The 883852-nt window shown below is 68.5% G+C and carries 896 protein-coding genes, 12 tRNA genes, 6 rRNA genes, 4 pseudogenes and 1 riboswitch (2 of these 919 cut by a window edge); of the genes and pseudogenes, 452 read left to right on the forward strand and 466 right to left on the reverse strand.

The window, feature by feature from the left end; all coding sequences use genetic code 11:
- Positions 1–295, reverse strand: partial view of a 2-hydroxyacid dehydrogenase gene (locus LZ009_RS01390; protein ID WP_275696088.1) — the 5' end (the start) only. Its footprint begins 626 nt before the window's first position; 295 of the gene's 921 nt are visible here — the first part of the coding sequence; it begins with the start codon at positions 293–295; its stop codon lies off the left edge, out of view.
- A gap of 73 nt (positions 296–368) precedes the next feature.
- Between LZ009_RS01390 and LZ009_RS01395 the strand changes: the two genes are divergently transcribed.
- Complete coding sequence (locus LZ009_RS01395; protein WP_275696089.1) at positions 369–1433, forward strand: alpha/beta fold hydrolase; 1065 nt, start codon at positions 369–371, stop codon at positions 1431–1433.
- Positions 1434–1503: 70 nt separating this feature from the next.
- Here the strand turns inward: LZ009_RS01395 and LZ009_RS01400 are convergent, their stop codons facing one another.
- Genes LZ009_RS01400 through LZ009_RS01425 form a run of 6 tightly spaced genes read right to left on the reverse strand, consistent with a single transcriptional unit; the run spans position 1504 to position 8594 of the window.
- A complete protein-coding gene (locus LZ009_RS01400) occupies positions 1504–3495 on the reverse strand; it encodes an acetyl/propionyl/methylcrotonyl-CoA carboxylase subunit alpha (RefSeq protein WP_275696090.1) in 1992 nt (663 codons plus the stop codon).
- Positions 3496–4134, reverse strand: a complete 639-nt coding sequence (locus tag LZ009_RS01405; RefSeq protein WP_275696091.1) for a DUF4126 domain-containing protein — start codon at positions 4132–4134, stop codon at positions 3496–3498.
- 10 nt (positions 4135–4144) lie between these two features.
- A complete protein-coding gene (locus LZ009_RS01410; protein WP_275696092.1) occupies positions 4145–4924 on the reverse strand; it encodes an enoyl-CoA hydratase/isomerase family protein in 780 nt (259 codons plus the stop codon).
- Between the two features lie 16 nt (positions 4925–4940).
- The gene (locus LZ009_RS01415; protein ID WP_275696093.1) at positions 4941–5777 is read right to left on the reverse strand and encodes a hypothetical protein; all 837 of its coding nucleotides are present in this window, start codon (positions 5775–5777) and stop codon (positions 4941–4943) included.
- Between the two features lie 52 nt (positions 5778–5829).
- The gene (locus tag LZ009_RS01420; protein WP_275696094.1) at positions 5830–6966 is read right to left on the reverse strand and encodes an acyl-CoA dehydrogenase family protein; all 1137 of its coding nucleotides are present in this window, start codon (positions 6964–6966) and stop codon (positions 5830–5832) included.
- A gap of 5 nt (positions 6967–6971) precedes the next feature.
- The gene (locus tag LZ009_RS01425; protein WP_275696095.1) at positions 6972–8594 is read right to left on the reverse strand and encodes a carboxyl transferase domain-containing protein; all 1623 of its coding nucleotides are present in this window, start codon (positions 8592–8594) and stop codon (positions 6972–6974) included.
- A 114-nt stretch (positions 8595–8708) separates the two neighbouring features.
- Between LZ009_RS01425 and LZ009_RS01430 the strand changes: the two genes are divergently transcribed.
- Together LZ009_RS01430 and LZ009_RS01435 are read left to right on the forward strand one after the other, a co-directional pair.
- Positions 8709–9719 (forward strand): AraC family transcriptional regulator, encoded by a 1011-nt coding sequence (locus tag LZ009_RS01430; RefSeq protein ID WP_275696096.1) that lies wholly within the window; start codon positions 8709–8711, stop codon positions 9717–9719.
- 107 nt (positions 9720–9826) lie between these two features.
- Positions 9827–10519 carry a beta/gamma-crystallin gene (locus LZ009_RS01435; RefSeq protein ID WP_275696097.1) on the forward strand — a complete coding sequence of 231 codons (693 nt, stop codon included), beginning with the start codon at positions 9827–9829 and terminating at the stop codon, positions 10517–10519.
- Between the two features lie 143 nt (positions 10520–10662).
- On the opposite strand, the gene LZ009_RS01440 is transcribed toward LZ009_RS01435, so the two are convergent.
- Both LZ009_RS01440 and LZ009_RS01445 read right to left on the reverse strand, forming a co-directional pair.
- On the reverse strand, positions 10663–11634 hold the full coding sequence (locus LZ009_RS01440) for a Bug family tripartite tricarboxylate transporter substrate binding protein (protein WP_275696098.1): 972 nt from the start codon (positions 11632–11634) through the stop codon (positions 10663–10665).
- Positions 11635–11670: 36 nt separating this feature from the next.
- Entirely contained in the window at positions 11671–12813 is a 1143-nt protein-coding gene (locus LZ009_RS01445; RefSeq protein ID WP_275696099.1) for an alpha/beta hydrolase family protein, read from the reverse strand.
- Positions 12814–12904: 91 nt separating this feature from the next.
- Between LZ009_RS01445 and LZ009_RS01450 the strand changes: the two genes are divergently transcribed.
- The 5 genes from LZ009_RS01450 to LZ009_RS01470 all read left to right on the forward strand — a co-directional run bounded on the left by LZ009_RS01450 (position 12905) and on the right by LZ009_RS01470 (position 16920).
- Positions 12905–13639, forward strand: a complete 735-nt coding sequence (locus LZ009_RS01450; RefSeq protein ID WP_275696100.1) for a TetR/AcrR family transcriptional regulator — start codon at positions 12905–12907, stop codon at positions 13637–13639.
- A gap of 126 nt (positions 13640–13765) precedes the next feature.
- Complete coding sequence (locus tag LZ009_RS01455) at positions 13766–14176, forward strand: Sbal_3080 family lipoprotein (RefSeq protein ID WP_275696101.1); 411 nt, start codon at positions 13766–13768, stop codon at positions 14174–14176.
- A gap of 157 nt (positions 14177–14333) precedes the next feature.
- Positions 14334–15971: an ABC1 kinase family protein gene (locus tag LZ009_RS01460; RefSeq protein ID WP_275696102.1), complete on the forward strand. Its 1638-nt coding sequence runs from the start codon at positions 14334–14336 to the stop codon at positions 15969–15971.
- Between the two features lie 221 nt (positions 15972–16192).
- A complete protein-coding gene (gene rbp / locus LZ009_RS01465; RefSeq protein ID WP_275696103.1) occupies positions 16193–16546 on the forward strand; it encodes an RNA-binding regulator in 354 nt (117 codons plus the stop codon).
- Between the two features lie 125 nt (positions 16547–16671).
- Entirely contained in the window at positions 16672–16920 is a 249-nt protein-coding gene (locus tag LZ009_RS01470; RefSeq protein ID WP_275696104.1) for a PepSY domain-containing protein, read from the forward strand.
- Positions 16921–16924: 4 nt separating this feature from the next.
- On the opposite strand, the gene LZ009_RS01475 is transcribed toward LZ009_RS01470, so the two are convergent.
- The 3 genes and pseudogenes from LZ009_RS01475 to LZ009_RS01485 form a co-directional block, all read right to left on the reverse strand.
- The gene (locus tag LZ009_RS01475; RefSeq protein ID WP_275696105.1) at positions 16925–18799 is read right to left on the reverse strand and encodes a hybrid sensor histidine kinase/response regulator; all 1875 of its coding nucleotides are present in this window, start codon (positions 18797–18799) and stop codon (positions 16925–16927) included.
- A gap of 105 nt (positions 18800–18904) precedes the next feature.
- Positions 18905–21926: pseudogene (ydiJ, locus tag LZ009_RS01480) on the reverse strand (D-2-hydroxyglutarate dehydrogenase YdiJ).
- On the reverse strand, positions 21923–22597 hold the full coding sequence (locus LZ009_RS01485) for a GntR family transcriptional regulator (protein ID WP_275696106.1): 675 nt from the start codon (positions 22595–22597) through the stop codon (positions 21923–21925). Before LZ009_RS01485 ends, ydiJ begins: the two are co-directional and overlap by 4 nt.
- Positions 22598–22733: 136 nt before the next feature.
- Here LZ009_RS01485 and LZ009_RS01490 point away from each other — a divergent pair, with 136 nt between their 5' ends.
- The 5 genes from LZ009_RS01490 to LZ009_RS01510 are packed head-to-tail and all read left to right on the forward strand — an operon-like array spanning position 22734 to position 26921.
- Positions 22734–23411: an RraA family protein gene (locus LZ009_RS01490; protein ID WP_275696107.1), complete on the forward strand. Its 678-nt coding sequence runs from the start codon at positions 22734–22736 to the stop codon at positions 23409–23411.
- A complete protein-coding gene (locus LZ009_RS01495; RefSeq protein ID WP_275696108.1) occupies positions 23411–24445 on the forward strand; it encodes a hydroxyacid dehydrogenase in 1035 nt (344 codons plus the stop codon). The genes LZ009_RS01490 and LZ009_RS01495 overlap by 1 nt, the downstream gene beginning before the upstream one ends.
- A gap of 47 nt (positions 24446–24492) precedes the next feature.
- Entirely contained in the window at positions 24493–25479 is a 987-nt protein-coding gene (locus tag LZ009_RS01500) for a tripartite tricarboxylate transporter substrate binding protein (RefSeq protein ID WP_275696109.1), read from the forward strand.
- 16 nt (positions 25480–25495) lie between these two features.
- Entirely contained in the window at positions 25496–26638 is a 1143-nt protein-coding gene (locus LZ009_RS01505) for an alpha-hydroxy acid oxidase (RefSeq protein WP_275696110.1), read from the forward strand.
- Between the two features lie 31 nt (positions 26639–26669).
- Positions 26670–26921 carry a helix-turn-helix domain-containing protein gene (locus tag LZ009_RS01510; RefSeq protein WP_275696111.1) on the forward strand — a complete coding sequence of 84 codons (252 nt, stop codon included), beginning with the start codon at positions 26670–26672 and terminating at the stop codon, positions 26919–26921.
- A 3-nt stretch (positions 26922–26924) separates the two neighbouring features.
- Here the strand turns inward: LZ009_RS01510 and LZ009_RS01515 are convergent, their stop codons facing one another.
- The gene (locus LZ009_RS01515; protein ID WP_275696112.1) at positions 26925–27092 is read right to left on the reverse strand and encodes a hypothetical protein; all 168 of its coding nucleotides are present in this window, start codon (positions 27090–27092) and stop codon (positions 26925–26927) included.
- A gap of 267 nt (positions 27093–27359) precedes the next feature.
- On the opposite strand from LZ009_RS01515, the gene LZ009_RS01520 reads away from it, so the two are divergent.
- The 3 genes from LZ009_RS01520 to LZ009_RS01530 all read left to right on the forward strand — a co-directional run bounded on the left by LZ009_RS01520 (position 27360) and on the right by LZ009_RS01530 (position 28326).
- Positions 27360–27485 carry a hypothetical protein gene (locus LZ009_RS01520; protein ID WP_275696113.1) on the forward strand — a complete coding sequence of 42 codons (126 nt, stop codon included), beginning with the start codon at positions 27360–27362 and terminating at the stop codon, positions 27483–27485.
- Positions 27482–27781: a hypothetical protein gene (locus LZ009_RS01525; RefSeq protein ID WP_275696114.1), complete on the forward strand. Its 300-nt coding sequence runs from the start codon at positions 27482–27484 to the stop codon at positions 27779–27781. The genes LZ009_RS01520 and LZ009_RS01525 overlap by 4 nt, the downstream gene beginning before the upstream one ends.
- 188 nt (positions 27782–27969) lie before the next feature.
- Positions 27970–28326: a RidA family protein gene (locus tag LZ009_RS01530; RefSeq protein ID WP_275696115.1), complete on the forward strand. Its 357-nt coding sequence runs from the start codon at positions 27970–27972 to the stop codon at positions 28324–28326.
- Here LZ009_RS01530 and LZ009_RS01535 read toward each other — a convergent pair.
- The 3 genes from LZ009_RS01535 to LZ009_RS01545 are packed head-to-tail and all read right to left on the reverse strand — an operon-like array spanning position 28323 to position 30701.
- Positions 28323–28643, reverse strand: coding sequence for a hypothetical protein (locus LZ009_RS01535; protein WP_275696116.1), 321 nt, complete (start codon positions 28641–28643; stop codon positions 28323–28325). The genes LZ009_RS01530 and LZ009_RS01535 overlap by 4 nt on opposite strands.
- Positions 28644–28656: 13 nt before the next feature.
- The gene (locus LZ009_RS01540; protein WP_275696117.1) at positions 28657–29589 is read right to left on the reverse strand and encodes a GntR family transcriptional regulator; all 933 of its coding nucleotides are present in this window, start codon (positions 29587–29589) and stop codon (positions 28657–28659) included.
- A gap of 38 nt (positions 29590–29627) precedes the next feature.
- Positions 29628–30701, reverse strand: coding sequence for an isocitrate/isopropylmalate dehydrogenase family protein (locus LZ009_RS01545; protein WP_275696118.1), 1074 nt, complete (start codon positions 30699–30701; stop codon positions 29628–29630).
- A gap of 138 nt (positions 30702–30839) precedes the next feature.
- Between LZ009_RS01545 and LZ009_RS01550 the strand changes: the two genes are divergently transcribed.
- Entirely contained in the window at positions 30840–31826 is a 987-nt protein-coding gene (locus tag LZ009_RS01550) for a Bug family tripartite tricarboxylate transporter substrate binding protein (RefSeq protein ID WP_275696119.1), read from the forward strand.
- Between the two features lie 21 nt (positions 31827–31847).
- Here the strand turns inward: LZ009_RS01550 and LZ009_RS01555 are convergent, their stop codons facing one another.
- Positions 31848–32336 (reverse strand): cupin domain-containing protein, encoded by a 489-nt coding sequence (locus LZ009_RS01555; protein ID WP_275696120.1) that lies wholly within the window; start codon positions 32334–32336, stop codon positions 31848–31850.
- A gap of 79 nt (positions 32337–32415) precedes the next feature.
- Here LZ009_RS01555 and LZ009_RS01560 point away from each other — a divergent pair, with 79 nt between their 5' ends.
- Positions 32416–32835 carry a helix-turn-helix domain-containing protein gene (locus tag LZ009_RS01560; protein WP_275696121.1) on the forward strand — a complete coding sequence of 140 codons (420 nt, stop codon included), beginning with the start codon at positions 32416–32418 and terminating at the stop codon, positions 32833–32835.
- On the opposite strand, the gene LZ009_RS01565 is transcribed toward LZ009_RS01560, so the two are convergent.
- From LZ009_RS01565 to LZ009_RS01605, 9 genes are read right to left on the reverse strand one after another with little or no spacing between them, the layout of a single operon-like run.
- On the reverse strand, positions 32783–33199 hold the full coding sequence (locus tag LZ009_RS01565) for a hypothetical protein (protein ID WP_275696122.1): 417 nt from the start codon (positions 33197–33199) through the stop codon (positions 32783–32785). The genes LZ009_RS01560 and LZ009_RS01565 overlap by 53 nt on opposite strands.
- 11 nt (positions 33200–33210) lie before the next feature.
- Positions 33211–34458: an MFS transporter gene (locus LZ009_RS01570; RefSeq protein ID WP_275696123.1), complete on the reverse strand. Its 1248-nt coding sequence runs from the start codon at positions 34456–34458 to the stop codon at positions 33211–33213.
- 13 nt (positions 34459–34471) lie between these two features.
- The gene (locus LZ009_RS01575) at positions 34472–35614 is read right to left on the reverse strand and encodes a CaiB/BaiF CoA transferase family protein (protein ID WP_275696124.1); all 1143 of its coding nucleotides are present in this window, start codon (positions 35612–35614) and stop codon (positions 34472–34474) included.
- 14 nt (positions 35615–35628) lie between these two features.
- The gene (locus LZ009_RS01580) at positions 35629–36498 is read right to left on the reverse strand and encodes an HpcH/HpaI aldolase/citrate lyase family protein (protein ID WP_275696125.1); all 870 of its coding nucleotides are present in this window, start codon (positions 36496–36498) and stop codon (positions 35629–35631) included.
- Complete coding sequence (locus LZ009_RS01585; RefSeq protein ID WP_275696126.1) at positions 36495–37721, reverse strand: alpha-hydroxy acid oxidase; 1227 nt, start codon at positions 37719–37721, stop codon at positions 36495–36497. The genes LZ009_RS01580 and LZ009_RS01585 overlap by 4 nt, the downstream gene beginning before the upstream one ends.
- Positions 37718–38689 (reverse strand): Bug family tripartite tricarboxylate transporter substrate binding protein, encoded by a 972-nt coding sequence (locus LZ009_RS01590; RefSeq protein ID WP_275696127.1) that lies wholly within the window; start codon positions 38687–38689, stop codon positions 37718–37720. The genes LZ009_RS01585 and LZ009_RS01590 overlap by 4 nt, the downstream gene beginning before the upstream one ends.
- Positions 38690–38721: 32 nt before the next feature.
- On the reverse strand, positions 38722–39681 hold the full coding sequence (locus LZ009_RS01595; RefSeq protein WP_275696128.1) for a Bug family tripartite tricarboxylate transporter substrate binding protein: 960 nt from the start codon (positions 39679–39681) through the stop codon (positions 38722–38724).
- Between the two features lie 23 nt (positions 39682–39704).
- Entirely contained in the window at positions 39705–40397 is a 693-nt protein-coding gene (locus LZ009_RS01600) for an RraA family protein (protein ID WP_275696129.1), read from the reverse strand.
- Between the two features lies 1 nt (position 40398).
- Positions 40399–41385, reverse strand: a complete 987-nt coding sequence (locus LZ009_RS01605; RefSeq protein WP_275696130.1) for an NAD(P)-dependent oxidoreductase — start codon at positions 41383–41385, stop codon at positions 40399–40401.
- Positions 41386–41460: 75 nt separating this feature from the next.
- Here LZ009_RS01605 and LZ009_RS01610 point away from each other — a divergent pair, with 75 nt between their 5' ends.
- Together LZ009_RS01610 and LZ009_RS01615 are read left to right on the forward strand one after the other, a co-directional pair.
- A complete protein-coding gene (locus LZ009_RS01610) occupies positions 41461–42366 on the forward strand; it encodes a LysR family transcriptional regulator (protein WP_275696131.1) in 906 nt (301 codons plus the stop codon).
- 34 nt (positions 42367–42400) lie between these two features.
- Positions 42401–43489, forward strand: a complete 1089-nt coding sequence (locus tag LZ009_RS01615; RefSeq protein ID WP_275696132.1) for an MBL fold metallo-hydrolase — start codon at positions 42401–42403, stop codon at positions 43487–43489.
- 12 nt (positions 43490–43501) lie between these two features.
- Here LZ009_RS01615 and LZ009_RS01620 read toward each other — a convergent pair whose 3' ends face one another.
- Positions 43502–44647: a glycerophosphodiester phosphodiesterase gene (locus LZ009_RS01620; protein ID WP_275696133.1), complete on the reverse strand. Its 1146-nt coding sequence runs from the start codon at positions 44645–44647 to the stop codon at positions 43502–43504.
- 109 nt (positions 44648–44756) lie between these two features.
- Here LZ009_RS01620 and LZ009_RS01625 point away from each other — a divergent pair, with 109 nt between their 5' ends.
- Complete coding sequence (locus LZ009_RS01625; protein WP_275696134.1) at positions 44757–45506, forward strand: CPBP family intramembrane glutamic endopeptidase; 750 nt, start codon at positions 44757–44759, stop codon at positions 45504–45506.
- On the opposite strand, the gene LZ009_RS01630 is transcribed toward LZ009_RS01625, so the two are convergent.
- The 6 genes from LZ009_RS01630 to LZ009_RS01655 form a co-directional block, all read right to left on the reverse strand.
- A complete protein-coding gene (locus tag LZ009_RS01630; RefSeq protein WP_275696135.1) occupies positions 45489–46283 on the reverse strand; it encodes an IclR family transcriptional regulator in 795 nt (264 codons plus the stop codon). The genes LZ009_RS01625 and LZ009_RS01630 overlap by 18 nt on opposite strands.
- A 23-nt stretch (positions 46284–46306) precedes the next feature.
- Positions 46307–47026: an SDR family NAD(P)-dependent oxidoreductase gene (locus LZ009_RS01635; RefSeq protein WP_275696136.1), complete on the reverse strand. Its 720-nt coding sequence runs from the start codon at positions 47024–47026 to the stop codon at positions 46307–46309.
- Between the two features lie 7 nt (positions 47027–47033).
- Positions 47034–48002 (reverse strand): tripartite tricarboxylate transporter substrate binding protein, encoded by a 969-nt coding sequence (locus LZ009_RS01640; protein WP_275696137.1) that lies wholly within the window; start codon positions 48000–48002, stop codon positions 47034–47036.
- Between the two features lie 19 nt (positions 48003–48021).
- Entirely contained in the window at positions 48022–48735 is a 714-nt protein-coding gene (locus LZ009_RS01645) for an SDR family NAD(P)-dependent oxidoreductase (RefSeq protein ID WP_275696138.1), read from the reverse strand.
- Between the two features lie 5 nt (positions 48736–48740).
- Positions 48741–49268, reverse strand: a complete 528-nt coding sequence (locus tag LZ009_RS01650; protein WP_275696139.1) for a 2,4'-dihydroxyacetophenone dioxygenase family protein — start codon at positions 49266–49268, stop codon at positions 48741–48743.
- An 85-nt stretch (positions 49269–49353) separates the two neighbouring features.
- Positions 49354–50742: a DUF3943 domain-containing protein gene (locus tag LZ009_RS01655; protein WP_275696140.1), complete on the reverse strand. Its 1389-nt coding sequence runs from the start codon at positions 50740–50742 to the stop codon at positions 49354–49356.
- A 71-nt stretch (positions 50743–50813) separates the two neighbouring features.
- Here LZ009_RS01655 and LZ009_RS01660 point away from each other — a divergent pair, with 71 nt between their 5' ends.
- The 9 genes from LZ009_RS01660 to LZ009_RS01700 all read left to right on the forward strand — a co-directional run bounded on the left by LZ009_RS01660 (position 50814) and on the right by LZ009_RS01700 (position 62081).
- Positions 50814–53471, forward strand: coding sequence for a LuxR C-terminal-related transcriptional regulator (locus LZ009_RS01660; protein WP_275696141.1), 2658 nt, complete (start codon positions 50814–50816; stop codon positions 53469–53471).
- 90 nt (positions 53472–53561) lie between these two features.
- A complete protein-coding gene (locus LZ009_RS01665; RefSeq protein ID WP_275697094.1) occupies positions 53562–54410 on the forward strand; it encodes a TauD/TfdA dioxygenase family protein in 849 nt (282 codons plus the stop codon).
- 20 nt (positions 54411–54430) lie between these two features.
- A complete protein-coding gene (locus LZ009_RS01670; protein ID WP_275696142.1) occupies positions 54431–55489 on the forward strand; it encodes a beta-keto acid cleavage family enzyme in 1059 nt (352 codons plus the stop codon).
- The gene (locus tag LZ009_RS01675) at positions 55489–56079 is read left to right on the forward strand and encodes an RBBP9/YdeN family alpha/beta hydrolase (protein ID WP_275696143.1); all 591 of its coding nucleotides are present in this window, start codon (positions 55489–55491) and stop codon (positions 56077–56079) included. Before LZ009_RS01670 ends, LZ009_RS01675 begins: the two co-directional genes overlap by 1 nt.
- 13 nt (positions 56080–56092) lie before the next feature.
- A complete protein-coding gene (locus LZ009_RS01680) occupies positions 56093–57064 on the forward strand; it encodes a quinone oxidoreductase family protein (RefSeq protein ID WP_275696144.1) in 972 nt (323 codons plus the stop codon).
- Positions 57061–58419 carry an MFS transporter gene (locus LZ009_RS01685; RefSeq protein WP_275696145.1) on the forward strand — a complete coding sequence of 453 codons (1359 nt, stop codon included), beginning with the start codon at positions 57061–57063 and terminating at the stop codon, positions 58417–58419. The genes LZ009_RS01680 and LZ009_RS01685 overlap by 4 nt, the downstream gene beginning before the upstream one ends.
- Positions 58420–58438: 19 nt before the next feature.
- Positions 58439–60067, forward strand: a complete 1629-nt coding sequence (locus LZ009_RS01690) for a 3-(methylthio)propionyl-CoA ligase (RefSeq protein WP_275696146.1) — start codon at positions 58439–58441, stop codon at positions 60065–60067.
- A gap of 4 nt (positions 60068–60071) precedes the next feature.
- A complete protein-coding gene (locus LZ009_RS01695; protein WP_275696147.1) occupies positions 60072–61082 on the forward strand; it encodes a YeiH family protein in 1011 nt (336 codons plus the stop codon).
- A gap of 24 nt (positions 61083–61106) precedes the next feature.
- Entirely contained in the window at positions 61107–62081 is a 975-nt protein-coding gene (locus LZ009_RS01700; RefSeq protein ID WP_275696148.1) for a Bug family tripartite tricarboxylate transporter substrate binding protein, read from the forward strand.
- Between the two features lie 443 nt (positions 62082–62524).
- Here LZ009_RS01700 and LZ009_RS01705 read toward each other — a convergent pair whose 3' ends face one another.
- Genes LZ009_RS01705 through LZ009_RS01720 form a run of 4 tightly spaced genes read right to left on the reverse strand, consistent with a single transcriptional unit; the run spans position 62525 to position 68923 of the window.
- Positions 62525–64912: an efflux RND transporter permease subunit gene (locus tag LZ009_RS01705; protein ID WP_275696149.1), complete on the reverse strand. Its 2388-nt coding sequence runs from the start codon at positions 64910–64912 to the stop codon at positions 62525–62527.
- Positions 64913–64926: 14 nt separating this feature from the next.
- Positions 64927–65901 (reverse strand): WD40/YVTN/BNR-like repeat-containing protein, encoded by a 975-nt coding sequence (locus tag LZ009_RS01710; protein WP_275696150.1) that lies wholly within the window; start codon positions 65899–65901, stop codon positions 64927–64929.
- Between the two features lie 11 nt (positions 65902–65912).
- On the reverse strand, positions 65913–67250 hold the full coding sequence (locus LZ009_RS01715; RefSeq protein WP_275696151.1) for a DUF1329 domain-containing protein: 1338 nt from the start codon (positions 67248–67250) through the stop codon (positions 65913–65915).
- 11 nt (positions 67251–67261) lie between these two features.
- Positions 67262–68923: a DUF1302 domain-containing protein gene (locus LZ009_RS01720; RefSeq protein WP_275696152.1), complete on the reverse strand. Its 1662-nt coding sequence runs from the start codon at positions 68921–68923 to the stop codon at positions 67262–67264.
- 151 nt (positions 68924–69074) lie between these two features.
- On the opposite strand from LZ009_RS01720, the gene LZ009_RS01725 reads away from it, so the two are divergent.
- Entirely contained in the window at positions 69075–70307 is a 1233-nt protein-coding gene (locus LZ009_RS01725; protein WP_275696153.1) for an MFS transporter, read from the forward strand.
- 195 nt (positions 70308–70502) lie between these two features.
- Here LZ009_RS01725 and LZ009_RS01730 read toward each other — a convergent pair whose 3' ends face one another.
- Positions 70503–71813: a hypothetical protein gene (locus tag LZ009_RS01730; protein ID WP_275696154.1), complete on the reverse strand. Its 1311-nt coding sequence runs from the start codon at positions 71811–71813 to the stop codon at positions 70503–70505.
- 89 nt (positions 71814–71902) lie between these two features.
- Positions 71903–72358, reverse strand: a complete 456-nt coding sequence (locus LZ009_RS01735) for a hypothetical protein (RefSeq protein WP_275696155.1) — start codon at positions 72356–72358, stop codon at positions 71903–71905.
- A gap of 59 nt (positions 72359–72417) precedes the next feature.
- Between LZ009_RS01735 and LZ009_RS01740 the strand changes: the two genes are divergently transcribed.
- From LZ009_RS01740 to LZ009_RS01750, 3 genes are read left to right on the forward strand one after another with little or no spacing between them, the layout of a single operon-like run.
- On the forward strand, positions 72418–72789 hold the full coding sequence (locus LZ009_RS01740; protein WP_275696156.1) for a DoxX family protein: 372 nt from the start codon (positions 72418–72420) through the stop codon (positions 72787–72789).
- Positions 72789–74330 carry an ABC transporter permease/substrate-binding protein gene (locus LZ009_RS01745; protein WP_275696157.1) on the forward strand — a complete coding sequence of 514 codons (1542 nt, stop codon included), beginning with the start codon at positions 72789–72791 and terminating at the stop codon, positions 74328–74330. Before LZ009_RS01740 ends, LZ009_RS01745 begins: the two co-directional genes overlap by 1 nt.
- A gap of 39 nt (positions 74331–74369) precedes the next feature.
- Entirely contained in the window at positions 74370–74582 is a 213-nt protein-coding gene (locus tag LZ009_RS01750) for a hypothetical protein (protein ID WP_275696158.1), read from the forward strand.
- On the opposite strand, the gene LZ009_RS01755 is transcribed toward LZ009_RS01750, so the two are convergent.
- Positions 74563–74949, reverse strand: coding sequence for a hypothetical protein (locus LZ009_RS01755; RefSeq protein WP_275696159.1), 387 nt, complete (start codon positions 74947–74949; stop codon positions 74563–74565). The two genes, LZ009_RS01750 and LZ009_RS01755, sit on opposite strands and share 20 nt — an antisense overlap.
- Positions 74950–75724: 775 nt before the next feature.
- On the opposite strand from LZ009_RS01755, the gene LZ009_RS01760 reads away from it, so the two are divergent.
- Positions 75725–76906, forward strand: a complete 1182-nt coding sequence (locus LZ009_RS01760; RefSeq protein WP_275696160.1) for an MFS transporter — start codon at positions 75725–75727, stop codon at positions 76904–76906.
- A 39-nt stretch (positions 76907–76945) separates the two neighbouring features.
- On the opposite strand, the gene LZ009_RS01765 is transcribed toward LZ009_RS01760, so the two are convergent.
- From LZ009_RS01765 to LZ009_RS01780, 4 genes are read right to left on the reverse strand one after another with little or no spacing between them, the layout of a single operon-like run.
- A complete protein-coding gene (locus LZ009_RS01765; RefSeq protein WP_275696161.1) occupies positions 76946–77866 on the reverse strand; it encodes a dihydrodipicolinate synthase family protein in 921 nt (306 codons plus the stop codon).
- A 5-nt stretch (positions 77867–77871) separates the two neighbouring features.
- Positions 77872–79044 carry an L-rhamnonate dehydratase gene (locus tag LZ009_RS01770; RefSeq protein ID WP_275696162.1) on the reverse strand — a complete coding sequence of 391 codons (1173 nt, stop codon included), beginning with the start codon at positions 79042–79044 and terminating at the stop codon, positions 77872–77874.
- Positions 79045–79066: 22 nt separating this feature from the next.
- Positions 79067–80113 (reverse strand): 4-hydroxythreonine-4-phosphate dehydrogenase PdxA, encoded by a 1047-nt coding sequence (locus LZ009_RS01775; protein ID WP_275696163.1) that lies wholly within the window; start codon positions 80111–80113, stop codon positions 79067–79069.
- Position 80114: 1 nt separating this feature from the next.
- A complete protein-coding gene (locus LZ009_RS01780) occupies positions 80115–81077 on the reverse strand; it encodes a Bug family tripartite tricarboxylate transporter substrate binding protein (RefSeq protein ID WP_430300179.1) in 963 nt (320 codons plus the stop codon).
- A 101-nt stretch (positions 81078–81178) separates the two neighbouring features.
- Here LZ009_RS01780 and LZ009_RS01785 point away from each other — a divergent pair, with 101 nt between their 5' ends.
- The 6 genes from LZ009_RS01785 to LZ009_RS01810 all read left to right on the forward strand — a co-directional run bounded on the left by LZ009_RS01785 (position 81179) and on the right by LZ009_RS01810 (position 85626).
- A complete protein-coding gene (locus tag LZ009_RS01785; RefSeq protein WP_275696164.1) occupies positions 81179–82126 on the forward strand; it encodes a LysR family transcriptional regulator in 948 nt (315 codons plus the stop codon).
- A gap of 186 nt (positions 82127–82312) precedes the next feature.
- Entirely contained in the window at positions 82313–83608 is a 1296-nt protein-coding gene (locus LZ009_RS01790) for a M16 family metallopeptidase (protein ID WP_275696165.1), read from the forward strand.
- A gap of 9 nt (positions 83609–83617) precedes the next feature.
- Positions 83618–83872: a hypothetical protein gene (locus LZ009_RS01795; protein WP_275696166.1), complete on the forward strand. Its 255-nt coding sequence runs from the start codon at positions 83618–83620 to the stop codon at positions 83870–83872.
- Positions 83873–83883: 11 nt separating this feature from the next.
- The gene (locus LZ009_RS01800; RefSeq protein WP_275697096.1) at positions 83884–84384 is read left to right on the forward strand and encodes a nucleoside 2-deoxyribosyltransferase; all 501 of its coding nucleotides are present in this window, start codon (positions 83884–83886) and stop codon (positions 84382–84384) included.
- A 43-nt stretch (positions 84385–84427) separates the two neighbouring features.
- On the forward strand, positions 84428–84862 hold the full coding sequence (locus LZ009_RS01805) for an NUDIX hydrolase (protein WP_430300180.1): 435 nt from the start codon (positions 84428–84430) through the stop codon (positions 84860–84862).
- A complete protein-coding gene (locus LZ009_RS01810; RefSeq protein ID WP_275696167.1) occupies positions 84856–85626 on the forward strand; it encodes a cupin domain-containing protein in 771 nt (256 codons plus the stop codon). Before LZ009_RS01805 ends, LZ009_RS01810 begins: the two co-directional genes overlap by 7 nt.
- Before the next feature lie 4 nt (positions 85627–85630).
- Here LZ009_RS01810 and LZ009_RS01815 read toward each other — a convergent pair whose 3' ends face one another.
- Positions 85631–86224, reverse strand: coding sequence for a M23 family metallopeptidase (locus tag LZ009_RS01815; protein WP_275696168.1), 594 nt, complete (start codon positions 86222–86224; stop codon positions 85631–85633).
- A gap of 129 nt (positions 86225–86353) precedes the next feature.
- Between LZ009_RS01815 and LZ009_RS01820 the strand changes: the two genes are divergently transcribed.
- Complete coding sequence (locus tag LZ009_RS01820; RefSeq protein ID WP_275696169.1) at positions 86354–86518, forward strand: hypothetical protein; 165 nt, start codon at positions 86354–86356, stop codon at positions 86516–86518.
- 18 nt (positions 86519–86536) lie between these two features.
- Here the strand turns inward: LZ009_RS01820 and LZ009_RS01825 are convergent, their stop codons facing one another.
- Both LZ009_RS01825 and LZ009_RS01830 read right to left on the reverse strand, forming a co-directional pair.
- Positions 86537–87499 (reverse strand): Gfo/Idh/MocA family protein, encoded by a 963-nt coding sequence (locus LZ009_RS01825; protein WP_275696170.1) that lies wholly within the window; start codon positions 87497–87499, stop codon positions 86537–86539.
- A 38-nt stretch (positions 87500–87537) separates the two neighbouring features.
- A complete protein-coding gene (locus tag LZ009_RS01830; protein ID WP_275696171.1) occupies positions 87538–90342 on the reverse strand; it encodes an MASE4 domain-containing protein in 2805 nt (934 codons plus the stop codon).
- A gap of 89 nt (positions 90343–90431) precedes the next feature.
- On the opposite strand from LZ009_RS01830, the gene LZ009_RS01835 reads away from it, so the two are divergent.
- Positions 90432–91565, forward strand: a complete 1134-nt coding sequence (locus LZ009_RS01835) for a DSD1 family PLP-dependent enzyme (RefSeq protein WP_275696172.1) — start codon at positions 90432–90434, stop codon at positions 91563–91565.
- Between the two features lie 4 nt (positions 91566–91569).
- The gene (locus LZ009_RS01840; protein ID WP_275696173.1) at positions 91570–91947 is read left to right on the forward strand and encodes a RidA family protein; all 378 of its coding nucleotides are present in this window, start codon (positions 91570–91572) and stop codon (positions 91945–91947) included.
- A gap of 24 nt (positions 91948–91971) precedes the next feature.
- Here LZ009_RS01840 and LZ009_RS01845 read toward each other — a convergent pair whose 3' ends face one another.
- Both LZ009_RS01845 and LZ009_RS01850 read right to left on the reverse strand, forming a co-directional pair.
- On the reverse strand, positions 91972–92139 hold the full coding sequence (locus LZ009_RS01845) for a hypothetical protein (protein WP_275696174.1): 168 nt from the start codon (positions 92137–92139) through the stop codon (positions 91972–91974).
- A gap of 72 nt (positions 92140–92211) precedes the next feature.
- Entirely contained in the window at positions 92212–93423 is a 1212-nt protein-coding gene (locus LZ009_RS01850; protein ID WP_275696175.1) for an MFS transporter, read from the reverse strand.
- 125 nt (positions 93424–93548) lie between these two features.
- Between LZ009_RS01850 and LZ009_RS01855 the strand changes: the two genes are divergently transcribed.
- The gene (locus LZ009_RS01855; RefSeq protein WP_275696176.1) at positions 93549–93755 is read left to right on the forward strand and encodes a dodecin; all 207 of its coding nucleotides are present in this window, start codon (positions 93549–93551) and stop codon (positions 93753–93755) included.
- A gap of 368 nt (positions 93756–94123) precedes the next feature.
- Here the strand turns inward: LZ009_RS01855 and LZ009_RS01860 are convergent, their stop codons facing one another.
- The gene (locus LZ009_RS01860; RefSeq protein WP_275696177.1) at positions 94124–94636 is read right to left on the reverse strand and encodes a DUF1697 domain-containing protein; all 513 of its coding nucleotides are present in this window, start codon (positions 94634–94636) and stop codon (positions 94124–94126) included.
- A 107-nt stretch (positions 94637–94743) separates the two neighbouring features.
- Here LZ009_RS01860 and LZ009_RS01865 point away from each other — a divergent pair, with 107 nt between their 5' ends.
- The gene (locus LZ009_RS01865) at positions 94744–95121 is read left to right on the forward strand and encodes a carboxypeptidase regulatory-like domain-containing protein (protein ID WP_275696178.1); all 378 of its coding nucleotides are present in this window, start codon (positions 94744–94746) and stop codon (positions 95119–95121) included.
- Here LZ009_RS01865 and LZ009_RS01870 read toward each other — a convergent pair.
- Together LZ009_RS01870 and LZ009_RS01875 are read right to left on the reverse strand one after the other, a co-directional pair.
- Complete coding sequence (locus LZ009_RS01870) at positions 95118–95477, reverse strand: hypothetical protein (RefSeq protein WP_275696179.1); 360 nt, start codon at positions 95475–95477, stop codon at positions 95118–95120. The genes LZ009_RS01865 and LZ009_RS01870 overlap by 4 nt on opposite strands.
- A gap of 4 nt (positions 95478–95481) precedes the next feature.
- A complete protein-coding gene (locus LZ009_RS01875; protein ID WP_275696180.1) occupies positions 95482–96459 on the reverse strand; it encodes a cation diffusion facilitator family transporter in 978 nt (325 codons plus the stop codon).
- 62 nt (positions 96460–96521) lie between these two features.
- Between LZ009_RS01875 and LZ009_RS01880 the strand changes: the two genes are divergently transcribed.
- Positions 96522–96992, forward strand: coding sequence for a MarR family winged helix-turn-helix transcriptional regulator (locus LZ009_RS01880; protein WP_275696181.1), 471 nt, complete (start codon positions 96522–96524; stop codon positions 96990–96992).
- Complete coding sequence (locus tag LZ009_RS01885; RefSeq protein ID WP_275696182.1) at positions 96989–98518, forward strand: DHA2 family efflux MFS transporter permease subunit; 1530 nt, start codon at positions 96989–96991, stop codon at positions 98516–98518. The genes LZ009_RS01880 and LZ009_RS01885 overlap by 4 nt, the downstream gene beginning before the upstream one ends.
- Positions 98519–98533: 15 nt before the next feature.
- On the opposite strand, the gene LZ009_RS01890 is transcribed toward LZ009_RS01885, so the two are convergent.
- Positions 98534–99001: a DUF3237 domain-containing protein gene (locus tag LZ009_RS01890; protein WP_275696183.1), complete on the reverse strand. Its 468-nt coding sequence runs from the start codon at positions 98999–99001 to the stop codon at positions 98534–98536.
- 129 nt (positions 99002–99130) lie between these two features.
- On the opposite strand from LZ009_RS01890, the gene LZ009_RS01895 reads away from it, so the two are divergent.
- Both LZ009_RS01895 and LZ009_RS01900 read left to right on the forward strand, forming a co-directional pair.
- Positions 99131–99367 carry a hypothetical protein gene (locus tag LZ009_RS01895; protein ID WP_275696184.1) on the forward strand — a complete coding sequence of 79 codons (237 nt, stop codon included), beginning with the start codon at positions 99131–99133 and terminating at the stop codon, positions 99365–99367.
- 11 nt (positions 99368–99378) lie between these two features.
- Positions 99379–100278, forward strand: coding sequence for a cation diffusion facilitator family transporter (locus LZ009_RS01900; protein WP_275696185.1), 900 nt, complete (start codon positions 99379–99381; stop codon positions 100276–100278).
- A gap of 3 nt (positions 100279–100281) precedes the next feature.
- Here the strand turns inward: LZ009_RS01900 and LZ009_RS01905 are convergent, their stop codons facing one another.
- From LZ009_RS01905 to LZ009_RS01915, 3 genes are read right to left on the reverse strand one after another with little or no spacing between them, the layout of a single operon-like run.
- Positions 100282–100785 (reverse strand): hypothetical protein, encoded by a 504-nt coding sequence (locus tag LZ009_RS01905; RefSeq protein WP_275696186.1) that lies wholly within the window; start codon positions 100783–100785, stop codon positions 100282–100284.
- 56 nt (positions 100786–100841) lie between these two features.
- Positions 100842–102074 carry an RNA polymerase sigma factor gene (locus LZ009_RS01910; protein WP_275696187.1) on the reverse strand — a complete coding sequence of 411 codons (1233 nt, stop codon included), beginning with the start codon at positions 102072–102074 and terminating at the stop codon, positions 100842–100844.
- 5 nt (positions 102075–102079) lie between these two features.
- Positions 102080–102436 carry a YciI family protein gene (locus LZ009_RS01915; protein ID WP_275696188.1) on the reverse strand — a complete coding sequence of 119 codons (357 nt, stop codon included), beginning with the start codon at positions 102434–102436 and terminating at the stop codon, positions 102080–102082.
- Between the two features lie 107 nt (positions 102437–102543).
- On the opposite strand from LZ009_RS01915, the gene LZ009_RS01920 reads away from it, so the two are divergent.
- Positions 102544–103431 (forward strand): LysR family transcriptional regulator, encoded by an 888-nt coding sequence (locus LZ009_RS01920; protein ID WP_275696189.1) that lies wholly within the window; start codon positions 102544–102546, stop codon positions 103429–103431.
- On the opposite strand, the gene LZ009_RS01925 is transcribed toward LZ009_RS01920, so the two are convergent.
- Positions 103428–104252: a TauD/TfdA dioxygenase family protein gene (locus LZ009_RS01925; protein WP_275696190.1), complete on the reverse strand. Its 825-nt coding sequence runs from the start codon at positions 104250–104252 to the stop codon at positions 103428–103430. The genes LZ009_RS01920 and LZ009_RS01925 overlap by 4 nt on opposite strands.
- A gap of 126 nt (positions 104253–104378) precedes the next feature.
- On the opposite strand from LZ009_RS01925, the gene LZ009_RS01930 reads away from it, so the two are divergent.
- The 5 genes from LZ009_RS01930 to LZ009_RS01950 all read left to right on the forward strand — a co-directional run bounded on the left by LZ009_RS01930 (position 104379) and on the right by LZ009_RS01950 (position 108326).
- Positions 104379–105440 (forward strand): hypothetical protein, encoded by a 1062-nt coding sequence (locus LZ009_RS01930; RefSeq protein WP_275696191.1) that lies wholly within the window; start codon positions 104379–104381, stop codon positions 105438–105440.
- Between the two features lie 73 nt (positions 105441–105513).
- The gene (locus LZ009_RS01935) at positions 105514–106053 is read left to right on the forward strand and encodes a glycine zipper 2TM domain-containing protein (RefSeq protein WP_275696192.1); all 540 of its coding nucleotides are present in this window, start codon (positions 105514–105516) and stop codon (positions 106051–106053) included.
- A gap of 28 nt (positions 106054–106081) precedes the next feature.
- Positions 106082–106318, forward strand: coding sequence for a PepSY domain-containing protein (locus LZ009_RS01940; RefSeq protein ID WP_275696193.1), 237 nt, complete (start codon positions 106082–106084; stop codon positions 106316–106318).
- A 5-nt stretch (positions 106319–106323) separates the two neighbouring features.
- Entirely contained in the window at positions 106324–106995 is a 672-nt protein-coding gene (locus LZ009_RS01945) for a response regulator transcription factor (protein WP_275696194.1), read from the forward strand.
- Complete coding sequence (locus tag LZ009_RS01950) at positions 106992–108326, forward strand: ATP-binding protein (RefSeq protein ID WP_275696195.1); 1335 nt, start codon at positions 106992–106994, stop codon at positions 108324–108326. Before LZ009_RS01945 ends, LZ009_RS01950 begins: the two co-directional genes overlap by 4 nt.
- A gap of 1 nt (position 108327) precedes the next feature.
- On the opposite strand, the gene LZ009_RS01955 is transcribed toward LZ009_RS01950, so the two are convergent.
- Positions 108328–108621, reverse strand: coding sequence for an ATPase with chaperone activity (locus LZ009_RS01955; RefSeq protein WP_275696196.1), 294 nt, complete (start codon positions 108619–108621; stop codon positions 108328–108330).
- A gap of 96 nt (positions 108622–108717) precedes the next feature.
- Between LZ009_RS01955 and LZ009_RS01960 the strand changes: the two genes are divergently transcribed.
- Positions 108718–108861: a hypothetical protein gene (locus LZ009_RS01960; RefSeq protein ID WP_275696197.1), complete on the forward strand. Its 144-nt coding sequence runs from the start codon at positions 108718–108720 to the stop codon at positions 108859–108861.
- Positions 108858–109631 (forward strand): trypsin-like serine peptidase, encoded by a 774-nt coding sequence (locus LZ009_RS01965; RefSeq protein WP_430300197.1) that lies wholly within the window; start codon positions 108858–108860, stop codon positions 109629–109631. The genes LZ009_RS01960 and LZ009_RS01965 overlap by 4 nt, the downstream gene beginning before the upstream one ends.
- 42 nt (positions 109632–109673) lie before the next feature.
- On the opposite strand, the gene LZ009_RS01970 is transcribed toward LZ009_RS01965, so the two are convergent.
- The gene (locus LZ009_RS01970; RefSeq protein WP_275696198.1) at positions 109674–109835 is read right to left on the reverse strand and encodes a hypothetical protein; all 162 of its coding nucleotides are present in this window, start codon (positions 109833–109835) and stop codon (positions 109674–109676) included.
- Between the two features lie 121 nt (positions 109836–109956).
- On the opposite strand from LZ009_RS01970, the gene rraA reads away from it, so the two are divergent.
- Positions 109957–110502 (forward strand): ribonuclease E activity regulator RraA, encoded by a 546-nt coding sequence (rraA, locus tag LZ009_RS01975; protein ID WP_275696199.1) that lies wholly within the window; start codon positions 109957–109959, stop codon positions 110500–110502.
- Between the two features lie 3 nt (positions 110503–110505).
- On the opposite strand, the gene LZ009_RS01980 is transcribed toward rraA, so the two are convergent.
- The 3 genes from LZ009_RS01980 to LZ009_RS01990 are packed head-to-tail and all read right to left on the reverse strand — an operon-like array spanning position 110506 to position 111325.
- Positions 110506–110634, reverse strand: coding sequence for a hypothetical protein (locus tag LZ009_RS01980; RefSeq protein WP_275696200.1), 129 nt, complete (start codon positions 110632–110634; stop codon positions 110506–110508).
- A 2-nt stretch (positions 110635–110636) separates the two neighbouring features.
- Positions 110637–111047 carry a DUF192 domain-containing protein gene (locus tag LZ009_RS01985; protein ID WP_275696201.1) on the reverse strand — a complete coding sequence of 137 codons (411 nt, stop codon included), beginning with the start codon at positions 111045–111047 and terminating at the stop codon, positions 110637–110639.
- On the reverse strand, positions 111047–111325 hold the full coding sequence (locus LZ009_RS01990) for a hypothetical protein (protein ID WP_275696202.1): 279 nt from the start codon (positions 111323–111325) through the stop codon (positions 111047–111049). Before LZ009_RS01990 ends, LZ009_RS01985 begins: the two co-directional genes overlap by 1 nt.
- A gap of 137 nt (positions 111326–111462) precedes the next feature.
- Between LZ009_RS01990 and LZ009_RS01995 the strand changes: the two genes are divergently transcribed.
- Together LZ009_RS01995 and LZ009_RS02000 are read left to right on the forward strand one after the other, a co-directional pair.
- Positions 111463–111615, forward strand: a complete 153-nt coding sequence (locus LZ009_RS01995; RefSeq protein WP_275696203.1) for a hypothetical protein — start codon at positions 111463–111465, stop codon at positions 111613–111615.
- Positions 111612–112268: a DODA-type extradiol aromatic ring-opening family dioxygenase gene (locus tag LZ009_RS02000; protein WP_275696204.1), complete on the forward strand. Its 657-nt coding sequence runs from the start codon at positions 111612–111614 to the stop codon at positions 112266–112268. The genes LZ009_RS01995 and LZ009_RS02000 overlap by 4 nt, the downstream gene beginning before the upstream one ends.
- A gap of 3 nt (positions 112269–112271) precedes the next feature.
- On the opposite strand, the gene LZ009_RS02005 is transcribed toward LZ009_RS02000, so the two are convergent.
- The 3 genes from LZ009_RS02005 to LZ009_RS02015 form a co-directional block, all read right to left on the reverse strand.
- On the reverse strand, positions 112272–112982 hold the full coding sequence (locus LZ009_RS02005; protein WP_275696205.1) for an aspartate/glutamate racemase family protein: 711 nt from the start codon (positions 112980–112982) through the stop codon (positions 112272–112274).
- A gap of 52 nt (positions 112983–113034) precedes the next feature.
- Positions 113035–114741, reverse strand: a complete 1707-nt coding sequence (locus LZ009_RS02010) for a tannase/feruloyl esterase family alpha/beta hydrolase (RefSeq protein WP_275696206.1) — start codon at positions 114739–114741, stop codon at positions 113035–113037.
- A gap of 126 nt (positions 114742–114867) precedes the next feature.
- Positions 114868–115347: a MarR family winged helix-turn-helix transcriptional regulator gene (locus tag LZ009_RS02015; RefSeq protein WP_275696207.1), complete on the reverse strand. Its 480-nt coding sequence runs from the start codon at positions 115345–115347 to the stop codon at positions 114868–114870.
- Positions 115348–115399: 52 nt separating this feature from the next.
- A riboswitch (TPP riboswitch) is annotated at positions 115400–115511 on the forward strand.
- Positions 115512–115549: 38 nt separating this feature from the next.
- Here LZ009_RS02015 and LZ009_RS02020 point away from each other — a divergent pair.
- Genes LZ009_RS02020 through LZ009_RS02030 form a run of 3 tightly spaced genes read left to right on the forward strand, consistent with a single transcriptional unit; the run spans position 115550 to position 117551 of the window.
- Positions 115550–116563, forward strand: coding sequence for an FAD-dependent oxidoreductase (locus LZ009_RS02020; protein ID WP_275696208.1), 1014 nt, complete (start codon positions 115550–115552; stop codon positions 116561–116563).
- Complete coding sequence (thiS, locus tag LZ009_RS02025; RefSeq protein ID WP_275696209.1) at positions 116560–116769, forward strand: sulfur carrier protein ThiS; 210 nt, start codon at positions 116560–116562, stop codon at positions 116767–116769. The genes LZ009_RS02020 and thiS overlap by 4 nt, the downstream gene beginning before the upstream one ends.
- Before the next feature lie 5 nt (positions 116770–116774).
- The gene (locus LZ009_RS02030; RefSeq protein WP_275696210.1) at positions 116775–117551 is read left to right on the forward strand and encodes a thiazole synthase; all 777 of its coding nucleotides are present in this window, start codon (positions 116775–116777) and stop codon (positions 117549–117551) included.
- Between the two features lie 3 nt (positions 117552–117554).
- Here the strand turns inward: LZ009_RS02030 and LZ009_RS02035 are convergent, their stop codons facing one another.
- The 10 genes from LZ009_RS02035 to LZ009_RS02080 all read right to left on the reverse strand — a co-directional run bounded on the left by LZ009_RS02035 (position 117555) and on the right by LZ009_RS02080 (position 125957).
- Positions 117555–117728: a hypothetical protein gene (locus tag LZ009_RS02035; RefSeq protein ID WP_275696211.1), complete on the reverse strand. Its 174-nt coding sequence runs from the start codon at positions 117726–117728 to the stop codon at positions 117555–117557.
- A gap of 131 nt (positions 117729–117859) precedes the next feature.
- Entirely contained in the window at positions 117860–118864 is a 1005-nt protein-coding gene (locus tag LZ009_RS02040) for a thiamine phosphate synthase (RefSeq protein WP_275696212.1), read from the reverse strand.
- Positions 118861–119628, reverse strand: a complete 768-nt coding sequence (locus LZ009_RS02045; protein ID WP_275696213.1) for an SDR family oxidoreductase — start codon at positions 119626–119628, stop codon at positions 118861–118863. The genes LZ009_RS02040 and LZ009_RS02045 overlap by 4 nt, the downstream gene beginning before the upstream one ends.
- 1 nt (position 119629) lies before the next feature.
- Positions 119630–120637, reverse strand: a complete 1008-nt coding sequence (locus LZ009_RS02050) for an ABC transporter substrate-binding protein (protein ID WP_275696214.1) — start codon at positions 120635–120637, stop codon at positions 119630–119632.
- 4 nt (positions 120638–120641) lie between these two features.
- On the reverse strand, positions 120642–121403 hold the full coding sequence (locus LZ009_RS02055; protein ID WP_275696215.1) for an ABC transporter permease: 762 nt from the start codon (positions 121401–121403) through the stop codon (positions 120642–120644).
- Positions 121400–122116, reverse strand: a complete 717-nt coding sequence (locus LZ009_RS02060; RefSeq protein ID WP_275697099.1) for an ABC transporter ATP-binding protein — start codon at positions 122114–122116, stop codon at positions 121400–121402. The genes LZ009_RS02055 and LZ009_RS02060 overlap by 4 nt, the downstream gene beginning before the upstream one ends.
- A 14-nt stretch (positions 122117–122130) precedes the next feature.
- Positions 122131–123579: an acyl-CoA reductase gene (locus tag LZ009_RS02065; RefSeq protein ID WP_275696216.1), complete on the reverse strand. Its 1449-nt coding sequence runs from the start codon at positions 123577–123579 to the stop codon at positions 122131–122133.
- Entirely contained in the window at positions 123576–124661 is a 1086-nt protein-coding gene (locus LZ009_RS02070) for a LuxE/PaaK family acyltransferase (RefSeq protein ID WP_275696217.1), read from the reverse strand. The genes LZ009_RS02065 and LZ009_RS02070 overlap by 4 nt, the downstream gene beginning before the upstream one ends.
- Positions 124658–125500, reverse strand: a complete 843-nt coding sequence (gene thiD, locus LZ009_RS02075) for a bifunctional hydroxymethylpyrimidine kinase/phosphomethylpyrimidine kinase (RefSeq protein ID WP_275696218.1) — start codon at positions 125498–125500, stop codon at positions 124658–124660. Before thiD ends, LZ009_RS02070 begins: the two co-directional genes overlap by 4 nt.
- A gap of 187 nt (positions 125501–125687) precedes the next feature.
- A complete protein-coding gene (locus LZ009_RS02080; protein WP_275696219.1) occupies positions 125688–125957 on the reverse strand; it encodes a DUF2164 domain-containing protein in 270 nt (89 codons plus the stop codon).
- Positions 125958–126003: 46 nt separating this feature from the next.
- On the opposite strand from LZ009_RS02080, the gene LZ009_RS02085 reads away from it, so the two are divergent.
- On the forward strand, positions 126004–126549 hold the full coding sequence (locus LZ009_RS02085) for a GAF domain-containing protein (protein ID WP_275696220.1): 546 nt from the start codon (positions 126004–126006) through the stop codon (positions 126547–126549).
- Here LZ009_RS02085 and lhpI read toward each other — a convergent pair.
- The 6 genes from lhpI to LZ009_RS02115 all read right to left on the reverse strand — a co-directional run bounded on the left by lhpI (position 126528) and on the right by LZ009_RS02115 (position 130607).
- The gene (gene lhpI / locus LZ009_RS02090; RefSeq protein WP_275696221.1) at positions 126528–127439 is read right to left on the reverse strand and encodes a bifunctional Delta(1)-pyrroline-2-carboxylate/Delta(1)-piperideine-2-carboxylate reductase; all 912 of its coding nucleotides are present in this window, start codon (positions 127437–127439) and stop codon (positions 126528–126530) included. The two genes, LZ009_RS02085 and lhpI, sit on opposite strands and share 22 nt — an antisense overlap.
- Before the next feature lie 2 nt (positions 127440–127441).
- Positions 127442–128044 (reverse strand): MarC family protein, encoded by a 603-nt coding sequence (locus LZ009_RS02095; protein ID WP_275696222.1) that lies wholly within the window; start codon positions 128042–128044, stop codon positions 127442–127444.
- 13 nt (positions 128045–128057) lie between these two features.
- Complete coding sequence (locus tag LZ009_RS02100) at positions 128058–128690, reverse strand: phosphatase PAP2 family protein (RefSeq protein ID WP_275696223.1); 633 nt, start codon at positions 128688–128690, stop codon at positions 128058–128060.
- Positions 128687–129460 (reverse strand): SDR family NAD(P)-dependent oxidoreductase, encoded by a 774-nt coding sequence (locus LZ009_RS02105; protein WP_275696224.1) that lies wholly within the window; start codon positions 129458–129460, stop codon positions 128687–128689. The genes LZ009_RS02100 and LZ009_RS02105 overlap by 4 nt, the downstream gene beginning before the upstream one ends.
- 2 nt (positions 129461–129462) lie before the next feature.
- Positions 129463–130092, reverse strand: coding sequence for a glutathione S-transferase family protein (locus LZ009_RS02110; protein WP_275696225.1), 630 nt, complete (start codon positions 130090–130092; stop codon positions 129463–129465).
- Positions 130093–130163: 71 nt separating this feature from the next.
- Positions 130164–130607, reverse strand: coding sequence for an FKBP-type peptidyl-prolyl cis-trans isomerase (locus LZ009_RS02115; RefSeq protein ID WP_275696226.1), 444 nt, complete (start codon positions 130605–130607; stop codon positions 130164–130166).
- 97 nt (positions 130608–130704) lie between these two features.
- Between LZ009_RS02115 and LZ009_RS02120 the strand changes: the two genes are divergently transcribed.
- Entirely contained in the window at positions 130705–130893 is a 189-nt protein-coding gene (locus tag LZ009_RS02120) for a DUF3606 domain-containing protein (protein WP_275696227.1), read from the forward strand.
- Positions 130894–130902: 9 nt separating this feature from the next.
- Here the strand turns inward: LZ009_RS02120 and LZ009_RS02125 are convergent, their stop codons facing one another.
- The gene (locus tag LZ009_RS02125) at positions 130903–132174 is read right to left on the reverse strand and encodes a glucarate dehydratase family protein (protein WP_275696228.1); all 1272 of its coding nucleotides are present in this window, start codon (positions 132172–132174) and stop codon (positions 130903–130905) included.
- A 13-nt stretch (positions 132175–132187) separates the two neighbouring features.
- A complete protein-coding gene (locus LZ009_RS02130) occupies positions 132188–133159 on the reverse strand; it encodes a Bug family tripartite tricarboxylate transporter substrate binding protein (protein ID WP_275696229.1) in 972 nt (323 codons plus the stop codon).
- A gap of 107 nt (positions 133160–133266) precedes the next feature.
- On the opposite strand from LZ009_RS02130, the gene LZ009_RS02135 reads away from it, so the two are divergent.
- Entirely contained in the window at positions 133267–133977 is a 711-nt protein-coding gene (locus tag LZ009_RS02135; protein WP_275696230.1) for a GntR family transcriptional regulator, read from the forward strand.
- Positions 133978–134182: 205 nt separating this feature from the next.
- Here LZ009_RS02135 and LZ009_RS02140 read toward each other — a convergent pair whose 3' ends face one another.
- From LZ009_RS02140 to LZ009_RS02275, 28 genes are all read right to left on the reverse strand, one after another.
- Complete coding sequence (locus tag LZ009_RS02140; protein WP_275696231.1) at positions 134183–136180, reverse strand: hybrid sensor histidine kinase/response regulator; 1998 nt, start codon at positions 136178–136180, stop codon at positions 134183–134185.
- Positions 136177–137031, reverse strand: coding sequence for a sensor histidine kinase (locus LZ009_RS02145; protein WP_275696232.1), 855 nt, complete (start codon positions 137029–137031; stop codon positions 136177–136179). Before LZ009_RS02145 ends, LZ009_RS02140 begins: the two co-directional genes overlap by 4 nt.
- A 1-nt stretch (position 137032) precedes the next feature.
- On the reverse strand, positions 137033–138049 hold the full coding sequence (locus LZ009_RS02150) for an ATP-binding SpoIIE family protein phosphatase (protein WP_275696233.1): 1017 nt from the start codon (positions 138047–138049) through the stop codon (positions 137033–137035).
- Positions 138040–138420, reverse strand: a complete 381-nt coding sequence (locus LZ009_RS02155) for an anti-sigma regulatory factor (RefSeq protein WP_275697100.1) — start codon at positions 138418–138420, stop codon at positions 138040–138042. The genes LZ009_RS02150 and LZ009_RS02155 overlap by 10 nt, the downstream gene beginning before the upstream one ends.
- Before the next feature lie 16 nt (positions 138421–138436).
- Positions 138437–138811, reverse strand: coding sequence for an STAS domain-containing protein (locus LZ009_RS02160; protein WP_275696234.1), 375 nt, complete (start codon positions 138809–138811; stop codon positions 138437–138439).
- A 7-nt stretch (positions 138812–138818) separates the two neighbouring features.
- On the reverse strand, positions 138819–139682 hold the full coding sequence (locus LZ009_RS02165; protein ID WP_275696235.1) for an STAS domain-containing protein: 864 nt from the start codon (positions 139680–139682) through the stop codon (positions 138819–138821).
- A 96-nt stretch (positions 139683–139778) separates the two neighbouring features.
- Entirely contained in the window at positions 139779–140447 is a 669-nt protein-coding gene (locus tag LZ009_RS02170) for an HAD family hydrolase (protein ID WP_275696236.1), read from the reverse strand.
- A complete protein-coding gene (locus LZ009_RS02175) occupies positions 140444–140833 on the reverse strand; it encodes a YchJ family protein (protein WP_275696237.1) in 390 nt (129 codons plus the stop codon). The genes LZ009_RS02170 and LZ009_RS02175 overlap by 4 nt, the downstream gene beginning before the upstream one ends.
- Positions 140830–141246, reverse strand: coding sequence for a rhodanese-like domain-containing protein (locus LZ009_RS02180; RefSeq protein ID WP_275696238.1), 417 nt, complete (start codon positions 141244–141246; stop codon positions 140830–140832). The genes LZ009_RS02175 and LZ009_RS02180 overlap by 4 nt, the downstream gene beginning before the upstream one ends.
- A 1-nt stretch (position 141247) precedes the next feature.
- Positions 141248–142375 (reverse strand): acyl-CoA dehydrogenase family protein, encoded by a 1128-nt coding sequence (locus LZ009_RS02185; RefSeq protein ID WP_275696239.1) that lies wholly within the window; start codon positions 142373–142375, stop codon positions 141248–141250.
- Between the two features lie 14 nt (positions 142376–142389).
- A complete protein-coding gene (locus tag LZ009_RS02190; protein WP_275696240.1) occupies positions 142390–143631 on the reverse strand; it encodes a glutamate carboxypeptidase in 1242 nt (413 codons plus the stop codon).
- A 46-nt stretch (positions 143632–143677) separates the two neighbouring features.
- Positions 143678–144343: an SDR family oxidoreductase gene (locus LZ009_RS02195; RefSeq protein WP_275696241.1), complete on the reverse strand. Its 666-nt coding sequence runs from the start codon at positions 144341–144343 to the stop codon at positions 143678–143680.
- Positions 144340–145521 carry an acetyl-CoA C-acyltransferase gene (locus LZ009_RS02200; RefSeq protein WP_275696242.1) on the reverse strand — a complete coding sequence of 394 codons (1182 nt, stop codon included), beginning with the start codon at positions 145519–145521 and terminating at the stop codon, positions 144340–144342. Before LZ009_RS02200 ends, LZ009_RS02195 begins: the two co-directional genes overlap by 4 nt.
- Before the next feature lie 12 nt (positions 145522–145533).
- Positions 145534–146031, reverse strand: coding sequence for a hypothetical protein (locus tag LZ009_RS02205; protein ID WP_275696243.1), 498 nt, complete (start codon positions 146029–146031; stop codon positions 145534–145536).
- The gene (gene aceK / locus LZ009_RS02210; protein WP_275696244.1) at positions 146028–147836 is read right to left on the reverse strand and encodes a bifunctional isocitrate dehydrogenase kinase/phosphatase; all 1809 of its coding nucleotides are present in this window, start codon (positions 147834–147836) and stop codon (positions 146028–146030) included. The genes LZ009_RS02205 and aceK overlap by 4 nt, the downstream gene beginning before the upstream one ends.
- A 25-nt stretch (positions 147837–147861) precedes the next feature.
- On the reverse strand, positions 147862–148515 hold the full coding sequence (gene can, locus LZ009_RS02215) for a carbonate dehydratase (RefSeq protein ID WP_275696245.1): 654 nt from the start codon (positions 148513–148515) through the stop codon (positions 147862–147864).
- Between the two features lie 21 nt (positions 148516–148536).
- Positions 148537–149238, reverse strand: a complete 702-nt coding sequence (locus LZ009_RS02220; protein WP_275696246.1) for a Type 1 glutamine amidotransferase-like domain-containing protein — start codon at positions 149236–149238, stop codon at positions 148537–148539.
- Complete coding sequence (locus LZ009_RS02225) at positions 149235–150413, reverse strand: isovaleryl-CoA dehydrogenase (RefSeq protein WP_275696247.1); 1179 nt, start codon at positions 150411–150413, stop codon at positions 149235–149237. The genes LZ009_RS02220 and LZ009_RS02225 overlap by 4 nt, the downstream gene beginning before the upstream one ends.
- A gap of 23 nt (positions 150414–150436) precedes the next feature.
- A complete protein-coding gene (locus LZ009_RS02230) occupies positions 150437–150895 on the reverse strand; it encodes a PaaI family thioesterase (RefSeq protein WP_275696248.1) in 459 nt (152 codons plus the stop codon).
- Between the two features lie 45 nt (positions 150896–150940).
- The gene (locus tag LZ009_RS02235; protein ID WP_275696249.1) at positions 150941–151351 is read right to left on the reverse strand and encodes a MerR family transcriptional regulator; all 411 of its coding nucleotides are present in this window, start codon (positions 151349–151351) and stop codon (positions 150941–150943) included.
- 37 nt (positions 151352–151388) lie between these two features.
- On the reverse strand, positions 151389–152291 hold the full coding sequence (locus LZ009_RS02240) for a M48 family metallopeptidase (RefSeq protein WP_275696250.1): 903 nt from the start codon (positions 152289–152291) through the stop codon (positions 151389–151391).
- Positions 152292–152302: 11 nt separating this feature from the next.
- Positions 152303–153043 (reverse strand): lysophospholipid acyltransferase family protein, encoded by a 741-nt coding sequence (locus LZ009_RS02245; protein WP_275696251.1) that lies wholly within the window; start codon positions 153041–153043, stop codon positions 152303–152305.
- A gap of 15 nt (positions 153044–153058) precedes the next feature.
- Positions 153059–153628, reverse strand: coding sequence for a D-glycero-beta-D-manno-heptose 1,7-bisphosphate 7-phosphatase (gene gmhB, locus LZ009_RS02250; RefSeq protein ID WP_275696252.1), 570 nt, complete (start codon positions 153626–153628; stop codon positions 153059–153061).
- An 11-nt stretch (positions 153629–153639) separates the two neighbouring features.
- Positions 153640–155745, reverse strand: a complete 2106-nt coding sequence (glyS, locus tag LZ009_RS02255) for a glycine--tRNA ligase subunit beta (RefSeq protein ID WP_275696253.1) — start codon at positions 155743–155745, stop codon at positions 153640–153642.
- A gap of 3 nt (positions 155746–155748) precedes the next feature.
- A complete protein-coding gene (glyQ, locus tag LZ009_RS02260) occupies positions 155749–156654 on the reverse strand; it encodes a glycine--tRNA ligase subunit alpha (protein ID WP_275696254.1) in 906 nt (301 codons plus the stop codon).
- Positions 156655–156718: 64 nt separating this feature from the next.
- A complete protein-coding gene (lnt, locus tag LZ009_RS02265; protein WP_275696255.1) occupies positions 156719–158272 on the reverse strand; it encodes an apolipoprotein N-acyltransferase in 1554 nt (517 codons plus the stop codon).
- Entirely contained in the window at positions 158269–159150 is an 882-nt protein-coding gene (locus LZ009_RS02270) for a CorC family transporter (protein ID WP_275696256.1), read from the reverse strand. The genes lnt and LZ009_RS02270 overlap by 4 nt, the downstream gene beginning before the upstream one ends.
- A 76-nt stretch (positions 159151–159226) precedes the next feature.
- Positions 159227–159883: a GNAT family N-acetyltransferase gene (locus tag LZ009_RS02275; protein WP_275696257.1), complete on the reverse strand. Its 657-nt coding sequence runs from the start codon at positions 159881–159883 to the stop codon at positions 159227–159229.
- A gap of 143 nt (positions 159884–160026) precedes the next feature.
- Here LZ009_RS02275 and LZ009_RS02280 point away from each other — a divergent pair, with 143 nt between their 5' ends.
- The gene (locus tag LZ009_RS02280; protein WP_275696258.1) at positions 160027–161793 is read left to right on the forward strand and encodes a tetratricopeptide repeat protein; all 1767 of its coding nucleotides are present in this window, start codon (positions 160027–160029) and stop codon (positions 161791–161793) included.
- Here LZ009_RS02280 and LZ009_RS02285 read toward each other — a convergent pair.
- The 3 genes from LZ009_RS02285 to LZ009_RS02295 all read right to left on the reverse strand — a co-directional run bounded on the left by LZ009_RS02285 (position 161759) and on the right by LZ009_RS02295 (position 164127).
- The gene (locus tag LZ009_RS02285) at positions 161759–162418 is read right to left on the reverse strand and encodes a Crp/Fnr family transcriptional regulator (RefSeq protein ID WP_275696259.1); all 660 of its coding nucleotides are present in this window, start codon (positions 162416–162418) and stop codon (positions 161759–161761) included. The two genes, LZ009_RS02280 and LZ009_RS02285, sit on opposite strands and share 35 nt — an antisense overlap.
- Before the next feature lie 61 nt (positions 162419–162479).
- A complete protein-coding gene (locus LZ009_RS02290) occupies positions 162480–163133 on the reverse strand; it encodes a helix-turn-helix transcriptional regulator (RefSeq protein WP_275696260.1) in 654 nt (217 codons plus the stop codon).
- 82 nt (positions 163134–163215) lie between these two features.
- A complete protein-coding gene (locus LZ009_RS02295) occupies positions 163216–164127 on the reverse strand; it encodes an esterase/lipase family protein (RefSeq protein ID WP_275696261.1) in 912 nt (303 codons plus the stop codon).
- A 42-nt stretch (positions 164128–164169) separates the two neighbouring features.
- On the opposite strand from LZ009_RS02295, the gene LZ009_RS02300 reads away from it, so the two are divergent.
- Genes LZ009_RS02300 through LZ009_RS02315 form a run of 4 tightly spaced genes read left to right on the forward strand, consistent with a single transcriptional unit; the run spans position 164170 to position 169146 of the window.
- On the forward strand, positions 164170–164904 hold the full coding sequence (locus LZ009_RS02300; protein WP_275696262.1) for an FFLEELY motif protein: 735 nt from the start codon (positions 164170–164172) through the stop codon (positions 164902–164904).
- A gap of 33 nt (positions 164905–164937) precedes the next feature.
- Positions 164938–166644 carry an AMP-binding protein gene (locus LZ009_RS02305; protein ID WP_275696263.1) on the forward strand — a complete coding sequence of 569 codons (1707 nt, stop codon included), beginning with the start codon at positions 164938–164940 and terminating at the stop codon, positions 166642–166644.
- Positions 166631–167554: an MBL fold metallo-hydrolase gene (locus LZ009_RS02310; protein ID WP_275696264.1), complete on the forward strand. Its 924-nt coding sequence runs from the start codon at positions 166631–166633 to the stop codon at positions 167552–167554. Before LZ009_RS02305 ends, LZ009_RS02310 begins: the two co-directional genes overlap by 14 nt.
- A 20-nt stretch (positions 167555–167574) precedes the next feature.
- Entirely contained in the window at positions 167575–169146 is a 1572-nt protein-coding gene (locus LZ009_RS02315) for a thioredoxin family protein (RefSeq protein ID WP_275696265.1), read from the forward strand.
- 113 nt (positions 169147–169259) lie between these two features.
- Here the strand turns inward: LZ009_RS02315 and rrf (LZ009_RS02320) are convergent.
- From rrf (LZ009_RS02320) to LZ009_RS02340, 5 genes are all read right to left on the reverse strand, one after another.
- A 5S ribosomal RNA gene (rrf, locus tag LZ009_RS02320) occupies positions 169260–169372 on the reverse strand.
- Positions 169373–169507: 135 nt separating this feature from the next.
- A 23S ribosomal RNA gene (locus LZ009_RS02325) occupies positions 169508–172385 on the reverse strand.
- Positions 172386–172691: 306 nt separating this feature from the next.
- Positions 172692–172767, reverse strand: a tRNA-Ala gene (locus LZ009_RS02330).
- A gap of 22 nt (positions 172768–172789) precedes the next feature.
- A tRNA-Ile gene (locus tag LZ009_RS02335) sits at positions 172790–172866 on the reverse strand.
- A gap of 94 nt (positions 172867–172960) precedes the next feature.
- Positions 172961–174491, reverse strand: a 16S ribosomal RNA gene (locus tag LZ009_RS02340).
- Positions 174492–174521: 30 nt separating this feature from the next.
- Here LZ009_RS02340 and LZ009_RS02345 point away from each other — a divergent pair.
- Positions 174522–174707, forward strand: coding sequence for a hypothetical protein (locus LZ009_RS02345; protein ID WP_275696266.1), 186 nt, complete (start codon positions 174522–174524; stop codon positions 174705–174707).
- Positions 174708–174880: 173 nt separating this feature from the next.
- On the opposite strand, the gene rrf (LZ009_RS02350) is transcribed toward LZ009_RS02345, so the two are convergent.
- The 5 genes from rrf (LZ009_RS02350) to LZ009_RS02370 form a co-directional block, all read right to left on the reverse strand.
- A 5S ribosomal RNA gene (gene rrf, locus LZ009_RS02350) occupies positions 174881–174993 on the reverse strand.
- A gap of 135 nt (positions 174994–175128) precedes the next feature.
- Positions 175129–178006, reverse strand: a 23S ribosomal RNA gene (locus LZ009_RS02355).
- 306 nt (positions 178007–178312) lie between these two features.
- Positions 178313–178388, reverse strand: a tRNA-Ala gene (locus LZ009_RS02360).
- 22 nt (positions 178389–178410) lie between these two features.
- Positions 178411–178487, reverse strand: a tRNA-Ile gene (locus LZ009_RS02365).
- A gap of 94 nt (positions 178488–178581) precedes the next feature.
- A 16S ribosomal RNA gene (locus tag LZ009_RS02370) occupies positions 178582–180112 on the reverse strand.
- The 16S, 23S and 5S rRNA genes sit together here with 4 tRNA genes alongside, the layout of an rRNA operon.
- Before the next feature lie 30 nt (positions 180113–180142).
- On the opposite strand from LZ009_RS02370, the gene LZ009_RS02375 reads away from it, so the two are divergent.
- On the forward strand, positions 180143–180349 hold the full coding sequence (locus tag LZ009_RS02375) for a hypothetical protein (protein WP_275696267.1): 207 nt from the start codon (positions 180143–180145) through the stop codon (positions 180347–180349).
- A 191-nt stretch (positions 180350–180540) separates the two neighbouring features.
- On the opposite strand, the gene LZ009_RS02380 is transcribed toward LZ009_RS02375, so the two are convergent.
- Together LZ009_RS02380 and LZ009_RS02385 are read right to left on the reverse strand one after the other, a co-directional pair.
- Complete coding sequence (locus LZ009_RS02380; RefSeq protein WP_275696268.1) at positions 180541–182808, reverse strand: xanthine dehydrogenase family protein molybdopterin-binding subunit; 2268 nt, start codon at positions 182806–182808, stop codon at positions 180541–180543.
- Complete coding sequence (locus LZ009_RS02385) at positions 182805–183257, reverse strand: (2Fe-2S)-binding protein (RefSeq protein ID WP_275696269.1); 453 nt, start codon at positions 183255–183257, stop codon at positions 182805–182807. The genes LZ009_RS02380 and LZ009_RS02385 overlap by 4 nt, the downstream gene beginning before the upstream one ends.
- A gap of 115 nt (positions 183258–183372) precedes the next feature.
- Between LZ009_RS02385 and abc-f the strand changes: the two genes are divergently transcribed.
- Positions 183373–185268, forward strand: coding sequence for a ribosomal protection-like ABC-F family protein (abc-f, locus tag LZ009_RS02390; protein ID WP_275696270.1), 1896 nt, complete (start codon positions 183373–183375; stop codon positions 185266–185268).
- Positions 185269–185353: 85 nt separating this feature from the next.
- The gene (locus LZ009_RS02395) at positions 185354–187093 is read left to right on the forward strand and encodes a phospholipase D family protein (protein ID WP_275696271.1); all 1740 of its coding nucleotides are present in this window, start codon (positions 185354–185356) and stop codon (positions 187091–187093) included.
- 12 nt (positions 187094–187105) lie between these two features.
- Here LZ009_RS02395 and LZ009_RS02400 read toward each other — a convergent pair whose 3' ends face one another.
- Positions 187106–188548, reverse strand: coding sequence for an aminotransferase-like domain-containing protein (locus LZ009_RS02400; protein WP_275696272.1), 1443 nt, complete (start codon positions 188546–188548; stop codon positions 187106–187108).
- 128 nt (positions 188549–188676) lie between these two features.
- Here LZ009_RS02400 and LZ009_RS02405 point away from each other — a divergent pair, with 128 nt between their 5' ends.
- From LZ009_RS02405 to LZ009_RS02440, 8 genes are read left to right on the forward strand one after another with little or no spacing between them, the layout of a single operon-like run.
- On the forward strand, positions 188677–189291 hold the full coding sequence (locus tag LZ009_RS02405; protein ID WP_275696273.1) for a LysE family translocator: 615 nt from the start codon (positions 188677–188679) through the stop codon (positions 189289–189291).
- Complete coding sequence (locus tag LZ009_RS02410; protein WP_275696274.1) at positions 189288–190211, forward strand: DMT family transporter; 924 nt, start codon at positions 189288–189290, stop codon at positions 190209–190211. Before LZ009_RS02405 ends, LZ009_RS02410 begins: the two co-directional genes overlap by 4 nt.
- The gene (locus tag LZ009_RS02415) at positions 190208–191407 is read left to right on the forward strand and encodes an aminotransferase-like domain-containing protein (protein WP_275696275.1); all 1200 of its coding nucleotides are present in this window, start codon (positions 190208–190210) and stop codon (positions 191405–191407) included. Before LZ009_RS02410 ends, LZ009_RS02415 begins: the two co-directional genes overlap by 4 nt.
- A complete protein-coding gene (locus tag LZ009_RS02420) occupies positions 191407–192027 on the forward strand; it encodes a glutathione S-transferase family protein (RefSeq protein ID WP_275696276.1) in 621 nt (206 codons plus the stop codon). The genes LZ009_RS02415 and LZ009_RS02420 overlap by 1 nt, the downstream gene beginning before the upstream one ends.
- A gap of 2 nt (positions 192028–192029) precedes the next feature.
- The gene (locus LZ009_RS02425) at positions 192030–192911 is read left to right on the forward strand and encodes a PhzF family phenazine biosynthesis protein (RefSeq protein WP_275696277.1); all 882 of its coding nucleotides are present in this window, start codon (positions 192030–192032) and stop codon (positions 192909–192911) included.
- A 1-nt stretch (position 192912) separates the two neighbouring features.
- A complete protein-coding gene (locus LZ009_RS02430; protein WP_275696278.1) occupies positions 192913–193590 on the forward strand; it encodes a VOC family protein in 678 nt (225 codons plus the stop codon).
- 11 nt (positions 193591–193601) lie between these two features.
- Entirely contained in the window at positions 193602–194576 is a 975-nt protein-coding gene (locus LZ009_RS02435) for a threonine dehydratase (protein WP_275697101.1), read from the forward strand.
- 49 nt (positions 194577–194625) lie between these two features.
- The gene (locus LZ009_RS02440) at positions 194626–195297 is read left to right on the forward strand and encodes a histidine phosphatase family protein (RefSeq protein ID WP_275696279.1); all 672 of its coding nucleotides are present in this window, start codon (positions 194626–194628) and stop codon (positions 195295–195297) included.
- Here LZ009_RS02440 and LZ009_RS02445 read toward each other — a convergent pair.
- Together LZ009_RS02445 and LZ009_RS02450 are read right to left on the reverse strand one after the other, a co-directional pair.
- On the reverse strand, positions 195288–196649 hold the full coding sequence (locus LZ009_RS02445) for a histidine kinase dimerization/phospho-acceptor domain-containing protein (RefSeq protein WP_275696280.1): 1362 nt from the start codon (positions 196647–196649) through the stop codon (positions 195288–195290). The genes LZ009_RS02440 and LZ009_RS02445 overlap by 10 nt on opposite strands.
- Positions 196646–197332 (reverse strand): response regulator transcription factor, encoded by a 687-nt coding sequence (locus LZ009_RS02450; RefSeq protein WP_275696281.1) that lies wholly within the window; start codon positions 197330–197332, stop codon positions 196646–196648. The genes LZ009_RS02445 and LZ009_RS02450 overlap by 4 nt, the downstream gene beginning before the upstream one ends.
- A 65-nt stretch (positions 197333–197397) precedes the next feature.
- On the opposite strand from LZ009_RS02450, the gene LZ009_RS02455 reads away from it, so the two are divergent.
- The 4 genes from LZ009_RS02455 to LZ009_RS02470 all read left to right on the forward strand — a co-directional run bounded on the left by LZ009_RS02455 (position 197398) and on the right by LZ009_RS02470 (position 200566).
- Positions 197398–198087 (forward strand): phosphatase PAP2 family protein, encoded by a 690-nt coding sequence (locus LZ009_RS02455; protein WP_275696282.1) that lies wholly within the window; start codon positions 197398–197400, stop codon positions 198085–198087.
- Between the two features lie 2 nt (positions 198088–198089).
- A complete protein-coding gene (locus LZ009_RS02460) occupies positions 198090–199712 on the forward strand; it encodes a phosphoethanolamine transferase (protein WP_275696283.1) in 1623 nt (540 codons plus the stop codon).
- A 20-nt stretch (positions 199713–199732) separates the two neighbouring features.
- Positions 199733–200107, forward strand: a complete 375-nt coding sequence (locus LZ009_RS02465) for a thioredoxin family protein (RefSeq protein ID WP_275696284.1) — start codon at positions 199733–199735, stop codon at positions 200105–200107.
- Between the two features lie 138 nt (positions 200108–200245).
- The gene (locus LZ009_RS02470; protein ID WP_275696285.1) at positions 200246–200566 is read left to right on the forward strand and encodes a KGG domain-containing protein; all 321 of its coding nucleotides are present in this window, start codon (positions 200246–200248) and stop codon (positions 200564–200566) included.
- 61 nt (positions 200567–200627) lie between these two features.
- Here the strand turns inward: LZ009_RS02470 and LZ009_RS02475 are convergent, their stop codons facing one another.
- Both LZ009_RS02475 and LZ009_RS02480 read right to left on the reverse strand, forming a co-directional pair.
- A complete protein-coding gene (locus tag LZ009_RS02475; RefSeq protein ID WP_275696286.1) occupies positions 200628–200789 on the reverse strand; it encodes a hypothetical protein in 162 nt (53 codons plus the stop codon).
- A gap of 159 nt (positions 200790–200948) precedes the next feature.
- Entirely contained in the window at positions 200949–201767 is an 819-nt protein-coding gene (locus tag LZ009_RS02480; protein ID WP_275696287.1) for a creatininase family protein, read from the reverse strand.
- Between the two features lie 39 nt (positions 201768–201806).
- Here LZ009_RS02480 and LZ009_RS02485 point away from each other — a divergent pair, with 39 nt between their 5' ends.
- The gene (locus LZ009_RS02485) at positions 201807–202520 is read left to right on the forward strand and encodes a methyltransferase domain-containing protein (RefSeq protein ID WP_275696288.1); all 714 of its coding nucleotides are present in this window, start codon (positions 201807–201809) and stop codon (positions 202518–202520) included.
- The gene (locus LZ009_RS02490; protein WP_275696289.1) at positions 202520–203296 is read left to right on the forward strand and encodes a methyltransferase family protein; all 777 of its coding nucleotides are present in this window, start codon (positions 202520–202522) and stop codon (positions 203294–203296) included. The genes LZ009_RS02485 and LZ009_RS02490 overlap by 1 nt, the downstream gene beginning before the upstream one ends.
- On the opposite strand, the gene mdeB is transcribed toward LZ009_RS02490, so the two are convergent.
- The gene (gene mdeB, locus LZ009_RS02495; RefSeq protein WP_275696290.1) at positions 203297–205906 is read right to left on the reverse strand and encodes an alpha-ketoglutarate dehydrogenase; all 2610 of its coding nucleotides are present in this window, start codon (positions 205904–205906) and stop codon (positions 203297–203299) included.
- 167 nt (positions 205907–206073) lie between these two features.
- Here mdeB and LZ009_RS02500 point away from each other — a divergent pair, with 167 nt between their 5' ends.
- Positions 206074–206232: a hypothetical protein gene (locus LZ009_RS02500; RefSeq protein WP_275696291.1), complete on the forward strand. Its 159-nt coding sequence runs from the start codon at positions 206074–206076 to the stop codon at positions 206230–206232.
- 1 nt (position 206233) lies between these two features.
- Here LZ009_RS02500 and LZ009_RS02505 read toward each other — a convergent pair whose 3' ends face one another.
- Positions 206234–207538: a PQQ-dependent sugar dehydrogenase gene (locus tag LZ009_RS02505; protein ID WP_275696292.1), complete on the reverse strand. Its 1305-nt coding sequence runs from the start codon at positions 207536–207538 to the stop codon at positions 206234–206236.
- A gap of 66 nt (positions 207539–207604) precedes the next feature.
- Between LZ009_RS02505 and LZ009_RS02510 the strand changes: the two genes are divergently transcribed.
- The 5 genes from LZ009_RS02510 to LZ009_RS02530 are packed head-to-tail and all read left to right on the forward strand — an operon-like array spanning position 207605 to position 212979.
- Complete coding sequence (locus tag LZ009_RS02510; protein WP_275696293.1) at positions 207605–208339, forward strand: alanyl-tRNA editing protein; 735 nt, start codon at positions 207605–207607, stop codon at positions 208337–208339.
- 42 nt (positions 208340–208381) lie between these two features.
- Entirely contained in the window at positions 208382–210526 is a 2145-nt protein-coding gene (locus LZ009_RS02515; RefSeq protein ID WP_275696294.1) for a protein-disulfide reductase DsbD family protein, read from the forward strand.
- A gap of 11 nt (positions 210527–210537) precedes the next feature.
- A complete protein-coding gene (locus tag LZ009_RS02520; RefSeq protein WP_275696295.1) occupies positions 210538–211143 on the forward strand; it encodes a redoxin domain-containing protein in 606 nt (201 codons plus the stop codon).
- A 29-nt stretch (positions 211144–211172) separates the two neighbouring features.
- A complete protein-coding gene (locus LZ009_RS02525) occupies positions 211173–211652 on the forward strand; it encodes a CoA-binding protein (protein WP_275696296.1) in 480 nt (159 codons plus the stop codon).
- Position 211653: 1 nt separating this feature from the next.
- Positions 211654–212979, forward strand: a complete 1326-nt coding sequence (locus tag LZ009_RS02530; RefSeq protein ID WP_275696297.1) for an O-acetylhomoserine aminocarboxypropyltransferase/cysteine synthase family protein — start codon at positions 211654–211656, stop codon at positions 212977–212979.
- Between the two features lie 7 nt (positions 212980–212986).
- Here LZ009_RS02530 and LZ009_RS02535 read toward each other — a convergent pair whose 3' ends face one another.
- Positions 212987–214072 carry a tetratricopeptide repeat protein gene (locus LZ009_RS02535; protein ID WP_275696298.1) on the reverse strand — a complete coding sequence of 362 codons (1086 nt, stop codon included), beginning with the start codon at positions 214070–214072 and terminating at the stop codon, positions 212987–212989.
- 50 nt (positions 214073–214122) lie between these two features.
- Here LZ009_RS02535 and hemE point away from each other — a divergent pair, with 50 nt between their 5' ends.
- Both hemE and LZ009_RS02545 read left to right on the forward strand, forming a co-directional pair.
- A complete protein-coding gene (gene hemE / locus LZ009_RS02540; RefSeq protein WP_275696299.1) occupies positions 214123–215226 on the forward strand; it encodes a uroporphyrinogen decarboxylase in 1104 nt (367 codons plus the stop codon).
- A gap of 359 nt (positions 215227–215585) precedes the next feature.
- Positions 215586–217631, forward strand: coding sequence for a primosomal protein N' (locus LZ009_RS02545; protein ID WP_275696300.1), 2046 nt, complete (start codon positions 215586–215588; stop codon positions 217629–217631).
- Between the two features lie 4 nt (positions 217632–217635).
- Here LZ009_RS02545 and rsmI read toward each other — a convergent pair whose 3' ends face one another.
- Positions 217636–218538 (reverse strand): 16S rRNA (cytidine(1402)-2'-O)-methyltransferase, encoded by a 903-nt coding sequence (rsmI, locus tag LZ009_RS02550; protein WP_275696301.1) that lies wholly within the window; start codon positions 218536–218538, stop codon positions 217636–217638.
- Between rsmI and LZ009_RS02555 the strand changes: the two genes are divergently transcribed.
- Positions 218528–218929: a YraN family protein gene (locus LZ009_RS02555; RefSeq protein ID WP_275696302.1), complete on the forward strand. Its 402-nt coding sequence runs from the start codon at positions 218528–218530 to the stop codon at positions 218927–218929. The two genes, rsmI and LZ009_RS02555, sit on opposite strands and share 11 nt — an antisense overlap.
- A 38-nt stretch (positions 218930–218967) precedes the next feature.
- Here the strand turns inward: LZ009_RS02555 and LZ009_RS02560 are convergent, their stop codons facing one another.
- A complete protein-coding gene (locus LZ009_RS02560; protein ID WP_275696303.1) occupies positions 218968–219300 on the reverse strand; it encodes a hypothetical protein in 333 nt (110 codons plus the stop codon).
- A gap of 273 nt (positions 219301–219573) precedes the next feature.
- Positions 219574–219906 (reverse strand): hypothetical protein, encoded by a 333-nt coding sequence (locus tag LZ009_RS02565; RefSeq protein WP_275696304.1) that lies wholly within the window; start codon positions 219904–219906, stop codon positions 219574–219576.
- Positions 219907–220194: 288 nt separating this feature from the next.
- Here LZ009_RS02565 and LZ009_RS02570 point away from each other — a divergent pair, with 288 nt between their 5' ends.
- Positions 220195–220794, forward strand: a complete 600-nt coding sequence (locus LZ009_RS02570) for a phosphoheptose isomerase (RefSeq protein ID WP_275696305.1) — start codon at positions 220195–220197, stop codon at positions 220792–220794.
- Positions 220791–221531, forward strand: a complete 741-nt coding sequence (locus LZ009_RS02575) for a BON domain-containing protein (RefSeq protein WP_275696306.1) — start codon at positions 220791–220793, stop codon at positions 221529–221531. The genes LZ009_RS02570 and LZ009_RS02575 overlap by 4 nt, the downstream gene beginning before the upstream one ends.
- A 1-nt stretch (position 221532) precedes the next feature.
- Here the strand turns inward: LZ009_RS02575 and LZ009_RS02580 are convergent, their stop codons facing one another.
- The 3 genes from LZ009_RS02580 to LZ009_RS02590 are packed head-to-tail and all read right to left on the reverse strand — an operon-like array spanning position 221533 to position 224677.
- Entirely contained in the window at positions 221533–222438 is a 906-nt protein-coding gene (locus LZ009_RS02580) for an NAD(P)-dependent oxidoreductase (RefSeq protein WP_275696307.1), read from the reverse strand.
- A gap of 34 nt (positions 222439–222472) precedes the next feature.
- A complete protein-coding gene (locus tag LZ009_RS02585; protein ID WP_275696308.1) occupies positions 222473–223609 on the reverse strand; it encodes a PilT/PilU family type 4a pilus ATPase in 1137 nt (378 codons plus the stop codon).
- Between the two features lie 24 nt (positions 223610–223633).
- Positions 223634–224677: a type IV pilus twitching motility protein PilT gene (locus LZ009_RS02590; RefSeq protein ID WP_275696309.1), complete on the reverse strand. Its 1044-nt coding sequence runs from the start codon at positions 224675–224677 to the stop codon at positions 223634–223636.
- Between the two features lie 60 nt (positions 224678–224737).
- Between LZ009_RS02590 and LZ009_RS02595 the strand changes: the two genes are divergently transcribed.
- The gene (locus LZ009_RS02595; protein ID WP_275696310.1) at positions 224738–225451 is read left to right on the forward strand and encodes a YggS family pyridoxal phosphate-dependent enzyme; all 714 of its coding nucleotides are present in this window, start codon (positions 224738–224740) and stop codon (positions 225449–225451) included.
- Between the two features lie 5 nt (positions 225452–225456).
- Here LZ009_RS02595 and LZ009_RS02600 read toward each other — a convergent pair whose 3' ends face one another.
- The 9 genes from LZ009_RS02600 to LZ009_RS02640 all read right to left on the reverse strand — a co-directional run bounded on the left by LZ009_RS02600 (position 225457) and on the right by LZ009_RS02640 (position 235186).
- On the reverse strand, positions 225457–226008 hold the full coding sequence (locus LZ009_RS02600) for a DUF3617 domain-containing protein (protein ID WP_275696311.1): 552 nt from the start codon (positions 226006–226008) through the stop codon (positions 225457–225459).
- Positions 226009–226050: 42 nt separating this feature from the next.
- Positions 226051–227724, reverse strand: coding sequence for a methyl-accepting chemotaxis protein (locus tag LZ009_RS02605; protein ID WP_275696312.1), 1674 nt, complete (start codon positions 227722–227724; stop codon positions 226051–226053).
- A 108-nt stretch (positions 227725–227832) separates the two neighbouring features.
- Positions 227833–228087, reverse strand: coding sequence for a hypothetical protein (locus LZ009_RS02610; protein WP_275696313.1), 255 nt, complete (start codon positions 228085–228087; stop codon positions 227833–227835).
- 158 nt (positions 228088–228245) lie between these two features.
- Positions 228246–229811, reverse strand: a complete 1566-nt coding sequence (locus tag LZ009_RS02615; protein WP_275696314.1) for a DHA2 family efflux MFS transporter permease subunit — start codon at positions 229809–229811, stop codon at positions 228246–228248.
- Between the two features lie 3 nt (positions 229812–229814).
- A complete protein-coding gene (locus LZ009_RS02620) occupies positions 229815–231125 on the reverse strand; it encodes an HlyD/EmrA/EmrK family protein (protein ID WP_275696315.1) in 1311 nt (436 codons plus the stop codon).
- Positions 231126–231147: 22 nt separating this feature from the next.
- Positions 231148–232575, reverse strand: a complete 1428-nt coding sequence (locus LZ009_RS02625; protein WP_275696316.1) for an efflux transporter outer membrane subunit — start codon at positions 232573–232575, stop codon at positions 231148–231150.
- The gene (locus tag LZ009_RS02630) at positions 232572–233069 is read right to left on the reverse strand and encodes a MarR family winged helix-turn-helix transcriptional regulator (protein WP_275696317.1); all 498 of its coding nucleotides are present in this window, start codon (positions 233067–233069) and stop codon (positions 232572–232574) included. The genes LZ009_RS02625 and LZ009_RS02630 overlap by 4 nt, the downstream gene beginning before the upstream one ends.
- A 72-nt stretch (positions 233070–233141) precedes the next feature.
- Positions 233142–234647: a class I adenylate-forming enzyme family protein gene (locus LZ009_RS02635; protein ID WP_275696318.1), complete on the reverse strand. Its 1506-nt coding sequence runs from the start codon at positions 234645–234647 to the stop codon at positions 233142–233144.
- Positions 234648–234958: 311 nt separating this feature from the next.
- Complete coding sequence (locus LZ009_RS02640) at positions 234959–235186, reverse strand: hypothetical protein (RefSeq protein WP_275696319.1); 228 nt, start codon at positions 235184–235186, stop codon at positions 234959–234961.
- A 259-nt stretch (positions 235187–235445) separates the two neighbouring features.
- Here LZ009_RS02640 and LZ009_RS02645 point away from each other — a divergent pair, with 259 nt between their 5' ends.
- Positions 235446–236363: a hypothetical protein gene (locus LZ009_RS02645; RefSeq protein WP_275696320.1), complete on the forward strand. Its 918-nt coding sequence runs from the start codon at positions 235446–235448 to the stop codon at positions 236361–236363.
- Position 236364: 1 nt separating this feature from the next.
- On the opposite strand, the gene LZ009_RS02650 is transcribed toward LZ009_RS02645, so the two are convergent.
- From LZ009_RS02650 to LZ009_RS02665, 4 genes are all read right to left on the reverse strand, one after another.
- A tRNA-Arg gene (locus LZ009_RS02650) sits at positions 236365–236439 on the reverse strand.
- Positions 236440–236461: 22 nt separating this feature from the next.
- On the reverse strand, positions 236462–237652 hold the full coding sequence (locus LZ009_RS02655; protein ID WP_275696321.1) for a vWA domain-containing protein: 1191 nt from the start codon (positions 237650–237652) through the stop codon (positions 236462–236464).
- A gap of 84 nt (positions 237653–237736) precedes the next feature.
- On the reverse strand, positions 237737–238345 hold the full coding sequence (locus LZ009_RS02660) for a GNAT family N-acetyltransferase (protein WP_275696322.1): 609 nt from the start codon (positions 238343–238345) through the stop codon (positions 237737–237739).
- Between the two features lie 10 nt (positions 238346–238355).
- Positions 238356–239198 carry an AAA family ATPase gene (locus LZ009_RS02665; RefSeq protein WP_275696323.1) on the reverse strand — a complete coding sequence of 281 codons (843 nt, stop codon included), beginning with the start codon at positions 239196–239198 and terminating at the stop codon, positions 238356–238358.
- A 153-nt stretch (positions 239199–239351) separates the two neighbouring features.
- Between LZ009_RS02665 and LZ009_RS02670 the strand changes: the two genes are divergently transcribed.
- Entirely contained in the window at positions 239352–240050 is a 699-nt protein-coding gene (locus LZ009_RS02670; RefSeq protein ID WP_275696324.1) for a c-type cytochrome, read from the forward strand.
- Positions 240051–240104: 54 nt separating this feature from the next.
- On the opposite strand, the gene LZ009_RS02675 is transcribed toward LZ009_RS02670, so the two are convergent.
- A complete protein-coding gene (locus tag LZ009_RS02675) occupies positions 240105–240539 on the reverse strand; it encodes a DUF1841 family protein (protein ID WP_275696325.1) in 435 nt (144 codons plus the stop codon).
- A gap of 122 nt (positions 240540–240661) precedes the next feature.
- Between LZ009_RS02675 and LZ009_RS02680 the strand changes: the two genes are divergently transcribed.
- From LZ009_RS02680 to LZ009_RS02740, 13 genes are all read left to right on the forward strand, one after another.
- Positions 240662–241621 (forward strand): TAXI family TRAP transporter solute-binding subunit, encoded by a 960-nt coding sequence (locus LZ009_RS02680; RefSeq protein ID WP_275696326.1) that lies wholly within the window; start codon positions 240662–240664, stop codon positions 241619–241621.
- Positions 241622–241640: 19 nt separating this feature from the next.
- Positions 241641–243680 (forward strand): TRAP transporter permease, encoded by a 2040-nt coding sequence (locus tag LZ009_RS02685; RefSeq protein WP_275696327.1) that lies wholly within the window; start codon positions 241641–241643, stop codon positions 243678–243680.
- 9 nt (positions 243681–243689) lie between these two features.
- Positions 243690–244622, forward strand: coding sequence for a dihydrodipicolinate synthase family protein (locus LZ009_RS02690; protein WP_275696328.1), 933 nt, complete (start codon positions 243690–243692; stop codon positions 244620–244622).
- A gap of 18 nt (positions 244623–244640) precedes the next feature.
- Complete coding sequence (locus LZ009_RS02695) at positions 244641–245369, forward strand: ribonuclease activity regulator RraA (protein ID WP_275696329.1); 729 nt, start codon at positions 244641–244643, stop codon at positions 245367–245369.
- A gap of 79 nt (positions 245370–245448) precedes the next feature.
- Positions 245449–246150 carry a 3-oxoacid CoA-transferase subunit A gene (locus tag LZ009_RS02700; protein WP_275696330.1) on the forward strand — a complete coding sequence of 234 codons (702 nt, stop codon included), beginning with the start codon at positions 245449–245451 and terminating at the stop codon, positions 246148–246150.
- Between the two features lie 2 nt (positions 246151–246152).
- Entirely contained in the window at positions 246153–246794 is a 642-nt protein-coding gene (locus LZ009_RS02705) for a 3-oxoacid CoA-transferase subunit B (protein ID WP_275696331.1), read from the forward strand.
- 20 nt (positions 246795–246814) lie between these two features.
- Complete coding sequence (gene pcaF, locus LZ009_RS02710; protein WP_275696332.1) at positions 246815–248020, forward strand: 3-oxoadipyl-CoA thiolase; 1206 nt, start codon at positions 246815–246817, stop codon at positions 248018–248020.
- A gap of 141 nt (positions 248021–248161) precedes the next feature.
- Positions 248162–249184 (forward strand): ABC transporter substrate-binding protein, encoded by a 1023-nt coding sequence (locus LZ009_RS02715; RefSeq protein ID WP_275696333.1) that lies wholly within the window; start codon positions 248162–248164, stop codon positions 249182–249184.
- A gap of 17 nt (positions 249185–249201) precedes the next feature.
- Positions 249202–250134 carry an NAD(P)-dependent oxidoreductase gene (locus LZ009_RS02720; protein ID WP_275696334.1) on the forward strand — a complete coding sequence of 311 codons (933 nt, stop codon included), beginning with the start codon at positions 249202–249204 and terminating at the stop codon, positions 250132–250134.
- Positions 250131–251090, forward strand: a complete 960-nt coding sequence (locus LZ009_RS02725) for a tripartite tricarboxylate transporter substrate binding protein (RefSeq protein WP_275696335.1) — start codon at positions 250131–250133, stop codon at positions 251088–251090. Before LZ009_RS02720 ends, LZ009_RS02725 begins: the two co-directional genes overlap by 4 nt.
- Complete coding sequence (locus LZ009_RS02730) at positions 251090–251950, forward strand: NAD(P)-dependent oxidoreductase (protein ID WP_275696336.1); 861 nt, start codon at positions 251090–251092, stop codon at positions 251948–251950. The genes LZ009_RS02725 and LZ009_RS02730 overlap by 1 nt, the downstream gene beginning before the upstream one ends.
- Positions 251951–252040: 90 nt before the next feature.
- The gene (locus LZ009_RS02735; protein WP_275696337.1) at positions 252041–252544 is read left to right on the forward strand and encodes a DUF4142 domain-containing protein; all 504 of its coding nucleotides are present in this window, start codon (positions 252041–252043) and stop codon (positions 252542–252544) included.
- A gap of 36 nt (positions 252545–252580) precedes the next feature.
- Complete coding sequence (locus LZ009_RS02740) at positions 252581–253021, forward strand: DsrE family protein (protein WP_275696338.1); 441 nt, start codon at positions 252581–252583, stop codon at positions 253019–253021.
- A 6-nt stretch (positions 253022–253027) separates the two neighbouring features.
- On the opposite strand, the gene LZ009_RS02745 is transcribed toward LZ009_RS02740, so the two are convergent.
- Positions 253028–253954 (reverse strand): LysR family transcriptional regulator, encoded by a 927-nt coding sequence (locus tag LZ009_RS02745; RefSeq protein WP_275696339.1) that lies wholly within the window; start codon positions 253952–253954, stop codon positions 253028–253030.
- Positions 253955–254038: 84 nt separating this feature from the next.
- Here LZ009_RS02745 and LZ009_RS02750 point away from each other — a divergent pair, with 84 nt between their 5' ends.
- The 4 genes from LZ009_RS02750 to LZ009_RS02765 are packed head-to-tail and all read left to right on the forward strand — an operon-like array spanning position 254039 to position 257580.
- Positions 254039–254878, forward strand: coding sequence for an intradiol ring-cleavage dioxygenase (locus LZ009_RS02750; RefSeq protein WP_275696340.1), 840 nt, complete (start codon positions 254039–254041; stop codon positions 254876–254878).
- Positions 254875–255177 (forward strand): Dabb family protein, encoded by a 303-nt coding sequence (locus tag LZ009_RS02755; protein WP_275696341.1) that lies wholly within the window; start codon positions 254875–254877, stop codon positions 255175–255177. The genes LZ009_RS02750 and LZ009_RS02755 overlap by 4 nt, the downstream gene beginning before the upstream one ends.
- A 1-nt stretch (position 255178) precedes the next feature.
- On the forward strand, positions 255179–256525 hold the full coding sequence (locus LZ009_RS02760; RefSeq protein WP_275696342.1) for an amidohydrolase family protein: 1347 nt from the start codon (positions 255179–255181) through the stop codon (positions 256523–256525).
- Positions 256522–257580 carry a maleylacetate reductase gene (locus LZ009_RS02765; RefSeq protein WP_275696343.1) on the forward strand — a complete coding sequence of 353 codons (1059 nt, stop codon included), beginning with the start codon at positions 256522–256524 and terminating at the stop codon, positions 257578–257580. The genes LZ009_RS02760 and LZ009_RS02765 overlap by 4 nt, the downstream gene beginning before the upstream one ends.
- Before the next feature lie 10 nt (positions 257581–257590).
- Here LZ009_RS02765 and LZ009_RS02770 read toward each other — a convergent pair whose 3' ends face one another.
- Both LZ009_RS02770 and LZ009_RS02775 read right to left on the reverse strand, forming a co-directional pair.
- Positions 257591–258076, reverse strand: a complete 486-nt coding sequence (locus tag LZ009_RS02770; protein ID WP_275696344.1) for a DUF937 domain-containing protein — start codon at positions 258074–258076, stop codon at positions 257591–257593.
- Positions 258077–258085: 9 nt separating this feature from the next.
- Positions 258086–258511: a DUF3597 domain-containing protein gene (locus LZ009_RS02775; protein WP_275696345.1), complete on the reverse strand. Its 426-nt coding sequence runs from the start codon at positions 258509–258511 to the stop codon at positions 258086–258088.
- 165 nt (positions 258512–258676) lie between these two features.
- Here LZ009_RS02775 and LZ009_RS02780 point away from each other — a divergent pair, with 165 nt between their 5' ends.
- Positions 258677–260659, forward strand: a complete 1983-nt coding sequence (locus LZ009_RS02780; protein ID WP_275696346.1) for an MDR family MFS transporter — start codon at positions 258677–258679, stop codon at positions 260657–260659.
- 70 nt (positions 260660–260729) lie between these two features.
- Positions 260730–264197 carry a DUF748 domain-containing protein gene (locus tag LZ009_RS02785; RefSeq protein ID WP_275696347.1) on the forward strand — a complete coding sequence of 1156 codons (3468 nt, stop codon included), beginning with the start codon at positions 260730–260732 and terminating at the stop codon, positions 264195–264197.
- On the opposite strand, the gene LZ009_RS02790 is transcribed toward LZ009_RS02785, so the two are convergent.
- The 4 genes from LZ009_RS02790 to LZ009_RS02805 form a co-directional block, all read right to left on the reverse strand.
- A complete protein-coding gene (locus LZ009_RS02790) occupies positions 264172–266109 on the reverse strand; it encodes a S9 family peptidase (RefSeq protein WP_275696348.1) in 1938 nt (645 codons plus the stop codon). The genes LZ009_RS02785 and LZ009_RS02790 overlap by 26 nt on opposite strands.
- Before the next feature lie 76 nt (positions 266110–266185).
- The gene (locus LZ009_RS02795) at positions 266186–266749 is read right to left on the reverse strand and encodes a hypothetical protein (RefSeq protein WP_275696349.1); all 564 of its coding nucleotides are present in this window, start codon (positions 266747–266749) and stop codon (positions 266186–266188) included.
- An 84-nt stretch (positions 266750–266833) separates the two neighbouring features.
- Positions 266834–267751, reverse strand: a complete 918-nt coding sequence (locus LZ009_RS02800; RefSeq protein ID WP_275696350.1) for an EamA family transporter — start codon at positions 267749–267751, stop codon at positions 266834–266836.
- Between the two features lie 17 nt (positions 267752–267768).
- Entirely contained in the window at positions 267769–268302 is a 534-nt protein-coding gene (locus LZ009_RS02805; protein ID WP_275696351.1) for a hypothetical protein, read from the reverse strand.
- 85 nt (positions 268303–268387) lie between these two features.
- On the opposite strand from LZ009_RS02805, the gene LZ009_RS02810 reads away from it, so the two are divergent.
- From LZ009_RS02810 to LZ009_RS02825, 4 genes are read left to right on the forward strand one after another with little or no spacing between them, the layout of a single operon-like run.
- Positions 268388–268714: an ArsR/SmtB family transcription factor gene (locus LZ009_RS02810; protein WP_275696352.1), complete on the forward strand. Its 327-nt coding sequence runs from the start codon at positions 268388–268390 to the stop codon at positions 268712–268714.
- A gap of 12 nt (positions 268715–268726) precedes the next feature.
- A complete protein-coding gene (locus LZ009_RS02815) occupies positions 268727–269134 on the forward strand; it encodes an ArsI/CadI family heavy metal resistance metalloenzyme (protein ID WP_275696353.1) in 408 nt (135 codons plus the stop codon).
- Positions 269127–269621 carry an arsenate reductase ArsC gene (locus LZ009_RS02820; RefSeq protein WP_275696354.1) on the forward strand — a complete coding sequence of 165 codons (495 nt, stop codon included), beginning with the start codon at positions 269127–269129 and terminating at the stop codon, positions 269619–269621. Before LZ009_RS02815 ends, LZ009_RS02820 begins: the two co-directional genes overlap by 8 nt.
- Complete coding sequence (locus LZ009_RS02825; RefSeq protein ID WP_275696355.1) at positions 269618–270289, forward strand: aquaporin; 672 nt, start codon at positions 269618–269620, stop codon at positions 270287–270289. The genes LZ009_RS02820 and LZ009_RS02825 overlap by 4 nt, the downstream gene beginning before the upstream one ends.
- Here LZ009_RS02825 and LZ009_RS02830 read toward each other — a convergent pair.
- The gene (locus tag LZ009_RS02830) at positions 270276–271193 is read right to left on the reverse strand and encodes a LysR substrate-binding domain-containing protein (protein WP_346730719.1); all 918 of its coding nucleotides are present in this window, start codon (positions 271191–271193) and stop codon (positions 270276–270278) included. The two genes, LZ009_RS02825 and LZ009_RS02830, sit on opposite strands and share 14 nt — an antisense overlap.
- A 79-nt stretch (positions 271194–271272) precedes the next feature.
- Here LZ009_RS02830 and LZ009_RS02835 point away from each other — a divergent pair, with 79 nt between their 5' ends.
- Genes LZ009_RS02835 through LZ009_RS02870 form a run of 8 tightly spaced genes read left to right on the forward strand, consistent with a single transcriptional unit; the run spans position 271273 to position 279624 of the window.
- Positions 271273–272163 (forward strand): dioxygenase family protein, encoded by an 891-nt coding sequence (locus tag LZ009_RS02835; RefSeq protein ID WP_275696356.1) that lies wholly within the window; start codon positions 271273–271275, stop codon positions 272161–272163.
- Positions 272160–272960 carry a citryl-CoA lyase gene (locus LZ009_RS02840; protein ID WP_275696357.1) on the forward strand — a complete coding sequence of 267 codons (801 nt, stop codon included), beginning with the start codon at positions 272160–272162 and terminating at the stop codon, positions 272958–272960. Before LZ009_RS02835 ends, LZ009_RS02840 begins: the two co-directional genes overlap by 4 nt.
- Positions 272957–274120, forward strand: a complete 1164-nt coding sequence (locus LZ009_RS02845; protein WP_275696358.1) for a CaiB/BaiF CoA transferase family protein — start codon at positions 272957–272959, stop codon at positions 274118–274120. The genes LZ009_RS02840 and LZ009_RS02845 overlap by 4 nt, the downstream gene beginning before the upstream one ends.
- Positions 274117–275085, forward strand: a complete 969-nt coding sequence (locus LZ009_RS02850; protein WP_275696359.1) for a Bug family tripartite tricarboxylate transporter substrate binding protein — start codon at positions 274117–274119, stop codon at positions 275083–275085. Before LZ009_RS02845 ends, LZ009_RS02850 begins: the two co-directional genes overlap by 4 nt.
- A 35-nt stretch (positions 275086–275120) precedes the next feature.
- Positions 275121–276323, forward strand: a complete 1203-nt coding sequence (locus LZ009_RS02855) for an amino acid ABC transporter substrate-binding protein (protein ID WP_275696360.1) — start codon at positions 275121–275123, stop codon at positions 276321–276323.
- Positions 276324–276327: 4 nt separating this feature from the next.
- A complete protein-coding gene (locus LZ009_RS02860) occupies positions 276328–277191 on the forward strand; it encodes a branched-chain amino acid ABC transporter permease (RefSeq protein WP_275696361.1) in 864 nt (287 codons plus the stop codon).
- Complete coding sequence (locus LZ009_RS02865) at positions 277188–278927, forward strand: branched-chain amino acid ABC transporter ATP-binding protein/permease (protein WP_275696362.1); 1740 nt, start codon at positions 277188–277190, stop codon at positions 278925–278927. The genes LZ009_RS02860 and LZ009_RS02865 overlap by 4 nt, the downstream gene beginning before the upstream one ends.
- Positions 278920–279624, forward strand: coding sequence for an ABC transporter ATP-binding protein (locus LZ009_RS02870; RefSeq protein ID WP_275696363.1), 705 nt, complete (start codon positions 278920–278922; stop codon positions 279622–279624). Before LZ009_RS02865 ends, LZ009_RS02870 begins: the two co-directional genes overlap by 8 nt.
- On the opposite strand, the gene LZ009_RS02875 is transcribed toward LZ009_RS02870, so the two are convergent.
- The 7 genes from LZ009_RS02875 to LZ009_RS02905 form a co-directional block, all read right to left on the reverse strand.
- Positions 279609–281228, reverse strand: a complete 1620-nt coding sequence (locus LZ009_RS02875; protein WP_275696364.1) for an FAD-dependent oxidoreductase — start codon at positions 281226–281228, stop codon at positions 279609–279611. The genes LZ009_RS02870 and LZ009_RS02875 overlap by 16 nt on opposite strands.
- Before the next feature lie 24 nt (positions 281229–281252).
- Positions 281253–282272, reverse strand: a complete 1020-nt coding sequence (locus LZ009_RS02880) for a serine/threonine-protein kinase (RefSeq protein ID WP_275696365.1) — start codon at positions 282270–282272, stop codon at positions 281253–281255.
- A gap of 132 nt (positions 282273–282404) precedes the next feature.
- On the reverse strand, positions 282405–283592 hold the full coding sequence (gene lplT, locus LZ009_RS02885; RefSeq protein WP_275696366.1) for a lysophospholipid transporter LplT: 1188 nt from the start codon (positions 283590–283592) through the stop codon (positions 282405–282407).
- Positions 283589–284434 (reverse strand): GNAT family N-acetyltransferase, encoded by an 846-nt coding sequence (locus LZ009_RS02890; protein WP_430300183.1) that lies wholly within the window; start codon positions 284432–284434, stop codon positions 283589–283591. Before LZ009_RS02890 ends, lplT begins: the two co-directional genes overlap by 4 nt.
- Before the next feature lie 10 nt (positions 284435–284444).
- Positions 284445–285551 carry an ATP-grasp domain-containing protein gene (locus LZ009_RS02895; RefSeq protein WP_275696367.1) on the reverse strand — a complete coding sequence of 369 codons (1107 nt, stop codon included), beginning with the start codon at positions 285549–285551 and terminating at the stop codon, positions 284445–284447.
- On the reverse strand, positions 285548–286516 hold the full coding sequence (locus LZ009_RS02900; protein ID WP_275696368.1) for a methyltransferase: 969 nt from the start codon (positions 286514–286516) through the stop codon (positions 285548–285550). Before LZ009_RS02900 ends, LZ009_RS02895 begins: the two co-directional genes overlap by 4 nt.
- Positions 286510–287394 carry an iron-containing redox enzyme family protein gene (locus LZ009_RS02905; RefSeq protein WP_275696369.1) on the reverse strand — a complete coding sequence of 295 codons (885 nt, stop codon included), beginning with the start codon at positions 287392–287394 and terminating at the stop codon, positions 286510–286512. The genes LZ009_RS02900 and LZ009_RS02905 overlap by 7 nt, the downstream gene beginning before the upstream one ends.
- 211 nt (positions 287395–287605) lie before the next feature.
- Here LZ009_RS02905 and LZ009_RS02910 point away from each other — a divergent pair, with 211 nt between their 5' ends.
- Genes LZ009_RS02910 through LZ009_RS02920 form a run of 3 tightly spaced genes read left to right on the forward strand, consistent with a single transcriptional unit; the run spans position 287606 to position 289762 of the window.
- Positions 287606–288223 carry a nuclear transport factor 2 family protein gene (locus LZ009_RS02910; protein WP_275696370.1) on the forward strand — a complete coding sequence of 206 codons (618 nt, stop codon included), beginning with the start codon at positions 287606–287608 and terminating at the stop codon, positions 288221–288223.
- Between the two features lie 2 nt (positions 288224–288225).
- Positions 288226–289191: a Bug family tripartite tricarboxylate transporter substrate binding protein gene (locus LZ009_RS02915; protein WP_275696371.1), complete on the forward strand. Its 966-nt coding sequence runs from the start codon at positions 288226–288228 to the stop codon at positions 289189–289191.
- A 28-nt stretch (positions 289192–289219) separates the two neighbouring features.
- Positions 289220–289762, forward strand: a complete 543-nt coding sequence (locus LZ009_RS02920; RefSeq protein WP_275696372.1) for an NADPH-dependent FMN reductase — start codon at positions 289220–289222, stop codon at positions 289760–289762.
- A gap of 6 nt (positions 289763–289768) precedes the next feature.
- Here the strand turns inward: LZ009_RS02920 and LZ009_RS02925 are convergent, their stop codons facing one another.
- Positions 289769–290047 carry a hypothetical protein gene (locus LZ009_RS02925; protein ID WP_275696373.1) on the reverse strand — a complete coding sequence of 93 codons (279 nt, stop codon included), beginning with the start codon at positions 290045–290047 and terminating at the stop codon, positions 289769–289771.
- Positions 290044–290589: a hypothetical protein gene (locus tag LZ009_RS02930; RefSeq protein WP_275696374.1), complete on the reverse strand. Its 546-nt coding sequence runs from the start codon at positions 290587–290589 to the stop codon at positions 290044–290046. The genes LZ009_RS02925 and LZ009_RS02930 overlap by 4 nt, the downstream gene beginning before the upstream one ends.
- 45 nt (positions 290590–290634) lie before the next feature.
- Here LZ009_RS02930 and LZ009_RS02935 point away from each other — a divergent pair, with 45 nt between their 5' ends.
- Positions 290635–291399: a sulfite exporter TauE/SafE family protein gene (locus LZ009_RS02935; RefSeq protein ID WP_275696375.1), complete on the forward strand. Its 765-nt coding sequence runs from the start codon at positions 290635–290637 to the stop codon at positions 291397–291399.
- A 15-nt stretch (positions 291400–291414) separates the two neighbouring features.
- Here the strand turns inward: LZ009_RS02935 and LZ009_RS02940 are convergent, their stop codons facing one another.
- Both LZ009_RS02940 and LZ009_RS02945 read right to left on the reverse strand, forming a co-directional pair.
- Positions 291415–292002: a hypothetical protein gene (locus tag LZ009_RS02940; protein ID WP_275696376.1), complete on the reverse strand. Its 588-nt coding sequence runs from the start codon at positions 292000–292002 to the stop codon at positions 291415–291417.
- Positions 292003–292020: 18 nt separating this feature from the next.
- Positions 292021–292464: a VOC family protein gene (locus LZ009_RS02945; protein ID WP_275696377.1), complete on the reverse strand. Its 444-nt coding sequence runs from the start codon at positions 292462–292464 to the stop codon at positions 292021–292023.
- Between the two features lie 75 nt (positions 292465–292539).
- Here LZ009_RS02945 and LZ009_RS02950 point away from each other — a divergent pair, with 75 nt between their 5' ends.
- Positions 292540–293433 (forward strand): LysR family transcriptional regulator, encoded by an 894-nt coding sequence (locus LZ009_RS02950; protein ID WP_275696378.1) that lies wholly within the window; start codon positions 292540–292542, stop codon positions 293431–293433.
- On the opposite strand, the gene LZ009_RS02955 is transcribed toward LZ009_RS02950, so the two are convergent.
- Genes LZ009_RS02955 through LZ009_RS02965 form a run of 3 tightly spaced genes read right to left on the reverse strand, consistent with a single transcriptional unit; the run spans position 293427 to position 295165 of the window.
- On the reverse strand, positions 293427–293918 hold the full coding sequence (locus tag LZ009_RS02955; protein ID WP_275696379.1) for a hypothetical protein: 492 nt from the start codon (positions 293916–293918) through the stop codon (positions 293427–293429). The two genes, LZ009_RS02950 and LZ009_RS02955, sit on opposite strands and share 7 nt — an antisense overlap.
- On the reverse strand, positions 293915–294304 hold the full coding sequence (locus LZ009_RS02960; RefSeq protein ID WP_275696380.1) for a YfeK family protein: 390 nt from the start codon (positions 294302–294304) through the stop codon (positions 293915–293917). The genes LZ009_RS02955 and LZ009_RS02960 overlap by 4 nt, the downstream gene beginning before the upstream one ends.
- 21 nt (positions 294305–294325) lie before the next feature.
- Positions 294326–295165, reverse strand: coding sequence for a molybdate ABC transporter substrate-binding protein (locus LZ009_RS02965; RefSeq protein ID WP_275696381.1), 840 nt, complete (start codon positions 295163–295165; stop codon positions 294326–294328).
- A gap of 11 nt (positions 295166–295176) precedes the next feature.
- On the opposite strand from LZ009_RS02965, the gene LZ009_RS02970 reads away from it, so the two are divergent.
- Complete coding sequence (locus LZ009_RS02970; RefSeq protein ID WP_275696382.1) at positions 295177–295575, forward strand: nuclear transport factor 2 family protein; 399 nt, start codon at positions 295177–295179, stop codon at positions 295573–295575.
- A 9-nt stretch (positions 295576–295584) separates the two neighbouring features.
- Here the strand turns inward: LZ009_RS02970 and kefC are convergent, their stop codons facing one another.
- Together kefC and kefF are read right to left on the reverse strand one after the other, a co-directional pair.
- A complete protein-coding gene (gene kefC / locus LZ009_RS02975) occupies positions 295585–297435 on the reverse strand; it encodes a glutathione-regulated potassium-efflux system protein KefC (protein WP_275696383.1) in 1851 nt (616 codons plus the stop codon).
- 1 nt (position 297436) lies between these two features.
- Complete coding sequence (gene kefF, locus LZ009_RS02980; RefSeq protein ID WP_275696384.1) at positions 297437–298084, reverse strand: glutathione-regulated potassium-efflux system oxidoreductase KefF; 648 nt, start codon at positions 298082–298084, stop codon at positions 297437–297439.
- A 63-nt stretch (positions 298085–298147) separates the two neighbouring features.
- Between kefF and LZ009_RS02985 the strand changes: the two genes are divergently transcribed.
- Positions 298148–298765 carry a ParA family protein gene (locus LZ009_RS02985; protein WP_275696385.1) on the forward strand — a complete coding sequence of 206 codons (618 nt, stop codon included), beginning with the start codon at positions 298148–298150 and terminating at the stop codon, positions 298763–298765.
- Between the two features lie 39 nt (positions 298766–298804).
- On the forward strand, positions 298805–299260 hold the full coding sequence (locus LZ009_RS02990) for a MaoC family dehydratase (protein WP_275696386.1): 456 nt from the start codon (positions 298805–298807) through the stop codon (positions 299258–299260).
- 144 nt (positions 299261–299404) lie between these two features.
- Here the strand turns inward: LZ009_RS02990 and LZ009_RS02995 are convergent, their stop codons facing one another.
- The gene (locus LZ009_RS02995) at positions 299405–299866 is read right to left on the reverse strand and encodes a tRNA (cytidine(34)-2'-O)-methyltransferase (RefSeq protein ID WP_275696387.1); all 462 of its coding nucleotides are present in this window, start codon (positions 299864–299866) and stop codon (positions 299405–299407) included.
- Between the two features lie 19 nt (positions 299867–299885).
- Positions 299886–300590 (reverse strand): ComF family protein, encoded by a 705-nt coding sequence (locus tag LZ009_RS03000; protein ID WP_275696388.1) that lies wholly within the window; start codon positions 300588–300590, stop codon positions 299886–299888.
- Positions 300591–300904: 314 nt separating this feature from the next.
- Between LZ009_RS03000 and LZ009_RS03005 the strand changes: the two genes are divergently transcribed.
- The 8 genes from LZ009_RS03005 (at position 300905) to LZ009_RS03040 (ending at position 307045) form a co-directional block, all read left to right on the forward strand.
- Complete coding sequence (locus LZ009_RS03005) at positions 300905–301792, forward strand: malonyl-ACP O-methyltransferase BioC (RefSeq protein WP_275696389.1); 888 nt, start codon at positions 300905–300907, stop codon at positions 301790–301792.
- An 81-nt stretch (positions 301793–301873) separates the two neighbouring features.
- The gene (locus LZ009_RS03010; RefSeq protein ID WP_275696390.1) at positions 301874–302350 is read left to right on the forward strand and encodes a DUF2244 domain-containing protein; all 477 of its coding nucleotides are present in this window, start codon (positions 301874–301876) and stop codon (positions 302348–302350) included.
- A gap of 43 nt (positions 302351–302393) precedes the next feature.
- Positions 302394–303554: a cytochrome c oxidase subunit II gene (gene coxB / locus LZ009_RS03015; protein WP_275696391.1), complete on the forward strand. Its 1161-nt coding sequence runs from the start codon at positions 302394–302396 to the stop codon at positions 303552–303554.
- Positions 303555–303583: 29 nt separating this feature from the next.
- Positions 303584–305263 (forward strand): cytochrome c oxidase subunit I, encoded by a 1680-nt coding sequence (gene ctaD / locus LZ009_RS03020; RefSeq protein WP_275696392.1) that lies wholly within the window; start codon positions 303584–303586, stop codon positions 305261–305263.
- 11 nt (positions 305264–305274) lie between these two features.
- Positions 305275–305388 carry a cytochrome oxidase small assembly protein gene (locus tag LZ009_RS03025; RefSeq protein ID WP_275696393.1) on the forward strand — a complete coding sequence of 38 codons (114 nt, stop codon included), beginning with the start codon at positions 305275–305277 and terminating at the stop codon, positions 305386–305388.
- 3 nt (positions 305389–305391) lie between these two features.
- A complete protein-coding gene (locus LZ009_RS03030) occupies positions 305392–305949 on the forward strand; it encodes a cytochrome c oxidase assembly protein (RefSeq protein WP_275696394.1) in 558 nt (185 codons plus the stop codon).
- Positions 305946–306128 carry a DUF2970 domain-containing protein gene (locus tag LZ009_RS03035; RefSeq protein WP_275696395.1) on the forward strand — a complete coding sequence of 61 codons (183 nt, stop codon included), beginning with the start codon at positions 305946–305948 and terminating at the stop codon, positions 306126–306128. The genes LZ009_RS03030 and LZ009_RS03035 overlap by 4 nt, the downstream gene beginning before the upstream one ends.
- A gap of 35 nt (positions 306129–306163) precedes the next feature.
- The gene (locus LZ009_RS03040) at positions 306164–307045 is read left to right on the forward strand and encodes a cytochrome c oxidase subunit 3 (protein ID WP_275696396.1); all 882 of its coding nucleotides are present in this window, start codon (positions 306164–306166) and stop codon (positions 307043–307045) included.
- Between the two features lie 51 nt (positions 307046–307096).
- Here LZ009_RS03040 and LZ009_RS03045 read toward each other — a convergent pair whose 3' ends face one another.
- The gene (locus LZ009_RS03045) at positions 307097–307315 is read right to left on the reverse strand and encodes a twin transmembrane helix small protein (RefSeq protein WP_275696397.1); all 219 of its coding nucleotides are present in this window, start codon (positions 307313–307315) and stop codon (positions 307097–307099) included.
- 30 nt (positions 307316–307345) lie between these two features.
- Here LZ009_RS03045 and LZ009_RS03050 point away from each other — a divergent pair, with 30 nt between their 5' ends.
- From LZ009_RS03050 to LZ009_RS03070, 5 genes are read left to right on the forward strand one after another with little or no spacing between them, the layout of a single operon-like run.
- Positions 307346–308050 (forward strand): SURF1 family protein, encoded by a 705-nt coding sequence (locus tag LZ009_RS03050; RefSeq protein WP_275696398.1) that lies wholly within the window; start codon positions 307346–307348, stop codon positions 308048–308050.
- Positions 307998–308714 (forward strand): SCO family protein, encoded by a 717-nt coding sequence (locus LZ009_RS03055; RefSeq protein ID WP_275696399.1) that lies wholly within the window; start codon positions 307998–308000, stop codon positions 308712–308714. Before LZ009_RS03050 ends, LZ009_RS03055 begins: the two co-directional genes overlap by 53 nt.
- Positions 308715–308716: 2 nt before the next feature.
- A complete protein-coding gene (locus LZ009_RS03060) occupies positions 308717–309862 on the forward strand; it encodes a COX15/CtaA family protein (RefSeq protein WP_275696400.1) in 1146 nt (381 codons plus the stop codon).
- On the forward strand, positions 309859–310734 hold the full coding sequence (gene cyoE, locus LZ009_RS03065) for a heme o synthase (protein ID WP_275696401.1): 876 nt from the start codon (positions 309859–309861) through the stop codon (positions 310732–310734). The genes LZ009_RS03060 and cyoE overlap by 4 nt, the downstream gene beginning before the upstream one ends.
- 7 nt (positions 310735–310741) lie before the next feature.
- The gene (locus LZ009_RS03070) at positions 310742–311320 is read left to right on the forward strand and encodes an SCO family protein (protein WP_275696402.1); all 579 of its coding nucleotides are present in this window, start codon (positions 310742–310744) and stop codon (positions 311318–311320) included.
- Between the two features lie 17 nt (positions 311321–311337).
- Here LZ009_RS03070 and LZ009_RS03075 read toward each other — a convergent pair whose 3' ends face one another.
- The 3 genes from LZ009_RS03075 to LZ009_RS03085 all read right to left on the reverse strand — a co-directional run bounded on the left by LZ009_RS03075 (position 311338) and on the right by LZ009_RS03085 (position 314735).
- Positions 311338–313068 carry a sensor domain-containing diguanylate cyclase gene (locus tag LZ009_RS03075; protein ID WP_275696403.1) on the reverse strand — a complete coding sequence of 577 codons (1731 nt, stop codon included), beginning with the start codon at positions 313066–313068 and terminating at the stop codon, positions 311338–311340.
- A 120-nt stretch (positions 313069–313188) separates the two neighbouring features.
- Positions 313189–314124, reverse strand: a complete 936-nt coding sequence (gene rpoH / locus LZ009_RS03080) for an RNA polymerase sigma factor RpoH (protein WP_275696404.1) — start codon at positions 314122–314124, stop codon at positions 313189–313191.
- A 146-nt stretch (positions 314125–314270) separates the two neighbouring features.
- Positions 314271–314735, reverse strand: a complete 465-nt coding sequence (locus LZ009_RS03085; RefSeq protein WP_275696405.1) for an Mpo1 family 2-hydroxy fatty acid dioxygenase — start codon at positions 314733–314735, stop codon at positions 314271–314273.
- A 53-nt stretch (positions 314736–314788) separates the two neighbouring features.
- Between LZ009_RS03085 and cutA the strand changes: the two genes are divergently transcribed.
- From cutA to LZ009_RS03105, 4 genes are all read left to right on the forward strand, one after another.
- Positions 314789–315115, forward strand: a complete 327-nt coding sequence (gene cutA, locus LZ009_RS03090; protein WP_275696406.1) for a divalent-cation tolerance protein CutA — start codon at positions 314789–314791, stop codon at positions 315113–315115.
- Positions 315116–315241: 126 nt separating this feature from the next.
- Complete coding sequence (locus LZ009_RS03095) at positions 315242–316216, forward strand: helix-turn-helix transcriptional regulator (RefSeq protein WP_275696407.1); 975 nt, start codon at positions 315242–315244, stop codon at positions 316214–316216.
- Positions 316217–316280: 64 nt separating this feature from the next.
- A complete protein-coding gene (locus tag LZ009_RS03100; protein WP_275696408.1) occupies positions 316281–317255 on the forward strand; it encodes a tripartite tricarboxylate transporter substrate binding protein in 975 nt (324 codons plus the stop codon).
- A gap of 105 nt (positions 317256–317360) precedes the next feature.
- Positions 317361–317912: a hypothetical protein gene (locus tag LZ009_RS03105; protein WP_275696409.1), complete on the forward strand. Its 552-nt coding sequence runs from the start codon at positions 317361–317363 to the stop codon at positions 317910–317912.
- A 23-nt stretch (positions 317913–317935) separates the two neighbouring features.
- Here the strand turns inward: LZ009_RS03105 and ftsY are convergent, their stop codons facing one another.
- The gene (gene ftsY, locus LZ009_RS03110; protein WP_275696410.1) at positions 317936–319012 is read right to left on the reverse strand and encodes a signal recognition particle-docking protein FtsY; all 1077 of its coding nucleotides are present in this window, start codon (positions 319010–319012) and stop codon (positions 317936–317938) included.
- Between the two features lie 30 nt (positions 319013–319042).
- On the opposite strand from ftsY, the gene LZ009_RS03115 reads away from it, so the two are divergent.
- The 4 genes from LZ009_RS03115 to coaD all read left to right on the forward strand — a co-directional run bounded on the left by LZ009_RS03115 (position 319043) and on the right by coaD (position 323103).
- Entirely contained in the window at positions 319043–320464 is a 1422-nt protein-coding gene (locus LZ009_RS03115) for a M16 family metallopeptidase (protein ID WP_275696411.1), read from the forward strand.
- A gap of 16 nt (positions 320465–320480) precedes the next feature.
- Complete coding sequence (locus LZ009_RS03120; protein ID WP_275696412.1) at positions 320481–321824, forward strand: M16 family metallopeptidase; 1344 nt, start codon at positions 320481–320483, stop codon at positions 321822–321824.
- A 182-nt stretch (positions 321825–322006) separates the two neighbouring features.
- The gene (gene rsmD, locus LZ009_RS03125; RefSeq protein ID WP_275696413.1) at positions 322007–322558 is read left to right on the forward strand and encodes a 16S rRNA (guanine(966)-N(2))-methyltransferase RsmD; all 552 of its coding nucleotides are present in this window, start codon (positions 322007–322009) and stop codon (positions 322556–322558) included.
- A 44-nt stretch (positions 322559–322602) separates the two neighbouring features.
- Entirely contained in the window at positions 322603–323103 is a 501-nt protein-coding gene (gene coaD / locus LZ009_RS03130) for a pantetheine-phosphate adenylyltransferase (RefSeq protein ID WP_275696414.1), read from the forward strand.
- 6 nt (positions 323104–323109) lie between these two features.
- On the opposite strand, the gene LZ009_RS03135 is transcribed toward coaD, so the two are convergent.
- Positions 323110–323811, reverse strand: a complete 702-nt coding sequence (locus tag LZ009_RS03135) for an alpha/beta fold hydrolase (RefSeq protein ID WP_275696415.1) — start codon at positions 323809–323811, stop codon at positions 323110–323112.
- 88 nt (positions 323812–323899) lie between these two features.
- Here LZ009_RS03135 and LZ009_RS03140 point away from each other — a divergent pair, with 88 nt between their 5' ends.
- Entirely contained in the window at positions 323900–324562 is a 663-nt protein-coding gene (locus LZ009_RS03140) for a histidine phosphatase family protein (protein WP_275696416.1), read from the forward strand.
- Here the strand turns inward: LZ009_RS03140 and LZ009_RS03145 are convergent.
- Genes LZ009_RS03145 through LZ009_RS03175 form a run of 7 tightly spaced genes read right to left on the reverse strand, consistent with a single transcriptional unit; the run spans position 324523 to position 332472 of the window.
- A complete protein-coding gene (locus tag LZ009_RS03145) occupies positions 324523–325854 on the reverse strand; it encodes a tetratricopeptide repeat protein (RefSeq protein ID WP_275696417.1) in 1332 nt (443 codons plus the stop codon). The genes LZ009_RS03140 and LZ009_RS03145 overlap by 40 nt on opposite strands.
- Positions 325844–327280, reverse strand: a complete 1437-nt coding sequence (locus LZ009_RS03150; RefSeq protein ID WP_275696418.1) for an amidase — start codon at positions 327278–327280, stop codon at positions 325844–325846. Before LZ009_RS03150 ends, LZ009_RS03145 begins: the two co-directional genes overlap by 11 nt.
- Before the next feature lie 10 nt (positions 327281–327290).
- Positions 327291–328787 carry an ABC transporter substrate-binding protein gene (locus LZ009_RS03155; protein ID WP_275696419.1) on the reverse strand — a complete coding sequence of 499 codons (1497 nt, stop codon included), beginning with the start codon at positions 328785–328787 and terminating at the stop codon, positions 327291–327293.
- 43 nt (positions 328788–328830) lie between these two features.
- Positions 328831–329676 (reverse strand): ATP-binding cassette domain-containing protein, encoded by an 846-nt coding sequence (locus LZ009_RS03160; RefSeq protein WP_275696420.1) that lies wholly within the window; start codon positions 329674–329676, stop codon positions 328831–328833.
- Positions 329673–330644, reverse strand: coding sequence for an ABC transporter ATP-binding protein (locus LZ009_RS03165; RefSeq protein WP_275696421.1), 972 nt, complete (start codon positions 330642–330644; stop codon positions 329673–329675). Before LZ009_RS03165 ends, LZ009_RS03160 begins: the two co-directional genes overlap by 4 nt.
- Positions 330644–331522: an ABC transporter permease gene (locus tag LZ009_RS03170; RefSeq protein WP_275696422.1), complete on the reverse strand. Its 879-nt coding sequence runs from the start codon at positions 331520–331522 to the stop codon at positions 330644–330646. Before LZ009_RS03170 ends, LZ009_RS03165 begins: the two co-directional genes overlap by 1 nt.
- Positions 331519–332472 carry an ABC transporter permease gene (locus tag LZ009_RS03175; protein WP_275696423.1) on the reverse strand — a complete coding sequence of 318 codons (954 nt, stop codon included), beginning with the start codon at positions 332470–332472 and terminating at the stop codon, positions 331519–331521. The genes LZ009_RS03170 and LZ009_RS03175 overlap by 4 nt, the downstream gene beginning before the upstream one ends.
- 20 nt (positions 332473–332492) lie before the next feature.
- On the opposite strand from LZ009_RS03175, the gene LZ009_RS03180 reads away from it, so the two are divergent.
- Positions 332493–332744 (forward strand): YfhL family 4Fe-4S dicluster ferredoxin, encoded by a 252-nt coding sequence (locus tag LZ009_RS03180; protein ID WP_275696424.1) that lies wholly within the window; start codon positions 332493–332495, stop codon positions 332742–332744.
- A 36-nt stretch (positions 332745–332780) separates the two neighbouring features.
- Here LZ009_RS03180 and LZ009_RS03185 read toward each other — a convergent pair whose 3' ends face one another.
- From LZ009_RS03185 to LZ009_RS03220, 8 genes are all read right to left on the reverse strand, one after another.
- The gene (locus LZ009_RS03185; protein WP_275696425.1) at positions 332781–333155 is read right to left on the reverse strand and encodes a hypothetical protein; all 375 of its coding nucleotides are present in this window, start codon (positions 333153–333155) and stop codon (positions 332781–332783) included.
- A 28-nt stretch (positions 333156–333183) separates the two neighbouring features.
- Complete coding sequence (gene pth / locus LZ009_RS03190) at positions 333184–333795, reverse strand: aminoacyl-tRNA hydrolase (protein WP_275696426.1); 612 nt, start codon at positions 333793–333795, stop codon at positions 333184–333186.
- 161 nt (positions 333796–333956) lie between these two features.
- Complete coding sequence (locus LZ009_RS03195) at positions 333957–334652, reverse strand: 50S ribosomal protein L25/general stress protein Ctc (protein ID WP_275696427.1); 696 nt, start codon at positions 334650–334652, stop codon at positions 333957–333959.
- 78 nt (positions 334653–334730) lie between these two features.
- The gene (locus LZ009_RS03200; protein WP_275696428.1) at positions 334731–335708 is read right to left on the reverse strand and encodes a ribose-phosphate pyrophosphokinase; all 978 of its coding nucleotides are present in this window, start codon (positions 335706–335708) and stop codon (positions 334731–334733) included.
- Between the two features lie 42 nt (positions 335709–335750).
- A tRNA-Gln gene (locus LZ009_RS03205) sits at positions 335751–335827 on the reverse strand.
- Positions 335828–335853: 26 nt separating this feature from the next.
- Positions 335854–336717 (reverse strand): 4-(cytidine 5'-diphospho)-2-C-methyl-D-erythritol kinase, encoded by an 864-nt coding sequence (gene ispE / locus LZ009_RS03210; RefSeq protein WP_275696429.1) that lies wholly within the window; start codon positions 336715–336717, stop codon positions 335854–335856.
- On the reverse strand, positions 336717–337199 hold the full coding sequence (locus LZ009_RS03215) for an outer membrane lipoprotein LolB (RefSeq protein ID WP_275696430.1): 483 nt from the start codon (positions 337197–337199) through the stop codon (positions 336717–336719). The genes ispE and LZ009_RS03215 overlap by 1 nt, the downstream gene beginning before the upstream one ends.
- Positions 337196–338917: a tetratricopeptide repeat protein gene (locus LZ009_RS03220; RefSeq protein WP_275696431.1), complete on the reverse strand. Its 1722-nt coding sequence runs from the start codon at positions 338915–338917 to the stop codon at positions 337196–337198. Before LZ009_RS03220 ends, LZ009_RS03215 begins: the two co-directional genes overlap by 4 nt.
- A 23-nt stretch (positions 338918–338940) precedes the next feature.
- On the opposite strand from LZ009_RS03220, the gene mutM reads away from it, so the two are divergent.
- From mutM to mutY, 3 genes are read left to right on the forward strand one after another with little or no spacing between them, the layout of a single operon-like run.
- The gene (mutM, locus tag LZ009_RS03225) at positions 338941–339756 is read left to right on the forward strand and encodes a bifunctional DNA-formamidopyrimidine glycosylase/DNA-(apurinic or apyrimidinic site) lyase (RefSeq protein ID WP_275696432.1); all 816 of its coding nucleotides are present in this window, start codon (positions 338941–338943) and stop codon (positions 339754–339756) included.
- 49 nt (positions 339757–339805) lie between these two features.
- Entirely contained in the window at positions 339806–341770 is a 1965-nt protein-coding gene (locus LZ009_RS03230; RefSeq protein ID WP_275697104.1) for a dynamin family protein, read from the forward strand.
- 4 nt (positions 341771–341774) lie between these two features.
- On the forward strand, positions 341775–342806 hold the full coding sequence (gene mutY / locus LZ009_RS03235) for an A/G-specific adenine glycosylase (protein WP_275696433.1): 1032 nt from the start codon (positions 341775–341777) through the stop codon (positions 342804–342806).
- Positions 342807–342838: 32 nt separating this feature from the next.
- On the opposite strand, the gene rapZ is transcribed toward mutY, so the two are convergent.
- The 3 genes from rapZ to LZ009_RS03250 are packed head-to-tail and all read right to left on the reverse strand — an operon-like array spanning position 342839 to position 346247.
- Positions 342839–343711, reverse strand: a complete 873-nt coding sequence (gene rapZ, locus LZ009_RS03240) for an RNase adapter RapZ (protein ID WP_275696434.1) — start codon at positions 343709–343711, stop codon at positions 342839–342841.
- Positions 343711–345357 (reverse strand): DNA repair protein RecN, encoded by a 1647-nt coding sequence (gene recN / locus LZ009_RS03245; protein ID WP_275696435.1) that lies wholly within the window; start codon positions 345355–345357, stop codon positions 343711–343713. Before recN ends, rapZ begins: the two co-directional genes overlap by 1 nt.
- On the reverse strand, positions 345354–346247 hold the full coding sequence (locus tag LZ009_RS03250) for an NAD kinase (RefSeq protein ID WP_275696436.1): 894 nt from the start codon (positions 346245–346247) through the stop codon (positions 345354–345356). The genes recN and LZ009_RS03250 overlap by 4 nt, the downstream gene beginning before the upstream one ends.
- A 38-nt stretch (positions 346248–346285) precedes the next feature.
- On the opposite strand from LZ009_RS03250, the gene hrcA reads away from it, so the two are divergent.
- Positions 346286–347290, forward strand: coding sequence for a heat-inducible transcriptional repressor HrcA (gene hrcA / locus LZ009_RS03255; RefSeq protein WP_275697105.1), 1005 nt, complete (start codon positions 346286–346288; stop codon positions 347288–347290).
- 27 nt (positions 347291–347317) lie between these two features.
- Here the strand turns inward: hrcA and LZ009_RS03260 are convergent, their stop codons facing one another.
- Both LZ009_RS03260 and LZ009_RS03265 read right to left on the reverse strand, forming a co-directional pair.
- Positions 347318–347551 (reverse strand): aldose epimerase family protein, encoded by a 234-nt coding sequence (locus LZ009_RS03260; RefSeq protein ID WP_275696437.1) that lies wholly within the window; start codon positions 347549–347551, stop codon positions 347318–347320.
- A 17-nt stretch (positions 347552–347568) separates the two neighbouring features.
- Positions 347569–348522, reverse strand: a complete 954-nt coding sequence (locus LZ009_RS03265; RefSeq protein WP_275696438.1) for an esterase/lipase family protein — start codon at positions 348520–348522, stop codon at positions 347569–347571.
- Positions 348523–348606: 84 nt separating this feature from the next.
- On the opposite strand from LZ009_RS03265, the gene LZ009_RS03270 reads away from it, so the two are divergent.
- Positions 348607–348683 (forward strand) — tRNA-Ile (locus LZ009_RS03270).
- Between the two features lie 20 nt (positions 348684–348703).
- Here the strand turns inward: LZ009_RS03270 and paoC (LZ009_RS03275) are convergent.
- From paoC (LZ009_RS03275) to LZ009_RS24265, 5 genes are all read right to left on the reverse strand, one after another.
- The gene (paoC, locus tag LZ009_RS03275; protein ID WP_275696439.1) at positions 348704–350914 is read right to left on the reverse strand and encodes an aldehyde oxidoreductase molybdenum-binding subunit PaoC; all 2211 of its coding nucleotides are present in this window, start codon (positions 350912–350914) and stop codon (positions 348704–348706) included.
- 1 nt (position 350915) lies between these two features.
- Entirely contained in the window at positions 350916–351866 is a 951-nt protein-coding gene (locus LZ009_RS03280) for an FAD binding domain-containing protein (RefSeq protein ID WP_275696440.1), read from the reverse strand.
- Positions 351863–352516, reverse strand: coding sequence for an aldehyde dehydrogenase iron-sulfur subunit PaoA (gene paoA / locus LZ009_RS03285; protein WP_275696441.1), 654 nt, complete (start codon positions 352514–352516; stop codon positions 351863–351865). Before paoA ends, LZ009_RS03280 begins: the two co-directional genes overlap by 4 nt.
- An 87-nt stretch (positions 352517–352603) precedes the next feature.
- A complete protein-coding gene (locus LZ009_RS03290) occupies positions 352604–352948 on the reverse strand; it encodes a hypothetical protein (protein WP_275696442.1) in 345 nt (114 codons plus the stop codon).
- A gap of 64 nt (positions 352949–353012) precedes the next feature.
- Entirely contained in the window at positions 353013–353828 is an 816-nt protein-coding gene (locus LZ009_RS24265; protein WP_275696443.1) for a Crp/Fnr family transcriptional regulator, read from the reverse strand.
- A 61-nt stretch (positions 353829–353889) separates the two neighbouring features.
- On the opposite strand from LZ009_RS24265, the gene LZ009_RS03300 reads away from it, so the two are divergent.
- The 5 genes from LZ009_RS03300 (at position 353890) to LZ009_RS03320 (ending at position 358891) form a co-directional block, all read left to right on the forward strand.
- The gene (locus LZ009_RS03300) at positions 353890–355902 is read left to right on the forward strand and encodes a S9 family peptidase (RefSeq protein ID WP_275696444.1); all 2013 of its coding nucleotides are present in this window, start codon (positions 353890–353892) and stop codon (positions 355900–355902) included.
- A complete protein-coding gene (locus LZ009_RS03305) occupies positions 355883–356338 on the forward strand; it encodes a response regulator (protein ID WP_275696445.1) in 456 nt (151 codons plus the stop codon). The genes LZ009_RS03300 and LZ009_RS03305 overlap by 20 nt, the downstream gene beginning before the upstream one ends.
- A gap of 64 nt (positions 356339–356402) precedes the next feature.
- A tRNA-Arg gene (locus LZ009_RS03310) sits at positions 356403–356479 on the forward strand.
- 78 nt (positions 356480–356557) lie between these two features.
- The gene (locus tag LZ009_RS03315) at positions 356558–357559 is read left to right on the forward strand and encodes a MerR family transcriptional regulator (RefSeq protein ID WP_275696446.1); all 1002 of its coding nucleotides are present in this window, start codon (positions 356558–356560) and stop codon (positions 357557–357559) included.
- Positions 357560–357610: 51 nt separating this feature from the next.
- On the forward strand, positions 357611–358891 hold the full coding sequence (locus LZ009_RS03320; protein WP_275696447.1) for an MFS transporter: 1281 nt from the start codon (positions 357611–357613) through the stop codon (positions 358889–358891).
- A 2-nt stretch (positions 358892–358893) separates the two neighbouring features.
- Here LZ009_RS03320 and LZ009_RS03325 read toward each other — a convergent pair whose 3' ends face one another.
- The gene (locus LZ009_RS03325) at positions 358894–359271 is read right to left on the reverse strand and encodes a hypothetical protein (protein WP_275696448.1); all 378 of its coding nucleotides are present in this window, start codon (positions 359269–359271) and stop codon (positions 358894–358896) included.
- A 204-nt stretch (positions 359272–359475) separates the two neighbouring features.
- Here LZ009_RS03325 and LZ009_RS03330 point away from each other — a divergent pair, with 204 nt between their 5' ends.
- A complete protein-coding gene (locus tag LZ009_RS03330) occupies positions 359476–360537 on the forward strand; it encodes a hypothetical protein (RefSeq protein ID WP_275696449.1) in 1062 nt (353 codons plus the stop codon).
- Here LZ009_RS03330 and LZ009_RS03335 read toward each other — a convergent pair.
- The 3 genes from LZ009_RS03335 to LZ009_RS03345 are packed head-to-tail and all read right to left on the reverse strand — an operon-like array spanning position 360534 to position 363407.
- Complete coding sequence (locus LZ009_RS03335; protein WP_275696450.1) at positions 360534–361253, reverse strand: arylmalonate decarboxylase; 720 nt, start codon at positions 361251–361253, stop codon at positions 360534–360536. The genes LZ009_RS03330 and LZ009_RS03335 overlap by 4 nt on opposite strands.
- Positions 361253–362224 carry a tripartite tricarboxylate transporter substrate-binding protein gene (locus tag LZ009_RS03340; RefSeq protein ID WP_275696451.1) on the reverse strand — a complete coding sequence of 324 codons (972 nt, stop codon included), beginning with the start codon at positions 362222–362224 and terminating at the stop codon, positions 361253–361255. The genes LZ009_RS03335 and LZ009_RS03340 overlap by 1 nt, the downstream gene beginning before the upstream one ends.
- A gap of 28 nt (positions 362225–362252) precedes the next feature.
- The gene (locus LZ009_RS03345) at positions 362253–363407 is read right to left on the reverse strand and encodes a mandelate racemase/muconate lactonizing enzyme family protein (RefSeq protein WP_275696452.1); all 1155 of its coding nucleotides are present in this window, start codon (positions 363405–363407) and stop codon (positions 362253–362255) included.
- 120 nt (positions 363408–363527) lie between these two features.
- Here LZ009_RS03345 and LZ009_RS03350 point away from each other — a divergent pair, with 120 nt between their 5' ends.
- The 3 genes from LZ009_RS03350 (at position 363528) to LZ009_RS03360 (ending at position 365060) form a co-directional block, all read left to right on the forward strand.
- Positions 363528–363926, forward strand: a complete 399-nt coding sequence (locus LZ009_RS03350) for a DUF1801 domain-containing protein (protein ID WP_275696453.1) — start codon at positions 363528–363530, stop codon at positions 363924–363926.
- A gap of 7 nt (positions 363927–363933) precedes the next feature.
- Positions 363934–364560 (forward strand): class I SAM-dependent DNA methyltransferase, encoded by a 627-nt coding sequence (locus LZ009_RS03355; protein ID WP_275696454.1) that lies wholly within the window; start codon positions 363934–363936, stop codon positions 364558–364560.
- A gap of 104 nt (positions 364561–364664) precedes the next feature.
- Positions 364665–365060, forward strand: a complete 396-nt coding sequence (locus tag LZ009_RS03360) for a hypothetical protein (protein WP_275696455.1) — start codon at positions 364665–364667, stop codon at positions 365058–365060.
- A gap of 3 nt (positions 365061–365063) precedes the next feature.
- On the opposite strand, the gene LZ009_RS03365 is transcribed toward LZ009_RS03360, so the two are convergent.
- Complete coding sequence (locus LZ009_RS03365; protein ID WP_275696456.1) at positions 365064–365954, reverse strand: LysR substrate-binding domain-containing protein; 891 nt, start codon at positions 365952–365954, stop codon at positions 365064–365066.
- A complete protein-coding gene (locus LZ009_RS03370) occupies positions 365951–366886 on the reverse strand; it encodes a LysR substrate-binding domain-containing protein (protein ID WP_275696457.1) in 936 nt (311 codons plus the stop codon). The genes LZ009_RS03365 and LZ009_RS03370 overlap by 4 nt, the downstream gene beginning before the upstream one ends.
- A 103-nt stretch (positions 366887–366989) precedes the next feature.
- Here LZ009_RS03370 and LZ009_RS03375 point away from each other — a divergent pair, with 103 nt between their 5' ends.
- The 6 genes from LZ009_RS03375 to LZ009_RS03400 all read left to right on the forward strand — a co-directional run bounded on the left by LZ009_RS03375 (position 366990) and on the right by LZ009_RS03400 (position 372755).
- On the forward strand, positions 366990–367994 hold the full coding sequence (locus LZ009_RS03375; RefSeq protein ID WP_275696458.1) for a Bug family tripartite tricarboxylate transporter substrate binding protein: 1005 nt from the start codon (positions 366990–366992) through the stop codon (positions 367992–367994).
- 8 nt (positions 367995–368002) lie between these two features.
- Complete coding sequence (locus LZ009_RS03380; protein WP_275696459.1) at positions 368003–369526, forward strand: UxaA family hydrolase; 1524 nt, start codon at positions 368003–368005, stop codon at positions 369524–369526.
- Position 369527: 1 nt separating this feature from the next.
- A complete protein-coding gene (locus LZ009_RS03385) occupies positions 369528–370967 on the forward strand; it encodes an NAD-dependent succinate-semialdehyde dehydrogenase (protein ID WP_275696460.1) in 1440 nt (479 codons plus the stop codon).
- Positions 370964–371758, forward strand: coding sequence for a 4-hydroxy-2-oxoheptanedioate aldolase (gene hpaI / locus LZ009_RS03390; RefSeq protein WP_275696461.1), 795 nt, complete (start codon positions 370964–370966; stop codon positions 371756–371758). Before LZ009_RS03385 ends, hpaI begins: the two co-directional genes overlap by 4 nt.
- Positions 371759–371811: 53 nt before the next feature.
- Entirely contained in the window at positions 371812–372222 is a 411-nt protein-coding gene (locus LZ009_RS03395; protein ID WP_275696462.1) for a hypothetical protein, read from the forward strand.
- Positions 372223–372344: 122 nt separating this feature from the next.
- Positions 372345–372755: a hypothetical protein gene (locus LZ009_RS03400; protein ID WP_275696463.1), complete on the forward strand. Its 411-nt coding sequence runs from the start codon at positions 372345–372347 to the stop codon at positions 372753–372755.
- Here the strand turns inward: LZ009_RS03400 and LZ009_RS03405 are convergent.
- The 4 genes from LZ009_RS03405 to LZ009_RS03420 all read right to left on the reverse strand — a co-directional run bounded on the left by LZ009_RS03405 (position 372752) and on the right by LZ009_RS03420 (position 375793).
- Positions 372752–373888, reverse strand: a complete 1137-nt coding sequence (locus tag LZ009_RS03405; protein ID WP_275696464.1) for a DNA topoisomerase IB — start codon at positions 373886–373888, stop codon at positions 372752–372754. The two genes, LZ009_RS03400 and LZ009_RS03405, sit on opposite strands and share 4 nt — an antisense overlap.
- A 1-nt stretch (position 373889) precedes the next feature.
- A complete protein-coding gene (locus tag LZ009_RS03410) occupies positions 373890–374849 on the reverse strand; it encodes a CAP domain-containing protein (protein ID WP_275696465.1) in 960 nt (319 codons plus the stop codon).
- A 76-nt stretch (positions 374850–374925) separates the two neighbouring features.
- A complete protein-coding gene (locus LZ009_RS03415; protein WP_275696466.1) occupies positions 374926–375399 on the reverse strand; it encodes a hypothetical protein in 474 nt (157 codons plus the stop codon).
- A 91-nt stretch (positions 375400–375490) separates the two neighbouring features.
- Positions 375491–375793 carry a hypothetical protein gene (locus LZ009_RS03420; protein ID WP_275696467.1) on the reverse strand — a complete coding sequence of 101 codons (303 nt, stop codon included), beginning with the start codon at positions 375791–375793 and terminating at the stop codon, positions 375491–375493.
- Between the two features lie 112 nt (positions 375794–375905).
- On the opposite strand from LZ009_RS03420, the gene greB reads away from it, so the two are divergent.
- The gene (gene greB / locus LZ009_RS03425; protein WP_275696468.1) at positions 375906–376487 is read left to right on the forward strand and encodes a transcription elongation factor GreB; all 582 of its coding nucleotides are present in this window, start codon (positions 375906–375908) and stop codon (positions 376485–376487) included.
- Here the strand turns inward: greB and LZ009_RS03430 are convergent.
- The 4 genes from LZ009_RS03430 to LZ009_RS03445 all read right to left on the reverse strand — a co-directional run bounded on the left by LZ009_RS03430 (position 376471) and on the right by LZ009_RS03445 (position 380598).
- A complete protein-coding gene (locus tag LZ009_RS03430) occupies positions 376471–378726 on the reverse strand; it encodes a RelA/SpoT family protein (protein WP_275696469.1) in 2256 nt (751 codons plus the stop codon). The genes greB and LZ009_RS03430 overlap by 17 nt on opposite strands.
- 93 nt (positions 378727–378819) lie before the next feature.
- On the reverse strand, positions 378820–379023 hold the full coding sequence (gene rpoZ, locus LZ009_RS03435) for a DNA-directed RNA polymerase subunit omega (RefSeq protein WP_077592946.1): 204 nt from the start codon (positions 379021–379023) through the stop codon (positions 378820–378822).
- 25 nt (positions 379024–379048) lie between these two features.
- Positions 379049–379666, reverse strand: coding sequence for a guanylate kinase (gmk, locus tag LZ009_RS03440; protein ID WP_275696470.1), 618 nt, complete (start codon positions 379664–379666; stop codon positions 379049–379051).
- 8 nt (positions 379667–379674) lie between these two features.
- On the reverse strand, positions 379675–380598 hold the full coding sequence (locus LZ009_RS03445) for a YicC/YloC family endoribonuclease (RefSeq protein ID WP_275696471.1): 924 nt from the start codon (positions 380596–380598) through the stop codon (positions 379675–379677).
- A gap of 72 nt (positions 380599–380670) precedes the next feature.
- Between LZ009_RS03445 and LZ009_RS03450 the strand changes: the two genes are divergently transcribed.
- From LZ009_RS03450 to LZ009_RS03480, 7 genes are all read left to right on the forward strand, one after another.
- A complete protein-coding gene (locus LZ009_RS03450) occupies positions 380671–381681 on the forward strand; it encodes a serine/threonine protein kinase (protein ID WP_275696472.1) in 1011 nt (336 codons plus the stop codon).
- Positions 381678–382580: a PP2C family protein-serine/threonine phosphatase gene (locus LZ009_RS03455; RefSeq protein ID WP_275696473.1), complete on the forward strand. Its 903-nt coding sequence runs from the start codon at positions 381678–381680 to the stop codon at positions 382578–382580. Before LZ009_RS03450 ends, LZ009_RS03455 begins: the two co-directional genes overlap by 4 nt.
- Before the next feature lie 56 nt (positions 382581–382636).
- A complete protein-coding gene (gene rph, locus LZ009_RS03460) occupies positions 382637–383365 on the forward strand; it encodes a ribonuclease PH (RefSeq protein WP_275696474.1) in 729 nt (242 codons plus the stop codon).
- Positions 383362–383961, forward strand: a complete 600-nt coding sequence (rdgB, locus tag LZ009_RS03465; protein WP_275696475.1) for an RdgB/HAM1 family non-canonical purine NTP pyrophosphatase — start codon at positions 383362–383364, stop codon at positions 383959–383961. The genes rph and rdgB overlap by 4 nt, the downstream gene beginning before the upstream one ends.
- On the forward strand, positions 383958–385148 hold the full coding sequence (hemW, locus tag LZ009_RS03470) for a radical SAM family heme chaperone HemW (protein WP_346730720.1): 1191 nt from the start codon (positions 383958–383960) through the stop codon (positions 385146–385148). Before rdgB ends, hemW begins: the two co-directional genes overlap by 4 nt.
- Positions 385149–385160: 12 nt before the next feature.
- Positions 385161–385250, forward strand: a tRNA-Ser gene (locus LZ009_RS03475).
- A 220-nt stretch (positions 385251–385470) separates the two neighbouring features.
- Positions 385471–385839 (forward strand): hypothetical protein, encoded by a 369-nt coding sequence (locus LZ009_RS03480; RefSeq protein ID WP_275696477.1) that lies wholly within the window; start codon positions 385471–385473, stop codon positions 385837–385839.
- Here the strand turns inward: LZ009_RS03480 and LZ009_RS03485 are convergent.
- The 9 genes and pseudogenes from LZ009_RS03485 to LZ009_RS03525 all read right to left on the reverse strand — a co-directional run bounded on the left by LZ009_RS03485 (position 385836) and on the right by LZ009_RS03525 (position 390766).
- On the reverse strand, positions 385836–386054 hold the full coding sequence (locus LZ009_RS03485; RefSeq protein ID WP_275696478.1) for a hypothetical protein: 219 nt from the start codon (positions 386052–386054) through the stop codon (positions 385836–385838). The genes LZ009_RS03480 and LZ009_RS03485 overlap by 4 nt on opposite strands.
- Before the next feature lie 4 nt (positions 386055–386058).
- The gene (locus LZ009_RS03490; protein ID WP_275696479.1) at positions 386059–386403 is read right to left on the reverse strand and encodes a hypothetical protein; all 345 of its coding nucleotides are present in this window, start codon (positions 386401–386403) and stop codon (positions 386059–386061) included.
- A 57-nt stretch (positions 386404–386460) separates the two neighbouring features.
- Positions 386461–387129, reverse strand: coding sequence for an urease accessory protein UreG (gene ureG / locus LZ009_RS03495; protein ID WP_275696480.1), 669 nt, complete (start codon positions 387127–387129; stop codon positions 386461–386463).
- Complete coding sequence (locus LZ009_RS03500; RefSeq protein WP_275696481.1) at positions 387126–387770, reverse strand: urease accessory protein UreF; 645 nt, start codon at positions 387768–387770, stop codon at positions 387126–387128. The genes ureG and LZ009_RS03500 overlap by 4 nt, the downstream gene beginning before the upstream one ends.
- A pseudogene (ureE, locus tag LZ009_RS03505) lies at positions 387757–388239 on the reverse strand (urease accessory protein UreE); the annotation flags it as partial. The pseudogene ureE and the gene LZ009_RS03500, both read right to left, overlap by 14 nt.
- A 7-nt stretch (positions 388240–388246) precedes the next feature.
- Positions 388247–389965, reverse strand: a complete 1719-nt coding sequence (gene ureC, locus LZ009_RS03510; RefSeq protein WP_275696482.1) for an urease subunit alpha — start codon at positions 389963–389965, stop codon at positions 388247–388249.
- A complete protein-coding gene (locus LZ009_RS03515) occupies positions 389966–390271 on the reverse strand; it encodes an urease subunit beta (RefSeq protein WP_275696483.1) in 306 nt (101 codons plus the stop codon). It abuts the gene before it with no gap.
- 4 nt (positions 390272–390275) lie between these two features.
- Positions 390276–390446 (reverse strand): hypothetical protein, encoded by a 171-nt coding sequence (locus LZ009_RS03520; RefSeq protein WP_275696484.1) that lies wholly within the window; start codon positions 390444–390446, stop codon positions 390276–390278.
- Positions 390447–390463: 17 nt separating this feature from the next.
- On the reverse strand, positions 390464–390766 hold the full coding sequence (locus LZ009_RS03525) for an urease subunit gamma (RefSeq protein ID WP_275696485.1): 303 nt from the start codon (positions 390764–390766) through the stop codon (positions 390464–390466).
- Positions 390767–390916: 150 nt separating this feature from the next.
- Here LZ009_RS03525 and LZ009_RS03530 point away from each other — a divergent pair, with 150 nt between their 5' ends.
- Both LZ009_RS03530 and LZ009_RS03535 read left to right on the forward strand, forming a co-directional pair.
- Positions 390917–394231, forward strand: coding sequence for a hybrid sensor histidine kinase/response regulator (locus LZ009_RS03530; RefSeq protein WP_275697106.1), 3315 nt, complete (start codon positions 390917–390919; stop codon positions 394229–394231).
- Positions 394228–395175: a response regulator transcription factor gene (locus tag LZ009_RS03535; protein ID WP_275696486.1), complete on the forward strand. Its 948-nt coding sequence runs from the start codon at positions 394228–394230 to the stop codon at positions 395173–395175. Before LZ009_RS03530 ends, LZ009_RS03535 begins: the two co-directional genes overlap by 4 nt.
- A gap of 107 nt (positions 395176–395282) precedes the next feature.
- Here LZ009_RS03535 and LZ009_RS03540 read toward each other — a convergent pair whose 3' ends face one another.
- The 5 genes and pseudogenes from LZ009_RS03540 to LZ009_RS03560 all read right to left on the reverse strand — a co-directional run.
- A complete protein-coding gene (locus tag LZ009_RS03540; RefSeq protein ID WP_275696487.1) occupies positions 395283–396272 on the reverse strand; it encodes a 4-hydroxythreonine-4-phosphate dehydrogenase PdxA in 990 nt (329 codons plus the stop codon).
- Complete coding sequence (locus LZ009_RS03545; RefSeq protein ID WP_275696488.1) at positions 396269–397255, reverse strand: Bug family tripartite tricarboxylate transporter substrate binding protein; 987 nt, start codon at positions 397253–397255, stop codon at positions 396269–396271. Before LZ009_RS03545 ends, LZ009_RS03540 begins: the two co-directional genes overlap by 4 nt.
- Before the next feature lie 168 nt (positions 397256–397423).
- A complete protein-coding gene (locus LZ009_RS03550) occupies positions 397424–398065 on the reverse strand; it encodes a hypothetical protein (protein WP_275696489.1) in 642 nt (213 codons plus the stop codon).
- Between the two features lie 517 nt (positions 398066–398582).
- On the reverse strand, positions 398583–398825 hold the full coding sequence (locus LZ009_RS03555) for a hypothetical protein (RefSeq protein WP_275696490.1): 243 nt from the start codon (positions 398823–398825) through the stop codon (positions 398583–398585).
- A 192-nt stretch (positions 398826–399017) separates the two neighbouring features.
- Positions 399018–399896: pseudogene (locus LZ009_RS03560) on the reverse strand (IS1595 family transposase); the annotation flags it as partial.
- 57 nt (positions 399897–399953) lie between these two features.
- Here LZ009_RS03560 and LZ009_RS03565 point away from each other — a divergent pair.
- Positions 399954–400919, forward strand: coding sequence for a LysR family transcriptional regulator (locus LZ009_RS03565; protein ID WP_275696492.1), 966 nt, complete (start codon positions 399954–399956; stop codon positions 400917–400919).
- Here LZ009_RS03565 and LZ009_RS03570 read toward each other — a convergent pair.
- A complete protein-coding gene (locus LZ009_RS03570) occupies positions 400912–402267 on the reverse strand; it encodes a dicarboxylate/amino acid:cation symporter (RefSeq protein ID WP_275696493.1) in 1356 nt (451 codons plus the stop codon). The two genes, LZ009_RS03565 and LZ009_RS03570, sit on opposite strands and share 8 nt — an antisense overlap.
- 32 nt (positions 402268–402299) lie before the next feature.
- The gene (locus LZ009_RS03575; protein ID WP_275696494.1) at positions 402300–402911 is read right to left on the reverse strand and encodes a hemerythrin domain-containing protein; all 612 of its coding nucleotides are present in this window, start codon (positions 402909–402911) and stop codon (positions 402300–402302) included.
- A gap of 164 nt (positions 402912–403075) precedes the next feature.
- On the opposite strand from LZ009_RS03575, the gene urtA reads away from it, so the two are divergent.
- The 6 genes from urtA to LZ009_RS03605 all read left to right on the forward strand — a co-directional run bounded on the left by urtA (position 403076) and on the right by LZ009_RS03605 (position 409057).
- The gene (urtA, locus tag LZ009_RS03580; RefSeq protein WP_275696495.1) at positions 403076–404350 is read left to right on the forward strand and encodes an urea ABC transporter substrate-binding protein; all 1275 of its coding nucleotides are present in this window, start codon (positions 403076–403078) and stop codon (positions 404348–404350) included.
- A gap of 103 nt (positions 404351–404453) precedes the next feature.
- A complete protein-coding gene (gene urtB, locus LZ009_RS03585) occupies positions 404454–406019 on the forward strand; it encodes an urea ABC transporter permease subunit UrtB (protein ID WP_275696496.1) in 1566 nt (521 codons plus the stop codon).
- A gap of 92 nt (positions 406020–406111) precedes the next feature.
- Positions 406112–407209: an urea ABC transporter permease subunit UrtC gene (gene urtC, locus LZ009_RS03590; protein ID WP_275696497.1), complete on the forward strand. Its 1098-nt coding sequence runs from the start codon at positions 406112–406114 to the stop codon at positions 407207–407209.
- Complete coding sequence (urtD, locus tag LZ009_RS03595) at positions 407206–408081, forward strand: urea ABC transporter ATP-binding protein UrtD (RefSeq protein WP_275696498.1); 876 nt, start codon at positions 407206–407208, stop codon at positions 408079–408081. The genes urtC and urtD overlap by 4 nt, the downstream gene beginning before the upstream one ends.
- A 105-nt stretch (positions 408082–408186) precedes the next feature.
- Positions 408187–408879: an urea ABC transporter ATP-binding subunit UrtE gene (urtE, locus tag LZ009_RS03600; protein ID WP_275696499.1), complete on the forward strand. Its 693-nt coding sequence runs from the start codon at positions 408187–408189 to the stop codon at positions 408877–408879.
- 28 nt (positions 408880–408907) lie between these two features.
- Positions 408908–409057, forward strand: coding sequence for a hypothetical protein (locus LZ009_RS03605; protein ID WP_275696500.1), 150 nt, complete (start codon positions 408908–408910; stop codon positions 409055–409057).
- A gap of 2 nt (positions 409058–409059) precedes the next feature.
- On the opposite strand, the gene LZ009_RS03610 is transcribed toward LZ009_RS03605, so the two are convergent.
- From LZ009_RS03610 to LZ009_RS03635, 6 genes are all read right to left on the reverse strand, one after another.
- On the reverse strand, positions 409060–409278 hold the full coding sequence (locus LZ009_RS03610; protein ID WP_275696501.1) for a hypothetical protein: 219 nt from the start codon (positions 409276–409278) through the stop codon (positions 409060–409062).
- Between the two features lie 77 nt (positions 409279–409355).
- Complete coding sequence (locus LZ009_RS03615; RefSeq protein WP_275696502.1) at positions 409356–409826, reverse strand: hypothetical protein; 471 nt, start codon at positions 409824–409826, stop codon at positions 409356–409358.
- Positions 409827–409971: 145 nt separating this feature from the next.
- Positions 409972–410802, reverse strand: coding sequence for an urease accessory protein UreD (locus tag LZ009_RS03620; RefSeq protein ID WP_275696503.1), 831 nt, complete (start codon positions 410800–410802; stop codon positions 409972–409974).
- A gap of 1 nt (position 410803) precedes the next feature.
- Positions 410804–411571, reverse strand: coding sequence for an ABC transporter permease (locus LZ009_RS03625; RefSeq protein WP_275696504.1), 768 nt, complete (start codon positions 411569–411571; stop codon positions 410804–410806).
- Entirely contained in the window at positions 411568–412398 is an 831-nt protein-coding gene (locus tag LZ009_RS03630) for an ABC transporter ATP-binding protein (RefSeq protein ID WP_275696505.1), read from the reverse strand. The genes LZ009_RS03625 and LZ009_RS03630 overlap by 4 nt, the downstream gene beginning before the upstream one ends.
- Positions 412395–413432: an ABC transporter substrate-binding protein gene (locus LZ009_RS03635; RefSeq protein ID WP_275696506.1), complete on the reverse strand. Its 1038-nt coding sequence runs from the start codon at positions 413430–413432 to the stop codon at positions 412395–412397. Before LZ009_RS03635 ends, LZ009_RS03630 begins: the two co-directional genes overlap by 4 nt.
- Before the next feature lie 307 nt (positions 413433–413739).
- Between LZ009_RS03635 and LZ009_RS03640 the strand changes: the two genes are divergently transcribed.
- A complete protein-coding gene (locus LZ009_RS03640) occupies positions 413740–414006 on the forward strand; it encodes a GlsB/YeaQ/YmgE family stress response membrane protein (RefSeq protein WP_275696507.1) in 267 nt (88 codons plus the stop codon).
- Between the two features lie 87 nt (positions 414007–414093).
- On the opposite strand, the gene LZ009_RS03645 is transcribed toward LZ009_RS03640, so the two are convergent.
- The 4 genes from LZ009_RS03645 to gcl form a co-directional block, all read right to left on the reverse strand.
- The gene (locus LZ009_RS03645) at positions 414094–416388 is read right to left on the reverse strand and encodes an NADP-dependent malic enzyme (RefSeq protein WP_275697107.1); all 2295 of its coding nucleotides are present in this window, start codon (positions 416386–416388) and stop codon (positions 414094–414096) included.
- A gap of 72 nt (positions 416389–416460) precedes the next feature.
- Entirely contained in the window at positions 416461–417375 is a 915-nt protein-coding gene (locus LZ009_RS03650) for a 2-hydroxy-3-oxopropionate reductase (RefSeq protein ID WP_275696508.1), read from the reverse strand.
- Positions 417372–418139 carry a hydroxypyruvate isomerase gene (gene hyi / locus LZ009_RS03655; RefSeq protein ID WP_275696509.1) on the reverse strand — a complete coding sequence of 256 codons (768 nt, stop codon included), beginning with the start codon at positions 418137–418139 and terminating at the stop codon, positions 417372–417374. Before hyi ends, LZ009_RS03650 begins: the two co-directional genes overlap by 4 nt.
- A gap of 1 nt (position 418140) precedes the next feature.
- Positions 418141–419931 carry a glyoxylate carboligase gene (gene gcl / locus LZ009_RS03660; RefSeq protein WP_275696510.1) on the reverse strand — a complete coding sequence of 597 codons (1791 nt, stop codon included), beginning with the start codon at positions 419929–419931 and terminating at the stop codon, positions 418141–418143.
- Positions 419932–420023: 92 nt separating this feature from the next.
- On the opposite strand from gcl, the gene LZ009_RS03665 reads away from it, so the two are divergent.
- Entirely contained in the window at positions 420024–420935 is a 912-nt protein-coding gene (locus LZ009_RS03665) for a LysR family transcriptional regulator (protein ID WP_275696511.1), read from the forward strand.
- Here the strand turns inward: LZ009_RS03665 and LZ009_RS03670 are convergent, their stop codons facing one another.
- Entirely contained in the window at positions 420936–421391 is a 456-nt protein-coding gene (locus LZ009_RS03670) for a hypothetical protein (RefSeq protein ID WP_275696512.1), read from the reverse strand. It lies immediately after the preceding gene.
- Between the two features lie 10 nt (positions 421392–421401).
- Positions 421402–422037 (reverse strand): hypothetical protein, encoded by a 636-nt coding sequence (locus LZ009_RS03675; RefSeq protein ID WP_275696513.1) that lies wholly within the window; start codon positions 422035–422037, stop codon positions 421402–421404.
- A 208-nt stretch (positions 422038–422245) separates the two neighbouring features.
- Between LZ009_RS03675 and LZ009_RS03680 the strand changes: the two genes are divergently transcribed.
- Entirely contained in the window at positions 422246–422590 is a 345-nt protein-coding gene (locus LZ009_RS03680) for a DUF2917 domain-containing protein (protein WP_275696514.1), read from the forward strand.
- Positions 422591–422601: 11 nt separating this feature from the next.
- On the opposite strand, the gene LZ009_RS03685 is transcribed toward LZ009_RS03680, so the two are convergent.
- The 4 genes from LZ009_RS03685 to LZ009_RS03700 all read right to left on the reverse strand — a co-directional run bounded on the left by LZ009_RS03685 (position 422602) and on the right by LZ009_RS03700 (position 427572).
- Positions 422602–422994: a response regulator gene (locus tag LZ009_RS03685; protein ID WP_275696515.1), complete on the reverse strand. Its 393-nt coding sequence runs from the start codon at positions 422992–422994 to the stop codon at positions 422602–422604.
- Positions 422995–422996: 2 nt separating this feature from the next.
- Entirely contained in the window at positions 422997–425501 is a 2505-nt protein-coding gene (locus LZ009_RS03690; RefSeq protein ID WP_275696516.1) for a PAS domain S-box protein, read from the reverse strand.
- Between the two features lie 135 nt (positions 425502–425636).
- Positions 425637–426602, reverse strand: coding sequence for a 2-hydroxyacid dehydrogenase (locus LZ009_RS03695; protein ID WP_275696517.1), 966 nt, complete (start codon positions 426600–426602; stop codon positions 425637–425639).
- A gap of 7 nt (positions 426603–426609) precedes the next feature.
- A complete protein-coding gene (locus LZ009_RS03700) occupies positions 426610–427572 on the reverse strand; it encodes a Bug family tripartite tricarboxylate transporter substrate binding protein (RefSeq protein WP_275696518.1) in 963 nt (320 codons plus the stop codon).
- Positions 427573–427664: 92 nt separating this feature from the next.
- Here LZ009_RS03700 and LZ009_RS03705 point away from each other — a divergent pair, with 92 nt between their 5' ends.
- The gene (locus tag LZ009_RS03705) at positions 427665–428558 is read left to right on the forward strand and encodes a LysR family transcriptional regulator (protein ID WP_275696519.1); all 894 of its coding nucleotides are present in this window, start codon (positions 427665–427667) and stop codon (positions 428556–428558) included.
- On the opposite strand, the gene LZ009_RS03710 is transcribed toward LZ009_RS03705, so the two are convergent.
- Together LZ009_RS03710 and LZ009_RS03715 are read right to left on the reverse strand one after the other, a co-directional pair.
- Entirely contained in the window at positions 428533–429339 is an 807-nt protein-coding gene (locus LZ009_RS03710) for a phytanoyl-CoA dioxygenase family protein (RefSeq protein ID WP_275696520.1), read from the reverse strand. The two genes, LZ009_RS03705 and LZ009_RS03710, sit on opposite strands and share 26 nt — an antisense overlap.
- 2 nt (positions 429340–429341) lie before the next feature.
- Complete coding sequence (locus LZ009_RS03715; protein ID WP_275696521.1) at positions 429342–429590, reverse strand: DUF3297 family protein; 249 nt, start codon at positions 429588–429590, stop codon at positions 429342–429344.
- A gap of 63 nt (positions 429591–429653) precedes the next feature.
- Between LZ009_RS03715 and LZ009_RS03720 the strand changes: the two genes are divergently transcribed.
- Positions 429654–430928 carry a lytic murein transglycosylase gene (locus LZ009_RS03720; RefSeq protein WP_275696522.1) on the forward strand — a complete coding sequence of 425 codons (1275 nt, stop codon included), beginning with the start codon at positions 429654–429656 and terminating at the stop codon, positions 430926–430928.
- A gap of 91 nt (positions 430929–431019) precedes the next feature.
- Here LZ009_RS03720 and garD read toward each other — a convergent pair whose 3' ends face one another.
- Entirely contained in the window at positions 431020–432606 is a 1587-nt protein-coding gene (gene garD / locus LZ009_RS03725) for a galactarate dehydratase (protein WP_275697108.1), read from the reverse strand.
- Between the two features lie 5 nt (positions 432607–432611).
- A complete protein-coding gene (locus LZ009_RS03730; RefSeq protein WP_275696523.1) occupies positions 432612–433619 on the reverse strand; it encodes a LacI family DNA-binding transcriptional regulator in 1008 nt (335 codons plus the stop codon).
- Positions 433620–433723: 104 nt separating this feature from the next.
- On the opposite strand from LZ009_RS03730, the gene LZ009_RS03735 reads away from it, so the two are divergent.
- Both LZ009_RS03735 and LZ009_RS03740 read left to right on the forward strand, forming a co-directional pair.
- Positions 433724–434848, forward strand: a complete 1125-nt coding sequence (locus LZ009_RS03735; RefSeq protein WP_275696524.1) for an L-talarate/galactarate dehydratase — start codon at positions 433724–433726, stop codon at positions 434846–434848.
- A gap of 23 nt (positions 434849–434871) precedes the next feature.
- On the forward strand, positions 434872–435834 hold the full coding sequence (locus LZ009_RS03740; protein WP_275696525.1) for a Bug family tripartite tricarboxylate transporter substrate binding protein: 963 nt from the start codon (positions 434872–434874) through the stop codon (positions 435832–435834).
- A gap of 18 nt (positions 435835–435852) precedes the next feature.
- Here LZ009_RS03740 and LZ009_RS03745 read toward each other — a convergent pair whose 3' ends face one another.
- On the reverse strand, positions 435853–436524 hold the full coding sequence (locus LZ009_RS03745; protein WP_275696526.1) for a tetratricopeptide repeat protein: 672 nt from the start codon (positions 436522–436524) through the stop codon (positions 435853–435855).
- A 61-nt stretch (positions 436525–436585) separates the two neighbouring features.
- Positions 436586–438898: an MBL fold metallo-hydrolase gene (locus LZ009_RS03750; RefSeq protein ID WP_275696527.1), complete on the reverse strand. Its 2313-nt coding sequence runs from the start codon at positions 438896–438898 to the stop codon at positions 436586–436588.
- Between the two features lie 150 nt (positions 438899–439048).
- Here LZ009_RS03750 and LZ009_RS03755 point away from each other — a divergent pair, with 150 nt between their 5' ends.
- A complete protein-coding gene (locus tag LZ009_RS03755) occupies positions 439049–440077 on the forward strand; it encodes a LacI family DNA-binding transcriptional regulator (protein ID WP_275696528.1) in 1029 nt (342 codons plus the stop codon).
- Here the strand turns inward: LZ009_RS03755 and LZ009_RS03760 are convergent.
- From LZ009_RS03760 to LZ009_RS03785, 6 genes are all read right to left on the reverse strand, one after another.
- Positions 440064–441044 carry a Bug family tripartite tricarboxylate transporter substrate binding protein gene (locus LZ009_RS03760; protein ID WP_275696529.1) on the reverse strand — a complete coding sequence of 327 codons (981 nt, stop codon included), beginning with the start codon at positions 441042–441044 and terminating at the stop codon, positions 440064–440066. The two genes, LZ009_RS03755 and LZ009_RS03760, sit on opposite strands and share 14 nt — an antisense overlap.
- Before the next feature lie 4 nt (positions 441045–441048).
- On the reverse strand, positions 441049–442488 hold the full coding sequence (locus LZ009_RS03765; RefSeq protein ID WP_275696530.1) for an aldehyde dehydrogenase family protein: 1440 nt from the start codon (positions 442486–442488) through the stop codon (positions 441049–441051).
- A 161-nt stretch (positions 442489–442649) separates the two neighbouring features.
- On the reverse strand, positions 442650–443975 hold the full coding sequence (gene gudD / locus LZ009_RS03770; protein WP_275696531.1) for a glucarate dehydratase: 1326 nt from the start codon (positions 443973–443975) through the stop codon (positions 442650–442652).
- A gap of 4 nt (positions 443976–443979) precedes the next feature.
- Complete coding sequence (locus LZ009_RS03775) at positions 443980–444942, reverse strand: Bug family tripartite tricarboxylate transporter substrate binding protein (protein WP_275696532.1); 963 nt, start codon at positions 444940–444942, stop codon at positions 443980–443982.
- Positions 444943–444967: 25 nt separating this feature from the next.
- Positions 444968–445879, reverse strand: a complete 912-nt coding sequence (kdgD, locus tag LZ009_RS03780) for a 5-dehydro-4-deoxyglucarate dehydratase (protein WP_275696533.1) — start codon at positions 445877–445879, stop codon at positions 444968–444970.
- Positions 445880–446003: 124 nt separating this feature from the next.
- Entirely contained in the window at positions 446004–446723 is a 720-nt protein-coding gene (locus LZ009_RS03785; RefSeq protein WP_275696534.1) for a FadR/GntR family transcriptional regulator, read from the reverse strand.
- 118 nt (positions 446724–446841) lie between these two features.
- On the opposite strand from LZ009_RS03785, the gene LZ009_RS03790 reads away from it, so the two are divergent.
- The 6 genes from LZ009_RS03790 to LZ009_RS03815 all read left to right on the forward strand — a co-directional run bounded on the left by LZ009_RS03790 (position 446842) and on the right by LZ009_RS03815 (position 452944).
- Positions 446842–447663: an NAD-dependent epimerase/dehydratase family protein gene (locus LZ009_RS03790; protein WP_275696535.1), complete on the forward strand. Its 822-nt coding sequence runs from the start codon at positions 446842–446844 to the stop codon at positions 447661–447663.
- A gap of 61 nt (positions 447664–447724) precedes the next feature.
- The gene (locus tag LZ009_RS03795) at positions 447725–448660 is read left to right on the forward strand and encodes a TRAP transporter substrate-binding protein (protein ID WP_275697109.1); all 936 of its coding nucleotides are present in this window, start codon (positions 447725–447727) and stop codon (positions 448658–448660) included.
- A 66-nt stretch (positions 448661–448726) separates the two neighbouring features.
- A complete protein-coding gene (locus tag LZ009_RS03800; protein ID WP_275697110.1) occupies positions 448727–449215 on the forward strand; it encodes a TRAP transporter small permease in 489 nt (162 codons plus the stop codon).
- Positions 449206–450489, forward strand: coding sequence for a TRAP transporter large permease (locus tag LZ009_RS03805; protein ID WP_275696536.1), 1284 nt, complete (start codon positions 449206–449208; stop codon positions 450487–450489). Before LZ009_RS03800 ends, LZ009_RS03805 begins: the two co-directional genes overlap by 10 nt.
- Complete coding sequence (locus LZ009_RS03810; protein ID WP_275696537.1) at positions 450486–451442, forward strand: SMP-30/gluconolactonase/LRE family protein; 957 nt, start codon at positions 450486–450488, stop codon at positions 451440–451442. Before LZ009_RS03805 ends, LZ009_RS03810 begins: the two co-directional genes overlap by 4 nt.
- A gap of 26 nt (positions 451443–451468) precedes the next feature.
- Positions 451469–452944 carry a lyase family protein gene (locus tag LZ009_RS03815; protein ID WP_275696538.1) on the forward strand — a complete coding sequence of 492 codons (1476 nt, stop codon included), beginning with the start codon at positions 451469–451471 and terminating at the stop codon, positions 452942–452944.
- Here the strand turns inward: LZ009_RS03815 and LZ009_RS03820 are convergent.
- Positions 452941–453873: a LysR family transcriptional regulator gene (locus tag LZ009_RS03820; RefSeq protein WP_275696539.1), complete on the reverse strand. Its 933-nt coding sequence runs from the start codon at positions 453871–453873 to the stop codon at positions 452941–452943. The two genes, LZ009_RS03815 and LZ009_RS03820, sit on opposite strands and share 4 nt — an antisense overlap.
- An 89-nt stretch (positions 453874–453962) precedes the next feature.
- Between LZ009_RS03820 and LZ009_RS03825 the strand changes: the two genes are divergently transcribed.
- Genes LZ009_RS03825 through LZ009_RS03835 form a run of 3 tightly spaced genes read left to right on the forward strand, consistent with a single transcriptional unit; the run spans position 453963 to position 457004 of the window.
- A complete protein-coding gene (locus LZ009_RS03825; protein ID WP_275696540.1) occupies positions 453963–454931 on the forward strand; it encodes a Bug family tripartite tricarboxylate transporter substrate binding protein in 969 nt (322 codons plus the stop codon).
- A 1-nt stretch (position 454932) separates the two neighbouring features.
- Complete coding sequence (locus LZ009_RS03830) at positions 454933–455739, forward strand: alpha/beta fold hydrolase (protein WP_275696541.1); 807 nt, start codon at positions 454933–454935, stop codon at positions 455737–455739.
- Entirely contained in the window at positions 455736–457004 is a 1269-nt protein-coding gene (locus LZ009_RS03835; RefSeq protein WP_275696542.1) for a lipase family protein, read from the forward strand. Before LZ009_RS03830 ends, LZ009_RS03835 begins: the two co-directional genes overlap by 4 nt.
- Here LZ009_RS03835 and LZ009_RS03840 read toward each other — a convergent pair.
- From LZ009_RS03840 to LZ009_RS03865, 6 genes are all read right to left on the reverse strand, one after another.
- Positions 456994–457248, reverse strand: a complete 255-nt coding sequence (locus tag LZ009_RS03840; RefSeq protein WP_275696543.1) for a hypothetical protein — start codon at positions 457246–457248, stop codon at positions 456994–456996. The genes LZ009_RS03835 and LZ009_RS03840 overlap by 11 nt on opposite strands.
- Positions 457249–457371: 123 nt before the next feature.
- Positions 457372–458850: an NCS1 family nucleobase:cation symporter-1 gene (locus LZ009_RS03845; RefSeq protein WP_275696544.1), complete on the reverse strand. Its 1479-nt coding sequence runs from the start codon at positions 458848–458850 to the stop codon at positions 457372–457374.
- Between the two features lie 133 nt (positions 458851–458983).
- The gene (locus tag LZ009_RS03850) at positions 458984–460210 is read right to left on the reverse strand and encodes a M20 family metallopeptidase (RefSeq protein ID WP_275696545.1); all 1227 of its coding nucleotides are present in this window, start codon (positions 460208–460210) and stop codon (positions 458984–458986) included.
- A complete protein-coding gene (gene uraD, locus LZ009_RS03855) occupies positions 460207–461982 on the reverse strand; it encodes a 2-oxo-4-hydroxy-4-carboxy-5-ureidoimidazoline decarboxylase (RefSeq protein ID WP_275696546.1) in 1776 nt (591 codons plus the stop codon). Before uraD ends, LZ009_RS03850 begins: the two co-directional genes overlap by 4 nt.
- Before the next feature lies 1 nt (position 461983).
- Positions 461984–462928, reverse strand: a complete 945-nt coding sequence (gene puuE, locus LZ009_RS03860; RefSeq protein ID WP_275696547.1) for an allantoinase PuuE — start codon at positions 462926–462928, stop codon at positions 461984–461986.
- The gene (locus tag LZ009_RS03865) at positions 462925–463596 is read right to left on the reverse strand and encodes a GntR family transcriptional regulator (RefSeq protein ID WP_275696548.1); all 672 of its coding nucleotides are present in this window, start codon (positions 463594–463596) and stop codon (positions 462925–462927) included. The genes puuE and LZ009_RS03865 overlap by 4 nt, the downstream gene beginning before the upstream one ends.
- A gap of 59 nt (positions 463597–463655) precedes the next feature.
- Between LZ009_RS03865 and uraH the strand changes: the two genes are divergently transcribed.
- Positions 463656–464009: a hydroxyisourate hydrolase gene (gene uraH / locus LZ009_RS03870; protein ID WP_275696549.1), complete on the forward strand. Its 354-nt coding sequence runs from the start codon at positions 463656–463658 to the stop codon at positions 464007–464009.
- A 92-nt stretch (positions 464010–464101) separates the two neighbouring features.
- Here uraH and LZ009_RS03875 read toward each other — a convergent pair whose 3' ends face one another.
- A complete protein-coding gene (locus LZ009_RS03875) occupies positions 464102–464635 on the reverse strand; it encodes a hypothetical protein (RefSeq protein WP_275696550.1) in 534 nt (177 codons plus the stop codon).
- A gap of 95 nt (positions 464636–464730) precedes the next feature.
- Between LZ009_RS03875 and xdhC the strand changes: the two genes are divergently transcribed.
- The 3 genes from xdhC (at position 464731) to LZ009_RS03890 (ending at position 468226) form a co-directional block, all read left to right on the forward strand.
- On the forward strand, positions 464731–465534 hold the full coding sequence (xdhC, locus tag LZ009_RS03880; RefSeq protein WP_275696551.1) for a xanthine dehydrogenase accessory protein XdhC: 804 nt from the start codon (positions 464731–464733) through the stop codon (positions 465532–465534).
- Between the two features lie 141 nt (positions 465535–465675).
- Complete coding sequence (locus LZ009_RS03885; protein WP_275696552.1) at positions 465676–466875, forward strand: urate hydroxylase PuuD; 1200 nt, start codon at positions 465676–465678, stop codon at positions 466873–466875.
- Positions 466876–466909: 34 nt separating this feature from the next.
- On the forward strand, positions 466910–468226 hold the full coding sequence (locus tag LZ009_RS03890) for a glycerate kinase type-2 family protein (RefSeq protein WP_275696553.1): 1317 nt from the start codon (positions 466910–466912) through the stop codon (positions 468224–468226).
- 5 nt (positions 468227–468231) lie between these two features.
- Here the strand turns inward: LZ009_RS03890 and LZ009_RS03895 are convergent, their stop codons facing one another.
- A complete protein-coding gene (locus LZ009_RS03895) occupies positions 468232–468810 on the reverse strand; it encodes a DUF4337 domain-containing protein (RefSeq protein ID WP_275696554.1) in 579 nt (192 codons plus the stop codon).
- A gap of 52 nt (positions 468811–468862) precedes the next feature.
- Here LZ009_RS03895 and LZ009_RS03900 point away from each other — a divergent pair, with 52 nt between their 5' ends.
- The 3 genes from LZ009_RS03900 (at position 468863) to LZ009_RS03910 (ending at position 471684) form a co-directional block, all read left to right on the forward strand.
- Positions 468863–469993, forward strand: coding sequence for a hypothetical protein (locus LZ009_RS03900; RefSeq protein WP_275696555.1), 1131 nt, complete (start codon positions 468863–468865; stop codon positions 469991–469993).
- Positions 469994–470110: 117 nt separating this feature from the next.
- Complete coding sequence (locus LZ009_RS03905; protein ID WP_275696556.1) at positions 470111–471061, forward strand: tripartite tricarboxylate transporter substrate binding protein; 951 nt, start codon at positions 470111–470113, stop codon at positions 471059–471061.
- A gap of 56 nt (positions 471062–471117) precedes the next feature.
- Complete coding sequence (locus LZ009_RS03910) at positions 471118–471684, forward strand: cysteine hydrolase family protein (protein ID WP_275696557.1); 567 nt, start codon at positions 471118–471120, stop codon at positions 471682–471684.
- Positions 471685–471693: 9 nt separating this feature from the next.
- Here the strand turns inward: LZ009_RS03910 and LZ009_RS03915 are convergent, their stop codons facing one another.
- From LZ009_RS03915 to LZ009_RS03940, 6 genes are all read right to left on the reverse strand, one after another.
- A complete protein-coding gene (locus tag LZ009_RS03915) occupies positions 471694–472113 on the reverse strand; it encodes an acyl-CoA thioesterase (RefSeq protein WP_275696558.1) in 420 nt (139 codons plus the stop codon).
- 2 nt (positions 472114–472115) lie between these two features.
- On the reverse strand, positions 472116–473417 hold the full coding sequence (locus LZ009_RS03920; RefSeq protein WP_275696559.1) for a TRAP transporter large permease: 1302 nt from the start codon (positions 473415–473417) through the stop codon (positions 472116–472118).
- Positions 473414–473935, reverse strand: coding sequence for a TRAP transporter small permease (locus LZ009_RS03925; protein ID WP_275696560.1), 522 nt, complete (start codon positions 473933–473935; stop codon positions 473414–473416). The genes LZ009_RS03920 and LZ009_RS03925 overlap by 4 nt, the downstream gene beginning before the upstream one ends.
- 64 nt (positions 473936–473999) lie before the next feature.
- Positions 474000–475037 carry a TRAP transporter substrate-binding protein gene (locus LZ009_RS03930; RefSeq protein WP_275696561.1) on the reverse strand — a complete coding sequence of 346 codons (1038 nt, stop codon included), beginning with the start codon at positions 475035–475037 and terminating at the stop codon, positions 474000–474002.
- A gap of 57 nt (positions 475038–475094) precedes the next feature.
- Positions 475095–476684, reverse strand: coding sequence for an indolepyruvate oxidoreductase subunit beta family protein (locus tag LZ009_RS03935; protein WP_275696562.1), 1590 nt, complete (start codon positions 476682–476684; stop codon positions 475095–475097).
- Positions 476681–478834, reverse strand: a complete 2154-nt coding sequence (locus LZ009_RS03940) for an indolepyruvate ferredoxin oxidoreductase subunit alpha (protein ID WP_275696563.1) — start codon at positions 478832–478834, stop codon at positions 476681–476683. The genes LZ009_RS03935 and LZ009_RS03940 overlap by 4 nt, the downstream gene beginning before the upstream one ends.
- Before the next feature lie 175 nt (positions 478835–479009).
- On the opposite strand from LZ009_RS03940, the gene LZ009_RS03945 reads away from it, so the two are divergent.
- The 3 genes from LZ009_RS03945 to LZ009_RS03955 are packed head-to-tail and all read left to right on the forward strand — an operon-like array spanning position 479010 to position 481763.
- On the forward strand, positions 479010–480206 hold the full coding sequence (locus tag LZ009_RS03945) for a PQQ-dependent sugar dehydrogenase (RefSeq protein ID WP_275696564.1): 1197 nt from the start codon (positions 479010–479012) through the stop codon (positions 480204–480206).
- A complete protein-coding gene (locus LZ009_RS03950; RefSeq protein WP_275696565.1) occupies positions 480206–480847 on the forward strand; it encodes a c-type cytochrome in 642 nt (213 codons plus the stop codon). Before LZ009_RS03945 ends, LZ009_RS03950 begins: the two co-directional genes overlap by 1 nt.
- A 22-nt stretch (positions 480848–480869) precedes the next feature.
- Positions 480870–481763 (forward strand): LysR family transcriptional regulator, encoded by an 894-nt coding sequence (locus LZ009_RS03955; protein WP_275696566.1) that lies wholly within the window; start codon positions 480870–480872, stop codon positions 481761–481763.
- Here LZ009_RS03955 and LZ009_RS03960 read toward each other — a convergent pair.
- Both LZ009_RS03960 and LZ009_RS03965 read right to left on the reverse strand, forming a co-directional pair.
- Positions 481753–481974 (reverse strand): hypothetical protein, encoded by a 222-nt coding sequence (locus tag LZ009_RS03960; RefSeq protein ID WP_275696567.1) that lies wholly within the window; start codon positions 481972–481974, stop codon positions 481753–481755. The genes LZ009_RS03955 and LZ009_RS03960 overlap by 11 nt on opposite strands.
- Before the next feature lie 95 nt (positions 481975–482069).
- Positions 482070–482519, reverse strand: a complete 450-nt coding sequence (locus tag LZ009_RS03965) for a helix-turn-helix domain-containing protein (RefSeq protein ID WP_275696568.1) — start codon at positions 482517–482519, stop codon at positions 482070–482072.
- A gap of 199 nt (positions 482520–482718) precedes the next feature.
- Between LZ009_RS03965 and LZ009_RS03970 the strand changes: the two genes are divergently transcribed.
- Positions 482719–483171, forward strand: a complete 453-nt coding sequence (locus tag LZ009_RS03970; protein WP_275696569.1) for a hypothetical protein — start codon at positions 482719–482721, stop codon at positions 483169–483171.
- On the opposite strand, the gene LZ009_RS03975 is transcribed toward LZ009_RS03970, so the two are convergent.
- From LZ009_RS03975 to LZ009_RS03985, 3 genes are read right to left on the reverse strand one after another with little or no spacing between them, the layout of a single operon-like run.
- On the reverse strand, positions 483172–483594 hold the full coding sequence (locus tag LZ009_RS03975) for a hypothetical protein (RefSeq protein WP_275696570.1): 423 nt from the start codon (positions 483592–483594) through the stop codon (positions 483172–483174).
- Entirely contained in the window at positions 483591–484208 is a 618-nt protein-coding gene (ypfH, locus tag LZ009_RS03980) for an esterase (protein WP_275696571.1), read from the reverse strand. The genes LZ009_RS03975 and ypfH overlap by 4 nt, the downstream gene beginning before the upstream one ends.
- On the reverse strand, positions 484205–484996 hold the full coding sequence (locus LZ009_RS03985; RefSeq protein WP_275696572.1) for a dioxygenase family protein: 792 nt from the start codon (positions 484994–484996) through the stop codon (positions 484205–484207). The genes ypfH and LZ009_RS03985 overlap by 4 nt, the downstream gene beginning before the upstream one ends.
- 77 nt (positions 484997–485073) lie before the next feature.
- Here LZ009_RS03985 and LZ009_RS03990 point away from each other — a divergent pair, with 77 nt between their 5' ends.
- Positions 485074–485973 carry a LysR family transcriptional regulator gene (locus tag LZ009_RS03990; RefSeq protein WP_275696573.1) on the forward strand — a complete coding sequence of 300 codons (900 nt, stop codon included), beginning with the start codon at positions 485074–485076 and terminating at the stop codon, positions 485971–485973.
- Here the strand turns inward: LZ009_RS03990 and LZ009_RS03995 are convergent, their stop codons facing one another.
- From LZ009_RS03995 to xdhA, 5 genes are all read right to left on the reverse strand, one after another.
- Positions 485974–487365 carry a DUF3999 family protein gene (locus tag LZ009_RS03995; RefSeq protein ID WP_275696574.1) on the reverse strand — a complete coding sequence of 464 codons (1392 nt, stop codon included), beginning with the start codon at positions 487363–487365 and terminating at the stop codon, positions 485974–485976.
- Positions 487362–490172: a DUF2339 domain-containing protein gene (locus tag LZ009_RS04000; protein WP_275696575.1), complete on the reverse strand. Its 2811-nt coding sequence runs from the start codon at positions 490170–490172 to the stop codon at positions 487362–487364. Before LZ009_RS04000 ends, LZ009_RS03995 begins: the two co-directional genes overlap by 4 nt.
- Positions 490173–490299: 127 nt before the next feature.
- Positions 490300–490518, reverse strand: a complete 219-nt coding sequence (locus tag LZ009_RS04005; protein ID WP_430300185.1) for an oxidoreductase-like domain-containing protein — start codon at positions 490516–490518, stop codon at positions 490300–490302.
- A gap of 17 nt (positions 490519–490535) precedes the next feature.
- Positions 490536–492839, reverse strand: a complete 2304-nt coding sequence (xdhB, locus tag LZ009_RS04010) for a xanthine dehydrogenase molybdopterin binding subunit (protein ID WP_275696576.1) — start codon at positions 492837–492839, stop codon at positions 490536–490538.
- Positions 492836–494296 (reverse strand): xanthine dehydrogenase small subunit, encoded by a 1461-nt coding sequence (xdhA, locus tag LZ009_RS04015; RefSeq protein ID WP_430300186.1) that lies wholly within the window; start codon positions 494294–494296, stop codon positions 492836–492838. Before xdhA ends, xdhB begins: the two co-directional genes overlap by 4 nt.
- A 102-nt stretch (positions 494297–494398) precedes the next feature.
- Here xdhA and LZ009_RS04020 point away from each other — a divergent pair, with 102 nt between their 5' ends.
- The 6 genes from LZ009_RS04020 to LZ009_RS04045 are packed head-to-tail and all read left to right on the forward strand — an operon-like array spanning position 494399 to position 500577.
- Positions 494399–495325: a LysR family transcriptional regulator gene (locus tag LZ009_RS04020; RefSeq protein WP_275696577.1), complete on the forward strand. Its 927-nt coding sequence runs from the start codon at positions 494399–494401 to the stop codon at positions 495323–495325.
- 55 nt (positions 495326–495380) lie between these two features.
- Positions 495381–496949, forward strand: coding sequence for an ABC transporter ATP-binding protein (locus LZ009_RS04025; RefSeq protein WP_275696578.1), 1569 nt, complete (start codon positions 495381–495383; stop codon positions 496947–496949).
- Positions 496942–498024: an ABC transporter permease gene (locus LZ009_RS04030; RefSeq protein ID WP_275696579.1), complete on the forward strand. Its 1083-nt coding sequence runs from the start codon at positions 496942–496944 to the stop codon at positions 498022–498024. The genes LZ009_RS04025 and LZ009_RS04030 overlap by 8 nt, the downstream gene beginning before the upstream one ends.
- A 1-nt stretch (position 498025) precedes the next feature.
- Complete coding sequence (locus LZ009_RS04035) at positions 498026–498946, forward strand: ABC transporter permease (RefSeq protein WP_275696580.1); 921 nt, start codon at positions 498026–498028, stop codon at positions 498944–498946.
- A 42-nt stretch (positions 498947–498988) separates the two neighbouring features.
- A complete protein-coding gene (locus tag LZ009_RS04040) occupies positions 498989–500152 on the forward strand; it encodes a BMP family ABC transporter substrate-binding protein (RefSeq protein WP_275696581.1) in 1164 nt (387 codons plus the stop codon).
- A gap of 53 nt (positions 500153–500205) precedes the next feature.
- Entirely contained in the window at positions 500206–500577 is a 372-nt protein-coding gene (locus tag LZ009_RS04045) for a hypothetical protein (RefSeq protein ID WP_275696582.1), read from the forward strand.
- Between the two features lie 463 nt (positions 500578–501040).
- On the opposite strand, the gene LZ009_RS04050 is transcribed toward LZ009_RS04045, so the two are convergent.
- Positions 501041–504097, reverse strand: coding sequence for a S8 family peptidase (locus tag LZ009_RS04050; protein ID WP_275696583.1), 3057 nt, complete (start codon positions 504095–504097; stop codon positions 501041–501043).
- 253 nt (positions 504098–504350) lie between these two features.
- Here LZ009_RS04050 and LZ009_RS04055 point away from each other — a divergent pair, with 253 nt between their 5' ends.
- From LZ009_RS04055 to dcd, 5 genes are all read left to right on the forward strand, one after another.
- Positions 504351–505328, forward strand: a complete 978-nt coding sequence (locus LZ009_RS04055) for an aromatic ring-hydroxylating dioxygenase subunit alpha (RefSeq protein WP_275696584.1) — start codon at positions 504351–504353, stop codon at positions 505326–505328.
- Between the two features lie 11 nt (positions 505329–505339).
- Positions 505340–506374, forward strand: a complete 1035-nt coding sequence (locus LZ009_RS04060; RefSeq protein WP_275696585.1) for an adenosine deaminase — start codon at positions 505340–505342, stop codon at positions 506372–506374.
- Positions 506375–506439: 65 nt separating this feature from the next.
- Positions 506440–507519: a BMP family ABC transporter substrate-binding protein gene (locus tag LZ009_RS04065; RefSeq protein WP_275696586.1), complete on the forward strand. Its 1080-nt coding sequence runs from the start codon at positions 506440–506442 to the stop codon at positions 507517–507519.
- A gap of 102 nt (positions 507520–507621) precedes the next feature.
- Entirely contained in the window at positions 507622–508917 is a 1296-nt protein-coding gene (gene guaD / locus LZ009_RS04070) for a guanine deaminase (protein ID WP_275696587.1), read from the forward strand.
- A gap of 23 nt (positions 508918–508940) precedes the next feature.
- Positions 508941–509507: a dCTP deaminase gene (gene dcd / locus LZ009_RS04075; RefSeq protein WP_275696588.1), complete on the forward strand. Its 567-nt coding sequence runs from the start codon at positions 508941–508943 to the stop codon at positions 509505–509507.
- Positions 509508–509513: 6 nt separating this feature from the next.
- Here dcd and LZ009_RS04080 read toward each other — a convergent pair whose 3' ends face one another.
- On the reverse strand, positions 509514–510287 hold the full coding sequence (locus tag LZ009_RS04080) for a molybdate ABC transporter substrate-binding protein (protein WP_275696589.1): 774 nt from the start codon (positions 510285–510287) through the stop codon (positions 509514–509516).
- 375 nt (positions 510288–510662) lie between these two features.
- On the opposite strand from LZ009_RS04080, the gene LZ009_RS04085 reads away from it, so the two are divergent.
- Both LZ009_RS04085 and LZ009_RS04090 read left to right on the forward strand, forming a co-directional pair.
- Positions 510663–510977, forward strand: coding sequence for a hypothetical protein (locus tag LZ009_RS04085; RefSeq protein ID WP_275696590.1), 315 nt, complete (start codon positions 510663–510665; stop codon positions 510975–510977).
- 14 nt (positions 510978–510991) lie between these two features.
- On the forward strand, positions 510992–511309 hold the full coding sequence (locus LZ009_RS04090) for a hypothetical protein (protein WP_275696591.1): 318 nt from the start codon (positions 510992–510994) through the stop codon (positions 511307–511309).
- Between the two features lie 101 nt (positions 511310–511410).
- On the opposite strand, the gene recJ is transcribed toward LZ009_RS04090, so the two are convergent.
- Entirely contained in the window at positions 511411–513120 is a 1710-nt protein-coding gene (recJ, locus tag LZ009_RS04095; protein WP_275696592.1) for a single-stranded-DNA-specific exonuclease RecJ, read from the reverse strand.
- Positions 513117–514067: a phosphoglycerate mutase gene (locus tag LZ009_RS04100; RefSeq protein WP_275696593.1), complete on the reverse strand. Its 951-nt coding sequence runs from the start codon at positions 514065–514067 to the stop codon at positions 513117–513119. The genes recJ and LZ009_RS04100 overlap by 4 nt, the downstream gene beginning before the upstream one ends.
- Before the next feature lie 79 nt (positions 514068–514146).
- Here LZ009_RS04100 and LZ009_RS04105 point away from each other — a divergent pair, with 79 nt between their 5' ends.
- Together LZ009_RS04105 and lolD are read left to right on the forward strand one after the other, a co-directional pair.
- Positions 514147–515400, forward strand: a complete 1254-nt coding sequence (locus LZ009_RS04105) for a lipoprotein-releasing ABC transporter permease subunit (protein WP_275696594.1) — start codon at positions 514147–514149, stop codon at positions 515398–515400.
- On the forward strand, positions 515393–516091 hold the full coding sequence (gene lolD, locus LZ009_RS04110) for a lipoprotein-releasing ABC transporter ATP-binding protein LolD (RefSeq protein WP_275696595.1): 699 nt from the start codon (positions 515393–515395) through the stop codon (positions 516089–516091). The genes LZ009_RS04105 and lolD overlap by 8 nt, the downstream gene beginning before the upstream one ends.
- A gap of 111 nt (positions 516092–516202) precedes the next feature.
- On the opposite strand, the gene LZ009_RS04115 is transcribed toward lolD, so the two are convergent.
- From LZ009_RS04115 to LZ009_RS04130, 4 genes are read right to left on the reverse strand one after another with little or no spacing between them, the layout of a single operon-like run.
- On the reverse strand, positions 516203–517243 hold the full coding sequence (locus tag LZ009_RS04115) for a VWA domain-containing protein (RefSeq protein WP_275696596.1): 1041 nt from the start codon (positions 517241–517243) through the stop codon (positions 516203–516205).
- Between the two features lie 29 nt (positions 517244–517272).
- The gene (locus LZ009_RS04120; protein ID WP_275696597.1) at positions 517273–518262 is read right to left on the reverse strand and encodes a DUF58 domain-containing protein; all 990 of its coding nucleotides are present in this window, start codon (positions 518260–518262) and stop codon (positions 517273–517275) included.
- On the reverse strand, positions 518243–519250 hold the full coding sequence (locus LZ009_RS04125) for an AAA family ATPase (protein WP_275696598.1): 1008 nt from the start codon (positions 519248–519250) through the stop codon (positions 518243–518245). Before LZ009_RS04125 ends, LZ009_RS04120 begins: the two co-directional genes overlap by 20 nt.
- 41 nt (positions 519251–519291) lie before the next feature.
- Positions 519292–520287, reverse strand: a complete 996-nt coding sequence (locus tag LZ009_RS04130; protein WP_275696599.1) for a S1C family serine protease — start codon at positions 520285–520287, stop codon at positions 519292–519294.
- 109 nt (positions 520288–520396) lie between these two features.
- Here LZ009_RS04130 and LZ009_RS04135 point away from each other — a divergent pair, with 109 nt between their 5' ends.
- The 7 genes from LZ009_RS04135 (at position 520397) to LZ009_RS04165 (ending at position 528221) form a co-directional block, all read left to right on the forward strand.
- Positions 520397–521224, forward strand: coding sequence for a TatD family hydrolase (locus LZ009_RS04135; protein ID WP_275696600.1), 828 nt, complete (start codon positions 520397–520399; stop codon positions 521222–521224).
- Entirely contained in the window at positions 521221–521973 is a 753-nt protein-coding gene (locus LZ009_RS04140; protein WP_275696601.1) for a class I SAM-dependent methyltransferase, read from the forward strand. Before LZ009_RS04135 ends, LZ009_RS04140 begins: the two co-directional genes overlap by 4 nt.
- 39 nt (positions 521974–522012) lie before the next feature.
- A complete protein-coding gene (gene tfpB / locus LZ009_RS04145; RefSeq protein WP_275696602.1) occupies positions 522013–523797 on the forward strand; it encodes a type IV pilus assembly ATPase TfpB in 1785 nt (594 codons plus the stop codon).
- A 133-nt stretch (positions 523798–523930) separates the two neighbouring features.
- On the forward strand, positions 523931–524419 hold the full coding sequence (locus LZ009_RS04150; protein WP_275696603.1) for a tripartite tricarboxylate transporter TctB family protein: 489 nt from the start codon (positions 523931–523933) through the stop codon (positions 524417–524419).
- Positions 524420–524434: 15 nt separating this feature from the next.
- Positions 524435–525946: a tripartite tricarboxylate transporter permease gene (locus LZ009_RS04155; RefSeq protein ID WP_275696604.1), complete on the forward strand. Its 1512-nt coding sequence runs from the start codon at positions 524435–524437 to the stop codon at positions 525944–525946.
- Between the two features lie 68 nt (positions 525947–526014).
- Positions 526015–527310: a DUF3422 family protein gene (locus LZ009_RS04160; protein WP_275696605.1), complete on the forward strand. Its 1296-nt coding sequence runs from the start codon at positions 526015–526017 to the stop codon at positions 527308–527310.
- The gene (locus tag LZ009_RS04165) at positions 527307–528221 is read left to right on the forward strand and encodes a DMT family transporter (protein ID WP_275696606.1); all 915 of its coding nucleotides are present in this window, start codon (positions 527307–527309) and stop codon (positions 528219–528221) included. Before LZ009_RS04160 ends, LZ009_RS04165 begins: the two co-directional genes overlap by 4 nt.
- Here LZ009_RS04165 and LZ009_RS04170 read toward each other — a convergent pair.
- A complete protein-coding gene (locus LZ009_RS04170; protein ID WP_275696607.1) occupies positions 528218–529108 on the reverse strand; it encodes a M48 family metalloprotease in 891 nt (296 codons plus the stop codon). The two genes, LZ009_RS04165 and LZ009_RS04170, sit on opposite strands and share 4 nt — an antisense overlap.
- An 8-nt stretch (positions 529109–529116) precedes the next feature.
- Positions 529117–529695, reverse strand: coding sequence for an SH3 domain-containing protein (locus LZ009_RS04175; RefSeq protein WP_275696608.1), 579 nt, complete (start codon positions 529693–529695; stop codon positions 529117–529119).
- Positions 529696–529728: 33 nt separating this feature from the next.
- On the opposite strand from LZ009_RS04175, the gene LZ009_RS04180 reads away from it, so the two are divergent.
- Both LZ009_RS04180 and LZ009_RS04185 read left to right on the forward strand, forming a co-directional pair.
- Positions 529729–530520, forward strand: a complete 792-nt coding sequence (locus LZ009_RS04180; protein ID WP_275696609.1) for an SDR family oxidoreductase — start codon at positions 529729–529731, stop codon at positions 530518–530520.
- 8 nt (positions 530521–530528) lie between these two features.
- Positions 530529–531452, forward strand: a complete 924-nt coding sequence (locus tag LZ009_RS04185; RefSeq protein ID WP_275696610.1) for a sugar kinase — start codon at positions 530529–530531, stop codon at positions 531450–531452.
- A gap of 28 nt (positions 531453–531480) precedes the next feature.
- Here the strand turns inward: LZ009_RS04185 and LZ009_RS04190 are convergent, their stop codons facing one another.
- Complete coding sequence (locus tag LZ009_RS04190; RefSeq protein WP_275696611.1) at positions 531481–532380, reverse strand: DMT family transporter; 900 nt, start codon at positions 532378–532380, stop codon at positions 531481–531483.
- Between the two features lie 78 nt (positions 532381–532458).
- Between LZ009_RS04190 and LZ009_RS04195 the strand changes: the two genes are divergently transcribed.
- The 3 genes from LZ009_RS04195 (at position 532459) to LZ009_RS04205 (ending at position 535167) form a co-directional block, all read left to right on the forward strand.
- The gene (locus LZ009_RS04195; RefSeq protein ID WP_275696612.1) at positions 532459–533442 is read left to right on the forward strand and encodes a quinone oxidoreductase family protein; all 984 of its coding nucleotides are present in this window, start codon (positions 532459–532461) and stop codon (positions 533440–533442) included.
- Between the two features lie 99 nt (positions 533443–533541).
- Positions 533542–533928, forward strand: a complete 387-nt coding sequence (locus tag LZ009_RS04200; protein ID WP_275696613.1) for a response regulator — start codon at positions 533542–533544, stop codon at positions 533926–533928.
- 105 nt (positions 533929–534033) lie between these two features.
- A complete protein-coding gene (locus LZ009_RS04205; RefSeq protein WP_275696614.1) occupies positions 534034–535167 on the forward strand; it encodes an ABC transporter substrate-binding protein in 1134 nt (377 codons plus the stop codon).
- On the opposite strand, the gene LZ009_RS04210 is transcribed toward LZ009_RS04205, so the two are convergent.
- Positions 535160–536065 (reverse strand): LysR family transcriptional regulator, encoded by a 906-nt coding sequence (locus LZ009_RS04210; protein WP_275696615.1) that lies wholly within the window; start codon positions 536063–536065, stop codon positions 535160–535162. The two genes, LZ009_RS04205 and LZ009_RS04210, sit on opposite strands and share 8 nt — an antisense overlap.
- A gap of 114 nt (positions 536066–536179) precedes the next feature.
- Between LZ009_RS04210 and LZ009_RS04215 the strand changes: the two genes are divergently transcribed.
- The 4 genes from LZ009_RS04215 to LZ009_RS04230 all read left to right on the forward strand — a co-directional run bounded on the left by LZ009_RS04215 (position 536180) and on the right by LZ009_RS04230 (position 542939).
- Positions 536180–536992 carry an alpha/beta hydrolase gene (locus LZ009_RS04215; RefSeq protein WP_275696616.1) on the forward strand — a complete coding sequence of 271 codons (813 nt, stop codon included), beginning with the start codon at positions 536180–536182 and terminating at the stop codon, positions 536990–536992.
- A 90-nt stretch (positions 536993–537082) separates the two neighbouring features.
- Complete coding sequence (locus LZ009_RS04220; RefSeq protein ID WP_430300187.1) at positions 537083–538276, forward strand: efflux RND transporter periplasmic adaptor subunit; 1194 nt, start codon at positions 537083–537085, stop codon at positions 538274–538276.
- The gene (locus tag LZ009_RS04225; RefSeq protein WP_275696617.1) at positions 538273–541518 is read left to right on the forward strand and encodes an efflux RND transporter permease subunit; all 3246 of its coding nucleotides are present in this window, start codon (positions 538273–538275) and stop codon (positions 541516–541518) included. Before LZ009_RS04220 ends, LZ009_RS04225 begins: the two co-directional genes overlap by 4 nt.
- A 2-nt stretch (positions 541519–541520) precedes the next feature.
- Entirely contained in the window at positions 541521–542939 is a 1419-nt protein-coding gene (locus LZ009_RS04230; protein WP_275696618.1) for an efflux transporter outer membrane subunit, read from the forward strand.
- 3 nt (positions 542940–542942) lie between these two features.
- On the opposite strand, the gene LZ009_RS04235 is transcribed toward LZ009_RS04230, so the two are convergent.
- The 4 genes from LZ009_RS04235 to LZ009_RS04250 form a co-directional block, all read right to left on the reverse strand.
- Positions 542943–544616, reverse strand: a complete 1674-nt coding sequence (locus LZ009_RS04235) for a Na/Pi cotransporter family protein (protein ID WP_275696619.1) — start codon at positions 544614–544616, stop codon at positions 542943–542945.
- Positions 544617–544670: 54 nt separating this feature from the next.
- A complete protein-coding gene (gene lspA, locus LZ009_RS04240; RefSeq protein WP_275696620.1) occupies positions 544671–545183 on the reverse strand; it encodes a signal peptidase II in 513 nt (170 codons plus the stop codon).
- Complete coding sequence (gene ileS / locus LZ009_RS04245; RefSeq protein ID WP_275696621.1) at positions 545183–548023, reverse strand: isoleucine--tRNA ligase; 2841 nt, start codon at positions 548021–548023, stop codon at positions 545183–545185. The genes lspA and ileS overlap by 1 nt, the downstream gene beginning before the upstream one ends.
- A gap of 112 nt (positions 548024–548135) precedes the next feature.
- Positions 548136–549146 (reverse strand): bifunctional riboflavin kinase/FAD synthetase, encoded by a 1011-nt coding sequence (locus LZ009_RS04250; RefSeq protein ID WP_275696622.1) that lies wholly within the window; start codon positions 549144–549146, stop codon positions 548136–548138.
- Between the two features lie 142 nt (positions 549147–549288).
- On the opposite strand from LZ009_RS04250, the gene LZ009_RS04255 reads away from it, so the two are divergent.
- The gene (locus tag LZ009_RS04255) at positions 549289–549849 is read left to right on the forward strand and encodes an HNH endonuclease (RefSeq protein WP_275696623.1); all 561 of its coding nucleotides are present in this window, start codon (positions 549289–549291) and stop codon (positions 549847–549849) included.
- A gap of 12 nt (positions 549850–549861) precedes the next feature.
- Here the strand turns inward: LZ009_RS04255 and LZ009_RS04260 are convergent, their stop codons facing one another.
- The 4 genes from LZ009_RS04260 to LZ009_RS04275 form a co-directional block, all read right to left on the reverse strand.
- Positions 549862–551241, reverse strand: coding sequence for an alpha/beta fold hydrolase (locus LZ009_RS04260; protein ID WP_275696624.1), 1380 nt, complete (start codon positions 551239–551241; stop codon positions 549862–549864).
- Between the two features lie 62 nt (positions 551242–551303).
- A complete protein-coding gene (locus LZ009_RS04265) occupies positions 551304–552419 on the reverse strand; it encodes an acyl-CoA dehydrogenase family protein (protein ID WP_275696625.1) in 1116 nt (371 codons plus the stop codon).
- A 13-nt stretch (positions 552420–552432) separates the two neighbouring features.
- Positions 552433–553611, reverse strand: coding sequence for an acyl-CoA dehydrogenase family protein (locus LZ009_RS04270; protein ID WP_275696626.1), 1179 nt, complete (start codon positions 553609–553611; stop codon positions 552433–552435).
- Between the two features lie 26 nt (positions 553612–553637).
- Positions 553638–554315, reverse strand: a complete 678-nt coding sequence (locus LZ009_RS04275) for a YceH family protein (RefSeq protein ID WP_275696627.1) — start codon at positions 554313–554315, stop codon at positions 553638–553640.
- Positions 554316–554342: 27 nt separating this feature from the next.
- Between LZ009_RS04275 and purN the strand changes: the two genes are divergently transcribed.
- From purN to LZ009_RS04290, 3 genes are all read left to right on the forward strand, one after another.
- Entirely contained in the window at positions 554343–554924 is a 582-nt protein-coding gene (gene purN / locus LZ009_RS04280; RefSeq protein WP_275696628.1) for a phosphoribosylglycinamide formyltransferase, read from the forward strand.
- On the forward strand, positions 554924–556192 hold the full coding sequence (locus LZ009_RS04285) for an RsmB/NOP family class I SAM-dependent RNA methyltransferase (protein ID WP_275696629.1): 1269 nt from the start codon (positions 554924–554926) through the stop codon (positions 556190–556192). Before purN ends, LZ009_RS04285 begins: the two co-directional genes overlap by 1 nt.
- Positions 556193–556303: 111 nt before the next feature.
- On the forward strand, positions 556304–557518 hold the full coding sequence (locus LZ009_RS04290) for a DesA family fatty acid desaturase (RefSeq protein WP_275696630.1): 1215 nt from the start codon (positions 556304–556306) through the stop codon (positions 557516–557518).
- 57 nt (positions 557519–557575) lie between these two features.
- Here LZ009_RS04290 and LZ009_RS04295 read toward each other — a convergent pair whose 3' ends face one another.
- Positions 557576–557992: a DUF3597 domain-containing protein gene (locus tag LZ009_RS04295; protein WP_275696631.1), complete on the reverse strand. Its 417-nt coding sequence runs from the start codon at positions 557990–557992 to the stop codon at positions 557576–557578.
- Positions 557993–558188: 196 nt separating this feature from the next.
- Between LZ009_RS04295 and LZ009_RS04300 the strand changes: the two genes are divergently transcribed.
- Positions 558189–558545 carry a hypothetical protein gene (locus LZ009_RS04300; RefSeq protein WP_275696632.1) on the forward strand — a complete coding sequence of 119 codons (357 nt, stop codon included), beginning with the start codon at positions 558189–558191 and terminating at the stop codon, positions 558543–558545.
- A gap of 45 nt (positions 558546–558590) precedes the next feature.
- Here the strand turns inward: LZ009_RS04300 and rpmG are convergent, their stop codons facing one another.
- From rpmG to trxB, 3 genes are all read right to left on the reverse strand, one after another.
- Positions 558591–558761 carry a 50S ribosomal protein L33 gene (gene rpmG / locus LZ009_RS04305; protein WP_055899695.1) on the reverse strand — a complete coding sequence of 57 codons (171 nt, stop codon included), beginning with the start codon at positions 558759–558761 and terminating at the stop codon, positions 558591–558593.
- A gap of 11 nt (positions 558762–558772) precedes the next feature.
- Positions 558773–559006: a 50S ribosomal protein L28 gene (rpmB, locus tag LZ009_RS04310; protein WP_275696633.1), complete on the reverse strand. Its 234-nt coding sequence runs from the start codon at positions 559004–559006 to the stop codon at positions 558773–558775.
- A gap of 132 nt (positions 559007–559138) precedes the next feature.
- Positions 559139–560089, reverse strand: coding sequence for a thioredoxin-disulfide reductase (gene trxB / locus LZ009_RS04315; RefSeq protein WP_283254114.1), 951 nt, complete (start codon positions 560087–560089; stop codon positions 559139–559141).
- A 157-nt stretch (positions 560090–560246) separates the two neighbouring features.
- Here trxB and LZ009_RS04320 point away from each other — a divergent pair, with 157 nt between their 5' ends.
- The 3 genes from LZ009_RS04320 (at position 560247) to lolA (ending at position 564023) form a co-directional block, all read left to right on the forward strand.
- The gene (locus LZ009_RS04320; RefSeq protein WP_275696634.1) at positions 560247–560921 is read left to right on the forward strand and encodes a Crp/Fnr family transcriptional regulator; all 675 of its coding nucleotides are present in this window, start codon (positions 560247–560249) and stop codon (positions 560919–560921) included.
- Between the two features lie 57 nt (positions 560922–560978).
- A complete protein-coding gene (locus LZ009_RS04325) occupies positions 560979–563309 on the forward strand; it encodes a DNA translocase FtsK (RefSeq protein WP_275696635.1) in 2331 nt (776 codons plus the stop codon).
- A 78-nt stretch (positions 563310–563387) separates the two neighbouring features.
- A complete protein-coding gene (gene lolA, locus LZ009_RS04330) occupies positions 563388–564023 on the forward strand; it encodes an outer membrane lipoprotein periplasmic chaperone LolA (protein ID WP_275696636.1) in 636 nt (211 codons plus the stop codon).
- A gap of 30 nt (positions 564024–564053) precedes the next feature.
- Here the strand turns inward: lolA and LZ009_RS04335 are convergent, their stop codons facing one another.
- Positions 564054–564425 (reverse strand): hypothetical protein, encoded by a 372-nt coding sequence (locus LZ009_RS04335; protein WP_275696637.1) that lies wholly within the window; start codon positions 564423–564425, stop codon positions 564054–564056.
- 24 nt (positions 564426–564449) lie between these two features.
- On the opposite strand from LZ009_RS04335, the gene LZ009_RS04340 reads away from it, so the two are divergent.
- The 5 genes and pseudogenes from LZ009_RS04340 to LZ009_RS04360 all read left to right on the forward strand — a co-directional run bounded on the left by LZ009_RS04340 (position 564450) and on the right by LZ009_RS04360 (position 569515).
- Positions 564450–565751, forward strand: a complete 1302-nt coding sequence (locus tag LZ009_RS04340; RefSeq protein ID WP_275696638.1) for a replication-associated recombination protein A — start codon at positions 564450–564452, stop codon at positions 565749–565751.
- Between the two features lie 157 nt (positions 565752–565908).
- The gene (locus tag LZ009_RS04345) at positions 565909–566838 is read left to right on the forward strand and encodes a branched-chain amino acid ABC transporter permease (protein ID WP_275696639.1); all 930 of its coding nucleotides are present in this window, start codon (positions 565909–565911) and stop codon (positions 566836–566838) included.
- A gap of 12 nt (positions 566839–566850) precedes the next feature.
- Positions 566851–567990, forward strand: coding sequence for a branched-chain amino acid ABC transporter permease (locus LZ009_RS04350; RefSeq protein ID WP_275697115.1), 1140 nt, complete (start codon positions 566851–566853; stop codon positions 567988–567990).
- A pseudogene (locus tag LZ009_RS04355) lies at positions 567987–568742 on the forward strand (ABC transporter ATP-binding protein); the annotation flags it as partial. The gene LZ009_RS04350 and the pseudogene LZ009_RS04355, both read left to right, overlap by 4 nt.
- A gap of 56 nt (positions 568743–568798) precedes the next feature.
- Positions 568799–569515, forward strand: a complete 717-nt coding sequence (locus tag LZ009_RS04360; protein WP_275696641.1) for an ABC transporter ATP-binding protein — start codon at positions 568799–568801, stop codon at positions 569513–569515.
- A 6-nt stretch (positions 569516–569521) separates the two neighbouring features.
- Here LZ009_RS04360 and LZ009_RS04365 read toward each other — a convergent pair whose 3' ends face one another.
- Positions 569522–569980 (reverse strand): hypothetical protein, encoded by a 459-nt coding sequence (locus LZ009_RS04365; protein WP_275696642.1) that lies wholly within the window; start codon positions 569978–569980, stop codon positions 569522–569524.
- Positions 569981–570081: 101 nt separating this feature from the next.
- Positions 570082–571044, reverse strand: coding sequence for a Bug family tripartite tricarboxylate transporter substrate binding protein (locus tag LZ009_RS04370; RefSeq protein ID WP_275696643.1), 963 nt, complete (start codon positions 571042–571044; stop codon positions 570082–570084).
- Between the two features lie 74 nt (positions 571045–571118).
- Here LZ009_RS04370 and LZ009_RS04375 point away from each other — a divergent pair, with 74 nt between their 5' ends.
- Positions 571119–571430 carry a hypothetical protein gene (locus tag LZ009_RS04375; protein ID WP_275696644.1) on the forward strand — a complete coding sequence of 104 codons (312 nt, stop codon included), beginning with the start codon at positions 571119–571121 and terminating at the stop codon, positions 571428–571430.
- A 305-nt stretch (positions 571431–571735) separates the two neighbouring features.
- Here the strand turns inward: LZ009_RS04375 and LZ009_RS04380 are convergent, their stop codons facing one another.
- On the reverse strand, positions 571736–572785 hold the full coding sequence (locus LZ009_RS04380) for a CDP-6-deoxy-delta-3,4-glucoseen reductase (protein ID WP_275696645.1): 1050 nt from the start codon (positions 572783–572785) through the stop codon (positions 571736–571738).
- A 47-nt stretch (positions 572786–572832) separates the two neighbouring features.
- Here LZ009_RS04380 and LZ009_RS04385 point away from each other — a divergent pair, with 47 nt between their 5' ends.
- Positions 572833–573759, forward strand: a complete 927-nt coding sequence (locus LZ009_RS04385; RefSeq protein WP_275696646.1) for an NAD-dependent epimerase/dehydratase family protein — start codon at positions 572833–572835, stop codon at positions 573757–573759.
- 1 nt (position 573760) lies between these two features.
- On the opposite strand, the gene LZ009_RS04390 is transcribed toward LZ009_RS04385, so the two are convergent.
- The 3 genes from LZ009_RS04390 to LZ009_RS04400 form a co-directional block, all read right to left on the reverse strand.
- Positions 573761–575908, reverse strand: coding sequence for a hypothetical protein (locus LZ009_RS04390; protein ID WP_275696647.1), 2148 nt, complete (start codon positions 575906–575908; stop codon positions 573761–573763).
- Positions 575905–576090 carry a hypothetical protein gene (locus LZ009_RS04395; protein ID WP_275696648.1) on the reverse strand — a complete coding sequence of 62 codons (186 nt, stop codon included), beginning with the start codon at positions 576088–576090 and terminating at the stop codon, positions 575905–575907. Before LZ009_RS04395 ends, LZ009_RS04390 begins: the two co-directional genes overlap by 4 nt.
- Before the next feature lie 105 nt (positions 576091–576195).
- Positions 576196–577116 carry a S1C family serine protease gene (locus LZ009_RS04400; RefSeq protein WP_275696649.1) on the reverse strand — a complete coding sequence of 307 codons (921 nt, stop codon included), beginning with the start codon at positions 577114–577116 and terminating at the stop codon, positions 576196–576198.
- Between the two features lie 407 nt (positions 577117–577523).
- Between LZ009_RS04400 and LZ009_RS04405 the strand changes: the two genes are divergently transcribed.
- The 9 genes from LZ009_RS04405 to LZ009_RS04445 all read left to right on the forward strand — a co-directional run bounded on the left by LZ009_RS04405 (position 577524) and on the right by LZ009_RS04445 (position 586652).
- Entirely contained in the window at positions 577524–578942 is a 1419-nt protein-coding gene (locus LZ009_RS04405) for a mannose-1-phosphate guanylyltransferase/mannose-6-phosphate isomerase (RefSeq protein ID WP_275696650.1), read from the forward strand.
- 14 nt (positions 578943–578956) lie between these two features.
- On the forward strand, positions 578957–579919 hold the full coding sequence (gene fcl / locus LZ009_RS04410) for a GDP-L-fucose synthase (RefSeq protein ID WP_275696651.1): 963 nt from the start codon (positions 578957–578959) through the stop codon (positions 579917–579919).
- Positions 579916–581037: a GDP-mannose 4,6-dehydratase gene (gene gmd / locus LZ009_RS04415; protein ID WP_275696652.1), complete on the forward strand. Its 1122-nt coding sequence runs from the start codon at positions 579916–579918 to the stop codon at positions 581035–581037. The genes fcl and gmd overlap by 4 nt, the downstream gene beginning before the upstream one ends.
- A gap of 128 nt (positions 581038–581165) precedes the next feature.
- Positions 581166–582155, forward strand: coding sequence for a glycosyltransferase family 2 protein (locus tag LZ009_RS04420; RefSeq protein ID WP_275696653.1), 990 nt, complete (start codon positions 581166–581168; stop codon positions 582153–582155).
- Positions 582156–582159: 4 nt separating this feature from the next.
- Positions 582160–582798 carry an acylneuraminate cytidylyltransferase family protein gene (locus LZ009_RS04425; protein ID WP_275696654.1) on the forward strand — a complete coding sequence of 213 codons (639 nt, stop codon included), beginning with the start codon at positions 582160–582162 and terminating at the stop codon, positions 582796–582798.
- A complete protein-coding gene (locus LZ009_RS04430) occupies positions 582791–583738 on the forward strand; it encodes a phosphoglycerate dehydrogenase (protein WP_275696655.1) in 948 nt (315 codons plus the stop codon). The genes LZ009_RS04425 and LZ009_RS04430 overlap by 8 nt, the downstream gene beginning before the upstream one ends.
- Positions 583735–584475 (forward strand): SDR family NAD(P)-dependent oxidoreductase, encoded by a 741-nt coding sequence (locus LZ009_RS04435; protein ID WP_275696656.1) that lies wholly within the window; start codon positions 583735–583737, stop codon positions 584473–584475. Before LZ009_RS04430 ends, LZ009_RS04435 begins: the two co-directional genes overlap by 4 nt.
- Positions 584476–584520: 45 nt before the next feature.
- Positions 584521–585873 (forward strand): polysaccharide biosynthesis protein, encoded by a 1353-nt coding sequence (locus tag LZ009_RS04440; protein WP_275696657.1) that lies wholly within the window; start codon positions 584521–584523, stop codon positions 585871–585873.
- Positions 585870–586652, forward strand: a complete 783-nt coding sequence (locus LZ009_RS04445) for a GH12 family glycosyl hydrolase domain-containing protein (protein ID WP_275696658.1) — start codon at positions 585870–585872, stop codon at positions 586650–586652. Before LZ009_RS04440 ends, LZ009_RS04445 begins: the two co-directional genes overlap by 4 nt.
- 8 nt (positions 586653–586660) lie before the next feature.
- On the opposite strand, the gene LZ009_RS04450 is transcribed toward LZ009_RS04445, so the two are convergent.
- Both LZ009_RS04450 and LZ009_RS04455 read right to left on the reverse strand, forming a co-directional pair.
- On the reverse strand, positions 586661–587944 hold the full coding sequence (locus tag LZ009_RS04450; RefSeq protein WP_275696659.1) for an O-antigen ligase family protein: 1284 nt from the start codon (positions 587942–587944) through the stop codon (positions 586661–586663).
- Positions 587945–587983: 39 nt separating this feature from the next.
- A complete protein-coding gene (locus LZ009_RS04455) occupies positions 587984–588835 on the reverse strand; it encodes a WecB/TagA/CpsF family glycosyltransferase (RefSeq protein ID WP_275696660.1) in 852 nt (283 codons plus the stop codon).
- 201 nt (positions 588836–589036) lie between these two features.
- Between LZ009_RS04455 and LZ009_RS04460 the strand changes: the two genes are divergently transcribed.
- Positions 589037–589879 (forward strand): motility associated factor glycosyltransferase family protein, encoded by an 843-nt coding sequence (locus tag LZ009_RS04460; protein ID WP_275696661.1) that lies wholly within the window; start codon positions 589037–589039, stop codon positions 589877–589879.
- Positions 589876–590748: a glycosyltransferase gene (locus LZ009_RS04465; RefSeq protein ID WP_275696662.1), complete on the forward strand. Its 873-nt coding sequence runs from the start codon at positions 589876–589878 to the stop codon at positions 590746–590748. Before LZ009_RS04460 ends, LZ009_RS04465 begins: the two co-directional genes overlap by 4 nt.
- A gap of 37 nt (positions 590749–590785) precedes the next feature.
- On the opposite strand, the gene LZ009_RS04470 is transcribed toward LZ009_RS04465, so the two are convergent.
- The 4 genes from LZ009_RS04470 to LZ009_RS04485 all read right to left on the reverse strand — a co-directional run bounded on the left by LZ009_RS04470 (position 590786) and on the right by LZ009_RS04485 (position 597029).
- Positions 590786–593071 carry a polysaccharide biosynthesis tyrosine autokinase gene (locus LZ009_RS04470; protein WP_275696663.1) on the reverse strand — a complete coding sequence of 762 codons (2286 nt, stop codon included), beginning with the start codon at positions 593069–593071 and terminating at the stop codon, positions 590786–590788.
- The gene (locus LZ009_RS04475) at positions 593068–593517 is read right to left on the reverse strand and encodes a low molecular weight protein-tyrosine-phosphatase (RefSeq protein WP_275696664.1); all 450 of its coding nucleotides are present in this window, start codon (positions 593515–593517) and stop codon (positions 593068–593070) included. Before LZ009_RS04475 ends, LZ009_RS04470 begins: the two co-directional genes overlap by 4 nt.
- Complete coding sequence (locus LZ009_RS04480) at positions 593514–594599, reverse strand: polysaccharide biosynthesis/export family protein (RefSeq protein WP_275696665.1); 1086 nt, start codon at positions 594597–594599, stop codon at positions 593514–593516. Before LZ009_RS04480 ends, LZ009_RS04475 begins: the two co-directional genes overlap by 4 nt.
- A gap of 162 nt (positions 594600–594761) precedes the next feature.
- A complete protein-coding gene (locus LZ009_RS04485) occupies positions 594762–597029 on the reverse strand; it encodes a YjbH domain-containing protein (protein ID WP_275696666.1) in 2268 nt (755 codons plus the stop codon).
- 46 nt (positions 597030–597075) lie between these two features.
- Here LZ009_RS04485 and LZ009_RS04490 point away from each other — a divergent pair, with 46 nt between their 5' ends.
- Positions 597076–597405 carry an H-NS histone family protein gene (locus tag LZ009_RS04490; protein ID WP_275696667.1) on the forward strand — a complete coding sequence of 110 codons (330 nt, stop codon included), beginning with the start codon at positions 597076–597078 and terminating at the stop codon, positions 597403–597405.
- 28 nt (positions 597406–597433) lie between these two features.
- Here LZ009_RS04490 and LZ009_RS04495 read toward each other — a convergent pair whose 3' ends face one another.
- Entirely contained in the window at positions 597434–598126 is a 693-nt protein-coding gene (locus LZ009_RS04495) for a sugar transferase (protein WP_275696668.1), read from the reverse strand.
- 364 nt (positions 598127–598490) lie between these two features.
- Here LZ009_RS04495 and LZ009_RS04500 point away from each other — a divergent pair, with 364 nt between their 5' ends.
- The gene (locus tag LZ009_RS04500; protein ID WP_275696669.1) at positions 598491–599069 is read left to right on the forward strand and encodes a hypothetical protein; all 579 of its coding nucleotides are present in this window, start codon (positions 598491–598493) and stop codon (positions 599067–599069) included.
- A gap of 87 nt (positions 599070–599156) precedes the next feature.
- On the opposite strand, the gene LZ009_RS24340 is transcribed toward LZ009_RS04500, so the two are convergent.
- Both LZ009_RS24340 and LZ009_RS04505 read right to left on the reverse strand, forming a co-directional pair.
- A complete protein-coding gene (locus LZ009_RS24340) occupies positions 599157–599489 on the reverse strand; it encodes a VanZ family protein (RefSeq protein WP_430300188.1) in 333 nt (110 codons plus the stop codon).
- Positions 599490–599665: 176 nt separating this feature from the next.
- Positions 599666–599752, reverse strand: a tRNA-Leu gene (locus LZ009_RS04505).
- Between the two features lie 41 nt (positions 599753–599793).
- Between LZ009_RS04505 and cysM the strand changes: the two genes are divergently transcribed.
- Genes cysM through LZ009_RS04525 form a run of 4 tightly spaced genes read left to right on the forward strand, consistent with a single transcriptional unit; the run spans position 599794 to position 602253 of the window.
- A complete protein-coding gene (cysM, locus tag LZ009_RS04510; RefSeq protein WP_275696670.1) occupies positions 599794–600696 on the forward strand; it encodes a cysteine synthase CysM in 903 nt (300 codons plus the stop codon).
- Positions 600648–601220, forward strand: coding sequence for an NUDIX hydrolase (locus LZ009_RS04515; RefSeq protein ID WP_283254169.1), 573 nt, complete (start codon positions 600648–600650; stop codon positions 601218–601220). Before cysM ends, LZ009_RS04515 begins: the two co-directional genes overlap by 49 nt.
- Before the next feature lie 13 nt (positions 601221–601233).
- A complete protein-coding gene (locus LZ009_RS04520) occupies positions 601234–601461 on the forward strand; it encodes a sulfurtransferase TusA family protein (RefSeq protein WP_275696672.1) in 228 nt (75 codons plus the stop codon).
- Positions 601462–602253, forward strand: coding sequence for a D-hexose-6-phosphate mutarotase (locus LZ009_RS04525; protein WP_275696673.1), 792 nt, complete (start codon positions 601462–601464; stop codon positions 602251–602253). It abuts the gene before it with no gap.
- Here the strand turns inward: LZ009_RS04525 and galU are convergent.
- Positions 602240–603130 (reverse strand): UTP--glucose-1-phosphate uridylyltransferase GalU, encoded by an 891-nt coding sequence (gene galU, locus LZ009_RS04530; protein WP_275696674.1) that lies wholly within the window; start codon positions 603128–603130, stop codon positions 602240–602242. The two genes, LZ009_RS04525 and galU, sit on opposite strands and share 14 nt — an antisense overlap.
- Before the next feature lie 106 nt (positions 603131–603236).
- Between galU and LZ009_RS04535 the strand changes: the two genes are divergently transcribed.
- Positions 603237–604205, forward strand: a complete 969-nt coding sequence (locus LZ009_RS04535) for an NAD(P)-dependent oxidoreductase (protein WP_275696675.1) — start codon at positions 603237–603239, stop codon at positions 604203–604205.
- Here LZ009_RS04535 and LZ009_RS04540 read toward each other — a convergent pair.
- Genes LZ009_RS04540 through LZ009_RS04555 form a run of 4 tightly spaced genes read right to left on the reverse strand, consistent with a single transcriptional unit; the run spans position 604202 to position 609567 of the window.
- Positions 604202–607018: a valine--tRNA ligase gene (locus LZ009_RS04540; RefSeq protein WP_275696676.1), complete on the reverse strand. Its 2817-nt coding sequence runs from the start codon at positions 607016–607018 to the stop codon at positions 604202–604204. The genes LZ009_RS04535 and LZ009_RS04540 overlap by 4 nt on opposite strands.
- Positions 607019–607043: 25 nt before the next feature.
- A complete protein-coding gene (locus LZ009_RS04545) occupies positions 607044–607229 on the reverse strand; it encodes a DUF2783 domain-containing protein (RefSeq protein ID WP_275696677.1) in 186 nt (61 codons plus the stop codon).
- Complete coding sequence (locus LZ009_RS04550) at positions 607226–608944, reverse strand: FAD-dependent oxidoreductase (RefSeq protein ID WP_430300198.1); 1719 nt, start codon at positions 608942–608944, stop codon at positions 607226–607228. The genes LZ009_RS04545 and LZ009_RS04550 overlap by 4 nt, the downstream gene beginning before the upstream one ends.
- 5 nt (positions 608945–608949) lie before the next feature.
- The gene (locus LZ009_RS04555; protein ID WP_275696679.1) at positions 608950–609567 is read right to left on the reverse strand and encodes a VOC family protein; all 618 of its coding nucleotides are present in this window, start codon (positions 609565–609567) and stop codon (positions 608950–608952) included.
- 202 nt (positions 609568–609769) lie between these two features.
- Between LZ009_RS04555 and LZ009_RS04560 the strand changes: the two genes are divergently transcribed.
- Genes LZ009_RS04560 through LZ009_RS04570 form a run of 3 tightly spaced genes read left to right on the forward strand, consistent with a single transcriptional unit; the run spans position 609770 to position 612156 of the window.
- Positions 609770–610192 (forward strand): rubrerythrin family protein, encoded by a 423-nt coding sequence (locus LZ009_RS04560; protein WP_275696680.1) that lies wholly within the window; start codon positions 609770–609772, stop codon positions 610190–610192.
- A gap of 18 nt (positions 610193–610210) precedes the next feature.
- A complete protein-coding gene (locus LZ009_RS04565) occupies positions 610211–611563 on the forward strand; it encodes a (Fe-S)-binding protein (protein ID WP_275696681.1) in 1353 nt (450 codons plus the stop codon).
- A gap of 2 nt (positions 611564–611565) precedes the next feature.
- Entirely contained in the window at positions 611566–612156 is a 591-nt protein-coding gene (locus LZ009_RS04570; RefSeq protein WP_275696682.1) for a DUF3501 family protein, read from the forward strand.
- Positions 612157–612188: 32 nt separating this feature from the next.
- Here the strand turns inward: LZ009_RS04570 and ugpQ are convergent, their stop codons facing one another.
- From ugpQ to ugpB, 5 genes are all read right to left on the reverse strand, one after another.
- Positions 612189–612929: a glycerophosphodiester phosphodiesterase gene (gene ugpQ, locus LZ009_RS04575; RefSeq protein ID WP_275696683.1), complete on the reverse strand. Its 741-nt coding sequence runs from the start codon at positions 612927–612929 to the stop codon at positions 612189–612191.
- Positions 612929–613939, reverse strand: coding sequence for a sn-glycerol-3-phosphate import ATP-binding protein UgpC (locus LZ009_RS04580; protein WP_275696684.1), 1011 nt, complete (start codon positions 613937–613939; stop codon positions 612929–612931). Before LZ009_RS04580 ends, ugpQ begins: the two co-directional genes overlap by 1 nt.
- Before the next feature lies 1 nt (position 613940).
- The gene (gene ugpE / locus LZ009_RS04585; protein ID WP_275696685.1) at positions 613941–614795 is read right to left on the reverse strand and encodes a sn-glycerol-3-phosphate ABC transporter permease UgpE; all 855 of its coding nucleotides are present in this window, start codon (positions 614793–614795) and stop codon (positions 613941–613943) included.
- 1 nt (position 614796) lies between these two features.
- The gene (gene ugpA / locus LZ009_RS04590; protein ID WP_275696686.1) at positions 614797–615678 is read right to left on the reverse strand and encodes a sn-glycerol-3-phosphate ABC transporter permease UgpA; all 882 of its coding nucleotides are present in this window, start codon (positions 615676–615678) and stop codon (positions 614797–614799) included.
- A 119-nt stretch (positions 615679–615797) separates the two neighbouring features.
- On the reverse strand, positions 615798–617108 hold the full coding sequence (gene ugpB / locus LZ009_RS04595; RefSeq protein WP_275696687.1) for a sn-glycerol-3-phosphate ABC transporter substrate-binding protein UgpB: 1311 nt from the start codon (positions 617106–617108) through the stop codon (positions 615798–615800).
- 181 nt (positions 617109–617289) lie between these two features.
- On the opposite strand from ugpB, the gene LZ009_RS04600 reads away from it, so the two are divergent.
- The 22 genes from LZ009_RS04600 (at position 617290) to LZ009_RS04705 (ending at position 642389) form a co-directional block, all read left to right on the forward strand.
- Positions 617290–621177 carry an FAD/FMN-binding oxidoreductase gene (locus LZ009_RS04600; protein WP_275696688.1) on the forward strand — a complete coding sequence of 1296 codons (3888 nt, stop codon included), beginning with the start codon at positions 617290–617292 and terminating at the stop codon, positions 621175–621177.
- 165 nt (positions 621178–621342) lie between these two features.
- Entirely contained in the window at positions 621343–622695 is a 1353-nt protein-coding gene (locus LZ009_RS04605) for a FecR family protein (protein ID WP_275696689.1), read from the forward strand.
- A gap of 76 nt (positions 622696–622771) precedes the next feature.
- Complete coding sequence (locus LZ009_RS04610) at positions 622772–624379, forward strand: ShlB/FhaC/HecB family hemolysin secretion/activation protein (protein ID WP_275696690.1); 1608 nt, start codon at positions 622772–622774, stop codon at positions 624377–624379.
- Between the two features lie 47 nt (positions 624380–624426).
- Complete coding sequence (locus LZ009_RS04615; protein ID WP_275696691.1) at positions 624427–624855, forward strand: gamma-butyrobetaine hydroxylase family protein; 429 nt, start codon at positions 624427–624429, stop codon at positions 624853–624855.
- A 10-nt stretch (positions 624856–624865) separates the two neighbouring features.
- A complete protein-coding gene (gene ubiE, locus LZ009_RS04620; protein WP_275696692.1) occupies positions 624866–625597 on the forward strand; it encodes a bifunctional demethylmenaquinone methyltransferase/2-methoxy-6-polyprenyl-1,4-benzoquinol methylase UbiE in 732 nt (243 codons plus the stop codon).
- Between the two features lie 36 nt (positions 625598–625633).
- Positions 625634–626626 (forward strand): Tim44 domain-containing protein, encoded by a 993-nt coding sequence (locus LZ009_RS04625; RefSeq protein WP_275696693.1) that lies wholly within the window; start codon positions 625634–625636, stop codon positions 626624–626626.
- Positions 626627–626656: 30 nt separating this feature from the next.
- A complete protein-coding gene (locus LZ009_RS04630; protein WP_275696694.1) occupies positions 626657–627241 on the forward strand; it encodes a hypothetical protein in 585 nt (194 codons plus the stop codon).
- A complete protein-coding gene (gene ubiB / locus LZ009_RS04635) occupies positions 627238–628794 on the forward strand; it encodes a ubiquinone biosynthesis regulatory protein kinase UbiB (RefSeq protein ID WP_275696695.1) in 1557 nt (518 codons plus the stop codon). The genes LZ009_RS04630 and ubiB overlap by 4 nt, the downstream gene beginning before the upstream one ends.
- 46 nt (positions 628795–628840) lie before the next feature.
- On the forward strand, positions 628841–630316 hold the full coding sequence (locus tag LZ009_RS04640; RefSeq protein ID WP_275696696.1) for a high affinity choline transporter 1: 1476 nt from the start codon (positions 628841–628843) through the stop codon (positions 630314–630316).
- A gap of 85 nt (positions 630317–630401) precedes the next feature.
- Positions 630402–630752, forward strand: coding sequence for an FmdB family zinc ribbon protein (locus LZ009_RS04645; RefSeq protein ID WP_275696697.1), 351 nt, complete (start codon positions 630402–630404; stop codon positions 630750–630752).
- Between the two features lie 8 nt (positions 630753–630760).
- Positions 630761–631372 carry a DUF502 domain-containing protein gene (locus tag LZ009_RS04650; RefSeq protein WP_275696698.1) on the forward strand — a complete coding sequence of 204 codons (612 nt, stop codon included), beginning with the start codon at positions 630761–630763 and terminating at the stop codon, positions 631370–631372.
- A gap of 52 nt (positions 631373–631424) precedes the next feature.
- Positions 631425–633212, forward strand: a complete 1788-nt coding sequence (aspS, locus tag LZ009_RS04655; protein ID WP_275696699.1) for an aspartate--tRNA ligase — start codon at positions 631425–631427, stop codon at positions 633210–633212.
- Between the two features lie 45 nt (positions 633213–633257).
- Positions 633258–633707, forward strand: coding sequence for a dihydroneopterin triphosphate diphosphatase (gene nudB, locus LZ009_RS04660; RefSeq protein ID WP_275696700.1), 450 nt, complete (start codon positions 633258–633260; stop codon positions 633705–633707).
- Positions 633704–634432 carry an endonuclease/exonuclease/phosphatase family protein gene (locus tag LZ009_RS04665; protein WP_275696701.1) on the forward strand — a complete coding sequence of 243 codons (729 nt, stop codon included), beginning with the start codon at positions 633704–633706 and terminating at the stop codon, positions 634430–634432. Before nudB ends, LZ009_RS04665 begins: the two co-directional genes overlap by 4 nt.
- Before the next feature lie 6 nt (positions 634433–634438).
- The gene (clsB, locus tag LZ009_RS04670) at positions 634439–635656 is read left to right on the forward strand and encodes a cardiolipin synthase ClsB (protein ID WP_275696702.1); all 1218 of its coding nucleotides are present in this window, start codon (positions 634439–634441) and stop codon (positions 635654–635656) included.
- On the forward strand, positions 635653–636675 hold the full coding sequence (locus LZ009_RS04675) for a ligase-associated DNA damage response exonuclease (RefSeq protein ID WP_275696703.1): 1023 nt from the start codon (positions 635653–635655) through the stop codon (positions 636673–636675). The genes clsB and LZ009_RS04675 overlap by 4 nt, the downstream gene beginning before the upstream one ends.
- Positions 636672–638372 carry an ATP-dependent DNA ligase gene (locus LZ009_RS04680; protein WP_275696704.1) on the forward strand — a complete coding sequence of 567 codons (1701 nt, stop codon included), beginning with the start codon at positions 636672–636674 and terminating at the stop codon, positions 638370–638372. Before LZ009_RS04675 ends, LZ009_RS04680 begins: the two co-directional genes overlap by 4 nt.
- Before the next feature lie 40 nt (positions 638373–638412).
- Positions 638413–639144: a GTP cyclohydrolase I gene (gene folE, locus LZ009_RS04685; RefSeq protein WP_430300190.1), complete on the forward strand. Its 732-nt coding sequence runs from the start codon at positions 638413–638415 to the stop codon at positions 639142–639144.
- Between the two features lie 2 nt (positions 639145–639146).
- On the forward strand, positions 639147–639569 hold the full coding sequence (locus LZ009_RS04690) for a BLUF domain-containing protein (RefSeq protein ID WP_275696706.1): 423 nt from the start codon (positions 639147–639149) through the stop codon (positions 639567–639569).
- Between the two features lies 1 nt (position 639570).
- Positions 639571–640452 (forward strand): DMT family transporter, encoded by an 882-nt coding sequence (locus tag LZ009_RS04695; protein WP_275696707.1) that lies wholly within the window; start codon positions 639571–639573, stop codon positions 640450–640452.
- A gap of 4 nt (positions 640453–640456) precedes the next feature.
- Positions 640457–641269, forward strand: a complete 813-nt coding sequence (locus LZ009_RS04700; protein ID WP_275696708.1) for a DUF429 domain-containing protein — start codon at positions 640457–640459, stop codon at positions 641267–641269.
- 46 nt (positions 641270–641315) lie between these two features.
- A complete protein-coding gene (locus tag LZ009_RS04705; protein WP_275696709.1) occupies positions 641316–642389 on the forward strand; it encodes a flavodoxin family protein in 1074 nt (357 codons plus the stop codon).
- On the opposite strand, the gene LZ009_RS04710 is transcribed toward LZ009_RS04705, so the two are convergent.
- The 4 genes from LZ009_RS04710 to LZ009_RS04725 are packed head-to-tail and all read right to left on the reverse strand — an operon-like array spanning position 642390 to position 647314.
- A complete protein-coding gene (locus LZ009_RS04710) occupies positions 642390–644042 on the reverse strand; it encodes a SulP family inorganic anion transporter (protein WP_275696710.1) in 1653 nt (550 codons plus the stop codon).
- A gap of 34 nt (positions 644043–644076) precedes the next feature.
- The gene (locus LZ009_RS04715) at positions 644077–645405 is read right to left on the reverse strand and encodes a sulfatase family protein (protein ID WP_430300192.1); all 1329 of its coding nucleotides are present in this window, start codon (positions 645403–645405) and stop codon (positions 644077–644079) included.
- Entirely contained in the window at positions 645402–646355 is a 954-nt protein-coding gene (locus LZ009_RS04720; protein ID WP_275696712.1) for a Bug family tripartite tricarboxylate transporter substrate binding protein, read from the reverse strand. The genes LZ009_RS04715 and LZ009_RS04720 overlap by 4 nt, the downstream gene beginning before the upstream one ends.
- 8 nt (positions 646356–646363) lie before the next feature.
- Positions 646364–647314 carry a Bug family tripartite tricarboxylate transporter substrate binding protein gene (locus LZ009_RS04725; RefSeq protein ID WP_275696713.1) on the reverse strand — a complete coding sequence of 317 codons (951 nt, stop codon included), beginning with the start codon at positions 647312–647314 and terminating at the stop codon, positions 646364–646366.
- 94 nt (positions 647315–647408) lie between these two features.
- Here LZ009_RS04725 and LZ009_RS04730 point away from each other — a divergent pair, with 94 nt between their 5' ends.
- Positions 647409–647933 (forward strand): MarR family winged helix-turn-helix transcriptional regulator, encoded by a 525-nt coding sequence (locus LZ009_RS04730; protein ID WP_275696714.1) that lies wholly within the window; start codon positions 647409–647411, stop codon positions 647931–647933.
- Here the strand turns inward: LZ009_RS04730 and LZ009_RS04735 are convergent, their stop codons facing one another.
- Positions 647934–648392 (reverse strand): thioredoxin family protein, encoded by a 459-nt coding sequence (locus LZ009_RS04735; RefSeq protein WP_275696715.1) that lies wholly within the window; start codon positions 648390–648392, stop codon positions 647934–647936.
- Positions 648393–648443: 51 nt separating this feature from the next.
- On the opposite strand from LZ009_RS04735, the gene LZ009_RS04740 reads away from it, so the two are divergent.
- Positions 648444–650921: a ligase-associated DNA damage response DEXH box helicase gene (locus tag LZ009_RS04740; protein WP_275696716.1), complete on the forward strand. Its 2478-nt coding sequence runs from the start codon at positions 648444–648446 to the stop codon at positions 650919–650921.
- Positions 650922–651022: 101 nt separating this feature from the next.
- The gene (locus LZ009_RS04745; protein ID WP_275696717.1) at positions 651023–651460 is read left to right on the forward strand and encodes a BON domain-containing protein; all 438 of its coding nucleotides are present in this window, start codon (positions 651023–651025) and stop codon (positions 651458–651460) included.
- On the opposite strand, the gene LZ009_RS04750 is transcribed toward LZ009_RS04745, so the two are convergent.
- The 6 genes from LZ009_RS04750 to LZ009_RS04775 all read right to left on the reverse strand — a co-directional run bounded on the left by LZ009_RS04750 (position 651457) and on the right by LZ009_RS04775 (position 655823).
- Positions 651457–652653, reverse strand: a complete 1197-nt coding sequence (locus LZ009_RS04750; RefSeq protein ID WP_275696718.1) for a zinc-binding metallopeptidase family protein — start codon at positions 652651–652653, stop codon at positions 651457–651459. The genes LZ009_RS04745 and LZ009_RS04750 overlap by 4 nt on opposite strands.
- Positions 652654–652747: 94 nt before the next feature.
- Positions 652748–653062, reverse strand: coding sequence for a BON domain-containing protein (locus LZ009_RS04755; RefSeq protein WP_275696719.1), 315 nt, complete (start codon positions 653060–653062; stop codon positions 652748–652750).
- Positions 653063–653164: 102 nt separating this feature from the next.
- Positions 653165–653626, reverse strand: a complete 462-nt coding sequence (locus LZ009_RS04760) for a hypothetical protein (protein ID WP_275696720.1) — start codon at positions 653624–653626, stop codon at positions 653165–653167.
- Complete coding sequence (locus LZ009_RS04765; RefSeq protein ID WP_275696721.1) at positions 653623–653994, reverse strand: hypothetical protein; 372 nt, start codon at positions 653992–653994, stop codon at positions 653623–653625. Before LZ009_RS04765 ends, LZ009_RS04760 begins: the two co-directional genes overlap by 4 nt.
- 11 nt (positions 653995–654005) lie before the next feature.
- Positions 654006–654320 (reverse strand): glycine zipper domain-containing protein, encoded by a 315-nt coding sequence (locus LZ009_RS04770; RefSeq protein ID WP_275696722.1) that lies wholly within the window; start codon positions 654318–654320, stop codon positions 654006–654008.
- 138 nt (positions 654321–654458) lie between these two features.
- Entirely contained in the window at positions 654459–655823 is a 1365-nt protein-coding gene (locus tag LZ009_RS04775; RefSeq protein ID WP_275696723.1) for a CHASE3 domain-containing protein, read from the reverse strand.
- Positions 655824–655935: 112 nt separating this feature from the next.
- On the opposite strand from LZ009_RS04775, the gene LZ009_RS04780 reads away from it, so the two are divergent.
- Positions 655936–656568: a response regulator gene (locus tag LZ009_RS04780; protein WP_275696724.1), complete on the forward strand. Its 633-nt coding sequence runs from the start codon at positions 655936–655938 to the stop codon at positions 656566–656568.
- Position 656569: 1 nt separating this feature from the next.
- On the opposite strand, the gene LZ009_RS04785 is transcribed toward LZ009_RS04780, so the two are convergent.
- Entirely contained in the window at positions 656570–656950 is a 381-nt protein-coding gene (locus LZ009_RS04785) for a response regulator (RefSeq protein WP_275696725.1), read from the reverse strand.
- A gap of 162 nt (positions 656951–657112) precedes the next feature.
- On the opposite strand from LZ009_RS04785, the gene LZ009_RS04790 reads away from it, so the two are divergent.
- Positions 657113–657259 (forward strand): hypothetical protein, encoded by a 147-nt coding sequence (locus LZ009_RS04790; RefSeq protein ID WP_275696726.1) that lies wholly within the window; start codon positions 657113–657115, stop codon positions 657257–657259.
- Here the strand turns inward: LZ009_RS04790 and LZ009_RS04795 are convergent.
- The 3 genes from LZ009_RS04795 to gpmA all read right to left on the reverse strand — a co-directional run bounded on the left by LZ009_RS04795 (position 657234) and on the right by gpmA (position 660830).
- Positions 657234–658016 carry a HesA/MoeB/ThiF family protein gene (locus LZ009_RS04795; RefSeq protein ID WP_275696727.1) on the reverse strand — a complete coding sequence of 261 codons (783 nt, stop codon included), beginning with the start codon at positions 658014–658016 and terminating at the stop codon, positions 657234–657236. The genes LZ009_RS04790 and LZ009_RS04795 overlap by 26 nt on opposite strands.
- Before the next feature lie 481 nt (positions 658017–658497).
- Positions 658498–659940 (reverse strand): S41 family peptidase, encoded by a 1443-nt coding sequence (locus tag LZ009_RS04800; RefSeq protein ID WP_275696728.1) that lies wholly within the window; start codon positions 659938–659940, stop codon positions 658498–658500.
- A gap of 146 nt (positions 659941–660086) precedes the next feature.
- The gene (gene gpmA, locus LZ009_RS04805; RefSeq protein ID WP_275696729.1) at positions 660087–660830 is read right to left on the reverse strand and encodes a 2,3-diphosphoglycerate-dependent phosphoglycerate mutase; all 744 of its coding nucleotides are present in this window, start codon (positions 660828–660830) and stop codon (positions 660087–660089) included.
- Positions 660831–660923: 93 nt separating this feature from the next.
- Here gpmA and LZ009_RS04810 point away from each other — a divergent pair, with 93 nt between their 5' ends.
- The 5 genes from LZ009_RS04810 (at position 660924) to LZ009_RS04830 (ending at position 663926) form a co-directional block, all read left to right on the forward strand.
- Complete coding sequence (locus LZ009_RS04810) at positions 660924–661331, forward strand: rhodanese-like domain-containing protein (RefSeq protein WP_275697116.1); 408 nt, start codon at positions 660924–660926, stop codon at positions 661329–661331.
- Positions 661332–661351: 20 nt separating this feature from the next.
- Positions 661352–661618, forward strand: a complete 267-nt coding sequence (gene grxC, locus LZ009_RS04815) for a glutaredoxin 3 (RefSeq protein ID WP_275696730.1) — start codon at positions 661352–661354, stop codon at positions 661616–661618.
- A gap of 122 nt (positions 661619–661740) precedes the next feature.
- The gene (gene secB / locus LZ009_RS04820) at positions 661741–662205 is read left to right on the forward strand and encodes a protein-export chaperone SecB (protein WP_275696731.1); all 465 of its coding nucleotides are present in this window, start codon (positions 661741–661743) and stop codon (positions 662203–662205) included.
- 10 nt (positions 662206–662215) lie between these two features.
- The gene (locus tag LZ009_RS04825; protein ID WP_275696732.1) at positions 662216–663208 is read left to right on the forward strand and encodes an NAD(P)H-dependent glycerol-3-phosphate dehydrogenase; all 993 of its coding nucleotides are present in this window, start codon (positions 662216–662218) and stop codon (positions 663206–663208) included.
- A 67-nt stretch (positions 663209–663275) separates the two neighbouring features.
- A complete protein-coding gene (locus LZ009_RS04830) occupies positions 663276–663926 on the forward strand; it encodes a hypothetical protein (RefSeq protein WP_275696733.1) in 651 nt (216 codons plus the stop codon).
- Positions 663927–663961: 35 nt separating this feature from the next.
- Here LZ009_RS04830 and LZ009_RS04835 read toward each other — a convergent pair whose 3' ends face one another.
- Both LZ009_RS04835 and LZ009_RS04840 read right to left on the reverse strand, forming a co-directional pair.
- Positions 663962–664282, reverse strand: a complete 321-nt coding sequence (locus tag LZ009_RS04835) for a thioredoxin family protein (protein WP_275696734.1) — start codon at positions 664280–664282, stop codon at positions 663962–663964.
- A 70-nt stretch (positions 664283–664352) separates the two neighbouring features.
- Positions 664353–664751: a PaaI family thioesterase gene (locus tag LZ009_RS04840; protein ID WP_275696735.1), complete on the reverse strand. Its 399-nt coding sequence runs from the start codon at positions 664749–664751 to the stop codon at positions 664353–664355.
- Between the two features lie 70 nt (positions 664752–664821).
- On the opposite strand from LZ009_RS04840, the gene nadC reads away from it, so the two are divergent.
- Entirely contained in the window at positions 664822–665685 is an 864-nt protein-coding gene (nadC, locus tag LZ009_RS04845) for a carboxylating nicotinate-nucleotide diphosphorylase (protein WP_275696736.1), read from the forward strand.
- Entirely contained in the window at positions 665682–666800 is a 1119-nt protein-coding gene (gene nadA, locus LZ009_RS04850; RefSeq protein WP_275696737.1) for a quinolinate synthase NadA, read from the forward strand. The genes nadC and nadA overlap by 4 nt, the downstream gene beginning before the upstream one ends.
- Positions 666801–666813: 13 nt before the next feature.
- Here the strand turns inward: nadA and LZ009_RS04855 are convergent, their stop codons facing one another.
- Positions 666814–667515, reverse strand: a complete 702-nt coding sequence (locus LZ009_RS04855; protein ID WP_275696738.1) for a hypothetical protein — start codon at positions 667513–667515, stop codon at positions 666814–666816.
- 92 nt (positions 667516–667607) lie between these two features.
- Between LZ009_RS04855 and LZ009_RS04860 the strand changes: the two genes are divergently transcribed.
- On the forward strand, positions 667608–667973 hold the full coding sequence (locus LZ009_RS04860) for a hypothetical protein (protein WP_275696739.1): 366 nt from the start codon (positions 667608–667610) through the stop codon (positions 667971–667973).
- Here LZ009_RS04860 and nadB read toward each other — a convergent pair.
- The 8 genes from nadB to metG all read right to left on the reverse strand — a co-directional run bounded on the left by nadB (position 667970) and on the right by metG (position 676556).
- Positions 667970–669544 carry an L-aspartate oxidase gene (nadB, locus tag LZ009_RS04865; RefSeq protein ID WP_275696740.1) on the reverse strand — a complete coding sequence of 525 codons (1575 nt, stop codon included), beginning with the start codon at positions 669542–669544 and terminating at the stop codon, positions 667970–667972. The two genes, LZ009_RS04860 and nadB, sit on opposite strands and share 4 nt — an antisense overlap.
- Positions 669545–669572: 28 nt before the next feature.
- The gene (locus LZ009_RS04870) at positions 669573–670430 is read right to left on the reverse strand and encodes a segregation and condensation protein A (RefSeq protein ID WP_275696741.1); all 858 of its coding nucleotides are present in this window, start codon (positions 670428–670430) and stop codon (positions 669573–669575) included.
- A gap of 15 nt (positions 670431–670445) precedes the next feature.
- Entirely contained in the window at positions 670446–670673 is a 228-nt protein-coding gene (locus tag LZ009_RS04875; protein WP_275696742.1) for a DUF3460 family protein, read from the reverse strand.
- 9 nt (positions 670674–670682) lie between these two features.
- On the reverse strand, positions 670683–672239 hold the full coding sequence (locus tag LZ009_RS04880) for a SulP family inorganic anion transporter (RefSeq protein WP_430300199.1): 1557 nt from the start codon (positions 672237–672239) through the stop codon (positions 670683–670685).
- A gap of 146 nt (positions 672240–672385) precedes the next feature.
- The gene (locus LZ009_RS04885) at positions 672386–672580 is read right to left on the reverse strand and encodes a hypothetical protein (protein ID WP_275696744.1); all 195 of its coding nucleotides are present in this window, start codon (positions 672578–672580) and stop codon (positions 672386–672388) included.
- Positions 672581–672623: 43 nt separating this feature from the next.
- Positions 672624–674123, reverse strand: a complete 1500-nt coding sequence (locus tag LZ009_RS04890) for a tetratricopeptide repeat protein (RefSeq protein ID WP_275696745.1) — start codon at positions 674121–674123, stop codon at positions 672624–672626.
- The gene (locus LZ009_RS04895; RefSeq protein ID WP_275696746.1) at positions 674120–674461 is read right to left on the reverse strand and encodes a hypothetical protein; all 342 of its coding nucleotides are present in this window, start codon (positions 674459–674461) and stop codon (positions 674120–674122) included. The genes LZ009_RS04890 and LZ009_RS04895 overlap by 4 nt, the downstream gene beginning before the upstream one ends.
- A 46-nt stretch (positions 674462–674507) precedes the next feature.
- Entirely contained in the window at positions 674508–676556 is a 2049-nt protein-coding gene (gene metG / locus LZ009_RS04900) for a methionine--tRNA ligase (RefSeq protein WP_275696747.1), read from the reverse strand.
- Between the two features lie 76 nt (positions 676557–676632).
- Here metG and apbC point away from each other — a divergent pair, with 76 nt between their 5' ends.
- From apbC to LZ009_RS04970, 14 genes are all read left to right on the forward strand, one after another.
- Complete coding sequence (apbC, locus tag LZ009_RS04905) at positions 676633–677721, forward strand: iron-sulfur cluster carrier protein ApbC (RefSeq protein WP_275696748.1); 1089 nt, start codon at positions 676633–676635, stop codon at positions 677719–677721.
- Positions 677718–679301 (forward strand): NAD(P)H-dependent oxidoreductase subunit E, encoded by a 1584-nt coding sequence (locus LZ009_RS04910; protein ID WP_275696749.1) that lies wholly within the window; start codon positions 677718–677720, stop codon positions 679299–679301. The genes apbC and LZ009_RS04910 overlap by 4 nt, the downstream gene beginning before the upstream one ends.
- 9 nt (positions 679302–679310) lie before the next feature.
- Positions 679311–679829, forward strand: coding sequence for a DUF3305 domain-containing protein (locus LZ009_RS04915; RefSeq protein ID WP_275696750.1), 519 nt, complete (start codon positions 679311–679313; stop codon positions 679827–679829).
- Entirely contained in the window at positions 679822–680376 is a 555-nt protein-coding gene (locus tag LZ009_RS04920; protein WP_275696751.1) for a DUF3306 domain-containing protein, read from the forward strand. Before LZ009_RS04915 ends, LZ009_RS04920 begins: the two co-directional genes overlap by 8 nt.
- Positions 680336–682390, forward strand: coding sequence for a 4Fe-4S binding protein (locus LZ009_RS04925; protein ID WP_430300193.1), 2055 nt, complete (start codon positions 680336–680338; stop codon positions 682388–682390). The genes LZ009_RS04920 and LZ009_RS04925 overlap by 41 nt, the downstream gene beginning before the upstream one ends.
- The gene (locus LZ009_RS04930; protein ID WP_275696753.1) at positions 682387–683007 is read left to right on the forward strand and encodes a TorD/DmsD family molecular chaperone; all 621 of its coding nucleotides are present in this window, start codon (positions 682387–682389) and stop codon (positions 683005–683007) included. The genes LZ009_RS04925 and LZ009_RS04930 overlap by 4 nt, the downstream gene beginning before the upstream one ends.
- Before the next feature lie 147 nt (positions 683008–683154).
- Positions 683155–683361, forward strand: a complete 207-nt coding sequence (locus LZ009_RS04935) for a formate dehydrogenase (protein ID WP_275696754.1) — start codon at positions 683155–683157, stop codon at positions 683359–683361.
- 16 nt (positions 683362–683377) lie between these two features.
- Complete coding sequence (locus LZ009_RS04940; RefSeq protein ID WP_275696755.1) at positions 683378–686347, forward strand: formate dehydrogenase subunit alpha; 2970 nt, start codon at positions 683378–683380, stop codon at positions 686345–686347.
- Between the two features lie 10 nt (positions 686348–686357).
- Entirely contained in the window at positions 686358–686975 is a 618-nt protein-coding gene (fdh3B, locus tag LZ009_RS04945) for a formate dehydrogenase FDH3 subunit beta (RefSeq protein WP_275696756.1), read from the forward strand.
- Positions 686972–687193, forward strand: a complete 222-nt coding sequence (locus LZ009_RS04950) for a hypothetical protein (RefSeq protein WP_275696757.1) — start codon at positions 686972–686974, stop codon at positions 687191–687193. Before fdh3B ends, LZ009_RS04950 begins: the two co-directional genes overlap by 4 nt.
- Positions 687177–688415: a formate dehydrogenase subunit gamma gene (locus tag LZ009_RS04955; protein WP_275696758.1), complete on the forward strand. Its 1239-nt coding sequence runs from the start codon at positions 687177–687179 to the stop codon at positions 688413–688415. The genes LZ009_RS04950 and LZ009_RS04955 overlap by 17 nt, the downstream gene beginning before the upstream one ends.
- A 13-nt stretch (positions 688416–688428) precedes the next feature.
- Positions 688429–689064, forward strand: coding sequence for a hypothetical protein (locus LZ009_RS24270; RefSeq protein ID WP_346730722.1), 636 nt, complete (start codon positions 688429–688431; stop codon positions 689062–689064).
- A 64-nt stretch (positions 689065–689128) separates the two neighbouring features.
- Positions 689129–689989, forward strand: a complete 861-nt coding sequence (locus tag LZ009_RS04965; protein ID WP_275696759.1) for a formate dehydrogenase accessory sulfurtransferase FdhD — start codon at positions 689129–689131, stop codon at positions 689987–689989.
- A 1-nt stretch (position 689990) separates the two neighbouring features.
- A complete protein-coding gene (locus tag LZ009_RS04970) occupies positions 689991–691397 on the forward strand; it encodes a C13 family peptidase (RefSeq protein WP_275696760.1) in 1407 nt (468 codons plus the stop codon).
- On the opposite strand, the gene LZ009_RS04975 is transcribed toward LZ009_RS04970, so the two are convergent.
- On the reverse strand, positions 691394–693529 hold the full coding sequence (locus tag LZ009_RS04975; RefSeq protein WP_275696761.1) for an ATP-binding protein: 2136 nt from the start codon (positions 693527–693529) through the stop codon (positions 691394–691396). The genes LZ009_RS04970 and LZ009_RS04975 overlap by 4 nt on opposite strands.
- A 151-nt stretch (positions 693530–693680) precedes the next feature.
- On the opposite strand from LZ009_RS04975, the gene LZ009_RS04980 reads away from it, so the two are divergent.
- Together LZ009_RS04980 and LZ009_RS04985 are read left to right on the forward strand one after the other, a co-directional pair.
- The gene (locus LZ009_RS04980) at positions 693681–696203 is read left to right on the forward strand and encodes an ABC transporter permease (protein WP_275696762.1); all 2523 of its coding nucleotides are present in this window, start codon (positions 693681–693683) and stop codon (positions 696201–696203) included.
- A gap of 21 nt (positions 696204–696224) precedes the next feature.
- Positions 696225–696629: a group II truncated hemoglobin gene (locus LZ009_RS04985; protein ID WP_275696763.1), complete on the forward strand. Its 405-nt coding sequence runs from the start codon at positions 696225–696227 to the stop codon at positions 696627–696629.
- Here LZ009_RS04985 and LZ009_RS04990 read toward each other — a convergent pair.
- Both LZ009_RS04990 and radC read right to left on the reverse strand, forming a co-directional pair.
- Positions 696626–697234 (reverse strand): Smr/MutS family protein, encoded by a 609-nt coding sequence (locus LZ009_RS04990; protein ID WP_283254118.1) that lies wholly within the window; start codon positions 697232–697234, stop codon positions 696626–696628. The two genes, LZ009_RS04985 and LZ009_RS04990, sit on opposite strands and share 4 nt — an antisense overlap.
- Before the next feature lie 29 nt (positions 697235–697263).
- The gene (radC, locus tag LZ009_RS04995) at positions 697264–697941 is read right to left on the reverse strand and encodes a RadC family protein (RefSeq protein WP_275696764.1); all 678 of its coding nucleotides are present in this window, start codon (positions 697939–697941) and stop codon (positions 697264–697266) included.
- Between the two features lie 54 nt (positions 697942–697995).
- On the opposite strand from radC, the gene LZ009_RS05000 reads away from it, so the two are divergent.
- The 3 genes from LZ009_RS05000 to LZ009_RS05010 are packed head-to-tail and all read left to right on the forward strand — an operon-like array spanning position 697996 to position 700345.
- A complete protein-coding gene (locus LZ009_RS05000; protein WP_275696765.1) occupies positions 697996–698472 on the forward strand; it encodes an FKBP-type peptidyl-prolyl cis-trans isomerase in 477 nt (158 codons plus the stop codon).
- Complete coding sequence (gene ispH, locus LZ009_RS05005; RefSeq protein ID WP_275697118.1) at positions 698469–699404, forward strand: 4-hydroxy-3-methylbut-2-enyl diphosphate reductase; 936 nt, start codon at positions 698469–698471, stop codon at positions 699402–699404. The genes LZ009_RS05000 and ispH overlap by 4 nt, the downstream gene beginning before the upstream one ends.
- Positions 699401–700345 (forward strand): threonine/serine dehydratase, encoded by a 945-nt coding sequence (locus LZ009_RS05010; RefSeq protein WP_275696766.1) that lies wholly within the window; start codon positions 699401–699403, stop codon positions 700343–700345. Before ispH ends, LZ009_RS05010 begins: the two co-directional genes overlap by 4 nt.
- A 4-nt stretch (positions 700346–700349) precedes the next feature.
- Here the strand turns inward: LZ009_RS05010 and LZ009_RS05015 are convergent, their stop codons facing one another.
- Complete coding sequence (locus LZ009_RS05015) at positions 700350–700766, reverse strand: VOC family protein (RefSeq protein WP_275696767.1); 417 nt, start codon at positions 700764–700766, stop codon at positions 700350–700352.
- 59 nt (positions 700767–700825) lie between these two features.
- Here LZ009_RS05015 and serS point away from each other — a divergent pair, with 59 nt between their 5' ends.
- A complete protein-coding gene (serS, locus tag LZ009_RS05020; RefSeq protein WP_275696768.1) occupies positions 700826–702136 on the forward strand; it encodes a serine--tRNA ligase in 1311 nt (436 codons plus the stop codon).
- Here serS and LZ009_RS05025 read toward each other — a convergent pair.
- Positions 702133–702675 carry a hypothetical protein gene (locus tag LZ009_RS05025; RefSeq protein WP_275696769.1) on the reverse strand — a complete coding sequence of 181 codons (543 nt, stop codon included), beginning with the start codon at positions 702673–702675 and terminating at the stop codon, positions 702133–702135. The genes serS and LZ009_RS05025 overlap by 4 nt on opposite strands.
- A gap of 165 nt (positions 702676–702840) precedes the next feature.
- Between LZ009_RS05025 and LZ009_RS05030 the strand changes: the two genes are divergently transcribed.
- From LZ009_RS05030 to LZ009_RS05040, 3 genes are all read left to right on the forward strand, one after another.
- Positions 702841–702931, forward strand: a tRNA-Ser gene (locus LZ009_RS05030).
- Positions 702932–703076: 145 nt separating this feature from the next.
- Positions 703077–704234 carry an ImmA/IrrE family metallo-endopeptidase gene (locus LZ009_RS05035; protein ID WP_275696770.1) on the forward strand — a complete coding sequence of 386 codons (1158 nt, stop codon included), beginning with the start codon at positions 703077–703079 and terminating at the stop codon, positions 704232–704234.
- Complete coding sequence (locus tag LZ009_RS05040) at positions 704227–704745, forward strand: DUF4411 family protein (protein ID WP_275696771.1); 519 nt, start codon at positions 704227–704229, stop codon at positions 704743–704745. Before LZ009_RS05035 ends, LZ009_RS05040 begins: the two co-directional genes overlap by 8 nt.
- A gap of 54 nt (positions 704746–704799) precedes the next feature.
- Here the strand turns inward: LZ009_RS05040 and LZ009_RS05045 are convergent, their stop codons facing one another.
- The 6 genes from LZ009_RS05045 to LZ009_RS05070 form a co-directional block, all read right to left on the reverse strand.
- A complete protein-coding gene (locus LZ009_RS05045) occupies positions 704800–705195 on the reverse strand; it encodes a BrnA antitoxin family protein (RefSeq protein ID WP_275696772.1) in 396 nt (131 codons plus the stop codon).
- 234 nt (positions 705196–705429) lie between these two features.
- Positions 705430–706251 (reverse strand): hypothetical protein, encoded by an 822-nt coding sequence (locus LZ009_RS05050; RefSeq protein WP_275696773.1) that lies wholly within the window; start codon positions 706249–706251, stop codon positions 705430–705432.
- The gene (locus LZ009_RS05055; RefSeq protein ID WP_275696774.1) at positions 706238–706453 is read right to left on the reverse strand and encodes a hypothetical protein; all 216 of its coding nucleotides are present in this window, start codon (positions 706451–706453) and stop codon (positions 706238–706240) included. Before LZ009_RS05055 ends, LZ009_RS05050 begins: the two co-directional genes overlap by 14 nt.
- Positions 706454–706463: 10 nt before the next feature.
- Positions 706464–706685 carry a helix-turn-helix transcriptional regulator gene (locus tag LZ009_RS05060; protein ID WP_275696775.1) on the reverse strand — a complete coding sequence of 74 codons (222 nt, stop codon included), beginning with the start codon at positions 706683–706685 and terminating at the stop codon, positions 706464–706466.
- A 90-nt stretch (positions 706686–706775) separates the two neighbouring features.
- The gene (locus LZ009_RS05065) at positions 706776–708017 is read right to left on the reverse strand and encodes a tyrosine-type recombinase/integrase (protein ID WP_275696776.1); all 1242 of its coding nucleotides are present in this window, start codon (positions 708015–708017) and stop codon (positions 706776–706778) included.
- Positions 708018–708224: 207 nt separating this feature from the next.
- Positions 708225–709433, reverse strand: a complete 1209-nt coding sequence (locus LZ009_RS05070; RefSeq protein WP_275696777.1) for an MFS transporter — start codon at positions 709431–709433, stop codon at positions 708225–708227.
- A 99-nt stretch (positions 709434–709532) separates the two neighbouring features.
- On the opposite strand from LZ009_RS05070, the gene LZ009_RS05075 reads away from it, so the two are divergent.
- On the forward strand, positions 709533–710465 hold the full coding sequence (locus LZ009_RS05075) for a LysR family transcriptional regulator (RefSeq protein WP_275696778.1): 933 nt from the start codon (positions 709533–709535) through the stop codon (positions 710463–710465).
- A 27-nt stretch (positions 710466–710492) separates the two neighbouring features.
- On the opposite strand, the gene LZ009_RS05080 is transcribed toward LZ009_RS05075, so the two are convergent.
- Positions 710493–710894 (reverse strand): hypothetical protein, encoded by a 402-nt coding sequence (locus LZ009_RS05080; protein WP_275696779.1) that lies wholly within the window; start codon positions 710892–710894, stop codon positions 710493–710495.
- A gap of 176 nt (positions 710895–711070) precedes the next feature.
- On the opposite strand from LZ009_RS05080, the gene LZ009_RS05085 reads away from it, so the two are divergent.
- From LZ009_RS05085 to LZ009_RS05095, 3 genes are all read left to right on the forward strand, one after another.
- Positions 711071–711556 (forward strand): peroxiredoxin family protein, encoded by a 486-nt coding sequence (locus LZ009_RS05085; protein WP_275696780.1) that lies wholly within the window; start codon positions 711071–711073, stop codon positions 711554–711556.
- 65 nt (positions 711557–711621) lie between these two features.
- The gene (locus LZ009_RS05090) at positions 711622–711972 is read left to right on the forward strand and encodes a type II toxin-antitoxin system prevent-host-death family antitoxin (protein WP_275696781.1); all 351 of its coding nucleotides are present in this window, start codon (positions 711622–711624) and stop codon (positions 711970–711972) included.
- A gap of 1 nt (position 711973) precedes the next feature.
- Entirely contained in the window at positions 711974–712609 is a 636-nt protein-coding gene (locus LZ009_RS05095; protein WP_275696782.1) for an ATPase, read from the forward strand.
- Between the two features lie 10 nt (positions 712610–712619).
- Here the strand turns inward: LZ009_RS05095 and LZ009_RS05100 are convergent, their stop codons facing one another.
- The 11 genes from LZ009_RS05100 to LZ009_RS05150 all read right to left on the reverse strand — a co-directional run bounded on the left by LZ009_RS05100 (position 712620) and on the right by LZ009_RS05150 (position 719655).
- A complete protein-coding gene (locus LZ009_RS05100) occupies positions 712620–713513 on the reverse strand; it encodes an amino acid ABC transporter substrate-binding protein (RefSeq protein WP_275696783.1) in 894 nt (297 codons plus the stop codon).
- Between the two features lie 99 nt (positions 713514–713612).
- Entirely contained in the window at positions 713613–713852 is a 240-nt protein-coding gene (locus LZ009_RS05105) for a hypothetical protein (protein WP_275696784.1), read from the reverse strand.
- Positions 713853–713949: 97 nt separating this feature from the next.
- Positions 713950–714384, reverse strand: a complete 435-nt coding sequence (locus LZ009_RS05110) for an outer membrane lipoprotein (protein ID WP_275696785.1) — start codon at positions 714382–714384, stop codon at positions 713950–713952.
- 124 nt (positions 714385–714508) lie between these two features.
- On the reverse strand, positions 714509–714958 hold the full coding sequence (locus tag LZ009_RS05115) for a hypothetical protein (protein WP_275696786.1): 450 nt from the start codon (positions 714956–714958) through the stop codon (positions 714509–714511).
- 178 nt (positions 714959–715136) lie between these two features.
- Entirely contained in the window at positions 715137–716504 is a 1368-nt protein-coding gene (locus tag LZ009_RS05120) for a hypothetical protein (RefSeq protein ID WP_275696787.1), read from the reverse strand.
- Between the two features lie 127 nt (positions 716505–716631).
- Positions 716632–716913, reverse strand: a complete 282-nt coding sequence (locus LZ009_RS05125) for a hypothetical protein (protein ID WP_275696788.1) — start codon at positions 716911–716913, stop codon at positions 716632–716634.
- 70 nt (positions 716914–716983) lie between these two features.
- Positions 716984–717463: a BON domain-containing protein gene (locus tag LZ009_RS05130; protein ID WP_275696789.1), complete on the reverse strand. Its 480-nt coding sequence runs from the start codon at positions 717461–717463 to the stop codon at positions 716984–716986.
- A 23-nt stretch (positions 717464–717486) separates the two neighbouring features.
- The gene (locus tag LZ009_RS05135; RefSeq protein WP_275696790.1) at positions 717487–717987 is read right to left on the reverse strand and encodes a hypothetical protein; all 501 of its coding nucleotides are present in this window, start codon (positions 717985–717987) and stop codon (positions 717487–717489) included.
- An 8-nt stretch (positions 717988–717995) separates the two neighbouring features.
- Positions 717996–718904, reverse strand: coding sequence for a non-homologous end joining protein Ku (gene ku, locus LZ009_RS05140; RefSeq protein ID WP_275696791.1), 909 nt, complete (start codon positions 718902–718904; stop codon positions 717996–717998).
- Between the two features lie 123 nt (positions 718905–719027).
- Positions 719028–719345: a hypothetical protein gene (locus LZ009_RS05145; protein WP_275696792.1), complete on the reverse strand. Its 318-nt coding sequence runs from the start codon at positions 719343–719345 to the stop codon at positions 719028–719030.
- Between the two features lie 79 nt (positions 719346–719424).
- On the reverse strand, positions 719425–719655 hold the full coding sequence (locus LZ009_RS05150) for a KGG domain-containing protein (protein WP_275696793.1): 231 nt from the start codon (positions 719653–719655) through the stop codon (positions 719425–719427).
- 204 nt (positions 719656–719859) lie between these two features.
- Here LZ009_RS05150 and LZ009_RS05155 point away from each other — a divergent pair, with 204 nt between their 5' ends.
- Positions 719860–721287, forward strand: a complete 1428-nt coding sequence (locus LZ009_RS05155) for a sensor histidine kinase (protein WP_275696794.1) — start codon at positions 719860–719862, stop codon at positions 721285–721287.
- 1 nt (position 721288) lies between these two features.
- On the opposite strand, the gene LZ009_RS05160 is transcribed toward LZ009_RS05155, so the two are convergent.
- From LZ009_RS05160 to LZ009_RS05170, 3 genes are all read right to left on the reverse strand, one after another.
- The gene (locus LZ009_RS05160; protein ID WP_275696795.1) at positions 721289–721882 is read right to left on the reverse strand and encodes a response regulator transcription factor; all 594 of its coding nucleotides are present in this window, start codon (positions 721880–721882) and stop codon (positions 721289–721291) included.
- An 81-nt stretch (positions 721883–721963) separates the two neighbouring features.
- A complete protein-coding gene (locus tag LZ009_RS05165; RefSeq protein WP_275696796.1) occupies positions 721964–723247 on the reverse strand; it encodes a tryptophan--tRNA ligase in 1284 nt (427 codons plus the stop codon).
- Between the two features lie 9 nt (positions 723248–723256).
- Entirely contained in the window at positions 723257–723934 is a 678-nt protein-coding gene (locus tag LZ009_RS05170; RefSeq protein WP_275696797.1) for a site-2 protease family protein, read from the reverse strand.
- 53 nt (positions 723935–723987) lie between these two features.
- Between LZ009_RS05170 and LZ009_RS05175 the strand changes: the two genes are divergently transcribed.
- Genes LZ009_RS05175 through LZ009_RS05185 form a run of 3 tightly spaced genes read left to right on the forward strand, consistent with a single transcriptional unit; the run spans position 723988 to position 726718 of the window.
- The gene (locus LZ009_RS05175) at positions 723988–725331 is read left to right on the forward strand and encodes an AAA family ATPase (protein WP_275696798.1); all 1344 of its coding nucleotides are present in this window, start codon (positions 723988–723990) and stop codon (positions 725329–725331) included.
- The gene (locus LZ009_RS05180; protein WP_275696799.1) at positions 725328–725801 is read left to right on the forward strand and encodes a hypothetical protein; all 474 of its coding nucleotides are present in this window, start codon (positions 725328–725330) and stop codon (positions 725799–725801) included. Before LZ009_RS05175 ends, LZ009_RS05180 begins: the two co-directional genes overlap by 4 nt.
- On the forward strand, positions 725798–726718 hold the full coding sequence (locus LZ009_RS05185; protein ID WP_275696800.1) for a tetratricopeptide repeat protein: 921 nt from the start codon (positions 725798–725800) through the stop codon (positions 726716–726718). The genes LZ009_RS05180 and LZ009_RS05185 overlap by 4 nt, the downstream gene beginning before the upstream one ends.
- Positions 726719–726722: 4 nt before the next feature.
- Here the strand turns inward: LZ009_RS05185 and LZ009_RS05190 are convergent, their stop codons facing one another.
- From LZ009_RS05190 to LZ009_RS05200, 3 genes are read right to left on the reverse strand one after another with little or no spacing between them, the layout of a single operon-like run.
- Complete coding sequence (locus LZ009_RS05190; protein WP_275696801.1) at positions 726723–727358, reverse strand: L-threonylcarbamoyladenylate synthase; 636 nt, start codon at positions 727356–727358, stop codon at positions 726723–726725.
- A gap of 1 nt (position 727359) precedes the next feature.
- On the reverse strand, positions 727360–728259 hold the full coding sequence (locus tag LZ009_RS05195) for a DMT family transporter (protein WP_275696802.1): 900 nt from the start codon (positions 728257–728259) through the stop codon (positions 727360–727362).
- The gene (locus LZ009_RS05200; RefSeq protein WP_275696803.1) at positions 728256–729116 is read right to left on the reverse strand and encodes a 3',5'-nucleoside bisphosphate phosphatase; all 861 of its coding nucleotides are present in this window, start codon (positions 729114–729116) and stop codon (positions 728256–728258) included. The genes LZ009_RS05195 and LZ009_RS05200 overlap by 4 nt, the downstream gene beginning before the upstream one ends.
- A gap of 43 nt (positions 729117–729159) precedes the next feature.
- Here LZ009_RS05200 and LZ009_RS05205 point away from each other — a divergent pair, with 43 nt between their 5' ends.
- The gene (locus tag LZ009_RS05205) at positions 729160–729831 is read left to right on the forward strand and encodes a glutathione S-transferase family protein (protein ID WP_275697119.1); all 672 of its coding nucleotides are present in this window, start codon (positions 729160–729162) and stop codon (positions 729829–729831) included.
- A gap of 1 nt (position 729832) precedes the next feature.
- Here LZ009_RS05205 and pcp read toward each other — a convergent pair whose 3' ends face one another.
- Entirely contained in the window at positions 729833–730501 is a 669-nt protein-coding gene (pcp, locus tag LZ009_RS05210) for a pyroglutamyl-peptidase I (RefSeq protein ID WP_275696804.1), read from the reverse strand.
- 28 nt (positions 730502–730529) lie between these two features.
- Between pcp and ypfJ the strand changes: the two genes are divergently transcribed.
- Together ypfJ and LZ009_RS05220 are read left to right on the forward strand one after the other, a co-directional pair.
- Positions 730530–731411, forward strand: coding sequence for a KPN_02809 family neutral zinc metallopeptidase (ypfJ, locus tag LZ009_RS05215; protein ID WP_275696805.1), 882 nt, complete (start codon positions 730530–730532; stop codon positions 731409–731411).
- An 83-nt stretch (positions 731412–731494) separates the two neighbouring features.
- Positions 731495–732928: a DEAD/DEAH box helicase gene (locus tag LZ009_RS05220; protein WP_275696806.1), complete on the forward strand. Its 1434-nt coding sequence runs from the start codon at positions 731495–731497 to the stop codon at positions 732926–732928.
- Positions 732929–733040: 112 nt separating this feature from the next.
- Here the strand turns inward: LZ009_RS05220 and LZ009_RS05225 are convergent, their stop codons facing one another.
- Complete coding sequence (locus LZ009_RS05225; protein WP_275696807.1) at positions 733041–733871, reverse strand: symmetrical bis(5'-nucleosyl)-tetraphosphatase; 831 nt, start codon at positions 733869–733871, stop codon at positions 733041–733043.
- A 42-nt stretch (positions 733872–733913) separates the two neighbouring features.
- On the opposite strand from LZ009_RS05225, the gene LZ009_RS05230 reads away from it, so the two are divergent.
- The gene (locus tag LZ009_RS05230) at positions 733914–735221 is read left to right on the forward strand and encodes a hemolysin family protein (RefSeq protein WP_275696808.1); all 1308 of its coding nucleotides are present in this window, start codon (positions 733914–733916) and stop codon (positions 735219–735221) included.
- A gap of 17 nt (positions 735222–735238) precedes the next feature.
- Positions 735239–735997 (forward strand): SapC family protein, encoded by a 759-nt coding sequence (locus LZ009_RS05235; protein ID WP_275696809.1) that lies wholly within the window; start codon positions 735239–735241, stop codon positions 735995–735997.
- Here the strand turns inward: LZ009_RS05235 and LZ009_RS05240 are convergent.
- Both LZ009_RS05240 and crcB read right to left on the reverse strand, forming a co-directional pair.
- A complete protein-coding gene (locus tag LZ009_RS05240; protein WP_275696810.1) occupies positions 735976–736302 on the reverse strand; it encodes a hypothetical protein in 327 nt (108 codons plus the stop codon). The genes LZ009_RS05235 and LZ009_RS05240 overlap by 22 nt on opposite strands.
- 83 nt (positions 736303–736385) lie before the next feature.
- Entirely contained in the window at positions 736386–736766 is a 381-nt protein-coding gene (crcB, locus tag LZ009_RS05245) for a fluoride efflux transporter CrcB (protein WP_275696811.1), read from the reverse strand.
- A gap of 71 nt (positions 736767–736837) precedes the next feature.
- Here crcB and LZ009_RS05250 point away from each other — a divergent pair, with 71 nt between their 5' ends.
- On the forward strand, positions 736838–739258 hold the full coding sequence (locus tag LZ009_RS05250) for an ATP-binding protein (RefSeq protein ID WP_275696812.1): 2421 nt from the start codon (positions 736838–736840) through the stop codon (positions 739256–739258).
- Here LZ009_RS05250 and LZ009_RS05255 read toward each other — a convergent pair.
- From LZ009_RS05255 to hppD, 5 genes are all read right to left on the reverse strand, one after another.
- Positions 739255–742554 (reverse strand): response regulator, encoded by a 3300-nt coding sequence (locus LZ009_RS05255; protein WP_275696813.1) that lies wholly within the window; start codon positions 742552–742554, stop codon positions 739255–739257. The two genes, LZ009_RS05250 and LZ009_RS05255, sit on opposite strands and share 4 nt — an antisense overlap.
- The gene (locus tag LZ009_RS05260) at positions 742554–743702 is read right to left on the reverse strand and encodes a response regulator (RefSeq protein ID WP_275696814.1); all 1149 of its coding nucleotides are present in this window, start codon (positions 743700–743702) and stop codon (positions 742554–742556) included. The genes LZ009_RS05255 and LZ009_RS05260 overlap by 1 nt, the downstream gene beginning before the upstream one ends.
- A gap of 92 nt (positions 743703–743794) precedes the next feature.
- Positions 743795–744109, reverse strand: a complete 315-nt coding sequence (locus tag LZ009_RS05265; RefSeq protein WP_275696815.1) for a hypothetical protein — start codon at positions 744107–744109, stop codon at positions 743795–743797.
- 215 nt (positions 744110–744324) lie between these two features.
- The gene (locus LZ009_RS05270; protein WP_275696816.1) at positions 744325–745008 is read right to left on the reverse strand and encodes an SDR family NAD(P)-dependent oxidoreductase; all 684 of its coding nucleotides are present in this window, start codon (positions 745006–745008) and stop codon (positions 744325–744327) included.
- A 5-nt stretch (positions 745009–745013) separates the two neighbouring features.
- A complete protein-coding gene (gene hppD / locus LZ009_RS05275; protein WP_275696817.1) occupies positions 745014–746093 on the reverse strand; it encodes a 4-hydroxyphenylpyruvate dioxygenase in 1080 nt (359 codons plus the stop codon).
- 196 nt (positions 746094–746289) lie between these two features.
- On the opposite strand from hppD, the gene LZ009_RS05280 reads away from it, so the two are divergent.
- From LZ009_RS05280 to LZ009_RS05295, 4 genes are all read left to right on the forward strand, one after another.
- Positions 746290–746964, forward strand: a complete 675-nt coding sequence (locus LZ009_RS05280; RefSeq protein WP_275696818.1) for a response regulator transcription factor — start codon at positions 746290–746292, stop codon at positions 746962–746964.
- Complete coding sequence (locus LZ009_RS05285; protein ID WP_275696819.1) at positions 746951–748345, forward strand: sensor histidine kinase; 1395 nt, start codon at positions 746951–746953, stop codon at positions 748343–748345. Before LZ009_RS05280 ends, LZ009_RS05285 begins: the two co-directional genes overlap by 14 nt.
- Before the next feature lie 134 nt (positions 748346–748479).
- On the forward strand, positions 748480–749199 hold the full coding sequence (locus LZ009_RS05290) for a TerC family protein (protein WP_275696820.1): 720 nt from the start codon (positions 748480–748482) through the stop codon (positions 749197–749199).
- Between the two features lie 13 nt (positions 749200–749212).
- Positions 749213–749644: a universal stress protein gene (locus LZ009_RS05295; RefSeq protein WP_275696821.1), complete on the forward strand. Its 432-nt coding sequence runs from the start codon at positions 749213–749215 to the stop codon at positions 749642–749644.
- A 38-nt stretch (positions 749645–749682) separates the two neighbouring features.
- Here LZ009_RS05295 and LZ009_RS05300 read toward each other — a convergent pair whose 3' ends face one another.
- Positions 749683–750207, reverse strand: a complete 525-nt coding sequence (locus LZ009_RS05300) for a MarR family winged helix-turn-helix transcriptional regulator (protein ID WP_275696822.1) — start codon at positions 750205–750207, stop codon at positions 749683–749685.
- A 52-nt stretch (positions 750208–750259) separates the two neighbouring features.
- Here LZ009_RS05300 and LZ009_RS05305 point away from each other — a divergent pair.
- Positions 750260–750344 (forward strand) — tRNA-Leu (locus tag LZ009_RS05305).
- A 39-nt stretch (positions 750345–750383) separates the two neighbouring features.
- Here the strand turns inward: LZ009_RS05305 and LZ009_RS05310 are convergent.
- Positions 750384–751127 (reverse strand): IclR family transcriptional regulator, encoded by a 744-nt coding sequence (locus LZ009_RS05310; protein ID WP_275696823.1) that lies wholly within the window; start codon positions 751125–751127, stop codon positions 750384–750386.
- A 70-nt stretch (positions 751128–751197) separates the two neighbouring features.
- On the opposite strand from LZ009_RS05310, the gene LZ009_RS05315 reads away from it, so the two are divergent.
- The 6 genes from LZ009_RS05315 to LZ009_RS05340 all read left to right on the forward strand — a co-directional run bounded on the left by LZ009_RS05315 (position 751198) and on the right by LZ009_RS05340 (position 758885).
- Positions 751198–752130 carry a hydroxymethylglutaryl-CoA lyase gene (locus tag LZ009_RS05315; protein WP_275696824.1) on the forward strand — a complete coding sequence of 311 codons (933 nt, stop codon included), beginning with the start codon at positions 751198–751200 and terminating at the stop codon, positions 752128–752130.
- Positions 752127–753320 (forward strand): CaiB/BaiF CoA transferase family protein, encoded by a 1194-nt coding sequence (locus LZ009_RS05320; RefSeq protein ID WP_275696825.1) that lies wholly within the window; start codon positions 752127–752129, stop codon positions 753318–753320. The genes LZ009_RS05315 and LZ009_RS05320 overlap by 4 nt, the downstream gene beginning before the upstream one ends.
- Positions 753317–754297, forward strand: coding sequence for a Bug family tripartite tricarboxylate transporter substrate binding protein (locus LZ009_RS05325; protein ID WP_275696826.1), 981 nt, complete (start codon positions 753317–753319; stop codon positions 754295–754297). The genes LZ009_RS05320 and LZ009_RS05325 overlap by 4 nt, the downstream gene beginning before the upstream one ends.
- A 51-nt stretch (positions 754298–754348) precedes the next feature.
- The gene (locus tag LZ009_RS05330) at positions 754349–754648 is read left to right on the forward strand and encodes a hypothetical protein (RefSeq protein ID WP_275696827.1); all 300 of its coding nucleotides are present in this window, start codon (positions 754349–754351) and stop codon (positions 754646–754648) included.
- Positions 754645–755289: a DNA oxidative demethylase AlkB gene (alkB, locus tag LZ009_RS05335; RefSeq protein WP_275697120.1), complete on the forward strand. Its 645-nt coding sequence runs from the start codon at positions 754645–754647 to the stop codon at positions 755287–755289. The genes LZ009_RS05330 and alkB overlap by 4 nt, the downstream gene beginning before the upstream one ends.
- Before the next feature lie 140 nt (positions 755290–755429).
- On the forward strand, positions 755430–758885 hold the full coding sequence (locus LZ009_RS05340) for a Dyp-type peroxidase (RefSeq protein ID WP_275696828.1): 3456 nt from the start codon (positions 755430–755432) through the stop codon (positions 758883–758885).
- Here LZ009_RS05340 and LZ009_RS05345 read toward each other — a convergent pair.
- The 4 genes from LZ009_RS05345 to LZ009_RS05360 form a co-directional block, all read right to left on the reverse strand.
- On the reverse strand, positions 758863–761814 hold the full coding sequence (locus LZ009_RS05345) for an ATP-binding protein (RefSeq protein WP_275696829.1): 2952 nt from the start codon (positions 761812–761814) through the stop codon (positions 758863–758865). The genes LZ009_RS05340 and LZ009_RS05345 overlap by 23 nt on opposite strands.
- Before the next feature lie 93 nt (positions 761815–761907).
- A complete protein-coding gene (locus LZ009_RS05350) occupies positions 761908–762591 on the reverse strand; it encodes an OmpW/AlkL family protein (protein ID WP_275696830.1) in 684 nt (227 codons plus the stop codon).
- A gap of 20 nt (positions 762592–762611) precedes the next feature.
- On the reverse strand, positions 762612–763799 hold the full coding sequence (locus tag LZ009_RS05355) for an SGNH/GDSL hydrolase family protein (RefSeq protein ID WP_275696831.1): 1188 nt from the start codon (positions 763797–763799) through the stop codon (positions 762612–762614).
- A 121-nt stretch (positions 763800–763920) separates the two neighbouring features.
- Entirely contained in the window at positions 763921–764373 is a 453-nt protein-coding gene (locus tag LZ009_RS05360) for a YciI family protein (protein ID WP_275696832.1), read from the reverse strand.
- 73 nt (positions 764374–764446) lie between these two features.
- Between LZ009_RS05360 and LZ009_RS05365 the strand changes: the two genes are divergently transcribed.
- From LZ009_RS05365 to LZ009_RS05375, 3 genes are read left to right on the forward strand one after another with little or no spacing between them, the layout of a single operon-like run.
- The gene (locus LZ009_RS05365; RefSeq protein ID WP_275696833.1) at positions 764447–765019 is read left to right on the forward strand and encodes a YbhB/YbcL family Raf kinase inhibitor-like protein; all 573 of its coding nucleotides are present in this window, start codon (positions 764447–764449) and stop codon (positions 765017–765019) included.
- Positions 765020–765062: 43 nt separating this feature from the next.
- A complete protein-coding gene (locus LZ009_RS05370) occupies positions 765063–767159 on the forward strand; it encodes an alpha/beta hydrolase domain-containing protein (protein ID WP_275696834.1) in 2097 nt (698 codons plus the stop codon).
- Complete coding sequence (locus LZ009_RS05375; RefSeq protein WP_275696835.1) at positions 767156–767923, forward strand: TerC family protein; 768 nt, start codon at positions 767156–767158, stop codon at positions 767921–767923. The genes LZ009_RS05370 and LZ009_RS05375 overlap by 4 nt, the downstream gene beginning before the upstream one ends.
- Here the strand turns inward: LZ009_RS05375 and LZ009_RS05380 are convergent, their stop codons facing one another.
- Entirely contained in the window at positions 767924–768295 is a 372-nt protein-coding gene (locus LZ009_RS05380; RefSeq protein ID WP_275696836.1) for a glutaredoxin domain-containing protein, read from the reverse strand.
- Between the two features lie 65 nt (positions 768296–768360).
- On the reverse strand, positions 768361–769119 hold the full coding sequence (locus tag LZ009_RS05385; protein ID WP_275696837.1) for an SDR family oxidoreductase: 759 nt from the start codon (positions 769117–769119) through the stop codon (positions 768361–768363).
- Between the two features lie 710 nt (positions 769120–769829).
- On the opposite strand from LZ009_RS05385, the gene LZ009_RS05390 reads away from it, so the two are divergent.
- Positions 769830–770873, forward strand: a complete 1044-nt coding sequence (locus tag LZ009_RS05390; protein ID WP_275696838.1) for a hypothetical protein — start codon at positions 769830–769832, stop codon at positions 770871–770873.
- Between the two features lie 307 nt (positions 770874–771180).
- On the opposite strand, the gene LZ009_RS05395 is transcribed toward LZ009_RS05390, so the two are convergent.
- Positions 771181–771726, reverse strand: a complete 546-nt coding sequence (locus LZ009_RS05395; protein ID WP_275696839.1) for a hypothetical protein — start codon at positions 771724–771726, stop codon at positions 771181–771183.
- A 234-nt stretch (positions 771727–771960) separates the two neighbouring features.
- On the opposite strand from LZ009_RS05395, the gene LZ009_RS05400 reads away from it, so the two are divergent.
- On the forward strand, positions 771961–773169 hold the full coding sequence (locus LZ009_RS05400) for a hypothetical protein (protein WP_275696840.1): 1209 nt from the start codon (positions 771961–771963) through the stop codon (positions 773167–773169).
- 76 nt (positions 773170–773245) lie between these two features.
- Here the strand turns inward: LZ009_RS05400 and LZ009_RS05405 are convergent, their stop codons facing one another.
- The 3 genes from LZ009_RS05405 to LZ009_RS05415 form a co-directional block, all read right to left on the reverse strand.
- Complete coding sequence (locus LZ009_RS05405) at positions 773246–773515, reverse strand: hypothetical protein (protein WP_275696841.1); 270 nt, start codon at positions 773513–773515, stop codon at positions 773246–773248.
- A 296-nt stretch (positions 773516–773811) separates the two neighbouring features.
- The gene (locus tag LZ009_RS05410; protein WP_275696842.1) at positions 773812–774528 is read right to left on the reverse strand and encodes a hypothetical protein; all 717 of its coding nucleotides are present in this window, start codon (positions 774526–774528) and stop codon (positions 773812–773814) included.
- 146 nt (positions 774529–774674) lie between these two features.
- Positions 774675–775643 carry an HNH endonuclease gene (locus LZ009_RS05415; protein ID WP_275696843.1) on the reverse strand — a complete coding sequence of 323 codons (969 nt, stop codon included), beginning with the start codon at positions 775641–775643 and terminating at the stop codon, positions 774675–774677.
- A gap of 1005 nt (positions 775644–776648) precedes the next feature.
- Between LZ009_RS05415 and LZ009_RS05420 the strand changes: the two genes are divergently transcribed.
- On the forward strand, positions 776649–778973 hold the full coding sequence (locus LZ009_RS05420; RefSeq protein WP_275696844.1) for a hypothetical protein: 2325 nt from the start codon (positions 776649–776651) through the stop codon (positions 778971–778973).
- Here LZ009_RS05420 and LZ009_RS05425 read toward each other — a convergent pair.
- Genes LZ009_RS05425 through LZ009_RS05435 form a run of 3 tightly spaced genes read right to left on the reverse strand, consistent with a single transcriptional unit; the run spans position 778937 to position 780839 of the window.
- The gene (locus LZ009_RS05425) at positions 778937–779560 is read right to left on the reverse strand and encodes a DUF3253 domain-containing protein (protein WP_275696845.1); all 624 of its coding nucleotides are present in this window, start codon (positions 779558–779560) and stop codon (positions 778937–778939) included. The two genes, LZ009_RS05420 and LZ009_RS05425, sit on opposite strands and share 37 nt — an antisense overlap.
- Before the next feature lie 22 nt (positions 779561–779582).
- Positions 779583–780170 (reverse strand): YdeI/OmpD-associated family protein, encoded by a 588-nt coding sequence (locus LZ009_RS05430; RefSeq protein WP_275696846.1) that lies wholly within the window; start codon positions 780168–780170, stop codon positions 779583–779585.
- Positions 780171–780179: 9 nt separating this feature from the next.
- Positions 780180–780839: a glutathione S-transferase family protein gene (locus LZ009_RS05435; protein WP_275696847.1), complete on the reverse strand. Its 660-nt coding sequence runs from the start codon at positions 780837–780839 to the stop codon at positions 780180–780182.
- Between the two features lie 180 nt (positions 780840–781019).
- Between LZ009_RS05435 and ggt the strand changes: the two genes are divergently transcribed.
- On the forward strand, positions 781020–782972 hold the full coding sequence (gene ggt, locus LZ009_RS05440; RefSeq protein WP_275696848.1) for a gamma-glutamyltransferase: 1953 nt from the start codon (positions 781020–781022) through the stop codon (positions 782970–782972).
- A 78-nt stretch (positions 782973–783050) separates the two neighbouring features.
- A complete protein-coding gene (locus LZ009_RS05445) occupies positions 783051–783530 on the forward strand; it encodes a hypothetical protein (RefSeq protein WP_275696849.1) in 480 nt (159 codons plus the stop codon).
- Positions 783531–783543: 13 nt separating this feature from the next.
- Here the strand turns inward: LZ009_RS05445 and LZ009_RS05450 are convergent, their stop codons facing one another.
- Positions 783544–783984: a hypothetical protein gene (locus LZ009_RS05450; protein ID WP_275696850.1), complete on the reverse strand. Its 441-nt coding sequence runs from the start codon at positions 783982–783984 to the stop codon at positions 783544–783546.
- A 132-nt stretch (positions 783985–784116) separates the two neighbouring features.
- On the opposite strand from LZ009_RS05450, the gene LZ009_RS05455 reads away from it, so the two are divergent.
- From LZ009_RS05455 to LZ009_RS05475, 5 genes are all read left to right on the forward strand, one after another.
- Complete coding sequence (locus LZ009_RS05455; RefSeq protein ID WP_275696851.1) at positions 784117–784953, forward strand: serine hydrolase; 837 nt, start codon at positions 784117–784119, stop codon at positions 784951–784953.
- Positions 784950–785534, forward strand: coding sequence for a hypothetical protein (locus LZ009_RS05460; protein ID WP_275696852.1), 585 nt, complete (start codon positions 784950–784952; stop codon positions 785532–785534). Before LZ009_RS05455 ends, LZ009_RS05460 begins: the two co-directional genes overlap by 4 nt.
- Entirely contained in the window at positions 785534–786754 is a 1221-nt protein-coding gene (locus LZ009_RS05465) for a hypothetical protein (protein ID WP_275696853.1), read from the forward strand. The genes LZ009_RS05460 and LZ009_RS05465 overlap by 1 nt, the downstream gene beginning before the upstream one ends.
- A gap of 48 nt (positions 786755–786802) precedes the next feature.
- Positions 786803–787147: a hypothetical protein gene (locus LZ009_RS05470; protein ID WP_275696854.1), complete on the forward strand. Its 345-nt coding sequence runs from the start codon at positions 786803–786805 to the stop codon at positions 787145–787147.
- A gap of 133 nt (positions 787148–787280) precedes the next feature.
- Positions 787281–787961: a hypothetical protein gene (locus tag LZ009_RS05475; protein WP_275696855.1), complete on the forward strand. Its 681-nt coding sequence runs from the start codon at positions 787281–787283 to the stop codon at positions 787959–787961.
- Between the two features lie 19 nt (positions 787962–787980).
- Here the strand turns inward: LZ009_RS05475 and nudC are convergent, their stop codons facing one another.
- Positions 787981–788805, reverse strand: a complete 825-nt coding sequence (gene nudC / locus LZ009_RS05480) for an NAD(+) diphosphatase (RefSeq protein WP_275696856.1) — start codon at positions 788803–788805, stop codon at positions 787981–787983.
- Between the two features lie 105 nt (positions 788806–788910).
- Between nudC and LZ009_RS05485 the strand changes: the two genes are divergently transcribed.
- The gene (locus LZ009_RS05485) at positions 788911–789819 is read left to right on the forward strand and encodes an amino acid ABC transporter substrate-binding protein (RefSeq protein ID WP_275696857.1); all 909 of its coding nucleotides are present in this window, start codon (positions 788911–788913) and stop codon (positions 789817–789819) included.
- A 12-nt stretch (positions 789820–789831) separates the two neighbouring features.
- Here LZ009_RS05485 and LZ009_RS05490 read toward each other — a convergent pair whose 3' ends face one another.
- Together LZ009_RS05490 and LZ009_RS05495 are read right to left on the reverse strand one after the other, a co-directional pair.
- Positions 789832–790707, reverse strand: a complete 876-nt coding sequence (locus tag LZ009_RS05490; protein ID WP_275696858.1) for a pirin family protein — start codon at positions 790705–790707, stop codon at positions 789832–789834.
- Between the two features lie 86 nt (positions 790708–790793).
- Positions 790794–791771, reverse strand: a complete 978-nt coding sequence (locus tag LZ009_RS05495; protein ID WP_275696859.1) for an NAD(P)H-dependent flavin oxidoreductase — start codon at positions 791769–791771, stop codon at positions 790794–790796.
- 30 nt (positions 791772–791801) lie between these two features.
- Between LZ009_RS05495 and LZ009_RS05500 the strand changes: the two genes are divergently transcribed.
- A complete protein-coding gene (locus LZ009_RS05500) occupies positions 791802–792233 on the forward strand; it encodes a PACE efflux transporter (protein ID WP_275696860.1) in 432 nt (143 codons plus the stop codon).
- Positions 792234–792254: 21 nt separating this feature from the next.
- Here LZ009_RS05500 and LZ009_RS05505 read toward each other — a convergent pair whose 3' ends face one another.
- Complete coding sequence (locus tag LZ009_RS05505) at positions 792255–792479, reverse strand: hypothetical protein (RefSeq protein WP_275696861.1); 225 nt, start codon at positions 792477–792479, stop codon at positions 792255–792257.
- A gap of 353 nt (positions 792480–792832) precedes the next feature.
- On the opposite strand from LZ009_RS05505, the gene LZ009_RS05510 reads away from it, so the two are divergent.
- Positions 792833–793246, forward strand: coding sequence for a hypothetical protein (locus tag LZ009_RS05510; RefSeq protein ID WP_275696862.1), 414 nt, complete (start codon positions 792833–792835; stop codon positions 793244–793246).
- Positions 793247–793270: 24 nt separating this feature from the next.
- Here the strand turns inward: LZ009_RS05510 and LZ009_RS05515 are convergent, their stop codons facing one another.
- On the reverse strand, positions 793271–793870 hold the full coding sequence (locus tag LZ009_RS05515) for a ProQ/FINO family protein (protein ID WP_275696863.1): 600 nt from the start codon (positions 793868–793870) through the stop codon (positions 793271–793273).
- 106 nt (positions 793871–793976) lie between these two features.
- Between LZ009_RS05515 and LZ009_RS05520 the strand changes: the two genes are divergently transcribed.
- Genes LZ009_RS05520 through LZ009_RS05530 form a run of 3 tightly spaced genes read left to right on the forward strand, consistent with a single transcriptional unit; the run spans position 793977 to position 796085 of the window.
- Positions 793977–794405: a YciI family protein gene (locus LZ009_RS05520; RefSeq protein ID WP_275696864.1), complete on the forward strand. Its 429-nt coding sequence runs from the start codon at positions 793977–793979 to the stop codon at positions 794403–794405.
- Between the two features lie 11 nt (positions 794406–794416).
- Positions 794417–795469 carry a GNAT family N-acetyltransferase gene (locus LZ009_RS05525; RefSeq protein ID WP_275696865.1) on the forward strand — a complete coding sequence of 351 codons (1053 nt, stop codon included), beginning with the start codon at positions 794417–794419 and terminating at the stop codon, positions 795467–795469.
- A 43-nt stretch (positions 795470–795512) separates the two neighbouring features.
- Positions 795513–796085, forward strand: a complete 573-nt coding sequence (locus tag LZ009_RS05530) for a hypothetical protein (RefSeq protein ID WP_275696866.1) — start codon at positions 795513–795515, stop codon at positions 796083–796085.
- Positions 796086–796148: 63 nt separating this feature from the next.
- Here the strand turns inward: LZ009_RS05530 and LZ009_RS05535 are convergent, their stop codons facing one another.
- Entirely contained in the window at positions 796149–796337 is a 189-nt protein-coding gene (locus LZ009_RS05535; RefSeq protein ID WP_275696867.1) for a hypothetical protein, read from the reverse strand.
- Positions 796338–796349: 12 nt separating this feature from the next.
- Between LZ009_RS05535 and LZ009_RS05540 the strand changes: the two genes are divergently transcribed.
- The 8 genes from LZ009_RS05540 to LZ009_RS05575 all read left to right on the forward strand — a co-directional run bounded on the left by LZ009_RS05540 (position 796350) and on the right by LZ009_RS05575 (position 804571).
- Complete coding sequence (locus LZ009_RS05540) at positions 796350–796625, forward strand: hypothetical protein (RefSeq protein WP_275696868.1); 276 nt, start codon at positions 796350–796352, stop codon at positions 796623–796625.
- Between the two features lie 77 nt (positions 796626–796702).
- The gene (locus LZ009_RS05545; protein WP_275696869.1) at positions 796703–798265 is read left to right on the forward strand and encodes an acyl-CoA synthetase; all 1563 of its coding nucleotides are present in this window, start codon (positions 796703–796705) and stop codon (positions 798263–798265) included.
- Positions 798266–798334: 69 nt separating this feature from the next.
- Complete coding sequence (locus LZ009_RS05550; protein WP_275696870.1) at positions 798335–799294, forward strand: tripartite tricarboxylate transporter substrate binding protein; 960 nt, start codon at positions 798335–798337, stop codon at positions 799292–799294.
- Between the two features lie 89 nt (positions 799295–799383).
- Positions 799384–800724 (forward strand): acyclic terpene utilization AtuA family protein, encoded by a 1341-nt coding sequence (locus LZ009_RS05555; RefSeq protein WP_430300194.1) that lies wholly within the window; start codon positions 799384–799386, stop codon positions 800722–800724.
- A gap of 7 nt (positions 800725–800731) precedes the next feature.
- Complete coding sequence (locus tag LZ009_RS05560; protein ID WP_275696872.1) at positions 800732–801049, forward strand: AtuA-related protein; 318 nt, start codon at positions 800732–800734, stop codon at positions 801047–801049.
- Positions 801046–802014: a Bug family tripartite tricarboxylate transporter substrate binding protein gene (locus LZ009_RS05565; protein WP_275696873.1), complete on the forward strand. Its 969-nt coding sequence runs from the start codon at positions 801046–801048 to the stop codon at positions 802012–802014. Before LZ009_RS05560 ends, LZ009_RS05565 begins: the two co-directional genes overlap by 4 nt.
- A 115-nt stretch (positions 802015–802129) precedes the next feature.
- A complete protein-coding gene (locus LZ009_RS05570) occupies positions 802130–803572 on the forward strand; it encodes a cytochrome P450 (RefSeq protein WP_275696874.1) in 1443 nt (480 codons plus the stop codon).
- A 30-nt stretch (positions 803573–803602) separates the two neighbouring features.
- Positions 803603–804571, forward strand: coding sequence for a Bug family tripartite tricarboxylate transporter substrate binding protein (locus tag LZ009_RS05575; protein WP_275696875.1), 969 nt, complete (start codon positions 803603–803605; stop codon positions 804569–804571).
- A gap of 29 nt (positions 804572–804600) precedes the next feature.
- On the opposite strand, the gene LZ009_RS05580 is transcribed toward LZ009_RS05575, so the two are convergent.
- Positions 804601–804957 carry a SpoIIAA family protein gene (locus LZ009_RS05580; protein WP_275696876.1) on the reverse strand — a complete coding sequence of 119 codons (357 nt, stop codon included), beginning with the start codon at positions 804955–804957 and terminating at the stop codon, positions 804601–804603.
- Positions 804958–805008: 51 nt separating this feature from the next.
- Positions 805009–805515, reverse strand: coding sequence for a cupin domain-containing protein (locus tag LZ009_RS05585; protein ID WP_275696877.1), 507 nt, complete (start codon positions 805513–805515; stop codon positions 805009–805011).
- Between the two features lie 177 nt (positions 805516–805692).
- Here LZ009_RS05585 and LZ009_RS05590 point away from each other — a divergent pair, with 177 nt between their 5' ends.
- A complete protein-coding gene (locus LZ009_RS05590; protein WP_275696878.1) occupies positions 805693–806274 on the forward strand; it encodes a hypothetical protein in 582 nt (193 codons plus the stop codon).
- Between the two features lie 58 nt (positions 806275–806332).
- Here LZ009_RS05590 and LZ009_RS05595 read toward each other — a convergent pair whose 3' ends face one another.
- A complete protein-coding gene (locus tag LZ009_RS05595; RefSeq protein WP_275696879.1) occupies positions 806333–806722 on the reverse strand; it encodes a hypothetical protein in 390 nt (129 codons plus the stop codon).
- A 139-nt stretch (positions 806723–806861) separates the two neighbouring features.
- Positions 806862–807479, reverse strand: coding sequence for a TetR family transcriptional regulator (locus LZ009_RS05600; protein ID WP_275696880.1), 618 nt, complete (start codon positions 807477–807479; stop codon positions 806862–806864).
- Positions 807480–807584: 105 nt separating this feature from the next.
- Between LZ009_RS05600 and LZ009_RS05605 the strand changes: the two genes are divergently transcribed.
- From LZ009_RS05605 to LZ009_RS05615, 3 genes are read left to right on the forward strand one after another with little or no spacing between them, the layout of a single operon-like run.
- Entirely contained in the window at positions 807585–808796 is a 1212-nt protein-coding gene (locus LZ009_RS05605) for an efflux RND transporter periplasmic adaptor subunit (RefSeq protein ID WP_275696881.1), read from the forward strand.
- Positions 808797–808799: 3 nt separating this feature from the next.
- The gene (locus LZ009_RS05610; protein WP_275696882.1) at positions 808800–811970 is read left to right on the forward strand and encodes an efflux RND transporter permease subunit; all 3171 of its coding nucleotides are present in this window, start codon (positions 808800–808802) and stop codon (positions 811968–811970) included.
- Entirely contained in the window at positions 811967–813343 is a 1377-nt protein-coding gene (locus LZ009_RS05615; protein WP_275696883.1) for an efflux transporter outer membrane subunit, read from the forward strand. The genes LZ009_RS05610 and LZ009_RS05615 overlap by 4 nt, the downstream gene beginning before the upstream one ends.
- A gap of 4 nt (positions 813344–813347) precedes the next feature.
- Here LZ009_RS05615 and LZ009_RS05620 read toward each other — a convergent pair whose 3' ends face one another.
- Positions 813348–813734, reverse strand: a complete 387-nt coding sequence (locus LZ009_RS05620) for an MmcQ/YjbR family DNA-binding protein (RefSeq protein ID WP_275696884.1) — start codon at positions 813732–813734, stop codon at positions 813348–813350.
- A 47-nt stretch (positions 813735–813781) separates the two neighbouring features.
- Here LZ009_RS05620 and LZ009_RS05625 point away from each other — a divergent pair, with 47 nt between their 5' ends.
- Positions 813782–814435, forward strand: coding sequence for a dihydrofolate reductase family protein (locus LZ009_RS05625; RefSeq protein ID WP_275696885.1), 654 nt, complete (start codon positions 813782–813784; stop codon positions 814433–814435).
- A gap of 6 nt (positions 814436–814441) precedes the next feature.
- Here LZ009_RS05625 and LZ009_RS05630 read toward each other — a convergent pair whose 3' ends face one another.
- Positions 814442–814645, reverse strand: coding sequence for a hypothetical protein (locus LZ009_RS05630; protein ID WP_275696886.1), 204 nt, complete (start codon positions 814643–814645; stop codon positions 814442–814444).
- A gap of 175 nt (positions 814646–814820) precedes the next feature.
- Here LZ009_RS05630 and LZ009_RS05635 point away from each other — a divergent pair, with 175 nt between their 5' ends.
- Both LZ009_RS05635 and LZ009_RS05640 read left to right on the forward strand, forming a co-directional pair.
- On the forward strand, positions 814821–816095 hold the full coding sequence (locus LZ009_RS05635) for an MFS transporter (RefSeq protein ID WP_275696887.1): 1275 nt from the start codon (positions 814821–814823) through the stop codon (positions 816093–816095).
- Positions 816096–816158: 63 nt separating this feature from the next.
- Positions 816159–817004 carry an alpha/beta hydrolase gene (locus LZ009_RS05640; RefSeq protein ID WP_275696888.1) on the forward strand — a complete coding sequence of 282 codons (846 nt, stop codon included), beginning with the start codon at positions 816159–816161 and terminating at the stop codon, positions 817002–817004.
- 3 nt (positions 817005–817007) lie between these two features.
- On the opposite strand, the gene LZ009_RS05645 is transcribed toward LZ009_RS05640, so the two are convergent.
- Entirely contained in the window at positions 817008–819182 is a 2175-nt protein-coding gene (locus tag LZ009_RS05645) for an ATP-binding protein (RefSeq protein WP_275696889.1), read from the reverse strand.
- A 148-nt stretch (positions 819183–819330) separates the two neighbouring features.
- On the opposite strand from LZ009_RS05645, the gene LZ009_RS05650 reads away from it, so the two are divergent.
- The 6 genes from LZ009_RS05650 to LZ009_RS05675 all read left to right on the forward strand — a co-directional run bounded on the left by LZ009_RS05650 (position 819331) and on the right by LZ009_RS05675 (position 824275).
- The gene (locus LZ009_RS05650; RefSeq protein WP_275696890.1) at positions 819331–820245 is read left to right on the forward strand and encodes an NHL repeat-containing protein; all 915 of its coding nucleotides are present in this window, start codon (positions 819331–819333) and stop codon (positions 820243–820245) included.
- A 9-nt stretch (positions 820246–820254) separates the two neighbouring features.
- The gene (gene otnK / locus LZ009_RS05655; RefSeq protein ID WP_275696891.1) at positions 820255–821532 is read left to right on the forward strand and encodes a 3-oxo-tetronate kinase; all 1278 of its coding nucleotides are present in this window, start codon (positions 820255–820257) and stop codon (positions 821530–821532) included.
- Positions 821529–822191, forward strand: a complete 663-nt coding sequence (locus LZ009_RS05660; RefSeq protein WP_275696892.1) for a class II aldolase/adducin family protein — start codon at positions 821529–821531, stop codon at positions 822189–822191. Before otnK ends, LZ009_RS05660 begins: the two co-directional genes overlap by 4 nt.
- A 101-nt stretch (positions 822192–822292) precedes the next feature.
- On the forward strand, positions 822293–822670 hold the full coding sequence (locus LZ009_RS05665; protein WP_275697121.1) for a c-type cytochrome: 378 nt from the start codon (positions 822293–822295) through the stop codon (positions 822668–822670).
- A gap of 19 nt (positions 822671–822689) precedes the next feature.
- Entirely contained in the window at positions 822690–823721 is a 1032-nt protein-coding gene (locus LZ009_RS05670; protein ID WP_275696893.1) for a GNAT family N-acetyltransferase, read from the forward strand.
- A complete protein-coding gene (locus LZ009_RS05675; protein WP_275696894.1) occupies positions 823721–824275 on the forward strand; it encodes a cytochrome b in 555 nt (184 codons plus the stop codon). The genes LZ009_RS05670 and LZ009_RS05675 overlap by 1 nt, the downstream gene beginning before the upstream one ends.
- Here LZ009_RS05675 and LZ009_RS05680 read toward each other — a convergent pair whose 3' ends face one another.
- Entirely contained in the window at positions 824276–825214 is a 939-nt protein-coding gene (locus tag LZ009_RS05680) for an MlaD family protein (protein ID WP_275696895.1), read from the reverse strand.
- A 153-nt stretch (positions 825215–825367) separates the two neighbouring features.
- Between LZ009_RS05680 and LZ009_RS05685 the strand changes: the two genes are divergently transcribed.
- From LZ009_RS05685 to LZ009_RS05725, 9 genes are all read left to right on the forward strand, one after another.
- Positions 825368–826333, forward strand: coding sequence for an MBL fold metallo-hydrolase (locus LZ009_RS05685; RefSeq protein WP_275696896.1), 966 nt, complete (start codon positions 825368–825370; stop codon positions 826331–826333).
- Positions 826334–826397: 64 nt separating this feature from the next.
- On the forward strand, positions 826398–826715 hold the full coding sequence (locus LZ009_RS05690) for a hypothetical protein (protein WP_275696897.1): 318 nt from the start codon (positions 826398–826400) through the stop codon (positions 826713–826715).
- Entirely contained in the window at positions 826712–827077 is a 366-nt protein-coding gene (locus LZ009_RS05695) for a hypothetical protein (RefSeq protein ID WP_275696898.1), read from the forward strand. Before LZ009_RS05690 ends, LZ009_RS05695 begins: the two co-directional genes overlap by 4 nt.
- 6 nt (positions 827078–827083) lie before the next feature.
- A complete protein-coding gene (locus LZ009_RS05700) occupies positions 827084–827593 on the forward strand; it encodes a GNAT family N-acetyltransferase (protein WP_275696899.1) in 510 nt (169 codons plus the stop codon).
- An 18-nt stretch (positions 827594–827611) separates the two neighbouring features.
- Positions 827612–828025: a DUF1801 domain-containing protein gene (locus LZ009_RS05705; RefSeq protein WP_275696900.1), complete on the forward strand. Its 414-nt coding sequence runs from the start codon at positions 827612–827614 to the stop codon at positions 828023–828025.
- 10 nt (positions 828026–828035) lie between these two features.
- Entirely contained in the window at positions 828036–828566 is a 531-nt protein-coding gene (gene aac(6') / locus LZ009_RS05710) for an aminoglycoside 6'-N-acetyltransferase (RefSeq protein WP_275696901.1), read from the forward strand.
- A complete protein-coding gene (locus LZ009_RS05715; RefSeq protein WP_275696902.1) occupies positions 828563–828982 on the forward strand; it encodes an HIT family protein in 420 nt (139 codons plus the stop codon). The genes aac(6') and LZ009_RS05715 overlap by 4 nt, the downstream gene beginning before the upstream one ends.
- A 114-nt stretch (positions 828983–829096) precedes the next feature.
- Positions 829097–829648 (forward strand): DUF4124 domain-containing protein, encoded by a 552-nt coding sequence (locus tag LZ009_RS05720; RefSeq protein WP_275696903.1) that lies wholly within the window; start codon positions 829097–829099, stop codon positions 829646–829648.
- A 98-nt stretch (positions 829649–829746) separates the two neighbouring features.
- A complete protein-coding gene (locus LZ009_RS05725) occupies positions 829747–829896 on the forward strand; it encodes an SPOR domain-containing protein (RefSeq protein WP_275696904.1) in 150 nt (49 codons plus the stop codon).
- Here LZ009_RS05725 and LZ009_RS05730 read toward each other — a convergent pair.
- Together LZ009_RS05730 and paoC (LZ009_RS05735) are read right to left on the reverse strand one after the other, a co-directional pair.
- A complete protein-coding gene (locus LZ009_RS05730) occupies positions 829883–830140 on the reverse strand; it encodes a GIY-YIG nuclease family protein (protein ID WP_275696905.1) in 258 nt (85 codons plus the stop codon). The two genes, LZ009_RS05725 and LZ009_RS05730, sit on opposite strands and share 14 nt — an antisense overlap.
- Positions 830141–830168: 28 nt before the next feature.
- Complete coding sequence (gene paoC, locus LZ009_RS05735) at positions 830169–832373, reverse strand: aldehyde oxidoreductase molybdenum-binding subunit PaoC (RefSeq protein WP_275697122.1); 2205 nt, start codon at positions 832371–832373, stop codon at positions 830169–830171.
- A 138-nt stretch (positions 832374–832511) separates the two neighbouring features.
- On the opposite strand from paoC (LZ009_RS05735), the gene LZ009_RS05740 reads away from it, so the two are divergent.
- Positions 832512–833432 carry a GAF domain-containing protein gene (locus tag LZ009_RS05740; RefSeq protein ID WP_275696906.1) on the forward strand — a complete coding sequence of 307 codons (921 nt, stop codon included), beginning with the start codon at positions 832512–832514 and terminating at the stop codon, positions 833430–833432.
- A 66-nt stretch (positions 833433–833498) separates the two neighbouring features.
- Positions 833499–834443: a LysR family transcriptional regulator gene (locus LZ009_RS05745; RefSeq protein ID WP_275696907.1), complete on the forward strand. Its 945-nt coding sequence runs from the start codon at positions 833499–833501 to the stop codon at positions 834441–834443.
- Here LZ009_RS05745 and LZ009_RS05750 read toward each other — a convergent pair.
- Genes LZ009_RS05750 through LZ009_RS05775 form a run of 6 tightly spaced genes read right to left on the reverse strand, consistent with a single transcriptional unit; the run spans position 834415 to position 840456 of the window.
- Complete coding sequence (locus LZ009_RS05750; RefSeq protein ID WP_275696908.1) at positions 834415–835386, reverse strand: Bug family tripartite tricarboxylate transporter substrate binding protein; 972 nt, start codon at positions 835384–835386, stop codon at positions 834415–834417. The genes LZ009_RS05745 and LZ009_RS05750 overlap by 29 nt on opposite strands.
- A gap of 22 nt (positions 835387–835408) precedes the next feature.
- The gene (locus LZ009_RS05755) at positions 835409–836386 is read right to left on the reverse strand and encodes a zinc-binding dehydrogenase (protein ID WP_275696909.1); all 978 of its coding nucleotides are present in this window, start codon (positions 836384–836386) and stop codon (positions 835409–835411) included.
- A gap of 11 nt (positions 836387–836397) precedes the next feature.
- The gene (locus tag LZ009_RS05760; protein ID WP_275696910.1) at positions 836398–837201 is read right to left on the reverse strand and encodes an enoyl-CoA hydratase; all 804 of its coding nucleotides are present in this window, start codon (positions 837199–837201) and stop codon (positions 836398–836400) included.
- On the reverse strand, positions 837201–838391 hold the full coding sequence (locus LZ009_RS05765; RefSeq protein WP_275696911.1) for a CaiB/BaiF CoA transferase family protein: 1191 nt from the start codon (positions 838389–838391) through the stop codon (positions 837201–837203). The genes LZ009_RS05760 and LZ009_RS05765 overlap by 1 nt, the downstream gene beginning before the upstream one ends.
- 4 nt (positions 838392–838395) lie before the next feature.
- Positions 838396–839466: an isocitrate/isopropylmalate dehydrogenase family protein gene (locus LZ009_RS05770; RefSeq protein ID WP_275696912.1), complete on the reverse strand. Its 1071-nt coding sequence runs from the start codon at positions 839464–839466 to the stop codon at positions 838396–838398.
- Positions 839467–839487: 21 nt separating this feature from the next.
- A complete protein-coding gene (locus tag LZ009_RS05775; RefSeq protein WP_275696913.1) occupies positions 839488–840456 on the reverse strand; it encodes a Bug family tripartite tricarboxylate transporter substrate binding protein in 969 nt (322 codons plus the stop codon).
- Positions 840457–840783: 327 nt separating this feature from the next.
- Here LZ009_RS05775 and LZ009_RS05780 point away from each other — a divergent pair, with 327 nt between their 5' ends.
- Complete coding sequence (locus LZ009_RS05780; protein WP_275696914.1) at positions 840784–841134, forward strand: DOPA 4,5-dioxygenase family protein; 351 nt, start codon at positions 840784–840786, stop codon at positions 841132–841134.
- Here LZ009_RS05780 and ligD read toward each other — a convergent pair.
- Genes ligD through ku (LZ009_RS05800) form a run of 3 tightly spaced genes read right to left on the reverse strand, consistent with a single transcriptional unit; the run spans position 841131 to position 845327 of the window.
- Positions 841131–843560, reverse strand: coding sequence for a DNA ligase D (gene ligD / locus LZ009_RS05785; protein ID WP_275697123.1), 2430 nt, complete (start codon positions 843558–843560; stop codon positions 841131–841133). The two genes, LZ009_RS05780 and ligD, sit on opposite strands and share 4 nt — an antisense overlap.
- A gap of 2 nt (positions 843561–843562) precedes the next feature.
- Positions 843563–844396, reverse strand: coding sequence for a tetratricopeptide repeat protein (locus LZ009_RS24275; protein WP_430300195.1), 834 nt, complete (start codon positions 844394–844396; stop codon positions 843563–843565).
- A 4-nt stretch (positions 844397–844400) separates the two neighbouring features.
- Entirely contained in the window at positions 844401–845327 is a 927-nt protein-coding gene (ku, locus tag LZ009_RS05800; protein WP_275696915.1) for a non-homologous end joining protein Ku, read from the reverse strand.
- 108 nt (positions 845328–845435) lie between these two features.
- On the opposite strand from ku (LZ009_RS05800), the gene LZ009_RS05805 reads away from it, so the two are divergent.
- The 3 genes from LZ009_RS05805 to LZ009_RS05815 all read left to right on the forward strand — a co-directional run bounded on the left by LZ009_RS05805 (position 845436) and on the right by LZ009_RS05815 (position 851296).
- Positions 845436–847829 (forward strand): hybrid sensor histidine kinase/response regulator, encoded by a 2394-nt coding sequence (locus tag LZ009_RS05805; RefSeq protein ID WP_275696916.1) that lies wholly within the window; start codon positions 845436–845438, stop codon positions 847827–847829.
- A gap of 99 nt (positions 847830–847928) precedes the next feature.
- A complete protein-coding gene (gene acnA, locus LZ009_RS05810) occupies positions 847929–850568 on the forward strand; it encodes an aconitate hydratase AcnA (protein WP_275696917.1) in 2640 nt (879 codons plus the stop codon).
- 8 nt (positions 850569–850576) lie between these two features.
- Positions 850577–851296 carry a transporter substrate-binding domain-containing protein gene (locus tag LZ009_RS05815; protein ID WP_275696918.1) on the forward strand — a complete coding sequence of 240 codons (720 nt, stop codon included), beginning with the start codon at positions 850577–850579 and terminating at the stop codon, positions 851294–851296.
- A gap of 9 nt (positions 851297–851305) precedes the next feature.
- Here LZ009_RS05815 and LZ009_RS05820 read toward each other — a convergent pair whose 3' ends face one another.
- Positions 851306–852202 (reverse strand): GntR family transcriptional regulator, encoded by an 897-nt coding sequence (locus LZ009_RS05820; RefSeq protein ID WP_275696919.1) that lies wholly within the window; start codon positions 852200–852202, stop codon positions 851306–851308.
- A gap of 101 nt (positions 852203–852303) precedes the next feature.
- On the opposite strand from LZ009_RS05820, the gene LZ009_RS05825 reads away from it, so the two are divergent.
- Entirely contained in the window at positions 852304–853284 is a 981-nt protein-coding gene (locus LZ009_RS05825) for a Bug family tripartite tricarboxylate transporter substrate binding protein (protein WP_275696920.1), read from the forward strand.
- Positions 853285–853402: 118 nt separating this feature from the next.
- On the opposite strand, the gene LZ009_RS05830 is transcribed toward LZ009_RS05825, so the two are convergent.
- Genes LZ009_RS05830 through LZ009_RS05840 form a run of 3 tightly spaced genes read right to left on the reverse strand, consistent with a single transcriptional unit; the run spans position 853403 to position 856091 of the window.
- Positions 853403–854338: a D-2-hydroxyacid dehydrogenase gene (locus LZ009_RS05830; RefSeq protein ID WP_275696921.1), complete on the reverse strand. Its 936-nt coding sequence runs from the start codon at positions 854336–854338 to the stop codon at positions 853403–853405.
- The gene (locus LZ009_RS05835; protein WP_275696922.1) at positions 854335–855297 is read right to left on the reverse strand and encodes a Bug family tripartite tricarboxylate transporter substrate binding protein; all 963 of its coding nucleotides are present in this window, start codon (positions 855295–855297) and stop codon (positions 854335–854337) included. The genes LZ009_RS05830 and LZ009_RS05835 overlap by 4 nt, the downstream gene beginning before the upstream one ends.
- A gap of 11 nt (positions 855298–855308) precedes the next feature.
- Entirely contained in the window at positions 855309–856091 is a 783-nt protein-coding gene (locus tag LZ009_RS05840; RefSeq protein ID WP_275696923.1) for a class II aldolase/adducin family protein, read from the reverse strand.
- 207 nt (positions 856092–856298) lie between these two features.
- Between LZ009_RS05840 and LZ009_RS05845 the strand changes: the two genes are divergently transcribed.
- Positions 856299–858245 carry an alpha/beta hydrolase domain-containing protein gene (locus LZ009_RS05845; RefSeq protein ID WP_275696924.1) on the forward strand — a complete coding sequence of 649 codons (1947 nt, stop codon included), beginning with the start codon at positions 856299–856301 and terminating at the stop codon, positions 858243–858245.
- 97 nt (positions 858246–858342) lie between these two features.
- On the opposite strand, the gene LZ009_RS05850 is transcribed toward LZ009_RS05845, so the two are convergent.
- Genes LZ009_RS05850 through LZ009_RS05860 form a run of 3 tightly spaced genes read right to left on the reverse strand, consistent with a single transcriptional unit; the run spans position 858343 to position 860767 of the window.
- Positions 858343–859245, reverse strand: coding sequence for an alpha/beta fold hydrolase (locus tag LZ009_RS05850; protein WP_275696925.1), 903 nt, complete (start codon positions 859243–859245; stop codon positions 858343–858345).
- Positions 859242–859934 (reverse strand): DUF4286 family protein, encoded by a 693-nt coding sequence (locus tag LZ009_RS05855; RefSeq protein ID WP_275696926.1) that lies wholly within the window; start codon positions 859932–859934, stop codon positions 859242–859244. Before LZ009_RS05855 ends, LZ009_RS05850 begins: the two co-directional genes overlap by 4 nt.
- A 17-nt stretch (positions 859935–859951) precedes the next feature.
- Complete coding sequence (locus LZ009_RS05860) at positions 859952–860767, reverse strand: IclR family transcriptional regulator (protein WP_275696927.1); 816 nt, start codon at positions 860765–860767, stop codon at positions 859952–859954.
- 87 nt (positions 860768–860854) lie between these two features.
- On the opposite strand from LZ009_RS05860, the gene LZ009_RS05865 reads away from it, so the two are divergent.
- From LZ009_RS05865 to LZ009_RS05890, 6 genes are all read left to right on the forward strand, one after another.
- On the forward strand, positions 860855–861865 hold the full coding sequence (locus LZ009_RS05865; protein ID WP_275696928.1) for a TRAP transporter substrate-binding protein: 1011 nt from the start codon (positions 860855–860857) through the stop codon (positions 861863–861865).
- A gap of 17 nt (positions 861866–861882) precedes the next feature.
- Positions 861883–862323: a type II 3-dehydroquinate dehydratase gene (locus tag LZ009_RS05870; RefSeq protein WP_275696929.1), complete on the forward strand. Its 441-nt coding sequence runs from the start codon at positions 861883–861885 to the stop codon at positions 862321–862323.
- 183 nt (positions 862324–862506) lie between these two features.
- Positions 862507–864150 carry a hypothetical protein gene (locus tag LZ009_RS05875; RefSeq protein WP_275696930.1) on the forward strand — a complete coding sequence of 548 codons (1644 nt, stop codon included), beginning with the start codon at positions 862507–862509 and terminating at the stop codon, positions 864148–864150.
- A gap of 93 nt (positions 864151–864243) precedes the next feature.
- Entirely contained in the window at positions 864244–865899 is a 1656-nt protein-coding gene (locus tag LZ009_RS05880) for a hypothetical protein (RefSeq protein WP_275696931.1), read from the forward strand.
- Between the two features lie 142 nt (positions 865900–866041).
- Positions 866042–867352, forward strand: coding sequence for a M20/M25/M40 family metallo-hydrolase (locus tag LZ009_RS05885; RefSeq protein ID WP_275696932.1), 1311 nt, complete (start codon positions 866042–866044; stop codon positions 867350–867352).
- Between the two features lie 45 nt (positions 867353–867397).
- Positions 867398–867862 (forward strand): hypothetical protein, encoded by a 465-nt coding sequence (locus LZ009_RS05890; RefSeq protein ID WP_275696933.1) that lies wholly within the window; start codon positions 867398–867400, stop codon positions 867860–867862.
- A 3-nt stretch (positions 867863–867865) separates the two neighbouring features.
- Here LZ009_RS05890 and LZ009_RS05895 read toward each other — a convergent pair whose 3' ends face one another.
- Complete coding sequence (locus LZ009_RS05895; RefSeq protein WP_275696934.1) at positions 867866–868930, reverse strand: redoxin family protein; 1065 nt, start codon at positions 868928–868930, stop codon at positions 867866–867868.
- 106 nt (positions 868931–869036) lie between these two features.
- Between LZ009_RS05895 and LZ009_RS05900 the strand changes: the two genes are divergently transcribed.
- Positions 869037–870041 carry an alpha/beta hydrolase gene (locus tag LZ009_RS05900; RefSeq protein ID WP_275696935.1) on the forward strand — a complete coding sequence of 335 codons (1005 nt, stop codon included), beginning with the start codon at positions 869037–869039 and terminating at the stop codon, positions 870039–870041.
- Positions 870042–870048: 7 nt separating this feature from the next.
- Here the strand turns inward: LZ009_RS05900 and LZ009_RS05905 are convergent, their stop codons facing one another.
- The 6 genes from LZ009_RS05905 to kaiC all read right to left on the reverse strand — a co-directional run bounded on the left by LZ009_RS05905 (position 870049) and on the right by kaiC (position 875778).
- A complete protein-coding gene (locus LZ009_RS05905) occupies positions 870049–870315 on the reverse strand; it encodes an SWIB/MDM2 domain-containing protein (RefSeq protein WP_275696936.1) in 267 nt (88 codons plus the stop codon).
- 55 nt (positions 870316–870370) lie between these two features.
- Positions 870371–871594: a D-alanyl-D-alanine carboxypeptidase family protein gene (locus LZ009_RS05910; RefSeq protein ID WP_275696937.1), complete on the reverse strand. Its 1224-nt coding sequence runs from the start codon at positions 871592–871594 to the stop codon at positions 870371–870373.
- A gap of 80 nt (positions 871595–871674) precedes the next feature.
- Positions 871675–873375 carry a hybrid sensor histidine kinase/response regulator gene (locus LZ009_RS05915; protein ID WP_275696938.1) on the reverse strand — a complete coding sequence of 567 codons (1701 nt, stop codon included), beginning with the start codon at positions 873373–873375 and terminating at the stop codon, positions 871675–871677.
- Positions 873372–873695, reverse strand: a complete 324-nt coding sequence (locus tag LZ009_RS05920) for a circadian clock KaiB family protein (RefSeq protein WP_275696939.1) — start codon at positions 873693–873695, stop codon at positions 873372–873374. Before LZ009_RS05920 ends, LZ009_RS05915 begins: the two co-directional genes overlap by 4 nt.
- Entirely contained in the window at positions 873692–874024 is a 333-nt protein-coding gene (locus LZ009_RS05925) for a circadian clock KaiB family protein (RefSeq protein ID WP_275696940.1), read from the reverse strand. The genes LZ009_RS05920 and LZ009_RS05925 overlap by 4 nt, the downstream gene beginning before the upstream one ends.
- Entirely contained in the window at positions 874021–875778 is a 1758-nt protein-coding gene (kaiC, locus tag LZ009_RS05930; protein ID WP_275696941.1) for a circadian clock protein KaiC, read from the reverse strand. The genes LZ009_RS05925 and kaiC overlap by 4 nt, the downstream gene beginning before the upstream one ends.
- Before the next feature lie 257 nt (positions 875779–876035).
- Between kaiC and LZ009_RS05935 the strand changes: the two genes are divergently transcribed.
- Positions 876036–876623 (forward strand): DUF4136 domain-containing protein, encoded by a 588-nt coding sequence (locus LZ009_RS05935; protein WP_275696942.1) that lies wholly within the window; start codon positions 876036–876038, stop codon positions 876621–876623.
- 1 nt (position 876624) lies between these two features.
- On the opposite strand, the gene LZ009_RS05940 is transcribed toward LZ009_RS05935, so the two are convergent.
- A complete protein-coding gene (locus LZ009_RS05940; protein ID WP_275696943.1) occupies positions 876625–877938 on the reverse strand; it encodes a PQQ-dependent sugar dehydrogenase in 1314 nt (437 codons plus the stop codon).
- Positions 877939–878016: 78 nt separating this feature from the next.
- On the opposite strand from LZ009_RS05940, the gene LZ009_RS05945 reads away from it, so the two are divergent.
- The 3 genes from LZ009_RS05945 (at position 878017) to LZ009_RS05955 (ending at position 881140) form a co-directional block, all read left to right on the forward strand.
- Positions 878017–878982 carry a Bug family tripartite tricarboxylate transporter substrate binding protein gene (locus tag LZ009_RS05945; protein WP_275696944.1) on the forward strand — a complete coding sequence of 322 codons (966 nt, stop codon included), beginning with the start codon at positions 878017–878019 and terminating at the stop codon, positions 878980–878982.
- 104 nt (positions 878983–879086) lie between these two features.
- Complete coding sequence (locus LZ009_RS05950) at positions 879087–880490, forward strand: selenium-binding protein SBP56-related protein (protein ID WP_275696945.1); 1404 nt, start codon at positions 879087–879089, stop codon at positions 880488–880490.
- Positions 880487–881140: a hypothetical protein gene (locus LZ009_RS05955; RefSeq protein ID WP_275696946.1), complete on the forward strand. Its 654-nt coding sequence runs from the start codon at positions 880487–880489 to the stop codon at positions 881138–881140. The genes LZ009_RS05950 and LZ009_RS05955 overlap by 4 nt, the downstream gene beginning before the upstream one ends.
- Before the next feature lie 5 nt (positions 881141–881145).
- Here the strand turns inward: LZ009_RS05955 and LZ009_RS05960 are convergent, their stop codons facing one another.
- On the reverse strand, positions 881146–882039 hold the full coding sequence (locus LZ009_RS05960; RefSeq protein WP_275696947.1) for a dienelactone hydrolase family protein: 894 nt from the start codon (positions 882037–882039) through the stop codon (positions 881146–881148).
- A gap of 80 nt (positions 882040–882119) precedes the next feature.
- Here LZ009_RS05960 and LZ009_RS05965 point away from each other — a divergent pair, with 80 nt between their 5' ends.
- A complete protein-coding gene (locus LZ009_RS05965; RefSeq protein ID WP_275696948.1) occupies positions 882120–883139 on the forward strand; it encodes a serine hydrolase domain-containing protein in 1020 nt (339 codons plus the stop codon).
- Here LZ009_RS05965 and LZ009_RS05970 read toward each other — a convergent pair.
- Entirely contained in the window at positions 883136–883342 is a 207-nt protein-coding gene (locus LZ009_RS05970) for a hypothetical protein (RefSeq protein WP_275696949.1), read from the reverse strand. The genes LZ009_RS05965 and LZ009_RS05970 overlap by 4 nt on opposite strands.
- A gap of 110 nt (positions 883343–883452) precedes the next feature.
- Here LZ009_RS05970 and LZ009_RS05975 point away from each other — a divergent pair, with 110 nt between their 5' ends.
- On the forward strand, positions 883453–883852 hold the 5' portion of the coding sequence (locus LZ009_RS05975; protein ID WP_275696950.1) for a PaaI family thioesterase. The gene runs 17 nt beyond the window's last position; the window shows 400 of its 417 coding nt (coding positions 1–400); the start codon lies at positions 883453–883455; its stop codon lies beyond the right edge, outside the window.

The following is an 883852-nucleotide window of genomic DNA, read 5'->3' on the forward strand; positions in this document are numbered from 1 at the left end:
GGCAGACGAACTCCGCCATCTGCACCGACATGCCGGCATCGTCGAGGCGCACGACGACGGCATCCGGCGGCAGCTTCAGCTTGAGCAGCGCGTCGACGCCGGCGCCGGTGTTGAAGATGCCTTTGAGTTGCTGTTGGTCATCGCAGAAGGCCTGCGGAGGCGACCACACCATGGCGTAGTCGGCCGGTGGCGCGCCCGGCTTCCATTCGGAGACTTCGGCCTCGGGCAAGGCGGCTTGCAGGCCCTCCACCCACGGGGCGACCTTGGTGTCGGAGCAGCAGACGGTGATGCGCATGGCCTTATTGTGCGGGAGGCTTGACGCCCGGGTGGCGCGCTGCCAAGCTGCCGCCCAAACCAAGGAGACAAGCATGCAGTGGACGACTTTCCTGCGCGGCTGCGCGGCCGCGCTGGCGCTGGCCGGCGCAACGCTGGCCCAGGCCGCCGACTATCCGGCGGCGAAGGAAGCGAACTGGGTAGCGCGCGCCTTCAAGCTGCAGTCCGGCCAGGTGATGCCCGAGCTGCGCATCCACTACCGCACCGTCGGCAACCCGGCGGGCGAACCGGTGCTGGTGCTGCACGGAACCACCGGCTCCGGCGCCAGCATGCTGACGCCGGGCTACGCGGGCGAGCTGTTCGGCGCCGGCCAGCCGCTGGACGCGGCGAAGTATTTCCTGATCCTGCCCGACGCCATCGGCACCGGCGGCTCGAGCAAGCCCTCCGACGGCCAGCGCATGGCTTTCCCGAAGTACAGCTACGACGACATGGTCGACGCGCAGTACCGGCTGGTGAGCGAAGGCCTGGGCATCAAGCACCTGCGCATGGTCACCGGCAACTCCATGGGCGGCATGCACACGTGGATCTGGGCGCAGCGCTATCCCGGCTTCATGGACATCGCGGTGCCGATGGCGGCGACGCCCACGCAGATGTCCGGCCGCAACTGGATGCTGCGCCGCCTGCTGGTGGAAAGCATCAAGAACGACCCGGCCTGGAACAACGGCAACTACACGCAGCAGCCCGGTAGCCTGCGCCTGGCCTCGGTGTTCTTCGGCACCGCCACCAGCGGCGGCAACCACTCCTACTTCAAGGCCGGGCCCACGCGCGAGCAGGCCGACAAGGCGCTCGATGCACGGCTGAAGGCCGACTTCGCCGGCGACGCCAACGACCACATCTACCAGTGGGAGTCCTCGCGCGACTACAACCCGTCGGTGGGGCTGGAGAAGATCACAGCGACGCTGGTGGCGATCAACGCCGCCGACGACGAGCGCAACCCGCCCGAGCTGGGCGTCATGGACCGCGAGATCAAGCGCGTGAAGAACGGGCGGGTCTACCTGATTCCGGCAAGCGAGCAGACGCTGGGGCATGGGACGACGGGGCAGGCGCGGTTCTACAAGCCGCAGCTGGAAGAGGTGTTGCGGACGGCGCCGCGGTTGTAAGTACGTCATTCCCGCGCAGGCGGGAACCCAGGGCGCCCTGGGTCCCCGCCTGCGCGGGGATGACGGCAGATCAAGCCGCCAGCTTCAACAACTCCGCCCCCTCCGCCACCTGGTCCCCCGGCGCGAACAACAGTTCCGCCACCGTTCCGTCCGCCGGCGCGGCGATGGTGTGCTCCATCTTCATCGCCTCCATCACCGCCAGCGCCTGGCCCTTGCTGACCTTGTCGCCGGCCTTGACGGAGAAGGAGACCACCTTGCCCGGCATGGGCGCGGTGAGGCGGCCGCCTTCCGCGGCCTGGTCGCCGGCGTGGGCCAGCAGGTCGATCGACACGATCTGGGCCGCGCCCGCCTGGGTGAACACGTGGTCGGTTTCACCCTGCGTGTAGACGATGGCCCGCGTGCGCTGGCCGCCCGCCTGCAGCTCGATCGCATCGCCGCTCGCCCGGAACGACAAGGGCAGGGACGCGGCGCCGTTCACCGCCAGCACCAGCGCGCCGTCGTGCAGGTAACGCAGTTCCGCCTTGGTGTGCTGGCCGCCGAAGTCGAACTCGAAGCGGCGCACGCCGGTGCCGTGCGAGCGCCAGCCGTCGCGCCGGCTGAACGGGTCGTCACCGGCCAGCGCGCGCTCGTCCAGCAAGGTCCGCGCGACCGCCGCCGCCGCCGCCAGCTCGAAGCCGATCGGCTGCTGGTTGAAGAGCGCGGCCGCCTCGCGCGGGATCAGCGCGGTGTCCAGGTCGGCCTGCGCGAACGAGCGGCTCTTCACCACGTGGCGCAGGAACTGCACGTTGGTGGCCAGGCCGACGATGTGCGTCGCGGCCAGCGCCTCGTCCAGCCGCGCCAGCGCTTCCTCGCGCGTCGCGCCATGCACGATCAGCTTGGCGATCATCGAGTCATAGTACGGCGAGATCGCATCGCCCTCGCGCACGCCGTCGTCGATGCGCACCGTGCCGCGCTCGAAGGCCGTGGCCGCCGGCTTGCGATAGACGTACAAGGTGCCGGTCGCCGGCAGGAAGTTGTTGTCCGGGTTCTCGGCGCAGATGCGGGCTTCGATCGCGTGGCCGTGGATGCGCAGGTCCTCCTGCCGCAGCGGCAGCGGCTGGCCCGACGCCACGCGCAATTGCCATTCGACGAGATCCAGCCCCGTGATCGCCTCCGTCACCGGATGCTCCACCTGCAGGCGGGTGTTCATCTCCATGAAGAAGAAGTTCATCTCCGCGCCGCGCTGCTCCACGATGAACTCCACCGTGCCGGCGCCCACATAGTTCACCGCGCGCGCCGCCGCCACCGCCGCCTCGCCCATGCGCTTGCGCAGCGCATCGGTCATGCCGGGCGCCGGCGCTTCTTCCAGCACCTTCTGGTGGCGCCGCTGCACCGAGCAGTCGCGCTCGAACAGCCAGACGTAGTTGCCGTGCGCATCGCCGAAGACCTGGATCTCGATGTGGCGCGGCCGGGTGACGTACTTCTCCACCAGCACGGCCTCGTCGCCGAAGCTGTTGCGCGCCTCGCGCTGGCACGACGCGAGCGCCGCGGCGAAGTCCTCCGCCTTGTCCACCGCGCGCATGCCCTTGCCGCCGCCGCCCGCGCTGGCCTTGATCAATACGGGATAGCCGATGCGGTCCGCTTCGCGCTGCAGCAGCGCCGGATCCTGCGCGGCGCCGTGGTAGCCCGGCACCAGCGGCACGCCGGCCTTTTCCATCAACTGCTTCGACTCCGCCTTCAGGCCCATCGCCTGGATGGCCGAAGCGGGCGGGCCGATGAAGACCAGGCCCGCCTGCGCGCAGGCATCGGCGAAAGCCTCGTTCTCGCTCAGGAAACCGTAGCCGGGATGGATGGCCTCGGCACCGGTCGCCTTGGCCGCCGCGATGATCCGCTCCCACTGCAGGTAGCTGTCCTTGGGCGCGCTGCCGCCGATGTGCACGGCTTCGTCGCAGGCGGCGACGTGCTTGGCATCTGCGTCTGCATCCGAGTACACGGCGACGGTGCGGACGGCCATGCGGCGCGCGGTCGCCGCGACGCGGCAGGCGATCTCGCCGCGGTTGGCAATGAGAATCTTCTTGAACATTTATGGGGTTCCTTGGGGAAGTCCGTCACCGGAGAGGAAGCGCTTGAGGCCGCGCAGCACCGTGCGCAGGAACTGCACCAGCACCAGCATCAGCAGGACCGCGGCGACGATGGAGATCACCAGCACGACCGCGAACCACACGGGATGCGTCGCGGCCAGCCACAGCATGAAGACGGTGAAGCCGTCCTCCAGCAAAGACAGGCCGATGTTGGAGAAGGGTTCCGGCGAGGTGTTCGCCGCGGCGCGCGCGGTGAGCTTGGTCGCATGGCTGGTCGCGGCCAGCGTGCCGCCGAGGATCGCCGCGATCCAGCCGGCGGCCGGACCGTCGGCGCCCAGTGCGCCGGCGGCCAGAGCGGCGCCCGCGGGAATGCGGATGAAGGTGTGGATCGTGTCCCAGACCGTGTCGACGAAGGGAATCTTGTCGGCGAAGAACTCGATGAAGCACATGAAGCCGCTGGCGGCCAGCACGCCCGGGTGCTCCAGCACGTGCAGGCCTTCGGGCAGGCCCACCCAGCCCATGTAGCCGGCCGCGCCGACCAGGAAGACGGCCGCGTACAGGCGGATGCCGCTGACCCAGCCGAGCGCCGCTGCCAGCGCGAGCAGCTGCGGGGTTCCCACGAGGTTGCCGATGGTGTCCATGGGCGTTGGATCAGGCTTGCGGCAGCCAGTTCGGCTTGCGCTTCTGCAGGAAGGACTGCACGCCCTCGCGGCCTTCCGGCGTGGCGCGGATGTCGGCGATGCCGGCCACCGTCATCGCGATGAGCTCCGGCGTGATCTCGCGGTCGGCCACGTCCTGCACCAGCTTCTTGCTGGCGCGCACGGCCGCCGGCCCGCAGGCTGCCAGCGCATTGGCGATCTCGCTCACCTTGGCGTCGAGGTGGCCGCTGGTCACCACTTCATGCACGAAGCCCATCCGGTGCGCTTCGGCCGCCGTGAAGCGCTCGGCCGACAGGAAGTAGCGATGCGCCGCCCGCGCGCCCATCGCGCGGATCACGTACGGGCTGATGGTCGCCGGGATCAGGCCCAGGCGCGTCTCGCTCAGGCAGAAGTGCGCGGTGTCCATGGCCACCGCGATGTCGCACGCTGCCACCAGCCCCGTGCCGCCCGCGTACACGTCGCCCTGGATCTTGGCGATGGTGGGCTTGGGGCACGCGTAAACCGTGCGCAGCATCTCGGCCAGCGCGCCGGCGTCCGCGAGGTTTTCCTCGCGGGTGTAGTCGGCCATGCGCTTCATCCAGTTCAGGTCGGCGCCGGCGCAGAAGGCCGGGCCCTTGGCCGCCAGCACGATGCAGCGCACGTCCTCGCGCCCGCCCAGGTCGCGGAAGGCCTGGGTGATCATGGGGATCAGTTCGTCGTTGAAGGCGTTGCGCACTTCGGCACGATCGAGCGTGAGGGTGGCGATGGGGCCGGCGGCATCGGTTTGCAGCATGGGGTTCTCCTAGGGACTACTTGCCCCAGACGACCGCGCCGTTGACGGCGTAGAGCTTGCACGCCATCTTGGCCGCGCGCTCGCAGCCTTGCAGGGCCCGTTCGGTGGGATCGGTGGGCAGCGCCGGATCCTTGGGCTTGAGGCCCGAGGCCGACCAGAAGTAGCCGTTGCTGGCCAGCGCGAAGGCCTTGGGCGTGGGCCAGGTGAGGTAACGGCGGTACTCTTCCCGGCCGCGGTCGCTCAGGTAGGGAACGGCGTCGATGTCGTCGATGGCCGCATAGCCGCTGGCGAAACGTGGCGGCGGCGGCGCGAGCGGCGCCGCGGGCGCCTCGGCCGCCAACGGCGCGCGCGGTGCGGCCGGCGCCAGGGGCGGTGCCATCACCGGCATGGCATTGCGCGCCACCACCCCCTTCAGGTCGACGACGCCGCGCGAATGGCCGATGTGGCATTCGTAGACCTCGCGGCTGTCCAGCACCACGTTGTTGTAGTTGCTGACGATGCCGACCACGGCGGTGCCGCTTTGCTGGCGGGCCTTCTGCTGCAGGTCGACCAGCGCTTTGCGGAAGGCATCGAGGCACACCACTTCGTCGGCGCGGCGCTGGCGGCTGCCGCCGGTGGCGGGATTGCCGCCACCGAAGGGATCGGCCACCGCGTGCGCCAGCACGAAGCCGGCGTCGCCGGCCTGGTTGGACGCCGCGCCGAAGCGCAGCGCGATGTCGGGGGCGAGCATGGCGCGCGTGCCGTTGCTTCGCATGGCCGCGTCGATCGGCAGCAGCAGGCGGTCGTTGCGTGCCGTGGCCGCCGCGCAGGCCGCGGCCAGCAAGGCGCCCAGGAACAGACGGTTGAAGTGCATGGATCCTCCTCGTTGTGGTCAGGCGGTTTTCATTCTCCCGGGAATCCCGGTTTCAGTACCGCTTGGCCACCTCCTCCAGCATCACTTCCGTTGCGCCGCCGCCAATGGCCAGCACGCGGGCGTCGCGCCACAGCCGCTCCACCGCCGTCTCGCGAATGAACCCCATCCCGCCATGGAACTGCTGGCAAGTCGCGACAACTTCGTTCACCAGTTCGCCGGTCAGCGCCTTGAGCATGGAGACTTCCTGCACGATGTCGTGGCCCTGCGTCACGCTCCAGGCGCAGTGGTACATGAACTGGCGCGCCGCGCGCGTCTTGGCATCCAGCATCGAGAAGCGCTGGCGGATCGCCTGCTGGTCCCACAGCACGCCGCCGAAGGCCTGGCGCTGCCGCACGTAGTCCAGCGTGTGGCGCAGCGCCTGTTGGCAGTGGCCGACGGCCATGGCGGCCAGCGCGATGCGCTCGGTCTGGAAGTTCTTCATCACCGAGTAGAAGCCCTTGCCTTCCTCGCCCAGCAGGTTGGCGGCCGGCACGCGCACGTTGTCGAACACCAGTTCGGCGGTGTCGGAGCTGAGCCAGCCGGTCTTCTTCAGGGCGCGGCCCACGCTGAAGCCGGGCGTGCCCTTCTCCACGATGAACATAGAGACCTCGCGCTTGCCCGGCCCGGTCTTGGCCGCGACGAAGTACAGGTCGGCATGCACGCCGTTGGTGATGAACATCTTGGTGCCGTTCAGCACCCAATGATCCCCATCCTTCTTCGCCGTCGTGCGGATGCCCGCCACGTCGGAGCCGGCGCCCGGCTCGGTGATGGCGACGGCGGTGATCTTCTCGCCGGCCGTCACCTGGCGCAGGTACTTGTCCTTCTGCGCCGCATTGCCCGCGTGGTGCAGGTGCGGGCCCGCCATGTCGGTGTGGACCAGCACGGTGATGATGAAGCCGCCGAAGGTCGATTGCGACAGGGCCTCGGCGAACACCAGGTTGGTCAGCGCATCGGCGCCGCCGCCGCCGTGGTCCGGCTCGAACATCAGGCCCAGCATGCCGGCGGCACCCATGCGCCGCAGCACCTCGCGCGGCACCATGCCCTGCTCTTCCCAGGCCTGCGCATGCGGCTCGACCTCTTTCGCGATGAAGCGCGCGACCTGGTCGCGCAGCAGTTCGTGTTCCGGCAGGTCGTAGATGGTCGGCTGCATGGCCGTCACATCCGGAACACGCCGAACTTCGGCTCGCCGATCGGCGCGTTCATGGAGGCGGACAGGCCCAGCGCCAGCACGCGGCGCGTGTCGGCCGGATCGATCACGCCGTCGTCCCAGAGCCGCGCGCTGGAGTAATAAGGATGCGACTGGAAGGCGAACTGGTCCAGCAGCGGCTGCTTGAACGCGGCTTCCTCTTCCGCGCTCCACTTGCCGCCGCGAGACTCGATGCCGTCGCGCTTGACCGTGGCCAGCACGCTGGCGGCCTGCTCGCCGCCCATCACTGAGATGCGCGCGTTGGGCCACATCCACAGGAAGCGCGGCGAATAGGCGCGGCCGCACATGCCGTAGTTGCCGGCGCCGAAGCTGCCGCCGATGATGATGGTGAACTTGGGCACGCTGGCTGTGGCCACCGCCGTCACCAGCTTGGCGCCGTGGCGCGCGATGCCCTCGGCCTCGTACTTGCGCCCCACCATGAAGCCGGTGATGTTCTGCAGGAACACCAGCGGCACCTTGCGCTGGCAGCACAGCTCGATGAAGTGCGCGCCCTTCTGCGCCGACTCGGAAAACAGGATGCCGTTGTTGGCGATGATGCCCACCGGCATGCCTTCGATGTGGGCGAAGCCGCACACCAGCGTGGCGCCGTAGCGCGCCTTGAACTCATGGAACTCGGAGCCGTCGACGATGCGGGCGATGATCTCCCGCACGTCGAAGGGCTTGCGCGCGTCGGTCGGGATCACGCCGTACAGCTCCTTGCGGTCGAACTTCGGCGCGACCGGCTTGCGCAGTTCCACCGGCGCCTCCTTGGCGCGGTTCAGCGTGGCCACGGCCTGGCGGGCCAGCGCCAGCGCGTGCTCGTCGTTCATCGCCAGGTGGTCGGCCACGCCGGACAGGCGCGTGTGCACGTCGCCGCCGCCCAGGTCCTCGGCGCTCACCACTTCGCCCGTCGCGGCCTTCACCAGCGGCGGGCCGCCCAGGAAGATGGTGCCTTGCTCCTTGACGATGATGGTCTCGTCGCTCATCGCCGGCACGTAGGCGCCGCCGGCGGTGCAGGAGCCCATCACCACCGCGATCTGCGCGATGCCTTGCGCGGAGAGGTTGGCCTGGTTGTAGAAGATGCGGCCGAAGTGCTCGCGGTCCGGGAACACCTCGTCCTGGTTCGGCAGGTTGGCGCCGCCGGAGTCGACCAGGTAGACGCAGGGCAGGCGGTTCTGTGCAGCGATCTCCTGCGCCCGCAGGTGCTTCTTCACCGTCATCGGGTAGTAGGTGCCGCCCTTCACGGTGGCGTCGTTGCAGACGATCATGCAGTCGACGCCGCTCACCCGGCCGATGCCCGCGATCATGCCGGCGCAAGGTGCGGCCATCACGCCGTCCTTCTCGAGGTACATGCCGTGGCCGGCCAGCGGCGCGATCTCGAGGAAAGGCGTGCCCGGGTCCAGCAGCATCTGCACGCGCTCGCGCGGCGGCAGCTTGCCGCGCGCTTCGTGCTTCTTGCGCGCCGCTTCGCCACCGCCGGCGGCATGCAGCGCCACTTGCGCTTCCAGGTCACGCACGAGTTCCTGCATGACGGCCGCATTGGCCTGGAAGTCGGCGGAGCGGGGATTCAGTTGCGATTCGAGTACCGACACGGAGTCTCCTGGGTCTTCGCGCCCACGATAGCGCTTTGCGCCCGAGCATAGTGATCCCGGCCCTGCAAGACCCGCCGCCCCGGTTGCAAATCCTGCCAGGCCTATACTTGGCCCATGTCCTCCTCCGCGGTCACCCCGATGGCCTTTGCCCGCGCCATTGCCGCTGCCTACAAGCGGCACGGCGTGGCGCCGGAGGGTGCGCTGAAGGCGGCACAGATCACGCCAGCACAGCTGAACCGCCCGGACGTGCGCATGACCGCCCGCCAGATGGAGCAGCTCTCCGCCACGGCCATGCGCGAACTCGACGACGAGGGCCTGGGCGCTTTCCGCCGCAAGTTGCCCTGGGGCAGCTACGGCATGCTGGCGCGCGCATCGCTGTCGGCGCCCGACCTCGGCACGGCCCTCAAGCGCTGGTGCCGCCACCACGCGCTGCTCACGGACGACGTGCGCCTGTCCCTGGACGTGGCCGGCAGCGTGGCGACGCTCACGCTGGAGGAAGCGCAGCCCCTGCCGGCCGCGGCCCGCGAACTCAGCATCGCCTTCCTGCTGCGCAACGTGCATGGCCTCGCCTGCTGGTACGTCGACTCACGCATCCCGCTGCAGGAGGCGCGCTTCCCCTTCCCGGCCCCGCCGCATGCCGACGCCTACGCGCACATGTTCCCCGGCCCGCTGCGCTTCGACGCCCCGCAGGCGGCGCTGCGTTTCGACGCCCGCTACCTGAAGCTGCCGCTGCGGCGCGACGAGAAAGCGCTCGCGCAGATGCTGCAGCGCGCGCTGTCGATCACCGTGCTGCCCTATCGCCGGGACCGCCTGCTGGTGCCGCAGGTGCGCCAGGCGCTGGCCGCGCACCCCGAGCGCAGCCACAGCGCCGAGGCGCTGGCCGGACTGCTGAACGTGTCGTCGCGCACCTTGCACCGCCAGTTGAAGGAAGAGGGCGCGAGCCTGCAGCAGCTGAAAGACGAAGTGCGCATGGAACGCGCGAAGGACTTGCTCTATCGCACGAAGAAGCCGGTGAAGCAGGTGGCGGCGGAGGTGGGGTTCCGCAACGAGAAGAGTTTCGCGCGCGCGTTCAAGGGCTGGGCGGGGGTGGCGCCGGGGGAATTCAGGGAGCAGGCGGCGGCTTAGGCCAGCTTGTTGACTGACATAGCTCAACGGTAGGGGACTACAGGGTCCGAGGTGTTCACTGACGATGCTGTCCTGCACGTCATCGAAGGCGTCAACCCGGAGACACAATGAAATTCGCCACCAAGACGGCTCTTGCCGTCTGCACACTGATCCTGGGCTCGCAAGCCATGGCCCAGGTCGTCATGTACGAACGCGAGGGCTTTCGCGGCCGCTCCGTGGTCATCGACAAGGAAATGCGCAACCTGGATCGCCGCGGGCTCGGCGACCAGGCGAACTCGATCGTGGTGGAGCGCGGCCGCTGGGAGGTTTGCGAGGAACCGCGCTTCGAGGGCCGTTGCGCCATGCTGCGCCAAGGCAATTACCCCAGCCTGAAAGCCGCCGGGCTCGATGGGAAGATCTCCTCCGTTCGCAAGGCGAGCGACAAGCGCAGGTACGACAACGAGCCGCAAGCGGCGGCGGGCGACGACTACCAATACCGGCGCCGCGGCAACGATCGCACGAGCGAGGTGCCGGTGACCGGGGTGCGCGCCATCATGGGCCCGCCGAACCAGCGCTGCTGGGTGGAGCGCCAGGCCGCGCCCGCGCCGGTGGATCCCGCCGCCGCGCTGATCGCAGGCATCCTGGGTTACCAGGTCGGCGCCGCGCCGCAGGACGTGCAGCGTTGCAGCACCGTGCAAGGCCCTCCTGCCTACTACGAAGTGACCTACAACTACCGCGGCTCGCCCCGCACGGTGCAGATGGCCGCGCCGCCGCCTAACAACAAGGTGGTTGTGAACCAGCGCGGCGAGCCGCGGATGTAAGCTGGCGCGCTGCGACTGGAAATCAGAGAAGGCGGGCGAAAGCCCGCTTTCTCATTTGGTCAGTCTCCAATTTCTGCTCAGGCTTGGGCCCTCGGCGCAGCGCGACTTGGGTGGGCGCCTTGTGTGCCCACTGGCTGCATCCGTCACTCAGCCTTGATGTTCTTCGCCTTGATCAACGCGCTCCAGCGCGCCTGGTCCCGCTTCACCTGCGCGGCAAGTTCTTCAGGCGTCGAAGACGTCGTCTCGGCGAAGGCGGCGCGGACGCGTTCCTGCACCTCCGGGTCCTGGCTGGCCTTGACGATCTCCTGGTTCAGGCGCGCCACGATGTCGCGCGGGGTCGCGGCGGGCGCCCAGATGCCGTGGAAACCGATGATGCCCTTCGTTCCGGGAACGGACTCCGAGAGCAGGGGGATGTCCGGCGTGGCCGGGTGGCGCTTCGTGCCGAGATAGGCAAGGCCCTTCACGCGGCCGTCCCGGATGAAGGGAATAGCGGTGTTGGGCGGTTCGATCACCATCGGGATGGAGCCGCCCGCGACTTCGACGAGCGCGCCACCGCGATACGGAACATGGACCATGTTGAGTTTCTCCTCGTCGAGGATCAGCTCCATCATCAGGTGCGGAAATCCGCCGATACCGTACGAGGCATAGGAATATTTGCCCGGGTTCGCGCGCACGAGCTGGATCAGCTCGCGCATGTTGTTCGCCGGGAAATCCTTGCCCACCACCACGTACAGGCCCGCGAGCGCCGTCATGGAGACCGGCGCGAAATCCTTGTCCACGTCGAAGGGCAGCCTGGCGTAGACGTAGGGGTTCGTGACGAAGGAATTCGAGATCGCGTAGAGCAGCGTGTAGCCGTCGGCCGGAGCCTTGGCCACGAAGTCCTGCGCGATGTTTCCCGCTGCACCGGCGCGGTTCTCGACGACCACGGGCTGGCCGAGTGTCTTCGAGAGCTTGTCGGCATAGACGCGCGCGATGACGTCGACCGCGAGCCCCGCGGGCAGGCCGACGATGATCTTGATGGGCCGGCTGGGCCACGCCTGCGCGAACGCACCTGCCGTGGCCACAGCGAGGATGGCGCCTGCCAGGATGGGGCGCAGCGAACTGGTGATCGTCATGGTTGTCTCCTCTGTCGGGGTGGATGCTCGATGACCCTAGGCCGCCATCGCGTCGACGATCCAGGGCATGATGATCTGCTGCTTGATCCGCTCGTCGTTCCACTCGGCGGAGCGCGCGAGGTGGATGCCTTCCGGGTTGATCCAGGCGGACTTGGGGGTTCCGTGCTGGAGCAGCAGCATGGTGTCGGAGGCGGGGACCAGGCTGTCCTTCAGCCCATTGACGATCAGCATTCGCTGGGGCGTGGGCTTGTCGACCAGGCCCATGGTAACGATCGACAGTTCCTGCTGGCGCTCCACCAGTTCGGCGAGCGAAGACCAGCCTGATTGCGCGAGCAAAGCCGCAGGCAGGCCGAACAGGTATTCCTTCGATGACAGCGCGCCCCGGATCTGCCGCGGCGCCCATGCGGCGTCGAGCGGTCCCGCCCAGTTCACGGCGAGCTTCAGCCGCTTCGGCTCGGCGAAGGCGAACCGCGTGGCCCAGTAGCCGCCCATGCTCACCCCCTGCAATCCGATGCGCGACGCGTCAACGTCCTTGCGAGTGAGCAGGTAGTCGATGACCGCGGAGTAGGCCTTCTCGACGCCCGGCCGCGGGAGCAGCTTCGTCTCGCCGGTGTTCGGCGCATCCAGCCCGACCCAGCCGATCTTGTGCTTCATGTACACCGGCCCGTACCGCTCGGCCACGTACTCCTTGAAGCTGTCCAGGCCTCCCAGCGACAGCATGACAGGCGCCGGACCGTCGATGCTCGGCAACTGCAGCAGGATCGGGATCACGCCGCCTTCGAAGCGCACCTCGATGCGCTCGATGGGCTGCGCCTGCAGCCGCCCATAGCGGGCGAACGCGTCGAGGCCCACCTGGAGCGACTTGCGCTTTTCGGGGGACGTTGCCGACGGCCACGCACCGAAGCTGCCGTAGCGCCAGGCCATGATGAAGGCGTCGGCTGCGGCCTTGCGATCCGTGGCTTCCAGCGCCTGGCCGCGCTCGAACCACTCTCGCGCCATCGCGGACCACGACCGGCCCCACGCGTCGTCGTCCAGGCTGTCGATGCGCCCGAGGATGATGCGCACGTCCTCGCCGCGCGCGCCGGTCATCGGATAGACCTGGGCGTCGGTGCGGCGCTGCACTTCGGTTCTCAGTTCTTCCCAGGTGCGGGGCGGGGCGATCGTGATGTCTTCGGTCATCGTCTGGTCTCCAGGTCGGAAAGGATGTCGCACGAGTTAAAACGGTTTTAAGAATACACTCCGCTTCGATCGAAGTCAAAACGTTTTTAAGATGGCCACTTCGCGGCGCCGGGCAACCCCCGCAGCCCCCACTTCTTCGTACGGCGACAGCGGCCGGCGCCTGGTGCAGGCTGCCCGCGAGCTGGTGGCCGAACGCGGCCTCTCCGGACTCAAGGTCGTCGACGTAGCCTCCCGCGCGGGCGCAAACGTCGCCCTGATCAACTACCACTTCGGGGGACGGGACGGACTTCTCGACGAGGTGATTCGCGGCATGGCGGCGCAGATTGCCGGCGAGCGTCTGGACCGGCTCTCGCTGCTGCTGGCGACCGAGTCCTCGCCCGACCCGCGCGAGGTGTTGCGCTGCTGGATCCAGCCCTGGATCGAGAACGTCCAGCGACCGCACAACCGCGAAGTCATGCAGATGATGCTGCACCTGATGTTCGCCGCGGACGTCGACCGCAAGCGCAAGGAGCATGTGCTGGAGGAGTCCGTCAAGGTCACCGCCTTGTACCTGGATGCGCTGTCGAACTGCTACCCCACTCTCCCCCGTGACAAGATGATGTGGCGCATGCTCTGCGCCATCGGTGCCAGCTACCTGGTGCTGGGACAGGGCGCTCCGGTCGGATGGAACACCCTGGCGGGCGTCGAGGCCCGACCGTCTCCACCCAGGAGTGAGGACGGAGCCGAGGAACTGGTGACCTTCATCCTCGCGGGCTTCGCAGCGCCGGCGCAGGGTGCGAGCACGAAGCAACCACGTCGCAGGAAGATTTCCCCAGAGCAGCATTGAGTAGCGCGACGAGTGCAATCCCTCCGCGCAACGCCAACGCTATAGTTGCCACGGGCGCAATGCCCGCTGAACAACAACGAACGAGGGATTCCAAAAATGCGAGCAACGAAAGTTCTCGGCGCAGCCGTGTGCGCCACACTGGTCCTGGGCGGCTGCGCCATCCACCAGACCGTGAAGCCGGTGGCGAAGCTGGAGGGCCGGCAGGTGTGCGTGATCGAAAGTCCGGCCGTGCGCGCTGGTTTCATCGAGGCGTACAAGCGATCGCTGGCGACCAAGGGCTACACCGTGCGCCAGTTGCCCGCTTCCGCATCAATCACCGAATGCCCCACCACCTCGACCTACAGCGCGAACTGGCGTTGGGACCTGGCCATGTACATGGCCTTTGCGGAGATCAAGGTGTACAGCAACGGCCAGCTCGCCGGGCAGGCCCAGTACGACTCGCTGCGTGGCGGCGCCAACATGAACAAGTTCATCGACGCCGACCGCAAGATCGACGAACTGGTGAACCAGCTGTTCCCCGGCGGGGCGGGTAGCTGACCCGGCCATCCTGCGCGCGGGACGGATCGGGTCCCGCGCTCAGGATGAGCTGACCCAGCCGACGTGCCACATTCCGACACACGGACGGGCAACGGGACGATAAGTTTGCGGCTCTGGCATAGGGACACTCAGGCTCTCGACTGAACTTCCCGGCCGCATGACAACCAGTATCGATCACCTGCAGCGCTGGCGGCAAATCGCCCGCCTGATGTGGAAGCACGGACGTGCGGTTCGCGCCGGCGATGGCCCGGCCGGCGAGACTGCAGAGCAAAGCGCCGAGCAGCTGGCCGACGACCTCGAAGCCATGGGGCCGGCCTACGTCAAGCTGGGCCAGGTTCTCTCGAGCCGGCCCGACCTGCTGCCCGCCGGCTACGTCAAGGCGCTTTCGCGCCTGCAGGACGACGTGAAGCCCTTCGCGTTCGACGAGGTCCGTGCGATCGTCGAGGAGGAGCTCGGCGCCCGCATCTCCAAGGCCTTCCAGTCCTTCGAGCCGGAGCCCATCGCGGCTGCCTCGCTGGGCCAGGTGCACGCCGCGACGCTGCGCGACGGCACGCCCGTGGTCGTGAAAGTGCAGCGGCCCGGCGTAGCGAAGCAGGTGGCGGACGAGTTCGACGTGCTGACGCAGATCGCGCACTTCCTCGACGCCCACACCGACGTCGGCCGCCGCCACCGCCTGCGGCTGATGCTGGAAGAGTTCCGCGTGTCGATCCAGGAGGAGCTGGACTACGAGCGGGAGGCCCAGAACCTGGTCGCGGTCGGCCGCAGCCTGCGCGAGTTCGAGCGCCTGGCCGTGCCGCAGCCGGTCCCCGACTACTGCACGAAGCGCGTGCTGACGATGGAGCGCGTGCACGGCACCAAGATCACCAAGCTCTCGGGTTTCTCGCGGCTGGAGGTCGATGGCACCGCCCTGCTGGACGAGCTGTTCCACGCGTACCTGAAGCAGGTGCTGGTGGACGGCCTGTTCCATGCCGACCCGCACCCCGGCAACGTATTCATCACCGACAACGGGCGCCTGGCGCTGCTCGACCTGGGCATGGTGGGCCGAACGACGCCGGACATGCAGGAGCAGTTGCTCAAGATTTTGTTGGCCGTGAGCGATGGGCGCAGCGAGAAGGCAGCCGAATCGCTGATCCAGGTGAGCGAGAAGACCGAGGAGGCCGACGCCGCGGACTTCCGCCGCCGCCTGGGAATCCTGGTCGCGCGCGAGCAGGGCCGCGGCCTGAAGGATGTGAACATCGGCCAGACGCTGCTGGACATCAGCACCGTCGCCGCGGATTGCGGCTTCTTCGTGCCCAGCGAGCTGGCGCTGCTGGCCAAGACGCTGCTGCAGCTGGACGAGATCGGCCGCGTGCTCGACCCGCAGTTCGACCCCAATGCGGCGGTCCGCCGGCATGCGGGGAAGCTCCTGTCCACGCGCATGAAGCGCGAGGCCACCGAAGGGAGCTTCCTCACGGCGGCGATGGAGTTCAAGAGCTTTGCCGCGGGACTGCCCGGCCGCGTGAACCGCATCATGGACGCCGTGGCGGACAAGGAGCTGGAGATCAAGGTCCGCGCACCGGACGCGACCGGCATGATCGAAGGCATGCAGAAGATCGCCAACCGCGTCACCACCGGCCTCGTCCTCGCGGCGCTGATCATCGGCGCGGCGCTGCTGATGCGCGTCGACACCGACTTCCGCCTGCTCGGCTACCCCGGCCTGGCGATCGTCTGCTTCATCGGCGCCACGCTCGGCGGCGTGTTCCTGCTCGTGAACATCTACCTGCAGGACCGCTCGTACGGCAGGAGCCGAAGTTAGCCGCACCCTGCACGAAAACGCGTAACGTGCTACCCTCGGCGCTGCTGAACGTCGAGCGGATCGTCGCTCTTCCAGGTATTACTGTCTCCCTCCGGCGAACTTGCGATCCGCCGCGTCGTTGTCCGAATCCCTCCAGATGTCTTTTTGACGTTGCGCATCGCGCGGCAGGTTGCTGCGCGGCACCCGTGCGCGCTATTGCGCACCATTGAGAAAGGCTCGCCATGAGCAGCAGAATCTACGTGGGCAACCTGCCCTACTCCGTCACCGATTCCACCCTGGAATCCAACTTTGCCGAATTCGGCAGCGTTTCCTCCGCCAAGGTCATGATGGACCGTGAAACGGGCCGCTCCAAGGGCTTCGGCTTCGTCGAAATGGCATCCGCCGAATTTGCCGAGGCTGCCATCAAGGCGCTCGATGGCCGGTCCGTGGATGGACGCTCGATCACCGTGAACCTGGCCCGCCCGCGCGAAGAAGGCCGCGGCTCGGGCCGCTCCGGCGCGGACGTCGGCTTCAAGGCCAGCAACCGTTCGGACGTCGGCTATGGCAACGGCGGCTTCGGCGGCGGTCGTTACTGAACACTGGACACTGTCCTCGGAAAGCCGGCTTTGCCGGCTTTTTTTTCGCTCGGAAAAGCGCGAACCGTTCCTCATTCGTTCAGGTTGGTGGCGCTATCCTGCATGCAACACCACCAGAAGGTCCCATGAAACGCCTCACCGTCTCCATCATCGCCTTGCTCCTCGGATTGGGAGCTCTGCTGCCGTCCGCCTGGGCGGCGGTGGGGCGCGACCAGGCTGCAGCCCTTGCCCAGAAGAAGACGCCCGGCCGCGTGCTGAAGGTGGAGCAAGGGCTGTACATGGACAACAGCGTGGTGTGGCGCATCCACGTGCTCACCGCTGCAGGCGAGGTCAGCCTGGTCGTGATCGACGCGGAAACCGGCCGCCTGCGCTGACCGTTCAGCCCAGCGACCGCAGTTTCTTCAGGATGTCCGCCATCCGGTAAGGCTTGGCCACGAACTCGAAGCCCTTGAGGCTGCCCGCGGGCGTGGTGTAGCCCGAGGACAGCAGGATGCGGGTCTGCGGCGAAATCTCCTGCGCCTTCTTGCCCAGTTCCACCCCATTGAGCCCCGGCATGACGACGTCGGAGAACAGCAGGTGGATGTCGTGCGTCCGCGAAAGGATCTCGAGCGCCTGCCGGCCCGAGGCGGCGGTGATCACGTCGAAGCCGAGCGTGCGGAACATCTCGGTGGCCATGTCGAGCACGTCCGGCTGGTCGTCGACGATCAGCACCTTGTCGCTCGGTGGCGGCCCGGCGTCCTGCACCGGCGCTTCCGAAGAAGCCGGGAAATACAGCGAGATGGTGGTGCCTTGCGAAGGCTGCGAGACGATCTTCAGCTCGCCGCCGAACTGCTGCACCATGCCGTAGACCTGGCTCAAGCCGAGCCCGGTGCCCTTGCCGACCGGCTTGGTGGTGAAGAAGGGTTCGATCGCGCGGCTGATCACGTCCTCGCTCATTCCCGAACCGGTGTCCTGCACGGACACGACCACGTAGCGCCCCTTGGGCAGGGAGCCGACCTGGGCATCGGCAAGATCGCTCACGTGCGTGGTGACGCGGATGCTGCCGCCGTCGAGCGTCGCATCGTTGGCATTGACCACCAGGTTCAGCAGCGCGGTTTCGAACAGCGCCATGTCGATCATCACCGAGGGCAGCTCGCCGGCGACCTCGATCTCGAACTTGACCGAGCTGCGCGTCGCCCGCCGCAGCACCGATTCGAATCCCGCGACCACGCGGTTCAGGTCGCGCGGCTCGGGCGTGACGGGCTGCTGGCGCGCAAACGTGAGCAGCTGGTTCGTCAGCGAGGCGCCGCGCATCGCCGCCTTCTCCATGCTCTCGATCAGGCCCAGCCCCTCCGGATCCTTCACGGTCGGACGCAGCAGGTCCAGTCCGTTGGTGATCACGCTCAGCAGGTTGTTGAAGTCGTGCGCCACGCCGCCGGTGAGCTTGCCGATGGCTTCCAGCTTCTGCGACTGGAACAGGATCTCGCGGGCCTTTTCCAATGCCTGCGCTGCCTGCTGGCGTTCGGTGATGTCGCGCGTGATCTTGGCGAAACCCACCAGCTCGCCGGCCTCGTTGCGGATCGAATCGATCACGACGTGGGCCCAGAAGCGCGTTCCATCCTTGCGCACGCGCCAGCCTTCGGCCTCGAACCGGCCCTTGGCCGTCGCCTCTTCCAGCGCACGGTACGGCTTGCCGGCTTCCCGGTCTTCCTCCGTGTAGAAGCGCGAGAAGTGCGAGCCCAGCACCTCGTCCTGCTCGTACTGCTTGATCCGGCGGGCGCCGGCGTTCCAGTTGGTGATCTCCCCCGTGGGCGACAGCATGTAGATGGCGTAATCGGTCACGCCTTGCACCAGCATGCGGAAACGCTGCTCGCTCTCGCGCAGGGCTTGCTGCGCGGCGCGCTTCTCGGAGATGTCGCGCGTGATCTTGGCAAAGCCGACCAGTTCGCCCGACTCGTCCCGGATCGGGTCGATGACGACGCTGGCCCAGAACTCGGTGCCGTCCTTGCGCACCCGCCAGCCTTCGGCCTCGAACTTGCCGGTGTCGCGGGCCAGTGCCAGCGCCTTCTGCGGAATTCCCGCTTCGCGTTCCCGCTCCGTGTAGAAGCGGGAGAAGTGCTGGCCGATGATCTCGTCCGCGGTATAGCCCTTGAACCTCTGGGCGCCGGCGTTCCAGCTCGCAACCGTGCCATCGGGTGCCAGCATGTAGATGGCGTAGTCGCTGATGCGGCTGACGAAAAGGCGGAGACGCTCTGCTTCCTGGGATGGGTTCAACCTGGGCCTTGTGAGTTCGTTGGCCATGGTGGCCGGCCGTCGATTGTCAGCCCCAGCGTGCTGCGCGCCTGGAAGGTCGCCGCGTCAAACCTTGTAGGCGCCGGACTACGCTTGGCGAAGACGCTGCAGCAGCAACTGCAAGGGATGCACCAATGCCGCGCCGTCCACCAGCGCCGCCTGGCAGCGGCAGGAGTAGCCCGTCGCCACAGTGCGGCCCGCATTCGCCGCATCGGCGAGGATGGGCTTCCAGCTCAGTCCGTAGATGGCCTCGGAGCTCGCGCGATGGGCACGCTGGTGGCCGTACAGCCCCGCCATGCCGCAGCAGCCGCTGGCCACCACCTGCAGCTCGATGCCGAAGCGCGCCGCGAGCGGCACCCATTGCGCGCTGGCCGCGGGAGCGTTGGCGCTCCGTGCAATGGGGCAGCAGCGCCCAGCGTGCAGTGCCCTCGCCTTCCAGCTGCGGCAACGCGTCGAGGTGTCGCAGCAGCCATTCCTGCGGCAGCGCCACCTCCGGGACCGCTTGCGCCCCCAGCGCCTTGACGTATTCCGCGCGATAAGTCAGCGTCATCGACGGATCGACGCCTACCAGGCCGACGCCGGTGGCGGCGAGTTCGCGCAGCAGGCGCGCATTGCGCGCGGCGGTGCGCTCGAAGCGCTGGAGGAAGCCGAGCACGTGCTCCGGCTTGCCGTTGGGGCGCAAGGGCGCCAGCCACGGCCGGAAACCCAGGCGCTGCAGCAGCTCGCAGAAGTCGAGGACGACCTGGGTGTCGTAGTGCGAGGTGAAGCTGTCCTGCACCACCACCACGCTGCGCCTGCGCTCCTCCTCCGTCAGTGCCCGCAAGGCCTGCACGCTGGCGACCCGCACGCCTGCCCCCGCGAGCTTCGAGGCCAAGGAAGTCGTGTCCAGCTCCGGCAGCGCCACCAGGCCGAGCGCACGCGCGCCGGCACGGCCGAAGCGGTTGTGCGTCACGGCATTCACGAGCCGCGGAAACCGCGCAGCCCAGGGCAGCCAGGTCTCGAGCCCCGCCACGAGGTAGTCCCGCGCGGGCCGGAGATAGCGGCCGTGGTAAGCCTCGAGGAAGCGGGAGCGGAACGCCGGCACGTCCACCTTGATCGGGCACTGGCCGACGCAGGACTTGCACGCCAGGCAGCCGTCCATGGCCTCCTTCACCTGCAGCGAGAAATCGCCGCCGCCGCGGCGCGCCCGCCAGCTGTGCAAGGCGCGGGCAGAAAGGTCCAGCCAGCGTCGCGGCGTCGCCTGCGTAGGGTCGACGCCCTGTTCCGCCAGCAGGCGCAGCCACTCGCGCATGAGCGATGCGCGGCCCTTGGGCGAATGCTTGCGGTCGCGCGTCGCCTTCCAGGACGGGCACATCGCATCGTCCGGGTCGTAGTTGAAGCAGGCGGCGTTGCCGTTGCAGTGCAAGGAATCCTGGTTGGCCTGGCGCACTGCGATCGGGATGCGGCGGTCGGCCTGGCCGCGCGTTCCGACGGCATCCAGCTTCGTGAGCTCGTGGCCCGGCGGCGCGGCGATCTTGCCCGGATTGAGCTGGTTGTACGGATCGAAGGCCGCCTTCACCTCCTGCATGCGCGGGTACAGCGGGCCGAAGAACTCGGGGACGTATTCGGAGCGCAGGCCCTTGCCGTGCTCGCCCCAGAGCACGCCCTTGTATTTGCGCGTCAGGGCGAAGACTTCGTCGGAGATCTCGCGCACCAGCGCCTCCTGCGCGGGGTCCTTCATGTCCAGCGCCGGCCGCACGTGCAGGCAGCCGGCATCCACGTGGCCGAACATGCCGTAGACCAGGCCGCGGGCATCGAGCGCCGCCCGGAACTCGCGGATGTAGTCGGCCAGGTGCTCGGGCGGCACGACGGTGTCCTCGACGAACGGCATGGGCCGGCGTTCGCCCTGCATGTTGCCCAGCAGGCCGACGGACTTCTTGCGCATCGACCAGATGGCGGCTGCAGTCGCCGGATCGCGGGCGACCGTGTAGCCGCGGCGACCGGCGCCGCCGGCGGCAAGCACCGCCTCGACGCGGGCGAGTTGCGCAGCGAGGTCCTCTTCGTCCGGCGCGACGAATTCGACGATGTTGACGCCCTCGGCCGGCCCCTGCGGGTCGTCCGGGAAATATGCGCTGACGGCGAGCCAGACCGGGTCCTTGCGCGCGAGCGCCAGCACCGTGGCGTCGACGGTTTCGCTCGACGCCGCCTGCAGCCGCATGAGCGTGCCCGCATCACGCAGCGCGGCGTCGAAGCTGGCGTAGCGGATGTTCAGCAGCGCCGTGCAGCGCGGCACCGGCGTGAGCCGGACCTTCGCCTCGGTGACGAACGCCAGGGTGCCCTCGGCGCCGCAGATCACCGCGCTCAGGTCGAAGCGGCCTTCGCAGTCGCACAGGTGCGCCAGGTCGTAGCCGGTCACGCAGCGATTGAGCTTGGGGAAGCGCTCCGCGATGAGCGCGGCGTCGTCTTCGCGGATGCGATCCAGCACCCGCAACACATGCCCCACCCGGTCGGTGCGGCCTTTGGCGACGACCAGCTCCGCGGGCGTCAGCGGCCGCGAGCGCCACGCGGTGCCATCCAGGAACACCGCGCTGAGTTCCATCACGTGGTCGCGGGTCTTGCCGTACAGCACCGAGCCCTGCCCCGAGGCGTCGGTGGCGATCATGCCGCCGATGGTGGCGCGGTTGGACGGCGACAGCTCCGGCGCGAAGAACAGGCCGTGCTGCGCGACGGCTGCATTCAACTGGTCCTTCACCACGCCGGCCTGCACGCGGGCCCAGCCTTCTTCGGCGTTGACCTCCAGCACCGCGTTCATGTGCCGTGACAAGTCCACCGCGATACCGTCGGTGAGCGACTGCCCGTTGGTGCCGGTGCCGCCGCCGCGCGGCGCGAACTTGAGCGCGCGGAATCGTTCTTCGCCGGCGAGCCTGGCGACGCGGACCACGTCGGTCTCGTGGCGCGGGAAGACGATGGCCTGGGGCGCGAGCTGGTAGATCGAATTGTCGGTGGCGAACACCGTGCGGTCGGCGTGCGCCTGCGCGATGTCCCCCTCGAAGCCGCGCAGGCGCAGCTCGGCGAGGAATGCCGCGGCGAGCGAGTCGGCCCGGCCCGACGGCACCAGCGCCGGGATCACCCTCGGGTGCCGGTGGCGCCGGGCTTGAATTCCTTGCGCTGGCGCTTGAAGCGGTGCGACGCCACGCGCAGGTGCAGCTGCATCACCTGCTTGGCCAGCTCCCCGTCGCCCGCGCGCACGGCCGCGGCCAGGTCGCGATGGTGGTTGAGGCTCTGCACCTTGTCCTGCAGCGTGCTGATGAAGTGCGAGCGCAGCACGATCGGCATGTCGATCAGGGAGGTGAGGATCGTTCGCAGCCGCGGCGATCCGCTCGCCTCGAGGATCGCGCGGTGGAAGCGCGCATTGATTTCCTGCAGGCGCTCGGGCAGTTCGTCGCCCCCCTCGCGGATCGCGTTGTCCATGCGGTCGTTGAGTGCGTCCAGACGATCGGCGAGTGCGACACCGCCGCGGCGCGCAGCCAGGTCGGCGGCATGCGACTCGAGCAGGCCGCGCAACTCGAAGGTCTCCTCGATGTCGGCTTCGGTCCACTCGGCCACGCGGACGCCGCGGTTCGGATCGGCCGTGGCGAGGCCGTCGTCCACCAGCCGCTTCAGGGCCACCCGCACCGGCGTGCGGCTCACGTCCAGCTCGCGCGCGAGGTGCTCCTCCTTCAACTGCTCGCCCGGCGCATAGGTGCCGCCGACCACCCGCTGCTTCAGGGCTTCGTAGGTCTTGTCGGCTGCGTTTGCCATGTTTGTTCCTGATTTGTACTGAAAGGCGATGAATTGCGGCTGGGCTTCACTCTGTAAGCGTTAACCCTCGACCCGAATAGCTTGCCATTTTGTTTTTTTATTGTACATTGCATCCTTCCTCCACGCACCCACTCCCATGCTCGGACTCCAGATTCTCAAGCGCCGCCGCCAGGTCCCGGCGCAGCTCGTCGAGGCCTTTCGCGGCCTGCCCGTGGCCAACATCAGTGACTGCATGACGCGCATGACGGCCGGCGGCCCGCGCCTGCGCCCCATGCACAAGGGCGGCCCCTTGGCCGGCCCCGCGCTGACCGTGAAGTGCCGCCCGGGCGACAACCTGATGATCCACAAGGCCTTGACCATGGCGCAGCCGGGCGACGTGATCGTGGTCGACGCCGGCGGCGACCTCACCAACTCGCTGTTCGGCGAGATCATGGTGGCCACCGCGGTGAAGATCGGCGTGGCCGGCGTGGTGCTCAATGGCGCCGTGCGCGACTCGGAAGAGATCGGCCGCGGCGATTTCCCGCTCTATGCCGCGGGGGTCACGCACCGCGGCCCGTACAAGGACGGCCCCGGCGAAATCAACGTACCGGTCGCCATCGACGGCATGGTGATCCACCCCGGCGACCTGGTCGTCGGCGATGCCGACGGCTTGCTGTGCGTCCCCTTCGACGAAGCCGAACAGGTGCTCGCCGCCACGCACAAGAAGATGGAGGCCGAGAAGCAGATGCTGGCCGACATCGCGGCGGGCCGGCTCGACACGCGCTGGATCGACGCGACGCTGCAGCGCATCGGCTGCAACCCGGAGCCCGTGTGATGGCCGGCCCGCAGAAGCGCGTCGTCCGCTCCGACCTGTGGATCGCGCCGGCCTTCGACGCGCGCCTGGCCGGCGAGCGCGACATCGCGCTGCGCGTCTTCCCGGTTCGCGGAAACAGCGCGGCGGCTTGGGACATCCTGTCGGCCGCGCACGTGTTCCACATCTCCGCGGCCAAGGACGAACTGCCGCGCGAATTCTTCGCCGACGCCGCGCTGCTGGCCCGCTGCCCCGACCTGCTCTGCGTTTCCTCCAGCGGCGCCGGCTACGACACGGTCGACGTCGCCGCCTGCACGGCGGCCGGCGTGCTGGTGGTCAACCAGGCCGGCGGCAACGCCGTCTCGGTCGCCGAGCACACGCTGGCGATGATCCTGGGCGTCTCGCGCCGGATGATCGAAGGCGACCGCCGCATGCGGCGCGAGATCGGCTACACGCGCGAGGACGTGATGGGCCACGAGATCCGCGGCAAGACGGTGGGGCTGGTGGGCATCGGCCACATCGGCACGCGCGTCGCCGCCCTGGCCCGCGCCTTCGGCCTCGAAGTCATCGCGACCGATCCCTTGCTGTCGCCGGAAGAGATCACTCGCCGTGGCGCGCAGCCGGTGACGTTCGACCAACTGCTGGCGCGCTCGGATTTCGTTTCGCTGCACTGCCCGCGCGATGCGAGCACCCTGAAGCTGATGGATGCCAAGGCGTTCGCCCGCATGAAGAAGGGCGCGATCTTCATCACCACGGCGCGCGGCGGCATCCACGACGAAGCGGCGCTGGTGCAGGGCCTGCAATCGGGCCACCTGGCCGGCGCCGGCGTGGACGTCTGGGACCAGGAACCGCCCCCACTGGACCATCCACTGCTGGCCATGGACAACGTCTTCGCCACCTACCACGTGGCCGGCGTGACGCACGAGTCGCGCGGCAACGTCGCCGCGATCAGTGCCGAGCAGATCGTCGGCGTGCTGGCCGGCGAACGTCCGCCGCGCCTGATCAACCCCGAAGCCTGGCCTGCCTACGAGAAGCGCCGCGCGCAGATCCTGCGCTGAAGGCGCCCTTTTCCCCCATTCCATCGTCCCCGAAGGAGACAGACAACATGCATCGCCTCACCGCCCTCCTGCGCCGCCTCGTGCCGGCCCTGGTGCTCTCCGCCGCAGCCGCCGCCCCCGGCGTGGCCTTGGCTGCCTTCCCCGATCAACCGATCAAGATGATCGTGTCGTACGCCCCCGGCGGCGGCAGCGACGTGATCGCGCGGCTGGCCGCGCAGTACATGGCCAAGTACCTCGGCAACAACGCCAGCATCGTGGTGGTGAACCGCCCGGGCGCCGGCGGCGGCATCGGCTTCGGCGAGCTCTCGCGCGCGCCAGCCGACGGCTACACCATCGGCATGATCAACACGCCCAACGTCCTCACGATCCCGATCGAGCGCAAGTCCGCCTTCCACTGGCAGGACTACGACCTGCTGGGCAACGTGGTGGACGATCCCGACAACATTTCGGTGCGCGCCGACAGCGAGTTCAAGACGCTGAAGGACCTGGTGGCTTATGCCAAGGCGCATCCCGGCGAGGTGTCGTACGGCACCACGGGCGTCGGCTCGGACGACCACCTTGCGGCGCTGCAGCTCGAAAAGGCCACCGGCATCAAGATGAACCACGTGCCTTTCAAGGGCGCCGCCGAAGTGCTCAACGCCGTCGTCGGCAAGCAGATCACCGTCGCCGTCATGAACATCGGCGAAGCGCTCGCCGCGGTCAAGGGCGGCAACCAGCTGCGCCAGCTCGGGCAGATGAGCGCGGCCCGCTCCACGGTGGCGCCCAACGTGCCCACCTTCCGCGAGCAGGGCTACGACATCATCATGGCTTCCCTGCGCGGCTTCGCGGCGCCCAAGGGCCTGCCCGCGCCGGTGCGCGAGCAGCTGGTCGCGGCGCTGAAGAAGACCGCCGCCGATCCGGAGTTCCAGGCCAAGGCGGCCAGCTACTTCGCCCCGCTGCGCTATCTCGAGCCGCAGGCTTACGCCACGGAACTGAAGGACACCGAGGCCAATTTCAAGCAGCTGTGGCAGGTGATGCCCTGGGGTGAGAAGTAAGGAGCGGACGGCGCGCATGGGGCATGTGCTTTCCCTCGACGACTTCGAAGTCGCCGCGCGCCGCCACCTGCCGCGGCCGGTGTTCGCCTACGTTTCCGGCGGGGTGGAACGCAACCAGTCGCTGCGGGCGAACGCGCGGGCGTTCGAGGCCTACGAGTTCGTGACGCGCGTCCTGGTCGATACCTCGAAGCGCTCGACGCAGACGAACCTCCTCGGCCGGACCTGGTCCGCGCCGATCGGGATCGCGCCCATGGGCATCTGCGCCCTCTCCGCCTACCGCGGGGACCTGGTGCTCACGCAGGCGGCCGCGCACGAAAAAATTCCGATGGTGATGAGCGGCTCGTCGCTGATCCGGATGGAGGACATCGTGCAGGCGAATCCGCAGGCGTGGTTCCAGGCCTACCTGCCGGGCGCGGAGGCCGAGATCGTCGCGCTGGTCGAGCGCGTCAAGGCTGCCGGCTACGGCACGCTGGTGGTGACGCTGGACGCCTCCATCGCGTCCAACCGCGAGAACAACATCCGCGCCGGCTTCTCGACGCCGCTGCGGCCCAGCCTGCCGCTGGCCTGGCAGGGGCTGACCCATCCGCGCTGGCTGTTTGGGACCTTCCTGAAGACCATCGTGCGCCATGGCATGCCGCACTTCGAGAACAACTACGCGCGGCGTGGCGCGCCCATCCTCTCCGCCAGCGTGCTGCGCGATTTCTCGGATCGCGGCCACCTGAGCTGGCAGCACATCCGCATGATCCGCGCGATGTGGCCGGGCACCCTGGTCATCAAGGGCATCCTCGACGTCCGCGATGCGCGCATGGCCGTGGAGGCCGGAGCCGACGGCCTCATCGTGTCGAACCACGGGGGCCGGCAGTTGGACGGTGCGGTCTCGCCGCTGCGGGTGCTGCCCGCCATCGTGCAGGCCTGCCCCGAGCTGCCGGTCATGATCGACAGTGGCTTCCGCCGCGGCACCGACGTGCTCAAGGCATTGGCACTGGGCGCGAAGTTCGTCTTCGTCGGCCGGCCCTTCAACTATGCAGCGGCGGTCGGCGGCGAAGCCGGCGTGCGCAAGGCCATCACGCTGCTGCGCGACGAGATTTCGCGCGACATGGCGATGCTGGGCGTGTCGTCGGTGCAGGACGTCGCCAGGGATTGCCTGCTGGAGACGTGATCGGCGCGCGCAGGCCGGTCACAATCGCGCCATGGCTCAAGGCAAACGCATCTCCGCCGACATCGACGGCCAGGCGCTGCAGGCGATCAAGGATATGGGCGCCGCCGCGCGCGAAGCCCGCACCGCCGCCGGCGAAGGCCAGGCCACCGCGGCGGCGCGCCTGGGCGTGCACGTGCAGACCATAGGCCGCATCGAAGCCGGCGAGCCCGGCGTGGCCATCGGGCACGTACTCGGGCTGCTGGCCCTGTACGGCGTCAGGACCCGGCTGGAACAGCCGGGGTAGGCCTCACTTCGGCGTGGTCCGCTTCTCGCCGTGCTTGACGGGACCGGTGGGCGACTTGTCGCTGCGTGCGCTCTTCTTGGCGGCGGCCTTGTCCGAAACCGCGCCGCTCGAATGCGTCTTCTTGGACGCGTGCGTCTTTCCGCCTTGGTTATCTTTGGTGGATTGGGGCATGGTCTTTCCTTGGTGTGCTGTGTTCAGCCGCCAATCTAGGACAGCACGCGCTGCCGCGCTGTGGGCCACGGTGAAGCCTTCGCGTAGGACAGGCCTCAGGCCGGCCCGCGCTGACCTTGAGCTTATGCCGATAAGCAAGTGAAAACTCGGTCGTTCCCTTGCGCGGGCGGCGCTTCCATGATGGGCGCCTTCCTGAGAACAACGGAGTGACCATGACGACGCCTCGCACCCTGCGCCTCGACCCGATCCGTTCGCGCGATTGACGTGATGGCTCCAGGCACTTTCCTGCGCGATCGTCCTTCGCAGCCGCTGCGGATCGAGCGGCTGCTGGCCGTGACGGCACGCTCCTGGGGCTTGCGCTGGCCGCTCGCACGCGTGGAGCTCCCGGCATGACGGCGCTCGTGCACTTCGATGCGCAGGGGCGCTGGGGCGAGACGCTGGTGTGCGAGGCACGGGTGCGCGAGCAGTTGGCCCTGCATGACTTGTGGGTGCAACCGAATCCTGCCGTGCAGGACAGCGGGCTGTTCTATGTCGCGCTGCCTGGGGGCTGGCTCGGCGTGCTTTGCGACGCGGGGGAATGCCTGGTGGCGCCGGCGTCGGTGCATGTGAGCGACCGGCCGGAGGGCCTGCCCGCGCATGGGGAGTTCGTCGATCGGCTGCTGGAGTTGCTGGGGGAAGAGCAGGAGTGAGGCGCGGGGAAGCCGGGGTTGCCACCCCGGCGTAAGGCGCATTGCCGCGGTTGTCATCGCAGCGTCGCCCCGTAGGCTGGGGTGGCAACCCCGGCTCCCCACGACGATCACCCGTAGGCCGTGGTGAGCCCGCAGGCGAACCGCGGCTCTCCCCACGCCGCTGCACGCGCCGTGCTAGCCTGCGCGCCATGCCCAACCCCCTGCAGCGCTTCGACGTCGGCCCCCGCCTTTCCGAAATGGCCATCCACAACGGCGTGGCCTACCTCGCCGGCCAGGTGCCGGAGGACGGCTCGCAGGACATCCGCGGCCAGACGCGCCAGGTGCTGGCAATGGTCGACGCCCTGCTGGCGCGCGCCGGCAGCGACAAGACGCGGATCCTGATGGCGCAGATCTTCCTGGCCGACCTGGCGGACTTCCCCGGCATGAACGAAGCCTGGGACGCCTGGGTGCCTGCCGCCCACACGCCGCCGCGCGCCACCGTGCAGGCCGCGCTGGCCAAGCCCGAATGGCGGATCGAAATCGTGGTGACCGCGGCAGCGGGCTAGCGTTTGCGCGCGGGTTCCAGCTCCCGCGCCAAACGGTACGCCGCCGCATCGTCACTGACCCACTGCCCGTCGCGCCGGTAGGTGCAGGCGGCGCTGCGCTTGCCGTTCTCCAGCGGGCCGGCGAAGCGGTAGTGGACGACGTAGTACTGCGCGTAGTTGCCGAGCGCCGAGAAGTCCACGCCCTGCACCCTCACTTCGCGCGGCACCAGCATGCGCAGGCGCTGCAGGCAGTCGTCCTGCAGCCGCGACTGCGACAGCGGAAGCTGCGCGAAGCCCAGCGTGGGCGCGAGGGCGAGGAGCACGAACACGCGTTTCATGCCGGCGCGGCCTTCAAGCCTTGCGGGTCTTCGCAGGCGGTTGCGCTGCGCCCTCAGGTGCCTTGCGCTGCTTGGCGCCGTTCAGGTGCTCGCGCAGGTAATGCGCGGCCTCCATGCGTTCGCCCCGGCGCAGCAGGGCGATCAGTTCCAGGTGCTCGGTGCACTGCTGCACCATGTGGCTGGGATCGAGCTTCTTCCGGTACTCCACCAGCCGGCGCAGCTGGTTGACCTTCTTCAGCGCATCCAGCAGCAGGCGGTTGTGCGCGCCCGCGACGATCGTCTCGTGCAGGTGGACGCCTGGACGGAACAGTTCCGAGCGCGCCCACTTCTCGATGCCGCCGGAGAGCAGCTCCACCTGTTCCCGGTAGCACTTGTCCAGCTCCGCCAGGTCGATTGCATAGCCCGGCTCCAGCAATGCCGCCGGTTCGATGATCATGCGGAAGCGGTAGCTCTCGCGATAAGCCTCGGGCGTGTTCAGCAGCGGCTGGAACATCCAGCCGCGCCCGGGCTTGCGCTCGATCATCCCCTCGCGCGCCATCCGGTGCAGCACGCGCTGGATCTGCAGGCGGCTCGCGTCGTAGCGCTGCATCAGCTCGGTTTCGGCGATCTCCTCGCCCAGCTTGGCGGCCAGGCGGTCGTCGGCGACCGCGAGGTACAGGGCTTCATCCGAATCCGCGCGCTGCGGCACGGCCAGCGATCCCAGTTCGCCCGGCGGCCTGGCCACCTGGAAGCCCTTGTTCGGCTCGGAGCGAACGACACCCGCGGTCTCCAGGAACTGCAGGGCCCGGCGCACCGGCGAACGGGACACACCCAGCTCGTCGCACAGCACCTGCTCGGTCAGGCGGTGGCCGACTTCGAATCCCTCGCGCCGGATCATGGCCACGATCTGGTTGGCCAGCGCGGGCACCAGCGCGCTAACGTTTTCGGGAAGCCGGACTGCCTTCATGCGCCTAGCGTACCGCAAGCAGGCTCGCGATACGTCGCTCAGGCCGCCTGGATCGCGCGGGCCACGGCGGTGCCGAACGCCTTGCAGCCCGTGTCGCCGCCGAGGTCGCGCGTGCGCAGCTTCGGGTCTTCCAGCACCCGGTCGACGGCGCGCTGCATGGCGTCGCCGGCACGCTGCAGCGCCTGGACCTGCTTGTGGTCGCCCATCCAGCGAATCAGCATGGCCACCGACAGGATCATCGACGTCGGGTTGGCGATGTCCTTGCCGGCAATCGTGGGCGCCGAGCCGTGCTGGGCCTGGGCGCAGCAGAGGGTGTCGCTCGCCATCACCGAGCCGGCCAGGCCCAGGCTGCCGGAGAGTTCGCTGGCCAGGTCGGACAGGATGTCGCCGTAGAAGTTGGTCGCGACGATGACGTCGAAGCGCTCCGGTTCGCGCACCAGGTGCGCGGTGGACGCGTCGACCAGCAGGTCGTCCAGCTGCACCTGCGGAAAGTCCTTCGCCACGTGGCGCACCGCTTCCAGGAAGAGGCCGTCGGTCATGTGGAAGCTGTTGGCCTTGTGGATCGCGGTGACCTTCCGGCGGCGGGTCATCGCCAGCTCGAAGGCGCGGCGGGCGATGCGTTCGCTGCAGTGGCGCGTGATCTTGCGGGTGGACAGCGCCATGTCGGGGCTGGGCATCACCTCGCCCCAGCCGCGCGTCATGTTGCGGTCAGGATAGAAGCCCTCGGTGGCCTCGCGCATGATGACCAGGTCCATGCTCTTGCCGGCTTTCATGTTGGACTCGAGGAAGGGCCGCGTGCGCGCCGGGCGCACGTTGGCATAGAGGTCCAGCCCGATGCGGAAGCCGGCCGACACGTTGCGGCCGCCCTGCTCCGGCGCGGGGTAATCGGCATGCGACTGCGTGCCCAGGATGACGCCGTCGTAGGTCTTGGCGCGCTCCAGCACTTCCTGCCGCAGCGTCGTGCCGAACTTGGCCAGGCTTTCGAAGCCGACCACGTCGTGGTCGAAGGCGAGCCCGAGCTCGAAGCGGCGGTCCGCGGCCTGCAGCACCTCCATGGAAGCGGCGACGATTTCGGGGCCGATCCCGTCGCCGGGGAGGACCAGGATGTTCATGGGGGTGTTCCTTTCAGATGTACCAAGAGTGTTCCGCTGGACGATACATGGATCCGAGGGTAATCCTCTAGACCGCGTTTTTATTGTACTGAAGAACTCGTTAGTACAATCAAATCCTGACTGGAGGCAACGACGACCATGAAGAGACGAACGCTGAAGACCCTCGCCGGACTGCTGCTGGCCGCCGCCAGCGCGGGCGCCATCGCGCAGACGGCGCCTTTCCCGTCCAGGACGATCACCATGGTCGTCCCTTATGCGCCGGGCGGCAGCTCCGACACGCGCGCGCGCCAGGTGGCCGGCAAGATGGCCACCCTCCTGGGCGTGCCGGTGGTCGTGGACAACAAGCCGGGCGCGGCCGGCAACATCGGCACCGACTTCATCGCCAAGGCCAACCCGGACGGGCATGTCATCGGCATCGGCAACCTTGCGCCGCTGGCGGTGAACAAGTACCTGTTCAACAAGATGAACTTCGACGCGGCGACCGACGTCACGCCGATCGCGCTGATCGAAAAGGGCCCGCTGGTGCTGCTGGTGAGCGCCGACAAGTCGCCCTTCAAGTCCTTCGCCGACGTCGTCGCCTACGGCAAGGCCAATCCCGGAAAACTGAGCTACGCCTCGGCCGGCACCGGCGGCTCGTTCCACCTGGCGGGCGAACTGCTGGAAGACGCGACCGGCGTGCCGATGCTGCACGTGCCTTACAAGGGCGGCGGGCCCGCGACCACCGACCTGCTGGCCGGCAACGTCAGCTTCATGTTCGACATGGTTCCCGCCTCGCTGCCGTATGCGAAGGCCAACCCGCCCAAGGCGCGGGCGCTGGCCGTGGCCAACGACAAGCGCCTGCCGCAGTTCCCCGACGTACCGACCTTCGCCGAGCTGGGCATCAAGGGCCTGGAAGTGTCCAACTGGTTCGGCGTCATTGCGCCCAAGGGGACGCCGGCGGCCGTCGTCGCGAAGCTGAACGACGCGGTGAACCGCGCGCTGAAGGACCCCGAGCTGGCCGAGCGCATCACCTCGCAAGGCAACGTGATCGGCGGCGGCAGCGCGGAGGAGTTCGGCCGGTTCATTGCCGCGGAATCCGCGCGCTGGGGCAAGGTGATCAAGGAGAAGAAGATCCAGGCCGACTGAAGCGGCCAGGTCGGCGCGCCGTCAGCCCTGCACCCCCTGGTACTTGCCGCGCGCGACCTTCTCCAGGTTCACCCCTTCGATGCGCACCAGGCGGTTCGGCCCCGAGCGGCCCGGCGCATGGATGGCGCCCTCGTTGTACAGGTGCGCATCCCCGGGCTTGAGCGTGTATTCGGCCACCTTCTTCACCTGGCCGGGCGCGACGATTTCCCAGTCGCTCATCACGGTCTCGCCGTCGGCCTGGCCGTAGATGGCCCAGGAGTTGCCATGGTCGTGCGGGCCCCCCTTGCGGGCGTCGGTGTAACGGTGCGCCAGGATGCAGAAGCCGAGCTGCGGATCCTCGTAGACGATCTTGCGCTCGGGCGAATCGGCGTCGAACAGGGATTCGACGAAGGGGCGGTCCTGGAGCGCGTCGCGCAGCAGCGCGGCGACCTGCTCGCGGCCGGCGGGATCGTTGCGCTCCTGCAGCACGGCACGGACGGCGGCGGCAAGGGTGTTGAGGGTGTGGGACATGAAGGACTCCTGGTTGACGGTGATTGAACGTCCTTGCACGATACGAACTCAAGTCGACTTGAAGTCAAGGGGATTCTGCATGGACATCGGCGAAGTGGCGAGGCGCTCGGGCCTGACCGCGGCGACGCTGCGCTTCTACGAGGAGAAGGGGCTGATCCGCTCGGTCGGCCGCGAAGGCTTGCGGCGACGTTTCGACCCGCGCGTGCTCGACCAGCTGGCGCTCATCGGCCTGGGCCAGGCGGCCGGCTTCACGCTCGAGCAGATCGGCGGCATGTTCGGTCCGGGCGGCGGCACCAGCATCGACCGCAAGCTGCTGGCCGCCAAGGCCGACGAGATCGATGCGCTCGTGGTCCGCCTGCAGTCGGTGAGCAAGGGCCTGCGCCACGCGGCCGTCTGCCCGGCGCCCAGCCACGGCGAGTGCCCGACTTTCCAGCGCCTGCTGCGCGCTACAGCACGAAAGGCAGGCTGGCGCAGATTGCCAGCAATTGCGCGACGTTGAGCGCCATGCCCAGCACGTGCCAGCGGCGGAAGCTGCGGATCGCCGGTGCGTCATGCGCGCTCATCGTGGCCCGCAACCTGTCCATGTGGCCCAGGATGATCCGGCGGCTGAAGTAGGCAACGGCCACCACGCCGGCCAGCACCAGCGTGACCACGGGCCTGTGCACCAGCGCATGCGCCAGCACGCCCAGGCCGGCCACCACCATCACGGCCTTGTAGTAGACGTCGAACAAGCCGCGGATGAAGCGCGCGTCCAGCGGCGTGTCGTGCTTCAGGATCATGAGCGGCAGCGAGCCGAGCATGAAGAAGCCCATCCACACCAGCAGCAGCACGATGGTGGCGAAGGGCGCGGCGTTGACGAGCATCGATCGTCCTTTCAAGCGGCCGGCGCGGCGGCGCGGGATCCCATCCAGTAGGCCAGCAGGCCCAGCACCGCCAGCAGGAGCAAGGCCGACCCGACCAGCGAGGCGTGGATGCCGAACGCGCTGCCGCCCAGCCCCACGGTGATGCCGGCAAAGGCGCGCAGGCCCAGCGCCGACATGTTGTACAGGCCGATCACGCGGCCGCGCGAGGCAGCCGGCGCGTGCACCTGCACCAGGGTCATGGCGATGCTGCTGAAGGCCAGCTCGCAGACGCCGGCGACGAACAGCAGCAGCAGCGCGATGCCGTAGGTGGAAGTGGCCGCGAAGCCGGCCAGCGCCAGGCACCAGGCCATGGCCATGAGCAGCGCCGCGCGCGGCGTGGTCGGCAGCAGGCCGGCGCGGCTTTCCAGCAGCAGGCCCGCGAACAGGGCGCCTGCCGCATCGGCGGCCAGCAGCATGCTGTAGGTGACGCCCGCATCGCCGTGGCCGAGGTCGTGCGCGAAGCCCGGCATCTGCGCCTGGTAGCTGTTGCCGACGAAGAAGGAGGCGCAGCCGGCCAGCAGGATCATCGCGGCCAGCAGGCGCTGCGAGCGCACTTCGGCGATGGTGCGCGTGATGTCGGCCAGCCCGCGCACCGCGCGCGGCGGCGCGGCCGGCCGCGACTGGAAGCGCGGGCCATAGGGCGCCTTCCACAGCCACAGGATGGCCGGCAGGAAGAACAGCGCGTTCAGCAGCAGGCCGTAGCGCGGGCCGATGGTGAGCATGATGGCGCCGCCCACCGCCGGCCCCACCAGCACGCCCAGCGTGCGCGCCGTCGCGTTCAGCCGCACCGCGCTGGCCAGGGCCGGCGCCGGCACGATGTCGTGCAGCAGCATCTGGCTCGCGCCCTGCCACAGCACGCCGGCGCAGCCGTGGATGACCAGCAGCGCCATCGCATGCCACAGCTGCAGGGTGTCGGTGATGAAGAACCAGGCCCAGCCCAGCGAGGCGGTGATGAACAGCGCCATGCCGCACTGGATGATGCGGCGCGGGTCGAAGCGGTCGGCCAGCGCGCCGGCGGGCACCGAGAACAGCAGGAAGGGCAGCCAGTGCGAGACCACCGCGAAGCCGCCGAGGGCCGGCGAGTGGAACTTCTGGAACGCCATCCAGTAGCTGATGACGTGCTCGATGTTGTCGGCCATCATGGCCAGCAGGTAGGTGCCGAAGTGCGCCTGGTAGCCGCGGATGCGCAGCGCGGCGAAGGAGCGGGCGGTGTCTGCCATGTGCCGGGCGAGTCTATCCGGCCTGGTCCGCTTCCTTGCGCAGCTGCTCCCCATGTTCGTCCAGCGCCGGCGCCGCGAAGGGCGCGGGGCCCGGCGTGCGGCCGAATTTCCAGGCGCCGGCAAAGCCGCGGTAGCCGCCCACGGTGGGATGCTCGAAGCGCTGGATCATGTCTTCGCTGGCGACCTGCGGGAAGTCGAACATGTCCTCGACGTCGCGCGACGCGGCGCAAGGCACTTCTTCGCCGAACAGCGTCTCCCACTCCAGCGCGCTGCGCTGCGCCAGCGCCGCATGCAGCTTCGGCACGATCTCCTGCGCATGCTGCGCGCGCTTGCGCACGCTGTCGTAGCGCTCGACCAGCAGTGCCTCCAGGCCCGTCTTGCGGCACAGCGCCTGCCAGAAGTGCGGCGTGTTGGCGGAGATGTAGAGCCAGCCCTCGCGGGTGGGGTGGATGCCGGTGATGCCGCCCGAGCGCATGTCGCGCCCGCCGACGTCGCGCGGCTCGCTGTCGGCCCAGACCAGGCGCGCGGACTGCATGGCCAGCGCCGAGCGCAACAGCGACACGCCCACGTACTGGCCTTCGCCGCTTTTCTCGCGTTCGTACAAAGCCGCCGACACGCCGCCGCTCACCAGCGAGGCCGCGTAGTAGTCGACCACCGATCCGTAAAGGATGCCGGGCGGGCCGCCCGCCGGACCCTGCAGCGCCGCCATGCCGGTCATGGTCTGCAGCACCTGGTCGTAGCCGGCCTTCTCGCGCAGCGGCCCGTCCTCGCCATAGCCGGTGACGGCGCAGTAGACGAGGCGCGGATTGACGGCGCGCAGCTGTTCGTAGGCGATGCCCAGGCGCGGCGGCACCTCGGGGCGGAAGTTGTGCACCAGCACGTCGGCGGTGCGCACCAGCGCCAGCAGCCGCCGCATATCGTCGGGCTGCTTCAGGTCCAGCACCATGCCGCGCTTGCTGCGGTTCACGCCGAGGAAGGCGCGGCTTTCCGCTTCCAGCGTCGAGGGGTATTTGCGCAGGTTGTCGCCGGCGGGCGGCTCGATCTTGAGCACCTCGGCGCCCAGGTCGGCCAGCAGCGCGCAGCCGTAGGGGCCGGCGATGTAGGCGCTCAGGTCGAGGACGCGGATGCCGGCCAGCGGCCCTTGGGATGCGTTCATGGACGGCTTTCGGTTCAGGCGCCGGGCAACAGTCCCAGCCGGCGCGCGGTGTCGACGATGGCGCGTGCGCGCAGCAGGAAGGGCCGGTCGATCATGCGGCCGTCGACGAGGAAGGCGCCGACGCCGGCGGCCTCGGCCTGCTGCGCCGCCTGCGTCACGCGGTGCGCGTGCGCGATCTCCTCGTCGCTCGGACGGAAAGCGGCGTTGGCCAGCGCGACCTGGCTGGGATGGATGCAGGTCTTGCCGGCGTAGCCGAGGCGGCGCGCGAGCTGCGCCTCGGCCAGGTAGCCCTCGGTGTCGCGCACGTCGGCAAAGGCGCCGTCGTACGCGGCCACGCCCGCTTCGCCGGCGGCCATGCGCACTGCAAACAGGACTTGCTGCACGGCGACGGTTTCGCGGCGCGCGATGCCCAGCGGCTCGAACAGGTCGCCCAGCCCCACCTGCAGGCCCATCACCCGCGGGTCGGCGCCGGCCATCGCGGCGGCGGCGCGCAAGGCGCGCGGCGTCTCGATGTTCAACAGCAGTTGCACCGGCTCGGCGACACCGTTGGCGCGCTCGGCGCGCGCGATGGCCTCGGCGGCGGCGCGCACGTCGGCGGCGGATTCCGGCTTGGGCAGATTCAGCACCTGCAGGCCGGGCTGCACGACGGCGGCCAGGTCGGCTTCGAAGTGCGGCGTGTCCATCGCGTTGACGCGCACGATGACCAGCTTGCCGTGCGTGTCCGGGCCGGCGCGCAGCCAGTCGCCGACGGTGACTCGCGCTTCGGCCTTGCGCTCCTCGGCCACCGCGTCTTCCAGGTCGATCGAAATCCCATCGGCTTCGCCGGCCAGCGCCTTGGCGAACAGTTCCGGCCGCGAGCCGGGCACGAACAGCTTGCTTCTCATGCCCCGCAGGATAGCGCCGGCACGACGCGGCCGTCGCGCACCTGCTCCAGCCGCGTGATGCCCAGCAGCGCCATGTTGCGGTGGATCTCCTGCTGCAGCAGCGCGATGCCGTGGGCCGCGCCGGCTTCGCCGCCGACCGCGGCCGCATAGAGGAAGGGCCGGCCGACGAAGACGAAGCGGGCGCCCAGCGCGATCGCTTTCAGCACGTCGCTGCCGCGGCGCACGCCGCTGTCCATCATCACCGGCAGCCCGGGCACCGCGGCCACCACCGCCGGCAAGGCCTGCAGCGGCGAGATCGCGCCATCGAGCTGGCGGCCGCCGTGGTTGGAAACGATCAGGCCGTCGGCGCCGCAATCACGCGCGTCGCGGGCGTCCTCCGCGCTCAGGATGCCCTTGACGACCAGGTTGCCTTTCCAGCGGGCGCGGATCAGCCGCAGGTGCTCCCAGCCCAGGTGGTCGCGCGCGCCGAAGTCGCGCACGGCGTTGCGGGACAGGATGGGTGCGCCGCGCACGGCCTGCGAATTCTCGAAGTGCGGCATGCCGTGCGTGACCAGCGTGCGCAAGGCCGTGCCGACAAGCCAGCGCGGATGCGTGAGGCCCTGCCAGGCCAGCGACACGCTGGGCCGCAAGGGGCTGGAGAAACCGACGCGCACATGGTTCTCGCGATTGCCGGACACGGCGGTGTCGGCCGTCACGACCAGCGTGCCGTAGCCGGCGCGGGCCACGCGGTCGACCAGCGCCTCGATGCGCGCCGGCTCGCCCGGCACGTAGGCCTGGAACCAGGCATCGGCGTTCGCCGCGCGCACGTCTTCCAGCGCGATCAGGCCGGTGCCGCTGCACAGCATGGGAATGTTGGCCGCGGCGGCGGCACGCGCCAGCGCGATGTCGCCGCGGTAGGCGCTCAGCGCGCACATGCCCATGGGCGCGATGCCGAAGGGCGCGGACCAGGTGTGGCCGAACAGCGGGGTGGCCTGCGAGCGCTGCGCCACGCCCTGCAGGACGCGCGGCACGAAGCGCCAGGCGTCGAAGGCGCTGCGGTTTTCGTGCAAGGAGGTGTCGGTCTCGCAGCCGCCCGCCACGTAGCCGAACACCGGCCGCGGCAGCAGGCGGCGCGCGGCCGGCTCGAAGTCCTCCAGCGAGAGGATGCCGCGCAGGCGCCGCGGCGTGCCGGGCGCCACGGTGCGCGAACCGCCGCTCGCGGCGAGGACGCCCGACGCGCTCATTCCGGCTTGATGTCGGCGGCCTTGGCCACCTGCTTCCAGCGCTCGATCTCCTGCGCGATGAAGGCCTCGAACTCCGCCGGCTTCATCGACGCGGGCTCCGCGCCTTCCTTCAGGAAGAACTCCTTCATGTCGGCCGACAGGATGATCTTGTTGATCTCGGTGTTGAGGCGGTCCACCACCGGCTGCGGCGTGCCCGCCGGTGCCAGCACGCCCCACCACAGCTCGCTCGCGCTGCCCTTGTAGCCGGACTGCTCCAGCGAAGGCAGGTCGGGCGCGACCGGCGAACGCGTGGCCGAGGTCACGGCCAGCGCTCGCACGCGGCCGCCCTTCACCTGGCCGAGGATCGAGGGCGCACTGGCCACCAGCACCTGGATCTGGCCGCCCAGCAGGTCGTTGGTGGCCGGCCCCATGCCCTTGTACGGCACGTGCGTCATCCGGATGTTGGCCGCATCGGTGAACAGCTCGGTGGCGAAGTGGTTGATGCTGCCCGCGCCCGAGGTGCCGTAATTCAGCTTGCCCGGATTGGCCTTGGCCGCCGCGACGAGTTCGCCGATGGTCTTGTACGGCGAGTCGTTCGACACGGTGATCAGCATCGGGCCCTTGCCCAGCATGGCCACCGGCTTGAAGCTCTTGATCGCGTCGTACTGCAGGTTGGTGCGGATCGCCGCACCGGTGGTGAAGGTGGACGAGAGCACCACCAGGTTGTAGCCATCGGGCGGCGCCTTGGCGACGAAGGCGTTGGCCAGCACGCCGCCGCCCGCGGGCTTGTTGTCCACCACCACCGGCTGCCCGAGCGCTTCGGACAGCTTCTTGCCGATGGCACGGGCGAAGGTGTCGTTGGAACCGCCGGGCGCGCTGCCCACCACCAGCGTGATGGGCTTGGCGGGCCAGGCCTGCGCCTGCGCCGCACCGGCAACGGCCAGGGCGCAGGCGAATGCGAGCGCGCCGCGCACAACCAAAGTCTTCATGCTTGTCTCCTTGTGTTCTGGACTGCGAGGCTTCACTCGATGCGGATGTTGGCCTCGCGGATCAGCGTACCCCATTTCGCATGCTCGGCGCGGATGTAGGCGGCGAACTGCTGCGCCGTGCCGGGCGTGGGCTCGCTGCCTTCCTGCGCCAGCTTCTCCTTGACCTCCGGCCGCGCCAGCACCTTCACCGTTTCCGCATTGATGCGCGCGACGATGTCGGCCGGCATGCCCGCCGGGCCTACCAGGCCCAGCCAGGTGGTGGCGTCGAAACCGGGATAGCCATGTTCGGCAATGGCGGGCACGTTGGGCAGCGCACCGATGCGCTTGGCCGAGCTCACCGCCAGCGCGCGGATCTTGCCCGCGGTGAGCTGCGGCATCACCGACACCGTGCTGCCGAAGTAGGTTTCCACCGTGCCACCCAGCAGGTCGGTCATGGCCGGCCCGGCGCCCTTGTACGGCACCTGCAGCACCTGGAGGTTGGCGCGCCGCTCCAGCATCTCGCCGGCCAGGTGGCCCACGGTGCCGTTGCCGGCCTGGGCCACGCCGATCTTGCGCGTCTTGGCGGCCGCCACGAAATCGGCAAAGGTCTTGAAGGGCGAGTCGGGGCGCACCACCAGCACCACCGGCTGTTCCGACACCGACACGATGGGCGTCAGGTCCTTGAGCGGATCGAAAGGCATCTTCGCGTACAGCGCCGGATTGATGGCGAGGTTGGCTGCCTGCCCCATGCCGATGGTGTAGCCGTCGGGCGCGGCCTTGGCCACCGCGTCCAGGCCGATGTTGCCGCCGGCGCCGGGCTTGTTGTCGATGACGATGGTCCAGCCCAGCGCCGTGGTGAGCTTCTCCGCGATCAGCCGGGAGGTGGCGTCGGTGCCGCCGCCGGGCGGGAAAGGCACCACCAGGCGGATGGGCCGCGCCGGATAGCCGCCCTGCGCGAAGGCCGGGGCCAGGGTGGCGGCGGCTGCGCCGGCGAGGAATTGGCGTCTCTGCATGCTTGTCTCCTTTGTCGTTCGTCTCAGACCGGGCAACCCTTCTGGCGCAGCAGGGCGTTGAAGCGTTCGGGGTCGGGCGCACCGGCCTTGTTGCCGGCGCGGATCTTGTCTTCGCGCGCCGCATGCGCGCGCACCAAGGGCAACAGGGTAGCAACTTGCGAGGCCGGCACGGCCAGTACGCCGTCGGCGTCGCCCAGGACCAGGTCGCCGGGCGCCACGCTCATGCCGGCGCAGGCGACGGGCACGTTCACCTCGCCGGGGCCGTCCTTGCTGGGGCCGCGGTGGGTGTGGCCGCGCGCGTAGACCGCGATGCCGCCTTCGGCCCACTCGGCCAGGTCGCGCACGGCGCCGTCGACCACGAAGCCGGCGATGCCGCGGGCGATGGCGGTGGTGCGCATCAGGCCGCCGATGAGGGCCTGCGTGAGGTCGCCGGCGCCGTCGATCACGATCACGTCGCCGGGCTGCGCCATCTGCAGCGCCACGTGGATCATCAGGTTGTCGCCGGGGCGCACGCGCACCGTGAGGGCCGGGCCGCACAGGTGCAGCTTGAGGTCGGCGTGGTAGGCCGTGAGGCCCAGCGCGCCGACGCTGCGGCCCAGGCTGTCGCTGGCGTGCGCGACGGGGACGCCGCGGAAGGCGGCGAGGAGTTCGAGGTCCACGGACTCGACGCGGGGGTGGACTGCGTAGCCGGGAGGCCAGGCGGCTGTGTTGCTCATGTCAGGCGATGGTGGTGGTCTGGAGGGTGGCGGGATTGACGCAGCTGCGCGCGTCCGGCGGGTTACCTTGCAGGAAGGAGAGCACGTTGCGCGCGGCGCCTTCCGCCATGGCGGCAAGCGCCGCGGCGGTGGAGCCGCCCACGTGCGGCGTGAGCACCACGTTGTTCAGGTGGGTCAGCGGATGGTCGGCGGGCAACGGTTCGGTGGCCATGGTGTCGAGGCCGACGCCGGTGACGCGGCCATCGCCCAGCCGCTCGATGAGGGCCGCTTCGTCGACGACTTCGCCGCGCGCGGTGTTCACCAGCAGCGCGCCACGCGGCAGGCGGTCGAGCGCGGCGGCGTCGAGCAAGTTGCGGGTCGCGCGGGTCAGCGGCACGTGCAGGCTCAGCACGTCGCTCACCGGCAGCAGCGATTCGAGGCTCGCATGGAGCTGCACGCCGGCCACCGGCGACGGGCCGGCGAGCATCGGGTCGTGCGCATGCACCTCCATGCCCAGCGCCTGCGCCACGCGCGCGACGCGCTGGCCGACCTGGCCGAAGCCCAGCAGGCCCAGGCGGCGGCCGCCCAGCTGCAGGCCGTCCTGCGCGCGGGTCCAGCGGCCTTCGCGCAGTTCGTGGTCCAGGTGCGCGATGCGGCGGGCCACGGCGAGCATCAGGCCGATGGTGAGTTCGGCCACCGACTGCGCGTTGGCGCCCGGCGTCACGTACACCGGGATGCCGCGCTGCGTGGCGGCGTCGACGGCGATGTTGCTCACGCCGACGCCGTGCTTGGAGATCACCTTCAGGCTGGGGCAGGCCGCGATGGCGGCGGCGGAGAGATCGACCGTGCGCGAGATCACGGCGTCGAAGGGCTGGGCGGCGAGTTGCGCCTCGACTTCGGCGGCGCCGTCGCCATCGCGCAGGAAGGCGACGTCGCAGCCGTGCTGCTGCAGCAGGGCCAGCCCCGCCGGCGCCAGCCTGGCCGCGGTCACGAAAACCTTGAACGTCATGGCGGCGGATTCTGGAAGGCGGGATTCATTCCGTCCATTCGATAATGCTCATGGATTCATGACCCGAAGCAATCGATGGACCTGCACCTGCGCGACCTGCGCTTCTTCGAGACCGTGGCCGACCTGGGCCACCTGGGCCAGGCGGCGGAACAGGTGGGCCGCTCGCAGCCGGCGCTGACCAAGTGCATCCAGCGGCTGGAGCTGCAGATCGGCAGCCCGCTGTTCGAGCGCGCCGGCCGCGGCATCCGCCTCACGCCGGTCGGCGAGGTGCTGCTGGCGCGCTGCCGCCTGCTGCGCGCGGCCAGCGACGAAGTGCTGCGCGAGGTGCGCGACTTCGCGCAGGGCTCGGCCGGCCAGGTCGCGCTGGGCAGCGGCCCGATCGCGGCCGAACACCTGGTGCCCGAGCTGTGCCGCGCGGTGCTGGCCGACATGCCGCGGGTGAAGATGGACGTGATGGTGGGCCCGAGCTTCGAGCTGCGTTCGCTGCTGCGCCAGGGCAAGCTCGACCTGCTGGTGGGCCTGGCGGTCGACAGCGACCCGGAGCTGGTGTCGCATCCGCTGGTGGAAGACGTGGTGGTGGTCGCGGCCGACCGCAAGCACCCGGTGTTCGAGCGCGCGCGGGTGACCATGCCCGCCTTGCTCGACTACGGCTGGGCGCTGCCCAGCGCGCACATCCCCAGCCGCCAGTGGCTGGACCTGGCCTTCAGCGGCCGCGGCTTGCCGGCACCCGACGTCAAGGTCGAAAGCGGCTCGATCGCCCTGCTGCCGCGCATGGTGGAGCGCACGCAGTTGCTCACCTTCGTCTCGCGCCACACCCTGTCTCTGGAGCGCGGCGCCGCGCTGCGCGAGGTGAAGCTGCAGGCGACGACGCTGCGCCGCAGCCTGGGCGTGACGCACCGGCGCGCGGGTTACCTGTCGCCGGCGACGCAGCGGGTGCTGAAGCTGTTGAAGCAGAAGGGCAAGAGCTTTTTCTCGCCTTGACGCTATGCTGTCGGCTCCAACGCGGAGGCCTCCCATGAAACGCTTCGCCTGCGGCTGCCTGCTGCCGCTCTTCAGCGCGCTGCTGCCCACCGACGCGAGCGCCGAGGGCTGCGACCCGCGCTACCTGAAGTCGCCGCAGTTCGGCGCCGAGGACTGCCGCTTCCAGAACCCGCCCAATCCCGATGCCAAGCCACAGCGATCGAGCTGGGACATCTGGAAGCGCTTCGTGCTGGAGTCCAAGCAGGGCACGGTGCCGGTCGACCCGATTCCCGTGCGCATGCTCGATCGCGCCGCGCTGGCCGCGCTCGACGTCACTGCCAACCACATCATCCGCCTCGGCCACTCGTCGCACCTGCTCAAGCTGCGCGGCAAGTACTGGCTGATCGACCCCGTGTTCGGGCCGCGCGCATCCCCGGTCACCTGGGCCGGGCCGCTGCGCTTCCACGCGCCGCCGCTGGCGCTCGCCGACGTGCCACCCATCGAGGCGCTGGTGCTCTCGCACGACCACTACGACCATCTCGACGTGCCGACCATCGAGGCGCTGAAGGACCGTGTGCAGCGCTACCTGGTGCCGCTGGGCGTGGGTGCGCGGCTGCGCGACTGGGGCATCGCCGCCGACAAGATCGAGGAATACGACTGGTGGCAGGAAGGCAAGTGGGGCGAAGTCACCGTGACGGCCGCGCCGGCGCAGCACTTCTCGGGCCGCACGCTGTGGGACCGCAACAAGACGCTGTGGGCCTCATGGTCGCTGCGCAGCGGCAACGACCACATCTTCTACAGCGGCGACTCGGGCTACTTCGCCGGTTTCGCGGAGATCGGCAAGCGGCTGCCGAAGATCGACGTCGCCCTGATGGAAAACGGCGCCTACGACAGCTACTGGCCGCAGGTGCACATGGCGCCCGAGGAAACCGTGCGCGCCTTCCAGGACCTGGGCGCGCGCACGCTCTACCTGGTGCACAACAGCACCTTCGACCTCGCCTTCCACGGCTGGCGCGAGCCGCTGGAGCGCGTGTCGGCGCTGGCGCAGCAGCGCGGCATCGACCTCGCCACGCCGGAGATCGGGGAGGTGTTGACGATGGGGAAGGCGCGCGTCAACAAGCGCTGGTGGGAAGGCTTGCGCTAGTCGCCCCGCCCTTCACCGCAGGATGGCGTTCCGCGCCGCCACGCCCGTGCCCGGGAAATCGGTGAACAGCCCGTCCACCCCCAGCCGCATGTAGTACTCCATCTCCGCCTGCGGGTCCTGGAAGCCATAGCCGCTGGCGTCGTTGCGGAAGGTCCAGGTGTGCACCAGCAAACCGCGCGCATGCGCCGCTTCGATCACGCCGGTGCTGCCGTCCACGCGCCGGTCGTTGATGGTCAGCTTGCCGTCGCCGGTGCGGTCGATGCCGTCGTTCACCGTCTTCACCAGGTAGGGCTTCCAGGGACCGACCGCGTCGGCATAGGTCTTGACGAAGTCCAGGCCCGTGCCGGTCAGCAGGTCGGCGAAAGTGCGCGCATCGCCGCTCACGACGAAGTCGTACGGCTGCCGGTAGGGCGCCACCAGCGACATGCTGCCGTCGTCGTTCACGTCGTCCGCGTCGACCAGCTGCACGAGGCGGATGTTGGTCTTCGTGTTCAGGTACTGCAGGTTGGCGACCTCGAAGGACTGGATGAACACCGGCGCGTCCATCGCGTTGCCGTAGGCCGCGTGCAGGGTCGCGACCAGCTTGTCCTCGAACACGTTGGCGCCGAAGATGCCCGCGTGGAAGGTGGAGTGCTTGATCTCCGGATAGATGCCCACCGTGCGGCCGCGGCTCGCCCCCTCGCTCTTCACGAAGGCGATGACCTCGTCGAGCGTCGGGATCGGATAGAGGCCGTCGAACTCCTTGGACCGGCCCGCCGTGGCCTGCACGGCGCGCAGCGTCTTCAGTTCGGCCAGCGTGAAGTCGCTGGCGAAGTACGCCGTCGTGGCCACGCCATCCAGGTTCTTCGTGCTGCGGCGCGAGGCGGGGAACTTGGTCGCCACGTCGGTCGTCGCATCGAGCACCGGCTCGTGCCGCGCCACCATCACGCCGTCCTTCGTCAACACCAGGTCCGGCTCGACGAAATCGGCGCCCAGTTCGATGGCCCGCCGGTACGACTCCAGCGTGTGCTCCGGCCGCTCGCCGGCCGCGCCGCGGTGGCCGATCACCAGCGGCGGGCTGCCCTGCAAGGTCTTGAAGATGGGATCGCCGGCGCCGCCGCCGCACGCTGCGGCCAGCAGGGGAAGCGCCAGCGCGATGAACAAAGACCGGATCTGCATGCCTTGTCTCCTCGTCTCACGAAAAACCCGCACTGTCGGGGCGGCGCATGACCGTCGTGTGACAGGGCCCGTCGGGTAGAGTGCGCTCTTTCGATCCCCGGTGCAATAGATGTTCCTTGCCCGCCGCACGCATCCTGCCCTCATGGGCATGGCCTGCGCCCTCGCGCAGTTCCTCCTCACCCTTTCGATCCTGCTGGCCGGCAAGGCGCTGGCGCCGCCCGAGGCCTTCGGCAAGGTCAAGCTGCTGGCCTTCGCTTCCACCATCGTGCTGCCGCTGCTGCTGGTGCAGGCCTTCGGGTTGTGGAAGGAAGTGGGCCTGCGGCTGCGCCCAGGCTGGCCGCCCGCGGTCTTCCTGGCTTCGCTGCTGCTGGTGGTGCTGAACCTGTCCAATGGCTTGCACGCGCGCGAAGGCAGCAGCCTCGTGGGCGACCTGCTGATCCAGCTGCCCAACGCCTTCGGCGAGGAGCTGCTGTTCCGCGGCGTGATCTTCGTGCTGCTGCTGCGGCTTCCGGTGTGGCAGGCCATCGTGCTGAACGGCGTGCTGTTCGGGTCCATGCACCTGCTGCAAGGCTTCATGGGCGCCGACTGGGCGGCAGCCGGGCGCCAGGCGGCGATCACCGCTGTCAGCGGGATGCTGTTCGCGGCCGTGCGCTATCGCAGCGCCAGCCTGTGGCCGGTGGTGGCGCTGCACATGCTGAAGAACCTGAGCGTGCTGTACTCGAACTGGCAGGACACGACGGTGGTGCAGACGGTCGCGATCGTGTTCGAGCTGGCGGTGATCGCGTGGGTGATCGTGAAGACGCCACAGGAGAAAGCCGGGATCGCCCCCGGCGAACCCAGCCTACAGGTCCGTGCCTAGCGCAGGGGTTTCCGCGAGGCGCTCGGAGATCGCGGCACAGGCCTGCAGCAGCGGCTGCACGTAGGACTGTTCCGGGTTCTCCTTCTGCCGGTAAAGCAGCGTGCTCACGCTGATGGCGGCCACGGGCAGGCCGCGCTGGCCGAGGATCACGCCGCCGAAGCAATAGATGCCGGCCTCGTTTTCCTCGTTGTCCACCGACCAGCCGCGCTCGCGCGTGAGATCGAGCTCCCGCCGCAGCGCCGTGCGGTCCATCAAGGTGTGTTCCGTGTAGCGCTTGAACTGCAGGCCCTTCAGCAGCGGGTCGACCTGCTCGCGCGGCAAGGCCGCCATGTAGGCCTTGCCCACCGCCGTCGAATGCAGGCTCACGCTGGTGCCTATGCGCGACGCCATGCGCACCGCGCTCGGGCTTTCGAGCTTCTCGATGTAGACCATGCTGCTGCCGTTGGGCACGGCCAGGTGCACGGTCTCGCCGGTCAGATCGCGCAGGCGCTTCAGTTCGTCCACCGCCAGCAGGCGCATGTCCGAGCGGCCCCAGCTGCGGCTGGCCAGCTGCATCAGGCGCGGGCCCAGGGCGAGGCCGCCGCCCTGCGCTTCCACCAGCAGCCGCTCGGCGACCAGGGCCGCGACGATGCGGTGCACCGTCGGCCGCGGGTAGCCGCTGGCGTGCATCAGTGCGGTGACGTTGGGCACCTCGCTGCCCTCGGGCCAGTCCGCCACGAGCTGCAGCACGTGCATGAATTTGGAGAAGGAGGCGGTGCCGGCGACCTGGGGGAGCATTGCGCGATTATCGGGGGCCGCCGTCAGGCGACCATGTACCCGCCGTCCACCGGCAGGATCACCCCCGTCATGAACGCCGCCGCCGGCGTGCACAGGAACACCGCCGCCCGTGCGACATCGTCCGGCGTGCCCCAGCGACCCAGCGGCGTGCGCGCCAGGATGGGTCCGCTGCGCGCCGGGTCGTCCTGCAAGGCCTGCGTGAGCGGCGTTGCGATCCATCCCGGCGCCACCGCGTTCACGCGGATGCCGTCCGGCGCATAGGCGATCGCGAGCGACTTGGTGAGTTGCCCCACGCCGCCCTTGCTGGCCGAATAGCCCGGCACCAGGCCGCCGCCGAAGAAGGTCAGCATCGATGCGGTGTTGACGATGCAGCCGCGGCGCGCCTTGAGCTTCTCGCGCGTCGCCGTGCAGACGCGCATGGTGCCGGTGAGGTTGACCGCCAGCACCTGCTCGAAGACGGCCAGGTCGTGCTCGGCGCCGCGCTTGATGATGCCGGCGCAGTTGAAGACGATGTCGAGGTCGCCGATGCCGGCCAGCGCTTCGTCCACGCTGGACTGCACGCTGACGTCGGCCTGCTTCACGCGCACGGCCGCATCCAGCGTGCCGTCGCCCGCGCCCAGGCCGAGCGCCGTCACTTCCGCGCCGAGCGCGGCGAGGTGGTTGGCGATGACGGCGCCTATGCCTTGCGTGGCGCCCGCCACCAGCGCGCGCTTGCCCGCGAACAGTCCGGCCTGGTAGGTCATGGCGTCCTCAGTTCTTGATGCCGAGCTTGCCGATCAGCGACTTGAAGTAGGCGTTGTCGCGCGCGATGACCTGCTTGAAGGCCACGTCGTCGGCATACACGAAGCCCAGGTTCTGCTTGTCCAGCGTCTCGCGGAAGGCCGGCTCGCTCGACGCGGCCAGCGCCAGCTTCTTCAGGTAGGCCACGGTCTCGGGCGGCGTGTTCTTCGGCGCCGCGATGCCGCGCCAGGTGCCGATGCTCAGGTCGATCTTGCGCTCCTTCAGGGTCGGCACTTTCTCGAAGCCCTTGACGCGCTGGTCGGCCATCACGGCCAGCGTCTTCAGCTTGCCGGCCTGCACGTAGGTCGTGACTTCGGCCGGGCTCACGGCGACGGCATCGATGTGTCCGCCCAGCAGCGCCAGCACGGCGGGGCCGGCGCCCTGGAAAGGCACGTGGTTGAACTTGACGCCGGCCTTGTCTTCCAGCGCGCTCGCGGCCAGGTGCCAGATCGAGCCGTTGCCGGCGTTGCCCATGCCCAGCTTGGCCGGGTCCTTCTTCGCCGCGGCGAGGAAGTCCTCGATGGTGTTCCAGGGCGCATCGGCGCGCACGGTGATGGCGGCCGGGTCGGCGTTCAGCTGCGCGATCGGCTGCAGGTCGTCGGCTGAGATCTTGCCGATGCCCATGTGCGACAGCGTCGCGAGTTCGACGGTGATCACGGCCAGGCGGTAGCCGTCCGGCTTGGCGGCGGCAACGTCCTGCCAGCCGATGGAGCCGCTCGCGCCCGGCTTGTTCACGATGACGATGCTTTGCGGCATGTGCTTGCGGCTGGCATCGGCGAACGAGCGCGCCAGCGCGTCGGTGCCGCCGCCCGGCTGGAAGGGCACCACCAGCTCGATCGGGCGGTTCGGGAAGTCGGACTGGGCATGCACGCCGTTGGCGCCCAGCGCCAGCAGGCCGGCGAAGGCCGCGAGGACGCGGCGGGTGGTAGCGATCTTCATGGTGTCTCCTTGGGTAGGTTCAGTAGGTGGCGCGCCCGCCCGACAGGTCGAACACGGCGCCGGTGTTGAAGGTGCAGGAACCGGAGCAGAGCCAGGCCACCATCTCGGCGACTTCTTCCGGCTCGCCCAGGCGCTGCATGGGACTCTTGGCAATCATGGTCTGCACGTGCTGCGGCGACATCTGGTCGAGGATCGCGGTGCGCACCGCGGCCGGCGCGATCGCGTTGACGAGGATGCCGGTGGTGGCGAGCTCCTTGCCGAGCGACTTGGTTAGCGCCAGCACGCCGGCCTTCGCTGCGCTGTACGCCGACGCATTGGGCGTGCCTTCCTTGCCGGCCAGCGATGCGATGTTGACGATGCGGCCCTGGCCCGCGCGGCGCATCAGCGGCACCACGGCGCGGCAGGTGTTGTAGACGCCGACGAGGTTCACTTCGACGATGCGCTGCCACTGCGCGGGATCGTATTCGTCCAGCGGCACGGTGGGGCCCGCGAAGCCGGCGCTGTTGACCAGGAAGTCGATGCGGCCGAAGCGCTGCGCGGCGCGGTCGGCCGCGCGTTCGACCGCGCTGCGGTCCGTCACGTCGACCGCGTCGTCCCCCTGCAGGTCCCACGCGACCACGGTCGCATCCGCCGCGCGCAGTTGCCGCGCCACTTCGGCGCCTATGCCGCTGGCGCCGCCGGTGACGACCGCGACCTGCCCCGCGAAGCCGTACTTCGCCTTGCCGTAAGCCATGGCGCTCAGCGGATGAACTGCTGCGTGTAGTCGGCGCCCAGGCCCACCGCTTCGTAGTGCTTGCGGCACATGTCGATCTTGGTGAAGACGTCTTCGTAGCCCATGCCCTTGCCCCAGGGGTCGGTGTAGTACATGACACCGTTCACCTGGAAGTAGGTGATCATTTCCTCGACGTCTTCCGGCACGTACAGCGTGTGCGTCTCGCCCGGCGGCTCGAACACGTAGCTGCCTTCGGTGGCTTCCCAGTCGTGTTCCAGGTACTTCCAGCGGCCCTTGAGCACGAAGCCGTGCACGGCCTGCGGATGGCGATGCCGGCTCAGCACGCCCGACTTGCGCACGCGCAGCAGGTTCATCCAGTAGCCCTGGCTGGCGTTCAGGCACAGGGGCCGGAACCAGACGTTCTCCGCCTGCGGCACCCAGACCCGCTCGTCCTCGGGAATGGCGTACGGCACCACGATCTCCGGCAGCGCGTCCTTCGGGTTCGGGTACTGGTAGGGAGTCAGCGGCTCGGGGTCCTTGCGGTCAACTGGCATGCTTGGAACGTCCATATTGTGGAGGGTTGTCCATATTGTAGATATGGCACTGCACAACGACGTGGGGGTTAACCCTGAGATCGGCTCAATGCCAATCAACCGTCCCGAAGCGGTCCTGCCCCAGCAGCGTGTAGAAGATGCCGAAGGTGCTGCGGGTCTGGCCGCGGTTGCCGATGTCCGGGTAGTGCGCATCGCGCCGGTTCCACAGGTACTTGAGCGTCACGGCGTGCTGCTTCTCGATGCGCCAGGTGTAGGCGATGTCGGCGCGTGCGATGTTGTCGTGGCCGCCGCGGTTGCCGACGTCGGACACGAAGTACTCGCGCAGCGTCAGGTCGAGCGAGGAGCGGTCGCCGAAGATCGCGCGCGCGGCCACCAGCGCCTGCGGCGCGACGCCATAGTGGTAGTCGCGGTCGACCGCGGGGTCCGCGCTGTTGATGGTGCCGACCGCCGCATAGCCCAGGCCCGCCATCGCGGTGCCTTGCACCACCCAGGGATCGTGCCGCCACTGGCCGGTGGTGCCCAGCGACAAGGCGGTGCTCGAGATGCGGAAGGTCTGCGGCGAGATGTAGTCGTAGCTGCCGTACAGGCCCCAGATGCCGCGGTAGTCCTTGCCCTCCTTGTAGTCGCGTCCCGCGAGCAGGCCGCGCGTCATCACGTTTTCGAAGAAGTTGGCGGTGGTGGCGGTGGCCTGGAAGGCGAAGTAGTCGAAAGGCCGGCGGTAGGCATAGCCGTCCTTGCCCGGCATGCCGTAGTCGAGCGCGAAGTCGGCCTGCACCTCGTTGCGTACCGAGGCCGTGGAATTGCCGGAGGTGTTGTGCACATTGCCCATCACGCCCAGCTGCAGGCGGCTGTAGTACTCGGCGCCGCGGCTGCTGAACACCGTGTCCGGCCCGCGGCCCTGCAGGTGGCGGTTGAAGGCGGTGGCGGGCGACACCAGGGCGGCCGTCGTCTCGCGCCAGAAGGGGTTCATGCCGCCGCCCTTCTCCAGCACGAGGCTGGCCATGCGGTACAGCGATTCACCGAGGAAGGTTCCGCCGATGCCGGTGGACACCATGTCGTTGCGCGAAGGCTTGGTGGTCTCGCCCGCGATCTCCCACAGCGCGCTGCCGCCGATCGCATAGCCCATCGACTCCCAGAAGTTGAAGCCGGCCGAGCGGGCGAAGCCGTAGTACATCGAGCCCTGGTAAGGATGTCCGAGCTGGTTGGTCTTGAAGGGATCGGAGTCGACCGTCCAGCTGCTGTGCAGGTTGCGGCGGATCGAGTCCATCGTCACCGCGTAGTCCGCCTTGTCGCTCTCCGCGCCGCAGCAGTAGTTGATGCGGTTCACGAGGATGTCGAAGCCGATGATTTCCAGCGCCGGCAGCCACAAGTTGCGCTCGGGGGCCGGCGATGAAGCTTCGGACGATTGCGCGAACGTCGCTGTGGCCGCGGACAGCAGGAGCGAGGCGGCAAGGAGGCGGGCGGCTTGGCTCATGCGGAATGCTAGGAAGGGCGCGGGCCCAACCCTGTAGGACGGGGGGCCGTCGCGCCGGGTAACATGAAAGTGTGCACGCCGATGCCAGCCCCGTTCCCGCCAGCGACCTGCTGCTGAAGGTCACGCCGCCGCGCGTGCCGCGCAACCTCGTTGCGCGGCCGGCGCTGGCCGCACGCCACCCGAGCCTGCGCGACCGGCCGGTGGTGCTGGTGCAGGCGCCGGCCGGCTTCGGCAAGACTTCGCTGCTGGCGCAATGGCGGCTGGAGCACCTGGCCGAGGGCGCCGCGGTGGCCTGGCTGCAGGCACAACGCCAGGACGAGATTCCGCGCTTCGTGCAGGCGCTGGCACTTGCCGTCCGCAGCGGCGCGGGCCGCCCGACCTTCGGCCACGTGCTACTGGAAAGCCTGCCCGGCCCCAACCTCGAAGGCGTGACCGCGTGGCTGGCCGAGCTCGCGCAAAGCGCGCTGCAGGTGGTGCTGGTGGTCGACGAGGCCGATCGCCTGCCCGACGCCAGCCGCGAAGCGCTCGCCTACGTGCTGCGCAACGCGCCGCCCAACCTGCGCTGCATCGTCGCGGCGCGCTCCGACTGCAACCTTGGGCTCGAGGACATGGTGGCCTATGGCCATGCCGTGCTGGTCGACGCGCCGCAGCTGCGCTTCTCGCTGGCGGAAACCATCGAGCTGATGCGGCAGCGTTTCGGCGACGCCGCCCAGCCCGACGCCGCCGCGCGCCTGCACGAAGTGACCGAAGGCTGGCCGCTCGGATTGCAGCTGGCGCTGTCGCTGCGCACCACGCCCGCCGACTTCAGCGGCATGGACCGCGGCGAGCCGCACGACGGCGCGATGCGCGAGCGCTTCGTCGCCCACCTGCTGGGAAACCTCGATCCGGCCGACGCGGCTTTCCTGGCACTGGTCTCGGTGGCCGACCCGCTGCATCCCGACCTGTGCGCCGCGCTCACGCAGGACGCGCAGGCGCCGCAGCGCCTCGCGCGCCTGCAGCGCGACACGCCGATCTTCACTGCCAGCCACGAAGGCGAGTGGGTGCGCATGCACGCGCTCGCGCGCACGGCCATGCGCGAACGCTTCGACGCGCTGCCGGCGGATGAACAGCATGCGGTGCGGCAACGTGCCGCGGCCTGGCTGGCCGATCACGCCATGCTGGAGGAGGCCGCGTCGCAGTTGCTGAGCGCCGGCGACACGCAGCAGGCCTACGCGCTCGCCGAGCGCAGCCTCTACGACTCGCTGATGCAGCAAGGCCGCCAGGGTGCGGTGCTCGAGTGGCTGGCACTGCTGCCGCCGCAGGAGCTGGAGCACCGGCCGCGCCTGCTTCTGGCCGCGGCCTGGTCGCTCGCCTTGAGCGAGCGCAACGAAGAGGCCCAGCAGCTCGTGCAGCGCCTGCTGGCGCAGCGCAACGTGGACGAGAGCCTGCGCCGCGAGTGCGACCTGATCCTGGGCGGCGCCGCGTTGTTTGCCGACGAGCCGGACCGCTTCGCCGAACTGCACCGTCCTTGGCTCTCTTCACCGCCGCTCGGCAGCCCGCTGCTGCAGCAGGTGCACGCGAACCGCTGCGCCTTCCTCGCGCTGCTGGAGGGCGAGCCGGCGCTGGCGCGCCTGCAGCAGCAGAAGGGGCCGAGCCCCGCGCTCAGCGCGGAACAGGGCTACCTGCAGCGCTGGAGCGTCTTCATCATCGCCCTCAGCTACCTGTGGGAAGGCCAGGTGCTGCTGGCCGACCAGTTGCTGCGGCCGGTGCTCGCCCTCGCCGAAGCCGACCTCGGCCGCCGCAGCCCGTTTGCCTGCGCGCTGGCGGCGCTGCATGCCTCGGCCTTGTGGGAACGCGACCTGCCCGAAGAGGCCGTCGCGGTGCTGGCCAATCGTCTCGACGTGGTGGAGCGCAGCGGGCCGCCCGAATGTGTGCTGCTCGCCTACCGCACGCTGGCCCGCGTTGCCGCGGCAAGTGGCGCCGAACACCGCACGCTGGAGCTGCTGGGCGCGCTCGACGCGGTCGGCATCGCCCGCAAGCTGCCGCGCCTGCGCGTGGCGAGCCTGGCCGAACAGGTGCGCGTGCATGCGCGCAGCGGCCGCGGCGAGACCTGCAAGGCGCTGACGAAACAGTTGGCCGAGTTCCTGGAAACGCCGGGCCTGCCGCAAGGACCGCTGTGGCAGCGCGGCGTGCACATGCTGCAGGCCGCCACGCAAGGCTACGCGGCGATCGCCGCCGGCGAATGGCGCGCGGCGCTGGAGCCGCTGGCGCGCGCCGACGCCGCTGCGCTGGCGATGAAGCAGGGCCGCATGCGCATCGAGCTGCTGGGCCTGCGCGCCTATGCCTTGAACCGCTGCGGCGAGCGGGCCGAGCCGCTGTTGCGCGAGGCACTGGAACTGGCGAATTCGTATGGCCTGCAGCGGGTGTTTGCCGACGCCCACCCGGCGCTGGGCGCCTGGGTGCGCGAACTGGCGGGCAGCGGTGAACGCACCGCCGCACCGGCCCCGCGCGCGGCGCCGGCAGCCGCGCCCGCCGCGCTCCCATTGCCCAGCATGGCGCTCACGCCCAAGGAGCGCGAGGTGCTGGCGCTGCTGGCCAAGGGCCTGTCGAACAAGGAAATCGGCCGCGCCCTGCAAGTGGGCGAAGAGACCGTGAAGTGGCACCTGAAGAACCTGTTCGCCAAGCTGGACGCCGGCACGCGCAAGCAGGTGGTCGCCCGGGCCCGGATCTTCGGCCTGCTGGCCGAGTAGCGGCCGCGCCGCCCACCCCCCTGCCAAGGGGGGGTCTTCTCCCCCCTCCCCTGACTACTCTTCGGGCCATACCGAGGAGACATCTTGGACATCCGTGTAGAGCCCATGACCTGCGCCATCGGCGCCCGCCTGGAAGGCGTCAGCCTGGCGGAGGCTTCCCGCAACCCGGCGCTGGCCGACGCGATCCGCGCCCAGCTGGTGAAGCACAAAGTGCTGTTCTTTCGCGGCCAGGAACTGACCCGCGCCGAGCACGTCGCCTTTGCCCGCCACTTCGGCGAGCTCGAGACCCATCCGGTGGCCGGCAGCGACCCCGACCATCCCGGCCTGGTGCGCATCTACAAGTCGCCCGACACGCCCAACGACCGCTACGAAAACGCCTGGCACACCGACGCCACCTGGCGCGAGAAGCCGCCCTTCGGCTGCGTGCTGCGCTGCGTGGAATGCCCGCCGGTGGGTGGCGACACCATGTGGGCAAACATGGCGCTGGCCTACGAGCGGCTGCCCGAGCAGGTCAAGCAGCAGATCGCCGGCCTGCGCGCGCGCCACAGCATCGAAGCGAGCTTCGGCGCGGCGATGCCGATCGAGAAGCGCCTGGCGCTGCGGGCGCAGTTCCCGGACGCCGAGCACCCGGTGGTGCGCACGCACCCCGACACCGGCGAAAAGATCCTGTTCGTGAACGCGTTCACCACGCACTTCACCAACTTCCACACGCCCGCCAACGTGCGCGTGGGCCAGGACTACAGCCTGGGCGCCCCGGCGCTCCTGAACTACCTGGTCACGCAGGCCTACATCCCCGAATACCAGGTGCGCTGGCGCTGGCAGCCGGGCGACGTGGTCATGTGGGACAACCGGTCCACGCAGCACTACGCGGTGATGGACTACCCGCCCTGCCACCGCAAGATGGAACGCGCCGGAATCGTCGGCGAAGCCACCTACTGATTTCCACCCTAGGACAAGCCATGAATTTCCTCGACGGTTCGCTGTTTCCCGAAAACCAGGACAAGCTGGTCATCACCGCCGCGCCCTACGGCCCCGAGTGGCAGCCTTCCGACTTCCCGGAAGACATCCCGGTGACGATGGAAGCGCAGGTGCAGAAGGCGGTGGATTGCTACAACGCCGGCGCCACGGTGCTGCACCTGCACGTGCGCGAACTCGATGGCAAGGGCTCCAAGAAGCTGTCGAAGTTCAACGAGCTGATCGCCGGCGTGCGCAAGGCCGTGCCCGACATGATCATCCAGGTGGGCGGTTCGATCTCCTTCGCGCCGGAGAGCGACGGCGCCGCCGCCAAGTGGCTGTCCGACGACACGCGCCACATGCTGGCCGACCTGGACCCGAAGCCGGACCAGGTGACGGTGACGGTCAACACCTCGCAGATGAACGTGCTGGAGCAGATGGACCTCGAGGACATCGCCGGCACCTCGCTCGCGCAGCCGGACTACAACCGTGCCTACACCGAGATGATCGTGCCCTCGACGCCGAGCTTCTTCGAGGAGCACGTGCGCCGCCTGTCCAGGGCCGGCATCCAGAGCGCCTTCCAGTTCTACAACATCAACAGCTACGAGACCGTCGAGCGCCTGATCCGCCGCGGCATCTACAAGGGCCCGCTGGTCTGCAACTGGGTGGCGATCGGCGGCGGCATGGACCAGCCCACCATCTACAGCCTGGCCAACTTCCTGCGCGCGATTCCCGACGGCACCATGCTGACGGTGGAAAGCAGCATGCGCAACGTGCTGCCGGTCAACATGATGGGCATCGCCATGGGCCTGCACGTGCGCTGTGGCATCGAGGACAACCTGTGGAACCAGTCGCGCACCGCGAAGATGACCACGGTGCAGCAGGTCGAGCAACTGGTGCGCATGTCGCGCGAGTTCGGCCGCGAGGTCGCCACCGGCAAGGAAGCGCGCAAGATCTGCAAGATCGGCGTGTTCTACGAGACCGTGGAAGAGACGCTGGCTGCCAACGGCTTCGCGCCGAACGCCAAGGGCCGGCAGCAAGGCTTCCTGCGCAAGGCGGCGTGATGGCTGCCGCCGAAGCCGCGACCGTCCTGATCGTCCCCGGCCTGCGCGACCACGTCGAGCAGCACTGGCAGACGATGCTGGCCGCGCGCCTGCCGCGCGTGCGTTCGGTGCCGCCGATGGGCCGCACGGACCTGGATTGCCTCACGCGCGTCGACGCGCTCGAGCGCGAAGCCCAGGCCATCGACGGGCCGATCGTGCTGGTGGCGCACAGCGGCGGCGTGAAGACCGTCGTGCAGTGGGCACGCCGCACCACCCGCGCCGTGTCGGGTGCGCTGCTGGCCACGCCGCCCGACTTCGAGGAGCCCATGCCCGACGGCTATCCGACGGTGGCCGAACTGCGCGCCAACGGCTGGCTGCCCGCGCCGCGCGGGCCGCTTCCTTTCCCCGCCATCGTCGCGGCCAGCCGCAACGACCCGCTGGCTCGCTTCGAGCGGGTGGAAGAGATGGCCTTCGACTGGGGCGCCAAGCTGGTGGATCTGGGCGACGTCGGCCACCTGAACCCCGCTTCCGGCTACGGCCCCTGGCCGCAGGCCGAGGACTTCATCACCGCATTGATCCTGGCCGCCCGCGTTCCCGCGCGCGCCGCCTGAAGGAGGACACCCCATGGCCAACGCCATTCGCCTGTACGAAACCGGCGGCCCGGAAGTGCTGCGCCACGAGCAAGTGGAAGTCGGGGCGCCCGGCCCCGGGCAGGTGCGCGTGCGCCACGCCTACGTGGCCGTCAACTTCATCGACATCTACTTCCGCACCGGCCGCTATCCGCTGCCGCTGCCCAACGGCATCGGCTCCGACGCCGTCGGCGTGGTGGAAGCGGTGGGCGAAGGCGTCACCGAATTCGCGCCGGGCGACCGCGTCGGCTACCTGCTGGGGCCGCAAGGCGCCTATGCGGACGTGCGCCTGGTGCCGGCCGAGGTGCTGATCCCGCTGCCGGAAGGCGTGAGCGACAGCACCGCGGCCACGCTGATGATGAAGGGCATGACGGCGCAGTACCTGTTCCGCCAGGTCTATCCGCTGCAAGGCGGCGAGACCATCCTGTACCACGCGGCCGCAGGCGGCGTCGGCCTGGTGGCGTGCCAGTGGGCCAAGGCGCTGGGCGTGCGCATGATCGGCACCGTCAGCACCGACGAGAAGGCCGAAGTCGCCAAGGCGCACGGCTGCGCCGAAGTGATCGTGACTTCGCGCGAGGACATCGCCAAGCGCGTGCGCGAACTCACCGACGGCAAGGGCGTGCCGGTGGTCTACGACTCCGTCGGCAAGGACACGCTGATGGCGTCGCTCGACAGCCTGCAGCCGCGCGGCCACCTCGTGAGCAACGGCACCAGCTCCGGCCCGGTGGTGATCGACACGACGCTGCTCGCGGTGAAGGGCTCGATCTGGGTGACGCGCCCGGCGATGATCCATTACGCGACCCCGCGTGCGCACATGCTGAAGATGGCCGAGGAACTCTTCGGCCTGGTGCAGGCCGGCAAGATCCGCAGCGAGCCGAGCCGCAGCTTCGCGCTGCGCGATGCCGCCGAGGCGCACCGCGCATTGGAATCGCGCCAGACCACGGGCGCCACGGTGCTTGTGCCATGAGCGTGCAGATCAGCTCGCTGGAGTCGCGGCCCGCGACGCTGGGCGGCGCCGACGGCTACCTGTTCGGCCGCCGCGCCGCCTGGTTCGCCTTCGCGATGACCATCGCCCTGATGATCGTCGACTACGTCGACCGCCAGGTCATCGTGTCCCTGTTCCCGCACATGAAGGCGGACTGGGGCTGGTCCGACGCGCAGCTGGGCAGCCTGGTCTCCATCGTCTCGGTGACCGTGGCCCTGGGCGCGCTGCCGGTGGCGCTGTTCGCCGACCGCGCGAGCCGCGTGCGCAGCATCGCCGCGATGGCCGGCCTGTGGAGCCTGGCCACGATCTCCTGCATGTTCACCCGCAACTACGGCCAGCTGCTGGCTGCACGCGCGATGGTCGGGCTCGGCGAAGCGGGCTACGGCTCGGTCGGCGCCGCGCTGATCGCCAGCCACTTTCCCGCGCGGCTGCGCGGCGCGCTGCTGGCGGGCTTCTTCGCCTGCGCGTCGGTGGGCTCGGTGCTGGGCGTGATGCTCGGCGGATTCATCGCGGCCCGCTGGGGCTGGCAGGCTGCTTTCGGCGTGGTCGGCGTCCCCGGCCTGGTGCTGGCAGTGCTGTACCTGAAGGTGCGCGACTACCGCACGGTGGAACTCACGCCGCAGCTCGATCGCACCACCCGCAGCCTGCGCGACACCGTGCGGCACGTCGTGCGCGTCCTGACGCGTTCGCGCACCATGCTGTGGGTGTGCGTGGGCGGCGCGGCCCAACTGGTGGTGGTCTCGGCCGTGTGGTCGTGGCTGCCCAGCTTCTTCAACCGCCTGCACGGCATGGCCCCCGAGCGCGCTTCGGTGTTTGCCGGTGCCGTGGTGCTGGCGGGCGCCGCGGGCAGCGTGGTGTGGGGCGCCGTGGTCGACCGCGCCGGCCTGCGCCAGCCGCGCCGCAAGCTGCTCGCGATGGCCGTGCTGTGCCTGCTGTCGCTGCTGCTGCTGGTCGCCGCCTTCGGCCTGGCCACGGATGCGACGCTGCAACTGGCGCTGATCGTCGCCGGCGGCTTCGTCATGACCTGCACGGTCGGCCCGGTGTCGGCGATCGTGATCGACGTCGTGCACCCTGGCGTGCGCGCCACCGGCTCCTCGGTGCTCGCGCTGTTCCAGAACCTGTTCGGCCTGGCCGCCGGCCCCGTCGTCGCCGGCCTGCTGTCCGACAGCTGGGGCCTGCAGGCGGCGCTGTCCGCCACGCCGCTGTTCGCCCTGCCCGCGGCGGCCGCCTTCCTGCTGGCCGCTCGCACCTATGAATCGGACGCCGCGAGCGCGGCCGACCACCCTCCAGCCACCGCGCCGGCGCCGCTCGCCGCGAGCCCCGCCGCCAGCGCCTGAACCAGAAAGACAGAGAGCCATGAACGGATCCATGATGCAGCAGCCGCTGCTGATCTCCTCGCTGCTGCGGCACGCCGAGCGCCACCATCCCGAGCAGCAGATCGTGTCGCGCCGCGTGGAAGGCGACATCCACCGCTACACCTTCCGCGACATGGCCGGCCGCGTGCGCCAGCTGGCCAACGCGCTCAACGTGCTGGGCATCCACCACGGCGACCGCGTCGCCACGCTGGCCTGGAACGGCTACCGTCACATGGAGCTGTACTACGCGGTGTCGGGTTCCGGCGCCGTGCTGCACACGCTGAACCCGCGCCTGCATCCCGACCAGGTGGTCTGGATCGCCGACCACGCCGAAGACGAAGTGCTGTTCTTCGACCTGACTTTCCTGCCGCTGATCGAGGCGATCGCGCCGCGCGTGAAGACCATCAAGGCCTTCGTCGCCCTGACCGACCGCTCGCGCATGCCCGCTTCCAGCGCCGTGCCCAACCTGCTTTGCTACGAGGACTTGCTGGACCGCCAGCCCGACCACTTCGACTGGCCGACCTTCGACGAGAACACCGCCAGCTCGCTTTGCTACACCTCGGGCACCACCGGCCATCCCAAGGGCGCGCTGTACAGCCACCGCTCGACGATGCTGCACACCTATGCGGTGGCGCTGCCCGACGCCATGAACGTCTCGGCCCGCGACGTGATCCTGCCCGTGGTGCCCATGTTCCACGTCAACGCCTGGGGCCTGCCGTACGCGGCCTGCATGACGGGCGCGCGGCTGGTGTTCCCCGGCCCCTTCCTGGACGGCAAGAACCTGCACGAGCTGTTCGAGGCCGAAGGCGTGACCATGTCGGCCGGCGTGCCCACCGTGTGGCAGGGCCTGCTGGCGCACGTGGAGGCCAACAACCTGAAGTTCTCGACGATGCGGCGCACGGTGATCGGCGGCTCCGCCTGCCCGCCCGCGATGATGGCCACCTTCCAGGACCGCTACGACGTGGCCGTGCTGCACGCCTGGGGCATGACCGAGATCAGCCCCCTGGGCACGGTGTGCACGCTCAAGCCGCAGCAGCAAGGACTGCCGGCGGCGCAGCGGCTCGCCATCCAGGCCAAGCAGGGCCGCGCCGTGTACGGCGTGGACCTGAAGATCGTCGACGACGAGGGCCGCGAGCTGCCGCACGACGGCAAGGCCGCCGGCGAACTGATGGTGCGCGGGCCCTGGATCATCAGCCAGTACTTCAAGGGTGACGGCGGCCAGGTGCTTGTGGACGGCTGGTTTCCCACCGGCGACGTCGCCACCATCGACCCCGAGGGCTTCATGCAGATCACCGACCGCAGCAAGGACGTGATCAAGTCCGGCGGCGAGTGGATCGGCTCGATCGACCTGGAGAACATCGCGATGGCGCATCCCGCCGTGGCGATGGCGGCCTGCATCGCGGCGCCGCACCCCAAGTGGGACGAGCGGCCGCTGCTGGTGGTGGTGAAGAAGCCGGGGGCGCAAGTCTCGCGCACCGACCTGATCTCCTTCTACGAGGGCCGCATCGCCAAGTGGTGGACGCCCGACGACGTGGTGTTCGTCGACGCGATCCCGCTGGGCGCCACCGGCAAGATGCAGAAGAACAAGCTGCGCGAGCAGTTCCGCGAGCACCGCCTGCCCGGGATCTGAAGCGATGTTGCTGGCCCTGCGTGCCCACCCCTGGGCCGACCGCTTTCGCCTGCTCGCTCCCGGCGTGCTGGCTTGCGGCGTGGTCGGCGCCGCCGCCGGCTTCCTGTCGGAGCACTACGGCGCGCCGGTGATGCTGTTCGCCCTGCTGCTGGGCATGGCGATGAACTTCCTGTCGGCGGAAGGCGCCTGCAAGCCCGGCATCGAGTTCACCGCGCGGCAGCTGCTGCGGGTGGGCATCGCGCTGCTCGGGTTGCGCATCACGCTGGGACAGGTGGCGGCGTTGGGTTGGGGGCCGCTGGGGCTGGTGGTGCTGTCGGTGGCATTGACGATCGGCGTCTCGATCGTGGCTGCGCGCTTGCTCGGCTTCAAGGGGCAGTTCGGCCTGCTGACCGGCGGCGCCACTGCGATCTGCGGCGCGTCCGCGGCGCTGGCGCTTTCGGCAGCCCTGCCCGCGCATCCGCTCAAGGACCGCGCGACCTTGTTCACCGTGATCGGCGTGTCGGCGCTGTCGACCCTGGCCATGGTGCTGTATCCGATGCTGGTGCAGTGGCTCGGCCTCGCGCAGGTGCCGGCGGGGATCTTCCTGGGTGCGACCATCCACGACGTGGCGCAGGTGGTCGGCGCGGGCTACAGCCTGTCCCCGCAGACCGGCGATGTCGCCACGCTGGTGAAGCTGCTGCGGGTGGCGATGCTGCTGCCCGTGATCCTGCTGGCTTCGCTGGCCACGCGCGCGCAGCATGCGCCGGGTACGCAGCGGCCGCCGCTGCTGCCGTGGTTCGCAGTGGCGTTCGCTGTGCTGGTCGCGGTCAATAGCACCGGATTCGTTCCGGCCGCGCTGCAGAAGTCGGGCAGCGACGTCTCGCGCTGGCTGCTGGTGGCCGCGATTGCGGGCATCGGCATGAAGACGCATTTGAAAGAACTCGTCGCCGTGGGCTTTAAGCCCGTGGCGCTCATGGTCGGAGAGACCCTGTTCCTCGCGGCCCTCGCGCTGGCGCTGTTGCGTTGGCTTGCCTAAACTGAACCCGGAAGGGGATTCCCCATGAAGTCATTCATCTCCCGGCGCGCGGTCATCGCCGCCGCCGTCCTGTCCACCTTCGGCCTCGCCGTGCACGCCCAGGCCTGGCCGGCCAAGCCGATCCGCCTGGTCGTCGCCGGTCCCGCCGGCGGCAGCGCCGACATCCTTGCGCGCCTGGTGTCCGAGCCCATGGCCAAGGAACTGGGCCAGCCGGTGGTGGTCGACAACAAGGTCGGCGCCGGCGGCGCGATCGCGGTGCAGGACATCATCCAGTCGCCGCACGACGGCTACACCCTGCTGGTGGGCGTGAGCTCGCTGGTCAGCGAAGTGCCGCACATCGTCAAGCTCAAGTTCGACATGGCCAAGGAACTGCGTCCGCTCGCCGAGCTCGGTCGCGGCGGGCTGGTGCTGGTGGCCAATCCCACCGTTCCGGCGGCGAACCTGAAGGACCTGGTGGCTTACGCGAAGAAGAATCCGCGCCTGGTGTACGCCTCGTACAGCCCGGGTTCGCTGTCGCACGTGATGGGCCAGCAGCTGGCGCAGGCCGCCGGCATCGAGCTGGTGCATGCGGGCTACAAGGGCTCCACGACGGCGCTGACCGACGTGATGGGCAACCACGTGCCGCTGATGTTCGACGGCGTGCCGACTTCGCTGCCGCTGATCAAGGGCGGCAAGATCAAGGCGCTGGCCGTCAGCACGCCGGCGCGCCTGCCGCAGTTGCCCGACGTGCCGACCTTCCGCGAAGCCGGTTACCCGCAGCTCGAAGCGCTCGCCTGGATGGGCCTGTGGAGCGCGCCCGACGTGCCGGCCGCCGTGCAGCAACGCGTCCGCGCCGCGGCGCTGAAGGCGCTGGCCGATCCGGCGCTGCGCGCCAAGGTGCAGGAGACCGGCTTCGACGTCGGCCAGCCGCGCACCAGCGACGAGATGCAGAAGGGCCTGGCCGTCGACTACGAACGCATCGGCGGCGTCCTGAACGCGATCGGCTTCAAGCCGGAGTAAGCGCGACAACCCTCTTTTTCATGGCTCCAAGCCCTTGGGCCGGATTGCTGGAAGGCGATCCGGCTTCTTTTTTTTGCTTCCGGGGCGCGTCGCGGCGGGCGGTGCGCGGTGCAGGCCCGCTGGGGCGTCGGTCGGCGGCTTCGCGCGCCGACTCCCCTGAAAGGCCGGTCCCGCCGGCGTCGCAAGGCACAACTCGTTGAGTTTTTGTCCGCTGCGCGGCCAAAAACTCCACTCAAACAGGTGCCTTGTCAGCATGAAACATACGCGCGGCTCGATTCGCTGGCGCTCTCGTAGCCGCGCTCCGCCGGCGGGACCGGCCTTTCAGGCGACTGCCCCTTCATGCGGGCCTGCACCGCACACCGCCCGCCGCGACGTTAGGCAGTCGGTCGAATCCCGGCAAAAAAAAGCCCCGCCGAAGCGGGGTTCAAGAGGGAATCAATACTTCAACTTCTGGCATCCCTCAGCAGGTAATGCGACAAGGCCGGAATCAGCACCACGGCACCCACCATGTTCCACAGGAACATGAAGGCCAGCAGGATCCCCATGTCCCCCTGGAACTTGATCGGCGAGAACGCCCAGGTCGCGACGCCGGCCGCGAGCGTGATGCCCACCAGCACCACCACCTTGCCCGTGAAGCGCAAGGCGCTCGCGTAAGCCTGCGCCAGCGAGGCGCCGGCGCGCTGCTGCGCCAGCTGCACCGACAGCAGGTACAGCGCATAGTCGACGCCGATCCCCACCCCCAGCGCCACCACCGGCAGGGTCGCGACCTTCACGCCGATGCCCAGCGCCACCATCAGCGCTTCGCACAGCAGGGAAGTCACGATCAGCGGCACGATCGCGACCACCACGGCGCGCCAGCTGCGGAAGGTGATGAAGCACAGCACCGCCACCGCGGCATACACCAGCAGCAGCATCTGCAGCCAGGCCTTGCGCACCACGATGTTGGTGGCCGCCTCGATGCCGGCGCTGCCGGCGGCCAGCAGGAACTGCCGGTCCTTGCCGCTGCGCTCCGTCGCGAAGGACTGCGCCACCGCGACCACGCGGTCCAGCGTCTCGGCGCGATGGTCCGACAGGTAGGCGATGACCGGCATCACCGAGCAATCGTTGTTGAACAGCTCCGGGTTGTTCACGCTGGCCTGCTGCGCCGCGTAGTTCAGCACGTCCTGGTTGCGCGCGATGGTCAGCCACTTGGGGCTGCCCTCGTTGCTGCCGGCCGTGATGCGCTGCACCGCGTTGGTCAGCGCCGTGGTGGCCTGCACGCCCGGCACCTGCTGCAGCGCCCAGGCCAGGCGGTCGGCTTCGACCAGCGTGCCGTACTTCAGGCAGCCTTCCTTGTCGGTCTTCACGATGACGGCGAAGGTGTCGCTGGAAAGCGTGTAGTGGCCCGTGATGTAGGCGTTGTCCAGGTTGTAGCGCGAGCCGGGCCGCAGCTCCGGCGCGCCGGCGTCGAGGTCACCGATCTTCAGGTGCCGGCTGGCCGCATAGCCACCCGCCGCGAGGACGACCGCCAGCAGCACGGCCACGCGCGCGCCACGCGGCGTGACGAACCACTGCAGGCCGGCAAACAGCCGCGCGAGCGGCCCGGACGCATGTTCCGAATCCGCGGCCAGCGCACGCCGCGCCGCCGCCGGGCTCACGCCCAAATACGACAGCAGCACCGGCAGCAGGATCAGGTTGGTGACGATCAGCACCGCCACGCCGATGCTGGCCGACAGCGCCAGCTCCTGGATCACCGGGATGTCGATCACCATCAGCACGCCGAAGCCCACGGCGTCGGCCAGCAGCGCCGTGAGGCCCGCGAGGAACAGGCGGCGGAAGGTGAGCCGCGCGGCCACCAGCTGGTGCGCGCCGCGGCCGATGTCCTGCATGATGCCGTTCATCTTCTGCGCGCCGTGGCTCACGCCGATGGCGAACACGAGGAAAGGCACCAGGATCGAATACGGATCGAGCTGCAGCCCGAGCGCCGCCACGATCCCCAGCTGCCAGGCTACGGCCACCAGCGAGCAGCCCAGCACCAGCGCGGTGCTGCGCACGCAGCGCGTGTAGAGCCAGATGATCGCGGCGGCCGTGAGCGCAGCCAGCGCGAAGTACAGCGCGACCTGCATCAGGCCGTCCATCAGGTCGCCGGCCAGCTTGGCGAAGCCGATCGCGCGGATGCGCACCGGCGCCTGCTCGCCCATGGCGTCGTAGCGGTCACGCAGCTTGTCGATGGCGTGCGAGAGCGCACGGTAGTCCACCGGCTTGCCGGACGCGTCCTGCTCCAGCAGCGGCACCACCACCATGCTCGACTTGAAGTCGTTGCCGACCAGGCTGCCGACCAGGCCCGAGCGCGCGATGTTGGCCTTGAGCTGCTCGGTGGCGCGTCGCGAGCCGTCGAAGTTGTCCGGCATCACCGGGCCGCCGCGGAAGCCCTCCTCCGTCACCTCGGTCCAGCGCACGCCGGGCGCCCACAGCGACTTCTGCCAGGCACGGTCGACGCCCGGGGTGAGGAACAGCTCGTCGTGCACCTTGCGCAGCGCGTCGAGGTAGGCCTTGTCGTAGATGTCGCCGCGCGGGTTCTCGACCACGATGCGCAGCGAGTCGCCCAGGCCGCGCAGCTCGAGGCGGTTGGCCAGGTAGTTCTGGATGAACGGATGGCCGCGCGGGATCATCTTGTCGAAGCTGGCGTTCAGCGACAGTCGCCAGCCGGCCAGGGCGACGAAGGCCAGCGTGAGCAGCGCGCACAGCACCAGCACGGCGCGGCGGTTGTTGAAGATCAGGCGCTCGATCAGCGCGCCCGATTCCGGAGCGGCATCGCCCGCCAGGTTGGCGGGCACGGTGGCAGCATGCATGGGAGGGTTCCGAATCAGGGCAGCGGCTGCAGTTGCACGCCGCGGGGGCCGGCCACGAGAACGGCGGCGGGTCCGGCAGGGAGAAGGGCCGCGGCGGGCAAGGCGCGTTGCAGCGCGATCGCCTGGAAGGTGGCACCGTCGTCGCTGCTGGCGAGCAGCTGCCCGGCCTGGCCTGCGAGCAGGAAGCGGCCTTGCGCGTCGACCGTTCCGGCGGTGAGGCCAGACGGGATTCCGGTCGCAATCGCCTGCCAGCTCGCGCCGGAGTCGGCGCTGCGCACCGCGTTGCCGCGCAGGCCGAAGGCCACCACGGCCTTGTCGTTGCCGGTCACGCCGAACAGCGTGCCCGCGTAGGGCGTCACCTGTCGCACGAAACGTCCGCTGGCCGCATCGAGCTTCAGCAGCAGGCCTTGCTCGCCCGCCATGTAGACGGTGCCGGCGATGCCGCGCACCGCATACACGTGCAGGCCCTTCGGGTTGTCGACGCTGTCCTTCAGCGTTTCCCAGTGCACGCCGCCGTCGGCGGTGCGCAGCACGAGCCCGAAGGCGCCGACGGCGTAGCCGCTGAGCGGATCGGCGAACCACACGTCGAGCAGCGGGACGTCGGCCGCATCGGGACGGCCGTCGCGCTGCTTGGCCCACTTCTTCCCGCCGTCGAGCGTGTGCAGGATCACGCCGTCGTGCCCCACGGCCCAACCGAGCTGCGCGGTGGGGAAGTGCAGCGCCACGAGATCGGAGCTCACCGGCACTTCGGCCTGCTGCCAGCTGCGGCCGCCGTCGTCCGACAGCAGGATGTGGCCGCGCTGGCCGGCGGCGACGATGCGCGTGCCGGCGCGGGCCAATGCATTGAGCAAGCCGCGGTCGGCCAGGCGCGTCGCCACCGCAGGCGTGTCCAGCACGTCGCGCGAAGGCGCGGGAACGGCGGTCTGGGCCAGGGCGGCGGCGGCGAGGCCGGCCGCCAGCAGCAGCCCCAACGGACGGCGGCGCAGCATGGTCGCGTCCCTCAGCGGATGCCGGAGCCGGCCAGCGCGTCGGGCGTCCATTCGCGGTCGCCCAGCGGCTTGGTCTGCTTGAGGCCGCCGGTCTCGGCGATGAAGCCGGTGACGGAGTAGATGCGCGAGACCAGGTCGTAGTGGCCGAACATGTCGGTGTAGGGCGCGGGCACGTCGTAGCTGGGCGCCATGTAGGCGAAGCCGGCGCGATAGAGCTGGCCGCGCGCGTCGTAGCCGTCGGAGGCCAGCGCCGCCCAGGAGTCTTCGTCCAGGTAGAAGGTGCGCTTGCCGTACACGTGGCGCTTGTCGGCCTTCAGCGTGGCGTCGACCACCCACACGCGGTGCAGCTCCCAGCGCACCAGGTCCGGGTTCAGGTGGTTGGGCTTGAGCAGGTCGTCCTGCTTGGCCTGGTACACCGCCTGGTAGGCGTTGTAAGGCACGTACATCTCCTTCTTGCCCACCAGCTTGAAGTCGAAGCGGTCCATGGCGCCGTTGAAGATGAAGGTGTCGTCGAAGGTCGTCGAGCCGGCGGTGCCGGGGTTCGGCGTGTCGTGCGCCAGGTCCGGCGCCACCTTCACGCGGCGCTGGCCGGGCAGGTAGGTCCAGGCACGGCGTTCCTTGCTGCCGATGTCCAGCGGATCGACCAGCATCAGGGCTTCACCGGCGCGGCGGGCCGGGCCGCTGTACTGCAGCTTCAGCTTCCAGAAGATGTCGGCATCGGGCTTGTTTACGTCCCAGAACGGATACTCCTGCGTGCTCTGGCCTTCCACGGCCAGCGTCACGCGGCCGTTCGCATCCATGGTGAGGTTGCGGTACTTGGACTCGTAGGCCACGCCGTTGAAGCGCACGAGGTGGTTCCACATCGCCTCGTAGCCGGTCTTCGGGATGGGGAAGGGGAAGCCCGCGTGCGCGCCTTCCATCGAGCGGCCGTCGTTGAGCGTCTTCGCCTTGAGCGCGCTCTTCGCGGTGTTGTCGGTGACGTACTTCGGGAAGGCCACTGTGCGGTGCGTCTTGTAGACGTCCATGCGGAACGTGGGGTAACGCTGGATCAGCGCCTTGGCGCCTTCCGTCAGCTTGTCGGCATGCTGCGCCGCGTTCTTGGCATCGATCACCAGCAGTGGCTTCTCGCCGGCAAAAGGATTCGGGCGGATGCCGTCGCCGGCCTTGTAGCCCGCGGGCGGCGTCGTCATGCCGCCGGTGTAGGCGGGAATGCTGCCGTCCTTGTTGCCGGCCTTTTCGGCGCCGATCGGCGTGAGCGTGGTGCCGAGGGCCTTGGCTTCGTCGGCAGTGATGGTGGCGCCGGCGCACAGGGGCAGCGCGGCGGCGATGAGCGTGAGCATGAATCGCATGGCGACTCTCCTTAGAACGTGGTCTTGAAGGTCAGGCTGACCATGCCGCGATCGCGCAGGAAGGTGGTCAGGCCGTTGGTGGAGGTGACCGCGGTGCCGTTGTGCTTGTAGCGGCCGACGTAGTCGATGTACTTCAGGTCGAAGCGGTACTTCTGGTAGAGGTCGGCGCCGAGGCCGACGGCGTAGTTGCCCAACGATTCGTTGCCGCCGAACACCGTGGCGGCGTTGCCGCGCAGGCCGACGGAATAGGACATCGGCGCCGACAGGTCCAGGCCCGGCAACACCTGGTACCAGGTGGGCGTGAAGGCGAAGGCCGCGCCGACGTAGCTGTGCGTGGCGCAGCCGTCCATCTTGTCCTTGCCGGCGCAGGGCGCATAGCCGATCGCGTTGAACAGGTTCGCGCCGCTGCGCACCTTGGAGTAGTTGGACCAGGCCAGTTCCGCGGCCCAGGTGGCGGCGTCGAACATGCCGGTCTTTGACACGGTGCCGACCGCGTTGACCAGCGCGTGCCAGGTGTCGCCGCGCGGGCCCTTGGTCTCGCCCTGCTCCGGCAGGCCGGGGGCGATGCCCAGCACCTGCGCGTTCAGCGGCGTGTTGCGGCGCTGCGAGAGTTCGGCGCCGATGCTCACGCCGCCCACGTTCTTGGCCAGGCTCACGCCGTACAGGTCGATGTTGTCGGCGTAGACCAGGTTGTAGCGGCTGGCGCTGGCCGGGCCCACGGTGGTGAGCAGCGTCTGCGGCAGCTTGTCGGCGAAGCGGCGGTAGTAGAAGCCCAGGGAGCCATCGAGCCAGGCCGGGCTCCAGCGCGCGGACAGGCCGAACTCGCCGTGCTGGCTGGGTTCGGCGGCGGGGCCGCGGTAGGCAAAGCCGAGGCCGGCGCTGATGAACTGGCGGTCGGGACCGTTGAACACGAAGTCCACGGGGCCGAGGTAGGTGCCGCCTTCGGGATAGCGCGCCGCTTCCCACTCCAGCAGGTACTGCGCGGAGAGCGACAGCGTGTCGGTCACTTGCGCCTGGGCGGAAAGCTGGTTCAGCGGACGGAACAGTTCCTTGGCTTCGGTGCCCGGCGTGGCAAAGCCCTTTTGCAAGTCCAGCGGGTTCTGCGCGTAGGCCACGCTGTGCATGTGGCCGGTGAGGAACAGCGACTCGCCCCAGTACAGGGTGTGGCGGCCGGCCTTGGCGCGCACCGGCACGCCGGCTACGTCGCCGCCGCCGAAGACGAAGGCGTCGAGCACCTCACCGGACGGGCCCGCGTAGAAGCGCTTGACGGTGTTGCTGTACTGGTTGTTGACGTAGCTGGGGATGCCCACCAGCGGCGCGTTCGGGTTGCTGCGGCTGGTGTCGCCATAGGCGGCGTCGTACCAGCCGGCGGCGCTGACGCGCGCGCCGAAGTTCTTGCGGTAGACCAGGTCCAGCTCGGACAGCACGTCCAGGCGCTTGGCGACGGCATCGCCGCGGTCGAAGCTGTAGTCGCCTTCGTCGGCCAGGGCGGAGTTGCCGATCTTCTGGTCGCGGCTTTCGGCACGCACCCCGTAGTTCAGGCGCAGCGTGTTGTCCCAGCGCACCGTCAGGTCGGGATTGCCGGTGTCGATCTCGAACGCCTGGGCGGCGGTGGCGCACAGCAGGGCGGCCGCCAGGGCAATGGCGCGTCGGGGCGACGGGAATGCGTTCAAGGGAGCTCCTCTTTGTTGTCCGTGGATGCGTGCGCGCGGCGTGGCGCGACGTGGGCGAATTCTGGGCAGGGGGGTGGTCCCGCTGCCCCCTCCTGCCGGGGGGGCTGGGGGGAACCCTAGGCCGTGCGGCGGCCCCCGCTAAACTGCTCGCTTGAAAATCTTCTACGGCTGGCGCATCGTGGCAGCGAGCGTCGGCATCCAGACACTGCATGCCTGCCTGCTGCTGCAGGCTTTCGGCGCCTACGTCGCCGTGCTATCGGAGGAACAGGGCTGGAGCAAGACCGCCTTGTCCGGCGCCGCCGCGCTGCTGTCGGTCGAAGGCGCCTTGCTCGGTCCGCTGCTCGGCTACCTGTCCGATCGCGTGGGACCGCGGGCGATGGTGCGCACCGGCGTCGTGCTCGTGTCCCTCGGTTTCGTCGCCCTGAGCCAGACGCGGACCATCACCCATTTCTACGGCGCGGTGCTGCTGCTGGCGGTCGCGGGCAGTTTCTGCGGCTACTTCCCCTTGTCGGTGGCCGTGGTGCACTGGTTCCGCAAACGCCGCGCCCGGGCCCTGTCGCTCACGAGCCTGGGACTCGCTTTCGGCGGGCTGCTGGTGCCGGCGGTGAGCTGGGTGATGCAGACCTACGGCTGGCGGACGATGGCGCTGATCTCCGCGGGAATGTGGCTGGTGCTGGGGTCCTTGCTGGCGTCGGTGGTGCGCGGCAAACCGGCGGACATCGGCGAGACGGTGGATGGGGAGCCGATCGCGCCGCCGGAAGTCGTGGGTGCCACTGCAGGAGCCACCGTTTCCGCCGCGGCGCCCGAACGCGCCTTCACTGCGGCGCAGGCGCTGCGCACGCGCGCGTTCTGGTTCCTGGGCCTGGGCCACGCGATCGCACTGCTCGCGGTGACCGCGGTCAACGTGCATGCGATCTCGCACATCAAGGAAGGCCTGGGCTACTCACTGGCGCAGGCGGCCTTCGTCATCACGCTGATGACGGTGTCGCAAGGCTGCGGCGTGTTGCTGGGCGCGGCGGTCGGCGACCGCTGGGACAAGCGCCGGGTGGCGGCCGGCTGCATGCTGTCGCACGCGTTGGGACTGTTGATGCTGACCTATGCGTCGCACCCGGCGATGCTGGGCGCGTTCGCCGTGCTGCACGGCGTGGCCTGGGGCGTGCGCGGGCCCTTCATGCAGGCGCTGCGGGCCGATTACTTCGGGCTGCAGGCGATCGGGATGATCCTGGGGCTGTCGGCGATCCTGATTTCGCTGGGGCAGGTCGGGGGGCCGTTGATTGCTGGGTCCTTGGCCGACCTGACGGGGGACTATCGGGTTGGATTCACCCTGCTCGCATTGATCGTGGGGTCCGGGTCTCTGTTATTCCTGATGGCGCGCAAGCCCTGATTCTTTGCTCCCCACCCGCGCCAGGACGGGGCAGCCCTCCTTGGCGAATGTCCCCCGCGCGGGCCTCGCCTCCGGCTGCGACCCGCTCCTCCTCCTTAACTTCGCCAAGGAGGACTGCCCCGCCCTGACGCTGCTCCCCTGCGGGATCGCAGCGCCGTTCCCTCCCGTGCCCACCCTGGGCCCGACCGGAGGGCGTTACCTGGGAGGCACCCGCGCAGACAAAGGCTGCGGCACGTAATCCGTACGGAACCGACACCCCTTCCCGTACGTCACCTCCAACTCGGCACACCGCGCCGCCACCAACGAAGGCGTGGGCTTCGAACCCCCGCGCGCCCACTCGGACAACACCGCCAGCAGCGCCGGATACACCGGCTCGCTCAAGTAGCTGTGCGTGTTGTCGGACGTGAAGGTCTGCACGAGATGCCCCGCCGTCCCCGCCCGCTCCATCGTGCGGCGGAAGCTGTCGTCCATCTCGACGAAGGCCGTCGGGTCGTCGATGCCGTGCACGGTCAGCACGGGGACGGGAATCCGCCCGTTCGGATCCGTGTCGGCGGCAAAGGCCGCAACAGCCTGCGGGTCGGCCGCATAGCGTTGCACGGCCCGGTCGAGCGCGACGTCGGCGTACTGCACGCCGACATTGCCGAATACATTGCGGCCGCCGGTGCGCAGTTGCGCGATGTCCTGGAAGTGAAAAGTCGCCCAGTTCAAATGGCCGGCGATCGAACTCGCCGGGATCTTCACCAGGTCCACGATCGTCTGCACCTTGCGCTGCTGTTCCGCCGTCCGTTGCTTGTCCGTCCCCAGGCAAGATTCGAAGCGCTGGCGCAAATCCGCCGCCGTCATCCTGGCGCCGGCCGGCAATCCCATCCACAGCGGGTACTGCGTTTCGTCGGGACGCGGATGGTTGCCGCACAGCGCCTGGTAGATCACGCGCAGGTCCAGCCGGAAGTCGTAGGCCTTGCTGCCGCCCGCGAGCACGCCGCTCGTGAGCAGCACGGCGTCGTAAGGCTTGCCCTCGGTGTACGTCGACGCGCCCACCGCCGCGACGCTCGCGCCCCACGATTGGCCGTGCAGGATCGTCATCTTCGGCTTGGCGACCTGCGCCACGAAGATGCGGCGCAGGCGCTCGGTGTCCTCCGCGGCCGCATGCACGGCCACCCCACCCTGGCGGAAGCTGGAGCCGGCCCAGGCATAGCCGGCCTTCACCACCACCGCCCAGCGCTGCAGGTCTTCGACCGTGCGCTCCAGCTTCGGTGCGCCGAGCGTGGGCCCGCCGTGCGCGTGCAGCACCAGCGTGCCGTTCCACTGCGGCGGGATCGCCACCAGGTAGAACGCGCCGGCGGAGTCCTGGCCGTGCAGGCAGCGGGCGGCGGCGGGCAGTTCCGCCGGACAAGCCATCGCCCGGGGGGCGGCTTCAGTGACGACGGGAGTGGATGCGGAAATGGGGGCGCGACCGGCGCAGGCGGACAAGGCCAACGCGGCAAGGAGGGCAAACGGGCGGATCATCGTTGGTTCATGCACGGAAAAAACAGCAAGGGGCGAACGATAAGGACGCGGCGCCCCCAGGTCAATCCCAGGCGGTCGCCGCTAGGGCCCTACTGCTGAAGTTCCGTCTCCGGCGCAACGCGCCGGTAGGCGATGCGGTTGCCGTGGATGTGGTCGACGCCATCGAACTCGTTGCGCGACGCGAAGGCGATCTCGAAGGTGGCGAAGGGCGGGCCGTTCAGGCGCGAAGGCGGCGCGCCGTTCACCAGGGTGTATCTGCGCTTGAGGTTGGTGCCGTCGTAGAGCCAGGTGCCCGCATGGGTGAAGAGCGTGGCGACGCCGCGGCCATCGACCACCCGTACCGTCTCGTGGAAAAGCCCGCCCGGCTCCAGCACCAGCAGGTGGCGCGCAGTGACACCCTGCTCCCGCGTTTCGCGCAGCCAGGTCCCCTGCAGCTTTCCCTGCGCGTCCGTGGGCGGGCCGTCGCCGGCGGACAGCAGCACGGCCAGCGCAAGCAAGGCCAGTGCGAGCGGCATCCAGGGCTTGAGCCAGGCGGGGCGGGACATGAGGCCACTATCCCAGAAACGAATGGCAGGGTCGCGGCCAGGGCTGCCTAGAATGCGCGATGCGCAAACCCGCACCCGGCCTGGCTTTCGTCTTCCTGTGGTTCCTGGTCGGCGGCATCGCGCACTTCGCCTTCACGGAAACCGAGATGCGCATCGTCCCGCCCTGGCTGCCATGGCCGCCGCTCGCCATCGTGCTGGTGACGGGCGTTTTCGAACTGGCAGGTGCGGCCGGACTGCTGCTTCCGCGCACGCGCCGCTGGGCGGCCTGGGGGCTGTTCGCGCTGACGGTCGCGGTCACGCCGGCCAATGTCTACATGCTGCAGCATGCCGAACGGTTCCCCGGCGTCCCGTACTGGGCGCTGGTGGCGCGCCTGCCTTTGCAGGTGCTGCTGCTGGTGCTGATCGCGCGCGTCGCGCTGCGGGCCCGCTGATGCCCAGGATCCTTCGCCCCGGCCTGATTCGCGCGCTCCTTGCCGCCGCCCTTGCAGTTGCGGCCCTCGCCTCGCACGCCGCGAACGACGTCGTCGTCGGCTCCAAGCGCTTCACCGAGAGCTACATCCTCGGCGAGATTGCGCGCCAGACCCTGCTGGAGGCGGGCGTGGCGGCGACGCACCGCCAGGGGCTGGGCAACACCGCGGTGATGGAACAGGCGCTCGCCACCGGCGGCATCGCGCTCTACCCGGAATACACCGGCACCATCGCGCGCGAACTGCTGAAGAAGGATGCGCCCCATCCCAGCCTGGAGCAGTTGAACGAGTGGCTGAAGCCGCGCGGCTTGAAGGCCGCGGTGCCGCTCGGCTTCAACAACACCTATGCGCTGGCGATGCGCGAGGACGACGCCGCGCGCCTGGGCATCGCCACGCTGTCCGACCTGGCGCGCAGCAAGGAGCCGCTGCGCTTCGGCCTGTCGCACGAATTCCTGGTGCGCGCCGACGGCTGGAACGCGCTGAAGCAGGCCTACGCCCTGCCCTTCACGCCGGGCAGCGGGCTCGATCACGGCCTGGCCTACCAGGCGCTGGCCGGCAAGCAGGTGGACGTGGTCGACGCCTACAGCACCGATGCACAGATCGCGCGCCTCCAGCTGCGCGTGCTGAAGGACGACCGCAACTTCTTCCCGCGCTACGACGCGGTGCTGCTGATGCGCGCCGAGGTCGACCCGCAGCCGCTGCAGCGCCTGGCCGGCCGCATCGACGACGACACCATGCGCGCCTTGAACGCCGAGGTGGAGATCGACGGCAAGACCTTCGAGCAGGCCGCGCGCGGATTCCTGGCGCGAGCGAAATCCGCGCCGGCGGCCAAGGCGTCGCAGCCGCAGTCCTTCCTCGATCGCCTGTTCGCGCCGGACCTGCCGCGGCTGCTGCGCGAGCACCTCACCCTCGTCTTCGCCTCGCTCGCCATCGCCGTTGCCATCGGCATCCCGCTGGGCGTGCTGGCGCACCGCATGCCGCGGCTGGAAGGCACGCTGATGGGCGTGGTCGGCATCGTGCAGACCGTGCCCTCGCTGGCACTGCTCGCCTTCCTGATCGTGCTGGTTGGGCGCATCGGCTTCTTCCCCGCGCTGCTGGCGCTGGCGGTCTATGCGCTGCTGCCCATCGTGCGCAACACGCATGCCGGCCTCGCTTCCTTGTCCGGCGGCATGCGGCAGGCGGGGCTGGCGCTGGGCATGCGCGACGGCCAGGTGCTGCGCAGCGTCGAGCTGCCGCTGGCCGCGCCCACCATCTTTGCCGGCATCAAGACCGCCGCCGTGCTCAACGTTGGCGTGGCGACGGTTGCCACTTTCATCGGCGCGGGCGGCCTCGGCGAGCGCATCGTCGCCGGGCTGGCCGTCAACGACACCACGCTGATGCTGGCCGGCGCCGTGCCGGCGGCGGTGCTGGCGCTCCTGACGCAGTGGGTGTTCGATGGCCTGGAGCACTGGCTGCTGAAGCGCCGCCCGGGCACCGAAACCCCGCGCGGCCGGGTTCAGGCATAAGATGCCCGCGGGCGTCCTGCCCGGCCATCGGAGCGAGCCATGACCCTGGAAGAGTACCAAGACGCCGTCAAGAAGATCCTGGCGGAGCAGCAGAAGATCGCCACTTCTACAGCGCAGCTGGCGATGTCGGGCCAGGCCAATCCCACCAGCCCCGAGTTCACCAAGATCATGACCAGCCAGTGGGCGCTGATGCAGCAGATGGCCAAGCTGAACACCGACCTGATGATGGGCATCATGGTGCCGAAGAAGTAGGCGGCAGCGCCTGCCTGAGGGTGTGCGCGAGTTCGCGCTTGCCCTTGGCATTGGCGGCGCGCCAGGCGCGCCGCGCCAGTTCCACGAATCGCTCCTCGGCGGCGTCGGGCGCCTGCGTCGCTTCGCGGCTTTCGTCGAGCCAGCCGGCCGGCTTGCCCGCATGCTGCTCGATCTGCCGCGCGAGGCGGTCGCCGATGGGCCGCGAACCCTTGATCTGCGACCAGGTGCTGGGCGAGATCTCGAGGGTGGCGGCGAAGGTCTGCTCCAGGCCCTTGGCGCTTTCGCCGCGCGCCAGGTGCTCGCGCGCGTAGTCCTGGTAGAGCGCCAGCATGTTGCGCCGGCGCGTGAGGGTCACGTTGTCTGTCACGGTGTTCACTATCTACAACGCCCGTATTGTGCGGGCGCTTGACAACGTTTGTGAAGATTCTTTATAGTCCGCTCCCTGCCTCGCAAGAGGCCAACGAACATCGAAAGGAAGCAACGTGCGAATGACCTGCCCCGTCCAGACGAACCTGACCCGCTTTGCGGGCCGTGGTGCGCTTGCGCTTGGCGGTGTCGAAGGTCCGTCGTTGAATCCGGGAGTGCGCGTCGTGTAGCCACGGCACGCTCCACCTCTTCGCAGGGGCCCGGATTCCGCAAGGATCCGGGCCTTTTTGGTTTTTGGTTCCGCTTCGGGTGTGTCCTTGCGACACCGCCGGCGCGTGCCGTACGACCGGCACGGCGGGATGTGCCTGGGGGTCGCTCCCCCACTGTGCAGCGAGAGTCCCTGGCCGCTTGCGGCCACTCGCGCAAGGACATAGCCGAAGTGGAATCGCTTTCAAAACCGGCCGCGAAGATTGGGCGGCTCCGGAACTCGTAACCGGAAACCATCTGGCCGGGGAAGCTGGGGTGCGCTGCGCTTACCGGCGCCGGCGCGCGCGCCGGCCCAGCCTACGGGCGTGGCGCACATGCCGCGGTTCGCTGCGCTCACCACGGCCTACGGGGAGAGCCGCCGTGACAGGTCGCGCCTGCTCGTAGGCTGGCGGTGAGCGCCGCAGGCCGAACCCCAGCGATGCGCGCAGCGCGGATCGCGATGCCCGCCATCGTAGGCCGTGGTGAGCGGCGCAGCCCGAACCGCGGCTGCCTGCGCTTACAGTGCTTCCATGCAAGAAGAACCCCAAGGCGGCTGGGTCCCGCTGGCCATCACGCTGGCGATCCAGGCCATGGTGGCGATGGCGATGCTGACCCTGCCGGCGATGGCGCCCAAGGTGGCGGCCGAGGTCGGCATCTCCGCCACCTACATCGGCCTCTACATCGCCGTCGCCTACGCCGGCGCGATGTCGGCCAGCCTCGCTTCGGGCGCCGCGGTCGCGCGCTACGGCCCGATCCGCGTCAGCCAGATCAGCCTGGTGCTCTGCGCGGCAGGACTCGCGTTGTGCGCCGTCCCCTTCGTTCCCGTGATCGCGCTCGGCGCGCTGCTGGTCGGCATCGGCTACGGGCCGGTGACGCCGGCCAGCTCGCACCTGCTCGCGCGCACCACGCCCGCGCACCGCATGTCGCTCGTGTTCTCGGTCAAGCAGACCGGCGTGCCGCTGGGCGGCGCCCTCGCCGGCGCCATCGTTCCCGGCCTGCAGCTCTTGACCGGATGGCAGCTCGCCCTGCTGGCCGTCGCCGCCGCCAACATCGCGTGCGCCGTGGTGGCCCAGAGCCTGCGCGCCGAATTCGACGCCGACCGCGACCCGGCGCGCCGCCTCACCCTGGGCAACATCTTCGAGCCGGTCAAGCTGGTGCTGTCCGATGCGAAGCTGCGCATGCTGGCCGGCTGCTCCTTCGTCTTCTCGATCGCGCAGCTGTCGCTCACCACCTACCTCGTCACCTATCTCACCGACAGCCTGGCCTACGGCCTGGTCGCGGCCGGCTTCGTGCTGGCGCTGTCGCAGGTGGGCGCCGTCATCGGGCGGGTGCTGTGGGGTTACGTGGCCGACCGCTGGTTCGGCGCGCGGCGCATGCTGGCGTCGCTGGCCGGCGTGATGGCGCTGTCGGCCATCGCCACCGCGCTGCTGCAGCCCGCGATGCCGGCAGTCATCGTGATCGCCGTGCTGCTGGTGTTCGGCGCGTCGGCGATCGGGTGGAACGGCGTCTACCTCGCCGAGGTCGCGCGGCAGGCGCCGGCCGGGATGGCGGGGCTCGCGACCGGCGGGACGCTGGCAATCACCTTCCTCGGCGTGGTGCTGGGGCCGCCTTTGTTCGGCGCGGTGTCGGCGATTTCGGGCAGCTACCGCATCGGGTATGCGGTGCTGGCGGTGCCGTTGCTGGCGTGTGCGTGGGTGTTGGCGCGGAGGTGAAGGAAGCCCGTCATTCCCGCCTGCGCGGGAATGACGGGTTTACCTGCCCCAGCGCAGCACCATCGCATCCAGCCGCTTCGCCGTCTCGATCAGGAGCTTGCGGCTGTCCGGATGGATCTCCGGGAAGGGATGCCTCGGGGCTTCGCAGGCGATCACGCCGCCTTCCTTCATCAGCGCCTTGGCGGCCATCGGCCCGCACTGGCGGTTCTCGATGTTGATCAGCGGCAGCCAGCGTTCGTAGGCGGCGATCGCCTCGTCGCGCCGGCCTGCGGCATAAGCCTGCAGGATGGGCTGGATGCCGTCCGGGAAGCCGCCGCCCGTCATCGCGCCCGTGCAGCCGGCATCGAGGTCCGGCAGCAGCGTGATCGCTTCCTCGCCGTCCCACGGTCCTTCGATCGCGTCGCCGCCCAGGCGGATCAGCTCGCGCAGCTTCGCCGCCGCCTGAGCCGTCTCGATCTTGAAATAGGCGACGTGCTCGATCTCCTTCGCCATGCGCGCGAGGAAGGCCGCCGACAGCGGCGTGCCGGCCGCCGGCGCGTCCTGGATCATGATCGGGATGTCGACCGCGTCCGAGAGCCGCGCATAGAACTCGTGGATCTTGGGCTCGCCCACGCGGAAGGTGGCGCCGTGATAAGGCGGCATCACCATCAGCATCGCGGCGCCCATGGCCTGCGCGCGCCGGCTGCGCTCGGCGCAGACCTTGGTGCTGAAGTGCGTGGTGGTGACGATCACCGGCACGCGGCCCTGCACGTGCTCCAGGATGGTCCGCGTGAGCACCTCGCGCTCGTCGTCGGCCAGCAGGAACTGCTCGGAGAAGTTGGCCAGGATGCACAGGCCATCGGAGCCGGCCTCGATCATGAAGTCGACCGCCCGCTTCTGGCTCGCCAGGTCGAGTTCGCCCGCCTCCGTGAACGTGGTGGGAACGACGGGGAACAAGCCCCGGTAGCGCGCGTTGGCCATGGCCGTCACCCGATGATGTCGAAGTCTTTCAGGAACTCGGTCTTGAGCGTGAGGCCCAGGCCGGGCTTGTTGTCGTCCAGCTGCAGGAAGCCATTGTCCGCCACCGGCTCGCCGTCGAAGATGTAATAGAACAGCTCGTTGCCCACTTCCACGTCGAACATCGGGAAGTACTCCGCCATCGGCGAGGCGATGCTGCTCATGGTGAGATGGTAGTTGTGCATCTGCCCGGCGTGGGGGACGACCGGCACGCTGTAGGCCTCGCACAGCGCGTTGACCTTCTTCGCCGCGGTGATGCCGCCCACGCGGTTGGTGTCGTACTGCACCACCGACACCGCGTTGCGCTCCAGCAGCTGCTTGAAGCCGTAGTGCGAGAACTCGTGTTCGCCGCCCGAGATCGGAATGATGTTCATGTTGTTCAGCTCGGCGTAGCCGTCGATGTCGTCGGCGATCACCGGCTCCTCCAGCCAGCGCGGCTGGAACTTCGCCAGCTTGGGGAGCATGCGCTTGGCGTACTCCACGTTCCAGCCCATGTAGCACTCGAGCATCAGGTCGTTGTCGTAGCCGATCACTTCGCGCAGCGCTTCCACCGCCTTCAGGTTCTCGCTCACGCCCTTGGTGCCGTGCGCCGGGCCGTAGCCGAAGCGCGTCTTGAACATCGTGAAGCCCTGGTCCAGGTACTTCTGCGCCTCGTCCTGCATCTCCTTGATGTCGGTGCGATAGAGCTTCGAGTAGTAGCAGGGGATCTTTTCCTTGGTGCGGCCGCCCAGCAGCTTGAACACCGGCTTGTTGACCGACTTGCCCAGGATGTCCCAGATGGCGAGGTCGACCGCCGAGATCGCCGCCATGGTGATGCCCTTGCGGCCCCAGGCGTGGGTGGCGCGGTACATGCGCTGCCACAGGTACTCGTAGTCCCACGGGTCCTGGCCCACCACCAGCGGCGTGAGGTACTCGTCGATGATCGCCTTGGCGATCGCCGGCGCCAGCGCCACGTTGCCCAGGCCGACGATGCCGTCGTCGGTCTCGATCTCCACCACCGTCCACGAATGGAAGCGGAAGGTGCTCATGGTCTCGGCCGGCGAGTACAGCAGGTCCATGGCGTTGGAGCAGAAATTGCCCTGCGGCGGGACGGTCTTGCCCTTCCACTGGAAGACGCGGGCGCGGACGGATTTGATCTTCATGCGATGTCTCTCGAGGAAAAATTCAGGAAGCGACCAGGGCGTTCTTGCGATGCGCGGCGCCCATGCGGGCGGCGATGCGGAAGGCCTGCCAGGTCGCGTCGACGTTGGCCTTGCCCTGGCCCGCGATGTCGTAGGCGGTGCCGTGGGCCGGGGTGGTGATGGGGATCGGCAGGCCGCCCTGCACGGTGACGCCGCGGCTGAAGCCCATCAGCTTGATCGCGATCTGGCCCTGGTCGTGGTACATGGTGACCACGGCCTGGTAGTCGCCGGCCTGCGCCTTCAGGAAGATGGTGTCGGCGGGGAAGGGGCCGTGGAAGGGCGACTCGGTGGGCCACTCGCGCGCCTGCAGGCGCTTGACCGCCGGCTCGATGATGTCGATCTCTTCGCGCCCGCACTGGCCGCCGTCGCCGCCGTGCGGGTTGAAGGCGGCGATCGCCACCTTGGGCGCCGCCATGCCGCCGGCCAGCAGCGAGCGGTAGATCAGCTCCGCGGCCTGCTCGATGCGCTCCACGCTCAGGTACTTCGCCACGTCCTTGGTCGGCACGTGCGAGGAGATGCGCGAGGTCCACAGTTCGCCCAGCGTGTTGAACTCGCAGAAGTAGCCGGTGACGCCCAGGTATTCGGCGAAGTGGTGCAGCTCGTCCTCGTGCCGCATGCCGCCGATCTTCATGGCCTGCTTGTTCAGCGGCGCGAAGCAGATCGCGTCGATGGCGCCGCCGATGGCCGCGTCCATGCACAGGTCCAGCACCTTCAGCACCGCGCGGCCGCAGGCGGGCTGCGCCACGCTGCGCTGGACTTCGCCCTGCGCGATGGTCTGCGTTTCCAGGAAGGCGGGGCGCGCGGTCGAGGCGCGCCCGCGAATCTCGGCCAGCGAACGCACCGCTTCGGTGGCGACCTCGACGCCGGCGATGCGCTGGCCTTCCTCCCACAGCCAGCGGTCGCCCACCAGCACGATGTTGGCCAGCGTCGCCGCTGCGGGCTTGGCCAGCAGCCGGGCGATCAGCTCGGCGCCGATGCCGGCCGGGTCGCCCAGCGTGAGCGCGACGACGGGGAGCGTGGAGGCGGTCATGTCAGTCCAGGTGGATGTTGTTCTTCTTGATGATGTCACCGAAACGCTTGTACTCGCTGGCCTGGAAGGCCGCGAATTGCGCCTGGGTCATCGGCGTGATGTCGGCGCCGATGGCCTCCAGCCGCGTCTTCGTTTCGGGCATCGCCAGCACCTTGCTCACCGACTCGTACACCTTGTCCTGCACCGCCTTGGGCGTGGACGCCGGCATGTAGATGCCGTACCAGGCGCTCATCTCCAGGCCGGGGATGCCGGCTTCGGCCAGCGTCGGCACGTTGGGCAGCTGCGGATTGCGTTTGGCGGTGGTGACGGCCAGCGCGCGGATCTTGCCGTTCCTGACCTGCCCGATCACCGAAGGCATGGTGTCGAAGCTCATTTGCACCTGGCCGCCGATCAGGTCGACCAGCGCCGGGCCACTGCCCTTGTAAGGCACGTGGGCGATGTCGACGCCGGCCGCGTCCTTGAACATCTCGGCGGCGATGTGCTGGGTACTGCCGGCGCCGCTGGTGGCGTAGTTCAGCTTGCCCGGCTCCTTCTTCGCCAGCTTGACCAGCGACTGCACCGAGTCCGCCGCCACGCCGTTGCCGACGACCAGCACGTTGGGCACGGCGCCGACGAAGACCACCGGCACCAGGTCCTTGTTGTTGTCGTAAGGCAGCTTGAGCAGGTGCGGCGCGATCGCATGCGCGGTCACCACGCCCATCACCATGGTGTGGCCGTCGGTGGCCTTGGCGGTGGCGTCGGCGGCCAGCGTGTTCGACGCGCCGGGGCGGTTGTCGACCACCACCGGCTGGTTCAGCAGCGGGCCGAGGCGGTCGGCCACGGCGCGGGCCATGGCGTCGGTGCCGCCGCCGGGCGCGGAGCCGACCAGCATGCGCACGGTCTTGGTGGGCCACGCGGCGGTCTGGGCCGAAGCGGCGGCGCAGGCAGCGAGCAGCGCGCAGGTGATGGCAATGCGTCTTTTCACGGGGTTTGTCTCCTTCGAAGGCTGGAGGCGATTCTGGAGGGCCTGCTTATTCCCGTAAACTAAAAACTCTTGATCGATTGATAACGACAGGTGATTGGTTCATGGGCTCGATCGACCGCCAGGATTCCACCCCGCAGCTGCTGAATCGGCTGCGGATGCGGCAGATCGCGTTGATCCTGGCCGTGGACGCGCACAAGACCTTGCGCGCCGCCGCCGGCGAGCTGGGCCTCACGCAGCCGGCGGCCACCAAGATGCTGCAGGAGCTGGAAGGAGCGCTCGGACAGCCGCTGTTCGAACGCGTGGGCCGCGGGCTGCGCTTGAACGCGGCGGGCGAACGGGTCACCGGCTACTTCCGCAGCATCCGCGGCAGCATGGAAGCGCTGAACCGCGAGCTCGGCGAGCTGAAGCAAGGCGGCGCCGGCAAGTTCTCGGTGGGCAGCATCATGGCCGCCTCGCCCGGCCGGCTCACCGACGCGCTGCTCGGGCTCAAGCAGGACTACCCGATGCTGGCCATCGAGATCGCGGTGGACACCAGCGACCGCCTGCTGGCGCAGCTGCGCGAAGGCGTGCTGGAGCTGGTGGTGGGGCGCAACACCGCGCTGGACGGCATCGCCTGCACCTTCACGCCCATCGAGGACGAGGCTCTCGCGGTGATCGCCGCCGTCGACCATCCGCTGGCGCGCAAGCGCAAGCTGGAGTTCGAGGACCTGCTGGCCTATCCGTGGATCCTGCAGCCGCAAGGCAGCCCGATGCGGGAAGTGATCGAGCGTGAATTCCGCAGCCACCATGCGGCGCTGCCGCGCGGGCTGATCGAGACCGGCTCCATCCTCACGACCATCAACCTGGCACGCGGTTCGCAGTTGCTGGGGGTGATCCCGGAGGCGGTGGCGCGCAGCGACCCCGGACAGGGCGCGGTGCGCATCCTGCCCTGGCAGTTCACCCACAAGCTGGAGTCGTACGGCAGCCTGGTACCGCGCGACCGGCCGCTGAGCGGCCCCGGCGCCCGCTTCCTCGAATTGCTGCACGCCCGCCGGCCCCGGCGCCGCTGAGGCTCAGCAGCAGGCCGCCGCGGCGAGGATCAGCAGCGCGCAGGTGAGCAGCACCGAGCCGACCAGCTGCGCCAGGAACAAGAGGGTGGAATTGCCAGCCTTCATGTCGCCAGTGTGAAGTGCTGTTCATGAACGCATCCTGAACGGCGGCAGGCGTGCCGCACGAGCCGGTAGGATTGGGCATCCATGCACGTTTCGCGAACACTTTCCAACGGGGTGCGGCTGCTTGCCCTCCCCCTGCCCCATGTCCAGAGCGCCAGCGTCGGCGTGTTCCTCCGCGTGGGCTCGCGCGACGAGACGCCGGCCAGCAATGGCGTCAGCCACGTGCTGGAACACATGGCCTTCAAGGGCACGGCCACGCGCACCGTGCAGCAGATCAACCTGGACGCGGAACGCCTGGGCGCCGACGTCAACGCCTTCACCAGCAAGGACACGACTGCTTACTTCATGACCGGCCTGGGCCGGCATGCAAGCCGCTTCCTTGCGATGACCGCCGACATCGTCCTGAACAGCACCTTCCCGCAGGCCGAACTGCAGCGCGAGCTGGAGGTGATCCGGCAGGAGGCGATCGAGTATGACGAGGACCCGCAGGAGAGTTCCAGCGAATTGCTGGACCGCGCGCTGTGGGGCGAGCATCCCATGGGCATGCCGGTGATCGGCACCGTGAAGAACATCGAGCGCTTCACCCGGCAGGACCTGGTCGACCACGTGCAGAAGCACTACGTCGCCGAGAAAACGGTCGTCGTCGCGGCGGGCAACTTCGAGGTCGATGCCTTCCTGGCGGAGGCGGAAGGCCTGTTCGCGCAGATGCCGCGCGCCGGCGCCGTTGCGCGCTCGCTCGACTTCCAGCCGGCGCCGCCCTACGTGGGCAGCGCGGTCGGCCGGCGCTTCAGCCAGGTGTCGCAGGTCTTCGTCAACCTGGCCTGGCCGGTCGCACCGGCGCAGGCCGATGAAGTCGGGCAGCAGCGCTGGCGCATCGCCGCCTCCATGGCCGCCATGCTGTTCGGCGGCGGCATGTCCGCGCCTTTCACCGACACCATCCGCGAGCGCCTGGGCCTGGCCTACACCGCCGACGCCAGCACCGAGCATGGCGACAGCTGGTTCACCTTCATCGTCCATGCGATCACCACGCCGGACAAGCTCGACCTGCTGGTGGACGCGACGCGCGGGCTGCTGCGCGAGCATGCGGAGCGCATCGACGACGTGCACCTCGAGCGCGCCCGCAACCAGATGGCCGTGGCGCGCGTGCGCACCGCGGAGCGCACCTACGCCACCATGGAGCGCGCGGTCGAAGAACTGTTCGTGCACGGGGCCGTGATCCCGGCCGAGGCGACGGTCGAGATGATCGAATCGATCACCGCGGAGGAAGTGCGCGCCGTGTTCCAGCGGATGCTGGCGCACCAGCCGGCCCTGTCCATCACCGGCAAGGGCGCCAGCGCGGCCGCGGCGCGGCAGCTCGCGGCGAAGATCGGCCTCGCCTAAAGTGCAGCCATGTCCGAAGCCGCCATCACCACCGCCGTCTACAAGCTGTTTCCCTCCCCCCGCAACCGCAGCCGCACGATCTATGCCTACGAGGTCTTCGTGCCGCATCCCTATGCGCTGGTCGACCCGCCCAGCTACGGACCGCAGGGCCAGTGGACCTTGTTTGCCGCGCATCGCCTGGCCGACGGCAAGAACGGCCAGCTGGTGACCTTCGAGCTGGAGGCCGACGCCAACCGCTTCAACGCGCGCTTCGTGCCGGACTGAACGCCTTGCCGATCCGCCGCATCTACCTGGCCGGGCCCGACGTCTTCCGGCCCGACGCCGTCGCCTACGGCCGCGAGCTGGTCGCGCAGTGCGCGCAGGCCGGCTTCACCGGGGTGTTTCCGCTCGACGCGTCGCTGACCGGCGAGCCCGCCGACCTGGCGCGCCGCATCTACCAGGCGAACATCGCGCACATCGAAACCTGCGACGTGGTGCTGGCCAATTTGCAGTTCTTCCGCGGCCCCGAGCCCGACAGCGGCACCTGCTTCGAAGTGGGCTACGCGGTCGCGCGCGGCAAGCCGGTGATCGGCTACCTGCCGGAGACCGGCAGCTTTGCCGAGCGCATCCGCGCCCGCTATCCGCAGGCCGTGGGGCAGGGCCTGGTCGACGCCAGCGGCTGGCACCTGGAGGAATTCGGGCTGCCGCTCAACCTGATGCTGGCCGTGCCTTGCCGCATCGTGGTCGGCGACTTCGCTGCCGCTTTGTCGGCGCTGCGCGAACTGGGGACGGCTTGAGCGAGCAGCGCATCCGCCCGCTGGAGTTGCTGCGCGAGGCCGCGTGACGGCAGCGAAGACCGGCAAGGTGTGCCCGGTCGTCCTGCGCGGGGCCGGCGCGGCGCTGGAGATGCTCGCCTTCGCGCATCCGCTGGCCGGCCTGCAACTGGTGAAGGGAACGATAGAACCGGGCGAAACGGTCGAAGCGGCGGCGCTGCGCGAACTGCGCGAGGAATCGGGCATCACGCAGGCGCGGATCGTACAAGACCTGGGCAGCTGGGACCCGGACCCAGGTTCCCCGCGCTGGCACTTCGTCGTCTGCGCGGTGGATGAGGCGCTTGCCGACCATTGGACCCACCAGGCGGCGGACGATGGCGGCCACGCATTCCGCTTCTTCTGGCATCCGCTGGCGGCGGACCCGGCGCCAGAGCAGTGGCATGCCGTTTACCTTGATGCATTGAAGTTCCTCCGCGACCGGATTAAATTCCCCGCGTGCTGAACGAACCGTTCCCCATCTCGCGCCGCAGCTTCACCGCCGGTACGCTGCACGCGCTCTTCCTCTCCAGCCTGTTCCAGCAAGCGACGCGCGCCGATGCGCTCGAAGGCTCGCTGAAGTGGAGTGCGCGGCTTTGGCTGCGCGAGCTGGACGAAGCGTCCTCGGCACTCGCTGCCGGTGGCCTGGCGCCGCGCGAATGGCAACGCGCCATCGAAGACACGCTGGGTCGCGTCGTGCTGCGCGATTTCCTGCGCTCGCTCGACTTCGAAACCCTGGCGCGCAGCGCCCGCTTTCCGGCGCAGGCCGAAGGCATGCAGCGCCTGTACTTCCCGCAGGAGGACGGACGCCTGCAGCCTCTGGCCTTCCGGCCCTACCTGTTCACGCTGGAGAAGGGCGTCGCCGTGGTCCCGCACGGCCACCACAACATGGCGACCATGCACATGGTGCTTCAAGGCGAAGCGCGGGTGCGGCACTTCGACAAGCTCGAAGCCGACGCCAGCCACATGCTCATTCGTCCCGCCGGCGATGTAACCGCCCACGCGGGCGACGTGTCGTCGATCTCGGACGACCACCACAACATCCACTGGTTCCAGGCGCTCTCCGGCCGCGTGCTGATGTTCAACATCGGCGTGTACCAGGTGAGGCCGGGCCCGTTCGGCGAGCGGGATTACATCGATCCGCTCGCAGCCGCTCAGGACACCGGCGGCCTGCTGCGGGCCGCGCGCCTAGCGCGTGACGAGGCTTACGCGAAGTACGGCCACGGCTGATTTCTCACCGCCCCGCCGTGGTCACCGCCTCCCCGCGCACCAGCGCGTCATACGGATTGAGTGCTTCGCCGCCCCACCAGCGGCCCTTCTGCTCCAGCACCAGCACGGCGAAGTGCAGGTGCGGCGCCGTCTCGGGCGCGTTGCCGGTGGTGCCCACGTAGCCGATCACGTCGCCCCGGCGCAGCGGCTGGCCGTCGCGCAAGTTGTCGGCGTAGCGATCGAGGTGGGCGTAGTAATAGACGATGGCGCCGGACGGGTCGACCTGGTAGACCGACAGGCCGCCGCCCTTGTTGCTGGAGATCTTGGCCACCTTGCCGTCGTCGGCGGCCAGCACCGGCGTGCCGCGCGGCGCCATGATGTCCAGTGCCTTGTGCTTGCGCCCGCGGCTGCGCGTGTCGCTGAAGTTGTCGTGCAGCTGCGCGGCGCGGATCCCTTGCACGGGCACCCCTAGCGTTCGCGCGGAAAGAGGATCGGCGGCCGGCGTGGAGCGCTTGGCGACGGGAGCGACCGGCAGGACGAGGGGCACCGGCGGGCGCACGCCGCTGCTCGCATGCAGCAACACTGCAAGCGCACCAGGGAGCAGCCAGCGACGGTCCATGCTCCAAGGTAGCCCGAAGCGCCAGCCCGGCCGGTCGGAGGGCGGGACGCGCTGGCGTCAGCTTCCGCCTGAGCCACGGTCAGGAATCTCCTGCTGGGTCGGCGCGGCGGATCCCGGTAACTTCGTGCCATGACGCAAGATGACTTCGCGCTGATGGCGGCGGTGCTCGCCGCCACCCTGTTCTTCGCGGCCTACCTGGGCGTGCGCAGCGGCAACGCCAAGGCCGACACCCGCCTGATGGGCGGCTCCGGCGTGGTCTTCGCCACGGTGGCCGGCGTGCTGTTTGCTACCTGAGCAGGGCGGCGCCCGAGGTCAGCGGGCCGAGGCGAAAGCCGCGTCCATCATCGCCTGGGTCCCGCGCGAGAACTCCAGCGGGCACGGGTAGCCGGCCCCGCCCTCGTTCACCGCGCGGTTGAACGCCGCCGCCTGCAGCTCATAGTGGTTCAGGGACGGCCAGCGCTCGGTGACGGTTTCGGTGCCGCGGTGCAGCTCCAGCCGGGCCTCGCCGAACACGCGCGCGTTGAACGGCACCGGCAGCCGCAGCACCCCGGCCTCGCCATGGAAGGTCATCTCCTGGCGCGGATGCATGCGGGTGGAGGTGAACGCCGCATAGTCCGCGTCGCCGAACTTGGCCGAGAGCGTGGCATAGACGTCGACGCCGTTCTCCCACTGGATGCTGGCGCGCACCGCGGTGGCCTCCAGGCCGGCGGCGAAGCGGGCGCTGCCCATCACGTAGACGCCGATGTCGCGCAGCCCGCCGCCCCCCGTGCTCGCCTGGTTGCGGATGTTGGCGGCGTCGCGGTTGTTGTACGCGAAGGTGCCGTCGATGCGCCACAGCTTGCCGATCGCGCCCTCCGCGATCAGCTGGCGCGCGCGCTGCCACTGCGGGTGGTGCACGATCATGAAGGCCTCTGCGGCGAACACGCCGGCCGCATCGCGCGCCGCGATCAGGGCGTCGAAGTCGCCGGCCTGCATCGCCATCGGCTTCTCGCACAGCACGTGCTTGCCGGCCTGCATGGCCTTGACGCTCCACTCCACATGCAGCGTGTTCGGCAGCGGGATGTAGACCGCGTCGATGTCCGGATCGGCGAGCAGCGCTTCATAGCTGCCGTGGAGGCGCAGGCCGGGCGCGAAGTGGCGAAAGGGCGCGGCCTTGGCCGGATCCGAGGTGGCCAGCGCAGCGACGTGGCCGCCGGGCGCCAGCGTCAGCGCCGGGCCCATGTGCTGGCGCGCGAAATTCGCCGCTCCGAGAATGCCCCAACGCACATCCGCCATGACTCGCCTCCGCCAATGCAACGGCGACGAGCATACCTTCAATGACGTTGCGCGGCGCCCGTATCGCGCACGGCCGCGCCGGTTCGCAGGCTCACGGCCAGCAGGGCCTCGACCTCGGTGCGGGCGACCGGCTTGGTGAGGTGGAAATCGAAGCCGGCTTCGCTGGTCTGCTCGCGGTCCTGCGCCTGGCCCCAGCCGGTGACCGCGATCAGGCGCACCGCGGACCCCATGCGCCGGCGCAGCTCGCGCGCCACCTCCAGGCCGCTCATGCCGGGCATGCCGATGTCCAGCAGCACCGCCTCGGGCTCGAATTCGAAGGCCAGCGCCAGCGCCTCCTCGCCGCTGTGCGCCACGCGCACCTCGTGGCCCTCGTGCGTCATCAGCGCCGCCAGGGTGTTGGCGGCATCCTCGTTGTCGTCGACGACCAGCACGCGGTGCAGCATCGCCGGCCGCGCGGCGTCGCGCCGCGGCTCGGCCACCGGCGCATCGGATTGCAGCAGCGGCAGCCGCACGATGAACCGGCTGCCTTGCCCGACGCCCGCGCTCGAGGCCTCCACGGTGCCGCCATGCAACTCGACGAAGCCGCGCACGAGCGCCAGGCCGATGCCCAGGCCGCCGTGGCTGCGCTCGCGCGCGCTCGTCACCTGCGAGAACATGCCGAAGATGCTGCGCAGGTGCTCCGGCGCGATGCCGATGCCGTTGTCGGCCACGCAGATGCAGGCCAGGCCGTCTTCGCGCCAGGACGAGACCACGATGCGGCCGCCGCGCGGCGTGAACTTGGAGGCGTTGTTCAACAGGTTCACCAGCGCCTGCGTGATGCGCGTCGCATCCGCGTTGGCCCGCAGCGGCTCGGAACTGGGCTGCTCGACCAGCTCGTGGCCCGCGGCCTCCAGCGCCGGCCGCGCGGCATGCACCGCGTCGTGCACGCATTCCGACAGCGACACCGGCGTCCGCTGCAGCAGGAGCTTGCCTTGCGTGATGCGCGACACCTCCAGCAGGTCGTCGACCAGGCGCGTGAGATGCTTCGACTGGCGATCCAGGATGCCCGTCATGCGCTGCACCACCGGCGGCAGGGGGCCGGCGCGCGAAAGCAGGTCCACCGCCGTGCGGATCGGCGCCAGCGGGTTGCGCAGTTCGTGCGCCAGCGTCGCGATGAATTCGTCCTTGCGGCGGTCGGCGATGCGCAGCGCGTCTTCCTCGGCGCGCTGCTGCGTGATGTCGGTGTTGGTGCCGAACCAGGCCAGCACGCGGCCCTCGCCGTCCGTCAGCGGCATCATGCGCGTGAGGAAGGGCCGGAAGCGCCCGTCCGCGCCGCGCAGCGGAAACACCATCTCGAAGGCCTCGCCGGTCTCGAAGCTGCGGCGGATGCGGACCAGCACCGAGGGCAGCACGTCCGGGTCGTGCACGCTCTGCCAGCTCCAGCCTTCCACGTCGTGCAAGGTGGTGCCCGTGTATTCGTACCAGCGGCGGTTGTACCAGTAGACCCAGCCGTCCGGACGCGCCATCCAGGCCAGCTGCGGCATGCCGTCGGCCAGCGCGCGGAAGCGTGCTTCGAGTTCGGCGGTGGCCTGCTCGCCCTGCTTCTGCGGCGTGATGTCCGCGGCCACGCCGAACAGGCGGATCGGCCCGTCCTCCTCGTCGTGCACCGCGCGCCCGCGCACGTCGAGCCAGCGCCAGCCGCCGTCCGCGTGGCGGAAGCGGAATTCCACCGCCAGCTCCTCGTCGGGCTGGATCTCCGCGTCCATGAGGCCGCGCACGGCCACGCGGTCGTCCGGATGGACGCGGTCGAAGAAGAAGCGGTCGGAGGCGGCCAGCGCCGCGGCCGGCCAGCCGGTCAGCTCCTCGACCTCCGGGCTCCACCAGGTGGTCTTGTTCGCCAGGTCGCGCGTCCAGGCGGCCATGCGGCCGCCGTGCATCGCCAGGCGCAAGACCTCGCGGCTTTCGCGCAGGTCGGCTTCGGAGCGCGCCGTTTCGCGCGCCTCGGCCAGTTCGCGGTAGATCTTGGCGTGCTCGGCGAGCAGCATCACCAGCACCACGCACGACGCGAACATCGCGTAGACCCGGCCGGCGTAGAACCCGACGTCGTAGCGGCCGGCGTTGAAGATCGACACGAGCGCGATCTCGAAGAAGCTGTCGCACAGCATGACCAGCAGCCACAGGTCCAGCACCGAGCGGATGCGGCGCGCCCACAGCACGACGATCGCCAGCCCGGTCATCGACCATTGCCCGTAACGGCCGACGTTGAAGGCGGACGAGTAATGGCTGTCGATCAGCATCGGCGGCAGCAGGTCGTTGCCCAGCGTGGCGAGGACGGCCAGGGCCGCGGCCAGCAGTGCCACCACGAGGAGCGCGCGCACCATGGCCCTCGGCACCGTGGTGCCGAGCTTGTCCTTGCTCTGCCGCAGCGCGGTGTAGGCGAGCACGGCGGACGGGATGCCCAGGTGCCAGAACACGTGGAGGTAGCCGGTGGTCTGCGCGCCTCCTCCCAGCACGCCTCCCGGCGCGAACACGCCGGGGAAGCTCAGCAGGTGCAGCGTCGCCATGATGGCGGCGAAGACGTATCCGGCGGCCAGCACGAGCCCGGCGCGTTGCCGGCTGAAGCGCAACTGGCCGAACAGCAGCGCGGCCGTGATCAGGTCGTTGACGATCAGGGTCGACTGGAACAGCGGGATGAACCACGGTCCTTGCGGCAGCTGCACCTTGGCCAGCGGCGCCAGCACGAGGAACAGCCCGGCCGAGAGCGCAACCACCCACAGCGCCGCGCGCCGCGAACTCGCGTCGGCCGGGCGGTCGGAGAGGGTCACCGGCAGGAAGTCGGGACCGGGCGCTCGAATGGGACTCACCGCAGGAAATTAACGCAGCCGCACCGCCGAGCTTTGTGGGCGCGGACGAACTGCTTCTATAGTCCTCGGCAGACAGACAAGGAGAGCACATGAGCAGCTTGGGCGGGCTGGACACACCGGCAGCCGTGGTCGATGCGCGCCGGATGCAGGCCAACATCGAGAGGATGCAGGAGCGCATGGACGCGCTGGGCGTGAAATTCCGGCCGCACGTGAAGACGTCCAAGTGCCTGCCGGTGGTGCAGGCGCAGCTGGCCGCGGGCGCCCGGGGCATCACGGTTTCCACGCTGAAGGAGGCCGCGCAGTTCTTCGCCGCCGGCATCACGGACATCCTCTATGCGGTGAGCATGGCGCCGGGGAAGCTGGCCCAGGTGGCGACCCTGCGGCGCCAGGGCTGCGACCTGAAGATCATCACCGACAGCGTCGCCGGCGCGCAGGCCATCGTGGACTACGGCAAGGAACACGGCGAGACCTTCGAAGCCTGGATCGAGATCGACGTCGACGGCCACCGCTCCGGCATTCCGCCCGAGGGCGAGTCCCTGCTGGCGGTGGGACGCGTGCTGCACGAAGGCGGCATGCGCCTGGGCGGCGTGATGGCGCATGCGGGCTCGAGCTACGACGTCGACACGCCCGAAGCCCTGCGCCGCGTCGCCGAGCAGGAGCGCGCCGGCACCGTGCGCGCCGCCGAGCGCCTGCGGCAAGCCGGCCTGCCTTGCCCGGCGGTCAGCGTGGGCTCGACGCCGACCGCGCTGTCCGCCGAGCACCTGCGCGGCGTGACCGAGGTGCGCGCGGGCGTCTACGTCTTCTTCGACCTGGTGATGCACAACGTGGGGGTCTGCGCAGTGGACGACATCGCCCTGTCGGTGCTCACCACCGTGATCGGGCACCAGGAGGACAAGGGCTGGGCGATCGTCGACGCCGGCTGGATGGCGATGAGCCGCGACCGCGGCACGCAGAAGCAGAAACACGACTTCGGCTACGGCCTGGTCTGCACGGAAGACGGCCGGCCCCTGGAAGGCTATGTGCTGAGCGGCGCCAACCAGGAACACGGCATCCTGAGCCGCGCCGAAGGCGTGGACCCCGGGATCGCGGCGCGCTTCCCGGTGGGCACGCGGCTGCGCATCCTGCCGAACCACGCCTGCGCCACCGGTGCGCAGTTTCCCGATTACCACGCGCTGCAGGCGGACGGCACGGTCGCCGACTGGCCGCGTTTCTATGGATGGTGAACCCATGATCACGCCCATCAACCCGCCCGGCAACGCAGCGCCCGGCGGCCACTATTCGCACGGCACGGTCGCCAACGGCTTCGTGTTCGTCTCGGGCCAGTTGCCCATCACCGCCGCCGGCGAGAAGCTCACGCAGGCCAGCTTCGCTGACCAGACGCGGCAGGTGCTGGCGAACGTCGCGAACATCTTGCAGGCCAGCGGCAGCGGCATCGACCGGCTGGTGCAGGTGCGCGTCTACGTCGACAGCAGCGACAACTGGCCGGAGTTCAACGCCATCTACTCGCAGTGGGCCGGCGCCAGCCGCCCGAGCCGCGCCGTGGTGCCCGTCGGGGCGCTGCACTACGGGCTGAAGGTGGAAGTGGAAGCCGTCGCCGTCGTGTAGGCCGGGGTGGCAACCCCGGCGCGCTTACTCCTGCTGCTTGCGGTTGTCCTCGGTCTGGTCGCCCTGGTCGCGCGCCTCGCCGCCGGAGTCTTCCTTCTCCGGAGTCGGCGGCTCGACGCGCTGGTCGGTCGGGCGCTGGGGGCTGCCGGGGATCGTGGCGTCGTTGCGATCGTCGTTGGCGGGGCGGGGCATCGTGGTTCTCCGGTGGGGGGACCAGTTTGCGGCCCGGCCGGCGCGCGCGGGCCTCGCTGTGTCAAGACGTGATCAGGCCGCCGGACTGAGCCCCGCGCGCCTCGGTGCGGGCGTGGCGGGCAGCTGGCTCACGACCAGCAGCGACACGATGGCCGTCGCCGTCATCACGCCGAGCAGCGTCGCGAATCCGGCCTGCTTGACCACCGGCCCGATCAGCCACACCGCCAGCGAGCTCGCGCCGAGCGACACCGCCAGCCGCATCCCCGACACCCGCGAGCGCATGCTGTCGTCGACGAAGCGCACGATCATCGCGTCGGTGAAGGGAATGGCGCCGAAGATGGTGACCATGAACAGGAACTGCAGCAGGTAGAAGGTCCAGCCCTGGGCCACCGCCGCCAGCCCCAGCATCACCACCTGCGTGCCGACGATGCCCAGGTACAGCCCCTTCAGCGGCATCTTGTCGATCAGGTTGCCGACGATCAGCTGCGCGAAGGAAGCGCCCGCGTAGACCAGCGCCAGCAGCGTGCCGATCTGCGCCGGGTCCTGCAGGATGCCGCGCAGGCGGTCGGTGAGCAGCTCGTAGTTGCTGTTGGTGGAAAAGTTGAACAGCAGGCTGCCGCTGGTGGCGGCGACCGTCATCACGAGCAGCAGCCGCGGGATCGAGACGCCCGCCGGCAGCACCGCGCCACCGGCCTTCTTCTTCGCGGGCGCCCCTTGCTCGCGGGTGGCGAACACCGCGAACGCCAGGCCGAACAGCAGGCACAGCACGCCGGGCACGGCGAACGCCATGCGCCAGCCCAGGAACTTGACGAGGAAGCCGGTGGTCACGGCCGCCACCGCGACGCCGAGGTTGCCGACCAGGCCATTGATGCCGATGGTCCATCCGGGCCGCACGGCGTTCTGCACCAGCATCGGGATGCCCACCGGGTGGTAGATGGAAGCGAAGCATCCGAGCAGCGCCAGGGCCAGCGCCAGCTGCAGGGGCGACTGCGTCACGCTCACCAGCAAGGCGGCGGCGCCCATGCCGAAGAAAAACACGGTCATCATCTTGCGCCGGCCCCAGTGGTCACCCAGCCGGCCGGAGGGCAGCGAGCCGATGCCGAAGAAGAAGAACGCGGCCACGCCATAGGGCATGAGGTCTTCCCAGCGCGCGAAGCCGAAGTCCGCCGCGATGCTGGTCACCGCCGTCGCGAAGATCAGCAGGAACATGTGGTCGATGGCATGGCCGATGTTCAGCAGCCACTGGGTGGCCATCGAGTTGCCGGGGCGGTGGGTGGATTCCATGGCGCGATTCTCCCCAAGGCCGCGCTGGACGGCCATGCGCAGGCCTGCCGGAAATCCCCGAATTCCAGCCAATCTGCGGGCGCCGGCGCGATACTGCGACGACACCCCACACCCCAGGAGCAGCCATGTCGAACCACGTCTACAAGACCCTCGAACTCACCGGCTCGTCGAGCACGGGCATCGAAGACGCCGTCAACACCGCCGTCGCCAAGGCCGCCGAGACCGTGCGCAACATGCAGTGGTTCAAGGTGTCGGAAACGCGCGGCCACATCCGCGACGGCAAGGTCGCGTACTGGCAGGTGACGATCCAGGTGGGGTTCACGTTGGAATGAAGGTAATCAACATTTGAGCCGCTGAAACGGTGGCCCCCAACCCGGCCCAGGATGGGGCAGCCCGTTTCAGCGAATGTCCCCCGCGCGGACGACGCCTCCGGCTTAGTCCGCTCCTCCTCCTTAACTTCGCTGAAACGGGCTACCCCACCCTGGGCCTGCAGCGCGCGGGACCGGGCTTCGCGTCCTTCGGTAGCCAACGGGGAACGGCTCCGCGACTCCGCAGGGGAGCAGCGCCAGGGCGAGGCAGTCCTCCCTGGCGAAGTTAAGGGGGAGGAGCGGGTCGCAGCCGGAGGCGAGGCCCGCGCGGGGGACATTCGCCAGGGAGGGCTGCCTCGTCCTGGCGCGGGTGGAGAGCAGCGATCAACGAGTCAGACATTCGCCGCCTTCCGCACCGTGTCCCACGTCCGCGTCGTCACGTCCTTGCCGAACGTTTTCTCGATCAACGCCATGAACACCGGCCCCTTGGGACCAGGTACATAAGCGCTGAACAACTCGCGCCCCTGCAGGGCAAGAATGCGCGCGCCATCGAGTTCCACCGGCAGCTTCGGCGGATCGTCGGGCTCCGCCTGCAGGAAGGTCACCACGCGTTTCGCGTCCGCCGCAAGCTTGAAGCGCGCAAACGGATCGGCGGCGAGCAGTGCCAGCAGTTCCTCCTGCGGCCGGACGAACGCGACGAAGCCCTGGTCCAGGTGCTGCTCCATCGCCGCTTCGGCCTTCTTGCGCACCGTGCGCTCCGCGCCGCTGGCATCGAAGGCGACGTTGCCGCTGGAGAGCAGCGTCTTCACCTCCGTGAAGCACGCGGCTTCGAAAGCCCGCTTCAACTCGGGCATCTTGCAGTTCATGGGGCTCACGCCCCGCAGGAAGGCGACAAAGCGTTTCATGGCGCGGCACTCTAGCAGGCGCGGCCTGTCCTACCGCGCAGTAGCCGCTTCTCCGACGGCGCGCCGCAGTCGCGTGGCTCAAGAATGAGCCAACTCAAGGAGACACGATGAAGAAGCGGTTCCTCGCCCTGCCCGCCCTGGCCCTGGCGCTCGCCTGCGGGATGGCCCAGGCGCAAACCTTTCGCTGCGGCGGCATCGGCACGGCGGAGCAGGACCAGTTCAAGGCCGAAGCATCGCAGCACGATGCGCTGCTGACTTTCGCGCTGTCCACGGGGGCCTACGTGAGCGATGTCGACGTGACCGTCACCGACGGCCGCGGCAAGACGGTGGTGCAAGGCCGCTGCGGCGGGCCGCTGATGCTGCTCGACCTGCCGGGCAAGGGCACGTACCGCGTGAACGCGTCTTACGAAGGCAAGGCGCAGAGCAAGAGCCTGTCCCTGGGCGCCAAACCGGCGCGCGCGGTCTTCACCTGGCCCGCGGGCTAAGCCAGGCCGAACTCCTGGCGCAAGGCCGCGCAGAAGCCGGGCGTGCCGCCGACGGTCAGGCTCAAGGTGACGCGCGGCGTGCCGGCGGCACCGGCTTCGACCTGCAGCCGTCCGCGCGAATGCGCCACCCGCAAGGGTGTGGCAACCTCCTGCACGCCTTGCAACTCGTAATGCCACTCGCCGCCCTCGTCGGGTGGCATCGGTTCGCCGAAGTGCGCGTGCGCCCAATCGAGCACCTGGGCAATCTCGCCCTGCAAGTCCTGCAGCTGCGCGGGTGAAGCCGCGGCCATCGCGTCGAAGCTTCCGTTGCCCTCGGCGTCTTCGCTGTAGTCGAACTCCAGCCAGGCCAGCGTCATCGCGTCACACCACGTGCTCGGGCGCCAGCGCGCAGGCCGCGCCGGTTTCGGAGACCTCGATCTGCACCGTGCAGTGGTGGATCTCGAACTCCTCGTGCAACTCGTGCCCCAGGTGCTGCAGGAACGCATCACCCGGATGGCCGGCCGGCATCACCAGGTGCGCGGTGAGCGCGTTCTCCGTCGTGCTCATGGCCCAGATGTGCAGGTCGTGCACCTCGCGCACGCCCGGCAATGCGGCGAGCTTGGCGCGCACGGCCGCCGCATCGATGCCGGCCGGTACGCCTTGCAGCGCCAGGCGCATCGATTGCGCCAGCAGGTCCCAGCTGCTCCAGACGATCACGGCCGACACCACCAGGGTCGCCAGCGGATCGAGCCAGTTCCAGCCGGTCACCAGCACGATGCTGCCGGCGATGGCCACCGCCAGCGAGACGGCCGCATCCGCCGCCATGTGCAGGTAGGCGCCGCGCACGTTCAGGTCGCTCTTGGCGCCATGCATGAAGAGCCAGGCCGTGAAGCCGTTGATGGCCACGCCGACCAGCGACACCACGATGACGATGCCGCCCGCCACCGGTTCCGGATCGGAAAGGCGCCGCACCGCCTCCCAGGCCAGGCCGCCGGTCACCAGCATCAGCGCCAGTCCGTTGAGCAACGCCGCCAGGATCGAGCTGCCACGCAGGCCGTAGGTGAAGCGGCCGCTCGGCTGGCGCCGCGCCAGCCAGGTCGCGCCCCAGGCCAGCAGCAGGCTCAGCACGTCGCCGAGGTTGTGCGCCGCGTCGGCCAGCAAGGCCAGCGAATGGGCGGCGATGCCGAAGATCCACTCGACCAGCACGAAGCCGGCATTCAGCGTGATGCCGATGGCGAAGGCGCGGCCGAAGCTCGCCGGCGCATGGACGTGGCCGTGCGCATGGGCGTGCCCGTGGCCATGGTCATGCCCATGGTCGTGGTGATCGTGACCGGGGTGGTCGTGCTGGTGTTCCGCCATGCCGCCATGGTACGGCGGCGGCGGGCAGGGATTTCATAAACCCATTTATAATCTGCCAGCTTATGAAAACCAGCTTCGACCGCCGCTTCGGCTTCCTGGTGACCGACGTGGCGCGGCAGTACGGCCAGCAGTTCGACCGGGCGGCCCGCGAAAAGCTGGGGTTGTCGCAGGCGCAGGTCCGCCTGCTCGCCGTGCTGGCGGCGCACGAGGACGACCAGGCCTTGTCGCAGGCCGAGCTGGCGCTGCGCCTGGGCCTCACGCCCATGGGCGTGGCGAGCCTGTGCGACCGCATGGCCACCGCCGGCTGGATCGAGCGCCGTCCGCGCGCCGACGACAGGCGCATCAACGAACTGCACATGCTGCCCAGCGCGCGCAAGGCCATGGACAAGGCGCTGGCCATCGGTGACGAGCTGACCACCGCCTCGCTCGCGGGCCTGAGCGCCGCGGAACGTACGCAACTGCTGGCCCTGCTGGGCAAAGCGCGCGAGGGACTGCTCAAGCTCGCGGGCGGCGAGGCACCGGAAGAAGAATGAGCGTTTCGCAGCAGCACGACTTCCCGCACCGCGGGATGATCACGCTTTCCATCATGCTGGCCACGATCATGCAGGCGCTGGACACCACCATCGCCAACGTGGCCCTGCCGCACATGCAAGGCAGCCTGCAGGCCTCGCAGGACCAGATCACCTGGGTGCTCACCTCGTACATCGTCGCCTCGGCCATCGCGCTGCCGCTCACCGGCTGGCTGTGCGCGCAATGGGGCCGGCGCAAGGTCTTCATCGTGTCGGTGGTGGGCTTCACCATCGCCTCCGCGCTGTGCGGCATGGCCACGTCGCTCAACACCATTGTCATCGCGCGGCTGCTGCAAGGCGTGTTCGGCGCCGCGCTGGTGCCGCTGTCGCAGGCCGTGCTGCTGGACATCAACCCGCCGCAGAAGGTGGGCCAGGCCATGGCGATCTGGGGCGCCGGCATCATGGTCGGCCCCATCCTCGGGCCGCTGCTGGGCGGCTGGCTCACCGAGAACTTCGACTGGCGCTGGGTGTTCTTCATCAACCTGCCGGTCGGCCTGTTCGCGCTGTGGGGCATAGCCCGCTACCTGCCCGAGAACCGGCCTGCGCCGCAGAAGCTGGACCTGTTCGGGCTGGTGTCGCTCTCCGTCGCCATCGGCCTGCTGCAGATGCTGCTGGACCGCGGCGAACTGCTCGACTGGTTCGACGCGCTGGAGATCCAGGTCGAAGCGGCGGGCGCGCTGGTCGCCTTTGCCTTCTTCGCGGTGCACACCTGGACGGTGCAAGGCACGTCCTTCTTCGACCGCGACCTGCTCAAGGACCGCAACTACGTCACCGGCCTGCTGTTCGGTTTCATCGTCGGCGTGGTCCTGTACGGGACGATGGCGCTGCTGCCTACCTTCCTGCAGACGCTGATGGCCTACCCGGTGGTCTATACCGGCATGGTGACGGCGCCGCGCGGCATCGGCACCATGCTCGCGATGATCGTGGTCGGCCGGCTGGTGACCAAGGTGGACCTGCGCATGATCATGGCCACCGGCTTCCTGCTGACGGCCTTCTCGCTGTGGCAGATGACGCACATCACGCTGCAGATGGACTCCAGCCTGATCGTGTGGTCCGGCTTCATCCAGGGCCTGGGCATCGGCTTCACCTTCGTGCCGCTGTCGGCCGCCGCCTTCGCGACCCTCGCACCGCGGCTGCGCAACGAGGGCACGCCGATCTTCAGCCTGCTGCGCAACATCGGCGGCGCGGTGGGGATCTCGATCGTGCAGGCGCTGCTGACGCGCGGCGTGGCGCAGAACCATGCGCAGCTGGCCTCGCTGGTGGGCCCGGGCAACGCGGGCCTGGCGGCGCTGCCACCGCTGATGGACCCGTCCACCGCGGGCGGCCTGGCGGCGTTGAACATGGAAGTGACACGCCAGGCTTCGCTGCTGGCGTACATCAACGACTTCTGGGTGATGATGGCGGTGACGGTGCTGGCGATTCCGCTGCTGGTGCTGATGCGCACGCCCAGGCGGCAGGCGGCCGGCGCGCCGGCGGAAGTGCCGCATTGAGGCGGCGCGCCGCGCTCACTCCACCGCGAAGACGCTGATCTCCACCTTGTCCGGCCGCCGCACCCCGGTGCCGACGAAGATCCGCTCCATGATCCACGCCAGCGCCGGCGAGCCCGTCTCGAAGGTGGGCACGCAGCGGAAGTACACCAGCGCCGGATCGACCGGCTCGCCGCGGATCAGCTTGGCCGTCACCTCCGCGGGCGCCGAGCGCAAGGCCCGGTTCATCACGAAGATGCGGTCGCCCGCATCGGTCTCGACCACGTAGCGCGCATCGAGCTGCGCCACCGTGGCGCTGGCGATCAGCTGGAAGTCCGCGCCGCCGGGCAGGATGCGGCCGCGCCAGCCGTCGCCGACGACCTCGCCGCCGAGGATGGGAATGACGCGCCGCTGCGCGCCGAAGACCTTGCCGACTTCCTGCGGCTGGTCGACCTGGACCGAGAGATCGGCGAAGAACTGGAGACGGGGCGTGGCAAGCGTGCTCATGCCCGCGAGTATCCCCCGGGCCGGGGAAATCCTGTGCCCTGTCCTACCCGCAACGCGCCGCGCTTCCGACGCAGCGCTGGCGCGCTCCTGCCCAGAATCGACCGCAAAACCACTTCAACCGGAGCCGCCATGAAGATCGTTCCCCTTGCCGCCGTGCTGGCGGCCTGCCTCGCCGTCGCCGCCCCTGCGGCCAATGCCAAGGGCTGCCTCAAGGGCGCTGCCGTCGGCGGCGCTGCCGGCCACGTCGCCGGCCACCACGGGGTGCTGGGCGCCATCGGCGGCTGCCTGGTCGGCCGCCACCATGCCAACAAGAAGGAACGCGAGCTGGCCGCGCAACGGCAGGCGCAGCAGCATGCCTCCCGCTGAGCGGGCAGCGCGTGGCTGAGTCGCGGATTGCGATCTACGGCGCCATGGGCGCCAACCTCGCCATCGCGGTCACCAAGTTCATCGCGGCGGGCGTGACCGGCAGCTCGTCGATGATGTCCGAGGGCATCCACTCGCTGGTCGACACGGGCAACGGCGCGCTGCTGCTGGTGGGACTCAAGCAAAGCCAGAAACCGGCATCGCCGGCGCATCCCTTCGGCCGCGGCAAGGAGCTGTACTTCTGGAGCCTGATCGTCGGCGTGCTGATCTTCGGCCTCGGCGGCGGCGTTTCCTTCTACGAAGGCGTCCTGCACGTGCGCGAACCCGCACCGCTGGAGGACCCGACCTGGAACTACGTCGTGCTCGCCTGCGCCTTCGTGTTTGAGAGCATCAGCCTGGCGCTGGCGTGGCGCCAGTTCAAGACCGAACGCGGACCGGGCACCTTGTGGCATGCCCTGCGCGCCAGCAAGGACCCGACCACCTTCACCGTGCTGGCGGAAGACAGCGCCGCGCTGGCCGGCCTGGTGATCGCGGCGATCGGCGTGTTCGCCAGCCACGCCTTCGACGAACCGGCCCTGGACGGCGTCGCTTCCATGGCCATCGGCGTGCTGCTGGCCGGCGTGGCGGTGCTGTTGATCCGCGAGTCGCGCGGGCTGCTGGTGGGAGAAGGGGTCTCGCCGGCGCTGGCGCGCGAGATCCGGGAGCTGGCGACCGCCGAGGACAGCGTGCACCGCGCCGGGCCGGTGCTGTCGATGTACGTCGGCCCCGACGACGTGCTGGTCACCTTCGACGTGCACGTGCGGCCGGAACTCCCCAGCGGCGACGTTGCCGAAACCGTGCAGCGCATCCAGCAACGCGTGAAGGAGCGCTGCCCGGCGGTGACCCGGCTCTACATCGAGGTCAAGTCGGCCTGAGGCTTACCCGAGCTTGTTGTCCTCGCGCTTGGCTTCTGCCATCGCCTCCGGCTCGAGTTCCTCGGCCGCCGTGTTCAGGCGGATGAAAAGCCCCCAGGCCGCCAGCAGCACGCCGGTGGCGATCGTGATGGCCGCGGCGTAGACCAGCTGCGCGGGCTGCTCGTGGATGGCCTTGAAGGTCGCCACCAGCGCCTCGATGGCCATGGCGACGATCAGCACGACGAAGAAGCGCGAGAGGAAGCGCCGCACGCGCGTGGGCGCGCTGACCTGCGCTTCGCGCACGACCTCCTCTTCCGCGACGGTCTGCGCGATCTGCAGCGCCACCACGCCCGCCGCCAGCAGGCCGATGGCTTCGATGACCTGCTGCGCGGCCTCGCCGGTGAAGCCTTCACTGAGCGCCAGCCAGCCGGTGCGGGCCGCGATGGCGACCAGCGCCAGCGCGGCCGCGGCGAAGAGCAGCGCCATGATGGCGTGAATGAAGGCGAAGGCGCGCAGGAGGAGCTTCATGGCCGGGGATGCTACGCGCAGCGCACGCTTGCTGGGGTCGCGTTCGCGAACCCACCCTAGCGCTCGCCGAGCCGGGCCAGCCGCGCCTGGAGGAAGTCCCGTACCGCCGGATCCCGCTCCAGCCCGATCGCCCGCTCGTACGCCGGCGCGGCCTCCCGCGCCCGGCCCGCGCGCGCCAGCAGGTCAGCCCGTGCGGCCCAGTACGGCTGGTAGTCGTCCAGCCCGGCCAGGGATTCGAGTGCCGCCAGCCCCGCCGCCGCATCGCCCGCATGCGCCAGCGCCACCGCGCGATTGAGCGCGGCCAGCGGCGAGCCGGTGAGCGCCTGCAAGGCCTCGTACAGCGTGACGATCGCCGCCCAATCCGGGGCGCCGCCATGGCGCCGCACCGCATGCGCCGACTGCACCGCCGCCTCCAGCTGGTAGCGGCCGGCGGCGCCGAAGCGGCTGGCCCGCAGCAACAGGGACTCGGCTTCGTCCACCATGGCCGCATCCCAGCGCGACGGGTCCTGCTGCGCGAGCGGCACGTAGCCGCCTCTCGCATCGCGCCGCGCCGGGCGCCGCGCCTGCGCATGCAGCATCAGTGCCAGCAGCCCGAGCGGCTCCGGCTCCTGCGGCAGCAACTGCGCCAGCAGGCGGCCCAGCCAGATCGCTTCGTCGGCCAGGTTGCGCCGCTGCGGATCCGTGCCCTCGGCGTCGCTCCAGCCTTCCGCATAGGCGGCATAGACCGCCGCCAGCACCGCGTCCAGCCGCTCGGGCCAGGCCGCGCGCGGCGGCACCTCGAAGGCGATGCCGGCCTCGCGGATCTTGGCCTTGGCGCGCACCAGGCGCTGGCCCATGGCGGCCGGCGCCACCAGGAAGGCAGAGCCGATCGCGGCCGCGTCGAATCCCAGCACGGCCTGCAGCATCAGCGGCGCGCGCACGTTGGCGGCCAGCGCCGGATGCGCGCAGACGAACATCAGGCGCAGGCGCTCGTCGGGGATGCCGGCGTCGTCCACCGGCTCAGCGACTTCTTCCAGCAACAACAGGTATGCGGCCGCGTCCTCCGCATGGATGCGCGACCGCACCGCGTCGACCATGCGCCGGCGCGCGACCGTCAGCAGCCAGGCCTCGGGGCTGGCCGGCACGCCGCGCACCGGCCAATCCGCCAGCGCGCTGGCGAAGGCTTCCGACAAGGCGTCCTCGGCGCCGGCGACGTCACGCGTGCGGGCGGCCAGGAAGGCCACCAGCTTGCCGTAGCTGCGCCGCGCCGCGGCTTCCGCCGCTTGCGCGGCGCCTGCCCCGTCTTCCATCGCGCTCAGTAGTCGCCCATGGCCCACACCGGCCGCACTTCCATGGCTCCATCGGCCGCACCCGGGCAGCGTGCCGCCCACGACAGGGCCGCGTCCAGGTCCTTCACGTCGATTAGGTAGTAGCCGCCGAGCTCTTCACGGGTCTCGATGAAGGGGCCGTTCTGCACGTCGGTCTTCCCGTCGCGCACGCGCACCGTGGTGGCGGTACTGGCCGGACGCAGCCGGTTCGACCCGCGCAGCACGCCGGCGTCCTTCAGGGCCTTGGTGTAGGCGCCGTAGGCCGCGATGCGCGCGGCGATGGTGTCCTGGGGCATGGACTTCATGGGCGTGTCGTCCGAGTGGATCAGCAAGAGGTATTCCATCGTTCACTCCTTGGGGAGAACGGCGCCGCACCATGCGGCGCCTGGACAATGTCGCGCGAGGCGCCCGGATTTCGACATGATCCCGGTGCGTTTATTCTGCGCGCACGATGAAGATCAACCTCAAGCTGCTGGGCACCTTCCTGGCCGTGGCGGACAACGGCAGCTTCCGCAAGGCCGCCGAGCAGCAGCACCTGTCGCTGCCGGCGGTGAGCATGCAGGTCAAGCAGCTGGAAGAGCGCCTGGGCGTCGCCCTGTTCCAGCGCACCACGCGGCGGGTCGAACTCACCCGGGAGGGCGAGCAGCTGGTGATCGCCGCCCGCAAGGCGATGGCCGAGATCGACGGCGCGCTGGTGCAGTTGCAGCAGACCGCGCAGGTGCAGCAAGGGCAGCTGGCCTTTGCCTGCGTGCCATCGGTGGCCAGCAGCCGCCTGCCGGCCCTGTTGGTCGACTTCGCGCGCCAGTATCCGGGCATCGCGGTGCGGGTGCGCGAGCTGGCGCTGCCGGACCTGCTCGAAGCGGTGCGCCGGCGCGAGGTCGATTTCGGCATCGGCCCGCAGCAGGAGCGCAAGGGCGAGCTCGAATTCGCGCCCATCTTCGTCGACGAATACGTGGCGCTGGTGCCGCCGCGAAGCCCCGCCGCGGCCAAGCCGACCATCACCTTGCGCGAGCTGGCGAAACTGCCGCTGCTGGCGCTGTCAGGGGGTTCCCAGTTCCATCACCAGCTGGCGGACGTGCTCAAGGCGCAGGGCCTGAGCCCGGACCTGAACTACGAGTTCACCCACGTCAGCACCCTCGTCGCGATGGCGGAGGCAGGGCTGGGGGTGGGCGTGCTGCCAGGCGTGGCGGTGCCGCCGGGCACGCCGTTGAAGACGCTGCGCATCACGCGCCCGGTGATGAACCGCACCATCGCGGTCATCACCATCCGTGGCCACAAGCTGTCGCCGGCGGCCGCGCGCTTCGTCGCGCTCTGCGACGCGCTGATCCCGCCGCGCTAGACGGGCCTGGTGCCCTGCAAGGTGATGCGGTGCATCAGCCGCTTGTAGCCGTGGTAGTCGTTCACCGGGTTGTGCATCGCGCAGCGGTTGTCCCAGAAGGCGATGCAGTCGGCGTCCCAGCGGAAGCGGCAGGTGAATTCCGGCCGGACCTGGTGCGCGAACAGGAACTGCAGCAGCGGCGCGCTCTCGGCGTCGGTCATGCCGACGATGCCGCTCGTGTGCGCCTCGTTCACGTACAGCGACTTGCGCCCGGTTTCGGGATGCGTGCGCACGATGGGATGCTCGGCCCGGTATTCGCTGGGCTTGCCCTCCTTGCCGTCGCTCTTGATGCGGTCCTCGCGCGTCTTCGAGACGTCGGCCTTGGCGGAGCTGGAGATGCCCACCAGCGGCGCCAGCACCTGCTTCATCGTGTCCGACAGGCGCTCGTAGGCCAGCTCCTGGTTGGCGAACAGCGTGTCGCCGCCATAGGGCGGCACCTCGCGCGACAGCAGCATGGAGCCCAGCGGCGGCTCCTGCAGGTAGGTGGTGTCGGAATGCCAGACGCCGCCGAAGTTGACCTTCTCGTGCTCCAGCTTCTTCACCTCGATGATCATCGGGAAGCCTTCGATGCCCTTCACGAACGGATATTCGATGGGCGTGCCGAAGGCTTCGGCAAAGCGCAGGAACTGCTGGGGCGTGAGCGGCTGCCGGCGCAGGAAGATCACCTTGTGCTGCAGGAAGGCCGCGCGCAGCTGCGCCGCCAGCGCCGGGCTGATGGGGTCGCGCAGGTCGACCCCGGAAATTTCGGCGCCCAGCGCGCCGGCAATCGGTTGGATGTCCATGCACAGGAGGTTACGCAATGGCGCGCCTGGGCACAAATCAAATAATCTGAAGCATTGTTCCGTTCAGGCTGCGTTCACTCATCGGTATCTAAAGTGGACCCACAGCAAATCACTGGAGGTCCCCGCATGAAAACCACCGCCATCCGCAACCGTGCCGCAGCAGCGCTGCTGTTCCTTCCGCTGGCCGCCGCCGTGGTCGCCACGCCGCCGGCGCACGCGCAACCCGCCCGGGCGGAGTTCGCGCGCCCCGCCATCGAGCGCTTCGTGCTGAACACGCACGGCCGGATCGAGCCGGGCAAGGAGCTCCGGTTCCGCCTGCGGGGCGTGCCCGGCGCGCAAGCCACGGTCGACATCCCCGGCGTGATGCGCGGCATCGCCATGACGGAAACCCGCCCGGGCGTCTACGAAGCCGACTACACGGTCCGCCGCCGCGACGACCCCCGCGCCTTCGAACGCGCCACCGCCGTCCTGCGCGTCGGCAACCAGCGTGTGATGGCCCGCGTCGACGTGCGCGGCGACGAGGAACGCCGCGACGAGCAGCCGCCGCGCATCACCGACGTGACGCCCGGCGACGGCGTCCGCGTGAGCGAGCGCGGCCGCGTGCACCTGTTCGCTCGCCTGGGCGACGAGGGCAGCGGTGTCGATCCCGCCAGCGTGCGGCTGCGCCTGGACGGCCGCGACGTGACCGGCGCCGCGCAGGTCACCGCCGACGAGGTGCGCTGGCGCGACGACCTGCGCGAAGGCCGCCACACGGCCGAGATCGAGGTGCGGGACCGCTCGGGCAACGCGACCCGCAAGGCGTGGAGCTTCGAGGTCGTGCGCGCGGAACCGCCGGTGGTGGTGCCGGTTCCTCCGGTCGTGCGTCCGGTGCCGCCGGTGCCCCCGGTCGCTCGCGACGCCAGCCCGCCGCGGATCTTCGCGGAGACGCCGGCCGAAGGCATCCGTGTCTTCGAGAACGCCCGCGTTCACCTGGCGGTGCGCTTTGACGACGAGGGCAGCGGCGTCGATCCGGCCACGGTGCGCCTGCGCCTGGACGGCCGCGACGTGACCTCGATCGCCCAGGTCTCCGCCGAGGAAGTGCGCTTCCGCGAGGACCTGCGCATGGGCCGCCACACCGCCGAAATCGAGGTGCGCGACCGCGCCGGCAACGCATCCCGCAAGTCCTGGACGTTCGAAGTCGTTCGCTGATCCGTTCAGCTTGCGTTCATGGGGCGCCGCTTAAGCTGGCGGCGCCCCTTCCAAAACGAGGAGTCTTGAAGAAATGAAACGTATCGCCCTTCTTACCGCCCTGGCCGCCGCTGCCGCCGGCGCCATCGCCCAGCCGCAAGGCTTCGTCGACAACGCGCGCGTGCGCAGCGTCGAGCCCCAATATGAAAGCGTGCAGGTGCCGCGCGAGGAGTGCAGCAGCCAGTGGGTGAACGAAGCCCGCCCGGTGCAGGCCCAGGGCAACAGCCTTCCCGGCATCGCCATCGGCGCGGTCGTGGGCGGCGTGCTGGGCAACCAGGTCGGCAAGGGCCACGGCAAGGAAGCCGCGACCGCCGCCGGCGCCGTTGCGGGCGCGATGGTCGGCAACAGCGTGGCCACCAGCGGCCAGCAGCCGCAATACGTGCAGGACCAGCGCGAAGTGCGCAGCTGCCGCCAGGTGGTCGACGTGCAGAACCGCCTGACCGGCTACCGCGTCAACTACGAGTACCACGGCCAGCAGTACAGCACCGTCATGCGCGAGAACCCGGGCCCCAACCTGCAGGTGCGCGTGTCGGTGGAACCGCTCGAGCGGGAGTACCATCGCCAGCGTCGCTGACCCACCAACGAGGACCTGAAGACCCGTCATGAAAACGCTTGCCCGCCTGACCTGCGCCCTGCTGCTGGCCGTGGCCACGACCGCCTGGGCGGACGTGAGCCGCGACGACGCGGCGGCCATCGCGCAGCGCGCGAGCAACGGGCGGGTGCTGGCCGTGGAGCGCTCCGAATCCGGCGGCAAGCCGGTATGGCGCGTGAAGGTGCTGACGGCGCGCGGCGACGTGCGCGTGATCCTGGTGGACGTCGCCACCGGCCGCACCTCCTAGCGCCCATGCGCCTGCTGCTGATCGAGGACGACGCCGCCCTGCGCCAGGGCCTCAAGCGCCAGCTGGAAGCCGAGGGCTATCGCGTCGACGAAGCGGGCGACGGCGCCGAGGGCCTGTTCCTCGCCCAGGAATATCCCTTCGACCTGGCCATCGTCGACCTGGGGCTGCCGAAGATCAACGGGCTCACCATCGTGCAGCGGCTGCGCTCCGAAGGCCGCACCATGCCCATGCTGATCCTCACCGCCCGCTCCAGCTGGCAGGACAAGGTGACCGGTCTGGAAGCCGGCGCCGACGACTACATGACCAAGCCCTTCGAGTACCCGGAGCTGGCGGCGCGGGTGAAGGCGCTGCTGCGGCGCTCGATGCAGGCCGTGGCCGACGTGGCGAACTTCGGCCCCCTCAGCATCGACCTGGGCGCGCAGGCCGTGAAGCTCGATGGCGCGCCGCTGGAGCTGACCGCCTTCGAATACCGGCTGCTGGAATTCCTGGTGCGCGAACGCGCGCGCGTCGTCACCAAGCAGGAGCTGTCGGACTACCTCTATCCGCACGGCGAGGACCGCGACAGCAACGTGCTGGAAGTGCTGATCGGGCGGCTGCGCCGCAAGCTGGACCCGCAAGGCACGCTGGCGCCGATCGAAACCGTGCGCGGCCGCGGCTATCGCTTTACCCTGGGATGACGCCGGGCGGCTACTCGCTGCGCGCGCGACTCCTCCTCGGGGCGGCGCTGGTGCTGGTGGCCTTCATGGCCGGCGCCGGCATCGCGGTGCAGCGCGCCCATGCCGACAGCGTGCGCGCCGTCCACTTCAGCCGCCTGCAAGGCACCATCTACCTGCTGCTGGCGCGCGCTGAGCTCGACGAGCGCGGCGCGCTGGTGATGCCGCCCGAGTTTGCCGAGCCGCGGCTGTCGCTGCCGGCCTCCGGCCTCTATGCCGGCATCTTCAACACCAACCGCAAGGAAGCCTGGCAGTCGGCGTCGACGCTGGGCACCACGCCGCCCTTCCGCAGCGAGGCGAAGCCCGGCGAGTGGCACATGGAGACGATCGCTGCGGGGGCCAAGTCCTACCTGGGCGTGACCTACGGCGTGCGCTGGGCCGGCCGCAACGGCGACGCGCCGCTGGTGCTGTCGGTGCTGGAAGACAAGGCGGAATTCGACCACGAGATCAACGTCTTCGCCCGCACGCTCTGGGCCTGGCTCGGCGGCGCCGGCGCGCTGCTGCTGCTGGCGCAGCTGCTGCTGCTGCAATGGGGCCTGGCGCCGCTGCAGCGCGTGGCGCAGGAAGTGGGCCGGATCGAGGGCGGCCAGCAGGCGGCGATCGAGGGCCGCTATCCCACCGAACTCACCGGCCTCACGGAAAACCTCAACACGCTGATCCAGCAGGAGCGCGTGCGGCAGACCCGCTACAAGGAAGCGCTCAGCTACCTCGCGCACAGCCTGAAGACCCCGCTGGCGGTGCTGCGCAACGCGCTCGGCGAGCCGGCGCAGCTGCCGGCCACGGTGCGCGAGCAGGTCGGGCGCATGGACGACATCGTGCAGCACCAGCTCGGTCGCGCGGCAGCCGGCGGGGCCACGCGCTTCACGCCGGCGATTCCCATCGCGCCGGTGCTGCATCGCATCCGCGAAGCGCTGGCCAAGGTCTATGCGGAGAAGGAGCTCCAGTTCGAGATCGCCTGTCCCGACGCGATGAACTGGCGCATCGACGAGGGCGACCTGTTCGAGATGATGGGCAACCTGATGGACAACGCCGCCAAGTGGGCGCGCAAGCGCGTACGCGTCGAGGTCCAGCGCGCGGCCGGCGGCATGGCGATCACGGTCGATGACGACGGGCCGGGCTTCAGCGACACCCGCTCGGTGCTGCAGCTGCATGTGCGCGCCGACGAGCGGGTGCCCGGCCATGGCGTGGGCCTGCACGTGGTGAACGACCTGGTGGCCAGCCACAACGGGACGCTGGCGCTCGAGCGCGGGGCGCTGGGCGGGGCGCGCGTGCGCATCGCGCTGCCGCCGGCCTGAGCTACCAGGACAGCAGTTCAGCCAGCCGCTTGACGACCCAGCCGGCTTCCGCCGGCTGCAGCGGCGAGCCTTCCGCGGCCAGGCCTTCCAGCATCCGGTCCAGCACTTCCTGGCCCGGCACGCCCAGCTGGAACTGCCGTGCCGCTGCCTGCTCCGTGAGCATCTGGGCCATGTCCTCGCACAGCTCGTAGCGCTCGCGCACGTATGCCATGGGCTCGGTCAGCTTGTAGCCGCCCGGCGCGGCAAAGAGCGCCAGGAAGGATTCGGGCACCTGGATCTGGTTGGCATCTTCCATGGGAGCGCCGAGAATACCCGCCCGCCAGGGGCGTTTTGGCGCGGCCGCGAAAAAGGGGCGCATACTGGAGCCAACCGCATCAAGCAGGAGCTCCGCGTGCCGAAACCGAATTACAGCTACGAGAAGCGCCAGCGCGAGCTGGAGAAGAAGCGCAAGAAGGAAGAGAAGGCCGCCCAGAAGAAGGCGGCCGGCCAGCAAAGTGCGCCCGCGGTTCCCGAACCCGAGCCCACGCAGTCCTGAGCTTGCCCGCTTCTCCCGCCCCGCCGGCGGCCCGGCCCGTTGCGCGCGCGCTGGCCGAGCCCCTGCTGCTGAGCGCAACGCGCATCAGCACCTTCCTCGGCACCCGCCCCCTCACCGCCGCCACCGGCTTCTTCTTCGAACGCGGGCCGCGCCTCTTCCTGGTCACCAGCCGCCACGTCCTGTACGACGCCGCGAACAAGCACCTCCCCGATCGCATCGAAATCACGGTGCACACCGACCCGGTGAACCTCACGCGCACGGTGGTGTTGTCGCTGCTCCTGTACCGCGATGGCCAGGCCGATTGGCGGCAGGGGAAAGACAGCGGCGGCGAGATCGACGTGGCTGCGCTGGAGATCGACCGCTCCGTGCTTCCTCCCGACGCCGTGCTGTCCTGCTTCGGCACCGCCAACCTGCAGCCGGAACTGGACGCCATCGCCGTCGGCGCGACGGTGCTGGTGCCGGGGTTTCCGCTCGGTTTCTACGACACGGTGCATCACCTGCCGGTGGTACGGCACGCGATCATCGCTTCGTCCTTCGGCGTGCGCTTCCAGGGCCAGGGCTACTTCCTGACCGACGCGCGCATGCACCGCGGCTCCAGCGGCTCGCCGGTGGTGATGCGCGACACGAGCGCAGGCGCGGCCATGCCCTGGCGGCTGCTGGGCGTGCACTCCGCGCGCATGGACATGGGCACGCGCGACCTGGAGAAGGACGAGTCGCTCGGGCTGAATTGCGCCTGGTATGCGGATGTGCTGCTCACGCTGACCGCGTGAGTGGTGGGGTCGCTGGCGCGAACCCACCCTACGAATTCCAGATCAGGGCGTGCGGACGCAGTTCTCGCGCTTGGGGATGCGGCTGCCGACGCCGGGCTCGACCACGTCGCACTTGACCGCCGGGCGCTCGGCGAGGGTTTCGGTGGGCGCCGCGCAGGCGGAGAGCAGGATGGCCGCAGCAGCGGCCAGCAGGACGTGGTGCATCGGGATCTTCTTCGCTTCAATTTTTGAAGCGGGCAATGATAGCGGCAGACTGGCGCCGCGCCAGCCAGTGCAAAGTTCTAGGTAGTGTCCCGGAGACGGCCGCGCGGGGTGTAATGGCGGCATGACCCTGAAGACCTCCGACCTCTGCGACGCCTGCGAAGACGCCGAGGCCTGCGCCCTGCCGTTTCGCGGCTGGGGCCGGCGCCGCGCCTTTGCCGGCGTGATCCGCACGATCCGCTGCCGCGACGAACTGGACATCGCCCTGATGCGCGACCTGGTCACCCAGCCCGGCCCGGGCCAGGTGCTGGTGATCGACGGCGGCGGCTCGTTCGCGCGGGCGCTGTTCGGCGACGTGATGGCAGGCATGGCCAGCCGCAATGGCTGGGCGGGCGTGGTGGTGCATGGCGTGATCCGCGACGGCCTGGAGATCGACGCCATCGACATCGGCGTGAAGGCGCTGGGGACGGTGCCCAAGCGGGCCGGCCGCAGCGGCTCGGGCGAAGTCGACGTGCCCGTCACTTTCGGCGGCATCACCTTCACGCCGGGCCGGCGGCTCGTGGCCGACGAGGACGGCGTGATCGTGCTGCCCGAGGGAGTCAGCGAAATCGACGTGAAGGTCGAAGACGCGCTGGCCGCGACCGCAGCCTATGCCGCCGGCAAGCGCTAGCGCTTAACGCCAGGGCCGTTCGCTGCGCTGCGGCTGGTGGCCGTGGCGCGCGATGCGCTTGCCGATCTTGGCGACGATCGCCGCCAGGAACAGTGCGATCAGCACGTAGAACGCGATCCAAAGCAGCGACATGGTCAGCTCCCTGTGGTGGTTGCAAAGCACGGGCCGTCCAGCCGCATGCCGGGCGCTATGCCCTTGTCCTCGAACCAGCCCTGGTTGACTTCCAGGACGAAGCGTACCGGCCGGCCGGACGCGTGGCCCTCCAGCGAGTGCGGCTCCATGTCGGCCAGGCGGACGATGGTGCCGTCTTCTTCCAGGAAGGCGACCGACAAGGGCAACGGCGTGTCCTTCATCCAGAAGCTCTTGCGCTCCGGCACGTCCCACACGAACAGCATGCCTTCGCCATCCCCGAGCTGCTGCCGGTGCATGAGGCCCAGCGCGTGCTCCTCCGCGCTGCGCGCCACCCAGGCGTGCAGGTGATGCCCGCCGGCGCTCAGGTGCATGCGCGGCAGGTTGCGGGGACGGTGCGGATCGTGGTGGCGCATCAGGTCTTGTTGCTGCGGGTGGCGTCACGGAAGGCCACGTCGGCCTTGTGCACCGCCTTCTTGGTGACGGTCGCCACGCGCTGCATCGCGGCCTTCACTTCGGCGGCAAACTTTTCCTGCTTGCTGCCGGGCGGGGCCTGGGTGTCGTGCTTGGGCGGATGCAGGGTGATCCCGGTTTCCGGGTCCTTCACGCCGTCCTTGGCGGGGGGCGCGGCAATGGCAGAGGCTGCGCAGGCCGCAGCCAGCAGGGCGAAGCCCAGTGCTTTGCGGGTTTTCATGCGGAGGTCCTTTCTCTCTTGACCTCCATTCAACGGCCCCCGGCCCGCCGGCGGTGTCGGACAAGGCCGGACCAGCGCGGCGCCAATCCCGCAATCGGATCGGAGTAACCTTTCGCCTGGCCGGAAAGGATCCCACCATGGCGACTGCGCGTTTCCCCGTTTACTTCGTCTCGCATGGCGGCGGCCCCTGGCCCTGGATGGAGGACCGGCGCGCCGCCTTCGCCAAGACCGTGGGCGAGATCGGCGCGCTGCCGGAGCGCCTGCCGGAAAACCGAAGGCAGTGCTGGTGATCACCGGCCATTGGGAAGCTCCGCAGTTCATGGTGTCGACCGCGACCTGGCCCAGCATGGACTACGACTACTACGGCTTTCCGGAACACACCTACGAGCTGCAATATCCGGCGCCCGGGTCGCCCGCGCTGGCGGCGCGCGTGAAGGGCCTGCTGCAGGACGCGGGCCTGCCCTGCGGCGAGGACCCGGAGCGCGGCTACGACCACGGCACCTTCGTGCCGCTGTACCTCATGTATCCCGACGCGGATGTGCCCGTGGTCCTGCTGTCGATGAAGTCGGGCTACGACCCGCGCGAACACCTGCGCGCCGGCCAGGCGCTGCAGCCGCTGCGCGACGAAGGCGTGCTGATCCTCGGCAGCGGGCTCACGTACCACAACATGCGCGGCTTCAACCAGGATGCGTCGACGGCCCCCGCGACCGCCTTCGAGGACTGGCTGAACGAGGCCATCACGCAGCCCGATGCGCAGCAGCGCAACGAGATGCTGGCGCACTGGGCCCAGGCGCCGGCGGCGCGGCTCGCGCATCCTCGGGAAGACCACCTGGTTCCGTTGATGGTCGTTGCCGGCGCGGCGGGCGACGACACCGGCCACCGCCTCTTCGTCGACCACGTGATGAAGGTGCCGATGGCCTCGTACGAGTTCGGCCGCTCCTAGCCTTTACGCTGCGCCCACCGCCCTGCGCAGCGCCGCATGCGCCAGCAGCCGCGTCGAGTCCAGCGTCGGCAGCGGCGAATTCGAATCGTGGATCACGAGCGGAATCTCCGTGCAGGCGAGCGCCACCGCGTCGCAGCCTTGCCGGTGCAAGGCCGCGATCAATTGCTGGAACCACGCGATGCTGGGCGCCTTGAACTCGCCGTTGACGAGTTCGTCCAGGATGATGCGTTCCATCTTCGCGCGCTCCGCCGCGCCCGGCTTCACGCAGGCCAGGCCGCGCCTGGCGAGCATGTCGGGATAGACCTCGCTGTCGACCAGCCAGCGCGTGCCGGTCAGGCCGATGCGCTTGAAGCCGCGCCTTTGTGCTTCGGCCGCCACCACGTCGGCGATGTGCAGCCAGGGCAAGGGGGAACGCGGCTGCATCAGGTCGAAGGCCGCATGCAGGGTGTTGTCGGGGCAGATCAGGAAATCGCAGCCGGCTTGCGCAAGCTTGTTGGCGGACGCCAGCATGAGGTTCGCCACTTCGTCGAGTTCGCCGCGCTCGAGGAAGCCGATATACGCCGCCAGCGAAGGCGTGTGCATCGAGACCTCGGGATGGGCGTGCGGGCCTAGCAGTTCGGCGCCCCCCTGGCAGATGGTGCGGTAGCAGAGCGCCGCACCTTCGGCCGAGCAGCCGACGATGCCGATGTGCAATGGGCGGTCCGGAAGCGCCATGGGCCGCAGTATCCACCGCGGCCCATGGGTTTGGCTTAGGAAAAGCGCTGCTTCAGAAGCTGGGCAGTGCGCAGTTGAAGCTTTCGGCCGACTCCACGCTGCCGCTGCCCTTGTAGCGCGCGACCGCCGGGTAGCTGCACAGCGGACGGGTGCGGTTGGCAGCCCAGCCCTGAGGCAGGTCGCCGTTGACGAGGCCGAGGTTGCCGGCGCCGCGCGCAGTGGCCGTCACGCTGTCGGGCACCACACCCTTCTCGACCCAGTCCACCAGCGGCGTGAGCATGTCGAACTGGTCGGTGGACGGGCCGCCGGAGCAGTGGTTCATGCCGGGCACGCGGTAGAAGCGCGAGAAGCCGCGGGCATCGGCGTAGCGCGCCTGCAGCGAGTCGTACCACGCGGTGGTGTCGTCGCTGGAGAAGATCGGGTCGGCCGTGCCGTGGTAGACCATCATCTTGGCGCCGCGGTTGCGCAGCGTGTCCAGGTTGGGACGGTCCGGCGGCGTCATGAAGGACATCGCGCTTTCGGTGAAGGTCGCGTCGGTGGCGTTGACCTTGGCCAGCATGGTGTCGACGTTGCCGGTCAGCGCGAAGTTCGCGCCGTTGAAGCCGGTGCGGCTTTCCGGCGGCACCTGCCAGATGAAGCCGACCGCGCCCGAGTCCAGCGACAGCGGGTTGCTGAACTTCCACACCGCCCAGCCGACCGTGCCCAGGCCGTTGTCGAAGGGGAAGCTGGAGTAGATCTTCGCGCCGGTGCTGGTGGTGGCACCCGAGAACAGCTTGGCGATCGTGGTCTTCTGCGCGGCGCTCAGGCAGCTGCCGTCGCGCGCGCCGCTGCAGGTGGGTACGTCGCGATCGAGGTTGAAGGCGCCCTGGCAGGCCTTGATGTCCTGCACCGTGCCGTCCGACAGGCCGTCGAGCGCGTCGCACTTGGCGAGCACGGCGTTCGAGACCAGCGTGCGTTCGGCGAGGGTGAAGCCGCTGTTCAGGTCGCCCGGCGTGGTGGCCACCGCGTTGTACGCCTGCGCGCCGGCGATGTTGGCGATGGCCGCCAGCGGCAGCCGGAAGCCCGGATCGCCGACGAGGTAGCCGTCGTACTGGTCGGCATAGCGCGACGCCGCCACCATGGTGTGCCGGCCGCCGTTGGAACAGCCGCCGATGTACGAGCGGTCCGGGCCCTTGCCGTAGGCGGTCTGGATCAGGCTCTTGGCCATGGGCGTGAGCTTGCCGACGGCCTGGTAGCCGTAGTCGAGGCGGGCTTGCGGGTCGAGGCCGAAGAACGGGCCGAGCGAACCGGCGTGGCCGGCATCGGAGCTGATGACGGCAAAGCCCATCTTCAGCGCGTTATTGAGAGGGCCGCCGCCGCCGACCGGGCCGGTGGCCGTGCCGATGCTGCCGTCGATGCCGCCGTTGGCCTGGTAGAAGAAGCGGCCGTTCCACGCGTTGGGCAGGCGCATCTCGAAACCGATGGCGTAGCTGTTGCCGTCGATGCCGGTGCGCGGGAACATGCGGCCCGTGACCTGGCAGTGCGCCGGCACCGGCGTGCCGGCGATGGTGAGCGTGCCGGCCGCGATGGCGTTGGCCGCAGTGATGTTGGTGTTCGGGATGGCGATGCGCGCGACGAGGTCCGTGCAGGACGAGAGCGCCGCACCGACGGCGGGGCTCAGCTGCGGGGGCGTCGAGTCGCCGCCGCCGCCACCACAGGCGGAGAGCGCGACGAGCACGGCAGCCGCGGTCGCGGCATGGCTCAAGGGCCGTTGGATCATGGGACTGTCTCCTCTTGGGCGGGCAAAACAACTTCATCGTATGAAGTATTCGGCCGCCCGAGGACTAGCGTTTTCCCCTAAGGATCAGGCAAGCCGCTGTTCAGCTAATGAAGGATGTCGCCGGCGTCAGTCGCGGCAGGTCGCGACCTTGTGCAGCAGCTCCACCAGCAGGGCGCGCTCGGCCGGCGACAGGGCGGTGATGCGCTTGCGTTCGCCCTCCAGCAGCTGCCGCGTCGCGGCGGTCACGAGCGCCTCGCCCTTGGGAGTGACGTGCAGGTGCTGCACGCGGCGGTCGGACACGCTGGCCTCGCGCCGCACCAGTTCGCGCTGCACCAGCCGGTCGACCCACATGGTGATGTTGCCGGCGGTCACGGCCAGTTCCTTGGCCAGGCGGGCGGGCGTGCAGGCCGGGTTCTCCTTGATCAGCGCCAGCACCGTGTACTCCACGTGCCGCAGGTCCAGCGGCCGTCCGACCGAACCGTAGAAAACCGCGAGCGTGGCGATCTGCGCCTGGGCCAGCTGGTAGCCGACCAGGTCGTGCAGCATCGCCTCGTCCATGCGTCCCTGGTCGAGGTCGCCTGCGCCTTCATCCTTCTTGCGTGCCATGGAGGGCGATTCTGCCCCCAAAAGCCCGCGCTGCCCGCCGCCGGTATACTGGCAGCACGCTCCGGGGTGCGAGTGGCGCAGGCCGCCTTCGCTGAGATGGAATCCACCAAACCCGTGAACTTGAACCGGTTCGTACCGGCGTAAGAAGAGCCATGCAGCACACCTCTTTCTCCAGCGCCGCCCTTCGCGGCAACTCCCCGAAATGAAGATCGGCATCGCCGGCGCCGGCCTGCTGGGCCGCCTGCTCGCGTTCGAGCTGCGCGCGCGCGGCCACGCCGTGCATGTGTTCGACCCGGCCGCGCACGCGGAAGCCCGCGGCGCCGCGGGCTGGACCGCGGCCGGCATGCTGAGCCCGGTGGCGGAACTGGAGTGCGCGGACGCGGGCGTGTTCGCGCTGGGACTGCGCACGCTGGAGCTGTGGCCGCAGGTGCTCGCGCGCCTGCCGGCGCCGGTGGAGTTCCGCTTCGAAGGCAGCCTGCTGGTGGCGCATCGCGGTGATGAAGGCTCGGCGCGGCGCGTACTGGACCTGCTGGCCAGCAAGGCGCCCGCAGGCCACGAACCGCGTGCCCTCGCTGCGGCGGAATTGCGCGAACTCGAGCCGTCTGTGCAAGGGCCTTCGCATGCCTGGCTGCTGCCGCACGAAGGACAGATCCACACCGTGCAGGCGATGCAGGCCCTGGCCGCCGGCGCCGTCGGCGCCGAATGGCATTGGGGCACAAGCGTGTCGCGCACCGCGCCCGGCCTGCTGGTGACCGGCGAGGGTGAACATCGCTTCGACCACGTGTTCGACCTGCGCGGCACCGGCGCCCGGCCCGAGCTGCCGGTGCGCGGCGTGCGCGGCGAGATCTTCTGGCTGCAGGCGCCCGGTCTCGCGCTGCACCGGCCGATCCGGCTGCTGCATCCGCGTCACCGCGTCTACATCGTGCCGCGCGCGCCCGACCTCGTGGTCGTGGGCGCCAGCGAGATCGAGTCGGAAGACCGCTCGCCGGTGTCGCTGCGCAGCACCGTCGAACTGCTGGCGGCCGCGCACAGCGTGCTGCCGGAGCTGGCGGAGGCGCGCATCGTCCATAGCGAATCCAACCTGCGGCCCGCGCTGCCGGACAACCTGCCGCTGTTGCAGCAGCAGGACGGCCTGACCCGCATCAACGGCCTGTTCCGCCACGGCTGGCTCATCGCGCCGGCGCTGGTCGAACGGGCCTTGCAGGACCTGACATGAAGCAACAAGAGATCACCGTCAACGGCGAGCCGCGCAGCGTGCCCGAGGGCAGCACGCTGGCCGACCTGGTCGCGGCCCTGGGCCAGGCGCCGCAGGCGCTGGCCACCGCCGTCAACGGCGAGTTCGTGGCGCGCGACGCGCGCGGCGGCGTGCAGCTGCGCGCCGGCGACGCCGTCTTCACCTTCCAGCCCATCACCGGGGGTTGAACAGCATGACCTTCTCCATCGGGGGCGTCGCCCTGCAGAGCCGCTTCTTCCTCGGCACCGCCGGCTATCCCTCGCCGCAGGTGCTGCAGGAAGCGATCGTTTCCTCCGGCGCGCAGGTCGTCACCGTCGGCCTCAAGCGCCAGCTGGCCGCGGGCGGCGGGCCGGGCGATTTCTACAAGCTGATCCGCGAAAGCGGCGCGCACCTGCTGCCCAACACCGCCGGATGCCGCAGCGCGCGCGAGGCCGTGACGCTGTCGCAAATGGCGCGCGAGCTGTTCGGCACGAACTGGATCAAGCTGGAAGTGGTGGGCGACGACTACACGCTCCAGCCCGACCCTTTCGAGCTGGTCGAGGCAGCGCGCACGCTCGCGCGCGAGGGCTTCGAAGTCTTCCCGTATTGCACCGACGACCTCGTCACCTGCCAGCGCCTGCTCGACGCGGGCTGCCGCATCCTGATGCCCTGGGGCGCGCCGATCGGCTCGGGCCAGGGCCTGCTGAATCCCACGGCGCTGCGCACCTTGCGCGCACGGCTGCCGGGCGTGCCCCTGGTGGTGGACGCCGGCATCGGCTCGCCCAAGGACGCCGTACAGGCGATGGAGTTGGGCTACGACGCCGTGCTGCTCAATTCCGCGGTGGCGCAGGCGCACGATCCCGTGACCATGGCGCGCGCCTTCAAGCTCGCGATCGAAGCGGGCCGGCTGGCCTACGAATCGGGCGTGATGGCCAAGCAGGAGATGGCGGTGCCGACGACTCCGGTCACCGGCCGCCCCTTCGTCCTGTAGCGCTTACTTGCCGGCGCTGCCGGGGCTCACCGCCGCCGGGTTGCCGGACTTGTTGGAGTCCGAGCTGTTCTTGGTCGCGCCGGCATTGGGCTGCGTGCCGTTGGCATTGCCGCCCCACATGGAGGAGCAGGCCGCCAGCGAAACGGCGACGACGGAGATGGCGAGAAGTTTGAGCATGTTGTGAACGGATCGACCGCCTCGGCTCCGGCGGTTTGGAGGTGGCGTTGGGCCACCTGTCGTATTACGAGGGCCGCGCCGTCGCGGACACGCAAGCCGCAAGCGCCGCACTGCGTGCGCCGTGTCCTACCTCAAGGCAGGCTCGGATGCGGCCACTGCGGAGCACGAAGCTCGTTGCGCCGCGCCCAGCCCGCCTCCAGCGCAGCCTGCAAGCCGGGCACCACAGCGCGTGGATCGTCACCCAGTCCGCGCACGATGCACACGCCATCCGCACCGCTGCGCGCTGCTTCCTGCACCTGGCCCGCTGCGAGGATGCCGCCGATGGCCGTCACCGGCGCACCGGCATGCGCGCACCACCACGCCAGGTTGTCCGGGCCTTGCGGCAGCCAGGGCATGTCCTTGGTGGTGGTCGGCCACACCGGCCCGCAGGCGATGTAGCGCGGGGCGAGCGCGCGGGCGCGGCACAGTTCCCACAGCGCGTGCGAGCTCACGCCCAGCGCCATGCCGGTGGCCAGTACCTGCGCCCGGCCCTCGTCGCCCAGCGCCAGCAGGTCCGATTGCCCCAGGTGGACGCCGCGCGCGCCGAGTTCGTGCGCGAGTTGCCAGTGGTCGTTGACGAACAGTTCCGCGCCGGCGGCCGCGCAATCGGCGATGCATTGCTGCATCTCCTCGCGCAGTTGCGCCTGCGATTCGGGCGCCTTCATGCGCAGCTGCACGGTGCGCACGCCGGCGGCCAGCACCTGCCGCATCCGCGCCGCGCTGTCGACGATGGCATAGAGCCCCAATGGCTCTTGCCTGGCGGCCGTGCGCGCGCTTGCCGGCGGCAACTCGCCCCACGACAGCAGCGGCAGCGGCCCGGCGCCGTTCCAGCGCGCCAGGATGGCCGCATCGGCCGCGACATAGCCTTGCACCATGGCCGACTCGGTCGCGGCGGCAAAGGTCTCCTCGCTGCCGACCAGGCCCAGCGTCCACAGCCAGCCGCTCGCGTGTTCCGTCTCCAGCCAGTCCATGATGCGGCCGTCGGCCTGCACCACGCCGGCGACGCAGACGTCGCCATCGCGCTCCGCGCGCAGCTTGCGCGCCTGCGCCGGCACCGATGCCGCGTCACCCGCGGCCTGAACGACATGGAAATTCATCGCATCACCAATCCGCCGTCGACGAACAGCACCTGGCCCGTCATGAAACCGCTCCAGTCGGAAGCGAGGAACAACACCGGCCCGGCCACGTCCTCCGGCCGCGCGATGCGGCGCAAGGGAGTGGCGGCCGCGATGTCGTCGCGAAAGCGCGCCCGCGTCGTGCCGCTGGCGCTCGTGGGATAGACCAGCCCGGGGGCGACGCAGTTCACCCGCACGCCCAGCGGCCCGAGTTCGGCGGCGAGGTTGCGGCTGAAGCCCACCAGCGCTGCCTTGGCCGTCGTGTAGTCGTGGTACGGCACCAGCGGATGTTCCACCAGGTTGCTCACGATGTTGACGATGCTGCCTTGCGCGCGCGCCGCGAAGTGCGGCAGCACCGCCTTGCTCACGTGATGGGCCGCGCCCACGGCGCCCTCGAACTGCGCGCGGTAGTCGTCGAAAGACAGCGCCTCGAAGGTCTTGCGCTGTTCCGGATCGAAGGCATAGGGGCGCAAGGCGTTGTTCACCAGCACGTCGATGCGGCCGGCCTCGGCCACCACCTGCTCCACCATGCGCGCGACCTGCTCCGGCACGGTGACGTCGGCCTGCACGGCGAACGCATCGCCACCCGCGGCGCGGCAATCGGCAGCCACCTGTTCGGCCGCCGCGGCATCGCGCAGGTAGTTGACGGCCACCAGCGCTTTCTCGGCAGCGAAGGCGCGCGCGATGGCCGCACCGATGCCGCGGCCGCCGCCGGTGACCAGCACCACCTTGCCGGCGAAGTCCATCTCAGAGCCCCGGGAGCAGGTCGTGCGCCACCACCTGCGTCACGTCGATGGGTTTTTGCACCAGGCCCAGCTTGCGGTAGGTGTCCGCCGCCGCCTGCAGCGTCTTGACGTCGATGGCGCCGAGCCCCTGCTTGCGCGTGAGGTCCGACACGCTGGACGCATTGCGCACCTTGATGATCTCCAGGCTCAGCGCCGGATCGCTGCCGTCGATGGCGCGCTTGCCCGCCAGCTGCGCCGCCTCCTCGGGCTTCGCGATCATCCAGGCCGCGGCGTTGCGATAGGCCGCGAGGAAGCGCGCCAGCAGCGCCTTCTTCTGCTGGTACACGTCCTCGCGCACCACGAACAGGTCGCTCGACACGTTGAGGTACTTGCCGACCTCGATCACGTTGACGTCGCCCAGGCCGCGCCTGCGGCCCACCAGCAGGCCGGTGTCGGTGGCGGCCGTGGCATCCACCTGGCCCTGCAGCAGCGGTGCGAAGTTCAGCACGCCGGTGACGACCACGGTGACGTCCGCTTCGCTCAGGCCGGCCTGCTGCAGCAGCACCTGCAGGTTCTGCCGCGTGCCGCTCGACAGGCTGTAGACGCCGATCTTCTTGCCCTTCAGGTCCGCGGGCTTGGCGATGCCGCTGGACTTGAGCGCCACCACGTTGAAGACGTTCTGCGGATAGATGTCGTAGATGGCGCGCAGCTTCTCGCCCTTGTCGAGCGCGGCGAAGAAGGACCCGGGGTCGGTGAAGGCCACGTCGGCCTGGCCGCCCAGGATGTTGCGGATGGCGTCGCCGCCGCCCGCGCCCGGCACGTACTCCAGCGCCAGCCCCTGCTGCCGGTAGAAGCCCTTGTCTTCGTCCACCAGCAGCGGCGTCACCTCGGTGATGGGCTTGCTCCAGCCGGCGACGGTGAGCTTGTCCAGGCGCGCGGCCTGCGCCAGGGCCAGGGTGGGCGTCGCGGCGAATGCGGCCAACAGGGCCAGGGCGCGACGGCGTTCGCTGGAAGGGTGTTGCACGGTCATCTCCTCAGGAAGTTCGGGTAAAGGGCAGCAGCAGCCAGCGCTCGAGCAGCAGCGTGGCCTGGTAGGCCAGCATGCCGAGGGCGGCGATGAGCAGGAGCACCGCGAACATCAGCGGCGTGTCCATGGTTCCTTGCGACGCGATCACCAGCGCGCCCAGTCCGCGGCTGGCGCCGATGAACTCGCCGACGACGGCGCCCACCAGCGCCAGCACGACGGCCACGCGCACGCCGGCCAGGATGCCGGGCGCGCCGGCGGGCAGCTTCAGGCGCCACAGCGTCTGCATGCGGCTCGCGCCGAGCATGCGGAACAGCTCCAGCCGCTCGGGCGGCACCTGCGCCAGCGCGGTCATGGTGTTTTCCAGCAGCGGGAAGAAGCAGATCAGGGCCGTGATCACCACGGTCGACGTGATGCCGAAGCCGAACCACAGCACGAAGAGCGGCGCCAGCGCCAGCTTGGGAATCACTTGCGACGCCACGACGTAAGGCATCAGCAGCGCGCGCAGCAGCCGGGTCTCCGCCATGACCACGCCGGCGGCAAAGCCGATGCTGCAGCCGGCCAGCACGCCGAGCAGCAGTTCCAGCGCGGTCGCGCGGATGTGCGGCCAGAAGTAGCCGCTGGCGAGGCCGCGCACCAGCGATTGCGCGATGGCCGACGGCGTCGGCAGCACCAGCGGCGAAATGGCGAGCGTGCGGCACGCCATTTCCCAGGCGAGCAGCAGCAGCGCCAGCAAGGCGAGCGAAGCGATGCGCAGCGTGGCGGGCTTCATGCGTCCACCGTGTCCAGGTGCATCGCCGCACGCACCTGCGCGCAGGCCTGCGTGAAGGCGGGGCTGGAGCGCACGCCCGTTGCGCGCGGCTTGGGCAGCGGCACCGCGATCTCGTCGACCACGCGGCCGGCATCGACCACGCCGATCCGGTCGCCGAGATACACCGCTTCGGCGATGTCGTGCGTGACAAAGACCACCGTGGTGCCTTGCGCCCGGCACAGCTCCAGGAGGTCGTGCTGCAGTTCCTCCCGGGTGATCGCATCGAGCGCCGCGAAGGGTTCGTCCAGCAGCAGCAGCGAAGGCCGCAGGATCAAGGCGCGGGCTACGGCGACGCGGCTTTGCTGGCCGCCGGACAGCTGGCGCGGGTAGCGCCGCGCATGCGCACCCAGGCCCAGTTGCTCCAGCAGCGCGTGCGCCTGGGCCGCATCCGCCGGCGTGACGCGCCGCTTCAGCGACACCGGCAGCAGCACGTTGTCCTCCACGCGCAGCCATTCGAGCAGCGTCGGCGACTGGAACACGAAGCCGATCTCGCGGCTGTCACGGACGATGCTGCCCGCGTCGGGCTGCAGCAGGCCGGCCGCCAGCTTCAGCAGCGTGGTCTTGCCGCAGCCGCTGCGGCCCACCAGGCAACGGAACTCGCCCGCCTGCACGTCGAGGTCGGCGCCCTGCACCACCGGCGGCCAGCCGGGAAAGGTGAAGCTCACCTGGCGCATCGCCAGCGCCGTCGTCACCGGCCGTCCTCCTGCGCATAAGGGGCAAGCCGGTCGGCCGCGCGTTCGGCCGAGGATTCGATCTCCACCATGCGCACCAGGTCCAGCAGGTTGAAGCGGCCGTCGTGGTGCCAGCCGGCTTCGGGGGAAGTCATGGCGCCCAGGGCGGCGATGCGCGTCACGCCCGCCGCGCCCAGCGACGCGGCCAGGCGGAACAGCTCGCGCGGCTCGGCCGCGATGCCGGCGGTCTGCAGGAAGCGTGCTTGCGACGCCACTTGCGCGACCGCGTCGTCGAGCTGGTCCACCGCTGCGACGACGATGCTGCGTCCGCCGGCCGTCGGCGCCAGCGGCGTCGCGCGATCCGCATAGGTGACGCTCCAGGCGCTGCCGGCATCGCCGAACAGTTCCGCACCCTCGCCCGCCAGTTCCGCCGCGTGCTGCCAAGCCGCCAGTGCAGCGGATTCCTCCAGCGCCAGCGCCCGGCGCGGGAAGCGCCGCTGCAGGTTCGCGAGTTCGGCGGCCAGGTAGCGCGCGAACTCGCGCGGCGCCACGGCGCCGCCACGCTCCACGTAGAACAGGTGCGGCGAGTAGCAGCCCTGCTGCTCGTAGCGGACGATGTCGTGCGCGGCGAGGCGCGCCGTCGCCGGGCCACGCAAGGTGTCGAGCGCGGTGCGCGCGACCAAGCCGAAGCCCAGCTTGTGGCCGTAGCCGAGGAATCGCGTCGTCACCGGCAGTTGCGCGCGCACCTGCGCGATCGCTTCGTTGCCGCCATAGGCCAGGACGGTATCGGCTTCGCTCCACAGCGCCGCAGCCGCGCCGGTGTCGCCACCCTTCCACCACACCACCGCCAGGCAATCGGCCAGCGGCGGATGCACTTCGGCCAGCAGGCGCGCGAACAGGCTCGCGAACACCGGCTCGGCGCTCGGCAGCTTGCCGATGTTGCCGCCCTTCACCAAGAGGCCGCACACCAGGCTCCACAAGGGCAGCGCGGGCACGTTGCCTGCCCAGCTGTGCACCAGCAGTTGCGGGCCGAAGGCGCGCACCCAGCCGCCCTTGGCCGCCGGCTGGAACTCGTCCAGCACCTTCGGATTGGCGAAGTCTTCGACGACGAAGCGATGCAGCTGCGGCGCGCGGAAGGACTGCAGGTAGGCGCTGAGGCCCAGCCGCACCATCTCGGCGTCGTAGCCGGTCATGGCGGGCAGCAGGCGCTCGGCCTCCTGGCGCACCGGGTCGCGCGGATCCAGCAGGCGCGCGACGGCGTCATCGACGATCTCGATGATGCGCGACACGGTCATCGCCTGCAGTTCACGCGCGGCGGCCCGCTTCACGCGTTGCGCCAGGGCGCGCATCTGCTCGGCACGCAGCACCGGCACTTCCACGACGAGGTCGCCGAAGTGCAAGGACTGCCACTGCACGTCCTCCGCACGGAGGCCGGGCAGGTAGCCGGCGCGCCAGGCGGTCGTCATGCCGCGTTCGCCTGCAGGAATTCCTCGACCGCGAGCGAGCAGCCCTTGGCCTGCGCGCCCTCGGCCCGCCCCAGCAGCAGGAAGCCCGCGCCGGCGGCCACGCCCACGTCCTCGGTCAGGATGCTGGTGGCGGAATTGAAGTTGCCCAGGTCGGTGTGCGCCAGCACGCCGCGCTCGCCGGCCGGCACCTCGCGGCCCGTGAGCGGATCGACCAGGCGCGAGCGGATCCAGTGCGGCCCCGACTTGACCGAAGGCACGAGCACGTTGCCGTCGTCATAGAGCTGCGTGCTCAGTTCCGTCATGCCGTACATGTTGATGCAGCGCTCGCGCGGCACTCCGAAGTTCGATGCCAGCGCTTCGTAGAAGGCTTCCAGCGGGAGCTCGCGCGAGTTGCCCTTGTAGCCACCGGTGTCGAGGAGGCGGCTGCCTGGCGGCAGCGCGAAGCGCTCGCCGTCGCGCGCCAGTTCGTCCATCAGGTGCACGAAGCTGTAGCTGGCGCCCAGCACCGCGCACGGCGCACCGGCCGCGACGCGTGCGCGCAGCCAGGCGCGCAGGCCGCTGCCGTCCATGCCTTGCGGCGAGACGAAGGTCGCGCTTTCGGCGGCGCCGAAGTGCTGCACCGCCAGCGCCAGGTAATGCGCCAGCGAGGAATTCGGCAAGGCCTCCTCGGTAGGAAACAGGATCGCCATCGGCAGCCGGTCGGCGCCTTGCATGAAGCGGCGCGCGAAGTTGCGCGTCATCGAGGCGTCGTACACGGCCAGCGTAGGGTGGTAGTGCCGGCCCTTGACGTCGCCGCGCGTGGTGCCGCTGGTCATGAAGACGCGCTGCGCGTCCTGCGCCGGCAGGCAGCTGAGCGTGGCCTCCTTGAAGGCGCTGATCGGCACCGCGGGGATCTCGCGCCAGCTCTTCACCGTGCGCGGCGTCGCGCCGCGGCGCTGGCAGAAGCGGCGGTAGGCCTCGTTGTTGGCGTGCTGCCAGGCGAACAGGCGCAGCGCGAGCGCGTCGAACTCGGCGTCGGTGCAGCCGTCCTGCGCCAGGAAGGCCAGCAGGGAATCGACCAGGGCCTGGGCTTCGCCGTTCATGGCAGCGGCAGGCGCCGCATCGTCTGCGGCGCGTATCCGTGGTTCAAGGGGCCGCTGCCCGCGCCGGTGCGCACGCCGGCGCCGGCCTCGAGCGCACCGCGGATGAAGGTGCGCGCGGCCTCCACCGCTTCCCGCAGCGGCAGGCCCAGAGCCAGCTGCGCTGCGATGGCGCTCGACAAGGTGCAGCCGGTGCCATGCGTGTTCGGGGTGGCGATGCGTGGCGAGCGCATCCAGTGCGGCGCCTCGCCGCGCGCCAGCAGCAGGTCGCTCACCGTGTCGCCGGCCAAGTGGCCGCCCTTAACCAGCACCGCGGTCGCGCCCATCTCCAGCAACTGGCGCGCGGCACCCTCCATGTCGGCTTCGGTGGCGAGCGGCCGGCCCACCAGCAGCGCCGCTTCGTCGAGGTTCGGCGTCACCAGGCTGGCCAGGGGGAACAGTTCGTAGACCAGCACCGCAATGGCTTCCTGGTCGATCAGCACGGCGCCGCTGGTCGCGATCATCACGGGGTCGAGCACCACGGTGCGCAGCGCGTGGCGGCGCAGCGCTGCCGCGACCGTGCGCACGGTCTCGGCGGAATGCAGCATGCCGATCTTCACGGCATCGATGCCGATGTCCTCGGCCACCGCGTCGACCTGGTCGGCCAGGATCTGCGCCGGCACCGCATGGATGGAGCGCACGCCCAGCGTGTTCTGCGCCGTGAGCGCGGTGATGGCGCTCATGCCGAAGCAGCCGAGCGCGGCAAACGTCTTCAGGTCGGCCTGGATGCCGGCGCCGCCGCCGCTGTCCGATCCGGCGATGGTCAGGACGCGGGGATAGCGCGAATTGGCAGTGGTGTTCAAGGAGGCTCCTTCGCGAGCGAAACTCTGCTCCGAAGGCGAACGCCCCCGCGACCGCGATGGGTCAGGGTGACAGCTCTTCTTCCGCCGGTATGAACCGGTTCAAGTTCACGGGTCTGGTCTCAGCACGCCAGCCAAAGCTGGGCGTACACCCCGGAGCAGCGCCCATTCTGACACAGGACCCCAGTCCCTACTTGCGGCGCCCCTTCTCCTGGCGCCGCCAGTACTGGAATTCGTCCTCGTGCACCTCGATGTCGATCTCCGACAGGCGCATCTGCAGGCGCTCCTGCACCTCCGCGACGGCCTTGTTGAAGACCACCGGGCCGATCTCTTCCAGGAAGAAATTCAGCAGCGCGCCGGCGGCGATGTTGCCGATGCGCTCCTCCATGTTCTCCTGGAAGTAGCGTTCGATGGAGGCGACGGCTTCCTTGCGCGCCTCCTTGCCGAGTTCTATGGCCATGGCATCTCCGTCTTGTGCTATGCGGCAGCCTCTTTATACTGTTGGCATGCCATCCACGGACGAGGGACGCCGCCAATACCTGGAGGCCGCGCGCGAGCGCGGCCTGCGCATGGTTGCCGACGGCGCGCCGCTGCGCAACGTGCTCGCGCACCTGGCGTCCACCGTGGAAGCGCTGGCCCAGGGACGCGTGGTGGCTTCCATCCTGCTGCTGGACCGCGAAGGGCTGCTGCGCAACGGCGCTTCTCCCAACCTGCCGGCCGACTACCTGGACGCCATCGACCGCCTGAAGCCGCATCCCAACCTCGGCACCTGCGCTGCCGCGGCCGCCACTGGCGAAGTGGTGCTGACGCCCGACTTCACCGCCGACGCGCGCTGGGCCGAGCTGCGCCACCTCCCCCTGGCGCTGGGCTTCGCCGGCGCCTGGAGCCAGCCGATCAAGGCGGGGAACGGCAAGGTGCTGGGCACCTTCGGCACCTACTTCCGAGAGCGGCGCGAGCCCACGGCGCAGGAGCGCGAGACCGTCGAAATGCTCGCCGGCCTGGCCGCCGACGCCATCACGGCCGCCGCACCCTACGGGCCGTCCGCCTCGTAGACCTCGATCGCCGCGGCGAGATCCTCCAGCGCGGTTCCCACGGACTTGAACACGGAGCGCTGCCGCGCCGACGTACGTCCCGTCGCCAGACCGCGGGCCAGCGCCTCCAGCGTGCCCCGCACGTCCTGCGCGGCAAAGACGCCGCGTGCCATCGGCCCCAGCAGCTCGCCGCTCTTCTTCAGCGCTTCTTCGGTATCGAGATAGATGGCCGCGCCGGCGAAGCAGGCATCGTCGGCTTCGCGCATGGCCGGCGTGAAGCTGCCGATCAAGTCCAGGTGGCTGCCGGGCGCGAGCCAGGCACCGTGCACGACCGGCGCGGTAGCGAGCGTGGCGCAGCTCACGATGTCCGCGGCGACGCAAGCAGTCCGGAGGTCGGTCGCGGCATCGGCTTGCAAATCTGCCGCGAGGGACCGCGACTTGGCGGCATCGCGCGCCCACACGGTGACTTGGCCGATGGGCCGTACGGCGCGATAAGCCTCCGGCAGAAGGCGTGCGATGCGGCCGGCGCCCACCACCAGCAAATGCCGCGCATCCGCGCGCGCCAGCCAGCTCGCGGCCAGCGCGGAGGCGGCCGCGGTGCGTCGCGCCGTGAGCTCGTTGCCGTCGATCAGCGCCAACGGTACGCCGGTGACGCCGTCGTACAAGGTGTAGCTCGCATGCAGCCCGGGCAGCCCGCGCGCCGCATTGCCCGGCGCGATGTTGATGGTCTTGATGCCGTAGTAGCGGCCTTCCACCCAGGCCGGCATGAGCAGCGAGGTGAAGCCGCCCGGCACTTCATGCACGTGCCGCGGCGGCACCGTGCAACCCTGCGCGAACATGCGCTTCAAGGCCGGCACCAGCCGCGCGAAAGGCAACGCGGCGGCGGTGGCTTCGGCGTCGAAGATGCGCACGGTCAGGGCTTGTCGAAGAAGTAGCGCTTCAGGCCGGCCAGCATCATTTCCATGGCGACGGCCGTGAGCAGCAGGCCCATCAGCTTCTCGATCGCCACGACGACGGAGACGCCCAGCCATTGCCGCAGGCGGTCGGCCGAGAGCAGCACGCCGCCGCAGATCGCCATGGCCAGCGCCAGCGCGCCGACCCAGGTGATGGTGCGATCGGGCTGGCGCGAGGCCAGCAGCAGCACCGTGGCCATCGCGGACGGGCCGGCCAGCAGCGGAACGGCCAGCGGGAAGATCAGCGGCTCGCGCAGGCCCGCGTTGGACACGCCGGTGGCATCGCCGTCGCTGAAGATCATGCGCATCGCGATCACCAGCAGGATCACGCCGCCGGCCACTTCGAGCGAGCGTTCCGACAGGTGCATCAGCGCCAGGAAGGCGTGGCCCGCCAGCATGAAGGCCAGCAGGATGCAGAAGGCGATCGCGCTTTCCCGCAGCGCGACGTGCACGCGCCGCTGCGGCGGCACCTCGCCCATCACCGAGATGAACACCGGCAGCGCGCCGAAAGGATCCAGCACCAGCAGGAGCAGGACAAAGGCGGAGAGGAAGCTGTGGTCCATGAGGACCCGGAGCCTAGCAGACGGCCGGGGCCTGGCGCCGTTGCCAGCGTGCCAGCAATTCGAGCGCCAGCGCCAGCCAGGCCACGCCGAAGGCGATGCCGGCCAGCACGTCGGACAGGTAGTGCACGGCCAGGTAGACCCGGCTGGCCGCGACCAGCGCGATCATCGCCAGCGCCGCGGCGACGGCAGCCATGCGCCACGTCCTGTCTTCCACGTGCGCCAGCACGACGAGGCAAAGCGCGCCGTAGAAGAGCGTGCCGGCGATGGCATGCCCGCTGGGAAAGCTCAGGGTATTCAGGCGCACCAGGGGATCGTCGAGCACGGGCCGCGCGCGGCCCACCAGGTGCTTGATGCCGTTGTTGGCCAGCATGCCGGTCGGCACCGCGAACAGCACCAGCGCCCACCAGGCATGGCGGCGCCAGGCCAGCAACGCGGCCACCAGCGCGGTGGCGCACAACACCACGACGGTCTGGTGTACCGCACTGACGGCCTTCGCCACGGTGGTCAGCCAGGCGGCGCGGTGCGCCACCATGAACAGCACGATGTCCTGGTCGATCCGCGTGAGCGGCCCTTGCGAGACGACGCCGTAGGCGAGCAGCGCGAACAGCGCCAGCGCGACGGCGAGCGTCGAAAGCCGCTGCTTCAAAACTTGGTGTAGCCGCCGTCGATCAGGAAGTCGGCGCCGGTGGTGTAGGCGGAGGCATCGCTGGCCAGGAAGACGGCGATGCCGCCGAAGTCGGCCAGGTCGCCCCAGCGGCGCGCCGGAATGCGCGGCAGCACCGAGGACGCGAACTTGTCGTTGTGGATCGCCTTGTCCGTCATGTCGGTCTCGATCCAGCCGGGCAGGATGGAGTTGACGCGGATCTTGTGGCGCGCGAGCTCCACGGCCAGCGCCCGCACCATCGAGGTCACCGCGCCCTTGGAGGCGCCGTACTCGCAGTTGCGCGCCGCGCCTTCCACCGCCGCCGTGCTGGCCGTCACGACCAGGGAGCCGCCGTTGCCGCGGGCCATGTGGCGCGCCGCGGTGCGCAAGGTGAGGAACACGCCTTCGACGTTGACGCGCTGCACGCGGCGGAACTGCTCGAGGTCCATTTCCAGCAGCGGCGTGTTGCTGCCGCTGATGCCCGCGTTGGCAAAGCAGGCGGAGACCGTGCCGAGCGCGGCCACCGAGGCGTGGAAGGCCTTCTCCACCTGCGCCTCGTCGCTGACGTCGCAGGTGAAGCCATGCACGCGCAGCGAATCGCCGCAGCCTTCGGCCAACTCGGCGCGGGCCCGGGCGGTCTTCTCGGCGTTGCTGCCCCAGATGGCCACTTCCGCACCGGCCGCCAGCAGGGCGCGCGCCATGCCCAGGCCGATGCCGCCATTGCCGCCGGTCACCACCACGCCGCGGCCGCTGAGATCGAAGGGGGCGTACATGGTCAGGCCGCCTTCTGCGCCGCGAGGACCTTGCGCACCTGCGGCTGCGCGTCCATGCGCTGCATGTGGTCCGCCACCTTGGGGAAGCGCTTGACGTCGACGCCGTCGCCTTCCAGCCAGCCGGCCAGGGTGTAGAGGTAGAGGTCGGCGGTGCTGAAGCGCTCGCCCAGCACCCAGGGGCCCTTGAGGTATTTCTCCTCGATGAGCGTGAAGCAGTCGGCCATGTTCTGCGTCACCTTCTTCTTCATCGCGTCCTGCGATGCGGTGTCGGCCGCATCGACCCAGCGGTAGCCGCGCCCCTTGTGGGCATGCGCCACGTGGACGGTGGAGGCCAGGTAGCCGTTGAACTCGTTGACCTTGGCCATGAGGAAGGGATCGTCCAGCGGCGCGAGCTGCGCGGCCGGGAAGCTCTGCGCGATGTACTGCAGCAAGGCCGTGTTCTCGGTCAGCACGCCGCGGTCGGTGACCAGCGCCGGCACCCGGCCCTTGGGATTGATCTTGAGGAATTCAGGCTGGCGCTGCTGCTCGGCCTTGAAGTCGATGCGCTTCGCCTCGTAGTCGGCGCCGGAATATTCGAGCGCCAGGTGCGTGGCAAGGGCACAGGTGCCGGGCGCGTAATAGAGCGTGAGCATGCGGACCTCCAGGACAAGACCGCAGCATTATTGCTCCGGCGCCGCGGGCCCGCCAGCGTGCGATTCCCCCGTCAGGGGACGATGGCCAGCAGCTCGATCTCGAAGTTCAGCGGCGTGTTCGGCGGAATCACGCCGCCGCCCGCGCCACGCTCGCCGTAGGCGACGGCGGCCGGGCACATGATGCGCGCCTTGCCGCCCGGGCGCATCAGCTGCACGGCTTCGGTCCAGCACTTGATCACGCGATTGAGCTGGAACTCGGTCGGCTCGCCGCGCTTGTACGAGCTGTCAAACTCGCGGCCGTCGAGGAAGGTTCCGCGGTAGTGCACCCGCACCTTGTCGGTGGCCTTGGGCGCGGGCCCGCTGCCGGTCACCATCGATTCGAAAACGATGCCGCTCGCGGTCGTGGTCTTGGCGCTGCCCGTGGCCGTGGCCAGCGCGGGGTTGGTGGCGTTGTTGCCGCAGCCGGCCGCCAGGGCGAACAGCGGAGCCAGCAAGGTGAGGCGAAGGATCTGCATGCCGCCATTATTGCCGCGGCTGACAGGCGGATGGTGCAGCTTCCTACGTGTCGGGGCTCGTGCGCGCGCCCAAGATGGGGCGAAAGGAGCCACGACCATGTCAGACGACAAGAGCAACTCGGGCGGCCAGGACCGCCAGCGCATCAACGTGAACCAGGACTACGAGCTGCGCGACTGGTGCAAGTCGCTCAACACCACGCCCGAGCGGCTGAAGGAAGCCGTGCAGGCGGTGGGCGACCGGGCCGAAAAGGTGCGCGAGTACCTGAAGGACAAGCCCAGCCGCTGACGCGGGCCGTCAGAAGCGCGGGCACGCGCCCGTGAACGACGGATCGTACTTGCGCATCTGGGCGCGGTCGTCGCGCTGGCGGATGCCGCACGCCAGGTACTGGTCGTGCAGCTTAGCCAGGGCGTCGCGGTCGATCTGCACGCCCAGGCCGGGCGCGGACGGCACGCGCACGCTGCCTTCCACGAAGGGAATGCGGCCTCCCACCACGATGTCCTCGTCCTGCCACGGATAGTGCGTGTCGCAGGCATAGCTGAGGTTGGGCACGGCCGCCGCCACGTGCGTCATGGCCATCAGGCTGATGCCCAGGTGCGAGTTCGAGTGCATCGAGAGCCCCAGGTCCCACAACCGGCACATGTGCGCAAGCTGCTGGGTGGCGCGCAGTCCGCCCCAGTAATGGTGGTCGGACAGCACCACCTTGACCGACTGCGTCTGCACGTTGCGCTTGAACTCCTCCATGCTGGTCACGACCATGTTGGTCGCGAGCGGCAGGCGCGTGTGCTTCGCCAGTTCGGCCATGCCGTCCAGCCCGGGGCACGGGTCTTCGTAGTACTCCAGGATCGCGTCGAGCTCGGGCGCCGCGGCGATGCTGGTGGCGAGCGACCAGTTGGCATTGGGGTCCAGCCGCAGCGGCATGCCCGGGAAAGCCTCGTGCAGCGCGCGCATGCAGGCGATCTCGTGTTTCGGCTCGAACACGCCGCCCTTGAGCTTGATGCTCTGGAAGCCGTACTGCGAAATCATCCGCCTGGCCTGCGCCACGATCTGCTGCGGGCTGATGCCTTCGCCCCAGGCGTCGGGCTCGTAGGGCTGGCCGTGGTGTTCCGCGTACTTGAAGAACAGGTAGGCGCTGTAGGCGACGCTGGAGCGTACCGGGCCGCCCAGCAGGTCGACGACGGGTGCGCCGACGATCTGGCCTTGCAGGTCGAGCATCGCGACTTCGTAGGCGCTGATCGCCTTGGCGGTGTTGCGCGACGGATCGGAGCCCGGCGCGAGCGTATAGGCCGGCGCCTGCTCGCGCCGGATCGAGGCACGCAGGCGGTCCTCCATCCGGTTCAACGCGAACGGCGACAGGCCCAGGATGTGCGGCTTGCAATCCTCCAGCAGCGACAGCATGGAGGCGTCGCCATAGGTCTCGTTGATGCCGACGCGGCCATCCGAGGTCTCGACTTCCAGGATCGCCCGCAGCGCCCACGGCTCGTGGATGCCCGCGGCATTGAGCAGCGGCCCGTCGCGGAAGGCAACGGGCGTGATGCGGACCTGGGTGATGCGGACGTCGCGGTTCATCGTGGCTGCTTCCTCAGTTGGCGCTGGCGCCCGACTTCTTCACCAGGGCCGCCCAGCGCGGGATCTCCTTCTGCATCAGCGCGGCCAGTTCCTCCGGCCCGCCGGCAACGATCTCCATGCCCATCTGCTTGCCCAGCTTGTCCTGCACGTCGGGCAGCTTCAGCGCCTTCTGGATCTCCAGCGCCAGGCGCTGCACCACCGGCCTGGGCGTGCCCTTGGGCGCATAGATCGCCTGCCAGGACGACATCTCGAAGCCCGGAATGCCGGCTTCGATCATGGTCGGCGTGTTGGGCGCCAGCGCGATGCGCTTGCCGGTGGTCACGGCCAGCAGCTTCAGCTTGCCGGCCGACAGCAGCGGCAGCGCCGCCGTCATCTGGTCGAACATGAAGGTGACCTGGCCGGCCGACACGTCGATCATGGCGGGCGGCGTGCCCTTGTACGGCACGTGCGTGAGCGGCACGCCGATCATGTCGGCGAACATTTCGCCGGCCAGGTGCGTGGAGGTGCCGTTGCCGGAGGAGGCGAAGGTGCGCCGGTTGGGGTCCTTCTTCAGCAGCGCAACGAGGTCCTGCACGCTGTTGACGCCGGCATTCGGGTCGACCAGCAGCACGTTGGGCAGGAAGGCCACCAGGGCCACCGGCTCGAAGTCCTTGACCGGGTCGTACGAGAGATTCTTGTACAGGCTCGCGTTGATCGCGTGCGTGCTGATCGTGCCGCCCAGCAGCGTATAGCCATCGGCAGGCGCCTTGGCCACGTAGGTGGCGCCGATGCCGCCCCCGGTGCCCGGCTTGTTGTCGATGATCACCGACTGCTTGAGCGCGGCCTGCAGCTTCTCGGCGACGGTGCGGCCGATGACGTCGGTGGAGCCGCCCGGCGTGAAGGGAACCACATAGGTGATCGCCTTGGCCGCCGGCCATTCGCTCTGGGCAAAGGACGGCGCGGCCAGGGAGGCGGCAATGCAGGACAGGACGTGGCGGCGCTTCATGGGGGATGTCTCCTCGGGATCTGGCGTTGGAATCGGTCGCGGACCGCAAGTGAAACACAAATATATTAGTGCGTCAATGCAAGCCGGCCCGGCTTAGAATCCGGTCCATGCCCGCTTCCGCCCTCGCCGCCGCCCACGCCCGCAAGCCGAAACGGCTGGACCGCACGCGGCAGGCCGCGCCGCAGGTGTTCGACCGGCTGCGCGAGATGATCATTGCGCTCGAACTCGCGCCGGGCGCCGTGCTGGCGCGCGCGGACCTCGCGGCCATGTTCGGCGTGAGCCAGACGCCGGTGCGCGACGCGCTGATCAAGCTGAGCGAGGAAGGCCTCGTCGACATCTTTCCGCAGCACGCCACGGTGGTGAGCCGCATCGACGTCGCCTCCGCCCTGCAGGCGCACTTCCTGCGCCAGGCCATCGAGCTGGAGGTGGCCGGCACGCTGGCGGCGCAACCGACGGAGCTGCTGGTGGCGCAACTGCGCGCGCAGGTCGACGTGCAGGCGGCTCTTGCCGGCGGCGACGACTACGACCGGTTCATCGCCGCCGACCGCGAGTTCCATCGGCTGATGTACGTGGCGGCCGGCGTGCCGGACCTGTACGACCTGGTGCGGCGGCGCAGCGGCCACGTCGATCGCCTGCGGCGCCTGCACCTGCCCGCGGCCGGCAAGGCCAAGGCCGTCGTCCGCGACCACAAGCGCATCGTCGAAGCGATTGCCGCGGGCGAGCCGGACACGGCGCGCGAGCGCGTGCGCGAACACCTTTCCGGCACGCTGGGACAGGTGGAACGCATCCGCGCCGAGCATCCCGATTACGTGGTCTGAGCCGCGGACGTCCAGTGACGCCCGGCGCCCCGCGGCGCCAAGATATCCACTGCCACTGTGGACAATGCTTAGGGGAAAAGCAGCGTGCCTGCAGCGAAATCAAGGGCCGGCGGGCCCCCTGCCGGGCTGCTCAAGAAATAGGCAATGTCACCAAGGTGTCACGGCTTTGTAGCAAGACAAGGCGCCGTGACGCGTCGGTAGGCGCTCACGTCTTCGTGTTACCGCCGGCCGGTCGCCGGCAGCGCGCGATCGCTTCGAGCAGCGCATGCGGCTTGAGCGGCTTGCCCAGGTGCAGGTCGAAGCCGGCCTCCAGGGTCTTGGTGCGGTCCTCGGCGCGGGCGAACGCCGTGAGCGCAATGACCGGCAGGCGTGTGCCGCGTCCCGCTTCCAGCTCGCGCACGCGCCGCACGAGTTCGTAGCCATCGCGGCCCGGCAGGCCGATGTCGCTGACCAGCACGTCGGGCCAGGCCTGCTGCAAGGCGGCCAGCGCGCTGTCGAAGTCGTACGCGGTGCGCACGCGCGCGCCGCGGTCGCCCAGCACCACGCGCATCATCTCGGTGGCTTCGGGATCGTCCTCCACCACCAGCACGTCGAGCCGCTCCAGCGCCTCGGGCTCGTGCTCCTCGCTGTCGGGGCCGCTGTCGCCTTCCAGCTCGCCGCCCACGCTGTCGCCGCCGCTGCCGTCCACCGGCAATTCGACGCGCATCAGCGTGCCCTTGCCGCGGCCTTCGCTGCTCGCCACCACCGTGCCGCCGTGCAAGTCGACGAGGTGCTTGACGATGGACAGGCCGAGGCCCAGGCCGCCATGCGAGCGGTTGCCGGGCGCGTCGCTCTGGGTGAAGCGGTCGAACAGGTGCGGGATGAAGTCGGGCTCGATGCCCTGGCCGAAGTCGCGCACGTCCAGCACCAGCCGGTCGCCCGTGCGCTTCAATGCCACCTGCACCTTGCCGCCCTGCGGCGAGAACTTGATGGCGTTCGTCATCAGGTTCCAGAAGATCTGCTGATAGCGGCCGGTGTCGATGTAAGCGGGCTCGTGCGCGCCGGCGACGTCGGTCTCCACCTGCAGCTTGCGCTCGTCGATGCTGATGCTCAGCGAATCGATCGAGCTGGCCACGAGTTCCGCCGGATCGGCCCACTCGCGCTCGAGCCGCAGCTTGCCCGAGTTGATGCGCGAGACGTCGAGGATGTCCGAGATGATGCGCGCCTGGGTCTTCGCATTGCGCTCGATCGCCTCGATCCCGCGCATGCCCTCGGGCAGCACGCCGCGCCGCTTGAGGATGTGGACCCAGCCGACGATGGCATTCAGCGGCGTGCGCAGTTCGTGCGACAGCACCGCGATGAAATCGTCCTTGGTGCGGCTGTGGCGTTCGGCCACCACGCGCGCCGCCTGTTCGCGCTCCAGCACGTCGACGCGCCGCTGCTCCAGTTCGTGGCGGTCGGACACGTCGATGGCGATCGCGATCCGCACGCCCGGCTCGACGTGCGCGGAGATGCTCCATTCGAGATGCACCTCGTGGCCGTCCGCCGCCAGCAGCGGGAATTCGCCGCGCCACGGCGCGCCGCCTTCGGCCGGCGCCACCGTGTGGCGCTCCACGCTGGCGAGCCAGGCGGGCGGCGCCAGCTCGCCGAGCGAGCGGCCCAGGATCTCGTCGGCGCTGCGCCCCAGCATCTGCAGCAGCGCGGGATTGGCGTCGGCAAAGCGGCCCTGGCTATCCAGCAAGGCCATGCCGCTTTGCGCTTGGTCGTAGATGGCACGGAAGCGCTTCTCGCTGCGCCGCATCTGGTCTTCGGCGGTGCGCGCGCGGATCAATGCCTGCAGCGTGCCGACCAGCACCGCCGGCTCGACCGGGTGCACCATGTAGCCGTCGGCGCCGGCGTTCAGGCCGGTCACGCGGTCCTCGTTGCGCACGAAGGCGGCGGACAGGTGCACCACCGGCAGCGTGGCCGTGGCCGGACGGGACCGGATCACGCGGCAAACCTCGAAGCCGTCCGTGTCGGGCAAATGCACGTCGAGCACCACGGCCGACACGCCCTCGCCGACGAGTTCGAGCGCCTCGCCGCCGGAGCCGGCTTCCACGGTCTTGAAGCCGGCGGCACGCACCACGCGCGCGGTCGAATAGCGCGTGGCCGGGTTGTCGTCGACCACCAGCACGGTGTGCCGCGAGCGGTCGATGGTGGTGTTGATGACGTCCGCTTCGATCATGGCGCCCCGGCGCCCTCCAGCTGGAGCGGGATCGTGACGGAAAACACCGAGCCCTTGCCCGGCTCGCTGGACAGGCCCACCGTGCCGCCCAGCAACTCCGCGAGCTTCTTGCTCAGCGACAGGCCCAGGCCGGTGCCGCGCAGGCGCTTCTGCAGCGGCGATTTCACCTGCGCGAAGTCCTGGAAGATGGCGCCGTGGTACTCGGGCGCGATGCCGATGCCCGTGTCCGCGACGGAGAAAGTGATGTGGCCCGGGCCTTCCAAGCGCGCCGCGACCCGCACCTCGCCCTTGGCGGTGAACTTCAGCGCGTTCGAGATGAAGTTGCGCAGGATCTGGGACAGCTTGCGGTCGTCGGTGAAGAGCTTGGGGATGTCCTGCGGCTCCTCGAACACCAGGTTCACCGCGGGATTGGTCAGCACCGGCTTGAACATGCCGCGCAACGCCGAGAACAGGTCGACCATCTCGAACCAGGCCGGGGAGATCTCCACGCGGCCCGCCTCCACCTTGGCCAGGTCCAGCAGGTCATCGACCATCTCGGCGAATTCGGTCGCGTTCTGCTGGATGAACTCGACCTGCTTGGCCTGTTCCTCGGTCAAGGGGCCGTCGACGCGGTCGATCAGCAGGCGCGCGATGCTGCGGATCGAGTTGATCGGCGTGCGGAATTCGTGGCTCATGTAGGCCAGGAACCGGCTCTTGAGCTCGGTGGCCAGCCGCAGCTGGTCGGCCTGCGAGTCGAGTTCGGCGTAGAGCGCCAGCACGCCGCGGTTGGTCTCTTCCAGCTCGGCGCGCAGCTCCTGCGCTTCCTGCTGCGCGTGGGCCAGCTTCGCCGCCAGGGAATCGGTGTCGCTCATGTCAGTGCCTCCGCCGCAACACGGCGACGGTTGCGTCGTCACGGCCCCGGCAATGGTCGCGCACCAGCAGGGCGGCGGCAAGTGCGGGATCGCGTCCCAGCACGGGCCCGAGCAGATCCGCTTGCCAACGGGTGGCGATGCCGTCGCTGCACACGACCAGCAGCGCATGCGCGGGCCAGGCCGTGCTGGTCTCTTCCGGCGTGCGGATCGTGACCCCGGCAGTGCCGTGCTGCGTGAGCAGCGTGCGGTCGCTGATGCCGGAAACGAGCCGGCCCACCACGTTGCCCGCGCCCGACGTCCGCACCGTATCCGCGCTGGCATCGACCTGCATCATTGCGATGGCAGCGCCCCGCGTCGCGCGCAGGCGCCGGTGCACGTCCTGCAGCAGCTCGGTGGGTGCCGCCAGCGGCTCTTCGCGAAACATCTTCAGCGCGGCCTCGGCGGCCTCGGCCGCTTCGGGGCCATGGCCCAGTCCGTCGACGACCATCACCGTCGCCTTGTTGCCGTGCAATGCGAAGCCCCAGCCGTCGCCGCAGACGGTCTCGCCCGGAGCCGCGAGCGAAATGGCACCGACCACGATGGCGCTTTCCGCCGCCGGCGGCGTGGGCCGCTCCGCGCGCACGCGCGCGACCACGACCGTCCCCTGGGGCACCGACGAATACAGGTCGAAGTCCCCGGCCAGCCGCCGCACCGCGCCGAGGCCGGTGCCCGGCGTGCTGCCGGTGGAAAAGCCGTCGCCGAGCGAGCGCTCCACGTCGCGGATGCCCGGGCCTTCGTCGATGGAAATCACCTCCACCTCGCCGCGCTCGGTGCGCGCCGACAGCAGCAGGCGGCCCTTGTCGGCGTGGCGGACCAGGTTGGTTGCGAGTTCGGTGACCACCAGCGCCAGCCGGCCGGCCTGCACCTCGTCGAGACCGCAGTCGCGCGCGAGTTCGGCCGCGTGCCGGCGCGCTTCGCCCACGCGGCTGGTGTCTCCCATCGGGAAGACGGTGTGCAGGGTCCCGGTGATCACTTCCACCGCACGATGCTCACGCGGGTGCCGGCGCCGGGCGTCGACTGGACGTCGAATTCATGCACCAGGCGCTTGCTGCCCGGCAGGCCCAGGCCCATGCCGCCGCCGGATGTCCAGCCGTCGGTGAGGGCGAGCTTCATGTCGGCGATGCCGGGCCCCTGGTCCTCGAACAGCAGCCGCAGGCCGCGGCGCAGGCCGTCGTCCAGCAGTGCCCAGTGCATGTCGCCGCCCTTGCCGTGGATCACGGTGTTGCGCGACAGCTCGCTGGCCGCCGTGATCATCTTGGTCTGGTCGACCAGCGAGAACTTGAGCTGCTGGGTGAGGACGCGCACCTTCTGGCGGCTGGCGACGATGTCTTCCTCGCTGCGCAGCGGCATCGATCCCTGGGCTTCTTCAGCGGGCAAGCGGCCCCCCCTTGCGGCTGTGCGCCAGCAGCTCCATGCCGCGTTCGACGTTCAGCGCCGTGCGCACGCCTTCGAGCGACAGGCCCAGCTCCACAAGGGTGATGGCCACAGCGGGTTGCATGCCCACCACCACGGTGGTGGCGTCGAGGATGCGCGAGATGCCGGAGATGCTGGCCAGCATGCGGCCGACGAAGGAGTCGACGATTTCCAGCGCGGAGATGTCGATCATCACGCCCTTGGCGCCGGTGGTGGAGATCTTGTTGGCCAGGTCGTCCTGCAAGGCCAGCGCCATCTGGTCCTGCATGTCGAGCTGGATGGTGACCAGGAGCACCTGGCCCATCTGCAGGATGGGAATGCGGTACATCGCGGACTCAGGCGTCGCCGCGGCGCGTGACCACGTAGCCTTGCTGGTCCATCGCCAGCGCCAGCGCGTCGGCCAGGCTGGCCTTGGAGGCGATGCCCTGCAGGTCGATGCCCAGGTGCACGATGGTCTGGGCGATCTGCGGGCGGATGCCGCTGATGATGCATTCGGCGCCCATGAGGCGGATGGCGCTCACCGTCTTCAGCAGGTGCTGCGCCACCAGCGTGTCGACCGTCGGCACGCCCGTGATGTCGATGATGGCCAGGCGCGAGCCGGTGCTGACGATGCGCTCCAGCAGCGTCTCCATCACCACCTGCGTGCGCGCCGAGTCGAGCGTGCCGATCATCGGCACGGCCAGCACGCCTTCGAACAGCTTGATGACCGGGGTGGACAGCTCCAGCAGGTCCTGCTGCTGGCGCTTGATGATGTCCTCGCGGGTCTGCTGGTAGGTGGTGACCGTCCATTGCGCCATGCGGTCGACGAGCGCCGTCGTGGCCCACACGAGCGTCATGAGCTGCTGCGCGTTGCTGCCCGCCTCCTGCTGGATCAACTTGAACAGCGGCCGCTTGAGGGCCAGCACGAACACGCTGGTATCGCCGGCCGACTGGCCCTGCGCCGCGCGCGATCGTGACAGGGATTCCAGCGCGGCGCGCAGCGGCGTCCACGATGCATCCTGGAACGCGTCGAGGCCCGCGCCCGCCGCCAGCGCCTGGCGCAAGGCCCCCACGATCTCCTGCGTTTCGGACTGCATGCCGCGCCGCCCCGAGTCGGAAACGCGGCTCGATCCCGCCCCCGCCTCCTGCTGCCATTCGGCAATGATCTGGGCTTCGTGCTGCTCCAGCAGGCGGAGCAGGACGGTGGTTTCTTGGCTCATGGGGGTGTAGGAATGGTTGAGGAAGGCTCAACCATTATGCGCAGTGCAGTCGAGCATTGGGTGTAGGAGAAGGCCCACACGCATTTGCGGCCTTGTCTAACCCAGCAGGCCTGGCAGTTGAGCCATGTCCACGAAGATGACCGACGCGCCTGCCGCGCGCAGGGCGGCCGGGGCATCATGGCCTGCTTCCGGGGGGCTGTAGCCATAGACCTTCGCGCCCGCTGCCACGCCGGCGCGGACCCCCGTCACGGTGTCTTCCACCACCGCGCAGCGCTCCGGATGCACGCCCAGGCGCTCCATGGCGGCCAGGTACACGTCGGGAAAAGGCTTGGAGCGCGGCATTTCATGGCCGCTGAAGACCCGGCCCTCGAAGAAATCCAGCAGCCCGCATTTGCGCAGCTGCAGTTCCACCTTGAAGCGGTCGGCGCCGGAGCAGCAGGCGATGCGGCCCTGGAAGCGTTCGCTCACCTGCGCCACGGCCTCGACGGCGCGCGGGATCGCCTGCACGTGGGCCACCAGGCCCGCATTGCGGCGCTCGCGAAAGCGCACGAACCATTCCTCGGCCAGCGGCTTGCCGGTCTGCGCCTCGATCAGCGCCTGTTCGTCCTTGACCGCCTTGCCGACGAAGATGCGCATGCACTCGGCCGGCGTGAGCTTCCAGCCCAATTCCTCCAGCATGGCGCGCAGCACGCCGTTGGTGATGCCCTCGCTGTCGACGAGCACGCCGTCGCAGTCGAACAGCACGGCCTCGAATCGTTCGCTCACTTCAAATTCCCGTCCAGGTAATACCAACGGCCGCCTTCGCGCACGAAGCGGCTGCGTTCGTGCAGCCGCTGGCCGCGGCCGGCCAGCCGCGAGCGTGCCACGAATTCGACTTCCGCATGGTCCGCGTCCTGCTGGCGCGCGTCGCGGACTTCCAGGCCCAGCCACTTGAGGCCAGCTTCGAAGGTGAGCTCGCGCGGGCGCGTCGATGCGTGCCAGGTAGCCAGGAGGTAGCCGGCGTCTTCCAGGACGAAGGCGCTGTAGCGGGAGCGCATCAGCGCTTCGGCGTCGGGCGCCGGACAGCCGTCGAAGTCGGCCAGGTAGGGCCCGCAGCAGCGTGCGAGCTCCGGGCGGCCGCACGGACAGGCCGCGGCCGCCTGCGCCCTCATCCCTTCTTCGCCTTGCGCGCTTCCAGCGTTTCGGTGGCGCCGCCCTGCTTCACCCACTCGGTGAAGCCGCCGTCGATGTGGGCCACGTTGGCCATGCCCATGTCCTGCAGCGTCTTGGCCGCCAGAGCGCTGCGCCAGCCGGCCCCGCAGAACAGCACGAACTCCTTGCCCGGGTCGGCAAACAGCTTCTTGTGGTACGGGGAATCGGGGTCGACCCAGAACTCCAGCATGCCGCGCGGCGCGTGGTAGCTGCCCGGGACGCTGCCCTCCGCCTGCAGTTCGCGGATGTCGCGGATGTCGACCAGTTGCAGGTCCGGCTGGCCCAGGCGCGCCTGCACCTCGCCGACCGAGTAGGTCCTGACCTGCGCCATCGCTTCGTCGACGAGCGCGCGGTAGCCCTTGGTGATCGCCATGTCAGAGCCCTCGCTGGATGATGATCTTCTGCACGTCGGACGTGCCTTCGTAGATCTGGCAGACCCGCACGTCGCGCCAGATGCGTTCGACCGGGAAGTCGCTGACGTAGCCGTAGCCGCCCAGCGTCTGGATCGCCGCGCTGCACACGCGTTCGGCCATCTCGCTGGCAAACAGCTTGGCCATGGCCGCTTCCTTCAGGCAGGGCCGGCCCGCATCGCGCAGCGCCGCCGCATGCCAGATCAACTGGCGCGCCGCTTCGATCTGCGTCGCGCAGTCGGCGAGCCGGAAGCCGACCGCCTGGTGGTTGATGATGGCGGTGCCGAAGCTCTCGCGTTCGCGGGCGTACTGCAGCGCGACCTCGAAAGCGCTGCGCGCCATGCCCACGCTCTGCGCCGCGATGCCGATGCGGCCGCCCTCCAGCGCCGACAGGGCAATCTTGTAGCCCTCGCCTTCCTCGCCGATGCGGTTGGCCGCCGGGATGCGGCAGTTCTCGAAATTGATCTGGGCGGTGTCGCTCGAGTGCTGGCCGACCTTTTCTTCCAGCCGCGCGACCACGTAGCCCGGCGTGTCGGTCGGTACCAGGAATGCGCTCATGCCCCGCTTGCCGGCGCCCTTGTCGGTGACGGCGATCACCACCGCCAGCTGGCCGTTCTTGCCGCTGGTGATGAACTGCTTGACGCCGTTCAGCACGTAGCCCTCCCCATCCTTGGTCGCCGTGGTGCGCAGCGCGGACGCATCGCTGCCCACATGCGGCTCGGTCAGGCAGAACACGCCCAGCAGCTCGCCTTGCGCCAGCCGCGTGAGCCACTGCTTTTTCTGCGCATCGCTGCCGTAGCGCATCAGGATCGCGTTGACCGGGCAGTTGGTCACGCTGATCGCGGTGCTGGTGCCGCCGTCGCCGGCCGCGATTTCCTCCAGCACCAAGGCCAGCGTCACGTAGTCCAGCCCGGCGCCGCCGAATTCCTCGGGCACGCAGATGCCGTACGCGCCCAGCGCCGCCAGGCCCTGGTGCGCCTCGCGCGGAAAGACGTGCTCGCGGTCCCATCGCGCCGCGTGCGGCCACAGTTCGCGCTGCGCGAAATCGCGCACCGCATCGCGAATCATTTCCTGGTCGGGCGTGAGCAGCATCTTCTAGGGCTTGGTTAGCGACCGCTGGCGAGGTCCATGATGAGGCGCGAGGCGAGGTACAGGCGGCGCGGGATCGCGTCGACGAGCACGTACTCCGCCTGGTTGCTGTGGTAGCCGAAGCCGGGCAGGCCCAGGCTTTCGATCACCGGCTTGCCGGAGAGCGCCGCGTACGCCGCATCGGTGCCGCCGCCGCCACGCTCGCTCACCTTCAGCTCGGCGCCGGTCTCGCGGTAGATCGCGACGGCCTTTTCGATCATGCGTTTGCCTTCAGCATCGGCATTGAATGCGGGACGGCCATAGTCCACGGTGATCTTCGTTTCGGCTTTCGGCAGGCGCTTCTTGTTGTTGATGCGGTCTTCCAGCGTCTTCAGCAGGCCGTCGAGGTCCGACTTCTTGCCGTAGCGGATGTTCGCTTCGAGGTAGGCGTCGTCCGGGATGATGTTGGACACCTGGCCCGACTTCACGATCGTCCAGTTGAAGCGCAGCTCGCGGGACTTGTCGTCCAGGTCCATCGTGCGCAGGATGATGTCCGAGGCTTCCACCGCCGCATTGACACCGGCTTCGGGGTTCGCGCCGGCGTGGGCGGCCAGGCCCTTCACGCCCACCTTGTAGTAGACGATGCCGGAGGTGCCGAGCGTCAGGTTCTCCTGGTCGACGCTGGTCGGCTCGAAGGACAGCACGTAGTCGTGCTCGCCGGCCACCTTCTGGATCAGGTCGCGCGAACCGAAGGAGCCCTTTTCCTCGTCGGTGTTGAAGAGCACGGTGATCTGGCCGAAGTCCTGGAAGTTGCGCGCCTTCAGCAGCGCCAGCGTGTGCAGGATGATGGCGACGCCGCTCTTGTCGTCGGCGATGCCCGGGCCGTAGGCACGGTTGCCTTCCACGCGGAAGGGCGCCTTGGCGAGCGTGCCTTTCACGTACACGGTGTCCATGTGGGCGATCAGCAGCAGGCGCTTGCCGCCGCGGCCCGGGAAAGTGGCCTGCAGGTTGTCGCCCGCGATGCCGGCTTCGGCCTTGTGGCGCACGACCTTGCCGCCCAGCGCCTGCAGGCGCTGCTCCAGCAGGTTGTCCATGGCGGCCATGCCTTCGGCGTTGCCGGTGCCGGTCTCGATGTTGACCAGGCTTTCCAGCGTGCGCACCACGGCGGCCTGCTCGCCGGTGGCGGCCTGGAACAGGGCGTCGTCGCGCTGCTGCGCGAAACCAGGCTGGGAGAAGGCGAGAACGGCGGCGGCAACGGCGGCGAATGCAAACGGCTTCAAGGACAACTCCGAAAAGGGAAAAACGCGATCTTGCACCAGCCGGGCTTCACCAGCTGTCGAAACGCTTGCCATCGTGGCTCTGGAAGCTGCCCTTGTCGGCCGGCGTCAGGCCCGCGATGACGCGGCGCATGCCGGCCACGCTGTCCTGCACCTGCAAGGGCGCGCCCTGCCCGCCCATGTCCGTCTGCACCCAGCCCGGGTTCATCGCCACGAGGATGGCCTTGGGGTAGTCGGCCTGCGCCGAAGCGACGGCCATGTTGAGCGCTGCCTTGCTGGCGCGGTACACCCAGCTGTAGCTGGAAGCAACGTCCGCGATACGGCCCATGCCGCTGCTGATGAAGACGAACTTGCCCTGCGTCGCCTCGAGCAAGGGCGCCACCTGGGGGATCGCCTGCATCGCGCCCCAGACGTTGGTGCGCATCACGCCGTCGAATTCGTCGCGCGCAGGCGGCTGGGTCGCGCCGCCGCGGGAGATGGTCCCGGCGACGTAGAGCGCGACGTCGATCTTCTCGTCATCGAGCTGCCAGCCGAGGCCGCTGATGCTGGCCGTGTCCGTGACATCGAGCTTGAGCGACTTGGCGCCCAGCGCTTCGATGCGACGCAGGCCGTCGGCATCGCGCGCCGTGGCGATCACGCGATCGCCCGCCGCGCGGTACTGGCGGACGAACTCGAGGCCGATGCCGCGTGACGCGCCGAGGACGAGGACGTTCACGCCAGCTCGAGCGCGACCGCGGTGGCTTCACCGCCGCCGATGCACAGCGTGGCGACGCCGCGCTTGCCGCCGCGCGCCTTCAGCGCGTGCAGCAGCGTCACCATGATGCGGGCGCCGGACGCGCCGATCGGGTGGCCCAGCGCGCAGGCGCCGCCGTTGACGTTGACGATGTCGTGGGAGATCTTCAGCTCTTCCATCAGCGCCATCGGCACGACGGCGAAGGCCTCGTTCACCTCCCACAGGTCGACGTCGCTGGTCTTCCAGCCGGTCTTGGCCAGCAGCTTCTGCGTGGCGCCGACCGGCGCCGTGGCGAACCACTCGGGCTCCTGCGCGTGCGTGGTGTGGGCGACGATGCGCGCCAGCGGCTTCAGGCCCAGGCGCTTGGCGGTGCTCTCGGTCATCATCACCAGCGCTGCCGCGCCGTCGTTGATCGAGGAAGAGGAAGCGGCGGTGATGGTGCCGTCCTTCTTGAAGGCGGGCTTGAGCTGCGGAATCTTGTCCAGCTTCACCTTGCCCGGGCCTTCGTCGATGCTGATCACGCGCTCGCCGGCACGGTCCTTCACCGCCACCGGCACGATCTCGGCGGCGAAGGCGCCGCTCTCCGTGGCCTTCTTGGCGCGCTGCACCGATGCGGTGGCGAAGGCGTCCTGCTGCTCGCGCGTGAACTTGTACTTGGCGGCGCAGTCCTCGCCAAAGGTGCCCATGGAGCGGCCGGCCTGGTAGGCGTCTTCCAGCCCGTCCAGCATCATGTGGTCGTAGACCTTGTCGTGGCCCATGCGGTAGCCGCCGCGTCCTTTCAGCAGCAGGTAAGGCGCGTTGGTCATGCTCTCCATGCCGCCCGCGACCATGATCTCGTGCGTGCCGGCCAGCAGCATGTCGTGCGCCAGCATCGCGGCCTTCATGCCGGAGCCGCACATCTTCGACAGCGTGACCGCGCCGCTCGACTTGGGCAGGCCGCCCTTGAAGGCCGCCTGCCGCGCCGGCGCCTGGCCCTGGCCGGCCATCAGGCAGTTGCCGAACAGCACTTCGCCGACGGCGTCGGCGGGAATGCCGGCGCGCTCGACGGCCGCCTTGATGGCGGCGCCGCCGAGGTCGTGCGCGGCGAGCGACGCGAAGTCGCCCTGGAAGCCGCCCATGGGGGTGCGGGCGGCGCCGACGATGACGATGGATTCAGCCATGGTGATTCTCCTTCAGAGGGTAGAGGCGATGATGGGACCGCGCGCCTCTTCGGCGATGCGGCGGATGTAGTCCTGGAACTGCGGGTCCTCGCCGCGCAGCAGCAGCGGCAGGGCGTTGTGGAAATCCTCGCGCTGGCACCACTCGCGCATGTAGTCGTCCCAGCTGTTCCAGCGGCGCCGCTCGGTCTCGCCCATGTCGGGCTTGAAGGCGACGAGGTAGGCACGCTCGAACAGCGAGATCAGCATGTCGAAGATCACCAGCATGCGCTCGCGCTGTTCCGCGGTTGGATTCTCCAGCGGCTCGTTGGTTCGCAGGTGCAGGTCGGGGTGGCGCAGCACCACCTCGAGGAAGTCGATGTAGGCGTCGGACAGGAGCTGGTACTGCTCCTCCTCCTCGTTGTCGCGCTCCTTGCGCTGCTCCCAGGCGAAGAACAGGATGGCGAAAGGCAGGCCCAGCGTGGTGACGATGAAGCTGGCGACTTCCCAGAAGTCCTTCCATTCTTCGCTCATGCAGCCGCCTCCGCCTGCGCCGGCTGCTGTCGCCGCGCGAAGCGCTTCTCCCGCTCGTAGGGGAACACGTCGTGGACGTGGCCGGCGAGGATGCGTTCCTTGTGCGACTGCCAGAAGGCCGGATCCAGCAGGTCGGCGTGGTGGGCCATGAACACCTCCCGCACCGCGGCGTTCCCGAGCAGGAAAGGGCCGAAGGTCTCCGGGAAGATGTCGCGCGGGCCGACCTTGTACCAGACCTCCCCCGACATTTCCTCCTCCTCGGTGCGCGCCTCGGGCACCTTGCGGAAGTTGCACTCGGTGAGGTACTCGACCTCGTCGTAGTCGTAGAACACGACCTTGCCGTTGCGCGTGACGCCGAAGTTCTTCCACAGCATGTCGCCCGGGAAGATGTTCGCCGCCACCATGTCCTTGATGGCATTGCCGTACTCGATGACGGCGTGCTCCACCTGCTCCTGCGCGCCGGCGTCGAAGGCTTCCTGCAGGTAGATGTTGAGCGGGATCATCCGCCGCTCGATGTACAGGTGCTTGATGATCACCTCGTCGTGGCCGTCGCCGTCGCGGTCGCTGATCTCCAGCTGGCTCGGGGCGAACTTGCGGATCTCCTCCACCAGTTCGTCCTCGAAGCGGTCGCGCGCGAACGCGACTTCGCTGTACTCCAGCGTGTCGGCCATGCGGCCCACCCGGTCGTGCTGCTTGACCAGCAGGTACTTGCGCTGCACCTGCTCGCGGCTGGTGTCCTTCTGCTCGGGGAACCAGTCCTTGATCAGCTTGAACACGTAGGGAAAGGACGGCAGGTCGAACACCAGCATCACCATGCCCTTGATGCCGGGCGCGATGCGGAACTTGTCGCTCGAATGGCGCAGGTGGTGCAGGAAGTCGCGGTAGAACAGCGTCTTGCCCTGCTTGGCCAGGCCGATGGCGTTGTAGATCTCGTTGCGCGGCTTTCGCGGCATCAGGGTGCGCAGGAACTGCACGTAGGCCGCCGGCACCTCCATGTCCGCCATGAAGTAGGCGCGGGCGAAGGAGAACAGCATCTGCAGTTCGTCCTCGCCGAACAGGCAGGTGTCGATCACCAGCTTCGCCGCCTTGTTGTGCAGGATCGGCAGCGCGAAGGGCAGCTCGTTGAAGCCGTTGATGATCTTGCCGACGACGTAGGCGCCCTTGTTGCGGAAGAACAGGGACGACAGCACCTGCACCTGGAAGTTGGCGCGCAGCGTGACGTGCGAAAGCCGCCCGGCCATGGCTTCCAGCACCAGCTGCGCGTCGCGCTCCAGGTCGTCGAAGGGCCGCTGCAGCCGGTAGTTGTCGACGATGCGCACCAGGGTCTCGTGCAGGGTCTCGCGCGTCGGGTAGTAGGAGCGGTAGGTCGGCGTGGCCGCCGGCTCATGGTCCTCGATGTACTCGGTGCTGACCGCGGGCCGGACGAAGATGAAGTCGTTGTGGAAGTAGGTGCGGTGCAGGATCTTGGTCGTGACCGAATTGAAGAAGGTCTCGGCGCACTCGGGCTGGTGGTGGTCGACCAGCAGGCCGATGAAGTGCAGCTTGACCTGCTGCCACACCTCCATCGGCTGCTCGCCGGCCTTGAACTCCAGCTCCAGGCGCTGCACCGCCTCATTCACCCGCAGGTCGTAGAACTCGATGCGTTCGCGCTGCGCGCGCTGCTGTGCGAGCCAGTCCGCAGTCTCGAAGCGGTGCTTGGCGCGCGCGGACTCCAGCCGGAACAGGCGGTAGTGCCGGTTGAAGCCGTCGAGCATCGCCTTGGCGATGTCGTAGGCGAGCGGCGAGTCCAGGCGCTGCGGGAACATGGTCTGGGCTGGCCGGCGCGCGCGGCTAGCGGCGCGCGGCGACCACTCCTTCGACGGCCGCACGGTAGGCCGGCTCGATCTGGTCGGTGTCGGCCACCGTCATGTGCAGGTCCTGCAGCAGGCCGTCGTGGACACCGAAGGCCCAGCCGTGCACGCAGACCTTCTGGCCCTTGGCCCAGGCGTCGGTCATCACGGTGCTGACGCACAGGTTCACCACCTGCTCGATCACGTTCAGGTCCACCAGCGCGTCGCCGCGCCGCTCGGGCCCGAGGTTGTCGAGGATGCCGCGGTGGCGGTCGCGCACGTCCTGGATGTGGCGGATCCAGTTGTCGGCCAGGCCCACGCGCGTGTTGTTCAGCGCGGCCAGCACGCCGCCGCAGCCGTAGTGGCCCACGACCATGATGTGCTCCACCTTCAGCATGTCGACCGCGAACTGCACGGTCGACAGCGCATTGAGGTCCGAGTGCACGATGACGTTCGCGACGTTGCGGTGCACGAACACCTCGCCCGGCTCCAGGCCGGTGATCTGGTTCGCGGGCACGCGGCTGTCGGAGCAGCCGATCCACATGAACTTGGGCTTCTGCTGCTTGGTCAGGCTGGTGAAGAAGCCGGGACGCGTGCGTTCCATTTCCGCGGCCCAGGCGCGGTTGTGGGAGAAGAGGTCGTTGATGTTGGCCATGGTGTGATTGTCGCGTGGCGGCTATGGTCGGGTTGCACCGTCCAGCACGCGCGTCGGCAGCGGACTGAGCGGGGCGCCGGCCGCGGGCCTCTGCAAGGCAGCCAGGTCGGGACGACTGGTGACTGCCTCGACCGCGCGGCCTCCCTCGAAGCGCACCATCACGCCGTCCGGCGCCGCATGCACCGGGCCATGCGTTTCGGCTTCCACCAACGCCTGGCGCCAGGGCTCGCTGTCCAGGTGCGGGCAGAAAGTGCCGGGCAGCCAGCCCAGGCCTTCGCGCACCCCGCCGCCCGGCACGCTGTCGGTCACGTAGCGCTCGAACCAGCAGTTGGCGCCGGCGCTGATGCCGGCCAGCACGGTGCCGGCCTGCCAGGCCGCGTGCAACGCGCGCTCGAAGCCGAACTCGCGCCAGACGGCCAGCATGGCCACGGTGTTGCCGCCGCCGACGTAGACCAGGTCGGCATCGCGCACCGCCTGGGCGTAGTCGCGCTTCATCTCATAGGGGAAGAAAGGCAGGGTCGAGGCGTCGCAGCCGAGCGCGAGGAACAGCTTCAGGAAGCGCAACTGCGCACGCTCGCCATCGCCGGACGCAGTGCCGAGGTACAGCACCCGCGGCGCACGCCCGCGCTGCGGCAGCAGGGACAGCAGGTAGCGCTCCTGCAGTCCGCGCGTGTCTTCCATCAGGAAGCCACCGCCGCCGATGGCGACGACCGCGCCGCTCACATCGTCTCCGCGAACAGCTCCCGACCGATCAGCATGCGGCGGATCTCGCTGGTGCCGGCGCCGATCTCGTACAGCTTGGCGTCGCGCCACAGGCGGCCCAGCGGGTATTCGTTGATGTAGCCGTTGCCACCGAAGACCTGGATGCCTTCGCCCGCCATCCAGGTCGCCTTCTCGGCGCAGTACAGGATGACGGAAGCGCAGTCCTTGCGCACCTGGCGCACGTGCTCGGAGCCGAGCTGGTCGAGGTTCTTGCCCACCGTGTAGCAGTAGGCGCGCGAGGCCTGCAGGATGGTGTACATGTCGGCCAGCTTGCCCTGGATCAGCTGGAACTCGCCGATGCTCTGGCCGAACTGCTTGCGGTCGTGCACGTAGGGGACCACGTTGTCCATCACGGCCTGCATGATGCCGATGGGACCGGCGGCGAGCACCGCCCGCTCGTAGTCGAGGCCGCTCATGAGCACCTTGGCGCCGCCGTTGAGGGTGCCCAGCACGTTGGCCGCCGGCACTTCGACGTTCTCGAACACCAGCTCGCCGGTGTGGCTGCCGCGCATGCCCAGCTTGTCCAGCTTCTGCGCGATGGAGAAGCCCTTCATGCCCTTCTCGATCAGGAAGGCGGTGACGCCGCGCGCGCCGAGCTCGGGCTCGGTCTTGGCGTAGACCACCAGCGTGTCGGCATCGGGGCCGTTGGTGATCCACATCTTGTTGCCATTGAGCAGGTAGAAGCCGCCCTTGTCCTCGGCCTTCAGCTTCATCGAGATGACGTCGCTGCCGGCGCCCGGCTCGCTCATGGCCAGCGCGCCCACGTGCTCGCCCGAGATCAGCTTGGGCAGGTACTTCTTCTTCTGCGCCTCGTTGCCGTTGCGCTTGATCTGGTTGACGCACAGGTTGCTGTGCGCGCCGTAGGAGAGGCCCACCGAGGCGGATGCGCGCGAGATCTCCTCCATCGCCAGCATGTGGGCCAGGTAGCCCATGCCGGCGCCGCCGTATTCCTCGGGCACGGTGATGCCCAGCACGCCGAGGTCGCCCATCTTGCGCCACAGGTCCATGGGGAACTGGTCGCTGCGGTCGATTTCCGCCGCACGCGGGGCGATCTCGCTCTGGGCGAAGTCGTGGACTGCGTTGCGCAGCGCTTCGAGGTCTTCGCCGAGGCCGAAGTCCAGGCCGGGGAGTTGCATGTCACGTCTCCTTTGAATGGTGTTCAGTGCTGGATGCCGCGACCGGCGACGGCCATCAGCGTGGCGCCCATGGTGGCGACCAGTTTCTCGCGTCCGCCGTCCAGTGCATAGGCCCGGCCCTCGGTCACGGTGATCGTGCGGCCGGGCTTGATGACCAGCCCTTCCATGCGGAAGCGCTGGCCTTGCGCCGGCGCCAGCAGGTTGATCTTGAATTCGATGGTGAGCACCGCGGCATCCGGCTGCATGAGCGAGAAGCCCGCATAACCACAGGCGGAGTCGAGCGCGGTGGCCACCATGCCGGCATGCAGGAAGCCGTGCTGCTGGGTCAGGGCCTGCTGCCAGGGCAGCTCGATGACGACCCGGCCGGGCTCCACTTCCGCCAGCGTGGCGCCGATGGTGGCCATGGCGGCCTGCCGGCCGAAGCTGGCGCGCACGCGCTGCTCATAGGCGGCGTCGGCGGGCTCGAAGCGCGGTGCGTCCATGGCAAACCCCTTGCGGCAAACAATTGACGTTTACGTAAACGTCAATTATGCCTTGGACTTGTCCAGGCGCGCCAGCAGGGCGCGCGCTTCCTTTTCGTGGGTACGGACTTCCTCCAGGTTGGCCTGCAGTTCGGCCATCTGCTCTTCCAGCTGCTGCCGGTGCGCGGCCAGCACGGTGAGGAACTTGCGCAGCTGCGGCCCGGTGTCGCGCGGGCTGTCGTACATCTCGATGATGTCCTTGGCCTCCGTGAGCGACAGCCCCAGGCGCTTGGCCCGCAGGGTGAGCTTCAGCCGGGTGCGGTCGCGGGGACTGTAGACGCGGTTGCGGCCGCCGGGGCCGGAGCGCTCCGGGGTCAGCAGCCCCATGTCCTCGTAGAAGCGGATCGCCCGCGTCGTCAGGTCGAATTCGCGCGCGAGGTCGCTGATCGTGTAGCTGTGGGCGGGGGAGGTAACCATCGCCGCCGATTACAACTGACGTTTACGTCAACGTCAATCACCAGGCCGGGATCGCTTCTTCCTTGAGCGCGCCGCGCAGCTCGGGGTAGTTGGGCACCACGGTCTTCACCGTTTCCCAGAAGCGCGGGCTGTGGTCCATCACGCGCAGGTGGCTCAGCTCGTGGGCCACCACGTAGTCGATCACGGGCAGGCGGAAGTGCACCAGCCGCCAGTTCAGGCGGATGGAGCCGTCGCTGTGCGCCGTGCCCCAGAGCGTCCCGGCGCTGCTCAGGGTGAGCTTGCGCCATTGCACGCCCAGCTGCGGCGCGTAGTGGTGCAGGCGCTCGGTGAAGAGCTTCTTGGCCTGGCGCATCAGCCAGGCCTGCACGGCGTCGCGGATCTGGGCGGGCTGCGCGTTCTGCGCGAGGCCGATGTGCAGCGTCATGCGCGCCACGCCGGGCAGCGTCTCGGTGTCGGTGTGCAGCACGCCGCCGGTTTCGCGGAAGTCGTGGCGCGGGTCCAGCACCACGATCACGGTCTCGCCCAGGTAGGGAAAAGTGGCGCCGTCCTTCCACTCGATGCGGGCGGCCTCGAGGCGCTCGTTGCGTTCGCGCGCCGCCTCGAGCTTGTTGACGATCCACTTGGACTTGGAGCGAACGGCCTGGTCGACCTCGCCCAGCGGCACCCAGCGCGGCGCGCTGACCACCAGGCCCTCGGGGCCGACGGAGAAGCCGATGTTCTTGCGCTTGCCGCGGCGGAATTCGTAAGCCACCAGCACGTCGCCCAGCAGGGCTTCGCGGTTGGCATCGGGATGGCGGAAGGCCTGCGGGGAGCAGACCTTGTCCAGCGGCTCCGCCGGAGCGGCGGGCACCAGGGACAGCACGGGCGCCGGAGCAGGCGCGGGAGGCAGTGGTTTCGGCTCGTCGAACAGGTCGAGGAGGAACTGAAACGGAGACTGCATGGGCCGCGATTTTAGTCCCGGCCGTACGCCTCCGGATCGAGGCGGCGCATTTCCCCTTCGATCCATGCCTCCACTTCGCGCATCAATTCATCGGCGCTGCGGCCTTCGCTGGGAATCGGCTTGCCGATGGAGACGTCGACGATGCCGGGCCGCTTGATGAAGGCCTTGCGCGGCCAGACCTTGGCGGAGGTCACGGCGATCGGGATCACCGGCGCGCCGGTGGCGATCGCCAGGCGCGTGCCGCCGGACTTGTAGGTGCCGGCTTGCCCGCGCGGGATGCGCGTGCCCTCGGGGAACATGATGACCCAGATGCCTTGCGCCAGCAGCCGCTTGCCCTGCTCCACCACCTTGTTGAAAGCCTGGGCGCGCTGGCTGCGATCGATGTGGATCATGTCCATGCGACCCATCGCCCAGCCGAAGAAGGGGATGTAGATCAGTTCGCGCTTGAAGACGTAGGCCAGCGGATGCGGCATCAGCGAGGGCATCAGGAAGGTTTCCAGCGTCGACTGGTGCTTCACCAGCAGGATGCCGGGGCTGGTCTTGCCTTGCGGCAGGTTTTCCATGCCGCTCACGCGGTACTGGACGCCGCACAGGATGCGCAGGCCCTCGGTCTGCCAGCGCAGCCAGCGCGCCGCCTTCCACCACATCTGCTCGCCGTTCGACCAGATCGACGACACCACCATCCAGATCCCCCACGGGATGACGGTCACGAGCATCCAGAGCGCGTGCAGCAGGGAGCGGAGTAAAGCCATAGGGCGCGAAGTATCTCAGGTGGGCCGCGGCGCCGGGGCGCGCGCGATCAGCCAGTCGGCGAAGGCGGCCAGGTCCTGGTGCACCACCGTGTCGGCGGGATAGGTGCCGGGCGGCAGCGGCTTGCCGCGCAAGGCCTCGGCCTTGCCGGTCAGCACCAGGTGCGGCTGGCAGCCCACGGCCGCACCGGCCTGGAGGTCGCGCGGCGTGTCGCCGACGGCCGGCACCGTCTTCAGGTCGACGCCGAAGCGCTCGCCGATCTGCTCGAACAGGCCGGGCAGCGGCTTGCGGCAGGCGCAGCCTTCGTCCGGGCTGTGCGGGCAATAGAACACGGCATCGATGCGGCCGCCGAGCGTGCCCAGCGACTTGTGCATCTTGGCGTGGATGGCGTTGAGCGAGGCGACGTCGAAGAGGCCGCGGCCGAGGCCCGACTGGTTGGAGGCCACCGCCACGTGCCAGCCGGCGTGGTTCAGGCGCGCGATGGCTTCCAGCGCGCCGGGCAGCGGCATCCACTCGTCCGGCGTCTTGATGAATTCGTCGCTGTCGACGTTGATGGTGCCGTCGCGGTCGAGGATGACGAGCTTCATCGTGTGCACCTTTACTGCGCCAGGCGAGACAAATCGGCCACGCGGTTCATCGCCTGGTGCAGCGTGGCGAGCAGGCCCAGCCGGTTCAGGCGCAAGTCGGCTTCCTCGGCGTTGACCATCACGTCGTCGAAGAAGGCATCGACCGGCCCCCGCAGCGCGGCCAGCGCCTGGAGCGAGCCGGTGTAGTCGCCGGCGTCGAAGCGGGTACCTGCTTGCGGCGCGATCTTCTGCGTCGCCTCGTACAGCGCCTTCTCCGCTTCTTCCTTCAGCAACTGCGGATTGACGTGCGCATCGGCCTGTTCGGCCTTCTTCAGGATGTTGGAGATGCGCTTGTTGGCCGCAGCCAGGGCCGGCGCTTCCGGCAGCGCCGCGAAGGCGCGCACCGCGGCCAGGCGCTTGGCGACGTCGCCCAGGCGCTGCGGCTTGAGCGCCAGCACGGCGTCGACTTCCTGCGCGCTGTAGCCCTGCTCGCGCAAGGAGCCGGCCAGGCGGTCGTAGATGAAGTCGGTGAGCTGCTCCGCGGTGCCGGGCTGGGCTTGCGGGAACAGGCCCAGCGCTTCCACGACCAGGTCGCCCAGGTTCAGCGGCAGGTCCCTCTCCATCAGCATGCGCACGATGCCCAGGGCATGGCGGCGCAGCGCGAACGGGTCCTTGTCGCCGGTGGGCAACTGACCGATGGCGAACAGGCCCGCCAGCGTCTCCAGCTTGTCGGCGAGGGCCACCACGACACCGACGTCATTGCGCGGCAGCGCGTCGCCGGCGAAGCGCGGGCGGTAGTGGTCCTCGATGGCGGAGGCGACGTCGTCGCCCAGCTGGTCGTGGCGCGCGTAGTAGCCGCCCATGATGCCTTGCAGCTCGGGGAACTCGCCCACCATGTCGGTGAGCAGGTCTGCCTTGGCCAGGCGGGCGGCCGTGTCGGCCTGATGCGCCAGGTGGTCGCTGCCCAGTTGCGCACCGATCACCTTGGCGATCGCGCGCACGCGCTCGATGCGCTCGCCCTGCGTGCCCAGCTTGTTGTGGTAGACCACCTTGGCCAGGCCGGCGACGCGCGACTCCAGCGTCTTCTTGCGGTCCTGGTCGAAGAAGAACTTGGCGTCGGCGAGACGCGGGCGCACCACGCGTTCGTTGCCGCCGGTGACCGCGCTCGCGTCCTGCGGCCGGATGTTGCTGACTAACAGGAACTTGTTGGTGAGCTTGCCCTGGGCGTCCAGCAACGGAAAGTACTTCTGGTTCGCCTTCATCGTGAGGATCAGGCATTCCTGCGGCACCGCGAGGAATTCCTTTTCGAACTCGCAGACGAGGACATTCGGGCGTTCGACCAGCGCGGTTACTTCGTCGAGCAGCGCTTCGTCTTCGATGGGCCTGGCGCCGCCGCCGACCTTTGCCGCCGCTGCCTCGAGCTGGCGCACGATTTCGGCGCGCCGGGCCTCGAAGCCGGCGATCACAGCGCCGTCCTTTTCCAGCGTCGCGGCATAGCTGTCCGCATCGTCCAGGCTGACCGTGGCCTTGGCGGCTTCGAAGCGATGGCCCTGCGTGCTGCGGCCGGACTGCAGTCCCAGCGCATGGACGGGAACGACCTCGCTGCCGTGCAGTGCCACCAGGCCATGCGCGGGGCGCACGAACTTCACGTCGCTCCAGCCGTCCTGCAGCTGGTAGGTCATGATCTTCGGGATCGGCAGCTTGGCGAGGCTTTCATGCAGCGCCTTCTGCAGGCCCTCCGCCAGCTTCGCGCCCTTGACCGTGCTGTCGTAGAAGAGCGCTTCGGCCTTGCCGTCCATCGCGCGCTTCAGGCCGGGAACCGCCGACGCGTCGGCGCCCAGCGCCTGCAGCTTCTTCAGCAGCGCGGGCGACGCATTGCCGCTCGCATCGAGGCCCACGCTCACCGGCATCAGCTTCTGCGACACCGCCTTGTCCGCGCCCTGCGCGGCGACGTTGGTGATGTGCGCGGCCAGCCGGCGCGGCGAAGCAAAGGCGGTGAGCTTCGAATCGGCAGTTGCGAGCCCTTGCGCCTTCAGTTGCTCGAGCAGCACGCCGGAGAAGGACTCGCCCAGCTTCTTCAGCGCCTTGGGCGGCAGTTCCTCGACAAAGAGTTCGACCAGGAGGTTCTTGTTCGCCATCGCTCAGGCCGCCTTCTTCTGCATGTCGGCCACCCATTCGCGCGGCGCCATGGGGAAGCCCAGCCGCTCGCGGCTTTCGTAGTAACTCTGGGCGACGCTGCGCGCCAGGTTGCGGATGCGGCCGATGTAGGCCGCGCGTTCGGTCACGCTGATCGCGCCGCGCGCGTCCAGCAGGTTGAAGCTGTGCGCCGCCTTCAGCACCTGTTCGTAGGCCGGCAGCGCCAGTTGCTGCTCCATCAGGTGCTTCGCCATCTTCTCGTGCGCGCCGAAGGCGGTGAACAGGAAGTCGGCGTCGCTGTGCTCGAAGTTGTAAGTCGACTGCTCCACCTCGTTCTGGTGGTAGACGTCGCCGTAGCTCAGGCCCTCGGTCCACTTCAGGTCGTAGACGTTGTCCACGCCCTGCAGGTACATCGCCAGGCGCTCGAGGCCGTAGGTGATCTCGCCGGTGATCGGCTTGCAGTCGATGCCGCCCACCTGCTGGAAGTAGGTGAACTGCGTGACTTCCATGCCATTGAGCCAGACTTCCCAGCCCAGGCCCCAGGCGCCCAGCGTCGGGTTCTCCCAGTCGTCCTCGACGAAGCGGATGTCGTTCTTCTTCAGGTCGAAGCCCAGGGCCGCCAGCGAACCGAGGTACAGCTCGAGGATGTTGGCCGGCGCGGGCTTGAGCACCACCTGGTACTGGTAGTAGTGCTGCAGGCGGTTCGGGTTCTGGCCGTAGCGGCCGTCCTTGGGCCGGCGGCTGGGCTGCACGTAGGCGGCCTTCCAGGGTTCGGGACCGATGGCGCGCAGGAAGGTGGCCGTGTGCGAAGTGCCGGCGCCGACTTCCATGTCGTAGGGCTGCAGCAGGGCGCAGCCCTGTGCGTCCCAGTACGACTGCAGCTTCAGGATGATTTGCTGGAATGTGAGCATGGGGCTGCGGGACCGGCCGCGGCCGCTCCCGGAATCAGGCGCGGGCCGGCGGCCCGCGGAACCGTCAATTGTAGGGGGCGGCCCCGCGGCGGCGCAGGGCCCAGGCGGCAACCGCCGCGGCCGCCGCCAGTGCCCACCAGGGCCAGAGTCCCAGGCGCGCGATCCACCAGGCATACGGGGTGATGATCCGGCCGCCTTGCACGTCGCCCAGCAGGACGCCACGGGTGTAGCGCGGCAAGGCTCGTGTCACTACGCCGCGCCGGTCGATGATCACCGTCGCGCCCGTGTTGGTCGCACGCAGCATGGGCCGCGCGAACTCCAGCGCGCGCATGCGGCTGATCTGCAGGTGCTGGTCGATGGCGATGGAATTGCCGAACCAGCCGATGTTGCTGACGTTGACGAAGACCGTGGGCGCGCGCGCAGGGTCGATGAAGCGGGCGCCCAGTTCCTCGCCGAACAGATCCTCGTAGCAGATGTTGGGGGCCCAGCGCTCGCCCTGCCACTCCAGGGAAGGCTGCCCCACGTCGCCGCGGTTGAAGTCGCCCAGCGGGATGTTCATCAGCCGCGTGAACCACTTGAAGAAGGGCGGGATGAATTCGCCGAAAGGCACCAGGTGGTGCTTGTCGTAGCGGTAGCTGGCGCCGTCCGGCTGGATGGCGATGACCGAGTTGGTGTAGCCCTGCTCGTAGCTGCCCAGCGGAATGCCGACGAGCGCCGCGCGGCCGCCCGGCTTGAAGCTGTTGCGCAGCGCGTCCAGGTAGCCTTCGGGCAGTTGCTGCGGCAGCAGCGGCAAGGCGGTTTCGGGCGCGACCACCAGCGCGGCGTTCGTCTTCGCCAGTTCCTCGCCGTACCAGCCGAGCGCCAGCGGGATGCCGCTGCCGCCCTCGAACTTCTCGTCCTGCGGGATGTTCCCCTGCAGCAGCGCCACCCGCACCGGGCGCGTGATCGGCTGCTCCATGGGCGCGAGGCGCTGTGCGGCGGTGCAGGCCGCCAGCAGCCCCGCGCCGGCCGCCACGACCAGCCAGTAGCGGCGCCTGCCGCGCATGACCGGATCGAGCAACAAGGCCAGCAGCCAGGCCAGCCCTGCGGCCACTGCGGTGATGCCATGCACGCCGATCCAGGGCGCCAGCAGCGCCAGCGGTCCATCGGTGTGGGCATAGCCGCCCTCGCCCCAGGGAAAGCCGGTGAACCAGGTGACCCGGGCGAGCTCCGCCGCCAGCCACAGCAGCGCGAACAGCAGGCCGGTGGGCAGCGTGTTGCGCGGCGCCAGCCAGCCCAGCCCGGCGCAGGCAGCGGCGTAATAGCAAGCGAGGAAGGCCGCCAGCGCCAGGACCGCCACCACGGCCAGGGGCGCCGGCAGGCCGCCGTAGACGTGCATGGAAATGAACAGCCACCAGAAGGTCGCGGCCAGCCAGGCCAGGGCATAGATCCAGCCCATGAGCGCGGCGCGCAGCGGCGTGACCTGCCTTTGCAGGAGTGCGCACAGCGCGGCGAGCGAGAGCAGTTGCAGCCACCACTGCGGCTGCCCGTCCCAGGGCGAGGCCATCGCGCAAGCCTGCAGCACGCCGGCCAGCGCGGCCAGCAGCACGGAAGCGAACAGCGCGATCCGCGGGCTCAAGCGTTGCGGCCGGCGGCGTCGACCGGCGTCACCTTGAACCAGCGCACCGCGCCGCCCTTGGTGTGCAGCACCACGAAGTTGAGCCCGCCCAGCACCGTCGACTCGCCGCGCTTGGGCACGTGGCCCATCTCGTGCGCGATCAGCCCGCCGATGGTGTCGAAGTCCTGGTCGGCCTCCTTGCCTTCGAGCCGGACGCTGAAGGCTTCGTTGACGCGCTCGATGGAGGTGTCGCCGCTGACGCGATAGGTCTGGTCGGCCAGGCCGAAGATGTCGCCCTCGTCCTCGGCGATGTCGAACTCGTCCTCGATCTCGCCGACGATCTGCTCCAGCACGTCCTCGATGGTGATCAGGCCCGCCACGCGGCCGAATTCGTCGATGACGATCGCCAGGTGGTTGCGATTGCCCCGGAAATCGCGCAGCAGGTCGTTCAGCCCCTTGCTTTCCGGCACGAAGGTGGCCGGCCGCAGCAACTGGCGCGGATTGAACGTCGGCGCGCGCTGCAGCTTCAGCAGGTCCTTGGCCAGCAGGATGCCGATGATGTTGTCCCGGTCGCCTTCATAGACGGGGAAGCGCGAGTGCGCGGTGTCGATCACGACGTTGAGGATTTCCTCGTACGGGGCGTCGACGTTCACGCAGTCCATGCGCGGGGCCGCGACCATCACGTCGCCGGCGGTGAGCCCGGCCATGCGGATCACGCCTTCCAGCATGACGCGCGACTCCGGGCCGATGATGTCGTTGTCCTCGGCGTCGGCCAGCGTTTCGATCAGCTCCTCGGTGGAGTCCGGACCTGGGTGGATGAATTCGGCAACCTTCTGCAGGAAGGTGCGTTTGTCCGTTTTGTCGGATGCGGTGGCGCGCGCAGGGTGTGGTTCTGACACAGCCGTGAGGCGGAGTGGAGGGACCAATAGGATAGCGGATTGGCCGCGCGCGGGGGCTGCCCGGCGGTGCGGCCGTTCAGCGGCCGGACTTGCCGCGCGTGCTGCTGGCGCCGGAACGGATCTCCTGGACGGTGGCCAGCAGGTCCAGGAAATTGCGCGCCTGCTTCTTCAGGCGATAGTCGGTCTGGGCGATCTGCTCTTCCAGGAACTCGCTCACGCGGCCTTCGAGCGTGGCGGGCGGCAGGCGCAGGTACGCTTCCGTTTCACTGCCCGCGCGCTCGAGCGTCGCCCCCGCATTGCGGGCGATCTTGATCATGGCGACGTTCTCGGAGAGCGCGTGGATGAACATCAGCTCCACGCCCTCGTTGCGCGCGTGCATGACGGCCCGATCGAACAGCCGGGCGCCGTAGCCGCGACCACGCGCCTTCTTCAGCACGGACACGCCGAATTCCGCGCCCGGCGTGGCACCCGGCTCCGGAATGAAGGCGAGGTGCGCCATGGCAATCAGTTCGAGCCGGCGGTTGAAGATGCCGAAAACCTCGTCGCGTTCGAAGTCGAGTTGTTCCACGTAGCGCTGGACGTGCTCGTCGGTGGCGGCGTAGCCGAAGCGCAGGTAGCGATCCTGGGCGTCCAGGGCCAGCAGGTGCTTGAGGATGCGTTCGCGCTGGCCGGCGCCCAGCGAGCGGATCGGCACGATCCCCGCGGGCTTGAAGAGGGCAGGCGTCTCGGACATGGCTCTAATCTAAGGGTTTCCCCGAGCCCTCCAAGGGTTTGGAGGCCGAGAACGGTAGTACTACCTAATCGGCAGGACGGGCAATTGTCGCAAGCTGTTTCAAAATAGCCGCCTTCGGCACCGCTGCCAGCCAACTGCAAGAAATGCCAAGAGCCGTCGCCAACCGACTCGCTCGCCATACCAAGGTGATCGCCGTGGCCGACGTGGTCGAGTCGGTGCGGCTGATGGAGCAGGACGAGCAGGAATTCATCCGCCGCTGGCACGGGTTCATCACCTTCTTCAAGAGCCACCTGCCGCAGGAAACCGGGCGCATGCACAAGAGCCTGGGCGACGGCCTGATGGTGGAATTCTCCGATCCGGAAGGCTGCCTGCGGGCCGCGCTGGCCATGCAGGCCTGGTTCGACGAAAGCAACCACGGCCTGCCGCTGGAGGAGCACGTGCACCTGCGCATAGGCGCGCACGTGGCGGACTTCGTCGCCGATGAACACGACATCTACGGCACCGACGTCAACCTCACCTCGCGCATCGCCACGCTGGCGGGTCCGGGCGAGATCGTCATCTCCGCCGCCCTGCGCGACCGCATCCGCGGCGAGCTCGAAGGCTTCCTGGAGGACCTGGGGCACTGCCACCTGAAGCACGTGCGGCAACCTGTGCGGGCGTTTCGGGTGGGACGTGCAGGTCGCGCGCCCGTGCTGCCGGCCGCCGACAGTGGACGCGTTCCGACACGCGTGGCGCTCGCGGTGCTGCCGTTCACCGAAGACGTCGGCACCCAGGGCCTCGGCGAGGCGGTGGCCGACGAGGTGGTGGCAGCGCTGGCGCAACTCGGCGAAGTGCAGGTCCTGTCGCGGCTGGGCGGGACGCAGCCCGTCGCGGAACGCGCGCATTACCTGCTGCGCGGGCACGCGCGGCACGCCGAGGGGCGGATCGGGCTGTTCGTGGAGCTGAGCGAAGCCACGAGCGGCCACGTCGCCTGGGCCCACAGCTACAAGGGCACCTCGTCCGAGCTCTTTTCCGAGAATGCGACGCTGATCCAGGCCGTGGTGACGGCGGTGGTCTCGGGCTTGGTGGCCAGCGAGTCGGAACGGGGGCGCGGCCGGCCGCTGCCCACGCTCGCCAACCACACCCTGCTGCTGGGCGCCATCGACCTGATGCACCGGCTCGCGCCCGGCGACCTGGAACGCGCCCGCGCGATGCTGGAGCACCTGCTGGAACGCAACCGCCACCACCCGGCCGTACTTGCCTGGCTGGCGCATTGGCATGTGCTGAACCTCTGGCAGGGAGGGCCGAGCGACCGGCGCACGCAGGTGGGCATGGCGCGCCAGTACGCCAATGCGGCGCTCAAGTCGGATCCGCGCTCATCTCTGGCGCTGTGCCTGGGCGGCCAGATGCATCTGCACCTGCAGCGCGATGCGCAGCTGGCGGCGGCGCGCTACATCCAGCTGCTGCGGCACAAGCCCGACGACCCCCTCGGCTTGCTGCTGCAAGGCGAGTTGCTGGCGCTGCGTGGCGAGGGCGCCGAAGCGCTGCTTCTGGCTGAACGTGCGCTCGTTCTCTGCAGGCTGGAACAGGTGCGGCCCTGGTACGAGCGCATCGCGGCGCAGGCGGCGCTGGTGGCAGGTGAGCCCGCACGCGCCCTGGAACTGGCCCACAGCGCCGCCGCCGCGCAGCCCGAGAGCGTGCCCACGCTGTGCGTGCTGGCGCTGGCCCAGCACGCAGTCGGTCGCCTCGATGACGCGCGGGCCACCGTGCAGCAGCTGTTGGCACTGCGGCCGGACTTCACGCTGCGCGTGTATGCCGAGGGCGGCGCCGGTGCAGCGATCCTGGGGCAGCAGGCGGTCGACGCCCTTGCGCTGGCGGGCGTCCCGGGGGCTGAAGCTACCAGCGTGCCGGCAGCTTCTTCTTCAACGTGATGCGCTTGACGCCGAGTTCCACGTAGCCGCCTTTTTCCAGGTCCTTCAGCAGCCGGCTCACCATTTCGCGCGACGCGCCGACGCGGCTGGCGATCTGCTGGTGCGTGATCTGCGTGAGCTGCACGGGCGTCTGTGCCGCGGCCGGACCATGCTCGCTTTCCAGCGTATGGATCACGCGGCCGTAGACATCGAGCAGCGCCATCTGCCGCGCCGTTTCGGTGGCCGAGCGCGCCCGGCGGATCACCTGCGTCACCAGCTTGATCGCGAAGGTCGGCTCCTCGTCGAGGTGCTGCAACACGGCTTGACGCGTGACCAGGCAACACAGCACCGGCCCGAGCGACATCACCGAAGCCGACCGCGGGCCGCCATCGAGCGACATCTCGCCGAAGTAGTCGCCCGCCACGATGGTGCCGTAGGTGATCTCGCGGCCGTTTTCGTCGGTGGCGTAGACCTTGACCTGGCCCTGGAGCAGCACGAAGAGCGAATCACCGGGTTCGCCTTCGTTCAGCAGGATGGTGTTCTTGCGATAACTTCGCAGGATGCCGCGCGCGGCCAGCCGGCCGATGGACGGTTCGAGCATCGCAATGAGCCGCTCCTGCTCCGCGGCAGTCCTGGACACGTTCATGGCGTCCCCCCTTGAAAAATCACTCTAGCACGGCAGTAAGCGCAGCCCAAGAGGGCCGGCGCTAGTGGACCGGATGGTGCAGCGGCGAGCCGAGCGGGGGCAGGACGGCGACCCGCCCCACCAGCATCCGCACGCCGCTCGACTGCGTCTTGGCGCAGAGACTGCGGATATGGCTGCGCACAGTGGACACCGCTACCTTCAGCTGCACCGCCACCTCGGGCGCCGAACAGCCCTGGCACAGGATAGCGAGCACCTGCTCCTCGCTGTGGGTCAGCCCGTGGCTGCGGGCGAAGAAGCACAGCATGAGGCTGTCGCATACCGAGGTGCGGGAAAGGAACAGGCCCAGGGTCGGCGCCCGGGCCGGCCCCTCCCCGCGCAACGGCACCACGGCGACGCTCAAGCCCCAGCCCGCGGGGCAGCGCAGGCTCACCAGGCTTCGTTTGCCGGCGCCGCCCTTGGCCAGGGCTTGCCGCAGGACGCGGGTCTGCTTCGGATCGTGGGCCTGGAGATAGCCTTCCTGCACGGCGAGCGGCTGGCCCCGCGACAGCACCTGGCGCGCGGCCTGGTTGGCCAGCAGCAGCCGGCCCTCGGAGCTGGCCAGGACGACGCCGTGTGCCAGTTCGTCCAAAAGCATTGCCAAGGCGCCACCCACGCGCTCGTGGGCTGCCCGCAAATGCCCCACGCCCAAGGGGCTGGTCGTAGCCAGATGGTTCATCTTTTCACTCCCTCGGCGCACAGCTTAGGAAGGCGGGAGCCCCCGGCGTGAGGCATTTTCCGGGGGAGCCCTTGTGAAAGATTCACCTGGACAGCACGGAAAGCGTGTGGTCCATCACCTCCGGGGCAAAGGCCAGGTCTACGTGGGCGCGACCGGGGACGAAGCGGTTGTCGGCGCCTTCGAGGCGTGCGGTCGACGGCGGGAACACGATGTTGTCGCAGTTGGTGTACCAGCAGGTCCACGGCGGCCGCGGGTGCGCGGATTCGTGTTGCTGCAAGCCGCGCAACCAGCCGCTGTCCAGGCGCATCTGGCGGCCGTTGGGGCGGCGGCTGAAGCGTCCGAGCCAGGTGCCATGGTGGGGACTGGCGATGGTCACCACGTGCTGCAGACGGTTGGCCGCGCCATGCGTGCGCAGCCAGCTGCGCGCCGCGAGTCCGCCCATGCTGTGGCAGACGAGCACGGGGGGTTTGCCGGTCAACGCCGTCAGGCGTCGGACGGCTTCTTCGACGCAGTCGCCGTTGGCGTCGATCTCGCCGAACACCGGTTCGAGGTTGACTGCGATGTGCGGGACTCCGCGCTCGCGCAGCCTGCGCATCCAGGGCGCCCAGAAGCCGCGATTGCACATGAAGCCATGCAGCAGGACCACGCCGGTGCGCCCCTCGCTTTCTGGCGGAAGGTAATCGTCAACCTCCCGCCAGCGCAGTGGTTGCCGCCAGTAGAAGACCTGGAACAGCTGGCGCGTTTCGCCCAGCCACGCGCGCAGCAGCTGCGCGGGGGAAGCATCGGGGACATCCCGGTCGCCGCGCGCGACCAGGGCGAGCAAGGCGAATTCGATGGCCAGCACGATGGGCGCGAGCAATAGCAGCAGCACAAAGCCGGTCCAGGCGAGCGCCGGCGCACGGCTGGCCCAGAATGCCAGCCAGGCCAGGGCGGCGACCGCCTGGACATAGCCCATGCGGCGCAGGAGTCGGGCAAGCTGGGAGCGGACCGGCATGGCTTCGAGTATCCGCCACGGGATGGCTAGACTGTGGCCTCGATGAACACCGCTGAACGCATCCGGCGCGCCGTTGCCGAAGTCGAACAGTTGCGGCAGGAGAACCAGGCCGTGCCACGCATCCGGGCCGCGGTCTCGGCGGTGAAGACCTTGCAGTCGCGCCGCTTCGGTGGCACCTATGCCGACCTGCTGGCCGGCGGCCCGTACGCGACGGCGACGCGCTTCTTCCTCGAGGAGCTGTACACGGATCGCGACTACGCCGAACGCGATGCGCAGTTCGCGCGCATCGCCGGCGCGATGGAGAAGCTGTTCCCGCGTGACGTGGCGGAGACGGCGGCGGCCCTGGCCGAACTGCATGCCCTGACCGAGTCGCTGGACCACGCGATGGCCATCGCGATGGAGGCCTCGTCCGGCGACGAGGTAGCCCGCTACGTTGCAGCCTGGCGGCGCGTCGGGCGCCGCGCCGAGCGCGAGCGGCAGCTGGAACGCGTGCTGGCGATCGGCCGCGAGATGGGCCGCATCACGCGCCTCCCGGGCCTGCGCCTGATGCTGAAGATGATGCGGGGACCGGCCACCGCGGCAGGGATGGCTTCGCTGCAGCGCTTCCTGGAGGCGGGCTTCGACACCTTTGCGGCCGTCGCGCGATCGCGCGACGGCGTGGCGGTCTTCCTGGCCATGATCGAAGCGCGCGAGCGGGAAGTGCTGCGCCTTCTGTTCGACGCCGAGCCTGTCGCTTGCGAGACCGAACTGGCGCGCATCCTAGGACAAGCCCGCTAGCCCGGCGCGGCAGCTCTTCCCACAATGGACGCCATGGAGCAAGCAATGGACACGCAGCCCAGGCCCTGGCTGGAGAGCTATCCCGAAGGCGTGCCGCACGCGGTGCGGCCGGAACAATACGCGTCGCTCACCCAGCTGCTGGAGGAATCGTTCCGCAAGCACGCGGCGCGTCCCGTCTCCGTGTGCATGGAACACTGGATGACCTATCGCGAGCTGGACGAGCACTCGCGCGCGCTGGGCGCCTGGCTGCAGTCGCGCGGGCTCGAGCCGGGCGCGCGGGTGGCGATCATGCTGCCCAACATCCCGCAGTTCGCGGTGACGATGGCCGCGGTGCTGCGGGCCGGCTATACCTGCGTCAACGTCAACCCGCTCTACACGGCGCGTGAACTGGAACACCAGCTGAAGGACTCGGGCGCGACGGCTATCGTGATCCTGGAGAACTTCGCCAGGACTTTCTCCGAGGTCGCCGACCGAACGCCGGTGAAACACGTGGTGCTGGCCGCGATGGGCGACCTGCTGGGGCCCTGGAACGGGCGCTGGATCACGTTTGCCGTGCGCCACCTCGCGAAGATGGTGCCGCCCTACCGCCTGCCCCTGGACGAAGGCCGCACCGTGACCTCGTTCCCGGCGGCATTGCGCGAAGGGGAAGGACTGCAGTTCCGCAACGTGGAGCAGTCGCTGGATTCGGTGGCTTTCCTGCAGTACACCGGGGGCACGACCGGCCTGTCGAAAGGCGCCGTCCTCACCCACCGCAACATCGTGGCGGCGATCCTGCAGGCGGAGGCCTGGTTCACGCCGGCACTGGGACGCGTGGGCGACGTCAGCCGGGTCAATGCGATCGCGGCCCTGCCGCTGTATCACATCTTCGCGCTGACGCTGTGCCTGCTGGCGATCCGCTGGGGCGCGCACATGACGCTGATTCCCAACCCGCGCGACATCGGCAAGTTCGTCGAGGTGCTGAAGAAGCGCCCTTTCCACATGCTGCCGGCGGTCAACACGCTGTTCAATGCATTGCTGCAGCATCCGCAGTTCCGCTCCGTCGATTTCTCGCAGCTGTCCGTGTCGCAGGCAGGGGGCATGGCCGCTTCCGAGGGGACGGCGCGAGCCTGGCGCCAGGCGACCGGCTGCGTGATGGTCGAGGGTTGGGGCATGAGCGAGACCTGCGCCATCGGCACCAACAATCCGCTGAATACGCGCGAGTTCTCCGGCACGATCGGCCTGCCGCTGCCGGGCATCGACATCGCGATCAAGGACGACGCGGGCGGGTCCCTCCCGCTGGGTGAACGCGGCGAGATCTGCGTCCGCGGCCCCAACGTGATGACGGGCTATTTCCGGCAGCCCGAGGAGAATGCAAAGGCGTTCACGCCCGACGGGTTCCTGCGCACCGGCGACATCGGCGTGATGGACGAGAGGGGCTACACGCGCATCGTCGACCGCAAGAAGGACATGATCCTGGTGAGCGGCTTCAACGTGTTCCCGAACGAGCTGGAGAACGTGATCTCCACCTGTCCGGGCGTCGTCGAATGCGCGGCGATCGGCGTACCGGACGAAAAGCAGGGCGAAGCGATCAAGGTGTTCGTCGTGAAGAACGATCCGACGCTGACCGAGGAAGGCGTCGCCGGGCATTGCCGGCAGCACCTGACCGGCTACAAGCTGCCGAAATACATCGAGTTCCGCGACGAACTGCCCAAGAGCAACGTCGGCAAGATCCTGAGGCGCGAACTGCGTGCGGCCGCCTGAGTTGCTGCCGCAAGGCGTGGCCGTGCACGAGCGCGGTTGGCTGTCTGCCAACCTGATCGTGCTGCAGGGTGCGCAGGGGACAGCCGTCGTTGATACCGGCTACGTGACGCATTCGGACCAGACCTTGGCCTTGGTGCGCGGCGCGCTCGGGGACCGGCCGCTCGACGTCATCGTCAACACGCACCTGCACAGCGATCACTGCGGCGGCAACGCGGCGCTGCAGGCGGCCTATCCGAAGGCGCGTACTTTCATTCCGCCCGGGCTTGCCGCGCATGTGCGCGATTGGGATCCCGTGGCCTTGAGCTACGAGCCGACCGGCCAGAAGTGCCCGCCGTTCCGCATCGATGGAACGCTGCTGCCTGGCAGCGAAGTCCGGCTCGGTGACCTCGCCTGGCAGGTGCATGCGGCGCCGGGCCACGATCCCCACTCGGTGGTGCTGTTCGAGCCGCACAGCCGCGCGCTGCTCTCGGCCGATGCGCTGTGGGAGAACGGGTTTGGCGTCGTTTTCCCCGAACTTGAAGGCGAGCAGGCTTTCAACGAAGTGGCCGCCACGCTGGACCTGATCGCTTCGCTGCAGCCGGCCCTCGTCGTGCCGGGCCACGGAAGCATGTTCACCGACGTGGCCGGCGCCCTGTCGCGCGCGCGCAGCCGGCTCGAAGCGTATCGCTCGCAGCCGACCCGCCACGCGATCCACGCGGCCAAGGTGCTGCTGAAGTTCAAGTTGCTGGAAGTCCAGCGCCTGCCGTGGGACGAGTTCGTCGCTTGGGCCGTGGCCACCCCTTACTTTCGACTGGTGCGTGAACGCTGGTTTCCGGGGCAATCGCTGCCGGGCTGGGTGCAGCAGCTGTACGCCGAATTGGCGGAATCGGGCGCTGCCGGGCGGGAGCCTGGCTTCGCGACGAATCGTTGAAGCCTCACTATCATCCTGGAATGATGCCGTCCTATCCTCTCCATCGATCGGCCGCCGCCCTGGTGCTGGCGCTCGGCGCGCTTGCGTGCCTTCCTGCCGCGGCGGCTGTGCCGGCGCATTCCAAGATCGGCTGGGTCACAGCGTCCACGGATGCCGAAGTCGACAAGGCCTTTGCCCAGGCGCGGCAGACCGGGCGGCCGGTCTACCTGTACTGGGGCGCGGTCTGGTGCCCTCCTTGCAACCAGGTGAAGGCGACGCTGTTCAACCGGCCCGACTTCGCCGAGCGCTCGCGTGCGTTCATCCCGGTGTACGTGGATGGCGACCGGCCGGGGGCGCAGAAGATCGCGTCGCGCTTCAAGGTGTCGGGCTATCCGACGATGGTGGTGTTCCGTCCGGACGGAACCGAGATCACACGCTTGCCGGGCGAAGTCGATCCCCAGCGTTACCTGCTGACCTTGAGCGCCGCCCTCAACGCCCAGGCGCCGGTGAAGGATCTGGTGGCGCGCGCGCAGGCCGGCCAGAAGCTGACCGACGAGCAGTGGAACCTGCTGGCCTTCTATTCGTGGGACACCGACGAGCAGCAAGTGATGCCGAATGCGGAACTCGGCAAGCGGCTCGGGGAGCTGGCCGCGCACGTGCCTGCGAACCTGCCCCAACTGCGCGATCGACTCGCACTGAAGGCCATCGCGGCTCGCATCGACGGTCCGGCCGATGCGGCGGTGGCGCAGGCCGATCGCGCCGCGGTTGAGCGCATGCTGGCGGATCCGGAGAGCGTCCGGCAGCAGTGGGATCAGCTGTCCGCCGTTTCGGACAAGTTCGTGAAGTACCTGGCGCCCGATCCGACCGCTCGGGTGACGCTGGCTGCTTCCTGGGAGAAGGCGCTCGCGCGCCGGATTTCCGAAGGCGGCCTTTCCAACTCGGAACAGGTCGATGGGCTGTATGCGCGCGTGGTCCTGCTGAAACTTGCCGAGCGCAGCGAAACCCTGTCTCCTGCTCGCGTCGCTGAGATGCAGAAGGAAGTGGCGCGGGTGGTTGCCGCCACGACCGACCGGTACGAACGGCAAGCCGTCGTCCCCAGCGCCGCTCACGTACTTTCGCGCTCCGGGCTGCTGGATGCCTCGGATGCGATGCTCAAGGCCGAACTGCCGCGCGCGGTGGCGCCCTACTATCACATGCTTGCGCTGGCGGACAACGCCAAGACGCGGAAGGATGCCAAGACAGCGTTGTCCTGGTATGAGCAAGCGTGGAAGGCTTCGGAAGGTCCGGCCACGCGCGTCCAGTGGGGCACCAATTACGTTCGCAACATCATCGAATTGACGCCTAACGACATCCAACGGATCTCTACTGCTTCACGCGCCGTGGTCGGCGGTCTCGAGCCGAAAGGCGAAACCTTCTTCGAGCGCAACCAGCGATCGCTGCAGCGCATGGCCAAGCGCATGGCCGAGTGGCAGGGCGCCGATGCGAGCCGATCTCAAGTCGTGACGCAGGTGCGCGTCGACCTGGAGAAGGTTTGCAAGAAGGTGCCGGCGAAAGACGCCGGGCGGGGCAACTGCGAACAGGTCTTCAACGCCAAGGAAGCGACCAGTTCCTGACTCTCCGCGACTTCACGGAAAGCGGCCCTTGCGGCCGCTTTTTTTTCGCGGGCTTTTCCGTCTCGGAAAAAGAAAAGGCCCGTCATTTCTGACGGGCCTCTCTCGCTATAACAGCCTGACGATGTCCTACTTTCACACGGGAACCCGCACTATCATCGGCGCAGAGGCGTTTCACTGTCCTGTTCGGGATGGGAAGGAGTGGGACCACCTCGCTATGGTCATCAGGCATAACTTTTTGCCATCTTGCTTTTGGGGCAAGACAGCCAATTCATAGAGTCTTATCAGCTTGGTGCTTGGGAGCACCGGTATTTGATTGCGTTCAACCCTGGCATAACACCTTGATCGGTCTGATCAAAGTTATAGGGTCAAGCCGCACGAGCAATTAGTATCAGTTAGCTTAACGCATTACTGCGCTTCCACACCTGACCTATCAACGTCCTGGTCTAGAACGACTCTTCAGGGGGCTCAAGGCCCCGGCAGATCTCATCTTGAAACGAGTTTCCCGCTTAGATGCTTTCAGCGGTTATCTCTTCCGCACTTAGCTACCCTGCAATGCCACTGGCGTGACAACAGGTACACCAGAGGTGCGTCCACTCCGGTCCTCTCGTACTAGGAGCAGGCTTCCTCAAATCTGCAGCGCCCACGGAAGATAGGGACCAAACTGTCTCACGACGTTTTAAACCCAGCTCACGTACCTCTTTAAATGGCGAACAGCCATACCCTTGGGACCGGCTACAGCCCCAGGATGAGATGAGCCGACATCGAGGTGCCAAACACCGCCGTCGATATGAACTCTTGGGCGGTATCAGCCTGTTATCCCCAGAGTACCTTTTATCCGTTGAGCGATGGCCCTTCCATACAGAACCACCGGATCACTATGTCCTGCTTTCGCATCTGCTCGACTTGTCAGTCTCGCAGTTAAGCACGCTTATGCCATTGCACTATCGTCACGATGTCCGACCGTAACTAGCGTACCTTCGAACTCCTCCGTTACGCTTTGGGAGGAGACCGCCCCAGTCAAACTGCCTACCATGCACTGTCCCCGGCCCGGATAACGGGCCTAGGTTAGAACCTCAAACGCACCAGGGTGGTATTTCAACGTTGGCTCCACCAGATCTAGCGACCCGGCTTCAAAGCCTCCCACCTATCCTACACAGATCCGTTCAAAGTCCAATACAAAGCTACAGTAAAGGTTCATGGGGTCTTTCCGTCTTTCCGCGGGGAGATTGCATCATCACAAACATTTCAACTTCGCTGAGTCTCGGGAGGAGACAGTGTGGCCATCGTTACGCCATTCGTGCAGGTCGGAACTTACCCGACAAGGAATTTCGCTACCTTAGGACCGTTATAGTTACGGCCGCCGTTTACTGGGACTTCGATCAAGAGCTTGCACCCCATCACTTAATCTTCCAGCACCGGGCAGGCGTCACACCCTATACGTCCACTTTCGTGTTTGCAGAGTGCTGTGTTTTTATTAAACAGTCGCAGCCACCGATTTTTTGCAACCTCATTGGGCTCCATCCGCGAGGGACTTCACCTACTAAAGGCACACCTTCTTCCGAAGTTACGGTGTCAATTTGCCGAGTTCCTTCTCCCGAGTTCTCTCAAGCGCCTGAGAATACTCATCTCGCGCACCAGTGTCGGTTTGCGGTACGGTCGTGTGTAGCTGAAGCTTAGTGGCTTTTCCTGGAAGCAGGGTATCACTCACTTCGGCGGCAAGCCGCCTCGTTATCACCCCTCATCTAAGCCCGGCGGATTTACCTACCAGGCACGACTACAGGCTTGAACCGGGACATCCAACACCCGGCCGAGTTAACCTTCTCCGTCCCCACATCGCACTACACATCGGTACAGGAATATTGACCTGTTTCCCATCAGCTACGCATCTCTGCCTCGCCTTAGGGGCCGACTCACTCTACGCCGATGAACGTTGCGTAGAAAACCTTGCGCTTACGGCGAGCGGGCTTTTCACCCGCTTTAACGCTACTCATGTCAGCATTCGCACTTCTGATACCTCCAGCATCCCTCTCGAGACACCTTCACAGGCTTACAGAACGCTCTCCTACCACTTGCACTTGCGTGCAAATCCGCAGCTTCGGTAACTGGCTTAGCCCCGTTACATCTTCCGCGCAGGACGACTCGATCAGTGAGCTATTACGCTTTCTTTAAATGATGGCTGCTTCTAAGCCAACATCCTGACTGTTTTAGCCTTCCCACTTCGTTTCCCACTTAGCCAATTTTAGGGACCTTAGCTGGCGGTCTGGGTTGTTTCCCTCTTGAGTCCGGACGTTAGCACCCGGTGCTCTGTCTCCCGCGCTGTACTCTTCGGTATTCGGAGTTTGCCTTGGTTTGGTAAGTCGCCATGACCCCCTAGCCAAAACAGTGCTCTACCCCCGAAGGTAATACGCGAGGCACTACCTAAATAGTTTTCGGAGAGAACCAGCTATTTCCAAGTTTGTTTAGCCTTTCACCCCTATCCACAGCTCATCCGCTAGTTTTGCAACACTAGTCGGTTCGGACCTCCAGTACCTGTTACGGCACCTTCATCCTGGCCATGGATAGATCACTTGGTTTCGGGTCTACACCCAGCGACTAGACGCCCTGTTCGGACTCGGTTTCCCTACGCCTTCCCTATTCGGTTAAGCTTGCCACTGAATGTAAGTCGCTGACCCATTATACAAAAGGTACGCAGTCACCCTTGCGGGCTCCTACTTTTTGTAAGCATGCGGTTTCAGGATCTATTTCACTCCCCGCCTGGGGTTCTTTTCGCCTTTCCCTCACGGTACTAGTTCACTATCGGTCGATTACGAGTATTTAGCCTTGGAGGATGGTCCCCCCATCTTCAGACAGGATTTCTCGTGTCCCGCCCTACTTTTCGCTAGCTCAGTACCACACAGATCTTTTCGCGTACGGGGCTATCACCCTCTGTAGCCGGCCTTTCCAAGCCGTTCCGCTAAGTTCTGCGCTATCACTAGCAGGCTGTTCCGATTTCGCTCGCCACTACTTTCGGAATCTCGGTTGATGTCTATTCCTCGAGCTACTGAGATGTTTCAGTTCACCCGGTTCGCCTCGCATGACTATGTATTCATCATGCGATACCCCTAAGGGTGGGTTTCCCCATTCGGAAATCTCCGGATCAAAGCTTATTTGCCAGCTCCCCGAAGCTTATCGCAGGCTATCACGTCCTTCGTCGCCTGTAATCGCCAAGGCATCCACCACATGCTCTTATTCACTTGACCCTATAACTTTGACCCCTCTCACGAGGATTCACAGTCAATCAAGGAATCGCGAGGTCTTTCACCTCGCGCGTTATGCCGTCTTCATACTTTCGGTTTGATCCGAAATTGAAGTCTGGTTGACGCAATCAAAAAATTGTCATTGGCGGCACGGTCTGCCATGAAGCAGTTTCCGCCAATAACGCTGATTCGACTCTATGAATTGTTAAAGAACAGCCGATTGACACCAGGAGATCCTGGAGTCAACAACAAAGCAGCCTGGCGAAGCGCCAAGCCGCTTTGGTGTTGATCTATTTCGATAATGTTGTTTGGTGGAGGATGACGGGATCGAACCGACGACCCCCTGCTTGCAAAGCAGGTGCTCTCCCAGCTGAGCTAATCCCCCAGGAATTTGGATCCAGTGGAGATGGTGGGTCTGGTTGGTCTCGAACCAACGACCCCCGCCTTATCAAGACGGTGCTCTAACCAACTGAGCTACAGACCCAGGCCGGTCGCTTAAACGAGCAGTACGCCGCTGGCGACATCTTCCAACAACCGATAAGTGTGAGCGTTTGAGCTTGAACTGCTAGTGTTTCCAGAAAGGAGGTGATCCAGCCGCACCTTCCGATACGGCTACCTTGTTACGACTTCACCCCAGTCACGAACCCTGCCGTGGTAATCGCCCTCCTTGCGGTTAGGCTAACTACTTCTGGCAGAACCCGCTCCCATGGTGTGACGGGCGGTGTGTACAAGACCCGGGAACGTATTCACCGCGACATGCTGATCCGCGATTACTAGCGATTCCGACTTCACGCAGTCGAGTTGCAGACTGCGATCCGGACTACGACTGGTTTTATGGGATTAGCTCCCCCTCGCGGGTTGGCAACCCTCTGTACCAGCCATTGTATGACGTGTGTAGCCCTACCCATAAGGGCCATGAGGACTTGACGTCATCCCCACCTTCCTCCGGTTTGTCACCGGCAGTCTCATTAGAGTGCCCTTTCGTAGCAACTAATGACAAGGGTTGCGCTCGTTGCGGGACTTAACCCAACATCTCACGACACGAGCTGACGACAGCCATGCAGCACCTGTGTTCTGGCTCTCTTTCGAGCACTCCCACATCTCTGCGGGATTCCAGACATGTCAAGGGTAGGTAAGGTTTTTCGCGTTGCATCGAATTAAACCACATCATCCACCGCTTGTGCGGGTCCCCGTCAATTCCTTTGAGTTTCAACCTTGCGGCCGTACTCCCCAGGCGGTCAACTTCACGCGTTAGCTTCGTTACTGAGTCAGTGAAGACCCAACAACCAGTTGACATCGTTTAGGGCGTGGACTACCAGGGTATCTAATCCTGTTTGCTCCCCACGCTTTCGTGCATGAGCGTCAGTACAGGTCCAGGGGATTGCCTTCGCCATCGGTGTTCCTCCGCATATCTACGCATTTCACTGCTACACGCGGAATTCCATCCCCCTCTACCGTACTCTAGCTATGCAGTCACAAATGCAGTTCCCAGGTTAAGCCCGGGGATTTCACACCTGTCTTACATAACCGCCTGCGCACGCTTTACGCCCAGTAATTCCGATTAACGCTTGCACCCTACGTATTACCGCGGCTGCTGGCACGTAGTTAGCCGGTGCTTATTCTTACGGTACCGTCATGAGCCCTCTGTATTAGAAAAGGCCTTTTCGTTCCGTACAAAAGCAGTTTACAACCCGAGGGCCTTCATCCTGCACGCGGAATGGCTGGATCAGGCTTGCGCCCATTGTCCAAAATTCCCCACTGCTGCCTCCCGTAGGAGTCTGGGCCGTGTCTCAGTCCCAGTGTGGCTGGTCGTCCTCTCAGACCAGCTACAGATCGTCGGCTTGGTGAGCCTTTACCCCACCAACTACCTAATCTGCCATCGGCCGCTCCAATTGCGCGAGGTCTTGCGATCCCCCGCTTTCAACCTCAGTTCGTATGCGGTATTAGCGTAGCTTTCGCTACGTTATCCCCCACAACTGGGCACGTTCCGATGTATTACTCACCCGTTCGCCACTCGCCACCAGGGTTGCCCCCGTGCTGCCGTTCGACTTGCATGTGTAAAGCATTCCGCCAGCGTTCAATCTGAGCCAGGATCAAACTCTACAGTTCGATCTTGATGTTTGCTCAATAGGAATCGAAGTGAACTTCACTTCTTCTCTCTATGAGCGTTTGATTTGTTCCGAAGAACTTGGCAGCTCGCCATCAAACGCCCACGCTTATCGGCTGTATGTTTTTAATGAACCCGCAAGAATTACCAGCTTTGCGCTTCGTCTTCTTGCCAACCCCGCTGCGATCAGCGAAGCCCTCGATTATGACAGATTTTAGGAAGGCCCGTCAACTTCTCAGGGTTTTCGCTGATTGACTGGACTGCCTCCGCAGCCGCTTGCTTCTTCAGCGAAGCCTTGAATTCTAGCACGCTTTTCGCGTTCTCATCAATGCTCGTTTGCGGAGCACTGATGAGAACGCCCCGTCCGTAGACGGGGCGCCTCGCTATAACAGCCTGACGATGTCCTACTTTCACACGGGAACCCGCACTATCATCGGCGCAGAGGCGTTTCACTGTCCTGTTCGGGATGGGAAGGAGTGGGACCACCTCGCTATGGTCATCAGGCATAACTTTTTGCCATCTTGCTTTTGGGGCAAGACAGCCAATTCATAGAGTCTTATCAGCTTGGTGCTTGGGAGCACCGGTATTTGATTGCGTTCAACCCTGGCATAACACCTTGATCGGTCTGATCAAAGTTATAGGGTCAAGCCGCACGAGCAATTAGTATCAGTTAGCTTAACGCATTACTGCGCTTCCACACCTGACCTATCAACGTCCTGGTCTAGAACGACTCTTCAGGGGGCTCAAGGCCCCGGCAGATCTCATCTTGAAACGAGTTTCCCGCTTAGATGCTTTCAGCGGTTATCTCTTCCGCACTTAGCTACCCTGCAATGCCACTGGCGTGACAACAGGTACACCAGAGGTGCGTCCACTCCGGTCCTCTCGTACTAGGAGCAGGCTTCCTCAAATCTGCAGCGCCCACGGAAGATAGGGACCAAACTGTCTCACGACGTTTTAAACCCAGCTCACGTACCTCTTTAAATGGCGAACAGCCATACCCTTGGGACCGGCTACAGCCCCAGGATGAGATGAGCCGACATCGAGGTGCCAAACACCGCCGTCGATATGAACTCTTGGGCGGTATCAGCCTGTTATCCCCAGAGTACCTTTTATCCGTTGAGCGATGGCCCTTCCATACAGAACCACCGGATCACTATGTCCTGCTTTCGCATCTGCTCGACTTGTCAGTCTCGCAGTTAAGCACGCTTATGCCATTGCACTATCGTCACGATGTCCGACCGTAACTAGCGTACCTTCGAACTCCTCCGTTACGCTTTGGGAGGAGACCGCCCCAGTCAAACTGCCTACCATGCACTGTCCCCGGCCCGGATAACGGGCCTAGGTTAGAACCTCAAACGCACCAGGGTGGTATTTCAACGTTGGCTCCACCAGATCTAGCGACCCGGCTTCAAAGCCTCCCACCTATCCTACACAGATCCGTTCAAAGTCCAATACAAAGCTACAGTAAAGGTTCATGGGGTCTTTCCGTCTTTCCGCGGGGAGATTGCATCATCACAAACATTTCAACTTCGCTGAGTCTCGGGAGGAGACAGTGTGGCCATCGTTACGCCATTCGTGCAGGTCGGAACTTACCCGACAAGGAATTTCGCTACCTTAGGACCGTTATAGTTACGGCCGCCGTTTACTGGGACTTCGATCAAGAGCTTGCACCCCATCACTTAATCTTCCAGCACCGGGCAGGCGTCACACCCTATACGTCCACTTTCGTGTTTGCAGAGTGCTGTGTTTTTATTAAACAGTCGCAGCCACCGATTTTTTGCAACCTCATTGGGCTCCATCCGCGAGGGACTTCACCTACTAAAGGCACACCTTCTTCCGAAGTTACGGTGTCAATTTGCCGAGTTCCTTCTCCCGAGTTCTCTCAAGCGCCTGAGAATACTCATCTCGCGCACCAGTGTCGGTTTGCGGTACGGTCGTGTGTAGCTGAAGCTTAGTGGCTTTTCCTGGAAGCAGGGTATCACTCACTTCGGCGGCAAGCCGCCTCGTTATCACCCCTCATCTAAGCCCGGCGGATTTACCTACCAGGCACGACTACAGGCTTGAACCGGGACATCCAACACCCGGCCGAGTTAACCTTCTCCGTCCCCACATCGCACTACACATCGGTACAGGAATATTGACCTGTTTCCCATCAGCTACGCATCTCTGCCTCGCCTTAGGGGCCGACTCACTCTACGCCGATGAACGTTGCGTAGAAAACCTTGCGCTTACGGCGAGCGGGCTTTTCACCCGCTTTAACGCTACTCATGTCAGCATTCGCACTTCTGATACCTCCAGCATCCCTCTCGAGACACCTTCACAGGCTTACAGAACGCTCTCCTACCACTTGCACTTGCGTGCAAATCCGCAGCTTCGGTAACTGGCTTAGCCCCGTTACATCTTCCGCGCAGGACGACTCGATCAGTGAGCTATTACGCTTTCTTTAAATGATGGCTGCTTCTAAGCCAACATCCTGACTGTTTTAGCCTTCCCACTTCGTTTCCCACTTAGCCAATTTTAGGGACCTTAGCTGGCGGTCTGGGTTGTTTCCCTCTTGAGTCCGGACGTTAGCACCCGGTGCTCTGTCTCCCGCGCTGTACTCTTCGGTATTCGGAGTTTGCCTTGGTTTGGTAAGTCGCCATGACCCCCTAGCCAAAACAGTGCTCTACCCCCGAAGGTAATACGCGAGGCACTACCTAAATAGTTTTCGGAGAGAACCAGCTATTTCCAAGTTTGTTTAGCCTTTCACCCCTATCCACAGCTCATCCGCTAGTTTTGCAACACTAGTCGGTTCGGACCTCCAGTACCTGTTACGGCACCTTCATCCTGGCCATGGATAGATCACTTGGTTTCGGGTCTACACCCAGCGACTAGACGCCCTGTTCGGACTCGGTTTCCCTACGCCTTCCCTATTCGGTTAAGCTTGCCACTGAATGTAAGTCGCTGACCCATTATACAAAAGGTACGCAGTCACCCTTGCGGGCTCCTACTTTTTGTAAGCATGCGGTTTCAGGATCTATTTCACTCCCCGCCTGGGGTTCTTTTCGCCTTTCCCTCACGGTACTAGTTCACTATCGGTCGATTACGAGTATTTAGCCTTGGAGGATGGTCCCCCCATCTTCAGACAGGATTTCTCGTGTCCCGCCCTACTTTTCGCTAGCTCAGTACCACACAGATCTTTTCGCGTACGGGGCTATCACCCTCTGTAGCCGGCCTTTCCAAGCCGTTCCGCTAAGTTCTGCGCTATCACTAGCAGGCTGTTCCGATTTCGCTCGCCACTACTTTCGGAATCTCGGTTGATGTCTATTCCTCGAGCTACTGAGATGTTTCAGTTCACCCGGTTCGCCTCGCATGACTATGTATTCATCATGCGATACCCCTAAGGGTGGGTTTCCCCATTCGGAAATCTCCGGATCAAAGCTTATTTGCCAGCTCCCCGAAGCTTATCGCAGGCTATCACGTCCTTCGTCGCCTGTAATCGCCAAGGCATCCACCACATGCTCTTATTCACTTGACCCTATAACTTTGACCCCTCTCACGAGGATTCACAGTCAATCAAGGAATCGCGAGGTCTTTCACCTCGCGCGTTATGCCGTCTTCATACTTTCGGTTTGATCCGAAATTGAAGTCTGGTTGACGCAATCAAAAAATTGTCATTGGCGGCACGGTCTGCCATGAAGCAGTTTCCGCCAATAACGCTGATTCGACTCTATGAATTGTTAAAGAACAGCCGATTGACACCAGGAGATCCTGGAGTCAACAACAAAGCAGCCTGGCGAAGCGCCAAGCCGCTTTGGTGTTGATCTATTTCGATAATGTTGTTTGGTGGAGGATGACGGGATCGAACCGACGACCCCCTGCTTGCAAAGCAGGTGCTCTCCCAGCTGAGCTAATCCCCCAGGAATTTGGATCCAGTGGAGATGGTGGGTCTGGTTGGTCTCGAACCAACGACCCCCGCCTTATCAAGACGGTGCTCTAACCAACTGAGCTACAGACCCAGGCCGGTCGCTTAAACGAGCAGTACGCCGCTGGCGACATCTTCCAACAACCGATAAGTGTGAGCGTTTGAGCTTGAACTGCTAGTGTTTCCAGAAAGGAGGTGATCCAGCCGCACCTTCCGATACGGCTACCTTGTTACGACTTCACCCCAGTCACGAACCCTGCCGTGGTAATCGCCCTCCTTGCGGTTAGGCTAACTACTTCTGGCAGAACCCGCTCCCATGGTGTGACGGGCGGTGTGTACAAGACCCGGGAACGTATTCACCGCGACATGCTGATCCGCGATTACTAGCGATTCCGACTTCACGCAGTCGAGTTGCAGACTGCGATCCGGACTACGACTGGTTTTATGGGATTAGCTCCCCCTCGCGGGTTGGCAACCCTCTGTACCAGCCATTGTATGACGTGTGTAGCCCTACCCATAAGGGCCATGAGGACTTGACGTCATCCCCACCTTCCTCCGGTTTGTCACCGGCAGTCTCATTAGAGTGCCCTTTCGTAGCAACTAATGACAAGGGTTGCGCTCGTTGCGGGACTTAACCCAACATCTCACGACACGAGCTGACGACAGCCATGCAGCACCTGTGTTCTGGCTCTCTTTCGAGCACTCCCACATCTCTGCGGGATTCCAGACATGTCAAGGGTAGGTAAGGTTTTTCGCGTTGCATCGAATTAAACCACATCATCCACCGCTTGTGCGGGTCCCCGTCAATTCCTTTGAGTTTCAACCTTGCGGCCGTACTCCCCAGGCGGTCAACTTCACGCGTTAGCTTCGTTACTGAGTCAGTGAAGACCCAACAACCAGTTGACATCGTTTAGGGCGTGGACTACCAGGGTATCTAATCCTGTTTGCTCCCCACGCTTTCGTGCATGAGCGTCAGTACAGGTCCAGGGGATTGCCTTCGCCATCGGTGTTCCTCCGCATATCTACGCATTTCACTGCTACACGCGGAATTCCATCCCCCTCTACCGTACTCTAGCTATGCAGTCACAAATGCAGTTCCCAGGTTAAGCCCGGGGATTTCACACCTGTCTTACATAACCGCCTGCGCACGCTTTACGCCCAGTAATTCCGATTAACGCTTGCACCCTACGTATTACCGCGGCTGCTGGCACGTAGTTAGCCGGTGCTTATTCTTACGGTACCGTCATGAGCCCTCTGTATTAGAAAAGGCCTTTTCGTTCCGTACAAAAGCAGTTTACAACCCGAGGGCCTTCATCCTGCACGCGGAATGGCTGGATCAGGCTTGCGCCCATTGTCCAAAATTCCCCACTGCTGCCTCCCGTAGGAGTCTGGGCCGTGTCTCAGTCCCAGTGTGGCTGGTCGTCCTCTCAGACCAGCTACAGATCGTCGGCTTGGTGAGCCTTTACCCCACCAACTACCTAATCTGCCATCGGCCGCTCCAATTGCGCGAGGTCTTGCGATCCCCCGCTTTCAACCTCAGTTCGTATGCGGTATTAGCGTAGCTTTCGCTACGTTATCCCCCACAACTGGGCACGTTCCGATGTATTACTCACCCGTTCGCCACTCGCCACCAGGGTTGCCCCCGTGCTGCCGTTCGACTTGCATGTGTAAAGCATTCCGCCAGCGTTCAATCTGAGCCAGGATCAAACTCTACAGTTCGATCTTGATGTTTGCTCAATAGGAATCGAAGTGAACTTCACTTCTTCTCTCTATGAGCGTTTGATTTGTTCCGAAGAACTTGGCAGCTCGCCATCAAACGCCCACGCTTATCGGCTGTATGTTTTTAATGAACCCGCAAGAATCACCAGCTTTGCGCTTCGTCTTCTTGCTAACCCCGCTGCGATCAGCGAAGCCCTCGATTATGACAGATTTTTTAGCAGTCCGTCAAGCTCTTAGAAATTTTTTCGCTTCGTTCGATTGGCGTCTTGCGTTGCCTTTCGCGTTCAGCGGAGCCTTGGATTCTATACCGACTTTTGCGTGTCAGTCAAAACCTTCAGTCTCTTCCGGTCTCTGCCGATTGCGTTGAACGTTTTCGTTCGCAGCGATCAGCGGAGCCCGCGACTATAGCACGATCGGGGAAACCCTGACTAGGCCGTGAGCGGTAACGAGCGGTTGCGGCGCCCGGTCAGGGCAAACAGCGCATTCGCCACCGCCGGCGCCAGGGGAGGCACGCCTGGTTCCCCGACACCGGCCGGAGGCCGCTCGCTCGCCACGATCCAGGTTTCCACCTGCGGCGTCGCAGCGAGTCCGAGCATGGGATAGCTGGGGAAGTTCCCCTGCTGGACCACCCCGTCGTGAACATCCACACGCCCATACAGGGCGGCTGTCAGGGCGAGGACCACCGCGCCCTCCATCTGCTGGGCAATGATGTTGGGGTTGATCGCGGTGCCGCAGTCGATGGCGCACACCACCCGGTGCACGCGCGGCTGGCCGCCCTCGATCGACACTTCCGCCACCTGCGCCACGATGGAGCCGAAGGATTCGTGCAAGGCGACACCGCGGGCCCGCCCGGCCGGTAGCTTGCCACCCCAGCCGGCCCGCGCCGCCGCCAGGTTCAACACTGCCAGATGGCGCGGCGCCTTCTTCAGCAGCCCGCGCCGCAGTTCGACCGGATCGCGCTGCAGCTCGGCGGCGAGTTCGTCGACGAAGCACTCGGCAAAGAAGGCGTTGTGCGAATGGCCGACCGAACGCCAGAAGCCCACGGGAACCCCGGAGCGCGTGAAGACATGCTCCATCTTCTGGTGCGCGAATCCATAGGGCTGGTCGAACAGGCCTTCCGACGCGGTCTTGTCGGGCAATTCCACCGGCCCCGCCAGCGCCGGCATGCCGCGCTCCGTCCAGCGCGGCGTGATCGCATCGCCGGCGGACTTGATCTGCAGGGCGACCGGCTCACCCGCCTTGTCCAGCGTTGCGCGCATCCGGGCCACATGCATGGGCCGGTAGAAATCATGCGCCGTGTCTTCCTCGCGTGACCACAGCAGCTGGACGGGAACGCCCGGCATGTCCATGGCGATGCGCACGGCCTGGGCCACGTAATCCACCTCCAGCCGGCGACCGAAACCGCCGCCCAGCAGCGTGACGTGCATATCGACGTTCGCCAGCGGCACGCCCGCCACGCGCGCCGCAACGCCCCGGCACATCTGCGGCACCTGCGTCGGCGCCCAGATCTCGACACGATCCCCCACCACGCGCACCGTCGCGTTCATGGGCTCCAGCGTCGCATGCGCAAGATAAGGCGCGCTGTACCAGGCCTCGAGCGTCCGGGTTCCGGTGCGCCGCGCCTCCTCGGCGTCGCCCCGCGCGTGGAAGACGTGCCCATCGCCCGTCTTGACTGCCTGTTCCAGCTCCTTGGCGATCGTGCGCGTGTCCACGCGGCCTTGCGTCGGCGCCGACCACTCGACTTCCACCGCCTTCACCGCCTGCTGCGCCTGCCAATGGCTGTCGGCCACGATGGCGATGCCGGCCGCGGACCCAGCAAAGGCCGGCAATTGCACGAACCGCCGCGCCCCCGGCATCGCCAGCGCGGCGCTCGCATCGATGCGCCCGGGCGCTCCACCCAGCACGGGGCTCAGTCGCAACGCCGCATGCAACATCCCCGGCAGGCGCACGTCGATGCCGAATCGCGCCGTGCCGTTCACCTTGGCAGCCAGGTCCAGCCGCGGCGCGGGCCGCCCGATCAGCTTCCAGTCCTTGCGCTCCTTCAGCCGCACCTCGCCCGGCGGCGTTGCCGCGGCATGGCGCGCCAGTTCCCCATACGGGGCCGACAAGCCGGAAGGATGGGTGACCACGCCGTTGGCAACGCTCAAGTCTTCCACCGGCAGCTTCCATTGCAGCGACGCCGCGCCGATGAGCGACGCACGCGCCGTCGCCGCGGCCATGCGCACGACCTCCCAGGCATCGGCCACGCTGGAGGAGCCACCGGTCGCATTGATGCCCAGCTCGCGCGCCACCTTGCCCACCAGCCAACGGCTCGCCTTCACCCGGCCGAAGCCGTCCTCGCGTTCTTCTTCGTCGGGATGGAAGGGCAGGCTCGCCACCAGCATCGCGACGTTGCCGTAGATCGCGTCGGCGCCCGCCTGCTCGATGCGCATCGCCGACAGCGGCACATCCAGTTCCTCCGCCGCCAACATGGGAAGCGCGGTGTGCACGCCCTGGCCCATCTCGCTGCGTGGCATCGCCAGGACGACGCTGCCATCGGGCAGCACCTTGATCCAGCCGTTGAGCGCCATGTCACCCTCGCCGGGCAACATCAACTGTCCGAGCCCGATGCGCGAGCGTTGCGGCGTCAACGCCCAGCCGACCAGCAGCGCGCCGGCGCCGGCGGTGGTTCCCAGCAGCCAGGTGCGGCGTTTCACGCTTTCACCCCGGCCGCGCGTTTGATCGCCGCACGCACGCGCTGGTACGTGCCGCAGCGGCAGATGTTGGTGATCGCCTCGTCGATGTCGGCATCGCTGGGCTTGGGTTTTTTCTCCAGCAGCGCCGCGGCAGCCATCAGCATGCCGCTCTGGCAATAGCCGCACTGCGGAACTTGCTCGGCGATCCACGCGGCCTCCAGCGGATGCGCCTTGCCGGCGGGGGCCAGGCCCTCGATGGTCTGGATCTTCCTGCCGGCCACACTGCCGACGGTGGTGACGCAGGAGCGCACGGCCTGGCCGTCGATGCGCACCGTGCAGGCGCCGCAGGCGGCGACGCCGCAGCCGTACTTGGTGCCGGTCATCGCTAGCAGGTCGCGCAGCACCCACAGCAGCGGCATGGCCGGGTCGGCCTGCACGTCCCTGCGGGCGCCATTGATGTTTAGTTCCAAGGAACGCTCCCAGCGCCGGTGTGGATTCCACTATAGCCAACCCGACCGTATCCGGCGAATGCCCCTGTTGCGCCGCCGCCGCGGTGATAACCTCCAACGCTTTCCCCGGATTTCCATGGCCCTGATCACCCTTGCCGACGCCCAGCTGGCTTTCGGCCACTTCGCGTTGCTGGACCACGCCGATTTCTCGCTGCAGTCCGGCGAGCGCGTCGGCCTGATCGGCCGCAACGGCGCCGGCAAGTCCTCGCTGCTGCGCATCGTGGGCGGCATGGAGCGGCCCGACGACGGCACCGTGCAGGTGCAGCAGGGCCTGCGCATCGCCTTCGTCGCCCAGGAGCCGCAACTCAAGGAAGACCAGACGGTGTTCGACGCCGTGCAGGAAGGCCTTGCCGACGTGATCGCGCTGGTCGACCGCTACACGCACAGCCAGGGCGACCTCGATGCGCTGCAAGGCCTGATCGAAGCGCAGGACGGCTGGAACTGGCGGCAGCGCGTCGACGAGACCCTGCAGCGCTTGCACCTCGCGCCCGAAGCCGTGATCGGCACGCTCTCCGGCGGCAACCGCAAGCGGGTGGCCCTGGCGCAGGCGCTCGTGCGCCGCCCCGACGTGCTGCTGCTGGACGAGCCGACCAACCACCTCGACCTCGATTCGATCGAATGGCTGGAAAACCTGCTGATCGACTTCCGCGGCAGCGTGCTGCTGATCACGCACGACCGCGCCTTCCTCGATCGCGTGGCGACCCGCATCGTCGAACTCGATCGCGGCCGGCTGCTGTCCTATCCCGGCAATTTCAGCCAGTACCAGGCGCTGAAGGCGGAGCAGCTCGCACAGGAAGCGGTGATCAACGCCAAGGCCGACAAGCTGCTCGCGCAGGAGGAAGTCTGGGTGCGCAAGGGCGTCGAGGCGCGGCGCACGCGCGCGCAAGGCCGCATCACCCGCCTGCAGCAGCTGCGCGCGCGGCGCAGCGAGCGGCGCGAGGCGCTGGGCCGCGTCAGCATGGACGTCGCCACGGGCCAATCCAGCGGCAAGATCGTCGCGGAGCTCACCGACGTCTCCAAGTCCTTCCCGATTGAAGGCGGCGGCCGGCGCACCGTGGTGCGCGATTTCACCGCCACCATCCTGCGCGGCGACAAGGTCGGCCTGGTCGGCCCCAACGGCGCCGGCAAGACGACGCTGCTGAAGATGATCCTCGGCGAGCTCGCGCCCGACAGCGGCAAGATGCGCCAGGGCAGCAACCTGCAGGTGGCCTATTTCGACCAGATGCGCACCGCGCTCGACCCCAACGCCACGCTGGAGGACTTCATCAGCCCCGGCAGCGAGTGGATCGAGATCGGCAAGCAGCGCAAGCACGTCAAAAGCTACCTCGGCGACTTCCTGTTTTCTCCGGCGCGCTCCGGCTCGCCGGTGCGCTCCCTCTCCGGCGGCGAACGCAACCGCCTGCTGCTCGCGCGGCTGTTCGCGCGCCCGGCCAACGTGCTGGTGCTGGACGAACCCACCAACGACCTCGACATCGACACGCTGGAGCTGCTCGAGGAACTGCTGCAGGACTACGAAGGCACGGTGTTCCTGGTCAGCCACGATCGCGCTTTCCTCGACAACGTCGTCACCAGCACGATCGCCTTCGAGGGCGACGGCCGCTGGCGCGAATACGAAGGCGGCGTGCAGGACTGGCTGACGCAATCGCGGCGGTCACGCGAAATCGCGGCAACGCAGGCCGCAGCGGCGCCGACCGCCGCGCGCGAAAAGGCGCAGCCCGCGGCCCCAGCGCCCCCAGCCGCACCCAAGCGCAAGCTGGGCTACAAGGAGCAGCGCGAACTGGAGTCCCTGCCCGCTCGCATCGAGTCGCTGGAGCAGGAACAGAAGGCCATCCAGACCGAGCTCGAAAAGAACAACGGCGCGGTCTATCGCGACGATCCGGGCCGCGGCGCGCAACTGGCGCAACGCAACGCGCAGATCGAAGACGAGTTGATGCAGGCACTGGAACGCTGGGACGCCCTGGGCCAGCTGTAGGCGGCAACTGGCAGCGAGTCGTGGCCATTGCTGACCTTGCGGTAACCCCTTAAAGCCGGGGCGCGGGCTACATTCCCGTCACCCTATGCGTACCCCAGCCGCCAGCCCCGCCGCCCCTGCCTCCCATCCCTCCAGCCGCGGGTGGTGGCGCTGGCTCGCAGCCGCCGTTCTCCTCAGCTGGGCCAGCGGCTGCGCGAGCCTGCCGGCCAACATCAATCGCACGAACACGACGGCCTTCGCGCAACCGGACCAGACACCGCTCGGCCAGCTCGTGCTGGCCCGCCGCGCCCAGGCCGCCGTGAAGAGCGACTCGGCCTTCCACGTGATGGAGAACGTCGACATCGCGCTGGCCAGCCGCATCGCGCTGATCGAACGCGCCACCCGCTCGCTCGACCTGCAGTACTACGCCATCCATGCCGACGCCAGCACCGAAGTGCTGCTGCAGGGCATCCGCGACGCGGCCCGCCGCGGCGTGCGCGTGCGCATCCTGCTGGACGACTTCAATTCGGTGGGCGAGGACGCGCAGGTGCTGCGCCTGGCCTTCCTGCCCAACGTGGAGATGCGCCTGTTCAACCCGGTGCCGGGTTCGCGGGACAACATGGTGGGCCGCATCGTCACCTCGCTGCACGACTTCGGCCGCATGCAGAAGCGCATGCACAACAAGATGTTCATCGCCGACAACGCCTGGGGCATCACCGGCGGCCGCAACCTCGGCGACGCCTACTTCGGCACCAGCGACAAGCAGAACTTCGTCGACCTCGACGTGCTGGCGGCCGGGCGCATCGTGCGCGACATGTCCGCGAGCTTCGACCGCTTCTGGAACGACGAACTCGCGTATCCGGTGCAGACGCTGCTGGACGAGAAGGAGCTTGCCGCCCTGCGCAAGCCGGACGCGGCGGCATCGGCCGCGCAGGTGCCCGGCGGCCCGGGGCCTGCGCCCACGCTGCCCGTGACCGCCAGCCCCACCGTGCTGCCGGCCGTGAGCGTCGCCGCGGCGGCCAATGCCGACCGCCCCGCGCTGGACCTGCGCAGCGTTCCCCTGTACTGGGCGCCGGCTACGCTGCTGGTCGACCAGCCGGGGAAGGTCGGGCCCGGCGACGATGAAGTGGACGCCGGCGAGACCGTCATCGACGGCCTGCTGTCGCTGATGCAGGCCGCGCAGCGCGACGTCCTGATCGTCTCGCCTTACTTCGTGCCGGGCGAGCAGATGATGGGCGTGTACCGCCAGCTGCGGCAGCGCAACGTGCGCATCCGCGTGCTGACCAATTCCCTGGCCTCCAACGACGCGCCCGCGGCGCATGCCGGCTATGCGCGCTACCGCGACGCGCTGCTGAAGATGGGCGTCGAGGTGTACGAGATGCGCTCGGATCCGGCCGCCGTCGCCAACCTGATCGGCTCGCATGGCGGCGGCAGCAGCAGCGGCCGCAGCGAAAAGGAGGTCGGCACTGGCATAGGCATCGGCAGCGCCGCCGGCGGCTCCAAGAGCGGCACGCAATCGCGCGCCAGCCTGCATTCCAAGGCCGTCTTCATCGACGGTCGCCTGGCGGTCATCGGCTCCATGAACCTCGACCTGCGTTCCAAGCTGAAGAACAGCGAAGTGGGCCTGGTGATCCGCAGCGCGCCGCTCACGCAGCAGGCCACCGCCGTCATCGAACGCCAGTTGGCCACGGGTGCCTACCGGCTGGAACAGCGCAACGGGCATTACCACTGGGTGGCGCCCAAGGGCGCGGGCTTTCCGGATTCCGACGAGGAGCCCGGCGCCAGCACGCGCCTCAAGGTCTTCGTCAAGCTGCTGGGACCGTTCGCGCCCGACGCGATGCTCTAGCGCCCGGCGCCCTCACATCCGCCGAACGATCTCGGCGTACTTCTTCCAGAACGCGGCATCCTGCGTGGTCGCGAAGTTGATGCGCATCAGCGTGCTCGGCTTGCGCTCGGCGTGGAACAGCGCGCCCGGCGCCAGCAGGTAGCCTTCATCGAGCATGCGCTGCGCCAGCTGGTCGGTGTCCACCCCGGTCTCCACCCAGCCGAACAGGCCCGCCGGCTCCGCGGCGAAAGTGCAGCCCGCACCCAGCGCCAGCTTCACGCTGCGGCTGCGCGCGGCGTCCAGGCGGGTCTTGATGCGCTCGCTGTGGCGGCGCAGCTGCCCCTGCTCGATGCAATGGGCCAGCGCCCGCTCCAGCAGCGCCGGGGTGGTCAGGGTCGCCAGCAGCTTCGTGTCCAGCAGGCGTTCGACGAGCTGCGTGGGCGCCGCCATGAAGCCGATGCGCCAGTTGGGCGCGAGGATCTTGGCAAAGCCGCCGACGTAGATCGTGCGCTGCAGGCCGTCCAGTGCGCACAGGCGCGTGGCGTGCGCCGGCGCGATGTGGCTGTAGGTGTCGTCCTCGACGATGTGGAAGTCATGCTGGTTCGCCAGCTGCAGGATGCGGTGCGCACTGCCGGGCGACAGGCAGTAGCTGGTCGGGTTGTGGAAGACGCTCACGCTCACATAGAGCTTGGGCTGGTGCAGCCGGCAGTACTGCGCCATCACGTCCAGGTCGGGGCCGTCGGCGCGGCGCGGCACCGGCAGCAGCCGCATGCCCAGTGCATTCAGGCGCGCGAATTCCACCGCCCAGCCCGGCTCCTCCACCATCACCGGGTCGCCCGGACGCAGCAGCGTGCGGCTGACGATGTCCAGCGCGTGGGTCGCGCCCACCGAGGTGATGATCTGCTCCGGCGAGGCCGGCACGTTGAGGCCCGCCAGCTTGTTGGCCAGCGCGCGGCGCAGGCTGCCGTCGCCCAGCGGCTCGCCGTATTGCAGCGAGAACTCGTGCAGCGCCCGGGTGCTGGTCGCCTTGCGCACGGCGGCCGGCATGAAGGTCGACTCCAGCCAGTCGGCGGGAAACACGCCCATGCCGGGCTGGGGCTTGTCGCTGATCTTGTGGAACATGCCGCGGATCAGGGCGGTGGCGTTGACTGGTCCCGGATTGCGGCGCGCCACCAGCCAGTGCGCCGCGCTCCACTTGGAAGCGTCGTCGCCGCTTGCGCCGCTGACGGGCTCCTGCGCGTCCGCGCCTGCTTCGCGCACGAAGAAGCCGCGGTTCTTGCGTGCCTCCACCAGGCCTTGCGCCAGCAGCTGGTCGTAAGCGGACACCACCGTCGACGGACTCACGCCGTGCTGCTCGGCGCATTGGCGCACCGAGGGCAACCGGGCGCCCGGCGCCAGCAGGCGGTTGCGGATGCGCTCGGCAAAACGGGTTGCCAGCTGCTCCGTGAGCGACTGGGACGAGGCCTTCATCAGCATGGCGGCAAGCTCGCGTGTATTGGCATGGCGGGCAGTACAGAAACGCGGTGTGATCTGGCTAACTGTACTGGTCGTGTACTGGTGCCAAAGATTACAGTGGCTTCGATGCCCTTGCAAGCCTTCGCCCCATGAACGCCACGGAACTCACCGCGCTGCTGGCGTTCTGCACCGCCATGAGCTTCTCGCCGGGGCCGAACACCACGCTGTCCACGGCGATGGCTGCCAACCTGGGACTGCGCCGCACGCTGCGCTTCTGCCTGGCCGTGCCGGCCGGCTGGACGCTGCTCATGGCCGGCAGCGGCCTGGGCCTGGGTGCGCTGGTGCTGGGCCTGCCGGCGCTGCGCTGGGCGGTGAAGCTGCTGGGCGTCGCCTACCTGCTGTGGCTGGCCTGGAAGCTTGCCCGTGCGGGCCAGCTCGCGCAGGTGGACGAGAGCAAGCTGGCCGTCGGCTTCTGGCAAGGCGTGTCGCTGCAGTTCGTCAACATCAAGGCCTGGATGCTGGCCCTGACGCTGACGGCGGGCTGGGTCGTGAACGCCTCGGGACAGCCCGCCGCCAATCCGCTGGAGCGCCTCGCGATCATCTGCGCGATCATGGCCGTGTTCGCCTTCAGCAGCAATTTCAGCTACGCGCTGGCCGGCTCGCTGCTGCGCCAATGGCTGGCGCAAGGCCGCCGCCTGCTCTGGTTCAACCGCGCCCTGGCGCTCGTGCTGGTGACCACCGCCGGCTGGATGCTGTTCGTATGAGCCCGGCGGAACGCAAGGGTCTCTGGCTCGGCCTCGCCGGCGTCGTCATCTTCGCGCTGACGCTGCCGATGACGCGGCTGGCTGTCGGCACGCCACAGGTGCCCTTGATGTCGGGCGTGTTCGTGGCAATGGGACGCGCCGCGGTGGCCGCATTGCTCTCCATCGCCTTCCTGATCCTGACCCGCGCGCCGTGGCCCCGCCGAACCGAGTGGGGGCCGCTGCTGCTCACGTCCGCCGGCGTCGTCTTCGGCTTCCCGCTTTTCACTTCGGTGGCCATGCGCTACGTCGAAGCGGTGCACTCCAGCGTGATCGTCGGCGTGCTGCCGCTGGCCACGGCGCTGGTCGGCGCCATGCTGCACCGGCAGCGTCCCTCCTTCGGTTTCTGGCTGTGCGGCGGCATCGGCAGCGCGCTGGTCGTGGCCTTCGGCGTCCTCAAGTCCGGCAGCGGCATGGAGCTGCAGTTCGCCGACCTCCTGCTGCTGGCCGCCATGGCCTGCGCGGCGGTCGGCTATGGCTACGGCGCACGGTTGTCGCAACGCATGCGCGCCGAACACGTGATCTGCTGGGCACTGGTGGTGGCGCTGCCCCTGACGCTGCCGCTCGCGCTGTGGACGCAGCCGCAGGCGCCCTTGCCCACCGCGGCGTGGTGGGGCTTCGGCTACGTCGCGCTGTTCTCCATGTGGCTGGGCTTCTTTGCCTGGTACCGCGGCCTCGCCCTCGGCGGCACGGTGCGCGTGAGCCAGGTACAACTGGTGCAGCCCTTCCTCAGCATGCTGTTCGCCGTGCCCCTGCTCGGCGAACGCCTCGACGCGTTGAGCGTGGGCTTCGCGCTCGCGGTCATCGCCACCGTCTTTGTCGGCAAGAAGATGCCGGTGCACGCCGCGCCGGTCCGTCCCCTGGTTCCCCTGGAGCAAGCATGAAACTGAACGACCTGCAGGCCACCCCCGCCTGGACCCTGGCGCGCCGCGCCGAGCGCATGAATCCCTCCGTCATCCGCGAGATCCTCAAGGTCACCGAGCGCCCGGGCATCATCAGCTTCGCCGGTGGCCTTCCCTCGCCGCAGACCTTCCCGGTGGCGGAATTCACCGAAGCCTGCGCCAAGGTGCTGGGCAACGACGGCCGCGGCGCGTTGCAGTACGCCGCCAGCGAAGGCTACGGGCCGCTGCGCGAGCAGGTGGCCGCCATGCTGCCGTGGAAGGTCGAGCCCTCGCAGGTGCTGATTACCACCGGCTCGCAGCAGGCGCTGGACCTGGTGGCCAAGGTGCTGATCGACGCGGGCAGCCGCATCCTGGTGGAGGCGCCGACCTACCTGGGCGCGCTGCAGGCCTTCACGCCGATGGAGCCCGAAGTCGAGAGCGTGCAAGGCGACGACGATGGGGTCGCCATCGCCGACCTGGCCGCCAAGGCGCCGGGCGCGCGCTTCTTCTACGTGCTGCCCAACTTCCAGAACCCGACCGGCCGCACCATGAACGAAGACCGGCGCGCGGCCCTGTCCGCCGCCGCCGCGCAAGTCGGCTTGCCGCTGGTGGAAGACAACCCTTACGGCGACCTCTGGTTCGACGCCCCGCCGCCCGCGCCCCTGACCGCGCGCAATCCCGAAGGCGCGATCTACCTCGGCTCCTTCTCCAAGGTGCTGGCGCCCGGCCTGCGCCTGGGCTACGTCGTCGCGCCCGCGGCGATCGCCCCCAAGCTGCTGCAGGCCAAGCAGGCCGCCGACCTGCACAGCCCCGGCTTCAACCAGCGCCTGGTGAGCGAAGTGATGCAGGGCGGCTTCCTCGACCGCCACGTGCCCACCATCCGCGCCCTCTACAAGTCCCAGCGCGACGCGATGCTGCGGGCCCTGGAGCGCGAGATGACCGGCCTCGGCATGACCTGGAACAAGCCGGCCGGCGGCATGTTCCTGTGGGCCCGCCTGCCCGAAGGACTGAACGCGACCGCGCTGCTGCCGAAGGCGGTCGACAAGGGCGTGGCCTTCGTGCCGGGCGCTCCCTTCTATGCCGGCGAAGCCGATGCGCGCACGCTGCGCCTGTCCTTCGTCACCGCCACCACCGCGCAGATCGACACCGGCATCGCCGCCCTCGCCGCGACGATCCGCGAAGCGCTGGAAGCCCGCTGATGCTCAAGCTCTGGGGCCGCCTGTCCTCCATCAACGTGCGCAAGGTGGTCTTCACCGCGCAGTTGCTCGAGCTGCCGTTCGAACGCGTCGATGCGGGCGCTGCCTTCGGCGTGGTACGCACGCCGGGCTATCTCGCGCAGAACCCGAACGCGCTGGTCCCCTTGCTGGAGGACGGCGACTTCACGCTGTGGGAGTCGAACGTGATCGTGCGCTACCTGTGCGCCCGGCACGCGGACCGCGGCCTGTATCCGCAGGACCTGCGCGCGCGCTTCGACGCCGAGCGCTGGATGGACTGGCAGCAGACCACGCTCAATCCGGCGGGCCGCGAGGCCTTCATCCAGCTGGTGCGGACGCCCGCCGAACAGCGCAGCCAGGCGGCCATCGACGCTTCGGTCGCCGCCACCGAGCCCCTGCTGGCGATGCTCGATGCGCAACTCGCGCGCCAGGCTTTCCTGGCCGGCGACACGCTCACGATGGCCGACATCCCGGTCGCCTGCGAGATGCACCGCTGGTGGGGCCTGCCGCTGGAGTTTCCGGCGCGGCCGCACCTGCGCCGCTGGTACGAAGGCCTGCTGGCCCGGCCCGCCGCGCGCGGCGCCCTCGACGTTCCCCTGAGCTGACCATGCAACAACGCCCCTTCAAGCAAGTCGACGTCTTCACCGCGGTGCCCTATCGCGGCAATCCGCTGGCCGTGGTCCTCGATGGCGACGGCCTGACGACGGAGCAGATGCAGCACTTCACCAACTGGACCAACCTGTCGGAGGCGACCTTCCTGCTGCCGCCGACGCAGGCCGGGGCCGATTACCGCGTGCGCATCTTCTGCCCGGGCCGCGAGTTGCCCTTTGCCGGCCACCCCACGCTGGGAAGCTGCCACGCCTGGCTGGAAGCCGGCGGCAAGCCGCGGGGCGAGTACGTGGTGCAGGAATGCGGCATCGGCCTGGTGAAACTCAAGCGGGAGTCCGGGCCGGGGCAGGAGCGCCTCGCCTTCGCCGCACCGCCGCTGCGCAAGAGCGGGCCGCTGGCGGAAGCCGACGTCGCCCTGATCGCCCGCGGCCTCGGCATCGCGCGCGCCGACATCGTCGACCACGCCTGGTGCGACAACGGCCCCAACTGGCGCGGCGTGCTGCTGAAATCCGCCGAGCAGGTGCTGGCGCTGCGGCCCGATGCCGCGACCTTGGCCGGCCTCGACGTCGGCGTGGTGGGCCCGCGCGGCAAGGTGGGCGTCGTCGGCGCACGTGACGACCACGACGACGGCATCGCCTTCGAAGTCCGCGCCTTCTTCCCCGGCAACAACGGCATGGCGGAAGACCCGGTCACCGGCAGCCTGAACGCGGCGCTGGCCCAGTGGCTGATAGGCGCGGGCATCGCGCCGCCGCAGTACGTGGCCAGCCAAGGCACGGCGCTGGGCCGCGCAGGACGCGTCCATGTGCAGCGCGACGCGGCGGGAGAGATCTGGATAGGCGGCGCTTCCGTGACCTGCGTCGATGGCAGCGTGAGGCTCTGACATGGCAGCCCGGGTCGACCACCTCGTCATCGGCGCCGCCAGCCTCGAGCAAGGCGTCGCCTGGGCCGAGGCGACGCTGGGCGTCACGCCCGGGCCCGGTGGCGAGCACCCGCTGATGGGCACGCACAACCGCCTGCTGCGCATTGCCACCGTCGACTACCCGCGTGCCTACCTCGAGATCATTGCGGTGCAGCCCGGCCAGTCGCCGCAACAGGGCAAGCGCTGGTTCGACCTGGACGCCGAAGCCGTGCGCGACACGCTGCGGCAAGGCGGCCCACGCCTGCTCCACTACGTCGCCAGCGTGCCCGATGTGCGCGCAGCGGTGGCGGCGCTGCAAGGCGTGGGCCTGGACCGCGGCAATGTGGTGCAGGCCTCCCGCATGACCGCGCGCGGGCTGCTCGAATGGCAGATCACCATCCGTCCCGACGGCCAGCGCTTGCTGGACGGCACCCTGCCGACGCTGATCGAATGGGGCGCCACCCATCCGGCCGCCGGCATGGGCGAATCGGGCGTGACGCTGCATGCGCTGCTCGCGCAGCATCCGCAGGCCGCGCAACTGCGCTCGGCCCACGAAGCGATCGGCCTCGAGCGGCTGCAGGTGCGCCAGGGCCCCGCCAACCTCTGCGCCACGCTGGACACGCCCCGCGGCCGCGTGCAACTCGAATCCGGAGGACTGTGATGCCTGCATCCATGACTTTCAGCCGCGACGAAGTCGAGGCGGCGCGCGCCACGGTCGCCGCGGTGGTCCCGGCGACGCCGCAATTCGCCTGGCCGCTGCTGCAGGCGCGCCTCGGCCGGCCGGTCTGGGTGAAGCACGAGAACCACACACCGGTCGGCGCCTTCAAGCTGCGCGGGGGCCTCACCTACTTCGAGACGCTGGCGCGCGAACAGCCCGGCGTGCGCGGCGTGGTGTCGGCGACGCGCGGCAACCACGGGCAGTCCGTCGGCTTCGCCGCCCGCCGCCACGGGCTCGCGGCCACCGTGGTGGTGCCGCGCGGCAACTCGGTGGAGAAAAACGCGGCGATGCGCGCGCTCGGCGTCGAATTGCTGGAGCACGGCGACGACTTCCAGGAAGCGCGCGAGCACGCCATCGCGCTGGCGCAGCGGCAGTCCCTGCACATGGTTCCTTCCTTCCATCGCGAGCTGGTGCGCGGCGTCATGACGTACTGGGTCGAGTTCTTCGAGAGCTTCGCGCGCGGCGAGGCGCCCGCGGTGGTGTACGTGCCCGTGGGCCAGGGCTCCGGCTTCTGCGCCGCCGCCGCCGCGCGGGCCTACACGGGTGCCGGCAGCAAGCTGGTCGGCGTGGTGTCATCGCATGCGACGACCTACCTCGACTCCTTCCGCGCGGGCCGCGTGGTCGAAGCGCCGGTGACGACACGGCTGGCCGACGGCATGGCGTGCCGGATCGCCGACCAGGACGCGCTCGAGGTCGTGCTGCGCGAGGCCGAGGACATCGTCGCCGTCAGCGACGCGGAAGTCGCGGAGGCGATGCGGCTGCTGTTCGCGGCCACCCACAACGTCGCCGAAGGTGCAGGCGCGGCGGGCCTCGCCGCCGCGATCCAGCAGCGCGACCGCGCGCCCAGGCAGCCGATGGGCTTCGCATTGACCGGCGGCAACGTCGACAGCGACGTGTTCGCCCGCGTGCTCGCCGGCGCCGCTGCCTGAAGTCACGCAAGGGACCGCCACGCGCGCGGCGCCTGCGCACAATGGCGCCATGGGCACGCTCTACCTCGTCCGCCACGGCCAGGCTTCCTTCGGCGCCGACGATTACGACAACCTCAGCGAACTCGGGCACCGGCAAAGCGTGCGCCTGGGCGAGTACTTCGCCGAGCGCGACATCCACTTCGACGGCCTGATCGCCGGAACGCTGCGGCGCCACAAGCAGACGCTGGAAGGCATCCTGCGCGGCATGGACCGCGCGGGCGAGCACCTGGCGTGGGAAGGCCTGAACGAATACGACAGCGAGGCGGTGATCGCCACCGTGCACCCGCACAAGCTGCAGAAGCCGGACTCGCCGGAAATGGTGCGCCACCACTTCCGCCTGTTGCGCGACGGCCTGGCGCAATGGATGACGGGGGCTGCGCAGCCCTCCGGCATGCCCAGCTACCCGGACTTCGTCGCCGGCGTGGCCGGTGCGCTGGACCACGTGCGCGCCAACCACTATGGGCAGAACGTGCTGGTCGTCACCAGCGGCGGGCCGATCTCCACCGCGGTCGGCCACGTGCTCGACATGAAGCCCGAGGCGACCATCGAGCTGAACCTGCGCATCCGCAACACCTCGGTAACCGAGTTCGCCTTCACGCCCAAGCGCCACATGCTCGTGAGCTACAACGGCATCCCGCACCTGGACGCGCCGGCCTTCAAGGACTGGGTCACCTACGCCTGAACCGGCGCCGGCTCCGGCGGGAACACCAGCCGCCAGCCGCGCCGTCCGCCGGGCAGCGCGATCGCGGGTTCGAAGCCGGCACCGTGCAGCGAAGCGACCTTCTCCACCACGCGGTGTCCGAGCCCCAGCTTGAGCGGCTGCAGCCCGGACTGCGTTGACGCCGTCGCGGCGCCTTCGCGCGCGGGTCCGTCGTCGCTCACCTGCAGCCAGCGCGCGGCCGGGTCCAGTTCCACCTCCACCTGCGTGCCCGGCGGCGTGTGGGCCAGCGCGTTCTCGATCAGGTTGCGCAGGGCCAGTTCCAGCAGCAGCGCATGGCCCGCCAACGGGAAGTGGCCGGGGCTGGAAAGCCCGAGGTCGCTGCCGGCCGCATGCGCGGCGGGCGCGTACTCGCCGACCAGCCGCCGCGCCACCTCGTCCAGGTCCAGCGGCTGGGCGGCTTCGTCCAGTTCCGCGCGGCTGGCCCGGGCCAGCGCCAGCAGGTGCGACAGCACCGCGCCGGCCCGCAAGGCATCGGCACGGACGCTGGCCAGCGCGGACTGCTGCGCGGCGCCAGGAGCGGCGTCCGCCGCGGCGCGCGTCTGCAGCGCCAGCGACGCCAGCGGCGTGCGCAATTCGTGTGCGAACTCGTCGGCCAGGTCGCGCTCGCGCGTGAGCGCCGCGTGGTAGCGCTCGACCAGCCGGTTGATCGCCTCCTCGGTCGCGGCCAGCTCCTCGTAGTTCGCGGGCGCACGCAGCGGCTTGGGCTGCTGCACGTCGAGCGCGTGGACTTCCTCCGCCAGCGTGCGCAAGGGCCGCAGCCCGCGATGGATGGCCAGGCCCAGCACCAGCGCCACCACGGGCAGCAGCCACAGCCCCGGCTCGATCACCTGCTGCGCGATGTCCTGCGCGAGGTCGTCGCGCTCGCCCTGCGACAGCAGCACCATCAGCTTGCGCGTGCGGCCCTCGTCCCAGCGCGTGAAGGCCCGCCAGGGCCGCGGTGGCTGTCCGAGATGAAGGGTCGAGAAGCCCTCCGCGCTGTCGAACCGGGGCAGCGGCGCGTCGCCGGTGTGCGACATCAGCTGCCCGCGGGCGTCCCACACCACCACGCTCATGGACTGCTGGTAGTCGTGCGCCTTCAGCTCCGACAAGCTGGCGGCGGGCACGCGCCGCTGGCCCAGGCCCTCCGCCGCGAGCGGCAGCAACAGCGAGCTCACCGAGGCCAGGTGCCCATCGGTCAGTTCATCGGCCTCCAGTTCGCCGGTGGTGTAGCCCATCACGATGAACACACCCCACACCAGCACCAGGGCTCCGAGCGCCCACGCCAGCAGGTGGCGCGTCAGCGTCGGCAGCGCCGCCCGCGCGACGGTCTTCATGCGCCGGTCTCCGCGGGAACGTAATAGCCCACGCCCCGCACGGTGCGCACGACGTTCTCGCCCAGCTTGCGGCGCAGCCGGTGCACGTGCACTTCGATCGCATTGCTCTCCAGCGCGGCGTCCCAGTTGTACAGCTTGGCCTCGATCTGGGCGCGCGACAGCACGTGCGGCCGCGCCTCCATCAGCGCCAGCAGGACCGAGAACTCGCGCGCCGACAGGTCCACGGCCACGCCGGCGCGCAGCACGGTGCGCGCGGCCGGGTCGATTTCCAGCTCGCCATAGCGCAGCTTCGGCTGGGCGCGGCCGGCGGCGCGGCGCCGCAGCGCGCGCATGCGCGCCGCCAGTTCGTCGGGGTCGAAGGGCTTGAGCAGGTAGTCGTCGGCACCGAGGTCCAGGCCTTCGATGCGCGCGGCGACCTGGTCGCGCGCCGTCATGATCAGCACCGGCGTCGCGGGGTCCGGCAGGCGACCGGGCGCCGCCTGGCGCAGCCTGCGCAGCAGCGTGGTGCCGTCGCCGTCGGCCAGGCCCAGGTCCAGCAGCACGATGTCGAAAGGTTCGGCGGCCAGCGCCGCCCAGCCGCCGGCCACCGTGGGCGTCGTGTCCACCGCGCAGCCGCTGGCCGCGAGGTGGCCCGCCAGCCCCGCCGCAATGCCCGCATCGTCTTCCACCACCAGCACCCGCATGCCGGCCATTGTGGCGGAGCTGCTTAAGGGTGGCTTAAGTTGTCCGGCCGAGCATCCGCCCCAAGATGAGGGACTCCTTGACGCTGCCGCGGCGCGACCTTGCGCCACTTTGGATCACGCTGGCTTTTTTCACGCTGGCGCTCGCCTGGGATGCCAGCGGGCTCGACCTGCCCCTGGCCCGCCTGGCCGGCACGCACGCCGGCTTTCCCTGGCGCCAGCACTGGCTGCTGGTCGACGTGTTCCATGAGGGGGCCCGCCGCTTCTCCTGGCTGCTGGCGCTGGGCCTGGTCCTGGGCGTCTGGTGGCCGATCGGACCGCTGACGCGGCTGGCACCGGCCCAGCGGCTGCAACTCGCCCTGACGACGCTGGTCGCGGCGCTGGCCGTGACCTTGCTGAAGGCGGGCAACGCCACCAGCTGCCCCTGGGACCTGCGTGAATTCGGTGGTGCCGCGCGCTATGTGTCACACTGGAGCGGGCTGGGCGACGGCGGTTCGGGCCACTGCTTCCCGGCCGGGCACGCAGCCACGGGCTTCAGCCTGTTCGGCGGCTATTTCGCCTTCCGGCGCACCGACCGCCGCCTGGCCTGGGCATGGCTGATCCTGGCCGGCGCCGGCGGCTTGCTGCTCGGGCTGGCCCAGCAGTGGCGCGGCGCCCACTTCATGAGCCATACCCTGTGGAGCGGCGTCGTCTGCTGGTGCACCGCACTGGCGATCGACGCTGCCTGGCCCACGCGAACGGAGATTGGAGCGAGATGAACATGCAATCGCCACGGAGCTGGCGGCCGGTGCTGCCGGTCCTGTGCGCCAGCCTGTGGATGGCCACCGTAGGCAACGCGCCGCTGTGGCGCGAACTGGGGGCGCTGGGCCTGCTGTCCGCGCAGTCCGGCTGGCTGCTGGCGCTGTGCCTGGGCGGCACGCTCGCGGCAGCCCTGTTCGCCCTCCTCAGCCTGCTGGCCTGGCGTCCGCTGCTCAAGCCGGCCATTGCCTTCCTGCTGGCCGCGACCGCGTTCGGCGCGTATTTCATGTGGACCTTCCGGGTCGTGATCGACGCGACGATGGCCACCAATACCCTGCAGACCGACTGGCATGAAACCCGGGCGCTGCTCACGCCGCAACTGGGGCTGGTGGTGCTGGTCGGCTGGCTGCTGCCCATGTGGCTGGTGTGGCGCGCGCCCCTGGTCTACGGCAACTGGAAATCGCGCGCCCTGCGCAACACCGGCGCCGCCGCCGCCGGCCTGCTGATCGCCGTGGGGCTGGTGCTCGCCAGCTTCCAGCCGCTCGCCTCGACGATGCGCAACCACAAGCAGGTGCGCTACCTGCTCAATCCGCTCAACTCGCTCTACGCCTTCGGCCAGACCGCGGTCGGCGGCAAGCGGCGTCCCCCGGGAGTGGTGGCGCTCGGCACCGATGCGAAAGTGGCGGCCGGGAACGGCAAGCCGCCGCTGCTGGTGCTGGTGCTGGGTGAAACCGGCCGCAGCGGCAATTTCGGCATCAACGGCTATGCGCGCGACACCACGCCGGAACTCGCGCGCGCCGGCGTCACCAGCTTCCGCAACGCCTGGTCCTGCGGCACCAGCACCGCGGCATCGGTGCCTTGCATGTTCTCGCACTTCGGCCGCGAGGGTTTCGCGGCGCGCGAGCGCGATTCCGAAAACCTGATGGACGTCCTGCAGCACGCGGGCCTGGCCGTGCTCTGGCTGGACAACCAGCCGGGCGGCTGCAAGGGCGTGTGCGACCGCGTGCCCACCGTCGACGTCTCGGCCAGCAAGGATCCGCAGCTGTGCGCCAGCGGCGAATGCCTCGACGCCATCCTGCTCAAGGGGCTGGACGAGCGCATCGCGGCGCTGCCCGCGGAACGCCGCGCGCGCGGCGTCGTGCTCGTGATGCACCAGATGGGCAGCCACGGCCCGGCGTACTCCCTGCGCTCGCCCCCGGCCTTCAAGCGCTTCCTGCCGGAGTGCACCAGCAGCCACCTGCCCGATTGCGACGTGCAGGCGGTGCGCAACGCCTACGACAACACAATCGCCTATACCGACCACGTGCTCGGCTCGGCCATCACCTGGCTGCGCGGCCGCGCGGACTTCGACACCGCGCTGCTGTACGTGTCGGACCATGGCGAGTCGCTGGGCGAGAACAACCTGTACCTGCACGGCCTGCCGTATGCCATCGCCCCGGACGTGCAGAAGCACGTTCCGTGGGTGACCTGGATGTCGCCCGGCTTCGAGCAGGCCACCGGCATCACCGGCGCCTGCCTGCGCGCCGACGTCGACAAGCCGGTCTCGCACGACAACCTCTTTCATTCCGTGCTGGGATTGATGCGCGTGAGCACCAGCGCCTACCAGCGCGGGCTCGACGCGTACGCGCACTGCGCTGCGCCCTGAGCGCCGCTAGACTGCGGCCGATGTCCGAGGAAAGAAGCGACGCGACCTTCTGGGTCGCCTGCCTGTGTGCGCAATGGTGCGGCGTCTGCCGCGACTGGCGGGCGGCCTTCGAGGAACAGGCCCGCGCGCACCCGCATCTCGCCTTTGCCTGGGTCGACGTCGAGGACGAGGCCGACGCGATGGGCGAGGTCGACATCGAGACCTTCCCCACGCTGCTGGTCGCGCGCGGCGACCAGGCCCTGTTCCTCGGCCCCATCCCGCCCTCGGCCGCCGGCCTGGCGCGCCTGCTGGCCACCTTGCAGGCCCAGCCCGGCGCGGCGCCGGGCCTCGGGGTGGAGGCAACGCCCCTTTTGCGTCGGCTCCAGGAGCGCGTCCTACGCCGAAGCCGCGTCTGAAGAGGTAGGGCCGCTCCTACACCCTCCCGCTTTCACGCCTGACGATCAACGGAAGTGATTGCAAGCTCAATCGGACCATGGCCGGCGCAGACCAGCCATGCAGTTCCAACACTTTCGTTTTTGCAAGGAGATCAACACATGGCTTCCAACAATCAGGGCAACTCGAGCGGCAAATCGAATCGCGGATTCGCCTCGATGGACCCGCAACGCCAGCGCGAGATTGCCAGCGAGGGCGGCCGCGCCGCGCACGAAAAGGGCACCGCCCACGAGTTCACTTCCGAGGAAGCCCGCGAGGCCGGCCGCAAGGGCGGCCAGGCGCGCAGCGCCAACCGCCGCAATGCGCTGAACCAGTCCAGCGCCAGCAGCAGCCACGCCAGCGGCAGCAACAGCGGCATGAGCAGCCACGGCAGCAGCAACAGCAACTCCGGCAGCAACAGCGGCTCGCGCGGCGACCACTGAGCGCAAGGCGCACCCATGAAAAAAGCCGCCCTCGGGCGGCTTTTTTTCCTGCGGCCGGCGATCAGTCTTCGCCCAGCTGCCACTCGCCGACCAGGCGCACGCGCTGGTCGAGGTCATCGGGCAGTTCGACGGACGTCTTCTGCGGCGCTGCGGGTTGCGCCTCGGCGCCCGGCTTCCCTTCCCGCACGGGCGCGGGCCCCTCCGCCGCGAGTCGCGAAGCCACTGGCAATTGGAAAGCGGTTGAAAAACGCATGAGGTTCACCCTTGCCCAAAGTTTAGGCAGGCTCATGTGTCAGCGGTGTGAACGACTGCGCGGAGTTCGTGAATATTCACGCGCCGGTGGCCGGCCACCAACTCGGCCGTACCCCCGATGAATTTATTTTCAGGCGGCGGGACGCGCGACCAGCGTCGACAGCGGCAGCGCGGAGATCTCCGCCAGCAAGCGCGCCAGCTCGCGCGCGGCGGCCTCGAGCACCGCGCGGCCCTTCTGCGCCGAAGCGGCCGCGGCGTTCCCTGCCGCCCCCTGCGCGTTGTAGTCCTGCATGGCCCAGCCGAGCTTGGCGCTGCGGCCGTTGCCCAGCACGGGATAGCGGGCCGCCCGGTCGCGCGACGTCGAAGGAAAGTCCTGCGCCTGCTCCATGCGCACCAGCTCCGGCCGCAGCGCCAGCATCAGGGAGGTTTCGATCTCGCCGGCGTGCACGCCGAAGCGGTGCTCGTCCGGCGGGAACAGCCCGTTCACCTCGTCGCCCAAGGGCAGGTTCCACCAGCTGCAGCCGTAGGCGATGAGGTTGCAGCGGGTGCGCAATTCGCGGGCGGCGATGTCCAGCAGGCTCGCCTGCCCGCCGTGGCTGTTGAAGATCAGCAGCTTGCGCACGCCGGCGCGGGCCACCCCTTCACCGATGCCCACCCAGTTGGCGAGGACCGTCGGAGCCGGCAAGGTCAGCGTGCCCGGGAATTGCTCGTGCTCGGGGCTATACCCGACCTGCTGCGTCGGCAATACCAGTACCGGCAATTCCGTGGCCAGAAGAGGTAGCGCGTGCGCTACGATGGCGTCCGCGAGATCGCGGTCGACCGACAGGGGCAAATGCGGCCCATGCTGTTCGGTGGCCCCCACGGGCAGGATGGCCACGGTTGCGGCCGGATCCAGCCCGGCGAAGTCCGTGGTGCGCAAGTCGGCCCAGAAGCGCGAAGTTGGCGGCATTCGGCCGATCTTAAGCGCAACGGGACAGCGGAGGAATTCATGTCGAACGCAGTAGATAGAAACATCAATCAACACAACGCCGGCTGGTCGTTCGAGAACATCAGCGAAGACTTCGATTCGCACATCCAGAAGTCGATCCCGCTGTACGACCTGGGCCACAAGCTGGTCTGCCACTACAGCGATTTCTTCCTCAAGGCCGACAGCGTCGTCTACGACATCGGCTGCTCCACCGGCCAGATGCTCGCCCGCCTGGCGGCGCGCCACCCGCAGAAGCAGGAGCTGCGACTGATCGGCGTCGACACGGTCGCCGACATGGTGGGCATGGCGAGGCGGCTGGAGAAGAAGGATGCGCGCCTGTCCTTCATCCACGGCAACGCGCTCGACGTCGAGTTCGAGCCGGCCGACGTCATCATCGCCAACTACACGATCCAGTTCCTGCCGCCGCGGGTGCGCCAGGACATGATCAACCGCATCTACGCGGCGCTCAACTGGGGCGGCGCCTTCTTCATGTTCGAGAAGGTGCGCGCGCCGGATGGCCGCTTCCAGGACTACGCCAACCAGGTGTACATGGAATTCAAGCTCGAGAACGGCTTCAGCGAAGCCGAGATCGTCAACAAGTCGCGCAGCATCAAGGGCGTGATGGAACCCTTCTCCACGCAAGGCGACCTCGACCTGCTCAAGCGCGCCGGCTTCACCGACGTCATGAGCATCCAGAAATACGTCTGCTTCGAAGGTTTCCTGGCAGTCAAGTAATGCAGGCAGACACGCAATCCTCGGGCGGCGCAGCCGTCGAATCGCCCCTGCCGCAACCTTTGAAGGTACGCCTGGGCAATTTCCTGTTTCGTTTTCGGAATGGCATCGGGCCGATCGCCTTCTTGCTCGCTCTTGCGACTGCGCAGCCGATGAACCCCTTGGGTCGCCCCGACCTTGGCGCGCTGCTAGCCGCCATGGGAGTGCTTGTCGCCTTGGCGGGCGCCGGGGTGAGGATCTTTACCATCGGCTTCGAGTACATCGAGCGCGGCGGCCGCAACCGCCAGGTCTATGCGAGCAAACTAGTCGTGGGCGGCGTTTTCGACCACTGCCGCAATCCGCTGTATGTCGGCAACATCCTGATCTGCGTCGGTCTGGCTCTTGTTGCGAACTCGCCGATCTTCTATGGGCTGATTCCCTGCGTGCTGCTGGCATACATGTTGATAGTTTCCGCAGAAGAGGCCTATCTGCGCAACAAGTTCGGACTGGATTACACTGCCTACTGTGCGCGCGTCGGGCGCTGGTGGCCCCGAATGAATGGCTGGGCTGCGTCGCTGCAAGGACTGCACTTCAACTGGGGGCGCGTGCTGGTCAAGGAATACAACACGGGCCTCCTGCTATTGCTTTCGCTAGGCGTGCTCCTGCTGTGGCGTCAGTACCGTATTGGCGGCACCTCCGCTTTGCCCCCCCACCCCGCCATTGCTGGCGCGCTTGGCACTTGGATGGCGATTTACCTGCTGGCGCGCTGGCTGAAGAAGTCTGGCGTCGTCAAGGACTGATCACCCGCGCGGATCGCGCAGGGCATGCCCCGCGGCGCGCACGATTCTCGCCGCATCCACCCCGAAGAATTCCCGCAGCGCCGCGCGCGTGTCGCTGCGGCCGAAACCGTCGGTGCCGAGCGTGAGGTAGCGGCGGCCGGCGGGCAGGAAGGCGCGGATGCTTTCCGGCACCGCCCGCACGTAGTCGCTCGCCGCGATGATCGGCCCGCGTCCGGCCAACTGGCTGGTGACGTAGGCCGTGCCGGGCTCCGCATCGCCGTTCAGGGCGCGCTGTTCGCAAGCCAGCCCGTCGCGCGCCAGTTCGCTCCAGCTCGTCACGCTGAACACCTCGGTCGGCACGCCGTCGGCAGCCAGCTGCTCCGCCGCCTTGATCACCTCGGTGAGGATCGCGCCCGAACCGAGCAGGGTCACGCGGCGGCTGGCGGTTTCGTCGCCATAGCGCGCCAGCCGGTAGCAGCCGCGGATCACGCCCTCGCGCGCGGCCTCCGGCAGGTCAGGCTGCGCGTAGTTCTCGTTCATCAGCGTGACGTAGTAGAAGACGTCGCGCTGCTCCACCAGCATCTCGCGCATGCCGCGGTCGACGATGAGCGCCATCTCGCCGGCGAAGGCCGGGTCGTAGGCCTTGCAATTGGGGATGGTCGCGGCCACGAGGTGGCTGCTGCCGTCCTGGTGCTGCAGGCCCTCGCCGCCCAGCGTCGTGCGGCCCGAGGTCGCGCCCAGCAGGAAGCCGCGGGCGCGCTGGTCGGCGGCGGCCCAGATCGCGTCGCCCACGCGCTGGAAGCCGAACATCGAGTAGTAGATGTAGAAGGGCAGCATCGGGTGGCCGTGCACGCTGTAGCTGGTGGCCGCGGCCGTCCAGCTCGCGATGGCGCCGGCTTCGCTGATGCCCTCTTCCAGGATCTGGCCGTCGAGCGCCTCGCGGTACGACAGCACGGAGCCGATGTCCTCGGGCTCGTAGCTCTGGCCGGCGCTGGAATAGATGCCCACCTGCTTGAACAGGTTGGCCATGCCGAAGGTGCGCGCCTCGTCGGCCACGATGGGGACGATGCGCGGGCCCAGCTCGGGGTCCTTCAGCAAGGTGCCGAGCAGGCGCACGAAGGCCATGGTGGTCGACATCTCCTTGCCGCCCGCGGCCAGCGCGAACTGCGCATAGGAGGAGACATCGGGGACCGGCACCACCGCGCACTCGGTCTTGCGTTGCGGCAGGTAGCCGCCCAGCGCCTCGCGGTGCGCGTGCAGGTAACGCATCTCGGGGCTGTCTTCGGCCGGCTTGAAGAAATCCAGGTTCTTCGCCTGGTCGTCCGACAGCGGCAGGTTGAAGCGGTTGCGGAATTCCAGCAGCGCCGCCTCGTCCAGCTTCTTCTGGCTGTGGGTCGTCATGCGCCCCTGGCCGGCCGCCCCCATGCCGTAGCCCTTCTTGGTGTGGGCCAGGATGACGGTGGGCTGGCCGCGATGGGCCGCGGCCGCGGCGTAGGCGGCGTGGATCTTCACCAGGTCGTGGCCGCCGCGCTTCAGGCGGTCGATCTGTTCGTCGGTCATGCCTTGCGCGAGGCGCGCGAGCTCGGCGTCCTGGCCGAAGAAGTTGTCGCGGTTGAAGCGGCCGTCCTTGGCCGCGAAGGTCTGCATCTGGCCGTCCACCGTGTGCGCGAAGGCACGCACCAGTGCATGCGTCGTGTCGCGGGCGAACAGGCCGTCCCAGTCGCTGCCCCACAGCAGCTTGATCACGTTCCAGCCGGCGCCGCGGAACAGCTTCTCCAGTTCGTCGACGATGCGGCCGTTGCCGCGCACCGGGCCATCCAGGCGCTGCAGGTTGCAGTTGACGACCCACACCAGGTTGTCGAGCTTCTCGCGCGAGGCGAGCGTGAGCGCGCTCATGCTCTCCGGCTCGTCCATCTCGCCGTCGCCGAACACGCCCCACACGGTGCGCCCGGCGCAATCGAGCTGGTTGCGATGCGAGAGGTAGCGCATGAAGCGCGCGTGGTAGATCGAGCTGATCGGGCCGATGCCCATCGAGCCGGTGGGGAACTGCCAGAAGTCCGGCATCAGCCACGGATGCGGATAGCTCGAGAGCCCGCGCGCGCCGGCGGCCGGCGCGGTCAGCTCCTGCCGGTAGTGCGCGAGGTCGTTTTCGGTGAGCCGGCCCTCGAGATAGGCGCGGGCGTAGACGCCGGGCGCGCTGTGCGGCTGGAAGAACACCAGGTCGCGCGCGCCGAAGAAATGGTTGAAGCCGGCCTCGAACAGGTCGGCCGCGCTCGCATAGCTGGCGATGTGCCCGCCCAGCTCGCCGTAGGCGGCATTGGCGCGCGCCACCATGGCCAGCGCGTTCCAGCGCATCAGCGAAGCAAGCTTCTCCTCGATGGCCAGGTCGCCCGGGAAGGCCGGCTGCCGCTCCACCGCGATCGTGTTGACGTAGGGCGTGACCAGCTCGGGGGACCAGGCGACGTTGGGGCTGCGCGCCAGCACTGCCAGCTGGTCGAGGATGAAGCGCGCGCGCGCCGGCCCTTCGGTGGCGACCAGGGCCAGGAAGGCTTCGCGCCATTCGGCGGTCTCGCCGGGATCGTGGTCGCCGCCCTGGTCGGCAAGGTAACGGGTAATGCTGTCGTCGGCCATGCCGCTACTTTAGGGCTTGTGGGCGGCGGCCGCCGAACGGACTACAGCTCGTCCGTAGCGGCTGACAAGCCGTGCTCGCCGCTCCGACTGCCGCGCACTCCGTTCGGAGGCCTTCGTGGCGCCATCGTCCGAGTCACAAGGCGAAGGGAAAAAGCGACATTGGCTGCATGGACACGCTACGCACCCTCATCAACCGCCAGCTGGCACCCCACGAGTGGGTCCAGGTCGTCTGGGCGACTGTCGCGCTTGCCGTGCTCTGTGCCATGGACCAGGCCACGCGCGGCCCTTCGCTGACCGCGCTGATCATCCAGAACTACTTCAACTGAGTCAGCGCGCCGGCGCGACCCGCCAGACTGTGTTGCCGACGTCGTCGGCCACCAGCAGCCCGCCCTTGCCATCCAGCGCCACACCCACGGGCCGGCCCCAGGCCTTGCCTTCGGGGCTCAGGAATCCCGTCAGGAAATCCACGGGCGCGCCCGCGGGGCGGCCGCCGGCGAAGGGAATGAACACCACCTTGTAGCCGCTGCGCGGCTTGCGGTTCCAGGACCCGTGCTCGCCGACGAAGGCGCCGCTGGTATACGGCGCCGGCAGCTTGCCGTCCGAAAACGCCAGCCCCAGGGGCGCCACGTGGTTGCCCAGCGCGTAGTCGGGCGCGACGGCCTTCGCCACCATCTCCGGCCGGGCCGGCTGCGGCCGCTCGTCGACGTGCTGGCCCCAGTAGCTCCAGGGCCAGCCGTAGAAGGCGCCCTGCCGCACGGAAGTGAGGTAGTCGGGGACCAGGTCGCTTCCGAGTTCGTCGCGCTCGTTGACAACCGTCCACAGCGCCTGCGTGCCCGGCTCGAAGGCCTGGCCCACCGGGTTGCGCAGGCCGCTCGCATGGATCCGCTTGGTGCCGGCGGGCAGGTCGATTTCCCAGATCGCGGCCCGGCCTTCTTCGATCGCCATTCCGGCCTCGGCCACATTGCTGTTGGAGCCGACGGAGGCATAGAGCTTCGTCCCGTCCGGGCTGGTGACCAGGCCCTTGGTCCAGTGGTGGTTCCGGCCGCCGGGAAGGTCGGTCACCTGCACGCCGGCTGCGGCGATCTTCGTCTGGCCCGCCGCATACGGGAAGCGCACGACGGCATCGGCATTGGCGACGTACAGGCTGTCGCCCACCAGCGCCATGCCGAAAGGCGAATGCAGTTTTTCCAGCAGCACGCTGCGGGTTTCCGCCTGGCCGTCGCCGTCGGCGTCGCGCAGCAAGGTGATGCGGTCGGCGCTGGGCGTGCCAGCCCCGGCGCGCGCCATCACCTTCTTCATCACCCAGGCCTTGATGCCCTTCTCCTCCTGCCCTGGAGGTGGAGCGGGATGGTTGCTCTCGGCCACCAGCACATCGCCATTGGGCAGCACCAGCAGCCAGCGCGGGTGGTCCAGGCCACGCGCCAGGGCGGTGACGCGAAAGCCGGCGGGCGCGACCGGCTGTCCGCCCGCGGGCCAGCTCTCGGCCGGGGCGATGTGGACGGTCGGGATCAGCGAGCGCACCGGCTGCGGCAGCTGCGGCGTGGGACCGGTCTGCTCCGGCAGTTTTGCGGTGTCGCCGCAAGCCGCCAGCAGCAGCGCCAGGGCGCAAGGAACGAGGATTCGCGAAGGCATGGCGCCAGTTTGCCGCACGACTCCCCGGCCGTGGGAGGGTCGAAGGAAAAACGGGACAATCGCGGGATGACCCAAGAGCTGTTCCGCCAGGACGCCTACCTCAGGGAGACGCCGGCCACCGTGGTCGCCGTCGACCCGCAAGGCATCGTCCTCGATCGCACCGTGTTCTATCCGCTGGGTGGCGGCCAGGCCGGCGACAGCGGCGTGCTGCTGCTCGCCGACGGCAGCGCGCTGGCCATCGCCGACACCCGCAAGGGCAAGGATGCCGAAGGCCGGCCGACCAGCGCGATCGTGCACGTGCCGCAGGCGGGCCAGGACGAGTTGCTTGCGCGGCTGCAAGCCGGTGCGGCTGTCACTGCCCGCATCGATTGGGAGCGCCGGCACAAGCTGATGCGCTTCCATACGACGACCCACCTGCTCTGCCACCTGGTGCCGCAGCTGGTGAACGGCTGCTCCATCACCGCCGAGTCGGCCCGGCTCGACTTCAACATGACCGATCCGCTGGACAAGGACGCGCTCAGCGCCGGGATCGCCCGGCTGGTGGCCGCCGGTCATGCGGTGGAAGTGGGCGCCATCACCGACGAGGAGCTCGACGCGAATCCCGCGCTCGTCAAGAGCATGTCGGTGCAGCCGCCGCGCGGCACCGGCCGCATCCGCACCATCCGCATCGGCGGCGAAGTCGACTTCCAGCCCTGCGGCGGCACCCACGTGGCCAACACCGGCGAGATCGGCGCCGTGGTCGTGACCAAGATCGAGAAGAAAAGCGCCACCACGCGACGAGTGGTGCTTGGCTTCGCCTGACCGGCCGGAACTTCCCGGCTTCCGCCCCGCTCCATCGCAACAATGAAATTTTCACGCTTCCTGGCCGCCACCGCCCTCGTCTCCCTGCTGCTGCCGGCGGCGGTGCTTGCGCAAGGCAAGGCCGTCGTCACCACGGACAGGGTGCGGGCCGAACTCATGGCCCACGCGCCGCAGGGCGTCGAGCCGGGCAAGCCGGTCTGGGTCGGCCTGCAGCTGAAGCACCAGCCGCACTGGCACACCTACTGGAAGAACCCGGGCGACTCCGGACTGCCGACGCAGCTGGCCTGGACGCTGCCGGCCGGCGTCACCGCGGGCGAGATCGACTGGCCGGTGCCGAAGAAGATCCCGATCGGCAACCTCGCCAACTACGGCTACGAGGACACCGTGCTGCTGCCGGTGCCGCTCACGATCACGCCGCAGTTCAAGCCCTCGGCGCTGGGCGGCGACCTCGAGATCAAGCTGCACGCCAACTGGCTGGTCTGCCAGAAGGAATGCATTCCCGAAGAGGGCGACTTCACGCTGAAGCTGCCGGCAAAGAGCACCACGGCCGGCAACGGCGCGGCCTTCGATGCCGCACTGGCCGCGCGGCCGCAGAACGTTGCCGCGGGCGGCGAGATCACGCCCCCGAGCTCGGCGCGCGTCGACGGCACCATGCTCGCCCTCACGGTGCAAGGCCTGCCCGTGCAGGCGCGCGGCAAGACGCTGGAGTTCTTCCCCGAAGTCGCGGAAGTGATCGAACCCGGCGCCAAGTGGACGCAGGAATGGCAGGGCGCGGTCTGGCGTGCCCAGGTGCCGCTGTTCCCGCAGCGCAGCGCCAGCCCCACCGTGCTGCCTGCCGTGGTCGTCGCCGACGGCAAGGGCTACCGCGCCGAGCTGACGGTCGCGGGTGGCTGGCCGGCAGGCGCGCCCACCGCGGGCGTGTCGCCGGCGCTGGAAGCCGCGCTGAAGGCCAATGCGCAGCCGCCGGCGTCCACGCCCTCCATCGGCTTGATCGCGGCGCTGCTGGGCGCCGTGCTCGGCGGCCTGATCCTCAACCTGATGCCTTGCGTGTTCCCGGTGCTGGCCATCAAGGTGGTCGGCTTCACGCAGCATGCCGACGACAAGCGCGGCCATCGCGTCGCCGGCTTCGCGTACACCGCAGGTGTCGTCGTTTCCTTCCTCGCCCTGGGCGGCGTGATGCTGGCCCTGCGCGCGGCCGGCGAGCAACTCGGCTGGGGCTTCCAGCTGCAGTCGCCCGCGGTGGTCGCGGTGCTGGCCGCCCTGTTCACGCTGATCGCGCTCAACCTCGCGGGCGTGTTCGAGTTCGGGTCCTTCCTTCCCAGCAGCGTGGCCTCGCTGGAAGCGAAGCACCCGGTGCTGAATTCCTTCCTGACCGGCGTGCTGGCCACGGCCATCGCATCGCCCTGCACGGCGCCGTTCATGGGCGCGTCGCTGGGCCTGGCGATCAGCCTGCCGGCGATCGAAGCGCTGGCGATCTTTGCCGCGCTCGGCCTCGGCATGGCGCTGCCCTACCTCGCCGCCAGCCTGGTGCCGGCGGTCGCGCGGATGTTGCCGCGGCCCGGTGCCTGGATGGAAACCTTCCGCCGCCTGATGGCCTTCCCGATGTTCGCCACGGTGGCCTGGCTGGTCTGGGTGCTGGGCCAGCAAAGCGGCATCGACGGCGCCGGCGCGCTGCTGGCGCTGCTGGTGGCCATGAGCATGGTGGTGTGGGCCTTCACGCTGCGTGGCCGCACGCGCGTGGCGCTGGCTTCGCTGGCCGTCATCGGCCTCGGCCTGGTGGCCTGGAGCACCGGCGGCGCCATCACCCGTCCGCACGAGGCCGCACCGTCGCAGTCGCTCGCCAGCGGCTGGCAGCCGTGGGAGCCGGGGCGCGTCGACCAGCTGCTCGCGGCCGGCCAGCCGGTGTTCGTCGATTTCACCGCGGCCTGGTGCGTCACCTGCCAGTACAACAAGAGGACCACGCTCGCCAACCGCGAAGTGCTGGCCGATTTCGACGCCAACAAGTTCGCGCTGCTGCGCGCCGACTGGACCCGCCGCGACCCCGCCATCACGGCGGCATTGGCGCAGCTGGGTCGCAACGGCGTGCCGGTGTACGTCGTCTATCGCCAGGGCCGCGCGCCCGTGGTGCTGTCCGAAGTGCTGGGCGTGCAGGAAGTCCGCGCCGCCCTGGCGCCCCCGTCCCTGTAAGGAGCTTTGCCATGCTGCGTCGCGCCCTGCTTGCCTGTGCCTCCCTGGTCCTCGCTGCCGGCGCGCAGGCAGCGCCCGCGGTCGGCCAGCCCGCGCCCGAGATCGTGCTGAAGGACGCGGCCGGCCAGGTCGTGAAACTGAGCGACTACCGCGGCAAGTTCGTGGTGCTGGAGTGGACCAACCCCGGCTGTCCCTTCGTGCGCAAGCACTACAACAGCGGCAACATGGCATCGACCCAGCACGACGCCGCCGGCAAGGGCGTGGTCTGGCTCTCGGTCAATTCGACCGAGCGCGCCAGCAGCGACTACCTCGAGCCGGCCAAGCTGGTCGCCTGGCAGAAGGAGCGCAAGCTGCAGGCCACCGCGACGCTGATGGACGAAGACGGCGTCGCCGGCAAGGCCTACGGCGCGCGCACCACGCCGCACATGTACATCGTCGATCCGCAAGGGCGGCTGGTGTATGCAGGCGGCATCGACTCGATCGCATCGAGCAGCGCGGACGACATCCCGAAGGCGACGAACTACGTGAAGGCGGCCCTGGCCGAAGCGGCGGCCGGCAAGCCGATCACGCAGGCCAGCACGCGGCCCTACGGCTGCTCCATCAAGTACAAGTCGTAGGCGGCGCCGCCGGCCGTACACTGGCCGGCATGGACTCCATCCGCGACCTGCGCCGCATCCTCGGCAGCTGCCGCACGATCGCGGTGGTGGGGCTGTCGCCGCAATGGCACCGCCCCAGCTTCTTCGCCGCCAAGTACATGCAGGAGCACGGCTACCGCATCGTGCCGGTGAATCCTTCCGCGCCCGAGATCCTCGGCCAGCGCAGCTACCCGAGCGTGACGGCCGCGGCACAGGACGGCGTGCAGATCGACATGGTGGACTGCTTCCGCAAGAGCGCCGACATCCCGCCGATCGCCGACGAAGCCATCGCCATCGGCGCGAAGTGCCTGTGGCTGCAGATCGGCGTGGTCGACGAAGCCTCGGCCGCCAAGGCGCGCGCCGCCGGCCTCGACGTGGTGATGGACCGCTGCGTGAAGATCGAGCATGCGCGCCTGTTCGGCGGCCTCAACTGGGCCGGCGTCGACACCAAAGTCATCTCGGCCCGCCGGCCGCAGCAATTGTTCTACTGAGATGAGCGACAAGGACCACCAGTACGGCTTCGGGACGCGGGCGATCCACGCCGGCGCGATTCCCGACCCGGTGACCGGCGCGCGCGCCATCCCGATCCACCAGACCACCAGCTTCGTGTTCGACTCCGCGGAACACGCTGCGAGCCTGTTCAACCTGCAGACCTTCGGCAACGTCTACAGCCGCATCAGCAACCCCACGGTGGCGGCTCTGGAAGAGCGCGTGGCCTCGCTCGAAGGCGGGCGCGCGGCGCTGGCCTGCGCCACCGGCATGGCGGCGCAAATGACGGCGCTGCTGGCGATCCTGAAGGCCGGCGACCACATCGTCGCGGCCTCCACGCTTTACGGCGGCACGGTGGGCCAGCTGGGCATCGGCTTCTCGCGCCTGGGCATCACGACGACCTTCGTCGACCCGGCAGACCCCGACAATTTCCGGCGCGCGATCCGTCCCGAGACGCGCGCCGTCTACGGCGAAACGCTGGGCAACCCGCTGGTGAACGTGTTCGACATCGCAGCCGTCGCGGCGATCGCGCACGAGCACGGACTGCCGCTGGTGATCGACAACACGGTGGCCAGCCCCTACCTGTGCAACCCCTTTGCCTTCGGCGCCGACATCGTGGTGCACAGCGCCACCAAGTACCTCGGAGGCCACGGCACGACGATGGCCGGCGTGATCGTCGAGTCGGGCAAGTTCGACTGGGGCAGCGGCCTGGCCGCGCAGAACTTCCCGGAGATGCTGGAGCCGAGCAAGGCCTACCACGGGGTGAAGTTCTACGAGACCTTCGGCGACTTCGGCTACACGATGAAGGCGCGCATGGAGGTCAACCGCACCTTCGGCGCCACCCTTTCGCCGCTCAATGCCTGGCTGATCCTGCAAGGCATCGAGACGCTGCACCTGCGCATGCAGGCGCATTGCCGCAACGCGCAACGGGTCGCCGAATTCCTGGCCGACCATCCCCTGGTGGGCTGGGTCAACTACCCGGGCCTCGCGGACTCGCCGCACCACGCGCTGGCGAAGAAGCAGTTCCGCGCCATCGACGGCAAACCGGGATCGTCCGGCATCCTCACCTTCGGCATCCGGGCCGCCGATCCCGTGAAGGCAGGCGAACGCTTCATCGACGCCTGCGAGTTCCTCAGCCACCTCGCGAACATCGGCGACGCCAAGACGCTGGTGATCCATCCGGCCTCGACGACGCATAGGCAACTGGACGAGGCGGAACTCGCGCGCGCCGGCGTGCGCCCCGACATGATCCGGCTCTCGGTGGGCATCGAGGATGTCGAGGACATCCTGTGGGACGTGGACCAGGCCTTGCGCCAGGCTGCTGCCTGAAACGCGCCTAGGGCCGTCGCTCCATCCAGACGAACAGCCCCGGAATGGGCACGCGCTGCTCCTCGCGCACCGGCCTGCGCTCCAGGCGCGTCACCACGAAGCCGTTCTCCGCGGCCAGGCGCCGCACATACTCTTCGGAATGCGCGTAGCGCAGGCTGGGCCGCAGCACCAGGTCCTGCGCGGCTTCTTCCACGGTGAAGCAGAAGCTGGCGCCAGCAGGCATCACGCGCGCCAGCTCGCGGAAGACGCCCTCCAGCGCGCCGACGTAGATGAAGACATCGGCCGCGAGCACCAGGTCGAACGGCGTCTCGCAGCCAGCGAGGAATTCGAGCACGTCCTGCTGCACCAGCGTGTCGTAGACATCGCGCGCACGCGCCTGCGCCAGCATGTTGGCGGACACGTCGACGCCCGTCACTTCGCCGGCCAGCGCCCGCAGCGCCGGCCCGGCCAGGCCCGTGCCGCAGCCCAGGTCGAGCGCGCGCGCGTGGCGGCGGCCCGCCAGCGGCGCCGTCAGGAGTTCCGGGGCGCGGTAATTGAGGGCCTGGACCAGGTGGCTGTCGAACTGCGCCGCGTAGGCATCGAACAGGTTCTCCACGTAGTGCCGCGGCGCGCTGGCGGGCGCCTCGCCCGCGGCCAGCGCACCGAGGTAGTAGCGATTGAGTTCGGCGTCGCCGCCGCGGGCCAGCGCTTCGCGGAAAGACTCGGCAGCCTCCTGCGTGCGGCCCATCTCCCGCAGCAACGTTCCGCGCAAGGTCCACAGTGCCGGCCGTTTCGCATCGATCGCCAGGGCCCGGTCGAACAAGGCCAGCGCCTCGGCGGCATGCCCCAGTTCGGCATGGGCTGCCGCGCAATGCCCGAGGGCCTCCGCGTTGCCGGGCTCGCGTTCGACCGCTTCCTGCAGCACCGCCAATGCATCCGCGGGCCGACCCAGCTTCAGCCGCACCGCGCCCAGGTTGGTGAGCACCGAGGGCCGCCCGGGCGCCAGCGCCAGCGCGGCGACGAACTGCCGTTCCGCCTGCTCGAGCCGGCCGGCCTGGTAATGCGCCACGCCGTCCTGGAAGAAGCGGCGCGCCTGGTCGAGAGCGGTGTCCATGTGGCTGCCGATGATAGGGGCGCGCCGGGCCGGCCTGCGACAATCGGGGGATGGCCTTTCCCCCGCTCGCGAACGACACCTTCCTGCGCGCCTGCCTGCGCCAGGCCACGCCTTACACGCCGGTCTGGCTGATGCGCCAGGCCGGCCGCTACCTGCCCGAATACAAGGCCACGCGCGCCCGCGCCGGCAGTTTCATGGGCCTGGCCACCAACGTGGACTACGCCACCGAAGTGACCTTGCAGCCGCTGGACCGCTTCGCGCTCGACGCAGCGATCCTGTTTTCCGACATCCTCACCGTGCCCGATGCGATGGGACTGGGGCTGAGCTTCGCCGAAGGCGAAGGCCCGAAGCTGGCGCGCCCGCTGCGCGACGAAGCCGCGGTGGCGGCATTGGCCGTGCCCGACCTCGACAAGCTGCGCTACGTCTTCGATGCGGTCACCTCGATCCGCCGCGCGCTGAACGGCCGCGTGCCGCTGATCGGCTTTTCCGGCAGCCCCTGGACCCTGGCCTGCTACATGGTCGAAGGCGGCGGTTCCTCGGACGACTGGCGCCGCGTGAAGAGCATGCTGTACGCGCGGCCCGACCTGATGCACCGCATCCTGGCAATCAATGCGGAGGCAGTCGCGGCTTACCTCAATGCGCAGATCGACGCCGGCGCGCAGGCGGTGATGGTGTTCGACAGCTGGGGCGGCGCGCTGTCGCACCGCGCCTTCCTCGAATTCAGCCTGCCTTACACGGCGCAGGTGCTGGCGAAGCTGAAGCGTTCGCAGGACGGCACGACCATTCCGCGCATCGTCTTCACCAAGGGCGGTGGCCTGTGGCTGCCGCAGATGGAGAAGCTGGATTGCGAGGTCCTGGGTGTCGACTGGACGGTGAGCCTGGCGCAGGCCCGCGCGCAGGTCGGCGGCAGCAAGGCCCTGCAAGGCAACCTCGACCCCGCCGTGCTGTTCGCGCCGCCGGCGCAGGTGGCCGCCGAAGCGCGCCGCGTGCTCGATGAATTCGGCGCGCCGCACACCGGCAGCGGCACCGGGCCGACGCACATCTTCAACCTGGGACACGGCATCAACCAGCACACACCGCCGGAGCACGTGCAGGCACTGGTGGAAGCAGTGCATGCACATTCGGCGCAAATGCGGGGCGCAAGCGCGGCGTGAAACAGGCGTCATCGGGGTGTTCCCTAGCTGACAGGCGCGGCAAATCCTCCGTCGTGGCGCTTGACTTGTGCACAGAAGACGTGTTGCGGCGCAACGAACCCGGCCGTACGGCCGCCGGCCTGCTCCAAAAACGCTAGCGCCGCTAAGTCATTGATTTTGTTGAGATTCCAGATATGCACTTTTTCGGCGCCGTCCCGGCAAGCCCTTGATTTTTCGGGCTTCCCGGGCTTGACCGGTGCCGTCTATCAACAAAGTTATCCACAGCAATCAACTCTTCTTTACAAAGCTTCGTGGAATCAAGGACTTACGGGGGTTTGTGCGGGGAGGGCCTCAGCAAGACCATCTAACTCGACCACAAGATGACGCGGACGCTCCGGGTGGTCGTCCCCACCCCGGCCCACAGCCAGCTCAGCGAACCCCTGACCTACGCAAGTGAGTTGCCACTCGCGGCGGGATGCTTGGTGCGTGTGCCGCTGGGCCGGCGCGAGGTTTGCGGCGTGGTGTGGGATGCGGAAGACGGCGCTGCCGAAGTGCTGGCGGCAGACAAGATCAAGGCGATCGGCGGGCCGCTCGGCGACATCGCGCCGCTGTCGTCGAATTGGCGACAGCTCGTTACCTTCGCCGCGAACTATTACCAGCGCAGCCTCGGCGAAGTCGCGCTCGCCGCGCTGCCGCCGCAATTGCGCGAACTCGATGCGGGGCAGCTGGCACGCCGCTTGAAGCGTGCCCGTGCCGACGCTTCCGAAGCAGCCCCCGCGCAAGGGCCGCCGCTGACGCCCGAACAGGCGGACGCACTGGCCGCGATCCGTGCGGAGGCCGGGCCTTTCCTGCTGTTCGGCGCCACCGGCAGCGGCAAGACCGAGGTCTACCTGAACGCGGTGCAGGAACTCCTCGCGCGCGAGCCGGACGCGCAGGCCCTGGTGCTGGTGCCCGAGATCAACCTCACGCCGCAGTTGCAGGCGCGCTTCGTCGAACGCTTCGGGGCGAACGCCGTGGTCCCCCTGCACAGCGGCATGACCAACCCGCAGCGGCTGCGCAGCTGGCTGGCGGCGCATGCGGGCCAGGCGCGCATCGTGCTGGGCACGCGGATGGCGATCTTCGCCTCGCTGCCGAAGCTGCGCCTGATCGTCGTCGACGAGGAGCACGACCCGAGCTACAAGCAGCAGGAAGGCGCCCGCTACTCGGCCCGCGACCTCGCGGTCTACCGCGCACGGCTCGAAGGCGCGAAAGTCGTGCTGGGTTCGGCGACACCGTCGCTGGAAAGCTGGCAGGCCTGCGACCGCGGGCGCTACCGGCTGCTGGAGATGCCCAGCCGCGTCGGCGCCGGAGCCTTGCCCCGCGTGCGGCTGGTCGACATGAACCAGCAGCCCAAGCACACGCTGTTCTCGGCGCCGCTGATGGCTGCGATCCGCGAACGCGTCGCGCGCGGCGAGCAGTCGCTGGTGTTCCTGAACCGGCGCGGCTATGCACCGGTGCTGGCCTGCGGCGCCTGCGACTGGCGCAGCGACTGCCCGCATTGCAGCGCCTACCGCGTCTTCCACAAGATCGATCGCACGCTGCGCTGCCACCACTGCGGCTACACCGAGCGCGTGCCGCGCGCCTGCCCGGCCTGCGGCAACGTCGACATCGCGCCGCTCGGCCGCGGCACCGAACGGCTGGAGGAGCAGCTGGCCGAACTGCTGGCCGATGCCACCCGGCCCGACGGCACGCCCGCGCGGGTCGCCCGCATGGACGCCGACAGCACGCGGCAGAAGGGCGCACTCGAGCAGCAGCTCGCGCAAGTCCACGCCGGCGAAGTCGACGTGCTGGTCGGCACGCAGATGGTCACCAAGGGCCACGACTTCCGCCGCATCACGCTGGTGGCGGCGGTTAATCCGGACTCGGCGCTCTTCTCCAGCGATTTCCGCGCACCGGAGCGCCTGTTCAGCTTGCTGATGCAGGCGGCCGGCCGGGCCGGGCGCGACGCGGCACAGGCGTCGGCCAGCGAGATGTGGGTGCAGACCTGGCACCCGCAGCATCCCTTGTTTGCCGCACTGAAGAAGCACGACTTCCCGGCGTTCGCCGCGCAGCAGCTGAAGGAGCGCCAGCAGGCCGCGATGCCGCCCTTCGCGTACCAGGCGGTGCTGCGCGCCGAGGCGCGCACGCAGGAGGTGGCCCAGCAGTTCCTGCAAGCCGCCGCGGATTCCGCGCCCGGCCTGGAAGGCAGCGAGCACGTCTTCGTCTATGCGCCGGTGCCGATGACCGTGCAGCGGGTGGCCAACGTCGAGCGCGCGCAGCTGCTGCTCGAAAGCGGTTCGCGGCCGGCCCTGCAGGCATTCCTGGCCGATTGGCAGGCGCGGCTGCAGTCCGTGCGGCCACGCGGCCTGATCCGCTGGGCGGTGGACGTGGATCCGCTCGTGATCTGAAGCCTCAGGAAGATTTCTCCTTCAGCGCCAGCTCGTACAAGGCATTGCGCGGCGCGCCGGTGATTTCCGCCGCCAGCTTGACCGCGCTTTTCACCGGCAGCTCCGCCAGCAGCAGGCGCAGCACCCGCAGCGCCTCGCGATCGTCCTCCGCCACGGCGACAGGGTGCAGCACCAACGCGAATTCGCCACGGCTGCGCTGCGGCGACGCCGCCAGCCATGCGGGCAGCCCGGCGCAAGGCAGCGTGGCAATTTCCTCGAATTGCTTGGTGAGCTCGCGCCCGACCGTCACCGGCCGTTCGCCCAGCACCGCGAGCGCATCCGCCAGCGCGGCGATGCGATGCGGCGCCTCCAGCAGCACGACGGCGCGCGCTTCGCCGGCCAGCTTCTCCACCGCCTGCTGCCGCTCCTGCGGCTTGGCGGGCAGGAAGCCCTGGAAGACGAAACCCGCATCCTCGCCCGCCGCGCCGGCCGCGCTCAGCACGGCGGTGACGCTGCTGGCGCCCGGAATCGGCACCACGGCCAGGCCGGCCGTGCGCACGGCCGCGGCAATGCGCGCGCCGGGGTCGCTGACGCCAGGCGTGCCGGCATCGCTGGCATAGGCGATGCGCTCGCCCTGCTGCAGCCGCCGCACGACTTCCTGCGCACCTTGCGCCTCATTGTGTTGATGCACGCTGAGCCAGCCGCCCGCCGGCTTGGCGATGCCGTAGGCGCGCAGCAGCGCCTGCGTGTGCCGCGTGTCCTCGCAGGCGATGCAATCGGCCAGCTCCAGGACGTGCAGGGCCCGCAGGCTGACATCCGCCAGATTGCCGATGGGCGTGGCGACGACATAGAGCGCTTGTTGCGGATAATTCTGCGAGGACGCCGCCTCGCGCGCGGCGGCGAGGGCGGAGGCAAATGTGGCGCTCAAGGACTCTCCTGAAGGTGGCCGCGCCGTGGTCACCACCAAGGCTGAAGGCGATGCGGCGGAAGACCGCGCCCTGCACTACCTGCTGGGACGCGGCCTGCGGCTGGCTGCCCGCAATTATCGGACGCCCGGCCGCGGCGGCGGGGAGATCGACCTGGTGCTGTGGGATCGCGACGGCACGCTGGTGTTCGTCGAGGTCCGCAAGCGCGCCTCGCGCGCGTTCGGCGGTGCGCTGGGCAGCATCACCGCGGCCAAGCAGCGCCGCATCGTCTTCGCGGCGCGCCACTACCTGCTGAAGCTGCGCTCGCAGCCGCCCTGCCGCTTCGACGTGGTGTGCCTGGAAGACGAAAGCGGCGGCATCCAGTGGATGCGCGCCGCCTTCGATGCGAGCTAGGGACGCGAAGTCCCCGCTGCGTTTCTCGACTGGAGTTCTTAGTTCCGGTCGGCCTTCGCGACGACCATCGGCTCGGCCGGGGCGGCGCCCATCGACTGCTGCTCCACCACCGGGGCCGGGGCCTGGGCCACGACCGGGGCGGGGGTCTCGACGATGGCGGTGCGCTGCTCGATGACCGTCTGGGCCGTGTAGGCCTGGTCGATCATGCCGGGCACGCCGGTCTCACCCATGGAGGTGAGGTGGGTGCTCTGTTGGCCGGCGCCCAGCGCGGGGTTGGTGATGAACGGGTTGGGCGGAACGCCCTGCGCCATGGCGACACCGAGGACGGCGACAGCGGACGCACCAGCGATGACACCAGCGATTTTTTTCATGACAGCCATTGCAACTTCTCCTGAGACTTGATTTGTGAAAATGGATTGAAAACCTGCAGGCACTCAAGCCAGCGATACGTAGATTAGTGAGCCGCAACTTTCGCGGCGTCAGCCCCGCGCGGTACCTCGTGTAGTGATATGCCCGGCGTGGCGTCGGCCACTGCCCCGCCACGGGTCGCTCGCGCAACGAAAAAGCGGCGCGCATCCGAAGATGCGCGCCGCCTTTCAAGCTGGCCAGGGCCGCAGAGCCCCAGCTAGACGCGAAGCGCCGGCTTAGTTGCGGTCGGCCTTGGCGACCACGGTCGGCTCGGGAGCCGGGGCGGCGCCCATCGACTGCTGTTCCACCACGACGGGGGCCTGGGCGACCACGGGGGCCGGGGTCTCGACGATGGCGGTGCGCTCTTCCACCACGGACTGCGCGGTGTAGACCTGGTCGATCATGCCGGGCACGCCGGTCTCACCCATGGAGGTGAGGTGGGTGCTCTGCTGGCCGGCGCCGAGGGCGGGGTTGGTGATGAACGGGTTGGGCGGAACGCCCTGCGCCATGGCGACACCGAGGACGGCGACAGCGGACGCACCAGCGATGACACCAGCGATTTTTTTCATGACAGCCATTGCAACTTCTCCTAACGTGATTTGTGAACTGTGATCCTGCAGGCACTGAAGCCAGCGATACGTAGAGTAGTGAACCGGCAATGGCCGGCGAGTCAGCGTGTCGCGGCACCTCGTGTCGGGTCGCGTCCGGGCCGGCGTCGGCGATTCCGCGCCGCACTCGTCCGATGAGGCCTACAAGTTCCGTGCGAAACGCACGTGCAGGAAAACCGCGTAACGAGGTGTTGGGCGCCTTGACAAAACTTCATCCGCTCGCCGTGAGGCCGCAGGTATCATTCCCACATGCTCGAGCAACGGATACAGCAGAACTTCATCGACAGCGCCGACCTCAAGTACCAGGCGGCGCAGACGCTCAGCAAGCCCATCGCGCAGGCGGTGCAGGCTGTGCTCGCTTGCGTCACCAGCGGGGGCAAGGTGCTGGCCTGTGGCAACGGTGGCTCTGCCGCCGACGCGCAGCACTTCTCTGCGGAATTCGTCGGCCGCTACGAGCGTGAGCGGCCCGAGCTCGCGGCGATCGCACTGACGACCGACAGCTCCATCCTCACCGCGATCGCCAACGACTACGACTACAACCGCATCTTCTCCAAGCAGGTGCGCGCGCTCGGCCAGGCCGGCGACGTGCTGCTGGCGCTGTCCACCAGCGGCAACTCCGCCAACGTGCTGGCCGCGATCGAGGCCGCGCACGAGCGCGAGATGACCGTGGTGGCGCTCACCGGGCGCGGCGGCGGCAAGATGAACGGCGTGCTGCGCGAAACCGACGTGCACATCTGCGTGCCGCACGAACGCACCGCGCGTATCCAGGAAGTCCACATCCTCGCGATCCACTGCATCTGCGACGGCGTCGACGCGCAGCTGCTCGGCGACCAGGAACCCACCCCATGAAGTTGCGTCCCTCTTCCCTGGCCACCCGCGTGCTGGCCGCCGCCCTGCTGGGCGCCACCCTGGCCGGCTGCGCGCCGCTGATCATCGGCGGCGCCGCCGTCGGCACCGCCATGATGGCCACCGACCGCCGCAGCTCCGGCGCGCAGATCGAGGACGAGTCCATCGAGATCCGCGCGGCTTCGCGCCTGCGCGATGCGCTCGGCGACCGCGTCCACATCAACGTGACGAGCTACAACCGCCAGGTCCTGCTGACCGGCGAAGTGCCCAGCGATGCGGCGCGCCAGCAGGCCGAGCAGCTGGTGAGCCGCGTCGACAACGTGCGCGGCGTGAGCAACGAATTGGCGGTCCTGCCGGCCAGCTCGATGACGCAGCGTTCGGCGGACACCTTCATCACCGGCCAGATCCGCGCTTCCTACGTGGACGCAGCGGACCTGCAGTCGAACGCCTTCAAGGTCGTGACCGAACGCGGCACCGTCTACCTGATGGGCCGGGTTTCGCAACGCGAGGCCGACCGCGGCACGCAGATCGCCCGCCAGATCGGTGGCGTGAACAAGGTGGTGCGGATGTTCGAGGTGCTGACGCCGGAAGAGATGCGGCAACTCGGGCTGACGCCGCCGGGCGCCGCGCCGGCAGCGGCCGTGGCACCGGCGCCGGCCCCTGCGCCCGCGCCGGCCGCGCCGGCTGCCACCGCGCCGGCTCCGGACGCCGGCGGCGTGGTCGTGTCCCCGGTGCGCTGAACTACCGCAAGCGCTTGATCAGGCTGGACGTGTCCCAGCGGTTGCCGCCCAGCGCCTGCACGTCCGCATAGAACTGGTCCACCAGCGCCGTCACCGGCAGCCGCGCGCCGTTACGCTTGGCTTCGTCCAGCACCAGGCCCAGGTCCTTGCGCATCCAGTCGACGGCGAAGCCGAACGCGAACTGGTCGGCGATCATCGTCTTGCCGCGGTTGTCCATCTGCCAGCTCTGGGCGGCACCCTTGCCGATGACTTCCAGCACCTGGTTCATGTCGAGGCCGGCTTTCTGGCCGAAGGCAATGGCTTCCGACAAGCCTTGCACCAGGCCGGCGATGGCGATCTGGTTGACCATCTTGGCCAGCTGGCCCGCCCCGCTCGCGCCCAGCAGCGTGCAGGCGCGCGCGAAGCTCATCACCACCGGCTTGATGCCGTCGAAGGCGGCGGGCTCGCCGCCGCACATCACCGTCAGCAGGCCGTTCTGGGCGCCGGCCTGGCCGCCGGAGACGGGGCCGTCGATGAATTGCACGCCGCGCTTCGCGGCTTCGGCCGCGAGTTCGCGCGCGACGTCGGCCGATGCGGTGGTGTGGTCGACGAACACCGCGCCGGACTTCATGCCGGCCAGCGCACCCTGCTCGCCCAGCACCACCGAGCGCAGGTCGTCGTCGTTGCCGACGCAGCAGAACACGATGTCGCAGCCGGCGGCCGCTTCGCGCGGCGTGGGCGCCGCCTTGCCGCCGAACTCGGCGACCCAGGCATCGCGCTTGGGCGCGCTGCGGTTGTAGACGGTGACGGCATGGCCGGCCCGGGCCAGGTGGCCGGCCATGGGAAAGCCCATCACGCCGAGGCCGAGGAAGGCGACCTTGCGGGCCGGCGTGGGTTCGTAGGTGCGGGGGTTGGTGCTGCTGCTCATGGGGGCGAACTTTAACGGGTTCGCCCCGCTGGCGTCAGACGATGGCCAGGTGCTCGGTGCCCGCGGACAGGTCCTGCGTCTTCGCGCGCTGGCTGTTCAGCTTGATCTGCAGGCGCAGGTCGTTCACCGAGTCGGCGTTGCGCAGCGCATCTTCGTAGCTGATGACGTTGTTCTCGTACATGTCGAACAGCGCCTGGTCGAAGGTCTGCATGCCCAGGTTGCGGCTCTTCTTCATGATCTCCTTGATCTCGGAGACCTCGCCCTTGAAGATCAGGTCGGAGATCAGCGGGGAGTTCAGCATGATCTCCACCGCCGCGCCGCGGCCCTTGCCGTCCTGCTTGGGCACCAGGCGCTGCGAGATGAAGGCCTTCAGGTTCAGCGACAGGTCCATCAGCAGCTGCGGCCGGCGCTCTTCCGGGAAGAAGTTGATCACGCGGTCCAGCGCCTGGTTGGCGCTGTTGGCGTGCAGCGTGGCCATGCAGAGGTGGCCGGTTTCGGCGAAGGCGATCGCGTGTTCCATGGTCTCGCGGTCGCGGATCTCGCCCATCAGGATCACGTCGGGCGCCTGGCGCAGCGTGTTCTTCAGCGCGGCTTCCCAGCTGTCGGTGTCGAGCCCCACTTCGCGCTGCGTCACCACGCAGTTCTTGTGCGGGTGCACGAATTCCACCGGGTCCTCGATGGTGATGATGTGGCCGTAGCTCTGCTCGTTGCGCCAGTCGATCATGGCCGCCAGCGTGGTCGACTTGCCCGAGCCGGTGGCGCCCACCAGCACGACCAGGCCGCGCTTGGACATCACCACGTCCTTCAGCACGGTGGGCACGCCCAGCTTGTCGATGGTCGGCAGCACCTGCGGGATCACCCGCAGCACCATGCCCACCTTGGCCTGCTGCACGAAGGCGTTGACGCGGAAGCGCCCCACGCCCGGCGGCGAGATCGCGAAGTTGCACTCCTTGGTGCGCTCGAACTCGGCGGCCTGCTTGTCGTTCATGATCGAACGGGCCAGCGCCAGCGTGTGCGAGGCGTTCAGGGGCTGCGGCGACACCTTGGTCACCTTGCCGTCCACCTTGATGGCCGGCGGGAAATCGGCCGTGATGAAGAGGTCCGAGCCGTTGCGGCCCACCATCAGCTTCAGCAGGTCGTTGATGAATTTTGTTGCCTGGTCGCGTTCCATGATGGAACTCCTTCCTGAAACGGCTTAGCCTGGGAAATTCTCGGGGATCTTGGCCTTGCTGCGCGCTTCGGCCGGACTGATCATGTTGCGCTTGACCAGCTCCGTCAGGTTCTGGTCCAGCGTGATCATGCCCACGCTGTTGCCGGTCTGGATGGCGGAATACATCTGCGCCACCTTCGCTTCGCGAATCAGGTTGCGGATGGCCGACGTGCCGATCATGATCTCGTGCGCCGCCACGCGGCCGGCGCCGTCCTTGGTCTTGCACAGCGTCTGCGAGATCACCGCCTGCAGCGACTCCGACAGCATCGCGCGGACCATTTCCTTTTCCTCGGCCGGGAACACGTCGATGATCCGGTCGATGGTCTTGGCGGCGCTCGAGGTGTGCAGCGTGCCGAACACCAGGTGGCCCGTTTCCGCGGCGGTCATCGCCAGGCGGATGGTTTCCAGGTCGCGCATTTCGCCCACCAGGATACAGTCCGGGTCCTCCCGCAGCGCGGACTTCAGCGCCGCCGCGAACGACAGCGTCATCGGGCCCACTTCGCGCTGGTTGATCAGGCACTTCTTGGACTCGTGCACGAATTCGATCGGGTCTTCCACCGTCAGGATGTGGCCGTACTCGGTTTCGTTCAGGTGGTTGATCATCGCCGCCAGGGTGGTCGACTTGCCCGAGCCCGTCGGGCCCGTGACGAGCACCATGCCGCGCGGCTTGAGCGCGAGGTCCTGGAAGATCTTGGGCGCGTTCAGCTGTTCCAGCGTGAGGATCTTGGACGGAATCGTCCGGAACACGGCGCCGGCGCCGCGGTTCTGGTTGAAGGCGTTGACGCGGAAACGGGCCAGGCCTTCGATCTCGAACGAGAAGTCGACCTCCAGGAACTCTTCGTAGTTCTTGCGCTGGGTGTCGTTCATGATGTCGTACACCATGGCGTGGACCTGCTTGTGGTCCATCGGATCGACGTTGATGCGGCGCACGTCGCCGTGCACCCGGATCATCGGCGGCAGCCCCGCGGAGAGGTGGAGGTCGGAAGCCTTGTTCTTGACGCTGAATGCCAGCAGCTGGGTAATATCCACGAATCCCTCTTATGTATGACCCCTCCCGCGGCGGCACCTGCCGGGGATGGCCGGTCCATTATGACCACGATTGCCAGCAACCTCCAGCGGGTGCGCGAGCGCGTCGCCCAGGCATGCGCGCAGGCCGGACGCCACGTGAACGAAGTCACGCTGCTTGCCGTGTCGAAGACGTTCGGGCCCGACACCGTGCGCGAAGCCCATGCCGCGGGCCAGTTCGCCTTCGGCGAAAACTACATCCAGGAAGCCGTGGAGAAGATCGCCCTGCTGGCGGACCTGCCGCTGCAATGGCATTGCATCGGCCCGATCCAGAGCAACAAGACGCGGCTGGTGGCGGAGCACTTCGACTGGGCGCACACCGTGGACCGGCTGAAGATCGCCGAGCGGCTTTCGCAGCAGCGTCCCGCCGGCCTGCCGCCGCTGCAGGTCTGCCTGCAGGTGAACGTCGACGGCGGCGCCACCAAGTCCGGCGTCGCGCCGGAGGAAGCCGCGGCCCTCGCGCATGCGGTGGCTGCCTTGCCGCGGCTGCAGCTGCGCGGCCTCATGACGATTCCGGAACCGGCCGAGGATTTCGAGGCGCAACTGGCAGTGCATCGCAAGGCGCGCGCGCTGTTCGAGGCGCTGCAGGCCGAGGGCCTGGCGCTGGACACGCTCTCGATGGGAATGACGGCGGACCTGGAAGCCGCGATCCACGCCGGCAGCACGATGGTGCGGGTGGGGACCGCGATCTTCGGCGGCCGGAAGCAGGAACTGGATCCCGGGTCAAGCCCGGGATGACTTCGTCACTTCTTCGGCGGCGCGACCGGCTTGATGCTGCCGCAGTCGGCGGACAGCCACTTGCCGGCGGCATCCATCTCCATCGTCTCGGGCTTGCCCTTGGCGCTGGTGTTGATGACCATGTGGCTCTTGTAGGCCTCACTGCCCATGAAGGTGAACTCGCCTTCGCCGCTGGAGGGCGGCTTCGTGCAGGTGAAGGCCATCTTCATCGTGTTGCCGCTGCGCTGCTGCTTCGTCATGGTGCAGCCTTCCTGCATCGGCACGTCGTTGCGTTCGACCATCTCCTTGGTCATGCACATCTGCATCGTCATGCCGCCGCCGGCCGCCGGCCCCGCCATGCGCATGCCGCGCTGAGCCATCATGGCTTCCATCTGCTTGCGCTGGTCCGGGGGCATCGAGGCGAGCTGCTGCTGCATGTCCGCCATCGCCTTGTCCATCTCCCCGCTGCCCTTCATCTTGTTGCTGATTTCCCACAGCCCGGGCTTGAGCTGCTGGGCGCCGGCCGGCAGGCAGGCCACCGCGAGGGCCGCGGCAACGAGGAGGAGAGGCATGCGCATGGAGTGCTCCTGGAGAAAGCGCCGATTCTGCCGCCGCGTAGGCTAGGCCATCAAGGGCGCGGGTCCACTCAAAAGGGGGAAATCGGTGTGGCGGGGCTCTTCCATCGCTTCCACCGCCTCCGCCTCCCCGCCTTCCACCTTGAACCTGGCCACCGTCTGCACCAGCACCTGCGCCTGCTGCGCCAGGTGTTCGGCGGCGCCGGCGGCCTGTTCGACGACCGTGGTGTTCTGCTGGGTGTTGCCTTCCATCTGGGCGATGGCGCGGTTCACCTGTTCGATGCCCGCGAGCTGTTCGGCGCTGGCGTGCGCGATCTCGGCCACCAGGTCGTTCACCTTCTGCACCGAGGCGACGATTTCGTCCATGGTGCGCCCGGCCGTTTCCACCTCGCGCACGCCGCCGGCGACGCGTGAAGTCGATTCCTCGATCAGCGCCTTGATCTCCTTGGCGGCGGTGGCGGAGCGCTGCGCCAGCGAGCGCACTTCGGAGGCCACCACCGCGAAACCGCGGCCCTGCTCGCCCGCACGCGCGGCTTCGACCGCGGCGTTCAGCGCCAGGATGTTCGTCTGGAAAGCAATGCTGTCGATCACGCCGGAGATGTCGGCGATGCGGCTAGACGACTGGTGGATGCCCTGCATCGTGGCCACCACGCCGCGCACCGCTTCGCCGCCGCGGGTGGCGATGGTCGACGTGCCTTGCGCCAGCTTGTTGGCCTGGCCCGCGCCGTGCGCGTTCTGCTGCACGGTGGCCGTGAGTTCCTCCATGCTGGAGGCGGTCTCTTCCAGGCTGGCCGCCTGGTCCTCGGTCCGCGCCGCCAGGCTGACGTTGCCGCGTTCGATCTGCTGCGCGCCTTCGCGCACGCCCAGGGCGGCGGTGCGGATGTCCTTCACCGCGTCGGCCAGCGACATGCGCATCCACTCGAGCGCCCCGACCAGCTGCGCGATCTCGTCGTTGCCTTCGTATTCGACTTCCTGGCTCAGGTCGCCCTGCGCCACCTTCAGCGCCGCCTCGCGCGCGGCGTGCAAGGGCTGCACCACGCCGCGCGTGGTGAAGAAGGCGATGCTGCCGCCGACGACCACGGCCAGCAGCGTCAGGCCGGCGACGAAAAGCAGCACCATGCGCGAGCCGGCGCGGTTGCGTTCGACGGAGCCGCGCGCCTCGGCGATGGTGGCGCGGGTGAAGTCGCGCAACTGGTTCTGCAGGTCCTGCTGGCGCGGCGCCACCGTCTGCGCGACGAAGGCCTTGGCCTCCTCGAACTGGGCGTCGCCCACCTTGACGTGGACGGCCCTTTCCATGTCGGCCAGCTCGCGCTCGAGCGCGACGACCTTCTGCGCGGTTTCGCGCGAGGCGTTCACCTGCGAAGCGGCGGAGAGCGTCTCGAGCCGCCTGGAGGCGTCGACGCGGGCCTGCGTGTTGGCGTCCAGCCGCGTCTGCAGCTCGCGCCGCACGGCCGGGTTGTAGGTCATGACCAGGTCGCGGAGCATCACCGCGCGCTGACCCGCAATGTCCTGCACCTGCCCGATCGCATCGAGCAGGCCGATGCTTTCGCTGACGAGCCCGTCAGCCTGGCGTTGGTAGGTTTGCAGACGGTCGAGGCTGACACCCGCGACCAGGAGCAGCAGGGCCAGGATCAGGCCAAAGCCACACCACAAGCGGGTGGCGATGCCCCGCGTCTGGAAAAAGCGCATGCGCATGAAGATCAGGCCGACCTGGATCACAGGCGGCCTGTAACTGTGTGTTTCGGTCGCCTGGAATTTGCATCAAACCAGGAGGCCGCGCAAGCGCTGTCGCGCAACTACAACGCGCAAGCGTGGAGGAATGCGCGCTCAGCCCTTCAGGAGGTTGCGCGACACCTGGTCGCGCTTCGGGTCGCCCAGCAGGTCGACCGCGGAAGGCAGGTTGCCGTCATAGCGGCCGAGGACGTCCTGCAGGGCCTGCAGGGTGCGAGCGAGCTGGTCGTCGGCGCCCTGGCCCAGCTGCGAGCGGGCGTCTTCCAGGGCGCGGAACAACAGGGCGCGGGTGTTGCCGCGGATGACCAGGTTGCCGTCCGCCTGCCAGATCGCCTTGTGCATGTATTTCATGAAGCATCTCCGTGGGATGCATCAAGGATGGACGCGGAGCCGGCTTCGCGCTGTGGGTCCGGCGAGCCTGATGGGGCCGGTGGGCGTCGGGCTCAGGCGTCGGAACAGGCGTCACCGCCGTGTTGCTTTCTGGAAGGCCGTGTCGGCGGCCTCCTGCATCAGTGGGCGCCGGCGGCGGCCTCGCTCGCGCCCGGCCCGGTGGCCTTCTGCGGCTGGGTCAGCCAGACCAGGGGGATCAGGCAGAGGAACAGCACCGCCGAACCCAGGAAGATGTCGTTGGCGGCCATCATGAAAGCCTGCTGGTCGACCAGCCGGTTCACCTGCGCCAGCGCCTGCTCTGCCGACAGCCCCGCGGCCTGGAGCCCGGCCAGCGCCTGCTGCGCCGCCACGCTGCCGGCATTGACCGATTCGGCCAGCTGCGCGTGGTGCAGCGCCGCGCGGCTTTCCCACAGCGTCGTCGACACCGAAGTACCGATGGCGCCGGCGGTGATCCGCACGAAGTTGCTCAGGCCCGAGGCCGAGGGCATGCGGTCCGGCGTCATGCCCGACATCGTGATCGTCATCAGCGGGATGAAGAAGAAGGCCATCGCCACGCCCTGAACGATGGTCGGTATCAGGATCGTCCGCATGTCCGCCTGGGTGCTGAAGTTGGATCGCATCCACAGCACCAGCGCGAACACCAGGAACGCGAAGGTCGCGTAGCGGCGCGGGTCCACCTTGGCGATGGTCTTGCCGACGATGGGCGAGAACACCAGCGCCAGCAGGCCCACCGGAGCGGTGACCAGGCCCGCGTCGGTCGCCGTGTAGCCCATGAACTGCTGCAACCACAGCGGCAGCAGCACCACGTTGCCGAAGAAGAGGCCGTAGCCCACCGACACGCTCAGCGTGCCGGCCCAGAAGTTGCGGCGCTTGAACAGGCGCAGGTCCACCACGGGGTGCTTGTCGGTCAGTTCCCAGATCAGGAAGAAGGCGAAGCCCACCACCGCGGTGACCGCCAGCCCCACGATCAGCTGCGAGTGGAACCAGTCGTTCTCCTTGCCCAGGTCCAGCATCATCTGCATGCAGCCGATCCACAGCACCAGCAGCGCGAGGCCGACGCGGTCGATCGGCAGCGCGTGCCGCACGCTCTCGCGCTTGTGGTAGATCGCCCAGGCGCCGAAGGCCGCGACGATGCCCACCGGGATGTTGATGTAGAAGATCCACGACCAGGTGATGTTGTCCGTGATCCAGCCGCCCAGCAGCGGGCCCATCACGGGCGCGACCAGCGTGGTCATCGACCACAAGGCCATGGCCAGCCCCGCCGCGGCGCGTGGATAGCTGGAAAGCAGCAGCGTCTGCGAAAGCGGGATCATCGGCCCGGCCACGAAGCCCTGCAGCGCGCGGAAGCCGATCAGCATCGGCATGCTCGGCGCCAGGCCGCACAGCCAGGAGGCGATGACGAACAGGATGACGCTGCCGACAAACAGGCGCACCTGGCCGAAGCGCTGCGACAGCCAGCCGGTGAGCGGCACCGCGATCGCGTTGGCGATGGCGAAGCTGGTGATGACCCAGGTGCCCTGGTTCGGGCTGACGCCGAGGTCGCCGGCGATGGCCGGCAGCGAGACGTTGGCGATCGAGGTGTCCAGCACGTTCATGAACGTGGCCGCGGACAGCGCGATCGTGCCCCACAGCCGCGCCGAGCCTTCCAGCGGCGGGTGCGGCAGGGCCGGCGCGTTGGTCGCCATGGCTTAGCGCGTGGTGGACGAGGCGGCGACGGCGGCACCCATCACGGCGTGCGCGACGGGCGTGGCCTTGGCGGTGCTCGCGCGCTGGGCGGTGGCGGTGGCAGCCGGCGCGCGGCCGGAGTTCTGCGCAATGACACGGCGCACTTCGGCGGCGGCGCCGTCGTCCTGCTTCGCATACACCTGCGTCTGCGAGGTCGAGCCGCCGCGCGGCGCGTCGGCCAGCGTCTTGCCGTCCTGCTTGCTCACGTCCACCTTGGCGTCCATCGACAGGCCCACGCGCAGCGGATGCGCGGCGAGTTCCGACGGGTTCAGCGCGATGCGCACCGGCACGCGCTGCACCACCTTGATCCAGTTGCCGGTGGCGTTCTGCGCCGGCAGCAGCGAAAAGGCCGCACCCGTGCCGACACCCAGGCCGGCGACCTTGCCCTGGTATTCCACCTTCTTGCCGTACACGTCGGCGGTCAGGGTCACCGGCTGGCCGATGCGGATCTTGCGCAGCTGCACTTCCTTGAAGTTGGCGTCGACCCAGACCTGGTTCAGCGGAATGATCGACATCACCGGCGTGCCGGCCGCGATGCGCTGGCCCAGTTGCACCGTGCGCTTGGCGACGTAGCCGTCGACCGGCGCCGGCAGCGCGGCGCGCTGCTGCGCCAGCCAGGCCTCGCGCACCTTGGCGGCGGCGGCCTGCACCTGCGGGTGCTGCTCGACGTCGGTGCCCGAGGTCATGGCCTGGTTGCTGGCCAGTTGTTCGCGCGCGCCGACCACGGCCGCCTGCGCGGCGACCAAGCTGCTGCGCGCGGCGCTCAGCTGCGACTGCGTGTGGTTCAGTTCTTCCTTCGACACGGCGCCGGTGGACACCAGCGCGGCGCGACGGTTGTAGTCGTCGGTGGCGCGCGCGACTTCGGACTGCGCCTTGGCCACGTCGGCCTCGCGCAGCGCGATCTGCGCCGACAGCGAGCCGTTGTTCGCGTAGAGCGTGCGCACCTGGCGGACCGTCTGGCCCAGGGCCGCCTCGGCCTGGTCGAGCGCCACCTGCGCATCGGCCGGATCGAGGTTCACCAGCGGCTGGCCGGCCTTCACGAAGTCGGTGTCGTCGGCGTGGATCGCCAGCACCGTGCCGCCCACCTGCGGCGTGATCTGGATGACGTTGCCCTGCACGTAGGCGTTGTCGGTGTCTTCGTAGTGGCTGGCCACCAGCCATTCGTAGGCGACCCAGCCGAGGCCGCCGACGACGACGATCGCGGCCAGGGCGGTGAGGGCTTTCCTGCGCTTGGGATTGCCGTTCTGGGCCGGCAGGGTTTGGACTTCGCTCATGGTGTTTCTCTCGGGAAGGTGTTCAGTGGGCGGCGACGGTGGCATCGGCGGAGTAGCCGCCACCCAGGGCGCGGTAGAGGGCGACGCGCGAATCGAGCACGCGGGCGGCCAGGTCGACGCCGAGGCGGCGCTGGTTCAGCACGGTGGTCTCGGCGGCCAGCACGTTCAGGTAGGTGCCCAGGCCGGCCTGGTAGCGCTGCACCGCGATCTGGTACGCGCCTTCGGCGGCCTGCTCGGCATCGCGCTGTTCCTTGCGCTGCTTCTCCAGCGACTGCAGGCTGCCGACCGCGTCGGCCGCTTCATGCACCGCTTCCAGCACGGCGCCGTTGTAGCTTTCGATGGCGGCGTCGAGGTCGGCCGTCTTGCCCTTGAGGTTGGCGCGCAGGCGGCCGGAGTCGAAGATCGGCAGCCGGATCGCCGGGCCGAAACCGTATTGCAGGCTGCCCATGTCGATCAGGCGGCCGAGGCCGATCGTCGACAGGCCGAGGAAGCCCACCAGGTTGATGTTGGGATAGAACTGCGCCTTCGCGTTCTTGATGTCCTCACCGGCGGCTTCCACGCGCCAGCGCGCGGCGGCCACGTCGGCGCGGCGCGCCAGCAGGTCCACGGGCAGCGCCGGCAGGCTGGTGCTGGCCGGGATCGCCTTGATGGCGGGGACGGCGGCGAGTTCGGGCACGTCGGGCTTGCCGACCAGCGCCGCCAGCGCGTTGCGCGCGGCCTGGCCCTGCTCCTGCAGCGCCTCGACCTGCTGCCGCGTCTCGGGCAGCGCGCCTTCGCTCTGGCGCAGTTCCAGGTTGGTGTCGAGACCGGCGCCCACGCGCTGGCGCACCAGCTGCAGCTGCTGGCCGCGCTGCTCCAGCGTGCGCTGCGCGACGGCGAGCTGCTCCTTCACGCGCACCAGCTGGAAGTAGCTGCGCGTTACGTTGGCGGCCAGCACCACGCGGGCGGCATCGACGTCGGCCTGCGCGGCACGCGCCGCACCCAGCGCCGCTTCGAGCGCCGCCTTGTTCTTGTCGAAGAAGTCCAGCTCCCAGCTCGCGTTCAGCTGCAGGGTGCCGCTGTCGTTGACCGAGCCGGCCAGCGGCGGCGGATAGAGGCCGTTCTCGGTATAGAGCTGGCGCGTGACGTCCAGGCTGCCGTTCACCTGCGGCATGCGCGCGGCGTTGGCGGTCTCGGTCACGGCTTGCGCGCGGCGCAGGCGGGCCTGGGCGACGCCCAGCGATGGGTTGCCGCGCAGCGCTTCCTCGATCAGCGCATCGAGCTGCGGATCCCCAAACTCGCGCCACCACTGCGGCGAAACGGCCGGCACATTGGACGATGCGGGTTCGGCAGCGGCCGCGGACGTGCGCATCTGGGCCTGCGGCTCGATGCCGGAGAAGCTGGCACAGCCGGCCAGCAGCAAAGCGGCGGCCAGACCGGCAAGGCGCCGGCCGGAACGGAAGTCGGTCATTCGGTTTCTTCTTTCGTGGCTTCGCCCTGGCGGGCGAGGGCGTTGTCCAGGACGCGGCGCAGCAGGTCCTTGAGCTGCTCCCACTCCGCCACGCTGAGAGGCTGCAGGAACTTGTTCTGCACCTGGCACAGCACCTTCGGAATCTGGTTCGCGGTGGCCCGGCCTTCCTCGGTCAGTTCGAGGTTGACCACGCGCCGGTCCTGCGAGGAGCGGACGCGGGCGATCAGCCCCTTGGCCTCCATCCGGTCCAGCAGGCGCGTCATGGCGCCGGCGTCGAGGTTGCATTCGCGCGCCAGCTCGGCCACCGTCGACGCGATGCCCTGCTGCAGCTTGAACAGGGGAATCCACTGCGCGTGGGTGAGCCCCTGGGGCTCCAGGGCGAGGTCGACGTCCGCCGCCATGCAGGCGAGGATGCGCTTCATCAGGTAGGCAGCGCTCTCGTCCGGGTTGTAGCTGTCCGGGCGGTAGAACTCCTTGGGCTTGGCTGGCGTCATGGAGCCCGGATAATACTTGCCTAGGCAAATATTGTCAAGGCTTCCATTGCCCGGGCAATCAACTCAGCCGTGCTACCAGCGCTCGCGCAAGTCCCGCTTCAACACCTTGCCGATGTCGCTGCGCGGCAGTTCCGGCAGGTAGCGCAGCCCCGCGAGGCGCTGCGTCTTGCCCAGTCGCTCGTTGGCCCAGGCGCGCAAGGCCTCGGGGTCCGGCGCCTCGTCGCGCGGCACCACGAAGGCAACCGGCGTCTCGCCCCACTCCGTCGAGGGCACACCCACGACGGCCGCGTCGGCCACGCCCGGATGCTGGCGCAGCACACCCTCGAGGTCGCTCGGGTAGATGTTGAAGCCGCCGCTGATCACCATGTCCTTGCGCCGGTCCATCAGCGTGAGGAAGCCGTCCGCGTCGAAGCGGCCGACGTCGCCGGTGCGGATGAAGCGCTGCCCGTCCGCGTCGTACCACTCGGCCTCGCGCGTCTTCGCCGGCTGGTTGTTGTAGCCGGTCATCATCGAACCCGAGCGCCCGACGACTTCTCCGATCTCGCCGGGCGCGACCTGCCTGCCCTCTTCGTCGATCAGGCGGATGTCGTGGCCCTCCGCCGGCTTGCCCACCGTGGCCAGCTTGTCGGGGAAGTTGTGCGCCTCCAGGATGCAGGTGCCGCCGCCTTCGGTCATGCCGTAGTACTCCACCAACCCGCCCGGCCAGCGGGCCAGCACGTCGGCCTTCAACGCCGCCGCGAAGGGCGCGCTGGTGCAGAACTTCATGCGAAAGCGCGACAGGTCGTACCGGTCGAACTCGGGATGCGCCATCAGCCGCGCGTATTGCACCGGCACCAGCATCGCGTGCGTGGCGCCGGTTTCCTCGGCCAGCTTCAGGTAGGCGCCCGGGTCGAAGCGGCCCTGCGTCAACACGACGCAGCCGCCCTTGGCCAGGCAGGGGAACACCGCGACCAGCGTCGTGTTGGAGCACAGCGAGGTCGCGACCAGCGCCACCGCGTCGGGCCCATAGCCGTAGTTCTCCGCGCGCGCCACGTGCGCCCAGCGCATCTGGTACGGCTGAACGATGCCCTTGGGCGTGCCGGTCGTGCCGGAGGAATAGATGATGTTGAACGGCCAGTCCGGCTGGATCGCCACCGGCTTGGGCTGCGCGCCGGCCGGCAGCAGCCAGGCGCGCAAGGCCTCCGGATCGTCCAAGCGAATGCACGGCACCTGCGTCTCCAAGGCCGGCACGCTGGCATCGGTGAAGAAGAGCTTCGCGCCGCTGTCCGCCAGCATGCCGGCCAGCTGCTGCGGCAAGGCGGTGTTGGGCAGCGGCGCCACGGCCGCGCCCGCGCGCAGGCCGCCGAGGAACAGCACCAGGTAGTCGATCGAATTGGCGCCGCAGATCGCGACGCGATCGCGCGGCTGCACGCCATCGCGCTGCAGGCTCGCCGCGACGCGCGCGACCGCTGCCTCGAGCTCGTCCCAACGCAGGCTGCGCTCGCCCTGGCGCACCGCGAGGTGGCGCGGATGCTTGCGCGCGAGTTCGCGCAGGACGTCGGGGATGGCGCGGAAAGGGGGCAGGCCTGGGGCGGTCAAAGGGCGGGTCTCCAGTTTTTTCGACTTTATGGCACAGCCGGCGGGAGCCTGGGCGGCAGAGAAACGGGCTCGCGCCGGTGTCTGGAATCGCGTCAGGCTAGGCGCAGCCGACGCCGTGTGGTCAACCACTCAAGGAGGCTGTAACGACGCATGGCGCGATTCCAGGCACCGGCCCGAAGGGTTGGGCCTGCAAGGGGGCGTATGCGGCGTTGCGAAATCGGGTCAAGCCGCCCAGGCTTGACCCGATTCCGCGCCTTGCCTCCACCCCCTTGCAGACCCAACGCGGGCCCGTTTCTCTGCCGCCCAGGCTCCTAGAGCTCCTCGCTCCATTCGGCGCGCTGGGGCGCCGGCTTGCGGAACACCACTTCCCCGGTCGGCACGTGGACCACGCGGATTTCGCCACGGCCGGTCATGCCCTTGGCGGCCAGGCTGACGGCGAGGTCGCGGTTGCTGACCGCGAACTGGGTGGCACCGTCCGCGGCAAGGAATCGGGCGGCAAACGGCTGGCTGCTTTCGATCCGGTACTCGGCGGCTGTCATCGAAGCTCTCCTGTGACTGCTTGCTTGGGATTCATCCTAGGGGCCAAAAATGGCGGCGCCGTGACGTCCTTGCAAGACCGGGGTGTCACCTGTAACGCGCTGCAATGGTGCATTGCAGCGTCCGCGCCACAACCGTGGCTACCGTCTGTAGGCGCAAGCCGCTCCGTCCGTAGGACTTTTTGCCGGGCAGCCCTTGACCCGTCCGGAACGGTTGTTACAGAATGTTTGTCAGTTTGTAACAAAGTCGTCCGGAGGTCCCTTGTCCCATCCCCAGCGCCAGCGCTCTCCCGCGATCCTGGCGTCCTGGCTGCAACGCGTGATGGCACGGGCGACCCGGCACCTGCCGGCCCTGTCGGCGCTGGGCGCCCAGCTGCACCAGCACGCCGCCTGGCATGCCGGCGGCCTCCAGTCCAGCCTGCACGCCCTGCACGACAGCGTGACCGCCGTCGAGTGGACGCCGATGACCTCGCCGGCCGACGCGCAGGCGGCCCGCGCCAAGCTCGCCATCGACGCCTCCATCGTCAAGGACTGCGCGGACCGCGCGCTGCAGGACGGCGAGACCTTCCTGCAGCGCAGCTCCACCGGCGCCACCCGGCTGGCCCCCCTGCTGGCGGATTTCCTGCAGGAATTCCGCGCGCTGGAAAAGGTGGTCGATCGCTGCGGCGACTGGCTGGAACAGATGGAAGAGGGCATCGCCCAGCGACGCGAGGATGCGGACGGCGAAGACCTGGAGACCCTGGACGCGCTCGCCGAACGCGCCGGCCAGTTGCGCAGCCGGCTCGCCTTGCTGCAGGCGGTGGACCGCAGCGCGCGCAACGTCCATGCCCTGGCCGACAACCTGGCCAACACCCGGCCCAAGCTGGCCGAGGCGCTGGAAGGCAAGATCAAGCCCTCGTGCGTGCTCCTCGGCGCGCGCGCCGACCACATCCTGAACGCCGGCGCGCCTTCGAGCCGCGCCGCCACCACCCTCGCCGGCGCGCGCAGCGACGCGCAGATCTGGGCGACGCAGGCGATGTCGCTGGCGCTGCGGGTGCAGACGGCCCAGGAGAGGCTGGTGCGGGAAGCGGCGGCCTTGCGGCACCGCTGCGGCCTGATGCCGCAGGCGGGGCACGACCTGGACCGGCTGGACGGGGCGCGCCTGAAGCTGCGCCGGGCGGCGGAGCTGGCCACGAATTGACTGGTGCCTCCGGCGGGAATCGAACCCACATCTAGCGCTTAGGAGGCGCTCGTTCTATCCATTGAACTACGGCGGCGGGGCCCGATTGTAGGGCGTCGCTATTTGGACAGCAGCCGCATCGCCTCTTCCAGCCCCTTGATCGTCAACGGATACATCCGCTGGTTCATCAACTGCTGGATGACGGAGATGCTCTGGCGGTACTGCCAGACGCCTTGCGGCTCGGGGTTGATCCAGGCGAACTTGGGGAAGGCGTTGGTCAGGCGCTGCAGCCATTCGGCGCCGGCTTCCTCGTTGTTGTATTCGACGCTGCCGCCCGGCTGCAGGATCTCGTAGGGGCTCATCGTCGCGTCGCCGACGAACACCAGCTTGTAGTCCTTGTTGTACTTGCGGATGATGTCCCAGGTCGGGAATTTCTCGCTGAAGCGGCGCCGGTTGTTCTTCCACATGAAGTCGTAGACGCAGTTGTGGAAGTAATAGAACTCCAGGTGCTTGAACTCCGCCTTCGCCGCCGAGAACATCTCCTCCACGCGGTGGATGTGTTCGTCCATGGTGCCGCCCACGTCCATCAGCAGCAGCACCTTCACGTTGTTGTGCTTCTCCGGCACCATCTTGATGTCCAGCCAGCCCGCGTTGGCGGCGGTCGAACGGATGGTGTCGTCGAGGTCCAGTTCGTCGGCCGCACCCTCGCGCGCGAACTTGCGCAGGCGGCGCAGCGCGATCTTGATGTTGCGCGTGCCGAGTTCCTGCGTGTCGTCGTAGTCCTTGTAGGCGCGCTGGTCCCACACCTTCACCGCGCTCTTGTTGCGGCTCTTGTCCTGCCCGATGCGGATGCCCTGCGGATTGACGCCGTAGGCGCCGAAGGGCGAAGTGCCGCCCGTGCCTATCATCTTGCTGCCGCCCTCGTGGCGCTTCTTCTGCTCCTCGAAGCGCTTCTTCAGCGTCTCCATGAGCTCGTCCCAGCCCATCTTCTCGATCTTCGCCTTCTCCTCCGGCGACAGTTCGAGCTCGAGGTTCTTGCGCAGCCACTCCAGCGGCACGTCCTTGGTGAAGTCGGCGATCAGCTCCACGCCCTTGAAGTAGGCCGCGAAGGCGCGGTCGAACTTGTCGTAGTGCTTCTCGTCCTTCACCAGCGCCGTGCGGGCGAGGTAGTAGAAGTCGTCGATGGAATACGCGCCGTCGCTTTCCGGCCCGACCACGCCTTCCTTGAGCGCCTCCACCAGCGTGAGGTACTCCTTGACCGAGACCGGCAGCTTCGCGCTGCGCAGGGTGTAGAAGAAGTCGATCAGCATGGCCTCAGCCTCCGCCGAGCCGCCTCAAGGAGGCTGAAGCCCCCTCGGGGGGCAGGGAGTACACGAAGTGACGAGCGTGGGGGCTCACGTTCCCTCCCGCGGCCTGGACAGCTGGTACAGCAGGTGCGCCTGGATCTCCGGCCACTCGCCGCGCGTCACGCTATAGAGCACGGTGTCGCGGATGGTGCCGTCGCGCCGCATGGCATGGCCGCGCAGCACGCCTTCCTTCTTGGCGCCCAGGCGTTCGATCGCGCGCTGCGAGGCGAAGTTGAAGTTGTCGGTGCGCCAGCCCACCACGCCCGCGCCCAGCGTGTCGAAGGCGTGCCGCATCAGCAGCAGCTTGGCCGTGGTGTTGAGCGCGGTGCGCTGGCGGCTCTTCGCGTACCAGGTGTAGCCGATCTCCAGGCGCTTCACTTCCGGCAGGATGTCGTGGTAGCTGCTGGTGCCCAGCACCTGGCCGCTGGCGGCGTCGAGCACGGCGAAGGCCACGCGCTTGCCTTCCTCGTCCATCCGCAGCGCATCTTCGATGTACTTGCGGGTGTCTTCCGGGCGCGGCACCGAGGTGACGCGGATGTTCCAGAGTTCGCCGTCGGCCGCCGCGGCGCGCAGGCCGGCTTCGTGTTCCAGCGCCAGCGGCACCAGGCGGACGCCACGGTCCGCCAGTTCCACGGGCTTGACCCAGGACTGGCCCATCGCGGTCCCCTCAGCGGTTGTGGCGCTGCATGAAGACGAGCTTCTCGAACAGCGTCACGTCCTGCTCGTTCTTCAAGAGCGCGCCCACCAGCGGCGGCACCGCCACCTTGTCGTCCTTGCTTTGCAGCGCCTCGGTGGGGATGTCCTCGGCGACCAGCAGCTTCAGCCAGTCCAGCAGCTCGGAGGTGCTGGGCTTCTTCTTCAGGCCGGGCAGGTTGCGCACGTCGTAGAAGGTCTTCATCGCCGCGGCCAGCAGTTCCTGCTTGAGGCCGGGGAAGTGGACGTCGACGATGCGCTTCATCGTCTCGGCGTCCGGGAACTTGATGTAGTGGAAGAAGCAGCGGCGCAGGAAGGCGTCGGGCAGCTCCTTCTCGTTGTTGGAGGTGATGAACACCAGCGGCCGGTGCTTGGCCCGGACCAGCTCGCGCGTCTCGTAGACGTAGAACTCCATGCGATCGAGTTCGCGCAGCAGGTCGTTGGGGAATTCGATGTCGGCCTTGTCGATCTCGTCGATCAGCAGCGCGACTGGCTGGTCCGCCGTGAAGGCCTGCCAGAGCACGCCCTTGACGATGTAGTTGTGGATGTCCTTGACCTTGGCGTCGCCCAGCTGCGAGTCGCGCAGGCGGCTGACCGCGTCGTACTCGTACAGGCCCTGCTGCGCCTTGGTGGTCGACTTGATGTGCCACTGCAGCAGCGGCATGTCCAGGGCCTGGGCCACTTCCTCGGCCAGCATCGTCTTGCCGGTGCCCGGCTCCCCTTTCACCAGCAGCGGACGCTTGAGGGTGATGGCCGCGTTGACTGCCAGCATCAGGTCCTGCGTGGCAACGTAGTTCTGGGAGCCTTGGAACTTCATCGTGGTCGGGGGAGGAAAAAGGCGGCGGGGAGGCCCCGATATAATCGCCGGTTGATCGAAAGAAACTGACCTCCGTCGGATTGTGCGCGCAAAATGAACAAGTTGTTGAACACGCTTTTCGCCCTGTCTGTCGCTTGCGCGACCAGTGTCGCAATGGCCCAGGCACCGGCCGCTTCGGCCCCCGCCGCCGCTTCCGCGCCCGCCGCTGCGGCGGCTCCGGCGGCCCCCGCCGCCCCGGCGGCCAAGCCGGTGGCCCAGGCCGCGAGCCCCAAGTCGCTGGAGGCCAAGACGGCCATGTGCTACGGCTGCCACAACATCGTGGGCTACCAGGCGAGCTTCCCCGAGGTCTACAAGGTTCCCAAGCTGGGCGGCCAGAGCGCGGGCTACATCGCCGCGGCGCTGAAGGCCTACCAGGGCGGCGAGCGCAAGCACCCGACCATGCGCGGCATCGCCACCTCGCTGAGCGACCAGGACATCAACGACATCGCCGCCTTCTACGAGAAGCAGGGTGCCCCGGCCAAGGCCGCCGACAAGGCCAGCCGCGAGCCCGACGCCCAGGTCGCCGCGCTCCTGAACAAGGCCGCCTGCGCGTCCTGCCACGGCGCCAACTTCTCCAAGCCGATCGCGCCCAACTATCCCAAGATCGCGGGCCAGCACGCCGACTACCTGTTCGTCGCGCTCAAGTCGTACAAGACCGAGAACAACCCCGGCGTCGGCCGCAGCAACGGCGTGATGGGCGCCATCGCCAAGCAGTTCTCCAACGCCGAACTGAAGGTGCTGGCCAAGTACGTGGCGTCGCTGGACGGCGAGCTGCAGACGGTGCCGGAACCCAAGCTGCACCAGTCGCACTGACGCCGACGCGTCAATGAAGAAGGGCCCCGCGGGGCCCTTTTGCTTTTGGGTGGCTCAGTCCTTCGTCGCCCGCCGCTGCACGCAGGCCACGTACGCATCCCCATCCGGCGGCCGCCCGGCGCGCTGGCTCTCCCACAGCATCTGTCCCAGGCATTCCATCGCCTCGTGGTGCGCGTCGTGCAGGGAGTTGCGGCGGGCGGCCAGCAGCTCCACGGCCTGGCGGATGCCGCGCGGCTGGTCGATCGAACACTGCTCGCTGATCGACAGGTGCATCGACAGGTGCAGGAAGGGATTGCTCGCGCCGCCGGATCCGTCGTAGACGCGCGCCACCGCCGCGTCGGCGTCGGCCAGGTCGGGGTCGTATTCGGGGTGCTGCTTCAGCCATTCGCTGGCCAGCGTTTCCAGCGCGTCGAGGATCTGGCCCGCGCGCGCCTTCGCGTGCACGCCGCAGAAGAAGCGGCGCACCTCTTCCTGGGAGGGATTGAACATAGCCGGACAGCGTAGCACGGGGAAAGTCTGTAGACACCCGGGCGCCATCCGCAGACAGAATGGCCCGGCAACGGCCGCACCAAGCATGCGGCGTGAGTGCTTTCTACTTCGGAGACAAACCCATGAAGTCCTGGAAATCCGCATTCCTCGCCCTGGCCGCCACCGTGGGCCTGGCCCTCGGCGTGCAAGCGCAGAACATCTCCATCGCCACCGGCGGCACCGGCGGCGTGTACTACCCGATGGGGGGCGGCCTCGCCGCGGCTCTCTCCAAGTACGTGCCCGGCATGCAGGCCACCGCCGAAGTCACCGGCGGCTCGGTCGACAACCTCAAGCTGATCGGCAGCGGCAAGCCCTACGTCGGCTTCAGCATGACCGACGCGGCCCAGGACGCCTACAAGGGCGAGGACAAGTTCAAGGGCAACAAGGTGCCGCTGCGCACGCTGATGGTCCTGTACCCCAACCGCATGCACGTCGTGTCGGTCGAGGGCAAGGGCATCAACAAGTTCAGCGACCTGAAGGGCAAGCGCGTTTCCACCGGCTCGCCGGGCAGCGCCACCGAGGTGATGGCCTTCCGCCTGATCGAGGCGGCCGGCATGGACAAGGACAAGGACCTCAAGCGCGAGCGCCTGGGCGCCGCCGAATCGGTGAACGCCATCAAGGACGGCAAGATCGACGCCTTCTTCTGGGTCGGCGGCCTGCCCACCGCCGCCGTGTCCGACCTCGCCAACACGCCCGGCACGAAGATCAAGATGGTCGACCACAGCGAGCTGGTTTCCGCCATGAACAAGAAGTGGGGCAACCTCTACGTCGAGGACACCATCCCCAAGGACGTGTACCGCGGCATGGACCACGACAACAAGCAGGCCACGGTGATGAACATCCTGGTGGCGCACGAGAACATGGACGAGAAGACCGCGTACAACATCGTCAAGACCATCTTCGACAAGAAGGCGGACCTGGTCGCGGTGCACAAGGAAGCGGAGAACTTCAAGCTGGAGAACCAGAAGAACGCCGCCTCGCCGATTCCCTTCCATCCGGGCGCGATCAAGTACTTCGCGGAAAAGGGCATCAAGCTGAACTGACGCGAACCGCCCAGAAAAAATGACACAACGCCAGGCGGGGAACCAGGCCGAGAGGGTGGCGGTCAGCGAGGCCGTGAGCGAAGCCGCGCTGCAGAAGGCCGAGGAATACATCGAGCAGGAGGAAGGCGCCGCCAACAAGTTCAAGGGCTTGATGGCGGTCTTCATCACGCTCACGGCGGTGGTGATGTCCGCCTTCCACCTCTACACGGCCTATGCCATCGTGCCCACGCAGACGCTGCGGCCGGTGCACGTGGCCTTCGTGCTGTTCCTGTCCTTCCTGGTGTTCCCGGTGGCCGCGCGCTACCGGCACCGCACCATGTGGTGGGACTGGATCGCGGCGCTGCTGTCGGTGGCGGTCGCGGTCTACCTGATCCAGGGCGGCGACGACATCACCGACCGCAACACCTCGCCGCTGCCCTGGGACATCTTCTTCGGCATCTGCCTGGTCGGGCTGGTGCTCGAAGCGATGCGCCGCACGGCCGGCTGGATCATGCCGGCGATCTGCTGCGCCTTCATCGCCTATGCGCTCGCCGGCCCGTTGCTGCCCGCGCCGTGGACGCACAAGGGCTACGAGGTCGGCCGCCTGGTCGGCGTGATGTACATGACGCTGGAAGGCATCTACGGCACGGCCGTCGACGTCTCGTCCTCGCTGATCATCCTGTTCACCATCTTCGGCGCCTTCCTGCAGTATTCGGGCGCGGGCAAGTTCTACATCGACTTCTCGTTCTCCGCGATGGGCGGCAAGCCGACCGGCGCCGGCCGCACGGTGGTGCTCGCGTCCTTCCTGCTGGGCGGCCCTTCGGGCTCGGGCGTGGCGACCACCGTGACGCTGGGCTCGGTCGCCTACCCCATGCTCGCGAAAGTGGGCTACGAGAAGAACGCCGCCGGCGGGCTGCTCGCGGCCGGCGGGCTGGGCGCGATCATCTCGCCGCCGGTGCTGGGCGCCGCGGCCTTCCTGATCGCCGAGTTCCTGAAGATCTCCTACCTCGACGTGCTGCTGATGGCGTGCATCCCCACGCTGCTGTTCTACTTCGCGCTCTTCCTCATGGTGGAGATCGACGCGCGCAAGTACGGCATGGGCAACACGGTCTTCGAGAAGGCCGACACGGTCTGGAACCTCACGCGCAAGTACTGGTTCCACTTCCTGTCGCTGGTGTCCATCATCTTCTTCATGATGTGGGGCTTCTCGCCGGTGCTGTCCGTGTTCTGGGCCACGGTGGTGTCCTTCTTCACCAGCTTCCTGCGGCGCGACACGGCGCTCATCCCCTACGACAGCTTCCGCGGGCCGGGCATCGCGAAGAAGCTGTGGAACTCGCCCTTCATCAAGGCCATGGAAGGCGGATCGATCGGCGTGCTGAACGTGGCCGCGACCTGCGCAGGCGCCGGCATCATCGTCGGCGTCGTGACGCTCACGGGCCTGGGCCTCAAGTTCAGCACCATCGTCATCGACTACGCCAACGGCTCGCTGCTGCTGACGGCGATCTTCACCTCGCTGGTGGTGTGGATCGTCGGCCTGGCGGTGCCGGTCACAGCCTCGTACATCATCTGCGCGGTGATCGCGGCGCCGGCGCTCACGAAGCTGGGCGTGCCGGACTTCGCGGCGCACATGTTCATCTTCTACTACGCGGTGCTGTCCGAGGTGTCGCCGCCGACCGCGCTGTCGCCTTTCGCGGCGGCGGCCATCACCGGCGGCGATCCCTACAAGACCACGCTGCAGTGCTGGAAGTACACCGTGCCGGCCTTCCTCGTCCCGTTCGTGTTCGTGCTGGACCCGAGCGGACAGGGCCTGCTGCTGATGGGATCGAGCAAGGCGCTGGCCCATGCCGACTGGTGGTCGATCGCGGAAGTCACCATCACCTGCGCGCTGGGCATCGCCGCGCTGGCCGCCGGCTTCCAGGGCTGGGCCTTCCGCAAGACCAGCCGGCTGGAACGCGTGCTGCTGATCGTGGCCGGCTTCGCACTGGCCTATCCCGGCTGGATCGCCGACCTGGTGGGCATCGCGCTGGTGCTGGCGGTGCTGGCGATGCAGCTGATGCGGCCGGTGCCGCAACCGGCGTAGCATCGCGGCATGCAACTCGATCGCGCCGCCAAAGGCGTCTACCTCATCACCGTCACGCCCTTCACCGACAGCGGTGCGCTGGACCTCGCCAGCACCGACCGCATGGTGGACTTCTGCCTGGAAAAAGGCGTCACCGGCCTCACCGTGCTGGGCATCATGGGCGAGGCCAACAAGCTCACCGCCGAAGAGTCCAGGGTGTTCGTCCGGCAGGTGCTGGCGCGCGTGGGCGGCAAGGTGCCCGTGGTGGTGGGCGCGTCCGCGCCCGGCTTTGCCGCCATGAAGGAGCTCACCGATTCGGTGATGGCGCTCGGCGCCTCCGGCGTGATGGTCGCTCCGCCGCCCAGCGTGCGCACCGACGACCAGATCGCCGCCTACTTCGCCATGGTGGCGGAGACCGTCGGCCCGCAAGTGCCCTGGGTGCTGCAGGACCATCCCGTGTCGACCACCGTGCAGATGTCGACCGCTGTCATGCTGCGCATCCTGAAGAACGCGGCGAACTGCGTGATGGTCAAGCACGAGGACTGGCCGGGCCTCGCCAAGCTCTCGGCGCTGCGCGCCGCCAGCGACAAGGGCGAGGTGCAGCGCGTCTCCATCCTCACCGGCAACGGCGGCGGCCTCTTCCTGCCGGAAGAACTGACGCGCGGCGCCGACGGCGCCATGACCGGCTTCGCCTATCCGGAGATGATGGTCGACGTGGTGGCGGCGCATGCGCGCGGCGACCGCGAACGCGCGCACGACCTGTTCGACGCCTACCTGCCGCTCGCGCGCTACGAGCAGCAGGCCGGCATCGGCCTGGCGGTGCGCAAGCGCCTGTTCAAGGACCGAGGCGTGATCGCCTCGGACTTCGTGCGCAAGCCCGGCCCCAAGCTCTCGGCCGCCGACGTGGCGGACATCGCGCTGCTGGTGCGCCGCCAGGACAAGCGCCTGCGTGAACTGAACTGACGGAGATTTCCCGTGCCCATGCCTGCCAGCGAACCGGTCCCGTCCATGGACCTGGACCCCGCCATCGTCGCCACCCTGTCGCAGGTGACGACGGCCACCTTGACCACCGTGTTGTTGAAGAAAGGCCTGCGCAACGTCTGGATGCGCGGCGCCCGGCCGATCCGCACCGGCCAGCCGCGCCTGGTGGGCCGCGCCTTCACGCTGCGCTTCGTGCCGGCGCGCGAGGACCTGGCCACGCCCGCGTCCTGGGGCTCGCCGATCTCGACGCGCGCCGCCATCGAGGACATGCCGGCCGGCTGCATCGCCGTGGTCGACTCCATGGGCGTGCAGGACGCCGGCATCTTCGGCGACATCCTCTGCGCGCGCATGGCCAAGCGCGGCATCACGGCGCTGGTCACCGACGGCGTGGTGCGTGACGTGCACGGCGTGCTGGGCACGAACCTGCCGGTCTGGTGCAGCGGCGCCGCGGCCCCGCCTTCCGTGGCCGGCCTGACCTTCGTGGCCTGGCAGCAGCCGATCGGCTGCGGCGGCGTCGCGGTGTTTCCCGGCGACGTGGTGGTGGCGGACGACGACGGCTGCGTGCTCATCCCCGCCGCCTCCCTAGCCCACGTGCTGGCGGAAGCGCCGGAGCAGGAGCGCTTCGAGGGCTGGCTGATGGAGGAAGTGAACAAGGGCGCGGCGCTGCCGGGGCTGTATCCGCCGAATGCGGAGAACAAGGCCCGCTACGAGGCGACGAAGAAGAAGTAGCGCTCCGCCTGAAAAGCAGTTTTGCGCGACGCCGCCGCCGCGCCGGCGGGATAATTCCCCGTCACCCCAGGAGTGAGAATTGATCGACAAGATCGCCCCATCCATCGCCGAGGCGCTGCAAGGCGTGCGCGACGGCGCCACGGTGCTGATCGGCGGCTTCGGCACCTCCGGCATTCCCGGCGAGCTGATCGAGGGGCTGCTGGAACAAGGCGCCAGGGACCTCACCGTCGTCAACAACAATGCCGGCAACGGCGACACCGGCCTCGCCGCACTGCTGGTCGCGGGCCGGGTGCGCAAGATCATCTGCAGCTTCCCGCGCCAGGTCGACAGCCACGTCTTCGACGGCCTCTATCGCAGCGGCAAGATCGAGCTGGAGCTGGTGCCGCAAGGCAACCTGGCCGAGCGCATGCGCGCCGCCGGCGCCGGCATCGGCGCCTTCTTCGGCCCCAGCAGCTATGGCACGCCGCTGGCCGAGGGCAAGGAAACGCGCGAGATCGACGGCAAGCACTACGTGCTGGAGTACCCGATCCGCGGCGACGTCGCGCTGATCAAGGCCGAGCGCGGTGACCGCTGGGGCAACCTGGTCTACCGCAAGGCCGCGCGCAACTTCGGCCCGGTGATGGCGATGGCGGCCAAGAAGACCATCGCCAGCGTCTACGACATCGCCGAACTCGGCGAACTCGATCCGGAGAGCGTGGTGACGCCCGGCATCTTCGTCAGCAAGATCGTCAAGATCCCGCGCGTGGCGACGCAGGCCGGCGGCTTCAGGAAGGCGGCCTGACCATGGCTTACGAAAAACGCAGCAAGGACCAGCTGGCCCAGCGCGTGGCGCGCGACATCCACGACGGCGCCTACGTCAACCTCGGCATCGGCATGCCCACAGCCGTGGCCAACCACCTGCCGGCCGGCATCGAGATCGTGCTGCATTCGGAGAACGGCATCCTCGGCATGGGCCCTGCGCCTGCGGCGGGCGCGGAAGATTACGACCTGATCAACGCCGGCAAGCAGCCCGTGACCTTGCTGCCCGGCGGCGCCTACTTCCACCACGCCGACTCCTTCGCGATGATGCGCGGCGGCCATCTCGACATCTGCGTGCTGGGCGCCTTCCAGGTCTCGGCCACCGGCGACCTCGCCAACTGGAGCACCGGCGAGCCCGGCGCCATTCCCGCTGTCGGCGGGGCGATGGACCTGGCGATCGGCGCCAAGCAGACCTGGGTGATGATGGACCTGCTCACCAAGAAGGGCGAAAGCAAGATCGTCGAGCGCTGCACCTATCCGCTCACCGGTGTCGCCTGCGTGAAGCGCATCTACACCGAACTCTGTACGCTGGAGTGCACGCCGCAGGGCCTGAAGCTGGTCGACACGGTCCCCGGCCTCTCGCACGCCGAACTGGAACAACTCGTGGGCCTGCCGATCGCAGCCTGAACCCCGTTGGAGAACCTCCCATGACCCGCCAAGCCTTCATCTGCGACGCCATCCGCACGCCCTTCGGCCGCTACGGTGGCGCGCTGTCCTCCGTGCGCACCGACGACCTCGGCGCCATCCCGCTCAAGGCGCTGATGGCGCGCAATCCCAAGGTCGACTGGGCGGCCGTCACCGACGTGCTCTATGGCTGCGCCAACCAGGCCGGCGAGGACAACCGCAACGTGGCCCGCATGGCTTCCCTGCTGGCCGGCCTCCCGATCGATGTGCCGGGCGCCACCATCAACCGCCTGTGCGGCTCCGGCCTCGACGCCGTGGGCAGCGCCGCGCGCGCCATCAAGGCGGGCGAAGCCGGGCTGATGATCGCCGGCGGCGTGGAGAGCATGAGCCGCGCGCCCTTCGTCATGCCCAAGGCCGAAAGCGCCTTCTCGCGCGCCAACGCGGTCTACGACACCACCATCGGCTGGCGCTTCGTCAACAAGCGGATGAAGGAGCTGTACGGCGTCGACTCCATGCCGGAGACGGCGGAGAACGTCGCGGTCGACTACAAGATCGAGCGTGAAGCGCAGGACCGCATGGCCCTGGCCTCGCAGCTGAAGGCGGTGGCGGCGCAGAAGAACGGCTTCTTCGATGCCGAGATCACGCCGGTGACCATTCCGCAGAAGAAGGGCGAGGCGTTCGTCGTCGGCAAGGACGAACACCCGCGCGAGACTTCGCTGGAGGCGCTGGCCAAGCTGAAGGGCGTCGTGAAGCCCGACGGCAGCGTGACCGCCGGCAACGCCAGCGGCGTCAACGACGGCGCCTGCGCGCTGCTGCTGGCCGACGAGGCCACGGCCGCCAAGAACGGCCTCACGCCGCGCGCCCGCGTGGTCGGCATGGCCACCGCCGGCGTCGCGCCGCGGGTGATGGGCATCGGCCCCGCGCCCGCCACGCAGAAGGTGCTGGCGCTGACCGGCATCACGTTGGACCAGATCGACGTGATCGAACTGAACGAGGCCTTTGCCGCGCAGGGCCTGGCCGTGCTGCGCATGCTGGGGCTGAAGGACGATGACGCGCGCGTCAACATCAACGGCGGCGCCATTGCGCTCGGCCACCCGCTGGGCGCCTCCGGTGCGCGGCTGGCGACCACCGCGGTGAACCAGCTGCACAAGGGCGGCGGACGCTATGCGCTGTGCACCATGTGCATCGGGGTGGGGCAGGGGATTGCGGTGATCCTGGAACGGGTCTGACGTCATCCCCGCGGAGGCGGGGATCCAGGGCGCCCTGGATTCCCGCCTTCGCGGGAATGACAAATCTCTTCCGAGCGCCGGAAAACTGAATTCCGCCGCACCTCCTTGCACCCGCGCGGGGCGCGCAAGACACTGCGCCCCATGGAGACAAACAAGATTCGCCGCCGCGGCCTGCTCGCGGCCGCCTCGGGCGCCGCGCTGGCCGGCCTGGCCGGCTGCGCGGCCACCGTGCCGCTCACCCCCCAACCCATCTCGGTCATCAGCTTCGGCGGCGGCTTCAACCTGCCGCTGTGGGCCGCGCGCGACCAGGGCTTCTTCGCGAAGCACGGGCTCGTGGCCGACCTGCAGGTCACGCCCGACTCGAAGAACGTCTTCAACGGCCTGATGGAAGGCCGCTACCAGGTCGCCATCACCGCCTTCGACAACATCGTCGCCTACCAGGAAGGCCAGGGCGAGCTGAAGTTCGATCCGCCCAGCGACTTCTTCGCCTTCATGGGCTCGGACGACGGCTTCCTGAGCCTGGTCGCCGTGCCCGAGGTGAAGAGCGTCGCGCAGCTCAAAGGCAAGACCGTGTCGGTCGACGCCATGAGCAACGGCTTCTCCTTCGCGCTGCGCGAGATGCTGGCGCGCAACGGCGTCGCCGAGTCCGACGTCAAATGGGCGCGTGCCGGCGGCACCGACCGCCGCTTCGCCGCGCTGATGGAGCGCCAGCACGACGCGACGATGCTGCGCGCGCCCTTCGACCTGCAGGCCACCAACCGCGGATTCAACCAGCTCGCGACCGCGCGCGAGGTGATCGGTCCTTACCTGGGCATCGTGGGCGCCGCGCGCCGCAGCTGGGCGCGCGAGCATCCGGCCCAGGTCGTCGCATTCATCCGCGCGTACCGCGATGCGGTGCGCTGGCTGGAGGACCCCGCCAACCGCTCCGCCGCCGAGGCGCTGCTGGTGCGCAACGTGCCGAACATGAGCCCGCAGATCGCGCAGCAGTCCGCGGCGCTGATGCTGGACCCGAAGAGCGGCTTCTTCGCCGACGCCGGCATGGAGCCGCGCGCGGTGCAGGCCGTGCTGGCGCTGCGCGGCAAGCTGGGCGAGCCGGCGCGCACGCTGGACAACCCCGACAAGTACCTCGACCGCCGCTACTGGCGCGAGGCCATGGCGCGTTGATGCAAGGAAGACAAGGGATGGCGAACGCAATCGGATGGATAGGCCTGGGCCGCATGGGCGAGGCGATGGTCAAGCGGCTGCTGAAGGCCGGCCACGGCGTCAGCGTGTGGAACCGCACGCGCAGCAAGGCCGAACCGCTGGCCGATTACGGCGCGGAGATCGTGCGCGACAAGACGGATCTCGCCGCCTGCGAATTGGTCTTCACCATGGTGTCGACGACCGACGACCTCAAGGAGGTGTTGTTCGGCGAGGGTGGCCTGGTGAGCGGGGCGAAGAAGCCCAAGGTCGTGGTCGATTCCTCCTCGATCTCGCAGGAGGGCTCGGCCGAGATCCGCGAGCGGCTCGAAGCGATGAACGTCGCCTACCTCTGCACGCCGGTCTCCGGCAACGCCAAGGTGGCCAAGGCGGGCAAGCTGCTGATCGTCGCTTCCGGACCCAAGGCGCTGTACGAGCGCGCCCAGCCCTACCTGCAGGCCATGGGCCGCAAGGCGATGTGGGTGGGCGAGGGCGAGCTGGCGCGCATCTGGAAGATCGCGCACAACACCATGTTCGGCGTGATCATCCAGAACCTGTGCGAGATCACGGTGCTGGCCGAGAAGGCGGGCATTCCGCGCCACGTGTTCCTGGAGAGCATCAACGACTCGGTGCTCGGCTCCATGTACACGAAGTACAAGACGCCCATGCTCACCAACCTCACCTTCGACCAGGTCACCTTCACGCCCAAGCTGCTGCTGAAGGACATGGACCTGGGCATGGGCGCGGCCAAGGCGCATGGCGTCGCCATGCCGGCCGCCGCGGCGACGCGTGAATCGGTGGCGCGGCTGGTCGGTCGCGGCTACGAAGACATCGACTTCGCGGTGCTGCTGCTGGAGATGGCCAAGGACGCCGGCGTGGAGCTCAAGCCCGACAACGTGAAGATGACCGACGGCCTCGAAGGAGACAACAAATGAAGCGACTCATTGCCCTCGTCGCCGCCACGCTCGTGGCCGGCGGCGCTTTCGCCCAAGGCGCGTGGCCCAGCAAGCCGATCAGGCTGGTGGTGCCGTTCACCGCCGGCAGCGGCACGGACATCATTGCCCGCACCGTCGGTGACGTCATGGCCAAGGGCCTGGGCCAGCCGGTGATCGTCGACAACAAGCCGGGCGCGGGCGGCACGATAGGCGCCGCGCAGGTGGCCAAGAGCGAGCCTGATGGCTACACGGTGCTGATCCACTCCTCGGGCCACGCGCTCAATCCGGCGATCTATCCGAGCCTGTCCTACGACACCATCAAGGACCTGACGGGCGTCACGCCGCTGGCGGCCTTGCCCAACGTGATGGTCGTGTCGCCCACGCGCGGCTGGAAGACGGTGGCGGACGTCGTCGCCGCCGCCAAGGCCAAGCCGGGCCAGCTGAACTACGCGTCCGCCGGCGTCGGCAGCGCGACGCACCTCAACGCAGAGAAGTTCAAGTTGCAGGCCGGGATCGATGCCGTGCACGTGCCCTTCAAGGGAACGCCGGAGGCATTGAGCGACGTGATCGGCGGCCGCAACGACTGGTTCTTCGCGCCGCTGTCTTCCGCACTGCCGCTGATCAAGGACGGCAAGCTGCAGGCGCTGGCGGTCAGCACGGCCAAGCGCTCCCCTTCGCTGCCCGACGTGCCGACCACGGTGGAAGCCGGCGTGCCCGGCTCGGACTACACCTTCTGGGTCGGCATGATCGTGCCGGCCGCGACGCCGGCGCCGGTGGTCAAGCGCCTGCACGACGAAGCGCTCAAGGCGCTGGCCAGTCCCGAAGTGAAGGAGCGCATGGCCAGGCTGGGCGCCGACGCCTTCACGATGGAGCCGGCTGCCTTCAACGCCTACATCAAGACCGAGATGGACGCGGCGGCCACCATCGCCAAGGCCGCGAACCTCAAGGCGCAGTGATGCGCCTGCACATCGTCGGCGCCGGCAAGATGGGGCTGCCGATGGCGCGGCACTTCGCCGCGGCCGGCCATGCGGTGAGCGTGCACGACGCGGATGCGCAGCGCCTGGCGCTGGCGCGTGCGGCGGGGCTGGAGGTCGCGGCCGCCGGGCTCGCATCCGCCGACGTCGTGCTGTCGTCCTTGCCGCACGACGCGGCCCTGCTGGCGGTCGGCGAAGAAGTTGCGCGCGGCGCACCACGCGGCGCGCTCTACGTCGACACCAGCACGGTCTCGCAGGAGGCTTCGGCGCGGGTCGCCGCGCAATGCGATGCGGCCGGCGTGCGCTACCTGCGTGCCACCGTTTCCGGCAATAACCACATGGCCGAAGCCGCGCAGCTGAGGGTGATGGCTTCCGGCCCGCGCGAGGCCTACGAAGCCGCGCTGCCGCTGTTCCGTTTGCTGGGCCCCGCGCAGTTCTACCTGGGCGACGCCGAGCAGGCGCGGCTGATGAAGCTGGTGGTCAACCTGATGATCGCGCAGACCAGCGCCATGCTCGCCGAGGCGCTGGCGCTGGGCCGCAAGGGCGGCCTGCAGTGGTCGGACATGTGGGAGGTGCTGGGCGCCAGCGCGGTGGCCTCGCCCATCGTCAAGGCCAAGGCCGTGCAGCTGTCGCGGCGCGACTTCACGCCGACCTTCACCGTCGAACAGATGACCAAGGACCTGGGCCTGATCCTCGACGCGGGCGCCGTCGCACACGTGCCTTTGCCGCAGACGGCCGCCACGCTGCAGCTGATGCAGGCGGCCATCGCGCAAGGCGACGGCGGCGCCGATTACGCGGCGATCATCAAGACCGTGGAGCGCGCTGCCGGCCTGGTTCCCTGAGCTGCCCGGCAGTTCTATGGGCGGCGTCCTACGTCGCAGGGCTTCGGCGTCTTCGACGATGGGAGACCCATTCCCCCGATCAAGGTGCCCATGAAACGCTTTCTCATTTCCGCCATGGCCGCGGCCGTCGCCATTGCCAGCCCCGCGGTCTTCGCCGCCGTCAGCAAGAAGGACCAGGAGTTCTTCACCAAGGCCGCCGGTGGCGGCATGTTCGAAGTGGAGGCCGGCAAGCTGGCCCAGAGCAAGGGCCAGAGCGACGGCGTCAAGTCCTTCGGCAGCATGCTGGAGAAGGACCACGGCGCCGCCAACGAGGAACTGAAGGCGCTGGCGGCCAAGAAGGGCGCCAAGCTGCCGGACGCCGTCCCCGCGAAGATGCAGAAGACGCTGGACAAGCTGGCCAAGTCGAAGCACTTCGACCAGGACTTCGTCAAGGAAGTGGGCCTGCACGACCACAAGACCGACATCGCCCTGTTCGAGAAGACCGCCAAGGGCGCCTCCGACGCCGACGTCAAGGCCTTCGCTTCCAAGACCTTGCCCACGCTGAAGGAACACCTGAAGCACGCCGAAGGCCTGAAGAAGGGCGGCAAGCACTGATCCGTTAGGATCGCGGGCATCGAAGGAGATGCCCGCATGAAGACCCCTGCCGTTTCCCGCCGCGCCTTTGCCACCGGCGCCGTCGCCCTGGCCCTCGTGGCGGCGCTGCCCGCGCTGGCGCAGAAGCCCGCGCACAAGAACCAGGTCGTGATGCAGGTCAGCGACAACGACCCGGCCAAGTGGAACCTCGCGCTGAACAACGCGGCCAACCTGCAGAAGGACCTGGGGATGGACGACGTCGAGCTCGAGATCGTCGCCTATGGCCCGGGCATCGGCATGCTGAAGGCCGACTCGCCGGTGGCCGCGCGCATCTCCAGCGCGCTGGGCAACGGCGTCAAGGTCGTGGCGTGCGAGAACACCATGGCCGGCCAGAAGCTGCAGAAGTCGGACATGCTGCCGAACATCGGCTACGTGCAGGCCGGCGTCGTCGAGTTGATGAAGAAGCAGCAGCAGGGCTGGGCGTACATCCGCCCGTAGCCCCCCTCAATACCCGAACCGCGCCGTCCACTTCCGCTCGTACTCCATCCGCTCGAAGTGCTCGGCGATGAAGTCGATGAAGGTCCGCACCTTCGCCGACAGGTGCTTGCGGCTCGGGTAGGCGAGGTTGATCGTCAGCCGCGGCAGGTCCCAGGCGTCCAGCACCGGCACCAGCCGGCCGGCGACGATGTCGTCGTAGAGGATGTAGGTCGGCTGCACCAGGATGCCCAGCCCCTCCAGCGCCGCGGCGCGCAGCACCTGGCCGTCGTTCGATTCCAGCACGCCTTTCACCGCCACCGTGGTGGTCTCGCCGTCGCGCGTGAAGCGCAGCTCGTGCGGATGGTTGGCATAGGTGTAGACCAGCAGCGCGTGCTTGGCCAGGTCGTCCAGCCCCTGGGGCGTGCCGGCTTTCGCCAGGTAGCCAGGCGAGGCGGCGAGGATGCGGCGCGTTTCCGCCAGCCGCCGGATGCTGATGTTCGAGTCCGGCTCCATCTCGCGCGTGCGGATGGCGACGTCGATGTTGTTGTCGATCAGGTCCAGGTAGCGGTTGGCCGTCTCCACGTGCACGCTCACGTTCGGGTAGCGCCGCGTGTACTCGGGCAGCAGCGGCGCGATGTGGTGCATCGAGAACGACAGCGAAGCCGTCACCCGCAGCGTGCCCGTGGGGTTGAGCGTGGACGCGTTGACCGCCGATTCGGCATCCTGCAGGTCGGCCAGGATGGACTTGCTGCGGCGCAGGAACTCCTGCCCCGGCTCGGTGAGGAACAGCCGCCGCGTGTTGCGCTCCACCAGGCGCGCGCCCAGCCGCTCCTCCAGCGCCGACAGGTGGCGGCTGGCGGCGGCATTGGACAGCCCCAGGGCGTCCGCGGCGCGGCTCAGGCTGCCGGTTTCGGCCACCTGCACGAACAGTTCCATCTCGGTCCAGCGATCCAAGACTGCGTCTCCTTTGCGCGCGGCGGAAAACTCATTTGCCCAGCCGCGCTTTCCCAAATTATGGCCTCGCCCTAGAGTGCTCCCATGCGCAACCTCACCCAGGACAACATCACCCAGGCCGTCATCGCGCGCCTGGCGCAGACGCCCGACCCGCGATTGAAGGCGATCCTGACCAGCCTGGTGCAGCACCTGCACGCCTTCGCGCGCGAGGTGAAGCTGACCGAGGGCGAGTGGATGCAGGGCATCGAATTCCTCACGCGGGTGGGCCACATCACCGACGCCCAGCGGCAGGAGTTCATCCTGCTGTCGGACACGCTGGGCCTGTCGATGCTGACCGTGGCGATGAACAACGACAAGCCGGCCGGCTGCACCGAAGCCACCGTGTTCGGCCCCTTCTACGTGGAAGACGCGCCGAGCTTCGACCTGGGCGAAGACGTCGCGCGCGGCGCCCCCGGCGAGCCCTGCGACGTGAGCGGCGTGGTGCGCGGGCTGGGCGGCGAGCCGGTGGCCGGGGCCGAGATCCACGTCTGGCAAGCCGACGCCGAAGGCAAGTACGACGTGCAGCGCGGCGAGGCGCACGGCCACCGGGCGCGCGGCGTGCTGCATGCCAACGGCAAGGGCGAGTACCACTTCCGCTCCATCCTGGCCGAGGCCTACCCGATTCCCGACGACGGCCCGGTGGGCGACATGCTCAAGGCCACCGGGCGCCATCCGTGGCGACCGGCGCACCTGCACTTCATGATCAAGGCGCCAGGCTACGAGACGCTGATCACGCACGTGTTCCGCAACGGCGACCCTTATCTCGATTCGGATGCGGTGTTCGGCGTGCGCCAGTCGCTGGTGGCCGACTGGGTGAAGCAGCCGGACGGCCGGTACAAGGTCGAATACGACTTCGTGCTGAATCCCGCAGGAGAAGCGCGTTGATCCGCCACGTGGTGATGTGGAACGTGCGCGGCGCCAACCAGGCGGAGAAGGACGCGGCCGTCGCCCAGCTGCGCCGCAGCTTCCTCAGCCTGCGCGGCCGCGTGCCGGGCCTGCTGGAGCTGGAGGTCGGCGCCGATTCGAGCCGGGTCGACTACGCCTGCGACGTCGTGCTGCTGACGCTCTTCGATTCGCAGGTGGCGCTGGACGCCTATGCGAACCATCCCGAGCACCTGCGGGTGAAGCAGGAGATCGGCGACCTGCGCATCGCCCGGCACCAGGTCGATTACGAGGTGGATTGAGATGGCACGACAGACCCTGATCCGCGGCGCGACGGTCATCACCATGGACCGCCAGGGCGACTTGCCGGTGGCCGACGTGCTGGTGCGCGGCGACACCCTCCTGGAGATCGCGCCCTCGCTGCAGGTGGAGGACGCCGAGGTGGTCGACGCCGCCGGCTGCATCGTCATTCCCGGCCTGGTCAACGCGCACATGCACACCTGGCAGACGGCGCTGCGCGGCGTGGCCGCCAACTGGACGCTGCTGGAGTACTTCCAGAAGATGCATGCCGGCCTGGCCACCGTCTTCACGCCGGCCGACCTGCGCATTGCCACCCGCATGGGCGCACTGAATCAGTTGAATTGCGGCACCACCACGCTGGCCGACTGGTGCCACAACAACCCGACGCCGGCGCACAACGACGCCGCCATCGAGGGCCTGCGCGCCAGCGGCATCCGCGCCGCCTTCTTCCACGGCACGCCCAAGCCCGATCCCAAGCCGGGGCAGGTGCCGTTCTGGGAAGTGCCGCATCCGCGCGCGGAAGTCGAGCGCCTCCTGAAGGCGCACCAGGGCGACCCGCTGCTCACCATCCATGCCGCGGTGCTCGGCCCGCACTATTCGACCCTGCCGGTGGCGCTGCACGACTTCCGCATGGCGCGCGAGCTGGGCATCATCGCTTCGCTGCACCAGGGCGGCGGTCCGGCGCGCACCCCCGATGGCTGGGAGCGGCTGGAGCAGGAAGGCCTGCTCGGGCCGCAGATCAACATCGTGCACGGCCACGCCTTGAGCGACGCGCAGCTGGAACGCTTCTGCGCGCTCGGCATGAGCTTCTCCGCGGCGGCGGAAAGCGAGATGTCGCAAGGCCACGGCCATCCGCTCACCGGACGCTTGCGGCAATTCGGCCGCGCGCCATCGCTGGGCGTCGACCTGGAGAGCGTGCTTTCCGGCGACATGCTCACGCAGGCCCGCGTGGCGCTGGGCATCCAGCGCAGCCTGGACAACGTGGCCTACCGCGCCGAGCACGGCAGCATTCCGCCGACCTCCACCATCACCACGCGCGAGGCGCTGGCCTGGGTCACCATCGAAGGCGCGCGCATGCTGCAGCAGCAGGACCGCATCGGTTCGCTCGCCGCCGGCAAGCAGGCGGACCTGGTCGTGATCCGCGCCAGCGACCTCAACATGCAGCCGGTGCACGACGCGGTGAGTTCGGTGGTCTTCCAGGCGTCGCTCGCGAACATCGACAGCGTGATGGTGGCCGGCCAGTGGAAGAAGCGTGGCGGCAAGCTGGTGGGCGTGGATCTCGCGCCCGGGCTGGAGGAGCTGCGTGCGTCGGGCCGCAAGATCACCGCGGCGCTCGGACTGGCGCCATGAATCCCTTCACCTACATCGCCCGCCCGGCCCGCGTGCTGTTCGGTGCCGGCACCCTTCAGCAACTGCCTGCCGAGGTCGACCGGCTGGGCGCGCGCAAGGCGATCGTGCTGTCCACGCCGGAGCAGCGCGCTTCGGCGCAGCAGGTGGCCGATCTCCTGGGCACGCGCGCCGCGGGGATCTTCGACCGTGCCGTGATGCACGTGCCGATCGAGACCGCGCGCGAAGCGCGTGCCTTCGCAGCCAGCCACGGCGCCGACTGCGCGGTGGCCATCGGCGGCGGTTCCACGGTGGGCCTCGGCAAGGCCATCGCGCTCGAATCGGCGCTGCCCGTCATCGCCATCCCGACCACCTACGCCGGCTCGGAGATGACCACCATCTACGGCATCACGGAAGGCGGCATGAAGAAGACGGGGCGCGCCGACCAGGTGCTGCCGCGCACGGTGCTGTACGACCCCGAGCTCTCCGCCGGACTGCCGGTGGGCCTGAGCATCACCAGCGGCATCAACGCCATCGCGCATGCCGCAGAAGGCCTGTACTCGGTGACCACCAATCCCATCATCGAGATCATGGCGCAGCAGGGCATGGAGGCGCTGGGGCGCGCGCTGCCGCGCATCAAGGCGAACGCGCGCGACATGGAGGCGCGCAGCGATGCGCTCTATGGCGCGTGGCTGTGCGGCACGGTGCTGGCGTCGGTCGACATGGCCTTGCACCACAAGCTGTGCCACACGCTGGGCGGCAGCTTCAACCTGCCGCATGCCGAGACCCACACCATCGTGCTGCCGCATGCGCTGGCCTACAACGCCGCGGCGGCGCCGGAGGCCATGCGCAAGATCGCGCAGGCACTCCAAGGCAGCAGCGCCGCGCAGGCGGTCTACGACCTGGCGCACGACAACGGCGCGCCCGTGGCGCTGAAGGACATCGGGATGCGCGAGACCGACCTGGACCAGGCCTGCGACATCGCCTTGTCCAACCAGTACCCGAACCCGCGGCCGCTGGAACGCGCCGCGATCCGGCAGCTGCTGCAGGACGCCTGGGAAGGCCGGCGTCCCGGCTAGCGGCTAGCGGCTAGCGCTTCCCGCCCAGGAGTCCGCCGAGCACGTTGCCCAGGCCGCCGAGGCCGCCCAGCCCGCCGCCGCTGCGCATCGCTTCGCCACCCTGCTTGGCGAGGTAGCCCGTCGCCAGCATCGCCAGCAGCGGCAGCATCTTCTTCAGCAGCGAAGGGTCGAGCCCGGTATGCCCCGCGGCCTCCTGCGCCACTTCGCGGCTCACGTCCTTGGAACCGAAGATCTGTCCCAGCACCTGGTTGCCCTGGCTCACGTCCGTGGGTTCCGGCGCCAGCACCTGGTCCATCAGGCCGCCGCCGCCCAGGCGTCCCAGCAAGTCGCCGAGGCCGCCGAGGCCGCTGCCGCCCTGTCCCTGCTTCTGCAAGCCGCCCAGGATCGCAGGCAGCAGCGCGGCCGCGCCGGTCTGGGCCTGCTGCGTGTCCACGCCGAGCTCGCGCGCGATCGATTCCAGCCCGCCCGTCTGGGCCAGCAAGTCGGTGATCTGCATGGCGTGTCCTCAGTCGAGCAGTTCGGCCGGCACCTTGCCGCCGTTGGCCGCCAGCTTCTGCATCACCGCCTTGTGCAGCCAGGTGTTCATCTGCGCCGAGTCGGCCATCAGGTTGGCGGGGCAGCCCAGTTCCTTGGCCAGCTCCTTGCGCGCGTCGAGGCTGCTGTCGATGTCGAGCAGCTTCAGCAGGTCGACGATGGAGGTGCGCCAGTTGAGTTTCTGCGCATTGGCCGCCGCTTTCTGTTCGAGTTGCGCGGTGACGTCGACCTGCGTTGCCGGCTTGGCCGCGGCCGCCGATGCCGCGGGCGCCGCGCCTGCTCCAGCGACGCTGGTGTTGGGGGCCGCCGGCGCCGCGGGCGTGCGCAGCATCTCGTCGACCTTGCCCGCCCCCGCGTCCATGCCCAGCTTGCCCAGGATCTTGCTGAAGAACCCCATGTGAAACCTCCATGCTGCCGCGCTGCGCGGCCGGGCTGGCAGCGCTTGCGAGTGCAGGCCCATCATCGCCAAATCCGGGGTCGGCAGGTGTTTCCGCGCGTTGCCGCGGAAGATTTCGGCCCCGTCCTACCGGGACGCCAAAGCCGGGCCACTAGGGTGGGCAGCGTGGACCACAACGCACGACAACAAGGCCACCCGCCCCGCGGCGTCCTGGCCGCCATCAGCGGACTGCTGATCTCCATGCTGCTGGCCTCGCTGGACCAGACGATCGTCGGCACGGCGCTGCCGGTGATCGTCGGCGAGCTCGGCGGGCTGGAGCGCCTGTCGTGGGTCGTCACCTCCTACCTGCTCGCGCAGACCGTCGCCACGCCGGTGTACGGCAAGCTGGGCGACCTGTACGGCCGCAAACGCATGATGCAGGTGGCCGTGCTCATCTTCCTGGTCGGCTCCGTGCTGTGCGGCATGGCGCGCAACATGCCCGAGCTGATCGCATTCCGTGCGCTGCAAGGGCTGGGCGGCGGCGGGCTGATGGTGACGGCGATGGCGGTGATCGCCGACGTGCTGCCGCCGCGCGAGCGCGGCCGCTACCAGGGCCTGTTCGGCGCGGTGTTCGGCCTGTCGAGCGCGGCCGGGCCGGTCATTGGCGGCTACTTCTCCACCCACCTGTCGTGGCGCTGGATCTTCTACATCAACCTGCCGCTGGGCCTGCTCGCGCTGGCGCTGATCGCCACCACCCTGCCGGCGTCGCCCAAGCGTGCCAGGCCGCGCATCGACTACCTGGGTGCTGCGCTGCTGGCCCTCGGCCTGGCCGCCATCGTGCTGGTGACGGACCTGGGCGGCAACAAGGCGGCCCTGCACGAGCCCTGGCTGCTGGCGCTGGCCGCCGCCGGGCTCGCTGCCCTGGTCGCGTTCCCCTTCGTCGAGATGCGTGCGGCGGAACCGATCCTGCCGCTGCGGCTTTTCAAGCAGAGGGCTTTCCTCGTCGCATCGGGTGTCGGGCTGGTGGTCGGCTTCGCGATGTTCGGCTCGGTCACCTACATCCCCATCTTCCTGCAGGTCGCCAAGGGCGACACGCCGACCGCCGCCGGGCTGCAGATGCTGCCGCTGATCGCCGGCATGCTGGTGTCGTCGATCGCATCGGGCCAGATCATCAGCCGCACGGGCCGCTACCGCATCTTCCCGATCGTCGGCACCGGGCTGATGACCGTGGCGCTGTTCGCGCTGTCGACCATCCGCGCCGATAGCGGCATGCCCTTCATCCTGGCGCTGGCGCTGCTGCTCGGGCTGGGCATCGGCATGGTGATGCAGGTGCTGGTGATCGCGGTGCAGAACGCGGTCGACTACCGCGACCTCGGCGTCGCGACGGCGGGCTCGACCTTGTTCCGCTCGATCGGCGGCGCGGTGGGCACGGCGGCGCTGGGCGCGGTGTTCCTGGCGGCGGTGGCGCGCGGTTTGCCCGGCATCGACATCCCGAACATCCAGGAAGTGGCGCAGATGACGCCGGAAGCGCGCGCGGTCTACGCGAGCGCCTTCGCGCGCGGCATGGCCACCGTCTTCGAAGTCGCGGCCGTGGTTGCGCTGGCCGGCTTCGCCCTCAGCTGGCTGCTGCCGCAGAAGAAGCTGCGCGACACGCTCGCTGCCGCCAGCGCCGACGTGGGCGAGGAAACCAGCCAGGCCATGGCCCTGCCCAGCGCGCCTGCACCCGACGACGAACTGGTGCGCGGCCTGGCCGCGGTGATGGACCAGGACCTGCGCCGGCACCACATCGGGCTGGTGGTGCAACGCGCGGGGCTCACGCTGGCGCCGGCTTCGGCCTGGCTGCTGGTGCGGCTGAACGAAGCGCCGCAGGCGCAGCTGGTCGACCTGGTTCCGGCATCGCCCTTCACCGCCGCCGAAGTGGACGGCGCCGCCGCCGATCTCGCTGCGCAGGGCCTGGTGCTGCAGGAAGCCTCCGGCGCCTGGGAGTTGACGCAAGCCGGTTGCGCCGACCTGGCGCGGCTGGTGGAAGCGCGCAAGCAGCACCTGCAGGAAGTCTTCGGCCAGTGGACCACGCAGCAGCAGTCGGAACTGGCGCAGCTGCTGCAGCGCCTGGCGCCGCAGCTGGTGCCGGCCGCGCGCCGCCTGTCTTCCGCCAACCCCTCGAGTTGATCGCACGCCAGCGGCGAGGTGGGACCAAGGTCCCATGGTGGGCCGCGCCCGCCGGCCCATGATGAACTCCATGTGGCCGCGCATCCTGAAGGTCGCGCGCAGCCTGCCGGTGCTGGCAGTCGCCGGACTGTTCGTGGCCTGGCTGCTCGCCGGCTTCTTCCTCGTCGATCCGCTCGCGCGCAAGCTGCTGCCCTGGGCCGGCGAACGCTACCTGGCCAGCCGGCTGCAGGCGCAGCGCGTCGACTTCAATCCGCTCACGCTGGAGTTGCGCGTGCAGGGCCTCGCGCTGGCGGAGCCCGGCGGCGAGCCGCTGGCGGGCGTCGAGAACCTCTACCTCGACCTCGGCGTCGACGGCCTCGCGCGCTGGGCCTGGCGCATCCATGCCATCGAACTGCAGCGGCCCCATGCGCGCTTCGTGGTCCGGCAGGGCGGCGCCTCGAACTGGAATGCCTTGATCGCCAGGCTGCGCGAAGACGCCGGGCCGCCGTCCGACCGGATGGCGCGCCTGCTCATCGACCGCATCCGCATCGCCGACGGCGACATCCTCTACAGCGACGCCGACCGGCCCGGGGAGCCGTTCGAGGCTGCGTTCAAGCCGCTGGGCATCGAGCTCGCCGCGATTTCCACCTTGCCCGAGGACCGCGGCGAGTACCTCATCGCCGCGCGCCTGCCGCAGCAGGGTGCCACCTTGCGCTGGAAGGGCGACATCGCGCTGAACCCGCTGGTTTCGCAGGGCGAGGTGGCACTGGAAGGCGCGCATCTCGAACGCCTGCGCCGGCTGGTGGAGGACCGCATCGGGCTGGCGCCCAGCGGCACGCTGGCGGCGGCGCTGCACTACCGCTTCGCGCTGCTGCGCGCGCGCTCGCACGCGGACGTTCCCTCGCTGGTCGTCACGGGCGCCAACCTGCAGGTGCGCGACTTCGCGCTGGCGCCGCGCGACGGCGGCGAGCCGCTGCTGCAACTCGCCGAGGCGCGCGTGAGCGATGCCGCCTTCGATCTCCTCAAGCGCGAGATCGCGGTCGGCGCGCTGCACCTGCAAGGCGGCAAGGTGAGGGCCAGCCGCGACGCGCAGGGCGTGCTGGATTGGCAGGCGCTACTGGCGTCCGCGCCGGCAAGCGGCAGCAATGCGGCGGCGGCTGGAGACGATGCCCCGCCCTGGAAATTCGCGCTGCGCGACTTGCGCCTCACCGATTGGTCCGCCCGCTTCACCGACCATGGCTATGCCACGCCGCTGGAAGCCAGCGCCGAGGCCTTCGAACTGAGCGCCGCGGTTGCCGGAGAGCTTGGCGCCACGCCGCTGCTGGGCGTGGGACCGGTGAATGCTTCGGCCGGCCCGGTGCGGCTGGTGTCGGGGGCGCAGCAGGTGGCGCAGCTGCAGCGCGTCGCCTTGAGCAACGGGCTGCTGGCCCTGCCGGAGAACCGGCTGCGCATCGACGCCATCGCACTGACCGGCGCGCGCGCGGAAGTTCTGCGCGACAAGGACCAGCGCGTCAACTGGATGGAAATCCTGCGCAGGAGCGTGGAGCCGCCCGCCGCGGCGACGCCGGCCTCTGCGCCGCCCGACCTGCGCGTCGCGCGCCTGAGTGCGGACGACATCCAGCTGCGCGTGAGCGACTCCGCCGGCGGCACGCCGGTCACGCTGGACCTGGCCGGCGGCCGCGTCGCGCTCAGCGACGTCGGCCTGGATCTGGAGCGCGCGATCCCGCTGGAGGCCGCCTTCTCGCTGCAGCAGGGCGGGCGCTTCGAAGCGAAAGGCACGATCACGCCGGCACGGCCTGCGGGGCGGCTCGACCTGAAGCTGGCCGGCCTGGCGCTCGCGCCCTTCGCACCTTACGTCAACCAGTTCGCGCGCCTGAAGCTGCAGTCGGGATCGGCCGGCGTGCAGGGCAAGCTGGCCTTCGCGCCGGCCAAGGCCGGCGTGGGCCTGGCTTTCAACGGCGGCTTCCAGGTGGACGACCTGGCCATCGTGGAGGAAGAGGGCGGGGCGCCTTTCCTCGGCTGGAAGAAGCTGTCGTCGGGCAGCACCAGCATCTCGCTGGGCCCCGACCGCGTGCACATCGGCGAAGTGGTGGCCGTCAAGCCGCTGGTGAAGGTGATCATCTTCGAGGACCAGTCGCTCAACCTCACGCGCATGCTGCGGACGAGCGCGGCGCTGCCCGCAGCCGCGCCCGCGCCCGCGCAGCAGCAGGCGCAGGCTGTGTTCCCGGTTGCGATCGAGCGCCTGCGCATCGTCGACGCCGATGCGGAATTCGCCGACCTGTCGCTGCGGCCGCAGTTCGGCACCGGCATGCACGCGCTGAACGGCGTGGTCACCGGGCTTTCGAGCGATCCCGCCGCGAACGCGCAGGTCGAACTCGATGGCAAGGTCGAGGAGTTCGGCTCGGCGCGCATCCGCGGCGCGATCCAGCCTTTCCGCGCCACCGAGTTCACCGACCTCGGCCTCGCCTTCCGCAACCTGGAGATGACGCGGCTGACGCCGTACTCCGGCAAGTTCGCGGGCCGCCGCATCGAGTCGGGCCGGCTTTCCGTGGACCTGCAGTACAAGGTGCAGGCGCGCCAGCTGGCCGGCGCCAACAAGTTCGTGATCCAGAAGCTGCGGCTGGGCGAGAACGTGGACAGCCCAGGCGCGATGAAGCTGCCGCTGGACCTGGCCATTGCGCTGCTGGAGGACAGCGACGGCGTGATCGACCTCGACCTGCCGGTCTCCGGCAGCCTCGACGATCCGCAATTCAGCTATGGCGCCATCGTCTGGAAGGCCGTCGTCAACGTGCTCAAGAAACTGGTGACGGCGCCGTTCCGCGCGCTCGGCGCCGCGCTGGGGATGAACACCGACACGCTGGAAGCGGTGGGCTTCGATCCGGGCAGCAGCGTGCTGCTGCCGCCGGAACAGGAAAAGCTGAAGCTGCTGGCCGAAGCGCTCGCGAAGCGGCCGGCCCTGACCGTGACAATCGCGCCGGGCTACGACCCGGGAGCCGACCGGCGGGCGCTGCAGGAGACGGCGATGCGGCGCGAGGCGGCGACGGCGGCCAGCCTCAAGCTCACACCGGGCCAGGATCCGGGGCCGGTGGACGTCAACAACTACAAGGTGCAGACCTGGCTGGAGGAGCGCTATGCGGCAAGCGCCGGCAAGCAGGACTACCAGCAGCTGCGCGCGGGCTACCAGGACAAGGACGCGGGTGCGGTCACGCGCCTGCTGCAGTCACAGACGCTGGAGCGCCTGGGCCGCAGCTTCAAGGAACGCGATGCCGGGCCGGCTTCGGCCTTCCACGCCGAGCTGCTGGAGCGCCTGACGGTCCAGGTGGCCGTGGCCGACGACGCGCTGCTGGCGCTGGCGCAGCAGCGCGCGCAGGCGATGCGCGAAGCGGTCGTGAAACTGGGCTTGCAGGAAAGCCGGGTGGCGGTCGGCGCACCTGCGCCGCACGCGCTCAAGGACAAGATGGTGGCCAGCGGACTGGCGCTGGGCGCGGGCAGCGCGGCCCCGGCGCGTCCGCCGACCGCGCAAAGCCCTGCGCCTACTTCAGCAGGTACTCCCGGATGAACATCACCGTGGCGTAGAACTGGAAGTCCTGGTTCGGCTTCTTGCCGAAGCCATGACCCTCGTTGTTGGCGGTGAGGAACCACACCGGCGCGCCGTTGGCGCGGATGGTGCGCACCATCTGGTCCGATTCGCTCCACGGCACGCGCGGGTCGTTCTTGCCCTGCACCACGAACACGGGATGCCGGATCTTCGCGGCATGCGTCATGGGCGCGATGCGCTGCAGGAACTCGCGCATCTTCGGGTCGCGCTCGTCGCCGTATTCCACCCGCCGCAGGTCGCGGCGGTAGGACTCGGTGTTCTCCAGGAAGGTGACCAGGTTGGACATGCCCACCACCGGCAGCGCCGCGCGCAGGCGATCGCTGTACAGGTAGGAGAGCGCCCAGGTCATGTGGCCGCCGTAGCTGCCGCCGGTGACCATCACGCGCGAGGCATCCAGGTCGGGCTGCTGCGCGATCCAGTCCAGCAGCGCGCCTATGTCCTTGTACGTGTTCTCGCGCAGCATGCCGTTGTCCAGCGCGACGAAGGTCTTGCCGAAGCCGGTGGAGCCGCGCACGTTCGGGTCGATCACCGCCACGCCCAGCTCGTTGACGAAGTAGTTGCGCCGGCCCTTGTACGAAGGCAGCGACTGGCCTTCGGGCCCGCCATGGATGTCGATGATCACCGGCCGCTTGCCGGTGAACTTCGCCGGCGGCTGCGTCAGCCAGCCCGAGATTTCCAGGCCGTCGAAGCTTTTCCACTTCACCAGCTTCGGGACCTGGATCGCATCGCGATTGAGGCCGCCCAACTCGCTTTCGGTCCAGGGCCGCGCGCGGTTGGTCGCGAGGTCGACCGACCAGGCGTCGCCCGGCGTGCGCGGGTTGTACGACTGCACGGCCAGTTCGCAGCCGTCCTTGTGGAACTTGGGGCGGCCGAGGATGCCGGGCGGCAATCCTTCCACCGTGCGCTCGCGCCCGCTGGCCACGTCGCGCAGGCGCACGACGAAGTTGCCGGCTTCGTTGCTGGTGTAGGCAATGCTGCGGCCGTCCTCGCTGACGTCGAAGTCGGCGATGTCCCAAGGCACGTGGGTGCTGAGGTAGTCGTAGCGGCCGGTGGCGAGGTCGAGGCGCGCGAGGCGCTGGAACTCGAAGTCGCGATCGGTGGTGACCCACAGGCCGCGGCCATCGACGGTGAACCGGGCGCCGCCGTACGCCACCTTGGCGCCGCCCTTGGGCGTGACGAGTTTCTTCGTCCCGGTCTTCAGGTCGGCCAGCCAGAGGTAGCTCTCGTTGATCGAAATGAACTCCTGCAGCACCAGCTGCATGCCGTCGCGCGACCAGTCCTGCACTTCCCAGCCGCCGCCTTCCAGCTGCAGCACGAGCTTGTCGCTGCGCGGGTCGCGCGGGTCCATCACGTACAGGTCGGCGTCCTTGCGGTTGCGGCGGGTCGAGTGGTAGGCGATGCGCTCGCCGTCCTGCGACCACGTCGCGCCGGTGTTGCGCGATGCGCCGTCGGTCAGCAGCGTCACGCGGCCATCGGCCATGTCCTGGCGGTAGTACTGGTACCACTCGCCGCCGCCAACGTCCTTGCTGAAGATGAAGAAGTCGCCGCGGGTCGGTTGCCACAGCGCGGCGCCGACGCGCTCGTTGAAGAAGGTCAGCTGCGTGCGCGCCCCGAGCGGCGCGCGCACCAGGTGCACCTGCGGCGTTTCGGCAAAGCGGGTGGAGACCAGCATCTCGTGGCGCACCGGGTGCCAGTCGAGGAAGCGGGCGGAGCGGGCTTCGGTGTAGCGGCGCACTTCCTCGGCCAGGGCGGCGGGAATCGGCGGAATGCCTTCGGCAACCAGGTTTTCGTTGGGCGACAGCACCGCCGGGGCCGGCTGCGCGTGGACTGCGCCGGCTGCCAGCAGCAGCGCCGCGAGCGTGAATCGAAGCATGGGAACCGGCTCCTGCCGACAAAACGGCGGATTGTAGGGTGGGTTCGCGCCAGCGACCCCACCGCCGCCCCGGCACTTACCCGCGATTGAAGCGCTTCTTCAGGTCCGCCATGCAGCTGTCACGCTCTTCGCCCAGCAAGCCGCAGCGCGCCTTTTCCGAGGCGAACTTCTCTTCCTGCGTGGCCTGGACCGGTGCCGCCGCGTGGGCGGACTTCTGCAGCCGCCGCGAGGCTTCCACCCGCTCGATCTTGGCGCGCCGCACGGCGGCTTCATGCACGTGGTCGGCCTTCGCCTTGCAGGCGTCCTTGGCCGGGCCCTTGGCATCGTCGCACTTCTGCTTGGCGACGTCGTACTCTGCGTCCGCCAGCGCCATCATCTTGCCGCGGTCGGCTTCGGGGCTGGGCTGGTATTCGGCCTTCAGGTCGGCCAGCGCCACCCGCGCCCGTCCCTTGGCGGCGGCGCGGCAGATGTCCTTGGCGTTGCCCTGCGATTTGTCGCAGGCCTGGAGCTCGGTGTCCTGCTTCGCTTCGATGCGGTCTTTCATCGCCTTGTAGGCGTCCTTGCTCATGCCGCCGCCGCCCGCAAAGGCGCTGCCGGCGGCCGCGATGCAGATTGCGGTGAGGAGGGTGCGTGCATTCATGGTGTCGCACTGTGGCACTGCGCGGCCGTGGCGCCCGCAGGCGGGCGCAGTCCCATCTTGTGGGAGTACACCGACAAGATTCCCTCAGGCGGGGCGGCGCCTCGCCAATTGCGGGCCGACGAGAACGCAGGCCAGCGCGCAGAACACCAGCAGCGCGCCCAGCCATTGCAGCCCCGTCACGCGCTCCCCCAGCAGCAGGATGCCGGCCAGCAGGCCGATCAGCGGCACGCCCAGGCTGAAGGGCGCGACGCGGCTGGCGGGAAAGCGCTTGAGCAGGCCGGTCCACAGGCCATAGGCGAGGTTGGTGGCCAGCCAGCCGAGGATGGCCAGGGCGCCCCAGGCCTGCCAGGGCGCGTGCAGCCAGTTTGCCTGGGCCGCCGGCGGATCCAGCAGCCAGCTCAGGCCCAGGAAGGGCAGGATGGGCACCGCGCTGGCCCAGGCGACGAAGGAGAGCGGCTCGAAGGCGCTGCCTTCCTGCTGCGCCTTGCGCACGACGATGTTGGAGGCGGCCCAGCTCGCGGCGGACGCCAGGTTCAGCACGAGGCCCCAGCCGGTCACCGCGCTGCTGCCGGGCGCCAGCGCGAAGTTCGCGGCAAAGCAGGCCAGGCCGAGGGCCGCGCAGGCCATGCCGCCTTTCAGCGCGCCGCCGATGCGCTCGTGCAGCAGCAGCACGCCGAGCAGCGCGGTGAAGAAGACCTGCGTCTGCATCAGCACCGAGGCCAGGGCCGCCGTCATGCCGACATGCAGCGCGACGAACAGGAAGCCGAACTGGCCCAGGCCCTGCGTCAGCCCGAAAGCGAGTACCCAGCGCGCCCGCACGCTGGGCCGCGGCACCAGCAAGGCAAGCGGCAGGAAGGCAAAGACGAAGCGACCGGCGCCCATCTGGAAGGGCGTGAACGACGCCAGGCCGACCTTCATCACGACGAAGTTCATGCCCCAGACCAGGACCACGACGAGGATGGCAAGGATGTCGCGTGGCTTGAGCTGGGGTGCGGCTTGCATGCCGCGATTGTCGGCGCTCAGCGCACGAGCGGCCGGCCGCGCATGCCATGCGGTCCCGCGCCGGCGTCCAGCAGCAGGCGCGGCAGGGCCTCGTTGGCGGCGGCGAGCTGCTTCTCGTCCAGTTTCGCGAGCAGGGTCTTCAGGGCTTCGGACAGTTCCTCGGTGCGCGCATAGCCGTTCTGCGCCGCGCCCAGCCGCATCTGCATGGCTTGCTGCGCCGTGACCGCACCGTCGTCGGGGCCGCGTTGCGGCGGAACGGCCCGCAGCGCGAGGTAGGCGGCGTGGAAGCGTTCCCACGCCGGGGATTGCTCCGGCGTCACCAGCAGCCGCATGCGCACCTGGTACAGCTGGTCGGCCGGCGAGGGCGCTGCGATCTCCGCCGGCATGTCGCGCATGGGCTCGCCGCCGCGCGGTCCGCCGCGCATGGGGCCGCCCATCGAGCCCCCCGTGCCGCCGGGAAAGCCCATCTGCGCCGCGGCGGGCAGCGCCAGGCAGGTTGCGAAAGCGAGGGCCGCAAGCCCGCGCGCAGGAGAAGAGGGGAGGTAGGCCATGGTGGAATCCTGCGCCGCAATCTTGCAGACATCTGGGAGCCGGGCGCAACGCGCAAACTCTTTATATTTCGACTATTATCGAAATATGGAAGAAACAGAAGTCGTCCGCGCGCTGGCCGCCCTGGCCCATCCGGCCCGCCTGCAGGCTTTCCGCGCCCTGGTCGTCGTCGGCCAGGCCGGCCTCACGCCCGCCACCATGGCCGAGGGCCTGGGCATGCCCGGCGCGACGCTGTCCTTCCACCTGAAGGAATTGATGAACGCCGGCCTGGTCACGCAGGAGCGGGTGGGCCGCAACCTGGTCTACCGGGCCGGCTACGAACTCATGAACGGCGTGCTGGCGTACCTGACGGCGCATTGCTGCCAGGGCGCCGCGTACGCCGTCGAAACCCCCGCCGCAGGCTGCGGCTGCTGAAAGGAGAGTCCCATGAAGCGTTTCCACGTCCACGTCCACGTCGACGACCTGCAGAAGAACATCGCCTTCTATTCCGCCATGTTCGGCGCGCAGCCCACGCGCGTCGAGTCCGATTACGCCAAGTGGATGCTCGAGGACCCGCGCATCAACTTCGCGATCAGCAGCCGTGGGCGCAAGGCGGGCGTGGGCCACCTGGGGATGCAGGTGGACAGCGAGGAGGAACTGGCCGCGCTGAAGGCGCAAGCCCGTGAAGCGGACATGGCGCTGCTGGACCAGGGCGAAACCTCCTGCTGCTACGCCCGCAGCGACAAGTACTGGGTGACCGATCCCCAGGGCGTGGCTTGGGAGCAGTTCCACACCTTGTCGAACATCCCTTTGTTCGGAGGCGAGCCGGCCGGCGCGAAGGCCTGCTGTGGCTGAATGGAACGTCCTGTTCCTCTGCACGCACAACTCGGCGCGCAGCATCCTGGCCGAAGCGTCGCTCAACGCCCTGGGCCAGGGCCGCTTCCGCGCGTTCTCCGCCGGCAGCAGCCCGCGCGAGAACCAGCAGCCGAATCCGCTGGCGCTCGCGGTGCTGGACGAGGCGGGCTATGCCACGGCCGGCCTTTCGAGCAAGAGCTGGGACGTGTTTGCCGCGGCCGGTGCACCGGCCATGGACCTCGTGATCACCGTGTGCGACAGCGCGGCCGGCGAAACCTGTCCGGTCTGGCCGGGCCATCCGGCGACCGCGCACTGGAGCTACGCCGACCCGTCGGAGGTGCAGGGCTCGGAGCGGGAGCGCAAGGATGCTTTCCGGCGGACCTTGCAGGCCATCCGTCAGCGGATCGAACTGTTCGTGCAGTTGCCGCCAGAGCAGTTGCAGAAGCCGCGCCTGCAACAGGCGGCCCGCGCGCTGGCGGGCCGGTGAGCGGCGCGCGCCTGCGCCGCGGCCTGCTGGCGGAATTCCTCGGCACGCTGCTGCTGCTCACAGCCGTCATCGGCTCGGGAATCATGGCGGAGCGGCTGGCCGGCGGCAATGCCGCGGTGGCCTTGCTGGCCAATACCTTGGCGACCGTGTTCGCGCTGTTCGTGCTGATCGAAGTGCTGGGGCCCGTGAGCGGCGCGCATTTCAATCCCGTGGTGACTTTGGCCTTCGGCCGCAAGGCGGGACTGGCGTCGTCGTCGCAAGCGGCCTATGTCGCCGTTCAGCTGCTGGGCGCGCTGGCGGGGGCGGCCCTGGCCAATGCCATGTTCGAGTTGCCGCTGCTCGGCTTCGCGGCCAAGGCGCGCGGTGGCTACGGCCAGTGGATCGCCGAAGCGGTGGCGACGGCGGGCCTGGTGCTGGTGATCGCGCGGGCCGGCGCAACGCGGGCGCCGGCGCTGGTGGCGGCCTACATCGGCGCGGCCTACTGGTTCACTTCGTCCACCTCGTTCGCCAATCCGGCTGCGGCCTTCGGTCGGATGTTCAGCGATTCGTTCGCGGGCATCGCGCCGGCTTCGGTGCTGGGGTTCCTGGCGGCGCAGGCGGTCGGCGGGGTGATCGGATTGCTGCTGGCCCGGGCCCTGGGACAAGGGGAGCAGCCTACGCCGGATTGACCGCGGCGCGGCGGATGATCTCCGCGAAGTGCTTCAACACCGGCGAGCGCGCCGCGCCCTTGGGCCACAGCAGGCCAGGCGTGCGGATCGGCGTCGGGTCTTCCAGCGGAATCACGCGCAGGTCCGCCGTCTGCGAAACGGCGGTCTCCGTGATGATCCCCGCCAGGTCGGTCTGCCGGATCAGCTCGATCATCGGCGCCACCGAATTGATCTGCGCGGCGACGACGGGTTTCGCGCCCGCCTGCTCGAAGCAGTCGTCCAGCAGCTTGCGGGTGAGGAACTGGCCGGGCAGCAGCACCATGCGCACGCCATGCAGTTCCACCATGCGCACGCGGCGGCGGCGCGCCAGCGGATGCGACTTGCCGACCACCAGGCGCAGCTCCTCGTTGTAGAGAGGCTCGAACCAGAGGTCGCTGCCTTCGCCGGGCGGATAGGCCACTGCGATGTCCAGGTGGCCGGAGCGCAGGCGCTTGAGGATCTGGCCGGCGGCGAGTTCCTCCACGCTGACCTGGATGCCCGGGTAGGCATTCAGCAGCGTGGCCACGCATTGCGGAACCATGCGCGTGTTGAAGCTCGAGGTGGTGCCCAGGCGGATGCTGCCGGTGATGGCCTCGGCCGGCGCGCGCAGCGCCTGCAGTCCGAGGTCGATCTTCTCCAGTGCCGGCGTCATGTGGCTGCGCAGGATCTCGCCGGCCTCCGTCATGCGCACGTGCTTGGCGCTGCGGTCGAACAAGGGCGTGCCCAGTTCGTCTTCCAGCTGCTTGATCTGGTGCGACAGCGTCGACTGCGTGACGTGCAGGCGCTCCGCCGCACGGGTGAAGTTGAGCGTCTCGGCGACGGCGTCGAAGTAGCGCAGGTGGCGCAGTTCCATGTGCGGGTTCGCCCGGATTGCGATCGATGGCATCGATCATAACCGTCGAAATTCATCACTTTCATGCTGGGCCGCTCCGACCTAGACTCCGCCGCAACCGCAGGAGGTAAGCATGGCGCAACTGGAAGCCGCAGATTTCGCGCAGGCCGTGATCGACCGCATGGGCGAGTGCAAGGACGCCCGTTTCAAGCAGGTGATGAGCGCACTGGTTCGCCACGCGCATGCCTTCGCCCGCGAAGTGGACCTGACCCCCGACGAGTGGATGGACGCCATCCAGTTCCTCACCGCCACCGGGAAGAAGTGCGACGAGAAGCGGCAGGAGTTCATCCTGCTGTCGGACACGCTGGGCATGTCGATGCTGGTCGTGGCGCTGGAGCAGGCGCGCGGCGCCAAGGCCCTGGCCGACCAGCCCGGCGAGCGTCCGACCGAAGCCACCGTGCAAGGCCCGTTCTTCTGGCCGGGCGCGCCGAAGAAGGAGCTGGGCGCCGACATCGGCGAAGGCCTGGGCGAGCCCACCCTGTACCACGGCCGCGTGACCGACACCTTCGGCAAGCCTTTGGCAAACTGCGAGCTCGATGTCTGGTCGGGCGACGAGGGCGGCCTCTACGACATGCAGAAGGGCGACAGCATGAGCCTGCGCGCCCAGTTCCGTACCGACGCCGAAGGCAACTACCGCTTCTGGTCGATCAAGCCGACCTTCTACCCCGTGCCCGGCGACGGGCCGGTGGGCGGCATGCTGGCGCGCATGGGCCGCCACCTCAACCGCCCCGGCCACATGCACATGATGCTGAACGCGCCGGGCCACGAGCGGCTGGTGACACACATCTTCGTCAAGGACAGCCCTTACCTCGACTCCGACGCCGTCTTCGGCGTGCGCAACAGCCTGATCGTCGACTTTCCCAAGCATCCGCCGGGCAAGGCGCCCGACGGGCGCACGATGGACAAGCCGTTCTACACGGCGAAGTACGACTTCCGGCTGGTGCCGTCCGGGAGGACCGCGTGAAGATCGGCAAGGCCACGGTGCCGCGCTCGGCGATCTGCACCTCCAACGAAGACACCATCGTCGTGCGCGGGCACGACCTGGCGCGCGAGCTGATCGGCAAGGTCAACTTCGGCGACTACTTCTTCCTGCTGCTCACCGGCCGCAAGCCCGATGCGGCGGCCAGCACGGTCCTCAACGCCACGCTGGTGGCGATCGCGGAACACGGCCTCGTGCCCAGCGTGCAGGCCGCGCGCATGACCCTCGCGGCCGCGCCCGATGCGATGCAAGGCGCGGTGGCGGCCGGCCTGCTCGGCTCCGGCTCGGTGATCCTCGGCGCATCGGAAACCGCGGGCCGCCTGTTCGTCGAGATCGACGAGCGCGCGCAAGCCAGCGGCGGCGACCTGCGCGCGGCCGCGCACGCGGTCGTGGCGGAAAAGCGCGAGAAGCGCATTCCCATCGCCGGCTACGGCCATCCCGAACACAAGCGCCGCGATCCTCGCGTCGATGCGCTGTTCGAAGTTTCGGCGCGCGCCGGTGGCGGCCAGCATTTCGTCGAGATCGCCAAGGTGGTCGAGGACGTGATTCCCGCCATCCTGGGGCGCGACCTCAAGCTCAACGTGTCGGCGGCGATCCCCGCGGTGCTGCTGGGCGTCGGCTTCCCGGTCAACGCGCTGCGCGGCGTGCCGATGCTGGCGCGCACCGCCAGCCTGATCGCGCACCTCAACGAGGAGCTGGCCGATCCGATCGGCTTCGCGCTCTCCTACCAGGCCACGCGCGAATTCCAGTACACGGGCGAGATGCCGGGAGCGGCAGAGTGATCAAGGTCCTGGACGGCGTGCGCGTGCTGGAGCACGGCACCTTCATCACCGGCCCCGCCGCCTCCATGCTGCTGGCGGACCTGGGCGCCGACGTGGTCAAGGTGGAACTGCCCGGCACCGGCGACCCTTTCCGCGCCTTCAAGGGCGGGCTCTACTCACCGCACTACCAGACGGTGAACCGCAACAAGCGCAGCATCACGCTCAACACCAAGCAGCCGGCGGACCTGGCGCAGTTCGACGCGCTGGTGAAGGATGCCGACGTCTACATCCAGAATTTCCGCCCCGGCTTCGCCGAGCAGATCAACACCGGCTTCGAGCGGCTGCGCGGGATCAACGAAAAGCTGATCTACTGCGCCATCAGCGGCTTCGGCGCGACCGGCCCGGCGGCGCACCGCCCGACCTACGACAGCGTCGCGCAGGCGGCCAGCGGCTACCTGCGGCTGCTGGTGAACCCGGCCAATCCGCGCGTGGTTGGTCCGGCCATCGCCGATTTCGTCACCGGCTTCTACGCGGCCTACGGCATCCTCGGCGCCCTCTACGAGCGCGAGCGCACCGGCACGGCGCGCAAGGTCGAACTGTCGATGTTCGAGGCCATGACGCACTTCAACCTCGACGCCTTCCAGCACCTGTTCTCGGCCGACGAAGTCATGGGCCCGTTCAGCCGGCCGAGCGTGTCGCAGTCGTACGTGCTCGAGTGCGGCGACGGCAAGTGGATCGCGCTGCACATGTCCTCGCCCGAGAAGTTCTGGCAGGGCCTGGCCACGGCCATGGAGCGCCCGGACATCTTCCAGGACCCGCGCTTCGCCAGCCGCCAGGCCCGCATCGAGAACCAGGAAGACCTGATCTCGGTGATGCGGCCGGTGTTCGCGCGCCACGATCGCGCCGAATGGTGCCGCCGCCTCGACGCCAACGACGTGCCGCATTCCCCCATGTACACGACCGCCGAAGTACCGGAAGATGAACAGGCCAGGCACCTGCAGCTGTTCGTCGAGACCGAGCATCCCACGGTGGGCACTTTCCGCACGGTGCGCTCGCCGGTCTCCTTCGACGGCCAGCGGCCGCTGGAAGTGACGGCGCCGCCGGTGCTGGGCGAACACAACGAGGAGCTGCGCGCCGGCTGGCGGCCGCGCGGCCAGGTACAGAAGGAGACGAGGAAGTGACATTACGCCGTTCCGTCCTGGCCACCCTGGCCGCTTTCGCGCTGGCGGCACCCGCCTTCGCGCAGGACTTCCCGACCCGCCCGGTCAAGCTGGTCGTGCCTTTCGGCCCCGGCACCACCACCGACATCATTTCGCGCGTGTTTGCCGAGGCGCTGGCCAAGCCGCTCGGACAGCCGGTGGTGGTGGAGAACAAGTCCGGCGCCGGCGGCAACATCGGCGCCGACCTGGTCGCCAAGGCGCAGCCGGACGGCTACACGATCGTGATGGGCACGGTGGGCACGCATGCGATCAACCCGGGTCTGTATCGCAAGATGCCGTACGACGCGCTGAAGGACTTCGCGCCCATCGGCTTCGCGGGCTACACGCCGACACTGCTGGTGGTGGCTGCCAATTCGCCGCTCAAGTCGCTGAAGGACCTGCAGGCGCAGGCGCAGGCGGCCAAGGGCGGCGTGAGCTTCGCCTCCGCGGGCAACGGCACCTCGGGCCACCTGGCCGGCGAACTGCTCAAGGCGCGCCTGGGTGGCGAGATGGTGCACGTGCCTTACAAGGAAGGCGGCCTGGCGATGTCCGACGTGATGGCGGGCCAGGTGCAGTTCATGTTCTACCACCCGGCCGCCGTGGTGCCGCAGATCAAGGCCGGCAAGCTGCGCGCGCTGGGCGTGTCGAGCGCGAAGCGCAGCGCCGCCGCGCCGGACGTGCCCACCGTCAGCGAACAAGGCTTCGGCGAGTTCGACCTGGTCGCGTGGTTCATGCTGTACGCGCCGGCCGCGACGCCGGCGCCGGTGCTGGCGAAGCTGCGCGATGCGGTGAACCAGGCCGTCGCCAACCCCGAGGTCAAGGCCAAGCTGGCCGCGCAGGGCCTGGAAGTGCCGGCGCTCAAACCGGACGAACTGGCCGCCTTCGGCCGGGTCGAGATCGCGAAGTGGTCCGAGCTGGTCAAGCGCTCGGGCGCGCAGGTGGATTGATTCCTTCCGCTGAAAAAACATCAGGAGACCAGGCCATGACGATTTCCCGCCGCCGCATCCTTTCCGCCACCGGCGCTGCCGCCGGTGCGCTGCTTGCCGGCCCCGTGCTGGCCCAGCCGGGCGCGCCCGTGCGCATCGGCAGCACGCTTGCCCTCACCGGCCCGCTGTCGGCCACCGCGCTCACCCACAAGCTGGTGGGCGAGATCTACGTGGAGCAGTTGAACAAGCGCGGGGGCCTGCTGGGACGCAAGGTGGAGTGGATCGTCAAGGACGACCAGTCCAAGCCCGAACTTGCGCGCACGCTGTACGAGCAGCTGATCACCTCCGACAAGGTCGACCTGCTGATGGGACCGTACGCCACCGGCGCCATCCTGTCGGCGATGGGCGTGGCCCAGCGCTACAACAAGGTGCTGGTGCACCACACCTTCGGCATTCCCTCGCTGGCCAAGTACGACATGCAGTTTCCGGCCTGGTCGCTCGGCCCCGATCCGCAGAACACGGTGTCGAACTCGCTGTTCGACCTGATGGCCACGGCCAAGCAGCCGCCCAAGACCATCGCCATCGTCACCAGCAAGTTCCCGTCGATCCACTTCATGTCGCTGGGCGGGCGCGAAGTGGCCAAGAAGCGCGGCTACAAGGAAGTGCTGTTCCTCGAATGGGACTTCGGCAACCGCGACTTCGGCCCGATCGCCGCGCGCGTGAAGGATGCCAAGCCCGACCTGCTGTGGATCGGCGACATCGGCCTGGAAGGCAACATGCTGCTGGAGGCGATGAAGAAGATCGACTACGTGCCGCCGCTGCACTTCCACCTGTATCCCGCGCCGGGCCCGATGACCAAGTCGCCCGAAGGCGCCAACGCGCTGGCCGTGACGATCTTCGAGGAGCACACGCCGTTCACCAATTCGGGCGTGGCCGCCGACTTCGTCAGCACCTTCAACCAGCGCGCGGCGGCGGCCGGCCTGCCCGATACGCACGTCGAGGTGCAGGCCGCGGCTTCGTACTCCGCCTGGCAGATCCTCGAGGCCGGCGTGGTCGGCGCGAAAAGCCTCGACGACAAGCAGATCGCCGCCTTCCTGCGCAAGAACAAGGTCGACACCATCCAGGGGCGGCTGCGCTTCGACGGGCCGGGCAACTACGGCGACGACCTGATGAAGATCAAGCAGGTGCAGGGCGGCGCCTGGAAGGTGATCTGGCCCGAGTCGTGGGCGGCGCCGGGCGCGCGACTGCAGGTCCGCTGAGCCGATGTCGCTTCCCAGCTTCAACCTGCTGGCGCAGTCCATCCTGTCCGGCGTCTTCATCGGCGCCCTCTACGGACTCATCGGCCTGGGGCTGGGACTCACCTGGGGCCTGCTGCGGCAGATCAACCTGTCGCACTTCGGCCTCGTGTTCCTCGGCGGCTACCTGAGCTACCAGATGGCGCACAGCTGGCACATGGACCCGCTGCTGGCGCTGCTGCTGGTGCCGCCGCTGTTCTTCTTCATCGGGGTGGCAATGCAGTGGGTGCTGTCGCGCTTTGCCATCTCGCCCTTCAACTCTCTGCTGGTCACATTCGGCATCACGGTGGTCATCGAAAGCGGCATCCAGGGCGTGTGGACGGCCGACTATCGCAAGCTCGAGTCGCCCTACAACGCGATGAAGTTCATGGTGGGCAGCCTGTACGTGCCGGTGCCGGAACTGCTGACGCTGGTGCTGGCGCTCGCCGTGTCCTTCGGCATCTGGGCCGCGATGCGCTACACCGACCTGGGCAAGGCGATGCGAGCGATGGCGGAGGACGGGCCGATCGCCGCGGCGTTCGGCGTGAATTCGCGTTCGCTCGCGCTGCTGCTGGCCGGCGCGTGCGCCGCGCTGGCGGGCGTGGCGGGCGTGTGCCTCGCGCTGACCTTCACGCTGGCGCCGTCGCAGATCTTCGCGTGGGTGGGCGTCGTGTTCGCGGCGGTGATGCTCGGCGGCCTCGGCAGCGCCCTCGGACCCCTGGTCGCGGGCGTGATCATCGGCGTGAGCGAGGCGGTGACCATGGCAGTGGCTTCGCCCTCCTGGGCGCCGATCGTGTCCTTCTCGCTGCTGATCGTGATGCTGTTGCTGCGGCCGGCGAAGGTCGGCGCATGAACCGCAACGTCATCGGCATCCTCCTCGGCGGGGCGGCGCTGGCCTGCGTGCCCTGGCTGGGGCTGCCGTCCTTCTACGAGTCCTTCCTTTACCTGGTGTGCCACTGGGCGGTGCTCGCGCTGTCGTGGAACATCCTCTCGGGCTACTCGGGCTACTTCTCCTTCGGCCACGGCGCATGGTTCGGCATCGGCATGTATGCGACCGCCGTGCTGGCGGGACGTTTCAACTGGCCTTTCCTGGCGACCCTGCCGGCGGCGGCCGCGGTGCCCGCGCTGCTGGGGCTGGGCTTGGGCTTCGTGGTGTTCCGCGTGAAGGCGGTGCGCGGCGAACTGTTCGCGCTGCTCACGCTGGCCGTCACCTTCGTGGTGGCGACCATCATCCTCAACACGCCCATCGACGGTGGGCCCGGGATCTACCTGAACACGGTGGCCGTGCCGGCGCTCGGTCCGACTCCTTCCGCGTCGCTGTACCTGCTGATCCTGCTGGCCGCCATCGCCACCTTGCTGGTGGCGTGGTGGGTGCGCGTGAGCAAGCTGGGCACGGGCCTGTTCGCGATCCACGACGACGAGGACGTGGCCGAGGTGATGGGCGTGCCGACCTTCCGCTACAAGCTGCTCGCCTTTGCCCTCTCCTGCGGCCTGGCCGGCGTGGCGGGCGGCATCCACGCGCTGTTCGTCTCGTACGTGACGGCCGGCGAGACCTTCAACATCACCGTGCCGCTCACGGTCGTGCTCATGAGCGTGCTGGGCGGCACGCGCTTCTGGGGCGGGCCCGCCGTGGGCGCCGCGGCGATCACCGGCCTGCTGTATCTCTTCACCGCCGGCGACCACGCCGTGGCGGGCAAGGCCGCGGTCGGCGTGATCCTGGTGCTGGTGATCCTGTTCATGCCGAACGGCATCCTGGGCTTCGTGCATCGCAAGAAGCAGCCGGCGAACGTCATCCCGGCCCCGAGCCGGGATCCATCTCCGGCATCCGCCGCCCCCGCCGCACCCGCCGTCGTCACCGGCAAGCCCTTGCTCGAAGTGCGCGGCCTGTCCAAATCCTTCAAGGGCGTCCAGGCGCTCGACAAGGTCAGCCTCCAGGTGCGCCAGGGCGAGATCCTCGGCCTGCTCGGTCCCAACGGCTCCGGCAAGTCCACCTTCATCAACGTCGTCAGCGGCCACTATCCGTTGTCCGGCGGCGAGATCGTCTTCGACGGCCGCGTGCTCACCGGCCAACCCGCGCACCGCATGGCGCAGGCCGGCATCGCCCGCACCTACCAGATCCCGCGGCCCTTCAAGCACATGACGGTGCTGGAGAACGTGGCCATGGTGGCGATGTTCGGCTGCGCCGCGCTCGACCGGCAGCAGGCGCAGCGCGAAGCCTGGAAGTGGCTGGAGTTCACCGGCCTGCAGGCCCGCGCGCATGCGCTGCCCGACGACCTGAACCTGCACCAGCGCAAGTTCCTCGAGCTGGCGCGCGCGCTGGCCGCGCGGCCGCGCCTGGTGCTGCTGGACGAAGTGCTCTCGGGCCTGACGCCGGGCGAGATCAACGAAGCCATAGCCCTGATCCGCCGCATCCGCGACCAGGGTTCCACCATCGTGTTCGTCGAGCACGTGATGCGCGCCGTGATGGCGCTCACCGACCGCATCGTGGTGCTGAACCACGGCAAGCTGATCGCCCAGGGCGAGGCCACCGCGGTGATGCAGGACAGCGAAGTGATGAGCGCCTACCTGGGACGACCCGCCCATGCTTGAAGTCGACGACCTGAAGGTGAACTACGGCGCCGCGCCGGCCTTGTGGGGCGTGTCGCTGCGCGTGGAACCGGGTGAACTGGTCTGCGTGGTGGGGCCCAACGGCGCCGGCAAGAGCACGCTGATCAACGTGATCGCCGGCCTGCACAGGGCGCGCGCGGGGCAGCTGCGCTTCAACGGGCAGGACATCACGCAGCTGGCCAGCCACCGTTTCTGCACGCACGGCATCGCCATCGTGCCCGAGGGCCGGCGCCTCTTCACCGGCATGAGCGTGCGCGACAACCTGGAGCTGGGAAGCTACTTGCCTGGTCCCCGGGCGCAGCGCGCGGAGTCGCTCGCGCGCGTGCTCGCGCTGTTCCCGGCCCTGGAGCAGAAGCTGGCGCAGCCGGCGGGATCGCTTTCCGGCGGCCAGCAGCAGATGGTGGCGATCGGCCGCGCGATGATGAGCCGGCCGCAGTTGCTGCTGCTGGACGAGCCTTCGCTGGGCCTGGCGCCGCTGATCGTGCAGTCGATGTTCCAGGCCATCCGCCAGATCAATGCGGAAGGCACCTCGGTGCTGCTGGTGGAACAGAACGTGGCGATGGCGATGGAGCTTGCGCAACGCGCCTATGTCATGGAGGAAGGCCGCATCGTCGCCGAAGGTCCCGCCGGCGAACTCATGGAACGGCCGGAGATCCAGAAGGCCTACCTGGGCGTGTAAGTCGCTGCATCGGCGCCGCGCCAGGCCACGACCTGGTCGGGGCGGATCAGCACCAGCGGCGCTTCGTACAACGCGCGCAGGGCGGGGTCCTCGTGGCGCACGACGGCGAGGTCCAGGCCGAGTCGCGTGAACGGTGCCACGTCGGGCGCATCGCCGCCCAGTACCAGCAGCGTCCACTCCGGCCCGAAGGTGTCGTACAGCGAGCGGCCGTCGGCCAGCCATGCGTGGGGAGGGCGGCCGCCGGGACAGGCCGTGGGCACGTAGACGTTCGCTTCGTCCGGCGGCGGCGTGGTGCCGTCCGGCACGATGGCCGGCGAGCCGTCGTAGCGCCCGCCGAAGGTGACGCCGGGAATGTTGAACTCCATGCGGACATGCGCGGACAGATGGCGCGCCGCCTCCGCGCGCGCGGCCTCGCCCGCGGGACCCTCGGCTTCGAGTTCCGGCCTGGCGCTGAACAGGCCCACCGAGTCCGCGAAGCGGCGCGCATACGCCGTGTTGCGCAGCGCCAGCGGACGCCGCTCGATCTCGTAGCTTTCCAGCAGGCTGGGCGCGCTCACGCCGCGCAGCACCTGCGCCAGCTTCCAGCCCAGGTTCACCGCATCCTCGACCGCCGTGTTGTAGCCCAGGCCGCCCGTGGGCGTGAACAGGTGGGCGGCATCGCCGCCGATGAACACCCGGCCCTTCCCGAAAGCCTGGGCGACCAGCGAGTGCCCGGCGGTCCAGGTGCCCAGCGACAGGATCTCGATGGGAAGATCGCGCCCCACCGCCTCGGCAAACACGCGCCGTGCATCGTCGGGCGTCCAGCGGTCCGCGTCCTCGCCGGGATGCACCGCGGCGTGGAAGGCAAACTCGCTGCGTCCATCCACTGACGCCATGAAGGCGCGCCGCTCGGCATTGACGCTCACGTACATCCACGCGCGTGCATGGGGAAACACGTCGTAGAACCCGGGGGCCCGGATGTACGCGGCGAACATCTGGCCGCCCATGAAATCGCGCTTGATGCCGGAGTGGCCGGCCCACGCGATGCCCAGCGCGTTGCGCACCATGCTGCGCGCGCCGTCCGCGCCCACCAGGTACTTGGCGCGCACCGGCACCGGCGCGCCGGCCCCCACCGGCTGCACGAGGGCTTCGACGTGCGTCGCGCGGTCCTCGAACGACAGCAGTTGCCAGCCATAGCGGATGTCGTTGGCGGGCAGGGCCTGCGCGTGCCGGCGCAGCACCGCCTCGACGAACTTCTGCGAGACGCGGTGCGGCAGCTCCGCCGCGCTCCACGAGCCCGCCAGGGTCTTCACGTTGCGCACGGCTTCGGCCGCAGTGGGAAGGGTCAGGCGGGCCAGCTCCCACGCGGTGAAGCGCGTGAAGTAGGCGATGTCGGTCGGGTGATCGGGGGGCAGCCCGAGCGCGCGCACCTCGTCCGCGAATCCGAGCCGGCGGAAGTGCTCCATGGTCCGCGCCTGCGTGGCGTTGGCCTGCGGATTGAAGGCGGTCGAAGGCTTCGCGTCGACGACCAGCGTGCGCACGCCGCGCCGCCCCAGCTCGTTGGCGAGCATGAGGCCGAAAGGCCCGCCGCCTGCGACCAGCACCTCGGTGTCCAGCACTTGCATGCCGCCGAGGTTACCAAGCCCGGGTCAGGTCGCGCCTTGTCCCATCAGGCGCAGGCGCCGCTGCGCCAGCGGCGCGAAGCGCCCCGCGGGAAAGGTCTTCAGGAATTCGAGGAAGTCCGCGGCGTCCTCCGACTCCTTGATGTCCTTCCAGTACTCGAGCTCGAGCTCCAGCGCGATCGTGCTTTCGACGCGCGCTTGCGGCTCCGCTGCCGGCACCTTCACCGGCGACAGCGCGGCCAGCGCGTGGCCGAATTCGGCGGCCGAAGCGAAGCGGGCCGCCTTGTCCTTGGCGAGCGCGCGGGCGAGGATCGCGTCCAGCGCCCCCGGCAAGGCCGGATCCAGCTGCGAAGGCGCGGGCGGCTGCAGCGTCACGATGCGCTGGATGGTCGCGAAGGGGTTGTCGCCCTCGAACGGGCAGGCGCCGGTGAGCAGCTCGTACAGGACGACGCCGGCGCTGAACAGGTCGGAGCGGAACTCCAGCGGCTGTCCTTGCACCTGCTCGGGCGACATGTAGCGCGTGCCCACGGCCAGCACCCCCAGCTTGGCGCCGGTGGTTGCTTCGGATTGCTGGATGCAGGCCATGCCCAGGCCGGCCAACTTGATGCGGCCGTCGGCCAGCAGCAGGTGCGCTGGCCGCACGCTGCGATGCACGATGCCGCAGGCGTGGGCATGCCCCAGCGCATCGAGCAGGTCCTTGACCAGGGCGACGGCCGCCGGCCAGGCCATGCGTTCGCCGCGCTCCAGGCGCGCCTTGAGCGTTTCGCCGTCGACGTGCTGCACGACCAGGTAGGCCAGGTCGTCGGTGCGGCCGAAATCGGCGATGCCGACGATGCCCGGGTGCGACACGCGCGAGGTGGCGGCGGCTTCGTCCTGGAAGCGCTCCGTGAATTCGTGGGCCGCTTGCGGCGACAGGTCGTGCAGGTCCACGCAGTGCAGGACCACCTTGCGCTGCAGCACGGCGTCGCGGCCCTCGTAGACGGGGCCCCATGGTGCGTTCTCCAGCGCGCGGACGATCTCGTAGCGTCCCAGGCTCTTGCGGTCCATAGCCCCCTCCGACTCGTTTGCGGCCATTCTGGGGCGGGGTGCCGCCCGGCGGCGCCGGGCTCCTCCAGGCGGCAGCTGGGTTCCGACAGGCGTAGCGGCGCGCGTCGCGTCGCGGATGCGGAAGCAGCGGTTTCAGGCGCTGCGCAAGCGCGCCGTCCCCGCCATCGCCACGATCACCAGCGCGCCGAGCATCACCACCATGGGCAATACGGCCGCGTGCAGCCAGACCGCGGCTCCGTACACTGCCAGGCCCACGAGCGACGCCAGGTTCTCGCTGCCGTTCTGCACCGCGACCGCCAGCCCGCCGTGCGCCAGCGCCAGCCCGCGCCGCTGCAGCTGCGTGTTGGCGGGCACGACCAGCAAGCCCGAGAGCGTGCCGATCGCGAACAGCAGCGCCGCGGCCATGGGGACGCTGCGCACGAGGGCCATCGCGGCCAGCAAGCCGCCCAGCGCGAGTCCCAGCGGCAGCAGCGCCGCCATGCGCTCGTCGCGCACCCAGCGACCCGCTGCCGCGGCGCCCGCGATCATTCCGCAAGCCACCGCCGCCTGCAGCAAGCCCGCGCCCGACAGGGCGAGACCCAGCCGCTCGATCGCCCAGCGCAGGACGAGGAACTGCAGGACTGCGGCGGCGGCCCAGAACGTGCAGGTCACGGCGAGCGCATCGCGCGCCTGCGGGTCACGCCACAGCAGCCGCGCGCAGCGCAGGAACTCGCGCAGCAACAGGGCCGGCTGGCGTAATGCCCGCGGTTGGCTGGCACCCTGGCCATGCACGGGCAGCGTGCACAGCGCCGCCAGCAGGTAGGCGCAGGCGAGTGTCCACGCCGCCGCGGACGCAGTGCTGCCGGCCATCGGCAGCACGGCCACCCCCTCCAGCATCAGGCTGCCCCACAGCGTTCCGAGCAGCAGGGCCAGCACGGTCGCCACTTCCATCCACGCGTTCGCGGCCAACAGGGCGCCGGGTTGGGCCACCTCGGCCAGGATGCCGTAGCGCGCGGGCGCATGGGCTGCCGCGCCGAGGCCGACCAGGCCGTAGGCGAACAAGGGATTCACCTGCGTGAGCAGCAGCGCGCCGCCGCCCACCTTGAGCAGGTTGATACCAAGCAACAGGCGCTTCTTCGGCCAGGCATCGGCGGCCGCGCCGCCGAAGGCGGAGAGCAGCACGTAGGCGCCGTAGAAGACGAGGCGCAGCGCGGGCGCGTTCCAGGCCGGCGCATGCCGTTCCACCAGCAAGGCGATCGCCACCAGCAGCAAGGCGTTGTCGGCCAGCGCGCCCAGGAACTGGCCGGCCAGCACCCAGCCCAGGTCGCGCCGGTCGTTCACGCGGTCGCGAGGAAGTGGCGGCGGTAGCGCGGCGCCATGTCCGCCAGCCGCAGCATCATCGGCAGGTCGGCGGTGTTGAAGGCCGCGTCCAGCGCCGGCGGCCCGAGCACGCGCGCGCCGCAACGCAGGTAGCCCTTGACCAGGGGCGGGGCTTCGGGCAATCCGCGAGGCGCCGGCGTCGCCGACGGTGTGTCCAGCGCCGCTGCGCCAGGGAGCCCATGCCGCGGCTGCACCCGCCAGTGCGGCGGCGCCAGGTGGGTGTGCCGCAGGTGCTCCCACAGCGCCAGCGCGGGCAGGGTGCCGGGCGCGACGCTGATGCTGGCGCAGCCGACCATCGTTTCGAGGCGATGCCGCACCATGTAGCCGGCCAGCGCGGTCCACATGCCCATGATCACGCCGCCGCTGCGCCAGCGCGCATCCACGCAGGAGCGTCCGAGCTCCAGCGCGCGCGGCCGCAGCGCCGCCAGCGGCGCGAGGTCGAATTCGGCGTCGCTGTAGAAACCGCCGGCGGCGCGTGCCTGCGCCGGTGGCAGCACGCGGTAGGTGCCGACGACAGGGCCGCGTTCGCCGTCGACACGCGCCGCTGCTCGCACCAGGAGGTGATCGCAGTAAGGGTCGAAGCGGTCGGCGTCCAGGCCGGGCGGCGTGCCGGGTGGCGGCGCGAGGTGCGCGCCCATCTCCTGCGCGAAGACCCGGAAGCGCAGGCGCTGCGCTTCGCGCAAATCGGCTTCGCTGTTCGCCCATTCGATGGCGAAGCCGGGCGCATGCGCCCGGCGCGCCGTTGCGGAGGGCGCACGCATGACGGCGGGCGTGGCGGTGGTGGCGGTGTCGCAGTCCGGCAAGTCGGCTCCCTCAATTGGACGGCGGGTACAGGGCGATCAGCCGGTACTGCCGGCGGTTGAGGCGCGCCAATTCCAGCAGCCCGATCGGCCGCACGCCTTCGCGCCGGCGTGCGGCGCCGATGGCGAACAGCAGCGCCTGCTTGCGGAAGATCGTGCGCAGGCCGGCGACGAGGCCGGTGGATGGGTCCCAGGCCTCGATGGCTTCCGAGCCTGCTCCGTTGACCTCCATGATGCGCAGGCCCGTGCCGGCGCGCAGGCCGGCCAGGCTGTCGTAGCGCACGTCGAAGCGGCCGAAGTGGAACTGCGGCATGTCGCGCGCGATGGCGTCGACGGCCGCCACCAGCTGCGGCGTGATGCAGGCGGCGCCGTCGCGGTAGAGGCCGCCCACGCGGGTCGAACCGATGGTCGCGAGCCGAACGGTTTCGCCTACGGCGGGCACGGCGCGCCCATCGAAAACGCAATCGTGCCGCGCCGACCCTGCGATGCGGCGCGCCCGAGGGTCGGCGGCAACCAGTTCGGCCACCGTGCGCACGCCGTCGCCGGTGACCTGCGGGAAGTCGCGCAAGGCCAGGCCGATGATCTTGCCTTCGCCGCTGGCCGGGTCGCGCGCATAGAAGATGCCGGCCTCGCCCGCCTGCGCCAGGTATTCCTGCAGCACCACTGTTTCCCCGCGCGGGAAACGCGCCAGGTAGTCCAGCAGCTGCGGCATGCCCTCGATGCGGCGCACGCCATGGCCGCACAGGCCGAGGTCGGGCTTGGCAACGAGCGGGAAGGCGAGGTTTGCGGCGCGAAGCAATCCCTGCAATGTGCTGGCATCCACGGCGGGTTCGTTGACCACGCCGCAGTGCCTGGCCGTGGCCGCGCGTGCGAGCGGCCCCATGCCGCGGAAGTATTCCAGCTTGCCTTCGCCGACGAGTCCGCCCGAAGTGATCGCCGGATTGGCGGCCGAAGGCAGCGTCATGCTGCGATGGCGCAGGCCCAGCCAGAGCCACTGCAGCGTCAACGGCACGCAGATCAGCCACTTGGGCATGCGCTCCAGCGTGCTGAGCCTTCTTGCGAAGTCGCCGTCCGCCGCTTCGCGCGCATCCGGCGCCGCTCCGTTCGCTGCCGACGTCACGAGGCCAGCCTCCGGGTGGCGACCAGGCCCACCGCCGCGATGCGCTCGGCGGCGTCGTAGGGCGCGGCTTCCAGTTCTTCCCCGAACACGTCGGGGTCGATCTCGGAGTACGACCATTCGACGCGAGCGTCGCGCAGCAGCGGTTTCATCTCCGCCAGGAAAGGGTCGGCGCCGTCGATCATCGCAACGCCCGTGTAGAGCAGCAGCTGGCCGCCGGGCGCCAGCCGCGACAAGGCCTGCGCCGCGATGCGCACGCTAAGCGCACGACCGAGCCCCGCACCACCGTCCCGGTAGGCCCGATGGCGCGGATCGGCCATGTAAGGCGGATTCGAGATGACGAGGTCGAACGTCCCATCTACGGCCTCCAGCGCGTCGCCGCGTGCAAGCTGTGCGCCCAGGCCCGCGGCCGCGAAGTTGGCGGCGGCCAGTTGCAGCGCGCGCGGGTTGATGTCGTTGAGCGTTGCCTCGGCGCGCAGGCCGCGCGCAGCCAGGCAGCGCAGCGCGGCAAGCGCGCCCGCGCCCGAGCCGCAACCCACGTCCAGCAGCCGCAGCGGCGGCGCATCCGCGCTGCGCTCGCCGCCGCGCAGGGCAAGCTCCTGCGCGATGAAGCGGGCGAAGCGATAGGTGTCCGGGCCGAAGAACACCGCGTCGTCTTCGAGCGTGGGATAGGCCGAATGCAGGAAGGCATCGTCGGCGAGGGTGGACACGCGCACGGTGCTGCGGAGCGCGCCGCCGCTGTCGCGGACGACGCCGGCGCGCGTCATCGCATCGAACAAGTCCGGGTCGAGCAGGCCCTGGTCGAAAGGCAGGCTCCAGCCGAAGACGTCGCGCAGGTTGCCGGCGCGCTCGCCGTGGCGCCGTGCCAGCACGCGCTGGTGCGACAGCGGCGTCGTGGTGATGAAGCGGTAGCCGCGCGCAAGCAGTTCACGCGGCAGCGCCTGCAGCGCGGCCTCCGCGCTCAGCACGCCTGCTCCGCGGGCATTTCGGCGGCGTAGCGGTCGAAGCAGCGCTGGCCGCACAGCAGGCGGATCAGCGCGCCTTCGGCAATGAAGGGTGCGCAGGCGGGATCGTCCTCGACCAGCGGGCGGATCACCTCGCCCAGCCAGGCGTGCGCATGCGACACGTCCAGCACCGCATGCAGGTCGAAGTAGGCGCGCGTGCGCGGCGCCAGCCCGATGCGCCGCATGGCGGCCGACACCTTGCCGACGCGGGTGGGCGCGGTCAGCTCGATGGCGCCCAGCGCGCCCACCGAGTGGAAGGCGTAGCGCCGGTTGGTCGCCATCGCCACCATCGCGTTGCCCAGGGCAAGCGACTCCGCCACGGTCTCGTCGATCGCGGGGTGCAGCGCCAACTCTTCCACCATGCGGCCGAGCAGGCGGGCATGCGTGGCGCCGGCCTTGCCGTGGCCCATCTCGTCCCAGTAGTTGCGCGCGCATTCCAGCTTGGGCTGCTCGGGCAGGCGCACCTGCGTGTAGGCGACCAGGTCCTCGAAGCCCGCCTCGCCCGCGGCCTCCTGCCGCAGGAACCAGAGGACGTGTTCCGGCGCCGCTTCTTCCGCCAGCCAGTCGAAGTACGGGTGGCCCTGGCCGGGTCCATCGTCCAGCAGGGACGCGAACCAGTCCATGAAGGCATCGGCGCTGCTGCCGGCAGCAGGGAGGAGCCCGCGCACGGCATGGCGCAGGCTTTCGATGAATTCACCTTCGGCCTGCCGCATGGCGGTTTCCTCGACGAGGTCCTGCCGCCATGCAGGCGAGGGCTTGCCGGGGCGCAGGCGCCGGGCGTTGAAATGCGAGAGGGCGCGCTGGAAGGCGAGGGGGGAGTGGGTGGTGGGCTGGGAGATCATGCGGGCGGGGTGCGGGGCGGGGGACGCGGATGCGCCCGGGCGGGATGCCCACAGGATGCCAGTTCCGCCCGCGCCCGAGCGCCGGCGCGGCGGCCCGCCACTGTAGGACGAAAGCGCAAGTCGCCGCCTGGACGGGTTGTTCCGCCCGGCGGAAAAGTCATTTGCGGGCGCGGCCTTTCCCCGCCGCGGCGCGCGCCTTAGAGTCCGCGCCATGCCCCATACCCTCGTCGACAAGCAACTGATCCGCGAACTGGTGGAGCGCTGGGCCGTCTGGCGCGACGCCGGCGACTGGGAGCGCTTCGCCACCTGCTGGCATCCCGACGGCGTGATGATGGCCACCTGGTTCCAGGGCCCCTTTGCCGAATTCATCCGCGTCACGCAGGAAGGCTGGGAGAAGGGCGTGAGCATCCTGCACTTCCTGGGCGGCTCGGCCATCGAGGTGACGGGCGACCGCGCCATCGCGCAGACCAAGATGACGATCTCCCAGCGCGGCATGGTCGAAGGCGTGGACGGCCCGGTGCTGTGCGACGTCGTCTGCACCGGCCGCTTCTACGACTTCATCGCCAAGCACGAAGCGCGCTGGAAGCTGCTGCACCGCCAGCCGATCTACGAGAAGGACCGCATCGACCCGGTCGACCCCGGCGCGCAGCTGCGGCTCGACGCCAAGCTGCTGGCTTCCATGCCCGAGGGCTATCGCCACCTCGCGTACATCCAGACTCGCATCGGCTACCAGGTGAAGATGGACATGCCGATGCTCAAGGGCGCGCAGGTGCAGCAGCTGTACCGCCGCGGCGCGCGCTGGCTGGCCGGCGGCGAGCTGGAGCGCTGAACGTGCGTCGCCGCGAGCTCGCTTTCGCCGCCGCACTGTCCGCGCTTGCATCGCTGGCGCAGGCGCAGCCCTATCCGAACAAGGCCGTGCGCATCATCGTCCCGCAGCCGCCCGGCGGCGGCTTCGACAACGTGGGCCGCCTGCTGGCCGACCGCATGGGCAAGCAGGCGGGCCAGGCTTTCGTGGTGGAAAACCGCCCCGGCTCCGGCACCCTGGTGGGGACCGACCTCGCGGCCAAGGCGCCGGCGGACGGCTACACGCTGCTGGTGGGCTCGATCAGCAACCTCGCCCTGAATCCCGGTCTCTACGCGAACCTGCCTTACGACAGCCTGCGCGACTTCGAACCCGTCGGCCTGCTGGTGAGCTACAGCTACACGCTGATGGCGCGCAAGGACCTGCCGTTCCAGTCGCTGCCCGACGTCATCGCCTACGCGAAGGCCAATCCCGGCAAGCTGAATTACGCCTCGGCCGGCAACGGCTCCGGCCAGCACGTGCTGGCGGCGGCGCTGTGGCACCTGGCGAAGGTGGACGTGGCCCACGTGCCGTACCGAGGGGCGCAGCCGGCCTACCAGGACCTGCTGGGCGGCCGCGTCGACCTCTTCTTCGACCTGTCGCCCACCGCGCGCGTGCAGGTCGATGCCGGCAACGCGCGGGCGCTGGCGGTGTCCGGCGCCGCGCGCAACAGCATGCATCCGCAAGTGCCGACGGTGCTGGAAAGCGGCGTCGCCGCGCTGGAGCTCGAGTCCTGGTTCGGCCTGTTCGTGCCCGCGAAGACGCCGCCCGATGTGCTGCAGAAGCTGCGTGCCGACTTCGCCAGGGTCGCGGCCCTGACCGACGTGCAGGAAGCGCTCGTCAAGGGCGGCGGCAAGCCGATGGCGCTGGTGGGCGATGATGCGCGTGCCGTGGTGCGGCGCGACGTCGAGCATTGGACGCAGCTCGTGAAGTCGCTCAACATCCGGCCCGAATAAGAATCCCCCAACTCACGATAACGACCTGATGAAAGTTCTCGGCATTTCCGGCAGCCTGCGCAAGGGCTCCTACAACTCCATGGCGCTGCGCGCGGCGCAGAAGCTGGCCCCCGAAGGCGTGACGGTGGAGATCGCGGACATCAGCCGCATCCCGATGTACAACGACGACGTGCGCGCGGCCGGCGAGCCCGCCGAAGTCGCCGCGCTGAAGGCGCAGATCCGCGCGGCCGACGCCGTGCTGCTGGTCACGCCCGAATACAACTTCTCCATCCCCGGCGTGCTGAAGAACACGCTGGACTGGATGTCGCGCCCGCCCGAGCCGCCCTTCGACGGCAAGCCCGTCGCCATCATGGGCGCCAGCCCGGGCCCGGTCGGCACCGCCCGCGTGCAGTACGACCTGCGCAAGGTGCTGGTGTTCATGAACACCTTCACCGTGAACAAGCCGGAGGTGTTCATCTCCAACTGCGCGGCCAAGTTCAACGCCGAAGGCGAACTCACCGACGAAGCCAGCGCGAAGTTCGTGAAGGACCTGCTGGTCTCGCTGCAGGCCCTGAAGTCGCGCCTCCGCTAATTAACGTTAATCGGGGTCAGAACCCGATTTCCTGCCGCGGCGCGCGAAGCGCCGCAGCACGCGCCACGACTCCGAGGTGACCAGCCCGGCCCACCCGGCCGCCATCGCGAAGAACATCCACGCGATCGCGGCCGCGGCGGGGTCGTCGGCGTTCATGGCCACCCAGCCGATCACCGCGACGACTCCCAGCGCCGGCGCGTTCATCAGCAGGGCCGCGGCGAAGGGGCCCGGCCCGAGCGCGACGCTGGCCGCCGCCCGGAAGCGGTGCTCGGTCTGCTTGCTCACTCTTCGGAAATCCGCACGCTCTCGAGCACGCGTTCGCACACCGGCTCGATCTCGCGCAGCGCCGCCTTCTTCGGGCTGCTGGCGCCGCAGCTGACCAGCACCCGCGTGTCCTTCAGGCAGACGATCACGCTGCGCACCCGCAGGTAGCCGGGCGCATTGGCGCGTTCGTAGCGCAGCGCGTAGCCGGGCCGGCCGTCGACGCTGCGCGCAAAGAGGTCGGTGACGCGCGCGTCGGCTTCGTCGGACGCCATGTGCTGCAGCATGCTGCGCGCGCGATCGGGCTCGCACTGCGCGTCGGCGCCGAGCCGGCGCCGTCCGCGTGCAACTTGCAGGATGCCGCTCACGTCGCCCTCCGGCCCGCGCAATTCGATCAGCGCCGCCGGGTCCTCGCTCTCGATGCGCTTCCAGTCGGCCGGATGCTGCAGGCGCAGCTCCATGCCTTTCGAACCCGGCATGCCGCGCGTGCTCGATTCCACGAAGTCGTCAGCACGCGCCACGACAGCGAGCAACAGCAAGGGCAGGACGAGGAGGCGGCGAACCATGGACCGTCGATTATCACGTGCACGCGCGAAGGCACAATCGCTGCCTTGAGCTCGCTTCCCTTCATCACCGACTGGCATTTCTATGCCGTCTCCATTCCCGCGGTCATCCTGCTCGGGGTCAGCAAGAGCGGCTTCGGCGCGGGCTTCGGCTCGCTCGCGGTTCCCTTGATGGCCCTGGCGGTCACCGTGCCGGATGCGGCCGCCATCCTCATGCCGATCCTGTTCGTGATGGATGTCATGGGCCTGGCGGCTTTTCGCCGCAACTTCGACTGGCCGCTGCTGAAGTTCCTGGTGCCCATGGGCCTGGTCGGCACCGTCATCGGCACGCTGTCCTTCCGGCTCCTCGATTCGCACCTGGTGGCCGGCATCGTCGGCATCTTCACGCTGCTGTTCCTCGCGCAGCGCCTGCTGTTCCCGCCCAAGCCGGACAGCCCGCCGCCGCCGCGCTGGCTGGGCGCGATTCTCACCGCGATCTCCGGCTTCACCAGCTTCGTCGCCCACGCCGGCGGCCCGCCGATCAACGCCTACGTGATCCCGCTGCGGCTGGCACCGGTGACCTTCGCGGCCACCATGTCGGTGTTCTTCTTCGTCATCAACCTGAGCAAGTGGATCCCGTACGCCTGGCTCGGCCTGCTGGACCTGCGCAACATGGCGACCTCGCTGGCGCTGCTGCCCTTCGCGCCGATCGGCGTGGTGATCGGCGTGAAGATGGCGCGGCGGATCGACCCGAAGCTGTTCTACCGGCTGATCTACCTCGGGATGTTCCTCACCGGCTGCAAGCTGGCGTGGGACGGATTCTTCGCGGGCTGACCGGCGGCGGAAGGCTCAGCGGGGTTTGGCGCCGCGAAGGATCCGCTTGTTCTCGGCCTGCCTGCGCAGCGATTCCTGCAACGCGCTGCCTTGCGCCGCGTCGTCGCCAGGTCCGGGCCGCAGCGGCGGGCGCACGAACCGACTCACGTACGCCAGCAGGAAGACGGCTGCGTAGACGGCGAGCCACATCTGCGCGCGCCACAGCAGCAGGTCTTGCAGGCCCTTCGCGCGAACCTTGGGGACCGAAAGCCACGGCAGCGGGACGGAGAAGTCGCTCGATCCACCCATCGCCACGGGCGACACGAACGTGTACACGAGCACCAGGGGAATGCCGAGGAGCAGCGAGCACAGCGGAAAGTAGCGCGCCGACGACCCGGCCAGGGCGGCGACCAGCGGAGGCGCCACCCACTCCATCGCCAACCAAAGGAAGACCGGCAATCCGAAGCCGATGACCAGCGTCACCACCAGCATCCGCTCGCCGAGGCCCAGGCACAGCAAGGCGTAGAGGCCGGCAAAGGCGAACAGCGCGCCGAAGAGCACGAGAACGCCGCCCATGCTGGCGGGCCGGCGTGCGGGGCGCTGGGCCTGGGAAGGGAGGAACACGCGCGCCGCCCGACGATGCTATTTCGCGAACAGCCGCTTGATGTCGCTGAACGCCTTGACCTCGATCGCGTTGCCGGACGGGTCGAGGAAGAACATCGTGGCCTGCTCGCCCGGCTCGCCCTTGAAACGGATGTAGGGCTCGATGACGAACTGCGTGCCGCGCGCGCGCAGCCGCTCGGCCAGTGCTTCCCAGTCGGCCAGGGGCAGCACGATGCCGAAGTGCCGCACCGGCACGCCGTGGCCGTCAACGGCGTTCTGCGCCGCGGGGCGGATCTCTTGCGGCGCGAGGTGCGCGACGATCTGGTGGCCGTAGAAGTTGAAGTCGATCCACTCGTCCGAGCTGCGCCCCTCGGGGCAGCCCATCACGTTGCCGTAGAACTCGCGGGCCTGCGCCAGGTCGTGCACGGGGAAGGCGAGGTGGAAAGGGGAGAGCGGGGCGGGGTTGGTCTGGGGGGCTTGCATGCGCCAATGCTAGGGGCGCTCGTGCAAAATGAAAATCAATCTTTTTTTGGTCCGAGCATCGATTTTCCTTGAGCCATGATCCGCGAACTGAAGACCCTCCTCGCCGTCGCCCGCGAAGGCACCTTTGCCGCGGCGGGGGAGCGCGTCGGCCTCACGCAAGCGGCCGTCAGCGCGCAGATGCAGCGGCTGGAGGCGGAGCTGGGCTTTCCCCTGTTCGACCGCACCGGCCGCTCGGCCCGCCTCAATGCCCGCGGCGCCGAAGTGCTGGAACAAGCCGAGGAGCTGGTGCGCCTGGCCGGTGCCATCGGCACCACCGCAGGCGCCGCATTGCCGGGGCCTGCCTTGAGCCTGGGGGCCATCGCTTCGGTGCAGCGTTCCGTGCTCCCGGCGGCGCTGGCGCGCTTTCACGGCGCGCATCCGGATGCCCGCACCCGCATCGTTCCCGGCGTGTCGTCGGCGCTGATCGACCAGGTCGACGCGCGCGAGCTCGAGATGGCCGTCATCATCCGTCCGCCCTTCGCCCTGCAGCGCGAACTGCAATGGACCACGCTGGCGGCGGAACCGTTTCGGCTGCTCGTGCCGCGCGCGGTGCGCGGCGCGGACTGGCGCGCGCTGCTGGTCCTGCATCCCTTCCTGCGCTACGACCGCTCGTCTTACGGCGGCCGCCAGGTGGACCGCTTCCTGCGCGCGCAGCGCCTGGATGTGCGCGATGCCTGCGAGATCGATGAACTGGATGCGCTGGTCGCGCTCGTGGCGCAGGGCGTCGGCGTAGCACTCGTGCCCCAGATGCTCGGCTCACCGCACTGGCCGGCGGGTGTGCGGGCGATCGACCTGGGAGACTGCACCTTCCACCGCGAAATCGGCTTGGTGCACGGGCCGCAGCGCGCTCTGGGCAAGCCGGCGCGCGAGCTGGCCGCGGCGATCGCCGCGGCTTACGGCGCGGCGACCTCCCGCCGCGCCCGTCACTGACGGGCCTTCGCCGCCGGAGACACCACGTCCTTCTCCAGCCAGTTGCGGAACTTGATCGAATCGGTCTCGGTGGCCTTGCGCAGGTAGGCGAGGAGCGCCTCGGCGCGGATGCGGTCGCCCTTCAGGCCTTCGTCGTGCAGCAGGTCGGCCGGGAACTGCGCGCGCAGCACCGCATCGCGCGGCATGGCGCGCAGCACCTTGCGCACGTCGCGCACGCTGATCCAGCGGTAGCCGTCGACGTGGTCGGCGATGTCGAACCGCATGCCGCGAAATTCGTAGTTGCGGCCTTCCAGGTCGGCCAGCGCGGCACGCTTGACCTCTCCCGCGAGTTCCCCCACCAGGTCGATGAGGGGCCGCGCGAGCGCCGCGCCGAAGATGGGCGCGGCGACCGCAAAGGCTATGGTGCCCAGGCGCAGCCAGAGCAAGTAAGTGGCCGCGCAGCACAGCGCGAACCGGAAGGCGATCCGCAGCAGGAGGCGGATCATGGCCGGCGGGCCGGGGCACTCCTCACTTGCGCCAGCTGCTCGGTCAGCCACTGCCGGCTCTCCACCGCCGCTGCGCCGGTGCAGCGCACCAGGTAGGGCTTGCCCGACATGCTGCTGCCCGAGGCCGCCAGCTGGATGAACTGCTCGGTGTTCTGCACGGTGCCGCGCCCTTCTAGCGCATCGAGCTTGCGCAGCAGGTGCGATCGCGCCTCGGCCCCGTCGTACCAGGAACCATTGCGGTTGAACTGGCAACCCGAGGCTTGCAGGCGCGCCAGCAGGACATCGATTTCGGCTCGGACCGGCGCGGGCGTGGGGCCGGCGAGGGCGGCGCAGCTGGCGAGCGCGAGCGCCAGGGCGGAAATGAAACGACGTGCGAGGTTGGTCATTCTGCTGGCTCCTTGGCGGCCTCAATGCGCCGGCATCATGCCCTTGGCACGCAGGGTTGCAGCCGCCGCGGGTCCGGCCAGCACATCCGCGAATCGTTTTGCGGCCGGCGTCGCCGCCGCCGGCAAACCGACGGCATACGTGGTGTAGTTCTGCACGCTTTCCGGTAGCAGCCCGACCAGTTCCACGCCCGCCACCGGGAGGATCTCGCTGACCTGGTGGATGGCCAGGTCCGCTTCGCCGTTCGCGACGCGTTCGGCGACCAGGCCGCCGGGCACCAGCACCGCCTTCGCGCGCATCGCATCCGCGATGCCCAGGCGTTGGAACAGGCCGTCCAGGTAGATGCCGCTGGAGCCGCCCGAGGCGGGGTCGATGTAGGCGACCTTGCGCGCGCGCAGCACGGCCTCCTTGAACTGGTCGACGTTCTCGAGCGGCGGCCGCGCGCTGCCGGCCTTCACCGCGACGCCGATCGCGACCCGGGCCACGGGCCGCACGCTTGCGGCGTCGATCTTGCCGGCCTTCGCCAGCGTGTCCAGGGAAGCCGGCGGCAGGATCACCAGGTCGAAGGCTTCGCCACCCTGGATGCGGCGGACCAGTGCACCGGCCGTGTCGTTGTCGATGCCGACCTTGGCGCCGCTCGCGGCTTCGAACCCTGGCACGAACGCCAGCGCCACCTGCTTGAAGGCGCCGGCGGACAGGACCTTCAAGCCCTCAGGCTGGGCCTGCGCCGCGCCGGCCAGCCCGGCCGCAATGACGAGGAGGGCGAGCGAACGCCGACGTAGGACCATTCCTGCGAACATGCCGAGTGCCTTCTGCTTGGAGCCCCGCGCGGGAGCGTGGACGATGGGGAGCATCGCGATCATAGGACCTCCCCATGCCTCCAGTTGCAGAGACCGTTACCAACCTCGAGCGCAAGTTCTGGCAATCCCTGGTGGACCAGGACACGGCCACCGCGCTCGACCTGCTGGCCGAGCCCGCCGTCATGGTCAGCTCCCACGGCGCCATGAAGTTCGACCACGCCGGCTACCGCAAGATGGCGGAGCAGGGCAGCATGGTGCTGACTTCCTACGAGCTGAGCGACGTCGAAGTCCTGTGCCCCAACGACACCACGGCCGTCGTCACCTACCACGCCAGGCAGGCCATGGCCCCGCGCGGCCAGAAGGGCGGCAAGATGGAGGAGAAGAACTACTCCTCCACCTGGGTGCAGGTCGACGGCGCCTGGAAGTGCGTGATGCACACGGAGACGCCGGCCGACCAGCCCGCGCCGCACTGAGGCGGCGCCTCAGGTGCGCTCGCGCTCCTCGGCGTCCCAGCCGGGGCGGCGGTCTGCGGCCTCCAGCATCCGCTCGGCGTTTTCGGCCCGCTCGCGCGCCATCTGTTCTTCCAGCTGCTGCCGGCCTTCCTTGACCACCGCGATCAGCTTGGCGCGGTCGCGGAAGTGCGGGTACATCTTCTCGAACAGGGCGAGGTTGTGGCGGCGGAAGCGCATCGCCTGGCGGCGTGCTTCATGCGGCTGCAGGCCCAGCAGCTCCAGCACCGTGCGGCCGCTGCGCAGGCTGGACTCGAACAGCTCGCGTTCCACCCGCGTCACCTCGCGGGCACGCAGCTCGTTCCAGTGCGTGACGTCGCGTGCGCGGGCCACCAGCTCGAGATGCGGGAAGTGCTCGCGCGCGAGGTCGACGATGCGCAGCGACTGCTCCTTGTCGTCCACCGCGACGACGAGCACCTTCGCCTTCTCGGCGCCGGCGGTGCGCAGCAGGTCCAGCCGCGTGGCGTCGCCGTAGTGGACCTGGTAGCCGAAGTTGCGCGCGGCCTCCACCATGTCGGCGTCGTGATCGAGCACCGTGGCCTTGAAGCCCTGCGCGTTCAGCAGGCGGCCCACGATCTGGCCGTAGCGGCCGAAGCCCGCGATGATGACCGGCGCGCTCTGCAATTCGCTGAGCTCGGGCAGGCTGGCGCGCGCATGGCCCGCCAGCCGCGGCAGCAGCACGCGGTCGACCGCCACCAGCAGCACCGGGCTGACCATCATCGAGACGGCCACCGACCCGACCAGCAGCGACGCCATTTCCGCGGTGAAGACCTGCGCGCCCGCCGCCGCCTGGAACACGACGAAGGCGAATTCGCCGCCCTGCGCGAGCAGCACGGTGAACACCGGACGCTCCATCAGCGGGACGTCCATGGTCTTCGCGATCCACCAGATCACCACGCCTTTCAGCGCGAGCAGCACGATCACGATGAAGGCCATGGTGAGCGGCGAGCGCAGCAGCACGGCGAAGTCGATGCTCATGCCGACCGCCATGAAGAACAGGCCCAGCAGCAGGCCCTTGAACGGCTCGATGTCGGTTTCCAGCTCGCGCTTGTATTCGCTCTCCGCCAGCAGCACGCCGGCAAGGAAGGCGCCGAGCGCCATCGACATGCCCACCAGCTGCATCAGCGCCGCGATCGCCACCACCAGCAGCAGGGCGCCGGCCGTGAAGATCTCGGGCGTGCGGCTCTTGGCGATGGTGCGCAGCACCGGCCGCAGCAGCAGGCGCCCGCCCAGGATGATCAGCACGATCACGCCGATGGACTTGCCGGCCCGCAGCCACAGTGGGTCGGCCGTGCCGGCGTCGACCGTGCCGAGCAGCGGCAGCAAGGCGAGGATGGGAATGGCGGCCACGTCCTGGAACAGCAGGATCGAGAAGCCGGCCTGGCCGCTGCTGGTGGGCAGGAGGTTGCGCTCGCCCATCACTTGCAGGGCGATGGCGGTGGACGACAGCGCGAGGCCCAGGGCGGCCACCAGCGCCGTGCGCCAGGGCGCGCCCGCCAGCACGCCTGCGGCGAACAGCAGCGCCGCGCAGCCCAGCACCTGGGCACTGCCCCAGCCGAAGATCGGCCGGCGCAGGCTCCACAGGCGGCGCGGCTCCAGCTCCATGCCGATCAGGAACAGCATCAGCACCACGCCGAACTCGGCGAAGTGCAGGATGTCTTCGACGTTGGTCACGAAGCCGAAGCCCCAGGGCCCGATCACGATGCCCGCGGCCAGGTAGCCGAGGATGGAGCCCAGGCCGATGGCCTTGGACAAGGGCACGGCGATGACCGCCGCCCCCAGGTAGATCAGGCTGTTGGTCAGCCAGGCCGGCGCGTGTTCCATCTCAGGCCGCCTCTTCCTGCGGCTCGGCCGCGGGGCGGTCGGTCGTAGGCACGTCACAGGCGGGGCAGGCCGGCAAGTCGTCCATCTCGGGCCAGTTGGGGTAGCTCGCAAGGCGTTCGGTGAAGACCTGCACGTGGGCCTCCACCGCGTCGCGATTCACCCGGTGGGCGCCGTGCAGCACCAGCGGCGGCAGGAAGCGCATGCCGCACAGGGCCGCCGTCTGCTCGTAGGGCGGCAGGAAGGCGTCGAAGAAATAGCGGTTGTAGCCCTGCGGGTGGTACGACTCCTCGGGCCCGCCGGTGCTGGCGACCAGCCACAGGTCCTTGCCCTGCAACGCGGTGCCGCCCGGCCCGTAGGCCCAGCCATAGGCCAGCACTTCGTCGAGCCACAGCTTCATCAGCGCCGGCATCGAGTACCACTGCACCGGGTGCAGCAGCACGATCAGGTCGGCCGCCTTGGCCCGCGCCTGTTCGGCGGGGACGTCGATGTCGTAATCCGGATAGCGGCCGAAGAGGTCCTGCACCGTCACCCCGGGCACGCCGCGCGCGCGTTCGAACAGCTTGCGGTTCACCCGTGACTCGCGCCAGTTCGGGTGTGCCGCCAGTACGTAGATGCCCTCGGCGGGCCGCCCGGTTGCGAACTCATCCATGCCCGGTAACATAGCGCATGCGGCTCCTGCTGTGGGGCCTCTTGAACTCGAGGAGGTCCGTGCATGCCGGTCGTCGTCGTAGCCAACCCCAAGGGCGGAGTCGGGAAGTCGACAGTCGCCACCAACATCGCAGGCTATTTCGCCAGCCGCGGCCACCCCGTGATGCTGGGTGACGCGGACCGGCAGCAGTCTTCCCGCCTGTGGCTGCACCTGCGCCCGCCCGAGGCCCGGCCCATCGCCAGCTGGGAAGTCGACAAGGACGAGATCGCCCGGCCGCCCAAGGGCGTGACCCACGTCGTGCTGGATACCGCCGCAGGCCTGCACGGCAAGCTCTTCAAGGAAACGCTGAAGATCGCCGACAAGGTGGTGGTGCCGCTGTCGCCCAGCATCTTCGACATCTATGCCACCCGCGTCTTCCTGGACGAACTAGCGCAGCACGGCAAGGCGAGCAAGTTGCAGGTGGGGATCGTGGGCACGCGGGTCGACAGCCGCACCATCGCCGCCGACCACCTGCAGGAATTCGTGGGCGGCCTCGGCCTGCCGGTGCTGGGCTACCTGCGGCCGACGCAGAACTACGTGCACCTCGCCGCCCGCGGGCTCACGCTGTGGGACGTGGCGCCCGGCAAGGTCGAGCGCGACCTGGAGCAGTGGCAGGGCATCTGCCGCTGGCTGGACGCCTGAGGGACAACACCCGGCGGCGGGCCGCGCTAGATTGCGGCCATGCGTACATTCGAATCCCTCGCCGAACTCGTTCCCCTGGTGGGCCAGCAGGTCGCCACCAGCGACTGGATCGCCGTGACCCAGAAGCAGATCGACCTGTTTGCCGAGGCGACCGGCGACCACCAGTGGATCCACATCGACCAGGAACGGGCGGCGGCCGGGCCCTTCGGCGCGACCATTGCGCACGGCTTCCTCACGCTGTCGCTGCTGCCGAAATTCTTTGAAACGGCCATCGAGGTTCGCAACACACGGATGGGCGTGAACTATGGCCTGAACCGCGTGCGCTTCACCGCGCCGGTCCCCGCCGGCAGCCGCCTGCGTGCCCAGATGAAGTTGCTGGCCTGCGAGCCGGTGGCCAACGACGGCATGCAGCTGACCTGGCAAGTGACGGTGGAACGCGAAGGCAGCGACAAACCCGTGTGCGTCGCCGAGTCCTTGACGCGCCGCTACCCCTGACCGCCAAAAAAATGCCCGCGCAAGCGCGGGCGAGGAAAGGAGTCTGGGTTGCCTTGGCCTGCCTTGTCAGGGCTGGTTGATAACTACATGGTGGGGCCGCGTTGGCTTTCAAACACAGCCGGGCGTAATGAAATATTGCTTCGGCTACACAAAGCCTATTTGCCGCCAGGCTTCGAAGACCGTCACCGCCACGGCATTCGACAGGTTCAGGCTGCGCTGGCCGGACCGCATCGGCAGCCTCAGCCGCTGGGGGGGCGCGAAATGGGCCAGGCGTTCCTCGCCCAGGCCGCTGGTCTCGGAACCGAACACGAGCCAGTCGCCGGCCTGGAATGCGACGTCGTGCACCGCGCGCGTGCCGCGCGTGGTCAGGGCGAACATCCGCAGCGGATCGGGCGATGCATCGCGCAGGAAAGCTTCCCAATCCGGGTGCCGCCGCACGTCCGCGTACTCGTGGTAATCGAGGCCGGCGCGGCGCATGTGCTTGTCGTCCATCGAAAACCCCAGCGGCTCCACCAGGTGGAGCTTGCAGCCCGTATTGGCCGCCAGGCGGATCACGTTGCCGGTGTTGGGCGGGATTTCGGGGGTGACCAGGACGATGTGGAACATGGGACGAGATTGTGCGGGCTCACCCGGGCGGATCGGTGCGCGCCAGTACCACCGCACTGACCCGCGCGGCGCCCGCCTGCCGCACCGCCGCCGCCGCGGCGTGCAGTGACGCGCCACTGGTCATCACGTCGTCGACCAGCATGACCGCCTTGCCGCGCAATTCGCCCTGCCGCAGCGGCTCGATGCCGAAGGCGCCCTTCACGTTCGCCTGCCGCGCCGCCTTGTCGAGGGCGGACTGGCTGCCGGTGTTCCGCACCCGCAGCAGCAGCTTCGGCGTCGTCTTCGCCGGCGCAAGTTCGCGCGCCAGTTGCAGCGCCTGGTTGAATCCGCGTTCGGCCAGCCGAGGCGCGGCCAGCGGCATCGGCAGCACGACATCGGCCGCTGCGAGTTCCTGGTCGACCTGCGGAACGGCGCGCATCAGCGCCGCCAGGCTGGCCGCCCAGCCCGGTTCGCCCTGGAACTTGAAACGCGCCACCAGCCCGGACCAGGGATAGCCATAGCTCACGGCTGCATAGCAGGCATCGAGCGGAGGCGTCTCGCGCAGGCAGCCCCCGCAGACCGGGACGCCAGCCGGCACGGGCAGGGCGCAGCGGCGGCAGCGCGGCTGGGGCGCCGCGAAGCGCGCGATGCACGCCGGGCAGAGCGCGCTGGCCGGCCACGCACCGCAGATCGCACAGCGGCTCGGAGCCGCCGACGCGATTTTCTGCAGCAAGCCGGTGCGCATCGGGTCATTTAACGTTTGAAAATCGCTGGAGCGATTTTCAAACGTTGTTCAGCTAGTGTGAAGAGGCCCGGCAAAGCCGGATCCTCTTCACAAGGGAGACCGCGCTGCATGATATTCCGCGCGGTCCTTGAAACTGCACGATCGGTGTCGGTTTTCGGACCGCGCAGTGGCACGTGGACCGGACGGAGCATCGCGCAGGCCGGTCCCCTTTGTGAAGGGGATCCGGCTTTGCCGGGCCCCTTCACTCTGATCAGGTCACTTGAAAAATTCGCTTCAGCGAATTTTTCAAGTGAATCTCTATACTCGTCGGCCCCATGGCAAGTGAACGTCCGCCCACCATCGATCCCGCCGCCGCCGAGCGGTGGGAACGAGCCGCGCCCGCCGCCAGTCCCTGGCTGCACGAGGAGGTCGCGCGCCGGATGGAAGACCGCCTGCAGTGGATCAAGCGCGCGCCCACCGCCTGGGCCGACTGGGAGCCGGTGCGGGGCGGCCTGCAGGCGCATGCCGCCATTGCTGCGCGCTATCCGCAAGCCCGGGCCTACGTGGTCGAGCCGCGGCGGCAGGATGCGGCGCGCAGCGCGCTCGCGCGCCCCTGGTGGAAACGCTTGTCCGGCGGCGGCGCCGAGTTCGGCCCGGTGCCGGACGCCGGCGTGCAGATGCTCTGGTCCAACATGCAGCTGCACATGGCCGCCGACCCGCAGGCGCTGATCGCCCAATGGCACAAGGCGCTGGCAGTCGACGGTTTCCTGATGTTTTCCTGCCTGGGCCCGGACACGGTGCGCGAGCTGCGCGCGTTGTATTCCGCCCTCGGCTGGCCTCCGCCCGCCCACGAATTCACCGACATGCACGACTGGGGCGACATGCTGGTGGCCAGCGGGTTTGCCGAGCCGGTGATGGACATGGAACGCATCACCCTCAGCTTCTCCACGCCGCAGCGCCTGCTGGCCGAACTGCGCGAGCTGGGCGCCAACCTGCACCCGGGGCGCTTCCAGGCCTTGCGCGGCAAGCGCTGGCGCCAAGGCCTGGAGCAGGCCCTGGCCGAGCGCCTGCGCGGCCCGGACGGTCAGCTCGCGCTCACCTTCGAGATCATCTACGGGCACGCCTTCAAGCCGATGCCGCGCGCCCGCGTGAGCGAGCAGAGCGCCGTTTCGCTCCAGGACATGCGCGCCATGCTCGGATCCGGCAAGCGCCAGCCGGACTAGCCGGGCCCCCAAGGACGGGCCGGTAGGAGGGGGCCTACCCGCACCCGCTACAATGCGCGGTTGATTTTTCGTGTGTCACACGTGGCCAATCTCGTTTTTCGTTTTGCCACTGTCCAGGGCCAGGCCATCCACTGGTTCCTGAGGCGCAATTGCTCGGTGACGCCGGCCCAGCTGGGCTGGCTGTACGCCTCGCTTTGCGTCGTGTCGCTCGGAATAGGAACCTTTTTCTGGTTCCAGGGGGCGGTCCTGATTCTCCCCTTCGCCTGGCTCGAGCTGGCCGCGGTCGGCGTCGCCTTCGTGGCGTACGCACGGCACGCCGCCGACCGCGAGCACATCCTGCTGCAAGGCCGCAGGCTGGTGGTGGAGCTGGAACAGGGCGGCCGGCTGGAGCGGGCGGAGTTCAATCGCGACTGGGTCCGCGTGGAGCCGGGAGCGGACGACAGGTCGCTGATCGAAGTGTCCGGCCAGGGCCGGCGGGTGATCGTGGGGCGCTACCTGCGGCCGGAGCTGCGGCCGGCGCTGGCACGGGAGATCCGGCTGGCGCTGCGCGAGGCTTAGGCGGCTCGTGGGACGGTTTATTGAAGGCTTGAGGCTGAAAACGATGAAGAGTATTTCGAAGATCGCGGCTGCGCTGATGGCCGCCGGCGCATTCGCCGGCGCGGCCCAGGCGGTGCAGGACCTGCCGGGCGGCCCGGGCGTGCGCCAGCTGAACCTCCACGCACCCGTCACGCGCATCGCCGCGGAGCAGGCATGGCTGCACTGGTTCATGCTGATCACCTGCGTCGTGATCTTCATCGCCGTGTTCTCGGTGATGTTCTATTCGATCTGGAAGCACCGCAAGTCGGTGGGCCACAAGCCGGCCAACTTCCACGAGTCCGTCACTGTCGAAGTGATCTGGACCATCATCCCCTTCATCATCGTGATCCTGATGGCGCTGCCCGCCACCAAGGTGCTGGTCGCCGCCAAGGACACCAGCAACGCCGACATCACCATCAAGGCGACCGGCTACCAGTGGAAGTGGGGCTACGACTACCTGGCCGGCGAAGGCCAGGGCGTGAGCTTCCTGGCCACCCTGGACAGCACGCACCGCGAGATGTCGAACGACGGCGCCAAGGCCGCCGACATCCCCAACGACTACCTGCTGAAGGTCGACAACCCGCTGGTGGTGCCGGTCAACAAGAAGATCCGCATCATCACCACCGCCAACGACGTGATCCACGCCTGGGGCGTGCCCGCCTTCGGCGTGAAGCAGGACGCGATTCCCGGCTTCGTGCGCGACACCTGGTTCCGCAGCGAGAAGACCGGCGATTTCTACGGCCAGTGCTACGAGCTGTGCGGCAAGGAACACGCCTACATGCCGATCCACGTGAAGGTGGTGTCGGCCGCCGAATACACCGCCTGGGTGGGCGGCGAGCAGAAGAAGATGGCCGCCAAGCAGGACGACCCGGCCAAGGTCTGGACCCTGACCGACATCGTCGCCCGCGGCGAGAAGGTCTACGCCGCCAACTGCGCCGCCTGCCACCAGCCGAACGGCAAGGGCGCCGGCCCGATCAAGCCGCTGGACGGCTCGCCGATCGTGCAGGACGCCGACAAGACCAAGCAGATCCACATCGTGCTGCAAGGCAAGGGCGCCATGCCTGCCTGGAAGCAGCTGAGCGACACCGACCTGGCCGCCGTCATCAGCTACACCAAGAACAACTGGTCCAACAAGACGGGCCAGCTGGTGCAGCCGTCCGAAGTGCTGGCCGAGCGCGGCAAGTGATCCGGTCGAAGGAATAGAGGAAGAAATCAATGAGTGCAGTTCTCGACCCCCACGGCCACGCCGCTGGACACGACGATCACCATGACCACCATGCGCCCACCGGCTGGCGCCGCTGGGTCTATGCCACGAACCACAAGGACATCGGCACGCTGTACCTGCTGTTCGCCTTCACCATGTTCATGGTGGGCGGCGTGCTGGCCCTGCTGATCCGCGCCGAGCTGTTCCAGCCCGGCCTGCAGCTGGTGAACCCCGAGCTGTTCAACCAGTTCACCACGATGCACGGCCTGATCATGGTGTTTGGCGCCATCATGCCGGCCTTCGTGGGCTTCGCGAACTGGATGATCCCGCTGCAGATCGGCGCGCCCGACATGGCCTTCGCGCGGATGAACAACTTCAGCTTCTGGCTGATGATCCCCGCGGCGCTGATGCTGGTGATGTCCTTCTTCATGCCCGGCGGCGCCCCCGCCGCCGGCTGGACGCTGTACGCGCCGCTGACGCTGCAGATGGGCCCGTCGATGGACGCCGGCATCTTCGCGATGCACATCCTGGGCGCCTCCTCGATCATGGGCTCGATCAACATCATCGTGACCATCCTCAACATGCGCGCCCCCGGCATGTCGCTGATGAAGATGCCGATGTTCTGCTGGACCTGGCTGATCACCGCCTACCTGCTGATCGCCGTGATGCCCGTGCTGGCCGGCGCGATCACCATGACGCTGACCGACCGCCACTTCGGCACGGTGTTCTTCAACCCCGCCGGCGGCGGCGACCCGGTGATGTACCAGCACATCTTCTGGTTCTTCGGCCACCCCGAGGTCTACATCATGATCCTGCCGGCCTTCGGCATCGTGAGCCAGGTCGTGCCCGCCTTCGCCCGCAAGCGCCTGTTCGGCTACGCGTCGATGGTCTACGCCACCTCGTCGATCGCGATCCTGTCGTTCATCGTCTGGGCGCACCACATGTTCACCACCGGCATGCCGGTGACCGGCCAGCTGTTCTTCATGTACGCGACCATGCTGATCGCGGTGCCCACGGCCGTGAAGATCTTCAACTGGATCGCGACGATGTGGCAGGGCTCGATGACCTTCGAGGCGCCCATGCTGTTCTCGGTGGGCTTCATCTTCGTGTTCACCATGGGCGGCTTCACCGGCCTGATCCTGGCGATGGCCCCGATCGACCTGCAGCTGCAGGACACCTACTACGTGGTGGCGCACTTCCACTACGTGCTGGTGGCCGGCTCGCTGTTCGCCATGTTCGCCGGCACCTACTACTGGCTGCCCAAGTGGACGGGCGTGATGTACAACGAGACGCGCGGCAAGATCCACTTCTGGTGGTCGCTGATCTCCTTCAACGTCACCTTCTTCCCGATGCACTTCCTGGGCCTGGCGGGCATGCCGCGCCGCTACGCCGACTACCCGATGCAGTTCGCGGACTTCAACGCGGTCGCCTCGGTCGGCGGCTTCTTCTTCGGCTTCGCCCAGGTGTACTTCTTCCTCTTCGTCGTGCTGCCCTGCATGCGCGGCAAGGGGGCGGTCGCTCCCCAGCGTCCGTGGAACGACCCCGACGGCAAGGGCGCCGAAGGCCTGGAATGGGAAGTGCCGTCGCCGGCGCCCTTCCACACCTTCGAAGTGCCCCCGCGCCTGGACCCGACGGCCACCCGCGTGCTCGACGCGCGCGTGCAGCCCGAGAACCCGCAGGCCGTGCATTGAGCGACGCCGGCATGAACGACGAGGAACGCCGCAAAGCCAACGTGCGCCTGGGCCTGATCCTGGCGTCGGTGGCGCTGGTGTTCTTCCTCGGCTTCGTCGCCAAGATGGTGTTCCTGGGCCGCTGACACATGGCATTGCGCGGTGAAAACCTGAAGATGGTGCGCAAGCTGGCGGTGGTTGCCGCCGGCATGTTCGCCTTCGGGTACGCGCTGATCCCGCTGTACAAGCACATCTGCGAGCTCACCGGGATCAACATCCTGGCCGTGGGCGAAAAGCAGGTGCCGGGCGGTTCCACCGTCGCGGCCAACACCCAGGTCGACGAGAGCCGCACGATCACCGTGGAGTTCGATGCGAATTCCCAGGGTCCGTGGAAGTTCAAGCCGGCGCAGGCCTCGGTGCAGGTGCACCCGGGCCAGCTCGCCACCGTGATGTACGAGTTCCAGAACGTGCAGGACCGCACGATGGCCGCGCAGGCCATCCCCAGCTACGCGCCGCGCAATGCCGCGGCGCACTTCAACAAGCTGGAGTGCTTCTGCTTCAACCAGTACACGCTGGCGCCGGGTGAGAAGAAACAATGGCCGGTGGCTTTCGTCATCGACCCCAAGCTGCCCAAGGACGTGAAGACCATCACGCTGTCGTACACCTTCTTCGAGGTGGGCGGGAAGATGCCGGGGGCGCCGGGATGAGTTTGCTGAGGACCGTGAAGACCGTGCTCTGGTCGTTCATCGGGATCCGCAAGCGCAGTGGATACGAAGAGGACCTGGGCCGCGCCAATCCCTTCGCGATCATCGCCGTGGCCCTCGGGCTCGTCGCGCTGTTCGTGGTCGGCTTGATCGTGCTGGTGAACTGGGTCGTGAAGAATTGAATTGAAGAAATCGGATTGAGGATTCAGGAGTCAAGATGAGCACTAGCGCACCGGGGACCACGCCCCATTACTACGTGCCCGCGCCCTCGCGCCACCCGGCGTTCGCGGCATTCGGGCTGTTCTTCGTCATCTTCGGCGCCGCCAACTGGATCAACGGCCAGGACTGGGCCAAGTGGCTGCTGGCCTTCGGCATGCTGTGGCTGTTCGGCGTGCTGTTCCAGTGGTTCCGCGACTCCATCCACGAGAGCGAGACCGGCCAGTACGGCCGCAAGATCGACCTCTCGTTCCGCTGGAGCATGAGCTGGTTCATCTTCTCGGAAGTGATGTTCTTCGGCGCCTTCTTCACCGCGCTGTGGTGGATGCGCTCGCACTCGGTGCCGGCTCTCGGCAGCGTCGACAACGCGCTGCTGTGGCCCGACTTCAAGGCCGTGTGGCCGAGCGTCGCACCGGGCACCACCGCCTCGCCCGGCGGCATCATCGAGCCCTTCACGACGATGACGCCGTTCTGGCTGCCGACGATCAACACCGCGCTGCTGCTGACGTCCGGCGTCACGCTGACCATCGCCCACCACCTGCTGCGCGAGAACAAGCGCGGCGCCACCATCCTGTGGATGTGGATCACCGTGCTGCTGGGCGCGACCTTCGTCGGTGTGCAGGGCTACGAGTACTTCCATGCGTACCACGAACTGAACCTGAAGCTCACCTCGGGCGCCTACGGTTCCACCTTCTTCATGCTGACCGGCTTCCACGGCTTCCACGTGCTCGTCGGCATGCTGATGCTGTTCTTCATCACGCTGCGCCTGATGAAGGGCCACTTCACCGCGGACAAGCACTTCGGCTTCGAAGGCGCGGCCTGGTACTGGCACTTCGTGGACGTGGTGTGGCTGGGGCTGTACACGCTCGTGTACTGGATGTAAGCCACGGGCCACCCCCAAGCAGAAGGGCCGCTCACGCGGCCCTTTTTTGCTTCACTTCAAAGGAATTCCCGTCGGCTGGATGTATCCCAGCTTCCAGGCGATCAGGATGCAGACGAACAACAGGATGGAAAAGCCGACCCGGAAGGCCAGCGCGCGTGCCATGTTGCTCGTCTTGGGCTTGCCGTCCTGGCCGTCCTTCATCATGAAGTACAGCGCTGAGGCCAGGCTGCCCAGGATGGCGGCGAACGCCAGGGCGACGAGGTATTTCATGCCCTCGATTATCGGTGGCGGGCCCGAGCGATGCTGAAGCGCGCGCTGATCGCCTTGGCCGCCGCCGTGGGCATCGCCGCGGCCATCGCGCTGGGCTTCTGGCAGTGGGGGCGCGGGGCGCAGAAGACGGCCTTGCACGAGGCGATGGAACGCCAGGAAAGCCTGCCGGCGCTGGGCGCCGAGGCGCTGGCCGACGCGCAGGCCGTGCACCGCACCGTCGTCCTGCGCGGCACCTGGATCCCCGAGCGCACCATCTGGCTCGACAACCGGCAGATGAACGCCTTGCCGGGGTTCTACGTGGTCACGCCGCTCAAGCTCGAAGGCGGCAACACCGTCGTCCTGGTGCAGCGCGGCTGGGCGCCGCGCAATTTCACGCGACGCGAGGCACTGCCGCCCGTCGCGACGCCGGCCGGCCCGGTGGAAGTGAAAGGCCGCTTGGCCCCGCCTCCCGCCAAGCTTTATGCCCTGGGCGGGGAAGAGACCGGCCCTATCCGGCAAAATCTCGACCTGGGCCGCTTCCGCGCGGAAACCGGCCTGCCGCTGGCGCCGCTCTCGGTGCAGCAGACCGGCGCCGCCTCCGAAGGCCTCTTGCGGCAGTGGCCGCAGGCCGGCAGCGGCGCCGAAAAGAATTACGGCTATGCCTTCCAGTGGTGGGCCATCGCCGCGTTGATCGCGATCCTCTATGCCTGGTTCCAATACATCCTCCCCCGCCGCCGCCAAGCCCGGGGCCTTTGACCAGCCGCTCGGGCTGACGGTGCACTCCATGCCGCTGCCGCATGAAGCGGGGGTGGCCGACGCCGAACGCACGAAGCGCGGGCGCTGGAAGATGCTGGCCGTCATGCTGGTGTGCGCGGCGCCGGTCATCGCCTCCTACTTCACCTACTACGTGATCCGCCCCGAGGGCCGGCGCGCCTACGGCGAGCTGATCGAGCCGCAGCGTCCGCTGCCTTCCATCAACGCCACCACGCTCGACGGCAGGAAGGTGCCGCTGCCCTCCCTGCAAGGGCAGTGGCTGCTGGTGAGCGTGGCGGGCGGCGGCTGCGACAAGGTTTGCGAACAGCACCTGTACCTGCAGCGGCAGCTGCGCGAGAGCCTGGGCCGCGACAAGGATCGCGTCGACTGGGTCTGGATCGTCCCCGACAACGCGCCCGTGCGCGAGGACCTGAAGATAGCGGTGGCGGCCGCGACGGTGCTGCGCGTGGACGCGGCGCAGCTCGATCAATGGCTGCAGCCCGCGCAAGGCCATGCGCTGGCGGACCATCTCTACGTCGTCGACCCGATGGGGCACTGGATGATGCGCTTCCCCGCGGCGGTCGACGGCTCGCATGCGGCCAGCGTGCGGCGCGACCTGGAGCGCCTGATGCGCGGCTCGGCCGGCTGGGACAAGGCGGGCCGCTGAGCATGGACTCCGCTTCGCTCTACAACATGGCGCCGGTCTTCGAGATCGTGGTGCTGGGCGCCGCCATCGCCGCCGTGCCGCTCGGGTGGACCTGGCTGCGCAAGCGGCACGCCGGGCCGGCGCAATGGCTCGCCGCGGTCACCTTGCTCACGCTGTACCTCACTTTCGACCTGGTGCTGGTCGGCGCCTTCACGCGCCTGACGGATTCGGGACTCGGCTGCCCCGACTGGCCCGGCTGCTACGGCAACAGCAGCCCGGTGGGCGCCGTGGCGCAGATCAGCGCGGAACAGGCGCGCATGCCGACCGGGCCGGTCACGCACAGCAAGGCCTGGATCGAGATGGTCCATCGCTACCTCGCAACCGGCACCGGCGCGCTGGTGGCCGCCCTCGCCGGCGCGACCTGGCTGCTGCGCAAGCGCGGGCTGCCGGTGAGCCCGCTCTGGCCGACCCTCACCCTGCTCGGCTTCTGCCTGCAGGGCGCGTTCGGCGCGCTCACGGTGACGATGAAGCTCTTTCCCGCGATCGTGACGATGCACCTGCTGGGCGCGCTCGTGCTGCTCGCGCTGCTGGCGATCCAGGCCGTGACCTACCGGCAGGCCGAGCGCGGCACCGGCCCGGCCACGATCGCGGCGCCCCTGCGCAACTGGCTCATCGCCGCCTATGCGCTGCTCTGGCTGCAGGTCGCGCTGGGTGGCTGGGTCAGCACCAACTATGCGGTGCTGGCCTGCAGCAGCTTTCCCACCTGCCAGGGTTCGTGGTGGCCGGCGATGGACTTCGCGCAGGGCTTCGAGTTCTGGCGCGCGCTGGGCAAGACCGGCGGCGGCGAGCACGTCACCTTCGCTGCGCTGACGGCCATCCACTACGTGCATCGCCTGATGGCCTATGCGGTGTTCCTCGTGCTCGGCTTCCTCGCCTGGGAACTGCGGCATACGGCCCTGCGCAAGGTGGCCGGGTGGATCGCTTTCCTGCTGGCGTGGCAGTTCCTTTCGGGGCTGTCGAACGTCGTGCTCGGCTGGCCGCTCGTTGGCGCGGTGGCGCACACCGGCGGCGGGGCGGCACTCGTCGTCGCCTTGACCTGGGCCCTGCGCGAAAGCCGCGCCAACGGCGTCGCACTGCACGCTGCGCGCGCGCGGGAGGTCTCGGCATGACGACCCACTGGCAACAGTTCTACGCGCTGACCAAGCCGCGCGTGGTGCAGCTGATCGTCTTCTGCGCCCTGATCGGCATGGTGCTTGCCGTGCCGGGCCTTCCCGGCTGGCAGGACGTGCGCCTGGCGCTGATCGCGTGCGCCGGCATCTGGCTGGTGGCCGGCGCCGCCGCCGCCTTCAACTGCCTGGTGGAAAAGGGCATCGACGCCAAGATGCGCCGCACCGCCTGGCGCCCCACGGCCAAGGGCGAATTGAACGACTGGCAGACGCTGACCTTTGCCGGCGTGCTGTGCGCGATCGGCTGCTGGGTGCTCTACGCGTGGGTGAACCCGCTGACCATGTGGCTCACGCTGGCCACCTTCGTCGGCTATGCGGTGATCTACACCGTGATCCTCAAGCCGCTGACGCCGCAGAACATCGTGATCGGCGGCGCGTCGGGCGCGATGCCGCCGGTGCTGGGCTGGGCTGCGATGACGGGCGACGTCGGGCCCGAGGCGCTGATCCTGTTCCTGATCATCTTCCTGTGGACGCCGCCGCACTTCTGGGCGCTCGCGCTGTATCGCGTGGAGGACTACCGCAAGTCCGGCCTGCCCATGCTGCCCGTGACGCACGGCAACGAGTTCACGCGCCTGCAGATCCTGCTCTACACGCTGGTGCTGTTCGCGGCCTGCCTGATGCCGTTCGCCTACGGCATGAGCTCCTGGCTCTATCTCGCGGTGGCCTGCGTGCTGAGCGCCGGCTTCACCTGGTATGGCTTTCGCCTGTGGCGCGAGTACTCCGACGCGCTCGCGCGCAAGACCTTCCGGTTTTCCCTGATCCACCTGAGCGCGCTGTTCGCGGCGCTGCTGGTCGACCACTACCTCTTCTTCTGAGAGCGCCATGCAAAGACGCACCGCCCTGTTGTCCCTCGCCGCACTCACTGTCGCGGGCTGCATGGAAAGCAAGCCGCAGTTCAAGGCGGTGGACATCACCGGCGCCGACTATGCGAAGGACTTCCCGCTGCCGGACATCGACGGCAAGCTGCGCAGCATCAAGGACTTCGCCGGCAAGGTAGTCGTGCTGTTCTTCGGCTACACGCAGTGCCCCGACGTCTGCCCCACGACGCTGGCGGAGATCGCCCAGGCGAAGAAGCTGCTCGGCGCCGATGCCGGCAAGGTCCAAGGCGTGTTCATCACGGTCGACCCCGAGCGCGACACGCCGGAAGTGCTCAAGGCCTACATGGGCAACTTCGATCCCGGCTTCGTCGCGCTGCGCGGCACGCCCGACCAGACTGCGCTGGTGGCCAAGGACTTCAAGATCTACTACAAGAAGGTCGAAGGCAAGACCCCGGGCAGCTACACGATGGACCACTCCGCCGCGAGCTACGTCTACGACCCGCAAGGCCGCCTGCGCCTCTACGCCCGCTATGGCAGCGGCCCGCAGGCGCTGGCCGACGACATCCGCCTGCTGCTCAAGTAGTTGCGTGCGCGAGCAGCCTAGAAGTTCAGCGGCTTGATCAGCTTGCGCGCATCGGCCGCGAACTGGTCGAGCGCGTCCAGCACCCACTGCAGCGTCGCGACGCCATCGAGCTCGCCGTGCGGCAGCAGGGCGGCCGTGACGTGGAACTTGAGCGTCAGCGCCGCCGGCAGGGCCTCGGTCTGGCGCAGGCCGCTCGCCACCACCTGCTGGGCCCGCGAAGTGACGGTGGGTCCGTCGAGCGGCCCCTCCATCAGCAGCGCGAATTCGTTCTCGCCCACCCGCGCCACCATCTCGATGTCGGTGATGCAGCGGCGCAATTGCGAAGCCGCGACCACCAGCGCCTTCTCCACCGCGTCGCGCCCGAACTCCTCGGCGATCGCCTGCAGGTTGGCGATGCGCACGCCCATCAGCGCCAGCGGCTGCTTGCTGTTGCGGGCGCGGGCCAGCGCCGTCTCCAGCCGCTCGAGGAAGGTCCCGCGGTGGGGCAGGCCCGTCAGCGCGTCGGTGTGCGACAGCGCCGCCGCGCGCAGCTGGCTCTCGCGCCGGCGGGCGCTGCGCCGCTGCAGCGCGTAGTACAGGATGGGCATCTGCAGCGCGGTGCCGAAGAACACGGCGAAGCGCGTCATCACGCTCACCGGAATCAGGTTGAAGCCGCGGGCCAGCGGGAACAGCGCGAGCACCACGACCGGCAGGAAGCCGTAGGCGATCCAGCGCAGGTCGGGGTCGCGCCCGTCCACCCAGCCCCAGACCACCATCGCCACCACCGCCGCCAGCGAGAGGCCGCTCAAGGCCAGCACCAGCACCATGGTGTTGCGCGCCTGCAGGATCGCGTCGGCCGCGACGCCGAGCAGCACCGCTGCCACCAGCCCGATGACCGCCGCGTCCAGCGCGTGCGACAGCCGCGCCGGCTCGGTCACCATGCGAATGAACCACAAGGCCGCCGCCACCGGCAGGCCAGGCCAGGCCAGCACCGCGAGGTCGTTCCAGTACGGCCAGTCGGGCCAGACATGCTCGGCCCCCAGCCCGGCGCGCGCCAGCTGGCTGCAGCCGACCAGCGTGATGTACGCGGCGAAAGCCAGGAAGGCGCGATCGCGGTAGACCAGGCCGCTCACCACGGAGGCGATCGCCAGCAGCGCCGCGAGCCCGAAGTACGCACCGAGCAGGAACTGCTCGCGATCGCGCTTGGCCAGCAGCGTGCGCTCGCGGTACACGGTCAGGGGCGCGGCGAAGTCCAGGCGCGAATGCTCCACGCGCATCCAGTAGCGCACCGGGCGGCCCATGCCTTGCGCCAGCGCGAAGGTGGGATAGCGGCCCGGCACCGGCCAGGAGGAGATCGGCTGGTCGTCGCCCGACTTCTGCGTCACCCAGGCGCCGGCGGCATTACGGTAATACAGCTCGACACGGTCGATGCCCGCGCCGCCCACTTCCACGAACCACTGGTCCGGCTCGCCGACCATCACTTCGAACTCGATCCAGAGCGCGCGCCCCTCGATGCGGTCGGCCTGCTCCATCTTGCGCCGCTTCCACGGCAGCGATGCGGCGCTGGCTTCGACTTCGTCGATGCGGCGCACGCCGGTCTCGTCGATCCAGGAACGGGAATAAGGGTGCAAGGGCACGGGATCGGCACCGCGCGCCAGCAGGGTCGGAAACTGGGCCGACTCCGTTTCGGGCGCGTCGGCACCGCCGGCAGCCAAGGCCATGCACCACAAGAAGGCGGCGACGAGCGCGCGCAGGATTCCCCTCCGCATGGCCCGGGATTGTTGCAGCACCAGCCTGGCTCCCGAGGCCAAATGCGTGAAAAAAGCACAGCGCAGGGCGAGCGGGCAAAAAAAAAGCCCGGACAAGCCGGGCTTCGTCGCGAATCAGCGTCAGGCGTAGGCCGCCAGCGCCTTCTTCATCTTCTTCATCGCCGCCGCCTCGATCTGGCGGATGCGCTCGGCCGACACGCCGTATTCGGCCGCCAGCTCGTGCAGCGTCATGCCGCCGGAGCCGTCGTCGTTGACCTTCAGCCAGCGCTCTTCGACGATGCGGCGGCTGCGCGGGTCCAGCGTTTCCATCGCCGCGGCGATGCCGGCGCTGGCTAGCGAGTCGCGCTCGCGGCTTTCCAGCTCCTGGGTCGGCTCGTGCGAGGAGTCGGCCAGGTAGGCGATGGGGCCGAAGGCTTCCTCGCCGTCGTCGGCCGGGCCCGGGTCCAGCATGACGTCGCCGCCGGACATGCGGGTTTCCATCTCGACGACTTCTTCGCGCTTCACGTTCAGCTCGCGCGCCATCACTTCGATCTGGGCGTCGGTCAGCGTCTCCCGGTGGGTCTGCGCGTCCTCGTCGTCCTTGAAGCCCTGCTTCATCGAGCGCAGGTTGAAGAACAGCTTGCGCTGCGCCTTGGTCGTCGCGACCTTGACCATGCGCCAGTTCTTCAGGATGTACTCGTGGATCTCCGCCTTGATCCAGTGCAGCGCGTAGCTGACCAGGCGCACGCCCTGGTTGGGGTCGAAGCGCTTCACCGCCTTCATCAGGCCGATGTTGCCCTCCTGGATCAGGTCACCGTGCGGCAGGCCGTAGCCCAGGTACTTGCGCGACACGGACACGACCAGGCGCAGGTGCGACAGCACCAGCTTCCCGGCCGCTTCGAGGTCGTTTCCGTCCTTGAACTTGCGGGCGAATTCCTGTTCTTCCTCGGGCGTCAGCATCGGCAGGCGATTGACCGCCGAAATGTAGGCGTCCAGGTTGCCCAGCGAAGGAACGACCGCCCACGGATTGGCTACAGCCAACGCGGTGGTGCCAGCGGTTCCATGAGGTGAGGACATGCCGAAACTCCTTCTGCTCGTTAAATATTAGCACTCTGTTAGACAGAGTGCTAAGCCTTGGGTTCCGTAGTCAGAATAGCCGAATGAGGGTAATCCCGGGTTACCCCAGAATTAGCCGAGCAGAAAACGAATGCTTTTTAATTCGTTTACCAGCGAATGCCGAGCTTCAGGAAGAGCTTGCTGAAAACGAAGATGGGGCCGACCCAGAGGTACTGCAAGTCCTCGAAGAACGAGGGCTTCTTGCCCTCGATCCGGTGGCCGATGAACTGGGCGATCCAGGCGGCCACGAAGATGCCGATGCAGATCGGCAGCACCTTGTCGCCCATCGCCAGGACCAGGGCCAGCACCAGCGCCGAGGCCAGCGCCATGGTGACCAGGAACACCATGGACAGCCGCGCGTAATAGACCATGCTCGCGGCCAGGAAGGCATAGGCCACCCAGGGATGCAGGGCGTAAAGCAGGCCCACCAGGCTCAGCATGATCAGGGGGATCGCCACGAAGTGGATGCGCTCGTTGCGGGGATTGCGGTGGCTTTCCCCGTAGTGCGCGAGCAGCTGGTCGACCTTGCGCGGGCTGGCGGCAGCGTCGGTGGATTCGAGCGTCGTGGACATGCGGCCCTCCGGGAAGACGGACGACAATGATGCCATTGCAGGAAAGGCGCCCCATGACCGGCAGTCAAGACCGCGACATCCTCGTCGTCACCACCACGGTGGCGACCCTGGCGCAGGGCCAGGCGCTTGCCCGGTCGCTCGTCGAGGCCCGCCTCGCCGCCTGCGTGCAGGTCGATGCGGTGCAGTCGGTCTACCGCTGGGGCGAGAAGCTGTGCGACGAGGCGGAGGTGCGGCTCACGGCCAAGACGCTTACCTCGAAGTCCGACGCCTTGCAGGCGTTCTTCCAGGAGCACCATCCTTACGACGTGCCGGAGTTCTTGGCGATGACGCTGCAGGCCAGCGCGGCCTACGCCGGTTGGGTGCGCAACGAGGTGTCGTGACCGGCGGGGTCGCATCGGTGACCCCTGCCTGAGGAGGGTCGACCTGTCCTGCGGCAGTCGAAAACGCATTGCGGACTGCCTTCGCGGGCGCTAAATTCGTCTGCCAGACCTTCACCGCGCCAGCCCATGGAGACTCCTTTCCTGCTGGACCTCTACCGCCTCGCACGGGAATGCACCAGCGAGCGGTTCCCATCGGAAGCACTTGCGCTTCTGCGGCGGCAGCTGCCGTTCGATTCCGGTCGCTGGTTGCGCTCCACGTACATCGCGCCGCGCAGCATCCAGGTGAACGAGGCCGTCCTGTTCAACGACTCCCCCGAAATGCTGGCGGCACACGAGCTGGTCATCGAACAGAATGCGCCCAACTGGCGGGCCGTCTGCTCGCCGGCCCTCGGGCCTTTCGCTTATGCGTACAACTCGGCAGCCATGTTCAACACGCCGGCCACCGGAGAAATTCGCGAATACCAGCGGCGTTACGCGCACGAGAACACTCTCAATGCCATCGTGAAGCGCAGGCTTCCGGACTGCACGCGCTACCGCATGATTGCGCTCCACCGAGCACGTACGGACGACCGGTTCACCGCGCGCGAGGTGTCGCGCATGAGCCTGCTGCTCCCCCACTTCGTGGAGGCGCTCGCCGTCAACACGATCATCAGCAACGCGGCTTGCGCGAGTAACCATCCCTTCAGCGTGGGAGTGGCCGACCAAGACCGTTCGGTGCTGTTTGCCGAAGACCGGCTGCGGGAAATGCTGCGGATGGAGTGGCCCGAAGCCGACATGGCAAAGGTTCCCCTGCCGCTGTGGGAGGCAGTCGCACGGACCAGCGTTTACGCCGGCCGGACGCTTGTAGCCCAGTCAGGAGTGGCGCACGGCATGGTGTTCCTGCGGGTCCGACGGCGTTGTGGCGCGGACGGCTTGAGTCCTCGCGAACTGGAGGCAGCTCGCCTGGACGGCGCCGGCTTCACCTACAAGGAAATCGCGCGGCGCATGGGAATCGCCCCCGTCACCGCGCGCAACGTCCTGCAGCGCGTGCACGAGAAGCTTGCCGCGAGGAATCGCGGGGAAGTGAACCAGGCGCTCTCCCTCCTGGGTCGAGTGTTCTGATGCATCTGCATCCTTCCACCGGCGCGCCGGCGCCGGTCCAATCGAGGCGTTCCATGGAGGCAACATGAAGCGCATCCTGAACCTGGTCGCAACCGTGCTTCTGGCAACTGCATCGGTCCACGCGCCCGCTGCCGACCCCGCAGTGGTGACACTTCTCGTCCCCTATGCGCCCGGCGGGCCTTCCGACGTCGGCGCACGCCGGATCGCCCCCGAATTGGAGCGGGAGCTGGGGCTGAACGTGGTCGTGCAAAACATCGCGGGTGCCACAGGCGCAATCGCCCTGCAGAAGCTACTCGAGGCGCCGCCGGATGGTCGTACGCTGGTCTACGGATCGCAAAACGAACTGATCCTGGTGCCGGCGACGAATTCCGCTGTGCGCTACCGGCCCGACGAGTTCGCTCCCGTAGCCCTCGTGGTCCGGACGCCGCTGGCGCTTGTGACCCACTCCGGCGCACCCTACCTCACGGCGGAAGAACTCGTCACCTTCCTGCGGGCCGATCCGCGCCGCCACGTGAACTACGGGAGCCCGGGAGTGGGGTCCATCCAGCATCTCGCGGCCGCGGCACTCGCGAGCAGCGCCCGCAGGCTTCAGTGGACGCACGTACCCTACAAGGGCGTGGGCCCGATGCTCGCTGACCTCCTGGGGCAGCACATCGACGTCTCCGTTGTCACGCTCACGGGCGGAACCTTGGACCACCTGAAATCGGGGAAGCTGCGGAGCCTGGGCGTGCTCTCGCCGGCGCGCAGTCCCTTGGCGGAAGACCTGGCCACCATCAACGAACAAAGCATGTTCCGGCAAATCGACTACTCGTCCTGGGGCGGCCTGTTCGTCAGCGCCCGGACGCCGGACGGGATCCAGGAAAAGTTGAATCACGCAATGCAACGCGTGATGGCCGATACCTACTTGCGTGCGCGGATCTTTGCCAACGGTGGGGAGCCCGCCGCTCCCATGACCTTGGCGCAATTGCGCACCAGGTATGCGGTCGAAACGGCCAACTACCAGCGGATAGCGGCCGAACGCCAGATCCGCGTCGACTAGTTTCGGCCCCTGCAGCGACCGGCTCGACGCACGAGTCCTCGCCTCATCCTTTTGGCCCTTTACGGGAGCCGTTCAGCGTTGCGCCCAACGCGCGAAGGAGTTGTCATGTCCCCGATCCGACACAGCATGCTCAATCTACTTTCCGGGCTCGTCCTCGTGGCCGCCGTCGGCGGTTGTGGTGGTGGCGAGGAATTACCCGCGCCCACAAGCGATACGGGGAAGTCCACGCCGGAAGCGAATCCCGCGCCTCCGACCTTGGGCGTTGCGGATGCCTATGCTGGCACTTGGCGGGCCTGTTTTCCCATGACGCAGGATGGCGGCTCGAGCGCCGAGCAATTCGTCTTCGAGAGGACGGGCGCCGGCACGGCAACGTTCCGCTTCAACGTGATGCATTTCGCCGCTCCCGGCTGCCAGGGCAGCGGCAGCGTCACGCAAACCGATGCGGCTTCCGTGAGCTTCGTGGGCGTCAAGACAGTATCCGGCGAGACCGTCCACAAGGCGATCTTCTCCCGTCCCGGCGGCAGCCACAAGGAAATCCTCGTGATCCGCGCTGACGGCAAGCTGTACGTCGGCAGCGACCCGCAGGAGGCCGGGTACCGGACGGACGTGGAAGGCTTCCCCGATACTCTTTCCTCCGTGGGTTATGAGAGGCAGTGAGCGCGGGCCGCGGAAGCTAGGCCCTATGCCAGCAAAGCGAGAGCGAACTCCCGCGCGTCGAAGGTCTCGAGGTCCTCGAGCTTCTCCCCCACGCCGATGAAATAGACCGGCACCGGCTTCTCCTGGGCGATCGCCGCCAGCACGCCGCCTTTCGCGGTGCCATCGAGCTTGGTCACCACCAGCCCCGTGAGCTGCAGTACGTTGTCGAAGGACTTCACCTGCGCCAGCGCGTTCTGCCCGGTGTTGCCGTCGATCACCAGGATCACCTCGTGCGGCGCGCTCGCGTCGGCCTTGCCCACCACCCGCTTGATCTTGCGCAGCTCCTCCATCAGGTGCAGCTGCGTCGGCAGGCGGCCGGCGGTGTCGACGATGACCACGTCCTTCTTGCGCGCCTTGCCGGCGCTCACCGCGTCGAAGCTCACCGCCGCCGGGTCGCCGCCTTCCTGGCTGACGATCTCGACCTTGTTGCGGTCGGCCCAGACGGTGAGCTGTTCGCGCGCCGCGGCGCGGAAGGTATCGGCCGCCGCCAGCAGCACGGTCTGGCCTTCCTCGGCCAGGTGCCTGGTGAGCTTGCCGATCGAGGTGGTCTTGCCTGCGCCGTTGACGCCGGCCACCATGATCACGGTCGGCTGGTGTTCGCCGATCACCAGCGGCTTCTGCAGCGGCCGCAGCAACTGCGTGAGCGCGTCCACCAGGATGTTCTTGGCCTGCACCGGCCGGGTCGCACCGCTGGACGCCACCTTGCGCTTCACCTCGTTCAGCAGGAATTCGGTCGCGGCCACGCCGGTGTCCGCCAGCAGCAGCGCCGTCTCCAGCTCCTCGTAGAGCGCGTCGTCGATCGTCGCGCCGGTGAAGACCTGGGAGATGCTGGAGCCCGTCTTGCGCAGCCCGCTGGAGAGGCGCTCCATCCAGCTCTGGCGTTCGGCCGGAACTTCGACGGCGACCGGGATCTCCATCGGAGCGACCAGCGCGCTGCCGATGAGGCCGCCGGATGCGGGCGCCGGCGCAGTGACCGCCGCGGGCGCGGGCACGGCTGCCGTTGCGTCGGCAGGCGGGGCCGCCGGGGCGGGCGGGGGCTTTTTCTTGAAGAAACTGAACATCGAAACCCGATCTTGAATCACACTGATTCTATGAAACGCCATCTGCGCTCAATTTTTCTTCCACTCATCTCATCCTTGGCCTTTCTGGCCGCATCTCCGGCCCAGTCCCAGTTCTCGGGCCCGCCCCCCAAGCAGGAAAAGCCGATCCAGTACCAGTTGCCCAACGGCTTCACCGTGATCATCAAGCCCGACCGGCGCGCGCCGACCGCGGTGCACATGGTCTACGTGCGCGCCGGCGCCATGGACGAAGTGGACGGCAGCACGGGCCTGGCCCACATGCTGGAACACATGCTCTTCAAGGGCACCAAGGACGTGCCGCCGGGCGAATTCTCGCGCCGCGTCGCCGCCCTGGGCGGCCGCGAAAACGCCTTCACCACCCGCGACAACACCGGCTACTACCAGCAGATCCCGGCGTCGCGGCTGGAGGACGTGATCAAGCTGGAGTCCGACCGCTTCGCCCACAACCAGTGGCCCGACGACGAATTCAAGCGAGAGCTGGAGGTGGTGAAGGAGGAGCGCCGCATGCGCACCGAGGACAACCCGCGCGCGCAGCTCTACGAGCAGCTGAGCGCCGTCACCTACCAGGCCTCGCCCTACCGGCGCCCCGTCGTCGGCTGGATGAGCGACCTGGATTCGATGACCGCCAACGATGCGCGCGAGTTCTACCGGCACTGGTACGTGCCGGCCAACGCCGCCGTCATCATCGCCGGCGACGTCGACGTGCCCAAGGTGCGGCAGCTGGTCGACAAGTACTACGGCAGCATCCCGGCGCGCCCGGTGCCGCCGCGCAAGCCGCGCGAGGAGCCGGAGCAGACCGGCATCCGCCGCATGGAGTTCAAGGCGCCGGCCGACCAGGCCTACCTGGTGATGGCCTTCAAGGTGCCGCAGCTGACGTCCTTCGAGAAGACCCCGGACAACGACGACGCACTGGCGCTCACCGTGCTGGCCGCGGTGCTCGATGGCTACGAAGGCGCGCGCCTGGACCGCGCCCTGACCCAGGGCGCCGACCGCGTGGCCGACAGCGTGGGCGCGGACAACGGCCTGTGGGGCCGCGGCCCGCAGCTCTTCACGCTGAGCGGCGTGCCGGCCAAGGGCAAGACCACCGAGCAGGTCGAGGCCGGCCTGCGCGCGCAGGTGAAGAAAGTGGCGGAAGAAGGCGTGACCGAGGCCGAACTCAATCGGGTCAAGGTGCGCTGGATCGCCGGCGAGATCTACAAGCTCGACTCGCTGATGAACCAGGCGCGCGAGTTGGGCAGCGCCTGGATCATGGGCCTGCCGGTGGACGCCGACGAGCGCCTGCTGGAACGCCTGCGCACCGTCACCGCCGACCAGGTCAAGGCCGTTGCCGCCAAGTACTTCGGCGACGACCAGCTCACCGTGGGCGTGCTGCGTCCGCTGCCGCTGGACCCGAATCGCAAGCCGCGCACTCCTGCCGTCCAACTGCGCCACTGACATGAACCAGAACAACATGAAAACCATCCTGCGCTGGGCCGCGCCCGCCTTCCTCGCCGCCTCGTGCGCCCTGCCGGCCGCCGCGGCCCTGCCGATCCAGAAGTGGCAGCAGGCCAGCGGCGCGCAGGTGTACCTGATCGAAAGTCCCAGCCTGCCGATCGTCGACGTGCAGGTGGACGTGGATGCCGGCGAGCGGCGCGACCCGGCTGACAAGGCCGGCCTGCACAGCGTGACGGCTTCGATGACGTCCAAGGGCATCTCGGCCCGCGACGGCCAGCCGGCGCTGGACGAGAACCAGCTGGCCGAAGCCTGGGCCGACCTGGGTGCCGGCTTCGGCGGCAGCGCGAGCGCCGACCGAATGAGCTTCACGCTGCGTTCGCTGACCTACCCGGACCTGCTGGCGAAAGCCGTGGCACTGGGGGCGCGCCAGCTGGGAGAGCCGTCCTTCCCGGACAACGTCTGGCAGCGCGATCGCCAGCGCATGGCGGCCGCGATCCGCGAAGCCGACACGCGTCCCGGCACCGTGGCCGGCAAGGCCTTCCAGAAGGCGGTGTACGGCAGCCATCCTTATGGCTACGACACGACCGAGGAGTCGCTGGGGCGCATCACCACGCAGGACATGCGCGAGGTCTACAAGCTGGTGCAGCCTTGCCGCGCCAAGGTGAGCATCGTCGGCGCCGTCAACCGCGCGCAGGCCGACCAGATCGTCACGACGCTGCTCTCGCGCCTGCCGGCGGGCACGTGCGCGCCGCTGCCGCCGGTGCCGGAAGTGCCGGCCCTGACCGCGGCCGCCGAAAGGGCGATCCCCTTCGCCGCCGCGCAGGCGCAGGTGCTGATCGGCCAGCCGGGCTACAAGCGCTCCGACCCGGACTACTTCCCGCTCACCGTGGGCAACTACACCCTGGGCGGCGGCGGCTTCGTCTCGCGCCTGACCACCGAGGTGCGCGAAAAGCGCGGCCTGAGCTACAGCGTCTACAGCTACTTCAACCCCGGCATGCATGCCGGCGCCTTCACGCTCGGACTGCAGACGCGGCCCGACCAGGCGGCGCAGGCGGTGGAAGTGTCGCGCGACGTGCTCAAGCGCTTCGTGGCCGAAGGCCCGACCGAGGCCGAACTGAAGGCCGCCAAGGACTTCATGATCGGCGGCTTCGCGCTGCGCATCGACAGCAACAGCAAGCTGCTGGACAACCTGGCCAACATCGCCTGGAACGACCTGCCGCTGGATTACCTGGATACCTGGACCAGGCAGGTGGAGAAGGTGACGGCCGCCGATATCCGGGCCGCCTTCGCCCGCAAGCTGCAGCCGGACCGCATGGTGACGGTCGTAGTGGGCGCTCCCGTCGCGCCGGCCCGACAGTAAAACCCCTCCCGATGGGGGGTCCCCTGTCAATCTTGACAGGGGTGGGCGTGCAGACTGCCGCCGGGCACTCAACAATGCCACTGCGCTGTCACGCACACAAGAATCCGGAACGGATCAGAGGGAGTGAGTCGGGGGCACGGGCTGGACCCGTGTCCCCTTTTTTTTGCCTTTAAGCTCGCCGCATGCCCCAGATTCGCATCATCGGCGGCCAGTGGAAGCGCACGAAGCTGGAAGTTGCCGACCGTCCCGGCTTGCGGCCGACGCCCGATCGGGTCCGCGAGACCCTTTTCAACTGGCTGGGCCAGGACCTGGCGGGCTGGCGCTGCGTCGACGCCTTTGCCGGAACCGGCGCCCTCGGACTCGAAGCCGCCTCGCGCGGCGCGGCCGACGTGCTGCTGGTGGAAGCCGAGGCTTCGCTCGTCGACCAGATCCGCGCCGTCACCCAGCGACTGGCCGCCACGAACGTGCGCGTGCAGCGAGGCAACGGCGTGAGCGTGCTGGCGGCCTTGCCGGCCGGCAGCGTCGACCTCGTCTTCCTCGATCCGCCATTCGACGCCCAGTTGTTCGACAAGGCCCTGGCCGCCGCCGTGCCGGCGCTGGCGCCCGAGGGCTACATCTACCTGGAGGCTCCCACGCGCTGGGACGAGGCGGCGCTCGCGAAACACCGCCTGGAGCTCACCCGCCACCTGAAAGCGGGCGCCGTCCACGGCCACCTGTTGCGCCGCGCTGCATAATGCAGCGCAACAATGCGCCGGCAGGCCATTGAGGAGACACCACCATGGCCACCGACGTCATCGCCGTCTATCCCGGCACCTTCGATCCCATGACCCTGGGCCACGAGGATGTGGTGAGGCGCGCCTGCCAGCTGTTCGACCGCATCATCGTGGCGGTGGCGGCGGGGCACCACAAGAAGGCGCTGTTCACGCTGCAGGAACGCATGGACATGGCGCGCGAGGCGCTGGCCGGCAATCCCCAGGTGACGGTGGAAGGCTTTTCCGGGCTGGTGCGCGACTTCGTGGTGGCGCGCGGCGGCAAGGCCATGGTGCGCGGCGTGCGCGCGGTCACCGACTTCGACTACGAATTCCAGCTGGCCGGCATGAACCGCCACCTGATGCCGGACGTGGAGACCGTCTTCCTGACGCCCAGCGACAAGTACCAGTTCATCAGCAGCACCTTCGTGCGCGAGATCGCGGTGCTGGGCGGCGAGGTGCACCAGTTCACGTCGGCGACGGTGCAGCAGCGCCTGATCGAGAAGGTGCGCAGCCTCGGGCGGGAGTAGCTCCCGTCAGGCGCCCACCGCGTCCTGCAGCCACTCCCTGAGCGTCGCGTTCACCACGTCCGGCCGTTCCATGGTCAGCATGTGCCCGCAACGCGGCACCATCACCAGCTTCGCGTTGGAGCAAAGCGCCGCGATCTGGCGCGAATGCCCCGGCGGCGCCAGCTGGTCGTCTTCCCCGCACATCACCAGCACCGGGCATTCCAGCCGCGCCAGGTGCAGCCGCGCATCGGGCCGGGTGATCACCGCGCGGTTCTGCCGGATCAATTGATCGGCCCCGGCCGCCAGCACGAAGCGCAGGTACTCCGGCGCCAGCGCCAGCGCGTGGTCCGGATGAAACGCCAGGGCCACGTTCGGCGCGATGACTTCCGTCACCCGGCCCTGTTCGAACAGGACGATGGCGCTCTCGCGCAGCGCCCGCATCTCCTCCGTTTCGGGATTCGCATTGGTCCCCAGGAGGGCGAGGCCGGCGATGCGGTCCGGCGCCTGGCGCGCCGCTTCCATCGCGATCATCCCGCCCATCGAGGCGCCGCACAGCACCAGCTTGCCCGGATGCTCCTCCAGCATCGCGGCGGCCATCGCGGGGATGCTGGGGTGCCGCGCGGCGACGTCCGTCACCAGCGGGCCGTAGTCGGCCAGGCCGGAAAGCTGGTCGCGCCACATCGTCCGGTCGGCGGCCAGGCCGGGAATCAGCAACAGGGTGGAGTCCATTCGGCGGGTGCAGGGAACCGTTCGGGGTGCGCCGTATTCTGCCCAAGATGCCGCTGCCCATAATCATTCCAATGCAAGCCAGTCAGCCATGACGGAACTCGTCCTGATCCGGCACGGCGAAACCGACATGAACCGGGAGCTTCGCTTCCAGGGCCATGTCGATGTGTCGCTTAACGCCACCGGCCTCGAGCAGGCCCGGCGCCTGGCCGCGCGCATGGCGGGCCAGCAGGCCGACGCCCTCTATGCCAGCGACCTGCTGCGCGCACGCCAGACCGCCCAGCCGATCGCCAGCGGGCTGGCGCTGCCGGCGGTGCCGGAAACCGGCCTGCGCGAACAGAGCTTCGGCCGCGTCGACGGCATGAAGGTGGACGACATCAAGGTGCAGCATCCCGAGGCTTGGGAAGGCTGGCTGCGCTTCGGGGAGCACTACGCCATGCCCGAGGGCGAGTCGGCCCACCAGTTCCACAAGCGCGTGATGGAAGCGGTGCACCGCCTGGTGGCCGCGCACCGGGGCGGCAAGCTGGTGGTCGTGACGCACGGCGGCGTGCTGGACATGATCTACCGCACCGCGCGTTCGCTGGGCCTGAGCGGGCCGCGCCAAAGCGAGATCCCGAATGCGGGGCTGAACCGGGTCCGTGTGCGCGATGGCGGCATCGACATCCTCGACTGGGCCGACACCCGGCACCTGGCGGACCTGCCGCCGCAGCCGGTCTACGACCAGAAGTCGCTGGCGAAGCCCAAGGCGGCGTAGACCTGCTTCGCCTGCCGCTGCAGGCGCTTCGATTCCGGCTGCGAACGCACCTGTTGCTGCAACAGGTTCTGCGCGCCGGCGGAATGACCGCTACGCAGCAGGGCATCTAGGTGCACCTGCGCGAACAGGTCGCGCTGTGCGTGGCTGCCGCCGATCTCCAGCAGTCGCGGCAGCGCCTGCCCCAGCCCGTCGATCGCGCCTTGCCAGTCGCCCTCGGCATGTGCCAGCAGGCCCCGGCTGGCGGGAATGCAGACGCGCAGCCACGGCGCCGCCGCTTCGGCCGGCAACTGGCTCGCGTGCCGCTCCATGCCGGCGAGCAAGGCCCGCGCTTCGGCTACGCGGCCGGCGCGCGCGAGGCCGTAGAGATACTGCATGTCCAGGAAAGGCAGCACGTGGTCGGGCCCGCGCCGGGCCAGGTAGTCGCCCAGTTCCTTCCACCGATCGCCGACGTCGCCACCGGCCAGCTCGACCCGCGCCAGCAGCGACACCGCGTTGATCTGGTCCTGGCTGTATTCCTTGGCCTCCGCCCACACGTGGCGGTCGTAGATGGCCAGCACCTCGTCGAATTCGTCGAGGTCCAGCGCGAACAGCGCCTGGTGCCACCAGTTGTGCGTGACCATGAAGGAGTTGAGGCCGGTCCAGGTGTCGCTCATGTCGCGCAGGAACTCGTGCCCTTCGCGCAGCCGCCCTTGCGTCAGCATCACGTGGGCCAGCGCGTGGTGCGCCCACGGCTCCTTGCGCCGCATCCGGATGGCCTGTCGCGCCGAGGCTTCCGCCTGCTCCAGGAAGTGGCATTGCTCCCAGCCGAAAGCCAGCATGCCGTGCAGGTAAGGGACGTCGCCGGCAGCCGGCAGCGCGGCCAGCGCGGTGCGCAGCATCCCCGGCGCGTCGCCGCGGTTGAACAGGTGGTAGTGCGCGAGCTTGAGCGAAGCCAGGTCGCGCGGATGCTCGCGCGCCTGCTCCTCGTGCAGCGCGATGGCCCACGGGATGTCGCCGGCCACCCAGGCGGCGATGGCGTTGATGAAGCGCTGCTCGCGCGCGGTCGCGCTGCCGGCTGCCAGCAGAGCCCGCTGGATGAAGGGCCGCGCATTGCCGGGCGCGTCGCCGGTCTCCGCGAACATGTGCAGCGCCGCGCAATAGGCCTGCACGATGGGACTCGGGTCGGCCTGCGCCTGCAGGATGTTGGCCGCCCGGGCCTCGCTGGCGATGAAGCCTTCGACGAAGTCGTTCAGCGGCGCCAGGGCCGCATCGGACGCCAGCGAGACCGGGTTGCCCAGGACATCAGTCGACATGGTGGAGCGCTTCCGAGGGCGGCTGCGGCCACGGCCGCTGCGGTTCCCGGATCAGCTCGAAGGCGCGCGCCACCTGCAGCACCCCCAGGTCGTCGAAGCGCTTGCCGGCGATCTGCAGGCCGATCGGCCAGCCCCTGGACGTGTAGCCGCAGTTGACCGACGCAGCCGGCTGCTCCGACATGTTGAAGGGCACGGTGAAGCCGATGTGCTCCAGCGGCCGCATCGGGTCGTTGGTGGGCGACGCGGCTTCCGCCGGCGGCGCCGGCACCGGCGACACCGGGGACAGCACGTAATCGAAAGGCCGGCAGGCCTCCACCGCCGCGAGGCGCGTCAGGTGGAACTGGTGGAAGGCGCGGAACACCGCTTCGCCGCTCATGCCCACGGCACTGTCGGCCCACTGCTGGATGTAAGGCAGCACCTTGGCCTTGGCCTGCGGCTGCAAGGCCTTCATGTCGACGTGCGAGCGCATGCGCCAGAAGTGGTCCATGCCATCCAGCATGGCCTGCGTCATGAAAGGCTGCATGGGCGCGACCACCGCGCCGGCGCGTTCGAACAAGGCGGCGGCGCGCTTCACCGCCTCCGCCACTTCCGGTTCGACCGCGAGGCCGCAGCCGGCTTCGAGCAGCAAGCCGATGCGCAGGCCGCGCAGCTTCTCCACGCCCGCATCGAAGGCCGACCAGGCGATGTCCTGCTGCGGCAGGTTCATGCTGTCGCGGTCGTCGGGCCGCGCCAGCACGTCCATGAACAGCGCCGCATCGGCGACGGTGCGCGTCATCGGGCCGGCGGCCCGGCCGATGTAGGGCGGGTCGATCGGGATGCGGCCCAGGCTGGGCTTGAGGGTGAAGATCCCGCACCAGCTGGCCGGCAGGCGCAGCGAGCCGCCGATGTCGGTGCCTATGTGCAGCGGCCCGTAGCCCGCGGCCGCCGCGGAACCCGCGCCGGCGCTGGAGCCCCCGGGCGTGCGTGTGCGGTCCCAGGGATTGCGCGCGAGCTTGTGGTAGCTCGAAAGGCCCGAAGACAGCATGCCGTAGTCGGGCATGGTGGTCTTGGCCAGCACCACGCCGCCGTGTTCGCGCACGCGCGCCGCCGGGGGCGCATCGGCGCCCGCGGGCGTCGCCGGCGTCGCCGCGGTGCCCAGCGGCGTGGGATCGCCGCGCGTCGCGATGTTGTCCTTGATGGTGACGGGTACGCCGTCGATCAGGCCGAGCGGCTCCCCGCGCAGCCAGCGCTGCTCGCTGGCGCGCGCCTGCTCCAGCACCTGCTCGGGCCGCAGCAGGAACAGCGCCTGCAGGTGCTGTTCCCAGCGTTCGACGTGGCCGAGGACGCTGCGCGCCACCTCGACCGGCGAGAACTCGCGGCGGCGGTAGCCCGCCACCAGTTCGGCCGCGCCGAGTTCGTGCAGCGCGGTCGGGGACTTCTCGGTCATAGGCTTCGCATCAGCTCCAGGACATGGACGACAGGTCGTTCACGAAGATCGGCATGTCCTTCCAGAGGCCCTTGACGTTCTTGTTGGCCACCGTCACCCATTGCGGCTGGTACAGGAAGGCATGCACGCTGTCCTCGGCCAGCTGCTTCTGGATGTCGCCCAGCAGCTTGCTGCGGTCCTTGGCGTTGGCCGTGGTCTTGTACTTGCCGTACATGTCGTCGAACTTCGTGGAGCGGTAGCCCCAGTAGTAGTCGGGCTTGGCGAAGTTGCCCAGGTCGAAGGGCTCGACGTGGGAAATGATGGTCATGTCGTAGTTGTGCGCGCCGCCGTAGGTGTTGGACAGCCACTGCGCCCACTCCACGTTCTGCAGCTTGGCGTTGATGCCCACCTTGGCCAGCTGCGAGGCGATCACCTCGCCGCCCTGGCGCGCGTACGGCGGCGGCGGCAGCGTGATGGTCACTTCGAGCGGCGTCGTGACGCCGGCTTCCTTCAGCAGCGCCTTGGCCTTCTCCGGGTTGTAGCCGTTGATCGCGGTGGTGTCGACGTAGCCGGGCGCGCTGGGCGGGTAGTGGCTGCCGATGGGCGCGCCGTAGCCGTCACCGGCGCCCTGGATCACGGCCTTGCGGTCGATGGCCATGGCGATCGCCTTGCGCACGCGCACGTCGTCGAAGGGCTTCTTCTTGTTGTTGATGGCGAGGATGGTCTTGGCGCGCGAGCCCGACACCACCACCTGGAACTTGCCGTTGCCCTTGAACTGCTCGACGCTGCGCGGCGTGACGCGCGGGAAGGCGTCGACGTCGCCGGCCAGCAGCGCCGCGACCTGCGCGGCCGGGTCGGCGATGAAGCGGAAGGTGGCCTTCTTCAGCTTGATGGCGGGGGCGTTGCGGTAGCCGTCCCACTTGCTCAGCGTGATCGACGAGCCCTTGACCCAGTTCTCCAGCTTGAAGGGGCCGGTGCCCACCGGCTTGGTCATGTTGCTGTCGGCGCTCTTGGGTTCGACGATGACCGCCGTGGCCTGCCCGAGCAGGAAGGGGAAGTCGGGGTCGATTTCCTTGGTAAGGATCACCACGGTGTTCTCGTCGACTGCGCGCGTCGTGAGGTTGGCGAAGGTGCGCTTGTCCTTGTTGGTGCTCTTCTCGGCGCCGGCGCGGTCGAAGGAGAACTTGACCGCCTGGGCGTTGAAGGGCTCGCCGTTCTGGAACTTCACGCCCTTGCGCAGCTTGAAGGTGTAGGTGGTGAGGTCGGGCGAGACCTCCCAGCTCTCGGCCAGCAGCGGCGTGACCGAGCCGTCCGGGTTGATCTTGGTGAGCGTCTCGTAGATGTTGTAGAGCGTGACCTCGGCGATCGACGAGGCGGCGCCGCCGGTGGGGTCGAGGCCCGGGCTGGGCTCCAGCGCCATCGCCAGCACGATGGAGTCCTTGTTCTTCTGCGCCAGCGCGCCCAGGGGCAGGGTGGCAAGGGCGGCCAGGGAAGCGGTCTGCGTGAGCACGCTGCGGCGTTTGATCATGGCTTGGACTCCGACGACTTGGAATGGATGGTTGGAAGAATCATCATGGACGAGATTCCCCGGGGGCTGCAAGAGGGTTGACAGGGGGACGCAAGCCCGGCTCCGCCTCCGGCACGGCGGCCAGCAGGGTGCGGGTGTACGGGTGTTCGGCGGCGGTGAACAGGCGCTCGGGCGGGCCCTGTTCGACGATGCGGCCCTGCCAGAGCACGGCCACGTCCTCGCACAGGTGGTGCACCACCGCCAGGTCGTGGCTGATCAACATGTGGGTGATGCCGAACTCCGCCTGCAAGTCCTGCATCAGGTTCAGCACCTGCGCCTGCACGGAGACGTCGAGGGCGCTCACCGGTTCGTCGGCCACGATCAGCCGCGGCCGCGTGACCAGGGCCCGCGCGATGGCGATGCGCTGGCGCTGCCCGCCGGAGAACTCGTGCGGATACTTGCCCAGGTCGTTGCTGCGCAGGCCCACGGCCTCCAGGGCCTCGGTGGCGCGCCGGTGCTGGTCGGCGCGGGTCACGCCGCCTTGCGCGCCCAGCGGCTCGCAGACGATGCGCTCCACGGTCTGGCGCGGGTCGAGCGAGCCGTAAGGGTCCTGGAAGACCATCTGGAAGTCCCGCCGCGCCCGGCGCAGTTCTTCCTTCGGCAAGGCATGGAGGTCGCGCCCCAGCATGCGGACCGTGCCGGCGGTGGGCTGGTCCAGCGCCATCACCAGCCGGGCGAGCGTGGACTTGCCGCTGCCCGATTCGCCGACGATGCCCAGGCTGCGCCCGGCCTGGATGGTGAAGCTCACGCCGTTGAGCGCATGCACCTTGCCGGGCGCCTCGAACAGCTTCTCGCGCGGGAGCGTGTACTCGCGCACGAGGTTGTCGACTTGCAGCAGCGGCTCGGTCATCGCGGAATCTCTCCCAGCCGCAGGCAGCGGGCGAGGTGCCCTGCGCCGATTTCCACCGGCGGGGGCGCCGTGGTGTAGCAGGCGTCGATGGTGTAGGCGCAGCGGCCCGCGAACGGGCATCCCGGCGGCAGGTCCGCCAGCTCCGGCACCGTGCCGGGAATGGTCGCCAGGCGGATTCCGCGCGCCGAGCGCAAGCCGGGCCGGGCCGCGAACAATCCGCGGGTGTAAGGGTGGGCGCGGTGCGCGAACACCTCCGTGGTCTCGCCGCTTTCCACCACGCTGCCGCCGTACATCACCAGCATGCGGCGGACGTTCTGCGCGATCACGCCCAGGTCGTGCGAGATCAACATCAGCGCCATGCCGCGTTCGGCCACCAGCTCGCGGATCAGGTCCAGGATCTGGCGCTGGATGGTAACGTCGAGCGCGGTCGTCGGCTCGTCGGCGATCAGCAGGTCGGGCCCGCAGGCGAGCGCCATCGCGATGGTGATGCGCTGGCGCTGGCCGCCGGAGAACTGGTGCGGGTAGGCGTCCATGCGCCGCGCGGCGTCGGGGATGCCGACGCGATCGAGCAGCGCGACGGCCTCCTTGCGCGCTGCGGCCGCGTCCAGGCCGCGATGCAGCCGCAGCGGCTCCGCGACCTGGCGCCCGATGGTGTGCACCGGGTTGAGTGCCGTCATCGGCTCCTGGAAGATCATGCCCATGCGGTCGCCGCGCAGCGCGCACATCTCGCGCTCGGGCTTGCCCACCAGCTGCTGGCCGTCGAACAGGATGCTGCCGGTGACCTTGGCGTTTTCGGGCAGCAGGCCCATCAGCGCCATCACGGTGATCGACTTGCCGCAGCCCGATTCGCCGACCAGGCCCAGCGCGTCGCCGCGCTCCAGCGTGAAGCTGATGTTGCGCACGGCGTAGGCCGGGCCGCGGTGGGTTTGCAGCTGGACCGAGAGGTCCTGGACTTCCAGCAATGCCATCAGCGCTTTCTGGCCAGGCGCGGGTCGAACAAATCGCGCAGGCCGTCGCCGAGCAGGTTGAGGCCCAGCACCGAGAGCGCGATGGCGATGCCGGGAAACACCGCCAGCCGCGGCGCCTGGAACAGGAGGGTCTGCGCCTCGCTCAGCATCCGGCCCCAGGACGGCTGCGGCGGCTGCGTGCCCAGGCCCAGGTAGGAGAGGGCGGCCTCGGCCAGGATGGCGATCGCGAAGCGGATGGTCGCCTGCACGATCAGCACCGACAGGATGTTGGGCAGCACGTGCTCCATCGTGATGGCGAAGCTGCCCTTGCCGCAGGCGCGCGCGGCCAGCACGAACTCGCGGCCCCAAACGGCGTTGGCCGAGGCGCGCGTGATGCGGGCAAAGGTCGGGATGTTGTAGATGCCGATGGCGATGATGGCGTTCACCATGCCCGGGCCGAACACCGCCGTGAGCATGATGGCCGAGAGGATGGCGGGGAAAGCGAAGCCGAAATCCGACAGCCGCATGATGGCTTCCTCGACCCAGCCGCGCCGGGCCGATGCCAGCAGCCCGAGCGCCGTGCCGATCACCAGGCCGATGCCGACGGCGATCAGGCCCACGGCAATCGAAGCGCGCGCGCCCACCAGCAGCAGCGAAACGACGTCCCGCCCGAAAGGGTCGGTGCCCAGCCAGTAGCCGCCGCCCGGCGCCTGCAGCTTGAGCGCCATGTTGATGTCGTACGGGTCGTGCGGCGTCCACAGGTAGGACAGGCCGGCCGCCAGCACCAGCAGCACGGTCAGCACCAGGCCGATCATGAAGCTGGGGTTGTGGCGCGCGCGCTTCCAGAAGCCGGGCGCCTTGACGGCGACGGGAACGGTCGAAGGGAGCACGGCACTCATATGTCGCTCGCCTTCACGCGCGGGTCGATCACCGCATACAGGATGTCCACCACGAAGTTCACGATCACCACCATGGCCGCCAGCAGCATCACGCAGTTGCGCACCACGATCAGGTCGCGGTTGGAGATCGACTGGAAGATCAGCCGGCCCAGGCCCGGCAGGTAGAACACGCTTTCCACCACGATGGTGCCGGCCAGCAGCTCGGCGAACTGCAGGCCCATCACGGTGACCACGGGGATCATCGCGTTGCGCAGCACGTGGCCCCAGAGCGCGCCGCGCTGCGTCACGCCCTTGGCGCGCGCGGTGCGCACGAAGTCCTCGCGCAGCACCTCCAGCACGGCGGAGCGCGTGATGCGCGCCAGGATGGCCGACTGCACCACCGCCAGCGACAGCGCGGGCAGCATCAGCGCCTTCAGCCCGCCCAGGATGCCTTCGTCCTCCCAGCCGGGGAAACCGCCGGCCGAGAACCACTTGAGCTGTACCGAGAACAGCAGGATCAGCAGGATGGCGAACCAGAAGTTGGGGATGGCGATGCCGATCTGGGTGAGGCCCATCACGCCCACGTCGCCCAGCTTGTTGTGGCGCGATGCCGCGTAGACGCCCGCCAGCAGGGCCAGGACGATGGTGAGCGCCATGGCCATCAGGGCCAGCGGCACGGTCAGGGAGAGGCGTTCGACGATGAGTTCGGACACCGGCGTGCTGTACGCATAACTCAGGCCCAGGTCGCCGTGGAACATGCCGCCCACCCAGTGCCAGTAGCGCGTCCAGGCCGGCTGGTCGATGCCGAGCTTGTGGGCCAGGGCCGTGACGGCCTCCGGCGAGGCATCGGGGCCCATCAGGATCTGGGCGGCGTTGCCCGGAAGGATCTCCAGCACCAGGAACACCACCACCGAAGTGCCAACCAGCGTCGCGACCAGGGTGATGAGCCGCTTGAACAGGAACAGACTCATGAAGCCGGGGATAATGCCATATGGCATTGATGATTACCGACGAGTGCATCAACTGCGACGTCTGCGAACCGGAGTGCCCGAACGAAGCGATCTTCCTCGGGCCGGAGATCTACGAGATCAACCCGGACAAGTGCACCGAGTGCGTCGGCCACTTCCCGGAGCCGCAGTGCGTGCAGGTGTGCCCGGTGGCGTGCATCCCCGTCAACCCCGCGCGGGTGGAGGACCGGGAGACGCTGTACCAGAAGTACGTCCGGCTGGTCTCCCAGAAATAACCCCGCCATGCCCGCGGAGGCGGGAACCCGGGGCGTTCAGGATTTCTTCTTCTTCCCCGTCCCCGGCTGCACCGCCGTGAACTCCTCGGGCTTGCCGCCCTTGTTCTTCTTCGCCACCACCGCCTTGGGCGCGGAAGCCACTTCCTTCGGCCCCATCACCATCGCCTTCGGCGCGTTCTTCTCCTGCTGCAGCCGCGCCTTTTCCATGGCGTCGGCGCGCTTCGCATCGGCATGCGCTGCAGCCTTGGCCTGGGCGATGTCGGAGGCCGGCCGCGGCGCCAGGCCGGCGATCTCGCTGCCGCCGGGGCAGGGCTGCTGGCTGTAGCTGCTGCCGCAGCGGTACATGGTCTGCGCACCGGCGGCGCCGGCCGCGGCCAGCGCGATGGCTGCGATGAGGGTCTTCCTGTTCACGCTGCCTCCTCCAGGGGGTTGAGAGCCGTTACGGCGCCTCGTCCGGGCGCGGCGGCTTGGGCCGCGGCGCCTTGTGCGTGTGGACGATGAGGGTCGCCTTGTCCATCTCGCCCGCCAGCATGGCCGGCACCGCCTTGAGCGTGCGGGTGATGCATTCCTCGATCAGCGTGCGCTGTTCGGCCAGCGGCTTCTTCAGCACCCAGTTGATCACCTCGGACTTCACGCCCGGATGGCCGATGCCGATGCGCAGCCGCCAGTAGTCGCCCGTGCCCAGCTGCGCGTGGATGTCGCGCAGGCCGTTGTGGCCGGCGTGGCTGCCGCCGAACTTCAGCTTGGCCTGCCCGGGCACCACATCGAGTTCGTCGTGCGCGACCAGGATCTCCTCGGGGGCGATCTTGTAGAAGCGCGCCAGCGCGGCGACCGACTTGCCGGAGACGTTCATGAAGGTCTGCGGCTCCAGCAGCCAGGCGGTGTGGCCGTGCACGTTGGCGCGCGCTGCCAGCCCGTGGTAGCCGCGGTCGTGGACCAGGTTCACCTTCAAGTCGCGGGCAAGTTCGTCCACCCACCAGAAGCCGGCGTTGTGGCGCGTCGCCTCGTACTCGGGACCCGGATTGCCCAGGCCGACGAACAGCTTGATCATGGTGCGAAGGTAGTTGAAAGCGCGGGGGCGCGATGGCGACTATTGTCACCGTGGCGGAATGAAAAAAGCCCGCTTGCGCGGGCTCGAGTTTCTTGTCATCCCCGCGAAGGCGGGGACCCAGGGCGCCCTGGATTCCCGCCTTCGCGGGAATGACGTGTTGCTTATTTCTTCGCGGCCGGGGCCTTGGCGGCCGGCTTCGCGGCGGCGTCCTTGCCACCCTTGGCAGCGGGAGCGGCCTTGGCGTCGGCAGCGGGAGCGGCAGCGGCTTCCGGGGCGGCTTCGGCGGCGGACTCTTCGGCGGCGGAGGTCACCACCGACACGATCACCGGGTTCGGCTTGCCGTGGGTCACGGCCTTCACGCCCTTGGGCAGGGTGATGTCGGCCAGGTGCAGCGACATGCCCTTCTTCAGGCCGGACAGGTCCACCTCGATGAACTCGGGCAGGTCCTTGGGCAGGCAGGAGATGTCCAGGTCGTTGACGACCGGGTTCACCAGGCAGTGCTCCAGCTTCACGGCTTCGGATTCTTCCGCGCCCTTGAAGTGCAGCGGCACCTTCATGTGCAGGCGGGTGTTGGCGTCGACGCGCTGGAAGTCGATGTGCTGGACTTGCTGCTTGAACGGGTGGTACTGCACGTCGCGCAGCAGGACCTTGGCGGCCTTGCCGGCCAGTTCCATGTCGAGGATCGACGAGTGGAACGCTTCCTTCTTCAGGGCGTGCCACAGGGCGTTGTGATCCAGCTCGATCAGTTGCGGCTGGCCTTCGCCACCGTACACGATGCCCGGCGTCTTGCCGGAATTGCGGAGACGGCGGCTCGCACCCGTGCCCTGCTTGGCGCGCTCGAAAGCGGTGAATTTCATAGTCAACTCCAGTCAGGAAGGCACCGCGACCAGTGCGCTTCCGTTTCACAAATTGCCCGGTCAGGGGCTACGAAATCCTCAGAACAGGTTGACCTGGTCCGAGAAAAGGCTCATCACCGACTCGCCCTTGGCGATGCGCTGCATGGTTTCAGCGATCAGCGGGCCGACGGTGAGCTGGCGGATCTTGGTGCAGGCGCGCGCCTCGTCCGACAGCGGGATGGTGTTGGTCACGACCACTTCGTCCAGGGCCGAGCCCTTGGAGATGCGGTCGATGGCCGGGCCCGAGAAGATCGGGTGGGTGCAATACGCGTACACGTTCTTGGCGCCGCGCTCCTTGAGCACCTCGGCCGCCTTCACCAGCGTGCCGGCGGTGTCGATCATGTCGTCCATGATCACGCAGTTGCGGCCGTCGATCTCGCCGATGACATGCATCACTTCGGAGACGTTCGCCTTCGGGCGGCGCTTGTCGATGATCGCGAGGTCGGTGCCCAACTGCTTGGCCAGCGCGCGGGCGCGGACCACGCCGCCGACGTCGGGCGACACCACGATCAGGTCTTCGTACTTCTTCTGGCGCAGGTCGCCCAGCAGCACCGGCGACGCATAGATGTTGTCCACCGGGATGTCGAAGAAGCCCTGGATCTGGTCGGCGTGCAGGTCCATGGTCAGCACGCGCGCCACGCCCACCGTTTCCAGCAGGTTGGCCACCACCTTGGCCGAGATCGGCACCCGGGCGGAACGCGGCCGGCGGTCCTGCCGCGCGTAGCCGAAATAGGGAATCACCGCGCTGATCCGCTCGGCCGAGGCGCGCTTGAGCGCGTCGACCATGATCAGCAGTTCCATCAGGTTCTCGTTGGTCGGGGCGCAGGTGGACTGCACCACGAAGACGTCGCGGGCCCGCACGTTCGTGTTCAGCTCCACGGTGACTTCACCGTCGGAGAAGCGGCTGACCGAAGCCGCACCGAGGCTGATGCCCAGGTGGCCGGCGATCTCTTCCGCCAATGCCGGGTTGGCATTGCCGGTGAAGACCATGAAATCGGGTGTGGGTGCAGCCTGCATTTGAACCAGCGATGTATTCAGCCGAACGGCGACTATGAGGTTTGGCAGGGGAGGAAGGACTCGAACCCTCGCATGCCGGAATCAAAATCCGGTGCCTTAACCAACTTGGCGACTCCCCTACGCAGGTCTGACGCTGCAACCAGCCTCAAACCGAATCGTCGCTGGGTGCCCAACCGACCAGCGGATGGACCTCCATATTGCTGCATTCTCTCGCCACCCAGCCCGCAGGAGCCTGCGCCAGGGTTTGCCCCGGCGCCCACAGCGGCGGTATTTTCGCAAAAACCGCGCTGCCCGAGCCGGTCATCCGGCCTCGCAAGCCCTGCGAACCCAGCCATTGCAGCGCTTCGTCCACTTCGGGGCAAAGCCTGCGGGCCACCGGCTCCAGGTCGTTGTGACCGAAACCAAAGGGGTTTGCAGCAAAGCCTGCGATTGTAGCACTGTCGCTGTCCCGTTTCAGCGACGGGTCCTGGAAGATGTTTTTCGTGGCGAGTCCGGCAGCGGGTTTCACCACGGCAAAGCGGGCGGGCGGCACCGAAATCGGGGTGATCGCCTCGCCGATGCCCTCGACCCAGGCGTTGCGTCCGCGCAGGAAGAAGGGCACGTCGGCGCCAAGTCCCAGCCCGATCTTCTCCAGCGCCGGCAAGCCCAGGCCCAGGTTCCACAGCCGGTTCAGGGCCAGCAGGCAGCTGGCCGCGTCGGAGGATCCGCCACCCATGCCGGCCTCGGCCGGGATCCGTTTGTCGACCTGGATGTGGGCGCCTGCTGCGCTGCCGGTGGCTTGCTGCAAGGCGCGGGCGGCGCGCAGCACCAGGTCCTCGGGGGGCAGCGCCGGTCCCAGGTCTTCGCGGCTGAGGTGCCCGCCGGGGCGGAGCTCGAAGTGCAAGGTGTCCTGCCAGTCGACCAGCATGAAGGCCGACTGCAGCAGGTGGTAGCCGTCGGCCCGCCTGCCGGTGACGTGCAGGAACAGGTTCAGCTTGGCCGGCGCCGGAACGTCGTACAGGGCCCGCATCAGTGTTCGAAAGCGACCCGCAGGTCGGCCGCGGGCGCCGGCGAAGTGCGTTGCGCCCGCAGCCGGCCTTGGCCGACCTGGCTCACGTCCACCTGCCAGCCCGGCACTTCCGTGGCCCGGCCTTCCAGCCAATCGAACAGGGCGGCGACCGGCAAGGGCGTGCCCGTCACTTCGGTGACCAGCGCCTCCAGCGACGCGAACTGGCGCGTTTCCCGGCTGGAGCGCAGCGTCGCCGAGCCGGGCGACCAGGTCAGCACGCCGGCGGTGCCGCCCAGCGGGGTGAGCAGGGTGAGCTCGCCGGACGCCGGCGTTCCCTTCAGCTCGAAGCCGGCCGAGAAGGGCTGGGCGCCGTCCATGTTCAGGGACAGGCGGCCGCTCCAGGCCTGCATGCCGGGCGGCACGTCCGGCCGGCGCGGCGTCGCGCAGCCGGCCAGCACGGCCAGCAGCAGGGCCAGCGCGAAGAGGCGCCAGGCGCGCGTCAAGGCTTCACCTTCAGCCGCTTGAGCGTTTCCACCAGCGTGTCGTTTTCCGCGTTGAGCGCGAGCCCTTCGCGCCAGACTTTCTCGGCCTGGTCGCGCCGGCCCATGCTCCAGAGCACTTCGCCCAGGTGCGCGGCGATCTCGGGATCGGGCTTGTCCTTCCAGGCGGCCTGCAGCAGGCGCAGGGACTCTTCCTTGTTGCCCATGCGGAATTCCACCCAGGCCAGGCTGTCGCTGATGAAGGGGTCGCCCGGTGCGAAGTCGAGCGCCTTCAGCACCAGCTGCCTCGCTTCCGGCAGCCGCACGTTGCGTTCCGCCAGCGAGTAGCCGAGCGCGTTGTACGCGTGGTGGTAATCGGGCTTGAGCACCATCACCTGGCGCAGCAGCTTTTCCATGTCGGTGAAGTCATTGAGCTTCTCCGCCATCATGGCCTGGTCGTACAGCAGGTCCGGGTCCTTCGGCTCCTTGGCCACCGCCTGCGCCAGCAGCTGGTAGGCCGCCTTGTATTGCTTGTGGTCCCGCAGCAGCGAGATCTCCGACATCATCTTCAGGCGCGCGTCACCGGCCTTGCGTTCGGGGATGGCGCGAATCAGCTTGCGCGCTTCCTCGATCCGGCCCTGGCGCGCGAGGATGGACGCGCGCCGGTTCTGCGCCGCCATCAGGTCCTGCGGGTCGTCGATGCGGTCCAGCCATGCGGCGGCGCCGGCGTAGTCCTTGCGCTTTTCGGCCACCTGCGACAGCGACAGGTAGGCCTGCGCCAGCCCGCGCTTGCGCTCGTCGCCCTCCTGCTTCTGCGCCAGCTCGATGTAGCGCTTGAGCGCAACTTCGCCCGCGGGCAGCTGGTTGTCCTGGACCATCAGCGTGCCTTGCACCAGCCAGGCCTCCGCGAACTCGGGGCGCTCGGTGGTGATCGCCTTCAGCTGCTGCAGCGCCTCGGGGTAGCGCTGTGCGTCCAGCAAGGCGCGGGCGTAGCCCATGCGGATCTCGGGCAGCGGATTCGCGTCCAGGTACTTGCGCACCATCGCCTCGGCCTCGGGCATCTTCGGATCCATCAGCTCCAGGGCCAGCAGCGGCGGGCCTTCGTAGCGCGCGTCCAGGGTCTGGCCGCGGCGCGCCGCTTCGAGCGCGCCCGCGGTGTCGCCGGCCGCCAGCCGCATGCGGCCTATGGTGGTCCAGGCGGCGGGGCCGAGATCGGTCTTGGCCGTGTAGTCGGACAAGGCCTGTTCCACCGAGGTGGCGGCCAGCTTCTTGTCGGTGACGCGGGCAAAGTTGCGCGGCAGGGCGTTGATCACCGCCGCGCGGTCCTTGGCGTCGGCCAATGCGATCTCGGCGCGCAGCGGCTCGGCGATCTCGCCCATGCGATTGAGCGCCACCAGCACCTGCAGCACGTAGCGGTTGGCTTCGCGCGATTGCGGGAAAGCCTTCTTCCAGTCGCGCGCGGCCTGCAGCGCGGCGTCGCCGGAGCGGGCCTGGAAGGCGAGTTCCACGGCGCGCTGGTACAGCTCGGGGTCGTTGGTCTTGCGGGCGGCGTCCAGGATCAGGGCAAAGCCCGCGCCGGGCTCTTCGCCGCGGACGTTCAGCTCGCCCAGCAGCAGCTGGTAGAACAGCGCGGCGTCGAGGCCGCTGTCGGCGGGCGGCGGGTCGTCCTGGGAAAAGGCCGGCGCGCAGACGCCGCTCAACACCAGGATCGCAGCGGCGGCTGCGCGGGGGAATCTCTTCATCGAACCATAATAATCCAAGGTCTATGCCTGAACTTCCCGAGGTAGAAACCACCCGCCTCTCGTTTGCCGACCGCATCGCGGGCGCGCGCATCGAGGCGGTGCGCCTGGGCAAGCCGCTGCGCTGGCCGCTGGGCGTGAAGCCCGAGAAGCTCGTGGGCCGCACGGTGCGCGGGGTGCGCAGGCGGGGCAAGTACCTGCTGGTCGACCTCGATGCGGGCGTGCTGCTGATGCACCTGGGCATGTCCGGCAGCCTGCGCTTCGACCGCGCCATGCCCGAGGCGGCCCTGCACGACCACTTCGACCTCGTCACCAGCCAGGGCGTGTTGCGCCTGAACGACCCGCGCCGCTTCGGCGCCGTGGTGTTTGCCGAAGGCGAGTCCGCCCCGGAAGCGGTAAAGCTGCTGGGCGGCCTGGGCGTCGAGCCGCTGGAAGAAGGCTTCGACCTGGCCGCTTTCCAGGCGGGCCTCAAGCGCCGCAAGGCGCCGATCAAGCAGGTGCTGCTGGCCGGCGACCTGGTGGTGGGCGTGGGAAATATCTATGCATCCGAGGCCCTGTTCCTGGCCGGCATCCGTCCCACGCTGTCGGCCGCGAAGATCAGCCGCCCCCGCGCCGCCCGCCTGCATGCGGCGATCAAAGAAGTGTTGGCACGGGCGTTGGAAAAAGGCGGCAGCACCTTGCGCGATTTTTCCAATGCCTTCGGCGAGACCGGCTACTTCCAGCTCGAGGCCATGGTGTACGACCGGAAAGGGGAGCCGTGTCGCGTTTGCGGCACACCCATTCGCATGATCCGCCAGGGGCAGAGGGCGACGTTTTTCTGCCCGCACTGCCAGAAAAGCTGAGGGTCGAAAAAGGGGCCGATGCTATAGTCAAAGAGACCAAGTGAGCAAAGTGGCTACTTCCTTCAACGACCAGTTCGACCAGCATGGCGCATGGCGGCGTGAATTCGCCCTGCGCCTGAAGCTGTTGTCCGAGTGGCTCAAGGACCACGACCTGCTCGATAGCGCCGTCGAGGAGCGCCTGCGCCGCCTCGAAGGCCAGATGCGTTCCGACAAGGTCATGGTGGCCTTCGTCGCCGAGTTCTCGCGCGGCAAGTCGGAGTTGATCAACGCGATATTCTTTGCCGGCTACAAGCGCCGCATCATGCCGGCCAGCGCCGGGCGCACGACGATGTGCCCCACGGAGCTGGGCTACGACGCCGAAGTGCCGCCTTGCCTGCGCCTGCTGCCGATCGAGACGCGCCTGCACCCGCAGCCGCTGATGGAGTGGCGCGCGGTGCCCGAGAAGTGGGCGCGGCTGGACCTGGACGTCAACGATCCCGCGCAGCTGGCCCAGGCCTTCGAGAAGGTCTCGGAAGTGCGCCGCGTCACCAAGGACGAGGCCAAGGCCCTGGGCTTCTGGCACGAGGAAGCGCCGGAAGACAACCCGATGGTGGGCGCCGACGGCCTGGTGGAAGTGCCCAAGTGGCGCCACGCCCTCATCAACATCGCGCACCCGCTGCTGAAGCAGGGGCTGGTGATCCTGGACACCCCGGGCCTGAACGCCATCGGCGCCGAGCCCGAACTGACCGTCAACCTGATCCCGCAGGCGCACGCGGTGGTCTTCATCCTGGCCGCCGACACCGGCGTGACCAAGTCCGACCTGGCGATCTGGCGCGAGCACCTGATCGCCGAGGACGCGGACGCCGATTCGCGCCTGGTGGTGTTGAACAAGATCGACACCATGTGGGACTCGCTGTCCACGCCGGCACAGGTGCAGGCGCAGATCGACCGCCAGCGCGCCACCACCGCCGAAATCCTGGGCCTGCAGCAGGACCAGGTGATCCCGGTCTCGGGCCAGAAGGGCCTGGTCGCCAAGGTCAACAACGATCCCGAGCTGCTGGCCGCCAGCCGCCTGCCCATCCTGGAACAGGCCCTGGCGCAAGGCGTGATGGGGCAGCGGCAGAACATCCTGCGCTCCGCCGTCGGCAGCAACATCAGCGAACTGCGCACCGAAGCCACCCGCGTGCTGGGCATCCGCCGCCGCGACCTCGCCGAGCAGATGGTGGAACTCAAGGGCCTGCGCGGCAAGAACACCTCGGTCATCAAGCACATGCGCGCGCGCATCGAGCAGGAACAGGCCGACTTCGACGCCAGCGGCGCCAAGATCCACGCCGTGCGCTCGGTGCACCTGAAGCTGTTGCGCGACGTGTTCAACCTGCTCGGCACGCAGACCATGAAGTCGGAGATGGGCGAGCTCACCACGGCGCTGCGCCAACCCGGCATCAAGCTGGGTGTGCGCAAGGCCTACGCCGCCACCTTCAACCGGCTGCGCGAAGGCCTGCGCAAGGCCGAAAAGACCAGCAGCGAAATCCAGAACATGCTGACGGGCACCTTCCGCCAGCTGAACGCCGAATACGGCTTCTCGCTGCAGGCGCCGCGCGAGCCGGACCTGGCGCGCTACGAGCGCGACCTCGACCTGGTGGAGCGCAGCCACAACCAGTACCTGGGCGTGAGCAACGCGCTGCGCCTGGCGCAGCCGGAGTTCGCCGACCGCCTGGTGCGCGCGCTGGCCACGCGGCTGCGCGTGATCTACGAATCGGCGCTGGGCGAAGTGGAGCTGTGGAACAAGTCCGCGGCCGCGCAGCTCGACGCGCAGCTGCGCGAACGCCGCCGCAACTTCGGCCGCCGCATCGAGGCCATCGAGCGCATCCAGCAGGCCGCCAGCGGCCTGGACGACCGCATCGCCGAGATCGAGTCGCAGGAGCACGCGCTCGACATGCTCGATGCGAAGCTCGCCGAGCTCACCTCGCACCTGACCGCGACGCCGATGGCTGCCAAGGCGGCCAACGCGCAGTCGGCGCTGAAGACAGCCTGAGGCCATGAAGCTGCCGGCTGGCTTCGCCGGCCGCGTGGTGCGCTGGCAGCGCACGCACGGCCGCAACACCCTTCCCTGGCAGAACACGCGCGACCCGTATCGCGTGTGGCTGTCCGAAATCATGCTGCAGCAGACGCAGGTCGCCGCGGTGCTGGGTTACTACTCGCGCTTCCTGGAACGCTTTCCCGACGTGCGCGCGCTGGCTGCGGCGCCGCTGGACGACGTGCTGGGCTTGTGGAGCGGGCTGGGTTACTACTCGCGTGCGCGCAACCTGCACGCGTGCGCGCAGCAAGTGGTGGAACTGCACGGCGGCGAATTCCCCCGCAAGGCCGAAGTACTGCAGACGCTGCCGGGCATCGGGCCATCGACCGCTGCCGCGATCGCGTCTTTCTGCTTCGGCGAGCGGGTTGCGATCTTCGACGGCAACGTCAAGCGGGTGCTTTCGCGGGTGCTGGCCTATGGCGAGGACCTGTCGTCATCGGCCAACGAGCGCGTGCTGTGGGATCACGCGCGTGGCCTGCTGCCGGCGCGCGAGCTGCAGGAGAACATGCCGCGCTACACGCAGGGCCTGATGGACCTGGGCGCGACGCTGTGCACGCCGCGCAATCCGACCTGCCTGCTATGCCCCGTGCAGGCCGATTGCGGCGCGGCGGCCGAGGGTCGGCCGGAGGCCTATCCGGTCAAGACGAAGAAGTTGAAGCGCAGCGCGGAGTCGTTGTGGCTGCTGCACGCGCAGGCCGAAGAGGGCCGGGTGTGGCTGCAGAAGCGGCCGACGCCCGGGGTGTGGGCGGGCTTGTATTGCCTGCCGGTGTTTGCCAGCCGGGAAGCGTTGGATGAAGTGTTGCCCCGCAAGGCGAAGGTGCGCGAGGCGGAGCCCTTCGTGCATGTGTTGACGCACAAGGACCTGCATCTGCATCCGGTCGAGGCCGTGTTGCCGGCCGGGTGGGGTGGTATCGAAGGCGCGTGGTTCGGGGCGAAGGAGTGGCCGGCCTTGGGATTGCCGGCGCCGGTGCGCAGGATCCTCGAAGCGGGCTGATCCGCCGGGGAGCCGGGGTTGCCACCCCGGCATCACCGCTTGCCCAGCTCCCGGTGCCGCTTCAGCGTCGTCCACCGCTCCTCGAACTCCTCCGCCAGCTTCTCCACCAGGTACACCGAGCGGTGCTGCCCGCCCGTGCAGCCGATGGCCACGGTGACGTAGCTGCGGTGGTTGCGCGCCAGCGGCTCCAGCCAGTGGTCGAGGAAGGCCGCGATGTGCTCGTACATCTGGTCGACTTCCTCGTGCTCGCGCAGGTAGGCGGCCACCGGCTCGTCGAGGCCCGTGAGGTCGCGCAGCTCCGGCACGTAGTGCGGGTTCGGCAGCATGCGCACGTCGAAGATGTAGTCGGCGTCCACCGGTATGCCGCGCTTGAACGCGAACGATTCGAACACCAGCGTCAGCTGCGCATGCGGCGCCGACAGCAACGACTTCACGTAATCCTGCAGCTGCGCGCCGCGCAGCACGCTGGTGTCGATGACGTGCGCATGTTCGCGCAGGTCGGCCAGCAGCTCGCGCTCCAGCTCGATCGCATCCACCAGCGCCCGGTGCTGGTCGACGCCATCCTCGACGCCCGCTTTCGACAGCGGATGGCGGCGCCGCGTTTCGGAGAAGCGCCGCACCAGCGTGTCGGTGGTCGCGTCCAGGAACAGCGGCCGCACGGCGATGCCGCGCGTCATCAGCTGGCGGAGCTGCGCCGGCACCAGCGGCAGCGACACCGCGCTGCGCACGTCCATCGCGATCGCCACCCGGTGCGCCGCGTGCTTCACCTCGAGTTCCACGAAGGACAGCAGCAGTTCCGGCGGCAGGTTGTCCACGCAGAAGTAGCCCGCGTCTTCCAGCGCGCGCAGCGCCACCGACTTGCCGGAGCCCGACATGCCGGTGATGAGGACGAGTTCGAGGGACACTAGTTGAGCCCCAGCATTTCCTTGGCATGCGCCAGCGTCGTGCCCGAGAGGCGCTCGCCACCGAGCATGCGCGCGACTTCGGCCACGCGCTTCTCGCCTTCGACGGCCGTGACGCTGCTGGCAACGCCCTTGCCCGCGGCCTGCTTGGCCACCACCAAGTGATGGTCGGCGCAGGCCGCAACCTGCGGCAGGTGCGTGACGGCCAGCACCTGGCGGTCGCGTCCCAATTGCTTCATCAGGCGGCCGACCGTCTCGGCCACCGCGCCGCCGACGCCGGAATCGACCTCGTCGAAGATCAGCGTGCCGGCCGTGCCGATGCGGCTCGTGGTCACCGCGATCGCCAGCGCGATGCGCGAGAGCTCGCCACCCGAGGCGACCTTGCCCACCGGGCGCGGGGTGCTGCCTGCGTGTCCGGCCACCAGGAAGGCCACTTCCTCCAGCCCGAAGGCGGAAGGCGTCTCCAGCTTTTCCAGCGCGACTTCGAAGCGGCCGCCTTGCATGCCCAGGCCTTGCATCGCCGCCGTGACGGCCTTGGCCAGCTGCGGCGCCGCCTTGGCACGCGCCTTGGCCAGGCTGCGCGCCTCGGCCAGGAAGGCCTCGCCTTCCTTCTTCTCCGCGGCTTCCAGCGCGGCGAGGTCGGCGGCCGCATCCAGCTTCGCCAGTTCTTGCTTCCAGCCCGCCAGCAGAGCCGGCAGTTCGGCCGGGGTGCGCTTGTACCGGCGCGAGAGCGACAGCCAGGACGCCATGCGTTCGTCCAGTTCCGCCAGGCGTTCGGGATCCAGGTCGGTCTTGCGCAGGTAGGCCTGCAGCGAGTGCGCGGCGTCCTCCACCTGCGCCAGGCTGGAGGCCAGCACTTCGGCGATCTCGCGGAACTGCGGCTCCAGGTGCTCCTGCCCGCGCAGCGCGTCCAGCGCCTGCGCCACGCCCTGGCGGGCGCCCCCGTCCTCGCCATCCAGCACTTCCTGAGCGGCCCGCGCCGCATCGAGCAGCGCCTGCGCATGCGACAGGCGCGTGTGGCTGGCATTGAGCTCGTCCCACTCGTCGTCGCGCGGCGCCAGCTTGTCGACCTCGCCGATCTGCCAGGCCAGGCGCTCGCGTTCGCGCTGGAGCGAATCCTGGGCCGCGCGCGCATCGGCCAGCGTCTTCTGCGCCGCGCGCCAGCCTTGCCACAGCGACTGCAGATTGCCGGCATCCAGCCCCGCGTAGCCATCCAGCAGGTCGCGCACCGCGGCGGGGCGCGTCAGGCTTTGCCAGGCGTGCTGGCCGTGGATGTCCACCAGCTGCTCGCCTGCTTCGCGCAACTGCGTGGCGGTGGCGGCGCCCCCGTTGATCCAGGCGCGGCTCTTGCCCTGGCTGTCGATGCTGCGCCGGAGCAGAAGGGAGTCGCCGGCGTCGAAGCCGGCCTCCTGCAGCCACGGCACCAGTGCGTCGGGCAACTCGAATTCGGCGGAGATCTCCGCCCGCGTGGCGCCTTCGCGCACCACGGTGGCCTCGGCGCGCGCGCCCAGCGCCAGCTGCAGCGCATCGACCAGGATGGACTTGCCCGCGCCGGTTTCGCCGGTGAGCACGGAAAAACCGTCGCCCAGGTCGAGTTCGAGCTCGCGGACGATCACGAAATCACGGAGAGCAATGCGTTTGAGGCTCATGCGCCCTCGTTCCAGTGCAGTTTCTTGCGCAGCGTATCGAAATAGGTCCAGCCCTTCGGGTGCAGGAAGCGCACCTTGTGCTGTGACCTGCGCACCGAGATGCGGTCGCCGTGCAGCAGCGAGGCCAGCGACTGCATGTCGAAATTGGCGCTGGCGTCACGGCCGGCCACCAGTTCGATGCCGATCTCCACGCTGTCCGGCAGCACGATGGGCCGGTTCGACAAGGTGTGCGGCGCGATCGGCACCAGCACCCAGCCGTGGATGGATGGGTGCAGCAGCGGCCCGCCCGCCGACAGCGCATAGGCGGTCGACCCGGTGGGCGAGGCCACGATCAGGCCGTCGGCGCGCTGGTTGGCCACGAAATGGCCGTCCACCTCCACCCGCAGTTCCACCATGCCGGAGGTGGCGCCACGGTTCACCACCACGTCGTTCATGGCCAGCGCGTCGAACACGCACTGGCCGTCGCGCAACACCCGCGCGTGCATCAGGGTGCGCTGGTCCTCCTCGTACTCGCCCGCCAGCATGGGCGGCAGCACGGTGCGGAAGTGCTCCAGGGGGATGTCGGTGATGAAACCCAGCCGGCCCTGGTTGATGCCGATCAGGGGCACGCCGTGGCGCGCGAGCTGGCGCCCTATCCCCAGCATGGTGCCGTCGCCGCCCACCACCAGCCCCAGGTCGCACTGGGCGCCGATCTCGGCAACCTCGAGGGTGGGATAACCCGCGAGTCCCGCATTGGAGGCGGTGTCGCGTTCCACCACCACTTCGCAGCCCTGGGCCGCCAAAAAATTCGCAATGTCGTCCATCGCGGCGCGCGTGGAGGCCGCCACCGCCGGCGGAACCGCGGCGTGGTACTTGCCGATCAGCGCGACCTGCCGGAAGATGGATTTCATCGGCAAATTACATCACTAAAATCGCCAACGTGACCCCCATGAAGCTCGACGACCGCGCCAAGCTGTTGCTGAAAGCCCTGATCGAGCGCTACATCGCCGAGGGGCAGCCGGTAGGCTCGCGCACGCTTTCGCGCGCCTCGGGGCTGGAACTCTCGCCCGCCACCATCCGCAACGTGATGTCGGACCTGGAGGAACTGGGCCTGGTCGCCAGCCCGCACACCTCCGCCGGGCGCATCCCCACCGCCCGTGGTTACCGGTTGTTCGTCGACACGATGCTGACCGCCAAGCGTGACGACTTCGCGACACCGTCGCTGCCGGCCGACCAGCCGCAGAAGGTGATCGCCAACGCGGCGCACATGTTGTCGAACCTGTCGCAGTTCGTCGGCGTGGTGGTCGCGCCGCGCCGCAGCTCGGTCTTTCGCCACATCGAATTCCTGCGCCTTTCGGAGCGCCGCTTCCTGGTGATCATCGTGTCGCCCGACGGCGACGTGCAGAACCGCGTGGTGCACACCGCCGCGGACTACACCCAGTCGCAGCTGGCCGAAGCCGCCAACTTCCTGAACGCCAACTACGCCGGCCTGGCGATGGAGGAAGTGCGCTCGCGCCTGAAGAACGAGGTGGACGCCTTGCGCAGCGAGATCGTGGTGCTGATGCAGACCGCGGTGGAGGCCAGCTCGCAGGCCATGAACGAGGACCAGGAGGAAGTCGTGATCTCCGGCGAGCGCAACCTGCTGGCCGTGAGCGACCTGAGCGACATGGCCCACCTGCGCCGCGCCTTCGAGCTGTTCGAGCAGAAGACGCAACTGATGCGCCTGCTGGACGTCTCCAGCCAAGCGGAAGGCGTGCGCATCTTCATCGGCGGCGAGAGCCACATCGTTCCGTTCGAGGACCTCTCGGTGGTGAGCGCGCCCTACGAAGTGGACGGCCACGTGGTCGGCACGCTCGGCGTGATCGGCCCGACGCGCATGGCCTACGACCGCATGATCCAGATCGTCGACATCACGTCGAAGCTGGTGAGCAACGCGCTGAGCCACAAGTCCTGAGCGCCGGCGCTCATCGCGCGCACTGAATCAGCGCCCGCGCAGGATGGCATCGATGTGCTGCGCCACAAGCGGATCCTCCAGGATCGCGATGTGGTCGTCGTCGAAGCCGCGCACGGACGCCGCCTGCCGCTGAGCCGCCCAGTGCAGCTGGCTCGCCAGCGGCACCGTCGTGTCGCGATAGCCGAACACCATGTGATGCTGCACGCCCGTCGGCAGGGGCTGCGCGAACAGGTTGTCGACGAAGGTGCTGCGAGGGCTCATGTCGCGCCACACCGGCATCACCACGGGGGAATGGTCAACGCCTTTCTGCGCCGCGGCTGCGCCGCGGCTGCGCCGCCAAATGGCGAGGAGATGGAGACGAAGTTGCGCACGTAGCGGCATTCCCCCGCGTCCCGGCAGTCCTGGAGGAAGGAGCGCACGACCAGCCCGCCCATGCTGTGCGCCACCACGTGGAGCCCGGTGAAGCGGCGCTCCAGCCACAGCTGGTTCAGCATGGCGAGCAGGCCGGTGCCGACCACGTCGAGGTCCAGCCCGGAGGGGTAATAGAAGAACCAGGGCTGGAAGCGGCTGCGGTCCAGGCCCCGCACCAGCGCATCGAAGTCGCGCGGCGAACCGCCCATGCCATGCACCAGCAGGACCGGCGTGCGGTCCGCCGCGTAGGGCTGCTGGAAGTAGATGCCCGCGAGTCCCTCGCGCATGAAACTGACCGGCTTCCACATCCCTTCGCGCGCCTTCTCGCGGTCGAAGCGCGGATCGTCCAGGCCGGCCACCGTTCCCAGCTGCGTGGGCACGCCCCCGATCAGGCGATCGCGGGCGGCGAAGAGGCTGCCCTGGGGGCGCATGGGTGGCGCCGCCTGGTCGGCGGCAGGCCGGAGCTGCAGCCTGAGCGGATCGCGCGCAGGACCAGCGGGAAGTGGATGCCAGGCGAAGGGCTCTTCCGCGTCGTATTGCAGGTTGCCGTTGGCGTCGTGGAAGGCGAAGACGCTGCGCGCCGAGCGGTGCACGAGCGCCTCGAACGGACCGGCCCCGTCGAACACCTTGAAGCTGAGCGTGTGGCCCTCGCCATCGAGCGAGACCAGCAGCAGCGTGCAGTCCTGGCACGCATCGAAGCGGAGCGTTCCGCCCACCGTGGCCACCGTGGCGTCGTAGACCTGCAGTTCGTCCTTGAGGGACAGCAGCTGGCCGCAGCCGGGAAGCAGGAGCACCAGCGCGGCGGCGAAGAGGCGGCTCATGCGGCGGGAGTGTGGAGGCCGCCTTCCTGGCGCGCACTTGGACCAAGGTCTCACGAGCATCCGCCGCCTACAATCCTCGCTGGCGGGCCGTTAGCTCAGTTGGTTAGAGCAGGGGACTCATAATCCCTTGGTCGCAGGTTCAAGTCCTGCACGGCCTACCAGTCCCCGCGCATCCGCGCCCTCAAGCCACCGCCGGCAAGCCCGCCAACAGCTTGTCCAGCGTGATCGGATAGTCCCGCACCCGCACGCCGGTGGCGTTGTAGATCGCGTTCGCCACCGCTGCTCCCACCCCGCAGATCCCGAGCTCCCCGACACCCTTGGCCTTCATCGGCGAGGAAATCGGGTCGGTCTCGTCCAGGAAGATCACGTCCTGGTGCGGGATGTCGGCATGCACCGGCACCTCGTAGCTGGCGAGGTCGTGGTTGACGAAGAAGCCGCGCCGCTTGTCGACGGCCAGTTCCTCCATCAGCGCCGCGCCCACGCCCATGGTCATCGCGCCGATCACCTGGCTGCGCGCCGCCTTCGGGTTCAGGATGCGGCCGGCCGCGCAGACGGCCAGCATGCGGCGCACCCGCACTTCGCCGGTGGCGGCGTCGACGGCGACCTCGACGAAGTGGGCACCGAAGGTGGACTGCTGGTACTTCTTGTCCAGGTCCCCGTATTCGATGAAGTCTTCGCCGACCAGGCCGTCGCTGCCCGCCACTTCGGCCAGCGGCATCGAGCGTTCGCCCGAACGCACCATGCCGTCGGCGAACTCCACGTCCGCCGCGGGCATGCCCGCCTTCTTCGCGATCGCTTCCCGCAGCTTCATGCACGCCGCATACACACCCGACGTCGAGTTGTTGCCGCCCCACTGGCCGCCGGAACCGCAGGACACGGGGAACGCAGAATCGCCCAGCCGCACGAAGACCTTCGCGAGCGGCACGCCCATGGTCTCGGCGGCGGTCTGCGCGATGATGGTGTAGCTGCCGGTGCCGATGTCGGTCATGTCCGTTTCCACGGTCACCATGCCGCGGTTGTCCAGGCGCACGCGCGCGGCGGACTTGGTCAGCAGGTTGTTGCGGAAGGCCGCGGCCACGCCCATGCCCACCAGCCAGCGGCCGTCGCGCACCTGGGCCGGTTTCGCATTGCGCTTGTTCCAGCCGAAGCGGTCCGCGCCGGTGCGCAGGCACTCCACCAGCTTGCGCTGCGAGAAGGGCCGGCCCGGCTTCTCCGGATCCATCTGCGTGTCGTTGGCGATGCGGAACTCCACCGGGTCCATGCCCAGCTTCTCCGCCATTTCGTCCATGGCGATTTCCAGCACCATCAGGCCGGGCGCCTCGCCGGGCGCGCGCATGGCGTTGCCTTCGGGCAGGTCCAGCACCGCGAGGCGCGTGGTCGTCAGGCGGTTGGCGCCGGCGTAGAGCAGGCGCGTCTGGTTGACGGCCGTTTCGGCCGAGCCGTCCGGCAGGTTGCCCGACCAGCCTTCGTGCGCGATGGCGGTGATCTTGCCGTCGCGGGTGGTGCCGATGCGCACGCGCTGGATGGTTGCCGGCCGGTGCGTCGTGTTGTTGATCATCACCGGGCGTTGCAGGGCGACTTTCACCGGGCGCTTGGCGGCCCGCGCGCCCAGCGAAGCCAGCAGAACGTCGGCGCGCAGGAACAGCTTGCCGCCGAAGCCGCCGCCGATGAAGGGCGAGACCAGGCGCACGTTGGCCTTGGGGATGCCCAGCGTCTTGGCCAGGTCGCCCACGCTCCAGGCGACCATCTGGTTGGATGTCCACACCGTCAGCTTGTCGCCCTTCCAGGCGGCGACGGTGGCGTGCGGTTCCATCATGGCGTGCGACTGGTCGGGCGTCGTGTAGCTCGCGTCCAGTTGCACAGGCGCCGTCGGGAACGTGCCTTCGAAATCGCCCACCTTGGATTGCGGCGGGCCGGCAAAGGCCGTCGGCTTGGGCATCTTGGCGCCGGCCTTCTCGGCCTGCAGGTCGAACTTGCCGGGCGTGCGCTCGTAGGTGACCTTCACCAGCTGCGCCGCGGCTCGCGCTTCCTCGATGCTGCGGGCGACGACCAGCGCCACGGCCTGGTGGTAGTGGTCCACCTGCGGGCCTGCCAGCAACTTGGCGGTGTTGAAGTTGCCCTTGCCCAGCTTGCCGGCGTTGCGCGCGGTGACGATGGTGATGACGCCCGGCGCCGCGCGCGCGGCAGCCAGGTCCATGGAGGCGATCCGGCCCTTGGCGATGCCGGCGCCGACCACGTAGCCGTACGCGGCATCGGGCGCGACGTCGTGACGCTCGTAGGCATAAGGCGCCGTGCCGGTCGTCTTCAGCGGTCCTTCGACGCGGTCGGTCGGCTTGCCGATGACCTTCAGCTGGTCGATGGGGTTGGTGGTTGCGGGAGTGTCGAACTTCATGTCAGCCCCTTGCCTGTGCCACGGCCGCGGCGATGGTGCGCTCCGCCAGCGGGAGCTTGAAGGCGTTGTCGTGGGTGGGCCGGGCGCCGGCAAGCAGTTGCGAGGCGAACGCGCGCGCGCCTTGCGGCAGGCCGGCTTCCGCCGCTTCGACGCGCCAGGGTTTGTGGGCGACCCCACCCAGCGCGACGCGGCCGCTGCCGTCGCGCTGCACGATGGCGGCGACGGAGACCAGCGCGAAGGCATACGAAGCGCGGTCGCGCACCTTGCGATAGACGTGCGTGCCGCCCAGCGGACGCGGCAGCGTCACCGCGGTGATCAGCTCGTCGCGTTCGAGGTTGGTGTCGATGTGCGGCGTGTTGCCGGGCAGGCGATGGAAGTCCGCGATGGGAATGACCCGCGCGCGGCCATCCGGTTTCACGGTTTCCACCTGCGCGTCGAGCACGCGCATCGCCACCGCCATGTCGCTTGGATGCGTGGCGATGCAGGCTTCGCTGCTGCCCACCACCGCCAGCTGGCGGCTGAAACCACCGATCGCGCTGCAGCCGCTGCCGGGCTTGCGCTTGTTGCAGGGCTGGTCGGTGTCGTAGAAGTAAGGGCAGCGCGTGCGCTGCAGCAGGTTGCCCGCGGTGGTCGCCTTGTTGCGCAGTTGCCCGGACGCGCCCGCCAGCAGCGCACGCGACAGCACGCCGTAGTCGCGCCGCACACGCTCGTCGGCGGCCAGCGCCGTGTTGCGCACCAGTGCGCCTATGCGCAGGCCGCCTTCCGGCGTGGCTTCGATCTTGTCCAGCGCGAGGCCGTTTACGTCCACCAGGTGGCCGGGCGCCTCGATCTGCAGCTTCATCAGGTCCAGCAGGTTGGTGCCGCCGGCGATGAACTTCGCATCGGGCCGGCGCGCGACGGCGCCGGCCGCTTCGGCCGGCGAGCCGGCCTTTTCATAGGTGAAGGCCTTCATGTACGCACCCCTGCAACCTCGCTGATCGCGTCGACGATGTTGGAGTAGGCGCCGCAGCGGCAGATGTTGCCGCTCATGCGTTCGCGCAGTTCGTCCACCGACAGCAGGGGCTTGGCCGTGATGTCGCCGCTCACGTGGCTGGGGATGCCGCGGCGCAGTTCGTCGAGCGCGCCCACGGCGGAGCAGATCTGGCCTGGCGTGCAGTAACCGCACTGGTAGCCGTCGTGCTTGACGAAGGCCGCCTGCAAGGGATGCATGCGTTGCGGCGTCCCCAGGCCTTCGATGGTCGTGACCTTGCTGCCCTGGTGCATCACGGCGAGGGTCAGGCAGGAATTGATGCGTTCGCCGTCCACCAGCACGGTGCAGGCGCCGCACTGTCCGTGGTCGCAACCTTTCTTGGTGCCGGTGAGTTTCAGGTGCTCGCGCAGCGCGTCGAGCAAGGTGGTGCGCGTGTCGAGCTGCAGCGTGCGGCGCTCGCCGTTCACTTCCAGCACCACTTCGGTGCCGGCGCCCGAGGCATTGGCGGTGGGTGCGGCGGCCGCGGGCGCTGCGCCGGCTTCGGTCGTCACTGCGGCTGCGGCCGCCGAGGCGGCGCCGGCGATCAGCACGTCGCGGCGCGAGACGCTGAGGTCGTCTTCGAAACTGTCCATGAACTCTCCTGGGGGAAATTGCGGCCGAACGCAGGAGCTTCACGGACATGCGCCGACGCGAGTGTCGGCTCGGCGCTGACGGGCTTGTCAGCCGCGACGCGCGTCCGGCTGCTCGCAGCGCAGCCGCAGCCTCTCCAGCGCACCCTCATGACGCGCATGGCGTTGCACCAGCCAATCGAGGCCCTTCGCCGCGGCGCGCAGTTCCCACAACGCCTGCGTGAACTCGAAGTGGCTGATGTGCACCTCCAGCCATTCGGCGTGCAGCCAGGGCAGGCCGGTCGCCGCGCGATGCATCTGCAGCAGCAGGTCGGCCGCGGCGCGGTAGTTCTCCATCTTCCAATCGGGCTGCGCCAGGGCGCCGATGATCGCCTGGTAAGACTGCAGCGCCGCCATCAGCCGCGCCGCCGGGACCTTGTCGTCGGCTTCTTCCACTGTCTGCTCTCCGTACTTGCGAGAGCAACCTTAGCGAGCGGTTCTGTCCGATAACGAACACAGGCTAGGCCTTGCGGCCCGCTATCGCGCTTTCGTATTCGCCCCGGATGATGCGGTAGCAGGGACAGCTCGCATCTTCCAGGCCGTCGCGGTCCAGGATGCGGATGTGGCCCCGGTTGTACGTGATCAGGCGGCGGTCCCGCAGCGTGGAGGCGACCTGGCTCACCGTGGCCCGGCGCTCGCCCAGCATGTGGCCCAGGTACTCCTGGGTCAGGTCGAATTCGTCGCCGTTCACGCGGTCGTGCGTCATCAGCAGCCAGCGGGCGCAACGCTGGAGCGCCGAGTGCGTGCGGTTGCAGGCGCAGCCTTGCGAGGCCTGGATGAACAGCGTGTGTGCGTAGCGCAGCACGACGTCCGCCACGCCCGGGATGGTGTAAGCGGCCTGCTGGAAGGCCTCGGCTTCCATGCGCCAGCCGTGGCCGCTGACCTGCACGAAAAGGTCGCCGGGCGAGTGCGGCGCGCCCAGCAGCAGCGAGGCACCGGCCATGCCTTCCTTGCCGATGGTGCCCACTTCCACGCGCCGGCCGCGGTCGTCCGCCGGCGCCAGCATGGAGATCACACCATCGGCGGGAAACCACACGTTGCGGATCAGGCGGCCGTGCGCCATCACCGGGTCGCCCACGTGCAGTTGCACGAACGTCAGTTCCCCGGCTAGTGCCGCCAGCGCCGGCTCGTGGAGCTGCGCCAGCAGGCGATTGCTGCGAAAGTCGGAGTGCTGTTCCATGGCGCGCATGCTTGCATCCGCCAGCGCGGCCGTCGTGTCGGAAAAGTTCTTGACCTGCAGAGCCTGCCGTACTTCCAGCGCCACGTAGGAAGGCACGCTGCGCGCGCGTGGCTTGCGGCCGACGGGGCGGAGGCTCGCCGCGCGTCAAAGTTGGTGCATGACGAAGAAGCTCTTCGAAGTCGACGATCTCTACCTGCACCAAAAGATCACCGAGGTAGCCTGCCGGCAGGGGACGGGCGAAGCAGCCTTTACCGTGCGCAGCGTCGACGCCCAGAAGGACGGCTACTTCTCGTGCATCTGGCTCGCTCCCCTGGACGGATCGGCGCCGCCGCGCCAGGTGACCCATGGCCCGGGCGACGACAACTCGCCGCGCTGGTCGCCCCAAGGGGACCGGCTGGCCTTCATCTCCTCGCGCTCCGGCGTGCTGCAGCCTTACCTGCTGCCCCTGCAAGGCGGAGAGGCGCAGGCGCTGGGCCGGTTCGATTCGGCCGTGTCCGGCCTTTGCTGGGCCCCCGATGGCCAGTGGCTGGCGGTTACGGCTGCGGTGACGGTCGATCCCGACTGGCGCGGCAGCCGCGCCGCCGGCCGCAAGGCGAACCCGGGCCCCGCCGAACTGGCCTGGAAGCTGCCGTACAAGAGCGACGGCATCGGCTACACGCTGCGGCGCGAGATCCACCTGTTCCGTCTCGATGCCAACACGGGCGAAAAGAAGCAGCTCACCGACGGCGCTTTCGACATCCTCGGTTTCGACATTTCCCCGGACGGCCAGCGCGTCGCGCAGGTGCGCACGCGCATCGGGCGCTTCGCGCACGCCACGGACCTGTGGGTCAGCGACTCGGACGGCGGCAACGCGCGCCAGCTCACGAAGGACATCGCCACGGTGATGCAGCCGGTCTGGTCGCCCGACGGCCGCTGGATCGCCTTCACCGGCGCTCAGGCGGAAGGCGACGGTCGGATGGGCCTGTGGCTGCTGGATTTCGCCACCGGCAAGGTGCGCCGCGTCGGCAGCGACGACCTGGAAGCGGCGGCGCCGGACGCCGTGCACTGGGGCGCCGACTCGCAGACGCTCCTGTTAGCGCAGGCCTCGCGCGGCCGCCATCCCATCGTCAAGCTGGAACTGGGCAGCGACAAGATCACTGAGCTGCGCGCCGGCGACCGCCAGCTCGGCGCCCTGGGCTTCGACGGCGAACGCTTCGCCTATCCGATCGAGTCCATGACCGCGCCTTCCGACCTGTTCACCTGCATGGCCGACGGCAGCCAGGAAAAGCGGCTGAGCGACCTCAACTCCTGGTACCGCGAACGCGCGCCGCTGACCTGCGAAGCGCGCACCTTCGAGGTGCCCGACGGCCGCGGCGGCAAGGAAACCATCCAGGGCTGGCTGCTGCGCGCCAAGGACCGGAAGGGTCCGCTGCCGCTGCTGAACGACGTGCACGGCGGCCCGGCCGCCTACGTGCAGCTCGATTACGACACCAACGTCTTCTGGCAGGTGCTGTGCGCGCAGGGCTGGGCGGTGCTGGCGCTCGACGCGGTGGGCTCGGCCAGCTACGGGCGCGAGTTCTGCGACCGCCTGGCGGGCCATTGGGGCGAGTACGACCTGCCGCAGCACCGGGCCGCGGTCGCGCAACTGCAGTGCGAAGGCCTGTGCGACGACCGCGTGGCCATCAGCGGCAAGTCCTACGGCGGGTACATGAGTGCCTGGGCCGTCGGCCACTGCGACGACTTCCGCGCGGCCGTCGTCATGGCGCCGGTAGGCAACATCGAGACGCACTACGGCACGTCCGATGGCGGCTACTACGCCGACCCGCTCTACATGGGCACGCCGGGTCACTTCGACCGCAAGCTCGCGCGCAAGCTGTCGCCGCTGCAATCGATCGAGCGCGCCACCACGCCGACGCTGTTCCTGCAGGGCAAGGAAGACGAGCGCTGCCCCAAGTGCCAGTCGGAAGAGCTTTTCGTGAGCATGCTGCGCGCCGGCGACACGCCCGCGGAGCTCGCGCTCTATGCCGGCGAAGACCACCACTTCCTGGGCGAGGGCAAGCCCTCGGTGCGCGCCGACGCCGCCCAGCGCATCGTCGACTGGGTCACGCAGTACTGCAAGGCAGCGCCGGCCCAGCCGGCCGACAACGAACAACACGAGACGGAGTTATCGAGTGAGAGTACTGCTGGTTGAAGACAACGCGCGGATGGCGGACGAGTTCCGCCGCATGCTGGAATCCATGGAGCGCACCGAGGTCGTCGCGGTTGCGCGCACGCAGCAGGAGGCGCTGGCCTGGCTGCGCTTGCACCCCGATGGCTGGGACCTCGCGCTCGTCGACCTGTTCCTGCAGCAGGGCCACGGCTTCGAGGTGCTGCGCCATTGCCGCAAGCTGCGGCGCGACCAGCGCGCCGTCGTCGTCACCAACTACACCCGCGACCCGGTGCGCGAGCACGCCCGCCAGGCCGGCGCCGACGCGGTGTTCGACAAATCCTTCGAACTCGACGCGCTGGTGGATTACTGCGTCGAGTTCTGCCGCAGCCTCGACGCCCGCTTCCGCCCTCCGGGCGGCTTGGCCGCAGTGAGCCATGCGGCCCACCAGCGGCACGCGCGGCCGCGTACGTTGCGCTGATCCCGAGGCCCGAAAGCCCCGCGTCAGCAGCCGCCAAATTGCCTGCTATAATCTCGAGCTCTGCGCGGCTGTAGCTCAGTTGGATAGAGTACTTGGCTACGAACCAAGGGGTCGTGGGTTCGAATCCTGCCAGCCGCACCAGAACCTTTCCGAATGGCCTGGAAGCTTCACCGCTTCCAGGCCATTTCCGTTGCGCGAGCCGACGATAATCGGCGCCCCATGCACCTCAAGGTCGGCGAACTCGCGCGGCGCACCGGCCTCACGGTGCGCACGCTCCACCATTACGACGAAATCGGCCTGCTCAAGCCTTCGGGCCGCAGCGAGTCCGGCTACCGCATGTACGACGCGCAGGACGTCGCCCGGCTGCATGCGATCCAGGCCCTGCGCTACATGCGGATGCCGCTGGCGGAGATCGGACCCCTGTTGGACGGCCGGCACGCCAGGCCGGAAGCGATCATCGACGAGCAGATGCGGGCGCTGCAGCGGCAGATCCGCGAGGCGACCGAGCTGCACGACCGGCTGGCGCTGCTGCGCGAGGGCATCCTGGCCGGCAAGGCCCTGGACATCGCCGACTGGGTGGAAAGCCTGCAGCGGATGGCGACCTTCGGCAAGTACTTCAGCGCCGGCGAACTCAAGTCCATCTTCACCCGCTACGCCGAGGTCCAGCGCGAATGGCTGGCCCTGCAGCCCGAGGTGCGGGCGCATATGGAGGCCGGCGGTGCGATCGATTCGCCGGCGGGCCAGGCGCTCACGCGGCGCTGGATGCAGCTGATGATGCGCTGGATGCGCGGCGACTTCGCGCTGATGGAGCGCTGGGGCGCGATGTACCGCGAGGAACCCTCGGCGCACGGCATGCACGGCGCGCCGCCGGCGGACATGATCGCCTACATGGAGGGCGCGATCGCCTGGCGCTACCGGCTGCTGTGCACGCACTTCGACGAGGCCGAGATCAAGGCCGTGGGTTACGTCCCGGACGCCGAGTTCGCCGCCATCGAGGCGGCCGGGCAGAAGCTGCTGGCGGCAGGCGCCAGCCCGCGCAGCCGGCCGGCCCGGGCGCTCTTCGCGCGCTGGGCGGAACTGACCGAGCGCACCTCCGGCGGCAACGCCGCGATCCGCCGCAAGCTGCAGACGATGCACCTGGCCGATCCGCTGCTGCTGGCCGGGCATCCGCTCGGACCGGAGGTGCGGCGTTTCCTGCAGGCCGCCGGCGAAAGCGCTTGACCCTCACGTAACGTGAGGCCCGAAAGTGGATCCCGTCCCAGGAGGATCCACATGCAAACAACGACCAACCCGCGCGCCGAGCTGCTGCGCGACCCCAACTTCCGCTGGCTGATGGCCGGCAGCGCGGTGTCGCTGCTGGGCGACCAGTTCACCCTGATCGCCTTGCCCTGGCTGGTGCTGCGCATCACCGGCGACACCGCGGCGCTCGGCCTGGTGCTGGCGCTGATCGGCGTGCCGCGCGCGCTGTTCATCCTGGTGGGCGGCGCGGTGGTCGACCGGTTCTCGCCGTACCGCGTCCTGATGCTGACCAAGTATGTCAACGCGGTGCTGCTGGCCGTGCTGGCCGTCGGCGTGTACCTGGGCGCGCCGCCCTTGCCGGCGCTCTATGCGCTGGCGCTCGCGCTGGGCCTGGCCAGCGCCTTCAGCATTCCGTCCGGCACGTCGCTGCTGCCGCACGCGCTGCAGCCGCGTTTCCTGGCTGCCGCTAACGGCGTGATGATGGGACTGCGGCAACTGAGCTTCTTCATCGGCCCGATGGCCGCCGGCCTCTTGATCGCGCTGTTCGGCGATGGCGGCGGTGGCGCGGTGCGGCAGCCGACCGGCATCGCCCTGGCCTTCGCGGTCGATGCCTTCAGCTTCGCGCTGTCGGCATGGACGCTCGCGCGCGTCCGGCTGCATGCGGCGCCCGCGCCCGCCAAGGCGAACGCAACGCTCGGTTCGGCGATCGCCGAAGGGCTGCGCAACGTCGGCCGCGACCGCGAGCTGCGGGCCTGTTATCTCTACTGGACGGCGGTGGCGCTGCTGGTGCTGGGGCCGCTGCAGATCGCGCTGCCGGTGCTGGCGCAAAGCCTGCCGCAGCTGGGTGCTTCGGCGCTGGGCCTGATGGCCGGCGCGCACGGCGGCGGCACGCTGCTCGGGATGCTGCTTTCCGGCGCGCGGCGCCTGCGCATCGGCACGCTGGGCACCAGCCTGCTGCTGGCCGACGTGGTGATGGGGCTGCTGTTCGTGCCCATGGGCCACATCACGGCGACGGCGCAGGGTGTGGCGCTGATGCTGGCGGTCGGCGTGCTGGGCGGCTTCATGCAGGTGGCGGTGTTCACATGGATCCAGCGCCGCGTCGCGCCGGCGATGCTGGGCCGCGCCATGAGCCTGTTCATGTTCATCTTCATGGGGCTCGTGCCGCTGGCGGCGGCCGTCACGGGCTGGGTGCTGCACCACGTGTCGCTGGCCACTCTGTTCAGCGCCTGCGGCCTGCTGCTGGTGGCGGTGGCCGCGATCGCCTGGGTGGCGTCGCCGGTGCGGCGCATCGACGATGCGCTGCAGCCGGCCTGAGCTCAGGCGCCGGCTTCCGCGTGCGCGGGCTGGTCGCTGCGCACCCAGTGCTCGGCATCACGCAGGTCCGTGAAGGTCGAGTAGGTTAGGCCGGCCTGCGCGGCGAAGCGGCTGCGCACGCATTCGTGTTTCAGGCTGGAAATCACGCAGGCCACGCGCAGGCCGCGGAAGGCGTTCGCCACCATGGTTTCCAGCTGACGCTTTTCCGCTTCGTCCAGCCGCGAGGTGGCCGCCAGCAGGTCGAGGACGACCTCGACGCTGGACGTCCGGCGCGCTTCCTCCGAGACCATCGCTGCCAGCCCGCACAGGTCGACGAGGTCGGCATCGCCGGTCGCAGTGCAGAGCAGGTACCGGTCACGCGAAACGCTGACGGTGAACATGTGCGGCTTTCCCGAGTTGCCCTGTCCTTACCTTAGCGGCCACGGCGCTGGCGCGTCGTAGGAAGCGGTCCAAGGATGAGCGCACGGGGCGGACGGATTCCACGAAAGTACCGAAAAATGCGCCGCCCCTGCTGGGCATTGGCGGCCCCCTTGGGACCAACGTCCCATAGGCCGCCGCGACGGCTGAGGCGAACATGGCGCCCCATGGCACGCACCGTGGTCCGCGCGGCGGCGCTCATCCTCCTTGTGGCGCTCGGAGGATGCGCCAGCGTGGGCCCGCCGACGCTGCCGCGCGACCGGCTGGCCTACGTTTCCGCACTGTCCGAATCCTGGAAGCAGCAGATGCTGCTGAACCTGGTGCGGCTGCGGTACGGCGATGTCCCCGTCTTCCTGGACGTCACTTCGATCATCAATGCCTATTCGCTGGAGAGCGAGGTCAACGGCGCCGCGCAATACGCGCCGCCGGGCCGGGGCGACACCTTCCTGGGGTTCGGCGGCAGCGCGCGCTACGCCGAGCGCCCGACCATCAGCTACGTGCCGCTCATGGGCGACAAGTTCGCCAAGGGCATCATGGCGCCGATCCCGGTGCCCGCGATCCTGCTGCTGGTGGAGAGCGGCTACCAGGCCGACGTGGTGCTGCGTTTCGCGCTGAACGCCATCAACGGAATGGCCAACGCGAATGCCGGCGCTTCCACGCGCGCGGGCGATCCGCGTTTCCTGGAGCTCATAGGCTTGCTGCGGGAAGAACAGGCTGCTGGCGGCCTGGGCTTCGAGGCCAAGCAGGAGGGCAGCCGCAGCCGCACGCTCATGCTGCTGCGCGAGCCGCTCGATGCGGCGATGGCCGAGCGGCACCGGCGCATCCGCGAATTGCTGGGCCTGCAGCCGGGCCTGCGCGAATACGACGTGGCCTTCGGCTCCTTCCCCGGTGGCGGGACGGAGGTCGCGATCCTCAGCCGCTCGATCCTGCAGGTGATGCTCGACGTGGCCTCACGCATCGAGGCACCGCCCGGTGAAGACGCGCAAGGCATCCTGCCGCCCCCCACGGAAGTAGCCGGCGCACGATTGCCGCCATCGGTGCGGGTGCGCTCGGGCCTCGAGCGGCCGGGCGATGCCTTCGTCTCCGTGCAATACCGGGGGCACTGGTTCTGGATCGCCGACGGCGAGTACCGCTCGAAGGCGGCCTTCAGCTTCCTGATGCTGCTGTTCTCGCTGACGGAAACCTCCACGGCGCAGACGGCGCCGGTGGTGACGGTGCCGGCGCGCTAGAGCAGCACGTCGAACAGGCGGCCGAAGCCCTTGCTGCGCGGATCCCAGCCGCCCAGGCGCACCACGTCCCAGAAGCCCGCGGGCGAACTGGCGGTGACCGGCAGGCCGAGCTCGCGTTCCAGCTGCCGGATCGCATCCAGCGTCAGCAAGCCGCCGCAGGAAATGAAGATGCCGTCTGCGGTGGGGTCGCGCAGGTAGACCTTGCGCGAGAGTTCGACCAGGGCACGCGTCGACACCTCACCCACTTCCTTGACGCCGGTGATGGACATGCCTTCGATGGCGGTCACGGTGAAGCCCGCGTGCTCGAGATAGGCGACGAGCTTGTCGTTCAGCTCGTCGATGTACGAGGTGGCGACCGCCACGCGCCGGATGCCCAGGCGGCGCAGCGCGGCGACGATGGCATGGCTCATCGTGGTGCAGGGAACGCCGGTCGCTTCCTGCATGGCCGCGCGCAAGGACTCGGTGAACTCCGGGCCGCGGTAGAAGCTGATGGACGTGCCCATGAGCGAGATCACGTCGGCGCCGGCGGCACGCAGTTCGCGCGCCTTGTCCAGCACGGTGTCGATCACCGGCGCGAAGCCCTCGGGCGACACGCCGCCGATGCCGAGCCCGCGCGCGATGAAGCGGTAGCGCGATCCATACAGATCCGCCGCGTCCTGCGGCACCTGGCCGTGCGCGGGCGGGACGATGAGGCCGATGACGGGGGTGCCGGCCATCACTCCGCCGAAATCTTCTGCGCCTTGATGATGCGCGCCCACTCGGTGGATTCGCGCGCCATCTCGGTGGCGAGCTGCTGCGGCGGCATGTAGGCTGGAACCGCGCCTTGTGCGGCGGCAGCCTGCGCGAGGTCGGCGCTCGCGAGCACGGTGCGCACCGCCTCGTTCAGCTTCTCGACGACGGCAGCGGGCGTGCCCGCGGGCGCCAGCAGCATCAGGCGCGGCGCCACGTTGAAGCCGGGGAGGGCGTCGGCCAGCGCCGGCACGTTCTCCGCGCCGGGCAGCTTGCCCGTGTTCATCAGGGCGATGGGACGCAGCTTGCCCGCCTTGGCCTGCGCGAGGCCGGCCGCGGCGCTGACCACGCCGAAGGGGACCTGCCCGCTGATCACGTCCGGCACGATCTGCGCCGCGCCGCGGTAGGGGATGTGGACGATAAAGGTGTCCGTCTTCGCCTTCAGCAGCTCGAAGCCCAGGTGGTGCACCGTGCCGACGCCCGAGGTCGCATAGGAATAGCGGCCCGGGTTGCCCTTGAGCAGCGCGATCAGCTCTTTCGGGTTGTTGGCCTTGATGTTGTTGTTGGCGACGATCATCAGCGGCGCGACGAACACGCCGGCCACCGGGGTGAAGACCTTCAGCGGATCCACCGACGCCCGCGGCTGCAGGTGCGAAGCGATCAGCATGCCGCTTTCGCCCAGCAGCAGCGTGTAGCCGTCGGCGGGCGACTTGGCCACCGTGTCGGCGGCGATCATGCCGGTGGCGCCGGCCTTGTTCTCCACCACCACCTGCTGCCCCAGCAGCGCGGGCAGGCGCGAGGACAGCATGCGCGCGATGGCATCGACACCGCCGCCGGCGGCATAACCCACCATCAGCTTGATCGGGCGGTTCGGAAAGGCCTGCGCGCCGGCGAGCGGCGCGGCCAGGGCCAGCGCGGTGGCGATCACGGCGCCGCGGCGGGAAAGAAGGAATCGCAAAGCTTGTCTCCTGTGTTCGTTGTCGTTGCTAGGCCTTGCCCACGCCGCGCGAGCCGGGCCGTTTGGCCAGTTCGGCAATGCGTTCGCGGTTCGGCCGGAAGCCGAGTCCGGGCGCGTCGGGCAGCGTGAGCATGCCCTGCGTCGGCTCCGGCAGTCCGTCGAAGACCTGCTTGCAGACTTTGACGGCCACCGAGTGGTATTCCACCAGCGAGCCGTTGGCCAGGCCCGCGTGCAGGTGCATGTTGTGGTGCGGCCAGGCGCCGCCGTTGGCGAAATGCGTGTTGAAGGCCGCGGCCATGCCGGCGATGCGCAGGCACTGCGTGTAGCCGCCGGTGATGCAGGCGTTGGGCTGCACCACGTCCACCGCCTGCGCCACCAGCAGGTCGCGGAAGCGGCTGGCCAGGCCCTCGTTCTGGCCGGCCGCGAGCGGGATGCGGGTCTTGGCGCGCAGCTTCACCAGGTTGGGGATGTCGTTCTGCGACACCGGCTCCTCGAAGAAGGTGATGCCCAGCGGCTCGATGCGCTGCGCGAGCGCCGCGGCGTGGAAGTAGTCCAGGCTGCAGTTGGCGTCGATGTAGATCTGCACGTCGGGGCCGACGGCGGCGCGCACGGCTTCGATGCGCTTCACGTCTTCGGCAATGACGTCGGCGAGCGGCCGCGGCTCGTCGCGCCGCTGCAGGCCGTGGTGACCCACCGTCATCTTCAGGCGCTGGAAGCCGCGCTCGACCCAGCCCTTCGCGGCCGCGGCCAGTTCGTCGCGGTCGAAGAAGGCGAAGCCGAAGGTGGCGTACACCGGCACCTGGTTGCGCGCGCCGCCCAGCAACTTCCAGCAGGGTTGGCCCAGGATCTGGCCCTTCAGGTCCCACAGCGCGAGGTCGATGGCGGCGATGGCGTGGCTGGCGTAGCCGGACTGGCCGCGCGGCGTGAGCAGCCAGTACAGCTTGTCCCAGGCCTGCTCGTGGCGCAGCGGGTCCATCCCCACCAGCGCGTGGGCGGCGATGTCGTTGACGATGGACGCGATCACCTCTTCCTCGGTGATGGCGGTCATGCCGGTGCCGATGCGGCCGTCGTCGAGTTCGACGTCGACGATGCAGACGGACAGCGAGGTGGACTTGGTGCGGCTGCCGGTGCCGACGGTGACGGGCAGGTTCAAGGGGGTCGCGCGGACCGAGGCGATCTTCATCGCATGGAGTCTGCGCGACGGTGCCGGGGGCGGCAAGCGGGTTTGGCGAAGGGCGCTTTCGCCGGGCGCGAAATCCGGGTTCTCCCGGGGGCGCGGCGCAGCCGTGGTAGAACAACGGCCATGACGGCCTCACCCCCCGACCTCATCACGCAGCGCATCGCCGACCTCGGCGACTGGCGCGGCGAAACCCTGGCCCGCATGCGCAAGCTCATCCAGCAGGCGCTGCCCGACGTCGTCGAATCCTGGAAGTGGAACATCCCCGTCTGGGAAAGCAGCGGCATCGTCTGCACGGGCGAGACCTATAAGCAGGCGGTGAAGCTCACCTTCGCCAAGGGCGCGTCGCTGAAGGATCCGGCCGGCCTCTTCAACTCCAGCCTGGACGGCAAGGTCCGCCGCGCGATCGACATCCACGCAGGCGAGACGGTCGACGCCACCGCATTCAAGGCGCTGGTGCGCGAAGCCGCGGCGCTGAACGCGGCCGGCAAGGCGAAGCCGGCGGCGAAGAAGGCCAAGGCCTAGGTCCGCCATGGCGGACCTGCCCGAAGACCTGGCGCGCATCACCGCAGGCACCCTGCGGCACTACGACGAGCGTGCCGCGGCCTTCTGGGAGGGCACGCGCGGCCACGATGTGCGGCAGAACATCGCCGCCTTGCTGCGCCACATCGAAGGGCCCGCGCCCTGGCGCATCCTCGACTTCGGCTGCGGGCCGGGGCGCGACCTGGCCGAATTCCGCGCGCTGGGGCACGAGGCGATCGGCGTCGATGGCTCCCGCGAGCTGGCGGCGCTGGCGCGTGTGCACAGCGGCTGCACGGTGTGGGAACAGGACTTCCTCGCCCTGCAGCTGCCGGCGGCGCAGTTCGACGGCATCTTCGCCAACGCGTCGCTCTTCCATGTGCCGCGCAGCGAACTGCCGCGCGTGCTCGCCGAACTGCATGCGGCGCTCAAGCCACGCGGCGTGCTGTTCGCGTCCAATCCCCGCGGCAACGACGAAGAGGGCTGGCAGGGCGCGCGTTACGGCGCCTGGCACTCGCTGGAAGGCTGGCGCGCCTTCCTGCAGGCTGCGGGCTTCGAAGAGCTGGAGCATTACTACCGGCCCGAAGGCCTGCCGCGCGAGCAGCAGCCCTGGCTCGCGAGCGTCTGGCGGCGGTCCTGAGACGGCGCTGCCCTGCGGCCGGCGGCGCGTGGGACCAAGGTCCAATACTCGCCGCGGCGCCGGCGCGCGGATCATGGACCACCCGCAGACCGTGGAGACAGACGATGAAGTTCGCGCCCCTCGCCCTCGTCGCAGCCCTGTTGGCCGCCTGCGCCAGCGGTGGCGGCGGCATGTACGACAAGCCTTATGCCTTGTTCGAACCCGACCAGCGCTCGGTGCCCGCCGACACCCGCGCGGCCTTCATCCTGAAGGTCGACGGCGAGGACCGCACCATCAACCGCAGCGACCCGGTGACGCCCGGCATGCGCACGGTGGTGGTGAGCGTGCCCGGCGCGCGCGGCATGAGCGAGTCGAAGCACGAAACGATGACGATCGACGCCAAGCCCTGCATGCGCTATTACCTGGCGGCCAGGCGCCCGACGTCCACCTCCAGCGACTGGAGTCCTTTCATCGCGGGCACCGAGCCGATCGGCGAGTGCATGAAGAAGTTCAAGCCGTAAACGTCACGCCTCCCGCAAGGCCTCGACCAGCGTCCGCGCCGCGGCCGGCGCCTCGTCCCCGGTGCGCAGGGCCAGGTAGTGGGTGCGCTGGGTCCACTCCTCCACCAGCGGAATCGCGTTCAATCCGAGGTGCGCCAATTGCGGCGCGATGGCCGCGGCCGGCAGCACGGCCACGCCGAGGCCGGCGGCGACCATGCGGCAGGCGGCATCGAAGCTGCGCATCTGCAGCCGCACCTTCAGTGTCTCGCCCATCGCCGCCGCTGCGTTGAACAGGCGCATGGACACGGCGTTGCTGCCGGCGATCACGATGAAGTTCTCGCCCAGCAGCTGGTGCAGCCGCGCCTCGCTCGCGCCGGCCAGCCCGTGACCGGCCGGCACCACCAGCGCCAGCTGGTCGCGGAAGAAGGGAAAGTAGGCCAGGCCCGGCGCGGGCGCCATCGCGTCGACCACGCCCACATCGGCACGGCCCTCGGCCAGCGCGGCATGGATCTCGGGGCTCATGCGCTCCTCGACGTCGACGCGGATGCGCGGATGGCTGCGCGTGAATTCCTCCAGTCGCTGCGGCAGTACCTGCAGCAGCGCCGACGCATTGGCCAGCATGCGCACCTGGCCTGCCAGGCCGAGGCTCCAGTCGCGCAGGTCGGTGGCCAGCCGGTCCGCATCGGCCAGCAGTTCGCGGCCCCGCTGGACCAGCATGCGGCCGGCGGAGGTGAGCTCCACGCCGCGCGAGGAGCGCTCGAAGATGCGGATGCCGAGCGCGGCCTCCATCGAGGAGATGCGCGCACTCGCGGCAGCCACCGCGAGCTGCAGGCGGTCGCTGCCGGCGCTGATCGAGCCGGATTCGGCCACGGCCATCACGACACGCAGCGTGAGCAGGTCCAGGCGCTCGCTCATGGGCGTTCCTTCGCGGCCTTGCGCAAACAATCCATCAACAACTCCGTCGTCGTCGTCGCGCGCCGCCCGCGCATCGTGATCAGGCCGATGGGCGGCAGTTCGACCGGCACCGTCAGCGAAAGGACTTGCACGACACCTTCGCGCTCGAAATGCCGGCCCACCGATCGGGCCATGAAGCCGGCGGCCCCGCGTTGCGCGATGAAGGTGGCCTGCGCGAGGAAGGATGCGGTTTCGATCACGTCGCCGGGCGGCTGCAGGCCATGCTTGTAGAACTGCTGCTCCAGCTTCACGCGCAGCGAGGCCCAGGGCGGCGGCAGCACGCAGGGCAGCCCGGCCAGGTCGCGCCACGTCGGCCGCTTCTTCTGCGCCAGGGCATGGCCATGGGCGACCACCGCCACCATCGGCTCGTTGAAGAGGGGCTCGGTCACCAGGTCGGGCGCGGCGTAGCCCGGCTCCAGGCGTCCGACGAACAGGTCGAGCTCGCCCAGCCGCAGCTTGGGCAGCAGGCGCGTGAGGTCGCCTTCCTCCACCAGCACCGTCGCCTGCGCGAAGCGCTGCTTCAGCAGTGCCACGCCGCGCGCCACCAGCACCGGCAGCGCCACCACCATGGATCCGACGCGCGTGCGGCCCGCCGCACCGCTGGCTTCGGACGCGATCTCGTCGCGCGTGCGTTCGTACTCGGCCAGCACGGAGCGCGCGAAGCGCACGATGGCCTCGCCACTGGCGGTCGGTTCGCTGCCGCGGCTGGAACGCTCGAACAGCGTCAGGTCGAGCATGGTCTCCACCTCGCTGAGCATCTTCGAGACCGCCGGCTGGCTCACCGACAGGAATTCGGCGGTTCGCCCGAGGTGGCGAAACTCGTCGAGCGCCACCACCAGCTGCAGGTGGCGCAGCTTGATGTTGGAGCGCAGGACGCGATCGATCTGGGCCATGCCGGCATCATAGTTAACCGGCGACTCATGAAGCAATTCTGAATTGTGATTGGACCGTTATGGCCGGCGCGCGAACAATCCGGCTTCCAATCGAGGAGACATGATGTCCGGACAATCCGATTTCCAGCTGACCCGCCGCAAGCTGCTGCTGGGCACCTCCGCTGCCGCTTCGGGCCTGCTGCTGCCCGCGTGGGCCCAGGCTGCCGACGACTTTCCCAACCGCCCGATCAACTTCATCTGCCCGTGGCCGGCCGGCGGCACCGCCGACGCCTCCATGCGCGCGATCTGCACGGTGGCGTCGCGCGTGCTGAAGCAGCCGATCACGGTGGAGAACAAGGCCGGCGCCGCAGGCATGATCGGCGCCAAGGCCATCGCTTCGGCCCGGCCCGACGGCTACACCATCGGCCAGATCCCGATCTCGGTCACCCGCTTCTCGCAGCTGGGCACGCTGCAGGCCGACCCGCGCAAGGACTTCACCTTCCTCGCCCGCACCAACGGCCAGACCTTCGGCATCGCCGTGCTGCCTTCGTCGAAGTTCAAGGACCTGAAGGAAATGGTGGCCTACGCCAAGGCCAACCCCGGCAAGGTGACCTACGCGCACGCCGGCGTCGGCGGCGCCACGCACGTGGGCATGGAGGAGTTCGCGCTGGCTGCGGGCATCCAGCTGAACGCCATCGCCTACAAGGGCGGCTCGGCCGCGCTGAACGACGTGCTGGGCGGCCAGGTCGACATGCTGGCCGACTCCAGCAGCTGGGCGCCGCACGTCGAGGCCGGCAAGCTGCGCCTGCTGGCCACCTGGGGCGAGCAGCGCACCCCGCGCTTCAAGGACACGCCCACGCTCAAGGACCTGGGCTACAAGGTCGTGGTCGATGCGCCCAACGGCATCGGCGCACCCGCCGGCCTGCCGCCGGAAGTGGAGAAGAAGCTGCGCGACGCCATGCGCTTCGCCGTCAACAGCGACGAGTTCAAGGCGGTCGCCGCCAAGATCGACTCGCCGGTGATGTACCTCGATGGCCCCGACTACAAGAAGTACGTGGCGCAGGTCTATGACCGCGAGACCCAGCTGATCGAGCGCCTGAAGCTGAAGGAACTGCTGGCCAAGGGCTGAGCGGCACCATGAGCACGAGCCCGCTGATCCGGCTGCATCCGGCCGACAACGTCCTGGTTGCCAAGGCGCCCCTGGCGCTGGGCCAGGTGCTGCCCGAGCTGGAAGTGAGGGTGCGGGCCCAGGTTCCCGCCGGCCACAAGATCGCCGCGTGCCGCATCGCCAAGGGCGAACCGGTGCGCAAGTACAACGCGGTGATCGGCGTGGCCGCGCGCGACATCGAGGCCGGCGATTACGTGCACTCGCACAACCTGGAGCTCGTGGAATTCGACCGCGACCCGGGCTTCGGCCTCGACGTAAAGCCGGTGGCCTTCGTGCCCGAGAGCGAACGTGCGAGCTTCATGGGTTACGTGCGCGAGGACGGCAGCGTGGGCACGCGCAACTTCATCGGCATCCTGTCCTCGGTGAACTGCTCGGCCACCGTCATCAGCCGCATCGCCGCGCACTTCACGCCGGAGCGGCTGAAGGACTTTCCCAACGTCGATGGCGTGGCGGCCTTCCCACAGACCACTGGCTGCGGCATGTCTTCGCCCAGCCCGCACTTCGACCTGCTGCGGCGCACGCTGGCCGGTTATGCGCGCCATCCCAACATGGCGGGCGTGCTGATCGTCGGCCTGGGCTGCGAACGCAACCAGGTGGCCGACCTGGTCGACTCGCAAGGGCTCGAGAAGGGCCGGCTGCTGCGCACGATGGTGATGCAGGAAGTCGGCGGCACGGTGGAGACCATCGCGGCGGGCATCGAGGCGATCGAGGAGATGCTGCCGCTGGCCAACGCGTACCGGCGCACGCCGGTGTCCGCGAGCCACATCAAGATCGGCCTGGAGTGCGGCGGCTCGGACGGCTTCTCGGGCATCACGGCCAATCCCGCGCTGGGCGCGGCGATGGACATCCTGGTGCGGCACGGCGGCACGGCCATCCTGTCGGAGACGCCGGAGATCCACGGCGTGGAATACATGCTGACGCGGCGCGCGGTGACGCCGGAAGTCGGCCAGAAGCTGCTGGACCGCCTGGCCTGGTGGGAGGAGTACACCCGCGGCCACAACGGGCAGTTCAACGGCGTGGTCGGCCCCGGCAACCAGGCCGGCGGCCTCGCCAACATCTTCGAGAAGTCGCTCGGCTCCGCCATGAAGGGCGGCACCACGCCGCTGCAGGGCGTGTACGAGTACGCCGAGAAGATCGACCGCAGCGGCTTCGTGTTCATGGACTCGCCGGGCTACGACCCGGTGGCCGTGACGGGCCAGATCGCCAGCGGCGCCAACCTGATCTGCTTCACCACCGGCCGCGGCTCGATGTTCGGCAGCAAGCCGGCGCCGACGATCAAGCTGGCGAGCAACTCGCCGATGTTCCGCAAGCTCGAGGGTGACATGGACATCAACTGCGGCGCCATCCTCGACGGCGAGGTCGACGTGCCGCAGATGGGCCAGCGCATCTTCGAAGCGATCCTGCGCCACGCCTCGGGCGAGCAGACCAAGAGCGAAGCGCTGGGTCTGGGCGACAACGAATTCGTGCCGTGGCACCTTGGAATCGTGAGCTGACATGAAGCTGCAGAACCGGAACTTCATCGGTGGTGAATGGGTGCGTGCCGGCGACGGCCGCGAATTCGACGTCGTCGACCCCGCCACCCTGGAAACCATCACCCGTGTCGCCGACAGCGGCGCCGCCGACGCCCGCGCCGCGCTCGACGCAGCCGCCGCGGCCTTCCCCGCCTGGCGCGAGCGCAGCGGCCGCGAGCGTGCGCAGGTGCTGAAGAAATGGAATGCGCTGATCCTGCAGAACCAGGAAGCGCTGGCGCAGGTCATCTCGCGCGAGCAGGGCAAGCCGCTCGCCGAGGCGCGCGGCGAAGTGGCTTACGGCGCGTCTTACGTGGAATGGTTTGCCGAGGAGGCCACGCGCACGCACGGCGACGTGATTCCCGAGCCGGTGCGCGGCAAGAAGCTGCTGGCGGTGAAGGAGCCGGTGGGCGTCGTCGCGGCGATCACGCCCTGGAACTTCCCGTTGGCGATGATCGCGCGCAAGCTGGCGCCCGCGCTCGCCGCCGGCTGCACGGTGGTGGCCAAGCCGGCCGAGGACACGCCGCTCACCGCGCTGGCGCTGGTCGCGCTGGCGCAGGAGGCGGGCTTTCCCGCCGGCGCCATCAACATCGTCAGTGCCTCGCGCGAACGCACGCCCGAAGTCGTCGACGTGTGGCTGGACGATGCGCGCGTGCGCAAGATCACCTTCACCGGCTCCACGCCGGTGGGCAAGCACCTGGCGCGCGCTTCGGCCGGCACGCTGAAGAAGCTGTCGCTGGAGCTGGGCGGCAATGCGCCTTTCATCGTGTTCGAGGACGCCGACCTGGATGCTGCGGTCGAAGGCCTGATGGTGTCCAAGTTCCGCAACGGCGGCCAGACCTGCGTCTGCCCGAACCGCGTCTACGTCCACGAGGCGGTGCACGGGCGCTTCGTCGACAAGCTGGCGGCGCGGGTTGCCCCGCTGAAGGTCGGCCCCGCGACGGACGCGGCTTCGCAGATCGGTCCGATGATCAATGCGCGCGCCGTCGACAAGATCGAGCGCCACGTGCGGGACGCGATCGCCAAGGGTGCGAAGGCCGTGGCCGGCGGCCGGCGCCTCGAAGGCAACTACTACGCGCCTACCGTGCTGGTCGATGCCACGCCGCAGATGGAGCTGTCCTGCGAGGAAACCTTCGGGCCGGTGGTGCCGGTGTTCCGCTTCGCATCGGAGGAAGAAGTCGTGCGCCTGGCCAACGACACGCCCTTCGGCCTGGCTTCCTATTTCTACACCCGCGACGCCGCGCGCATCTGGCGCGTGGCCGACGCGCTGGAGACCGGCATCGTCGGCATCAACGAAGGCGCGCTGGCCGCCGAGGCCGCGCCCTTCGGCGGCGTCAAGGAATCGGGCTACGGGCGCGAGGGTTCGCGCCACGGCCTCGACGACTACCTGCATGTGAAATACCTCTGCCAAGGAAACCTGAAATGAGCGGCAATCCCTTCAAGGCGGCGCTGGCCGCGAAACAGGCGCAGGTGGGCCTCTGGCTCTCGATGGCCGATCCCTACCTGGCAGAAGTCAGCGCCACGGCCGGCTTCGACTGGCTGTTGATCGACGGCGAGCACGCGCCCAACGACCTGCGCAGCACGCTGGCCGCGCTGCAGGCCGTCGCGCCTTATCGTTCGCAACCCGTTGTGCGCGCGGTGGCCGGCGAAGTGCCGCTCATCAAGCAGCTACTGGACATAGGCGCGCAGAACCTCCTGATTCCGATGGTCGACACCGTCGAACAGGCGCGCGCGCTTGTGCAAGCCGTCCGCTATCCGCCCAATGGCATCCGCGGCGTGGGCAGCGCGGTGGGCCGCGCATCGCGCTGGAGCCAGCGCGCCGACTACCTTCAGGTGGCCGACGACGAGGTGTGCCTGCTGGTGCAGGCCGAGACGGTGACGGCGCTGAAGAACCTGGAAGCGATCTGCGACGTGCAAGGCATCGATGGTGTGTTCATCGGGCCGGCGGACCTGTCGGCGTCCCTGGGCCATCGCGGCAATCCGGGGCATCCGGAAGTGCAGGCTGCGATCGAAGGGGCGATCACGCGGATCGTGAAGAGCGGCAAGGCCGCGGGCATCCTGACCTCGGATGCCAAGCTGGCGGGCCGGTATCTCGAGCTCGGTGCGACCTTCGTTGCCACCGGGGTCGATGTGTTGCTGTACGCCAGTGCGGCGCGGAAGCTGGCGGCGGAGTACGGATTGGGTGCGGCCGTCGCGAAGCCGGGCGCGGCGTATTGAGCCGAGGCCCGCCCGGAGAGCGCATCCGCGGGCTGCCGCTAGACTCGGCAGCCATGCAGTTCACCAATCTCCCGGCGGCCGGCATGCTGGCCATCGCGACCGCGCTGGTCGCCGCGTGCGCAAGCGGCCCTGGCGTGCCCAACCAGCCTTACGCGCAATTCGAACCCGCCCAGGGCGGACTGGACGCCGACACGCGGCCGGCATTCCTGCTGGAGGTCGACGGCGAAGTGCGCTCCATCGAGCGCAACGACCCGGTCCAGCCCGGCTTGCGCAAGCTCGTGCTGAGCGTTCCCGCCGGCAACAACGTCGCCATGGGCTACGGCGGCTCGCGCCGGCTCGCCGTGACCATCGACGCCAAGCCCTGCGTTCGCTACTACCTCGCGGCCAGGCGCTCGGCGGACGATGCGCGCGAGTGGCGGGCCTTCGTTGCCGGCACCGAGGCGATCAGCGGGTGCCGGGCGTGAAAGGCGCGGCTCATTCTCTGTTGCTGGCTGGCTTGGCGCTGGCGCTCGCTGGCTGCGCGACAACTGCGGTGGGACCGGAGCGAAGGCTTGCTCCAGAGCTCTCGGGTCTGTGGAGGGGCGAAGTGCAGTTCCATTCGTCCCAGCCGATCGACGGTGAACTCTCGGGCACCAAGGAAATCGTCTTTTCCGTGTGTGACGGCGTGCCTTCGTTCTTCTGGAAGAGGGACAAAGGCTACGCCTTGGGCCTGGCGAGCTATCGCTACGAGCGCTCCGGAACGTCGCACGTGTTTTCCTTCGTCAAGGCGCAGGCGGAATCGAATCCGGCCTGGATCGAGACCCAGTCGATGGCGCTGGTCGAGGAGCCCGCAGGCGTGCTGACCGCCAGCTGGAGCCGCACGGTCAGCAACCCACGGACGGACGCCGGCGACCCCGAAAGGGTGTTCGCGCAGGTCGCCATCGGCCAGTTGCGCAAGACCTCCGACGATTGCGGCCGGTTCCGGCGGCCGGCAGACCTTGGAGGCCGGGCTGGCTAGCGTGTCTTTCGGGATCGCTTCTTCACCGCCTTCAAGCTCGCCTTCAGCGATCCCTCCAGCGTCCGCTTCAAGCGCCCCTCCAGCATCGCCAGCACCGCCGCCTCCTCGGGCTTGAGTTCGGCGATGTCTTCGCGCAGCTCCTCCTCGGCGCGCTCCTTCACCTGCAGCAGCAGGTCGCCCTCGACATAGGCGTTCAATACCTCGGGGTGCACGTAGCACTTGCGGCAGATCGTCGGCGTGTTGCCCAGGCGCGCCGACACTCGTTCGATCGCGGCCTTGATGTTCTTCTTCTGCGCGGCCTGGGTGTCGATCTCCTCGAACTCCTGCAGCGCCAGCGCAGCGAGCACGGTGCCGGCCCAGGTGCGGAAGTCCTTGGCCGTGATGTCGCTGCCGGTCACTTCCTTCAGGTAGGCGTTGACGTCGGCCGAGGTCACCTCGCGCACCTCGCCTTCCTCGTCCTGGTACTGGAACAGGCGCTGGCCGGGCAACTCCTGGCAGGCGCGCACGATCTTCGCCACCCGCCGGTTCTTCAGCTGCAGCCGCCAGGTCTTGCCGCTCTTGCCCTTGAACTGGAAGCGCAGCTCCGCCCCTTCCACCTTGACGTGCGGATTGCGCAGCGTCGTCAGGCCATAGCTCTTGTTGGTGCGCGCGTAATCGTCGTTGCCGACGCGGATCAGCGTGGTCTCCAGCAGGTGCACCACCGTCGCCAGCACCTTTTCGCGCGGCAGGCCGCGCAGCGCCATATGTTGCGCGATCTTCGCGCGCACGGCGGGCAGGGCGCGCGCGAACTCCATCATGTGCTCGTACTTGGTGCTGTCGCGCACCTCCCGGAACTGCTGGTGGTACTTGTACTGCTTGCGGCCCTTCACGTCGCGGCCGGTGGCCTGAATGTGGCCACTGGCCTTGGCGCAGATCCACACGTCTTCCCAGGCCGGCGGGATGGCCAGCTTGCGGATGCGCTCCAGCGTGGCCTCGTCGTCGACCTCGCTGCCGTTCGGCTTGAGGAAGCGGAAGCCGTCGCCCTTGCGCTCGCGCCGGATGCCCTTGTCCTCGTCGGACACATAGCTCAGGCCGGCCGATTCCGCGGCCTCCTTCGGGTCGACGGGCGTGGTGGTGAAGTCTTCCAGGGCCATGTCAGTTGCGGAAGTCCTGCGTGACCATCAGGCCCTGCGCGCCGCCATCGAGCACGCCGATGCCGACCCGACCGAATTGCGGCCGCAGGATGTTTGCGCGGTGGCCGGGCGAATGCATCAGGCCCTGGTGCGCGCCGGCCAAGGTGGGTGCCAGCGCCAGGTTCTCACCCGCGGCGAGGTAGCCCAGGCGCGCGGTGCGCATGCGGTCGGCGAGGTCGCGGCCGTCCGGCGTGACGTGCGAGAAATAGCCGCGCGCGTACATGTCGCGGCTGTGGGCGCGCGCCAGCTCCGCCAGCATGGGATCGGCCTTCAGCGGCTGCAGGCCGCGCTGCGAGCGCTCGCCGTTCACCAGGTCGAGCATCGCGTCCTCCAGGTCGTTGCGCACGACCGTCTTCGCGACCGGATAACGCAGCGCGATCGACTTGCGCGACTCGGGATCGACGGTCAGCGACTGCAGCGTGTGGTGGACGGCGGGGTCGAAGATGGGCGCCACCTGAACTTCGACCCATTCGGCCGGCGTGGCCAGCCGCGCCGCCAGCTGGCTTTCACGCGCCCAGACGGTGAACGGGCCGAGCGGCACCGTCAGCAGCACCACGCCGACGACCGTAGCGAAGATCGCGCCGTTGACGACGCCGGGAACGAGTCCCGCCAGCCGGTTCAGGACATTGCGATGCACGCCCGGCGGCGCCCAGCGCGCGAGCCGGAGCGTCGCGGCGCCCAACAGGAAGTGCACCAGGAAGAAGAGCAGCACGAACGCCGCCGGCGCCGCCCACACGCCGAGTTGCGGCAGCAGCGCCAAGGCCCAGGCGGCCGGATAGCGGTAGCCGAAGAACGCCAGGGCAAGGCTGAGCGCCAGCGTCAGCAGGTCGAGCGTCGCGTAGACGAAGCCGCGCGCCCAGCCGCCGACGGCGCCGATGCAGATGATGCCCACGAGCAGGGCGTCGACCAGGTTGAGCGTCATGCCGGCCGCAGTATCGGCCGGGCGACCGAATGGATGACGTAGGACGGTGCCGTCGCTTGGCTTCCGCGCGGGCGCGCTAGCGCACCACGTGAAAGAGCAGGGCCGCCTGCACGCTCGCCAGCATGCGCGCGAGCTCGCTGCTCTCCGGCAGCATCATGGCGTCGGCGGTGCCGCGAAAGACCTGCGCCCAGTGCACGGCCCAATCGCGCGTGTCGGTCACTTCGACGTACAGCGAGCAGCCGCCGCGCGCGTCGCGCGAGCAGCGGCCGGTGACCAGGTGGCCGATGCGCAGCTGGCGGCAGATCAGCTCCAGCGCGTGTTCGGGCGCGCGCTCGATGAATTCGGAGTTGACGAGGATCGCTTCGATGGCCGGGGTCTGCATCAGCCCGGTTCGGAGTTGCTGCGCGAGCCCGCTTCCCAGCAGGCGCAGCGCCGCATCGTCGCCGGCGGGCGCGAATGGCATGACGGCCACCAGCGGGCGGCGGAGCGCCTGGGCGATGTCCTCTTCGTCTTCGTCGAGGTCCTGGAAGTAGACGGTGGTGTTCTTCACGGGCAGGCAGCGGCGGCGGACGGCCGCCAGCTGATCTGCGCGGATTCTAGGAGCTGCGCGGGCGGCGCGGCCTCCCCAGATCGGGGGAGGCTCAGTGCGGGTGCTCGCCCTTGGTCACGCGGCGCCAGGCGGCGCGAGTGGCCTCGCGGGCTTCTTCCCAGCGCAGGCGGGAGCGTCCGCGCACGCGCTGGAAGTCGTCCTTCAGCGCGTGTTCCAGCTCGTCGAACTCGCCGTGGCGCCGCACCGGGCCGGTGTAGCCCACGCGGTAGGCGGGGCTGTAGTCCTCGTAGCTGAACTCGGCGCGGTAGTAGGGCTCGCGCCGGTACGCGTCGCGCCAGTACGCCTCCTCGGCGGTCGGGTTGATGGCGGGCGGGGCGGCGAGTTCTTGCGGCATGGGGCCATGGTGCTGCGCCGCCGACGAGCCACCCTGCGGCGCGCGGCGCTTCCGCATGTAGGACGCAACCGAAGTCCGCGCACCAGCGCGGCGCACTGGCTATGCTTGCGGGATGAGCAAGGCGTTCACGCGCGAGACCGACAGCGACATCGACGACGACGAAGACGGCGGCGGACTCCCTCCCTTGCCCGCGGGCAGCAAGAACTACATCACGCCGCAAGGCTACGCGCGCCTGCGCGCGGAGCTGCTGCAGCTGATCGACGACGAGCGGCCCAAGGTGGTGGAGATCGTGCACTGGGCGGCAAGCAACGGGGACCGGTCCGAGAACGGCGACTACATCTACGGCAAGAAGCGGCTGCGCGAGATCGATCGCCGCATCCGCTTCCTGACCAAGCGCCTGGAGATCGCCGAAGTGACCGACCCGACGGTGCACGCGGGCCGCGACCAAGTGTTCTTCGGCGCCACCGTGACCTATGCGGAAGAGTCGGGCACCGAGCGCACGGTCACCATCCTGGGCATCGACGAGGCCGACAGCGCGCAAGGCCAGGTGAGCTGGATCTCGCCGATCGCCCGGGCCCTGCTGAAGGCGAGGGAAGGCGACGTGGTGAAGCTGGTGACGCCGGCGGGGGCGCAGGAGGTCGAAGTGCTGCGGGTGGAGTATCCGCCCGCGACCGGGGTCAGCTCCCCGGCCTGATCCGCACCGCGTTCATCACCGAAGGCGTGCGCTTCAAATTGCGCAGCACCGCCTCGAGGTGGTTGCGGTCGCGCACCGAAACGACGAAGCGCAGGTCGGTGGCGTCCTGGGCGCGGCCGTCGTCCATGTCGACGTGCACGATGTCCGCTTCGGCGTTGGCCAGCGCGGCGGCGACGCGCGCCAGCGTGCCCTTGCCGTTGGCCACGGTCACCAGCACGCCGGTCTCGAAGGAGCGCACCGGATCGTCGGCCCACTCCACGCCGATGAAGCGCTCGGCATCCTTGTGCTGCAGGCGGCGCGCCACCGAGCAGGTCTCGGCATGCACGACCAGGCCCTCGCCGCGACCGAGGTAGCCGACGATGGGGTCGCCCGGAATGGGGCGGCAGCAGGTGGCGAACTGCACCGAGGCGTTCTCGCTGCCGTCCAGCGTAATCCCGCCTTGCGATACGTTCTCGTGCGCGGTGAAGCGCTCGCGGCTGAGAAGCAGCGCGTCCGGCTTCTCGCCCATCTCGCCCAGCAGCACCATCAGGCGCTTGGCGACGATGCCGGCAATCCGGCGGCCCAGGCCCAGGTCGGTCAGCAGCTCGGCCCGGCTGCGGTTGCCGGTGAAGCGCAGCAGCTTTTCCCACAGCGCGTGGTACTGCTCGTCGTCCGGCGGCAGGCGCTCCAGGCCTTCGGCGCGCAGCGCCTGGGCCAGCAATTTCTCGCCGAGCTCCTGCGACTCGGCATGCGCCATCGTCTTCAGGTGATGCCGGATCTTGGAGCGGGCACGGCCGGTGCGCACGAAGCCCAGCCACGCGGGGTTGGGAGCGGACACGGCAGCCGTCACCACTTCCACCACGTCGCCGTTCTTCAGCTCGGTGCGCAGCGGCACTTGCGCGCCATTGATGCGGGCGGCGGCCGTGCGATCGCCCACGTCGGAGTGGATGGCGTAGGCGAAGTCGACCACCGTCGCGCCGCGCGGCAGCGCCAGGATCTGGCTCTTGGGCGTGAACACGTAGACCGCATCGGGGAAGAGGTCGATCTTGACGTGGTCCCAGAATTCGGCGGCGTCGCGCGTCTCGTTCTGGATGTCCAGCAGCGATTGCAGCCACTTGGTGCCCAGCCGCTCCTGGCTTTCTTCCTGCAACGCGGTCGCCTTGTACAGCCAGTGCGCGGCCACGCCCGACTCGGCCACCAGGTGCATGGCTTCGGTGCGCAGCTGGAATTCGACGTTCACCCCCGAGGGCCCGACCAGCGTGGTGTGCAGCGACTGGTAGCCGTTGATCTTGGGGATGGCGATGTGGTCCTTGAAGCGGCCCGGCACCGGCTTGTACTGCTGGTGCAGCAGGCCCATCGCGGTGTAGCAGTCGGTGACCGTCGGCACGATGATGCGGAAGCCGTAGATGTCGGTGACCTGGGCAAAGCTCAGGTGCTTCTCGTCCATCTTGCGGTAGACGGAATAGAGCGTCTTCTCGCGCCCGGCGATGCGCACCTTCATGCCGGCGGCCTCGAAGGACGCCTCGACGTCGCGCTGCACCTTCTGGATCAGGTCGCGCCGGCGGCTGCGGGCTTTGCTCACGGCCTTGTTCAGGATGGCGTAGCGCCAGGGCTTGAGGTAGCGGAAGGCCAGCTCCTGCAGCTCGCGGTAGGTGGCGTTCAGGCCCAGGCGGTGCGCGATGGGCGCGTAGATGTCCAGCGTCTCGGAGGAGATGCGCGCCCACTTCTCGCGCGGCACGTCTTCCAGCGTCCGCATGTTGTGCGAGCGGTCGGCCAGCTTGACCAGGATCACCCGCACGTCGCGGGCCATGGCCAGCAGCATCTTGCGGAAGCTCTCGGCCTGGTTTTCCTCGCGGGTGTTGAACTGCAGCTTGTCCAGCTTGGTCAGGCCGTCGACCAGTTCGGCCACCGGCGCGCCGAAGCGCTCGATCAGCTCCGGCTTGGTGACGCCGCAATCCTCGATCGCGTCGTGCAGCAGCGCCGCCATGAGGGCCTGCACGTCGAGCTTCCACTCGGCGCACTGCGCCGCCACGGCGATCGGGTGGGTGATGTAGGGCTCGCCGCTGGCGCGGATCTGGCCCAGGTGCGCCTCGTCGGCAAAGCGGTAGGCCTTGCGGACCTGGTCGACCTCGGCCGGGTCCAGGTAGTCGAGCCGGGCGGTGAGCGCGGCAAAGCTTGCCGCTGCGGCGTTGGCCGCGGCGGGGGAGGGGAGGATGGGGCTGCTGGGTCGCTTGCCCGTGGGGTGGAGCACCGCGCTCATGGCCCCATGATAGAGGGCAAAACAAAAAAGCACCGCCAGGCGGTGCTTTTACTGGATCCCCGCCTACGCGGGGATGCCGGGCGAACGCTTCGCTTAACCCGGCACTTTCTTCAGCATCTCCAGCCCGATCTTGCCTTCGGCAATCTCGCGCAGGGCGGTGACGCCCGGCTTGTTCTTGCTTTCGATCTTGGGCGCGTGGCCCTGGCTCAGCATGCGGGCGCGGTAGGTCGCGGCCAGCACCAGCTGGAAGCGGTTGGGGATCTTTTCGAGGCAGTCTTCGACGGTGATACGGGCCATGGATTCTTTCCGAGGGGGGTTCTGTCTAGATGCCGAGAGCCTGGAAGACCTCGGCGCGCAGGCGGCGCTGGGACAGGTATTTCAGCCGCTGGGCGTGCACGATTGCCTTGAGATCGAACAGGGCACGCTCAAATAACTCGTTGATTATAACGAAATCGAATTCTTTTGCCTGCGCCAGTTCGGCAGCCGCATTGGCCAGCCGGGTTTCGATGACCTCAGGGGTGTCCTCGCCGCGCCGCTCCAGCCGCGAGCGCAATTCGTCCCAGCTGGGAGGCAGGATGAAGATCAGCACCGCGTTGGGATAGATGCGCTTGATCTGCAGCGCGCCCTGCCAGTCGATCTCGAGGATCACGTCGGCGCCCTGGGCGATGCGGTCCTCGATGGCCTTCTTGGACGTGCCGTAGCGGTGGCCGTGCACGTGGGCCCATTCGACGAAGCCGTCGGCCAGCACCATCTGGTCGAACTCGCTGGCCGGCACGAAGAAGTACTCGCGCCCGTGCTTTTCCTGGCCGCGCGGCGGCCGGGTGGTGTGCGACACCGAGGGCATCACGTGCGAGTCGAGCTCGCGCAGGGCCTTGACCAAGCTGGACTTGCCCGCCCCGGAAGGCGCGGCCACAACGAAAAGGTTACCCGGGTAGTCCATACGCGAGCTTATTCGATGTTCTGGACCTGCTCGCGCATCTGCTCGATCAGGACCTTCATGTCGACGGAGATCCGGGTCAGCTCCAGCGCCGCGGACTTCGAGCCCAGGGTGTTGGCCTCGCGGTGCAGTTCCTGGATCAGGAAGTCCAGCCGCTTGCCGATCTCGCCGCCCTTGGTGATCAGGCGCTCGATCTCGTCCAGGTGGGCGGCCAGGCGCGTGAGCTCCTCGGCCACGTCGATCCGGATCGCGAAAGCGGTGGCTTCGGTCAGCGCGCGGTCCTGGGCCGCCTCCGGCGTGGCCGTGCCTTCGCCCAGCGCCATCGCTTCCTTCCAGCGTTCGAGGAAGCGGTTGCGCTGCTGCTCCACCAGCTGCGGCACCAGCGGCCTGGCCTGTTCGGCCAGGGCGCGCAACTGCTTCAGGTGGCCAAGCAGCATCGTGGCCAGGCGGGCGCCTTCACGCTCGCGGGCGGACAGCAGGTCGGCCAGCACCTTGCCGGCCAGGGCCTGCAGCGGCTCGGCGTAGTCGGCGTCGCCGGTGTTCTCGGCCGAGGCCAGGCGCAGGATCTCGGCGACCGACAGGGCGCCGGCTTCCGGCATCCAGCTGCGCACGGTGTCCTGCACCGCGGAGACGCGCTGCAGGGTGCGCACCGAGGGCTCGCGCACGCTGTCGGCGGCCGTGCCCTCGACGCCCGCGCGCACTTCGACCTTGCCGCGCTTCACCCGGGCGGTGATCAATTCCCGCAGCGCCGGCTCGTGGGAGCGCAGTTCCTCGCCGAGTCGGAACGACAGGTCCAGGAAGCGGCTGTTGACCGAGCGGATCTCCAGTCCCAGGCGCGCCGCGGGTGTTGCAGGCTTGCCGCTTTCGTTGTTGGCAGGCTGCGAACCCGGGGTTTGCTGCGCCGAAGCGTAGCCGGTCATGCTGTAAACTGGCACGGAGGAGTTCTTTGCTGTTCGTTGCGAGGAAGGGACACCGGGCCATCGGCAGGCCCGCACAATCTTCAAATTATGTCAAAGGTCAAACCCGCCCCCTTGCCGCCGGATACCGTGATCGGCGGCTATCGGGTGGTGCGCAAGCTCTCCGCCGGGGGTTTCGGGGTTGTGTACCTGGCCGTCGACAACGAGGGCCAGCAGGTCGCCATCAAGGAATACCTGCCGTCCTCCCTGGCCACCCGGCCGCCCGGTGAACTGCTGCCGCAGGTGGCGCCGGAAAAGCTCTCCCTCTACCGCCTGGGCCTGAAAAGCTTCTTCGAAGAAGGCCGTTCGCTCGCCCAGATCTCGCACAGCTCGGTCGTGAGCGTGCTGAATTTCTTCCGCGAGAACGAAACCGTCTACATGGTGATGAACTACCTGGAGGGCGCGACCCTGCAGGACTTCATCATCACCGCCCGCGAGCTGAAGAAGCAGAAGGTGTTCCGCGAGTCCACCATCCGCTCGCTGTTCGACGAGATCCTGCGCGGCTTGCGCATCGTGCACCAGCACAAGATGCTGCACCTGGACATCAAGCCGGCCAACATCTTCATCACCGACGACAACCGCGCGGTGATGATCGACTTCGGCGCCGCGCGCGAAGTGCTGTCCAAGGAAGGCAACTTCATCCGCCCGATGTACACCCCCGGCTTCGCGGCGCCCGAGATGTACCGGCGCGATTCCTCGATGGGGCCGTGGACCGACATCTACGCCATCGGCGCCTGCATCTATGCCTGCATGCAGGGTTATCCCCCGAACGACGCGCCGCAGCGGCTGGAAAAAGACCGCCTGGCGCTTGCATTGAGCCGCCTGCGCGGCGTCTATAGCGACAACCTGATCGAAGTGGTCGAATGGTGCATGTCGCTCGATCCGCTTTCGCGCCCGCAGTCGGTGTTTGCCCTCCAGAAGGAACTGAGCCGGGAGGGCGAGCGGCGCTACACGAAGCTGTCGGTCGGTGAGAAGATGCGGCTCCAGTTCGACAACATGGTCACCGACACCAAGAAGAGCATGAAGCGCGCAACCGGGTTCGGCGGAGCCAAGGCACGATGAAATTCTCGGTCTTCCAGGTCAGCCGCAAGGGCGGCCGCGAAAAGAACGAAGACCGCATGGGCTATTGCTACACGCGCGAGTCGGGCCTGTTCCTGCTCGCCGACGGCATGGGCGGCCATCCGGAAGGCGAAATCGCCGCCCAGCTCGCGCTGCAGACCATCTCCGCGCTGTACCAGAAGGAAGCGCGCCCGGTCGTGAAGGACGTCACGGAGTTCCTCTCCGTCGCCCTCATGGCCGCGCACCACCAGATCATCCGCTACGCCAGCGAGAAGGGCATGCTCGACACGCCCCGCACCACGCTGGTGGCGGCCATCGTCCAGGGCCAGCACGCCACCTGGGTGCACTGCGGCGACTCGCGGCTGTACGTCGTGCGCGGCAACGAGATGCTGACGCGCACGCGCGACCACTCGTACCTGGAGCAGCAGAACGCCGGCGTGATCCGCATGGACCGGATCAACCGCAACATCCTTTTCACCTGCCTGGGCTCGCCGACCAAGCCGGTCTTCGACGTGACCGGCCCGGTGCAGCTGCAGCAGGGCGACAAGATCCTGCTGTGCTCCGACGGCCTGTGGGGCAGCCTGAGCGACCTGGACATCGTGCGCGAGCTGAGCGGCAAGCCGGTCGCGCAGGCGGTGCCCGACCTCGTCGAAGGGGCGCTGCGCAACGGCGGCGAGCACTCCGACAACGTCACCGTGATCGCGATGGAGTGGGAAACGCCGGACAGCTTCGAGTCCACCCGCGGCATCAGCACGGATTCGATCAGCGACGGCGTCTTCGCCTCGACCATCCAGGCCGGCGTGCTCGACACCCTGGTCGACGACCTCGACGACGCCGCCATCGAGCGGTCCATCGCCGAGATCAACGAAGCGATCAAGCGCTCGGCGGCCCGCAAGGGCTAGCAGCCCGTCATTCCCGCCCGCGCGGGATGACATTGCGCGATGGCTATGATTCGCGCATGTCTTCCTTTGTCCGTCCCGGCAGCCGCGCCGCCGACCAGCTCCGTCCCGTCCGCATCACCCGCGGCTTCACCATCCACGCCGAGGGCTCGGTGCTCATCGAGTTCGGCAACACCCGCGTGCTGTGCACGGCCTCGGTCGAAGAAAAAGTGCCGCCGCACAAGCGCGGCAGCGGCGAAGGCTGGGTGACGGCGGAATACGGCATGCTGCCGCGCGCCACGCACACCCGTGGCGACCGCGAAGCCGCCCGCGGCAAGCAAAGCGGCCGCACGCAGGAGATCCAGCGCCTCATCGGCCGCTCGCTGCGCGCCGTGTTCGACCTGAAGAAGCTGGGCGAGCGCACCATCACGCTGGACTGCGACGTGCTGCAGGCCGACGGCGGCACCCGCACCGCCGCGATCACCGGAGCTTTCGTGGCCGCACGCGATGCGGTGAACAAGCTGCTGGCCTCCGGCAAGCTGGCCGAGTCGCCCGTGCTCGGCCCCGTCGCCGCGATCTCGGTGGGCATCGTCGAAGGCACGCCGCTGCTGGACCTGGAATACGTCGAGGACGTCGCCTGCGACACCGACATGAACGTGGTGATGACGGGAGCCGGCCACTACGTCGAAGTGCAGGGCACGGCCGAAGGCGCTGCGTTCACGCGCGCCGAGATGGACGAACTGCTGCGCCTGGCCGAAAAGGGCATCGGCGAGCTGGTCGTCCTGCAGAACCAGGCGCTGGCGGCGTGAAGCTGGTCCTCGCGTCGAACAATGCCGGCAAGCTCGCCGAGCTGCAGGACATGTTCGCGCCGCTCGGCGTGCAGCTGATCCGCCAGGGCGACCTCGGCGTGCCCGAGGCCGAGGAGCCGCACCGCACCTTCGTCGAGAACGCGCTCGCCAAGGCGCGCAACGCGGCGCAGCACAGCGGGCTGCCCGCGGTGGCGGACGACGCGGGCCTGTGCGTCGATGCCTTCGGCGGCCTGCCGGGCGTGGACACGGCCTTCTACGCGACGCAGTTCGGCTATCCCAAGGGCGACGACAACAACGTCAAGGCCTTGCTGGAGCAGATGCAGACCATCCAGAACCGGCGCGCCGCGCTCGTCAGTACGCTGGTGGCGGTCCGCTCGCCGGAAGATCCGGAGCCGCTGATCGCCGTGGGTCGTGCCGCTGGCGAGATCGCGCGCGAACCGGTGGGCCGCAATGGCTTCGGCTTCGACCCGGTGATGTACATCCCGGCTTTCGGCCAGACCTTCGCGCAGCTGCCGCCGGAAGTGAAGAACGCGAACAGCCATCGCGGCCAGGCGGCGCGGCAGATGGTCCAGCTCATTCGCGAACGCTGGCTATGACCCCCGACATGCAACGCTACATGCGGCCGGGCACGCTGCAGCTGGCGGCCTTGCCGCCGCTGTCGCTCTACGTGCACCTGCCGTGGTGCCTGAAGAAGTGCCCGTACTGCGACTTCAATTCGCACGAGATGCAGCCTTCGGCGATGCCGGAGCAGCGCTACCTCGATGCGCTGGTGACCGACCTGGAGGCCTCGCTGCCGCTGGTGTGGGGCCGCGAGGTGCACAGCATCTTCATCGGCGGTGGCACGCCCAGCCTCTTCTCGCCGCAAGGCATCGAACGCCTGATCTCCGACATCCGCGCGCGGCTGAAGCTCGTGGCCGATTGCGAGATCACCCTGGAGGCGAACCCCGGCACCTTCGAGAAGGACCGCTTCAAGGCCTTCCGCGCGGCGGGTGTCACGCGGCTGTCGGTGGGCGTGCAAAGCTTCAACGACGCGCACCTGCGCGCGCTGGGCCGCGTGCACAACAGCGGCCAGGCGATCGCCGCGGTGGAGGAAGCCGCGGCTTCCTTCGAGACCTTCAACATCGACCTGATGTACGCGCTGCCCGGCCAGACGCTGGCGCAGCTGGAGGAAGACGTGACGCAGGCGCTGGCGCTGGCGCCGCCGCACCTGTCGATCTATCACCTGACCATCGAGCCCAACACCTACTTCGCCAAGTTCCCGCCGGTCACGCCACCGGAAGACACGGCGTACGCGATGCTCGATCGCATCACCGAGATGACCACCGGCGCCGGCCTGGAGCGCTACGAAGTCTCGGCCTATGCGCGGCCGGAGCACCGCTGCTGGCACAACTTCAACTACTGGCAGTTCGGCGACTACCTGGGCATAGGCGCGGGCGCGCACGGCAAGCTGAGTTTTCCGCATCGCGTGGTGCGGCAGGTCCGCTACCGCGAGCCCAAGCTGTACATGGACAACGCCCTGGCCGGCAACGCCATCGCGCAGGACGAGGAAGTGCCGCGCGCGCAGCTGCCGTTCGAGTACATGCTGAACGCGCTGCGCTTGCGCGAGGGCTTCGTGCTGCAGGATTTCGTGGATCGCACCGGCCTGCCCTTGAGCGCGATCGAGAAGCCGCTGAAAGAAGCGGAGGCGAAGGGCCTGATCGAGCGCGACTTCGCCCGCGTGCGGCCGACGGAGCGGGGCTTCGATTTCCTCAGTGACCTGCAGGCGCTGTTCCTCGCCGACTAGAATCGGCCAGAAGGAAGCGTGGGAGAGTGGTTTAATCCAGCGGTCTTGAAAACCGCCGACGTTGTGAGACGTCCGTGAGTTCGAATCTCACCGCTTCCGCCACTACCTCTGCTTGTTGGAAGCCCTGGGTCCCCGCCTTCGCGGGGATGACGCCGGTGCCGCGGTCTTGTTCAACGCGTAGCGTTGGGGAGGCACTCATATTGCGCAGCAATGTGAGTGACTACCAAAACCGCCGACGTTGTGAGACGTCCGTGAGTTCGAATCTCACCGCTTCCGCCATCTGAGCGTTGTGGCCGCCGCGTGATCGGCCTATCCTTCGCGGATGCGCCTCTGGAAATCCTCCCCGCCTGCTCCTACTGCCGAGTTCGACCCGAACTCCACCAAGCATTTCCAGGCGCGGATGAAACGGGCGCCGGTGTGGTTCTGTTCCTTCCTCGCCGGCAATCACCGCGAGCAGCGGCGCTTTCGCGACGAGCTCGCGTCGATGAAAGGCGCGTGGCCGCTGCTGATGAAGCAGCGCCGCGGCGGCAAGTGGACGCCCGAGGAGAAGGACAAGCTCAAGGGAATGGTGCGATCGGCGTCGTCGGTCAGCCCCTACCTTTTCATCTGGGCGATCCCGGGCTCGATGCTGCTGCTGCCTTTCCTTGCGTGGTACCTCGATACCCGCCGCAAGCAGAGGACGAAAGCCTAGGACTGCGAGCGCCGCGGCCAATCGCTGAAGACGGGGTTGCGTCCGCCAGGACGCGTGGCATCGCGCGGATCGACGGCGCTTGCCGGCTTGGCGCGCAGCGATTTCGTCAGGTAAGGCAGCACGCTCTGCGCGCCCGAGCCCCAGCGCTGGCCCGGCTCCGGCAGTTCGCCGTCCGCGTCGTCGGTGAGGGCAGCCGGCCTGGAGTTGCTGTGCATGGAATCAGTTCCGTGCGGGCCAGAGTTCCACCGCTGGCCGGCGGATGAACGACGGGTCGCTGTCCTCGACGCGGCGCTTGGGCGGCGGCGCCACCGAGAACAGCATGTCGCAGCCGAACATTTCGTCCTCGCCACCCAGCAGGTGTTCCTTGTAGCCGAGGCTGCGCAAGTGTTTCGAGAAGAAGGCGACCTGGCGGTAGCCATCGAGCTCGCCTTGTGCCAGCAGCACGCCTTCCTGGGCGATGCCGATCTTCAGCCCCAGGCGGTGCGTGGTGGGCATGTGCTTCGCCATCGCGAAGCTCCTGGCGATCCCGTCGAACCCGGCGGGCGGCTCGTGCAGCAGTTTCATGCCGCCAACTTACGCGGCGCCGGCCGATCTGACTGTAGGACGCGGCCGCGTCGCCGATTACATCTGGTGACTACCCGGCAAGTCTTGAAGCATTCCCTTGCGCTCGATGAACTTGACGACTTCGTCGAGCCCCGTTCGCGTCTTCAGGTTGGTCATCACGAAGGGCTTGTCGCGGCGCATGCGGCGCGTGTCGGCTTCCATCACGCCCAGGTCGGCGCCCACGTAGGGCGCCAGGTCGGTCTTGTTGATGACGAACAGGTCGCTCTTGGTGATGCCGGGCCCGCCCTTGCGCGGGATCTTCTCGCCCGCGGCGACGTCGATCACGTAGATGGTGAGGTCGCTCAGTTCCGGGCTGAACGTGGCCGCCAGGTTGTCGCCGCCCGATTCGACGAACACGATGTCGGCATCCGGGAAATTCTCCAGCATGCGGTCGATCGCCTCCAGGTTGATGGAGGCATCCTCGCGGATCGCCGTGTGCGGGCAGCCGCCGGTCTCCACGCCGACGATGCGTTCGGCCGGCAGCGCGCCGCTCACGGTCAGCAGGCGCTGGTCTTCCTTGGTGTAGATGTCGTTGGTGATGGCCACCAGGTCGTAGCGCTCGCGCATGGCCTTGCACAGCATCTCCAGCAGCGTCGTCTTCCCCGAGCCGACCGGGCCGCCGATTCCGACGCGCAGCGGCGGCAATTTCTTGGTGCGGTTGGCGATGTGGTGCAGTTGGGTGGTCATGAGCGGAACAGTCGCGAGTATTGCGTTTCGTGGCGAGCGGAAAGGATGGCCAGCATCGGCGTGAAGGCCTGCGGCGCGCTGGCCAAGGCGTGGTCGACCGCGGCGGGGATCTCTTGCGCCAGGCGGCCCAGGATGCGCTGGCCGGCGGCCTGCCCCAGCGGCACCGACTTGATCGCGGCCTGCATCATGTTTTCGGACCAGCCGAAGGCGTAGGCGAGGCAGGTGGCACGGGCGGGGGCGCCTTGGGCGGCGAGGGCGAAGGCGACGGGGTAGGTCCTGGACTGCGGATCTTCGGATGGTGGGGTCGCTGCGCGAACCCACCCTACGTCGGAGAGGGAACGGCCCATCTGTTCGGATTGCAGGCGGAACTCGCTGGTCTCGCGCGTCTGTCGAACCCAGTCGTCCATCTCGGCAGCGCGCGCAGGGCCTTGCGCCACCGCGGCCACCACGGCGAGGTCGCCGCGGGCCACCGCCACCAGCAATTGGTCCACCAGCCAGTCGCCCGCGCTCTCCTCGTCGCGGACCAGACCGGCTTCCACGGCCGCCTCGATGCCCTCCGAATAGGAGAAACCGCCCACGGGCAGGGCCGGCGAGGCCAGCCACGTGAGGCGCAGCAGTTCTTCGTCAGTGAGCGTGGTCATGGCCGTGGTGGCCGCCGGCGGCATAGGCGCCGCCTTCCGGTTCGAAAGCGGCGTCCTGCGGCTTCACGATCAGGTGCATGGCGCGCAGCATGTCGGCCAGCACGTGGTCCGGTTCGATCTTGAGGTGGTCGGGCTTGAGCTCGATGGCAACGTGGCGGTTGCCCAGGTGGTAGGCCGCGCGCACCAGGTCGAAAGGCGTACCGTGCTCGGGGCAGTGCGTGATCACCAGCACCGGCTGCGCGGCGGCGATGACGCGGATCATCGAGCCGTCCTCCGCCACCAGCACGTCGTCGCCGCGCACCACGGTGCCGCGCGGCAGGAACACGCCGAGCCGGCGGCCCTGCGAATCGGTGGCGTCGAAGCGGCTTTTCTGGCGCACGTCCCAGTCGAGTTCCACGCTGGCGGCACGCTTGAGGAGGACGGGGGCCAGCCCCTGCCCCCGCGGCAGGATCTTCGAAACTTGCAGCATGCGCGGATTAGAACAAGAAATACCGCTGCGCCATCGGCAGCACCACCGCCGGCTCGCAGGTGAGCAGCTGGCCGTCGGCGCGGACGGCGTAGGTCTGCGCGTCGATCTCCATCTTGGGCACGTAGCTGTTGTGCACCAGGTGCTGCTTGCGCACGCGGCGGATGTCAGCGACCGCGCTCACGGTCTTGGCGAGGCCGTACTTCTCCTTCACGCCAACCGCCAGCGCGGCCTGCGAGACGAAGGTGAGCGAGCCGCGGGCCAGCGCGCCGCCGAAGCTGCCGAACATGGGCCGGTAGTGCACCGGCTGCGGCGTCGGGATCGAGGCGTTGGCGTCGCCCATGGCCGCCATCGCGATGAAGCCGCCCTTGAGGATCAGGGCGGGCTTGACGCCGAAGAAGGCCGGCTTCCACACGACGAGGTCCGCCCACTTGTCGACCTCGATGCTGCCCACCTCGTGGCTGATACCGTGCGCGATCGCCGGGTTGATCGTGTACTTGGCGACGTAGCGCTTGGCGCGGAAGTTGTCGTTGCGCTCGCCGTCGCCCGGCAGCGCGCCGCGCTGCAGCTTCATCTTGTGCGCGGTCTGCCAGGTGCGCAGGATCACTTCGCCCACGCGGCCCATGGCCTGCGAGTCGCTGGACATCATGCTGATCGCGCCCAGGTCGTGCAGGATGTCCTCGGCCGCGATGGTCTCCTTGCGGATGCGGCTTTCGGCGAAGGCCAGGTCTTCCGGGATCGCCGGGTCGAGGTGATGGCACACCATCAGCATGTCGACGTGCTCGTCGAGCGTGTTCACGGTGTAAGGCATCGTCGGGTTGGTCGACGATGGCAGGAAGTTGGGCTCGCCCACCACCTTCAGGATGTCGGGCGCGTGGCCGCCACCCGCGCCCTCGGTATGGAAGGCGCAGATGCCGCGGCCCTTGGTGGCCGCGATGGTGTTCTCGACGAAGCCCGACTCGTTGAGCGTGTCGGAGTGGATGGCGACCTGGATATCCATCTCGTCGGCCACGTCGAGGCAGTTGGCTATGGCCGCGGGCGTGGTGCCCCAGTCCTCGTGCAGCTTCAGGCCGATGGCGCCGGCCGCCACCTGCTCGCGCAGCGCCTGCGGCTGGCTCGCGTTGCCCTTGCCCATGAAGCCCAGGTTCATCGCGAAGCCGTCGGCCGCCTGCAGCATGCGCTCCATGTTCCAGGGGCCGGGCGTGCAGGTGGTGGCGAAGGTGCCCGTCGCCGGGCCGGTGCCGCCGCCGAACATGGTGGTCACGCCCGAAGCCAGCGCCTCGTCGATCTGCTGCGGGCAGATGAAGTGGATGTGCGCATCGATGCCGCCCGCCGTGACGATGGAGCCTTCGCAGCTGATGATCTCGGTGCCGGGGCCGATGATGATGTCGACGCCGGGTTGCGTGTCCGGGTTGCCGGCCTTGCCGATCGCGGCGATGCGGCCGCCCTTCAAGCCGATGTCGGCCTTGACGATGCCCCAGTGGTCGAGGATCAGCGCGTTGGTGAGAACGGTGTCCATCGCGCCTTCGGCGCGGGTGCGCTGCGATTGCGCCATGCCGTCGCGGATGGTCTTGCCGCCGCCGAACTTCACCTCTTCGCCGTAGCCGCCGGCGCGCAAGGTGTAGTCGTCCTCGACCTCGATCACCAGCTCGGTGTCGGCCAGCCGCACGCGGTCGCCCTTGGTGGGGCCGAACATCTCGGCATAGGCGCGGCGGGGAATCGTTGCCATCTAGAGTTTTCCTTGCACCAGCGCGCGGAAGCCGTGCACGATGCGGTCGCCGGCGAAGTCGACGAGTTCCACCGTGCGCTGCTGGCCCGGCTCGAAGCGCACGGCCGTGCCGGACGCGATGTTCAGGCGCATGCCGCGCGCCGCTGCGCGGTCGAAGGACAGGGCACCGTTGGTCTCGGCAAAGTGGTAGTGCGAGCCGACCTGGATCGGCCGGTCGGCGGTGTTCTGCACGACGACGGTGAGCGTCCGGCGGCCGGCGTTGAGCGCGTGGTCGCCGGCGTCGGTGAGCAGTTCGCCCGGGATCACCGTCTCAGTCCCCGCGCGACAGCCACAGCGCGATGCCGGCCAGCACGGCCACCGTGAGGAAGCCCGCGGTGTCGCTGGCATGCCAGTGCCATTCGCTCACCGCGCCGTGGCCCGGGTGCGCGTGGGCGGAGGCGGCAAACGCCCACAGGGCGGCGGGCAGCAGGCGCTGGAACATGGGTCGTTCTCCTGGGTTCAGACGATGGGCTGGTGCACCGTGACCAGCTTGGTGCCGTCGGGAAAGGTGGCCTCGACCTGGATCTCCGGGATCATCTCGGCGACGCCTTCCATCACCTGCGCGCGGGTCAGCACGCTGCGGCCTTCGCTCATGAGCTGCGCCACGGACTTGCCGTCGCGCGCGCCTTCGAGCACCGCCGCCGAGATCAAGGCCATCGCCTCCGGGTAGTTCAGCCGCAGCCCGCGCGCCAGGCGCCGCTCCGCCAGCAGGGCGGCGGTGAACAGCAGCAGCTTGTCCTTCTCGCGGGGGGTGAGTTCCATGGGCTAACGATCTTAGTGCAAGAGCTGGGCCAGGCATGGAACGTGCACTTGCCTTGCGTGAGCCGCACCATCCCCATCCACCCCGCCGAAGCGCCGCAGCGCGTGGTGAAGGTGCGCCGCGACTACAACAGCTGGGTCGCGCACGAGACGATGGAAGACTACGCGCTGCGCTACACGCCGGAGCGCTTTCGCAAGTGGTCGACCTTCCGCGTCGCCAACACCGCGTTCGGGGCAGCCTCGTTCCTGATCCTCGAGGCGGTGGGGGCCACGCTGCTGGTGCAGTACGGGTTCATGAATGCCTTCTGGGCCATCCTGGCCACCGGCCTCATCATCTTCGTCGCCGGCCTGCCGATCTCCATCTACGCCGCGCGCTACGGCGCCGACATGGACCTGCTCACGCGCGGGGCGGGCTTCGGCTACATCGGCTCGACGCTCACCTCGCTGATCTACGCGAGCTTCACCTTCATCTTCTTCGCGCTCGAGGCGGCGGTGATGGCCTATGCGCTCGACCTGGCGCTGGGGATCCCGCCCTCGTGGGGCTACCTGATCTGCGCGCTGGTGGTGATCCCGCTGGTCACGCACGGCGTGTCCGCCATCAGCCGGCTGCAGGCCTGGACGCAGCCGGTCTGGCTGGTGATGCTGGTGGTGCCTTTCGTCTACGTGCTGCTGCGCGACCCTGGTGCATTCAACGGAATCGTGCACTACGCCGGGGAGAAATCGGCGGGCAGCGGCTTCGAACTGCACTTGTTTGGTGCCGCGCTCACGGTGGGCATCGCGCTGATCACGCAGATGGGCGAACAGGCCGACTACCTGCGCTTCATGCCGGCGCGCACCGCGGCGAACCGCAAGGCCTGGTGGGCCGGCGTGCTGGCGGGCGGGCCGGGCTGGGTGATCCTGGGCGTGGTGAAGATGCTGGGCGGCGCGCTGCTCGCCTACCTTGCGATCCAGCACATGGTGCCGCTGGATCGCGCGGTCGACCCAAACCAGATGTACCTGGCCGCCTACGAATACGTCTTTCCCAACTACGGCTGGGCGGTGGCGGCGACGGCGCTGTTCGTGGTGATCTCGCAGCTGAAGATCAACGTGACCAATGCCTATGCGGGCTCGCTGGCCTGGTCCAACTTCTTCTCGCGCCTCACGCACAGCCACCCGGGGCGCGTGGTCTGGGTCGTGTTCAACACGCTGATCGCCTTCATGCTGATGGAGATGAACGTGTTCCAGGCGCTGGGCGACGTGCTGGGGCTGTATTCCAACATTGCCATCGCCTGGATGATGGCGGTGGTGGCGGACCTCGTCGTCAACAAGCCGCTGGGGCTGTCGCCGCCGGGCATCGAGTTCAAGCGCGCGCACCTCTACGACATCAACCCGGTGGGCGTCGGCGCGATGGCGCTGGCGTCGCTGCTGTCCATCAGCGCCTACCTGGGCGTGTTCGGGCCCACGGCGCAGGCGTTCTCGGCGCTGATCGCGATGGGCGTGGCCTTCGTCACGGCGCCCCTGATCGCATGGGGGACCCAGGGCCGGTACTACATCGCGCGCACCCCGGTCGCCGAATTCGACCGGCTCGCCACGCACCGCTGCGTGATCTGCGAGCGCGAGTACGAAGGCCCGGACATGGCGCACTGCCCGGCGTACCAGGGCCCCATCTGTTCGCTGTGCTGCACGCTGGACGCGCGCTGCGGCGACCTGTGCAAACCGCACGCAAGCCTGTCGGCGCAATGGTCGGGCGCGCTGCGGGCCTTGCTGCCGCGGCGCGTGTGGCCTTACCTCGACACCGGCCTCGGCCACTTCCTGCTGCTGATGCTGGTGATCGCGCCGTTGCTGGCCGCGTTGTTCGGCCTGCTATACCACCAGGAGGTGCAGGCGCTGCCGCAGCCCAGCGAGCCGGGCTGGCTTGTGCAAGGCACCCTGAAGGCCACCTTCGTCAAGGCCTACTTCGCCTTGCTGCTGGTGGCCGGCATCGTGGCGTGGTGGCTGGTGCTGGCGCACAAGAGCCGGCAGGTGGCGCAGGAGGAATCCAACCGGCAGTCCAACCTGCTGATGCGCGAGATCGAATCGCACCGCCAGACCGACGAGGCGCTGCAGCAGGCGCGCCGCGTGGCCGAATCCGCCAACCAGGCCAAGAGCCGCTACATCAGCGCCATCAGCCACGAACTGCGCACGCCCTTGAACAGCATCCTCGGCTACGCGCAGCTGATGGGCGAGGACGCGGCCATCCCCTCGCATCGCAAACACGCGGTCAACGTCATCCGGCGCGGCGGCGAGCACCTGCTGTCGCTGATCGAAGGCACGCTGGACATCGCGCGCATCGAGTCGGGCAAGCTGACGCTGAACGTCGCGCCCATGCGCTTTGCGGATTTCGTGCACGAGATGGCCGGCCTGTTCGAGCTGCAGGCCGCCGCCAAGGGCCTGGCCTTCCGCTTCGAGACCGAAGGCGCCGTGCCCGAGGTGGTACGCGCCGACGAGAAGCGGGTGCGCCAGATCCTGATCAACCTGCTGGGCAACGCGATCAAGTTCACGTCCGAAGGGCGCGTCGTGTTCCGCATCCGGCACTCCCGCGAGATGGCGCTGATCGAGGTGGAGGACACCGGGCCGGGCCTCACGCAAGAGGAACTGGCGACCATCTTCGAGCCCTTCGCGCGTGGCAACAGCGCGAGCCACTCGGCGCCCGGCGCCGGGCTGGGGCTGACCATCGCCAAGATGCTCACCGACCTGATGGGCGGCGAGCTCTCCGCGCGCAGCACGCCGCGCGTGGGTTCGGTGTTCCGCGTCCGGCTGTTCCTGCCGGAGGTGCATGCAGCCGCCGTCGCGCGGGTAGCGCCGCCCCGGCTGCGTCGCGCCTACGAAGGCGCGCGCCGCAAGATCCTCGTGGTGGACAACGAGGAGGCCGACCGCGAACTGCTGGTGCACCTGCTGGCGCCCCTCGGCTTCGAGCTCCGCACCGCCGCCAGCGGCCACGATGCGCTCGACCTGCTTGCCGCGGGCCTGCAGCCCGACGCGGTGCTGGTCGACCTCGCCATGCCCGGCATCGACGGCTGGGAAACGATCCGGCGCATCCGCCGCATGGAGCACTTGCGGGCGAAGGTGGCGGTGGTCTCGGCCAACGCCTTCGACAAGGGGCTGGAGAACGACGCCGGCATCCGCGCGGAGGACTTCATACTGAAGCCGGTGCGGCACAGCGAGCTGCTGGACTGGCTGGAGCGCTCGCTGCAGTTGCGCTGGCTGCAGGAGGCGCCGGTTGCGGCGCCGGAACCGGCGCCAGCGCAGGAGTGGGTGCGGCCCGCGCCGGACCTGCTCGCGCCGCTGCAGCAGGCGGTGCAGCTCGGCTACTACCGCGGCATCCTCAACCAGCTCGACGCGATCGACGCCGCCTCGCCGGCCTGCGCCGGCTTCACTGCCGCCATGCGTGAACTCGCGCGCAACTTCCGCTTCGAGGCGATCGGCCAGGCGCTGGAGCCCACCCCATGAATGCGCTCCCCGATCGCGTCGACAGCGACGTGGTGCTGGTCGTCGACGACGTTCCCGATAACCTCTCGGTGCTGCACGACGCGCTGGACGAGTCCGGTTACACGGTGCTGGTCGCCACCAGCGGCGAAGCCGCGCTGCAGCGCGCGGCGCAGGCCTTGCCCGACATCGTGCTGCTCGACGCGATGATGCCGGGCCTCGATGGCTTCGAAGTCGCCCGGCGGCTGAAGGCGGGGCCGCAGACGGCGCACATTCCCATCATCTTCATGACGGGTCTCACCGAGACCGAGCACCTGGTCGCCGCGCTGGAGGCGGGCGGTGTCGATTACGTCACCAAGCCGATCAAGCCCAAGGAAGTGCTGGCGCGCATGGGCGTGCATCTGCAGAGCGCGCGCCTCGCGCGCCAGACGCGCAATGCGCTCGACGCCTTCGGCTACGCGAGCATCACCGTGCGTCCCAGCGACGGCCGCCTGATGTGGCAGACGCCGCTGGCGCGCGACTTGTTGAAGGCGTACTACGGAACCAGCGCGCCGGAAACGCCGGCGCCGGTGCTGGAGTGGCTGCGCCGCCACCTGCAGGACGCCGAACGCAACATCGAGCCGCCGCGGCTGTCGGCGCAGCAGGGCGCGCGGCGGCTGTCGATCCGGCTGCACCAGCAGACCGGCGACGACGACTGGCTGATCGTGATGCGCGAAGTGTCCGACGCCGTGGTGATCGAGGCGATGGGCCTGGCCTTCAAGCTGACTGCGCGCGAGGCCGAGGTGCTGTACTGGGTGGTGAAGGGCAAGATCAATCGCGACATCGCCGACATCCTCGGCGCCAGCCCGGCGACGGTGAAGAAGCACCTGGAGCGGATCTTCGTCAAGCTGGGCGTGGAGACGCGGACCTCGGCGGCCGCGATGGCGATGAACCGCATCCGGCAGCTGCATCCGCAGTTCGAGGCTTGAGCCCCCGCACGTCATCCCGGGCCTGACCCGGGATCCATCCCCGGCGGTCCATCAAGCGACCGGAGGTGGATTGCGGGTCAAGCCCGCAATGACATGAAGGCTTGCGGTCAGGCCGCCACGGCGGCGGGTTCCCGCAACTTCTGCGCCGCCATCCTCGCGCACAAATCGAACGCGCTCTGCAGCCCGTCGACGCGCGCAATCCCCTTGCCCGCAATGTCGAACGCACTGCCGCTCGCCGAGGTCATCACCGGCACCGGCAGTCCGCCGGCCACCGTCACGCCGCTTTCGAACCCCAGCAGCTTCATCGCGATCTGGCCCTGGTCGTGGTACATCGACACCACCGCATCGAAGTCGCCGCGCCGCGCGGCGAGGAAGACGATGTCGGGCGACCAGGGGCCGCTCGCTTCCACGCCCTCGGCGCGCAGCGACTCCACCGCCGGTGCGATCACCTCGATCTCCTCGCGGCCGATCGAGCCGCCGTCACCCGCGTGCGGGTTCAGCCCCGACACCGCGATGCGCGGCCGCGCGATGCCGGCGGTGCGCAGCGTGCGGGCTATCAGGTGCACGGCATCGCGCACCGACTGTTGCGTGATCAGGTCCGCCACTTCGCGCAGCGGCACGTGCGAAGTGACGCGCGCGGTCCACAGCTTGCCGGTGATGTTGAATTCGCAGGTGAAGGCCTCGATGCCGAACAGGTCCTGCATGAAGCGCAGCTCGTCCTCTTCGCGCATGCCGGCCAGGCGCAGCGCGTGCTTGTTCAGCGGCGCGTAGACCACGCCTTCCACTTCGCCGCGGCGCGCGAGCTCGGTCGCGTGGCGCAGCGCGTCGAGCGCGATCGCGCCCGCGGCTTCGCTGAAGGCGCCGAGCGCCGGTTCGCCGCCGGCCGGCTCCGGGCGCTCGCTGTGCTGCACGCGCGGATCGATGCGCGTGCCGGCGATGCGCTGCGCCCGCTCCAGCGTGGAACGCGGCCCCACCACCAGCAGGTCGGCCCGGTCGGCATTCGCGGGGCGCGCCAGCAGCTTCACGGCCATCTCGGGGCCGACCCCGGCCGGGTCGCCCAGCACCACGGCCAGGCGGGGCTTGCGTTCTTCGCTCACATGCCCTCCATCTTGATGTTCGCGTCCTTCACCAGCTTGCGGAAGCGCTCGAACTCCTGCCGGTTCATCTCGGCGAACTGGTCGACGCCGATGTTGCCCACCTCGCCGCCCAGGCCCTTGATGCGAGCCTGCACGTCGGGCAGCTTCAGCACGCGCTGCAGTTCGGCCACCAGCGTGTCGACGGCGGGCTTGGGCGTGCCGGCCGTGACGTAGAGCGCGTACCAGGTCTGCACGTCGGCGCCCTTGACGCCGGCTTCGGCCATGGTCGGCACGTCGGGCAGTTCGGCGGCGCGCTTCTCCGACATCACCGCGAGCGGGCGGAACTTGCCGGCGCGGATCTGGCCCATGGCCGACGAGGTGGAGTCGAACATCATGGTGACTTCGCCCGAGATGATGTCGATGTGCGCCTGCGAGCTGCCCTTGTAGGGCACGTGGATCGCCTTGGTGCTGGTCGCCAGGTTGAAGGCTTCGCCGGCGATGTGCTGGGTGCTGCCGATGCCGGAGGACGCGTACTTCAGCTGGCCTGGCTTGGCCACCATCGCGGCGGTGAGCTCCTTCACCGACTTGTAGGGCGAGTCAGCGGCGACGACCAGCACGTTGGGCATCACCGCGACCAGGCCGATCGGCTGCAGGTCCTTCAGCGGATCGAACTTGAGCTTGAGCAGGTGGGGCGCGATGGCCTGGCCGGTGTTGGTGGCGAGCAGGAGGGTGGTCCCATCGGGCGCGGCGTGCGCGGTCAGGTCGGCGGCGATCGTGTTGGAGGCGCCGGGGCGGTTCTCCACCACCACGCTTTGCCTGAGCTGCGGCGCCATCTTGTCGGCCAGCATGCGCGCCAGGATGTCGGTGCCACCGCCGGGCGAGGCGCCGACCATGATCTTGAGCGACTTGTCGGGCCAGGTTTGGGCGGCCGCGGGCAGGGCGGCCAGCAGCAGGCTGGCGCCGGCCAGCGAAAGGGCGAGCCGTCGGGCGGTGGAAATGGGCATGGCTTGTCTCCTGTTGTGGGCGCAGCGTAAGGGCCCGAGCCATTCCAATCCAATGAATTTGCCTGAAGAATCCATATACATTCATGGATAGTATGTACTTGACAAACCCTAGTACAAACCATGAGAATGAGGACCAGCGTGACAGGCTGGATTCTCAGGAAGTGGTTATCACTTCGGAGATGCTTGACGCGGGCGTTTCTGAGGTCGAGTGGTCGGGTGACTCGATTGAGCCTTGGGATCTAGCTCGCCGGGTTTACATCGCCATGGAGCGAGCGAAGCGAGATACACCGCGTGATTCTGGTTTGCAGACTCCTTCGCGAAATCTACGTCCGGGAAAGACTGCTGGAGAGTGAAGATGTCCAGCGCCGCAACTATCGTGTCCAAGTCGGCGGTGATTCGATCTAGGAGTTCCGGAGACACCGGAACTTCTTTCAGGCTTCGATTGGTGTGGGCCCGGAGTCGGTTGCTGGACTCAATTGCAAACCCGTAATTGCGAGCGCCAGAATGCAAAAGATGATCGCGGAAGGTTGTGATGGCCGTCGCATGTGCCAGCACTTCATCAAGCCGGGGCGGCGTAGGCTTACCACGCGCTTCGTGGACTCGGCGGATATTGGAAACGCCCTGCTTCATGCGCATTCCCGACAAGAGAGCCTGGCAGGTTTCAAAGGTCATCCTGCTCAAGACTGACACTGCTATGAAGATGCGATCTTCAGCGTCGGAAAATCGATCAACGAATCTGCCGAGCGAGAGATAGTATTCATCCATGTCCAAAGCAAAGCCCTCCTCTGCGCGGCCCGACGAAGCGGTCACGCCTCGATTCGATGCCGTACTGAGGCGCATGCTATCAACCCCGCCAGACCCGAAGGTTCGGCAAAAGGGTGAGGCGAAGCCAGAAAAGAAAAAACCGGCCTAAACGCTCACGGCTTGGGACTGGGGGCCGGGGATGCGGTCGGCAACGAGGAAGCGGGAGGCAAATAGAACTTGCCCGCGACTTGGTGAGGACTCAACTCAATGAGATCAATATGTCTGCTGTGATTCACCCATTGGAAGTGGAGTAGCCAGTCAGAAACGTAGTCACCCACAGCAGTCTTGGTATATGCGGGAAGTCCGATGTGGTAGTGCCATAGCCAGTTCGTTGTCGCATACGTGTAGGGCGGACTACCCTTCACACGATTCATCCAGGATGGTGAGATGCGCCCTTGGAACTTGGTCTGATTTAGACCATGAGTCTGGAACGTATGGACAAATAGCGCGACCCGTTGCTTCTGGTCGGGCTGATAGTTGGGCCACTCTTTGCGCCACTGGGGCCCAACCCCTACGGTGAACGTCATCCCTCTTTGGAGATGTAGTCCATGAACTGTCCGATTTGTTCGACAGTCAAGCCATTAGGGATGATCGTTCGATCAAGGGCTAGCCCTGCGAGGGCACGATCAAACCGCTCAACGTCAATGTGAGCTGGCGGCAAATCGTCGTGTCTCCCGAACTCACGCAGAGCTTCATCGTAGACGTTCTCATCACGCACTACGACCGTTGGCTTGCGACGGAAGATTCCCATGGCCGTATTGAACATGAGTATGGACCTCCTTGTCAGCAGAAGAATTCGATTCCGCGTGCAGTTTGTGGCTTACAGGAGGTAAAGAGCAGCCGCTATGCTGTCTGTTTAGACAGTAATGCCATGAGGACGCCATCAAGCGTTGGCTTGCGACTCGCCACCAATCCGCCGATAGGTCAGACGCTTGCCTTGAATGCCGATGAGGCATTAGTCAGCGCGTTCCTGATCGTTGAAGCCCAGAGCGATACGAGTGTTCCAGCGGAAGTCGAACTCGTTGCAGTAACGCTGGAGGTGCTTCTCGCTCACGCTGTGGAACGTGCCGACGAGGCCACGCTTCAAGAGTGAGAACGAGGCTTCAACCGTGTTGCTCGACACGTTGCCGCGCACGTACTCACCCTTGTTGTGGTTCACGTACTGGTGCGAGGCGAACTCCTTGCCGATGGCGCGGTAGTACTTCGCAGAGTCCGTCATCAGGTGGGCTTCGGGCGAGACCTGCGACTTGAGAACAGCCTTGAGGGTCTGGCCGTTCACGTTGGGGATGTGGAAGGAGCGCTTCTCGCCGTTACGCTCAACGAGCGACACGATCATCATCCTGTGGCGGAAGCCGCCCTTCGGCGTGCGGATCTTCTTGTCGTCCTTGTCGGTGGCAGTGCCCCAATAGGTTTCATCGGCTTCAACGATGCCACCGTTGCTGCCCATCAAGCCGCCGCCTTCGGTGGTCATGGCGGCGCGAATGCGGTGGGCCATGAACCAGGCCGTCTTATAGGTGACGCCCAGCATGCGTTCCAGTTGCTTGGCGCTGATGCCCTTCTTGCTGGCGCACATCAGATGCACGGCTTGCAGCCAGACGTTCAGCGCGATCTTGGAGCGTTCAAAGACAGTGCCCACGGTGACGGTGAACTGCTCGTAGCAGTCGGAGCACTTGAAGAGGCCCGGACGGTAAGCCTTACCCTTGAGGGTCAGATGCTTGCCGCTGACAGAACCGCAGTGCGGGCAAACCGGGCCACTCGGCCAGCGCAGAGCCTCCAAGTACTCGCGGGCCTTGTCGGCGTCTTGGAACTGCGGCTGGTTGAGGATTGCTTCGGCCATGACTCCATTATGGACAGACCTTAGGGTTTGTCAAGTACATACTATCCACATTCATGTATGGCCCGGACCTCTCCCCCTCTCACCGATGCCGCCTTGCTGATGCGGCTGCGTACCCGCCAGTTGCTGCTGCTGGAAGCCCTGGGCCGCGAGCACAACCTGGGACGCGCCGCCGCCGCGCTGGGCATGAGCCAGCCGGCGGCCACCAAGCTGCTGCAGCAGGCCGAGGAGGCGACCGGCGTCGCGCTGTTCACCCGGCAGGCGCGCGGCATGGAGGCCACGCCCAGCGGCGAAGTGCTGATCCGCTATGCGCGGCAGGCGCTGGTCGACTTCGGCTTCGCGCGCGAGCAGATGGCGGCGCTGCGCTCCGGCCTGCGCGGCCGGCTGCGCCTGGGCAGCGTGCCAGGCGCGTTGCCGGAGCTGCTGGCGCCGGCGCTCGCCAGCTACAAGAAGCGCCATCCCAAGGTGGCGGTGTCAGTGCTGGTAGACACGAGCGACGTGATGCTGGCGCAGCTGCAGCGCGGCGAGGTCGACGTGGTGCTGGGGCGGCTGGCCGAAGGCCACTACGAGGACGAACTGGAAAGCCGGCCGCTGCTGGCCGAACCGCAGGTGGCCGTGGTGCGCAAGGGCCATCCGCTGCTGGAGATCGCCGCGCCCAAGCTGGAAGACCTGGTGCGCTGGCCCTGGATCCTGCAGCCCCCCGGGTCGCCGCAGCGCACGCGCTTCGAAGGGGCACTGCGCGAGGCGGGCCTGCACGTGCGGCTGGACATCACCGAGACCTCGTCGACCGTGGCGACCACGGCGCTACTCGAGGCGACGGAGATGGCGGCCATCATGCCGGCGTCGCTGGCGGCGCACTATGCGCGGCTGGGGATCCTGCAGGTGGTGGCCATCGCCCTGCCGCTGCGGGTGCCGCCGGTGCACCTCATCACGCGGCGGCACCGCGAGCTGTCGCCGGCGGCGGCGGGGTTCGTGGAAGGTCTGGTGAGCCGCGGATCGCCTGAAGGCTCACCACGGCCTACGTGACTTCCGGCGGGACGTGCATCCGCTCCACCTTCGCCTCGTGCAAGGCTTCGGGCTCGCCGGTTTCCTCCCAGTCCTGCCCGTCGAGCCGCGCCTTCAGCTGCGCGACGTCGAGGTCGTTGGTCCACTTCGCCACCACCAGCGTGGCCACCGCATTGCCGACGAGATTCGTCAGGGCGCGCGCTTCCGACATGAAGCGGTCGATGCCCAGGATGAGCGCGAGGCCGGCCACCGGCACGTGACCGACGGCGGACAAGGTGGCGGCCAGGACGATGAAGCCGCTGCCGGTCACGCCGGCCGCGCCTTTCGACGTGAGCAGCAGCACGCCGAGGAGCGTCACCTCCTGCATCAGCGTCATCTGCGTGTTGGTGGCCTGCGCGATGAACACCGCCGCCATGGTCAGGTAGATGCTGGTGCCATCGAGGTTGAACGAATAGCCGGTCGGGATCACCAGGCCCACGGTGGTCTTGCGCGCGCCCAGGTTCTCCATCTTCTCCATCATCCGCGGCAGCACCGACTCGGACGACGAGGTGCCCAGCACGATCAGCAGTTCCTCCTTGATGTACTTGATCAGCTTCCAGACCGAGAAGCCGTGCACCTTCGCGATGGTGCCCAGCACCACGAAGACGAAGATCAGGCAGGTAGCGTAGAAGGTCGCCATCAGCGCGCCCAGCTGCCACAGCGAGGCGATGCCGTACTTGCCGATGGTGAAGGCCATGGCGCCGAAAGCGCCGATCGGCGCCAGCTTCATGATGAAGCCGACCATCGTGAACAGCACGTGCGAGCTCTTCTCGATCCAGTCGAACACCAGCGTGCCGCGCCCGCCGAAGCGGTGCAGCGCGAACCCGAACAGCACCGCGATCAGCAGCACCTGCAGGATCTCGCCCTTGGCGAAGGCGTCCACCAGCGTGTTCGGAATGACGTTGAGCAGGAAGTCGGTGGTCGTCCCGAGCTTGCCGGGTTCGGTGTAGGCCGAGAGGGCCTTGGTGTCCAGCGTGGCCGGATCCACGTTCATGCCCGCGCCGGGCTTCACCAGGTTCACCAGCACCAGGCCGACCACCAGCGCAATCGAGCTCACGACCTCGAAGTAGAGGAGGGCCAGGCCGCCGGTCTTGCCCACCTTCTTCATGTCTTCCATGCCGGCGATGCCGACCACGACCGTGCAAAAGATGATGGGCGCGATCATCATCTTGATCAGCTTGATGAAGCCGTCGCCCAGCGGCTTCATCTTCGTGCCCAGCTCGGGCATGAAGTGACCGAGGAGGACACCGATGACGACCGCCGCCAGCACCTGGGCGTAGAGCGACCGGTAGAGCGGGCGGCGCCGCGGCGTCGTTGTTGTAGCTGTCATGACGGCCTCCGGAGGAGACCGCCATTCTGTGCCTAGACGGCCCGTCCGGGGCGGGTGCGGCCCAGCGGGCCGGCGCCGTGGCGGTGCCGCGTGAGCAGGTGCACGCCCGACAGCACGGCGCTGCCGGCCGACAGCAGCGCGCCGGCGCTGAAGGAGCGGGCCATGCTGCTGGCGTATTCCGGGGTGCGGCGGCCGGCCAGTTCGAAGCGGCGGCGCGTCATGCGCGAGCCCAGCTCGGCCAGCTGCTCGGGGATGAGGCGCTCGGCGGCGGGCAGCAACTGGGTTTCCTCGTCGGCCACGTGGTGCATCACGTGCCGCATGAGCGAGAAGAAGGTGTCGTCGAAGGCCGGGTCTTCCACGGCCATGGCACGCAGGCGGGAGATCAGGCCGCGCATCTCGTCGTGCTCGGGCGTGCTCTTGCGCAGCACCTCGTCGTCCGCCACCAGGCGCAGCGCGGGGTAGAAGATCTCCTCTTCCAGCTGCGTGTGGATCTCGATCGCCAGGCAGACCTTGTCGGCCAGTCCCTTCTTCAGCCGCGGCGAAGAGCCCACTTCGTACTGGTGGAAGGCGCTCAGGACCTGCGTGTGGTCCAGGCGGATCAGGTTGGTGATGCTGGGCGACAGCTGGGCGAGAAGGGACGACATGGGAGCGATTGAGCCGCGCGGCCGGGGTGCCGCGTGTCGGACGGCGGCGCATCCGCTGCCGGGCGTTCGCCGTCGCTCCATGCCGGAGCCGTACGCCATGTGCCGTACATACCGCCGCGCTTGCCATCCCTAGAGTGGACCTGTCATTTCAGGAGCAACCCAGCATGCAACGTCGTTTCACCCTCCAGGCCCTCACGGCCGCCGTCGCCCTGGCCGCCGCCGGCCTGCCGGCCTTTGCCGCCGAAGGCACCATCAAGGTCGGCATCCTCCACAGCCTGTCCGGCACCATGGCCATCTCGGAAACCGTGCTCAAGGACACGGCGCTGATGGCCATCGAGGAAATCAACGCCAAGGGCGGCGTCCTCGGCAAGAAGCTGGAGCCCGTGGTCGTCGACCCGGCTTCCAACTGGCCGCTGTTCGCCGAGAAGACCAAGCAACTGCTGACCCAGGACAAGGTCGCCGTCATCTTCGGCTGCTGGACGTCGGTCAGCCGCAAGTCGGTGCTGCCGGTGGTCGAGGAGCTGAACGGCCTGCTGTTCTACCCGGTGCAGTACGAGGGCGAGGAGCTGTCCAAGAACGTGTTCTACACGGGCGCGGCGCCCAACCAGCAGGCCATCCCGGCCGTCGAATACCTGATGTCCAAGGACGGCGGCGGCGCCAAGCGCTTCGTGCTGCTGGGCACCGACTACGTCTACCCGCGCACCACCAACAAGATCCTGCGCGCCTTCCTCAAGTCCAAGGGCATCGCCGACGCGGACATCATGGAGGAATACACCCCCTTCGGCCACAGCGACTACCAGACCATCATCGCCAAGGTGAAGAAGTTCTCCAGCGAAGGCAAGAAGACGGCGGTGATCTCCACGATCAACGGCGACTCCAACGTGCCCTTCTACAAGGAGCTGGGCAACGCCGGCCTGAAGGCCAAGGACGTCCCGGTCGTCGCCTTCTCGGTGGGCGAGGAAGAACTGCGCGGCGTCGACACCAAGCCGCTGGTGGGCCACCTGGCCGCCTGGAACTACTTCATGTCGGTGAAGAACCCGACCAACAGCGAGTTCACCAAGAAGTGGGGCGCCTACGCCAAGACCAAGTCCATCGCCGGCCACAAGGACAAGCCGCTGACCAACGACCCGATGGAAGCCACCTACATCGGCGTGCACATGTGGGCCCAGGCCGTCGAGAAGGCCAAGTCCACCGATACCGACAAGGTGATCGCAGCGATGGCCGGCCAGACCTTCAAGGCGCCCAGCGGCTTCACGGCCACCATGGACATGAAGAACCACCACCTGCACAAGCCGGTGTTCATCGGCGAAGTGAAGTCCGACGGCCAGTTCAACGTGGTGTGGAAGACGCCCGGCCCGGTGAAGGCCAAGCCCTGGTCGCCCTTCATCGACGGCAACGACAAGAAGAAGGACGAGCCGGACGGCAAGAGCAAGACGTAAGAAGTCCACTCCACAACGCCATGTCATTGCGGGCCCGACCCGCAATCCATCTCCCGGAGATGGATCCCGGCTCGAGGCCGGGATGACATGGGCTAGGGTTCCCATGCTCCATCGACTTCTCCTCCTGCTGGCGCTGTTCGCCGGCAGCGCCCACGCCCTCACGAACGACGAGGCGGCGGCCCTTGCCATCGGCGAGACCGACACGCGCGTCGAAGCGCTGAACAAGGCCGTGGGCAACGCCGACGACAAGACGGCGGCCTTCCTGCAGGCGCTGTCCGATGACGCGGTGAAGACCGCCGGCGGCAAGGTCTTCGTGGTGCGCGACGACAAGGCCAGCGATCCCGTCACGGGCGCCGCGGTGCAAGTGCCCGCCGACGCCGAAGACGTGGTCAACAACAATCGCATGCGCGGCGAGCTCGACTCCGCCCTCGCTGCGCTCAAGCTCTTCTCCCGCGACGCGAAGCTGCGCAGCGCCGCCATCGCCGAACTGCAGAAGGATCCCGACGAATCCAAGCTGCCGCTCATCGAGAAAGCCTGGGCGGCCGAACAGGATGCCGCCATCAAGGAGCAGCTGGGCCTCATCCGCGCCCAGGCCTTGCTCACCAGCAGCGACAAGGCGCGCCGGCTGGAAGCGGCGCAGATGCTGGCCGGCAGCAGGAGTTCTTCCACCCGCAGCCTGCTGCTGCAACGGCTGAAGGAGGAACAGGACGCCGACGTCAAGTTCGCCCTGCAAGGATCGCTGCGCGCGGTGGAAGGCTCGCTCGCCTGGAGCGAACGCGCCGCCGCCGTCTTCTCGGGCATCAGCCTCGGCTCCATCCTGCTGCTGGTGGCGCTGGGCCTGGCCATCACCTACGGGCTGATGGGCGTGATCAACATGGCGCACGGCGAGCTGATGATGATCGGCGCGTACGCGACCTTCGTCGTGCAGGGCCTGTTTCGCAAGTACCTGCCCGGCGCCTTCGACTGGTACCTGGTCGCCGCGCTGCCGGCGGCCTTCCTCGCCTCCGCGCTGATGGGCGCGATCCTGGAACGCGGCGTGATCCGCTTCCTGTACGGGCGCCCGCTGGAAACGCTGCTGGCCACCTGGGGCATCAGCCTCATGTTGATGCAGCTGGTGCGCAGCGTCTTCGGCGCGCAGAACGTCGGCGTCGAGAATCCCAGCTGGATGAGCGGCGGGCTGGTGATGGGCAACCTGCAGCTGCCCTGGAACCGCATCGTCATCGTCGGTTTCGCCTTCGCCGTGCTGGGCGGCATGGCGCTGCTGATCGCGCGCACGCGGCTCGGCCTGTTCGTGCGCGGCGTCACGCAGAACCGGCCGATCGCGTCCTGCATGGGCGTGAACACGGCGCGTGTCGATACCTATGCCTTCGCGCTGGGCTCCGGCATCGCGGGGCTGGCGGGCTGCGCATTGAGCCAGGTCGGCAACGTCGGTCCGGACCTCGGGCAGGCCTACATCGTCGATGCGTTCATGGTCGTGGTGCTGGGCGGCGTGGGGCAGCTCGCGGGTACCGTCTATGCGGCGCTCGGCCTGGGCATCCTGAACAAGTTCATCGAAGGCTGGGCCGGCGCGGTGCTGGCCAAGATCGCGGTGCTGGTGATCATCGTGGTGTTCATCCAGAAACGGCCGCAGGGGCTGTTCGCGGTCAAGGGACGGAGTGCGGAGGCATGAGCGCAGTTTTGCCACCCGAGTCGGTTTTCGAACCTGCGGCGACTAGCGCCGCCCCCACCCCTACCCTCCCTCCGAAGGCTAGGGAGGACGTCATGCGGCGCAAGCCGCTGCTGACCAAGGCCGGCTGGACGTCCTTCCTCGCGGCAGTGGTGCTGGTCTGCGCCGTCGCGCCGCTGCTGAACCTCGTGGTTCCGGCCACGAGCCCGTTCCACATGAGCGACTACGCCGTCGCCCTGGTCGGCAAGATCATGTGCTACGCCATCGCGGCGCTGGCCATGGACCTGATCTGGGGCTACACCGGCATCCTGTCGCTGGGACACGGCCTGTTCTTCGCGCTGGGCGGCTATGCGATGGGCATGTACCTGATGCGGCAGATCGGGCGCGAGGGCAACTACAAGAGCGACCTGCCGGACTTCATGGTGTTCCTGGACTGGAAGGCGCTGCCCTGGCACTGGACCTTCTCCGACAGCCTGTTCGCCACCTGCATCCTGATCGTGGCCGTGCCCGGCATCGTCGCCTTCGTCTTCGGCTACTTCGCCTTCCGCTCGCGCATCAAGGGCGTGTACTTCTCGATCATCACGCAGGCGCTCACGTACGCCGCGATGCTGCTGTTCTTCCGCAACGAGACCGGCTTCGGCGGCAACAACGGCTTCACCGACTTCAAGCGCATCGCCGGCATCGCCATCGCCACGCCGCAGACGCGCATGACGCTGTTCGTGTTGACGGGCCTCACGCTCCTCGGCTTCTTCCTGCTGGCGCGCTTCCTCGTGGCCAGCAAGTTCGGCCGCGTGCTGCAGGCGATCCGCGACGCCGAGTCGCGCGTGATGTTCTCCGGCTACAACCCGATCGGCTTCAAGCTCGCCATCTGGACGCTGTCGGCCATCATGTGCGGCGTGGCCGGCGCGCTCTACGTGCCGCAGGTGGGCATCATCAACCCGGGCGAGATGAGCCCGGCCAACTCGATCGAGATCGCGATCTGGGCCGCGGTCGGCGGCCGCGCCACGCTGGTCGGCCCCATCGTCGGCGCCTTCATCGTCAACGGCGCCAAGAGCTGGCTCACGGTGTTCGCGCCCGAGTTCTGGCTGTACTTCCTGGGCGCGCTCTTCATCGCCGTCACGCTGTTCCTGCCCGATGGCGTGGCCGGCCTGGCGAAGAAGCTGTGGAACAAGGCGGGGAGGACGCGCGCATGACCCCCGACCTGATGGAAGAGGGCGCGCGCCGCGTCTCCGCCTACGGCAAGCTGGCCGCGCAGGGCAAGACCGCATCGGGCGGACGCGCCGCCGGCTTCGGCCGCCCCGTGCTGCCGGGCGAGGTGGACACCACGCACGGCCGCATCCTGTACCTGGAAGACGTCAGCGTCAGCTTCGACGGCTTCAAGGCGATCAACAAGCTGTCGCTGGACATCGCGCCGGGGGAGCTGCGCTGCATCATCGGCCCCAACGGCGCCGGCAAGACGACGATGATGGACATCATCACCGGCAAGACGCGGCCCGACAGCGGCACGGTCTTCTTCGGCAGCACCATCGACCTGCTGCGCTACAAGGAGGCCGAGATCGCCCAGCTGGGAATCGGCCGCAAGTTCCAGAAGCCCACCGTGTTCGAGCAGCTCACGGTCTACGAGAACCTCGAGCTGGCGCTGAAAACGGACAAGGGCGTGCGTGCTTCGATCTTCTTCCAGCCGGATTCGGCCGAGAGCGACCGGCTGGCCGATGTGCTGCGCACGATCCACCTTTCCGACAGCGTGCATCGCCCGGCCGGCACCTTGAGCCACGGGCAGAAGCAATGGCTGGAGATCGGCATGCTGCTGATGCAGGACCCGCGGCTGCTGCTGCTGGACGAGCCGGTCGCCGGCATGACGGACGAAGAAACCGCGCGCACCGCCGAACTGTTCCTCTCCCTCAAGGGCCAGCACTCGCTGCTGGTGGTGGAGCACGACATGGGATTCATCAAGACCATCTCGGAGAAGGTGACCGTGCTGCACGAAGGCGCGGTGCTGGCCGAAGGTACGCTGGAGCAGGTGCAGAACGACGAGCGCGTCATCGAGGTGTACCTTGGCCGCTGAACGTAGCCAAGAGGGTCTGGAGGCTAGAGGCTGGAGACTAGGGGAAACAGCCTGGGGCCCGACGCGCGTTCTTCCCTAGCCTCTAGCCTCCAGTCTCTAGCACCTATGCTCTCAATCAAGAACGTCAACCAGTACTACGGCGGCTCGCACATCCTGCGCGACGTCAGCCTCGATGCGCACCTGGGCAAGGTCACGGTGATCCTGGGGCGCAATGGCGTCGGCAAGACGACGCTGCTCAAGGCGCTGATGGGCCTGGTGCCGGTGAAGACCGGCACGGTGGAATTCGACGGCAAGGCCATCACGCATGCCACGCCTTATCAGCGCGCCCGCGCCGGCATCGGCTTCGTGCCGCAGGGGCGGGAGATCTTCGCGCGGCTGAGCGTCGAGGAGAACCTGCGCATGGGCCTGGCCACGCAGCCGGGCAGCACGCCGATGCCGGCCGAGCTGTTCGAGCTGTTTCCGGTGCTGAAGCAGATGCTGCACCGGCGCGGCGGCGATCTCTCCGGCGGGCAGCAGCAGCAGCTGGCCATCGCCCGCGCGCTGGCTTCCAAACCCCGGTTGCTGGTGCTGGACGAGCCCACGGAGGGCATCCAGCCCAGCATCATCAAGGACATCGGCCGCGTGATCCGCATGCTGGCGGACCGCGGCGACATGGCCATCCTGCTGGTCGAGCAGTACTACGACTTCGCCCAGGAACTGGCCGACGACTACCTGGTGATGGAGCGCGGCGAGGTGATCGCGCGCGGCCGTGGCAAGGACATGGAGGCCGACGGCGTGCGGCAACTAGTAGCCATCTAGGACAACGGTAGGCACCTGCCTACCGCCTTTGCCGCTGCCGCCCGGCAGCCCGCGCGCACCGGATTTCTTAAGCTCTCCTGAAAGTCCACTCAGGAGAAATCAAATGCCCGTCATCCTCTGGCTGCTCGGCGTGCCGCTCGGCATCGTGCTCTTGCTGATGCTGTTCGGCGTGCTCTGAGCTCAGCGCCGCTCGCCTTCCGGCCGCCCTTCGACCTGCTCCAGCTGGTCGAGGTTGCGGCCGGAAGCATTTCCGCGGTCGCCGCCTTCGACGTCGGGCAGGCTGCCCGACGTGGTTTCTTCCTTGCCCTGGTTGGCATAGGGCTGCCGGCCCTTGCCGTCGTCCCAGGTGACTTCGCTTTGCGGTCCATGTTCGGCGCGCGGCTGTTCCGTGTTGTCCATGTTCATTCCTCTCCAGAAACGGATCGACCCGCCCAAGGCTAGGCCTTGCAGCGGGTCGGGTGCGTCGGACGCGGGCTTTACTTGGACGGGACCAGCACCACCGGGTCGGAGGTCTGCGGCTGGATGGTCACCGAGCTCTGGCCCGAGGGCAGCACCACGGTTTCCACTTCCTTGATCAGGCCGCCGCCGGCGACGCTGCCTTCGGCGCTGCCCATGCCCATGGTGCGGGCCTGGCAGGCCGCCTTGTCCTCGGAATTGGAGAACACGTTGCAGCGGGCCATGGCGTTGGCTTCTAGGCTGCCCTGCGTGTCGAGCACGCCGCGCTGCTTGTCGGCCTTCGCGTTGCGGGCTTCCTTGAGGCAGTCGGCACGGTCTTGCTGGGTCAGGCCGCTCATGCAGGCGTTGACTTCGGACTGGTAGCTGCCGGTGGCGTCGATGCCCGTGGTGCCGCTGATGGCCACCTGGGCGGTGGCGGCGCCGACGGCCAGCAGGGCGATCGCACCGAAGGAAATGAGGCTCTTGCGCGAGCGGTTGGCCGGGTTTTTCATCGGGGGGCTCCTTGCATTGCTTTCGATTCAATGAAGGGAGTGTGGATCGCAGGCGGCTTGCGCACTGCCGGAGAGGGGCGTTCCAGCGCGCCGCCGGTGACCCATGGTCGGGTAGGACGCGGCCTGCCGGCCGGGTCGGAAGGCCCTAGATCGCCCAGCCGCGCGGGTCCACGCCGGGAAGATTCCACAGCAGCGGCCGCCAGGCGTGGCGCACCTGTTTCAGCAGCTGCAGGGCCGGCTCGACCAGGGGCGCCAGCACCCGCACGACCACTACGCGCGGTCCTGGCGACGTGGCACCGGCGCTTGCCACCAGCGGATGCGCTTCCAGGAGCGCGCGGGCGCTCTCCAGCAAGTCGTCGCGCCGCTGGCGCGGAATCTCGCTGCCGGCGACGAAGAACAGCGTGCCGAGGCAGCGATGGCCCGCCAGGCCCAGCGGCCCATCGAGCAGGCGCTGGTCCTCCGCCGCGATGCGCCCGCGCTCCAGCCACGCGCCTTGCAGTTCCAGGTGCTGCAGCACGCTGCCCCGCACGAAAGGCTGTTGTGCCTGCGGCAGGCCGAGCGCGGCCAGGTCCCATCCGAGCAACTCTGCGCCAGGCTCGAGCCGCATGCGCAGCCGGTTGTGCGCATTGCAGCCGCTGTAGTAGAGCGCTTCGAGCGGCAGCCATTCGAGCCGCGCGCCGGGCTGGAGGTGGATGCGCACGTCCTGCAGTGCCTCCGCCCCTTCGCTGCGGTAGAAGCGCGAAGCACCGGGCGTGGTCACGAGTCCGTGGCTTCCGCCAGCGGCCGTGACCTGCACCTCCAGCGTGTCGCCCGCCACCAGGCCGCCCGGCGGGTGCACGAGCACGTTGTGGCAGACGCCGTCGCCCTCGGGGTAGAGGCTTTGCAGGATGCGCAGCGGCCCCTGGTGGGCGAAGCGGGCGACGCTGCGGCCGCCCTCTTGCGCGTAGTCCAGCCGCAGGCCGGCGTGCCAGGCCACGCTACTGCCCTTGCGAACCGCGGTGCGCCCAGGCCGTGGTGTGGCGCTCGACGTAGCTGAACAGTTCGTACATCGCCATCGCCATCACGCTGATCGCCACCAGGCCGGCAAAGGCGAGCGGCATGCGCTGCTGGCTGCCGGCCGTCTGGATCAGGTTGCCGATGCCGCTGTCGCCCGCCGTCATTTCGGCCAGCACCGTGCCGACGAAGGCGAGCGTGATCGCGATCTTCAGCGAGCCGTAGAAGTAGGGCATGGAGCGCGGCAGGCCGACCTTCACGAGCACGTCCCAGCGCTTTGCGCCAAGCACCCGCAGCACGTCTTCCAGCTCCGGCTCCAGGGTCGCGAGGCCGGTGGCGATGTTGACGGTGATCGGGAAGAAGGAGATCAGGAAGGCCGTGGTGATGCCCGGCCCGAGCCCGATGCCGAACCACACCACCAGGATCGGCACGATCGCCGCCTTGGGCACCGCGTTGAAGCCGACCATCAGCGGATAGACCGCCGCATACGCCGTGCGCGACGAGCCGACCAGGAAGCCGAGCAGCACGCCGACCACGATCGCGATGCCGAAGCCGACCATCGTCACCCAGAAGGTGCTCCAGGCCGCTGCCAGCAAGGGACCCTTGAACTCCGCGAACTGCTGCGCGATCTGCCAGGGGCTGGGGAAGAGGTAATCGGGAATGTTGGCGGCCGTGACCACCACCTGCCAGAGCAGGACCAGGGCGGCGGCCAGCAGCACCGGCGCCCAGCGCTCGTAATGCCGGGCCTTCATTGCGGCACCGCCACGCTGGGGGACGTCTGGCGCAGCGCGCCTATGTGTCCGCGCAGCTCATGGACCACGTCCGTGAACTCCTTGCTGTAGGTGATCTCCAGCTCGCGCGGCCGCGGCAGCTCGATCTGCTTCTTCACGACGAAGCGCCCGGGGCTCTTGCTCATGACGTAGACCGTGTCGGCCAGGAACACCGACTCGCGCAGGTCGTGCGTCACCAGGATCACGTTGAAGCGCTGCTCGGTCCACAGGTCGCGCAGGATGCACCACAGCTCCTCGCGCGTGAAGGCGTCCAGCGCGCCGAAGGGCTCGTCCAGCAGCAGCATCTTGGGTTCGTGGATCAGCGCGCGGCAGATGCTGGCGCGCTGCTGCATGCCGCCCGACAGCTGCCAGGGATACTTGTTCTCGTAGCCCGCCAGGCCCACCTTCTGCAGCAGGGCGCGGGCGCGCGCCTCGTACTCCGCGCGCTTCGCCTTGAAGCTGCTGCGATAGGGCTCGACGATCTCCAGCGGCAGCAGCACGTTGTCGACCGTCGTGCGCCAGGGCAGCAGCGAGGGCGCCTGGAAAGCCATGCCGGAGATCTTCAGCGGCCCGGTGACCGGCTGGCCGTCGATCAGGATGCGCCCGCGCGAAGGCATGCGCAGCCCGGTGGCCAGCTTCATGAAGGTGGACTTGCCGCAGCCCGAAGGCCCGACGATGGCGATGAACTCGCCTTCGCCCACCTGCAGGTCGATGGCCTCGACGGCGAACTGGCCTTGCGCGAACAGTTCGTCGTTGTAGGCGAGCCAGACGTCCCGGAAGTCGATGAAGCTCGTGGACCCAGGACTCATTTCTTGGCGGGCGGCAGGATGTTGAGTTCCGCCTTGGTCGGCAGGAAGCTGGCGTTCCACACGGCGTCGGGGTTCACGCGGGTCTTGGTGGCGAAGGCATCGGAGACTTGCGAGGCCATCAGCGCCAGCCGGCCCGGGACGACCTGGCCGAAACCCTCGCTGCGGGCGTCGGGGCTGGCGATCACCGAGTCGATCGCCATGCGCAGGCGGCGCTTCTCGAGGTCGGTGTTGATGATGCCGTCGCGCTGCTTGATGTACTCCACCGAGGCGTCGGGGTTGGCCATCACCTCCTTGGCGCCCTTGCTGAAGGCCACCAGGAAGGCCTTCACGGCAGCCGGATTCTCGCGGATCAGTTTCGGCGAGGCGATGATCACGTTGCCATACAGCTTCACGCCGTTTTCGGCGTAGGGCAGGGTGACCACGTCGGCCAGCTTGACGCCGCGCGCCTCCAGGTTCAGCAGCGAGGTGAACGAGAAGCCGGTGATGGCGTCGATGTCGCCGCGGGCCAGCATGGTCTCGCGCAGTGGCGGGTCCATGGACACCCAGGTCACGGCATTGATGTTGTTGGCTTTCTGGAAGATCGGGAAGCCGCGGCGGCCGGCGTCGAACACCGGGGCGCCGATCTTCTTGCCGTTCAGGTCGGCCGGCGACTTGATGCCCGACTTCTTGAGCGCCATGACGGCCGCCGGCGTGTTGTTGTAGACCATCATCACCGCCACCGGCTTGTTGGGCGCGTCGGGGTTGTTGGCGTGGAATTCCATCAGCGCCGCCAGGTCGGCGAAGCCCATGTCGTAGGTGCCGCTGGCCACGCGCTGCACGGCGGCGCCGGAGCCGGTGCCGGCGTCGATGGTCACGTCCAGCTTGGCGTCGCGGAAATAGCCCTTGGCCACGGGCTGCAGGAACAGGGCGGCCGGGCCTTCGAAGCGCCAGTCGAGCAGGAACTTGATGGGGGTGAGCGTCTGGGCGTGGGCCGTGGCCGTGGCCAGGGTGGCGGCCAGGAGGCTGGCGGCAAGGAAGGCGCGCTTGGTGGGCATGGTGAACTCCGGAATGCAGTGAACAGGAGACTTAGCAAGAACGGTGCCGTCGAGCTGGAGTCCCGATTGTCATCCGTGGCGGCACCGGGCCAGCCGGGACTAACCCGTGAATAAGCCCGTTGCGATGGGCGCTTGTCCGACGCGGCGTAGGGATGCCCCCGCACTTGCAGGCTTTACAGGCGACTACGCCCGCGCTTGCGCTAGCTGCCCATAGTTACCAACACCAGCCCTAGGGCAGGTGGTCGAAGCCCCCGGGGCGGCGGCCCACTATCAACAAACAGCCGTTCGCGGCATTAGGAGTGCGACTATGGGTTTTCTTATCTGGTTGATCATTGGCGGTATCGTCGGCTGGCTCGCCAGCCTGGTCATGCGCACCGACGGCCAGCAGGGCATGCTGCTGAACGTCGTGGTGGGTATCGTGGGTGCCTTCCTGGGCGGCCTGCTGATCTCCCCGCTGGTGGGCGTGGGCACGATCAATGACGGCATCAGCATCGGCTCGGTGCTGGTCTCGCTGGTCGGCGCCATCATCCTGCTGGCCATCGTGAACCTGTTCCGCCGCGGCCGCGTCCGCTAAGCGCACGAATACAAGAAACTGAATGCCTGGAGCGGGCCGCGAGGCCTGCTTCCCATCAGGGCGCCTCTGGCGCCCTTTTCTTTTGGCCTAGCCGCGCGCCGCGCTGGCCGCGGTGAGCGCCGTCATGTTCACCACCCGCCGCACGGTCGCCGATGGCGTCAGCACGTGCACCGGCGCCTTCGCCCCCAGCAGGATGGGCCCCACCGTGATCCCGTGGCCGCCCGTCATCTTCAGCACGTTGAACAGGATGTTGGCCGAATCGAGGTTCGGGCAGATCAGCAGGTTGGCCTCGCCGGTGAGCGTGCTGTCCATCAGGCTGGAGCGGCGCACGGTTTCCGAGAGCGCGGCGTCGCCCTGCAGCTCGCCTTCGCTTTCGATGTCCGGCGCGATCTGCGCGAAGATCTCGCGCGCCTTGCGCATCTTGGCCGCCGAGCCCCGCGTCGACGAACCGAAGTTGCTGTGCGACAGGAAGGCCACCTTGGGCGGCAGGCCGAAGCGCTGCACCTGTGCGGCCGCCATCTTGGCGATCCGCGCCAGCAGGTGTGCATCCGGGTCCTCGTTGACGTAGGTGTCGGCGATGAACAGCATGCGCTCGGGCAGCGTCAGCGCGTTCATCGTGGCGAAGCCGGGCTCGCCCTCGGCGGTGCCGATCACGGCGCGGATGTGTTCCAGGTGGTGGTCGAAGCGCCCCACCAGCCCGCACAGCATCGCGTCCGCATCGCCGAGCTGCACGGACAGCGCGCCGATCAGCGTGTTGGATCGGCGCACCGCGGCCTTCGCCGCTTCCGGCGTGATGCCGTTGCGGCCCATCAGCCGGTGGTAGGTCTCCCAATACTGGCGAAAGCGCGCGTCGCTTTCCGGGTTGACGCATTCGACGTCGGTGCCCAGCCGCATCCGCAAGCCCGCCTTGGCGATGCGCGCCTCGATCACCGCCGGCCGCCCGATCAGGATCGGCGTGGCCAGCTTTTCGTCGAGCGCCAGTTGCGCGGCCCGCAGCACGCGGTCGTCCTCGCCTTCGGCAAAGGCGACGCGCTTGGCCGTCGACGCCTTGGCCGCCGTGAACACCGGCCGCATGATCATGCCGGTCTGGTAGACGAAGCGCGTGAGGTTCTGGGTGTAGCTCTCGAAGTCGGCGATGGGCCGCGTCGCCACGCCGGACTTCTCCGCCGCGCGCGCCACCGCCGGCGCGATGCGCAGGATCAGCCGCGAGTCGAAAGGCGTCGGGATGATGTAGTCGGGGCCGAAGGAGAGCTCCTTGCCCGCATAGGCATTGGCCACTTCCTCGCTGATGTCCGCCTTGGCCAGGTCGGCGATCTCGCGCACGCAGGCCAGCTTCATCTCCTCGGTGATCTTGGTGGCGCCGCAATCCAGCGCGCCGCGGAAGATGTAGGGGAAGCACAGCACGTTGTTGACCTGGTTCGGGTAGTCCGACCGGCCGGTGGCGATGATGCAGTCCGGCCGCGCTTCCTTCGCCAGCTCGGGCCGGATCTCCGGTTCCGGGTTCGCGAGCGCCAGGATGATCGGCTTGTCCGCCATCGACTTGACCATGTCCTGCGTCAGCACGCCGGCGGTGGAGCAGCCGAGGAACACGTCGGCGTTCTTCACGACGTCGGCCAGCGACCGGGCCGAGGTGTCCTGCGCATACGCGGACTTCGACTCGTCGTAGCCGCCCGGCCGGCCCTGGTAGATCACGCCCTTGGAATCGACGACGTAGATGTTGCGCTTGGAAATCCCCAGGCCCACCATCAGGTCGAGGCAGGCGATGGCCGCGGCGCCGGCGCCGGAGGACACCAGCTTCACGTCCTGGATCTTCTTGCCCACCAGCTCCAGGCCATTGAGCAGCGCGGCGCCGGAGATGATCGCCGTGCCGTGCTGGTCGTCATGGAACACCGGGATGTTGACGCGCTCGCGCAGCTTCCGCTCGATGTAGAAGCACTCGGGCGCCTTGATGTCCTCCAGGTTGATGCCGCCCAGCGTGGGCTCCAGCGCCGCGGCGATGTCGACCAGCTTGTCCGGGTCGCGTTCGGCCAGCTCGATGTCGAACACGTCGATGCCGGCGAACTTCTTGAACAGGCAGCCCTTGCCTTCCATCACCGGCTTGCCCGCCAGCGGCCCGATGTCGCCCAGCCCCAGCACCGCCGTGCCGTTGGTGATCACGCCGACGAGGTTGCCGCGCGAGGTGTATTCGTAGGATTTGAGCGGGTCGGCCTGGATGTCGAGGCAGGGATACGCGACGCCCGGCGAATAGGCGAGCGACAGGTCGCGCTGGTTCAGCAGGGGCTTGGTCGGGCTGATCGCGATCTTGCCGCGCGTGGGCATCCGGTGGTACTCGCGCGCCGCGTCGCGCAGGGCCAGTTCGGCCTGGGAGGTGGGTTCCTTCATCTCTTTCATGGCGCGTCTCCTTTGTTGTCGCCATGACGGTACGCCTTTCCTCCGCGGGCGTGGTGGGTGTAACTACGAGGACGCGCTCCGCGCGCTGTCGAGCTGGTGCTGCGCCAGGTTCTCCAGGCTACGGACGAGCGCCGAGTGGTCGGCCTGTGCCAGACCGAGCGCTGCACAGGCCTGCATCAGCTGCGCGGCCAGGGCGGTTTGCGGCAGCGCCACGCCCAGGGCGCGCGCGCCTTGCAGTGCCAGGTTCAGGTCCTTCTGGTGCAGCGCGATCCGGAAGCCCGGCTCGAACTTGCGTTGCAGCATGCGCTCGCCGTGGACCTCGAGCACGCGCGAGGCGGCGAAGCCGCCCATCAGCGCCTGCCGCACGCGCGCGGGATCGGCGCCCGCCTTGGCCGCGAACACCAGCGCTTCGGCCACCGCCGCGATATTCAGCGCCACGATCACCTGGTTGGCCACCTTGCACACCTGGCCATCGCCAACCGCGCCCACGTGGGTGATGTTCTTGCCCATCAGCGCCAGCAGCGGCCGCACGCGCTCGAACGCCATCTCCGTGCCGCCGACCATGATGCTGAGGCTCGCCGCCTTGGCGCCGACCTCGCCGCCGGAGACCGGCGCATCGAGGTAGTCGCAGCCCAGTTCCTGGATGCGCGCCGCGAAGGCGCGGGTGGCGATCGGGTCGATCGAGCTGCAATCGACCACCGCCTTGCCGCGCGCGAGGCCGGCGGCGACGCCGTACTCGCCGAACAGCACGGCCTCGACGTCGGGCGTGTCGGGCAGCATCAGGAAGACGATGTCGGCGCGCTCGGCGACGCCGCGCGCGGTGGTGCACAGCGTGGCGCCGCCGTCCACCAGCGGCTGGGGCACCTTGCTGCGGGTGTGGACGTACAGCAGGTGACCCGCCTGCAGCAGGTGGCCCGCCATGGGCGCGCCCATCATGCCCAGGCCGATGAAGCCGATCTTGAGTCCGGATTTGGTCATCGCATCCATCCCAGCCCTTCGGCCGTGGTGGTCAGTGGCTTGTATTCGCAGCCGACGAACCCCTTGTAGCCCAGCGCTTCGAGGTGCCGGAACAGGAAGGGATAGTTGATCTCGCCGGTGCCGGGTTCGTTGCGGCCGGGGTTGTCGGCCAACTGGATATGCGCGATGCGGTCCAGGTGCCGGCTGAGCGTGCCCGCCAGTTCGCCTTCCATGCGCTGCGCGTGGTACAGGTCGTACTGCAGGAACAGGTTGTCGCTGCCCACTTCCTCGATCAGCGCCAGCGCCTGGTCGCTGCGCGTGAGGAAGAAGCCGGGGATGTCGAAGGTGTTGATCGGCTCGACGAGCAGCCGGATACCCGCATGCGCCAGTTCATTGGCGGCGAAACGCAGGTTGCCGACCAGCGTGCGCTGCGCGAGTTCGCGGCTGCAGCCGGTGGGCAGCTTGCCGGCCAGGCAATTGAGCTGCGGGCAGTCGACCGCGTGCGCGTAGTCGATCGCGCGCGCCACGCCGGCGCGGAATTCCTCCACCCGGTCCGGCAGGCAGGCGATGCCGCGTTCGCCGGCGGCCCAGTCGCCGGCCGGCAGGTTGTGCAGCACCTGTTTCAGGCGGTTGGCGCGCAGCCGCGCGGCCAGTTCTTCCTTCGGGTACTCGTAGGGGAACAGGTATTCGACGGCGTCGAAGCCTGCCGCGCGCGCAGCGGCGAAGCGGTCCAGGAACGGCAGCTCCGTGAAGAGCATGGTCAGGTTGGCGGCGAATTTCGGCATGTCAGTCCAACAGGGCGGCGATGGAACTCGGGGCATCGGCCAGCGAAGCCGCCAGCTCTTCGAACTCGTTGATCTTGTCGATCTCGGTTCCCATGGAGATGTTGGTCACCCGTTCCAGGATCACTTCCACCACCACCGGCACCTGCAGTTCCTTCATCCAGGCTTCGGCCTGCGCGATGGCCGGGGCCAGTTCGTCCGGCTTGTGCACGCGGATCGCCTTGCAGCCCAGGCCCTCCACCACCTTCACGTGGTCGACGCCGTAGCCGCGCTCCGGAGTCGCCGACTCGGGCATGTTGATGTTGTCGAAGGCGAGCTGCACGCAGTAGTCCATGTCGAAGCCGCGCTGCGACTGCCGGATCAGGCCCAGGTAGGAGTTGTTCACCACCATGTGCAGGTAAGGCAGCTTGAACTGCGCGCCCACGGCCAGCTCTTCGATCATGAACTGGAAGTCGTAGTCGCCCGAGAGCGCGACGATCTTGCGCGTCGGGTCGGCGGCACGCACGCCCAGCGCCGCCGGGATCGTCCAGCCCAAGGGTCCGGCCTGGCCGCAGTTGATCCAGTTGCGCGGATTGAACACGTGCAGGAACTGTGCGCCGGCGATCTGCGACAGGCCGATGGTGCTGACGTAGCAGGTGTCGCGCGGGAAGTTGCGGTTCATGCACTGGTAGACGCGCTGCGGCTTCATCGGCACGTCGTCGTAGTTGGTCTTGCGCAGCATCGTGCGCTTGCGCTCCAGGCAGTCGGCGGCCCACGCGGTGCGGTCGCGCAGCTTGCCGGCAGACTGCAGCTCGCGCGCCACTTCCAGGAACAGCTGCAGCGCCGCCTTGGCATCCGAGACGATGCCGTAGTCGGGCGCGAACACGCGGCCGATCTGCGTGGGCTCGATGTCCACGTGCACGAACTTGCGGCCCTTGGTGTAGACCTCGACCGAGCCGGTGTGGCGGTTCGCCCAGCGGTTGCCGATGCCCAGCACGAAGTCGCTGGCCAGCATCGTGGCATTGCCGTAGCGGTGGCTGGTCTGCAGCCCGCACATGCCGGCCATGAGGGGATGGTCGTCCGGGATGCAGCCCCAGGCCATCAGCGTGGGCACCACCGGCACGCCGGTCAGCTCGCAGAACTCGAGCAGCAGGTCGGTGGCGTCCGCGTTGATGACGCCGCCGCCCGCCACGATCAAGGGCCGCTCGGCCTCCTGCAGCATCGCGATGGCTTTCGCGGCTTGCGCCCGCGTGGCGGAAGGCTTGTAGGCCGGCAGCGGCGAATAGGTGTCCGGATCGAACTCGATCTCGGTGGTCTGCACGTCGAAAGGCAGGTCGATCAGCACCGGTCCGGGCCGGCCCGAGCGCATCAGGTGGAAGGCCTGCTGGAAGGCGCGCGGCACCTGCGCCGGCTCGCGCACCGTCACCGCCCACTTGGTGACGGGCTTGGCGATGGATTCGATGTCGACCGCCTGGAAGTCCTCCTTGTACAGGCGCGCGCGCGGCGCCTGCCCGGTGATGCAGAGGATGGGAATGGAATCGGCCTGCGCCGAATAGAGGCCGGTGATCATGTCGGTGCCGGCGGGCCCCGAGGTGCCGATGCACACGCCGATGTTGCCCGGCGCGGCGCGGGTGTAGCCCTCGGCCATGTGCGAGGCGCCTTCGACGTGGCGCGCCAGGATGTGGGCGATGGTGCCTTGCTTGCGCAGGGCTGCATAGAACGGGTTGATCGCGGCGCCCGGCACCCCGAACGCCTGCGTGATCCCTTCCTTCTCCAGCACCCAGGCAGCGGCCTGGGCGGCGGTCATCTTGGCCATGATTTGCTCCTTGTCTGGGTGCGACTGTAGGAACCGCGAGGCGATTGATGAACCCCAGCCCCGGCCATAAGATCTATTCCAGGAGCGAATGAATGGATCGACTGCAAGCGATGGAGATGTTCGTCCGGGTCGTCGAGACCGGCAGCTTTTCGAAAGCCGCCAGCGAATTCGCGACCACCCAGCCCACGGTGACCAAGCAGGTCGCGGCCATCGAGGCGCGGCTGAAGGTGCGGCTGCTGAATCGCAACACGCGCGGCGTCAGCCTCACCGAGGCCGGCGCGCTGTACTACGAGAAGTGCAAGGGCATCGTGCGGGCCGCCGAAGAGGCCGATAGCGTGGTGCAGCTGAAGCAGACGCAGGCACAAGGCCTGCTGCGCGTGGGCAGCTCGGTCGCTTTCGGCCGGCGCGTGCTGGTGCCGCTGGCGCTCGAGTTCATGCAGCAGCACCCGCAGCTGCAGGTGGACCTGAGTTTCGAGGACCGCTACACCGACCTGGTGGCACAGGGCATCGACGTCGCCGTCCGGATGGGCAAGCTGGCCGATTCGTCACTCGGTGCGCGCTACCTCGGCACCAATCCCTGGCTGATGGTGGCCTCGCCGCGCTACCTGAAGAAGGCCGGCGCGCCCAAACGGCCGGCGGACCTGAGCGCCCACGAAACGTTGATCTACAGCAGCGTGCAGGGCAGCGACGTGTGGCGGGTGGTGTCGCCGCGCGGCGAGGCCAGCACCGTGCCGGTGACGGCGCGGCTGCGTTCGAACAACCTGTCGGCAGTGCTTGCGGCGGCGCGGTCGCACCTGGGGATCGCCGCGCTGCCCTGGTACGTGGCTTCGGACTCGCTGGCCGCGGGCGCGGTGGTGGAAGTGCTCAAGGGCCACAGCCTGCCGGAGCAGGAGATCCATGCGGTGTACCCGTCGCCGAAGCTGGTGCCGCAGAAGGTGCAGGCCTTCATCGCGTTCCTGCAGGGACGCTTCGGCGCGAAGTGGTGGGAAGCGTTGCCGCGCTGATCACGCGCGCCGCTGCTGCTGCGTGTCCTGCCAGTCCGAAGGCCGCGGCTGCGAATTCAGGCGCGAGGTGTCGCGCTCCTGGCGCAGCCCCAGCGCGCTGTCGATGCCGTCCCGCCCCAGGCTCGCATCGAAGCAGGCCCGCAGGCATTGCGTGGTCTGCACGTCGGCCACGCCGGCGATCTCGTGCATCACGTCCTGGATCAATTCGGTGGAAGCATCGATCGCCGCGCCCTGGCGCAGGCGCCGGCGCAGCCCCTGGTAGAGGCGGTTGGAGGCATGGAAGCGGGCCTCGCGTTCGGTGCGGCTCGCGCGCGAGAGCACCAGCGCCAGGCCGCCTGCCACCACCTGCCAGCGTTGCAGCAGGGGCACGGCCTCCCGCTGCACGGCGGGCAAGCCGCCGAATTCCGACTGGGCCCAGTTGCCTTGCGAGCCGGCCCACTTCATCAATCGTTTCATCGCTCCAGGCTCACGTCAGCCCGAGACCGGCGAAGGTGCTCAGGAATTCGCCGCGCGCCGGCGGCGGGGTGAGCGCGACCTGCGTGAGCTGGTCGCGATCGTATTCGGCCATCACCACGCAGGCATCGAGCTGCGGGCTGAAGCCGGCGAGCGCCCCGTAGGTGGCGGCGCACAGTTGCACGGTGCCCAGCGCCGCGCGTTGCAGCACGGCCGGTGCCCGCTCCAGCGGCTCGCCGACCACCAGGCTCACTGCGGCGCCCTCGGCGCGGAATTGCGCCAGGCCGGCGCGCGCCGCGACGACACCGATGCGCAGCCGCGCGCCGGCGGTGTCGCGGTGCAGGGCCAGCGCGGTGCGCAGGGCCGCTTCCGGATCGACGAAGGCGGCGAAGCTGGTGGAGCCGGGGCCGGCGTCGAGATGGCCGCCGTGCAGTTCGGCCAGCGACGCGAGCGCGCGGCGCACCTGGTCATGGCTCATCCGCCCATCCCACGGGCTTTCCGCGCAAACGACGCTCCAGGTCCCCGTGTGCATCTCGACGGCATCGTGGCCTTGCGCGAACAGGCTCTGCCAGACGGCGGGCGCGAAGTCGCGGGCGACGCGGGTGGACAGCGCGTCGGCCAGGTATTTGTTCTCGTATTGCTCGGTCATGTCGTTCGTGCGAGGGACCGGATGTGACCCGTCGAGCAGCTCGAGAGTTCTTAGGGGAATTCCTGACCCACGTGCTAGGGAAAACGCGTCGTAACCGTTCAGGCGGCCCGCCCTACCGGAGGCGAAGGCAGGTTCCGACGGCGCTTGCCACTGGCTGCGGGCATTCCGTCGACAGACCTGGCCGCACCATGCAGGCAAGGAGCGAAACATGAACAAAGAGGAATCCCTGCAGTTCGTGCAGGAGCGATTGCGCCACCAGCACGGCTCTCCCCTGGACCGGGAACTCAGCCTGGTGCCGCGGCAGCGGGTGACGCGCCGCGTGGCGATGGAGCTCGATGGCGGCAGCACGCACGTCTTCGATTGCGTCGACGACACGGTGAAGGTGCATTGCGCCAGCGGCAGTGTCTGGATCACCCACGACGGCGACCCGAAGGACGTGATCCTGGGCGCGGACGAGTGCTACTGCGCCGAGCGCGAGGACGCGATGCGGGTCTCGGCCCTGCAGCCCTGCGTGCTGGAGATCGAGTTCGAGGACGAGGTCACGGCGCACTGAATGCCGCGGGCTCACGCCACGGCGTGGCCTCGCGCCCAGATCGAGCGTATCACCCCCGGCAGCGCCATCGGGTCGAAGGGCTTGGCGATCACGTCGAGGGCGCCGGCGGCTTTGTAGCTGTTGATTTCGGCGGCCTGCACCTTCGCCGTCATGAAGATCACCGGCGTCGTGGCCGTCTCGGGCACTTGGCGCAAGGCCTGCAGCGTGGACAGGCCGTCCATGCCGGGCATCATCACGTCCAGCAGCAGCAGGTCCGGCTGCACGCGCGCGGCGCCGGCCACTGCGTCGTGGCCATTGGCGAAGGAGGTGACGGTGAAGCCGCCCACGACCTCCAGCGCGATCTCGGCGATCGTGCGGATGTCCGGCTCGTCTTCCACGTAGAGGATGCGTCGCGGTTCGCTCATGGTCAGGCCTCCAGGGGCGCGGGCACGGTGTCGAGGGTGCCGGCCAGGGCGCGGCGGATGGTTTGCATGAGGACGGTCTCGCTGGTCTGCGACTTCACCATGAAGCCTTGCACCTGGCGGCCTGCGGGCAGCCCGTCACCGGCGGCATACACCAGCACGGGCACGGCCTCGGCTTCCAGCGGGGCCAGCAGGTCCCAGCCCGAGCCGTCGGGAAGTTCCGGTTCCAGCAGCACCAGGTCGTAGCGCCCTGCGCGCAGCTCTTGCCGCGCCTCCTGCAAGGACGCGGCGGGCACGCAGTCGGCGCGCGGCCCGGCCAGGTTGGCGACGATCGCGCGGATGCCCGGCTCCGGCTCCACATGCAGGATGCGCGCGGCGCGCGGCGGCACCCATTCGGGGGCCATCGGGACCACCGCGGCGGTCTCGGGCGGCCCATCGTGCGCCGGCAGTTCGAAGTGGAAGGTGGTGCCCGCCGGCGGCTCGCTGCGAAAGCCCATGTTTCCGCCCATCTTTTCCACGAGGTTGCGGGAGATGTTCAGCCCCAGCCCAGTGCCGTCCTTGGCGCGGGTCGAGGAAGAGTCGGCCTGGGAGAACTTCTGGAAGATGCGCGACTGGAATTCCAGCGGGATGCCGGGGCCCTGGTCCGCCACTTCCACCCGGACCCGGCCCTGCGTGGCCAGGAGACGCACCGTCACGTCGGCGCCCGGCGGCGAGAACTTGACCGCGTTGGACAGCAGGTTGGTCACGACCTGCTGCAGGCGGTCGGCGTCGGCCTGCACCACCAGCGGCGCGGTGGGCGCTTCCAGCCGCAGGCGCACCTGGTGCTTCTGCGCGAATCCTTCGTTCTGCTCCAGCGCCTTGCGCAGCAGCGGCTCCAGCGCCAGGGCCTGCATGCGCATGGGCAACTGGCCGGCCTCGATCTTCTCGCTGTCCAGGATGTCGTTGATCAAGCGGATGAGGCGGTCGCAGTTGCTCTGCGCGATGCCGGTGAGGATGGCGGCCTCTTCGGGCAGCTTGCCCGCCACGCCGGCGCCCATCAGGCACAACGACCCATGGATGGAGGTCAGCGGCGTGCGCAGCTCGTGGCTGACGGTGGAGATGAATTCGGTCTTCATCTGGTCGATGCGCTTGAGCTCCGTGATGTTGGTCGCGAAGGCGCAGGCGCCCAGCACTTCGCCGGATCCCGCCGCGCGCCGCGGCATCAGCTGCATCTCGTAGATGCCCAGCTCACCCCTGGCGTTCTTCACCGTGACTTCGTAGTGCGCGACCTGGCCCAGCAAGGCCGTCTCGACGTGCCCGTCGTGCAGGGCGTTGAGGTCGGCGCCGAGGATGTCGGCCAGGCGGTGGCCGATCGCCTCCTCGCCCGGCATGCCGAGGAACTCGGCACAGGCGCGGTTGATGAAGCGGACACGCTTCTCCCGGTCGAACTCCACGATGCTCACCGGCAGGGTGTCGGTGATCTCGCGCAGGTGGCGCTCGCTCGCCTGCACCGCTTCGGCGGCCTGGCGCATGCTGCTCATGTCGCGCATCAGGGCGGTGACGCGGCGCACGCCCCCCAGGTGCACGTCGTTGAGAGAAACCTGCACCGGCAGCACGCTGCCGTCCTTGCGCAGCACCGGCAGGTCCACGTTCTTGATGCGGAAGGACTGGCCGCGGGCGATGGCGTCCTGCAGGCGCAGGCGGAAGGCCTGGCGGCCGGGATAGTCGGCGACCAGCTCCGCCACGGGGCGGCCGACCACGTCGGCTTCGGTGCACCCCAGCATCTCCTGTGCAGCGCGGTTGATGGCCACGACGGCCAGGTCCTCCGTCAGCGTCACCAGGCCGTCCGCCATGTTCTGCGCCAGGGCCTCGTTCATGGCCTCGGTCTGGTTCAGCAGCGAGGTCACGCGCCGGCGTTCGCTCTCGTAGCGCCAGACGACCCAGGCGGCCCACGCGATCATCCCCAGCAGCAGCAGGCCCGCTCCCACCAGGACGGACTCGGTCCGCTCCAGCGTGGCGACGACCTGCGACTTCCACCACACACCCTGTTCCCTTTGCCGGATCTGGTGCAGCAGGCCGGTGAGCTGCGCGATGTTGCCCTGCGCGCGCATCGACTCCAGCACACGCTGCGCGGCCTCTTCGTCGTGGCGGGCGCGCGCCGCGGCCGCCTCGTATTGCAGCAGGCCGTTCTGCGTCACCAGCCGCTCCAGCGTGGCTTGCTCGGGCAGCACCGGCGGCTCGCCGAGTTCCTCGACCGCGCTCTTCTGCTCCCACACGCGCGCCTCGAACGCGTCGCGGTCCCTCTGCTGGCCGGTCCACAGGTATTCGTGCAGCGCGGCCTGCGTGCGGCTGAGCGTCGCGACGAGGCGTTCCAGGGCAAGCAGCTTTTCCTGCTTGATGGCCGAACTCTCCGCGAAGTGCACCAGCCGCTCCACGGTGTAGTAGCCCGCGGCGGCGAACACGCCGAGCGCGAGGCCGGCGATCAGGAAGGCGATGCGGATCTTGCGCAGCAGCGGGTCGATGCTCTTCATGGCCGCGCCTCGGCGACCGGGTAATTTTTCGCGGGTACTGCTCTCATGCCTTCCTCCGGGGGACCGGATGGGACCGGCGGAGGCAGGCCGAGTTCTTAGGGGAATTCCTGAGGCGGCGCTTAGGGGAGCGGCGGCCTACGCTGCGCTGACGAGCGGCTCGCCGCGGAAGAACGCCGCAAGGTTGTCCAGCACCCGCTGCGCCATCGCTTCGCGCGTCTGCGCCGTGGCGCTCGCGATGTGCGGAGCCAGCACCACGTTGTCCAGCGTGAAGAATTCCTGCGGGACGGCGGGCTCGCGCTCGTACACGTCGAGGCCCGCGCCGGCGATGCGCTTTTCCTGCAGCGCGCGGAGCAAGGCCGCTTCATCGATCACCGTGCCGCGCGCGACGTTGATGATGTAACCCTTGGGGCCCAGCGCATCCAGCACCTCGGCATTCACCAGGTGCTTCGTCTCGGGACCGCCGGCGGTGATCACCACCAGGAAGTCCGACCAGCGCGCCAGTTCGACCAGGCTCTTCTCGTAGACCCAGGGCGCGTCGGCCACCGGGCGGCGGCCGTGGTATCGCACTTCCATGTCGAAGCCGCTCGCGCGTCTGGCGATCGTGCGGCCGATGCGGCCGAGACCGACGATGCCGAGTTTCGCGTGGCTCACCTGCCGTCCGAGCGGGAACGGCGTGGACGCAGGCGTGCCCGGCGCGGCGGCCCAGCGGCCGGCGCGCACGTAGCGCTCCGCCTCGCCGATGCGTCGCGCCACCGCCAGCAAGAGGGCGAAGCCCATGTCCGCCACGCAGTCGTTCAGCACGTCGGGCGTGTAGCCGACCGGGATGCCGCGCTCGCCGGCGCGCGACACGGCCAGCTTGTCGAGGCCGACGCCGAAACTGGAGATCACGCGCAGCTTGGGCAGCGCGTCGATCAAGGCGGCATCCGCGCCATGCGCCGCCGACGTCACCAGTCCTTCGAAGCGCGCGCCGTGCTCGGCGAGATAGGCCGTGCGTTCGGCGCCGGCGGGCGGCAGCTTGTGGACTTCGTAGCTTTCCGCCAGCCCGCGTTCGAGCGCGGGCGTGAGGGCAAGGGCTTGCAGGAGGACGGGGCGTTGCGGCATCGGGCTCTCAGTTCACGGTGATCTTGCGCTCGCGGATGATCTGGGCATAGCGCTTGCGGTCATTGTCGATCAGGGTGGTGAACTGCGCCGGCGTGGTGCCCGCGGGCACGGCACCCAGTCCCACCAGCTTCTCCTTCACGTCCTCGCGCACGACCAGTTCGCGCGTGTCGGCGGCGATCTTGTCGACGATGTCCTTGGGCGTGCCGGCCGGCGCGAGCAGGCCGATCCAGCTGATGCTGTTGAAGCCGGGCAGGCCGGACTCGGCCAGCGTGGGCACGTCGGGCAGCGCGCTCACGCGCTTGTCGCTGGTGACGGCCAGGGCGCGCAGCTTGCCGGCCTTGATGTTGCCGCTGGCCTCCAGCACCGTCATGAACGAGAGCTGCACGTGGCCGGCCAGCAGGTCGCCGATGGCGGGGCCGCCGCCGCGATAAGGCACGTGCAGGATGAAGGCGCCGGTGGCGTCCTTGAACATCTCCGCCGCGAGGTGCGGGCCGCCGCCGGCGCCGGAGCTGCTGTAGCTCAGCTTGCCGGGCTGCGATTTCGCCAGCGCCACGAACTCCTTCACCGTCTTCGCCGGCACGTTCGGATTGATCATCATGGCCAGCGGCAGTTCGGCCACCAGCGTGATCGGCGCGAAGGCCTTGTCCGGGTCGTAAGGCATCTTCGGGTAGAGCGAGGGATTGATCGCCTGCGTGCCGATGTTGCCCATGAGGATGGTGTAGCCGTCGGGCTTGGCCTTGGCCACGATGTCGGCGCCGATCTGGCCGGCGGCGCCGCCCTTGTTGTCCACCAGCACCGGCTGGCCCCACTTGCGCGAGAGCTGCTCCGCGATGATGCGCGCGCCGGTGTCGGTGCCGCCGCCGGGCGGGAAGGGCACGACGAGCGTCACGGGGCGGGTGGGCCAAGCGCCCTGGGCGAAGGCGGCGGCGCAGGCCAGCGGCAGCAGGGCCGTGGCGATCAGTCGTTTCATGTCTCTCTCCGGTGGATTCGGAAAAAGTATAGGGAGGCGATCGTTGCGCGTCCAAGCCAGATCGTGAATCGAACGATGCAATACTTGGATGAATGCTCGATCTCTTCCAGCTGCGTTGCTTCGTGGCCGTCGCCGAGGAACTGCACTTCGGCCGCGCCGCCGCGCGCCTGCACATGACGCAGCCGCCGCTGTCGCGGCAGATCCAGTTGCTGGAACACGCGGTCGGCGTGCAGCTGCTGGAGCGCACCAGCCGCCGCGTGCGGCTGACCGCGGCCGGGGCGGTGCTGTACAAGGATGCGGCCACTCTGCTCCGGCTGGCGCAGCAGGCAGCGGAGGCGGCGGAGCGTACCGGCAAGGGCCAGGCCGGCCGCGTGGTGGTGGGCTACACCGCGGTGTCGGGCTACGCGCTGATCCCCGCGCTGCTGGCGGAAGCCGGACGGCGTTTTCCCGAGATCGAGATCGAGCTGCAGGAAGCGGTGTCCTCGGAGCAGCTGCGCGCGCTGGAGGCCGAGGTGCTGGACCTGGCCTTCGTGCGGCCGCTGCACACCACCGGTGCCTTCCACTACGAGCGGGTCGCGCGCGAGCCGATGCTGCTCGCGCTGCCGTCCGCGCATCCGCTGGCGGCCAAGGCCAAGCCGCGGCTGGCCGACATGGCGGGGCAGCCGCTGATCATGTACTCGCAGAAGGAAGGCCAGTACTTCCACGACAAGATCGCCGCGCTGTTCACGGCCAGCAAGGTGCAGCCGCGTTACGTCCACCACATCGGGCAGACCCACACGATCATGGCTTTGGTCGCCGCGGGCCTGGGCCTGGCGATCGTGCCGGCGTCGGCGCAGCAGCTGCGCTTCGAGAACGTGGTGTTCCGGCCGCTGTGGCGCGCCGACCTGTTCGCGGAGATCTACCTCGCGTGGCGCGACGACGCCTTCAACCCGGCGCAGAAGACCATCCGCGAGTTCGTGCTCAAGGCGCGCGGTGGCCGGTCGTGAAGTCGTTGCCGCCGTGGCGGTCGACGCCTTTCAGCAGCCACAGCGGCCGCTGCCCGAAGTTGACGGCGACGCCGGTCTTGCCGTCCACCGGGCGCAGCGCGCGGTCGAACAGGGACGTGGAAGGCATGTAGCGCAGCGCGACGCCGGTGCGGCGTTTGGTGGACGTGTTCGGCCGCGCGCCGTGGATCATGTAGACGTCGTGCAGCGACATCTCGCCGGGCTCCAGCTGCACGTCGACCGCGCGTGACTCGTCGAAGCTGCCGGCGGCCATCCGCTGGTTGAGCGTGAGGTCGTTGCGGTCCTCGTGCAGGTGCTCGTGCAGCTGCTGGCCGATGTGCGAGCCGGGGATCACGCGCAGGCAGCCGTTCTCGATCTTCGACTCCTCCAGCGCCACCCACACGGTGCAGGTGGCCAGCGGCCGGATCGGCCAGTAGTGGCCGTCCTGGTGCCAGGGCGTCTCGAAGCCGTCCACCGGCGGCTTGCAGAAGACGTGGCAGCCCCAGAGGATCACGTCCTCGCCGATCACGCCCGACACCAGCTCCACCAGCTGCGGGTCGCGCGCCAGCTCCAGGAAGGCCGCGCTGCCGCGCACGCCTTCGCCGTTGTCGCCCTCGATGTGGGCCGACACCAGCTTTTCGGGGCGCACGCCGGGATTGCGGGCGATCAGGTCGTCGAGCGCATCGCGCATGTGGCGCACCTGCGGCTCGGGCAGGCGGAAGGCGGGCTTGACCCAGCCCTCTTCCCGGTAGCGGGCGATCTCGGGGGCGGTCAAGCGGGCCATGGCTACTTGTAGAAGGCTTCGACCTTGCCCTTGAGCTTCAGCATCAGCGGCTGGCCCTTGCGGTCCAGCGTCTTGCCGGCGGGCACCTTCACCCAGCCTTCGCTGATGCAGTACTCCTCGACGTCGCTGCGTTCCTTGCCGTTGAAGCGGATGCCGACGTCGTGCTCGAACACGGCAGGCACGTGGTGCGGGCTGCGCGGATCGGCCGAGAGATGGTCGGGGAGTTCGGGGCGTTGCTTGGCTTCTTCCATGGCGCGCATTGTCGCCCAGGGCCGGCCACCCCCAAAAACGGGACGCCAAACCTATACTGGCCCGTGAACCTCCGCTCCTGCCTCATCCATTGCGCCGCGGCCCTGCTGCCGCTCGCCGCCTCCGCCGGGCTGCTCGACCAGCCCCTGCCGACCGAGCAGTTCAACGCCTGCGTGCAAGGCCTCGCCGACCAGGTCGGCAGTGCCGGCAAGCCGCTCGCGCGCGCCGATTTCGAGCGCATCGCCGCCACCGGCAAGTACGACGATCGCGTGCGCCAGTCGATGCTGGTGCAGGCCGGCGAGCCGACCTACTGGTGGGACGAACTCGCGGCGACCACCGACGACCAGCGCGTGGCCGACGGCAAGGCCGTGCTGGCGCGCGAAGGTGACGCCTTGCGCAAGATCGAGGCGCGCTTCGGGGTGCCCAAGGAAGTCATCGTCGCCATCTACGGCATCGAAACCAACTACGGGCCGGCGGGCGGCAAGATTCCCGTGCTGGACGCCGCGCTCAGCCTCGCCTGCCTGCGGCCGTGTCCGGCGAGCTCCTCCGGCCCGGCCACTTGCCGCTCGCGCGAACGCGCGTTCGCCGCGGTGCGCCTGCTGCGTGACCAGAAGGTCAAGCCCGAGCACTTCCAGGGATCGTGGGCGGCTGCCTTCGGGCGCACCCAGTTCGTGCCCGACACCCTGGAGATGCTGGGCGTCGATTTCGACGGTGACGGCGAGGTCAACGTGGTCGACTCCGAGCGCGATGCCTGGGCTTCCACCGCGAACCACCTCAAGACGCGCGGCGGCTGGATCGCGGGCGCGCCGGTGTGGATCGAAGTGCGCGTGCCCGATGCCGAACAGGCGGCATTCGCCAGCAAGGGCGAGACCGTGCGACAGCGGGACCGCACGCGCAAGCTGGCCGACTGGGCAGCCGCTGGCTGGACGGCGGTCGGTCCGGCGGGCCAAAGCCTCCCGCTGGCCGGCGACTTCGAGGCTTATCCTTTCCTGCCCGTCGGCTTGCCGGGGCCGGCCTTCCTGGTCACGCGCAATTTCGACACCATCCTGCGCTACAACAGTTCGACGCGCTACGGCATGGAGGTCTCGCTGCTCGCGCACAAGCTGGCCGGCGGCAAGGACTTCGTCACGCCGTGGCCCACGGACGATCCGGGGCTCACGCGCGCGCAGGTGAAGGAGCTGCAGCAATGGCTGGTGCAGCGCGGGCACACCGAGGTGAAGCCCGACGGCGTGCAGGGCCGCAACACGCGCGAAGCGATCGCCGCCGAATTCGCCGCCAAGGGTTTGCCGCCGCAGAAGCGGGCCGGTCAGCGCACGATGAAGTTGTTGATGGCGCCTTGACGGGGAGCCGCGGTTCGTTCCTCACCACGGCCTACGACCGCGGCTTGTCCCGGGCCCCCCGTAGGCCGGGGTGGCAACCCCGGCTGCCTGCTCAAGTCACCGGCGCCGGATTGAACAGCACCAGCGCGTTGTGCAGCTTCCACTGCTCCGCCCATGTCTTCTTGCGGCCGCTCGCCACGTCCAGCATCAGCCGGAACAGCTCCCAGCCCACTTCCTCGATCGTGGCCGTGCCGTCGGCGATGGTGCCGGCGTTGACGTCCATCAGGTCGTGCCAGCGCCGCGCCAGGTCGCTGCGCGTCGCGACCTTGATCACCGGCACCTCGGCCAGGCCGTAAGGCGTGCCGCGGCCCGTGGTGAACACGTGCAGGTTCATGCCGGCCGCCAGCTGCAGCGTGCCGCAGATGAAGTCGCTGGCCGGCGTGGCAGCGTAGGTCAGGCCCTTCTGCTTCAGCTTCTCGCCCGGTGACAGCACGCCGGAGATCGGCGACGAGCCCGACTTCACGATCGAGCCCATCGCCTTCTCGACGATGTTGGACAGCCCGCCCTTCTTGTTGCCCGGCGTCGTGTTGGCGCTGCGGTCCACGCTGCCGCGCTTCAGGTATTCGTCGTACCAGGCCATCTCGCGGATCATGGCCTGCGCCACCTCGGGCGTGGTCGCGCGCGCGGTGAGCTGCGCGATGCCGTCGCGCACTTCCGTGGTTTCCGAGAACATCACGCTCGCGCCGGCGCGCACCAGCAGGTCGGTGCAGAAGCCCACCGCGGGATTCGCCGTCACGCCGGAGAAGGCGTCGCTGCCGCCGCACTGCACGCCCACCACCAGTTCGCTGGCCGGCACGGTCTCGCGCCGGCGGGCGTTCAGGCGTTCCAGGTGTTCCTGGGCCTGCCGCATGATGGATTCCACCATCGACATGAAGCCGACGTGCGCGTCGTCCTGCAGGCACACCACGTCAAGCTTCGCCTCGGCGGTCTGGCCGATGTCGGCCACGTTGCGCTCGTCCACCAACGGGATGCTGCCGGGCGGCAGCAGGCGCTCGGGCTGCAGCTTCTCGCAGCCCAGGCTCACCACCATCACCTCGCCGCCGAAGTTGGGGTTCAGGCTGATGTTGCGCAGGGTGCGGATCGGCACCACGGCGTCGGGCGCATCGATGGCGACGCCGCAGCCGTAGCCGTGTTCCAGCGCCACCACGTCGTCGACATTGGGGAACTTCGGCAGCAGCTCGCTCTTGATGCGCTGCACGGCGAAATCGGTGACGCCGGCCACGCACTGCACGGTCTGCGTGATGGCGAGGATGTTGCGCGTGCCGACCGAACCGTCCGGATTGCGGAAGCCCTCGAAGGTGTAGCCCTCCAGCGGCGGCAGCGATTCGCGCTTTGCGGTCGCGATCGGCAGGTCGTCGAGGCCGCGCGCATCGGGCATCTTCAGCAGGCGTTCGTGCACCCAGCTGCCGGCGGGAATGTCCTTCAGGGCATAGCCGATCGGCACGTTGTAGCGCAGCACCGCGCTGCCTTGCGGCAGGTCGACCAGCGCCACCTTGTGGCCCTGCGGCACGTGCTCGCGCAGGCGCAGGCCGGACGCGAAGGTGGTGCCCTCGGGCAGGCCGCCGTTGTTGGCGACGATGGCCACGTTGTCGGCCGGGTGCATGGAGATGTGGAGGGGAAGCGACGCGGCGGTCTGCATGGTGGTCACGAGAGGAATGTGGATTGGCGCTCGGCGATGCGGAAGCCGAGGTCGACGACGGGTTGTTCGATGGGCTGGCCGTTGCAGCGGGCGATGATCAGTTCGGCGGCGCGGCGCCCGATGGCGGCGCCGTCGACGTGCACGGTGGTGAGCGAGGGCTGCAGGTGCGCCGCGAAATCGGCGTCGCCGAAGCCGCAGATCGCGATGTCCTGCGGGATGCGCAGGCCGCGCGCGAGCGCCTCCACCATCACGCCTTGCGCCAGGCCGTCGGAGCTGCAGTAGACCGCCTGGATCTTCGGGTCCTGCGCGAGCAGTTCGCCCAGCGCGCGCCGGCCGAGCGCCAGGCTGCTGGGCGCGGGCACGGTGGCGATCGGCACCTGCCGTCCCACCGCCGCGAGGAAGCCGTCGCGGCGCAGCGAGGCGCGGTGGTCGTCACCGGTGGCGATCGCCAGGTGCTGCCAGCCCTTGCCGAGGAAATAACCGGCGACGGCGCTGCCGACCTTCACGTGCGAGAAGCCGACCATCATGTCGACCGGCCGGTCGCTCAGGTCCCAGGTCTCGACGACTGGAATACCGACGCGCTGCAATTGCTCGCGCGCCGCCTGCGAATGCACGAGGCCGGTGACCACCAGCGCATCGGGCCGCCGCGCGAGGATGGTGTTCAGCAGCCGGTCTTCCCGCGAGTGGTCGTAGCCGCTCTGGCCGAGAATCAGCTGGTAGCCGGCGGCGTCCAGCGTTTCCGTCAGCGCCTGCACGGTCGGCAGGAACTGTGGCACCGAGATGATGGGAACCAGGCCAGCCACCGTCATGCTGCGCTTCGACTTCAGGCCGCCGGCCAGCAGGTTGGGGATGTAGCCCGTTTCCAGCACGGCTTGCTGCACGCGCGCGATGGTGGCATCCGACACCAGGCCCGGATTGCCCAGCGCGCGCGAGGCCGTGATGAGCGACACGCCGGCGGCGCGCGCCACGTCGTGCAGCGTGGCGGCCTTGGTGCGGGGCGGAAGGGCGTTCATGGAGTAGTGGAAACCACGCTTGACGGGCGAAGAATGACAACGTTATCATCTTCTTCGTCCGGGCGCAAGTGCCCGCTTTTCATTGCCAAGATGACAACGTTACCATGAGCGCCGACCGCATTGCCCGAGTCCGGGTTTCCTCCTGCTACCTGCCGCTGGCCACGCCGATCAGCGACGCCAAGGTGCTCACCGGCCGCCAGAAGCCGATGACCGAGATCGCGATGCTGCTCGCCGAAATCGAAACCGCCGATGGCCGCACAGGAATGGGCTTCAGCTATTCCAAGCGCGCCGGCGGACCCGGCCAGTTCGCGCACGCGAAGGAGATCGCACCGGCGCTGCTCGGCGAGGACCCGAGCGACATCGCCCGCCTGTGGGACAAGCTGTGCTGGGCGGGCGCCTCGGTCGGCCGCAGCGGTTTGTCCACGCAAGCCATCGGCGCCTTCGACGTCGCGCTGTGGGACCTGAAGGCGAAACGCGCCGGCCTGTCGCTGGCCAAGCTGCTCGGCGCGCATCGCGAGTCGGTCCGCTGCTACAACACCTCCGGCGGCTTCCTGCACACGCCTACCGAGCAGCTGCTCGTGAATGCCGCCGCATCGCGCGAGCGCGGCATCGGCGGCATCAAGCTGAAGGTGGGCCAGCCCGATGGCAGCATTGACGTGAAGCGGGTCGAGGCCGTGCGCAAGCACCTGGGCGATGCGGTGCCGCTGATGGTGGACGCCAACCAGCAATGGGACCGCCCGACGGCGCAGCGCATGTGCCGGATCTTCGAGCAGTTCAACCTGGTCTGGATCGAGGAGCCGCTGGACGCCTACGACCACGAAGGCCACGCCGCCCTGGCGCAGGCCTTCGACACGCCGATCGCCACCGGCGAGATGTTGACCAGCGCCGCCGAACACGGCGACCTGATCCGGCACCGCGCGGCCGACTACCTGATGCCCGATGCGCCGCGCGTGGGCGGCATCACGCCTTTCCTGAAGATCGCCGCGCTGGCCGAACACGCCGGCCTGATGCTGGCGCCGCACTTCGCGATGGAGCTGCACATCCACCTGGCCGCGGCCTTCCCGCGCGAGCCCTGGGTGGAGCACTTCGAATGGCTGGAGCCGCTCTTCAACGAGCGCATCGAGATCCGCGACGGCCGCATGCTGGTACCGACGCGGCCCGGCCTCGGCGTCACGCTCAGTGAACAGGCGCAGGCCTGGACGCGCGAGCGGGCGCAATTCGCGTTGTGAATGTTTCAACCCAGGAGACAAGCATGAAGAAAGTCCTGACCGCGCTGCTGTTCGGCGCCGCCGCCCTCACCGCCGGCGCGCAAGCCTGGCCGACCAAGCCCGTCACGCTGCTGGTGCCCTTCCCGCCCGGCGGGTCCACGGACATGATCGCCCGCACGTTGTCGACCAAGCTGCCCGAGAAGCTGGGCGGCGGCACCTTCGTCGTCACCAACACCGCCGGCGCCGGCGGCACGCTGGGCGCAGCCGCGGCCAAGCGCGCTGCCCCGGACGGCACGACGCTCTTCGTTTCTTCGCTCGGCCCCTTCGTGATCGGCCCGCACCTGATGAAGGGCCTGGCCTATGACCCGCTGAAGGACTTCGACTATGTCAGCGTCGCCGTGCAGGCGCCGAACGTGCTGGCCGTGCCCGCGAACTCGCCGTTCCACTCGGTCAAGGACGTGCTCGCGCACCTGAAGGCGCAGCCGGGCAAGATGACCTTCGCCTCCGCCGGCAACGGCACCAGCGACCACCTGACCGCCGAACTGTTCTGGCAGGAGACCGCCACCAAGGGCACGCACGTTCCCTACAAGGGCGGCGCCCCGGCGATGCAGGACCTGCTGGGCGGCCAGGTCGACGCGACCTTCATGAACATCAACACCGGCCTGCCCAACATCAAGGCCGGCAAGCTGCGCGCGCTGGCGATCACGAGCACCAAGCGCTCGCCGCTGCTGCCCGACGTGCCGACGATGGAGGAGCTGGGCTACAAGGGCGTGACCGTCTACTCGTGGCAGGCGGTGGCCGCGCCCAAGGGGCTGCCGGCCGACATCAAGGCGAAGCTGCACCAGGGCATCGTCGCCGTGCTGAACGACCCGCAGGTGAAGCAGCCCTTGCTGGACCTCGGCTTCGAGATCGTGGCCAACACGCCGGAGCAGTTCACCGCCTTCCAGGCCAGCGAGTTCGCGCGCTGGAAGAAGGTGATCGAGGTGGGGAAGATCACGGCGGATTGATCCGCCGCGGGCGGTGGTTCAATGCTTGTGCTGCCGCCCGTGTTCTTCCTCTTCGTCGTCGTGCGGCGCCACGCCCTCGCGCGACTTGCGCAACCATTGCCGGGCGAGCTCGTCGCTTTGCGGCACGCCGTAGCCCTTGCGAAAGGCCCGGCCCAGCGTTGCCTGCGCACGCGGGTTGCCCGCGTCGGCCGCCTTCTTCAGCCAGGCAGTTGCCGTCTCCAGGTCTTTGGTGACGCCTTGGCCCGATTCGTACGCCGCATACAGCTCGTACTGTGATTTCGACGCGCATCGATCGTCCTTCGCCGCGGTGAGGCGGTACCACTTCACCGCTTCCCTGGCGTCCTTCGATGCACCGCCCAAGCCGCTCTTGTAGAAGTCGCCGAGCATGCATTGCGCGGTGACCGAGCCGCCGGCCGCGCCCTGGCGGAACCAGTGGAAGGACTGCGAGAGATCGCGTGCGACCTGCTCGTTGCCGTTGAAGTACACGAACGCCAGGTCGACCTGCGCCGGCACGTGGCCCTGGCGCGCCGCATTGCGCAAGTGCACGTGGGCCTGGCGAAGGTCGAGGCGTTCGCCGGTCTGGCCGCTGAAGTAGCGGGCCCGCTCGTACTCCTTGCGCGCGTCGGCCGGATCCGCCTGTGCGCCTGCAGCCAGGAGCGCCAGAAGCATCGCGACGATCTTCGAATTCATGGTCTTCCCCAAAAAAGGACACCCGGGGCCGACGGCCCCGGGCGTGTTCAGGCAACGTCGCTCAGCGGAACGTCTTCGTGACGTCGGTCGGGACGACGATCTGGCTGTCCCGCGTGAGGGAGAGCGTGACCGTTCGGCCGGCGGCGATGCTCGCCAGGATCGCCTGTGCGTCAGCCAGCGAGTTCAGTCGCTGCGTGCGCAGGTACTCGGGCGGATGGTAGGTGCCCTTCGCAGCGTTGGTCGACTCGATCGGCCCGCCCTGGTAGGTGATCGTCGCGTTCATTCCGGGGCTGAACTGCGTGAAACCTTCCGGCAGGAAGCCCTTGTAGGCGGCATCCTGGACGTCGATGGCCACCTGCACGAAGAACCCGGCGGGATCGTTCGTGTAGCCATCGGTCGCGTTCGGAATGCCATTTGCCAGCAGCGGAATGCGCGGGTTCTTGTTCTGCGCGCCCACGAAACCCTGGACGATCTTGCCACCGTCCAGGAGCTTTGCCGTCACGTTGGTGAGTCCCGTTTCGCGGCCAGGCTTGAAAGGACCGGAAGTCTCGATGCTCTTGTAGCGCGTGTTGGCCGCATCGCTGGCGGCGTAGGTGATGACGGAGCGGCGCTTCTCGAGCTGGTTGGCGAACTCCGTGGTCACGTTCACGCCGTTCACCTGCGGAGAGTCGAACACTCGCGAGCGCAAGGCATCCAGCATGGTCAGCTGCTGACCGGCATTGGCTGGATCGCGGTTGTAGGCCTTGAGGGCCTGGTACACCTCGACGATCGGGAACTGGTTGGTGTGCTGCGGCGACACGAAGTCGGTGTCGATCGTGTTCTGCAGGTAGCTGAAGCCGTGCTGCCAGGCGAGGCGGCGCCAGCCGTTTGCCGCAGTCGGCGCTTCCATGCCGTTCACGCCGTAGCCGCCGTGGTAGCCGAAGGTGTAGAACTTGCCGTCCGTGGGGTTCTTCACCTTGAACAGCATGTTCGTGGTGCCCGTGGTGTGGCCGGGCGACCAGATCACCTTGATCTGCACGTTGCCGTAGTCGTACCACTTGTCGAACTCGTAGTAGTTGGTCGTGCGGGCCCGGATCTCGGTCTCGGAAGCCGGCAGCGTGCCGGCGATGTTCCAGGCGTTGCCCTGCAGGTCCGAAGTGATGCCGATGATGTCTTCCTTGGAGCCCCATAGCCGGACCGGCTTGCCCGCGTTGTCCATCATGCGGACCTGTTCGACGATCGTCCCGTAGTGGTCGCCGTGGGCGTGCGTCAGCCAGGAGTCGGTGACGGAGCGCGGATCCAGCCCGAGCAGCTCCATGTTCTTCCAGTATTGGTAGCCGCTGTTCGGCCAGCCGGCGTCGACCTTGATCACCCGGTCGTCCGAGGGATCCGCGGTGCCCATGTCGGCCTTCAGGACGTAGGAGGCCACTTCGTTGTCGCCCACGTAGTACATCGTGCCCTTGACGATCTCGAAGGGCTCGGTGCTGCGGGTGTACGGAGCCTGGGTGACGCCGGTGGCGTTGATGGTGGCGAAAGGCTGCCCGGATACCGGGTCGTTGCCCTTGTCCGCCAGCAGGGGGCTTTGCGTCGGCACGTCCCACACCGGCTTGCCGTCGGCGGTCGACTTGGGCGTGAAGTACCAGATGGCGACCACCTTGGCCTTGTCGGCATTCTGGTAATTGTTGTCGAACAGCAGGTAGGCCGCCTGGCGCGACGTGGTGGCGTAGTTGTAGTCGGCCGTGACCGGGATCGCGGCGAAGTCGGACGCCGCGCTGCTGGCGTAGTTGGCGGTGTTGACGTTGAACACCTTGACGTCCGGCGAAACGTTGTAGGTTTCTTCGTAACGCTTGATCGGCGCGGGATACGCGCGGCCGGCCATGTCGGCCGTGACGATGCGACCGTCGCCGATGGTGATCGTGCCGGCGCCCTTGTTGTAGATCCAGCCCGCGGCGACCATGGGTCCGGGCACGTTCTCGTTGCGGGTCACCGAGGCGCCGTACTTCGCCAGGTTGAACTGCGCTGCGCTGGAGCTGCCCTTGGCAAGGATCACGTTGAAGGTCGCGGCGGCATCGGAGGCCACTTTCACGCTGTTCTTGTCGGTGCCCGGCACCCAGTCGACGAGGTTGCCCGGGACCAGCGCTGCTTGCACCGTGGCGGCCTTGGCGCTGTCGACCGGCGCGGTCTTCAGCGTCTGCACGCCCGATGCAGTCAGCACCTGGACGCTGATGCTCTGGTCGCTGCCGACCGTGGGCGCGGCATAGACCACGCCGGCCGAGCGGAAGGACTTGGTGATGTCGACGGGCGGCTCGGAGCTGCCGCTGCCGCCACATCCAAGGATGGCGGCCGACGCGAGGGCGGTCGGCAGCCAGCGGGAATGGGTGCTGGAGATTCGCAAGGTGGTTCCTTCGGGAGTCGGGCCCCGCGCGCGCGGGGCCGGGTTGAAATACCCAATCATGTTAACGTTAACATCCAAGGCGTCGCTCAGGGAATTCCCGCAAGAAAACGTTCCACAGGTGCGCATCGGCGCGCCTGCTAGCATCCGCCGATGCCCGCCGCCAGCAGTCCCAACGCCACGATCCGTCAAGTCGCCGAGCTCGCCGGCGTGTCCCTGATGACCGTGTCGCGCGCGGTCAAGCAGCCCCAGCAGCTGGCCCCCGAGACCCTCGAGCGTGTGCGCGCCGCGATGGACGAGGTCGGTTACGTTCCCAACATGGCGGCAGTCAGCCTGCGGCTGGCGCAGACCCGCCTTGTCGCTGCGATCGTTCCCACACTCGCGACCCACGTGTTCGACGCCATGCTGGCGAAGCTGACCGCGGAACTGGCCAGGGAAGGCTACGAAGTCCTGATCGGCCAGACGCAGTACCAGCCGGGACGCGAGGTCGACCTGATACGCACGACCCTCGGCCGGAGGCCCGACGGCATCCTGCTGGCCGGGTCGGTGCGCGACAAGGCCGTGCGCAGCATGCTGTCGGCATCGGGCGTTCCAGTCATCGAAGCCGGCGACCTGGTGCGCAACCACCTGGACATGGCCGTCGGCATGTCGAATGAAAAGATCGGCGCGGCGGCCTGCAGCTACCTGGCGGCACTCGGCTACCGGCGCCTGGCCGTCTTCAGCGGGAACGACGACCGTGCGCAGCGCCGGAACCGGGCCTTCGCCCGCGAAGCGCAGCGACGGGGCATGCCGGTTCCGCACGTCGTCGAGGTACCGCCCCCGACCAGCCATGCCCTGGGCCGCGAGCTCATGGCGCAACTGCTCGCGCGGGGTCCGCAAGTCGATGCCATCTATTGCGGCTCCGACATGGCGGCAGCGGGCGTGCTGACGGAATCCCGCGAGCGCGGCATCGCCGTGCCCCGCGATATCGCGGTGATGGGCACCGGTGACACGGACTTTGCCGCGGCCTTGTTCCCTGCGCTGACCTCCGTGCGCATCGACGGTGCACGCATCGGCGAAGTCGCCGCCGGCATGTTCCTGGACCGCTTCGCCGGCCGGCCACTGCCCCGGCGCGCGGTGGACGTCGGCTTCACGATCGTCCAGCGCGAAAGCACCGCGGCACCTGCGGCTACTGCGCCTTGATGCCCGCGCTGCGAATGAGGGAGCCCAGACGCGCGGACTCGGCCCGCAGGAAGCGGTGCAGCGGATCCCCGGAAACGAGCCGGTCCGGCGCGGCCATCCCCAGCGCGAGCAGCTGATCCTGCACGGCCGGCGTGGTGCGGCTGGCGTCCCACGCCGACACCAGAGCCGCCAGCACGGGCGCCGGCGTGGCCGCGGGCGCGAAGACGACCTGCCAGGCCAGGTATTCGAAGCCCGCCAACCCCGACTCGGCGACGGTCGGAATTTCCGGCAGGGTCGCCAGGCGGTCGCTCCCGGTGACGGCCAACAGGCCCAGCGTACCCGCCCGCGCGTGCCGCACGGCAACGTTGGGCGCGGTGAACATCAGCTGGATCTCGCCCGCGAGCAGGTCGGAGACGGCTTGCCCTTCTCCCTTATAGGGCACGTGGCTCATCTTCGCCTGGATGGCTTCGCTGAACAACTCCATGCACAAGTGCGACGCGGACCCGCTGCCACCGGTGCCGTAGGAGAACGAGCCCGGTCGCGCGCGCGCCATGTCGCGCAGTTCGCGCACGCTCCTCACGCCGACCGACGGATGCACCGCCAGCACGAAAGCGCCGGCGCCCAGCATGCAGACCGGCGCCAGGGCGGCAGCAGGGTCGTAGCCGAGCTTCATGAAGTGGGGCGCTGCGGAGATGGCGGCGGGGCCGGAGACCAGCAACGCCTGGCCGTCCGCCGGCGAACGTGCAATCGTTTCTGCCGCCAGCGTACCGCTGGCGCCCGGCTTGTAATCCACGACGAACGAGCCACCCAGCGCGGCGCCCATCGCTTTCGCATAGATGCGGGCGAGGTAGTCGCTCGGCCCGCCCGGCGGCGCACCCACCAGCAGCTTCACGGGGCGCGCCGGGTAGCTCACGGCCCCCGCGCGCGGGAACCAGGCGCCACCCGCCAGGACAGCGGCCAGAGCGGTGATCCACTCGCGCCGCCGCACGGCATCAGGCCTGGGTGTACGCCGTCTTCACGGTCGTATAGAACTCCGCCGCATACTTGCCCTGCTCGCGCGGACCATAGCTCGATCCCTTGCGGCCCCCGAACGGCACGTGATAGTCAACGCCCGCGGTCGGCAGGTTCACCATCACCATGCCGGCTTGCGCGTGGCGCTTGAAGTGCGTCGCGTGCTTGAGCGAGGTGGTGGCGATGCCGGCGGCCAGGCCGAACTCGGTGTCGTTCGACAGGGCCAGGGCTTCTTCGTAGTTCTTCGCGCGGATCACGCTCACCACCGGGCCGAAGATCTCTTCCCGGTTGATGCGCATGTCCTTGGTCGTATCGGCAAACAGAGCGGGGCGCATGTAGTAACCCGGCGCGCCGTCGGCGTTCTTCGCGATCGCTTCGCCGCCAGCGACCAGGCGGGCGCCTTCGCCCTTGCCGATCGCGATGTACTCCAGGTCCTGGGCGAGCTGCTTCTCGTCCACCACGGGGCCGACTTCGGTGCCGGCCTTGCGGGCGTCGTCGACCTTCAGAGTTGCGATGCGCTTGGCCATCGCGTCGACGAACTTGTCGTGGATGCCTTCGGTGACGATCAGGCGCGAGGACGCGGTGCAGCGCTGGCCGGTGGAGAAGAAGCCGCTGTTGATGGCGGCGGCCACGGCGACGTCGAGGTCGGCGTCGTCCAGCACCACCATCGGGTTCTTGCCGCCCATCTCCAGCTGGAACTTCGCCATGCGCGCCACGCAGGCGGCGGCGATGCGCTGGCCGGTGGCGACCGAGCCGGTGAAGCTGATGGCGTTGACGCGCTTGTCTTCCAGCATCACCTGGCCGACTTCGGAGCCGCGGCCCATGATCAGGTTGAACACGCCGGCCGGCAGGCCCGCGCGCTGCAGGATGTCGGCCAGGGCCCAGGCGCTGCCCGGCACCAGGTCGGCGGGCTTGAGCACCACCGTGTTGCCGAAGGCCAGCGCCGGCGCGATTTTCCAGGCGGGAATCGCGATGGGAAAGTTCCAGGGGGTGATCAGGCCGACCACGCCGACCGGCTCGCGGGTCACTTCGACGCCGACACCGGGCCGCACCGACGGCACCACTTCGCCGCCGACGCGCAGGGCTTCACCGGCGAAGAACTTGAAGATGTTGCCGGCGCGGGCGACTTCGCCGATGGCTTCGGGCAGGGTCTTGCCTTCTTCGCGCGCCAGCAGGTCGCCGAGTTCGGCCTTGCGCGCCAGGATCTCGGCGCCGGCGGCATCGAGCACGTCGAAGCGCTGCTGCGGCGTGCTGAGGCCCCAGGCCGCTTGCGCCTTGGCGGCAGCGGCGATGGCTTCCTTCGCCTGCGCGGCGTCGGCCTGCGCGTATTCGCCGACGACGTCGCGCGTGTCGGAGGGGTTGATGTTGCGGCTGGCGCGCGGGCCTTGGACCCATTCGCCGTTGATGAGGTTCTTGAACATGAAGACTCCTAGAGGCTAGAGGCTAGAGGCTAGAGGCTAGAGACTGGGGGCTGGGGGCTGGGGGCTGGGGGCTGGGGGCTGGGGGCTGGGGGCTGGGGGCCGGGGGTGGGACCGCGGCAGTTTCCCTAGCTCCCAGCCCCTAGCCTCTAGCCCCTTGTGGTTTACCGCACCAGGCAAGGCCGCTTCGGATCGAACTTCCAGCCCGGCACCAGGAACTGCATGCCGATCGCGTCGTCCCGTGCGCCCAGGCCGTGCTGCTTGTACAGCGCGTTGGCCTTCTCCAGCTCGCCCTCGTCGATCTCGATCCCGAGGCCCGGCTTCTTCGGCACCTGGACATAGCCGCCCACGATCTGCAGCGGATCCTTCGTCAGGCGCTGGCCGTCCTGCCAGATCCAGTGCGTGTCGATCGCGGTCACCTTGCCCGGCGCGGCCGCACCCACGTGCGTGAACATCGCCAGCGAGATGTCGAAGTGGTTGTTGGAGTGCGAACCCCAGGTCAGGCCCCAGTCGCGGCAGGTCTGCGCCACGCGCACCGAGCCGGCCATGGTCCAGAAGTGCGGGTCGGCCAGCGGGATGTCGACCGACTGCAGCGCCAGCGAGTGCGCCATCTGGCGCCAGTCGGTGGCCACCATGTTGGTCGCGGTCGGCAGGCCGGTGGCGCGGCGGAATTCCGCCATCACTTCGCGGCCGGAGAAACCGTCCTCGGCGCCGCACGGGTCTTCGGCATAGGCGACCACGCCGCGCATCTTCTCGCCCAGGCGGATCGCATCCTTCAGCAGCCAGCCGCCGTTGGGGTCCAGCGTCACGCGCGCCTGCGGGAAGCGCTCGTGCAGCGCGGTGACGGCTTCGACTTCCTCGTCGCCGCGCAGCACGCCGCCCTTCAGCTTGAAGTCCTGGAAGCCGTAGCGCTTCTGCGCGGCTTCGGCCAGGCGCACGATCGCCTGCGGCGTCATCGCTTCTTCGTGGCGCAGCCGGAACCAGTCGTCCTTCGCGTCCGGCTCGGACGCGTAAGGCAGGTTGGTCTTCCTGCGGTCGCCCACGTAGAACAGGTAGCCCAGCATCTGCACCGCATCGCGCTGCTGGCCTTCGCCGAGCAGGGCCGCGACCGGCACGCCGAGGTGCTGGCCTTGCAAATCGAGCAGCGCGGACTCCACCGCGGTCACCGCGTGGATGGTCGTGCGCAGGTCGAAGGTCTGGTTGCCTCTACCGCCGGAATCCCGGTCGGCGAACTTCACGCGCATCGCGTTCAGGATCGCCTGCAGGTTGCCGACGGTCTGGCCTTCGACCAGGGAGCGCGCGTCTTCCAGCGTCTGGCGGATCTTCTCGCCGCCCGGCACTTCGCCCAGGCCGGTGTGGCCCGCGTTGTCGGTGACGAGGACGATGTTGCGCGTGAAGAAGGGCGCGTGCGCGCCCGACAGGTTCAGCAGCATGTCGTCCCGGCCGGCGACCGGGACCACGCGCATGGTCTTGACGATGGGCGCGCTCATGGGATCAGTCCGCCGTGATCTTCCGGGTTTCGATCAGCTGCTTCCACTTGGCGTACTCGGTCGCCTGGAACTTCGCGAAGTGCTCCGGCGTGTCGGCCACGATCTCGAAGCCCTGCGCCAGCAGCTTGTCCTTCACTTCCTTCTCGTTCAGGATGGAAGCGATCGCCGTGTACAGCTTCTGCTTGATGTCCGCGGGCAGGCCCTTGGGGCCGGCGACGGCTTGCCAGGACTGCACTTCCGCACCCTTCACGCCCTGCTCCTGCAGCGTCGGCACTTCCGGCAGCAGCGGGTTGCGCTTGTCCGAGGAGATGCCCAGCGCGCGGACCTTGCCGGCCTTGATCTGCTGGATGATGCTGTTGATGTTGACGAAGGCCGCATCGACTTGCCCACCGAGCAGGTCGTTGATGGCGGGGCCGCCGCCCTTGTACGGGATGTGCAGGCCTTCGGTGCCGCTCTGTTGCCAGAACAGTTCGGCCGAGAGGTGGTCCGAGGAACCGTTGCCCGACGAAGCGAAGCTCACCTTGCCCGGGTTCTTCTTCAGGTGGGCCAGCAGGTCGGCCACGGTCTTGTCCGGCGAGCTCGCGGGCACGACCAGCACGTTCGGCGCCTGCACCGCGACGGTGATCGGGTCCAGGTCCTTCAGCGCGTCGTACTGCGCGCCCTTGATCAGGTGCGGCGCGATCACGAACGGGCCGAGCGAGGACACGAACAGCGTGTAGCCGTCGGCCGGTGCGCGCTTGACGAAGGCGGCGCCGATGGTGCCGGTGGCGCCCGGCTTGTTGTCCACCACCCAGGTGCCGCCCAGCTTCTCGGGCAGCTTCTGCGCCAGCACGCGGGCGATGGCGTCGGTGGAGCCGCCCGGCGGGAAGGGCACCACCAGGGTGACCGGCTTGTCCGGGTAGGCGGCAAATGCGCTCAGGGTCGCGGCGGCGGCGAGCGCCAGGCCGACGAGGGTCTTCTTGAACATGGAAAGGTCTCCTTGGGTCTTTGCTTTACTGCGGGCCGAGCTTGCGGATCAGCGCGGCCAGTTCTTCCACTTCCTGCGGCTTCAGGTCGTTGATCGGCGGGCGCACCGGGCCGGCGGTCTTGCCGACGATGGTGGCGCCTGCCTTGACGATGGAAACCGCATAGCCTTCGCCCTTGTTGCGGATGGCCAGGTAGGGCAGGAAGAACTCGTCGAGCAGGCGGCCGGTGGTGACCGTGTCGCCAGCCCAGTATGCGTTGTAGAACTCCATCGCGGTGCGCGGGATGAAGTTGAAGACGGCAGACGAATACGTCGGCACGCCGAGCGCCTTGTACGCATGGGCATAGACCTCGTGCGTGGGCATGCCGCCGATGAAGACCAGGCGATCGCCCAGTTTCTGGCGGATGGACACGACGCGCTCGATGTCGCCGGTGCCGTCCTTGAAGCCGATCAGGTTGGAGCAGCGCTCGGCCAGCTTCTGAAGCGTTTCGGCGGTGAGGCGCGTCGCGCCGCGGTTGTAGACGATGACGCCGATCTTCACGCTCTTGCAGACGGCTTCCACGTGCGCCAGCAGGCCTTCCTGCGAAGCCTCGGTCAGGTAGTGCGGCAGCAGCAGCACGCCTTGCGCGCCGTTGCGCTCGGCTTCCTGCGCGTACTTGATGGCGAGGGTGGTGCCGCCGCCGGCGCCGCCGACGATGGGCACGCGGCCCTTGCAGGTCTCGGCGGCGGTCTTGATGACGCCCGCGTATTCCTGCGGCTCCAGGGAGAAGAACTCGCCGGTGCCGCCGGCGGCGAACAGCACGGTGGCGCCGTAGGGCATCAGCCACTCGAGGCGGTCGGCATAGCCCTTGGGCTCGAACTTGAGCTCGCTGTCGAAGTCGGTCAGCGGAAACGACAGCAGGCCGGTGGAAAGGGCTTTCTTCAGTTCATTCGGGGACATGGCAGTCTTCTTTCGGTAAGAGATAGGACATCGTACAACTAGAAGAGGCGCGGGTCAAATCGGAAACCACGTAGGCCGGGGTGGAAAACCCGGCTTGCCGCGGAGCCGGGGTTTCCACCCCGGTCTACCGGGATTCGGCCAAGCGCCTGCGCCGCTCCCGGCTGTTCGCCAGGTGCGTGCGCATCGCTGCCCGCGCAGCCTCGGCGTCCTGCCGCGAGATCGCGTCGACGATGCTCTCGTGCTCGCTGTTCACCTTGCGCAGGTAGGCCTGCCGCTCCGGCGTCAGCGGTCCCGGCGGCTCCAGCCGCGCCCGCGGGATCATCATTCCGCCCAGCGTGGCCATGAGGTCCACGAAATGGTGGTTCTGCGTGGCCTTGGCGATTTCCAGGTGGAACTGGAAGTCCGGCCCGACTGCATCGCGCCCTTCTTCCACCGCCGTGATGAAGGCCGCGAGCGCATTGCGCAAGGTCACCAGGTTCTCCGGCGTGCGCCGCATCGCCGCCAGCGCCGCGCTCTCGGTCTCGACGCCGATGCGCAGCTCCAGCACGGCGATCACGTCCTGCAGCGTGCCGAGCTGTTCAGGGGAGATGCGGAAGGTCGCGGCATCGCCCATGCCGACCACGAAGGTGCCGATGCCGTGCCGCGTTTCGACCAGGCCGGCGGCCTGCAGGCGCGAGATGGCCTCGCGCACCACGGTGCGGCTGACGCCGAACTCTTCCATGATCGCCGCCTCGGTGGGCAGCTTCTCGCCCTGCGCGAGCGAGCCGTCGCGGATACGACCCGACAAGGTATCGACCACGTCATGCGCCAGGCTGCGGGGCCGTCGCCTTATGACTTCGGTCATGGGGTTAACCCTCTATGGCGGGGAGCTTTCGTATTCATACCATTCTTGTACGACAACTGACGACATAACACAAGCGCAAGGACCCGGCAGTCTACGGGCAGCGCGAAGGAAAACCGCAATGCCCGCCTCGCCATCCTCCCTTTCCCTCGGCCGCCTGCTGCTGACCGGCGCCGCCGGCGGCCTCGGCAAGGAGTTGCGCGGCCGCCTGCGCGCCCGCACCAGCTTCCTGCGCGTGAGCGACGTCGCCGCCATGGCGCCGGCGCAGGAAGGCGAGGAAGTCGTGCAGTGCGCGCTGGAAGACCGCGCGGCCGTGCACGCGCTGCTGCAGGGTGTCGACGCGGTGGTGCACCTGGGCGGCGTCTCCACCGAACAGCCTTTCGACCAGATCGTCCAGGCCAACATCATCGGCGTCTACAACGTCTACGAAGCGGCGCGCAAGCATGGCGTCAAGCGCCTCGTGTTCGCCAGCTCGAACCACGTCACCGGCTACTACCGCCAGGACGAAGTGATCGACGCGACGATGCCGGTGCGGCCCGACGGGCACTACGGCATCTCGAAAGCCTTCGGCGAGAACCTCTCGCGCTTCTACTTCGACCGCTACGGCATCGAGACGGTGTGCATCCGCATCGGCTCGTCCTTTCCGGAACCGGCGGATCGCCGCATGCTCGCCACCTGGCTCAGCTACGGCGACCTCGAGCGCCTGCTGGTGGCCAGCCTCACCGCACCGGTGGTGGGCCACACCATCGTCTACGGCATGTCCGACAACGAGACCGTCTGGTGGGACAACACCCCGGCCCGCCACCTGGGCTGGCGCCCGCAGGACAGCTCGGAACCCTTCCGTGCGGCGAAGGAAGCCGCGCAACCCAGGCTCGACCTGAACGATCCCGCGGTCCTCTACCAGGCCGGTGGCTTCGTCCACAAGGGCCCGTTCGAGAACTGAACCCAACCGATTTCTACGAGGAGACAAGCAAGTGAACACGCTCAGCAAGATCGCCGCCGCAATGGCGCTGGCTGCCGCCGCCGGCGCGCAGGCCACCGAATTCCGTTCTTCGGACATCCACCCGGACGACTACCCCACCGTGCTGGCCGTGCGCCACATGGGCGAGGTGCTGTCCAAGGCCACCAACGGCAAGCACACCATCAAGGTGTTCGCCAAGTCGGCCCTGGGCCAGGAGAAGGACACCATCGAGCAGACCAAGCTCGGCGCGCTGGCCATGACGCGCGTGAACGTCGCGCCGATGAACAACATCTGCCCGGCCACCATGGTGCCGACCATGCCCTTCCTGTTCCGCGACACCGCGCACATGCGCAAGGTGCTGGACGGTGCCATCGGCGACGAGATCCTCAAGAGCTGCGAGGAGCAGGGCTTCGTCGGCCTCGCCTTCTACGACTCGGGCGCGCGCTCCATCTACTCGGTCAAGAAGCCGGTCAAGACCATCGCCGACACCAAGGGCATGAAGATCCGCGTGCAGCAGTCCGACCTGTGGGTGTCGCTGATGGAAGCGATGGGTGCCAATGCGACGCCGATGCCTTTCGGCGAGGTCTACACCGCGCTCAAGACCGGCCTGGTCGACGCCGCCGAGAACAACTATCCCAGCTACGAAAGCACCCGCCACTTCGAGGTGGCCAAGTACTACAACAAGACCGAGCACTCGATGGCGCCCGAGATCCTGCTGTTCTCCAAGAAGACCTGGGACACGCTGACGCCGGAAGACCAGAAGCAGATCCGCGCCGCGGCCAAGGAGTCGGTCGTCTACATGCGCAAGCTGTGGGACGAGCGCGAGGCCAAGTCGCTGGCCACCGTCAAGGCGGGTGGCGCCCAGATCGTCGAGGTCGACACCGCGAGCTTCCGCGCCGCGATGAAGCCCGTGTACGACAAGTACCTGAAGGACCCGAAGCTGCAGGACATGGTCAAGCGCGTCAGCGAGACCAAGTAAGCGAAGCCCGCCTCCATGCATACCCAAGCCGTGGAGGCCGCCCCGGATGTTCCGGCGGCGGCCCACCTGTACACCCGTTTCTGCGCCGCGCTCGCGCGGCTTTGCCTGCGCATCGGCGTGGCCGGAATGTGCCTGCTGATCGTGGCCGTGCTGTACCAGGTGGTCGGCCGCTACATCTTCAACGACACGCCCACCTGGGCGGAAAGCGGCGCCGTGCTGCTGGTGCTGTACGTGACCATGCTCGGCATGGCCGTCGGCGTGCGCGACGCCGGCCACATCGGGCTGGAATCGATGCTGGTGCTGGCGCCGGACAAGGTGCGCCTGGCGATGGAACGCCTGATCCACGTGCTGGTGCTCCTGTTCGGCGTCGTCATGGCGTGGAACTGCGGCGTGCTGGCGCAAAGCGTCTGGGCCTACAAGATCCCGACGCTGGGCATTTCCGAAGCCTTCAAGTACATCCCGCCGGCCATGGCCGGCGCGCTGGTGGCGCTGTTTTCCCTGGAACACCTGATCGCGCTGGCGCGCGGCGAGGAAGTGGAACCCTCATGGCACTGACCATCCTGTGCGTGAGCTTCACGCTGCTGCTGCTGCTGGGCGTGCCGGTGGCCTTCTCGATCGGGCTGTCCTCGCTGGCGACCCTGCTGTACGAGGGCCTGCCGCTGGCGGTGGGCTTCCAGCAGATGATTTCGGGCATGAACCCGTTCTCGTTCCTGGCGATCCCCTTCTTCATCTTCGCCGGCGAAATCATGATGTACGGCGGCATCGCCGACAAGATCATCGCCCTGGCGAAATCGCTGGCCGGCCACGTGCGCGGGGGCCTCGGCATGAGCAACGTCTTGGCCTGCACGCTGTTCGGCGGCGTCTCCGGCTCGCCGGTCGCCGACGTGTCGGCGATGGGCGCGGTGCTGATCCCGCAGATGAAGAAGGAAGGCTACGACGCCGACTACGCGGTCAACGTCACCACGCACGCCTCGCTGGTGGGCGCGCTGATGCCGACCTCGCACAACCTGATCATCTTCGCGCTGGCGGCCAGCGGCAAGGTGAGCATCGCGGCGCTGATCCTCGCCGGCATCGTGCCCGCAGTGATCCTCACGCTGTGCAACCTGGGCGCGGCCTACTTCGTGGCGGTGAAGCGTGGCTACCCGAAGGGCACTTTTCCGGGCTGGAACATCGTTGCCTACTCCTTCGCGGCCGCGCTGCCGGGCCTGGCGGTGGTGGCGATCATCATTGCCGGCATCCTGTCGGGCGCCTTCACGGCCACCGAGTCGGCCTCGGTGGCGGTGCTGTGGGCGCTGTTCCTCGCGGCGCTGGTCTACCGCAAGCTCACGCGCGAGCAGTTCCTGAAGGCCGCGGCCAAGGCGGTGAAGAGCACGGGCACGGTGCTGCTGCTGATCGGCATCAGCTCGATGTTCGGCTACCTGATCGGCCTGTACGGCGTGGCGGAACTCACCGGCAAGATGCTGGGCGGCGTGAGCGACAAGCCCTGGGTGATCTTCCTGTGGGTGAACATCATCCTGTTCGTGCTCGGCACCTTCCTCGACATGGCGGCCACCATCCTGATCTGCACGCCGATCTTCCTGCCGATCTGCCAGCAGTTCGGCATGAGCACCGAGCAGTTCGGCATCGTCATGCTGATCAACTGCGCGCTCGGCCTCAACACGCCGCCGGTGGGCACCACGCAGTTCGTCGGCTGCACCATCGGCGAGGTATCGGTCGGGACGGTGATGAAGACCATCTGGCCCTTCTACGGCGGGCTGGTGGTGGCGCTGATGCTGGTGACCTACGTTCCCGCGTTCTCGATGGCCTTGCCGAACTGGGTCCTGAAATGAGCGATTTCACGCCCAACCCGCGCTACCCCGATCCGGCCATCGAAGTGCTCGACGAGCGCTTCCTCGCGCTGCGCCTGTTCAGCGCCAGCGTGGAGCGCATCGCCACGGGCCTGCGCTGGGCGGAGGGGCCGGTGTGGTTCGGCGACGGCCGCTACCTGCTGGTGTCGGACATCCCGAACAACCGCGTGATCCGCTGGGACGAAGCTTCGGGCGAGGTCAGCGATTTCCGCCGGCCGTCGAACAACGCCAACGGCCACTTCCGCGACCGGCAGGGACGGCTGCTGTCCTGCGAGCACCTGACGCGGCGCGTGACGCGCACCGAGTACGACGGCAGCATCACCGTGCTGGCCGAACGCTTCGACGGCAAGCGCCTGAATTCGCCCAACGACATCGTCTGCGCGCGCGACGGCAGCATCTGGTTCACCGACCCGAGCTTCGGCATCGGCGGCTACTGGGAAGGCGAACCCGGGGAGCAGGAACTGCCGCATGCCGTCTACCGCATCGCGCCGGACGGCAAGCTGCGGCAGGTGCTCACCGATCTGGCCGCGCCCAACGGCCTGGCTTTCTCGCCCGACGAATCGGTGCTGTACATCGTCGAGAGCCGCGCCGCGCCGCACCGCAAGATCTGGGCGTACGACCACGCGAACGACGGCACGCTGTCGAACAAGCGCGTGGCTGCCGATGCGAAAGGTCCCGGCGCCTTCGACGGTTTCCGCGTCGACGTGCAGGGCAACCTGTGGTGCGGCTTCGGGACCAACGGCGCCAAGGATGCGAAGGCGGAGGAACTGGACGGCGTGCGCGTGTTTGCGCCGGACGGCACGGCCATCGCGCACATCCACCTGCCGGAGCGCTGCGCGAACGTGTGCTTCGGCGGGCGGCACCGCAATCGCCTGTTCATGGCGGCGAGCCATTCGGTGTATGCGCTGTACGTGAATACGCAAGGCGCGGCTTGAACGTCCGTCGGTGGTAACGTGCCGCCATGAAATTCCGCAAAGCCCTCCTCGCCGCCGCGTGCATGGTCGCGGCCTCCGCCTTCGCCGCGCCGCAGGATCAGTTCTACTGGCTCAACGAGATGAACAAGGCCTCGGCCGTGATGGTGGTCGAGCAGGGCATCGTGCCGCCGGCGCTCGGCGACACGATCGCGCGTTCCATCACGCAGGTGATCGCCGACGGCGACAAGCCCGGCGCGCGGCGCTCGGGCGATTACCTGGTGGTGGAGAAGGACCTGATCGCCGTCGGCGGCCCGGATGTGACGCGCGTGCATTCCGGCCGCAGCCGGCAGGACCTGGCCGCCACCTCGGAGCGCCTTTTCCTGCGCGGCGACGTGCTGGACTTCTTCACCGCGCTCAACGCCTACCGCGATGCGCTGCTGAAGATGGCGCAGGCCAATCCCGATGCGATCCTGCCGGCCTACACCTGGGGCGTACAGGCGCAACCCATCACCTATGGCCACTACATTGCCGCCTACAGCCAGGCACTTGCGCGCGATGGTGAACGCCTGCGCCAGCTGTGGGGGCGCCTGAACCGGTCCCCGTTGGGCTCCGCGGCGCTCGGCACTTCGAGCTTCCCGGTGAACCGCGCGCGGCTGGCGGCGCTGCTCGGTTTCGACGGCGTGCTGGAGAACTCGCTGGACGCGATCCAGATCGCGCCGGTGGACATGCGCATGGAGACGGGTGCCACCGCCAGCTCCGTCGCACTGACGGTCGGCATGCTGCTGGCCGACGTCACCGCCCAGTACGGCCAGACCAAGCCCTGGTTCATCCTCACCGAGGGCGCGCAGACGGGCGTGAGCAGCATCATGCCGCAGAAGCGCAACCCGTCTTCCATCGTCTACACGCGCAGCCTCGCCAGCGAAGTGATCGGCAGCGCGCAGACCTACGCCCTGCGCGCGCACAACGTGCAGGCGGGCATGACCGACTACAAGATCACCGAGCCCGACCCCACGCTGCGCCTGGCCACGCGCGTGCTGAACCAGGCCACCGGCATCCTGGGCGCGCTGCGTTTCGACCCCGCGCGGGCGCTCGACGAGGTCAATGCCGACTACTCGACCACCACCGAACTCGCCGACACGCTGCAGCGCGTCGCCGACGTGCCGTTCCGCGTCGGGCATCACTTCGCCTCCAACCTGGTGACCTTCGGCCGTTCGAAGAACCTGCGGCCGGTGCAGATTCCTTATGCCGACGCGCAGCGGATCTATGCCGAGTCCGCGCGCGAATCCGGCGCGAGCGGCACGCTGCCGCTGGACGAGGCGGCCTTCCGCACCGCGTTGACCGCCGAGAACATGGTGCGTGCCAGCAAGGGAACCGGTGGCCCGCAGCCGGCCGAAGTGGCGCGCATGCTGGCGGCGCAACGCCAGCAACTGCAGCAGGACACCGCTTGGGTGCTTGGGGCCAAGGAAAAGCTGGCGACGGCCTCGTCCAGTCTCGATCGCGACTTCGCCAAGCTGCGGCGCTAGGCCGCGAACTTGCGCAGGAAGTCGCCGAGCCGGCGGGCCGCCTCACCGAGGGCGGCCTTCGGCTGCAGGATCCCGATCGGTTCGATCACCATCGCTTCGCCCACGCGCAGCTCCACCAGTTCGCCTTCGGCGATCAGCGGCCGCGCCAGGTTCAGCGGCACGAGCGCCAGCACGTCGCGCTGGCGCAGCAGCCGCCACAGCATGGGCAAGGAGCGCGTCACTACCGGGTAGCTGCGCGGCGCCTGCGGAAACTGCGCGCTCACGGCGTCGAAGCGGGCCCGCGCCGCAACGCCTGCCGGCAGCAGCACCCAGGTGGCTGCCGCCAGGTCGGCCCACTTGATGGCGCGGCGCCGTGACAGGGCGTGGCCCTTGCGGCAGACGACGATGAAGCGGTCGTCGCGCAGCGGATGGAAGGCCCAGCCTTCCGGGATCACCGGCGGGCGCCGGCACACCACGAGGTCGACTTCCCCGCGCGTGATGGCCAGCAGCTGGTCCTCGCCCTCGGCTTCGTCCAGCCGCACCTGGATGGCCGGATGCGCGTCGGCGAAGGCCGGCAGTGCGTCCAGCAGAAGGCCGTGGAGGGCCGACGCAGAACCCAGCACGCGGACGACGCCCGCCCCCTGGTTCTGCCGCGCCGTGACCACGTCCGCGCTGTTCGCCACGCCCAGCATCAGCTGGCGCGCCACCGGCAGCAGGTCGGTGCAGGCCGGCGTCGGCCGCACGCCGCGTGCGTGCCGTTCGAACAGCCGCACCTCGAGCAGGTTCTCCAGGTAGGCCAGGGTCTGCGTCACCGAGGACTGCGTCATGCCGATGGCATCGGCGGTGCGCTGCACGCTGCCCAGCTCGGCCAGCTGCAGCAGCACCTGCACGTGGCGGAATTTGCCGCGCGCAAGCAGTCGGTTCAGGAGGGCGCTGGCGGAGTGCTGCAAGGTATCGCAAAGTCTAATGGCTCCCCGGCCGAATTAATTTGTTGGCGATGGCTGGGCGGACCAAGATGCGGGCAAACCAAGGAGACAAGATGCGATCCCTCTACCGCTGGCTGGCCGCCGGCTGCGTGGCCCTGGCTGCCGTTGCGCACGCGCAAGCCCAGGATTTCCCGACGCGGCCCGTCCGCATCATCGTGCCCGCGCCGGCGGGCGGCCCTTACGACCGGGTGATCCGTCCGCTCGCGCAGCACATGGCGCAGACGCTCAAGCAGCCGGTGGTGGTCGACAACCGGCCCAGCGCCGGCAACATCGTCGGCACGCAGGCCGGCGCCGCCGCCGCGCCGGACGGCTATACGCTCACCATGACCGGCATGCTCAACACGATCGCGCAAGGCATGTACGAGAACGTGCCCTTCGACATCGTGAAGGACTTCGAGCACGTGGGCGCCATCGGCGGCGGCGCGCAGTGGCTGGTGGTGCGCAGCGACGCCGGCATCGCGAGCTTCCAGGACCTGCTGGCGCAGGCGAAGAAGGAGCCCGGCAAGATCAACTACGCGAGCTCCGGCGCCGGCAGCACGGGTCACCTGGTGATGGAGCAGCTGCAGCGCGCGGCCGGCATCCAGCTCACCCACGTGCCGTACAAGGGCGGCGCACCCGCGCTGCAGGACGTGCTGGCCGGGGTGGTGTCGGTGATCGTGATCCCGCCCAATGCGGCCATGAGCAGCATCCAGTCCGGCAAGCTCAAGGTGCTGGCCGTCTCCAGCGAGCAGCGCAGCCCCGTCGTCCCCAGCGTGCCGACCTTCGCCGAGCTGGGCTACAGGCAGCTGACCATCAGCTCCTGGGTCGGCCTCTCCGCGCCCAAGGGCACGCCGGCGCCGGTGGTGCGCAAGCTGCACGCCGCGCTCGAAGCCGCGCTGAAGGATCCCGCGCTGCTCAAGCAGCTGGAGTTCGAAGGCCTCATCTCGATGTCGACCACGCCGGAGCAGTATGCGCAACTGGTGCGCAGCGACACCGAGCGCTGGGGCCAGCTGGTGAAGGCCCTCAACCTGAAGGCGAACTGAGATGCCCTTCGTCGAATCGCGCGGCCGGCGCATCTACTGCGAGCGCCAGGGCGAGGGCCCGCCGGTGCTGTTCCTGCATGGCGCCGGTTCCAATGCCGCGACCTGGTGGCAGCAGCTGCCGGCGTTCGGCGCGCGCCACACCTGCATCACGATGGACATCCGCTGCTTCGGCCGTTCGGTCGCGCCGGTGGAAGAGTTCACGCTGGAGAACTTCGCCGCCGACGCGCTGGCGGTCCTCGATCGCGAGGAAATCCAGCGCGTCGCCATCGTCGGCCAGTCGCTGGGCGGCATGATCGGCCTGCAGCTGGCGCTGGCCGCGCCGCAGCGTGTCGCGGCCTTTGCCGCCGTCGACAGCTCCCTGGCGATCGACCATCCGGTGCTGCTGGAGACGATCGCGAAGCGCCAGATCTCGCAGCGCGCGGTGAGCGTGGAGCAGCGCTCGCTGGGCCGGTGGTTCCTGGAGCGGCACCCGGACAAGGCGGCCCTGTATGCGCAGATCAACCACTTCAACCCGAGCGCGCATTCCATTCCGGCGGCGCAATGGGGCGCGGCGCTCATGGCGCTGCTGCAGCCCGGCCGCCTGATTCCGATGGACGCCTTGCGCAAGGTCGCATGCCCGACCCTGCTGCTGGTGGGCAGCGAAGACCCGATCGTGCCGGTGGCGGTGATGCGCGAAGTGGCGCAACTGGTTCGCGACAGCGAACTGGCCGTCGTCGCCGACGCCGGCCACTCGGCTTATTTCGAGAAGCCGGAGGAATTCAACCGGCTGGTGCTGGACTTCATCGCGCGCCGCGCAGGAACCTCATGAAAACCGTCATCGCTTCCCTTGCCGCGGCCGCGTTGCTGGCCGCCTGCGCCACGACTCCTCGCACGGGCATGCTGCCGACAGGCGCCGCCGCCGGCGACCGCGTGCTGTCGCCCTTCTACGCCTGGACCGCGGCGCTGCCGGCGCGGCCCGGCGTGATGCTGCGCACCGAGACTATGCCGCCGCAGCCGGAGTTCGGCGCCGCCGGCACGCAGCAGCGCATCCTCTACACCTCGACCGATGCCCGCTGGAATTCCGGCGTGCTGCCCGTGAGCGGCGCGCTCTACCTGCCCAAGGGCGAGCCGCCGCCCGGCGGCTGGCCGCTGGTGGCGTGGGCACACGGGACGCTGGGCGTGGCCGATGCCTGCGCACCTTCGTGGACCATGCCGCGCCCGCGCGACGCCACCTACATGAACCGCTGGCTGGAGCAGGGCTTTGCCGTGGTCGCGACCGACTACCAGGGCCTGGGCGGTCCCGGCCCGCATCCCTACCTGTTCTGGGAGGCGGAGGGCCGGTCGATCCTCGACTCGGCACGCGCGGCCCTGGCTGCGAACCCGGGCCGCATCGCCAACCAGCTGGTGATCACCGGGCAGTCGCAGGGCTCCAGCTCCTCGATCGGCGCGAGCCGCATTGCCGCTGCCTATGCGCCGGAGCTGAAGCTGCGCGCCACGATCGCCACCGGCGTCGCGCCCTCGTTCCCGCAAGGGCCGTACAGCGCGCCCGAAGCCGCGCCCAGCCCCAGTGGCCCGGTGCGCTTCCAGATGCTGCGCCTGGTGGGCGGCGCCATTCCCGATGGCGGGCCGAGCGCCGAATCGCTGGTGACGCCGCAGGCGCAGCCGGTGCTGAAGATGGCGCGCGAGACCTGCGTCGACGACATGCGCGGCTACGAACAGCAGCACGGCCTGAACGCGGGCAATGCGTTCACGCTGGCGCCGGACAAGCTGGCCGCGCTGCTGACGCGCTCGAGCGAGATGACCATGGTGCGCATGCCGGCGCCGCTGTTCCTGGGCACGGGCCTGGCCGACCGCACGATCCCGCCGCGGCGCCAGTACGCAGCCGCCGTCGCGCTGTGCGCCGCGGGCAATCCGGTGTTGTGGAAGACCTATGCAGGCATCACGCACAACGGCATCGTGAATGCCGCGTTCGAGGACGAACTGCGATTCGTGCGGCGTGCGTTTGCCGGTGAGGCGCAGGAAAACAACTGCAGCGCGATCGCCGAGCCGGGTGCACCCGGGCCGGTGACCGCCGGAATCCGCTTCAACGACTAGGGGCGCGCGCCCCGCCGGCCTTCATGCGGTTGACGGCCGCGTCGGTGCGCTGCGCGTGCTCGGCCTGGTCCTGCACGTTGTGCTGGTGGTAGCGCACGCCGGCGACGGCCATGAGGACGGTGAAAATCGCAAGGTAGCGCCTTTCGTTGCGCTGGGTGCCGCTGACGAGTCCCGCCAGCAGGGCCAGCGCCGCCGCCACCAGCAGCCATTTGACGTCCGGGTAGAGCGAGTTCAGGAATTCCATCGGTGGCGGATTCTACTGGCGCGGGGCCTCCGCCCTCCGGAGCCTTGTGTCCAACGGTTCGCCGTGCTTGCGTGACTTTCGCAGGGTGGGTTCGCGCCGGCGACCCCACCCTTGTCTCGCATCTCAGGCGCTCCGCGTCATTTCCGATTGCACTTCGGGCAGCATGCGCAGCGCCCAGTAGCTGGCGCCGCCGATGGCCACGCCGAAGAACCAGCCGTAGAGGCCCCACCACGTGGGCAGCAGGTGGGTGAAGTTGGGCAGCAGGGTCGAGAACAGGATGCCGACGCCGGCGGCGACCAGCGCCTTCACGTGCCAGCCGCCCTGGTAGCGGTAGCGGCCGTGTTCGCGATAGAGCTCGTCGACGTGCACCTTGCCCTTGGCGATCAGGTAGTAGTCGACCATGATGATCCCGAACAGCGGCCCCATGGTGGAGCCGATGGCGCCGACGAAGCCGGCCGCGCTGCCTTCCCACGGCGCGAAGGGATACAGCACCAGCGCGATGGCGGCGGCGATGTAGCCGCCCTTGTTGAAGCTGATCTGGCGCGGGAAGGTGTTGGAGATGTCGAAGGCCGCCGAGACGAAGTTGGCCACCACGTTGATGCCCAGCGTGGCCACGCAGAAGGTGAGGGCGGCCAGGGCGGCCAGCAGCCAGCTGTCGAACTTGGCCGAGATCTGGTCGGGGTGGATCAGCACCTCGCCGTAGACCTTGTAGGCGGCCAGGGTCGTGACGCCCGCGACCAGCGAGAACAGCAGCAGGTTGACTGGCAGGCCCCAGAGGTTGCCGACGCGCACGGCCTTTTCATCCTTGGCGTAGCGGGTGAAGTCGCAGAAGTTCAGGTACAGCGCGGCGAAGTACGTGATCCAGACCGCGGCCACCGCCATCAGCGAGGTGAGCGAGCCGGGCGTGCCGGGCACGCCGGCGTCCTTGGTCTTCTCCAGCAGCACGTCGTGCGGGATGGTGCTGGAGAACTCGAAGCCGCCCGCCTTGACGCACAGGCCGATGGCGAGCACCAGCATGGCGAGCCAGACGCCGGGACCGGCCCAGTCCTGGAACTTGCGCACCGTTTCCATGCCGCGCTGGATGATCAGCAGCTGCAGCGCCCAGACGACCACGTAGCAGATCACCTCCAGCCCCGAGTGCCCGAGGAAGTGCACGTTCTTGTGGAATTCCATGATCCCGTCCGAGCGCGTCAGCAGCGCCACGATGGCGCCGGAGGCGGCGGCGGTCTGCGCGCCGTACCAGAAGCAGGCCACGATGGCGCGGATGACGGCCGGGAAGTTGGCGCCCCAGACGCCGAAGGAGGCACGCGCGAGCACCGGGTAAGGCACGCCGGTGCGGGCGCCGGCCAGGCCCACCAGCTGCATCAGGCCGAAGATCACCAGCGAGCCGATGCCGATGGCGATCAGGAAGTTGAGGAAGCTGCCGCACAGCAGGAACAGGCTGGCGGCCAGAAAGTAGCCCCACAGGCTGTGCACGTCCGAGGTCCAGACGTTGAAGATGCTGAAGGCGCCCCAGGTGCGCTGGGCTGGCGTGGTGGGCGCCAGGTCTTCATTGGTGAGGCCGGGGCTGTAGCCCTTGGCGGTCCAGTCGGGATGGTCCATGCGCTGCTCCTTGGTGGTCGGATCGTGCACTAAACTGTATACACGTTAGCGGTCGATGCGTATACAGGCTTACCCGTTCGGCGCCGTCTCGGGCGCTTGAATCAGCTTTGACCGGGGCGGATGTAATCGCCGTTCACGAAAGCAAGTCGAGCAAGGTGCGTGCCACCACCTTGGTCGCCTTGCGCAAGTCCTCCAGCTCCAGCCGCTCGTCCGCGCGCTTGGCATGCGACTCCAGCACCGTGCGCGGTCCCGCGCCGTAGATCACGCCCGGAATGCCCGCCTCGCCGTACAGCCGGACGTCGGTGTAGAGCGGCGTGCCCATCGCCGGGATGGGCTGCCCGAACAGCGCCTCGCCATGTTTCTGGATCGCCTGCACCAGCGGCTGGTTGCCGGCATTCGGCTTGAGCGAATTCGCCAGCAGCATGCGTCGGATCTCCACCGAGATGCCCGGGCTCTGCGCCGCGGCGTCGGCGATCACCTTGCGGATCGCCGCTTCCACTTCGACCGGGTTCTCTTCCGGGATCATGCGCCGGTCGAGCTTGAACACGACCTTGCCGGGCACCACGTTGGTGTTGGTCCCGCCTTCGATGCGGCCCACGTTCAGGTACGGATGCTTGATGCCCGCGACCTTGGACGTGACCTTGCGGTATTCGGCGTTCTGCGCATACAGCGCATTCAGGATCTTCACCGCGCCTTGCAGCGCATCGACACCGGTGTCGGGGATGGCCGCGTGCGCCATCTTGCCGTGCACCGTCACTTCCATCTGCAGGCAGCCGTTGTGCGCGGTGACCACTTCGTAGCTGAAGCCCGCGGCGATCATCAGGTCGGGTTTCGTCAGCTTGTTCTTCAGCAGCCAGCCCGGGCCCATCTCGCCGCCGAACTCCTCGTCGTAGGTGAAGTGCAGCTCCACCCCGCCTTTCAACTGCGCGCCCAGCGACTCGAGCGCCCGCACCGCGAAGGTGAAGCTGGCGAAGTCCCCCTTGCTGACCGCGGTGGCGCGGCCATAGATCCTGCCGTCCACGATCTCGCCGCCGTAGGGGTCGCGCGTCCAGCCCTCGCCGGGCGGCACCACATCGCCGTGCGCATTGAGGGCGATGGTCCGGCCCTCCCCGTACTTGCGCCGCACGATCAGGTTCGTGATCGATTCGAGGCCGTAGGCCTTCACCTCGGCGGCGGGCACCGGATGCTTCTCCGCCGCGAAGCCGAAGCCCTGCAGCAGTTCGGCGGTGCGCTCCGCATGCGGCGCGTTGTTGCCGGGCGGCGTGTCGGTGGGCACGCGCACCAGCTCCTGCAGGAAGCGAACTTCCTCGTCGAAGTGGGCGTCGATCCAGGCGTCGAGCCTTGCGTAGTCGTCGTTCATTCGGTTTCCTTGGCGAGCTGCTCCAGCAGCTGCTGGAAGGCCCGCACGCCGAGCTCGATGTCGTCGGCGGTGCTGGACTCCAGGGGGTTGTGGCTGATGCCCGCGTTCTCGCCGCGGACGAACAGCATCGCCTGCGGCATGATCTCGTGCAGCTTCATGGCGTCGTGGCCGGCGCCGCTGGGCATGCGGTACAGCGGCACGCCGAGCGATTCCACCGCTCGCTCCCAGCGCTGCTGCCACTCGGGCGCACTGGGCGCGGCGGCGGCGCGCATGGTTTCCTCCACCGTGTGGTGCAGGCCGCGGCGCTCGCAGATCTCCTTGAGCTTCGCCAGCACGTCCGCCACCATGGCGTCGCGCTGCGCATCGGTGGGCGCGCGCAGGTCCAGCGTGAACTGGCAGCGGCCCGGCACCACGTTGGTGGAGCCGTTGGGCACGTTCAGGATGCCGATGGTGCCGACCGAATCGCCATCGCGCGTGGCACGCTGCTCGACGAACAGCGCCAGTTCGGCGACCGCCACGGCTGCATCGCGCCGGCGGTTCATCGGCGTGGTGCCGGCGTGGCTGGCCATGCCGACCACTTCGCACAGGTAGCGCACGCCGCCGTTGATGGAAGTGACGATGCCCAGCGGCAGGTCGAGCTCGTTGAGCACCGGGCCCTGCTCGATGTGGACTTCGACGAAGCCGAGGTAGTCCTTGGCGTCGCGCTTCAGGGTCTTGATCGCATCCAAGGTCCCCGGCAGTCCCGCATTGCGCATCGCGTCGCGCATGCTCACGCCGTCGGCATCCTTCTGCTCCAGCCAGGCCGGATTGAAGTGCCCGGTGAGCGCGCCGGAGCCGAGGAAGGTCGCCTTGTAGCGCTGGCCTTCTTCTTCCGCGAAGGCCACGACCTCGATGCCGAAGGGCAGGCGGCGCCCGGCTTGCGCCAGTGCACGCACGCAGGCCATGGGCGTGAAGATGCCGAGGCGGCCGTCGTACTTGCCGCCGTTGCGCACCGTGTCGTAATGCGAGCCGGTCAGCAGCGCCTTGGCGCCGGTGCCGCGGTAGGTTCCGACGACGTTGCCGACGGCGTCGACCTTTACCTCGTCGAAGCCGCATTCGCGCATGTCGTCCGCGATCTGCTTCGCCGCCGCGCGGTGCGCGTCGGTGAGATAGGTCACGGTGAGCTGGCCGCGTTCGGCGTAGCCGGGATCGCTGTGGCGGGCGAGCTGCTCTTCCCAGTCCCAGACGAGATTGCCGAGCGCCGGCTCGACGCCGAACTTGTCGTTCAGGCGCAGTTCGACGATGCGGTGGATGTTGCGCAGTGCCTCGGCCCGTTCGAAGTCCGGATGGTTGTCCAGGCGCCGGGCGAAGGTCTCGATGATCTGCTGCCGGTTCAGGCCGGTGCCGCGCGGTCCGCGCACGGCCAGGATGAAGGGAAAGCCGAACTTCGCGTTGTAGTCCGCGTTGAGCTGCTGGATGCGCGCGAATTCCTCCGGCGAGCAATCGGTGAGGCCTGCCTTGCCCTGCTCGTTGGTCGACTCGCTGGTGAGCGTCTTGCTCACCATGGCCTTGCCGGCCAGCTCGGGGTGGGCGCGGATCAGCGCGCGCTGCTTGTCCAGGCCGGCTGCCCGCACGATGTCGGCCATCGTTTGCTTGAGGTGACTGAGCGAGCGGAAGGGCCGGTGCGCCAGTGCCGCTTCGGCGATCCAGGGCGAATGTTCGTAGAGGCCGTCCAGCAGGCGCGCCGCCTCGGTGTCGCCGGCGCGGTTGATCTGGTCGATGGTGAGCGCCATGTCAGTTTCCGGTGTAAGGGTGGACCTGCTTCCAGTGCCGCGCGATGTCGATGCGGCGGCAGACCCACACGCGGTCGTGCTTCGCGATGTGGTCCAGGAAGCGTTGCAGCGCGATGAAACGCCCGGGCCGCCCAAGCAGGCGGCAGTGCATGCCGATCGACATCATCTTCGGCGCCTCGTCGCCTTCGGCGTAGAGCACGTCGAAGCTGTCGCGCAGGTAATCGAAGAAGGGATCGGCGTGCGAGAAGCCCTGGGGCAGGGCGAAGCGCATGTCGTTGGTGTCCAGGGTGTAAGGCACGATCAGCTGCGGCACCACCTGCCCATCGCTTTTCTGCACCTTCATCCAGAAGGGCAGCTCGTCGCCGTAGTAGTCGCTGTCGTAGTCGAAGCCGCCGTAGTCGACGACCAGCCTGCGCGTGTTGGGGCTGTCGCGCCCGGTGTACCAGCCGAGCGGACGTTCGCCGGTCATCTGCTGGATGATCTCCATGGCCAGGCGCATGTGCTCGCGCTCGGCCGCCTCGTCCATGCCCTGGTAGTGGATCCACTTCAGGCCGTGGCAGGCGATCTCGTGGCCCAGCTCGCGGAAAGCCTGGGTCACTTCCGGATGCCGCTGCAGCGCGGTGCTGACGCCGAAGATCGTGAGCGGCAGCCCGCGCTTCTCGAATTCCTTGAGCAGGCGCCAGACGCCGACGCGCGAGCCGAACTCGTAGATGCCGTCCATGCTCAGGTGGCGCGCGGCAAAGGCCGGCGGATTGAACATCTCGGAGAGGAACTGCTCGGACGCCGGGTCGCCGTGCAGGACACAGTTCTCACCGCCTTCCTCGTAGTTCAGGACGAACTGCACCGCGATGCGGGCATTGCCCGGCCAGCGTGCATGCGGCGGGTTGCGGCCGTAGCCGGCGAGGTCGCGCGGGTAGGAAGCGGTGGAGTCGTAAGTGATGCTCATGCGAGGGCCAGTGCGATGTCGTTGCTGGGCGCCGGCTTGTGGAAGGCCAGGCTCTCTTCCACGTGCAGCAGGTGTTCTTCCATCAGGCGCACGGCGAGCTTCTCGTCCTTGGCCGCGATGGCCTTCACCAGCTCGACGTGCTCTTCCTGCGAATGCGCGGCGGCGGCGTCGCGCTGGTACATGAGGGTGATCAGCGAGCTGTGCGAGACCAGGTCACGCAGGATGCGGACCAGCACCTCGTTGCCGGAGAGCTCCGCCATGCGCACGTGGAAGTCGCCCAGCAGCTCGATGCGCTTGGAGTCGCGGCTGTCGACGGCCGTCTTCTCCTGTGCGATGTGCTCGCGCAAGGCCTTGACCTTGGCGGGCGTCACGCTGCGCACGAACTGCCGCACCATTTCGGTTTCCAGCATGCGGCGCACCTGGAAGACCTGGCGCGCTTCCTCCACGGTGGGCGCGGCCACGAAGGCGCCGCGCGCCTTCTCCATCGTCACCAGCCGGTTCTGCGCGAGCTGGAACAAGGCCTGGCGCACCAGCGTGCGCGAGACGCCGAAGTGGTCGGCCAGCTTCTGTTCCGCCAGCTTGGTGCCGGGCTGCAGCTTGTGCTCGACGATGGCGCGGGTCAGCGCATCGGCGATGACACGGGTGGGGGTGGGCTCCATGGCGCGCATGATAGCCGCAAGCGCCAAAAGTGTATACACTCTGGTCCACAATCTTCAGGAGATCGCCCATGGGCCTCAGCACGCACGTCCTCGACACCATGCACGGAACGCCGGCGGGCGGCATGGCGGTGGAGCTCCATGCGATGGAGGGCGGGCAGGCGAAGCTGGTGAAAAGCTTCGTGCTCGATGGGGATGGCCGCAACCCGGAAGGGCCGCTGTTCGACAACGCGAGCCTGAAGAAGGGGACTTACCGGCTGGTGTTCGACGTGGCGCCGTACTTCCGCGCCCGCGGCGTGCAGCTGCCCGATCCGCCCTTCCTGGACCGGGTCACGCTGGACTTCGGCATCGCCGACGCCAGCGCGCACTACCACGTGCCGCTGCTGGTGAGCCCGTGGAGCTATTCGACGTACCGGGGCTCGTGAAAACAAAAGGGGCTAGAGGCTGGAGGCTAGGGGCTAGGGGACGAAACCGCGGTTCTTCCCTATGCCCTAGCCTCCAGCTCCTAGCCCCTGATTCAGTCCTGGCCTTCGGTCAGCGTATCGAGTTGGAACCGGCCGCTCTTGTGCCACAGCCAGGTGTCCGTGTAGACCACCTTGCCCATCTTGGCGGGCACGGGGTAGGGCGCGGCGGCGCGCACGGTGCGCTCGATTTCGGCGATGACTTCCGGTGCGTGCTTGGGCGCGCGCATCCAGTTCAGGTTGCGCACGGCGCCCTTGCCGTCCACTTCCACCTGCAGCACGCCGATGGCGTACAGCAGCGGGGGCAGGCGGCCCTTCCAGATGCGCTCGGAGTTCATCGCGTAGATGTGCTGCGCGGCGTCGGCCCGGTAGGCGCGGGGGTTGTTTGCGTTGGAGGTGCCCGCATGGTGCGAAGCGATGGCGGCGGCCGGGGGCGCGACCTGCGCTTCGGCGGAGGACGGCGCGGCGGGCGCCACCGTTGCGGGCTTGGCGTCCTGCAGCGGCACCGAGGACGTGCATGCGGCGAGCAAGGCAGCCACGGTAGCCAAAGCTGCCGGGGCCAGGTAGCGCGGGGAGAGGGATTGCTTCATCATGGGTCCTGCCTGTGGATTAAACCCGGTGCGCCAATGATGACCTTGGAAGCCCGCGCCGCAACGGCCTTGCCATTGGTTGCAAAGTAAAGAGCATGCCGGCCATCAAAGAAATCACGCAGCGGTTGGGGTCGCAAGACGCGGTGCTGGTCACGGTGGATTCGGCGCAGGGATCCGCGCCGCGCGAGGCCGGAGCGTGGATGCTGGTATTCACTGACTTCGTGCACGGAACCATAGGCGGCGGGCACCTGGAATTCGATGCGATCGCCCAGGCGCGCAGCCGCCTGTCGGGGACGAGCGGCGAGCCGGTGTTGCGCTATGCCCTCGGTCCGAGCCTCGGGCAGTGCTGCGGCGGGGTGGTGCACCTGCGTTTCGAGAAGGTCGGCGCCGCCGACGCGCCGGCGCTGGCGCGCCGTTTCGCGGCCGGATGCGCGCCGGTCGCGCTTTTCGGCGGTGGCCACGTCGGCAAGGCGCTGGTGAAGGTGCTGGCGCCGCTGCCATTCGCCGTGACCTGGATCGACAGCCGCGACGAGATCTTCCCCGACGACGTGCCCGCCAACGTCGAGTGCGAGCACTCCGACCCGGTGCAGGCCGCGGTGGCCGACCTCGCCCCGCACTCGCGCGTCCTCATCATGAGTTTCAGCCACGCCGAAGACCTGGACGTGGTGGCTGCCTGCCTGAAGCGCCTGCGCGAGCGCGGCGACCTGCCTTACGTCGGGCTGATCGGCAGCAAGACCAAGTGGGCCACCTTCCGCCATCGCCTGGAGGAACGGGGCTTTCGCAAGCAGGAGCTGGCGCAGGTCACCTGCCCGATCGGCGTCCCCGGCATCGCCGGCAAGCAGCCCGAGGTGATCGCGGTCGCGGTGGCGGCGCAGCTGCTGCAAGCGCCGCTTCCGTAACTGCCGCAAGGTGTATACACTGCGGTCCACACAAAGTCGCAGCGGCGCTTGAATCGGGATCAGAACCCGATTCAATGTGCGCGACACCAACCTCTGCTCAGAGCGCCCGCGGTGGTGAGCAGGTCCTTCGGATAGACAGCCATGGAAAGCTATCTCCTCGACTGGGCCAACCTGCTGCTGCGGTGGGTGCACGTCATCACCGCGATCGCCTGGGTCGGCTCGTCCTTCTACTTCGTCTTCCTGGATAGCAGCCTCACGCCGCCCGCGGACGAGGGCCTGCGCCGCGAAGGCGCCACCGGCGAGCTCTGGGCCGTGCACGGTGGCGGCTTCTACCACCCGGTGAAGTACGCGGTGCAGCCGCCGCAACTGCCGCCGCACCTGCACTGGTTCTTCTGGGAAAGCTATTCCACCTGGATGTCGGGCTTCGCGCTCTTCACGGTCAGCTACCTGTGGAACGCCAGCACCTACCTCGTCGACAAGTCGCTCATGAACTGGTCGCCCGGCGCCGCCATCGCCGTGGCGCTGTCCTTCCTGGTGGTGTTCTGGATCCTGTACGACGCCATCTGCCAGGCCTTCGGCCAGCGCAAGAACGGCGATGCCATCGTCGGCGGCCTCGTGCTGTTGCTCGTGTGCGTGGCGGCCTGGCTGGCGTGCCACTGGTTCGCCGGCCGCGCCGCCTTCCTGCTGGTGGGCGCGATGATCGCCACCGCGATGAGCGCGAACGTGTTCTTCTGGATCATCCCCGGCCAGAAGAAGGTGATCGCCTCCATCAAGGCCGGCACGCCGGTGGATCCCATCCACGGCGTGCGCGGCAAGCAGCGCAGCGTGCACAACACCTACTTCACGCTGCCGGTGCTGTTCGCGATGCTGTCCAACCACTACAGCTTCCTCACCACCAGCAAGCTGAACTGGCTGGTGCTGATCCTGATGATGTTCGCCGGCGCGGCCATCCGCCAGTTCTTCGTGATGCGCCATGGCTGGAAACTCGGTCGCAACAAGCATCCCGCCGGCTATGCGCTGGTGGGCGTTGCGGTGATCGCGGCCACCATCGCCTGGCTGGCGCCCGACGCCGGCGCGCTGGCGAAGGCGCCCGCCGCCACCGCGAACTTCGCCTCGGTGCAGAAGGTGCTGGAGCAGCGCTGCTCCATGTGCCACGGCGCGCAGGTGCAGATGAAGAACGTGCGGCTCGACACGCCCGAGGCGGTGAAGCAGCACGCGCAGGCGGTCTACCAGCAGGCGGTGGTGGCCAAGACCATGCCGATGAACAACGCCACGCAGATCACGGACGCCGAGCGCGCCTTGATCGGCCAGTGGTTCCTGGACGGCGCCAAGCTGAACTGAGTTACGGCGCGGTTACGGCGGCACAATCGCAACCATGACCGCGCCCGATCCCCGCGCCGAACCGCGCGCCTTCCTCGAACACCTGTACCGCGCGGCCGTGCACCGCGCCTTGCCGCTGCACAACACCGCGGCCTTCCTGCCGCCGCCGCCCAAGGGCCGCACCATCGTGATCGGTGCCGGCAAGGCCGGCGGCTCCATGGCGCAGGCGGTCGAGGCGCTGTGGCCGGCGGATGCGCCGCTGTCGGGCCTGGTCGTCACCCGCTACCACCACACGCCGCCGCGGCCCGCGGGCCCGCCGCAGCGCATCGAGGTGGTCGAGGCCTCGCACCCGGTGCCGGACGCGGCCGGCCTCGAGGCGGCGCAGCGCATCCTTGCCTTGACCCAGGGGCTGACCGCCGATGACCTGGTGCTGTGCCTGATCTCCGGCGGCGGCTCCGCCTTGCTCACGTTGCCGGCCGAAGGCCTCACGCTCGAGGAGAAGCAGCGCATCAACCGCGAGTTGCTGAATTCCGGGGCCAACATCGGCGAGATGAACTGCGTGCGCAAGCACCTGTCGCGCATCAAGGGCGGACGCCTCGCCGCGGCCTGCGCGCCGGCGCAGGTGGTCACGCTCACGATCAGCGACGTGCCCGGCGACGATCCCTCGGTGATCGCCAGCGGCCCGACGGTGCCTGATGCCAGCAGCTGCGCCGACGCCGTGGCCATCCTGCAGCGCTATGGCATCGCGGTGCCGGGCGCCATCATGAGCCTGCTGGAGCAGGGCGCGCTGGAAACGCCGAAGCCGGGCGATCCGGCCTTCGCCGGCCAGTCGGTGCACATGATCGCCACGCCGCAGCAGTCGCTGGAGGCCGCCGCCGACGCGGCGCGCGCGGCCGGCCTGGAGGCGCACATCCTCAGCGACGAGATGGAAGGCGAGTCGCGCGAAGTCGGCAAGGTGCATGCGGCCCTGGCGCGCGCCGTCGCGCATCGCGCCCAGCCCTTCGCCCGGCCGTGCGTGATCCTCTCCGGCGGCGAGACCACGGTGACGGTGCGGAAGCAGCCCGAAGGCACGCCGCGCGGCCGCGGCGGCCGGGCTGGCGAGTTCTGCCTGGGGCTGGCGCTGGCGCTGCAAGGCCAGGAGCGCGTCTGGGCGCTGGCCGCCGACACCGACGGCATCGACGGCGTGGAGGACAACGCGGGCGCGTTCGTCGCGCCGGACACGCTGGCGCGCGCGCTGGCGCAAGGCATGAAGATCGATGCCTACCTGGGGCGCAACGACGCCTATGGCTACTTCGATGCGCTGGGCGACCTGGTGGTGACCGGGCCCACGCACACGAACGTGAACGACTTCCGGGCGATCCTGGTGCTGTGACGCCGTCAGGACAACAGCTGCGCCAACGCCTGGGGATGCAGATGCCACCCTGCCAGTCCGGCGACCCCCATGGCGGTGCCGAATAGCCCGGGAATCATCGCCACGCCATACAGCCACCAGGCCTGCGTGAGCGAGGCCACGGCCAGCGCCGCGATGGCGATCGAGATGGCGGCGTCGGCCAGGTCGAACTGGTCGTCGCGGTAGTTCAGCGCGTCGTACTGCTGCTGGTCGCGGCCGGCCTGCAGGCGCAGTTCTTCCTTCTTCTGCGCCTGGTCCGCCGCCAGCTTCTCGTACTGCGCGATCGCCGCGTCGTAGCCGGCGCGCTCCGCCGCCGGGCGTCCCGCGGCCTGCAGGCGCAGCAGCACCAGCGTGGACTTCGCGACTTCTTCGCGCAGGTTGCGCGCCTGGTAGAAGGCCCAGTGGTCGATCTTGTCGGCCTGCGCCTGCTGCATGGCCTGCACGATGTTGTCGTCCTTGACCTTGCAGACGCCCATCACGGTGCCCAGGAGCGCCACCGACAGGGCGACGGCGGCGTTCAGGCGCGACAGGCGGGCTTCCTTCGCGTCCGGGAGAGCGTTGTCCATGCCGGGATTGTGCCGCGACAAGGTAGAGTCGCATCCAGGCAGGAGGAAATGCATGTCCAAGTCCGTCGGCACGCACGAGCGCGCCCACCTCGAGAAAATCGGCCGGACCATCCGCGAGCTGCGCGGCTTCGACGTCTCCGTCATCCAGGACCGCTGGGATGGCCGCCTGGAAGTGATGCAGCGCAAGGTCAACGCGCACGTGGCCGACGTGCTGGGCGCCGGTACGCCGGAGTACAAGAAGCAGGCGATCCCGCCGCTGGACTCCGCGCTCGATTCGACCTTCGGCGAGCGCTACACCCTGGGTGAATTCCACGACTGCCTGCGCGCGGCCATCCAGCAGGCGATCATCCGGCTCGACGCGATCAGCAAGCTGGCGGTGGACAAGCCGCCGCAGGCCGCCGCGCCGGAGGCGGCGCCCGAACCGACCCCGGCCCCAACGGCAGCACCGACCCCTGCGCCGACGCCAGCCCCCACGCCCGAACCGACGCCCGCGCCGACCCCTGCGCCAACGCCCGCGCCAACGCCGGCGCCGACACCAGCCCCCACGCCAGCGCCCACACCGGCCCCCACGCCCGCGCCTACCCCGAAGCCCACCCCCGCTCCGACGCCGGCCCCGACTCCCAAGCCGACCCCGGCCCCCACACCGGCCCCGACGCCGAAGCCGACCCCCGCGCCGACCCCCGCGCCGACTCCGGCGCCGACTCCGGCGCCCACCCCCAAGCCCACGGCCGCGCCCGCCCCTGCCGCGACCCCCGCTCCTGCCCCGAAAGCCTCCATGTCCGCTCCCGTTCCCGCCGCGGCCCCCGGCCGCACGCCGCGCATCGCGATCGTCTGCCGCGACGACAACAACGGCGAAGCGGTCACCACCTTCATCGCCGAACTCGGGCTCGAGCCGGTGATCAGCCAGGAACCCGGCGCCGACGGCGCTTCGCTCGAAGTGCTGGAGCGCCTGCGCGAGGCCGACTTCGCGCTGGTGCTGCAGGCCGAGCGCCAGATCGAGATCGGCTTCCTGCTGGCGACGCTCGGCCGCGCGAAGGTGTTCGTGCTGCAAACCGGCGAGGGCCCCGCTGCGCTGTCCGGCCTGGCGCACCACACCATCGAGGACAGCGGCGTCTGGCGCCTGCTGCTGGCCCGCGCGATGAAGCAGGCCGGCCTGGAAGTCGACCTCAACCGCGCGCTCTGAATCCGGCCCATTCTTGAGGGCCGGTTAACAATGCCTTGAATCCCGGGCTGGTCGTCCACTGCGCTTTTCCCTAAAGTGACGTGCCATACGACGGCATAGACCCGCAGGAGACAAGCAATGAAGCGACTGATTTCGGCCCTCGGCCTGGCCTTGCTGGCACCCCTGGCCATGGCCCAGGCCTGCCCAGAAAAAAACCTGCAGTACTGGCAGGCCTTCCCGCCCGGCGGCGAGTCCGACCTGTCGGCCCGCCACCAGCAGCTGGTGCTGCACAAGAAGTGCCCCGGCATCGAGACGATCATCCAGTACAAGGCCGGCGCCGGCGGCGCGCTGATGTGGTCGCAGATGAACCAGCTGCCGGCCGACGGCCTGAACGTGGTGGGCGTCAACCTGCCGCACATCGTGTTCCAGCCGATCCAGGGCGACGTGCAGTACAAGACCGGCGACGTCGTTCCGGTGTACTGGTTCCACTTCACGCCGGACATCTTGGTGGTCAACGCCAAGAGCCCGATCAAGAACTTCCAGGAGTTCCTGGCCGCCGCCAAGGCCAACCCCGGCAAGCTGAGCCTGGCCGGCTCCGGCCAGTACTCCGCCAACCACGCGGCGCACGAGCGCCTCGATGCCGCCTTCGGCGTGAAGACGCTGTACGTGCCCTTCAAGGGCACCGGCGACCTCGCCGCTTCGGTGATCGGCGCCCAGGTCGACGGCGCCATGACGTACACCCCCTTCGCCATCGCCAACATGGACAAGGGCGTGCGCCCGCTGGCCGTCGCGATGGAGAAGCGCCACCCCCTGATGCCCAACGTGCCCACCTTCAAGGAGCTGGGCGTGGACTGGGTCGATGGCGCCTACCGCGGCATCGGCATGCCCAAGTCGACGCCGCCGGAAGCGCGCAAGCGCATCTCCGACATGTGGCGCAGCATGAACAACGACGCCGAGATGAAGGAGCTGGCGGCCAAGAGCGGCTTCGAGCTGGTGAACGTCGGCGTCGAGCAGATGGATGCCTTCATGGCGGACAAGACCAAGCTGTACACCGAAGGTGCCGCCCGCATGGGCCTGGGCAAGAAGTAGCTTCGGCGCTCTCCTACAAAGGCCGCCTCCGGGCGGCCTTTACCATGGTGCGCACCATGATGCCCCACGCGCAGGTGCCCCACAGCGAACGGGCGCTCCTCCTCATCGACTTCATCAACCCGCTGGACTTCCCCGGCGCGGAAAAGCTGGCGGCACCGGCGTTGCGCGCTGCCAAGGCCGCAGCGAAGCTGCGCGACCGCTGCGACCGGCAGGGCATCGCGGTGGTCTATTGCAACGACAACTACGGCGTCTGGCAGTCCGACTTCCACAGCCTGGTCTCGCAGCTGACCGGCCGCGACGGCGAGGCCGGCGAGATCGCGCGCCTGCTGGCGCCGCGCGCCACCGACCTCACGCTGCTGAAGCCGCGCCACTCGGCCTTCTATTGCTCGCCGCTGGAGCTGGTGCTGCGCGAGATGGAGGCGAAGGAGCTTTTCGTCTGCGGCCTGGCGGCCGACATGTGCGTGCAGCTGACGGCGGCGGACGCCTTCATGCGCGGCTTCAAGGTCTGGGCGCCGGCCGACTGCACCGCGGCGGAAACGCCGGGCGCGAAGGCGGCGGCGATGAAGCACATGGCCACCGTGCTGAAGTGCGATGTGCGGGCTTCGACGGCGCGGCGGAAGTAGCCGCGCCCCTTACTCGCAGAGCCTGCGGATCTCCTCCGGCGCCGGCACGGCGCGGATGCCGGTGGCATCGCCTTCCTTGCGCGCCGCGAAGATGCGCACTTCCTCGCACTCCATGATCGCGTCATCGCCCCGGACGATGCGGTAACGCTGCACGAAACTCTTGCCGCGCCACTCGGCGACGCTCACGTGGATCTGCAGCACGTCGCCGTAGCTGGCGGTCTTCATGAACTTCGCGTGCGTGTCGACCAGCGGGGTGCCGATCACGCCCCACAGCTTCTCCGTCTCGTTCCAGTCCGGCACGCCGCACGCGATGAAGAAGTGCCGCGAGGCCGCGTCGATCCAGCGGAAGAAGTTGGGAAACCAGACGATGCGCGCCGGGTCGCAGTCGCCGAACTCGACGCGCTGGGTGTAGACGATTTCCTTGGCCATGGTCAGCCCATTTTCCCCGGAAGCCAGAGCGCGATGATCGGGAAGGAGATCAGCACGACCAGGCGGAACAGGTCGGTGGCCACGAAGGGCAGCACGCCCTTGAAGATGGTGGTGAAGCTCACGTCCTGCACCACGCTCTTGATCACGAACACGTTCATGCCCACCGGCGGATGGATCAGCCCGAGTTCCACCGTCATCACGATGATCACGCCGAACCAGATGGGGTCGAAGCCCAGCTGCGTGATCACGGGGAAGATGATCGGCACGGTCAGGATGATCATCGCCATGGCGTCCATCAGGCAGCCGAGCACCAAGTACATGATCATGATCATGGCCAGCACGCCGTAGCGGCCTATGCCCAGCGCCGTCAGGAACTCGGTCAGCTTCTGCGGCGTCTGCGTGATGGTCAGGAAGTAGCCGAACATCAGCGCGCCGATCAGCACGGTGAACACGGCGGCCGCCGTGCGCGTGGCCGAGAGCAGCGCTTCCTTGATCTTGGCGCGATCGAGCTTGCCGCGGATCAGTCCCAGCAGGAAGGCGCCGCTGGCGCCCACGCCGCCCGCTTCCGTCGGCGTGAAGAAGCCGCCGTACAGGCCGCCGATCACGAACAGGAACAGCACCAGCGGCGCCCAGACGTTCTTCAGGTCCACCACGCGCTCGCTCCAGGGCTTGGCTTCGCCGCGCGGCAGCCAGTCGGGGCGCACCTTGACGATGATCATGATGGTGACCACGTACAGCAGCATCGCGAACAGGCCCGGGATCACGCCGGCCATGAACAGCTTGCCGATGTCCTGCTGCGTCAGGATGGCGTACACCGCCAGCACCGTCGAGGGCGGCAGCATCGCGCCCAGCGTGCCGCCGGCCGCGATCACCCCGGTGGAGAAGGACTGCGGGTAGCCGAAGCGGCGCATTTCCGGGTAGGCCACGCTGGAGAACGTGGCCGCCGTCGCGACCGAGGAGCCGCAGATGGCGGCAAAGCCGCCGCAGGCCAGCACGGTGGCGACGCCGAGGCCGCCGCGCAGGTGCCCGATCAGCGAGTTGGCCGCCTTGAACAGCTCGCGGCTCACGCCGGAGACCGAAACGAAGGCGCCCATCAGCATGAACATGGGGATCACGCCGAAGGTGTAGTCGGTGACCGTGCGCATCGAGGTCTGGCCGACCAGTTTCAGCGCCGGGGCGAAGCCGGTGAGGTAGCCGTAGCCGGTGATGCCGACCAGGCCCATGGCCATGCCGACGGGCACCCGCAGCAGCATCAGCGCGAACAGGGCAATGAACCCGGTCAGGGCGACGAGATCGTTGCTCATTCCATGGCTTTCTGTTCGAAGTGCTCGTCGTGCAGCGCTTCCGGCTTGAAGACCAGGCGCCAGGTGCGGATCGCGATCAGGATCACGGCGCAGACGTCGCCTATCCACGCCACGGCGTAGAAGGGCCAGGTCGGGATGTTCAGGTCGTAGGTGAGCACGTGGTCGGTGAAAGTGCCGCGCACCTTGTCGAACAGCATGGCCGTCTGCACCGTCACCACGAACAGCAGCACCAGCGTGGCGAAGACGTCGATCAGGCGCTTCTTGTTCCTGCCCACCGCGGCCCAGACCAGGTCCACCGTGATGTGGCCGCCGCGGTAGCTGGTGGCGGCGATGCCCCAGAAGATCAGGATGCCCAGCAGCATGCGGCCGAAGTCGTACGAGTCGGGGATCGACGTGCTGAAGAACTTGCGCAGCAGCACGTTGACGAAGATGTTGAGCGCGACGATCCCCACGAAGATGGCGGCGAGCCATTCGATCGTGTTGATGAAGCGGTCGGCGAAGTTCTGTTTCTTGTCCATGGCGCCGCGTGTGAAAAGGGCCGGCGTACCGAGTGGCACGCCGGCCCGGGTCAGGTCCGGAAGGTTACAGCGCGGACTTGTACTTGCCCAGGCTGGCCTTGAACGAGTCGAGCACCTGCTTGGGGTCGCCGCCGGCCTTCTTCACGCCGTCGGCCCACTGCACTTCCACCGGCTGCACCGCGGTGCGCCAGGCGGTGAGCTGGTCGGGCGTGAGCTTGTAGACCTCGTGGCCCGCCTCGGCGGCGATCTTGGCGCGGCCGGCGATCTCGAAATCGGCCCAGGCGCTGCCGATCTTCTCGGCCCATTCGCTGGTGCAGTGGTCGTCGATCACCTTCTTCTGCGCCGCCGACATGGCGTTGTACTTGTCGTTGTTCATCACCCAGACGAAGGGCGTGACGTACAGCGGAACGTCCATGTGGTACTTCACCACCTTGTCGATGCCGAACAGGTTGAGCGAGCCCCAGGGGAAGGTGATCGCCTCGGCGACGCCGCGCTCCAGCATGTCGCGCGCTTCCGGCGCCGACGACTGCACGTTGGTGCCGCCCAGCGTGGTGACCATCTGGCCGATGGTGCTGGTGGCCGGGCGGATCTTCATGCCCTTGATCTCGGTAGGCAGCACCACCTTCTTCTTCGAGTGCAGCGCGCCCGGGTCGTGGGCGAAGGCGAAGCAGAAATGCACGTCCTTCATTTCCTTCGCCGCGTACTGGCGGTACCAGGAATCGATGGCGGCGGAACCGGCCTTGGCGTTGCTCACCATGAAGGGCAGCGACGAGGCCGCGAAGACGGGGAAGCGGCCCGGCTGGTAGCCCGGGTTCACGTACGAGAAGTCGCTGATGCCGTCGCGCGCCATGTCGTAGTGGTCGAAGGCCTTGCCCAGCTGCTCGGAGGGGAACAGCGTGGAGGTGATGGTGCCGCCGGACTGCTTCTTGATGTCCTCGGCCCAGGCGGCCAGCGCCGGGTTCAACGCGTGCTGCGCGGGCACCCAGCTGGAAAGCTTGAGCGCCACGGGCTTGTCCTGCGCCTGCACGGCGCCGGTGGCGAGGGCCAGCGCCGCGGCGAGGGCCAGGGCGGCCGGTTGGAACGGGGAAAGGCGCTTGTTCATGTCTGTCTCCTGCAGGTTGGTGTCTCGAAAATCGATTACGTTATATAACGAAGCTGTTCATGCAGCCTTGGTGGTTTCACCGAGCTTGGGCTTGCGCATCCAGCGGATCGGCACCGCCTTGACGGGCCGCGGCGGCGCGCCGTGCTGCACCAGCGTGGCGTCGAGCGCCTTGCCGGCGTCGTCGGCCAGTGCGGCCTCGCGCGCGGCGCGCACCGCGGCGGCCGCATCGGCGGCGTGGGCCAGGTGGTCCAGCACGTGCAGCAGGTTCTCCTTGCCGCGTTCGTTGGTGACGCCGTAGCCCTTGATCAGGCGGCCGCACAGCGCGATCTCGTGTCCGAGCTGCCAGTCACGGCGCGTGCCTTGCACCACGCCTTGCAGCCACTTCTCGATCATCTGCTGTTCCACGGCGTAGCGGCTGCCGCGCACGCGCAGCCACTTGAGCGAGGCCAGGGTGCGCAGCGACAGCATGCCGAGCACGCTGTGGGTGCCGACCTTCAGCGGCAGTGCCCAGGGTTGCCTGCCGTCGGACACGCGCTTGCGGTCCCAGGCCACCAGCCTGCCGGCGAAAGCCGGCGGCAGCAGCGCGGCGAACTCGGGCACGCCGGGCTTGAAGTGGTCGTACAGCTTGAGCAGGTCGGCGTCGCCCAGCTTCACCTCGCCCTTGACGCGCGACCAGCGCGAGGCCCGGCTCTTGAGGTCGGCCACGCGCACGATGTCGTCGAAAGCCATCCACAGCGCCAGCCAGCGGGCCATCTCGCGCGTGGTGGCGTGGCCGCGCGCTTCGGCCGGATCGGCCTCGCGCTCGGCGGCCAGCACCTGCTGCAGGCGCTGCACGTAGAGCTCGGCGTAGTCGCGGCCCTGGTATTCGAGCAGGCGGGCGTAGCCCAGGCCGAACATCTCGTGCACCGATGCCGGGAAGTGGGCGGCGTGATGCGGCGGCGAGGCCTGCGGCGCGAGCGTGCCGGCCGGGTCAAGCTGCGGCGCCAGCACCTGCGCGACGAAGTCGCTCTGCGCCTTGCCTTGCGCCACGATCTCGAAGGCCCTGGCAAAGCCGCGCAGGCTGGCTTCGGCGCCCTTGCCGCCGGCCTTCACCACGGCTTCGTAGTCCTCGCGCTTGAACGGGAACAGGCCGCTGCCCGCGATCGCGCCCAGCATGACGGCGCTGACGACCGTTCCGGCCTCCTTTGCGATGGCGGCCATGTCGAACACCTGGTGCGCGCGGCTGAACTGGCGCACCAGCTTCAGCAGGTCGGCGTCGTCGGCGCGGCCGTCGGCCATCTGCATGCGTTCCTGCGTGGTCAGGGTGCGCGCCGAGGAGGTGATGACCAGCGTGCGCTCGGGCGAGGGCAGGCCGTTGCCGACCTGGCGCGCCGTCTCCAGCAACTCGGAAGAGATCATCGCGTCGAGCGCGCCCGGCACGGGGTTCAGGCTGAACACCGGACGCCGGCCGGCGAGTTCCGCCAGGGTCGCCGGGAACACCTCGATGTAGTAGGTGGTCGCGCCGGTGCGCTGCGCCACGCCGGGAATCGACGTGGCCTGCGCGGGATAGCCGGCGTGGCGGGCGATGTCGACAAGCCATTCGGTCAGCACGCCGCCGCCTTCGCCGCCCAGGGCGCAGATCAGCAGGGAGATCGGTTTCTGTTTCATGCGGGCTGCAGGGCGCGCACGATGGCGCCGCGAAAGGAGTTGAACAGGCGCTCGTGCCACTTGGGGTTCTGCACGACTTCGGCGCGGTAGAAGCTGGGGCACAGCGTGGCGGCATGCGCGTTGGCGCCGCACAGGCCGCAGCCGACGCAGCCGTCGATCACGGTCGCCACCGGATCCACCTTGAGCGGATCGGGGTTGTCCTTGATGGTCAGCGTGGGGCAGCCGGAGAGGCGGATGCAGGCGTGGTCGCCGTTGCACACGTCTTCGTCCACGCCGTACTTCACGCGCACCACGCGCTCGCCCTTCTTCAGCAGGTTGGCCAGCCAGGGCTTGATGCGGCGCTGGCGTTCCAGCTGGCATTCGCCCTCGGCGATGATCACCTTCAGGCCGTTGAAGTCGCTGGTGAAGGCATCGGTGATGGTGGCGCGCATCTTCTCCACCTCGTAGGTGGTGACGGTGCGCATCCACTGCACCCCCAGCCCCCGCAGCGCGGATTCGATGGTCTGGTTGGTGTGGACGATGCTCGCGCCCTTGTCGGTGGCCTCGAAGCGCGCGTCCTCCCTGGGCGTGGAGATGATCTCCTGCGTACCGGTGGCCGAGGTGTAGCCATTCTTGAAGATCAGCAGCACGGCGTCGTCGCCGTTGAAGAGCGCGCTCTGCACGCCGGTGAGCAGGCCGTTGTGCCAGAAGCCGCCGTCGCCCATGATGGCCAGCGTGCGCCGCTGCATCATCGGCGAGACGCCGGCGCGCGAGGCCAGCGACATGCCGTAGCCCAGGATCGAGTGGCCCATGGAGAAGGGCTCGAAGGTGCCGAAGGCGTGGCAGCCGATGTCGGCGGCGACGTGCACATTGCCGATCTGTTCCTGCGCCAGCTTGAGCGCCGAGAACACCGGCCGTTCCGGGCAGCCGATGCAGAATCCCGGCGGCCGCGCCGGCAGGGGTTTCGCGAGGGCTGCGGCCGCGGCCTGCCTGCGCTCCGTGTTGCCGGTGAGCCAGCGCCGCGCTTCTTCGGTCGCAGGGCCGGGCAGGTAGGCGGACGCGAACTGCGTGAGGCCGGTGGACAGCACTTCCACGCTGTACTCGCCGGCCGCGGGCAGCAGGTCCTTGCCATGCAGGCGGGTCTGCACGTCGCGCCGCCGCAGCAAGGTCGCGATCTCCTGCTCGATGTATTCGGGCTGGCCTTCCTCCACCACCAGCACGGACCGCTTGCCGATGCAGAAGTCCGCCACCTGCTCCGGAACGATCGGGTAGGTGACGTTCAGCACCAGCAGGGGGATCTCGCTCTCGCCGAAGGCGTCGGCCAGGCCCAGCTGCTGCAGGCTGCGGACCAGCGAGTTGTAGAGGCCGCCCTGCACGATGATGCCCAGGTCGTCATGCCGACCCGGGAACAGCTCGTTGAGCCGGTTCTCCACGATGTACTTGCGGGCGGCCGGAATGCGCTGCTCGCCCTTGAGCTTCTCGTGGCGGAAGGTGACCGGCGGGTGCGCCAGCTTCATGTAGTCGAAGGCGCTGGGGTCTTCCATCAGCGCGCGCGTCGACACGGCGGGCGACACGTTGTCCTTGGTCGCGAAGCTGCCGCGCACGTGGCAGGCGCGGATGCGCAGCTCCAGGATGGTCGGCATGTTCGACGCTTCCGACAGCCGGAAGCCTTCCTCCACCATGCGGGTCATCACACCCAGGTCCGGCCGCGGGTCCAGCAGGCACATGCTGGACTTCATGGCGTAGGCGTGCGTGCGCTCCTGGATCACCGAGGCGCCTTCACCGTAGTCTTCGCCCACGACGATCAGCGCGCCGCCGGTGACGCCCGGCGAGGAGAGGTTGGACAGGGCGTCGGACGCCACGTTGGTGCCGACGATCGACTTCCAGGTGACGGCGCCGCGCAGCGGGTAGTGGATGGAGGCGCCCAGCATCGCCGCGGCCGACGCTTCGTTGGAGCAGGCTTCGACGTGCACGCCCAGCTGGTCCATGTATTCCTTGGCCTGCACCATCACGTCCAGCAGGTGCGACACCGGCGCGCCCTGGTAGCCGCCGATGTAGGCCACGCCGGACTGCAGCAGCGCCTTGGTGATGGCGAGGATGCCCTCGCCGTGGAAGGTGTCGCCCGCGCCCAGGCGCAGCGACTCGATTTCCTTGCTGAACGAAACTTCCAATGTCTTGCCTCCGGGACCAACGGGGCAGTTTGGCGCAGTGGGCGCCATCGATCAATCCAATGAGGCGACTAAGCGACATGCATTGGATGCATGCGAGTAACTTCCCTCTTTCCCTATTGCCGGGCCGGGGGCTTCGCCACAGAATCGCGCTCCCGGAAACCGAAGGAGACAAGTCATGAAGCATGTTCGCTCGCTTGTTGTACTCGCAGGGCTTTGCTGTATCGGCCTCGCGTCGCTGGCGCAAACCCCACCCGCGGATGAACCCGGATGGGCCAAGGGACGGCCCAAGGCCAACGACAGCGCGATGAAGATGGCGCCCGTGCCGGCCTTCCCGATCCCCACGGCGCCCGACAAGCTGCCGACGTCCAAGTTCAAGCTGCCACCGGGCTTCAAGGTGGAGACCTGGGCCTCGGGCATCCTGGATGCGCGCGGGCTGCGGCAGGGGCCGAACGGCAGCGTCATCGTCAGCTCGCTGTTCGTCGCCAACAAGGTCTACATGGTTCCCGAGCAGGGCAACCGCCAGGCCAGGGTGATCATCGACAAGATGCCCTTCGCGACCGGCATCGAGTACGCCAACGGCAGCCTGTTCCTGGCGACCAACGAGAAGATCTACCGCTGGGACAACGTCGACAACCGCATGGACAACCTCGGCGAGCCCAAGGTGATCTACGACAAGCTGCCGGGCGGCGGCGACCACAGCTGGAAATTCCTGCGCATCCGCGACAACAAGCTCTATTACGCCGTCGGGGCGCCCTGCAACATCTGCGACCCGGGCGAATGGGCGAAGATCTACCGCATGAACCTCGACGGCAGCGGCGTCGAGACCATCGCCTCCGGCGTGCGCAATACCGTGGGCTTCGACTTCGATCCCAAGACCGGCAACCTCTGGTTCACCGACAACGGCCGCGACTGGTTCAGCGAGGAGCTGCCCAACGACGAACTGAACGTGGTCACCAAGCCCGGCCAGCAGCACTTCGGCTATCCGTACTGCCACCAGGGCAACATCCCGGATCCGGAATTCGGCTGGGGCAAGTCCTGCGGCGACTACCAGAAGCCGGCCGCCCTGCTGGGCGCGCACGCGGGTTCGCTGGGCTTGAAGTTCTACACCGGCAAGATGTTCCCGCCCAAGTACCAGGGCGCGATGTTCATCGCCGTGCACGGGCCGTGGAACCGCACCACCAAGTACAACGGCGTCTACGTAGGCTATCCGGACGGCAAGGGCGGCGCCAAGGTCGAACCCTTCATGACCGGCTTCGTCGAGAACAACCAGTACCTCGGCCGCCCGGTCGACTTCCTGGTGATGAAGGACGGCTCGCTGCTGGTGAGCGACGACCACGCGGGCGCCATCTACCGCATCAGCTACGGCAAGTGATGGTCAAGGGCGCTGCTTCGCTGCTGGCTTGCGCGACGGCACTGGCCTTGCTGCTGGCTGCGCCCCAGGCCGGCGGCCAGGCGAAGAAGGCGCCGGCTGCGAGGCCCGCATCGGCTGCGAAGGCGCCGGCGCCGGACTATGCCGCGCGCTTCGCCGGCCTGTGCGCGGCCTGCCACGGCCCGCAGGGCCGCAGCGAGCTGGCGCCGGTGCTGGCGGGCCAGCCTTCGCTGTATGCCGCCACCCAGCTGTTCCTGTTCCGCGAAGGCCGTCGCAGCAACGAAGCGATGACGGCGGTCGCCAAGACCTTGAGCGACGATGACCTGCGAGGCTTCTCCGACTACATCGGCACCTTGCCCGCCGTGCCCCCGCCGGCGCCGGCGACGCCGCCGGATGCGGCGCGGATGGCCAAGGGCCGAGCGCTCGCGGAGCAGCACAAGTGCGTGTTCTGCCACGGCGCCGACCTGGCCGGCGGCCAACAGGTGCCGCGGATCGCGGGGCAGCACGAGGACTACCTGCGGGAAAGCCTGCGCGGCTTCCACTCGGGCGGGCGGCCGGGCTACACGCAGGCGATGACCGCCGCGGTCAGCCAGGTGCCGGTGGAAGACCTCGACCTGCTGGCCTGGTACGCGGCACGGAGATAATCGGCCGGACCCTATCCAGCCGATGCACATCAAGGACGTCGACCTCAACCTGCTGCGGCTGTTCGACGCGGTCTATCGCACGCGCAACGTGAGCCGCGCGGCCGAACTGCTGGACCTCACGCAGCCTGCCGCGAGCCAGGGCCTGACGCGATTGCGCACGCTGGTCCACGACCCGCTCTTCATGCGCGGCGCCGGCGGCGTGCAGCCCACCCCCAAGGCGCATCGCCTGGCCGAACCGGTGCGGCAGGCACTGGCCACGCTGGAGCAGGCGCTCGCCGACACCGCGGGCTTCGACCCGGCGCAGGCCACCCGCAGCTTCCACATCCACATGAGCGACATCGGCGAGAGCCGATTCCTGCCGCAGCTGATGGTGACCTTGCGCGAACAGGCGCCCGGCGTGCGCATCGAGACGCGGCCGCTGCCGCGCGAGCAGATCACCGAAGCGCTGGACGCGGGCCGCATCGACTTCGCCTTCGGCTTCCTGCCGATGGTCAAGGAGACGCAGCGGCTGCAGCTGCTGAAGGACCGCTACGTGGTGCTGCTGCGCGCGGGCCATCCCTTCGCGCGCAAGCGGCGCGCCGGCAAGGCGCTGCTGGAGGCGTTGCGGGAGCTCGAATTCGTCGGGGTGCGCTCGCATGCCGACACGCTGCGCATCGTGCAGCAGCTGCGGCTGGAGAACCGGATGCGGCTGGTGACGGAGCACTTCATGGTGCTGCCGGCGATCGTCGCGGCCACCGACCTGGCGGCGGTGATGCCGCGCAACATCGCGCGCGGCTTCGAAGGCGGCTACGCGATCGTCGAGCCGGAATTTCCGCAGCGCGACTTCGTGGTGGCGCTGCACTGGAGCCGGCGCTTCGAGGCCGACCCCGGCAACCGCTGGCTGCGCGGGGTGATCGAGACGCTGTTCAAGGAATAGTGCGGATCGGCAACACGGGCCGGGGCCTGGCTTCCAGCGGCGGGCAGTCCCGCCCGTCGGACTGCAGGGTGGCCAGCGAGTGCGTGACGGCCGCCGTCAGCTCTGCGTCGGTGGCCGGGCGGCCGCAGCCCAGTTCCTGCTGGAGGTCCTGCAGCAGGTGCTTGAGGAAATCCAGTTCGCCGCGGGAAAGGTCGATGGGGTCTCTGTCCATGCCCCTAGGGTCGCCGCAAGCCGGCGCCTGCCCTGTCAGCTTCTCTCCATCGATCTTTTAGGACGGCGCCCGAGCCATGCGCGGGAGCGAACGGATCAGCCCTTGCGCAACTGCTCGAGGCGGGTGTTGGCTTCGCGCTTGCCGATGCCGCGCAGGGCGGCGATGGCTTCCAGCTGGCGCGCGCGGGGGCGCGACTCGCCATGCTCCCACTTGTAGACCGATTGCCCCGAAACGCCGATCAGCGCCGCGAAGTCCGCCGCCGACAGGCCGAGCTTCTGGCGTTGGGCCGCCAGTCGCGTGGGGCTGAAGCGGCGGGAAGTGGATTCGTCCGAGCCCTCTTCCGATGCCGCGGAGGCGACGTTGCGGCCGGCGGCGCGGTTGACCTTCTTGAGCTGGCGTTCCAGCGTTTCGACGCGCTTGCGCAAGGCGGCGATGTGGCTTCGATACTGGACGGAGGCCTTCTTCAGTTCCTGCGTCTGGGACCGCAGTTCCTTGCGTGCCAGCCGGGCGATCTCTTCCTTCAGGACAACGGCGATGTTGGGCATTTGCGCGTGGTTTCTGCCGGCTCGGCGTCGTTGCCCTGGCTCGGCGAGTTAGTGCTCCCTGACCCGCATGATAGATGGGCTTGAGCCCGATACCCCGAAAGTACCCGACAGCAAGCCTGCCTCCGACACGCTTGTGGGTCCTGTCCTACAGATTTCAGCCGAAAAGCCTCCCTACCATTCGATCCCCTGGAGGTTTCAGATGGACAGGAATCTTTCGGCCAGCGCCCCCGACCGTCCGGGCAAGACTTCGGTCTGGATGACGTTCCGCAGCGCCGGCAAGTACGACGCTCCCGAGAGCCAGCCCACCACGACCCAGCCGCCGCACGTGGGCGTGGGTTCGCTGGACAACGTGCGCTCGGTCTTCTGGCAGGCGTACAAGCACCTGTTCCCGCCGCATTCCCTGGCCGCGCAGACGCCCAACGGCAACGTGGTGATCTCCTGGTCCATCATGGACGAACCCGGCGCCCGCTACCCCTATGCGGCCCCCGTGCTGCTTCGCTTCGACCAGGACCTGCTGGACGTGATGTGGCGTTGCACGCCGGCGCAGCGCCTCCGCCTGGCGGAGAAGCATGAACCCACCTTGCGCGAAGGCATGCGCGGCTACGACCCGTATGCACGCTTCCCCAATGCCCGGGTGGTGGTGATCGGGTAGTCAGCGCTCCAGCCGGAGCGCCGGAAAGCCGAGGTGGTGCAGCACCTCGCGCAGGATCAACAAGCAGGCGAAGACGGCCGGTTGCGCCAGCACCGGCTCGCTCGCGGCCGGCCGCCCTTGCGCCACCGCCGCCGCCCGCGTGAACAAGGCTTCGATCGTGTCCGCGTCCAGCGTCGCGCCCGCGATTTGCAGCAGGGCCTGAACTTCCGCGCCTCCACGCACCAGCAGTTCACCGCCCCCCGGCAGCCGGCGATGCAGCGGCATCACCGCGTCCTCGATCACCTCGATCGCCGTCTCCGCCTCCAGCGCTGTGGGTGGCGCGTGGCGCAGCACTGCGTCGACCAGCAATTGCGGACCGACCGGCGCAACGACGTCCTGCGGCACGAAGCGCAGGCTGCGCGGCGAAAGCTCCAGCGTGGTCATGCGGCCAGCCTTTGCAGCAGGATCTCCAGCGCGCGGGCGTCGATGCCGTGGCCGAGCCCGGCGATGGCGTCGTAGCTGGCGTCGCCGCCCAGCGCCTGCAGCCTTTGCGAAGCCGCGTAGGCATGGGCGGCCGGGATCACCGGGTCGGCGTCACCGTGGATGAAGTGGATGCGCACGCCGCGTGGCGCTTGCTCCGGCAAGGCGTCGTAGCGGCCCGACAGCGAGACCACGTGCGCGGCCGGCGGGTCCGCCTGGGCGGTCGAAGCCAGCGCCATGATTGCGCCCTGCGAAAAGCCGACCAGCGTGGTCTGCGCCGCGCCGACGCCGGCGCGCTGTTGCCAGTCGCGCACGGTCGCCAGGAAGCGCGGCAGGGTCTCGCGCACGCGCGCCGGCCGGTTGTCTTCGGTCACGCCGCGCACCGAGAACCATTGCCGGCCGGTTCCGAAGTCGGAGGCATCGGGCGCGGCAATGCTGGCCACGAAGGCGGAGGGCCGCGCTTCCGCAATGCGCGCGCCCACGGGGGCCAGGTCGCGCGGGCTCGCGCCCACGCCGTGGAACAGCAGAACCAGTTCGGTCGGCTGCGCCGGTGCCTGCAGGACCAGTGCGCCGTTCATGACGCTGCGCCCCCGAACACGTAGGAGTCCATGGACAGCACGCCGTAGGTGATGCCGCCTTCCAGCGTCTGCACCCGGTCGTCCGGCGCCGCGGCGCCCGCGGCCACCAGCAGGGGCAGGAAGTGTTCCGCCGTCGGGTGCGCGCGCTTCGCGTGCGGCGCGATCGCCAGCGTCTGCTGCAGGCGCTCGTCGTCGCGCGCCTCCACCACCTGGCGCACCCAGGCCGCGAATTCGCGGGCGTAGTCCGCTTCGTGGCCGTCGTCGTGCATGCGGAACTCGTAGAGGTTGTGCGTCAGCGAGCCGGAGCCGACCACCAGCACGCCTTCGTCGCGCAGCGGGCGCAGCGCCTGGCCGAGCGCATAGGCCTGCTTCGCGTCGAGGGCCGCGGGCAGCGAGAGCTGGAACACCGGCACGTCGGCAGCGGGATAGAGGAAGCGCAGCGGCACCCAGGCGCCGTGGTCCAGGCCCTGGTGTTCGTCGAGTTCCGCGGGCCAGCCGGCAGCGCGCAGCACTTCCTGCGTGCGCCGCGCCAGCGCGGGGGCGCCCGGGGCCGGGTACTGCAGTTCGAACAAGGCGCGCGGGAAGCCGCCGAAGTCGTGCACGGTGGCAGGCGCGGCGGTAGCGGCTACGCGCAGGCCGCGCGTCATCCAGTGCGGCGACACGACCAGCAGCGCCTTCGGGCGCGGCAGCGCCTTGCCGAGCGCGGTGAGTTGGGGGCCGAGGCGGCCCGGTTCCAGCGCGAAGGTGGGCGCGCCGTGCGAGACGAAGAGGACAGGAGTGCGTTCCATGATCCATCCAATGTAGTTGTCGCGCCGGGAAAGATAAACGTGCTTCAATGGCACACACTGTCTCGCGAGGTTGAACAATGGACCGCTTCCTCGAACTGCGCTCCTTCACCGAAGTGGTGGATGCCGGCAGCTTCGTCGCCGCCGCCGACCAGCTCAGCCTGTCCAAGGCCGCGATCTCCCGCCACGTCGCGGAACTGGAAGCCCGGCTCGGCGTGCGGCTGCTGCATCGGACCACCCGCAAGCTCTCGCTCACCGACGAAGGCGAGGTCTTCTATGCCCGCAGCCGCGACGTCCTGGCCGGGCTCGAGGAGGCGGAAGCGGAGCTGACCAGCCGCAGCCGCGAAGCGGTGGGGCAGTTGCGCGTGAGCGCGCCGGTCAGCTTCGGGATCCAGCACCTGGCGCCGGTGTGGGGCCAGTTCCGGCAGAAGCATCCCAAGGTGGCGCTGGAGGTGAACCTCTCCGACCGCGTGGCCGACCTCGCCGAGGAAGGTTTCGACGTCGCCATCCGCATCGCGCGCCTGCCCAGCTCCAGCCTGGTGAGCCGCCAGCTGGCCGCAACGCGGATGGTGCTGTGCGCCTCGCCGCCATACCTCAAGCGCGCCGGCAAGCCCGCGCATCCTTCGGACCTGGCGCGGCACGCGGTGGTGGCGTACAGCTACTGGTCGGAACGCGACACCTGGGAGTTCGACGGACCCGAAGGCCGCGTGGCCGTCCGCACCGATCCCTGGCTGCGCACCAACAACGGCGACGTCTGCCGGGCCGCCGCCTTGCAGCACCAGGGCATCATCCTGCAGCCGACCTTCATCGTCGGCGCCGACCTGGCGAGCGGCAAGCTGGTGGAAGTGCTGCCCAGGTACCGCTCGCTCACGCTGGGCATCCACGCCGTCTACCAGAGCCGCAAGCACCTCACGCCCAAGGTGCGGCTGCTGGTCGACTTCCTGGTGCGCTGGTTCCGCGAGGAGCGCTGGCCGCGTTGATCAGGCCGGCGGCGGGGTTTCGCCGCGGCGCAATTGCCGCAGCAGGGACCAGGCCACGCCGCCCAGCACCAGCACGGCGGCGAGCAGCACGGCCCAGAGGCCGGCCGAGCGCGCATCGAGGCCGCGTGGCAACCAGGCAGGAGGTGCCGCGACCGGGTCGCTGCGGGCGTCGCGCAACTGCGCCAGCGGCAGGTCGGCGAGGCGCTTGGTGGTCGTGGCGGCCAGCATGCCGATCGGCAGGGCGGCGGCGGCGGTGGCTTCGCGTCCCGCGGCCAGCTGGTAAGGACCGTCCGCGCCGGCGACGAATACCAGGTCCACCGGATCGAACAGAACGCGCACCGCGATCGGCACGCCTTGCAGCCGTGTCCCGTGCGTGGCTTCCACCCGCAGCATGCGCACCGACGGGTGCTGCAGCACGGCCGGCAGGTTGACGCTCTCCTGGCCCGCTTCGCCCAGGCGATACACCACCGCGCTGCCGAGGAAGCGCCAGGGTTCGGAGGCCCGGTTGCGCCCGAGGATGCGCAGCGGCAGCAGCGTGTTGGCGCGCGGCGTGGTGATTTCCAGTTGCGCGACCGGCGTGGCGAAAGGCAGTCCCCACTCGAGCGCCAGATCGGCGTCCGGCTGCGGCGCAGGCAGCGTGATGGCCGGGCGTTCGGGCTGCACGGGCCCTGCGCTCACCAGGCCGGTGACGGATTCGATGGCCACGCCTTGCTGGCCCGTCCACTCCAGGCGCAGGTAGCGGTCCTGCAGGCGCAGCGGCTCGCGCAGTTCGAGCCGGTCGTTGGCCGGCGCGTTGTCGCCCTCGAAGCGGTAGACGCGGCCTTGCAGCGCGATGGGCGTCCAGTTCTCGAGGTCCGCGCTGCTGCTGGCGCTGATGCGCACCGGCGCATTGGGCGGCAAAGTGGCCTTGAGCACGAGTGCGGTGACCGGGTCCTGCAGCTTGCGCGTGTCGAACAGCGCGGCCGGCAGCTTCTGCGCCTTGCCTTCGGCGGCAGATGGCGTGCCGCCCATCTGCACCCAGACCGATTGGCCGGCGCTGTTGCTGTCCACCTTCAGCTGCACGGCGCCGGCCGGCAAGGCGCGGCCGGGCACGGCGGTGTGCAGCTGCAGCGCGGGGAACGCGGCGGTCGCGGTGCGTGCCGCGGCGTTCGGCTGCGCAGGGGCGGCCAGCGCGAAGGGCACGGGCTGGCCCTTGGCATCGAACACGCGCAGGTCGGCGGCGCTGGGCGACTGCAGCCGCGCAAGCGCGTCGGCCGGCAGCGATGCGCGCACCAGGCCGCTGCGCCCGCCCGTGTCCAGCGTCGCGCGCCACTGGAAGTCGGCGGCGCCGGGGTCGGCGGCGTGGGCGTGCAGCGCCATCAGTGCGGCGGCCAGGACCAGGGTGACCTTCATGTCGCGGCTCCCTGCAAACCTTCGCCCCCCGGCGACTGCGAGGCGCGCGCCGGGGGCAGCGGCGCGAACCACCCCACCACCAGCATCAGCAGGCCGACCGCGATGAAGACGACGATGCGCTCGGAGCCGCCGCGATTCGACAGGTCGATCACGAACAGCTTGAGCACCGTCAGCCCCAGCAGGCCGGCGCCCAGCATCCAGGGCGTGCGCAGGGCCTGGCGATGGGCGACCACCATCAGCACGAGGGCCAGCAAGGTCCACAGGATCGAGAAGCCCGCCTGCACGAGGAAGGACGAGAACAGGCTGTGCGCGTCCCACGCCACGTGGCCGTAGTGGTGCGCCATGCGCAGCCATACGGTGTTGAGCGCGATGAAGGCGATCCCCGCCAGCACGGCGCCGGGCGCCGGGCCCAGCGCGGCGGCCGGCACCTGCAGGTAGCCGGAACGCACGCGCAGCAGCCAGCGCGCGCAGGCCAGCAGGGCGAGGGCCAGTGCCAGGTCGGTCGGATTGAGCAAGGGCAGGTAAGGCAGCGGCCTTGCATCGCCGCGCGAGTGCACGGCCACCAGCACCGTCCCGGCCGCCAGCGCGATCGCCAGCGGCGCCGCGGCGCGCCAGAGATAGGCCGCGCCGAACCGGTTCAACGGGTAGGCCGCGGTGGCAACCCCGGCTTTCGCCGTTTCCCACAACTTCCGCGTTCCCAGCAGCAGCATCACCGTGGTCGCCGCCACCAGCAGGATCACCGTCGCCCACGCCGTCTGCCAGAGCTGCGCCTTGCCGATCGCGAACACCAGCCCGTTCCCGAGCAGCAGCACCAGCAGCCAGACGCCGCCCGCATGCACCCACGGCCACCAGGCTTGGGGCGCTCCGCCATCGAGGTGGCGCAGCATCGTGAAATGCAGCAGCAGCGCCAGGGGCCAGGCCAGCCAGCCGCCGGACTGGAAGACGTGGTCCAGCGTGGCCATGCCGAGCACGGCCGCCATCAGCATCACCGGCATCACCGTCCACGCGGGTGTTGCCGCGACCGGCCACGGCGATGCCCGCCTGGGCAGGGCAAGGTGGTGCAGCGCAAAGGCGCTCAGCGCCCAGGCCAGCAGGTGCAGCAGCTGGCGCTGTGCCGGATCGAACAGCGTGGCATAGCCGCCCTGGGCGTCCACGCTGAAGCGGCCGATCTCGCCGCTCAGTGCCCATTGCCACCAGAGGAAGCCGGCCCAGAACAGCCAGGGAGAGAGCGCGTTCTCGAGGCCCGCAAAGGCCGTGGCCGGCGCGCCCGCGTTCTCGGGCGCACGCGGCGTGCGGGACCACCAGGCGATGGCCAGCGCCGCGGCGGCCAGCATGGTGGCGCCGAGGAATGCCGGGTTCGCCAACGGCCACTGGCCCAGTTGCGCGTGCGAGCTGCCTTCGAGATACAGCAATGCCGCCAGGCCCTGCAGCGCCAGGCCGGCGGCGCGGGCCAGCCAGCGGCCCTGGCGGCGGCCCATCCAGTAGACCGCGGCGCCTTCCACCGCCCAGACGGCGGAGGTCCAGCGGCCATCGAGCGCGAGCGGCACGGCCAGCGTGACGAAACCCAGCGCCAGGGCAGCGAAGCACTCGGCCAGCCACTGGTTCACCGTGCGATCGCCCGCCTGGCGCCGCACCAGCCACCAGCCCAGCACCAGGTACAGCGCGCCCAGCGCCAGCGAGGAAAAGGCGGTCGCATAAGGCACGTCGCGCAGGAGACCGGCCTGCAGACCGAAAGCCACCACCGGGTTGCCGAACAACAGCGTCGCATCGATCGCCTTGCGTGCGCCGTCGCCGTGGCGCAGCGCATAGAACAGCGCGGCCAGCAGGTACAGCAGGAAGAAGGCGACCAGGAAGGGCTCGGTGCTTTCCAGGTCGGCGGGGCTGTACTTCAGCACGCCCCACAGCGTCGCTACGCCGAAGGTGGCGAAGAATCCGAGCAGGTTGAGCGCGCGCCAGGCCTTCACCCAGGCGATGGCGGCAATCGCCACGCCCAGCAGCAGGTAGTAGCCGAAGAGGCCGACATGGCTGCCCTGGCCGGTGGAGACCAGCAGCGGCGCCGCGAAGCCGCCGGCGAAGCCGATGAAGGCGAGCGGCAGCGCGTTCTGCGCCAGCGCGATGATCGTGGAGAACAGGCACACGAGGCCGAGCGCGCCGAAGGCCGCGGCGGGCGGCAGGTACTGGTAGAGGCGGAAGGCGGCGAAGACGGTGAGGTACAGCACCGCCACGCCAGCGCCTTGCAAGGTGAGCGCGAAGCCGCGCTTGGCCGGTGCCTTGCTGCCGGCGCGCAGCCCGAAGACGAAGAGGGCGATGCCGGCGGCCCCGATCGCGGCCAGCCGCAGCTGCGGCGGCAGCAGCGCGTTTTCGACCGCGTACTTGGCCAGGAAGGCGAGCCCGACGAACAGCACCAGCACACCCATGCGCACCACCGTGTTGCCGCCGAACAGCCAGTCGCGCGCCCGCCAGAAGAGGCGGGTGACGAAGTCGGGCTCGGCGGGCTTCACCGGGGCGCGGGGACGCGGTGCCGGCGCTTCGGCAACCACCGTGGTTGGCGCGGCGACGACGGGAGCCGGGACAGGCGCAACCGCGGTCGGCGCCGCGGCGGTTGCGGCCGCAACGGTGGGCGCCGGCACGATGGCCTGTGCCGGCCCGGCCTGCGTGCGCGCGACTTCGCGCCGCACCGCGGAGCGCAAGCTCCAGCCGGCAGCCGCGCCCAGGATCGCTCCCAGGACCATTTGGAATTCGGAATCGCCGTAGCCGCGCCACAGAAGGCCCAGCACCGCTCCCCAGATCGCGCCCCAGATGACCATGCCAAACCCCCTCGCAGGATTGCCGTGCGGCGACTGTGGCCGCGGCCGGCCGCTGTGCCGCGGCTCGCTGGGTCCAGTATAGGAAAGCGCTACCGGCGGGCCCCGGCGCCGCGCCCGAAGGGCTCCCTCAGGGGACGGATGGCAGCAGCGCCGCGGCTTGCTCGCACCAGTAGTCAGCCGCGGCGAACCAGCTTTCCCACACGCAGCCGTTGCAGCCCTTGCCGCAGCAGGTGTCGGGTTCGGGCGGCGGCGCGCGAAATACCAACCCGCCAGCGGCCAGCTGAAGGCCGAGTTCGGCAAAGCGGGAGCGCGCGTGGAGCAGGGCGGGCGAGCCTTCGGAGATCACGCCGCCATTGTCGCCAATCACTTCAGCGCGCGCAGCACGTTCTCCGCCGTCGCCGGCGCGTCCATCCGCACGGCCTTGCCCTTGGCCTGCGCCGCCGCATCGCGCAGCGCTTCCCACACGCTGATCGCCAGCATGAAGGGCGGCTCGCCGACGGCCTTGCTGCCGCCGACGTTGTCTTCTCGGTTGGCCTCCGGCCAGAGCTCCACCTGGAAGTGCTCCGGCACGTCGCCCGTCGCCGGGATCTTGTAGGTGCTGGGTGCGTGCGTTGCGAGGTAGCCCTTGTCGTTCCACACCAGCTGCTCGGTCGTGAGCCAGCCCATGCCCTGGATGAAGCCGCCTTCGATCTGGCCGATGTCGATGGCCGGATTGATGGAGGTGCCGACGTCGTGCAGGATGTCCACCTTCAGCACGCGGCTCTCGCCGGTCAGCGTGTCGATGGCCACCTCCGTACAGGCGGCGCCGTACGAGAAGTAGTAGAACGGCCGCCCCGTCAGCGTGTGCTTGTCGTAGTGGATCTTGGGCGTCTTGTAGAAGCCGTCGCTCCACAGCTGCACGCGCGAGTGGTAGGCGTCGTCGAGCAATTGCTCCCAGGTCATCACGGCCTGCGGCCCGCTCACCTGGCCGTGGGCGAAGATCACCTGCTCGGGCCGGCAGTCCTGCTTGTCCGCCACGTAGGCGGCCAGGCGCTCGCGGATCTCCCGCGCGGCGAACTGTGCGGCGCGGCCGTTGAGGTCGGTGCCGCTCGATGCCGCCGTGGCGCTCGCATTGGGGATCTTGCTGGTGTCGGTCGCGGTGATGCGCACGCGCTCGAACGGGATGCCCAGTTCGTCGGCGACGATCTGGCAGATCTTGGTGTGCAGGCCCTGGCCCATCTCCGTGCCGCCGTGGTTCACCTGCACGCTGCCGTCGGTGTAGCAGTGCACCAGCGCGCCGGCCTGGTTGAAGAAGGTGGCGGTGAAGGAAATGCCGAACTTCACCGGCGTCAGCGCCAGACCGCGCTTGATGACGGGGCTCTTCGCGTTCCACTGCGCGATGGCGGCACGCCGCGCGCGGTACGACGAGGACTCTTCCAGCCGCTCCAGCAGCGGATGCAGGATGTTGTCCTCCACCTGCATCTGGTAGTGCGTGACGTTGCGGTCCTCGACGCCGTACAGGTTGGCGCGGCGCACGTCGAGCGGGTCGAGCCCCAGCGCGCGCGCGATGTCGCCCAGGATCGCCTCGATCGCGATCATGCCCTGCGGACCGCCGAAACCACGGAAGGCCGTGTGGCTCTGCACGTTGGTCTTGCAGCGGTAGGAGACGATCTCGACGTCGGAGAGGAAGTAGGCGTTGTCGGCGTGGAAGACCGCGCGGTCCGCCACCGGGCCGCTCAGGTCCGCGCTCCAGCCGCAGTTGGCCAGCAGCTTCAGCTGCAGCCCGGTGATGCGGCCGCTGTCGTCGAAGCCGACGTCCCAGTCGTAGGCAAAGGGATGGCGCTTGCCGGTGACCATGAAGTCGTCGTCGCGGTCCAGCCGCAGCTTCACCGGCCGCTTGGTCTTGCGCGCCGCCAGCGCGGCCCACACGGCGATATGGCCCGACTGCGTTTCCTTGCCGCCGAAGCCGCCGCCCATGCGCCGGCACTCGACGATCACTGCATGGTTCTCCAGGCCCAGCGCATGCGCGACCCAGTGCTGGATCTCGCCCGGGTGCTGCGTGCTGGAATAGATCCACCACTGGTCCTGCTCCAGCGGCAGCGCGTAGCCGACCTGGCCTTCCAGGTAGAAGTGCTCCTGGCCGCCCACTTCGAGCGAGCCGCTCAGCCGGTGCGGGGCCCGCGCGATTCCCTGCTCGGGCTCGCCGCGTCGCACGGTCACCGGCGGCAGCACGAAGCTTTGCGCCTGCAAGGCTTTGCGCACGTCGACGATCGCCGGCAGTGCTTCGATGTCCAGCTTGACCTTGCGTGCCGCGCGCCGCGCCTGCATCACCGTCTCGGCCACCACCACGCCGACCACCTGGCCGATGAATTCCACCGTGTCGCGGGCAAAGATCGGCTCGTCGTGGACGAAGGTCGCGAGGATGGGGTCGCCGGGGATGTCGGCCGCGAGCACGACGTCCTTCACGCCGGGCATCGTCAGTGCTGCGCTCGCATCGACGCCGCGCAGCTTGCCGCGCGCGACGTTGGAGAGGATGGGCGCGGCATGCAGCGTGCCTTTCACCTCCGGGATGTCGTCGATGTAGGTGGCGCCACCCGCCACCTGGGCGCGGGCGCTCTCGTGAGGGTGCGACTGGCCGGTGGCCGGCCGCGCGGCCGTCCGGGCCAGGAATTTCTCGGGGGCGTTCATGTCACTGCTTCCTCCAGCCGGAAGCTCTCGAGGTTGATCTGCCGCAGGCCCTGGCTTTCCAGCCAGAAGCGCTGCATGAGGTTGCCGAGCACCTCGGCCCGGTAGGCCGAAGATGCGCGCATGTCGCTGATCGGCTGGAACTCGGCGCGCAAGGCGGCCGTGGCGCGCTGCGCCGCTTCCAGCGTCCAGGCCTGCCCACGCAGCGCCGCTTCGGCCTGCAAGGCGCGGGCGGGCGTGGCAGCCACGCCGCCGGCGCCTATCCGCACTTGCGCGACCACGCCGTTTTCGATGGTAGCGTTGACCACCAGGCACACCGCCGAGATGTCGTCGTCGTAGCGCTTGGAGATCTTGTAGGCACGCAGCGTCTCGCCCGCCGTGGGCCGGGGCACCTTGATCCAGGCCACCACTTCATCGGGCGCCAGCACGTTCTTGCGGTAACCCGTGTAGAAGGATTCCAGCGGCAGGTCGCGGTGTCCGCGCGCGGACATCAGCACGACGTGCGCGCCCAGCGCGATCAGCAGCGGCATCGAGTCGCCGATGGGCGAGCCGTTGGCGACGTTGCCGCCCAACGTGCCCGAGTTGCGCACCGGCAGGCCGGCGAAGCGGTTGGCGAAGGTCTTGAGCTGGGGCCGCTGTTCGACCAGCGCCTCGAAGGCTTCGGTCAAGGTTGCCGCGGCGCCGATCGCGATGTGGTTCTCGTAGGGCTCGATGCGTCGCAGTTCCTCCACGCGGGTCACGTCCAGCACCTGGGGAAACTGCATGTGCATCTTGGTGACCCACAGGCCGACGTCGGTGCAGCCGGCCACCACCTGCGCCTGCGGATGCTGCGCCCGCAGCGCCAGCAATTCGGGCAAGGACTTGGGGAGCAGGTAGGTCGACGAAGGCGCTTCGTCACGCAATGCCGCAAGCTGCGCCAGCACCGCTGCCTCGTCCACCCGCATAGCCGGCAGTTCCGCCATCTGCTGCGCCGCATCGAGGATGGGCCGGTAGCCGGTGCAGCGGCACAGGTTGCCCGACAGCTCTTCCTGCGCCAGCGCGCGGGAGATCGCCTCGCCCTGGCAGGTGTGGTTCTGGTACATGCCGAACAGGCTCATCACGAAGCCGGGCGTGCAGAAGCCGCATTGCGATCCGTGGCACTGCACCATGGCCTCCTGGGCCGGGTGCAGCGTGCCGTCCGCGGCGGCGATGTCTTCCACCGTCCAGACCGCCAGGCCGTCGACGGAGTGGGCGAGGCGGATGCAGCTGTTGATGGCCTTGTACGCGAGCCGGCCTTCGCGTTCCTCGCCCAGTACCACCGTGCAGGCGCCGCAGTCGCCTTCGCCGCAGCCTTCCTTGGTGCCGGTGCAGCCCAGGTCTTCGCGCAGCAGCTCCAGCAGCGTGCGCTCGGGTGGTACATTTTCCAAGCTGACGAGCTCGCCCCGTCGAACGAATCGGATCTTCTTCGGTTCCATGTCCATGCAATCCAGTATGGGTCAATTTCCAGGGGATGCCACGAGGGTAGGTTCAGACCCCGGTGCTACGCATATGGGCGGCCATATGAAACGGATGCATGCAAAGGTATGAGAGACCAGGCGCTTTTCGACAAGATAGACCTCCACTTGATCAGGGTCTTGCATACCGTGTTGACCGAACGCAGCGTATCGAAGGCAGCTCTCCGGCTGGGCATGTACCAGCCGGCGGTGTCGGCCTCGCTGAAGCGGCTGCGGGAACTGGCAGGCGACCCCCTCCTGGTGCGCTCGGGCTCCGGCATGGTGCCCACCGACGCCGGCCTGCGCATGATCGAGCCCAGCGCAAGCATCCTTCGTGCCGCCGAGACGCTGTTCTCCGCGGCACGCGGCTTCGAGCCGCAGACCGCCGCCAACACCTTCCGCGTCGCCGCGGCCGACTATCTCGACCCGCTGTTCCTGCCGCAGCTGGTGGCGCAGATCAAGGCGCAGGCGCCGCTGTGCCACATCGAGATCCATCCGCTGTCGGCGGCTTCGGATTACCACACGCAGCTGGCGCAGGGCGAGGTCGACGTCGTGATCGGCAACTGGCTGAAGCCGCCCGAGGAACTGCACCTCGGCAAGCTGTTCGCCGACGAGATCGTCTGCCTCGTCGGCAAGGACCACCCGGCGGCCAAGCGCGGCTGGTCGCGCGAGGACTGGCTGGAGGCCGAGCACATCGCGCCCACGCCGACCCACCCGGGTGCGCGCGGCGTGATCGACGAATACCTGGAGTCGCAGGGACTGCATCGCAACATCACGGCCCGCTGCCCGCATTTCGGGCTGATCCCACGCATGGTGGCATCGAGCTTGCTCGTGCTGACCACCGGCCGGCAATTCTGCGAACGGTTCACGGAACGCCTGCCGGTGCAGGTGCTGCCTTGCCCGGTCGAATTTCCGCAACTCGTCTACTACCAGCTGTGGCACGAGCGGACGCATGCGTCCGCGGCAGGACGCTGGCTGCGCGAGCGGGTGAAGCAGGTCGCCGCCGCGCTGCAATGAAAAGGGCATGGATCCCGGGCCCGGCCCGGGATGACAACCTCAGGAGACAAATCGAGTGAGCATCCCGCGACTCCAGCTCGCGCACATCACCAAGCGCTACCCCTCCGTGGTGGCCAACAGTGACGTGTCGCTGACCGTCCAGCCCGGCGAGACGCACGCCGTGCTGGGCGAGAACGGCGCCGGCAAATCGACGCTGATGAAGATCATCTACGGCGCCGTCAAGCCCGACGAAGGCAGCGTGCTCTTCAACGGCCAGCCGGTCCACATCCGCAACCCGCAGGAGGCGCGGGCGCTGGGCATCAGCATGGTGTTCCAGCACTTCAGCCTGTTCGACACGCTGACGGTGGCCGAGAACGTCTGGCTCGGCCTGGACAAGAGCCTGACGCTGAACCAGGTGACGCACAGCATCAGCGCCAAGGCGCGCGAGTACGGGCTGGACGTCGACCCGTCGCGGCCGGTGCACACGCTGTCGGTGGGCGAGATGCAGCGGGTGGAGATCATCCGCGCGCTGCTCACCAACCCCAAGCTGCTGATCCTCGACGAACCCACCTCGGTGCTGACGCCGCAGGCCGTCGAGAAACTGTTCGTGGTGCTGAAGCAGCTGGCCTCGGAAGGCTGCAGCATCCTCTACATCAGCCACAAGCTGCACGAGATCCGCGAGCTGTGCAACGCCTGCACCGTGATGCGCGCGGGCAAGGTGACCGGCGTGACCGATCCGCGCCGCGAGAGCAACGCCTCGCTGTCGCGCCTGATGATCGGCGCCGAGCCGCCGGCGCTGGAACACCACGAGCGCCAGCCCGGCGAGGTGGTGCTGGGCGTGAATGGCCTGACCCTGGCGCGCGAAGACCAGTTCGGCGTCGACCTCGACGGCATCACGCTGCAGGTGCGTTCCGGCGAAGTGGTCGGCATCGCCGGCGTCTCGGGCAACGGGCAGCGCGAACTGCTGTACGCGCTGTCGGGTGAAGACCGGCGCGCGGCGCCGGAGTCCATCCAGGTCGGCGGCCAGGCCGTCGGGCGCTTCGGGCCGGCGCGCCGGCGCCGCCTGGGCTTGCATTTCGTTCCGGAGGAGCGTCTCGGCCGCGGCGCCGTGCCTTCGCTGGGACTCGCGCACAACCTGCTGCTGACGCGCACCGAAGCGATCGGCAAGAGCGGCTGGATCGACGTCGGCGCGTTGAAGGCGCAGGCGGCCGACATCATCCGGCGCTTCAACGTCAAGGCCGGCGGGCCCGATGCCGCGGCGCGCTCGCTGTCCGGCGGCAACCTGCAGAAGTTCATCGTCGGCCGCGAGATCGACGCGAGGCCGAAGCTGCTGATCGTGTCGCAGCCGACCTGGGGCGTCGACGTCGGCGCGGCCGCGCAGATCCGCGGCGAGATCCTGGCCTTGCGCGACGAAGGCTGCGCCGTGCTGGTGGTGAGCGAGGAACTGGAAGAGCTGTTCGAGGTGTGCGACCGGCTGCACGTGATCGCGAAAGGCAGGCTCTCGCCGAGCGTCGACCGCGCGAAGGCGACGGTCACGCAGATCGGCGAGTGGATGAGCGGCTTGTGGGTGGTGAAGACCTTGCGTGAAGGGCCGCCGGCAACGCCGCGGCGTGAAGACAACCAGGAAGGCCAAGGCCATGTTTAAGCTCGAACCCCGTCCCGAAGCCTCCAGGTTCTGGAGCATGGCCTCGCCACTGCTGGCGCTGGCGATCACGGTGGTGCTGGGCGTGCTGCTGTTCGCGGCGCTGGGCAAGGACCCGATGCGCGGGCTGCAGGTGTTCTTCTGGGAGCCGATCTCCACCGGCTACCGCATCGGCGAACTGATGGTGAAGGCCACGCCGCTCCTGATCATCGCGCTGGGCCTGGCCGTGTGCTTCCGCTCCAACGTCTGGAACATCGGCGCCGAAGGCCAGTTCGTGATTGGCGCGGTGGTGGCCGGCGGCGTCGCGCTGCTGGCCGGCAAGGACACGAGCCGGCTGATCGTCGTTGCGATCCTGCTGGCGGGCGTGCTGGGCGGCATGGCCTGGGCCGCGATCACCGGCCTGCTGCGCGACAAGTTCAACGCCAACGAGATCCTGGTCAGCCTGATGCTGGTCTACGTGGCCACGTTGCTCCTGAACTATCTCGTGTTCGGGCCCTGGAAGGACCCGGCCGGCTACAACTTCCCGCAGACCAAGACCTTCGAGGCGGTGACGCAGATCCCCAAGCTGATGGCGGGCTCGCGCGTGAACATCGGCATCTTCCTCGCGTTGGGCGGCGTGGTGGCGCTGTGGATCTTCCTGTTCCGCACCCGCGCCGGCTTCGCGCAGCAGGTCGGCGGCCTCGCCCCGGCGGCGGCGCGCTATGCGGGCTTCTCCTCGCGCAAGGCGCTGTGGACGGCGCTGCTGATCTCCGGTGGTGCGGCGGGCCTCGCGGGCGCGCTGGAGGTCGCCGGCCCCATCGGCCAGCTCACGCCTTACGTCCCCGCCGGCTACGGCTTTGCCGCCATCATCGTGGCCTTCGTCGGCCGCCTGCACCCGGTGGGCATGGTGTTCTCCGCCATCCTCATGAGCATGTTCTACATCGGCGGCGAGCTGGCGCAGTCACGCCTGGGCCTGCCCAAGTCGCTGACCGGCGTGTTCCAGGGCCTGCTGCTGTTCACGCTGCTGGCCTGCGACACGCTGATGGCCTACCGCATCCGCTTCCTTCCCGGCGCGACGCCGGCCGTGAAAGGCGCCTGACATGGACAGCTACGCACTCCTGTTTGCCTCCATGCTCAATGCGGGCACGGTGCTCGCCCTCGCGGCGCTTGGCCTGTTGATCAACGAGAAGGCCGGCATCGTCAACCTCGGCGCCGAAGGCATGATGCTGTGCTCGGCGATCGCGGGCTTCGCCGCGGTGGTGGGCAGCGGCAACGACTGGATCGGCTTCGCGGCCGGCGCCGGCGCCGGCGCCTTGCTGGCGGCGATCTTCGGCCTGCTGGTGATCTGGCTGAACACCAACCAGTACGCCACGGGGCTCGCGCTGAGCCTCTTCGGCGCGGGCTTCTCGGCGTTCGCGGGCATCAAGTACGTGCAGGAGAAGCTGCCGGAGCGGCCGCACTTCTCGATCCCGCTGCTGGGCGACATCCCGGTGCTGGGGCCGGCGCTGTTCCGCCAGCACCCGATGGTCTACCTGGCGATCGCCCTGGTCGCCTGGCTGGTGTGGTTCCTGTACCGCTCGCGCACCGGCCTCGTGCTGCGTTCGGTCGGCGAGTCGCCCGAGTCGGCGCATGCGCTGGGCTACCCGGTGCGACGCATCCGCCTCGCGGCGGTGGTCGCCGGCGGCGCGCTGTGCGGCCTGGCCGGCGCCTACATCTCCATCATCTACACGCCGCTGTGGGTCGAAGGCATGGTGGCCGGCAAGGGCTGGATCGCGCTGGCGCTGACCACCTTCGCCACCTGGCGCCCGGCACGGGTGTTGCTTGGCGCCTACCTGTTCGGCGGCGTGACGATGCTGCAGTTTCACCTGCAGGGCATCGGCGTCGAAGTCCCGAGCGAGTTCCTGAACATGCTTCCCTACGTGGCGACCATCGTGGTGCTGGCCCTGATCTCGCGCAACCCGGCGTGGATCCGGATCAACATGCCGGCCTCCCTTGGAAAGCCGTTCTATCCCGGAACATAATCCTGCTTTTCACCCAAACGCCCTCCGAAGAAGGAATTGGCAATGACCGACCTGAAGAAACGTAACCTGCTCCAAGTTGCAGCCCTCGCGGCGGCCGTTGCCGGCCTGGCGGCCTGCAGCAAGACGGAGCCGCCGGCGCCCGCCCCGGCCCCCGCCCCGGCGGCCGCCGCGCCCGCGCCGGCCCCGGCCGCGCCCAAGCTGAAGATCGCCTGGGCCTACGTCGGCCCGGTCGGCGACGGCGGCTGGACCTTCGCCCACGACAACGGCCGCAAGGCGGTGGAGAAGGAGTTCGGCGACAAGGTCGAGACCAGCTTCGTCGAGAAGGTGCCCGAGTCGGCCGACGCCGAGCGCGTGATGCGCGACATGGTGAGCCAGGGCAACAAGCTGGTCTTCGGCACCACCTTCGGCTACATGGAGCCGATGCTGAAGGTCGCCGCCGACAGCAAGGACGTGAAGTTCGAGCACGCCACCGGCTACAAGACCGCCGACAACCTGCGCACCTACGACAGCCGCACCTACGAAGGCGCGTACATGGCCGGCGTCATTGCCGGCAGCATGACCAAGACCAACACGCTGGGCGTGGTCGGCTCGATCCCGATCCCGGAAGTGGTGCGCAACATCAACAGCTTCACGCTGGGCGCGCAATCGGTCAACCCGAAGGTCAAGACCAAGGTCGTGTGGGTCGGCGACTGGTTCAATCCGCCGAAGGAAACTGAAGCGGCCACCGCGCTGATCAACGGCGGCGCCGACGTGCTGATGCAGAACACCGACTCGTCGGCCGTGCTGCAGACCGCCGAGAAGATGGGCAAGCGCGCCTTCGGCTGGGACAGCGACATGAGCAGCTACGGTCCCAAGGCCCACCTGGGTTCGGCCGTCATCAACTGGGCCCCGTACTACATCAAGGCCGTGCGTGACGTGCTGGAGAACAAGTGGGCCACCGGCCAGAGCTGGTGGGGCGTGAAGGAAGGCGCCATCGACTTCGTCTCCGTGGCCGCCGACGTGCCGGACGCCGCCAAGAAGAAGCTCGACGAAGTGAAGGCCGGCCTGAAGGACGGCACGCTGCAGATCTGGAAGGGCCCGATCGCCGACAACACCGGCAAGGAAGTGCTGGCCAAGGACGCCGTCGGCGACGACAAGTTCCTGGGCGGCGTGAACTTCTACGTCAAGGGCGTCGAAGGCAAGGTGCCGGGCGGCGAGAAGAAGTAAAGCGGGGCGTGCGCGGGCTCCGGCCCGCGGCACGCCGCAACATAATGGTGGCCATGATCAGACCCTTGATCGTGGCCATTTTTCTTCCTGCCTGCGCCGTGGCGCCGGCCGGCACCGGCCTGCCACCGGCCGCGATGGGCGCGCCCGCGTCCGTGATCGAAGCTGCGCGCAGCGATGCCGCCAAGCGCTCCGGGCTGGCTGCCAGGCAACTGCAGGTGGTGAGCGCCGAAGCCGTCACCTGGCCCGACGGCGGCCTCGGCTGCCCGCGCAAGGGCATGCTCTATCCCCAGGCACAAGTACCCGGGTACCGGGTGAAGCTGCGCGTCGGCAAGGAAGTGTGGGACTACCACGCGAGCGAGCGCGGCAACGTGCAGCTGTGCGCGCCGGGGCAGTCGCAGGAGCCCGCGCCGGGCGGGCGGAACTGAAGCACTGGTCGGGGTCAGGGTGTCTTCCAGGGGCGTCGCAGCGGGCAGTGCGCGGTGCAGGCCCGCTGGGGCGTCGGTCGGCGGCTTCGCGCGCCGACTCCCCTGAAAGGCCGGTCCCGCCGGCGTAGCGAGGCACAACTCGTTGAGTTTTTGTCCGCTGCGCGGCCAAAAACTCCACTCAAACAGGTGCCTCGTCAGCATGAAACATACGCGCGGCTCGATTCGCTGACGCTCTCGTAGCCGTGCTCCGCCGGCGGGACCGGCCACCTGCCCCCCCGAAAAAAAGCCAGAGCTTTTTTCCGGGGACCCCGCAGGTCAGGCGACTGCCCCTTCATGCGGGCCTGCACCGCGCACTGCCCGCTGCGACGTCGAGCAGTCGGTGGCATCCCCGCAGCCAAAGAAAAACGGGGCCCATGGGCCCCGTTTGTTCCTTGGAAGGCCGCTTGCGCGGCCCTGCGTTCGATCAGGGATCGACGCGGACGATCGTCGGGTTCGGCAGGCCGGTGGCGCCGCCGTAGACCACGGAGCCCATGTACTTCGTACCGGCCGCGAGGCTGTTGGTCGTGATCGTGATCGCGCCCGTCTGGCCGGTGACCGCCGTTGCCGGCGCGCTCACGGTCATGTTGCCCGCGGCAGCCGTGCCCAGCACCCAGCTGTACAGGTTGAAGCTCGCCGCGCCCGAGGGCACCGCGAAGCCCACCACGCGAACGCGGTAGGTGTCGGCCGCCGGGTTGCGGATGTTGACTTCTTCCTGCGCGGTGGAGCCGCCGCTGGAGCCGACCAAGGTGCCGGCGGAGTTGTAGACCTCCATGTCGATGTCGCTCGCCTGGCTGACATCGCTGTCGAACGTCGAGAAGCGCACGTGCGACATGCCGGCCGGGACGGTGACCAGGAAGTCCGCCGTGCCGTCGGTCGCCACCGAGCCGGACGCCTTGACCGCGGGCACGAGGCCGCGCGCCGTGGCGCTGAACGCACCGTCGTAGCCGAAGGTCACGTTGTAGCTGCCCGTGACTTCCGCCGGAGCGCCCAGGGCGACCGGGCGCGCCACCATCGGCACGCGCACCTTGTGGGTGCCGTCGGTCAGCGTCAGCTGGCCGCCGCCGTAGGCGTTCAGGGCTGCGGACGTGCGCGTGATGGTCACGGTGACGTTCTTCGTCTGGCCGGGGGCGATCACCAGGCTGGCCGGGGCGACGGCGACGGTGAAGCCGGCCATGCCCGTGTAGCTGGCCGTGTAGGTGGCCGAGCTGTTGCTGACGTTGGTGACCCGGCGCGTGATCGTCTGCGTGCCCGGCAGGGCGCCCAGCGCGATCGAGGCGACGTTCATGTTGGTCGGGTCGACCACCGGGATGCCGTTGGCCGCGCAGTACGAGGCCGGCAGCTGGGTGCCGCACAGGAAGCCGATCCAGTCCACGATGTTCGAGTCGAACACCAGGCCCGGGTCGAGCGCCGCGGACGGCTTCACGTGGCCCGCGCCCTGGCGGAAGATCACCAGCGGGTTGGTGTTCGGGCCATCCAGCACGTCACCGGCCGTGGTCATCAGCGCCGACTTGATCGCCATGGGCGACCACGAGGGGTTCAGCTGCTTGAACAGCGCCGCGATGCCGGCGATGTGCGGGCTGGACATCGAGGTGCCGCTGTACAGGTCGAAGTTGCGGCCACCGTTGCCGGGAGGCGCCACGGCAGCCAGGATGTCCTGGCCGGGGGCGATGATGTCCGGCTTCAGCACGCTGCCACCGGCGGCCAGGGACGGGCCACGCGAGGAGAACGAAGCGGTGAAGGGCGCGGCCGCGCTGAAGTCCAGCGTGGACTGGGAGATCGCCGCGGTGGCGCCGGTCGTCGCGGCATAGGCCTTGACGGCGGTGCGCGCGGTGTCGGCGATGTGCACGGTGGGAACCACGTGGTAGTCGGCGTTCAGCGTGTTGGGGCTGGTGTTGACCAGCACCATGCCGATGCCGCCGGCTTCCTGCACCGCCAGGCTCTTGTTCACGCGGTCGTTGGTGCCGCGGTCGCACAGCACGATCTTGCCGGACACCTTGGCGGGGTCGAGCACCGGGGCGCCGGCCCAGGACGTCGAGAAGCACAGGCGGGCCGCGGTCGGGTCGGCGCCGGGCAGGGCGGCGGCTTGCGAGTCGATGAACGCGCCGGAGACGGCGTTCGCGGCCAGCGAGGCGCCGGTGTAGACCGCGCCGTTGCCCAGCGTGACCGTGCCGATGGCGGCGCGGTTGTGGGTGCCGGCAGCCACCGTGGTCAGCCAGGGGCTGGGGTGGGCGACGGTGCTGACCGTGGGGCCGCTGTTGCCGGCGGACGTGGCGACGAAGACGCCGGCGTCGGCCGCATACATGAAGGCGATTTCCACCGGGTCACGGAAGTTGGTGGTGCTGCCGCTGATCGAGAAGTTGATCACGTCGACGCCGTCGGCGATGGCCTGCTCGATGGCGGCCACGCTGTCGGAGCCGAAGCAGCCGCCGCCAAGGGCGGTTTCGGACCAGCACACCTTGTAGACGGAGATGCGGGCGCGCGGAGCCATGCCGCTGATCTTGCCGAAGGGCGCGGCCGGACCGGTGACGGTGACGCCGCTGTTGCCGCCGGCGGTGCTGGCGGTGTGCGTGCCGTGGCCGCCCCAGTCACGCGGCGAATTGAATTCGCCGGTGGGTCCCCAGCGCTCCATCACGCCGGCGTTGCCGCCGAAGCCGGAGTTGTAGTAGCGGGCGCCAATCAGCTTCTGATTGCACATGCTGTTGTTGAACTGGTCGCCGTTGATGCACTTGCCCTTCCAGCCCGGGATGTTCTGGTAGGAGAGCTTGCCATCCTGCGTCTCGTTGCCGTTGGTGCCGGTGCGGTCGCTGAAGCTTTCCGATTCCGGCCAGATGCCGGAGTCGACCATGCCGATCACCACGCCTTCGCCGGTGGCGCCCGTCTTGGCCCAGAAACCGGTGGAGCCCGCCAGGCCCAGGAAGCTGGGGGTGGACGCGGTGTCCATCTGGCGCAGTTCGTCCTTGGTCACGGAGACGACGCCCTTGGTTGCGGCGAGCTTCTGCGCCTGCGCATCCGTCAGTTCGGCGGCGAAGCCGTTGAAGACGTAGCCATAGCTATACAGCTTGCGGGCATTGCCCACCTTCTGCAGCGCGGCGTCGTGCTTGCTGGCCAGGTGCGCGATGTAGTTCGCGACGGCCGGCGACTCGGAGTCGAGCTTCTGGCCCTTGGAAGGCTTGGTCGCCTTCAGGCCGGGCGTGCGCCCGTCGTAGGCCGAGGCCGGCAGTTCGTCCATCTGCACGATGTACGCCCTGTTGGTGGCCGGGGCCGCGTTGCCGCGCCGGGTGCCACGGTCGCTGTCCACCGGCTGGCTGGTGACCTCGCCGGTCGCGGCAGCCTGGGACTGGACGTCGGCCATGAGCGCCGTGCCGGATTGCGCCGAGGCGCTGGGGGCTGGCGAGTCCGAGCCCCCACCGCAGGCGGCGAGCAAGGCTGCCGCGAGCAGGGAGACGATTGCAAGCGGGCGCTTGCGCGAAACGGGGATCATCGAGATATCTCCTTGGTCATACCGTGCCGGCCGCCTTGTGGGCATCCGGCTCGTGGGAGGCTGGAATGTTTTGACACCGATGGACGGAGCCCAAAAAAGGATGGGCGGCGGCCGGGACACATTCCGTCACGCCAAAGTTCCCGCGTCAATGGGGCCTAGCCGAGCTTGGCGAGTAACTTTCTGTACCGCGCCCCGAAGTAAGCTCCAACCCCTAGGGACCTACCCGAAGATCGACTGATCGGATGAAGACAAGATGATAGAAAAGCAGCACTGGCACCCCGTCGCCTCGCTGGATGCGCTGGGCGATGCCCCCCTGCCCGTGCGCCTGCTGGAAGAAGACCTGGTGCTCTGGCGCGATGCCGCCGGTGCCCTCCACGCCTGGCCGGACCGGTGCCCGCACCGCGGCGCGCGGCTGTCCCTGGGCCGCGTGTGCGGCGACCGCCTCGAGTGCGCGTACCACGGCTGGCAGTTCGACGCGAAAGGCCAGTGCGTGCAGGTGCCGGCGCTGCCCGGCTTCGTGCCGCCTGCCGGCCACCGCGTGGCTTCCTTCGACGTGCAGGCCGCCCATGGACTTGCCTGGGTGCGGCTGGCGGGCAGCCGCGACGTGCTGCCGGCTTTCGCGGCGGAGGACGATGCGCGCCTGCGCAAGCTGAATTGCGGGCCGTACGAGGTGGCCACCAGCGCGCCGCGCGTGGTGGAAAACTTCCTCGACCTCTCGCACTTCGCCTTCGTGCACGAAGGCTGGCTGGGCGCGCGCGGGGCGGCGGCCATCGACGATTACGTCGTGGAAGAAACCCCCACCGGCCTGCGTGCGACGCAGTGCCGGGCCTGGCAGCCGCAGTCCAACCTGCATTCGACCGCGCCCGCGCAGGTGGAATACACCTACGAGGTCACCGACCCTTATGCGGCGGTGCTGACCAAGATCCCGGAGGCGGGCAGCGTGGCGGTGCCGGACTGGCGCGAAGCGATCGCGCTCTTCATCTGCCCGGTCGAGCCCGAACGCTCGCTGGTGTGGTTCCGCCTGGCGGTCGCGGACTTCGAATCGGGCGACGAGAAGCTGCGCGCCTTCCAGGACACCATCTTCCGCCAGGACCAGCCGGTGCTGGAATCGCAAAGCCCCAAGCGCCTGCCGCTGGACCCGCGGGCCGAGTTGCACAGCGCGGCCGACCGCGCGTCCTCGGCCTACCGGCGCTACCTCGCGCGCATGGCCATCACCTTCGGAGTCACCTGATGCCGCCCGCAATGCCTAACGACGTTCCCGCCGCCCGCCTGCCGGCCCTGCTGGCCGCGATGCCCAAGGCCGAACTGCACATCCACATCGAAGGCTCGCTGGAGCCGGAACTGATCTTCCAGCTGGCGCAACGCAATGGCGTCGCCCTGCCTTATGCCAGCGTCGACGAACTGCGCAAGGCGTATGCCTTCACCAACCTGCAAAGCTTCCTGGACATCTACTACGCCGGCGCCAGCGTGCTGCTGCAGGAGCAGGACTTCTACGACATGGCGTGGGCCTACCTGCTGCGCGCGCAGGCCGACAACGTGCTGCGCGCCGAGCTTTTCTTCGACCCGCAGACGCACACGGCGCGTGGCGTTCCCATGGAGACCGTGATCCAAGGCCTGCATCGCGCCTGTACCGATGCGCGCATCCAGCTCGGGGTCGATGCCGAACTGATCCTGTGCTTCCTGCGCCACCTGAGCGAGGCCGAGGCTTTCGCGACGCTGGAGCAGGCGCTGCCCTGGCGCGACCTCTTCATCGGCGTCGGCCTCGACTCGAGCGAACTGGGCCATCCGCCGGAGAAGTTCGCCCGCGTGTTCGCGAAGTGCCGGCAACTGGGGCTGCACCTCGTCGCGCATGCCGGCGAGGAAGGCCCCCCGGCCTACGTGTGGGCAGCGCTCGACGTGCTGAAGGTGGAGCGCATCGACCACGGCGTGCAGTCCGTGCACGACCCGGCGCTCATGCAGCGGCTGGTGCGCGACCGCATCCCGCTCACGGTGTGCCCGCTGTCGAACCTGAAGCTGTGCGTGTTTCCCAAGCTGGCCGACCACAACCTGCGGCAGCTGCTCGACGCCGGCGTGGTGGCGACCGTGAACTCCGACGACCCGGCCTACTTCGGCGGCTACCTGAACGAGAACTTCCTCCAGACCTTTGCCGCCACCGGCATGGACGCGCGCCACGCCTACCGGCTCGCGGCCAACAGCTTCGAAGGCAGCTTTGCGCAAGCGGACGCGAAGCAAAGGTACAGGGACCGGCTCGACGCCGTGTTCGCCGCGCACGGTTAAAATCGGCCCACAGGTCGTCGCCCCGGCGGCCTTTTTCTTTTCCCGGGGCCATGTAGAGGAACACCATGTACAAAAACCTCGCAGCCGCCGGCATGGCGGCCGCCTTGTTTTTCTCCCCCCTTTCCCACGCGCAGAAGGCGAGCGAGCCCCTCAAGGTCGGCTTCGTCTATGTCGCGCCCGTCACCGACGCGGGCTGGGTGCACCAGCATGAAGAGGCGCGCCAGGCCGTGCAGGCCGCCTTCGGCAAGCGCGTGCAGACCAGCTTCGTCGAGAACGTGGCCGAGGGCGCCGATGCCGAACGCGTCATCCGCGACCTCGCCGCCACCGGCCACAAGCTGATCTTCACTCCCAGCTTCGGCTACATGGAGCCCACCCTGAAGGTGGCGAAGGACTTCCCCGACGTGAAGTTCGAGTCGGTCACGGGCTACAAGACCGCGGCCAACGTCGCGACCGCCAACGCGCGCTACTACGAGGGCCGCTATCTCGCCGGCGTCGCCGCCGGGCGCCTGAGCAAGACCCATGTGGCGGGTTACGTGGCCGGCTTCCCGATTCCCGAAGTGCTGCAGGGCATCAATGCCTTCACGCTGGGCATGCGTTCGGTCGACCCGAAGGCGCAGGTCAAGGTGGTGTGGATCAACACCTGGTTCGACCCGGCCCGGGAACGCGAAGCGGCCATGACCCTGATGAACCAGGATGCCGACGTACTGGCCTTCCACACCGCCTCCACCGCCGTGATGGCGGCCGCCCAGGAACGCGGCAAGCTGGCCATCGCCTACCACTCGGACATGCGCAAGGCCGCGCCCGATGCGCAGGTTCTGGCCGTCACCCACCAGTGGGCCGACTATTACCAGCGCCGCACGCAGGCTGCGCTGGACGGCAGCTGGAAGAGCGGCAACGTCTGGGGCGGGGTGAAGGAAGGGATGATCCGGGTCGGCTGGTTCGGCCCCAAGGTGCCGCAGGCCGTGCAGGCCGAAGTGCTGCAGCGGCAGAAGGACATCGCCGCCGGCAAGCTCGTCCCCTTCGCCGGCCCCATCGCCGACAACGAAGGCCACGAGGTGCTGGCCAAGGGCAAGGCAATGACGGACGACCAGATACTGAATATGAACTTTCTCGTATCGGGCGTGCAGGGGAAGATCGCAAAATGACGCCTGGACGCCCGCCGGGCGTTCACGTGTCATCCCGGCCTTGAGCCGGGATCCACGGCTTGAACTTCTGGATGCCGGGTCAAGCCCGGCATGACAAGCCTCATGCAAGCATTCCGCGCCGCCCTCCTGCGTTTCGCCGACGACGGCTCGGCCCTCTACGACGAGGACGGCCTGCTCGTCGTCGGCCCCGATGCACAGGGCCGCAAGGTGGTGCGCGCGGCCGGCTCGCATGCGGCGCTGCACGGCAACTATCCCGGTGTCCGCATCGAGCACCTGCCCGGCAAGATCATCGCGCCCGGCTTCATCGACCTGCACGTCCACTTTCCGCAGACCGACGTGATCGGCTCGCCGGCCGAGGGCCTGCTGCCCTGGCTGGAGAACTACACCTTCCCGCACGAAGCGCGCTTTGCCGACGCGGCCTACGCGCGCGGCGTTGCCTCCGTCTTCCTCGACGAGCTGCAGCGCAACGGCGTCACCACCGCGCTGGCCTTCTGCACTTCGCACCCGCATTCGGTCGACGCGCTGATGGAGGAGGCGGAGCGGCGCGGCCTGCGGCTGATCGCCGGCAAGGTGCTGCAGGACCGGCATTCGCCCGACGGCGTGCGCGACGAGACCGAGCAGTCGCTGGTCGACACCGAAGCCCTGATCCGCCGCTGGCACAAGAAAGGCCGCCTCGGCTACGCCATCACGCCGCGCTTCGCGCCCAGCTGCAGCGAGGCGCAATTGCGCGGCGCCGGCGAGCTGGCCGCGCGCTACCCGGACACATGGATCCAGTCGCACGTGGCCGAGAACAAGGACGAGATCCGCTGGGCGCGCGAGCTGTTCCCGCAGTCGCGCAGCTACCTCGCGGTCTACCAGGACTTCGGGCTGATGCGCGAGCGCGCCATCTACGCCCATTGCATCCACTTCGACGACGAAGACCGCCTGCTGATGCGCGACACCGGCGCCGCCGCGGCCGTGAGCCCCACCAGCAACCTGTTCCTGGGCAGCGGCTTCTTCGACTACGAGGGCGCGCGCCGGATCGGCTTTCGCCATGGCCTGGCCAGCGACGTCGGCGGCGGCACCAGCTTCTGCCCCTTCCACACCATGCTGGCCGCGTACTACGTCGGCCGCGAAGGGCAGACCAAGCCGGGGCTCAGCCTGTCGCCGCAGAACCTGTGGTGGCAGCACACCGCCGGCGCGGCGCAGGCGCTGGGCCTCGAAGGCGTGGTGGGCAACCTGCAGCCGGGTTGCGAGGCCGATTTCGTGGTGATCGATCCCGCCGCCACGCCGCTGCTGGCGCGCAAGACCGCGAACGCGCGCGACCTCGACGAGCTCCTGTTCTCGCTGATCGTGCTGGGGGACGACCGCGCCATAGACCGGGTCGTGATCGAAGGGGCCGCCGCGGCGGCCCCCTAGAATGGCGGCCCAGGAGTGCCCCAATGACGATCAAGAGCGACAAGTGGATCCGCAGGATGGCCGAACAGCACGGCCTGATCGATCCTTTCGAGCCCGGCCAGGTGCGCCAGGTGGAGGGCCGCCGCGTCATCAGCTACGGAACCTCGAGCTACGGCTACGACATCCGCTGCGCGCCGGAATTCAAGGTCTTCACCAACATCCACAGCACGGTGGTGGACCCGAAGAACTTCGACGAGAAGAGCTTCGTCGACTTCCACGACGACGTCTGCATCATCCCGCCCAACAGCTTCGCGCTGGCGCGCACGCTGGAGTACTTCCGCATCCCGCGCAACGTGCTGACCATCTGCCTGGGCAAGAGCACCTACGCGCGCTGCGGCATCATCGTCAACGTCACGCCCTTCGAGCCGGAGTGGGAAGGCTACGTGACGCTGGAGTTCTCGAACACCACGCCGCTGCCGGCGAAGATCTACGCCGGCGAAGGCTGCGCGCAGGTGCTGTTCTTCGAGAGCGACGAGGAGTGCGAGACCAGCTACAAGGACCGGGGCGGCAAGTACCAGGGGCAGTCGGGCGTCACGCTGCCCAAGGCCTGAGGGCCTTCAGGGCGCAGTGAAGCCGCTCGCGCGCCAGGCCGATTGCGCCGCCGGCGTCGCCAGGAATTCCAGCAGGGCCACGGCGGCACCGCTGCCGCTTGCGAGCGCAGCGCCATAGCCCGTGGCCTGCGCATGCGGCGCGGGCAGGCCGCCGACGAAGCGCACGCCTTGCGCCGCCATGATCTCGCTCGACTGGCTCACGCCCAGCGCGAACTTGCCGGCCGCCACCGCGTTGATCACGTCGACGCCGAAAGGCAGCACGGTGAGTCGGGGGGCGAGCTCCGCGCGCAGGTCGAGCGCATCGAGCACCTTCGCGAAGTGCGTGCCGGCGGTGGCGCCGCGCGCGGGATCCGCATAGGCGATGCTGGGCGCGGCCTGCAAGGCGGCGCGCAGGTGTGCCGCATCGGAGATGTCCGGCAGCGGTGACGTGCCCGCAGGCGCGGCCAGCGCCACGACGACGCGGCCGATGCCGACCGCTGCGCGCGGCTGCAGGCGATCCGCCACGCGCAGCTGCTGCAAGGCGGCGTCGCTCAGGACGACGAGGTCGGCGACTGCGCCCGGCGCGGCCTGCAGCACGCGATCGCGTTGCGTGCCCACGGTGTCGTAGCCCGCACGCAGCGTGTGGCCGCTGGCGCGCTCGAACGCGGGCGCGATTTCCTCGAGGGCATGCTTGGCCGCGCCGGCAGCGAGTACGCGCACTTCATCCGCGTGCGCGCCCGTTGCCGGGAACGCCAGGGCGGCGACGAGAAAACAGGCCTGCCAAAGTTTTTTTCGTGTCATCCATTTGGAGGTCTGCGCGACCCCTCCACGTGTGCGCTCGCTTCGCGCGGTCTACGGTCGAGCAAGCTCGCTGCACGTGCATGGTGCGTCGTCAGCGCGCGCTCGCGGTTGCCGCGCAACATCTTCGCCGCTTGTGCACGGTCGTGCCAGCAAGGATTGAGCGTTTCCGTCCACGCCGCGCAACACCGCGGTCGCCGCTTGCGGGTTTTCCAGAACGGGCGACGCGCGGACATGCGCGCGTCACCCAATGGGTGTTTCATGGCTCCAATCGTCGGTGCCTGAGCCGAAGAGCTACTGTCCTACATCAAGTCGCGCACCCGCCACTGGCGTGGCCATTCGCGCAGGAATACGATGACTGCAAAGAGGTACCCCGCCATGCCTGCCATCACCGCCGTCACGCATGAAGAGCAACAGCCGCCGCTCGAGCGCAACCGATTGTTCTGGACGATGGTGGGCGCGCTGGTGCTGCTGCAGCTCGTGGCCTTCTGGATGGTGTGCAGCCACCAGGTGCGCCAGGCCGAAGTGCGCGACAACGCCGTCGCCGTGCAGCAGATGGCCCTTTCGGACTGCCTGCAGTACATCCCCGGCTCGACGATCGCCAGCTGCAGCAACCAGCTCGAACACGCCAAGGCGGTCCAGCCCGCAACCCCGGTGACCGGCGCCATGCCGGTCAGCTACACCTACCGCTGAAGCAGGAGTCCGCCATGGACTCGCAGCCGCTTCCCCTGTCGCCCGAGGAGCCCGGCCTTGCGCCGCAGGACTCCGTCTTCGATGCGCCGGACGATGCGGCCCACGCGCGCTATTGCCCCATGGAATTGCTGGCCTGCTTCGCCCTGCTGATGGCGGGGCATGGCCGCTGCGTCAACACCGACATGATGCTGGGCGACGGCGAGTACGCGATGTGGCAACTGTCGTGTGCCAAGGCGATGGACGATGCGGAGCTCGGCGACGTCGCGATGCGCCTGGCGGGCTACTTCGACGATCCGCGGCATTCGGCGACGCCGATGCTCGGCACCGCGTAATCGTCATTCCCGCGAAGGCGGGAATCCAGAGCTTCCAGGACCCCGCGCAGCGGGGTCTTTCAATTCGGGCGCCCTGGATCCCCGCCTGCGCGGGGATGACGTCAAAATTCCGCGGCTTCCACCAGGAAGCGCACCCGCCGCACCCCTTGCCACTCGTCCGCATCGAGGCGGAAAGCGATCTTCACGCGTGCTGGCAGCGGTTCGGTGCGGCCGAACCACATGCCGTCCACCGGCTGGCCCTGGTGCTTCAGCTTCAGCGCCAGGTGTTTCTCGCCCACCAGCTTCTGCGACAGCACTTCCACCTCTTCGCTGAACACCGGCGCGGCAAAGCCCTGGCCCCAGACTTCCGCGTGCAGCGTGTCGACGAGATCGGCGCGCCGGTATTCGGGTGCGAGCGGGCCGTCCGTGTGCAGCCGCCGCAGCAGTGTCGGCGCATCCAGCCATTCCTGCGCCACCTGCGCCAGCGCCTGCTCGAAGACGTCCAGGTGCTCCTCGGCCACCGTGCAGCCTGCGGCCATCGCGTGCCCGCCGAACCGCAGCAGCACGCCGGGATGGCGCTTGGCCACCAGGTCGAGCGCGTCGCGCAGGTGGAAGCCGGGGATGGAACGCCCCGAGCCTTTCAGCTCGTGCTCCTTGCCTGGCGCCTGGCTCGCGGCGAAGACGAAGGTCGGCCGGTGCAATTTGTCCTTGATGCGCGAAGCCACGATGCCGACCACGCCTTCGTGGAAGTCCGGGTCGAACACGCAGATCGCGGGCGGCGGCTCGTCGCCTTCCTCGAACAGCGATTCGGCGATCTCCATCGCCTGCTCGCGCATGTCGCCCTCGATCTCGCGCCGTTCTCGGTTGATCCCGTCCAGCGTGCGCGCCAGTTCGTCGCCGCGCGCCGCGTCGTCGGTCAGCAGGCATTCGATGCCCAGCGTCATGTCCGAGAGGCGACCGGCCGCATTGATGCGCGGCCCCAGTGCAAAGCCGAAGTCGAAAGTGGTTGCCGCCTGCGGCTTGCGGGCCGCGACGCCGAACAGGCTGGCCAAGCCGCAGGGCAGGGCGCCCGCGCGGACGCGCTTCAGGCCCTGCGCCACGAGGCGGCGGTTGTTGGCATCGAGCTTGACGACGTCGGCCACCGTGCCGAGCGCCACCAGGGGCAGCAGTGCGTCGAGCCGCGGCTGGCTGGCCGCATCGAAGGCGCCGCGCGTGCGCAATTCGGCGCGCAGCGCCAGCAGCACGTAGAACATCACGCCGACGCCGGCGATCGACTTGCTCTCGAACGCGCAGCCGGGCTGGTTGGGGTTCACCACCAGCGCGCCTTCGGGCAGCGTGGGGCCGGGCAGGTGGTGGTCGGTCACCAGCACCTCGAGGCCGAGCGCGCGCGCGGCCGCCACGCCATCGATGCTGGCGATGCCGTTGTCCACCGTCACCAGCAGCTCGGCGCCGCGTTCCTTCACGCGGCGCGCGATCGGCGGCGTGAGGCCGTAGCCGTCGACCACGCGGTCCGGCACCAGGTAGTCAACGTGCTGCGCGCCCAGCAAGCGCAGGCCGCGCAGCGCCACGGCGCAAGCGGTGGCGCCGTCGCAGTCGTAGTCGGCCACGATGCAGATCCGGCGGCCGGCGGCGATGGCGTCGGCCAGCAGGCGCGCGGCCTCGGGCACGTTCTTCATCGAATCGGGCGGCAGCAGTTTGGCGAGGCCGTTGTCCATTTCGTCCTGCCCGAGGACACCGCGCGCCGCATACAGGCGGGCCAGCAGCGGATGGATGCCGGCCTGCTCCAGCGCCCAGGCCGCGCGCGGCGGCACGTCGCGGGTGACGATCTTCATAGGGCCCCCAGCAAGGCGGCCGGCGCGGGCCTGGAGAACAAGGCGGTGAAGCGCTGCCAGGCGCCGGCGCTGCCCGAGACCCAGCTGCGCGCATGGGCGTCGCCGCACAGCGTGAGGCGCACCGGCCGGCCCGCGTCCAGCTCCTCCAGCAGCTGGGCGCATTCGCGCGCATCGAGCTGCTGCCAGGCGGCTCGCCAGGCCGCGGGGTCGCCTTGCAGTGCGGCTTCGCGCAAGGACTGGGGCAGGCGCAGGCCGGCCGGCGGCGTCGCAGCACCCTCCGCGACATTGGCCGGGAGGGCCCCGCTGCCCGAAGCCCAGAAGGAGTTCACCGGCAACAAGCCGCCGCGCTGGCGGGCATCGTTGAGCGGCAGCGTGTACAGCAGCATCTGCATTTCCTGTTGCAGCCGGCGCAGCGGGCGCCCGGGGGCCCCGGCCGGCATCCAGCCGTCGATGGTGCGGCCGCCCACGCGGTCGAGCGAGGCGGTCGGCAGCTTGCGAAAGAGCTCGCCGCGCGCCAGCCAGCGCAGCGGCGCCTGGTAGTGCAGGGTGATGCCGTCCTCCGCGAAATAGGGTTCCATGGCGGACAGCAGCGTCCGCGAATCGACGCCGTCCAGCGCGAGAGCGGCCGCAGGGGCCATCTCGACGTGGTCGCGCCCCACGCGCCAATGGCTGGGGGTGATCCAGGCCCAGCCCGCGCCTTCGGCGCCTTCCAGGCCGTCCTGGCGCGCCTGCCAGGCGGCCAGGGGGATCAGGCCGTCGGTTGCGGTTTCCAGGCCCCAGGCGCGGGCCAGGGCGCGCTCGTGGGGCATCGACAGGCTGTCGGGCGCGCCCGTGTCCGCGCCGTCCTCGCGCAGGCGGGCCAGCAACCGCTGCAGGTTGGGCAACTGGAGGCCGGCCAAGGCCTCGGGGGAGCCGCCGGGAGGGCTGCCGGCGAAGGGAACAAGCAAGTGGACACCGTCTGACACAGCCGTATTGTCGGGGATGCCACAATGCCCGCCGATGCATAAATCCCTGCTCTAGGCCCCGATGGCACTTCCTTACGAGTTGGTGCTGGGCTGGCGCTACACGCGCGCCGGCCGCGCCACCCGCCGCAACGGTTTCATTTCCTTCATCTCCGGCGTCTCGATGCTCGGCATCTCGCTGGGCGTGGCCGCGCTCATCATCGTGCTGTCGGTGATGAACGGCTTCCAGAAGGAAGTGCGCGACCGGATGCTCAGCGTCGTCTCGCACATCGAGGTCTTCGGCCCGGGCGGCGGCGTTCTGCCCGATCTCAACAGGACCCTGGGGGAGGTTCGCAAGAACCCCGAGGTGGTCGGCGCGGCGCCCTTCGTGGCGGCGCAATCGCTGCTGGCGCGCGGCGAGGACATGCGCGGCACCCTGGTGCGCGGCATCGACCCCAAGCTGGAACTGCAGGTCACGGACCTGGCGGCGACCTCGCAGGAGACGCTCAACCAGCTGACCCCGGGCGCCTTCAACATCGTGCTGGGCGTCGAACTGGCGCGGGCCATGGGCGTGCAGAAGGGCGACGCGGTGACGCTGATCGCTCCCGGCGGCGTGGTGACGCCGGCCGGCGTGGTGCCGCGCATCAAGCAGATGACGGTGGCCGGCACCTTCGACTCGGGCCACTTCGAATACGACAGCGGCCTGGTGATGCTGAACATCGAGGACGCGGCGCGCATCTTCCGGCTGGAGGGCCCCACCGGCGTGCGCCTGAAGCTGAAGGACCTGAACCGGGCCCGCGAAGTCGCCGCGCAACTCGGCACCCAGCTCACCGGGGAGTTCCTGGTGCGCGACTGGACCCGCCAGAACCGCACCTGGTTCGCGGCCGTGCAGCTCGAGAAACGCATGATGTTCATCATCCTCACGCTGATCGTCGCGGTGGCGGCCTTCAACCTGGTGAGCACGCTGGTGATGACCGTCACCGACAAGCGCGCCGACATCGCGATCCTGCGCACCCTGGGCGCGAGCCCGGGCAGCATCATGGGCATCTTCGTCGTGCAGGGCGCGGCGGTCGGCGTGATCGGCACGCTGGCCGGACTGCTGCTCGGCCTGGGCATCGCCCTCAACATCGACGTCCTCGTGCCGGCGCTGGAGCACGCGCTGAACGCGAGCTTCCTGCCCAAGGACGTCTACCTGATCAGCCGCATGCCGAGCGACCCGCAGTCCTCGGACGTGATCCCGATCGCCGTGATCTCGCTGGTGCTGGCCTTCGTCGCCACGCTGTATCCGAGCTGGCGCGCCAGCCGCGTCAACCCGGCGGAGGCCCTGCGTTATGAATGAAGTGGATCCGCACAAGGGCGTGGTCCTGGCCTGCCAGGGCCTGACGAAACGCTTCAGCGAAGGCGGGCTCGATGTCGAAGTCCTGAAGGGCGTCGACCTCGAAGTGCATGCCGGCGAGACCTTGGCTATCGTCGGCGCCTCCGGTTCCGGCAAGAGCACGCTGCTGCACCTGCTGGGCGGCCTCGATGCCCCCAGCAGCGGCGCGGTGCAGCTGATGGGGCAGCCGATGGCGGCGCTCGATCCGGCCGCGCAAGGGCGGCTGCGCAATCGTTATCTGGGTTTCGTCTACCAGTTCCACCACCTGCTGCCCGAGTTCAGCGCGCTGGACAACGTCGGCATGCCGCTGCGCATCCGGCGCGAGCCGCTGGAGGAAGTGAGCGCGACGGCGGCGTCGGTGCTGAAGGCGGTGGGCCTGACCGAGCGCATCAAGCACCGGCCATCGGAACTCTCCGGCGGCGAGCGCCAGCGGGTGGCGATCGCGCGGGCGCTGGTGACGCATCCGGCCTGCGTGCTGGCCGACGAGCCGACGGGCAACCTCGATCGCGGCACCGCCGACACGGTGTTCCAGCTGATGCTGCAGCTGGCGCGTGATCGCGGGACGGCGTTCGTGATGGTCACGCACGACGAGCAGCTCGCCGCGAAGTGCGGGCGGACCTTGCGCTTGACGTCGGGGCACCTGACGGGATCGTGAGCCCGGAATGTCATTGCGGGCTTGACCCGCAATCCAGCTCCGGCTGCTGGCATGGCCGCGGGAGATGGATCCCGGGTCAAGCCCGGGACGACATGCCTTCCTTGCGCAACCTCAAAGAATCCGGTTGAACCAGAGCAGCGACAAGCCCGCCGACAGCAGCACCAGCGCCGCCGCCGCCAGCGCGAACAGCGCCGAGACCTCGGTTTCCTTCTTCTCCACCGTCAGCTTGGAGCTGAGCGTCTCGTAGACCTTGCGCAGGTCCTGCGCCGTGCCGGCGTAGAAGTACTCGGCCTGGGTCTTCTGGGCGATGGCCTTGAGCGTCTCCTCGTCCAGCCGCACCCGCATCGACCAGCCCTCGAAGCCGATCGTCTCGCCGTCCACCGTGCCGATGCCCACCGTGTAGACGCGCACGCCGCGCTCGGCGGCCATCTTGGCGGCGTCCAGCGGGTCGACCCCGGTGGTGCGCTGGCCGTCGGTCAGCATGATGATCGCGGCCGAGGTATAGGAGCCCGGCGCCACCGGCGTGAACTCCTTCTTTTCCTTCTTCTCGCCGTCGATGGCGAAGCCGCGCTGGCGGTCGCGGCCGGTCTGCATCTGGTTGAGGTCGATGCCGGCATCCGGGAACAAGGTGGCCAGCGAGATCACGATCGCGTTGCCGGTCGCCGTGGCGCGCTGCAGCTGGAAGCGGTCGATCGCCGTCACCAGGTCTTCACGGTTCACCGTCGGCAGCTGCGCCACCTGGGCCGAGCCGGCAAAGGCGACGATGCCGACCTTGACGTGGCGCGGAAGCTCGCCGATGAAGGCCTTGGCGGCGTTCTGCGCCGCCACCAGCCGGTTCGGCTGCACGTCCGTGGCGCGCATGGAGCCGGACACGTCCATCGCCAGGATGATGGTCTGCTGGTTGGAGGGCAGGGTGACCACCGCCACGGGCCGCGCCGCGGCGAGCAGCAGGGCGGCCATCGCCAGCAGGAACAGGACGGGCGGGATGTGGCGCCGCACCTGCTGCCCCGCGCCCATCGCTTCCTTCACGATGGACAGCGAGGCGTAGCGCACCGCCAGCTTCTTCTTGCGCCGCAGCAGCAGGACGTACACGCCCACCAGCAGCGGCAGGGCCAGCAGCAGCCAGAGGAATTGGGGCCAGAGGAAATTCATGACAGGCCTTGGGTTTCCATATTCTGCTCCTACGCCACCCGGCGCAAGTGCGCGGGCAGGCCGCCCGCGGCCAGCTGGCTGCGGCGCTTGCGCATCTCGACGAAGCGCACGATGGCATCGACCAGGTCGGCGTCCGTGGAGAGTTCGAGGGCGTCGACGCCGGCGGTCACGAGCGCCGCGCGCAGGTCGGATTCGCGCTGGGCGGCGATTCGCGAAAAGCGCTTGCGAAAGCCCGCGTCGTGCGTGTCCACCACGATGCGCTCGCCCGTTTCCGCGTCGCGCAGCGTCAGCAGGCCCAGGTCGGGCAGCTCGAGCTCCAGCGGGTCCATCACGCGCACGGCGACCACCTCGTGGCGCTGGGCCAGCTGGGCCAGGGTCTTCTCCCAGCCGGGCTCGCTGATGAAATCCGAGATGACGAAGACCGTCGAGCGGCGCTTGATCAGGTTGGCGGCAGCGGCCAGCAGTTCGTTCAGGCGGGTCGGGCCGGTTTCCGTGGCCGGTCCGCGGTCCAGCATGCGATGCAGCAGGTGCAGCACGTGGCGGCGGCCGCTGCGCGTGGGGATGGCGGTCTCGACGCCGCTGCCGTACAGCATGGCGCCGACGCGGTTGCCGTGGCGGGTGAGCAGGCGCGCCAGCACGGCGACGAACTCGGCCGAGACGTTGCGCTTGCGCAGTTCACCGGAACCGAAGTCGACCGAGGGACTCAGGTCGACCAGGAACCAGGCCGACATCTCGCGGTCCTCGGTGAACACGCGCACGTGCGGCACCTGCATGCGGGCCGTCACGTTCCAGTCGATGTGGCGCACGTCGTCGTGCAGCTGGTACTCGCGCAGGTCGGCCAGGTCGAGGCCGGCGCCGCGCAAGAGGGTGCGGTAGTCGCCCTGCAGCAGGCCGTCGAGCCGGCGGATGACCTTCCACTCCAGGCGGCGCAGGACGTGCTCGGCCTGGTGCGCAGGCGCCGCCGTCGCCGGGGCGGCGGCGGCCTCGGCGGCCGGCTTCCTACGCAGCCAGTTTCTCATGCTCGAGCGGCTTGGCCGGGGCCAGGATCTTGGCCATGATCTTCTGCACCACCTGGTCGGAGCTCAGGCCTTCGGACAGCGCCTCGTACGAGAGCACCACGCGGTGCCGCAGCACGTCCGGCACCAGGTCGGTCATGTCCTCCGGCAGGGCGTAGCCGCGGCCGCGCAGCATGGCCAGCGCGCGGGCGCCTTCGGTAAGGTTGATGGTGGCGCGCGGGCTGGCGCCGTAGGTGATGTACTTGCCCAGGTCCTTCAGGCCGTGGCGTTCGGGCGTGCGGGTGGCCGACACCAGCTTCACCGCGTACTGCACCAGCGACGGATCGACATAGACCTGGCGGCATTCCTTCTGCAGTTCCGCCAGCTGCTCGGTGGTGGCGACCGGCGTCACGTCCACGGCGGGGCCGGTGACGCGCTGCACGATCACGAACTCTTCCTCGTCCGTGGGGTAGTCGACCAGCACCTTCATCATGAAGCGGTCGACCTGCGCCTCGGGCAGCGGATAGGTGCCTTCGGTCTCGATCGGGTTCTGCGTGGCCATCACCAGGAAGGGGCTGGGCACCTTGTGCGTCTCGCCGGCAATGGTCACCTGGCGCTCCTGCATCACTTCCAGCAGCGCGCTCTGCACCTTGGCCGGCGCGCGGTTGATTTCGTCGGCCAGCAGCAGGTTGGCGAACACCGGGCCCAGCGAGGTGGCGAACTCGCCGGTCTTCTGGTTGTAGATGCGGGTGCCCACCAGGTCGGCCGGCACCAGGTCGGGTGTGAACTGGATGCGCTTGAACTGGCCGCGCATGGTGTTGGCCAGGGTCTTCACCGTCAGCGTCTTGGCCAGGCCGGGCACGCCTTCGACCAGCAGGTGGCCCTGCGCCAGCATGGCGACCATCACGCGTTCCAGGAACCGGTCCTGGCCGACGACCACGCGCTTGACCTCGTAAAGAATCTGCTCCATGAGTTGCGCGGTGGCGCTGTCCGTACGGCTGGATGTGTCCATGGGTCCTGCTGGTTGGAAGGAAGGGGGAAGGCGGCGCGCCGTCAGAACGGCGGCAGCCCGGCGGCGCTGGCGGCGTTTTCGATCGGCACGGCGAAGCCGATGCCGATGAAGGTGCGCGCCGAGGTGGGGTTCAGGATGGCGGTGACGATGCCGACCACTTCGCCGTCCATGGTGACCAGCGGCCCGCCGGAGTTGCCGGGATTGGCGGCCGCGTCGAACTGGATCAGGTTGCGCATTTCCTGCTTGCCCTCGGGCGAGCGGAACACGCGGCCGAGGCCGGACACCACGCCGCCCGAAGCGGAGGGCCCGATGCCGAAGGGGAAGCCCACTGCCAGCACCTTGTCGCCCGGCGCCAGGTCGCTGGTCGAGCGCATGGTGGCGGCGATCATGTCGTCCGGAATCTTGGCGGCCTGCAGCACCGCGAGGTCGTTCTCGGCCTGCACGCCGGTGATGTTGGCGCGCGACTCGAGCCCGTCGTGGAAGATCACCTTGATGTGGTCGGCGCCGGACACCACGTGCAGGTTGGTCAGGATCACGCCCTTGTCGATGATGACCACGCCCGTGCCGACGCCGTTCTCGACCTCGTCGTTGTCGCCCGTCACGTCGGCCTGCGCCGGGCCTAGCGGCTTGGGCTTGGCGGTGCGGGAGGCGAGCTTCTGCTCTTCTTCCCGCAGGCGGCTTTTCTTGATGTAGCTGACCACGCGCACCACGGAGGGGCGGATGCGGTCGTAGGCGCGCGCGTATTCCGACGGCATCACCTGCGTTTCCATGGTCTTCAGGACCGCGGCGTTGATGTCGTCCTGCGTCAGCTTGCGCTGCATGGGCCGCAGCACGAGGGTGGTGGCCAGCGCGGCGGCGAGCAGGAGGATGGCGCCCCAGAGCAGCCAGGGGCTGGAGGCGGCGCCGGCCAGGCGGCGCCGGCGGGCGGCGCGCGGAGCCGCAGCCCCTTCGGTGCCGGCTTCGGCCGCAACGGCTTGCGCAACGGGAGCCTCCGAACGGGCCGGGCGGCTGGAGCTGTAGAGAGCGGGCCTGCGCATCCGTTTTCCTTCAACGAACTGACTGCGGAACCGCAGCGTAACGGTCCCGTTCGTGGCACACGGTATCACGGTTTGCGGGGCTCTGCACGCCTTGCGGCATCATCGGCGCATGGGGTTGTGGATAGATACGCACGTCCACCTGGATGCCGGTGAATTCGCGGCGGACCGGGACGCGGTGCGGCAGCGGGCCGCCGCCGCCGGCGTGGGCCTGTGCGTGATTCCCGCCGTCGCCGCCTCCAACTTCGAGGCCGTGCGCGCGCTGGCGCACGCCCACGGGGATGCCTACGCGCTCGGCATCCACCCGCTTTGCACGGGGGAAGCCCAGGACGAGGACCTCGCGCTGCTCGACCGCGCGCTGGACCAACACCGTGGCGACCCGCGGCTGGTGGCCGTGGGCGAGATCGGCCTGGATTTCTTCGTGCCCGGGCTGGACGCCGCCCGCCAGGAGAAGTTCTACGCCGCGCAGCTCGCGCTGGCGCAGCGCCATGGGCTGCCGGTGCTGCTGCACGTGCGCCGCTCGGCCGACCAGCTCCTGAAACACCTGCGCCGCGTTCCGGTCACGGGCATCGCCCACGCCTTCAACGGCAGCGCCCAGCAGGCGGCGGAATTCGTGCGGCTGGGCTTCCGGCTGGGCTTCGGTGGCACGGTGACCTTCGACCGCGCTTTGCAGATCCGGCGACTGGCCACCGACCTGCCGCTGGAGGCGATCGTGCTGGAAACCGACGCGCCCGACATCCCGCCGCACTGGCTGTACCGGACGGCGCAGGAGCGCGAGGACGGCGCCGGCCAGGGCCGCAACGAGCCGGCCGAACTGCCGGCCATAGGCGCCGCGCTGGCGCAGCTGCGCGGCATCGCCGTGGAAGAACTGGCCGCGGCGACCACGCGCAACGCCTGCGCCGCGCTGCCCCGGCTGGCCGGGATAATCGCGCCCCAGTGAAGAACAAACCCGCCGCCCTGCCTGAAGTCCATTTCTCCGACCACGGAGACACGCGCTACCTGCACCTGGAGACCGAATGGATCCAGGGCTCCATGCGGCTGGACGCGCCCTACGACCTCGACCTGGAATACGTGCAGCGCATGATGGCCTGGCTGCTGTTCGTCGAGCCGGACACGGTCGCGAAGCGGCACGCGATGCAGCTCGGGCTCGGCGCCGCCTCGCTCACCAAGTTCTGCCACAAGAAGCTGCGCATGAAGACCACGGCCATCGAGCTGAACCCGCAGGTCGTGGCGGCCTGCCGCCTGTGGTTCAAGCTGCCCAAGGACGACAGCCGGCTGTCGGTGGTGCTGGGCGATGCGGGCGAGGTGGCCTCGCACGCGCATTGGCGCGGCGAGATCGATGCGCTGCAGGTGGACCTGTACGACCACGAAGCGGCCGCGCCGGTCCTGGACAGCGAGGACTTCTACCGCGACTGCCGCAGCCTGCTGACGGAGGACGGCGGCATGACGGTCAACCTGTTCGGCCGCGCCTCCAGCTACGAGCGCAGCCTGCAGCGCATCCAGGCGGCTTTCGGCGCCGAGGCGGTCTGGGCCTTCAAGCCGACGCGCGAAGGCAACACCGTGGTGCTGGCGCTGCGCGAGCCGCAACAGCCCAAACGCGGTGAGCTCGCCGCCCGCGCCGACGACATCGAAAGCCGCTGGGGGCTGCCGGCCCGCAAGTGGCTGCGGGTGTTCAAGCCGGCGGAGTAAATGCGAAATGCCTGCGCGGTCGTTGAGTAACATCCCGGAATGAGCGCCACGCCCAAGATCTCCGCCCGCACCGAACCGCGCGGCCCGCTGCACTGGCAGCGGATCGTCGAGTGGCTCAGCGAGGACGGCGTGATTTCCGCCGAGGAGGCGCGCCGCACCATTACGCGCTGCTCGCAGGCCGAGAGCGCGCAGCATCCGCTGGTGCGCCTGGCCGCGGTGTCCATGACCCGCATGCGCGACGGCAAGCCGCTGGACATCGAGGCGCTGACGCAGTACCTGGCCGGCCGCGCGCAGCTCGACTACCTGCGCATCGACCCGCTGAAAGTCGACGTGGGCAAGGTCTCCGACACCATGAGCGCCGCCTACGCGGAGCGCCACAAGGTGCTGCCGGTGCAGGTGACGTCCAGCGAAGTGGTGGTGGCCACCGCCGAACCCTTCCTGGTCGACTGGGTCGACGAGGTGCAGCGGCAGTCCAAGCGCAGCGTCCGCCGCGTCGTCGCGAATCCGCAGGACATCCATCGCTACACCGCCGAGTTCTTCGCGCTCGCCAAGTCGGTGCGGCAGGCGCAGAAGGCCGGCGGCAACGCCGGCGCCGCCAGCTTCGAGCAGCTGGTGGAGCTGGGCAAGAACACCAAGCAGCTGGACGCCAACGACCAGGGCGTGGTGCAGGTCGTCGACTGGCTGTGGCAGTACGCCTTCGACCAGCGCGCCAGCGACATCCACCTGGAGCCGCGCCGCGAGCAGGGAGTCATCCGGTTCCGGATCGACGGCGTGCTGCACCCGGTGTACCAGCTGCCGCCCACGGTGCTGAACGCGATGATCGCGCGCATCAAGCTGCTCGGGCGCATGGACGTGGTCGAGAAGCGCCGTCCGCTCGACGGGCGCATCAAGACCCGCAATCCGCGCGGCGACGAGGTCGAGATGCGCCTGTCGACGCTGCCCACCGCCTTCGGCGAGAAGATGGTGATGCGGATCTTCGACCCCGACACCGCGGTGAAGGACCTGGACGCGCTCGGCTTCGCGCCGCACGACGCGCAGCGCTGGGAGGCGCTGGTGCAGCGCCCTTACGGCATCGTCCTGGTGACCGGCCCCACCGGGTCCGGCAAGACCACCACGCTGTACTCGACGCTCAAGCGCGTCGCCACCGAGGAGGTCAACGTCAGCACGGTGGAGGACCCGATCGAGATGATCGAGCCGGCCTTCAACCAGACCCAGGTGCAGCCGCAGCTCGACTTCGGCTTCACCGAGGGCCTGCGCGCGCTGATGCGGCAGGACCCCGACATCATCATGGTGGGCGAGATCCGCGACCTGGCCACCGCCGACATGGCGGTGCAGGCGGCACTGACCGGCCACCTCGTGTTCTCCACGCTGCACACCAACGACGCGCCCTCGGCCATCACGCGCCTGATGGAGCTGGGCGTGCCGGCCTACCTGCTCAATGCCACGGTGATCGGCGTGCTGGCGCAGCGCCTGGTGCGCACGCTGTGCAAGCAGTGCCGCGAGCCCGACGGCGACACCGCGCGGGCCGCGCTCGAAGCGGTGGTGAAGCCCTGGAAGATCAGCGGCGACTGGCGGCCGTACCGCCCGGTGGGCTGCGTCGACTGCCGCATGACCGGCTTCCTCGGCCGCATGGGCTTGTACGAGCTGCTGTCGGTGAGCGAGGCCTTCAAGGAGAGGGTCACGCGGGAGCCGAGCCTGGCGGCCCTCAAGAAGCAGGGCATCGCCGACGGCATGCGGCCGCTGCGGCTGGCGGGCGCCCTGCGCGTGGCCGAGGGCCTGACCACGATGGAAGAAGTGCTGGCGGCCACGCCGCCCCTCGACTGACAAAGACATTACTGCCCGCCGGGGAAGTCAGGCTGCGGTGGGGTAACCGGATGTAGGTGGAACCCACATGGGTTCCGGGGGGCTTTGACCCCACAATCCGCCGGTTGCAAATCCGCATCGAGGAGACACTTTCATGAAGATCAAGAGCCAGAAGGATTTCTTCGCTGGCCTCATGTTCATGGTGATGGGCATCGCGTTCGCCTGGGGCGCGACGAGCTACACCATCGGCGAGGGCGCCCGCATGGGCCCCGGCTACTTCCCGCTGATGCTGGGCATCCTGCTGGCCGCCATCGGCCTGTTCGTGGTGTTCGAAGCCCTGGTGGTGGAAACCGAGGACGGCGAGAAGATCGGCAAGGCGGCCTGGAAGCCCCTGTTCTTCATCATCGCTTCCAACCTGGTGTTCGGCGTGCTGCTGGGCGGCCTGCCGAAGTTCGGCATCCCGGCCATGGGCCTGATCGTCGGCATCTACGCGCTGACCTTCGTCGCCGCGCTCGCCGGCGAGGAATTCAAGGTCAAGGAAGTGGCGATCCTCGCCACCGTGCTGGCCATCGGCAGCTACCTGGCTTTCATCGTGCTGCTGAAGCTTCAGTTCCCGGTGTGGCCCAGCTTCATCACCGGTTGAGAGGGATAGGACACCATGGATCTCGTTAGCAACCTCGCACTCGGTTTCGGCGTCGCGTTCACGCCGATCAACCTGCTCTACGCATTCATCGGCTGCCTGCTGGGCACGCTGATCGGCGTGCTGCCCGGCATCGGTCCGGTGGCCACCATCGCCATGCTGCTGCCGGCGACCTACGCGCTGCCTCCGGTGTCGGCGCTGATCATGCTGGCCGGCATCTACTACGGCGCCCAGTACGGCGGCTCCACCACCGCCATCCTGGTCAACCTGCCGGGCGAATCGTCCTCGGTGGTGACGGTGATCGACGGCTACCAGATGGCCCGGCAGGGACGCGCGGGCCCGGCGCTCGCCGCGGCCGGCCTCGGCTCGTTCTTCGCGGGCTGCGTCGGCACGCTGATCCTGGCCGCGTTTGCCGCGCCGCTGACCGAAGTCGCCTTCAAGTTCGGCCCCGCCGAATACTTCTCGCTGATGGTGCTGGGCCTGATCGGCGCCGTGGTGCTGGCCTCCGGCTCGCTGGTCAAGGCGATCGGCATGATCGTGCTGGGCCTGCTGCTCGGCCTGGTGGGCACTGACGTCAACTCCGGCGTCGCCCGCTACTCGTTCGACATCCCGGAACTGACCGACGGCATCGGCTTCATCACCATCGCCATGGGCGTGTTCGGCTACGGCGAGATCATCTCCAACCTCGGCATGCACGAGGACGAGCGCGAGGTGTTCACCGCCAAGGTCACCGGCCTGTTCCCGACCAAGGACGACTTCAAGCGCATGATCCCCGCGGTGCTGCGCGGCACGGCCCTGGGTTCCGCGCTGGGCATCCTGCCCGGCGGCGGCGCGCTGCTGTCGGCCTTCGCGGCCTACACGATCGAGAAGAAGACCAAGCTGCAACCGGGCGAAGTCCCGTTCGGCAAGGGCAACATCCGCGGCGTGGCGGCCCCCGAGGCGGCCAACAACGCCGGCGCGCAGACCTCCTTCATCCCGCTGCTGACGCTGGGCATCCCGCCCAACGCGGTGATGGCGCTGATGGTGGGTGCCATGACCATCCACAACATCCAGCCGGGCCCGCAGGTCATGACCAGCAACCCGCAGCTGTTCTGGGGCCTGATCGCCTCGATGTGGATCGGCAACCTGATGCTGGTGGTGCTGAACCTGCCGCTGATCGGCATGTGGATCAAGCTGCTGACCGTGCCCTACCGCTGGCTGTTCCCGTCCATCGTGCTGTTCTGCGCGATCGGCGTGTACTCGACCAACAACAACGTGTTCGACATCTGGATGGTGGCGATCATGGGCGTGGTCGGCTATGCCTTCATCAAGCTCGGTTGCGAACCCGCGCCGCTGCTCCTGGGCTTCATCCTGGGCCCGATGATGGAAGAGAACCTGCGCCGGGCCCTGCTGCTGTCGCGCGGCGACTGGAGCGTGCTGGTCACGCGTCCGCTGTCCGCCGGCCTGCTGGCTGCCGCCCTGCTGCTGGTCATCATCGTGGCGCTGCCCTCGATCAAGGCCAAGCGCGAGGAAGCCTTCGTCGAAGACTGAGGCGGCACCTCGCCAAACAAGAAGGGCGCCCGGCGGGCGCCCTTTTTTTCTTGCGCGAGAATGAACGCATGGCCCTGCCTGCAATGCACCCGCAAAGGGTCGCGCTCCACAACGAGATCCACGCCCGCCCGCCCGAGGCGATGAACGCGCCGCTGGCGCTGTCGCACATCGTGATGCTGGCCGGCGCCGAGGAGCGCGAGGCCAGCCGCGCGCACCTGGCGGCCCTGCTGCGCGACCACCACCTGCCGCAACCGGACGCGCACGGCATCCACCTGCGCATGGATCTGGGTGCCTTCCGGATCCGCTGGGAACTGCACACCGAATTCGTCACCTGGACCTTCTCGCGGCCCATGGCCGCCGATGCGCCGGGCGAGCGCGAACCCGCGACCGCGCTGCCGGCGGTGCCGCAGGACTGGCTGGCGGCCCTGCCGGGCCAGGTGCTGGCGGCGCTGCACCTGTGGGTGCTGCCGCGCGAGAACGGCAACGGCACGGCGGTGCTGCGGCAGGTGTTGAACGAAGACGCGCTGGTCGCTTCGAGCGTCGCCGAGGGCCACGGCGCCGTCTACACCGACTTTGCCTTGCACGGCGACGGCGCCGCGCGCATGGTGCTGCTGGTGGACAAGGGCGACGCGCTCTCCGCGCGCCGTCTCGGGCGGCTCGTGCAGCGGCTGCTGGAGATCGACACCTACCGCATGGCGGCCTTGCTCGGCCTGCCGGCGGCGCGCGAGGCCTCGGCGGAGCTCGGCTGGGCCGAGCGGGAGCTGGCGGAGCTGGCCGAGGCCATCCGCGCCGCCGGCCGCGACGAGGAGCCGCGCCTGCTCGATCGCCTGACCCGGCTGGCCGGCCGCGTCGAGAGCCAGTATGCGGCGACGCATTCGCGTTTCTCCGCCAGCGCCGCCTACTTCGAACTGGTGGACCGGCGCCTCGCCGACATCGGCGAGCAGCGCCTGCCCGGCCTGCAGCGCCTCAGCGAATTCATCGACCGCCGCCTCTCGCCGGCGCGCGCCACCTGCGCGTGGTCGGTGCGGCGGCAGGACGCCCTGTCGCAGCGCGTCTCGCGCATCAGCAACCTGCTGCGCACGCGCGTGGAGATCGAGCAGCAGAAAAGCAGCCAGGCGCTGCTGGCCACCATGAACCGCCGGCAGGGCCTGCAGCTCAAGCTGCAGGCAACGGTCGAAGGCCTGTCGGTCGCGGCCATCACCTATTACATCGTCGGCCTGGTGAGCTACGTCGCCAAGGGTGCGCACGCGCTCGGCTGGCCCTTCAGCGCGGAAGCCACGGCCGCCGTCGCGATCCCCATCGTCGCCGCGGGCGTGTGGCTCTCCATGCGCAGGATGCACGTGCGGCTGCTGGGGAAGCATTGAGCGCCGCGGCCGACGGGCAGGGCGAGCGTGCCCTGCCGGGACTGGTGCTGGCCTTTGCCGGCGCCATCGCCTTCAGCGGCAAGGCGATCATCGTCAAGCTCGCCTACCGCTACGGCGTGGACGCGGTCACGCTGATCATGCTGCGCATGGCCTTCGCGCTGCCGCTGTTCCTGGGCATGGCGTGGTGGGCCGGCCGCGGGCAGCCGGCGCTGGCCGCGCGCGACTGGCTGGGCGTCGCGGGCCTGGGCTTCAGCGGCTACTACCTCTCCAGCTTCCTCGACTTCGTCGGGCTGCAGTACATCACCGCGGCGCTGGAGCGGTTGATCATGTACCTCACGCCCACGCTGGTGCTCGTACTCGGCTCGCTGCTGTACCGGCGGCAGTGGCGCCGCGCGCAGGTCGCAGGCATGGCGATCAGCTACGTGGGCGTGCTGATCGTGTTCGGGCAGGAGCTGAAGCTCGAAGGCAGCAACGTGCCGCTGGGCGCGCTGCTGGTGTTCGCGAGCACAGTCAGCTACGCGCTGTACCTGGTGTTCAGCGGCGAGTTCGTGAAACGCATCGGCTCCTTGCGGCTGGTGGGCCTGGCCACCAGCGTCGCGTGCGCCTGTTGCATCGCGCAGTTCTTGCTGCTGCGGCCGTGGGCCGCCGCGTTCGCGGTGGCGCCGCAAGTCGTCGGCTTGTCGGTGCTCAATGCCACCTTGTGCACCGCGGTGCCGGTGCTGCTGGTGATGATGGCGATCGAGCGCATCGGCCCGGCCGCCACCTCGCAGGCCGGGATGGTGGGGCCGCTGTCGACGATCTTCCTCGGCGTCTGGCTGCTGGGCGAGCCGTTCACCGCCTGGCTGGCGGCGGGGACGCTGCTGGTGCTGGCGGGGATCTTCGTCTTCTCGCGGCCCGCGCGCAGCTCCTAGCGCAGGCGCTGCGCGATCGGCACCGACGGCTTGCCGCTGAACGCATCGAGGCGCGAGCCCATCGCCCCTTCCAGCTGTTCCAGCCGCTGCTGCGCCGGCGGATGCGTGGACAGCGTCAGCGCGAACAGCGGATCGTCGGCGCGCGCCGTGCGCACCTGCTGCAGCACCGAGGGCAGGCCATAGGGATCGAAGCCGGCGCGCGCGGCCAGGGCGACGCCTTCGCGATCGGCCTCGAATTCATCGGCCTGGTCCAGGCCGCGCGCGTACACCTTGCGCCCGAGCGCCAGCAGCTGCGCCGACAGCGCGTTGGCGGCGGCACCGCGCACCTGGGAAGCGATGACCTGCGTGGCGATCCCGGCGCGCGCCCCGGCGGCCAGCGCCTGCAGGTGATGCCGCCGGTTCACGTGGGTGATCTCGTGCGCGAGGATGCCGGCCAGCTCCGCCTCGTCGGCGCGGTCCACCAGGCCCTTGGTGACGAAGACGTAGCCGCCCGGCGCGGCGAAGGCGTTGAAGCCCGCATCGTCCAGCACCGCGAAGTTCCAGGGCAGGTGGGGGCGGCTGCCCTGCAGGCTGATCCAGCGGCCCAGGCGGTTCACGTAGCGTTGCAGCGCCACGTCCTGGTGCAGCGGCTTGCTGCCCACCAGCAGCGCGGCGAGCTCGCGGCCGATCTCCAGTTCGCGCGCTTCGTCGATCCGGTCGGGCTCGCCCAGCAGCTTGAGCAGCTCGCTTGCGGCAGGCGCTGGCGCCGACGCTGCCGAAGGCACGGGCAATGTGTTCAGCAGGTTGGGATTGATGGGCCGCAGCAGCCCGCCGAGCGCCTTGCCGGCGTCCTGCGCGCCCGCTGCGCCGCATGCGGCCAGCAGCGCGGAGACTGCGATGAGTTGCAAGCGGAGCTTCATGGCAGTTGCTCCCGCGCCGCTTCGCCGGCGCGCGCCGCCGCCGGCGCCGGCAGCGGCTCGACCGCCACGGCGCGCCAGGGTGCGCGGCCCGCGAAGGTGCGCGCATCGCTTTCGCTGGCGCGCCAGCCGGCCATGCGCTGCACGCCCGCCGGATCGGGGTGGGCATTGGCCAGGTCCTCCGCCTCGAGGCCGCGGATGCCGGCCGTGGTCCCCGTCTGGCGCGGCGTTCCGCTGTCGAACAGGCCGGTCACGCCGCGCAGCGCGCCCGACACGAAGCCGCCGCCGCTGCTGCCGTTGCTGCCGCCGCTGGCCGTGGCCGGCCCGAGGTCGAACAGGTGCACCCAGCCGGTCGCTCCTTGCGCGCTGCGCACCTGGACCCAGGGACCTTGCCGCCCATCGAGCCGCGTCACGGGCGACTGCTGCGGCAGGCTGGCGACGCTGGCGCCGCCGTCGCCGGGGCTCGCGCGCAACTCGAGCGCGCGGCGCGTGAGCACCGCCTCGTCGGCGCGCGCGGCCGCCGCGAGCAGCAGGAGGGCGGCCAGGCCGCAACGAAGGTGCGAGTGCGTGCGTATCATCAGTGTTTCTTCTTCAATGACCGGCAGGATTCTATGGACTTGGGTCTCTCGGGCAAATGGGCGCTGGTGTGCGGCGCCAGCAAAGGTTTGGGTTTCGGCTGTGCGCAAGCGCTTTCGCGTGAAGGAGTTCACGTCGTGATCGTCGCGCGCACCGCGGAGGCGCTGGAAGCGGCGGCCGCGAAACTGCGCGCCGATGCGCCCGCCGGCACGCAGGTGCAAGCCATCGCAACCGACATCACCACCGCCGACGGCCGCGCGAAGGTGTTCGGGTTCCGCAAGGACTACGACATCGTCGTGACGAATGCGGGCGGGCCGCCGCCGGGCGACTTCCGTGATTGGGACCGCGAAGCCTGGCTGAAGGCGGTGGACGGCAACATGCTGACGCCGATCGAGCTGATCAAGGCCACCGTCGACGGCATGGCGGCGCGCGGCTTCGGGCGCATCGTGAACATCACGTCCAGCGCGGTGAAGTCGCCGATCGACATCCTCGGCCTTTCGAACGGCGCGCGCAGCGGCCTGACGGGGTTCGTGGCCGGCGTCGCGCGCAGCAGCAAGCTCGCAGGCGCCAACGTGACCATCAACAACCTGCTGCCCGGCGCGTTCGACACCGACCGGCTCAAGGCCACGATGGAGGGCGGCGCCAAGAAGGCCGGCAAGCCCGTCGAGGAAGTGCGCAATGCCCGCATGAAGACGATCCCCTCGCAGCGCTTCGGCAACGCCGACGAATTCGGCGCGACCTGCGCCTTCCTCTGCAGCGTGCATGCCGGCTACATCACCGGCCAGAACGTGCTGATCGACGGCGGCGCCTACCCCGGCACCTACTGAGTCGCGGCATGGGCGCGGAGATCCTCGCCCTCGGCGAGCCGATGGTGGAGTTCAACCAGACCGGCGCGGGCGAGGGGCGGCTGTACCTGCAAGGCTTCGGTGGCGACACCTCCAACGCGGCCATCGCCGCGGCGCGGCAGGGCGCGCGCGTGGGCTACCTGTCCGCTGTCGGCGATGACCGCTACGGCCGCATGCTGCGCGAGCTGTGGCGGCGCGAAGGCGTGGACGATGCCGACGTGCGCACCGATGCCGAAGCCTTCACGGCCGTGTATTTCGTGGAGCACGACGCGCAAGGGCATCACTTCAGCTTCCTGCGGCGCGGTTCGGCCGCCAGCCGCATGCGCCCGCAGGACTTGCCGCAGGAGCGCATCGCGCGCGCAGCGTTCCTCCACCTGTCCGGCATTTCGGCGGCGATTTCGGAAAGTGCGTGCGACACCTGCTTTGCCGCCATCGCCACTGCGCGTGCAGCGGGCGTTCCGGTTTCCTTCGACACGAACCTGCGGCTGAAGCTCTGGCCGATCGACCGCGCTCGGGCCGTGATGCGCGAATTGATCGCGCAAAGCGACCTGTGCCTGCCCAGCCTGGACGACATCAGCGCGATCAGCGGCCTGCAGGAGCCGGATGCACTGGTCGACTACTGCCGCGGACTCGGCGCGCGCCAGGTGGTGCTCAAGCTCGGCGCCGACGGCGCGCTGGTGGATGACGGCCGGCGCCGCGTACGGATCGACTCGCATCCGTGCAAGCCGGTCGACGCGACGGGCGCCGGCGACACCTTCGGTGGCTCGCTGCTGGCGCGGCTGGTGGCAGGGGACACGCTGCAGGATGCGGCGCGCTATGCCGCCGTGGCGGCGGCGCTGTCGACGCAGGGCTTTGGCGCGGTGGATCCGATTCCGCGGGCCGAGCAGGTGCGCGCGGCATTAACGCGGGGGTGATGCTGCGTTCGCTGCGCGAACCCAGCCTTCAGCGCCGCGACGACACCACGATCCCCGCCACGATCAAGGCAAACGCCAGCGCGTGGTACAGCCTTGGCGGCTCGCCGAGGAAGGCTGCCGAGAACAGCGCCGCAAACAAGGGCGTGAGGTTGGAGAAGAACGCCGCGACGTTGGGCCCCGCCCGCTGCACGCCCAGTCCCCAGCTGCGATAAGCGAGGATCGCCGGCCCGAGCGCGATGTACGCCAGCGCTGCCGCGAGCGGCCAGCCCCAGACGATCGCCTGCGTCCCCAGCGCCGTTTCGGTGGCGGCGAAGAGGCCCGACCACAGCAGCCCCGGCACCAGCTGCGCCATCAGGAAGGCCGCCCAGTCGCCGCGGATCTCGGGCGGGTCGCCGGGCCGTGTCAGCAGCCAGCTGTAGAGGGCCCAGGCCGCGGTGGCCACGATCATGTAGAGGTCGCCGGCGACGAAGCGCACCTGCGCCAGGTGCGCGAACTCGCCTTGCGACAGCACCACCAGCACGCCCGCGATCGACAGCAGCGCGCCCAGCACCTGCCGCCGCGTGATGCGCTGGCCGAAGAAGAGGGCGCCCAGTCCCAGCATGAAGGCCGGCAGGCTGGAGCCGACCAGGGTCACGTTGATCGGTGTCGAGGTCTTCACCGCGAGGTACTGCAAGGCGTTGTAGCAGCCCACGCCCAGCAGCCCCAGCACGGCGAAGCGGCCGAAGCGCGGCCACAGCGGGCCGTCGGCGCGCAGCAGGCGCCAGGCAAACGGAAGCAGCAGGACGAAGGCCAGCGCCCAGCGCAGGAAGTTCAGCGTGAGCGGCGGCACCAGCGGCGCGGCCAGCCGGCCGACGACGGCGTTGCCGGCCCACAGCAGCGGCGCCAGGGTGAGGAGGAAGGCGGTGGAGGCGGTGAGTCGCAATTGCATGGGCAGCGCGGCACTGTAGCCGACGGGGCTGACGGTTTCATGGCAGGATGCGCGGCGAACACTTGACAGGAGTCCGGCATGAGCAAGGCAGTGCAGATCCGCCAGAACGGCGGCCCCGAGGAAATGGAACTGGTGGACGTCGAAGTCGGGCAGCCCGGCCCCGGCCAGGTCCGCATCCGCCACAAGGCCATCGGCCTCAACTTCATCGACGTCTACCAGCGCACCGGCCTGTACAAGCTGCCGATGCCCCTGACCCTCGGCATGGAAGGTTCCGGCATCGTCGAGGCGGTGGGCGAGGGCGTGACGCACCTGAAGGCCGGCGACCGCGCCGCCTATGCCAGCAATCCGCCCGGCTCGTACAGCGAGGTGCGCGTGATGCCCGCCACCTGCGTCTGCAAGCTGCCCGACGCCATCAGCTTCGAAACCGGCGCGGCGATGATGCTCAAGGGCCTGACGGCCCAGTACCTGCTCAAGCGCACGCTGCCGCAGGGCGGCCTGAAGGCGGGCGACCACGTCCTGTTCCATGCGGCCGCCGGGGGCGTCGGCCTGATCGCCGTGCAATGGGCCAAGGCCCTGGGGCTGCAATTGATCGGCACCGCCGGCTCGGACGAGAAGTGCGCGCTCGCCAAGTCGCTGGGCGCGGCCCACGTGATCAACTACAGCAAGGAAGACTTCGCCGCGCGGGTGAAGGAGATCACCGGCGGCAAGGGCGTGAAGGTGGTGTACGACTCGGTCGGCAATGACACCTGGGACAAGTCGCTCGACTGCCTGCAGCCCTTCGGCCTGATGGCGAGCTTCGGGAATGCGTCCGGCCCGGTGCCGCCCTTCGCGCCCGGGATCCTGGGCGCCAAGGGCTCGCTGTACGTCACGCGCCAGACCCTGTTCACCCACATCTCCACCCGCGAGACCACGCAGCAGATGGCCGACGACCTGTTCGAGGCCGTCACCAGCGGCAAGGTGCAGATCCGCATCGACCAGACCTTCCCGCTGGTCCAGGTGCGCGAGGCCCACAAGGCGCTCGAAGCGCGCAAGACCACCGGCTGCACGATCCTGACGCTCTGAATTCACGCCGACGCTGCATTCCTACAAGCCCGTAGGCTGGCTGCTTGCAGCCGAACCGCGGGCGGGAGGCTAGATTCGCTCTCCACTGGAGAAAGAAACATGCAGCTGCGCGCCTTCATCGTCGAGGACAGTTCGACGATCCGCGACAACCTGATCGAAACGCTCAAGGACCTGGCCGGCGTGGACCCCGTCGGCATGGCCGAGACCGAGCACGAGGGCAAACGCTGGCTGGCCGCCAACGCCGACTGGGACGTGGCGATCGTGGACCTGTTCCTGCGCCAGGGCAGCGGCATGAACGTGGTCGAGGCGGCGCGCCAGCGCCGGCCCGGCCAGCAGGTGGTGGTGTTGAGCAACCACGCCACGCGCGACGTGCGCTGGCGCTGCGCCCAGCTCGGCGCCGATGCCGTGTTCGACAAGTCCAACGAGATCGAGGCGCTGGTGGAGTACTGCCTGCGCCGCACGACCCCCGAGTCGGCGCCGTCCTGATCCGCGCCCCTTTCGCGTTGTCCCTGAAGTAGTACTACCTAGGGCGGTTTTACCGCCCCGCTCCCGATTACGCTCGCGCTCCTGAATTACATCTGGAGACAAATCATGAAGCGGCGGGAACTCGTCCTCGGCCTGGGGGCGGCGCTTGCATTGCCGGGTGCACTCGCGGCGCGTGGGGCCGATCTCGTGGTCGGCCAGGTCGCCCCGCTGTCGGGCGTGCTGGCCAGCACGGGCGCGCAGATGGTGCTGGGCGGCCGCATTTGGTTCGACCACGTCAACGCCACCGGCGGCATCCATGGCCGCGCGATCAAGCACCTCGTGGTCGACGACGGCTACAAGGTCGACGAGACCGTCCGCCTCACGCGCGAACTGCTGGATAAGCCCGAAGTGGTGGCGCTGTTCGGCTTTGCCGGCACCGCCAACGTCGGCAAGCTGCTGGCCGAGGGCGTGCTGGCGCAAGGCGGCGCCGCGCTGGTGGCGCCGTACACCGGCGGCGAGAACCTGCGCGACCCGTTCAATCCCTGGATCTTCCACGTGCGCGCGGGCTACGCCGACGAGACCGAACACATGGTGCAACAGGCCACCACGCTGGGCCTCAAGCGCATCGCCGTGATGTACCAGGAAGACGGCTTCGGCCAGGCCGGCCTGGAAGGCGTGAAGAAGGCGCTGGCCAAGCGCAACCTGGCGCTCTCGGTGGCCGCGCCCTACGAGCGCAACACCGACAAGGTGGAAGACGCGGTGCGCCGCGTGAAGGCTTCCGATGCGCAGGCCGTGATCATGATCTCGGTCAACAAGTCGACGGCTGCCTTCGTGCGCCAGTACCGCGAGGCGGGCGGCGGCGCGCAGCTGTATAACATCTCGGTGGTGGACCCGGCGGAGATCGTGAAGATCGCCGGGCTGAAGAACGCCCACGGACTGGGCATCAGCCAGGTGGTGCCGTATCCCTACGTCCCGACGCTGCCGGCGGTGCGCGAATACCAGACGCTGCTGAAGAAGTACGCGCCGGATGCACAGGTCAACTACACCAGCTTCGAGGAGTTCCTGGGCGCCAAGGTGCTGGTGGAAGGCCTCAAGCGCGCCGGCCCCAACGCTACGCGGGCCGGCGTGGTGCAGGCGCTGGAGTCGCTCGCCAACTTCGACCTGGGCGGCGTGAACGTCGGCTACGCGCCGCGCAATCGCATCGGCTCGCGCTACGTCGAAGTCACCGTGATCGGCAACTCGGGCAAGCTGCTCAAGTAACCGAGAGCTTCGCGAAGACCTCCGCCGCCCACTCGACGAAGGCGCGCACGCGCGCGCTCAGATGCCGGTTGGGCGGATACACCACATGCAGCGGGATCAGCGGGTGCTTCCAGGCCGGGAGGATCTCCACCAGCGCGCCGCCCGCCATGTGCGGCGCTGCCTGGAAGCGCGCGATCTGCGCGATGCCGAGCCCCGCCAGTGCCGCGGCGAGATAGGCATTGCCTTCGTTCACCGACAGCTTGTGGCGCCCCGCGACCTCGATGCGTTCGCCGTCCTTTTCGAAGACGTTGGGAAACAGGCGGCCGGTGCGCGGCGAGAAGAAGTTGATGACCGTGTGCCCGGTCTCCAGGTCGAGGGGATGCGCGGGCGTGCCGTTGGCCGCCAGGTAGGCCGGCGTGGCCACGGACACCAGGTCCATGTTGGCGATGCGGCGGGCCACCAGCGATTGCTCGGTCAGTTCGCCGCCGCGGATCACGCAGTCCACGTTGTCGCTGATCAGGTCCACCGGCCGGTCGCCCACGCCGAGGTCCAGCTGGATGTCGGGATAGCGGCGGTAGAAATCGGGCAGGGCGGGGATGATGATCTGCGACGCGATCGATGAACCGACGTCGACGCGCAGGCGGCCGCCCGGCTTGCCTTGCGCAAGCGTCATCGCCGCCTCCATCTCGTCGAGGTCGTTCAGCAGGCGCGAGGCGCGTTCGTAATACGCCGCTCCGTCCGGCGTGACGGTCACGCGCCGCGTGGTGCGGTTCAGCAGCTTCACCTGCAGGCGGGTTTCGAGCTGCTGCAGCAGCTTGGTGGCGGAGCCCTTGGGCATGTCCAGCGACTCGGCCGCCTTCGTGAAGCTGCCGGTTTCCACCACCCTGCCGAACACCCGCATGGCCTGGATCTGGTCCATGTCCTTTCTCTCCTTGTTCGTCCTCTTGGGTGGCCGCATTGTTCACGGTCTGGAAACAGAGAACTGGCCGGTGCCCTGTTTATCCGCACGGTCCCAGTGCCTATATTTGCCGTCATGCGATCCAGCGTTCCCGCGTCCCTTCCCGAAAGCCTGGCCCTGCCCGGCCACTCACCCATGCCCATGCGCCTGCACGGCGACAAGCGCGCAGCCGCCGGCCGCGTGGTGCTGCACCTGCATGGCGGCGCCTTCACGGGCGGCGACCTGGACAGCGGCGAATGCCTGGCGCAGCTGCTCGCGGACGCGGGCGCGCTGGTGGTGTCGATCGGCTATCCCCTGGCTCCGGAACATCCGTTCCCGCAGGCGGTGGAGGCGGGCTATGCGGCCCTGGAGTGGCTGCACCAGAAGCGCGCGCGCATTGCCGGCCCCAAGGCGCAGGTGTTCCTCGCCGGCGAAGAGGCCGGCGGCAACCTGGCCGCCGGCATCGCGCTGGTGGCGCGCGACCGCGCGGGTCCGCCGGTGGCCGGCCTGATCCTGGTGACGCCGATGCTGGACCCTTGCACGGCCTCGGCTTCGCAGCGCGAAGCCCTGGGCAGCGAGGTGCAGTGCCGCTTCAGCACCGGCTGGAGCCAGTACCTGCGCAACCCGCGCGACGCCGAGCATCCGTACGCCGTGCCGGCCTACGCGCAGCGCCTGGCGGGCCTGCCGCCCACGCTGGTGCTGGCGGGCGAGGACGATCCCATGCGCGACGAAGCGATGGCTTTCGCGCGGCGGCTGGAGCAGGCGGAGGTGGCCGTGCGCACGGCCTTGATCCCCGCCACCGGCTGGCCCGAATCGCTGGAGACCACCGCACAGGCTTGTCCGTGTGCCGCGGTGGTGCAAGGCGAGTTCACGCGCTTCCTCGCCGCGCCCGTGCCGCAACCTTCATAGCGCCCCGCGCAACCCCTTCTCCCCACGCTTCAACCCGGCCCGAGCGGCCGGGGTGGGCCAACGCATCCCGAAAAAAGAAAGGCATCAACCATGGAAAACGCTGCCAACAACAAGAAGCGCAACTGGCGCATGTGGACCGCGGCCGGCGCGGCCGCCAGCTTGTCGGTCCTCGCCACCGCCGTCATCAGCCTGCAGGGTGGCCGCGCCCAGGCCACGGCCAACAGCGCGCCGCCCGCGCCGCAGGTGTCGGTGGCGACGGTCAGCGAGACCGACGTCGCCGCCTGGGACGAGTTCTCCGGCCGCATCGAGGCCGTCGAGCGCGTGGAGATCCGCTCGCGCGTGGCCGGCGCCGTGCAGGCCGTGCACTTCCGCGAAGGCGCGCTGGTGCGCCAGGGCGACCTGCTGATCACGATCGACCCCGCGCCGTACCAGGCGGAGGTGGAGCGTGCCGAGGCGCAGGTGGCCGCCGCGCAGGCGCGCCAGGCCCAGGCGCAGAGCGAGCACGCGCGGGCCCAGCGCCTGTGGGAAGAAAGCGCGATCGCGCAGCGCGAGCTGGAAGAGCGCGTCAACGCGGCGCGCGAGGCCGGCGCCAACCTGCGCGCGGCGCAGGCGCAACTGCAGGGCGCGCGCCTGAACTACAGCTATACGCAGGTGCGTGCGCCCGTGTCCGGCCGCATCGGCAAGCTGGAAGTCACGCCGGGCAACCTGGTGGCGGCCGGTCCCGGAGCGCCGGTGCTCACGACGCTGGTCTCGGTGAGCCCGATCTACGCGAGCTTCGAAGCCGACGAACAGGTGATCGTCCGCGCCTTGAAGGACCTGCCCGGCGGCGCCAGCGCCCGCCAGCTGATCGAGCGCATCCCGGTGCAGATCGGCACCGGCGCGACCGCCGACACGCCCCATGCGGGCCGCCTTCAATTGATCGACAACCAGGTCGATGCGAAGAGCGGAACCATCCGCCTGCGCGCCGCCTTCGACAACAAGGACGGCGCACTGATTCCCGGCCAGTTCGCCCGCGTGCGCATGGGCCAGGCGCGCAGCACGCGCGCCGTGCTGGTCACCGAGCGCGCCGTCGGCACCGACCAGGAAAAGAAGTTCGTGCTGGTGGTGGGCGAGGGCAACAAGGCGGAATACCGCGAAGTGACGCTGGGCGCCACCAGCAACGGCCTGCGCGTCGTCACCAGCGGCCTGAAGCCGGGCGAGCGCGTGGTGGTCAACGGCCTGCAGCGCGTGCGACCGGGCGTGGTCGTGCAGCCGCAGCAAGTGACGATGGAAGCCAAGGCATGAACTTCTCCCGCTTCTTCATCGACCGGCCGATCTTTGCCGGCGTGCTGTCGCTGCTGGTCTTCCTGGCCGGCCTGATCGCGCTGCGTGCACTGCCGATCTCCGAGTATCCGGAGGTCGTGCCGCCCACCATCGTCGTGCGCGCCAACTACCCCGGCGCCAACCCCAAGGTGATCGCCGAGACGGTGGCCACGCCGCTGGAGGAGGCCATCAACGGCGTGGAAGGCATGCTCTACATGAGCAGCCAGGCCACCACCGACGGCCTGCTGACGCTCAACGTCACCTTCCGCCTGGGCACCGACCCGGACAAGGCGCAGCAGCTGGTGCAGAACCGCGTCGCGCAGGCCGAGCCGCGGCTGCCCGAGGAAGTGCGGCGCCTGGGCCTGTCCACGGTCAAGAGCTCGCCCGACATCACCATGGTGGTCCACCTGGTCTCGCCCAATGGGCGCTACGGCATGGACTACCTGCGCAACTACGCCGTGCTGAACGTGCGCGACCGGCTCGCGCGCATCGGCGGCGTGGGCCAGGTGGGGATCTGGGGCGGCGGCGAGTACGCGATGCGCGTCTGGCTCGATCCGCAGAAGGTCGCGCAACGCGGCTTGTCGGCGACCGACGTGGTGCGCGCGATCCGCGAGCAGAACGTGCAGGCCGCGGCCGGCGTGGTGGGCGCATCGCCGGGCCTGCCCGGCGTCGACATCCAGCTGTCCATCAACGCGCAGGGCCGCCTGCAGGACGAGGAGGAGTTCGGCGACATCATCGTCAAGACCGGCGCCGACGGTGCCGTCACGCGGCTGCGCGACGTGTCGCGGCTGGAGCTGGGCGCGGCCGACTATTCGCTGCGCTCGCTGTTGAACAACGATTCCGCCGTCGGCATCGGCGTGTTCCAGGCGCCGGGCTCCAACGCGCTGCAGATCTCCGCCCAGGTCCGCGCGACCATGGAGGAAATCCGCAAGACCATGCCCGAGGGCGTGGAGTACCGCATCGCCTACGACCCCACGCAGTTCGTGCGCGCCTCCATCGAGTCGGTCGTGCACACGCTGCTGGAAGCCATCGCGCTGGTGGTGCTGGTGGTGATCCTGTTCCTGCAGACCTGGCGCGCCTCGGTCATTCCGCTGCTGGCGGTGCCGGTCTCGGTGGTGGGCACCTTCGCCGTGCTGCACCTGCTCGGGTTCTCGATCAACGCCCTGAGCCTGTTCGGGCTGGTGCTGGCCATCGGCATCGTGGTGGACGACGCCATCGTGGTGGTGGAGAACGTGGAGCGCAACATCGAGGCCGGCCTGAGTCCGCGCGACGCGACCTACCGCGCGATGAAGGAAGTGTCCGGGCCCATCGTGGCCATCGCGCTGGTGCTGGTGGCGGTGTTCGTCCCGCTGGCGTTCATCAGCGGGCTCACGGGACAGTTCTACCGCCAGTTCGCGGTGACCATCGCGATCTCCACGGTGATCTCGGCCTTCAACTCGCTGACGCTTTCGCCGGCCCTCGCTGCGCTGCTGCTGCGCGGGCACGACGCGCCCAAGGATGCGCTCACGCGCTTCATGGACCGCGCCTTCGGCTGGCTGTTCCGCCGCTTCAACAAGGTGTTCACGCGCGGCTCCACCGCCTATGGCGGCGGCGTACGCACCGTGCTCTCGCACAAGGGCGCGATGCTGGCCGTGTACGCGGTGCTGGCGCTGGCGACCGCGGGCCTGTTCCAGGCCGTGCCCAAGGGCTTCGTGCCGGCGCAGGACAAGCAGTACCTGATCGGCTTCGCGCAGCTGCCCGATGGCGCCACCCTGGACCGCACCGACGCCGTCATCCGCAAGATGGGCGAGATCGCGCAGAAGAACCCCAACGTCGAAGGCACGCTGGCCTTCCCGGGCCTGTCGATCAACGGCTTCACCAACAGCTCCAATTCGGGGATCGTGTTCGCGATGCTGAAGCCCTTCGACCAGCGCAAGGGCAAGGACCAGAGCGGCGAGGCGGTCGCCGGCCAGTTGAACCAGGCTTTCGGCGGCATCCAGGACGCGTTCATCGTGATGTTCCCGCCGCCGCCCGTGCAGGGCCTGGGCACCACGGGCGGCTTCAAGCTGCAGCTGGAAGACCGCGGCTCGCTCGGCTACGAGGCGATGGACAGCGCCGTGAAGGCCTTCATGGCCAAGGCCTACCAGTCGCCGGAGCTGGCCGGCCTGTTCACCAGCTGGCAGGTCAACGTGCCGCAGCTCTATGCCGACATCGACCGCACCCGCGCGCGCCAGCTGGGCGTGGCCGTCACCGACGTGTTCGACACCATGTCCACCTACCTGGGCAGCGTGTACGTCAACGACTTCAACAAGTTCGGCCGCACCTACAGCGTGCGCGTGCAGGCGGATGCGCCGTACCGGGCGCGGGCCGAGGACATCGGCGCGCTCAAGGTGCGCTCGTCCTCCGGCGAGATGGTGCCGCTGTCGTCGCTGATGAACGTGCGTTCCAGCTACGGCCCCGAGCGTGCCATGCGCTACAACGGCTACCTCACTGCCGACATCAACGGCGGGCCGGCCCCGGGCTTCTCCTCGGGCCAGGCGCAGGAAGCCATCAAGCGCATTGCCGCGGAGACGCTGCCCGCGGGCATCTCCTACGAGTGGACCGAGCTGACCTACCAGGAGATCCTGGCCGGCAACTCCGCCCTCGTCGTGTTCCCGCTGGCGATCCTGCTGGTGTTCCTGGTGCTGGCCGCGCAGTACGAGAGCCTGACGCTGCCGCTGGCCATCCTGCTGATCGTACCCATGGGCATCTTCGCGGCGCTTACGGGTGTCTGGCTGGGCGGCGGCGAGAACAACGTGTTCACGCAGATCGGGCTGATGGTGCTGGTGGGGCTGTCGGCGAAGAACGCGATCCTGATCGTGGAGTTCGCGCGCGAGCTGGAGTTCGCCGGCCGCACGCCGGTGCAGGCGGCGATCGAGGCGGCGCGGCTGCGGCTGCGGCCCATCCTCATGACCTCGCTCGCTTTCGTCATGGGCGTGGTGCCGCTGGTGCTGTCGTCCGGCGCCGGCTCCGAGATGCGGCGCGCCATGGGCGTGGCCGTGTTCAGCGGGATGATCGGCGTGACGGCCTTCGGCCTCTTCCTCACCCCCGTGTTCTACGTCGTGCTGCGCCGCCTGGCGGGCAACCGGCCGCTGCGCCAGCACGGGCAGGTGCCGCACTTCGAGGGTTTCGCCGGCAGCGGCAGCGGCGGCGGCGGCGCGGTGCGCCCCGTGCCCGCGGCGCCCGTGCATTCCCAGGAGTCCTGATCATGAAGACCTTTGCCTTGCTTCCGCTGGTGGGCGCGCTGCTGCTTGCCGGTTGCGCCACCGCCTTGCCCGAGCTGCCCGCGCAGCCGGCGCCGCCCGCGCAGTTCAAGGAGAACGCGCAGTGGACCACCGCCGCGCCCGCCGAGTCCCGCGACCGCGGCGAGTGGTGGAGGGCCTTCGGCGACCCGCAGCTCGATGCGCTGGTGCAGCGCGCCGCCGATGCCAACACCGGCGTGCGCGAGGCCGCCGCGCGGCTGGCGCAGGCGCGGGCGGCGGTGCGCTCGGCCAATGCCGAACGGCTGCCGCAACTGGCCCTCGGCGCGTCCGCGGACCGTGCGGCGGGTGCCAACAGCGCCGCCGGGCCGGCGCCGTTCACGCTGTACCAGGCCGGCGTGCAGCTCGCCTACGAGCCCGACCTGTTCGGCCGCGCCGGTGGCCGGCGCGATGCCGCTTCGCTGGATGCCGACGCACGAGCGGCGCTGCTGCAAAGCACGCGCCTGGCCGTGCAGGCCGAGACCGCGCAGGCTTACCTCGCGCTGCGCGCCCTGGATGTGGAACAGGCGCTGGTGCGCGAGACGGTGGAAGCGTATGCCGGCACGCTGCGGCTGACGCAGCGCCGCCACCAGGCCGGCGACGTCGCCGAGCTCGACGTGGTGCGCGTGCAGGCGGAAGTCGCGGCCACCGAAGCCGAGGCGCTGGCCATCGCGCGACAGCGGGCCGCGCTGGAGCATGCGCTGGCCGTGCTGGTGGGCGACGCCGCTTCCGAGTTCACGCTGCCGGCCGCGGAATGGACGACGGCCTTGCCCGTGATTCCCGCCGGCGTGCCCGCGACCGTGCTGGCCCGCCGCCCGGACGTGTCGGCGGCGCAGTCCTCGCTGCTGGCCGCGCAGGCCCGCGTGGGCGTGGCGCAGGCCGCCTGGTTCCCGCGCCTGGCGCTCACCGGCCAGGGCGGCTTCGCGTCGCCGGAGCTGGGCGACCTGCTGCGCTGGTCGGCCCGCGCCTGGAGCGTGGGCGCGCTGCTGTCGCTGCCGATCTTCGATGGCGGACGCCGCCAGGCCGGCATCGAGGACGCGCGGTCGCAGCTCGATGCGGCGCTCGCCTCCTATCGCGGCCAGGTGCTGGTCGCCTTCCGCGAAGTGGAGGACCAGCTGTCGGCGCTGCGGCTGCTGCACGAACAGTCGCTGGCGCAAGGGCGCGCGGTGGAAGCGGCACGCCGGGCCACCACGCTGTCGGGCACGCGCTATCGGAACGGCCTGGTGAGCCAGCTGGAGCTGCTCGATGCGCAGCGCAGCGAACTGCGCAACCGCCGGCAGGCCCTGCAGGTGCGCGCGGCGCAGTTCCAGGCGACGGTGGTGCTGGTGCGGGCGCTGGGCGGCGACTGGGGCGCGGCGCCGCGCCCGGTGCAGGTCGCGGGCGACTGAGGCTCAGGACGCCAGGTCGGAGCCGGCGTCGGGCAGCAGTTGCTTGATGCGGCTCGGCGCCAGCGCGCCGGCCGAATCGAGGATCGGGTAGGCGATCGAGCAGATGTGGGAGTTGATCCGCTTCATGTCGCTGATCAGGTCCAGGTGCAGCGAACTGGTCTCCACGCTCTGCACGGTGTTCTCGGCCAGGCGCACCAGGTGCGTGCCCGCATAGGCGCGCTCCAGGTCGCGGAAGCGCGCCTTTTCCTCCAGCAGCTTGCGGGCGTCGCGCTCGGAGCCGTTGAGGAACACGCTCATGCCCAGGCGCAGGTTGTCGACCAGGCGCGCGTGCAGCTCGCAGATCTCCGCCATGCCGGCGTCGGAGAAGCTGCGCGACTTCCGGATCTTCTTGTCCTCGATGTCGATCAGGATGCGCTCGATGATGTCGCCGATCTGCTCCATGTTGATGGTGAAGCTGATGATGTCGGTCCAGCGCCGGCTTTCCTCTTCCCCCAGCGCCTCGCGCGAGATCTTGGTCAGGTAGTACTTGATGGCCGAATAGAGCTGGTCGACCGTGTCGTCCATCTTGCGCAGTTCCTCGGCCAGGCGCAGGTCGTTGTCCTTGATCACGCGCAGCATGCCCATGAGCATGGTTTCGACCACGTCGGCCTGGTGCAGCGCCTCGCGCGCGGCGCAGGAGATGGCCAGCGAAGGCGTCGACAGCGCGATCGGATCCAGGTGGTGCGGCCGCCCCGCGACCATGTGCTTGGGCGTCTTGGGCAGCCAGGTTTCCACCTGCCGCGCCACCACCTTGGTCAGGCCGATGAAGGCCAGCGCCATCACGATGTTGAAGGACAGGTGGAACAGCACCACCACCGTGGCCGGGGATTCGCCGAGGAAGGGCCGGGCGTAGCGCAGCCACAGTCCCACCAGCGGCGCGCACAGCAGCACCCCGATGACCTTGAACACCAGGTTGCCCATGGGCACCTGCCGCACCTCCACCGGCGACTTCGCCGTGGCCAGCACGCCCAGCACGCCGCTTCCGAGGTTGGCGCCGAGGGTCAGGCCCAGGGCCACGTCCAGCGGCAGGGCGCCGGAGGCGGCGAGCGTGGCCGTCAGCAGCACGATCGCCAGGGACGAATAAGCCACCAGGGACATCACGGCGCCGACGGTGATCTCCAGCAGCACGTCGCTGGAAAGCGACAGCAGCAGCGCCTTGATGGCCGGCGACTGCACCATGATCGCGGTCGACTCCGACACCAGCCGCAGCGCGAGCAGCATCAGCCCCAGGCCGATCAGCACGCGGCCGAGGCGGCCCATGGGCGTCGCCTGCCGGCCGATGAACAGCACGACGCCGACGAAGATGAAGAGGGGCGACAGCCAGGACAGGTCGAAGGAGAACACCACCGACATCAGGCTGCTGCCCACGTCGGCGCCCAGCATCACGGCGAGCGCGATCGGCAGGGCGACGACGCCCTGGCCGACGAAGGAGGACACGATCAGCGCGGTGGCCGTGGAGGACTGCACGAGTGCGGTGACGCCGACGCCGGCGAGCGCGGCCGCCGGGCGGGTCCCGATGCTGCGCGCGAGCACGTGGCGCAGGTTGGCGCCAAAAACGCGCAGGATGCCGGTCCGTACGAGATAGGTGCCCCACACCAGCAGCGCCACGGCTGCCAGCAGGTTCAGCAGATGCTTCATGTTTGAAGCAATGATACGCCGGGCCCCGGCACCAGGGCCAGTAAGCGTTTGGCTTTACCGGGTTCGGCGCACCCGCAGCAGTTCATCGAGGATCAGGCAGGCCGCGCCTATGGTGATGCCGGCGTCGGCCACGTTGAAGGCCGGGAAGTACCAGCGGTTGGCATAGTGCACCTGGAGGAAGTCGACCACGTAGCCATGCAGCAGGCGGTCGACCACGTTGCCCACCGCGCCGCCCAGGATGCAGGCGAGCGCGAAGGAGAACAGCTTCTGGTGCGAATGGCTGCGCAGCAGCCACAGGATGAAGAGCACCGCCACCACCGCGATGCCGGTGAACAGCCAGCGCTGCCAGCCCGAGGCCGCGGCCAGGAAGCTGAAGGCCGCGCCGGTGTTGTGCGCCCGCACGATGTTGAAGAAGGGCGTGACGTAGGTCGAGTCGCCGTACTGGTAGTAGCCCAGGATCAGGACCTTGGTGAACTGGTCGGCGATCAGCACGATCAGGGCGAGGCCCAGCCAGGGCAGCATGCTGCCGCCGGTGCCGGACGTGGAGAGCGAGAGGTTGCGGGCCATCAAGCGTGCTCCCGCGCTTCGCCGGCGCCGAACAGGTTGCTCACGCAGCGGCCGCAGATGGTGGGATGCCCCGGGTCGCTGCCGACGTCGGGCCGCCAATGCCAGCAGCGCTCGCACTTCGTGTCGGTGCTCGGCACCGCCTGCACCGCGAGGTCGGCGCCCGGCTGCAGCGTGACCTGCGAGGCGATGAAGATGAACTTCAGGTCGTCGCCCAGGCTGGCGAGCAGCGCGTGGTCGTCCGGTCCTGCCGTCACCACCAGGTTGGCCTGCAGCGACGAGCCCACCTGGCCCTTTTCGCGCAGCGCCTCGATTTCCTTGTTGGCGAGGTCGCGGATCTCGTGGATGCGGTTCCACTTGGCCAGCAGCGCTTCGTCCGGGGCGCCGATCTCGGCGTACTCCTCGAGGAAGATCGACTCCGAGCTGCCGAAAAGCTTCCAGGCTTCCTCGGCGGTGAAGCTGAGGAAAGGCGCCATCCAGCGCAGCATGGCGTGCGTGATGTTCCACAGCACGGTCTGGGCGCTGCGGCGTGCCAGCGACTTGGGCGCCGTGGTGTACAGGCGGTCCTTCAGCACGTCCAGGTAGAACGCGCCCAGGTCCTCGGAGCAGTACACCTGCAGCTTGGCCACCACCGGGTGGAACTCGTAGACCTCGTAGTGCGCCAGCACTTCCTGCTGGAACTGCGCCGCCCGCGCGAGGGCGTAGCGGTCGATCTCCAGCAGCTCGTTCAAGGGCACGGCGTCCTTGGCCGGATCGAAGTCGCTCACGTTGGCCAGCAGGAAGCGCAGGGTGTTGCGGATGCGGCGGTAGGCGTCGACCACGCGGGCCAGGATCTTGTCGTCGCCGGCGATGTCGCCGGAGTAGTCGGAGGCGGCCACCCACAGGCGGATGATCTCCGCGCCCAGCTTCTTGCTGGTTTCCTGCGGATCCACGCCGTTGCCCATCGACTTGGACATCTTGCGGCCCTGGCTGTCCACCGTGAAGCCGTGCGTCAGGATGCCGCGGTAGGGCGCGCGGCCGTACATCGCGCAGGCGGTCAGCAGCGAGCTGTGGAACCAGCCGCGGTGCTGGTCGTGACCTTCGAGGTAGAGGTCGGCCTCGGGGCCGTTCTCGTGGCCGGCGCCGGCGTGCGAACCTTTCAGCACCGTGGTGTGCGTGGTGCCCGAGTCGAACCAGACTTCCAGGATGTCCTGGCTCTTGGTGTAGGCCGGTGCATCGGCGGCGGCGCCCACCTTGGCAAGGATCTCCTCGGTGCTGGCCTTGCTCCAGGCCTCGATGCCGCCGGCGTCGACCATGTCGGCGGCGAGGTCCAGGATCTCCATGGTCCTGGGGTGCAGCTCGCCGGAGTCCTTGTGCAGGAAGAAGGGCAGGGGCACGCCCCAGCTGCGCTGGCGCGAGATGCACCAGTCGGGCCGGCCGGCGATCATGTCGCGCAGGCGGGCCTTGCCGTTCTCGGGATAGAAGGCGGTCTCGTCGATCGCGGCCAGCGCCAGGTTGCGCAGCGTGTCGGGCGCCTTGTCCTTGGTGAACACGCCAACGCCCTCGTCCATGCGAACGAACCACTGCGCCGCGGCGCGGTAGATCACGGGCGTCTTGTGGCGCCAGCAGTGCGGGTAGCTGTGGACGATGGTTTCGGTGGCGAACAGGCGGCCGGCGTCGTCCAGCGTCTTGATGATGTGCGGGACGGCCTTCCAGATGTTCTCGCCGCCGAACAGCGGGAAGTCGGGCGCGTAGGAGCCGTTGCCCTGCACCGGGTTCAGGATGTCGTCGTAGGCGAGGCCGTGGGCGACGCAGCTGTTGAAGTCGTCCAGGCCGTAGGCGGGCGAGGAGTGCACGATGCCGGTGCCGTCGTCGGCCGTGGCGTAGTCGGCCAGGTAGACCGGCGACAGGCGCCGGAAGCCGGCGTCGACGTCGTACAGCGGATGCTGGAACTCCAGGCCGCCGAGGTTCTTGCCTTCGGTGGTAGCCAGCACCTTGCCCTCGAGCTTGAAGCGGGCCAGCGCCTTCTCCACCAGCACCTCGGCCAGGATCAGGCGGCCGCGCGGCGTGTCGACCAGCGCGTAGACGATCTCGGGGTTGAGGTTCAGCGCCTGGTTGGCGGGGATGGTCCAGGCGGTGGTCGTCCAGATCACGGCGAAGATGTCGCTGCCGGTCGCCGGCACGCCGAAGGCCGCGGCGACCTGGGCCGCGTCGTTGGCCTTGAAGCCGACGTCCAGCGTCTGCGACTTCTTGTCCGCGTACTCGATCTCGAACTCGGCGAGCGAGGAGCCGCAGTCGAAGCACCAGTACACCGGCTTCAGGCCGCGGTAGACGAAGCCGCGTTCCACCACGCGCTTGAACGCGCGGATCTCGCCGGCCTCGGTGCCGAAGTCCATGGTGCGGTACGGATGGTCCCAGTCGCCCAGCACGCCCAGGCGCTTGAAGTCCACCATCTGCAGCGCGATCTGCTCGGTGGCGAAGGCGCGGCTCTTCGCCTGCATCTCGTCGCGCGGCAGGTTGCGGCCGTACTTCTTCTCGATCGCGTTCTCGATCGGCAGGCCGTGGCAGTCCCAGCCGGGGATGTAGGCGGCGTCCAGGCCCTTCAGCTGCCGGGACTTGACGATCATGTCCTTCAGGATCTTGTTGACCGCGTGGCCCATGTGGATCTGGCCGTTGGCGTAGGGCGGGCCGTCGTGCAGCACGAACTTCTGCCGGCCGGCGCGGGCGACGCGCAGGCGCTTGTAGAGGCCTTCGACCTCCCACTGCTTCACCCAGCCCGGCTCGCGCTTGGGCAGGTCGCCGCGCATGGGGAAGGGCGTGTCGGGCAGGTTGAGGGTGGCGCGGTAATCGGTCTTGTCGGTCATGAGGGAGCCTGTTCGGTGCTTGTACTTGTCATGCCGGGCCGGACCCGGCATCCACGGCGGTGAAACCGTGGGGGATGGATTGCGGGTCGGGCCCGCAATGACAAGGGCACCGTTAAATTCGGTCGCGCGTGGTCTGCCGCCGGGTTTCGGCGTGGGTGGAAGCAAAGAAGGCCCGGGCGGCGTCGCAGTCGCGCGCGATGCCCGCTTTCAGGGCATCGAGACCGTCGTAGCGCAGCTCGTCGTGCAGTTTGTGCAGCAGTTCCACCCGGATGATTTTACCGTAGGCCCCTTCGGCCCCCAGCCGGGCGGGCCATTGCAGGCAGTGCGTCTCCAGCAGCACCCGGCCGCCGTTGACGTCCTTCGGGTCCAGCGAAGGCCGGATGCCGAGGTTGGCGACCCCTTCCAGCGGGCGCTCGTCCAGCCCGTGGACCCGCACGGCGAAGATGCCGCTCGCGGCGGGCTTCCAGTGGGCGAAGCGCAGGTTGAGGGTCTTGAACCCCAGCTCGCGGCCGAGCTTGCGGCCATGCACCACGTGCCCGCTGATGCTGTACGGCCGCCCGAGCAGGGTCGCCGCGCCGGCCATGTCGCCGCGGGCCAGCGCTTCGCGCACCGCGGAGCTCGACACGCGCAGCCGGTGCACCTCGTAGGCGTTCATGCGGGCGACGTCGAAGCCCAGGCGGCTGCCGGACGAATCCAGCAGGGCGTAGTCGCCGGCGCGCTTGGCGCCGAAGCGGAAGTCGTCGCCCACCAGCACGTACTTCGCGCCCAGGCCCTTCACCAGCACGTTGCTGATGAAGGCGTCGGGCTCCTGGCTCGACAGGCGCGCATCGAACTTGAGGATCACGCACTGGTCGACGCCGCAGCCGGCCAGCTCGGTCAGCTTGTCGCGCAGGGTCGCGATGCGCGCCGGCGCCAGTTCCGGCTTGCGGTGCAGCGCCGCGAAATAGTCACGCGGATGCGGCTCGAAGGTCAGCACGCAGCTGGGCACGCCGCGGTGCCGGGCCTCGTTGTTCAGCAGGGCCAGCATCGCCTGGTGGCCGCGATGCACCCCGTCGAAATTGCCGATCGTCACGGCGCAGGCCCGGGCGATCTGGGGGTGGTGGAAGCCGCGCAGGATCTGCATGGGGGCGAGGTATGTTTTTGATAGCAGTCGGTGGCGTGGCGCAAGGCCCACGCACCCGGGACTGGTCATGGGTCCAGCACGAAAAACAGGTATATTGTGCTTGAAGGTCCGTGCCGACGTCGTTTCCTGGAAGGAGTCGCGTTTGAAGGTCTTGAAGCTGTCCGCCCAAGGGCTGCCCCAGTCGTGGATTTCGCTGGAGCAGGCCGTGCTGCACTACGCCGCCGACCAGGTCCGGTGGGAGGCGGGGGCGGAAGTCGCCGTGTTCCGCGGCGGCACCAATGCGGCCAGCGGCCGGCAGTCCCTGATCACGGTCAACAGCATCATCGGCACCAAGGGCGTGCCGAACATCAACCCCTTCGACCTCAAGCCAGGCCTCACCAACGGCAAGCTGTTCGCGCGCGACCGCAACGTGTGCGCCTACTGCGGCGGCGAGTTCCACGAGGAGGAACTCACCCGCGAGCACATCATCCCCTTCGCCCAGAACGGCAAGGACCACTGGATGAACGTGGTGACGTCCTGCCGCGCCTGCAACCACCGCAAGGGCAGCCGCACGCCGGAGCAGGCCCACATGGACCTGCTCTACGCGCCCTACGTGCCCAGCCTCTGGGAAGACTTCATCCTGCGCAACCGCCGCATCCTGGCGGACCAGATGGAGTTCCTGATGGCGCACCTGCCCAAGAACTCGCGGCTGCACGACGCGTAGCGCCGGCGCGCCTCAGTACGTCAGTTCGAGCACCGACACCTCGCCGCTGCCCATCGGCCAGCTGCGGCCCACCACCCGTTCCCCGTTGAACTCCGCCACCACCGTGCGCTGCGGCTCCGGCTTGATGCGCGAGCTGGCGACGCCGGCGCCGGGCAGCGCGCCGGGAGGCGGGCTCTGGCCGTCGAAGGACATCTTGTCGCGCGCGGGATCCAGGTAGCCGCGCGGGCGGGTCAGGATGACCAGGGACGGCGCGCCCTGGTCGGCCGCGGGCACGCGCTCCGGCCGCAGGGCGAGGACGTCGCTGGAACGCGGGAAGGGACTGCGGTAGATGTGCGTGGTGGCATAGCCCGGCGCGCTCACCACGAACTCGTAGCGCGTGCCCTCGGTCGCCTGGAACGGTCCCCAGCGGCCGTCGGCGCCCACCGTCGTTTCGTAGACCGGGGTCGGACGCTCGCGCAGGGCGGTGCCCGCATCGACCGGGAAGACGCGCACCAGCGCGCCCGGCAGCGGCAGGTTGTTGGCGAAGTTGCCGCTGGCCGCATCGGCCGACGAAAGTCCCAGCCCGGTGACCCGCCCGGACAGCATCACCCTGGCTTCCGGCAACACCTCCAGCGTCGCCGGCGCGCGGCCGGTGATGAAGCGATGCATGGCCGCGAAGGCAGCCGGCGAGAACGCGGTCTCGCGATGGTCCACGCGCGGCAGCACCAGGTTGGTGGCGCCCTTGAGCGCCGGGCCGTCGTAGCCGACGCCGGTGGCCGCGCCTTTCTTGCCGATCCACTGGCCGTCCGGCTGCGCGTACTTGTCGTTGTTGTCGGAGCGCAGCGTCAGCCACTGCACCGGCCCCGTCACCTCGTCGCCATTGGCGTTCTTCGGCGTGTTCAGGCCGCGCAGGAAAGCGCTGGCAGCGGCGAACTCGCTGTTGTCGGACAGGCCGGGCAGCGACACCCAGATCCCGTGGTTGGGCACGCCGCCCAGCACCGCGTGGCTCACCTTGGCCGCACCGCCGCCGTTCTGGATGTAGTTGCGGATGGCATTGCCGCCGCGCGAGTTGCCCACCAGCACGACCTTCTGCGCGCCGGTCGCCTGCAGCGTGCGGTCGACCTCGGCGGCCAGGAAGGCCATGTGTTCGGCCGTCGACGTGCGTCCCGGTTGCGCCTTGGTGTCGTCGTCCCGCGCGAGCGGATACGGCAGCTCGATCGCGTGCAGCCGGCTGCGCGGCCAGCCGTTGGACTCGAAGCGCCAGAGCGTCGTCTGCCAGATCGATGCGGCGTCGCCGTTGCCGTGCACGAAGACGATGGGCGGAAGCTCGGTCATGGAAGGGCCGGTGGCGCAGGCGGTGGTGAGCAGGGCGGCGCCGGTGAGGGCGATGAAGTGGCGGCGATTCGTCGTCATGTCTTGTGTCTCCTCGAAATGAGAAACGCCCGCTGTTGCGGGCGTTTGCTGGGCGCAGGGCGTCAGGCGAACACGCCGGCCGTGTCCTGCATGCGCTCCGAGACCTCGCCCAGGTGGTGCAAGGTGTCGCCGTAGGTCAGCTCCAGCTGCGTGAGCTTCTTGAAGTAGTGGCTGCCGATGTATTCGTCGGTCACGCCGATGCCGCCGTGCAGCTGCACCGAGTTCTGGCCGATGAAGCGCATGGACACGCCGAGCTGGTACTTGGCGCGCGCCATCGCGCGGCGCCGCTCCTCGGCGGGGGCATTCAGCTTCAGCGACGCGTAGTAGCTCATGGAGCGCGCCAGTTCCAGCTGCATCTTCATGTCGGCCATGCGATGGCGCAGGGCCTGGAAGGTCGCCAGCGTCACGCCGAACTGCTTGCGCGTGTTCATGTATTCGGCAGTGACTTCCATCGTCTTGTCCAGGACGCCCACCGCTTCGGCGCAGGTGGCGGCGATGCCGATGTCCACGGCTTGCTCGAGCGCGGGCAGGCCGTCGGCCGTGACCAGCACGGCGGCCGCATCGCGGAAGCTCACTTCGGCCGCGCGCTCGCCGGCGATGGTCGGATAGCCACGCGTCTTCACGCCTTGCGCGGTGCGCTCGACGAGGAACAGCGCCACCTTGCCGCCGCTGCGGGCCGGCACCAGGAAGGCGTCGGCCTGGTCGCCCGCGGGCACCACGCTCTTGTCGCCGCTGACGGTCCAGCCGCTGCTGCCGTGCGTGGCCTGCGCCTCGCAGGCATCGAGGCGCCAGCGCGCCTTGCGCTCCTGGTGCGCCAGCACCACCAGCGCTTCACCCGTCGCGATCGTCGGCAGCCACTGGCCTTGCACCGCCGCCGGCGCGTAGGCGCCGAGCACGCCGCTGGCAACGAGCGTCTGCGCGAGCGGCTCCAGCACGATGCCGCGGCCCAGTTCTTCCATCACCACCATCGCCTCGACCGGCCCCATGGCCATGCCGCCATGTTCTTCGGACACGTACAGGCCCGCGAGGCCAAGCTCGGCGAGCTCGCCATAGGCCGCACGGTCGAAGCCGCCCGCCTTGACGACGCCGCTGCGGCGCTCGAAGCCGTAGCTGCGGTCCACCCACTTGCGCACCGCGTCGCGCAGCTGTTCCTGGTCGTCGCTGAAATTGAAGTCCATGTTCGTTGCTCCTTCAGCCGAGGACCGTCTGCGAGACGATGTTGCGCTGCACTTCGTTCGACCCGCCGTAGATGGTGGTCTTGCGCAGGTTGAAATAGGTGGCGGCCAGCGGGGCCACGTGGGAGGCGCCGACGTACTCGCCCTGGTAGCCGGCTTCCATGGCTTCCTGGATGAAGGGCACGGCAAAGGGGCCGGCGGCCAGCATCATCAGCTCGCTGTAGCGCTGCTGGATCTCGCTGCCCTTGATCTTCAGCAGGCCGGCGATGTCCAGCGGGTTCTTGCCGGACTTCTCGGCCGACAGCACGCGCAGCACCAGCATCTCCAGCGCCACCACGTCAACTTCCAGGCGCGCGATCTCGTCGCGGAAGCGCTGGTCGCCCCAGACGCCTTCCGACCTCGCGATGCGCTTCAGGCGCTCGAGCTCGCGCTTGGCGCGATTGACGTCGGCGATGTTGGTCCGCTCGTGCGAAAGCAGGTGCTTGGCGTAGGTCCAGCCCTTGTTCTCTTCGCCGATCAGGTTCTCGGCGGGAACTTCGACGTTGTCGAAGAACACCTCGTTCACCTCGTGGCCGCCGTCCAGCATGATGATGGGCCGCACGGTGACGCCGGGCGACTTCATGTCGATCAGCAGGAAGGAGATGCCGGTCTGCGGCTTGCCTTCGGTGGAAGTGCGCACCAGGCAGAAGATCCAGTCGCCGTGCTGCGCAAGCGTGGTCCAGGTCTTCTGGCCGTTGACGATGTACTTGTCGCCCTTGCGCTCGGCGCGGGTCTTGAGCGAGGCCAGGTCGGAGCCCGAGCCCGGTTCGCTGTAGCCCTGGCTCCACCAGACTTCGCCGCTGGCGATGCCGGGCAGGAAGCGCTGCTGCTGCTCGGGCGAGCCGAAGGCCATGATCACGGGGGCGACCATCACCGGGCCGAACGGCACGATGCGCGGCGCGCCGGCCAGCGCGGTCTCTTCCTCGAACAGGTGCTTCTGCACCGCGCTCCAGCCCGGGCCGCCGAACTGCTTGGGCCAGCCATAGCCCAGCCAGCCTTTCTTGCCCAGGATCTTGGCCCAGCGCTGCATGTCGTCGCGCGTCAGGTGCAGGGCGTTGTGCACCTTGTGCGCGATGTCCTGGGGCAGGTTCTCGCGCACCCAGGCGCGGATGTCTTCCCGGAACTTCTGTTCTTCAGGGGTAAAGGCAAGGTCCATGGCTTGTCTCCGAGTACAGCTTCAATTTAAGCACGGTCGTTCGTTTCGGTCTGTCCGGGGAGTGACAAACCGAGCTGGCCGGCGATGTCGGCAACCGCGGCGCGCAGCAGCGCGACTTCCGCTTCCAGGGCGGCAACCCGGGCCGCCAGACCCCCACTGGACACGGTGGCCGCGGCGGGCGCATCCGCCTGATTGCTGACGTCCACCGGCCCGCACAGCAGGTGCGCCCAGCGCGCCTCGCGGGCGCCCGGCGCGCGCGGCAGCTGCACCACCAGCGGGCCGCCCTTCTCCTCGGTGCGCGACTGCATCTCGTCGAGGAAGGCTTCCACCGAGGAAATGTCGGCGAACTTGTACCAGCGCTCGCTGTGGATGCGCAGTTCGCCGGGTGTCTGCGGCCCGCGCAGCATCAGCAGGCCCAGCAGCACCGCCGACTGCTCCGGCACCACCATCGCCCGCTGGAAGTTGTGTTCCCAGCGGTCGACGCGGCTGCCGCGCGCGGTGAAGGCAAGCGATCGGCGCTTGAGGCCATCCAGCGCTTCCTGCACCTCGGATTCGCTCAGGTTGGTGACGGGATCCCGGCTGCTGCGCTGGTTGCAGCCGGCCACCAGCGCGTTGAGCGACAAGGGATAGGTGTCCGGCACCGTGCGGGCCTTTTCCATCAGGGTGCCCAGCACCCTGGCTTCGGTCAGATTCAGTGGTTCCATGTTCTCGAAGGGATAATCCGGCCTCCCATGAAGAACATCGTCATCCTCGTCTCCGGCGGGGGCTCCAACATGGCCGCCATTGTGCGCGCGGCCGAACGCGACCATTGGGCCAAGGCCCTGGATGCACGCGTCGCCGCCGTGATCAGCAACCGGCCGGATGCGGGCGGGCTGAAGCTGGCCGCCGCCGCGGGCATCGCCACCGAAGTCGTCGACCACAAGGCCTTCGCCAGCCGCGAAGCCTTCGACGAAGCCCTGGCGCGCGCCATCGACGCGCACCAGCCTGCGCTGGTGGTGCTGGCCGGCTTCATGCGCATCCTCACGCCCGGCTTCGTCGCGCGCTACCAGGGGCGGCTCGTGAACATCCATCCTTCGCTGCTGCCCGCGTTTCCGGGCCTGCACACGCACCAGCGCGCGCTGGACGCGGGTTGCCAGGTCGCCGGCGCCACCGTGCACCAGGTAACGGCCGAACTCGATTTCGGGCCCATCCTGGCGCAAGCCGTGGTGCCCGTCCTGCCCGGCGACACCGCCGATGCTCTGGCCGCCCGCGTGCTGACGCAGGAGCACCAGATCTATCCCCGCGCCATCGCGGAACTGCTCCCCACGCTCTGATGCATCCGAAAGCCCTGCTCACCGCCTGCGCCGACCTGGTCGGCCAGGTCCTGAAATTCGAGCACCCGGCGGACGCCGTGGTGTCGCGCTTCTTCCGCGAGAACCGCTCGCTCGGCCCGCGCGAGCGCGCCACGCTGGCCGAGACGGCCTATGCGGTAGTGCGCCGCAAGCTGCTGTACGAGTACCTGGCGCGCTCGGGCAGCGGCCCGCGCGAGCGCCGCCTGGCCATCCTCGGATTCGCCGGCCCGCGCGACTTCCTGCTCGGCGCGCTCAGCGACCAGGAAAAGGACTGGCTGAAGACTTGCGACGCGGTCCAGCCCGGCGAACTGCAGGACCGCCATCGCCACAACCTGCCGGACTGGCTGGTGCCGCCCCTGCAGGAGCAGCTGGGCGACGAATTCTGGCCGCTCGTGGACAGCCTGAACGTACCCGCACCGCTGGACCTGCGCGTGAATGCGCTGACCGACAAGCGCGAGGACGTGCGCAAGGAGCTGAAGCTCGCCGGCATCGATGCCGCGCCCACGCCTTATTCGCCCTGGGGCCTGCGCGTGGAGGGCAAGCCTGCGCTGACGAAGCTGGACGCCTATGCCCGCGGCGCGATCGAAGTGCAGGACGAGGGCTCGCAGCTGCTGGCCCTCATCACCGATGCGCGGCGCGGCCAGATGGTCGTGGACTTCTGCGCCGGCGCCGGCGGCAAGACGCTGGCCCTGGGCGCGGCCATGCGCAACACCGGACGCCTGTACGCCTTCGACATTTCCGCCCACCGGCTCGACAACCTCAAGCCGCGTCTCGCGCGCAGCAAGCTGAGCAACGTCCATCCGGCGGCCATCGCGCACGAACGCGACGAGCGCATCAAGCGCCTGGCCGGCAAGATCGACCGCGTGATCGTCGATGCCCCGTGCTCCGGCCTGGGAACCCTGCGCCGCAATCCGGACCTCAAATGGCGGCAGAAGCCGGAAGGAATCGCGGAGCTGACGGCCAAGCAGGCGGCGATCCTGGAAAGCGCGGCGCGGCTGTTGAAGCCGGGCGGCCATCTCGTGTATGCCACCTGCAGCGTCCTGCGGGCCGAAAACGAGGAAATCGCCGAGGCTTTCGGGGCCGCGCACCCCGGTTTCAGGCCGCTTTCGATGGCAGACCTGTTGAGCCAGGTCAAATCCGACGATGCCGCCAGCCTCTACAGTGGCGAAGCGGGACAGTTCCTGCGCCTTTGGCCGCACCGCCACGGCACCGATGGGTTCTTCGCCGCAGCCTGGGAAAAAGTCCAGTAAATCAAGGGCTTAGCGAAAAATCGCGTGTAGGACTGAACCCCAAGCCTTACAATCCCTCCAACCGACATCGCAGCCGATTTGCCGCTGCGCAGAGAAAGAGACAACCCACCCATGTTCCTTCCCGACTGGGCCGTGCTGAACGCGGCGATCGACTGGCTTGCCCACGGCTTGTGGGATCTGTCCTGGTGGCAGATCGTGATCTATACGCTGGTCACCACGCACATCACCATCGCGGCGGTCACCATCTTCCTGCACCGGGCGCAAGCGCACCGGGCGATGGACCTGCACGCCATCCCGTCGCACTTCTTCCGCTTCTGGCTGTGGCTCGGAACCGGCATGGTGACCAAGGAATGGGTGGCGATCCACCGCAAGCACCACGCCAAGTGCGAGACCGAGGAAGACCCGCACAGCCCGCAGACGCGCGGCATCGACGCCGTGCTCTGGCGCGGCGCCGAGATGTACCGCGCGGAAGCCAAGAACAAGGAAACGATTTCCAAGTTCGGCCACGGCACGCCCAACGACTGGATCGAGCGCAACCTGTACACCCGCTACAGCTGGCAGGGCGTGGGCCTGATGCTGATCCTGAACCTGGCCCTGTTCGGCGCGGTCGGCGCTGCGGTCTGGGCCGTGCAGATGCTGTGGATCCCGATCACCGCCGCCGGCATCATCAACGGCATCGGCCACTACTGGGGCTACCGCAACTTCGAGGCGCCGGACGCCAGCACCAACATCTCGCCCTGGGGCCTGGTGATCGGTGGCGAAGAGCTGCACAACAACCACCACACGTACCCGACGTCGGCCAAGTTCTCGGTCAAGCCGTACGAGTTCGACGTGGGCTGGTTCTACATCAGCATGATGAAGAAGGTCGGCTGGGCCACGGTCAAGAAGGTGCCGCCGAAGCTGGTGCTGGGCGCGATCAAGCCGGTCGCCGACGAGAAGACGCTCGAGGCCGTGATCGCCAATCGCTACGAAGTGATGGCCGGCTATGCCCGCGAAATGCGCCGCGCCTGCAAGGCGGAGATGGAGCAGCTCAAGGCCAAGGGCGCCGACTTCGCCCAGCTGAAGTCCGCCAAGCGCTGGCTGCATCGCGACGACGACAAGGTGCCGGCCTCCGCGAAGCCGCAGCTGGCCCAGGCCCGCGCCGCCCACCCGGTGCTGGACAAGATGGTCACCATGCGCGAAGAGCTGCGCCAGATGTGGATGAACACCAACCAGACGCGCGAGCAGCTGGCGGTGGACCTGCAGGCCTGGTGCCGGCGCGCCGAAGAGAGCGGCATCGAGGCGCTGCGCCAGTTCTCGATGAAGCTGCGGGCTGCGCACGCCTGAGGCGTGACCCCCCAATGAAAAAGGCCCGCAGTCGCGGGCCTTTTTCTTGCGCGGCGCTCAATCCTTGAGGTTTGCCGGCACCTTGCCGCCGTTGGCTTCCATGCGTTTCATCACTTCCTTGTGCAGCCACATGTTCATGGCGGCGCTGTCGTTCTTGTCGCCGCTGTAGCCCAGTTCGTCGGCCAGCTCCTTGCGCTCCTGCAGCGTGCTGTCCATGCCGACCAGCTTCATCAGGTCGACGATGGAGGTGCGCCAGTTCAGCTTCTGGGCGTTCTTGGCGGCCATCCCGTCGAGCACCTGCTCGATGTCGACGCGCTCCATCGTGGCTGCCGCGGCAGGGGCGCCGCCGGAGGACGGGGCCGGCTGCGCTTGCGGAGCGGAGGGTGCGGGCTGCTGCGCCGTGGCCGTGGGAGCGGGTTGGGCCGCGTTGGCGTGGGGGAAGATGCGGCCGAAAATCTTGCCGAGGATGCTCATCTGTCGATCTCCTGTGGGTAGGTCCCATGGTGTGCGCCCACCGCCGACCGTCCTGTCGGACAAAGGCGCGTGTTCCTTCTCCTGCCGTACGAGCGGTCACAGTCCCACATGCAATGGCTACCCGCGCTACACGTGCTGGACAAGCGCAGGGGCTCCAATGGAGAAAAGGGGACTTCCCCCCGCAAGGAGCAAGACCATGAAGAAGATGCTTTCCGTGCTGCTGGTCGCCGGCGCACTGGGTGCGGCGGGCCTCGCGCAGGCCGACCAGGCCGCCTGCGTGACGCGCGGCATGTGCGACAACATCAACCCCGAGGCCGGTGGCGACGCCAACGGCAATTACGACGTGCGCCTGGCCGAACAGCGCGGCCTGGTGCCCCCGGGCACCGCGGCTGCCAACGGTGGCTACTACGGCTACGGCTACGGGAACTGGGGCAATTGGGGCAACTGGGGCCAGCCCTACGCCTCGGCTTTCCCCCGAACCAGCCGCGACCGCGACGGCGACGGCGTGCGCAACAACCGCGACCGGTATCCGGACGACCCGCGCTACCAGTAAAGAAAAAGCCCCGCGATGCGGGGCTTTTTTCTGGGGGACCGAAGCTTATTTCAGCTTCGTTTCCTTGTACTCGACGTGCTTGCGAGCCTTGGGGTCGAACTTCATGATCGACATCTTTTCAGGCATCGTCTTCTTGTTCTTGCTGGTCGTGTAGAAGTGGCCGGTGCCCGCCGTGGACTCCAGCTTGATCTTTTCGCGTCCGCCTTTGCTTGCCATCTCGGTTCTCCTTAGGCTTGGCCGCGAGCGCGCATGTCTGCGAGCACGGCATCGATACCGTTCTTGTCGATCAGGCGCAGCGCGGCGCTGGTCACGCGCAGGCGCACCCAGCGGTTTTCCGCCTCGACCCAGAAACGGCGGTATTGCAGGTTCGGCAGGAACCGGCGCTTGGTCTTGTTGTTGGCGTGGGAGACGTTGTTCCCCACCATCGGGCCCTTGCCCGTTACGTCGCAGACGCGTGCCATCGGCACTCTCCTAGAACCGCCCGGTCACTCACGTGAAGGGCTCACCTCGCCCTGACGGGGGCGGTATCCGGCCGGGGTGTCCCGGCGAAGCCCGCAATTATAGCCCGGCGGGTAACCGACCGCTGGAGGCGGTTATTCCTCCTGCTCCAGGAAGCGCTGGGCGTCCAGGGCTGCCATGCAGCCGGTACCGGCGCTGGTGATGGCCTGGCGGTAGATGTGGTCCTGCACGTCGCCGGCGGCAAACACGCCCGGCACGCTGGTCATGGTGGCAAAGCCCTGCAGGCCGGCGCGCGTGATGATGTAGCCGTCCTTCATCTCCAGCTGGCCCTGGAAGATGTCGGTGTTGGGCTTGTGGCCGATGGCGATGAAGCAGCCCTGGAGGTTCAGGTCCTCGGTGGCGCCGGTCTGCGTGTCCTTCAGGCGCACGCCGGTGACGCCGCTCGCGTCGCCCAGCACCTGGTCGAGCGTCTTGAACAGCTTCAACTCGATCTTGCCCTCGGCTTCCTTCTGCTTCAGCTTGTCGACCAGGATGGGCTCGGCGCGGAACTTGTCGCGGCGGTGCACCAGGAACACCTTCTTCGCGATGTTCGACAGGTACAGCGCTTCTTCGACCGCGGTGTTGCCGCCGCCGATGACCGCCGTGACCTGGTCGCGGTAGAAGAAGCCGTCGCAGGTGGCGCAGGCGCTCACGCCCTTGCCCATGAACTCGGTCTCCGAAGGCAGGCCCAGGTACTGCGCGGACGCGCCGGTGGCGACGATCAATGCATCGCAGGTGTAAGTTCCGCTATCGCCGGTGAGCGTGAACGGGCGCTTCGAGAAGTCGACCTTGTTGATGTGGTCGAACACGATCTCGGTGTTGAAGCGTTCCGCGTGCTCCAGGAAGCGCTGCATCAGCTCGGGGCCTTGCACGCCGTGCACGTCCGCGGGCCAGTTGTCCACCTCGGTGGTGGTCATGAGTTGCCCGCCTTGCGCGATGCCCGTGACCAGCAGCGGTTTGAGGTTGGCGCGGGCCGCATAAACGGCGGCGGTGTAGCCGGCGGGGCCGGAACCGAGGATCAGTACTTTGGCGTGCTTGTTGGTCATGATGGAAAAACCTGTGTGATATACGCCACAGGTCAGTGTACATTTCGGGCCAAGTCGAGAAGTATCAACGGGGTACGCGCGCCGGATGCTTCATCGATCTCTATCCGTTCGATTGTAAGAAGCGATGGCAGGCCGCCGGACTGGAGGGATTTGAAACATGTCGATGCTGTCCAACCTGGAACTGATTCGCCGGGTGCCCTTGTTTGCCCTGCTGACATCGTCCCAGGCGGAGGGTGTTGCCGATGCGGTGATCAAGCGGCGCTTCAAGCGCGGCGAGACCATCGTGGAGCAGGGCGAGAAGTCCAACACGCTGTACATCATCCTCACCGGCCGGGTGCGGGTGGTGACCTCCGACAAGCGCGGCCGCGAGGTGATCCTCGCCACGCTCAACCCCGGTGACTACATCGGCGAGATGAGCCTGATCGACAACGAGCCGCACTCGGCCACCTGCCGTGCCGAGGTGCAGACCGACATGCTGACGCTGGGCCGCGCCGAGTTCGCGCGCTGCCTGCCGGAGAACAGCTCCATGTCGTACGCGATCATGAAGGGGCTGGTGCAGCGCCTGCGCCAGGCCGACCGCAAGATCGAGTCGCTGGCCCTGATGGACGTCTACGGCCGTGTGGCCCGCGCGCTGCTGGAGTTCGCGCAGCCGGACCGCGAGGGCGTGATGACCATCCGCGAACGCATCTCCCGCCAGGACATCGCCAAGATGGTCGGCGCCTCGCGCGAGATGGTCAGCCGCGTGATGAAGGACCTGGAAGACCGCGGCTTCATCGAGACCAAGGAAGACGGTTCGATGATCGTCAAGGACAGGCTGACGACGCTGGGTTGACGGCAAACAACAGGGCGCTCGGACGTGAGCGCCTGCTGCGCTAAGCTCTGCTTGCGCATGACGTACTCCCTGAACACCCTGACCGACACGGCGCCGGCGCCTGCCCCGCGCACCGGCCTGGGCCGCTTTGCCCACGAAACCGCGCTGCTGCTGGGCGCCGTTTGCCTCGTGTACTGGTTCCTGGCGCTGGTGACCCATTCGCTGCAGGACCCGGCCTTCTCCACCTCGGGGGGCCACGCCACCATCGACAACATGGGCGGCCGCCTCGGCGCGCTGCTGGCCGACGCCAGCTACTTCGTCTTCGGTTTCTCGACCTGGTGGATGCTGGCCGCTGGCGTGCGCGCCTGGCTTGCTTCGCTGGCGCGCTGGATGCGTTCGGGCGAGCCGGCGCCCGCCGGCCACAAGTGGCTGCGCGGTCGCCTCGCCTTCTGGCTCGCCCTGGGCGTGCTCATGCTGGCCAGCACGGGCCTCGAGTGGTCGCGCCTCTATCGCCTGGAAGACCACCTGCCGGACCATGCCGGGGGCGCCCTCGGCTATCTCGTCGGGCCGGCCGCGGTGCAGTGGCTGGGATTTGCCGGCTCAGGCCTGGTGTTCGTGGCGCTGATGGTGCTGGCCGCCGCCATCGTGTTCCGCTTCTCCTGGAGCCACGTCGCCGAACGCATAGGCGCCGCGGTCGACGGCTTCATCGAATCGCGCCGTGAAAAGCGCGAGATCGCCGAAGACTTGGCGCTGGGCGAGCGCGCCGCGCGCGAGCGCGAGGAGACGGTGCAGGAGGAGCGCATCGAGATCGAGGAGCACCATCCGACGCCGGTGCTGATCGAGCCCGTGGTCATCGACGTGCCCAAGAGCCAGCGCGTCGCCAAGGAGCGCCAGAAGCCCTTGTTCACCGAGATGCCGGACAGCAAGCTGCCGCAGGTGGACCTGCTCGATGGCGCCAGCAGCCGGCAGGAGACCGTCTCCAACGAAACGCTGGAGATGACGTCGCGCCTGATCGAGAAGAAGCTCAAGGACTTCGGCGTGGAAGTGCGCGTGGTGCTGGCCCAGCCCGGCCCGGTGATCACCCGCTACGAGATCGAGCCCGCCACCGGCGTGAAGGGCTCGCAGGTCGTCAATCTCGCCAAGGACCTCGCGCGCTCGCTGTCGCTGGTTTCGATCCGGGTGATCGAGACCATCCCCGGCAAGAACTACATGGCGCTGGAACTGCCCAACGCCAAGCGGCAGTCGATCAAGCTGTCGGAGATCCTCGGTTCGCAGGCGTACAACGAAGCCAAGTCGCAGCTCACGCTGGGCCTGGGCAAGGACATCGTCGGCAACCCGGTGGTGGCCGACCTCGCGAAGATGCCGCACGTGCTGGTGGCCGGCACCACCGGCTCCGGCAAGTCGGTCGGCATCAACTCGATGATCCTCAGCCTGCTGTACAAGGCCGAGGCGCGCGACGTGCGCCTGCTGATGATCGACCCCAAGATGCTGGAGATGTCGGTCTACGAAGGCATCCCGCACCTGCTGGCGCCGGTGGTGACCGACATGCGCCAGGCCGCCAACGGCCTGACCTGGTGCGTGGCGGAGATGGAGCGCCGCTACAAGCTGATGTCCAAGCTGGGCGTGCGCAACCTCGCGGGCTACAACAACAAGATCGACGAGGCGAAGGCGAAGGAACAGTTCATCTACAACCCCTTCAGCCTGACGCCGGAAAGCCCGGAGCCGCTGGAGCGCCTGCCTTACATCGTGGTGGTGATCGACGAGCTCGCCGACCTGATGATGGTGGTGGGCAAGAAGATCGAGGAACTGATCGCGCGGCTGGCGCAGAAGGCGCGCGCCGCCGGCATCCACCTGATCCTCGCCACGCAGCGCCCCAGCGTCGACGTGATCACGGGCCTGATCAAGGCCAACATCCCGACCCGCATTTCCTTCCAGGTCTCGAGCAAGATCGACAGCCGCACCATCCTCGACCAGATGGGCGCCGAAGCGCTGCTCGGCATGGGCGACCAGCTTTACATGGCCAGCGGCACGGGCTTGCCGGTGCGCGTGCACGGCGCCTTCGTGAGCGACGAGGAAGTGCACCGCGTGGTGGCCTACCTGAAGGAGCAGGGCGGCGAGCCGAACTACATCGAAGGCGTGCTCGAAGGCGGCACGGTCGACGGCGAGGACGGCGCAATGGGCGGCCTCCCGGGCGCGGAAGGTGGCGGCGAGGGCGACCCGATGTACGACCGCGCCGTGGAAATCGTGCTCAAGAACCAGAAAGCCAGCATCTCGCTGGTGCAGCGGCACCTCTCCATCGGCTACAACAAGGCGGCGAACCTGCTGGAAGCGATGGAGAAGGCGGGCTTGGTCAGTCCGATGAACGGTCGCGGCCAGCGCGAAATCCTCGTGCCCGGCCGCTCCGAATGAGTTTCCCTAACGTTCCGTAACGAACTTAGCCGCTCCGGCGCCACCCAACGGACAATGTCCTGTTGGGAGAGAACATCCATGAAGAAACTATTTGCCGCCGCGCTGCTGGCCGGCGCCGGCCTCGCGGCGAACGCGGGCCCGATCGAAAGCCTCGAGAATTTCATCAAGACCGCGAAGACCGGGCATTCCGAGTTCACGCAGGTCGTCTCCGCGCCGCCTCGCAACGGGCAGGCCGGCAAGACCAAGACTTCGACCGGCACCTTCGACTTCGAGCGGCCGAACCGCTTCCGCTTCGTCTACCGCAAGCCCTTCGAGCAGACCATCGTGGCCGACGGCCAGACGCTGTGGATGCACGACGTCGACCTGAACCAGGTGACTTCGCGCAAGCAGGCCAAGGTGCTGGGTTCCACGCCGGCGGCGCTGATCGCCGCCGCGCCCGACCTGGAAACGCTGAAGAAGGACTTCGACCTGAGCGCGCTGCCCGATAGCGGCGGCATGCAATGGGTGCAGGCCCTGCCGCGCACCAAGGAAGGGCAGCTGGCCAGCATGAAGGTCGGCTTCCGCGGCGAGCAGCTCGCGGCCCTGGACATCACCGACAGCTTCGGCCAGCGTTCGCTGCTCACGTTCAACGGCATGCAGGTGAATGCCGGCGTGCCGGCCGACGCCTTCCGCTTCACGCCGCCGCAGGGGGCGGACGTCGTCAAGGCGCCCTGACCGTAGGCTGGGGTGCAACCCCAGCCTCCTTCAGATCTCGCGCGCGATCTGATCGAGCTGCTTGCGCTCGATGTATTCGTCCATCCGCGACAGCAGGCGCCACCATTCGCTGCCGTCGTCGCGAAACACGCGGATCGCGCCCGCCCGCACGAGGATCTTGCGCAGTTCGTCGTCCTCGAAGCCGCCGAGGTGATTGCGCAGCGTTTCGAAGGAACGGTCGGTGAAGCTCTTGTGCGACAGGAAATGGCGCGCCGTTTCCTCCGCCATGAACTCCACCTTGTGCTGCTCCTGCAGGATGCGCAGCTGGTTGCGGAACTGCTGGCGATTGAGCAGGAAGCTGATGCCGCCGCCGACCAGGGCGCCGAGCAGGGCGGAGAAGGTGGACCAGAGCGCCGTAGCCATGGGGCGGACTATAAACTCGGGCGCATGAGCAGCAAGGCCGTCCCCTCCGCCACCGCGCCGCTGGCCGAGCGCCTGCGGCCCAAATCGCTGGGCGAGGTGATTGGCCAGCAGCACCTGCTCGGCGAAGGCATGCCGCTGCGCATCGCCTTCGAGTCGGGCCAGCCGCATTCCTGCATCCTCTGGGGGCCGCCCGGCACCGGCAAGACCACGATCGCGCGGCTGATGGCCGACGCCTTCGACGCGCAGTTCATCACCATCAGCGCAGTGCTGGGCGGCGTCAAGGACATCCGCGAAGCGGTGGAGCAGGCCCTGATCGCGCAGGGCCACGGCCGGCGCACCATCGTCTTCGTCGACGAGGTGCACCGCTTCAACAAGAGCCAGCAGGACGCCTTCCTGCCGCACGTCGAGTCGGGCCTCTTCACCTTCATCGGCGCCACCACCGAGAACCCGTCGTTCGAAGTGAATTCGGCGCTGCTGTCGCGCGCTGCCGTCTACGTGCTGCAGCCCCTGACTGAAGACGACCTGAAGCAGATCGTGCAGCGCGCGCAAGCCATCGATGCCGTGCCGGCAATCGAGGAGGCCGCGCTGGACCGGCTGATCGCCTACGCCGACGGCGATGCGCGCCGGCTGCTGAACACGCTGGAGACGCTGGCGGTCGCGGCGACGAAGGAAAAGCGCACCGAAATCGACGACGCCTGGCTGCTCAAGGTTCTGGGCGAGCGCATGCGCCGCTACGACAAGGGCGGCGAGCAGTTCTACGACACCATCAGCGCGCTGCACAAGTCGATGCGCGGCTCGGACCCGGACGCCACGCTGTACTGGTTCGTGCGCATGCTCGATGGCGGGGCCGACCCGCGCTACATCGCGCGGCGCATGATCCGCATGGCGGTGGAGGACGTGGGCCTGGCCGATCCGCGCGCGCTGCGCATCGCGCTCGATGCCGCCGACGTCTACGAGCGCCTGGGCACGCCCGAAGGCGAGCTGGCGCTGGCCGAGTGCCTGGTGTACCTGGCCGTGGCGCCGAAGTCGAACGCCGTCTACAAGGCCTACAACGAGGCGCGCGCGCTGGTGCGCAAGGAGGGGACGCGGCCCGTTCCCATGCACCTGCGCAATGCACCCACCAAGTTGATGAAGGACCTGGGCTACGGCAAGGAATACCGCTACGCGCACGACGAGGACGGCGGCTTCGCAGCGGGCGAGACCTATTTCCCCGAAGGGATGAAGCCGCCGGAGTTCTATCGGCCGGTGGAACGCGGCCTCGAAATCAAGATCGGCGACAAGCTGCGCGAGTTGCGCAACTTGAACAAGCGCCAGCCGGGAGGGTAAAACCCCTAGAAACGCGCGGCGGGAGTGTCAGGCGCCGCCTTTACAATCCGCCGCATACCCGCCCACAACGTGTCTGGCGGGTTTTTTGCTAGATGGACCCTGCGCCCCAAGAAGGCGTCCAAGTCCACGAACGCGGCAAGAAACGGAGAACAGCGCTATGGAAATCCTGCTGCAGCAGATCATCAACGGTCTGGTCCTGGGCAGCATGTATGCCTTGGTGGCCCTGGGCTACACCATGGTGTACGGCATCATCAACCTGATCAACTTCGCGCACGGCGAGGTGTTGATGGTGGGCGCGCTCACCAGCTGGGCGATCATCACCACCGCGCAGGAGTCGCTGCCCGGCATTCCGGGCTGGCTGCTGCTGCTGCTCGCGACGCTCATCTCCTGCGTCGTGGCATCGGCCCTCAACTTCGTGATCGAGAAGGTGGCCTACCGGCCGCTGCGCAACAGTCCCAAGCTCGCGCCCCTGATCACCGCCATCGGCATGTCGATCCTGCTGCAGACGCTGGCGATGATCATCTTCAAGCCGAACTACAAGCCCTATCCTACGCTGCTGCCGCCGAAGCCGATCCAGTTCGGCGGCGCCGTGATCACCACCACGCAGATCATGATCCTCGGCGTCACGGTGCTGTCGCTGGCCATCCTGATGTACCTGGTGAACTACACGCGCCTGGGCCGCGCGATGCGCGCCACCGCGGAGAACCCGCGCGTCGCGGCGCTGATGGGCGTGAAGCCCGATACCGTGATCTCCGCCACCTTCATCATCGGCGCCGTGCTGGCGACGATCGCCGGCGTGATGTACGCGTCCAACTACGGCACGGTGCAGCACACCATGGGCTTCCTGCCCGGCCTGAAGGCCTTCACGGCGGCGGTGTTCGGCGGCATCGGCAACCTGGCCGGCGCGGTGGTCGGCGGCGTGCTGCTCGGACTGATCGAGTCGATCGGCTCGGGCTACCTGGGCGCGCTCACGGGCGGCGTGCTGGGCAGCCACTACTCCGACATCTTCGCCTTCATCGTGCTGATCGTGATCCTCACGCTGCGCCCCTCGGGCCTGCTGGGCGAACGCGTGGCGGACCGGGCGTAAGGAGCAAGCATGATGCTGAACAAGCAGAACAAGACCGTCGTCTGGGTGCTGGCAGCGCTGGCGCTCGCCATCCTGCCGCTGCTGCTGCAGGCGGCCGGCAACTTCTGGGTGCGCATCGCCGACACCGCGCTGCTGTACGTGCTGCTGGCGCTGGGGCTGAACATCGTGGTCGGCTACGCCGGCCTGCTGGACCTGGGCTTCGTGGCCTTCTTCGCGATCGGTGCCTACCTGTACGGCCTCATGGCGTCGCCGCACCTGGCGGAGAATTTCCCCTGGTTCGCGCAGATGTTCCCGAACGGGCTGCACACCTCGATCTGGCTCACCATTCCATTGGCCGCCATCGTCGCGGGCCTGTTCGGCATCCTGCTGGGCGCGCCCACGCTCAAGCTGCGCGGCGACTACCTCGCCATCGTGACGCTCGGCTTCGGCGAGATCATCCGCGTGTTCCTGAACAACCTGGACCACCCGGTGAACCTCACCAACGGTCCCAAGGGCCTGAGCCAGATCGACTCGATCACGCTGTTCAAGTTCGACAGCCTGGGTATCGAGGGCCTCAACCTCGCGGGGCAGACCGACGTGTTCTGCTGGGCCGAGTCGTCCTGCGTCACGCTCAACTCCGTCACCAAGTACTACTACCTGTTCCTGCTGCTGGTGGCGGTGAGCGTGGTGATCTGCCACCGCCTGGAGCTCTCTCGCATCGGCCGCGCCTGGATGGCGATCCGCGAGGACGAGATCGCCGCCAAGGCCATGGGCATCAACACGCGCAACATGAAGCTGCTGGCGTTCGGCATGGGCGCCACCTTCGGCGGCGTGTCGGGCACCATGTTCGCGGCCTTCCAGGGCTTCGTCTCGCCGGAATCCTTCTCGCTGATGGAGTCGGTGATGATCGTCGCGATGGTGGTGCTGGGCGGCATCGGCCACCTGCCGGGCGTGATCCTGGGCGCGGTGCTGCTGTCGGCGCTGCCCGAGGTGCTGCGCTGGGTGTCGGGCGTGCTGGACCTGCAGTCGATCACGGGCGGCCGCCTCGACGCCTCCATCCTGCGCCAGCTGCTGATCGCGCTGGCGATGATCATCGTGATGCTGCTGCGGCCGCGCGGGCTCTGGCCGACGCGTGAACACGGAAAAGTCCGCCCGGCGGGAGAGGTGCAATGAGCGACACCGTCCTCCGCGTCGGCGGCATCTCCAAGCGCTTCGGCGGCCTGCAGGCCTTGTCGGATGTCGGCCTCACCATCGAGCGCGGCCAGGTCTACGGCCTGATCGGCCCCAACGGCGCCGGCAAGACCACCTTCTTCAACGTGATCACCGGGCTGTACACGCCCGACAGCGGCACCTTCGAGCTGGCCGGCAAGCCCTACACGCCCAGCGCGGTGCACGAGGTGGCGAAAGCCGGCATCGCACGCACCTTCCAGAACATCCGCCTGTTTGCGGACATGACGGCACTGGAAAACGTCATGGTGGGCCGCCACATCCGCACCGGTTCGGGCCTGCTGGGCGCGATCTTCCGCACCCGCAAGTTCAAGGAAGAAGAAGCGGCGATCGCCAAGCGCGCGCAGGAACTGCTCGAATACGTCGGCATCGGCAAGTTCACCGACTACAAGGCGCGCACGCTGTCGTACGGCGACCAGCGCCGGCTCGAGATCGCGCGCGCCCTCGCCACCGATCCGCAGCTGATCGCGCTGGACGAGCCCGCGGCCGGCATGAACTCCACCGAGAAGGTGGTGCTGCGCGAGCTGATCGACCGGATCCGCAAGGACGGCCGCACGATCCTGCTGATCGAGCACGACGTGAAGCTGGTCATGGGCCTCTGCGACCGCGTGACGGTGCTGGACTACGGCAAGCAGATCGCCGAAGGCTCGCCCTATGACGTGCAGCGCGACGAGAAGGTGATCGAGGCCTACCTGGGCCACAGCCACAAGGCGACCGGCAGCGCGCCGGCGGTGGCGGCCAACGGAGAAGAAGAATGAGCCAGACGCTGTTGAAGGTGAGCGGCCTGAAGGTCGCCTACGGCGGCATCCAGGCGGTCAAGGGCGTGGATTTCGAAGTGCGCGAGGGCGAGCTGGTCACGCTGATCGGCTCCAACGGCGCCGGCAAGACCACGACGATGAAGGCCATCACGGGCCTGCTGCCAATGAACGACGGCGACATCGACTACCTGGGCGAGAGCATCCGCGGCAAGGGCGCCTGGGACATGGTGCGCAAGGGCCTGGCGATGGTGCCGGAAGGCCGCGGCGTCTTCACCCGCATGACCATCACCGAGAACCTGCAGATGGGCGCGCACATCCGGCGCGACAAGGCAGGCATCGCCGAGGACATGGACAAGGTGTTCGGCATCTTTCCGCGCCTGAAGGAACGCCGCGACCAGCTGGCCGGCACGATGTCGGGTGGCGAGCAGCAGATGCTGGCCATGGGCCGCGCGCTCATGAGCCGGCCCAAGGTGCTGCTGCTGGACGAGCCGTCGATGGGCCTGTCGCCCATCATGGTGGACAAGATCTTCGAGGTGGTGCGCGACGTGCACGCCCGCGGCGTGACCATCCTGCTGGTGGAGCAGAACGCCAGCCGCGCGCTGGAAATCGCCGACCGTGGCTACGTGATGGAGTCCGGCCTCATCAGCATGAGCGGCGATGCCAAGGAAATGCTGAACGACCCGAAGGTGCGCGCCGCTTACCTCGGCGAATAGGCCGCCTCAGTAGCGCCAGCGCAGGCCCAGGCTGGTGCCGCGGATGTCGCTGGCGCCGCGCACGTCGTAGGTGTCCCAGCCCAGGCTCGCGGTCGCGCGCGGCGACAGGTCCCAGCTCACGCCCACGCCATAGCCCATGGTGCTGGTGTCGGGACCGGCGCCTTGCAGCGGCCGGCCGGTGAGGGTGCCCATGCGGCCATAGACGCCGACGTCGCTGAACCAGCCGGTCTTGCCGACCAGCTTCACGTTCAGTCCCGTGGCTTGCGAGGATCCGAGCAGGTGGTCCAGCGGATAGGTGTCGACCGCGCCGGCCTGCACGTTGACGCGAAAGCTCGCGCGGTCGGCCTGCAGGCCCACGCCGTTGTCCGCCCCGCGCCATCGCAGCGCGCCCTGTGCATGCGCCGTTGCCGCAGCGGCCGCGGCAACGATCACGACCATCCCCAGAAGAGTACGCTGCAACCTCATGGCGGCTCCTCGCGTTGTGCTTGGAGGTTCACTGTCGAGGCTGGTTCCGCCCTCTTTTGTAAGACGAATCCCACAGGCGGCGTAGGAGCCGCGGCTCAGCCTCAATCCACCTTGGCGCCCGACGCCTTCACGACTTTTTCGTATTTGACGAGCTCGGATTTCATGAAGGCTGCGAATTCGTCGGGCGTGGTCGCCACGGGTTCGGCCATCAGCGCGGCAAAGCGAGTCTTTGCTTCCGGCGAATTCAGCGCCGCCACGAAGGCCGTGTTCAGGCGCTGCACCGCTTCCCGGGGCGTGCCGGCTGGGGCGACCAGGCCCCACCAGGTGTCGATGGCGAAACCCTTGAGCACTTCGGCCACCGGCGGCGCCTCGGGCAGGCTGGGCGAACGTTGCAAAGTGGTCACAGCCAGCGCCTTCAGCTTGCCCGCGCGGATGTTCGGCGCAGCGGTCGCGAGGTTGTCGAAATTGAAGTCGACCTGGCCGGAAAGCAACGCCAGCTGTGCCGGGTTGCCGCCGTTGTACGGGATGTGCACGGCGTAGATTCCGGCGTCGCGCTTGAACATCTCGCCCGCGAGATGGCCGGCGCTGCCGTTGCCGCCGCTGCCGTAATTCAGCTTGGCGGGATTCGCCTTGGCATACGCGATCAGGTCGCGCACGTTGTTGATCTTCAGGCGCGCGGCGGTGTCCGCGTTCATCACCAGCACGTTGGGCACCCGCACCATCTGCGTGATGGCCGCGAAGTCTTTCACCGGGTCGTACGGCATCTTCGAGAAGAGCCAGGGATTGATCGCGTGCGTGGCCACCGCGGAGATGCCGATCGTGAGGCCGTCGGCGGGCGCCTTGGCGATGAGGTCGGCACCGATGTTGCCGCCGCCGCCCGGCTTGTTGTCGATGATGACGGTGCCCAGCGATTCCTTGACGCGCTCGGCGAGCAGCCGCGCGGTGACGTCGATCGGGCCGCCGGCCGCATACGGAACGATGAGCCGGATGGGGCGGCCCTGCGCGAACGCGGTGCCGGCGACGCTGGCGGCGATGCCGCCCAGAAGGAGGTGTCTGCGTTTCATGGAAGGCATTGTCCGACAAGCGCGCGAAGGGCTCGCGCGTTGTGATGAGGCAGACCCGCAACAAGGAACACACCATGAAGCTCCAAGCCCTGATGATCGCGGCCGCGCTGGCCGCCGGTTCCGCGATGGCCGCCGCGCCCAACACCGACGCCAAGGCCGATGCGGCCACGAACGCCGCCGCGCCCAAGGCCGCCGTGAAGAAGAGCCACAAGAAGACCGCGAAGAAGAAGCACGCCGCCACGCACGTCGGCATGCACCACGGCGCGCAGCACGGCACGCATGCGATGGGCGCCGGTCCCGCCGCGCCCCTGACCGACCTGCATGCCGCGTCGCGCCAGGCCCGCATCGACCAGGCCTACGCCCACTGGCAGTCGAGCCGGCGCTGAAACTGCAACTTACGCAGGTACACAAAACACTCGCAGTTACATACCGACACTTGATGGCGATGAACAATATGAGGGTGGAGCGTGGGCAGTCACTCTAAGAACGGGAGCAAACATGCATTCACACTGGCTGAAGTTGAGTGGCAATGTAGCGCCGAGCGCGCACCATCGCTCGCATGTGCGCGGCCCCGGTCTCATGAAGAGCCGGGTCGTGTGGATCGGTGGAGTGTGTTTCTCTCTTGCCGCCTGGACCCTGCTGATTCTCGGCGTCGTTCGGATCCACTGAAGCGCGAAATAATCCGGGGCGGTCAATCCCGGTGCTTGTCGGCTTCCGTCGTGAAGGCGTCCGCGTAGAACTCCTCCGGCGGCAGCCGGCACTGGCTGCTGTACTCGGCGCGCGCCGAGTCGACGACGATGGGCGCGCCGCAGGCGTAGACCTGGTGGCCCGAGAGGTCGGGGAAGTCCTCCATCACCGCCTTGTGGACGAAGCCCGTGCGGCCGGTCCAGTTGTCTTCGGGCAGCGCGTTGGAGATGACCGGCACGTAGCGGAGGTTCGGCATGTCGGCCAGGCGGTCCCGCACCCAGGCGTCCATGTACAGGTCCGACGGGCGCCGGCCGCCCCAGTAGAGCACGGCCTGGCGCTGGCTGCCCTTGAACTGCAGGTGTTCGATCAGCGCCTTGATCGGTGCGAAGCCGGTGCCGGAGGCCAGCAGCACCATGGGCTTGTCGGAATCCTCGCGCAGGTAGAAGCTGCCGAACGGGCCTTCGACCCGCAGGATTTCCTTTTCCTTCATCGCCGTGAACACGTGGTCGGTGAACTTGCCGCCGGGCATGTGGCGGATGTGCAGTTCCACCGCCGGCCCCATGTGGGGGGCGTTGGCCATCGAGTAGCTGCGGCGCGCGCCGTCGCGCAGGATGAATTCGATGTACTGGCCCGCGTGGTAGCGCAGCGTGTCGTTGGCCGGCAACTGCAGCTTGACCACCATCACGTCGTGCGAGACCTTCTCCAGCGTGATCACGCGCGAGGGCATCTTGCGGATCGGGAAGGCGCTTTCGTCGGTGACCTGGCGCGACTCGAGCACGACGTCGGTCTGCGGCACCGCCCGGCAGGTCAGCACGAGGTTGTTCGCTTCTTCTTCCGAGGACAAGGCCTTGCTCTGGTGGGAACCGTGCACCACCTGGCCCTCGAGCTTGCGGCACTTGCAGGAGCCGCAGGCGCCGTCCTTGCAGCCGTAGGGCAGGCCGATGCCCTGGCGGATCGCCGCGGCGAGGATGGCCTCCCCGGGTTCGACGCTGAAGGAACGGCCGCTCGGCTGCACCGTGATCTGGAAGGGGCCCGCGGGCGTGGCGGCGGTCATGCGTTGGTTATCCTAGTGCTCTGTAGTACTGCCTGGAACATCGGATTTTGCCCTCAAACCAGACCCCGCTCGGCGCGCTGCCCGGCCGTTTCCGCCGCACCCGGGTGCTGGTGGTCGGTTGCGGCGACGTGGGCCTGCGCCTCGCGCGCGAGCTCGCCCCGCGCGTCCGCGTGCTGGCCCTCACGTCTTCGCCGCAGCGCGTGCCAGAACTGCGGGCCCGGGGACTGGTTCCCTTGCGCGGCAATCTTGACGATCCCCGCTCGTTGGGACGGCTGGCCGGCCTCGCCGATCGCGTGGTCCACCTCGCGCCGCCGCCCGGCGAGCCCGGCGCCGAGTGGTGGCGCGACCGCCGCACGCAGGCGCTGCTGCGCGCGCTGCGCCTGCGCACCGCGCCGGCGGCCCTCGTCTACGCCTCCACCACCGGTGTCTACGGCGACTGCCAGGGTGCCCGGGTCGGCGAGGAACGGGCCGTGCGCCCGCACACGCCGCGCGCGCAGCGGCGTGTCGACGCCGAACGGCAACTGCACGCCTTCGGGCGCGCCAGCGGCACGCGCACCAGCGTGCTGCGCATCCCGGGCATCTATGCGAGCGACCGCGCCGGCGGCACGCCGCGCGAGCGGCTGCACAAGGGCACGCCCGTGCTGCGCGCCGAGGACGACGTCTACACCAACCACATCCACGCCGACGACCTGGCGCGCGCCCTGGCGGCGGCCGTGTGGCGCGGCCGGCCGCAACGCAGCTACAACGCCAGCGACGATAGCGCGCTGAAGATGGGTGACTACTTCGACCTGGCCGCGGACCTGTACGGACTGCCGCGCCCGCCCCGGGTGCCGCGCAGCACCGCGCAGGAGCAGCTGCCCCTGATGCTGCTCAGTTTCATGGGCGAATCGCGCTTGTTGGACAACACGCGCATGAAGCGCGAGCTGCGCGTCCGGCTGCGCTATCCGACCGTGCGCGACGGACTCGCGGGCTGAACTACTGCGCGCCGGCGGGCAGGGTGCCGGTGGATGGCCCCGCCACCGAAGCGGCCTGCACGCGCAGTTCGGTGCAGCGGCTCACGAGCGCGCCGTGGATCTGCAGCAGTCGCTGCGCCACTTCGTCTTCGTTGCCGGTGGCCGGCACCTGCGCGGCCAGGCGCTCGGCGCAGTTCTCGCGCCGCAGGTCCGGTCCCAGCGCGACGAGGTAGCGCTCCAGCCGCAGCAGGCTGCTGTCGGCGCCGCGCGCGTGGTAGCGCTCCAGTTCGGCCTGCAGGCGCAGCCAGCGCTGCACCGCGGGATCGCCGACCAGCGCAGGGGTGCCGAGCGCGATCATCGCGCGCGCCTGCTGGCTCAAAAGGTCGAGGCGCGTGGCCAGGCGGCTCACCATGACCGGGGGCGGCTCGGCGCTTCCCAGCGCCTGCGAAAGCGCCAGGCCTTCGCCCTGCCACCAGCCGAAATCGCTGCCGCGCGCATCCTGCAGCGGTTGCTGGCGCAGGTCTTCCTGGATCACGGCCAGGCGCCGCAGCAACTCGCCATCGACCGTGGCCGCCAGCCGGTCGCCGAAGCCCGGGCCGCCGGTCTCGCGCAGCAGCGCCTGCAGCGCCACGACCTGGTCGCGCTGCTGGCGGAAGCTGACCGGATCGAGCGGCTCCTGCGTGTCGGCGGGCAGGCCGGCCTTGAGGCTGCGGTAGGCCTTCTGGTAGATCAATTCGGAGACGCGGGCATCGACGACGCGCCCCACCACGGGCTGCGCATACGCGGGAAAGGTGGCCAGGTGATCGCTCAGGAAGCGCACGCGCGCGTCGGCCAGCGTGCGGGCTTCGTCCGTGGCCAGCACCAGCGAGCCGCCGGTGCGCACGCGGGCAGCGTTGTGCGGCCCTTCTTCGGCCATGAAAGGCGCCTTCAGCAAGGCGGCGAGGCCCACGCGCAGGCCCGCGCGATCGGGCGAGAGGCCGAAGCGCTGTTCCTTCTCGAGCCACACGATGCCGGGTTCGCCCTGGCTGCCGAAGGCCGCCTGGAACTGGCGCCGGAATTCCGCGAAGGCCGCGCCCGATTGGCCTTCGACCTGCCGCAGGACCTCGGGGCCGAGCAGGCGCGTGGCGGCGATCTTCTGCAGCACCTGCTGGTAGGCCGGCCCGAGCTGCAGGGTGCCGCTGCGCATCCAGTCGTTGCGGCCCTTGGTGAGCAGCGCCTCCTGGTCGTCCAGCAGGGCCTGCACGGCGCGATAGCGTTCCACCGTGCGGTCGAAGGCGACGGGCCGCGCCGTGGCGTCGAAGAGGCCGGCGCTGCGCGCGACCAGCCCCTGCTCCAGCGCGAACAGGTCGTTGGTATTGAGCAGGCGCGAGTGCAGCGCCGTCATGGCCTTGGCCAGCGAGCAGCGCGTCGCCCATTGCAGGCGCGCCTGCATCAGCGCCGGCTGCAGGCTGACTTCTTCGGGCCCGTGGAAGAGGACCGCGCTGCGGGCGAGGTCGCCGGGCAATTCGGTGTGCAGCGTGTAGGCCACCAGCTGGCGCAACTGCTGCGGTTGGCCGGCTGCGTACTGCAAGGACAGGAAGGCCTGCACGGCGGCATCGAGCTGCTCCACCTGCCTGACGTAGTCGGCAACGGCCACGAACTCCGGCAGGTCTTCAGCGGCCGCGGTGAGCTTGCGCTCGGGATTGGCCGGCGACGGGGACTGGCATTCGCCATCGATCTGCAGGTCGCCGCCGGGGGCTTGCGGCACGCCGGTCAGCGCGCTGGCCCGGGCATAGAGCTCGCGGCGGATCGTCTCGACCACGATGTCGCCGAACTCGCGGGCGATGCGTTCGCGCAGCTGTTCCTCGAGGTCGTCGAAGACCTGCCAGGAGCCGGGCATGAACAGCTTCCAGGCGGTGTCCCGGCGCATCCGCTCGGTGGCCGACAGCAGCGACAGCGCCTTGCGCCGGTACCACTCGGGATCCACCGCCTCGCGCCGCTGCACGCGCGCGCGGAACTGCGCATCCGCGTTCAACTGCATGAGCGTGCGGGTCAGCTCCTGGCGCCAGCTTCCGAGCTGCACCGCGGCCACGCAAAGCCCGAGCGCCCACACCACCAGCAGCCCGCGCGCGAAGTCGTAGGCATGGCGGCGCAGGAAGGCGCCCGCGCGGGCGGGAGACGGGAAGTTCATCGGCCGGACGCGATCGGTTGCGCTGGCGCCTGCGGCCGCACCAGCTGCCGCACCGGCCAGGTCTGCCAGAGCCAGATGGCTTCGGACAGGAGAAGCAGGGCGACGATACCGGCGACGAGGCGCAGGCTGCGCGCCAGGCGCGACGGCGCCCGCACCTCGGATTCCTGCAATTCCGACGTCATCACTGCCCCTCCCGACTGCTATGACTGAACAGGAAGGCTATAGCCCCGCGCCTTCATGCGCGTCGGACTACGCCTACAAGGCCTGTCGGACAGATCGCTCACTGCTCAGATTCCCGCGGGGCGGCGCATCGTCGTCATGCGGTCGACCGGCTTGACCGTCAGCTGCCGGATCTGCGCGCCCTGCAGCACGGTCAACAACACCTCCTCCTCCGGGCTGGGATGCGCCCACAAGGCCTTGTACAGCGCCTCCAGCGTGCTGACGGAGGTGCCGTCGATGGCCAGCACCACGTCGCCCGGCGCGAGGCCGGCAGCCGCGGCGGGACTGTCCTGGCTGACCCGCACGATCTGCACGCGGCCGCCTTGCTCGGTGGAACTGATCCCCAGCCACGGCCGGCGGCTCTTGAGCGTGCTGCCGGTAGCCTGCATCTCCGCGAGGATGGGCTTGAGCAGGTCCACCGGCACGAACATGTTGCCCGGCACGCGGCCGTTGTCGCCCAGGGCATCCCCGACGAACAGGCTGCCGATCCCGAGCAACTCGCCGCGCTGGTTGAAGAGCGGCGCCCCGCTGTGGTTGCGCATCGGCGGGCTGGTGAAGAGCGCGCCCTCGATGTGGTACTCCCAGTAGCCCGAGAAAGCGCGCCGGCTCACCAGCTGCGTCATGGCGACGCCAATGCCGTCACCGCCGACCGCTGCCATCAGCGGTTCGCTGGTGCTGGTCTGGCCGGGGCTGCCGAGCGGCACCGGCGTGATGCCGCGCAGCGGCAGGAGTGGACGCAGCAGGCCGAAGCCCGTGGCCAGGTCGTAGGCCACCGCGCGGGCGGGCAGCGTGCGGTTGTCGTGCGTGGTGACCTGGATGCTGTCCGCCTCGAGCAGCAGGTAGCCGATGGTGAGGATCAGGCCGTCGGGACCGATCACCACGCCGGAGCCGCTGCGCTCGCGTCCCAGCGTTTCGGCCGAACGCGCGCCTTCGGTGGCGGTGACGTCGACGCCGACGACGGCATGGGCTGCCTGGACCAGGGTTTCCACGGCAGCTCGACTCGGGGCCTGCATGGGAGCGCCGAAGGCTTGCAGCGCCATGCACAGGAACAGAGCCACAGCTTTAACGGGGCGACTGGCACCATGCGAGAAGAGCATCGCGGCCTCCGGAGCAATGCAGACAGGATGCTTCAATCTGGAGCGATACGCAATAAGTATGCGCGGTCATTCCTCCGGAGGATGCGATGTTAATTTTGAGGACTGCCCGCAACGTTGGCGTGACAGAGTCTTGAATGGAGTCTGCGATCCGAACTCACGTTTTGATACAGTAGGCACGTCGCGCCCGCCAGTCGAGAGATTCGTCCGGGCTCGATAGTCCAGCCACTAGCGAACGGTGCCCTTGCGGGGGCGACTTCAGTTGGCTGAGCGACCGCTTCATTTCTCCTTAAGGAACAAGCATGATCACCCCAGTCGTCCTGTGCGGCGGCTCCGGCACGCGCCTGTGGCCCCTCAGCCGCAAGTCCTTCCCGAAGCAGTTCGTTCCCCTGGTGGGCGACAAGAGCCTGCTGCAGCTGACGCTCGAGCGCGTTTCCAGCCTCGGCCCGCGGGTCATGGCGGTCGCGGCCGAGGACCATCGCTTCCTGGTGGCCGAAATGCTGCCGCGCGCGTTCGGCAACGGCACCGTGATCCTGGAACCCGTGGCCCGCAACACGGCGGCGGCCATGGCGCTGGCCGCCCTGCGGGCCAAGCCCGACGAACTGCTGCTGTTCTGCCCGGCGGATCACTACATTCCGGGCATCGACGAGTTCGTCGCCACCATCCGCGCGGGGATTCCCGCGGCGCAGGCGGGCGCCATCGTCACCTTCGGCGTGATGCCGACGTTTCCCAGCACCGCCTACGGCTACATCGCCCAGGGCGCCGAGCGCGGCGACGGCAGCCGCCAGGTGGCCCGCTTCATTGAGAAGCCGGACGCCGCCTCCGCCCAGCAACTGCTGCTGCAAGGCGGCGTGCTGTGGAACGCCGGCATCTTCCTCACCCGGGCGGACGCGCTGCTGCAGGCGCTGCGCACGCACGCGCCCGACATCCTGGCCTCGTGCGAGGCGGCCGACGCCGCGGCGCGTTCGGAACAGGTGGCCAACAGCGCGCCCGAGACCGAATTCGTGCGCCCGGCGCGCGCGGCCCTGGAAACCTGCCGTTCCCAGAGCATCGACTACGCCGTGATGGAAAAGCACCGCGACGTCTGCGTGCTGCCCTTCAACGGCCAGTGGAGCGACGTCGGCAGCTGGAACGCCGTGGCCGACCTGGCCAAGCCGGACGCCGACGGCAACCGCGTGCACGGCCAGGGCATCGTGCAGGGCGCGCGCGGCACCTTCATCCATGCCCCGCATCGCCCGGTCGTCGCGCTGGGCACGCGCGACCTGCTGATCATCGACACCCCCGACGCCGTGCTGGTGGCCGACCGCGGGTGCGCCGAACAGGTGAAGGACGTGGTGGCTGCCCTGGAGAAGGCCGAGGCCTCCCAGGCCGTCCTGCATCGCAAGGTCGTGCGCCCCTGGGGCTGGTACGACAGCGTCGATGCCGGCGAGCGCTTCCAGGTCAAGCGCATCGGCGTCAAGCCCGGTGCGTCGCTCAGCCTGCAGAAGCACCACCACCGGGCCGAACACTGGGTGGTGGTCAAGGGAACGGCGCAGGTGACGCGCGGCAGCGAGACCTTCCTGCTGAGCGAGAACCAGTCCACCTATATTCCGATCGGCGAAGTCCACCGGCTGCACAACCCGGGCAAGATGGAGCTGGAAATGATCGAAGTGCAGTCCGGGGGCTACCTGGGCGAGGACGACATCGTCCGGCTCGAAGATACCTATGGCAGGGCGTCCTGAGGACGGAGCAACAAGTGAAGCAGGGATCCAGGATATTCGTCGCGGGCCACCGCGGCATGGTCGGCAGCGCCATCGTGCGCCGCCTGCTGGCGGCGGGCCACGCGCCTGAGAGCATCGTCACGCGCACGCACGCGGAACTGGACCTCACGGACCAGGCGGCGGTGCGGGCGTTCTTCGAAGCTGAGCGCCCGGACCAGGTGTACCTGGCCGCGGCCAAGGTGGGCGGCATCCACGCCAACAACACCTACCCGGCCGATTTCATCTACGTGAACCTGATGATCCAGGCCAACGTGGTGCAGTCGTCCTTCGCCACCGGCGTGCGCAAGCTGCTGTTCCTGGGCAGCAGCTGCATCTACCCCAAGCTGGCGCCGCAACCCATGCGCGAGGACGCGCTGCTGACCGGCACGCTGGAAGCCACCAACGAGGCCTACGCGATCGCCAAGATCGCCGGCATCAAGCTGTGCGAGAGCTACAACCGCCAGCACGGCGTGGACTACCGCTCCGTGATGCCGACCAACCTGTACGGGCCCGGCGACAACTACCACCCGGAGAACTCGCACGTTGTGCCGGCGCTGCTCCGCCGCTTCCACGAAGCCAAGCTCGCCCAGGCGCCGGTGGTCACCATCTGGGGCACGGGCACGCCCTTGCGCGAGTTCCTGCACGTGGACGACATGGCCGCCGCCAGCGTGCACGTGATGGACCTGGACCCCGCGATCTATGCGCAGCACACGCAACCCATGCTGAGCCACATCAACGTCGGCTCGGGCGAGGAATTGAGCATCGCCGACCTGGCCCGCACCGTCGGGCGCGTGGTCGGCTACAGCGGCGACATCCGGTTCGACACCACGAAACCGGACGGCACGCCGCGCAAGCTGATGGACAGCGGCCGCCTGCGCGGCCTCGGCTGGACGCCGCGCGTCGGCCTGGCCGAGGGCCTCGCCGACGCCTACCGAGATTTCTTGGAGAAAACCGAATGAATCGCAAGGTCGCCCTGATCACGGGCATCACGGGACAGGACGGGTCGTACCTGGCCGAGTTCCTGCTGGAGAAGGGCTACATCGTCCACGGCATCAAGCGCCGCGCCAGCTTGTTCAACACCCAGCGCGTCGATGCGATCTACCAGGATCCGCACGTGCCGGATGCCCATTTCAAGCTGCACTACGGCGACCTGTCGGACACCAGCAACCTGATCCGCATCATCCAGGAAACGCAGCCGGACGAGATCTACAACCTCGGCGCCATGAGCCACGTGGCCGTGAGCTTCGAGAGCCCGGAGTACACGGCCGACGTCGATGGGACGGGCACGCTGCGCATCCTCGAGGCGATCCGCATCCTGGGCCTGCAGAAGAAGACCCGCTTCTACCAGGCCTCCACCTCCGAGCTGTACGGCTTGGTGCAGGAAACGCCGCAGAAGGAAACCACGCCCTTCTATCCGCGCAGCCCCTACGCTGTGGCGAAGCTGTACGCGTACTGGATCACGGTGAACTACCGCGAGGCCTACGGCATGTACGCCTGCAACGGCATCCTGTTCAACCACGAGAGCCCGCGCCGCGGCGAGACCTTCGTGACGCGCAAGATCACCCGGGGCCTGGCCAACATCGGCCAGGGCCTGGAAGAGTGCCTGTACATGGGCAACATGGACGCGCTGCGCGACTGGGGCCATGCCAAGGACTACGTGCGCATGCAGTGGCTGATGCTGCAGCAGGAGAAGCCCGAGGACTTCGTGATCGCGACCGGCGTTCAATACAGCGTGCGCCAGTTCATCGCCTGGAGCGCCGCGGAACTGGGAATTACGCTGCGCTTCGAAGGTGAGGGTGTGTCCGAGGTCGGCGTGGTGGTCGACGTGCAGGGCGACAAGGCCCCGGCCGTCACGCCCGGACAAACCGTGGTGCGCATTGATCCGCGCTATTTCCGGCCAACCGAGGTGGAAACCCTGCTGGGCGACCCTACCAAGGCAAAGGAGAAGCTGGGCTGGGTGCCGGAGATCACGGTGCAGCAGATGTGCGCCGAAATGGTTGCCAACGACCTCGACGAAGCGCGCCGCCACGCCCTGCTTAAGACGCATGGCTACGATGTGAAGGTGAGCATGGAATAGGGACGCCCCGGCGCGGATAAAAATGAAACGCGCCGCGTTCCGGTTGGAATGAATTGGTGGAAACTGTCCGGATGGGAGCAGGAGCGAACGCAACCCGCGGACCGACATGAGAGCAATTGGAGGTACGGATGGCTGAATCGGAAGTGACGACTGCAGGCGGTTCCGCCCGGCCCGCAGTGAGTGTCATCATCCGCACCTACAACGAAGCGAAGTACCTGGACGAACTCCTTTCAGGCATCGCTGCCCAGGAGCGAGCGGATTTCGACGTCGAGGTAGTGCTGGTGGACTCGGGCTCCACGGATGGCACGTTGGACATCGCGAGGCGCCACGGCGCGCGGATCGTGCACATCCGCAAGGAAGACTTCACCTTCGGGCGTTCCCTGAATGTGGGGTGCCGCGCCGCGGCGGGACTCGTGTTCGTGATGATCAGCGGTCACTGCGTTCCTGCGTCGCCCACGTGGCTGAAGGAATTGGTGCGCCCCCTTCTCGACGACGGCGTTTCCTGCTCGTACGGTCGGCAGATCGGGCGCGACACCACGAAGTTTTCCGAAGGGCAACTCTTGGCGAAATACTTTCCGGAGTATTCCAAGCCGAAGCAGGAAGGCTTCTTCTGCAACAACGCGAACGCCGCGGTGCGCCGCGAGGTCTGGGAGCGCTTTGCCTACAATGAAGAGTTGACCGGGCTGGAGGATATGTATCTTGCCCGGCAGATCCAGGAAAGCGGAGGCACGCTCAGCTACGTTGCCAGCGCCGGCGTCTTTCACATCCACGATGAGAGCTGGCGCCAGGTCCGTGTGCGCTATGAGCGGGAGGCCGTGGCCTTGCAGCGGATCCTTCCGAACGTGCACTTCAACCTGCTGGACTTCCTGGTCTATTTCGTCACCGCGTCTTTCCAGGACATCCTGGCTGCCGCGCGCATCGGTCGCCTCGGGCGGGAATTCGGGGCCATCCTGAAGTTCCGGTCCATGCAGTACTGGGGGACCTATCGGGGCTCGCGCCGGCACCGCCTGGTGTCGGCCGCGCAGAAGCACACGTATTTCTATGCGAAGGATGTGGAGAGAGAAAAGTATGTCAAAGAAAAAGATCGTTGCTTTGTTGCCCATGAAGGCCAACAGTGAACGAGTGAAGGGCAAGAATTTTCGGGAATTCTCCGGCAAGCCGCTGTTCCGCTGGATCCTCGACTCGCTGCTGGAAGTTGAGGAGATCGACCAGGTCATCATCAACACGGACGCCCGGCACATCCTCGCGTCGAACGGCCTCGTGGACGCCGCCCGAGTGATGATCCGGGACCGCCGACCTGAAATCTGCGGCGACTTCGTGAGCATGAACAAGGTGATTGCCGACGACCTGGAAAACGTGGAGGCATCGGTCTACCTGATGACGCACACCACCAACCCGTTCCTGTCGTCCGGCACTATCCGCAAGTGCATCGCGGAGTACCAGGCCGGCGTGGCTGCGGGCACCGCGGATTCGCTGTTCACGGTGGACCGCATTCAGACGCGCTTCTACAAGGCGGACGGTTCGGCGGTCAATCACGACCCGAACAACCTGATCCGCACGCAGGACCTGGAACCCTGGTACGAGGAAAACTCCAACCTTTACATCTTCAGCCGCGAGAGCTTCGCCCGTACGGATGCGCGCATCGGCACGAAGCCGATCCTGTTCGTCGGCCCCCGGATAGAGTCGATCGACATCGACGACCAGGAGGACTGGAATTTCGCGGAAATCGCGGCGCAATACCTGGAGAAACACGATGTCTGAGCCGAAGCGCATCCTTGTGACATGTCCCCCGATGCTGCGGATGATGCCGCAGTTGCAGGCCCTGTTCAAAGGCAGGAACGTCCAGCTCACGACGCCGGAAGTCGTGCAGATCCTTTCGGTGGAACAGCTCAAGGAAATCGTTCCGCAGCATGACGGGTGGATCATCGGCGACGACCCGGCAACGCGCGAAGTGTTCGTTGCAGGCAAGGCCGGCCGACTGCGCGCGGCCGTCAAGTGGGGCGTTGGCGTGGACAACGTCGACTTCGCGGCCTGCAAGGATCTCGAGATCCCGATCGTCAACACCCCTGGCATGTTCGGCCAGGAGGTCGCCGACGTAGGCGTCGGATATGTGATCGCCCTCGCGCGCGAGACCTTCGCGATCGACCACGGCGTGCGCAACGGCGAATGGCCGAAGCCGCGTGGCATCTCGTTGGCCGGCAGGAAGTGCGCCGTGCTGGGCATGGGCGACATCGGCCGCAACGTCGCCAAGCGGCTCGCCGCGTGCGGCATGGAAATCATTGGCTACGACCCGGTTGCCACGCAGGACAGCGTGCCGGCCGGCGTGAAGCTGCAAACTTGGCCAAAAGAGCTGGGAGAGGCGGACTTCCTAGTCGTCACCTGCGCGCTGACTCCTTCGTCGCTTCACATGGTGAACGCCGCTTCCCTTGCGCAAATGAAGCCCGGCGTTCGCGTGGTGAATGTGGCACGCGGTCCCATCATCGACGAGGCAGCCTTGGTTGCAGCCCTGCGCTCGGGGCATGTGCACTCGGCCGCTGTCGACGTGTTCGAAGTGGAACCGCTGCCTGTCGATTCGCAGCTCCGGGAGTTCGGCTGGCGCTGCCTGTTCGGTTCGCACAATGGATCCAACACGGCCGACGCGGTGCTGCGCACGAGCCAGATTGCCGTGCAGAAGCTTTACGGTTTCCTCGGCGTGCAATGACCCGGCTGGCGGTGATCACGGGGTGCTCGGGCGGCATCGGCAATGCGATGGTCGCCCGTTTCCTGGCGGGGAGCTACCGGGTGGTCGGCCTCGACCGCAGGAAACCGGATGGTGCCGCCCCCAGCACTTTTGTCGAAACGGACCTGCAGCGTTTTGCGCGTGACGAGCAATATCGAACCGGGATCGTCGATCGCGTAACCGAGGTTGCAACGGGGGGCATGGTGCATGCTCTCGTGAATAACGCGGCCGAGCAGATACTGGCTGCAACTGCGGACATCGCCCCGGCGCAGTGGCAGGCGACGATGGACGTGAACGTTACGGCGCCGTTCCTGTTGGTGCAGGCTTTATTGCCGCAACTGGCGAACGCGCGGGGCAGCATCATCAACATCGCAAGCATCCATGCCCTGCTGACGAAGCCGGGCTTTGCCGCCTATGCGACAAGCAAGGCAGCGCTCGTGGGTCTGACCCGCGCGCTCGCGGTGGACCTCGGCGATCGCATCCGTGTGAACGCCATTTGCCCTGCCGCGATAGCCACGCCCATGCTGATCGAAGGACTCAAGAGCCGGCCCAAGGCGCTGGAGCAACTCAATAGCTATCACCCGACGCAGGCGATCGGGCGGCCGGAGGAAACGGCAGACCTCGCCTTCGCCATGTGTGCGGACACCCTGCCTTTCCTGAACGGGTCGGTGGTGAACCTGGATGGGGGCATCGGGAGCCGGCTGCATGACCCGGTGTAACGCGCGGCGATGGGACGCAGTCCGATGGCCGGTTGCCAGGCGCTCGTGAAGCCATTCAGCGGCCTGCGCGTGCTTCAACTTTTCCGTTCACCCGCCATCGCGAGCTGGTTGGCACTCGCGTGCCGGATCGCGGCAGCCCTGGCCGTATTCCCCATCGTGTTGGCGGCGCTGTCCCCAGCCGAAGGCGCTGCCTATCTGCTGTTCGGCGTGATTCTCTCCCTGGTGGGCATCCTGGACTTCGGGCTGAACCCGACGTTCACGCGGCACATTGCGTCCGCGCGGGGAAGACAGGCAGAAGTGGCCGAGAGCACGGCTGGCGCGCATTGGGCTTATGGCCGCCTTGTCGCAGTGGTTGCGTTCATCTTCCTGCCCGTCCTGACGTTTATAGTTCGACCTCGCCTGGGCGGCCTGCCCGATACAAGTCACGCCTGGGCGGCATGGGCGGCGTGCATGGCCGCCCTGCTGCTCTCGACCCATGCGAACCTCTACATCGCGGTGCTGAGCGGCAATGAGCGCGTAGTGGAAGTGCGGTGGATGGAGACCATCGTCTCGCTCTTGAGCGTTGGCACAGCCATCGCTGCGGCAAGAACGCCGTGGCCGCTTGTCGCCGTCACGACGGCCAACCTTGGCACCTCGGCGCTCTTCTGGTGCTTGCTACGCCGCCGCACCAAGTCGTTGCCCGTGGTCGACGGCGCGGACGGGCGCGCCTATGCGCGTCGATGCTGGCCGGACATCTGGAAATCGGGTACGGGGGTGGCTCTTAGCCTGGGAGTCGCGGCACTGATTACAGTCTTCGTGGGCAGTGTGGTATCGGCTGTGGTGGCGGGCCCGTTCCTGTTGGCGACGCGCATCGTACAGATCGTCGGCAACGCCTCGCAAGCCCTGTTCTATCCGTACCTGCCCACCTTCGCGCGGCAACTGGCCGAAGGGCACATAATTGGCCGGGCGCTCATGTTCCGCTATCTCGGTGCCCTTGTGGTCGTGCCACTGGCGGCAGCCGGCGCACAAGTTGTGTTTGGGAGGATTCTCACCAAGGCCAATGCAAGCGTTGGATTTCCCGACGCGGCGCTCTGGGCGCTGCTGGTTGCCGCCACCTATGCAGAACGCGCCGTCGGCATGCACACTCAGATTTCCGCCCTTCAGGGGAGAATCAATTGGCATGTAGTCAACGCCCTCGGGTCTTGCGGATTTGTCGTGTTTGCCGCGCTGTTGTGGCCCCCTCTAGGCATCCTCGCATTGCCGCTGGGGCGGATCTTGGCCTATACCTTCCTGAGTTACCCGATTTCCGTCACGGAGAGTCGCTCGATGCTTGATGCCTCTTGGTGGAAGTTCGAGCTCGCTGGTGCGGCGGGCCTGCTGCTGTTTGGGATGTATGTTTGGTGGGGTGCTGCCCAATGACATTCGCCGCTGGTTTTTCAACTGCGTCCGCGCAACGATGCGGGGCTCTTGTCGTGTTGATGTTGCTGGCAGTTCAGTCAGCACTGGCACAGACGACTTGCGAAAACTTCGGATTCATCCCGAAGGGCACCAAGCACGTCTACAACAATGTGTGGGGAGCCGCTGCGAAGATCGACCCCGTCACGGGACACTCCCAATGCGTCGCGGTCGATGAATCCTCAGTGCGGTTCGAATGGAGAAATTTCCCCAGCGGCAGAGGTCAGGTCAAGTCGTACCCGCACGTGACAGTCGGCTGGGATTGGGACGGGAAGATTACCAAGGAGAGCATCTTCCCAATGGGGGTGGCCAGGGCCGAGAGCCTGCAGTCCGACTTCGCCGTAGAAATGTCCGCCATTGGACGCTACAACCTGGGATTCGACATATGGCTCTCGAGAACATCAAAAGTAAGCGAGCCGCGGGAGGAACTGACTCACGAGATCATGATCTGGACCGCGAGCCAGGGCATGAAGCAATACCATCCCGCAATAGGTTCTCTGACTGTGGCCGGACGCACGTTTGACCTCCACACGAGCAGTACGCAAGAGGGTAAGTGGCGCTACATCGCATATGTCGCGCGCGAGCCGATGACAAAGGGAACTTTGCCGGTCGGCGCTTTTTTTGCCGACTTGAGAAGGAAGGGCCTACTGAAAGGCGATGAAATCATTCACGGCGTTTCGTTCGGGAATGAAATCGTAGAAGGCCAAGGTGCTTCCACTCTCCGTGCATTCGATGTGCGTTAGGCACCTGTTTAGCGTCGGAGGATCTCGTTTTCACGGATACGCAGCATGGGAATGATCGACGCCAACATCAACGCGTTCCAGGGCTGGTAAAACTCGAGGGTGACCTCAGTGATTCCGTTCAGGGCCAGAACCATGATGACGGCTTGCGCAGCGCTGTAATTCCATCCAGCCGCCCGCATCGACGAAAGAGATTTTACCGATCCGAATACGAAAAGGACGGTGATTCCAAGGCCCACGTACCCGATATCCAAGGCTGCTTGAAGGTAGGTATTGTGAAGAGAAATCAGTTCAGGGCGGTCTGAAATCGTCGCGAAGATTGCTTCATAAAAGGCATATGCCCCGGACTCGAACTGGCCATAGTGGCCGAATCCGAAGATATGTTCGAGCTTGCCTTTGGCCAATTCAAATATGCCGCCGGCCCATATGATCTCGCGATTGGTGAAAGTGGTTGCACCATCTCGCGCTCCCAGGGTCAGGGCGGGCAGGTAATCCGCTCCGACAACAAAGAGAATGCTGGTGCTCCACAAGACCAGCAAGGCGCGCCCGGATAGCTTCGGCGCCGCGATGACGCCGACAGCACACGCAAATGCCCATACCAAACCTGCGCGGCTATCAGCCAATACGCAGGTGATGATGGGGGCTGCGATGAGCAAAGGAACGTCACGCCAGAGCCGTTGGTGGTAGAACTTGATGAGGCCCGCGGTCAAGGTGGCGCTGGCGATCACACCTGCGTTGTTGACGCCCCAGGCTAGAGGAAGCTGAACCCGATTCATGGCGATGCCGAGGTACGCGAGCATCTGAGCCGGTTGTTCGGTGGTGGCAACGTAGTTTGCGTTCCGCATTCCAAGTGCCCACAACGCAAGGTTCAGGCCCGTATACAGGCCGAGAAGCTTCAGCGTCAGTTTGAAAGGATCGACGTCGACGTTGGCGCGTCCCCGGTAGAGTTCGAGTGCCGCAATCGCGGTGACGATCATCGTCACATAGATCAGCATTCCGAAGCAAGCCAAACGTACATCCTTCGACTCGGAAAACCGCCAGCCTCTGAACAGCGCTATGAATTCCAGAAGAAACAGAGCAATACCGAGCCAGTACACGCCGTTGTTGGCAGCCACCAGCCGATGTGGGCGCTTGGTCAGCAACAGGTGTACGCCAATTGCAAGAGGAACGGAGGCAGCGAGCGCGAACAGCAGCACGTGTGCGCGCGTCAAGTCTCCCCCCTGCCACCATACGATGGCAGGTAGAAAGGCTGCGAAACCCAAGAGGAGCCGCAGAGTGATTGAAAGCGCTGCCATGGCGGGGTTTTATCTGGTTCGACTCGCTCGGGCGGAAAATCAATCCTTGGTGCGAGATGGGCGTTTCGCTGCTTCGGACAGGACACCGACAATGAATCTTGTGTTGGTGCTTGCGTAGCGACGCCATAGCCGCCTCGGCTCCGATGCGAGACGGTGCAGCCATTCTAATCCTGCTGCGCGCATCCACTCTGGCGCTCGCTTCAAACTGCCGGCGTGGTAGTCGAAAGCGGCGCCAACGCCGATCATGACGCCTTTCACGCGGGGCCGGTGGGCAGCCATCCAGAACTCCTGCTTGGGACAGCCGAGGCTGACGAACACCACCGAAGCGCCGCTTGCATTGACGGTCTCCACGACGACATCGTCTTCCTCCGTGGTCATCGTTCGAAAGGGAGGCGAAATCATTCCGCCAATCAGGAGGGTGGGGTAGGCCTGCAGCACTGCAGCTCGCAGTCGCTCCAATGTGCTCTCTTGACCGCCGTAGAAGAAGACAATCTGCTTGTGTCGCTCGGCCTCGGCCAAATATTTCCACATGAGGTCAGGTCCGTTGATGCGGTCCTGACCTGGAAAGCCTTTGCGGCGCATCGTCCAGGCCACCGGGGCGCCATCGGGCGTGACCAGGTCGGCCTCCTTCAGCACCTTGGAGAACATTGCGTCGCCCTGCGCGGTAACCACCGAATGCACATTGCAAATGCACACATAGCGCGATCGGCGTGAGCGTCCCCAGTCAATCAGAGTCCCGATCGCCTCGGACCAGGTGAGCGCGTCGATCGGCGTGCCTTGCACCTCCACCAATCGTCGCGGGGGGGAATCAACTGATGACTGCATCGGTGCGGTTAATTCTGAATCTGAAGTCAAGCCTGCGATTTTCCCGCTCGTGCCGTACTTCCACAAGCGGACTCCGTCCGTGCCATTTGTGCAGGCCCAACTTTGGCCGCGTTTGTCGCGCCTGCACAGCAGGCGGCTTCGTTCGGCACAAGGCAACCACCGTCCGTGACGAGCCCGCCGCGACTTCGGTTACCTTATGGTGCCTTGCGAAGAAACTGCCGGCGCCCCCCGTTCCGGTGGGATGCGTCCTTTTGAACCGAAACTGCGATGAATGAACTTTCCCCTACCGACCACGCCGGCCCCGTCAATCCCGCGGGGTTGGGGTGGCGCTTGGCGCGCGACTACCTTTCGTGGCGCATGCGCCATCCGATCGCCTCGGCAACGAGCCATAGCAAGCTCCGCGCACTTTACGGGTCCGAGCGCGGAAACGCTGCCGTTGTCCTTTGCAACGGCCCCAGCCTTCGGTCAGTCGATTTCGCAGCCCTGCGTGGTGTGAAGTTGATCGGATTGAACAAGATCAACTTGCTGCTCGAAGAAATACCGGGTCTGAAGATCGACTACTTGGTGGCTGTCAACGATCTGGTGGTCAAGCAGAATTGCGACTTCCTGAACCGGACGGCGATCCCCACTTTCGTGTCGAGTCGCAGCATTGGAGTCTTGCAGGCGCGCCCTGGACTCCACTGGCTGTATGCGTCGCCGGTCGACAATTTCGCTACGCAAGTATTTCCGAGCATGTACGAGGGGGCAACGGTGACCTATGCGGCGCTCCAGCTCGCCTACCATCTCGGATTCTCGAGGGTGGCGCTGGTGGGATGTGACCACAACTTCGCCGTGAAAGGGACTCCCAACCTCGCCGTGAAAGCGGAGGGAGCCGATAACAGCCACTTTCATCCGAACTATTTCGCGCATGGACAGACCTGGCAATTGCCGGATCTCGTGGAAAGCGAAAGGGCCTACATGCTCGCGCACAAAGTCTACAGCGCGGCCGGTCGAGAGCTGTACAACTGTACGGCAGGTGGAAAGCTCGAGATATTTCCGCGCCTTCCCCTTCAGGACTTCCTGAATACCGCGACCCCGTTAAATCGCCCAACCATGCTTTCGTCTCAATGAGCACACTCATTTCCATGGTGACGCCCTGCTTCAATGCAGAGAAATACATCGTCGAGACCGTCGAATCCATGCTTTCGCAGACCGCGCTCGCTTCGGGGCGCGCCCAGCTGCAATTGATCGTCTGTGATGGACTGTCGCGGGATGCGACAGTCGAGAAGGTGCGGCAGCTGAATGACTCGCGCATCGAAATCGTCTCCGAGCGGGACGCCGGAATGTACGACGCGCTTGCCAAAGGTTTCGCCAGAGTACAGGGTTCCATCATGGGGTACCTCAATGCTGGCGACTATCTGCATAAAACGGCGTTCGACGTCATCCTCGACATCTTCGAGAACGACGAAGTGCAGTGGTTCACGGGGAACTACATGTTCTACAACGACCGCTCGCAACCTGTCGGCGGCAAGACCGTCTTTCGGTTCACGTCCCAGTTGTTGATGAAAGGGTTGTACGGCAGGTACCTGCCAACCATTCAGCAGGAGTCAACTTTTTGGCGTGCCGATATGCTCAGTGTCGTCGACATGAAGGTGCTCGCCGGGCTTCGACTTGCGGGCGATGCATATCTTTGGAGGAGTTTTGGCGCGCAGGCGCCTCACCATACGGTCCGCGCATTCATTTCCGGGTTCCGTATTCACGAAGGGCAACTTTCGGAGGGTAAAGCAAAGTACTTCGACGAACTGCAAAGCTTCTCGCAGCGACCAAATCCGCTCGACATGCTCAGGTGCCTCTTCGAAGGCGTAATGTGGCTGCTACCACCGCGCATCCAGTTATTGTTCAGCAGGAACACGACCTGGATGTACGACCACCGCCTGGAGAAATGGCGCAAACCGACTCTCAAGGAGTTGTTGGCGCGCCGCAGGATCGGTCAATCCTGAGGCGTGCGTAGAGGAATGCGGACTCCGGAGCCCGAGTTCAGGGATTCGGAGTCCGCTCTGCGGAACCCTGCGGCTCGTAGCTGTATTGACGGTAGCGGTAGGCACCGTATTTATACCCGTAGCTTCCGAAATGTCGGCGGCTGAGATCAACGGCGTTAAAGATGACGCCGGTGGCTTGTCGGCCCGCGTGCGCAAGGCGACGCGCGGTTTCTTGCAGTTCACCGAGCTGGGTCTGTTCAGCCCGGGCAACGAGCAGCAGCGTGCCCGCGTGGCCGGCAATCGAAAGCGTATCGGCGGCTGCGAGCACCGGTGCAGTGTCGATCACCACGATGTCGTATTTGCTGGAGAGCTGGTTCAAGAGCGTAGTAAACGCACCGCTCATCACGAGTTCCGCCGGGTTCGGAGGGAAGATCCCCGAGGTGATCAGGTCCAGGTTGTCCAGAACTTGCTTGCGAATGGCAGATTCCAGCGAGATCGAACCCACGATCAACTCGGACAAGCCCCCTCGGCGAGGTTGTCCGAAATATTGATTCAGGTGGCCCTTGCGCAGGTCAGCATCGATCAAAAGCACCCGGCGTCCGCCGCTCGCGAGTACGGCGGAGAAGTTGGCCGACACGAAGCTCTTGCCGACGCCCGGCGTGGCCCCGCTGATCACGACCCGATTGTTCGGAGCGTCCAGCATTGCAAATTGCAGTGCCGTGCGCAAACTGCGCAGGCTTTCCACTGCGACGTCGTTCGGAGCAGTGTTCGAAAGAATGTGCACGCCTGGACGCTTCTGGGCGAGACTTTGCGCCATTAAGGCCTGCATCTCGCTCATCGGAATCGTGCTGTAGACGTTCAGCCCAATGTGCGCTTCGATCTCCTGCGGATTGCGGATGCCGCGGAAGAAAGCGGCGCGCGCCACGGCAAGCGCGACTCCGCCCGCTAGGCCGGCGGCCAAGGCCAGTAGCATCACCAGGCCGCGCCTGGGAGCGATCGGCCCTTCGGGCGCAACAGCGGCGTCGATCAACCGCACATTGCCGACCTTTCCCTCGCGTATCAACTGCAGCTGCAAGGCATTGTTCCGCAGTTGCTGGTATAGCTCATTGTTCACCTTGACGTCGCGTTCAAGGCGAAGTGCGTCCTGCTGCACCGTGGGCAAACCTTTCACCCGTGCGTTGAGCGCCGCGATCTCGCGGTTCCACGCGGCAATCTGCTCGTCCAGTGTCCGGACCGTCGGATGCTCCGCCGTAAAGCGCGAAATCAATTCGCGACGGCGCTGCTGGGCCTCGAGCAGCTTGGACTGGAAGTCCACGCTTCGGCCGAGGATCAAGCGCGCCTCCTCGTCCAGGGCTACGGTGCCTTGCTGGTTGCGATAGCGGTTGTACGCTTCTTCCGACTGGTCCAGCGCCCGCTTGAATTGCGGCAGTTGCACATCGAGGAAGGCGAGGGTCTTCTCTGCCTCTGCGGCTTTCCGCTCGACGTTCTGGCGAACGTACTGGTTGCCGATTTCGTTCAGGATGCGGGTCAGGCGCGTCCGGTCGGAGTCCTGGAGCGTGGCGTCGATTACGCCGGACTGCCTGCCCTTCTCCACAAGCTTCAATCCATCCTGAAGAAACTCGATCGTGGCCAGCCTGGATAGACGAACCACGTTGAACTGCGCGCCCGCCTTGGCTTTGATATCCGAAACAAGGATGGTGAGAGGCCCATCGGGGGTTTCAGCCGTCAGGGCTGTGCCGACCTGTCCACGTATGTCGGGAATCTCCGGATGGCTCAGTTGGTAGGCTCCAGAGCCGAGCGCCGTTAGCCTGAACCGCGAGCCCTCCAGGTCGGACGGCACATCGAATTTGGGAACGCTGATGCTCTCGGCGCCAGTCACCCAACCTCCGATGCTGGGAAGAATGGGATCGGACACGCTGGTAGCGTGCCGGGCCAGCCGGCTTCCCAGCAGCGGCAGGTACCTTGGCCGTGCGTCGATGTACAGCAAGGTCTGGTCCACTGCCCGGCCTATGACCATTCGCGACCGGATGATTTCCATTTCCGCCGCGGCAGGCGTCTTCACATCAAACAGGCTTGCAGCTTCTCCCAGGAAGCTCTTCGCCGAGCCAGCCGAGTCTTCCACCTGAATCAGCAAGTTGGCCTCGTACTGGGGGCGGGCAAGGAAGGCATAGGCCACGCCCCCTAGCAAAGCGACGGCCGTCGTCAGGGCGATCAGCCACTTGTTGTCGACGACGATGTCCCAGTATTCGAGAAGGTCGACCTGCCGCTCGTTTCCAAGGGTGGCGGGCGCCAATGCAACCTGGCTCGTCGCCGGTTGTTGTTGAAGCGGGTGCGGCGCGTTCATTTGGTAGCCTGGTTTGCAAGTTTTTGGATGCGCGGTAGCCAAGCGTCGACGCCCTGTACCAGAAGCGAGAGGGCTTGTCGAAAAGCGTCTTCCGATTGTCTGTACGGATCCGGGACGTCCGCCTGAATGAATTCGCCCACGCGGATGACGCGTCCGTGCGCTTGAGGATGTTGCTCCTCGATGCGGCGCCGCTGACCCACCGACATCACCAGCACCAAGTCCGCTTCAAGGCACATCTGCCTCGTGATCTGGACCGCGCGATGCGCCGAAATGTCAATGCGGAGCTCTTGCATCAGCTTGACTGCAATCGGATCTGCCGGCGCTCCAATCAAGGCGCCCAGTCCGGCAGATCGAACGGCAATGCCGGGAAGCGCCGCAGCGAGCAGCCCCTGCGCCATCGGGCTGCGGCAGATGTTGCCCTCGCACACGACCAGCAGCGATCTCATGGGCTGATGATCTGGCGGCCGTACGTCAAAGTCTGCGCGCTGGGAACAATCAGGTTGATGATTCGGTTCCACTGCACCAGCGGCACGGGGTCGATGTACACAACGTCGCGCGGCCGGAGCGGAAAGCTCTCCGCCAAAGCCAAGGCGACGGGGCTGCCGGCTTTCAGGTGGTAGATCGTGGGCGCCGCTTCCCGGTTGCTCCGGATGACGTAGATCTGGTCCGTGTTGGCGGTCGTCAGGTTCGGGCCTCCAGCTTCCGCCAGGGCTTCGTTCAGCGTCATGCGCCCGCTTCGCATCAGAAGCGCCGACGGCCGCAGGATTTCACCCATGACAAAGACCTTGCGTTCTTCGCGGTGGCGCACCGACACAAGATCGCCGCTCTCCAGCACGATGCGGTTCGGGTTCACGCCCGCTTCCTGCAGGCGCAGCAGGTCGATCACCGTCGTGGTGTTGCCCCGGGTTAGCGTGACGAACGAGCGGTCGCCGTTGGGCGTGACCCCTCCGGCCCGGTTAATCGCCTCGGGCAGCGTCATGGGCACGTCGGTAAAGATTTGGCTGCCGGGTAGACGCACTTCGCCGTCGACATAGGCACGGCGGCTCCGGAAAGAGTTGATGCGCACCGTTACCTGTGGATCCTTGATGACGCGGGCGATACTGGCGCGAACGCGTTCACCGGCTTCAGATTCGGTGAGGCCACCCACATGGATGCGGCCCGCATACGGGAAGAAGATTTCGCCTCGACTGTCGACAATGAATCCCGGCGCGCTGGCGATTCCCGTGGGGTCCACCTGCTGGCTGATCACCGCACCCGCGGCCGGCAGCAATTCAGGATGGTCGTAAACGACGACGGTGATGATGTCGCTGGGGCCGATCGTGTACGGCTTGGGCTCTGCGAACAGACGCGCTACGTCCGGAGAAATCCCGGTCGGCAGGGCTTTCCATTCGGCCTGGATGAGCATCGGCGTGATGGGAATGACTACCCCTTGCGGCGGATTTGCGGGATCCGCCGGGACGTACTGGCCCAGCGTGATGCTGCTGCGAGTGGAGGGGTCGGCAAAATCGAACCCGGGCGCCGTCACCACGGCGCAACCTGGCAAGAGGCCTGCAACCAGGAGCGCTCCGAGATACAGCCCCGCACGAATTCTTTGTCTCAACCCCATTTCGATCCCGTGCGCTTGACGCAAACGTGTGACTTTAACCCAGCCGCCCTCGGAAATCCGCCTCTCCCCACAGAGGAGCCCGTCCTAATCGTGCAATGCTCCCGATCCGGGGGATTGCCGCGCCGCGTCTCGGATGCGTCGGAGGTTGTCTTCGAAATAGGCCAGGCCGGCGCGATCGGAGTTAAAGACTGCGTCCAGTGAAGGGACTGGGGGCGTGACGCCATAGCCGATGCGCACGGTGTTGCCGCCTTTTTCTCGCAAGGTGGATTCCGTGCCCACCGAAAAGCGAGGCGTCCCGGTCACCTGGAGGCCCCCGGGGTTCATGTCGCGTCTCGGTCCGATCGGCACCGAGACCATCAGTCCCAGGAACTGACGCGCGGGAGAGTTTTCGAACTTGCTGTGGCGGTAGTAGAGGTTGACCGCCACGTCACCGAACCACTGCCGCATGCCGACCTGCACGCCGACGTCGTTGCGCATGAAGTTGCCCGCCGTAGCTTCCAGGTACGTGCGCGTGGGCTGGAAGTGATAACGGTAGCTGGCAAGAAACGGTCGGGCGGTGCGCGGCCCCTGCGTATCTGGATTGCCATAGTCGCCATTCCGGAATACGCCAGCTTCCGCGGACAGCCGGTGCCTGCCGTCGCCGGGCTCCCAGCGCAGCGAGCCGTGAATGCCATCGTAGTAGCTCCCGTAGCGGCCGATTGTCGCTTGCGCAGTCAGCGCTGCGAGGCCGCGCCGCTTGACCTCGACGTCGTCGGTGGGGGCGAGCCAGCGCTCCAGCGGCAGTCTCATCACCTGCGTGAACGCAAGCCGCTCGAGTCCTCCGACGACGCGACGGCGCCCGAATATTGCGCCTTCTTCGTAGTCACTGCTGTTCGCGATCGGCACGTCGAAGCGAGCCTCCACGGTGGCGCCGCTCCACAAAGGCTGGAGAAAGCCGATATTGGCGCCCACTGAGTAATCCAGGACGCCGAACTCGGAGCCGATGTTTGTGCGCAGCACCGGGGACAAGGCTACGCGCAGGGTTTGCCAGCTCGGCGCATCGCGGCGCACCACCCAGTCGGCGTCGGTCTGCAGCAAATCCAGCGCCGTGGTCCCGGGAGTGGAAAGCTCGCCCGCGGCGCATCCGGCGGCGTCCGTCTGGATCCACATGCGCAGGCAGTCCGTTTGTCCGGTGATGGCAACCATCGGGAGCTGCCGCTGCGTGAGAATGAAACGATAGCCGGCTGGCGAGTCGCCGAGCGTGCGGGCAATCGCGGCCAGTGAGGCGCCGACGGCATCGAGGCTGTTCCAGTTGTAGGTGGCGTTGTTGGCCCGCGCGGCCACCGATCCGTCGGGCATGCGGCCCACCCAGATATCTTCCAGGCCCGCGGCGCGCAGGGCGGCTGCGAGGTCACGCATTCGGTCGTCACTCACGCGCCGGCTGTTTGTCGCTCCAGGCTGGGGCGGCAGCGGTGGCGCTGAGGTGGTGATGGGTGTAGGTACAGCTCGAGCTTCATAAGCGGGCAATGGCTGCTGCACTCCGCGCAACGCCGGGGGGGGCTGATTCGCGGCACCTCCCAGTGCCGGGACTTTGTAAAGCGGGATCGAGATCCCCGCCGATACCCATGACTTCTCGGTCAGGTCGGTTCCCGTCAACCGGACATTGGCTCCCAAGAATCCACTCCAACCCTCAGGCAGCCAAGCCTGCGGCGCGAACAGGCGCACTCCGGCCCAGGCATTTCCATCGGTGTATTCGACGTGGCCGCGCACCCAGGCTGCAGGCTGCCACGCCGCAGCCGCGAAGGGGCCGTCGAGCGGGGACCGAGAGCCGGCTACGCCGGCTCCGCTGCGCTTGGCTACACCGCCGCTGACCTCCCAATCGCCTGCACTGAACGTGCCGACTCCGTAGTAGCTCCGGAAATAGGTGACCGATCCGCCCAGGTCGGTTGCGCCGACGGCGATCCGGAATCGTCCGGCGGTGTCCAGGCCGATGCCGAACTTCCCCGAAGCGGACAGATCCCGCGCGCCGCAGTCGACGGCAAAGCAATTCGCGTCCTGCGGGGAACTGGCGGCCAGCCGACCCGAGACCTCCATGTTGGGCAACAGGCCGAAACCCAGCACATAGTTATGGCCCGACGGGTTACGGACGTACCCCGCAAGTTGATTGTCGTAGCCTAGAGCCATCCGGCCCCAGCCGAGAAGTTGGGCGTTCGGGGTGATGCCGTAGCCCGTAAACCCCCCTTGGGTGAATGTCTGATCCATCCCCGACGCGAACGCGGGAAACAAACAGGCGAGAGCAAGCGCGCCACTGCGCGCAACCTGTAGCTCCAGATAACAGCGCAGGGTGATAGCGGGCGGTGTCGGCCTGTTCATCTGCATAATTTGGGGATACCTTGGAGGACCATTCGTGGCGACTTATTTGGAACTGAAGCAGCAGGCGGAAAAACTTCTCGCCGAGGCGGAGTCCATGCGCAGGAAGGAGATCGTCGACGCCATCGCGGATGTGAAACAGAAAATTCGCCTATACGGCTTGACGGCTGAACAATTGGGCCTGGCCCGCAATGCGGGCGCGCAGGTAAAGAAGCGCGGACCCACAACAACCAAGAAGAGTGCCGCCCCGGCCGCAATCAGATACCGCGGTCCCAACGGGGAAACCTGGTCGGGTGGCCGTGGCCGCAAGCCGCGGTGGGTTGTCGATGCCCTTGCGAGCGGGAAAAAATTGGAAGAGTTTGCCGTCCAGCCTGGCTGAGGTGCCGGCCCCGCGCTGGAGGCGCGCCTCAGCGAGAGCCATCTCCGGTAAGAACGACCCGTATTGTCTTGACGAGGATCTTGAAGTCGAGCCACAGAGACCAGTTCTTTACATAGCTAGCATCGAGCCTGACACGCTCGGCATAGGTCAGACGGTTCCGACCACTTACCTGCCAAAGGCCCGTGAGGCCCGGCCGCACCGCGCAATAGCTCGGCCAGTAGACACCGTAAAGCCTCTTCTGGTTGGGCATGCACGGACGCGGGCCGACAACGCTCATGTCGCCTACTAGCACGTTCCACAGTTGGGGTAGTTCGTCCAGACTGGTGCGGCGAATAAAGCGGCCGAAAGGTGTAATCCGAGGGTCGTTTTCCAGCTTTTGATACTGGTCCCACTGCTGCCGCGCCTCACTGTCGGTGTCCAGAAACGAAGTCAACACCTGATCCGCATCCGAAACCATCGATCGGAACTTGTAGAAGTGGAAGCTCCTGCCTCCGCGCCCGATGCGGGGTTGCGAATAGATGACCGGGCCGCGTGACGTCAGCTTGATCCCCACGATCACGGCCAGCAACAGGGGCGAAAACAGGACAAGAAAGAACACAGCACCCGCGACATCGCAGCCGCGCTTCACACAACGGCCAAGTGCGCCAAGAGCTACTTGCTCTTCGCGCAGCCTGTCAGGGACGGTCGCAGGGGTCGTCAGTTCTTCGTTGATCCGGTACATCCTTGGACTTTCTTACGCTCAATTGCAACTAGAAGCAACAGCAAGACGTATCCTACACAACCTCAGCGCACCCGCCAATGCTCCCATGGGATTAAGCAAGAAACATGGCACTTTGTGCTCTTTTTGAGGGTTCGAGCGCACCGCGAACCAGTTCTGGGCCCGATCCTTGCTCCTCTGCGCGAGGGCGAACTCTGCCGTAAGCGTGGATCATGAAAATGGGGGTTGCTGGATGCCGTTTTTTGCGCATCAATGCTCAAAATGCAAACGCGGAGCCAGAGGCTTTGGTCTCACATTGGCGGTTTACGAGCGGTTGCATTTCTTGTACTCTCGCGGCATACCAATTTGATGAAGAAAAGGCCTTGAAATGAAAAAACGAATCCTTTTGATTGCGACGCTATTCGGCGCAACTCTACTGGCCGCTTGCGGCGGTGGCGGGGGCGGGGAAACGTTCACGGTTGCCTCGTCCGATCTCGCCATTTCGGCGGACAAGACCCAGGGTCCCGCCTTGGCCCAGGACATTTCCGGCGAGACCTTCACCTTCGGTGCTGTGCCCGATTTCGGCACCACGGGCACCACCTCTGTCGTCGTCACCTCCACTTCGGCGACGGCCACGCCCACCTTCAGCATCGCCTCGACCACCGGCACTGCCTCCGGAGCGCTGGAGTTCGGTTCCTGCATCTTCCGTGTGACCTCTTCTACCTTCCCGTCGACGAGCCCGATGGCCGTGGGCAAGACCGTGACGGTCGCCAACTGCCAGCTGACGGTGTCCACTCGCTTGCTCGTTGCCGACGCAATCGCGCGTGAACGCAGCGCGACGCTGCGCCTGAACACCGCGGTCTCCAGCGGCACCTTGGTGACCGTCAGCATCAACGAAGGCGGCCAGGTCACGATCAACGGCAAGGCCGCCGGCACTGTGACGCTGCAGCCTGTCACCGGCGGCTGATCGAGCGCTGAACCGCAAACGAAGAAACCCGCCTTGCGCGGGTTTCTTTTTTTTGTGCCCGTACAAATGGCGCGCCAACCCTCGCAATCATTTCGGCCACCTGCGAGCTAACCACTGGATTGAGAACCATATGACGACGGCGACGAGCAAGCCCACCGAATCGGCGAGAACGTCGTGCCAGTCCGCTTGCCTAGTGGGCGTGAACGACTGCAATATCTCAATCAGGCATCCATACGCAAGCAGGACGGCCAACATGCGAACGGGCCTTGTCGGCCAAGATGCTAATCCCAAGACCCCCAGACTTGCAAAGGCATAGACGTGGTTAGCTTTATCCCAGCCAGACACCCTGACCGGGGGCATAGGGGTCAGCGCCAGATACAGCACGAAAGCCGCATACACCCAGAATGCGGCCCGCAGCATGGTTGTGCGTCTCGTCCGGCTGGCAGTTGCAGTCAAAGAGTTTCTCCTGCCCACGGCTACAGATTTGAGGTGGTTTTCCAGGAACTGGCGAATGAACGTCTCACGCGGCTCCGCCCGTGCAAAGCAGGGGCCTGAAAGCGGCCGGTACGCGCGAAGCGCGAGGGGGGTTATCGCCCTGGTGCCGGAGGCCGGAATCGAACCGGCACGGTGTTGCCACCGGCAGATTTTGAGTCTGCTGCGTCTACCGATTTCGCCACTCCGGCGGCACGTAGAGGGAAGCCGGAAATTATGGCACAGTAGTTACATGCATTACCCCACCATCGAGGACGCAATCGGCAAGACGCCGCTGGTGGCCCTGCAGCGGATCGGCGCCGCGGACAACGCGAAGCGCGGCAACGTCATCCTCGGCAAGCTAGAAGGCAACAACCCCGCCGGCTCGGTCAAGGACAGGCCTGCCCTGTCGATGATCCGGCGCGCCGAAGAGCGCGGCGACATCAAGCCCGGCGACACGCTGATCGAGGCGACTTCGGGCAACACCGGCATCGCGCTTGCCATGGCCGCGGCCATCAAGGGCTACCGCATGGTGCTCGTGATGCCGGAAGACCTGTCGGTCGAGCGCGCGCAGACCATGAAGGCCTTCGGCGCCGAACTTCTGCTCACGCCCAAGAGCGGCGGCATGGAATACGCGCGTGACCTTGCGGAAAACATGCAGCGCGAAGGCAAGGGCCGCGTGCTGGACCAGTTCGCCAACGCCGACAACCCGCGCATCCATTACGAGACCACCGGCCCCGAGCTGTGGGAGCAGACCGGCGGGCGCATCACGCACTTCGTCAGCGCCATGGGCACCACCGGCACCATCACCGGCGTGTCGCGCTTCCTGAAGGAAAAGAACAAGGCCGTGCGCATCGTGGGTGCGCAGCCGGCCGAAGGCTCGCGCATTCCCGGCATCCGCAAGTGGCCGCAGGAATACCTGCCCAAGATCTACGACCCGGGCGCGGTGGACGAGACCATCTCGGTCAGCCAGGAGGATGCCGAGGACATGTGCCGGCGCCTGGCCCGCGAGGAGGGCATCTTCGGCGGCATCTCCGCCGCCGGCGCCTGCTGGGTCGCCCTGCAGGTGGCGCAGCAGGTGGAGAACGCCACCATCGTGTTCGTCGTCTGCGACCGCGGCGACCGCTACCTGTCCACCGGAGTCTTTCCGGCGTGAGTGACTACCGCTTCTGCCCGCAGTGCGCCACGGCGCTGCAGCTGGTGGCGCAGATGGAAGACGGCGGCGAGAAGCAGCGCCTGCGCTGCCCGGCGTGCGGCTGGACCCACTGGAACAACCCGACGCCGGTGCTGGCGGCCGTGATCGAGTACGACGGCCGCATCCTGCTGGCGCGCAACGCCGCCTGGACGCACAAGATGTACGCGCTGATCACCGGCTTCATGGAAGCCGGCGAAACGCCGCGCGATGGCATCGCCCGCGAGATCGCCGAGGAAACCAGCCTGCAGGCCGAGGAGCTGAATCTGATCGGCGTCTACGACTTCCAGCGTATGAACCAGGTCATCATCGCCTACCATGCGCGTTGCACCGGCACGGTGAAGCTGTCGCCGGAACTGGTGGACTACAAGCTGTTCGGCCCCGACCAGGTGCGGTGCTGGCCGGCGGGCACGGGGCACGCGCTGGCCGACTGGCTGCGCAGCCGCGGCCACGAGCCGCAGTACATGGAGATGGCCGCTCGCGCCTGAGGAGAGAGACGCAATGAATTACGACAAGGAAATCGACACCCGCGGCCTGAACTGCCCGCTGCCCATCCTGAAGGCCAAGAAGGCACTGACGGACATGCAGAGCGGCCAGCTGCTGAAGGTGATCTCCACCGACGGCGGCTCGCTGCGCGACTTCCAGGCCTTTTCCAAGCAGACCGGCAACGAGCTGGTGGAGCAGCAGACCGTGGGCGGCGAGTTCGTGCACGTGCTGCGCAGGCGCTGATTGGTCGAACTCCGAACCCCGGGCGGCGACCGCGCGCTCATCAGTCCCGAAGGCGCGCAACTCCTCTCCTGGCAGGCCGGCGGCCGCGAACAGCTTTACTGGAGCGCCTTGTCGCCCGCCACGCCGGGCCGCGCGGTTCGCGGCGGCGTGCCGGTGTGCTTTCCCCAGTTCTCCGATCGCGGGCCCTTGCAGAAGCACGGCTTCGTGCGGGTGAACCGTTGGGACGTGGTCGAGACCACCGGCGACATGGTCCGCCTGGCGTTCGACCCGCGCCTCGCGCCCGCGGCCTGGCCGCATCCCTTCGCCCTCGGTTTGACCGTCCGCCTCGGCGAAGGCTGGATCGAAGTCGGCCTGGAGGCCACGAACACCGGCACCGAGGATTTGCGTTTCACCGCCGCCCTCCACACCTACCTGGCCGTGCCGGACGTGCGGCAGGCCCGCGTCGAAGGCCTGCAGGGCTGCGACTACGAGGATGCGCTCGATGGCCTGCGCGTGAAGCGCGAGCAGGCACCGGCAATCACCTTCGACGGCGAACTCGATCGGGTCTACCGCAACGTACCGGCGAGCCTCGCGTTGCAGGACGGCGCCACGCGGCGCATCACGCAGGCCGGTTTCGTCGACACCGTGGTCTGGAATCCCGGCCCGGCCAAGGCTGCCGCGCTGGGCGACATGCCGCCTGGGGACTGGCTGCGCATGGTCTGCATCGAAGCCGCCGTGGCGGCCGCGCCGGTGCGCTTGGCGCCGGGCCGGTCCTGGTCCGGCAGCCAGCGCATCGCTCTCAATCCAGCTTGAGCTGGCGTAGGTAGGCGCGGAAGTCGGCGCCGACCTCGGCGTGCTTGAGGGCGAATTCCACCGTGGCTTCCAGGAAGCCTTCCTTGCTGCCGCAGTCGTAGCGCTTGCCTTCGTAGCGATAGGCATGGACGCCTTCGGTGGCGATCAGCTGCGCGATGCCGTCGGTGAGCTGGATCTCGCCGCCGCTGCCGCGCGGCTGGTTGCGGATGCGGTCGAACACCGTGGGCGTGAGGATGTAGCGGCCGGCGACGCCGAGGCGCGAAGGCGCGTTCTCGGGCGCCGGCTTTTCCACCATGGCGCTCACCTTCACCAGCCGCTCGCCGGCGGCATCGCCGGCCACGATGCCGTAGCGGCGCACGTGTTCCAGCGGCACCTCCTGCACGGCCAGCACGGAGGACTGCACCTGCGCGAAGACCTCCACCATCTGGGTGAGGACGCCAGGACGGCCGTCGGCACCCGTCATCAGGTCGTCCGCCAGCAGCACGGCGAAGGGCTCATCGCCCACGATCGGTTGCGCGCACAGCACCGCGTGGCCCAGGCCGAGCGAGCGGGGCTGGCGCACGAAGGAGCAGTCCATGTCCTGCGGCGACAGCGAGCGCACCAGCTCCAGCAGTTCGTGCTTGCCGTTCGCCTCGAGCTCGCTTTCGAGCTCGTAGGCGGTGTCGAAATGGTCCTCGATGGCACGCTTGTTGCGACCGGTCACGAAGACCATGTGGCGGATGCCGGCGGCATAAGCCTCCTCCACGGCGTACTGGATCAGGGGCTTGTCGACCACCGGCAGCATTTCCTTCGGTTGCGCCTTGGTGGCGGGCAGGAAGCGGGTGCCGAGGCCGGCAACCGGGAAAACCGCTTTGTGGATATTGGTGCGCGTGCTCATCGACGGAGTTGTAAGTTATCGCTACAGTGTGCCGTTTCTTCGGCAGTGACATTGTGACGGACGCGCCCGGCGCGTTCCCGTCGGACAAGGACGTCCTTTGGAAATCTTGTTGCTCGAACGACTGGTCCCGGAAGCCCATGCCTGGCTGGAGGCCCGCCATTCCGTCGCCTACCGGCCCGAGCTGGCCGATGCGGATCCCGCCGACCTGCGCCGCGCCGTTTACAAGGCCCAGGGCGTGGTGCTGTCGCGCAAGGCGGTGGTGACCCGCGAGTTCCTGGATTTCGCGCCGATGCTGAAGGCCGTCGCGCGCCTGCACGAAGGCACCGACAACACCGACCTGGAAGCGTGCCGCGAGCGGCGGGTGCGCGTGATCCAGGCCAGCACGGCCAACCTGCGCTCCAACGCGGAATACCTGCTGGGCGGATTGCTGGCGCTGTACCGCCGGGGCATCGCGGAATCGATCGCCGGCCAGCGCCGCGCCGCCATCCGGCTCGGGCGCGAGCTCCACGGCAGCACGGTAGGCCTGCTCGGCCTGGCACCGAGCGCGCATCCGCTGGCCATGATGCTGCAGTCGCTGGGCGCCAAGCTGGTGGGCTACGACCCGGCCGTGCACCAGACATCGTCGGTCTGGAGCCGGCTCAACGTGCGGCCGGTCGCCTTGTCGGAGCTGGTCTCGCAGTCCGATGCCGTCGCCGTGCAGGTGCTGTACGCCTCGCGCTACCAGGGCTTCATCAACGACAAGGTGCTTGCGCAGTGCAAGCCGGGGCAGGTGTGGGTGAGCACCACGCGGTCCGACTTCTTCGACCGCCCGGCCTTGGCCGCCGCCCTCGGGGACGGCCGCATCGAGGCCGCGTTGATGGATGCGGCCGAATCGGGCTTCGCATCGCGCGGCAGCCCGCTGCACGACTGCGCCAACCTGTACCTCACCCCGCGCCTGGGCTCGCACACGCGCGAGTCGCGCGGCCGCGCGAGCTGGTACGTGGCGCAGCGCATCCACGAGACGCTGAGCGCCACGTCGCCCAGCATCTTCGACCAGCTGCCCAGCGGGATGATGGGTTTGGAGGCGGGCGCCTAGCCCAGCCGCTGCAGCTGCGCCTGCACCTTCTCGAGCGAAGCCGAGAAGTCGGCGATGCGCTTGCGCTCCTGCTCGATCACCGCCGGCGGCGCCTTGGCGACGAAGGCCTCGTTGGAGAGCTTGCCGTTCGCCTTGGCCAGTTCGGCTTGCAGGCGTCCCGCTTCCTTGCCCAGGCGGGCCTTCTCGGCATCGACGTCGATCTCCATGTACAGGCACAGGCGTGTCGCGCCGACCACCGCCACCGGCGCGGCTTGCGCGGCGGCGGCCCAGGCGGCCTCGTCGTCGAACACCTTCACTTCGCTCAGCTTGGCCAGTGCCTTCAGCACGGTCGCCGCTTCGCGCATGAAGGCCGCATCGCCGACCGCGTAAGCCGGCAGGCGGGTCGAGGGCGGGACGTTCATCTCGCCGCGCAGGTTGCGGCTCGCGTCCACCACCGCCTTCAGCCGCGCCATCCAGGCTTCGGCTTGCGCATCCACGTTGGCCGGGTTGGCCTCGGGGTAGGGCGCGACGCTGATCGACTCGCCGCTCTTGCCCGCGACCGGCGCGACCTTCTGCCACAGCTCCTCGGTCATGAAGGGGATCAGCGGGTGCGCCAGGCGCAGGATCGCTTCCAGCACGCGGATCAGCGTGCGGCGCGTGCCGCGCTGCTGCGCGGCGTCGCCGGCCTGGATCTGCACCTTGGCGATCTCGAGGTACCAGTCGCAGTACTCGTCCCAGACGAACTGGTAGATCGTGTTGGCGACGTTGTCCAGCCGGTACTCGGCGAAGCCCTTGGCCACGTCGGCCTCGGCCTTCTGCAGCAGGGAGACGATCCAGCGGTCGGCCTGCGTCTGCGTGGCGTCCTGCTCCGCCAGGTCCTGGCCTTCGCAGTTCATCAGCACGAAGCGCGTGGCGTTCCAGAGCTTGTTGCAGAAGTTGCGGTAGCCCTCGCAGCGCTTCGGATCGAAGTTGATCGAGCGGCCCAGCGTCGCCAGCGACGCGAAGGTGAAGCGCAGCGCGTCCGCCCCGTAGGCCGGGATGCCTTCCGGGAATTCCTTCTCGGTGTTCTTGCGCACCGCCGGCGCGGTCTCGGGCTTGCGCAGGCCGGTGGTGCGCTTGTCCAGCAGCGGCGCGAGCGAGATGCCGTCGATCAGGTCGACCGGGTCCAGCACGTTGCCTTCCGACTTGCTCATCTTCTTGCCGTGCGAGTCGCGCACCAGGCCGTGGATGTAGACGTGCCTGAAAGGCACCTGGCCGGTGAAGTGCGTCGTCATCATGATCATCCGGGCGACCCAGAAGAAGATGATGTCGTAGCCGGTCACCAGCACGGTGGAAGGCAGGTACAGGTCGTAGTCCTGCGTTTTCTGCGGCCAGCCCAGCGTGGAGAAGGGCACCAGCGCCGAGGAGTACCAGGTGTCCAGCACGTCGGGGTCGCGCGTCAGCTTTTTGCCCGGCGCCTGCGCCTGCGCGTCCGCCTCGCTTTCGGCGACGTACACGTTGCCCTGTTCGTCGTACCAGGCCGGGATCTGGTGGCCCCACCACAGCTGGCGCGAGATGCACCAGTCCTGGATGTTGTTCATCCACTGGTTGTAGGTGTTGACCCAGTTCTCGGGCACGAAGCGCACGTCGCCGCTCTGCACCGCATCGATGGCCTTCTGCGCGATCGACTTGCCGGTCGGGTCCTTCTCGCTCACCTTGCTCATGGCCACCCACCATTGGTCGGTGAGCATCGGCTCCACGATCTGGCCGGTGCGGGCGCAGCGCGGCACCATCAGCTTGTGCTTCTTCGTTTCCACCAGCAGGCCCAGGGCCTCCAGGTCGGCGACGACCTTCTTGCGCGCCACGAAGCGGTCCAGGCCCCGGTACGCGGCGGGCGCCTTGTCGTTGACCGTGGCGTCGAGGTTCAGCACGCCGATCATCGGCAGCCCATGGCGCAGGCCGACCTGGTAGTCGTTGGTGTCGTGGGCCGGCGTCACCTTCACCACGCCGGTGCCGAACGCGCGGTCCACGTACTCGTCGGCGATGATGGGGATCTCGCGGTCGGTGAGCGGCAGCTTCACCGACTTGCCCACCAGTTGGCGGTAGCGATCGTCTTCCGGATGCACCATCACGGCGGTGTCACCCAGCATGGTTTCGGGACGCGTCGTGGCGACCACCAGTTCGCCCGAGCCGTCCGCGAGCGGATAGCGGATGTGCCAGAGGAAGCCGTCCTCCTCTTCGCTTTCCACCTCGAGGTCGCTCACCGCCGTCTTCAGCTCGGGGTCCCAGTTCACCAGCCGCTTGCCGCGGTAGATCAGGCCCTGCTGGTACAGCTGCACGAAGGTCTGGGTCACGACCTTCGACAGCTTCTCGTCCATCGTGAAGTACTCGTGCGACCAGTCCACGCTGTCGCCCATGCGGCGCATCTGCGTGGTGATGGTGTTGCCCGACTTCTCCTTCCACTCCCAGACCTTCTTGACGAAGTCGGGACGGCCCAGGTCATGGCGGCTGGTGCCTTGCTCCTGCAATTGGCGCTCCACGACGATCTGCGTGGCAATGCCGGCGTGGTCGGTGCCCGGGACCCACAGCGTGTTCTCGCCGCGCATCCGGTGGTAGCGCGTGAGGCTGTCCATGATGGTCTGGTTGAACGCGTGCCCCATGTGCAGGGTGCCCGTGACGTTCGGCGGCGGCAGCTGGATGGCGAACGAGGGGACGCCCGCCTGGGCCGCGCCCGTGCCGCGGTAGCCGGCGCGCGCATAACCACGCTGTTCCCACAGCGGACCCCACTTCGCCTCGATGGCGGCGGGTTCGAAGGACTTGGAGAGGCTGTTCAGCCCGGGTTGTTCGGTACTCACCCGGGGATTTTAAGGGCGCCGCCCCTCAGGGCAGGGTGCGCGCGGCCTCGACGCACTCCTTGAGCACCTTCGCGTCGCCGACCTGGTTGGCCAGCAGCAGGATGAGCCGCGCGTTCAGCAGCTCCGACTGCTCGTGCGTCAGGCCCTGGTGCGCGTCCAGCAGCTGCTCGTAGAAGCCGTCGGCGTCCTGCAGGTTCAAGGCGGTCTTCATGCGGCTTCCTCCAGCGCTGCGCCCAGCGCCTGGCCCACGGCATGGACCAGGTGGGCATCGACGCTTTCGCCGGTCGCGGCGACATAGCTGTCCGGCCGGACCAGCGCCCAGGCATGGCCGAACACGTGGCAGGCGCCTTGCAGGTGGCCCTTGGGGTCGCGCACGTACTCCATCGCGCCCGGCGTGTCGTCGGGGCCCAGCACCTGCACGCAGCGCAGGGGCGCGGTCTCGGCCAGGCTGCGCAGGCGCTCCAGCGCGGCGGGCGCGGCATCGCCGAAGAGCAGCACCAGCAGGCGGCCCTCGGCCCAGCGCAGCAGGTCGTTGACGCGGCCGCTGCTGCCGTCGGCCCATTCGAAGGCGACGTTCTGCACCGACAGGCCGCCGGTGCCGTCGCAGGCGCTCGACCGCGTGTAGGGGTTGGCGACCGCCATGCGCCCGGTGTTGACGAACTGCCGGGCGAACATGTGCTGCCGGGCCAGGCTGAGCGCCGCATCCCGGAAGCGCTTCTCCACCGGCGTTGCCGGCCGCAGGAAGCGCGCCGTGCGGTTGGTCACCAGCACGTTCTGCTGCGCGGCCTCGTGGCGCTCCTCGTGGTAGCTCTCCAGCAAGGCCGGCGCGGCCAGCCCGCGCTGCACCGCGGCCAGCTTCCAGGCCAGGTTGTCGGCATCGGCGATGCCGGTGTTGCCGCCGCGCGCGCCGAACGGGCTGACGACCTTGGCCGAATCCCCCATCAGGAAGACGCGGCCGTGCCGCATCCGGTCCACGCATTCGCTGCGGTAGGCGTAAGGGCCCACCCAGACGATCTCGACGCCGGCGTCGGCGCCGAACTGCCGGCCCAGGCGTTCGCGCACCACGTCCTCGCGGCTCACTTCCGCCGGGTCGGAGTCGGGCGCCATCTGGTAGTCGATGCGCCAGACGTTGTCGCCCATCAGGTGCTGCCAGACCGCGCGGTTCTCGTTGAACGGCGCCTCGATCCAGGTGTGGCGCTCCACCGGCGGCTTCTTCGTGAAGCGCACGTCGGCGATGCACCAGCGGTCGTCGCCCTTCTTGGCCGTCACCGCGGCGCCGACCCACTGGCGGAAGGGGCTGTGCGAACCGGTCGCGTCGATCACGTAGTCGGCGCGCAGCTGGTAGTCGCCTGCCGGCGTGCTGACCGAGAGCGTGGCGCCTTCGCCGTCCTCGCGGAAGCCGGTCACGCGGTTGCGCCAGCGCAGCTGCACCTGGCCGAGCTCGTAGATGCGCTCGACCAGGTAGCCCTCGATGTAGAACTGCTGGATGTTGATGAAGGGCGGCTGGCTCGACAGGTTGTAGCCGCTTTGCTGGCGCAGGTCGAACGAATAGACCTCGTCCTCGCCGGCAAAGGTGCGGCCGACGCTCCACTGGATGCCCTTGGCCGCGATGCGCTGGTAGATGCCCAGGCGCTCGAAGATCTCCAGCGACTTCTGCGTGTAGCAGATGCCGCGCGAGGAGGCGCCCTTCACGCCGACGGTGTTGTCTTCGTCGAGCAGCACCGCCGGCACGCCGTATTGCGCGAGCGCGCAGGCCAGCGTCAGCCCGGTGATGCCGCCGCCGACGATGACGATCGGGTGGTGGCTGGCTTCGCCTGAAGCCAGCTCCGGCGGCGGCTCGAAAGGATATTCGGGCAGTTCGTAGCCGCTGCCGTGCGTGAACTCATAGCCGTTGGAATACGCCGTCTCGGCGTAGCTGCCCGCCATGGCGCTCATTTCTTGACGAACTCGGGCCGGTCGTTCTGCTGCGGCTTGAGCGGCGCGCTCACCTTGCCCGCCGCGCGCTCCTTGCGCCACTGCTCCTTGCGTGCCGTCCACTCGTTCAGCCGCTGGTGCGCCGTCTTGCTCTCCTGCAGCATCTGGAATTCGTCGGCCAGCTGCGCCGTGAGCTCGAGCCGCACGCCGTTCGGGTCGAAGAAGTAGATGCTGTGGAAGATGTGGTGGTCGGTGATGCCCAGCACCTCGACGCCGTTGGCTTCGAGGCGCGCCTTCATGTCCTTCAGCGCCTGGACCGAGTCCACGCGGAAGGAGATGTGGTTCACCCACTTGGGCGTGTTCGGCGAGGGCTCGGCCGCCTGGTCGTCGCCGAGGTCGAAGAAGGCGATGAACGAGCCGTCCTGCAGCCGGAAGAAGAAGTGCGTGTAAGGGCAATACTCGCCCGTGCTCGGCACCACGTCGCTCTGGATGATGTGGTACAGCGGCAGCCCCAGGATGTCCTCGTAGAAATGCCGGGTTTCCTCGGCATCTTTCGCCCGGTAGGCGTAGTGGTGCAGCTGGTGGATCGGCGCGGGCGCAGGCAGGGCGCCCGGGTTCTTCAGGACGGCGGACATGGCTTCTCCGGATTTACCAATGCGTAACGCGTTTACTATACCGTAACGCCGCGGCGGTCCCAAGCGCGGCCGTGGCGGATAGGGGGTCTTCATGGCCTGTATTGACTGGGGCTATTAGACGGGCGTGGGCCACATGACTACCCTGTGGACGTCGTCGGCCCGGCCGAGGCGCACCAATTCATCCACCAGCAAGGAGATTTCCATGGCAGCACTCAAAGGCTCCAAGACGGAAGAGAACCTGAAGGCCGCATTCGCGGGCGAGTCGCAGGCGAACCGCCGCTACCTGTATTTCGCGAACAAGGCCGACGTGGAGGGCCAGAACGACGTGGCGGCGCTGTTCCGCTCCACGGCCGAAGGCGAGACCGGCCACGCGCACGGCCACCTCGAATGGCTGGAGCAGGTGGGCGACCCGGCCACCGGCCTGCCGATCGGCAGCACGCGCAACAACCTGAAGGCCGCCGTTGCCGGCGAAACCCACGAGTACACCGACATGTACCCGGGCATGGCCAAGACCGCGCGCGAGGAAGGCCACGACGAGATCGCCGACTGGTTCGAAACCCTGGCCAAGGCGGAGCGCTCGCATGCGAACCGCTACACCAAGGCCTTGAACGAACTGCAGGACTGACGTCCGCCGGAGCCCGCAATGGCCGCACGCGAAGGCAATCTCGAAGCGCCCACCCGCCACCCCATCGCCTGGCAGTCCCCGGACTACTACGACGAGGCGGCGACCTTCCAGGAACTGGAGCGCATCTTCGACATCTGCCATGGCTGTCGCCGCTGCGTCAGCCTGTGCGGCTCCTTTCCCACCCTGTTCGACCTGGTCGACGAAGGCAAGACCGGCGAAGTCGACGGGGTGGAGAAGAAGGATTACTGGAAGGTGGTCGACCAGTGCTACCTGTGCGACCTCTGCTACATGACCAAGTGCCCCTACGTGCCGCCGCACGAGTGGAACCTGGACTTCCCGCACACCATGCTGCGGGCCAAGGCGATCAAGTTCAAGCAGGGCGGCGTGAGCTTCGGCGAGAAGTTCCTGTCCTCCACCGACGTGCACGGCCAGTTCGCCGGCATCCCGGTTGTGGTGCAGGTCGCCAACGCGGTGAACCAGACCAAGCCGGCGCGCGCGCTGATGGAGAAGACGCTGAACGTGGACCGCAACGCCTGGCTGCCGGCGCTCGCCACGCGCAGGTTCCGCAGCGCCGCGCCCAAGTCCGCCGACACGCAGGTCAAGGACGGCGAGCGCTCTCCGGGCAAGGTCGCGATCTTCTCCACCTGCTACGTGAACTACAACGAGCCGGGCATCGGCCTCGACCTGCTCAAGATCCTGGCGCACAACGGCGTGCCCTACGAGCTGGTGGAGAAGGAGAAGTGCTGCGGCATGCCCAAGCTGGAGCTGGGCGACCTGGAGTCGGTCGACGCGAGCAAGCGCGCCAACATCCCGGTGCTGGCGAAGTACGCGCGCGAGGGCTACGCGATCCTGAGCGCGGTGCCCAGCTGCACCCTGATGTTCAAGCAGGAGCTGCCGCTGATGTACCCCGACGACGCCGACGTGCAGGCGGTGCGCGAGGCGATGTGGGACCCTTTCGAATACCTGGCCGCGCGCCGCCGCGACGGCCTGCTGAAGACGGAGTTCCCCAAGCCGCTGGGCAAGGTGAGTTACCAGGTGCCGTGCCACAGCCGCGTGCAGAACATCGGCAAGAAGACCGAGGAGCTGCTGAAGCTGATCCCCGGCACCTTCGTCCACACCAATGAGCGCTGCTCGGGCCACGCAGGGACCTTCGGCGTGAAGAAGCCGTACCACGAGGTCGCGATGAAGATCGGCAAGCCGCTGTTCAAGAAGATGGCGGAGCATCCCGAAGGCGGTGCGCCCGACTACATCAGCTCCGACTGTCCGCTGGGCGGCCACCACATCGACCAGGGCTTCGACCGCAACGGCCTGGGTGCGCCACGCCTGGAGCACCCGCTGTCGCTGGTGCGCATGGCCTACGGGCTCGATTGACGATGCAAGCCACCGGCAAGATCACCGCCGACAGCCTGATGACGCTGGAGGCGTACAGCAAGTGGCGCAAGGCGCACAAGGGCGAGATCCTCGCCCACCGCAAGCTGCGCACCGTGGGGCTGGGCGAGCACGTCACGCTGCTGTTCGAAAGCGAGCTGACGATGCGCTACCAGATCCAGGAGATGCTGCGCATCGAGAAGATCTTCGAGGAGGAGGGGATCCAGCAGGAGATCGACGCCTATGCGCCGCTGGTGCCGGACGGCAGCAACTGGAAGGCCACGATGCTGATCGAATATCCCGACGAGAACGAGCGCCGCCGCGAGCTGAAGCGCCTGATCGGCGTGGAGGACCGCATGTTCGTCGAGGTCGAGGGCCACCCGCGCGTCTATGCCATCGCCGACGAGGACCTGGACCGCGAGAACGACGAGAAGACCTCCGCGGTGCACTTCGTGCGCTTCGAGTTCACGCCGGCAATGCGAGCGGCGGTGAAGGCGGGTGCGGCGGTGAAAGTGGGGTGCGACCACACCAACTATCCGGCGCATGTCGGGATCGCGCCGGAGACGCTCGCGTCATTGGCGGGCGATTTCCGGTGATGGCTTGCGGGTCAAGCCCGCAATGACGACGTTCAATCCGGCGCGAAAAGCTCGACGCGGTCCGTGACGATCCCGTCGGTGCCCAGGTCGATCAAACGCTGCGCCGCCCACTCGTCGTTCACCGTGTAGCTCAGGCAGCGCATCCCCGCGTCCTTGACCTGCGCGACGAGCTTGCCGTCCCACAGCGCATGGTTGCAGACGATCGCCACGCACTGCAGCCGCTGCGCGATGTCGAACCAGCCGTCCCACAGCGTATCCAGCAGCAGCCCGCGCGGCAGTTCGGGCTGGGCCTGCATCGCCGCCTGCAGCGACTCGGGCCGGAACGAGGTCAGCAGCGGCGGCACCTGCACGCCTGCCCAGATCCGCGCGGCCCAGCGCGCCACCACGTCGCCCGTGGCCGCCTCCTGCCCCGGCGTCGGCTTGATCTCGATGTCGAGCAGGTAGCCGTTGGCGATGCACCAGCGCGCGAGGTTCTCGAAGGTGGGCAGGGGCTCGCCGACGTAGCCGCGCGAATGCCAGCTGCCGGCATCCAGCCGCGCGAGCTGGTCCCAGGGCTGGTCGCCGCCGAAGCCCACGCCGTTGGTGGTGCGCTCCAGCGTGGCGTCGTGCATCAGGAAGGGCACGCCGTCGGCCGACAGCTTCACGTCGCATTCGAACATGCGGTAGCCGTGCGCGGCGCCGAGCCGGAAGGCGGCCATGGTGTTTTCCGGCGCCAGCTTGCCGGCGCCGCGGTGTGCGATCCACCGCGGGTAAGGCCACTGCTGCATGGCCATCACGCGTCGATCCGCTGGCCGCTCTGCGCGTCGAACCAGTGCAGCCGGTCTTCGCGCGGCTTCACGCGGATCACCTGGTCGGCCACCGGCGAGGGCCGGCCTTCCTCGATGCGCACGATGACCTGCTCGCCGCCGACGCGGCCATAGACCAGGCGCTCGGCGCCCAGCAGCTCCACCGATTCGGTGCGCACTTCCCAGCCGTCGCTGCCGACGTCCAGATGCTCGGGCCGAATGCCGGTGATGGCGCCGCTGCGGCCGCCGGGTGCTTCCTTCAGCAGGTTCATCGGCGGCGAGCCGATGAAGCTGGCGACGAAGGTCGTGGCGGGCCGGTGGTAGACCTCTTCCGGCGTGCCGAACTGCTCCATCCGGCCGGCGTTCATGACGATCATGCGCTGCGCCAGCGTCATCGCTTCCACCTGGTCGTGCGTGACGAAGAGGGACGTGATGCCCAGCTCGCGGTGCAGCTTCTGGATCTCCAGGCGGGTCTGCGCGCGCAGCTTGGCGTCCAGGTTGGACAGCGGCTCGTCGAACAGGAAGACCTGCGGCTGGCGCACGATGGCGCGGCCCATGGCCACGCGCTGGCGCTGGCCGCCGGAGAGCTGGCGCGGCTTGCGATCGAGCAGGTGACCCAGTTCCAGGATGCCGGCGGCCTTGTCCACGCGCTGCTTGATCTCCTCGATCGGCATCTTGCGGATCTTCAGCCCGTAGGCCATGTTCTCGAACACGCTCATGTGCGGGTAGAGCGCGTAGTTCTGGAACACCATGGCGATGTCGCGTTCGGCCGGCTCCAGGTTGTTCACCACGCGGTCGCCGATGGCGATCTCGCCGCCGCTGATTTCTTCCAGCCCGGCCACCATGCGCAGCAGCGTCGACTTGCCGCAGCCCGAAGGCCCCACGATGACGATGAACTCGCGATCGGCGATCTCGGCGTTCACGCCGCGGATCACCTGCAGTTCGGACTTGCCCTTGCCGTACTTCTTGACGACGTTGCGAAGAGAGATGGAGGCCATATTATTTTTCGGTATCCACGAGACCTTTGACGAACCACTTCTGCATCAGGATCACGACGATCGCCGGCGGCAGCATCGCCAGGATGGCGGTGGCCATCACCACGTTCCACTCGATGTAGACCTCGCCGAAGATCAGGCGCTTGATGCCCATCACGATCGGGTACATCTTCTCGTCGGTGGTCACCAGCAGCGGCCACAGGTACTGGTTCCAGCCGTAGATGAACTGGATGACGAAGAGCGCCGCCATCGAGGTCTTGGACAGCGGCAGCAGCACGTCCTTGAAGAAGCGCATCGGGCCCGCGCCGTCCATGCGCGCCGCCTCCACCAGTTCGTCCGGCACCGTCAGGAAGAACTGGCGGAACAGGAAGGTGGCCGTGGCCGAGGCGATCAGCGGGATCGTCAGGCCCGACATCGTGTTCAGCATCTTCAGGTCCGACACCACCTGGTAGGTCGGGCCGATGCGCACTTCCACCGGCAGCATCAGCGTGACGAACACCATCCAGAAGACGAGGTTCTTGGCCGGGAAGCGGAAGTAGACGATGGCGAAGGCCGACAGCAGCGAGATCGCGATCTTGCCGATGGCGATGATCAGCGCGCTGGCCAGGCTGATGCCCATCATGGGCAGGGCGGGGGCCACCGTCGCGCCGGCTTCGGTCTTGCCGCCGAACAGCGCGAAGCGGTAGCTTTCCAGGAAGTTGCTCCCGGGCAGCAGCGAGATCGGGTTGCTGGTGAGGATCTGCGCCGCCGTCTGGGTCGAGCCGACGAAGGTGACGTAGATCGGGAAGAACACCACGATGACCCCGACGATCAGGATCAGGTGGGAGAAGAAGTCGAGGATTGGATTCCGTTGAACCATGTTAGTAATGGACCTTCTTCTCGACGTACCGGAACTGGATGACCGTCAGCGCCATCACGATCGCCATCAGCACGACCGACTGCGCGGCCGAGCCGTTGATGTCCAGCGCCTTGAAGCCGTCGTAGTAGACCTTGTAGACCAGGATCGCCGTTTCCTTGCCGGGCCCGCCGTGCGTGGCCGCGTCGACGATGGCGAAGGTCTCGAAGAAGGCGTAGATGATGTTGATCACCAGCAGGAAGAAGGTGGTGGGCGACAGCAGCGGAAACACGATCGACCAGAAGCGCTTCCAGGGCGTGGCGCCGTCGATGGTGGCCGCCTCGATCAGCGACTGCGGGATCGACTGCAGGCCGGCCAGGAAGAACAGGAAGTTGTACGACAGGTGCTTCCAGATGGCGGCCATCACGATCAGGGCCATCGCGTGGTTGGCGTTGAGCAGGTGGTTCCAGTCGAAGCCCATCTCGATCAGCGCGTAGCGGACCACGCCGTAGGGCGAGGCGAACATCATCAGCCACAGCACGCCGGCCACCACGGGGGCGACGGCATAGGGCCAGATCAGGAGCGTCTTGTACAGGCCGGAGGCGCGCACCACGCGGTTGGCCATCACGGCCAGCAGCAGCGACACCGCCAGGCCGCCGACGGCGACCAGGATCGAGAAGACCGCGGTCGTCTTGAACGACGCCAGGTAGCTCGGGTCGGCGAACAGCCGCTGGAAGTTGGCCATGCCGACGAACTCGCTGCTGGAGCCGAAGGCGTCCTCCTGCAGCACGCTCTGGTACAGCGCCTGGCCCGCGGGCCAGAAAAAGAACACCAGGATGACGGCCATCTGCGGTGCGATCAGCACCCAGGGCAGCCATGCCGACTTGAAAAGGACCCGTTTCTCCATACGCGCGATTCTCGCTCACCAAAGAAACACCCTCCCCCGCTTGGCGGGGGAGGGCGGGGGAAGGGGTGCCGTCATCCTGGGTGCGAGCAGCGGAGCGCGCAGGGAAGGCGGCAAGTCCGTCAGGACTTGTTAGCCTTCTCGAAGCGCTCGAGCTGCTCGTTGCCGCGCTTGACGGCCTCGTCCAGCGCTTCCTTCGGCTGCTTCGCGCCGCGCCACACGCCTTCGAGTTCCTCGTCGATGATGGTGCGGATCTGCAGGAAGTTGCCCAGGCGCACGCCGCGCGACTTGTCGGTGGTCTTGCGGACCATCTGGTTCACCGAGACGTCGTAGCCGGCATTCTGCTTGTAGAAGCCGGACTTCTCGGTCATCTCGAACGAAGCCTTGGTCACGGGCAGGTAGCCGGTGCGCTGGTGGCTGGCGGCGGCCACTTGCGGCTGCGACAGGTACTGGAAGAACTTCGCCACGCCCTTGTACTCCTCGGGCTTCTTGCCGGAGAGCACCCACAGGCTGGCGCCGCCGATCACCGTGTTCTGCGGCGCGCCGGGAACGTCCGGGTAGTAGGGCAGGGTGCCGATGCCGTAGGCGAACTTGCCGTTGCGCTTGACGCTGCCGGCCAGGGCCGACGAGGCCGTCGCCATCGCGCATTCGCCGGAGACGAAGGTCGCGTCGGCGGCGTTGTCACGGCCCTTGTAGACGAACAGGCCGCTCTTGGCCATGTTGGCCAGGTTCTCGATGTGGCGCACGTGCAGCGGGCTGTTGAAGGCCAGCCGCGTGTCCAGGCCGCCGAAGCCGTTGTTCTTGGTCGCGTACAGCACGTTGTGCCAGGCCGAGAAGCTTTCCAGCTGCGTCCAGCTGATCCAGCTGGTGGTGAACGGGCACTTGTGGCCGGAGGCCTTCAGCTTGGCGGCGGCGAGCGCCACTTCCGGCCAGGTGGTCGGCGGCTTCTCGGGGTCGAGGCCGGCGGACTTGAAGGCGTCCTTGTTGTAGTGGAAGACCGGCGTGGAGCTGTTGAAGGGGAAGCTCAGCATCTGGCCGTTGGGGGCCGTGTAGTAGCCGGCGACCGCCGGGACGTACACGCTGGGGTCGAACTTCAGGCCGGCGTCGGTCATCACCTTGGCCACGGGCACGATGGCGCCCTTGGAGGCCATCATGGTCGCGGTGCCCACTTCGAACACCTGCACGATGTTCGGGGCGTTGCCGGCGCGGTAGGCGGCGATGGCCGCGGTCATCGACTCGGCGTAGCTGCCCTTGAAGGTCGGGACGATCTTGTAGTCCTTCTGGCTGGCATTGAAGTCCTTGGCCAGGTCGTTGACCCACTCGCCCAGGGCGCCGCCCATGGAGTGCCACCACTGGATCTCGGTCTGCGCCTGGGCCGGGGCCGCGAACGCGAATGCGGCGGTCAGCGCGAAGGCGGAAAGCTTGAATTTCATCTGCAGGGTCCTCGTTCGGATGCAAAGCCCGTGACTGTACGGGCAATTTGTGACCGCGATTAGACAAACGCCCCGCCGCAGGGGCAAGCGGGTTTCCCATAGCCCCCGTGCGCCGTGCTGCACTGCGGTAACATCTTCCTTCAGCCGGCACTGCATTCGTTTGGCTGACATGGATCACCAGATGAACGCGCCGACAACACTCGAACAACTCATGGCCGCGGCCGACGGCGATGCGCCGCGCCTGCGAGAGATCCCCTACAACTACACCTCGTTCTCCGACCGCGAGATCGTGATCCGCCTGCTGGGGTCGCGCGCCTGGGAGATCCTGAACCAGCTGCGCGACGAGCGCCGCACCGGCCGTTCCGCCCGGATGCTGTACGAGGTGCTGGGCGACGTCTGGGTCGTTCAGCGCAATCCCTACCTGCAGGACGACCTGCTGGACAACCCCAAGCGCCGCCGCCAGCTGGTGGAGGCCCTGCAGCATCGGCTGACGGAAGTCGAGAAGCGCCGCTCGCCCGAGGGCGACCCGCAGCGCGACGCCCTGGTCGGCGAACTGCTGGATGCGGCCCGCGGCGCGGTCAAGCGTTTCGATGCGGCCTTCACGGAAACGGCCGAACTGCGCGGCCGCGCGCAGCGTGCACTGCGCCGCTATACGGCCAAGGACAACATCAAGTTCGACGGCCTCTCGCGTGTCTCGCACGTGACCGATGCGACCGACTGGCGCGTGGAGTACCCCTTCGTCGTGCTCACGCCGGACACCGAAGCCGAGATGGCCGGCCTGGTGAAGGGCTGCATCGAGCTGGGCCTGACCATCATCCCGCGCGGCGGCGGCACCGGCTACACCGGCGGCGCCATTCCGCTCACGTGGAAGAGCGCGGTGATCAACACCGAGAAGCTCGAAGCCATGACCGAGGTGGAGCTGGTCGCGATCGGCGGCCATGCCGAGCCGGTCGCCACCGTCTGGACCGAAGCGGGCGTCGTCACCCAGCGCGTCGCCGATGCGGCCGAGCGCGCGGGCTACGTATTCGCGGTCGACCCCACGTCCGCCGAAGCGAGTTGCATCGGCGGCAACGTCGCCATGAACGCCGGCGGCAAGAAGGCCGTGCTGTGGGGCACCGCGCTGGACAACCTCGTGTCCTGGCGCATGGTCACGCCCGAGGCCGAATGGCTGGAAGTGGTCCGGCTCGACCACAACCTCGGCAAGATCCACGATGCACCGGTCGCGACCTTCGAGCTGCGCTACTTCCGGGCGGCGAACAAGGTCGACTGGAGCAAGCCGGCCCGCACCGAGCAGCTGGTGATCCCCGGCGCCAGCTTCCGCAAGGAAGGCCTGGGCAAGGACGTCACCGACAAGTTCCTCTCCGGCCTGCCGGGCATCCAGAAGGAAGGCTGCGACGGCCTGATCACCAGCGCGCGCTGGGTCGTGCACAAGATGCCGCAGCACACGCGCACGGTCTGCATGGAGTTCTTCGGCAATGCCCGGGACGCCGTGCCGAGCATCGTGGAGATCAAGGACTTCATGTTCGCGGAGCAGAAGCGCACCGGCGTTGTGCTCGCGGGCCTGGAACACCTGGACGACCGCTACCTGCGCGCCGTCGGCTACGCGACCAAGTCCAAGCGCGCGGTGCTGCCGAAGATGGTGCTGATCGGCGACATCGCCGGCGACAACCCGGACGACGTGGCCCGCGCCACCTCCGAAGTGGTGCGCCTGGCCAATTCGCGCAGCGGCGAAGGCTTCATCGCCATCAGCCCGGAAGCGCGCAAGAAGTTCTGGCTGGACCGCAAGCGCACGGCCGCCATCAGCAAGCACACCAACGCCTTCAAGATCAACGAGGACGTGGTGATCCCGCTGCCGCGGATGGCGGAGTACACCGACGGCATCGAGCGCATCAACATCGAGCTGTCCCTGCGCAACAAGATCCAGCTGGCCAACGAGCTGGAAGCCTTCTTCGCGCGCGGCCGCCTGCCGCTGGGCAAGCAGGACGACGCGGCCGAACTGCCGTCGGCCGAACTGCTGGAAGACCGCGTCGGGCAGGCGCTGGAAGTGGTGCGCGAAGTGCGGCAGCAGTGGCAAGGCTGGCTGGACGACGTGGAAGCCCTGTTCCCGCAATTGCAGGACCACTCGCTGCGCGCCAGCTGGAAGACGCAGATCCGCGCGCCGCTCGCCAACGTCTTTGCCGGCGACGCCTTCGCGCCCATCCTGGCGGAGATGAACGCCATCCACCAGCGCGTGCTCAAGGGGCGTGTGTGGGTGGCGCTGCACATGCATGCCGGCGACGGCAACGTGCACACCAACATCCCGGTCAACAGCGACGACTACGCCATGCTGCAGTCGGCGCACGAGGCGGTGAAACGCATCATGGTGCTGGCCCGCTCGCTCAACGGCGTGATCTCGGGCGAGCACGGCATCGGCATCACCAAGCTGGAATTCCTGACCGACGAGGAACTGAAGCCCTTTGCCGACTACAAGCAGAAGGTCGACCCGGAAGGCCGCTTCAACAAGGGCAAGCTGCTGCGCCACGCGCAGATGGATTCCGACACTTCGGTCTACGCCGACCTGACCAACGCCTACACGCCGTCCTTCGGCCTGATGGGGCACGAGTCGATCATCATGCAGCAGTCCGACATCGGCGCCATCGCCGATTCGGTCAAGGACTGCCTGCGCTGCGGCAAGTGCAAGCCGGTGTGCGCCACCCACGTGCCGCGCGCCAACCTGCTGTACAGCCCGCGCAACAAGATCCTCGCCACCTCGCTGCTGGTGGAGGCCTTCCTGTACGAGGAGCAGACCCGCCGCGGCGTCTCCATCAAGCACTGGGAGGAATTCGAGGACGTGGCCGACCACTGCACGGTCTGCCACAAGTGCGAGAGCCCCTGCCCGGTGAAGATCGACTTCGGCGACGTGTCGATGAACATGCGCAACCTGCTGCGCAAGATGGGGCAGAAGTCCTTCCGACCGGGCAATGCCGCGGCGATGCTGATGCTCAACGCCACCAGCCCGGAAAGCATCAAGCTGATCCGCGCCGGCCTGGTGGGCATCGGCTACAAGGCCCAGCGCTGGGGCAACAACCTGCTGCGCGGCCTGGCCCACCTGCAGGTGCAGAAGCCGCCGGAGACGCACTTCGCCGCGCCCATCAAGGAGCAGGTGGTGCACTTCATCAACAAGAAGCTGCCCGGCAACCTGCCCAAGAAGACGGCGCGCGCGCTGCTGGACATCGAGGACCGCGATTACGTCCCGATCATCCGCGACCCGAAGGCGACCACGGCCGAAAGCGAGGCGGTCTTCTACTTCCCGGGCTGCGGCTCGGAGCGCCTGTTCTCGCAGGTGGGCCTGGCGACGCAGGCGATGCTGTGGCATGCCGGCGTCCAGACGGTGCTGCCGCCTGGCTATCTCTGCTGCGGCTACCCGCAGCGCGGCTCGGGCCAGTTCGACAAGGCCGAGAAGATGATCACCGACAACCGGGTGCTGTTCCACCGCGTCGCCAACACGCTGAACTACCTGGACATCAAGACGGTGGTGGTCTCCTGCGGCACCTGCTACGACCAGCTGCAAGGCTACGAGTTCGACAAGATCTTCCCCGGCTGCCGCATCATCGACATCCACGAGTACCTGCTGGAAAAGGGCATCACGCTGGAGGGCGCGGGCGGCTACCTGTACCACGACCCCTGCCACACGCCCATGAAGCTGCAGGACCCGATGAAGACGGTGAAGGCGCTGGTGGGGGACAACGTGCGCAAGTCGGAGCGCTGCTGCGGCGAGTCAGGCACGCTGGCCGTCACGCGGCCGGACATCTCGACCCAGGTCCGCTTCCGCAAGGAGGAGGAGCTGCGCAAGGACGAAGCGGCGCTGCGGGCCTCCGGCGCCGTCCCTGAAAAGGGCAACGTGAAGATCCTCACCAGCTGCCCGAGCTGCCTGCAAGGCCTCTCGCGCTACAACCACGACCTGCAGAACGGCCTGCTGGAGGCCGACTACATCGTGGTCGAAATGGCCAGCAAGATCCTGGGCCCCGACTGGATGCCCGCGTACGTCAAGGCGGCCAACAGCGGCGGCATCGAGCGCGTCCTCGTCTGAGCCCCGGAGAATCCGCAAGCGGGCGTGAAATCCGCACGCTTGCGGCTTCGCCTACCCCCGCGTGACGGATGCGCGGCCCAGCCGCAAACGTGTATAACCCGTGAGGAAGATTCCGGTTGCAACACCGGTTACCGGAGGTTTGGCATGCGTCCCGCAAGACATCGAATGACCTGGCTCGCGCCCCTCCTGGCCGCGCCGCTGCTGCTGCTCGCGCAGTGGGCGCACGCCCAGGCGGCCGGCGAGGTGGAGTTCGCGCGCGGCGTCGGCTTTGCCCAGACGCCCGGCCAGACTCCCCGCACCCTGGGCAAGGGCCTGCCGCTGCAGCAGGGCGACCGCCTGACCACCTCCGAAGGCGCCTCGGCCATCATCAAGCTGGCCGACGGCACCCGCATGACGGTGCGCCCCAACTCCGAACTGGTGCTGCAGCAGTACCAGTTCCAGGAAAACGCGCCGGACAACTCCATGCTGATGCAGCTGGTGCGCGGCGGCTTCCGTGCCGTCACCGGCCTGATCTCCAAGAACGCGCCGAACGCGGCGCGCGTGCAGACCAATACCGCCACCATCGGCATCCGCGGCACCGATTTCGACGCCCGCCTGTGCCAGGGCGAGTGCGCCACCGAATCCGCCCGCATCGCCGAGAGCGGCCGCCCGAACGCCGTCCAGGCGAGCGCGCGCCTCACCAATGCGCAAGGCGAGATCTACGCGGTCGATTCCAACGGCACCCGCCGGCGCCTGGTCGACGGCGGCGGCGTCTATCCCGGCGACGTGGTGGAGACCAGCCGCGGCAGCCAGGGCGTGCTCGCGTTCCGCGACGACAGCCGCATCACGCTGGGCTCGCAGACGCGCTTTCGCGTCGACAACTTCGTCTACGACGACAAGAACGCCGGCGAAGGCCGCTTCCTCGCTTCCATCCTGCGCGGCTCGGTGCGGGCCCTCACCGGCCTGATCGCCAAGTCGAACCAGCGCAACGTCGGCTTCAGCACCGCCACCGCCACCATCGGCATCCGCGGCACGGGCTTCGACGTCGTCTGCTCCGGCGCCTGTGCCGGCGACCCGGGCGACCCGAACACGGGCCTCACGCTCTGGACCTGGCTGGGCGCCATCGAAGTGGGCCAGCCGGGGCAGACCGCGCTGCAGGTGCTGCAGGCGGGCCAGGGCCTCTTCATCCCGACCTCCGGCCCGATCCAGCAGATCAACAACCAGCCGAACGTCGACACCCCGCGCCCCGACCAGGTGAACGTGCCGGGCAACCTGTTCACCGAGAACACCGTCTCCGACGCCGCCGAGGGCCTGTTCGTGTTCGTGCGCGACGGCCACATCGAGATCGCCAGCGCCCGCGAAGTGCTGCACCTGGGCAAGGGTGAAGCGGGCTTCGCCGGCACGGGCGGCGATACGGCGCGCCCCCTCACGGTGCCCAAGTTCCTCGAGTTCGACATGATCCCGCTGCCGACGTCGAAGGCGCCGCTGCTGGCGAGCGTGCTGGGCGAAGCAGGCATCAAGAACAACAGCTGCAAATAACCCGCATTGCGGGTGGCAGCTTGCCCACCCCGATGCCAAAATCACCGCTCCGATAAAAAGAGAGCGGGCAAGAAACATGAAGCTAGGCATCGTTCCGCTCGCGCTGCTGGCCGGCGCCGCATACGCGCAGGCCCAATCACCGGCTCCCGGCCGGCCTCCCGTGCCCGCGATGGCCACGCCCGCCGCGACGGCGGTGTTTCCCATCCGCGGCTTCGTGGTCGAAGGCGAGAACCCGCTGGGCGAGGCCGAGACCAGCCGCGTGCTGGCGCCGTTCGTGCGGCCCGACGCCACCCTCGAGACCCTGCAGCAGGCGACCGCCGCGCTCGAAACCGCGCTGCGCAACGCCGGCTACGGACTGCATCGCGTAGCCCTGCTGCCGCAGGAAGTGGGCGCCTCCGTCAGGCTCGCCATCGTCAAGTTCACGGTCGGCAAGGTGGGCTTCGAAGGCCGCTCCATCTACGACGAGGAAAACATCCGCCGCACGGTGCCGGAGCTGCGCGAAGGCGAGAGCCCCAACTTCCGGCGGCTGGCGATCCAGACCGCCATCGCCAACGAGAACCCGAACAAGCAGGTGCAGGTCGGCCTGCGCGAGTCCGACGAGCCGGACCGCATCGACGCCACCATCACCGTGCGCGAGCAGCGGCCCTGGACCTTCGGCCTCCTCGCCTCCAACGGCGGCTCGAAGAACACCGGCGAGGACCGCGTCACCGTCACGGCGGGCCACACCAACCTGTTCAACCGCGACCACCAGTTCGTGGGCGCCTACACCACCTCCCTGCAGCGCACGGACGACGTCAAGCAGCTGGGCCTGGCCTACAAGATCCCGCTGTACGCGCTGGGCGGCGTGATCGGCGCCTCTTACACGCGCTCGGACGTGGTCGGCAACTTCGGCACCTTCAACAGCACCGGTGCCGGCCATACCTTCGGCGTCAACTACACGTGGTACCTGGCGCCGCAGGGCGGCCGCCGCAGCTACATGATCTTCGCGCTCGACGACAAGGTCTTCGACGCCTCGAAGATCAACGACGTGGTGGTGCCCGGCGCGCTCGATCGCCGCAGCCGTCCCGTCTCCGTCGGCTACGCCGCGCGCACCGAGACCGACACCGCCGTGTGGGGCTACGACGCTTCCCTGGCCGCCAACACCGGCCAGGGTTCGCACAACGACCTGGCGTCCTACCAGTCGGAAGACCCGCGCGTCGACACGGTGCACTTCAAGGTGCTGCGGGCCAACGCCAGCTACTCGGGCCAGCTGCCCAAGGCCTGGCAATGGACGGCGCGCGGCTCGGCCCAGTACAGCCCCGATGTCCTGATCTCCGGCGAACAGTTCGGCCTGGGCGGCCAGTATTCGGTGCGCGGCACCGACATCGAGCGGCCGATCTCGGGCGACAAGGGCGTGTCCGGGACGGTGGAACTGAGCACGCCCGAGCTGCTGCCGGGCCTGCGGCTGCTGGGCTTCGTCGACGGCGGCTACCTCTGGAACAACAAGCCCAACGGCACCAGCAAGCCTTCCAGTGACCACCTGGCCAGCGCCGGCGTAGGCCTGCGCTTCTTCAAGGGCAGCTTCTACGCCAGCCTCGACTGGGGCCGCATCCTGGCCGGCAGCAAGGTGCCGCTCACCATCAATTCCTCGGCGCCGCAGGAAGGCGACGACCGCTTCTACGCCAACATCGGCTTGCGCTTCTAGGGGCCGCCGCGCCACGCGTGCGGGGCGCAAGCCCTACACTCGGAAGCATGGCAGGCCTTCGCACCGAAACCCCCCAACCCGAATCGCTGACCGTCCACGGCCAGTCGCGCGTCCTCGAGGTCGGCTTTGCCGACGGTTCGCGTTTTCGCATCCCCTTCGAACTGATGCGCGTGTACTCGCCCTCGGCCGAGGTGCAGGGCCACGGCCCCGGCCAGGAAGTGCTGCAGACCGGCAAGCGCGAGGTCGAAGTGGCGCAGATCGAGCCGGTCGGCAACTACGGCGTCAAGCCGACCTTCAGCGACGGCCACGACAGCGGCATCTTCACCTGGGACTACCTGTACTTCCTGGGCAGCCAGCAGGACCAGCTGTGGGCCGACTACACGCGCCGGCTGGAAGAAGCGGGCGTGGACCGCGATGCGCCCATGGAAGCCAAGGGCGGCCATGGCGGCCACGGCCATGCCTGCGGCAGCCATTGAACACGAGACGATGAGCAAAACCCATTTCGGCTTCGAATCGGTCGAGGAGCGCGACAAGGCCAGGCGCGTGCGTGGTGTCTTCGACTCCGTCGCGCCGCGCTACGACCTCATGAACGACCTGATGTCGCTCGGCCTGCACCGCGCCTGGAAGGCGTTCACGGTGCTGGCCGCCGACGTGCGCCCGGGCCACCGCGTGCTGGACATCGCCGGCGGCACCGGCGACCTGGCGCAGGCCTTTGCGAAGAAGGCCGGCCCCACTGGCATGGTGGTCCACACCGACATCAACGCCGCCATGCTGGGCGTCGGCCGCGACCGCCTGCTCGACGCCGGCCTCGTGCTGCCGACCCTGGTGTGCGACGGCGAGAAGCTGCCCTTCGCGGCGGAGAGCTTCGACCGCGTCAGCGTCGGCTTCGGCCTGCGCAACATGACGCACAAGGACCTGGCGCTGGCGGAGATGAACCGCGTGCTCAAGCCGGGCGGCAAGCTGCTGGTGCTGGAATTCTCCAAAGTCGCGCGACCGTTGGAGAAAGCCTACGACTGGTACTCCTTTTCCGTGCTCCCCAGGTTGGGCCGGATGGTCGCCGGCGACGAAGCGAGTTACCGTTACCTGGCAGAGTCCATCCGCATGCATCCCGGCCAGGAGGAACTCAAGGCCATGATGAAGAAATGCGGTTTCGGGCACGTGGACTATCACAACCTCACGGGTGGGGTGGCCGCGCTGCATGTTGCAATCAAGTGCTGAGTCCGCATCTGACGAAGGATGCAAAGGAAGGTAGCCATGAAAGTCTGGACGGTTCTCCTGGCCTCGGTGCTTGCCCTGGGCGCGTTTGACGCGGAGGCGGCGCGCCGCCTGGGCGGCGGCGGCTCGATCGGCCGCCAGTCCTCCAACGTGACGCAGCGCCAGGCGTCGCCGGCGCCCGCCTCCCCGGCCGTGGCGCCGAGCAACGCGGCCAAGCCCGCTCCGGCCGCGCCGGCCACCACGCCGGCTGCGGCGCCACGCAAGCCGTGGGCCGGCATCCTGGGCGGCCTCGCCGCCGGGCTGGGCCTGGCCTGGCTGGCGCACACGCTCGGCTTCGGCGAGGCCTTCGGCCAGTTCATGCTGTTCGCACTGCTGGCCCTGGTGATCATGGTCGTCATCGGCATGGTGATGCGGCGCCGCGCGCAGGGCGGGGCCGCTTCCGGCGACCGCTATGCCTACCAGGGCGCCAGCGCCGACGCGCCGGTGTCGCCGCCCCAGTACAACCCCAGCAAGATCGGCAACGATGCGTCCGCCCGTCCCTGGGAGCGCGCGACGACGGCCTTCGAAGCCAACCGCGACGCGGCGCCGGCTGCGGGAGCCGGCGGCATCCGCATCGGTTCCGCGCTGGAGACGCCGGCGAACCCGCTGGCCGGTTCGCAGCAGTGGGGCGTGCCCGCCGGCTTCGACACCGAGGGCTTCCTGGCCGCCGCCAAGCGCAATTTCGTGACCCTGCAGGACGCCTGGGACCGGGCCGACCTGAAGGTGCTGCGCGGCATGATGACCGACGAGATGATGCGCGAGATCGAGAAGCAGCCGGCCACCGGCGGCAAGACCGAGGTGGTGATGCTCGAGGCCCAGCTCCTGGGCATCGAGGAGAGCCCCGAGGACTACCTGGCCAGCGTCGAGTTCTCCGGGATGATCCGCGAGGATCCCTCGGCCGGCCCCAGCCCGTTCCGCGAGGTCTGGAACATGGTCAAGCCGAGGAACGGCTCGGCAGGCTGGCTGGTCGCGGGAGTGCAAGCGCTCCAGTAACCGGCAAAGGTCAGGAATAATCGGGGGACTATGGCGACACAGTCCCCCGCTTCATTTTTCGACCAGCTCTTCGACAAGGTCGGCCACGCGCTGCAACCGCCGCCCTGGCTCGTCGAGGAGATGCAGCGGCGGCTCGTGCTGTTGTTGAACCACGTGCTGCAGCAGGAACCGGAGGCGCAGGCGCGCCTGAAGCGGCAGACGGGGCGGATGGTGGAGGCGCACTGGCGCGTCTTCAGCGTGCGCCTGCAAGCCACGCCCGCGGGCCTGCTGGAACTCGGCTCGCCCGCGCAGCAACCCGACCTGACCCTCACCCTCACCGACGAATCGCCCTGGTCGCTGGCGCAGGCCGCGCTGCGCGGCGACAAGCCGGCCGTGCGCATCGCCGGCGACGTGCAGCTGGCCGCCGAAGTGCAGTGGCTGGTGGACCACGTCCGCTGGGACCTGGAGGAAGACCTGTCCAAGGTGGTCGGCGATGCGCCGGCGCACGCCATGGGGCAGGGCATGCGCCGCGTGGCCGAGGCCTTGCGCGGCTTCGTCGGCGGCCGCGGCGCCGGTGCAGGTGCGCCGCCCGTGCCGCCGGTGCCGCCGGCCGGGCCGGGGCAGGCGGGCGGATGACGCGGTACTTCCGCGCTGCCTTCATCCTCTGGGTGATCCTGCGCTACGGGCTGGACGAGCTGGCGCTCTCCGGCTTCCGGCTGCGCGGGCTGGCCCGGGTGATCACGTTCGGCCGCAAGCTCGACGCGCCGCGCGGCCAGCGCCTGCGCCAGGCCCTGGAGCATCTCGGCCCCATCTTCGTGAAGTTCGGGCAGGTGTTGTCCACCCGGCGCGACCTGCTGCCGGCCGACATCGCCGACGAACTGGCCATGCTGCAGGACCGCGTGCCGCCTTTCCCGTCCGAGGTGGCGGTGGCGACCATCGAGCGCGCCTTCCGCCGCCCGCTGGCGGAAGTCTTCGAGAGCTTCGAACAGGAGCCGGTGGCCAGCGCCTCGATCGCGCAGGTGCACTTCGCCGTGATCCGCACCCGCGACGGCACGCTGCGCGAGGTGGCGGTGAAGGTGCTGCGCCCGGGCATGCTGCCGGTGATCGAGAAGGACCTCGACCTGATGCGCATGATGGCCGGCTGGGTCGAGAACATCTCGCTCGACGCGCGCCGCCTGAAGACGCGCGAGGTGGTGGCCGAATTCGACAAGTACCTGCACGACGAGCTGGACCTGGTGCGCGAAGCCGCCAACGCCGCGCAGCTGCGCCGCAACATGCAGGGCCTGCACCTGGTGCTGATCCCGGAGATGTACTGGGACTTCGTGCATCCGGAAGTGATCGTGATGGAGCGCATGACCGGCGTTCCCATCAGCCAGACCGAGCGCCTGGTGGCGGCGGGCGTCGACCTGCGCCAGCTGGCGCGCGACGGCGTCACGATCTTCTTCACCCAGGTGTTCCGCGACGGCTTCTTCCATGCCGACATGCACCCGGGCAACATCCAGGTGAGCCTGGAGCAGGGCACCTTCGGCCGCTACATCTCGCTGGACTTCGGGATCATCGGCACGCTCACCGAGCACGACAAGGAATACCTGGCGCAGAACTTCACCGCTTTCTTCCGGCGCGACTACAAGCGGGTCGCGGAACTGCACATCGAATCGGGCTGGGTGCCGCCCGGCACGCGCGTCGACGAGCTCGAGGCCGCGGTGCGCACGGTGTGCGAGCCGTATTTCGACCGCCCTTTGCGCGAGATCTCACTGGGCATGGTGCTGATGCGGCTCTTCCAGATGTCGCGCCGCTTCCAGGTCGACATCCAGCCGCAGCTGGTGCTGCTGCAGAAGACGCTGCTGAACATCGAGGGCCTGGGCCGCCAGCTGGACCCCGAACTCGATCTCTGGAGCACGGCCAAGCCTTTCCTCGAGCGCTGGATGCTGGACCAGGTCGGGCCGCAGAAGCTGTTCGAGGAGCTGCGCGACCAGGCGCCGCGCTTCGCCAAGATCCTGCCGGAACTGCCGCGCCTGGTGCACTCCTACCTGCAGCACCACGAGAAGGACAACAACGCGGACCTGCGCGCGCTGCTGGCGGAGCAGCGCCGCACCAACCGCCTGCTGCAGATCCTGGTCTGGGGCGTGACCGCTACCGCGATCGGCGTCGTCGTGCTGCAATTCCTGGTGCGCGGCCACCTGTTCTGAGGCGGCATAATTCCGTCGCCCGTGGAGGGGCCTTGGGGGATTTACGATGAACTACACGCTCGTCGCATTCGTGGTGCTGTACCTGCTCGGCACCCTGGCCATCGGCGTCTGGGCCGGCACGCGGATCAAGAACACGACGGACTTCGCGATCGCGGGGCGCAGCCTGCCCCTGATCATGGTGGTTACCACCACCTTCGCCACCTGGTTCGGCGCCGAGACCGTCATGGGCATCCCGGCGCGCTTCGTCCAGGGCGGCCTGAACGCGATCGTCGAGGACCCCTTCGGCGCCGGCACCTGCCTGATCCTGGTGGGCCTGTTCTTCGCCACGAAGCTTTACAAGCAGAACCTGCTGACCATCGGCGACTTCTACCGCCAGCGCTACGGCCGCGGCATCGAGGTGTTCTGCTCCGCCGCGATCATCCTGAGCTACCTGGGCTGGGTCGCCGCGCAGATCACCGCGCTGGGCCTGGTCTTCTCGGTGCTCACCAACGGCGCGATGTCCGAAACCACCGGCATGGTGGTCGGCACGCTGGCCGTACTGGTCTACGTGGTGATCGGCGGCTTCCTGGCGGTGGCCTGGACCGACTTCATCCAGATGATCGTGCTGGTGGTGGGCCTGACCATCATCGCCATCTTCTCGGCCGACCTGGCCGGCGGCGCCGGCAAGGTGATCGACCTGGCCACGCACAAGGAGCTGTGGAACTTCTTCCCAGCGCCCACCCTGACGGACATGGCCTTCTTCGTCGCCGCCGGCGTGACCATGATGCTGGGAAGCATCCCGCAGCAGGACGTCTTCCAGCGCGTCATGTCGGCCAAGGACGCCAACACGGCCCGCAACGGCGCCGTGATCGGCGGCATCTCGTACATCCTGTTCGCCTTCGTGCCGATGTTCATCGTGGCCAGCGCGGTCGTCGTGATGGGCGACAGCGCCATGGAGCTCGCGAAGAACGACTACCAGAAGGTGCTGCCCACCTTTGTGCTGACCAAGATGCCGCTGGTGATGCAGATCCTGTTCTTCGGCGCGCTGCTCTCGGCGATCAAGAGCACCTCGTCGGCCACGCTGCTGGCGCCTTCGACCAGCTTCGTCGAGAACATCCTGAAGAACCTGCGCCCGGGCATGAACGACAAGCAGCAGCTGTTTGCCATGCGCGCCACCATCGTCATCTTCACCTCGCTGGTGCTGGCCTACGCCGTGGCGATGAAGGGCACCTCGATCTACGACCTGGTGTCCTCCGCCTACCAGGTCACGCTGGTCGGCGCCTTCGTCCCGCTGGTGATGGGCCTGTACTGGAAGCGCGCCACGACCCAGGGCGCCATCGTCTCGGTGGCGTTCGGCATCGCGGTCTGGATCCTGTTCTTCCCCCAGGTGGGCGGCGAAGCGCTGTCCAAGGCCTTTCCGGGCCAGCTGGCGGGGCTGCTGGCGGCCTTCGTCGGCATGATCGTCGGCTCGCTGGCGCCGCAGAAGCTGCGCAACCGCCACGAGCACGTGCACCACGTCCAGGGCCTGCCGGCGGCGCGGTAGGGCCGCCCGGGGGGCGGAGGGCTTGGAAAGAGGCCCTCCGTCTATAATTGAGGGCTTTGCACCCCCCGACTTCCTGACAACCGCCATGCCCATCTACGCCTACAAGTGCGGCTCCTGTGGCCATGCCAAGGACGTCCTGCAGAAGATCTCCGACGCCCCGCTGACGACCTGCCCGGCGTGCGGTGCGGAAAGTTTCACGAAACAGGTTACCGCCGCCGGCTTCCAGTTGAAGGGTTCCGGCTGGTACGTGACGGATTTCCGCGGCGGCAGCGGCGGCGCGAGCGCGCCCGCGGCCGACAAGCCGGCGGATGCGACCAAGTCCGGCGACGCTGCCAAGCCCGCGGACACGGCCGCCAAGCCGGCCGAAACCGCCAAGAGCGACAGCCCCCCCGCCCCGGCGGCCAAGAAGCTGGACACGCCCAGCGCGGCCGCCTGAGGACACGCATGCACGCCCTGCGCAAATGGCTGCTGGCGGGGCTGCTCGTCATCGTCCCGGTCGCCATCACCCTGGCGGTGCTGCGCTGGGTGATCGACACGCTGGACCAGACGCTGCTGATCCTGCCGGCCGACTGGCAGCCGGATCGCGTCTTCGGCATCCACATCCCCGGCTTCGGCGTGGTGCTGACGCTCGCGATCCTGCTGGTGGTGGGCGCCGCGGCCAGCAACTTCATCGGCAAGAAGCTGGTCGGCCTGGGCGACCGCGTCGTCTCGCGCATCCCGGTGGTGCGCGGCATCTATTCCAGCGTCAAGCAGGTCTCGGACACGCTGTTCTCCGAGAGCGGCAATGCCTTCCGCACCGCGGTGCTGGTGCAGTGGCCGCGCGCCGACGTCTGGACCATCGGCTTCGTCACGGGCACGCCGGGCGGCGACGTCGTCAACTACCTGCACGGCGAGGACTATCTCAGCGTGTACGTGCCCACCACGCCCAACCCCACGGGCGGCTATTTCGTGATGCTGCGCAAGAGCGACTGCATCGAATTGAAGATGAGCGTGGACGACGCGCTCAAGTACGTGGTGTCCATGGGCGTGGTTTCGCCCGGAATCACGAATCGCTAAACGCGGCCAGCGCGGCCGCCGTTATTGAAGGTTTCCCATGTCTTCCCAGAAAATGCGTACCACCTACTGCGGGCTCGTGACCGAGGCCCTGATGGGGCAAACCGTCACTTTGTGCGGCTGGGTGAATCGCCGGCGCGACCACGGCGGGGTGATCTTCGTCGACCTGCGCGACCGCGAAGGCTACGTGCAGATCGTGTGCGATCCCGACCGCGCCGACATGTTCAAGACCGCCGAAGGCCTGCGCAACGAGTTTTGCGTGCAGGTCAAGGGCCTGGTGCGCGCGCGCCCCGAAGGCACCACCAACGACAACCTCAAGAGCGGCAAGATCGAGGTGCTGTGCCACGAGCTGACGGTGCTGAACCCGTCGGTCACGCCGCCCTTCCAGCTGGACGACGACAACCTGTCGGAAACCACGCGCCTGATGCACCGCGTGCTGGACCTGCGCCGGCCGTACATGCAGAACAACCTGATGCTGCGCTACAAGGTGACGATGGAGGTGCGCAAGTTCCTCGACGCCAACGGCTTCATCGACATCGAGACGCCGATGCTGACCAAGTCGACGCCCGAAGGCGCGCGCGACTACCTGGTGCCCTCGCGCGTGCACGACGGCATGTTCTTCGCGCTGCCGCAGTCGCCCCAGCTGTTCAAGCAGCTGCTGATGGTGTCGGGCTTCGACCGCTACTACCAGATCACCAAGTGCTTCCGCGACGAGGACCTGCGCGCCGACCGCCAGCCCGAGTTCACGCAGATCGACGTGGAGACCTCCTTCCTCACCGAGGAAGAGATCCGCACCATGTTCGAAGGAATGATCCGCAGCACGTTCAAGAACGTGATCGGCGTCGACATGCCGGCCTTCCCGGTGATGACGCACACCGACGCCATGCGCCTGTACGGCTCCGACAAGCCGGACCTGCGCGTGAAGCTGGAGTTCACCGAGCTCACCGACGTGATGAAGGACGTGGACTTCAAGGTGTTCTCCGGCCCCGCCAACGCCGAGGACGGCCGCGTGGTCGGCCTGCGCGTGCCGGCCGGCGGCGAGATGAGCCGCGGCGAGATCGACGGCTACACCGAGTTCGTCAAGATCTACGGCGCCAAGGGCCTGGCCTGGATCAAGGTCAACGACGTGGCCAAGGGCCGCGACGGCCTGCAATCGCCGATCGTGAAAAACATCCACGACGCCGCCATCGCCGAGATCCTCAAGCGCACCGGCGCGCAGAACGGCGACCTCGTCTTCTTCGGCGCCGACAAGGCCAAGGTGGTCAACGACTCGATCGGCGCGCTGCGCGTGAAGGTCGGCCACAGCGAATTCGGCAAGTCGCACGGCCTGGTCGAAGGCCAGTGGAAGCCGCTCTGGGTCGTCGATTTTCCGATGTTCGAGTTCGACGACGATGCGCAGCGCTGGAATGCCGTGCACCACCCGTTCACCTCGCCCAAGGACGGCCACGAGGACTGGCTCGAGACCAACCCCGGCCGCTGCCTGGCCAAGGCCTACGACGCGGTGCTGAACGGCATCGAGCTCGGTGGCGGCTCGGTGCGTATCCACCGCGAGGACGTGCAGAGCAAGGTGTTCCGCGCGCTCAAGATCGACGCCGAGGAAGCCAAGCTCAAGTTCGGCTTCCTGCTGGACGCGCTGCAGTACGGTGCGCCCCCGCACGGCGGCATCGCCATCGGCCTGGACCGCTTCGTGATGCTGATGACGGGCGCCGAGTCCCTGCGCGACGTGATCGCCTTCCCGAAGACCCAGCGCGCCCAGGACCTGCTGACCCAGGCGCCGGGCCCGGTGGACGAGAAGCAGCTGCGGGAACTGCATATCCGATTGCGCAACCCGGCCGCGGCCTGACGCGGCAGAATGAAAGGCACCTCCGGGTGTCTTTTTTTCTGCTCGATGCAAAAGCCCTTCAAGATCCCGCAATCCGTCCTGGTCGTGATCCACACGCCGGCGCTGGACGTGCTGCTGATCAACCGGGCCGACGCGGCCAACTTCTGGCAGTCCGTCACGGGCGCCAAGGACCGCGAGGACGAGAGCTTCACCGAGACCGCCATCCGCGAAGTGGCGGAGGAAACCGGCATCGCCTGCGCCGGCGGCACGCTGCGCGACTGGGGGCTGGAGAACGTCTACGACATCTACCCGCGCTGGCAGCACCGCTACGCGCCGGGCATCACGCGCAACACCGAGCACGTGTTCGGCCTCACCGTGCCCGCCGGCACGCCCGTCACGCTGAACCCGCGCGAACACACCGCTTACCAGTGGTTGCCTTACCGGCAGGCGGCGGACGCCTGCTTCTCGCCTTCCAACGCCGAAGCCATCCTGATGCTGCCAGAATTCATCGCATGACGACTCTCAGGATCGCCACCTACAACATCCACAAGGGCGTGCAAGGCATAGGCCCGGTGCGCCGGCTGGAGATCCACAACATCGGGCACGCCGTGGAGCAGCTCGATGCGGACGTCGTCTGCCTGCAGGAGGTGCGCAAGCTGCACCGGCGCGAGGAGCGCTACTTCACGCGCTGGCCCGAGCTGCCGCAGGCCGAGTTCCTCTGTCCCGAAGGCTACGCCGCGGTCTACCAGACCAACGCCAAGACCAAGCATGGCGAGCACGGCAACGCCCTGCTGGCGCGCTGGCCCATCGTGTCGCACGGCCACGAGGACATGTCCGACCACCGCTTCGAGCAGCGCGGCCTGCTGCACGTGGAGGTGCAGGTCGGCCGGCGCATGGTGCACGTGATCGTGCTGCACCTGGGTCTCATCGCGGGCAGCCGCGTGCGCCAGATCGAGCAGCTGGGCAAGTTCGTCGAGCGCGAGATTCCGCGCAAGGCGCCAGTGATCGTGGCGGGCGACTTCAACGACTGGGGCGCGAAGCTGCGGCCCGTCATGAACGGCTTCGGCTTCAAGGACTTCCTGGGCGAACGCGCGCTGACCTATCCCTCGCGCCTGCCGCTCACGCAGCTCGATTTCGTCTATGCGCGCGGGCTCAAGCCGACCGGCATCGAGATCCCGCGCGGCCGCATCTGGTGGCGCATGTCGGACCACCTTCCGCTGATCGCGGAGTTCAACATCTAGGGCCGAATGGCGCGCGGCATTCCGTCCCTGCGGCCCGGCCACCATCTCCAGCTGCTGGAAGGCAGCCGCGAATTCTTTCCCGCCCTGTGCGCGGCCATCGACGCCGCGCGCGCCGAGGTGCTGCTGGAGACCTACATCTTCGACTTCACCGGCAGCGCCGCCGAAGTTGCGTACGCGCTGGAACGCGCGGCGCGCCGCGGCGTGCTGGTGCGGGTGGTGGTCGACGGCTACGGCACGCCCGCGGTGCCGCCGGCGTGGGAGGCCAGGCTCGATCTCGCCGGCGTGCACTGGGCCGTCTACTCGCGCCCCGGCGTACTGGGACTGCTGATGCCGGGCCAATGGCGGCGGCTGCATCGCAAGCTGTGCGTCGTCGATGGAGAGGTGGGCTTCTGCGGCGGCATCAACATCCTCGACGACTTCCACGATCCCAACCATGGCGCGCTGCAGTCGCCGCGGCTGGACTTCAGCATCCGCGTGGCGGGGCCGCTGGTCGGCGAGATGCATGCCACGCTGGTGCGGCAGTGGTCGCGCATCGAAGCGCTGGGCGAACTGAAGAAGGCGCGCTGGACCGGCGCGCTGGAGCTGCTGCGTTCGGTGGGCGCGGGCCGGCGGCCGGCGCCCGAGGTTGCCAGCCATGGCGACCCCAACGCCCGCGCCGCGCTGCTGCTGCGCGACAACCTGCGGCATCGCGCGGTGATCGAGCGGGCCTACCTGCGTGCCATCGGCCACGCGCGGCAGGAGGTGATCATCGCCAACGCCTACTTCGTGCCGGGCGGCCGCTTGCGCCGGGCCTTGACGGCGGCGGCGCGGCGCGGCGTGCAGGTCAGCCTGCTGCTGCAGGGACGCTACGAATACTTCATGCAGTACTACGCCGCGCGGCCGGTGTTCGGCGCGCTGCTGGCCGCCGGCGTGCAGATCCACGAATACGCGCCCAGCTTCCTGCATGCCAAGGTGGCGGTGGTCGACGGCCATTGGGCGACGGTGGGCTCGTCCAACCTCGATCCGCTGAGCCTGCTGCTGGCGCGCGAAGCGAACGTGGTGGTGGACGATGCGCGTTTCGCCGGCCGCCTGCGCGAGCGCCTGGTGCAGGCCATGCAGCTCGAAGGCGAGGCCATGGACGCCGCCGTCTACGCGAACCGGCCGCCGCTGCAGCGCGCGAAGGAGCGGCTGGCGCGGGTCATCATGCGCGTCGCGCTGGTGGTGCAGGGAAAGAGGTACCGGTGAGCGATCTGGTGGTGCAGCGGCCCGAGGGCCTCTATTGCCCGCAGGGCGATTTCTACATCGATCCGTGGCGCCCGGTGGCGCGCGCCGTCATCACGCATGCGCACTCCGACCACGCCCGCTACGGCCACGGCCACTACCTGGCGGCGGCGCCGGCCGAAGGCGTGCTGCGCGCGCGCCTGGGCGAGATCAACTTGCAGACGCTGCCGTACGGCGAGCGCATCCAGCACCACGGCGTGACGCTGTCGCTGCATCCGGCCGGCCACGTGCTCGGCTCGGCCCAGGTGCGGCTGGAGCACGGCGGCCAGGTCTGGGTGGCCAGCGGCGACTACAAGGTGGCGCCCGACCCGACCTGCGATCCGTTCGAGCCGGTGCGCTGCGACGTCTTCATCACCGAATCGACCTTCGGCCTGCCGATCTACCGCTGGTGCCCGGACGAGGAGCTGTTCGCGGACATCAACGCCTGGTGGGCGCGCAACGCCAGCCATGCGCGCGCCAGCGTGCTCACCTGCTACAGCTTCGGCAAGGCACAGCGGGTGCTGGCCGGCGTCGATCCCTCCATCGGTCCCATCATCGTGCACGGCGCCGTCCGGCCGCTCAACGAGGCCTACCGCGCCGAAGGCGTGGCCTTGCCCGACACGCGCATGGTGACCGAGGTGACGGACAAGGCGGACCTGCGCCGCTGCCTCGTCGTGTGCCCGCCCAGCGCCGCGTCCAGCCCGTGGATCCGCCGCTTCGGCGACGCGCGCACGGCCTTCGCCAGCGGCTGGATGCAGGTGCGCGGCAACCGCCGGCGCGGCGGCTACGACCGCGGCTTCGTGCTGTCCGACCACGCCGACTGGCCCGGCCTCATGAGCGCCATCGCCGCCACCGGCGCACACCGCGTCATCGTCACGCACGGCAGCGTGCCGGTGATGGTGCGCTACCTGCGCGAGCAGGGCCTGCAGGCGGAGTCCTTCGCCACCGAGTACGGCGAGGACGTGGTGGAAGCCGACCTGCAGGCGGGGCAGGAGAACGCATGAAGCGCTTCTCCCGCCTCTTCAGCGAGCTCGACGCGACCACCTCGACCAACGAGAAGGTCGATGCGCTGGTGCGCTACTTCACCGAGGCACCGCCGCACGATGCGGCCTGGGCGGTGTATTTCCTCTCCGGCGGCAAGCCGCGCCAGGTGGTGAAGACCGCGTCGCTGGTGGTCCTGGCCTGCGAACTGGCGCGCGTGGAGCCATGGCTGTTCGACGAGTGCTACCAGTCGGTCGGCGACCTGGCCGAGACCATCGCCCTGGTGCTGCCGCGCGGCGAGCACACGTCGGACGTCGGCCTCGCCGAGTGGGTGGAGCAGCGGCTGCTGCCCTTGCGCGGCCTGCCCGACGAGGAAGTGGCGCGGCGCGTCGCCGGCTACTGGGCCGAGCTCGACGCGCAGGGCCGCTTCCTGCTGGTGAAGCTGGTGGGCGGCGGCTTCCGCGTCGGCGTGAGCAAGCTGCTGGTGCAGCGGGCGCTGGCCGCGCATGCGGGCGTCGACGCCAAGCGGGTGGCGCAACGCATGATGGGCTACACCGACGGCAAGGTGCTGCCATCGCCCGAACGCTACCAGGCGCTGGTGGCGCAGGTGGAAGAGGGCGTCAGCGACACGCTCGACGAAGGCCAGCCTTATCCCTTTTTCCTGGCGCACCAGCTCGACCTGCCGGCCGAGTTGTTCACCGCCCGCCTGGGCCCCGTGAGCGACTGGATGGTGGAGTGGAAGTACGACGGCATCCGCGGCCAGGTGGTGAAGCGCGGCGGCAAGGTGTGGATCTGGTCGCGCGGCGAGGAGCTGGTGACCGAGCGCTTTCCGGAAATCGAAAGCCTGGCGAGCAAGCTGCCGAACGGCACCGTGATCGATGGCGAGATCCTGGTCTGGCGCCACGAGCAGCAGCGGCCCGCGCCCTTCGCCCTGCTGCAGCAGCGGATCGGCCGCAAGAACGTCACCAGGAAGATCCTGGCCGATGCGCCCGTGAGCTTCATGGCCTACGACCTGCTGGAGCAGGCGGGCCAGGACCTGCGCGCCGTGGCGCAGCGCGAGCGCCGCACGCGGCTCGAGCAATTGCTGGCAGGCTCCGGCTTCCTGTTGTCGCCGGTGGAGACGGCGGAGTCCTGGCTGGCGTTCGCGCGCAAGCGCGAGGAGTCGCGCGAGCGCGGCGTCGAAGGCTTCATGTTGAAGCGCATGGACGCCGCCTACGGCACCGGCCGCACCAAGGCCGAAGGCCTGTGGTGGAAGTGGAAGATCGATCCGATGGCGGTCGACTGCGTGCTGGTCTACGCGCAGGCCGGGCACGGGCGCCGTTCCTCGGTCTACACGGACTACACCTTCGCGGTCTGGAACCGCGCGCCGGTGGACAAGGCGGAGGCCGACGCCGTGCTGGACGCCATCGCGCGCAAGGAGCCGGCGCAGCCCGGCGCCTTGCAGCTGGTGCCCTTTGCCAAGGCCTACTCGGGCCTCACCGACGAGGAATTCCGGCAGGTCGACGCCATCATCCGCAAGAACACCATCGAGAAGTTTGGCCCGGTGCGCAGCGTGAAGCCCAGCCTGGTCTTCGAGCTGGGCTTCGAGGGCATCAACCGCAGCGGCCGGCACAAGAGCGGCATCGCGGTGCGTTTCCCGCGCATGCTGCGGATCCGGCACGACAAGCCCCTGCACGAGGCGGACACCCTGGAGACCCTGGAACGCCTGCTGGCCCTGTAGCGTCCAAGGCGCATCGAAACCTTCGGTGTTAAAGTCCAAAATGCTCATGAAAGCCGACCCGTCCAGCCAGCTGACCACGACCGCGCCCGAGGAGGGCACGCCGGTGTCGGTGAAGATCCGCGAGCGCATCCAGGCGGCGCGCAAGCGTTTCCATTCCAACGACAACATCGCCGACTTCATCGAGCCGGGCGAACTGGAAGCGCTGCTCGACGAAGTCGAGGGCAAGATGCAGGGCGTCCTGGACAGCATGGTCATCGACACGACCAGCGACCACAACACCGCCAACACGGCGCGCCGGGTCGCCAAGATGTATTTGAACGAGGTGTTCCGCGGGCGCTACGTCAAGGCGCCGCCCATCACCGAGTTCCCCAACGCCGAACACCTCAACGAGCTGATGATCGTCGGCCCGATCACCGTGCGCTCGGCCTGCAGCCACCACTTCTGCCCGGTCATCGGCAAGCTGTGGATCGGCGTCATGCCCAACGAGCACACCAACGTGATCGGCCTGTCCAAGTACGCGCGCCTGGCCGAATGGATCATGGGCCGGCCGCAGATCCAGGAAGAGGCCGTGGTGCAGCTGGCCGACCTGATCATGGAAAAGACGCAGCCGGACGGCCTGGCGCTCGTCATGGAAGCGCGCCACTACTGCATGGCCTGGCGCGGCGTGAAGGACCTGGACAGCAAGATGATCAACTCCGTGATGCGCGGCGCCTTCCTGAAGGACGCCGCCCTGCGCCGCGAATTCCTGGCCCTCATCCCGCAGAAAGACTGAGCATGCTGGTTCGCCTCCTGTATTGCAGCCGCTCCGTCGACACCAGCGCCGAAGCGATCGAATCCATCCTGGCGCAATCGCGCCAGCACAACCCGGTCAGCGGCATCACCGGCATCCTCTGCTACGGCAGCGGCATCTTCCTGCAGTGCATCGAAGGCGGCCGCATGCAGGTGAGCGACCTGTTCGGCAGCATCCAGAAGGACGCGCGCCACAAGGACGTCGCGCTGCTGCACTACGAGGAAATCCTCGAGCGGCGCTTCGGCGGCTGGAGCATGGGCCAGGTGAACATCACCAAGCTCAATCACTCGGTGCTGTTGAAATATTCCGAGAAGCCCGAGCTGGACCCGTACGCCGTCTCCGGCAAGGTGTCCCTGTCGCTGCTGGAAGACCTCGCGGCCACCGCCGCGATCTGCGGCCGCAGCTGAATTGCCGACCAGTGCGCTCGCGCTGGTGCTGCTGGCCGGCCTGATCCACGCCAGCTGGAACATCGCCGCCAAGAAGGCCGGCGGCGACGTCCGCTTCGCCGCCTTCACCACCGCCATCATCTGCGTCGTCTATGCCCCGCTGGGCCTCTGGCTGGCGTGGACCCAGGCTGCTGGCTGGGGCTGGCGCGAATGGGGCCTGCTGGCCGGGAGCTCCCTGCTGCACACCGGTTATTACCTGCTCTTGCTGCGGGGCTACCGCAAGGCCGACCTGACGGTGGTGTATCCGCTGGCGCGCGGCTCCGGCCCGCTGCTGTCGTCGATGGCGGCCGTGCTGCTGCTGGGCGAGCAGCTTTCGGCGCTCGGCGCCTTCGGCATCGCCGGCGTGGTGGGCGGCGTGTTCCTCATCGCCGGCGGGCCCGCGCTCTGGCGTGCCAGCCACGATCCCGCGGCGCGCGCGCGCGTGCACAAGGGCATGGTCTATGGCGTGGCCAGCGGCGCCTTCATTGCCGCCTATACGCTGGTCGACGGGTATGCCGTCAAGGTGCTGCTGCTCTCGCCCATCCTGGTCGACTACGTCGGTTCGCTGCTGCGGCTGGTGGTGGTCGCGCCCGCCGCGCTGCGCGACGTGGCCGAGGCGAAGGCGCTATGGCGACTGCAATGGAAGTACGCGCTGTTCGTCGGCATGATCAGTCCCGTCTCGTATGTCCTGGTGCTCTACGCGATGCAGACGGCGCCGGTTTCGCACGTGGCGCCTGCGCGCGAGGTGTCGATGCTGTTCGCGGCGCTGATCGGCGGGCAGCTGCTGGGCGAGGGCGACCGCTGGCTGCGCCTGCTGGGCGCCGCATTCATTGCAGCCGGCGTGATGGCCCTGGCCGTCGGATGAAGCGATGACGCTGCTGCTCGGTTGCGATTTCTCCAGCGCGCCCACGCGGCGCAAGCCCATCGTGCTGGCGCTGGGCACCGCCGCGGGTGGCCGTGTGCAACTCACGCGCCTGGAAAAGCTGGAGACGCTCGCTGCCTTTGCCGACTGGTTGAAGCAGCCGCAAGCGTGGATCGGCGGCTTCGATTTCCCCTTCGGCCTGCCGCGGCCGCTGGTGGAGGAACTGGGCTGGCCCACGACCTGGCGCGAATGCATGGCGCACTATGCCTCGCTCACGCGGCCGCAGATCCGCGAGACCTTTGCCGCCTACTGCGCGGCGCGGCCCGCCGGCGCCAAGTTCGCGCATCGCAAGTTCGACAAGCTGGCGGGCTCCAGCCCGTCGATGAAGTGGGTCAATCCACCGGTGGCCTACATGCTGCACGCGGCCTTGCCCTTGCTGCTGGAGGCCGGCGTCGATTTGCCCGGCCTGCATGCCGGTGATCCGCAGCGGGTGGCGCTCGAAGCCTATCCCGGCCTGCTGGCGCGCGAGCTCGTGGGCCGCCGCAGCTACAAGAGCGACGACAAGGCGAAGCAGGACGCCGACCGCCTGATCGCGCGCAAGGACCTGCTGAACGCGCTGGAGCAGGGGCGCACGCGCCTGGGCCTGCGCCTGAAGCTCACGCATGCGCAGCACGACGCGCTGGTCGCGGACGCCAGCGGCGACAGCCTCGATGCCGTGCTCTGCCTGGTGCAGGCGGCCTGGGCCGCACGACAAGGCGCTCCGCACTACGGCCTGCCGCCGGACCTGGACCCGCTCGAGGGCTGGATCGTCAGCGCCTGAGCTGCAATCGGCCCCGCGGCGGCCGCGTTTGCGGTACCGTGGCCGCATGAGCACCGACGTTCGCAAAGGCCAGGCTCCGGCCACCCACACGCGCGAGGAATTCGGCAAGCGCTTCCGCGTTCGCTTCTTCGATCCCGCCTTCCAGCCCGAGCAGGAGGCCATCGCCCGGCTGGAGGAAATTGCCTGGCAGGCCTATGACGGCGGCCGCAAGGCGCCGGTGACGCGCAAGGCCGGCCCGGGGTTCGAAGACCCTGGCTACGACCTGTCGGTGGAGTGGTACGAGGCCAGCCGCAAGCTGCAGGAGGCCCAGCGCCGCTGGAGCGATGCGAAGACGCCATCGCAGGTCCTCGTCGTCTGCTGTTCCCCGCGCAACGACGGCACCTGCCCGGGCGAGGTCTCCAAGACTTGGCGGCTCGCGAAGATCGCGCAGGAGGAGCTGGAGGCCGGCGGCATGCAGGTCGACTTCCTCGACCTGAGCCTGCTCACCTCCGACTACGATCTCCACATCCATCCTTGCAAGGGCTGCGTGTCGACGGCGATGCCTTTGTGCCACTGGCCGTGCAGCTGCTACCCGAACCACGCCACCAACCAGGTGAACGACTGGATGAACGCGATCTACGAGAAGTGGGTCTCGGCGCATGGCGTGCTGCTGGTCACGCCCACGCACTGGTACCAGGTGACCAGTCCGCTGAAGCTGATGATGGACCGCCTCGTCTGCGCCGACGGCGGCAACCCCGATCCGACCCGCACGCAGGGCAAGGATGCCGCCAAGGCCAAGGAGATCGAGCTGGCCGGCTGGGACTACCCCAAGCACCTCGCCGGCCGCACCTATGGCGTGGTCGTGCATGGCGACGTCGCCGGCATCGAAGGGACGCGCCGCGCCCTGTGCGACTGGATGGACTGGATGGGCCTCGTCGACGCCGGTTCGCAGGCGCGGCTGGATCGCTACGTCGGCTACTACGAGCCCTACGCGACGAGCCACCAAGCGCTGGACGAGGACCGCGATGTGCAGGAGGAGACGCGCAACGTGGCGCGGGCCCTGACGAACGCCGTGGGCGAACTGCGCGCCGGCAAGCTCAGCGCGCCCGGCAAGAACCTGCAGCCGCCGCGCCCGAAGTGATCAGGCGCTCAGCCGCCCGAATGCCAGCAGCGCCTCGGTATCCGTGCGGTACATCTTCAGCAACGGCCCTTCGGTGAGGACGCCGGCCTTCTGCAGCACCCGCTCCACCGGCAGCTTGATCCCGCTGATGTGCAGCGTGATGCCCTTGTCTGCCAGCGTCTTGCGCAGCTGCCCGAACATCTCCACGCCGGTCGCGTCGACGCGGTTGATCGGCTGCGCGAACAGGCAGACATGCCGCACGTCCGGATGCGCCGCCAGGTGTTCGACGATCGCGCGCTCCATGGCGGTGGCCGAGGCGAAGTCCAGCTCCGCGTCCATGCGCAGCGCATAGATGCCCGAGGCGAGCGGCGGCAATTGCCACAGGTGGCGGTCGCGCAGGCTGCCGTCCGGGTGCAGGCCGACTTCGATGATGCGCGGATGCAGCCGCAGGTAGAGGAAGTGCGCCAGGCCGATCAGCACGCCGGTCAGCACGCCCCAGTAGATGCGCGGCGCCGACAGGATCGTGACCGTGAAAGTCGCCAGCGCCGTCAGCGCCTCCACCCGGTCGATCTGCCACAGCGCCAGCAGGATGCGCGGCTTGAACAGGCTGGACACGGCCGCCACCACCACCGCCGACAGCACGGCCTTCGGCACGTGCGACAGCGCCGGCGTGAAGAACAGCAGCACCAGCAGCACGAAGCCGGTGGCGACGACCGTGGCCCAGCCCGTGCGCGCGCCGGAGTAGAGCGTAAGCGCCGAGCGCGAGAAGGAAGTGCTGGTCGCGAACGAACCCGAGAGGGCCGACACCACCTTGCCGACGCCCTGGCCCACCAGGTCCTGGCTGGCGTCCCAGCGCTTGCCATCCTTCTGGCTTTCGATCTTGGCGCTGGAGGCCATTTCCAGCGAGCTCACCAGCGTGAGCACCAGCGCGGGCGCGAGCAGCGTGGAGAACTGCTCCCAGCCGGGCCAGGCGGGCCAGTAAAGCTGCGGCAAGCCGCTGGGCAAGGGCCCGACGACCGCGCCATGGGCGGAGTAGCCGGTGAAGTACGCGATGGCACCGGCCGCCGCCAGCGCGACCAGCATGATCGGAAACCTGGGGACGTAGCGTTTGGCCAGGATGAACAGGGCGAGGCTCACCACGCCGTAGGCGAGTGCCTGGTGGTCGATCTTCGGCGAGTGCAGCAATTCCGCCAGCGGGCCGTCGAGCCCGAGCAGGGCCGGCAGCTGCGAGGCGATGATCAGCAGGGCCGCTGCCTGGCTGAATCCCGCCAGCACCGGCGAGCTCACCAGGTTCAGCACCCAGGCGGCGCGCAGGCCACCCACCATTAATTGCAATCCTCCCGACAGCAACGCCAGCCATACGGCCAGCGCCACCCAGCTCGCGCTGCCGGGCGTCGCCATGCCGATCAGCGACGCGCCGACCAGCACGCTGGACAAGGCCGAAGGGCCGACCGACAGCCGGGTCGACGCGCTGAACAGCACGGCCGCCAGCATCGGCAGGAAGGTCGCATAGAGCCCGGCCACCAGCGGCATGCCGGCGAGGCCGGCGTAGGCGACCGATTGCGGAATCATCACCACCGCGACGGTGAGGGCGGCCGTGGCCTCGCCGCGCAGCAGCTGCGTGCTCGGGCGGGGCCAGTCCAGGAAAGGGAACCAGCGGGACAGTCGGGACATCGGGCTCAAGTATGCCCGGGACCGAAAGCGTGCCTCATCGTTGCGGCATGTCCTTGACCGAGTAACCCAGGCTCACCGTTGCATCGGGCGGGATGGCCGGCATGGTCTCGTTCCAGCTCTCCCAGGCTTCGCGCATGGCGGCCAGCCGCGCCGGATCGCGGCCGGCCAGGTTGGCGCGCTCGCGTTCGTCGGCCGGGATGTTGAACAGGTAGTCGTGCCCGTCCACGCGCAGGTACTTCCAGTCGCCGTCGCGCAGCGCCCGCTGGCCCCGGTGGTTCATGCGCCAGTGCAGCGGCCGCGCGAAGGCCTGGCGCGCATCCCGCAGCACCGGCAGCAGCGACACGCCATCGAGCGGATAGGCGGCGTCCGCCGTCGCGCCGCCGGCCTCCAGCATCGTTGTGCTCCAGTCCATCGTCATGCACTGCTGCGCGCTCACGCCGCCCGGCTGGATCACCGCCGGCCAGTGCGCGATCCAGGGCACGCGGATGCCGCCTTCGGTGAGGTCCATCTTGCCGCCCACCAGCGGCCAGTTGTCGGAGAAGCGCTCGCCGCCGTTGTCGCTGGTGAAGACCACCAGCGTGTCGCGCTCGATGCCGTGCTTGCGCAGGGCATCCATCACCCAGCCTATGCCTTCGTCCATGTGGTGGATCATGCGGCGGTAGGTGTGGATGTCGCCGCCATGCAGGTGGAACAGGTTGGTCTTCACCTCCTGCGCCAGCGCTTCGTCGTCGCGCGTCTCCCAGGGCCAGTGCGGGGCGGTGTAGTGCAGGCTGAGGAAGAAGGGCGAGGACTTGTCCTGTGCCACGCGGTCGATGTAATCAACGGCGCGGTGCGAGATCAGGTCCGTGAGATAGCCTTCCTCCTGCTTTTCCTCCTCGCCGAACCACAGGTCGTGCTGCCCGTTCGAGCTGCAATGGCTGAAGTAGTCCACGCCGCCCGACATCGGGCCGAAGAATTCGTCGTAGCCGGAGCGCAGCGGCCCGAAGGCCGGCGGGTAGCCGAGGTGCCACTTGCCGATCAAAGCCGTGCGGTAGCCCGCATCGCGCAGCAGCGAGGGCAGGGTGGGGTGCTCCACCGGCAACCCCAGCGTGGTGCTGCCGCGGCTCTTGCTGTTGATCGGCTCTTCGGCCGCGCCGCGCAGCCGGTACTGGTAGCGCGCGGTCATCAGCGCGAAGCGCGTGGGCGAGCACACCGGCGAGTTGGAATAGCCCTGCGTGAAGCGGACGCCTTGCGCGGCCAGGCCGTCGAGCACCGGCGAGACCTTGCCGAAGTGCGCGTCGCGCCCGCCGTAGCACCCGAGGTCCGCGAAGCCGAGGTCGTCGGCAACGATGAAGATGATGTTGGGACGTTGCGCGGCCATCATTCCACCTTCATGCCCGTGGCGCGGATCACCTTGCCGTAGCGGTCGCTCAGGTCCGCCAGCCGCTTGCCCGCGGCGGCGCCGGTGAGGCCTTCGTAATGCAGGTCGAGGCCGTCGAGCCGCGCGCGCACGTCCTGCCGCGCCAGCGCGTCCGCCACCGCCTTGGTGATCGCCTGCACGACGGGTTCCGGCGTCGCGGCCGGCACCATCGCGACGTACAGCACTTCCTGCTCCAGCTGCGGCAGGCCGGCCTCGGCCACGGTCGGCACCTCGGGCGCGAGCTGCGAGCGCTTGCGGCTGGTGACGGCCAGCGCGGTGATCTTGCCGGCCTTCACGTGCGGCAGCATCCCGGGCGTGGCCAGCACGCCGGCGTCGACTTCTCCGGCCAGCACCGCGGTCACCGCGGGCGTGTTGCCCTTGTAAGGCACGTGCGTGATCTTCATGCCGGTGGCTTCGGTGAACATCTCCGCGGCCAGGTGGCCGGGGCTGCCGCTGCCGGCGGAGCTGAAGGAAACGCCCTTCGTCTTGCCCGCGGCCACCAGGTCGTTCAGCGTCTTGAACCCCCGGGCCGGATGGGCGCCGACCAGCAAGCCGGAGGACGCCAGCACCATCAGCGGCTTGAAGTCCGCCGTCTTGAAGGGCATGCCCTTGTAGATGTGCGGGTTGACCGTGAACACGGTGTCGATCGAGAACAGCAGCGTGTGGCCGTCGGCGGGCGACTTGGCCACCTGGTCGCTGCCGATGTTGCCCGCCGCGCCCGGCTTGTTCTCCACGATGAAAGGCTGGTTGAACTGCTTCTGCAGCACGTCGGCGACCGAGCGCGCGATCATGTCCGAGGGCCCGCCCGGCGGGAAGCTGTTGACGATCTTCACCGGCTTGGTGGGCCAGGCGTTCTGCGCGAACGCGGTGGCGAAGGATGCGGCAAGCAGGGCAGCGACGGCGAGGCGTTTCATGGCGGGTCTCAAGGTTGGTAGCCGGACTTCTGGACGACGGGCCCCCACTGCGCGCGGTAGGCCTTCAGCATGGCGGCGGTCTGCGCCTGCGTGGAAACGACGGGCGTCATCTTGGCGTCGGCGAACTTGCGCTGCGTGTCGGGGTCGCGCATCACCTCACGGATCGCTTCCGCATACTGCTGCACTTTCGCGGGCGGCATCGTCGCGGGCGCGAAGAAGGCGTTGAAGCCGGTGGCGACGAGATCCAGTCCCGCTTCCTTGAAGGTCGGCACGTTCGGCGCGGCCGGCGAGCGCTTCGCGCCCGAGCCCGCCAGGATCCTCAGCTTGCCCGCCTCGTGCTGCGGAATCAGGCCGTCGAGCGTGTCCAAAGCCACCGGCACCTGGCCGCCGAGCAGGTCGGCCAGCAGCGGCCCCGAGCCGCGGTAGCCGATCACCTGCGCCTTCACGCCGGCCTTGTCGCCGGTCATGAGCGCGAAGAAGTGCGGCAGGCTGCCGGTGGCCGGGACGCCGAAGTTGGCCTGGTTCGGATTGGCGCGCAGCCAGGCGAGCAGGTGCGACAGCTCGCGCACCGGCACGGCGCTGGCCACGGCCAGGCCGAACTCGTAGTCGTTGACGTGCGAGACCGGCACGAAGTCGCGCTCGGCGTCGTAGCCGTTGTCCTTGAAGACCAGGGGCGCCACCACCATCACGGCGGGGTTGCCCACCATCAGCACGTTGTCGCCGGGTTTGGCGGCCTTGACCTGCTGCGCGGCGAGCCGGCCGCCGGCGCCGGTCTTGTTCTCCACGATCACCGTGGTGCCCAGCTTCGCTTGCAGCTTCTCGCCGACGATGCGCGCGACCTTGTCGGTGGCGCCGCCCGGCGCATAGCCGACTACGATGCGCAACGGGTTGTCCTGCGCGTGCGCGATGGCGCCGGCCGTGGCCAGCAGCGCGGCCAGGAGGGCGGTCCTTCTTTTCATGGGCTTGTCTCCAGCGGCCGCTTGCGGGCCTCCCCCGGACTGTATTGCGGCCACAATTGATTGTTCAAATCAATCATCGCCCGGACAAACACCCATGCCGGCCACCCGCCTGCGCCAGCCCGCCGAGCTGGACGACCTGCTGCTCTACAAGCTCAGCCGCCTGCTGTCCGTCGGCGGCAGCCTGGTGATCCGCCTGTGCGAGGGCCGCTTCGGCATCACCCGGCGCGAGTGGCGCGTGATCGCGCGGCTGGCGCGCGAGCCGGACCTGTTGTCTTCAAGCCTGGCCGAGCGCATCCAGCTGGACCGCGCGCGGACCTCGCGCGCCGTCACCTCGCTGGTGGCCAAGAAGCTGGTGAAACGCGAAACCGGCGCGGCGGACCGCCGCCAGGCGCGGCTGGCGCTCACGCCTTCGGGCATGGCGCTGTACCAGGAGCTGTTTCCGCTGGTCTGCGACATCAACCGCGGCCTGCTGGCGCCGCTGACGGCGCTGGAGGTGCAGCAGCTGGATGCCGGCCTGGCGGCGATGCAGCGCCGGGCCGATGCGATGGTGCAGGGCGCGGTGGAATTGCCGCGGGCCGACCGCAGGCGCGGCGGCCGGGCGCGGCTGGGCGTGGTCTGACTACTTGGCCGCGGGCGCGGTCACGCGGCTGAAGAAGCGGTAGATGCCGTCCTCGCCCATGTTGCGCGCATCGGCCAGTTCGCCCGACTTGGTGGCGTACACCACCTTGCCTTGCGGCGACAGCACGGCCACCGCGGGAATGCCCTTCTTCAGCGGCACGCCGTAGGCTTCGGCCAGGTCCACGTTCTTGTCCATCCGGCCGACGTCGACCTTGACCACGCGGAAGTTCTTCTGCATCAGCGGCACGCTGCTGCCGGTGTGCATGGCCGTGTCGAGCACACGGCAGTCGGGGCACCAGTTGGCGCCGAAGACGACCAGCACGGGGGTGTTGGCCTGGGCGGCGGCGGCCAGCGCGGTGCGCACGGCCGCGTGGGCGTCGGCGGCTTCGTCGTAAGGACCGGTCGCCGCATGCACGTGGGCCGCGGCAGCGAGGAGCAGGGTGGCAATCAGTCTTTGCATGCCGCCAGCCTACCACCCGCGCCCGGGGAATGCTGTGAAAATGGGCCGCCCTTGGCTGCCCGATCCCGTCCTCCTCCTGCTCCCCCCGATTCCCCCGGCGCCGCCTGGCTGGCCGGCCGCGGCTGGCAGCCTTTCGCCTTCCAGCGCGAGGTGTGGCAGGCCGTCGCCGAGGGCCGCAGCGGCATGCTGCACGCCACCACCGGCTCCGGCAAGACCTACGCCGTCTGGCTGGGGATGCTGCAGGAACTGCTGCGTCGCCATCCGCCCGCGCGCGCGGCCGAGCCGCTGCGGGTCGTCTGGCTCACGCCGATGCGCGCGCTGGCCTCGGACACCACCAAGGCCCTGACCGAGCCGCTGCGCGACCTGGCGCCCGACTGGACCATCGGGCTGCGCACCGGCGACACGCCCAGCGCCGACCGCGCGCGGCAGGACCGCCGCATGCCCACCGTGCTGGTGACCACGCCGGAGTCGCTCACGCTGATGCTCACGCGCGAGAGCATGCGCGACGAGCTGTGCGGCGTCGCCTTCGTGGTGGTGGACGAGTGGCACGAGCTGATCGGCAGCAAGCGCGGCGTGCAGGCGCAACTGGCCCTGGCCCGCCTGCGGCAGTTCAATCCCTCGCTGGTCACGTGGGGCCTCAGCGCCACGCTGGGCAACCTGGAGGAGGCCATGCACGTGCTGTGCGGCCCGCAGCCGGAGCCCGAACCACGGCTGGTGCGCGGCAAGATCGACAAGACGCTGGTGATCGACACGCTGATCCCGCCCGACCCCGGCAAGTACTCCTGGGCCGGACACCTGGGCGCGCGCATGCAGCAGCCGGTGGTGGAGGAGATCGAGAAGTCCGGCACCACGCTGGTCTTCACCAACGTCCGTTCGCAGGCCGAGATCTGGTACCAGCTGCTGCTGGAGGCGCGCCCCGGCTGGGCCGGCCACATCGCGCTGCACCACGGCTCGCTCGATCGCGGCACGCGCGAGTGGGTGGAGCAGGGCTTGAAGGACGGCAGCGTGCGCGCGGTGGTGGCGACGTCCTCGCTCGATCTCGGCGTCGACTTCCTGCCGGTGGAGCGCGTGCTGCAGATCGGCTCGGCCAAGGGCGTCGCCCGCATGATGCAGCGCGCCGGCCGCAGCGGCCACGCGCCCGGGCGACCGAGCCGCGTGACGCTGGTGCCGACCAACACCATGGAGATCATCGAGGCTGCGGCGGCGCGCTGGGCCGCGCAGACCGGCCGCGTGGAGAAGCGCGAGCCGCCCGACCAGCCGCTCGACGTGCTGGTGCAGCACATCGTGACGGTGGCGCTGGGCGGCGGCTTCACCGCCGATGCCTTGTATGCCGAAGTGACGACGGCCTGGTCGTATCGCAACCTCACCCGGGCGGCCTTCGACTGGGCGCTGGCTTTCTGCGCGCACGGCGGCGAGAGCCTGGCGGCCTATCCCGAGTACCACCGCATCGTGCGCGACGACGAGGGCACCTGGCGCGTGAAGGATGCCGGTGTCGCCAAGCGGCACCGGCTGGGCGTGGGCACCATCGTCAGCGACGCGGCGATCCAGGTGAAGTTCCTCACCGGCGCGATCATCGGGACGATGGAAGAAGGCTTCATCGCGCGATTGAAGCCCGGTGACTGTTTCTTCTTTGCCGGCCGCCTGCTGGAGTTCGTGCGCGTGCGCGACATGGCGGCCTACGTGCGCAAGGCCACCAAGAACAAGGGCACGGTGCCGACCTGGCAGGGCAGCAAGATGGCGCTCTCCACGGAGCTGTCCGATGCGGTGCTGGAGATGATGCAGGCGGCCGCGCATGGCGAGTACGCGGGTCCCGAACTGGAAGCCGCGCGTCCCATGCTGCAGACGCAGCAGCGCCTCTCGAAGATCCCGACACCGCACACGCTGCTGGTGGAAGGCTTCAAGTCGCGCGAAGGGCAGCACCTGTACGTCTATCCCTTCGCCGGCCGCAACGTGCACCTGGGCCTGGCGAGCCTGCTGGCCTGGCGGCTCGCGCAGGTGCAGCCCAACACCTTCAGCATCTCGATCAACGATTACGGCTTCGAGCTGGTGGGGGCCGCGCCCTTCGACGTGGAGCCCGTCACCAGCCAGGCCGTGTTCAGCGGCGACGACCTGCTGCATGACGTGCTGGCCTCCCTCAATTCCTCCGAGCTGGCGCAGCGGCGCTTTCGCGAGATCGCGCGCGTGGCGGGCCTGATCCAGAGCGGCTACCCGGGCCAGCCGAAAAGCGCGCGCCAGCTGCAGGCCTCCAGCGCACTGTTCTACGAAGTGTTCCGCAAGTACGACGCGGGCAACCTGCTGTTGAACCAGGCGGAACGCGAAGTGCTGAGCCAGGAACTGGAGATCTCGCGCCTGGGTGCCACGCTGCAGCGCATGCGGGCCAAGACGATGGACTTCGTGCCGCTGAGGCACCCGAGTCCCATGAGCGTGCCGCTGATGGTGGAGCGTTTCCGCGAGAAGCTCTCGACGGAGCAGCTGTCCGAACGGCTCGATCGGATCCTGCGCGACATGGAGCGCGATGACATGGCCTAGGCCGCGTCTTGTGTTTCTCCTACAGCTTCACGCTCTGCACCCCGACCGCGGGCACCAGGGGCCGTCCCTACATTGGCACGGTCGCAGGGAGCATTGAAGTCATGAACTACAAAGGAATCGGCCGCGCAGCGGCCCTCGCATCTTCGTTGGCGGTGCTGCTGGCGCTGGGCGCCTGCGGTGACCGCGTGGAGGAAAGCGCGCCGGCCAGCCAGGCCAGCGTGGAAATCAACCGCCAGGGCATGGAAGGCGCCAAGGAAGAAAGCGCCGCGGTTGGCGTCGAGAACCCCAACACCGCCGCCATGGGCGCGGCGCCGGCGCCAGTCGCCGATGACCCCGATATCAAACTGGCTGCGGAAGTGAAGTCCTCGCTGGCCGCCGACCCCGATTTCACGGCGATGAAGATCGACGTGCATTCGGACGACGGCGTGGTCACGCTGATCGGCCGCGCGCCGGACCCGGCCGCGCGCGAGCGCGCCTCGCAGATCGCGCGCAACGTGCGCGAAGTGAAGTCCGTCGAGAACCAGCTGACGCTGGGTTAATTTTCCGGCGGCGCCGCCGCCGGCTCCTGCTTGCTCTGCTCCGCCACGGTTCGCGCCGCGGCGGCGCTTTGCGCGGCGGGCGCCTTGGCCAGGCGCGGCGCCGGCAGCCGGGGATTGGCGCGCGATGCGCCGATCACGTCGTGCACGTAGCGCAGCTTGTTCAAGGCACCGGGCGACAGCGCGAAGGGATAGGCATCTTCCTGGCCCAGGCTGCGGTTGAGGCTGTTCACCAGCAGCGTGAGCGGCACCCACTGCTCCACCAGCATGTCGAATTCGGGCGCGCCGGTCTCCAGCGGGTTGATCACGTCGTCGAGCTCCACGCCTTGCCCGGGGATGCTCACGCGCGTGTTGTAGGCCGCCGCGGTTTCCAGCAGGTCCACCATGTGCAGGTAGTGGGCCCAGGTCTCGGCCCAGTCCTCCCACGGGTGTGCCGATGCATACGCGCTCACGAAGTTGTCCTGCCAGTCGGCGACGGTGCCGCCGCGGCCGTAGTGGGCCTGCAGGGCCTGGCCGTAGTCGACGCGCTCGTCGCCGAACACTTCGCGGAAGGCCTCGACGCGGCCGCCTTCATCGATCAGGCGGTCCCAGTAGTAATGGCCCGACTCGTGGCGGAAGTGCCCGAGCAGGGTGCGATAGGGCTCGCGCATTTCGACCTTGCGGCGCACGCGCTCCGCGTCGTCGGCCTCGGCCACGTTGAGCGTGATGAGGCCTTGCGAGTGGCCGGTCATCACCTGCTGGCCCGGGAGGTCGGCGAGGAATTCGAAGACGGGGCCGTCGGCCGCACCGTTCGGCGGCGTCGGCGTCAAGAGGCCCAGCTTGGCCAGGGTGTAGAAGAGGCGGCGCTTGGCCGACTCGAGCCGGTACCAGCGCTCGGTGTTCCCCGGCTGCGACAGGTCGGGCAGCACGCGGGTGAGGCGGCAGGCCGCGCACAGCGCATTTGGATCGTCTGCCGGCACGGCGAAGTTGCACGCGTTCTGCGTGGTCGCGTTCTGGCACAGGCGGTACTGGCCGACCGCGGGCTTGCGGTCTCCTCGCACGCGCGGGCGCCACAGGCCGTCATGCCCGGGCACCGGCTCCAGTGCGGCGATGTTGAGGCGGTCCGGCAGGAAGGCGAGCTGGCTGCCGCAGCGCAGGCACTGCACGTTCTCGAAGAAGACGGCCTGGCCGCAGTGCTGGCAATGGAAGGTCTTCATGGGCGGCGCCCTTCGTTGGAAAAAAGAAAGGGCAGGCGGCCTCTGGACGCCTGCCCTCGCAGGAGGCGGCCAGGCCGCCTCCGTCGCCGGCTGGTTACGGACGCACCAGCAGGTTGTTGTGCACTTCGCGCACGCCCTTGGTGTTGCGGGCGATGGCGCCGGCCTGGTCCTTTTCCATCTGCGACTTGGCGAAGCCGCCCAGCGAGACCGTGCCGTTCAGCGTGTCGACGTTGATCGACAGGCCGCCGGTGTTCTTGTCTTCCAGCAGCTTGGTCTTCACCGCGGCGGTGATCGTCTTGTCGTCGACATAGTTGCCGACCGATTCCTGGCCGCGCCAGACGGCGCAGCCGCTGGAGATCAGGGTGATGCCGGTCATGACGGCGAGAGTGATGGCGCGAACGTGTTTCATGGAGTTGTCCTTCCCTTGTAGGTCTTTCGGTGCGTACTTTCCGGATAGCTCCCCGGGTGGCCGCACCAACACCACCCGGCTTGCGTTTCAATCATTCGCCGCTCAAGGCGGCGGTTCCGCGTCCTGGCGGAAATCGGCGGCCGACATCGCCGCCATCAACAGGCTCGACAGCTGCGACGACTTCAGCACCGCAACCGCCAGCGTCCCCAGCGAGATCAGCTTCCACGGCCGCGCGAGCGTCAGCGCCGCGCCGGCGGCCGCCGAAATCGCCAGCAGCTGCACCGGCCTGCGCTGGGCATAGCTGCGCATCAGCGGCGACGCCAGGTCGACGACCATGTGCGCCGGGTGGTAGCGCCACCAGGTGCGCACCGCGCGCCGCATGTGGCCGAACCAGCCTTCGCCGTAGTCGCGCGGATCGTCTTCTTCCTCGCCCGCGGCATAGGCGTAGCCCGCATCCGTGCCGGCCGCGTCTTCCTCGTGCGGGTCGTGGCGCCGCTGGCGCCGCGCCATGTGCGCGAGGATCGCTTGCCGGCTTGCCGCCAGTTTGTCGGCTGCCTCGCTCACGAACGGGCCCCGATCGCGCGCAGCGCCTGCGCGTCGGCATCGAGCTGCGCCTTCAGTTCGGTGAAGGCCTTCTCCGGCAGGCGCTCGCGCGCCACCAGGAAGCCCGCCACCGCCACGCCCAGCGCGATCGCCGGCGAGACCACCAGCATCCAGTGGAAGCCGTGGATGGCGCCCAGCATGGTGGCCACGCCCGCCAGGATCAGGAAGACGAGCAGGCCGAACAGCGCCACGCCCCAGGCGATCGCCCGCTTGGCGACCTCGAGTCCCACGGAGGAAGCTTCCTCGCGCATCAGGGCCGCGTAGCCGGCGATGTGTTGCATCACCAGCTCCGGCTTGCTGACCAGGACCGAGAAGATCGGATGCAGCATGGCGCCTGTTCTCAGAAGTACTTGTCGTTCATCTCGCGGCGATGGCGCATGGCCAGCACCAGGCCGGCGACGGCGGCGCCGACGGCGGCGGCGATCAGCGCGGACTTCAGCGGGTTGTCGGCGACGTAGCGGCCGCCGGTGCGGGCGTACTCGCTGACGTAGCCGCGGGCGGCGGCGGCGCGATCCGACACGGCGCTCATGCCGCGGCTGGCAGCGTCCTGCGCGCTCGAACGCATCTCGCGCACGGTGTGGCTGGCGCGCTCCAGCGCTTCGCTGGCAAGGCGGCGGGTGTTTTCGAGCGTCTGGTTCGAAGTTTCGATGGTCATTTCAGCGAGTCCTCTCTTGGTGGGGATAGAAGCCCGGGCAGGGGCATGCAACCGGGTCAAGCTTAGGCATTCCCGCTGGGCTAAAGATCGGTTCCCGGCCTGACCGGATGTAGGAGGATGCCGACAGCCGCGCGGGTGTCAGGCGGGCTGGGCGGCGGCAACCTTCGGCAACACGGCGTGGACACGCGTGCCGCTGCCCGGCCGTGACGCCACGGTGAGCTTGCCGCCGGCCGCCTCCACCCGGTGGCGCATGCCGGCGATGCCGTGCGTCGAGGGGCGCTGCGCCTGCGCATCGAAGCCGCGGCCGTCGTCCTTGATCGCCACCTCGATGTGGTTGCTGTAGTTGTGAAGACTGATGTCGACCTGCCGGGCCTCGGCGTACTTGCCGACGTTGGTGAGGGACTCCTGCACCAGCCGGTAGACGGTGAGCTGGCTGGCTTCGTCGAGCTCGACCGATTCGAGGCTGGCCGCGATCTCGATGCCGGAGCGCTCCGAGAACTCGCGCGCCAGGATCTCCAGCGCCGCCGTCAGCCCCAGGTTGGCCAGCGAGGAGGGCCGCAGGTCTTCGATGATGCGGCGCTTCAGGGCGATGCCGCTGTTCAGCGTTTCGACCAGATGCTGCAGGCGCGTCACCACCTCCGGTGATTGCTCCCCCAGCTTCGACTTCAGGCGGGCCACGTCCAGCTTGGCCGCGGTGAGCAGCGCGCCCAGTTCGTCGTGCAGCTCCCGCGCCAGGTGGCCGCGCTCTTCCTCGCGCACCACCTGCAGGTGCGTTGCCAGCTGCGCGAGCGACGCGGTGCGCTCCCGCACCTGGCGCTCGAGCTGGTCGCGCTCCTGCTGCAGCGCGGCCTGCTGCTGCTCGTCCTTGAGTTTCAGCCGCGTGCTCTGCCGCAAGTAGAGATAGAAGGCGAGCAGGGCGGCGGCGGCCACGAGGGCGATGCCGATGCGCGCCAGCCGCAGCGACTTCTCCACCTGGCGCTGCGAGGCCTCCATGCCGGCCGTGGCGCCCTGGATCAGCCGGGCCGCCTGCTCGCGGATGGCGTCCATGTGCTCCTTGCCGATGTCGGTGTTGAGCACGAACTTCCAGGCGTCCTCGTTGCCCTGCTTGCGCAGGCGCAATGACATGTCCAGCTCGGCCAGCTTGCGCTGGACGTTGCGGGTAAGCTGGGCCAGCGTCGCCGACTCCGGGCTGCCCGGCGCGTAGTCGTTGCGCAGGTTGTCCAGGTTCTGGCTGATCTCGGCCACGGCCGCGTTATAGGGCTCCAGGTAGCGCGGGTCGCCGGTCAGCAGGTAGCCGCGGGTGCCGGTCTCGGCGTCCAGGACGTGCTGCAGCAGGCGATTGACGGCGTTGCGGGTGCGGGTGTATTCGTCGATCCTATACAGGGCGTCGGTCGACTGGACATATCCGGTTTCATTGATGCCGATGAGCACCGCAGCGGCCAGCAGCGCGAGGATCAGCCCGACAGCAGCGCGCGGTAATGCGAAAGATGCCGGCAGTTTCACCCTAAAACCTCAACCTTGTGAATAAAATCCGCGCACGTCATGACTCAAGGGTAGGCCATTTCGATCCTGAAGTGGGGCACAATGAAACACAGCTTGACGTAGAAGGTGAAGCATGATCAAAGTCGGCATTGTTGATGACCACGCAATCGTGCGGTCGGGCCTCAAACAGTTTTTCAGCGAGCAAGTCGACCTGCGGGTCGTTGGGGAAGCAGCGAGCGGACGCGAGGCCATCGACCTCGTGCGCGTCACCGAGATGGACGTCCTGGTGATGGACCTGTCCATGCCCGGCCAGAGCGGCATCGACGCGCTGGGCATGATCCGCGCGAAGGCGCCGGATGTCGGCATCCTCATCCTGTCGGGCTATCCGGAAGAGCACTACGCGATGAACCTGATTCGCCAGGGCGCGAGCGGGTACCTGAACAAGGAATGCGAGCCGATGGAGATCGTCAACGCGATCCGCACCATCGCGCTGGGCCGCCGCTACATCTCCCCGGCCGTCGCCGAACTGCTGGCGCAGCAACTGAACCGCAAGGAAGGCGGCGCGCCGCACGAGCAGCTGTCCGAGCGTGAGTTCCAGGTCTTCCTGAAACTGGCCAAGGGCGAGACCGCCGGCGACATCGCGAAGGCGCTGTCCCTGTCGGTGAAGACGGTGAGCACGTACCGCACGCGCCTGATGGAGAAGATGAACCTCTCCTCCAACAGCGACCTCACGTACTACGCGCTGAAGAACAAGCTGATCGACTGATCTACCGCCTCGGCTCGCCCAGGGCCAGGCAGTAGTCGACCAGCAGTTCGATCTCGTTGGACTTGTCGAAGACGGCATCCGCGCCGAGCTGCGCGCAGCGCTCGCGCATGTCGGCCGTCGCATAGTTGCTGAGCACCACCACGCGCTGGCTTCGGCCGCGCCGGCTGCAAGCTTCCAGCACCCCCAGCCCGCTGCCTTGCTTGAGGAACAGGTCGACGATGGCCAGGTCCCAGCGATCGCCATGGTGCGCGAGCCACTCGCGCGCATCGCGCTCGGTTTCCGACCAGCCCAGCGATTGCACCGACGCGAGCTCCTCGAGGGTCCCGATCAGGTTCTCGCGGATGGTCGCGTTGTCTTCGACGATGTAGGTTCTCAGTTGCACCGGCAGTGCCGCTCTTCCCTCTGGCGCGGGCCATTGTGCCAGCGGCCCCCGGGGCCGGGGGTAGGAAGTGTCCTACGGTGCGGAATGTAGGTCGCTGACTACAGCCAGCCCGGCCGCAAGCCGACTGGAGCCCGTGATGCACTGCGGCAAACTCGCCGCATCATGAAGTTGTTCGTCCAGTCCTCGATGGTCTTCTTCGGCACGCTGCTCGCCGCCGCGCTTGTCGCCCTGGGTCAGCCGGCTTCGGCCGAAGTGCAGATGGTGCCCCCCGACGCGATGATCGTCAGCCTGCTGCAGCTGGCCGAATAGGCGCCGCAGGGCGGTCCCGGCACACGGGACACGCCGCATTGCGCGGCACCTTCAGTTCGTTCCATTCCATGCTGCGGCCGTCCAGCATCTGCAGGCGGCCCGCCAGCGAAGATCCCACTCCCACAAGCAGGCGCAGGGCTTCCGAAGCCTGCATCGCGCCGATGATGCCCACCAGCGGCGCGAACACGCCCATGGTGGCGCAGCGTTCCTCCTCCAGCGCCTGGTCCGGCGGGAACACGCAGGCGTAGCACGGGCTCTTTGCATCGCGCGGGTCGTAGACGCTGATCTGCCCGTCGAAGCGGATCGCCGCGCCGGCCACCAGCGGCTTGCCGTGGCGGAAGCAGGCCTTGTTGATCGCCTGCCGCGTCTTGAAGTTGTCGCTGCAGTCGATGACGACGTCCGTGCCTTGCACCAGTTCATCGAGTTCCTGTGCATCGGCGCGCAGCACCAGGGGCTTCACCACCACGTCGGGATTGATCGCGGCAATCGCCGCGCGCGCCGACTCCGCCTTCGGATGGCCGATGCGGTCCTGCGTGTGCGCGATCTGGCGCTGCAGGTTGGTGAGGTCCACCGCATCGTTGTCGACGAGCGTGATGCGGCCCACGCCCGCGGTGCCGAGATAGAGCACCACGGGCGAGCCGAGGCCGCCGGCGCCGATCACGAGCGCATGGGCCTCCAGCAGCTTCTGCTGGCCCTCGACGCCGATCTCGTCCAGCAGCAGGTGGCGGGAGTAGCGAAGCAGTTGCTCGTCGGTCATGCGTGGATTGTGCGATAGCCCCCGATGTCATTCCCGCGAAGGCGGGAATCCGGGGCGCCCAAAGTGCAGGGATACGGCCAACTGCCCAACGTCGCGGCGGGCGGTGCGCGGTGCGGGCCCGCATCAAGGGGCAGTCGCCTGAAAGGCCGGTCCCGCCGGCGGAGCGCGGCTACGAGAGCGCGCCAGCGCGCATCGAGCCGCGCGTATGTTTCATGCTGACGAGGCACCTGTTTGAGTGGAGTTCCTGGCCGCGCAGCGGACAGGAACTCAACGAGTTGTGCCTCGCGACGCCGGCGGGACCGGCCTTTCAGGGGAGTCGGCGCGCGAAGCCGCCGACCGACGCCCCAGCGGGCCTGCACCGCGCACCGCCCGCCGCGACGCACCCCGGACGCCAAAAAAAAAGCGGCCCGCGGGCCGCTTTCCTGGGTCCCCGCCTGCGCGGGGATGACGTCGGGGGCGGCGCTGCGCGCCGCGTCCGGTGTCAGTTCTCCTTCTTCTCCAGCTTGTTCTCCACGACCTGCGTCTTGGAGACGGCCACCGGGCGGCCCTTGAACTGGTTCAGGGCTTGCACCAGCTGGAAGTCCTTGTCGCTGCCGAATTCGGGCGGCAGCTTGCGGTCGTTCGGGCCCTTCTTGGCTTCTTCCTCGGCACGCTTGCGCGCATCCTCACGGGCCTTCTCGCGCGCCGCATCCTTCACTTCGGCGCCCTGGCCGCTTTGCAGGTGCTTGTCGAGGTCGGCTTCGCGGGTGCGCAGCGCGGCGAACAGGTTGCCCTCTTCGGTTTCGTCCACCATGACGTCGGGCACGATGCCCTTGGCCTGGATGGAACGGCCGCTCGGCGTGTAGTAGCGCGCCGTGGTCAGCTTCAGTCCGGTGTCCGGACCCAGCGGGCGCACCGTCTGCACGGAGCCCTTGCCGAAGGTCTGGCTGCCCAGGATGGTGGCGCGGTGGTGGTCCTGCAGGGCGCCGGCCACGATCTCGGAAGCCGAGGCGGAGCCTTCGTTCACCAGCACGATCAGCGGCACGGTCTTCAGCTGCGCCGGCAGGTTGCGCAGCGGATCGGCGCCGGCGCGGCGCTGGTAGAACTCCGGCGCGGCCTTGTACGTGAACTTGCTTTCCGGCAGCTGGCCGTTGGTGGACACCACGCTGACGTTCTCCGGCAGGAAGGCCGCGGAGATCGCGACGGCCGCATCCAGCAGGCCGCCCGGGTCGTTGCGCAGGTCCAGCACCAGGCCCTTCATGTTCGGCTCGGCCTTGTACAGCTCCTGCACCTTGCGCGCGAAGTCGTCGACGGTGCGCTCCTGGAACTGCGACAGGCGGATCCAGCCGTAGCCCGGCTCGATGACCTTGCCCTTGACCGACACGGTCTTGATTTCCTCGCGGGTGATCGTCACCGGGAAGGTGCGGTTCTCGTCCTTGCGGTAGATCGTGAGCGAGACCTTGGTGTTCGGCTCGCCGCGCATGCGCTTGACGGCGTCGGACAGGCTCAGGCCCTTGACCGCGGTGTCGTCGATCTTGGTGATCAGGTCGCCGGTCTTCAGGCCGGCGCGGAAGGCGGGCGAGCCCTCGATCGGGGACACGACCTTGACCAGGCCGTCTTCCTGCGAGATCTCGATGCCGACGCCGACGAAGCGGCCCGACGTGCCTTCGCGGAATTCCTTGAAGGACTTCTTGTCGAAGTATTGCGAGTGGGGGTCGAGGCTGGCGACCATGCCGGAGATGGCGTCGGTGATCAGCTTCTTCTCGTCGACCGGCTCCACGTAGTCGGTCTTGACCATGCTGAAGACGGCGGCGAGCTGCTGCAGTTCTTCCAGCGGAAGCGGAGCCAGGGAGCCGCGCGCGACGGTCTGCAGCGACACGGTGGTAAGCGCTCCGGCAATCGCGCCTACGGAAATCCAGCCGGCAATCTTCAGTTTGTGGCTCATGGGGGGGGTCCAGGGTCCTCTCGTCTTCAATATACACCTGAGAAGGTAATCAGACGTCTTTACCCGAGTGGGGTTCCCCCGCCCGTGCTTGCGGCATGTGAAAAAAACGAGGATTTACGCAGGAACTGTCCTACGTAAAGCCTCGGTTAAGCGCGGCCCTGGTTGGCGACCGCCGCAGCCGCCTTGGCCGCCGCTTCTGCGTCGCCCAGGTAGTAGTGGCGAATCGGCTTCAGGTTGGCGTCGAGTTCGTAGACCAGCGGGATGCCGTTGGGGATGTTGAGGCCGACGATGTCCTGGTCGGACACGTCGTCCAGGTACTTGACCAGCGCCCGGATCGAATTGCCGTGCGCCGCCACCAGCACGCGCTTGCCCGCCTTGATCGCGGGCGCCATGGACTCGTTCCAGAACGGGAGCACGCGGGCCACCGTGTCCTTCAGGCATTCGGTCAGCGGGACCTCGCCCGGCTTCAGCTTCGCGTAGCGGATGTCGCCGCGCTCGCTGCGCGGATCGTTCGGATCCAGCGCCGGCGGCGGGGTGTCGTAGCTGCGGCGCCAGACCAGCACCTGGTCGTCGCCGTACTTCTTGGCGGTCTCGGCCTTGTTCAGGCCCTGCAGCGCACCATAGTGGCGCTCGTTCAGGCGCCACGAATGCACCACCGGCAGCCAGGTGCGGTCCATCTCGTCCAGCACGTGCCACAGGGTGCGGGTGGCGCGCTTCAGCACGCTGGTGTAGCAGAGGTCGAAGTCCCAGCCTTCGGCCTTCAGCAGCTTGCCGGACTGGATCGCCTGCGCCAGCCCGGTGGGCGTCAGGTCGACGTCGGTCCAGCCGGTGAAACGGTTTTCCAGGTTCCAGGTCGATTCGCCGTGGCGGATCAGGACGAGCTTGTGCATGGCAGGACGAAAGGTGAGGGGAAACCCGGCATTCTAGAATTGCGGGTTGCCCGCAGCCTCGCGGGCCCAGAAAGAAAGCTTGGAATGAATCTGTTGCCGTTCTTGATGCACAACTGGTCGCTGGTGCTGATTGCCGTGGTTTCCGGCGGCCTGCTGATGTGGCCCGCCATCGCCAAGGGCGCGCGCGGCGGCCTGTCGCCCAATGGTGCCGTGCAGCTGATCAACCGCGAGAAGGCGGTGGTGGTCGACGTCTGCGAGAGCGAGGAGTTTGCCGCCGGCCACGTCGCCGGCGCCCGCAACATCCCGCTGAACCAGCTGGAGCAGCGCCTGCCCGAGGTGGTGAAGAACAAGACCGTGCCGCTGGTGCTGGTGTGCCAGACCGGCGGCCGCGCGCAGCGCGCCCTGGGCATCGCCAAAACCCTGGGCTACGACAAGGCCGTCGTGCTCGGCGGCGGCATGAGCGCCTGGAAAGAGGCTAACCTGCCCCTGGAAAAAGCCTGAAACACCCCCATCTAACGCACATGCAGCACGTCAAGATGTACACCACCGCGGTTTGCCCTTATTGCATCCGCGCCAAGCAGATCCTCAAGGCCAAGGGGGTCGCCACCATCGAGGAAGTCCGCATCGACATGGAGCCGGATGAGCGCATGAAGATGATGGAAATCACGGGCCGCCGCACGGTGCCGCAGATCTTCATCGGCGACACCCACGTCGGCGGCTGCGACGACCTGATCGCCCTGGACGGCCGCGGCGGTCTGGTGCCGCTGCTCAACGGCCAGGCCGCCTGAGCCACGCCGCCGGACAGGCGGCTCCAGCCGGCGAGCGATAATCGCCGGCTGCACCGAGACACCGCCCGCCCGGAGCAATACCGGCGGGCATTTTTATTGATTCGCACCGAAAGGCATCCGCCATGGCCGACAACAACGAACCCGTTTTCCAGATCCAGCGCGTCTACATGAAGGAAGCTTCGCTGGAGCAGCCGAATTCGCCCGCCATCCTGCTGGAGCAGGAACAGCCGTCCGTGGACATCCAGCTGGGCGTGGAAGCGCAGCAGGCCGCCGAGGGCATGTACGAAGTGGCCGTGTCGGCCACCGTCACCACCAAGATCAAGGACAAGACGGTGTTCCTGGTCGAAGTGAAGCAGGCCGGCATCTTCGAGATCCGCAACGTGCCCGCCGAACAGCTGCAGGCCATCATGGGCATCGCCTGCCCGCAGATCGTCTACCCCTACCTGCGCGCCAACGTGTCCGACGTGGTCACCCGCGCCGGCTTCCCGCCCGTGCACCTGGCCGAGATCAACTTCCAGGCCATGTACGAGCAGCAGCAGGCCCAGCTGCAGCAGGGCCAGCCCTCGCCGATCATCACCACGGCCTGAGGCGCGAGCCATGGACATCCTCGTGCTCGGGGCCGGCGCCTGGGGCACGGCGCTGGCCATCAGCGCGGGGGAGCGGCACCGCGTGACTTTGTGGGCGCGCGATGCCGCGCAGGCCGCGGCCATCGCGGCCGCGGGCGAGAACCGCAAGTACCTGCCAGGCTTCCGCCTGCCTGCCGGCGTCCACGTCGAAGCCGGCCCGGCCAGCGGCCTGTCCGCGCTGGCGGCGCGCCATCACCTCGTGATCGTCGCTTCGCCGATGGCGGGCCTGCGCGAGCTGCTCACGCATCTCGCCGCATGCGGCCGGCCCGTCGCCTGGCTGTGCAAGGGCTTCGAAACACCCACCGGCTTGCTGGGCCACGAGATCCGCGCCGAAGTCGCGCCCGGCCTGGCCGGCGGCGCCCTGAGCGGACCCAGCTTCGCGCAGGAAGTGGCGCGCGGGCAGCCGAGCGCCCTGGTCGCGGCGAGCGAGTCGCCCGAAGTGCGTGATGCGCTGGTGGCGGCTTTCCACGGTCCTTCGATGCGCATTTATGCCAACGACGACCTCGCCGGCGTGGAAGTGGGCGGCGCCGTGAAGAACGTGCTGGCCATTGCCACCGGCCTGTGCGACGGCCTGGCCTTGGGCCTGAACGCGCGCGCCGCGCTGATCACGCGCGGCCTGGCGGAGATGACGCGGCTGGCGATCGCACTCGGCGGCCGCGCGGAAACGAGCATGGGCCTCTCGGGCCTGGGCGACCTGGTGCTGACGGCCACCGGCGACCTGAGCCGCAATCGCCGGGTGGGCCTGCTGCTGGCCGAAGGCCGCACCTTGCAGCAGGCGGTGGACTCGCTGGGCCACGTCGCCGAAGGCGTGTACTGCGCACGCACCGTGGTCGAACGTGCCACCCGCCTGGGCATCGAGATGCCGATCGCGAGCGCCGCGGTGGCCTTGCTGGATGGCCGGCTGAAACCCGCCGAGGCCGTCGCGGCACTGATGGGTCGCGGCCCCGCCGCCGAAAGTTCCTAAGGATCTTCCCTCAACTGCGCGCGGTTGGGCCGCGCTAGTGTCGGGGCCCCAACAACAAGGAGCCCCCATGGCCCGCCTTCCGCTCGTTCTCTCGCTCGCCGGCATCGCGCTCGTGCTGGGCGCCTGCTCGACCTTCCTGCCGGGCATGTCCGGCATGGGCTTCTTCGTCACCAGCGCCAATCCCGGCAAGGGCGCGGACTTCGGCGGCATCGCCGGCGCGGACCGCTACTGCCAGACGCTCGCCGACGGCGTGGGCCAGGGGCGCAAGACCTGGCGTGCCTATCTCAGCACCACCGGCGCGGGCGGCGTGAACGCGCGCGACCGCATCGGCGCCGGGCCGTGGAGCAACGCCAAGGGCCAGCTCATTGCCAGCAACGTGAATGAGCTGCATGGCGCGAACGGCCTGACCAAGCAGTCGGCGCTGACCGAAAGGGGCGAGATGGTGATGGGCCGCGGCGACGCGGTGAACCTGCACGACATCCTGACCGGCTCCGGCCCCGACGGCCGCGCCATGCCCGGCACGGCGGACACCACCTGCGGCAACTGGACAAAGAGCGGCGAGGGCTCGGCGATCGTCGGCCACCACGACCGCCAGGGCCTGCGCGACGACGAACCGTCGAAGTCGTGGAACTCCTCGCATCCGACGCGCGGCTGCGGGATGGAGGCGCTGAAGTCTACGGGGGGCGGCGGGCTGCTGTATTGCTTCGCCGCGAACTGAGCCTGGTCCGGTGGGGTCGCTGTCGCGAACCCGCCTTACGCAGTGATCTTCTCGAGGGATTCCTCGATTTCCCGCTGGCTCCCGGGCCGCACGACCCGGGCCACTTCCTGCCCATCCTTCAGGAAGACCATCGTCGGCCACAGCTTGACGCGGTAGCTGCGTCCCAGCGGCCGGCCCGGTCCATCTTCGACCTTGAGGTGGCGCACGTCCGGATGCGACTGGAAAGCGCCGGCGATCAGCGGCTGCGCGCCGCGGCACCAGCCGCACCATCCGGTGCCGAACTCGAGGACGGTGGCTCCGGCCAGGGCGTCCACTTCGGCACGGGTGGGCTCCTTCTCGGCATAGCTCGTATTCATGGCGCCATTGTCGGGCGAAGCCGGAATCCGCGCCGTCAGCGCCCGGCGTTCGCCCCTGTAGTCGCCGGCTCTAGTCCAGCACCAGCTGCGTCTGCGTCACCACCGAGCAGAGCTTGCCCGCTTCGTTGCGCAAGCTCGTCTGCCAGACCATGGTCGTGCGACCGCGGTGCAGCGCCACGCATTCGGCGCTGACGGTGGTGTTCACCGCCGCGCCGCCGATGAACTTGGTGCTGGAGTCGGTGGTGGTCGTGCGTTTGCCCGGCGGCAGGTTCAGCACGGTGCCGACGGCACCCAGCGTGTCGGCAAAGGCCATGTGGGCGCCGCCGTGCAGGATGCCCCCGGCCGTGCACAGGTCGGGGCGCACCAGCATCGTGGCGGTCACGCGCGTGGGCGTCGCCTCGGTGAGGCGCACGCCCATCAGGCCGGGGAACAGCGGTTCCAGCAATTGGTGGAGTTGAGCCAGGTCCATGGGCAGGATGGTGCCGCGATCTTCACACCTGCGCCAGCGCCGGGTCTGCTGAGCCGCTATGCTTCCGGCTATGAGCGCAGTGTTTGATTTCTCCCCCGCCGCCATCGCGGAACTCGCGCGCGCCGACGCCGCGCGGGCGCTGGCCGAGGACGTGGGCGCCGGCGACCTGACCGCCGGCCTCGTCGATCCCGCCCGCCGCGCGGTGGCGCGCGTGCTGGCCCGCGAAAGCGCCGTCATCTGCGGCGCGCCCTGGGCCGAGGCTGCCTTTGCCCAGGTCGACCCCGGCCTGAAGGTGCGCTGGCTCGTGCCCGAAGGCTCGCGTTGCCAGGCGGACCAGGTGGTGCTGGAGGTCGAAGGCGCGGCGCGCTCGCTGCTGACCGCGGAACGCACGGCGCTCAATTTCCTGCAGCTGCTGAGCGCCGTCGCGACCAAGACCGCCACCTACGTGGAAGCGGTGCGCGGAACCCGGGCGCAGATCGTCGACACGCGCAAGACGCTGCCCGGCCTGCGGCTGGCGCAGAAGTACGCGGTGAAGACCGGCGGCGGCACCAACCACCGCATCGGCCTCTACGATGCGGTGCTGATCAAGGAAAACCACATCGCCGCGGCCGGCGGCGTCACCGCGGTCCTGCGCCAGGCGCGCGACGTGGCCGCGCGCGCGACCTTCGTCGAGATCGAGGTCGAGCGCCTCGACCAGTTGCAGGAGGCGCTGGACAACGGCGCCCGCATGGTCCTCCTGGACAACATGGACCTGCCGATGCTGCGCGAGGCGGTCCGCATCAACGCGGGCCGCGCGATCCTGGAGATCTCCGGCGGCGTCACGCTGGAAAAGCTGCGCGCCCTGGCCGAGACCGGCGTCGACCGCATCTCGATCGGCACCCTCACCAAAGACATCAAGGCGACGGACTTCTCGATGCGCCTGAAGGAACTATGAGCGCCGTCATCCCCATCAAGGAAGTCGAGTACGAGCACCCGCTGCCCGGGAACACGTGCGACACCAAGCACACCTGGGCGCGCGTGCCGGTCGAGCCGACGCCGGCGGAGCGCACGCGGCTGAAGGAGCGCATCAAGGAACTGCTGAAGGCGCGCAACGCGGTGATGGTGTCGCACTACTACGTGCACCCGGACCTGCAGGACCTGGCCGAGGAAACCGGCGGCATCGTCAGCGATTCGCTGGAGATGGCGCGCTTCGGGCGCGACCACGCGGCCCAGACCCTCGTCGTGTCGGGCGTCAAGTTCATGGGCGAGACGGCCAAGATCCTGTCGCCGGAAAAGCGCGTGCTGATGCCGGACCTGGATGCGACCTGCTCGCTCGACCTGGGCTGTCCCGCCGACGAATTCGACGCGTTCTGCAATCAGCATCCCGATCGCACGGTCGTCGTCTACGCCAACACCAGCGCCGCGGTGAAGGCGCGTTCGGACTGGCTCGTCACCTCCAGCTGCGCGCTGGACATCGTGCGCGCGCTCAAGGACAAGGGCCACAAGGTGCTGTGGGCGCCCGACAAGCACCTGGGCAGCTACATCCAGCGCGAGACCGGTGCGGACATGGTGTTCTGGAACGGCTCGTGCATCGTGCACGACGAGTTCAAGGCCTTCGAGCTGGAGGCGCTGAAGAAGCAGTACCCGCGCGCCAAGGTGCTGGTGCACCCGGAGTCGCCGGCCGACGTGATCGCGCTGGCCGATGCCGTGGGTTCGACGTCGGGGATCCTCAAGGCGGCGAAGGAACTGGACGCGCCGGAGTTCATCGTCGCGACCGACAACGGCATGATGCACAAGCTGCGCACGCTGAACCCGGGCAAGGTGTTCATCGAGGCACCGACGGCGGGCAACAGCGCCACCTGCAAGAGCTGCGCGCATTGCCCGTGGATGGCGATGAACGGCCTCGCGGGTCTGGCCCACGTGCTGGAAACCGGCGCGAACGAAGTGTTCGTCGACCCCGCGATCGGCGTGCGGGCGAAGCTGCCGATCGACCGGATGCTGGCCTTCACCGCGGCGTTGAAGTCGGGGCAGCCGGCGGGCGCGCTGGTGCCGAACATCGGCGCGGCCTGAGGCGATCAGCGCCTCACGGCGCCGTGCCCAGCCGCGCCAGCAAGGCTTTCGTCTCGACGTCCAGCGCCAGGATCGACGGATTGGTGATCACGCCGATGCCCAGCGCGTCGAGGCCTTCCACCATGTCGCACTTGAAGGCGGCATCGGCCTGTTTCAGGCATTCCATCACGCCGCGCTTCGGGCCCGTCTTGAAGCGCGCCGGGTGGAAGGCGTAGACGAGGTTGTCGGGATGGCGGGGGTACACCGTGCGCTGCAGCAGGTCGGCGGGGTACTTGCCGGCGGTCATGGTCTTGATGACGTAGGCCATGCGCGGGCTCAGTTCCGGCAAGGGTTCGCGCGTCTCGTAGTGGAAGGCGCCATGCAGGCCGACCATCGTCTCGCCGATCGGCCGCCCGTCGCTGAAGGAGCGCTCCACGCCGCCCAGGAAGATCAGTCCGCAGGCCGACTCGCACTTGCCGGAGACCGCGGTCGACAGGCCTTCCGAGCGCACCCAGTTGGCGATCTGGTAGCCGTTGAAGAGGTCACCGCCCGGGCTTTCGTGCAGCAGCACCAGCTTGTAGTGCGCGCCCGCCATGTGGTTGCGCAGCCGCACGAGATCGTTGCCATCGAGCGCGCCGGACAGCACCAGCGTCTCGCCGACGGCGTTGAATTCCATCGCGCGCGCGGCGGGGGCCGCCAGCACGGAGGCGCACAGGAGCAGGGCGGGCCAACGCATGCCCCCAAGTTGCCACAAAGCCGCGGCTTTGCGAAGAGGGATTTTGGGAAAGTGTGGCGCCCGCCCGTAGCCGGTCGCTATGCTGTGGCGCCATGACGACCCTGAACCCGCCCGAGGATGCGACCGCCGAATACATCCCGTTCGGCGACTTCCGCGCGGGGCTGCCGCATGGGCGCTTCCACGTGATCGTCAATCCGGCCCTGGCCTATCCCTTCGTCGTACGACGCATGAACGCGATGCCGGTGGGCGTGGCGATTGCGGGCGTGGGCGTGGCATGCGCGCTCTCCGGCTACCTCGCCACCGGCGCGGTGCTGGTCGCCCTGGCCGTGCTGCTGCGGCAGTGGCTCAAGCGGCGGGCGCCGCACGTGCTGCTGCAGCTGGCGAGCCGGCTGCCGGAAACCTACGACGCGGCGACCGCGGAAGGCGTGATGGAAGTGCGCCGCCGCCCAGGCTCCTAGGCCGGCGTCAGCGTCGTCGGCACCGCCACCGGCGCCATCTGCGGATAGTCGCGGCTGAAGTGCAGGCCGCGGCTTTCGTGGCGCGACTGCGCCGAGCGCACGATCAGGTCGGCCACCGTCACCAGGTTGCGCAGTTCCAGCAAGTCGCGCGTGACGTGGAAGGCGCCGTAGAACTCCTGGATCTCGCCTTGCAGCAGCTTGATGCGATGCGCGGCGCGGTCCAGGCGCTTGTTGGTCCGGACGATGCCGACGTAGTCCCACATGAAGCGGCGCAGCTCGTCCCAGTTGTGCGAGATGACGACGGTTTCGTCGGCGTCGGTCACGCGGCTGTCGTCCCACGCGGGCAGCCCGGGCGGCGCGGCCTGCGGCGTCGCCACGATGTCGGTGGCCGCGGAGCGCGCGAACACCATGCACTCCACCAGCGAATTGCTGGCCAGCCGGTTGGCGCCGTGCAGGCCGGTGTAGGTGGTCTCGCCGATCGCGTGCAGGCCCGCGATGTCGGTGCGGCCCTTCAGGTCGGTGTGGACGCCGCCGCAGGTGTAGTGCGCGGCGGGCACGACAGGGATCGGCTGGCGCGTGATGTCGATGCCCAGGTCGAGGCAGCGCGCGTAGATGTTGGGGAAGTGTTCCTTGATGAACTCGGGCGGCTTGTCCGAGATGTCCAGCAGCACGCAGTCGAGACCGTGCTTCTTCATCTCGAAGTCGATCGCGCGCGCCACCACGTCGCGCGGCGCCAGTTCCAGCCGCGGGTCGTGGTTGGGCATGAAGCGCGTGCCGTCCGGCAGCAGCAGCCGCCCGCCTTCGCCGCGCACCGCTTCCGTGATCAGGAAGTTCTTCACGTGCGGGTGGTACAGGCAGGTCGGGTGGAACTGGATGAACTCCATGTTCGTCACGCGGCAGCCGGCGCGCCAGGCCACGGCGATGCCGTCGCCGGTGGCGGTGTCGGGGTTGGTCGTGTACAGGTAGACCTTGCCGGCGCCGCCCGTGGCCAGGATGGTGTGCGGCGCGCGGAAGGTCTCGACGCGGTCGGTGGTCTCGTCCAGCGCGTACAGGCCCAGGCAGCGGTTCGGGCCGGCGAGGCCCTGCTTGGCGGAGGTGATCAGGTCTACCAGCATGTGGTGCTCCAGCACCGTGATGTTGGGCGTCTGCCGCACCTTCTGGATCAGCGTCTGCTGCACGGCCGCGCCCGTGGCGTCCGTCACGTGCACGATGCGGCGCGCGCTGTGGCCGCCCTCGCGCGTCAGGTGCAGGTGGCCGTCCTCCAGCGAGAAAGGCACGCCCAGCTCGCGCAGCCAGGCCACGCTCTCGGGCGCGTGTTCCACCACGAAGCGGGTCGCTTCCGGGTCCGAGAGACCGGCGCCGGCAATCAGCGTGTCGTCGACGTGCGACTCGAAGCTGTCGCTGCGGTCCATCACGGCGGCGATGCCGCCCTGGGCCCAGCCGCTGGAGCCGTCGCTCATGGCGCGCTTGGTGAGCACCGCCACGCGGTGGGTGGGCGCCAGGTGCAGGGCGGCGGACAGGCCGGCGAGGCCGCTGCCGACGATCAGGACGTCGAAGTCGCGAGAGTTCAAGGGGCCTCCGGGGGCGGGAGCTTGGGGGTCAGGCCGGCTGGTAGGCAAGCCGCACGTAGATGGGAGCGTAGGCTTCGGCCTGGGTCAGCTCGATCAGCGTTTCCTTGGCCAGTTCCAGGGTGGCGATGAAGGTGACGATCAGCACGGGCACGCCCTTGCTCGGGTCGAACAGGTCCTCGAAGCCGACGAACTTGCGGCCCTGCAGCTTCTTCAGGACCATGCTCATGTGCTCGCGCACCGACAGCTCCTCGCGGCTGATCTTGTGGTGCTGGATCAGTTTCGCGCGGCGCAGGATGTCGCGCCAGGCTTCCTGCAGGTCGTTGATGTCGACGTCGGGAAAGCGCGGCTGCAGCGACTGCTCGATGTAGACCTGGGCGCGCAGCACGTCGCGTCCCAGCTGCGGCATCTCGTTGAGGTGGAAGGCCGCGGCCTTCATCTGCTCGTATTCCAGCAGGCGCCGCACCAGCTCGGCCCGCGGGTCCTCGGCTTCCTCGCCCTCCGCCGTCTTCTTGGGCGGCAGCAGCATGCGCGACTTGATCTCGATCAGCATCGCCGCCATCAGCAGGTATTCGGCGGCCAGCTCCAGGTTGCGCGTGCGGATCTCGTCGACGTACACCAGGTACTGGCGCGTCACCGCCGCCATCGGGATGTCGAGGATGTTGAAGTTCTGCTTGCGGATCAGGTACAGCAGCAGGTCCAGCGGCCCTTCGAAGGCCTCGAGGAAGACTTCCAGCGCGTCCGGCGGGATGTACAGGTCCTGCGGCATGGCGAACAGCGGCTCGCCGTACAGGCGGGCCAGCGCCACCTGGTCGACGACCCCGGGCAGGCCGGTGACTTCGTCGTCCGGCGCCGCGGCGGGCAGGACGGTGTCGCTGCTGCTGTCCATGGAAAGCGCCGCGCCCTAGCGGGAGTGGCGCGGGTCGTCGCCGTACACGTAGGGCTTCTGCGGCACCTTGGCGGCCTTCCACTCGGCAATCGCCTCGCGGTCCAGGTGCTTGTCCCACCAGATCGACCGGCCGGCGCGCTGCTGCGCCTCGAGGTCCGGCTTGTCGGCCTTCATCTGCTCGATAAACTGGGTCACGTCGGACTGGTAATCGGGCCGGCGGAAGATGCGTTGGAACAGGGACATGGGGGCATTTTACCGGTCGGCCTCCAGGCCGGCCCGTTCCAGCACCTCCCGGGGCTGGTCCTGCAGGTTTTCCAGGCGCAAGGCGCCGTCGCGCAGGGTGACCGCCCGGTGCAGCTGGCGCAGGGCGTCCAGGCCGGAGGTGTCCAGGTGGACCAGCTGCAGCGCGTCCAGCACCACCTCCGGCCGGTCGGGGCCGGTTTCCACCGCCTGCACCACCTCGTCGATGCGGGCGGCGGCGCCGAAGAACAGCGATCCGTACAGGCGGTAGCGCAGCAGCGCGCCTTCCCGCGCCACCAGTTCCACCCGGAACAGGGACCCCATCTTCTGGATGAAGAGGATGCAGGCCGTGGCCAGTCCCACCTCCACGGCCACGGTGAGGTCGAACACCACCGTCAAGGCGAAGGTGCCCAGCATCAACACCCGGTAGTGCAGGCTGTAGCGGCGCATGTGGGCGAAGGCGCGCCACTCGCCCATGTTCCAGGCGGTGAAGAGCAGGATGCCCGCCAGCACGGACAGCGGCACGAGGAGGGCCAGCGGTGCAGCCGCAAGCACGATCGCCGCCAGCGTCACGGCATGGACCAGGCCGGCCACCGGCGAGGTGGCGCCGGCGCGGATGTTGGTGACCGTGCGGGCGATGGTGCCGGTGGCCGGCATGCCGCCGAAGAAGGGCACCACGAAATTGGCGACGCCCTGCGCCATCAGCTCCTGGTTGGGATCGTGGCGCGGCTGCTTCGAGAGCTGGTCGGCCACGCGGGCGCACAGCAGCGATTCGATCGCGCCCAGCAGCGCGATGGTGACGGTCGGCGTCACCAGCAGCTTGGCGGTCTCCCAGCTGAAATCGGGCAGGGCGAAGGCGGGCAGGCCGCGCGGGATGTCGCCGAAGCGGCTGCCGACGGTCTCCACCGGCAGCTGCAGCAGCGACGCCAGCGCGGTAAGCGCGACCAGCGCCACCACCGCGCCCGGCACGCGCCAGCGCCGCGGCCACAGGAACAGGCCGCCGAAGCAGGCCGCGCCGAGCAGGAAAGCCGCGGGATTGAAGGTGTCGAGATGCAGCGCCAGGGTCTTCAGCTGGGTGAAGAAGTCCGCCGGCATGCGTTCCACCCGCAGCCCCAGCCAGTCCTTCAGCTGCGAGACGGCGATCAGCACCGCGATGCCGTTGGTGAAGCCGGTGACGATGCTGACCGGCACGTAGCGCACCAGGCGTCCCAGCCCCAGCAGGCCCAGCGTGAACAGCAGCACGCCGGCGCCGGCTGTGGCGATCATGAGGTTGGCCAGGCCGTAGCGCTCCAGGATGCCGTAGACGATGACGATGAAGGCGCCGGCGGGCCCGCCGATCTGCACGCTGGAGCCGCCCAGCAGCGACACCAGCGCGCCGGCGATGATCGCCGTCCACAGGCCGGCCTCGGGCTTGAGCCCGGAGGCGATGGCGAAGGCCATGGCCAGCGGCAGGGCGACCACGCCCACGGTGAGGCCCGCGCCGAAGTCGTGGGCGAAGCGGCGGCCGTCGTAGCCGCGCAAGGCGTCCAGCAGCCGTGGACGGAAGGCGAATCTTGGAAGCAAATGGATCTCCGGTAGCGGACGGAACGAAGACGTTCAGTGCGCGACCGGAGGGCCGCAGTGCAGCAGCCGGGTGATGAAGCGCCTGCGGCGCGAAAGCGGCAGGATCGCCGGGAGGGCCATGCGGGCAGTCTACGCCCGCGCCGTGCCGGTGGCTACTTGTCGCTCGAAGGCAGCACGGCGTCGGCGGCCATGCCGACCGCCTTGCCGGTGATCTTGGCGGTGCCCACCGCCGCATCGACGGCCAGCGAACCCGCGGTAGCCGCGACACCGACGGCCGCGCCGGCGACAGTGATCACGGTGCAGCCGCCCAGTGCGAAGGCGGCGGCGAGAACGAGGAGGTACTTCATGGCGGTCCCGATTCTAGGGAGGGCGTGTAAACCGATGGCAAAGTCAGGTCCCGACCACCAGCGCCGGCGGCGGCAGCTTCTCGTCCGGCCGGAATTCGTTGCGGCAGCGCGGGTCGCGGTCGATGTCGCCGCTCGCCGCGTTGGGGTTCGTGTTGATCTCGATCGGGCGGCGTTCCTCGTGCAGCCACACGCACCAGGTGCGGTAGTTCAGGCGGTTCATGGCAGGGAACACGTTGGTCTCCCCCGCCTGCCGCCGCCGCTCGGCGCTTTCAAGCTCCGGGCGCCAATCGAACTCGGAGACCAGGCCCACGGTCATGTACTGGATGACCTTGTCGCCGCGCGTGCGGCGGTACACGTCCAGCGCCGTGTCGACGGCTTCCTGGCGCGTGGCCGCCGCATAGCCGGCATACGTGCCGCGCACGCCGGGCGAATTCGGCTGGTAGGCGACGGCGACCGCCATCCAGCCGAAGCCGATCTCCAGCAGCGGCGGATTGCCGGCGCAGTACTCGCCGGAGTAGCACCGGTAGTACTGGTCGTGGAAGGCGTAGACCGTCCTGGCGATCTGGGTGGCCTGTTCGCGCGAGCGCGCGACGATCCAGCGGCCCGATTCGTGGCCCAGCCAGTCCACGCCGAAGGCGTACAGGGTGGCCGGCTTCACCTGCTCGTAGCCCTTGGGCGCGAGCAGGCGCGGATGCACCTGCGCCAGGCCCGCCGGCGCCGGCCGCGCGCGAGCGGCTGCCTGCGGCGTCGGCTGGGGGGCGGGGCCGACTTGCTGCGCCATCGCCTGGCGCAGCTGCTCCAGCTCGCGGCGCGTGTCGGCCACTTCGGACGGCCGGCTCGCCGCCGATTGCTGGAAAAGCTCGAGGGCCCGCACGCCGGCGGCCTCGGCTCTGGCAAAGGCGCCCTGGCCTCGAAGGGAAGCCACCAGCAACCTTTGCACGCGGGCCTCGTCCAGAGCGGCGATGCCGCCACGGAGCTGCCTGGCGTAGATCGAGGCCGCGCGCTGGAGGAGCGAAGTGGCGCGGGCGAAATCCCCCTTCATGACCAGGCCGGTGGCCACACTTTTCATGCTGGTGGCGAGAAAAGGATCGTCCGGGCTCAGGATCTTCTCCCGGATGGCCAGCATGCGTTCCCACATTCCCACCGCGCTCAGGTAATTGCCGCGGTTGTAAAGCAGGACCGCCAGCCGATCGAGTTCGCTTGCGAGGTCGGGGCCGTACCGGCCCTGCCCCCTCTCGAAGAGGGCCACCGCCGTCGCATGCGCGGACGCCGCCTCGTCCAGGCGGCCCTGGGCCGTCAGGATTTGGGCGATCAGCGAATGGCACCCTGCGGTCGACAGCGACTCGGCGCCGGTCTCGCGTTCGGCTGCGCGCAGCGCCTGCTGCGCGAGGTCGAAGGTGACCTCGTCGTAGATGCCGTTGCTGAAGCGCGAGGCGGCCTGGCTCCATAGCGCGCGCCACTGCGAAGCCTGCGCCTGCACTACCGCGGGTTGGGCCGCCAGCAGGAGCGCGGCAGCGCCCAGGGTCCAGGACGTTCGATTCATCCAGTCCTTCCAAAGCGGGGTTTTACCTTCAGCCGCACGACGAAATCCGCCGGCGGAACGGGGTCGAGGAGGCGCCCGGCCACCCGGGCCGCGTAGGCTGCGGCACTGCGCCAGGCCTCGGCGTCGCTGGCATCGGCCGGATCGGCGCAAGGCGCGCGGGTGCGCTCTTCGTGTTCGGAGGCCAGGAAGCACTTCACCAGGGCGTCGGCGCCGCCGAACCTCGCTTCCAGCAGCACCGCGAAGGTGTGGCTCGCGATCACCCGCCATTCGGGCTCGGAAGTCCGGCCCCAGACGTCGACGTCGTAGGGGCGGTCGGCGAGGTCGGTGAGTTCGAGCACCTCGGCAGCATAGCAATGCCGCTTCGGGCCGCCCGCCGGGGTATCCCTAGCGGACGCGCATGCCGGGCGTGGCGCCCGGCCACGGGTTCAGCACGTAGATGCCGGGATTCGCCTTTTCGTCGCCATGGCTGGCGGCCAGCACCATGCCTTCGCTCACGCCGAACTTCATCTTGCGCGGGGCGAGGTTGGCGACCAGCACGGTCAGCTTGCCCACCAGTTCTTCCGGCTTGTAGGCCGAGGCAATGCCCGAGAATACGTTGCGCATGCGGCCTTCGCCGGCATCCAGCGTCAGCTGCAGCAGCTTGGTCGAGCCTTCGACCGCCTTGCACTCGACGATCTTCGCGATGCGCAGGTCGATCTTGGCGAAATCGTCGATGGTGATGGCGGGCGCGATCTCCTCGCCGCCCGGCACCACCTTTTCCACCACCGGCTCCGGCGCTTCGAACAGCGAGTCGACCACCTTGGCGTCCACGCGCTGCATCAGGTGCTTGTATTCGCCGACCTGGTGGCCGGCGCCCAGCGGCGTTGCGGCATGGCTCCAGTCCAGCGGCCGGCACTGCAGAAAGGCCTCGGCCTGCGCCGCCAGTTCCGGCAGCACCGGCTTCAGGCACGCGGTCAGCACCTTGAAGGCCTCGATGCATTCGGAGCAGGCTTTCGCCGCCTCGTCGCCCTTGCCTTCCTTCACCAGCTTCCAGGGCGCGGCGGCGTCGAAGCGCAGGTTCACTTCGTCGGCAAAGGCCATCACTTCGCGCAGCGCCTTGCCGTAGTCGCGGCTTTCGTAGAGCGACTGCACCCGCTCGACCAGCTTCCCCGGCTGCAGCGATGAGATGTCGCCCGCCACGAGCTTGCCGCCCGGCAGGAACTTCACCGCGCGGCTGGCGATGTTCACGTACTTGCCCACCAGGTCGGAGTTGACGCGCGCGACGAAGTCCTCGGGGTTGAAGTCGATGTCCTCGTTGCGGCCATTGAGCTTGGCAGCGATGTAGTAGCGCAGCCACTCGGGGTTCATGCCCAGGGACAGGTACTTGAGCGGGTCCAGGCCGGTGCCCCGGCTCTTGCTCATCTTCTCGCCGTTGTTCACGGTGAGGAAGCCGTGCACGAAGATCGCGTTGGGCGTCTTGCGGCCGCTGAAATACAGCATCGCCGGCCAGAACAGCGTGTGGAAGGTGATGATGTCCTTGCCGATGAAGTGGTACTGCTCCGTCGCCGGATCGGCGATGAATTCCTCGAAGGAGCGGTTCTCGCCCGCGGCCTTGGCGCCGCCCTTGTCGAAGTAGTTCTTCAGCGAGGCGAGATAGCCCACCGGCGCGTCGAGCCAGACGTAGAAGTACTTGCCCGGCACGTCGGGAATCTCGATGCCGAAGTAGGGCGCATCGCGGCTAATGTCCCAGTCGCCCAGCGCCGTGGTGCCGTCCTCGCCCGGCACCAGCCATTCGCTGATCTTGTTCAGCACCTCGGGCTGCACCGTGCCGCTGGCCGTCCACTGCTTCAGGAACTCCATGCAGCGCGGATCCGACAGCTTGAAGAAGAAATGCTCGGAAGTCTTCAGAACCGGCTTCGCGCCGGACAGCGTGGAATACGGGTTGATCAGGTCGGTGGGCGAGTAGACCTTGCTGCACACCTCGCAGTTGTCGCCGTACTGGTCCTGCGCGTGGCAGTTCGGACATTCGCCCTTGATGAAGCGGTCCGGCAGGAACATCTGCTTCTCCGGATCGAAGAACTGCTCGATGGTCTTGCTGGCGATCAGGCCGTTGGCCTTGAGGTCGCGGTAGATCTGCTGCGCCAGCACCGTGTTTTCGGGGCTGTCCGTGGAGTGCCAGTTGTCGAAGCGGATGTGGAAGCCGTCCAGGTACTCCTTGCGGCCCGCGGCAATGCCCGCCACGAAGGCCTGCGGCGTCACGCCCGCCTTCTCCGCCGCGATCATGATCGGCGCGCCGTGCGCGTCGTCGGCGCCCACGAAGTGCACCATGCTGCCCTGCATGCGCTGGTGGCGCACCCAGATGTCGGCCTGGATGTACTCCATGATGTGGCCGATGTGGAACTTGCCGTTGGCGTAGGGCAGGGCGGTGGTGACGAAGAGCTTGCGCTGGGACATGGGGTCTTTCCGGGGGAACCGGGGATTTTATTCGGGGTCGCTACACTCTGCGGGAACATAGGAAGACAAACCTTAGATGGCCACCCAGGAACAGCTGCTCGCCGCTTTGGCGGGCGTGACCGACCCGAACACCGGGAAGGACTTCGTCAGCACCAAGGCCGTGAAGAACGTGCAGGTCGAGGGCGGCGACGTTTCCTTCGACATCGAACTGGGCTACCCGGCGAAAAGCCAGGTGCCGGCGCTGCGCAAGGCGCTGGTGGCGGCCGCCAAGACCGCCCCCGGCGTGGAGAACGTCTCCGTCAACATCACGACCAAGGTGACGGCGCACGCGGTGCAGCGCGGCGTGCAGCTGATGCCCAACGTCAAGAACATCATCGCCGTCGCTTCGGGCAAGGGCGGCGTCGGCAAGAGCACCACCGCCGCCAACCTGGCGCTGGCGCTGGCCGCCGAGGGCGCCCGGGTGGGCATCCTCGACGCCGACATCTACGGGCCCAGCCAGCCGATGATGCTGGGCATCAACCGCCGCCCCGAAAGCGACGACGGCCAGACCATGGAGCCGCTGGAGAACCACGGCATCCAGGTGATGTCGATCGGCTTCCTGATCAACCAGGACGAAGCCATGATCTGGCGCGGCCCCATGGCCACCCAGGCGCTGGAGCAGCTGCTGCGCCAGACCAACTGGGCCGACCTCGACTACCTGATCGTCGACATGCCGCCCGGCACCGGCGACATCCAGCTGACGCTGTCGCAGCGCGTGCCCATGACCGGCGCGGTGATCGTCACCACGCCGCAGGACATCGCCCTGATCGACGCGCGCAAGGCCGTCACCATGTTCGAGAAGGTCGGCGTGCCCATCCTCGGCGTGGTGGAGAACATGGCCGTGCACATCTGCTCGAACTGCGGTCATGCCGAACATATCTTCGGCGAGGGCGGCGGCAAGCGCTACGCGGAAGAAAAGGGCATCGAGTTCCTGGGTGCGCTGCCGCTTGCCATGCAGATTCGCGAGCAGGCCGACAGCGGCAAGCCCACCGTGGTGGCGGATCCGGACAGCGAGGCCGCCGGCATCTACCGGGCGGTGGCCCGGCAGGTGGCGGTGAAGATCGCGACCAAGGCCAAGGACTTCAGCGCCAAGTTCCCGACGATCACGGTTTCCAAGAACACTTGACCACTCCGCAAGCAGACGCCGAAGCACGCAGCGAAGTCCGCGCCGTGCTGGCCGCGGCGCCCGGCCGGGCCGCGCGGGCCGACTGCTTGCTGGAATACCTGCATCGCCTCGACGCCGCGTGGGGCGGACTGCACGTCGCGCATCTCGCGGCGCTGGCGGAAGAACTGAAGCTGCCGCTGGAGCAGGTGCTGGCCGTGGCGAGCCGCTGCGGGCATTTCACCGTGCTGTGCGAAGGCGAGCAGCCGGCCGCGCTGCGCCTGACCGCCTGCACCGGCCTGCCTTGCGCGATGGCCGGCGGCGACGCCTTGCGCGACACGCTCCCTGCGCTGCTGCCGCCGGGGATCGCGCTGGCCGGGAGCCCTTGCCTGGGCCGCTGCCGCGAAGCGCCGGTGGTGCTGGTGGGCCAGGTGCCGGTGGCGCATGCGAGCGCGGAGTCGGTGCTGAACGCGCTGGTGCTCGAAGCCGAACGCGCACCCGGCGAGATGGGGCAGGTGCCCGTGCCAGCCGATTACGAAGCCTATGAGGGCTACCGGGCGGCCGGCGGCTATGCGCTGGCGGCGGCCCTGGCCGAGGGCCACGCCGATGTCGCGCGCGTACTGCAGGTGCTGGAGGAGTCGGGCTTGCAGGACAGCCGCGGCCCGGTCGCGGCGCAGTGGCGCCAGGCGCAACAGGCGCCCGCGCCGCGGCGCCTCGTGGTGGACCTCGCGCGGGGCGAGCCGGGCGCCTTCGCGGCGCGCGAGCTGGTCGAGCGTGAACCGCATCGGTTGCTCGAAGGCGCCTTGATCGCGGCCCTGGCGCTGGGTGCGGAGCAGGTCGTGATCGACGTGCATCCCGCCTGGCATGCAGCGCGCCGGGTGCTGGAGATGGAACTCGCCAGCCTGCGCAGCAACGGCAGCTTTGCGCAGCCCGCCGTCGAACTGCAGCGGGGCGCGGCCACGTCCTGGTGCACCGAACGCTCTTCCTGGGCGCTGCCGGCCGCGCTGCAGCTGGAATTCGAACCGCTGTTTGCCCTGCGCGAACTGCTGGAGCGGGGTGCGCCCTGGTGGCTGGCGCAAGGGCGGCGCGGCCACCATGGCCTGCGTGCCTTCAGCGTCAGCGGCCGCGTCTGCAGCCCGGGCGTCAAGCTGGCGCCGGCGGGGATCACCCTGCGCGAACTGGTCGACGAACATTGCGACGGCATGCCCGAAGGCGATGCGCTCTACGCCTGGCTGCCGGGCGGCGCCTCCGGCGGCATCCTGCCCGCGCAGCTGGCCGACCTGCCGCTGGATGCCGACACCTTGCAGGCCCACGGCGCCGCGCTGGGCGACGGCGGCATCGTCGTTCTCGGCCGGCAGGACAAGGCGCGCGACGCCGCGCTGGCCGGCATGCGCTTCTTCGCCGCCGCCAGTTGCGGCCAGCACGCGGCGTGCGCAGTCGCCGTGATGCGCGCGGCGCAGGTGATGGCGGCTCCGCGCTGGGACCGCGTGCTGCTGCAGAAGCTGCAGCAGGAAATGGCGGGCGAGCTCGATTGCGCCCTGGCGCGCGCCGCGGCCACCGCGCTGCGCTGCATGCACCAGCACTTCCCCGCCGAGACGGCGTAGAGTCGGCGCATGTCCCAGCGCCCCGGAATCGACGTTGCCGTCGTCATGCGAAAGGTCCACACCGCCAGCCGCTGGCAGGACTGGCGCTGGGAACTGGGCGAAGTGATCCCGCACGAGCCGGCCTTCGGCACCGAAGCCAGGCTCCTGCTGGACACCGAAACCGAGCAGCGTTGGCTGTTCCCCGGCTTCCGGGTCGAACTCTTCACCGACGACTGCGAGGGCTACTACCTCAACTACACGACCGAGAAGCCCGGCTGGTTCGTGATGTGGCGCATGGAGGACGGCGTCGCGCGCCCGGTGGCTGTGAGCCTGAGCTACCACGATGCCGGCCGCTGGCTCGATGCGCAGGAATACTGCGAGCAGGTGCCGGCCCCGCCCGAGGTGATGGCCTGGGTGCGCGAATTCGCCGAGGCGCACTACGTGCCCGAGCCGCGCAAGCGGCAGCGGCCGGAGAGCTTCCGCAAGCTGGAGGACCGGTTCGGCAATCCCGCCAGTGTCAGCACCGGCAAGGGCCGCGGCAATGGCTGAAGGCTTCCTCGGGCGCTGGTCGAAGCGCAAGGACGCGGTCCGCAAGGGCGAGGAGGTGCAGGCCGAGCCGGAAGTGGTGGCACCTGCTCCGGCGCCGGTGCCGGCCGCTGCCGCGCCCGCCGAAGTGCCTGCGCCACCCACCCTGGAAGACGCCCAGGCCCTGACGGCCGAATCCGACTTCACGCGCTTCACCGCGCCCAACGTCAGCCCGGAAGTCAGGAATGCGGCGATGAAGAAGCTGTTCGCCGACCCGCACTTCAACGTGATGGACGGCCTGGACACCTACATCGACGACTACGGCAAGCCCGATCCGCTGCCGCCGGAGATGCTGAAACAGCTGGCGAGTGCGAAATTCCTGAAGCTCTTCGACGAGGAAGAAGAAAAACCCCAGACCCGGGAGAGTGCGGAGGGACCCGGGGCGCAAGGCGTGGCACAGTCGGACCCACGCAGTGACCTGCCAAGCAGTACCAACGATGCCGACCCTGATTTGCGATTGCAACAAGACGATGCCCCTGGACCCCGCGGCCCTGGGCCAGGCGCTGGATGAAAAGCTGACGCTGCATTCGACGCTGTGCCGGCGCGAAGCCGGGGCGTTCCAGCAGGCCGTGAAGGGCGGCGAAGACGTGGTGGTGGCCTGCACCCAGGAAAAGCGGCTGTTCGCCGAGATCGGCGAGCAGACCGAGGGCGCGATCTCCCCGATCCGCTTCGTCAACATCCGCGAAACGGGCGGCTGGAGCCGCGACGCGCGCAGCGCCATGCCCAAGCTGGCGGCCTTGCTGGCCGCGGCCAAGCTGCCCGAGCCCGAGCCGGTCGCCACCGTCACCTACAAGAGTGCGGGCCGCCTGCTGGTGATCGGCCCGCTGGAGGCCGCCGAGCGTTTCGCGGCCGTGGCCGGCGATGCGCTGGACGTGACCATCTTCGCCCGCGGCGGATCGGGCGCGCAGGAGCGCCGCTTCCCCGTGGTGGGCGGCCGCATCCAGTCGCTCACCGGCTGGCTGGGCGCCTTCCAGCTGGAATGGGCGCAGGACAACCCGATCGACCTGGACCTCTGCACGCGCTGCAACGCCTGCGTGGCGGCCTGTCCGGAGCAGGCGATCGGCCTGGACTACCAGGTCGACCTGCGCGCCTGCAAGAGCCACCGCTCCTGCGTCAGCGCCTGCGAGGTCGCCGGCGCCATCGACTTCACCCGCGCCCCGGCGCCGCACAGCGAGAGCTACGACCTGGTGCTGGACCTGCGCCAGCAGCCCGCCTTCCTGCGCCACGCCCCGCCGCAAGGCTATTTCCACCTGCCGCCCGAGCGGGCCGACGGCGCCGCGGCGCTGGAGACGGTGCTCAAGCTGCGCGAGCTGGTCGGCGAGTTCGAGAAGCCGAAATTCTTCGCCTACAAGCAGAAGCTCTGCGCCCACAGCCGCAACGAGCAGGTGGGCTGCAGCGCCTGCATCGACATCTGTTCGGCCGAAGCCATCTCCAGCGACAAGGCGCACCAGCAGGTCAAGGTCAATTCCAGCCTGTGCGTGGGCTGCGGCGCCTGCACCACGGTCTGCCCGACCGGTGCGATGACCTACACCTATCCGCGGCCGGCGGAGCAGGGCACGAAGATCAAGACGCTGGTCTCCAGCTACGAGCGCGCCGGCGGCAAGGCGCCCGTCCTGCTGCTGCATAGCCAGGAGCGGGGCCAGGCGCTGGTGGAAGAACTCGGCCGCGCGGCGCGCGTGGGCGCTGCGCATGGCGTGCCGGCCAACGTCATTCCGCTGGCGCTGTGGCACGTCGCCAGCACGGGCATCGACCTCTGGCTCACGGCCGTCGCGCAGGGCGCGGCGCACGTGGCGGTCCTGGCGACGACCGAAGAAGCACCGCAATACCTCGATGGCCTGCGCCAGCAGATGGAAGTGGGGCAAGCCATCCTGGCCGGCCTGGGCTACGCCGGCAGCCACTTCAGCCTGCTGCAGGGGCGCGATGCCATGGACCTCGATCGCGAACTGGCCCTGCTGGCGAAGCGAGGTGGCGCCGTGCCCGCCCAGCGCGGCCGCTTCTCCGCCACGCCGGAGAAGCGCGGCACGCTGACGCTGGCGGTCGAACATCTGGCCGAACAGGCGCCGCTGCAGCCGGAAGCCATCGCGCTGCCGGCCGGCGCGCCCTTCGGCAACATCCTCGTCGACACCCAGAAGTGCACGCTGTGCCTGAGCTGCGTGGGCGCCTGCCCGGCGAGCGCCCTGCAGGACAACCCGCAGCAGCCGCAGTTGCGGCTGGTGGAAAGCAACTGCGTGCAGTGCGGCCTGTGCGCCAAGACCTGCCCGGAGCAGGCCATCACGCTGCAGCCGCGCCTGTTGTTGACGCCCGAGCGCAAGCAGCCGCGCGTGCTCAACGAAGCCAAGCCCTACGGCTGCATCCGCTGCGGCAAGCCCTTCGGCACGCTCAAGGCGGTGGAGCTCATGCTCGGCAAGCTGGCCGGCCACGCCATGTTCCAGGGCGAGGCGCTGGAGCGGCTGAAGATGTGCAGCGACTGTCGCGTGATCGACATCCATTCGTCCAGCGCCGAGAGCAGGATCACGGACCTATGAAAGAGCAGATTCCGGTCTCGTCCGCGCTGGACGAGGAAACGGCGCGCGCCGAGATCTACGGCCTGCTCGCGCAGCTGTTCTACGCCGCTCCGCCGCCCGAACTGCTGGCGGCCTTGCGCGTGGCGGTGACCGATGCGCCGGCGCAAGGCGCCTTCCTCGAGGAACCCTGGCGCGAACTGGTCGGCGTGGCGCGGTCCATGAGCGACGCCGCGGTGCGCGAGGAATACGAGGCGCTTTTCGGCGGCGTCGGCAAGCCCGAAATCTACCTGTTCGGCTCGCACTACCTCAGTGGCTTCCTCAACGAAAAGCCGCTGGCGCGCCTGCGCGACACGCTGGCCGAACTCGGGCTGGCGCGCGACGAGGCCATGGGCGAGACCGAGGACCACATCGCCTACCTGTGCGAAGTGATGCGCTACCTGATCGCCGGCGACGACGTGGCTGTCGCCAACCTGACGAAGCAGAGCGAGTTCTTCGCCACGCACCTGCAGCCCTGGGGCATGCAGTTGTGCGATGCAATATCGGCCCATCCCAAGGCCCGCTTCTACGGGGTGCTCGCCGACTTCACGCGGGCATTCCTCAACGTCGAAGTGCAAGGCTTCGACATGCTCGATACCTGACCGAGAGCGTCTCAATCTGAGACAGGGCCTCCGCCCTCGCGTTTTCCCCTAGGGATCGCGCGATGCATTTGCATGCAAACGATTGCGAATGCCGGTACGCTCGTCTAGAGTATGAAGAGAAGTGCATAAGAGCTCCAGGAGACGCACATGTCCGAAAGCCAGAAACCCCGGCGCCGGGGATTCATGTTGGGGGCGGCCGCTGCCGGTGCCGCCGCTGCCGCCGTCGTCACGCTGCCGCAAGTCCAGGGCACCGTGGCCGCAACCAGCGAGAAGGCTCCGCCTGCGCCCGAGAACGGGGGCGGCTACCGCGTGTCGGAACACGTCAAGCGGTACTACAAGTCCACGCTGATCTAACCTCCTGGAGAGCTCCATGTTGCTCACGAAGAAGTCGGGCGGCGCCCAGGCCAACCCGCGTTCCCCTTTCGTCCATAGCCTCCAGCGCGGCCTCGCCGCCGCCATTCCCACCATGGACCGGCGCGCCTTCCTGCGCCGCTCCGGCCTGGGCGTCGGCGTGGGCATCGCCGCCACCCAGCTCACGCTGGTGAAGAAGGCGCAGGCCAAGGACGGCAACGGGCCGGCGGTCGGCGAAGGCCGCATCGAGGTCAAGCGCACCATCTGCTCGCACTGCTCGGTCGGCTGCGCCATCGACGCGGTCGTCGAGAACGGCGTGTGGGTGCGCCAGGAGCCGGTGTTCGATTCGCCGATCAACCTGGGCGCGCACTGCGCCAAGGGCGCGGCGATCCGCGAGCACGGCCACGGCGAATTCCGCCTGCGCTACCCGATGAAGCTGGTGGCCGGCAAGTACCAGCGTATCTCCTGGGACCAGGCGCTCAACGAGATCTCCGCCAAGGTGGAGGAACTGCGCAAGGCCAGCGGCCCCGACTCCGTGTACTGGATCGGCTCGTCGAAGCACAGCAACGAGCAGTCGTACCTGATGCGCAAGTTCGTCAGCCTGTTCGGCAGCAACAACTGCGACCACCAGGCACGCATCTGCCACTCCACCACGGTCGCCGGCGTGGCGAACACGTGGGGCTACGGCGCCATGACCAATTCGTACAACGACCTGCAGAACAGCAAGTGCGCGTTGTACATCGGCTCCAACGCCGCCGAGGCGCATCCGGTCTCCATGCTGCACATGCTGCATGCCAAGGAGAACGGCACCAAGCTGATCGTCGTCGACCCGCGCTTCACGCGGACCGCGGCCAAGGCCGACGAATACGTGCGCATCCGCTCCGGCTCCGACATCCCCTTCCTGTTCGGCCTGCTGTACCACGTGTTCAAGAACGGCTGGGAGGACAAGAAGTACCTGGCCGACCGCGTGTACGGCATGGACAAGGTGCGCGAGGACGTGCTGGCCAAGTGGACGCCCGACAAGGTGGAGGAAGCCTGCGGCGTGCCCGAGGCGCAGATGGTCAAGGTGGCGACGATGATGGCGCAGAGCCGGCCGTCGACCATCGTCTGGTGCATGGGCCAGACCCAGCACACCATCGGCAACGCGATGGTGCGCGCATCGTGCATCCTGCAGCTGGCGCTGGGCAACATCGGCGTGTCGGGCGGCGGCGCCAACATCTTCCGTGGCCACGACAACGTGCAGGGCGCCACCGACGTCGGCCCCAACCCCGACTCGCTGCCCGGCTACTACGGCCTGGCCGAAGGCTCCTGGCGGCACTACGCCAAGGTCTGGGGCGTGGACTACGACTGGATCAAGGGCCGCTTCGCCAACGTCGGCATGATGAGCAAGCCCGGCATCACGGTGTCGCGCTGGATCGACGGCGTGCTCGAGAAGAACGAGATGATCGACCAGGACGCCAACCTGCGCGGCGTCGTCTACTGGGGCCACGCACCCAACTCGCAGACCCGCGGCGCCGAGATGAAGCGGGCCATGGACAAGCTGGACCTGCTGGTGGTGGTGGACCCGTATCCCTCGGCCACCGCGGCGATGGCCGCCATGCCTGGCCGGCCGGAGGACCTGAACCCCAACCGCGCGGTCTACCTGCTGCCGGCGGCGACGCAGTTCGAGACCAGCGGCTCCGTCACGGCGTCGAACCGCTCGATCCAGTGGCGCGAGAAGGTGATCGAGCCGCTGTGGGAAAGCCGCAGCGACCACATGATCATGTACCAGCTGGCGCAGAAGCTGGGCTTCGGCAACGAGCTGGTCAAGAACTACAAGATGCAGAAGGTCAAGGGCATGGACGAGCCCCTGCCCGAGGACATCCTGCGCGAGATCAACAAGACCAACTGGTCGATCGGCTACACCGGCCAGAGCCCCGAGCGCCTGAAGGCCCACATGCGGCTGATGGGGCAGTTCGACGTCAAGACGCTCAAGGCCAAGGGCAGCGTGGTCGACAAGGAAACCGGCTACGACATCGCGGGCGACTACTACGGCCTGCCCTGGCCCTGCTACGGCACGCCGGAACTCAAGCACCCGGGCTCGCCCAACCTGTACGACAACCACAAGCACGTGATGGACGGCGGCGGCTGCTTCCGCGCCAACTTCGGCGTGGAGAAGGACGGCGTCAACCTGCTGGCCGAGGACGGCTCGTTCCCGGTGGGCAGCGACATCCAGACCGGCTACCCCGAGATCGACCACATCTTCATCAAGAAGCTGGGCTGGTGGGGCGAGCTCACGCCGGTGGAACAGGCCGCGGCCGAGGGCAAGAACTGGAAGACCGACCTCTCCGGCGGCCTGATCCGGGTGGCGATGAAGAACCACGGCATCCACCCCTTCGGCAACGCCAAGGCGCGCGCGGTGGTGTGGAACTTCCCGGACCCGATCCCGCAGCACCGCGAGCCGATCTACAGCACGCGGCCCGACCTGGTGGCCAAGTACCCGACGCACGACGACAAGAAGGCCTTCTGGCGGCTGCCCACGCTGTACAAGTCGCTGCAGCAGAAGAACGTCGAGGACAAGCTGGCCGAGAAATTCCCGCTGATCCTGAGCTCGGGGCGACTGGTGGAATACGAAGGCGGCGGCGAGGAAACGCGCTCCAACCCCTGGCTGGCGGAACTGCAGCAGGAGTCCTTCGTCGAGATCAACCCGAAGACGGCGGCGGCGCGGCAGATCAAGAACGGCGACCGCGTGTGGCTCAAGTCGCCCACCGGCACGCAGCTGAACGTGCAGGCGCTAGTGACGGATCGCGTCGGCCCGGACACGGTGTGGATGCCCTTCCACTTCTCGGGCCGCTGGCAAGGCACGGACATGCTGCCGTACTACCCGAGCGGCGCAGCGCCCGTCGTGCGCGGTGAAGCCGTCAACACGGCGACCACGTATGGCTACGACAGCGTGACGATGATGCAAGAGACGAAGACAACGATCTGCCAGATCGAGAAAGCAGCTTGAGGAGACCACGATGGCACGAATGAAATTCATCTGTGACTCCGAGCGTTGCATCGAGTGCAACGGCTGCGTCACGGCCTGCAAGAACGAGCACGAGGTGCCCTGGGGCGTCAACCGGCGCCGCGTGGTCACCCTCAACGACGGCGTGCCGGGCGAGCGCTCGGTATCGGTCGCCTGCATGCACTGCTCCGACGCGCCCTGCATGGCGGTCTGCCCCGTCAACTGCTTCTACCGCACCGAAGAGGGCGTGGTGCTGCACGACAAGGACGTCTGCATCGGCTGCGGCTACTGCAGCTACGCCTGCCCGTTCGGCGCGCCGCAGTTCCCCTCGGCCGGCACCTTCGGCGTGCGCGGCAAGATGGACAAGTGCACCTTCTGCGCCGGCGGCCCGGAAGCCAACGGCTCGCAGGCCGAATTCGAGAAGTACGGCCGCAACCGCCTGGCCGAAGGCAAGCTGCCCGCCTGCGCCGAGATGTGCTCCACCAAGGCGCTGATGGCCGGCGACGGCGACGTCATCGCCGACATCTTCCGCAACCGCGTGCTCAAGCGCGGCAAGGGCGCCGAAGTCTGGGGCTGGGGCACCGCCTACGGTTCCAAGCAGGCCGGCCAGCCCGGAGGCCAGAAGTCATGAAAGCCGTCCTGATCGCATCGCTGGCCGTGCTCGCGTTCGCGGGCTGCGCCGAGAAGGAGCAGACGGCGTCGGGCATCAAGTCCGACAGCGCTTCCTTCCAGGGCACCAGCCGCCAGTTCGTCGCCCCGGGCTGGAAGCCGGGTGACCGCGCCAGCTGGGAACAGCAACTCAAGGTCCGTACCGTCCAGGGGCAGAACGACTATGCGAAGGTTCCTTGACGTCCTGGCCGCGGCGGCACTGACGCTGGCCGCCGCCGGCGCGTTCGCCCAGGCCCAGCCCGCCGCTTCCGCCGCCACCGCCATGCCCGCCGCCAAGCCGGCGGTGCAGGAAGACCTGCCGCCGCCGGCGCCGGGTGCCGCAGGCGGCATCCAGGGCCAGAACATCTTCGACGTGAAGCCCGAGGTGAAGCGCGATGCGTCCAGCGACCCGGACTACCTGAAGCAGAACAACGGCCAGCGCAACGCGGTCCAGCCGGGCAACAACGCGCCGATGTGGCGCGGCGTGCAGGCCGGCAAGGAAGGCTACAGCAGCCTGCCGAAAAGCGAAGCGCCCGAGGCCGGGATCCTGATCCAGGGCCCGGTGCAGTACCCGGGTTCGCGCCTCACCAGCGCCGGCGAAGCCTGGCGGCAGGTGCGCAACCAGTGGGTCATTCCCTACGGTGCGGCGCTGCTGGCGATCGCCGTGCTGGCGCTCGCGCTGCTGTACTTCACCAAGGGACCGCTGGGGCAGCACACGCAGGACACGGGCCGCAAGATCGAGCGCTTCACGCCCTTCGAGCGCGCGGCGCACTGGTCGAATGCCATCGCCTTCTGCGCGCTGGCGATCTCCGGCCTCGTCATGGCCTTCGGCAAGTTCTTCCTGCTGCCGGTCATGGGGCTCACGCTGTTCGGCTTCCTGACCTACGTGCTGAAGACGATCCACAACTTCATGGGGCCGCTGTTCGTGGTCTCGCTGGTGATCATCTTCCTCACCTTCCTCAAGGACAACTTCCCGCAGCGAGGCGACCTGCGCTGGATCCTGTCCGCGGGCGGCCTGTTCAGCAAGCACGAGCCGCCCTCGTACCGCTTCAACGCGGGCGAGAAAGGCATCTTCTGGCTGGGCGTGTTCCTGCTCGGCACCATCGTCGTGGTCTCGGGTCTGGTGATGGACAAGCTGGTGCCCACCATCGACTACGTGCGCGGCACCATGCAGGTGACGCACATGGTCCATGCCACTGCCGCGATGGCCATGATGGCGGTCTTCATCGGCCACATCTACATGGGCACCATCGGCATGCGCGGCGCCTACGGCGCCATGCGGCGCGGCTGGGTCGACGAGAGCTGGGCGAAGGAACACCACGCCTACTGGTACGAGGACATCAAGGCCGGCAAGATCCCGGCCGAACGCAGCCGGCCCGTGGCCATGGTCGACAAGAGCGGCGATCTCGCCCGCCCCGCCTGAGGAGATTCACCGCATGATCCGTTGCACGATCGCCGCCGCCGCGGCCCTCGCAGTCACCGGCCTGGCCCTGGCCAAGCTGCCGCCCGTGGACGAAGCCGCCAAGGCCAAGGCGGCCGAAGCCGCGGCCAAGACGGCCTGGCAAGGCAAGGTCGACGCTTACCAGCTGTGCAAGGTGCAGGACAAGGTCGCCGCCGCCTACCGCAAGACCGCAACCGCTGCCGGCAAGCCGGCATCCGCTGGCGTGGCCGCGGCCGTTCCGGCGGCCAATGCGCCGGCCAATGCCGCCGCCGCCGGAGCCATCGCGGCCGCGGCCAAGCCGGCCAGCGGCGCGGCAGCGCCGGCCGCTGTTGCCGCGGCCTCCGCCTCGGCGAAGCCTCCCACCCCGACCGATGCCACCGCATCGCAAGGCGGCAGCACGCCGGTCGCCGGCGTCGGCACGGCGGCCGCACCCTCGTGGCCCGGTTGCGCCGACCCCGGGCCCTTCGCCTACGCACCGCCCGAGCAGAAGCCGCTGGAGACTTCCGGCGCGCATTCGCCGGCCGCCAATGCCACCAGCCCGCCGAGCAACCGCGCGACGTCGGCCGAGCTGGCTCCGTCCAAGCCGGGCACGGCCACCGCGCCGGCTGCGGCGCCCGCCAAGAAGCCCTGAGCTTCCCGGACTCCCGCAGGCCAGCCCTCGGGCTGGCCTTTTTGTTTTGCTGTACTGTGCCGCCATGGCCTTGCCCACCCTCACCGCCGCCAGCGCGCCGCTGACCCGCAGCGTCGAAGTCGTCAACGCCCACGGCGAAACCGAAACCATCTCCATTCCCGCCGAACGGGCGCTGACCCTGTACGTCGACAAGCGCGAACTCGTCACGCTGATGACGCTGGGCGCGCATCCGGAATGGCTGGTGCTGGGCTACCTGCGCAACCAGCGGCTGGTGAGTGCGATTGCGGACATCGCCTCCGTGACGGTCGATTGGGACGTCGGGGCGGCCGCCGTCCACACGCGCGGCGGCATCCGCGACATCGAGGAGCGCACGGCGACGCGCGTGGTCACCACCGGCTGCGGCCAGGGCAGCGTGTTCGGCGGGCTCATGGACGAACTCGATGCGATCCAGCTGCCGCCGGCGCGCATCACGCAGGCGCAGCTCTACGGCATCGTCAACGCGATCCGGCTCCAGGAGAGCACGTACAAGTCGGCCGGCTCCGTGCATGGCTGCGCGCTGTTCCAGGGCGAGGCCATGCAGCTGTTCGTCGAGGACGTGGGCCGCCACAACGCGATCGACACCATCGCCGGCTGGATGTGGCTGCGCGACGGCGACACACCGCCCGCGCAAACCGCCGAGGCGCCGCTGGTCTTCTACACGACCGGCCGGCTCACCAGCGAGATGGTGATCAAGTCGGCGCAGATGGGCGTGGCGATCGTCATTTCCCGCAGCGGCATCACGCAGATGGGCCACGAGATCGCGCAGAAGCTGGGCTTGTGCACGGTGGGCCGCGCGACCGGCCGCTCCTTCCTCTGCTACACCGGCCGCGAGCGGCTGGAACTGCAGCCGGCGCTGGCCGGCCAGCGCCTGCGTTCGGCGGCGTGAGATGAACGACAGCGTCATCGCCTCCGAGCCGGAGCTCGCGCCCGTACCGCCGCCGGCCACGGCCTTGCCCTTGGGCGACTGGCTGCGCGAAGGGGTGCGCAGCGGACTGCTGCTGGCGCCGCGCGTGGGCCTCGCCGTACCGCGCCCGCTGCAGCTCGTGCTGATCGTCCTGGTCACGACCGCGATCGAGATGGCCCTGGGGCGGCTCGAAGTGGCCGGGCCGGCGTACTTCAACCTGCGCGGCTACCTGGCCACCTGGTGGGGCTCGGGCGCGACCGTGCTGCTGGTCTGGGCGCTGCTGGGGACGAATGTCGCCAGCTGGTTCGCGCTCTGGATGGTGGCGGCGATGCTGCCCGGCGTCGTGTCGCAGGCCATGAGCGCGCTGCAGGCGCACGAACTGCTCGGCGACGTCTTCGCCGAGTCCGCGCTGCTCGCCTGGTGCGTCTACTTCGGCCTGCTGGCCTGGACGGTGGCGATCGCCTTGCGCCTGGGCCGGCACTTCGGGCTGCATCGCAAGCGGCTGCTCGCGCTGGCGGTGGGCCTGTGCGCGATCTTCGGGCTCTCGACCTGGCAGATCCCGGACCGTCCCTGGGAAGCCGAGGCACCCGCGCAGGAGCCGGCGCCGCGCCTGGCCTTGAGCCAGGAGGTGTTCGAGGCGCAGCAGACCGTGTGGCAGCAGGCCGTGCAGCTCGCGCCGCAGCGCCCCGGCGTGGTCGATGTCTACGGCCTGGTGTTCGCGCCCTATGGCACCGAAGACGTCTTCCTGCGCGAGAGCACTCTGGTCGCCGACGTCCTGGCGCAGCGCTTCGATGCGCAGCACCGCGTGCTGCAGCTGGTGAACAACCCGGCGACCGGCACGACGCATCCGTGGGCGACCACGCTCAACCTGGTGCGCGCCATCGACGCCATCGCCGACCGCATGGACAAGGAAGAGGATGTCCTCGTGGTCTACCTGACCTCGCATGGCGCCAGCAATTTCCAGCTGGCCGCGGCCAATCCGCCGCTGGAAGTCGACGCCCTCAGTCCCGGCGACCTGCGGCGCGCGCTCGACGAAGCCGGCATCCGCAACCGCGTGATCGCCATCTCGGCCTGCTTCTCGGGCGGCTGGGTCGGGCCGCTGGCGAGCGACACCAGCCTGGTGATGACGGCGGCCGATGCGGAGCACACTTCCTATGGCTGCGGCAGCCGCTCCGAGCTGACCTTCTTCGGCCGCGCGATGTTCGACGAGCAGTTGCGCAAGACGCACTCGTTCGAACAGGCCTTCGCCGCGGCGGTCCCCGTGATCAAGGGGCGCGAAGTCGAGGCACGCAAGCCGGACGGCTTCTCCAATCCGCAGATCAGCGTGGGCGGGAAGATCGGTCCGGTGCTGCAGGCCCTGGAGCGGCGGCTCGACGGGGCGAAGCCCTAGGCCCCGCGCGCCGCTTCCATCATCGCCTGCACCTTGCGCGCCAGCGCCGACATGGCGAAGGGCTTGGTGATCAGTTCCGTGCCCTCCGGCAGGAAATCGGTGCGCTCCGCGGCCGCTGCCGCATAGCCGGTCATCAGCAGCACCGGCAGGCCGGGACGCTTCGCGCGCGCCATCTCGGCCAGCTGCCGGCCATTCATGCCGGGCAACCCCACGTCGGTGACGAGCAGGTCGATGCGGCCGTCCGCCTGCAGGAAGCGCAGCGCGGCGTCGCCGTTGGCGGACTCGATGGTGCGGTAGCCCAGCTCGTGCAGCACCTCGATCACCAGCATGCGCACCGACGGCTGGTCCTCCACCACCAGCACCACCTCGCCGCCGCCGCGCGGCACTTCGCCGGGCTCGGGCGCCTGCGGTTCCACCACCGGGGCGTGGCGCGGCAGGTAGAGCGTGGCCACCGTGCCGTGGCCCGGCGCGCTTTCCAGCCGCACGCCGCCGCCGGACTGGCGCGCGAAGCCGTAGATCATCGACAGGCCGAGCCCGGTGCCCTGGCCGACGGGTTTGGTCGTGAAGAAGGGTTCGAAGGCGCGCGCCAGCACCTGCGGATCCATGCCCGCGCCGCTGTCGCTCACCGTGATGCAGGCGTAGTCGCCCGGCTGCATGGTTTCCTGCCCGGGCAGCTGCAGCTCGCCCAGCGTGGCATTGCCGGTGGCGATGCGCAGGCGCCCGCCCTCGGGCATCGCGTCGCGCGCGTTGATCGCCAGGTTGAGGATCGCCGCCTCGAGCTGGTTCTCGTCGCACAGCGCGTTCCAGGCGTTGGGATCCGGCGTGACCTGCAGCGCCACGTTCTCGCCGAGGGTGCGGCGCAGCAGGTCGTCCATCGACTGCACCAGCGTGTTGACGTTGACCACCTTGGTGTCGAGCGACTGGCGCCGGGCGAAGGCCAGCAGACGGTGCACCAGCGCCGCGGCGCGGCGGGCCGACTGCAGCGCCGAATCGGCGAAGCGCTCGATTTCGGCGGGCTGGCCGTTGGCGTAGCGGCGCCGGATCACCTCGATGGAGCCGGTGATGCCTTGCAGCAGGTTGTTGAAATCGTGGGCGATGCCGCCGGTGAGCTGGCCCAGCGCCTCCATCTTCTGGCTCTGGTGCAGGCGGGCCTGGGCTTCCTCGAGGTCCCGCGTGCGCTCCTTCACCCGCTGCTCCAGCTGCGCGTTGAGGGCGCGCAGCGTCTCCTCGGCCTCGCGCCGGCGGTCGATGTCGATCAGCACGCCGGGAAAGCGCGCGGGCCGCCCTTGCGCATCCAGTTCGACCCGCCCGTTGGCTTCGATCCAGCGCCAGCTGCCGTCTTCGCGCGGCACGCGGTATTCGGCGCTGTAGGCGCCGCCCTGCGCCATGGCCGCGGCGATGCGCGCATTCACCAGCGCCATGTCGGCCGGGTGGATGGACTGCTTGACCTGCTCCAGCGGCAGGCCTTGCTGCAGCGGTACCGGATCCATGGCAAAGGTGCGGGCGAAGCGCTCGTCGCCGGTGAAGCGGTCGTGAACGATGTCCCAGACCCAGGCGCCCAGCACGGCCCCGGCGTTCAGCGCCAGCTCGAGCCGCTCGGACTCGGTGCGCAGCCGCGCCTCGCTTTCGGCCAGGGCCTGCGCCGCTAGGACGCGCTGGGTGGTTTCGCTGACGATGCACAGCACGCCCTCGACCTCGCCCGATTCACCGCGGATCGCCGAATAGGAGATGTCGAAGTAGACCTGCTCGAGAAAACCCTGCCGGTTGATCTGGAAGGGCCGGTCGCGCGCGGCGACGGTCTCACCGGTCTGCCACACCGAATGCAGCAGCGGCCCGAGGTCGTCCCAGAGCTCGGCCCAGCCCTCGCGCGCGGGGCGGCCCAGGTTGAAGGGATGCTTGGTGCCGATGGTCGGCGCGTAGGCATCGTTGTAGAAGGTGACGAGCTCTGGACCCCAGAAGACCACCATCTGCGCCTGGGAAGGCAGCATCAGGTTGATGGCCGTGCGCAGGCTTTGCGGCCAGCCGTCCATGGGGCCGAGGAGCGTGGCGCCCCAATCGTGGCTGCGGATGCGATCCGCCATCTCGCCCTCGTGGCGCAGCCATCGCCGGCGCGCCGATTCCTGCAGCTGCATCGCTGGGTCCGCAAAAAGTCCGGCCCGCCTGCCGGACCGCTGAGCTATTCTGGCTTACCGCCCGACCGTGGCGCGTAGGCGATTGCCCCGACCTGAGCCTCGGGCTGCGGGCTCACGGTGCGCTCAGACTTTTCGGGTAAGGTCGCGGCCCATGATCCCCAACTCTGCCTGGTCCCTGGGCTGGCGCACCCTCTGGCGCGATTTGCGGGCGGGCGAACTGCGCCTGCTGATCGTGGCGGTGACCCTGGCCGTGGCAGCGCTCACCGCCGTCGGCTTCTTTGCCGACCGCTTGAAGGGCGGCCTGGCGCGCGATGCCCGCCAGCTGCTGGGCGGCGATGCCGTGGTCGTGAGCGACGCGCCCACGCCGGCTGCCTTCGTCGAGCGGGCCCGCGCCCTGGGCCTGCAGAGCGCGACCACGCTGGTGTTTCCTTCGATGGGCCGCGCACCCGATGCGCAGGGCGGCGCCAGCCGGCTGGTGGCCCTGAAGGCCGTGCCGGCGGGCTATCCCTTGCGCGGCAGCCTGCAGGTGGCCGATGCGCTCGACAAGGCAGGCAGCACGACCCGCGACGTGCCGGCGCGCGGCGAAGCGTGGGCCGACCCGGCGTTGCTGGAGGCGCTGGCCCTGAAGGTGGGCGATCCCCTGCTGCTGGGCGATGCGCAGCTTCGCATCGCACGCGTGATCACCTCGGAGCCCGATCGCGGCACCGGCTTCCTCAACTTCGCGCCGCGCGTGATGATCAACGAAGCGGATCTCGCCGCCACGCGCCTGGTGCAGCCGGCCAGCCGCGTCGGCTACCGCTTCGCCGTGGCGGGACCGGATGCGCAGGTCGCGCAGTTCACCGCCTTCGCCGATGCGGAAGCGAAGAAGGCCGAAGTGCGCGGTGTGCGCATCGAGTCGATGGAAAGCGGCCGGCCCGAGATGAAGCAGACGCTGGACCGCGCCGAGAAATTCCTCAACCTGGTCGCGCTGCTGGCGGCCTTGCTGAGCGCGGTGGCCGTGGCGCTGGCCGCGCGCGGCTTCGCCGGCCGCCACCTGGACGACTGCGCGATGCTGCGCGTGCTGGGCCAGAGCCAGCGCACCATTGCCTGGAGCTACGCCTTCGAGTTCGCGCTGGTGGGCCTGGCGGCGAGCCTGGTGGGCGTGCTGGTGGGTTACGCGGTGCACTTCGTCTTCGTCGCGATGCTGGGCGGCCTGGTCGAGACCTCGCTGCCCGGCCCCGGCATCTGGCCGGTGCTGTTCGGCATGGGCATGGGGCTCACGCTGCTGTTTGCCTTCGGGCTGCCGCCGGTGCTGCAGCTGGCGCAGGTGCCGCCGCTGCGCGTGATCCGGCGCGACGTCGGCAACCTCAAGCCGGCCTCGCTGCTGGTGCTGGGGATCGGCGTGGCGGGCTTCGTCGCCCTGCTGCTGGCGGCGAGCAGCGACCTGAAGCTGGGACTGATCGCGGTCGGCGGCTTCGGCGGCGCCGTGCTGGTGTTCGCGGGCCTCAGCTGGCTGGCGGTGAAACTGCTGCGTCGCGTGGTGAACGAGGCGACCGCGCCGCGCTGGCTGGTGCTGGCCACGCGCCAGATCGGCGCGCGGCCCGCCTACACCGTGGTGCAGACCAGCGCGCTCGCCGTGGGCCTGCTGGCGCTGGTGTTGCTGGTGCTGCTGCGCACCGACCTCATCGCCAGCTGGCGGCAGGCGACGCCGGCCGATGCGCCGAACCGCTTCGTGATCAACGTCCTGCCCGAGCAGAACGAACCCTTCCTGAAGATGCTGCGCGACGCCGGCGTGCAGCGCTACGACTGGTACCCGATGTTCCGCGGCCGCCTGGTGGGCGTGAACAGCCGCAGCGTCAGCCCCGACGACTTCGCCGAGGACCGCGCCAAGCGGTTGGTGGACCGCGAGTTCAACCTCTCCTTCGCCGCGCAGCAACCCGCCCACAACCAGCTGGTGGCGGGGCGCTGGCAGCCGGAAGAAGCCGGCGCGGTCAGCGTGGAAGAGGGCCTGGCCACCACGCTGGGGCTCAAGCTCGGCGACGTGCTGCGCTTCGACGTCGGCGGCATGCAGAGCGAGGCGAAGATCACTTCGCTGCGCAAGGTCGACTGGAGCTCGATGCGCGCGAACTTCTTCGTGATGTATCCGGTGAGCGCGCTGCCCGACATGCCCATCACCTACATGGGCGCCTTCCGCGCGCCGGCGAAGAAGGGCTTCGACAACGAACTGGTGCGGACCTTCCCCAACGTGACGGACGTCGACATGACGGCGACCCTGAACCAGGTGCAAGGCGTGCTGGACAAGGTGATCCGCGCGGTGGAATTCCTGTTCGGCTTCACGCTGGCCGCCGGCCTGATCGTGCTGTTCGCCGCGGTGACGGCGACCCGCGAGGAGCGGGCGCGCGAGTTCGCGATCATGCGCGCCGTCGGCGCGCGCGGCAGCTTGCTGCGGCAGGTGCAGCGGGCGGAGCTCGCGGGCGTGGGGCTGCTGGCGGGCTTCCTGGCGGCGAGCGTGGCTTCCGTCGTGGGCTGGGGCTTGGCGAAGTACGCCTTCGATTTCACCTGGACGGCGTCGCCGCTGGTGCCGCTAGCTGGCGCGGCTGCGGGCGCAGTGCTTGCACTCGCGGCGGGCTGGTGGGGCCTGCGCGAAGTGCTGAGCCGCCCGGTGGTGGAGACCCTTCGCAGGGCGGCTGAATGAGGTCTGCCCGACAATAGGCGGATGGAGATCGAAGACAAGCCGCCGCACGAAACCCCTTTCGCATGGATCGGCGGCGAAGAGAAGGTGCAGGCGCTGGTCGACCGCTTCTACGACCTGATGGACCTGGAGCCCAGGTACGCCGCCTTGCGCGCTGCGCATGGCACCGAGCTGGAGCGCGCACGCCAGAACCTGTTCTGGTTCCTCTGCGGCTGGCTGGGCGGACCCCAGCACTACACCGACCGCTTCGGCCATCCGCGCCTGCGCATGCGGCACATGCCCTTCAAGATCGGCATCCTCGAGCGCGACCAGTGGCTCGCTTGCATGGACGAAGCGATGGGAGACGTGGGGGTCGATCCGGTCCTGCGCGAGCGCCTGAAGACGTCCTTCTTCCAGACCGCGGACTGGATGCGCAACGCGCCGGGTTAAGCCGGCGACGGCTTCAAGAGGACGATCAGCGCCCCGGCGCCGCCCTCGTCCCCCCGCGCCTGCACGAAGGCCAGCACCTCGTCCTTCTGCACCAGCCAGCCGTGCACCTTGCCTTTCAGCACCGGCGTCTTGCCCGGTGAGCCGAGGCCCTTGCCGTGGACCACGCGCACGCAGCGCAGGCCCAGCTTCACGGCATCGCGCAGGAAGGTCGCCAGCGCCTCGCGCGCGTCCTCCGTGCGAAACCCATGCAGGTCGATTTCGCGCTGGATGCTCCAGTGGCCGCGCCGCAGCTTGCGCGCCACGTCGATGCCGATGCCCGGGCGGCGAAAGCTCAGGGCTTCGTCCACTTCCAGCAGCGTCGACGCATCGAAGTGGTCGCTGATCGCTTCCTTCAGCACGCGCTGGTCGTCGAGCTGGCGCTGCACCGGGATCGGCGCCGGCGGTTCCGGGACGTGATGCACCTTGCCGTGCGAGGGCAGGCGCTGCACTGCGCCTGCGGCGCGCTGGAACAGGTTGCGCTCGGCATCGAGCCGCTTCTGCTTCAGGGCCGCCGCCGCGGCCCTTTCCTGCGCCAGGCGCTCCTGTTCGGCCAGATGCCTGCGCATCGCCTCCAGGTCCTGCAAAGACTTCGCCTTCAAAGCAATCCTTTTTCCGCCATCGACAAGGCGTGCCCCGGCGCCACGATCACGTGGTCCAGCACCCTCACGTCCACCAGCGCCAGCGCGGCCTTCAGGGTCTGCGTCAGCGCCTCGTCGGCACGTGAAGGCTGCACCGTGCCACTGGGGTGATTGTGCGCGAGGACCACCGCGGCCGCGTGATGCTGCAAGGCCTTGAGCACGACTTCGCGCGGGTACACGCTGGTCTGAGTCAGGGTGCCGCGGAAGAGTTCTTCCAGCGCGATGAGCTTGTTCTGCGCGTCCAGGAAGAGGGCGGCAAACACCTCGTGCGGCTTGCGCGCCAAATGCAGCTGCAGGTAATTTTTCACGGCGTCGGGCGAGCCGAAGACTTCACGCGCCTTCAGCTGCTCGGCGACGGCGCGCCGCGCCAGCTCCAGCACCGCCAGCAGCTCGGCACGTTTGGCCGTGCCCCCGAGGCCCTTGATGGTCTTGAGTTCGGCGCCACTCGCATGCAGCAGGCCAGCCAGGCCGTCGAAGCGCGCCAGCACCTCGCCCGCCATCTGGAAGACGCCGCGGCCCGCGGTGCCGGTGCGCAGCAGCAGGGCCAGCAGCTCGGTGTCGCTGAGGGCAGCGGGGCCGCGCGCCAGCAGCTTTTCGCGCGGCCGGGTGTCGGCGGGCAGGTCTTTCAGGGCCATCGGGTGCTTGCCGCCCGTCCTTTTTACAATGGGGGCCAGTTGAACGGAATCTCCATGCCTTCCTCCGCGCCCCGGGTCCACCCGGGCTCCTTCCTCACGCTGCACTACCGGCTGGCCGGTCCGGGCGGCGACATCATCAATACCTTTGCCGACAAGCCGGCCACCCTCACGCTGGGGACCGGCGAGCTCTCGCCCGCGGTCGAACAGCGGCTGCTGGGACTCCAGGAGGGGGCGCGGGCGCAATTCGAGATTCCGGCGGGCGAGGCGTTCGGCGAACGCAATCCCGAGATGGTGCAATGGGTCGCACGCAAATTGCTGGTGCAAATGGGCGATCCCGATGAGACTTATTTCGTGGGCGACGTGGTGCAATTTCCCACCCCGGACGGCCTGGGCCAGTACGCCGGGGCCGTGCGCGAGCTCGGCGCGGACAAGGACGGCGACGGCAAGCCCGATGCGGTGCTGTTCGACTTCAACCATCCCCTGGCGGGCCAGCCCGTGACCTTCGAAGTGCAACTGATCGGGGTGCTCTGATGGGGCCCGAAGAGATCCTGCTGGCCGAGCCGCGCGGTTTCTGTGCCGGCGTCGACCGGGCCATCGAAATCGTCGAGCGCGCCCTGGCGAAATTCGGCCGGCCGATCTACGTGCGGCACGAGATCGTGCACAACACCTTCGTCGTCGACGACCTCAAGTCGAAGGGCGCGATCTTCATCGAGGACCTCGCCGACGTGCCGCCCGGTGCCACGCTGGTGTTCTCCGCCCACGGCGTGAGCAAGGCCGTGCAGCGCGAGGCCGACGCGCGCGGCTTCCACGTGTTCGACGCCACCTGTCCTCTGGTGACCAAGGTGCACGTCGAGGTGGCGAAGCTGGCGAAAGAGGGCTACGAGTTCATCATGATCGGCCACAAGGGACATCCCGAGGTCGAAGGCACGATGGGCCAGCTCGATCACGGCATCCACCTGGTGGAAGACGTGGCCGACGTGGCGAACGTGCATCCGGCGCAGACGGAGAAGCTCGCGGTGGTCACGCAGACCACCTTGTCGACCGACGACGCCGCCGAGATTACCGCGGCGGTCAAGCGCCGCTTCCCGACGATCCGCCAGCCCAAGCAGCAGGACATCTGCTATGCCACGCAGAACCGGCAGGACGCGGTGAAGCTCATGACGCAGGTGGTGGACGTGCTGATCGTGGTGGGCAGCCCCACCAGCAGCAACAGCAACCGCCTGGCCGAGCTCTCGCGCAAGCTGGGGGTGCCGGCCTACATGGTCGACAACCCCTCCGAGCTGCGGGCGGAATGGCTCGAAGGCAAGCAGCGCGTGGGCCTCACCGCCGGCGCGTCCGCGCCCGAGGTGCTGGTGCAGGACGTGGTGGCGCGCGTGAAGGCGCTGGGCGCCGTGTCCGTGCGCAAGATGGACGGCATCCAGGAAACGGTGAAGTTCCCGCTGCCCAAGGGCCTGAAGCTGTGAACTGGGCCACCGCCATCGACGCCGCGGCGCAGCGTTTCGCGCGCGATGGCCATGGCTTCATCCGCCGCACGCCGCTGTGGCAGCTGCCCGGCGCGGCGCTCGGCATCGATTGCCGCGAAGTCTGGCTGAAGCTGGAGCACCTGCAGTCCAGCGGCAGCTTCAAGGCGCGCGGCATGTACAACCGGCTGCTGGCGCATCCGATCCCCTTCAGCGGCGTGATCGTCGCGTCGGGGGGCAATGCGGGCATCGCGACGGCCGCCGCGGCGCGCGCGCTGCACGTGCGCTGCGAAGTCTTCGTGCCCACCGTCTGCAGCCCGGCCAAGCAGTCCAAGCTGCGCGAGCTGGGCGCGAAGGTGGTGGTCACGGGCTCCGTCTATGCGGAAGCGCTGGAGGCCTGCCTGCAGCGGCAGAAGGAAACCGGGGCGCTGCTGACGCACGCCTATGACCAGCCCGAGGTGGTGGCGGGCGCCGGCACCGTGGCCCAGGAGATCGAGCATCGCGCGGGCCGCGCGCCCGACAGCGTGCTGGTGAGCGTGGGCGGCGGCGGGCTGATCGCCGGCATCGCGGCCTGGTTCGAGCAGCGCAGCCGCGTGGTGGCGCTGGAGCCCGAGCTGGCCCCCACGCTCTATCGCGCGCGCGAGAACGGCGCGCCGGTCGACGTGGACGTGAGCGGCATCGCGGCGGATTCGCTGGGCGCCAAGCGCATCGGCGCGATCGCGTGGGAGGTCACGCAGCAGCACGTGCCGCAGGCGCTGCTGCTGCCCGATGCGGCGATCCTGGCGGCGCAGCAGGCCTTGTGGAAGGACTTCAAGCTGGCGGTGGAGCCGGCCGCGGCGCTGGGCCTGGCCGCGCTGCGCACCGGCGCCTACCAGCCCGCGAAGGACGAGAACGTCTGCCTCGTCATCTGCGGCGCCAACGTGGACCCGGCGACGCTCGCCTGAGAACTCATTCGCAGCTGACCATCCACGGCACGCCGAACTTGTCCTTCAGCATGCCGAAGTGGCCGCCCCAGAACGGCGGCGCGAAAGGCATCGTCACCTGGCCGCCGGCGGCGAGCGCCTCGAACACCTTGCGGGCGCGATCGACGCCGTCCTTCATCCAGACCGAGACGGTGAAGCCGCTGAAGCCGCCATGCGGGTAGTTGGGCGGCAGGTCGCTGCCCATGATCTGTGCGCCGTCGGCCTCCACGGTGGCGTGCATCACCTTCTGCTTCCAGTTGGCGGGCAAATCCTTGTTGTCCATCGGCGAGCCTTCGAAGCGCATGATGTTGGCGACCTTGCCGTCCAGGCACCTCGCGTAGAAATTCAGGGCTTCTTCGCAGTTGCCGGCGAAGCTGAGGTAGCAATCGAGCTGCATGGCCATGGGAGTCCTCTCAAGGGTGGGCGCTCATGGTACGCAGCCCGCCGAATAAAATCATCCCCATGCTCGACATCAACCAGTTACGCAAAGACCTGCCCGGCGTGGTAGCCCGCCTGGAAAAGCGCAAGTCGCCCCAGGCCTTCCTGGACGTGGCGGCCTTCCAGAGCCTGGAAGCCGAGCGCAAGACCATCCAGACCCGCACCGAAGAGCTGCAGGCGAAGCGCAACGCGCTCAGCAAGCAGATCGGCCAGCTCAAGTCCAAGGGCGAGTCCGCCGACGCCGTGATGGCCGAAGTGGCGCAACTCAAGGGCGAGCTGGAGCAGTCGGCCGCGCGCCTGGAGCAGATCCAGCCGGAGATGCAGGCGCTGCTGCTGGCCGTGCCCAACCTGCCGCACGACAGCGTGCCCGTGGGCGCCGACGAAAGCGGCAACGTCGAAGTGCGCAAGTGGGGCACCCCGCGCAAGTTCGACTTCGCGATCAAGGACCACGTCGACCTCGGCGAACCCTTCGGTCTGGACTTCGCGCTGGGCGTGAAGCTCAGTGGCGCGCGCTTCACGGTGATGAAGGGCCAGATCGCCCGCCTGCATCGCGCGCTCGCGCAGTTCATGCTCGACACGCAGGTCGAACAGCACGGCTACACCGAGTGCATCACGCCGGTGATCGTCAACGAGGCGACGCTGCGCGGTACCGGCCAGCTGCCGAAATTCGAGGCCGACCTGTTTGCCGTCAGCAAGGGCGGCCAGGAAGGACTGGGCGCCGAGGACCAGCAGGCGCTGTACCTGATCCCGACCAGCGAGGTGACGCTCACCAACTTCATGCGCGACGAGGTGGTGCCGGAAGCGCAGCTGCCGCTGAAGCTCACGGCGCACACGGGCTGCTTCCGCTCGGAGGCGGGCAGCGCCGGCCGCGACACGCGCGGCATGATCCGCCAGCACCAGTTCGAGAAGGTCGAGATGGTGCAGATCGTGCATCCCGAGCGCAGCTACGAAGCGCTGGAAGAAATGACGGGTCACGCCGAAGCGATCCTGCAGAAGCTGGGCCTGCCGTATCGCGTGGTGCTGCTGTGCACGGGCGACATGGGCTTCGGCTCGACCAAGACCTACGACCTCGAAGTCTGGCTGCCGGCGCAGGACACCTACCGCGAGATCAGCTCCGTGAGCAACTGCGAGGCCTTCCAGGCGCGCCGGCTGCAGGCGCGCTACAAGACCGCGCAGGGCAAGAACGAGCTGGTGCACACGCTCAACGGCTCGGGCCTCGCGGTGGGCCGGACGCTCGTCGCGTTGCTCGAGAACTACCAGAACGCCGATGGCAGCGTGACGGTGCCCGAGGTGCTGCGGCCCTACATGGGCGGCCTGGCGGTTCTGAAAGCCTAGCTCTCGCCCATGTGAACCCAGTCGGGTTCCGCGAGCGACGCGAGGTACTTCGCCATCGCTTCGAGCTTGCCGTGCCGCGCGGCCCATTCGATGTGCTCGCGGAAGTGCAGGCGGCGCTGCAGGTTCGACATGGTTGCCCAGCCGTCCTGGGTCGGCGGAGGACGCAGATCCGCGTAGTGGTCGCCTTCCAGCAGGACGTAGAGCGCCGACCACAGCATAGTCCGCGGGGAGACGCGGTTGTGGCGGCGGGCGAACGCGATCACGTCGTCGACGCTCCAGCGGTCACCGGCGTGGGGCTGCTGCGCGGGGGCGCCGGGCGCACTCGTCGCCAGCGGCACGACGGCCGAAGGCTGGGTGTCGGCGAAGGCCAGGTCCATCCGCCGCGACTCTTCGTTGAAAGCGTCCCAGAGCGACTCGCCGCCTTCGTGCACGTCCGGGCTGGGCGGCGGCTGCAGCCAGTCGTCCGCGCTCCAGCCGGGCTCCGTGCGCGGCGCGCCGGGCGGCCGGGGGTGCGGGGTGCGGTTCCTTCCGAAGACCATGGAACCATCTTGGGAACGGCCCTGCTGCGCCGGCGTAGGCGGCTGGCTAAGGGTGGCCGTAGTAGTCGCGGCCGGCGTGGAAAATTGCTGCCTTGGGGCTGCGGCATGGCAGGGCCAGGGAGCCTCGGCTACAATAGCGGCCTTCGCACCACGCGAACCGAATCAGGAGCGGTGGCAGAGTGGTCGAATGCGCCGGACTCGAAATCCGGTGTACGGTTATACCGTACCGTGGGTTCGAATCCCACCTGCTCCGCCACATAGCTAGATTTCACGCGGCCTCCCGGGCCCTCTAGCTGTTCTACCCCACAAAGAGCCCCACAATGGCATGTCCGCTTAGTCCGGCTGCTTTTGTGTGCGGTTTCCCCTCGTGACGGTCCCCCACGCGACCGTAAGATGCACGCATGTCCTCCCTCAGCATTTCCCGCCCGGTCCTTGAATGGGCTGCCGACAGGCTGGGGACGACCGTTGATGGGCTCGCAAAAGATCTTGCAGCGCCGTCGCGCGCCCAGCGCTTTCTTAAGGGCGAGTTGACGACGACCCAAGCAGTAGCGCTGGCTAAAAAAACCGGCATTCCGTTCGGCTTTCTTTTTCTCAGCGAGCCGCCGGAACTGCAGCGCAGGGAGATCCCTGACCTACGTCAGACTCCGAACGCGGAGCCACTCGGCACTGCGTTCTTCGAACTCCTCGACGACATCGACGCCAAGGTCGCATGGTTCCGTCAGCGCCTCAAGGTAGACGAGATATCCGGCCCCGAGTTTGTTGGCCGGTTTAGTGAAAAGGTGGTGACGCCTATAGCAGTTGCTCAAGACATCGATCGAACACTGAAATTGCACGAGATCGATCGGGAGAAGGTAACCGATCATGGAGCGTTGTTCGGGCTCATTTCGCGGCGCCTCGAGGATTTGGGCGTTCTGGTCTTCCGCAGTGGCGTGGCGAAGGGGAACCCCCACAAGCCACTGCCGGTCACCGAGTTTCGCGGGTTCGCTATCGCCGACGCGGAAGTGCCAGTCGTGTTTGTGAACGGACGTGACTCGCCGGCGGCCTGGATATTCACGCTGCTGCACGAAGCTGCCCACATTTGGCTAGGTGTCAGTGGCGTTTCTGATTCGTCCGCTTCCACGATTCAGAAGCCGAAAGGAACAGAGGCGTTTTGCAATCAGGTCGCGGCGGAGGTCCTTACGCCGGAGAAAGAGTTCAAGCGCTATTGGGTGAACCTTGATGCCGCCGAAGCTATCCCGGCGCTGGCACGGCACTTTAAAGTCAGTCGCTTAGTGGTCGCGCGACGAGCACTTGATTTCGGTTTCATCAGCCAAGCCCGCTACGACGAAGTCGCCAGCGCTTCGGTGCCGACAAAGAAACAGTCCGGTGGAAATCCATATGCGACGATTCCGATCAGGAGCAGCAGGCGCTTTACTTCCGCAGTGCTGAACAGCGCGGTAGCGGGTGAAACGCTCTTAAAGGAAGCGGCCCGGCTGTTAAATTCTTCGCCAGATACCGTTATGGAACTGTATCGACGACGCGCCAGCGGCGGTCCCGAGGAAGACTTTGCCGATGCCTAAATACCTCTTCGACTCGAACGTATTCATCCAGGCCAAGAATCTGCACTATCGGTTTGGGTTCTGTGGTGGCTTTTGGGATTGGGTTGAGGCTGGCCATGACAAGCACTTGTTCTTCTCCGTGAAGAAGGTGCAAGCAGAGTTGAATAGTGGGAAAGACGGTGACGAGTGCAAGGCGTGGGTGCAAAAACTCCCGGCAGCGTTTTTCGTCAACGACACGTCTGACAAGGCCGTGATGAAAGTCTATGCGGATCTCATGACCTGGGCCGCAACTTCGACTCACTATCTACCGGCGGCGAAAGCTGAATTTGCAGGCGTCAAGGAGGCCGATCCATTCCTTATCGCTGTTGCAAAGACGCATGGCTATACCATAGTGACGCACGAGCAGTCCAACCCCCAGAAGAAGAACAAGATTCCCCTGCCCGATGCAGCCGCACATTTCGGCGTGACTACCGCCTACGTTTACGATGTGCTTTCGCAGCACGCAAGCTCCACGTTCAAATTGAAGGTGTGAGGTGTTCGGAGGCAGAAGAGCTCTGCCTTGCATCGCGGTCGCTGGGGTGCGCGGCTATGCGCCCGCCCCGGTCCGGGAAGCACATACAAGCCACTGGCGCAGTGCGCGCACCATGAGGGTCTGGTAGCCCTCGCTGCCCGTTGCGCGCGCCTTGAAGTCTTCCAGCATCCCGCGCGGCACGCGGATACTGATGCGGACAGACTTGCCGCTGCTGGCGCTGGCGCTGGCGCTGGTGCTGGTGCTGGTGCTGGGTGCCGCCGCCGGTGCCTTAGCTGCATCGCTTACCTCGGCCACGGGTTCTGGCACCACAAGGTCTTCGAATGGGAGGTCGAGATCGGCAACGGGAAGGTCGAGGTCGATGACGGGCAGATCCGCGAAGGCGTCGAACTGGTCGAACTCGAGGCCGAGGTCCCGCAGGTTGGCGTTACGCTTCGATTCAGGGGTGTGCATACATCTCTCGGAATTGGGGGAAAAAACTTCTCACCAAGGGCTTCGCTGCCCTCGATTTCTTATAGGGGGTGCAAGGTCAGGGGTTGCGGTTCATGCGAACAGGTGCAACCCCTTCGTGACGAACTGGCTGCAACCCCTTCAGGCCGCGTCGGCACTGGCTCCAATGCCGTTGCGCCGGACATGCTCTTCCCGGAGGGAAGAGCAGGCAGCAAAGAACAGTCACCAATGACTGACTCACGGAGGGAGCGCTGCGAGTCGGAGCGCCTCCTGCGCGGCCCGCACCTGCTTCGTGAACCCCTGTCGTGTGACCTGCTCACCGGCCAGCATGCTCCAGTGGTGCGAACCCTTTGCGTAGCTACGACCTGAAAGCACGAAGGTGCGCAACATAGCCGCACGCCGCGCCGCCACTTCATGCGCTGGGTGCCTCTGTGCCTTGTCTGGCTTCTGAGAAGCGGCGTCCAGCAGCTGACGCTCCAGTTCAACGAACTTGCGGCGCTCTAGCGCCCGCCGGTCGGCGCGCATCTGATTTGTCGGCATTGTCATCAGCGTTGCACGGTCGGCATCCTCTAGCGCCAAGCCCTTGCTGCACCAGTGCGCCAGCGAGTAGCGGGGCTGCACGTAGACGAAGTTCCGGCGCGCCGTCGCATGCCACCCGTGCGAAGCCGGGGGCTGCTTGAAAAGCCCTTGCCAGCCCCTGAACCGCGTCCTGTGCTCCGGGTGGCGGCGACAGAACCAATAGAGGTCGGCGCTCCAGGTGACGTAGAGAGTCTGTTCGTCCGTGTCGTTTGCGGGCCATCGGAGAGCCGGAGGCAGGTCCCGGCGATCCAGTTCAAGATGCAAGGCCCACAGCATGAGGGGGTCCGCGGTTGTTTCCAAGCGCGCGACGAGGGTCGCTGTGCTGGCCTGTGGCAACGCGGCCACCCGCGCACGCAGGGTGGGCAGTTCGGGGCTACCGCGCTTCTCGGCGATCAGTTCGGAGATGCTGGCGAGCGGAAAGCTCGCGAGATGGTGAACTGCTCGTGGCTCGCGCGCGCGCCCTGCGTCAGCGCGAAGCATCGCCAGCCGCTGATGCCAAGTCCACAATGCGCGCAGAGGGCGAGGCGTAGATGAACCTGTCGGGATGCGTTCGAACTATCGCTGCAAGGTCCGCCCACCGCTCGCCATCGGGGTGATACTGCGCGACCCACTCGACGAAGCGCGCGACGGCCTCAACTGAGTAGCGGACGGGGGTCTCGGCATGGCCTTCGGTGAACTCCATGTTTCGGTCCTCAGTGCGCCACCGTGGGACGAGTGGCAAGCCACTCCTCGATGTCGGCGAGCAAGAAGCCGATGGCCTGCTGCCCAAGGCGGCGCGGAACGGGAAAGCGACCCTGTGCGCGGAGGCGGTCGATCGTGGGTAGGGAAAGGCCCAGAAGGGCGGGGAGCTCGGTGCGGCGAATCACTAGCCGTTGACTGCTCCCGGCGGGCGTTGAGGTGTGCTGATTGTTCATGGCACAACTCATTGTAGGGAGCGCGTCAGTAGTTCCTTTTGGCTAATTCGCCGCACAGGTGCACGCGACTGGCGTTATTGCGACTGCGTATTACGCGCGCTTGCGCGAAGGTAAGCGGACCACGGTCCCACTTACCGCATAGGGCGTCGCCACGAACTTAGCCCAGTCCTGCATCAGGGCGCGGCGCTTCTCCAGCACGTCCGAACGGTGATAGGCGGCTTCTACCGAGTTGGTGAGCGTGTGCGCGAGCGCTCGCTCGGCGAGTTCGCGCGGGTAGTTGGTGCATTCGGCGACCCAGTCTCGGAACGTGCTGCGCAGGCCGTGGGGCACTGAGTCGAGCCCCATGCGCCGCATGACGGCGGTGAGGCTCATGTCGCTCAGTTGGCCGCCACGTGCGGCGGGGAAGAGCAGATCAGAACCCTCCATCCGGGATAGCCCCTGCAGCAGCTTCATGGCTGCAGCGGATAGCGGCACGCGGTGTTCCTTCTTGCCCTTCATGCGTTCGGCAGGGACGATCCAGAGCTTCGCGTCGAGGTCTATCTCCGCCCATGTCGCACCGCGGACTTCTCCCGAGCGTGCAGCCGTCAGCAGCGCGAACTCCAACGCCCGTGCGCCGGTGCCAGAGCGCTCGCGCAATGCTTCATAGAAATCGGCCGCCTTCTTGACCGGAACGGCGGGGTGGTGCTCCACCTTCGTGATCTTCTTCGGCGCTGCCAGCAGCTTGTCCAGATGGCCCCTCCAGCGTGCCGGGTTCTCGCCGGTGCGGTAGCCCCTCACTTTGGCCCAGTCGAGGACGAGTTCGACGCGGCCGCGCACGCGCGTTGCCGTCTCCGTCTTGCTGCTCCAGATCGGCTCCAGCACGGTCAGGACGTGGGCTTGCTGGATGTCGGACACGTGCATCTTGCCAATCACGGGGAAGGCGTAGGTTTCAAGGGTCGCGCTCCACTGCGCGGCGTGCTTCGCGTTCTTCCACTCGGCCGATTTCGCGTCGATGTAGGAGCGTGCGGCCTGTTCGAACGTGACGGAAGCGGCCTGTTGCGCCCGCAGAAGGCTTTGCGCCTGCTGGCGCTGGAGGATGGGGTCTGTGCCCTGGTCGATCTGTTCGCGCGCGTTACGGGCCTTCTCGCGAGCTTGCGCGAGCGTCACCCCGGGGAACTGGCCGAGCCCCATGTCTCGGCGTTTCGTGCCCACAGTGGCTCGGAGAATCCAAGACCGCGCGTGCGTCGGCGTGACTTGCAGCGCGAGCCCCGGCACCCCGCCGACCGGGTGAAGCCCTGGCGCCTTCAAGCGGCCGACTTCCAGCGCTGACAGTTCACGTGCGACCTTCGGCATTCAAACCCCTCAAACAACCCAACAAAACAGTTGAGGTCAGATGATACGCGATGACTTCGCTTGAATGGCCTATACATCGTTTTCCCAATGGGAAATTCGCCATCGGCGTGCTCGGTGACGCTGGATGAAACCGGCTGAAGTTCGGCGGAGGCGGACACCTGCTCCGCCAACCCCCATCCCGTACCCAGCCGACTGGCGTCCCGCGTCTTAGCGGCGCGCCTGCACCGCGAGCGCACCAGCCGCAGCCGCGGCGGCGAGTGCCATGACCGCGCTCCAACCGCCATAGGCCAGCAGCAGGCTGCCCAGGCCGGAGCCCGCCGCCATCCCCAGGAACATCGACGTCATCAACACCACGTTGAGGCGACTGCGCGCAGCGCCATCGAGCCCATAGACGATCGTCTGGTGGGCGATCAGCGCGCCCTGGACGCCGAGGTCGAAGACAACGGTGCCCACGGCCAGCAGCGCGAGCTGGCCGAACGGCGGCAATGCATTGCCCGCACCCATGGCGGCGAAGGCTGCGGCGGCGAGGGCCGCTGCGATGCGCACGACATACAACGGTCCCTTGCGATCGGCGATGCGTCCCGCGAAGGGCGCTGCCAGGGCGCCAGCTGCGCCCGCGAGGCCGAAGGCTCCGGCCGCTGCGCTGCCCAGGTGGAAGGGCGCGGCATGCAGCATCACGGCGAGGGTGGACCAGAAGGCGCTGAAACCCACGGCAAGGAGGGCTTGCGCGAGTGCCGCCCTCCGCAGCGGCGCGTACTGCCGCAAGAGGCTTCCAAGCGATCGCAGCAGCGCGCCGTAGCCGAGGACGGAGCCTGCCGGGAACGAAGGCAGCGATCGCGCAGTCACGACGGCCACGATGGCAACGCTCCCTGCGGCCAGGACGAACATGCTCCGCCAGCCGTACTGCTCGGCCACCAAGCCGCTGACCACCCGCGACAGCAGGATGCCCAGCAGCAGCCCCGTCATCACGGTACCCACCATGCGGCCGCGGCTGGCCGTGGGCGCCAGGGCAGCGGCGGCCGGAACGAAGTCCTGGGCCACGGTTGCGGTGATGCCAATCAGGACACTGGCTGCCAGCAGGGCGTGCACCGAAGGCGCGAGCGCTGCGAGCAGCAGTGCGATCACCAGTGCGCCGGCTTTTGCCAGGATCACGCGGCGGCGGTCGAAGCGGTCCGCCAGGCTCCCGAGCAGCACGAGTCCGGCGGCATAGCCAAGTTGGGTGGCCGTCGGGATCCAGCCCGTGAGCCAGGCCGGTGCCTCCAATTCCGCCCCGATCACGCCGAGAAGAGGCTGGGCGTAATAGATCGAAGCCACCGAGAATCCGGCCCCGGCGGCCAGGAGCAACATCAGCGCCCGACTGGGGGTGGCGGTCCGGGCACTCGCAGCGCGGTCATGCGGCAAGCAAATGTCAGTCATCAGTGAAAACCCTTGAAATCGACGGAGAGGCGTGACTATGCGCGTGCGCCTTCGAGGGCGGAAGGTGCGCAGGCGGCAAAACCGATATACGCTTGGCGCATGACCATCGCCATTCCTGCTGGCGCCGCCGGCGATCGCATCCTCTTGCTGGAGACCTTCGTCCGCATCGTCGAAGCAGGCAGCCTGTCCGCGGCAGCACCCCTGCTCGGCGCCACGCAGCCCACCATCAGCCGGCGATTGCGCGCCCTCGAAGATGCGCTCGGCGTGCAGCTGCTGCAGCGCTCGACCCATGCGATGCGGCTCACCACCGATGGCGAACGTTGCTACGACCGGGCTCGCACCCTCCTGGCCGACTGGGCCGCGTTCGAGGTGGACATGGGTGGCGCGGGCGCCGAACCCGAGGGCCTGTTGCGGGTGGCGGTGCCGCATGCCTTCGGCCAGGACAAGTTCGTCGCGCCGCTGGCGGACTTCCTGCATGCGCATCCGAAAACCAGCGTCGAGTGGCTGCTCATGGACGATGTCGCCGATGCGCTTTCGAAGGGCATCGACTGCGCGATCCAGGTCGGTGAGCCGACCGACCCTTCCGTGGTGGCGGTGCGCCTGGCGGAAGTCCGGCGCACCGTGGTGGCATCGCCGTCGCTCCTCACGGGAGGCCTCGTACCCGACGAGCCCGAAAAGCTGGCGGCGCTGCCGTGGCTGGCCTTGCGCACCTATTACCGCACCGAGCTTGCACTGACCCACGTGCGGACGAGGGAGAGCCGCAAGCTGGCGCTACGCCCCCGGGTCAGCACCGACAGCCTGTACGCCTTGCGTGCGGCGGCGCTGCGCGGCCTGGGCGCCTGCGCGGCCTCGGCCTGGCTGGTTGCCGACGACATTGCACGCGGCGACCTCGTGCAGCTGGCGCCCGACTGGCAGCCGGCGCCGCTGCCGACCTGGATCACCTACCCCCATGCCCCGCACTATCCGTCGCGGCTGCTGCGATTTGTCGCCGCCATGCGCGATGCCGTGCCCGGCATCGTCGGAAGCAGTTAGGAACCAGGCACGCTTTCGCGCTCGCCGCTACAACGCGCAGTCGTCATCCGCGGGATCGAACCCCGTGGCGGGCTGCGGGCTCTCACGCATCCTCAACTCCGGCCAGCGGTGCAGCGCGATCTCCTGCACCGCGCACACCCACGCCTGGCGATAACGCTCGACGCTCTTGCGACCGCGCGGGATCTGCTCGGTGCCGGCAATCAGCAAAGCCTCGCGCACGCGAACGATCCTGGCGCCTTCCAGGCGCGGCAGCAGCTCGTCGCGGGTGCCGGGCTTGAACAGGTAAGCCATGGACTGCCGCCGGCCGCGCCAGCCGGCTTCGAAGGCCTCCAGCCGCAGGTCGCCCGGGATTCCCTCGCGCCCCATGGCGGCACGGTCCTGCCGCTCGCCGCGATAGCGCAGGCGGTACACGTAAAGCAGCACGGGCACTCAACCCTGCGCAATCGTGGGCCGGTGCGGGGAATGAGGGGCTGGAAGGTCCATGGGGTCTTGCTCTTCGGCTGTCACTGTGGAAGCGTACAGTAAACTGCTGATCCCTTGAAGGCGTTTACCTCGCCAGCCGCCGGCGTGACTGCATCGTGCTGGACAGGCGGCACAATCCGCCCATGGGCACCACACGCAGGAACTGGATCGCCGCCGCGGCAAGCTTGCCTTGGGCCTGGCGCGCCGCTGCCGCTCCGGCGGTCGGCAGCAAGCTCGCCCTGCCCGACCTGCCCTTGATCGAGGGCGGCCAGTTCCGCGCATCCCAGGCGGAGGGCCTGGTCACCGTCGTCTACTGGTGGGCGAGCTGGTGTCCCTTCTGCGCGGAGATGTCGCCGAGCATCGAGAAGCTGTGGCAGTCGCAGCGCGACCGCGGCTTGACCGTCCTGGGGATCGCCATCGACAAGACGGTCGAGCCGGCGCGCGAGTACCGCCGGCGCAAGGGCTACACATTCCCCAGCGCCTGGGTCGCTTCCGACACGGCGCGCGTGCTGCCCCAAGTGCGCAAGGTCCCGATGCTCTGGGTGCGCGGACGCGACGGCCGCGTCGTCATGGCCGAAACGGGCCAGCTGTTTCCGGAAGACATCGAGCAGATCGCGCGCTTCACCTGAAGCCATCCTGGAAAAATGCCAGAATTTCCTGAATATGGCAAAATGGTCGCACTCAGGAGGCTTGCATGTTCGCTGAAATGCCCGCGCTGGAAGACCTGCCGCGCCAGACCGCTTCCGACGTGAAGAACAAGTGGCGCGAAGTGGTGCGCGAGGTGCGCGCTGCCGGCAGCGTCGCCATCACCAACCATTCTTCGGTGGAAGTGGTGCTGGTGGACGCAGAGGCCTACCGGCAACTGGCGGCCGGCGCCGCGGCCCTGAGGGAACGCGAGCGCTCGGTGCTGGACCAGCTCTCCGCCCAGTTCGACGAGCGCCTGGCGAGCCTGCAGGCGGCCAAGGCGGGCAGCAAGGCCGCCGCCGTCTTCAAGCGCAAGGGCAAGCTGGCGTCCAGCCGGCCGAAGGCAGGCCCCGCTTTCTGAGGTGCGGCCCTTCCTCCTGGTGCTGGCCGGCGTCAACGGCGCCGGCAAGAGTTCGGTGCTCAGCGCGCTGCTGCACGACGCGGGTCTCGCTTTCTACAACCCCGACAGCTACGCCGCGGAACTCGTGCGCGAGCTGGGGATGGAGCAGGTCGAGGCGAACGCGCTGTCCTGGAACCACGGCAAGTCGCTGCTGGAGCGCGCGGTCACCGGCGGCAGCAACCACGCCTTCGAAACGACGCTGGGGGGCAAGACCATCACGCGCCTGCTGGCCGAGGCCGCGAAGACGCACGACGTGCTGATGCTGTACTGCGGCCTGGCGTCCCCCGAGCTGCACGTGGCGCGTGTCGCGCAGCGGGTGGCCCACCAAGGCCACCCCATTGCCGAAGACAAGATCCGCGAGCGCTGGCACACCTCGCGCGCCAATCTCGTGCAACTGCTGCCCGTGCTCGCGCGCCTGCAGGTGTTCGACAACAGCGAGACGGTGGAGGCGGGCCAGGATGTCCCCGATCCCGCCCTGGTGCTGGAGCTCGAGGACGGCCGCCTGGTCTTCCCCGATGCCGGGTCGCACCGCGCGCTCGCCGCGGTTCCAGCCTGGGCGCGGCCCATCCTGGAAGCGGCGATCCGGCTGCAGCCCTGAGCCGCGGCGCTCAGAGCGCCGGCTTGTCCGACATCGCCTTCAGGTTGTCCTGCAGTTCCTTGCTCATGGGCGCATTCAGGTTGATGCCCTTGGGCGGGATCGCCGACTGGAACCACTTCTTGTACAGCGTCTCGAACTCGCCGCTCTTCATCATGCCGGCGATCGTGTCGTCGACGAGCTTCTTGAAGGCAGGATCGTCCTTGCGGAACATGATGGCGTAGGGCTCCACTTGCAGCGGCTCGCCGACGACGGCCAGCGATTCGGGCCTGGCGGCGGCGGCGCGCAGGCCGTACAGCAGGATGTCGTCCATGCCGAAGGCGTCGGCGCGGCCGCCTTCGACCAGCAGCGCGGATTCGGAGTGGTCCTTGGCGGTGGAGAGGTCGAAGCCCAGCTCCTGCTTCTGGTTGGCCGCGCGCAGCACCTGGAAGTTGGTGGTGCCCGCGGTCGTCACGACGCGCTTGCCCTTCAGTTCCGCCAGCGACTTGATGCCGGAATCGGCCTTCACCAGGAAGCGCGTGCCGGTGTAGAAGTAGTTGATCGCGAAAGCCACCTGCTTGGCGCGGTCGGAGTTGTTAGTGGTGGAGCCGCACTCGATGTCGACGGTGCCGTTCTGCACCAGCGGGATGCGGTTCTGCGAGGTGACGGGCAGCGTCTCGACCTTCAGGTCGGCGCGGCCGGTGGCCTTCTTCACGTTGTCGACGATGCGCTGGCAGATCTCCCAGCCGAACCCGACCGGCTTGCCCTCGGCGCCGAGGTAGGAGAAGGGGATCGACGACTCGCGGTGCGCCACCGTGATCACGCCCTGGGCCTTGACCTTGTCCAGCGTGGGCGGCACCTGCGCCAGCGCACCGAAGGACAGCAGCAGCCCGCAGGCCGCGGCGATGCGAGTGGGAGAAAACAGCATGGGAAGGATTCCTCGTTGGATGAAGCGAGGCATGCTAGCAAGGAACGTGCGTGCGGCGCATGGGGGTCGGCCCCGATGCCCGCGCGCCGCCGGGGCGGTCTACGCCTGCGTGCGGTTCGCCAGTTGCTGGTGCAGCTGGTCGACGAAGAAGGCCGGGCAGCGGATGTTGAAGGTCGCGCGCTTGTCGAACAGGCGCAACCACCAGGCGGCCGGCTGCTCCTCGAAGCAGACGCCGGCGGGCCCCAGCGCCGCCAGCAGCCGGCGCACGTGGTCCACGCCCTGGTCAGGGCAGCGGTAGCGGAGCATCACGGGCTGGTCGGACTGGGCGAGGGACGGCATGGCGCGCATTCTCCGCCGGCGCCGCGGCCATTCCTGTAATGGGTTTCACTGAAACCGCGTGCGGCCTGGAGTGAATTCCCTAAGCGCCGGCCGCGCCTCAGAAGCGCACCACGCGCGCGTCCTCGCCGGAGCCGTCGATGCGCACGCGGTCGCCGACCTTGAGGCCGGGATCGGCGGGCTGGGTGATGCCGACGGTCGCGCCGTTGTCCAGCCGCACCGTGACCTGCTGGCCGGCCTTCTTCTCGGTCTTGCTCTGCACCGCGCTGCCGGCGTAGCCGCCCGCGACGGCGCCCGCCACCGTGGCGACGGTCTTGCCGGTGCCGCCGCCGATCTGGTTGCCCAGCAGGCCGCCCGCAACGGCGCCCACCACCGCGCCGATGCCGAGCTTCTTGTCGGCGTCGAGCATGACGTTCTCGATCGTGCTGATGCGGCCGTAACGCACCTCGGCCTCGCCGCCGGGCGCGTTCTGGGTGGTCGCCGCACAGGCGGCCAGCAGCATGAGAGTGAGGGAAGCTATGAGGGTGCGCAACATGGGACCTCCGGTGGACGGAGCGTCATTCTTGGCGCGCGCGGGGCCCCGGGCCAGTGGACCTTGGTCCAAGAAAAAGCCCCGCCGAGGCGGGGCTTTCCTTCTTCCAACGACTTCCTTCTTGTCTTCAGTTCGAGGCGACGGTGCGCAGCTTCGGCGCCGGCGCCGGCGCCGGCTTGGCCTTGGCGGTCTTGACGGGCTGCGCCACGAAAGGCGCGTATTCCGGCTGGCCGCGGCCGGCGGTCGGGCTGTTGCGCACCAGGGTGTTCCAGTAATCGATGTCGTCGCGGCCGGCTTCCCACTGGGCGCCGTACAGCATCGAACCGTAGGTGTGCAGGTGCAGGGCGATGCGCGCCGAGTCGACGTCGCCGCGATTGGCGAGGGCGATGAAGCGGCCGAAGGCTTCCGCGCGGCGGCCGGCCTTGAACTGCTGGACGGCCTCGTTGAACTCGCGCTCGGTCGGGTTCTGGAAGGCGCGGGCGGGCAGCGCCTGGCCCAGGGCCAGCACGAGGCCGGCCAGGGCCAGCAGGTGGAACATCCAGCGCGACCGGGTGGTGATCGCCTTTGCCTTCGCCATGTCTCTGCTCCTCGTCACAGTTGTTTCAAGAAGTATCGGATCTCGAAACAAACCCCGCCAGACCGGTCGGCGCCAGCGCCCGACCGCTCATCCCGCTCGCCGGCGGGGTCCGTGACTTATGCAACAGGATGTGAAAAGCCCCGCCGGGGCGGGGCTTCGGGAGAGGCGCAGGGGGCGATCAGCCGCGGCGCTGCAGCGTGATGCGCTCTTCCGCCGTCGTGCGGCCGTCGTTGGCGGTCATGCGCACGTCGTAGCGCTGGCCGGGGATCGGCAGGCCGGACGGCTGCACCGCCACGCTGAAGTGGCCGTCGCGGTCCGCCTGGATGGTCTGGTCCATCACCGGCTGGGTCACGCCCAGCAGGCCGCCGACGTTGGCCACCGATTCGACCTGGACGCGCACGTTGGCGCCCGGGGCGGTGCGGCCTTCCAGGCGCAGCGCGCCGGCGCCGTCGATGGTCGCGCCATTGGCGTGGCTGGTGATGCGCAGGGGCAGCGGGCCGCCGCCGTAGCGGTCGCCCCGATCGCCGCGGTCGTTCGCCACGTCGAAGGTCCAGGCCTTGCTGCTGGTGTTGCCGGCCTTGTCGCGCACGCTCAGTTCGGCGGTGTAGCGGCCCGGCTCGAGGTCGGCGCGGTAGCGCACTTCGTCCTCGGTGACGCGCGCATCGGCGGTCACGTCGCGGCCGGCCACCTTCAGGCGCACGGAAGCCGGGTCGATGCCCGCGCCTTCGTCCGAGAGCTTGGCGCCGATGCTGGCGCGGCCGCGCTCGGTCACGCGTTCGCCGTTGGCGGGCATCAGCTCGGTGATCTGCGGCGGGCGCTCGTCGCGGGCCTGGCGCTGGTCACGCTCCCAGCCGTTCCAGTTCATGTCCAGCTTCGCGGTGGACCGGGTGTTGCCGCTGCGCAGCGTGGCCACGGCATTGCGGAAGGCGTCGAGGTTGTCGCGGCGGCGCACCGTGTAGTTGCCCTCGTAGACACCCGGACGGGTCTCGGCGAGGTCGACGCCGGCGATCACGCCGGGGATGTCCAGCCACGCGTCGGCGCCCGGCGCGCCCATCAGGCGGAAGTGCAGTTCGCGGCCCGGTTCGATCCGGCCCATGGGGCGCATCACGAAGCGCTCGATGGTCGGGGCGGCCGCAACCGGGGCCGGACCCGCGCCCAGGGCCAGGGCCTGGAAGGACGGCGGGTAGGCGAAGTTGCGGGCGATGGTCTGCTTGTGCGTGACACGCGCGGCCATCAGCTGCGTCGGGTCGATGCGGTCGGAGCGGCGCACGGTGTAGGTACCGGTGTAGTTGCCCGGCGTGCGTTCGCGCAGCGGCACGACGATGCCGCTCTTGCCCAGCACCACGTCGGCCTTGCGGGCCTTGGGGGCGGCGTACAGCTGGAAGTTCAGGGTCGAGCCGGGCGACAGGCCTTCGTCGGCGTTGACCGCCATCGAGGTGATCACCGGCGCGGCGGCCTGGGCCGCAGCGGGCAGGGCGACGAAAGTTGCAGCGGCCGGGGCCAGCAGCATGATGGCGGCCACGTGGGCGCGGAGTTTGTGTTTCATGGAGAGGCCTCCTTTGGGTCTAACGGATGGCATCACCGTAGGCCCAGCTGAGCACTTGCGTTGTAGGCCGCAGGCCCCAGGCCGGGTAGTCGGGTGTCCGCTCGGCGGGCCGGACCCGGCCGGTGCTTCAGGAAGCGGGGTGGTCCGGCGCGCCCGCCGCGGGCGTGCGGTCCACCGGCATCTCGCTGGGCGAGCCGCCCTGGAAGCCGGTGAGGCGGGTCTCCTCGCCGGTGCCGCCGAAGAAGTCCTCGGCTTCCTCGCTGCGGGCGACCTGGACGCGGTACCAGACGATGCCGACGGCGCCGACGATCACCAGCGCCAGTCCACCCCACGAGTGGAACCAGATCGCGCCCAGCACCAGGGCAACGACGACGATGCCGAACAGGATGAGGGAAGGGGTGCGGGTCATGCGCGGGCTCGGGATGTGCGGATCGTATCCACCTGGAGCTTCCGCGGCCAGCCCGTGCAGCCGCCGGCCCTCAGGCCGCGACTTGCGGCGGCGCCTCGCCTTCCTCGCGCGCCTCGCGCCGGGTGATGCCGTCGGGCGTTTCGTGCGCCGTCATCGCGTTCACCAGCTTGAGGACGCCGGGCATCTGCTGCACCTGCAGCAGCAGGCCGTCGCGCTCGCGCGCCAGCACGTCGCCGCTCAGGCGCACCACGCCCTGGTCCACGCGCACGTCGAGCGCGCGGGGGTGGCTCACCAGCCGGCCGAGCCGGGCCTGGATGCCGGCACGCAGCTCGGCGTCGGCCTGCGGATCGACGCGCACGGCGCGGTGGTAGGTGCGGCGCGCGAGGCGCGCCTGCAGCGCCGGGCCGCCGGCGGACTCGCCCCGCATCCCGCTCGTCACCAGGTCGGCCAGCAGCGCGCGGCGCTGCGCGCCCATCTGCGGGTCCAGGTAATACATGGCGAGCGCGCCGGCGGCCAGGGCGCCAAGCTTGCCGAACAGGTTGTGGTTCATGAGCTTCTCCGTGTCGTTGAAATTCAGGCGTACGTCGATTGCCGGCGGCCGGGCGCCAGCTCCAGGCGCAGGCTGGCGGCCTGCTGCAGCCGGGCGTGCAGGGCGTCGAGCGCCAGCTGGTGCTGGCGCCACAGCGCGACGAAGCGGCGGTCGTGGCCCGACTCGAGCCAGCGCTCCGGGTCGCGCAGCCACAGCGCCTGTTGCGTGTGCAGGAAGTTCATCAGGCGGTTGTGTACCGCCATCAGGTCCGCCATGTCACCTGCCAGTTCGGGAAACCACGCCATGCGCAGGGTGCAGGCTTCGTCCAGCGCTTCGGCGGCCTCCGGGCTCTCGCCCTGGAAGACGACGGCCAGGCGCTGGGCGCAGATCCAGGCGGAATAGCGGTCGAGCGCCTGCATGAGCTTCTGCGCCTGCAGCCGGCGCAGCTGGTAGCGGTCGCGCCCGCGGGCCAGCAGCGCCGTCAGCAGGCCGATCACCAGCAGGGCGGCCAGCACCCAGCCGGCGAAATAGAGATTGGCGTCCATGCGGATCCTCAGGCGGCGCGCCGGGCGCGGCTCTTGGCGGCCGGTGCTTTGCGGGCTGCGGACTTCTTCGCCGGCGCCTTGCGGGCCGCGGCCTTGCGCGCCGGCGCCTTGGCGTCGCCGCCGCCCTTCAGGCTGCGGCGCAGCAATTCGGTCAGGTCGATCACTTCGGCGCCCTGGCTTTCCGGTGCTTCCTCCAGCGGCTCCACCGTTTCGGTCTTGCCGGCCTTCGCCTTGGCTTCCACCAGCTTCGTGATCGCTTCGTGGAAGGAGTCGCGGTACTTCTCCGCGCTCCAGGCGCCGCTCATGCCGTCGATCAGCTGCTTGGCCATCTTCAGTTCGGCCGGCTTGAGCGCGCTCTTGCTTTGCGGCGGCAGGTCGAGGTCGGCCCAGGAGCGGATCTCCCCGCCCCAGCGCAACAGGTTCAGCACGAGAACCGGACCCATGGGCACCAGCACCGCCAGGTGCTGCTTGCTGTGGATCACCACCTTGGCCAGGCCCGCCTTGCCCGTGTCCGTCAGGGCCTCGCGCAGGAGCGCATAGACCTTCTCTCCCTTGTTGATGGGAGCGGTGTAGTAAGGACGCTCGAGGTAGACGAAGGGCACTTCGCCCAGGTCGACGAAGGCCTCGATTTCGATGGTCTGCGTGGTCCGCGGGAAGGCCTCGGCGATCTCTTCGGCCGACAGCACGACGTAGTTCCCCTTGCCGTGCTCCACGCCCTTGACCACGTCCTTGCTGTCGATTTCGCGGCCGGTACGCTTGTTGATGCGCTTGTAGCCCACCGGGTCCATCGTGCGGCGGTCGAGCCAGTCGAAGTCGACGTCGCTTTCCTCGGTCGCGGAATGCAGCGCGATGGGGATGTGCACCAGCCCGAAGGTGATTGCGCCCTTCCACAACGTGCGCGTGGAAGTCGGGGCCATGCCTTTCGTATCTGCCATTGAGAATTGCGTGCGGATGTTTCAGCGGAGTGTGCAAATACGGCCGGGCGCGGGCTGTCGGACGCGCCCCGCGCGTCCTGTAGGTCCCGGCCCCTGCTCGTCGCGCTAACGCCTCGGAAGCGGAAAGCGCAGGAAACGCAGGAGGCCGCCGGCGACCGGGGCCGCCTCGGGCGCGCAGCGCGCCGCGTTGGCCTGCCAGCGATGTCCCAGGCGCAGGAAGCGCGCGCGGCACTCGCCGTCGAAGCATTCCTGCTGCGACAAGGTCTGGAAATTACGGGCGATCCGGCCCGCCAGGAGATAGCGGTGGGCGGGCGCCGGAGTCTGCATGTAGGCCGTCATCAGGCCCAGCGTGGCCAGCCACAGCGCGCGATTGGCGGCGGCCAGGGAATCGGAGAGCAACAGGGCCGCGGGGCTGGAGGGCATGCTAGCCATGCTAGGCAGCGGCCCGGCCGGGGCCTGTCAGCCCCTGGCCCATCCGCAGCCCGCGCCGTCCTACAAGGAATCAGCTGGCGTGCGGGGCGTCACCGGCGGCGCGGGCGTGGCGCTTCTTGCCGGCGGCCCGGGCTTCTTCGCTGGTGAACTCGTGGGCATGGCCGCTCTGGTGCGCGGCACGGCCGCCCAGGCTGGCGATTTCACGCTGGCGCTGGGGATCCATGGCGGCGAAGCCGCGCAGGGATTTCTTGGGCGCGGGCTTGAGGTTGTCGGTGTCGTGGGTGCCGGTCTGGGAGTCCATGAAGTCCTCGTCTGGTTGGGTCTGAATGTTCGGACAGGGAGGCCCGCTGTCCAGGTCCTTGCACTGCTTGCCTGCGACTTCTGCTTGCTGCTCAGCGCAACGGCAGAGTCTGTTCGTGTTCAGCTGGCCGCCTTGTAGGACGAGGCCCATACCGATGTCGGAGCTCTCCTAGTCCGGATTTCCGATTCATCTAGACTCGCGCGCATGAAAATGGACCTGCCGCCGGCCGCGGCGAGCATCGCCGAGACGCAGTGGGTGGAGGGCGAGCTGGTTCGCTACCTGATGCGGACCCAGCGCTCCACCCAGTGGGTCGGCGTGCTGCTGATCGCCATCGTGGTCGTGGTCCTGTGGGGCGACGGGGCGCGCTGGCCCCTGCTGGTGTGGGCGTTCGTCGGCGTCGCCGTGGCCTGCATCCGCATGTGGGTGATCAGCCGCTACGAGGGCGAGGTGGTGCACCAGAATTCGACGGAACTGGTCGCATTCTTCGAACGCTATCGCTGGGTGTTCCCGGCCTCGGCACTCGTCTGGGGCCTCGGGGCGCTGCTCTATTTCGACCGCTCGTCGCTGGCCGACCAGTTCATCTGCTGGCTGATCATCGCGGGCCTGGCGATGTTCTCCATCAACATCCATTCCAGCCACCGCGCCACGATGGCGGCCTACCTCAACACGCTGGCCATCACCACGCTGGGCGTGATGGCCTGGCGCATGGGCTTCCAGCTGCGCTTCCAGGGCCCGAGCTACCACTGGTGGGTGGTGGCGCTGCTGGCCACGTTCTGGCAGGTGCTGCTGCAGGCCGGCGCGCGCCTGCACGTCACCCTGCGCCGCAATTTCGAGCTGCAGTACCGCAACAACCAGCTGATCGACTCGCTCACGCGCCAGACCCAGGCGGCGCTGGATGCCGTCGAAATCAAGAACCGTTTCCTCGCCAGCGCGGCCCACGACATCCGCCAGCCGGTGCACGCGCTGGGCCTGTATGCCGACTGGCTGGGCAGCGAGCCGGAACTGGTGCACGAACTCGCGCCCAAGATCGTGGAGTCGACCAAGGCGGTGAACCAGCTGTTCGATTCGCTGTTCGACCTGGCCCGCCTCGACTCCGGCAAGATCCGGCTGAACATCGAGACCGTCAACGTCGCCAAGCTGCTGCACGACCTGGAACTGCAGTACAGGCCCCTGTGCGAGGCCAAGGGCCTGCAGTTCCGCCTGCACGTGCAGCCGGGAACCGCGATCTCCGATCCGATCCTGCTGCAGCGGATCGTGGGCAACCTCATCGCCAATGCCGTCAAGTACACGCAGCGCGGCGGCATCCTGGTCGCCTCGCGCACGACCCGCGAGGGCTTGCGCATCGAGATCTGGGACACGGGCGTGGGCATCGCGCCGGTGCACCAGCGCGAGATCTTCCGGGAGTTCTACAAGGTGCCGTCGCATGCGGGCACCGAGGACGGCTTCGGCCTGGGCCTCTACATCGTCGGGCGCCTGACCGGCATCCTGGGGCACACGCTAACGCTGCGCTCGCGCGTGGGACGCGGCACCGTGTTCCGGCTGGCGCTGCATCCGACCGACCCGCAGGCGGCGAGCGAGCGGGCGGTGGCTTCCATCGCGCAGATGCTGCCGGAGCGCCCGCGGCCGGTCTAGCCTAGCTCGCCAGCAGGCCGTGCATGCGCGCGTAGTGGATCGTCTGCGTGCGGCTCTTCACGCCCAGGCGGCGGAACAGGCGCCAGAGGTGCACCTTCACCGTGTGTTCGCTGATGCCGAGTTCGTCGGCGATCTCGCGGTTGGACAGGCCGCGATCGAGCATCACGATCAGCTGCTTCTGTCGTTTCGACAGCTTGTTGTCGGTGGGCGCGAGTTCCTCGAACTGGCCATCGGCGGATAACAGCGCGCGCAAGGCATTGCCGATTTCCTGCGCGCCCGAGGACTTCTCGATGTAGATGTCGGCGCCGGCTTCGATGCACTGCTCCTCGGCGTCGGCGGCGGGCGAGGCGGACAGCACGGCCAGCGGAGTGTCCGGGAAGCGCTTCTTCAATTCATGCACGCCGGACGCGCCCGTGGTGTCCGGCAGCTTCAGGTCCAGCGTGATCAGGTCGGGCACGCCATGCTGCTTGACGGCCGCTTCGATGCCGCCGATGCGATCGAACTCCACGACATTCGCGCCCGGACGCAGCCGGCGCAGCAGCATCACCACCGCCTCACGCATCAGCGGGTGGTCGTCGATGACGTACAGAGTCATGTTTTTCAATTGATTTCCCGCGTGAGCAACGGGCAAGGATACAGCTTCTGCCATTACGACTCCTGGGGTAATCCGTAGGACTTAACCGACTGACAAGGCCCGCAGCGCGGCGTTCACCTCTTCGGTCGAAACGCCTGCTGCCAGCGTGATTTCCTGCGCCTTGGCAGCGTCCGGCGACTGCTTCAGGTGCGCGATGCACTGTCCCGCTTCCTTGGGCGAATCGAAGCCTGCGCTCTGCAGCAGCAGCTTGCCCTGCGCGTCGACGAACTTGAAATAGAACCGGCCGTCGGCTTCCCGGTACTGCTTGAAGCTGGGCAGTGTGCCCTTCGCCTTGTCCTTCTTGGCGACGGCTGCAACGCTGGCGAGGTTGCGCAGGCCGACCGCTTCGCGCAGCTCCTTCATCAGCGGCGTTGCGCGCACGCGCGCCTTGGCGGCGCCGGCCTGCAGGATCTGCTCGAGTTCCTGCGGATGGTTGACCAGGTGCTCGTAGCGCTCGCGCAGGGGCGCGATCTCGCGGTCGATGCGTTCGAACAGCAGCTGCTTCGCGTCGCTCCAGGCGATGCCGTCGGCATAGGCCTGGCGCAGCTTGCGAGTCTCATCCTCCGAAGCGAAGGCCTGGTACACCTGGAACAGCGACGAGCCCTCGACCTCCTTCGGCTCGCCGGGCGCGCGCGAGTCGGTGAGCATCGCGAAGATCGCCTTGCGCACCTGCTCGCGCGGTGCGAACAGGCCGATCACGTTGTCGTAGCTCTTGCTCATCTTGCGGCCGTCGAGGCCGGGCAGCAGCGCCACCGACTCGTCGATCTGCGCTTCGGGCAGCACGAGGTGGTCGCCGTACAGGTGGTTGAAGCTGGCCGCGATGTCGCGCGCCATTTCCAGGTGCTGGGCCTGGTCGCGCCCCACCGGCACCTTGTGCGCCTTGAACATCAGGATGTCCGCGGCCATCAGCACCGGGTACATGAAGAGGCCCGCGGTCACGTCGGTGTCGACGTCGATGCCGCCGGCCGTGTTCTTGTCCACCTGCGCCTTGTAGGCATGCGCGCGATTGAGCAGGCCCTTGCCCGTCACGCAGGTCAGCAGCCAGGTGAGCTCCGGAATCTCCGGGATGTCGGATTGGCGGTAGAAGAAGACCTGGTCGGGGTCGAGGCCCGCGGCCAGCCAGCAGGCGGCAATCTCCAGCGTGGAGCGCTGGATGCGCTGCGGCTCGTCGCACTTGATCAGCGCGTGGTAGTCGGCCAGGAAGTAGAAGTTCTCGGTGCCGGCCCGGCGGCTCGCCTCCACCGCGGGGCGGATGGCGCCGACGTAGTTGCCCAGGTGGGGCGTGCCGGTGGTGGTGATGCCGGTGAGGTAGCGGACGGTTGCCATGGCAGCAGACTAGGTGAAGAGGGTGGAGACCGAGGAAATGAGGGCCTGGATGGCGCTGAGGCCGGCGCCGACCAGCGGGCGCATCCAGTAGGTGTCGACCACGCCGATCACCACCAGCAGGGTCACGACCAGGAACCCCCAGGGTTCCACGCGCGCGAGCATCTGCGACTGGCGGTAGGGTAGCACCCAGGCGAGCGCCCGGCCGCCGTCCAGCGGCGGGACCGGCAGCAGGTTGAAGGCGAACATCGCGAGGTTGACCAGGATGCCGGCGCGGGCGACTTCCACGAAGAAGCGTTCGTCGATGCGGCCCACGTTCAGTGCCACCAGCACCAGGCTCCAGGCCAGCGCCTGCAGCAGGTTGCAGGCGGGGCCTGCGAGAATGACCCAGAGTCCCTGCGTGCGGGGGCGGCGCAACTTGCCGTATCGCACCGGCACCGGCCGGGCGTAGCCCAGGGCATAGGCGCCGCCGGTCGCGACCAGCAGCATCAGCGGAAAGAGGATGGTCCCGACCGGGTCGATGTGGTTGAAGGGATTGAGGGTGATCCGGCCCTCGTTCCAGGCGGTGTCGTCGCCGAAATGGCGGGCCACGTAGCCATGCGCGACTTCGTGCAGCGTGATGGCGAACAGGGTGGGAAGGCTGTAGACGAGGACGACCTGGATCCAGGATTCGAGATTCACGGCGGCCATTGTCGCAAATCGGGTTGGCGCGGCTGCTATAAACCGGGCACGACGGGAAACACATGGACGACGCAACGATCGCGAGCCTGCGCGAAGCCTACAGGCTGACGCCGGACAACCACGCACTGCTTGCGGTGCTGCTGGGCGCCTATCTCGAACGCGGCGAGGCGCGCAGCGGCTACGAACTGCTGGCGGGGCGCGAGGCGCTGCCCGCCTTCGGTGCGCCGGAGCGCCTGCTTGCGGGCCGCACCTGCCTGGCCGCCGGCGAGCCGGAAGCGGCATTGCGCTGGTGCCAGGATGCGGAGCCCCAGGCCATGCTGTTGAAGGCGAAGGCGCTTGCCCAGTTGGGCCGCGCCGACGAAGGCCTGCACGCCTACCAGCGCGCGGTTGCCGGCAACGCAGCCCTGGAGGACCACGAGTTTTTGGCGCAGCTGGAGAGCATGCGCCTCATCGAGAAGGCGGGCGGCCGGCCCAAGCGGGTGACGGTCCTCGCCAACGACGACACGCGCCGGGAAGATGCGCAGCATGCCCTGGAGCCCGTGGCCGGGCGCGTCACGTTCGCCGACGTCGGCGGCCTCGACGAACTCAAGGAGCAGATCCGCCGCAAGATCATCCTGCCCTTCCTGAAGCCCAGCCTGTTCCAGCGCTTCCGGCAGAAGTCGGGCGGCGGCATCCTGATGTACGGCCCGCCCGGGTGCGGCAAGACGCTGATGGCGCGCGCGACCGCGGGCGAATGCAACGCCGCCTTCCACAACGTCATGATTGCCGATGTCCTGGACATGTACATCGGCGAGTCCGAGCGCAAGCTGCAGGCCATCTTCCAGAAGGCCAGGCAGAGCGCCCCCTGCGTGCTGTTCTTCGACGAGATCGAGGCGCTGGGCGGGCGGCGCCAGCATTCGCGCGACGGCGCCTCCGCCAAGGTGGTCAGCCAGTTCCTGGCCGAGATGGATGGCTTCGCGCAGGCCAACGGCGGCGTGCTGGTCATAGGGGCCACCAACGTCCCCTGGGCGGTCGACTCGGCGTTCCGCCGGCCCGGCCGCTTCGACCGCATCCAGTTCGTCCCGCCCCCGGACCGCGTGGCCAGGCGCTCCATCCTGGAGATGCTGCTGCGCGAGCGGCCGGCCGAGGCCATCGACGTCGACTTCCTGGTCGACCGCACCGCCGGTTTCTCCGGCGCCGACTTGCGCAACCTCGTGGAGACGGCGGTGGAGGAGGCGATCGAGGCCTCCATCGCGCAGGAGCGCGAGGTTCCCCTGACCGACGCCAACCTGCGCACCGCCCTGAAGCGCGTGAAGCCCACCACCCTCGAGTGGCTCACCACGGCGCGCAACTATGCGCGCTATGCCAACGAAGCCGGCCAGTACGACGACGTGCTGGCCTTCCTCGCGAAGAACGGCAAGGAATGAGCGAAGCCGCCTACCGCATCATCGACGAGCCGGCGCCGAGCCGCTGGAGCCACCTGGCCGTCGATCCCCTGTGGCCCATGTTCGCCTACATGTTCGGCGGCACGTGGCTGTCGTGGACCTGGTTCGTCGTCAACGGGCACGCCATCGGCAGCCCGACGCGCTGGCGCGAGACGGCACTGGTCGTTGCCGGATTTGCCGGGTCCTTCGCGCTCGCGATGGGCCTCGGCTGGGCGATCGGGGCCGGCTACATCCCGCGCGAGCAGACATGGCTGGCCATCCTGGCGGTCACCCTCTGGAAGATGGGCATGACCTACTGGATCTTCGTGCTGCAGGCGCGCACCGTCGAACTGTTCAAGTACTTCGGCGGCCAGGTGCGCAGCGGCATCCTGGTGGTGGCCGCCGGCTTCTTCCTGCGCGGCAAGGTCATGGCGCTGATGCCGAACGGCCTGTGGATGGTGGTGCTCAGTTGACCGACCATCTGCATCGCCTCGCCCAGCAGCAATTGGCACAAGGGCATGTGCGGGGCGCGGTGGAAACGCTGCGCCAGCTGCTCGCGCACGATCCCCAGGACGCCGAGGCGCACGCCTTGCTGGCCCTGGCCCTGTACAACATGCGCCGCCTGCACGCCGCGCGCTACGAGGCGGGAACGGCTTTGGCCCTGGCGCCGGAGTCGGTGCTGGCCCACTATGCACTCGGCATCGTGGAGACCGCGGACCGCAAGTTCGCGCTTGCCGACGAACACTTCCAGCAGGCCCTCGCGCTGGAACCGCGGTCGCCGCACCTGCTGCGGGCCCGCGCCAGCCTGTATCGCCTGTGGGGCCGCAAGTCGGATGTCGGCGCCCTGCTGGAGGAAGCGCGGGCCATCGACCCGGGCGATCCGGTCACGCTGGTGGCGCTGGGCGAGCACGCGCTGGAGGAGAACCGGCTGGACGAAGCGCGCCGGTTCGCCGACGCCGCCTTGCGCATCGAGCCGGAAAGCGCGGACGGCCTGGTGCTCATGGGCGCCGTGCTGCTGCGCCAGGGCATCGCCGACGACGCGCGGGAGCATGCGTTGCAGGCCCTGCGCATCGACGCCACGCATCGCGGCGCCTTGCAGCTGCTGGCCGGCGTCAAGGCCAGGAAGAGTCCCTTGCTGGGCCTGTGGTGGCGCTACAGCGTGTGGATGGAGTCGATCGGCACCACGCGCTCCGTCCTCGTGCTGCTGCTGGCCTACGCGACCTACCGGGTCCTGCGCGGGGTCGTCGAGCAGGGCAGCCTGCGGGCGTGGGCGATGCCGATCGAAGTGGCTTGGCTGGCGATCGTGGCCTACAGCTGGATCGGGCCGGGACTGTTCCGGCGCTCCCTCGACAAGGAACTGCAGGGCGTCAAGCTCGGACCGCGCTTCTAGCGCCTCACAGCCCCAGCAGCGAGGGGTCGCCGCGCCCCTGCCGGACCAGCACGGCGTCGCCGCCCGTCCCCATCGGCACCAGGTCGATCACGGTGGTCGGCTGGTCCGGGCAGGGCCCGGCGCCGATCACCGCGTCGAGCTGCTGCTGGAAGCGGTCGCGGATCTGGCCGGGCTCGTTCAGCGCTTCGGCTTCGCCGGGCTCGATCAGCGTCGTGGCCAGCAGCGGTGCGCCGTGCATCGCCAGCAAATCCTGCAGGGCGCGGTGGTCCGGCACCCGCAGGCCGATGGTCTTGCGCTGGGGATGGCTCACGCGCCGCGGCACTTCGCGCGTGGCTTCGAGAATGAAGGTGAAAGGGCCGGGCGTGGCCGACTTCAGCAGCCGGTACTGCTTGTTGTCGACGCGCGCGTAATTCGCCACTTCGCTCAGGTCGCGGCACAGCAGCGTGAGGTGGTGCTTCTCGTCGACGCGGCGGATCTGGCGCAGCCGGTCGGCCGCCGCCTTGTCGTCGAGGTGGCAGGCGATGGCGTAGCTCGAGTCCGTGGGTACGGCCACGACGCCGCCCTTGGCGATGATCGCCACGGCCTGCTTCAGCAGGCGCGGCTGCGGATTGTCGGGATGCAGGTCGAAAAACTGCGCCATTTCAGCTCGCGGGTTCCTCGCGGCGCTCGCGCACCGTAAGCCAGGCGCCGGCGGCGCCGCAGAACGCGATCATGCCGATTCCGAACAAGGACAGGTGGTCCGGCACGTGGCCGAACACCAGCAGGCCGCCGATCATGGCGAAGCCGATCTGCGTGTAGAGGTAGGGCGTGAGCACCGCGGCCGGCGCGCGGTAGTAGGCCAGGATCAGCATGAAGTGGCCCACCGTCCCCATCAGGCCCATGAAGCAGAGCATCGCCCACAGCCAGGGATCGGCCAGCGACATCCAGACGAAGGGCAGCGCCAGCGATGCGGCGATGGTGCCCGTCCACCCCGTGTAGAGGTGCATCGTGATCGGGTCCTCCGTGCGCGCGAGCCGGCTGGTGAGCACCTGGAAGGCGGCGTTGGTGGCCACCAGCGCCAGCGGAATCAGGCTGGCCCAGCCGAAGGTGCCGGCGCCGGGGCGGATGATGATGAGCGTGCCCGCGAAGCCGCCGATCACCAGCGCCCAGCGCAGCGGCGACACCTGTTCGTGCAGCAGGCGCGCGGCCAGCAGCGTGATCACCAGCGGCGTGATCATCACGATGGCGGTGAACTCGCCCACCGGCAGGTAGCGCAGGCTGAGGAAGGCCAGCAGGCTGCTTATGAGCAGCAGGATGCCGCGCACGATGTGCCACATCAGCCGCCGCGTGCGCCAGATCTTCATGCCCTTCATGGGCAGCACGACGACGGTGGTGGCGATGGCCTGGAAGAAGTAGCGGAACCACAGCGCCATCATCAGCGGCACGCTGGCGGTCACGAACTTGGTGGTGGTGTCGAGCGCGCCGAAGCAGGCGCTGGCCCCGACCACCAGCGCGATGCCGGCCAGCACATGCGGCCGGCGCGCGGCGAGGCCGCCGCTCACCGGATGCGGTCGGCCAGCAGCTCCCAAACGGGCGTCAGCTGCCCCGGCAGGTAAGGCAGCTTGCCGAGGTCGGTGTGGCTTTCGTCGGGGCTGTGGAAGTCGCTGCCGCGCGAGGCGGCCAGGCCGAACTCGCGCGCGGTGTCGGCGTACTTCACGTATTCGGCGGCGGTGTGGCTGCCCGTCACCACCTCGACACCCCGGCCGCCGTGGGCCTTGAACTCGGTGAAGAGCGCGTATTCCTCGTTGGCGGTGAACTTGTAGCGCGCCGGGTGCGCGATGACGGCGATGCCGCCCGCGTCGGTGATCCACTGCACCGCGTGGCGCAGCGACGCCCAGCGATGCGGCACGTAGCCCGGCTTGCCGTCGGTGAGGAACTTGCGGAACACCTCGTTGGTGTCCTTGCAGGCGCCGATGTCCACCAGGAAGCGCGCGAAGTGGGTGCGCGAGATCAGCTCCGGATTGCCGACGTACTTCAGCGCGCCTTCGTAGGCGTCCTTGATGCCCACCTGGGCCAGGCCCGCGGCGATCTCGCGGGCGCGCGCGCCGCGGCCGCCGCGCGTCTCTTCCAGCCCCTGCTTCATGCGCGGGTCGTCGGCGTCGAAGCCCAGGCCCACGATGTGCACGGTCTCGCCGGCGAAGGTGACCGAGATCTCGGTGCCGGTGAGGTACTTCATGCCGTGCGCGTGCGCCGCGGCCGCCGCGCGCTGCTGGCCGCCGATCTCGTCGTGGTCGGTCAGCGCCCACAGCTCGACGCCGTTGGCGGCCGCGCGCGCGGCCAGGTCCTCCGGCGTCATCGTGCCGTCGGAAACCACGGAGTGGCAGTGCAGGTCGGCGTTGAGGATGGACACGCTCTCCATTCTACCGACGGGGTAGCATCGGCGCTCACGGAGGGACATGGCGATGCTCGTGGTGCACCACTTGAACAACTCGCGCTCGCAGCGCGTGCTCTGGATGCTGGAGGAACTGGGCGTGCCTTACGAGGTGCGCTTCTACCAGCGGGACCCGCAGACCATGCTCGCGCCGCCGGAGTTGCAGAAAGTGCATCCCCTGGGCAAGTCGCCGGTGATCACCGATGGCGACGTGACGCTCGCCGAGTCGGGCGCGATCCTGGAGTACCTGGTGGAGCGCTACGGCAATGGCCGCTTCATCCCCGCCGCCGGCACCCCGGAGCGGCTGCGGCACACCTACTGGATGCATTACGCCGAAGGTTCGCTGATGCCGCCGCTGCTGCTGAAGCTGGTGTTCGACCAGATCGGCAAGGCCCGGATGCCTTTCCTGGCGAGGCCGGTGGCGCGCGGCATCGCCGACAAGGTGCGGGGCACCTTCGTGCAGCCGCAGATCGAGCGGCACCTGGATTACCTCGAAGGCGAGCTGCGGGGTCGCGACTGGTTTGCCGGCCCGAACTTCACCGCCGCCGACGTGCAGATGAGTTTTCCGCTGGAGGCGGCGCAGGCGCGGGCGGGGCTGGACGGGAAGCGGCCGAACCTGCTGGCCTTCCTCTCGCGCATCCACGCGCGCCCGGCGTACGAGCGCGCGCTTGCCAAGGGCGGGCCTTACGACATCGTGGGGTGAGCTAGTTCAAGGCCCCGGCCTGCTTGCGGATGTCGTGCTCGGTGGCAAGCGCCACCTCGATCCCCAGGCTCAGGCCCGCGACGATCTCGTCGACCCGCATCGACGGCTGCCCCTGCTCCGGCAGGAAAGGCACGTGCACCAGGCCGCCGCGCACGCCCTGGAACCGCGGCTGGGCCAGGAGGTGCATCAAGCCGTAAAAGACGTGGTTGCAGACGAAGGTGCCGGCCGTTTGCGAGACCTCGGCATTGATGCCGGCCTTGAGCAGCGCCTGCAGCATCGCCTTGATCGGCAGCGAGGTGAAGTAGGCGGCCGGGCCGCCGGCCACCACGGGCGTGTCGATGGGCTGCGCGCCGGCGTTGTCGGGAATCCGCGCGTCGTTGACGTTGATGGCGACGCGCTCCAGCGACAGGGCGCCACGGCCGCCGGCTTGTCCGGTGCAGATGACCAAGGCCGGCTGGTGCTCCTCGACCAGCTGGGCCAGGCGCTGCAGCGACCGGCCGAAGACCGTCGGCACCTCGGCGCCTATCACCCGGCGCCCCGCGATGACGCGGCCATCCAGCGCATGGACGGCTTGCCAGCTGGGATTGACGTGGCTGCCGCCGAAGGGGTCGAAGCCGGTAACCAAAACGGGTGCCGGACTACGAACGGCTGGGCTGGGCGCTACTACCATCGGATCACTCTACAACAAGGAGAACGGCATGCGCTGGGAAGGCAATCGGGAATCGTCCAACGTCGAGGACATGCGCAGCAGCGGCGGCGGTGGCGGCGGCTTCGGCCTCGGCACCGGAACCATCGGCATCGGCACCATCGTGATCGCCCTGATCGGCGGCGCGGTGCTGGGCGTCAACCCGCTCACCCTGCTTGGCATCCTCACGGGTGGCGGCGGACCGGCCCCGCAAGTGCAGCAGCAAGGCCCGGCGCCCGCGCCGCCGGCCAACGATCCGCAGGCGAAGTTCGTCTCCACCGTGCTGGCCGATACCGAAGACGTGTGGACGCAGTTGTTCCAGCAGGGCGGCGCCACCTACCACGCCCCCAAGCTGGTGCTGTATCGCGGCTCCATCCGCACCGGCTGCGGCGCCGGCCAGGCGGCGATGGGTCCGTTCTACTGCCCGGCCGACTCCAAGGTCTACATCGACCTGGGCTTCTACGAAACCATGAAGAACAAGCTGGGCGCGCCCGGCGACTTCGCGCAGGCCTACGTGATCGCGCACGAAGTGGGCCACCACGTGCAGCACGAGCTGGGCATCACCGACCAGGTCGACCAGCAGCGCGCCCGCGGCAGCCAGGCCCAGGCCAACGCGATGAGCGTGCGGCTGGAACTGCAGGCCGACTGCTTCGCCGGGGTCTGGGGCCACCATGCGCAGAAGGCGCGCAACATCCTGGAGCAGGGCGACGTCGAGGAAGCCATGAATGCCGCGCAGAAGATCGGCGACGACGCCTTGCAGGCGAATTCCGGCCGTGCGGTCGTGCCGGAAAGCTTCACCCACGGCTCGAGCGCCCAGCGCCAGCGCTGGTTCAACACCGGCCTGCAGACCGGCAGCGTGAAGGCGTGCGACACGTTCAACGCGCGCAGCCTTTGAAGCACGGAGGCCGGCCTCCGGGTCCGGCCGTCCAGGGCCCGCGGCACGCTTTTTGCAGGAATGCGACAATAGCGGGCTAAGCAATGTCCGAAAACGCCTTTTCCCACCTCGCCCTCGCCGAACCCCTCGCCCGTGCCGTGGCCGAGATGGGCTACGAGTCCATGACGCCGATCCAGGCCCAGGCCATCCCCGTGGTCCTGCAGGGCCGCGACGTGATGGGCGCGGCACAGACCGGCACCGGCAAGACTGCCGCCTTCTCGCTGCCTCTGCTGCAGCGGCTGCTGAAGCACGAGAACGCATCGACCTCGCCCGCGCGCCACCCGGTGCGCGCCCTGGTGCTGCTGCCGACGCGCGAGCTGGCCGACCAGGTCGCGCAGCAGGTGAAGCTGTACGCCAAGCACACCAACCTGCGCAGCGCCGTGGTGTTCGGCGGCATGGACATGAAGCCGCAGACGGCCGAACTCAAGCGCGGCGTCGAGGTGCTGGTGGCCACGCCGGGCCGCCTGCTCGATCACATCGAAGCCAAGAACGCGGTGCTGAACCAGGTCGAGTACGTGGTGCTCGACGAGGCCGACCGCATGCTGGACATCGGTTTCCTGCCGGACCTGCAGCGCATCCTGTCCTTCCTGCCCAAGCAGCGCACCACGCTGCTGTTCTCCGCGACCTTCTCGCCCGAGATCAAGCGCCTGGCCAACAGCTACCTGCAGGACCCGGTGACCATCGAGGTCTCGCGGCCGAACGCCACGGCGTCGACGGTCGAACAGCATTTCTACAGCGTGCCCGACGACGAGAAGCGGCACGCCATCAAGCAGATCGTGCGCCAGCGCGGCATCACGCAGGCCTTCGTCTTCGTGAACAGCAAGCTCGGTTGCGCGCGGCTGGCCCGCACGCTGGAGCGCGAGGGCATGAAGACCACCGCGCTGCACGGCGACAAGAGCCAGGACGAGCGCCTGAAGGCGCTGGAAGCGTTCAAGAAGGGTGAGGTCGACCTGCTGGTCGCGACCGACGTCGCGGCCCGCGGCCTGGACATCAAGGACGTGCCGGCGGTGTTCAACTTCGACGTGCCCTTCAATCCCGAGGACTACATCCACCGCATCGGGCGCACCGGCCGCGCCGGCGCGTCGGGCCTGGCCGTGACGCTGGTCTCGCCGAGCGACACGCGGCTGATGGCCGACCTCGAGAAGCTGTTGAAGCACAAGGTGGAGATCGAGGCGCTGGAGTTCGACGAGGACCGTCCGCGCGGCCGCATCAACGACGGCCGCCGCGCCTGGCGCGAAGAGGAAGAGCGGCGCGAGGTTCGCCGCGACCGTGCGCCTTCGTACGAAGACCGCCGCCGCGAGCCGCGCAGCACGGCCGCGCCCAAGGATCCCTTCTTCGACCAGCCCTACCAGCCGCCGGAACGCGAAGCGGCCGCGACCTGGGAAGCGGGCGCCAAGCCGGCAGGCGGGCGCATCTCGGCGAACATCAAGCCGAAGCGCAAAGTGGCTGCGTTGTTCAAAGCGACGGAGACGACCTGATCCCGTCATCCCCGCGCAGGCGGGGACCCAGAGCGTTGAAGAAAAAGCCCGCGCAGCGGGCTTTTTCAATGCGGGCGCCCTGGATTCCCGCCTGCGCGGGAATGACAAGGCATTACTCACCCGGCGCCTGCGCCTGCTCGCACTGCTCCTGGATCAACTCGTGCCGGCCATCCGGCGCGAGCCGCAGCGCGCTGAGGCAGCCGCCCCAGACACAACCCGTGTCCAGGGAGATGAGGTCCGGCCGCCGCAGGTAGCCCAGCGTCGACCAATGCCCGAACGCGATGGGGACGCCGGCCGTGCGCCGGTCCGGCACGTCGAACCACGGCAGCAGCCCCGGCGGTGCCTTGTGCAGCCCGCCGGAAGCCCGCAGGTCCATCACGCCTTCGGGCGTGCAGAAGCGCAGGCGCGTCAACGCGTTCACCACGACCCGCAGCCGGTCCCAGCCCCCCAGCGCGTCATCCCAGTGGTCGGGTTGGTTGCCGTACATGTGCGCGAGGAAATCCGGCAGCTGCGGCCCGCGCAGCACCGCCTCGACCTCGCCTGCCAGCGCCAGCACCTGCCGCAAGTCCCAGGCCGGCAAGACGCCGCCATGCACCATCAGCAAACCGTGCGCATGGATTGCCATGGCGCGGTGCCGCAGCCAGTCCAGCATGGCATCGCGGTCGGCCGCGCCGAGGATGCTGTCCATGGTGTCGTTGCGGTGCGGCGCCCGGTTGCCTTGCGCCACCGCGAGCAGGCTCAGGTCGTGGTTCCCGAGCAGGCATTGCGCGGAGTCGCCGTAGCCCATGAGGCGGCGCAGCACGGCATCCGAGGCCGGGCCGCGGTTCACGAGGTCGCCCAGGAAGTAGAGGGTGTCGCGGCTCGGGGAGAACGCGATCTTCGCAAGCAGGCGGCCGAGCGGGGCGTCGCAGCCCTGCAGGTCGCCGATCAGGTAATACGCCATGGCCTTGCAGTACAGTGCAAGCGTGCCATTCTCCAGTGATTCATGGATTTCCTGCTGATCGCCTTCCTCACCCTGCTCAACGGCCTGTTCGCCATGTCCGAAATGGCGCTCGCGTCCAGCCGCAAGGCGAGGCTCGCGGCAATGGCCGAAACCGGCGACGGGGGCGCGCAGGCGGCGCTCAAGCTGATGGAGCACCCGACGCAGTTCCTGTCGACGGTGCAGGTGGGCATCACCTCCATCGGCATCCTCAATGGCATCATCGGCGAGGCCGCCTTCAGCGCGGAACTCGCCGCCTGGCTGCAGGGCCACGGCGTGCCGGCGCGCTACGCCGCCGTCGCGGCCACGGCCATCGTGGTGGCCGCCATCACCTACGTCACCATCCTGTTCGGCGAGCTGGTGCCCAAACGCATCGGACAGCTCTATCCCGAAACGGTCTCGCGCGTCGCGGCCCGTCCCATGCGCTGGCTCGCCAAGGCGGCCGGGCCTTTCGTCAAGCTGCTGTCCGCGTCGACGCAGGCGATGTTGAAGCTGCTGGCCATCGACACCACCACGCCGCGCGGCATGACCGAGGAGGAGATCGCGCACAGCCTGGAAGAGGGCGTGGACGCCGGCGTGATCGAGCAGCACGAGCACCAGATGGTGCGCAACGTGTTCCACCTGGACGACCGCCCGCTCACCTCGATGATGATTCCGCGGCTGGACATCGGCTGGCTGGAAGCGACGATGCCCGTGCGCGAATGCCTCGAGCGCGCCGGCCAGGGCGAGCCGCACTCCTGGTACCCGGTGTGCCGTGGCTCGCTCGACGACGTGGTCGGCGTGGTGAGCGTGGCCAAGCTGCTGTCGCTGGGCCCCAACCACGAAGGCCCGGTCGAGCCGCACGCGGTGCCGGCGCGCTTCGTGCCTGAAACCCTGAGCGGCATGGAATTGCTGGAGCACTTCCGCACCGAAGCCGCGCGCCTGGTGTTCGTCGTCGACGAGTACGGCGTGGTGCAAGGCCTGCTGACGCCGCACGACCTGCTGGAGGCGATCACCGGCGAGCTGCAGCCCGCCGCGGCCACCGAAGCCTGGGCCACGCAGCGCGAGGACGGCTCCTGGCTGCTCGATGGCCTGATGCCGGTGTCCGAACTGAAGGCCCGCCTCGACATCCGCGAGCTGCCGGGCGAGGACAAGGGCCGCTACAACACGCTGGCCGGCCTGCTGATGTCGGTGTCCGGCAGCCTGCCGTCGCCGGGTGAGCGTATCGACATCGACGAATGGGTGTTCGAGGTGGTGGACCTGGATGGCCGCCGCATCGACAAGGTGCTGGCCGTGCACGTGCCGCAGCCGGAGCCGGCGGCCGCGCAGGCTTGATGGAGGAGGGGAGTCCGATGTCGGAACCGATGTACTACGAGAAGCCGGTGCTGCTCGATCGCACGAAGCACCGCAAGCGCAAGGTGAAGCCCAGCACCAGTTTCGCCTTCGCGCGCCGCGCCAATTCGGTCTACCTCGCCGGCGTGGAGTTCGGCGAGGCCTGCAAGGAATACGCGGTGGTCTTCACCCGCGGCGCCAACGGCAAGGTGCTGCCGGTGGTGATGCTGGGCCTGCGCGCGCGCGAGAACCTGTTCGTCGATGCGCAGAACCGCTGGACCGGCCGCTACATCCCGGCCTTCGTGCGCCGCTATCCCTTCGTGCTGGCCGAACTGCCCGGGCAGTCGCTGGGCGTCTGCATGGACGAGGCCTATGCCGGCCTGAACGACGAGGAGGGCGAGCCGCTCTTCGACGACGCGGGCAAGGACACGCCCTTCCTGCGCAACGCGCTCGATTTCCTCACGCAGTACCAACGCGAGTACCTGCGCACCGAGGCTTTCTGCCAGAAGCTGGAGCAGGCGGGCCTGCTGACCGAGATGAACGCGCGCGCCGACCTGGTGGACGGCCGCAGCTTCACGGTGGGCAGCGTGCTGGTGGTCGACGAAAAGAAGCTGCTGGCGCTGCCCGATGCCACGGCGCTGGGGCTGTTCCGCTCCGGTGAGCTGCACCTGGTTTCGATGCACCTGCTGTCGCTGTCCAACATGCAGCGGCTGGTGGACCGGCTGGCGGAGCCGGGCGCCAAGGGCCTGGCGGCCGATCAGGCGGCGCTGCTGGAGTAACGCGCGGGGTCGATGACCTCGATCGCGCCTTCGGCCACCCACTGGCCCAGCAGCGCTTCGAGCTTGGCGCGCTCCATCCGCGTCCGCGTGAGCACCCACTGGCGGTTCACGGGGCGGCTGCTCATCACCGACAGCATGCGGTAGATCTCGGCGGTACGGCCGGCCTCGGTCAGTTCCGGCCAGGCCTTGAGCCGGTAGATCAGGTCGGCGCCGGGCACGCGGCTGGCCGGGCGGGACTCGCTGAACGAGCCCGTCTCCCGGCGGCCGAACAGGCGGCGCATGGCGGTGAAGGGCAGTGTGAGCATGCGTACAGTTTCCTGTACGGATCAGTTACCGTGTTAGGCGATTGGTCGTACCACGGTCAGCGGATTGCCTAAGCCGGATGTTGTCAGTTGGACAGCCAGCGGACGGTGGCGAGCCCCAGGGCGGTCAGCAGCAGCGAGCCTGCCAGGTGGGTTACCGCGATGGTGAGCGCCCACCCAGTGCGCCCGCTCACGAGCTGGTTGACGACTTCGGCGGAGAAGGTCGAGAAGGTCGTGAGCCCGCCCAGCACCCCGGTCACCAGGAAAAGTCGCAGCTCCGGCGGCAGGTCCGGCCGCAGCGCCAGCCAGCCCAGGACCAGCCCGATGGCATAGCCCCCGAGCAGGTTGGCCGCCAGCGTGCCCAGCGGCAGGTCGGGCAGCAGCGGATTCAGCCGGGTGCCCAGCACCCAGCGCAGCAAGGCGCCGCATGCGGCGCCGGTTCCTATGGCGGCAATGGAACTGAGCATGGGCGGCACTTATACACTTTGTGGGCACGCCCGCTGCGCCGGCCTCTGCAAGAATGGCTCCCAGGGAAGCAATGCAGAACAAGAACGAGCCTCGCGTTCCGGACCGGCTCTACGCCGCGCTGATCGGCCTGGGTTACCTGCTGGCCGGCCTGGTCTGGATCGGCTTTTCCGACGAGGCCGGCAGCCTGCTGTTCTCCTCGTCCGAAACCCTCACCCGCTACCAGACCTACAAGGGCGCCGCCTTCGTCACGGTCACCGCTTTGCTGGTGTTCGTGCTGGCGGCGCGCCGCGTCGGGCTGGTCGAGCCGCCGCCGGTGCGCCGGCGCGGGCCCAGCCTCAGCGCCCTCTTGGCCGGACTGGTGCTGGTGACCGCGCTGCCGCTGGTGGTGCTGATCGGCTTCGACCTGGTGCGCCTCACCGAGAGCCGGGCCACGGAGGCCAATGCGCTGGCGCAGGGAGCGGCCAAGTCCACCGCTTCTTCCGTGGAGTCCTTCCTGGAAGAGCGGGCGCGCCTCGCGCAGGTGCTGGCGCGCCGGCCCCTGGTGCTGGCGGTGCACGGCGACAAGTGCGATCCCCTGCTCACCGAGGTGGCGGGACTGCACGAGGAGCTGCGCAACATCGCCGTGCTGGACCTGCAGGGCGAGATGGTCTGCGCCGCCCATCCCGGCTTCTACGTGCCGGTCACGGCGCAGCAGCTGGCGGGGCAGGGCGTCGGCCTGGTGAGCCCGCCGGTGGCGGCGCCGGCGGGCCCGACGCTGGCCCTGACCTATCCCGTGCGGACGCCGGGCAACGAACTGGTGGGCAGCGTGCAGCTGCTGGTGGCGGCCTCGTTCCTGGAACGGCTGGTCGCCAACGACGCGCCCAAGGGCGTGGTGGGCACCTTGATCACGGCCCAGGGTTACGTGCTGGCGCGCTTCCCGGCCCTGCCGGGCTTGCTGGGCAAGCGCATGCCGAACGTCTCGACTTTCATCGGCCCCTTGCAAGGCGGGGGCGACCGCGTGGTGGCCAAGGGCATCGACGGCGTCGAGCGCTTCTACGCGATGCGGCGCGTCGGCAATTCGGACCTGCTCGCCGTCGCCGGCGTGGACGTCGACGAAACGCTGGGGCCCGTGCGCGCTGGCGCCTTGCGCTCGCTGGGCATCGCGGGCGCGGTGCTGCTGCTCGCCGCGCTGCTGGTGACATCCATCGTGCGCCGCATTGCCGCGCCGATGAAGGGCCTGGCGCTGGCGGCCGACGCCGTGGCGGCCGGCCAGTTCGACCGGCGCTCGCCCGAGGCCGGCCCGCGCGAAGTGGCCGCCGTGGCGGCGCAGTTCAACCGCATGCTGGACCGGCTGCCGGCGCTGGAGCATGCGCTGCGCGAAAGCGAGTCGCGCCATCGCACGCTGCTGGAGAAGCTGTCGCGCAACATTCCCGGCATGATCTTCCAGCTGCGCATGACGGACGCGGGCCACGCCTCGCTGCCGTTCGCGAGCGAAGGCATCCTGCCGCTGTTCGAGGTGCTGCCGGAGCAGGTGCGCGAGGATGCGTCGCCGGTGCTGGCGAGCGTGCACCCGGAGGACGCGGAGAAGATGGCCCGCGCGCTGGAAGACTCGCGCCGGGGCCTGAGTTACCTGGCCCTGGAGTTCCGCGTGCTGTTGCCGAGCCGGGGCCTGCGCCACTACCTCACCTACGCGCAGCCCGAGCGCGAGGAGGGCTCCGTGCTGTGGCATGGCTGCACAGTAGACGTCACGCCGCTGGAACAGGCGCAGCAGGCGCTGCGCCTGGCCAACGAGAACCTGGAGGCGCGCGTGGCCGACCGCACGCGGGCGCTGGCGGCCGCCAACGAATCGCTGGAAAGTTTTTCCTATTCGGTGGCCCACGACCTGCGCGCGCCGCTGCAGGCCATCGAGGGATTCAGCGACGCGCTGCCTGCGCTGATGCAGGCGGGCGACCGGGAACGGACCGAACGCCTGGTGCAGCGCATCGTGGCCAACACGGCGCAGATGGGACGCATGATCGACGGTTTGCTGGCGGTGGCGCGCGCGGGCAAGGAGCAGCTGGCGGATGAAGAGGTGGCGCTCGTGGCCCTGGTGCAGGACTTGCTGGCCGAACTGAAGGTGCCGGCGGGCACGCGCGTGGACATCGGCGCGTTGCCGGTGGTGCGCGCCGACCCGGCGAGCCTGCGCCAGGTGTGGTGGAACCTGCTGGCGAACGCCCTGAAATTCACCAGCCGCCGCGACGATGCGCAGGTCGCCATCGGCAGCGAGCGCCAGGGCGACGAGCTCGTGTTCTTCGTGCGCGACAACGGCGCGGGTTTCGATCCGCAGTTCGCCGGCCGCCTCTTCACCGCGTTCCAGCGCCTGCACGATGCGAACGAATTCGAGGGCAGCGGCATCGGGCTGGCACTGGCGCGCCGCGTCGTGGAAAGCCACGGCGGCCGGATCTGGGCGCAGGGCCGCCCCGGCGAGGGCGCGACCTTCTACTTCAGCCTGCCGGCGAGCCGCGCGGCCTAGCGCCAGGCGTCGAGCGCGGCGCGGGTCTGCTCCCACAGTTGCTGCAGGCGCGCGTGGCGCTCGCTCGCGTCACCCGGCCAGCCTTCCTTCGCGAGTGCCTCGAGCTCGCCCGCCTCCTGGTGCAAGGCGATCGCGCCGACGTTGCCGGCCGAACCCTTGAGCGCATGCGCCGCGGCCGCAAGGGCCTCGCCGTCGTGCGCGGCGATGGCAGCGGCTATCGCCTCCAGCCGCGCCGGCGTGTCCTGGCGAAACAGGGCGATCACCTCGCGGGTCATGCTGAGGTCTTCGTCTTCGAACTCGCGGAATTCCTCCAACCGCCCGAAGTCCATCAGTGGCGCGGCGGGTGCGCTCGCCGCGGACGGCTCCACCGCAGCGGGCGCCGAGGCCACGCCGCCGATCCACTTCTCCAGCGCCTGCGCCAGCGCCGCCACCTGCAGCGGCTTGGTCAGGTAATCGTCCATGCCGGCTTCGATGCAACGCGCACGGTCTTCCGCCGACGCCGCCGCCGTCACGGCGATGATGGGCGGCGCCGCCTTGCCGCGCGCCGCCTGGATCTGCCGCGTGGCCTGCAATCCGTCGACGTCCGGCATGTTGACGTCCATCAGGATCGCATCGAGCCGCTCGCCCCGGGCCGCCGCATGCGCCACGGCTTCGACCGCCTCGCGGCCGTCGCCGGCGGTGCGCACCTCGTAGCCCAGTTTCAGCAGGATCGCGCAAGCCACCTTGAGGTTGACCGCGTTGTCGTCCGCCACCAGCACCGTTGCATTCTTCCGCGCCCCCGGTCCGGCGCCTCCGCTCTGGCCGGCCGCATCTTCGGCCGAAACGCAGCGCAGGATGGTTTCGAACAGCTGGTTCTGGCGCGCCGGCTTCAGCAGCCGCGCGCGGAACAACTTGGCGGAGTCGTCGGCGGCCGGCATGAAGCCGGAGCTCAGGAGCACCAGCGGAATGCGCGCCCACGCGGCCTGTGCCTTGACGGCGCGCGCGAAGGCGACCCCATCCATCTCCGGCATGTGCATGTCGGTCACGATCACGTCCGGGAGGCTGCCCGCGCCCTGCAGCAGCGCCAGCGCTTCCTGCGCCGATGCCGCGGCGCTGACTTCCATGCCCCACAGCTGCAGCTGGCGCGTGAGCACGCGCACGTTGGTGGCGTGGTCGTCCACCACCAGCACGCGGATCGCCTTCAGGCGGCCGGCATCGGCCAGGCTGAAGTTCTCCGCCAGCTCGGTCACCGGCGCCGCGATGGTGAACCAGAAGGTCGAGCCCTGGCCGGCGGTGCTCTCGACACCGATCTCGCCCCCCATCAGCTCCACCAGCCGCTTGCAGATCGCGAGTCCCAGGCCGCTGCCGCCGTACTTGCGCGTGGTCGACGCATCGACCTGCGAGAAGGCCTCGAACAGCGAACCGACGCGATCGGCGGGAATGCCGATGCCGGTGTCGCTGACGCGGAACTCCAGCACCGCGCGGCCCTGGCCGTCGTCGGCCGAGCGCGAGCGCACGTGCACGGCCACTTCGCCGCTCGGCGTGAACTTGACGGCATTGTTCACCAGGTTGATCAGCACCTGGCGCAGGCGCGTGATGTCGCCCTTGACCGCCGCGGGCACCGCGCCGGGGCCGTGCTCCGCGATGTCGATGATCAGCTCCAGGCCTTTTTCGCGCGCGCGCGGCGCGGCGATGTCGCAGGCCTCCTCGATGGCACCGCGCACGCTGAGCGGCTCGGCCTCGAGCTCCAGCTTGCCGGATTCGATCTTGGAGAAGTCCAGCACGTCGTTGATCACTGCCAGCAGCTGGTCGCTGGACAGGCGGATGGTCTGCAGGTAGTCGCGCTGCTCCGGGTCGAGCGGCGTCTCGGCCAGCAGCGTGCTCATGCCCACCACGCCGTTCAAGGGCGTGCGGATCTCGTGGCTCATGGTGGCGAGGAAGGCCGCCTTGGCCTGCGCGGCGGCCAGGGCTTCCTCGCGCGAGGCGTTCAGTTGCGCCGTGCGTTCTTCGACGCGCGCTTCGAGCGTCTCGTTGGCCTGCTGCAGCGCGACGGCATCCGCCTCGACCTGCCTGCGATACGCCTGCAGCTGCTCGGCGCTGTCGTGCAGCACTTCCGAAAGCCGGCGCAGCTCGCGGATGCGCGTGCCGTCCTCGCGCACCGGCACTTCGCCGCGCCCGAGCTGTTCCGCCGCGAGCGACAGCCGCCCCAGCCGCTTGCCGAAGCCGCGCGCCAGCAGGAAGGCGATCAGCGTGCCGAGCGCGATCAGCGCCGCGCCGACGATCGCGGCCTGCCGGAAAGCGCGCTGGATGTCGCCGGTGAAATCGCTCTCGGGTGCGGCGACGACCAGCGTCCAGCGCAGGCCGAGCGCCTCGCCGAAAGGCCGCTGCACCATCAGCAGCGCGCCATCGGCTTGCGCCAGCCGCTGCAGGCTGGTGTCGGCCTGCACGGTGTCGGCGGTGCGGTGCGCGCGCAGCGTTTCCAGCGCGTCGAAGCCGGCGCGGATCACGGGGTTGGCGCTGTCACGCGGCGTGCGTTGGGTGAAGCCGCCCCCGGTCTTCACGAACAGCGCGTCGCCGGCGGAGCTGGCCACCAGCGCGCCACGGTCGTCGACGATGAAGGCGCCGCCGCGCGAGCTGATGCGCTGCGTGCGCAGCACGTTGGCCAGCTCCTGCAGGAACAGGTCCGCCGCCACCACGCCGGCCGCGCCGCCGTCGTCGTCGAACACCGGCTGCGCCAGGCTCACCATCAGCTGGCGGCCGTCGGGCGCCACGCGCACCGGCGTGAAGACGCGGTCCTTCGCCTGCATCGCGCCGGTGTACCAGGGGCTGGTGCGCGGCTCGAAGCTCGCGGCCTCGGTGGCGACCTGGCGGCTGCGGTCACCGGGCGCCTGGGCCAGCCAGAAGCTGCGGCCGGCGCCGCTGCTGCGGGTGGCGACGCGCGTGCCGTCGGACGTCGCTTCGACGCCGAAGTATTCGCCGCGCAGGTTGGCGAAGTGCAGGGCCGGCACCTCGCGCGACTGGCGCGTGAGCGCGAAGGCGGCTGGTTCGAAGCGCGCCGGCTCGCGCAGCAGCGCGCGCGCCCGTGCCAGCTCGGGGCCCGCGAGGCGCTCCGGCAGCACGCCATTCAACACGTCGTGCGCCTGGCGCAGCTGCGATTCGGTGCCGGCCTGCACGCGCGAGGCCACCTGCCCGAGCACGGTGCCCGCGAGCTGTTCGACGGAGGCATTCGCGGCGCGGCCCAGCAGGACGGCCACCAGCACGGCGGGGACCGTGGCCAACAGCACCAGCGTGATGGCCAGGAGGCGGCGCAGCGTCATCAGGCGGCTTCGGCTTCGGATTCGGTCTCGGTCGGCAGGGCCAGGCCCACCAGCTCCGCCGCGTCCATCGGCTGCGGGCGGCCCGGCAATTCCAGCAGCGCGCGGCGGCCGGTGCGCACGGCGCCGGTCACCAGGCGCAGCGTGGCCACGCTCATCGCGATCGGCCAGCCCTGGCCGCGCGCCTGCTTCTGCAGCAGCATCGCGGAGGTGACCGCTTCACCGACCGGCAGCTTGAGCATGCCGCCATGCAGCCCGTCCTGCAGCAGCGTCAGCGTGACCGGGCCGCTGTTGAGCGCCACGTTCACTTCGAAGGGAGGCAGTTCACGTCCGCCGTAACGGGTTTCCAGGTACTTGGCGATGCCGTGGCCCGATTCCACGAGTCCCAGCGCGGTGCGTGCCGCGCGCAGGCCGTGGTTGACGGTGCGAGTGTTGGTGTCGTCGGAGAAGACGGCCAGCAGGCCCTCGCCGACGAACTGCATGGAGCGCGCGCCGAACAGGTGGGCGGTGTCGTTGGCGCTGCCGTAGAACTTCTTCACCAGCTCGGTGAGCTCGGCGGCTTCCAGCTTCTGCGCCACCTCGGCATAGCGCGGGATGTCGACGAAGAGGACGGTGGCGGATTCGAAGCGCTCGTCGCCGGCGCCGCCCTGGCCGCTGGGCCAGCGCTCGCTGAGCTCGTGCGCCAGGCGCGTCTCGTACAGCCGGGCCAGCTCGTGCTTTTGCTCGACCAGCGCGTTGCTCACGGCCGATTCGATGGCCATCGCCTGCAGGTTGGCCTGGACTTGCCGCTTGTTCAGCTGCGCGGCGACCGCGTCGCGCAGTTCGCCCGGCCGGAAGGGCTTGGTGATGTAGTCGTCGGCACCCGTCGTCATGCCGATGCGCATGTGGGCGCGCTCTTGCAGCGAGGTGAGCAGGATGACGGGAGTGGCGGCGAGCTCGGGCGACTGCCTCAGCTGCGCGAGCATCTCGAAGCCGTTCATTTCCGGCATCTGGACGTCGCTGATCACGAGGTCGGGCTGGCGGTCCTGGCACAGCAGCAGGCCGGTGCGGCCGTTCTCGGCGGCCGCAACCGTGTGGCCTTCCTTCTTCAGCACCGACGTGACGAGCGTGCGCGTGGCCGCATCGTCCTCCATCAGAACGATCATTGCCATGGTTCGGGGAATTCCTTCAAGCTTGCGGAGGCGGCGCGGACCGCACGCCTCCGCCCCGGCATCTTAACGCCGGGTCCCCGACCGCGGCGGGATCAAGCCGACAGGTCGGGCTTGAGCTCCTGCAGGGGGATCACGCCCTGGTCGCCGTCTTCGTACAGCAGGAAGGCCACGTTGCCCATCGCGCGCCAGCAGGCCACGAAGTTCTGGCCCTGGAACACCGCGGTGGCGGCATGGAACTCTTCGTGCTGGCCCGCTTCCAGGCGGCCGAGCACCAGCTTGCTGGCGCAGGCGGCTTCGGACAGGCGGACCGAGTCGTTGCCCTGGCGAGCGACGAGGTCCTGGGCAAAGCTGGGCGCCGCGGCGAAAGCGGCGGCAGCGACTGCGGCGGCGAGGGCAAAGGCTTTCATTCGGGTTCTCCGGTGTTAAAGCGCGTCTTCAGCGGTAGGAAGAACTGATCTCGGCGCCACGGAGCGAATGCTCGCGCCAGCGCCGCGCGCCCCCTGTAGGACCGGCGGTGTCAGCAGCGTGCGCGAAATGCGGTTAAGCAGCGCGGTGTTTGGGAGGAAGCCGCCAGCCACGGCTGACACGGATTCCGGGCCGCGCCGCGGAAGTGTGGAATATGTCAGCTCAGGCCGACGACCGGCACGCTGGCGCCGTGGATGGCGGCGGCCGCGTCCGAGGCCAGGAAGGCAATCACTTGCGCCAATTGCGCCGGCGCGACCCAGCGCGCCGGATCCGCATCGGGCATGGCCGCGCGATTCTCCGGCGTGTCGATGATGCTGGGCAGGACGCAGTTGACGTTGATGCCGTGCTCGCGCAGTTCCGCCGCCATGCTTTCGGTGATGCGCAGCACCTCCGACTTGGCGGCGATGTACGCGCCCATCTTGCCGGCCCCGCGCAGCGCGGAATTGGCGCCCACGTTGACCACCTTGCCGCGGCCGCGCGCCACCATGCCGGGCACCACCGCCTGCACCGCGTTGAGCAGGGTGCGCACGTTCAGGTCCTGCATCTTCTGCCAGTCGCCGGCCGCGGTGGCGTGCACCGGGTCGCCCATCGCGAAGCCGCCCGCCAGGTTGCACAGGACGTCGATCGGCCCGAGCTTGCCGACCGCGGCCTGCAGCGCATCGGGCTGCAGCAGGTCGGCGACGACGAAGACGCGTTGCGCATCCTCGCCGCCGTACACCTTGGCCAGGCCTTCGCGCTTGCGTCCCAGCAGGGCCACCTTGTCGCCCTGTTGAACGAAGGTCTCGGCCACCGCGCGCGCGAGGTTGCCCGCGGCGCCGGTGACGAGGACGAGGCGGGCCATGGGCTTCAGGCTTCGACCTTCAGCACGCCGCGGCGGATCTGGTCGCGCTCCAGCGACTCGAACAGCGCCTTGAAGTTGCCGTTGCCGAAGCCGTCGTCGCCGGCGCGCTGGATGAACTCGAAGAACACCGGGCCCAGCATGGTCTCGGAGAAGATCTGCAGCAGCAGGCGCTTCTCGCCCTTCTCGGTCGTGCCATCAAGCAGGATGCCGCGGGCCTGCAGCTCACCCACCGGCTGGCCGTGTCCGGGCAGGCGCTCCTCCAGCATCTCGTAGTAGATGTCGTTGGGCGCCGTCATCAGCTTGACGCCCGCCATCTGCAGCGCGTCGACGGTCTCGATCAGGTTGTCGGAGGCCAGGGCCACGTGCTGGATGCCCTCGCCGCTGAACTTCATCAGGAATTCCTCGATCTGGCCCGAGGTCTTGCCGGCTTCCTCGTTCAGCGGGATGCGGATCAGGCCGTCCGGCGCCGACATCGCCTTGGAGGTGAGGCCGGTGTACTCGCCCTTGATGTCGAAGTACTTGATCTCGCGGAAGTTGAACAGCTTTTCGTAGAACGCCGCCCAGTGCGCCATGCGGCCGCGGTAGACGTTGTGCGTCAGGTGGTCGATGACCTTCAGGCCGTAGCCCTTGGGATGGCGTTCCACGCCGGGCAGCCACTCGAAGTCGATGTCGTAGATCGACTTGCCGTCCTCGAAGCGGTCGATCAGGTACAGCGGCGCGCCGCCGATGCCCTTGATGGCCGGCAGCCGCAGTTCCATCGGGCCGGTGGGGATCTCGATCGGCTGCGCGCCGAGTTCGAGGGCGCGGTTGTAGGCCTTGTGCGAGTCCTGCACCCGGAAGGCGAGGGCGCAGGCCGACGGGCCGTGCTCGGCGGCGAAGTAGCCGGCGAAGCTCTTGGGCTCGCGGTTGACGATGAAGTTGATGTCGCCCTGGCGGTACAGCAGCACGTCCTTGGAACGGTGCCGGGCCACCAGCGAGAAGCCCATCTTCTCGAACAGGGGCTCCAGGACGTTGGGGGTGGGGGAAGCGAACTCGACGAACTCGAACCCGCATAAACCCATGGGGTTGTCGAACAGATCAGCCACAAGCAGACTCCTGCGAAGAAAAACGAACGGAAGGCGAAGCGGAAGGCGCGTTCGTCAGGCGGGAGGCGCGCACGGCACGCCGCGCACGCTGCGTGCGAGGTGGTCACCGTGGAAAAGCGCGAAGCCGGGCATGGTCTGGAGCCTGCGATTGTCCGCCCTCGGGCGCGAAGCCGCAAGCAACAGTTAGCATTCCCGTATGCGGATCCTGCTGGTCGAAGACGACAAGGTGCTGGCCGACGCGCTCACGCGCGCGCTGGTCCAGTCGGCGCACGCCGTCGACAGCGTCAGCACGGGCGAGGAGGCCGACCACGCGTTGGCCCTGGGCATCTACGACCTGGCCATCCTCGACATCGGCCTGCCCGGCCTGTCGGGCCTGGAGGTGCTCAAGCGCCTGCGGGCCCGCAAGTCGACCACGCCGGTGCTGATGCTCACGGCTTTCGACACGATGGAGGACCAGGTCCGCGGCCTCGACCTCGGCGCCGACGACTACCTGTCCAAGCCCTTCGACCTGCCGGTGCTGGAGGCGCGGGTGCGCGCCCTGCTGAGGCGGGGCACCAATTCCACGCCTTACCTGGAGCACGGCCTGCTGCGCTTCGATACGGTGGGGCGGCGCGTCTTCCACGACAAGAAGCCGCTGGAGCTCTCTCCGCGCGAACTGGCGGTGCTGGAACTGCTGCTGATGCGCGAGGGCCGGGTGGTGAGCAAGGAGCAGATGGTCAACCACCTGTACGGCTGGGGCGACGAGGTCGGCGACAACGCTATCGAGGTCTACGTCTACCGCCTGCGCAAGAAGCTGGAGCCCCTGGGCTGCGAGATCCGCACGGTGCGCGGCATGGGCTACCTGATGGAGCGCGGCGATGCAGCGCCCTGAGCCGCTGCTGCAGCGCAAGCTGCTGGCCTGGCTGCTGGGACCCTTGTTCTTCCTGCTGGTGCTGGACACCGCGGCGGCGTACTGGACCTCGCTGCGCTTCTCGCACGTTGCGTACGACCGCGCGCTGCACGAGATCGCCCGCGAAATCGTGCTGCACGTGAAGCCGGGCGAGCCGCGGCCGCGGCTGGAGTTATCGGAGAGCGCGGAGAAGGTGCTGCTGCTGGACCAGGAAGACCAGCTGCACTATCGGCTGTCGGCCCAGGACGGCGCGCCGCTCGGCGGCGACCCCGGCTTGCCGTCGCCCGGCGCCGGCCTGCCGCGCAATGGGCAGCCGCACTTCTACGGCGCCCGGCTGCACGACCAGCCCGTGCGCATGGTGGCGGCCTGGATGCCGATCGCCGAAACGCCGGGTGCGCCGCTGGTGCTGGTGCAGGTGGCCGAGACGCTGAACAAGCGCACCCGCCTGGCCTGGGAAATGGTGGCCAACGTGGTGCTGCCGCAGCTGCTGCTGATCGTGGCCGCCACCGCGGTGGTCTGGTTCGGCGTCTCGCGCGGCCTGCAGCCCTTGCAGCGGTTGCGCCGCGCCGTTTCGGATCGCTCCCACCTCGACCTGAGCCCGATCGCGTTGGAGGACGTGCCGGGCGAAGTGCGGCCCGTGGTGGAAGAGGTCAACGAACTCATGGCGCGGCTGGGCAAGACCTTCGATTTCCAGAACCGCTTCGTGGCCGACGCGGCCCACCAGCTGAAAACCCCGGTGAGCGGCCTCAAGGCGCAGATCGAGCTGGCGCTGCGCGAAACGGACCCCGAGCGGGTGCGGCATTCGCTCGCCCAGCTGTACATCAGCGCGGATCGCCTGTCGCGGCTGGTGCGGCAGCTGCTCTCGCTGGCACGCAACGAGCCGGGCGCGCTCGACACGGTGCAGCTGCGGCCGCTGGACCTGCATGCCTTCGCGCTGGAGGTGAGCATGGAATGGGTGCCGCAGGCCATCAAGCACGACGTCGACCTCGGCTTCGAGGGGCCGGACGAGCCGCTGATGATCGACGCCGACCACGACCGCCTGCGCGAACTGATCAACAACCTGATCGACAACGCCATCCGCTACAGCCACCAGCATGGCCGCGTGACGGTGCGCACCGGCCGCAGCGCCGACGGCCACGCGCAGCTGGCGATCAGCGACGACGGCCCGCGCATCCCGGTGGCGGAACGTGCGCGCATCTTCGAGCGCTTCCACCGCCTGCTGGGAACGCAGGCCGACGGCAGCGGCCTGGGGCTGGCGATCGTGAGCGAGATCGCCACCTTGCACGGTGCGCGCATCACGCTGGAGGAAGACACCGACGGGGTCGGCAACACCTTCAGCGTGTTTTTCCGGCTGCGTACGTAGAACCCACACGCGAAAACAGCCGCTGTAAGCGGGCTGAAAGCTGGCGTCCAAGTTGCTGACAGGCCAGGTCCGTAGCCTCGCAGGCATCGGCAGCGCAGTGCTTCCGGTGCCCCATTCCCCTGCGAGGAGACAACATGTCCGACGTCACGAGCCCGGTATTCTGGCTCGCCCTTTCCCAGATCATCCTGATCAACATCGTGCTGTCCGGCGACAACGCCGTGGTGATCGCCCTGGCCTCCCGCTCGCTGCCGCCGCACCAGCAGAAGAAGGCCATCCTCTTCGGCTCGGTGGGTGCCATCGTGCTACGGCTGGTCCTGACTTTCTTCGCGGTCTACCTGCTGACGCTCCCCTACCTGAAGCTGATCGGCGCGGCGCTGCTGCTGTGGATCGGTATCGGCCTGCTGAAGGGCGACGACGACGGCGAGGACATCGAAGGCAACTCCAGCCTGATGGCCGCGGTCAAGACGATCGTTGTCGCCGACCTGGTGATGAGCCTGGACAACGTGATCGGCGTGGCCGCCGCCGCCAAGGGCGACGTCGCGCTGCTGGTGATCGGCCTCGTGATCAGCATCCCGCTGATCATCTTCGGCAGCACCATCATCCTGAAGCTGATGACGCGCTTCCCTGTCATCATCACCCTCGGCGCCGCGCTGCTGGGCTGGGTGGCCGGCGAGATGTGCCTGAGCGATCCGGCCATCCACCACTGGGTGGAGCAGCAGCCGCACGTGCTGCACTACATCGTGCCGGCTGCCGGTGCGCTGCTCGTGGTCGCCCTCGGCAAGTGGCTGGCCAGCCGCTCCGCCGCCGAAGGCGCGGAAGCCAAGGCCGCCGGCGCGGAAAAGCCGGCCCACTGAGCGAGCCCGCGCGATGGGACAGCTTCTCGTCCCGGTGGACCCGTACGACGCGGGCCGCACCCGCTCCGCGGTGGAGCAGGCGCTGCGCATCCAGCGGGACGAACCCGCCGTGCACATCCGCCTGCTGCGCGTGCAGCCCCGCATGTCGGGGCACGTGGCCGGCTACTTCGGCAACCGCGAGCTGCAGCTGCTGCAGCACGAGGCCGGCACGGAGGACCTGCAGTTTGCCGAGGGCCTGCTCAAGGCGGCCGGTGCGGACTTCACCAGCACGGTGCTGGTGGGCCGCGGCGCCGAGACCATCGCCCAGGCGGCGCGCCAGTACGGCTGCGACCGCATCGTCTTCGGCGACGAGCCGCCCAGCCTGGCGGGCCGCATGTTCGGCTCGCTGGCGCAGCAGGTGCGGCACCTGCTGGGAGGCGCGTCAGTGCAGGTGATCGGGTCCTGAGCGTAGGGTGGGTTCGCGCCAGCGACCCCACCATGCCCTCACTCCTCCGGCCGCCCCAGCGGCTCCTTCTCGCCGGTAGGCGCCACGCCCAGCACCTGGATCAACTTCCCCAGGTCGCGATCCAGCCGCGCCAGCGTCGCTGCATCGAGGTGCGCGAGGGCATCCGGCAGCACGCCGGTGAACGGCCCCGGCGCCTTGCGCAGCACGCGCGTGCCTTGCGCCGTCACGCGCAGCTGCACCGCGCGGCGGTCGCTGCCGGAACGCTCCGCGGCCAGCAGCCCGCCTTCCAGCAGCGGCTTGATCAGGTTGCTCGCCGTCGATTGATGCACGTCCATCGCGCGCGCCAGGGCGCTCACGCCGATGCCCGGCTCGCCGGCCACCACGCTGAGCGCCCACACCTGCGCGCCCGCGACGCCCGCCTGGCGTTCGACGCTGCGGAAGTGCGCCTTCACCGTGTTGAACACCAGCCGGAAGCGGCGCAGCACGCGCGTGGCGGGTTCGTTCAGCGGGTCGGACGTGGCGAGCCGCGGCTTGCGCGTGGTGCGGGAGGGGCTGGTCGGCATGGGGAAATCATAGGGCCCGCGACGCGCTGCTATACTCGCGGCCTCCTGAAATGCCCAGGTGGCGGAATTGGTAGACGCACTAGTTTCAGGTACTAGCGGGTAACTCCGTGGAGGTTCGAGTCCTCTCCTGGGCACCAATGAATTGGTGAAAGAAGCCGGCCTTGCGCCGGCTTCTTTCATTGCACCTGCGCGCTGAGCGCGCGCGCCGTCTCCAGGACCGCCTTCGCATAGCGCTCGTCGTAGCGGTGCGCCGGCATGGTCAGCGTGAGCGCCGCGGCCAGCGTGCCGTCGGCGCTGAACACCGGCGCCGAGATGCCCGAGACCCCCGGCAGGCGATCGCCTTCGGCCGCGAGAAAGCCGTTCCTGCGGACGGTGGCGTAGAGCCGGCGTTCGCTCGCGCTCGCGGTGGCGGCCAGCTCCGGGTCGAAGGCGCACAGCACCCGCCCGCCCGTTCCCTGCCGCAGCGGCAGCACGTCGCCCGCCTTGATGTGGTCGCGCACCGGATGCGGCGAGTCCACCCGGTACAGGCACAGGCGCACTGCGTCCGCGCCCCTGCCCTGGCGCACGTGATAGGCCGCGCTTTCGCCCGTGCGGTCCACCAATTGCCGCAGCAGGGGCAGCACCACCCGGTCCAGCGAGAACGAAGCCGCGTAGATGGCATGCAGCCGCGCGATCTCGCGGCCCAGCGCATAGCGCCCGTCGTCCAGCCGCTGCACGCATTGCGCGTGCTCCAGCGACGCCAGCAGCCGCAAGGCGGTGCTCTTGTGCAGCCGGCAGCGCTCGGCCAGTTCGGCCAGCGACAGGGCGGCGTCGCCGCTGCGGAACGCGCCCAGCAGCGTCAGGGCGCGGTCGACCGCGGCGGCGCCACCGGGCGCGGCATGGTCGTCGGCGACGGAGGCGGTCAGGGACTTGCGCGGCATGTTGACTTCCGGGACGGCGTAGGCCAATATTTCATTAGAAAGAATTGCGTTCTATCCTACAGAATATCTCATGAAAAGCCAACCCGCCGTCCTCATCAGCGAAGTGGGCCCCCGCGACGGCCTGCAGTCGGTCGACGCGGTGATGCCCACCGGCGACAAGATCCGCTGGATCACCGCGCTGCATGCCGCCGGCGTGCGCGAGATCGAAGTCGCGTCTTTCGTGCCGGCGAAGCTGCTGCCGCAGATGGCCGATGCCGCCGAAGTGGTGAAGCACGCGATCACGCTGCCGGGCCTCACCGTCATGGCGCTGGTCCCCAACCTGCGCGGCGCCCAGGCCGCCTTCGCGGCGGGCGTGCACAAGATCACCATTCCCTGCTCCGCCAGCGAGGCGCACTCGCAGGCCAATGTGCGCATGACGCGCGAGCAGATGGTGGCCAGCGTGCGCGAGATCGTCGCGCTGCGCAACGACACGGCGCCGCAGGTGAAGATCGAAGCGGGGATCTCCACCGCTTTCGGCTGCACGCTGCAGGGCGAGGTGAAGGACGACGACGTGGTCTGGATGGCGGCGCAGGTCATCGCCGCCGGCGCCGACGAATCGGGCCTCTCCGACACCACCGGCATGGCCAACCCGGCGCAGGTGCGGCGCCTGTTCAACCGCGTGCGCGCCGAGATCGGCGACCGCACCGGCGCGGCCCACATGCACAACACCCGCGGCCTGGGTCTCGCCAACTGCCTGGCCGCCTACGACGTGGGCGTGCGCACCTTCGACGCCTCGCTCGGCGGGCTGGGCGGCTGCCCGTACGCACCGGGCGCCTCGGGCAACGTCGTCACCGAGGACCTGGTGTTCATGTTCGAGGCGATGGGCGTAGCTACCGGCATAGCCCTCGACAAGCTCCTGGAAGCGCGGGCGCCGCTGCAGGCGGGGCTGCCCGGCGAACCGGTCTACGGCATGCTGCCGGAGGCGGGACTGCCCAAGGGCTGGAAGCAGGGAGTGCCGGCATGAGCACCGCGAAGAGACTGCCTTACGAAGGCATCCGCGTCGTCGAATTCACCCACATGGTGATGGGGCCTACCTGCGGCATGGTGCTGGCCGACCTGGGCGCGGAAGTGATCAAGGTGGAACCGGTCGGCCACGGCCGCGAAGGCGACGCCACGCGGCGGCTGCTGGGCTCCGGCGCCGGCTTCTTCCCGCTCTTCAACCGCAACAAGAAAAGCATCGCGCTCGACCTGCAGACGCCGGAAGGCAAGGAGGCGGTGCTGAAGCTGATCGCCACCGCCGATGTCGTGAGCGAGAACTTCAAGCCGGGCACCATGAAGAAGCTGGGCCTGGACTACGTAGCACTGAAGGCGAAGCACCCGCGCCTGGTCTACGTGAGCCACAAGGGCTTCCTGCCCGGCCCCTACGACCACCGCACCGCGCTCGACGAAGTGGTGCAGATGATGGGCGGCCTGGCCTACATGACCGGGCGCCCGGGCGACCCGCTGCGGGCCGGCGCCAGCGTGAACGACATCATGGGCGGCATGTTCGGCGCCATCGGCGCCATGGCGGCCCTGGCGCAGCGCGAGCAGACCGGCGAAGGCCAGGAGGTGCAGTCGGCACTGTTCGAGAACAACGTGTTCCTGGTGGCGCAGCACATGCTGCAGTACGCCGTCACCGGCAAGCCGGCCGCGCCCATGCCGGCGCGCATCTCGGCCTGGGCCATCTACGACGTGTTCCAGGCGCGCGGCGGCGACCAGATCTTCCTGGCGGTGGTGAGCGACACCCAGTGGGCGATCTTCTGCGAGGCCTTCGGCTACGCCGACTTGAAGGGCGACACCCGCCTGAAGACCAACAACGACCGCGTGCGCGCCCGCGAGTGGCTGATCCCGCTGCTGCGCGAACGCGTGGCGCAGATCGGCGTCGAGGAGCTGGCCGAGAAGTTCGAGGCCAACGGCCTGCCGTTCGCGCCGATCACCCGGCCCGAGGAACTGCTGGACGATCCGCACCTGCTGGCCACCGGCGGCCTCGCACCCATCACTCTGCCGGACGGCCGCGCGAGCAAGACAGTGCTGCTGCCGCTGACGCTGGACGGCCAGCGGCCCGGCGTGCGGCACGACCCGCCGAAGCTCGGCGAACACGGCCACGAATTGCTGGCGGAGCTGGGTTACAGCGACGCCGAGATTGCTGCATTGACCCACATGGAGACCAAGTGAACCTGCCCCGACGACAACTGACCGCCTGCGCCGCCGCGCTGGCCCTCTTCACGCTGGCCGGCACCGCCCGCGCCGAGGCCTGGCCGGACAAGCCGATCCGCTTCATCGTGCCCTACACGCCCGGTGGCGGCACCGACACCGTCACGCGCCACATCGCGGACCGCATCGCGCAGGATTCGAAGTGGGCCTTCCTGGTCGACAACAAGCCGGGCGGCGGCGGCAACATCGGATTGGACATCGTCGCCAAGGCCAAGCCCGATGGCTACACGATCGGCATGGGCCAGACGGCCAACATCGCGATCAATCCGGCGGCGCTCCCGAAGATGCCCTTCGACCCGGCGAAGGACCTGGTTCCGGTCGCCCTCGTGGCGGAGGTGCCGATGGTGCTGGTCGTGCCCGCGAATTCGCCGCTGAAGTCGCTGGCCGACCTGGTGAAGGCGGCCAAGGCCAAGCCGGGCGGCATGAACCAGGCGCTGGCCGCCACCGGTACCGTCGGCCACCTGGCCGGCGAGATGCTGGGACGCAAGGCGGGCTTCAAGGTGATGAACATCCCTTACAAGGGCGCGGCCCCGGCGCTGGCCGAAATGATCGGCGGCCAGACCGACTTCATGTTCGCGACGCCGCAAGCCGTGATGGGCCTGCTGGCGGGCGGCAAGCTGCGCGCACTGGCCATCACCTCGTCGAAGCGGGTGCCGGCGCTGGGAAGCGTGCCCACCGTGGCCGAGCAGGGTTATCCGGGCTTCGAGGCGACGGACTGGAAGGTGATCGTCGCGCCGGCCGGCACGCCGACGGACGTGATCCAGCGCCTGAATGCCGCCACCGCGAAGGCGCTGGCCGAGCCCGGGCTGGTGGCCAAGCTGGCCGAGGAAGGCAGCGTGCCCATGAGCGGCAACCCGGCGGCGGTGCTGAAGTACATCCGCGACGAGCAGAAGGAGTGGGGCGCGCTGATCCGGGAGGCGGGAATCCGTTTCGAGTGAGGAGATCCACGAGGGCCGTACAATTGCGGCCCTCCCACGCATCGCCGGCCCATGAAGTACATCCTTTCCCACCAGGTGCTGGACGAGATCCTGCAGAAGCACCGCATCAAGTCGAACGACCTCACCGGCATCGACAAGCTGTTCGGCGGCGCCGACGGCTACTACTGGTACCACACGCTGCGCCACCTCTGCCCGAAGAAGGAAGTGATCGTCTGGAACGGCCTGGAAGCCATGCGCGCGGCGATCCAGGGCCATGAGGACGAGACGGCGGCCGAAGACGAAGTGAAGCCGCAGCAGCTGAAGGACGCGCACCTGCAAGCCATCGCCGGCCTGCTCGGCCTTCCCGCCTGACCCAGGACCTGTTTCCCCCGCAACCGGGAGCCGTCGAAGCGATCGGCCCCCAGTCCTTCGTCCTGCGCGGCTTCGCGCTGCCCCACGTGGACGCACTGTTGCCGGCGCTGCAGGCGATCGAAGCGGCCGCGCCCCTGCGCAACATGGTCACGCCCGGCGGCCTGGCCATGTCGGTGGCGCTCACCAACTGCGGTGCGCTGGGCTGGACCTCCGACCGGCGTGGCTACCGCTACACCGCCACCGATCCCCTCACCGGCAAGCCCTGGCCGGCGATGCCCGCGCCGCTGTCGCAGCTCGCGCACGAAGCGGCGTCCGCCGCCGGCTTCCCCGATTTCGATCCCGACGCCTGCCTCGTCAACCACTACCTGCCCGGCACGCGCCTGTCGCTGCACCAGGACAAGGACGAACGCGACTACGCGCATCCCATCGTCTCGGTCTCGCTGGACATGAGTGCCACCTTCCTGTTCGGCGGCCTGCAGCGTGCGGGCCGGCCCCTGCACGTGCCTCTGCACCACGGCGACGTGGTGGTGTGGGGCGGCGTCGACCGCCTGCGTTACCACGGCATCGCGCCGCTCGCCGACGCGCCGCATTCCTTGCTGGGCAGCCGCCGCATCAACCTGACCTTCCGCCGCGCCGCCTAGCGTCTTCCTAGGGCTACTCCTCTTTGCGGATGAGGACTCGGACGCATACGGTTACCTTCGGTGGAGTAGTAGTTACCAGTCAGGGGACAGCAATGGTCAAGCGCAGTACGGGCCTCGCAGGCATTTCCAATCTCTCGGTCATGGCCCCGGTGCGCGCCGGCATGGTGGCGGGCTTCGAACCCATCAGCTATCTCGGCCGCCTGCGCAAGGTGCTCGATGCGCTGCACACGTCGCGCCAGAACCTGCGCGAGTCGGAGATGTTGCCGCCCTTCTTTCCCGACGTGGTCGGGCGCTTCCGCATCATCCACAACTTCCGCTACGCGCTGGTGCCGCCGGCCACGCCCGAAGGCACCTGGCAGCTGTCGCTGAACGTCACCTATGACGGCGGCTTCGAGCCCTACATGCGGGTGATCTACCGCGACATCGGCACGCTGCTCGACCTGCTGTTCTGCCATTCGCCGGAATACCCCGGCTCGCGCACCTCCAGCTTCGACGAATACTGCGCCTGGGTGCGCCGCAACGAAATTGCCGGCGGCATCTTCTACGACGACTCGGCGATGACGCTGGACGACCACCAGTACCTCGCGCAGGTCGAGAAGGCGCAGCGCGAAGGCCCGGCCGCCGATGCCGACTTCGCGCGCATCTGCATTCCTTCCGACGTGAAGCGCGACCAGGCCGCGATGCTCAAGGCCAGCAAGGACCCGCTGAACGCGCTGGTGCTGCCGCTGCGCACGCTCAAGGGCCTGTTCCGCCTCTCGGCCTACTTCCCCGCCGGCGACACACCCGACGGCGGCGAGCTCGGCGTGCTGCGCCGCTTTGCCCGCAACGTGCTGAAAGAGCCGATGGCGGTGATGGGCGGCCTCGACCACGCGCCGCTACCGCCGGACCTGCGCGGCACCTGGCTGAAATACAAGGGCATGTACGCCGACGAACTGGGCTGGCTCAAGTACGACCAGCCGGACGACGACCGCAAGCCCGAGCCCGCCGCCGCCGACCCGTCCAAGGTGCAGTCGCACATCTTCAGCAGCGGCGAGCGCATGACGCACGGCTGCTCGGTGCTGCTGCGCATCGACGACAAGGACAAGGCGCTGGCGAATTTCCCGACGCTGGCCTCGTTGTGCGGCGCCGTGCCGGCCAGCGGCATCGGCTACCTGATCGCCTTCACCTACGCCGGCCTGAAGAAGCTGGGGATTGCGCAGGAGCGGCTGAACGCCATGCCGCAGGAATTCATCGACGGCATGGAAGCGCGGGCCGCGCTGCTGGGCGACGTGCGCGGCAACCACCCGGACCGCTGGACGCGTCCGCTGCGCTACGAGCAGGAAGCGAGCGGCCAGCGCGTCGACATGAAGGCCGTGCACGTGTTCGTGCTGCTGCGGCTGGCGGACGAAACCGACACCACCAGCGGCTTGCATCCGCGTTTGCAAGGCGCCGTGAAGGCGCTGGAGGAAGGCACCGGCCTGAAGGTGCTGTCGGTGCAGCCCACCCGCAGCTACCGCAGCAAGCCCTCGGAGCCGGTGGCCAACCATTTCGGCTTTGCCGACGGCCTGAGCCAGCCCGAGGTGCAGCTTGCGGGCCAGCCCGCGGCCAAGCCGGTCGCCAACAACGACGTGGTGAGCGCGGGCGAACTGCTCCTGGGCCACCGCAACGACCGCGGCGACGAACCGGGCAAGGGCTTCGACCCGCTGCTGATGGACGGCAGCTTCCTGGTCGTGCGCAAGCTGCGCCAGCGCGTCGACAACTTCGACAAGGCGATGGAGAAGCTCACGCCGGAGCAGCGCGCGGTGGTGCCGGACAAGATGATGGGCCGCAAGCGCAACGGCGACCCGCTGGTGCAGCTGCCCGCCGGCTCCACCGGGCCCAACGACTACAACTACGAGCAGCCCGCGGCCAGCGACGGCTGCCCGTTCCACTCGCATGTGCGCCGCGCCAATCCGCGCGACGGCCGCGCCTACACGCCGCGCATCCTGCGCCGCGGCATGTCCTACGGCCCCATGTCGGCCACCGAGCGCAGCACCGACCGCGGCATCGTCTTCATGGCCTACTGCGCGCGCATCGCGGAGCAGTTCGAGGCCATCCAGCGGTGGGTCGCGGGCGGCAACAGCAGCGGCGTCGGTTCGGCGCAGGCCGACCCGTTCCTGCGCGTGCCGCAGGTCGGCGAGAAGACCACCTTCCGCTACCTCGACGAGCAGGGCGGCGTGGTGCGCGTGCAGTTCGACGACCAGCCGCTGGTGCAGCTGCAGTGGGGCGTGTACCTGTTCGTGCCCTCGCTGGCGGCGCTGCGTTCGCTGGACAGCTTCCGCGAGGCGCCGGCCAAGGTGGCCGCGCCCCCGGCACGCTGCCCGTTCAACCACGACGAGGCCGAGCGCGAGCGGGTGCGCTCGGTGCTCGAAGACCCGGACCGCAACCAGGAAGCGTGGAAGCACGTGCGCGAAGGCAAGGCGCCGGAACTGCAGGACACCGCGTACGGGCACCTCCTGGGGCGCTACCAGGACGTGCTGCACGCGATGAAGGACAAGGGCGGCAAGTACTCGGTGGCCGGCTACGGCGAGCGCATGGGCCAATCCATCGGCCTCAACCTGCTGGGCCTCGACCCCGGCGTCGAGCGCGAACAGCAGAAGCCCCTGAACGATGCCATCCTCGAATACGACGAAGTGACGGCGTTCAACGAGACCTTGCCGATCGTGCAGGACGTGCTGGCCCACTTGCCGAAGCTGCCGCCCGCCAACGCGGAAGACGCGGTGCGCATCCCCATCGACCTCGTGAGCTTCAGCGACCAGGTCATGGCGCGCCTGTGCAGCCAGTGGATCGGCCTGCCGGAAGACCCGGCCAAGGTCCCCAACCCGGTCATGGACATCGGGGGCCGGCTCGAAGACAACCCCGGCAAGCCGCGCTGCCCCGGCAACTTCGCCACGGCTTCGCGCTACATCTTCTCGCCGCATCCGCGCGAGGCGGTGCAGCAGGCGGGCCAGGAGCAGGGCCAGGCGGTGCTGAAGGCGGTGCAGGCCTGGCTGGCGCGCCCGGACCGGCAACTCGGCACGCTGGCGCGGAAGATCCAGGCCGGCTTGAAAGTGGTCGGCAACGACAACAATGAAGCGCTGGCGCACGGCCTGGCGGGCGTGCTCCTCGGCTTCCCGCCCACGGTGCAGGGCAACTTCATCAAGTCGATGGACACCTGGATCGGCGAAGAGTCGCTGTGGGACGGCCAGCAGATGCTGTACGAGGCGTCGCCGGGCACCACCGTCGACTACCCGCAGGCGCGGACTGCATTGCGCGATTTCGTCTTCAATGCGATGCGCAGGAACCCCGTTCCGTCCATGCTGTGGCGCAGCCCCGTGCACAACGGCGTGGTCGACAAGGACGAGCGGCATCGCGTGGTGCTGGGCATCGCCTCGGCGCTGGCGGAGAAGGACGCGCCGCGCGAGCTGGTGTTCGGCCGCGACCGCGATGGCGCGTCGCCCACCGTGCACGGCTGCCCCGGTTACGCGATGGGCATGGGGGTGCTGCTGGCGATGACGGCGGGCCTGATGAAGGCCGGTACCTTGCGCCCCACCGGCTCCCCGGTGCTGCTGATCCTCACGCCGAACAAGCCGGCGTAGCCGCCGGGTCCATCAGCCGCTGCAGGCGCCTGGCGTCGTCCAGGTGCCAGTCCATGCGCATCCGGTCGAAGGCGGCGATCGCCGCCTCCACGGCACGATGCGCGCGCTCTGCCTGGTTCAGGCGCCAGGCGACGTCCGCTTCGCAGAGCTGCGTGACCGCGAGTTCGTGCGCCGAGTCGCGCACGCGTGCCGTCTGGTAGGCCTGGCGCAGGTAGTGCTCGGCGCGCGCGGGGCTGCGGTCCGCGGCGTCGCGCGCGAGTGCACGGTAGGCCATGGCCACGCCCAGCCAGTCGCCTTGCCGCGCGCGCAGCAGGGCCTGCGCCGCGTGATGGCGCGCTTCGTCTTCGCGGCCGCTCTCCAGCAGGCCGGCAGCCAGCCAGCCGTGATTGAGCGAGCGGAACAGGCCGCTGCCGCGCGGCTTGAGCCAGGCCGTGACTTCCGCGATCGTCTGCAGGCATTCGGCGCGGCCCGTCAGCATCCAGTCGGCATAGGCGCTCATCGCGCGCGCGATCGACAGCTGCGTCAGGCTGCGCGTCGCCTCGCAGATGCGGGCCGACTCGTCCGCCGCGGCGCGCGCCTCGCTCCAGCGGCCCTGCCAGAGCAGCACCGCACTGCGCCAGCCGTGCGTGGACGCGCCGATCTCGTGGGTGGTGCCGGCAACGCACTCGATGGCTTCGGCGAAGCAGGCATGCGAAGCGTCGAACTCGCCGCGGTCGCCCAGCACGTAGGCGCGGCAGACCAGTGAGTACGCAAGCCCCACGTTGCTGTGGCGCGCGCTGCGGTGCCGCCGCTTGACCGCGATGGCTTCGTCCAGCAGCGCCAGCGCGCGGTCGTACTGCGCGGTGGCGCTGTGCGCTTCGCCGAGCGAGGCAACCACCTGCGCGACCAGCTTCTGGTCGCCCGCGGCCTGGGCTTCGCGCAGCGCCTGCTCGCCCTGCACGATGGCGACGCGCGCATCGCCCACGCCGTAGCTGATGTAGCTGAGCCAGTGGCGGGCGCGCGCCTGGGTCGCGAGGTCGCCGTGGCGCTCGGCCAGTTCGACGCCGCGGGCGTAGAGCGCGAGCTCGCTGCGCACCGGGTCGAACACGCTCACGCGGCCCAGGCGCTGGACGATGGATACCCAGCGCAGCGCGATCTCCGCGGTCTGCGGCAGCCGCTCCAGCGCGGCCAGTGCCACGCGGTACAGCGCGCGGGCCCGGTCGAGGGCGGAGGCGGACAGTGCCTTGTCGCCCGCCATCTCGGCATAGTGCGCCGCCTGCAGCGCGTCGCCGCCCGCCTCGAAGTGCAGCGCCAGCATCTCCAGCGCCTCGTCGTGCGGCTCGTGCGCGCCATGTTCCTTCAGCGCTTCGGCGATGCGCAGGTGCAGTTCCTGCCGCACGTGCAGGCCCACCGATTCGTAGATGATGTCGCGCGTGATGCCGTGCTTGAAGCGCAGCGTGCCCGCGCGTTCGCCGGGGAACAGGAAGTCCTGCTCCGCCAGCCCGAGCTGCATCGGTCCGGCGGCGGGCTGGCCGGTCATGCGTTCGAGCAGCCAGGCCGGCACCACGTTGCCGATCACGGCCGCCACGCGCACCAGTTCGATCTGCGCCGGGGCCAGGTGCTGCACGCGCGACTCGACCAGCCGGTTCAGCCAGCCGGCGCCGCCTTGCACCCGGCCCTGGCGGCGGCCGGTCTCGCCGCGCGCGGCCGAGTGGCACAGCTCCTCCAGGTACAGGGGATTGCCGTTGGCCTGCGAGCAGATCTCGCCGGCCACGAAGGGATCCGCGCCGGGCAGGCGCAGCGCCACCAGGCGCGCGGCCTCTTCCTCGTCCAGCGGCGGCAGCAGGATGATCTGGTCGGCGGCCGAGGAAATGCCGCCGGTGCCGCCGGTGCGCGTGGACAGCACCACCAGCATCCGGCAATCGGCGCGCTTGCGCAGGGCCGACAGCACCTGGTGCGAAGCATCGTCCGCCCATTGCCAGTCGTCGACGAACAGCACCAGGGGCATGTCGCCGACGGCCATGCCGGCGAACAGCGCGGCGAAGTCTTCCGGCGTTTGCGGCGGCGTCTCGCTGGCGAGGGCCTGCACCATGTGGCGGAAGGGCTGCAGCGGCTCGGCGCCGAGGTCGCTTTCGCAATAACCGCGCAGCACCGTGCAGCCCCAGTGCAGCACGCGGCCGTTGAAGTGCTCGATCAGGCGCGTCTTGCCCATGCCGGGAGCGCCCGCCACGGCCACCACGCGCAGGTGGCCGGAGATGGCGTCGCCCATCGCCTGCTCCAGCGCCGCCAGTTCGTTGCGGCGGCCGCAGAAGGCGGTGGCGCCGGGACGCGCCTTGGCCGCCAGGCTTTCGGCGGCGCTGGCGCGGGCGTCGACGCGGTAGACCAGCAGGCGGTCGGCGCGGCCCTTCACCTTCAGCAGCTGCGGCGGACCGGTGACGAAGAAGCGGCTCGCCGGCCCGAGGGTCTCCTCGCTGACCAGGATCTCGTGTTCCTCCGCGGCGTCCGACAGGCGCGCGGCGATGTTGGGCACCGGGCCGAGCAGCTCGAAGCGGCCCAGTTCCACGTTGCCGGCATGCAGCAGCACCAGGCCCGAGTGGATGCCCGTGTGCAGGCACAACGCAAAGCCTTCGGGCATGCGGATGTCGAGCGCGCGCACGCGCTGGTGCACCTCGAGCGCGGCGGCCACGGCATTGCGGCCGTCGTCTTCCCGCGTTTGCGGGTAACCGAAAAGTGCCAGCAATCCGTCGCCCTGGACGCGCACCACCATGCCGCCGTGGCGGGGGATGGTCTGCTGGTAGACCTCGCGCACCGCGGCCAGCATGGCCGCGTAGTGCTCCGGATCCATGATCTCGGCCAGTTCGGTCGAGTGCGACAGGTCCGCGAAGAGCAGCGTCAGGTAGCGCCGTCCCGGCTCGGCGCCTGCTGCATCATCCTGAGACTCTTCCTTCATCTCTGCCCCTTGCGTGAATCATAAGTGCCGGGAAGGGGCGGCGGAAGTGCATGTTCGTACGCCGGATGCCGGGGTTGCCACCCCGGCCCGGAATCAATACAGGTAGCCGACGCTCAAACGATACACATCGGGGTTCAGCTTCGTGTCGATGTGCTGTCCCGAGCTGAGCGTGGTCCTGGTCTTCAGGAAGCTGCGGGCGTACTGCAGGTCGATGTACCACTTGTCCGCCACCCGCGCCGTGAGGCCCAGGCCCGGCGTCAGCGCGAACTTGGAGTCGACCGACAGCTTGGTGCCGCCCGGCGGGTTGATCGGGTTCAGCGCATTCAGCGTGGCGCTGCCGGCCTCGTCGTAGAAGTAGGCGTAGGTGAGGCCCAGCATCACGTAAGGACGGAAGCGTGCCGCCGGCTCCAGGAAGCGGTACTGCGCGAACACGCTGATCGGCAGCGCCTTCACGGTGCCGATCTCGCCGACGCCCGCGATGCCGCCGGTGCCGGTGATCGAGTGCTTGAAGCCGAAGCCGATCGGCACTTCGACCGACCAGTTGTCGGTGAGCATGCGGCCCACGGCGAGCGTGGGCTGCGTGTCGGACCCGATGTCCACCGTGGTGTTGGGCGGCGCCGGCGGCGACAGCGTGCCGCTCGACGTGTTGGGCGCGATGTGCGTCACGCCGCCGCTGAACATCCAGGTGCCGGCGCTCTGGGCCTGCGCGGACACGCAGGCGGCGGCAACCGCGGCCGCGACGGCCGCACGCAGGAGCAACTTCTTGTTGTTCGTCATGGTTCTTCCTTCGTTGCGGTTCAGAGCCAGCCGGCGCGGGCGAGCGCGCGGGAGATCGAGGCGGCCAGCAGGCGGTGGCCGTAGGGCGTGGGATGGAAGCCGTCGGAGAACGCCCAGGTCTGCCACCAGCCGGCGGTGAGGCCGGTGGGCGGGGCGGCGTCGAGCGCCGCGGACGTGCAGGTGGGGAAGTCGTACGCGGGCAGGCCGGACGAGTCCGTGCCTTTCACCGGGCACGAGGCCTGCGTGGCGTTGGTCAGGCCGTATTCGACCGGGTGGGCCACTTCGTCGGTGAAGTCCTCGTAGAAGGGCACGAGCGCGATGCGCGCATCGCCCGCCACCTTCGCGGCCAGTTCGTTGTTGAAGGCGCCAATCCATTGCTGGATCGCGCCCTTCAGCTGCGCCGCCGCCGTGGCGCCGGCCGTGCCGCCGCCGCTGGCCGCGGCCACGCCGCCCAGCAGGGCCTGGAAGCGCGGCGTGAGCGTGATGTCGGGGACGTTCAGCACCGCGACGTGGGTGGCGCCCTTGTCCAGCGCGCTCGCCTTGATCGCGGCGTAGTAGGTGTCGGCCAGCGCCGTCATGTACATGCCGGCCAGCATGGCCGCGCCATTGGGCTGCGGCAGCGTGGCGGCAATGGTGGCGGGCGGCAGCTGCTGCGCGAGGAAGGCCTGGTAGGCCGTCACGCCGGCGCTGCCCTTGGCCGCGCCGAGGTAGGCGCCGACCAGGTCGGCCGCGTCGTTGCCGCCGCCGTCGACCAGCACGAGGTCCGTCGCGGCATAGGTGCCTCCGACCGCCGAGGCGGCCGTCGACAGCTGCAGCGGCACGCCCAGCGGGCTGGCCGCGCCGCCCGAGCTGGCCGGCACCACGACGCGGCCGCCGCCGATCGCGAAGTTGGTGCAACCCGCGGCGGGGTTCTGGATGAAGGTGGTGCCGGTGAACTTGTAGAAGTTGCACTGGCTGGCGATGCCGAAGTTGGACGCCACCAGTTGCGGGAAGATCGGGAAGCCGGCCGAGTCCGCGGCGTTCTGCACCGTGAACTTGTAGCCGAAGGTGCCCACGTCGGCCAGGCTGTCACCGGCCACCACCACGCGCGAGATCGCTACACGCGGGCCTGCGGCGTCGCCGCCACCGCCGCAACCGGCCAGCAGCGCTGCGGCCAGGCACGCGGAGGCGATCAGCCCGCGTTCGAATGTCCTCGAGAGATTCTTCATGCTGTTGTTCCCCGAATAAAAAAGAACGGTCGTTCGCTTTCGCGAGGGTCAGCATAAGGCGTGGCTCGCGGCCGCGACCAGAGGGTTTTCGCTCGGTCGGCCGGTACGGTCGTGCCGCGCTTCAGAACTTCTTCTGTGCCACCTTCGCATGCGCATCGTTGACGAGCATGAGCGCCGCGGAGCCGTAGTACTTGTGGAACTCGGGGACCATCTCGCCTTGCGCCACCACCGGGTCGGTGGCCACCAGCGCCTGCGCCTCCTCGATCGTCGGCACGGCAAAGATGAAGAGGCCGCGCCAGCCATCGCTGCCGTCGAAGGGACCGGCCAGCGCCAGCTTGCCTTCGGCGGCGAGCCGGCCCATGTTGGCGAAGTGGCCCTTGAACATCGCGTCGCGTTCGGGCCCGGCCGGCACCTTGTTCGGCCCCGTCTTCAGGATCACCAGCACGTAATTGCGCATGCCGCGTTCGTCCGCGCCGACGTGGCGGGCCAGTGCGGGGTCGTACTCGGGCGGGGCGGCCTGCGCCAGCACGGCAAGCGGCAGCAGCAAGGCGGCGAGGGCGATGAAGGTGCGCATGGCGGGGCCCCTTGTGGAAGTCCGGTGCCAGCATACAGAATCCACGCGGTCACCCGACCCCAGGAGAACAACGATGCTTCGCTCCCTGTCCCCGCTGCTGGCGCTTGCCCTGGTCGCCTGCGCGGCGCCTGCGATCATGCCGGTGCACGAAAGCGCCTTCACGCTCTTCGCGCCGCAGTTCCCCGACAACACGCGGCTGGAGACGCGGCACGCGGGCAACATCGCCAGCAATCCCAACTGCGTGGGCCAGAACGTGTCGCCCGCACTGGCGTGGAAGAACGTGCCGGCCGGCACGAAGAGCCTGGCGATCGTGATGCACGATCCCGAGGGCCGCGGCGGCACCGGCGTGTATCACTGGATCGCGTACGGCATCGATCCTGCGCTGGGCGGCTTTGCCGAGAACGAGGTGACGCGGCCTTCGCCGAAGTTCACCGGCGGCAAGAGCACGCAGGACCTGGCGCATTACATGGGCCCTTGCCCGGTGCCGAACACCGGCTGGCATCACTACACCTTCACCGCCATCGCAACCGACTACGAGCCGGGCGCGCTGCCGGCAGGCTTGACGTGGCCGGAGCTGCAGGCGCGCTTGGCGGGCGGGCATGGGAAGGTGGCGAGCAGCATGGTGCTGCGGTTCGGACGGCCCTGATCTCCGGCCTGCTAGCATGCCCGTCACCGCAAGGAGACCCGACATGCCGCGTTCCTCCGCCGTCCTGGTGCCCCTGCTTGCCCTCGTGTTCGCGCTGCCATCGGCGCAGGCCCGGGTCACGCGCATCGTCATCGACGAAGTGAAGCCCCTGCCGGCGACGGACTCCGGCGGCGTGGCGTCCGAGCAGGTTGCGGGCCGCGCCTTCGGCGAGCTGGATCCGGCGTCGCCTGCCAACGCCATCATCAACGACCTGCAACTCGCCAGGGACGCGGACGGCAAGGTGCGCTACGTCGCCACCTTCGTCCTCACCAAGCCCGTGGACCTGGCGCGCGCCAGCGGCCTGCTGTGGCACGAGGTGCCCAACCGCGGCTTGCGGCGGCCCAACGTGCCGGCCGAACGCGGCAACGGCGACATCGACCTCACCAGCGCCTGGCAGGGCGACAACGCCGGCGCCACGCGCGTGCGCGAGACCGCCGCGGTGGACCAGCCGCACTGGTTGAAGCTGCCCATCGCCCGCATGCCCGATGGCGCGCCGGTCACGGGCGAGGTTTTCGGCCGCATCGTGAATCGCTCGGGCGCGGGCTCGCAGCCGCTGATCGTGCAGACCAATCCGGTGCCGTACAAGCCCATGAGCCTGGACACGCGCGAGTCGCGGCTGGTCTCGCGCGTGGCCGAATCGACGCGGGGCGAGGTGATCGGCGAGACGTCCATCGCGCCCGCCGATTGGGCGTGGGCGAAATGCGATGCCGCCAACCCCTTCCCCGGCACGCCGGACCCGACGCAGGTCTGCCTGAAGAACGGCTTCGACGCGGGCAAGCTGTACCAGGTGGTGTTCAAGTCGGCCGACGCATACGCGCTAGGCGTGGGCTTCGCCGCCTGGCGCGACGTCGGCATGTTCTTCAAGACGGCGCGCGCCGACGACGGGGGCACGCCGAATCCGGTGGCGGGCGCCGTGACGCACAGCATCGGCCGCGGCGTTTCGCAGTCGGGCAACTTCCTGCGCGGCTGGCTGCACCTGGGCTACAACCGCGACGAAGCGCAGCGGCAGGTGCACGACGGCCTGTGGCCGATCATCGCCGGCCGCCGCATCGCGCTGAACTTCCGCTGGGCCCAGCCGGACGGCGTGCTGGAGCTGTACCAGGCCGGCAGCGAAGGGCCGCAATGGTGGCTGCCGCATCCGGACCCGGTGCGCGGCGGACCGGCGGTGGGCCTGCTGGATCGCTGCAGCGCAACGCGCACCTGCCCGAAGATCATCGAGCACTTCGGTTCCGCCGAAGTGTGGGCGCTCAAGCTCACGCCGGAGTGGGTGGGCACCGATGCGCGGGCCGATTTGCCGCTGCCGCCCAACGTGCGCCGCTACTACATCGCCGCGAGCAACCATGGCGGCGGCGCCGGCGGCTTCGACACCAGCGTGCCGGGTGCCGCATTGCCAACGAGCGGCCCGGCCTGCCCCGGCAACAACTACGGGACGGGCGTGCTGCCCGCCAACCCGATGCCGCACACGGAAACCGTCAATGCCCTGCGGGTGCACTTCCGCAACTGGGTGATGAAGGGCGTCGAGCCGCCTCCCAGCCAGTGGCCCACGCTCAAGGCCGGCACGCTGGCGCAAGCGAACAAGGCGGCGATCGGTTTCCCGACCTTGCCGCAGTTGCGGCCCACGCTGCCGGAGCCCGACTTCATCATGCCGGTGCTCGATTACGACTGGGGCCCGCAGTTCAACACGGTGGACGGCTCCGGCGTGGCGGCCCATGCACCGCCACCGATCCGGCAGGTGCTGTCCATGCTGGCACCCAAGGTCGACGCCGACGGCAACGAGCTGGGCGGCGTGCCCGTGGTGCTGCGCGAAGCGCCCCTGGGTACCTACCTCGGATGGAACGTCACGGCCGGCGGCGCGCGGCCCTTCCACCAGGGGCAGATCTGCAACTACGTGGGCGGCATGATCCCCTTCGCAAAGACCCGCGCGGAGCGCGCCGCGAACCGCGATCCGCGGCCATCGCTGGAGGAGCGCTATGGCAGCCACGACGGCTACGTGGCGGCCGTGAGGAAAGCGGCGGAGAAGGCGCAGGGCGCCGGCTTCCTGCTGCCCGACGATGCCGAGCGCCTGGTGAGGGAAGCGGCCGCGAGCCAGGTGCTGCGATGATGGAGCTGCTCGTTGACCCGCAGGCGTGGATCGCGCTGCTGACGCTGACCGCGCTGGAACTGGTGCTGGGCATCGACAACATCGTGTTCATCTCGATCCTGGTGGACAAGCTGCCGCCGGAGCGGCGCGAGCTGGCGCGGCGCCTCGGCCTGTTCATGGCCATGTTCATGCGGCTCGGGCTGCTGATGATCCTGGCCTGGATCATCGGCCTGACGGCGCCGCTGTTCACGGTGCCGCTGGCGCGCCACGAGATTTCCGGCCGCGACCTGATCCTGATCGCGGGCGGCCTGTTCCTGATCTGGAAGAGCACCGGCGAGATCCACGCTTCGCTGGTCGGCGAGGAGCAGCACCAGGATTCGAAGGTGCAGGCCACCTTCGGCGCGGTGATCCTGCAGATCATGCTGGTCGACGTCGTGTTCTCGCTCGACTCGATCATCACCGCCGTCGGCATGGTCGACGAACTGGCCGTGATGGTGGCGGCCGTGATCCTCTCGGTCGGCATGATGATGCTGTTCGCCGGCCCCATCGGCCGCTTCGTGTCCGCCAACCCGACGATCAAGATGCTGGCCCTGTCCTTCCTGATCATGGTGGGCATGGTGCTCGTCGCCGACGGCCTGGAGTTCCATGTGCCCAAGGGCTACGTCTACTTCGCGATGGCCTTCTCGCTGGCGGTCGAAATGCTGAATCTCAAGCTGCGGCGGCGCGCCACCGTGCCGCTGGCCGGGCACGGCAAGGAGTACGAGGAGCACGCGCGCGGGCGCTGATCAGCCCTTGCCCAGCATCGTCTTCAATTCGCCGCTGGCGATCAGCGCCTGCAGCTCGGTCGCGCCGCCGACCAGCACGCCCTTGACGAAGACCATCGGGAAGGTGGGCCAGCCGGTCCACATCTTCAGCGCGCTGCGCGGGCGCCACAGCCCGAGGTAGCTGCCGTATTCGAGGTACTTGTAGGGCTGCGCGATCGCATCGAGGGCCTTGCGCGCCCTGGCGGGAAACGGGTTCTGCTTCATGCCGACGATCACCACGTCGTTGGCGGCCACGGCCGCCTTCACTTCGTCGACGATGGCGTTGTTCCAGCCGGCGATTTTTGCGCGCACGGCGCTGTGGATGCTGGATTCGTCGAGGATGGGGCGCGGCATGGTGGCTCCTTGCGAGGGGAAGGGCGACGGTAGCATGCGTGGCCGACTCGCCTGCCCCGATCCGCCTACCAGAGCGCCGCGCCGTTGACGCGGATGTTCTGGCCCGACACCCATCGGCCGCCATCGCCGGCAAGGAAGGCGACGACTTCGGCGATCTCGCGCGGTTCGCCCAGCCGCTTGAAAGGCGAGCGCTGCCTGGCCGCCTCCTGGGCGGCCGCGGGGGCAAGGCCTCGATACAGGTCCGTATCGGTCGCGCCGGGAGAGACGCAGTTGCAGGTGATTCCGCGCTTCCCGAACTCCTTGGATGCGGCGAGGGTGAACTGTTCGAGCGCGCCCTTGGTCCCCGCGTAAAGGGCCGTATTCTCATAGCCCACACCGGTCAGTGAGGCTGAAATGCTGATGATTCGTCCGCCTTCGGACATCCGCGTGGCCGCCTGCTGCAGCGCGAAGAACGGAGCCTTGGCGTTCGCGGCGAACATCTGGTCGAAGTCTTCCTCGCTGAACCCGGTGATCGGACCGAACCTGGCGACGCCCGCGTTGAGCACGAGGATATCCACGCGGTTCCATAGTTTCAAGGCGGCATCAAACAGCTGCTTGGCGGTCGCCGCGTCCTGCAGCCGAACTTCCAGCGCTTCGGCTTGCCCGCCGGCGGACCTGATGCCTTGCACGACCTGCGTTGCCGCATCGGAATTGCTCGCGTAGTTGACGAGAACGCGGGCACCGCGCCCTCCCAGTGTCTCTGCGACCGCGCGCCCAATGCCGCGAGCCGCACCGGTGACGATCGCCACCTTGCCGGAGAGTTCACCGGGTACCGTGCTTGCCATTGCTGTCCCCCCGTAGCAATGCCGCGAGTGTTTCGAACACTTGGGCCGAAGTCAATCCGAACGGCGTGGGGGCAGTGCCGGGCCGGCGAGGTTTACTGCGGCTGCTTTGGGGCCGGAAGGTGCCATCACGCTGCTACTGCGCCGGTGGATCCTTTCAGGCCGGATGGGGCGTCGGTGAATGACCGCTGCAGACTGATTGCGGTCGCTTGGGTTCACCCCGCCGAGCGACCGCTATCGACAGAAGCAGCCATGATTGCCCTCAAGGCTGCAGACGTCCGTACCTCCCGCACAGCGTCTTAAGCGGCCACCTGATCAAAATCCTCCTAGACGCCTTCGACCCAAGGAGAACGCCCGAAAGGGCTTTAGGGGGCCATCGGAACCCGGCGAAGAGGCTACTCACCAGGCGTGGTGCGAGGGACACCGTGGAAGGAAAAGTCCCAGCGGTTTTCGCCCGATTTTTTCCCCTGCACCTTGCTGGGCGGGCCACCCGTCGTGCCGTACGGCCGCGGCGCCGTCCCTTTGCCACCGCCGCCGCCCCTACGCGCCCCGCCACCCTTGCCGCCACCTCCCCCGTGCCCGCTACCCTTGCCACTGCCGCTACTGCCCTTTGCCATTTTCGTGCTCCATGTCATGCGATGCGCCTTCGACGAAGGCCCGTCCACCGCATCTGCGATATCCTGCTGTTCACCGGACCACTGAATTCTGGAAACGTGGAAAAGCTGCACGAGCATCGGTTCGACTGGAAAAGCAAGCCGATCCTGGACAACCTTCTGGTTGCCTACGAACCGTTGACGCTCGCGCGGCCGATGAAGCTGTTCCCTGCAAGGCTAGGGTTGACGCCCGGCGTGCCGGGTATCCCGGCGAGCGATTACTTGGCTGAGCTCCTTCTGGGCCACCGCTCCGTTCAAGCTGCCCTCCGCCGCGAGCTTGGAGACGTGGAGTTCCGCAACCTGCGCAACTACGCTCTGGGCCGAAAAAGCACACAAGGCACTCGCAGCCGTCTGCTCGCTCGCATGGGCGGGAACGAGGAGTTCCTCGAAGGGGTCGCTGAGCACTTCCGGAATCCAGAACAGTCCGGCCTTACGAAGCTTCTCCAGGCCGGCGAGGGTGCGCTGCTCCTGCTTCTGACGGTTCTACTCGGGTCAGGCGCTACCTGTGCGCATTGCGGCAAGAAAATGGTCACACCCCAGGAGAGCTGGTGGGCCCGGCAGCCGTGCGTACTCGCGCCTGCGGAGTTCAGATTCCTGGACCGCCTGCTCTACGTGCCGGTGGCGCTAGCGCAGCTTCCTCGAATCCTGCTGGATGGCGATGCGCCGTCGCTTTCTTGCCTGGGCAGACTCTCCTCCCCGGATCAGCTCCCCTTCCAGCATTGGCTAGACCTTTTGGTCAAAGCGTACTCGTCGCCCGACCTCGCGCACTTGGCCGTTCGCGCGCGAGTAGACGACAAGATGACCGGCACGGTGTACCGGATCCATTCCGGTGCGATGCTCACTGAATCGAATATCGACCTGCTCACGCAGGAACTCGTGGGCGGCGCCAACCGGATCGGAACGGTGCGAAGGCACGGTCGCGCGGTTCGGAGAATTGCATTCGCCGTCGACTTTCTTCAGGCGGCACACGCCGACGAACAGGTGCTGGAGCCGGCGCAGGCTCAGAAGATCGTGCACGACCGCTTGGTGCACCTGTGCGACGACCTTCTGCGCGTCATTCATGCACCGGAGCACCAGCGCAAGAAGGCCGGACCTCGAACCTAGGTCTGACCGGCCGAATTGGGGGTCTTGTACGTCCGATGGCTAAGCCCTGGGAACGGTCAGCATCAACGCGGTGCACCCGATGGTTGAGGTCGATCGACGGGACCAGAGGCGAAGCCGTCGGTCCCTAGAGGGCACCTGCAGACGGGGTACTGTCGGTCGGCTTGGCTACTCGATGATGGTCGTCGCCGTTAGCTGACATTGACCGGCATGCGCGGCGCCGGGTCGCTGTTGGTCGGGAGCGGACTTCGAACCGGCAAATTACTTGTCAAAAGTCCGAACCGTCCTTTCTAGAACACCGGCATCAGTCTTATTTTTTGTTGGGCAGTGGCTTGGGTCCTGGCTTCTGACCCAGAGGAGTGCCACTCCTCTTAGGTGGTGTGCCCCCCGTTGGCGGCACTTGCCCTGTCCTGAAGGCGTCCTGGATGGACGCGATCCCTGTGCCAAGCGGCGGAAGTTCGGCTTTGACTACCCCGACTACTTCGATCTTGCCACCCGACAAGATGACAGCAACCGCCAATGCAGCGGGTACGCCGGCGAGAAGGACTCGAAGGGGATTCTCCCGCCGAATGTCAATGAACTGCAGGTCGGTCCACGCATCCAAGTTCGTCTTTGCGACCTGCGATAGCGCCAACGCGCTTGTACGGCGGTGAGCGACCAGCACATCGTTCGCGAAGGAATGTAGATCGCGTTGAGTGTGCAGCGAGTCTTCGAAGCCTCCACCAAGAGGATCAAGCGTCTGAAGCGCGAGAACGTAAGCGGCGCGGAAGTTGAAGAGAAAGGTGCTGAACTCTAGAACTGAAAGTGCGGCGCCATCAGTCTCGATTACCGTTGCGATGGAGAATTTTTCTGCCATGTTGCCTCCGTCCTCCATCGTCGCATATGTCAGAGTGATGGCTCGATAGTGACAACGCGAGTTTGAATCGCCGTCTGCCGCCCTTGCCCCGATCACACGAAGCAGGCACGAGCCTACAAGGTGTCCGATTTAGGCGAGGTCCTCCTCTAGCCACGAGCAGCCCGACCGCATAAAGGCGCCCAGCGGTTCGGAGAGTCCGACTTGCCCGAATGCGCTGGCCCAAAGTGCCCCTCGGTGGATATCATCCTTCCGGAGAAGGAGGTGACTATGGGGAAAGGTCCGGACGAAGAGAAGCAGGAAGCGGCCGCTGCTGCTGTCGTGAAGAAGCCCAAGGCTGCCAAGGCTGCGCTCGGTGTCAGAAGGCCCACGGCTAAGTCTAAGCCTAGAAAGCGATCAGGCGGGGCCAAAGCGGCTGGCAAGACCGTCACAGCCTCAAAGCGAAGCTTTCCGATAAATGGTCTTGAGCAGGCGCTTAGGATTCCAACGGCACTTAAGGACTTTGCAAACGGGAATGCGTGGCCGCCCGCTGATGTGGCGAACGCCATGAGCATGGGTCTGAGTACTACGTTTTTCTACCTGACGCAGAGCAGTGTCCAGTATGGACTGACGGCCGGAACGCGCGACTCGAAGAAGATCGAGCTAACGGATCTTGGGCGTCAAATCGTCTACCCGAAAAGCGTGGACGAGGAACGAAGCTCGTTGTTGCGAGCATTCCGGTGTGTTGAACTGTTCGCGAAGGTCTATGACTACTACCAAGGCAAGAATCTTCCGGAGATCCAGTACCTCAAGAACACTCTCAAGACTGAATTCGGCGTCGCTGAAGAACACCAAGACCAGTTCTACGAGGTCTACCAAAAGAACCTGACGTTTCTACGCAGCCGGCAAATCAATCTCGACATCCCCAAAGGCCCTGACGGAAGCGGAAGCGCGCGGAACAATTCCATAACCCTTGGCGAGTCGACGGACGCGAGCGGGGCGGTCGCATTCGTCGCAATGCCATTTTCCGAGCGCACGGACAGATATCCGAAGGGATACTTCGATGAAGTATTGAAGCATCTGATCACGCCGGCGGCCGTGAAAGCGAAGTTCACGGCGAAAACGGCCAAGAAGGCCGGTAGCGAGGTTATTCAGTCAACGATTGTGAATGAACTCGACTCGGCTGACCTGGTTATCGTCGACTTGACTGAGCACAATCCAAATGTGCTGTTTGAGCTTGGAATGCGCATCGCATTCAACAAGCCTGTTTGCCTAATTCGAGCGAAGGGCACGCCGCCGATCTTCGACATCGATCACATGCTTCGGGTCTACGATTACGACCCAAATCTCTGGGCATCGACCCTGGAACAAGACGTGCCGGCGCTCTCGGAGCACATCGCGGAAACCTTTAAGAACAGGGACACGGCCAGATCGTATCTTGCGATACTCAGAGAGCAGAAGGGCTGAGCTGGACGTTTCGCTAGGTGGGCTATGACAAGTTAATCTGGCTTCCCACAAGACAGCTTCCGACCCACAGAGGACGTTATCGACTGGATACCGCCTGCGCCTTCTTGCGTATTCTCACTCGCGCAGTACCAGGCAGGTCGTGCACTTCGATGGCTAGGTCGTGCTTCTCCCTCGCCCAAGCGATCACTGCTCGTCGACCAGGCTGTGAACACTTCTTCTCTCCGCCGGCTCGCGAGATGAACATTAGCCGGCGCACTTCGTTACCCGATTCTTTAGCTATCACCGCCTTGAGGATGTCCTTCTCGAACTCGCTCTGGGGGTTCGGGAGACCCAGGGCGATCTCCACGATTGTCCTCTCCTCGGGAAAATAGAAGTCAACTGCGAATCCTGTGTGGCCGCAAATCTTCCGCTCATGGCACCGGGCGCCGAACGTGTCACCTAACTGCTCATGAAGCTGTCGCAGGAACAAGGCCGTGGCTCTATCGCCCGCGCCGGGGCCAAGAACCTCTTGAAAGGCAGGGACACTTGCCGCGAGGGCCCGTGCCGCAGATAGGAGCATCGCCGGTCGATCCATACATCAATCGTCGCAGGCAGCTAGCATTTTCGCAATGGCCGGATGCAGACATTCATATGCTGCAGCCGCTAGGCCGGGTACTGGGTCGCTAGCTCCTGACACACCTCAGGGGCCGCGACTTTGAACAGGTAGCACGCCAGTTCGGCTCCATGGTGGTGTCCGATAGCCTGAATTGCAGTGGCGAACTGCTGCTCGTCGTGAGCTTGCAGAGCCATACGCTGAATCGCTGTTCCGAAATCGATCTCGGGCCGAAAGTGGCGCGCGCCGCTGTCTTTCGGCGCGCCGGCGGGCGGGCGTGGCCCGGACCCCTTCACCAAGATGTGAACAACATACGCTGGGGGGATTCCGTCCGCGGTTGCTCGCATCCTCGCGTACTGCGAGGCCTGGATGCCCGCTTGAACAACTACCGGGAGCTGACGACGCTTTCGAGGAGTACCGGTTGCACCCGTGAAGCTCAAGTCTAGCAGTTGGCTGGCGTAGTTACCTTTCACCTCGATGAGCGCACCGACGTGCAGCCTGAATTCATCTGAATTCGGAAGGCGACAGAGAGCAAGATCCGCAGTCGGCCCCTCTCGCTTGTGCCGGGGAACGATGACAGTCTCCCGGTAGCGATCGTTCCCGTGTTGCTCAAGCCAACGATCAAGTACTCGGCAGACATGACCTTCAAAGGCTGTTTCGATACCGCCCGCATAGAGAATTGCTTTGAAGCCGCGAGTCTCCGCAACATCATGGACGATATCGGCGCAGATGCGCATAGCGGACCCAGGGTCAATTTCGATCATCAAGCGTCAAGCCAGTGTTCGCAGCGGTGGAAGTCTGCCCGGACACGTCCGCTCCCCACCCAACGCGGACCCCGCACGCGGGGAGCGCCGCATCCACGCTCAGTGCGTGTCCTGCTCACGCTCACGTTGCCGGCTAAGAGCGTGGCTCCTCAAGCACCCCGGTCAAATACCTGACTTCGATGATGTGCAAGGTATGCCTTGAGTGCGGTACCCGGAGCCGCGCGCAAGGATCTAGGCAAGCCAAAATAATCGCGCTCCTCTCTGGCGAGCCGAGGCGAAATGAGCATCTTCCCGCCATCATCAAATGAGATCAGGCCTTTGTCGAACATCGCATCCAAGTGGGCGGCGAGGAGCAGGCCGTTGTGCGGATCGCGGCGCTGTTTGGGTGTTGAAGTGGCCCAAGGTTTCACGTGTGAAGCACGCAGGAGCTCCGGGCAACTCAGGTTCGTGACGGCGCACTTGTCTCCCCAAAACCGCAGAAGATCTTCCCGAAACCTTCCTTGGCCCACGCGCGCCTGGATTTCGACAAGGCGCGTCGTTGCACTCTCGCCACTGTCGCCGTCAAGTTGCGGGACCGGCTCTTCCGGAGTGCTGCGCATTGCGTCCATCAGACGAACCCACGTTGGTGTGCGCTGGCGGTGCGGAATCGTGTTCATGATGGCGGCTGCGACCTTTCGTTCAACCGACATGTAAGCGGTGAACATTTTGGGGAGCGTCGTGCCACCTGTGATTTTCGGCGCATCGAGGGTCACAGGCTCCGCCAGCCACATGAAGTAGTCGTCGGGGCAAACCCAATTGGGCACCCAAGAGACGTCCGTATTCCACACTTGGCGAAATTGTGCCGAGTCGCGGTAGCGTTTCCGGAGCGCTTCGAGCGCCCAAGCGTCCCGCCAGAAATCCCTGACATTGAGCATCCGGGCCAGCCTCTCCCGCTCTGACTGGTAGCGTTCGGCTCCGATGTGCATTGCGTTTCCCGCGACACCCACCAGTTGCTGCACCCGGTCGTGCGAGGCCGTCATAAAGACGAACGTTTGTCCAGCGTGCAACTCCACCGGCGCTTTTTTCATTCCTTCCGTGTGGAATGCACGCAGGCGCTGTCCCTTTTCTACGAATGCCATGCGTGAAGAATTGTTCCATTCCTCATGCCCGAACCCAGTCTTGCCAGGAAAGCTGTCAGCCGCTACACGGACCCCAGATGGGCCAACATAGGAGTTTGTATTCCAGAGTATCGGCTTGAGAACGAACAATGCCATGATTCTTGGAAAGTTGCATCCGCATCGATGATCGTACTATGCGGAACACGTCTTGAAGTCGCAGCGGCGTGCCGCAGCCGCGCAATTTGCCGGCGAGAGCAGACTGAATGTCACCAGGGTCACGGGCGTTGCCTGAAGCCGCAGCTACGTCTCAGGCCTTGAGTTCAGTGGAGGTCTGTGACTACGCAGCGTCCCTTCTCCAGGAAGGGCGCTTTTGCGCATGGTGAGCTCCTCCCGCAGAGTGGCGCAGGATGAGCGACGGCCGCTTTCGACCCTTCGCGTCGTCCACGCTTGTGCAGATTGGGGCGGCTCAATGACCGCATTGGAGCCGAGACCGTGAACTGCGCTTCCACCGGTGAGTGACCGCAACCGCTGCAAAACAGTCGTTCCTCCCGTTCGATAGACGCGGCAGCCCGAGGCTGTTGCCCCCCCCAGTTCCAACCGAGCGGAAACCGACTACCGGCCAGAAGCATTCCTCTCGTCGCCCGCCCGCGTTGGCTTTTCCACGCCGCTGCAGCCCGGCCCGCGCCTGGCGTGTTGAGGGCATCACGCATCCGAGCGAGCTCGATGGCACCGGTCGCTCGCCCTCGGCGCGAAGTTCACCTTCGTCGGCCCTCGGTCCAGTATGCGGCTGCTGTCGTGGTCCAGCCGGCGTGCGGCATTCCGTGCGCATCCTCGCCGACGAATGAAGCGTGGCATGTCTCTTGGTTCAAGCGGACTTCGCCTTCGCGCGATCCATCGTCGACAACGAGGTGCGTGCGCGTCGGGATGTGACCGGTGTAACGAGTCGCGAGTGTCCCCAGTCTGGCTGATGCCGCTCTGGTGCCGGCCGCCTAACTTGGCTTCACGGACTCTGGAGGAGATGCCCTCATGGCCAAGGAAGAAACCCGCCCCGCTGCCGGCCCCATCGCCGTGCATTTCGCCGGACTCGAACCGGATGCGCAACCGCCTGCATTCGCGGTCTACGAGACGGACGTCGCCGGCAGGCCGCTGCGAAAACTGGCCGTCTACAAGGGAGGCAGCATCGAGCTTGGCGAATCGGTGGCCAAGGTCCGCTATGTCGGCCTCGGCCCCGACGTCCAGGAGTTCGCGAGCCTGCCCAAGGAAGCGATCACGCGATACCGGCTCTCGTCGGTGCTCGCACAGTGGCAGCGCAACGGCCTCGTGATCGGCAAGGCCATCTCGGACCGCTTCCACCTTTTCCGCACCTGCGTGTCCGGCACGGCGCTGAAGTGCCGGCCGTGGTGGTACGACCTCATCGTGCATCCGGTGTTCGATCTCAACCCGGTGGCCAAGGTGCTGCTCGCGCAGCAGGCCTTGCGTCCCGCGGCGCTGGACTTCAAGCCGAACCTGTTCCCATGGCGCTGCCTGCCCATGTGCGACGGCATCGTCGAGATCTATGAGCGCGAGTGCTGCTGCGACCTGCACATCCACATTCCCGACCTCATCGATCGCTTCGCGGACATCTTCCAGGAGATCCCGATTCCCGTGCCCGACCCGTGGCCCGATCCGTGGCCGGGACCGGGTCCCGGCCCCGATCCCGGGCCATTCGCTTCGCTCGAAGCCGGATTCGCGGCCGGCCTCGGCGCGAAGGCGGCCCGCAAGAGCCGCAACCTGAGCGTGGATCCCACGCGCAAGGCGCTCGTCAACGCGCCCCCCGAGCGGCTGTTCGACGACTACGCGGCCTTGCGGCGGCTGCCCACGACGGCGTTGCAGGTCGAATACTTCAGGGCCCGCCCGTACCTCTACCCGCTGCTGTGCCACTGCACGACCCGCAAGCTGGGCGAAACCTCGCTGCAGCCCGGAGGACGCTTCGACTTCTGCTTCCTCGACTGGCCGCACCTGCACCACCTGCACGCCTTCTGCACCACGGTCTACGCCTACAAGGTGCGGCAGTTCATCAACGGCGCCTGGGTGGTCGTCTACGACGGCCTCGCCGCGCACGACTACTTCTCGGCCGGCGACGACGCGGTGCTGCACTCGTACGACAAGCGAGCCATCGTCTGCGACGATCCGCAAAACCAGGGCGACGGCACGGCCTACGCCATGCTCGACACCGTGGGCAGCATGGAGCATTTCAACTTTGCCGACCAGAACGGGGAATCGCACCACGCGGCGCTCGACGCCGACGACGGCACCATCGTCTTCGGCGGTGTGCCTGGCTGCCCCTGGGGCAGTGCGCTTGCGCTGCACCTTCTCATCACACCCGAGATGAAGCAGGCCGCGGTCGGTGCCAGGTACTACCGCTTGAAGGTGGCCGCGGTGAACAATCTCGGCCAGCTCACGAGCACACCGGAGGTCCTGGACGACAAGGTGACCTGGGAGCGCCGCATCATCGGCGGCCCCGGCCCGCAGATCTGGGAGCCCGTGGTGCTCGGTCCCTTGCCCGCGCCCGCGCCGGGCGGCGAGAGCAACCTCTTCACGATCCCGTACTGGGAATTGGGCGTCAACGAGTGGCGCATGGGCATCTCGCAGGCCCACCAGGTGTGGGACACGACCGGCATGAAGAACGACGGCCAGGCCATCTCCCCGAATGGCAGGCACGCGCTGATCCTCGAACTCTTCGACGCCAGCGGCATGCGCATCAAGCCCACCGCGGCGGCGGGCGCCGGCAGTGCCAAGCCGTTCCTCTACAAGCGCTGGAAGAACGCGCCGAACAACGCAGTCGACGTGGTCCAGCCCGACTTGTCGCACGTCTTCTGGGTGGACAACACGCCGGTCGTGGCCGACATCGTCGACCTGCGCAAGAACGGCGTGGCCAACACCGACGAGTGCCAGTTCATGGTTCGAAATCCGGCTACCGATCCTCCGGACCCGACTTTCTCGATCGGCTTTCGGGCCTACCACGTCAACGGGGTCGACCACGCCGGCAACGGCGACGCCAACTCGTTCATGAAGAACTACAGCATCGGCTGGCAGCGCGGATTGAACGGGTCGACCGGCGTGCTCGGGCCGGCGCCGATCTACGGCGACAACCACCACGACGTGGCCGAGACCGGCCCCGCGGAGAGCTCCGGCTCCAAGACCTTCACGCAGATGCTGACCGGACCCGACGGCATGGGTGGCTTCTTCGTGCGGCCCAAGTGCACGTTCAGCGTGACTCTCTACGTGAGCGCCAAGCACACGAACGGAAGTGCCTGGCTGGTCGGCTACGACCGCTACGAGACCGCGTCGTTCGCGCTGCAGATCGCCTGAGTGGAAGGTCCGAACGCTGGATGGCGCAGTTGCGAGAACCAATCGCGATAAGGCGTGTTCTCCACCAGCCTGCGGTTGAAGTCCGGCGCGCCATCGTCCCACCACACCGGTCCCCGCTCGCCGAGCGCGCGCTTCGCCTGGTCGACCTGCTCGCGCGCGGCGCGACGCTCCGCTTCGGGACGCGTGCCGCGCAGGGCACGCCGCGCATCCATCAGCTGGCGGATCAGTGCCTCCCGCACCTCAGGCGGAAGATGAGGGTTCGACGCGCGCCACAAGCGTCCGCGCACCACGAAGTAGCGGCCGTCGGGCGTGGTCGGATGGCCGACGGTATCGATGCCTGTTCGCCCCAGGCGGATCGGCCCGCGCAATGGCTCCACGGGCGCCACGGTCCGTCCGCGCTGGCGGATCTCCACGACGCCCTCGCGGGCCATGGAGAGCGCCACGGCGCGCACGCGTGGCATCAAGGGCCGCCAATCGTCCGCTTCCAGCGCACGGGCCGCTTCCGACGGGCAGATGGTCGCGAGCGGCTTGCGCAACGCCAGCAGGTCGAGGATGGCAGCGCGAATCCCTGCGTCCGTTACCGGCATGGGCGGCCCGTGCTTCCCATTCTCAGCCGTGGAGCTTCTCGCCGCGAGCCAGCATGTCCACCAGCATCTCGATGCGCCGGGACCGCGTTTCCGCCCGCTTGGCGGTCTGCACCCGCCAGAGCACGGCATACCGGTTGGTGCCATCGAGGCGGGCAAAGAAGGCGCGCGCCTCCGGCCGTGCATCGAGCGCTTTTTCGAGATCAGGCGGCACCACCGCGGTTCGCGCGCCGTCGTAAGCAGCGTCCCAGCGGCCGTCGGCGCGTGCGCGCTCCACCTCCGCCATTCCCGCCGGCTGCATGCGCCCCGCTGCGATCAACGCCTCGGCCCGGGTGCGGTTCGTCTTCGACCACAAGCTGCGCGCGCGCCTCGGCGTGAAGCGCTGCAGCCAGTGCTGTTCGTCCAAGGCCTTCTTCTGGCCGTCGATCCAGCCGTGGCAAAGCGCCGATTCCACCGCCTGCGGGTAAGTGACGCTCGGCTCGACGGCGTCCGGCTTCGCGATCAGCAGCCACACGCCATCGGACGATGCGTGGTTCTTCCGCAGCCACGCTTCGAAGGCACGCTGGGTGGCAAAGCGTTGCGGATCCGGCTGCGCGGGAGTGGTCCGGGGCATGCCGTGCGCTCAGTCGCGATCCGGCGCGCCCAGCGGAAACAGGTGGCGGTACGGCCTCGCCTCACGGACCGCGCGCGCGAACGAGGGGCGCTCGAGCAGGCGTGCCCGGTAGGCGCGAACGCGCGGGTGTTCCGGCGAGATGGGGTGGGTCCAGTCGGCGTAGAACAGCGCGGGCGCCGCGGCGCAGTCCGCCAGGGAGAAAGCGCCGCCGGCGGCCCATTGCTTGTCCCCGAGCTGTCCTTCCAGCCAGCCGTAGGCACGCTCGAGGGTTTCACCGGCCCGGGCGCGGAAGTAGTCGCGCTGCCCCGCATCGCCACTCAGCGCACCGCCCACCGCGCCTTGCACGGGCGACATCACGTGCAGGTCGAAGAACCGGTCGAGGAAGCGCACGTCGAGGGTGGACATGCCGTCGTCGGGGACTAGGCGCACCGGACCGGGATGGGCGCGCTGGAGGTATTCGATGATGATGCTGGTTTCCACCACCGAGCGCTCCCCGTCCACCAGCAGCGGGAACTTGGCCATCGGCCAGCGGCTGAGCCACTCCTGCGCGTGCTGCGGATGGTCCGCATCGATGCAGCGGAAGTCGAACGGGATCTCGTTCTCGTACAGCGCGACCAGCGCTTTCTGCGTGTACGAGGAAAAAGGATGGCCATAGAGAGCGAGTGACATGCGGGCCTTTTTTTTCCGGGCGGTTCGACTTTATCGGAATCGCGTCATCCGCATGGTCGAGCAGCGACGCTCTTATGCCTTCCGTTCTCAGGGTCCCCCGCAATGCGCGTGCTGCCGCACGCGAGTACCTTGGCATGCGGCTCGTCCCGTGTCTCACCCAAAGCCCGTCAAGGAGTTCCCATGAAGAAACTTTCAGCGCTTCCGCTGCTGCTGGCGCTCGCCGCCTGCGGCGGGGGCGACCTCGCACAACTGCCGCCGCCGCCGGACCTCTCCTGCGAGGTCGTCACCGGCAGCGGCTCCGTCGTGGTGGGCTCTGGCCTGCCCGGCGACCCGGCCGCGCCGGAACCGGCGTCCGGCTACCGTACCGGCATGAAGGCCGTGCATGCGAAGTCCTTCATGGTGGTCACCAACACGCCCCTGGCCAGCAAGGCCGGCTGCGACGTGCTCAAGGCCGGCGGCTCGGCGGCCGACGCGGCGGTGGCCATCCAGGGCGTGCTCGGCCTGGTGGAGCCGCAGTCCAGCGGCATCGGCGGCGGCGCGTTCATGGTCTATTACGACGCCAAGACGAAGACGGTCGCTTCGTACGACGGCCGCGAGACCGCGCCGGCCACGGCCACCGAGAACTACCTGCGCTGGATCGACGACGCCAGCAATCGCACGACGCCCGTGCCGAGCGCGCGCGCCAGCGGCCGCTCGGTCGGCACGCCGGGCGTGGTGCGCATGCTCGACCTGGTGCACAAGGAGCACGGCAAGCTGGCGTGGAAGGACCTGTGGCAGCCCGGCATCAAGCTCGCCACCGAGGGCTTCAAGATCCCCGGCCGCATGGCCGATGCGATCGCCAGCAACCGCAGCAACCTCGCGCGCGATGCGGAAGCCACCGCCACCTACTACAACGCCGACGGCACGCCCAAGGCATTGGGCACGGTGCTCACCATCCCGGCTTACGCGCAGACGCTGACGACCATCGCCAACGAAGGCGCGAATGCCTTCTACACGGGCGCCATTGCGCAGGCGATCGTCGACAAGGTCGGGGCGACCGCCGCCGCCGACGGCGTCACGCCGATCACGCCCGGCAAGACCACGCTGGCCGACCTCGCCGGCTACCAGGCCAAGAAGCGCACCCCGGTGTGCACGACCTACCGCGTGTACTGGATCTGCGGCATGGGCCCGCCGTCCTCCGGCGGCATCACCGTGGCGCAGGCGATGGGCATCCTGGAGAACTTCAACCTGGACCTCTACGCGCCCACCGCGATGGACGGCGAAGGCGGCAAGCCGCAGGTGCAAGCCGTGCACCTGGTGAGCGAAGCCGAACGCCTGGCCTATGCGGACCGCGACAAGTACATCGCCGACACCGACTTCGTCTCGCTGCCCGGCGGCACGTGGAACACGATGCTGAACAAGCCCTACCTGCGCACGCGGGCCGACCTGATCAGCTTCTCGCGCAGCATGGGCACGGCGCAGCCCGGCGACCTGGGCGCGGTGCCGCTGGGCGTGATCCCGGTGGCGGAGAACGGCACCACGCAGGTTGTGATCGTCGACAAGGACGGCAACGTCGCCTCGATGACGACCACCGTCGAGTCGAGCTTCGGCTCCTTCCACATGGCCAAGGGCTTCATCCTCAACAACCAGCTGACCGATTTCGCGGCGACGCCGACCGACAGCACCGGCACGCCGGTGGCCAACCGCGTGCAGGCCAACAAGCGGCCGCGCAGTTCGATGGCGCCGACGCTGGTGTTCCGCAAGGCCGCCGACGGCAGCGTGGGTGATTTCGCGATGGCCACCGGTTCTCCGGGCGGCTCCACCATCATCCAGTACGTGGTGAAGACGCTGGTGGGTGCGCTCGACTGGAAGATGGATGCGCAGCAGGCGACGGCCATGGTCGACTTCGGCGCGGCCAACTCGCCGACCACCAGCGTCGGCGGCGAGCACCCCAACGTCAATGCGACCAACAACGGCGCGAGCGACCCGCTGGTCACCGGCCTGCGGGCCCTCGGGCACACGGTGTCGGTGTCGGCGCAGTCGAGCGGCATCGCCACGATCCTGCGGCCGACCATCAACGGCCAGTCGGTGTTGCAAGGCGGCGCCGACCCGCGGCGCGAAGGCCTGGTGCTGGGCGACACCTTCACGCCCTGAACGCGGTAGGACGGCTCCGGCAGCACGAAGCGGAGCCGTCCCGCGAACTTCCCGCCGGCCAGCCCCGACCATGCGTGCATGAGTTACGCATGGCGTTCCTGGAGCATGTTCGGCGTGGGCACCCTGTTCGGGGTGGTCATGGGTGGCGTCCTGTACGCCCCGCCTGAGTTGGCGAACCAGCCGCCTCCGTGGCAGCTGTGGTCGCGCATGCAAGCCGCGCCGGCCGTGGACACCCACGCTTCGGGCGCAGGCCCGGCACCGCTGGCTGCAACCGCACCCGTCGCCGCGGCACCGGTCACCGCCGCGCCCGAGCCCGTGGCCGCCGCTTCGGCGCCCGTGCCCGAGGTGCAGGCGCCGCTCGCCGCCGCATCCGCACCGGTGCTCACCGCCAGCCACACGCCGGCCAAACGCAAGGTTCGGGTCGAGGAGTCGACCGTGTCCGCCGCCGCTGCGCCGTCGCAGGAAGGCATCCGTGTAGCGCCCGAGCCCTTGCCGGCGCCCGTCGAACTCGCGCCGGCCCGCGCCGAGGGCGAGGCCAACGCCGACCCGTCCCGCTAGCTCGTCTTCCGGTTCAGCCGCTGGCGATCGGCCCGTCGAAGGTGCCGCGCAGCATTTCGATCCGAACCGGCCCGCCGCGGCCGGGCAGCTGGGCCTGGAAGCCGAGCGGTCCTTGCAGCACCTCCACGCGCACGAGGTCGCCACCGTCTTCAGGCCGATAGTCGTACTTGCCGGGCTGCCAGATCTCCGCCGCCACGTGCAGCCGCCGCGTACCCAGCAGGCTGCCGATCTGCTTTTGCAGGCGATTGCGTTCCACCTGCAGCGCCTGCACGCGGGCGAAGAGCGCGTCGACGCTGCGCCGGTCGCCGCCTTCCTTGCTCGCGGCGAATGCTTCGGTCAGCAAGGCGCCTTCCTCGTCCACGAGCTTGGAAACCCGGGATCGCAGTTCGGAGATGCTGGTGTCCTCGCCCATGGACTCCAGTTTGCGCGCATCCGGGATGTTTCGAGAAGTCATTGGGCCTGCCACCGCGTCCGTCCCCTCCCACAGGCTTCATTTTGGGTCCAGTCCGACGCGCCGTGCGCGGATCTTCCTCCACCATCGTGATCAGGCCGGGACTTTCTCCCGCGAGCTCGAGAACAGGGAACCATGGCAGAGGCATCGCTGCGCGACACCGTGCTGCAGATCGGCGAAGAGGCGAGGGCGTCGGCCGTCGCGGTCGCGGCGTACGACTTCGAGCACCACACCGCGTGGTCGCTGAACTCGGCGCGCTGGTTCCATGCGGCCAGCACGATCAAGGTTCCGGTGCTGCTGGCCGTGTACGACGCCATCGAGCAGGGCCGCTTCGAGCCGTTCTCGCGCGTGCACGTGCGCAACCGCTTCCTCAGCATGGTCGACGGCCGCCCCTTTCGTGTGTCCACCGAAAGCGATGCGAACGCCGAAGTGCATGCCGCCATCGGCCACATGCTCACCGTGCACCAGCTCGCCGAGCACATGATCGTCACCAGCAGCAACCTCGCCACCAACCTGCTGCTCGATCTCGTCGGGGTCGAGGCCGCGCGCGCGTCGCTGGCGCGCCTGCACCTGGGCGGCATCGACCTGCAGCGCGGCGTGGAAGACGAAGCGGCGTGGGCGGCCGGCCTCAACAACCGCGTGACGGCCGCGGGCCTGTGCGATGCCATGCGCCTCATCGAAGAGGGCAAGGCGATCTCGCCCCAAGCCTCGCAGGCCATGCTGGACATCCTGCACCAGCAGCGTTTTCGCAGCGGCATCCCCGCCGGACTGCCGGAGGATGCGCGCGTCGCCAACAAGACCGGCGAGATCTCCACCATCGCGCACGACGCGGGCATTGTCTACCTGGGTGGCCGCGATGCGTACGTCGTCGTCATCCTCACCGAATGGGAGCAGGAAGTGAACGGCCGGCAGGAAACGATTGCCCGCATCTCGCGTGCTGTCTACGAATACATGACGAGGCGCAGCGAATGAGCGCATTGCCCTTGCCGGTCGTCAGGGCCGCGGAGCTGCCGCCCGAAGTGCGGCGCGTGCTGCGGCCCGGCGAGATTCTGCTGGACCGCGGCGACGCCGACCGCGTGCTGCCTTCGTCCTTCCTGCGCGTGGACTCCTGGAACCAGGCGCGCGAAACCGAGTTGACGCCGCACTTCACGCTTTCGGAGCTGATCGGCGTCGACGTGCGCGAGACGCCGCTGCTGCGGTCCTTCCCGCGCTACGTGCCTTGCGCGGTCCTGCTGCTGGCGGCCGGCCTGGAGCTGTTTCGCCTGGAGGTCGGGACCTATGTCCACGTGGCCGCCAACGGAGGCTACCGCTCGCCCGGTCACGCACTGAGCCGCCACGCTTCGCGCCATTGCTGGGGCACGGCCGCCAACATCTACCGCATCGGCGATACCTTCCTCGACACGCAGGAAGAGATCGAGAAGTACGCGGCCATCGCGCGCCGCGTGATTCCCGGCGCCTGGGTGCGGCCCTTCGGCCAGGGCGACGGCGAGGCCGACGACCACCTGCACATCGACATCGGCTACACGGTGTTCGACCCGCCGGAGGCGAACTGATGGCCGGCAACAGCAAGCGCGAACGGGCCTTGCCGGCGGGTGCGCTGCAGCGCGCGGCGATGGGGCTGGAAGCCGAATGGAACCTGATGCTGGACGACCAGCCGGTGCGCCCGGAGGACCTGTTCGGCAGTCCCCGCGACTTCATCCGCGGCGACTTGATGCACCGCCAGGGCACCTCGTACCACCTGCCCACCGGCGGCGCCGTCTACTTCGACACGGGCGTGATCGAAGTGGCGACGCCGGTGGTGGAGATCGAGCGCGGCTGCGCGGCGCGCGCCGGGCGATCGCTGTGGGAATCGATCCGCTTCATCCGCGAGGAACTCGATGCCTGGGATGCGCGCAAGGGGCGCAAGACGCGGCTGGTGGGCTTCAGCGCGCACTACAACGTGTCCTTCGACCTGCCGCCGGGCGAACCGGCGAACGGCCGCACCATCGAGCAACTGGCGCTGCTGCTGTCGTACATCCTCCCCGCGCCCGTGATGCTGCTGGCCGCGAATCGGCAGTCCACCGGCGTCGGCGTGCGGCCGCGGCCGGGCCGCATCGAGATCACCTCCGATTTCACGCCGGACCCGGCGCTCATGATCGCCACGGCGACGCTGATCGTCGCGGTGGCGCGCGAGGTGATGACCTGGCCGAGCTACGACTTGCGCGAGCTCGCGCGCCACGGCATCCCGGTCATCGAAGGCTTCGCGCCCATGCCGCATACCTCGCGCAAGGGCTGGCTGGCGAAATTCATCTGCTATCCCGACAACCCCTTCACCTGCGACATCGACAGCACGATGTGGCGCACGCCCGAGCACGGCGAGCTCAGCCTGCGCGCGATTGCCGGCCGCACCATCCGCCGCTTCTGGCGCGCCATCCGCGCCATTGCCGATCCCGAGACGAAGCGGGTGGTGCTGGCCGTGCTGCGCAGGCGCTCGCCCTCGTTGCTCGAACTGGATGACCGGCCCGCCGCTTACGAAGACGTGGGCACGCTGTGCGCCTGGGAGGCGGGCGCTCCGCTGGCGCGCTCGCGCTACGAGCGCGTGGTGCTGCAGGCGGTGGCCGGGCAGCCGCTGCGCCTGGACGGCAGCAGCCTGCGCCCGATCGGCATGTCGGGCTGGTCGGCGGTGGTGTTCCAGCGCGAAGGCGCGGGCCGCGAGGTGATCGCGCTCGACGACCTGGTCGAGCATCTCGACACCTGGGAAGCTGGCGCCACGGGCCGGATCGGCCTAAAGTGATCCTCCCCTTGCCAGGAGGATCCTGAAATGCCGATTCGTACTGCATCCATGACCCGGCGCCTCGAGAAGAACGGCCAGGCGCTGCATCGCGCCATGCAGGCCGGCGACGAAGCCGAACAGGCCTTGCGCGATGAGCGCCGCCTGCTGAAGGAGGAGAAGGAAAAGCGCGCGGCCAAGGCCCTGGAACCCAAGCCCAAGGCCGTCGACCGCCTGCTGCGCACGCACCACGCGCAGCCCAAGGAAAAGCCGGCGTCCGCCAAGGACGCGCACGGCAAGGAAGCTAGCAAGCCCAAGGCCCGCCGCACGCGCGCCGAGAAGCACGCCGAGAAAGCCGCGGCGATGGAAGCCGCTCGCAATTCGCACAAGAAGGCCGCCGCCAAGCCCGCCAAGTAATTGGGGTCAGAACCCAATTTCCGGCGGCGCGGCCGTCGACGCTTTCCGACCGCAAGAGTCGGCCTGCGCCCACATGCGGACCCCGGGCACGGATCCCACAGTCGCGGTTGAACTCTGCAAGCTCGAGAGAACCATGTCCGTGCCGTTCCGTATCGCGCCGCTCGCCGGCCTCCTGTTGCTCGCCGCCTCCTCGTTCGCAACGGCCGAATCGCCGTTGCCGGACCCGGTGGCGCCGGCCGTGCTCGGCCGCCCGGTCGACCAGATCAAGCCGGTGCGTCCGGCGAAGAGCAAACCCGCGGCCAAGCCGGCGGCGGCACCGAAGACGGCCGCGCTGAAGCTGGTGCCGTCCCAATCCCTGCCGGTGCCGCTTGCGCCTGCGGCGCCCTCCGCTCCGCTCGTGCAGGCCTCCGTGCAAGCGGCTCCGGCAGCGCCCGCCGCGCCCGCGGCTACCCATGGCGCCAAGCAGGCGCTCGACGACCGCTTCGATCCCAACGCGCGCTTGGTCGACAACGTCGGCCAGGGTTCGCATCTCGCCAGGAAGCCGCTGCCTTCCGGCGCTTACTTCAGCAGTCGCACGCAGGCGATGCTGCGCCAGTACTACGCCTCGCAACCCGCCTCGGGCAAGCCAGCCGGCTGGAAGATCGGCGAGCCGCTGCCGCCCAAGGCCGTGATGAGCGGCGTGCCCGACAACGTGCGTGCCGCGCTGCCGCGGCTGCCGCCCGGACACCAGTACGTGCAGGTCGATGGCGAAGTGGTGCTGCTCGCCCTGCCGTCGAAGATGGTGGTCGACGGCGTCAGCCGCAGCGGCTCCTGAGCGGCGCGCCCGCGGAGCTTCAGCCGGTTCGACCCGGCAGGTTCGCGCGAATCAGCTCGCCGGAGATCGACACCCCGGTCGCGAACTCCGGCAGCGTGTCGCCGGGACCGAACCAGTGCGCTTCGGCGATCTCGCTGGTGTCGCAAGCGATCTCCCCGCTCTCCCACTCCGCCGTGAAGGCGATCATCAGCGAGTGCGGAAACGGCCAGGACTGGCTGCCGAAGTAGCGCAGGTCGCGCACGCGCAGGCCGACCTCCTCGAACACCTCGCGGTGGACTGCGTCCTCGACCGACTCGCCCGCTTCCAGGAAGCCCGCCAGCGCGCTGAAGCGGCCGTTCGGTGCCGCCACGTTGCGCGCCAGCAGGATCGCATCGCCCTTCCTCACCAGAACCATCATCGCGGGCGAGATGCGCGGATACGCCGCGTGGCCGCAGCGCGTGCAGCGCATGCAACGCTCGCCCGCCAGCGCCTCCATGGCGCCGCCGCAGGCGCCGCAGAAGCGATGCGTGCGCGCCCACTCGGCGATCTGGAAGGCGCGGCCGGCCACCGCCAGCAGGTGCGTGTCGACGGCGCCGAACAGCGAGCGCAAGGGCCGGAACGCGAAGCCTTCCGCCACCTGCGCATCGGCGGCCACCCAGGCCGCGCGGCAGTAGTGCTTGCCCAGCATGCCGACGGCGCGGGCATCGTCCAGCGCGATGCCGAGCGCCGCGCAGGCTTCGGCGTCGGGCAAGCCCAGGTCGGCATCGCGCACCAGCAGCGCGCCGCCGCGAAAGACGAAGATGTGTTCCTGCGCGCCGGGCTGCGGCGCGTGCAGCGGGACGAAATGGGCGGGGGTGACGAGCATCGCCCATCGTAGCGGCCGCCTGCGCGCCCCCGGGTTGCAAACCTCCCGTCAGGGAGATCTACGGGTTAACCCGTAGACTCGCGCCTTTCCAGCTTCGACCTCCCCATGCCGTTCCTCTCGCTGCGCGCGCTGCCGCTTGCCGCCTGCACCTCGCTTCTTCTCGCCTTCCCCGCCTTCGCCCAAGCCCCGGCCGACACGCTGGCCCGCATCAAGGAAACGCGATCGATCACGCTCGGCGTGCGCGAAGCCGCGCGTCCGTTCTCCTTCCTGAACGACCAGAAGCAGCCGGTGGGTTACTCCGTCGACCTGTGCCTGGCCGCGGTCGACGAGATCAAGCGCACCCTCAAGCTGCCCGAGCTGAAGGTGAACTACAAGACGGTCAGCGGACCGGAGCGCATCCCCAAGCTGGAAAGCGGCGAGATCGACCTGGAGTGCGGCTCCACCACCAACACCAAGGCGCGCCAGGAAAAGGTGGCTTTCAGCTACACGATCTTCGTGGCCGGCATCCGCGTGCTGGTGCCCAAGGGCACCAAGGTGGATTCGGTGAAGGACCTCGTGGGCCTGCCGGTGGCCCTGAGCAAGGGCACCACGTCGGAGAAGCTGTTCACGCAGCTCAATACCAGCGAGGTGAAGATGCAGCTCACCACCTTCGCCAGCAACGGCGAGGCCTACCAGGCGCTGAAGGACGGCCGGGTGCGCGCGTTCCCGCAGGACGACTCGCTGCTGGTCGGCATGGCCTCGCACGACAACGCGCTCGACCGCCTCGACCTGAGCAGCGTGGTGCTGTCGGTCGAGCCGTACGCGATCATGATGCGCAAGGGCGACGCCGCCCTCGGCGCCGTGGTCGATCGCACGCTGGCGCGCCTGTACACCGGCGGCGACATCGACGCGCTGTACCGCAAGTGGTTCACCACCGAGCGCCTCAACATCGCGATGAGCCGCCTCACGCGCGACAGCTTCACCCGCCCGAACAAGGAGTCGGGCGTGGCGATGCTGCTGGGGTACTCGCTCTAGGCAGCCTGCAGCTCACTGCATGCGGCCGAACTTGCCGGCGTTGAAATCCTCGAACGCCTGCACGATCTCGGCCTGGCTGTTCATCACGAACGGCCCGTAGCCGACCACCGGCTCGGCGATCGGCTCGCCGGACAGCAGCAGCAGCTTGGCGTCGCCGTTGGCCTCGATGCGGATCTCGCGCCCCTGCGCCGACAGCGTCGCCATCTGCGCGGGCCGCAGCACGGTTTCGCCGTTGACCTCGATCGTTCCATCCAGCACCACCAGCAGGCTGGTCCAGCCCTCGGGCTGCGCCAGCGACACCGTGCGGCCCGCCTGCACGCGCACGTCCCACACGTTCATGGGCGTGAAGGTCTGCGCGGGCCCGCGCACGGCGCCGAATTCGCCCGCGATCACGCGCACCTGGCCGGCCGGCGCCGCCGAAGCATCCGCCAGCGGCACCACCGGGATGTCGGCGTTCGTGATGGCCTGGTAGCCGGGCGCAGCCATCTTGTCCTTGGCCGGCAGGTTCACCCACAGCTGCACCATCTCGAACGGGCCGCCGGTGCGCGCGAAGTTCGTGGAGTGGAACTCCTCGTGCAGGATGCCGGCGCCGGCCGTCATCCACTGCACGTCGCCCTTGCCGATGACGCCGCCGCGGCCGGTGGAATCGCGGTGTTCCACCTCGCCGTCGTAGACGATGGTCACGGTCTCGAAGCCGCGGTGCGGATGCTGGCCCACGCCGCGGCGCGCGCTGGTGGGCTCGAAGCGCGTCGGCGCGCCGTAGTCCAGCAGCAGGAAGGGGCTGCGTTCTTCCGCGCCCGACTGGTAATCGAACATGCCATGCACGGGAAAGCCGTCGCCCACCCAGTGGCGGCCGGGGGCGCTGCGGGTCGAGAGGATTTTCTTCATGGCTGCAAGATGAGGCGAAAACCGGGGCGCGACAAGCCTGCCGGGTGCAACGCAGCGTCCCATGGCCGGGACGGTGGGTGAGCCCTTCAGGCCGCCGCGGGCCGCTGCAGCCCCAAGCGATCCAGCGCTTGCGCGACCATCCGCTCGACGATCGCAGCGGCGGGTTCGATGGCATGCACCAGGCCGGCGGCTTCGCCGAACCAGACCGCGGTGTTCTCGGGGTCTCCCGCCTCGAACGCCTGCCGGTAGCGCGGACCTTCGACCGCGACGGCCTGGGCCAGGTCGGCTTCGCGGCCGTGCCAGCGTTCGGTGAACGCGTTGCGCCGGATGCGCGCGGTGAAGCCCGGCGGCCAGGCGAGCTCGCGCGCGATGTCGGGCAGGCGCGTGCGCAGCGTGCCGTCGCCGTCCGAGGCCACGATCGCCTGGTGGTGTCCTTCCTTCACCAGCGCCTCGCGCGAGGCCCAGAGGCGCGTGCCGACCAGCACGCCATCCGCGCCCAGCATCAGGGCCGCCGCCAGTCCCCGGCCGTCGGCGACGCCACCGGCAGCCACCAGCACCGTTTCGGGCGCATGCGCGGCCAGGTAGTCGGCCACCTCGGGAACGAAGCTGAACGTGCCACGCAGGGCACCGTGGCCGCCCGCCTCGGCCCCTTGGGCGACGACGACGTCGGCCCCGGCCTCGACGGCATCGCGCACGTGCTGCATGTCCTGGCACTGGCAGACGAGTGCCGCGCCCGCCGCGTGGATGGCGGCCGCGAAGGGGCGCGGGTCGCCGAAGGACAGCATCACGGCGGCCGGCCGGTGCTCCAGCGCCGCGGCCAGCAGCGAAGGAGACTTCGCCAGCGACCAGGAGATGAAGCCGACGCCGATGCGTTCGCCTTCCGCGAGCGCGAACTGCTGTTGCAGCCACGGCAGGTCGCCGTAGCCGCCGCCGATCAGGCCCAGCCCGCCGGCGCGGCTGACCGCCGCAGCGAGCGCCCCGCCCGCGGCGAAGGCCATGGGCGCGGATAGCAGCGGGTGCCGCAGCTGCAGCACCCGGGTGAGGCGTGTGGCGAGTTCAGGCATGCGGAAGTATGTCCTTAGAATCCGTTCTCCGTGACACCGACAACCCGCCGCGTCCTGCAGGCCATCCTCTACGAAGTCATCGCCATCGCCGCCGTCGGCCCCGTGCTGAGCATCGCTTTCGACGAGCCCCAGTCCTCCACCTTCGGGCTGGCCGTCGTCCTGTCGACGATCGCCTTGGCGTGGAATTACGCCTTCAACTGGATCTTCGAGCGCTGGGAGTCTCGCCAGGCGGTGCGAGGCCGTTCGTTCGCGCGGCGGCTGGCGCACGGCATCGGCTTCGAAGGCGGCCTGGCGGTGATCCTCGTTCCCGTGATGGCCCTCTGGCTGCAGATCTCGCCGGCGACGGCCTTCGTTGCCAACCTGGGGCTGCTTGCCTTCTTCTTCGTCTATGCGCTGGCCTTCACCTGGGCCTTCGATCGCGTCTTCGGCTTGCCTGCATCGGCCAGGCAAGGGGCGAAGTAGCGCCCCTGCCTGGCGTGGGGATCAGCGACGCGCCAGCTGCTCGCGGTGCAGCTTGTGCTTCGCGTGCATGTGTCCGGCCGCACAGCCTGCGGCCGCGCCCAGGGCGGTGTGATGGCCGAGGGTATGGCCGCCGACGGCGCCAGCCGCCGCGCCCTTGAGGCAGCCCGCCTGCGCGCCCGCGGAAAGCATGGCGAACACCATGCACAGCGAGATGCCGGGGGCGCGGGCCTTGGTCACGTTCTTCATCATGGAACTCCTGGAAAGTGGTTGATGCGTGCAATGTGCGCCGGCGGCCGGGGCGCGCCTGTCGGTGGCATGCCGTGTTCTTGCCGCAGGTCGCACCGCTGCATGCGTCGGCCTATGTCGTCATGCGCCTGACCGGAACCTGAACGCACGCTTCCGGATGCGCCGCGGTACGCAGGCGCGAGTCGGCTTCCCGTCAGGCGACCATCCGTTGCGGCCTGCGCGCCGGCAACGCAAATCCGACGCATCGCGGCAGGACCGGCCGACACCCGCAGCCGTGCGGGCCGCGCAGCATGCATGCGTGCCGGCGATGACGCCGGTGCATCCCATCAACCCCATAGCAAAGGGAGTCACCCATGTTCAAGAAATCCATCTTCGCCGTCGCCGCCGCGTGCAGCTTCGGCCTGGCCTGCGGCGCTTTCGCGGCCGACGCCACCGGCATGTCGAAAGACCAGTACAAGGCGGGCAAGGACAAGATCGAGGCCCAGCACAAGGCCGACAAGAAGGGCTGCGACGGCATGAAGGGCAACGCCAGGGACGTGTGCGAGAAGGAGGCCAAGGGCAAGGAGAAGGTCGCCCTGGCGCAGCTCGAGGAGCAGTACAAGCCGAGCGCACGCCATGAGAAGGAAGCGGAGCGCGCCCAGGCCAAGGCGAATTACGAGGTCGCCAAGGAGAAGTGCGAGGACATGAAGGGCAAGACCGAGCGCGACTGCAAGACGCAGGCGAAGGCGGAGCTGCACCAGGCGAAGGCGGACACCGCCGCTCACTGAGCAGCAGGTCCCAGGAGAGGCTGCTTACGCGAGCAGCTTCTTCGCTTCCTTCGGGTCCAGCCCGTACATCTCGGCGAACTCGGCGACGGACTTGCCGCTGGCCTGGAAGGCGTTCTGCAGCGCTTCGCGCCGCGCGCCCTTCTGCGCCACGACGGCCAGGGCCTCCTCGAGCATCGCATGCAGGTTGTCGTCGCTGGCGGTGAAACGCTCGCGGTAGGCCTCGCGGGTCATGCCCGATGCCTCGACGGCGGCCGCCAACTGCGCGACGGCGCGTTGGCGCGCCTGCTCGGGCGACCGGCCGCTGTGGCGCCGGTACAGCTCCAGGATGGCGTGATGCACGTGTTCCGGCGCCACCGGTTCCACCGGCTTGCCCTGCAGGTCGTGGCGCGGCAGGCCGGAGGCCACGGCCTCGATGTAGCGGTTGGAGCGGGTGTGCAGGCCGAGCGCGGTCTTGAGCTCGGCCGCCGGCAGCGCCTCCGGATGCGCCGCCACCAGGTCTTCGAAAACGCCGAGCTTGAGCGGAAGGAAGCGCGCACCGAACAGCCGGGGGTACAGCTCGAACAGCTTGTGCAGGAGCGGGTGCACCGGTCGGGGTGGCTTGCGTGCGGTCGATTCTTGGGTCATGGTTGCAGGGGCGAGTCTACCGACGAACGGGTGTCGATCCGGCACTGCCTCGTTCGTCGTCATGAATGAGGGCGGATGGCCGCCCTGGAACCTCAAGGAGACCGGGATGCGATTCATGGTGATGGTGAAGGCGACGAAGGACAGCGAAGCGGGCGTGATGCCGACCGCCGAGGAGTTCACCGCGATGGGCGCCTTCAACGAGGAGCTGGTGAAGGCCGGCGTGATGGAAGCGGGCGAAGGCCTGCACCCGAGCTCGCGCGGCGCGCGGGTCGCGTTTTCCGGCAAGGACAGGCGCGTGATCGACGGGCCGTTCACCGAGACCAAGGAGCTCGTCGCGGGCTTCTGGATCTGGAAGTGCGCTTCGCTGCAGGAGGCGATCTCCTGGGTGAAGAAGTGCCCGAACCCGATGCGCACCGATTCCGAGATCGAGATCCGGCAGATCTATTCGGCCGAGGACTTCGGCGACGCCTTGCCCGCCGAGGTGCGCGAACAGGAAGAGCGCTTGCGCAAGGAAGCTGCTTCGCGCGCCGGATAGACTCCGGGCCCATGGCCCCCGCGAGCGCGTCCGTCGAGATCCGTCCTTTCGATCCCCGGTCCGCGAGCAGGGCGGACTGGGAAGCGCTGCACGCCTACCGCCGGCAGCGCGCGGCCGAGGAATTCCCGGACGCGCCCTTCCTGCAGGACGCGGACTTCGAACACGAGGCGCAAAGGCACCTCCTCTTCGTCCTGCATCACCGCTTCCTGGCGCTGAGCGCGGGCGAGATCGTGGGCAACATCATCTTCGGCGTTCGCCGGCCTGGCACGGAGGGCTACGACGCCTACGCCCCTTACGTCGACATCTTCGGCGGCGTGCTGAAGCAGCAGCGGCGCCGCGGCGTGGGCCGGGCGCTGTTCGCGCACCTGCACGACTTCATGGTGGCCAACGGGAAGTCGCTGGCCTCCATCAAGGTGCTGTTCCCGGACGGCCATGGCTTCGTCGCCGCCACGGGCGCGCAGGCCAAGTTCCGCAGCGTCGAAAACCACCTGGCGTTCGGGGACGTGCCGTGGGCGCAACTGCCTGCGTGGCGCGACCGCATCGAGACGGACCATCTTCCGCTGCGCTGGGAGATGCATGTGCCGCGCGTGCCGATCGCGCGGCTCGCCCAGCTCATGGCGCCTTTCAGCAACCTGAGCAACCAGCAGCCGCTGGGCGAACTGGAGATGCCGCGCATCCGCTACGAGCTCGCTGCCTTCGAGGCCTGGTACCGCGAGCTGGACCTGCACGGCGGCGAGCATTACCTGCTGCTGCTCAAGGACGGGGACGAGGTCGCCGCCGTGTGCGACGCGAACTGGGACGCACGGGTCCCCGGGCGCGTGCACCAGTCCTTCACGGCCGTGGCGGCACCGTGGCGCAACCAGGGCGTGGCGCAGGCCACCAAGGCGGCGATGCTGCTGCTGGTGCGCGAGCGCAGGCCGGAGGTGACGACCTTCACCACCTACAACGCGCAGTCCAACGCGCCGATGCTGGCCGTCAACCGCAAGCTCGGCTTCCGCGTGCACCGCGAGGAATGCACCTACCAGCTCTCGCGCGACGCCCTGGGCGCCTTCCTCGGCGCCTAGGCCGATTGCTCCCCTGCTCAACAAAGCTTTATCATCGGGGTCCATGCAATCCGGCCCGCGCGACGTCGCGCAGATCCGCCTGGACAACGCCCTGGCGCTGTTCGACGAGTTCGTTCGCAATACTGTCAAGGATCCCGATGCCGCCACCTTGCGCGGCCTGGAAAGGCGCTTCGCAGAGCGCCTGCAGATCCAGCCTTCCTACTGGAGCCAGATCAAGAGCCGCTCGCGCCAGATCGGCGAGCGGCTGGCGCGCCAGTTCGAGCACCAGTGCCACAAGACGCCGGGCTGGATGGACCTGCCGCACGACGCCTCGGGCAAGACGGCCGCTCCCGCCGCACGGGGCGCAGCGGCGGCCGCGCAGGCCCCGCAATCCAACTCCAGTCCGCTGCCGCAGGACGACGACGAGCGCTTCATCGTCGGCCTGGTGCTCACGTACTACCGGCGCCATCCGCAGCGCGCCCGCACGCGGCTGCTGGACCTGCTGGGTGAGGTGCTGATGCCGCCGGCTGCGGCCCCCGCAGCGAAGCCGGTCGCGAGCAAGCCCGCGGACGAAGACATGCACAGCCTCTGGACCAAGACCCAGGCCGGCGTCGCCCCCCTCAAGAAAAAACGCTGACCGTTTGTCGCCTCGTTGCGACGGGCAGGTGAACTTCCATTGCGCAAGATAAAGAATTGTTTATCATTTGCGCAAGTCGAAATCTTTCGGCGAGGCCATCCCTTCAACCTTCACCCATCCATGTCCGTTTTGCTGTTCCCGCAGAAGTTCGTTCGCCGCATCAGCGAGGCCGACGTGCCACCCCGCTAGCAGTCCCTGCGGCGTGGCACCACGGCCCGGCGGCAATTGCTTCCGGGCCGTTTTGTTTTTCAACTGGAGATTCCGATGACCAAGACCTTGAGCTGGGGCGCTCCTGATCTGGCCCGCCCCTTCAGCGCCACGCTGCTCTATGTCGCCGCCGCCGCCTTGCGTTCGGCCAGCGAAGCGCTCTCGCGCATCGCTGCCGCCCGCTCCGCGGCGCATGCCGCCGAACTCGCCTTCCAGGAGGAGGTGGCCAACGTGGAGTTCCACGAACTGCACCGCGACAGCGGCGCGCCGGAAGGTGCGCTGTACGTCAACGGCAAGCTCGTGGCCATCATCCCGGGTGTCAAGCGCCTTTGATGAGCACCGACCGGGAAAGCCCGGTTGGCTTGGGAAGCGGCCATGGTCCACCATGGCCGCTTCACCAGGAGCTCCCCGTGGACACCGCCATCCGCCGCCAGACCCTCGCCGACCTGCTGCGCCGCAGCGCCAAGCGCAACCCGGGCAAGACCGCCATCGTGTGCGGCGCCGCGTCGTGGTCCTTCTCTGAGTTCGATGCGGTCGTCGACCGCCTGGCCGCCGGCCTCGCGCGCATGGGCGTCGCCAAGGGCAGCCGGTTCGCCGTGCTGGCGCGCAACAGCCACGGCTTTGCCGCGCTGCGCTTTGCCCTCGCGCGGCTCGGCGCGGTCCTGGTGCCGATCAACTTCATGCTGAAGGCCGAAGAGGTCGCCTACATCCTGCGCCATGCGCAGGCCGAGACCCTGGCCACCGACAGCGGCCTGGCGGAGCTCGCGCAGGCTGCAGCCAGGCTGGACACGGCGGTGAAGCAGTTCGTCTGGCTGCCGTCCGAGGACCCGTCGCAGCCCGTTGCCGGCATGACGACCTTCGATGCGCTGGTCGACCGCCACGAGGCGCCGCCCGAGGTCGACCTGGCCGGCGGCGACCTGGCGCAGATCGTCTACACCAGCGGCACCGAGTCCAGCCCCAAGGGCGCGATGCTCACGCACGACGCCGTGATCTGGCAGTACGCCAGCTGCGCGGTCGACGCCAACATCAGCGCCAGCGACGTGATGCTGCATGCGCTGCCGCTGTACCACTGCGCGCAGCTCGACGTGTTCCTCGGGCCCATGGTCTACGTGGGCGGCACCAGCATCATCACGGCCAAGCCGACCCCCGACAACCTGCTGCCGCTGATCGCGAAGCACCGCATCAGCTCCTTCTTTGCGCCGCCCACGGTGTGGATCGCGCTGCTGCGCTCGCCCCTCTTCGACCAGACCGATCTCTCGACGCTTCGCAAGGGCTACTACGGCGCATCCATCATGCCGGTGGAGGTGCTGCGCGAGCTGGCGCGACGCCTGCCCGACGTCGGTTTCTGGAACCTGTATGGCCAGACCGAGATCGCGCCGCTCGCCACGATGCTGGGCCCGGAGGACCAGCTGCGCAAGCCCGGCTCCTGCGGACGCGCAGTGCTGAACGTGGAGACGCGCGTGGTCGATGACGCCCTGCAGGACGTGAAGCCGGGCGAGGTCGGCGAGATCGTGCACCGCTCGCCGCACCTGATGCTGGGTTACTACCACGACGACGAGCGCACGCGCGCGGCCTTCGAGGGCGGCTGGTTCCACAGCGGCGACCTGGCCACCATCGACGAGGAAGGCTTCATCACGGTGGTGGACCGCAAGAAGGACATGATCAAGACCGGCGGCGAGAACGTCGCCAGCCGCGAAGTCGAGGAGATGATCTACCGGCTGCCCGCGGTGTCCGAAGTGGCGGTGGTGGGCGTGCCGCATCCGCGCTGGGTCGAGGCCGTGATCGCGGTGGTCGTGCCCAAGGCCGGCCAGTCGCTCGACGAGGCCGCGGTGCTGGCGCATTGCCAGCAGCACCTGGCGGGCTTCAAGACGCCCAAGGCGGTGGTCTTCACCGAGACGCTGCCGAAGAACCCGAGCGGAAAGTTGCTGAAGCGTGAATTGCGACAGCGTTACGCGGGCCAGTTCGGCGGCTGACAGCCAATCGACAGCCTGGTCGGCAACGATGCGCCGCCGCAGTCTCGCGGCGATGCCGGAAACCGAACGATGCGCCGCGACACCTTCCTGAAATCCCTGGGCGGACTCGCCGCCGCTTCCCTGCTGCCCCTGGCCGCCCGCGCCGGCAGCACCTACAAGATGATGATCCCGGCCAACCCGGGCGGCGGCTGGGACACCACCGGCCGCATGCTGGGCAAGGCGCTGGTCGAGGCCAAGGCCGTCGACGCCGTGCAGTACGAGAACAAGGGCGGCGCCGCCGGCGCGCTGGGCCTGGCGCAGTTCTTCACCAGCGCCAAGGGCGACCCCGAGGCGCTGATCATGACCGGCGCCGTCATGCTGGGCGGCCTGATCTCCAGCCGCTCGCCGCTCAAGATCCAGAGCTGCACGCCGATCGCCCGCCTCACCAGCGAATACAACGTGTTCGTGGTCGAGGCCGCCTCGCCGATCCGGACCATGAAGGACGTGGTGGCCCTGCTGAAGAAGGACCCGGGCAGCGTCAAGTGGGGCGGTGGCTCCAAGGGCTCCACCGAGCACATCGCCGCCTGCATGCTGGCGCGCCAGGTGGGCGTGGATCCGAAGAAGGTCAACTACGTCGCCTTCCGCGGCGGCGGCGAGGCCGTGTCGGCCATCCTGGGCGGCAACGTCACCGTGGGCGGCAGCGGCTACAGCGAGTTCGCCGAGCACATCGCGGCCGGCAAGATGCGCGCGATCGGCGTCACCTCGCAGAAGCGCCTGCCCGGCATCGCCGTGCCCACGCTGAAGGAGCAGGGCTACGACGTGGTGCTGGGCAACTGGCGCGGCGTCTACGGCGCCCCCGGCATCAGCGCGCAGCAGCGCGCCGCGCTGGTCGACGCCGTGACCAAGGCCACGAAGACCAAGGCCTGGCAGGAAGCGCTGGAGAAGAACGGCTGGACCCCCGCCTTCACCAGCGGCAAGGACTTCGAGGACTTCGTCGAGTACGAGTCCGCGAGCCTGAGCGCGATCATGTACCTGTCGGGCATGGTGTAAGCGTCATCCCCGCGCAGGCGGGGAGCCAGAGCTTCCAATGCCCTGGGTTCCCGCCTCCGCGGGAATGACGCGGGATGCACAATCGCGCCATGGAGACAATTGCCATAGGCTGCGGCGCCGGTTTTTCCGGCGACCGCGTCGAGGCCGCCGGGCCCGTGGTGCGCACGCTCGTCGCGCGCGGCGGACCCGCCGCGCTGATCTTCGAGAACCTCGCCGAGCGCACGCTGGCGCTGCAGCACCTGGCGCGGCGCGCCAACCCGGCCCTGGGCTACGAGCCCCTGCTGCTCGATGAACTGCGGCCCATCCTGGCCGATTGCGTCAAGCACGGCATCACCATCGTCGGCAACTTCGGCGCGGCCAATCCGCAAGGCGCGGCCGCCGCCATCCTCGCGCTGGCGAAGGAACTCGGCCTGCAGCCGCCGCGCGTGGCCGTGGTCAGCGGCGACGACCTCTCCGACGAACGCGGCCGCGTGCTCGTGCGTGCGCAGCTTGGCGCGTCCTTCGACGAAGGCCATTTCGTCTGTGCCAATGCCTACCAGGGCGCCGTCGAGATCGCTGCGGCCATCCGCGACGGCGCGCAGGTGGTGGTGACCGGCCGCGTGGCCGATCCCTCGCTGGTGCTGGGCCCCGCGCTCGCGCACTACGACTGGCCGCTGGACGACTGGGACCGGCTGGCCGGCGCCACCATGGCGGGCCACCTGCTCGAATGCGGCGCCCAGGTCACCGGCGGCTACTTCGCCGATCCGGGCCGCAAGGACGTGCCGGACCTCGCGAACGTCGGCTTCCCCACCGCCGAGATCTTCGAGGACGGCACTTGCATCGTCTCCAAGGCCGACGGCACCGGCGGCCTGGTCGACACGCGCACGGTGAAAGAGCAACTGCTGTACGAACTGCATGATCCGGCGGCCTACCTCACGCCCGACGTGGTCGCCGACATCACGCAGGCCACGGTCACGCAGGTCGGCCCCGATCGCGTCAAGCTGGCCGGCGTGCGCGGGCACGCGCGGCCCGCCACGCTGAAGGCGCTGGCCTACTTCGACGGCGGTTGGCTGGGCGAGGGCGAGATCTCTTATGCCGGCGTGCAGGCCGAAGCGCGGGCGCGGCTGGCGATGGAAGTCCTGCGCGAACGCCTGCACGGCGTACTGGACCTGCGCTTCGACCTGGTCGGCATCTGCAGCATCGTCGGCGACGACGGCGGCCGCCTGCTCGCGAGCCAGGAGGCCGGCAGCGCGACCGACGTGCGCCTGCGCGTCGCGGGCAAGCATGCCGACGGCGCCGCGGTCGACCGCATGCTGCGCGAACTGACCGCGCTCTACACCTGCGGCCCGGGCGGCGGCGGCGGCGTGCGCACCGGCAAGCGCCAGCGCCTGTCGAACCGCGCGGTGCTCATCCCGCGCGAGCTGCTGCCGGCCCGCCACGAATTCGCCTGAGACCGCCATGCCGCAAATCCAACTGCACCAGCTGGCCCACGGCCGCACCGGCGACAAGGGCAACATCGTCAACATCAGCGTCATCGCCTACCGCGCGGAGGACTATCCGCTGCTGGTGGAGCAGGTGACGCCCGAGCGCGTCGCCGCGCACTTCGGCCATCGGCGGCCGAGTGCCGTGCAGCGCCACCTGCTGCCGAACCTCCATGCCATGAATTTCGTCCTGCACGACGTGCTCGATGGGGGCGTCAACGATTCGCTCAACCTCGATTCGCACGGCAAGGCACTGTCCTTCCACCTGCTTTCCCTGGCCATCCAACAACCATGACCACCACCCGCCGCACCTTCCTCGCTGCCGCCTCCGGCGCCGCCTTCGTTCCTGCCTTCGCCCAAGGCAGCTGGCCGACCAAGCCGGTCCGCTTCGTCGTGCCCTTCGCGCCCGGCGGCAGCTCGGAGATCATCGCCCGCTCCGCGGCCGGCGAGCTCTCCAAGACTTTGGGCCAGAGCGTCTTCGTCGACAACAAGCCGGGCGCGAGCGGCAACATCGCCATGGCCGAAGTGGCGCGCGCCGACGACCAGCACACGATCATCCTGGGCCACATCGGCACGCTGGCGGTCAACCCGTACATGTACGACAAGCTGCCCTACGATGCCAACAAGGACTTCAAGCCGGTCAGCCTGCTGGCCAAGGTGCCGAGCCTGTACGTGGTGAACCCCAACCTGCCGGTGCACAACCTGAAGGAGTTCGTCGCGCTGGTGAAGAGCAAGCCGGGCCAGATGAACTACGGCTCCGCCGGCAACGGCAGCGCCGGCCACCTGGCGATGGAGTACCTGAAGATGACGGCCAACATCTTCATCACGCACATCCCGTACAAGGGCACCGGTCCGCAGCTGACCGACCTGCTGGCCGGCCGCCTCGACGCCGCGTCGGTGGGCGCCTCGGCCATCATCTCGCACATCAAGGCGGGCAAGCTGCGCTGCATCGCCACCGGCTCGACGCAACGCCTGGCGCAACTGCCCGACGTGCCGACGGTGGCGGAGCAGGGCTACCCCGGCTTCGAGATGACGCAGTGGTACGGCATGCTGGCCCCCGCGACGATGGCGCAGGCCAACATCGACAAGCTGGCCGCCGAGACGCAGAAGGCGATGAAGTCCAACGCCTCGCTGGAGCGCCTGAACCAGGACGCCGCGCAGGCCATCGGCGGCACGCCGGCGCAGTTCGCCCAGTTCATCGCGCAGGAGCAGAAGCGCTGGAAGCAGGTCGTCGAGCGCGCGAAGATCAAGCCGGAATGAGCCGGCGCAGGGCCGGCTAGGCAATCGGCTCTGCGGGTCGGCCGCGTTTACAGCGACCAGCCCGCCGTGTACAACTCCCCCTCGCACGGCTCCCCCCGTGCGAGGGGGAGGAACGATGACGAGCGAAGCCGCGCCGGTGGCCCCGGTGCCCCGCAGTTTCGAGGGCGTGCCCGGCCCGCGCGGCTGGCCCTTGCTGGGCGTGGCGCCGCGCCTGCGGCGTGAAGCCTTCCACACGCAGCTGGAAGGATGGGCCCGCGATTTCGGTGATGTATTTGCCTTCCGCATCGGCCGGCGCCGCTTCCTCGCGGTGGCCGACCCCGAGGTCATTGCCGGCGTGCTGCGCCGCCGTCCCGGCGCCTTCCGCCGCGGCAGCCGCCTGGAGCAGGTCTCGCGCGAGATGGGCTTCCTGGGCCTGTTCTCCGCCAACGGCGAGACCTGGCGCCGCCAGCGGCCCATGGTGCTGCACGGCCTGGACCCCACGCACATCCGCAGCTACCTGCCCGCGATGGTGGAGATCACGGAGCGGCTGCGGCGGCGCTGGCAGGAAGCGGCCACGCAGGGCCGCGAGATCGACCTGCTGGCCGACCTGATGCGCTACACGGTGGACGTCACCACCTGCCTCGCCTTCGGCCACAACCTGAACACGCTGGAAGCGAGCGCCGAGAATGCGATCCAGCAGCACCTGAACGTGATCCTGCCGGCGCTGTTCAAGCGGCTGCTCGCGCCATTCCGGCTGCCGGCGTGGCTGCGCGACAAGTCGCTGGACCACCACGTGCTGGCGCTGCGCGATGCGGTGCGCGGCTTCATCGCGCAGACTCGCGAGCAGCTGGCCGCGCGGCCCGAGCTGCGCAAGCATCCCGAGAACCTGATCCAGGCTTTGCTGGCAGCAGCGGAAGACGGCCAGCAAGGCATCACCGACGAAGACGTGTCGGGCAACGTGCTGACCATGCTGCTGGCGGGCGAAGACACCACCGCGCACACGCTCGCCTGGCTGTTCTGGCTGCTGCATGCGAACCCGCAGGCGGTGGCGCAGGCGCGCGCCGAGGTCGACGCGGTGCTGCCGCCCGGCGGCCTGGTGCGCAGCACCGAGGACCTCGCGCGGCTGGACGCCGTCGAGGCCTGCGCCAACGAGGCCATGCGCCTGAAGCCGGTGGCGCCGGTGATCATGAACGAGGTGGCCGAGGACGCCGTGGTGGCCGACGTGCTGGTGCCGCGCGGCGCCATCGTCGTCTGCATGATGCGTCCCGGCGGCATGGACGCGAAGCAGTTCGCGCAGCCGCAGGCATTCGACCCCGCGCGCTGGAATCCCGAGGCCGGGGGCAAGTCGATGTCCGCCGCCAAGCGCGCCACCATGCCTTTCGGCGCGGGCCCGCGCATGTGCCCGGGCCGCTACCTGGCGATGGCCGAGATCAAGATGGTGACCGCCATGCTGCTGGCCAACTTCGAGCTGGAGGAAGTGTCCGCGCCGGGCGGCGCCGAGCCCGAGGAGCGGCTCACGCTGACCATGGCGCCGGTGGGCTTGAAGATGCGCCTGCGGCCGCGGTCCGCCGCCTCCTAGAATGCCTTGTCGAACAAACTGGAGACGACGTTGAAAACCGTTTTGCGCACGCTCGCCCTGGCGGCCATCGCCCTGGCAGGCCCTTCGCTGGCCCTGGCCCAGGCCTATCCTTCCAAACCGATCCGCGCCGTCGTGCCCTTTGCCGCCGGCAGCGCCACCGACCAGATCGGCCGCGCCTTCGCCGAGCACATGGCCAGGCAGCTGGGCCAGCCCATCATCGTGGACAACAAGCCGGGCGTGAACGGCATGCTGGGCGCGGCCGAAGTCGCGAAGGCGGCGCCGGACGGCTACACCATCATGTTCGGCACCAACAGCACCAACGCGGCGCTGAAGTACCTGATGAAGCAGCTGCCGTACAACCAGGACACGGCCTTCGCGCCTATCGGCTACCAGGGTTCGGTGCCGCTGATCGTGGCGGTCAACAACGACGTGCCGGCCAAGACGCTGAAGGAGTTCGTCGCGCTGGCCAAGCAGAAGCCCGGCCACGTGACCTTCGCCAGCGCCAGCACCTCGCAGCTGGTGTCATCGGAAATGCTGGCCGGCATGGCCGGCATCCAGATGACCAACGTGCCGTACAAGAGCGGCCCCGCGGCCATGACCGACCTGATCGGCGGCCAGGTGATGATGTTCACCGCCGACTTCGCGGTGATGCTGCCGCAGGTGAAGGGCGGCAAGGTGCGCGGCCTGGCCGTGACCTCCACCAAGCGTTCGCCGGCCGTCCCCGAACTGCCGACGGTGAACGAAGCGCTGGGCCTGAAGGACTATGAACTGATCGCCTACTTCGCCGCGTTCGCGCCGGCCGGCACGCCGCCCGACGTCATCGCCAAGCTGAATGCCGCCTTGAACCACGCCGCCAACGACAAGGACCTGCAGGAGAAGTTCGGCCCCATCGGCTTCACCGTCGAGCCCGGCACGCCGGAGGCGCTGGCCAAGCGCAATGCCGCCGAGACCGTGAAGTGGGCGAAGGCGATCAAGGACGCGAAGATCGAGCCGCAATAAGGGGCGGACAGCCCTGGGACGCCGCCGGACTATTCCACCAGCCAGTTCACGGCGTCCGTGAAGCTGGTGAACACCTTCAGCTGCATGCCCGCCGACTTCGCGACCTGCTCGCTCACGCGGGTGATCTTCTCCTCGGGCACCAGCGAGGCCACCTTCTCCAGGTGCGAGAGGTAGCGCGTCGCCAGCTTGGCGATGGCGATCTGTTCCTCCGGGCCGAAGGTGCCCACCACGTCCTTCAGGTTGACCAGCAGGCGCTTGTCGTCGTGCTGGCGGGTGCGCTTCTCGATCTGTTGCAGCACCGGCTCCGCGCTTTCGAGGAAGGCCAGCGCCGTGACCTCGGCCAGCGCCATCTTGGGCCCATGCCGGTAGACGAGCTTGAATGTCATTGTTCTTGTGCGATTCCCTGGAACTGCAATCTTGCCTCAAGCCCCAGGGCCCTAGACACCGCCTTGCGGATGAGTGGGGTCGACCCAGAGCACTTGTTCCGGTTTTTCGACCGGTTCGATGTCCAGGTTGATCGCCACGGCCTGGCCGTCGCTGCGGCAAAGCACGCATTCCAGCGCCTCGGTGGGGCTGGCGTTGATCTCCTGGTGCGGCACGTAGGGCGGCACGTAGATGAAATCGCCCGGGCCGGCCTCCGCCGTGAACTCGAGGTGATCGCCCCAGCGCATGCGGGCGCGGCCCTTCACGACGTAGATCACGCTTTCCAGGTGGCCATGGTGGTGCGCGCCCGTCTTCGCATTCGCATGGATGGTGACCGTGCCGGCCCACAGCTTCTGCGCGCCGACGCGGGCGAAGTTGATCGCCGCCTTGCGGTCCATGCCCGGCGTCTGCGCCGTGTTGGCGTCGAGCTGGGTGCCGGGGATGACGCGCACGCCGTCGTGCTTCCAGCGTTCGCCGTCGTGTTCGTGCGGCTGCTCGTGATCGTGGTCGTGGTCGCTCATGGGAAGGAGGGTACACGCCGTGTGCTGCTCGTCAATGCGTCAAATCCGGAGGACCGCGGATCAGCTTGTCGGTGTGCGACTACACGCGCCCGACGCCTTGTCCGACTTCTGCCGCCGGGCCAGGACCGTTTCTGGAGAGGGCACCCCAGCCTTCATCCCGACACAAGGAACACAACCATGAAACAAGCCATCGTCTCTCTTGCCGCCGTGCTCTGCTGCGCGTTCGCGGGCAGCTCTTTCGCCGCCGACAGCAAGGCCACCATGGACGCCAAGGCGTACAAGGCCGAGAAGGACCAGATCGAAGCGACCGAGAAGGCCGACAAGAAGGCCTGCGACCCGATGAAGGGCAACGCCAAGGACGTCTGCAAGAAGGAAGCCAAGGCCAAGGAAAAGGTCGCCAAGGCGGAACTCGACGCGAAGAACAAGCCCGGCGCCGCCGCCGACGCCAAGGTCGCGAAGGTCAAGGCCGATGCGGCCTACGACGTGGCCAAGGAGAAGTGCGAAGCCCTGAAGGGCAACGAGAAGGACGTGTGCAAGAAGGAAGCCAAGGCCGCCCACGAATCCGCCAAGGGCGCAGCCAAGGTCGAGAAGGCCGCCGCCACCAGCGGCCCGGCTGCCGCCAACGCGAAGGCCAAGGACGCCAAGGACGACACCATGGACGCCCAGTACAGCGCCGCCAAGGAAAAGTGCGAAGCCCTGAAGGGCGACGCCAAGGACAAGTGCGTGGCCGACGCCAAGAAGAAGTACAACAAGACCTGATGCTCGCGCGAGCATGAAAAAAGCCCCGCGTCGCGGGGCTTTTTCTTTGGTGGCCAACTTAACTGTTGTTGTGGCGGGGGCGCACGGAGTTGGCGTAGTGCACTTCACCGTGCCGGGTGAAGGCGTACTTGTCGCCGCGGTGGTGGCGGTAGGACACGTGGTCGCGGTCATGGCGATGGATGCGGTACCACTCGGGGCTGTGGTACACGACCTTGCGATGGACCACGACCGGGGCCGTGTGCACCACGACCGGCGTCGTCACGGTGGAGACGCGGCGCGTGCGGTGCACGGTGCGGGTCGAGCCGTCGGGGTTGGTCGTCTGCTTGACCACGTGGGTCACTTCGCCGTTGGGGCCGACCGAGACGGTCTTGTTGACGGTGGTGTCGGCGAACGCCGCGGAACCGGCGACGGCCAGGGCGGCGGCGAGCGTGAAGGTGCTGAGTTTCATGGTCTGGACTCCTTTGAGAGTTGAAATTGGAGATGCTCCGAGAGCTACCCATAAGATGCCTTTGAAAGGCACTCTCTCAAGACGCGCCAGCCCCCTTGCCGGTTGAAGGGCAGCCGCCCCTCGGGGCGCAGGCCTCTTCCTACTCGAGTCCCAAACCGCGGAGGTAGGCGTCCACGGCCTTGGTGCCGCAGGCCTCCAGGTCGAAGCCGGCGGGCTCGAGCAGCCAGTTGCTGATGAGCCCGTCGACCAGCGCGTGCAGGCCCTGCGCTGCCACGTCCAGCGGCACAGGCAGCTTCATGCCACGCAACGCGGCGCTCTTGCGCAGCACGCTGCGCAGCTGGCCCATCCATTGCTCCCGCACGTCCAGGTGGCGCGCGCGCACGGCGCAGAGGCTGTCGACGTATTCGACCTTGTGCGTCGCGACCTCGAAGACGCGCCGCGTCTGCGGATCGGTCGCGGTCTGGCGGAAGGCCTGGCGCACCGATTGCTTGAGTGCCGGCAGCGGATCGGCGTCGCCGACCTGTTCCACCAGTTCCATGGCGCCCTGCAAGGGCATCACCACCCGCTCCATCATCGCGTTGAAGAGGTCGGCCTTGTCCTTGAAATGCCAGTAGATCGCCCCGCGGGTCGTCCCCGCCGCCACGGCGATGTCGTTCAGCGAGGTGCCGGCGACGCCCTGGGCCAGGAACACGCGCTCGGCCGCATCCAGCAGGCTGTTGCGGGTGGCGAGGGCATCTTCCTTGGAGCGGCGGACCATGGACCGAATATACATTCAATCTTGTATGTATACTGCTTCCCTCCTGCCCGGCGCGGTCTGGCCGGGCATTTCCAATTCCGATTCCGATTTCCCCCGAGGCTTCCCATGGCACTTCGCCAGATTCCCGCTTGGTTCGTGACAACCCTTCTCGCTGCGGCGCTGGCCGGCTGCGGCAAGAGCGACGGCGCGCCGGGCGCGGGCGCGGCGCCGCCGCCGCCCGAAGTGGGCGTGGTGACCGTCGCCACCGGCGACATCGGCCTGGTGACGGAGCTGCCCGGACGCCTCGAGGCCTCGCGCGTCGCGCAGGTGCGCGCCCGCGCCGCCGGCATCGTGCAGGACCGCCTGTTCCGCGAAGGCAGCGACGTGCGCGCGGGCCAGGTGCTCTATCGCATCGACTCCGCGCCTTATGCCGCGGCCAACGCCAGCTCGCAAGCCTCGCTGGCGCGCGCGCAGGCGAACCTGAGCCAGGCCAGTGCCCTTGCCGAGCGCTACAAGCCGCTGGTCGAAGCCAACGCCATCAGCAAGCAGGACTACGCCAACGCCGTCGCCGCGCAGAAGCAGGCCGAGGCCGACGTGGCCGCCGCCCGCGCCGCGGTCAAGACGACCGAGATCAACCTGGGCTACGCCTCCGTCACCGCGCCGATCTCCGGCCGGATCGGCCGCTCGCTGGTGACCGAAGGCGCGCTGGTGGGGCAGGGTGAAGCCACGCCGCTGGCCGTCATCCAGCAGATCGATCCGCTCTACGTCAACTTCACGCAGCCTGCGACCGAAGTCCTGAACCTGCGCCGCGCGCTGGAGCAGGGGCGACTGAAGCGCGCCGGCGCGGAAGGTGCGCTGGTGCGCGTGCTGCTGGAAGACGGCAGCGTGCACGGCCAGCCGGGCAAGCTGCTGTTCGCCGACCTCACCGTCGACCCGAACACCGGCCAGGTGACGATCCGCGCCGAAGTGCCGAACCCGCGCGCCATGCTGCTGCCCGGCATGTTCGTGCGCGTGCAGCTGGAACAGGCCAAGGCCTCCAACGCGCTGCTCCTGCCGCAACAGGCCGTGACGCGCGCCACCACCGGCGACAGCGTGATGGTCGTGGCGGCGAATGGCCAGGTCGCGCCGCGTCCCGTCAAGCTCGGTGGCGCGCAGAACGGCCAGTGGGTGATCCTCGAAGGCCTGAAGGCCGGCGAGCAGGTGATGGTCGACGGCTTCCAGAAGCTGCGTCCGGGTTCGCCGGTGAAGCCGGTGCCCTGGACCCCCGGCGGCACCGGGCCCGCCGGCCCGGTCGCCAAGCCCGCATCCGCAGCGGCCTCGCAGGCCGGCAAGAGCTGACGCATGTCCAAGTTCTTCATCGACCGCCCCATCTTCGCGTGGGTGATCGCGCTGTTCGTCATCGTGCTGGGCCTGGTGTCCATCACGCAGCTGCCGATCTCGCAGTATCCGCCGGTGGCGCCGCCCGCCATCGTCGTCTCCGCCGCCTATCCGGGCGCATCCGCCAAGGTCCTCGAAGACAGCGTGATCAGCGTCATCGAGCAGGAAATGAACGGCTCGCCGGGCCTGATCTACATGGAGTCGTCCACCACGGCGACCGGCTCCGGCCAGATCACCCTGAGCTTCCAGCCCGGCACCAATCCGGACCTGGCGCAGGTCGACGTGCAGAACCGCCTCTCGCGCGCCACGCCGCGCCTGCCGGCGGCCGTCACGCAGCAGGGCGTGCGGGTCGAGAAGTCGCGCTCGAACTTCCTGCTGTTCACGATCATCTCCTCCGACGACCCGAAGTACACGCCGGTGGACCTGGGCGACTACGCCTCGCGCGTGGTGCTGCCGGAAATCCAGCGCCTGCCCGGCGTCGGCCAGGCGCAGCTGTTCGGCACCGAAGCCGCGATGCGCATCTGGATCGATCCGCAGAAGCTGGCCGGCTTCAACATGTCGACCGCCGAAGTGAACGCGGCGATCCGCGCGCAGAACGCGCAGGTGTCGTCCGGCTCGATCGGTGACCTGCCGAACATCACGGGGCAGGGCATCGCCGCCACCGTGGTCGTCAACGGCCAGCTCAGCTCGGTGCAGCAGTTCAACGACATCGTGCTGCGCGCCAACCCGGACGGCTCCACCGTGCGCCTGAAGGACGTCGCGCGGGTCGAACTCAACGCGCAGTCGTTCGCGACCTCGGCGCGCCTGAACGGCAAGCCCTCCACCGGCATCGGCGTGCAGCTCTCGCCCTCGGGCAACGCGCTGGCCACGGCCGAACTGGTGCGCAAGCGCATGGGCGAACTCGCGCCCTACTTCCCCAAGGGCATGAAGTGGGACATCCCCTTCGACAGCTCGCGCTTCGTCAAGATCTCCATCGCGCAGGTGGTGGAGACGCTGGTCGAGGCCATGGTGCTGGTGTTCCTGGTGATGTACCTGTTCCTGCAGAACTGGCGCTACACCATCATCCCGACGCTGGTGGTGCCGGTGGCGCTGCTGGGCACCTTCGCCGCGCTGCTGTCGCTGGGCTTCTCGATCAACGTGCTGACCATGTTCGGCCTGGTGCTGGTGATCGGCATCGTGGTGGACGACGCCATCGTCGTGGTGGAGAACGTCGAGCGCATCATGAGCCACGAGGGCCTGCCGCCGCGCGAAGCGACGCGCAAGGCCATGGGCCAGATCCAGGGCGCCATCATCGGCGTCACCGTGGTGCTGATCTCGGTGTTCGTGCCGCTGGCCTTCTTCGCGGGATCGACCGGCAACATCTACCGGCAGTTCTCGGCGGTGATGCTGGCGTCGATCGGCTTCTCCGCCTTCATGGCGCTGTCGCTCACGCCGGCGCTGTGCGCCACGCTGCTGCAGCCGGTGGAAGCCGGCCACCACGTGGAAAAGCGCGGCTTCTTCGGCTCGTTCAACCGCATGTTCACGCGCACGGCGCACGGCTACGAAAGCGTGGTCGCGCGCCTGCTGGCCAAGGCCGCGCGCTACCTGGTGATCTACGGCGCCATCGCCGGCGTCGTGGTGCTGTTCTACACGCGCCTGCCCACGTCCTTCCTGCCGCAGGAAGACCAGGGCTACATGCTGGTGAACGTGCAGCTGCCGCCGGGCGCGACGCTGGAGCGCACGCGCAACGTGATGGAGCAGGTGGAAGGCTGGGTGCTCAAGCAGCCGGAAGTGCAGAGCATGGTGGGCGTGCTGGGCTTCTCCTTCTCCGGCCCGGGCCAGAACGCGGCGCTCGCCTTCGTCACGCTCAAGGACTGGAAGGAGCGCAAGGCCGAAGCCAATTCCGCGGGCGCCCTGGCGGGACGGGCCTTCGGCGCGCTCTCGGGCATCCGCGATGCCTTCATCTTCCCCCTGAGCCCGCCGCCGATTCCCGAACTGGGCACGGCCTCGGGTTTCAACTTCCGCCTGCAGGACCGCGGCGGCAACGGCCACGATGCGCTGGTCGCCGCGCGCAACCAGCTGCTGGTCGCCGCCAACGCCAGCAAGGTGCTGACGCAGGTGCGGGCCGACGGCCTCGAAGACGCGCCGCAGCTGCAGCTGGAGATCGACCGTGACAAGGCCAACGCCCTGGGCGTGTCCTTCGATGCGATCAACAGCCTGCTGTCGACCGCGCTGGGCTCCGCCTACATCAACGACTTCCCCAACCGCGGCCGGCTGCAGCGGGTGGTGGTGCAGGCCGATGCGCCGGCGCGCATGCAGGCCGAAGACCTGTTGAAGCTGAACGTCGTCAACTCCTCGGGCAAGGCGCTGCCGCTGTCGGCCTTCGTCACCAGCCACTGGGTGAACGGCGCGATGCAGACCATCCGCTACAACGGCTATCCGGCGATGCGCATCTCCGGCGGCGCGGCCCCGGGCTACAGCACCGGTGCGGCGATGGACGAAATGGAGAAGCTCGCGGCGCAGCTGCCGGCCGGCTTCGCCTACGAATGGACCGGCCAGTCGCGCGAGGAAAAGCTGGCCGGCTCGCAGGCGCTGATCCTCTACGGCTTCTCGATCCTGGCGGTGTTCCTCTGCCTCGCCGCGCTCTATGAAAGCTGGTCGATCCCGCTCGCGGTGATCCTGGTCGTGCCGCTGGGCGTGCTGGGCGTGCTGCTGGCGACGCTGCTGCGCGGCTACGCGAACGACGTCTACTTCCAGGTGGGCCTGATCACCATCATCGGCCTGTCGGCGAAGAACGCCATCCTGATCATCGAGTTCGCCAAGGACCTGCAGGCGCAGGGACGCAGCGTGGTCGACGCCGCCCTGGCGGCGGCTCACCTGCGCTTCCGGCCCATCGTGATGACGTCGATGGCTTTCGGCCTGGGCGTGCTGCCGCTGGCCATCGCCACCGGCGCCGGCTCGGCCAGCCAGCGTGCCATCGGCACCGGCGTTCTCGGCGGCATGATCACCGGCACGGCGCTGGCGCTCTTCTTCGTTCCCATCTTCTTCGTGGTGATCCGCGGCCGCTTCCAGGGCAGCGAACGCCAGCGCAAGCTGTACACCCACGAGCTCGATCGCGAGATGCCCGCAGGGGCGACCGCGGGAGACCAGGTATGAATTCGATTCTTCGCTGGACGGCCGTAGCCGCCGCGGCGCTGGCCGTCGCGGGCTGCTCCTTCATTCCCACCTACGAGCGCCCGGTGGCGCCGGTGGCCAACAGCTTCCCCTATGGCGGCGCGAACGCGGGTGCTCCCGCGACGGAGTTGAACTGGAGGCAGTTCTTCACCGACGCGCACCTGCGCGAGCTGATCGCGATGGCGCTGGCGAACAACCGCGACCTGCGCATCGCGGTGCTGAACATCCAGCAGGCGCGCGCCACCTACGACATCCGCCGGGCCGACCAGCTGCCGACGGTGAACGTGCAAGGCCAGATCAGCCGTGCGCCGAACATCGCCAACATCGAATCGACCACCTACAGCGTCGGCCTGGGCCTCGCGAGCTGGGAGATCGATTTCTTCGGCCGCGTGCGCAGCCTGAGCGAAGTGGCGCTGAACCAGTACCTCGCCACCGAGGAAGGCCGCAATGCGGCGCAGGCCACCTTGGTCGCTTCGGTCGCCAACGCCTGGCTCGCGGTCGCGGCCGACGAGGAGCTGCTCACGCTGACGCAGGACACCTTGAAGACCCGCGAGGAGTCGCTGCGCCTCACGCGCCTGCGCTTCGAGAACGGCGCGTCGAGCGAGATCGACACGCGCCAGGCGCAGTCGCTGTACGAGAGCGCGCGCGTCACGCTGGCGCAGTTGCAGCGGCAGCGCGCGCTCGACCTGAATGCGCTGGCCCTCTTGCTCGGCACGCCGGTGCCCACCGACTACCGCGTCGGCGTGGCGACCGACCAGCTGCAGCTGCCCGACCTGCCGGCCGGCGTGCCGGCCGAAGTGCTGGCGAAGCGGCCCGACGTGCGCCAGGCGGAGCAGGTGCTGATTGCCGCCAACGCCAACATCGGCGCGGCGCGCGCGGCGTTCTTCCCGCGCATCTCGCTGACCGCGGCCGCGGGCGTGGCCAGCAGCGAATTGAACAACCTGTTCCAGGGCGGCGCCTTCGGCTATACGGTGACGCCGGCGCTGGTGCTGCCGATCTTCGACGCCGGCCGCAACACTGCCAACCTGGAGTCGGCGAAGGTGGGCCGCGAGCTTGCACTGGCGCAGTACGAGAAGGCGATCCAGGCGGCCTTCCGCGACGTGGCGGATGCGCTGGCCGGGCGTGCGACTTACGGCGACCAGCTGGCGGCGCAGGCGCGCGTGGCCGAGGCCGAGGGTGCGCGCTATCGTCTCGCGCGCCTGCGCTACGAGAACGGCGTGGCCAGCTACCTGGACCTGCTGGATGCGCAGCGTTCGCTGTTCGCGGCGCAGCAGGGGCTGGTGCAGACGCGGCTGGCGCGCCTGCAGAACCAGGTGCAGTTGTACCGCTCGCTGGGAGGCGGCTGGACGGAGTGAGGCATCAACGCGGCAACGCCCCTGCCGCCACCCACGGCTGCTCCGCCTCCAGCTGCTTCACCAGCTTCTTCGGCGCCTGCGCACGGTAGCTCTCCATCATCCAGCGCTTCACGGTCTCGAGCTGCACCTCGCCCGTGAGGTGCACGGTCACCCAGCCGCTCTTGCCCAGCCCGTAGCCGGTGGGCTTGGCGTCGGGTCGCTGGAGCACCTCCTTGCCCGTCACCGGCAGCTTCACGGAGACGATGAGGTCGCCGCTGGACACACTCATGAAAGCGAAGGTCTTGTCGTTGACGGCCACGTCGTCATGCCCCGGCCATGGGCTCTTGGGCTGCGTCGCGGGCAGGGACAGGCCGAAGGCCTTGAGTTTCTTCAGCACGGCGGAAGGCGTCATGGGGCGTGACGATAGCGTGCTGCCCGGCCTTGCGCTACGCTCGCGCGATGTCCAAAGTCAAAGTCATGGCCTTCACGGTCTCCATCGACGGCTTCGGCGCCGGCCCGCGGCAGAGCCTGCAGGCACCGCTGGGCGAGGGCGGCGAACAGCTGCACAAGTGGTTCGTCCCGACGCGCACCTTCCAGACCATGGTGCTGGGCAAGAGCGGCGAGGGAACGACCGGCGACGACGACGCCTTCGCCCGCTCCAGCTTCGACAACGTCGGCGCCTGGATCCTGGGGCGCAACATGTTCGCGCCCAGCCGCGGGCCGTGGCCGGACGACGGCTGGCAAGGCTGGTGGGGCGACACGCCGCCGTACCACGTGCCGACCTTCATCCTCACGCATCACGCGCGCGAATCGATCCCGATGAAGGGCGGCACGGTCTTCCACTTCGTCACCGGCGGCATCCACGAAGCCCTGGAGCGGGCGCGGGAGGCGGCGGCAGGGAAGGATGTGCGGATCGGTGGTGGGGTGTCTACGGTGCGGCAGTACCTGCAAGCCGGACTGATCGACGAGATGCACCTGGCGCAGTCGCCGGTGCTGCTCGGCAGTGGAGAGGCCCTGTTGGCGGGCCTCGACCTCAACCAGCTCGGCTACCGCTGTACGCGGCACCAGGGCACCGCGAATGCCCAGCACGTGGTGCTGGAGCGGAAGTCCTGAAGCTGGTCAGTGCAGCTCGGCCATCTCGACGGCCGGGACGGACAGCTCGCGGCCGACCATGGCGCGGGCGTAGAAGTAGTTGTTGCGGGCGCGCTCGCTCATCTGGTCCAGGTCGACGTGGCCTTCCTGGTCGCAGGGGAAGGCGTATCCGCGGCCGCTGTTGAACAGGCTACGGAAGCACAGCTGGTGTTGGGCGTTGGTGGCGATCATGGTGATTCTCCCCGGTGCATTGCCTCGTTTGGCTTGATTGAACTATCGGCGACGACCGGGCTCCGGGCCATCAGCCGGCAATCCATTCGGGGCTAGTCGTGGCTCCATGCGGGGAGTGAGCGGGAACCGATGGGCCATAGGACGCGTCCTATAGCGCGGCAGGCATACTCGTAGCATGACGTCTGACAAGGCCGGCAGTACCGGCACACCGGCCCACGCACGGCGCTGGTATTTCGGCTGGAACATCGTTGGCGCCGCCGCTTTCCTCACCCTGCTTTCGGTCGGCCTGCGCTTGGGCATAGGCCCGTTCTTCCTGCCCGTCGCGCAGGACCTCGGGTTCAGCCGCAGCCTGCTGGCGGCGATCGTGGCGGTCGGCATGATCTGCTACGGCCTGGCGATGCCGCTGGCGGGCTGGCTGGTGGCCCGGCGCGGCACGCGCTTCGTCCTGCTCACGGGCACGACGCTGGTCGTCCTGGCGGTGATCTGGACGATCAACGCGCGCGAGCCGCTGTCCTTCCTGCTGTCCTTCGGCGTGCTGCTCTCCGTCGGCCTGGGCTTCACCAGCCCGGTGGCCCTGACGCCCGTCATCAGCACCTGGTTCACGCGCCGCCGCGGCATGGCGTTGTTCTTCCTCTCTACCGGCTCGATGGCGGGCATGGCGGTCATGACGCCGGCGCTGGCGCTGGGCATCGCCCACTTCGGCTGGCGCGCGACCTTGATCGGCTTCGGCTGCGCCTTCGCACTGTTCGCCGTGCCGGTGGCGCTCTTCGTCATGCGCGACGATGCGCCGCAGCACACCGACCTGGACCCGGACGACCACGCGGCTCGCGCCGCCGCGCAGGGCACGCCGCCGCGCGGCCTCGCGGTGCGCGAGGTGCTGCGCACGCGCCCCTTCTGGCAGATCGTGCTGGGCCTGTTCGCCTGCGGCTTCAGCATGAACCTGCTGGGCACCCACGGCGTGCCGATGCTGATGGACCACGGCTTCGGTCCCATGCACAGCTCGATGGGCATCGGCGTGATCGGGCTGGTGGCGATCGGCGGCACGCTGGTGCTGGGCCGCCTCGCGGATCGCCTGCCACGCCGGAACATGCTGGCGGTGATCTATTCGGTGCGCGGTCTCGGCTTCTTTGCGCTCGCGGCGGTGGGGACGCACTTCGAGCTGTACCTGGCAGCCACCATCGGCGGACTGGTGTGGGCGGGCAGCATCGCGCTGTCGTCGGCCATCCTGGCGGACGTCTACGGCGTGCGGCTGGTAGGCGTGCTGTATGGCCTGGCCTACCTCGGCCACCAGGTGGGCGGCATGATCAGTTCCTGGCTCGGAGGCTGGGGCTACGAGCACTTCGGGACGCACTGGGTGGCGTTCGGGTTGGCGGGGGTGCTGTTGATTGCGGCGGCGGCCTTGTCGCTGCGCTTGCCGCAGCGGGGGTTCACGCTGATGGCGCCAGCCTGAATCGCGGAGAGGTCCTACAGCCGCGGTGGGGTCGCTGCCGCGAACCCACCCTACGATGGGCGCATGAGCCGACGTAGCTTGTTGGGTGCCGCCGGCGCCTGGTTCTTGTCCGGGTGTTCCGCCACCGGGGCCCTCGATGCACTGGCGCCGCAAGGCACCTACGACCTGCGGGAAGGCCAGGCCTACGGTTCCTTGCCGCGCCAGCGGCTGGATGTCTACTTGCCGCTCGCGCCGCGCAGCAAGCCGCCGCTGGTGGTGTTCTTCTATGGCGGGGCCTGGACGCGCGGCGATCGCGCGGCCTACCGCTTCGTCGGCGAGGCGCTCGCCAGCCGCGGTGCGGCGGTGGCGGTGGCCGACTACCGCCTCAGTCCGCAGGTGCGCTGGCCGGAGATCCTGCAGGACTGCGCGGCCGCGACCCGCTGGGTCTTCGCGCATGCCGAGGCGCTCGGTTGCGACCCGGCGCGGATCTTCCTCATGGGCCACAGTGCGGGCGCCTACAACGCGGCGATGCTCGCGCTGGACCCGCACTGGCTGGCGGGGCAGGGCCTGCGGCCGGCGCAGCTTGCAGGCTGGGTCGGGCTCGCGGGCCCTTACGACTTCCTGCCGATCACCGATGCCGACAGCCGCGTGGCCTTCGACTGGCCGAACACGCCGCCGGCCAGCCAGCCGATCACGCATGTCGCGCCCGGCGCGCCGCGCGCCTTGCTGCTGGCGGCGCGCAAGGACGGCACGGTCAATCCGGAACGCAACACGCTGGGACTGGCCGCGCGGCTGCAGGCCGCGGGCGTACCGGTGCGCGTGCAGGTCTTCGATCGGGTGGGCCACGCAACCCTCGTGGGCGCATTGGCGAGGCCGCTGGCGTGGCTGGCGCCGGTGCGGCAGGAGGTCGTCGATTTCGTCTCGGGCTGATCTTCAGCCGAGAACCGCGCCCGGCAACTCCAGCGTGAACACGACGAGGGGGTCCTCGTACGCGTAGCTCAGCGATCCGCCATGCGCCAGCGCAATCTCGCGCGCGATGTGCAGTCCCAGTCCCAGCCCGCCGCGATTGCGCTCGTTGCCCAGCGACGAGCGCTTGTAGGGCGTGAAGAGCGTTCCGGCCACGTCGGGCGGGATCGGCGCGGCGGTGTTGGCCACCTGCACGATCGCCTTGTTGCCCTCGCGCCGCAGGCGGATCACCAGCGGCGCATCCGGCGCGCCGTGCTGCCGCGCATTGCCCACCAGGTTGTCCATCAGCTGCATCAGCCGGTCGCCATCCGCCTGCACCACCAGGGCCTGCGGCAATTGCAGTTCGAACCGCGTGCCGGGATGCGCCATCGTCGCTTCCTGCACGGCCTCCTCGACCAGGTGCACCATGTCCACCGGCTGCCGCTTCACGCCGAGCCCCAGGCCGCTTTGCAGCCGCGACATGTCGAGCACCTGCGAGATCAGCCGCTCCATGCGCGTGCTCGAACGCGTGATGCGCTGGCCCAGCTTCGCGCTGTCCTCGCCGCGCTCCAGCACGTGCGCGGCCATCGCGATGGTCTGCAGCGGATTGCGCAGGTCGTGGCCCAGCACGGCCAGCATCTGGTTGCGCGCCCGTCCGAGCTCTGCATGCCGCACGTTGGCGGCGCGCGCCAGTTCGTCGCGCAGCGCGCCCGCCATCTCCAGCTCGCTGCGCGTCCAGGGCACGGCCATGCCACGCACCGTCTCCTTCCAGACGTCGAAGGAGCCGCGCGGCGTCAGGCGCGGGCCGAGCGGGCCGTTGACGTAGTTCTTCTCGGGCCGGCCGCCCCAGGCAATGGTCTCGATCTGCTCGCGCCGCAGCAGCACCAGCCAGCCGCCGCCCAGGTCGTCGATGCGCAGGGCGAGGATGCCGCACCAGTGCGAGAGGCAGGCGGCCAGGTCGGCGGGCAAGCCGGTGAGGGTGGTGGTGGACCACAGGCCCTCGCGCATGCCGGAGGGCTCGAGACCGTCGAGCCACTTCACCAGCGCCTGCGCCTGCGCCGGTGTCGCGCCCTCGGCAACCGTGTGGCCGTTCTCGGCGATCACCACGCCCTGCGCGCCGAAGGTCGTCGCCAGTTCACCGGCAAAGGGGCCCAATGCCTGCAGCGCGTCCTCGGCATGCAGGGTCTGCTCGATCACGCGGGCGCGCAGCGACGTCGCCACGGCCATGTGCTGTGCATGTTCCGACGCCAGCAGCGACTGCACGTTGTTGGCCAGCAGCTGCGCCAGCACGTCGCAGGCCATGCGAACGGCGTACGGCACCTGGCGCGGCTCCATGTGGTGGCAGGCCAGCATGCCCCAGAGCTGGCCGCCCACGACGATGGACACGCTCATCGAAGCGGCCACGCCCATGTTGGAGAGGTATTCGATGTGGATCGGCGACACGCTGCGCAGCGCGCAGTAGCTCATGTCCAGCGGGCCCTGTCCCCCCACCCCCGCCAGCGGCACCGGACGCGAGCCGACGTCCGCGATCAAGCGCAAGGTGTTGACGACGTACAGCCGCCGCGCCTGGGCCGGGATGTCCCCGGCGGGGTAGCGTCGGTTGAGGAAGGGCTCCAGGTCGTCGCGGCGCGACTCGGCCACCACGTCGCCGCTGGCGTCGTGGCGGAAGCGGTAGGCCATCACGCGGTCGAAGCCGGTCAGCGCCCGCAGTTCCTGCACCGCCACTTCCAGCAGGCCCTGCAGGCCGCGCTGCTGGCGCAAGAGGCCCAGGCTGCGGTGGGCCATGATGGCAAACGCGCCCAGGTCGAGGTCGTGCCGCTCGCGCCGCTCGAATTCGGCGATGCGCAGGGTGCCGTTGTGGTGCGCGATGAGGTCGAAGGTGGCGTCGCCGCGCTTGACCTCGTGCTGGTAGCTGATGCCGGCCATGCCTTCGGCCAGGCTGGCCAAGGCTTCGCGGAGCTGGCCGTCCAGCATGGCCGGATCGACCGGCGCGCCGAGCTCGGGCAGCCGGGCACCCAGGAATTCCGCCGCATTGCCGCTGGCCCAGGCCAGGCGGCCGTCGTCCGTGAAGGCGAGCAGGGCACCATGGTCCTGCGTCGCCCCCGGGATGTGGATCGGCTCGCGGTCGCAGTTGTCGAGGGTGACTTCGGCCTGGGGATTCAAGGGATGCTTTCCAATCGGCTGACTGTAGGGGAGCCCGGCCGAGCCGGTCTGTAGGAGAAGGCCGCGCGCCATGCCTTTCCTGGCACACGGGATGCGAGGTACATGTGCGTTCCATGTGTGCCCGCGCGGCCGCACTACCATTGGCGCCATGAAGAAGTGCCAACTCACCGCGCTCCTGCTGGCCGCGGCCGCCCTCCTGGCCGGGTGCGCAACCCCGGTGCCGCCGCAAGCCCTGGGCGTGCGACCCACCTACCTCGATGCCGTCACCGCCACGGTGCCCAATGGCGCGGCCCTGCGCCACCGCATCTGGACGCCGGCCCTCGACGAAGGCTACGTGCCGCAGGGCCTGACCAGCGCCGGCGGCTTCCTGTACGTCAGCAGCTACCTGCCGACGCCCGACCTCAAGTCGAATACCGGCCCTTGCCGCGTCTTCCGCATCGAGCAGGCCACGGGCCGCATCACGGGCGGTTTCGACATTCCCGCAGGCACCTGCACCCATTCGGGCGGCCTGGCCTACGTCGGCAACGGCAAGCTGATGCTGGCCGACACCCGCGCCCTGTTCATGGTGGACGTGGAGAAGGCACTGGCCAGCGGCACGTCGGCCGGCGCTTCGAAGTCGGTGAAGATCGGTGGGCTGCTGCGCGGCTCCTACGCCACCTACGACGGCAAGGACTTCTGGATCGGCACCTGGACCAAGGACGCCGCCGCGGCCCGCATGTTCCGCCTGGACCCGCGCCTCTTCGAGGACCACGATGGCCGCAGCGTGCAGCAGGAGCGCGCGCTGGAATCCATCCCGGTGCCGCTGGAGGCGCAGGGCGCCGCCTTCGACAAGCAGGGCAACCTCTGGGTGTCGGCCAGCAACGGCAAGTGGGGCAAGCTGTACCGGCTGGACCGCCAGGGCAAGGTGCAGGCCGAATACGAGATGGTCGCCGGCCTCGAGGACCTGACCGTCGACGAGCAGGGCCGCCTCTGGGGCCTGTCCGAATCCGGCACGCGCAAGTACCAGCATTGGGACACGCACTTTCCCTTCCTCTTCCAGATCGACACCGGCGCGCTGCGCTAGCCCCACCCCATGAACAAGATTGCACTCGGCTGCGTCGCCGACGACTTCACCGGTGCCACCGACCTCGCCAACAACCTCGTGCGCGGCGGCATGCGCGTCGTGCAGACCATCGGCGTGCCTGCCGGCCCGCTGGACGAAGCGGCCGACTGCGTGGTGGTCGCGCTCAAGAGCCGCACCATCCCCGCCGCCGACGCGGTGGCGCAGAGCCTGCAGGCGCTGAAGTGGCTGCAGGCGCAGGGCGCGACGCAGATCTACTTCAAGTACTGCTCCACCTTCGACTCCACGCCGGCCGGCAACATCGGCCCCGTCACCGAAGCGCTGATGGACGCGCTGGGCACCGACTTCACCATTGCCTGCCCGGCCTTTCCCGACAACGGCCGCACGGTGTTCAAGGGCTACCTGTTCGTGGGCGACGAGATGCTGCACGAGTCGGGCATGCGCAACCACCCGCTGACGCCGATGCAGGATTCGAACCTCGTGCGCGTGCTGCAGGGGCAGACGCAGCGCAAGGTGGGCCTGATCGACTATCGCAGCGTGGCGCGTGGCGCCACCGGCATCGGCGAACGCATCGCGCAGCTGCGGCAGCAGGGCGTGCGGATGGCGATCGTCGACGCCACCAGCAACGAGGAACTGGTGGCGGCCGGACCGGCGTGGGCCAAGCTGCCGCTGCTGACGGCAGGCTCCGGCATCGCCATCGGCCTGCCGCAGAACTTCGGCCTGAAGGCCGGTGACGCTTCGGCGGCGCAACTGCCGCCCGCGCGCGGCTTGCGCGCCATCGTGTCCGGCAGCTGCTCGGTGGCGACCAATGGCCAAGTGAAGAATTTCCTGGAGGCGGGCGGCGAAGGCTTCGCGATCGACCCGCTGGCGCTGGCCTCGGGCGCCGATCTCATCGCGCAGGCACTCGCCTGGGCCAAGCCGCGCGTGGCCAAGGGCCCGGTGCTGGTGTACGCCACCGCGCAGCCCGAGTCGGTGAAGGCGGCGCAGGCCAAGCTGGGCGTCGAGCGCGCCGGCGCGCTGGTGGAACTGGCGCTGGCCGGCATCGCGCGCGGCCTGGTGCAGCAAGGCGTGGGGCAGCTGGTGGTGGCAGGCGGCGAGACCTCGGGCTCCTGCGTGCAGGCCCTGGGCATCTCGCGCTTGCGCATCGGCCCGCAGATCGCGCCCGGCGTGCCGTGGTGCCATGCGAAACCCGAAGTGGCGCCCGAAGGCCTGCACATCGCGCTGAAGTCCGGCAACTTCGGCGGCCCGGACTTCTTCACCGAAGCGTTCACGCAGCTGGCGCGCGCATGACCGAGAACGAAGCCCGCGACGAGATCTGCGCCGCCGGTGCGCGGCTCTTCAACCGCGGCTACGTGCATGCCACCGCCGGCAACATCAGCGTGCGGCTGGAGGACGGCGGCTTCCTGATCACGCCCACCGACGCCTGCCTGGGCACGCTGCAGCCGCAGCGGCTGGCGCGGCTGGATGCCGAAGGCAAGCAGCTCGCGGGCGATCGCGCAAGCAAGACGATCGCTCTGCATCGCGCGATCTATGCGGCGACCGATGCGCGCAGCGTGCTGCACACCCACAGCGCGCATTGCGTGGCGCTCACCCTGCGGCCCGATCCGCGCGCCGAGCAAGGCGAACTGCTGGCGGCCCTGACGCCGTATTTCGTGATGAAAGTCGGGCGGGTGCCGCTGGTTCCCTACCACCGCCCCGGCGATGCCGCGGCGGCGCAGCTGGTGGCGCAACGCATCGCGGACTATGCGCGGCGCGGCGTGCAGCTGCGCGCGGTGATGCTGGCGCGCCTGGGTCCCAACGTGTGGGCGCAGGACCCGGCGACGGCCGCGGCCACGCTGGAGGAACTGGAGGAAACGGCCAGGCTCGCCGTGCTGGATGGCGGCCAGGCCGCGGCGCTCGCCCCCGCGCAGATCGACGAGCTGCGCCAGGTCTTCGGCGCGCAGTGGTGACCGCATCCGTCATTCCCGCGCAGGCGGGAACCCAGGGCTTCCGCATCGCGCTCCTCTTGTCGTTGCTGCTCCTCGCAGGCTGCGACCGCAACCCGGGCAGCCTGCTGCGCCCCGACGACCCGCAGGTCGTTGCGCGCGGCCAGGCGATCTACGCCGCCCACTGTGCCGCCTGCCACGGCGCCCGGCTGGAAGGCCAGGCCAACTGGCACGAGCGCGACGCCTCCGGCCGGCTGCCCGCCCCGCCGCACGATGCCAGCGGCCACACCTGGCACCACCCGGACCAGGTGCTGTTCGACATCACCAAATACGGTGTTGCGCGCGCGGCGAAGATGCCGGACTATGTGACGGCCATGCCGAAATACGAAGGCGTGCTGGCGGACGCCGACATCGTCGCCGTGCTGTCCTTCATCAAGGCGCAGTGGCCGGCGGCGGTCCGCGCGCAGCAGGACGAGGTGACGCGCGCGGCGCAGCGGCAGTAGGCAAACGCAAGGAGCGGCCTTGGTCTCGATCCACGAACTCGATCTGGAAAGTGCCACTGCCGCCGAGTGGGCGGCCTATCACCGCTTCTGCCGGGAGCGGTCCGCCGAGGACACGCCCGACCTCCCCGTTGCCGCCGACGCCGACCGCCAGCGCAACCTCGTGGCGCCCAACACCACGAACGCCTGGCGGATCTTCAACGCCTGGCGCGGCGACGAGGTGGTGGGCACGGCGGCCGCCTGGTGGCGGCGGGAAGGCACCCCCAACCACGAACAGTTCGCCCGCTTCATCCACGTGCGGGGCGGGGTCCTGGCCGCCAGCCGCCGCCAGGGCGTGGGCTCCGCATTGCTGGCGCACCTGTTGCCCGTGATGGCTGAACGCGGGGCAACGGCCGTCACGCTGGAGACGCATGACGACGCTTCCGCGGCCTTCCTGCTGCGGCGTGCGGCGCAGGAGAAATTCCGCGCCGTGGAGAACCGGCTGCGCCTCGCCGACGTTCCCTGGGACGACCTGGAGCGCTGGCAGGCGAAAGACGACGGCGCGCTCCGCTGGGAAACCCATGCGGGCCGCGTCCCGGTCGAACGGCTGCATGCCTTGCTGCCGACGCTGGCGGAGTTGATCGGCGACGTGCCGCGCGGCGAGCTGGACGTGCCGCCTTCACCGCCCGACGCGGCGCGCTACCGGAACATCTACCGGCGCATGGACGAAGACGGCGGCTCGCACCTGATGGTGGTGGCGATGGCGGGCGACACGGTGGCCGCCGTCTGCGAAGCGATGTGGCATGCCGAACTGCCCACCACCGCCGACCAGCATTTCACCGGCGTGGCGCGCGCCTTCCGCGGCCAGGGCCTCGCGCGGCAGGCCAAGGCGCGGATGCTGGCGCTGCTGGCGCGCGAGTTGCCGCAGGTGCAGTACGTGACCACGCAGAACGCCGAATCGAACGCGCCCATGCTGCGGGTGAACGCGGCGCTGGGTTTCCAGCCGTACCGGCAGGTGCGCATCCTCCAGGTCGAGCGCGACGCGCTGGCGCAGGCGCTCGCCGGGCCGCGCTGATGGCCCTGGCCAACCGGCCGGATCGCTATGGCTGGATCGCCATCGCGCTGCATTGGGGCATGGCCTTGCTGCTGGCGGTGCTGGTCGCGATGGGCGTCTACATGGTGCGTTTGCCGGACGTCGGCTTCGACCAGGTCAAGATCACGCTGATCCTCGTGCACAAGGCGCTGGGCCTGGTCGCGCTGGCCGCCGTGCTGCTGCGCCTGGGGTGGCGCGTGGGCAACCTGCTGCCGGCGCTGGTGCAGGGACTTCCGATGTGGCAGCAGGTGGCCGCGCGCTTCGTGCACCTGGCGCTGTACGCGCTGATGCTGGCGTTGCCGCTCACGGGCTGGTGGATGTCCTCGGCGGGTGGCTATCCCGTGACCTTCTTCGGCTGGTTCGAGCTGCCGGACATCGGACCCTACAACGAGTACTGGTTCCACGCCTCGATCGCGATCCACCGCTGGCTGGGGTATGCCCTGGTCGCCGTGGGGGCGCTGCATGCCGCCGCGGCGCTCGGACACCACTGGGTGCGGCACGACGACACCTTGCGCCGCATGCTGCCCGGCCGCTGACTACTGCGCTACCTCGCCCGGCCCCGGCGCGACCGCCGCGCGCCGCAGCAAGGACGCCGGGTTGCTGCGGAACCGGGTCACCGCATCGTCCATCGTCGCCGACAGGTGGTCGAGCCGTCCCATCGCCTGCTCCGCCTGCGGCAGCACCTGGAACTGCAGCGACCACACCGCGTCCTGGCTGGACGCCAGCAGCGGCTCGAGCCGCGCGCCGGCCTGCTCGGCCCCTTGCAGCATGGCGCGGACCTGCGGCAGCAACTGCGCCTGCACCGTGCGCACCGTGGCGCTGCTCGCCTGCAGTAGCGGCTGCACCTGCACGCTGGCTTTTTCCGCATTGGCGAGGATCGTCTCCAGCCGCGCGCTGTTAGCGGCCAGCGTGCGCGTGACGCGGTCCAGGCTGGCCATCGTCTCCTTCATCGCCGCCACGGTGGAAGCATCGAAGGTCGATTGAAGCAGCGTGCTGACCTGCTGCACGTTGCTGTTCATCTGCTGCACGGCGGTGTCGATGCTGACCATCTGCGCCGGGGCCAGCGCGATCTGCGGATAAGGCTGGCCGGAGAGCGCTACCAACGGCTTGCCGCTCGCGCCGGGACCGTCCTCCAGGCTCACGTACACATAGCCGGTGAACCCGCGCGCGGCCAGTCCCCGTCCCATGACCGTCGCCACGGTGGCTGACGTGACGGGCGCGTCCTTGCGCACCTCGATCAGCACGCGGGCCGTGCGCGGGTCGGCCAGCAGCACCTGCGCCACCTTGCCGACCTCGACGCCGTGGAATTCGACCGGCGCTCCGGCGATCAGCCCCGACACGGAATCGCGCGAACGCAGCTCGTAGGTCGTGTGGGCCCGTGCCGTGAACAGCCACCACGCCACGCCCCCGCCGGCGAGCAGCAGCAGGAAAGTCGCGAACAGGACCCTGGCTCTGGCTTCCGCGCTGGTGGGCATGGCGTTCTCCGGATGAGTGGCTGGATCGGCGGTGCGCTTCCTGCATTGATGCACGGAGTGGAACGTTTGTTCCAAAGGATGCAATTTACGGGGGCAGGCCGCCGCCGCATCATGCCGCCCACCGGTTTGCCACAACGAAGCCCAGGAGACTGCATGAAACGCTCGACCTGCCTTGCCGCCGCGGCCATGGCCCTTGCCGCATTCACCCTTCCGGCCGCCGCGCAGGCGGTGAAAGTCACGCCGCTGGGCGGCATCGACGGCGAGTTCTGCCCGCAGGACCGCGCGCTCGTGTTCGAGGACCCGAACGGCACGCGCATCCTCTACGACCCGGGCCGCACCGTGGCCGGCGCCGCGGACCCGCGCCTGGGCAAGATCGACATCATCCTGGTCAGCCACATGCACGGCGACCACCTGGGCAACGCCCACAACAAGGCGCCCAACTCCGGCAGCTGCGAAGCGCCGGACATGTCGGTGTCGGCGCTGCCGAATTCGCTGGCCGTGAACATCGCGCTGGCGAAGAATTCCAAGATCGTCACCGGCAGCGAGATGCCGCCTTTCTTCGCGGCCAAGCTCAAGGCCAATGGCGGCAACCCTGCCAATGCGATGCTCGCGCGCTTCGGCGGCAGCGTCACCGTCAACGGCGTGCGCATCGCTACCGTCACCGCCATGCACAGCAACGGCCTCGACCCCGACTACATCGGCGGCGAGCTGGGCAAGGCCATGAAGGACGCCGGCATCGCGGGCGACGTCGGCCTGGCCACCGGCTACGTGCTGCGCTTCAGCAACGGCCTGGTCGCTTACCTGTCGGGCGACACCGGCGTCACCGCCGACCAGGAGCGCGTCGTGCGCGACCTCTACCAGGCGAAGCTGGCCGTGATGAACATCGGCGACGGCTTCACCACCGGCCCGGCCGAAGCGGCCTACGTGATGAACGAGCTGGTCAAGCCCGCTTCGGTGATCGCTTCTCATGCAAACGAGGTAGGCACCGTGGGCGGCAAGGTGCGCCCCGGCAGCAAGACCGAAGCCTTCGTCAAGGCCGCCCGGATGCCCGTGCACGTGCCGCTTTCGGGCAGGACGATGGAGTTCGACGCCGCGGGCAAGTGCGTGGCGGGCTGCTGAAACGAGGCGGGCGCAACGCCCGCCTTTTGCGCAGAATGGGGCCTTCCCAGGCGAGGAGGCTCCCATGCCCGATTTCAAGCTGCCGCTCTCCGGCGACGTCATCCAGGCCATCAACCCCTGGAACTGGGTCTTCCAGCCCCAGGGCGGCCAGTTCGGGCTGGTCAACATCAACCTGGGCAGGAGCGCCAACCCGGCGCTGGAGCAGCGCATCCTCGACGAGGTGGGCAGCTACGGACGGCAACTGGGACGCATCGGGGATGCGCTGGAAGTCCTGCTGGACAACATCAAGCTGGAGAAGCTGGATGCCGGCGAGCGCAAGGCGATCGAGGACTTCCGCTTCCAGCTGGAGCAGGTGAAGCGGGTGAAGGAGCAGGGGGCGTGATCGAGCTTGCCGTCCTCCTTCTCGTCTCCGCTTGCGCCGGCCTGGTGCTCTGGTCCGGCCTCAAGTCGGGCATGACGGCCCACCTGGAACGGCGGGAGCGCGCGATGCAGCAGTTCCGCGGCACGGTGTTCTCGCCTCCGGGCGCCGGCTTGCGATTCGACGGCGCGGCCGCAACGATCCTGGCGTCGCACGAGACCCACTACCTTGCCGGGCTGATGGCCTCGAACTATGTCCTGACCGTCCGGGCTCGAATGCCCGACGGCACCGAGTTCCAGTTCAAGTCCGACCCGAGTGGCCAGCCCTGGGTCACCTGCCTGTCCCGCGGTGATCGCAATGCGACGCGGGTGCGCGCGGCCTACTGATTGCCCATGACCTTCCTCGTTCGCCGCGCAGTCGAAGCCGATGGACCGGCGCTTATCGGACTGCGCCGCACGCTGTTCGCCGAGACGTCGAACATGCTCTGGGAGCCCGGCGAGTTCGTGCAGACGGGCGAGGACGAAAGCAAGCGCATCGCCCGCCTCAACGGCCGCCCCAACAGCCTGGTGATCCTGGCGGAGGATGCCGGCCAGCCGATCGGCCTGCTGACCGCCGTCGGCGGGGAAGTGAGGCGGCTTCGAAACTCCGCGTCGCTGGCGCTCGGCGTGGCCAAGTCGCATTGGGGGCAGGGCGTCGCGACGCGGATGCTGCAAACCGCGCTCGAATGGTCGCGCGGAGCCGGGCTCCGCCGCGTGGAGCTGACCGTCCACACGTCCAACCTGCGCGCCGTCGCGGTCTACCTGCGCTGCGGCTTCCAGGTGGAAGGCGTGCGCCGTTCCTCGCTGCTGGTGGATGGCGTGTACGTCGACGAGTACATGATGTCCGTGATCCACGAAGCCTGACTCAAGGGAGGACGTAGCGTGCCATCGTCCAACTCGCCCCGGCTCCTCGCCGGCGGCAACCCGCAGATCGCCAAGGCCGATGGCGACGCGCCGGTGCAGGCGTACATCGCGGCGATGCCGGGATGGAAGCGCGGCGTCGGCGAGCAGCTGGACGACCTGATCGCCCGCACCGTCCCGGGCGTGCAGAAGGCGGTGCGCTGGAACTCGCCGATGTACGGCCTGCCGGGGCAAGGCTGGTTCGCCAGCTTCCACGTCTTCACGCACTACGTGAAGCTGACCTTCTTCAAGGGGACGGCGCTGCGGCCCGTGCCACCGGGCGGCTCGGCGAAGGAGGCACGCTGGATCGACCTGCGCGAAGGTTCCTTCGACGAGGCGCAGCTTGCCGCGTGGATCGCGCAGGCGGCCGCGATTCCGGGCTGGGGCAACGCTTAGGCAGGTGTCCATGCATTCCGATCTCCTGCGGCGCCCCGTCAGCTTGCGCCTGATGACGGAGCACGACATCCCGCTGCTCCATGGCTGGCTGAACGAGCCGCACGTGGTGCAATGGTGGGGCGGCGAGCGGCCTTCGCTCGACGAAGTGCGCGCCAAGTACTTGCCGCGCGTGCTGGCCCAGGAGCGGGTGATCCCGTACATCGGCATGCTGGGCGACACGCCGTTTGCCTATGCGCAGTCTTACGTCGCCCTCGGTGCCGGGGGTGGCTGGTGGGAAGAGGAGACCGATCCGGGCGTGCGCGGCATCGATCAATCGATCGGCCTGCCGGAGCTGCTGGGGCAAGGACTGGGCACAGCGCTGGTCCGTGCGCTGGTCGACCTGCTCTTTGCCGATCCGGCCGTGACCAGGATCCAGACCGACCCGTCGCCGGACAATCCACGCGCGATCCGGTGCTACGAGAAGGCGGGGTTCCGGAAAGCCGGGATCGTGGTCACGCCGGACGGGCCTGCGGTCTACATGTCGAGGGGGCGTCTGCGATGACCGGTGGCAGTGACCCGTGTCCCATCTGCGATCACGGCGAACCGCTCGACGTCCTTGCGCGCTTGCCCGCGTCCTGGCTGACCATGAACCAGCGCGCTCCCGCGCGCGGCTACGTCTGCGTGGTTTGCGCGGTTCACGCCGTGGAGCTGCACGACTTGCCGGAAGCCACGTCGATGCAATTCCTGCGCGACATGCGGACGGTCTCCAGGGCGCTGGTCGAAGTGACCGGGGCCGCGAAGCTGAATTACGAAATCCACGGCAACACGATCGCGCACCTGCACATGCACATCTACCCGCGCTACCCGGGCGATCGCTTCGAAGGGCGGCCCATCGATCCGCGGGAGCTCGATCCGCCGGTCTACGGCGAGGGCGAGTTCGCGCTGCTGCGCCGGGCCTTGCTCCAGGCGCTGGACTGACGCCGGCGAGCCACGTGCCGGTGCGCATCAGTTCACGTTTGCGCAACGCTCCCGCGGGATAACCCTTGCCATCGTCCTGCATTTGATAGCATCCGGCAAAAGGGGAAGAGAACCATGCGGACGTCGATCTGCTTCGTCGCAGCCTTGCTGCTGGCTGCCAATGCCTCGGCGCAGTTGCGCTATTCGTGCCGCTCGGCCGACGGCACCACGACCTTTTCGGACCGGCCCTGCACCGGCCAGCTGTTCTTCGCGACCCCATCGGAGAGCCTGAGGTCGCAACCCAGCATCGGCACCGCGCCCAGCCACCTGCAGTACATGAGCCCGCGCTGCGCCTCCCTCAACGATGCGCTGCGCACGGCGCCGGCGCGTGGGCTCAAGTCCGAAACGATCAGCACGATGCGGCGCGATTACCAGGCCGAGTGCGGCGAGAACGAGAACGAAGCGCGCCAGCAGATGTCGCGCGACTCCAGCGCCCAGCGCCAGCAGCGCTCCGCCGAGCAGAAGGCGCAGATGGTCGCCCGCAACGACGCCAAGCTGCGCGAGCAGCAGTGCGAGGAGTCCAAGCGCATCCTCATCACCAAGCGCAACCGGCCCAACCTCACCGAAGGCGAGCGCGACGAGCTGAAGAGGTTCGAGGACAACTACCGGGCGCGCTGCGTGCCTTGAGCTGAGGGGCAGGGGTGGGGTCGCTGCGCGAACCCACCCTACGAAGGCCTGGAAATCGTCTGACGGAAAGCGGGTCGCCAGCGCGGCATGCTGGCCCCATGATCCGCAAACTTTCCTCCGGCGGCTACCGCCTCTACTCGCGCAAGGTGGATCCCAAGACCGGCAAGCGCCGCAACCTGGGCACTTTCGACACCCGCGAGCAGGCGGAAAAGCACGAGCGCGAAGTCCAGTACTTCAAGCGGCACTGAAGAACGCCAGCTTCCGTGCCCGCGGCAGGGCCTTGAGCGCGAGCTCGGCCCGCAAGGCATCGCCTTTGCTCGGATATTCGCGCGCCGCCAGCACCCGCAGCGGCGGCCTCGCCCGCGTGAACTTCGCGCCCAGGCCGAAGACGTGCTGGAAGAAGCGCTGCTCCACGTCGATGGCGATGCCGGCGTAGTAGACGCCGGCTTCGCATTCGAGGAGGTAGAGCCAGTAGGGGGTCGCGGCTTGCACGGCGACATTCTCGCCGAGCGCGCCGGCTTCATTCCACCGCCGGCATCCCCTCCAACAGCTTGTCGAGCGTCACCGGATACTCGCGCACCCGCACGCCGGTCGCGTTGTAGATCGCGTTCGCCACCGCGGCTGCGACGCCGCAGATGCCCAGTTCGGCGATGCCCTTGGCCTTCAACGGCGACGCGACCGGGTCGACCTCGTCGAGGAAGATCACCTCCTGGTGCGGGATGTCGGCATGCACCGGCACCTCGTAGCCGGCCAGGTCGTGGTTGACGAAGAAACCATGGCGGGTGTCCACGGCGAGTTCTTCCATCAGCGCCGCGCCCACGCCCATGGTCATGGCGCCTATCACCTGGCTGCGCGCGGCTTTCGGGTTCAGGATGCGCCCGGCGGCGCAGACGGCCAGCATGCGGCGCACGCGCACTTCGGCGGTGTGCGCATCCACGGCCACTTCGACGAAGTGGGCGCCGAAGGTCGATTGCTGGTACTTCTTGTCCAGGTCGCCGTATTCGATGCCGTCTTCGGCCACCAGCTGGTGCGCGCGCGCGGCCTGGGACAAGGGCAGGGACCGATCCCCCGAGCGCACCATTCCGTCCGCGAAGACGGCATCCTGCACCGACATGCCCAGCGTCTCCAGCACAGCCTCGCGCAGCTTCATGCAGGCCGCGTAGACGCCGGCCGTGGCGTTGTGGCCGAACTGCCCGCCCGAGCCGCAGGAGACGGGGAAATCGGAGTCGCCCAGCCGCACATCGACCTGCGACAACGGCACACCCATGGTTTCCGCGGCGGTCAGCGCGATGATGGTGTAGCTGCCGGTGCCGATGTCGGTCATGTCCGTTTCCACGGTGACCGTCCCGCGCGCGTCCAGCCGCACGCGGGCCGCCGACTTGTGCTGCAGGTTGTTGCGGAAGGCGGCGGCCATGCCGAGACCGACCAGCCAGCGGCCGTCGCGGACCTGGGCCGGCGTCGCGTTGCGCTTGTTCCAGCCGAAGCGTTCGGCGCCTGTCCGCAGGCACTGAACCAACTGCCGCTGCGAGAACGGGCGCTGCGGCTTCTCGGGATCCACCTGGGTGTCGTTGCGGGCGCGGAACTCCACCGGGTCCAGGCCCAGCTTCTCCGCCATTTCGTCCATCGCGATCTCGAGCGCCATCATGCCGGGCGCCTCGCCGGGTGCGCGCATCGAGTTGCCTTCCGGCAGGTCCAGCACGGCCAGCCGCATGGCCGTCAGGCGGTTGGGCGCCGCGTACAGCAGGCGGGTTTGGCTCACGGCCGTTTCGGGCTCGCCGCCGGGCAGGTCACCCGACCAGCTCTCGTGGGCGATGGCGGTGATGTTGCCGTCCTCGGTGGCGCCGATGCGGATGCGCTGGAGGGTGGCCGGCCGGTGCGTGGTGTTGTTCGGCATCAGCGGGCGCTGCAGTGCCACCTTCACCGGCTGGCCCGCGGCGCGTGCGCCCAGGGCCGCCAGCAGCGCGTCCGCGCGCAGGAACAGCTTGCCGCCGAAGCCGCCGCCGATGTAGGGCGAGACCACACGCACCTTGTCCTTGGGCATGCGCAGCGTCTTGGCCAGATCGGTCACGTGCCAGTCGACCATCTGGGTGGAGGTCCACACGGTGAGCTTGTCGCCTTCCCACGCAGCGACGGTGGCATGCGGCTCCATCATCATGTGCGACTGGTCGGGCGTGGCGTAGGTCGCATCCAGCTGCACCGGCGCCCGCGCGAAGGCGCCGGCAAAGTCGCCCAACTTGCTTTGCGGCGGATTCGAGCCGTCGTCCTCCGGCGGCTGCGCATTCTCCTTCTCCGCCGCCAGGTCGAAGCGGCCCGCGTCGCGCGCGTAGTCGACGCGCACCAGCTGCGCCGCGGCGCGCGCCTGCTCCAAGGTCTGCGCGACCACCACGGCAATCGCCTGGTGATAGTGCTGGATCTCCGGCCCGCCCAGCAGCCTGGCCGTGTTGCGTTCGCCCTTGTCCAATGCACCGGCGTCCTGCGCCGTCACGATGGCAATCACGCCCGGCGCGGCGCGCGCCGCTTCCAGGTCCATCGACGCGATGCGTCCCTTGGCAATGCCAGCGCCCACGATCCAGCCGTAGGCAGCGTTCGGTGCAACGTCGTGGCGCTCGAAGGCGTAGTGCGCGGTGCCGGTCGTCTTGAGCGGGCCTTCGATGCGATCGGTCGGTTTGCCGACGACGTGGAGTCGGTCGATCGGATTGCTGCCTGCGGGAGTGTCGAACTTCATGGCCACGCGAACGGAAAGCGCCATCGTCGTACCACGCTCCACCCCGGCGCGTAGGAAAACTTCGCGCGATGCGGGATGTCCCTCCCGCCGTGTCATGGATGAGGCAGGCGGCCGGCAACCGGCCTGCATAATGCATCGATGTCTTATCGCGACGGCGCAAGCGATGCGCGCTCCAGCCTGTTGTTGGCCGGACAGAACCAGGCCTTGCAACTCGCCTTGAGCGGCGCCGCGCTGGAAGAAGTGCTGGCCTTGCTGGTGCAGACCGCCGAAACGCAATCGGACGGCGCTTTCCTCGGCTCGATCCTGCTGCTCGACGAGGAAGGCAAGCACCTGCGCCATGGCGCAGCGCCCTCCTTGCCCGCCGAATACAACGAGGCCATCGACGGCATCGCGATCGGCCCCAGCGTCGGGTCCTGCGGCACGGCCGCGCACTTCGGCCACGCCATCGTCGTCACCGACATCGAACGCGATCCGCTGTGGGCCGGCTTCAAGGACCTCGCGCTCGCGCACGGCCTGCGCGCCTGCTGGTCGACGCCCTTCCTGTCCAAGGAGGGCACGGTGCTCGGCACGCTGGCGCTGTACTACCGCGAGCCGCGCGGCCCCAGCGAGAACGATCGCGAGACGGTCCGGCTCATAGGCGGCACGGCCGGCCTGGTGGTGGAGAACGCCCGCCTGCACGCGCAGCTGCAGGACCTGAACCACCGCGCTCGCCTCGCCGCCGACGCCGGCGGCCTGGGCTTCTTCACCTGGGAGATCGGGTCCGACGCGGTCAGCTGGCAGAACGACCGGCCTTATGCCATCTTCGGCATCGCGCCGTCCGAAGGGCCGATCGATGCCAAGCGCTTCGTTTCCGAGTTCCTGCATCCGGACGACCAGCAGGCCTTTGCCGACGCGGTGACGCAGGTGCTGGAGAACGGCTCGCGCTTCCATTTCCTGGGCCGCATCCGCCAGCAGTCCACGGGCGACATCCGCCGCGTCGAATTCACCGGCCAGCTGGACGAAGCGGCCCGCGAGCGCGGCATCGCCCGTGTCGTTGGCATCGTCGCCGACCGCACCTGAGCCCGCGCGCTCACTCCGCACGGGTGCCGGGCCCCGTTGCGGGGCTCGCCTAGAATCGCCCCGCACATGACTCCCTCCCTGGCCGACCTGCGCGCCTTCGTGACCGTGAGCGAGCTCAAGAGCTTCGCGGCGGCGGCGCGCAAGCTGCACTTGTCGCAGCCCGCGCTGTCACGCCGCATTTCCGGCCTGGAAGACCTGCTGGGCGTGCGGCTGCTCGATCGCACCACGCGCAACGTGGCACTGACCGTGCTGGGTGAGCGCTTCCTCGCGCAGGTGCGCAACGTGCTGCAGGACCTGGACCGCTCGGTGGTCAGCCTGCACGACGTCGCCCACCTCGAGGCGGGCGACGTCACCATCGGCTGCATCTTCTCGGTGGTCGACCACTTCCTGCTGGAGGTGATGGGGCAGTTCCGTGAACAGCATCCCAAGGTGATGGTGAAGCTGGTGGAAGAAAGCGGCGACCAGGTGCTGGCCAGCGTGAAGAGCGGGCTGGCCGACTTCGCGATCAGCTTCACCGGCCTGCACGACCCCGAGGTCGACTTCACGCCGCTGCTGAAGGAGCCTTTCGTGGTGGCCTGCCGGGCCGACCACCCGCTGGCGCGGCGCAAGGCCATCGGCTGGGACGCGCTGGCGGAGTTCCCTTACGCGCTGGTCTCGCACGAAAGCAAGGTGCGCACGCTGATCGACCAGGCGCTGGCCGGCGTCGGCAGCCTGCCGCGGCCGGTGTTCGAGGTGCGCCACGTGTCCACGCTGATCGGCATCGCCGAGCGGGGGCTGGCGGTGGCGGTGGTGCCGCAACTCACCCTGCCGCAAGGGCCGTCGCAGGTCGTCGGCGTGCGGCTGGAGGACCCGGTGATCACGCGCACCATCGGCCTTTTGAAACGCAGCGGCCGCAGCCTCTCGCCGGCGGCGGAGGCGGTGGCCGGCTTGCTGGCGGACGCGATCCGGGCCAAGGGCAAGCCTCCGGCCCGGCGCAAGGCAGCTACTCGACCTTCACCTTCGCGTTCCTGACCAGGTTCACCCAGAACTTGCCGTCTTCCACCAGGAACGACCCGAACTGCTCGGGCGAGGAAGAGATCGACACTTCGGTGCCTTCGCGCGCCAGCGCCGCCTTCACCGAAGGCTGCTGCATCGCGCTGACGGTGGCTTCGTAGATCTTCTTCTGGATGGCCGGCGGCGTGCCGGCCGGCACGAACATGCCGTACCAGAATTCCAGGTTGTATTCCGGCAGGCCGGCTTCCTTCATGCCCGGCAGGTTGGGCACCAGCGGCGAGCGCTCGCGCGTGCTCACGGCCAGGGGCAGCAGGCGGCCGCCGCCGGCCTGCGGCAGCACCGAGGGCGAGGTGCCGAAGGTCAATTGCGTGTCGCCCGCCATGACCGACTGAATGGCCAGCGCGCCGCCGCGGTAAGGCACGTGCGTCATCTCGGCGCCGGTCAGCATGGTGAACAAGGCCGCGCCCAGGTGCGGGGCCGAGCCGTTGCCGGAAGTGGAGTAGTTCAGCTTGCCGGGATCTTTCTTCGCCGCCGCGATCAGGTCGCCGACGCTCTTGATGCCGGTCGCCGGATTGACGGCCAGCACCAGCGGCGAAGTCGTCATCTTGGTGATGGGCGCCAGGTCGCTCGGCTTGTAGCCCAGCTTGTCGTTCAGCGCCGGGTTCACCGAGATGCTGCTCGGGCTGGCGATCAGCATCGTGTAGCCGTCGGCAGGCGCCTTCGCGACGATGTCGGCGGCGATGCTCGAGCCGTTGCCCGGCTTGTTGTCGACCACCACGGTCTGGCCCAGCGCCTTGCCGAAGGCGTCGCTCATCGCGCGCGCCACGAGATCGGCCGCACCGCCGGGAGCGAAGCCGATCACCAGGCGGATCGGCTTGCTGGGGTAGGGCGCGGGCTGGGCCGCCGCCGTGAAGCCGATGGCGCCCAGCGCCAGCGCGGCAAACAGGTTCCTGCGAATCATCTTGTTGTCTCCTTGTCTTGTTTCAGGCGGGCATGCGCAGCACGATCTTGCCGACGTGCGCGCCCGCTTCCATGCGGGCCTTGGCCTCTTGCGCTTCGTTGAAGTCGAACACGCGATCGACCTGCGGCAGCACGCGGCCGGCCGCGATGTGCGGCAGGATCTCGGCCACGAAGCGCGGCACGGAGGCCGCCTTCTGTTCCTTGGTGCGCAGCTTGTTCGACACGCCGAACAGCGTCAGCCGCCTGGCGTGCAGCGCTTCCAGGTCGATGTCGGCATGCACCACGCCGTCGACATAGCCGACCGTCGCGAGCCGCCCTTCAAAGGCCATCACGCGAACGTCTTCCGCGAACACTGTGCCGCCGACGGTGTTGATGACGAGATCCACACCCTTCTGGGCAGTCGCTTCCATGACGGCCGGGCCGAAGTCCGCCTTGCGCGTGCACAGCGCCACGTCCAGGCCGAAAGGCTTCAGCGCGGCGAGCTTCTCCTGCGAGCCGGAGGTGCCGATCACCTTCGCACCCAGCGCCTTGCCCAATTGCAGCGAAGCGACGCCGACGCCGGAGGAAACGCCGTTGATCAACAGCCACTCGCCCGCCTTCAGCCGGCCTTGCAGCACCAGCATGTCGTACGCGACCAGGTAGGTCAGCGGGATGCTGGCTGCCTGCTCCCAGGAGAGGTTGGCCGGCACTTTCATCGCCTCGGCGACGTCGACCAGCGCGTATTCGGAGAAGGCGCCGGCGCAGCGCGCCATCACGCGGTCGCCGACGGCGAAGCCCGTGACCTCGCTGCCGACCGCCGCGACCTCGCCCGCGCCTTCGCCGCCGATCGCCTTCCAGCTGCCCACCTTGCCGTGCAGCCCGCCGTGCAGGAACTCGCCGCGATTGAGCGAGGCCGCGCGCACGCGCATCAGCAGCTGCCTGGGTCCCGGCGTGGGCACCGGCACGTCGCGCCGTTCCAGCACCGAGTCGGTCTCGGTCATCTGCATCCACCAGGATTGCATGGTGATTCCCTTCACTTGCCGGTGAAGACCGGCTTGCGCTTCTGCATGAAGGCCGTGCGGCCCTCGGTGTAGTCGGCGCTTTCGAAGCAGCCACGGATCAGCGATTGGCACAGGGCCAGGTCGAGGTCCGGCGAGGGCTTGAGGATCTCGCGCGTGATCGCCTTGCCGGCCATCACCGTCAGCGGCGCGTTCTCCGCCAGCGCGCCCGTGTATTCGGCCAGCAGGGCGTCCAGCGCTTCCGGAGCGGCGATGCGCGAGACGAGGCCGAGCGACTTCGCTTCGTCGGCGCCGATGCGGCGTGCCGTGAAGAACAGGTCCTTGGCCGCGCCGGGGCCGATCAGGTCCACCAGGTTCTTCATGGCGGAGTAGCGGTACCCCAGGCCCAGGCGCGCCGCCGGAATCGAGAACACCGAATCGCTGGCCGCGATGCGGATGTCGCAGCTGATCGCCACGTTCACGCCGCCGCCTATGCAGTAACCGCGGATGCAGGCGAGCGTCGGCTTCGGGAAATCGTAGATCCCCATCAGCGTCGTCTCGGCCATCTTCTCGTAGTAGGCGACCGCCTCCTTCGCGGCACGCATGTCCTCGAACTGGGTGATGTCCGCGCCGGAGACGAAGGCCTTCTCGCCCGCGCCGGAGAACACGACGAGCCGCACACGGTCGTCGTCCTTCGCCAGCGCCAGCAGCGGCGGCACGGCTTCCCACATGTCGACTGACAGCGCGTTGTGCCGCGCGGGGTTGTTGAAGCGGATGTGCAGCGTGCTGCCGTCCAGCCAGGTCTGCACGCGTTCGGTTTGCGATTGGTATTCGGGCATCAATAGACTCCGGCGGCCTTCATGCGGGCGAGGTCTTCGGCGCCGATGCCGAGTTCGCCCAGGATCTCTTCGCTGTGCTCGCCGCGCCGCGGCGCCGCGCGGGCGATGGTGCTGGGCGTGCGCTCCAGTTGCACCGGCTGGCCCACCAGCTTCTGCGGGCCTTGCCAGCGCGAGACCACTTCCTTGACCATGCCCAGGTGCTGCACCTGCGGCTCCTCCAGCACCTCGCGCATGTTGTTGATCACGCCGCAGGCGACGCCGCCTTCGTTGAACTGCTGGATCCAGTACGCTCTGTCATGTGATGCCAACCGCCGGTTGATGTCGGCGTTGAGCTCGTCGCGGTTGACCGAACGCGAAGGCTTGTCGTGGAAGCGCGGGTCGGTGATCCACTCCGGCGCGCCCAGGATGTTGCAGAAGCGCTCCCAGATCTTGCTGCCGAACACCGCGATGTTCATGTAGCCGTCGCGCGCCTTGTAGACGCCGGTGGGGATGCTGGTCGGGTGGAAGTTGCCGGCCTGCACGGCGACCTCGCCGTCGATCAGGTAGCGCGAGGTCTGGAAGTCCATCATGTAGACCATGGACTCCAGCAGCGAGGTGTGCAGGAACTGGCCCTTGCCCGACGCTTCGCGTTCCAGCAAGGCGACCAGGATGCCTTGCGCGGCAAAGATGCCGGCGCACAGGTCGGCGATCGGGATGCCGACGCGCATCGGCGCCTCGCCCGGCTGGCCGGTCACCGACATCAGCCCACCCATGCCTTGCGCGATCTGGTCGAAGCCGGGGCGCTGGGCCAGCGGGCCGGTCTGGCCGAAGCCGGAGATGCTGGCGTAGACCAGGCCGGGGTTGTCCTTGGAGAGCGATTCGTAGTCGATGCCCAGCCTGTGCTTCACGTCGGGGCGGAAGTTTTCCACCACCACGTCGGCGCCGGCGATCAGGCGCTTGAGCGTCGCGATGCCTTCGGGCTGCTTCAGGTCGAGCGTGATCGAGCGCTTGTTGCGGTGCGTGTACTGGTAGTCGCTGCCGTCCTGGCCGCCCAGCGTGTCGTCGCCGCGCATGTGCTCGGGCATCTGCACCTGGATGACGTCGGCGCCCCAGTCGGCCAGCTGCCGGCAGCAGGTGGGGCCGGCGCGCACCTGGGTCAGGTCGATGACGCGGAAGCGCTTCAGCGCCTGCGATGCGGGTTGGTGCGGCATGGCGTCACTTCCTCAGGTTGCGGACCACGGCGGCGGTGAAGCTGGCCGTGTTGCCCTTGCCGCGGATGTCGCCGGTGCGTGCCTGCGCATCGGCCAGGGCTTCGGTCGTGGCGCGCGACATGCTCGCGGCCATCCGCACGGCGCCCTCGTTCTTCCGGCTGTGGCCCAGCCATTCGAACATCATGCGGGTTGACTCGATCATCGCGTAAGGGTTGGCGATGCCGCGTCCGGCGATGTCGGGCGCCGAGCCGTGCGTGGCTTGCGCCATCGCGACGTCGCCGTCGCCGATGCACAGGCCCGGCGCCATGCCCAGGCCGCCCACCAGTCCCGCGGCTTCGTCGCTCAGGATGTCGCCGAACATGTTGGTCGTGACGATCACGTCGAAGCTTTGCGGGTCGCGCACCAGGCGCATGGCCATGGTGTCGACGATCACGTCGTCGACCAGCACGTCCGGATATTCGGGCGCGAGCTTCTTGCACTCCTCGACGAACATGCCGCAACCGAGCTTGAACACGGTGTCCTTGTGCACGTAGGTCAGGTGCTTGCGGCGCTGGCGCGCGAGCTCGAAGGCGGCCCGCGCGACACGGCTGCTGCCGGTGCGGGTGATGACGCGCATCGAGAGCGTGACTTCGTCGTTGGGACGGAACTCCGCGTTGCCCACCAGCATGTTGCGGTCCGGCTGGAAGCCCTCGTTGTTCTCGCGCACGATCACCAGGTCGACGCCGTCGTGCAGGCAGCCGATGTCCGGGTAGGAGCGCGTGGGCCGCACGTTGGCGAACAGGTTGAATTGCTTGCGCAGGATCGGGTGCGGGTTGATCGCGTTCGGGCCCTTGGGATAGGCGCGGTGGCCGATCGGGCCGAGGATCCAGCCGTCCAGGGTCTTGAGCGTGTCGAGCGTGAGCTGCGGCAGCGTGTGGCCGTGCGTTTCCAGCGAGCGCGCGCCGATCGGCAGCGGCTGCCAGTCGATGGAAACGCCGTGCAGTTCGGCGGCGGCGCGGGCGATCTGCACGGAGGCGGGCACGATCTCGAGGCCGATGTCGTCGCCGTCGAGGATGCCGATGCGGAGCGTTGTCATGCTTTGGTACTGCCTGGGCGGTTAGTCGTCGAGATGGATGTTGCGGGCCTTGGCCAGCGCGGTCCAGCGGGTAATCTCGGAGCGGATGTACTCGCCGAACTGCTCCGGCGACATCGGCCAGGGCTCGACCGCTTCGCTGGCGAGCTTCTCCGCCAGGTCGGGCGCCTTCAGCACAGCCACCTGGGTTTCGTTCAGTCGCTTGACGACGTCGGGCGCCATGCCGGCGGGGCCGACCGAGCCGTACCACTGCATCGCGTCGAAGCCCTTGAAACCGAGTTCTTCCATCGTCGGCACGTCCTTGAGCTGCGGGCTGCGCTGCTTGCCGGTGACGGCCAGCGCGCGCATGCGGCCTGAGCGCAGGTGCGGCAGGGCCGCGGCCAGGCCGGGGAACATGGCCTGCGTCTGCCCGCCCAGCAGGTCGTTGATGGCGGGCGCGATGCCGCGGTAGGGAATGTGCAGCATGAAGGTGCCGGTGGCCTGCTTGAACAGCTCCATGGTCAGGTGCGTCAGCGAGCCGGCGCCGGCCGAGCCGTAGCTCACCTTGCCGGGGTTGCGCTTGATGTAGTCGACGAGCTCCTTCACGTTCTTCGCCGGCACGGTGGAGTGCACGGCCAGCACGTTGGGCGTGGCGCCGATCATGCCGATCGGCGTGAACTCCTTGATGGCGTCGTAGCTCACCTTGCGCGTGGCCGGTGTGGTGCCGTGCGTGGCCACGTAGCCTTGCATCAGCGTGTAGCCGTCGGGGGCCGCGCGGGCCGTGGTCTGGCAGGCGACCACGCCGCCGCCGCCGCTCTGGTTGTCGACGACGAAGCTTTGTCCGAGCAGCTTGCCCCAGCGTTCGGTCACGACGCGGGCGATCATGTCGTTGCCGCCGCCGGCGGCGACGGGCACGATGTAGCGAATGGTCTTGCTGGGGTAGGCCTGCGCCCGGGCGAAGCCGGGCAGGACGAGGGCGGCCGATGCTGCCTGCAGCAGGTGGCGACGCTTCATGCGGGATGTCTCCTGGTTGGAGCGGGGATCTTCCGCGCTGGGCGCCTTCCTGTGAATTGCAAGTTTCTCAGGCGTTATTGCGTGGCGTGCAAGAGTGGGGGCGGGGTGTCATCCCGGGCTTGACCCGGGATCCAGCTCGGCGCGTGATGGGAAGCCGCGGTTCGGCTTCGCGCTCACCACGGCCTACGGGGTAAGGGCGGCGGTGAATGCGGGGGTTGCCAGCCCGGCCTACGGGAGATGAGTGGATTCGTAGGCCGTGGTGACGCAGGAACCGCGGCTGGGTCTTCACCGACCAATCGCCTCCGGCCGGCGCGCAAAATGCGGCCCATGCCGCGCCGCCCCGTCAACCTCCACCGCGCCTACCACGCGCATGTCTACTTCGATGCCGACACCGTGGCGCAGGCTCGCGCGCTGTGCGAGGAAGCGGGACGCCTGTTCAAGGTGGCGGTCGGCCGCGTGCACGAGAAGCTGGTCGGCCCGCATCCGCGCTGGAGCTGCCAGCTGGCCTTCTCCGCGGCGGAGTTCGACCGGATCGTTCCGTGGCTGGACGATCACCGCGGCGGCCTCGACGTCTTCGTGCACGGCCTCACCGGCGACGACCTCAAGGACCACACCGACTATGCCTACTGGCTGGGCGGGGAGTGGCCGCTGGACCTGCGCATGTTCCAGCGAAATTAATTGGGTTCTGACCCCAATTTCTTGGCGGCGGCGGTGAGGGTCTGGCGGCACTTCCAGTAGTCGGCCCAGGGGTCGGAGTGCTGGAAGGACAGGTGCTCGCGCGCGGTGCGGACGGTCCATTGGTCGCTGCGTTGCAGCGAAGGCAACTCGTCCCACGAGATCGGCATCGAGACGCCCAGGCCGGGACGCGAGCGCACGGAGAAGGCGGCGGCGGTGGTCGCGCCGTGGCCGTTGCGCAGGTAGTCGACGAAGATGCGGCCGACGCGGTTCGCAGGGCCGCTCCTGGCCACGAAGCGCTGCGGGATCACCCGCGCCAGGTGCTGCACCACGCGCTCGGAAAAGTCCTTGACCTTGTCCCAGCCCCAGTCCCCGCGCGGCGTGAGAGGCACGACCACGTGCAGGCCCTTGCCACCGCTGGTCTTCAGCCAGCTTTGCAGCTTCAGCTCCGTGAGCAGGCCGCGCACCAGCAGCGCCGACTCCTGCACCAGCTCCCAGCGCACGCCTTCGCCCGGGTCCAGGTCGAAGATCACGCGGTCCGGACGGGCGATGTCGCGCGCGCGGGCATTCCAGGTGTGGAACTCGATCACGTTCATCTGCGCGGCGGCGACCAGGGCTTTGCGCGTGGGAATCTCCAGCAAGGGTGCATGGCCCGGCCACACGTCTGCCGGCAGCTCGCGCACCCCCGCGATGCGCTGCTCGTTCAGGTGCTTCTGGTAGAACAGCTCGCCACCCACGCCTTGCGGCCCGCGCACGAGCGAACAGGGCCGATCCTGCAGGTGCGGCAGCATCCAGTCGGCAACCGAGGCGTAGTAGCGGGCGAGTTCGAGCTTGGTGACGCCGCTGGCCGCATCGACGACGCGCTGCGGATTGGAGATCGTGACGCCCTCGACCACGGACCCCAGCGCCTCCTCGCGCCGCACTTCGCCCGCGGGCTTGTCGCTGCGCACGCCGAGGAACTTCGCGTGCCGCAACTGCTGGTCGGGCGTCCAGTCGGAGAACTCCACTTCGACGACCATCTTCGGCTTCACCCAATGCAGCGCGCCTGCGCGCGCGGCGCCGCGCACGACCAGCACCGGCTTGGTAGCGAAGGGATGCGTCGGCGTCTCGCTCTTTGCCAGTTGCTTCTGCAGACCCGCCGCGGTCTTTGCATCCCAGCCCGTGCCGACGCCGCCGACGTAGCGCCAGCTGCCGTCGTCTTCGCGCAGGCCAAGCAGCAGTGCACCCACCTCCGGCTCGCCGCTCGAGCGATCCCGGTACCCGCAGACGACGAACTCCTGGCGCAGCTTGTTCTTGAGCTTGAGCCAGCTCTCGCTGCGGCCCGAGACGTAAGGCGCGTCGCGACGCTTGGCGAGCACGCCTTCCAGTCCCATCTGCCGCGCCGACTGCAGGATCGCCGAGGCGTCGGCGTCGAACGCGGCGCTGTAGCGGAGGCGTTCCTGCGGACGTTCTTCCAGCAGACGCTGGAGGCGCTCGCGCCGCGCATGCAGCGGCACCTTCCGCAGGTCCTGGCCCTCCAGGTAAGGCAGGTCGAACAGGAAGTACTCGATGGCATCGGTGCGCGTGCTGGCCAGGGCTTCCTGCAGCGCGTGGAAGTTCGGCGTCCCCTTGGGCCCCAGCACGACGATCTCGCCGTCGAGCCAGGCGCTTTGCAAACCCAGGGCCGCGACCGCAAGCACCAGCGCTGGCATCTTGTCCGACCAGTCGTGGCCGTTGCGCGTGATCAGTTGCACCTTCTCGCCCTCGACCCGCGCCATCAACCGGTAGCCGTCGAACTTGATCTCCCACAGCCAGTCGCCGCCGGTGGGCGCGGCCGCGGCCAGGGACGCGAGCTGCGGCGCGATCTTCGCCGGCAGGGGCGCCGCCACGCCGAGCGGCTTCGCCAGTACGCTGTCCGGCAAGGCACTGACCACGTCGTACTGCGCCGTGGGGCGCGCGTGCCGATCCCGCTTCTTGAACAGGATCCACGCTTCCTGCCGGTCGCCGGGCTTGGCGATGCGCACCAGTTCCCACAGGCCGGCGAGCTTGTGGCCTTGCAAGGTGAACAGCAGCTTGCCGTCCTTCAAGCCTTGCCGCGGATCGCCCTCGGGCGTCCACGTCCCGCGGTCCCAGACGATCACCGTGCCCGCGCCGTACTGGCCTTTCGGAATGGTCCCTTCGAAGCTGCCGTAGGAAAGCGGATGGTCCTCGACGTGGATCGCGATGCGCTTCTCGGCGGGGTCGAAGCTCGGTCCCTTGGGCAAGGCCCACGAGAGCAGCACGCCATCGAGCTCGAGCCGGAAGTCGTAGTGCAGGCGGCTCGCGTGATGCTTCTGCACGACGAAGGCAAGCGCGCTGTCGTCGGACGTGCCTTCCTCGCCTTGCGGCTCGCTGGTGCGGTCGAAGTTCCGCCGGGCGCGGTACTTCGCCAGGGCGCCGCCGCCGGCCATCGCTAGCGCTGCAGCCGGTGGTAGGCGCTGTAGTGGCGCAGCGCGCCGCGCTCGTCGCCGGCCTGCTTGCGCAGCTCCGCCAGGTTGTAGTGGGCGTCGGCCAGGTTGGGGTCCAGTTCCAGGCTGCGCTCGTAGGCGTCCGCGGCTTCGTCCAGGCGCTCCAGGTGGTCGAGCGCCACGCCGCGGTTGAAATGCAGCACCGCGGAGTTGGGGCAATTCTGGAGCGCAGTGGCGGACAGGCGCACCAGGTCCTCGTAGCGGCCGGCGTCGGCCCACATGGCGCCCAGGTTCAGGTAGGCGTCTTCCAGGTCCGGCGCGAGCAGCAGGGCCTGCAGGTAGGCGGCCTCGGCGGCGGCGGTGTCCGTGGCTTCCAGCGCCAGCCCGCGGTCGAACAGTTCGAAGGCATCGGCCTCCCGCGCCTTGCGCGAGGCGGGACGCTGCAGCACGGTCACGTTCCCCGCCACCGTGCCCACTTCGAAGTCCATCAGCAGCTGGCCGCTGTCGGACTGCAGGCGACCGCTGCGATCGCGCACCGCGACGTCGCCGCCGACGGCCGTGATGCGCAAGCCGCTCAGGGGCAGCTCCGCCGGGAGATCGGCCTTCAGCCGCGCCAGGGAGGCCAGGATGCGCCGGGGCTTCAGGTGCTGCGCCTGCAAGGCGTGCGCCGTGCGCAGCAGCGCCAGGTCCTGGAAAGTGAAGCGCCACTCGTTGCGCTTGCCGCGCGTGGGTTGCACGAAGCCGGCTGCGATCAGGCCGAGGACGATGTGGCGCGACAGCCCCAGCATCGCCTGGACGCGGCGAAGCGTGTACGTCGTTGCTTCGTCGGCCGCGGGCACCGGTCTACTTGCGGGCGCGCGCCTTGGCGGGCGCCGGCGCCGCGACGGTTTCGGCGGGCGTGCTCGCCGCGCCGCGCTTGGCGCTCTTGCGCTCCTTGGGCGCGGCCGCGGCCTCCGCCACCGCCGTCTTCGCGGCGGCGGGCTTGGCCGGCGCCGGCTTCTTGATCAGGCTCGCGCGCAGCGCTTCCATCAGGTCGATCACTTGGCCGGTACCTTGCGTCTCCACCGGCGTGGAGGCCACCACCTGCTGGCCGGCGATCTTGGCATCGATGGCGGCCAGGATGCGCTTCTTCTCTTCGTCGACGTACTGCGTGGGGTCGTAGCTGTCGGTGGCGATCTGGTCGATCAGCTGCAGGGCGAGCTGCAATTCGGGCTGCGAGACCTCGACCTTCTCGATGTCCAGGTCCTTGTGCGAGCGCACTTCGGCCGCGTACAGCAGCTGCTGCAGCACCAGGCCTTCTTCGGACGGGCGGATCTGCACCACGTATTGCTTGGCCTTCCAGGCCCACTTGGCCAGGGCGCACCGGTGGCTCTGGCGCATGGCCTCGGCCAGCAGCGCATAGGGCTTGGCGCCGCGCTTGTCGGGCGCCAGCAGGTAGGCCTTGTCGTAGAAGAGCGGGTCGACCGACTTCTCGGGGATGAAGGAGATGATGTCGATGCTGGGGCTGCTGGACTCTTCCAGAGCCTTGAGCTCCTCGGGCGAGAAGAGCACGAAGCGGTCCTTCTCGAACTCGTAGCCCTTGACCATCTCCGAGCGCGGCACCACGGCCTGGTCCTTCTCGGACACGTACTGCTGCTTCAGCCGCGAGCCGTCCTTGGCCAGCATGTTGAACTTGACCGCGCTCGAGGTCTCGGTGGCGGAGTACAGCTTGACGGGAATGGACACCAGGCCGAAGCTCAGTGACAGCGAAGCGATCGAACGGGCGGCCATCGAGAACCTTCCACGCTACGGGGGGAGGGTCATGGTAAAGGGGGCAGCCCGGGGCTGCAAGCACATGGCCGCACCGGTGTGGCGCATGGCGCAAAGCTATAGTGAGGCATGTCCGCCGCCCAGGCCCCCGTCCCGTCCTTCCTGCAAGGGGGCGCAGCCATGGGCGCGCTGCTGCGTACCTTCGACTGGGCGGCCACGCCGCTCGGGCCCGCGGCCGCCTGGCCGCAATCGCTGAAGACAGCCGTCAGCCTCATCCTGCGCGCGCAGCAGCCGATGTTCATCGGCTGGGGGCCCGAGTTCATCTCCTTCTACAACGAGGGCTATGTCGCGATCCTGGGGGAGAAGCATCCCCACGCCCTCGGACGCCCGATGGCCGAAGTGTGGAGCGAGATCTGGCACGAGCTCGGGCCGCTGAACGATGCGGTGATGCGCGGCGAGTCCCTGTCCTTCGAGAGCCGGCCGTTCGACCTGGCCGGCCGCGCCGAGCCGGGCCCATTCTTCTTCAATTTCACCTATACCCCGCTGCTGGATGACCAGGGCGGCGTGGCCGGCATCTTCTGCGTTGCGATGGAGACCACCAGCGCGGTCCGCCTGGCGCAGGAGACGCAAGCCACACGCGCCGCGCAGCGGGCCTTGCAGGACAGCGAGGAGCGGCTGCGCCTGGCCACCGACGCGGCGGAGATCGCCTTCTGGGACGTCAACACCCTGGACGGCATGCTGGTCTGGCAGCCCCGGCTGCGCGCCATGTTCGGCATCACCGGCTCCGATCCGCTGACCCTGGCCGACTTCTATGCAGGATTGCATCCCGAGGACCGGGACGCGGTGGCCGCGGCCTTCAATGCCGCGTGCGATCCGCAGGTGCGCGCGCTGTACAACGTCGAGTACCGCACGGTCGGCCGCGACGACGGCCGGGTCCGCTGGGTGGCGGCGAAGGGCCGCGCACTGTTCGACGAGGCCGGCCGCTGCGTCCGCGCCAATGGCACCGCCATCGACATCTCGGGCCGCAAGGCCACCGAGCAGGCGATGGAAGTCGCCCTGGAGGCCAGCCGCACCGGAACCTTCCACTGGGACATCCAGGACAACACGCTGTGGTGGGACACCGCACTGGACCGCCTGTTCGGGCTGCCTCCCGGGGAGGCGGTGCGCAGCCTCGACCAGTTCGTCGCGTTGGTCCATCCCGACGATCGGGCCGAAGTGATCCGCCGCTGCGAGCGCTGCCGCGACTTCGCCGACGACTTCGAGATGGAGTTCCGGGTGGTCTACCCGGACGGTTCGGTGCACTGGCTGTACGACCGCGGGCGGACCTTTCTCGATGCGGCCGGCCGGGCCAAGACGATGACCGGCGCCTGTGTCGACATCACCGACCTGTGGCTCGCGCGCGAGGCTTTGCGGCAGGCCGATCGCCAGAAGGACGAATTCCTGGCAACCCTGGCGCACGAACTGCGCAACCCGCTCGCGCCACTGCGGACCGGCTTGCACATGCTGCAGCGAAGCGGAGCCGCGGGCGAGCAGGCGGCCAAGGTGCACGGCATCATGCAGCGCCAGCTGGACCACATGGTTCGCCTGGTCGACGACCTGCTGGACATCGCCCGCATCAGCCAGGGCAAGATCGCGCTGCGGCATGAACTGCTGCCGCTGCAGACGGTGCTGGAGCAGGCGCTGGAGGTTTCACGCCCGCTCATGGACGCGCAGGGCCTGGAGATGGCCTGGGAGGGAATGGATTCGCGGCTGATGGTCGCGGGCGACGCCACGCGCCTCGTGCAGGTCGTGGGCAACCTGCTGAACAACGCCGCGAAGTACACCCCGCGGGGCGGCCGCGTGACGCTGCGCGCGGGCGCCGACGGCGACATGCTGCGCATCGAGGTGGAGGACACCGGTGTCGGCATTCCGCCCGCCATGCTGGAGCGGGTCTTCGAACGCTTCGCCCAGGTGCAGCAGCATCTGGAGCGCGCCCAGGGTGGCCTCGGCATCGGCCTGAGCGTCGTCAAGAGCCTGGTCGAAATGCACGGCGGCCGCGTCGCTGCCGAGAGCGACGGCCCGGGCGCGGGCAGCCGTTTCCTCGTGTGGCTGCCGCGCGCCGAAGCGCGTGATCCCGTCGCTGCCCGTGCGGACGCTCGCTCGTCCATTGCCTCCATGCGCCGCAAGGTTCTGGTCGTGGACGACAATCTCGATGCCGCAACGACGCTGGCGATGGTGCTGGAACACGGCGGGCACGAGGTATTCCTCGCGCATGACGGGCTCGCGGCGCTGGAACTGGCCACCCGCCACCACCCCGCGGTGGTGTTCCTCGACATCGGCATGCCGGGCATGAACGGCTACGACACCGCCGGCCGCATCCGCGCGCTGCCCGGCGGCGCCGCGCTGACCCTGGTGGCGCTCACCGGCTGGGGCAGCGAGAGCGACCAGGCGCGCAGCAGGTCCGCCGGATTCGACCTGCACCTCACCAAGCCGGTGGAGATGGGCGCGGTGGAGCGGGTGATGGCAGCGTTTGCTGCGCGATGATCTTGCCGGACTCCGTGCGGCGGCGTAGCTGACGCGGGTCGGCCTGACCGGGGACAATGCATCATTGCACTTAAGCGTGGAAAAGTGCAAAATCCGCCGATGACGTCCCCCGGTAGTCCCAGGACGCGCCCACTGACGGTGGGCGGCGTCGACCATGCCATCCTCGATCTCCCGGCCCAGTTCGGCGCCCAGTTGCAGCGCCTGCCGGTGGTGCTGCGCATCCTGCTGGAAAACGTGCTGCGCAACATGCAGGGCGCCGAGCGCGACGGGGCGGTCGATGCCTTGTTTGCCTGGCTGGCCACCGGCCGCAGCGAAGCCGAGATCGCCTTCCAGCCCGGGCGCGTGCTGATGCACGACACGACCAGCACGCCGGCACTCGTCGACATAGCCGCGATGCGCGACGCGCTGGCCGAAGCGGGCGCCGATCCGCGCCGGCTGAATCCGCAACTGCCGGTGGACGTGTCCGTCGACCATTCGCTGGCCGTCGAGGCCTATGCGCAGCGCGATGCCGCCGTCATCAACCTGGGGCACGAGATGCGCCGCAACGCCGAGCGCTATCGCTTCCTGCGCTGGGCCGGCGCCGAGCTGAGCAACGTGCGCATCCATCCGCCGGGCACCGGCATCATGCACACCATCAACCTGGAACAGCTGGCGACGGTGGTGGCCACGGAGCAGCGCGAGGGACGCGCCTGGCTGGTGCCGGACACCATGATCGGCACGGACAGCCACACGCCGATGATCAACGGCATCGGCGTGTTGGGCTGGGGCGTGGGTGGGCTGGAAGCGCAGACGGTGATGTTCGGCATGCCGACCATGATCCGCATTCCGGAGGTGACCGGCGTGCGGCTGGTGGGCGAGCTGGCGCCCGGCGCGCAGGCCACCGACCTGGCATTGACGGTGACTTCGCGGCTGCGCGCGCTGGACGTGACGGGCGAGTTCGTCGAGTTCTTCGGTCCGGGCGTGGCCACGCTGACGGCGGGCGACCGCGCGGTCGTCGCCAACATGGCGCCCGAATACGGCGCCACCACCGGCTTCTTCGCGGTGGACGCGCAGACCTTGCGCTACCTGCGCGAGACCGGCCGCAGCGCCGTGGCGGTGGAACAGGTGGAGGCTTATTGCCGCGCGGCACAGCTGTGGTTCGACCCGCAGGCGCAGCCGCGCTACACCCGCATGATCGAAATCGATTTGTCGAAGATCGGCATCCATGTGGCGGGGCCCCGGCGGCCGCAGGACCTGCTGGAGCTGGGCGCGACGGGGAAGGTGCTGCGCGCGAGCGGTGGTGCGCGAGTTGCTGCGGGCCCGGCGGGAATGCCGCGCTACCCGATCGCGATCGCGGCCATCACCAGCTGCACGAATACCTCGGATCCGCGCCTGCTGATCGCCGCCGGCCTGGTGGCGCGCAAGGCGCACCGCCTGGGTTTGCGAGCGCCTGCGTGGGTGAAGACTTCGCTCGCCCCGGGATCGCCGGCCGCGGCTTCCTACCTGCAACGCTCGGGCCTGCTGGCCGACCTGGAAGCCGTCGGCTTCGGCATCGTCGGCTACGGCTGCACCACCTGCATCGGCAACCCGGGGCCGCTGACGGCGTCCGTCGTGCAGGCGCAGTCGGCCGGTGCGGCCAAGGGCGTGGCCGTGCTCTCGGGCAACCGCAACTTCCCGGGCCGCGTGCATCCCGACATCGAGCTGAGCTTCATCATGTCGCCGGCGCTGGTGGTGGCCTTCGGCCTCGCCGGTGATGCCGAACGCAACCTCGGCGAGGAGGCGGTGCAAAGCACGCCGGAAGGCCAGCCGGTCTACCTGCGCGACCTGTGGCCCACGCGCGAGGAGATCGCATCGCATCTCGCAGCGGCGCTCGCGCCCGAGGACTTCGCGCGCGACTTCGCCGTGGCGGGCCGCAACCCGCAGTGGAAGGCCCTGGCCGCGCCGCAGGGCGCGCGCTTCCCCTGGGACCCGGCGTCCAACGCGCTGCGGCGCCCGCCGTTCGCGGCGGCCAGCGAAGGCTCGCTGCTCGGGCACTACACCGCCTGGCCCTTGCTGGTGGTGGGTGACGACGTCACCACCGACCACATCTCGCCGGCCAGCGCGATCCCGCGCGACAGCCTGGTGGCCGACTACCTGGTGGGCCGCGGCGAATCGCGCGACGACCTCAACGTGTTCGCCTCGCGGCGCGGCAACTGGGAAGTGATGGTGCGCGCGGCTTTCCACAGCAAGACCTTGCGCAACCTGCTGGCGCCCGCCGCGCCGGTCGCGCACACGCTGCACGTGCCCAGCGGCGAGGTGCAGCCGATCTGGGAAGTGGCCGGGCGCTACCGTCGCGCGGGCGAGTCCGTCGTCGTGGTCGCGGGCGAGCGTTACGGCATGGGCTCGTCGCGCGACTGGGCGGCCAAGGGACAAAGGTTGCTGGGCATCCGCGCCGTGTTGGCCTGCAGCTTCGAGCGCATCCACCGCTCCAACCTGATCGGCATGGGCATCCTGCCTTTGCGGCTGCCCGCGGGCATGCATCCGGACACGCTGGCGCTGCGGGCGGGCGACCGCATCGAGGTGGATGCGCCTGGCGAGAAACTGAGCGTGCGCGGCGAGGTGGGCGTGCGCGTGATCCGGCATGATGGCCGGGTGGAAAGCTTCGCCGCCCTTGCCGCCGTGGAGACCGGCCTCGAGCTGGAATTGCTGCGCGTGGGCGGCGTCATCCCCGCCATCCTGAAGCAAACCCTGGCCGCCGAGCCGCTCCCGGCCGCCGCCTGAAAGAAACCATGACCCAAGCCCTGGCCGCGGAAGCGGCGCCCACCGGCAAGCTGCGCATTTCCATCAACGTCGGCAATCCCATCCTCGCGCGCCGCGCTGGGGAGGGCGCCGAAGGCGTGTCGATCGACCTGGGCCGCGCCTTCGCGCAGCGCCTGGGGCTGGAAGCCGAACTGCAGGTCTACGCGTCGGCCGGCGAGTCGGTCGATGCCGTCCGTGCGCAGAAGGCGGATCTCGGCTTCTTTGCCATCGACCCGAAGCGCTCGGAGGGCATTGCCTTTTCCGCGCCCTATGTCCTGATCGAAGGCGCCTACCTGGTGAAGGATGCTTCGCCGCTGAAGGACAACGGCGAAGTCGACCGTGCGGGCAACCGCGTCGTGGTCGGCAAGGGCAGCGCCTACGACCTGTACCTGACGCGCGAGCTGAAGAACGCAGCCATCGAACGCGCGCCGACTTCGCCGGCGGTGGTGGACCACTTCCTGGCCTGCGGCGCCGAGGTCGCGGCCGGCGTCAAGCAGCAGCTGGAGTTCGATGCCGCGCGCATCGGCGGGCTGCGCCTGCTGCCGGGACGCTTCATGGTGATCCAGCAGGCCACCGGCGTGCCGGAAGGCCGGCCGGCGACCATCGCGGCCCTGCGCGCGTTCATCGAGGAAATGAAGGCCACGGGCTTCGTCGCGCAGGCCTTGCAGCGCCACGGCATCCAGGGCGCCAGCGTCGCGCCGGCGGCTTAGCCCAGGCGCTCAGGCCTTCAGGATCTTCGCGATCTTCTGCATGTTCTTCAGCGTCGCCGCGAGGTGCTCGCGCAGCGACGCGGCCGCCTCTTCGTTGCGGCCTTGCTCCAGCAGGTCCAGGATCTCCAGGTGCTGCTGGCAATGCTGCTTGTAGCGCTTGCGATCCTGGGTGGAACGGTAGGAGAGCAGCCGGCGCACGCGGTTCACGCGCCGGATCGCGTCGATGAAGAAGGGGTTGCCGGAGCCCTCCACCAGCGCCTCGTGGAAGCGCACGCCGCGGTCGTGGATCTGGTCGGCGGTGTCGGTCCTGATGCCGCCTTCCAGCAAGTGGATCTCCGCCGCGCGGCAGCGCGCCAGCACTTCGGGCGCGATGCGGTAGCCCGGCTCCAGCAGCGCGGCCGGTTCGAGCGCCATGCGCATGCGGTACGACTGCAGCAGGCTTTCCGACGTGGTGAGCATGGTCGAGAACTCCCAGCCGTAGCCGGGCTTCTTCTCGATCCAGCCTTCCTGCGCCATGCGATGCAGCAGGGACTGCAGCTGCGCGCTGGTGAGCTCGTAGCGCTGCTTGAGGAAGCTTTCCGCCACGGTGTCCGGCAGCTCGCCGTTGAGGCGGTCCTCGGCGATGCGGAAGTAGGTGGAGCTCGGCGGCGCGCCCTCGTTGAGCCCGAGTTCGTCGGCCAGCTGCGCCACCGGCCCCTCGATCTCGGTGGCAAGGAAGTAGCCGCGGTTCGCCTCGCGGTGCACGACGCCCTTTTCGTGCAACAGCCCCAGCGCCTGGTTGATCGGCGAGCGCGAAATCCGCAGGCGATCCGCCAGCATCTGCGCGGGCAGGTGGCTGCCGGGCGCGAGGCCGTCTTCGCGGATCAGTTCCAGGATGCGGGCGGGGACGGAGAGGTCGAGGTTCATCGGTCGAGGGACTGCTTGGGACGAAACGATAGCACTCCGTGTTTTCCACTACGTCCGCACATTGCACGTTTTCAATCACAAATGCAATAATCGGGACCATCATGTCCCACACCCTCACTCGCCGCTCCCTCGCGCTGGCCCTCGCCGGCGCGGTCGCCCTGCCGTCGCTGTCTTTCGCGCAGGCCTATCCCGCCAAGCCGGTCACCGTCGTCGTCGCGTTTGCCGCCGGCGGCAACAACGACCTGCGCGCGCGGCAGCTGGGCATCCCGGTGGCCGCCGCCCTGGGCCAGCCGCTGGTCGTCGACAACAAGCCCGGCGCCAGCGGCAACATCGGCCACGACTTTGTCGCCAAGGCCGCGGCCGACGGCTACACGCTGGGCATAGGCGCGATGGGGCCGCTGGCGGTGAACCCCTCGCTGTATCCCAAGCTGAACTTCGATCCGCTGAAGGACTTCACGCCCATCGTGCTCATCGAAAAGGCGCCGCTGGTGCTGGTGACGCGCGCCGACAAGCCGTACAAGAGCGTGCAGGACGTGGTCGCCGCCGCCAAGGCCGCGCCCGGCAAGCTGACCATCGGCAACGCCGGCCCCGGTGGCGCACACCACTTGAGCGGAGAGCTGTTCGAGCAGGCTGCCGGCATCACCACGCTGTCGGTGCCGTACAAGGGCGGCGGTCCCGCGTCGACCGCGTTGCTGTCCGGGGAGATCGACATGATGTTCGAGCAGACCTATGCGGCGCTGCCTTCGCTGCAAGCCGGCAAGACGCGGGCCCTGGCCGTGACCAGCGCCAAGCGCCTGCCCAGCCTGCCGGATGTGCCGACGATGACCGAGCTCGGTTATCCGCAGGTGGTGGTGTCGAACTGGCTGGGGCTGGTCGGGCCCAAGGGCCTGCCGGCGCCGGTGGTGGCCAGGCTCAATGACGCCTTCAACAAGGCGCTGGCCTCCCAGGACATCCGCGAGAAGATCACCGGCCCGGGCAACGAGGTCGGGGGCGGCACGCCGCAGGAGTTCGCCTCGTTCATCGCCGCGGAGAACCAGCGCTGGTCGGCGTTGGTGAAGAAGGCGGGGATCAAGCTGGATTGAGCGCAGGCGGGGAAGCCGCGGTTCGCTGCGCTCACCACGGCCTACGGGGCAAGCCCGTCTTGCATGACGACCGTAGGCCGTGGTGAGCGCCGCAGGCCGAACCGCGGCTTGCGGCCCCCTACCGCGCCAGGTTGCGCAGCGCTTCCCCGCGCAGCCAATGCGCCAGGTTCTCCAGGAAAATCTCCGCCACCCGTTCCTCGTTCGCATTCGAAAACCCCGCGCTGTGGGGCGTGGCGATCACGTTCGGCAGGTCCCACAGAGGCGAGTCCTTCGCCAGCGGCTCGTGCGCGAACACGTCGAGATAGGCGCCGGCCAGGCGGCGTTCGCGCAGTGCTTCGACCAGCGCGGCTTCGTCGATCACCTCGCCCCGCGCCACGTTGACCAGGCCGCAGTGCGCGGGCAGCAGCGCAAGTTCCTTCGTGCCGATCATTCCGCGCGTCTGCTCGTTCAGCGCACAGGCCAGCACCAGCCAGTCGGCCGAGGGCAAAGCGTCGTGCAGCGCCATCCCTCCCTGGCGCCGCACCACCACGACCTTCAAGCCGACGGCTTGCAGCAGCCGCCCGATCTCCTGCCCGACAGGCCCCCAGCCCACAACCACCGCGGTCTGCCCTTGCAGGTCCCGCGGCAGGCCGCTCGCAATCAGCGGCGCCCAGCGATGCTCGCGCTGTGCCGCCAGCAGCAGCGGCCAGTGCCGCGCCAGCGCCAGCAGGCCGAGCACCGCGCTTTGCGCCACCACGGGCGCGTTGGCGCCGGACGAGGTCGTCACCTGCACGCCGCGCTGCAGCAGCTCCTGGTAGATCGGCCGGTCGACGCCGGCGGAGTGGATATGCAGCCAGCGCAGGCCGGGGGCCGCGCGCAGCGCTTCGTAGGCCCGTTGCGTCGCCGGCAGCACCTTGTGCTTGGTGGAAAGTCCGGTGACGTCGCGCGAGACGAAGGCGATGTCGGCTTCCGTAGCCCGCGCTTCATCGAAGGAGATGAGCTCGTGTCCGGCGAGCGGCGGCCCCAGCTTCTGCGCCGCCACCCGCGACAGCAGGATGCGCAGCGGCGCAGTCACTCCGCGGTGGCCCCCGACTCGCGCACGACCACCTTCCACTTCTCGTATTCCTTGTGCACGAACTGGCCGAACTGCTCCGGCGGCCCGCCCACCGGGTCCGCGCCTTCGCGCACCATCTGCGCTTCCAGCGCGGGCAGTGCGTCGTTGACGGCCTTGTTCAGCGACGCGACGACGGCATCGGGCGTTCCCTTCGGCGCGAAGAAGCCGAACCAGGATCCGGCCTCGAAGCCCGGGAAGCCGCGCTCGGCGACCGTCGGCACGTCCGGCATGGAACGGGAGCGCTTCACGCTGCTGACCGCAATGGCGCGCAGCTTGCCGGCCTGGATGTGCTGGATCACCGAGGGAATGGTGGCGAACATGAACTGCACGCGCCCGGCCAGCAGGTCGTTCAGCGCATCGGCGCCGCGGTATGGCACGTGCGTGGTCTCGATGCCGGCGCGTTTGCTCAGCATGTAGCCCGAGAGATGCGAGGAGGTGCCGATGCCGGTGGAGCTGTAATTCAGCTTGCCCGGCTGGGTCTTCGCGTAGGCGATGAATTCCTCGATGGTGTTCGCCGGCAGCGACGGGTGCACCACCAGCACGTTGGGCACGTCGGCGATCTGCACCACGGGCACCAGGTCCGTGAGCGGATTGATGTTCAGCTTCTTGTACAGCGAAGGGTTCACCGCCATCGGCCCCACCGAGTTGACGATCAGCGTGTAGCCGTCGGGCGCCGCGCGCGCGGCCAGCTCGGTGCCGATGTTGCCGCCGCCGCCCGGCTTGTTGTCGATCAGGAAGTTCTGCTTGTAGCGCTCGGTCAGCTTCTGGCTCACCGCGCGGGCCAGGATGTCGGTGGTGCCGCCGGCGGTGAAGGCGACGATGATGCGCACCGGCCGCGCCGGGTAGTCCGCCGGTTGCGCCCAGGCCGCGGGCAGGGCGCAGGCGGCCGTCGCCGCGAGCAGGCTCCTTCGATTCAGCATGCAGGTCTCCTTCAGGTGCGGAAAGACGGGTCCAGCCGGTCCAGCTTGCGCAGCAGCGCGGGCCATTCCATCAGGCCGTAGGGGCGGCGCGTGCCGGGCTGGTAGTTGTTCCAGGTTTCCTCCAGCACCTCCTGCGGCACCGGCCGCAGCGGGGTGTTGCACGACATGGCGGCGATCTGCGAGCGGCAGGCCAGCTCGAGCCTGTGCGTCCAGTTGAAGGTCTCGCCGCAGGTGCGTCCCACCACCAGCGCGCCGTGGTTGCGCAGCACCAGCGCCTCGCGGTTGCCGAGGTCGGCCACCAGCGACGCCTTCTCGCGGTCGTTCAGCACCACGCCTTCGTACTCGTGGTAGCCGATCTTGAGGAAGCGCATGGCCGTCTGCGTGATGGGCAGCAGGCCGCAGTCGAGCGCCGACACCGCCATCGACGCCCAGCTGTGCGTGTGGATGATGCAGCCGACTTCCGGCCGGGCCTCGTGCACCGCGCTGTGGATCACGTAGCCGGCCTTGTTGATGCCGTAGTTCAGCGCGCCGAAGTCGGGCTTGGACAGGATCTCGCCGGCCAGGTTGACCTTGATCAGGCAGGAGGCGGTGATCTCCTCGTACATCATCCCGTAGGGATTGATCAGGAACGATTCCTCGCCGGGCACGCGCGCCGAGATGTGGTTGGCCATCATGTCGGACATGCCGTAGAGGTCCACCAGGCGGTAGCAGGCGGCGAGGTCGACGCGGGCCTGCCACTCTTCGGGGGAACAGCGGTCCTTCATGGACGGGAAGCTCAGGACACCGGGGTTCATCGCAAGGACTCCTTGGCGCAACTGCCGCGAATGTGCCACAGGAAGCGCGCCTTGCGCCGCAGGGAAAACAGTGCCCCGACTTGCAAGTTGCTGATGGCTTCTTGCAGCGATTGCATCAGTGGCGAGGGTGGTTTCAGGGTTTGTCCGCGCACCTGCTGCGGCGGCGCGCGCCTACCGTCAAGTCTGGCCTTTCCACCGGAGCTGTCCGTGCGCCGCATCCTCCTTCTCGCCGCGATCCTGCTGCCGATCGCATCGCCCGCCGAAGTCACGCGCTTCGACATCGTGCAACGCGTGCCTGCCTTCGAGGGCCGCAGCTTCGGCAACGTCGGCCCCTACGAGCGCATCACCGCCAAGGCGACCATCGCGGTGGACCCGGCCGATCCGCGCAACGCGGTCATCGCCGACATCGCGCAGGCGCCGCGCAATGCCGCCGGCCGCGTCGAGGCGACGGCCGACGTCGTGCTGCTGCGGCCCGTGGATCCGGCGCGCGGCAACGGCACGCTGCTGGTCGACGTGCCCAACCGCGGCCGCAAGCTGGCGCCGCAGCTGTTCGACGACGCGGCCCAGCCCGGCGCCAACAACGCGGAGAAGGCCGCCGATGCGGGCCTGGGCTTCCTGCATCACCAGGGCTACACGATGGCGTGGATCGGCTGGCAGGCGGACATCCCTTCGGCGCCGGGCCAGCTGGCCCTGGCGGCGCCCGTCCTGCAAGGCGTGACCGGACCGGCGCGCGACGAATTCCTGTTCGACCACCTGCGCTCGCCGGCGACGGCGACGCTGGCGTGGCCGATCGCCGATCCGGCCTCGCTGGCCGTCACGGTGCGATCGAAGTGGGACGCCCCGCGCGAGAAGCCGGCCGGCCTGGCGATCCGGGCGACCGGCGCGCAGACGGTGGAGATCACGCGGCCGGCCGGCGGCTTCGATGCGGGTGCGCTGTACGAGGTGACGTATGTCGCGCGCGACCCGGTGGTGCTGGGTCTCGGCTTCGCCGCGACCCGTGACGTCGCCGCCTTCCTGCGGCGCGACGGCAGCGGCGGCAATCCGCTGGCGGCCAACGGTCGCAGCAGCGTGCAGCGCGCGATCGGCTTCGGCGTGTCGCAGTCCGGCCGCTTCCTGCGCGACTTCCTCTGGTACGGCTTCAACGAGGACCTCACGGGCGGCAAGGTGTTCGACGGCCTGATGCCGCACGTGGCCGGCGCGCGCCGCATGGCCACCAACTTCCGCTTCGGCCAGCCGGGCCGCAACGCGCGCCATCCGCAGGACCCGGCGTGGCAGGCCGACCTGTTCCCTTTCACCTATGCCACGCTGGACGATCCGCTCAGCGGCAAGCGCGACGGCCTGATGCAGCGCTGCGCGCGCAGCAACACCTGCCCGCGCGTGATCCAGACCGACAGCGAACACGAGTGGTGGGCCTCGCGCGCGTCGCTGCTGGTCACCGATCTCGCCGGCAACCATCTGGACCTGCCGGCGGACGTGCGCGCCTACATGATCGCCGGCACGCCGCATTTCGCCGAGGCCAGCGACAAGCTGCGCAGCGCGCCCACGATGGCGCTGCCGGTGAACCCGATGCATGCCGGCCCGCCGATGCGGGCGCTGATGGTGGCCATGCAGTCCTGGATCACGAACAACGTCGAGCCGCCGGCGAGCCGCGTGCCGATGCGCGCACACGGCACGCTGGTGCCGGCGGCGCAGGCATTGCCACATGCGGTGCCTGGCTTGCCGTATGCGGCGATCTACACCGGCGCAGCGCATACGGATTCGTCGGTGTTCCCGGCGAAGATCCTCGGCACCTATCCGGTGTTGGTGCCGCGGGCGGATGCGGACGGCATGGCGATTGCAGGTATCCACATGCTGCCGCTGGCGGTGCCGCGCGCGAGCTACACGGGCTGGAATCCGCGGGCGGAGGGCTACGGGGCCGGGACGTTGTTCCCGCTGCAAGGCGCGGTGGTGCCGTTCGCGGCAACGCGGGCCGAGCGCGAGGCGGCGCGGGATCCGCGGCTGTCGCTGGCGGAGCGGTATGCGGACAACGCGGCGTATCTGGCCGCGGTGCGGGCGGCGGCGAACGAGATGGTGGTGGAGAGGTTGCTGTTGCCGGAGGATGCGCAGAGGGCGGTCGAGGCGGCGGAGAAGGATCAGTTGGCGCGGTTGCGCTGAACGCGCAAGCGCTGGGGTCGCTTCGCGAACCCAGCCTACGGGCAAGTGGTGGGTTCGCGAAGCGACCCCACCATGCCCAAACCTCACCCCGTCACCCTCAACCCGCCACCAACTGCATCACCGCCCGCGCAAACACCTCCGGCCTCTCCTGCGGCAGGTTGTGGCCCGCGCCCGGCACGACGTGGTGCTCGCGCGGACCGGCAAAGCGATGCGCGTGCGCCGACGCCGAAGCCGGCGAACGCACGCCGTCATCGGCGCCGTCGAAGGTGATCGCGGGCACCGTGATCGCCGGCTGCTGCGCGAGCTGCCGCTCGATCTGCGCATAAGCCGGATCGCCCGCCACCAGGTTGTAGCGGTGCCGGTAGGAATGGATCACCACGTCGACGAAGTCCTCGTTGTCGAAGGCGGCGGCGCTGCGTTCGAAGGTGGCGGCGTCGAAGCGCCAGGTCGGTGACCACGTTTCCCACAGCAGCTTCGTCAGCGCGCGGCGATTGCGCCGCAGGCCTTCGCGGCCGCGTTCGGAATGGAAGTAGTACTGGTACCAGAGCTTGCGCTCCTCGTCGGGCGCGCTGGGCTCCAGCGCCTTGGCGTGGTCGAAGATGTTGTAGCTGTTGAGCGAGACCAGCCCCGCACAACGCTGCGGCCACAGCGCCGCCACCACACAGCACGCGCGGCCGCCCCAGTCGTAGCCGGCGAGCACGGCACGCGGGATGGCGAGCGCATCCATCAGCGCCAGCAGGTCCGCGCCCAGCGCCGCTTGCTCGCCGGAGCGCGGCGTCGCTGCATCCAGGAAGCGTGTAGGCCCGTAGCCGCGCAGGTAGGGAACGATCACACGGCAACCCGCTGCCGCCAGGAGGGGCGCGACTTCCGCGTAGGCATGGATGTCGTAGGGAAAGCCATGCATCAGGAAGACCGGCGGGCCGTCGGCCGGCCCGGACTCGTGGTACGCGATGGCCAGGACGCTGGCGTCCACCGTGCGCACGGGCTGCATCGCGTTCATCGCGCCGGCCCGTTCTCGCCCCGCCCCATCGACAGCGAAAGTCCGTACCAGCCCGCGACCGCGCCCGGCGCCGCGCCAAGCGCTTCGAGCGCCGCCGGCGCGAGCTCCTTCTCGCCCAACGCCTCCAGCGTCTCGCGCTCGTACCCGCACACGATGAAGATCCAGTCCGCGCTGCGGTCGGCATTGCCGCGGATCCTCTGCTCCGTCGTGGGCGCGATGGCCGGCGTGTCGGTGCGCAACAGGTGCGCGCCGCCCAGGCCCGCGCGCAGGGGCAGCTCTTCGATCAGCGCGCGCAGTGCGCCTTGCAGACGCTGCGCCTCGCCCTCGCGCGGCGACAGTCGCAGCGTCATCGCATGCCGTGAAACGCCCGCGCCATGCGAGTGCAGCACCCGCGCCTGGCTGCGCACCATGTTGCGGTGATGCGGCATCAGGCGCGTCGACCAGGGCGTGGGCGCATTGAGGCGCGCCACGTAGGCGGGCGAGCTGAGCGCCCCGTGGTCCTGCAGCTCGTAGAGGATGAAGAAACCTTCGCCGCCGTCCACCGCCGACCAGCGCGAGGCGCGCAGGAAGCCGGGCTGCGCGAGCCGCTCGGGAAAGTGTTCGTGCGAATGCCAGTGTTCGAACTCGGCGCGCATGTCGGCCGCCATGTCCCACCACATCGCCAGTGCGGAATCGCCCAGGAGTGCCATCGTCGTTTCTTCCTTGGTCAGGCCGCGCGCGTCGCGCTGCGGCGAAGCAGCGGCGAACTGTTCGCCGCCACCGCGAGCTCGCCCGCGGCTTGCACCAGCGGCCGGCCGAGTTCCTGCATGCGCGCGGCGCTCAGGCGTTGCAGCGGCCCCGCGATGGTGATCACGCCGGCCGCCTCGCCGCCGCGCCGCAGCACCGGCGCGGCCATCGCGCTCATGCCCGGCGCATACATTTCCAGCATCAGGCTGAAGCCGCGCTTGCGGTCTTCCTCCAGCTTCTTCATCAGCGCCTTGAAGGTCGTGGGCGCTTTCGGCCCGTACTCGCGCGGCGCGCCGAAGCCCTGGCGGGCCACGAGTTCGGTCGCACGCTCCTCGCTCAGCGTCATCAGCCACGCATGGCCGCCGGCGCTGCAGGACAGGCGCACGTCGATGCCCATGTCCGGGTCGTAGCGGAGGCCGCCGCGCGCGCCCTGCGCCTTCGCGACGAAAGTGAGGCGGTCGCCGTCCACCAGCGCGAGGCGCACCAGTTCGCCGGACTCTTCGGCGAGGCGGTCGATGATGGGTTGCGCGATGTCGACGATGCCTGCGGCGCCCAGGAAACTCAGGCCCAGGGCTGGGAGGCGCGTGGTGAGCGTGTAGTCGCCCATCTCGCGCAGCTGGCGAACGTAGCCGCAGCGCACCAGGTCCGCCAGCAGGCGGTGGCAGGCGCTGCGCGGCACGTTGAGTTCATCGGCCAGGGCGGCGAGCGCCAGCCCCTCGGGCTGGGAGGCCAGGGCTTCCAGGATGCGCAGCGTGCGATCGACCGTGCCCGTGGGGCCCGCTTCCGAGTTCATCATGCGAAAAGAGATTCCGGTCTGGAACGATGTTCTGACCCTCTGCCTATCATGCCGCACTTTCCCACAACAGCCATTCGGAGACAACGCATGAAACTCATCACCCGCCGCAGCCTCGTCGCGCTTGCCATGCTCGCCGCGGCCGCCGGTGCCGGCGCGCAGGACATCCAGGAACGCACGATCAAGTTCGGCCACCTGAACAACCCCGACCACCCCACCAGCCTCGGCGTGCGCAAGTTCGCCGAGATCGTGGCGGCCAAGACCGGCGGCAAGATCAAGGTGCAGGAGTTCCCGTCCTCGCAGCTGGGCAACGAGCTGCAGCAGCAAGCGGCGCTGCAAGGCGGCGTGCAGGAGATGCTGGTCGCCTCCACGACCTCGCTGAACGGCATCGTCAAGGAGTTCGGCCTGCTGGACTTCCCCTTCCTGTTCGCCAACGCGAAGCAGGCCGACGCGATGGTCGACGGGCCCCTGGGCAAGGCGCTGGCCGCCCGGCTGCCGGAGAAGGGCGTGATGGTGCTGGGCTTCTTCGACCTGGGCTTTCGCAACGTCACCAACAGCAAGCACCCGATCACCAAGGGCTCGGACCTCGAAGGCCTGAAGCTGCGCGTGATCCCCAACCCGGTGTTCCTGGAAACGTTCAAGACCTTCAAGGCGAACCCGGTGCCGATGGCGTTCGCCGAGCTGTACGGCGCGCTCGAGAACAAGGCCGTGGATGGCCAGGAGAACCCGTTCGCGGTGATCGCTTCGAGCAAGTTCTACGAGGTGCAGAAGTACGTGAGCGGCACCAACCACGTCTACGCCACCAACCCGATGCAGATCAGCAAGAAGTTCTGGGACAAGCTGTCGCCGGTGGAGCAGAAGATCCTGCAGGACTCCGCCATCGAAGCGCAGAACTGGCAGCGCGTGGTCAGCCGTGAAGTGTCCGGCAAGGCCTTGACCGAACTGACCGGCAAGGGCATGGTCTACAACGACATCGCGCCGGCCGAACTGGCCAAGATGCGCGTTGCCGTGCGCCCGGTGTACGACAAGTTCTCGGCCGCCTACGACCCGGCCATCGTGACCCTGTTCAAGTCCGAGCTGGATCGCGTTTCCAAGCTCTGATGCGAAGCGGTGCTGCCGTGAAATTCCTGGTCCTGCACGGCCCGAACCTGAACCTGTTCGGCCGCCGTGAGCCGCACATCTACGGCCACACCACGCTGGCGCAGATCGACGCGCAGCTGGCGGCGCTGGCCGCGGAGCTGGACGTGCAGCTGGAAACGATCCAGTCGAACCACGAGGGCGTGCTGATCGACTTCCTGCACAGCCACATCGACGCGGCGCAGGGCGCCCTGGTCAACCCGGCCGGGTTGACCCAGCACGGCGTGCCCCTGCATGACGCGATCAAGGCGATGCCCTTCCCGGTGATCGAAGTGCACATGTCCAACATCGCCGCGCGCGAGAGCTGGCGCGTGCACTCGATCATCTCGCCGGCGGTGAAGGGCACCATCCAGGGCCTGGGGCCGCTGTCCTACCTCATGGGACTGCGGTCACTGGCCGCGCTCGCCGCACAGTCTCGCTGAAGCCAGGCGCCTGCGGGCGCCTGCGCCTACCTCAGCGTAGGCGAACATGAGGGGCGGGCTGCCACCCACGCGCGATTCGGACGATTCCGACAGGGCGCGGGCGACGGGTTCCTACGAACTTCCGGTGCCTGCACAGCCGACGATCCGTGCCACATCAACCAGTCGTTGAAGGGCACCTCCGTCATGCGCCGCATCGCTCGCTCGCTCTGCCTGTTGGCAACCTGCCTCCTGCCCCTGCTGTCGCTGGCGGATAAGCAGACGGTCTGCACCATCACCATCAACTCCGCGGACGAGAAGGAAGCCTTCCGCCGTTCGCTCCCGGCCGACAAGTACCAGTTCGTCGAACTGGTCGAGAAGGGCCGCAAGGACTGGCTGCAGTCTTCCTGCGAAGCCAAGGTCTCCTGCGACATCCTGGTCATCTCCGGGCACCACGGCGAAGGCAACGTGTTCTTCTCCGACTCGCTGACCCGCAACGAGTACCTGCCGGTCGAGGAGCTGGAGCGCGTGTCCTGCTCCGGCTCCTGCCCCATGTTCGAGCACCTGAAGGAGGTCTACCTCTTCGGCTGCAACACGATGAACTCGACGGCGCAGCACACCATCTCGGGCGAGATCGCGCGCAGCTATTCGCGCGAGGGCAAGTCCGCCGACGAGGCCGCCCGCCTGGCGCGCCTGCTGGGCCAGCAGCGCGGCGAAAGCAGCCGCGACCGCATGCGCCTGTTGTTCAAGGACGTGCCGGTCATCTACGGCTTTTCCGGCGTGGCGCCGCTGGGCCAGACGGCCGGCCCGCTGCTCAGCCGCTATTTCCAGGGCGCGGGCAGCTCCGAGATCGGCAAGGGCCGCGCGAGCGGTGGCCTGCTGCGCCAGTTCTCGTCGCACAACCTGGTGGCTGCCAGCGGCATCCGCGACGGCGATCCGCTGCAGCCGCTGCGGCAGGACGTGTGCAAGTTCGCGGACGATCGCATGTCGCCCGCCGACCGCGTGACCGCCGTCCATGCGATGCTGAAGCGGCCGACCGCCGAATCGCGCCTGCTGCTCGATCGGATCGAGGAACTCACCGACACGCTGACCGCGAGCGTGCGCAAGCAGCCTGAAGTGGCGAAGGCACTGGATGCCGTCGTTGCGGACACCGCCGCGCGCGACCGCTACCTGGCCTTCGCCCGCGATGCCGACGAACCGGTGACCCGCGCCCGCATGATCGACGTGGCGCACGATTTCGGCTGGCTTTCCACCGGCCAGCGCAAGACGGAGCTCGTGGCCATGCTGGGCGACGTGATGGCGCGCAAGGAAGTGGCCGCGCCGGAAGTGGACCTGGCCTGCACCCTGAACAAGAGCGGCGAGCTGAATGGCGCGCTGGATGCGCAGGCCGGCAAATCCGACGCCGCCGGCCATTCCGCCTTGCTGGCCTGCCTGGGCAACCGCGAGGCCCGTGAACGCGTGCTGGCGCGCCTCGCGAGCCCCGCCGACGCGGACGTGCGCATCGCGCAGGCCTACCTGCGCCATCGGCCGCTGCAGGAGGCGACCGAGCTGCGCGGCATGACGCAGGCCATCGCCCGCATGAGCGCGCCCGACGCGCAGACCCGCGCGCTGGACGTGCTGGCCCGGCATTACCTCTCCGACCGCGAAACGGTCGACACGCTGCGCCAGCTGTTCGCCAAGACGCGTTCGGCGCCGGTGCAGAACGCGATTGCCGGCGTGCTGATCCGCGCCGACAAGAAGTCCGTGGAAGCGGGAGAACTGTTGCGCACGCTGAAGGAAAACCGCGTGAAAACGTCGCCGGGCGACAACATGGTGGATGCGCTGATCCACCGATTGCAGGAATCTTCCTGATTTCCGCCTGCCCGAGCTAGCGCCGGTGGCCCCGGCGCTGCAGAGCCAGGGGGGTGTGGAATACTGGCCGCCTTCGCGCGCGGTTCCTCTTCCATGCACCTCCTGTCGCTCTCCCGAAAGCTGGCCCTGCTGGCCTGTGTGGCCGCTGCCATGGCCGTGCAGGCCGCGCCCAGGACGGTGTGCACCATCACCGTCAACTCGCCCGACGAGCGCGACAGCTTCAAGCGCAACCTTCCGCCCGGCGACTACAAGTTCGTCGAACTGGTCGAGCGCGGCCGCCCCGACTGGCTGGCGTCGGCCTGCCAGCAGCAGGTGCAGTGCGACGCGCTCATCATCTCCGGCCACTTCGATGGCGGCGACGAGTTCTACACCGACCGGCACGACCAGAGCGAGTACCTGGCCGTCGAGGAAATGGAACGTGCCTCGTGCAGCGGCTCCTGCCCCGGCGTGTTCGCCAACCTGAAGGAGGTCTACCTCTTCGGCTGCAACACGCTCAAGCCGGAAGCGCGGCAGACGGCCAGCGAAGACATCGTGCGCGGCATGTTGCGCTCGGGCCGATCGCCCGGCGAGGCGCTGAAGGCGGCCGGTGTGCTGGGCGATCTCTATGCGCGCAGCAACCGCGACCGCATGAAGCACATCTTCAAGGACGTGCCGGTCATCTACGGTTTCTCCTCGCTGGCGCCCCTGGGCCGCACCGCCGGGCCGCTCCTCGACAAGTACTTCCAGACGGCGCCGGCCACCGAGGTGGGCAGCGGCCAGGTGAGCAGCAAGCTCATGGGCGCGTTCTCGAACACCGCGCTGGTCGTCACGCCGGGCCTGGGCGATGCGGACCCGCAGGCGCAGGTGCGCCGCGACGCCTGCCAGCTGCTGGACAACCGCACGACCGATGCGCAGAAGGTCGCCTTCCTGCACCAGGTGCTGCAGCGTGATGCGGCGGAAGTGCGCATGTTCCTGTGGCACCTGGAGCGCTTTGCCGGTTCGATCAAGCCCTTGCAGCGCCTGAAGCCGGACACGGCGGCGGAGTTCGACAAGCTCGCCGGCGACCAGGCTGCGCGCAAGCGCTTCATGGACTCGGCGCGCGACGCCGACGATTCGAACGTGCGCATGCGCATGGTGGCCCTGGCTCGCAACTTCGGCTGGCTGACGCCGGAGCAGGAGCAGGCGGAACTGGTGCGCACCATCGCCGACCAGATCGCGCGCGACCGCGTGGGCCGCGACGAACTGGAGATCGCCTGCGCCGGCGGCGCGCGCGAGCGCAAGGATCCCGCGCTCCTGGCCATGGCAGCCGGCGCCTTGAAGTCCGGCAAGGTGGCACCGGCCGCGGCCATGGCCTGCCTGGGCAACGCCGAGGCGCACGCGCGCGTGGTCAACGCCATGACCAGCGCGAAGGCCGAGGACATCGACATGGCGCGCGCCTACCTGAAGCACCGGCCTCTGGCGGCGGGCGACCTGCGCAGCATCGCCGCGGGCATCGCCCGCATGCCGGCCTCCGACGCGCAGGTGGTGGCGCTGGAGACGCTGGCGCAGCAGCGCCTGGCCGACCCGGACAGCCTGCGCGAGATCGCGCGCCTGTTCCCGCTGACGAAGTCGGTGCAGGTGCAGCGCGCGATCGCCAAGGTCCTGATCCGCTCGGACTACCGCGTGCTCGGAGCGCCGCAGCTGGCGCAGTCGCTGAAACAGAGCCGCATCAAGTCGCCGGATGGCGATGACGTGATCGACGCGTTGATTCGGGTGCTGCAGCAAAGCTAAGGCACCCACCCAGCGGGTCCGGGCCGAAGCCAGGAAGGTCTGGAAGGGTGTCGGGCGGACAGGTGAGAATGGCGATCCGCGCGCGCGCCGATCCAGGCGGCGCGCCGGAACAACGTACAACATCACCCGAGACATTCCCCCCATGTTCAAGAAGTCCCTGGCGGCCGCCGCCACCTTGCTCTTCCTCGCAGCCAGCGCCCACGCCCAGCTCACCGACACCGAACAACGCATCATCGCCGCCGTCAAGCAGCGCACGCCCGCGGCCCTGGAGCTGCTGGAGAAGTCGGTGCGCATCAACAGCGGCACGCTCAACCCCGAAGGCGTGCGTGCCGTCGGCGAGATCTACCGGGCGGAGCTCGATGCGCTGGGCTTCAGGACGCGCTGGATCGACATGCCGCCGGACATGAAGCGCGCCGGCCACCTGGTGGCGACGCAGCAGGGCGGGCAAGGCAAGCGCGTGCTGCTGCTGGGCCACCTGGACACCGTGTTCGAGAAAGCCAGCTCCGTGCCGCTGTGGGAACGCCAGGGCGACCGCGTGCGCGGCCAGGGCGTGAACGACATGAAGGGCGGCGACGTCATCATGATCGAGGCGCTGCGTGCGCTCAAGACCGTGGGCGTGCTGGACCGGGCCAACATCGAGATCATGTTCACCGGTGACGAAGAGCGCGGCGGCCAGCCGCTGGAGGTGGCGCGCGCCGACATGGTCGCGATGGGCAAGCGTGCCGACTACGCCCTGTCGTTCGAAGGCAGCGCCCGCTTCGACGGCGTCGACACCGCCAGCATCGCCCGCCGCTCCTCCGGTGGCTGGACCCTGCGCGTCAAGGGCAAGCCGGCGCACTCGATGGGCGTGTTCTCGGCGCAATCGGGCTATGGCGCGATCTACGAGACCGCGCGCATCCTCAATGCCTTCCGCGAACAGGTGATCGAGCCCAGCCTGACTTTCAACCCGGGGCTGGCCTTCGGCGGCACCAACATCTCCTATGCCGAGGACACCGCCACCGCCAGCGCCTTCGGCAAGTCCAACGTGATCGCGCGCGACGCCGAGGTGTTGGGCGACCTGCGCTACCTGTCGCCCGAGCAGGGCGAGCGCGCGCGCCAGAAGATGACGGCGATCGTCACCACGGGCAACCTGGCCGGCACGTCGGCGACCATCAGCTTCAAGGAAAGCTACCCGCCGATGCCGCCCACCGAGGCCGGCCGGCAGTTGGCGGACCTGTATTCGAAGGCAAGCCAGGAGGCGGGGCTGGGCCGCATCGGCCTGCTCGATCCGTCGCTGCGCGGCGCGGGCGACGTGCAGTTCATCGCGCCCCACACCGTGGGCATCGACGGCCTCGGCGCCGCGGGCCGCGGCTCGCACACCGACGACGAGGACCTGGAGATCGCCTCGATCGAACGCGGCGCGATCCGTGCGGCGATCCTGATCCACCGGCTCACGCAGCCGGCCGCGCGCTAGCCGGTGTCCATGCCAAGAAGAGGCAGCTCGTCTCCTGCTCGCCGCATGCGCTTTTTTCTCTTGTTGCTGCCCGTGATCGCCGGCGCACAACCCGTCCCGGGTGGCTTCGCGCTGGGCATGAACGCAACGCAGTTGCAGCAGGCCGACCCGGCCCTCAAGCGCGTGCCACACCCGGCGCGCCTTTCCGGCGGACTGGCGGGCATCTGGTCGGGCGGCGACGTCCGGCTGGGCGAGGTGGCCCTCACGCCGACGTTCTTCCTTGCCGAAGGCGAACTGCGGCGCGTCGAGTACCTCGCGCACGACGGCCTTGCCGCCACCTATGCGGCGCTGCTGGCCTGGGCGCGTGGCATGTGGGGCGCGGAGCTGGCTTCCAATGCGCCGGAGGGCGCTTACGCGAGCTGGGACACGCCGGAGCTGCAGGCCTACCTGCAGCGGACCGTCACGCCGCGCGGCGAGCAGGTGCGGCTCGTCACGCGGAAACGCGCGCTCAAGGATGCCGGCGAGCTCTGAGCCTCACCCGAACGTGAACGCATAGGCGTGCGCGCCGGGATCCAGGAACTCGATCTCGAACACCCGCTCGCCGCCAGACTGCGGCTGGCGCACCAGCTGGTAGAGGCGATGGCTGTCGATGGTGCCCATGCCGCTTGCATCGACGTCGGTGCCGCCCGCGGCGCCCGGCGCCTGGCCATCGAGCCGCACGCGAAAGCGCACGGGGCGGCCATCGTCGCCCGGGCCCAGCACGAGGTGCAGGTCGCGTGCCTGGAAGCGGTACACGATGCGGCTGCCGGCCCGCTTCGCCTCGGCGGCTTCATCGCCCACGTTCCACAAGCCGGCCAGCGTCCATTGGTTCAGGCGCAGGGCCGAGGCCGCCACGTATTCGTGGGACTGCCCGGCACGCAGGCCGCCGGCGGCGGAGCGGAAGCCCTCGCTGCGCGCCGCGCCGACGTAGGTCTCGGTCGATGCCGCCGGCTGCGTCCCCGGCGCCGCTTGCGTGCCGGTGCCTTGCGGTGCGACCAGGCTGGTGGGCACGTTCTGCCGCCCGGCCTCGCGCAGCAGCTGCTGGATGACGCGCTCGGCTTCCGCGTAGCCGCCTTCCCCCACCTGGCGGCTGCGCACGCGGCCGGTGGCATCCACGAAGTACAGCGAGGGCCAGCCCTGCACGCCGAACGCGCGCCAGATGCTGCGCTGGCTGTCGACCGCCACCGGAAAGTTGATGCCCAGCATGGCGGCGGCGCGTTCCACGTTCGCCGGCCGGTGCTCGAAGCCGAACTCCGGCGTGTGCACGCCGACGACCACGAAACCGAGCTCGCGGTACTTGTCCGACCAGGCGCGGATGTAGGGCAGGGTGCGCAGGCAGTTGATGCAGGAGTAGGTCCAGAAGTCCAGCAGCACCACCTTGCCGCGCAAGGCTTCCGGCGCCAGCGGCGGCGAGTTGACCCACGACACCGCGGAGCCCAGCGACTGGAACGGCGACGCCGCGGCTGCTTGCGCGCGGGCTTCACCGCCCCAGTGGACGCAGGTGAAGGCGATGACCAGCGCGAACAGGGCGGCCAGGAGTTTCAGGGTGAGCTTGTTCATCATTGCGTTCCGGCCCGTCGGTTGCCTGCCGGCCAACATCATGCGAGAGATCGGGTCGCCCTGCTGCCCAAGTGACAATGGCGCATCCATACGCTGCGAGGCCCCCATGCGCAAAGACCCCCTCACACCCGCCGGAACCATCCACCGCCACGCGCTCGAAAGCCAGGTGCTGAAGACCAACCTGCTGGGCGACCCCACCCGCCGCAGCGTGGACGTCTACGTGCCGGCCGGCCACGACGGCCGCGGCCTGCCCCTGCTGGTCGACCTGGTGGGCTTCACCGCCGGCGGCCCGGCGCACACCAACTGGAAGAACTTCGGCGAGAACGTGCCCGAGCGCCTCGACCGCCTGATCGCCAACGGCGACATGCCGCCGGTGGTGGTCGCCTTCCCCGATTGCTTCACCCGGCTCGGCGGCAACCAGTACGTCAACTCGGCCGCGATGGGTCGGTGGGACGACTTCCTTCTGACAGAAGCCGTGCCCTGGGTCGAAAAGGAATTCGGCTGCGGCGGCGCGGGCCGGCGCGGCGTCTTCGGCAAGTCGAGCGGCGGCTACGGCGCCATGGTCCACGCGCTGCTGCACCCGGACTTCTGGAGCGCGGCGGCCGTGCATTCGGGCGACATGGGCTTCGAGCTGCTGTACCGGCACGAATTCGTTCCGGTGTTGCGCGCGCTCGCCAAGCAGCCCGATCTCGCGCAATGGGTGGACGACTTCTGGCAGGCCAGGAAGCCCAAGGACAGCGACGTCCACATCCTGATGATGCTGGCGCAGGCCGCGAGCTTCGATCCCGATCCCTCGGCGCGCTACGGCCTGCGGCTGCCGGTCACGCTGGACACGTGCGAGATCGTTCCCGAGCGCTGGGCGAACTGGATGGCGTGGGATCCGCTCACGCTGGTGGAGCGGCATGGGCGCGGCCTGAAGGCCTTGAAGGCGCTGTACATCGATTGCGGCGACGTCGACCAGTACAACCTGGTCTACGGCGCGCGGCGCATGCACCAGCGCCTGTCGCAGCTGGACGTGCCGCATCTCTACGAGGAGTTCGCGGACGACCACACGGCGGTGGACTACCGCATGGACGTCAGCCTGCCGGTGCTGGCGAAGGCGCTGGCCTGAGCCTGTCTCAGCTCAGGTGCTTGCCGACCAGCCCGGTCATCTCGAACATCGTGACCTCGTCCTTCCCCATGACGGCCTTGAGCTTGTCGTCGCAGAGGATGTTGCGCTTGTTGGCCGGGTTCTGCAGCTTGTGCTGCTTGATGTAGTCCCACAGCCGCTTGGTCACCTCGGTGCGCGGCAGGGGATCGGGCCCGATCACGGCGGCCAGCTGCGGGCTGGGCTTCAGCGCCTTCATGAAGGCGGACGGCTTCTGGGTGGGTTCGGATGGCTTCATGGACTCCCTCTGCTACAAAACCCGGCAGCATACTCGCCGGGACCGGCGGTGGGGCTCACTTCCCGAACATCCGCGTGACGTGCTGCCAGCCGCGCTGGAAGAAGCCGGCGCGTTCCACGTCGGCCTGCGCAACCAGCGGCGCTTCGCCGATGGGCTTGCCGTTGGAAGTGGCAACCACCTTGCCGATGACGGCGCCCTTGGCGACAGGCGCTTCCAGGTCCGGCTTGATCTGCACCGCCGTCTGCACCTGCTGGCCGCGCGGCACGGTCAGCGACCAGGGCGCGGCGAGCGCGGCGGTGACCGTGTCGGCCTTGCCGAACGCCACCTTGGCCGTCGTCGGCGCGACGTTGGCCGTGGCCTTCTCGAAGTTGGCGAAGCCCCATCCGAGCAGCGTGCGCGTCTGGTCGGCGCGCGCCTGGGCGCTGGGGGTGTTGAGGATGACGGTGATCAGGCGCATGTTGTTGCGCTTGGACGAGGTCACCAGGCAGTAGCCGGCGTCCTCGGTGTGGCCGGTCTTCAGGCCGTCCACCGTGGGGTCGGTGTAGAGCAGGGCGTTGCGGTTGCCCTGCTTGATCTTGTTGTACGTGAAGTCCCGCTCGGCGTAGATCGGGTAGTACTCGGAGCTGTCCTTGATGATGGCGCGCGCCAGGATCGCCAGGTCGCGCGCCGAGGCCTTGTGCGCGGGGTCGGGCAGGCCGGTGGCGTTGACGAAGTTGGTGTGCGTCATGCCCAGGCGCTTGGCTTCGGCGTTCATCAGCTTGGCGAAGCCTGCCTCGGAGCCGCCCATGTGTTCGGCGATCGCCTTGGAGGCATCGTTGCCCGACTGGATGATGATGCCGCGCAGGATGTCGATCACGGTGGCCTGGCCGTTGAGCGGCAGGTACATGCACGACTCGGTGCTGGAGCCGCGGCACCAGGCGGTCTGGCTCGTCGTGACGAGCTCGTCCTTCTTCAGCTTGCCCGAGCGCAGCGCCTGCTCCACCAGGTAGCTCGTCATCATCTTGGTCAGCGACGCGGGCGGCAGCGGCTCGTCCGGGTTGGCCGAAGCGAGGACCTCGCCCGAATCGAAGTCCATCAGCAGCCAGGCCTTGGCGGCCAGCACGGGCGCGCCGCCGCTGACCGCGGTCTGGCCGGCGGCGGGTTCGGGGGCGGAGGCCGCGGCTGCGGCGGGCTTGGCCTTGGCCGCGGGCTTGGCCGCGAGGGAGGGCGCGCTGGCCGACAGGGCGGCGGCGCCGAGGGCGAAGGCGAGGGGCAGGAGGAAGCGACGTTGGAATTTCATGGGGTTCACAGGAGGCGGACCGACCATTGTCGCGGTTCGCCGCAAGGCCGGGGGCCGGCTGGCCCGGCCGTTACGCTCGGTCACTGGGGTTTGCGGACCAGGGAGACGACCTCCATCAGCACTTCCAGCTCCACCGGCTTGACGAAATGGCGGTCGAAGCCGGCATCGCGCGACTTCTGCCGGTCCTCGGCCTGGCCCCAGCCGCTCACCGCGACCAGCAGCATCTCCTCGCCGCCGGGCGCCTGGCGGATGCGCTTGGCCACCTCGTGGCCGTTCAGCTGCGGCAGGCCGATGTCCAGGATCACCACGTGCGGACGGAACGACGCCGCGGTGTCCACCGCCGTCAGGCCGTCGTGCACCGTGCGCGTCTCGTAGCCGAGGATGCCCAGGAACTGCGCCATCGTCTCCGCGCCGTCCACGTTGTCGTCCACCACCAGCACCCGCACGCCCTTGTCGCCCGCGGCCTGCAGCTTGTGGGCTTCGATGCCGGGCTCCGCCGGCGGCAGCCTTTCCGATACCGGCAGCCGCACCGTGAACGTCGAGCCCAGGCCCGGACCCTTGCTGTCGGCCTCGACCGTGCCGCCGTGCATCTCGACCAGCTGCCGCACCAGTGCGAGGCCGATGCCCAGCCCGCCTTGCGAGCGGTCGCTGGAGCGGTCGACCTGCGTGAACAGCTCGAACACGCGCGGCAGCAGCGGCACGGGGATGCCGACGCCGGAGTCTTCCACCGAGATGACGGCCAGGCCGTCCTGCCGCTGCGCCGTGACCTGGATGCGGCCGCCATCGGGCGTGTACTTGGCCGCGTTGTTCAGGAGGTTGGCGATGATCTGGCACAGGCGCGTGACATCGGCGTCGACGAACAGGGTGCCCGCGGGCGGCAGCACCAGGGTCAGTTCGTGCTTGCCAGCCTGGATCATCGGCAGGCTGGTCTCCAGCGCCTCCTGCACCGCCTCCACCACGTCGGCCAGCTCGATGCGCAGTTCCACCTTGCCCTGGCTGATGCGGCTCACGTCCAGCAGGTCGTCCACCAGGTGCACGAGCTGCGCGAGCTGCCTTTCGATGATGGTGCGCGCCGATTCCTTCACCTGCGCTTCCGGCGAGAGCGCCATGATGTGCAGGGCGTTGCGGATCGGCGCCAGCGGGTTGCGCAGCTCGTGGGCCAGCGTGGCCAGGAATTCGTCCTTGCGGCGGTCCGCGTCCTTCAACGCCGTCGCCGTCTGCGCCAGCGCGCGCTCGGCGAGCACGCGTTCGGTGATGTCGCGGATCACGTACAGGCAGCCCATGTCCGCGCCGCCGCCGTCGCGCAGCGCGGAGATCGTCGTTTCCACGTGGGTATCGCCGCTATCGACGTTCCGGTGCACCAGGTTGCCGCGCCAGACACCGTGCACGCGCAGGGCCTCGAAGGCGGCGGCGCGCTCGGCCTCGCCCCCCGGCCAGATTTCGGTGAACACCTCGCCCTTCAGGCGTCCCAGGGTCGTCGACGCGTCCTTGGCATAGTGCTTCTCGGCGGCGGGGTTCATGAAGACCAGGTGGTCGTCGGCATCGAAGGCCAGCACCGCGTCCTTCATCTGCGCCAGCACGTCCTGCCGCAGGCGGTTGGCGGCGGCGTTCGAGGAGTCCAGCGTGTAGATGTCGCTGCCCACCACGAGGGCGTCGACGTCGCCCTGCCGGATGGCCGTGAGCGTCTCGTCCGCCTCGGCGAGGCGGATGCGCAGCTCCTGCATTTCTTCGCGCAAAAGGGCCAGGTCGCCCTGGCCGCCCAGGGCCGGTTCGCGGCTCATGGCTCGCGCCTCAGGTTCAGGCCGTCGAGCAGGCGCTCGGGGTTGGACATGTCGCCGATGAAGCGGCGCACCGGCAGCGGCCACACGCGCAGCAGCGTCGGCGCAGCGATCACTTCGTCGATCGAGGCGCGCTCGACGTGGTCGGCGATGCTCAGGATTTCCAGCTCGTAGCGGCCGGCGAGGTGCGTTTCGCAGAAGGCTCGTGTGTTGACGACGGCGCGCGCCGACAAGGGCGCGGCGGCGCTCACCCACAGCCGCAGCTTGCAGGTGGCGGCCTCGCCCCTGGCCCGCTTGCCGCCCTCGCCCTTGCGCGCGCTCATGCCTTGCTGGACGCGAGCGGCAGCACGTTCAGGCCGACCAGCACGCGCTCCTTGTTCGAGAGGTCGCCGATGATCTTGCGGATCGGCGGCGGGAACTTGCGGACCAGGGTGGGCACCGCCAGGATCTGGTCGCCGGCGGCGAGTTTCGGGTTGACCAGCAGGTCGATCACCTCGATGCTGTAGCGGCCCGCCAGGTGGGTCTCGCAGACGGCCTTCAGGTTCTGCAACGCCGCTTCCGACTTGGCCGTCTTGCCGGCGATGTACAGGCGCAGCTGCCACTCGGCGACGCCCGGCGCGGCCTTCTTGCGCGGCGTGGCGGCGGTGCTCATCGCGCGGTCCTCCGCGGTTTCGCTCCGTTGCCGCGCGCGGCCTTCTGCCGGCCGACGGCCGCGGCGATCTCGCGGGCCCGCGCGGCGACGCCTTCGGCCTCGAACTTCTCGCGGGCGATGGCGAATTCGACTTCGCCGGCCCGCTCGTCCGCCTCGGCGTTCAGCGCGGCGATCTGCGCATCGAGCGCGCGCCGCCGGTTGGCCAGGTCGCGCAGGCGCCGTTCGTGGTCGGTGCCGCGCAGCTGGCTCGCCGCGAGCTCCTGCGCCTCCTGCGCGATGCGCGCGGTGCCGGTGAGCACGCGGTCGCCGAGCAGGTAGACGTCGATCAGGTCCACGCCGTGGTCGCTGAAGACGAATTCGCGCACCTGGTTCGAGTGGTGCATGCCGCGCGACTTCAACACCTGCAAGGTGCGGGTGCGCTCGCCGTTGTAGGCCAGGTTGGTGAGCAGCAGCCAGGTGTCCATCAGCGAAGACACGCCCACTTCGGAAGCGGCCACCGCGCTCGCCGAGTCGGCGGTGAGGCTGGTGAACATCGCGGTCACGCCCGTCTGCTTCAGGAAGTCGATCAGGCGCATCAGCGTGAGCTTGAGCCCGACGTCGTCGTGCTGGTTGCTCAGGTTGCTGATCGGGTCGACGACGACCACCGAAGGCTTGAAGTCGCGCACCAGGTCGTACATCAGCACCAGGTGCTGCTCCAGCCCGTGCAGCGTGGGTCGCGAGGCGTGGATCTGCAGCAGGCCCTCCTTCACCCAGGGCGCGAGGTCCAGGCCGATGGAGCGCATGTTGCGCAGCAGCTGGCTTTCGGATTCCTCGTACGCGAACAGCAGCGCGCGTTCGCCACGCCGGCAGGCGGCGTCGACGAAGCTGGCGGCGACGCTGCTCTTACCGGTGCCCGGCGCACCGGACACCAGGATGCTGCTGCCCTTGAACACGCCCTTGCCGCCGAACATGTCGTCCAGGCCGGGAATGCCCGTGCCCAGGCGCTTGTCCGTGACCTTGTGGTCCAGCCGCAGCGAGGTGATGGGCAGCACCGACACGCCGTTGGTGCCGATCAGGAACGGGTATTCGTTGGTGCCGTGCGAGGAGCCGCGGTACTTGACGATGCGCAGGCGCCGGGTGGACACCTGGTCGACGATGCGGTGGTCCAGCAGGATGACGCAGTCCGCCACGTACTCCTCGAGGCCGTAGCGCGTGAGGGTGCCGTCGCCGCGTTCGCCGGTGATGATGGCGGTGACGCCCTTCTCCTTGAGCCAATGGAACAGGCGGCGCAGTTCGGCGCGCAGGATCGCCTGGTTGGGCAGGCCGGCAAACAGGGCCTCGATGGTGTCGAGCACCACCCGCTTGGCGCCGATCGAGTCGATCGCATAGCCCAGCCGGATGAACAGGCCTTCCAAGTCGTACTCGCCGGTTTCCTGGATCTCGCTGCGCTCCACCCGCACGTAGTCGAGCACGACCTTGCGCTGGCGCTGCAGCTTGTCGAGGTCGAAGCCGAGGGAGCGCATGTTGTCGGCCAGCTCCTGGGAGGTCTCCTCGAAGGTCATGATGACGCCGGGCTCGTCGAACTCGACGGCGCCGCGCACGATGAATTCGGCCGCCAGCATGGTCTTGCCGCAGCCGGCGGCGCCGCAGACGAGCGTCGGGCGGCCTTGGGGCAGGCCACCTTCGGTGATCTCGTCCAGCCCGTTGATGCCGGTCGGCGTCTTCTTCAGTTGCGGCGGGGGCGGCGCGTTCTTCGGCGGTCTTTTCTGGGCCATCGCGGGACGAGAAAGTTCTCCAGTCACTCTAACTCAACCGGTTGCGGTTGGGGACGAGGCAGGCCGGGCTGGACAGCTTGCGCCGGATGCTTGCGCGGAAGAATGGCGCATCCCGATGAGGCAGTGCGCCAGACAATGCCTCATCCTTCGTCCGGACGGATTCCACGGCGGCGTCGGATTTCCTACCCGAGAGCCTTTGTAAACGGGGGGTTGCGCGAAGGTGCCCGGCGGCACAATGGGCCATGGGAGAAATGGCCATGAACCGCTTGCCGCGCCGCCACCTGCTGGCCCTGTCGTTCGCCGCGTTGCTGGCCGGCTGCGCGGCCCCACCGCCTTCCGCCACCGTGCAGGTGTTCACGCCGCCGGCGCTGGTGGCGAGCGGCGCCACCTACCGGCACGAACACCTGCCTTCGCAGGCCGGCCGGCCCGAACAGGCCGTGCTGGAAGGCGCCGTGGATGCGGTGCTCGCGCGGTCCGGCCTGCGGCGCGACGACACGACCCCGCGCCTGGCCGTGCAGGCCACGGTCAGCCAGGATGCGGTGGCCTATGCGCCGGTGGCGGGGCCGTCCTGGATGAGCGTGGGCCTGGGCGGCGGCGGCTGGAGTGGCGGCGGCGTGGGGGTGGGCTTCAGCTTTCCCATCGGCGGCACCGCGCAAGCCTATCCATCGCTGCGCGTCGACGTGGTCATGCGCGACCTGGCGAACGGGCAGGTCGTGTTCCAGTCGCAGGCCATGAGCAATTCCGGAGCGAACCCGGGGATGCTGCTGGAAGCGGCGCTGCGCGGATTCCCGAACATGGCGCCGGGCATCCAGGTGGTCCCGCTGGCCTTGCCGGCGCGCTACTGAATCAGGCCACGCGCCAGATCACGTCGCCCACGTCGTCGGCGACCAGCAGCGACTTCCCGTCCGCCCCGATCGCGACGCCCACCGGCCGGCCGTAGGACTCGCGTTCGTCCGGGCTGAGGAAGCCGCTGAGGATGTCGCGTGGCGGCGCGCCCGTCGGACGCCCGTTGGCGAACGGCACCAAGATGACCCGGTAGCCGCTCAGCGTGCTGCGGTTCCACGAGCCGTGCTGGCCGATCACCATGCCGTCCTCGTCGAAGCCGGTGAGCGTGCCGCGCGGCATCCAGCACAGGCCGAGCGATGCGGTGTGGCCGCCCAGCGCGTAGTCGGGCGTGATCGCCGAAGCGACCCGCGCCGTGTCCTGCGGCTGCACGCGGTCGTCCACCGTCTGCCCCCAGTAGCAGTACGGCCAGCCGTAGAAGCCGCCCTCGCGCACCGAGGTCAGGTAGTCGGGCGGCGTCTCGTCGCCGAGGCCGTCGCGCTCGTTGACGACCGTCCACAACGTGTTGCCGTGCGGCTCCCACGCCATGCCCACGGGGTTGCGCAGGCCTTCGGCGAAGGGCCGGCTGGCGCCGGTTTCCAGGTCCAGTTCGACGATGCAGGCACGCCCTGCTTCGACCTCGAAGCCGAGGTCGCCGATGTTCGTGAGCGATCCCACCCCGGCGTAGAGGCGGCGCCCGTCGTTGCTGGCGAGCAGGCTGCGCGTCCAGTGGCCACCGGGCTTGAAGCGCACCAGCGGCCGGCCTGCTGCGGTGATGCGCGTGGCGCCCGTTTCATAGGGAAAGGCGAGCACGCCGTCGGTGTTGCCGACGTAGAAGGTGTCGCCGACCAGCGCCATGCCGAAGGGCTGCGTCAGGTTCTCCAGCAGCGTGTGGCGGATCTCCGCGGTGCCGTCGCCGTCGGCGTCCCGCAGCAGCGTGATGCGGTTCGCGCTCTCGCCCATCGCGGCTGCGCGCTGCAGGGTCGCGACCATGGCCCGGTCGAACAGGGACTTGGGCTTGCGCGCCATGGCGACCGCCTCGGCCACGGTGACGTCGCCATTGGGCAGGACCTGGATCCAGCGCGGATGCTTCAGGCCGGTGGCGAATGCGTTCGCCGCCAGGCCCGGCGCGGCGACGGGCACGTGGCCCGGCGCCCAGCCGCGCGCGGTCGGCATCTTGAGTGTGGGCACCGCACCCTGCGGGCGCGCCGTCGGGATCTGCGGGGCGCCGCCAATGGCGGGGACCGGCGTGGCCCCCTGGGTGACCCGCCGCCATGCCAATGCCGCCTGCCCCACCACTGCCACGCCGCGCGCCAACAGGCTTGTCCTTCCGCTCATTCCCGTGCCTCCTTGAAGAGGGCGTAGGTTAGCGGAAACGTGGCGGCCTCTCCGGCACGCTGCGGCAGAATCGGCGCGATGACCTTCCGCCTCCGCCGCCGCGAGCTGTTCGCGCTCGCTTCCGCCGCCATCGTCCTGCCCGCGCGTGCGCAGTCAGGCGTGCTGCGCATCATCGTTCCGTTCACGCCCGGCGGCAGCAGCGACATCCTCGCGCGCGCCATCGCGCCGGGGCTGTCGGCCGCGATCGGCCAGCCCATCGTGGTGGACAACAAGCCGGGCGCGGGCGGCTCGATCGCGGCCGCCGAAGCGGCGAAGGCCGCGCCCGACGGCAACACGCTGTTCATGGGCCATCTCGGCACGCTGGCCGTGAACCCGTGGCTCTACCCCAAGGCGGGCTACGACCCGCTCACGAGTTTCGCCACCGTGGGCCAGGTCGCCACCGTGCCGAACGTGCTGGTCGTGTCGGCGGGCTCGCCGGTGCGCACGCTGAAGGACTTCGTCGAGCTCGCGCGCCGCAAGCCGGGCAGCCTGACGTATTCATCGGGCGGCAACGGCAGCGCGGCGCACATGGCTTTCGAGGCGCTCAAGCTGCGCACGAAGATCACCACCGTGCACATCCCGTACCGCGGCACGGTGCCCGCGGTGACCGACCTGCTCGGCGGCCAGGTGGACACGACCTTCACCGGCGTCACCGTGCTGCTGCCGCACATCAAGAGCGGCCGCCTGCGCGCGCTGGCGGTGTCGAGCGCGCAGCGCATTCCCAGCCTGCCCGACGTGCCGACGGTGGCCGAGAGCGGCTATCCGGGCTTCGAGGCGGACCAGTGGTACGGCCTGGTGGCGCCCGCCAACACGCCGCCCGCACGCGTCCAGAAGCTGAATGCGGAGTTGAACAAGGTGCTGGCGTCGCCGGCGGTGGCGCAGCAGCTGGCCGGCGAGGGCGCGATCGCTGCGCCGCGCACGCCGGAGGCCTTCCGCGAACTGATCGCGCGCGAGCTGCCGCGCTGGGGTGCCGTCGTGAAGGCGGCGAACATGACGGCCAGTTGAGCGCGCCCCGGGGACCCAGCCCGGCACGACTGTTACCCCGCCTTCGGTACTTCCGCCTTGATTTCCGGCCATCCGCGGCTAGGGTCAGGCACTGGAGGTGAACCATGGCCAACCTGCGTCCCGATCCGACTTTCCACCCGTCCCCGCGGCTCGCGATGGAGGCGGAACCGGAACACCTGGCCTACACCGCCCTGCTGTCGCCCGACCGCTCCCGCCCCGACGCGCTGGCGGTGATCGACCTGGATCCGGGTTCCAAGACCTATGCCTCGGTGCTCAAGCGCGTGGACCTGCCGAACACCGGCGACGAACTGCACCACTTCGGCTGGAACGCCTGCAGCTCGGCGCTGTCGCCGCTGACCGGCCACGCCTTCCTGCAGCGCCGCTACCTGATCGTGCCGGGCATGCGCAGCTCGCGCCTCTACATCTACGACACGCAGCCCGACCCGGCGGCGCCCAAGCTCATCAAGACCATCGAGCCCGACGAGATCCTGCGCAAGACCGGCTACTCGCGGCCCCACACCGTGCACTGCGGTCCGGAAGGCATCTACGTCAGCACGCTGGGCGGCGCCGGACCGGACGGCACGCAAGGCCCGCCGGGCGTGTTCATCGTCGACTGCCAGACCTTCGACGTGCTGGGCCGCTGGGAGATCGACCGCGGTCCGCAGAAGCTGCATTACGACTTCTGGTGGAACCTGCCGCGCGACTACATGGTGTCCAGCGAATGGGCGCTGCCGCCGCAGTTCGAGAACGGCATCGTGCCCGACGACCTGCTGTCCAACAAGTACGGCCACCAGCTGCACTTCTGGAACCTGCGTGACCGCAAGCACGTGCAGACCATCGACCTCGGCGCCAACCACCAGATGGCGCTGGAGATCCGCCCGGCGCACGACCCGACGCGCGAGTACGGCTTCGTCGGCGTCGTGGTGGACACCACCAACCTCGAGGCGTCGATCTGGACCTGGTACCGCGAGAACGGCAAGTTCCATGCGCGCAAGACGGCGACCATTCCGCCCGAGCCGGCGTCCGTCGACAAGCTGCCGGTGCTGCTCAAGGGCTTCGGCGCCGTGCCGCCGCTGGTGAGCGACATCGACCTGTCGCTCGACGACCGCTTCCTCTACGTGGCCTGCTGGGGCACCGGTGAGCTGCGGCAATACGACGTGAGCGACCCGATGAAGCCCCAGCTCGCCGGCAGCGTGCGCATCGGCGGCATCGCCAACCATGCGCCGCATCCGACCGGGCGGCCCTTCGGCGGCGGCCCGCAGATGACCGAGATCAGCCGCGACGGCAAGCGCGTGTATTTCACCAACTCGCTGTACAGCACCTGGGACGCGCAGTTCTACCCGGATGGCATCCCCGGTGCGCAGGTGATGTGCAAGGTGGGCGCCAACGGCGGCATGGAGCTCGATCGCGAGTTCTTCGTCGACTTCGGCCGCGATTACGGGGCGCACCAGATCCGCCTGCAGGGCGGCGACTGCTCCACCGATTCCTTCTGCTATCCCTCGGCTTGAGCGCCGCAGCGGCGCTCTGGCTGACGGTCGTCGGCATCGGGCTCTACCACGGGCTCAATCCGGCGATGGGATGGCCGCTGGCCGTGGCCAACGGCATGGGCGAGCACCGCCCGCGCGCGCTGTTCGCCACCCTGTTGCCGCTGGGCGGCGGCCACCTTGCGGCGATGGCGGTGGCGCTGCTGCCCTTTGCCTGGCTGGCTCTGTATGTCGAATGGGCGCGGCCCATCCGCCTGGGCGCCGGTGCGCTGGTGCTCCTGTTCGGTGTGTTCCTGCTCGTGCAGCGGCGCCATCCGCGCGCGCTGGCGCGGGTGCCGCCAAGCCGGCTGGCGTGGTGGTCCTTCCTGGCGGCCACCGCGCATGGGGCGGGGATGATGCTGGTGCCCTTCATGCTGAAGCTCTGTGAAGAGACGCAGGAGCAGGGCGCCCACGGCGCGCTGATGGCGGCGCTGGCCCGCTCCAGCCTGGTGATGGCGCTGGCGGTGGCCGCGGTGCACACGCTGGCGATGATGACGGCCGGACTCGCCATGGCCTGGCTGGTGTATCGCTACCTGGGGCTGCGCTTCCTGCGCAGCGCCTGGTTCAACCTGGACGCGGCGTGGGCGCTGAGCATGGTCGCGGCCGGCCTCGCCGGCGTGGCCACGGCCTGGTGAGGCGGCTAGCCCAGCGTGGCCTTGAAGAACGCGATCGTCCTGTCCCACGCGAGCTTTGCCGCAGCCGCGTCGTACCGCGGCGTCGTGTCGTTGTTGAAGCCGTGCTGGGTGCCTGCGTACTGGTGCATCGTGTGCTTCACGCCGGCGGCCTTCAAGGCTGCTTCGTAGGCGGGCCAGGCCGCATTGATGCGCTCGTCGGTGCCCGCCAGCTGCACCAGCAACGGCGCCTTCACTTTCGCCGCTTCCTCCGGCGCCGGCGTGTTGCCGTAGAAGGGCACGCCCGCATTCAGGTCCGGCAGCCGGGTGGCGAGCCAGTGCACCATGCCGCCGCCGTAGCAGAAGCCCACCGCGCCCATCTTGCCGTTGCCGTCGGCGCGCGCGCGCAGCCAGGCCACCGAGGCCAGGAAGTCCTCGCGCGTCTTGGACTGGTCCAGTTTGGCGAAGGCTTCGCGGGCCTTGTCCTCGTCGCCGGGGTAGCCGCCCAGCGGGGTCAGCGCGTCCGGGGCGAAGGCCATGAAGCCGTCGAGCGCGAGCCGGCGCGTGATGTCCTCGATGTGCGGGTTGAGGCCGCGGTTCTCGTGGATCACCAGCACCGCCGGCAGCTTGTTGGCGCCGGCCGCGGCCGGCCGTGCGAGATAGCCCTTGATGCTGCCGTAGCCGGCGGGCGAGTTCACGGTCACCCATTCGGTCTTCAGGCGCGCGTCGTCGGGCTTGACCTGCTGGCCCAGCGCGAAGTCGGGGCTCAGCGCGGCCAGCAGGCCGGCGGCCGTCATGCCCGCCTTGGCGAAGCGCTGCGCGCCCGCGAGGAAGCCGCGCCGGTCGATCCCGCCGTGCACGTACGCATCAAAAAGGATCAACAGTTCCTGGTCGAAATCCTGGGCGGTCAGGCGCGGCGGCATGCGGTCTCCTTCGTTGGATCGCCGGAATATAGCGGCGCCGCGCGAACCGTGCACGCGCGCGGCAGGCTAGAGTGGAGACCATGACCCGCGACCCCCTCGACCTGCAGGACTGGCTGGCCGCCTTGCTGGAAGCGCGCGCCGTGCCGGGCGCCGCGCTCGCCCTCGTGCGTGGCGGCGCCGTCGAAGTGATTGCAGCCGGCGTCCGTGACATCGAAAGCGGCGAGCGCGTCACCGCCGACACGGTGTTCGACGCCGCCTCCCTCAGCAAGCCGATGGTGGCCTATGCGGTGCTGCAGCTGGCCGACGCCGGCCTGCTGGACTTGGACCAGCCGCTGGCACAGCTCGTCTCCGCCCCCGTCCCCGACGATGCGCGCTCGCTGGGCATCACCTTCCGCCACGTGCTCACGCACACCGGCGGCCTGCAGAACCTGCGGGCCCGCGGCGAGGCGCCGCGCCTGTACTTCACACCCGGCACGCGCTACAGCTACTCCAGCCTCGGCTTCATGCACATGCAGAAGGCCATCGAGGCGCGCACCGGCGAGCCGCTGGAGCTCACGCTGCGGCGCCTCGTCTTCGTCCCGCTGGGCATGCGCCAGTCGAGCTTCGAATGGCAGGACGCTTTCGCAGGCCGGTTCGCCAGCCCCCACCAGGGCGGAGCGCGGCTGTCCAAGCACAAGCCCGCGGCGGCCAGCGCGTCGTATTCCTTGCAGACGACGGCGGGCGACTACGGGCGCTTCGTTGCCGCTGTGCTGCAGGGTGCGTGGCTCAAGCAATCGACTTGGCGCGAGTGGTTCAAGCCGGTGGTGCCGGTGCCGCGCGGCGCGGCGGTCGATCTGGAAGAGGCGCCCTCGCCGACCGAGGACGACCTGGCGTGGGGCCTGGGCTGGGGACTGGAAGCGGGCGGCAGCTTCTTCCAGTGGGGCAAGATGGATGGCGTGCGTGCCTTCGCGCTGGGCAACGTGGCGCAACAGGCGGGGCTGGCGCTCTTCACCAACGGCAACACCGGCCTGCGGCTGATGGACGACGTGGCGGGCCTGGTGCTGCCCGGCGCGCATCCGGCCTGCGGCTGGCTTGCCGCCTGCGTGACCGAAACGGACTAGTGCAGTTCGGTCGGCTCGATTTCCGGGCAGGCCAGTTCGCGTCCCACCATCGCCCGCGCGTACAGGTAGTTGTTGCGGGCCTGGTCACTCAGCGTGTCCAGGTCGACCTGGCCGGCGCAGTCGCAGGGAAAGGCATAGCCGCGGCCGCTGTCGAACAGGGAGCGGAAGCGCAGCTGGTAGGGGCGGGAAGTGGAGTGAAGCACGGCGGGACCTCCTCGGTTCTTGCTTCCTCCTTCAACGGCGAATGGCGGGCGGGGGCCTACCTCATCCTGCAAAGCGCGCGTGAAGACTGTGACCGACAATGGCAGGCACCATGCCCAAGATCACGCCTGAACAGTTCAACGAGCGCAGCGCCGGCTGCCTGCCCGGCCACCTGGGCATCGTCATCACGGCCGTCACCGACCGGCAGGTGCACGCCGAGCTGCCGGTGCGTCCGTATGCCATGGCACCGAACGGCTTCCTGCACGCGGGCACGCTGGTGACGCTGGCCGACACCTCCTGCGGCGCCGGCTGCATCGCGCTGCTGCCGGATGGCGCCAACGGCTTCACGACGATAGAACTGAAGTCCAACCACCTCGGCACGGCGCGCGACGGCACGATCGAGTGCGTGGCGACTGTGGCCCATCAGGGCAAGTCGACCCAGGTGTGGGATGCGGTGGTGACGCACCGCGAAACGGGCCGCACGCTGGCCCTGTTCCGCTGCACGCAGATGG

This window comes from Ramlibacter paludis (assembly GCF_022012305.1).
Classification (GTDB): domain Bacteria; phylum Pseudomonadota; class Gammaproteobacteria; order Burkholderiales; family Burkholderiaceae_C; genus Ramlibacter; species Ramlibacter paludis.

Coding starts and splice junctions, on each gene's coding strand:
- LZ009_RS01395 (WP_275696089.1), top strand. CDS start 369: ATGCAGTGGACGACTTTCCTGCGCGGCTGCGCGGCCGCGCTGGCGCTG.
- LZ009_RS01400 (WP_275696090.1), bottom strand. CDS start 3,495: ATGTTCAAGAAGATTCTCATTGCCAACCGCGGCGAGATCGCCTGCCGC.
- LZ009_RS01405 (WP_275696091.1), bottom strand. CDS start 4,134: ATGGACACCATCGGCAACCTCGTGGGAACCCCGCAGCTGCTCGCGCTG.
- LZ009_RS01410 (WP_275696092.1), bottom strand. CDS start 4,924: ATGCTGCAAACCGATGCCGCCGGCCCCATCGCCACCCTCACGCTCGAT.
- LZ009_RS01415 (WP_275696093.1), bottom strand. CDS start 5,777: ATGCACTTCAACCGTCTGTTCCTGGGCGCCTTGCTGGCCGCGGCCTGC.
- LZ009_RS01420 (WP_275696094.1), bottom strand. CDS start 6,966: ATGCAGCCGACCATCTACGACCTGCCGGAACACGAACTGCTGCGCGAC.
- LZ009_RS01430 (WP_275696096.1), top strand. CDS start 8,709: ATGTCCTCCTCCGCGGTCACCCCGATGGCCTTTGCCCGCGCCATTGCC.
- LZ009_RS01435 (WP_275696097.1), top strand. CDS start 9,827: ATGAAATTCGCCACCAAGACGGCTCTTGCCGTCTGCACACTGATCCTG.
- LZ009_RS01440 (WP_275696098.1), bottom strand. CDS start 11,634: ATGACGATCACCAGTTCGCTGCGCCCCATCCTGGCAGGCGCCATCCTC.
- LZ009_RS01445 (WP_275696099.1), bottom strand. CDS start 12,813: ATGACCGAAGACATCACGATCGCCCCGCCCCGCACCTGGGAAGAACTG.
- LZ009_RS01450 (WP_275696100.1), top strand. CDS start 12,905: ATGGCCACTTCGCGGCGCCGGGCAACCCCCGCAGCCCCCACTTCTTCG.
- LZ009_RS01460 (WP_275696102.1), top strand. CDS start 14,334: ATGACAACCAGTATCGATCACCTGCAGCGCTGGCGGCAAATCGCCCGC.
- rbp (WP_275696103.1), top strand. CDS start 16,193: ATGAGCAGCAGAATCTACGTGGGCAACCTGCCCTACTCCGTCACCGAT.
- LZ009_RS01470 (WP_275696104.1), top strand. CDS start 16,672: ATGAAACGCCTCACCGTCTCCATCATCGCCTTGCTCCTCGGATTGGGA.
- LZ009_RS01485 (WP_275696106.1), bottom strand. CDS start 22,597: ATGGCAAACGCAGCCGACAAGACCTACGAAGCCCTGAAGCAGCGGGTG.
- LZ009_RS01490 (WP_275696107.1), top strand. CDS start 22,734: ATGCTCGGACTCCAGATTCTCAAGCGCCGCCGCCAGGTCCCGGCGCAG.
- LZ009_RS01495 (WP_275696108.1), top strand. CDS start 23,411: ATGGCCGGCCCGCAGAAGCGCGTCGTCCGCTCCGACCTGTGGATCGCG.
- LZ009_RS01500 (WP_275696109.1), top strand. CDS start 24,493: ATGCATCGCCTCACCGCCCTCCTGCGCCGCCTCGTGCCGGCCCTGGTG.
- LZ009_RS01505 (WP_275696110.1), top strand. CDS start 25,496: ATGGGGCATGTGCTTTCCCTCGACGACTTCGAAGTCGCCGCGCGCCGC.
- LZ009_RS01510 (WP_275696111.1), top strand. CDS start 26,670: ATGGCTCAAGGCAAACGCATCTCCGCCGACATCGACGGCCAGGCGCTG.
- LZ009_RS01515 (WP_275696112.1), bottom strand. CDS start 27,092: ATGCCCCAATCCACCAAAGATAACCAAGGCGGAAAGACGCACGCGTCC.
- LZ009_RS01520 (WP_275696113.1), top strand. CDS start 27,360: ATGGCTCCAGGCACTTTCCTGCGCGATCGTCCTTCGCAGCCGCTGCGG.
- LZ009_RS01525 (WP_275696114.1), top strand. CDS start 27,482: ATGACGGCGCTCGTGCACTTCGATGCGCAGGGGCGCTGGGGCGAGACG.
- LZ009_RS01530 (WP_275696115.1), top strand. CDS start 27,970: ATGCCCAACCCCCTGCAGCGCTTCGACGTCGGCCCCCGCCTTTCCGAA.
- LZ009_RS01535 (WP_275696116.1), bottom strand. CDS start 28,643: ATGAAACGCGTGTTCGTGCTCCTCGCCCTCGCGCCCACGCTGGGCTTC.
- LZ009_RS01540 (WP_275696117.1), bottom strand. CDS start 29,589: ATGAAGGCAGTCCGGCTTCCCGAAAACGTTAGCGCGCTGGTGCCCGCG.
- LZ009_RS01545 (WP_275696118.1), bottom strand. CDS start 30,701: ATGAACATCCTGGTCCTCCCCGGCGACGGGATCGGCCCCGAAATCGTC.
- LZ009_RS01550 (WP_275696119.1), top strand. CDS start 30,840: ATGAAGAGACGAACGCTGAAGACCCTCGCCGGACTGCTGCTGGCCGCC.
- LZ009_RS01555 (WP_275696120.1), bottom strand. CDS start 32,336: ATGTCCCACACCCTCAACACCCTTGCCGCCGCCGTCCGTGCCGTGCTG.
- LZ009_RS01560 (WP_275696121.1), top strand. CDS start 32,416: ATGGACATCGGCGAAGTGGCGAGGCGCTCGGGCCTGACCGCGGCGACG.
- LZ009_RS01565 (WP_275696122.1), bottom strand. CDS start 33,199: ATGCTCGTCAACGCCGCGCCCTTCGCCACCATCGTGCTGCTGCTGGTG.
- LZ009_RS01570 (WP_275696123.1), bottom strand. CDS start 34,458: ATGGCAGACACCGCCCGCTCCTTCGCCGCGCTGCGCATCCGCGGCTAC.
- LZ009_RS01575 (WP_275696124.1), bottom strand. CDS start 35,614: ATGAACGCATCCCAAGGGCCGCTGGCCGGCATCCGCGTCCTCGACCTG.
- LZ009_RS01580 (WP_275696125.1), bottom strand. CDS start 36,498: ATGAGAAGCAAGCTGTTCGTGCCCGGCTCGCGGCCGGAACTGTTCGCC.
- LZ009_RS01585 (WP_275696126.1), bottom strand. CDS start 37,721: ATGAGCGCGTCGGGCGTCCTCGCCGCGAGCGGCGGTTCGCGCACCGTG.
- LZ009_RS01590 (WP_275696127.1), bottom strand. CDS start 38,689: ATGAAGACTTTGGTTGTGCGCGGCGCGCTCGCATTCGCCTGCGCCCTG.
- LZ009_RS01595 (WP_275696128.1), bottom strand. CDS start 39,681: ATGCAGAGACGCCAATTCCTCGCCGGCGCAGCCGCCGCCACCCTGGCC.
- LZ009_RS01600 (WP_275696129.1), bottom strand. CDS start 40,397: ATGAGCAACACAGCCGCCTGGCCTCCCGGCTACGCAGTCCACCCCCGC.
- LZ009_RS01605 (WP_275696130.1), bottom strand. CDS start 41,385: ATGACGTTCAAGGTTTTCGTGACCGCGGCCAGGCTGGCGCCGGCGGGG.
- LZ009_RS01610 (WP_275696131.1), top strand. CDS start 41,461: ATGGACCTGCACCTGCGCGACCTGCGCTTCTTCGAGACCGTGGCCGAC.
- LZ009_RS01615 (WP_275696132.1), top strand. CDS start 42,401: ATGAAACGCTTCGCCTGCGGCTGCCTGCTGCCGCTCTTCAGCGCGCTG.
- LZ009_RS01620 (WP_275696133.1), bottom strand. CDS start 44,647: ATGCAGATCCGGTCTTTGTTCATCGCGCTGGCGCTTCCCCTGCTGGCC.
- LZ009_RS01625 (WP_275696134.1), top strand. CDS start 44,757: ATGTTCCTTGCCCGCCGCACGCATCCTGCCCTCATGGGCATGGCCTGC.
- LZ009_RS01630 (WP_275696135.1), bottom strand. CDS start 46,283: ATGCTCCCCCAGGTCGCCGGCACCGCCTCCTTCTCCAAATTCATGCAC.
- LZ009_RS01635 (WP_275696136.1), bottom strand. CDS start 47,026: ATGACCTACCAGGCCGGACTGTTCGCGGGCAAGCGCGCGCTGGTGGCG.
- LZ009_RS01640 (WP_275696137.1), bottom strand. CDS start 48,002: ATGAAGATCGCTACCACCCGCCGCGTCCTCGCGGCCTTCGCCGGCCTG.
- LZ009_RS01645 (WP_275696138.1), bottom strand. CDS start 48,735: ATGGCTTACGGCAAGGCGAAGTACGGCTTCGCGGGGCAGGTCGCGGTC.
- LZ009_RS01650 (WP_275696139.1), bottom strand. CDS start 49,268: ATGCCAGTTGACCGCAAGGACCCCGAGCCGCTGACTCCCTACCAGTAC.
- LZ009_RS01655 (WP_275696140.1), bottom strand. CDS start 50,742: ATGAGCCAAGCCGCCCGCCTCCTTGCCGCCTCGCTCCTGCTGTCCGCG.
- LZ009_RS01670 (WP_275696142.1), top strand. CDS start 54,431: ATGAATTTCCTCGACGGTTCGCTGTTTCCCGAAAACCAGGACAAGCTG.
- LZ009_RS01675 (WP_275696143.1), top strand. CDS start 55,489: ATGGCTGCCGCCGAAGCCGCGACCGTCCTGATCGTCCCCGGCCTGCGC.
- LZ009_RS01680 (WP_275696144.1), top strand. CDS start 56,093: ATGGCCAACGCCATTCGCCTGTACGAAACCGGCGGCCCGGAAGTGCTG.
- LZ009_RS01685 (WP_275696145.1), top strand. CDS start 57,061: ATGAGCGTGCAGATCAGCTCGCTGGAGTCGCGGCCCGCGACGCTGGGC.
- LZ009_RS01690 (WP_275696146.1), top strand. CDS start 58,439: ATGAACGGATCCATGATGCAGCAGCCGCTGCTGATCTCCTCGCTGCTG.
- LZ009_RS01695 (WP_275696147.1), top strand. CDS start 60,072: ATGTTGCTGGCCCTGCGTGCCCACCCCTGGGCCGACCGCTTTCGCCTG.
- LZ009_RS01700 (WP_275696148.1), top strand. CDS start 61,107: ATGAAGTCATTCATCTCCCGGCGCGCGGTCATCGCCGCCGCCGTCCTG.
- LZ009_RS01705 (WP_275696149.1), bottom strand. CDS start 64,912: ATGCATGCTGCCACCGTGCCCGCCAACCTGGCGGGCGATGCCGCTCCG.
- LZ009_RS01710 (WP_275696150.1), bottom strand. CDS start 65,901: ATGCTGCGCCGCCGTCCGTTGGGGCTGCTGCTGGCGGCCGGCCTCGCC.
- LZ009_RS01715 (WP_275696151.1), bottom strand. CDS start 67,250: ATGCGATTCATGCTCACGCTCATCGCCGCCGCGCTGCCCCTGTGCGCC.
- LZ009_RS01730 (WP_275696154.1), bottom strand. CDS start 71,813: ATGATCCGCCCGTTTGCCCTCCTTGCCGCGTTGGCCTTGTCCGCCTGC.
- LZ009_RS01735 (WP_275696155.1), bottom strand. CDS start 72,358: ATGTCCCGCCCCGCCTGGCTCAAGCCCTGGATGCCGCTCGCACTGGCC.
- LZ009_RS01740 (WP_275696156.1), top strand. CDS start 72,418: ATGCGCAAACCCGCACCCGGCCTGGCTTTCGTCTTCCTGTGGTTCCTG.
- LZ009_RS01745 (WP_275696157.1), top strand. CDS start 72,789: ATGCCCAGGATCCTTCGCCCCGGCCTGATTCGCGCGCTCCTTGCCGCC.
- LZ009_RS01750 (WP_275696158.1), top strand. CDS start 74,370: ATGACCCTGGAAGAGTACCAAGACGCCGTCAAGAAGATCCTGGCGGAG.
- LZ009_RS01760 (WP_275696160.1), top strand. CDS start 75,725: ATGCAAGAAGAACCCCAAGGCGGCTGGGTCCCGCTGGCCATCACGCTG.
- LZ009_RS01765 (WP_275696161.1), bottom strand. CDS start 77,866: ATGGCCAACGCGCGCTACCGGGGCTTGTTCCCCGTCGTTCCCACCACG.
- LZ009_RS01770 (WP_275696162.1), bottom strand. CDS start 79,044: ATGAAGATCAAATCCGTCCGCGCCCGCGTCTTCCAGTGGAAGGGCAAG.
- LZ009_RS01775 (WP_275696163.1), bottom strand. CDS start 80,113: ATGACCGCCTCCACGCTCCCCGTCGTCGCGCTCACGCTGGGCGACCCG.
- LZ009_RS01785 (WP_275696164.1), top strand. CDS start 81,179: ATGGGCTCGATCGACCGCCAGGATTCCACCCCGCAGCTGCTGAATCGG.
- LZ009_RS01790 (WP_275696165.1), top strand. CDS start 82,313: ATGCACGTTTCGCGAACACTTTCCAACGGGGTGCGGCTGCTTGCCCTC.
- LZ009_RS01795 (WP_275696166.1), top strand. CDS start 83,618: ATGTCCGAAGCCGCCATCACCACCGCCGTCTACAAGCTGTTTCCCTCC.
- LZ009_RS01815 (WP_275696168.1), bottom strand. CDS start 86,224: ATGGACCGTCGCTGGCTGCTCCCTGGTGCGCTTGCAGTGTTGCTGCAT.
- LZ009_RS01820 (WP_275696169.1), top strand. CDS start 86,354: ATGACGCAAGATGACTTCGCGCTGATGGCGGCGGTGCTCGCCGCCACC.
- LZ009_RS01825 (WP_275696170.1), bottom strand. CDS start 87,499: ATGGCGGATGTGCGTTGGGGCATTCTCGGAGCGGCGAATTTCGCGCGC.
- LZ009_RS01835 (WP_275696172.1), top strand. CDS start 90,432: ATGAGCAGCTTGGGCGGGCTGGACACACCGGCAGCCGTGGTCGATGCG.
- LZ009_RS01840 (WP_275696173.1), top strand. CDS start 91,570: ATGATCACGCCCATCAACCCGCCCGGCAACGCAGCGCCCGGCGGCCAC.
- LZ009_RS01845 (WP_275696174.1), bottom strand. CDS start 92,139: ATGCCCCGCCCCGCCAACGACGATCGCAACGACGCCACGATCCCCGGC.
- LZ009_RS01850 (WP_275696175.1), bottom strand. CDS start 93,423: ATGGAATCCACCCACCGCCCCGGCAACTCGATGGCCACCCAGTGGCTG.
- LZ009_RS01855 (WP_275696176.1), top strand. CDS start 93,549: ATGTCGAACCACGTCTACAAGACCCTCGAACTCACCGGCTCGTCGAGC.
- LZ009_RS01860 (WP_275696177.1), bottom strand. CDS start 94,636: ATGAAACGCTTTGTCGCCTTCCTGCGGGGCGTGAGCCCCATGAACTGC.
- LZ009_RS01865 (WP_275696178.1), top strand. CDS start 94,744: ATGAAGAAGCGGTTCCTCGCCCTGCCCGCCCTGGCCCTGGCGCTCGCC.
- LZ009_RS01870 (WP_275696179.1), bottom strand. CDS start 95,477: ATGACGCTGGCCTGGCTGGAGTTCGACTACAGCGAAGACGCCGAGGGC.
- LZ009_RS01875 (WP_275696180.1), bottom strand. CDS start 96,459: ATGGCGGAACACCAGCACGACCACCCCGGTCACGATCACCACGACCAT.
- LZ009_RS01880 (WP_275696181.1), top strand. CDS start 96,522: ATGAAAACCAGCTTCGACCGCCGCTTCGGCTTCCTGGTGACCGACGTG.
- LZ009_RS01885 (WP_275696182.1), top strand. CDS start 96,989: ATGAGCGTTTCGCAGCAGCACGACTTCCCGCACCGCGGGATGATCACG.
- LZ009_RS01890 (WP_275696183.1), bottom strand. CDS start 99,001: ATGAGCACGCTTGCCACGCCCCGTCTCCAGTTCTTCGCCGATCTCTCG.
- LZ009_RS01895 (WP_275696184.1), top strand. CDS start 99,131: ATGAAGATCGTTCCCCTTGCCGCCGTGCTGGCGGCCTGCCTCGCCGTC.
- LZ009_RS01905 (WP_275696186.1), bottom strand. CDS start 100,785: ATGAAGCTCCTCCTGCGCGCCTTCGCCTTCATTCACGCCATCATGGCG.
- LZ009_RS01910 (WP_275696187.1), bottom strand. CDS start 102,074: ATGGAAGACGGGGCAGGCGCCGCGCAAGCGGCGGAAGCCGCGGCGCGG.
- LZ009_RS01915 (WP_275696188.1), bottom strand. CDS start 102,436: ATGGAATACCTCTTGCTGATCCACTCGGACGACACGCCCATGAAGTCC.
- LZ009_RS01920 (WP_275696189.1), top strand. CDS start 102,544: ATGAAGATCAACCTCAAGCTGCTGGGCACCTTCCTGGCCGTGGCGGAC.
- LZ009_RS01925 (WP_275696190.1), bottom strand. CDS start 104,252: ATGGACATCCAACCGATTGCCGGCGCGCTGGGCGCCGAAATTTCCGGG.
- LZ009_RS01930 (WP_275696191.1), top strand. CDS start 104,379: ATGAAAACCACCGCCATCCGCAACCGTGCCGCAGCAGCGCTGCTGTTC.
- LZ009_RS01935 (WP_275696192.1), top strand. CDS start 105,514: ATGAAACGTATCGCCCTTCTTACCGCCCTGGCCGCCGCTGCCGCCGGC.
- LZ009_RS01940 (WP_275696193.1), top strand. CDS start 106,082: ATGAAAACGCTTGCCCGCCTGACCTGCGCCCTGCTGCTGGCCGTGGCC.
- LZ009_RS01945 (WP_275696194.1), top strand. CDS start 106,324: ATGCGCCTGCTGCTGATCGAGGACGACGCCGCCCTGCGCCAGGGCCTC.
- LZ009_RS01950 (WP_275696195.1), top strand. CDS start 106,992: ATGACGCCGGGCGGCTACTCGCTGCGCGCGCGACTCCTCCTCGGGGCG.
- LZ009_RS01955 (WP_275696196.1), bottom strand. CDS start 108,621: ATGGAAGATGCCAACCAGATCCAGGTGCCCGAATCCTTCCTGGCGCTC.
- LZ009_RS01970 (WP_275696198.1), bottom strand. CDS start 109,835: ATGCACCACGTCCTGCTGGCCGCTGCTGCGGCCATCCTGCTCTCCGCC.
- rraA (WP_275696199.1), top strand. CDS start 109,957: ATGACCCTGAAGACCTCCGACCTCTGCGACGCCTGCGAAGACGCCGAG.
- LZ009_RS01980 (WP_275696200.1), bottom strand. CDS start 110,634: ATGTCGCTGCTTTGGATCGCGTTCTACGTGCTGATCGCACTGTTCCTG.
- LZ009_RS01985 (WP_275696201.1), bottom strand. CDS start 111,047: ATGCGCCACCACGATCCGCACCGTCCCCGCAACCTGCCGCGCATGCAC.
- LZ009_RS01990 (WP_275696202.1), bottom strand. CDS start 111,325: ATGAAAACCCGCAAAGCACTGGGCTTCGCCCTGCTGGCTGCGGCCTGC.
- LZ009_RS01995 (WP_275696203.1), top strand. CDS start 111,463: ATGGCGACTGCGCGTTTCCCCGTTTACTTCGTCTCGCATGGCGGCGGC.
- LZ009_RS02005 (WP_275696205.1), bottom strand. CDS start 112,982: ATGGCGCTTCCGGACCGCCCATTGCACATCGGCATCGTCGGCTGCTCG.
- LZ009_RS02010 (WP_275696206.1), bottom strand. CDS start 114,741: ATGATCCAACGGCCCTTGAGCCATGCCGCGACCGCGGCTGCCGTGCTC.
- LZ009_RS02015 (WP_275696207.1), bottom strand. CDS start 115,347: ATGGCACGCAAGAAGGATGAAGGCGCAGGCGACCTCGACCAGGGACGC.
- LZ009_RS02020 (WP_275696208.1), top strand. CDS start 115,550: ATGAAGATCGGCATCGCCGGCGCCGGCCTGCTGGGCCGCCTGCTCGCG.
- thiS (WP_275696209.1), top strand. CDS start 116,560: ATGAAGCAACAAGAGATCACCGTCAACGGCGAGCCGCGCAGCGTGCCC.
- LZ009_RS02030 (WP_275696210.1), top strand. CDS start 116,775: ATGACCTTCTCCATCGGGGGCGTCGCCCTGCAGAGCCGCTTCTTCCTC.
- LZ009_RS02035 (WP_275696211.1), bottom strand. CDS start 117,728: ATGCTCAAACTTCTCGCCATCTCCGTCGTCGCCGTTTCGCTGGCGGCC.
- LZ009_RS02040 (WP_275696212.1), bottom strand. CDS start 118,864: ATGAATTTCCATGTCGTTCAGGCCGCGGGTGACGCGGCATCGGTGCCG.
- LZ009_RS02045 (WP_275696213.1), bottom strand. CDS start 119,628: ATGGACTTCGCCGGCAAGGTGGTGCTGGTCACCGGCGGCGGCCGCGGC.
- LZ009_RS02050 (WP_275696214.1), bottom strand. CDS start 120,637: ATGACCGTGCAACACCCTTCCAGCGAACGCCGTCGCGCCCTGGCCCTG.
- LZ009_RS02055 (WP_275696215.1), bottom strand. CDS start 121,403: ATGAAGCCCGCCACGCTGCGCATCGCTTCGCTCGCCTTGCTGGCGCTG.
- LZ009_RS02060 (WP_275697099.1), bottom strand. CDS start 122,116: ATGCGCCAGGTGAGCTTCACCTTTCCCGGCTGGCCGCCGGTGGTGCAG.
- LZ009_RS02065 (WP_275696216.1), bottom strand. CDS start 123,579: ATGACGACCGCCTGGCGCGCCGGCTACCTGCCCGGCCTCCGTGCGGAG.
- LZ009_RS02070 (WP_275696217.1), bottom strand. CDS start 124,661: ATGAACGGCGAAGCCCAGGCCCTGGTCGATTCCCTGCTGGCCTTCCTG.
- LZ009_RS02080 (WP_275696219.1), bottom strand. CDS start 125,957: ATGGCCATAGAACTCGGCAAGGAGGCGCGCAAGGAAGCCGTCGCCTCC.
- LZ009_RS02085 (WP_275696220.1), top strand. CDS start 126,004: ATGCCATCCACGGACGAGGGACGCCGCCAATACCTGGAGGCCGCGCGC.
- LZ009_RS02095 (WP_275696222.1), bottom strand. CDS start 128,044: ATGGACCACAGCTTCCTCTCCGCCTTTGTCCTGCTCCTGCTGGTGCTG.
- LZ009_RS02105 (WP_275696224.1), bottom strand. CDS start 129,460: ATGTACGCCCCCTTCGATCTCAGCGGCCGCGGCGTGGTGGTGACCGGC.
- LZ009_RS02110 (WP_275696225.1), bottom strand. CDS start 130,092: ATGCTCACGCTCTATTACGCGCCCGGCACCTGTGCCCTTGCCACGCAC.
- LZ009_RS02115 (WP_275696226.1), bottom strand. CDS start 130,607: ATGCAGATCCTTCGCCTCACCTTGCTGGCTCCGCTGTTCGCCCTGGCG.
- LZ009_RS02120 (WP_275696227.1), top strand. CDS start 130,705: ATGTCAGACGACAAGAGCAACTCGGGCGGCCAGGACCGCCAGCGCATC.
- LZ009_RS02125 (WP_275696228.1), bottom strand. CDS start 132,174: ATGAACCGCGACGTCCGCATCACCCAGGTCCGCATCACGCCCGTTGCC.
- LZ009_RS02130 (WP_275696229.1), bottom strand. CDS start 133,159: ATGAAGCGCCGCCACGTCCTGTCCTGCATTGCCGCCTCCCTGGCCGCG.
- LZ009_RS02135 (WP_275696230.1), top strand. CDS start 133,267: ATGCCCGCTTCCGCCCTCGCCGCCGCCCACGCCCGCAAGCCGAAACGG.
- LZ009_RS02140 (WP_275696231.1), bottom strand. CDS start 136,180: ATGATCGAAGCGGACGTCATCAACACCACCATCGACCGCTCGCGGCAC.
- LZ009_RS02145 (WP_275696232.1), bottom strand. CDS start 137,031: ATGAGCGACACCGATTCCCTGGCGGCGAAGCTGGCCCACGCGCAGCAG.
- LZ009_RS02155 (WP_275697100.1), bottom strand. CDS start 138,420: ATGCCGCTGCGCAGCGAGGAAGACATCGTCGCCAGCCGCCAGAAGGTG.
- LZ009_RS02160 (WP_275696234.1), bottom strand. CDS start 138,811: ATGTACCGCATTCCCATCCTGCAGATGGGCCAGGTGCTCCTGGTCACC.
- LZ009_RS02165 (WP_275696235.1), bottom strand. CDS start 139,682: ATGAGCCAAGAAACCACCGTCCTGCTCCGCCTGCTGGAGCAGCACGAA.
- LZ009_RS02175 (WP_275696237.1), bottom strand. CDS start 140,833: ATGAGGGCGCAGGCGGCCGCGGCCTGTCCGTGCGGCCGCCCGGAGCTC.
- LZ009_RS02180 (WP_275696238.1), bottom strand. CDS start 141,246: ATGGCGATCACCAAGGGCTACCGCGCGCTCGTCGACGAAGCGATGGCG.
- LZ009_RS02185 (WP_275696239.1), bottom strand. CDS start 142,375: ATGCTGCTCACGCCCGACCAGGAAATGATTCGCGATGCGGTGCGCGAT.
- LZ009_RS02200 (WP_275696242.1), bottom strand. CDS start 145,521: ATGGCTGAATCCATCGTCATCGTCGGCGCCGCCCGCACCCCCATGGGC.
- LZ009_RS02205 (WP_275696243.1), bottom strand. CDS start 146,031: ATGAGCGAAGAATGGAAGGACTTCTGGGAAGTCGCCAGCTTCATCGTC.
- aceK (WP_275696244.1), bottom strand. CDS start 147,836: ATGTTCCCGCAGCGCCTGGACTCGCCGCTCGCCTACGACATCGCCAAG.
- can (WP_275696245.1), bottom strand. CDS start 148,515: ATGGCCAACATCAACGACCTCTTCTCCCACAACCGCGCCTGGGCCGCG.
- LZ009_RS02225 (WP_275696247.1), bottom strand. CDS start 150,413: ATGCAACTCCCCGGCCTGGACTTCGGCCTCGGCGAAGACCTCGAAGCG.
- LZ009_RS02230 (WP_275696248.1), bottom strand. CDS start 150,895: ATGGACGCACCGCGCTTCGAGCCCGCCGACGCCGCCTATGAGCAGCGC.
- LZ009_RS02235 (WP_275696249.1), bottom strand. CDS start 151,351: ATGGTTACCTCCCCCGCCCACAGCTACACGATCAGCGACCTCGCGCGC.
- LZ009_RS02240 (WP_275696250.1), bottom strand. CDS start 152,291: ATGCAGTCTCCGTTTCAGTTCCTCCTCGACCTGTTCGACGAGCCGAAA.
- LZ009_RS02245 (WP_275696251.1), bottom strand. CDS start 153,043: ATGGCTTTACTCCGCTCCCTGCTGCACGCGCTCTGGATGCTCGTGACC.
- gmhB (WP_275696252.1), bottom strand. CDS start 153,628: ATGAAGCTCGTCATCCTCGACCGCGACGGCACCATCAACGTCGACAGC.
- glyS (WP_275696253.1), bottom strand. CDS start 155,745: ATGGCGAACAAGAACCTCCTGGTCGAACTCTTTGTCGAGGAACTGCCG.
- glyQ (WP_275696254.1), bottom strand. CDS start 156,654: ATGCTCACATTCCAGCAAATCATCCTGAAGCTGCAGTCGTACTGGGAC.
- LZ009_RS02275 (WP_275696257.1), bottom strand. CDS start 159,883: ATGTCCGAGACGCCTGCCCTCTTCAAGCCCGCGGGGATCGTGCCGATC.
- LZ009_RS02280 (WP_275696258.1), top strand. CDS start 160,027: ATGCCAAGAGCCGTCGCCAACCGACTCGCTCGCCATACCAAGGTGATC.
- LZ009_RS02285 (WP_275696259.1), bottom strand. CDS start 162,418: ATGAACGTGTCCAGGACTGCCGCGGAGCAGGAGCGGCTCATTGCGATG.
- LZ009_RS02290 (WP_275696260.1), bottom strand. CDS start 163,133: ATGAACCATCTGGCTACGACCAGCCCCTTGGGCGTGGGGCATTTGCGG.
- LZ009_RS02295 (WP_275696261.1), bottom strand. CDS start 164,127: ATGCCGGTCCGCTCCCAGCTTGCCCGACTCCTGCGCCGCATGGGCTAT.
- LZ009_RS02300 (WP_275696262.1), top strand. CDS start 164,170: ATGAACACCGCTGAACGCATCCGGCGCGCCGTTGCCGAAGTCGAACAG.
- LZ009_RS02305 (WP_275696263.1), top strand. CDS start 164,938: ATGGAGCAAGCAATGGACACGCAGCCCAGGCCCTGGCTGGAGAGCTAT.
- LZ009_RS02315 (WP_275696265.1), top strand. CDS start 167,575: ATGATGCCGTCCTATCCTCTCCATCGATCGGCCGCCGCCCTGGTGCTG.
- abc-f (WP_275696270.1), top strand. CDS start 183,373: ATGGCCCTGATCACCCTTGCCGACGCCCAGCTGGCTTTCGGCCACTTC.
- LZ009_RS02395 (WP_275696271.1), top strand. CDS start 185,354: ATGCGTACCCCAGCCGCCAGCCCCGCCGCCCCTGCCTCCCATCCCTCC.
- LZ009_RS02400 (WP_275696272.1), bottom strand. CDS start 188,548: ATGCTGATGAAGGCCTCGTCCCAGTCGCTCACGGAGCAGCTGGCAACC.
- LZ009_RS02405 (WP_275696273.1), top strand. CDS start 188,677: ATGAACGCCACGGAACTCACCGCGCTGCTGGCGTTCTGCACCGCCATG.
- LZ009_RS02410 (WP_275696274.1), top strand. CDS start 189,288: ATGAGCCCGGCGGAACGCAAGGGTCTCTGGCTCGGCCTCGCCGGCGTC.
- LZ009_RS02415 (WP_275696275.1), top strand. CDS start 190,208: ATGAAACTGAACGACCTGCAGGCCACCCCCGCCTGGACCCTGGCGCGC.
- LZ009_RS02420 (WP_275696276.1), top strand. CDS start 191,407: ATGCTCAAGCTCTGGGGCCGCCTGTCCTCCATCAACGTGCGCAAGGTG.
- LZ009_RS02425 (WP_275696277.1), top strand. CDS start 192,030: ATGCAACAACGCCCCTTCAAGCAAGTCGACGTCTTCACCGCGGTGCCC.
- LZ009_RS02430 (WP_275696278.1), top strand. CDS start 192,913: ATGGCAGCCCGGGTCGACCACCTCGTCATCGGCGCCGCCAGCCTCGAG.
- LZ009_RS02435 (WP_275697101.1), top strand. CDS start 193,602: ATGACTTTCAGCCGCGACGAAGTCGAGGCGGCGCGCGCCACGGTCGCC.
- LZ009_RS02440 (WP_275696279.1), top strand. CDS start 194,626: ATGGGCACGCTCTACCTCGTCCGCCACGGCCAGGCTTCCTTCGGCGCC.
- LZ009_RS02445 (WP_275696280.1), bottom strand. CDS start 196,649: ATGAAGACCGTCGCGCGGGCGGCGCTGCCGACGCTGACGCGCCACCTG.
- LZ009_RS02450 (WP_275696281.1), bottom strand. CDS start 197,332: ATGCGGGTGCTGGTGGTGGAAGACGATGCGGGCATTGCGGCGGGGCTG.
- LZ009_RS02455 (WP_275696282.1), top strand. CDS start 197,398: ATGAGGGACTCCTTGACGCTGCCGCGGCGCGACCTTGCGCCACTTTGG.
- LZ009_RS02460 (WP_275696283.1), top strand. CDS start 198,090: ATGCAATCGCCACGGAGCTGGCGGCCGGTGCTGCCGGTCCTGTGCGCC.
- LZ009_RS02465 (WP_275696284.1), top strand. CDS start 199,733: ATGTCCGAGGAAAGAAGCGACGCGACCTTCTGGGTCGCCTGCCTGTGT.
- LZ009_RS02470 (WP_275696285.1), top strand. CDS start 200,246: ATGGCTTCCAACAATCAGGGCAACTCGAGCGGCAAATCGAATCGCGGA.
- LZ009_RS02480 (WP_275696287.1), bottom strand. CDS start 201,767: ATGCCGCCAACTTCGCGCTTCTGGGCCGACTTGCGCACCACGGACTTC.
- LZ009_RS02485 (WP_275696288.1), top strand. CDS start 201,807: ATGTCGAACGCAGTAGATAGAAACATCAATCAACACAACGCCGGCTGG.
- LZ009_RS02490 (WP_275696289.1), top strand. CDS start 202,520: ATGCAGGCAGACACGCAATCCTCGGGCGGCGCAGCCGTCGAATCGCCC.
- mdeB (WP_275696290.1), bottom strand. CDS start 205,906: ATGGCCGACGACAGCATTACCCGTTACCTTGCCGACCAGGGCGGCGAC.
- LZ009_RS02500 (WP_275696291.1), top strand. CDS start 206,074: ATGGACACGCTACGCACCCTCATCAACCGCCAGCTGGCACCCCACGAG.
- LZ009_RS02505 (WP_275696292.1), bottom strand. CDS start 207,538: ATGCCTTCGCGAATCCTCGTTCCTTGCGCCCTGGCGCTGCTGCTGGCG.
- LZ009_RS02510 (WP_275696293.1), top strand. CDS start 207,605: ATGACCCAAGAGCTGTTCCGCCAGGACGCCTACCTCAGGGAGACGCCG.
- LZ009_RS02515 (WP_275696294.1), top strand. CDS start 208,382: ATGAAATTTTCACGCTTCCTGGCCGCCACCGCCCTCGTCTCCCTGCTG.
- LZ009_RS02520 (WP_275696295.1), top strand. CDS start 210,538: ATGCTGCGTCGCGCCCTGCTTGCCTGTGCCTCCCTGGTCCTCGCTGCC.
- LZ009_RS02525 (WP_275696296.1), top strand. CDS start 211,173: ATGGACTCCATCCGCGACCTGCGCCGCATCCTCGGCAGCTGCCGCACG.
- LZ009_RS02530 (WP_275696297.1), top strand. CDS start 211,654: ATGAGCGACAAGGACCACCAGTACGGCTTCGGGACGCGGGCGATCCAC.
- LZ009_RS02535 (WP_275696298.1), bottom strand. CDS start 214,072: ATGGACACCGCTCTCGACCAGGCGCGCCGCTTCTTCCAGGACGGCGTG.
- hemE (WP_275696299.1), top strand. CDS start 214,123: ATGGCCTTTCCCCCGCTCGCGAACGACACCTTCCTGCGCGCCTGCCTG.
- LZ009_RS02545 (WP_275696300.1), top strand. CDS start 215,586: ATGACGCGGACGCTCCGGGTGGTCGTCCCCACCCCGGCCCACAGCCAG.
- LZ009_RS02560 (WP_275696303.1), bottom strand. CDS start 219,300: ATGAAAAAAATCGCTGGTGTCATCGCTGGTGCGTCCGCTGTCGCCGTC.
- LZ009_RS02565 (WP_275696304.1), bottom strand. CDS start 219,906: ATGAAAAAAATCGCTGGTGTCATCGCTGGTGCGTCCGCTGTCGCCGTC.
- LZ009_RS02570 (WP_275696305.1), top strand. CDS start 220,195: ATGCTCGAGCAACGGATACAGCAGAACTTCATCGACAGCGCCGACCTC.
- LZ009_RS02575 (WP_275696306.1), top strand. CDS start 220,791: ATGAAGTTGCGTCCCTCTTCCCTGGCCACCCGCGTGCTGGCCGCCGCC.
- LZ009_RS02580 (WP_275696307.1), bottom strand. CDS start 222,438: ATGAGCAGCAGCACCAACCCCCGCACCTACGAACCCACGCCGGCCCGC.
- LZ009_RS02585 (WP_275696308.1), bottom strand. CDS start 223,609: ATGGAACGCGACCAGGCAACAAAATTCATCAACGACCTGCTGAAGCTG.
- LZ009_RS02595 (WP_275696310.1), top strand. CDS start 224,738: ATGACCACGATTGCCAGCAACCTCCAGCGGGTGCGCGAGCGCGTCGCC.
- LZ009_RS02600 (WP_275696311.1), bottom strand. CDS start 226,008: ATGCGCATGCCTCTCCTCCTCGTTGCCGCGGCCCTCGCGGTGGCCTGC.
- LZ009_RS02610 (WP_275696313.1), bottom strand. CDS start 228,087: ATGAAATACATGCACAAGGCGATCTGGCAGGCGGACGGCAACCTGGTC.
- LZ009_RS02615 (WP_275696314.1), bottom strand. CDS start 229,811: ATGGCGACCAACGCGCCGGCCCTGCCGCACCCGCCGCTGGAAGGCTCG.
- LZ009_RS02620 (WP_275696315.1), bottom strand. CDS start 231,125: ATGAGCGAAGTCCAAACCCTGCCGGCCCAGAACGGCAATCCCAAGCGC.
- LZ009_RS02625 (WP_275696316.1), bottom strand. CDS start 232,575: ATGACCGACTTCCGTTCCGGCCGGCGCCTTGCCGGTCTGGCCGCCGCT.
- LZ009_RS02630 (WP_275696317.1), bottom strand. CDS start 233,069: ATGACGCCAGCCAAGCCCAAGGAGTTCTACCGCCCGGACAGCTACAAC.
- LZ009_RS02640 (WP_275696319.1), bottom strand. CDS start 235,186: ATGACAGCCGCCGAGTACCGGATCGAAAGCAGCCAGCCGTTTGCCGCC.
- LZ009_RS02655 (WP_275696321.1), bottom strand. CDS start 237,652: ATGCTGATCGACTTCTTCTACACCCTGCGCAGCGCGAAGCTGCCGGTC.
- LZ009_RS02660 (WP_275696322.1), bottom strand. CDS start 238,345: ATGGGCCAGTCCTGGGTCAAGCCCGTGGAACTGGCGGACCGTGGCGTC.
- LZ009_RS02665 (WP_275696323.1), bottom strand. CDS start 239,198: ATGAAGTTCCAAGGCTCCCAGAACTACGTTGCCACGCAGGACCTGATG.
- LZ009_RS02670 (WP_275696324.1), top strand. CDS start 239,352: ATGGCCCAGGCACCGGCCGCTTCGGCCCCCGCCGCCGCTTCCGCGCCC.
- LZ009_RS02675 (WP_275696325.1), bottom strand. CDS start 240,539: ATGTTCAATCCCTCCCAGGAAGAGGTGCGCCGCTTCTTCTGCGGCGTG.
- LZ009_RS02680 (WP_275696326.1), top strand. CDS start 240,662: ATGAAGTCCTGGAAATCCGCATTCCTCGCCCTGGCCGCCACCGTGGGC.
- LZ009_RS02685 (WP_275696327.1), top strand. CDS start 241,641: ATGACACAACGCCAGGCGGGGAACCAGGCCGAGAGGGTGGCGGTCAGC.
- LZ009_RS02690 (WP_275696328.1), top strand. CDS start 243,690: ATGCAACTCGATCGCGCCGCCAAAGGCGTCTACCTCATCACCGTCACG.
- LZ009_RS02695 (WP_275696329.1), top strand. CDS start 244,641: ATGCCTGCCAGCGAACCGGTCCCGTCCATGGACCTGGACCCCGCCATC.
- LZ009_RS02705 (WP_275696331.1), top strand. CDS start 246,153: ATGGCTTACGAAAAACGCAGCAAGGACCAGCTGGCCCAGCGCGTGGCG.
- pcaF (WP_275696332.1), top strand. CDS start 246,815: ATGACCCGCCAAGCCTTCATCTGCGACGCCATCCGCACGCCCTTCGGC.
- LZ009_RS02715 (WP_275696333.1), top strand. CDS start 248,162: ATGGAGACAAACAAGATTCGCCGCCGCGGCCTGCTCGCGGCCGCCTCG.
- LZ009_RS02720 (WP_275696334.1), top strand. CDS start 249,202: ATGGCGAACGCAATCGGATGGATAGGCCTGGGCCGCATGGGCGAGGCG.
- LZ009_RS02725 (WP_275696335.1), top strand. CDS start 250,131: ATGAAGCGACTCATTGCCCTCGTCGCCGCCACGCTCGTGGCCGGCGGC.
- LZ009_RS02730 (WP_275696336.1), top strand. CDS start 251,090: ATGCGCCTGCACATCGTCGGCGCCGGCAAGATGGGGCTGCCGATGGCG.
- LZ009_RS02735 (WP_275696337.1), top strand. CDS start 252,041: ATGAAACGCTTTCTCATTTCCGCCATGGCCGCGGCCGTCGCCATTGCC.
- LZ009_RS02740 (WP_275696338.1), top strand. CDS start 252,581: ATGAAGACCCCTGCCGTTTCCCGCCGCGCCTTTGCCACCGGCGCCGTC.
- LZ009_RS02750 (WP_275696340.1), top strand. CDS start 254,039: ATGCGCAACCTCACCCAGGACAACATCACCCAGGCCGTCATCGCGCGC.
- LZ009_RS02760 (WP_275696342.1), top strand. CDS start 255,179: ATGGCACGACAGACCCTGATCCGCGGCGCGACGGTCATCACCATGGAC.
- LZ009_RS02765 (WP_275696343.1), top strand. CDS start 256,522: ATGAATCCCTTCACCTACATCGCCCGCCCGGCCCGCGTGCTGTTCGGT.
- LZ009_RS02770 (WP_275696344.1), bottom strand. CDS start 258,076: ATGCAGATCACCGACTTGCTGGCCCAGACGGGCGGGCTGGAATCGATC.
- LZ009_RS02775 (WP_275696345.1), bottom strand. CDS start 258,511: ATGGGGTTCTTCAGCAAGATCCTGGGCAAGCTGGGCATGGACGCGGGG.
- LZ009_RS02785 (WP_275696347.1), top strand. CDS start 260,730: ATGTGGCCGCGCATCCTGAAGGTCGCGCGCAGCCTGCCGGTGCTGGCA.
- LZ009_RS02790 (WP_275696348.1), bottom strand. CDS start 266,109: ATGCTTCGATTCACGCTCGCGGCGCTGCTGCTGGCAGCCGGCGCAGTC.
- LZ009_RS02795 (WP_275696349.1), bottom strand. CDS start 266,749: ATGAATGCACGCACCCTCCTCACCGCAATCTGCATCGCGGCCGCCGGC.
- LZ009_RS02800 (WP_275696350.1), bottom strand. CDS start 267,751: ATGCAAGCCGCACCCCAGCTCAAGCCACGCGACATCCTTGCCATCCTC.
- LZ009_RS02805 (WP_275696351.1), bottom strand. CDS start 268,302: ATGGCCTACCTCCCCTCTTCTCCTGCGCGCGGGCTTGCGGCCCTCGCT.
- LZ009_RS02810 (WP_275696352.1), top strand. CDS start 268,388: ATGGAAGAAACAGAAGTCGTCCGCGCGCTGGCCGCCCTGGCCCATCCG.
- LZ009_RS02815 (WP_275696353.1), top strand. CDS start 268,727: ATGAAGCGTTTCCACGTCCACGTCCACGTCGACGACCTGCAGAAGAAC.
- LZ009_RS02830 (WP_346730719.1), bottom strand. CDS start 271,193: ATGCCATCGATCGCAATCCGGGCGAACCCGCACATGGAACTGCGCCAC.
- LZ009_RS02835 (WP_275696356.1), top strand. CDS start 271,273: ATGGCGCAACTGGAAGCCGCAGATTTCGCGCAGGCCGTGATCGACCGC.
- LZ009_RS02855 (WP_275696360.1), top strand. CDS start 275,121: ATGACGATTTCCCGCCGCCGCATCCTTTCCGCCACCGGCGCTGCCGCC.
- LZ009_RS02860 (WP_275696361.1), top strand. CDS start 276,328: ATGTCGCTTCCCAGCTTCAACCTGCTGGCGCAGTCCATCCTGTCCGGC.
- LZ009_RS02865 (WP_275696362.1), top strand. CDS start 277,188: ATGAACCGCAACGTCATCGGCATCCTCCTCGGCGGGGCGGCGCTGGCC.
- LZ009_RS02870 (WP_275696363.1), top strand. CDS start 278,920: ATGCTTGAAGTCGACGACCTGAAGGTGAACTACGGCGCCGCGCCGGCC.
- LZ009_RS02875 (WP_275696364.1), bottom strand. CDS start 281,228: ATGCAAGTGCTGGACACCGAGGTGCTGGTCGCAGGCGGCGGGCCTTTC.
- LZ009_RS02880 (WP_275696365.1), bottom strand. CDS start 282,272: ATGGACCGCAAGAGCCTGGGACGCTACGAGATCGTCCGCGCGCTGGAG.
- LZ009_RS02905 (WP_275696369.1), bottom strand. CDS start 287,394: ATGATCTCCCAGCCCACCACCCACTCCCCCCTCGCCTTCCAGCGCGCC.
- LZ009_RS02910 (WP_275696370.1), top strand. CDS start 287,606: ATGCCCCATACCCTCGTCGACAAGCAACTGATCCGCGAACTGGTGGAG.
- LZ009_RS02920 (WP_275696372.1), top strand. CDS start 289,220: ATGAAAGTTCTCGGCATTTCCGGCAGCCTGCGCAAGGGCTCCTACAAC.
- LZ009_RS02930 (WP_275696374.1), bottom strand. CDS start 290,589: ATGGTTCGCCGCCTCCTCGTCCTGCCCTTGCTGTTGCTCGCTGTCGTG.
- LZ009_RS02945 (WP_275696377.1), bottom strand. CDS start 292,464: ATGCAAGCCCCCCAGACCAACCCCGCCCCGCTCTCCCCTTTCCACCTC.
- LZ009_RS02950 (WP_275696378.1), top strand. CDS start 292,540: ATGATCCGCGAACTGAAGACCCTCCTCGCCGTCGCCCGCGAAGGCACC.
- LZ009_RS02955 (WP_275696379.1), bottom strand. CDS start 293,918: ATGATCCGCCTCCTGCTGCGGATCGCCTTCCGGTTCGCGCTGTGCTGC.
- LZ009_RS02960 (WP_275696380.1), bottom strand. CDS start 294,304: ATGACCAACCTCGCACGTCGTTTCATTTCCGCCCTGGCGCTCGCGCTC.
- LZ009_RS02965 (WP_275696381.1), bottom strand. CDS start 295,165: ATGATCGCGATGCTCCCCATCGTCCACGCTCCCGCGCGGGGCTCCAAG.
- LZ009_RS02970 (WP_275696382.1), top strand. CDS start 295,177: ATGCCTCCAGTTGCAGAGACCGTTACCAACCTCGAGCGCAAGTTCTGG.
- kefC (WP_275696383.1), bottom strand. CDS start 297,435: ATGGAACACGCGCCGGCCTGGCTGACCAACAGCCTGATCTACCTGGGG.
- kefF (WP_275696384.1), bottom strand. CDS start 298,084: ATGGATGAGTTCGCAACCGGGCGGCCCGCCGAGGGCATCTACGTACTG.
- LZ009_RS02985 (WP_275696385.1), top strand. CDS start 298,148: ATGCCGGTCGTCGTCGTAGCCAACCCCAAGGGCGGAGTCGGGAAGTCG.
- LZ009_RS02990 (WP_275696386.1), top strand. CDS start 298,805: ATGCGTACATTCGAATCCCTCGCCGAACTCGTTCCCCTGGTGGGCCAG.
- LZ009_RS02995 (WP_275696387.1), bottom strand. CDS start 299,866: ATGTTCCACATCGTCCTGGTCACCCCCGAAATCCCGCCCAACACCGGC.
- LZ009_RS03000 (WP_275696388.1), bottom strand. CDS start 300,590: ATGCGCACCGGCTTGCTGCAGAAAATCGCGTCGGCGGCTCCGAGCCGC.
- LZ009_RS03005 (WP_275696389.1), top strand. CDS start 300,905: ATGGCAAGTGAACGTCCGCCCACCATCGATCCCGCCGCCGCCGAGCGG.
- coxB (WP_275696391.1), top strand. CDS start 302,394: ATGAAGAGTATTTCGAAGATCGCGGCTGCGCTGATGGCCGCCGGCGCA.
- ctaD (WP_275696392.1), top strand. CDS start 303,584: ATGAGTGCAGTTCTCGACCCCCACGGCCACGCCGCTGGACACGACGAT.
- LZ009_RS03025 (WP_275696393.1), top strand. CDS start 305,275: ATGAACGACGAGGAACGCCGCAAAGCCAACGTGCGCCTGGGCCTGATC.
- LZ009_RS03030 (WP_275696394.1), top strand. CDS start 305,392: ATGGCATTGCGCGGTGAAAACCTGAAGATGGTGCGCAAGCTGGCGGTG.
- LZ009_RS03035 (WP_275696395.1), top strand. CDS start 305,946: ATGAGTTTGCTGAGGACCGTGAAGACCGTGCTCTGGTCGTTCATCGGG.
- LZ009_RS03040 (WP_275696396.1), top strand. CDS start 306,164: ATGAGCACTAGCGCACCGGGGACCACGCCCCATTACTACGTGCCCGCG.
- LZ009_RS03045 (WP_275696397.1), bottom strand. CDS start 307,315: ATGAAATACCTCGTCGCCCTGGCGTTCGCCGCCATCCTGGGCAGCCTG.
- LZ009_RS03050 (WP_275696398.1), top strand. CDS start 307,346: ATGCTGAAGCGCGCGCTGATCGCCTTGGCCGCCGCCGTGGGCATCGCC.
- LZ009_RS03055 (WP_275696399.1), top strand. CDS start 307,998: ATGCCTGGTTCCAATACATCCTCCCCCGCCGCCGCCAAGCCCGGGGCC.
- LZ009_RS03060 (WP_275696400.1), top strand. CDS start 308,717: ATGGACTCCGCTTCGCTCTACAACATGGCGCCGGTCTTCGAGATCGTG.
- cyoE (WP_275696401.1), top strand. CDS start 309,859: ATGACGACCCACTGGCAACAGTTCTACGCGCTGACCAAGCCGCGCGTG.
- LZ009_RS03070 (WP_275696402.1), top strand. CDS start 310,742: ATGCAAAGACGCACCGCCCTGTTGTCCCTCGCCGCACTCACTGTCGCG.
- LZ009_RS03075 (WP_275696403.1), bottom strand. CDS start 313,068: ATGCGGAGGGGAATCCTGCGCGCGCTCGTCGCCGCCTTCTTGTGGTGC.
- rpoH (WP_275696404.1), bottom strand. CDS start 314,124: ATGTCCTCACCTCATGGAACCGCTGGCACCACCGCGTTGGCTGTAGCC.
- LZ009_RS03085 (WP_275696405.1), bottom strand. CDS start 314,735: ATGTCCACGACGCTCGAATCCACCGACGCTGCCGCCAGCCCGCGCAAG.
- cutA (WP_275696406.1), top strand. CDS start 314,789: ATGACCGGCAGTCAAGACCGCGACATCCTCGTCGTCACCACCACGGTG.
- LZ009_RS03095 (WP_275696407.1), top strand. CDS start 315,242: ATGGAGACTCCTTTCCTGCTGGACCTCTACCGCCTCGCACGGGAATGC.
- LZ009_RS03100 (WP_275696408.1), top strand. CDS start 316,281: ATGAAGCGCATCCTGAACCTGGTCGCAACCGTGCTTCTGGCAACTGCA.
- LZ009_RS03105 (WP_275696409.1), top strand. CDS start 317,361: ATGTCCCCGATCCGACACAGCATGCTCAATCTACTTTCCGGGCTCGTC.
- ftsY (WP_275696410.1), bottom strand. CDS start 319,012: ATGTTCAGTTTCTTCAAGAAAAAGCCCCCGCCCGCCCCGGCGGCCCCG.
- LZ009_RS03115 (WP_275696411.1), top strand. CDS start 319,043: ATGAAACGCCATCTGCGCTCAATTTTTCTTCCACTCATCTCATCCTTG.
- LZ009_RS03120 (WP_275696412.1), top strand. CDS start 320,481: ATGAAAACCATCCTGCGCTGGGCCGCGCCCGCCTTCCTCGCCGCCTCG.
- rsmD (WP_275696413.1), top strand. CDS start 322,007: ATGCCCCAGATTCGCATCATCGGCGGCCAGTGGAAGCGCACGAAGCTG.
- coaD (WP_275696414.1), top strand. CDS start 322,603: ATGGCCACCGACGTCATCGCCGTCTATCCCGGCACCTTCGATCCCATG.
- LZ009_RS03135 (WP_275696415.1), bottom strand. CDS start 323,811: ATGGACTCCACCCTGTTGCTGATTCCCGGCCTGGCCGCCGACCGGACG.
- LZ009_RS03140 (WP_275696416.1), top strand. CDS start 323,900: ATGACGGAACTCGTCCTGATCCGGCACGGCGAAACCGACATGAACCGG.
- LZ009_RS03145 (WP_275696417.1), bottom strand. CDS start 325,854: ATGTCGACTGATGTCCTGGGCAACCCGGTCTCGCTGGCGTCCGATGCG.
- LZ009_RS03150 (WP_275696418.1), bottom strand. CDS start 327,280: ATGACCGAGAAGTCCCCGACCGCGCTGCACGAACTCGGCGCGGCCGAA.
- LZ009_RS03155 (WP_275696419.1), bottom strand. CDS start 328,787: ATGATCAAACGCCGCAGCGTGCTCACGCAGACCGCTTCCCTGGCCGCC.
- LZ009_RS03160 (WP_275696420.1), bottom strand. CDS start 329,676: ATGACCGAGCCGCTGCTGCAAGTCGACAACCTCGTGCGCGAGTACACG.
- LZ009_RS03165 (WP_275696421.1), bottom strand. CDS start 330,644: ATGGCATTGCTGGAAGTCCAGGACCTCTCGGTCCAGCTGCAAACCCAC.
- LZ009_RS03170 (WP_275696422.1), bottom strand. CDS start 331,522: ATGAGTGCCGTGCTCCCTTCGACCGTTCCCGTCGCCGTCAAGGCGCCC.
- LZ009_RS03175 (WP_275696423.1), bottom strand. CDS start 332,472: ATGAGTCTGTTCCTGTTCAAGCGGCTCATCACCCTGGTCGCGACGCTG.
- LZ009_RS03180 (WP_275696424.1), top strand. CDS start 332,493: ATGGCATTGATGATTACCGACGAGTGCATCAACTGCGACGTCTGCGAA.
- pth (WP_275696426.1), bottom strand. CDS start 333,795: ATGATCAAGCTGTTCGTCGGCCTGGGCAATCCGGGTCCCGAGTACGAG.
- LZ009_RS03195 (WP_275696427.1), bottom strand. CDS start 334,652: ATGAAATTCACCGCTTTCGAGCGCGCCAAGCAGGGCACGGGTGCGAGC.
- LZ009_RS03200 (WP_275696428.1), bottom strand. CDS start 335,708: ATGCAGGCTGCACCCACACCCGATTTCATGGTCTTCACCGGCAATGCC.
- ispE (WP_275696429.1), bottom strand. CDS start 336,717: ATGCGGGCCCTGTACGACGTTCCGGCGCCGGCCAAGCTGAACCTGTTC.
- LZ009_RS03220 (WP_275696431.1), bottom strand. CDS start 338,917: ATGAAGAGATTCCCCCGCGCAGCCGCCGCTGCGATCCTGGTGTTGAGC.
- mutM (WP_275696432.1), top strand. CDS start 338,941: ATGCCTGAACTTCCCGAGGTAGAAACCACCCGCCTCTCGTTTGCCGAC.
- mutY (WP_275696433.1), top strand. CDS start 341,775: ATGAAGCTGCCGGCTGGCTTCGCCGGCCGCGTGGTGCGCTGGCAGCGC.
- recN (WP_275696435.1), bottom strand. CDS start 345,357: ATGAGCCTCAAACGCATTGCTCTCCGTGATTTCGTGATCGTCCGCGAG.
- LZ009_RS03250 (WP_275696436.1), bottom strand. CDS start 346,247: ATGAAATCCATCTTCCGGCAGGTCGCGCTGATCGGCAAGTACCACGCC.
- hrcA (WP_275697105.1), top strand. CDS start 346,286: ATGAAGCTCGACGACCGCGCCAAGCTGTTGCTGAAAGCCCTGATCGAG.
- LZ009_RS03260 (WP_275696437.1), bottom strand. CDS start 347,551: ATGAGCCCTCGCAGCACCTTCGTCGACAACCTGTTCGCGCAGCCCCTG.
- LZ009_RS03265 (WP_275696438.1), bottom strand. CDS start 348,522: ATGAGCCGCCTCTTCGCCGCCGCGCTGGTGCTCCTGCTTCCCGGCTGC.
- paoC (WP_275696439.1), bottom strand. CDS start 350,914: ATGAAGTTCGACACTCCCGCAACCACCAACCCCATCGACCAGCTGAAG.
- LZ009_RS03280 (WP_275696440.1), bottom strand. CDS start 351,866: ATGAAGGCCTTCACCTATGAAAAGGCCGGCTCGCCGGCCGAAGCGGCC.
- paoA (WP_275696441.1), bottom strand. CDS start 352,516: ATGGACAGTTTCGAAGACGACCTCAGCGTCTCGCGCCGCGACGTGCTG.
- LZ009_RS03300 (WP_275696444.1), top strand. CDS start 353,890: ATGACGAAGAAGCTCTTCGAAGTCGACGATCTCTACCTGCACCAAAAG.
- LZ009_RS03315 (WP_275696446.1), top strand. CDS start 356,558: ATGCACCTCAAGGTCGGCGAACTCGCGCGGCGCACCGGCCTCACGGTG.
- LZ009_RS03320 (WP_275696447.1), top strand. CDS start 357,611: ATGCAAACAACGACCAACCCGCGCGCCGAGCTGCTGCGCGACCCCAAC.
- LZ009_RS03325 (WP_275696448.1), bottom strand. CDS start 359,271: ATGTTCACCGTCAGCGTTTCGCGTGACCGGTACCTGCTCTGCACTGCG.
- LZ009_RS03330 (WP_275696449.1), top strand. CDS start 359,476: ATGGCACGCACCGTGGTCCGCGCGGCGGCGCTCATCCTCCTTGTGGCG.
- LZ009_RS03335 (WP_275696450.1), bottom strand. CDS start 361,253: ATGGCCGGCACCCCCGTCATCGGCCTCATCGTCCCGCCCGCGCACGGC.
- LZ009_RS03345 (WP_275696452.1), bottom strand. CDS start 363,407: ATGAAGATCGCCTCGGTCCGCGCGACCCCCTTGAACCTGCCCGTCACC.
- LZ009_RS03350 (WP_275696453.1), top strand. CDS start 363,528: ATGACGGCCTCACCCCCCGACCTCATCACGCAGCGCATCGCCGACCTC.
- LZ009_RS03355 (WP_275696454.1), top strand. CDS start 363,934: ATGGCGGACCTGCCCGAAGACCTGGCGCGCATCACCGCAGGCACCCTG.
- LZ009_RS03360 (WP_275696455.1), top strand. CDS start 364,665: ATGAAGTTCGCGCCCCTCGCCCTCGTCGCAGCCCTGTTGGCCGCCTGC.
- LZ009_RS03365 (WP_275696456.1), bottom strand. CDS start 365,954: ATGAGCGAGCGCCTGGACCTGCTCACGCTGCGTGTCGTGATGGCCGTG.
- LZ009_RS03370 (WP_275696457.1), bottom strand. CDS start 366,886: ATGGCCCAGATCGATCGCGTCCTGCGCTCCAACATCAAGCTGCGCCAC.
- LZ009_RS03375 (WP_275696458.1), top strand. CDS start 366,990: ATGTCCGGACAATCCGATTTCCAGCTGACCCGCCGCAAGCTGCTGCTG.
- LZ009_RS03380 (WP_275696459.1), top strand. CDS start 368,003: ATGAGCACGAGCCCGCTGATCCGGCTGCATCCGGCCGACAACGTCCTG.
- LZ009_RS03385 (WP_275696460.1), top strand. CDS start 369,528: ATGAAGCTGCAGAACCGGAACTTCATCGGTGGTGAATGGGTGCGTGCC.
- hpaI (WP_275696461.1), top strand. CDS start 370,964: ATGAGCGGCAATCCCTTCAAGGCGGCGCTGGCCGCGAAACAGGCGCAG.
- LZ009_RS03395 (WP_275696462.1), top strand. CDS start 371,812: ATGCAGTTCACCAATCTCCCGGCGGCCGGCATGCTGGCCATCGCGACC.
- LZ009_RS03405 (WP_275696464.1), bottom strand. CDS start 373,888: ATGGCCCTGGAAGACTTCACCACCACGCCCGTCGACCCGAAGGAGGCC.
- LZ009_RS03410 (WP_275696465.1), bottom strand. CDS start 374,849: ATGACGCTCAACCTGGTCGACGCCCTGCTCGTGGGCATCATCTGCATC.
- LZ009_RS03420 (WP_275696467.1), bottom strand. CDS start 375,793: ATGCCGCAAGAACTCGCCGCCCCGCCCGCCATCAACCCGACCGCCGAG.
- greB (WP_275696468.1), top strand. CDS start 375,906: ATGAGCAAGGCGTTCACGCGCGAGACCGACAGCGACATCGACGACGAC.
- LZ009_RS03430 (WP_275696469.1), bottom strand. CDS start 378,726: ATGAGCGCGGTGCTCCACCCCACGGGCAAGCGACCCAGCAGCCCCATC.
- rpoZ (WP_077592946.1), bottom strand. CDS start 379,023: ATGGCCCGTATCACCGTCGAAGACTGCCTCGAAAAGATCCCCAACCGC.
- gmk (WP_275696470.1), bottom strand. CDS start 379,666: ATGGACTACCCGGGTAACCTTTTCGTTGTGGCCGCGCCTTCCGGGGCG.
- LZ009_RS03450 (WP_275696472.1), top strand. CDS start 380,671: ATGTCAAAGGTCAAACCCGCCCCCTTGCCGCCGGATACCGTGATCGGC.
- LZ009_RS03455 (WP_275696473.1), top strand. CDS start 381,678: ATGAAATTCTCGGTCTTCCAGGTCAGCCGCAAGGGCGGCCGCGAAAAG.
- rph (WP_275696474.1), top strand. CDS start 382,637: ATGTCTTCCTTTGTCCGTCCCGGCAGCCGCGCCGCCGACCAGCTCCGT.
- hemW (WP_346730720.1), top strand. CDS start 383,958: ATGACCCCCGACATGCAACGCTACATGCGGCCGGGCACGCTGCAGCTG.
- LZ009_RS03480 (WP_275696477.1), top strand. CDS start 385,471: ATGCGCCTCTGGAAATCCTCCCCGCCTGCTCCTACTGCCGAGTTCGAC.
- LZ009_RS03485 (WP_275696478.1), bottom strand. CDS start 386,054: ATGCACAGCAACTCCAGGCCGGCTGCCCTCACCGACGACGCGGACGGC.
- LZ009_RS03490 (WP_275696479.1), bottom strand. CDS start 386,403: ATGAAACTGCTGCACGAGCCGCCCGCCGGGTTCGACGGGATCGCCAGG.
- ureG (WP_275696480.1), bottom strand. CDS start 387,129: ATGACCACCCAACTGCACCACATCGCCAACCGCACCAAGAAATTGCCG.
- LZ009_RS03500 (WP_275696481.1), bottom strand. CDS start 387,770: ATGACCACGCTCACTGACGAAGAACTGCTGCGCCTCACGTGGCTGGCC.
- ureC (WP_275696482.1), bottom strand. CDS start 389,965: ATGGCAACGATTCCCCGCCGCGCCTATGCCGAGATGTTCGGCCCCACC.
- LZ009_RS03520 (WP_275696484.1), bottom strand. CDS start 390,446: ATGTTCCAGCGCCTGCTGCCCGCCGCCCTGTGGGCGTTTGCCGCCTCC.
- LZ009_RS03525 (WP_275696485.1), bottom strand. CDS start 390,766: ATGGAACTCACCCCCCGCGAGAAGGACAAGCTGCTGCTGTTCACCGCC.
- LZ009_RS03530 (WP_275697106.1), top strand. CDS start 390,917: ATGGAAGACTACGCGCTGCGCTACACGCCGGAGCGCTTTCGCAAGTGG.
- LZ009_RS03535 (WP_275696486.1), top strand. CDS start 394,228: ATGAATGCGCTCCCCGATCGCGTCGACAGCGACGTGGTGCTGGTCGTC.
- LZ009_RS03545 (WP_275696488.1), bottom strand. CDS start 397,255: ATGCCCATTTCCACCGCCCGACGGCTCGCCCTTTCGCTGGCCGGCGCC.
- LZ009_RS03555 (WP_275696490.1), bottom strand. CDS start 398,825: ATGTTCAATACGGCCATGGGAATCTTCCGTCGCAAGCCAACGGTCGTA.
- LZ009_RS03565 (WP_275696492.1), top strand. CDS start 399,954: ATGGCCCGGACCTCTCCCCCTCTCACCGATGCCGCCTTGCTGATGCGG.
- LZ009_RS03570 (WP_275696493.1), bottom strand. CDS start 402,267: ATGACAGCTACAACAACGACGCCGCGGCGCCGCCCGCTCTACCGGTCG.
- LZ009_RS03575 (WP_275696494.1), bottom strand. CDS start 402,911: ATGTCGTCCCTTCTCGCCCAGCTGTCGCCCAGCATCACCAACCTGATC.
- urtA (WP_275696495.1), top strand. CDS start 403,076: ATGCAACGTCGTTTCACCCTCCAGGCCCTCACGGCCGCCGTCGCCCTG.
- urtB (WP_275696496.1), top strand. CDS start 404,454: ATGCTCCATCGACTTCTCCTCCTGCTGGCGCTGTTCGCCGGCAGCGCC.
- urtC (WP_275696497.1), top strand. CDS start 406,112: ATGCGGCGCAAGCCGCTGCTGACCAAGGCCGGCTGGACGTCCTTCCTC.
- urtD (WP_275696498.1), top strand. CDS start 407,206: ATGACCCCCGACCTGATGGAAGAGGGCGCGCGCCGCGTCTCCGCCTAC.
- urtE (WP_275696499.1), top strand. CDS start 408,187: ATGCTCTCAATCAAGAACGTCAACCAGTACTACGGCGGCTCGCACATC.
- LZ009_RS03610 (WP_275696501.1), bottom strand. CDS start 409,278: ATGGACAACACGGAACAGCCGCGCGCCGAACATGGACCGCAAAGCGAA.
- LZ009_RS03615 (WP_275696502.1), bottom strand. CDS start 409,826: ATGAAAAACCCGGCCAACCGCTCGCGCAAGAGCCTCATTTCCTTCGGT.
- LZ009_RS03625 (WP_275696504.1), bottom strand. CDS start 411,571: ATGAAGGCCCGGCATTACGAGCGCTGGGCGCCGGTGCTGCTGGCCGCC.
- LZ009_RS03630 (WP_275696505.1), bottom strand. CDS start 412,398: ATGAGTCCTGGGTCCACGAGCTTCATCGACTTCCGGGACGTCTGGCTC.
- LZ009_RS03635 (WP_275696506.1), bottom strand. CDS start 413,432: ATGCCCACCAAGCGCGCCTTCCTTGCCGCCAGCCTCCTGGCCGCCACC.
- LZ009_RS03640 (WP_275696507.1), top strand. CDS start 413,740: ATGGGTTTTCTTATCTGGTTGATCATTGGCGGTATCGTCGGCTGGCTC.
- LZ009_RS03645 (WP_275697107.1), bottom strand. CDS start 416,388: ATGAAGGAACCCACCTCCCAGGCCGAACTGGCCCTGCGCGACGCGGCG.
- LZ009_RS03650 (WP_275696508.1), bottom strand. CDS start 417,375: ATGACCAAATCCGGACTCAAGATCGGCTTCATCGGCCTGGGCATGATG.
- hyi (WP_275696509.1), bottom strand. CDS start 418,139: ATGCCGAAATTCGCCGCCAACCTGACCATGCTCTTCACGGAGCTGCCG.
- gcl (WP_275696510.1), bottom strand. CDS start 419,931: ATGGCCAAGATGACCGCCGCCCAGGCCGCTGCCTGGGTGCTGGAGAAG.
- LZ009_RS03665 (WP_275696511.1), top strand. CDS start 420,024: ATGGATCGACTGCAAGCGATGGAGATGTTCGTCCGGGTCGTCGAGACC.
- LZ009_RS03670 (WP_275696512.1), bottom strand. CDS start 421,391: ATGAAACGATTGATGAAGTGGGCCGGCTCGCAAGGCAACTGGGCCCAG.
- LZ009_RS03675 (WP_275696513.1), bottom strand. CDS start 422,037: ATGACCGAGCAATACGAGAACAAATACCTGGCCGACGCGCTGTCCACC.
- LZ009_RS03680 (WP_275696514.1), top strand. CDS start 422,246: ATGAACAAAGAGGAATCCCTGCAGTTCGTGCAGGAGCGATTGCGCCAC.
- LZ009_RS03685 (WP_275696515.1), bottom strand. CDS start 422,994: ATGAGCGAACCGCGACGCATCCTCTACGTGGAAGACGAGCCGGACATC.
- LZ009_RS03690 (WP_275696516.1), bottom strand. CDS start 425,501: ATGAAGAGCATCGACCCGCTGCTGCGCAAGATCCGCATCGCCTTCCTG.
- LZ009_RS03695 (WP_275696517.1), bottom strand. CDS start 426,602: ATGCCGCAACGCCCCGTCCTCCTGCAAGCCCTTGCCCTCACGCCCGCG.
- LZ009_RS03700 (WP_275696518.1), bottom strand. CDS start 427,572: ATGAAACGACTGATCGCCACGGCCCTGCTGCCGCTGGCCTGCGCCGCC.
- LZ009_RS03705 (WP_275696519.1), top strand. CDS start 427,665: ATGCTCGATCTCTTCCAGCTGCGTTGCTTCGTGGCCGTCGCCGAGGAA.
- LZ009_RS03710 (WP_275696520.1), bottom strand. CDS start 429,339: ATGGCCCGCTTGACCGCCCCCGAGATCGCCCGCTACCGGGAAGAGGGC.
- LZ009_RS03715 (WP_275696521.1), bottom strand. CDS start 429,590: ATGGAAGAAGCCAAGCAACGCCCCGAACTCCCCGACCATCTCTCGGCC.
- garD (WP_275697108.1), bottom strand. CDS start 432,606: ATGCAGACCGCCGCGTCGCTTCCCCTCCACATCTCCATGCACCCGGCC.
- LZ009_RS03730 (WP_275696523.1), bottom strand. CDS start 433,619: ATGAACGCCCTTCCGCCCCGCACCAAGGCCGCCACGCTGCACGACGTG.
- LZ009_RS03735 (WP_275696524.1), top strand. CDS start 433,724: ATGAGCGCCGACCGCATTGCCCGAGTCCGGGTTTCCTCCTGCTACCTG.
- LZ009_RS03740 (WP_275696525.1), top strand. CDS start 434,872: ATGAAGAAAGTCCTGACCGCGCTGCTGTTCGGCGCCGCCGCCCTCACC.
- LZ009_RS03745 (WP_275696526.1), bottom strand. CDS start 436,524: ATGAATTCGAAGATCGTCGCGATGCTTCTGGCGCTCCTGGCTGCAGGC.
- LZ009_RS03755 (WP_275696528.1), top strand. CDS start 439,049: ATGCCCGCCGCCAGCAGTCCCAACGCCACGATCCGTCAAGTCGCCGAG.
- LZ009_RS03765 (WP_275696530.1), bottom strand. CDS start 442,488: ATGTTCAAGAACCTCATCAACGGCGAATGGGTCCAAGGCCCGCGCGCC.
- gudD (WP_275696531.1), bottom strand. CDS start 443,975: ATGAGCGCGCCCATCGTCAAGACCATGCGCGTGGTCCCGGTCGCCGGC.
- LZ009_RS03775 (WP_275696532.1), bottom strand. CDS start 444,942: ATGTTCAAGAAGACCCTCGTCGGCCTGGCGCTCGCCGCCGCCGCGACC.
- kdgD (WP_275696533.1), bottom strand. CDS start 445,879: ATGTCCCCGAATGAACTGAAGAAAGCCCTTTCCACCGGCCTGCTGTCG.
- LZ009_RS03785 (WP_275696534.1), bottom strand. CDS start 446,723: ATGACCGAAGTCATAAGGCGACGGCCCCGCAGCCTGGCGCATGACGTG.
- LZ009_RS03790 (WP_275696535.1), top strand. CDS start 446,842: ATGCCCGCCTCGCCATCCTCCCTTTCCCTCGGCCGCCTGCTGCTGACC.
- LZ009_RS03795 (WP_275697109.1), top strand. CDS start 447,725: ATGGCGCTGGCTGCCGCCGCCGGCGCGCAGGCCACCGAATTCCGTTCT.
- LZ009_RS03805 (WP_275696536.1), top strand. CDS start 449,206: ATGGCACTGACCATCCTGTGCGTGAGCTTCACGCTGCTGCTGCTGCTG.
- LZ009_RS03810 (WP_275696537.1), top strand. CDS start 450,486: ATGAGCGATTTCACGCCCAACCCGCGCTACCCCGATCCGGCCATCGAA.
- LZ009_RS03815 (WP_275696538.1), top strand. CDS start 451,469: ATGAAATTCCGCAAAGCCCTCCTCGCCGCCGCGTGCATGGTCGCGGCC.
- LZ009_RS03825 (WP_275696540.1), top strand. CDS start 453,963: ATGCGATCCCTCTACCGCTGGCTGGCCGCCGGCTGCGTGGCCCTGGCT.
- LZ009_RS03830 (WP_275696541.1), top strand. CDS start 454,933: ATGCCCTTCGTCGAATCGCGCGGCCGGCGCATCTACTGCGAGCGCCAG.
- LZ009_RS03835 (WP_275696542.1), top strand. CDS start 455,736: ATGAAAACCGTCATCGCTTCCCTTGCCGCGGCCGCGTTGCTGGCCGCC.
- LZ009_RS03840 (WP_275696543.1), bottom strand. CDS start 457,248: ATGGAATTCCTGAACTCGCTCTACCCGGACGTCAAATGGCTGCTGGTG.
- LZ009_RS03845 (WP_275696544.1), bottom strand. CDS start 458,850: ATGGACCATCCCGACTGGACCGCCAAGGGCTACAGCCCCGGCCTCACC.
- LZ009_RS03850 (WP_275696545.1), bottom strand. CDS start 460,210: ATGAACGACGACTACGCAAGGCTCGACGCCTGGATCGACGCCCACTTC.
- uraD (WP_275696546.1), bottom strand. CDS start 461,982: ATGGCGCTCACCATCGACCAGATCAACCGCGCCGGCGACACCGAGGCG.
- puuE (WP_275696547.1), bottom strand. CDS start 462,928: ATGAGCATCACTTACGACTCCACCGCTTCCTACCCGCGCGACCTCGCC.
- LZ009_RS03865 (WP_275696548.1), bottom strand. CDS start 463,596: ATGCGCGCCATGGAGCCCACCCCCACCCGTGTCATCGCCGATGCGCTG.
- uraH (WP_275696549.1), top strand. CDS start 463,656: ATGGGCCTCAGCACGCACGTCCTCGACACCATGCACGGAACGCCGGCG.
- LZ009_RS03875 (WP_275696550.1), bottom strand. CDS start 464,635: ATGAAGCAATCCCTCTCCCCGCGCTACCTGGCCCCGGCAGCTTTGGCT.
- xdhC (WP_275696551.1), top strand. CDS start 464,731: ATGCCGGCCATCAAAGAAATCACGCAGCGGTTGGGGTCGCAAGACGCG.
- LZ009_RS03885 (WP_275696552.1), top strand. CDS start 465,676: ATGGAAAGCTATCTCCTCGACTGGGCCAACCTGCTGCTGCGGTGGGTG.
- LZ009_RS03890 (WP_275696553.1), top strand. CDS start 466,910: ATGACCGCGCCCGATCCCCGCGCCGAACCGCGCGCCTTCCTCGAACAC.
- LZ009_RS03895 (WP_275696554.1), bottom strand. CDS start 468,810: ATGGACAACGCTCTCCCGGACGCGAAGGAAGCCCGCCTGTCGCGCCTG.
- LZ009_RS03900 (WP_275696555.1), top strand. CDS start 468,863: ATGTCCAAGTCCGTCGGCACGCACGAGCGCGCCCACCTCGAGAAAATC.
- LZ009_RS03905 (WP_275696556.1), top strand. CDS start 470,111: ATGAAGCGACTGATTTCGGCCCTCGGCCTGGCCTTGCTGGCACCCCTG.
- LZ009_RS03910 (WP_275696557.1), top strand. CDS start 471,118: ATGATGCCCCACGCGCAGGTGCCCCACAGCGAACGGGCGCTCCTCCTC.
- LZ009_RS03915 (WP_275696558.1), bottom strand. CDS start 472,113: ATGGCCAAGGAAATCGTCTACACCCAGCGCGTCGAGTTCGGCGACTGC.
- LZ009_RS03920 (WP_275696559.1), bottom strand. CDS start 473,417: ATGAGCAACGATCTCGTCGCCCTGACCGGGTTCATTGCCCTGTTCGCG.
- LZ009_RS03925 (WP_275696560.1), bottom strand. CDS start 473,935: ATGGACAAGAAACAGAACTTCGCCGACCGCTTCATCAACACGATCGAA.
- LZ009_RS03930 (WP_275696561.1), bottom strand. CDS start 475,037: ATGAACAAGCGCCTTTCCCCGTTCCAACCGGCCGCCCTGGCCCTCGCC.
- LZ009_RS03935 (WP_275696562.1), bottom strand. CDS start 476,684: ATGAAACAGAAACCGATCTCCCTGCTGATCTGCGCCCTGGGCGGCGAA.
- LZ009_RS03945 (WP_275696564.1), top strand. CDS start 479,010: ATGAAGCATGTTCGCTCGCTTGTTGTACTCGCAGGGCTTTGCTGTATC.
- LZ009_RS03950 (WP_275696565.1), top strand. CDS start 480,206: ATGGTCAAGGGCGCTGCTTCGCTGCTGGCTTGCGCGACGGCACTGGCC.
- LZ009_RS03955 (WP_275696566.1), top strand. CDS start 480,870: ATGCACATCAAGGACGTCGACCTCAACCTGCTGCGGCTGTTCGACGCG.
- LZ009_RS03960 (WP_275696567.1), bottom strand. CDS start 481,974: ATGGACAGAGACCCCATCGACCTTTCCCGCGGCGAACTGGATTTCCTC.
- LZ009_RS03965 (WP_275696568.1), bottom strand. CDS start 482,519: ATGCCCAACATCGCCGTTGTCCTGAAGGAAGAGATCGCCCGGCTGGCA.
- LZ009_RS03970 (WP_275696569.1), top strand. CDS start 482,719: ATGGACAGGAATCTTTCGGCCAGCGCCCCCGACCGTCCGGGCAAGACT.
- LZ009_RS03975 (WP_275696570.1), bottom strand. CDS start 483,594: ATGACCACGCTGGAGCTTTCGCCGCGCAGCCTGCGCTTCGTGCCGCAG.
- ypfH (WP_275696571.1), bottom strand. CDS start 484,208: ATGAACGGCGCACTGGTCCTGCAGGCACCGGCGCAGCCGACCGAACTG.
- LZ009_RS03985 (WP_275696572.1), bottom strand. CDS start 484,996: ATGGAACGCACTCCTGTCCTCTTCGTCTCGCACGGCGCGCCCACCTTC.
- LZ009_RS03990 (WP_275696573.1), top strand. CDS start 485,074: ATGGACCGCTTCCTCGAACTGCGCTCCTTCACCGAAGTGGTGGATGCC.
- LZ009_RS03995 (WP_275696574.1), bottom strand. CDS start 487,365: ATGAAGGTCACCCTGGTCCTGGCCGCCGCACTGATGGCGCTGCACGCC.
- LZ009_RS04000 (WP_275696575.1), bottom strand. CDS start 490,172: ATGGTCATCTGGGGCGCGATCTGGGGAGCGGTGCTGGGCCTTCTGTGG.
- xdhB (WP_275696576.1), bottom strand. CDS start 492,839: ATGAACGCCCCCGAGAAATTCCTGGCCCGGACGGCCGCGCGGCCGGCC.
- xdhA (WP_430300186.1), bottom strand. CDS start 494,296: ATGGACATGGAACCGAAGAAGATCCGATTCGTTCGACGGGGCGAGCTC.
- LZ009_RS04020 (WP_275696577.1), top strand. CDS start 494,399: ATGAGAGACCAGGCGCTTTTCGACAAGATAGACCTCCACTTGATCAGG.
- LZ009_RS04030 (WP_275696579.1), top strand. CDS start 496,942: ATGTTTAAGCTCGAACCCCGTCCCGAAGCCTCCAGGTTCTGGAGCATG.
- LZ009_RS04035 (WP_275696580.1), top strand. CDS start 498,026: ATGGACAGCTACGCACTCCTGTTTGCCTCCATGCTCAATGCGGGCACG.
- LZ009_RS04040 (WP_275696581.1), top strand. CDS start 498,989: ATGACCGACCTGAAGAAACGTAACCTGCTCCAAGTTGCAGCCCTCGCG.
- LZ009_RS04045 (WP_275696582.1), top strand. CDS start 500,206: ATGATCAGACCCTTGATCGTGGCCATTTTTCTTCCTGCCTGCGCCGTG.
- LZ009_RS04050 (WP_275696583.1), bottom strand. CDS start 504,097: ATGATCCCCGTTTCGCGCAAGCGCCCGCTTGCAATCGTCTCCCTGCTC.
- LZ009_RS04055 (WP_275696584.1), top strand. CDS start 504,351: ATGATAGAAAAGCAGCACTGGCACCCCGTCGCCTCGCTGGATGCGCTG.
- LZ009_RS04060 (WP_275696585.1), top strand. CDS start 505,340: ATGCCTAACGACGTTCCCGCCGCCCGCCTGCCGGCCCTGCTGGCCGCG.
- LZ009_RS04065 (WP_275696586.1), top strand. CDS start 506,440: ATGTACAAAAACCTCGCAGCCGCCGGCATGGCGGCCGCCTTGTTTTTC.
- guaD (WP_275696587.1), top strand. CDS start 507,622: ATGCAAGCATTCCGCGCCGCCCTCCTGCGTTTCGCCGACGACGGCTCG.
- dcd (WP_275696588.1), top strand. CDS start 508,941: ATGACGATCAAGAGCGACAAGTGGATCCGCAGGATGGCCGAACAGCAC.
- LZ009_RS04080 (WP_275696589.1), bottom strand. CDS start 510,287: ATGACACGAAAAAAACTTTGGCAGGCCTGTTTTCTCGTCGCCGCCCTG.
- LZ009_RS04085 (WP_275696590.1), top strand. CDS start 510,663: ATGCCTGCCATCACCGCCGTCACGCATGAAGAGCAACAGCCGCCGCTC.
- LZ009_RS04090 (WP_275696591.1), top strand. CDS start 510,992: ATGGACTCGCAGCCGCTTCCCCTGTCGCCCGAGGAGCCCGGCCTTGCG.
- recJ (WP_275696592.1), bottom strand. CDS start 513,120: ATGAAGATCGTCACCCGCGACGTGCCGCCGCGCGCGGCCTGGGCGCTG.
- LZ009_RS04105 (WP_275696594.1), top strand. CDS start 514,147: ATGGCACTTCCTTACGAGTTGGTGCTGGGCTGGCGCTACACGCGCGCC.
- lolD (WP_275696595.1), top strand. CDS start 515,393: ATGAATGAAGTGGATCCGCACAAGGGCGTGGTCCTGGCCTGCCAGGGC.
- LZ009_RS04115 (WP_275696596.1), bottom strand. CDS start 517,243: ATGAATTTCCTCTGGCCCCAATTCCTCTGGCTGCTGCTGGCCCTGCCG.
- LZ009_RS04120 (WP_275696597.1), bottom strand. CDS start 518,262: ATGAGAAACTGGCTGCGTAGGAAGCCGGCCGCCGAGGCCGCCGCCGCC.
- LZ009_RS04125 (WP_275696598.1), bottom strand. CDS start 519,250: ATGGACACATCCAGCCGTACGGACAGCGCCACCGCGCAACTCATGGAG.
- LZ009_RS04130 (WP_275696599.1), bottom strand. CDS start 520,287: ATGCGCAGGCCCGCTCTCTACAGCTCCAGCCGCCCGGCCCGTTCGGAG.
- LZ009_RS04135 (WP_275696600.1), top strand. CDS start 520,397: ATGGGGTTGTGGATAGATACGCACGTCCACCTGGATGCCGGTGAATTC.
- tfpB (WP_275696602.1), top strand. CDS start 522,013: ATGAGCGCCACGCCCAAGATCTCCGCCCGCACCGAACCGCGCGGCCCG.
- LZ009_RS04150 (WP_275696603.1), top strand. CDS start 523,931: ATGAAGATCAAGAGCCAGAAGGATTTCTTCGCTGGCCTCATGTTCATG.
- LZ009_RS04155 (WP_275696604.1), top strand. CDS start 524,435: ATGGATCTCGTTAGCAACCTCGCACTCGGTTTCGGCGTCGCGTTCACG.
- LZ009_RS04160 (WP_275696605.1), top strand. CDS start 526,015: ATGGCCCTGCCTGCAATGCACCCGCAAAGGGTCGCGCTCCACAACGAG.
- LZ009_RS04175 (WP_275696608.1), bottom strand. CDS start 529,695: ATGATACGCACGCACTCGCACCTTCGTTGCGGCCTGGCCGCCCTCCTG.
- LZ009_RS04180 (WP_275696609.1), top strand. CDS start 529,729: ATGGACTTGGGTCTCTCGGGCAAATGGGCGCTGGTGTGCGGCGCCAGC.
- LZ009_RS04185 (WP_275696610.1), top strand. CDS start 530,529: ATGGGCGCGGAGATCCTCGCCCTCGGCGAGCCGATGGTGGAGTTCAAC.
- LZ009_RS04190 (WP_275696611.1), bottom strand. CDS start 532,380: ATGCAATTGCGACTCACCGCCTCCACCGCCTTCCTCCTCACCCTGGCG.
- LZ009_RS04195 (WP_275696612.1), top strand. CDS start 532,459: ATGAGCAAGGCAGTGCAGATCCGCCAGAACGGCGGCCCCGAGGAAATG.
- LZ009_RS04200 (WP_275696613.1), top strand. CDS start 533,542: ATGCAGCTGCGCGCCTTCATCGTCGAGGACAGTTCGACGATCCGCGAC.
- LZ009_RS04205 (WP_275696614.1), top strand. CDS start 534,034: ATGAAGCGGCGGGAACTCGTCCTCGGCCTGGGGGCGGCGCTTGCATTG.
- LZ009_RS04210 (WP_275696615.1), bottom strand. CDS start 536,065: ATGGACCAGATCCAGGCCATGCGGGTGTTCGGCAGGGTGGTGGAAACC.
- LZ009_RS04215 (WP_275696616.1), top strand. CDS start 536,180: ATGCGATCCAGCGTTCCCGCGTCCCTTCCCGAAAGCCTGGCCCTGCCC.
- LZ009_RS04220 (WP_430300187.1), top strand. CDS start 537,083: ATGGAAAACGCTGCCAACAACAAGAAGCGCAACTGGCGCATGTGGACC.
- LZ009_RS04225 (WP_275696617.1), top strand. CDS start 538,273: ATGAACTTCTCCCGCTTCTTCATCGACCGGCCGATCTTTGCCGGCGTG.
- LZ009_RS04230 (WP_275696618.1), top strand. CDS start 541,521: ATGAAGACCTTTGCCTTGCTTCCGCTGGTGGGCGCGCTGCTGCTTGCC.
- LZ009_RS04235 (WP_275696619.1), bottom strand. CDS start 544,616: ATGAAGCATCTGCTGAACCTGCTGGCAGCCGTGGCGCTGCTGGTGTGG.
- lspA (WP_275696620.1), bottom strand. CDS start 545,183: ATGGCCCGCAACCTCTCGCTCTCCACGTCCGGCACCGGCGGCAGCATG.
- ileS (WP_275696621.1), bottom strand. CDS start 548,023: ATGACCGACAAGACCGATTACCGCGCCACCCTCAACCTGCCCGACACG.
- LZ009_RS04250 (WP_275696622.1), bottom strand. CDS start 549,146: ATGCAGATCCTGCGCGGCTTCCACCACCCCCAGATCGCCCGGGCCTGC.
- LZ009_RS04260 (WP_275696624.1), bottom strand. CDS start 551,241: ATGACGACGAATCGCCGCCACTTCATCGCCCTCACCGGCGCCGCCCTG.
- LZ009_RS04265 (WP_275696625.1), bottom strand. CDS start 552,419: ATGGACTTCAATTTCAGCGACGACCAGGAACAGCTGCGCGACGCGGTG.
- LZ009_RS04270 (WP_275696626.1), bottom strand. CDS start 553,611: ATGGACCTTGCCTTTACCCCTGAAGAACAGAAGTTCCGGGAAGACATC.
- LZ009_RS04275 (WP_275696627.1), bottom strand. CDS start 554,315: ATGGAACCACTGAATCTGACCGAAGCCAGGGTGCTGGGCACCCTGATG.
- purN (WP_275696628.1), top strand. CDS start 554,343: ATGAAGAACATCGTCATCCTCGTCTCCGGCGGGGGCTCCAACATGGCC.
- LZ009_RS04285 (WP_275696629.1), top strand. CDS start 554,924: ATGCATCCGAAAGCCCTGCTCACCGCCTGCGCCGACCTGGTCGGCCAG.
- LZ009_RS04290 (WP_275696630.1), top strand. CDS start 556,304: ATGTTCCTTCCCGACTGGGCCGTGCTGAACGCGGCGATCGACTGGCTT.
- LZ009_RS04295 (WP_275696631.1), bottom strand. CDS start 557,992: ATGAGCATCCTCGGCAAGATTTTCGGCCGCATCTTCCCCCACGCCAAC.
- LZ009_RS04300 (WP_275696632.1), top strand. CDS start 558,189: ATGAAGAAGATGCTTTCCGTGCTGCTGGTCGCCGGCGCACTGGGTGCG.
- rpmG (WP_055899695.1), bottom strand. CDS start 558,761: ATGGCAAGCAAAGGCGGACGCGAAAAGATCAAGCTGGAGTCCACGGCG.
- rpmB (WP_275696633.1), bottom strand. CDS start 559,006: ATGGCACGCGTCTGCGACGTAACGGGCAAGGGCCCGATGGTGGGGAAC.
- trxB (WP_283254114.1), bottom strand. CDS start 560,089: ATGACCAACAAGCACGCCAAAGTACTGATCCTCGGTTCCGGCCCCGCC.
- LZ009_RS04320 (WP_275696634.1), top strand. CDS start 560,247: ATGTCGATGCTGTCCAACCTGGAACTGATTCGCCGGGTGCCCTTGTTT.
- LZ009_RS04325 (WP_275696635.1), top strand. CDS start 560,979: ATGACGTACTCCCTGAACACCCTGACCGACACGGCGCCGGCGCCTGCC.
- lolA (WP_275696636.1), top strand. CDS start 563,388: ATGAAGAAACTATTTGCCGCCGCGCTGCTGGCCGGCGCCGGCCTCGCG.
- LZ009_RS04335 (WP_275696637.1), bottom strand. CDS start 564,425: ATGGCTACGGCGCTCTGGTCCACCTTCTCCGCCCTGCTCGGCGCCCTG.
- LZ009_RS04340 (WP_275696638.1), top strand. CDS start 564,450: ATGAGCAGCAAGGCCGTCCCCTCCGCCACCGCGCCGCTGGCCGAGCGC.
- LZ009_RS04345 (WP_275696639.1), top strand. CDS start 565,909: ATGGAAATCCTGCTGCAGCAGATCATCAACGGTCTGGTCCTGGGCAGC.
- LZ009_RS04350 (WP_275697115.1), top strand. CDS start 566,851: ATGCTGAACAAGCAGAACAAGACCGTCGTCTGGGTGCTGGCAGCGCTG.
- LZ009_RS04360 (WP_275696641.1), top strand. CDS start 568,799: ATGAGCCAGACGCTGTTGAAGGTGAGCGGCCTGAAGGTCGCCTACGGC.
- LZ009_RS04365 (WP_275696642.1), bottom strand. CDS start 569,980: ATGAGGTTGCAGCGTACTCTTCTGGGGATGGTCGTGATCGTTGCCGCG.
- LZ009_RS04370 (WP_275696643.1), bottom strand. CDS start 571,044: ATGAAACGCAGACACCTCCTTCTGGGCGGCATCGCCGCCAGCGTCGCC.
- LZ009_RS04375 (WP_275696644.1), top strand. CDS start 571,119: ATGAAGCTCCAAGCCCTGATGATCGCGGCCGCGCTGGCCGCCGGTTCC.
- LZ009_RS04380 (WP_275696645.1), bottom strand. CDS start 572,785: ATGACCGCCGCCACGCCCGCGGGCCCCTTCCAGATCACGGTGCAGCCG.
- LZ009_RS04390 (WP_275696647.1), bottom strand. CDS start 575,908: ATGAACTTCCCGTCTCCCGCCCGCGCGGGCGCCTTCCTGCGCCGCCAT.
- LZ009_RS04395 (WP_275696648.1), bottom strand. CDS start 576,090: ATGACGTCGGAATTGCAGGAATCCGAGGTGCGGGCGCCGTCGCGCCTG.
- LZ009_RS04405 (WP_275696650.1), top strand. CDS start 577,524: ATGATCACCCCAGTCGTCCTGTGCGGCGGCTCCGGCACGCGCCTGTGG.
- gmd (WP_275696652.1), top strand. CDS start 579,916: ATGAATCGCAAGGTCGCCCTGATCACGGGCATCACGGGACAGGACGGG.
- LZ009_RS04420 (WP_275696653.1), top strand. CDS start 581,166: ATGGCTGAATCGGAAGTGACGACTGCAGGCGGTTCCGCCCGGCCCGCA.
- LZ009_RS04430 (WP_275696655.1), top strand. CDS start 582,791: ATGTCTGAGCCGAAGCGCATCCTTGTGACATGTCCCCCGATGCTGCGG.
- LZ009_RS04435 (WP_275696656.1), top strand. CDS start 583,735: ATGACCCGGCTGGCGGTGATCACGGGGTGCTCGGGCGGCATCGGCAAT.
- LZ009_RS04445 (WP_275696658.1), top strand. CDS start 585,870: ATGACATTCGCCGCTGGTTTTTCAACTGCGTCCGCGCAACGATGCGGG.
- LZ009_RS04450 (WP_275696659.1), bottom strand. CDS start 587,944: ATGGCAGCGCTTTCAATCACTCTGCGGCTCCTCTTGGGTTTCGCAGCC.
- LZ009_RS04460 (WP_275696661.1), top strand. CDS start 589,037: ATGAATGAACTTTCCCCTACCGACCACGCCGGCCCCGTCAATCCCGCG.
- LZ009_RS04465 (WP_275696662.1), top strand. CDS start 589,876: ATGAGCACACTCATTTCCATGGTGACGCCCTGCTTCAATGCAGAGAAA.
- LZ009_RS04470 (WP_275696663.1), bottom strand. CDS start 593,071: ATGAACGCGCCGCACCCGCTTCAACAACAACCGGCGACGAGCCAGGTT.
- LZ009_RS04475 (WP_275696664.1), bottom strand. CDS start 593,517: ATGAGATCGCTGCTGGTCGTGTGCGAGGGCAACATCTGCCGCAGCCCG.
- LZ009_RS04485 (WP_275696666.1), bottom strand. CDS start 597,029: ATGAACAGGCCGACACCGCCCGCTATCACCCTGCGCTGTTATCTGGAG.
- LZ009_RS04495 (WP_275696668.1), bottom strand. CDS start 598,126: ATGTACCGGATCAACGAAGAACTGACGACCCCTGCGACCGTCCCTGAC.
- LZ009_RS04500 (WP_275696669.1), top strand. CDS start 598,491: ATGAAAAAACGAATCCTTTTGATTGCGACGCTATTCGGCGCAACTCTA.
- LZ009_RS24340 (WP_430300188.1), bottom strand. CDS start 599,489: ATGCTGCGGGCCGCATTCTGGGTGTATGCGGCTTTCGTGCTGTATCTG.
- cysM (WP_275696670.1), top strand. CDS start 599,794: ATGCATTACCCCACCATCGAGGACGCAATCGGCAAGACGCCGCTGGTG.
- LZ009_RS04520 (WP_275696672.1), top strand. CDS start 601,234: ATGAATTACGACAAGGAAATCGACACCCGCGGCCTGAACTGCCCGCTG.
- galU (WP_275696674.1), bottom strand. CDS start 603,130: ATGAGCACGCGCACCAATATCCACAAAGCGGTTTTCCCGGTTGCCGGC.
- LZ009_RS04545 (WP_275696677.1), bottom strand. CDS start 607,229: ATGAAGACCGCCTTGAACCTGCAGGACGCCGACGGCTTCTACGAGCAG.
- LZ009_RS04550 (WP_430300198.1), bottom strand. CDS start 608,944: ATGGCGGGCAGCTACGCCGAGACGGCGTATTCCAACGGCTATGAGTTC.
- LZ009_RS04555 (WP_275696679.1), bottom strand. CDS start 609,567: ATGTCCGCCGTCCTGAAGAACCCGGGCGCCCTGCCTGCGCCCGCGCCG.
- LZ009_RS04560 (WP_275696680.1), top strand. CDS start 609,770: ATGGCAGCACTCAAAGGCTCCAAGACGGAAGAGAACCTGAAGGCCGCA.
- LZ009_RS04565 (WP_275696681.1), top strand. CDS start 610,211: ATGGCCGCACGCGAAGGCAATCTCGAAGCGCCCACCCGCCACCCCATC.
- LZ009_RS04570 (WP_275696682.1), top strand. CDS start 611,566: ATGCAAGCCACCGGCAAGATCACCGCCGACAGCCTGATGACGCTGGAG.
- ugpQ (WP_275696683.1), bottom strand. CDS start 612,929: ATGGCCATGCAGCAGTGGCCTTACCCGCGGTGGATCGCACACCGCGGC.
- LZ009_RS04580 (WP_275696684.1), bottom strand. CDS start 613,939: ATGGCCTCCATCTCTCTTCGCAACGTCGTCAAGAAGTACGGCAAGGGC.
- ugpE (WP_275696685.1), bottom strand. CDS start 614,795: ATGGTTCAACGGAATCCAATCCTCGACTTCTTCTCCCACCTGATCCTG.
- ugpA (WP_275696686.1), bottom strand. CDS start 615,678: ATGGAGAAACGGGTCCTTTTCAAGTCGGCATGGCTGCCCTGGGTGCTG.
- ugpB (WP_275696687.1), bottom strand. CDS start 617,108: ATGAAATTCAAGCTTTCCGCCTTCGCGCTGACCGCCGCATTCGCGTTC.
- LZ009_RS04600 (WP_275696688.1), top strand. CDS start 617,290: ATGAACGCGCCGACAACACTCGAACAACTCATGGCCGCGGCCGACGGC.
- LZ009_RS04605 (WP_275696689.1), top strand. CDS start 621,343: ATGACCTGGCTCGCGCCCCTCCTGGCCGCGCCGCTGCTGCTGCTCGCG.
- LZ009_RS04610 (WP_275696690.1), top strand. CDS start 622,772: ATGAAGCTAGGCATCGTTCCGCTCGCGCTGCTGGCCGGCGCCGCATAC.
- LZ009_RS04615 (WP_275696691.1), top strand. CDS start 624,427: ATGGCAGGCCTTCGCACCGAAACCCCCCAACCCGAATCGCTGACCGTC.
- ubiE (WP_275696692.1), top strand. CDS start 624,866: ATGAGCAAAACCCATTTCGGCTTCGAATCGGTCGAGGAGCGCGACAAG.
- LZ009_RS04625 (WP_275696693.1), top strand. CDS start 625,634: ATGAAAGTCTGGACGGTTCTCCTGGCCTCGGTGCTTGCCCTGGGCGCG.
- LZ009_RS04630 (WP_275696694.1), top strand. CDS start 626,657: ATGGCGACACAGTCCCCCGCTTCATTTTTCGACCAGCTCTTCGACAAG.
- ubiB (WP_275696695.1), top strand. CDS start 627,238: ATGACGCGGTACTTCCGCGCTGCCTTCATCCTCTGGGTGATCCTGCGC.
- LZ009_RS04640 (WP_275696696.1), top strand. CDS start 628,841: ATGAACTACACGCTCGTCGCATTCGTGGTGCTGTACCTGCTCGGCACC.
- LZ009_RS04645 (WP_275696697.1), top strand. CDS start 630,402: ATGCCCATCTACGCCTACAAGTGCGGCTCCTGTGGCCATGCCAAGGAC.
- LZ009_RS04650 (WP_275696698.1), top strand. CDS start 630,761: ATGCACGCCCTGCGCAAATGGCTGCTGGCGGGGCTGCTCGTCATCGTC.
- aspS (WP_275696699.1), top strand. CDS start 631,425: ATGCGTACCACCTACTGCGGGCTCGTGACCGAGGCCCTGATGGGGCAA.
- nudB (WP_275696700.1), top strand. CDS start 633,258: ATGCAAAAGCCCTTCAAGATCCCGCAATCCGTCCTGGTCGTGATCCAC.
- LZ009_RS04665 (WP_275696701.1), top strand. CDS start 633,704: ATGACGACTCTCAGGATCGCCACCTACAACATCCACAAGGGCGTGCAA.
- clsB (WP_275696702.1), top strand. CDS start 634,439: ATGGCGCGCGGCATTCCGTCCCTGCGGCCCGGCCACCATCTCCAGCTG.
- LZ009_RS04680 (WP_275696704.1), top strand. CDS start 636,672: ATGAAGCGCTTCTCCCGCCTCTTCAGCGAGCTCGACGCGACCACCTCG.
- folE (WP_430300190.1), top strand. CDS start 638,413: ATGCTCATGAAAGCCGACCCGTCCAGCCAGCTGACCACGACCGCGCCC.
- LZ009_RS04690 (WP_275696706.1), top strand. CDS start 639,147: ATGCTGGTTCGCCTCCTGTATTGCAGCCGCTCCGTCGACACCAGCGCC.
- LZ009_RS04700 (WP_275696708.1), top strand. CDS start 640,457: ATGACGCTGCTGCTCGGTTGCGATTTCTCCAGCGCGCCCACGCGGCGC.
- LZ009_RS04705 (WP_275696709.1), top strand. CDS start 641,316: ATGAGCACCGACGTTCGCAAAGGCCAGGCTCCGGCCACCCACACGCGC.
- LZ009_RS04710 (WP_275696710.1), bottom strand. CDS start 644,042: ATGTCCCGACTGTCCCGCTGGTTCCCTTTCCTGGACTGGCCCCGCCCG.
- LZ009_RS04715 (WP_430300192.1), bottom strand. CDS start 645,405: ATGATGGCCGCGCAACGTCCCAACATCATCTTCATCGTTGCCGACGAC.
- LZ009_RS04720 (WP_275696712.1), bottom strand. CDS start 646,355: ATGAAACGCCTCGCCGTCGCTGCCCTGCTTGCCGCATCCTTCGCCACC.
- LZ009_RS04725 (WP_275696713.1), bottom strand. CDS start 647,314: ATGAAAAGAAGGACCGCCCTCCTGGCCGCGCTGCTGGCCACGGCCGGC.
- LZ009_RS04730 (WP_275696714.1), top strand. CDS start 647,409: ATGCCGGCCACCCGCCTGCGCCAGCCCGCCGAGCTGGACGACCTGCTG.
- LZ009_RS04735 (WP_275696715.1), bottom strand. CDS start 648,392: ATGCAAAGACTGATTGCCACCCTGCTCCTCGCTGCCGCGGCCCACGTG.
- LZ009_RS04745 (WP_275696717.1), top strand. CDS start 651,023: ATGAACTACAAAGGAATCGGCCGCGCAGCGGCCCTCGCATCTTCGTTG.
- LZ009_RS04750 (WP_275696718.1), bottom strand. CDS start 652,653: ATGAAGACCTTCCATTGCCAGCACTGCGGCCAGGCCGTCTTCTTCGAG.
- LZ009_RS04755 (WP_275696719.1), bottom strand. CDS start 653,062: ATGAAACACGTTCGCGCCATCACTCTCGCCGTCATGACCGGCATCACC.
- LZ009_RS04765 (WP_275696721.1), bottom strand. CDS start 653,994: ATGCTGCATCCGATCTTCTCGGTCCTGGTCAGCAAGCCGGAGCTGGTG.
- LZ009_RS04770 (WP_275696722.1), bottom strand. CDS start 654,320: ATGACCATCGAAACTTCGAACCAGACGCTCGAAAACACCCGCCGCCTT.
- LZ009_RS04780 (WP_275696724.1), top strand. CDS start 655,936: ATGATCAAAGTCGGCATTGTTGATGACCACGCAATCGTGCGGTCGGGC.
- LZ009_RS04790 (WP_275696726.1), top strand. CDS start 657,113: ATGAAGTTGTTCGTCCAGTCCTCGATGGTCTTCTTCGGCACGCTGCTC.
- LZ009_RS04795 (WP_275696727.1), bottom strand. CDS start 658,016: ATGACCGACGAGCAACTGCTTCGCTACTCCCGCCACCTGCTGCTGGAC.
- LZ009_RS04800 (WP_275696728.1), bottom strand. CDS start 659,940: ATGAGCCACAAACTGAAGATTGCCGGCTGGATTTCCGTAGGCGCGATT.
- gpmA (WP_275696729.1), bottom strand. CDS start 660,830: ATGCACAAGCTCGTCCTGATCCGCCACGGCGAATCGACCTGGAACCTG.
- grxC (WP_275696730.1), top strand. CDS start 661,352: ATGCAGCACGTCAAGATGTACACCACCGCGGTTTGCCCTTATTGCATC.
- secB (WP_275696731.1), top strand. CDS start 661,741: ATGGCCGACAACAACGAACCCGTTTTCCAGATCCAGCGCGTCTACATG.
- LZ009_RS04825 (WP_275696732.1), top strand. CDS start 662,216: ATGGACATCCTCGTGCTCGGGGCCGGCGCCTGGGGCACGGCGCTGGCC.
- LZ009_RS04830 (WP_275696733.1), top strand. CDS start 663,276: ATGGCCCGCCTTCCGCTCGTTCTCTCGCTCGCCGGCATCGCGCTCGTG.
- LZ009_RS04835 (WP_275696734.1), bottom strand. CDS start 664,282: ATGAATACGAGCTATGCCGAGAAGGAGCCCACCCGTGCCGAAGTGGAC.
- LZ009_RS04840 (WP_275696735.1), bottom strand. CDS start 664,751: ATGGACCTGGCTCAACTCCACCAATTGCTGGAACCGCTGTTCCCCGGC.
- nadC (WP_275696736.1), top strand. CDS start 664,822: ATGAGCGCAGTGTTTGATTTCTCCCCCGCCGCCATCGCGGAACTCGCG.
- nadA (WP_275696737.1), top strand. CDS start 665,682: ATGAGCGCCGTCATCCCCATCAAGGAAGTCGAGTACGAGCACCCGCTG.
- LZ009_RS04855 (WP_275696738.1), bottom strand. CDS start 667,515: ATGCGTTGGCCCGCCCTGCTCCTGTGCGCCTCCGTGCTGGCGGCCCCC.
- LZ009_RS04860 (WP_275696739.1), top strand. CDS start 667,608: ATGACGACCCTGAACCCGCCCGAGGATGCGACCGCCGAATACATCCCG.
- LZ009_RS04870 (WP_275696741.1), bottom strand. CDS start 670,430: ATGGACAGCAGCAGCGACACCGTCCTGCCCGCCGCGGCGCCGGACGAC.
- LZ009_RS04875 (WP_275696742.1), bottom strand. CDS start 670,673: ATGTCCCTGTTCCAACGCATCTTCCGCCGGCCCGATTACCAGTCCGAC.
- LZ009_RS04885 (WP_275696744.1), bottom strand. CDS start 672,580: ATGAAGTACCTCCTCGTTCTCGCCGCCGCCTTCGCACTGGGCGGCTGC.
- LZ009_RS04890 (WP_275696745.1), bottom strand. CDS start 674,123: ATGAATCGAACGTCCTGGACCCTGGGCGCTGCCGCGCTCCTGCTGGCG.
- metG (WP_275696747.1), bottom strand. CDS start 676,556: ATGTCCCAGCGCAAGCTCTTCGTCACCACCGCCCTGCCCTACGCCAAC.
- apbC (WP_275696748.1), top strand. CDS start 676,633: ATGGCCACCCAGGAACAGCTGCTCGCCGCTTTGGCGGGCGTGACCGAC.
- LZ009_RS04915 (WP_275696750.1), top strand. CDS start 679,311: ATGTCCCAGCGCCCCGGAATCGACGTTGCCGTCGTCATGCGAAAGGTC.
- LZ009_RS04920 (WP_275696751.1), top strand. CDS start 679,822: ATGGCTGAAGGCTTCCTCGGGCGCTGGTCGAAGCGCAAGGACGCGGTC.
- LZ009_RS04925 (WP_430300193.1), top strand. CDS start 680,336: ATGCCCCTGGACCCCGCGGCCCTGGGCCAGGCGCTGGATGAAAAGCTG.
- LZ009_RS04930 (WP_275696753.1), top strand. CDS start 682,387: ATGAAAGAGCAGATTCCGGTCTCGTCCGCGCTGGACGAGGAAACGGCG.
- LZ009_RS04935 (WP_275696754.1), top strand. CDS start 683,155: ATGTCCGAAAGCCAGAAACCCCGGCGCCGGGGATTCATGTTGGGGGCG.
- LZ009_RS04940 (WP_275696755.1), top strand. CDS start 683,378: ATGTTGCTCACGAAGAAGTCGGGCGGCGCCCAGGCCAACCCGCGTTCC.
- fdh3B (WP_275696756.1), top strand. CDS start 686,358: ATGGCACGAATGAAATTCATCTGTGACTCCGAGCGTTGCATCGAGTGC.
- LZ009_RS04950 (WP_275696757.1), top strand. CDS start 686,972: ATGAAAGCCGTCCTGATCGCATCGCTGGCCGTGCTCGCGTTCGCGGGC.
- LZ009_RS04955 (WP_275696758.1), top strand. CDS start 687,177: ATGCGAAGGTTCCTTGACGTCCTGGCCGCGGCGGCACTGACGCTGGCC.
- LZ009_RS24270 (WP_346730722.1), top strand. CDS start 688,429: ATGATCCGTTGCACGATCGCCGCCGCCGCGGCCCTCGCAGTCACCGGC.
- LZ009_RS04965 (WP_275696759.1), top strand. CDS start 689,129: ATGGCCTTGCCCACCCTCACCGCCGCCAGCGCGCCGCTGACCCGCAGC.
- LZ009_RS04970 (WP_275696760.1), top strand. CDS start 689,991: ATGAACGACAGCGTCATCGCCTCCGAGCCGGAGCTCGCGCCCGTACCG.
- LZ009_RS04975 (WP_275696761.1), bottom strand. CDS start 693,529: ATGCAGCTGCAGGAATCGGCGCGCCGGCGATGGCTGCGCCACGAGGGC.
- LZ009_RS04980 (WP_275696762.1), top strand. CDS start 693,681: ATGATCCCCAACTCTGCCTGGTCCCTGGGCTGGCGCACCCTCTGGCGC.
- LZ009_RS04985 (WP_275696763.1), top strand. CDS start 696,225: ATGGAGATCGAAGACAAGCCGCCGCACGAAACCCCTTTCGCATGGATC.
- LZ009_RS04990 (WP_283254118.1), bottom strand. CDS start 697,234: ATGCGCAGGCATCTGGCCGAACAGGAGCGCCTGGCGCAGGAAAGGGCC.
- radC (WP_275696764.1), bottom strand. CDS start 697,941: ATGGCCCTGAAAGACCTGCCCGCCGACACCCGGCCGCGCGAAAAGCTG.
- LZ009_RS05000 (WP_275696765.1), top strand. CDS start 697,996: ATGCCTTCCTCCGCGCCCCGGGTCCACCCGGGCTCCTTCCTCACGCTG.
- LZ009_RS05015 (WP_275696767.1), bottom strand. CDS start 700,766: ATGGCCATGCAGCTCGATTGCTACCTCAGCTTCGCCGGCAACTGCGAA.
- serS (WP_275696768.1), top strand. CDS start 700,826: ATGCTCGACATCAACCAGTTACGCAAAGACCTGCCCGGCGTGGTAGCC.
- LZ009_RS05025 (WP_275696769.1), bottom strand. CDS start 702,675: ATGGTCTTCGGAAGGAACCGCACCCCGCACCCCCGGCCGCCCGGCGCG.
- LZ009_RS05035 (WP_275696770.1), top strand. CDS start 703,077: ATGTCCTCCCTCAGCATTTCCCGCCCGGTCCTTGAATGGGCTGCCGAC.
- LZ009_RS05040 (WP_275696771.1), top strand. CDS start 704,227: ATGCCTAAATACCTCTTCGACTCGAACGTATTCATCCAGGCCAAGAAT.
- LZ009_RS05045 (WP_275696772.1), bottom strand. CDS start 705,195: ATGCACACCCCTGAATCGAAGCGTAACGCCAACCTGCGGGACCTCGGC.
- LZ009_RS05050 (WP_275696773.1), bottom strand. CDS start 706,251: ATGCTTCGCGCTGACGCAGGGCGCGCGCGCGAGCCACGAGCAGTTCAC.
- LZ009_RS05055 (WP_275696774.1), bottom strand. CDS start 706,453: ATGGAGTTCACCGAAGGCCATGCCGAGACCCCCGTCCGCTACTCAGTT.
- LZ009_RS05060 (WP_275696775.1), bottom strand. CDS start 706,685: ATGAACAATCAGCACACCTCAACGCCCGCCGGGAGCAGTCAACGGCTA.
- LZ009_RS05065 (WP_275696776.1), bottom strand. CDS start 708,017: ATGCCGAAGGTCGCACGTGAACTGTCAGCGCTGGAAGTCGGCCGCTTG.
- LZ009_RS05070 (WP_275696777.1), bottom strand. CDS start 709,433: ATGACTGACATTTGCTTGCCGCATGACCGCGCTGCGAGTGCCCGGACC.
- LZ009_RS05075 (WP_275696778.1), top strand. CDS start 709,533: ATGACCATCGCCATTCCTGCTGGCGCCGCCGGCGATCGCATCCTCTTG.
- LZ009_RS05085 (WP_275696780.1), top strand. CDS start 711,071: ATGGGCACCACACGCAGGAACTGGATCGCCGCCGCGGCAAGCTTGCCT.
- LZ009_RS05090 (WP_275696781.1), top strand. CDS start 711,622: ATGTTCGCTGAAATGCCCGCGCTGGAAGACCTGCCGCGCCAGACCGCT.
- LZ009_RS05100 (WP_275696783.1), bottom strand. CDS start 713,513: ATGCTGTTTTCTCCCACTCGCATCGCCGCGGCCTGCGGGCTGCTGCTG.
- LZ009_RS05105 (WP_275696784.1), bottom strand. CDS start 713,852: ATGCCGTCCCTCGCCCAGTCCGACCAGCCCGTGATGCTCCGCTACCGC.
- LZ009_RS05110 (WP_275696785.1), bottom strand. CDS start 714,384: ATGTTGCGCACCCTCATAGCTTCCCTCACTCTCATGCTGCTGGCCGCC.
- LZ009_RS05115 (WP_275696786.1), bottom strand. CDS start 714,958: ATGGCGAAGGCAAAGGCGATCACCACCCGGTCGCGCTGGATGTTCCAC.
- LZ009_RS05120 (WP_275696787.1), bottom strand. CDS start 716,504: ATGAAACACAAACTCCGCGCCCACGTGGCCGCCATCATGCTGCTGGCC.
- LZ009_RS05125 (WP_275696788.1), bottom strand. CDS start 716,913: ATGACCCGCACCCCTTCCCTCATCCTGTTCGGCATCGTCGTCGTTGCC.
- LZ009_RS05130 (WP_275696789.1), bottom strand. CDS start 717,463: ATGAACCACAACCTGTTCGGCAAGCTTGGCGCCCTGGCCGCCGGCGCG.
- LZ009_RS05135 (WP_275696790.1), bottom strand. CDS start 717,987: ATGGACGCCAATCTCTATTTCGCCGGCTGGGTGCTGGCCGCCCTGCTG.
- ku (WP_275696791.1), bottom strand. CDS start 718,904: ATGGCCCCGACTTCCACGCGCACGTTGTGGAAGGGCGCAATCACCTTC.
- LZ009_RS05145 (WP_275696792.1), bottom strand. CDS start 719,345: ATGCCCTCCAGCCCCGCGGCCCTGTTGCTCTCCGATTCCCTGGCCGCC.
- LZ009_RS05150 (WP_275696793.1), bottom strand. CDS start 719,655: ATGGACTCCCAGACCGGCACCCACGACACCGACAACCTCAAGCCCGCG.
- LZ009_RS05155 (WP_275696794.1), top strand. CDS start 719,860: ATGAAAATGGACCTGCCGCCGGCCGCGGCGAGCATCGCCGAGACGCAG.
- LZ009_RS05160 (WP_275696795.1), bottom strand. CDS start 721,882: ATGACTCTGTACGTCATCGACGACCACCCGCTGATGCGTGAGGCGGTG.
- LZ009_RS05165 (WP_275696796.1), bottom strand. CDS start 723,247: ATGGCAACCGTCCGCTACCTCACCGGCATCACCACCACCGGCACGCCC.
- LZ009_RS05170 (WP_275696797.1), bottom strand. CDS start 723,934: ATGGCCGCCGTGAATCTCGAATCCTGGATCCAGGTCGTCCTCGTCTAC.
- LZ009_RS05175 (WP_275696798.1), top strand. CDS start 723,988: ATGGACGACGCAACGATCGCGAGCCTGCGCGAAGCCTACAGGCTGACG.
- LZ009_RS05180 (WP_275696799.1), top strand. CDS start 725,328: ATGAGCGAAGCCGCCTACCGCATCATCGACGAGCCGGCGCCGAGCCGC.
- LZ009_RS05190 (WP_275696801.1), bottom strand. CDS start 727,358: ATGGCGCAGTTTTTCGACCTGCATCCCGACAATCCGCAGCCGCGCCTG.
- LZ009_RS05200 (WP_275696803.1), bottom strand. CDS start 729,116: ATGGAGAGCGTGTCCATCCTCAACGCCGACCTGCACTGCCACTCCGTG.
- LZ009_RS05205 (WP_275697119.1), top strand. CDS start 729,160: ATGCTCGTGGTGCACCACTTGAACAACTCGCGCTCGCAGCGCGTGCTC.
- pcp (WP_275696804.1), bottom strand. CDS start 730,501: ATGGTAGTAGCGCCCAGCCCAGCCGTTCGTAGTCCGGCACCCGTTTTG.
- ypfJ (WP_275696805.1), top strand. CDS start 730,530: ATGCGCTGGGAAGGCAATCGGGAATCGTCCAACGTCGAGGACATGCGC.
- LZ009_RS05220 (WP_275696806.1), top strand. CDS start 731,495: ATGTCCGAAAACGCCTTTTCCCACCTCGCCCTCGCCGAACCCCTCGCC.
- LZ009_RS05225 (WP_275696807.1), bottom strand. CDS start 733,871: ATGGCGTATTACCTGATCGGCGACCTGCAGGGCTGCGACGCCCCGCTC.
- LZ009_RS05230 (WP_275696808.1), top strand. CDS start 733,914: ATGGATTTCCTGCTGATCGCCTTCCTCACCCTGCTCAACGGCCTGTTC.
- LZ009_RS05235 (WP_275696809.1), top strand. CDS start 735,239: ATGTCGGAACCGATGTACTACGAGAAGCCGGTGCTGCTCGATCGCACG.
- LZ009_RS05240 (WP_275696810.1), bottom strand. CDS start 736,302: ATGCTCACACTGCCCTTCACCGCCATGCGCCGCCTGTTCGGCCGCCGG.
- crcB (WP_275696811.1), bottom strand. CDS start 736,766: ATGCTCAGTTCCATTGCCGCCATAGGAACCGGCGCCGCATGCGGCGCC.
- LZ009_RS05250 (WP_275696812.1), top strand. CDS start 736,838: ATGCAGAACAAGAACGAGCCTCGCGTTCCGGACCGGCTCTACGCCGCG.
- LZ009_RS05255 (WP_275696813.1), bottom strand. CDS start 742,554: ATGACGCTGCGCCGCCTCCTGGCCATCACGCTGGTGCTGTTGGCCACG.
- LZ009_RS05260 (WP_275696814.1), bottom strand. CDS start 743,702: ATGGCAATGATCGTTCTGATGGAGGACGATGCGGCCACGCGCACGCTC.
- LZ009_RS05265 (WP_275696815.1), bottom strand. CDS start 744,109: ATGAAAGCCTTTGCCCTCGCCGCCGCAGTCGCTGCCGCCGCTTTCGCC.
- LZ009_RS05270 (WP_275696816.1), bottom strand. CDS start 745,008: ATGGCCCGCCTCGTCCTCGTCACCGGCGCCGCGGGCAACCTCGCGCGC.
- LZ009_RS05280 (WP_275696818.1), top strand. CDS start 746,290: ATGCGGATCCTGCTGGTCGAAGACGACAAGGTGCTGGCCGACGCGCTC.
- LZ009_RS05285 (WP_275696819.1), top strand. CDS start 746,951: ATGCAGCGCCCTGAGCCGCTGCTGCAGCGCAAGCTGCTGGCCTGGCTG.
- LZ009_RS05290 (WP_275696820.1), top strand. CDS start 748,480: ATGTCCGACGTCACGAGCCCGGTATTCTGGCTCGCCCTTTCCCAGATC.
- LZ009_RS05295 (WP_275696821.1), top strand. CDS start 749,213: ATGGGACAGCTTCTCGTCCCGGTGGACCCGTACGACGCGGGCCGCACC.
- LZ009_RS05300 (WP_275696822.1), bottom strand. CDS start 750,207: ATGCCGACCAGCCCCTCCCGCACCACGCGCAAGCCGCGGCTCGCCACG.
- LZ009_RS05310 (WP_275696823.1), bottom strand. CDS start 751,127: ATGCCGCGCAAGTCCCTGACCGCCTCCGTCGCCGACGACCATGCCGCG.
- LZ009_RS05315 (WP_275696824.1), top strand. CDS start 751,198: ATGAAAAGCCAACCCGCCGTCCTCATCAGCGAAGTGGGCCCCCGCGAC.
- LZ009_RS05320 (WP_275696825.1), top strand. CDS start 752,127: ATGAGCACCGCGAAGAGACTGCCTTACGAAGGCATCCGCGTCGTCGAA.
- LZ009_RS05330 (WP_275696827.1), top strand. CDS start 754,349: ATGAAGTACATCCTTTCCCACCAGGTGCTGGACGAGATCCTGCAGAAG.
- LZ009_RS05340 (WP_275696828.1), top strand. CDS start 755,430: ATGGCCCCGGTGCGCGCCGGCATGGTGGCGGGCTTCGAACCCATCAGC.
- LZ009_RS05345 (WP_275696829.1), bottom strand. CDS start 761,814: ATGAAGGAAGAGTCTCAGGATGATGCAGCAGGCGCCGAGCCGGGACGG.
- LZ009_RS05350 (WP_275696830.1), bottom strand. CDS start 762,591: ATGACGAACAACAAGAAGTTGCTCCTGCGTGCGGCCGTCGCGGCCGCG.
- LZ009_RS05355 (WP_275696831.1), bottom strand. CDS start 763,799: ATGAAGAATCTCTCGAGGACATTCGAACGCGGGCTGATCGCCTCCGCG.
- LZ009_RS05360 (WP_275696832.1), bottom strand. CDS start 764,373: ATGCGCACCTTCATCGCCCTCGCCGCCTTGCTGCTGCCGCTTGCCGTG.
- LZ009_RS05365 (WP_275696833.1), top strand. CDS start 764,447: ATGCTTCGCTCCCTGTCCCCGCTGCTGGCGCTTGCCCTGGTCGCCTGC.
- LZ009_RS05370 (WP_275696834.1), top strand. CDS start 765,063: ATGCCGCGTTCCTCCGCCGTCCTGGTGCCCCTGCTTGCCCTCGTGTTC.
- LZ009_RS05375 (WP_275696835.1), top strand. CDS start 767,156: ATGATGGAGCTGCTCGTTGACCCGCAGGCGTGGATCGCGCTGCTGACG.
- LZ009_RS05380 (WP_275696836.1), bottom strand. CDS start 768,295: ATGCCGCGCCCCATCCTCGACGAATCCAGCATCCACAGCGCCGTGCGC.
- LZ009_RS05385 (WP_275696837.1), bottom strand. CDS start 769,119: ATGGCAAGCACGGTACCCGGTGAACTCTCCGGCAAGGTGGCGATCGTC.
- LZ009_RS05395 (WP_275696839.1), bottom strand. CDS start 771,726: ATGGCAGAAAAATTCTCCATCGCAACGGTAATCGAGACTGATGGCGCC.
- LZ009_RS05415 (WP_275696843.1), bottom strand. CDS start 775,643: ATGGCATTCGTAGAAAAGGGACAGCGCCTGCGTGCATTCCACACGGAA.
- LZ009_RS05420 (WP_275696844.1), top strand. CDS start 776,649: ATGGCCAAGGAAGAAACCCGCCCCGCTGCCGGCCCCATCGCCGTGCAT.
- LZ009_RS05425 (WP_275696845.1), bottom strand. CDS start 779,560: ATGCCGGTAACGGACGCAGGGATTCGCGCTGCCATCCTCGACCTGCTG.
- LZ009_RS05430 (WP_275696846.1), bottom strand. CDS start 780,170: ATGCCCCGGACCACTCCCGCGCAGCCGGATCCGCAACGCTTTGCCACC.
- LZ009_RS05435 (WP_275696847.1), bottom strand. CDS start 780,839: ATGTCACTCGCTCTCTATGGCCATCCTTTTTCCTCGTACACGCAGAAA.
- ggt (WP_275696848.1), top strand. CDS start 781,020: ATGAAGAAACTTTCAGCGCTTCCGCTGCTGCTGGCGCTCGCCGCCTGC.
- LZ009_RS05445 (WP_275696849.1), top strand. CDS start 783,051: ATGAGTTACGCATGGCGTTCCTGGAGCATGTTCGGCGTGGGCACCCTG.
- LZ009_RS05450 (WP_275696850.1), bottom strand. CDS start 783,984: ATGACTTCTCGAAACATCCCGGATGCGCGCAAACTGGAGTCCATGGGC.
- LZ009_RS05455 (WP_275696851.1), top strand. CDS start 784,117: ATGGCAGAGGCATCGCTGCGCGACACCGTGCTGCAGATCGGCGAAGAG.
- LZ009_RS05460 (WP_275696852.1), top strand. CDS start 784,950: ATGAGCGCATTGCCCTTGCCGGTCGTCAGGGCCGCGGAGCTGCCGCCC.
- LZ009_RS05465 (WP_275696853.1), top strand. CDS start 785,534: ATGGCCGGCAACAGCAAGCGCGAACGGGCCTTGCCGGCGGGTGCGCTG.
- LZ009_RS05470 (WP_275696854.1), top strand. CDS start 786,803: ATGACCCGGCGCCTCGAGAAGAACGGCCAGGCGCTGCATCGCGCCATG.
- LZ009_RS05475 (WP_275696855.1), top strand. CDS start 787,281: ATGTCCGTGCCGTTCCGTATCGCGCCGCTCGCCGGCCTCCTGTTGCTC.
- nudC (WP_275696856.1), bottom strand. CDS start 788,805: ATGCTCGTCACCCCCGCCCATTTCGTCCCGCTGCACGCGCCGCAGCCC.
- LZ009_RS05485 (WP_275696857.1), top strand. CDS start 788,911: ATGCCGTTCCTCTCGCTGCGCGCGCTGCCGCTTGCCGCCTGCACCTCG.
- LZ009_RS05490 (WP_275696858.1), bottom strand. CDS start 790,707: ATGAAGAAAATCCTCTCGACCCGCAGCGCCCCCGGCCGCCACTGGGTG.
- LZ009_RS05495 (WP_275696859.1), bottom strand. CDS start 791,771: ATGCCTGAACTCGCCACACGCCTCACCCGGGTGCTGCAGCTGCGGCAC.
- LZ009_RS05505 (WP_275696861.1), bottom strand. CDS start 792,479: ATGAAGAACGTGACCAAGGCCCGCGCCCCCGGCATCTCGCTGTGCATG.
- LZ009_RS05510 (WP_275696862.1), top strand. CDS start 792,833: ATGTTCAAGAAATCCATCTTCGCCGTCGCCGCCGCGTGCAGCTTCGGC.
- LZ009_RS05515 (WP_275696863.1), bottom strand. CDS start 793,870: ATGACCCAAGAATCGACCGCACGCAAGCCACCCCGACCGGTGCACCCG.
- LZ009_RS05520 (WP_275696864.1), top strand. CDS start 793,977: ATGCGATTCATGGTGATGGTGAAGGCGACGAAGGACAGCGAAGCGGGC.
- LZ009_RS05525 (WP_275696865.1), top strand. CDS start 794,417: ATGGCCCCCGCGAGCGCGTCCGTCGAGATCCGTCCTTTCGATCCCCGG.
- LZ009_RS05530 (WP_275696866.1), top strand. CDS start 795,513: ATGCAATCCGGCCCGCGCGACGTCGCGCAGATCCGCCTGGACAACGCC.
- LZ009_RS05540 (WP_275696868.1), top strand. CDS start 796,350: ATGACCAAGACCTTGAGCTGGGGCGCTCCTGATCTGGCCCGCCCCTTC.
- LZ009_RS05550 (WP_275696870.1), top strand. CDS start 798,335: ATGCGCCGCGACACCTTCCTGAAATCCCTGGGCGGACTCGCCGCCGCT.
- LZ009_RS05555 (WP_430300194.1), top strand. CDS start 799,384: ATGGAGACAATTGCCATAGGCTGCGGCGCCGGTTTTTCCGGCGACCGC.
- LZ009_RS05560 (WP_275696872.1), top strand. CDS start 800,732: ATGCCGCAAATCCAACTGCACCAGCTGGCCCACGGCCGCACCGGCGAC.
- LZ009_RS05565 (WP_275696873.1), top strand. CDS start 801,046: ATGACCACCACCCGCCGCACCTTCCTCGCTGCCGCCTCCGGCGCCGCC.
- LZ009_RS05570 (WP_275696874.1), top strand. CDS start 802,130: ATGACGAGCGAAGCCGCGCCGGTGGCCCCGGTGCCCCGCAGTTTCGAG.
- LZ009_RS05580 (WP_275696876.1), bottom strand. CDS start 804,957: ATGACATTCAAGCTCGTCTACCGGCATGGGCCCAAGATGGCGCTGGCC.
- LZ009_RS05585 (WP_275696877.1), bottom strand. CDS start 805,515: ATGAGCGACCACGACCACGATCACGAGCAGCCGCACGAACACGACGGC.
- LZ009_RS05590 (WP_275696878.1), top strand. CDS start 805,693: ATGAAACAAGCCATCGTCTCTCTTGCCGCCGTGCTCTGCTGCGCGTTC.
- LZ009_RS05595 (WP_275696879.1), bottom strand. CDS start 806,722: ATGAAACTCAGCACCTTCACGCTCGCCGCCGCCCTGGCCGTCGCCGGT.
- LZ009_RS05600 (WP_275696880.1), bottom strand. CDS start 807,479: ATGGTCCGCCGCTCCAAGGAAGATGCCCTCGCCACCCGCAACAGCCTG.
- LZ009_RS05605 (WP_275696881.1), top strand. CDS start 807,585: ATGGCACTTCGCCAGATTCCCGCTTGGTTCGTGACAACCCTTCTCGCT.
- LZ009_RS05610 (WP_275696882.1), top strand. CDS start 808,800: ATGTCCAAGTTCTTCATCGACCGCCCCATCTTCGCGTGGGTGATCGCG.
- LZ009_RS05615 (WP_275696883.1), top strand. CDS start 811,967: ATGAATTCGATTCTTCGCTGGACGGCCGTAGCCGCCGCGGCGCTGGCC.
- LZ009_RS05620 (WP_275696884.1), bottom strand. CDS start 813,734: ATGACGCCTTCCGCCGTGCTGAAGAAACTCAAGGCCTTCGGCCTGTCC.
- LZ009_RS05625 (WP_275696885.1), top strand. CDS start 813,782: ATGTCCAAAGTCAAAGTCATGGCCTTCACGGTCTCCATCGACGGCTTC.
- LZ009_RS05630 (WP_275696886.1), bottom strand. CDS start 814,645: ATGATCGCCACCAACGCCCAACACCAGCTGTGCTTCCGTAGCCTGTTC.
- LZ009_RS05635 (WP_275696887.1), top strand. CDS start 814,821: ATGACGTCTGACAAGGCCGGCAGTACCGGCACACCGGCCCACGCACGG.
- LZ009_RS05640 (WP_275696888.1), top strand. CDS start 816,159: ATGAGCCGACGTAGCTTGTTGGGTGCCGCCGGCGCCTGGTTCTTGTCC.
- LZ009_RS05650 (WP_275696890.1), top strand. CDS start 819,331: ATGAAGAAGTGCCAACTCACCGCGCTCCTGCTGGCCGCGGCCGCCCTC.
- otnK (WP_275696891.1), top strand. CDS start 820,255: ATGAACAAGATTGCACTCGGCTGCGTCGCCGACGACTTCACCGGTGCC.
- LZ009_RS05660 (WP_275696892.1), top strand. CDS start 821,529: ATGACCGAGAACGAAGCCCGCGACGAGATCTGCGCCGCCGGTGCGCGG.
- LZ009_RS05675 (WP_275696894.1), top strand. CDS start 823,721: ATGGCCCTGGCCAACCGGCCGGATCGCTATGGCTGGATCGCCATCGCG.
- LZ009_RS05680 (WP_275696895.1), bottom strand. CDS start 825,214: ATGCCCACCAGCGCGGAAGCCAGAGCCAGGGTCCTGTTCGCGACTTTC.
- LZ009_RS05685 (WP_275696896.1), top strand. CDS start 825,368: ATGAAACGCTCGACCTGCCTTGCCGCCGCGGCCATGGCCCTTGCCGCA.
- LZ009_RS05690 (WP_275696897.1), top strand. CDS start 826,398: ATGCCCGATTTCAAGCTGCCGCTCTCCGGCGACGTCATCCAGGCCATC.
- LZ009_RS05700 (WP_275696899.1), top strand. CDS start 827,084: ATGACCTTCCTCGTTCGCCGCGCAGTCGAAGCCGATGGACCGGCGCTT.
- LZ009_RS05715 (WP_275696902.1), top strand. CDS start 828,563: ATGACCGGTGGCAGTGACCCGTGTCCCATCTGCGATCACGGCGAACCG.
- LZ009_RS05720 (WP_275696903.1), top strand. CDS start 829,097: ATGCGGACGTCGATCTGCTTCGTCGCAGCCTTGCTGCTGGCTGCCAAT.
- LZ009_RS05725 (WP_275696904.1), top strand. CDS start 829,747: ATGATCCGCAAACTTTCCTCCGGCGGCTACCGCCTCTACTCGCGCAAG.
- paoC (WP_275697122.1), bottom strand. CDS start 832,373: ATGAAGTTCGACACTCCCGCAGGCAGCAATCCGATCGACCGACTCCAC.
- LZ009_RS05740 (WP_275696906.1), top strand. CDS start 832,512: ATGTCTTATCGCGACGGCGCAAGCGATGCGCGCTCCAGCCTGTTGTTG.
- LZ009_RS05745 (WP_275696907.1), top strand. CDS start 833,499: ATGACTCCCTCCCTGGCCGACCTGCGCGCCTTCGTGACCGTGAGCGAG.
- LZ009_RS05750 (WP_275696908.1), bottom strand. CDS start 835,386: ATGATTCGCAGGAACCTGTTTGCCGCGCTGGCGCTGGGCGCCATCGGC.
- LZ009_RS05755 (WP_275696909.1), bottom strand. CDS start 836,386: ATGCAATCCTGGTGGATGCAGATGACCGAGACCGACTCGGTGCTGGAA.
- LZ009_RS05760 (WP_275696910.1), bottom strand. CDS start 837,201: ATGCCCGAATACCAATCGCAAACCGAACGCGTGCAGACCTGGCTGGAC.
- LZ009_RS05765 (WP_275696911.1), bottom strand. CDS start 838,391: ATGCCGCACCAACCCGCATCGCAGGCGCTGAAGCGCTTCCGCGTCATC.
- LZ009_RS05770 (WP_275696912.1), bottom strand. CDS start 839,466: ATGACAACGCTCCGCATCGGCATCCTCGACGGCGACGACATCGGCCTC.
- LZ009_RS05775 (WP_275696913.1), bottom strand. CDS start 840,456: ATGAAGCGTCGCCACCTGCTGCAGGCAGCATCGGCCGCCCTCGTCCTG.
- LZ009_RS05780 (WP_275696914.1), top strand. CDS start 840,784: ATGCCGCGCCGCCCCGTCAACCTCCACCGCGCCTACCACGCGCATGTC.
- ligD (WP_275697123.1), bottom strand. CDS start 843,560: ATGGCCGGCGGCGGCGCCCTGGCGAAGTACCGCGCCCGGCGGAACTTC.
- ku (WP_275696915.1), bottom strand. CDS start 845,327: ATGGCCGCCCGTTCGATCGCTTCGCTGTCACTGAGCTTCGGCCTGGTG.
- LZ009_RS05805 (WP_275696916.1), top strand. CDS start 845,436: ATGTCCGCCGCCCAGGCCCCCGTCCCGTCCTTCCTGCAAGGGGGCGCA.
- acnA (WP_275696917.1), top strand. CDS start 847,929: ATGACGTCCCCCGGTAGTCCCAGGACGCGCCCACTGACGGTGGGCGGC.
- LZ009_RS05815 (WP_275696918.1), top strand. CDS start 850,577: ATGACCCAAGCCCTGGCCGCGGAAGCGGCGCCCACCGGCAAGCTGCGC.
- LZ009_RS05820 (WP_275696919.1), bottom strand. CDS start 852,202: ATGAACCTCGACCTCTCCGTCCCCGCCCGCATCCTGGAACTGATCCGC.
- LZ009_RS05825 (WP_275696920.1), top strand. CDS start 852,304: ATGTCCCACACCCTCACTCGCCGCTCCCTCGCGCTGGCCCTCGCCGGC.
- LZ009_RS05835 (WP_275696922.1), bottom strand. CDS start 855,297: ATGCTGAATCGAAGGAGCCTGCTCGCGGCGACGGCCGCCTGCGCCCTG.
- LZ009_RS05840 (WP_275696923.1), bottom strand. CDS start 856,091: ATGAACCCCGGTGTCCTGAGCTTCCCGTCCATGAAGGACCGCTGTTCC.
- LZ009_RS05850 (WP_275696925.1), bottom strand. CDS start 859,245: ATGAACGCGATGCAGCCCGTGCGCACGGTGGACGCCAGCGTCCTGGCC.
- LZ009_RS05855 (WP_275696926.1), bottom strand. CDS start 859,934: ATGGCACTCCTGGGCGATTCCGCACTGGCGATGTGGTGGGACATGGCG.
- LZ009_RS05860 (WP_275696927.1), bottom strand. CDS start 860,767: ATGATGAACTCGGAAGCGGGCCCCACGGGCACGGTCGATCGCACGCTG.
- LZ009_RS05865 (WP_275696928.1), top strand. CDS start 860,855: ATGAAACTCATCACCCGCCGCAGCCTCGTCGCGCTTGCCATGCTCGCC.
- LZ009_RS05875 (WP_275696930.1), top strand. CDS start 862,507: ATGCGCCGCATCGCTCGCTCGCTCTGCCTGTTGGCAACCTGCCTCCTG.
- LZ009_RS05880 (WP_275696931.1), top strand. CDS start 864,244: ATGCACCTCCTGTCGCTCTCCCGAAAGCTGGCCCTGCTGGCCTGTGTG.
- LZ009_RS05885 (WP_275696932.1), top strand. CDS start 866,042: ATGTTCAAGAAGTCCCTGGCGGCCGCCGCCACCTTGCTCTTCCTCGCA.
- LZ009_RS05890 (WP_275696933.1), top strand. CDS start 867,398: ATGCGCTTTTTTCTCTTGTTGCTGCCCGTGATCGCCGGCGCACAACCC.
- LZ009_RS05895 (WP_275696934.1), bottom strand. CDS start 868,930: ATGAACAAGCTCACCCTGAAACTCCTGGCCGCCCTGTTCGCGCTGGTC.
- LZ009_RS05900 (WP_275696935.1), top strand. CDS start 869,037: ATGCGCAAAGACCCCCTCACACCCGCCGGAACCATCCACCGCCACGCG.
- LZ009_RS05905 (WP_275696936.1), bottom strand. CDS start 870,315: ATGAAGCCATCCGAACCCACCCAGAAGCCGTCCGCCTTCATGAAGGCG.
- LZ009_RS05910 (WP_275696937.1), bottom strand. CDS start 871,594: ATGAAATTCCAACGTCGCTTCCTCCTGCCCCTCGCCTTCGCCCTCGGC.
- LZ009_RS05915 (WP_275696938.1), bottom strand. CDS start 873,375: ATGAGCCGCGAACCGGCCCTGGGCGGCCAGGGCGACCTGGCCCTTTTG.
- LZ009_RS05920 (WP_275696939.1), bottom strand. CDS start 873,695: ATGAGCGCGCGCAAGGGCGAGGGCGGCAAGCGGGCCAGGGGCGAGGCC.
- LZ009_RS05925 (WP_275696940.1), bottom strand. CDS start 874,024: ATGAGCACCGCCGCCACGCCGCGCAAGAAGGCCGCGCCGGGCGTCGCC.
- kaiC (WP_275696941.1), bottom strand. CDS start 875,778: ATGGCCCAGAAAAGACCGCCGAAGAACGCGCCGCCCCCGCCGCAACTG.
- LZ009_RS05935 (WP_275696942.1), top strand. CDS start 876,036: ATGAACCGCTTGCCGCGCCGCCACCTGCTGGCCCTGTCGTTCGCCGCG.
- LZ009_RS05940 (WP_275696943.1), bottom strand. CDS start 877,938: ATGAGCGGAAGGACAAGCCTGTTGGCGCGCGGCGTGGCAGTGGTGGGG.
- LZ009_RS05945 (WP_275696944.1), top strand. CDS start 878,017: ATGACCTTCCGCCTCCGCCGCCGCGAGCTGTTCGCGCTCGCTTCCGCC.
- LZ009_RS05950 (WP_275696945.1), top strand. CDS start 879,087: ATGGCCAACCTGCGTCCCGATCCGACTTTCCACCCGTCCCCGCGGCTC.
- LZ009_RS05960 (WP_275696947.1), bottom strand. CDS start 882,039: ATGCCGCCGCGCCTGACCGCCCAGGATTTCGACCAGGAACTGTTGATC.
- LZ009_RS05965 (WP_275696948.1), top strand. CDS start 882,120: ATGACCCGCGACCCCCTCGACCTGCAGGACTGGCTGGCCGCCTTGCTG.